At 68.3% G+C, this 922746-nt stretch carries 878 protein-coding genes, 1 tRNA gene, 12 pseudogenes and 5 riboswitches (2 of these 896 only partly in view); of the genes and pseudogenes, 389 read left to right on the top strand and 502 right to left on the bottom strand.

Going from position 1 to position 922746, the window contains the following annotated elements:
• Positions 1–664, bottom strand: the 5' portion of a protein-coding gene (locus GNX95_RS07035; protein ID WP_163506306.1) for an AfsR/SARP family transcriptional regulator. The gene continues 2102 nt to the left of window position 1, outside the view; 664 of the gene's 2766 nt are visible here — the first part of the coding sequence; it begins with the start codon at positions 662–664; the stop codon falls past the left edge of the window.
• 225 nt (positions 665–889) lie between these two features.
• On the opposite strand from GNX95_RS07035, the gene GNX95_RS07030 reads away from it, so the two are divergent.
• Positions 890–1396, top strand: a complete 507-nt coding sequence (locus GNX95_RS07030) for an NlpC/P60 family protein (protein WP_163506305.1) — start codon at positions 890–892, stop codon at positions 1394–1396.
• Between the two features lie 101 nt (positions 1397–1497).
• Here the strand turns inward: GNX95_RS07030 and GNX95_RS07025 are convergent, their stop codons facing one another.
• The 4 genes from GNX95_RS07025 to GNX95_RS07010 form a co-directional block, all read right to left on the bottom strand.
• A complete protein-coding gene (locus GNX95_RS07025; RefSeq protein WP_163506304.1) occupies positions 1498–4206 on the bottom strand; it encodes a discoidin domain-containing protein in 2709 nt (902 codons plus the stop codon).
• Positions 4203–5234, bottom strand: a complete 1032-nt coding sequence (locus GNX95_RS07020; RefSeq protein ID WP_163506303.1) for a LacI family DNA-binding transcriptional regulator — start codon at positions 5232–5234, stop codon at positions 4203–4205. Before GNX95_RS07020 ends, GNX95_RS07025 begins: the two co-directional genes overlap by 4 nt.
• 310 nt (positions 5235–5544) lie before the next feature.
• Entirely contained in the window at positions 5545–6300 is a 756-nt protein-coding gene (locus GNX95_RS07015; RefSeq protein ID WP_163506302.1) for a peptidase M10A and M12B matrixin and adamalysin, read from the bottom strand.
• Positions 6278–7339, bottom strand: a complete 1062-nt coding sequence (locus GNX95_RS07010; RefSeq protein ID WP_163506301.1) for an LCP family protein — start codon at positions 7337–7339, stop codon at positions 6278–6280. The genes GNX95_RS07015 and GNX95_RS07010 overlap by 23 nt, the downstream gene beginning before the upstream one ends.
• Before the next feature lie 223 nt (positions 7340–7562).
• Here GNX95_RS07010 and GNX95_RS07005 point away from each other — a divergent pair.
• The 5 genes and pseudogenes from GNX95_RS07005 to GNX95_RS06990 all read left to right on the top strand — a co-directional run.
• Positions 7563–9836, top strand: a pseudogene (locus GNX95_RS07005) (DUF2961 domain-containing protein); the annotation flags it as partial.
• A gap of 12 nt (positions 9837–9848) precedes the next feature.
• Positions 9849–10856: an FG-GAP repeat domain-containing protein gene (locus tag GNX95_RS44205; RefSeq protein ID WP_425483892.1), complete on the top strand. Its 1008-nt coding sequence runs from the start codon at positions 9849–9851 to the stop codon at positions 10854–10856.
• Positions 10857–10880: 24 nt separating this feature from the next.
• The gene (locus tag GNX95_RS07000; protein ID WP_163506299.1) at positions 10881–12026 is read left to right on the top strand and encodes an acyl-CoA dehydrogenase family protein; all 1146 of its coding nucleotides are present in this window, start codon (positions 10881–10883) and stop codon (positions 12024–12026) included.
• Positions 12023–12859, top strand: a complete 837-nt coding sequence (locus tag GNX95_RS06995) for an HTD2 family dehydratase (protein ID WP_163506298.1) — start codon at positions 12023–12025, stop codon at positions 12857–12859. Before GNX95_RS07000 ends, GNX95_RS06995 begins: the two co-directional genes overlap by 4 nt.
• Positions 12856–13590: an SDR family oxidoreductase gene (locus GNX95_RS06990; protein ID WP_163506297.1), complete on the top strand. Its 735-nt coding sequence runs from the start codon at positions 12856–12858 to the stop codon at positions 13588–13590. Before GNX95_RS06995 ends, GNX95_RS06990 begins: the two co-directional genes overlap by 4 nt.
• A gap of 192 nt (positions 13591–13782) precedes the next feature.
• On the opposite strand, the gene GNX95_RS06985 is transcribed toward GNX95_RS06990, so the two are convergent.
• Positions 13783–14280, bottom strand: a complete 498-nt coding sequence (locus tag GNX95_RS06985) for a nitroreductase family deazaflavin-dependent oxidoreductase (RefSeq protein ID WP_222853438.1) — start codon at positions 14278–14280, stop codon at positions 13783–13785.
• A gap of 147 nt (positions 14281–14427) precedes the next feature.
• On the opposite strand from GNX95_RS06985, the gene hrpA reads away from it, so the two are divergent.
• From hrpA to GNX95_RS06970, 3 genes are read left to right on the top strand one after another with little or no spacing between them, the layout of a single operon-like run.
• Entirely contained in the window at positions 14428–18309 is a 3882-nt protein-coding gene (gene hrpA / locus GNX95_RS06980) for an ATP-dependent RNA helicase HrpA (protein ID WP_163506296.1), read from the top strand.
• 59 nt (positions 18310–18368) lie between these two features.
• Positions 18369–18926, top strand: a complete 558-nt coding sequence (locus tag GNX95_RS06975; protein WP_222853437.1) for a sigma-70 family RNA polymerase sigma factor — start codon at positions 18369–18371, stop codon at positions 18924–18926.
• Positions 18923–20203, top strand: coding sequence for a sialidase family protein (locus GNX95_RS06970; RefSeq protein WP_163506295.1), 1281 nt, complete (start codon positions 18923–18925; stop codon positions 20201–20203). The genes GNX95_RS06975 and GNX95_RS06970 overlap by 4 nt, the downstream gene beginning before the upstream one ends.
• A 70-nt stretch (positions 20204–20273) precedes the next feature.
• Here the strand turns inward: GNX95_RS06970 and GNX95_RS06965 are convergent, their stop codons facing one another.
• The 3 genes from GNX95_RS06965 to GNX95_RS06955 form a co-directional block, all read right to left on the bottom strand.
• Complete coding sequence (locus GNX95_RS06965) at positions 20274–21725, bottom strand: lipase maturation factor family protein (RefSeq protein ID WP_163506294.1); 1452 nt, start codon at positions 21723–21725, stop codon at positions 20274–20276.
• Positions 21726–21727: 2 nt separating this feature from the next.
• Positions 21728–23155 carry a phytoene desaturase family protein gene (locus GNX95_RS06960; RefSeq protein ID WP_163506293.1) on the bottom strand — a complete coding sequence of 476 codons (1428 nt, stop codon included), beginning with the start codon at positions 23153–23155 and terminating at the stop codon, positions 21728–21730.
• A 72-nt stretch (positions 23156–23227) separates the two neighbouring features.
• Complete coding sequence (locus tag GNX95_RS06955; RefSeq protein ID WP_425483874.1) at positions 23228–23578, bottom strand: winged helix-turn-helix transcriptional regulator; 351 nt, start codon at positions 23576–23578, stop codon at positions 23228–23230.
• A gap of 74 nt (positions 23579–23652) precedes the next feature.
• On the opposite strand from GNX95_RS06955, the gene GNX95_RS06950 reads away from it, so the two are divergent.
• Together GNX95_RS06950 and GNX95_RS06945 are read left to right on the top strand one after the other, a co-directional pair.
• The gene (locus GNX95_RS06950; RefSeq protein WP_163506292.1) at positions 23653–24474 is read left to right on the top strand and encodes an NAD(P)-dependent oxidoreductase; all 822 of its coding nucleotides are present in this window, start codon (positions 23653–23655) and stop codon (positions 24472–24474) included.
• Between the two features lie 89 nt (positions 24475–24563).
• A complete protein-coding gene (locus GNX95_RS06945; protein WP_163506291.1) occupies positions 24564–25268 on the top strand; it encodes an MBL fold metallo-hydrolase in 705 nt (234 codons plus the stop codon).
• On the opposite strand, the gene GNX95_RS06940 is transcribed toward GNX95_RS06945, so the two are convergent.
• A complete protein-coding gene (locus GNX95_RS06940) occupies positions 25254–25886 on the bottom strand; it encodes an HAD family hydrolase (protein WP_163506290.1) in 633 nt (210 codons plus the stop codon). The two genes, GNX95_RS06945 and GNX95_RS06940, sit on opposite strands and share 15 nt — an antisense overlap.
• Positions 25887–25918: 32 nt before the next feature.
• On the opposite strand from GNX95_RS06940, the gene GNX95_RS06935 reads away from it, so the two are divergent.
• A complete protein-coding gene (locus GNX95_RS06935) occupies positions 25919–27007 on the top strand; it encodes a sensor histidine kinase (RefSeq protein ID WP_163506289.1) in 1089 nt (362 codons plus the stop codon).
• Positions 27004–27660, top strand: a complete 657-nt coding sequence (locus GNX95_RS06930) for a response regulator (RefSeq protein WP_163506288.1) — start codon at positions 27004–27006, stop codon at positions 27658–27660. The genes GNX95_RS06935 and GNX95_RS06930 overlap by 4 nt, the downstream gene beginning before the upstream one ends.
• Positions 27661–28099: 439 nt before the next feature.
• Here the strand turns inward: GNX95_RS06930 and GNX95_RS06925 are convergent, their stop codons facing one another.
• A complete protein-coding gene (locus GNX95_RS06925; RefSeq protein ID WP_163506287.1) occupies positions 28100–28594 on the bottom strand; it encodes a DUF1877 family protein in 495 nt (164 codons plus the stop codon).
• Positions 28595–28789: 195 nt separating this feature from the next.
• Between GNX95_RS06925 and GNX95_RS06920 the strand changes: the two genes are divergently transcribed.
• Genes GNX95_RS06920 through GNX95_RS06900 form a run of 5 tightly spaced genes read left to right on the top strand, consistent with a single transcriptional unit; the run spans position 28790 to position 34574 of the window.
• Positions 28790–30058, top strand: a complete 1269-nt coding sequence (locus tag GNX95_RS06920; protein WP_163506286.1) for a cytochrome ubiquinol oxidase subunit I — start codon at positions 28790–28792, stop codon at positions 30056–30058.
• Positions 30059–30062: 4 nt separating this feature from the next.
• Entirely contained in the window at positions 30063–30836 is a 774-nt protein-coding gene (locus GNX95_RS06915; protein WP_222853436.1) for a cytochrome d ubiquinol oxidase subunit II, read from the top strand.
• Positions 30833–32383: a thiol reductant ABC exporter subunit CydD gene (gene cydD, locus GNX95_RS06910; protein WP_222853435.1), complete on the top strand. Its 1551-nt coding sequence runs from the start codon at positions 30833–30835 to the stop codon at positions 32381–32383. The genes GNX95_RS06915 and cydD overlap by 4 nt, the downstream gene beginning before the upstream one ends.
• Positions 32380–33954, top strand: coding sequence for a thiol reductant ABC exporter subunit CydC (gene cydC, locus GNX95_RS06905; RefSeq protein WP_163506285.1), 1575 nt, complete (start codon positions 32380–32382; stop codon positions 33952–33954). Before cydD ends, cydC begins: the two co-directional genes overlap by 4 nt.
• Positions 33951–34574, top strand: coding sequence for a hypothetical protein (locus GNX95_RS06900; RefSeq protein WP_163506284.1), 624 nt, complete (start codon positions 33951–33953; stop codon positions 34572–34574). The genes cydC and GNX95_RS06900 overlap by 4 nt, the downstream gene beginning before the upstream one ends.
• Here the strand turns inward: GNX95_RS06900 and GNX95_RS06895 are convergent.
• The gene (locus GNX95_RS06895) at positions 34538–35440 is read right to left on the bottom strand and encodes a LysR family transcriptional regulator (protein ID WP_222853434.1); all 903 of its coding nucleotides are present in this window, start codon (positions 35438–35440) and stop codon (positions 34538–34540) included. The genes GNX95_RS06900 and GNX95_RS06895 overlap by 37 nt on opposite strands.
• A 113-nt stretch (positions 35441–35553) precedes the next feature.
• Between GNX95_RS06895 and GNX95_RS06890 the strand changes: the two genes are divergently transcribed.
• Positions 35554–36525 (top strand): aldo/keto reductase, encoded by a 972-nt coding sequence (locus GNX95_RS06890; protein ID WP_163506282.1) that lies wholly within the window; start codon positions 35554–35556, stop codon positions 36523–36525.
• 294 nt (positions 36526–36819) lie between these two features.
• Here GNX95_RS06890 and GNX95_RS06885 read toward each other — a convergent pair whose 3' ends face one another.
• Positions 36820–37314 (bottom strand): Lrp/AsnC family transcriptional regulator, encoded by a 495-nt coding sequence (locus GNX95_RS06885; RefSeq protein WP_163506281.1) that lies wholly within the window; start codon positions 37312–37314, stop codon positions 36820–36822.
• Positions 37315–37376: 62 nt separating this feature from the next.
• Between GNX95_RS06885 and GNX95_RS06880 the strand changes: the two genes are divergently transcribed.
• Entirely contained in the window at positions 37377–38243 is an 867-nt protein-coding gene (locus tag GNX95_RS06880; RefSeq protein ID WP_246281528.1) for an EamA family transporter, read from the top strand.
• Positions 38244–38297: 54 nt separating this feature from the next.
• Here GNX95_RS06880 and GNX95_RS06875 read toward each other — a convergent pair whose 3' ends face one another.
• The gene (locus GNX95_RS06875; protein WP_163506280.1) at positions 38298–38639 is read right to left on the bottom strand and encodes an SHOCT domain-containing protein; all 342 of its coding nucleotides are present in this window, start codon (positions 38637–38639) and stop codon (positions 38298–38300) included.
• Positions 38640–38816: 177 nt separating this feature from the next.
• Here GNX95_RS06875 and GNX95_RS06870 point away from each other — a divergent pair, with 177 nt between their 5' ends.
• Complete coding sequence (locus GNX95_RS06870) at positions 38817–39335, top strand: RNA methyltransferase (RefSeq protein WP_163506279.1); 519 nt, start codon at positions 38817–38819, stop codon at positions 39333–39335.
• Here GNX95_RS06870 and GNX95_RS06865 read toward each other — a convergent pair.
• Positions 39332–40348: a cation diffusion facilitator family transporter gene (locus GNX95_RS06865; RefSeq protein WP_246281527.1), complete on the bottom strand. Its 1017-nt coding sequence runs from the start codon at positions 40346–40348 to the stop codon at positions 39332–39334. The genes GNX95_RS06870 and GNX95_RS06865 overlap by 4 nt on opposite strands.
• Before the next feature lie 68 nt (positions 40349–40416).
• Between GNX95_RS06865 and GNX95_RS06860 the strand changes: the two genes are divergently transcribed.
• The gene (locus tag GNX95_RS06860; RefSeq protein ID WP_163506278.1) at positions 40417–41895 is read left to right on the top strand and encodes an MFS transporter; all 1479 of its coding nucleotides are present in this window, start codon (positions 40417–40419) and stop codon (positions 41893–41895) included.
• A 154-nt stretch (positions 41896–42049) separates the two neighbouring features.
• Positions 42050–42859: pseudogene (locus GNX95_RS44200) on the top strand (DUF222 domain-containing protein); the annotation flags it as partial.
• 411 nt (positions 42860–43270) lie between these two features.
• Here GNX95_RS44200 and GNX95_RS44195 read toward each other — a convergent pair.
• Both GNX95_RS44195 and GNX95_RS06850 read right to left on the bottom strand, forming a co-directional pair.
• Positions 43271–43726: a hypothetical protein gene (locus tag GNX95_RS44195; RefSeq protein WP_425483891.1), complete on the bottom strand. Its 456-nt coding sequence runs from the start codon at positions 43724–43726 to the stop codon at positions 43271–43273.
• A 518-nt stretch (positions 43727–44244) separates the two neighbouring features.
• Positions 44245–45216, bottom strand: a complete 972-nt coding sequence (locus GNX95_RS06850) for an aldo/keto reductase (protein WP_163506276.1) — start codon at positions 45214–45216, stop codon at positions 44245–44247.
• A gap of 112 nt (positions 45217–45328) precedes the next feature.
• Between GNX95_RS06850 and GNX95_RS06845 the strand changes: the two genes are divergently transcribed.
• Positions 45329–46774, top strand: a complete 1446-nt coding sequence (locus tag GNX95_RS06845; protein ID WP_163506275.1) for an MFS transporter — start codon at positions 45329–45331, stop codon at positions 46772–46774.
• On the opposite strand, the gene GNX95_RS06840 is transcribed toward GNX95_RS06845, so the two are convergent.
• Positions 46660–47445: a class I SAM-dependent methyltransferase gene (locus tag GNX95_RS06840; protein WP_222853433.1), complete on the bottom strand. Its 786-nt coding sequence runs from the start codon at positions 47443–47445 to the stop codon at positions 46660–46662. The two genes, GNX95_RS06845 and GNX95_RS06840, sit on opposite strands and share 115 nt — an antisense overlap.
• Before the next feature lie 129 nt (positions 47446–47574).
• Here GNX95_RS06840 and GNX95_RS06835 point away from each other — a divergent pair, with 129 nt between their 5' ends.
• Both GNX95_RS06835 and GNX95_RS06830 read left to right on the top strand, forming a co-directional pair.
• Positions 47575–48090 carry a bifunctional DNA primase/polymerase gene (locus tag GNX95_RS06835; protein ID WP_163506274.1) on the top strand — a complete coding sequence of 172 codons (516 nt, stop codon included), beginning with the start codon at positions 47575–47577 and terminating at the stop codon, positions 48088–48090.
• 6 nt (positions 48091–48096) lie between these two features.
• Positions 48097–48639 (top strand): YciI family protein, encoded by a 543-nt coding sequence (locus GNX95_RS06830; RefSeq protein WP_163506273.1) that lies wholly within the window; start codon positions 48097–48099, stop codon positions 48637–48639.
• A gap of 51 nt (positions 48640–48690) precedes the next feature.
• On the opposite strand, the gene GNX95_RS06825 is transcribed toward GNX95_RS06830, so the two are convergent.
• A complete protein-coding gene (locus GNX95_RS06825; protein WP_246281526.1) occupies positions 48691–49446 on the bottom strand; it encodes a methyltransferase domain-containing protein in 756 nt (251 codons plus the stop codon).
• Between the two features lie 27 nt (positions 49447–49473).
• Here GNX95_RS06825 and GNX95_RS43020 point away from each other — a divergent pair.
• Positions 49474–49734, top strand: a pseudogene (locus GNX95_RS43020) (helix-turn-helix domain-containing protein); the annotation flags it as partial.
• A 120-nt stretch (positions 49735–49854) separates the two neighbouring features.
• On the opposite strand, the gene GNX95_RS06815 reads toward GNX95_RS43020, so the two are convergent.
• Together GNX95_RS06815 and GNX95_RS06810 are read right to left on the bottom strand one after the other, a co-directional pair.
• Positions 49855–51267, bottom strand: a complete 1413-nt coding sequence (locus tag GNX95_RS06815; protein ID WP_163506271.1) for a sensor histidine kinase — start codon at positions 51265–51267, stop codon at positions 49855–49857.
• A gap of 7 nt (positions 51268–51274) precedes the next feature.
• Positions 51275–52015 (bottom strand): response regulator transcription factor, encoded by a 741-nt coding sequence (locus GNX95_RS06810; RefSeq protein WP_163506270.1) that lies wholly within the window; start codon positions 52013–52015, stop codon positions 51275–51277.
• Positions 52016–52136: 121 nt separating this feature from the next.
• Between GNX95_RS06810 and GNX95_RS06805 the strand changes: the two genes are divergently transcribed.
• The 4 genes from GNX95_RS06805 (at position 52137) to GNX95_RS06790 (ending at position 55717) form a co-directional block, all read left to right on the top strand.
• A complete protein-coding gene (locus GNX95_RS06805; RefSeq protein ID WP_163506269.1) occupies positions 52137–52715 on the top strand; it encodes a glycosyltransferase family 2 protein in 579 nt (192 codons plus the stop codon).
• Positions 52716–52842: 127 nt separating this feature from the next.
• Positions 52843–53673, top strand: a complete 831-nt coding sequence (locus tag GNX95_RS06800; protein WP_163506268.1) for an SDR family NAD(P)-dependent oxidoreductase — start codon at positions 52843–52845, stop codon at positions 53671–53673.
• Positions 53674–54383: 710 nt separating this feature from the next.
• Positions 54384–55262: an ArsR/SmtB family transcription factor gene (locus GNX95_RS06795; protein ID WP_246281525.1), complete on the top strand. Its 879-nt coding sequence runs from the start codon at positions 54384–54386 to the stop codon at positions 55260–55262.
• Complete coding sequence (locus GNX95_RS06790; protein WP_163506267.1) at positions 55259–55717, top strand: SRPBCC family protein; 459 nt, start codon at positions 55259–55261, stop codon at positions 55715–55717. Before GNX95_RS06795 ends, GNX95_RS06790 begins: the two co-directional genes overlap by 4 nt.
• Here the strand turns inward: GNX95_RS06790 and GNX95_RS06785 are convergent.
• From GNX95_RS06785 to GNX95_RS06775, 3 genes are read right to left on the bottom strand one after another with little or no spacing between them, the layout of a single operon-like run.
• The gene (locus GNX95_RS06785; protein WP_163506266.1) at positions 55701–57734 is read right to left on the bottom strand and encodes a dipeptide ABC transporter ATP-binding protein; all 2034 of its coding nucleotides are present in this window, start codon (positions 57732–57734) and stop codon (positions 55701–55703) included. The two genes, GNX95_RS06790 and GNX95_RS06785, sit on opposite strands and share 17 nt — an antisense overlap.
• Positions 57731–58702, bottom strand: a complete 972-nt coding sequence (locus tag GNX95_RS06780) for an ABC transporter permease (protein ID WP_163506265.1) — start codon at positions 58700–58702, stop codon at positions 57731–57733. Before GNX95_RS06780 ends, GNX95_RS06785 begins: the two co-directional genes overlap by 4 nt.
• The gene (locus GNX95_RS06775) at positions 58702–59685 is read right to left on the bottom strand and encodes an ABC transporter permease (RefSeq protein WP_163506264.1); all 984 of its coding nucleotides are present in this window, start codon (positions 59683–59685) and stop codon (positions 58702–58704) included. The genes GNX95_RS06780 and GNX95_RS06775 overlap by 1 nt, the downstream gene beginning before the upstream one ends.
• 168 nt (positions 59686–59853) lie before the next feature.
• On the opposite strand from GNX95_RS06775, the gene GNX95_RS06770 reads away from it, so the two are divergent.
• Positions 59854–61539: an ABC transporter family substrate-binding protein gene (locus GNX95_RS06770; RefSeq protein WP_163506263.1), complete on the top strand. Its 1686-nt coding sequence runs from the start codon at positions 59854–59856 to the stop codon at positions 61537–61539.
• On the opposite strand, the gene GNX95_RS06765 is transcribed toward GNX95_RS06770, so the two are convergent.
• Positions 61526–62488, bottom strand: a complete 963-nt coding sequence (locus GNX95_RS06765; protein ID WP_163506262.1) for a helix-turn-helix transcriptional regulator — start codon at positions 62486–62488, stop codon at positions 61526–61528. The two genes, GNX95_RS06770 and GNX95_RS06765, sit on opposite strands and share 14 nt — an antisense overlap.
• Before the next feature lie 233 nt (positions 62489–62721).
• On the opposite strand from GNX95_RS06765, the gene GNX95_RS06760 reads away from it, so the two are divergent.
• The gene (locus GNX95_RS06760) at positions 62722–63387 is read left to right on the top strand and encodes a response regulator (RefSeq protein ID WP_163506261.1); all 666 of its coding nucleotides are present in this window, start codon (positions 62722–62724) and stop codon (positions 63385–63387) included.
• A gap of 64 nt (positions 63388–63451) precedes the next feature.
• Here GNX95_RS06760 and GNX95_RS06755 read toward each other — a convergent pair whose 3' ends face one another.
• Positions 63452–64315 (bottom strand): PAC2 family protein, encoded by an 864-nt coding sequence (locus GNX95_RS06755; RefSeq protein ID WP_163506260.1) that lies wholly within the window; start codon positions 64313–64315, stop codon positions 63452–63454.
• A gap of 81 nt (positions 64316–64396) precedes the next feature.
• Between GNX95_RS06755 and metH the strand changes: the two genes are divergently transcribed.
• On the top strand, positions 64397–67951 hold the full coding sequence (gene metH / locus GNX95_RS06750; protein ID WP_163506259.1) for a methionine synthase: 3555 nt from the start codon (positions 64397–64399) through the stop codon (positions 67949–67951).
• A gap of 85 nt (positions 67952–68036) precedes the next feature.
• Positions 68037–68696 (top strand): HAD family hydrolase, encoded by a 660-nt coding sequence (locus GNX95_RS06745; RefSeq protein ID WP_163506258.1) that lies wholly within the window; start codon positions 68037–68039, stop codon positions 68694–68696.
• On the opposite strand, the gene GNX95_RS06740 is transcribed toward GNX95_RS06745, so the two are convergent.
• A complete protein-coding gene (locus GNX95_RS06740; protein ID WP_163506257.1) occupies positions 68697–69422 on the bottom strand; it encodes a SecDF P1 head subdomain-containing protein in 726 nt (241 codons plus the stop codon). It lies immediately after the preceding gene.
• A gap of 822 nt (positions 69423–70244) precedes the next feature.
• Between GNX95_RS06740 and GNX95_RS06735 the strand changes: the two genes are divergently transcribed.
• A complete protein-coding gene (locus tag GNX95_RS06735) occupies positions 70245–71144 on the top strand; it encodes an SMP-30/gluconolactonase/LRE family protein (RefSeq protein ID WP_163506256.1) in 900 nt (299 codons plus the stop codon).
• Between the two features lie 10 nt (positions 71145–71154).
• On the top strand, positions 71155–71580 hold the full coding sequence (locus tag GNX95_RS06730) for an HIT family protein (protein ID WP_222853431.1): 426 nt from the start codon (positions 71155–71157) through the stop codon (positions 71578–71580).
• Here GNX95_RS06730 and GNX95_RS06725 read toward each other — a convergent pair.
• From GNX95_RS06725 to GNX95_RS06705, 5 genes are all read right to left on the bottom strand, one after another.
• Positions 71563–71949: a carboxymuconolactone decarboxylase family protein gene (locus GNX95_RS06725; protein WP_163506255.1), complete on the bottom strand. Its 387-nt coding sequence runs from the start codon at positions 71947–71949 to the stop codon at positions 71563–71565. The two genes, GNX95_RS06730 and GNX95_RS06725, sit on opposite strands and share 18 nt — an antisense overlap.
• Positions 71950–72008: 59 nt before the next feature.
• Complete coding sequence (locus GNX95_RS06720; RefSeq protein WP_163506254.1) at positions 72009–73046, bottom strand: aminotransferase class V-fold PLP-dependent enzyme; 1038 nt, start codon at positions 73044–73046, stop codon at positions 72009–72011.
• Between the two features lie 281 nt (positions 73047–73327).
• On the bottom strand, positions 73328–74005 hold the full coding sequence (locus tag GNX95_RS06715; RefSeq protein ID WP_163506253.1) for a response regulator: 678 nt from the start codon (positions 74003–74005) through the stop codon (positions 73328–73330).
• Positions 74002–75204, bottom strand: a complete 1203-nt coding sequence (locus GNX95_RS06710) for a sensor histidine kinase (protein WP_163506252.1) — start codon at positions 75202–75204, stop codon at positions 74002–74004. Before GNX95_RS06710 ends, GNX95_RS06715 begins: the two co-directional genes overlap by 4 nt.
• 76 nt (positions 75205–75280) lie before the next feature.
• Positions 75281–76168: a RecB family exonuclease gene (locus tag GNX95_RS06705; protein ID WP_163506251.1), complete on the bottom strand. Its 888-nt coding sequence runs from the start codon at positions 76166–76168 to the stop codon at positions 75281–75283.
• An 85-nt stretch (positions 76169–76253) separates the two neighbouring features.
• Between GNX95_RS06705 and GNX95_RS06700 the strand changes: the two genes are divergently transcribed.
• From GNX95_RS06700 to arc, 4 genes are all read left to right on the top strand, one after another.
• The gene (locus GNX95_RS06700; protein ID WP_163506250.1) at positions 76254–77462 is read left to right on the top strand and encodes a site-2 protease family protein; all 1209 of its coding nucleotides are present in this window, start codon (positions 76254–76256) and stop codon (positions 77460–77462) included.
• A 40-nt stretch (positions 77463–77502) separates the two neighbouring features.
• Positions 77503–78420, top strand: coding sequence for a tRNA (adenine-N1)-methyltransferase (locus GNX95_RS06695; protein WP_163506249.1), 918 nt, complete (start codon positions 77503–77505; stop codon positions 78418–78420).
• Positions 78410–79018: a hypothetical protein gene (locus GNX95_RS06690; RefSeq protein WP_163506248.1), complete on the top strand. Its 609-nt coding sequence runs from the start codon at positions 78410–78412 to the stop codon at positions 79016–79018. Before GNX95_RS06695 ends, GNX95_RS06690 begins: the two co-directional genes overlap by 11 nt.
• A 158-nt stretch (positions 79019–79176) precedes the next feature.
• Positions 79177–80973, top strand: a complete 1797-nt coding sequence (gene arc, locus GNX95_RS06685; RefSeq protein ID WP_425483873.1) for a proteasome ATPase — start codon at positions 79177–79179, stop codon at positions 80971–80973.
• 51 nt (positions 80974–81024) lie between these two features.
• On the opposite strand, the gene GNX95_RS06680 is transcribed toward arc, so the two are convergent.
• Both GNX95_RS06680 and GNX95_RS44000 read right to left on the bottom strand, forming a co-directional pair.
• On the bottom strand, positions 81025–81618 hold the full coding sequence (locus tag GNX95_RS06680) for a hypothetical protein (protein WP_163506246.1): 594 nt from the start codon (positions 81616–81618) through the stop codon (positions 81025–81027).
• Positions 81618–82478 (bottom strand): nitroreductase/quinone reductase family protein, encoded by an 861-nt coding sequence (locus GNX95_RS44000; protein WP_163506245.1) that lies wholly within the window; start codon positions 82476–82478, stop codon positions 81618–81620. The genes GNX95_RS06680 and GNX95_RS44000 overlap by 1 nt, the downstream gene beginning before the upstream one ends.
• 101 nt (positions 82479–82579) lie before the next feature.
• On the opposite strand from GNX95_RS44000, the gene GNX95_RS06670 reads away from it, so the two are divergent.
• Positions 82580–83116, top strand: a complete 537-nt coding sequence (locus GNX95_RS06670; RefSeq protein WP_163506244.1) for an acyltransferase — start codon at positions 82580–82582, stop codon at positions 83114–83116.
• Positions 83117–83136: 20 nt separating this feature from the next.
• Here GNX95_RS06670 and GNX95_RS06665 read toward each other — a convergent pair whose 3' ends face one another.
• Positions 83137–84027: an endonuclease/exonuclease/phosphatase family protein gene (locus tag GNX95_RS06665; RefSeq protein ID WP_163506243.1), complete on the bottom strand. Its 891-nt coding sequence runs from the start codon at positions 84025–84027 to the stop codon at positions 83137–83139.
• Between the two features lie 214 nt (positions 84028–84241).
• Between GNX95_RS06665 and GNX95_RS06660 the strand changes: the two genes are divergently transcribed.
• On the top strand, positions 84242–84910 hold the full coding sequence (locus GNX95_RS06660) for a VC0807 family protein (RefSeq protein WP_222853430.1): 669 nt from the start codon (positions 84242–84244) through the stop codon (positions 84908–84910).
• A 61-nt stretch (positions 84911–84971) separates the two neighbouring features.
• Here the strand turns inward: GNX95_RS06660 and GNX95_RS06655 are convergent, their stop codons facing one another.
• Both GNX95_RS06655 and GNX95_RS06650 read right to left on the bottom strand, forming a co-directional pair.
• Positions 84972–85742, bottom strand: coding sequence for an SDR family NAD(P)-dependent oxidoreductase (locus tag GNX95_RS06655; RefSeq protein ID WP_163506242.1), 771 nt, complete (start codon positions 85740–85742; stop codon positions 84972–84974).
• 70 nt (positions 85743–85812) lie between these two features.
• Positions 85813–86799, bottom strand: a complete 987-nt coding sequence (locus GNX95_RS06650) for a helix-turn-helix transcriptional regulator (protein WP_163506241.1) — start codon at positions 86797–86799, stop codon at positions 85813–85815.
• Positions 86800–86931: 132 nt separating this feature from the next.
• Between GNX95_RS06650 and dop the strand changes: the two genes are divergently transcribed.
• The 4 genes from dop to prcA all read left to right on the top strand — a co-directional run bounded on the left by dop (position 86932) and on the right by prcA (position 90527).
• Positions 86932–88437: a depupylase/deamidase Dop gene (gene dop, locus GNX95_RS06645; RefSeq protein WP_163507887.1), complete on the top strand. Its 1506-nt coding sequence runs from the start codon at positions 86932–86934 to the stop codon at positions 88435–88437.
• A 154-nt stretch (positions 88438–88591) separates the two neighbouring features.
• Complete coding sequence (locus tag GNX95_RS06640) at positions 88592–88798, top strand: ubiquitin-like protein Pup (protein ID WP_163506240.1); 207 nt, start codon at positions 88592–88594, stop codon at positions 88796–88798.
• Between the two features lie 89 nt (positions 88799–88887).
• Positions 88888–89706, top strand: a complete 819-nt coding sequence (gene prcB / locus GNX95_RS06635) for a proteasome subunit beta (protein WP_163507886.1) — start codon at positions 88888–88890, stop codon at positions 89704–89706.
• Between the two features lie 35 nt (positions 89707–89741).
• Positions 89742–90527: a proteasome subunit alpha gene (gene prcA, locus GNX95_RS06630; protein ID WP_163506239.1), complete on the top strand. Its 786-nt coding sequence runs from the start codon at positions 89742–89744 to the stop codon at positions 90525–90527.
• A 517-nt stretch (positions 90528–91044) separates the two neighbouring features.
• Here the strand turns inward: prcA and GNX95_RS06625 are convergent.
• The gene (locus GNX95_RS06625) at positions 91045–91476 is read right to left on the bottom strand and encodes an SRPBCC family protein (protein WP_163506238.1); all 432 of its coding nucleotides are present in this window, start codon (positions 91474–91476) and stop codon (positions 91045–91047) included.
• 498 nt (positions 91477–91974) lie between these two features.
• On the opposite strand from GNX95_RS06625, the gene GNX95_RS06620 reads away from it, so the two are divergent.
• Positions 91975–94842 carry a helix-turn-helix transcriptional regulator gene (locus GNX95_RS06620; protein WP_163506237.1) on the top strand — a complete coding sequence of 956 codons (2868 nt, stop codon included), beginning with the start codon at positions 91975–91977 and terminating at the stop codon, positions 94840–94842.
• Between the two features lie 31 nt (positions 94843–94873).
• Here GNX95_RS06620 and GNX95_RS06615 read toward each other — a convergent pair.
• Positions 94874–95035: pseudogene (locus GNX95_RS06615) on the bottom strand (transposase); the annotation flags it as partial.
• A 5-nt stretch (positions 95036–95040) separates the two neighbouring features.
• Here GNX95_RS06615 and GNX95_RS06610 point away from each other — a divergent pair.
• Positions 95041–95229, top strand: a complete 189-nt coding sequence (locus GNX95_RS06610) for a hypothetical protein (RefSeq protein WP_163504683.1) — start codon at positions 95041–95043, stop codon at positions 95227–95229.
• A 773-nt stretch (positions 95230–96002) separates the two neighbouring features.
• Here GNX95_RS06610 and GNX95_RS06605 read toward each other — a convergent pair.
• A complete protein-coding gene (locus tag GNX95_RS06605; protein WP_163506236.1) occupies positions 96003–96608 on the bottom strand; it encodes a TetR/AcrR family transcriptional regulator in 606 nt (201 codons plus the stop codon).
• Between the two features lie 72 nt (positions 96609–96680).
• Here GNX95_RS06605 and GNX95_RS06600 point away from each other — a divergent pair, with 72 nt between their 5' ends.
• The 4 genes from GNX95_RS06600 (at position 96681) to GNX95_RS06585 (ending at position 99779) form a co-directional block, all read left to right on the top strand.
• The gene (locus GNX95_RS06600; RefSeq protein WP_163506235.1) at positions 96681–97547 is read left to right on the top strand and encodes an SDR family oxidoreductase; all 867 of its coding nucleotides are present in this window, start codon (positions 96681–96683) and stop codon (positions 97545–97547) included.
• 85 nt (positions 97548–97632) lie between these two features.
• Positions 97633–98283, top strand: coding sequence for a DJ-1/PfpI family protein (locus GNX95_RS06595; protein ID WP_163506234.1), 651 nt, complete (start codon positions 97633–97635; stop codon positions 98281–98283).
• 174 nt (positions 98284–98457) lie between these two features.
• Positions 98458–99249 carry an arginase family protein gene (locus tag GNX95_RS06590; protein WP_163506233.1) on the top strand — a complete coding sequence of 264 codons (792 nt, stop codon included), beginning with the start codon at positions 98458–98460 and terminating at the stop codon, positions 99247–99249.
• 26 nt (positions 99250–99275) lie between these two features.
• Positions 99276–99779 (top strand): pyridoxamine 5'-phosphate oxidase family protein, encoded by a 504-nt coding sequence (locus GNX95_RS06585; protein ID WP_163506232.1) that lies wholly within the window; start codon positions 99276–99278, stop codon positions 99777–99779.
• Here GNX95_RS06585 and GNX95_RS06580 read toward each other — a convergent pair.
• The 4 genes from GNX95_RS06580 to GNX95_RS06565 all read right to left on the bottom strand — a co-directional run bounded on the left by GNX95_RS06580 (position 99776) and on the right by GNX95_RS06565 (position 102555).
• On the bottom strand, positions 99776–100549 hold the full coding sequence (locus tag GNX95_RS06580) for a bifunctional 5,10-methylenetetrahydrofolate dehydrogenase/5,10-methenyltetrahydrofolate cyclohydrolase (RefSeq protein WP_163506231.1): 774 nt from the start codon (positions 100547–100549) through the stop codon (positions 99776–99778). The genes GNX95_RS06585 and GNX95_RS06580 overlap by 4 nt on opposite strands.
• Positions 100546–101094 carry a cyclodeaminase/cyclohydrolase family protein gene (locus tag GNX95_RS06575; protein ID WP_163506230.1) on the bottom strand — a complete coding sequence of 183 codons (549 nt, stop codon included), beginning with the start codon at positions 101092–101094 and terminating at the stop codon, positions 100546–100548. Before GNX95_RS06575 ends, GNX95_RS06580 begins: the two co-directional genes overlap by 4 nt.
• 26 nt (positions 101095–101120) lie before the next feature.
• A riboswitch (ZMP/ZTP riboswitch) is annotated at positions 101121–101208 on the bottom strand.
• Between the two features lie 5 nt (positions 101209–101213).
• Positions 101214–101894 (bottom strand): peptidylprolyl isomerase, encoded by a 681-nt coding sequence (locus GNX95_RS06570; RefSeq protein WP_163506229.1) that lies wholly within the window; start codon positions 101892–101894, stop codon positions 101214–101216.
• A gap of 58 nt (positions 101895–101952) precedes the next feature.
• Positions 101953–102555, bottom strand: a complete 603-nt coding sequence (locus GNX95_RS06565; RefSeq protein ID WP_163506228.1) for a TetR/AcrR family transcriptional regulator — start codon at positions 102553–102555, stop codon at positions 101953–101955.
• 102 nt (positions 102556–102657) lie between these two features.
• On the opposite strand from GNX95_RS06565, the gene GNX95_RS06560 reads away from it, so the two are divergent.
• Positions 102658–103395, top strand: coding sequence for an SDR family NAD(P)-dependent oxidoreductase (locus GNX95_RS06560; protein ID WP_163506227.1), 738 nt, complete (start codon positions 102658–102660; stop codon positions 103393–103395).
• Between the two features lie 235 nt (positions 103396–103630).
• Here GNX95_RS06560 and GNX95_RS42415 read toward each other — a convergent pair whose 3' ends face one another.
• The 3 genes from GNX95_RS42415 to GNX95_RS06545 all read right to left on the bottom strand — a co-directional run bounded on the left by GNX95_RS42415 (position 103631) and on the right by GNX95_RS06545 (position 105180).
• Positions 103631–104056, bottom strand: coding sequence for a hypothetical protein (locus GNX95_RS42415; protein ID WP_222853429.1), 426 nt, complete (start codon positions 104054–104056; stop codon positions 103631–103633).
• Positions 104053–104448: an SgcJ/EcaC family oxidoreductase gene (locus GNX95_RS06550; protein ID WP_163506226.1), complete on the bottom strand. Its 396-nt coding sequence runs from the start codon at positions 104446–104448 to the stop codon at positions 104053–104055. Before GNX95_RS06550 ends, GNX95_RS42415 begins: the two co-directional genes overlap by 4 nt.
• Positions 104449–104580: 132 nt before the next feature.
• Entirely contained in the window at positions 104581–105180 is a 600-nt protein-coding gene (locus GNX95_RS06545) for a PadR family transcriptional regulator (protein ID WP_163506225.1), read from the bottom strand.
• A gap of 106 nt (positions 105181–105286) precedes the next feature.
• Here GNX95_RS06545 and pafA point away from each other — a divergent pair, with 106 nt between their 5' ends.
• The 17 genes from pafA (at position 105287) to GNX95_RS06460 (ending at position 119193) form a co-directional block, all read left to right on the top strand.
• On the top strand, positions 105287–106645 hold the full coding sequence (pafA, locus tag GNX95_RS06540) for a Pup--protein ligase (protein WP_163506224.1): 1359 nt from the start codon (positions 105287–105289) through the stop codon (positions 106643–106645).
• Between the two features lie 92 nt (positions 106646–106737).
• Positions 106738–106950, top strand: coding sequence for a hypothetical protein (locus GNX95_RS06535; protein ID WP_163506223.1), 213 nt, complete (start codon positions 106738–106740; stop codon positions 106948–106950).
• 64 nt (positions 106951–107014) lie between these two features.
• Positions 107015–107266 carry a hypothetical protein gene (locus GNX95_RS06530; RefSeq protein ID WP_163506222.1) on the top strand — a complete coding sequence of 84 codons (252 nt, stop codon included), beginning with the start codon at positions 107015–107017 and terminating at the stop codon, positions 107264–107266.
• Positions 107263–108099: a patatin-like phospholipase family protein gene (locus tag GNX95_RS06525; protein ID WP_163506221.1), complete on the top strand. Its 837-nt coding sequence runs from the start codon at positions 107263–107265 to the stop codon at positions 108097–108099. Before GNX95_RS06530 ends, GNX95_RS06525 begins: the two co-directional genes overlap by 4 nt.
• The gene (locus GNX95_RS06520; RefSeq protein ID WP_281356879.1) at positions 108096–108938 is read left to right on the top strand and encodes a CE1 family esterase; all 843 of its coding nucleotides are present in this window, start codon (positions 108096–108098) and stop codon (positions 108936–108938) included. The genes GNX95_RS06525 and GNX95_RS06520 overlap by 4 nt, the downstream gene beginning before the upstream one ends.
• Positions 108939–108979: 41 nt before the next feature.
• A complete protein-coding gene (locus GNX95_RS06515; RefSeq protein ID WP_163506219.1) occupies positions 108980–110263 on the top strand; it encodes an erythromycin esterase family protein in 1284 nt (427 codons plus the stop codon).
• Positions 110264–110326: 63 nt separating this feature from the next.
• Complete coding sequence (locus GNX95_RS06510; protein ID WP_163506218.1) at positions 110327–111124, top strand: SDR family NAD(P)-dependent oxidoreductase; 798 nt, start codon at positions 110327–110329, stop codon at positions 111122–111124.
• Between the two features lie 61 nt (positions 111125–111185).
• Entirely contained in the window at positions 111186–111986 is an 801-nt protein-coding gene (locus tag GNX95_RS06505; RefSeq protein WP_163506217.1) for a MerR family transcriptional regulator, read from the top strand.
• A gap of 27 nt (positions 111987–112013) precedes the next feature.
• A complete protein-coding gene (locus GNX95_RS06500) occupies positions 112014–112994 on the top strand; it encodes a helix-turn-helix transcriptional regulator (RefSeq protein WP_163506216.1) in 981 nt (326 codons plus the stop codon).
• Positions 112994–113956 (top strand): helix-turn-helix transcriptional regulator, encoded by a 963-nt coding sequence (locus GNX95_RS06495; protein ID WP_163506215.1) that lies wholly within the window; start codon positions 112994–112996, stop codon positions 113954–113956. Before GNX95_RS06500 ends, GNX95_RS06495 begins: the two co-directional genes overlap by 1 nt.
• A gap of 133 nt (positions 113957–114089) precedes the next feature.
• On the top strand, positions 114090–114425 hold the full coding sequence (locus GNX95_RS06490) for a hypothetical protein (protein WP_222853427.1): 336 nt from the start codon (positions 114090–114092) through the stop codon (positions 114423–114425).
• 43 nt (positions 114426–114468) lie between these two features.
• Positions 114469–114756, top strand: coding sequence for a hypothetical protein (locus GNX95_RS06485; protein ID WP_163506214.1), 288 nt, complete (start codon positions 114469–114471; stop codon positions 114754–114756).
• A gap of 89 nt (positions 114757–114845) precedes the next feature.
• Positions 114846–115121 (top strand): Sec-independent protein translocase subunit TatA, encoded by a 276-nt coding sequence (tatA, locus tag GNX95_RS06480; protein WP_163506213.1) that lies wholly within the window; start codon positions 114846–114848, stop codon positions 115119–115121.
• A gap of 100 nt (positions 115122–115221) precedes the next feature.
• Positions 115222–116073 carry a twin-arginine translocase subunit TatC gene (gene tatC / locus GNX95_RS06475; RefSeq protein ID WP_163506212.1) on the top strand — a complete coding sequence of 284 codons (852 nt, stop codon included), beginning with the start codon at positions 115222–115224 and terminating at the stop codon, positions 116071–116073.
• Positions 116074–116142: 69 nt separating this feature from the next.
• Entirely contained in the window at positions 116143–116754 is a 612-nt protein-coding gene (locus tag GNX95_RS06470; protein ID WP_163506211.1) for a TetR/AcrR family transcriptional regulator, read from the top strand.
• A 65-nt stretch (positions 116755–116819) separates the two neighbouring features.
• On the top strand, positions 116820–118322 hold the full coding sequence (locus GNX95_RS06465; RefSeq protein ID WP_163506210.1) for an FAD-dependent monooxygenase: 1503 nt from the start codon (positions 116820–116822) through the stop codon (positions 118320–118322).
• A gap of 46 nt (positions 118323–118368) precedes the next feature.
• Complete coding sequence (locus GNX95_RS06460) at positions 118369–119193, top strand: SDR family NAD(P)-dependent oxidoreductase (protein WP_163506209.1); 825 nt, start codon at positions 118369–118371, stop codon at positions 119191–119193.
• On the opposite strand, the gene GNX95_RS06455 is transcribed toward GNX95_RS06460, so the two are convergent.
• Positions 119168–119581, bottom strand: a complete 414-nt coding sequence (locus tag GNX95_RS06455) for a winged helix-turn-helix transcriptional regulator (protein ID WP_163506208.1) — start codon at positions 119579–119581, stop codon at positions 119168–119170. The genes GNX95_RS06460 and GNX95_RS06455 overlap by 26 nt on opposite strands.
• Positions 119582–119670: 89 nt before the next feature.
• On the opposite strand from GNX95_RS06455, the gene GNX95_RS06450 reads away from it, so the two are divergent.
• Entirely contained in the window at positions 119671–120489 is an 819-nt protein-coding gene (locus GNX95_RS06450) for an SDR family oxidoreductase (RefSeq protein ID WP_163506207.1), read from the top strand.
• Here GNX95_RS06450 and GNX95_RS06445 read toward each other — a convergent pair.
• Positions 120486–121667, bottom strand: a complete 1182-nt coding sequence (locus GNX95_RS06445) for an epoxide hydrolase family protein (RefSeq protein ID WP_187369604.1) — start codon at positions 121665–121667, stop codon at positions 120486–120488. The genes GNX95_RS06450 and GNX95_RS06445 overlap by 4 nt on opposite strands.
• 63 nt (positions 121668–121730) lie before the next feature.
• Here GNX95_RS06445 and GNX95_RS06440 point away from each other — a divergent pair, with 63 nt between their 5' ends.
• Positions 121731–122696, top strand: a complete 966-nt coding sequence (locus GNX95_RS06440) for a helix-turn-helix transcriptional regulator (protein ID WP_163506205.1) — start codon at positions 121731–121733, stop codon at positions 122694–122696.
• Positions 122697–122700: 4 nt separating this feature from the next.
• Positions 122701–122850, top strand: coding sequence for a hypothetical protein (locus GNX95_RS06435; RefSeq protein WP_163506204.1), 150 nt, complete (start codon positions 122701–122703; stop codon positions 122848–122850).
• A 1-nt stretch (position 122851) separates the two neighbouring features.
• On the opposite strand, the gene GNX95_RS06430 is transcribed toward GNX95_RS06435, so the two are convergent.
• The 4 genes from GNX95_RS06430 to GNX95_RS06415 all read right to left on the bottom strand — a co-directional run bounded on the left by GNX95_RS06430 (position 122852) and on the right by GNX95_RS06415 (position 125962).
• The gene (locus GNX95_RS06430; RefSeq protein WP_187369603.1) at positions 122852–123322 is read right to left on the bottom strand and encodes an Hsp20/alpha crystallin family protein; all 471 of its coding nucleotides are present in this window, start codon (positions 123320–123322) and stop codon (positions 122852–122854) included.
• 92 nt (positions 123323–123414) lie between these two features.
• Positions 123415–124110: an HAD family hydrolase gene (locus GNX95_RS06425; protein ID WP_222853426.1), complete on the bottom strand. Its 696-nt coding sequence runs from the start codon at positions 124108–124110 to the stop codon at positions 123415–123417.
• A gap of 9 nt (positions 124111–124119) precedes the next feature.
• The gene (locus GNX95_RS06420) at positions 124120–125670 is read right to left on the bottom strand and encodes an FAD-dependent monooxygenase (protein WP_163506202.1); all 1551 of its coding nucleotides are present in this window, start codon (positions 125668–125670) and stop codon (positions 124120–124122) included.
• Positions 125671–125788: 118 nt separating this feature from the next.
• Positions 125789–125962, bottom strand: a complete 174-nt coding sequence (locus tag GNX95_RS06415; protein WP_163506201.1) for a hypothetical protein — start codon at positions 125960–125962, stop codon at positions 125789–125791.
• Between the two features lie 171 nt (positions 125963–126133).
• On the opposite strand from GNX95_RS06415, the gene GNX95_RS06410 reads away from it, so the two are divergent.
• Genes GNX95_RS06410 through GNX95_RS06400 form a run of 3 tightly spaced genes read left to right on the top strand, consistent with a single transcriptional unit; the run spans position 126134 to position 130576 of the window.
• Positions 126134–127216 (top strand): epoxide hydrolase family protein, encoded by a 1083-nt coding sequence (locus GNX95_RS06410; RefSeq protein WP_246281524.1) that lies wholly within the window; start codon positions 126134–126136, stop codon positions 127214–127216.
• 37 nt (positions 127217–127253) lie between these two features.
• The gene (locus GNX95_RS06405) at positions 127254–127772 is read left to right on the top strand and encodes a MarR family winged helix-turn-helix transcriptional regulator (RefSeq protein WP_163506199.1); all 519 of its coding nucleotides are present in this window, start codon (positions 127254–127256) and stop codon (positions 127770–127772) included.
• A gap of 32 nt (positions 127773–127804) precedes the next feature.
• Positions 127805–130576, top strand: coding sequence for a DEAD/DEAH box helicase (locus GNX95_RS06400; RefSeq protein ID WP_163506198.1), 2772 nt, complete (start codon positions 127805–127807; stop codon positions 130574–130576).
• Here GNX95_RS06400 and GNX95_RS06395 read toward each other — a convergent pair.
• Positions 130573–131484, bottom strand: coding sequence for a 5'-3' exonuclease (locus GNX95_RS06395; protein WP_246281626.1), 912 nt, complete (start codon positions 131482–131484; stop codon positions 130573–130575). The two genes, GNX95_RS06400 and GNX95_RS06395, sit on opposite strands and share 4 nt — an antisense overlap.
• A gap of 239 nt (positions 131485–131723) precedes the next feature.
• Here GNX95_RS06395 and GNX95_RS06390 point away from each other — a divergent pair, with 239 nt between their 5' ends.
• From GNX95_RS06390 to GNX95_RS06365, 6 genes are all read left to right on the top strand, one after another.
• On the top strand, positions 131724–132548 hold the full coding sequence (locus GNX95_RS06390) for an LLM class flavin-dependent oxidoreductase (RefSeq protein ID WP_163506197.1): 825 nt from the start codon (positions 131724–131726) through the stop codon (positions 132546–132548).
• A gap of 458 nt (positions 132549–133006) precedes the next feature.
• Positions 133007–133447: an Lrp/AsnC family transcriptional regulator gene (locus tag GNX95_RS06385; protein WP_163506196.1), complete on the top strand. Its 441-nt coding sequence runs from the start codon at positions 133007–133009 to the stop codon at positions 133445–133447.
• 12 nt (positions 133448–133459) lie between these two features.
• Positions 133460–134950 carry an amidohydrolase gene (locus GNX95_RS06380; RefSeq protein ID WP_163506195.1) on the top strand — a complete coding sequence of 497 codons (1491 nt, stop codon included), beginning with the start codon at positions 133460–133462 and terminating at the stop codon, positions 134948–134950.
• Between the two features lie 664 nt (positions 134951–135614).
• Positions 135615–137231 (top strand): apolipoprotein N-acyltransferase, encoded by a 1617-nt coding sequence (lnt, locus tag GNX95_RS06375; protein WP_222853425.1) that lies wholly within the window; start codon positions 135615–135617, stop codon positions 137229–137231.
• Positions 137232–137289: 58 nt separating this feature from the next.
• A complete protein-coding gene (locus GNX95_RS06370) occupies positions 137290–138006 on the top strand; it encodes a polyprenol monophosphomannose synthase (protein ID WP_222853628.1) in 717 nt (238 codons plus the stop codon).
• A 95-nt stretch (positions 138007–138101) separates the two neighbouring features.
• The gene (locus GNX95_RS06365; protein WP_163506193.1) at positions 138102–138608 is read left to right on the top strand and encodes an FxsA family protein; all 507 of its coding nucleotides are present in this window, start codon (positions 138102–138104) and stop codon (positions 138606–138608) included.
• 132 nt (positions 138609–138740) lie between these two features.
• Here GNX95_RS06365 and GNX95_RS06360 read toward each other — a convergent pair whose 3' ends face one another.
• Together GNX95_RS06360 and GNX95_RS06355 are read right to left on the bottom strand one after the other, a co-directional pair.
• Complete coding sequence (locus GNX95_RS06360) at positions 138741–139085, bottom strand: RNA polymerase-binding protein RbpA (protein ID WP_163506192.1); 345 nt, start codon at positions 139083–139085, stop codon at positions 138741–138743.
• 504 nt (positions 139086–139589) lie between these two features.
• Positions 139590–140225: a TetR/AcrR family transcriptional regulator gene (locus GNX95_RS06355; RefSeq protein ID WP_163506191.1), complete on the bottom strand. Its 636-nt coding sequence runs from the start codon at positions 140223–140225 to the stop codon at positions 139590–139592.
• Positions 140226–140364: 139 nt separating this feature from the next.
• Between GNX95_RS06355 and GNX95_RS06350 the strand changes: the two genes are divergently transcribed.
• Positions 140365–141564 (top strand): cytochrome P450, encoded by a 1200-nt coding sequence (locus tag GNX95_RS06350; RefSeq protein WP_163506190.1) that lies wholly within the window; start codon positions 140365–140367, stop codon positions 141562–141564.
• A 23-nt stretch (positions 141565–141587) separates the two neighbouring features.
• On the opposite strand, the gene GNX95_RS06345 is transcribed toward GNX95_RS06350, so the two are convergent.
• From GNX95_RS06345 to GNX95_RS44190, 3 genes and pseudogenes are all read right to left on the bottom strand, one after another.
• Entirely contained in the window at positions 141588–142949 is a 1362-nt protein-coding gene (locus GNX95_RS06345; protein WP_163506189.1) for an MFS transporter, read from the bottom strand.
• A 90-nt stretch (positions 142950–143039) separates the two neighbouring features.
• The gene (locus tag GNX95_RS43760; RefSeq protein WP_281356878.1) at positions 143040–143225 is read right to left on the bottom strand and encodes a hypothetical protein; all 186 of its coding nucleotides are present in this window, start codon (positions 143223–143225) and stop codon (positions 143040–143042) included.
• Positions 143226–143485: 260 nt separating this feature from the next.
• Positions 143486–144139, bottom strand: a pseudogene (locus GNX95_RS44190) (ATP-binding cassette domain-containing protein); the annotation flags it as partial.
• Positions 144140–144236: 97 nt separating this feature from the next.
• Here GNX95_RS44190 and GNX95_RS06335 point away from each other — a divergent pair.
• Positions 144237–144644, top strand: a complete 408-nt coding sequence (locus GNX95_RS06335; RefSeq protein ID WP_163506188.1) for a hypothetical protein — start codon at positions 144237–144239, stop codon at positions 144642–144644.
• Positions 144645–144693: 49 nt separating this feature from the next.
• Positions 144694–145551, top strand: coding sequence for an NAD(P)H-binding protein (locus GNX95_RS06330; RefSeq protein WP_163506187.1), 858 nt, complete (start codon positions 144694–144696; stop codon positions 145549–145551).
• A 31-nt stretch (positions 145552–145582) separates the two neighbouring features.
• Here the strand turns inward: GNX95_RS06330 and GNX95_RS06325 are convergent, their stop codons facing one another.
• Complete coding sequence (locus tag GNX95_RS06325) at positions 145583–146353, bottom strand: glycerophosphodiester phosphodiesterase family protein (protein WP_163506186.1); 771 nt, start codon at positions 146351–146353, stop codon at positions 145583–145585.
• A 156-nt stretch (positions 146354–146509) separates the two neighbouring features.
• On the opposite strand from GNX95_RS06325, the gene GNX95_RS06320 reads away from it, so the two are divergent.
• On the top strand, positions 146510–148288 hold the full coding sequence (locus GNX95_RS06320) for an Hsp70 family protein (RefSeq protein WP_163506185.1): 1779 nt from the start codon (positions 146510–146512) through the stop codon (positions 148286–148288).
• A 79-nt stretch (positions 148289–148367) separates the two neighbouring features.
• On the opposite strand, the gene GNX95_RS06315 is transcribed toward GNX95_RS06320, so the two are convergent.
• From GNX95_RS06315 to GNX95_RS06300, 4 genes are read right to left on the bottom strand one after another with little or no spacing between them, the layout of a single operon-like run.
• Positions 148368–149036, bottom strand: a complete 669-nt coding sequence (locus tag GNX95_RS06315) for a hypothetical protein (protein ID WP_163506184.1) — start codon at positions 149034–149036, stop codon at positions 148368–148370.
• 22 nt (positions 149037–149058) lie between these two features.
• Positions 149059–150945 (bottom strand): dynamin family protein, encoded by a 1887-nt coding sequence (locus tag GNX95_RS06310; protein ID WP_163506183.1) that lies wholly within the window; start codon positions 150943–150945, stop codon positions 149059–149061.
• On the bottom strand, positions 150942–151790 hold the full coding sequence (gene grpE / locus GNX95_RS06305; RefSeq protein WP_163506182.1) for a nucleotide exchange factor GrpE: 849 nt from the start codon (positions 151788–151790) through the stop codon (positions 150942–150944). The genes GNX95_RS06310 and grpE overlap by 4 nt, the downstream gene beginning before the upstream one ends.
• A 4-nt stretch (positions 151791–151794) precedes the next feature.
• Positions 151795–153375, bottom strand: a complete 1581-nt coding sequence (locus tag GNX95_RS06300) for a dynamin family protein (protein WP_163506181.1) — start codon at positions 153373–153375, stop codon at positions 151795–151797.
• A 233-nt stretch (positions 153376–153608) separates the two neighbouring features.
• On the opposite strand from GNX95_RS06300, the gene GNX95_RS06295 reads away from it, so the two are divergent.
• Together GNX95_RS06295 and GNX95_RS06290 are read left to right on the top strand one after the other, a co-directional pair.
• Positions 153609–156155: a LuxR family transcriptional regulator gene (locus GNX95_RS06295; RefSeq protein ID WP_222853424.1), complete on the top strand. Its 2547-nt coding sequence runs from the start codon at positions 153609–153611 to the stop codon at positions 156153–156155.
• On the top strand, positions 156152–156670 hold the full coding sequence (locus GNX95_RS06290; protein WP_163506179.1) for a LuxR family transcriptional regulator: 519 nt from the start codon (positions 156152–156154) through the stop codon (positions 156668–156670). Before GNX95_RS06295 ends, GNX95_RS06290 begins: the two co-directional genes overlap by 4 nt.
• A 5-nt stretch (positions 156671–156675) precedes the next feature.
• Here the strand turns inward: GNX95_RS06290 and GNX95_RS06285 are convergent, their stop codons facing one another.
• On the bottom strand, positions 156676–157185 hold the full coding sequence (locus GNX95_RS06285; RefSeq protein ID WP_163506178.1) for a PadR family transcriptional regulator: 510 nt from the start codon (positions 157183–157185) through the stop codon (positions 156676–156678).
• A gap of 70 nt (positions 157186–157255) precedes the next feature.
• On the opposite strand from GNX95_RS06285, the gene GNX95_RS06280 reads away from it, so the two are divergent.
• Positions 157256–157765, top strand: a complete 510-nt coding sequence (locus tag GNX95_RS06280) for a hypothetical protein (protein WP_163506177.1) — start codon at positions 157256–157258, stop codon at positions 157763–157765.
• On the opposite strand, the gene GNX95_RS06275 is transcribed toward GNX95_RS06280, so the two are convergent.
• Together GNX95_RS06275 and GNX95_RS06270 are read right to left on the bottom strand one after the other, a co-directional pair.
• Positions 157710–159101: an MFS transporter gene (locus tag GNX95_RS06275; RefSeq protein ID WP_163506176.1), complete on the bottom strand. Its 1392-nt coding sequence runs from the start codon at positions 159099–159101 to the stop codon at positions 157710–157712. The two genes, GNX95_RS06280 and GNX95_RS06275, sit on opposite strands and share 56 nt — an antisense overlap.
• Positions 159098–159679, bottom strand: coding sequence for a TetR/AcrR family transcriptional regulator (locus tag GNX95_RS06270; protein ID WP_246281523.1), 582 nt, complete (start codon positions 159677–159679; stop codon positions 159098–159100). The genes GNX95_RS06275 and GNX95_RS06270 overlap by 4 nt, the downstream gene beginning before the upstream one ends.
• 104 nt (positions 159680–159783) lie before the next feature.
• Between GNX95_RS06270 and GNX95_RS06265 the strand changes: the two genes are divergently transcribed.
• Genes GNX95_RS06265 through GNX95_RS06255 form a run of 3 tightly spaced genes read left to right on the top strand, consistent with a single transcriptional unit; the run spans position 159784 to position 161882 of the window.
• Positions 159784–160626 carry an AcrVA2 family anti-CRISPR protein gene (locus GNX95_RS06265; RefSeq protein WP_163506175.1) on the top strand — a complete coding sequence of 281 codons (843 nt, stop codon included), beginning with the start codon at positions 159784–159786 and terminating at the stop codon, positions 160624–160626.
• Between the two features lie 42 nt (positions 160627–160668).
• Positions 160669–160998 (top strand): ArsR/SmtB family transcription factor, encoded by a 330-nt coding sequence (locus GNX95_RS06260; protein WP_163506174.1) that lies wholly within the window; start codon positions 160669–160671, stop codon positions 160996–160998.
• Entirely contained in the window at positions 160998–161882 is an 885-nt protein-coding gene (locus tag GNX95_RS06255; protein WP_163506173.1) for an SRPBCC domain-containing protein, read from the top strand. The genes GNX95_RS06260 and GNX95_RS06255 overlap by 1 nt, the downstream gene beginning before the upstream one ends.
• Here GNX95_RS06255 and GNX95_RS06250 read toward each other — a convergent pair.
• Genes GNX95_RS06250 through GNX95_RS06240 form a run of 3 tightly spaced genes read right to left on the bottom strand, consistent with a single transcriptional unit; the run spans position 161864 to position 163134 of the window.
• On the bottom strand, positions 161864–162382 hold the full coding sequence (locus GNX95_RS06250) for a VOC family protein (RefSeq protein ID WP_163506172.1): 519 nt from the start codon (positions 162380–162382) through the stop codon (positions 161864–161866). The genes GNX95_RS06255 and GNX95_RS06250 overlap by 19 nt on opposite strands.
• Positions 162379–162738: a PadR family transcriptional regulator gene (locus GNX95_RS06245; RefSeq protein ID WP_222853423.1), complete on the bottom strand. Its 360-nt coding sequence runs from the start codon at positions 162736–162738 to the stop codon at positions 162379–162381. The genes GNX95_RS06250 and GNX95_RS06245 overlap by 4 nt, the downstream gene beginning before the upstream one ends.
• A 27-nt stretch (positions 162739–162765) precedes the next feature.
• Complete coding sequence (locus GNX95_RS06240; RefSeq protein ID WP_163506171.1) at positions 162766–163134, bottom strand: VOC family protein; 369 nt, start codon at positions 163132–163134, stop codon at positions 162766–162768.
• Between the two features lie 116 nt (positions 163135–163250).
• Here GNX95_RS06240 and GNX95_RS06235 point away from each other — a divergent pair, with 116 nt between their 5' ends.
• The gene (locus GNX95_RS06235; RefSeq protein WP_163506170.1) at positions 163251–164003 is read left to right on the top strand and encodes an ArsR/SmtB family transcription factor; all 753 of its coding nucleotides are present in this window, start codon (positions 163251–163253) and stop codon (positions 164001–164003) included.
• Here GNX95_RS06235 and GNX95_RS06230 read toward each other — a convergent pair.
• Complete coding sequence (locus GNX95_RS06230) at positions 163998–165932, bottom strand: AfsR/SARP family transcriptional regulator (RefSeq protein WP_246281522.1); 1935 nt, start codon at positions 165930–165932, stop codon at positions 163998–164000. The genes GNX95_RS06235 and GNX95_RS06230 overlap by 6 nt on opposite strands.
• Before the next feature lie 79 nt (positions 165933–166011).
• On the opposite strand from GNX95_RS06230, the gene GNX95_RS06225 reads away from it, so the two are divergent.
• Entirely contained in the window at positions 166012–166902 is an 891-nt protein-coding gene (locus GNX95_RS06225) for an alpha/beta fold hydrolase (RefSeq protein WP_163507878.1), read from the top strand.
• On the opposite strand, the gene GNX95_RS06220 is transcribed toward GNX95_RS06225, so the two are convergent.
• Both GNX95_RS06220 and map read right to left on the bottom strand, forming a co-directional pair.
• Positions 166861–167775 (bottom strand): phosphotransferase family protein, encoded by a 915-nt coding sequence (locus GNX95_RS06220; RefSeq protein ID WP_163506168.1) that lies wholly within the window; start codon positions 167773–167775, stop codon positions 166861–166863. The genes GNX95_RS06225 and GNX95_RS06220 overlap by 42 nt on opposite strands.
• On the bottom strand, positions 167772–168539 hold the full coding sequence (map, locus tag GNX95_RS06215) for a type I methionyl aminopeptidase (RefSeq protein WP_163506167.1): 768 nt from the start codon (positions 168537–168539) through the stop codon (positions 167772–167774). The genes GNX95_RS06220 and map overlap by 4 nt, the downstream gene beginning before the upstream one ends.
• A 52-nt stretch (positions 168540–168591) precedes the next feature.
• On the opposite strand from map, the gene GNX95_RS06210 reads away from it, so the two are divergent.
• The gene (locus GNX95_RS06210) at positions 168592–168861 is read left to right on the top strand and encodes a helix-turn-helix domain-containing protein (protein WP_163506166.1); all 270 of its coding nucleotides are present in this window, start codon (positions 168592–168594) and stop codon (positions 168859–168861) included.
• 53 nt (positions 168862–168914) lie between these two features.
• On the opposite strand, the gene GNX95_RS06205 is transcribed toward GNX95_RS06210, so the two are convergent.
• The 10 genes from GNX95_RS06205 to GNX95_RS06160 all read right to left on the bottom strand — a co-directional run bounded on the left by GNX95_RS06205 (position 168915) and on the right by GNX95_RS06160 (position 181042).
• Positions 168915–169640, bottom strand: a complete 726-nt coding sequence (locus tag GNX95_RS06205) for a maleylpyruvate isomerase family mycothiol-dependent enzyme (RefSeq protein ID WP_163506165.1) — start codon at positions 169638–169640, stop codon at positions 168915–168917.
• Complete coding sequence (locus GNX95_RS06200; RefSeq protein ID WP_163506164.1) at positions 169637–170518, bottom strand: alpha/beta hydrolase fold domain-containing protein; 882 nt, start codon at positions 170516–170518, stop codon at positions 169637–169639. Before GNX95_RS06200 ends, GNX95_RS06205 begins: the two co-directional genes overlap by 4 nt.
• A gap of 159 nt (positions 170519–170677) precedes the next feature.
• On the bottom strand, positions 170678–171883 hold the full coding sequence (locus tag GNX95_RS06195; protein ID WP_163506163.1) for an MFS transporter: 1206 nt from the start codon (positions 171881–171883) through the stop codon (positions 170678–170680).
• 117 nt (positions 171884–172000) lie between these two features.
• Positions 172001–172996, bottom strand: coding sequence for a substrate-binding domain-containing protein (locus GNX95_RS06190; RefSeq protein WP_222853422.1), 996 nt, complete (start codon positions 172994–172996; stop codon positions 172001–172003).
• On the bottom strand, positions 172993–174138 hold the full coding sequence (locus tag GNX95_RS06185; protein WP_163506162.1) for an ABC transporter permease: 1146 nt from the start codon (positions 174136–174138) through the stop codon (positions 172993–172995). Before GNX95_RS06185 ends, GNX95_RS06190 begins: the two co-directional genes overlap by 4 nt.
• A gap of 2 nt (positions 174139–174140) precedes the next feature.
• The gene (locus tag GNX95_RS06180; RefSeq protein WP_163506161.1) at positions 174141–175724 is read right to left on the bottom strand and encodes a sugar ABC transporter ATP-binding protein; all 1584 of its coding nucleotides are present in this window, start codon (positions 175722–175724) and stop codon (positions 174141–174143) included.
• Complete coding sequence (locus GNX95_RS06175) at positions 175721–178414, bottom strand: glycoside hydrolase family 172 protein (RefSeq protein WP_222853421.1); 2694 nt, start codon at positions 178412–178414, stop codon at positions 175721–175723. Before GNX95_RS06175 ends, GNX95_RS06180 begins: the two co-directional genes overlap by 4 nt.
• Positions 178415–178547: 133 nt before the next feature.
• A complete protein-coding gene (locus GNX95_RS06170) occupies positions 178548–179468 on the bottom strand; it encodes a hypothetical protein (protein ID WP_163506159.1) in 921 nt (306 codons plus the stop codon).
• A complete protein-coding gene (locus tag GNX95_RS06165) occupies positions 179465–179791 on the bottom strand; it encodes a PadR family transcriptional regulator (protein ID WP_163506158.1) in 327 nt (108 codons plus the stop codon). Before GNX95_RS06165 ends, GNX95_RS06170 begins: the two co-directional genes overlap by 4 nt.
• Before the next feature lie 108 nt (positions 179792–179899).
• On the bottom strand, positions 179900–181042 hold the full coding sequence (locus GNX95_RS06160; protein WP_163506157.1) for a coiled-coil domain-containing protein: 1143 nt from the start codon (positions 181040–181042) through the stop codon (positions 179900–179902).
• 481 nt (positions 181043–181523) lie between these two features.
• On the opposite strand from GNX95_RS06160, the gene GNX95_RS06155 reads away from it, so the two are divergent.
• Positions 181524–182747 (top strand): hypothetical protein, encoded by a 1224-nt coding sequence (locus GNX95_RS06155; RefSeq protein WP_163506156.1) that lies wholly within the window; start codon positions 181524–181526, stop codon positions 182745–182747.
• On the opposite strand, the gene GNX95_RS06150 is transcribed toward GNX95_RS06155, so the two are convergent.
• Positions 182714–184120, bottom strand: coding sequence for an FAD-dependent monooxygenase (locus GNX95_RS06150; protein WP_163506155.1), 1407 nt, complete (start codon positions 184118–184120; stop codon positions 182714–182716). The two genes, GNX95_RS06155 and GNX95_RS06150, sit on opposite strands and share 34 nt — an antisense overlap.
• 51 nt (positions 184121–184171) lie before the next feature.
• On the opposite strand from GNX95_RS06150, the gene GNX95_RS06145 reads away from it, so the two are divergent.
• From GNX95_RS06145 to GNX95_RS06135, 3 genes are read left to right on the top strand one after another with little or no spacing between them, the layout of a single operon-like run.
• A complete protein-coding gene (locus GNX95_RS06145; RefSeq protein WP_163506154.1) occupies positions 184172–184372 on the top strand; it encodes a helix-turn-helix domain-containing protein in 201 nt (66 codons plus the stop codon).
• Positions 184373–184377: 5 nt separating this feature from the next.
• Positions 184378–184848: a Clp protease N-terminal domain-containing protein gene (locus tag GNX95_RS06140; protein WP_163507876.1), complete on the top strand. Its 471-nt coding sequence runs from the start codon at positions 184378–184380 to the stop codon at positions 184846–184848.
• A gap of 10 nt (positions 184849–184858) precedes the next feature.
• Entirely contained in the window at positions 184859–185701 is an 843-nt protein-coding gene (locus GNX95_RS06135) for an amidohydrolase family protein (RefSeq protein WP_163506153.1), read from the top strand.
• On the opposite strand, the gene GNX95_RS06130 is transcribed toward GNX95_RS06135, so the two are convergent.
• Genes GNX95_RS06130 through GNX95_RS06120 form a run of 3 tightly spaced genes read right to left on the bottom strand, consistent with a single transcriptional unit; the run spans position 185698 to position 187409 of the window.
• A complete protein-coding gene (locus GNX95_RS06130; RefSeq protein WP_163506152.1) occupies positions 185698–186156 on the bottom strand; it encodes a dihydrofolate reductase in 459 nt (152 codons plus the stop codon). The genes GNX95_RS06135 and GNX95_RS06130 overlap by 4 nt on opposite strands.
• Positions 186157–186954 (bottom strand): thymidylate synthase, encoded by a 798-nt coding sequence (locus tag GNX95_RS06125; protein ID WP_163506151.1) that lies wholly within the window; start codon positions 186952–186954, stop codon positions 186157–186159. It abuts the gene before it with no gap.
• A 17-nt stretch (positions 186955–186971) separates the two neighbouring features.
• Positions 186972–187409 carry a MerR family transcriptional regulator gene (locus tag GNX95_RS06120; protein WP_163506150.1) on the bottom strand — a complete coding sequence of 146 codons (438 nt, stop codon included), beginning with the start codon at positions 187407–187409 and terminating at the stop codon, positions 186972–186974.
• A gap of 23 nt (positions 187410–187432) precedes the next feature.
• Between GNX95_RS06120 and GNX95_RS06115 the strand changes: the two genes are divergently transcribed.
• Positions 187433–188857: an MFS transporter gene (locus GNX95_RS06115; protein WP_163506149.1), complete on the top strand. Its 1425-nt coding sequence runs from the start codon at positions 187433–187435 to the stop codon at positions 188855–188857.
• Here the strand turns inward: GNX95_RS06115 and GNX95_RS06110 are convergent.
• Genes GNX95_RS06110 through GNX95_RS06100 form a run of 3 tightly spaced genes read right to left on the bottom strand, consistent with a single transcriptional unit; the run spans position 188841 to position 190383 of the window.
• Positions 188841–189494, bottom strand: coding sequence for a class I SAM-dependent methyltransferase (locus tag GNX95_RS06110; protein ID WP_163506148.1), 654 nt, complete (start codon positions 189492–189494; stop codon positions 188841–188843). The two genes, GNX95_RS06115 and GNX95_RS06110, sit on opposite strands and share 17 nt — an antisense overlap.
• The gene (locus tag GNX95_RS06105; RefSeq protein WP_163506147.1) at positions 189481–190017 is read right to left on the bottom strand and encodes a TetR/AcrR family transcriptional regulator; all 537 of its coding nucleotides are present in this window, start codon (positions 190015–190017) and stop codon (positions 189481–189483) included. The genes GNX95_RS06110 and GNX95_RS06105 overlap by 14 nt, the downstream gene beginning before the upstream one ends.
• Positions 190018–190383: a winged helix-turn-helix transcriptional regulator gene (locus GNX95_RS06100; RefSeq protein WP_222853419.1), complete on the bottom strand. Its 366-nt coding sequence runs from the start codon at positions 190381–190383 to the stop codon at positions 190018–190020.
• Between the two features lie 49 nt (positions 190384–190432).
• Between GNX95_RS06100 and GNX95_RS06095 the strand changes: the two genes are divergently transcribed.
• From GNX95_RS06095 to GNX95_RS06085, 3 genes are all read left to right on the top strand, one after another.
• Entirely contained in the window at positions 190433–190579 is a 147-nt protein-coding gene (locus tag GNX95_RS06095) for a hypothetical protein (RefSeq protein WP_163506145.1), read from the top strand.
• A gap of 184 nt (positions 190580–190763) precedes the next feature.
• Positions 190764–191654: a hypothetical protein gene (locus tag GNX95_RS06090; protein ID WP_163506144.1), complete on the top strand. Its 891-nt coding sequence runs from the start codon at positions 190764–190766 to the stop codon at positions 191652–191654.
• 45 nt (positions 191655–191699) lie between these two features.
• Positions 191700–192269 carry a hypothetical protein gene (locus GNX95_RS06085; RefSeq protein ID WP_163506143.1) on the top strand — a complete coding sequence of 190 codons (570 nt, stop codon included), beginning with the start codon at positions 191700–191702 and terminating at the stop codon, positions 192267–192269.
• Here GNX95_RS06085 and GNX95_RS06080 read toward each other — a convergent pair.
• From GNX95_RS06080 to GNX95_RS06070, 3 genes are read right to left on the bottom strand one after another with little or no spacing between them, the layout of a single operon-like run.
• Entirely contained in the window at positions 192259–192660 is a 402-nt protein-coding gene (locus GNX95_RS06080; protein WP_246281521.1) for a hypothetical protein, read from the bottom strand. The two genes, GNX95_RS06085 and GNX95_RS06080, sit on opposite strands and share 11 nt — an antisense overlap.
• Positions 192657–193073 (bottom strand): MarR family winged helix-turn-helix transcriptional regulator, encoded by a 417-nt coding sequence (locus GNX95_RS06075; RefSeq protein WP_246281520.1) that lies wholly within the window; start codon positions 193071–193073, stop codon positions 192657–192659. The genes GNX95_RS06080 and GNX95_RS06075 overlap by 4 nt, the downstream gene beginning before the upstream one ends.
• 27 nt (positions 193074–193100) lie before the next feature.
• Positions 193101–193451 carry a DoxX family protein gene (locus tag GNX95_RS06070; protein WP_163506142.1) on the bottom strand — a complete coding sequence of 117 codons (351 nt, stop codon included), beginning with the start codon at positions 193449–193451 and terminating at the stop codon, positions 193101–193103.
• Positions 193452–193512: 61 nt separating this feature from the next.
• On the opposite strand from GNX95_RS06070, the gene GNX95_RS06065 reads away from it, so the two are divergent.
• Positions 193513–194403 carry a LysR family transcriptional regulator gene (locus tag GNX95_RS06065; protein WP_163506141.1) on the top strand — a complete coding sequence of 297 codons (891 nt, stop codon included), beginning with the start codon at positions 193513–193515 and terminating at the stop codon, positions 194401–194403.
• Positions 194404–194533: 130 nt separating this feature from the next.
• Positions 194534–196501, top strand: a complete 1968-nt coding sequence (locus GNX95_RS06060; protein ID WP_163506140.1) for an elongation factor G — start codon at positions 194534–194536, stop codon at positions 196499–196501.
• On the opposite strand, the gene GNX95_RS06055 is transcribed toward GNX95_RS06060, so the two are convergent.
• The 5 genes from GNX95_RS06055 to GNX95_RS06035 are packed head-to-tail and all read right to left on the bottom strand — an operon-like array spanning position 196476 to position 199641.
• Entirely contained in the window at positions 196476–196904 is a 429-nt protein-coding gene (locus GNX95_RS06055) for a protein-tyrosine phosphatase family protein (RefSeq protein ID WP_163506139.1), read from the bottom strand. The two genes, GNX95_RS06060 and GNX95_RS06055, sit on opposite strands and share 26 nt — an antisense overlap.
• Positions 196905–196914: 10 nt before the next feature.
• Positions 196915–197901: an SDR family NAD(P)-dependent oxidoreductase gene (locus GNX95_RS06050; protein WP_163506138.1), complete on the bottom strand. Its 987-nt coding sequence runs from the start codon at positions 197899–197901 to the stop codon at positions 196915–196917.
• A gap of 43 nt (positions 197902–197944) precedes the next feature.
• Entirely contained in the window at positions 197945–198403 is a 459-nt protein-coding gene (locus GNX95_RS06045; RefSeq protein ID WP_163506137.1) for a carboxymuconolactone decarboxylase family protein, read from the bottom strand.
• Positions 198404–198463: 60 nt separating this feature from the next.
• A complete protein-coding gene (locus GNX95_RS06040; RefSeq protein WP_163506136.1) occupies positions 198464–198946 on the bottom strand; it encodes an RrF2 family transcriptional regulator in 483 nt (160 codons plus the stop codon).
• 38 nt (positions 198947–198984) lie between these two features.
• Positions 198985–199641: a CatB-related O-acetyltransferase gene (locus tag GNX95_RS06035; RefSeq protein WP_163506135.1), complete on the bottom strand. Its 657-nt coding sequence runs from the start codon at positions 199639–199641 to the stop codon at positions 198985–198987.
• Positions 199642–199780: 139 nt separating this feature from the next.
• Between GNX95_RS06035 and GNX95_RS06030 the strand changes: the two genes are divergently transcribed.
• A complete protein-coding gene (locus GNX95_RS06030) occupies positions 199781–200482 on the top strand; it encodes an AAA family ATPase (RefSeq protein WP_163506134.1) in 702 nt (233 codons plus the stop codon).
• Between the two features lie 9 nt (positions 200483–200491).
• Positions 200492–201025, top strand: a complete 534-nt coding sequence (locus GNX95_RS06025) for a DinB family protein (protein WP_163506133.1) — start codon at positions 200492–200494, stop codon at positions 201023–201025.
• Here GNX95_RS06025 and GNX95_RS06020 read toward each other — a convergent pair.
• The gene (locus tag GNX95_RS06020; protein ID WP_163506132.1) at positions 201022–201666 is read right to left on the bottom strand and encodes a leucine-rich repeat domain-containing protein; all 645 of its coding nucleotides are present in this window, start codon (positions 201664–201666) and stop codon (positions 201022–201024) included. The two genes, GNX95_RS06025 and GNX95_RS06020, sit on opposite strands and share 4 nt — an antisense overlap.
• The gene (locus tag GNX95_RS06015) at positions 201659–202444 is read right to left on the bottom strand and encodes a nucleotidyltransferase domain-containing protein (RefSeq protein ID WP_163506131.1); all 786 of its coding nucleotides are present in this window, start codon (positions 202442–202444) and stop codon (positions 201659–201661) included. Before GNX95_RS06015 ends, GNX95_RS06020 begins: the two co-directional genes overlap by 8 nt.
• Before the next feature lie 102 nt (positions 202445–202546).
• Here GNX95_RS06015 and GNX95_RS06010 point away from each other — a divergent pair, with 102 nt between their 5' ends.
• The 4 genes from GNX95_RS06010 (at position 202547) to GNX95_RS05995 (ending at position 205407) form a co-directional block, all read left to right on the top strand.
• Complete coding sequence (locus GNX95_RS06010; RefSeq protein ID WP_163506130.1) at positions 202547–203728, top strand: alpha-amylase family protein; 1182 nt, start codon at positions 202547–202549, stop codon at positions 203726–203728.
• 54 nt (positions 203729–203782) lie between these two features.
• The gene (locus tag GNX95_RS06005; protein WP_163506129.1) at positions 203783–204202 is read left to right on the top strand and encodes a winged helix-turn-helix transcriptional regulator; all 420 of its coding nucleotides are present in this window, start codon (positions 203783–203785) and stop codon (positions 204200–204202) included.
• 72 nt (positions 204203–204274) lie between these two features.
• Positions 204275–204643: a VOC family protein gene (locus tag GNX95_RS06000; RefSeq protein WP_163506128.1), complete on the top strand. Its 369-nt coding sequence runs from the start codon at positions 204275–204277 to the stop codon at positions 204641–204643.
• 215 nt (positions 204644–204858) lie between these two features.
• Positions 204859–205407, top strand: a complete 549-nt coding sequence (locus GNX95_RS05995; protein WP_163506127.1) for a DinB family protein — start codon at positions 204859–204861, stop codon at positions 205405–205407.
• A gap of 13 nt (positions 205408–205420) precedes the next feature.
• Here GNX95_RS05995 and GNX95_RS05990 read toward each other — a convergent pair whose 3' ends face one another.
• Positions 205421–205984: a TetR/AcrR family transcriptional regulator gene (locus tag GNX95_RS05990; RefSeq protein WP_163506126.1), complete on the bottom strand. Its 564-nt coding sequence runs from the start codon at positions 205982–205984 to the stop codon at positions 205421–205423.
• A gap of 85 nt (positions 205985–206069) precedes the next feature.
• Between GNX95_RS05990 and GNX95_RS05985 the strand changes: the two genes are divergently transcribed.
• Positions 206070–206489, top strand: coding sequence for a nuclear transport factor 2 family protein (locus GNX95_RS05985; RefSeq protein WP_222853418.1), 420 nt, complete (start codon positions 206070–206072; stop codon positions 206487–206489).
• Between the two features lie 20 nt (positions 206490–206509).
• Here the strand turns inward: GNX95_RS05985 and GNX95_RS05980 are convergent, their stop codons facing one another.
• The 4 genes from GNX95_RS05980 to GNX95_RS05965 are packed head-to-tail and all read right to left on the bottom strand — an operon-like array spanning position 206510 to position 208459.
• A complete protein-coding gene (locus tag GNX95_RS05980) occupies positions 206510–206869 on the bottom strand; it encodes a VOC family protein (RefSeq protein ID WP_343034771.1) in 360 nt (119 codons plus the stop codon).
• On the bottom strand, positions 206866–207162 hold the full coding sequence (locus GNX95_RS05975) for an ArsR/SmtB family transcription factor (protein WP_281356913.1): 297 nt from the start codon (positions 207160–207162) through the stop codon (positions 206866–206868). The genes GNX95_RS05980 and GNX95_RS05975 overlap by 4 nt, the downstream gene beginning before the upstream one ends.
• 17 nt (positions 207163–207179) lie before the next feature.
• Positions 207180–207512 (bottom strand): hypothetical protein, encoded by a 333-nt coding sequence (locus tag GNX95_RS05970; RefSeq protein ID WP_163506124.1) that lies wholly within the window; start codon positions 207510–207512, stop codon positions 207180–207182.
• 44 nt (positions 207513–207556) lie between these two features.
• Complete coding sequence (locus GNX95_RS05965; RefSeq protein WP_163506123.1) at positions 207557–208459, bottom strand: EamA family transporter; 903 nt, start codon at positions 208457–208459, stop codon at positions 207557–207559.
• 52 nt (positions 208460–208511) lie between these two features.
• Here GNX95_RS05965 and GNX95_RS05960 point away from each other — a divergent pair, with 52 nt between their 5' ends.
• Positions 208512–209012: a MarR family winged helix-turn-helix transcriptional regulator gene (locus GNX95_RS05960; protein WP_187369602.1), complete on the top strand. Its 501-nt coding sequence runs from the start codon at positions 208512–208514 to the stop codon at positions 209010–209012.
• A gap of 23 nt (positions 209013–209035) precedes the next feature.
• Here GNX95_RS05960 and GNX95_RS05955 read toward each other — a convergent pair whose 3' ends face one another.
• A complete protein-coding gene (locus GNX95_RS05955) occupies positions 209036–209644 on the bottom strand; it encodes a TetR/AcrR family transcriptional regulator (protein ID WP_163506122.1) in 609 nt (202 codons plus the stop codon).
• Between the two features lie 97 nt (positions 209645–209741).
• On the opposite strand from GNX95_RS05955, the gene GNX95_RS05950 reads away from it, so the two are divergent.
• The 3 genes from GNX95_RS05950 (at position 209742) to GNX95_RS05940 (ending at position 212652) form a co-directional block, all read left to right on the top strand.
• A complete protein-coding gene (locus GNX95_RS05950) occupies positions 209742–210485 on the top strand; it encodes an SDR family oxidoreductase (RefSeq protein WP_163506121.1) in 744 nt (247 codons plus the stop codon).
• Positions 210486–210547: 62 nt separating this feature from the next.
• A complete protein-coding gene (locus tag GNX95_RS05945; protein WP_163506120.1) occupies positions 210548–211522 on the top strand; it encodes an endonuclease/exonuclease/phosphatase family protein in 975 nt (324 codons plus the stop codon).
• A gap of 11 nt (positions 211523–211533) precedes the next feature.
• Positions 211534–212652 (top strand): FAD-dependent monooxygenase, encoded by a 1119-nt coding sequence (locus GNX95_RS05940; RefSeq protein ID WP_163506119.1) that lies wholly within the window; start codon positions 211534–211536, stop codon positions 212650–212652.
• Here the strand turns inward: GNX95_RS05940 and GNX95_RS05935 are convergent.
• The gene (locus GNX95_RS05935) at positions 212649–214139 is read right to left on the bottom strand and encodes a carboxylesterase/lipase family protein (RefSeq protein ID WP_163506118.1); all 1491 of its coding nucleotides are present in this window, start codon (positions 214137–214139) and stop codon (positions 212649–212651) included. The two genes, GNX95_RS05940 and GNX95_RS05935, sit on opposite strands and share 4 nt — an antisense overlap.
• Positions 214140–214229: 90 nt before the next feature.
• Here GNX95_RS05935 and GNX95_RS05930 point away from each other — a divergent pair, with 90 nt between their 5' ends.
• Entirely contained in the window at positions 214230–215000 is a 771-nt protein-coding gene (locus GNX95_RS05930; protein WP_163506117.1) for a class I SAM-dependent methyltransferase, read from the top strand.
• Positions 215001–215362: 362 nt separating this feature from the next.
• On the opposite strand, the gene GNX95_RS05925 is transcribed toward GNX95_RS05930, so the two are convergent.
• The 3 genes from GNX95_RS05925 to GNX95_RS05915 form a co-directional block, all read right to left on the bottom strand.
• Positions 215363–215998, bottom strand: coding sequence for an alpha/beta hydrolase family protein (locus tag GNX95_RS05925; RefSeq protein ID WP_187369601.1), 636 nt, complete (start codon positions 215996–215998; stop codon positions 215363–215365).
• Positions 215999–216010: 12 nt separating this feature from the next.
• A complete protein-coding gene (locus GNX95_RS05920) occupies positions 216011–217321 on the bottom strand; it encodes an MFS transporter (RefSeq protein WP_222853416.1) in 1311 nt (436 codons plus the stop codon).
• 84 nt (positions 217322–217405) lie between these two features.
• Positions 217406–218887 (bottom strand): flavin-containing monooxygenase, encoded by a 1482-nt coding sequence (locus GNX95_RS05915; RefSeq protein ID WP_163506116.1) that lies wholly within the window; start codon positions 218885–218887, stop codon positions 217406–217408.
• A 62-nt stretch (positions 218888–218949) separates the two neighbouring features.
• Between GNX95_RS05915 and GNX95_RS05910 the strand changes: the two genes are divergently transcribed.
• Positions 218950–219594, top strand: a complete 645-nt coding sequence (locus GNX95_RS05910) for a TetR/AcrR family transcriptional regulator (RefSeq protein WP_163506115.1) — start codon at positions 218950–218952, stop codon at positions 219592–219594.
• A complete protein-coding gene (locus tag GNX95_RS05905; RefSeq protein ID WP_163506114.1) occupies positions 219591–220514 on the top strand; it encodes an SDR family oxidoreductase in 924 nt (307 codons plus the stop codon). The genes GNX95_RS05910 and GNX95_RS05905 overlap by 4 nt, the downstream gene beginning before the upstream one ends.
• Here the strand turns inward: GNX95_RS05905 and GNX95_RS05900 are convergent, their stop codons facing one another.
• Genes GNX95_RS05900 through GNX95_RS05880 form a run of 5 tightly spaced genes read right to left on the bottom strand, consistent with a single transcriptional unit; the run spans position 220515 to position 225733 of the window.
• On the bottom strand, positions 220515–221840 hold the full coding sequence (locus GNX95_RS05900; RefSeq protein WP_163506113.1) for a sensor histidine kinase: 1326 nt from the start codon (positions 221838–221840) through the stop codon (positions 220515–220517).
• A complete protein-coding gene (locus GNX95_RS05895) occupies positions 221837–222505 on the bottom strand; it encodes a response regulator transcription factor (protein ID WP_163506112.1) in 669 nt (222 codons plus the stop codon). Before GNX95_RS05895 ends, GNX95_RS05900 begins: the two co-directional genes overlap by 4 nt.
• A 14-nt stretch (positions 222506–222519) precedes the next feature.
• Entirely contained in the window at positions 222520–223734 is a 1215-nt protein-coding gene (locus tag GNX95_RS05890) for a DUF1501 domain-containing protein (RefSeq protein ID WP_163506111.1), read from the bottom strand.
• Positions 223735–223746: 12 nt separating this feature from the next.
• A complete protein-coding gene (locus tag GNX95_RS05885) occupies positions 223747–225054 on the bottom strand; it encodes a DUF1800 domain-containing protein (protein WP_163506110.1) in 1308 nt (435 codons plus the stop codon).
• A 46-nt stretch (positions 225055–225100) separates the two neighbouring features.
• On the bottom strand, positions 225101–225733 hold the full coding sequence (locus GNX95_RS05880; RefSeq protein WP_222853415.1) for a TetR/AcrR family transcriptional regulator: 633 nt from the start codon (positions 225731–225733) through the stop codon (positions 225101–225103).
• Positions 225734–225817: 84 nt separating this feature from the next.
• Between GNX95_RS05880 and GNX95_RS05875 the strand changes: the two genes are divergently transcribed.
• The 3 genes from GNX95_RS05875 to GNX95_RS05865 are packed head-to-tail and all read left to right on the top strand — an operon-like array spanning position 225818 to position 229375.
• A complete protein-coding gene (locus tag GNX95_RS05875; RefSeq protein ID WP_163506109.1) occupies positions 225818–226753 on the top strand; it encodes a zinc-binding dehydrogenase in 936 nt (311 codons plus the stop codon).
• A gap of 22 nt (positions 226754–226775) precedes the next feature.
• Positions 226776–227660: an LLM class flavin-dependent oxidoreductase gene (locus GNX95_RS05870; protein WP_163506108.1), complete on the top strand. Its 885-nt coding sequence runs from the start codon at positions 226776–226778 to the stop codon at positions 227658–227660.
• A gap of 17 nt (positions 227661–227677) precedes the next feature.
• Positions 227678–229375 (top strand): aminotransferase class V-fold PLP-dependent enzyme, encoded by a 1698-nt coding sequence (locus GNX95_RS05865; protein WP_163506107.1) that lies wholly within the window; start codon positions 227678–227680, stop codon positions 229373–229375.
• Here the strand turns inward: GNX95_RS05865 and GNX95_RS05860 are convergent.
• The 3 genes from GNX95_RS05860 to GNX95_RS05850 form a co-directional block, all read right to left on the bottom strand.
• A complete protein-coding gene (locus GNX95_RS05860; protein ID WP_163506106.1) occupies positions 229372–229839 on the bottom strand; it encodes a MarR family winged helix-turn-helix transcriptional regulator in 468 nt (155 codons plus the stop codon). The genes GNX95_RS05865 and GNX95_RS05860 overlap by 4 nt on opposite strands.
• Before the next feature lie 602 nt (positions 229840–230441).
• Positions 230442–231020 (bottom strand): TerD family protein, encoded by a 579-nt coding sequence (locus GNX95_RS05855; protein ID WP_163506105.1) that lies wholly within the window; start codon positions 231018–231020, stop codon positions 230442–230444.
• Between the two features lie 223 nt (positions 231021–231243).
• Positions 231244–231801 (bottom strand): flavin reductase family protein, encoded by a 558-nt coding sequence (locus GNX95_RS05850; RefSeq protein WP_163506104.1) that lies wholly within the window; start codon positions 231799–231801, stop codon positions 231244–231246.
• A gap of 115 nt (positions 231802–231916) precedes the next feature.
• Here GNX95_RS05850 and GNX95_RS05845 point away from each other — a divergent pair, with 115 nt between their 5' ends.
• Entirely contained in the window at positions 231917–233713 is a 1797-nt protein-coding gene (locus tag GNX95_RS05845) for a substrate-binding and VWA domain-containing protein (RefSeq protein WP_163506103.1), read from the top strand.
• Here the strand turns inward: GNX95_RS05845 and GNX95_RS05840 are convergent, their stop codons facing one another.
• The gene (locus tag GNX95_RS05840; protein WP_163506102.1) at positions 233714–234889 is read right to left on the bottom strand and encodes an FAD-dependent monooxygenase; all 1176 of its coding nucleotides are present in this window, start codon (positions 234887–234889) and stop codon (positions 233714–233716) included.
• A gap of 99 nt (positions 234890–234988) precedes the next feature.
• Here GNX95_RS05840 and GNX95_RS05835 point away from each other — a divergent pair, with 99 nt between their 5' ends.
• Together GNX95_RS05835 and GNX95_RS05830 are read left to right on the top strand one after the other, a co-directional pair.
• A complete protein-coding gene (locus GNX95_RS05835) occupies positions 234989–235582 on the top strand; it encodes a TetR/AcrR family transcriptional regulator (protein ID WP_163506101.1) in 594 nt (197 codons plus the stop codon).
• A gap of 234 nt (positions 235583–235816) precedes the next feature.
• The gene (locus tag GNX95_RS05830; protein WP_163506100.1) at positions 235817–236026 is read left to right on the top strand and encodes a DUF5999 family protein; all 210 of its coding nucleotides are present in this window, start codon (positions 235817–235819) and stop codon (positions 236024–236026) included.
• Between the two features lie 53 nt (positions 236027–236079).
• On the opposite strand, the gene GNX95_RS05825 is transcribed toward GNX95_RS05830, so the two are convergent.
• Positions 236080–237174, bottom strand: coding sequence for a helix-turn-helix transcriptional regulator (locus tag GNX95_RS05825; protein ID WP_163506099.1), 1095 nt, complete (start codon positions 237172–237174; stop codon positions 236080–236082).
• A 75-nt stretch (positions 237175–237249) separates the two neighbouring features.
• Between GNX95_RS05825 and GNX95_RS05820 the strand changes: the two genes are divergently transcribed.
• Positions 237250–237831 (top strand): dihydrofolate reductase family protein, encoded by a 582-nt coding sequence (locus GNX95_RS05820; protein WP_163506098.1) that lies wholly within the window; start codon positions 237250–237252, stop codon positions 237829–237831.
• Positions 237832–237847: 16 nt separating this feature from the next.
• Here the strand turns inward: GNX95_RS05820 and gcvP are convergent, their stop codons facing one another.
• The 3 genes from gcvP to GNX95_RS05805 all read right to left on the bottom strand — a co-directional run bounded on the left by gcvP (position 237848) and on the right by GNX95_RS05805 (position 242226).
• Positions 237848–240697 (bottom strand): aminomethyl-transferring glycine dehydrogenase, encoded by a 2850-nt coding sequence (gene gcvP / locus GNX95_RS05815; protein WP_163506097.1) that lies wholly within the window; start codon positions 240695–240697, stop codon positions 237848–237850.
• 123 nt (positions 240698–240820) lie between these two features.
• A riboswitch (glycine riboswitch) is annotated at positions 240821–240916 on the bottom strand.
• 63 nt (positions 240917–240979) lie between these two features.
• Positions 240980–241411 carry a nucleoside deaminase gene (locus GNX95_RS05810; RefSeq protein WP_222853414.1) on the bottom strand — a complete coding sequence of 144 codons (432 nt, stop codon included), beginning with the start codon at positions 241409–241411 and terminating at the stop codon, positions 240980–240982.
• Complete coding sequence (locus GNX95_RS05805) at positions 241411–242226, bottom strand: LLM class flavin-dependent oxidoreductase (protein WP_163506096.1); 816 nt, start codon at positions 242224–242226, stop codon at positions 241411–241413. Before GNX95_RS05805 ends, GNX95_RS05810 begins: the two co-directional genes overlap by 1 nt.
• Before the next feature lie 93 nt (positions 242227–242319).
• On the opposite strand from GNX95_RS05805, the gene GNX95_RS05800 reads away from it, so the two are divergent.
• Together GNX95_RS05800 and thrS are read left to right on the top strand one after the other, a co-directional pair.
• Positions 242320–242778 carry an Lrp/AsnC family transcriptional regulator gene (locus GNX95_RS05800; protein ID WP_163506095.1) on the top strand — a complete coding sequence of 153 codons (459 nt, stop codon included), beginning with the start codon at positions 242320–242322 and terminating at the stop codon, positions 242776–242778.
• 97 nt (positions 242779–242875) lie between these two features.
• Positions 242876–244231: a threonine--tRNA ligase gene (gene thrS, locus GNX95_RS05795; RefSeq protein ID WP_343034770.1), complete on the top strand. Its 1356-nt coding sequence runs from the start codon at positions 242876–242878 to the stop codon at positions 244229–244231.
• Between the two features lie 111 nt (positions 244232–244342).
• On the opposite strand, the gene GNX95_RS05790 is transcribed toward thrS, so the two are convergent.
• From GNX95_RS05790 to clsA, 9 genes are all read right to left on the bottom strand, one after another.
• Complete coding sequence (locus tag GNX95_RS05790) at positions 244343–244873, bottom strand: MerR family transcriptional regulator (protein ID WP_163507867.1); 531 nt, start codon at positions 244871–244873, stop codon at positions 244343–244345.
• 324 nt (positions 244874–245197) lie between these two features.
• Positions 245198–245665 (bottom strand): bifunctional nuclease family protein, encoded by a 468-nt coding sequence (locus GNX95_RS05785; RefSeq protein ID WP_163506093.1) that lies wholly within the window; start codon positions 245663–245665, stop codon positions 245198–245200.
• Positions 245666–245792: 127 nt separating this feature from the next.
• A complete protein-coding gene (ftsR, locus tag GNX95_RS05780; RefSeq protein WP_163507866.1) occupies positions 245793–246536 on the bottom strand; it encodes a transcriptional regulator FtsR in 744 nt (247 codons plus the stop codon).
• 50 nt (positions 246537–246586) lie between these two features.
• Positions 246587–247024: an oxoglutarate dehydrogenase inhibitor Odhl gene (gene odhI / locus GNX95_RS05775; RefSeq protein WP_163506092.1), complete on the bottom strand. Its 438-nt coding sequence runs from the start codon at positions 247022–247024 to the stop codon at positions 246587–246589.
• A gap of 205 nt (positions 247025–247229) precedes the next feature.
• Positions 247230–247616, bottom strand: a complete 387-nt coding sequence (gcvH, locus tag GNX95_RS05770; RefSeq protein WP_163506091.1) for a glycine cleavage system protein GcvH — start codon at positions 247614–247616, stop codon at positions 247230–247232.
• An 87-nt stretch (positions 247617–247703) separates the two neighbouring features.
• On the bottom strand, positions 247704–248810 hold the full coding sequence (locus GNX95_RS05765; protein WP_163506090.1) for a DUF881 domain-containing protein: 1107 nt from the start codon (positions 248808–248810) through the stop codon (positions 247704–247706).
• Between the two features lie 4 nt (positions 248811–248814).
• Positions 248815–249147: a small basic family protein gene (locus GNX95_RS05760; protein WP_163506089.1), complete on the bottom strand. Its 333-nt coding sequence runs from the start codon at positions 249145–249147 to the stop codon at positions 248815–248817.
• A gap of 3 nt (positions 249148–249150) precedes the next feature.
• Positions 249151–250029, bottom strand: a complete 879-nt coding sequence (locus GNX95_RS05755; protein ID WP_163506088.1) for a DUF881 domain-containing protein — start codon at positions 250027–250029, stop codon at positions 249151–249153.
• A complete protein-coding gene (gene clsA, locus GNX95_RS05750; protein ID WP_163506087.1) occupies positions 250026–250628 on the bottom strand; it encodes a cardiolipin synthase ClsA in 603 nt (200 codons plus the stop codon). The genes GNX95_RS05755 and clsA overlap by 4 nt, the downstream gene beginning before the upstream one ends.
• A 30-nt stretch (positions 250629–250658) precedes the next feature.
• On the opposite strand from clsA, the gene GNX95_RS05745 reads away from it, so the two are divergent.
• Positions 250659–251078 (top strand): TIGR03668 family PPOX class F420-dependent oxidoreductase, encoded by a 420-nt coding sequence (locus tag GNX95_RS05745; RefSeq protein ID WP_187369600.1) that lies wholly within the window; start codon positions 250659–250661, stop codon positions 251076–251078.
• Positions 251079–251092: 14 nt separating this feature from the next.
• Here GNX95_RS05745 and GNX95_RS05740 read toward each other — a convergent pair whose 3' ends face one another.
• Positions 251093–252247 (bottom strand): SWIM zinc finger family protein, encoded by a 1155-nt coding sequence (locus GNX95_RS05740; RefSeq protein ID WP_163506086.1) that lies wholly within the window; start codon positions 252245–252247, stop codon positions 251093–251095.
• Complete coding sequence (locus GNX95_RS05735; protein ID WP_246281518.1) at positions 252244–254835, bottom strand: DEAD/DEAH box helicase; 2592 nt, start codon at positions 254833–254835, stop codon at positions 252244–252246. Before GNX95_RS05735 ends, GNX95_RS05740 begins: the two co-directional genes overlap by 4 nt.
• Positions 254836–255117: 282 nt before the next feature.
• Between GNX95_RS05735 and GNX95_RS44595 the strand changes: the two are divergent.
• Positions 255118–255507: pseudogene (locus GNX95_RS44595) on the top strand (hypothetical protein); the annotation flags it as partial.
• Between the two features lie 85 nt (positions 255508–255592).
• On the opposite strand, the gene mshC reads toward GNX95_RS44595, so the two are convergent.
• From mshC to GNX95_RS05705, 5 genes are read right to left on the bottom strand one after another with little or no spacing between them, the layout of a single operon-like run.
• Positions 255593–256834 (bottom strand): cysteine--1-D-myo-inosityl 2-amino-2-deoxy-alpha-D-glucopyranoside ligase, encoded by a 1242-nt coding sequence (mshC, locus tag GNX95_RS05725; RefSeq protein ID WP_163506083.1) that lies wholly within the window; start codon positions 256832–256834, stop codon positions 255593–255595.
• Between the two features lie 17 nt (positions 256835–256851).
• Positions 256852–257496, bottom strand: coding sequence for a sirohydrochlorin chelatase (locus GNX95_RS05720; protein ID WP_163506082.1), 645 nt, complete (start codon positions 257494–257496; stop codon positions 256852–256854).
• A complete protein-coding gene (locus tag GNX95_RS05715; RefSeq protein ID WP_163506081.1) occupies positions 257493–258293 on the bottom strand; it encodes a uroporphyrinogen-III synthase in 801 nt (266 codons plus the stop codon). The genes GNX95_RS05720 and GNX95_RS05715 overlap by 4 nt, the downstream gene beginning before the upstream one ends.
• A gap of 34 nt (positions 258294–258327) precedes the next feature.
• Positions 258328–259974: an amidohydrolase gene (locus GNX95_RS05710; protein WP_222853413.1), complete on the bottom strand. Its 1647-nt coding sequence runs from the start codon at positions 259972–259974 to the stop codon at positions 258328–258330.
• 5 nt (positions 259975–259979) lie between these two features.
• Positions 259980–261146, bottom strand: coding sequence for an MFS transporter (locus GNX95_RS05705; protein ID WP_163506080.1), 1167 nt, complete (start codon positions 261144–261146; stop codon positions 259980–259982).
• Between the two features lie 210 nt (positions 261147–261356).
• Here GNX95_RS05705 and GNX95_RS05700 point away from each other — a divergent pair, with 210 nt between their 5' ends.
• Complete coding sequence (locus tag GNX95_RS05700; protein ID WP_187369599.1) at positions 261357–262034, top strand: FadR/GntR family transcriptional regulator; 678 nt, start codon at positions 261357–261359, stop codon at positions 262032–262034.
• Here the strand turns inward: GNX95_RS05700 and GNX95_RS05695 are convergent.
• Positions 262031–262897, bottom strand: coding sequence for a sigma-70 family RNA polymerase sigma factor (locus GNX95_RS05695; protein WP_163506079.1), 867 nt, complete (start codon positions 262895–262897; stop codon positions 262031–262033). The genes GNX95_RS05700 and GNX95_RS05695 overlap by 4 nt on opposite strands.
• Before the next feature lie 217 nt (positions 262898–263114).
• Between GNX95_RS05695 and GNX95_RS05690 the strand changes: the two genes are divergently transcribed.
• The gene (locus GNX95_RS05690) at positions 263115–264683 is read left to right on the top strand and encodes a glycoside hydrolase family 10-like protein (RefSeq protein WP_222853412.1); all 1569 of its coding nucleotides are present in this window, start codon (positions 263115–263117) and stop codon (positions 264681–264683) included.
• A gap of 13 nt (positions 264684–264696) precedes the next feature.
• Here GNX95_RS05690 and GNX95_RS05685 read toward each other — a convergent pair whose 3' ends face one another.
• Both GNX95_RS05685 and GNX95_RS05680 read right to left on the bottom strand, forming a co-directional pair.
• Positions 264697–265338, bottom strand: a complete 642-nt coding sequence (locus GNX95_RS05685) for a hypothetical protein (RefSeq protein ID WP_163506077.1) — start codon at positions 265336–265338, stop codon at positions 264697–264699.
• Between the two features lie 244 nt (positions 265339–265582).
• Complete coding sequence (locus GNX95_RS05680) at positions 265583–266347, bottom strand: DUF222 domain-containing protein (protein ID WP_163506076.1); 765 nt, start codon at positions 266345–266347, stop codon at positions 265583–265585.
• A gap of 386 nt (positions 266348–266733) precedes the next feature.
• Here GNX95_RS05680 and GNX95_RS05675 point away from each other — a divergent pair, with 386 nt between their 5' ends.
• Positions 266734–267483, top strand: coding sequence for a 2-phosphosulfolactate phosphatase (locus tag GNX95_RS05675; RefSeq protein ID WP_163506075.1), 750 nt, complete (start codon positions 266734–266736; stop codon positions 267481–267483).
• Positions 267484–267500: 17 nt separating this feature from the next.
• On the opposite strand, the gene GNX95_RS05670 is transcribed toward GNX95_RS05675, so the two are convergent.
• From GNX95_RS05670 to GNX95_RS05650, 5 genes are read right to left on the bottom strand one after another with little or no spacing between them, the layout of a single operon-like run.
• Positions 267501–268283: an SCO1664 family protein gene (locus tag GNX95_RS05670; RefSeq protein WP_163506074.1), complete on the bottom strand. Its 783-nt coding sequence runs from the start codon at positions 268281–268283 to the stop codon at positions 267501–267503.
• 49 nt (positions 268284–268332) lie between these two features.
• Positions 268333–268890, bottom strand: a complete 558-nt coding sequence (locus GNX95_RS05665) for a DUF3090 domain-containing protein (protein WP_163506073.1) — start codon at positions 268888–268890, stop codon at positions 268333–268335.
• 9 nt (positions 268891–268899) lie between these two features.
• The gene (locus tag GNX95_RS05660; protein WP_163506072.1) at positions 268900–269652 is read right to left on the bottom strand and encodes a histidine phosphatase family protein; all 753 of its coding nucleotides are present in this window, start codon (positions 269650–269652) and stop codon (positions 268900–268902) included.
• A gap of 34 nt (positions 269653–269686) precedes the next feature.
• Positions 269687–270622 (bottom strand): undecaprenyl-diphosphate phosphatase, encoded by a 936-nt coding sequence (locus GNX95_RS05655; protein ID WP_246281517.1) that lies wholly within the window; start codon positions 270620–270622, stop codon positions 269687–269689.
• A complete protein-coding gene (locus GNX95_RS05650) occupies positions 270619–271668 on the bottom strand; it encodes an LLM class F420-dependent oxidoreductase (protein WP_163506071.1) in 1050 nt (349 codons plus the stop codon). The genes GNX95_RS05655 and GNX95_RS05650 overlap by 4 nt, the downstream gene beginning before the upstream one ends.
• 139 nt (positions 271669–271807) lie before the next feature.
• Between GNX95_RS05650 and GNX95_RS05645 the strand changes: the two genes are divergently transcribed.
• Positions 271808–272767 (top strand): aldo/keto reductase, encoded by a 960-nt coding sequence (locus tag GNX95_RS05645; RefSeq protein WP_163506070.1) that lies wholly within the window; start codon positions 271808–271810, stop codon positions 272765–272767.
• 71 nt (positions 272768–272838) lie between these two features.
• Positions 272839–273039: a DUF5703 family protein gene (locus GNX95_RS05640; RefSeq protein ID WP_163506069.1), complete on the top strand. Its 201-nt coding sequence runs from the start codon at positions 272839–272841 to the stop codon at positions 273037–273039.
• A gap of 361 nt (positions 273040–273400) precedes the next feature.
• Here the strand turns inward: GNX95_RS05640 and GNX95_RS05635 are convergent, their stop codons facing one another.
• Positions 273401–274048, bottom strand: a complete 648-nt coding sequence (locus tag GNX95_RS05635) for a hypothetical protein (RefSeq protein WP_163506068.1) — start codon at positions 274046–274048, stop codon at positions 273401–273403.
• Between the two features lie 50 nt (positions 274049–274098).
• On the opposite strand from GNX95_RS05635, the gene GNX95_RS05630 reads away from it, so the two are divergent.
• Together GNX95_RS05630 and GNX95_RS05625 are read left to right on the top strand one after the other, a co-directional pair.
• Complete coding sequence (locus tag GNX95_RS05630; protein WP_163506067.1) at positions 274099–274482, top strand: PIN domain-containing protein; 384 nt, start codon at positions 274099–274101, stop codon at positions 274480–274482.
• A gap of 65 nt (positions 274483–274547) precedes the next feature.
• On the top strand, positions 274548–275750 hold the full coding sequence (locus GNX95_RS05625) for an MFS transporter (RefSeq protein WP_222853410.1): 1203 nt from the start codon (positions 274548–274550) through the stop codon (positions 275748–275750).
• Here the strand turns inward: GNX95_RS05625 and GNX95_RS05620 are convergent.
• The gene (locus GNX95_RS05620) at positions 275728–276240 is read right to left on the bottom strand and encodes a pyridoxamine 5'-phosphate oxidase family protein (protein ID WP_163506066.1); all 513 of its coding nucleotides are present in this window, start codon (positions 276238–276240) and stop codon (positions 275728–275730) included. The genes GNX95_RS05625 and GNX95_RS05620 overlap by 23 nt on opposite strands.
• Positions 276241–276275: 35 nt before the next feature.
• Positions 276276–277598 carry a M20/M25/M40 family metallo-hydrolase gene (locus GNX95_RS05615; RefSeq protein ID WP_163506065.1) on the bottom strand — a complete coding sequence of 441 codons (1323 nt, stop codon included), beginning with the start codon at positions 277596–277598 and terminating at the stop codon, positions 276276–276278.
• 14 nt (positions 277599–277612) lie between these two features.
• On the opposite strand from GNX95_RS05615, the gene GNX95_RS05610 reads away from it, so the two are divergent.
• Both GNX95_RS05610 and GNX95_RS05605 read left to right on the top strand, forming a co-directional pair.
• Positions 277613–278377, top strand: a complete 765-nt coding sequence (locus tag GNX95_RS05610; RefSeq protein WP_163506064.1) for a helix-turn-helix domain-containing protein — start codon at positions 277613–277615, stop codon at positions 278375–278377.
• A gap of 80 nt (positions 278378–278457) precedes the next feature.
• Positions 278458–279666, top strand: coding sequence for an N-acetylmuramoyl-L-alanine amidase (locus GNX95_RS05605; RefSeq protein ID WP_163506063.1), 1209 nt, complete (start codon positions 278458–278460; stop codon positions 279664–279666).
• Between the two features lie 22 nt (positions 279667–279688).
• On the opposite strand, the gene GNX95_RS05600 is transcribed toward GNX95_RS05605, so the two are convergent.
• The gene (locus GNX95_RS05600; protein WP_163506062.1) at positions 279689–280033 is read right to left on the bottom strand and encodes a YkvA family protein; all 345 of its coding nucleotides are present in this window, start codon (positions 280031–280033) and stop codon (positions 279689–279691) included.
• A gap of 46 nt (positions 280034–280079) precedes the next feature.
• The gene (locus tag GNX95_RS05595; protein WP_246281516.1) at positions 280080–281351 is read right to left on the bottom strand and encodes an SLC13 family permease; all 1272 of its coding nucleotides are present in this window, start codon (positions 281349–281351) and stop codon (positions 280080–280082) included.
• Between the two features lie 149 nt (positions 281352–281500).
• Between GNX95_RS05595 and GNX95_RS05590 the strand changes: the two genes are divergently transcribed.
• From GNX95_RS05590 to argG, 3 genes are all read left to right on the top strand, one after another.
• Positions 281501–282514, top strand: a complete 1014-nt coding sequence (locus GNX95_RS05590; protein WP_163506061.1) for a hypothetical protein — start codon at positions 281501–281503, stop codon at positions 282512–282514.
• Entirely contained in the window at positions 282489–283205 is a 717-nt protein-coding gene (locus GNX95_RS05585) for a DsbA family protein (RefSeq protein ID WP_163506060.1), read from the top strand. The genes GNX95_RS05590 and GNX95_RS05585 overlap by 26 nt, the downstream gene beginning before the upstream one ends.
• Positions 283206–283267: 62 nt before the next feature.
• Positions 283268–284710: an argininosuccinate synthase gene (gene argG / locus GNX95_RS05580; protein ID WP_163506059.1), complete on the top strand. Its 1443-nt coding sequence runs from the start codon at positions 283268–283270 to the stop codon at positions 284708–284710.
• 3 nt (positions 284711–284713) lie between these two features.
• Here argG and GNX95_RS05575 read toward each other — a convergent pair whose 3' ends face one another.
• Positions 284714–285604, bottom strand: a complete 891-nt coding sequence (locus tag GNX95_RS05575) for a LysR family transcriptional regulator (protein ID WP_163506058.1) — start codon at positions 285602–285604, stop codon at positions 284714–284716.
• Between the two features lie 15 nt (positions 285605–285619).
• Here GNX95_RS05575 and GNX95_RS05570 point away from each other — a divergent pair, with 15 nt between their 5' ends.
• Positions 285620–285874 (top strand): sigma factor-like helix-turn-helix DNA-binding protein, encoded by a 255-nt coding sequence (locus tag GNX95_RS05570; protein ID WP_163506057.1) that lies wholly within the window; start codon positions 285620–285622, stop codon positions 285872–285874.
• A gap of 1 nt (position 285875) precedes the next feature.
• Here GNX95_RS05570 and GNX95_RS05565 read toward each other — a convergent pair whose 3' ends face one another.
• Both GNX95_RS05565 and GNX95_RS05560 read right to left on the bottom strand, forming a co-directional pair.
• Entirely contained in the window at positions 285876–286190 is a 315-nt protein-coding gene (locus GNX95_RS05565) for a hypothetical protein (RefSeq protein WP_163506056.1), read from the bottom strand.
• A gap of 68 nt (positions 286191–286258) precedes the next feature.
• The gene (locus tag GNX95_RS05560) at positions 286259–287359 is read right to left on the bottom strand and encodes a GDSL-type esterase/lipase family protein (protein ID WP_163506055.1); all 1101 of its coding nucleotides are present in this window, start codon (positions 287357–287359) and stop codon (positions 286259–286261) included.
• A gap of 72 nt (positions 287360–287431) precedes the next feature.
• On the opposite strand from GNX95_RS05560, the gene GNX95_RS05555 reads away from it, so the two are divergent.
• Complete coding sequence (locus tag GNX95_RS05555; protein ID WP_163506054.1) at positions 287432–287767, top strand: ArsR/SmtB family transcription factor; 336 nt, start codon at positions 287432–287434, stop codon at positions 287765–287767.
• A 193-nt stretch (positions 287768–287960) separates the two neighbouring features.
• On the opposite strand, the gene GNX95_RS05550 is transcribed toward GNX95_RS05555, so the two are convergent.
• Positions 287961–288848 (bottom strand): alpha/beta hydrolase, encoded by an 888-nt coding sequence (locus GNX95_RS05550; protein WP_163506053.1) that lies wholly within the window; start codon positions 288846–288848, stop codon positions 287961–287963.
• A gap of 114 nt (positions 288849–288962) precedes the next feature.
• On the opposite strand from GNX95_RS05550, the gene GNX95_RS05545 reads away from it, so the two are divergent.
• The 4 genes from GNX95_RS05545 to crcB (GNX95_RS05530) all read left to right on the top strand — a co-directional run bounded on the left by GNX95_RS05545 (position 288963) and on the right by crcB (GNX95_RS05530) (position 290676).
• Entirely contained in the window at positions 288963–289301 is a 339-nt protein-coding gene (locus tag GNX95_RS05545) for a DUF190 domain-containing protein (RefSeq protein WP_163506052.1), read from the top strand.
• 163 nt (positions 289302–289464) lie between these two features.
• Complete coding sequence (gene crcB / locus GNX95_RS05540) at positions 289465–289968, top strand: fluoride efflux transporter CrcB (RefSeq protein WP_246281515.1); 504 nt, start codon at positions 289465–289467, stop codon at positions 289966–289968.
• Between the two features lies 1 nt (position 289969).
• Positions 289970–290311 (top strand): DUF190 domain-containing protein, encoded by a 342-nt coding sequence (locus GNX95_RS05535; RefSeq protein WP_163506051.1) that lies wholly within the window; start codon positions 289970–289972, stop codon positions 290309–290311.
• Positions 290308–290676, top strand: a complete 369-nt coding sequence (gene crcB / locus GNX95_RS05530) for a fluoride efflux transporter CrcB (RefSeq protein WP_163506050.1) — start codon at positions 290308–290310, stop codon at positions 290674–290676. The genes GNX95_RS05535 and crcB (GNX95_RS05530) overlap by 4 nt, the downstream gene beginning before the upstream one ends.
• Here the strand turns inward: crcB (GNX95_RS05530) and GNX95_RS05525 are convergent.
• Positions 290646–290939 (bottom strand): hypothetical protein, encoded by a 294-nt coding sequence (locus tag GNX95_RS05525; RefSeq protein WP_163506049.1) that lies wholly within the window; start codon positions 290937–290939, stop codon positions 290646–290648. The genes crcB (GNX95_RS05530) and GNX95_RS05525 overlap by 31 nt on opposite strands.
• Before the next feature lie 89 nt (positions 290940–291028).
• On the opposite strand from GNX95_RS05525, the gene GNX95_RS05520 reads away from it, so the two are divergent.
• Positions 291029–291463: a hypothetical protein gene (locus GNX95_RS05520; RefSeq protein WP_163506048.1), complete on the top strand. Its 435-nt coding sequence runs from the start codon at positions 291029–291031 to the stop codon at positions 291461–291463.
• A gap of 19 nt (positions 291464–291482) precedes the next feature.
• Here GNX95_RS05520 and GNX95_RS05515 read toward each other — a convergent pair whose 3' ends face one another.
• The 5 genes from GNX95_RS05515 to GNX95_RS05495 all read right to left on the bottom strand — a co-directional run bounded on the left by GNX95_RS05515 (position 291483) and on the right by GNX95_RS05495 (position 297303).
• The gene (locus tag GNX95_RS05515) at positions 291483–291845 is read right to left on the bottom strand and encodes a sigma factor-like helix-turn-helix DNA-binding protein (RefSeq protein ID WP_163506047.1); all 363 of its coding nucleotides are present in this window, start codon (positions 291843–291845) and stop codon (positions 291483–291485) included.
• A 131-nt stretch (positions 291846–291976) separates the two neighbouring features.
• Positions 291977–293227: an aspartyl protease family protein gene (locus GNX95_RS05510; RefSeq protein WP_163506046.1), complete on the bottom strand. Its 1251-nt coding sequence runs from the start codon at positions 293225–293227 to the stop codon at positions 291977–291979.
• A 149-nt stretch (positions 293228–293376) separates the two neighbouring features.
• The gene (locus GNX95_RS05505) at positions 293377–294669 is read right to left on the bottom strand and encodes a discoidin domain-containing protein (RefSeq protein WP_163506045.1); all 1293 of its coding nucleotides are present in this window, start codon (positions 294667–294669) and stop codon (positions 293377–293379) included.
• An 81-nt stretch (positions 294670–294750) separates the two neighbouring features.
• Positions 294751–295527 carry an FHA domain-containing protein gene (locus GNX95_RS05500; RefSeq protein WP_222853409.1) on the bottom strand — a complete coding sequence of 259 codons (777 nt, stop codon included), beginning with the start codon at positions 295525–295527 and terminating at the stop codon, positions 294751–294753.
• A gap of 36 nt (positions 295528–295563) precedes the next feature.
• Positions 295564–297303 (bottom strand): serine/threonine-protein kinase, encoded by a 1740-nt coding sequence (locus GNX95_RS05495; RefSeq protein ID WP_163506044.1) that lies wholly within the window; start codon positions 297301–297303, stop codon positions 295564–295566.
• A gap of 264 nt (positions 297304–297567) precedes the next feature.
• Here GNX95_RS05495 and GNX95_RS05490 point away from each other — a divergent pair, with 264 nt between their 5' ends.
• The 5 genes from GNX95_RS05490 to GNX95_RS05470 are packed head-to-tail and all read left to right on the top strand — an operon-like array spanning position 297568 to position 303728.
• Positions 297568–298098 (top strand): hypothetical protein, encoded by a 531-nt coding sequence (locus GNX95_RS05490; RefSeq protein WP_163506043.1) that lies wholly within the window; start codon positions 297568–297570, stop codon positions 298096–298098.
• Positions 298095–299672 (top strand): hypothetical protein, encoded by a 1578-nt coding sequence (locus GNX95_RS05485; protein ID WP_163506042.1) that lies wholly within the window; start codon positions 298095–298097, stop codon positions 299670–299672. The genes GNX95_RS05490 and GNX95_RS05485 overlap by 4 nt, the downstream gene beginning before the upstream one ends.
• Positions 299673–299674: 2 nt before the next feature.
• Entirely contained in the window at positions 299675–300592 is a 918-nt protein-coding gene (locus GNX95_RS05480; RefSeq protein ID WP_163506041.1) for a polyprenyl synthetase family protein, read from the top strand.
• Positions 300589–302535: an FAD-dependent oxidoreductase gene (locus GNX95_RS05475; protein ID WP_163506040.1), complete on the top strand. Its 1947-nt coding sequence runs from the start codon at positions 300589–300591 to the stop codon at positions 302533–302535. The genes GNX95_RS05480 and GNX95_RS05475 overlap by 4 nt, the downstream gene beginning before the upstream one ends.
• A gap of 5 nt (positions 302536–302540) precedes the next feature.
• Positions 302541–303728 (top strand): proprotein convertase P-domain-containing protein, encoded by a 1188-nt coding sequence (locus tag GNX95_RS05470; protein ID WP_163506039.1) that lies wholly within the window; start codon positions 302541–302543, stop codon positions 303726–303728.
• 57 nt (positions 303729–303785) lie between these two features.
• Here the strand turns inward: GNX95_RS05470 and GNX95_RS05465 are convergent, their stop codons facing one another.
• The 4 genes from GNX95_RS05465 to GNX95_RS05450 form a co-directional block, all read right to left on the bottom strand.
• The gene (locus GNX95_RS05465; protein WP_163506038.1) at positions 303786–305084 is read right to left on the bottom strand and encodes a PLL family lectin; all 1299 of its coding nucleotides are present in this window, start codon (positions 305082–305084) and stop codon (positions 303786–303788) included.
• Between the two features lie 316 nt (positions 305085–305400).
• Positions 305401–307020, bottom strand: coding sequence for a DUF8189 domain-containing protein (locus tag GNX95_RS05460; protein WP_163506037.1), 1620 nt, complete (start codon positions 307018–307020; stop codon positions 305401–305403).
• Between the two features lie 268 nt (positions 307021–307288).
• Positions 307289–308785, bottom strand: a complete 1497-nt coding sequence (locus GNX95_RS05455) for a carboxylesterase/lipase family protein (protein WP_163506036.1) — start codon at positions 308783–308785, stop codon at positions 307289–307291.
• Between the two features lie 70 nt (positions 308786–308855).
• The gene (locus tag GNX95_RS05450) at positions 308856–309788 is read right to left on the bottom strand and encodes an alpha/beta fold hydrolase (RefSeq protein WP_163506035.1); all 933 of its coding nucleotides are present in this window, start codon (positions 309786–309788) and stop codon (positions 308856–308858) included.
• A gap of 54 nt (positions 309789–309842) precedes the next feature.
• Between GNX95_RS05450 and GNX95_RS05445 the strand changes: the two genes are divergently transcribed.
• Together GNX95_RS05445 and GNX95_RS05440 are read left to right on the top strand one after the other, a co-directional pair.
• On the top strand, positions 309843–310478 hold the full coding sequence (locus GNX95_RS05445; protein WP_163506034.1) for a TetR/AcrR family transcriptional regulator: 636 nt from the start codon (positions 309843–309845) through the stop codon (positions 310476–310478).
• A 173-nt stretch (positions 310479–310651) separates the two neighbouring features.
• Positions 310652–310939 (top strand): hypothetical protein, encoded by a 288-nt coding sequence (locus GNX95_RS05440; protein WP_163506033.1) that lies wholly within the window; start codon positions 310652–310654, stop codon positions 310937–310939.
• 89 nt (positions 310940–311028) lie between these two features.
• Here GNX95_RS05440 and GNX95_RS05435 read toward each other — a convergent pair whose 3' ends face one another.
• The 3 genes from GNX95_RS05435 to GNX95_RS05425 form a co-directional block, all read right to left on the bottom strand.
• On the bottom strand, positions 311029–311205 hold the full coding sequence (locus GNX95_RS05435; protein WP_163506032.1) for a hypothetical protein: 177 nt from the start codon (positions 311203–311205) through the stop codon (positions 311029–311031).
• A 150-nt stretch (positions 311206–311355) separates the two neighbouring features.
• A complete protein-coding gene (locus GNX95_RS05430) occupies positions 311356–312075 on the bottom strand; it encodes a hypothetical protein (RefSeq protein ID WP_163506031.1) in 720 nt (239 codons plus the stop codon).
• Between the two features lie 123 nt (positions 312076–312198).
• Positions 312199–313035: a helix-turn-helix domain-containing protein gene (locus GNX95_RS05425; protein WP_163506030.1), complete on the bottom strand. Its 837-nt coding sequence runs from the start codon at positions 313033–313035 to the stop codon at positions 312199–312201.
• Positions 313036–313148: 113 nt separating this feature from the next.
• On the opposite strand from GNX95_RS05425, the gene GNX95_RS05420 reads away from it, so the two are divergent.
• Positions 313149–313742, top strand: a complete 594-nt coding sequence (locus GNX95_RS05420) for an NADPH-dependent FMN reductase (protein ID WP_163506029.1) — start codon at positions 313149–313151, stop codon at positions 313740–313742.
• A 12-nt stretch (positions 313743–313754) separates the two neighbouring features.
• On the opposite strand, the gene GNX95_RS05415 is transcribed toward GNX95_RS05420, so the two are convergent.
• From GNX95_RS05415 to GNX95_RS05385, 6 genes are all read right to left on the bottom strand, one after another.
• On the bottom strand, positions 313755–314576 hold the full coding sequence (locus GNX95_RS05415) for a helix-turn-helix domain-containing protein (RefSeq protein WP_246281514.1): 822 nt from the start codon (positions 314574–314576) through the stop codon (positions 313755–313757).
• A 12-nt stretch (positions 314577–314588) separates the two neighbouring features.
• A complete protein-coding gene (locus GNX95_RS05410) occupies positions 314589–315359 on the bottom strand; it encodes an alpha/beta fold hydrolase (RefSeq protein WP_163506028.1) in 771 nt (256 codons plus the stop codon).
• A gap of 94 nt (positions 315360–315453) precedes the next feature.
• The gene (locus GNX95_RS05405; protein ID WP_163506027.1) at positions 315454–317352 is read right to left on the bottom strand and encodes a hypothetical protein; all 1899 of its coding nucleotides are present in this window, start codon (positions 317350–317352) and stop codon (positions 315454–315456) included.
• A gap of 389 nt (positions 317353–317741) precedes the next feature.
• A complete protein-coding gene (locus GNX95_RS05395) occupies positions 317742–318341 on the bottom strand; it encodes a dihydrofolate reductase family protein (RefSeq protein ID WP_163506026.1) in 600 nt (199 codons plus the stop codon).
• Between the two features lie 2 nt (positions 318342–318343).
• Positions 318344–318799, bottom strand: a complete 456-nt coding sequence (locus tag GNX95_RS05390) for a DUF1579 family protein (RefSeq protein WP_163506025.1) — start codon at positions 318797–318799, stop codon at positions 318344–318346.
• 107 nt (positions 318800–318906) lie between these two features.
• On the bottom strand, positions 318907–321519 hold the full coding sequence (locus GNX95_RS05385) for a LuxR C-terminal-related transcriptional regulator (RefSeq protein ID WP_163506024.1): 2613 nt from the start codon (positions 321517–321519) through the stop codon (positions 318907–318909).
• A 101-nt stretch (positions 321520–321620) separates the two neighbouring features.
• On the opposite strand from GNX95_RS05385, the gene GNX95_RS05380 reads away from it, so the two are divergent.
• From GNX95_RS05380 to GNX95_RS43745, 8 genes are all read left to right on the top strand, one after another.
• A complete protein-coding gene (locus GNX95_RS05380) occupies positions 321621–321941 on the top strand; it encodes a PadR family transcriptional regulator (protein ID WP_222853408.1) in 321 nt (106 codons plus the stop codon).
• Positions 321938–322798, top strand: a complete 861-nt coding sequence (locus GNX95_RS05375; protein WP_163506023.1) for a methyltransferase family protein — start codon at positions 321938–321940, stop codon at positions 322796–322798. Before GNX95_RS05380 ends, GNX95_RS05375 begins: the two co-directional genes overlap by 4 nt.
• Positions 322799–322835: 37 nt before the next feature.
• Positions 322836–323354 (top strand): CcdC protein domain-containing protein, encoded by a 519-nt coding sequence (locus tag GNX95_RS05370; RefSeq protein ID WP_163506022.1) that lies wholly within the window; start codon positions 322836–322838, stop codon positions 323352–323354.
• Positions 323355–323455: 101 nt separating this feature from the next.
• Positions 323456–323956: a Dyp-type peroxidase domain-containing protein gene (locus GNX95_RS42410; RefSeq protein WP_222853621.1), complete on the top strand. Its 501-nt coding sequence runs from the start codon at positions 323456–323458 to the stop codon at positions 323954–323956.
• A 134-nt stretch (positions 323957–324090) separates the two neighbouring features.
• Entirely contained in the window at positions 324091–325506 is a 1416-nt protein-coding gene (locus GNX95_RS42405) for a sialidase family protein (protein ID WP_222853407.1), read from the top strand.
• Positions 325507–325762: 256 nt separating this feature from the next.
• On the top strand, positions 325763–326272 hold the full coding sequence (locus GNX95_RS05360) for a hypothetical protein (protein ID WP_163506021.1): 510 nt from the start codon (positions 325763–325765) through the stop codon (positions 326270–326272).
• Between the two features lie 111 nt (positions 326273–326383).
• Entirely contained in the window at positions 326384–326599 is a 216-nt protein-coding gene (locus tag GNX95_RS05355) for a hypothetical protein (protein WP_163506020.1), read from the top strand.
• Between the two features lie 72 nt (positions 326600–326671).
• Complete coding sequence (locus tag GNX95_RS43745) at positions 326672–326797, top strand: hypothetical protein (protein ID WP_281356875.1); 126 nt, start codon at positions 326672–326674, stop codon at positions 326795–326797.
• 215 nt (positions 326798–327012) lie between these two features.
• Here GNX95_RS43745 and GNX95_RS05350 read toward each other — a convergent pair whose 3' ends face one another.
• The 3 genes from GNX95_RS05350 to GNX95_RS05340 form a co-directional block, all read right to left on the bottom strand.
• Positions 327013–327648 carry a hypothetical protein gene (locus GNX95_RS05350; RefSeq protein WP_163506019.1) on the bottom strand — a complete coding sequence of 212 codons (636 nt, stop codon included), beginning with the start codon at positions 327646–327648 and terminating at the stop codon, positions 327013–327015.
• Positions 327649–328129: 481 nt separating this feature from the next.
• Positions 328130–328939, bottom strand: a complete 810-nt coding sequence (locus GNX95_RS05345; protein ID WP_163506018.1) for an alpha/beta fold hydrolase — start codon at positions 328937–328939, stop codon at positions 328130–328132.
• Positions 328936–330093: an MFS transporter gene (locus GNX95_RS05340; protein WP_163506017.1), complete on the bottom strand. Its 1158-nt coding sequence runs from the start codon at positions 330091–330093 to the stop codon at positions 328936–328938. Before GNX95_RS05340 ends, GNX95_RS05345 begins: the two co-directional genes overlap by 4 nt.
• 92 nt (positions 330094–330185) lie before the next feature.
• Here GNX95_RS05340 and GNX95_RS05335 point away from each other — a divergent pair, with 92 nt between their 5' ends.
• Complete coding sequence (locus GNX95_RS05335; protein ID WP_163506016.1) at positions 330186–331160, top strand: LysR family transcriptional regulator; 975 nt, start codon at positions 330186–330188, stop codon at positions 331158–331160.
• Between the two features lies 1 nt (position 331161).
• On the opposite strand, the gene GNX95_RS05330 is transcribed toward GNX95_RS05335, so the two are convergent.
• On the bottom strand, positions 331162–331548 hold the full coding sequence (locus tag GNX95_RS05330) for a hypothetical protein (RefSeq protein ID WP_163506015.1): 387 nt from the start codon (positions 331546–331548) through the stop codon (positions 331162–331164).
• Positions 331549–332198: 650 nt separating this feature from the next.
• On the opposite strand from GNX95_RS05330, the gene GNX95_RS05325 reads away from it, so the two are divergent.
• Positions 332199–332996, top strand: coding sequence for a hypothetical protein (locus tag GNX95_RS05325; RefSeq protein WP_163506014.1), 798 nt, complete (start codon positions 332199–332201; stop codon positions 332994–332996).
• 290 nt (positions 332997–333286) lie between these two features.
• Here the strand turns inward: GNX95_RS05325 and GNX95_RS05320 are convergent, their stop codons facing one another.
• The 3 genes from GNX95_RS05320 to GNX95_RS05310 all read right to left on the bottom strand — a co-directional run bounded on the left by GNX95_RS05320 (position 333287) and on the right by GNX95_RS05310 (position 339012).
• Positions 333287–334363, bottom strand: coding sequence for a bacteriocin fulvocin C-related protein (locus tag GNX95_RS05320; RefSeq protein ID WP_163506013.1), 1077 nt, complete (start codon positions 334361–334363; stop codon positions 333287–333289).
• 70 nt (positions 334364–334433) lie between these two features.
• Complete coding sequence (locus GNX95_RS05315; RefSeq protein WP_163506012.1) at positions 334434–338111, bottom strand: glycoside hydrolase domain-containing protein; 3678 nt, start codon at positions 338109–338111, stop codon at positions 334434–334436.
• Positions 338112–338484: 373 nt separating this feature from the next.
• The gene (locus GNX95_RS05310) at positions 338485–339012 is read right to left on the bottom strand and encodes a TetR/AcrR family transcriptional regulator (protein ID WP_163506011.1); all 528 of its coding nucleotides are present in this window, start codon (positions 339010–339012) and stop codon (positions 338485–338487) included.
• Here GNX95_RS05310 and GNX95_RS05305 point away from each other — a divergent pair.
• Positions 338948–339448, top strand: a complete 501-nt coding sequence (locus GNX95_RS05305; RefSeq protein WP_343034857.1) for a DUF2867 domain-containing protein — start codon at positions 338948–338950, stop codon at positions 339446–339448. The two genes, GNX95_RS05310 and GNX95_RS05305, sit on opposite strands and share 65 nt — an antisense overlap.
• 190 nt (positions 339449–339638) lie before the next feature.
• On the opposite strand, the gene GNX95_RS05300 is transcribed toward GNX95_RS05305, so the two are convergent.
• Complete coding sequence (locus tag GNX95_RS05300; RefSeq protein ID WP_222853406.1) at positions 339639–340493, bottom strand: TetR/AcrR family transcriptional regulator; 855 nt, start codon at positions 340491–340493, stop codon at positions 339639–339641.
• Positions 340494–340659: 166 nt separating this feature from the next.
• On the opposite strand from GNX95_RS05300, the gene GNX95_RS42400 reads away from it, so the two are divergent.
• On the top strand, positions 340660–341124 hold the full coding sequence (locus GNX95_RS42400; RefSeq protein WP_222853405.1) for a hypothetical protein: 465 nt from the start codon (positions 340660–340662) through the stop codon (positions 341122–341124).
• Between the two features lie 3 nt (positions 341125–341127).
• On the opposite strand, the gene GNX95_RS05290 is transcribed toward GNX95_RS42400, so the two are convergent.
• Entirely contained in the window at positions 341128–341766 is a 639-nt protein-coding gene (locus GNX95_RS05290; protein WP_163506010.1) for a TMEM175 family protein, read from the bottom strand.
• A 47-nt stretch (positions 341767–341813) separates the two neighbouring features.
• Here GNX95_RS05290 and GNX95_RS05285 point away from each other — a divergent pair, with 47 nt between their 5' ends.
• The 7 genes from GNX95_RS05285 to GNX95_RS42390 all read left to right on the top strand — a co-directional run bounded on the left by GNX95_RS05285 (position 341814) and on the right by GNX95_RS42390 (position 347055).
• Positions 341814–342452, top strand: a complete 639-nt coding sequence (locus GNX95_RS05285; protein WP_163506009.1) for a TetR/AcrR family transcriptional regulator — start codon at positions 341814–341816, stop codon at positions 342450–342452.
• On the top strand, positions 342449–343204 hold the full coding sequence (locus GNX95_RS05280) for an ABC transporter ATP-binding protein (protein WP_163506008.1): 756 nt from the start codon (positions 342449–342451) through the stop codon (positions 343202–343204). Before GNX95_RS05285 ends, GNX95_RS05280 begins: the two co-directional genes overlap by 4 nt.
• Complete coding sequence (locus GNX95_RS05275) at positions 343189–344952, top strand: hypothetical protein (protein ID WP_163506007.1); 1764 nt, start codon at positions 343189–343191, stop codon at positions 344950–344952. Before GNX95_RS05280 ends, GNX95_RS05275 begins: the two co-directional genes overlap by 16 nt.
• Entirely contained in the window at positions 344949–345629 is a 681-nt protein-coding gene (locus GNX95_RS05270; protein WP_163506006.1) for a class I SAM-dependent methyltransferase, read from the top strand. The genes GNX95_RS05275 and GNX95_RS05270 overlap by 4 nt, the downstream gene beginning before the upstream one ends.
• Positions 345630–345645: 16 nt before the next feature.
• On the top strand, positions 345646–346101 hold the full coding sequence (locus GNX95_RS42990) for an amidase family protein (protein WP_246281513.1): 456 nt from the start codon (positions 345646–345648) through the stop codon (positions 346099–346101).
• Positions 346008–346385: an amidase family protein gene (locus GNX95_RS44185; protein WP_425483872.1), complete on the top strand. Its 378-nt coding sequence runs from the start codon at positions 346008–346010 to the stop codon at positions 346383–346385. The genes GNX95_RS42990 and GNX95_RS44185 overlap by 94 nt, the downstream gene beginning before the upstream one ends.
• Before the next feature lie 79 nt (positions 346386–346464).
• Positions 346465–347055, top strand: coding sequence for an amidase family protein (locus GNX95_RS42390; RefSeq protein WP_222853403.1), 591 nt, complete (start codon positions 346465–346467; stop codon positions 347053–347055).
• Positions 347056–347157: 102 nt separating this feature from the next.
• On the opposite strand, the gene GNX95_RS05260 is transcribed toward GNX95_RS42390, so the two are convergent.
• Positions 347158–347316, bottom strand: coding sequence for a hypothetical protein (locus tag GNX95_RS05260; RefSeq protein WP_163506005.1), 159 nt, complete (start codon positions 347314–347316; stop codon positions 347158–347160).
• A gap of 966 nt (positions 347317–348282) precedes the next feature.
• Positions 348283–348367: transfer RNA gene (locus tag GNX95_RS05255), tRNA-Leu, on the bottom strand.
• Positions 348368–348526: 159 nt separating this feature from the next.
• Between GNX95_RS05255 and GNX95_RS05250 the strand changes: the two genes are divergently transcribed.
• From GNX95_RS05250 to GNX95_RS05240, 3 genes are read left to right on the top strand one after another with little or no spacing between them, the layout of a single operon-like run.
• Entirely contained in the window at positions 348527–349048 is a 522-nt protein-coding gene (locus GNX95_RS05250; RefSeq protein WP_163506004.1) for a MauE/DoxX family redox-associated membrane protein, read from the top strand.
• Positions 349049–349059: 11 nt separating this feature from the next.
• Positions 349060–349590, top strand: coding sequence for a TlpA family protein disulfide reductase (locus tag GNX95_RS05245; protein WP_163506003.1), 531 nt, complete (start codon positions 349060–349062; stop codon positions 349588–349590).
• On the top strand, positions 349587–351428 hold the full coding sequence (locus tag GNX95_RS05240; protein ID WP_222853402.1) for an ABC transporter ATP-binding protein: 1842 nt from the start codon (positions 349587–349589) through the stop codon (positions 351426–351428). The genes GNX95_RS05245 and GNX95_RS05240 overlap by 4 nt, the downstream gene beginning before the upstream one ends.
• A gap of 45 nt (positions 351429–351473) precedes the next feature.
• Here the strand turns inward: GNX95_RS05240 and GNX95_RS05235 are convergent, their stop codons facing one another.
• From GNX95_RS05235 to GNX95_RS05210, 6 genes are all read right to left on the bottom strand, one after another.
• Positions 351474–351704, bottom strand: a complete 231-nt coding sequence (locus tag GNX95_RS05235; RefSeq protein WP_163506002.1) for a hypothetical protein — start codon at positions 351702–351704, stop codon at positions 351474–351476.
• Positions 351705–351739: 35 nt separating this feature from the next.
• Positions 351740–351973 carry a hypothetical protein gene (locus GNX95_RS05230; RefSeq protein WP_163506001.1) on the bottom strand — a complete coding sequence of 78 codons (234 nt, stop codon included), beginning with the start codon at positions 351971–351973 and terminating at the stop codon, positions 351740–351742.
• Between the two features lie 44 nt (positions 351974–352017).
• Entirely contained in the window at positions 352018–352437 is a 420-nt protein-coding gene (locus GNX95_RS05225; protein ID WP_163506000.1) for a S26 family signal peptidase, read from the bottom strand.
• Positions 352434–352961 carry a TlpA family protein disulfide reductase gene (locus GNX95_RS05220; protein WP_163505999.1) on the bottom strand — a complete coding sequence of 176 codons (528 nt, stop codon included), beginning with the start codon at positions 352959–352961 and terminating at the stop codon, positions 352434–352436. Before GNX95_RS05220 ends, GNX95_RS05225 begins: the two co-directional genes overlap by 4 nt.
• Positions 352962–353022: 61 nt before the next feature.
• Positions 353023–353217 carry a hypothetical protein gene (locus GNX95_RS05215; protein ID WP_163505998.1) on the bottom strand — a complete coding sequence of 65 codons (195 nt, stop codon included), beginning with the start codon at positions 353215–353217 and terminating at the stop codon, positions 353023–353025.
• A gap of 70 nt (positions 353218–353287) precedes the next feature.
• The gene (locus tag GNX95_RS05210) at positions 353288–353818 is read right to left on the bottom strand and encodes an Lrp/AsnC family transcriptional regulator (protein ID WP_163505997.1); all 531 of its coding nucleotides are present in this window, start codon (positions 353816–353818) and stop codon (positions 353288–353290) included.
• A gap of 65 nt (positions 353819–353883) precedes the next feature.
• Between GNX95_RS05210 and pdhA the strand changes: the two genes are divergently transcribed.
• The 3 genes from pdhA to GNX95_RS05195 are packed head-to-tail and all read left to right on the top strand — an operon-like array spanning position 353884 to position 357108.
• Positions 353884–354987: a pyruvate dehydrogenase (acetyl-transferring) E1 component subunit alpha gene (gene pdhA / locus GNX95_RS05205; RefSeq protein WP_425483890.1), complete on the top strand. Its 1104-nt coding sequence runs from the start codon at positions 353884–353886 to the stop codon at positions 354985–354987.
• Entirely contained in the window at positions 354984–355982 is a 999-nt protein-coding gene (locus GNX95_RS05200) for an alpha-ketoacid dehydrogenase subunit beta (protein WP_163505996.1), read from the top strand. The genes pdhA and GNX95_RS05200 overlap by 4 nt, the downstream gene beginning before the upstream one ends.
• Entirely contained in the window at positions 355975–357108 is a 1134-nt protein-coding gene (locus tag GNX95_RS05195; protein WP_163505995.1) for a dihydrolipoamide acetyltransferase family protein, read from the top strand. Before GNX95_RS05200 ends, GNX95_RS05195 begins: the two co-directional genes overlap by 8 nt.
• A 2-nt stretch (positions 357109–357110) precedes the next feature.
• On the opposite strand, the gene GNX95_RS05190 is transcribed toward GNX95_RS05195, so the two are convergent.
• A complete protein-coding gene (locus GNX95_RS05190) occupies positions 357111–358262 on the bottom strand; it encodes an ROK family transcriptional regulator (RefSeq protein ID WP_163505994.1) in 1152 nt (383 codons plus the stop codon).
• Positions 358263–358342: 80 nt separating this feature from the next.
• On the opposite strand from GNX95_RS05190, the gene GNX95_RS05185 reads away from it, so the two are divergent.
• Positions 358343–359968 (top strand): glycoside hydrolase family 13 protein, encoded by a 1626-nt coding sequence (locus GNX95_RS05185; protein WP_163505993.1) that lies wholly within the window; start codon positions 358343–358345, stop codon positions 359966–359968.
• A 5-nt stretch (positions 359969–359973) separates the two neighbouring features.
• On the opposite strand, the gene GNX95_RS05180 is transcribed toward GNX95_RS05185, so the two are convergent.
• Both GNX95_RS05180 and GNX95_RS05175 read right to left on the bottom strand, forming a co-directional pair.
• Positions 359974–361419, bottom strand: coding sequence for an amino acid permease (locus GNX95_RS05180; RefSeq protein ID WP_163505992.1), 1446 nt, complete (start codon positions 361417–361419; stop codon positions 359974–359976).
• Positions 361420–361596: 177 nt separating this feature from the next.
• Positions 361597–364356: an AfsR/SARP family transcriptional regulator gene (locus GNX95_RS05175; RefSeq protein WP_163505991.1), complete on the bottom strand. Its 2760-nt coding sequence runs from the start codon at positions 364354–364356 to the stop codon at positions 361597–361599.
• 94 nt (positions 364357–364450) lie between these two features.
• On the opposite strand from GNX95_RS05175, the gene GNX95_RS05170 reads away from it, so the two are divergent.
• Together GNX95_RS05170 and GNX95_RS05165 are read left to right on the top strand one after the other, a co-directional pair.
• On the top strand, positions 364451–364972 hold the full coding sequence (locus GNX95_RS05170; RefSeq protein WP_163505990.1) for a hypothetical protein: 522 nt from the start codon (positions 364451–364453) through the stop codon (positions 364970–364972).
• Between the two features lie 85 nt (positions 364973–365057).
• Positions 365058–367691 carry an AfsR/SARP family transcriptional regulator gene (locus tag GNX95_RS05165; RefSeq protein WP_163505989.1) on the top strand — a complete coding sequence of 878 codons (2634 nt, stop codon included), beginning with the start codon at positions 365058–365060 and terminating at the stop codon, positions 367689–367691.
• 4 nt (positions 367692–367695) lie between these two features.
• Here GNX95_RS05165 and GNX95_RS05160 read toward each other — a convergent pair whose 3' ends face one another.
• From GNX95_RS05160 to GNX95_RS05110, 11 genes are all read right to left on the bottom strand, one after another.
• Entirely contained in the window at positions 367696–368757 is a 1062-nt protein-coding gene (locus GNX95_RS05160; RefSeq protein ID WP_163505988.1) for a sialidase/neuraminidase family protein, read from the bottom strand.
• A gap of 21 nt (positions 368758–368778) precedes the next feature.
• Positions 368779–370635, bottom strand: coding sequence for a molecular chaperone HtpG (htpG, locus tag GNX95_RS05155; protein ID WP_163505987.1), 1857 nt, complete (start codon positions 370633–370635; stop codon positions 368779–368781).
• Positions 370636–370723: 88 nt separating this feature from the next.
• Positions 370724–371116, bottom strand: a complete 393-nt coding sequence (locus tag GNX95_RS05150; protein WP_163505986.1) for a hypothetical protein — start codon at positions 371114–371116, stop codon at positions 370724–370726.
• A 67-nt stretch (positions 371117–371183) separates the two neighbouring features.
• The gene (locus tag GNX95_RS05145) at positions 371184–373772 is read right to left on the bottom strand and encodes a glycoside hydrolase family 20 zincin-like fold domain-containing protein (protein WP_163505985.1); all 2589 of its coding nucleotides are present in this window, start codon (positions 373770–373772) and stop codon (positions 371184–371186) included.
• A gap of 31 nt (positions 373773–373803) precedes the next feature.
• A complete protein-coding gene (locus tag GNX95_RS05140) occupies positions 373804–375102 on the bottom strand; it encodes an aspartate aminotransferase family protein (RefSeq protein ID WP_163505984.1) in 1299 nt (432 codons plus the stop codon).
• A gap of 21 nt (positions 375103–375123) precedes the next feature.
• Positions 375124–376473: a hypothetical protein gene (locus GNX95_RS05135; protein WP_163505983.1), complete on the bottom strand. Its 1350-nt coding sequence runs from the start codon at positions 376471–376473 to the stop codon at positions 375124–375126.
• Entirely contained in the window at positions 376466–377308 is an 843-nt protein-coding gene (locus GNX95_RS05130; RefSeq protein ID WP_163505982.1) for an amidohydrolase family protein, read from the bottom strand. The genes GNX95_RS05135 and GNX95_RS05130 overlap by 8 nt, the downstream gene beginning before the upstream one ends.
• On the bottom strand, positions 377305–378015 hold the full coding sequence (locus GNX95_RS05125; protein WP_163505981.1) for an amidohydrolase family protein: 711 nt from the start codon (positions 378013–378015) through the stop codon (positions 377305–377307). The genes GNX95_RS05130 and GNX95_RS05125 overlap by 4 nt, the downstream gene beginning before the upstream one ends.
• A complete protein-coding gene (locus GNX95_RS05120) occupies positions 378012–379676 on the bottom strand; it encodes a heparinase II/III family protein (RefSeq protein ID WP_163505980.1) in 1665 nt (554 codons plus the stop codon). Before GNX95_RS05120 ends, GNX95_RS05125 begins: the two co-directional genes overlap by 4 nt.
• The gene (locus tag GNX95_RS05115) at positions 379673–380689 is read right to left on the bottom strand and encodes a Gfo/Idh/MocA family protein (protein ID WP_163505979.1); all 1017 of its coding nucleotides are present in this window, start codon (positions 380687–380689) and stop codon (positions 379673–379675) included. Before GNX95_RS05115 ends, GNX95_RS05120 begins: the two co-directional genes overlap by 4 nt.
• Entirely contained in the window at positions 380689–381993 is a 1305-nt protein-coding gene (locus GNX95_RS05110; RefSeq protein WP_163505978.1) for an ABC transporter substrate-binding protein, read from the bottom strand. The genes GNX95_RS05115 and GNX95_RS05110 overlap by 1 nt, the downstream gene beginning before the upstream one ends.
• Positions 381994–382180: 187 nt before the next feature.
• Between GNX95_RS05110 and GNX95_RS05105 the strand changes: the two genes are divergently transcribed.
• The 7 genes from GNX95_RS05105 (at position 382181) to GNX95_RS05075 (ending at position 390404) form a co-directional block, all read left to right on the top strand.
• Positions 382181–383098, top strand: coding sequence for a carbohydrate ABC transporter permease (locus GNX95_RS05105; protein ID WP_163505977.1), 918 nt, complete (start codon positions 382181–382183; stop codon positions 383096–383098).
• Complete coding sequence (locus tag GNX95_RS05100; protein ID WP_163505976.1) at positions 383098–383979, top strand: carbohydrate ABC transporter permease; 882 nt, start codon at positions 383098–383100, stop codon at positions 383977–383979. The genes GNX95_RS05105 and GNX95_RS05100 overlap by 1 nt, the downstream gene beginning before the upstream one ends.
• Before the next feature lie 26 nt (positions 383980–384005).
• Positions 384006–385577: a hypothetical protein gene (locus GNX95_RS05095; protein WP_163505975.1), complete on the top strand. Its 1572-nt coding sequence runs from the start codon at positions 384006–384008 to the stop codon at positions 385575–385577.
• The gene (locus tag GNX95_RS05090; RefSeq protein ID WP_163505974.1) at positions 385574–386374 is read left to right on the top strand and encodes a fumarylacetoacetate hydrolase family protein; all 801 of its coding nucleotides are present in this window, start codon (positions 385574–385576) and stop codon (positions 386372–386374) included. Before GNX95_RS05095 ends, GNX95_RS05090 begins: the two co-directional genes overlap by 4 nt.
• 12 nt (positions 386375–386386) lie before the next feature.
• The gene (locus GNX95_RS05085; RefSeq protein WP_163505973.1) at positions 386387–387139 is read left to right on the top strand and encodes a 6-phosphogluconolactonase; all 753 of its coding nucleotides are present in this window, start codon (positions 386387–386389) and stop codon (positions 387137–387139) included.
• A complete protein-coding gene (locus tag GNX95_RS05080) occupies positions 387132–388220 on the top strand; it encodes an N-acetylglucosamine-6-phosphate deacetylase (protein WP_222853401.1) in 1089 nt (362 codons plus the stop codon). Before GNX95_RS05085 ends, GNX95_RS05080 begins: the two co-directional genes overlap by 8 nt.
• An 87-nt stretch (positions 388221–388307) precedes the next feature.
• A complete protein-coding gene (locus tag GNX95_RS05075; RefSeq protein ID WP_163505972.1) occupies positions 388308–390404 on the top strand; it encodes a DUF8189 domain-containing protein in 2097 nt (698 codons plus the stop codon).
• Here the strand turns inward: GNX95_RS05075 and GNX95_RS05070 are convergent.
• The 4 genes from GNX95_RS05070 to GNX95_RS05055 form a co-directional block, all read right to left on the bottom strand.
• A complete protein-coding gene (locus GNX95_RS05070) occupies positions 390401–392161 on the bottom strand; it encodes an FAD-binding oxidoreductase (RefSeq protein ID WP_163505971.1) in 1761 nt (586 codons plus the stop codon). The two genes, GNX95_RS05075 and GNX95_RS05070, sit on opposite strands and share 4 nt — an antisense overlap.
• 104 nt (positions 392162–392265) lie before the next feature.
• Positions 392266–392682 (bottom strand): Fur family transcriptional regulator, encoded by a 417-nt coding sequence (locus GNX95_RS05065; RefSeq protein WP_163505970.1) that lies wholly within the window; start codon positions 392680–392682, stop codon positions 392266–392268.
• Positions 392655–393092 carry a Dps family protein gene (locus tag GNX95_RS05060; RefSeq protein WP_163505969.1) on the bottom strand — a complete coding sequence of 146 codons (438 nt, stop codon included), beginning with the start codon at positions 393090–393092 and terminating at the stop codon, positions 392655–392657. Before GNX95_RS05060 ends, GNX95_RS05065 begins: the two co-directional genes overlap by 28 nt.
• Before the next feature lie 81 nt (positions 393093–393173).
• Positions 393174–393785 (bottom strand): cyclase, encoded by a 612-nt coding sequence (locus tag GNX95_RS05055; protein WP_163505968.1) that lies wholly within the window; start codon positions 393783–393785, stop codon positions 393174–393176.
• 174 nt (positions 393786–393959) lie between these two features.
• Between GNX95_RS05055 and GNX95_RS05050 the strand changes: the two genes are divergently transcribed.
• Both GNX95_RS05050 and GNX95_RS05045 read left to right on the top strand, forming a co-directional pair.
• Positions 393960–394610 (top strand): hypothetical protein, encoded by a 651-nt coding sequence (locus GNX95_RS05050; protein ID WP_163505967.1) that lies wholly within the window; start codon positions 393960–393962, stop codon positions 394608–394610.
• Positions 394611–394677: 67 nt separating this feature from the next.
• Positions 394678–396114: an aldehyde dehydrogenase family protein gene (locus tag GNX95_RS05045; protein WP_163505966.1), complete on the top strand. Its 1437-nt coding sequence runs from the start codon at positions 394678–394680 to the stop codon at positions 396112–396114.
• Between the two features lie 65 nt (positions 396115–396179).
• On the opposite strand, the gene GNX95_RS05040 is transcribed toward GNX95_RS05045, so the two are convergent.
• Both GNX95_RS05040 and GNX95_RS05035 read right to left on the bottom strand, forming a co-directional pair.
• Positions 396180–396836, bottom strand: coding sequence for a GPR1/FUN34/YaaH family transporter (locus GNX95_RS05040; RefSeq protein ID WP_163505965.1), 657 nt, complete (start codon positions 396834–396836; stop codon positions 396180–396182).
• Between the two features lie 330 nt (positions 396837–397166).
• Positions 397167–398039, bottom strand: a complete 873-nt coding sequence (locus GNX95_RS05035; RefSeq protein WP_163505964.1) for an endo-beta-N-acetylglucosaminidase H — start codon at positions 398037–398039, stop codon at positions 397167–397169.
• A 212-nt stretch (positions 398040–398251) separates the two neighbouring features.
• Between GNX95_RS05035 and GNX95_RS05030 the strand changes: the two genes are divergently transcribed.
• Together GNX95_RS05030 and GNX95_RS05025 are read left to right on the top strand one after the other, a co-directional pair.
• Complete coding sequence (locus tag GNX95_RS05030) at positions 398252–399154, top strand: hypothetical protein (RefSeq protein WP_163505963.1); 903 nt, start codon at positions 398252–398254, stop codon at positions 399152–399154.
• Entirely contained in the window at positions 399129–399851 is a 723-nt protein-coding gene (locus tag GNX95_RS05025) for a YqjF family protein (protein ID WP_163505962.1), read from the top strand. Before GNX95_RS05030 ends, GNX95_RS05025 begins: the two co-directional genes overlap by 26 nt.
• On the opposite strand, the gene GNX95_RS05020 is transcribed toward GNX95_RS05025, so the two are convergent.
• Positions 399803–400378: a GNAT family N-acetyltransferase gene (locus tag GNX95_RS05020; protein WP_163505961.1), complete on the bottom strand. Its 576-nt coding sequence runs from the start codon at positions 400376–400378 to the stop codon at positions 399803–399805. The two genes, GNX95_RS05025 and GNX95_RS05020, sit on opposite strands and share 49 nt — an antisense overlap.
• Before the next feature lie 18 nt (positions 400379–400396).
• Positions 400397–401266, bottom strand: coding sequence for an RNA polymerase sigma-70 factor (locus GNX95_RS05015; protein ID WP_163505960.1), 870 nt, complete (start codon positions 401264–401266; stop codon positions 400397–400399).
• A 134-nt stretch (positions 401267–401400) separates the two neighbouring features.
• Between GNX95_RS05015 and GNX95_RS05010 the strand changes: the two genes are divergently transcribed.
• The 3 genes from GNX95_RS05010 (at position 401401) to GNX95_RS05000 (ending at position 405540) form a co-directional block, all read left to right on the top strand.
• Entirely contained in the window at positions 401401–401886 is a 486-nt protein-coding gene (locus tag GNX95_RS05010; protein WP_163505959.1) for a carboxymuconolactone decarboxylase family protein, read from the top strand.
• A gap of 1 nt (position 401887) precedes the next feature.
• Positions 401888–402126: riboswitch (cobalamin riboswitch) on the top strand.
• A 106-nt stretch (positions 402127–402232) separates the two neighbouring features.
• The gene (gene metE / locus GNX95_RS05005; protein WP_163505958.1) at positions 402233–404500 is read left to right on the top strand and encodes a 5-methyltetrahydropteroyltriglutamate--homocysteine S-methyltransferase; all 2268 of its coding nucleotides are present in this window, start codon (positions 402233–402235) and stop codon (positions 404498–404500) included.
• 95 nt (positions 404501–404595) lie between these two features.
• On the top strand, positions 404596–405540 hold the full coding sequence (locus GNX95_RS05000; RefSeq protein WP_163505957.1) for a phosphotransferase family protein: 945 nt from the start codon (positions 404596–404598) through the stop codon (positions 405538–405540).
• Between the two features lie 66 nt (positions 405541–405606).
• On the opposite strand, the gene GNX95_RS04995 is transcribed toward GNX95_RS05000, so the two are convergent.
• The 5 genes from GNX95_RS04995 to GNX95_RS04975 all read right to left on the bottom strand — a co-directional run bounded on the left by GNX95_RS04995 (position 405607) and on the right by GNX95_RS04975 (position 410556).
• On the bottom strand, positions 405607–406773 hold the full coding sequence (locus tag GNX95_RS04995; RefSeq protein ID WP_163505956.1) for an acyl-CoA dehydrogenase family protein: 1167 nt from the start codon (positions 406771–406773) through the stop codon (positions 405607–405609).
• Between the two features lie 16 nt (positions 406774–406789).
• The gene (locus GNX95_RS04990; protein WP_163505955.1) at positions 406790–407503 is read right to left on the bottom strand and encodes a DUF899 family protein; all 714 of its coding nucleotides are present in this window, start codon (positions 407501–407503) and stop codon (positions 406790–406792) included.
• A gap of 15 nt (positions 407504–407518) precedes the next feature.
• Positions 407519–408907 carry an MFS transporter gene (locus GNX95_RS04985; protein WP_163505954.1) on the bottom strand — a complete coding sequence of 463 codons (1389 nt, stop codon included), beginning with the start codon at positions 408905–408907 and terminating at the stop codon, positions 407519–407521.
• 102 nt (positions 408908–409009) lie between these two features.
• Positions 409010–410224: an RNA polymerase sigma factor gene (locus GNX95_RS04980; protein ID WP_163505953.1), complete on the bottom strand. Its 1215-nt coding sequence runs from the start codon at positions 410222–410224 to the stop codon at positions 409010–409012.
• Complete coding sequence (locus tag GNX95_RS04975) at positions 410221–410556, bottom strand: YciI family protein (protein WP_163505952.1); 336 nt, start codon at positions 410554–410556, stop codon at positions 410221–410223. Before GNX95_RS04975 ends, GNX95_RS04980 begins: the two co-directional genes overlap by 4 nt.
• A gap of 67 nt (positions 410557–410623) precedes the next feature.
• Here GNX95_RS04975 and GNX95_RS04970 point away from each other — a divergent pair, with 67 nt between their 5' ends.
• Complete coding sequence (locus GNX95_RS04970) at positions 410624–411385, top strand: dienelactone hydrolase family protein (protein WP_163505951.1); 762 nt, start codon at positions 410624–410626, stop codon at positions 411383–411385.
• On the opposite strand, the gene GNX95_RS04965 is transcribed toward GNX95_RS04970, so the two are convergent.
• The 3 genes and pseudogenes from GNX95_RS04965 to GNX95_RS04955 form a co-directional block, all read right to left on the bottom strand.
• A complete protein-coding gene (locus GNX95_RS04965; protein ID WP_163505950.1) occupies positions 411382–413721 on the bottom strand; it encodes a TPR repeat domain-containing protein in 2340 nt (779 codons plus the stop codon). The genes GNX95_RS04970 and GNX95_RS04965 overlap by 4 nt on opposite strands.
• A gap of 1 nt (position 413722) precedes the next feature.
• Positions 413723–414088: a hypothetical protein gene (locus GNX95_RS04960; RefSeq protein ID WP_163505949.1), complete on the bottom strand. Its 366-nt coding sequence runs from the start codon at positions 414086–414088 to the stop codon at positions 413723–413725.
• Positions 414089–414308: 220 nt separating this feature from the next.
• A pseudogene (locus tag GNX95_RS04955) lies at positions 414309–415288 on the bottom strand (IS481 family transposase).
• 169 nt (positions 415289–415457) lie between these two features.
• Between GNX95_RS04955 and GNX95_RS43740 the strand changes: the two are divergent.
• From GNX95_RS43740 to GNX95_RS04940, 3 genes are all read left to right on the top strand, one after another.
• Positions 415458–415883: a DUF222 domain-containing protein gene (locus GNX95_RS43740; RefSeq protein WP_163505948.1), complete on the top strand. Its 426-nt coding sequence runs from the start codon at positions 415458–415460 to the stop codon at positions 415881–415883.
• On the top strand, positions 415829–416758 hold the full coding sequence (locus GNX95_RS04945; protein ID WP_163505947.1) for an HNH endonuclease signature motif containing protein: 930 nt from the start codon (positions 415829–415831) through the stop codon (positions 416756–416758). The genes GNX95_RS43740 and GNX95_RS04945 overlap by 55 nt, the downstream gene beginning before the upstream one ends.
• A gap of 494 nt (positions 416759–417252) precedes the next feature.
• Positions 417253–417633: a nuclear transport factor 2 family protein gene (locus tag GNX95_RS04940; RefSeq protein ID WP_163505946.1), complete on the top strand. Its 381-nt coding sequence runs from the start codon at positions 417253–417255 to the stop codon at positions 417631–417633.
• A 51-nt stretch (positions 417634–417684) separates the two neighbouring features.
• Here the strand turns inward: GNX95_RS04940 and GNX95_RS04935 are convergent, their stop codons facing one another.
• Entirely contained in the window at positions 417685–419970 is a 2286-nt protein-coding gene (locus tag GNX95_RS04935) for an ATP-dependent Clp protease ATP-binding subunit (protein WP_163507850.1), read from the bottom strand.
• 91 nt (positions 419971–420061) lie between these two features.
• On the opposite strand from GNX95_RS04935, the gene GNX95_RS04930 reads away from it, so the two are divergent.
• Both GNX95_RS04930 and GNX95_RS04925 read left to right on the top strand, forming a co-directional pair.
• Entirely contained in the window at positions 420062–420721 is a 660-nt protein-coding gene (locus tag GNX95_RS04930) for an RNA polymerase sigma factor (RefSeq protein ID WP_222853400.1), read from the top strand.
• Entirely contained in the window at positions 420714–421922 is a 1209-nt protein-coding gene (locus GNX95_RS04925) for a WD40/YVTN/BNR-like repeat-containing protein (protein ID WP_163505945.1), read from the top strand. The genes GNX95_RS04930 and GNX95_RS04925 overlap by 8 nt, the downstream gene beginning before the upstream one ends.
• On the opposite strand, the gene GNX95_RS04920 is transcribed toward GNX95_RS04925, so the two are convergent.
• Positions 421898–423031: an aminotransferase class V-fold PLP-dependent enzyme gene (locus GNX95_RS04920; protein WP_222853399.1), complete on the bottom strand. Its 1134-nt coding sequence runs from the start codon at positions 423029–423031 to the stop codon at positions 421898–421900. The two genes, GNX95_RS04925 and GNX95_RS04920, sit on opposite strands and share 25 nt — an antisense overlap.
• Before the next feature lie 10 nt (positions 423032–423041).
• Positions 423042–423578 carry a helix-turn-helix domain-containing protein gene (locus GNX95_RS04915; protein WP_163505944.1) on the bottom strand — a complete coding sequence of 179 codons (537 nt, stop codon included), beginning with the start codon at positions 423576–423578 and terminating at the stop codon, positions 423042–423044.
• Between the two features lie 91 nt (positions 423579–423669).
• On the opposite strand from GNX95_RS04915, the gene GNX95_RS04910 reads away from it, so the two are divergent.
• Positions 423670–425088: an amino acid permease gene (locus GNX95_RS04910; RefSeq protein ID WP_163505943.1), complete on the top strand. Its 1419-nt coding sequence runs from the start codon at positions 423670–423672 to the stop codon at positions 425086–425088.
• A gap of 449 nt (positions 425089–425537) precedes the next feature.
• On the opposite strand, the gene GNX95_RS04905 is transcribed toward GNX95_RS04910, so the two are convergent.
• Positions 425538–430982, bottom strand: coding sequence for an ATP-binding protein (locus tag GNX95_RS04905; RefSeq protein WP_163505942.1), 5445 nt, complete (start codon positions 430980–430982; stop codon positions 425538–425540).
• 284 nt (positions 430983–431266) lie between these two features.
• Here GNX95_RS04905 and GNX95_RS04900 point away from each other — a divergent pair, with 284 nt between their 5' ends.
• A complete protein-coding gene (locus GNX95_RS04900) occupies positions 431267–433006 on the top strand; it encodes an ABC transporter ATP-binding protein (RefSeq protein WP_222853398.1) in 1740 nt (579 codons plus the stop codon).
• 38 nt (positions 433007–433044) lie between these two features.
• On the opposite strand, the gene GNX95_RS04895 is transcribed toward GNX95_RS04900, so the two are convergent.
• Positions 433045–434241, bottom strand: a complete 1197-nt coding sequence (locus GNX95_RS04895) for a GNAT family N-acetyltransferase (protein ID WP_163505941.1) — start codon at positions 434239–434241, stop codon at positions 433045–433047.
• A gap of 910 nt (positions 434242–435151) precedes the next feature.
• A complete protein-coding gene (locus GNX95_RS04890; protein WP_163505940.1) occupies positions 435152–435601 on the bottom strand; it encodes a carboxymuconolactone decarboxylase family protein in 450 nt (149 codons plus the stop codon).
• Positions 435602–435683: 82 nt separating this feature from the next.
• Between GNX95_RS04890 and GNX95_RS04885 the strand changes: the two genes are divergently transcribed.
• On the top strand, positions 435684–436532 hold the full coding sequence (locus GNX95_RS04885) for a sigma-70 family RNA polymerase sigma factor (RefSeq protein WP_163505939.1): 849 nt from the start codon (positions 435684–435686) through the stop codon (positions 436530–436532).
• Between the two features lie 20 nt (positions 436533–436552).
• Positions 436553–437389 (top strand): N-acetylmuramoyl-L-alanine amidase family protein, encoded by an 837-nt coding sequence (locus GNX95_RS04880; RefSeq protein ID WP_163505938.1) that lies wholly within the window; start codon positions 436553–436555, stop codon positions 437387–437389.
• On the opposite strand, the gene GNX95_RS04875 is transcribed toward GNX95_RS04880, so the two are convergent.
• Entirely contained in the window at positions 437381–438244 is an 864-nt protein-coding gene (locus tag GNX95_RS04875) for a MurR/RpiR family transcriptional regulator (RefSeq protein ID WP_163505937.1), read from the bottom strand. The genes GNX95_RS04880 and GNX95_RS04875 overlap by 9 nt on opposite strands.
• A gap of 82 nt (positions 438245–438326) precedes the next feature.
• On the opposite strand from GNX95_RS04875, the gene GNX95_RS04870 reads away from it, so the two are divergent.
• The 6 genes from GNX95_RS04870 to GNX95_RS04845 all read left to right on the top strand — a co-directional run bounded on the left by GNX95_RS04870 (position 438327) and on the right by GNX95_RS04845 (position 443278).
• Positions 438327–439706: an amino acid permease gene (locus GNX95_RS04870; RefSeq protein ID WP_163505936.1), complete on the top strand. Its 1380-nt coding sequence runs from the start codon at positions 438327–438329 to the stop codon at positions 439704–439706.
• Positions 439703–440920 carry a pyridoxal phosphate-dependent aminotransferase gene (locus tag GNX95_RS04865; RefSeq protein WP_163505935.1) on the top strand — a complete coding sequence of 406 codons (1218 nt, stop codon included), beginning with the start codon at positions 439703–439705 and terminating at the stop codon, positions 440918–440920. The genes GNX95_RS04870 and GNX95_RS04865 overlap by 4 nt, the downstream gene beginning before the upstream one ends.
• 111 nt (positions 440921–441031) lie before the next feature.
• Positions 441032–441928 carry a phosphotransferase gene (locus GNX95_RS04860; protein ID WP_163505934.1) on the top strand — a complete coding sequence of 299 codons (897 nt, stop codon included), beginning with the start codon at positions 441032–441034 and terminating at the stop codon, positions 441926–441928.
• A gap of 3 nt (positions 441929–441931) precedes the next feature.
• On the top strand, positions 441932–442315 hold the full coding sequence (locus tag GNX95_RS04855; protein ID WP_163505933.1) for a hypothetical protein: 384 nt from the start codon (positions 441932–441934) through the stop codon (positions 442313–442315).
• On the top strand, positions 442299–442682 hold the full coding sequence (locus GNX95_RS04850; RefSeq protein WP_246281511.1) for a DUF222 domain-containing protein: 384 nt from the start codon (positions 442299–442301) through the stop codon (positions 442680–442682). Before GNX95_RS04855 ends, GNX95_RS04850 begins: the two co-directional genes overlap by 17 nt.
• Complete coding sequence (locus tag GNX95_RS04845; RefSeq protein WP_222853397.1) at positions 442586–443278, top strand: HNH endonuclease signature motif containing protein; 693 nt, start codon at positions 442586–442588, stop codon at positions 443276–443278. Before GNX95_RS04850 ends, GNX95_RS04845 begins: the two co-directional genes overlap by 97 nt.
• A gap of 217 nt (positions 443279–443495) precedes the next feature.
• Here GNX95_RS04845 and GNX95_RS04840 read toward each other — a convergent pair whose 3' ends face one another.
• Positions 443496–444698, bottom strand: a complete 1203-nt coding sequence (locus GNX95_RS04840) for a serine hydrolase domain-containing protein (RefSeq protein WP_222853396.1) — start codon at positions 444696–444698, stop codon at positions 443496–443498.
• 18 nt (positions 444699–444716) lie between these two features.
• Entirely contained in the window at positions 444717–445196 is a 480-nt protein-coding gene (locus tag GNX95_RS04835) for a hypothetical protein (RefSeq protein WP_163505932.1), read from the bottom strand.
• Between the two features lie 321 nt (positions 445197–445517).
• Here GNX95_RS04835 and GNX95_RS04830 point away from each other — a divergent pair.
• Positions 445518–446387: pseudogene (locus GNX95_RS04830) on the top strand (alpha/beta hydrolase); the annotation flags it as partial.
• Here the strand turns inward: GNX95_RS04830 and GNX95_RS04825 are convergent.
• Both GNX95_RS04825 and GNX95_RS04820 read right to left on the bottom strand, forming a co-directional pair.
• Positions 446362–447150, bottom strand: coding sequence for an SGNH/GDSL hydrolase family protein (locus GNX95_RS04825; protein WP_163505930.1), 789 nt, complete (start codon positions 447148–447150; stop codon positions 446362–446364). The pseudogene GNX95_RS04830 and the gene GNX95_RS04825 overlap by 26 nt on opposite strands.
• Positions 447147–447926 (bottom strand): SDR family NAD(P)-dependent oxidoreductase, encoded by a 780-nt coding sequence (locus GNX95_RS04820; protein WP_163505929.1) that lies wholly within the window; start codon positions 447924–447926, stop codon positions 447147–447149. The genes GNX95_RS04825 and GNX95_RS04820 overlap by 4 nt, the downstream gene beginning before the upstream one ends.
• Positions 447927–448027: 101 nt before the next feature.
• Between GNX95_RS04820 and GNX95_RS04815 the strand changes: the two genes are divergently transcribed.
• Together GNX95_RS04815 and GNX95_RS04810 are read left to right on the top strand one after the other, a co-directional pair.
• Complete coding sequence (locus GNX95_RS04815; RefSeq protein ID WP_163505928.1) at positions 448028–450598, top strand: LuxR family transcriptional regulator; 2571 nt, start codon at positions 448028–448030, stop codon at positions 450596–450598.
• Complete coding sequence (locus GNX95_RS04810) at positions 450598–452040, top strand: tetratricopeptide repeat protein (protein ID WP_163505927.1); 1443 nt, start codon at positions 450598–450600, stop codon at positions 452038–452040. Before GNX95_RS04815 ends, GNX95_RS04810 begins: the two co-directional genes overlap by 1 nt.
• Here GNX95_RS04810 and GNX95_RS04805 read toward each other — a convergent pair.
• Complete coding sequence (locus GNX95_RS04805; protein WP_163505926.1) at positions 452037–452303, bottom strand: type II toxin-antitoxin system Phd/YefM family antitoxin; 267 nt, start codon at positions 452301–452303, stop codon at positions 452037–452039. The two genes, GNX95_RS04810 and GNX95_RS04805, sit on opposite strands and share 4 nt — an antisense overlap.
• 58 nt (positions 452304–452361) lie before the next feature.
• Here GNX95_RS04805 and GNX95_RS04800 point away from each other — a divergent pair, with 58 nt between their 5' ends.
• Together GNX95_RS04800 and GNX95_RS04795 are read left to right on the top strand one after the other, a co-directional pair.
• A complete protein-coding gene (locus GNX95_RS04800) occupies positions 452362–452955 on the top strand; it encodes a ClpP family protease (protein ID WP_163505925.1) in 594 nt (197 codons plus the stop codon).
• Complete coding sequence (locus GNX95_RS04795) at positions 452952–453242, top strand: hypothetical protein (RefSeq protein ID WP_163505924.1); 291 nt, start codon at positions 452952–452954, stop codon at positions 453240–453242. Before GNX95_RS04800 ends, GNX95_RS04795 begins: the two co-directional genes overlap by 4 nt.
• Here the strand turns inward: GNX95_RS04795 and GNX95_RS04790 are convergent.
• Positions 453226–453813, bottom strand: a complete 588-nt coding sequence (locus tag GNX95_RS04790; RefSeq protein WP_163505923.1) for a TetR/AcrR family transcriptional regulator — start codon at positions 453811–453813, stop codon at positions 453226–453228. The genes GNX95_RS04795 and GNX95_RS04790 overlap by 17 nt on opposite strands.
• A gap of 48 nt (positions 453814–453861) precedes the next feature.
• Here GNX95_RS04790 and GNX95_RS04785 point away from each other — a divergent pair, with 48 nt between their 5' ends.
• Positions 453862–454659, top strand: a complete 798-nt coding sequence (locus tag GNX95_RS04785) for a class I SAM-dependent methyltransferase (RefSeq protein WP_163505922.1) — start codon at positions 453862–453864, stop codon at positions 454657–454659.
• Positions 454660–454662: 3 nt separating this feature from the next.
• Complete coding sequence (locus tag GNX95_RS04780) at positions 454663–455115, top strand: GNAT family N-acetyltransferase (protein WP_187369598.1); 453 nt, start codon at positions 454663–454665, stop codon at positions 455113–455115.
• Positions 455116–455121: 6 nt separating this feature from the next.
• Here GNX95_RS04780 and GNX95_RS04775 read toward each other — a convergent pair whose 3' ends face one another.
• The 4 genes from GNX95_RS04775 to GNX95_RS04760 form a co-directional block, all read right to left on the bottom strand.
• Positions 455122–455286, bottom strand: a complete 165-nt coding sequence (locus GNX95_RS04775; RefSeq protein ID WP_163505921.1) for a hypothetical protein — start codon at positions 455284–455286, stop codon at positions 455122–455124.
• Positions 455287–455371: 85 nt separating this feature from the next.
• Positions 455372–456835, bottom strand: a complete 1464-nt coding sequence (locus tag GNX95_RS04770) for an amidase (protein ID WP_163505920.1) — start codon at positions 456833–456835, stop codon at positions 455372–455374.
• Positions 456836–456844: 9 nt separating this feature from the next.
• Entirely contained in the window at positions 456845–457564 is a 720-nt protein-coding gene (locus GNX95_RS04765) for a class I SAM-dependent methyltransferase (RefSeq protein WP_163505919.1), read from the bottom strand.
• 18 nt (positions 457565–457582) lie between these two features.
• Positions 457583–458146 carry a TetR/AcrR family transcriptional regulator gene (locus GNX95_RS04760; RefSeq protein WP_246281510.1) on the bottom strand — a complete coding sequence of 188 codons (564 nt, stop codon included), beginning with the start codon at positions 458144–458146 and terminating at the stop codon, positions 457583–457585.
• A gap of 78 nt (positions 458147–458224) precedes the next feature.
• On the opposite strand from GNX95_RS04760, the gene GNX95_RS04755 reads away from it, so the two are divergent.
• Together GNX95_RS04755 and GNX95_RS43735 are read left to right on the top strand one after the other, a co-directional pair.
• Positions 458225–459598 (top strand): MDR family MFS transporter, encoded by a 1374-nt coding sequence (locus tag GNX95_RS04755; protein WP_222853395.1) that lies wholly within the window; start codon positions 458225–458227, stop codon positions 459596–459598.
• Between the two features lie 9 nt (positions 459599–459607).
• Positions 459608–459739 carry a hypothetical protein gene (locus tag GNX95_RS43735; protein WP_281356871.1) on the top strand — a complete coding sequence of 44 codons (132 nt, stop codon included), beginning with the start codon at positions 459608–459610 and terminating at the stop codon, positions 459737–459739.
• 56 nt (positions 459740–459795) lie between these two features.
• On the opposite strand, the gene GNX95_RS04750 is transcribed toward GNX95_RS43735, so the two are convergent.
• The 6 genes from GNX95_RS04750 to GNX95_RS04725 form a co-directional block, all read right to left on the bottom strand.
• Positions 459796–461328: a DHA2 family efflux MFS transporter permease subunit gene (locus GNX95_RS04750; RefSeq protein ID WP_246281509.1), complete on the bottom strand. Its 1533-nt coding sequence runs from the start codon at positions 461326–461328 to the stop codon at positions 459796–459798.
• Positions 461329–461517: 189 nt separating this feature from the next.
• Positions 461518–462192, bottom strand: a complete 675-nt coding sequence (locus GNX95_RS04745) for a response regulator (RefSeq protein WP_163505917.1) — start codon at positions 462190–462192, stop codon at positions 461518–461520.
• An 18-nt stretch (positions 462193–462210) separates the two neighbouring features.
• The gene (locus tag GNX95_RS04740) at positions 462211–463800 is read right to left on the bottom strand and encodes a sensor histidine kinase (RefSeq protein WP_163505916.1); all 1590 of its coding nucleotides are present in this window, start codon (positions 463798–463800) and stop codon (positions 462211–462213) included.
• Positions 463801–463872: 72 nt separating this feature from the next.
• Positions 463873–464589, bottom strand: coding sequence for a c-type cytochrome biogenesis protein CcsB (ccsB, locus tag GNX95_RS04735; protein WP_163505915.1), 717 nt, complete (start codon positions 464587–464589; stop codon positions 463873–463875).
• A gap of 325 nt (positions 464590–464914) precedes the next feature.
• Positions 464915–465811 (bottom strand): M56 family metallopeptidase, encoded by an 897-nt coding sequence (locus GNX95_RS04730; protein ID WP_163505914.1) that lies wholly within the window; start codon positions 465809–465811, stop codon positions 464915–464917.
• Between the two features lie 2 nt (positions 465812–465813).
• A complete protein-coding gene (locus GNX95_RS04725; protein WP_281356870.1) occupies positions 465814–466164 on the bottom strand; it encodes a BlaI/MecI/CopY family transcriptional regulator in 351 nt (116 codons plus the stop codon).
• A gap of 147 nt (positions 466165–466311) precedes the next feature.
• Here GNX95_RS04725 and GNX95_RS04720 point away from each other — a divergent pair, with 147 nt between their 5' ends.
• A complete protein-coding gene (locus GNX95_RS04720; protein ID WP_163505913.1) occupies positions 466312–466806 on the top strand; it encodes a hypothetical protein in 495 nt (164 codons plus the stop codon).
• Positions 466807–466813: 7 nt separating this feature from the next.
• On the opposite strand, the gene GNX95_RS04715 is transcribed toward GNX95_RS04720, so the two are convergent.
• The gene (locus GNX95_RS04715; protein WP_163505912.1) at positions 466814–467734 is read right to left on the bottom strand and encodes an SDR family oxidoreductase; all 921 of its coding nucleotides are present in this window, start codon (positions 467732–467734) and stop codon (positions 466814–466816) included.
• Positions 467735–467826: 92 nt separating this feature from the next.
• On the opposite strand from GNX95_RS04715, the gene GNX95_RS04710 reads away from it, so the two are divergent.
• Positions 467827–468495: a TetR/AcrR family transcriptional regulator gene (locus GNX95_RS04710; protein WP_163505911.1), complete on the top strand. Its 669-nt coding sequence runs from the start codon at positions 467827–467829 to the stop codon at positions 468493–468495.
• A gap of 6 nt (positions 468496–468501) precedes the next feature.
• On the opposite strand, the gene GNX95_RS04705 is transcribed toward GNX95_RS04710, so the two are convergent.
• From GNX95_RS04705 to GNX95_RS04690, 4 genes are all read right to left on the bottom strand, one after another.
• A complete protein-coding gene (locus GNX95_RS04705; RefSeq protein ID WP_163505910.1) occupies positions 468502–468915 on the bottom strand; it encodes a cold-shock protein in 414 nt (137 codons plus the stop codon).
• Between the two features lie 70 nt (positions 468916–468985).
• Positions 468986–469510 (bottom strand): GtrA family protein, encoded by a 525-nt coding sequence (locus tag GNX95_RS04700; protein WP_163505909.1) that lies wholly within the window; start codon positions 469508–469510, stop codon positions 468986–468988.
• 70 nt (positions 469511–469580) lie between these two features.
• Positions 469581–471398 (bottom strand): glycoside hydrolase family 76 protein, encoded by a 1818-nt coding sequence (locus GNX95_RS04695; protein ID WP_222853394.1) that lies wholly within the window; start codon positions 471396–471398, stop codon positions 469581–469583.
• Positions 471368–474082 carry an AbfB domain-containing protein gene (locus tag GNX95_RS04690; protein ID WP_163505908.1) on the bottom strand — a complete coding sequence of 905 codons (2715 nt, stop codon included), beginning with the start codon at positions 474080–474082 and terminating at the stop codon, positions 471368–471370. The genes GNX95_RS04695 and GNX95_RS04690 overlap by 31 nt, the downstream gene beginning before the upstream one ends.
• A gap of 320 nt (positions 474083–474402) precedes the next feature.
• Here GNX95_RS04690 and GNX95_RS04685 point away from each other — a divergent pair, with 320 nt between their 5' ends.
• The gene (locus GNX95_RS04685; protein WP_163505907.1) at positions 474403–475428 is read left to right on the top strand and encodes a GDSL-type esterase/lipase family protein; all 1026 of its coding nucleotides are present in this window, start codon (positions 474403–474405) and stop codon (positions 475426–475428) included.
• An 11-nt stretch (positions 475429–475439) separates the two neighbouring features.
• Positions 475440–476591, top strand: coding sequence for an epoxide hydrolase family protein (locus tag GNX95_RS04680; RefSeq protein ID WP_246281508.1), 1152 nt, complete (start codon positions 475440–475442; stop codon positions 476589–476591).
• Here the strand turns inward: GNX95_RS04680 and GNX95_RS04675 are convergent.
• From GNX95_RS04675 to GNX95_RS04665, 3 genes are read right to left on the bottom strand one after another with little or no spacing between them, the layout of a single operon-like run.
• Positions 476566–477951, bottom strand: coding sequence for an FAD-dependent oxidoreductase (locus tag GNX95_RS04675; protein ID WP_222853393.1), 1386 nt, complete (start codon positions 477949–477951; stop codon positions 476566–476568). The two genes, GNX95_RS04680 and GNX95_RS04675, sit on opposite strands and share 26 nt — an antisense overlap.
• Before the next feature lie 10 nt (positions 477952–477961).
• Positions 477962–479407 (bottom strand): FAD-dependent oxidoreductase, encoded by a 1446-nt coding sequence (locus tag GNX95_RS04670; protein WP_187369597.1) that lies wholly within the window; start codon positions 479405–479407, stop codon positions 477962–477964.
• 43 nt (positions 479408–479450) lie between these two features.
• Entirely contained in the window at positions 479451–480236 is a 786-nt protein-coding gene (locus GNX95_RS04665; protein WP_163505905.1) for an endonuclease/exonuclease/phosphatase family protein, read from the bottom strand.
• Between the two features lie 133 nt (positions 480237–480369).
• On the opposite strand from GNX95_RS04665, the gene GNX95_RS04660 reads away from it, so the two are divergent.
• The 3 genes from GNX95_RS04660 (at position 480370) to GNX95_RS04650 (ending at position 483250) form a co-directional block, all read left to right on the top strand.
• On the top strand, positions 480370–480810 hold the full coding sequence (locus GNX95_RS04660) for a hemerythrin domain-containing protein (protein WP_163505904.1): 441 nt from the start codon (positions 480370–480372) through the stop codon (positions 480808–480810).
• 62 nt (positions 480811–480872) lie between these two features.
• Positions 480873–481781: a patatin-like phospholipase family protein gene (locus GNX95_RS04655; protein WP_163505903.1), complete on the top strand. Its 909-nt coding sequence runs from the start codon at positions 480873–480875 to the stop codon at positions 481779–481781.
• Complete coding sequence (locus GNX95_RS04650; protein WP_163505902.1) at positions 481778–483250, top strand: flavin-containing monooxygenase; 1473 nt, start codon at positions 481778–481780, stop codon at positions 483248–483250. Before GNX95_RS04655 ends, GNX95_RS04650 begins: the two co-directional genes overlap by 4 nt.
• A gap of 468 nt (positions 483251–483718) precedes the next feature.
• Here the strand turns inward: GNX95_RS04650 and GNX95_RS04645 are convergent, their stop codons facing one another.
• Positions 483719–484300 carry a TetR/AcrR family transcriptional regulator gene (locus GNX95_RS04645; RefSeq protein WP_163505901.1) on the bottom strand — a complete coding sequence of 194 codons (582 nt, stop codon included), beginning with the start codon at positions 484298–484300 and terminating at the stop codon, positions 483719–483721.
• 85 nt (positions 484301–484385) lie between these two features.
• On the opposite strand from GNX95_RS04645, the gene GNX95_RS04640 reads away from it, so the two are divergent.
• Positions 484386–485279: an SDR family NAD(P)-dependent oxidoreductase gene (locus GNX95_RS04640; protein WP_163505900.1), complete on the top strand. Its 894-nt coding sequence runs from the start codon at positions 484386–484388 to the stop codon at positions 485277–485279.
• The gene (locus GNX95_RS04635) at positions 485276–486808 is read left to right on the top strand and encodes an AMP-binding protein (protein ID WP_163505899.1); all 1533 of its coding nucleotides are present in this window, start codon (positions 485276–485278) and stop codon (positions 486806–486808) included. Before GNX95_RS04640 ends, GNX95_RS04635 begins: the two co-directional genes overlap by 4 nt.
• Positions 486809–486827: 19 nt before the next feature.
• On the opposite strand, the gene GNX95_RS04630 is transcribed toward GNX95_RS04635, so the two are convergent.
• From GNX95_RS04630 to GNX95_RS04610, 5 genes are all read right to left on the bottom strand, one after another.
• Positions 486828–487202: a hypothetical protein gene (locus GNX95_RS04630; protein ID WP_163505898.1), complete on the bottom strand. Its 375-nt coding sequence runs from the start codon at positions 487200–487202 to the stop codon at positions 486828–486830.
• A 132-nt stretch (positions 487203–487334) separates the two neighbouring features.
• Positions 487335–488177: a glycosyltransferase family 2 protein gene (locus tag GNX95_RS04625; protein ID WP_222853392.1), complete on the bottom strand. Its 843-nt coding sequence runs from the start codon at positions 488175–488177 to the stop codon at positions 487335–487337.
• Positions 488178–488225: 48 nt separating this feature from the next.
• A complete protein-coding gene (locus tag GNX95_RS04620) occupies positions 488226–489620 on the bottom strand; it encodes an MFS transporter (protein ID WP_222853391.1) in 1395 nt (464 codons plus the stop codon).
• Positions 489621–489756: 136 nt separating this feature from the next.
• Positions 489757–490761 (bottom strand): LacI family DNA-binding transcriptional regulator, encoded by a 1005-nt coding sequence (locus GNX95_RS04615; protein WP_163505897.1) that lies wholly within the window; start codon positions 490759–490761, stop codon positions 489757–489759.
• An 85-nt stretch (positions 490762–490846) separates the two neighbouring features.
• Positions 490847–491338, bottom strand: a complete 492-nt coding sequence (locus GNX95_RS04610; RefSeq protein ID WP_163505896.1) for a DUF6328 family protein — start codon at positions 491336–491338, stop codon at positions 490847–490849.
• Between the two features lie 78 nt (positions 491339–491416).
• Between GNX95_RS04610 and GNX95_RS04605 the strand changes: the two genes are divergently transcribed.
• From GNX95_RS04605 to GNX95_RS04590, 4 genes are read left to right on the top strand one after another with little or no spacing between them, the layout of a single operon-like run.
• Positions 491417–492544 carry a cobalamin-independent methionine synthase II family protein gene (locus tag GNX95_RS04605; protein ID WP_187369596.1) on the top strand — a complete coding sequence of 376 codons (1128 nt, stop codon included), beginning with the start codon at positions 491417–491419 and terminating at the stop codon, positions 492542–492544.
• A 5-nt stretch (positions 492545–492549) separates the two neighbouring features.
• Positions 492550–492912, top strand: coding sequence for a nuclear transport factor 2 family protein (locus GNX95_RS04600; RefSeq protein WP_163505895.1), 363 nt, complete (start codon positions 492550–492552; stop codon positions 492910–492912).
• Positions 492909–493466: a hemerythrin domain-containing protein gene (locus GNX95_RS04595; RefSeq protein WP_163505894.1), complete on the top strand. Its 558-nt coding sequence runs from the start codon at positions 492909–492911 to the stop codon at positions 493464–493466. Before GNX95_RS04600 ends, GNX95_RS04595 begins: the two co-directional genes overlap by 4 nt.
• Before the next feature lies 1 nt (position 493467).
• Positions 493468–493896, top strand: coding sequence for a hypothetical protein (locus tag GNX95_RS04590; protein WP_163505893.1), 429 nt, complete (start codon positions 493468–493470; stop codon positions 493894–493896).
• 130 nt (positions 493897–494026) lie between these two features.
• On the opposite strand, the gene GNX95_RS04585 is transcribed toward GNX95_RS04590, so the two are convergent.
• Positions 494027–498208 (bottom strand): HAMP domain-containing protein, encoded by a 4182-nt coding sequence (locus GNX95_RS04585; protein WP_246281507.1) that lies wholly within the window; start codon positions 498206–498208, stop codon positions 494027–494029.
• A 206-nt stretch (positions 498209–498414) separates the two neighbouring features.
• Between GNX95_RS04585 and GNX95_RS04580 the strand changes: the two genes are divergently transcribed.
• Entirely contained in the window at positions 498415–500664 is a 2250-nt protein-coding gene (locus tag GNX95_RS04580) for a SpoIIE family protein phosphatase (protein ID WP_163505891.1), read from the top strand.
• A 189-nt stretch (positions 500665–500853) separates the two neighbouring features.
• Here the strand turns inward: GNX95_RS04580 and GNX95_RS04575 are convergent, their stop codons facing one another.
• From GNX95_RS04575 to GNX95_RS04560, 4 genes are read right to left on the bottom strand one after another with little or no spacing between them, the layout of a single operon-like run.
• The gene (locus tag GNX95_RS04575) at positions 500854–501270 is read right to left on the bottom strand and encodes an ATP-binding protein (RefSeq protein ID WP_163505890.1); all 417 of its coding nucleotides are present in this window, start codon (positions 501268–501270) and stop codon (positions 500854–500856) included.
• A gap of 31 nt (positions 501271–501301) precedes the next feature.
• The gene (locus GNX95_RS04570; protein WP_163505889.1) at positions 501302–501649 is read right to left on the bottom strand and encodes an STAS domain-containing protein; all 348 of its coding nucleotides are present in this window, start codon (positions 501647–501649) and stop codon (positions 501302–501304) included.
• 45 nt (positions 501650–501694) lie between these two features.
• Entirely contained in the window at positions 501695–502918 is a 1224-nt protein-coding gene (locus GNX95_RS04565; protein ID WP_222853389.1) for a PP2C family protein-serine/threonine phosphatase, read from the bottom strand.
• 37 nt (positions 502919–502955) lie between these two features.
• Positions 502956–503420, bottom strand: a complete 465-nt coding sequence (locus tag GNX95_RS04560) for an SRPBCC family protein (protein ID WP_222853388.1) — start codon at positions 503418–503420, stop codon at positions 502956–502958.
• Between the two features lie 87 nt (positions 503421–503507).
• Between GNX95_RS04560 and GNX95_RS04555 the strand changes: the two genes are divergently transcribed.
• From GNX95_RS04555 to GNX95_RS04540, 4 genes are all read left to right on the top strand, one after another.
• Complete coding sequence (locus GNX95_RS04555; protein WP_163504681.1) at positions 503508–503699, top strand: hypothetical protein; 192 nt, start codon at positions 503508–503510, stop codon at positions 503697–503699.
• An 89-nt stretch (positions 503700–503788) separates the two neighbouring features.
• On the top strand, positions 503789–504064 hold the full coding sequence (locus GNX95_RS04550) for a hypothetical protein (protein WP_163505887.1): 276 nt from the start codon (positions 503789–503791) through the stop codon (positions 504062–504064).
• A 2-nt stretch (positions 504065–504066) separates the two neighbouring features.
• On the top strand, positions 504067–504351 hold the full coding sequence (locus GNX95_RS04545; RefSeq protein WP_163505886.1) for a DUF3040 domain-containing protein: 285 nt from the start codon (positions 504067–504069) through the stop codon (positions 504349–504351).
• Between the two features lie 26 nt (positions 504352–504377).
• Positions 504378–505343: a TIGR03557 family F420-dependent LLM class oxidoreductase gene (locus GNX95_RS04540; protein ID WP_163505885.1), complete on the top strand. Its 966-nt coding sequence runs from the start codon at positions 504378–504380 to the stop codon at positions 505341–505343.
• 18 nt (positions 505344–505361) lie between these two features.
• Here GNX95_RS04540 and ku read toward each other — a convergent pair whose 3' ends face one another.
• From ku to GNX95_RS04525, 3 genes are all read right to left on the bottom strand, one after another.
• The gene (gene ku, locus GNX95_RS04535; protein WP_163505884.1) at positions 505362–506255 is read right to left on the bottom strand and encodes a non-homologous end joining protein Ku; all 894 of its coding nucleotides are present in this window, start codon (positions 506253–506255) and stop codon (positions 505362–505364) included.
• A 1-nt stretch (position 506256) separates the two neighbouring features.
• Positions 506257–506589 (bottom strand): type II toxin-antitoxin system RelE/ParE family toxin, encoded by a 333-nt coding sequence (locus tag GNX95_RS04530; RefSeq protein ID WP_163505883.1) that lies wholly within the window; start codon positions 506587–506589, stop codon positions 506257–506259.
• A gap of 67 nt (positions 506590–506656) precedes the next feature.
• Entirely contained in the window at positions 506657–507280 is a 624-nt protein-coding gene (locus GNX95_RS04525; RefSeq protein ID WP_163505882.1) for an endonuclease, read from the bottom strand.
• A 112-nt stretch (positions 507281–507392) separates the two neighbouring features.
• Here GNX95_RS04525 and GNX95_RS04520 point away from each other — a divergent pair, with 112 nt between their 5' ends.
• The 3 genes from GNX95_RS04520 (at position 507393) to GNX95_RS43730 (ending at position 508524) form a co-directional block, all read left to right on the top strand.
• The gene (locus GNX95_RS04520; protein WP_163505881.1) at positions 507393–507791 is read left to right on the top strand and encodes a hypothetical protein; all 399 of its coding nucleotides are present in this window, start codon (positions 507393–507395) and stop codon (positions 507789–507791) included.
• A gap of 62 nt (positions 507792–507853) precedes the next feature.
• A complete protein-coding gene (locus GNX95_RS04515; RefSeq protein ID WP_187369595.1) occupies positions 507854–508402 on the top strand; it encodes a type 1 glutamine amidotransferase domain-containing protein in 549 nt (182 codons plus the stop codon).
• The gene (locus GNX95_RS43730; RefSeq protein ID WP_281356869.1) at positions 508399–508524 is read left to right on the top strand and encodes a hypothetical protein; all 126 of its coding nucleotides are present in this window, start codon (positions 508399–508401) and stop codon (positions 508522–508524) included. Before GNX95_RS04515 ends, GNX95_RS43730 begins: the two co-directional genes overlap by 4 nt.
• Here GNX95_RS43730 and GNX95_RS04510 read toward each other — a convergent pair.
• Complete coding sequence (locus tag GNX95_RS04510) at positions 508511–508873, bottom strand: ATP-binding protein (protein ID WP_163505880.1); 363 nt, start codon at positions 508871–508873, stop codon at positions 508511–508513. The two genes, GNX95_RS43730 and GNX95_RS04510, sit on opposite strands and share 14 nt — an antisense overlap.
• Before the next feature lie 72 nt (positions 508874–508945).
• A complete protein-coding gene (locus tag GNX95_RS04505; RefSeq protein WP_163505879.1) occupies positions 508946–509719 on the bottom strand; it encodes a GAF and ANTAR domain-containing protein in 774 nt (257 codons plus the stop codon).
• Positions 509720–510053: 334 nt separating this feature from the next.
• Between GNX95_RS04505 and GNX95_RS04500 the strand changes: the two genes are divergently transcribed.
• Entirely contained in the window at positions 510054–510425 is a 372-nt protein-coding gene (locus tag GNX95_RS04500) for an STAS domain-containing protein (protein WP_163505878.1), read from the top strand.
• Here the strand turns inward: GNX95_RS04500 and nrfD are convergent.
• The 5 genes from nrfD to GNX95_RS04470 all read right to left on the bottom strand — a co-directional run bounded on the left by nrfD (position 510397) and on the right by GNX95_RS04470 (position 517828).
• Positions 510397–511272, bottom strand: a complete 876-nt coding sequence (gene nrfD / locus GNX95_RS04495) for an NrfD/PsrC family molybdoenzyme membrane anchor subunit (protein WP_163505877.1) — start codon at positions 511270–511272, stop codon at positions 510397–510399. The two genes, GNX95_RS04500 and nrfD, sit on opposite strands and share 29 nt — an antisense overlap.
• Entirely contained in the window at positions 511269–512060 is a 792-nt protein-coding gene (locus tag GNX95_RS04490; protein ID WP_163507834.1) for a 4Fe-4S dicluster domain-containing protein, read from the bottom strand. Before GNX95_RS04490 ends, nrfD begins: the two co-directional genes overlap by 4 nt.
• Positions 512061–512122: 62 nt before the next feature.
• On the bottom strand, positions 512123–515365 hold the full coding sequence (gene fdh, locus GNX95_RS04485; RefSeq protein ID WP_246281506.1) for a formate dehydrogenase: 3243 nt from the start codon (positions 515363–515365) through the stop codon (positions 512123–512125).
• A 28-nt stretch (positions 515366–515393) separates the two neighbouring features.
• The gene (locus tag GNX95_RS04475; RefSeq protein ID WP_163505875.1) at positions 515394–516038 is read right to left on the bottom strand and encodes a UdgX family uracil-DNA binding protein; all 645 of its coding nucleotides are present in this window, start codon (positions 516036–516038) and stop codon (positions 515394–515396) included.
• Positions 516035–517828, bottom strand: a complete 1794-nt coding sequence (locus tag GNX95_RS04470; RefSeq protein WP_163505874.1) for a thiamine pyrophosphate-requiring protein — start codon at positions 517826–517828, stop codon at positions 516035–516037. Before GNX95_RS04470 ends, GNX95_RS04475 begins: the two co-directional genes overlap by 4 nt.
• Positions 517829–517928: 100 nt before the next feature.
• On the opposite strand from GNX95_RS04470, the gene GNX95_RS04465 reads away from it, so the two are divergent.
• From GNX95_RS04465 to GNX95_RS04425, 9 genes are read left to right on the top strand one after another with little or no spacing between them, the layout of a single operon-like run.
• Positions 517929–518363, top strand: coding sequence for a Na+/H+ antiporter subunit E (locus GNX95_RS04465; protein ID WP_163505873.1), 435 nt, complete (start codon positions 517929–517931; stop codon positions 518361–518363).
• Positions 518360–518608: a monovalent cation/H+ antiporter complex subunit F gene (locus GNX95_RS04460; protein ID WP_246281505.1), complete on the top strand. Its 249-nt coding sequence runs from the start codon at positions 518360–518362 to the stop codon at positions 518606–518608. The genes GNX95_RS04465 and GNX95_RS04460 overlap by 4 nt, the downstream gene beginning before the upstream one ends.
• A complete protein-coding gene (locus GNX95_RS04455; protein ID WP_222853387.1) occupies positions 518608–518886 on the top strand; it encodes a monovalent cation/H(+) antiporter subunit G in 279 nt (92 codons plus the stop codon). Before GNX95_RS04460 ends, GNX95_RS04455 begins: the two co-directional genes overlap by 1 nt.
• Positions 518883–519128, top strand: a complete 246-nt coding sequence (locus tag GNX95_RS04450) for a Na(+)/H(+) antiporter subunit B (protein ID WP_163505871.1) — start codon at positions 518883–518885, stop codon at positions 519126–519128. Before GNX95_RS04455 ends, GNX95_RS04450 begins: the two co-directional genes overlap by 4 nt.
• Complete coding sequence (locus GNX95_RS04445; RefSeq protein ID WP_163505870.1) at positions 519125–519841, top strand: MnhB domain-containing protein; 717 nt, start codon at positions 519125–519127, stop codon at positions 519839–519841. The genes GNX95_RS04450 and GNX95_RS04445 overlap by 4 nt, the downstream gene beginning before the upstream one ends.
• On the top strand, positions 519841–520188 hold the full coding sequence (locus tag GNX95_RS04440) for a sodium:proton antiporter (RefSeq protein ID WP_163505869.1): 348 nt from the start codon (positions 519841–519843) through the stop codon (positions 520186–520188). The genes GNX95_RS04445 and GNX95_RS04440 overlap by 1 nt, the downstream gene beginning before the upstream one ends.
• Positions 520185–521816, top strand: coding sequence for a complex I subunit 5 family protein (locus GNX95_RS04435; protein ID WP_163505868.1), 1632 nt, complete (start codon positions 520185–520187; stop codon positions 521814–521816). Before GNX95_RS04440 ends, GNX95_RS04435 begins: the two co-directional genes overlap by 4 nt.
• A 52-nt stretch (positions 521817–521868) precedes the next feature.
• Entirely contained in the window at positions 521869–522369 is a 501-nt protein-coding gene (locus GNX95_RS04430; protein WP_222853386.1) for a Dps family protein, read from the top strand.
• Positions 522366–523154: an ANTAR domain-containing protein gene (locus GNX95_RS04425; RefSeq protein ID WP_222853385.1), complete on the top strand. Its 789-nt coding sequence runs from the start codon at positions 522366–522368 to the stop codon at positions 523152–523154. Before GNX95_RS04430 ends, GNX95_RS04425 begins: the two co-directional genes overlap by 4 nt.
• Here the strand turns inward: GNX95_RS04425 and GNX95_RS04420 are convergent, their stop codons facing one another.
• The 13 genes from GNX95_RS04420 to GNX95_RS04360 all read right to left on the bottom strand — a co-directional run bounded on the left by GNX95_RS04420 (position 523155) and on the right by GNX95_RS04360 (position 538957).
• A complete protein-coding gene (locus tag GNX95_RS04420) occupies positions 523155–523949 on the bottom strand; it encodes an FHA domain-containing protein (protein WP_187369592.1) in 795 nt (264 codons plus the stop codon).
• A gap of 63 nt (positions 523950–524012) precedes the next feature.
• Entirely contained in the window at positions 524013–524738 is a 726-nt protein-coding gene (locus tag GNX95_RS04415; RefSeq protein ID WP_163505867.1) for a PIG-L deacetylase family protein, read from the bottom strand.
• A 9-nt stretch (positions 524739–524747) separates the two neighbouring features.
• The gene (locus GNX95_RS04410) at positions 524748–526097 is read right to left on the bottom strand and encodes a serine/threonine-protein kinase (RefSeq protein WP_163505866.1); all 1350 of its coding nucleotides are present in this window, start codon (positions 526095–526097) and stop codon (positions 524748–524750) included.
• A complete protein-coding gene (locus tag GNX95_RS04405) occupies positions 526084–528168 on the bottom strand; it encodes a protein kinase domain-containing protein (protein WP_163505865.1) in 2085 nt (694 codons plus the stop codon). The genes GNX95_RS04410 and GNX95_RS04405 overlap by 14 nt, the downstream gene beginning before the upstream one ends.
• Positions 528169–528186: 18 nt before the next feature.
• The gene (locus tag GNX95_RS04400; RefSeq protein WP_163505864.1) at positions 528187–528690 is read right to left on the bottom strand and encodes a GNAT family N-acetyltransferase; all 504 of its coding nucleotides are present in this window, start codon (positions 528688–528690) and stop codon (positions 528187–528189) included.
• Positions 528691–528697: 7 nt separating this feature from the next.
• Complete coding sequence (locus tag GNX95_RS04395) at positions 528698–531388, bottom strand: AfsR/SARP family transcriptional regulator (protein WP_163505863.1); 2691 nt, start codon at positions 531386–531388, stop codon at positions 528698–528700.
• A gap of 792 nt (positions 531389–532180) precedes the next feature.
• The gene (locus tag GNX95_RS04390) at positions 532181–532780 is read right to left on the bottom strand and encodes an FMN reductase (protein ID WP_163505862.1); all 600 of its coding nucleotides are present in this window, start codon (positions 532778–532780) and stop codon (positions 532181–532183) included.
• Entirely contained in the window at positions 532770–533852 is a 1083-nt protein-coding gene (locus GNX95_RS04385) for an LLM class flavin-dependent oxidoreductase (protein WP_163505861.1), read from the bottom strand. The genes GNX95_RS04390 and GNX95_RS04385 overlap by 11 nt, the downstream gene beginning before the upstream one ends.
• 70 nt (positions 533853–533922) lie before the next feature.
• Entirely contained in the window at positions 533923–534216 is a 294-nt protein-coding gene (locus GNX95_RS04380; protein ID WP_163505860.1) for a hypothetical protein, read from the bottom strand.
• 62 nt (positions 534217–534278) lie between these two features.
• Positions 534279–536669: a glycoside hydrolase family 2 protein gene (locus GNX95_RS04375; RefSeq protein WP_187369591.1), complete on the bottom strand. Its 2391-nt coding sequence runs from the start codon at positions 536667–536669 to the stop codon at positions 534279–534281.
• Positions 536669–537298, bottom strand: coding sequence for a LysE family translocator (locus GNX95_RS04370; protein WP_163505859.1), 630 nt, complete (start codon positions 537296–537298; stop codon positions 536669–536671). The genes GNX95_RS04375 and GNX95_RS04370 overlap by 1 nt, the downstream gene beginning before the upstream one ends.
• A 52-nt stretch (positions 537299–537350) precedes the next feature.
• Complete coding sequence (locus GNX95_RS04365; protein WP_163505858.1) at positions 537351–538442, bottom strand: hypothetical protein; 1092 nt, start codon at positions 538440–538442, stop codon at positions 537351–537353.
• Positions 538439–538957, bottom strand: coding sequence for a SigE family RNA polymerase sigma factor (locus GNX95_RS04360; RefSeq protein ID WP_163505857.1), 519 nt, complete (start codon positions 538955–538957; stop codon positions 538439–538441). Before GNX95_RS04360 ends, GNX95_RS04365 begins: the two co-directional genes overlap by 4 nt.
• 181 nt (positions 538958–539138) lie before the next feature.
• On the opposite strand from GNX95_RS04360, the gene GNX95_RS04355 reads away from it, so the two are divergent.
• Entirely contained in the window at positions 539139–539579 is a 441-nt protein-coding gene (locus tag GNX95_RS04355) for an ATP-binding protein (protein ID WP_163505856.1), read from the top strand.
• A gap of 3 nt (positions 539580–539582) precedes the next feature.
• On the opposite strand, the gene GNX95_RS04350 is transcribed toward GNX95_RS04355, so the two are convergent.
• Positions 539583–540623, bottom strand: coding sequence for a ribonucleotide-diphosphate reductase subunit beta (locus tag GNX95_RS04350; protein WP_163505855.1), 1041 nt, complete (start codon positions 540621–540623; stop codon positions 539583–539585).
• Positions 540624–540637: 14 nt separating this feature from the next.
• Positions 540638–543340 (bottom strand): ribonucleoside-diphosphate reductase subunit alpha, encoded by a 2703-nt coding sequence (locus GNX95_RS04345; protein ID WP_222853383.1) that lies wholly within the window; start codon positions 543338–543340, stop codon positions 540638–540640.
• A gap of 160 nt (positions 543341–543500) precedes the next feature.
• Positions 543501–543701: riboswitch (cobalamin riboswitch) on the bottom strand.
• Between the two features lie 308 nt (positions 543702–544009).
• Between GNX95_RS04345 and GNX95_RS04340 the strand changes: the two genes are divergently transcribed.
• On the top strand, positions 544010–545248 hold the full coding sequence (locus GNX95_RS04340; protein WP_163505853.1) for an HNH endonuclease: 1239 nt from the start codon (positions 544010–544012) through the stop codon (positions 545246–545248).
• Positions 545249–545456: 208 nt separating this feature from the next.
• Here the strand turns inward: GNX95_RS04340 and GNX95_RS44180 are convergent, their stop codons facing one another.
• The 3 genes from GNX95_RS44180 to cobN all read right to left on the bottom strand — a co-directional run bounded on the left by GNX95_RS44180 (position 545457) and on the right by cobN (position 550322).
• Positions 545457–545660: a transposase gene (locus GNX95_RS44180; RefSeq protein ID WP_425483889.1), complete on the bottom strand. Its 204-nt coding sequence runs from the start codon at positions 545658–545660 to the stop codon at positions 545457–545459.
• Positions 545661–546160: 500 nt separating this feature from the next.
• Complete coding sequence (locus tag GNX95_RS04330; protein WP_163505852.1) at positions 546161–546637, bottom strand: hypothetical protein; 477 nt, start codon at positions 546635–546637, stop codon at positions 546161–546163.
• Positions 546638–546770: 133 nt separating this feature from the next.
• Complete coding sequence (gene cobN, locus GNX95_RS04325; RefSeq protein WP_163505851.1) at positions 546771–550322, bottom strand: cobaltochelatase subunit CobN; 3552 nt, start codon at positions 550320–550322, stop codon at positions 546771–546773.
• 36 nt (positions 550323–550358) lie between these two features.
• Positions 550359–550524: riboswitch (cobalamin riboswitch) on the bottom strand.
• 58 nt (positions 550525–550582) lie between these two features.
• On the opposite strand from cobN, the gene GNX95_RS04320 reads away from it, so the two are divergent.
• The 3 genes from GNX95_RS04320 to GNX95_RS04310 are packed head-to-tail and all read left to right on the top strand — an operon-like array spanning position 550583 to position 553823.
• Positions 550583–551722, top strand: a complete 1140-nt coding sequence (locus tag GNX95_RS04320) for a nitrite/sulfite reductase (protein WP_246281503.1) — start codon at positions 550583–550585, stop codon at positions 551720–551722.
• Positions 551719–552339: a precorrin-8X methylmutase gene (locus GNX95_RS04315; RefSeq protein ID WP_163505850.1), complete on the top strand. Its 621-nt coding sequence runs from the start codon at positions 551719–551721 to the stop codon at positions 552337–552339. The genes GNX95_RS04320 and GNX95_RS04315 overlap by 4 nt, the downstream gene beginning before the upstream one ends.
• An 8-nt stretch (positions 552340–552347) precedes the next feature.
• Positions 552348–553823, top strand: coding sequence for a precorrin-2 C(20)-methyltransferase (locus GNX95_RS04310; protein ID WP_222853382.1), 1476 nt, complete (start codon positions 552348–552350; stop codon positions 553821–553823).
• On the opposite strand, the gene GNX95_RS04305 is transcribed toward GNX95_RS04310, so the two are convergent.
• Positions 553798–554544, bottom strand: a complete 747-nt coding sequence (locus GNX95_RS04305) for a cobalt-precorrin-6A reductase (RefSeq protein WP_222853381.1) — start codon at positions 554542–554544, stop codon at positions 553798–553800. The genes GNX95_RS04310 and GNX95_RS04305 overlap by 26 nt on opposite strands.
• A 2-nt stretch (positions 554545–554546) precedes the next feature.
• Between GNX95_RS04305 and GNX95_RS04300 the strand changes: the two genes are divergently transcribed.
• Positions 554547–555620, top strand: a complete 1074-nt coding sequence (locus GNX95_RS04300; protein ID WP_163505848.1) for a cobalt-precorrin-5B (C(1))-methyltransferase — start codon at positions 554547–554549, stop codon at positions 555618–555620.
• On the opposite strand, the gene cobM is transcribed toward GNX95_RS04300, so the two are convergent.
• The 4 genes from cobM to GNX95_RS04280 form a co-directional block, all read right to left on the bottom strand.
• Positions 555527–556336, bottom strand: coding sequence for a precorrin-4 C(11)-methyltransferase (cobM, locus tag GNX95_RS04295; protein ID WP_163505847.1), 810 nt, complete (start codon positions 556334–556336; stop codon positions 555527–555529). The two genes, GNX95_RS04300 and cobM, sit on opposite strands and share 94 nt — an antisense overlap.
• Positions 556333–557532 (bottom strand): precorrin-6y C5,15-methyltransferase (decarboxylating) subunit CbiE, encoded by a 1200-nt coding sequence (gene cbiE, locus GNX95_RS04290; protein WP_163505846.1) that lies wholly within the window; start codon positions 557530–557532, stop codon positions 556333–556335. The genes cobM and cbiE overlap by 4 nt, the downstream gene beginning before the upstream one ends.
• Before the next feature lie 472 nt (positions 557533–558004).
• Positions 558005–559135 carry a Gfo/Idh/MocA family protein gene (locus tag GNX95_RS04285; RefSeq protein WP_187369589.1) on the bottom strand — a complete coding sequence of 377 codons (1131 nt, stop codon included), beginning with the start codon at positions 559133–559135 and terminating at the stop codon, positions 558005–558007.
• On the bottom strand, positions 559129–560166 hold the full coding sequence (locus GNX95_RS04280) for a Gfo/Idh/MocA family protein (RefSeq protein WP_163505845.1): 1038 nt from the start codon (positions 560164–560166) through the stop codon (positions 559129–559131). The genes GNX95_RS04285 and GNX95_RS04280 overlap by 7 nt, the downstream gene beginning before the upstream one ends.
• Before the next feature lie 124 nt (positions 560167–560290).
• Here GNX95_RS04280 and GNX95_RS04275 point away from each other — a divergent pair, with 124 nt between their 5' ends.
• Genes GNX95_RS04275 through GNX95_RS04265 form a run of 3 tightly spaced genes read left to right on the top strand, consistent with a single transcriptional unit; the run spans position 560291 to position 563354 of the window.
• Complete coding sequence (locus GNX95_RS04275; RefSeq protein WP_163505844.1) at positions 560291–561433, top strand: ROK family transcriptional regulator; 1143 nt, start codon at positions 560291–560293, stop codon at positions 561431–561433.
• Between the two features lie 10 nt (positions 561434–561443).
• Entirely contained in the window at positions 561444–562361 is a 918-nt protein-coding gene (locus GNX95_RS04270) for an N-acetylglucosamine kinase (protein WP_163505843.1), read from the top strand.
• Positions 562362–562370: 9 nt separating this feature from the next.
• Positions 562371–563354, top strand: coding sequence for an SIS domain-containing protein (locus GNX95_RS04265; RefSeq protein WP_163505842.1), 984 nt, complete (start codon positions 562371–562373; stop codon positions 563352–563354).
• On the opposite strand, the gene pdxR (GNX95_RS04260) is transcribed toward GNX95_RS04265, so the two are convergent.
• The gene (pdxR, locus tag GNX95_RS04260) at positions 563320–564669 is read right to left on the bottom strand and encodes a MocR-like pyridoxine biosynthesis transcription factor PdxR (protein WP_163505841.1); all 1350 of its coding nucleotides are present in this window, start codon (positions 564667–564669) and stop codon (positions 563320–563322) included. The two genes, GNX95_RS04265 and pdxR (GNX95_RS04260), sit on opposite strands and share 35 nt — an antisense overlap.
• Before the next feature lie 42 nt (positions 564670–564711).
• On the opposite strand from pdxR (GNX95_RS04260), the pseudogene GNX95_RS42985 reads away from it, so the two are divergent.
• A pseudogene (locus GNX95_RS42985) lies at positions 564712–565734 on the top strand (MFS transporter); the annotation flags it as partial.
• Between the two features lie 91 nt (positions 565735–565825).
• Here the strand turns inward: GNX95_RS42985 and GNX95_RS04250 are convergent.
• Positions 565826–566362 (bottom strand): CGNR zinc finger domain-containing protein, encoded by a 537-nt coding sequence (locus GNX95_RS04250; RefSeq protein ID WP_163505839.1) that lies wholly within the window; start codon positions 566360–566362, stop codon positions 565826–565828.
• Positions 566363–566440: 78 nt separating this feature from the next.
• Here GNX95_RS04250 and GNX95_RS04245 point away from each other — a divergent pair, with 78 nt between their 5' ends.
• On the top strand, positions 566441–567616 hold the full coding sequence (locus GNX95_RS04245) for an MFS transporter (protein ID WP_187369588.1): 1176 nt from the start codon (positions 566441–566443) through the stop codon (positions 567614–567616).
• On the opposite strand, the gene GNX95_RS04240 is transcribed toward GNX95_RS04245, so the two are convergent.
• Positions 567592–567846 carry a DUF3703 domain-containing protein gene (locus GNX95_RS04240; protein WP_163505837.1) on the bottom strand — a complete coding sequence of 85 codons (255 nt, stop codon included), beginning with the start codon at positions 567844–567846 and terminating at the stop codon, positions 567592–567594. The genes GNX95_RS04245 and GNX95_RS04240 overlap by 25 nt on opposite strands.
• A 79-nt stretch (positions 567847–567925) precedes the next feature.
• Between GNX95_RS04240 and GNX95_RS04235 the strand changes: the two genes are divergently transcribed.
• Together GNX95_RS04235 and speB are read left to right on the top strand one after the other, a co-directional pair.
• The gene (locus tag GNX95_RS04235) at positions 567926–568525 is read left to right on the top strand and encodes a TetR/AcrR family transcriptional regulator (RefSeq protein ID WP_163505836.1); all 600 of its coding nucleotides are present in this window, start codon (positions 567926–567928) and stop codon (positions 568523–568525) included.
• A 10-nt stretch (positions 568526–568535) separates the two neighbouring features.
• Positions 568536–569540, top strand: a complete 1005-nt coding sequence (gene speB, locus GNX95_RS04230) for an agmatinase (protein ID WP_163505835.1) — start codon at positions 568536–568538, stop codon at positions 569538–569540.
• A gap of 13 nt (positions 569541–569553) precedes the next feature.
• On the opposite strand, the gene GNX95_RS04225 is transcribed toward speB, so the two are convergent.
• From GNX95_RS04225 to GNX95_RS04210, 4 genes are read right to left on the bottom strand one after another with little or no spacing between them, the layout of a single operon-like run.
• Entirely contained in the window at positions 569554–569919 is a 366-nt protein-coding gene (locus tag GNX95_RS04225; RefSeq protein ID WP_163505834.1) for a DUF4180 domain-containing protein, read from the bottom strand.
• Positions 569912–570778, bottom strand: coding sequence for an alpha/beta fold hydrolase (locus tag GNX95_RS04220; RefSeq protein WP_163505833.1), 867 nt, complete (start codon positions 570776–570778; stop codon positions 569912–569914). The genes GNX95_RS04225 and GNX95_RS04220 overlap by 8 nt, the downstream gene beginning before the upstream one ends.
• Positions 570775–571212 carry a helix-turn-helix domain-containing protein gene (locus GNX95_RS04215; RefSeq protein ID WP_163505832.1) on the bottom strand — a complete coding sequence of 146 codons (438 nt, stop codon included), beginning with the start codon at positions 571210–571212 and terminating at the stop codon, positions 570775–570777. Before GNX95_RS04215 ends, GNX95_RS04220 begins: the two co-directional genes overlap by 4 nt.
• Before the next feature lie 40 nt (positions 571213–571252).
• Complete coding sequence (locus tag GNX95_RS04210; protein WP_163505831.1) at positions 571253–572158, bottom strand: DMT family transporter; 906 nt, start codon at positions 572156–572158, stop codon at positions 571253–571255.
• A 47-nt stretch (positions 572159–572205) separates the two neighbouring features.
• Here GNX95_RS04210 and pdxR (GNX95_RS04205) point away from each other — a divergent pair, with 47 nt between their 5' ends.
• Entirely contained in the window at positions 572206–573588 is a 1383-nt protein-coding gene (pdxR, locus tag GNX95_RS04205; protein WP_222853380.1) for a MocR-like pyridoxine biosynthesis transcription factor PdxR, read from the top strand.
• Here pdxR (GNX95_RS04205) and GNX95_RS04200 read toward each other — a convergent pair.
• Together GNX95_RS04200 and GNX95_RS04195 are read right to left on the bottom strand one after the other, a co-directional pair.
• Positions 573581–574702, bottom strand: coding sequence for an NAD(P)/FAD-dependent oxidoreductase (locus GNX95_RS04200; RefSeq protein ID WP_163505829.1), 1122 nt, complete (start codon positions 574700–574702; stop codon positions 573581–573583). The two genes, pdxR (GNX95_RS04205) and GNX95_RS04200, sit on opposite strands and share 8 nt — an antisense overlap.
• Entirely contained in the window at positions 574695–575372 is a 678-nt protein-coding gene (locus tag GNX95_RS04195) for a FadR/GntR family transcriptional regulator (RefSeq protein WP_163505828.1), read from the bottom strand. The genes GNX95_RS04200 and GNX95_RS04195 overlap by 8 nt, the downstream gene beginning before the upstream one ends.
• Before the next feature lie 73 nt (positions 575373–575445).
• Between GNX95_RS04195 and GNX95_RS04190 the strand changes: the two genes are divergently transcribed.
• Positions 575446–577029: a DUF885 family protein gene (locus GNX95_RS04190; protein WP_163505827.1), complete on the top strand. Its 1584-nt coding sequence runs from the start codon at positions 575446–575448 to the stop codon at positions 577027–577029.
• An 8-nt stretch (positions 577030–577037) separates the two neighbouring features.
• Entirely contained in the window at positions 577038–579116 is a 2079-nt protein-coding gene (locus GNX95_RS04185) for a S9 family peptidase (RefSeq protein ID WP_163505826.1), read from the top strand.
• Here GNX95_RS04185 and GNX95_RS04180 read toward each other — a convergent pair.
• Positions 579106–580530 carry a serine hydrolase domain-containing protein gene (locus GNX95_RS04180; protein ID WP_163505825.1) on the bottom strand — a complete coding sequence of 475 codons (1425 nt, stop codon included), beginning with the start codon at positions 580528–580530 and terminating at the stop codon, positions 579106–579108. The two genes, GNX95_RS04185 and GNX95_RS04180, sit on opposite strands and share 11 nt — an antisense overlap.
• 65 nt (positions 580531–580595) lie before the next feature.
• On the opposite strand from GNX95_RS04180, the gene GNX95_RS04175 reads away from it, so the two are divergent.
• Complete coding sequence (locus tag GNX95_RS04175; protein WP_163505824.1) at positions 580596–581288, top strand: Clp protease N-terminal domain-containing protein; 693 nt, start codon at positions 580596–580598, stop codon at positions 581286–581288.
• Here the strand turns inward: GNX95_RS04175 and GNX95_RS04170 are convergent.
• Positions 581285–581743, bottom strand: coding sequence for a GNAT family N-acetyltransferase (locus tag GNX95_RS04170; protein WP_163505823.1), 459 nt, complete (start codon positions 581741–581743; stop codon positions 581285–581287). The two genes, GNX95_RS04175 and GNX95_RS04170, sit on opposite strands and share 4 nt — an antisense overlap.
• A gap of 552 nt (positions 581744–582295) precedes the next feature.
• Positions 582296–582499 carry a hypothetical protein gene (locus GNX95_RS04165; RefSeq protein ID WP_163505822.1) on the bottom strand — a complete coding sequence of 68 codons (204 nt, stop codon included), beginning with the start codon at positions 582497–582499 and terminating at the stop codon, positions 582296–582298.
• A gap of 276 nt (positions 582500–582775) precedes the next feature.
• Between GNX95_RS04165 and GNX95_RS04160 the strand changes: the two genes are divergently transcribed.
• Positions 582776–583585 carry a pentapeptide repeat-containing protein gene (locus tag GNX95_RS04160; RefSeq protein WP_343034763.1) on the top strand — a complete coding sequence of 270 codons (810 nt, stop codon included), beginning with the start codon at positions 582776–582778 and terminating at the stop codon, positions 583583–583585.
• A gap of 70 nt (positions 583586–583655) precedes the next feature.
• Positions 583656–583856 (top strand): CsbD family protein, encoded by a 201-nt coding sequence (locus tag GNX95_RS04155; protein ID WP_163505821.1) that lies wholly within the window; start codon positions 583656–583658, stop codon positions 583854–583856.
• A 58-nt stretch (positions 583857–583914) separates the two neighbouring features.
• Here the strand turns inward: GNX95_RS04155 and GNX95_RS04150 are convergent, their stop codons facing one another.
• On the bottom strand, positions 583915–586230 hold the full coding sequence (locus GNX95_RS04150) for a transketolase-like TK C-terminal-containing protein (protein ID WP_163505820.1): 2316 nt from the start codon (positions 586228–586230) through the stop codon (positions 583915–583917).
• A 127-nt stretch (positions 586231–586357) separates the two neighbouring features.
• On the opposite strand from GNX95_RS04150, the gene GNX95_RS04145 reads away from it, so the two are divergent.
• Together GNX95_RS04145 and GNX95_RS04140 are read left to right on the top strand one after the other, a co-directional pair.
• Positions 586358–586861, top strand: coding sequence for an Lrp/AsnC family transcriptional regulator (locus tag GNX95_RS04145; protein WP_163505819.1), 504 nt, complete (start codon positions 586358–586360; stop codon positions 586859–586861).
• A 22-nt stretch (positions 586862–586883) separates the two neighbouring features.
• Positions 586884–587390 (top strand): winged helix-turn-helix transcriptional regulator, encoded by a 507-nt coding sequence (locus GNX95_RS04140; RefSeq protein WP_163505818.1) that lies wholly within the window; start codon positions 586884–586886, stop codon positions 587388–587390.
• A 77-nt stretch (positions 587391–587467) separates the two neighbouring features.
• On the opposite strand, the gene GNX95_RS04135 is transcribed toward GNX95_RS04140, so the two are convergent.
• Complete coding sequence (locus GNX95_RS04135; RefSeq protein WP_163505817.1) at positions 587468–590257, bottom strand: esterase/lipase family protein; 2790 nt, start codon at positions 590255–590257, stop codon at positions 587468–587470.
• 210 nt (positions 590258–590467) lie between these two features.
• A complete protein-coding gene (locus GNX95_RS04130; RefSeq protein WP_163505816.1) occupies positions 590468–591493 on the bottom strand; it encodes an LLM class F420-dependent oxidoreductase in 1026 nt (341 codons plus the stop codon).
• Between the two features lie 113 nt (positions 591494–591606).
• On the opposite strand from GNX95_RS04130, the gene recQ reads away from it, so the two are divergent.
• Positions 591607–593445 (top strand): DNA helicase RecQ, encoded by a 1839-nt coding sequence (gene recQ / locus GNX95_RS04125; RefSeq protein ID WP_246281502.1) that lies wholly within the window; start codon positions 591607–591609, stop codon positions 593443–593445.
• Between the two features lie 312 nt (positions 593446–593757).
• Here the strand turns inward: recQ and GNX95_RS04120 are convergent, their stop codons facing one another.
• The 3 genes from GNX95_RS04120 to GNX95_RS04110 form a co-directional block, all read right to left on the bottom strand.
• Positions 593758–595158, bottom strand: a complete 1401-nt coding sequence (locus tag GNX95_RS04120; RefSeq protein ID WP_281356868.1) for an IS1380 family transposase — start codon at positions 595156–595158, stop codon at positions 593758–593760.
• Between the two features lie 121 nt (positions 595159–595279).
• Positions 595280–595876 (bottom strand): Rv1733c family protein, encoded by a 597-nt coding sequence (locus GNX95_RS04115; protein ID WP_163505814.1) that lies wholly within the window; start codon positions 595874–595876, stop codon positions 595280–595282.
• 693 nt (positions 595877–596569) lie between these two features.
• A complete protein-coding gene (locus GNX95_RS04110; RefSeq protein WP_163505813.1) occupies positions 596570–596953 on the bottom strand; it encodes a winged helix-turn-helix transcriptional regulator in 384 nt (127 codons plus the stop codon).
• A gap of 87 nt (positions 596954–597040) precedes the next feature.
• On the opposite strand from GNX95_RS04110, the gene GNX95_RS04105 reads away from it, so the two are divergent.
• Genes GNX95_RS04105 through GNX95_RS04095 form a run of 3 tightly spaced genes read left to right on the top strand, consistent with a single transcriptional unit; the run spans position 597041 to position 599283 of the window.
• On the top strand, positions 597041–597892 hold the full coding sequence (locus tag GNX95_RS04105; RefSeq protein ID WP_163505812.1) for an SDR family oxidoreductase: 852 nt from the start codon (positions 597041–597043) through the stop codon (positions 597890–597892).
• A 39-nt stretch (positions 597893–597931) separates the two neighbouring features.
• Positions 597932–598447 (top strand): DUF5134 domain-containing protein, encoded by a 516-nt coding sequence (locus GNX95_RS04100; RefSeq protein WP_163505811.1) that lies wholly within the window; start codon positions 597932–597934, stop codon positions 598445–598447.
• Between the two features lie 11 nt (positions 598448–598458).
• Complete coding sequence (locus tag GNX95_RS04095; protein ID WP_163505810.1) at positions 598459–599283, top strand: hypothetical protein; 825 nt, start codon at positions 598459–598461, stop codon at positions 599281–599283.
• Here the strand turns inward: GNX95_RS04095 and GNX95_RS04090 are convergent.
• Genes GNX95_RS04090 through GNX95_RS04025 form a run of 14 tightly spaced genes read right to left on the bottom strand, consistent with a single transcriptional unit; the run spans position 599273 to position 616840 of the window.
• Complete coding sequence (locus tag GNX95_RS04090; RefSeq protein WP_163505809.1) at positions 599273–599914, bottom strand: sugar transferase; 642 nt, start codon at positions 599912–599914, stop codon at positions 599273–599275. The genes GNX95_RS04095 and GNX95_RS04090 overlap by 11 nt on opposite strands.
• Entirely contained in the window at positions 599915–600580 is a 666-nt protein-coding gene (locus tag GNX95_RS04085; protein ID WP_163505808.1) for a PIG-L deacetylase family protein, read from the bottom strand.
• Between the two features lie 28 nt (positions 600581–600608).
• On the bottom strand, positions 600609–601625 hold the full coding sequence (locus GNX95_RS04080) for a methionyl-tRNA formyltransferase (RefSeq protein ID WP_163505807.1): 1017 nt from the start codon (positions 601623–601625) through the stop codon (positions 600609–600611).
• Positions 601626–601641: 16 nt separating this feature from the next.
• A complete protein-coding gene (locus tag GNX95_RS04075) occupies positions 601642–604716 on the bottom strand; it encodes a metallophosphoesterase (RefSeq protein WP_163505806.1) in 3075 nt (1024 codons plus the stop codon).
• Positions 604713–605999, bottom strand: coding sequence for an oligosaccharide flippase family protein (locus tag GNX95_RS04070; RefSeq protein ID WP_163505805.1), 1287 nt, complete (start codon positions 605997–605999; stop codon positions 604713–604715). Before GNX95_RS04070 ends, GNX95_RS04075 begins: the two co-directional genes overlap by 4 nt.
• Positions 605996–607261 (bottom strand): O-antigen ligase family protein, encoded by a 1266-nt coding sequence (locus GNX95_RS04065; protein WP_163505804.1) that lies wholly within the window; start codon positions 607259–607261, stop codon positions 605996–605998. The genes GNX95_RS04070 and GNX95_RS04065 overlap by 4 nt, the downstream gene beginning before the upstream one ends.
• Before the next feature lie 2 nt (positions 607262–607263).
• Positions 607264–608484 carry a phosphotransferase family protein gene (locus GNX95_RS04060; protein WP_163505803.1) on the bottom strand — a complete coding sequence of 407 codons (1221 nt, stop codon included), beginning with the start codon at positions 608482–608484 and terminating at the stop codon, positions 607264–607266.
• Positions 608481–609911: an RtcB family protein gene (locus tag GNX95_RS04055; protein WP_163505802.1), complete on the bottom strand. Its 1431-nt coding sequence runs from the start codon at positions 609909–609911 to the stop codon at positions 608481–608483. Before GNX95_RS04055 ends, GNX95_RS04060 begins: the two co-directional genes overlap by 4 nt.
• Positions 609902–611062 (bottom strand): glycosyltransferase, encoded by a 1161-nt coding sequence (locus GNX95_RS04050; protein WP_163505801.1) that lies wholly within the window; start codon positions 611060–611062, stop codon positions 609902–609904. The genes GNX95_RS04055 and GNX95_RS04050 overlap by 10 nt, the downstream gene beginning before the upstream one ends.
• Complete coding sequence (locus GNX95_RS04045) at positions 611059–612036, bottom strand: hypothetical protein (RefSeq protein ID WP_163505800.1); 978 nt, start codon at positions 612034–612036, stop codon at positions 611059–611061. The genes GNX95_RS04050 and GNX95_RS04045 overlap by 4 nt, the downstream gene beginning before the upstream one ends.
• The gene (locus tag GNX95_RS04040) at positions 612036–613526 is read right to left on the bottom strand and encodes a nucleoside-diphosphate sugar epimerase/dehydratase (RefSeq protein WP_163505799.1); all 1491 of its coding nucleotides are present in this window, start codon (positions 613524–613526) and stop codon (positions 612036–612038) included. Before GNX95_RS04040 ends, GNX95_RS04045 begins: the two co-directional genes overlap by 1 nt.
• Positions 613516–614706, bottom strand: coding sequence for a DegT/DnrJ/EryC1/StrS family aminotransferase (locus GNX95_RS04035; protein ID WP_163505798.1), 1191 nt, complete (start codon positions 614704–614706; stop codon positions 613516–613518). The genes GNX95_RS04040 and GNX95_RS04035 overlap by 11 nt, the downstream gene beginning before the upstream one ends.
• Positions 614703–615578 (bottom strand): glycosyltransferase, encoded by an 876-nt coding sequence (locus GNX95_RS04030; protein WP_163505797.1) that lies wholly within the window; start codon positions 615576–615578, stop codon positions 614703–614705. Before GNX95_RS04030 ends, GNX95_RS04035 begins: the two co-directional genes overlap by 4 nt.
• 38 nt (positions 615579–615616) lie before the next feature.
• Complete coding sequence (locus GNX95_RS04025) at positions 615617–616840, bottom strand: hypothetical protein (RefSeq protein ID WP_163505796.1); 1224 nt, start codon at positions 616838–616840, stop codon at positions 615617–615619.
• A 442-nt stretch (positions 616841–617282) separates the two neighbouring features.
• Between GNX95_RS04025 and glmS the strand changes: the two genes are divergently transcribed.
• On the top strand, positions 617283–619100 hold the full coding sequence (gene glmS, locus GNX95_RS04020; RefSeq protein ID WP_163505795.1) for a glutamine--fructose-6-phosphate transaminase (isomerizing): 1818 nt from the start codon (positions 617283–617285) through the stop codon (positions 619098–619100).
• Between the two features lie 35 nt (positions 619101–619135).
• Here the strand turns inward: glmS and GNX95_RS04015 are convergent, their stop codons facing one another.
• The 5 genes from GNX95_RS04015 to GNX95_RS03995 form a co-directional block, all read right to left on the bottom strand.
• Entirely contained in the window at positions 619136–619798 is a 663-nt protein-coding gene (locus tag GNX95_RS04015) for a response regulator (protein WP_163505794.1), read from the bottom strand.
• Positions 619795–621306, bottom strand: a complete 1512-nt coding sequence (locus GNX95_RS04010) for a GAF domain-containing sensor histidine kinase (RefSeq protein ID WP_163505793.1) — start codon at positions 621304–621306, stop codon at positions 619795–619797. Before GNX95_RS04010 ends, GNX95_RS04015 begins: the two co-directional genes overlap by 4 nt.
• A 153-nt stretch (positions 621307–621459) precedes the next feature.
• Complete coding sequence (locus tag GNX95_RS04005; RefSeq protein ID WP_163505792.1) at positions 621460–622344, bottom strand: universal stress protein; 885 nt, start codon at positions 622342–622344, stop codon at positions 621460–621462.
• A 132-nt stretch (positions 622345–622476) separates the two neighbouring features.
• Positions 622477–622692 carry a hypothetical protein gene (locus GNX95_RS04000; RefSeq protein ID WP_163505791.1) on the bottom strand — a complete coding sequence of 72 codons (216 nt, stop codon included), beginning with the start codon at positions 622690–622692 and terminating at the stop codon, positions 622477–622479.
• A gap of 159 nt (positions 622693–622851) precedes the next feature.
• Complete coding sequence (locus tag GNX95_RS03995; protein WP_163505790.1) at positions 622852–624066, bottom strand: MFS transporter; 1215 nt, start codon at positions 624064–624066, stop codon at positions 622852–622854.
• 93 nt (positions 624067–624159) lie between these two features.
• Between GNX95_RS03995 and GNX95_RS03990 the strand changes: the two genes are divergently transcribed.
• Positions 624160–624666, top strand: coding sequence for an Lrp/AsnC family transcriptional regulator (locus tag GNX95_RS03990; RefSeq protein ID WP_163505789.1), 507 nt, complete (start codon positions 624160–624162; stop codon positions 624664–624666).
• Entirely contained in the window at positions 624666–625469 is an 804-nt protein-coding gene (locus GNX95_RS03985; protein ID WP_163505788.1) for an IclR family transcriptional regulator, read from the top strand. The genes GNX95_RS03990 and GNX95_RS03985 overlap by 1 nt, the downstream gene beginning before the upstream one ends.
• Here the strand turns inward: GNX95_RS03985 and GNX95_RS03980 are convergent.
• Positions 625463–626290, bottom strand: coding sequence for a phosphoenolpyruvate hydrolase family protein (locus tag GNX95_RS03980; RefSeq protein WP_163505787.1), 828 nt, complete (start codon positions 626288–626290; stop codon positions 625463–625465). The genes GNX95_RS03985 and GNX95_RS03980 overlap by 7 nt on opposite strands.
• A gap of 2 nt (positions 626291–626292) precedes the next feature.
• The gene (locus GNX95_RS03975; RefSeq protein WP_163505786.1) at positions 626293–627504 is read right to left on the bottom strand and encodes a Tm-1-like ATP-binding domain-containing protein; all 1212 of its coding nucleotides are present in this window, start codon (positions 627502–627504) and stop codon (positions 626293–626295) included.
• Positions 627505–627560: 56 nt separating this feature from the next.
• Between GNX95_RS03975 and GNX95_RS03970 the strand changes: the two genes are divergently transcribed.
• Positions 627561–628505: a zinc-binding dehydrogenase gene (locus GNX95_RS03970; RefSeq protein ID WP_163505785.1), complete on the top strand. Its 945-nt coding sequence runs from the start codon at positions 627561–627563 to the stop codon at positions 628503–628505.
• 318 nt (positions 628506–628823) lie between these two features.
• Here GNX95_RS03970 and GNX95_RS44175 read toward each other — a convergent pair.
• The 3 genes and pseudogenes from GNX95_RS44175 to GNX95_RS03955 all read right to left on the bottom strand — a co-directional run.
• Positions 628824–629186: pseudogene (locus GNX95_RS44175) on the bottom strand (transposase family protein); the annotation flags it as partial.
• Positions 629187–629473: 287 nt separating this feature from the next.
• Positions 629474–630064: a tetratricopeptide repeat protein gene (locus tag GNX95_RS03960; RefSeq protein WP_163505784.1), complete on the bottom strand. Its 591-nt coding sequence runs from the start codon at positions 630062–630064 to the stop codon at positions 629474–629476.
• A gap of 12 nt (positions 630065–630076) precedes the next feature.
• Entirely contained in the window at positions 630077–630802 is a 726-nt protein-coding gene (locus GNX95_RS03955; RefSeq protein ID WP_163505783.1) for a FadR/GntR family transcriptional regulator, read from the bottom strand.
• A 154-nt stretch (positions 630803–630956) separates the two neighbouring features.
• On the opposite strand from GNX95_RS03955, the gene GNX95_RS03950 reads away from it, so the two are divergent.
• Genes GNX95_RS03950 through GNX95_RS03935 form a run of 4 tightly spaced genes read left to right on the top strand, consistent with a single transcriptional unit; the run spans position 630957 to position 636447 of the window.
• Positions 630957–632564, top strand: a complete 1608-nt coding sequence (locus GNX95_RS03950) for an ABC transporter substrate-binding protein (RefSeq protein WP_246281501.1) — start codon at positions 630957–630959, stop codon at positions 632562–632564.
• A 3-nt stretch (positions 632565–632567) separates the two neighbouring features.
• Positions 632568–633527 (top strand): ABC transporter permease, encoded by a 960-nt coding sequence (locus tag GNX95_RS03945; protein WP_163505781.1) that lies wholly within the window; start codon positions 632568–632570, stop codon positions 633525–633527.
• Complete coding sequence (locus GNX95_RS03940; protein WP_163505780.1) at positions 633527–635464, top strand: dipeptide/oligopeptide/nickel ABC transporter permease/ATP-binding protein; 1938 nt, start codon at positions 633527–633529, stop codon at positions 635462–635464. The genes GNX95_RS03945 and GNX95_RS03940 overlap by 1 nt, the downstream gene beginning before the upstream one ends.
• Positions 635461–636447 carry an oligopeptide/dipeptide ABC transporter ATP-binding protein gene (locus tag GNX95_RS03935; RefSeq protein ID WP_163505779.1) on the top strand — a complete coding sequence of 329 codons (987 nt, stop codon included), beginning with the start codon at positions 635461–635463 and terminating at the stop codon, positions 636445–636447. Before GNX95_RS03940 ends, GNX95_RS03935 begins: the two co-directional genes overlap by 4 nt.
• Here GNX95_RS03935 and GNX95_RS03930 read toward each other — a convergent pair.
• A complete protein-coding gene (locus GNX95_RS03930) occupies positions 636444–637166 on the bottom strand; it encodes a GNAT family protein (RefSeq protein WP_163505778.1) in 723 nt (240 codons plus the stop codon). The genes GNX95_RS03935 and GNX95_RS03930 overlap by 4 nt on opposite strands.
• Positions 637167–637247: 81 nt before the next feature.
• Here GNX95_RS03930 and GNX95_RS03925 point away from each other — a divergent pair, with 81 nt between their 5' ends.
• A complete protein-coding gene (locus GNX95_RS03925; RefSeq protein ID WP_163505777.1) occupies positions 637248–638189 on the top strand; it encodes a GNAT family N-acetyltransferase in 942 nt (313 codons plus the stop codon).
• Between the two features lie 20 nt (positions 638190–638209).
• On the opposite strand, the gene GNX95_RS03920 is transcribed toward GNX95_RS03925, so the two are convergent.
• Positions 638210–639100, bottom strand: coding sequence for a LysR family transcriptional regulator (locus GNX95_RS03920; RefSeq protein WP_163505776.1), 891 nt, complete (start codon positions 639098–639100; stop codon positions 638210–638212).
• Between the two features lie 66 nt (positions 639101–639166).
• Here GNX95_RS03920 and GNX95_RS03915 point away from each other — a divergent pair, with 66 nt between their 5' ends.
• Complete coding sequence (locus GNX95_RS03915; protein WP_163505775.1) at positions 639167–640573, top strand: MFS transporter; 1407 nt, start codon at positions 639167–639169, stop codon at positions 640571–640573.
• On the opposite strand, the gene GNX95_RS03910 is transcribed toward GNX95_RS03915, so the two are convergent.
• Positions 640549–641112, bottom strand: coding sequence for a CHAP domain-containing protein (locus tag GNX95_RS03910; protein ID WP_163505774.1), 564 nt, complete (start codon positions 641110–641112; stop codon positions 640549–640551). The genes GNX95_RS03915 and GNX95_RS03910 overlap by 25 nt on opposite strands.
• Positions 641113–641397: 285 nt before the next feature.
• Here GNX95_RS03910 and GNX95_RS03905 point away from each other — a divergent pair, with 285 nt between their 5' ends.
• Positions 641398–641913 (top strand): CHAP domain-containing protein, encoded by a 516-nt coding sequence (locus GNX95_RS03905; RefSeq protein WP_163505773.1) that lies wholly within the window; start codon positions 641398–641400, stop codon positions 641911–641913.
• Positions 641914–641952: 39 nt separating this feature from the next.
• Here GNX95_RS03905 and GNX95_RS03900 read toward each other — a convergent pair whose 3' ends face one another.
• From GNX95_RS03900 to GNX95_RS03885, 4 genes are read right to left on the bottom strand one after another with little or no spacing between them, the layout of a single operon-like run.
• Positions 641953–645063, bottom strand: a complete 3111-nt coding sequence (locus GNX95_RS03900) for a coiled-coil domain-containing protein (RefSeq protein ID WP_163505772.1) — start codon at positions 645061–645063, stop codon at positions 641953–641955.
• 12 nt (positions 645064–645075) lie between these two features.
• Positions 645076–645714, bottom strand: coding sequence for a hypothetical protein (locus tag GNX95_RS03895; protein WP_163505771.1), 639 nt, complete (start codon positions 645712–645714; stop codon positions 645076–645078).
• On the bottom strand, positions 645711–646226 hold the full coding sequence (locus tag GNX95_RS03890) for a hypothetical protein (protein WP_163505770.1): 516 nt from the start codon (positions 646224–646226) through the stop codon (positions 645711–645713). Before GNX95_RS03890 ends, GNX95_RS03895 begins: the two co-directional genes overlap by 4 nt.
• The gene (locus tag GNX95_RS03885; RefSeq protein ID WP_163505769.1) at positions 646223–647425 is read right to left on the bottom strand and encodes a hypothetical protein; all 1203 of its coding nucleotides are present in this window, start codon (positions 647423–647425) and stop codon (positions 646223–646225) included. The genes GNX95_RS03890 and GNX95_RS03885 overlap by 4 nt, the downstream gene beginning before the upstream one ends.
• A gap of 93 nt (positions 647426–647518) precedes the next feature.
• On the opposite strand from GNX95_RS03885, the gene GNX95_RS03880 reads away from it, so the two are divergent.
• Entirely contained in the window at positions 647519–648832 is a 1314-nt protein-coding gene (locus tag GNX95_RS03880; protein WP_222853378.1) for a Gfo/Idh/MocA family protein, read from the top strand.
• A gap of 450 nt (positions 648833–649282) precedes the next feature.
• Here the strand turns inward: GNX95_RS03880 and GNX95_RS03875 are convergent, their stop codons facing one another.
• Genes GNX95_RS03875 through GNX95_RS03865 form a run of 3 tightly spaced genes read right to left on the bottom strand, consistent with a single transcriptional unit; the run spans position 649283 to position 653358 of the window.
• Positions 649283–650008, bottom strand: a complete 726-nt coding sequence (locus GNX95_RS03875) for an SDR family NAD(P)-dependent oxidoreductase (protein WP_163505767.1) — start codon at positions 650006–650008, stop codon at positions 649283–649285.
• A complete protein-coding gene (locus GNX95_RS03870) occupies positions 650005–650907 on the bottom strand; it encodes a DMT family transporter (protein ID WP_222853377.1) in 903 nt (300 codons plus the stop codon). Before GNX95_RS03870 ends, GNX95_RS03875 begins: the two co-directional genes overlap by 4 nt.
• Before the next feature lie 24 nt (positions 650908–650931).
• Entirely contained in the window at positions 650932–653358 is a 2427-nt protein-coding gene (locus GNX95_RS03865; RefSeq protein WP_163505765.1) for a WS/DGAT domain-containing protein, read from the bottom strand.
• A 149-nt stretch (positions 653359–653507) separates the two neighbouring features.
• Here GNX95_RS03865 and GNX95_RS03860 point away from each other — a divergent pair, with 149 nt between their 5' ends.
• Complete coding sequence (locus GNX95_RS03860) at positions 653508–654152, top strand: VC0807 family protein (RefSeq protein WP_163505764.1); 645 nt, start codon at positions 653508–653510, stop codon at positions 654150–654152.
• Here the strand turns inward: GNX95_RS03860 and GNX95_RS03855 are convergent.
• Positions 654060–655355 carry a PucR family transcriptional regulator gene (locus tag GNX95_RS03855; RefSeq protein WP_163505763.1) on the bottom strand — a complete coding sequence of 432 codons (1296 nt, stop codon included), beginning with the start codon at positions 655353–655355 and terminating at the stop codon, positions 654060–654062. The two genes, GNX95_RS03860 and GNX95_RS03855, sit on opposite strands and share 93 nt — an antisense overlap.
• 126 nt (positions 655356–655481) lie before the next feature.
• Between GNX95_RS03855 and hpnC the strand changes: the two genes are divergently transcribed.
• The 9 genes and pseudogenes from hpnC (at position 655482) to GNX95_RS03815 (ending at position 665642) form a co-directional block, all read left to right on the top strand.
• Positions 655482–656318, top strand: coding sequence for a squalene synthase HpnC (gene hpnC, locus GNX95_RS03850; RefSeq protein ID WP_163505762.1), 837 nt, complete (start codon positions 655482–655484; stop codon positions 656316–656318).
• Positions 656315–657175: a presqualene diphosphate synthase HpnD gene (gene hpnD, locus GNX95_RS03845; protein ID WP_163505761.1), complete on the top strand. Its 861-nt coding sequence runs from the start codon at positions 656315–656317 to the stop codon at positions 657173–657175. The genes hpnC and hpnD overlap by 4 nt, the downstream gene beginning before the upstream one ends.
• Positions 657172–658482 carry a hydroxysqualene dehydroxylase HpnE gene (hpnE, locus tag GNX95_RS03840; protein ID WP_163505760.1) on the top strand — a complete coding sequence of 437 codons (1311 nt, stop codon included), beginning with the start codon at positions 657172–657174 and terminating at the stop codon, positions 658480–658482. The genes hpnD and hpnE overlap by 4 nt, the downstream gene beginning before the upstream one ends.
• Positions 658479–659486, top strand: a complete 1008-nt coding sequence (locus tag GNX95_RS03835) for a polyprenyl synthetase family protein (RefSeq protein WP_163505759.1) — start codon at positions 658479–658481, stop codon at positions 659484–659486. Before hpnE ends, GNX95_RS03835 begins: the two co-directional genes overlap by 4 nt.
• The gene (gene shc / locus GNX95_RS03830) at positions 659486–661384 is read left to right on the top strand and encodes a squalene--hopene cyclase (protein WP_163505758.1); all 1899 of its coding nucleotides are present in this window, start codon (positions 659486–659488) and stop codon (positions 661382–661384) included. Before GNX95_RS03835 ends, shc begins: the two co-directional genes overlap by 1 nt.
• Positions 661381–661815, top strand: a pseudogene (locus GNX95_RS44170) (5'-methylthioadenosine/S-adenosylhomocysteine nucleosidase family protein); the annotation flags it as partial. The gene shc and the pseudogene GNX95_RS44170, both read left to right, overlap by 4 nt.
• A 66-nt stretch (positions 661816–661881) precedes the next feature.
• Positions 661882–662853 (top strand): 4-hydroxy-3-methylbut-2-enyl diphosphate reductase, encoded by a 972-nt coding sequence (gene ispH, locus GNX95_RS03825; RefSeq protein ID WP_246281618.1) that lies wholly within the window; start codon positions 661882–661884, stop codon positions 662851–662853.
• Positions 662854–662856: 3 nt separating this feature from the next.
• Positions 662857–663861 carry an adenosyl-hopene transferase HpnH gene (gene hpnH / locus GNX95_RS03820; protein WP_163505756.1) on the top strand — a complete coding sequence of 335 codons (1005 nt, stop codon included), beginning with the start codon at positions 662857–662859 and terminating at the stop codon, positions 663859–663861.
• 5 nt (positions 663862–663866) lie between these two features.
• Entirely contained in the window at positions 663867–665642 is a 1776-nt protein-coding gene (locus GNX95_RS03815; protein ID WP_222853376.1) for a 1-deoxy-D-xylulose-5-phosphate synthase, read from the top strand.
• Here GNX95_RS03815 and GNX95_RS03810 read toward each other — a convergent pair.
• The 5 genes from GNX95_RS03810 to GNX95_RS03790 all read right to left on the bottom strand — a co-directional run bounded on the left by GNX95_RS03810 (position 665629) and on the right by GNX95_RS03790 (position 671286).
• Entirely contained in the window at positions 665629–668130 is a 2502-nt protein-coding gene (locus GNX95_RS03810) for a hypothetical protein (protein WP_163505754.1), read from the bottom strand. The two genes, GNX95_RS03815 and GNX95_RS03810, sit on opposite strands and share 14 nt — an antisense overlap.
• 98 nt (positions 668131–668228) lie before the next feature.
• The gene (locus GNX95_RS03805; RefSeq protein ID WP_246281500.1) at positions 668229–668495 is read right to left on the bottom strand and encodes an FAD-dependent oxidoreductase; all 267 of its coding nucleotides are present in this window, start codon (positions 668493–668495) and stop codon (positions 668229–668231) included.
• On the bottom strand, positions 668462–668698 hold the full coding sequence (locus GNX95_RS03800; RefSeq protein ID WP_163505753.1) for a hypothetical protein: 237 nt from the start codon (positions 668696–668698) through the stop codon (positions 668462–668464). The genes GNX95_RS03805 and GNX95_RS03800 overlap by 34 nt, the downstream gene beginning before the upstream one ends.
• 50 nt (positions 668699–668748) lie before the next feature.
• Positions 668749–670662 carry an asparagine synthase (glutamine-hydrolyzing) gene (gene asnB, locus GNX95_RS03795; RefSeq protein WP_163505752.1) on the bottom strand — a complete coding sequence of 638 codons (1914 nt, stop codon included), beginning with the start codon at positions 670660–670662 and terminating at the stop codon, positions 668749–668751.
• A gap of 63 nt (positions 670663–670725) precedes the next feature.
• Positions 670726–671286, bottom strand: a complete 561-nt coding sequence (locus GNX95_RS03790) for a TetR/AcrR family transcriptional regulator (protein WP_163505751.1) — start codon at positions 671284–671286, stop codon at positions 670726–670728.
• 74 nt (positions 671287–671360) lie between these two features.
• Between GNX95_RS03790 and GNX95_RS03785 the strand changes: the two genes are divergently transcribed.
• Positions 671361–672539 (top strand): cytochrome P450, encoded by a 1179-nt coding sequence (locus GNX95_RS03785; protein WP_163505750.1) that lies wholly within the window; start codon positions 671361–671363, stop codon positions 672537–672539.
• Positions 672540–672551: 12 nt separating this feature from the next.
• Here GNX95_RS03785 and GNX95_RS03780 read toward each other — a convergent pair whose 3' ends face one another.
• Positions 672552–673472, bottom strand: a complete 921-nt coding sequence (locus GNX95_RS03780; protein ID WP_246281499.1) for an EamA family transporter — start codon at positions 673470–673472, stop codon at positions 672552–672554.
• A 143-nt stretch (positions 673473–673615) separates the two neighbouring features.
• Between GNX95_RS03780 and GNX95_RS03775 the strand changes: the two genes are divergently transcribed.
• Positions 673616–674299 (top strand): Crp/Fnr family transcriptional regulator, encoded by a 684-nt coding sequence (locus GNX95_RS03775; protein WP_222853375.1) that lies wholly within the window; start codon positions 673616–673618, stop codon positions 674297–674299.
• Positions 674300–674446: 147 nt separating this feature from the next.
• The gene (locus GNX95_RS03770; protein WP_163505749.1) at positions 674447–675349 is read left to right on the top strand and encodes a hypothetical protein; all 903 of its coding nucleotides are present in this window, start codon (positions 674447–674449) and stop codon (positions 675347–675349) included.
• A gap of 441 nt (positions 675350–675790) precedes the next feature.
• On the opposite strand, the gene GNX95_RS03765 is transcribed toward GNX95_RS03770, so the two are convergent.
• Positions 675791–678235: an LGFP repeat-containing protein gene (locus GNX95_RS03765; RefSeq protein WP_163505748.1), complete on the bottom strand. Its 2445-nt coding sequence runs from the start codon at positions 678233–678235 to the stop codon at positions 675791–675793.
• A gap of 118 nt (positions 678236–678353) precedes the next feature.
• On the opposite strand from GNX95_RS03765, the gene GNX95_RS03760 reads away from it, so the two are divergent.
• Positions 678354–679817, top strand: coding sequence for an aminopeptidase P family protein (locus GNX95_RS03760; RefSeq protein WP_163505747.1), 1464 nt, complete (start codon positions 678354–678356; stop codon positions 679815–679817).
• Between the two features lie 195 nt (positions 679818–680012).
• Positions 680013–681191, top strand: a complete 1179-nt coding sequence (locus tag GNX95_RS03755; protein ID WP_163505746.1) for an MGDG synthase family glycosyltransferase — start codon at positions 680013–680015, stop codon at positions 681189–681191.
• Here the strand turns inward: GNX95_RS03755 and GNX95_RS03750 are convergent.
• Entirely contained in the window at positions 681181–682203 is a 1023-nt protein-coding gene (locus GNX95_RS03750; RefSeq protein ID WP_163505745.1) for a hypothetical protein, read from the bottom strand. The two genes, GNX95_RS03755 and GNX95_RS03750, sit on opposite strands and share 11 nt — an antisense overlap.
• Positions 682204–682249: 46 nt before the next feature.
• A complete protein-coding gene (locus tag GNX95_RS03745) occupies positions 682250–682606 on the bottom strand; it encodes a VOC family protein (protein WP_163505744.1) in 357 nt (118 codons plus the stop codon).
• Between the two features lie 142 nt (positions 682607–682748).
• On the opposite strand from GNX95_RS03745, the gene acnA reads away from it, so the two are divergent.
• The gene (gene acnA / locus GNX95_RS03740; protein WP_163505743.1) at positions 682749–685535 is read left to right on the top strand and encodes an aconitate hydratase AcnA; all 2787 of its coding nucleotides are present in this window, start codon (positions 682749–682751) and stop codon (positions 685533–685535) included.
• A 53-nt stretch (positions 685536–685588) separates the two neighbouring features.
• Here acnA and GNX95_RS03735 read toward each other — a convergent pair whose 3' ends face one another.
• The 5 genes from GNX95_RS03735 to GNX95_RS03715 all read right to left on the bottom strand — a co-directional run bounded on the left by GNX95_RS03735 (position 685589) and on the right by GNX95_RS03715 (position 691021).
• Entirely contained in the window at positions 685589–686974 is a 1386-nt protein-coding gene (locus tag GNX95_RS03735) for a cellulose binding domain-containing protein (protein WP_163505742.1), read from the bottom strand.
• 127 nt (positions 686975–687101) lie between these two features.
• Positions 687102–688541, bottom strand: coding sequence for an FAD-dependent monooxygenase (locus GNX95_RS03730; protein ID WP_163505741.1), 1440 nt, complete (start codon positions 688539–688541; stop codon positions 687102–687104).
• Positions 688534–689187: a VC0807 family protein gene (locus tag GNX95_RS03725; protein WP_163505740.1), complete on the bottom strand. Its 654-nt coding sequence runs from the start codon at positions 689185–689187 to the stop codon at positions 688534–688536. The genes GNX95_RS03730 and GNX95_RS03725 overlap by 8 nt, the downstream gene beginning before the upstream one ends.
• Complete coding sequence (locus tag GNX95_RS03720) at positions 689184–689804, bottom strand: TetR/AcrR family transcriptional regulator (RefSeq protein ID WP_163505739.1); 621 nt, start codon at positions 689802–689804, stop codon at positions 689184–689186. The genes GNX95_RS03725 and GNX95_RS03720 overlap by 4 nt, the downstream gene beginning before the upstream one ends.
• A 50-nt stretch (positions 689805–689854) precedes the next feature.
• The gene (locus GNX95_RS03715) at positions 689855–691021 is read right to left on the bottom strand and encodes a low temperature requirement protein A (protein ID WP_163505738.1); all 1167 of its coding nucleotides are present in this window, start codon (positions 691019–691021) and stop codon (positions 689855–689857) included.
• 152 nt (positions 691022–691173) lie between these two features.
• Here GNX95_RS03715 and GNX95_RS03710 point away from each other — a divergent pair, with 152 nt between their 5' ends.
• Positions 691174–692121 carry an aldo/keto reductase gene (locus GNX95_RS03710; protein ID WP_163505737.1) on the top strand — a complete coding sequence of 316 codons (948 nt, stop codon included), beginning with the start codon at positions 691174–691176 and terminating at the stop codon, positions 692119–692121.
• Positions 692122–692150: 29 nt separating this feature from the next.
• On the opposite strand, the gene GNX95_RS42975 is transcribed toward GNX95_RS03710, so the two are convergent.
• Positions 692151–692636: a methylated-DNA--[protein]-cysteine S-methyltransferase gene (locus GNX95_RS42975; protein ID WP_246281498.1), complete on the bottom strand. Its 486-nt coding sequence runs from the start codon at positions 692634–692636 to the stop codon at positions 692151–692153.
• Between the two features lie 22 nt (positions 692637–692658).
• Here GNX95_RS42975 and mug point away from each other — a divergent pair, with 22 nt between their 5' ends.
• The gene (gene mug / locus GNX95_RS03700) at positions 692659–693189 is read left to right on the top strand and encodes a G/U mismatch-specific DNA glycosylase (protein ID WP_222853374.1); all 531 of its coding nucleotides are present in this window, start codon (positions 692659–692661) and stop codon (positions 693187–693189) included.
• Here mug and GNX95_RS03695 read toward each other — a convergent pair.
• Positions 693171–693980, bottom strand: a complete 810-nt coding sequence (locus GNX95_RS03695; RefSeq protein ID WP_163505736.1) for a carbon-nitrogen hydrolase family protein — start codon at positions 693978–693980, stop codon at positions 693171–693173. The genes mug and GNX95_RS03695 overlap by 19 nt on opposite strands.
• Before the next feature lie 77 nt (positions 693981–694057).
• Here GNX95_RS03695 and GNX95_RS03690 point away from each other — a divergent pair, with 77 nt between their 5' ends.
• Positions 694058–694630, top strand: coding sequence for a TetR/AcrR family transcriptional regulator (locus GNX95_RS03690; protein WP_163505735.1), 573 nt, complete (start codon positions 694058–694060; stop codon positions 694628–694630).
• Here the strand turns inward: GNX95_RS03690 and GNX95_RS03685 are convergent.
• Entirely contained in the window at positions 694571–695500 is a 930-nt protein-coding gene (locus tag GNX95_RS03685) for a LysR family transcriptional regulator (protein WP_163505734.1), read from the bottom strand. The genes GNX95_RS03690 and GNX95_RS03685 overlap by 60 nt on opposite strands.
• Positions 695501–695574: 74 nt before the next feature.
• Between GNX95_RS03685 and GNX95_RS03680 the strand changes: the two genes are divergently transcribed.
• Entirely contained in the window at positions 695575–696378 is an 804-nt protein-coding gene (locus GNX95_RS03680) for an aldo/keto reductase (protein ID WP_163505733.1), read from the top strand.
• A 520-nt stretch (positions 696379–696898) separates the two neighbouring features.
• Here the strand turns inward: GNX95_RS03680 and ald are convergent.
• The gene (gene ald / locus GNX95_RS03675) at positions 696899–698014 is read right to left on the bottom strand and encodes an alanine dehydrogenase (RefSeq protein WP_163507816.1); all 1116 of its coding nucleotides are present in this window, start codon (positions 698012–698014) and stop codon (positions 696899–696901) included.
• Positions 698015–698177: 163 nt separating this feature from the next.
• On the opposite strand from ald, the gene GNX95_RS03670 reads away from it, so the two are divergent.
• Together GNX95_RS03670 and GNX95_RS03665 are read left to right on the top strand one after the other, a co-directional pair.
• Positions 698178–698660: an Lrp/AsnC family transcriptional regulator gene (locus tag GNX95_RS03670; protein ID WP_163505732.1), complete on the top strand. Its 483-nt coding sequence runs from the start codon at positions 698178–698180 to the stop codon at positions 698658–698660.
• Between the two features lie 15 nt (positions 698661–698675).
• Positions 698676–699155, top strand: a complete 480-nt coding sequence (locus GNX95_RS03665) for a MaoC family dehydratase (protein ID WP_163505731.1) — start codon at positions 698676–698678, stop codon at positions 699153–699155.
• Here the strand turns inward: GNX95_RS03665 and GNX95_RS03660 are convergent.
• Entirely contained in the window at positions 699152–699388 is a 237-nt protein-coding gene (locus GNX95_RS03660) for a helix-turn-helix domain-containing protein (protein ID WP_163505730.1), read from the bottom strand. The two genes, GNX95_RS03665 and GNX95_RS03660, sit on opposite strands and share 4 nt — an antisense overlap.
• Positions 699389–699602: 214 nt before the next feature.
• On the bottom strand, positions 699603–701204 hold the full coding sequence (locus GNX95_RS03655; RefSeq protein ID WP_163505729.1) for an ABC-F family ATP-binding cassette domain-containing protein: 1602 nt from the start codon (positions 701202–701204) through the stop codon (positions 699603–699605).
• A 630-nt stretch (positions 701205–701834) separates the two neighbouring features.
• Here GNX95_RS03655 and GNX95_RS03650 point away from each other — a divergent pair.
• From GNX95_RS03650 to GNX95_RS03640, 3 genes are all read left to right on the top strand, one after another.
• A complete protein-coding gene (locus GNX95_RS03650) occupies positions 701835–702593 on the top strand; it encodes an arylamine N-acetyltransferase family protein (RefSeq protein WP_163505728.1) in 759 nt (252 codons plus the stop codon).
• Positions 702594–702635: 42 nt separating this feature from the next.
• Positions 702636–703592: a KPN_02809 family neutral zinc metallopeptidase gene (ypfJ, locus tag GNX95_RS03645; protein WP_163505727.1), complete on the top strand. Its 957-nt coding sequence runs from the start codon at positions 702636–702638 to the stop codon at positions 703590–703592.
• Between the two features lie 141 nt (positions 703593–703733).
• On the top strand, positions 703734–706751 hold the full coding sequence (locus GNX95_RS03640; protein WP_222853373.1) for a S8 family peptidase: 3018 nt from the start codon (positions 703734–703736) through the stop codon (positions 706749–706751).
• 14 nt (positions 706752–706765) lie between these two features.
• Here GNX95_RS03640 and GNX95_RS03635 read toward each other — a convergent pair whose 3' ends face one another.
• Both GNX95_RS03635 and GNX95_RS03630 read right to left on the bottom strand, forming a co-directional pair.
• Positions 706766–707191 carry a GNAT family N-acetyltransferase gene (locus GNX95_RS03635; protein WP_163505726.1) on the bottom strand — a complete coding sequence of 142 codons (426 nt, stop codon included), beginning with the start codon at positions 707189–707191 and terminating at the stop codon, positions 706766–706768.
• 32 nt (positions 707192–707223) lie between these two features.
• On the bottom strand, positions 707224–707877 hold the full coding sequence (locus tag GNX95_RS03630; RefSeq protein ID WP_163505725.1) for an acVLRF1 family peptidyl-tRNA hydrolase: 654 nt from the start codon (positions 707875–707877) through the stop codon (positions 707224–707226).
• Positions 707878–707924: 47 nt separating this feature from the next.
• On the opposite strand from GNX95_RS03630, the gene GNX95_RS03625 reads away from it, so the two are divergent.
• From GNX95_RS03625 to GNX95_RS03610, 4 genes are read left to right on the top strand one after another with little or no spacing between them, the layout of a single operon-like run.
• Positions 707925–709394, top strand: a complete 1470-nt coding sequence (locus GNX95_RS03625) for an aldehyde dehydrogenase family protein (RefSeq protein ID WP_163505724.1) — start codon at positions 707925–707927, stop codon at positions 709392–709394.
• Positions 709395–709402: 8 nt separating this feature from the next.
• Positions 709403–710935, top strand: coding sequence for an APC family permease (locus GNX95_RS03620; RefSeq protein ID WP_163505723.1), 1533 nt, complete (start codon positions 709403–709405; stop codon positions 710933–710935).
• Positions 710932–712461, top strand: coding sequence for a GMC family oxidoreductase (locus GNX95_RS03615; protein ID WP_163505722.1), 1530 nt, complete (start codon positions 710932–710934; stop codon positions 712459–712461). The genes GNX95_RS03620 and GNX95_RS03615 overlap by 4 nt, the downstream gene beginning before the upstream one ends.
• Positions 712458–712862 (top strand): VOC family protein, encoded by a 405-nt coding sequence (locus GNX95_RS03610; protein ID WP_163505721.1) that lies wholly within the window; start codon positions 712458–712460, stop codon positions 712860–712862. Before GNX95_RS03615 ends, GNX95_RS03610 begins: the two co-directional genes overlap by 4 nt.
• 34 nt (positions 712863–712896) lie before the next feature.
• Here the strand turns inward: GNX95_RS03610 and GNX95_RS03605 are convergent, their stop codons facing one another.
• Positions 712897–713382: an RICIN domain-containing protein gene (locus GNX95_RS03605; protein WP_163505720.1), complete on the bottom strand. Its 486-nt coding sequence runs from the start codon at positions 713380–713382 to the stop codon at positions 712897–712899.
• A 194-nt stretch (positions 713383–713576) separates the two neighbouring features.
• Here GNX95_RS03605 and GNX95_RS03600 point away from each other — a divergent pair, with 194 nt between their 5' ends.
• Positions 713577–716189 carry a discoidin domain-containing protein gene (locus tag GNX95_RS03600; RefSeq protein WP_163505719.1) on the top strand — a complete coding sequence of 871 codons (2613 nt, stop codon included), beginning with the start codon at positions 713577–713579 and terminating at the stop codon, positions 716187–716189.
• Here the strand turns inward: GNX95_RS03600 and GNX95_RS03595 are convergent.
• Entirely contained in the window at positions 716164–716631 is a 468-nt protein-coding gene (locus GNX95_RS03595) for a winged helix-turn-helix transcriptional regulator (protein WP_163505718.1), read from the bottom strand. The two genes, GNX95_RS03600 and GNX95_RS03595, sit on opposite strands and share 26 nt — an antisense overlap.
• Before the next feature lie 59 nt (positions 716632–716690).
• On the opposite strand from GNX95_RS03595, the pseudogene GNX95_RS42970 reads away from it, so the two are divergent.
• A pseudogene (locus tag GNX95_RS42970) lies at positions 716691–717902 on the top strand (MFS transporter); the annotation flags it as partial.
• A gap of 124 nt (positions 717903–718026) precedes the next feature.
• On the opposite strand, the gene GNX95_RS03585 reads toward GNX95_RS42970, so the two are convergent.
• From GNX95_RS03585 to GNX95_RS03545, 9 genes are read right to left on the bottom strand one after another with little or no spacing between them, the layout of a single operon-like run.
• Entirely contained in the window at positions 718027–720303 is a 2277-nt protein-coding gene (locus GNX95_RS03585) for a molybdopterin-dependent oxidoreductase (protein ID WP_163505716.1), read from the bottom strand.
• Entirely contained in the window at positions 720300–720662 is a 363-nt protein-coding gene (locus GNX95_RS03580; RefSeq protein WP_163505715.1) for a metal-sulfur cluster assembly factor, read from the bottom strand. Before GNX95_RS03580 ends, GNX95_RS03585 begins: the two co-directional genes overlap by 4 nt.
• Positions 720659–721114, bottom strand: coding sequence for a Fe-S cluster assembly sulfur transfer protein SufU (gene sufU, locus GNX95_RS03575; RefSeq protein WP_163505714.1), 456 nt, complete (start codon positions 721112–721114; stop codon positions 720659–720661). Before sufU ends, GNX95_RS03580 begins: the two co-directional genes overlap by 4 nt.
• Positions 721111–722388, bottom strand: coding sequence for a cysteine desulfurase (locus tag GNX95_RS03570; protein WP_163505713.1), 1278 nt, complete (start codon positions 722386–722388; stop codon positions 721111–721113). Before GNX95_RS03570 ends, sufU begins: the two co-directional genes overlap by 4 nt.
• Entirely contained in the window at positions 722388–723149 is a 762-nt protein-coding gene (gene sufC / locus GNX95_RS03565) for a Fe-S cluster assembly ATPase SufC (RefSeq protein WP_163505712.1), read from the bottom strand. Before sufC ends, GNX95_RS03570 begins: the two co-directional genes overlap by 1 nt.
• Positions 723146–723481 (bottom strand): bifunctional 3-phenylpropionate/cinnamic acid dioxygenase ferredoxin subunit, encoded by a 336-nt coding sequence (locus GNX95_RS03560; RefSeq protein WP_163505711.1) that lies wholly within the window; start codon positions 723479–723481, stop codon positions 723146–723148. The genes sufC and GNX95_RS03560 overlap by 4 nt, the downstream gene beginning before the upstream one ends.
• Complete coding sequence (gene sufD, locus GNX95_RS03555; protein ID WP_163505710.1) at positions 723482–724654, bottom strand: Fe-S cluster assembly protein SufD; 1173 nt, start codon at positions 724652–724654, stop codon at positions 723482–723484. It lies immediately after the preceding gene.
• 27 nt (positions 724655–724681) lie between these two features.
• Complete coding sequence (sufB, locus tag GNX95_RS03550; RefSeq protein WP_163505709.1) at positions 724682–726115, bottom strand: Fe-S cluster assembly protein SufB; 1434 nt, start codon at positions 726113–726115, stop codon at positions 724682–724684.
• Positions 726112–726870 carry a helix-turn-helix transcriptional regulator gene (locus tag GNX95_RS03545; protein WP_222853372.1) on the bottom strand — a complete coding sequence of 253 codons (759 nt, stop codon included), beginning with the start codon at positions 726868–726870 and terminating at the stop codon, positions 726112–726114. Before GNX95_RS03545 ends, sufB begins: the two co-directional genes overlap by 4 nt.
• 133 nt (positions 726871–727003) lie before the next feature.
• Here GNX95_RS03545 and GNX95_RS03540 point away from each other — a divergent pair, with 133 nt between their 5' ends.
• On the top strand, positions 727004–727930 hold the full coding sequence (locus tag GNX95_RS03540; protein WP_163505708.1) for an ABC transporter ATP-binding protein: 927 nt from the start codon (positions 727004–727006) through the stop codon (positions 727928–727930).
• Entirely contained in the window at positions 727927–728679 is a 753-nt protein-coding gene (locus tag GNX95_RS03535) for an ABC transporter permease (RefSeq protein ID WP_163505707.1), read from the top strand. The genes GNX95_RS03540 and GNX95_RS03535 overlap by 4 nt, the downstream gene beginning before the upstream one ends.
• Positions 728680–728681: 2 nt before the next feature.
• Here the strand turns inward: GNX95_RS03535 and GNX95_RS03530 are convergent, their stop codons facing one another.
• The 5 genes from GNX95_RS03530 to GNX95_RS03510 form a co-directional block, all read right to left on the bottom strand.
• A complete protein-coding gene (locus GNX95_RS03530) occupies positions 728682–729239 on the bottom strand; it encodes a PadR family transcriptional regulator (RefSeq protein WP_163505706.1) in 558 nt (185 codons plus the stop codon).
• Between the two features lies 1 nt (position 729240).
• Entirely contained in the window at positions 729241–729939 is a 699-nt protein-coding gene (locus GNX95_RS03525; RefSeq protein WP_187369587.1) for a VOC family protein, read from the bottom strand.
• A 67-nt stretch (positions 729940–730006) separates the two neighbouring features.
• Positions 730007–730348 carry a hypothetical protein gene (locus tag GNX95_RS03520; RefSeq protein ID WP_163505705.1) on the bottom strand — a complete coding sequence of 114 codons (342 nt, stop codon included), beginning with the start codon at positions 730346–730348 and terminating at the stop codon, positions 730007–730009.
• Between the two features lie 230 nt (positions 730349–730578).
• The gene (locus GNX95_RS03515) at positions 730579–731688 is read right to left on the bottom strand and encodes a serine hydrolase domain-containing protein (protein WP_222853371.1); all 1110 of its coding nucleotides are present in this window, start codon (positions 731686–731688) and stop codon (positions 730579–730581) included.
• A 654-nt stretch (positions 731689–732342) separates the two neighbouring features.
• Positions 732343–733080, bottom strand: a complete 738-nt coding sequence (locus GNX95_RS03510; RefSeq protein WP_163505704.1) for a LolA-like protein — start codon at positions 733078–733080, stop codon at positions 732343–732345.
• 197 nt (positions 733081–733277) lie between these two features.
• On the opposite strand from GNX95_RS03510, the gene GNX95_RS03505 reads away from it, so the two are divergent.
• Positions 733278–734876, top strand: a complete 1599-nt coding sequence (locus tag GNX95_RS03505) for an N-acyl-D-amino-acid deacylase family protein (protein WP_163505703.1) — start codon at positions 733278–733280, stop codon at positions 734874–734876.
• A 75-nt stretch (positions 734877–734951) separates the two neighbouring features.
• On the opposite strand, the gene GNX95_RS03500 is transcribed toward GNX95_RS03505, so the two are convergent.
• Entirely contained in the window at positions 734952–735281 is a 330-nt protein-coding gene (locus GNX95_RS03500; RefSeq protein WP_163505702.1) for a hypothetical protein, read from the bottom strand.
• A 192-nt stretch (positions 735282–735473) separates the two neighbouring features.
• Positions 735474–736040, bottom strand: a complete 567-nt coding sequence (locus GNX95_RS03495) for a TIGR03086 family metal-binding protein (RefSeq protein WP_163505701.1) — start codon at positions 736038–736040, stop codon at positions 735474–735476.
• A gap of 84 nt (positions 736041–736124) precedes the next feature.
• On the opposite strand from GNX95_RS03495, the gene GNX95_RS03490 reads away from it, so the two are divergent.
• The 4 genes from GNX95_RS03490 (at position 736125) to GNX95_RS03475 (ending at position 739908) form a co-directional block, all read left to right on the top strand.
• On the top strand, positions 736125–737135 hold the full coding sequence (locus tag GNX95_RS03490; RefSeq protein WP_163505700.1) for a helix-turn-helix transcriptional regulator: 1011 nt from the start codon (positions 736125–736127) through the stop codon (positions 737133–737135).
• A gap of 70 nt (positions 737136–737205) precedes the next feature.
• Entirely contained in the window at positions 737206–738123 is a 918-nt protein-coding gene (locus GNX95_RS03485; RefSeq protein ID WP_163505699.1) for a PP2C family protein-serine/threonine phosphatase, read from the top strand.
• A gap of 25 nt (positions 738124–738148) precedes the next feature.
• Complete coding sequence (locus GNX95_RS03480; RefSeq protein WP_222853370.1) at positions 738149–739090, top strand: COX15/CtaA family protein; 942 nt, start codon at positions 738149–738151, stop codon at positions 739088–739090.
• On the top strand, positions 739087–739908 hold the full coding sequence (locus tag GNX95_RS03475) for an LLM class F420-dependent oxidoreductase (protein WP_163505698.1): 822 nt from the start codon (positions 739087–739089) through the stop codon (positions 739906–739908). Before GNX95_RS03480 ends, GNX95_RS03475 begins: the two co-directional genes overlap by 4 nt.
• Here GNX95_RS03475 and GNX95_RS03470 read toward each other — a convergent pair.
• The 4 genes from GNX95_RS03470 to GNX95_RS03455 all read right to left on the bottom strand — a co-directional run bounded on the left by GNX95_RS03470 (position 739901) and on the right by GNX95_RS03455 (position 745388).
• Positions 739901–741799: an ABC transporter ATP-binding protein gene (locus GNX95_RS03470; protein WP_163505697.1), complete on the bottom strand. Its 1899-nt coding sequence runs from the start codon at positions 741797–741799 to the stop codon at positions 739901–739903. The two genes, GNX95_RS03475 and GNX95_RS03470, sit on opposite strands and share 8 nt — an antisense overlap.
• 116 nt (positions 741800–741915) lie before the next feature.
• Positions 741916–742806, bottom strand: coding sequence for an ATP-grasp domain-containing protein (locus GNX95_RS03465; protein ID WP_163505696.1), 891 nt, complete (start codon positions 742804–742806; stop codon positions 741916–741918).
• Positions 742807–743945: 1139 nt separating this feature from the next.
• Complete coding sequence (locus GNX95_RS03460) at positions 743946–744893, bottom strand: heme o synthase (RefSeq protein WP_163505695.1); 948 nt, start codon at positions 744891–744893, stop codon at positions 743946–743948.
• A 120-nt stretch (positions 744894–745013) separates the two neighbouring features.
• Entirely contained in the window at positions 745014–745388 is a 375-nt protein-coding gene (locus GNX95_RS03455; RefSeq protein ID WP_163505694.1) for an FKBP-type peptidyl-prolyl cis-trans isomerase, read from the bottom strand.
• Positions 745389–745590: 202 nt separating this feature from the next.
• On the opposite strand from GNX95_RS03455, the gene tkt reads away from it, so the two are divergent.
• Genes tkt through pgl form a run of 6 tightly spaced genes read left to right on the top strand, consistent with a single transcriptional unit; the run spans position 745591 to position 753666 of the window.
• Positions 745591–747675 (top strand): transketolase, encoded by a 2085-nt coding sequence (gene tkt, locus GNX95_RS03450; protein WP_246281497.1) that lies wholly within the window; start codon positions 745591–745593, stop codon positions 747673–747675.
• A complete protein-coding gene (gene tal / locus GNX95_RS03445; protein WP_163505693.1) occupies positions 747668–748783 on the top strand; it encodes a transaldolase in 1116 nt (371 codons plus the stop codon). The genes tkt and tal overlap by 8 nt, the downstream gene beginning before the upstream one ends.
• Positions 748780–750420 (top strand): glucose-6-phosphate isomerase, encoded by a 1641-nt coding sequence (locus tag GNX95_RS03440; RefSeq protein ID WP_163505692.1) that lies wholly within the window; start codon positions 748780–748782, stop codon positions 750418–750420. Before tal ends, GNX95_RS03440 begins: the two co-directional genes overlap by 4 nt.
• On the top strand, positions 750417–751973 hold the full coding sequence (gene zwf, locus GNX95_RS03435; RefSeq protein ID WP_163505691.1) for a glucose-6-phosphate dehydrogenase: 1557 nt from the start codon (positions 750417–750419) through the stop codon (positions 751971–751973). The genes GNX95_RS03440 and zwf overlap by 4 nt, the downstream gene beginning before the upstream one ends.
• Positions 751970–752926: a glucose-6-phosphate dehydrogenase assembly protein OpcA gene (opcA, locus tag GNX95_RS03430; RefSeq protein WP_163505690.1), complete on the top strand. Its 957-nt coding sequence runs from the start codon at positions 751970–751972 to the stop codon at positions 752924–752926. Before zwf ends, opcA begins: the two co-directional genes overlap by 4 nt.
• A complete protein-coding gene (gene pgl, locus GNX95_RS03425) occupies positions 752923–753666 on the top strand; it encodes a 6-phosphogluconolactonase (RefSeq protein WP_163505689.1) in 744 nt (247 codons plus the stop codon). Before opcA ends, pgl begins: the two co-directional genes overlap by 4 nt.
• 75 nt (positions 753667–753741) lie before the next feature.
• Here pgl and GNX95_RS03420 read toward each other — a convergent pair whose 3' ends face one another.
• The 13 genes from GNX95_RS03420 to GNX95_RS03360 form a co-directional block, all read right to left on the bottom strand.
• Entirely contained in the window at positions 753742–754083 is a 342-nt protein-coding gene (locus tag GNX95_RS03420) for an RNA polymerase-binding protein RbpA (protein WP_163505688.1), read from the bottom strand.
• 138 nt (positions 754084–754221) lie between these two features.
• Complete coding sequence (gene secG, locus GNX95_RS03415; RefSeq protein ID WP_163505687.1) at positions 754222–754458, bottom strand: preprotein translocase subunit SecG; 237 nt, start codon at positions 754456–754458, stop codon at positions 754222–754224.
• Positions 754459–754554: 96 nt separating this feature from the next.
• On the bottom strand, positions 754555–755592 hold the full coding sequence (locus GNX95_RS03410) for an ABC transporter permease (RefSeq protein WP_163505686.1): 1038 nt from the start codon (positions 755590–755592) through the stop codon (positions 754555–754557).
• Positions 755593–755708: 116 nt separating this feature from the next.
• Complete coding sequence (locus GNX95_RS03405; RefSeq protein WP_163505685.1) at positions 755709–757409, bottom strand: ABC transporter substrate-binding protein; 1701 nt, start codon at positions 757407–757409, stop codon at positions 755709–755711.
• Positions 757410–757511: 102 nt separating this feature from the next.
• On the bottom strand, positions 757512–758516 hold the full coding sequence (locus GNX95_RS03400) for an ABC transporter permease (protein WP_222853369.1): 1005 nt from the start codon (positions 758514–758516) through the stop codon (positions 757512–757514).
• 261 nt (positions 758517–758777) lie between these two features.
• Positions 758778–759623, bottom strand: a complete 846-nt coding sequence (gene tpiA, locus GNX95_RS03395) for a triose-phosphate isomerase (RefSeq protein WP_163505684.1) — start codon at positions 759621–759623, stop codon at positions 758778–758780.
• A gap of 5 nt (positions 759624–759628) precedes the next feature.
• On the bottom strand, positions 759629–760816 hold the full coding sequence (locus tag GNX95_RS03390) for a phosphoglycerate kinase (RefSeq protein WP_163505683.1): 1188 nt from the start codon (positions 760814–760816) through the stop codon (positions 759629–759631).
• Positions 760816–761820: a type I glyceraldehyde-3-phosphate dehydrogenase gene (gene gap / locus GNX95_RS03385; protein WP_163505682.1), complete on the bottom strand. Its 1005-nt coding sequence runs from the start codon at positions 761818–761820 to the stop codon at positions 760816–760818. The genes GNX95_RS03390 and gap overlap by 1 nt, the downstream gene beginning before the upstream one ends.
• Positions 761821–762472: 652 nt before the next feature.
• Positions 762473–763453: a DNA-binding protein WhiA gene (whiA, locus tag GNX95_RS03380; protein WP_163505681.1), complete on the bottom strand. Its 981-nt coding sequence runs from the start codon at positions 763451–763453 to the stop codon at positions 762473–762475.
• A complete protein-coding gene (locus tag GNX95_RS03375; protein WP_222853368.1) occupies positions 763444–764433 on the bottom strand; it encodes a gluconeogenesis factor YvcK family protein in 990 nt (329 codons plus the stop codon). Before GNX95_RS03375 ends, whiA begins: the two co-directional genes overlap by 10 nt.
• A complete protein-coding gene (gene rapZ / locus GNX95_RS03370) occupies positions 764430–765281 on the bottom strand; it encodes an RNase adapter RapZ (protein WP_163507807.1) in 852 nt (283 codons plus the stop codon). The genes GNX95_RS03375 and rapZ overlap by 4 nt, the downstream gene beginning before the upstream one ends.
• A 62-nt stretch (positions 765282–765343) precedes the next feature.
• Positions 765344–767431: an excinuclease ABC subunit UvrC gene (gene uvrC / locus GNX95_RS03365; RefSeq protein WP_222853367.1), complete on the bottom strand. Its 2088-nt coding sequence runs from the start codon at positions 767429–767431 to the stop codon at positions 765344–765346.
• Between the two features lie 110 nt (positions 767432–767541).
• A complete protein-coding gene (locus tag GNX95_RS03360; protein ID WP_163505680.1) occupies positions 767542–768654 on the bottom strand; it encodes an NAD(P)/FAD-dependent oxidoreductase in 1113 nt (370 codons plus the stop codon).
• A gap of 76 nt (positions 768655–768730) precedes the next feature.
• Between GNX95_RS03360 and GNX95_RS03355 the strand changes: the two genes are divergently transcribed.
• Complete coding sequence (locus GNX95_RS03355) at positions 768731–769051, top strand: nuclear transport factor 2 family protein (protein ID WP_163505679.1); 321 nt, start codon at positions 768731–768733, stop codon at positions 769049–769051.
• Here GNX95_RS03355 and GNX95_RS03350 read toward each other — a convergent pair.
• Positions 769023–769988, bottom strand: a complete 966-nt coding sequence (locus GNX95_RS03350; protein ID WP_163505678.1) for an RNA polymerase subunit sigma-70 — start codon at positions 769986–769988, stop codon at positions 769023–769025. The two genes, GNX95_RS03355 and GNX95_RS03350, sit on opposite strands and share 29 nt — an antisense overlap.
• A 111-nt stretch (positions 769989–770099) precedes the next feature.
• Between GNX95_RS03350 and GNX95_RS03345 the strand changes: the two genes are divergently transcribed.
• The 5 genes from GNX95_RS03345 to GNX95_RS03325 all read left to right on the top strand — a co-directional run bounded on the left by GNX95_RS03345 (position 770100) and on the right by GNX95_RS03325 (position 774965).
• Entirely contained in the window at positions 770100–770837 is a 738-nt protein-coding gene (locus GNX95_RS03345) for an SDR family NAD(P)-dependent oxidoreductase (protein ID WP_163505677.1), read from the top strand.
• 63 nt (positions 770838–770900) lie between these two features.
• Positions 770901–771449 (top strand): PadR family transcriptional regulator, encoded by a 549-nt coding sequence (locus tag GNX95_RS03340; RefSeq protein WP_163505676.1) that lies wholly within the window; start codon positions 770901–770903, stop codon positions 771447–771449.
• Positions 771446–772789: an FAD-dependent oxidoreductase gene (locus GNX95_RS03335; RefSeq protein WP_163507806.1), complete on the top strand. Its 1344-nt coding sequence runs from the start codon at positions 771446–771448 to the stop codon at positions 772787–772789. Before GNX95_RS03340 ends, GNX95_RS03335 begins: the two co-directional genes overlap by 4 nt.
• 233 nt (positions 772790–773022) lie before the next feature.
• Positions 773023–773856: an IclR family transcriptional regulator gene (locus GNX95_RS03330; protein ID WP_163505675.1), complete on the top strand. Its 834-nt coding sequence runs from the start codon at positions 773023–773025 to the stop codon at positions 773854–773856.
• Entirely contained in the window at positions 773853–774965 is a 1113-nt protein-coding gene (locus GNX95_RS03325) for a 5-methyltetrahydropteroyltriglutamate--homocysteine S-methyltransferase (protein WP_163505674.1), read from the top strand. The genes GNX95_RS03330 and GNX95_RS03325 overlap by 4 nt, the downstream gene beginning before the upstream one ends.
• On the opposite strand, the gene GNX95_RS03320 is transcribed toward GNX95_RS03325, so the two are convergent.
• The 4 genes from GNX95_RS03320 to GNX95_RS03305 all read right to left on the bottom strand — a co-directional run bounded on the left by GNX95_RS03320 (position 774962) and on the right by GNX95_RS03305 (position 779674).
• Complete coding sequence (locus GNX95_RS03320) at positions 774962–776440, bottom strand: mannitol dehydrogenase family protein (RefSeq protein ID WP_163505673.1); 1479 nt, start codon at positions 776438–776440, stop codon at positions 774962–774964. The two genes, GNX95_RS03325 and GNX95_RS03320, sit on opposite strands and share 4 nt — an antisense overlap.
• Entirely contained in the window at positions 776437–777390 is a 954-nt protein-coding gene (locus GNX95_RS03315; RefSeq protein ID WP_163505672.1) for a 2-hydroxyacid dehydrogenase, read from the bottom strand. Before GNX95_RS03315 ends, GNX95_RS03320 begins: the two co-directional genes overlap by 4 nt.
• Before the next feature lie 34 nt (positions 777391–777424).
• Positions 777425–778573 (bottom strand): CorA family divalent cation transporter, encoded by a 1149-nt coding sequence (locus GNX95_RS03310; protein WP_163505671.1) that lies wholly within the window; start codon positions 778571–778573, stop codon positions 777425–777427.
• Between the two features lie 246 nt (positions 778574–778819).
• Positions 778820–779674, bottom strand: a complete 855-nt coding sequence (locus tag GNX95_RS03305; protein ID WP_187369586.1) for a tryptophan 2,3-dioxygenase — start codon at positions 779672–779674, stop codon at positions 778820–778822.
• A 651-nt stretch (positions 779675–780325) separates the two neighbouring features.
• Here GNX95_RS03305 and GNX95_RS03300 point away from each other — a divergent pair.
• The gene (locus GNX95_RS03300) at positions 780326–780931 is read left to right on the top strand and encodes a CG0192-related protein (RefSeq protein ID WP_163505670.1); all 606 of its coding nucleotides are present in this window, start codon (positions 780326–780328) and stop codon (positions 780929–780931) included.
• Between the two features lie 85 nt (positions 780932–781016).
• Here the strand turns inward: GNX95_RS03300 and GNX95_RS03295 are convergent, their stop codons facing one another.
• Together GNX95_RS03295 and GNX95_RS03290 are read right to left on the bottom strand one after the other, a co-directional pair.
• Entirely contained in the window at positions 781017–781388 is a 372-nt protein-coding gene (locus GNX95_RS03295; protein ID WP_163505669.1) for a hypothetical protein, read from the bottom strand.
• Between the two features lie 50 nt (positions 781389–781438).
• Positions 781439–782311 (bottom strand): alpha/beta hydrolase, encoded by an 873-nt coding sequence (locus GNX95_RS03290; RefSeq protein WP_222853366.1) that lies wholly within the window; start codon positions 782309–782311, stop codon positions 781439–781441.
• Positions 782312–782343: 32 nt separating this feature from the next.
• On the opposite strand from GNX95_RS03290, the gene GNX95_RS03285 reads away from it, so the two are divergent.
• Positions 782344–782673, top strand: coding sequence for a hypothetical protein (locus GNX95_RS03285; protein ID WP_163505667.1), 330 nt, complete (start codon positions 782344–782346; stop codon positions 782671–782673).
• A gap of 120 nt (positions 782674–782793) precedes the next feature.
• Here the strand turns inward: GNX95_RS03285 and GNX95_RS03280 are convergent, their stop codons facing one another.
• Both GNX95_RS03280 and GNX95_RS03275 read right to left on the bottom strand, forming a co-directional pair.
• Positions 782794–783408: a VOC family protein gene (locus GNX95_RS03280; RefSeq protein WP_163505666.1), complete on the bottom strand. Its 615-nt coding sequence runs from the start codon at positions 783406–783408 to the stop codon at positions 782794–782796.
• Positions 783405–784211 (bottom strand): AraC family transcriptional regulator, encoded by an 807-nt coding sequence (locus GNX95_RS03275; RefSeq protein WP_163505665.1) that lies wholly within the window; start codon positions 784209–784211, stop codon positions 783405–783407. The genes GNX95_RS03280 and GNX95_RS03275 overlap by 4 nt, the downstream gene beginning before the upstream one ends.
• Positions 784212–784302: 91 nt before the next feature.
• Here GNX95_RS03275 and GNX95_RS03270 point away from each other — a divergent pair, with 91 nt between their 5' ends.
• Positions 784303–785136 (top strand): phytanoyl-CoA dioxygenase family protein, encoded by an 834-nt coding sequence (locus GNX95_RS03270; protein ID WP_163505664.1) that lies wholly within the window; start codon positions 784303–784305, stop codon positions 785134–785136.
• Positions 785137–785424: 288 nt separating this feature from the next.
• Here GNX95_RS03270 and GNX95_RS03265 read toward each other — a convergent pair whose 3' ends face one another.
• Entirely contained in the window at positions 785425–785706 is a 282-nt protein-coding gene (locus GNX95_RS03265; protein ID WP_163505663.1) for a hypothetical protein, read from the bottom strand.
• Here GNX95_RS03265 and GNX95_RS03260 point away from each other — a divergent pair.
• Positions 785696–785911, top strand: coding sequence for a hypothetical protein (locus tag GNX95_RS03260; protein WP_163505662.1), 216 nt, complete (start codon positions 785696–785698; stop codon positions 785909–785911). The genes GNX95_RS03265 and GNX95_RS03260 overlap by 11 nt on opposite strands.
• Positions 785912–786779: 868 nt before the next feature.
• On the opposite strand, the gene GNX95_RS03255 is transcribed toward GNX95_RS03260, so the two are convergent.
• Positions 786780–787370, bottom strand: coding sequence for a TIGR03086 family metal-binding protein (locus tag GNX95_RS03255; protein ID WP_163505661.1), 591 nt, complete (start codon positions 787368–787370; stop codon positions 786780–786782).
• 52 nt (positions 787371–787422) lie between these two features.
• Here GNX95_RS03255 and GNX95_RS03250 point away from each other — a divergent pair, with 52 nt between their 5' ends.
• A complete protein-coding gene (locus GNX95_RS03250) occupies positions 787423–787866 on the top strand; it encodes a MarR family winged helix-turn-helix transcriptional regulator (protein WP_163505660.1) in 444 nt (147 codons plus the stop codon).
• 32 nt (positions 787867–787898) lie between these two features.
• Complete coding sequence (locus GNX95_RS03245) at positions 787899–788456, top strand: TetR/AcrR family transcriptional regulator (RefSeq protein WP_163505659.1); 558 nt, start codon at positions 787899–787901, stop codon at positions 788454–788456.
• Here GNX95_RS03245 and GNX95_RS03240 read toward each other — a convergent pair.
• The gene (locus GNX95_RS03240; RefSeq protein WP_246281495.1) at positions 788443–789471 is read right to left on the bottom strand and encodes a Glu/Leu/Phe/Val dehydrogenase dimerization domain-containing protein; all 1029 of its coding nucleotides are present in this window, start codon (positions 789469–789471) and stop codon (positions 788443–788445) included. The two genes, GNX95_RS03245 and GNX95_RS03240, sit on opposite strands and share 14 nt — an antisense overlap.
• 106 nt (positions 789472–789577) lie before the next feature.
• On the opposite strand from GNX95_RS03240, the gene GNX95_RS03235 reads away from it, so the two are divergent.
• Together GNX95_RS03235 and GNX95_RS03230 are read left to right on the top strand one after the other, a co-directional pair.
• Positions 789578–790030, top strand: a complete 453-nt coding sequence (locus GNX95_RS03235) for an Lrp/AsnC family transcriptional regulator (RefSeq protein WP_163505657.1) — start codon at positions 789578–789580, stop codon at positions 790028–790030.
• Between the two features lie 70 nt (positions 790031–790100).
• On the top strand, positions 790101–790814 hold the full coding sequence (locus GNX95_RS03230; RefSeq protein ID WP_163505656.1) for a phosphatase PAP2 family protein: 714 nt from the start codon (positions 790101–790103) through the stop codon (positions 790812–790814).
• On the opposite strand, the gene metX is transcribed toward GNX95_RS03230, so the two are convergent.
• The 4 genes from metX to GNX95_RS03210 all read right to left on the bottom strand — a co-directional run bounded on the left by metX (position 790787) and on the right by GNX95_RS03210 (position 794507).
• Entirely contained in the window at positions 790787–791941 is a 1155-nt protein-coding gene (gene metX / locus GNX95_RS03225; protein WP_163505655.1) for a homoserine O-acetyltransferase MetX, read from the bottom strand. The two genes, GNX95_RS03230 and metX, sit on opposite strands and share 28 nt — an antisense overlap.
• A 178-nt stretch (positions 791942–792119) precedes the next feature.
• Entirely contained in the window at positions 792120–792575 is a 456-nt protein-coding gene (locus GNX95_RS03220; protein ID WP_163505654.1) for a cupin domain-containing protein, read from the bottom strand.
• A gap of 22 nt (positions 792576–792597) precedes the next feature.
• Positions 792598–793707 (bottom strand): o-succinylbenzoate synthase, encoded by a 1110-nt coding sequence (menC, locus tag GNX95_RS03215; RefSeq protein WP_163505653.1) that lies wholly within the window; start codon positions 793705–793707, stop codon positions 792598–792600.
• Positions 793704–794507 (bottom strand): GNAT family N-acetyltransferase, encoded by an 804-nt coding sequence (locus tag GNX95_RS03210; RefSeq protein WP_163505652.1) that lies wholly within the window; start codon positions 794505–794507, stop codon positions 793704–793706. The genes menC and GNX95_RS03210 overlap by 4 nt, the downstream gene beginning before the upstream one ends.
• 131 nt (positions 794508–794638) lie before the next feature.
• Here GNX95_RS03210 and GNX95_RS03205 point away from each other — a divergent pair, with 131 nt between their 5' ends.
• Positions 794639–795631, top strand: a complete 993-nt coding sequence (locus tag GNX95_RS03205; protein ID WP_163505651.1) for a polysaccharide deacetylase family protein — start codon at positions 794639–794641, stop codon at positions 795629–795631.
• A 6-nt stretch (positions 795632–795637) separates the two neighbouring features.
• On the opposite strand, the gene GNX95_RS03200 is transcribed toward GNX95_RS03205, so the two are convergent.
• On the bottom strand, positions 795638–796924 hold the full coding sequence (locus GNX95_RS03200; RefSeq protein WP_163505650.1) for an MFS transporter: 1287 nt from the start codon (positions 796922–796924) through the stop codon (positions 795638–795640).
• A gap of 504 nt (positions 796925–797428) precedes the next feature.
• Positions 797429–798136: a GntR family transcriptional regulator gene (locus tag GNX95_RS03195; protein ID WP_163505649.1), complete on the bottom strand. Its 708-nt coding sequence runs from the start codon at positions 798134–798136 to the stop codon at positions 797429–797431.
• Positions 798137–798249: 113 nt separating this feature from the next.
• On the opposite strand from GNX95_RS03195, the gene GNX95_RS03190 reads away from it, so the two are divergent.
• The 3 genes from GNX95_RS03190 to GNX95_RS03180 all read left to right on the top strand — a co-directional run bounded on the left by GNX95_RS03190 (position 798250) and on the right by GNX95_RS03180 (position 802555).
• Complete coding sequence (locus tag GNX95_RS03190) at positions 798250–800340, top strand: hydantoinase/oxoprolinase family protein (protein ID WP_163505648.1); 2091 nt, start codon at positions 798250–798252, stop codon at positions 800338–800340.
• Positions 800337–802073, top strand: a complete 1737-nt coding sequence (locus GNX95_RS03185; RefSeq protein ID WP_163505647.1) for a hydantoinase B/oxoprolinase family protein — start codon at positions 800337–800339, stop codon at positions 802071–802073. Before GNX95_RS03190 ends, GNX95_RS03185 begins: the two co-directional genes overlap by 4 nt.
• Positions 802074–802150: 77 nt before the next feature.
• Positions 802151–802555, top strand: coding sequence for an SCO5389 family protein (locus GNX95_RS03180; protein WP_163505646.1), 405 nt, complete (start codon positions 802151–802153; stop codon positions 802553–802555).
• Here GNX95_RS03180 and GNX95_RS03175 read toward each other — a convergent pair.
• The gene (locus GNX95_RS03175; protein WP_163505645.1) at positions 802545–803864 is read right to left on the bottom strand and encodes an acyltransferase family protein; all 1320 of its coding nucleotides are present in this window, start codon (positions 803862–803864) and stop codon (positions 802545–802547) included. The two genes, GNX95_RS03180 and GNX95_RS03175, sit on opposite strands and share 11 nt — an antisense overlap.
• A gap of 124 nt (positions 803865–803988) precedes the next feature.
• Positions 803989–804513 carry a TetR/AcrR family transcriptional regulator gene (locus GNX95_RS03170; RefSeq protein ID WP_163505644.1) on the bottom strand — a complete coding sequence of 175 codons (525 nt, stop codon included), beginning with the start codon at positions 804511–804513 and terminating at the stop codon, positions 803989–803991.
• A gap of 444 nt (positions 804514–804957) precedes the next feature.
• Here GNX95_RS03170 and GNX95_RS03165 point away from each other — a divergent pair, with 444 nt between their 5' ends.
• The gene (locus GNX95_RS03165) at positions 804958–806265 is read left to right on the top strand and encodes an MFS transporter (RefSeq protein WP_163505643.1); all 1308 of its coding nucleotides are present in this window, start codon (positions 804958–804960) and stop codon (positions 806263–806265) included.
• Here the strand turns inward: GNX95_RS03165 and GNX95_RS03160 are convergent.
• The 5 genes from GNX95_RS03160 to pobA form a co-directional block, all read right to left on the bottom strand.
• A complete protein-coding gene (locus GNX95_RS03160; RefSeq protein WP_222853365.1) occupies positions 806252–807166 on the bottom strand; it encodes a PfkB family carbohydrate kinase in 915 nt (304 codons plus the stop codon). The genes GNX95_RS03165 and GNX95_RS03160 overlap by 14 nt on opposite strands.
• A complete protein-coding gene (locus GNX95_RS03155) occupies positions 807166–808227 on the bottom strand; it encodes an MFS transporter (RefSeq protein WP_246281613.1) in 1062 nt (353 codons plus the stop codon). Before GNX95_RS03155 ends, GNX95_RS03160 begins: the two co-directional genes overlap by 1 nt.
• A gap of 111 nt (positions 808228–808338) precedes the next feature.
• The gene (gene fxlM, locus GNX95_RS03150; protein ID WP_163505640.1) at positions 808339–809502 is read right to left on the bottom strand and encodes a methyltransferase, FxLD system; all 1164 of its coding nucleotides are present in this window, start codon (positions 809500–809502) and stop codon (positions 808339–808341) included.
• Positions 809503–809518: 16 nt separating this feature from the next.
• Positions 809519–810493, bottom strand: a complete 975-nt coding sequence (locus GNX95_RS03145; protein ID WP_222853364.1) for an aldo/keto reductase — start codon at positions 810491–810493, stop codon at positions 809519–809521.
• 91 nt (positions 810494–810584) lie between these two features.
• Complete coding sequence (gene pobA, locus GNX95_RS03140; protein WP_163505639.1) at positions 810585–811760, bottom strand: 4-hydroxybenzoate 3-monooxygenase; 1176 nt, start codon at positions 811758–811760, stop codon at positions 810585–810587.
• A gap of 149 nt (positions 811761–811909) precedes the next feature.
• Between pobA and GNX95_RS03135 the strand changes: the two genes are divergently transcribed.
• Positions 811910–813100, top strand: a complete 1191-nt coding sequence (locus tag GNX95_RS03135) for a cytochrome P450 (protein ID WP_163505638.1) — start codon at positions 811910–811912, stop codon at positions 813098–813100.
• 36 nt (positions 813101–813136) lie between these two features.
• Positions 813137–813796, top strand: coding sequence for an SDR family oxidoreductase (locus tag GNX95_RS03130; RefSeq protein ID WP_163505637.1), 660 nt, complete (start codon positions 813137–813139; stop codon positions 813794–813796).
• 196 nt (positions 813797–813992) lie between these two features.
• Here GNX95_RS03130 and alc read toward each other — a convergent pair whose 3' ends face one another.
• The 10 genes from alc to uraD form a co-directional block, all read right to left on the bottom strand.
• Positions 813993–814982, bottom strand: a complete 990-nt coding sequence (alc, locus tag GNX95_RS03125; protein ID WP_163505636.1) for an allantoicase — start codon at positions 814980–814982, stop codon at positions 813993–813995.
• Positions 814979–816298 (bottom strand): allantoinase AllB, encoded by a 1320-nt coding sequence (gene allB, locus GNX95_RS03120; protein ID WP_163505635.1) that lies wholly within the window; start codon positions 816296–816298, stop codon positions 814979–814981. The genes alc and allB overlap by 4 nt, the downstream gene beginning before the upstream one ends.
• Positions 816291–818504 (bottom strand): xanthine dehydrogenase subunit D, encoded by a 2214-nt coding sequence (gene pucD / locus GNX95_RS03115; RefSeq protein ID WP_246281494.1) that lies wholly within the window; start codon positions 818502–818504, stop codon positions 816291–816293. The genes allB and pucD overlap by 8 nt, the downstream gene beginning before the upstream one ends.
• 77 nt (positions 818505–818581) lie before the next feature.
• The gene (locus GNX95_RS03110; protein ID WP_163505633.1) at positions 818582–819928 is read right to left on the bottom strand and encodes an 8-oxoguanine deaminase; all 1347 of its coding nucleotides are present in this window, start codon (positions 819926–819928) and stop codon (positions 818582–818584) included.
• A complete protein-coding gene (locus GNX95_RS03105; RefSeq protein ID WP_163505632.1) occupies positions 819925–820386 on the bottom strand; it encodes a (2Fe-2S)-binding protein in 462 nt (153 codons plus the stop codon). The genes GNX95_RS03110 and GNX95_RS03105 overlap by 4 nt, the downstream gene beginning before the upstream one ends.
• Entirely contained in the window at positions 820377–821255 is an 879-nt protein-coding gene (locus tag GNX95_RS03100; RefSeq protein WP_163505631.1) for an FAD binding domain-containing protein, read from the bottom strand. The genes GNX95_RS03105 and GNX95_RS03100 overlap by 10 nt, the downstream gene beginning before the upstream one ends.
• Entirely contained in the window at positions 821224–822576 is a 1353-nt protein-coding gene (locus GNX95_RS03095; protein ID WP_163505630.1) for a nucleobase:cation symporter-2 family protein, read from the bottom strand. The genes GNX95_RS03100 and GNX95_RS03095 overlap by 32 nt, the downstream gene beginning before the upstream one ends.
• A complete protein-coding gene (gene pucL, locus GNX95_RS03090) occupies positions 822573–823394 on the bottom strand; it encodes a factor-independent urate hydroxylase (protein WP_163505629.1) in 822 nt (273 codons plus the stop codon). Before pucL ends, GNX95_RS03095 begins: the two co-directional genes overlap by 4 nt.
• Complete coding sequence (gene uraH, locus GNX95_RS03085) at positions 823394–823699, bottom strand: hydroxyisourate hydrolase (protein WP_163505628.1); 306 nt, start codon at positions 823697–823699, stop codon at positions 823394–823396. Before uraH ends, pucL begins: the two co-directional genes overlap by 1 nt.
• A complete protein-coding gene (gene uraD, locus GNX95_RS03080) occupies positions 823696–824169 on the bottom strand; it encodes a 2-oxo-4-hydroxy-4-carboxy-5-ureidoimidazoline decarboxylase (protein ID WP_163505627.1) in 474 nt (157 codons plus the stop codon). The genes uraH and uraD overlap by 4 nt, the downstream gene beginning before the upstream one ends.
• A gap of 96 nt (positions 824170–824265) precedes the next feature.
• On the opposite strand from uraD, the gene GNX95_RS03075 reads away from it, so the two are divergent.
• The 5 genes from GNX95_RS03075 to GNX95_RS03055 all read left to right on the top strand — a co-directional run bounded on the left by GNX95_RS03075 (position 824266) and on the right by GNX95_RS03055 (position 829427).
• Positions 824266–825576 (top strand): PucR family transcriptional regulator, encoded by a 1311-nt coding sequence (locus tag GNX95_RS03075; protein ID WP_163505626.1) that lies wholly within the window; start codon positions 824266–824268, stop codon positions 825574–825576.
• A 542-nt stretch (positions 825577–826118) separates the two neighbouring features.
• Positions 826119–826697, top strand: a complete 579-nt coding sequence (locus GNX95_RS03070) for an ArsR/SmtB family transcription factor (RefSeq protein WP_163505625.1) — start codon at positions 826119–826121, stop codon at positions 826695–826697.
• Positions 826694–827902: an MFS transporter gene (locus tag GNX95_RS03065; RefSeq protein ID WP_163505624.1), complete on the top strand. Its 1209-nt coding sequence runs from the start codon at positions 826694–826696 to the stop codon at positions 827900–827902. The genes GNX95_RS03070 and GNX95_RS03065 overlap by 4 nt, the downstream gene beginning before the upstream one ends.
• 33 nt (positions 827903–827935) lie before the next feature.
• Complete coding sequence (locus GNX95_RS03060) at positions 827936–828511, top strand: TetR/AcrR family transcriptional regulator (protein WP_163505623.1); 576 nt, start codon at positions 827936–827938, stop codon at positions 828509–828511.
• Positions 828504–829427: an MBL fold metallo-hydrolase gene (locus GNX95_RS03055; protein ID WP_163505622.1), complete on the top strand. Its 924-nt coding sequence runs from the start codon at positions 828504–828506 to the stop codon at positions 829425–829427. Before GNX95_RS03060 ends, GNX95_RS03055 begins: the two co-directional genes overlap by 8 nt.
• Here GNX95_RS03055 and GNX95_RS03050 read toward each other — a convergent pair.
• Entirely contained in the window at positions 829405–830658 is a 1254-nt protein-coding gene (locus GNX95_RS03050; RefSeq protein ID WP_163505621.1) for a DUF6986 family protein, read from the bottom strand. The two genes, GNX95_RS03055 and GNX95_RS03050, sit on opposite strands and share 23 nt — an antisense overlap.
• Positions 830659–830735: 77 nt before the next feature.
• Here GNX95_RS03050 and GNX95_RS03045 point away from each other — a divergent pair, with 77 nt between their 5' ends.
• Positions 830736–831719, top strand: coding sequence for an LLM class flavin-dependent oxidoreductase (locus GNX95_RS03045; RefSeq protein WP_163505620.1), 984 nt, complete (start codon positions 830736–830738; stop codon positions 831717–831719).
• On the opposite strand, the gene GNX95_RS03040 is transcribed toward GNX95_RS03045, so the two are convergent.
• Positions 831693–832400, bottom strand: a complete 708-nt coding sequence (locus GNX95_RS03040; RefSeq protein WP_163505619.1) for a MerR family transcriptional regulator — start codon at positions 832398–832400, stop codon at positions 831693–831695. The two genes, GNX95_RS03045 and GNX95_RS03040, sit on opposite strands and share 27 nt — an antisense overlap.
• A gap of 165 nt (positions 832401–832565) precedes the next feature.
• Between GNX95_RS03040 and GNX95_RS03035 the strand changes: the two genes are divergently transcribed.
• Genes GNX95_RS03035 through GNX95_RS03025 form a run of 3 tightly spaced genes read left to right on the top strand, consistent with a single transcriptional unit; the run spans position 832566 to position 836529 of the window.
• Positions 832566–833438 (top strand): ABC transporter ATP-binding protein, encoded by an 873-nt coding sequence (locus GNX95_RS03035; protein ID WP_246281493.1) that lies wholly within the window; start codon positions 832566–832568, stop codon positions 833436–833438.
• The gene (locus tag GNX95_RS03030) at positions 833435–834265 is read left to right on the top strand and encodes an ABC transporter permease (protein WP_163505617.1); all 831 of its coding nucleotides are present in this window, start codon (positions 833435–833437) and stop codon (positions 834263–834265) included. Before GNX95_RS03035 ends, GNX95_RS03030 begins: the two co-directional genes overlap by 4 nt.
• A complete protein-coding gene (locus tag GNX95_RS03025) occupies positions 834262–836529 on the top strand; it encodes an ATP-binding cassette domain-containing protein (RefSeq protein ID WP_246281492.1) in 2268 nt (755 codons plus the stop codon). Before GNX95_RS03030 ends, GNX95_RS03025 begins: the two co-directional genes overlap by 4 nt.
• Here the strand turns inward: GNX95_RS03025 and GNX95_RS03020 are convergent.
• Together GNX95_RS03020 and GNX95_RS03015 are read right to left on the bottom strand one after the other, a co-directional pair.
• The gene (locus GNX95_RS03020; RefSeq protein ID WP_163505616.1) at positions 836510–836947 is read right to left on the bottom strand and encodes a MarR family winged helix-turn-helix transcriptional regulator; all 438 of its coding nucleotides are present in this window, start codon (positions 836945–836947) and stop codon (positions 836510–836512) included. The two genes, GNX95_RS03025 and GNX95_RS03020, sit on opposite strands and share 20 nt — an antisense overlap.
• On the bottom strand, positions 836944–837558 hold the full coding sequence (locus GNX95_RS03015; RefSeq protein ID WP_163505615.1) for a DJ-1/PfpI family protein: 615 nt from the start codon (positions 837556–837558) through the stop codon (positions 836944–836946). Before GNX95_RS03015 ends, GNX95_RS03020 begins: the two co-directional genes overlap by 4 nt.
• A 167-nt stretch (positions 837559–837725) precedes the next feature.
• Between GNX95_RS03015 and GNX95_RS03010 the strand changes: the two genes are divergently transcribed.
• Entirely contained in the window at positions 837726–838937 is a 1212-nt protein-coding gene (locus GNX95_RS03010) for an SH3 domain-containing protein (RefSeq protein WP_163505614.1), read from the top strand.
• 231 nt (positions 838938–839168) lie between these two features.
• On the opposite strand, the gene GNX95_RS03005 is transcribed toward GNX95_RS03010, so the two are convergent.
• From GNX95_RS03005 to GNX95_RS02990, 4 genes are read right to left on the bottom strand one after another with little or no spacing between them, the layout of a single operon-like run.
• Positions 839169–840818 (bottom strand): urease subunit alpha, encoded by a 1650-nt coding sequence (locus GNX95_RS03005; RefSeq protein ID WP_163505613.1) that lies wholly within the window; start codon positions 840816–840818, stop codon positions 839169–839171.
• Positions 840815–841369: an urease subunit gamma gene (locus GNX95_RS03000; RefSeq protein WP_163505612.1), complete on the bottom strand. Its 555-nt coding sequence runs from the start codon at positions 841367–841369 to the stop codon at positions 840815–840817. Before GNX95_RS03000 ends, GNX95_RS03005 begins: the two co-directional genes overlap by 4 nt.
• Complete coding sequence (locus tag GNX95_RS02995; RefSeq protein ID WP_163505611.1) at positions 841344–842426, bottom strand: tartrate dehydrogenase; 1083 nt, start codon at positions 842424–842426, stop codon at positions 841344–841346. The genes GNX95_RS03000 and GNX95_RS02995 overlap by 26 nt, the downstream gene beginning before the upstream one ends.
• Entirely contained in the window at positions 842423–843883 is a 1461-nt protein-coding gene (locus GNX95_RS02990; protein ID WP_163505610.1) for an NAD-dependent succinate-semialdehyde dehydrogenase, read from the bottom strand. The genes GNX95_RS02995 and GNX95_RS02990 overlap by 4 nt, the downstream gene beginning before the upstream one ends.
• Positions 843884–844038: 155 nt before the next feature.
• On the opposite strand from GNX95_RS02990, the gene GNX95_RS02985 reads away from it, so the two are divergent.
• Positions 844039–845286, top strand: a complete 1248-nt coding sequence (locus tag GNX95_RS02985; RefSeq protein ID WP_163505609.1) for an aspartate aminotransferase family protein — start codon at positions 844039–844041, stop codon at positions 845284–845286.
• On the opposite strand, the gene GNX95_RS02980 is transcribed toward GNX95_RS02985, so the two are convergent.
• The 5 genes from GNX95_RS02980 to GNX95_RS02960 all read right to left on the bottom strand — a co-directional run bounded on the left by GNX95_RS02980 (position 845275) and on the right by GNX95_RS02960 (position 850253).
• Entirely contained in the window at positions 845275–845850 is a 576-nt protein-coding gene (locus tag GNX95_RS02980; RefSeq protein WP_163505608.1) for a TetR/AcrR family transcriptional regulator, read from the bottom strand. The genes GNX95_RS02985 and GNX95_RS02980 overlap by 12 nt on opposite strands.
• Before the next feature lie 250 nt (positions 845851–846100).
• Positions 846101–846601, bottom strand: a complete 501-nt coding sequence (locus tag GNX95_RS02975) for a DUF3830 family protein (RefSeq protein ID WP_163505607.1) — start codon at positions 846599–846601, stop codon at positions 846101–846103.
• Between the two features lie 61 nt (positions 846602–846662).
• Positions 846663–847790, bottom strand: a complete 1128-nt coding sequence (locus tag GNX95_RS02970) for an FAD-dependent oxidoreductase (RefSeq protein ID WP_163505606.1) — start codon at positions 847788–847790, stop codon at positions 846663–846665.
• Between the two features lie 86 nt (positions 847791–847876).
• The gene (locus tag GNX95_RS02965; RefSeq protein ID WP_163505605.1) at positions 847877–849616 is read right to left on the bottom strand and encodes an acyclic terpene utilization AtuA family protein; all 1740 of its coding nucleotides are present in this window, start codon (positions 849614–849616) and stop codon (positions 847877–847879) included.
• Positions 849617–849656: 40 nt separating this feature from the next.
• Positions 849657–850253: a TetR/AcrR family transcriptional regulator gene (locus tag GNX95_RS02960; RefSeq protein ID WP_163505604.1), complete on the bottom strand. Its 597-nt coding sequence runs from the start codon at positions 850251–850253 to the stop codon at positions 849657–849659.
• A gap of 81 nt (positions 850254–850334) precedes the next feature.
• On the opposite strand from GNX95_RS02960, the gene GNX95_RS02955 reads away from it, so the two are divergent.
• Together GNX95_RS02955 and GNX95_RS02950 are read left to right on the top strand one after the other, a co-directional pair.
• A complete protein-coding gene (locus GNX95_RS02955) occupies positions 850335–851417 on the top strand; it encodes an FAD-dependent oxidoreductase (RefSeq protein WP_163505603.1) in 1083 nt (360 codons plus the stop codon).
• Positions 851414–852016: a DUF3159 domain-containing protein gene (locus tag GNX95_RS02950; protein ID WP_163505602.1), complete on the top strand. Its 603-nt coding sequence runs from the start codon at positions 851414–851416 to the stop codon at positions 852014–852016. Before GNX95_RS02955 ends, GNX95_RS02950 begins: the two co-directional genes overlap by 4 nt.
• Here GNX95_RS02950 and GNX95_RS02945 read toward each other — a convergent pair.
• Positions 852013–853284 carry an acetyl-CoA C-acetyltransferase gene (locus GNX95_RS02945; protein ID WP_163505601.1) on the bottom strand — a complete coding sequence of 424 codons (1272 nt, stop codon included), beginning with the start codon at positions 853282–853284 and terminating at the stop codon, positions 852013–852015. The two genes, GNX95_RS02950 and GNX95_RS02945, sit on opposite strands and share 4 nt — an antisense overlap.
• Before the next feature lie 79 nt (positions 853285–853363).
• Between GNX95_RS02945 and GNX95_RS02940 the strand changes: the two genes are divergently transcribed.
• Together GNX95_RS02940 and GNX95_RS02935 are read left to right on the top strand one after the other, a co-directional pair.
• On the top strand, positions 853364–854674 hold the full coding sequence (locus GNX95_RS02940; protein WP_163505600.1) for a 3-oxoacyl-ACP reductase: 1311 nt from the start codon (positions 853364–853366) through the stop codon (positions 854672–854674).
• On the top strand, positions 854674–855522 hold the full coding sequence (locus tag GNX95_RS02935) for a MaoC/PaaZ C-terminal domain-containing protein (protein ID WP_163505599.1): 849 nt from the start codon (positions 854674–854676) through the stop codon (positions 855520–855522). Before GNX95_RS02940 ends, GNX95_RS02935 begins: the two co-directional genes overlap by 1 nt.
• A 126-nt stretch (positions 855523–855648) precedes the next feature.
• Here GNX95_RS02935 and GNX95_RS02930 read toward each other — a convergent pair whose 3' ends face one another.
• A complete protein-coding gene (locus GNX95_RS02930) occupies positions 855649–856290 on the bottom strand; it encodes a TetR/AcrR family transcriptional regulator (protein ID WP_222853361.1) in 642 nt (213 codons plus the stop codon).
• A gap of 71 nt (positions 856291–856361) precedes the next feature.
• Here GNX95_RS02930 and GNX95_RS02925 point away from each other — a divergent pair, with 71 nt between their 5' ends.
• Positions 856362–856817, top strand: coding sequence for an SCP2 sterol-binding domain-containing protein (locus GNX95_RS02925; protein WP_163505598.1), 456 nt, complete (start codon positions 856362–856364; stop codon positions 856815–856817).
• Here the strand turns inward: GNX95_RS02925 and GNX95_RS02920 are convergent, their stop codons facing one another.
• On the bottom strand, positions 856818–858134 hold the full coding sequence (locus GNX95_RS02920) for a hypothetical protein (protein ID WP_163505597.1): 1317 nt from the start codon (positions 858132–858134) through the stop codon (positions 856818–856820).
• Between the two features lie 158 nt (positions 858135–858292).
• Here GNX95_RS02920 and GNX95_RS02915 point away from each other — a divergent pair, with 158 nt between their 5' ends.
• Together GNX95_RS02915 and GNX95_RS02910 are read left to right on the top strand one after the other, a co-directional pair.
• The gene (locus tag GNX95_RS02915) at positions 858293–858721 is read left to right on the top strand and encodes a PPOX class F420-dependent oxidoreductase (protein WP_163505596.1); all 429 of its coding nucleotides are present in this window, start codon (positions 858293–858295) and stop codon (positions 858719–858721) included.
• A gap of 28 nt (positions 858722–858749) precedes the next feature.
• A complete protein-coding gene (locus GNX95_RS02910; RefSeq protein ID WP_222853360.1) occupies positions 858750–860195 on the top strand; it encodes a pyridoxal-dependent decarboxylase in 1446 nt (481 codons plus the stop codon).
• 172 nt (positions 860196–860367) lie between these two features.
• Here GNX95_RS02910 and GNX95_RS02905 read toward each other — a convergent pair whose 3' ends face one another.
• The 10 genes from GNX95_RS02905 to GNX95_RS02860 all read right to left on the bottom strand — a co-directional run bounded on the left by GNX95_RS02905 (position 860368) and on the right by GNX95_RS02860 (position 875740).
• Positions 860368–861234, bottom strand: coding sequence for an acyl-CoA thioesterase (locus GNX95_RS02905; protein ID WP_163505595.1), 867 nt, complete (start codon positions 861232–861234; stop codon positions 860368–860370).
• Between the two features lie 11 nt (positions 861235–861245).
• Positions 861246–862670: a pyruvate kinase gene (gene pyk / locus GNX95_RS02900; protein ID WP_163505594.1), complete on the bottom strand. Its 1425-nt coding sequence runs from the start codon at positions 862668–862670 to the stop codon at positions 861246–861248.
• A 141-nt stretch (positions 862671–862811) separates the two neighbouring features.
• Positions 862812–864272, bottom strand: coding sequence for a glutamate synthase subunit beta (locus GNX95_RS02895; RefSeq protein ID WP_163505593.1), 1461 nt, complete (start codon positions 864270–864272; stop codon positions 862812–862814).
• Positions 864265–868818 (bottom strand): glutamate synthase large subunit, encoded by a 4554-nt coding sequence (gltB, locus tag GNX95_RS02890; protein ID WP_163505592.1) that lies wholly within the window; start codon positions 868816–868818, stop codon positions 864265–864267. Before gltB ends, GNX95_RS02895 begins: the two co-directional genes overlap by 8 nt.
• 302 nt (positions 868819–869120) lie before the next feature.
• On the bottom strand, positions 869121–870083 hold the full coding sequence (lgt, locus tag GNX95_RS02885; protein ID WP_222853359.1) for a prolipoprotein diacylglyceryl transferase: 963 nt from the start codon (positions 870081–870083) through the stop codon (positions 869121–869123).
• Between the two features lie 785 nt (positions 870084–870868).
• The gene (gene trpA, locus GNX95_RS02880; protein WP_163505590.1) at positions 870869–871645 is read right to left on the bottom strand and encodes a tryptophan synthase subunit alpha; all 777 of its coding nucleotides are present in this window, start codon (positions 871643–871645) and stop codon (positions 870869–870871) included.
• On the bottom strand, positions 871642–872859 hold the full coding sequence (trpB, locus tag GNX95_RS02875) for a tryptophan synthase subunit beta (RefSeq protein ID WP_163505589.1): 1218 nt from the start codon (positions 872857–872859) through the stop codon (positions 871642–871644). The genes trpA and trpB overlap by 4 nt, the downstream gene beginning before the upstream one ends.
• A complete protein-coding gene (trpC, locus tag GNX95_RS02870) occupies positions 872856–873665 on the bottom strand; it encodes an indole-3-glycerol phosphate synthase TrpC (RefSeq protein ID WP_163505588.1) in 810 nt (269 codons plus the stop codon). The genes trpB and trpC overlap by 4 nt, the downstream gene beginning before the upstream one ends.
• A gap of 114 nt (positions 873666–873779) precedes the next feature.
• Positions 873780–875156 (bottom strand): NAD(P)/FAD-dependent oxidoreductase, encoded by a 1377-nt coding sequence (locus tag GNX95_RS02865; RefSeq protein WP_163505587.1) that lies wholly within the window; start codon positions 875154–875156, stop codon positions 873780–873782.
• A 32-nt stretch (positions 875157–875188) separates the two neighbouring features.
• Positions 875189–875740 carry a Trp biosynthesis-associated membrane protein gene (locus tag GNX95_RS02860; RefSeq protein ID WP_163505586.1) on the bottom strand — a complete coding sequence of 184 codons (552 nt, stop codon included), beginning with the start codon at positions 875738–875740 and terminating at the stop codon, positions 875189–875191.
• Positions 875741–875783: 43 nt separating this feature from the next.
• Between GNX95_RS02860 and GNX95_RS02855 the strand changes: the two genes are divergently transcribed.
• On the top strand, positions 875784–876548 hold the full coding sequence (locus GNX95_RS02855; RefSeq protein ID WP_163505585.1) for a putative protein N(5)-glutamine methyltransferase: 765 nt from the start codon (positions 875784–875786) through the stop codon (positions 876546–876548).
• Positions 876549–876623: 75 nt separating this feature from the next.
• Here the strand turns inward: GNX95_RS02855 and GNX95_RS02850 are convergent, their stop codons facing one another.
• The gene (locus GNX95_RS02850; RefSeq protein ID WP_163505584.1) at positions 876624–877268 is read right to left on the bottom strand and encodes a TetR/AcrR family transcriptional regulator; all 645 of its coding nucleotides are present in this window, start codon (positions 877266–877268) and stop codon (positions 876624–876626) included.
• 93 nt (positions 877269–877361) lie between these two features.
• Here GNX95_RS02850 and GNX95_RS02845 point away from each other — a divergent pair, with 93 nt between their 5' ends.
• From GNX95_RS02845 to GNX95_RS02835, 3 genes are read left to right on the top strand one after another with little or no spacing between them, the layout of a single operon-like run.
• Entirely contained in the window at positions 877362–878072 is a 711-nt protein-coding gene (locus tag GNX95_RS02845) for an SDR family NAD(P)-dependent oxidoreductase (protein WP_163505583.1), read from the top strand.
• Positions 878069–878740, top strand: a complete 672-nt coding sequence (locus tag GNX95_RS02840) for an SDR family NAD(P)-dependent oxidoreductase (protein ID WP_163505582.1) — start codon at positions 878069–878071, stop codon at positions 878738–878740. Before GNX95_RS02845 ends, GNX95_RS02840 begins: the two co-directional genes overlap by 4 nt.
• Before the next feature lie 19 nt (positions 878741–878759).
• Positions 878760–879920: a serine hydrolase domain-containing protein gene (locus tag GNX95_RS02835; RefSeq protein WP_163505581.1), complete on the top strand. Its 1161-nt coding sequence runs from the start codon at positions 878760–878762 to the stop codon at positions 879918–879920.
• Here GNX95_RS02835 and hisI read toward each other — a convergent pair.
• A complete protein-coding gene (gene hisI / locus GNX95_RS02830) occupies positions 879906–880274 on the bottom strand; it encodes a phosphoribosyl-AMP cyclohydrolase (RefSeq protein ID WP_163505580.1) in 369 nt (122 codons plus the stop codon). The genes GNX95_RS02835 and hisI overlap by 15 nt on opposite strands.
• 55 nt (positions 880275–880329) lie before the next feature.
• Here hisI and GNX95_RS02825 point away from each other — a divergent pair, with 55 nt between their 5' ends.
• Positions 880330–881001: a TetR/AcrR family transcriptional regulator gene (locus GNX95_RS02825; protein WP_222853357.1), complete on the top strand. Its 672-nt coding sequence runs from the start codon at positions 880330–880332 to the stop codon at positions 880999–881001.
• Here GNX95_RS02825 and GNX95_RS02820 read toward each other — a convergent pair.
• Positions 880931–881578, bottom strand: a complete 648-nt coding sequence (locus tag GNX95_RS02820; RefSeq protein WP_163505579.1) for a hypothetical protein — start codon at positions 881576–881578, stop codon at positions 880931–880933. The genes GNX95_RS02825 and GNX95_RS02820 overlap by 71 nt on opposite strands.
• Positions 881579–881637: 59 nt before the next feature.
• A complete protein-coding gene (locus GNX95_RS02815; protein ID WP_163505578.1) occupies positions 881638–882564 on the bottom strand; it encodes a LysR family transcriptional regulator in 927 nt (308 codons plus the stop codon).
• A gap of 52 nt (positions 882565–882616) precedes the next feature.
• On the opposite strand from GNX95_RS02815, the gene GNX95_RS02810 reads away from it, so the two are divergent.
• Together GNX95_RS02810 and GNX95_RS02805 are read left to right on the top strand one after the other, a co-directional pair.
• Positions 882617–883774, top strand: a complete 1158-nt coding sequence (locus tag GNX95_RS02810; protein WP_163505577.1) for an MFS transporter — start codon at positions 882617–882619, stop codon at positions 883772–883774.
• Positions 883771–884403 (top strand): TIGR03085 family metal-binding protein, encoded by a 633-nt coding sequence (locus GNX95_RS02805; protein ID WP_163505576.1) that lies wholly within the window; start codon positions 883771–883773, stop codon positions 884401–884403. Before GNX95_RS02810 ends, GNX95_RS02805 begins: the two co-directional genes overlap by 4 nt.
• 60 nt (positions 884404–884463) lie before the next feature.
• Here GNX95_RS02805 and GNX95_RS02800 read toward each other — a convergent pair whose 3' ends face one another.
• The 11 genes from GNX95_RS02800 to GNX95_RS02750 all read right to left on the bottom strand — a co-directional run bounded on the left by GNX95_RS02800 (position 884464) and on the right by GNX95_RS02750 (position 896632).
• Positions 884464–885372, bottom strand: coding sequence for a carbohydrate ABC transporter permease (locus GNX95_RS02800; RefSeq protein WP_163505575.1), 909 nt, complete (start codon positions 885370–885372; stop codon positions 884464–884466).
• Positions 885373–885436: 64 nt separating this feature from the next.
• Positions 885437–886351 carry a carbohydrate ABC transporter permease gene (locus GNX95_RS02795; RefSeq protein ID WP_163505574.1) on the bottom strand — a complete coding sequence of 305 codons (915 nt, stop codon included), beginning with the start codon at positions 886349–886351 and terminating at the stop codon, positions 885437–885439.
• An 18-nt stretch (positions 886352–886369) separates the two neighbouring features.
• Positions 886370–887806, bottom strand: coding sequence for an N-acetylglucosamine/diacetylchitobiose ABC transporter substrate-binding protein (gene ngcE / locus GNX95_RS02790; protein ID WP_187369585.1), 1437 nt, complete (start codon positions 887804–887806; stop codon positions 886370–886372).
• Between the two features lie 494 nt (positions 887807–888300).
• Positions 888301–889071: an imidazole glycerol phosphate synthase subunit HisF gene (hisF, locus tag GNX95_RS02785; RefSeq protein ID WP_163505573.1), complete on the bottom strand. Its 771-nt coding sequence runs from the start codon at positions 889069–889071 to the stop codon at positions 888301–888303.
• Entirely contained in the window at positions 889068–889793 is a 726-nt protein-coding gene (gene priA, locus GNX95_RS02780) for a bifunctional 1-(5-phosphoribosyl)-5-((5-phosphoribosylamino)methylideneamino)imidazole-4-carboxamide isomerase/phosphoribosylanthranilate isomerase PriA (RefSeq protein ID WP_163505572.1), read from the bottom strand. The genes hisF and priA overlap by 4 nt, the downstream gene beginning before the upstream one ends.
• 1093 nt (positions 889794–890886) lie before the next feature.
• The gene (gene hisH / locus GNX95_RS02775) at positions 890887–891510 is read right to left on the bottom strand and encodes an imidazole glycerol phosphate synthase subunit HisH (RefSeq protein ID WP_222853356.1); all 624 of its coding nucleotides are present in this window, start codon (positions 891508–891510) and stop codon (positions 890887–890889) included.
• Positions 891507–892103: an imidazoleglycerol-phosphate dehydratase HisB gene (hisB, locus tag GNX95_RS02770; protein ID WP_163505570.1), complete on the bottom strand. Its 597-nt coding sequence runs from the start codon at positions 892101–892103 to the stop codon at positions 891507–891509. Before hisB ends, hisH begins: the two co-directional genes overlap by 4 nt.
• 35 nt (positions 892104–892138) lie before the next feature.
• Positions 892139–893248, bottom strand: coding sequence for a histidinol-phosphate transaminase (locus tag GNX95_RS02765; RefSeq protein WP_163505569.1), 1110 nt, complete (start codon positions 893246–893248; stop codon positions 892139–892141).
• Positions 893245–894537 (bottom strand): histidinol dehydrogenase, encoded by a 1293-nt coding sequence (hisD, locus tag GNX95_RS02760; RefSeq protein WP_163505568.1) that lies wholly within the window; start codon positions 894535–894537, stop codon positions 893245–893247. Before hisD ends, GNX95_RS02765 begins: the two co-directional genes overlap by 4 nt.
• A 192-nt stretch (positions 894538–894729) precedes the next feature.
• Entirely contained in the window at positions 894730–896115 is a 1386-nt protein-coding gene (locus GNX95_RS02755; protein WP_163505567.1) for a sialidase family protein, read from the bottom strand.
• Positions 896108–896632, bottom strand: coding sequence for a sigma factor-like helix-turn-helix DNA-binding protein (locus GNX95_RS02750; protein WP_163505566.1), 525 nt, complete (start codon positions 896630–896632; stop codon positions 896108–896110). Before GNX95_RS02750 ends, GNX95_RS02755 begins: the two co-directional genes overlap by 8 nt.
• 168 nt (positions 896633–896800) lie before the next feature.
• Between GNX95_RS02750 and GNX95_RS02745 the strand changes: the two genes are divergently transcribed.
• Positions 896801–897529 carry an LON peptidase substrate-binding domain-containing protein gene (locus tag GNX95_RS02745; RefSeq protein ID WP_163505565.1) on the top strand — a complete coding sequence of 243 codons (729 nt, stop codon included), beginning with the start codon at positions 896801–896803 and terminating at the stop codon, positions 897527–897529.
• On the opposite strand, the gene GNX95_RS02740 is transcribed toward GNX95_RS02745, so the two are convergent.
• A complete protein-coding gene (locus GNX95_RS02740; protein ID WP_163505564.1) occupies positions 897444–898190 on the bottom strand; it encodes a DUF2567 domain-containing protein in 747 nt (248 codons plus the stop codon). The two genes, GNX95_RS02745 and GNX95_RS02740, sit on opposite strands and share 86 nt — an antisense overlap.
• 113 nt (positions 898191–898303) lie before the next feature.
• On the opposite strand from GNX95_RS02740, the gene GNX95_RS02735 reads away from it, so the two are divergent.
• The 3 genes from GNX95_RS02735 to GNX95_RS02725 are packed head-to-tail and all read left to right on the top strand — an operon-like array spanning position 898304 to position 900915.
• Positions 898304–900025: a dihydroxy-acid dehydratase gene (locus GNX95_RS02735; RefSeq protein ID WP_187369584.1), complete on the top strand. Its 1722-nt coding sequence runs from the start codon at positions 898304–898306 to the stop codon at positions 900023–900025.
• 5 nt (positions 900026–900030) lie between these two features.
• On the top strand, positions 900031–900390 hold the full coding sequence (locus GNX95_RS02730; protein WP_163505562.1) for a GntR family transcriptional regulator: 360 nt from the start codon (positions 900031–900033) through the stop codon (positions 900388–900390).
• Between the two features lie 42 nt (positions 900391–900432).
• Positions 900433–900915, top strand: coding sequence for a glutathione peroxidase (locus GNX95_RS02725; RefSeq protein ID WP_163505561.1), 483 nt, complete (start codon positions 900433–900435; stop codon positions 900913–900915).
• A gap of 339 nt (positions 900916–901254) precedes the next feature.
• Here the strand turns inward: GNX95_RS02725 and GNX95_RS44165 are convergent, their stop codons facing one another.
• Together GNX95_RS44165 and dnaE are read right to left on the bottom strand one after the other, a co-directional pair.
• Positions 901255–901476 carry a Uma2 family endonuclease gene (locus tag GNX95_RS44165; RefSeq protein WP_163505560.1) on the bottom strand — a complete coding sequence of 74 codons (222 nt, stop codon included), beginning with the start codon at positions 901474–901476 and terminating at the stop codon, positions 901255–901257.
• 113 nt (positions 901477–901589) lie between these two features.
• Entirely contained in the window at positions 901590–905132 is a 3543-nt protein-coding gene (dnaE, locus tag GNX95_RS02715; protein ID WP_163505559.1) for a DNA polymerase III subunit alpha, read from the bottom strand.
• A 210-nt stretch (positions 905133–905342) separates the two neighbouring features.
• Between dnaE and GNX95_RS02710 the strand changes: the two genes are divergently transcribed.
• Both GNX95_RS02710 and GNX95_RS02705 read left to right on the top strand, forming a co-directional pair.
• Entirely contained in the window at positions 905343–905981 is a 639-nt protein-coding gene (locus tag GNX95_RS02710; RefSeq protein WP_163505558.1) for a hypothetical protein, read from the top strand.
• On the top strand, positions 905962–906936 hold the full coding sequence (locus GNX95_RS02705; protein ID WP_163505557.1) for a sugar kinase: 975 nt from the start codon (positions 905962–905964) through the stop codon (positions 906934–906936). Before GNX95_RS02710 ends, GNX95_RS02705 begins: the two co-directional genes overlap by 20 nt.
• Before the next feature lie 869 nt (positions 906937–907805).
• On the opposite strand, the gene GNX95_RS02700 is transcribed toward GNX95_RS02705, so the two are convergent.
• From GNX95_RS02700 to mraY, 16 genes are all read right to left on the bottom strand, one after another.
• The gene (locus GNX95_RS02700) at positions 907806–908495 is read right to left on the bottom strand and encodes a hypothetical protein (protein ID WP_163505556.1); all 690 of its coding nucleotides are present in this window, start codon (positions 908493–908495) and stop codon (positions 907806–907808) included.
• Positions 908492–909424, bottom strand: a complete 933-nt coding sequence (locus tag GNX95_RS02695) for an RluA family pseudouridine synthase (RefSeq protein WP_163507798.1) — start codon at positions 909422–909424, stop codon at positions 908492–908494. The genes GNX95_RS02700 and GNX95_RS02695 overlap by 4 nt, the downstream gene beginning before the upstream one ends.
• An 11-nt stretch (positions 909425–909435) precedes the next feature.
• Positions 909436–910002: a signal peptidase II gene (gene lspA / locus GNX95_RS02690; RefSeq protein WP_163505555.1), complete on the bottom strand. Its 567-nt coding sequence runs from the start codon at positions 910000–910002 to the stop codon at positions 909436–909438.
• Positions 909975–910355, bottom strand: coding sequence for a TraR/DksA family transcriptional regulator (locus GNX95_RS02685; RefSeq protein ID WP_187369583.1), 381 nt, complete (start codon positions 910353–910355; stop codon positions 909975–909977). Before GNX95_RS02685 ends, lspA begins: the two co-directional genes overlap by 28 nt.
• A 447-nt stretch (positions 910356–910802) precedes the next feature.
• On the bottom strand, positions 910803–911681 hold the full coding sequence (locus GNX95_RS02680) for a hypothetical protein (protein WP_163505554.1): 879 nt from the start codon (positions 911679–911681) through the stop codon (positions 910803–910805).
• Between the two features lie 33 nt (positions 911682–911714).
• Positions 911715–912575, bottom strand: coding sequence for a DivIVA domain-containing protein (locus GNX95_RS02675; RefSeq protein WP_163505553.1), 861 nt, complete (start codon positions 912573–912575; stop codon positions 911715–911717).
• Positions 912576–912618: 43 nt separating this feature from the next.
• Positions 912619–912912, bottom strand: a complete 294-nt coding sequence (locus GNX95_RS02670; protein ID WP_163505552.1) for a YggT family protein — start codon at positions 912910–912912, stop codon at positions 912619–912621.
• Between the two features lie 18 nt (positions 912913–912930).
• A complete protein-coding gene (locus GNX95_RS43725; protein ID WP_163505551.1) occupies positions 912931–913575 on the bottom strand; it encodes a cell division protein SepF in 645 nt (214 codons plus the stop codon).
• A gap of 104 nt (positions 913576–913679) precedes the next feature.
• The gene (locus GNX95_RS02660; RefSeq protein ID WP_163505550.1) at positions 913680–914453 is read right to left on the bottom strand and encodes a YggS family pyridoxal phosphate-dependent enzyme; all 774 of its coding nucleotides are present in this window, start codon (positions 914451–914453) and stop codon (positions 913680–913682) included.
• Entirely contained in the window at positions 914450–915634 is a 1185-nt protein-coding gene (gene ftsZ / locus GNX95_RS02655) for a cell division protein FtsZ (RefSeq protein WP_163505549.1), read from the bottom strand. Before ftsZ ends, GNX95_RS02660 begins: the two co-directional genes overlap by 4 nt.
• Before the next feature lie 309 nt (positions 915635–915943).
• A complete protein-coding gene (locus GNX95_RS02650; protein WP_163505548.1) occupies positions 915944–916729 on the bottom strand; it encodes a cell division protein FtsQ/DivIB in 786 nt (261 codons plus the stop codon).
• Positions 916726–918159 carry a UDP-N-acetylmuramate--L-alanine ligase gene (murC, locus tag GNX95_RS02645; protein WP_163505547.1) on the bottom strand — a complete coding sequence of 478 codons (1434 nt, stop codon included), beginning with the start codon at positions 918157–918159 and terminating at the stop codon, positions 916726–916728. The genes GNX95_RS02650 and murC overlap by 4 nt, the downstream gene beginning before the upstream one ends.
• Positions 918156–919250 carry an undecaprenyldiphospho-muramoylpentapeptide beta-N-acetylglucosaminyltransferase gene (gene murG, locus GNX95_RS02640; RefSeq protein ID WP_163505546.1) on the bottom strand — a complete coding sequence of 365 codons (1095 nt, stop codon included), beginning with the start codon at positions 919248–919250 and terminating at the stop codon, positions 918156–918158. Before murG ends, murC begins: the two co-directional genes overlap by 4 nt.
• Positions 919247–920605 carry a putative lipid II flippase FtsW gene (gene ftsW, locus GNX95_RS02635; protein ID WP_222853355.1) on the bottom strand — a complete coding sequence of 453 codons (1359 nt, stop codon included), beginning with the start codon at positions 920603–920605 and terminating at the stop codon, positions 919247–919249. The genes murG and ftsW overlap by 4 nt, the downstream gene beginning before the upstream one ends.
• The gene (gene murD / locus GNX95_RS02630) at positions 920602–921966 is read right to left on the bottom strand and encodes a UDP-N-acetylmuramoyl-L-alanine--D-glutamate ligase (RefSeq protein WP_163505545.1); all 1365 of its coding nucleotides are present in this window, start codon (positions 921964–921966) and stop codon (positions 920602–920604) included. The genes ftsW and murD overlap by 4 nt, the downstream gene beginning before the upstream one ends.
• On the bottom strand, positions 921963–922746 hold the 3' portion of the coding sequence (mraY, locus tag GNX95_RS02625; RefSeq protein WP_163505544.1) for a phospho-N-acetylmuramoyl-pentapeptide-transferase. 308 nt of this gene lie beyond the right edge of the window; the window shows 784 of its 1092 coding nt (coding positions 309–1092); the start codon falls outside the window, past its right edge — the gene reads right to left on this strand; it ends in the stop codon at positions 921963–921965. Before mraY ends, murD begins: the two co-directional genes overlap by 4 nt.

Genomic DNA, 922746 nt, shown 5'->3' with positions numbered 1-922746 from the left:
CGCGTCGGGCGTCCGCGTACGCCTGCAGGGCCTCGGCGCGCCGGCCGGCGCCGTGCAACGCGCGTACCAGCTCAAACCACAGCTGCTCGCGGAGCGGATGCTGGCCGACGAGCGTACGCAGGTCGGCGACGGCCTGCGCCGGCCGGCCGAGGGTGACCAGGGCGCCGAGCCGGAGCTCCTCGGCCTCCAGCCGGAGCGCGCGCAGCCGGCTCAGCGTGAGCTCCCACTCCGGCGCGTGCACGAGGTCGGCCAGCGGCTCCTCGCGCCAGAGGTGGTTGGCCTCGTCGAGCAGCGTGATCGCGTCGCACGGGTCGCCGCGCTGCGCCTCGGCGACCAGGCGTTCGAAGGTCAGCAGGTCGCTCTGGTCGTCGTCGAGCTCGATCCGATAGCCGGACGACCGCGTCTGCAGCGAGCCGCCACCGAGCCGCGTACGCAGTGAACTCACGTACGTGCGCAGGTTGGCGACCGCCGACCGTGGCGGCGACGACGGCCACAGCACGTCGACCAGCACGTCGGTGGACACCGTGTGTCGCGGCTGGAGCAGCAACGTCGCCAGCAGGCGACGCGCCTTGTCGCCGCTGATCTCGACGGCCGCACCGGCGCGGCTGACCTCCAGCGGTCCCAGGACCTGGAACCGCAGACGCTGAGCATTCTGATCGACCACAGCTGCTCACCCCGGTTGGCGTGGAAAGTCCCTGCTCGGACCGGCAAAGCTGGCGTTCGGTGCAAACGGTACCCGGCTCGCACAAGCTTGCCGGGTTATTGACCAAACTACGCCTGGTAAACGTGGGAATTAATCATGATGGTCGAATTTTGTAGGAAATTTGTATCCGAGCCGGCTTAGCTGTAAGCGCTTCACCGATCACCCAGCGAGAGGAGAACGGCTCAGATGAAGATCAGTAGGCGGGTCCTCGGCCGGCTGGCCGTCGCCGGCGTCACGCTCGCGGTGTCCGCCGGCGTGATCAGCGCGGTCAGCCCGGCCGCCGACGCCGCGGTGTCCCGCGCGACGGTCATCTCGCGAGCCCAGAAATGGGTCAACGACCACGTCACGTACAACCAGGGCGGCCGCCACGACGGCTATCGCACCGACTGCTCCGGCTACGTCTCCTACACGTGGGGGCTGGCCAAGCCCGGCCTCACCACACCGAGTTTCCCGGGCATCTCCAACGCCATCTCCAAGGGTGAGCTGAAGCGCGGTGACATCCTGCTGAACAAGTCGCCGGGCAACGCCGGTCACGTGGCGATCTTCGAGAAGTGGGCCAACAGCGCGCACAGCTCGTACGTCGGCTACGAGCTGTCCGGCAGCGGCATCCACCACCGCACGATCACCTACCCGTACTTCTCCGGCTACGGCACCTTCAAGCCCTACCGCTACAAGCACATCACCGGCAGCTGACCGCGCGAAACACCGCTTCCAGGCACGCCCAGGCCTGGTTGACCCCTCTACCGGATCGACCTCCGGTAGAGGGGTTTTCGCTGGTCTGTCCGTCCGGCGGGTCAGCGTACGGCCAGGATCGTGAAGCCGCGTGCCGGCAACGAAACGGTGTAGTCGCTGGAGGTGATCGGCGGCGCCGGCGTGTTTTCCATCAGGTCGACCGGCGTCTGGCCGATGGCGATGCCGGCGTTGCCGACCGGCACCTTCACGGTGAGCGGCGCGTTCTGGAAGTTCAGCACGACGATCGCGCGGACGCCGCCGGTCTTGTCGGTGCGCAGATACGCGTATGCCCGGCTGTCGTCGGTGCCGAGCGGCAGCCGGCAGCGCAGGCCGCGCGGATCCAGCGCCGGATAGTCGCTCTGCGCGCGGAGCAGCTTGCCGACCATCGCCTGCTGGTCGGCCGTCCAGGTCGGAATGGTGCGCTCCTGCGGCAGATACATGTGATTGCCGTTGTGCAGATAAAACTGCGCACCCATCGTGGCGATCGTGGCCATTTCCAGCAACCGTACGTCCGCCGGCTGCACGCGGTCGGGCACGGTCGAGCCGTCGGACTGGTTGATGTCGGAGTCCCAGCTCGGCATGCTCATCGTCACGCCGCCCTGCTGGTTGATCGCGTCGCGGCTGGCCTTGAAGAAATCCTCGAGCTGGCTCGGATCCCCATTCCTGATCGCCGGCACGATGCGGCTGCACGGATCGGCACATCCCCACCAGCTCACGTAAAGATCCTGGATCGTGTTGTAATGCAGCCCGGGCACGCCGTTCAGCAGATCGCCAGGACCGTCGGCGCTGGCCTGCAGGCCCTCCGGCAACGTCCACGCGTTGTAGTTGTTGAGGACATTGGTCAGATAGCGATTGCTGATGTCGTCGTTGATGTTGAGATACGCGCGCGGCGCGTCCATTCCGAAGCCGTCGAGCCCCTTGTTCATCCAGAATGCCAAATAACGACTCGCTTCGTCGCGCCATTCCTGGTTGGCGAAGTTGTACGAGGGCATGTGCGCGTTGGCGTCGGCGGGGTCGGTCCAGAAGGCGAAATAGCAGCCGTGCGCCCGGTCGCTCCACCATCGATGTGCCGTCTCGTCGCAACTCGCTGGCCCGTCGGCCGGCACGATGTCGAACCATTTTCGTTCGGCGCTGTTGGGATCGTCCTGTGCTGTCAACCAGAACGGTGCCTGCGGGCTCGCGTAGCCGACGTTGCCGAACATGCTGATCTTCATGCCGCGGCTGTGGACTTCGCGGATGAGCTGCTCGAAATCGGCCATGGTGCCGATCGACGGGTCGATGGCGTAATTGTCGGTGGCGCCGAGTCCGGCCCACGGCGTACGCGGACCGGCGTACGGCGCGGCGACCTCGATCGCCTGGTATCCCTGCTCTTGCAGGCCGTCCAGCTGGCCGATGATCGTGGTCAGCTTGGTGCCGTAATGCTTCGGGTAATAACGCATGACCGGTCCGGAATGCTCGACCCAGCGCCGGTTGGCCACCGGTGATCCGAAGCCGAAAATCTTCAGTTCCTGGCTGCACGGCCAATGCTTGCCGGAGTCGGACGGCCCGGCGATGGTCAGCCGTACGTACCGGTAGGTGCCGGACACCTGGTCGGAGAACACCTGTCCGGCCGCGCCCGAGCCGTGGTCGACCAGCCGCTGCCAGGTCGTGCCGTCCAACGATCCGTCCAGGACGAAATGCCAGGTGTCGTTGTCGAGAAACGCCTGCTCGATGCCGGTGAGCCGGCTGGCATTGCCCAGATCGACGGTCAGCTTCTGTGGTCCCACGCCGAAAGTGCTGCCCGGATCGGCCGCGATCCAGGAGTGGCCGGTCGACGCGTCGAGGGCATGCCACGGCTCGTAGCCGACACTCAGCGAGGACGAGGTCGCGACGGCGCCGACGGCGAGGTCGCGCGGCGCCGGATTGTCGTGGATCGGCGCGAAAACCTTGAAGCCGGTGCTTCCGGCCCAGTGACCGTGTTCGGTGCCGGTGACGGTGAGGCGGACGAAACGGTACGTGCCGGAAACAGCGTCGCGGAAGCTCTGGCCATAGCTGTTGTCGCTCCGATGGTCGACGAGCGCAACGTAGTTTGCGTCAGGATCGTTCGACGCTTCGATGACGAATGCGACATGGTCGTAGTCCTTGAAGTCCTGCTCGACGCCGGTGATCGCGGTCGGCGCGCCGAGATCCACCTGGAGCCACTGCGGCAGCGACCCGCTGCCGGCGCACCAGTAGGTGGAGGTGTCGCCGTCGACCGCGTGTCCGCCTTCGTAACCGGAAATGTTGCTGCTGGTGGCGACTGGCCGACCGGCCGCGATGTCGGCCTCGCGCGACCCGGTCAGCACGAAATCGTTGCTGGACGGGGGATGTCCGTGCTTGGCGCCGGTGACGGTGAGGCGGACGTACCGGTAGGTGCCGCTGACGCTGGTGGCGAACGTCTGGCCGGCGAGACCGGTCGAGCGGTCCATCAGCGTGACCCAGTCGGATCCGTTCAGCGATCCCGAAACGGTGAACGTCCAGAGGTCGATCGCGCCGAACGTCTGCCGTACCGAGGTCAGTGCGTACGGCCAGCCGAGGTCGACCCGCAGCCACTGGCTGCCACCTGCTCCGGCCTGCCAACCGGTGCGAGGATCGTCGTCGATTACTTTGTCAGCAACGAAATCCGGGCCGGCGACGGACGAAGCCGTCGCGCTGCCGGTCAACCGGCCGGCTGGTGCGGCCGCGGACGGCGCGGGGTTGGTGACCATGCCGGACACCAGAAGCACGGCCAGCGCGGGGATCAGCCATCTCATCGGAAAGCCTTCTTTCCGCTGGTCACCGGTCGCCGCGGCGGCGGGCCGCTGCTGTCCCGGACCAGCAGGTGGGTGGGGAGGATGACCGAGCGCGGCGTGCCGGTGAGCTCGCCGGAAATCTGTTGGAGCAGCAGGGTCGCTGCCGCGCGACCGATGTCGCCGATCGGTTGCGCGACCGTGGTGAGTTTCGGGGTCAGGTAGGAGGTGAGCTGGAGGCCGTCGAACCCGACCACGCTGACATCCCGCGGAACCCGCAGCCCCGCGTCGGCAAACGCGGCGAGCACGCCGATCGCGGTGAGGTCGTTGGCGGCGAAAACCGCGGTGAAGTCGGTGTTTCCGGCGAGCAGCGTACGCGCCGCCGCGTATCCGCCGTCCTCGAGGAAGTTGCCGGTTTCCACCAGTGTTGGCTCGTGGCCGGCCTCGCGCAGTGCGTCGGCCCAGCCAGCTTTTCGTTGTCTGGCACTGATGATCCCGGCCGGTCCGCTGACATGCGCGATCCGCTGGTGACCGAGGTCGAGCAGATGGCGTACGGCGTTTCGCGCGCCGGCGCGGTTGTCGACGGAGATGTGGGCTGCGGACACGCCCCGTACGGTGCGGTCGAGCAGGACGAGTGGCAGCCCCTCCACGGCGGCCGCCAACCGGCTGCCGGACAGGGTGCCCGACGGCAACATGATCCCGTCGACCTGTTTGCGGCGCAGCGTCGCGATGTCGGCCAGCGCCTTCTTCTCATCGTCGGCATCGTGGCAAAGCAGCAGCAGGTGGCCGTATTCGTCGGCGACCGTCTGCACGCCTTTGACCAGCTCTGGAAAATACGGGTTGGCGATGTCGGGGAGGAGCAGGGCGATCGTCTTGGTGGACATGCCGACGAGGCCGCGAGCCAGGTCGTTCGGCTGGTAGCCGAGTTGTCCGGCCACCTCCAGCACATGCGCGCGCGTCGCGGCCGAGATGCGGCCACGGTCGTTCAACGCGCGGGAAACCGTGGCGATCGACACGCCAGCGGTCGTCGCCACGTCGTACACGGTCACCATGCGATGTCCTCCGACCGCCGATGCGTAAGCGCTTCCGCAGGTCCGGATGCGTAAGCGCTTCCGCAAGCTAGGACCAATCGGCCGCCAAGTCAATGGTTAGCGGCGTACGAGCCGCTTTAAGCAAGTGTTACGCGGACCGGCTCGGAAGGTGTCATGGCGTGAGGCTTGCTGGAGGTGTGAATGTCGAGTTACTGGCGCTGGATGCGAGAAATACGGCATTCACGCCTGCGTGACCGCCAGCACTGGAAGCGGGCATTTAGCGCTAAAGTATGCGTGGCGCTGACGCGCGCCCGACATGACTCGTATCCGGTTAGGTGTCCTGATAGCAGGGGCCGGAGCCGAGCAGCGCCAGTCCGCGTAGGTCGCCTGGGCCGTAGTCGGTGGCGGTGATGGTCGCGTCGGGATTCATGATCTCGTGCGGGTCGTGGACGTGCGCCAGACCGACCAGGTGGCCGAGCTCGTGCTCGATGATCGCCCTCACCCGGCTCCGGCCGCCGGAAGTGCCGAGCAGCCGGGAAATCTGCGGCCCGTCCAGCACCACGACGCCAGTCACATAGCGTCGCGCACCCGGCGAACCGTACGCGTCGCTGTAGCCGGTGCCGATCACGGTGCCGTCGAGCGCGGCGGTGTGCGCCGGGTCGGACCATGAGATCAGCACCGGAGCCCACCGACTGCCGTAGCGGCCCGGCTGGTACGCCGGACGGTGCGCCACCGGGGTCTCGGTTGTCGGTCCGTCGTAACGAAAAACCAGTCCGGTGGCGGCCTGCAGCCGGGTCAGCGCGGCCGTCAGCGATGCGGTCGCGGCGGCTGGTTTCCTGCTGTTGTTGACGACGAAATGCACCGGCCGGCACGGGTCATAGGCGACCGGCCGCGAGTCGCTGCCCTGGGTGAGCGTGAACGCGTACGGCCCGGATGCGACCGGCCGCGCCACCGGATGGCCGAGCGGCACCGACTGCGCGTCGTCCGGCACCGCTCCGGTCTGCCCCGGCCACGGCGCCACCACAATCAGGACCAGCAGCAGCGCGCCAAGGACAACCGCGAGCCTAGAGGCCGTGCGAAGCGTCATTTGGCGGATACTGCTTGAAATAGGCGGTGAAGTCGTCGCTGCTGATCGCCTTTCCCAACGCCTCACTGGCCGCCTTGTTCACCCGCTCGTAGTCCGTGCCGCCGATCACCATCGTGCCACTGGTCGGCAGCGTGCTGAAGGTGACCGCACTCAGGCCGAGTCCGCGCGCCGCGAAGGCGAGGTCCTTGACCGGCATGCCGCTGTCGACCACGAGCGCGGACGTGACCGCCTGGATCAGATCGTTGAGCTTGTACGGATTGCTCAGCACACCGGCCGTCGTGGCCTGCTTGACCAGCGCGCGCATCACCTGCTGCTGGCGCTTCATCCGGTCGTAGTCGCCGCCGGCCAGGCCGTGCCGCTGGCGTACGAAAAACTGCGCGTCGGTGCCGTTGAGATGGTGCCAGCCCTTGGTCCACGTGCGGTGAAACTGGTCGTCGTAGGTCGTCTTGTCGACGTACACGTCCACCCCGCCGACCGCGTCGACCGCCTTGATCAGCGCGGCGAAACTGACCACGACGACGTGGTCGATCTTGATCCCCAGCAGGTCCTGCACGGTCCGTACGGCCAGTGCCGGCCCGCCATACTGCAGCGCCGCGTTGAGCTTCGTCCGGCCACCCTGCCACGAACCCGCGGCCGGGATGTGGACGTAGGAGTCGCGCTCGATCGAAAACGCGTACACGTGGCTGAAGGTCTTGTCGATGTGGAAAAGCACGATCGAGTCCGACCGCTGTCCGTCCACTCCCTGCGACTTGGCCCGCGAGTTGTCGGCGTTGTCCGAGCCCAGCAGCAGGATGTTCATCGGACCGGACACCGGCGCACCGGACGGCGGCTCGCTGGCGCGCTCGTTTTGTGGCACGCCGGCCAGGAAGTCGTCCTTCTTGACCTGGTTGGCGTAGTGATCGGCGACCAGGTTGACCGCGTACGCACCGCCGCCGAACAGGAGGACGACGACTCCCAGCACGACCGCGATCCGGGCCCACCGCGGCGAACGTTTCTTGCCGGGCCGGTCTTTCTGCCGCGGCGAACCGTAGACTGTCAACCTAGCCAACTCCTTTGTTGCCTATGCTTTACCAAACCATCGGTTTCGCCGGCGATTTTCCGGCAGCGCGCGACATTCTGAAGACGTCCGACCCCATCCGGGGGTTCCCGCCGAAATCGCGGACTTGTCGCTGATCGGCCAATCGCTCTTGACGCGTGCCGGGTCTGACCGTACGGTGCCGCTCGGCAATCGTTTTCTCGGTCCGCCGACCTGGAGCGTATCGATGAGCTGGTTCCGTTCCGCAGCCGCCGTCGCGACTGCCGCCCTGTTGCTCGTACCGGTCACGCCGGCCGGCAGCGCCGCGGCAACACCGGCGGCAACACTGGCCACCAAGGGACCGGTCGGGTGGGACACCTACCGGCATCTGGACCAGTTGCCCTATCTCACCTCAGGCGTGCAGAGCCGGCAGTATTCGAGCTTCGACCGGCGGGGATACGTCGCCGACGGCGGCGACACGCATTTCTGCCTGCGCAACGGCGGCGCCGGCTGCGTGCTGGCCGAGGACACCGGGCCGGGCGAGATCACGTCCATCTGGTCGACCCATTTTTACCGCTCGCTGCCGGAAAGCGGTCCGGTGTACGACGACGGCAACCTGCGGATCGTCCTCGACGGCGTGACCGTGCTGGACGCGCCGTTCGAGGACGTCGTCGAGGGCAAGCTCGGTGCGCCTTTCGTCTATCCGCTGGTCGCGGACGCCGCGCAGTCGTCGGGCGGTGTGTTTGTCAAGGTGCCGATGACCTACCGGTCCTCGATGCAGATCAGTACGACCAACCAGCCCGGCTATTACCACGTCGACTACCAGCATTTCCCGGACAGCGCCGGCGTGTCGACGTTCGATCGGACGGACCAGGCGCAGGACGTGCTGTCGATGCTGACCGCCGCCGGCACTCGCGATCCGAAGCCGGCCGCGACCGGCGCGCAGACGATCACCGGCACGGTCAACGTGCCCGCTGGTGGCACGACGGCGGTCGCGCAGCTGACCGGCCCGGCCAGCGTTTCGGCTCTGCGGCTGAGATTCCCCGGCGTAGCGGCTCCGGCCGTGCTGGCCGGTCTGCGGTTGCGGATCAGCTTCGACGGACAGTCCACAGTGGACTCTCCGGTCGGGGAGTTCTTCGGCAGCGGACTGGGGGCGTCCACGGCACGCGCGTTGATGTTCGCCTCCGAGAGCACGTCCGGCGGCTGGTATTCGTGTTGGTGGCCGATGCCGTTCGCCAGCAACGCCACGATAAGCCTGGTGAACACCACCGGCTCGGCGGTGTCCGGAGTGGACACGCAGGTGACCTACGCGCCGGACGGCCAGTGGACCGACGCGCTCGCCAACGGCAGCGCCGGACTTTTCACCGCACGGTCGCGATCCGCGGCCACCACACCAGGCCAGGACTGGCTGTTCGCCGACGAGAGCGGACACGGCAAGTTCGTCGGCGTCGCCGAGACGATCCGCGGCGCCACGCCGGGACAGACCTACTTCGAGGGAGATGAGCGCGTCTACACCGACGGTTCGTTGAGTCCTCAGCTTTACGGCACGGGTACGGAGGATTTCTACGAGTCCGGCTGGTATTTCAACCGCGGCGAGTCGCACAACGCGTTCACCGGAAACCCTCGGCACGTCGACCTGGCCGGCCGCACCGACTGCTCGGGCAACTGCGCCGACGCCGTCTATCGGGTCATGCTGGCCGACGCGGTGAACTACCAGACGGCACTGCGCTTCGGCATGGAACACGGCCAGAACAACGACATCGCGGCGACCTACAGCTCGACCGCTTTCCTTTACACCAGGCCGACGGTGAGCCTGCGCCGCGGTGATGTCGTGGACACCACCGACGCGCAAAGCCGAGCCGACCACGCGTACGCCGACAGCGCGGCGACCGAGGCGAGTTTGCGCAGCCAGTACGAAGGTGACGACGACAACCTGCCGATCACCGATCGTACGAGAGCGACCAGCAGTCCGATCAGCTTCAGCGTCAAGATCGACCAAAACAATGCCGGCGTGCTGCTGAGGCGTACGTCCGACCAGAACAGTTCCTACCAAACGGCGGTGGTCAGCGTCGACGGCGCAGCCGCCGGCACCTGGCAGGAACCGCTCGCAAATCCGACACAGCGGTGGCTCGCCGACACGTACGCGTTGCCGCCAGCCTTGACAGCCAACAAAAACAGCATCACCGTGACGCTCACACCGAACGGCTCGTGGAGCGCGAGCCGGTATGCGGCGGACTCGATCGTCGCGCCGTACGCGGACACCACCGCGCCGGTGGCACCGACCGGCCTGGCGGTCACCGGCACGCGGCACGCGATCCGGCTGGTCTGGAAGGAGCCGCTCGACAATGCCGTCGTGCGGCAATATCGCGTGTACGGCTCGACCTCGCCGGACGTGCCGATCGGCGGTTCGACCCTGCTGGGCACGAGTCGTACGACAAGTTTCGTCCACCAAGGCGTGACCACCGGCACCACGTATTACTACCGTGTCGTCGCGGTCGACGGCGCCGGCAATGCCGGCACGGCGTCGTCGGTGATGTCGGCGACAGCCACGAAACGGCTGCGCAGCGACATCAACGGTGACGGAAAAGACGACGTGTTGAGCTTCACCCGCGGCGATTCGACCACTGGTGGCAAAGTTTACGTCTCGCGGTCGAGCGGCTCCGGATTCATCGACGACGGCGTCACCTGGCAGACGAACTTTTTCGCCATCAACAACGAGATCCCGATGGTCGGCGACTTCAACGGCGACGGTAAGGCGGACATCGCGACCTTCACCAGAGGAACCGCCGGCACGGCCGGGGCGGGTCAGGTGTACGTCGGCCTGTCCACCGGATCCGGCTTCGCGCTCGGCGCCTCCTGGCACTCGTCCTTCTGTTTCGGCACCGAAATCCCGTTGGTGGGCGACTTCAACGGCGACGGCATGGACGACATCGCCACGGTGAACCGCGACACGCACCGCGTCTACGTCGCTCTGTCGACCGGATCGTCGTTCGCCGGCAACGGCTGGGAATGGCACTACTTCTTCGGCATGCCGGGAGAAATCCCGATCGCCGGTGACTTCAACGGCGATGGCATGGACGACATCGCGACGTTCACCACGCCGCCAACCGCCGGAACCGGATCGGTTTTCGTGGCCCTGTCCAACGCCACGTATTTCAGCGGCAACGGCTGGCTCTGGCACGGCGCGTTCGGTGGCGGCGGTGAAACCCCTGCGGTCGGCGACTTCACCGGCGACGGTCGCGACGACATCGTCACGTTCACGCCTGGCGGTCAGGCGTACGTGGCGACCTCGGACGGCACCAGGTTCAACGGAAACGGTCAGCTGTGGAGTCCACATTTCGCCGGTGGTACGGAAATTCCCGGTGTCGGCGACTTCACCGGTGACGGCAAGTCCGACGTCGTCACCTTCGTCCGCGGCACGACTGGCGCCGTCTACGTCTCGCACTCGGACGGAACGAGGTTCCCCGACGACGGATGGCTGTGGCACCACCACTTCTGCGTCAACGACGAATGGCCACAGCCGAGCCGTCGCATGCCGTGACCCGCAGGACGTAGGCTGACCGGCATGGATGCGGCCTCGTTCCAGCAGGTGTTGTCCACGGTGCGGCAGTTGGTGCGCGACCGGGTGATCCCGGCCGAGCAGGAGATCGAGGACACCGACCGGATCCCGGACGAGCTGCGCGCGCTGGCGGCCGAGATGGGGTTGTTCGGGTTCGCGCTGCCGGAGCGCTACGGCGGACTCGGGTTGACGATGGCCGAGGACGTGCGGCTCGGCTTCGAGCTCGGCTACACCACGCCGGCGTTCCGGTCCATGTTCGGCACCAACAACTCGATCGCCGGCCAGATGATCGCGAAGTTCGGCACCGAGGAACAGAAACAGGAGTTCCTGCCCAAGCTCGCCGCCGGCGAGGCGATCGGTTCGTTCGCGCTGACCGAGCCGGAGGCCGGCTCCGACCCGGCCGGTCTGCGTACGACGGCGCGAAAGGACGGCGACGCGTACGTCATCAACGGCGGCAAGCGGTTCATCACCAACGCACCCCTTGCCGACTACTTCGTGGTTTTCGCGCGTACGGACCCGGAGGCGGCCGGCGGTCGCGGCATCTCGGCGTTCATCGTGGACGCCGGCAGCGACGGCCTGACGGTTGGCCCGAAGGACCACAAGATGGGGCAGGCCGGCGCGTGGACCGCGGACGTGACCTTCGACGACGTACGCGTCGACGCCGGCCGGCTGCTCGGAACCCAGGCCAACCGCGGTTATCAGGCGGCGCTGAGCGTGCTCGCGCGCGGCCGTCTGCACATCGCCGCCGTGTGTGTCGGCTTGGCGCAGCGGATCCTGGACGAGTCCGTACGTCATGCCGCGGTCACCAAACAGGGTGGCCGGCCGATCGGCGACTACCAGCTCGTACAGGCTCATCTTGCCGACTCCTACACCGAAATCCGGGCCGGTCGCGCGCTGGTGACGGAGGCCGCGGACGACTACGACAGCGGCACGGACACCTCGACCGGTCCGGCCGCCGCGAAGCTGTTCTGCAGCGAGATGGTCGGCCGGGTCGCCGACCGCGGCGTGCAGGTGCACGGCGGCATGGGTTACATGCGCGGCACGGCGGTCGAGCGCTTCTATCGCGACGCACGGCTGTTCCGGATCTACGAGGGCACCAGCGAGATCCAGCAGCTGGTGATCGGCCGCGCGCTGGTCAAGGCGGCTCAGTGAGTTTCGCCGAGGTAGCGGCAAACTGGCGGCCCGAGCCGGAGACGACACAGGACGAGATCGACCGCCGGCCGGCCGAAACCTTCGCCGCGATCCTCGACCAGCCGGTGCCCGACGAGCTGCCGCCGCTGTGGCACTGGTTCTCCTTCCAACCGATCCACCGGCAGAGCGCGCTCGGTGAGGACGGCCATCCGGCCGACGCGGCTTTCACTCCACCGCTGGAAAACCGGCGCCGGATGTTCGGCGGCGGCCGGCTGACCGTCCACCGGCAGCTGACCTTCGGCCAGGCCGTACGCCGACAGGCCAGCCTGAAGTCCGTGCGCGTCAAGCAGGGCAGCACCGGTCAGCTGTTGCTGGTGACGGTGAAGTACGACTTCCTGGTCGGCGACCAGACGTACGCGGTGGAGGAGCAGGACATCATCTATCGCGACGCCGCCGACATGGCCGCGCGGCCGCAGCCGGCCGCCGAGGCATCGCATCGCGGACCGTGGCGACTGGAGATCCGGCCGGATCCGGTGCTGTTGTTCAGGTTCAGCGCGTTGACCAACAATGCGCACCGCATCCATTACGACCAGCCGTACACGACCGAGGTCGAAGGCCATCCAGGACTGGTCGTGCACGGACCGCTGCTGGCGTTGCTGCTGCTCGAGCTGCCACGCCGGGACGGCCGCCGGGTGACCGAGTTTTCCTGGCGGGCCAAGCGCACGCTTTACGACCATCAGCTGGTCACCGTGTCCGGTCAGCCGATGGGGGACACGGTGGAGTTGAGCGCCGGCGCGGCCGGGGCGCCGGACGCCGTGACCGGCATCGCGACATTGCGGAAGGACGAGGAATGACGAAGGTCGCGGTTGTCACCGGAGCCGGTACGGGGATCGGCCTGGCCGCGGCGCGATCGCTGCTGGACTCTGGTTATCGCGTCGTCCTGGCCGGTCGCCGCGAGGACGTGCTCAAGGAGGCAGCTGCCGGATCGCCAGACGCGCTCGCGGTCCGCACGGACGTGACCGACGAGGCGTCGGTGCGGGCGTTGTTCCAGGCGGCGGTCGGTGCGTACGGCCGGGTCGACCTGCTGTTCAACAACGCCGGCAGCGCCGCGGCCGGCACGGTCGGCGACATCTCACTGGACGACTGGAACCGGATCGTCGCGGTCAACCTGACCGGCTCGTTCCTGTGCGCCAGGGAGGCGTTCAACGTGATGCGCGGCCAGGACCCGCGGGGCGGCCGGATCATCAACAACGGCTCGATCTCCGCGTACGCGCCACGGCCGGCCAGCGTCGCCTACACCGCCACCAAGCACGCGATCACCGGCCTGACCAGGTCGATCTCGCTGGACGGCCGGGCGTACGGGATCGCCTGCGGACAGATCGACATCGGCAACGCGGCCACCGCGATGGGGAGCCGAATGGCCGACGGCGTGCCTCAGCCAAACGGACAGATCATGGCCGAGCCGGTCTTCGACGTGGCGCACGTCGGCACCGCGATCCGCTACATGGCCGAGCTGCCGCTGGAGGTGAACGTGCAGTTCATCACGGTGATGGCGACGACGATGCCGTACGTCGGTCGCGGCTGACCGCGGAGACGGTATAGGGGATTCCCCCAATGCTATGGCCGGCGCCGGACAGTCATGCTTCCGTCGCGCGACGCTGAGAACAGGAGCTGTGCAACATAACGGGGGGCTGCTGCTCTCTCCTCCTTCGCCGGATGCGATGGAACCGCCGAGACGGGGTGCGGTTCCGTCGCATCCGGCGCCCTGGCGGGACGTCTAGCGGCGGCGCAGCCGTACGACCGGGATGATCCGGTCGGTGTTCTTCTGGTATTCGTGGAAGTTCGGCATCTTGTCGGCCATCGCCTGGTAGAGCCGGTCACGCTCGGGTCCCTCGGTCAGCGCCTCGGCGCGTACGTCCCAGGTGTCCGGTCCGAGCTCGATCGTGGTGTCTGGGTTGGCGAGCAGGTTGTGATACCAGGCCGGGTTCTCCGGCGCGCCACCCTTGGACGCGATGATGATCACGTCGTCACCGTCGCGGTCGTACGCGAGCGGGGCCACCCGCTCCTTGCCGGACTTCGCGCCTTTGTGGTGGAGAAGTACGATCGGACCGCCGGCGAACGGCGGGATCGTGACGGTGCCGTTGTGGGCGCGGAAGTCCTCGATGATCGTCACGTTGAAGCGGTTGATCTGCTCGGCGGTCGGCGGGGTGCCTTCCTGTTGCGACTCGAGGAACTCCTTGAGCTCGTCCGCCGTGAGAGCGCTGGTCTCGGCCATATACCGGTCCTTTCGGGACAGTTATCCGACAGTCGACTATCACTAACGTGTGGCCGGTTGGTTTTATGTCCGTAGGTCGTTCGCTCACAGCGAACGCGGAAATGCAGAAGCGTCGTGACGGTCCGTACGCCTATCCTTGATCGCGGTATGCCTTCCTCAACCGTTCCGTCGCCACTCGCCGGGCTCTCGCAACGCCTCCCCGACCTGATGGGACGCGACGAGCGCCGGCTGCGCCGTCGCATCGAAGGCGCTCGCAAGCTCCGTGACCCGGCCCGCCTGGCGCACGTCGCGACCCAGCTGGCCGCCGACCTCGAGAAGGCCGAGGCACGCGTCCAGCGCCGCCGCCAAGCCGTGCCGGCGATCAGCTATCCGGCCGCGCTTCCCGTCAGCCAGAAGCGCGACGAGATCGCCGCCGCGATCCGCGACCATCAGGTCGTGATCGTCGCGGGGGAGACGGGCTCCGGGAAGACGACGCAGCTGCCGAAGATCTGCCTGGAGCTCGGCCGTGGCGTACGCGGCACCATCGGCCACACGCAGCCGCGCCGGATCGCCGCGCGTACGGTCGCCGAGCGGGTCGCCGAGGAGCTCGGCACGACCATCGGGGCGACTGTCGGCTACAAGGTCAGGTTCACCGACCAGGTCGGCGACGACAGCCTGGTCAAGCTGATGACCGACGGCATCCTGCTGGCCGAGATCGGCTCGGACCGCGCGCTTCGGCAGTACGACACGCTGATCATCGACGAGGCGCACGAGCGCAGCCTCAACATCGACTTCATCCTCGGCTATCTCAAGCAGCTGCTGCCGCGCCGGCCGGACCTGAAGGTGATCATCACCTCGGCGACCATCGACCCGGAGCGGTTCTCGCGGCATTTCGGCGACGCGCCGATCGTGGAGGTCTCCGGCCGCACGTATCCGGTCGAGGTGCGTTATCGGCCGGTGGTCGACCCCGACGATCCGCGGGCCGACGAGGACCGCGACCAGATGTCGGCCATCGGCGACGCGGTCGCCGAGCTGTCCGCGGAAGGCCCCGGCGACATCCTGGTCTTTCTCAGCGGTGAGAGAGAAATCCGGGACACCGCCGACTTTCTCAGCAAGCAGAACCTGCGCAACACCGAGATCCTGCCGCTGTACGCGCGACTGTCCGCCGCCGAGCAACACCGGGTCTTCCAGTCGCACAGCGGCCGGCGGATCGTGCTGGCCACCAACGTGGCCGAGACCTCGCTGACGGTCCCCGGCATCAAGTACGTCATCGACCCCGGCCAGGCCAGGATTTCCCGCTACAGCAACCGGTTGAAGGTGCAGCGGCTGCCGATCGAGCGGATCTCGCAGGCGTCCGCCAACCAGCGCAAGGGCCGGTGCGGCCGTACGTCCGACGGCATCTGTATCCGGCTCTACACCGAGGACGACTTCGACTCTCGGCCGGAGTTCACCGATCCGGAGATCCTGCGCACCAACCTCGCGTCGGTGATCCTGCAGATGACCGCCCTCGACCTCGGCGACATCGCGGCCTTCGGTTTCCTTGACCCGCCGGACAAACGCAACATCGCCGCCGGCGTACAGCTGCTGCAGGAGCTTGGTGCGTTGGAAAAGTCGGGTGCGCTGACCCCGCTGGGCCGGCGTTTGTCGTCGCTGCCGGTGGATCCCCGGCTCGGCCGGATGATCCTGGAGGCCGACCGCAACGGCTGCGTACGCGAGGTCACCATCATCGTGAGCGCACTGTCCATCCAGGACCCGCGCGAACGACCGGTGGACAAGCAGGAGCAGGCGGCGGAGAAACACCGGCGGTTCGCCGAGCCGCACTCGGACTTCCTCGCCTACCTCAACCTCTGGTCGTATCTGACCGAGCAGCAGAAAGCGTTGTCCGGCAACCAGTTTCGCAAGCTGTGCCGCACCGACTTCCTCAACTACCTCCGCGTACGCGAGTGGCAGGACCTCTACGGCCAGCTGCGGCAGATCTCCCGTGGCATCGGCATCTCGCCGAACACCGCGAACGCCGATCCGGACAAGGTGCACCTCAGCCTGCTGTCCGGCCTGCTCTCGCAGATCGGCCTGAAAGACCCGGAAAAACAGGACTACGCCGGCGCGCGCAACGCGCATTTCTCGATTTTCCCCGGCTCCGGCCTGTTCAAGAAACAGCCGCGCTGGGTGATGGCCGCCGAGCTGGTGGAGACGACGCGGCTGTGGGCGCGTACGGTCGCGGCCATCAACCCGGAGTGGATCGAGCCGCTCGCCGAGCACCTGATTGCGCGGACGTACAGCGAACCGCATTGGGACGCCGAGCGCGGAGCGGTGCTGGCCTTCGAAAAGGTGACGCTCTACGGCCTGCCGGTGATCCCGCGACGACAGGTCAACTACGGCCGGATCGACCCGGAGCTGAGCCGCGAGCTGTTCATCCGGCACGCGCTGGTCGACGGCGAGTGGGACACCCATCACCAGTTTTTCCACGACAACCGCAAACTTCTCGAAGAAGTCGAGGATCTGGAAAACCGTGCTCGCCGCCGCGACATTTTGGTCGACGACGAGGCGCTTTTCGAGTTCTACGACCAACGGATCGGCGCGGACGTCGTGTCCGGCAGGCATTTCGACAGCTGGTGGAAGAAAACCCGGCGCGACCGGCCGGACCTGCTGAACTTCGAGAAGTCCATGCTGATCAACGATCCGGCGAAGCTGGTCAGCGCGCAGGACTATCCGGACAGCTGGCAGCAGGGTTCGTTGCGGCTGTCGTTGACCTACCAGTTCGAGCCGGGGACCGACGCGGACGGCGTGACCGTACACATTCCGCTGTCCATCCTCAACCAGGTGTCGCCGGACGGTTTCGACTGGCAAGTGCCCGGCCTGCGCAGAGACCTGGTGGCCGCGCTGATCAAGTCGCTTCCCAAGGCCTGGCGCCGAAACTTCGTGCCGGCGCCGGACGTGGCCGCGGCGGTCGTCGCGGCCATCGAGCCGAGCGAAGGCGAACTGCTCGGTGCGGTCGAGGACGAGCTGGCCAGGATGACCGGCATCCGCGTGCCGCGGGAGGAATGGGACCTGGCCAAGGTGCCCGACCATCTGAAGGTCACCTTCCGCGTGGTCGACCGGAAGAAGACGGTCGCCGAAGGCAAGGACCTGTACGTCCTGAAGGAACGCCTGCAGAAGCGGATGCGGGCGGAGATGGCGTCCGGGCCGCGCGGCGTCGAGAAAGCCGGCCTGCGCAGCTTCCAGGACGTGCCGAAGGTCTTCGAGAAGCGCCGCGGCGGCCACACGGTGAAGGCGTATCCGGCGCTGACCGACGAGCGCGACAGCGTCGCGATTCGCTTGTACGACACCGAAGCCGAGCAACAGAAGGCGATGTGGGACGGCACGCGGCGGCTCGTCCTGCTCAACGTGCCATCGCCGGTCGCGTACGTCAACGGCCGGCTCGACAACCGCAGCAAGCTGACGCTCAGCAAAAACCCGCACCGCGATGTCTCGGACATGCTGCAGGACTGCATCGGCTGTGCGGCCGACAAACTCATCACCGAGGCCGGCGGTCCGGCCTGGGAAGGTCCGGCTTTCGACGCGCTGGTGCGGAAAGTGCGCGACGGCCTGCCGGAGGCGACGCTCGCGGTCGTACGCTCGGTCGAGATCGTCCTGACGACCAGCCACCAGGTCGAGGCCGCGCTGGCCGACCTGCGCAACGCGACGCTTCAGCCGGCCGTCACGGACATCCGGCGGCAGCTGGACGGCCTGGTCTACCGCGGTTTCGTCACCGCGACCGGCTGGCAGCGGCTGGCCGACCTGCCGCGCTATCTGGCCGCGATCGCGCACCGGATCGAGCGGCTGCGCCGGGACCTGCCGCGCGACACGCTCAACATGCGCGTGGTCGCGTACGTGCAGGAGGAATACCAGCGGCGGCTGGCGCGGGTGCCGGCAGGTCTGCCGGTGCCCGCCGAGCTGGCGGACGTGCGCTGGATGATCGAGGAGCTGCGGATCGGCCTGTTCGCGCAGTCGCTCGGCACCGCTTATCCGGTCTCGGAGAAGCGCGTGCTCCGCGCGATCGACAGCGCCTGAAACCGTACGGACGGCGGCAGGAGTCTCTCACTCATGGCGGTTGGTCATGAGGAGATGGGATGACATATGCGATGGCGGACGGGGAACCAGCGGTGGCGTCCGGCGGCGAGGTCGCGCGGCGGCTGGAGGAGATCTATCGCGCCACCTACCAGCGGCTGGTGCTGGCCGCGTACGCCCTGACCGGTGACCTGCCGGAGGCTCAGGACGCCGTCCAGGAAGCGTTTCTCAAGGCGATCGCGCGGCCGGCGAAGGCGTTGGCCGCGGACAGTCCGGAGGCCTGGCTGCGTACGGTGGCGCTGAACGTCGCACGCAGCAGGTTTCGCCGAAGAGTCCGGCTGGACACGCTGATACGCCGCGAGCCGCCGCCGACGACGCTGCCGGGGATCGGCTCGGAACGGCTGGAGATCATGGCCGCGATGCGCAAACTGCCGGCCGTGCAGGCCGAGGCGATCGCGCTGCACCACCTCGCGGACCTGAGCGTCGAGGAGGTGGCGCGGACGTTGCGTACCTCCGCCAACACCATCAAGACCCGGCTGGTCCGCGGTCGCGCGGCGCTCGCGCGGCTGCTGGACGACGACACGTTCGCGGCCCTGGACGGCGAGGAGGTAGCCCGATGAGCAAGCTCGACTTCGAGGACGTGCGGGCCGCCGTACGCGAACAGACCACGACGCCACCGGGATTCGGTGCCTTGTGGCAGGCCGGCCGGCGGCGCCACCGCAGGCGGAGCGCGATGGCGATCGCCGCGGTCGCGGCAGCGGTCGTCGTGGTCGCCGGTGGCACGGTGGTGCTCGTCAACCGGCCACCGGCGGTGGTCCTACCGGTCGCGCCGGCGTCGGTGTTGCCGACGCCGAGCCAGCCGCCGGCATCGCACGGTCAGATCAGCGGCGCGGCCGTGCCCCTGGACCAGATCGACGGCACGACGACGACAAGCGTGCTCGGACCGCTGATCACCTACGGCGTCGGCAAGATCAAGGGCGGTGGAGTCGCGCTGGTGCGTACGCTGGACGGCGGCCAGAGCTGGCAGGCCTGGCGCATCCCCGGAGCGCACCAGCCGATGCTGACCGCGGTCCGAGACGTGGTCCTCATCCTCAACGACCTCGTTCGGCAGGACGGCGACACCTTCAAGAACGGCGCCACGTACCTGAGCCGCGACGGCGGCCAGAGCTGGACGACGCTGGTGACGGGCAAGGCGATCGACCAGGCGCCGGCCGGTGCGTACGTCACCGCCGTGGACGGCAGGCTCGCCGCCGTCGATCCGGCAAGCGGCTCCGTACGATCGCTGGTGCACCAGCCACCGGACGCGGACCTCGGCCTGTCGACGGGGATGGGGATCACCGGCATCCGGCAGGCCACCGACGGCTCGATCTGGGTCAACCGCGGCCAGCCGGCGAAGTTCGCCGACTTCCCGTCGGTGAGCCGCGACGGCGGCCGCACCTGGAACCACGCGCGGTCGCTGATCACCGACGAGAAGGCGGACAACGCGCCGAACCGGCCGTACGAGGACACCTACGACGGCCGGACGGCGTACCAGTTCAAGTGGCGCCAGACTCCCAACCGGACGGCCGTCTACGCCACCGGTGACGGCGGCCGGACCTGGTCGCCGGTTGCCGACCAGTCGGGCGGGCTGGTCAACCCGGTCGTGCTGAAGAGCGGTGCCATCGTCGCGAGCGACTTCTCGAGCGGGACGATCCGGCTCAGCACCAACGGGGGCCGCACCTTCACGACCGTACCGAGCTTTTCCGGTGGCGAGATCGCGCACGCACTGGACAGCGACGCGGTCGTCGCTCAGGTGCAGCGGGGCAGCGTGCCGGTCGTGCTCTGGTCGTTGGACGGCGCGCACTGGTGGCGAGTGGCCGACCCGCCGTTCCAGCGGCTCGATCCGCTCGGCAACTGAACGTTGTGCCGGCGCGCCGAGGTCGGGTGCCTAAGAGTCGGGGACTTCGGCGGCTCGAAGTCCCCAACTCTTAGGTAGTCGAGCGGGGGTCGGTGGGGAGGCGGAGGCGTACGGGTTTGCGATAGTCACCGAGCAACTCGCGATGCCACCACGCTTTGGTGGCCTTTCGCTCCGCGCGACTCGTGTAGCGATAGCGATACATCCGGGCGCGTACGAAAACCGGTGGCCGGTCAGGGAAAGGATTGTGCCGCAGCAGCCGCAACACGTCCGGCTCACCCTTGAGGAGCTTGTCGATGAAAGGCGTCATCCACACGCGGCTGTGCCGCGAGCCGAGCGCGGCAAACCACATCAGCCAGTCCAGGCGCAGATGGTATGGCGCGAACTGGCGCGGCCGGCGCGTCGGATCGCCTGGCTTCCCGCGAAATTCGTAGACGCGCCAGTCGGTGTCCGGCGTGAGCGTCCGATCGTACGTGCCCTCGATGACGATTTCGTGGCGCAGCCTGGTGATGCTGCCGAAGGCGCCGTACGTGTTCACCAGATGCACTTTGTTGAAGCTGCGGTTCATGATCTGGCCAGGACCGACCATGTTGCGTACGGGGAAATAGCTGAGCGCGACACAGACAACGAAAACAACGGCGACGGCGATGTCATACCACAGCGGCGGATAGGTCGTCGGCGTCGCGAGCGGCAGGACGAAACGCAGCACGCCGTTGTCCAGAGCGCTCAACGTCAGCACGATGCTGAGCGCGTTGAGCCAGGCGAAGTTTCCGCTGATGACCAGCCAGAACTGGGTGACCGCGATGACGACGGCGGCGACCGTCCGCACCGGCGGCGGCGCGAACAGCAGGAACGGCACGAGCAACTGCGTGGCGTGGTTGGTGGCGACCTCGATGCGATGCAGCGGTTTGGGCAGGTGATGGAAGTGCCAGCTGAGTGGTCCCGGCATCGGCTGGGTTTCGTGGTGATAGAACAGGCAGCTCAGGTCCTTCCAGCACCGGTCGCCGCGCATCTTGATCAGGCCGGCGCCGAATTCCAGCCGGAACAGCAGCCACCACACCAGCCACAACATCGGCGCGGCCGGTACGAACGTGCCGGATCCGAGGAAAATCGCCAGAAAGCCGGTCTCGGCGAGCAGAGACTCCCAGCCGAAGCCATACCAGATCTGCCCCACGTTGATGATCGAGACATAAATGATCCACAGCACCAGCCAGCACGACATCGTCGCCACGACCGGCAGGAAATCGCCGCCACCGAGCAACAAAGCGGCGGAGACGACCACGCCGGCCCAGCTGGCGGTGGCGAAATAACCGTCGGAATAACGAAACTGGAAGATGCTCGGTGCCTGCCGAAACGTACGCGCGGCGACGAAACGGCGGATCGGCGTCACACCGTTGTGGCCGAGCAGGCCACGAAACTGCCGGACCGAGCTGATGAACGCCACCAGGTAGATCAGCGCGACACCGCGAGCGAACAGCAGCCGAGCCAGCGAGTAGTCGGCGGCGAAAAACCAGTCCGGCGGCACGGTCAGGCTCCGAAAACGCGCCGCAACGCCGTGCGTGCGGCGTGAAATCCACACATGCCGTGCACGCCTGGCCCTGGTGGGGTCGCGGCCGAACAAAGGAAAATCCGCGGATCGGGAGTCGCGTACGGCACCGGCAACGGCACCGGCCGCAGCAGCAGCTGCGTGCCGCTGAATGCACCGCACGAAATGTCTCCGTTGACATAGTTGCGGTTTGCCGCCGCCACATCCGCCGGCCGGCGGACCGAGCGAGCCAGCACGATGTCACGAAAGCCAGGTGCGAAATCCTCGATCTGCCGCTCGATCGCCTCGGTCAGATCGCCTGGCCAACCGGCCGGTACGTGAGCGTAGACCCAGAAAACGCTCTTTCCGTCCGGCGCGCGGCTCGGATCGAGGACGGTCGGCTGCGAGGTGATCAGGAACGGCCGGCGCGGCGGCCTGCCGTGTTGGACGAGCCGCAGCGCTTCGGCGATGTCCGGCAGCGTCGGTCCGATGTGGACGGTGCCGGCGCGCCGGCAGGCCGGATCGCGCCACGGCACCGGTTCGGACAGCGCGTAGTCGATCTTGTAGACGGCTGGTCCGTACGCGTATCGGCGCAGTGCGGCCAAATAGCCGCGGCTCAACGACCGGCCGCCGATCCTCGCGAGGTCGCGCGGCGACACGTCCAGGACGTACGCCTTGGCGCTGGGCAGGTCCTCGAGCGACCGTACGAGCGTGCCGGTGTGGATTTTTCCACCGAGCGAGGCCAGATAACCCGCCAAGGCGTCCGATATGGACTGTGAGCCACCGGCCGGGATCGGCCAGCCGCCGGCATGCGCGGCGGCGGCGAACATCAGCGCGACACCGCCGGTCGCCGGCGTGGTCAGCGGCGTGATCGCGTGTCCGGCGAGGCCGGCGAGCATCGCGCGCGTTGCCGGCTCACGGAAAAACTTCGCCAACGCCGCCACCGGCAACGCGGCCGGCGGTCCGAAGCCGGCGAGCAACGGCAGATGCCGCGGAAAACCGTCCAGTGGCGCGCGAAGGATGCCGTCGGCCAGCGCGTCCCAGTTGTCGGCGAACGGCCGGAGCAGCCGGCGATATCGCTGGCCATCGCGGCGCAACGTCGGCATCGTCGTCCGGAATCCGCGGTCGAGCAGCACCGCCGGCCGGTCCGCGAACGGGTGCGCGAGCGCGAAATCCGGCTGCAACCAACGAAGCCCGTGCTCGGCCAGCGGCATGTTCTTGAAGGCCGGCGAGCCCAAACCGAGCGGATGTACGGCAGAGCACGGATCGTGCCGGAACCCCGGCAGGGTCAGCTCCTCCGTACGCGCGCCGCCACCGATGCCGTCGGCCGCCTCGTAAACCTCGACGGACAGGCCGGCTCGCGCCAGCGTGACGGCCGCGGTCAGACCGTTGGGACCGGATCCGACCACGACCGCGTCGACCGCTGTCATCTCCGCCTCTCCACGCGTTGTTGCGCTGTCAGGTGCATTCTCTCGACCATCGCGGCCACGCGCACACCGGGATCAGACCGGCTGGCGGTTGCTCTCGATCTTGGCGCGGTGCCGGCGGCCCCACTCGCCGAGCGGGGCGAGTGCCTCGTTGAGCGACTGTCCCAGCTCCGTCAGCGAATACTCGACGCGCGGCGGCACCTCGCGGAAGACCTCGCGGTGCACCACCTCGTCGGCCTCCAGCTCACGCAGCTGCTGGATGAGCACCTTCTCCGACACGCCGGACAAAGCGCGGCGCAGCTGTGCGAAACGCAACGTCGTTCCGCTGTCCAAAGCCCACAGGATCAGCACTTTCCACCTGCCACCGATCACGTCGATGGCGGCGTCGATGCCGCAGTGGTACGGCAGCCTGCTCTTCACCAGCACTGACCTCCAGGTAAGTACCGCACAAATTAGTCGGTACTTGAGCACGATAAAGCTTTGGACCAAGGATGGAAAACATGACCGATGTGACAGTCCTCGGCCTCGGCCTGATGGGCCAGGCCCTGGCGAAAGCCCTTGTGACCGGCGGCCTCGGCGTGACGGTGTGGAACCGTACGCCTGGCCGTGCGGCAGATCTGAACGATGTCAACGAAAGTGCGACGGCGGCCAGCGCCGCGGCGGCCAGCGACCTGGTCGTCGTGTGCGTGCTCGACTACGCGGTGGTGACCGAGATTCTGGACAAGGTCGACGTGAGCGGCCGTACGATCGTCAACCTCACCAACGGAACACCGCGCCAGGCAAGGGAAACCGCGGCGCGCGTGGAGAAAGCCGGCGGCGTGTACGTCGACGGAGGCATCATGGCGATCCCGCCGATGATCGGCCAGCCGGCCGCGACCGTGCTCTACAGCGGCGACGCCGACGCGTACGACCGGCACGCCACGACGCTGAGCCTGCTCGGCCGGAGCCGGTTTCTCGGCACGGATCCGGGGGAGGCTGCGCTGGTCGACCTCGCTTTGCTCAGCGCGATGTATGGCATGTTCGGCGGCGTGTGGCACGCGTTCGCGTTGACCGCGAAGGCAAACCTGCCGCGACAGGAGTTCGCCGGGATGCTGGTGGAGTGGCTGACCGCCACGCACGCCATGGTGTCGCGGCCGCCCGACGCCGAGGTGGTAGCGAGCGCCGAGATGCAGCTGGCCGTCTATCCGAACCTGTTCGACGCCAGCCGCGACGAAGGCGTACGGCTCGACTTCGTCCGGCCGATGTACGAGATGATGAAGGAGGAAGTGGCGACCGGCCGGCCAATCGCGGAACTCCTTCGCAATGCGGATGAACAGACCTGACCGGTTACCCGCCGGGGAAGGATGGAAGGCACCGTTGCGCTGCGCGAAAGGGCTGGGTTGGGTTCCTGGCGGCGGCCTACGGTGAACACGTGGAAACGGTGGCCCTGCTCCCCAACCTGTGCATGGTGCGATTCCCGCGCGCGCAGGTCTACCTGTGGCACGAGGCCGCGTCGCTGACATTGATCGACACCGGCATGGCCGGCTCGGCGCGGTCGATCGCGGACGCCATTCGCCGGATCGGCCGGCAGCCGGAGGAGGTCACCCGCGTCGTCGTGACGCACGCGCATCCCGACCACGTCGGCTCGGTCGCCGAGATCGCCGAGTGGAACGGCGCGGAGGTCTGCGCGCACCGGCTGGACGCGCCGGTCGTACGCGGTGACCTGCCGATGCCGCCGCCAGTGCTGACCGACCACGACCGGCCGCTGTACGGGTCGCTCGTGGCCTCGGCCGGCATCGGTCCGAGCGCGCCGGCGGCCGTCGACCGCGAGCTCGAGGACGGCGACGTCCTCGACTTCGGCGGCGGCGCGCAGGTCATCTGGGGCCCCGGTCACACAGCCGGCAGCATCGGCATCTACCTGCCAAAACACGGCGTACTCTTCACCGGCGACACGGCCGCGAACGTGGACGCCAACGTCATGCTCGGCGTCTTCAACCAGGACCGGCCGAAGGCGATCGAGTCGTTCCACCGGCTCGCCGAGCTCGACGTGGACACCGCGTGCTTCGGCCACGGCGACGCGATCGTCGGCGGCGCGGCGGCACGTATGCAGGCCGCTGTCGGCCTAGTCCGCGACTAACGCGCGGCCGACCTCGTACGCCTCGAAGAGGTCGTTGCCGCGATAGTGTGCGGCGGCGATGTCGACGAGGTGGTGGTCGGCGTTGACGGCGACCGTCGCGGACAGGTGGCGAAACAGCGGCGCGTCAGAGATCGAGTCGCCGTACGCGACGCACGTTCGCGCCGGTCGTTCGCGGCGCAGCTCGTCGACGATGCGCACCTTGTCGGCCGGGGTGAGGATCAGCGCCGGATCGATCGGCATGCTGAATGGCAGGGCCGGAAACGTCGACGCGACGACCCGGTCGAAGCCGCGGGATGCCAGCAGGCGCGCGAAAAAGTCCGGCGACATGGTGATCACCGCGGAGTGCTCGCCGCGCGCTCGGATGTCGGCGCAGACGTCCTCGATCCGGTCGAGCCACGGACTCGATTCGTACGCGGCGGCCACCACCGCGGGCGTCAGGTCCTGCCAGAGCTCGCGCAGCGCCAGCGCGAAACCACGCGTGTCCAGGTCGCCGCTGGCGAACCGGCCCTCCAGCGCCGTCAGTTCCCCGACCCGGCCGAGCTGCCGCGCGACCTGCACACTCGCGGTGCTGCCGGCCAGCAGCGTGCCGTCCATGTCGAAGACGTGCCAGATGCTCACCGGACCATTCTGCCGGTCGTTATCGTTCGGTCATGACCTGGCGACCGAGCGCGCGGACCATCGACATCGCGATCGTCGTCGCGGTCGCCGCGGTCGTCACCGCCGGCACGTTCCGGCCGGGGGCCGGGCCGCCGCGGCTCAACCTGGTCGGCTGGGGCCTGATCGGGGTTGCCTGCCTGGCGCTGCTGTTCCGCCGCCGCTATCCGGTCACCGTCTGCGTGCTCACGATGGTCACCTGCGGCATCTACTACCCGATCACCGAGCCGGACGGCCCGATCGTGCTGACGTTCGTGGTGGCGCTGCACGCGGTCGCCGCCGCCGGTCGGCTGGCCGCCGCGATCGGCCTCGGTGTCACGAGCGTGCTGCTGCTCGCTTACGGCGAACTGACGCTGGTCCTCGCCGGCCGGCCGCGCCAGCTCGACGACCTGACCTTCCTGCTGCTCACTGGCTGGCTGGTGGCCGCCGTGGCGCTCGGCGCCGTGGTGTCGCAGGCGAGCCGCAACCGCGAGCGTGAGCTGCGTGAGCGCGCCACCGACGAGCGGCTGCGGATCGCGCGCGAGCTGCACGACGTGCTCGGCCACCACATCTCGCTGATCAACGTGCAGGCCAGCGCCGCGCTGCACCGGCTGCCGGACGACCCGGCCGACTCGCTGCGGGCCATCAAGGACAGCAGTAAGGTGGCGCTGCGCGAGCTGCGCGCGACCCTCGGCGTGCTGCGCCAGGTGGACGAGAGCGCCCCGACCGCCCCGGCTCCCGGCCTCGCGCGGCTCGAGGACCTGGTGCGGGCCGCGCAGACGGCCGGCGTGGCCGTACGGACCGACATCAGCGGGCCGGCCACCGCGCTGCCGTCGGAGATCGACCTCGCCGCGTACCGGATCGTGCAGGAGGCGCTCACCAACGTCACACGCCACGCGGCCGCCACGACGGCGACCGTCGGCATCGCGTATGCGGCGGACCACGTGTGCGTACGCGTCGAGGACGACGGCCGGGGAGGTGGCTCGGCCGCCGAAGGCAACGGCCTGCGCGGCATGCGTGAGCGGGTCGCTGCGCTTGGCGGAGAGCTGACCACCGGCGACCGCGCCGGCGGCGGCTTCCAGGTGTGTGCCAGGCTGCCGCGATGATCAGAGTCCTCCTCGCCGACGACCAGACCCTCGTACGGGCCGGCTTCCGTTCCATCCTGGACGGAGAGGCCGACATTTCCGTCGAGGCCGAGGCGCCGGACGGCCCCACCGCGGTGCGGCTGTGCGCCGAGCGGCGGCCGGACGTGGTGCTGATGGACATCCGGATGCCGGAGATGGACGGCCTGGAGGCGACCCGGCGGATCGTCGCCACCGACTCCGCCGCCAAGGTGATCATCCTGACCACCTTCGACCTCGACGAATACGTCTACGGAGCGCTGCGGTCGGGTGCCAGCGGCTTCCTGGTCAAGGACACCGAGCCGATGGAGCTCATCCACGCCGTACGCGTCGTGGCGCGTGGCGACGCGTTGATCGCGCCGTCGGTGACGCGGCGGCTGATCGCCGAGTTCGCCAGCCGGACCAAGCCGCTGCCGGCCGCGCCGGTCGCCGGCCTCACCGACCGTGAGCGTGAGGTGATGACGCTGGTCGCGACCGGCCTGTCCAACGACGAGATCGCGGCTCGGCTGATGCTGAGCCCGGCGACCGCGAAGACGCACGTCAGCCGGATCATGACGAAACTGGGCGTACGCGACAGGGCGCAGCTGGTGGTTCTCGCGTATGAGGCCGGGATGGTGACGCCGGGCTGGGTCGACTAGATGAGTGGCGAGATGGTGCGTTTCTTGGTGGTGCGTTGTGCGGGTGGTGCGTCTCTTGTTCATTGCGGTGGGGAGGTTGTTGCGTCTCCTGGTTGTTGCGTTGGGTGGGTTTTCGCCTGCGCGGCTGGCGCTCCTGCGCGGAGGGCGACCTCAAGGGGAGGGGGCGCGGGAACGCCAATCGGTGTGCGTGGGGTGGCGGTTGGTGGGCGGGTCTGGGTTTTCTGGGCTTGCTCGTTCTCCCCGTCGGCGCCCGGAGGAAACCACATGCTGTAACGCTAAATGACCGTCTTGTCGGTTTGTCTTTTGGTAGTAGGGACGCCTTACGTGCGCCTGACGCACGTATGGGGCCATGCGAACATTGAGTGGCGGTCGGGGTGGTGCTGGTGTGACTCGTGTGGCTGATAATGCCGGTGAGGCGGCTTGGCTGCGTAAGCCACAGCTAGTCGAAGTCGACGGTGAAGATGACCGCGCGTCTGGCGGTTGCCGCGCGCTGGAGGAAGCCGCGCAGGTTGGTCAGGTTGTCCCAGGTGGCGATGAAGTCGTCACTGTCGTACGGACCGTCGTAGTCGGTCGAGGTGAGCTTGCGATAGCGGCTGAGCAGCCAGTCCTTGTCCAAACCGTCCAGCGCCGTGGCGGTCGCCGCGACCTGCTGTGCGGTCAGGTGGCTGATGAACGAGTGGTCCGACTCGCACAGGTGACGGCCGCCGAGGACGGCGTGCGCCAGTGGGTCGTCGCCGCCGTCGAGGTTGAGCGTGCCGTCGGTGAGGCAGCGGTGGATGGCGTCCCACGCTCCGCCGGTGACCAGCGAGTTCTCGTCGTCGACGGCCTTGCCGAGCCGCTCGACGACGGCGAGCCGAGCGGCGTCGTCAGCGGCTTTCAGGAGTTGGTCGTCCTGCTCGGATGTCAGCATGAAGTGCCTACCCACGCTGGCCATGGGACCTCCGCCGTCGGCTGTTGGATGGTTCCGCGGCATAGTAGTCGGTTTGCGGCACGCGGCCCTGACCGGGCTGCGTCAGGGGTTTGCAACCGGTGGAGTAAGGGGAATCCCTGAGCCGCAACTCCGGTGGTACGCACAGTGCACGCGCCAGCATGACGACTCGGGCATGCCCTGGCGGCCATTCTCTTTGCTGTGACCGAAGAAACCCTGGAACTGGCCCGGCTGCAGTTCGCGCTGACCGCCGGTGGACACTTTCTTTTCGTGGCCTTGACGATCGGTTTGGCCACCGTCGTCGCGTGCGTGCAGACCTGGGCCACGCTGAGCCGCAACCCGGTGCACGAGCGGATGGTCCGGTTCTGGGGCCAGCTGTACGTGATCAACTACGCGATGGGCATTTTGACCGGCTTGGTGATGGAGTTCCAGTTCGGTCTGAGCTGGAGTGGCCTGACCCATTTCGCCGGCAACATTTTCGGCGCCTCGCTGGCGATGGAGACGCTGGTGGCGTTCTTCGTCGAGTCGACCTTCCTCGGCCTGTGGATCTTCGGCTGGCACCGGCTGAACCGGTGGGCGCATCTCGGTGTCATCTGGGTCGTGACGATCACCTCGTACGCCTCGGCCTACTGGATCCTGGTCTCCAACGGGTTCCTGCAGAATCCGCGCGGATTCGCGGTCGACAACGGTGTGCTGAAGCTGACCGACGCGGCGGCCGTGCTGTCCAATCCAAACGCGATCGTCGCGTTTTTCCACATCGCCGGCGCGGCGATGGTCACCGCCGGATTCTTCGTGGCCGGGGTGAGCGCGTACAAACTGATGCGCAAGACCCCGGAGCAGGACATGTTTCGCAAGTCGCTGCGGATCGGTGTTTTCGTGACGGTGCCGGCGCTGATCTGGACGGTCATCGCCGGTGGCATCCAGTTCGACGTCGTCGGCGACGCGCAGCCGATGAAGATCGCGGCGTTGCATCCGGACCGGATCGCACAGCTGCAGGACCAGATGGCGGCACGCTACGGACCCGGCAACTACGTGCCGGACACGGCCTTGGTGCAGACCGGCGCCAACGTGATGCTGGGACTTTTCGCGCTGATGTTCGTCTTAGCGCTGCTGAACAATCTGCTCGCCTTCATCCGTCCGGTCGTACGGTATTTCTATCCGTGGCACGTGCTGTTGATCGCGGCCATTCCGCTGCCTTACGTGGCGATGACGGCCGGCTGGATTTTCCGGGAGGCAGGCCGACAACCGTGGTTGGTCAACGGACTGTTGAAGACCTCGTCCGCGGTCTCGCCGGTGTCAGCGGGCGAGATGCGGTTTTCGCTGATCGCGTTCACCTCACTTTTCGCTCTGCTGATCGCGCTCAACGTGTGGCTGCTGGCCAGGGCGGCGCGGCGCGGACCGGACGCGCTCGGCCTCGGACGGGACGAATCCACCGACCAGCCGGCGCCACTGCCGGCCGCGAGTTTCTAGGACAATGATGGACATCATCGCGATCGTCGTACTCGGGTTTTTCACCCTCGGCTATTTCGTGCTGGCTGGCGCCGACATCGGTGTCGGCATGGCGCTGCCGTTCCTCGGCCGCAGTGCGTACGAGCGGCGGCTGGTGATCGCCACCATCGCCCCGTTCTTCTTGGCAAACGAGGTCTGGTTGGTCGCGGCGGCCGGCCTGCTCGTCGGCGCCTTTCCGTCGCTGGAAGGAAAACTGCTCAGCGGCATGTTCCCGGCGGTGGTCACGCTGTTGCTCGGTTGGATCCTCCGCGACCTCGGACTTTGGCTGCGCGGCAGGACAAACGCGCGTGCCTGGTGGGGGATATGCGACGGGGCGGTGACCGGCGGCAGCTGGCTCCTGGCACTCAGTTGGGGCTGGGTCGCGGCCAGCGTGCTGACCAGCGACGGTCTTGCGACCGGTCCGGGCACGATTTTCGTCGTGCTCGCGGTGGCCGCGCTGTTCGGCCTGCACGGGCTGGCCTACGCGGCGTTGCGGTCGACCGGTGAGGTGCGGCGGCGGGCCGGCGTGCTGTCCAAGCCGTCCGGTGAGCTGCGTACGTATCTGCTCACCGCCGCCGGCATGGTCACCTTGGGGGTCGTGCTCGGCCTGCGGTTGCCACTGCTCACCTCTGCCGCTGATCCGCAGACGCTGGCTTTCCTTTTGCCTGGCACGGCGCTGATCCTGCCGTTCCTGCTGCTCGCCCAACTGGTCGTCTGGCTGCTGTTTCGCGGCCGTGTCACGGGACCGTCGTACCTGTGAACCGGCGAAAGGCGCTGATGTCACGACGCGGGCTCTTGATCCTGCGCGGACTGGCTGTGCTTCAGGCGTTGCTGATCGTCGCGCAGGCGGATTTGCTGGCGCGTACGATCGCCGAGCGCGAGGTGTCGTGGATTCCGTGGCTCATCGCCGCGGTCGCAGGCCGTGCGGCGGTCGGCTGGATCACCGCGCAGGTCGCTCGGCGGGAAGCCGTTGTCGCCAAGGAAAAGCTCCGCAGGTCGCTGTTCCGGCGAGCCGGCGGATCGGACGGCGGAGCTTTCGGAACGCTCGTCGGCCGCGGACTGGACGCCCTCGATCCGTACGTCGGCGGCTATCTGCCGCAGCTCGCCGCCGCGACCGTCGTTCCGGTGATCGTGCTGGCACGCATTGGCTTCGCCGATCCGCTGTCCGCGGCGATCGTGTTGATCACGCTGCCGCTCGTCCCGATTTTCGGTGCGCTCGTCGGAATGCGTACGCGCGATGTCACCCGACGGCAGTGGGATCATCTCCAGCACCTCGGCGGTCACTTCCGTGACGTACTCTCCGGCCTCTCGACCTTGCGCGTGTTCCGCAGGACCGAGCATCAGGCCAATGTCATCAGGGAAATGGCTGACGCGCACCGAAAAGCGACGATGAGCGCGCTGCGTGTGGCGTTTCTGTCGGGATTTGTCATCGAGCTGGTGTGCGCGTTGTCCGTCGCGCTGGTCGCCGTGCCGATCGGACTCCGGCTGCTGGACGGCAGCATCGGCCTGACGACCGGCCTGATCGTACTTTTGCTGACGCCAGAAGCGTTTCTGCCGATACGCGCGCTTGGCACGCGCTTTCACGCCGGTGCCGAAGGCTTGGCGGTCGCGGAGCAGGCGTACGAGATCCTGGACCGCACGGAGGAAAGGTCTCACGGCGATCGGCTCGTCGATGCTGGCGAGATCCGGCTGGAGGAGGTCACGGTACGCTTTCCGGGTCGTGCCGAGCCGGCGCTGGACCGGGTGTCGCTGACGATCCGGCCGGGGGAGCGGCTGGCGATCGTCGGGCCGAGCGGCGCCGGAAAGTCGACGCTTTTGCATCTGCTGCTTGGTTTCGTACGGCCGGAGAGCGGTCGCGTCCTGGTTGACGGCATCGACCTGGCCGACCTCGACCTGCCGGCGTGGCGACGACAGCTGGCCTGGGTCCCGCAGCGTCCGCATCTTTTCGCCGGATCCGTCGAGGAAAACATCCGGCTGGGGTCGACCGGTGATGTCCTGGCCGCCGCGCGCGCCGCATCTGCTGACGAGTTTCTCGACAAACAACCGGAAGAACTGTCGGCAGGGCAGCGGCAGCGAGTGGCGTTGGCGCGAGCTTTTCTGCGTGACGCGGCGATTGTGTTGCTGGACGAGCCGACCGCACGCCTCGATCTGCTCAGCGAAGGACTGATCGTGGACTCGGCACAACGGCTGCTGCGCGGCCGTACGGCCGTGATGGTGGCACATCGGCCGGCGATGCTGGCAGCCGCCGATCGCGTGATCCGCCTGCGCGACGGACGCGTCGAAGTGCCGGCGGAGGTGGCGGCATGAAAGCACGGTTGGCGTTGGCCGTGGCGACCGGCACGCTGGCGGAGGTGTGCGGCATCGGGCTGACGGCGACGGCCGCGTGGCTGATCGCGCGTGCCGCCGAGCAGCCGTCGATCGCCGCGCTCGGACTGGCGATCGTCGGTGTACGCGCGTTTGCCATCTTCCGTGGCACCTTTCGTTACGCGGAAAGGCTTTCCGGGCATGACGTGACCCTTCGCGCGGTGGCTCGGCTAAGGTCGAGGATCTACGCAGCGCTGGTGCGCCGGCGCGCGAACCTGAGCGACGGCGACGCGCTGTCGCGGATGGTGTCCGATGTGGACAGTGTGCAGGACCTGTTGCTGAGGTGCGCATTGCCGGCCGTGGTGGCTGTGTCGGTTGGCAGCGTGGCGCTGACGATCTGTGCACTCGTCCTGCCGGTCACGGCGAGCTGGTTGCTGGCTGGTCTGCTGGTCGCAGCTGTGCTGCTGCCGGCGATTGGCGCTCTTGTCACCCGAAAGCTGGATGCGCGGCTGGCGGAGCTGCGCGCCGACCTGGCCGTACGCAGCCTGGATCTGGTCGATGGCCACCAGGACCTGGTGGCGTTTGGCGCTGTCGATGTCGCGGTTGCCAAGGCGGACGCTGCGGCGCGGAGCCTCGCGCGGCAGGAGCGCTTGGCTGGTCGGCTCGGTTCGGCGCTCGTCGGCTGTGGCGTCTTGGTGCAAGGCGCGACCGCGGCCGCCGTCACGTTGACAGCGACTCAGTCCGGCGCGAGCAGCGTGGTCATCGCGGTCGTGGCTCTCACGAGTTTGGCAGCGTTCGAGCCAATCCTTCCGCTGGCGGAGGCGGCGGCGCGGCTGGTCGAGCTGTGGCCGGCGTTCACGCGCGTACGAGCCGCGCTGGATCTGCCGGCACAGCAACCAAAACCGCATCTGATGACGGCAGGCACGATCACGCTGCGAGACGTACGCCTGAGTTTTGGTCCCACGCCGGCGCTCGATGGTGTCTCTCTATGCGTCGAGCACGGACGATCGGTGGCGATCGTCGGTGCCAGCGGAGCCGGCAAGAGTACGCTGCTCGGCGTCATCGCTGGGTTGGTGGAGCCGGACAGCGGCGTCGTACGCCTTCCGGAGACCCGGGCGTTGACGCAGGACGCGCACCTTTTCCGCGCGACCATTCGGAAAAACCTGCTGCTGGCGCGACCGTCGGCGACCGACGACGCGATCGCCGACGCCATGGCCACGAGCCATTGCGGCGACCACGCGCTCGATGCGTCGATCGATGGTCTTTCCGGTGGCGAACGCCAACGCCTGCTGCTCGCGCGTGCTTTGCTGGCAGATGCCGACGTGCTGTTGTTGGACGAACCGACCGAAGGTCTGGACACGGTCATGGCTGACCAGGTCCTGACCGAGATCCTGGCGACACGTGCCGGTCGTACGACCGTCCTCGTCACGCACCGGCTCGCCGCACTGTCCGATGTGGACGACATCGTGGTGCTGGACCGCGGCCGGATCGTCCAGCGTGGCTCGCACACCGAGCTGACCCGCCGGCCGGGACCTTACCGAGACCTCTGGAACGCGGAACTGATGGTGGCATGAAACGAAGCTCTCAGGTCGGCCGCAACCTGCTGGTGTGGCTGCACATCGTGGCGTCGGTTGGTTGGATGAGCCAGGCCCTGGTGCTGCTCACGCTGATGGTTTTCGCGATGAGCAACCGGGTCTGGCACGACGCGGCCGTACATTTCGCGCGGTTGCTCGACAAGCAGCTGCTCGCCGTGCTGGCCAACGCGTCGGCGTTCACTGGATTCATGCTGTCGGCGTTGACGATGTGGGGCTATTTCCGCTATTGGTGGGTCCTCGCGAAAGCGTCGATCAGCGTGGTCCAGCTGACGATCGGCGTCTTCTTCCTCGATCCGGACGCCACCCCGCTGAGCATGGGTGCCGCCGCGCTGATGGCCTCGGCACTCGGCCTGCAGGCGTGGATGTCGGTGGCGAAACCGTGGAAGAGGACGCCGTGGAGCGACGCCAGAAGGCTGCCGCCTGCTCCACAATGGATGTTCGCCGCGTGCATCGCTGTCGTCGTCGCTGACCTTGTTTTGGGGTTGCGGCTGGGTTTTCCGTCACCATTGTTCGAGCTGATCGTGGTGATCGCGTATCCGGTCTGGCGATCACGGCGACTCCGTCAGGAAAGCGCCGGTGTGGTGTCCAGAGTGAGCTGAGGGATCTGGTCGAGCAAAGCGCGCGCGGCCGGCGTCGGCCGGCCGTCCGGCGGGATCGCGGCGCAGACGTGCCAGCGCATCGGCTGGCCTTCCAGCGCGATCCGGCGCAGGCTGGCGGCCTGCGGCTTGCCGGCGATCGGCTCCGGTACGACCGCGATCCCGAGGCCGTGGCCGAGCAGATCGAGCTGCGTGTGGACGTCGTTGACCTGCAGGCCGACCTTGCGGCGCAGGCCGGCCCTGGCGAAGGCCGCGTCGGCCATCGCGCGTACGGCCCAGTTTGCCGGGAAGTCGATGAAAACCTCGGCCGCGATGGCCGCGAGGTCCACTGTGGACTGTCCAGCCAGCCAGTGCGACGGATGGCAGAGCACCACCATCGGCCGGACCATCATCGGCAGCAGGCCCGGCGTGTCGCCGATGCCGTCCACGGCCACGAAAGCCACGTCGAGCTGACCTTGGCGCACCTTGTCGATCAGGCTCGCCGAGCCGTCCTGCAGCAACTCGACGCGTACGCCCGGATGGCGCAACCGGAACGCGGCGAGCGTGGCCGGCACGTCCGGCGCGCCCAGACACTGCTCGGTGCCGACCGCGAGCGTGCCACGCAGGAGACCACGCACGGCGGCAACCGCGTCCTTGGCGGCCGCGGCGCCGTCGAGCGTACGCCTGGCCTCGCCCAGCAGCGCACGACCGGCGTCGGTCAGCTCCACACGCCGCGTCGACCTGGTGAACAGCGGCGCGCCCAGCTCCTGCTCGAGCGACCGGATCGAGGCGGACAGCCCCGACTGTGCGATGTGCAGGCGTGCCGCGGCGCGGGTGAAATGTCGCTCCTCCGCCACCGTGACGAAGTATTCGAGGTGTCGCAGTTCCACGTTCATCACTCTAGCTGCTGAGTGTGTGCACGTTTCGCTGTTGGACGCCGGCGGTGTGCTCCGGTGAGGATGGGGTAAAGATCCGACATTGTGCTGAAAGGAACTGGTGTTCTATGCAGCGGGTCACGCTTGGCCGGACCGGCCTCCCGGTGTCGCCGATCGCCTTCGGGACATGGCAGCTCGGCGGCGACTGGGGTGCCTTCGAGGAGCAGACCGCGATCGCGGCGATCCGTGCCGCCTACGACCGCGGCATCAACTTCTTCGACACCGCGCAGGCGTACGGTTTCGGTGCATCCGAACGGATTCTCGGCAAGGCTCTGCACGACGTGCGCGACTCGGTCGTGCTGGCGACCAAAGGGGGCGTACGCAAGACCGAGACCGGTCGCACCCGTGACTCCAGCCCGGAGTTTCTGCGCGCGGGTGTCGAGCAGAGCCTGACCAACCTCGGCGTCGAGGCGATCGACCTCTACCAGGTGCACTGGCCGGACCCGAAAACGCCGTTCGAGGAGACGGCCGGGGCGCTGAAAGAGCTGGTGGACGAAGGAAAAATCAAGCACGTCGGCGTGTCCAACTACGACGCCGCGCAGATGGCCGCCTTCGGCGAGACGCTGCCGGTCGAGACACTGCAGCCGCCGTATCACCTGTTTCGCCGGACCGCCGAGGCCGACATTTTGCCGTACGCCAGGGAAAACGACATCGGCGTCCTGGTCTACGGTCCGCTCGGGCACGGCCTGCTGACCGGCGCGCTCAACGCGTCGACGACATTTTCCTCCGACGACTGGCGTTCGCGGCATCCGGCCTTCAAGGACGACAAGTTCGTCGCCAACCTGGCCGTCGTCGACGAGCTGGCGAAGGTGGCCACCGAGCTGGAGGTCACGCTGACGCAGCTGGCGACCGCGTGGACGCTGGCCAATCCGGCCGTACAGGTGGCGATCATCGGCACCCGCAACGCCGACCACATCACCGACGCGATCGGTGCCGCGGACGTACGGCTCGACGCCGACACGCTGGCACGGATCGACGCCATCACCGCGAAGGGCGCGCAGATCGGCGGCTCGAGTCCGGAGGGCCCGACCGAGCCCTAAGCCTCGATCCGTGGACCTGGTGGTGGTGCTGGTGTGGCTGCTGTGGCCAACCATGCAGGTGAGACGGCCCGACCGGAGAATACCTACACACGCCTGGATCCCATGTGGTGGACCTTTTCGCCATCTACTGGGACGCCTTGACACCTTCGGCGCCGGTCCGCGCAGCCGATGGCTGGAAGGACACCACCCGGTCGCTGCGTTGCCGGACGATGACCCGGATGGGCGGCTCTGAGAGCAGGGGAGGCCAGCCGTCGAGCGCCCAGTGGCTCACCAACCCAGAGGTTAAAACTCAAGCTAAGAAGACAGCGGGAGAGGTCGCGGCTCCACGGGCGTCGAGACGACGACGGCCGTGGTGGTCGTGCCGTACTGGCGGATCTCGTCGAGCACGTCCTCCAGGTCCGGCACGGCCGCCACGAAGACGTGCAGCAGGAAGCAGTCGTCGCCGGTGATCCGGTGGCACTCGGTGACCTGCGGCGTACGCCTGACGACCTCGGCGACGCGGTGCAGCTGGCCGGGTCCCGGCCGCACGCGGACCCACGCCGACACCGGCAGGCCGATCGCCGCCGGGTCGATCTCGAGGCGATAGCCGCGGATGACGCCGGCCTGTTCCAGCCGGCCGACCCGCTCGGTCACCGCCGGCGGCGACATGCCGACCCGGCGGGCGAGCTCGGACATGCTCAGCCGCGGGTCGTCGCGCAGCTCGGCGAGCAGCCGGAGGTTGACCTCGTCCAGCAGTGGCTTTCCGTTCGCAATGCCGATCGCCGGCCTGGCCGCTCGGGTTGACGCCATGTCGCGCTCCTGACCTGGAAAGTGCCATTCACACAGTCGTCGTAGCCTTCGACCATGGTGGGGTGACCACAACCGCTGGCCAGCGTACGACCGCACGCATCCCGCCGCACGCGTACTTCGTCACCAGCGCCGTCTTCCACTACCTCGGGCCGTCGATGGCCGTGCTGCTGTTCGCGCGCGTCGGCGTGCTCGGAGTGGCGTGGCTGCGGATCGCCGCGGCCGCCGCGGTTTTCGCGGTCTGGCGGCGGCCGTGGCGCGTACTCGTCGCCGCGGACCGGCGGCAGCGGCTGCTGTTGGTCGCGCTCGGCGCGACCCTCGGCCTGATGAACGCGGTGTTCTACCTGGCGATCGCGCGGCTGCCGCTGAGCACCGTCGGCGCGATCGAGTTTCTCGGACCGATCCTGCTGGCGGCGGCCGGCGTACGCACGTGGCGCAACCTGGCGGCCCTGGTGCTGGCCGTCGGCGGTGTCGCGTTGCTCACCGAGGTGCGGCTGGCCGGTGAGCCGCTCGGCTATGTGTTCGCGTTCCTGAACTGCGCCGGTTTCGTGCTCTACGTGCTGCTCGGTCACCGTGTCGCCGCCGACGGCGGCGCTTCCGGCATCGACCGGCTCGGTGCGTCGATGCTGATCGCGCTGGTGATCGTGAGTCCGGTCGGGCTGACCGACGCGGTCGCCGCGTTTTCCGCGCCATTGCTGATCGCCGCCGGTGTCGGCGTAGGGATCTGTTCGTCGGTGGTGCCCTACGTGTGCGACCAACTGGCGATGGCGCGGCTGTCGCGCGCGACTTTCGCTTTGATGCTGGCACTTCTGCCGGCCACCGCGACGCTCATCGGCGTCGCCATCCTTCATCAGGTGCCGACCCTGACCGAGCTCGCCGGCATCGTGCTGGTGATCGCCGGCGTGGCGCTGCACAATGCGCCGCGAGGGTGACGTCTCAGCGGGCTGGTCGGCGAGTCGACCGCCGAAACGCCACCCTCGCGGTGGTCAGGAGGTGGGTGGGATGGGCTCGGTCTTCTCGGTGCCGACGGGCGGAGGTGGCGGTGGCGGCTCCTGCGTACGCTCGCCGCGCAGGACCGACCGGCGCGTCTGGTAGTCCTCCGCGTCGATCTCGCCGCGGGCGAAGCGCTCGGCCAGGATCGACTCCGCCGACGCGGTCGCGGACGGTCCGTTGGCGAACCTCTGCGCCATCAGCTGCGCGCGGTCGAAACCGCCACGCTTGCGCATCAGCGCGACCGCCAGCAGGACGAAGAGCACGAGCAGCACGAGCAGGCCGAAGAAGACCAGCGGTCCGAGGAAGAAGAATCCGCCGTGGGGTCCGTACATCATGACCGGCTCCTTTCTGATCGGTCGCTTCCATCCTCCACCTCGCGGCTAAGAAACGCCTGAGGAGTGGCTCCGGTACGATTAATTTCGTTCCGGATTCCTAGCCGGTCGGCGCCTGCCGGACAAGATGGCGCGAAAAATGCTGCGATTCGTACGAAAGGGCCGGTTGGCCCCGAGCCGGTGACCGGCTCACCGCGGGTGAGCCCGCGCAAGGAACTGGTCCGTCGACGCCGCCGCCGCTCGCATTCGTGCTGGGGCCATCTGATCGCCGCGCCGCTGTGGCCGAAGTACGGCGTCAATCTCGGCACTCTGCTGCGCACGTGCGACGCCGTCGGCGCCTGTCTGGCCGTGCCGAGACGCGACTGGGTCCCGGCCGCGCTCGACCGCGGCAACACGCTGCGGCGGCCGAGCTGCGTGCACTGGCTGAACAATCCACGCAACTGGCTGCTGGCCGAACGCGCCGCCGGCGCGCGTATCGTCGCCGTCGAGCTCGCCGACGAGTCGATCCGGATCGGCGACCTTCCGGCAGCCCGTGGTCGTACGGTTGCGTTGCTGGGACACGAAAGTCTCGGCATCCCGGACGAGGTGCTGGATCTGGTCGACACCGCTGTCGAGATCCCGATGATCGGCAGCGGAGTGAGCCTCAACGTGGCCGTCGCCGGATCCTTGGTCCTCTACAAGCTGGCCGGCATGCTCTAGCGGTGGTGCGACAGGGGCGCGTGGTGGTCGGCGCCGGCGGCGGTCGCCGGGTCGGTGTGTACGGTCGCGCCGGCCAGCCGCGGCACCGCGTGCAGCAGTCGGTGCTCGGCGTCGACGGCGATGGAGTGCGCCTCGACCAGGCTGAGTGCCGCGTCGACGACGACATCGGTCTCGGCGTGCAGGTGGTGGCCGATCCAGCGCAGTCGCAGCGCGCCGACCGTCTGCACGCCAGGGGTGTCCAGCAGCGCGTGCTCGGCCTGCTCGACCAGCCGCGGGTCGACCGCGTCCATCAGCCGCCGATAGACCTCGCGCGCCGCGTCACGTAGCACGAACAGGATGGCGACGGTGATGAGCAGACCGACCGCCGGGTCGGCCCACGGCCAGCCGATCGCCACGCCGCCGGCGCCGAGCAGGACGGCCAGTGAGGTGAACCCGTCCGTACGCGCATGCAGTCCATCGGCCACCAAGGCGGCCGATCCGATCCGCCGGCCGACGCGGATCCGATAACGCGCCACCAGCTCGTTGCCGGCGAAGCCGACCAGCGCCGCGGCCGCCACGGCGAGCAGGTTGTGCACCGGCTGCGGATGCAACAGCCGGTTGACCGCCTCATAGCCGGCCAGCGCCGACGAACCGGCGATGACCAGCACGATCGCGATGCCGGCGAGGTCCTCGGCGCGGCCATAGCCGTAGGTGTAGCGGCGGTTGGCGGCGCGCCGGCCGACCAGGAAGGCCAGGCCGAGCGGGATCGCGGTGAGCGCGTCGGCGACGTTGTGCAAGGTGTCGCCGAGCAACGCGACCGAGCCGGAGATGACGACGACGCCGGCCTGGATGACGGCGGTGATGCCGAGGCCGAGCAACGACAGCCAGAGCGCGCGCATGCCGTCGCGGCTGGCCTCCATCGCCGAGTCGACCTTGTCGGCGGAGTCGTGCGAGTGCGGCGTCAGGAGATGCCGTACGCGCTGCGACAACCGGCGCCGGCCGTGACCGTGCGCGTGTCCGTGATCGCCTGTCACGTCCTGATCGTATCCGCCGGCTTTGACGCCGCGTAGCCAGAAACGAGCCGGCGTAGAACGATGAGCGGATGAGCGACGACTATCCACCGGGTCAGGATCCGCGTCGCTGGCGCGCCCTGGCGGTGACGCTGCTGGCCGGCTTCATGGGCCTGCTGGACGTGAGCATCGTCAACGTCGCGTTTCCGTCGATGCAGCACGCCCTCAACGCTTCGCTCAGCGATGTGCAGTGGGTGGTGTCCGGATACGCGTTGACCTTCGGCCTCGCGCTGGTGGCCGGCGGCCGGCTCGGCGACGGGTGGGGACGTAAGCGGATGTTCCTGATCGCACTCGCCGCCTTCATTCTGACGAGCGTTTTGGCCGGTGCGGCCACGACAGCTCTGTGGCTGGTGATGGGCCGGCTGCTGCAGGGGTTTGCCGCCGGCCTGCTCACGCCGCAGAACTCCGGCCTGATCCAGGAGCTGTTCCGTGGCGCGGAAAGAGGACGCGCGTTTGGCCTTTTCGGCGCGACAGTGGGGATCTCGACCGCGGTCGGTCCGGTGCTCGGCGGCCTGATCCTGGCCGTGTTCGGCGCGGAGCACGGTTGGCGCTGGGTTTTCTACGTGAACGTACCGATCGGCGCGGTCGCCCTGCTGCTGGCGATGCGCCTGCTGCCGGGCAGGCAACGCAAATCGGCGTCGGCGGACATCGATGTCGTCGGTGCGCTGCTGCTCGGGTTGGCCGTCGTCGGCGTACTGTTTCCGCTGGTGCAGTCGGAAAATCACGGACTGGCGAAATACTGGTGGATGTTTCCGATCGCCGCGGTGCTCGGTTTTGCCTTCATCCGGTGGGAAGCGAGGGTCGTACGGCGCGGTCGCGCGCCGCTGCTGGACGTACGCCTTTTCACCCAGACGCCGGGATATTCGGCCGGCGCCGCCATCGGTGCGGTGTATTTCTGTGGCTTCGCCGGCATCTGGCTGGTGATGGCGCTGTTCTTCCAGGACGGCCTGCATTACACGCCACTTGAGTCCGGCTTGGCGGTGACCCCGTTCGCGATCGGCTCGGCGGTCGCCGCGGTCGTGGCCGGCCGAGCGGTGGCGCGCTGGGGCCGGAAGGTGACGGTCGCCGGCCTGGTTCTTGTCGTGCTCGGATTGGCGTCCGTAGCCGTGATCGTCCTGCTGGTGCCGCCGTCATCGGCCGGCTTCGGGGTGGCGTTTCCGCTGCTCGTCGCCGGTGTCGGCGGTGGTGCGGTGATCTCGCCGAACACCACGCTCACGCTGGAATGCGTACCCACGCGGATGGCCGGCGTCGCCGGCGGCGCGTTGCAGACCGGCCAGCGGGTCGGCACGGCCATCGGCACAGCGGTGCTCGCGGCGGCCTATCGCGCCGGTGTCGGCGAAGGAAACGCATACGAACGCGGTGCCTCCGCCGCCATGTTCGGCGCGGTCGCCGTCGTGCTGGTCGCGCTGGGGATCGCGTTGTGGGAACTGTGGTCGCGACACTCGCGTATCAGTGCCGGCACGGCGACCACGACCGAAACCGCAGCCGCCACCGACGTACACCGGAGCTAGTAGTACTACCAGGCGTTGTCGATAGACGGTGATCGGATCTTGGCGGCGGGGGGGGAATGTACGCGTTGGGCTTTTCGCTTGTAGCGAAGAAAACATTGTCCACAGATGTGTGTGGTGGCGTGGTTTTGTCGGTGTGGCCGGTATTATTGGAGGCATGACCACTCCTTCCGTCACCACCGCGCCAGTCGGTGACCCGTGGCCGGAAGAAGACGCGGACGCGCTCGCGGCGATGCTGCGCGAGGCGGAGCGGGAGTATCGCAAGGCCGCTGCGCGGGTGTTGAATATCGTGAAGGCGATTGAGCACAAAGAGGCGTACGAGCAGCTGCAGGCGAAGAATATCCAGCAGCTGTTGGAAGACCAGTTGTTGCTCTCCCCGACCGAGGCCAGTCGCAGGGTGCAGCGCGCTCGCGCGTTCTGCCCGGGCATGGCGCTGACCGGTGAAATGTTGGCGCCGAAGCTGGACCTCGCCGCCCAGGCCATGCGCCGCGGCGATCTGGCCGACTCGCAGTTGGACGCGATCCGTACGGTGATCACGAGGTTGCCGGCGCACGTGGACTTCCAGCAGCGGCGTGAAGCCGAGGCTGCGATGGTCGAGGGCGCCAAGCACATGGACGCCGGTCGGCTCTATCGGCTCGGCACCCGGCTGCACGCCTACCTCGATCCCGACGGCGCCGCACCATCAGACAAAGAAACCGCGAAGCCGCGCCGGGAGTTGCATCTGCACACCGGTCGCGACGGCCGCCTCGCGTTGCGCGGCATCCTGGACGCGGAGACCGGTTGTCTGTTGCAGGACGTGTTGTCGCCGTTGGCCAAACCAGAGGGCGAGGACGGCAAGCCGGATCCTCGATCGGCGGCCCAGCGCAACGGTGACGCGCTGGCCAACACCCTCAATCTCGTGGCTGATACCGGGAAGCTGCCGATCCAGGGCGCCGAACGGCCGCACCTGACCGTCACCATCTCCTGGGAGATGCTCCGCGACTGCCTGGGTGTGGCGCGCGCCTACGAAGGCCTCACCATCAGCCCCGGAAACCGCCCGCCGACTGGCCTGCGACGCCGACATTATTCCGGTCATCCTCAACTCCGAAGGCGTACCACTAGACGTCGGCCGCAAGGAACGCCTCGCCGGACCAGAGCTGCGGAAAACGTTGATCGCACGGGACAAAGGTTGTACGCGGCCGGTCCGGCACACGAGAGCGCATCACATCGTGTCGTGGGTCGATGGTGGCACCACCTGCCTGGAAAATTGCGTGCTGCTCTGCGACCGGCACCACCGCGAAATTCACCACACCGACTGGACCGTACGGATGAACAACGGCCACCCCGAGTTCATCCCACCACTCGACGTGGACTACGAGCAAAAGCCGCTCCGAAATACCTACCACCTGTACGGCTGAACCGAACAGGTGGACCACCAACCAACAACACACATGCTCGCTCCTCGCCTCAGCAACCAGAAAGCCGAGACGAGGAACAAGCGCGTGGTTGGATGGTCACGGCCGTCAAGCGTGGCGTGCTGCAGTGGCTGGGCGGGCAGCCGACCAGCTTTCGCCGCGATCACCGTCATCGCGGTGACGGGTCTGCCCAGACTTCGGTTGACACCGTGAGCTTGCCCAGGGGGCGTTGCCGGCGTTTGCGATGGCACTTCGTCTCGATCCAGGACACCACCTGCGCCGACCTGGCCCATCGACCCGGCCAACCCATGAGCGCGCAACAGGCGCCGGTGAGCCGCCGACCGGAATAGGGCGCCCCAGTCGGAGCGGACGACGACACCGCGCGGGTCGCGCAGCGCGATCGCGTTGCGCAGCGCGCTGACCGCGAGTGAGGCTCGCATGTGCGAAGCGATGGAGTATCCGACGATCTTGTTGGAGTAGCAGCGTCGGCGGTGAAATTCCGGCGAATCAGGTCGTCGTGCACCGGCGACCCCGCCTTCTTGGACCGTCCTTTCTTCCTGGCGTGCAACGAGAAGATCTGCTGCATCGAGCAGATCAGATGCGCATCGTCCCAGCCCCGCTGACAGACCGGGGCAGCGCACCACTGGTAGGCACCACTGGTAGGCACCACTGGTAGTAGGCCTGCCGGGACAGGCCCAGCACCCCGCACGTCACCGCGACCGGCACCCTGATCGGCGCGCCGGCCGCGGCCAGTTCACGGACGAGCAGGAAGGCGTAGGTAGGGGCTTGGGCATAAAACGACATCCTTCCAAGCAAGGCCGAAGCCTCACACGTGAGATGTCAACCAGACCCTGGGCAGACCCGACGGTCAGGAATCTACGCACGGAGTCTCCTGTACCGCAGGTCCGGCGTTTACGACGTAATCGTGGTCCTTTCCGGCATTTCTTCGTGCAGCGAATTAGACGAAACCGGCCGTCGCGTGTGGCTGGTAGGGCTCCTCCAGCCGCGCGATTTCCTCGGCGGTCAGCTCAAGGTCGACCGACGCGACGGCGTCCTGGAGATGCTGGAGCTTGGTCACCCCGACGATCGGCGCGGACACCTGCTTTTTGCTTGACAGCCAAGCCAAAGCGACCTGTGCCCGGGACACGCCACGTGCCTTGGCCACCTCCGCGACACGCTCCACGACCGTACGGTCCTCGTCCACATACAGGACTTTGCCGAAGCCGTCGGTCTCGCTGCGGGCAGTCGAGGTGTCCCAGTCACGGGTCAGCCGGCCGCGCGCGAGCGGACTCCACGGGATGACGCCGATGCCCTGGTCGGCGCACAGCGGGATCATCTCGCGCTCTTCCTCGCGATAGATCAGGTTGTAGTGGTTCTGCATGGTGACAAACCGCGTCCAGCCGTGTTTTTCGGCCAGGTAAAGAGCTTTCGAAAACTGCCAGGCATACATGGAAGAGGCGCCGACATAGCGTGCTTTCCCGGCCTTGACCACGTCATGCAGTGCCTCGAGGGTCTCCTCGATAGGTGTTTTGTAGTCCCACCGATGGATCTGGTAGAGGTCGACGTAGTCGGTGCCGAGCCGGCGCAGGCTGTGGTCGATCTCGGTGAGGATCGCCTTGCGGGACAGCCCACCGCCGTTGGGTCCCGGCCGCATCTGGCCGTGCACCTTGGTGGCGAGCACGATCTCGTCGCGGTTGGCGAAGTCGTTGAGCGCGCGGCCGACGATCTCCTCGCTGCGTCCGTACGAGTAGATGTTGGCCGTGTCGAAGAAGTTGACGCCGGCCTCCAGCGCGGCCTTGATGAACGGCCGGCTGGCCTCCTCGTCGTAGCCCCACACGTGCGTACGGCCGGTCGCGCCGCCGAAGCTCATCGTTCCCAGGCAGATCGCCGAGACGTCCAGGCCGGTCGAGCCGAGCTTGCGATACCTCATCGAAGTTGGTCCTCCCCAGAAAACCCGCGGTCGCCACCGACCGTACAGCGGCGGCGAGTGTGACGCTCGCCGCTGGACAAGCCAAATTATGGACATCTAGTATCCAGAATTGATGACTGAGCGGCGGTACGGACCGGTGTTGGTGGTGTTGCTCTCCGCCTGGTTCATGGCACAGTTCGACTTCTTCGTTGTGAACGTGGCGGCGCCGTCGTTCCAGCGCCAGCTGCACGCCACGCCGGCCGCGCTGGAGCTGATCGTCGGCGGCTACGCGTTCACGTACGCGGCCGGCATGATCACCGGCGGCAGGCTCGGCGATCTGTACGGTCATCGGCGGCTTTTCCTGATCGGGATGGCGGCTTTCGCCGTCGCGTCGCTGTTGTGCGGCTTGGCCGCCGATCCGTTGCAACTCGTGATCGCGAGGCTCGCGCAAGGGCTGACCGGTGCGCTGATGGTGCCGCAGGTGCTGGCGATCATCACCGCCGGATTCCCGGCCGAGCGCCGCGGTTGGGCCATCGGCTGGTACGGCACGGCCGGCGGTGTGGGCTCGATCGCCGGGCAGGTGCTTGGTGGATTTCTGCTCGACGCCAACGTGGCGGGCCTGGGCTGGCGGGCGATTTTCCTGCTGAACGTGCCGATCGGCATTGTCGCGATGGCTCTGGCGGCGAGGCTGCTGCCACGGGTGGAACCGCCGGCGCGCGTACGGCTCGACCTGCTCGGCTCGGCGGGTTTGGCTCTGGCGCTCGGACTCGTGCTCGTACCGTTGGCGCTCGGCCGCGAGGAAGGCTGGCCGGTGTGGACCTGGCTGGCGACGGCGGCGGCACTGCCGGTCGGTCTGGCAACCCTTTGGTGGCAACGATCCTTGCACGATCGCGGCGGCCAGCCGGTGCTGGAGCTGGCGTTGTTTCGCGTCAGGTCGTTCGTCGCCGGCGTCGGCAGCAGCGGCGCCTTCATGGTCTATTTCGGCAGTTTCATGTTCACGTTGACGCTGCTGTTGCAAGGTGGACTCGGGCTGACCGCCTTCCAGGCCGGGCTGGCGTTCGCGCCGATGGGAGTGACGTTCTCTGTCGCGTCGGTGCTCGGCGCGCGGATCCCCGGCCGCGTCGCCATCGTGACCGGCGGCCTGACCATCCTTTGTGGACTGACGATTTTGCTGCTGGGACCGCGAAACGGCTTGGCCTGGGTCGTCATCGCGGTGTCGATCGTCGGCCTGGGAAACGGTCTGACGTTGCCGAGGCTGATCGGCGCGTCGCTGGTGGACGTACGGCCGGCGCAGGCCGGTGTCGGCTCCGGCATGCTGACGACGACACAGCAGTTCGCGAGCGCCGCGGGTGTGGCCGTCATCGGTACGGTTTTCTTCACCGTACAAAGCGAATCGGGCTATCAGGTGGCGATGGGATACGCGGCCGCGCTGCAAATGGCGCTGATCCTCGCGGTCGTCGTCGTTCAGGGCACCCAGATGTCCAGCGCGATTTCTCGCCTGTGCTCGCTGAAAAGCCGGTCGGGTGAGACCGCACGGAGCAGCGCGCGCAGCCGCCGTTCGAAGTCGTCGGCGCGCTGACCGAACAGGTGCGGCGTCGCGTACGACAGCGAGAACACAGCGGCCACCACCTGGTCCTCGGTACGCGTCATCACCTGGCTGGCGACCTCCAGCCGCCGCAGGTGTGTGTAGCCGGCGGCGCGCATCACGTCTTTCTCGCCACCGGGCTTGCCCGTGCCGGCAGGCCTGCCCGGGCCGAGGAACTTGGCGACGAGGTCGTCGATCGCGTCGTGCGGCGGCCGCGGATGTGGCAACGGATCGGCGCCGTCCATGCCGCGGTGCGTGGTCGCGCCGACGTGGACCCAGGCGCCGCCCGGCGCGAGCATCGGCCGTACGCGCGTCGCCACCGCCGGCTGGTCCATCCAGTGGAACGACTGCGCGAAGGTGACCAGCCGGAACGGCCCCCACTGCACCGGCACCCGCTCAGCGGTCGACTGCCGCCAGCTGATCCGGTCGTCGCGTCGACGCGCTTCGGCGAGCATGCCGGCATCCGGATCGACACCGACCGTCTCGGCGAACAGCGGGGCGAGCAGGACGGTCAGTGAACCCGGACCACACCCCATGTCGAGCAGCCGGCCGGTGCCGTCGAGCCGGAGCGTTTCGGCGAGAACGGTGGCGATTTGCGGCGGATAGGGCATCCGTCCGCTGACGTAATGGCTGGCACTTCCCGCATAAAGCGTCTCGTCCCACACAAAGCAAATCGTAGGACGGGTGACTAACGGTTTTTGACCTGCGGCGTTGCGTTGATCATCGAGGGTCGGTGCTAACGATTCGCGGCTGGTCTGCGATGGTGGGTTAGTACGAGTACGGAGGCGCGCGTCATGTTGTTCCGTTCCCGGTTGCGGTCGGCCGCGTTGCGATACGCGCGCGGCGGCTGGGCCGTGCTGCCGGAGTCGGTGGTCGACCTGTCGCAGGCCAGCGTCGACCCGGACCAGGTCGCGGCCTGGTGGCCGCGGGCCAGGTCGCAGGAGGCGGTCTGCCTGCCGACTGGCCGCAGCTTCGACGTGCTCGACGTGTCGACCGTGCTCGGGGCGCACGCCGTACGGATCATGGAATGCCGCTCCGGTCCGCATCCGGCGGCCATCCGTACGCCGGACCGCTGGCTGTTCTTCACCGCGCCGGCCACCGGATCCGAGCCGATCTGGGACACCCGGCTGGACATCCTGCACCGCGGTCCCGGCGGCATGGTCAAGGCACCGCCGTCGCCAGGTGCCGGCCACTGGGTGTGGCACTGGGAGCTGCGCCACCACTGCCTGCCGGCCCTTGCCACCGTGCTGGAGGCGCTGACCGTCGCGCACCAGCTCAGCTCGGAGCAGGTTTTCCAAGAGGCTTACTGACGCGCGATGGAGTTTCTCTGCTATCACCGCGATCGAGTGGACTCGCTCGCTTTGCGGGAGGAGCTGAACGGGAAGCACTGGTCCTATATGGACGGTTTCGCCGACGAGCTGATCGCACGTGGACCGACCTTCGACGGTGACACCCTGCTCGGCAGCGTGCACATCGTCGACCTGTTGGACGCGGCCGCCGCGCGGGCGTTCGCCTTCGAGGAGCCCTGCTATCAGGCCGGTGCCTACCGGGACGTGTTGATCCGTCGCTGGCGCAACGCGCTCGGCCGCACGATGTGGGACTTTCCGGGGGACCGTACGGCCGGCAACCGCTATTTCGTCCTCGGCCTCGGCGCCGGTCCGGGCGTCGACCTCGAGCCGCCGGGGGACAAGGACGACCTGATCGCATACGGTCCACTGCTGTCCGACGACGGCACCGCCTGGCTCGGCACGGCAGCCTTGGTACGCAAGGCAAACCGCGACGCCGCACGCGCCGTGCTGACCGTCGACCGGTATGCCGATGTCGAGGTCTACGACTGGGATTTCGGCGGCCGGCGCTAGTCCCGAGTTTGCGACTCGGGACATCAGTGTCACGGCTCGGGACACTCGGGCCTAAGCGGCCGTGGCTGCCGCCACGTACATCACCACGCACACCGTCAGCCGGCCCGACTCGGCGCGCGCTTCCTGCTCGGCGAGCCAGCCGGCCTCGCCGCTGGCCGCCGCGGCCATCCGCAGCGCCGATCCGATGACCGTCAGGTCCGTGAAGACCAACGGCACGGCGTCCACGCGTACGTCGGTGAATCCGTTGTCCACCAACAAACCGCGGAAGTCGCGAGCGACCGCGGGGCTCGGCATGCTGTCCGCCATGCCGCGTACGATCGCGCGCGTCAGCGGCAGATCGTCGGCCGCGACACCGATCGTGTCCCAGTCCTGACCGACCAGCACGATGCGACCGCCGGTCCGCAGCACGCGCCGGGCCTCAGCGGCCGTGACGGACGGCTGTGCGAGCTGGTGCATCACCTTGTCCATCCGATAGCCGTCGATTTCCCCGTCGGCGTACGGGAGTTTCTCCGCGCTGGCCTCGACGAACCCAAGTCGCGGATGGCGCCGTCGAGCGATCGCCAGCATCCGTGCGTCGACATCGACGCCTGCCGCGGCGTGCCCAGCCGCCGCCAGCTCGGCGACCGCACGACCTGTGCCGCAGCCGATATCCGCGACCACGGACCCGGGCGAGAGACGGAGCAGTTCGTACGACCGCTGGCGCAACGCGACGGCCTCCGGCCGGGTTTCCGCCGCGTCGAGCGCGGCCAGCATCGCGGCCGTACGCTCGTCGAGCTGAGGGTTTCCTGTGACGGTGTCGTTGACCATGCGACGAGCCTGCAATTTCATGTCGACATGAAGTCAACCGCGGATCTGGGCATCGGCGAGCTCGCCGAGCAGTTCGGCCTGGCGACACACGTGCTCCGGCACTGGGAGGCCGAGGGCCTGCTGGAGCCGAGCCGGCTGAGCAACGGCCGCCGGCGCTATGGCCCGCGCGACGTGACGCGGGTGGCGCTGATCCTGGCCGGCAAGGACGTGGGGCTCAGCCTGGAGCGGCTGCGCGAGACGTTCCAGGCCGCCGACGGCGGCCAGCGGCGCAAGCTGATGCGCGAGCATCGTGACGACCTGCAGCGACGTATCGACATCCTGCGCCGCGCCCAGGAGATGGTCGACCACGCGCTGCTGTGTACGGCGCCGGATCCGCTGGAGTGTCCGGTGCTGCTCGCATACGCGCGGTCAGTGCGGCTGGGGGACCGGGGGACCGACCGGTTCGGCGCTGGTCTCGCTCGGACTGCCGGGGAAAACGCAGGTGGCGATGGCGCCACCACCGGCAGCGGCGGCCAGCGTGACGGTGCCGCCGATCTCGCGCATCACCTGGGCGACGATCGCCAGGCCGAGACCTGAGCCGGGAAGCGCCCTGGCCGTCGGCGACCGCCAGAACCGCTCGAAGACCGCGGTCGCGTCCTCCGTCGAGATGCCGGGGCCATGGTCGCGTACGGTCAGTTTTCCGTTGCGCAGCACGACTTCGATCGCGCCGGCCGGCGGACTGAACTTGATCGCGTTGTCCAGGATGTTGAGCACCGCGCGCTCCATGCTGGCCGGGTTGCCGACGACGTACCACGGCTCGGTCGTCGCGGTGATCTCGTGGTCCGGCCCGCGCAGCCGGGCGCGCCCGAGCGCCCGCTCGACGACCTTGTGCAGCGCCACCTCGCGTTTGACTCCGTCGACCGCGGCCTCGTCGCCGCGCGCCAGCGCGAGCACGTCGATGACCAGGTCGGAGAGCTCGCGCAGCTGGGCGTCGATGCTGGTCAGCATGCGTGGCGCCTCACCTTCCGGCAGCGGCCGGCCGGTGGCGGCGCTGCGCAGCAGCAGGTCGACGTTCGTCCGCAGGCTGGTCAGCGGCGTACGCAGCTCGTGTCCGGCGTCCTCGATCAGCCGCCGCTGCCGCTCACGTGACACCGCGAGCGCACCGGTCATCGTGTTGAACGCCTCGCCGAGCCGCGCGATCTCGTCGTCGCCTTCGATCGGCAGCTTGACTGACAGGTCCTCGGTACGGGCGATGTGTTCGGCGGCCTGTGTCAGCCGGTCGACTGGTGCGAGGCTGGCGCGCGCGATGACCAGGCCGCTGCTGGCGGCCAGCAGGATACCGAGCGCGGCGATGCCGGCGTAGAGAAACGCGAGTGCGCGCAGTGCACTGTCGATGTCGTCGAGCGGCTGCGCGATCATCAGCGCGGCCTCTGGAGCGTTGGTGATCTGCACGGTGAGTACGCGCAGGTGCGAGCCGTTGGGCAGCGTCTCGTCCCGGAAGGCGTACGTCTGGTCGGTCTCGCGTCCGGCGATCGCGAGGTCGCTGGCCCGGATCTGCGGGAGGTAGGAGGCCTGTCCGCAGATCCCGAAGCCGCGCGCGTCGACGACCTGGATGCGGATCGTGTTGCTCCACAGTTTGGCCTGCTGTGGCAGGCAGAACTGGCGCAGGTCGCCGACCGGGCTGAACGACTTGGCGGTCTGCTTCAGCGTGCCGTCGAACTGCTGGTAGAGCTGGACGTACGTGACGAGCCAGCCGGCGATGGCCGCCAGAGCGATGGCGATGGCGACCGCGCCGGCGGACATCAGCGCGAGCCGGCCGCGGAGGGTGAGCCGATGACTCATCGCCGGCTCACCCCGGTTGCCGCAGCACGTATCCGACGCCGCGTACGGTGTGCAGTAACCGCGGTGAGCCCGGCGGCTCGGTCTTGCGGCGCAGATACATCATGTAGACGTCCAGCGAGTTCGAGGCCGGCTCGAAGTCGAACCCCCACACCGCCTTCAGGATCTGCGCACGGGTGAGGACCTGCCGCGGATGCGACAGGAACAGCTCGAGCAGCGCGTACTCGGTGCGGGTCAGCTCGATCCGCTGGTCGCCGCGCCAGACCTCGCGCGTGGTGGTGTTCATCGCCAGGTCGTCGAAGGACAGCGTGGCGCCAGTCTCCCCGCCGGCCGCCTCCGCCGGGGCCTCGGCGGTGGCGAGCGCGCTGCGGCGTAACAGCGCACGCAGCCGCGCCAGCAGCTCCTCCAGGTCAAACGGCTTGACCAGGTAGTCGTCGGCGCCGACGTCCAGACCGGTGACGCGGTCGCCGACGGTGTCGCGCGCGGTGAGCATCAGCACCGGCACCATGTCGCCGTCGGCGCGCAGCCGGCGGCAGGTGGTGAGGCCGTCGCGACGCGGCATGAGTACGTCCAGGACGACGACGTCGGGATGGTCGGCGGCGATCCGTTCCATCGCCTCGATGCCGTCGGCGGCCAGGCTGACCTGGTAACCCTCGAAGGTGAGGCTGCGGGCCAGCGAGTCCCGTACGGCCGGCTCGTCGTCGACGACGAGGACGTGCCGCGGCGCGCTCGGCTCGGCGTTCGGTTGCATGATGCAAACAGTAGGCATCACCGTCCGAAATCGCCTGCTATCCAGGTCACGTGGTGCATCTCTAAGCGAATTCTCACGCCTCTCTGACAGCGGGCTCACCGGTCGCTTCGATGGTGGAGGCATGACCAGTGCGGCGGCCGAGCGGGACGGGGAGGCGGCCGCTCCGCTGATCGAGGTCGTGCTGCCGGTACGCAACCGCGGACCCGAGTTCGCCGAGGACGTCGCCTGCCTGCACGCTGCGCTGGCGGCCGCGCCCGGCGCCTTCCGGCTGGTGATCGCCGACGCCGGCAGCACGGACGGGAGCTGGCTGGTGGCGCGGCGGCTGGCCGCCGAGCTGCCCGAGGTGTACGCGCAGCAGGTGCCGGCGCGAGGTGGCCCAGCGGCCGTCCGCCAGGTGTGGGAGGCCAGCGACGCCGACGTGGTCGCCGACCTGCGCGTCCCGCCGTACGCCGGTCGCCGCGATGTCCTGCCAGGGCTGGCCGATCTGCTGTCCGGCCGGATCGACGTCAGCGTCGGCGCCGGCTATCTGGCCGTACGCACGGTCATCGCACAGGCGCTGCTGTCCGACATGAGCGGCCGGATCCGCCGTTTCGAGTCGGCGCTGGTGGCCGCCGCGGCCCGCCACGGGCTGCGGATCCAGCGGTCGTCGCGCTGGCGGCCGCGCTATCGTTGGTGGCGCCAACGTAGGTGGCGCCACTGAATAAGCCGGGGTTGGCGCCGAGGTCACGCTCGGTTGGGGCCGCGTACTCGGATATTGAGGCTGGCACTGGCAGACCTAGGTCCCGGCCGATCTGGGTCCGACGCGGTGGCTGGGTCAGACTGGCCACATGACACGGATTTGGTTGATAACCGGCGCCACCTCGGGTTTTGGACGCTCGCTCGCCGAGGCGGCGGTGGCGGCCGGTGACATCGTCGTCGGAGCCGCGCGGAAGCCTGAGCGACTGGAGGAGTTCGCGAGCGCGCATCCGCGACAGGTGTTCCCGGTGCGCCTGGACGTGACCGACGCCGACGCCGGTCGCGCGCTGGTCGACGAGGTGGTGGCGCGGCACGGCCGCATCGACGTACTTGTCAACAACGCCGGCCGTACGCAGGTCGGTGCGCTGGAGGAGACGACCGACCAGGAGCTGCGTGCGCTTTTCGACCTGCATTTCTTCGGTCCTGCCGCGCTCACGCGTGCCGCGCTGCCGCACATGCGCCGGCAGGGTGGTGGTGCGGTCGTGCAGATGTCCAGCGTCGGCGGTCAGATCACCGGTCCCGGTTTCGGCGCGTACTGTGCCACGAAGTTCGCGCTGGAGGCGCTGACGCAGACGCTCAGCCAGGAGGTCGACTTCGGCGTACGGTTTCTGATCGTCGAGCCGGGAGCCTTCCGCACGAGCCTTTTCGACCCGTCGGCCGCGTACCTGTCCGCGCCGATGCCCGAGTACGCGGCGACCGTCGGCCCGACGCGCGACTATGTCACCGGTGGCGACGGCTCGCAGGCTGGCGACCCGGCGAAGGCCGTACGCGCGATCATCCAGGCCCTCGACGCGCCGAAGACGCCGTTGCGGCTGGCGCTCGGCGGCGACGCCGTCGACAGCCTGCGCCAGCAGCATGCCCTGCTGGCCGCCGACCTGGACGAATGGGAATCCGTTTCGCGGGACACCGCCTTCGACAGCTGACCAGCCTTTGGTCGCATGGCCACCATGCGTGCGCTCGCATGGCATGCAACGACTCCCACGCCGCCGCGATCCAGGCGCGCGTAAGGGAGTCCCTGTGAACATCCAGCGGCGGCTAGGGCGGCCGCTGGTATGGCTGCCGTGGCCAACCATGCGAGTGAGACGGCCTGACCGGGTAATACTTGGTTAACAAGACATCAAACCCGGGCAATTGGCACCCCGGACATCGAGCCCGGCCAGGCGAGCAGCCACAACAGCATTACTGGCCTCAGTAGTCACACCCACCACAGGTGCTGGCAGTCACGCGGACGTGAAAGCCGTGTTCCTTGCATCTAGCGCCAGTAACTCGGCATTCACGCCACCGGTATACCTCACAAGACAGTCATTTAGCGTTACACGCCCCGGTGGATCTCATGTAGTGGACCTTGTCGCCACCTGCCATGACACCTTCCGTGCCGGCCCGCGCAGCCGATGACTGGACGTACGTCACCCGGTCGCTGCGCCACCCGACGATGACCCGGATGGGCAGCTCTGGGAGCAGGGTAGGCGAGCCGGGGACCCTCACGTTGCCAACCGTCGGGCGTCCAGTGGCGCGGAACAACCCAGAAGTTAAAACCCAAGCTCAACGCACGCATGGTGGCCATGCGAGCGTCCGGGTCGGATTGACATGCAGCCGGATGGCTGCCTATAGTCACATGCAGCCGGGTGGCTGCATGTTGGAGGTGGGCGTGGACGAGGTCTTCCGAGCCCTGGCGGACCCGAGTCGCCGCCGCCTGCTCGACAGCCTCAACGCGCGTAACGGACAGAGCCTGCGCGAGCTGTGCGCGGGGCTGGAGATGGCGCGGCAGTCGGTCAGCAAACACCTGGCCGTGCTGGAAGTGGCCAACCTGGTGACGATCTCGTGGCGTGGCCGGGAGAAGTTGCATTTTCTCAACGCCGTGCCGATCAACGCGATCGCCGACCGGTGGATGAATCAGTACGACCGCACACGGGCCGGCGCGCTCGCCGACCTGAAAGCCGCATTGGAGAAGGAGCCAGTGGCACCGCAAATGAACACGGAGTTCGTCTACACGACCTACATCAAGACCACACCGGAGAAACTCTGGCAGGCGCTGACCGAGCCGGCCTTCACCAGGCGTTACTGGGGCGGCCTGGGACTGGTCTCCGACTGGCGGGTCGGGTCGCCGGTGTTGCTGCAATACGGTGACCAGCAACCAAAAGACCAGGGGCAGGTCGTGCTGGTCGCCGATCCCTACCGGCGGCTTTCCTATCGCTGGCACCAATACCAGCCGGAACACCAGGAGTACTTCGGCTGGAGCGACGAGGAGTTCGCCGCGGCTGCGAACGAAAAGCAGTCCAAGGTGACCTTCGACATCGAGCCGGTGACGGCCGGATCGGTGAAGCTCACCGTTACTCACGACGATTTCGAACCGGACAGCAAGATGTACCAGGGCATCAGCGGTCAGCTGGAGAGCGGTGGCTGGCCGGAGGTGCTCGCCGGCCTCAAGTCGCTCATCGAGACCGGTGAGCCGCTGCCGGACAGCGCCGACGACAAGCGTTGGCAGGACGCGATCAAACAGGAGGCCCGATGATTCCCGTTGTCAACACCGAAATCCTGATCCGCCGGCCGTGCGCGGAGGTCTTCAACGCATTCGCCGACCCGGACGTGACCAGCCGGTTCTGGTTCACCAAGAGCACCGGCAAGATGGTCGCTGGCGCGCAGCTGACCTGGTCATGGGAGATGTACGGCGTCTCCGGTGACGTGCGCGTCAAGGAGGTCGTGCCGGACAGCCGCATCGTCTTCGACTGGAACGAAGGCAGGACGACGGTCGAGTTCGACTTCCGGCCGTGGGGCGACGGGATGACCCACATGACCGTCAAGGAGACCGGCATGACCGGCACGCTGGAGGAGATGGTCGCCTACGCCGCGGACTCCACCGGCGGCTTCACCTGGATGCTGAGCGCCGCGAAAGCGTTGCTGGAGCAGGACGTCCAGCTCAACACCGTCCGCGACGCGCATCCGGAGCTGCTCAAACCCGGCTGGTGAAATGGCAGGCCGCCGCGTGCTGGCCGGCGACCGGGATCATGTCCGGATCGGTTGTCCGGCAACGCTTCGCGTCGTCCTCGTCGAGCGTGAGGTGCAGCGGACAGCGGTCGCGAAACCGGCAGCCGGTGTGCCGGCGGGTCGGGCTCGGCGGATCGCCTGGCAACAGCACCCGTTCGCGAGCGCGCTCGATCTCCGGATCCGGCACCGGCACGGCGGACAGGAGCGCGCGCGTGTACGGATGCGCCGGCCGGTCGAAAACCCGGTCGACCTCGCCGCTTTCGATCGTACGACCGAGATACATCACCGCGACCCGGTCGGCGAGGTGCCGGATCACCGAAAGATCGTGGGAAACGAACAGATACGACAGACCAAGCTCGGTTTTCAAGCGCTGCAACAGGTTCAGGATGCCGGCCTGGATCGACACGTCCAGTGCCGACACCGGCTCGTCGAGCACGAGCAGCCGCGGCCGCACCGACAGCGCTCGCGCGATGGAGATCCGTTGCCTTTGCCCGCCGGAAAACTCGTGCGGAAACCGGGTCGCGTCGGCGGGGGAGAGGCCGACCAGCTTCAGCAGCTCCGGTACGCGCCGGCCGATGTCGGCACGGTCGGCGCGCTGTGCCCGCAACGGCTCGGCGATGATGTCGCCGACCGGCATCCGCGGGTCGAGACTTCCCATCGGATCCTGGAAAACGATCTGCACGTCGGCGCGCAACGCGTGCTCGGCCGAGGCGGAGAGCTGGTCGGTACGCTGGCCGAGGATCGTGACCGTCCCCGACTCGACCCTGGTCATCGCCAGGATCTCGAACAGGGTCGTGCTCTTGCCGGCTCCTGACTCACCGACCAGACCGAGCGTCTCACCGGTGCGGATGGTCAGGTCGACGCCGTCGACCGGATAGACCGTGCCGACCCGCCGCTTGAACACCGATCCCTTCAACAGCGGGAAAGTCTTGGTCAGCCGGTCGACGCGCAGCACCTCGACGCCGGTCGCCGGCCTGGCCGGTGGTGCGGCCGGCACGTGATAGACGGTGTCCGGGGTCAGCGAGTGCTCGATGACGTGCTCGGCGCGATGGCAGGCGACCGTGTGATCGCCAGCGATGGCACGCAAATCCGGCGCGGCTTCGCGGCAGCGTGGCTCGACCAGCGGACAGCGGTCGCTGAACGGGCAGCCGGACGGCAGCCGCGTCGGCGACGGCGGCGAGCCGGGGATCGGTACGAGCGGTCGCGATTCGGCACGGTCGATGCGCGGGACGGCGCCGATCAGGCCGAGGCTGTACGGCATCACCGGTCGCCGGAAAAACTCGCCGACCGGCGCCGACTCCACCACTTTGCCGGCATACATCACGGCCACTCGGTCGGCGGAGCCGGCGATGACGCCGAGATCGTGGCTGATCAGCACCAGCGCCGCGCCGGTCTGTTGCTGTGCTTGCCGCAGCACGTCGAGGATCTGCGCCTGGATGGTCACGTCGAGAGCGGTCGTCGGCTCGTCGGCGACCAACACGTCCGGGTCGTTGGCGATCGCCATCGCGATCATCGCGCGTTGCCGCATGCCGCCGGAAAACTCGTGCGGAAACGCGTCGGCACGTACGCGCGCGTCCGGGATGCCGACCAGGTCGAGCAGCTCCACGGCTCGCGACCGCGCCGCCTGGCCGCTGACCTTTTGGTGCGCCATAACGGCTTCGGCGAGCTGCTCACCGATCCGGTAGACCGGGGTGAAGGCCGACAACGGATCCTGGAAGACCATCGCCACCTTACGGCCGCGCAGCTGCGACAACGCACGGTCGGAGGCGCCGACGACCTGCGCGCCGGCGATCGTCACGGACCCGGAAACCGTTGCCGAGGCTGGCAGAAGTCCCATCAGGGCCAGCGCGGTGACCGACTTGCCGGAGCCGGACTCGCCGACGATGCCGAGCACTTCGCCAGGTGCGACCTGGAAACTGACGCCGCGCACGGCCGGCACCGGCGTCGCCGCGTCGAAGGTGACCGACAGGTCATCGACTCGCACCACTGGCTCGGTCACCGCCGCCCCTTCCGCGAGAAGAAGCGTCGCCGCGTACGGTCGGAGGTCGGGTCGAGCGCGTCCCGCAGGCCGTCGCCGACGAGGTTGATCGCCAGCACGAAAACCACCAGCAGCCCGGCCGAGAAGAAAAACATCCACGGATACGTCAATGCGGATCCGGTGCCGGCAGCGATCAGCGTTCCGAGCGACACGTCCGGCGGCTGCACGCCGAATCCGAAGTAGGACAAGGCGGTCTCGAACATCACCGCGGAACCGACCGTGATGGTCGCGTCGATGATGAGGAAGGAGGCCACGTTCGGCAGGATGTGGCGCAGGATGATCCGCACCGGACGCACGCCGGCGAACCGCGCGACTCTGACGAACTCCTGCTGTTTCAGCGAAAGCGTCATCGACCGGATCACTCGCGCGGTGATCATCCACACCAGGACGGCCAGGATGCCCACGAACGCCAGCCAGCCGTAGGTGCGCATGCCGGGCGAGACGACCGCGATGATCAGCAGCGGCGGGAAAACCAGCAGCAGGTCGACGAAGAACATCGCGATCCGGTCGGTCCAGCCGCCGAAATAGCCGGCCGCGGTGCCGACGGCGGCGGCCACCCCGGTGGAGAAGACCGCTACCAACAGGCCGATCAGCAACGACTTCTGCAGGCCGCGTACGGTCTGGGCGAAAACGTCCTGGCCGATCGGATTGGTGCCGAGCCAATGCTCGACCGACGGCGGATCGCGCAGCGCCGAATAGTCGATGTCCGCATACGACCAGTGCGTCATGAAGGGTCCGGCGAAGGCCAGCACGAACAGCAGCACGATGGCGATCAGCCCGGCCAGTGCCGAGGTGTTACGGCGAAACCGCTTGAACACCACCGAAAACCGGCTCGGTGGCGCGGTCGCCAGATGCTCGGCGACGACCGCCGCGGTGCCGGCACTTTCCGCCTGTACGGTCTGCGGCGGTGCTTCCGGTTGGGTCGACATCAGCCGACCCGGACCCGCGGATCGAGCGCCGCGTGCAGCACGTCCGCGACTAATCCGGCCAGCAGCACCGAAACCGCGGTGAACATGCTGACGGTGACCACCGAGTTGACGTCACTTTTGTTGATCGCGTCGATGAACCAGGCCCCCATGCCGTTCCAGCCGAAGATCTTCTCGGTGAAGATGGCGCCGGTGACGATCCCCAGGAAACCGTACGCGAAGAACGTCGACATCGGAATGAGCGCGATCCGCAGGCCGTGCTTGAAAACCGCGCGCCGCTGCGTCAGCCCCTTGGCGCGTGCCGTGCGAAGATAGTCGGCGCCGAGCACGTCGAGCATCGTACTTCGTTGATATCGGCTGTAAAGTGCGATCGTCATCAGGCCGATCGACATGGTCGGCAGCAGCAGGTGGATCGCCGCGTCCCAGACATGCGTCCAGAAACCGCCGGTGAGGCCGGCCGAGCTCTCGCCGGTGAACAGGATGACGTCGGCGCCGACCGCCTGGTTGAACGCGATGGCGCCGATTTTGAGCAGCACGGCGAGCAGGAACACCGGAGTGGACAGCAATACGAAGGAAATGATGGTGATCGCCCGGTCGGAAAACCGATATTGTCGCAGCGCGCTGTACGCGCCGGCGGCGATGCCGGCGATCGTGCCGACGATGGTGCCGAGCAGCAACAACCGCAGGCTGACGCCGAGCCGCCGGCCGAACTCCTCGTTGACCGAGGTGTTGTCGATCGTACGGCCGAAGTCGCCGTGCAACACGCCGCCGGCCCAGCTGCCGAACCGGACGATCACCGGTGTGTGGTCGTTGATGCCCAAAGCGGTCAGCTGGCGGTCGACCGACGCCGGCTGCGGTGGCGGGATCTTGCCCTCGAAGTACGCGCGCGGCGACAGCGCCGCGGATGCCAGCAAATATGACAAAAAGGTCGCCATCACCAGCAGGACGACGTAGTAACCGAGCCGTCGCAGCAGATATCCCGCCACCGAACCTCCGCCGCACCTGACAAACTGCCGACATCGGACACCACTATCCGGAATCTCGTGTCCAACAGGTGTCCTTGGAGTTCATATCACGATCAATGCAGAATGCACGGCCAACGGGTGAGATCGCGGCTAATCTGATCCGCGGTCCATATGCGAAGGAGCGAGCCAATGACGGTTGCGCGGCGGTTTCTGGTGATGGCGGCGATCGGCACCGCGGTGGTCACCGCGCTCGGTGCCTGTTCGGCGGCGCCGAAAACGCCACAGGGCAACGCTCCGGCCGTGCACAGTCAGGACATCAACCCCAAGCCGGTCAGTGAGCTGCGCGACGGCGGCACCTACCGGTGGGCCATCCAGCAGTGGATCACGCAGTACAACAAATACCAAACCGACGGAGCGCAGGGCGACGCGGAGGCGATCGTCGCGCTGGTCGAGCCGCAGCTCTTCGACCGCGGCGCGGACGGCGTTCCGAAAGTGCACACCGACACGCTCGTCTCGGCGGCGGTGACCGCGACCAGCCCGAAACAGGTCGTCACCTACGTCATCAACCCGAAGGCGAAATGGTCCGACGGCAAGCCGATCACCTGGCGCGACTTCGAGGCGCAGTGGAAGGCGCTCAACGGCACCAATCCGGCCTACCAGATCTCCTCGTCGGCCGGTTACGAGAAGATCGAAAGCATCGCGCAGGGGGCGTCGCCAAACGCCGTGGTCGTGACCTTCAAACAGGGCTTCGGCGACTGGCAGCTGCTGTTCGACCCGCTGTTTCCGGCGGTCGCGATGGACACACCGGCCGCGTTCAACGCCGGCTGGATCGAGAAGGTGCCGGTGACCGCGGGACCGTGGAAGATCGGCTCGCTCAACAAGACGACGCAGACGATCACGGTCGTGCCGGATCCGGCGTACTGGGGGACCAAGCCGAAGCTCGCGGCGATCAGCTTCCGCGCGCTGGACTCCTCGGCCATCACCGACGCCTACCTGAACAACGAGGTCGACGAGGCGCCGGCGCGTACGCCGGAGACGTACAAGCGGCTGAAACCGGCGAAAAACACCGACATCCGGGTCGGTGCGCGCTGGGACGAGACGCACCTGGCCTTCAGTGCGCGCGGTGCGCTCACCGATGTCCGCGTGCGGCAGGCGCTCGGCATGGCCGTCGACCGCAACGCGCTCGTACGCGCGATCTCCAAGGACCTGCCGTTCGCGCTGGCGCCGCTGGGCAACCACTTCTTCATGCCCAACCAGGCCGGCTACCAGGACAACTCCGGGATCTACGGCACGTTCGACCAGGCGGCGGCCAGGAAGCTGCTGGACGCGGCCGGCTGGACCGCCGGCGCGCAGGGCAAGCCGCGGACCAAGGGCGGCAAGCCGTTGTCGCTCACGTACGTGCTGAACGGCAGCGGCAACCAGAGCAGCAAGGACACCGCCCAGCTGATCCAGAGCATGCTCGGCCAGGTCGGCGTCGACGTGCAGATCAAGCAGGTGCCCGGCAACGACTACTTCGAGAAGTACATCAACGTCGGCGACTTCGACCTGGCGGTGTTCCGGCAGGTCGACGAGGTCTTTCCGTCGATGCTCTACGACATCTTCCGGCAGCCGAGCGGCAACAACGTCTACCAGAACTACGGCCGGATCGGCTCGGCGCAGATCGATCAACTGCTGCTGCAGGCGCAGCAGAGCACCGACCGGCAGGCCGCGATCGCGCTCTACAACCAGGTCGACAAGCTGATCTGGCAGGCCGGCCACTCGCTGGAGCTCTACCAGACGCCGCAGATCCTGGCCTTCCGGCACACCATCGCCAACGAAGGTGCCACCGGTCTGGGCACGCAGAACTACGTGACCACCGGCTTCACGAAGTCGTAGCGCCGGCGTAGCGGGTCGCGAGCAGCCGGAGGTGGGCCACCAGCTCCGGCGGCTCGGTCACGGTGAAGTCGACGCCGAGCAGGCTCAGGTGGACGGCCAGCGTCTCGATGCTGTCCGCGCCGGTGTCCAGCACGCACGTACGCTCGTCGACCGTTTCGACGACGCCGACCGCCGGGTTGATCCGGTCGAGGACCTGCTCGGCCGGCGCGTGCACGGTGACGCGCGCTCGATAGCGCCACGCGGCCGCCGAGACGCGCTGCGACACGTACGCGGCGATGTCGTCGGCCGGCGGTTGGCGCGGCGCGAACCGCGGTCCGACCGGCGGGTGCGGATCGAGCCGGTCGACGCGGAAGGTCCGCCAGTCGTGCCGCTCGGTGTCGTATGCGACCAGATACCAGCGCCGGCCCCAGTTCACCAGCCGGTGTGGCTCGACCGTACGAGCTGTGACCGTGCCGCCGTGGCTGCGGTAGTCGCATCGGACGCGGTCGTGATCGCGGCAGGCCTGCGCGAGCAGGATGAGCGTGTTGGGGTCGACGGCCGGCGCCGGCTGGTCGGGCCGCACCGGCACCGCGTACGTCTGCAGGGCGTTGACCCGGCGACGCAGGCGGGTCGGCAACACGCGTTCGAGCTTGGCCAGCGCCCGCAGCGAAATGTCCTCGACCCCGGAGACCGTGCCGGCGGCCGCCGTTCGCAGGCCGACCGTGACGGCCACCGCCTCGTCGTCGTCCAACAACAGCGGCGGCAGGTTGGCACCGGAGCCGAGCCGATAGCCGCCGACCGCGCCGCGCGTCGCGTGCACCGGATAGCCGAGTGCGCGCAGCCGCTCGACGTCGTTGCGTACGGTCCGCGTGCTCACCTCAAGCCGCTCCGCCAACTCCGAGCCGGTCCAGTCACGCGGGCTCTGCAACAGCGACAGCAGCTGGAGCAGTCTTGCCGAGGTCTCCAACACGTCCTGAAGTTTGCCAGTGGTATAGGCAGATTGGGTTCCTAAATGACAGCGAGTAGCAGGAATCGGCCGGCGACGTGAGCGGTACGTAACCGCGCTACCCCTGGTAGCGAGACCAGTACGATACGCGGCGTTTTGCCATTCGGACTCCAAAGGCGTGCGCCGACCCGATATTCTCACCGCGATTCGCTGAACCTCCAGCAAGCCGGCCGTACGTCGACCGGGGAGAGACGGGTATGGCCATCCGCGTACTGATCGCCGACGACGAAGAGGCGCACCGCCGGAAGCTGCGCGCGACCCTGGAGTCGCAGCCGGACATCGAGGTGATCGACGACGTACGGGACGGCGAAGCCGCCCTCCGGGTGGCGCGGGACAAGTGGCCGGACGTGGCGCTGGCCGACATCCGGATGCGCGGCATGGACGCGCTGGAGTTCACCCGGCAGCTGGCCGGGCCGCGAGTGCGCAAGCCGGTGCGGGTCGTGATGCTGACGACCTTCGCGCTCGACTGGTATGTCTACAACGCGCTCCGCGAAGGCGCCTGCGGATTCCTGCTCAAGCCGACCCGGCCGAAGCCCGCGGTCGAAGGCGTACGGGTCGCCGCCGCTGGCGCGACGCTGGTCAGCCCGAAGCTGGCCGTACGACTGCTCCGCCAGATGTCGACCCGCGCCGCGATCGCCCGCGGCGACGAGCGCGTCGACGGCGAACTGCTCAACGAGTGGGAGATCGACATCGCGCAGCTGGTCGCGCAGGGGCGTACGGACGCGGAGATCGGCGACGAGCTCTACATCTCACCGATCTCGGTGCAGCGCCGGATCGTCGAGATCGCGCACAAGCTGGGCGTACGCAGCCGGATCGCGATCGCGCTGTGGGCCTGGGAAGCCGGCCACGTCCGCCGCTGGTAGGCCGAATCTGCCGCAACGCCCTGTTGCTGGCACCAGGCGCCCGTAACGAGGCGTTGCGGCAATGTCAGGCCCCGGTGGCGCCGGGAGGGCCCTGGCGACGGCGGCGCAGGTAGTTCTCGAACTCGGCGGCCAGCTCCTCGCCGCTGGTCTGCGCCATCGCCTCGCCGTCGCGTTCCTCCAGCGCGCGTACGTAGTCGGCCATCTCGGAGTCCTGGGTGGCCAGCTCGTCGACGGTCGAGACCCAGGCGGCGGCCGCGTCCGGCAGGTCCTCGGTCGGCACCGGGATGTCCAGCACGTCCTCGAGCCGGCCGAGCAGTGCGAGCGTGGCCTTCGGGCACGGCGGCTGGGCGACGTAGTGCGGCACCTGGACCCAGAAGGACATCGTCTCCAGCTCGGCGCGTGCGCAGGCCTCGTGCATGACACCGGTGATGCCGGTCGGCCCCTCGTACCGGGACGGCGACAGACCGTGCCGGTCGATCAGTCCCGGGTCGGTCGCGCTGCCGCTGACCGGAAGCGGCCGAGTGTGCGGCACGTCGGCCAGCAGCGCGCCGAGGAGGATGACCGAGTCGACCTCCAGGGCGTGCAGGATCTCCAGCAGCTCCTCGCAGAAGCCGCGCCAGCGCATGTTCGGCTCCAAGCCGCGTACGAGCACGACGTCGCGCTCGGAGCCGGGTGGTGTGCACACGGACAGGCGGGTCGTCGGCCACTCGATGCGGCGGCCGTCTCCTTCGGTCATCGAGACCGTCGGCCGGTTGACCTGGAAGTCGTAGTAGTCGTCGGGGTCTATCGCGGCCAGTGGCTCCGCCTCCCACACCGCCTCCAGGTGTTCGACCACGGCGGTGGCGGCATCGCCCGCGTCGTTCCAGCCTTCGAAGGCGGCGATCGCGATGGGCGAACGTAGGGTCGGCAGTCCGTCGAACTCACTCACCCGTCCACCCTACGTCTCGCGCGGAGTGGGCCACTGCCAAACCGGTGTGGACCGGCGCGCCGAGGAGGGTAACCTTGACACATGTCTGGCAACCTCGGAGAGCGACACCCGCTTCTCGAAGCCCTGTCCGAACGAGTGTTGATCGCCGACGGAGCCATGGGGACCATGCTCCAGGCCGCCGATCTCACTCTGGACGACTTCCAGGGACTGGAGGGCTGTAACGAGATCCTCAACCTGACCAGGCCGGATGTCGTCCGGCACATTCACGCGGCATACTTCGACGCCGGCGCCGACCTGGTCGAAACCAACACCTTCGGAGCAAACCTCGCCAACCTCGGCGAATACGGCATTCCGGAACGCATCCGCGAGCTGGCCGAGTCTGGCGCACGTTTGGCAAGGGAGGCGGCGGACGCGGCGAGTACGCCGAGCTGGCGCCGCTGGGTGCTCGGCTCGGTCGGCCCCGGCACCAAGCTGCCGACGCTCGGCCACGCGCCGTTCACCGCGCTCCGCGACGCGTACCAGGAGCAGGTCGCCGGCATGCTCGACGGCGGCGTCGACGCCGTGTTGGTCGAGACCTGCCAGGACCTGCTGCAGTGCAAGTCGGCGCTGCTGGGCGCCAAGCGGGCCATGGCCGAAGTTGGTCGTACGGTCCCGCTGATCTGTCACGTCACCGTCGAGACCACCGGCACCATGCTGCTCGGCTCGGAGATCGGCGCGGCGATGACCGCGCTGGAGCCGCTCGGCATCGACTACCTCGGCCTCAACTGCGCCACCGGGCCGGCCGAGATGAGCGAGCACCTGCGGTTCCTGTCGCAGCACTCCAAGGTGGGCCTGTCGGTCATGCCAAACGCCGGCCTGCCGCAGCTCGGTGCCAACGGCGCGGTCTATCCGCTCACCCCGGACGAACTGGCCGAGGCGCTGAGCCGCTTCGTCACCGAGTACGGCGCGTCGCTGGTCGGCGGCTGCTGCGGCACCACACCGGACCACATCCGGACCGTACGCGCCGCCGTCGACGGCCTCACACCAGGTGAGCGGCCGCGCGACACCGAGCCGTCCGTCGCGTCGCTCTACACCGCCGTGCCGTTCGAGCAGGACGCGTCGGTGCTGATGATCGGTGAGCGTACGAACGCCAACGGTTCCAAGGCCTTCCGCGAGGCCATGCTCGCCGGCAACTGGGACGACTGCGTGGAGATCGCACGCGGACAGACCCGCGACGGCGCACACCTGCTGGACCTGTGCGTGGACTACGTCGGCCGCGACGGCACGGCCGACATGGCCGAGCTCGCCGGCCGGTTCGCCACCGCCTCGACGCTGCCGATCGTGTTGGACTCGACCGAGCCGGACGTGCTGCGTACCGGTCTGGAGCACCTCGGCGGCCGGTGCGCGATCAACTCGGTCAACTTCGAGGACGGCGATGGGCCGACCTCGCGCTATCACCGGATCATGGAGCTGGTCGCCGAACACGGCGCCGCGGTCATCGCGCTGACCATCGACGAGGAGGGCCAGGCGCGTACGGCCGAGAAGAAGGTCGAGATCGCCGAGCGGCTGATCGACGACATCACCGGCAACTGGGGCCTGACCGAGTCCGACATCATCGTCGACACGCTGACCTTCACGATCGCCACCGGTCAGGAAGAGAGCCGCAAGGACGCGCTGGAGACGATCGAGGCGATCCGGCTGCTGTCGCAGCGGCATCCGGACGTACAGACGACCCTTGGTCTGTCCAATGTCTCGTTCGGTCTCAACCCGGCGGCGCGGCAGGTGCTCAACTCGGTGTTCCTGCACGAGTGCCAGCAGGCCGGGCTCACCTCCGCGATCGTGCACGCCAGCAAGATCCTGCCGATCTCGCGGATCGACGACGAGCACAAGCAGGTCGCGCTCGACCTGATCTACGACCGGCGCGCGGAGGGATACGATCCGCTGCAGCGGCTGCTGGAGCTTTTCGAAGGCGTGGACGCGAAATCCAGCTCCGCGTCGCGCGCCGAGGAGCTGGCCGCGCTGCCGCTGGACGAGCGGCTGGAGCGGCGGATTGTCGACGGCGAGCGCAACGGCCTGGAGGCCGACCTCGACGAGGCGATGAAGGACCGCGGTCCGCTCGACATCATCAACACGACGCTGCTGGCCGGCATGAAGACGGTCGGCGAGCTGTTCGGTTCCGGCCAGATGCAGCTGCCTTTTGTGTTGCAGTCGGCCGAAACCATGAAGACCGCCGTCGCCTACCTCGAACCGCACATGGAGAAAAACGAGGACGACGAAGGAAAAGGCACGATCGTGCTGGCCACGGTGAAGGGCGATGTCCACGACATCGGCAAGAACCTGGTCGACATCATCCTGTCCAACAACGGATACAACGTCGTCAACATCGGCATCAAGCAGCCGGTGAACGCGATTCTGGACGCCGCCGAGGAAAACCGCGCCGACGTGATCGGCATGTCCGGCCTGCTGGTCAAGTCGACCGTGGTGATGAAGGAAAACCTCGCCGAGCTCAACGACCGGGGGATGTCGGCGAAATATCCGGTCATCCTCGGTGGCGCCGCGCTGACCCGGACATACGTGGAAAGCGACCTCGCCGACATGTACGCCGGCGACGTACGTTACGCGCGCGACGCTTTCGAGGGCCTGCGGCTGATGGACGCGCTGATGCTGGCCAAGCGGTCCGGCACCGCGGTGGCGCTTTCCGCCGACGAGGAGAAAAAAGCCGCCGAGCGCAAGGCGCGGCACGAGCGGTCGGTGCGGATCGCCGAGAAGCGGAAAGCCGCCGAGCCGCAGATCTCCATCCACGACGACAGCGTCCGGTCGGATGTCGCGACCGACAATCCGGTGCCGGCGCCGCCGTTCTGGGGTTCCCGGGTCGTCAAAGGCATCGCGACCGCCGACTACGCGAGCTGGCTGGACGAGCGCGCGACGTTCATGGGTCAGTGGGGATTGCGCGGCGCGCGCGGCGGAAAGGGGCCGTCGTACGAGGAACTGGTGGAGACCGAGGGCCGGCCGCGGCTGCGCTACTGGCTCGACCGGTTGAAGGCCGACGGCGTGCTGGAAGCCGCCGTCGTCTATGGCTATTTCCGTTGCTACTCCGAGGGAAACGACCTGATCGTCCTGTCGGAGGACAGCTCGGCCGAGCGCGCTCGGTTCAGTTTTCCGCGCCAGCGCCGCGATCGCCGGCTCTGCCTTGCCGACTTCTTTCGCGAGAAGTCGTCCGGTGAGACCGACGTGGTCGCTTTCCACGTGGTCACGATGGGACAGGCGATCGCCGACTACGCGAACAAGTTGTTCGCCGAGAACGCCTATCGCGACTATCTCGAGGTGCACGGCCTGTCCGTACAGCTCACCGAAGCACTGGCCGAATACTGGCACTCGCGCGTACGGGCCGAGCTGACGTTGCCGGACGGTCAGGCGGCCGACTTCGAGGACAGCGCCAACCTCGACGACGTGTTCCGGCAGGGCTATCGCGGCTCGCGTTACTCGTTCGGCTATCCGGCCTGCCCGGACATCGAGCAGCAGAAATACCTGGTCGACCTGCTCGATCCCTCGCGCGTCGGGGTGTCGCTGTCCGAGGAGTTCCAGCTGCATCCGGAACAGTCCACGTCGGCGCTGATCGTCCACCACCCGGAGGCCAAGTACTTCAACGCCACCTGATCCGCCTTGACGTCGAAGTCGTGGGCCCCCTCATGTGAGCCGCGCCTCTGTCCCCGGAGGGCGGGAGGAAATACGCTCGTACGCGATGGATGACGACCGCGTGGCTGCCGTGCTGTTCGACATGGACGGCACCCTTGTCGACTCCGAAAAGATCTGGGACATCTCGCTGAAGGAACTCGCGCGCAAGCTCGGTGGCGAGCTGTCTGCGCCGGCCCGGGCGAGCATGGTCGGTGCCAATCTGGCGCGGTCGATCGGCATCGTGCACGCCGACATCGGCCTGGTCGGCGGCGACCAGGCCGCGGACGGCGCGTGGCTGATGGCGCGTACGAAGGAGCTGTTCACCGAGGGCCTGACCTGGCGGCCGGGCGCGCCTGAGCTGCTGGACGCGGTACGCGACGCCGGCCTGCCGACCGCGTTGGTGACCTCCACGTTGCGCGACCTGACCGACGTCGCGCTCAAATGGATCGGCGCCGAATATTTCGACGTGAGCGTGTGCGGCGACGAGGTGGCGCACAACAAGCCCCATCCCGATCCCTACCAACGCGCCGCCGCGCTGCTCGGTGTCGACCCGGCCCGATGCGTGGCGATCGAGGACTCGCCGACCGGTTCGGCGTCGGCTCAGGCGGCCGGTTGTACGGTGCTGATCGTGCCGGCCGAGGTGCCGGTGGAGGCCGGGCCGCGGCGGATCATCCGCGACAGCCTGGTCGGCGTCGACGTGCCATACCTGCGCTCCATCGCCGCCTGATCAGCCCGGGTCGCCGGCCTTGATGGCCACCGGATGGCGACCGAGCTGGAAGGCCGCCGCGATGCCCCGCGCCTCGGTCTGGGTGAACTGGCCGGTGACCTGCAGCTGGCCGCCGGTGATCGCGTCCTGCACCAGCGGCGCGGAGATGACCGCGCCGGCCGCCACGATGGCGAGCTGCTTGCCCCGCAGCTGGCCGGTCAGGCTGGCCAGCTGTTTGGACCCGGCGGAGTCGAACGTGACGTTGACCAGCCACCCGCCGCTGGGGCCGCTCGCCAGGCTGGCCTGGGTGACCCGCTCGCCGGTCAGCCCGGCCGGTCCGAGCGTGTAGTTCGTCTTGCCGTCCAGCGATCGCAGCTGGTCGCCGGTGGTGCCGTCGAGCACGGGCCGCAGCGACACGCTCGTGTCGATGGGCAGCCGCGAGACCAGCTGACCGAGCCGAGGCTGCTGCGCCGGCGGCACGCCGACCTGGACGCCGCGCGACCGTACGACATAGCGGGCCTCGCCGCCGACGCACGCGACGAGCAGCTGGCCGACCTCGTCGCGGACGGCGTCGTCGCTCGTCTCCACGACGAAACCGGCCGAGCGCCAACCGGCCGGCAAGGCTCCGCTGATCGCGCGTACGACCAGAAACGTGCCGACGCCGGCGATGGCGAGGACCAGCACGACGGGTACGACGATGACGGTGACGATCAGGCCGGTGCGGCGTCGAGGAGGATCGGTCTGCACCTTGCGTAGCCTAGATGGTCTGTTCCAAGGGACTGGGGGAAGCTTGAATTCTTCACCTGCTGCCCGATAGTTGGACGCGCGTCGCGGTCTTGGGGCTGTGTCTGTCTTGCGGTTGTTGAGTGGGGTGTGTCGTGGGGCGCGTCGGGTGTTGGGTGATCCTGGTGGGCGGCCTGGTCGGGATCGGGTGTTTTTGCTGCGCTGGCTGGGAGAGTGATTTTCGGCCGGAGCGCGGCGTTGTTGGGGCGGTGCCGGAGTACCACAGCCGCATGGCAGGTCCTGGGCTGTGATCGCGTGAGCTGTCGCGGCGGACCGGCATGGGACGCAACGACTTCCACACCGCCGCGATCCAGGCGCGCGTCAGGAGCCTCTGTGTACGTCCAGCGACATGCCCTAGGGCCTTGCTGGTGTGACTGCTGTGGCCAACCGTGCGGGTGAGACGGCCCGACCGGGTAATACCTGGTTAACAGGATATCAAACCGGGCAATTGGCCCGGCGAGCAGCCACAACAGCATTACTCGCCTCAGCAGTCACACTCACCACAGGTGCTGGCGGTCACGCAGGCGTGAAAGCCGTCTTTCTTGTATCTAGCGCCAGTAACTCGACATTCACACCACCGATAAACCTCGCAAGACAGACATTTAGCGTTACACGCGCTTGCGAGTCCCATTGAGTGGACCCTCTCGCCACCTACCGGGACACCACGGCGTCCGAGTCGTTGATCATGGGAATGTCACGCACTTTCTGATCGTGACGTGCGCGAAAACCTCACGGTCACCTTGGCATAGATCATCTAGTGTTTCTGATCGGAGAAAGGACCAAACCTTGCGACCTCGACTGCGCCGCTGGATGGCTGTCGCGGCGGTGGCGATGACCTTCGGTGCGATGGCAGGCGTGGCCGAGCCGGCCGCGGCCGCGATCGGCTCGTGCGGCACCCCGACGACCGTCAGCACGTTCCACCAGGATGCCGGCACCTGGTACGAAAACCTGGAGTTCGACGGCCGCGGTGGCGTGTGGGTCAGCGTACTCAGCGGCAACAGGGTCGAGCGCTATCTGCCGTCCGGTGCCGTGTCGTCCACTGTGGACGTACGAGCACCTGGCGCCGTCCGCGCTGGGCCCGACGGCCTGTTCTACGTCAACGCCGGCGACACGGTGGAAGGTCCCGGCGAGGTCGTACGCTTCGACCCGCAGCATCTCGACCGGCCGGTGATGCCGTACGCGTCCGGCTTCGCCAACGCCAACGGCGGCGGGTTCGACAGCGCCGGCAACTACTACGTGGCCGACAGTAACGGCCGGATTTTCAAGGTGTTGCCTGGCGGCAGGGTCGACGCCGGCTGGACCACCGAGATCCCCAGCGCCGACGCGGTGATCATCAAAGGCGGCCAGCTTTTCACCACCTCGGTGCTCGATCCCGACTCGGCGGTGACGCGCGTGCCGCTTGCCGATCCGGCCGCGCATCAGGTCGTCGTCAAACTTTCCAGTGGCGCGACGAAAGCGCCGGACGACGGCACGATCGGACCGGACGGCCAGCTCTACGTGGCGGCCTACGGCAGCGGTGAGATCTTCCGGATCAGTCCGTGGACGGGCCGGGCCTGTCTTCTGGTGTCCGGGCTGGCAAATCCGACCAGCATGCGGTTCGCCGACCGTTTCGGTCCGTACGTCCCGTGGCGCGACCTGTTCGTGACCGAAGGCTCCGGCTCGATCCTGCGCGTCCGGCTGGGATAAGTTCACGCTCGTGGCCGAAAAACCGTGTGTGTTCTGCCAGATCGTCAGCGGCGAGGCCGTCGCGTACGAGGTGTGGCGCGACGACGACCTCGTCGCGTTCCTGGACACCAAACCGGTGTTCCACGGCCACGTGCTGATGGTGCCGACCGTGCACATCCGCACGTACGATCAGCTGCCCGTCCGGCTGGCCGAGCACTGGCTGACCACCTCGCAGCGGCTGCAGCTGGCTGTGCAGGACGCGCGGCGGGCCGACGGCTCGCTCATCCTGATGAACAACGTGGTCAGCCAGAGCGTGCCGCACCTGCACCTGCACGTGATCCCACGGGTTCGCAAGGACGGCCTGCGGTTCTGGCTCGGTCCGCGGCATCCGTATGCCTCGGACGCGCAGGCGAAGGACACCGCGGACCGGATCAAGGAGCTACTCGACCGGCAGTAGGCCGCGCTCGGCGAACACCTTCTTCGCCACGAAGGTCGCGTTGAGGGCGCGCGGAAATCCGCAGTATCCGGCCGAATGCAGGAACACCTCGACGATCTGTTTCGGCGTCAGGCCGACGTTCAGCGCCGCGTTGACGTGCACCTCCAGCTGCGGTTCGGCGCCGAGCGCGGTCAGCATGCCGAGCGTCACCAGCTGCCGGTCGCGCGGCGCCAGCTCCGGCCGGCTGTAGATCTCGCCGAAACCCCAGGAGACGGTCTGCCTGGCCAGCTCCGGTGAGATGTCGGCCAGCGACTCCATCACCGCGTCGGCGCTGCCGCCGGTGACCTCCTGCATCATTTTCTTGCCGCGCTCGAAACGTTCGTCGCTCATTGGTTGCCTCCTGGTGAGTGGTCCGGGTCGAAACGGTAAACCTTTGAGCGTGCTCGACGTCAACGGATCGCGTCGGCGGCCAGCTCGACGTCGGCCATTGTGTTATAGAGGTGGAAAGCGAGCCGCACACGGCCGGCGCGTACGGCGCTCGACACGTTCGCCGCGGCCAGCCGCTCGGATGCGGCCGCGTCGATGTCACAGCTGACGATCGCGCTGTCGGAGACCGGAAGGTCAAGTGCGGTGCGGAATGCGTTGGCCAGGCCCACATTGTGTTCGTGGACCGCATCGATGCCGGCGTCCAGGAGCGTACGCATCGACGGCACCGCGCCGACCCAGCAGAACCAGGCGGGGGAGATGTCAAACCTCCGCGCGTCGCTGGCCAGTCGCAGCGGCGGTCCGTAATAGGACTGGTGAAAGTCCTCACCGGCATACCAACCGGCCGCCAGCGGCGGAATGCGGTCGGCGATTTCCGGCCGTACGACGGCGAAAGCGACGCCGCGCGGCGCCATCAGCCATTTGTACGCGGCGCACAGCAACACGTCGACACCGCTGGCGTCCACCGGCTGCCAGCCGACCGCCTGCGTTGCGTCCACAATGGACAGTGCGCCGTTGGCGCGGCAGGCGGCCAGAAGCTTGTCCAGACGTGCAATGGTTCCGGAGGCCGACTGTACGAGGCTGAACGCGACCACGTCGGCACGCTCGTCGATCGCGGACAACAACTCAGCCGCCGGCACGGTGACGACCTCGACGCCACGATGGGCCTGGACGAGATACGGAAACAGGTTGGAGGTGAATTCCTCCACCGGCACGACGACGCGGGAGCCGGCCGGAATGGCCGCGGCGATCGGCGCCAGCAACTGCGAGACGGCGGCACCGGTCGCGACCGTGTCCGGCGTCACATTGACCAGCAGCGCGAACAGGTCCCGGGCCTGGCCGACGCAGACTTCCCAGTCTTCCCAGGGACAAGCACCGTCCTGCCACTCGCCCAGCACCTTGCGCAGTGCGGCCACCGTCGATCGCGGCGGCAATCCGTAGGACGTCGTGTTGAGATATCCGCGGCGCGAGGTCCACTGGCTCTGAAAAGCGGCGTCGATCATGACCTCAAAAATAGGCGAGTCCGCCAGCTCGGGCTGGCGGACTCATTGGTTGAGCTCGTGGTGCTCTATCGGTTCGGGGTGCGAGGGGGATGCCGCGGACCTCCCCCCGACAGAGGTCCGGCCGGGCCAGCAAGCTGACCAGCTCCAGCGTAAAGGCTCGAGCAACCGAATGACGTCATCACCTTGGCTGGTTCCGGTCCGCCTTCCGGCGGATTTCTCGCCGTCACCGTGCGTTATTTGTCGAGTTACGCGCGAAAACTGTTTCGCAGCACGCAAAACGTTCAGGTGCCGGGACGGATCAGGCCGGATTCGTACGCGAGCACCACGGCCTGCACGCGGTCGCGCAATTCCAACTTGGTGAGCACGTGGCCGACATGAGTTTTCACCGTCGTCTCGCCCAAAACCAGCTTGGCGGCGATTTCCGCGTTGGACAGGCCGCGCGCCATCAGCACGAGCACCTCGCGCTCGCGTTCGGTGAGTGCCTCCAGTGCCGGCGCCGCCGGACTGTTCGGATCGGGGAGGCGGTCGGCATAGCGGTCGAGCAGTCGGCGCAGGATCCGCGGCGCCACGACGGCCTCGCCGGAGGCCACCACGTGGATGGCGTCGACCAGGTCCTCGGCCGGCACGTCCTTCGACAGGAAGCCACTGGCACCGGCTCGCAGCGCGCCGAGCACGTACTCGTCGAGGTCGAAGGTCGTCAGGATCAGTACGCGCACCGGCAGCTTCGCGGCGGTGATCCGCGCGGTGGCCTGCACGCCGTCCAGTCGTGGCATCCGGATGTCCATCAGCACGACGTCCGGCAGCAGCCGGCGAGCCAGGTCGACGCCTTCCTCGCCGTCGGACGCCTCGCCGATCACCTCCAGGTCCGGCTCGGTGCCCAGCACCATCCGGAAGCCGGTACGCAGCAGCGGCTGGTCGTCGACCAGCAGGACACGCACCGGACTGGTCCTGTCGGTCACGCCGAAATTCCCTTCGTGTGTGCTGGCCGGTCGAACGGCACCGTCGCGCGTACGGTGAAGCCGCCGGCCGGACCCGGTCCGGTGTAGAGCGAGCCGGCGTAGAGGCCGACCCGCTCGCGCATGCCGACCAGGCCGTGGCCGCCGATGTTGGCGCCGGCCGGACCGCGACCGTTGTCCGAGACGGTAACCTCCACGTCCGCGGGTCCATACCGTACGACCACGTCCGCGCTGGTCGGACCGGCGTGTTTGAGCGTGTTGGTGAGCGCTTCCTGGACGATCCGGAACAGGGTGAGGTCGACGCCGGAGTCCAGCGGCATCGGCTCGCCTTCGACCCGCAGGCGTACGGTCAGGCCGGCCTCTCCGACCTGGTGCACCAACGCCTCCAGGCCGGGAAGGCCGGGTTGCGGTGTGGTCGGCAGCGACGGGTCCTTCTCGTCGCGTAACACGTCCAGCAGGCGGCGCATTTCGCGGAGGGTCGACCGGCCGGTGTCCTCGATGGTGCCGAGCGCTTCGTCGGCCACCTCGGGGTTCGTACGCAAAGTCCGCCGGGCCGCCGCCGCCATAACCCCCATGACGCTGATGTGGTGCGCGACGACGTCGTGCAACTCCCGCGCGATGCGTTGCCGCTCGGCCAGCACGGCGTCGCGCGCGGTCAGCTCGCGAGTCGTCTCGGCCGCGATCGCGCGCTGCTCCAGGGCCGCGATGTAGGCGCGCCGGGTTCGTACGACTGAGCCGATGGCGAACGGAATGACGACGAAAACCCCGTTGGCCATCCAGACAACGACGTTCGCGTTTGCCTCGACGCAAGCCAATGCGATGCCCGCCGACACGATCGCGGTGGCACCGACCGCGCGTGGCGGCGGCAGGCGTACGGCCGCCGTGTAGATCACGACGAGCAGCGAGTACGCCTCGGTGGTGTTGGAGCCGACGAGCGGCACCGCGGCCACCGCGATCGCCGCGACCAGCACCGCGGAGGCCCAGACCCAGCGGCGGATCAGGATCGGTGTGACGCCGACGACGCACAGCCCCATGACGAGCGGGACGTTGCGCAGCCACGGGATGTCCGGGTCGGACGGCCGAGTCGCTGCCGCCGCCAGCAGCAGGCCGGCGACGACGATCAGCACGACAGCGGCCAGGCTCACGTCGCCGACCCACTGCGGTGTCGCCCTCAGCCGCGTGAGCAGCCCGGATCCCTTCACGCGGACAACCGTATCGCCGCGTCACGGTCCGCCGATTCGTCGCCAGGAGCGATTCGAGCCTCGTCCGGCAGGAGGATCAGTCCTCGGTGGCCGGCGTGATCGCGAGCGGGTCGGTCGGTGCCGGCAGCACCTCGGGGAACGGCGGCGGCGTGCCGCCGAAGGCCGGGCACAGCGCCTGATGGTCGCACCACGAGCACAACTTGCTGGGACTGGGCCGGAAATCCCGCTGTGTGGTGGCGCGGTCGATCGCCGTCCACAGCGCCTGCAACGTGCGCTCGAAGCGGCGCAGCTCGTCGATGTCCGGGACGTAGTCGAGGATTTCCCGGTCGCCGAGATACATCAGCCGCAGCAGCCGTGGCACGACATCGCGCGAACGCCACAGCACCAGCGCGTAGAACTTCAGCTGGAACAGCGCCTTGCCTTCGAAAGCCTCACGCGGCGCGGCGCCGGTCTTGTAGTCGACCACGCGCATCTCGCCGGTCGGCGCCACGTCGAGCCGGTCGACGAAGCCGCGCAGCCGCAGGCCCGACTCCAGCACCACCTCGACCAGCTGCTCGCGCTCGGCCGGCTCCAGCCGGATCGGGTCCTCCAGGGTGAAATAGCCGTCGAGCATCCGGCGCGCCGACTGCAGCCAGCCGGCCAGCTCCTCGGACTCGCCGAACAGCTCGGCCAGTGCCGGCTCCTCGGCGGTCAGCCTGGCCCACTCCGGCTCCAGCAGGTCGGCGGCGTGCTGCGGCGTACGCTCCATCGCCGCGGCGTCGAACAGCCGCTCCAACACGGCGTGTACGAGCGTGCCGCGCGCGGTCTGCGGCGTCGGCTTCTGCGGCAGCCGGTCGATCGCCCGAAACCGGTAGAGCAGTGGACAGGTCTTGAAGTCGCTCGCGCGTGACGGCGACAGCGAGCCCGTCACGTCTCCGTGTGACCGCTGCGATCCTGTTGAGGCTGCCGGCACCGCTACAGACATACCGTCAGGCTAGGCCACGGCTGTGACAATGCCGGGGACCTACGGCGGGGACACCGGAGCCGGCGAGTCGCCGTAGCATCGGGGGATGGCAACACAGCAGCCCGACGGGACGTCTGCGGACAGTGGCCGGGCTCAGGATGACGACTCCGGACCCAACCGTGGCCTGAAGATCGGCCGGGTCTTCGGCATCCCGGTCTACATCTCCTGGATGTGGTTCGTCGTCGCGCTGCTGTTGGTCATCACCTACTCCGGCTCGGTTTCCACGTACGCACCCAACCTGACGACTCCGCAGACGTACGTCGTCTCCGCGGTCTTCACGGTGCTGCTGTTCGTGTCGGTGTTGCTGCACGAGCTCGGCCACGCGCTCACCAGCAAGGCGTTCGGCCTCCACGTGTACGCGATGACGCTCTGGATGCTCGGTGGTCTGACCGAGACCGAGGCTGAGTCACGGCGACCCGGTGTCGACCTGCTGATCGCCCTCGCCGGACCGGCCGTCAACCTGGTGTTGGCGGTGATCGGCTATGTCGCGTACGTGTTCACCGACCCGGGCTCGTTGCTGAGCTGGATGATCCTGCAGTTGGCGTTTTCCAACGCTTTCGTGGGCATCTTCAACCTGCTGCCCGGCTTGCCCCTGGACGGCGGCACGATGCTGCGGGCCGTCGTCTGGTGGCTCACCAAGAACAAGTTCCGCGCGACCACCTTCGCCGGCTGGACCGGTCGGGTCGTCGCGGTCGCGGTCATCGGCCTGACGCTGTTCAGTCTGACCAGTGGCGGTGGCGTGCTGTCCTTCAGTCTGGTGCTGAGCCTGTTCATCGCGATGTTCCTCTGGCAGGGCGCGACCCAGGCGATCAGGGCCGGCCGGCTCGGCGACCGGTTCGGCCTGCTGCACGCCGGACGGCTGGCGCTGCCGGCGCTGTTGGTGCCGGCCGACCTGCCGTTGGCCGAGGCGCTGCGCCGCGCTGGCGAGGCTGGCCGGCCGGGGATCGTCGTCGTCGACTCGGAAAACCGTGCGGAGGCGATCGTCTCAAGCGAGGCGGTGGCGCACACGCCGGAGGAGCGCCGGCCGTGGATGTCGGTGTCGGACGCGGCCCGTACGCTTCAGCCGGGGCTCGTGCTGCCGGCGACGCTCGCCGGCGAGGACGTCGTACGAGCCGTCCAGGCGGAGCCGGCGACCGAATACCTGGTCGTCGACCAGCTGCCGGCCGGCGGCTCGCCGAGCGGCGCGCAGATCGTCGGCGTACTCGCCGCGCGATCGATCGCCGAAGTGCTCGACCCCGGTTCGGTACGCCAGTAGGACAGGGAAAACTCATGATCAATCAGCGGCTGGAGGCTGCGTGAGCACCGGCCACGGCGGCGTGTTCCGGCCTGGCGATCGTGTGCAGCTGACCGACCCGAAGGGCCGGCTGCACACCGTCGTCCTGGAGCCGGGACGCACGTTCCACACGCACCGCGGCGCGCTGCCGCACGACGACCTGATCGGCGCGCCCGAAGGTTGCGTCGTCACCTCCAGCGGCGGCACCGGCTATCTCGCCCTGCGGCCGCGGCTGGCCGACTATGTGCTGTCGATGCCGCGCGGTGCCGCGGTCGTCTATCCGAAGGACGCGGCGCAGATCGTCGCCGAGGGCGACATCTTCCCGGGAGCGCGTGTGCTGGAGGCCGGCGCCGGCTCCGGCGCGCTGACCTGCTCGCTGCTGCGCGCGGTCGGACCGGACGGCGAGGTGCACTCGTACGAGCGGCGCGCCGACTTCGCCGAGGTCGCCAGCCGCAACGTGGAAAACTTCTTCGGCAAGGCGCCGGCCAACTGGCGGCTGACCACCGCGGACGTCGCTGCCGTCGCCGACGACCTGGAGCCGGCGAGCATCCACCGCGTCATCCTGGACATGCTCGCGCCATGGGAAGTGCTCGGACCGGTCGGGCGCGTGCTGATGCCGGGCGGCGTACTCGTTGCCTACGTGGCCACCACGACGCAGCTCTCGGCGGTGGTGGAGGCGTTGCGCGAACACGGGTCGTTCACCGAGCCGCGGGCCTGGGAGACGCTCGTACGTGAGTGGAGCGCGGAGGGGTTGGCCGTACGCCCGTCGCACCGGATGGTCGGCCACACGGCCTTCCTGGTGTCGGCCCGGCGGCTCGCCGACGGTGTCGTCGCGCCACGCCGGCAACGTAAGCCGTCCAAAGGCACGGAGGCGTACGAGGCGCAGCGTGCCAAGGCGGCAAAGGACGATGGAGTGACTGGGGGAGCCGATGTTCGGTAGATCGCGTGATTACGAGGAGCGGGGTCGCGGGCCCAGCTCGGACATCGTCTTTCCGGACTGGTCTCCGTACACCGACCTGGCCGAGGCCGCCAAGGCCTACCTGCGCGACCCGGAGCTGGCGCTCGACGACCTGGCGATGGCGCTCGGCGACCGGCCGGTGCTCGGTTTCACCCTTGAGCGCGTCGTTCTCGACGGCGGACAGGTGTGGCAGGAGGTCGTGCTCTGCGACGGCGACCGGCTGATCCTGTGGCATGGCGAGGATGTCCCAGATGCTGGGACAGGAGCCATGACCTCGGCGGTGCGGATCACCCCGCTGTCGGCGATCGCCGAGGTCGGCTCGCGGCGGCACCTGACCCGCGAGGACAACGGCGACACGCAGGTCTCCGAGATCGAGGCGTACGTCCTGCTGCGGACCCTCGACGAGGCCGAGCAGCTGGAGTCGGCGGACGGCACGGCCACGGTGATCAGGCACGACGCCATCCGGTTCGCCAAGACGGTGGCCAACGGTGGCGACGGGCAGGTCCGCCGGGTCCAGGAGTTCGTCCAGTTGGTCGCCTCCAGAATCGGGGGCAGGACCATCACTGGCACCAGCCGGTAGTTGGCCACATCCGTCCGGTCATCACCCCCGGGTAACCGGCCGGAAACGCTGTCCTGCAACGATCTGGGCACGCGGCTGTCAGCGTGTGGTGCCCGAACCGTTTACGCTTGAACCGGGTCGTATCCCGCAGGGGAGACCCGTCAGGGAGGTGAGTGCTCGTGTCCGATGACCGGGAGAACGCTTCGGCTCGTGCTGCGCGCTACGAGAAGGAGGTGCAGGACCTCAACTCTCAGATCGGCTTCCTGCAGGAAGAGGTCTCACTGCTGCGCCGCAAGCTCACCGAGGGCCCCAGGCACGTACGAGGCATCGAGGAGCGGCTCGCCGCCGCCCACGCCAACGTGGCGCGGCTCGGTGAGCAAAACGAGAAGCTGGTGTCGACCTTGCGCGACGCGCGCGAGCAGATCGTCCAGCTCAAGGAGGAGATCGACCGGCTGGCGCAGCCGCCGAGCGGTTTCGGCGTGGTGCTGGAGGTGCAGGCCGACAACACCGTCGACGTCTTCACCGGTGGCCGCAAGCTGCGGGTCGCGGTGTCGCCGTCGGTGGAGATCGACGAGCTGCGCAAGGGCCAGGAGGTCCTGCTCAACGACTCGCTCAACGTCGTGCTGGCGCTCGGCTTCGAGCGTGCCGGCGAGGTGGTGAGCCTCAAGGAGCTGCTGCACAACGCCGACGGTCTGGCCGACCGCGCGTTGGTCGTCGGCCGCGCCGACGAGGAGCGCGTCGTCCACCTGGCCGACTCGCTGACCGAGGCACCGCTGCGTGCCGGTGACGCGTTGCTGCTGGAGACCCGCAGCGGCTACGTGTACGAGCGGATCCCCAAGTCCGAGGTCGAGGAGCTGGTCCTCGAAGAGGTGCCGGACATCGACTACACCGACATCGGTGGCCTGTCCAGCCAGATCGAGGCGATCCGGGACGCGGTCGAGCTGCCGTTCCTGCACGCCGACCTGTTCCGCGAGCACCAGCTGCGGCCGCCGAAGGGCGTGCTGCTCTATGGTCCGCCCGGCTGCGGCAAGACGCTGATCGCCAAGGCGGTGGCCAACTCGCTGGCCAAGAAGGTGGCCGAGGTGCGCGGCGAGGACCCGACCGCCGACCGCAACACCAAGTCGTACTTCCTCAACATCAAAGGCCCGGAGCTGCTCAACAAGTACGTCGGTGAGACCGAGCGGCACATCCGGCTGGTGTTCCAGCGCGCCAGGGAGAAGGCCTCCGAAGGCACCCCGGTGATCGTGTTCTTCGACGAGATGGACTCGATCTTCCGCACGCGTGGCTCCGGTGTCTCCTCCGACGTGGAGAACACGATCGTCCCGCAGCTGCTGTCGGAGATCGACGGCGTCGAGGGCTTGGAAAACGTGATCGTGATCGGCGCGTCCAACCGCGAGGACATGATCGACCCGGCCATCCTGCGGCCCGGCCGGCTGGACGTGAAGATCAAGATCGAGCGGCCGGACGCCGAGGCGGCCAGGGACATCTTCTCCAAATACATCACCACCGAGGTGCCGCTGCACTCCGACGACCTGGCCGAGCACGGCAAGGACCGGCAGGCCACCGTGCAGGAGATGATCCAGCGGGTGGTCGAGCGGATGTACTCCGAGTCGGAGGAAAACAAGTTCCTGGAGGTCACCTATGCCAACGGTGACAAGGAAGTGCTCTACTTCAAGGACTTCAACTCCGGCGCGATGATCCAGAACATCGTGGACCGCGCGAAGAAGATGGCCATCAAGGACTTCCTGCTGACCGGCGGCAAGGGCCTGCGGATGCAGCACCTGATGGACTCGTGCGTCGACGAGTTCCGGGAGAACGAGGACCTGCCCAACACCACCAACCCGGACGACTGGGCCCGGATCTCCGGCAAGAAGGGTGAGCGGATCGTCTACATCCGTACGCTCGTCACCGGCAGCAAGGGTGCCGAGGCCGGCCGGTCGATCGACACCGTCGCCAACACCGGCCAATACCTGTAGGACGCACCGCGGCAAACGCCTGACCGGCACCGCCGGTCAGGCGTTTGGCTGTCAGCGACGGGTCAGGCCGATGCGCAGCACGTCCCTGACGTAGATCTCGACGAAGATCGGCAGCCACGGGTCCTCGTCGATGCGCGCGAACACGTCGACGATCCGCTGGTCCGGCTCGGCGGTGAGGTGGACCGTACGCCACAGGTTCAGCGGCTGGTCCTCGGTGCCGCCGACGGCGTGCTCGACATGGAAGAGCGGTTGGTCGGTGGTCGCCCGCAGAGGTGCTCCGTCGGGGCCGGGGTGGCTGGCCGCGCCGATGAAGGTGACCGTCTGGCTGGCGTGGTCGAGGTGGGTCTGTTCGATGATCAGGCCGTGCCGGTGGGGCTCCAGCCACAGACGCTGGGACGACCTGCGGACGTACGTATCGTCGCCTCCCCACGCCTGTGCGCTTCCTTCGGCCACCACTCGCGGGATGTAGATGTCCGGCCGCCGCGCCTTGCGCACTTCGATGTCCCACAACATCGTTCGCGTAAGGACCAACGGCTCGCTGACCTCGTAACGCTCGGCCAACACGGCGTTGACGTCGATCGGCCGCATCTCGTATCGCGTATTGGCTGGGTCGTCCCAGGCCTGAGCGAACACCTTTTCGTGCATCAGCGTGACCTCGGTTCGAGTACGAGAACGGGGATCTGCCGGTCGGTTGAGCGCTGGTAGTCGGCATAGTCGGGGTACGCGTCGACCGCGCGGCGCCACCAGAGCGCCTTTTCGTCGCCGAACACCTCACGGGCCCGGTAGTCGCCGGTGACCACGCCGTCTTGGAGATTGACCTCTGGCTGCGCGAGCAGGCTGGCGTACCACCGCGGGTTGGTTGGTAGTCCGGCCTTCGACGCGACGGCCGCATATCGGCCGTCGTGTTCGACCCGCATGAGCGTTGCCCGGCGGATTTTGCCGGTCTTGGCGCCGCGGTAGGTCAGGAGCACCGTCGGACGGCCCTTCACGGTGACGCCGTCGGTGGTCCCGGTGCGCTCGATCTGATCGAGATGGCCGCGGATCCACTCCGGCGTACCCATCGCCGGCTCTCGGTCGCGGTTGTCGACGTTGGCCGTGAGGGTGTTCAGGACGCGGGGGAGCTCGGTGACGGTCTGGGCCGGCAGACCGGCGATGGTCTCCTCGGCCAGCACCCGCCACAGCCATTTGACCTTGCCGACGAGGTCCCGGCCGCTGTCGGTCAGCTCGACGATGCTGGCGCGCTTGTCCGACGGCGCGGGTTTGCGGCTGATGTGGCCACTGGCCTCCAGTTTACGGGTCATGAGTGTGACGCTCGGCGGCTCGCAGCCAAGTGCCTCGCTCAGCTGGGCCTGGATCATCGGTCCGGTCCGGTCGAGCTGGAGCAGCAGCGCTTCCTGGCCGGTGTGCAGACCCAGCGGCGCCAGCAGCTCGGCGGCTCTGGCGCGGTGGCGCAGGCTCAGCATGCGGATGGCCTGGTTGAGTGCGTCGGCCTGAGCGAAGTCCATGACGTCTCCTTAATTAGTTATGCGCATAACGTTATGCGCATAACTAAATCTCGGCAAGCCCTGGCTGCCGGCGCGCGGCGGTGATTCTGGACAATGGCGGCATGACGACGACCGAGGCTGCGTACATCCATCCGACCGCGTCCGCCGACGACGGCGCCGTGATCGGGGCCGGCACGAAGGTCTGGCACCTGTCGTACGTACGGTCCGGCGCCAAGGTTGGCCGCGACTGCAACCTCGGTCGCAACGTCTACGTCGATCCCGGCGTGGTCATCGGCGACCGCTGCAAGATCCAGAACAACGTCTCCGTGTATGTCGGCGTGACGCTCGAGGACGAGGTCTTCGTCGGTCCGTCCGCGGTCTTCACCAACGACCTCAACCCGCGCGCCACCAAGGACGACTGGAAGGTGTCGCCGACGGTCGTACGCCGTGGCGCGACCATCGGCGGCGGCGTGACGGTCGTGTGTGGCGTGGAGATCGGGGAGTACGCCTTCGTCGCCGCCGGTGCCGTGGTGACCAAGGACGTGGAGCCGCACCGGCTCGTCGTCGGCAACCCGGCGCGGCCGATCGGCTGGGTCAACCGCAACGGCGACGTGGTGTCCAAGGCCGCCGACCGTCCGGACGACTCGCTGCTCGCCTAGGGCCTGTTTCGAAACAGGCCCTAGTGCAGCGTGATCGCTGACTGCACCGGCAGGTGGTCGCTGGGATACTGGCCGCCGCGCTGGTAGGTGTTGATCAGTGCAGCCGAGGTGGTGATCCCCGGCGAGGTGAGGATCCAGTCGATCCGGTCGCCGTCCGGGACCAGCGGCCGATAACCGTGGAAGGTCGCGTAGAGCGGGCTCCGGCGCGCGGCGGTGACCCAGCTGTCCCTGAACGGACCATTGGTCACCAGCTTGTCGTAGACGGTCTCGCCGGGCTTGCCGGCCTCGTTGAAGTCTGCGGTCATGATCACCGGCAGCTTCGGGTCCAGCTGCGCCTCGCGCTGCAACACCAGGTCAGCCGCCTTGGACCGCGCGACCGCGTCGAACGCCTCGAAGTGGCTGTTGATCGCGTAGAACTGCTTGTGCGTACGCCGGTCGAGGAAGCGAGCCCAGGTGACCATCCGCGCGCAGCAGCCGCCCCAGGTCTTCGACCCCATCACCAGCGGAGTGTCCGAGAGCCAGTAGTGGTCGTACGCCATCACGCGCAGTCGCCTGGAGTCGTAGAAGATCATCATGAACTCGCCGTTGGACCCGCCTTCGCGGCCGAGGCCCAGTGACCGGTAGCTCGAGCCGAGGTCGTCGCCGATGTCGTTGAGCTGCTCGAAAAGTCCCTCCTGCGTGCCGATCAGGTGTGGCCGCTCGCGGCGCAGCAGGCTGGCCATCACCGGCCGCCGCTCGGCCCACGAGTTCGGTGTGGTGGTGCTGGCATAGCGGAGGTTGAACGTCATCACGTGCAGCTGGTCGCCGCGTACCGGCAGGCCTCCGGAAGCGGTGGCGGCCGATCCGGTGGTGAGCAGGCTGGTGAACACGGCTACGGCGACGAGCATGACGGCGTACGGCCAGCGCGGCATGGATCCTCCTGGTGCGGGACAGGGTCACCGCACGCTACCCGGCCGGACTTGACCGGATCTTTGCCTGTCGAAGGCCGGCATGTGAAGGACGCGCGTCGGGTTGACCCCTCCACCCCAGGGTGGAACCTCGCGTACCCACCCGCGGACCGAAGAAACGCCTGCATAACGGCCATAGTGTCAGTGATGTCAGACGACATCTCATGGGGAGACCTTGATGACCGAGAGCGCCGCACCGCGGCAACGAGCGATGAAGAAGCTGGCGATCGGCCTGATCGCGGACGTGGGCCTGCCGATCATCGCCTACTACGGCCTGCGGTTTTTCGGCTTCGACGAATACCTCTCGCTGCTGGCCGGCTCGGTGGTGGCCGGCGTACGCACGCTCTACGTCGCGGTCAGGGCACGGAAGCTGGACGGTTTCGCCGTGTTCATGCTGGCGACCTTCGTCTTCGGCCTGGCCATGACGTTCGTGACCGGCGACGCGCGCTTCCTGCTGGTGAAGGACTCGTTCGGCACCAGCCTGGTCGGCGCGATCTTCCTGGTCACCAGCTTCTTCGGCAAGCCGATGGTCTACTACGGCGCTCGGCGGTTCGCCGCCGGGACGCCGGAGAAGGTCGCCGAGATGGACCGGCGCTACGCCACCGAACCGCGTTTCCGGCAGACCTTCCGCACCATGTCGCTGGTCTGGGGTTGCACGCTGCTGGTCGAGGCGGCGGTCCGCATCCCGCTGGTCTATCTGCTGCCGGTGGACGTGATGGCCGGCCTGTCCCAGATGACCGGCATCGCCGTCATCGGCCTGCTGATCCTGTGGACCATGCGATACGTCCGCCGGCGCCGCCGGGAGGGCATGTTCGCCACGACGCCGGCGCCGGTTCTGGTCAAGTAAGCCGAACCGAAGGCCTTCCTCCAACGCGAGGAAGGCCTTCGGCCACGTGTCGACCGCGCCATCAGCTGGTGAACATCGAGGTCACGTTGACCATCGTGCCGGTGATGCCGGCGGCCTGGTCGGAGGCGAGGAAGGCGATCGTCGCGGCCACCTCGTCGATCCGCGGTGAGCGTTTGGTGAGCCGCATGCCGGCCAGGTTGTCCAGGATGCCCTGTACGGCCTCGGCGGTGATGTTGGCGTTGACCTTCGAGAGCTTCTCCACCGTCAGTGTCTCCGGCACGCCGGCGACCCACAGGCCCAGCACGCGTACGCCCGCCGGTCCCAGCTCGATCGCCAGATTGCGGATCAGCGTGTCGGTGGCCGCGTCGGCCAGGCCGGTGCCACCCATCATCGGGCTGCCCTGCGCCGAGCCGCTGTTCAGGCCGAGGATGGTGCCGTGGCCCTGGCGGACCATCTGCCGGCCGGCGGCGCGCGCGGTGAGGAAGTTGGCGGTGACGCCGTTGACGATGCACTCGACAAGGTCACCGGGGCTCATGTCCAGCAGCGGGATGCCCTGTACGTCGCCGCGGGTGATCAGGTTGAGCGACACGTCGATGCTGCCGCCGCGCTCCACGACCGACGCCGCGTGCTCGTCGATGGCGCGCTCGTCCAGCGCGTCGACGACGTCGACCTCGGCCTTCTCGCCGATCTCGGCGGCCACCGCGGCGAGCGTTTCCTTCGTACGCCCGGCCAGGAACACGCGCGCGCCCTCGGCGGCGAACTTCTTCGCGACCGCCGCGCCGAGCGATCCGCCGGCGCCGTAGATGATCGCGTTCTTCTTCTCCAGCAACATGGTGGTCAGGTCCTCCTGGTCTGCGTCACGACCAGGTCAGGTTGCCGCAGCGGAGGGTGAGGTGTCGTCATCAGATCTGTGGAAGTTCGTGTCCGGAGATCTGCGCGCCGACACCGCGCAGCACGCGCCCGCCGAGTTGGCGCAGGTGCTCGGCGAGCTCCGGCGGGCCGTGCACCTCGAACTCGCATCCCAGCTGCACGAACCGGAAGGCCAGCCACTCCAAGGTGTCGGCGGCCGACCGTACGCGGCAGCTGTGCTCGTCGATCGGCGTGACGTCTCCGAACTGTTCGCCGAAACGCTGCATGACCGCGTCCGCCGGCAGCTGGACCGTGACGTCGGCCCTGTAGGTTGGCAGCAGGCCATACATCCGGTCGCGCACGTACGCGACCGCGTCCGTCGCCGGCAGCTCGCGCGGTGGCGTCCGCACGCCGGTCAGCTGTGGCCGGGCGATCCGGTCGACCCGGAAGATCCGCCAGTCGCCGCGCTCGAGGTCGTACGCGACCAGATACCAGCGGTGCCCGGCGGCGACCAGCCGGTGCGGCTCGACGAACCGGCGCGTCTGGGTGCCGTCGCCCGCGACGTACCCGAACCGCAGCCGCTCGCTGGCGGTCGCCGCGCCGGCGACAGTGGCCAACACCTCTGGATCGATCACCGGCCCGTCCATGTTCCAGGAGAGCGTCGCGGTGCCGAGGTTGCGTACGCGATGCCGCAAGCGGGACGGCAGCACCTGCAACAGCTTGCCCAACGCGCGTACGGACGCGTCCTCGATGCCGTCGACCGGCTGACGCGCCGCCGTACGCAGGCCGACCGCGATGGCCACCGCCTCCTCGTCGTCGAGCAGCAGCGGCGGCATAGCCGAGCCCGCGACCAGCTGATATCCGCCGGTCGTCCCCATCGACGCGCGGACCGGATAGCCGAGGTCGCGCAGCCGTTCGATGTCGCGCCGGACCGTACGCGTGCTGACACCGAGTCGGTCGGCGAGTTCGCTGCCGGGCCACTCACGCGGCATCTGCAGCAGCGACAACAGGCTCAGCAGGCGTCCAGGCGTATCCGTCACCACACCAGCATCGCAGCCATCTAGGACACAAGCCGGCCTAGATGGCCGCCGGCCGCACGGTCAGATCACGCACACCACGGCACTCCTGTCAGCCGAGGCCATTAGGCTGAGTTGGTGACAACACGACGGGTGATGGGCACCGAGGTCGAATACGGCATCGCGGTGCCCGGCCAGCCCCAGGCCAACCCCATGGTGACCTCGTCCCTGGTCGTCAACGCGTACGGCTCCCGCGAGGAGCTGGCCCGGCAGCGGCGGACCCGGTGGGACTACGAGGAGGAGTCGCCGCTGCGCGACGCGCGCGGCTTCACTTTCGGCGGCGCGCTGTACGACCCGGCTGAGGCACTGGCCGACGAGGATCTGGGCCTGGCCAACCTGATCCTGACCAACGGCGCTCGGCTCTATGTCGACCACGCGCATCCGGAGTATTCGACGCCGGAGGTCATGACACCGCTGGACGTCGTGCTGTGGGACAAGGCCGGTGAGCGGGTGATGGCCGAGGCGGCACAGCGTGCCAGCACGGTCCCCGGCGCGCCGCCGCTGCAGCTCTACAAGAACAACACCGACAACAAGGGCGCCTCGTACGGCTCGCACGAAAACTACCTGTGCAGCCGCGAGACGCCGTTCGCCGAGATCGTCGCGCACCTCACGCCGTTCTTCGTCACCCGGCAGGTGATCTGCGGCGCCGGCCGGGTCGGCATCGGCCAGGACGGCTCGCAGGACGGTTTCCAGCTGTCGCAGCGCGCCGACTACTTCGAGGTCGAGGTCGGCCTGGAGACCACGCTGAAGCGGCCGATCATCAACACGCGCGACGAGCCGCACGCCGACGCGGACAAATACCGCCGGCTGCACGTGATCATCGGCGACGCCAACCTGTGCGAGGTCTCGACGTACCTGAAGGTCGGCACGACCTCGCTGGTCCTGGCCATGATCGAGGCCAGATTCCTGCCGGACGACCTGGCCATCGCGGAGCCGGTCGGCGAGCTGCACCGCGTCTCGCACGACGTGTCGCTCAAACACCAGCTGCGGATGCGCGACGGGCGCCGGTTGACCGCGCTGCAGATCCAGCACGAATACTGTCAGCGCGCGCGCAAGTTCGTCGAGGATCGTTACGGCACCGACGCCGACGAGCAGACGCTGGACGTGCTCAACCGGTGGGAATCGGTGCTGGAGCGGCTCGGCGACGACCCGATGAAGTGCTCCCGCGAGCTGGACTGGGTCGCCAAGCTGCGGCTGCTGCAGGGTTATCGCGACCGTGACCGGCTCGGCTGGGGCTCCTCGCGGCTGCAGCTGGTCGACCTGCAATATGCGGACGTACGGCCGGAGAAGGGTCTCTACAACCGGCTGGTGGCGCGTGGTGCGGTGGAGCGGCTGGTGACCGAGGAGCAGGTGCTGAGTGCGACCACCGCGCCGCCGGAAGAGACGCGCGCGTACTTCCGCGGCCGCTGCCTGCAGAAGTTCGGCGGCTCGGTGGTCGCGGCGAGCTGGGACTCGGTGATCTTCGACGTCGGCCGTGAGTCGCTCGTACGCGTGCCGATGATGGAGCCGACGCGCGGCACCGCGGCACACGTCAAGGACCTGCTCGACCGGTGCGACACCGCCGAGCAGTTGATCGATACGATCACCGGCGCACCGAAATAGGTTGGTTCCGGCATCCGTCGCAAATCACCCAGCGGTGATGAAGCTGAGAGCGTAAGAATTTCTTGCCCGTGGCCGATGGCGACTGCGCGCCGCTGCCGGTTCGGCGAGATATCGTTTGGACATAGGCACGTTTCGCTCGACACCGGGAGCGCCGATGGCAACGCGGGAAAGTGGCGGTCAGCAGCACCGCCGGAGCACTGAGGACGAGGAGACGCCGGCGCCGGAGCCGAGTCCGGAGGCGGCCGAGCGGCACGAGAAGCTCTCCGACGACGTCGACGACGTGCTGGACGAGATCGACTCGGTGCTGGAGGAGAACGCCGAGGAGTTCGTCCGCGGTTACGTGCAGAAAGGCGGCCAGTAGGCCGCGGTGCCGGCCGCTGCCGGTATGGTCACCGACGAGAATTTCCCTGCCTGACCTGTGAGGAGACAAGCAACGTGGCTGCCGGTCCGATGTCGTACGGACGCCTGCCGGATTTCTTCAGCACGCCAGGCACCTCGTCGTTCACCGAACTGCTCGGCAACGTGGCGCCGGAGCTGCTGCCCGGGCGGCGGCCGCTGCCGCCGGGCAGCGCGGCGGAGCTGAGCCCGCACGGCACCACCATCGTGGCGCTGCAATATGCCGGCGGCGTCGTGATGGGTGGTGACCGGCGCGCCACCGCCGGCAACATGATCGCCAACCGCGACATGCAGAAGGTCTACGGCGCCGACGAATACTCGGTGGTCGGCATCGCCGGCAGCGCTGGCCTGGCGCTGGAGTTCGTCCGGCTGTTCCAGGTCGAGCTGGAGCACTTCGAGAAGATGGAAGGCGTCACGCTGTCGCTGTCCGGCAAGGCGGTGAAGCTGGCCAACATGGTGCGCGGCAACCTGGCCGCCGCCATGCAGGGGCTCGCGGTGGTGCCGCTGTTCGCCGGCATCGACCCGGACGCCGCCGACCCGGCCAGCAGCGGCCGCATCTTCTCGTACGACCCGACCGGCGGCCCGTATCCGGAGCAGAAGTTCCACTCGGTCGGCTCCGGCTCGATCTTCGCGCGCGGCTCGCTCAAGAAGCTCTACCGGGACGGCCTGTCCGGTGACGAGGCGGTCCGGATCGCCGTCGAGGCGTTGTACGACGCGGCCGACGACGACACCGCCACCGGTGGTCCCGACCTCGGTCGCGCGATCTATCCGGTGGTCTATCAGGTCGACATCGACGGAGCGCGCCGGGTCGACGAGGACGCCATCGCCGAGGTGGCGCGCGCGGTCGTGGACGGCCGCGTCGACAAGGGTTAGAACCCAGCAGATCGACGGAAGGGGCCGAGACAACCGTGGCCATGCAGTTCTACGCGTCACCCGAGCAGATCATGCGCGACCGCTCGGAATACGCGCGCAAAGGCATCGCGCGCGGCCGCAGTGTGGTCGTGCTGAGCTACGCCGGTGGCGTACTGTTCGTGGCCGAAAACCTGTCCTCGGCGCTGCACAAGGTCTCCGAGATCTACGACCGGATCGGGTTCGCCGCGGTCGGCCGTTATGCCGAGTTCGAGCAGCTGCGGATGGTCGGCGTGCGGCTCTGCGACGTGCGCGGCTACAACTACGACCGGGTCGACGTGACGAGCAAGTTCCTCGCCAACGCATACGCGCAGACGCTCGGATCGCTGTTTCTGGAGCAGACCAAGCCGTTGGAGGTCGAGGTCTGCCTGGCGCAGGTCGGCGCGACGCCGGCCGACGACGAGCTCTACCGGATCACCTATGACGGCTCGGTCGGTGACGAGCCCGGCTACATCACCATGGGTGGACAGCCGGAAGGCATCTCGGCGGTGCTCAAGGAGGGCCACAGCTTCGACCTGGAGGTGGCCGACGCGGTCAAGCTGGCGGTGAAGGCGCTCGGCAGCGTCGGTGGCGACAACGGCTCGCCGCGCCAGCTCAAGGCCGAGCAGCTCGAGGTCGCGATCCTGGACCGTACGCGCGCCGGCCGCGCCTTCCGCCGGATCCGCACGGCGGCGCTGCAGGAGATCCTCGGCGAAGACACGACCGAGCCAACCGAGCCCGCTCCGGCCAAGGACGACGACGCGCCAACCGCCGCGGAGAACACGACCGACACCCCGGAGTCGTAGCCTCACGGCCCACCAGCGCCACCCCCACAACCCCACCGACCGCCCTCACCGCCACCGCCGAGTGGCGCCTTTCGCGCGTCGCTCGCCGAGCGGCGCGTTTTGGCCGCCAGTCGCTGAGCGTCGCCTTTCCGGTGTCGCTCGGCGAGCGCCGGGGTTTCTGTGCCGTTCGCCGAGTGTCGTGGTTTTGGCGTCGTTGGGCGCTGAGTGGCGCCTTTCCCACGTCGCTCGCCGAGCGGCGCGTTTTGGCCGCCAGTCGCTGAGCGTCGCCTTTCGCGCGTCGGTCGGCGAACGGCGCATTTCCGCCGCCAGTCGCTGAGCGTCGCCTTTCCGGTGTCGCTCGGCGAGCGCCGGGGTTTCTGTGCCGTTCGCCGAGTGTCGTGGTTTTGGCGTCGTTGGGCGCTGAGTGGCGCCTTTCCCACGTCGCTCGCCGAGCGGCGCGTTTTGGCCGTCGATCGGCGAGCGCCGGGGTTTCTGTGCCGCTCGGCGGGTGGCGGGGTTTCTGCGGGCGTGGCGGCGGTCAGCCGAGGTACGAGCGGAGTGACTCGAGCCAGACCGCGAAGCCGTTGCGCTCGAAGTGATCGGTCCAGCGCTGCCGCTCATGGTCGGCGCAGTCGAAGGTGGCCCACCACTCCACGAACGCCCGTCCGGAGTCAGTGATCGGCGTGACGCGCAGGGTCGCGTGATAGTCGCGTACGGGATAGGGGCTCGGCTCGCACAGGTCGTACGTATAACTACGCTCCGCGTCCGAGTGCGCGACCAGCCGCTGCCGCATCAGGTGCTGGCCGCTGACGATCCGGCGTACGCCGCCGACCGCGTCACCGGCCTTGCCGTCCTCCATGCTGACCTCGGACACGACACCGGCCCACGCGTAGTGGTCGAAAGCGCGGATCGCCTTCCAGACATCGTCGGCGGTCTGGTCAAATACGGTGCTGTAGTAAGCCTTTGGCATGCCTCGAGCCTTCCAACGTCAGCACCGGAAAGCTGGCGGCTAACGGACTTCGGCGTGCGCGCGCAGCACGTCGACGAACACGGCTGTGAGGACACTGACCGGCGGCGCCCCCGTTTTCCATGCCGCGATGAGCCTGACGATGGCGATCGCGGTGTGCGCGTCGACGTTCGACCTCGAGGTCGCGCCGCCATTGCACGTCGTTGCAGGACGTGATGTCGGACAAGGAATCGCTGTGGAACACGATGATCGACAAGTACGGACTGGAGCCGCATCCCTACGCGGACGTGTCGTCGTGACGTTTCGCCGAGGCGTTTTTCGGGTGGGATTATGACCTTTTCGCGGACGGAAACGGGATTCGCCGGCTCGGCTTCCACGAGTTCGTCGACACCGAGCAGATGTTCGCCGGCTTCTTTGACAATTTTCGAAAGCGTCGGGTCATCCCGTAGCCGTCGTTTTTGCGCGCTAACCTGACTGCGAGCAGCAGGAGGGATCAAGCGCGTGGTGCCGACGGTCGTGAGTCCGGTGCTGGTCGACCGTACGGTGGAGCGGTCCAGCATTCGGTCCGCGTACGAGCAGGCAAGGCAGGGTCAGTCGGTCACCGTGCTGGTGTCCGGCGAGGCCGGCATCGGAAAGTCACGCTTGGTGACCGCCACGCTGTCCGACCTGCCTGGTGAGCCGCTTGTGCTGACCGGTGGTTGCCTGGAGCTGGGCGCGGACGGCGCGCCGTATGTCCCGTTCGTGGCGATCCTGCGCGATCTGGTACGCCGGTGGGGACGCGAGCGGGTCGAGGAGCTGTTGCCGCTGGCCGGGTCCGCGCTCGGCGGCTGGCTGCCGGATCTGGACCCGGCCGCTGGCGGCTTCGGCCGTACGCGGCTGCTGGAGGAGCTGCTGACCCTGATCGGCCGGGTCTCCGAGACGCGGCCGGTGGTGCTGGTGATCGAGGACCTGCACTGGGCCGACGCGTCCAGTCGCGAGCTGTTCGTCTATCTCGCGCGCAATCTCACCGACCGCGCGGTGCTGCTGGTCGGCACGATCCGCACCGGCGAGCTGGCCGCCGGCCACCCCGGCCGGATGCTGCTGACCGAGCTCGGCCGGCGAGCCGACGTGCTGCGCGTCGACCTTCATCCGTTGGCGCGCCAGCACGTGGCGGCGTTGTTGAGCGCGATCGGCGGGCGTACGCCGGACCCGGTCTGGACCAGCCGGATTCACCGGCGCAGCGGTGGAAATCCGCTCTTTGTGGAGGCACTGAACGCGGCCGGCGAGGCGGCCGCGACCAGCCTCAGCGGCCTGCTGCTGGACCGGGTCGCCGAGCTGCCCGAGCCGGCGCGCCGGCTGCTGCCGGTGGTCGCGGTGGCCGGCACGGAGGTCTCCGACACGTTGCTGCAGACCGTCACCGACCTGCCGGAGGACAGCCTGCAGGACGCGCTGCGCGCGCTCGTCGAGCGTGACCAGTTGGTCGTACGCGCCGACGGTTACGCGATCCGCCACGACCTGATCCGCGAGGTCGTCTATCAGTCGCTGCTGCCGGGTGAGCGCCGGCGGATCCACACCCGGTACGCACGTGTGCTCGCCGGCCAGCCGGAGGCCACCGCGGCGCTGGCCGAGCACTGGGCCGCGGCCAACGAGGTCGCGCTCGCGCTGCCGGCCGCCTGGCACGCGGCCGAGCGCGCCGGCCGGCAATACGCCTACGACGAGCAGCTGCACCTGCTGGAGCGCGTGCTGAGCTGGTGGGACGCCGTCGACAAGCCGGCCGAGCTGGTCGGCGTCAGCCGCTCGTGCGTGCTGGAGACGGCCGCCGCGGCATCGTACGCGGCCGGCAACTCACCGAGCGGCATCGCGCACAGCACGGCCGCGCTGGCGGAGCTGGAGCCGGCGGCTGACCCGGTGCGTACGGCGAAGCTGCTCAGCCTGCGTGGCCGGCTGCAAAACCGGCTGAGCGGCGGCGGTCGCGACGACCTGGCCGCGGCGGTCGCGCTGGTGCCACCCGGCGTGGCCGACGAGATCCGCTGCGAGCTGCTGGCCTGGCTCGCGTTCGTCGAGGCGGTCGAGGGGCTGTCCGATGCCGCGATCGAGCACGTCACGGGGGCGCTGGAGCTGGCCGAGCGCTGCGGGAACGACCGCCTGCGCGCGTTGCCGCTGCTCGTACGCGCACGGCTCGACTCGGTCACCGGCGACCTGCCGGCTGTGCGGGCGATGTTCGCCGAGAGCCGCCGGCTGGCCGAGGCATCCGGCGACGACTACAGCTATCTGACCAGCGTGCAGTGGGAAGCCGTGGTGCTGCGGGTCGCCGGTGCGTACGCGGAGGCCGCGGCGATCGCCAAAGCCGGACAGCTCGCCGCCGAACGGCTTGGCCAGGGTCGTGCGCGCGGCAGCATGCTGGCGCAGAACCGCGCCGGCGCGCTCGCCTCGCTTGGTCGGTGGGACGAGGCCCTGGAGGTCGTCGACGACGCGCTGGCCGACGATCCGCCGCAGTTTTTCGCCGTCATGCTGCGATGCGTCGAGGCGGAGATCGCGCTCGGCCGCGGTGAAGGTGAGCGGTGCGACGAGCTGTTGGCCTATCTGGACCGGCACGTGCGCGCCGGTTCGACGACCGGGTGGGTCGCCGTGTGGATCGCCAACCTGCGGATCCGGCGCGCGATCGAGCGCGCGGAGCTGGATCTTGCCGACGACGTGCTGGCCGCGGCGCTGACGTTGGTCCCGGACGACCTCCTGGCCTGGCATCAGGAGGTGATGGAACTGGCGGCGACCGGAGCCAGGCTGGCGCGTACTCGCCGGACCGCCAACCCGCGCAACCGCCGCCTCGCCGACGAGAGCGTCGAGCGAGTGGCCGAGCTGCGCGCGCTGATCGACCGCGTACCGCCCGAAACCACCCCGCTGCTCACCGCCTATCGGCTGACTTTCGAGGCAGAGAGCGGAAACGGCGCCCTGGCCGACTGGGACCGGGCCGTCGAGGCCTGGCGAGCGCTCGGCAACGCATACGAGCTGACCGTGTCCTTGATCAGCGCGGCCGGTGCGGCTTTGGTCTCCAGCAACAGATCCGGCGCGCGGTTGCGGCTGCGTGAGGCCCGATCGATCGCCGCCGATCTCCGCGCCGCGCCGCTGCTGGACCGCATCGACGCGCTGGCCGTACGCGCGCGGCTCGAGGAGGAGGACGAGGCGGAGTCCGATGACGCTTTTGGCCTGACGCCGAGAGAAAGGCAGGTCCTCGGAGTGCTGGCGCGTGGCCTGTCCAACGCCGAGATCGCGGTCGAGCTGTTCATCTCCACCAACACGGTCGCCACGCACGTGGCCAGGATTCTCACCAAGCTCGGGGTCACGACGCGAACCGAGGCGGCCGCGCTCGCGCACCGGTCCAATCTCGCCTAGTGTCCCGACTCGGGACACTAGCGCTCCAGGTCTCCACCGCCTTCTTCGCGCCCGGATGCGCCGTCTTCGGCGGTGCGGCCAGCACGTTCGCGATCTTGTGGGACCAGCACCGTTGCTCGCGCGTGGCCGGGAAGACCTCGCGTAGCGCGCCCCAGAACCCCAGTGCCCCGTCGCCGACCGCCAGCACTGGGGCGATCCATGACCAGGAGGATCCTGGTCGGCGAAGGAGCGTTGCTCGGTCTTCCACTGCTCGGTGAGCTTGGTGCTCACCGGCGCGGACAGGCCATGGCGTGCCTTCCCAACCGATGCGCCAACGTCGGCTTGCTTGAGACCAGTTACTCGATCACCGGGAAGGTACGCCCTTCACAGACCGATCCACAGGTCTGAAGCATTCCTCTTGCCGCTTTCGTTACCTGACTCGATGATCTGGTTGTGTGAGGAGCCACCTGTTCGGTCTCAGTTGAACAGGTGGTAGGTATTTCGCAGCGGTTTCTGCTCGAAGTCCACGTACTGCGGTGGAATGAATTCTGGAACGCCGTCGGTGATTTCCAGCTGCGGCGCCAAACTTCTCACCGGTGGCCAGAGCGCGGCAGCCGCAGAACGTCCGAGCGCGCTGCACACACCGGCTGGCCTCGGTGGGGGAGAACCTCAGGAAATCTTCCAGGAATGCGGCGGTGTCGGCGTGACCGAACTTCGTCGCGATCGTCTCCAATAGTGCGTCCTTTCGGTTGGAGGGCGTCGGTTTTTGGGTTAGGTGTGACCGAATGCGGCGCGTTGGCGGGTGAACGCTGCCAGCAGGGGCAGGTTGCGCAGTCCGGTGTCTTTTCCTTGCCGGATACGGCCTTTGACGCGAGCGTGCTGGCGGTGACGAAGGTCCAGCGCCGGCAACCCGCCCAGCAGGGTGCCGGCCGCGGGCGGGAGTGTCGGCGAGGAAGCAGGTGATGCGGTACCAGCCGCAGTTGCTGGTGCTGAACATCGTGGTCTGCGCACCCGGCGGTGCCCGGCCGCAGGGCCGCCGCCAACGCCTCACCACGCTCGCACCCGCGAAGTGCCTTCCCGTCAGTGAACACCGGACCTTCGACAGGCCCAGTTTCCCTTACAGGACAGGCACTCCCGCCCATTCCAAGCCCGTGTCACCCAAATCCGTGAAACACCTGGCACTAGCTTTTGCTGATCCCGCTTAGCAGAAGGTCCAGATAGGGCTCGATCAGCTGACTGGCTTTGTTGGGACTGACGCGCTCGAGTTTCCCCATCGTCACGAACATGTGCAGGCCGTGCACCAGAGCCCAGCAGGTCTTGACGAGCACGTCGATCTCGGCGTCGACGAAAACGCCGGCCTGCTGTCCACCGTGGAGAATCTCGCCGAGCGCCGTCAGCGCGTCGGTGCCGGCGGCGAGCGCCGGGGAGTCGGGTGGCACGTCGGCGTAGTTTCGCTCGATGAACTGCTTTGCCTCGCCCGGATGGGTCAACTGATAGCGCACGTACGCGGCGGCCGCCGCGCGTAATGCCTTTTCTGGATCGTCGCCGGACTTCTTCGCGGCCGCACGGATCGAGGTGGCGAGGTCGCGCATCACCGCCGCCGCGACCTCCTCGCGCAACTCCTCGAAACTCGCGAAATGCCGATATGGCGCGGCATGGCTCACGCCGGCCTTCCTGGCCACCTCGCGCAGCGACGGGTCGCTGTCCCTGCCGTCGGCCAGCAGCTCTCGGGCCGCCTGGATCAGGGCGGCCCGCAGGTTGCCGTGATGGTACGTGCTGGTTGGCATGTTGACATCATAAACATCTTCGTGCTTTGCTCATGGATGTTACCGACGTAAACATTCGTGAGGGGACTACAGATGGCCACTCGGCGCGTACTCGTCACCGGATCGTCCACCGGCATCGGCCGGGCCACCGCGAAGGCGCTCGCGGACCGCGGCTGGTGGGTCTATGCCGCCGTACGCAAAGGAAAGGACGCGGACAGCCTGCGCGCCGACCTCGGCGCGTCCGGTGCGCCGATCCTGCTCGACGTGACCAACCAGGCCTCCATCGACGCGGCTGCGGCGGAGATCGGCGGTCCGCTGCACGCGGTCGTCAACAACGCGGGCATCGCGGTCGGGGCACCGCTGGAGTTCCTGCCGCTGGACGATTTTCGCCAGCAGCTGGAGGTCAACGTGACCGGCCAGCTGGCCGTCACGCAGGCGTTTTTGCCGCGACTGCGGGAAACTCGGGGCCGGCTGCTGTTCGTCGGCTCGATCGGCGGCCGGATCGCCGGACCGCTGATCGGCGCATACCACGCCAGCAAGTTCGCGCTGGCCGGCATGACCGACACGCTCCGCGCCGAGCTGCGGCCGTTTGGCGTGCAGGTGGTGCTGATCGAGCCGGGCACCATCGCGACCTCGATCTGGGGGACCGCGGTCGGTGCCGGTCGTGCGTTGTACGAGCGGATGCCGGCCGAGGCGCAGCGCTATTACGGTGCGGCGTTGGAGGCGGTGATGAGTACGTCCGAAGAGCGTGGCAGCAAAGGCCTGGCGCCGGCCGCTGCCGCGAAGGTGCTGGTCCGCGTGCTGGAAACGGCACGGCCACGACCGCGCTATCTGATCGGTCGCGATGCCAGGATGGCTTCGGTGCTCCCGTATCTGCCGGCCAGCCTTCGAGCCTGGCTGGTCGCCCAGCAGATGCAGGCAGGGCCGGCCGACTCCGAGCCGGCGGCCGCACCGGCCTGATGGCCGAAAACGTGGGGTGCGTGTCCTTGCTGACATCTCCACTCGGTCGGCAGGCTTGGTCACACGCCTGCCCGAAGGAGCTGTCATGCAGATCGCTTTCGTTCTTTACCCCGGCATCACCGCGCTCGACCTGATCGGACCGTACGAGGTGCTGCGGTCGTTGCCCGGTGCCGAGGTGCGTTTTGTCAGCAACGAGCGCGGTCCGGTCACCGCGGACAGCGAGGTGCTGACCCTGATGTCCACGCACTCGTACGCGGAGACGCCCCGTCCGGACATCCTGCTGGTGCCTGGCTCGGCCACCAACAGCATGGGGATCCTGGAGGACAAGGAGCTGATCGACTGGGTCGTCGAGGCACACCGGACGACGACGTGGACGACCTCGGTCTGCAGTGGTGCGCTCGTACTGGCGAAAGCCGGGATCCTCAACGGCCTGCCGGCGACGACACACTGGATGGTGCAGGAGGGCCTGCGCCACTTCGGCGCCGAGCCGCGTCCGGACGAACGGATCGTCCGCTCCGGCCGGATCGTCACGGCCGCCGGTGTCTCCGCCGGCATCGACCTCGGCCTCTGGCTGGTCGGCGAGATCGCCGGCCGCGAACGCGCCGAGGCCACGCAGTTGATCATCGAGTACGACCCGCGGCCACCGTACGACACCGGCCATGTCAGCAAGGCATCCGACGCCACCATCGAAGGCGCACGCGCCGTTTTCCTCGACATGGCCGGCATTCACGACTGAAAGATCGCGCTGGCGGGGTAGGGTGGGAGGCATGACGCGTGCCGGGGACCTGGTCGGGTTGACCTGGCATGCGGACGAGATGCGGCGGCTGCTGCGGGAGCGGCGCGCCGGTTGGACGGCCTGAGGCGCGCCGTCGCCGACCGCCATCATCTCGTTCTCTCCCAAGGAAAAGTCATGACCACAGTGCTTTGTGTCCCGCAATGGCAGGGTTCGGCCGCCGAGTCGGCGCGATTTCTGAAGGCAGGAGCGCATCGTACGGCGGAGTTGATGCCGGCCGACGAGGTGCGGGTGGTGCCGGTACGCGACGACACCACCGACCTGGTCGACGGCGTGCGCGCACTCGACGTGTTGGTCGACAATCTCCGCCTGACAAGGGAAACTCTCGCCACGATCGACGACTTCGTGATCACCGCCGGCGGCGAATGCGCGGTCGATCTGGCGCCGGTGGAGGCGGCCAGCCGGCGATATGGCGACGAGTTGACATTGTTGTGGATCGACGCCAACCCCGACTGCTATGGCCCCGGTGACCTGCGTTCGGGCGCGTTCCACGCAATGATCGTGCGTACGCTGCTCGGCGACGGTCCGACAGCGTTGACGCCGGGCCGGCTGCTGCGGCCTGAGCAGGTCATTCTGGCCGGCGTCCGCGAGGTGGACGACTGCGAGCGCGAGTATATGGTGAAAACTGGTCTGCGCGCGTACGGCGTCGACCGGCTCGAAGAAGCGTTTTCGCAAGTCAGCGGACCGATTTACGTACATGTCGACTTGGACTCGCTCGACCCGGCGGAGTTCGCCTCGGTCGGCTATCGCTATCCAGGCGGCGTGTCGCCGGGCCAGCTGATCGAGCTCCTGAGCCGGCTCGACAACGTCGTCGGTGCGGCGATCACCGAGCATGCGCCACGCGGCGAAAACGCCGCTGAGGCCGACATCATCCGCCGTCTTGGTGCCGCGTTGCGTCGAGGTCTCTAGTGTCACCACCGACGAAGGAGGTAACCATGGTGGAGCCGACGACCAGCCTGGATGCGCGCTACAGCGGCGAAGGGGCGACCGCGACGCGGTGGTCAGACGCGGTGGCGGCGTTGACGAGGGCGGAGCTGTTCTGGCTGTCGACCGTACGACCTGACGGCCGGCCGCACGTGACGCCGTTGCTGGCTGTGTGGCTCGGCGACACGCTTTATTTCTGCACAGGTGGCGACGAACGCAAGGCGGTCAATCTCGCGGCCAACCCCGAATGTGTCCTCACCACCGGTGCCAACGCGTTGCGTGAGGGCCTGGACATCGTGGTCGAAGGCACCGCGACGGTGGCCTCCGACCACGACCTGCTCCAGCGCGTGGCCGACACGTACGAGGCGAAATACGGCTCGGAATGGCATTTCGAGGTCGAGGACGGCAGGTTCCGCGGTGACGCGCCGACGCCGGCACTCGTGTTCGAAGTCCGGCCGAAGGTGGCTTTCGGCTTCGGCAAAGGCGAATACAGTCAGACACGCTGGCGGTTCTAAAGACCGAACGCGGTGTGATGCAACAGTACGGCCGTGGTCACCGGACCGACTCCGCCCGGCACCGGGGAAAGTCCGGCGACCCGGCCGGCGACAGCAGGGTGGACATCGCCGACCAGGCCGCCGTCGTCGGTCGTGTTCGTACCGACATCGATGACGATGGTGTCCGGCCGAACGTGCTCCGGCCGGAGCAATCCCGGCCGGCCGGCGGCGACCACCAGGATGTCGGCCGCGAGCGTGACCGCGGCGAGGTCCTTCGTACGCGAATGCGCGACGGTCACGGTGGCGTCGCGGTCCAGCAACAGATGAGCCAGCGGTTTCCCGACGACGGTCGAGCGGCCGACGACGACAGCCTGGCGGCCGGCGATCTCGACGCCGTGATGATCGAGCAGCCGTACGACCGCTTCTGCCGTGGCTGGTGGGAAAGCCGGCAGTCCGCAGGCGAGCCGGCCGAGGCTGACCGGATTCGCGCCGTCGACATCGCGCTCGGGGTCGATCGCCGCCGCGACCTCGGCCGCCGGCCGGTCACCTGGCACCGGCGTCTGCAGGATGACGCCGTCGGCGTCCAATGTGGACAGTGCGGACAGGTCGCGGACGATCTCGCACTGGATTCCGACTTTCGTCGCGGCCATTGACAACGACCGCACATACCAGGCGCTGGACGGGTCATCGGTCACGGTGACGATCGCCAGCCGCACCTTGCGTGTCGCCGCACGGTCGGCCGTACGCGCGCGCAGCTCAGCCGCGAGTTCCTTGCCAGACAACGAGATCATGACGAGATCGCCGCTCGTACGGCCGCCGTCAACCGATCGACGTGCGCCAACAGATCGTCCACATCGGACACCCCCGGCGGCAGCTCACCGCGCGCGTTCACCTCGACGTTGACCCGAGACGTGCCGGCGGCGGCACGTACGGCCTCACCGGCCGCCGCGATGTCGGTGATGACGTTTTTGTTGACGACCGGCAAAACCTCGTCGGCCAGCGTCAACAGTCGGCGGCACAGCGCCAGAACCTCCAGCGGAGGGATCATGGCGCCGGCGAGCGCCTTCGCCAACGGCTCCGACCGCTGGTCCTTCGGCAGCTTGTACGCCTCAGCCACCGCACCGAAAGCGGCGATGTCGTCCTCGGCCAACCGTACTGCCGCGGCGATGAGCTGGTCGGCATCGGCGGCGAGGCGTGGAGCGTCGCTGTAGCGCGCCACCATCGCCAGCAGTGCGGCCGCCTGCGCGGCGTGCAGGCCCGCGCTGGCGCCGCCGCCAGGTGCCGGCGCGCGGCTGGCCAGCCGGGTCAGGAACTCGTCAATTGTCAGATTCCGCAAGGAAAACTCCGATCAGCCGTCGCTGACCTCGGAGCCCAGGCGGTCGACACCGATGCCTATCTGGTGCGGTCGCTCCCCGGTGGTGACCCACCCTCGCCAGTCGCGGCCGCACCGTCACCCTACCGGCTGGAGATCTGCACGTGCAGAAACTCGGTGAAGGCGTACGGATAGCCGTCGCCTTCGCTGTTCTGGTCGTCCTGGCCGGCCGCGACGATCTTCTGCAGCACGTCCATGCCGCCGGTCACCTTCGCGAACGGCGTGTAGTTCGGCCGCAGCGTGGTGTCCTTCCAGGTGAAGAAAAACTGGCTGCCGTTGGTGTTCGGGCCGGCGTTGGCCATCGCCACCGTGCCGGCCGGATAGGTCGCGCCGGCCAGGTTCTCGTCCGGGAACTGGTATCCGGGGCCGCCGCTGCCGGTGCCGGTCGGGTCGCCGCACTGCAGCACGTAGATCCGCGCCACGGTCAGCCGGTGGCAGTGCGTCCAGTCGTAGTAGGCGCGCTCGGCGAGATAGCGGAAGGAGTACGTCGTGCACGGCGCCTTGTCGGTCAGCGCCTGGATGGTGATGATGCCGCGGTTGGTGATCAGTCGTGCCACGTACGGCCTGGCCGCCGCCTTCGGGTCGAAGGTGGGGATGCCCTTGAACTTGTCCTTCGGCTTGACCGCGGTGTACGCGCACGCCTCCGCGGCACTTTTGGCCTGCGGCTTGGCATCCGCGTCAACGGTCCGCGGCTCGGCGGAAGCCGCGCCGGACAACAACAGGACCAGAGCGGCGACGGTCAGGGTGATCACACTGCGGCGCATCGCATCGACCTCCGAAACGGTACATGGGGTGCGCCAGCCTACGACACCGGATCGCCGGTCAGCCGACCAACGCGTCCCATGCGGCCATCGCGCCGTCGACGACCTTCGAGAGGGTCGCCGCGTCGGACCCGTCGCGCGACCGGATCGACAGTCCATGTTGGACGGTCGCGTAGAACTCGGCGATCGCGGCGATGTCCGCGTGCGCCGGAAGGTCGCCGTCGGCAACCCCCTGCTTCAGTCGCTGCGACAGCATGTCGACAAATTCTCGCCGCGCGTCGGCGAGAAAGTCGCGTACGGCTTCGTTCTCCGGATTGGACACAGTGGCGGCCAGTACGACCATGCAACCAGGTGGTGTGGCCGGATTGGCATAGATCTCGACGTTGTCTCGCAGCATCGTCTCGACCGCCTCGCGTGCGGTCTTCGCGCGCTTGAACGCGCGCTCGCTGGTGCCGCCCTCGACCTTCCCGTAGAGCTCGACGGCCTCCCGGAACAGCGCCTCCTTGCAGCTGAACGCCGCGTACAGGCTCGGGGAGTTGATCCCCATCGCGGCGGTCAGGTCGCTGATCGACGTGCCTTCGTAGCCGCGGGCCCAGAAAACCTCCATTGCCGCGCGCAGCGCCGCGTCGCGGTCGAACGTACGCGGCCGTCCACGGGTCGCCATCGCACCTCCATTTTGTATCGATCACCACAATAACCTTGCGATCGCTGGTTGGGCACTGGTACGGCTACTTATGTATCGACCGACACAGAAATGGAGGACGGCATGAGCCTGACCGGTAAGGTGGCGTTGGTGACCGGTGGCAGCCGGGGGATCGGCGCGGCCATCGCCAGGCGGCTGGCCAGCGACGGCGCGGACGTGGCGATCACGTACGAGCGTGCCGAGGACCGCGCCAAGGAGCTCGTCGCCGGCATCGAGGCGACCGGCCGGCGCGCGGTGGCCGTACGCGCGGACAGCGCCGACGCGGCCGACGTGGTGGCGTCGGTCGAGCGTACGGTGTCCGAGCTCGGCCGGCTGGACATCCTGGTCAACAACGCCGGCATCTTCCCGAGCGGCCCGCTTGAGGACCTGACCGTCGAGGAGATCGACCGGACCCTCGCCATCCACGTACGCGCCGTGCTGGTCGCCGCACAGGCCGCCTCACCGCACTTGCCGCAAGGCGGCCGCATCGTCAGCATCGGGAGCAACCTGGCCGACTACGTGCCGCACGCCGGCATCGCGCTCTACTCGGCCAGCAAGTCGGCGCTCAACGGGCTGACCAAGGGGTTGGCGCGCGACCTCGGACCGCGCGGCATCACCGTGAACGTCGTGCACCCGGGGCCGACCGACAGCGACATGAACCCGGCCGACGGCGAGCACGCGGAACCGCAGCGTGCGTTGATCGCGCTCGGCCACTTCGGCACGACCGACGACATCGCCGCGGCCGTGTCCTACCTCGCCGGTGAGGGCGGCCGGCAGGTGACCGGTACGTCCCTCACCGTCGACGGCGGCCTGAACGCCTAGGGACCGATAAGGACCTGTAACGCTAAATGTCCGCCTTGCGGTGTTCATGGTTGGCGCGAAGGCCGATTTGCTAGCGCTGGACGCAAGAAAAACGGCTTTCACTCCACCTGACCGCCGCTCGCTGTGACTGGTGTGACTGTTGAGGCGAGCAATGCTGTTCCTCGACTGCAACGGCGTCCAACTATCGGGCACCAAGCCAAGAACGCAAGCTACCCCAGCCCTTGGAATAGATCATCTAGGCGTAGCGAGCGGCGAAGTCGTCGACCGATTTCCGCACCATCGCTGGATAACCGATGAAGAACCGGTTGGCCAGCGGTACGGCCCAGCGGCCGCGCGGCGCCACGTTGAACACTCGGTACGTGACGCGCGTGCCAGGTGGCTCGGCGGTCAGCGCGTACTCGCCGCGATACCACCAGTGGCCCTGCAGGCCGATGGTGTTGGTGCGGCGGTCGATGTCGACGTAGAGCAGGTGTTGACCACCGGCGTACACGTCGAACCGGTCCGGACCGCCGGAGACCGTCCAGCCGACGCGTGTCTCGTCGCCGGCCAGATATGGCGCGGTCGCCGGCGTCACCGGGCCGGCCTCCATGTGCAGGATCAGCGGCACGAGGTCGTCGATCGGCCGCGGCACGTACGCCGAGGCCGCGAACAGCGGCTTCACGCCGTCTTCCGGGTGTTCTGGAAGCTGGCGACCCGCCATTGGTCACCGTTTTTCACGAACACGGTCGTCTGGACGGAGTCCTGTCCAGGTGCTGGTGCGGCGTCGCCACTCGCGACGGCGCCCGCGGTGATCAGGATGGCGACGTCCGGCCGGACGAAGCGGACCGATGCCGGCGCCGACGCGGAGCCGGCGATCCGGCTGCCTTTCAGTGGACCGTCGAAGAGCCACCGGTGCGTGTCGACGATCGCCTGCCGGCCTTTCAGGTGTGTGCCGTTGAAGACGACGTAGTCGGCGTCCTCGGTGAACTCCGCGCCGTATGCGGTCGCGTCGCCGGCGGCCCAGGCGGCCGCGAGCCGTGCGGTCACCGCATGGATCTGGTCGGTTTCGGACATGGCTGAGCTCCTGTCGGAACGAGGATGGATCCGGAGGAGCCGCTATGCTGGCCGCTGCGACGGCAGGCCGGTGGCTCCACCGGTGCTGGCGTGACCGGACGGGATGTTGGCGCATCCCGTCCGGTTTCTTTCTCAGGTCAGCGGCAGCTCCACGATCAGCTGGCGCGGATCGTCCGGCCAGTCGAGCTGGCCGCCGTCCAGGTCGGCGAGGATGCCGTCGACCCAGGCCTTTTCGGCGCGATCCTTGGAAAGCTGATATTCCAGCTCGATCAGCAGCAAGCGCGGCACCGTACGGCCGACCTCGTCGAGCGCCGCCGCCTCCGCGTCGGCCGCGCGTTGCAGCTCGGCCGCGCGCTCACCGAGTGCTTCGCGCGCGTGCGGCACCGGGATGCAGCCGACGAACGAGAGCGCGGCCACGAACGACGTGCTGTCGGCGTCGGGCGTACGCAGCAGCTTCCCGACGCGCTCGCGCAGCGACGCTCGGCCGGCGTCGGTCAGCGCGTACACGGTGCGCTCCGGCCGCGGCCCGTCGCGACGCGTCTCGACGGCGTCGATCAGGCCGTCACGCTGCAGTTTCTCGACCGCGTGATACATGCTGCGCGGCAGCCCGGTGACGAAGTCCTTGTGCGTGTCGATCATCATCCGATGCATCTCGTACGTGTGCTTCGGACCGGTCATCAGCAGCGCCAGCACGGTCAACGCGACCACGTCCCGGTCCGTACGGCTCAGCATATAGTGCATTCTGCACTATAGCGTGTTGCCATAGCAAGCCCTGGTTCGAAAAACTGGCGGCCCGGACTTCTCACCTCGAGGCGGTTGGGACAGCTAGGGTCTGCATATGGATCGACGCATTTTCGGTCTGGAGACCGAGTACGGCGTCACCTGTACGTTTCGCGGGCAGCGGCGCCTGAGTCCGGACGAGGTGGCCCGCTATCTGTTCCGTCGGGTGGTGTCCTGGGGGCGTTCCAGCAACGTCTTCCTTCGCAACGGCGCGCGGCTCTATCTCGACGTCGGTTCGCATCCGGAGTACGCGACGCCCGAATGCGACTCGCTGACCGACCTGGTCACCCACGACCGTGCCGGCGAGCGCGTACTCGAGGGCCTGCTGATCGACGCCGAGCGGCGGCTGCGCGACGAGGGCATCGCCGGCGACATCTACCTGTTCAAGAACAACACCGACTCGGCCGGCAACTCCTACGGCTGCCACGAGAACTACTGCGTCGGCCGGCACGGCGAGTTCGGCCGGCTGGCCGACGTACTCATCCCGTTCCTGGTGACCCGCCAGCTGATCTGCGGCGCCGGCAAGGTGCTGCAGACCCCGCGCGGCGCGGTCTACTGTCTGTCGCAGCGCGCCGAGCACATCTGGGAAGGCGTGTCGTCGGCGACGACCCGGTCGCGTCCGATCATCAACACGCGCGACGAGCCGCACGCGGACGCCGAGCGTTATCGCCGGCTGCACGTGATCGTCGGCGACTCCAACATGAGCGAGACGACCACGCTGCTCAAGGTCGGCACGGTCGACCTGGTGCTGCGGATGATCGAGTCCGGCGTGGCGATGCGCGACCTCAACCTGGAAAACCCGATCCGCGCGATCCGCGAGGTGTCCCACGACGTGACCGGCCGCCGCAAGATCCGGCTGGCCAACGGCCGGGAGGCCTCCGCGCTGGAGATCCAGCAGGAATACTTCTCCAAGGCCGCCGACTTCGTGGCGCGCCGCGGCAGCGACCCGCTCGCCAAGCACATCCTCGACCTGTGGGAACGTACGCTGCGCGCGGTGGAGACCGACAACCTGGAGTTGGTCGAGAAGGAGATCGACTGGGTCACCAAATACAAGCTGATCCGTCGTTATGCCGACAAGCATTCGCTGCCGCTGTCGCATCCGCGGATCGCGCAGCTCGACCTCGCCTACCACGACATCCGCCGCGGCCGCGGCTTGTTCGGCCTGCTGGAAAAGCGCGGCGAGGCCGTACGGATCTCGCGCGACCTGAAGGTTTTCGAGGCCAAGAGCGTGCCACCGCAGACCACGCGCGCGCGGCTGCGCGGTGAGTTCATCAAGCACGCGCAGGAGCGCCGGCGCGACTTCACCGTCGACTGGGTCCACCTCAAGCTCAACGACCAGGCGCAGCGCACCGTGCTCTGCAAGGATCCGTTCCGCTCGGTCGACGACCGCGTCGACAAGCTGATCGCGAGCATGTAGCGACAGCTGGCACGTTCTTGCGATGTCCGGTCGTACGACGCGGCCGGACAATCGGCGGCACGAACACCAAACCTCGGCGAGACTTGCGTGGCGTGGCCGGATACGTGACAGCCGCGGCGCTGGCACTGATCGTCGCCGCGGCCAGTTGCGGCGCCGGAGTGCTGCTGCAATTGACCAGCTCGGACCAGTCCAGGTCGACGCTTCCATTGGTCGGTGTCGTCCTGCTCTTCGGGACCGGGGTGCTCCTGTTCCCATTCGCGCTGGTCGCACTCGTCCTGACCGTCTTTCGGCACCCGAGCCGGTGACTGCCGCGCGAGCACGAGCGTAGGCGCCGTACGGCAAGGCCGAACGTGTGAGATCGTTCGAGGCGTGAGCGCGAGCGACGATCAGACCCAGCGGCCGCAGAACGCGTTTCTCGCCTGGCTGCGACACGCCTTCCTGCGTCCGGACTACGTCAAGCAGCCCCGGCCGAAGCGCAGCGAGGCGGCCAACCGGCTGGAGCACCGCCGCAACAAGGTCCGCTACCAGATGAACGCCGGCCGGTTCCGCACCTGGGTGTACGCGGCCGCGTTGCTGCTGTTCGTGGTGGTGTTCGTGCTGCTGGTCTGGCTGGCCGGATGACCGGAGAGCGCGCGCTCGTCCTCGGTGGCGGCGGAGTCACCGGCATCGCCTGGGAGCTGGGGATCCTGTCCGGGCTCGCCGAGGCCGGCGTCGACCTGACCCAGGCCGACCTGGTCGTCGGTACGTCCGCGGGGTCGGTGGTCGGCGCGCAGGTCACCAGCGGCCTGGACGTACAGGAGTTGTACGAGCGCCAGCTGCGGCCACCGACGTCCGAGCTCGCCGCGAGTTTCGGGATCGGCTCGATGATCCGTTACGGGCTGGCCACCATCGGCGCGCGCGATCCGCGGGCCGTACGCGCACGGATCGGCCGGATGGCGTTGCACGCGAAGACCGCGTCGGAGTCGGAGCGGCTGGCGGTCATCGAGTCGCGGCTGCCGCTCACCGACTGGCCGAAGCGACGGCTGGTCATCGCCGCGGTCGACGCGCTCTCCGGCGAGTTCACCGGTTTCGACGCCAGCAGCGGCGTGCCGCTCGTACGCGCTGTCGCCGCGAGCTGCGCGGTGCCCGGCGTCTGGCCGCCGGTGAGCATGGACGGCCGGCGCTGGATCGACGGCGGCGTACGGTCAGCGGCCAACGCCGACCTCGCCGAGGGCTGTCGCCGGGTCGTGGTCCTGGCGCCGATCGTCCGCGGTTTCGGTCCGGTGCCGAGCGTGGACAAGCAGGCCGCGGCGTTGCGGTCGGCCGGCTCGGAGGTGGTGGTCGTGTCGCCGAACCGCGCCGCGTTGGAGGCGATCGGCCGCAACATGCTCGATCCGGGCCGCCGCGCCGGGTCGGCGCGCGCCGGCCGTAGGCAGGCGGCGGCGATCGCGGACACGGTGGCGGCGATCTGGTGACCAGCGAGCTGGAGATCGGCGGAATTCGGCGTAGTTTCACGGTAAAGCTGCCGCGTGCCAAAGCGAGGCCGATGCCTCTTGTCCTCGTGTTGCACGGCAACGGCGGCGACGGATCGATGATGCGCGAGTGGACGACCTTCGACCGGCAGGCCGACGAGTGGGGGATGGCGGTCGCCTATCCGGACGGCCACGAAGGCAGCTGGGCCGACGGCCGCGGCGTCACCGCGGCGGACGAGGCCGGCGTCGACGACGTCGCGTTTCTGCACGCTGTCATCGACTGGTCGGTCGAGCAGCACGGCACGGCACCGGATCGGACCATCGTGGCCGGCATGTCCAACGGTGGCATCATGGCCCACCGGCTCGCGCTGGCCGCGAGCGACCAGGTCGCCGTCCTCGCGGCCGTAGCCGCCGGACTGCCTGCGGCGCTGTCCGGCCAGCGGCCGACGCACGGGGTGTCCGCGATGTTGATCAACGGTACGGCCGACTCGCTGCTGCCGATCACCGGTGGCTATTCGCGTCGTCGCGGTCCCAGCGGCGAGCTGCGCGGTCGTACGCTCTCGCTCCAGGAGACCGCCGATCGCTGGCGTGCCATCAACGGCTGTCCGGCCGGTCCAGGCAGGACGCGCGTCACCGACGCCTCTGAGCGTGTCGACGTGGACGGCGGTGTCGGGGGTACGCAGGTGGTCGCCTGGACGGTGTTCGGCTGCGGACACACCTGGCCGGGCACGCCGGTGCCGGGCGGCTGGGACGAGCCGGTGAGCCTGGAGTTCGACGCGGCGGAGGAGATCTGCCGGTTCGCGCGGCCGCTGCTGGCGCCGGCGGCGACCCGGCTGTTGTGAGGGTTGAACCTGACGTTACGTGAGGTTCTACGGTCGGCCGCGTGGACATCAGCGAATGGCTCAAAGCGAACGTTGACCGACTGCACTCACTCGACACCGGTTACGACCAGCTCGAGCCGCTCCGGGACATCGTCGGCGACGCGCGTGTGGTCGGCGTCGGCGAGCCGACGCACCGGGTGCACGAGTTCTACCAGATCCGGCACCTGGTCACCCGCTTTCTCGTTGAGAAGCTGGGTTTCACCGCTTTGGTGATGGAGTCCGGATTTCCGGAAGGCTGGCTGGTCAACGACTGGGTCCTCGGCGGTGACGGCGACCTCGACCAGCTGTTGCGCGACGGAATCACGTACCACATGGGCAAATGCGCGGAGATGCGTGACCAGCTCGGCTGGATGCGCGCGCACAATCTCAACAACGACCGCAAAATCCGGTTCTATGGCATGGACGTGCCGGATTCGACTGCGTCCGCGTTGCCCGCCGTACGTGCCGCGCTCGCCTTCCTGGACAAGGCGGATCCGTCGTACGCCGCTGCCGTTCGCGAGCGACTGCAGCCGCTTTTCGACTACCTGCCGGTCGACCGCACCGGCCTGGCCTGGGTCGCGCCGGCTCTGCGGGCGTACCTGGCACTGGACGTGGCCCATCGATATGAGCTGACCGCGCGAATCGGCGAGCTGGCCGAGCGACTGCAGGCCGAGCGGGTCCGCTACGGCGAAGACGCCGACGTCGCGCTGCAGTGTGCGATCACCGCGCGGCACGCGGACGCGTTCCTGGTCAACATGGCCTCCGGCGCGGAGCGCACGTACGGCGGCGCGAACCTGCGCGACCTGGCGATGGCCGACAACATCGAGTGGATCCTCGGTCGCGAGGAGCGCATCGTCGTCGGCGCCGCCAACGGACATCTGCAGCGTTGGCCATATCGGGTGCCGCCGATCGTCAACGACGAGCAGGTCATGCTCGGCCAGCACCTGGCTCAGCGGCTTGGCAATGAGTACGTGGTCATCGCCACCACGTACAACGGAGGCCGGATGTTCGTGCACCGTCTGATCCCCGGTGGTCCGGCCGGCCACACCAACGTGTCCTTCGAGGACGTCGGCCCGTTCACAGATCCGGCCAGTCTCGACGTGCTGATGGCCGGCGCCGGTGAGCCGCTGGCGATGCTCGACCTGCGCAAGGTGCCGCAGACCGGTCCGGTGGCCGACCGGTTCGCTGAGATCGACTGCACACTGCAGGGGCCATACAAGCAGATGGTGAACCCGCTGGTGGCCTTCGACGCGGTCGTGCACATCGACAAGGTCACGCCCTGGCACACCCTCATCAAGACCGGCTGATCCCGCCGGCCGGATCGAGACAACGGCTGTCGACCGGCTCGGCGGTGATCGAGGATGAAGATCATGACTTCCGCACAGCTGCGCCGCTACGACGGCCGGACGGCATTCGTCACGGGCGGCGCGCACGGGATTGGCCGCGCCATCGTCGAGCGCCTTGCCGCCGAAGGTGCGTCGGTGGCTATCGCCGACATCGACGACGAGGCGGCCGCCGAGGTCGCCGCCGGTCTGGGCGAGCAGGGCCTCGCGGTGCATTGCGACGTGACCGACGGCGAGTCGGTCAGGGCCGCGGTGGCCGCCACCGTCGAGCGCTTCGGCGGCCTCGGAGTGGTCGTCAACGACGCCTTCACCGGCAAAGGTGCCTCGCTGGAGGACCTGACCGACGAGACCTGGAACTCGACCATGAACGGCACGCTGGCCGGCGCCGTACGCGCGATCCAGGCTGCGATGCCGCATCTGCTCGCCGCACCGTACGGCGCAGCCGTCGTGAGCATCGGCTCGGTCAACGGCCTGGCGGCCTTCGGCGGCCTCGCGTACTCGGCGGCGAAGGCCGGCGTCTACAGCATCACGCAGAACCTCGCCGTCATGTACGGCGACAAAGGCGTCCGGTTCAACGTCGTCGCGCCGGGGACGATCCGTACGCGCGTGTGGGAGAACCGCGGTGCGGGCCACGCGGCGTTCATGGACCGGGTCGCCGAGCGCTATCCGCTGAAGCGCATCGGCGAGCCGGCCGACATCGCGGCCGCCGTCGCGTTCCTCGGCTCGGACGACGCCGCCTGGGTCACCGGCGTCGTGCTGCCGGTCGACGGCGGCATCATGGCCGGTCCGCTGCGGCTCCTGTTCGGCGACGATCCGACCCGATAAGAGGTCTGCGCGGCGTCCAAGGCTTGCGCCTTACGTAACGTCAGGTTCTAGCGTCAGTGGGGTGAGCGACGACAGGCGATGGACGATCGGTGAGCTGGCTGAGGCGGCCGGCGTGACCGTGCGGACGTTGCACCACTACGAGGAGATCGGCCTGCTGCCGGCGAGCGAACGCACCGGCTCCGGCCATCGCCGATACACGGCCGCGGACGTACGCCGGCTCTACCAGATCAAGGCACTCCGGCAGCTCGGCCTGCCGCTGGACCGGATCGGCGGCGGCCTGGCCGGCGCCGACGACTGGCGGCGGCTGCTCACCGATCACCTCGAGGAGCTGCGGCAGCAGTCGGACCAGATAGCGACGCTGATGAAGCACGTACGCGGCCTGCTGCACCGGCTCGACGGCGCCGACCTGCCCGACGCGCAGTCGTTCCTGGCGACCATCGAGGCCATGTCGATGTTCAGGACCTACTTCAGCCAGCAGAGCCGCGAGCTGCTCGCCGAGCGACGTGCCCAGCTGGGCGCGGCCGGCGCGGAGGCGGCCAAGCGGGAGTGGAAGGCGATGGTGGCGCAGGTGCACGAGCACCTCGACCGCGGTACGCCGGTGAGCGACCCCGCCGTGCAGCGGCTGCTGGCCGACTGGGACGCGCTGGCCAGCCGGTTCCACGGCGACGATCCGCGGGTCAAGGCCGCGGCGGCGCGGATGTGGCAGGAAAACCAGGCGGCGCTGAGCGAGCGGGCCGGCTGGTCGGCGACCGAGGGTCGCGACATTGTGACGTATTTGCGCGAGGCACGCGCGTACGCCTGTGGACAACCCCGCGACACGCCGGCCGACCCGCCGCGCCCTGGGGGTAGTTCGAACACATGACCGGGTCCATCCGCTAGCGTCCTTGGGGTGTCCCGCGTACGAACCGAGCGTCTGGTCAACCTGGTGATCTGCCTGCTGTCCACCAGGCGGTTCCTGACCGCGTCGCAGATCGCGCAGACGGTGGCCGGCTACGAGCACGACGAGGACGACCAGCGCGCGCACGAGTCCTTCCAACGGATGTTCGAGCGCGACAAGGCCGAGCTCCGCGACCTCGGAGTGCCGGTCGAGATGCGGGTGATGAGCGCCTTCGACACCGAGACCGGCTATCGGATCGCGCGCCGCGACTACGAGCTGCCGGACATCCACCTGGAGCCGGACGAGGCGGCGGCGGTCGGCCTGGCGACCAGGTTCTGGCACGTCCGTGGCCTGGCCTCGGCGGCGGCCTCCGGCCTGCTGAAGCTGCGCGCCGCCGGTGTCGACGTCGATCCGACCGCGACGCTGCCGGTGGAGCCGGTCGTCGCCGCCGATCCCGCGGTCGACACGATCCTCGCGGCCGTACGCAACCGTCGCGCGATCACCTTCTCCTACCGGCGTCCCGAGGACGACGAGCCGGCCGAGCGGCACCTGCAGCCGTGGGGTGCGGTGTCGTCGAAAGGCCGCTGGTACGTGGTTGGGCACGACCTCGACCGCGACGCGACGCGCTGCTTCCGGCTCTCGCGAGTCGTCGGCAACGTCAAGGCGTACGGTCCGTCCGGCAGGTTCGAGCCGCCGGAGGACGTCGACCTCGCCTCATACGTCTACGGCGACGAGACGCCGTCGCACCAGGGCAAGGCGACAGTGCGCGTACGCACCGGCAGCTGCGCGGGCCTGCGCCGCTCGGCCATCGAGGTGCATCCGTCCGACCTGGCCGGCTGGGATCTCGTGCAGCTGCCGTATCGCGATCCCGGCAGCCTGGCCAACCGGTTGGTCGGTTATGGCGCCGACGTGGTGGCGCTGGAGCCGCCGGACGTGCGCCGGATGGTCGTCGAGCGGCTGACCGCGCTGGCCAGCGTGAAGGGCGGGCGCTGATGGCGATCAGTGTCAGCGAACACCTGCCGCGACTGCTCGCGATGGTGCCGTATCTGCTGGCCAGGCCCGGCATCCGGGTCGAGGAGGCGGCCGCCGACCTCGGCGTCACCGAGACGCAGCTGCGCCAGGACCTCAACCTGCTGTTCGTCTGCGGCCTGCCGGGATACGGTCCCGGCGACCTGATCGACATGGTGCTCGACGACGACACCGTCACCATCACCTACCACGCCGGCATCGACCGGCCGCTGCGGCTGACCGCCGACGAGGCGCTGGCACTGATCGTCGGCCTGCGCGCGTTGGGGGAGACGCCGGGACTGAGCCAGGACGACGCCATCGACCGCGCGCTGTCCAAGCTGGAGTCCGCGGCCGGTGACGCGGCCTCGGCGGCCAGCCGGGTCGCGGTGAAGCTGCGTACGTCGCCGACCGAGGCGAGCCGCGCCAACGCCTTGCGCGCCGCGCTGGAACACCGGCACGCCGTACGGATGACCTACTACACGGCCACTCGCGACGAGACCACCGATCGCGTGGTCGACCCGATCCGGCTGCTGGTCGTGGACGGTCGCAGCTATCTGGAGGCGTGGTGCCGGTCGGCCGACGCGGTACGCCGCTTCCGGCTGGACCGCATCGACGAGCTGACCGAGCTGGACGAGCCGGCCGCACCGCCGCCAGGCGCCGGCGGCGACGACGTGACCGGCGGTGTCTTCAAGCCGGGCCCAGGCGACCTGCTGATCACCCTGCGGCTGTCCAGGTCGGCGCGCTGGGTCGCCGAGTATTACCCGGTCGAGTCGGTCACGCACAAGCACGGCGGCGACACCGAGATCACCATGTGGGCCAGCGACCTCGGCTGGGCGCGCCGGATGGTGCTCGGCCTCGGCACCGACGTACGTGTGGTGGCGCCGGTCGAGCTGGCCGAAGCCGTCCGCCACGACGCGCAACAGGCCTTGTTGGCATATCAGGAGTAATCGCCGCCGCAGATTTGTGACCCACGACTCAGGTTCATGCTCCGTTATCGCGTCATCACCCGGTTACCGGTGCGTCAACACCACGAAAGGCGGGAAAGGACCCCGCCGATCGGGGCGGCGAAAGGGGACCGTGGTGAACGCGCAGATCAAGGCGACTTGTCCGTACTGCGGCGACGTTGACTTGACGACCGACGACGTGGTGCTGCACGAATGCTCGACGGCTGGCCTGTCGTACTACGCATTCGTGTGCAGCGGTTGCGCCAGAAGCATCCGCAAGCCGGCCGACACGCACGTGTCGACGCTGTTGCGCACCGGCGGCGTGAAGGTGGAGTTCTGGTCGATCCCGCAGGAGGCGGCCGAGCAGCACACCGGACCGGCGCTGAGCGTGGACGACCTGCTCGACTTCGTGATCGAGCTGCACCGCACTGAGGACCTGGCGGCCGCCGCGCGGCGCGTCGCGACCAGCTAGCCCAATCTTCGGCGTCCGGCGTACGGCCACTAGGCTTCGGCCTGTGAGTCTTGCCGTGTGGATCGCGATCGCGATCGCCGTCGTGGCGGTCCTGCTGCTCCTGCTGGTGCTGGTGCGCCTGGTGGGTCCGTTGCGGCAGCTGCAGGCTCAGGTGCTGGCGGTGCAGGGGAAGCTCGACGACGTGCAGGCCCTGCAGGCCAGAGTTGACCAGATCAATGGCGCTTTGTCGGATTTGCAGGCGCGAGCCGCCGAGGTGGCGGCCGGCCAGCAGGCGGCCGTGACGACACCAACCGGTGGCCAATCCACGCAATCCAGTGGCAGCGCAGCCTGAAACGCTCATCGGGACGTACGATGGTGCGAGCCGCAACGGGTGAGGCAACACCCCTGCCGCGGCGTGAAACCGTAGGAGAGGGCTAGCTCATGTTCGCTGGTGGTCTGAAGCCGTGGCACATCATCGTGCTCGTCGTCGTGCTCATCCTGCTCTTCGGTGCGAAGAAGCTGCCGGATGCCGCTCGCGGCCTCGGCCGGTCGCTGCGCATCTTCAAGGCCGAGACCAAGGCGCTGACCGACGAGATGAAGGACAAGGACAAGGACGCCAAGGCCAAGGCGGACGAGGAGCCGAGCATCCCGGACGACCAGCCTTCGCCGATCAACGACAAGAAGGTCGCGCAACCGTCCGACTCGCAGCGCAGCTAACTCCTGCCGAGCTGCCGAGTCCGTGAATCTGTTGCCGCGCCGGCAAGGCGCGCGTAAACCAAGTCGCCGTCAGCGGGCCGCTGACGGATCGATGCCGCTCATGGAGCATCTGATCGAGCTCCGCACGCGGCTGTTCCGAGCCGTCATCGGCATCCTCGTCGGTACGGTCGCCTCGTTCTTCTTCTCCAAGGAGATCATCAACTTCCTGGAGCAGCCCTACTGTCAGGCACAAATGTCGGTCGGCAAGATGTGCCAGCCGCTCCAGCAGCTGCAGGTCACCGACTATCTCGTCACGCAGCTGAAATTCGGCCTCTATGTCGGCCTGATCATCTCGGCCCCCATCTGGCTTTACCAGCTGTGGAGCTTCATCACTCCGGGGCTGCACAAGCACGAGCGTCGATGGGCCTACTCGTTCGTTGCCGTTGCAACGCCTCTTTTCGTCGCTGGCGCCGTGCTCGCCTATTTCGTCATCGCGCGCGGCCTTGAGTTCCTGCTCGCGTTCGGCGGTGGGACCGGTGTGGTCGCCAACCTCGAGCTCAAAGGTTATATGGACTTCATCACCGGGATGATGGTCCTGTTCGGCTGTGGCTTCGAGTTTCCCCTGATTGTCGTCATGCTGAACTTTGCCGGCCTGGTGAGCGCGCGGCGGCTGCTGTCGTGGTGGCGGGTCTCCGTCTTCCTCATGTTCCTGTTCGCCGCGATCGTGACGCCGACACCCGACCCCTTCGGGATGACCGCGCTGGCGATTCCGATGGTCAGCCTCTACTTCCTCGCGGTCGGAGTCGCGTTCGTCCACGATCGCCGGAAGGCCCGCCGTTCCTCCGCCATGTACGGCAACGTGTCCGATGACGAGGCGTCGGTGATCGAGACCTCGGTCGAGGAGATCGAGGCGCCGAGCGGCAACTCGACTGACACGGCACAGCGCCGCCAGTACGACGACGACGCGACCTGATAGCCGACTGAGAAAAGTGCGGGCCCCGAAAGATTGCGGGGCCCGCACTTTTGTCGTACGGTCGTAGGCATGGACGCGAGGACCAAGCCGGGGCTGCGAGAGCGCAAGAAGCAGGAGACTCGCAGCGCTCTGGCCTGGGCCGCCATCCGGTTGGCGGTGCGGCGCGGCCTGGACAACGTCCTGGTGGAGGACATCGCGGCCGAGGTCGGGGTGTCACCACGTACGTTCAACAACTACTTCGCCAGCAAGGCCGACGCGATCGCCTCGCGGCACGTCGACCGGATGCGCCGGGTGGTCGCGGCACTTCCGGAGCGGCCGGCCACCGAGTCGCTGTGGCAGGCACTCGAGGAAGCGGTCGTCTCGCAGTTCCTGCAGCAAAGCGAGGACGCCGAGGCGATGCCTGATCCGCAGTGGCGCGGCGGCGTCCACCGGATGACTGCCGAGCCGTCCGTGCAGGCGGCGTTGCTGCGAGGCAGCCGCGAGGTTGAGCACGAGCTGGCGGCGGCGATCGCCGATCGCCTCGGCGTGCCGGCTGACCAGATGTATCCGCAGCTGGTCGCGTCGGCACTCGGCGTGGCCGTACGAGTCGCGCTGGACAACTGGTGGCGCGCCGACCCGCCGGTGACCGTACCGGCTGCGTTGCGTGCCGCGATCAAGAGGGTTTCCAACCTCTCTTCCTAGCTTTTCGGCAATACACAAGGAAAAGCATGCCTTCTTTTGGGCTGCCTGGAAACGGGAGATTTGTCATGATTCACGACGTGATTGTGGCCGGCGGTGGACCGAACGGGCTGTTGATGGCCACCGAGTTGGCGCTCGCTGGCCTGCGGCCGGTCGTCCTGGAGCGGCTGCCGCAGCGGTCGACCGCGCCGAAGGCCAACGGCTTGGTCGGCCGGGTAGTGCCGGCGCTGGACTATCGCGGACTGTACGAGGTGCTGTCCGGCCAGCTGCAACCGCCGCGGCCGGCACCCGGTTTCACCTTCGGCGCGTTTCCGCTGGATCTGTCCACATTGGACGATCCGTCGATCTACCTGCTGCCGATCCCGCAGCCGACGCTGGAAAAGCTGCTCGAAGAACGCGCCACCAGCCTCGGCGTCGATCTCCGGCGAGGCCAGGAAGTCACCGCACTGAGCCAAAACTCCGACACCGTGACGGTGCGGCTCAACGACACGTACGACCTGACCGCGCGTTATCTGGTGGCCGCCGACGGCGGTCGCAGCGTGATCAGAAAGTCGCTCGGCATCGGATTTCCCGGCATCACCGACGACCGGTTCACCGGCATCATGGGGCAGGTCGGCATCGCGAAGCCGACACCAGAGTCCAACGGCGACCTGGTGGTGCCGGGGCTCGGCCGCCTCAGGCGCGGCCATTACCGCACCGAGACCGGCATGGTGGCGATCGGTGCGATGCAGCCGGGCGTCTACCGATTTGGCGGCTATGAATGGGACGGCGAACCGGTGCCGGACACCGTGCCGGTGACCTTGGCCGAAGCCAGCGCGACGCTCAGCCGGATCCTCGGCGCGCAGGTCGAGGCGGTCGCGCCACCAGACGGCCACGAGCTGATGTTGACGCGCGCCAACGAGGGCATCAACTCACGGCAGGCCGACCGCTATCGGTCCGGCCGGGTCTTCCTGGTCGGCGACGCGGCACACGTCCACTCCGCGATCGGCGGACCTGGTCTCAACCTCGGCATGCAGGATGTTCTCAATCTGGGCTGGAAAATCGCCGCCGCGGTGCAAGGCTGGGCTCCGGACGGCCTGCTGGACACGTACGAAAGCGAACGGCGATCGGTCGGCGAGCGGGTCATCATGCACACCAGAGCTCAGACGGCGTTGCTGTCACCCGGTCCGAACGTCACCGCCATGCGACAGCTTTTCGGCGAGCTGCTGGAAAAGAAGGACAACCGGCAGCACATCTGCGACCTGATGTCCGGAGCGGACACGCGGTACGACATGCGCACGACCGGCCGGCATCCGCTGATCGGCCGGTGGATGCCTGACATCGACGTGAAAACGGCGGCCGGAGCGACCCGGATCGCCGAGCTCATGCGGAAGGCGCGGCCGGTGCTGCTCAGTTTCGGTGGTGCGCCGGCGATCGCGGCCGACTGGTCGGACCGTGTCGACCTCGTCGAGGCGGAGACCGCCGAGCCGCCGGCAGAGCTCGTGCTGATCCGACCGGACGCGTACGTCGCCTGGGCCGGCTCGGACGCCGACGAGCTGCGCGAGGCATTGGCGACCTGGTTCGGCGGGTAGTCGTGGCAACAGGATAAGCGGTGGCGGTGGACGTAGGGTCGAGGACATGCGAGACGTATCCCGGCAGAAGGTGCTCATCACCGGCGCGACCGGCGGCCTCGGACAGCAGGTCGCCACCGAGCTGGCCAGGCTCGGCGCCGCCGTCGTCATCCACGGACGCGACCCAGAGCGTGCCGCCGCCACTCGCGACAAGGTGGCGGCGGAGGCGCCGGACGGCACCCGGATCGACACCGCGGTGGCCGATCTCGCGTCGATCGCCGACGTCCGCCGGCTGGCCGCCGAGGTCGCCGACCGGCACAGCGACCTCACGATCCTGGTCAACAACGCCGGCGTCGGATTCGGCGTGCCGGGGGAGGGCCGGCAGGTCAGCCGCGACGGCATCGAGCTGCGCTTCGCGGTCAACTACCTGGCCAGCCACCTGCTCGCGCGGGAGCTGCTGCCGACGCTGACCCGCAACGCACCAGCGCGGATCGTGAACGTCGCCTCGATCGGCCAGGCGTCGTTCGTCGACGACCCGCTGGTGGAGCGCGACTACGACGGCGTACGCGCATACCGGCAGAGCAAGCTCGCGATGATCGCCGACACCTTCGCGCTGGCCGCCGAGACCGCCGGCACCGGCGTCACGGTCAACGCTCTGCATCCGGCGACGCTGATGCCGACCGGCATGGTCGTCGAGGCCGGCTGGAACACCATGGACAGCGTCGACACCGGCACCCGGTCGACGCTCCGGCTGATCGTCGATCCGGAGCTGGATGGCGTGACCGGACACTACTTCGACAAGCTCGAACGCGCCGAGCCGCAACCGGAGGCGCGTGATCCGCGGGCTCAGGCGGCGCTCGCCGAGCTCACCGCGCGGCTGCTCGCTCGCTGACCTCGTCGAAGTCGGCCTGGGTCCGCAGGATGTCGGCGGCGTGCTCGCGCAGCCAGCCGAACAACGTCGACAGCTGCTCGCTGGTGCCGGTGCCGAGCGGTGTCAGGCCATAGCTGACCTGTGGTGGCGTGGCCGGCTCGACCTGCCGCCACACCAGGCCGTCGCGCGTGAGCGTGCGCAGCGTCTGCGCCAGCATCTTCTCGCTGATGCCGTCGATACGTCGGCGCAACTCGAAAAACCGCAGTTCGCCGGAGCGCAGCGCGAGCAGGACCCAGACACCCCAGCGGCTGGTGACGTGGTCGAGCACCGTACGTGCCGGACAGTCGGTGTGGAACACGTCACTGTCGGCGTGCGCGGACCAGTTCGCGACCTGCTCCCCAACGTCCATGTCATGAGCTTACTTCCAGGTACGTCCTTACCAGAAGTAAGTCCGGTTCGTAGCGTCAGGCAGGCAAGCCAACCTGACGAGGAGTTCTCATGATCGTGGTAACCGGAGCGACCGGAAACGTCGGCCGTCCACTGGTCGACGCACTCGCGGCGGCCGGAGAGCAGGTGGTCGCGGTGGCGCGGCGATCGGCTGATCTGCCGGTGCGGCAGCACCTCGCCGACCTCGGCGAGCCGGCCAGCCTCAAGCCGGCACTCGACGGCGCCGACGCGGTGTTCCTGCTCATTGCCGGCGAGCAGCTGGTACGCGCACATCCCGGCGAGCTTCTGGAGGTCGTCAAGGGCAGCGGAGTGCGGCGCGTCGTGTTGTTGTCGTCGGTCGCCGCCGGCACCCGACCGACGGCCGTGTCGCACGACGGCCTGCGCGCGTACGAGCGCGCTGTGCGCGACTCCGGCCTCGAGTGGACGATCCTGCGGCCAGGCGGCTTTCAGTCCAACGCCCTGGCCTGGGCCGACATGGTGCGCACGAGCCGTACGGTCGCCGCGCCGTTCGGCGATGTCGCGGTGCCGATCATCGACCCGCGGGACATCGGCGAGGTCGCCGCCGCGGTGCTGCGCGGCGGCGGTCACCACGGTCGGACGTACGAGCTGACCGGCCCGGAGCCGATCTCGCCGCGGCAGCAGGCGGAGGCGATCGGCGCTGACGTACGGTTCGTCGAGCTGACCAGGGCGCAGGCGAAGAAGGCGATGCTGGCGTTCATGCCGGAGCCGGTCGCCGACGGCACGCTCGACATCCTTGGCGAGCCGACCGAGGCCGAGCGACGGGTGAGCCCGGCCGTCGCCGATCTGCTCGGTCGACGGCCCGGCACCTTCGCCGCGTGGGTCGGCCGCAACGCGACCGCTTTTGGCTAAACCTTCCGGAAAAACGTCCTGAGATCGGCAACCAGCACGTCCGGCTGTTCCATCGCGGCGAAATGGCCGCCGTGCTCGTATTCGGCCCAGTGCACGATGTTGTCGTATTTCTCCGCGAGCTGACGGATCGGCACGGACAGCTCCGCCGGGAAGACGGCGACGCCGGTCGGCACGGAGCCGGCCGGCGGGGGACCGCCGCGGAAGCCGGTGCCGGCGTGCGCCGACTCGTAGTAGAGCCGGGCGGAGGAGCCGGCGGTGCCGGTGAACCAGTAGATGCTGATGTTGGTCAGCATCTGGTCGCGGTCGATCGCGTCCTCCGGCCGGTCGGTCGAGTCGGTCCAGGCCTTGAACTTCTCGGCGATCCAGGACAGCTGGCCGACCGGCGAGTCGGTCAGCGCGTACGACAGCGTCTGCGGCCGGGTCGACTGCAGCATGCCGTAGGCCGAGCCGTCGCTGGTGAACGTCTTGGTGCGCTCGTACGACAGCTTCAGCCGTGCCTGGTCGGCCTCGCTGAGCCCGGCCAGCTCGGCCTCGGTCGGCTCGGTGCGCTGGATGCCGGTCGGCAGCATCGTGAGGTGGACGCCGGTGACCCGGTCGGTGTGGCCGAGACCGATGGAGCGCGAGATCATCGCACCCCAGTCGCCGCCGTGTACGCCGAAGCGCTCGTAGCCGAGCCGGCTCATCAGCTCGACGAACGCGTTGCCGACCCGGCTCAGGTCCCAGCCGGTCTCGGTGGTCGGTCCGGAGAAGCCATAGCCGGGGATCGACGGCGCGACCACGTGGAAGGCCTCGGCCGGGTCGCCGCCGTGCGCGGCCGGGTCGGTGAGCGGCCCGAGGATCCGCAGAAACTCGGCCACCGAGCCGGGCCAGCCGTGCGTGACCAGCAGTGGCCGCGCGGTCGGCTCCGCCGACCTGACGTGCAGGAAGTGCACGTTGGTGCCGTCGATCGTGGTGGTGAACTGGTCGTACGCGTTGAGTGTCGCCTCCGCGGCCCGCCAGTCGAAGTCGTTGCGCCAGTAAGCGGCGAGCTCCTTCAGATATGCCAGCGGTGTGCCGTATGACCAGCCGACGTCCGGCAGCTCGTCGGGCCAGCGGGTCCGGTCGAGGCGGTCGTGCAGGTCCTGGATGGCGGCGTCGGAGATCTCGATCCGGAATGGAGTCACGGCGTTGTCGTCCATGGTGCTCACATTATCGAGAATCCAGGACGTTTATGGTCCGCGATTGCTGGCAATGTAGGCGGCATGAGGGACACGTCCGCGCGGCTGCTCCGACTGCTATCACTGCTGCAGAGCCGGCGCGACTGGTCCGGCGCGGACCTGGCCGCCCGGCTCGCCGTGGACGTGCGGACCGTGCGTCGCGACGTGGACAAGCTGCGCGGCCTTGGCTATCCGGTGCACGCGTCACCAGGCGTGGCCGGCGGCTATCGGCTCGGGTCGGGCGCGGCACTGCCGCCGCTGTTGCTCGAAGACGACGAGGCAGTGGCGGTGGTTCTCGGCCTGCGGATCGCCGCCAACGGCACGATCACCGGCCTGGAGGAGACGTCCGTACGTGCGTTGGCCAAGCTCGAGCAGGTGCTGCCGGCACGTCTGCGGCAACGCGTCAACGCGCTGCAGGACGTGGTCGTGCCGATCCCCAACCTGGCACCGGCCGCCAACGCCGAGGTGTTGACCGCGATCGCGTCGGCCTGCCGCGACAAGCAGCGCCTGGTGCTGGACTATGCGCCGAAGGACCGGCCGGCCAGCCAGCGCACGGTCGAGCCGTACCGGCTGGTGCACACCGGCCGCCGCTGGTATCTGGTCGCCTTCGACCTCGCCCGTGACGACTGGCGGACGTTCCGGATCGACCGCGTGACCGGTGTGGCCGCGCGCGATGGCCGCTTCACGCCGCGAGACATGCCGGAGGAGCCGGGGACGTACGTGTCGCGCTCGGTCTCCACCCGGCCGTACCGCTATCAGGCGAAGGTCCTGTTGCACGCCAGCCTGCCGGCGATGCGCGAGCTCATCCCGCCGACCGTCGGCCTGCTGGAGGACGTCGACGAGCACAGCTGCCACCTGTACGCCGGCTCCGACTGGCCGACCTTCGTCGCGGCGCACCTGACCAACCTCGACGTCGACTTCGAGGTGTTGGAGCCGCCGGAGCTGGTGGAGCGGATACGCGCGATGGTCGACCGGCTGAGCCACGCCGTCGGCGACCGACCGCTACCGTGAGGGGATGCAGGGGAGCGCGCGCCAGTGGCGGTTCGCGATCGCGGTGTTGGTCGGTGCGGTGGCCGCCGCGTTGATGATGCCGGCCGACCGGGTCTCCGGCGCGGCGAACGAAAACGCAGGGACCCCGAGGGATCCCTGGGTCGTCGCTGGTTGACCTACTCGGCGCTCGGCAGTTCCTGCTTTCCGGACCGGATCGCGACCTTCTGCGGCTGCGGCTTCGGCCGCGCCACTCCGCTCACGCGTACGGTCAGCAGGCCCTGGTCGTAGTCGGCGCTCACCTGCTCGGCGGTGACACCCTTCGGCAGCGCGAAGTCGCGCCGGAACGAGCCATAGCGGAACTCGCGTACGAGCACCTTGCGCCCGTCCTCGGACGTCTGCTCGTCCTGCTGCTGGCGCTGGCCGCTGATCGTCAGCCGGCCGTCGGCGACCTCGACCTCCACGTCCTTCTCGACGTCGACGCCAGGCAGCTCCAGCGTCACCAGCACGTCGTCGCCGTCGGTCGTCACGTCCGCTGCCGGCACGAAACCAGCCGTCCGCACCTGACCCCAGCTGCGCCGGACGAGCCGGTCGAAGTCGGTGTCGAAACGAGCAAGTGCGGTGAACGGGTCCCACAGTTGAAGAGCCATCGTCAAACCTCCGTCAATCACTCACCTTACATGAGTCTCAACGACTCAACTTTGAGGATAATTCCTTGCGAAGGGTTTGGTAAGCGAAGAGGTCAGCGCGTTGTCAGCTGGAGCACCGCGTCGAGGCCGTGCACCTGGCCGACCGGCGACGCCGGCAGCAGCAGGCTGCGACAACCAACGACCACCGCGGCGCCGTCCGCAGCGGTGTCGCCGACCATCAGCGCGCGCTCCGGCTCGACGCCGAGGCGGTCGCAGCTGAGGCGGAAGATCTTCGGGTCCGGCTTCTGCGCCCCCACCTCGTAGGACAGCACGACCTCGTCGAACAGCCCGGCGAATCCGCTGGCGGCCAGCATCGGCCGCAGGTCGAAGCCGATGTTGCTGATCATCGCCGTACGGATGCCGCGCAGGCGCAGCTCGGCGAGGACCGGCGCGGCATCCGGATAGGCGATCCAGGTCGTCGGGTCGAGCAGGCGCTCATAGAGCGCCGTCGCCAGCTCCGGTGTCACGCCATCGACCGTCGACAGCAGGCCGGTGTACGCGCCGCGGTGCTGCTCCATCGACAGGTCACGCTCGGCGAACAGCCGGGCGTACTCGTCCGGCACGTGCGCCGGCAGTGGACCGCCGGCGCGGCCGGCGGCGACCAGTGCCGGCAGCAGCCGCTCGAACTCCGCCTCAGGCAGCGGATAGCCGGCCGTACGCGCGCCGCCGCGCAGCCAGTCTTCGGCAGCCTCCACCTGCATCAACGTGCCGTGGAAGTCGAACAGGACAGCGTCGATCGGAAGGCGCACGCCCCAACGCTAACCCGCGGCCGCTGGCACTCGACAGATGGCCTGCGCCACGGCGCGATCGAGGCCGTCGCGCTGACCGCGCCAGGCCACGATGCCGTCCGGCCGGACCAGCATGGCGCCGCCGGCCGACATCCCCGGCACGCGGCTGGCGGACACGTCGTACGTCCGCAACGGCAGCGGAAGGTCCCAGACCGGCCAGTGGCCGCCGTCGGTGAGCAGCGCGAACTCCGGTCCGGCGAGGTTCACCGTCGACACGCGCTCGCCGTCGAGGTCGAGCCACACGTGCGGCACACGCGTACCAGGCGACCCGTCGAGGTTGGCGGCAACGTCCGCGCGGTCGGCGAGGTCGGTGCGCGGCGGGTCGACGATCGCCGGCGAGATCTGCGGATACGCCAGCTGTGCCACCGGAAACTCGGCGATGCCGAGCGCGGCACGCTCAGCCGACTTCGTGCCGTCCCAGTGCACGTCCATGTTCCTGGCGCGCAACATGACCTGCTCCTGCGAAGAGCGCGCGAGCGACCGGCGCTCGGTCTCGTACGTGTCCAGCAGCGCGTCCCCGGCCACGCCTTGCAGCGCCAACGCCAGCTTCCAGGCCAGGTTGTGGCCGTCCGGGATGCCGGTGTTGAGGCCGAAGCCGCCGGTCGGCGGATGGACGTGCGCGGCGTCGCCGGCCAGGAACACACGGCCGGCGCGGAAGCGGTCGGCCAGCCAGAGGCTCGACCGCCACGGCAGTGCGCTGAGCACGTCGACCGGCAGCTCCGGCGCGCCGATCGCGGCGCGTATCAGCTCGGCGCAGCGCTCCGGCGGATAGTCGTCCATCGACTCGATGCCGGAGTTCATGATGTGGAACAGCCAGCGCTTGGGATAGTCGATGGAGATCAGGATGCCGCCGACCTGCTCGTTGTGAATGCCGCACATGCCGAAGGCCATCGGCGGGATCCACTTGCTGAGATCGGCTTCGAACAGCGTGTTGATGACGTATCCGTCGGCGAGCTTGCCCGGCCCGGAGCGGGTGATCCCGGCCAGTTCGCGTACGCGGCTGTTGGCGCCGTCGCAGCCGACGACGTACGCGGCCTCGATGACCTCGCCATCCTGGAGTGTCACGCGTACGCCATCGGGGTCCTGTTCGAGACTGGTGACGTCGGCGTCGAACCGTACGGTCACGCCGGCCTCCCGCGCCGCCGGCAGCAGGACGCTGTCGAGCCGGTCCTGGCTCACCTGCCCCATCGTCGCCGGAGTGACGGCCGCGAAGTCGTCGGTGGTCATGGTGAGCGGGGTACGCCGCGCGACCGTGGAGAAGTCGGCCCCGACGATCCGCTCCACGTCGATGCGGCCGGTCGCGCCACCGGTCGGACGCTGCACCTTCGCCAGCGCCGCGGTCAGTCCGGCGTCTTCCAGCACCTCGACGGCACGCAGGCCGAGACCGAGCGCGCGTGGGTGGATGGACACGCCGGACCGCCGCTCCACCAGCGTGGTCCGTACGCCTTGACGCGCGAGGAAGAGGGCCGTCGCCAGGCCGACACTGCTGCCGCCGACGACGAGGACGGATGTATCAGGCACCGAGCCTCCAACTGAGTACGCCGTACGCGATCGAGTACACCGTACCCAGTTTCTGAACACAAAGCCACCGCGACAAAGGGTGCCGCGGCGAACGGCACCGAATGTCCCGGTGTGTGAGTTATGCCGGAGTGAGGTGCGTCTTGCGCCGGCCGATGAACGTCATCGGTACGGCGAGCAAGGTCGCGATACTGGCGGCGAGCCCGGTCCGGCGGTGCCGGCCGCGATAGCCGCGGTGGTCGTCTTCAGGTGCGGTGTTCTGCGTGTCCATCACGGACCCCCGATGGTTGCGCATGGTCAACATCGCCAGAGTGACAAGTACCCGGCCAACCGGCGCGGCAAACCCCGAAGTGCTGTCCGAACGGCCGGTGAGAAGGGACTTTGGTCTCGGTCGGCGCACGGCTGTCGAAATCCGTGCCGCGGTTCCGATCACCCGGCGTACCCCACGGACGAGAGGATGACCGTCATGACCGAGCAGATCCGGCCGTACGCGATCGACGTGCCGCAGGCCGAGCTGGACGAGCTGCGCGACCGGCTCGGCCGCGTGCGCTGGACCGAGGAGCTGGACGACGCGGGATGGGACTACGGCGTGCCGGTCGACCACCTGCGCAAGCTGGTCGCGTACTGGCGCGACGAGTACGACTGGCGGGCCTGGGAACGGCGGCTCAACGCGTATCCGCAGTTCACCACCGAGATCGACGGCCAGACCATCCACTTCCTGCACGTACGGTCCAGGCGGCCGGACGCCTTGCCGCTGCTCATGCTGCACGGCTGGCCGGGGTCGGTGGTGGAATATCTGGACGTGATCGAGCCGCTGAGCGCCGACTTCCATCTGGTGATCCCGTCGCTGCCCGGCTTCGGCTTCTCCGGTCCGACGAAGGACCGCGGCTGGTCGCCGTGGCGGATGGTGCCGGCGTTCGTCGAGCTGATGAAACGGCTCGACTACGGCTCGTACGGTGTGGTCGGCAACGACTGGGGTTCCTACATCGCGCCGGAGATCGGCCGGGCCGCGCCGGACAACGTGGTCGGCGTGCACGTCCAGCAGGTCTGGTCGGAGCCGTCCGGCGACCCGGAGGAGCTGGCACGGCTGACCGAGCAGGAGCGCGCGGCGGTCGCGGAGAACGAGTGGTTCTCCGGAAACGGCGGCGCGTACGACAAGGTGCACCGGCAGATCCCACAGACCCTCGCGCACGCCCTGGCCGACTCACCGGTGGGGCTGCTGGCGTGGAACGGGCAGCTCTGGCGCGACAGCGTCGACATCGACTTCGGCCTCACCAACGTCAGCATCTACTGGCTGACCGGCACGATCGCGTCGGCCATGCGGATCTATCGCGAGTTCTATGTCGCGGAGCCGGTCGCCAAGGAGCGGACGACCGTACGGCTGGGGCTGGCGATGTTCGAGTACGACTGGAACTCGGTGCGGACGCTGGCCGACCGCGACCACGCCAACATCGCCTCCTGGAACGTCTATGACGGCGACGGCCACTGGGCCGCGCATCAGGCCACGGACACGTACGTCCAGGATGTCCGCGCGTTCTTCGGCCACTAGATAGCTTTCGCGAAAGGGAGCTGGCTAGTCTCGGCGCATGACCGCTGCTCCGGACTTCGCTGACGACATCGTCTCCGCGTGGGGTCGCGAGCTGCCGCAGGTGGAGAGCCGGCCGTTGGAGCTGACCAAGCGCATCGGCCGGCTCGCCGGTTTGGTGGACGCGGCGACGCACGGCGTGCTGGAGCGGCTGGGACTGACGAAGGCCGAGTACGAGGTGCTGGCTCGGCTGCGTGCCGCCGGCGCGCCGTACGAAGGCAAGCCGAACGAGCTGACCAGGTCGTTGTCGATGTCCTCCGGCGGCACGACCAACGTGCTGCACCGGCTGGTCGACGCGGGCCTGGTCGCGCGCAAGGCCGACGAAGGCGACCGGCGCAGCACCTGGGTCTATCTCACGCCGAAGGGGATCGAGGCGGCGGAGGAGGTCGTCCTGGCCACCAACGAGGCACAGTCGGCGCTGCTCGGACGGCTGCCGGAGGCGACCGCGCGAGCGCTGGCCGACCTGCTCCGCGACGCGTTGCGCGACCTGGAGGCGCCCGCGCCGGCCTACCGGCGGTGAAAGTCGTTCGCCACGCGCCGTAGCCTGGACCTATGAGCAGCCCCGCCGAGCGCTTCACGCGCTCTCAGGAACGGGCCGCCCATCCGCAGCTGACCGAGTTCGCCGCCGGTCTCGCCTTCCAGCTGGACGACTTCCAGGTGCGCGCCTGCCGCGCGGTCGAAGACGGCTCCGGCGTGCTGGTCGCGGCGCCGACCGGCGCCGGCAAGACGGTGGTCGGCGAGTTCGCCGTGCACCTCGCGCTGAGCGAGGGTCGCAAATGCTTCTACACGACGCCGATCAAGGCGTTGTCCAACCAGAAGTACGCGGACCTGGTGGCCCGGCACGGCGCGGCCAACGTCGGCCTGCTGACCGGTGACAACGCGATCAACTCGCGCGCACCAGTGCTGGTGATGACCACCGAGGTGCTGCGCAACATGCTCTACGCGGGGTCCAGCACGCTGGAAGGCCTCGGCTTCGTCGTGATGGACGAGGTCCACTACCTGGCCGACCGGTTCCGCGGCGCGGTGTGGGAAGAGGTGATCATCCATCTGCCGTCCTCGGTGGCCCTGATCTCCCTGTCGGCGACGGTCAGCAACACCGAGGAGTTCGCCGACTGGCTGGTGACCGTACGCGGCCACACGGCCGTCGTGGTGGACGAGCACCGGCCGGTGCCGCTCTGGCAGCACATGCTGGTCGGCAACCGGCTCTTCGACCTGTTCAGCACCAAGTCGGGAAGCCAGCAGAAGGACGTCGACGAGGAGTTGATGCGGCACACGCGCGACATCCTGCGGCGTACGTCCGAGTCGTCCTTCGCGCCGGGCCGCGGCCGGCGCCGCGGCGGTCCGTCCAGCCGCCGGCCTCCGCGCGGCCTGGTGCCGTCGCGGCCGGACGTCATCGAGCGGCTCGACCGCGAAGGCCTGCTGCCGGCGATCACGTTCATCTTCAGTCGCGCCGGCTGTGACGCGGCCGTACAGCAGTGCCTGCGCGCCGGCCTGCGGCTGACGACGAGCGAGGAGCGCGCCGAGATCCGCCGGGTCGCCGAGAAGCACACCGCCGAGCTGGGCGCCGAGGACCTGCAGCTGCTCGGCTACTGGGAATGGATGGAAGGCCTGCAGCGCGGCCTGGCCGCACATCACGCCGGCATGCTGCCGACCTTCAAGGAGGTCGTCGAGGAGCTGTTCGTACGCGGCCTGGTCAAGGCCGTCTTCGCCACCGAGACGCTCGCGCTGGGCATCAACATGCCGGCTCGTACGGTCGTGCTCGAGCGGCTGGTGAAATACAACGGCGAGGCCCACGTCGACATCACGCCGGGGGAGTACACGCAGCTCACCGGCCGTGCCGGCCGCCGCGGCATCGACATCGAGGGCCACGCGGTCGTGGTGTGGGCGCCGGGGACCGACCCGCGGCACGTCGCCGGCCTGGCCTCGACGCGCACGTATCCGTTGCGGTCGTCGTTCCGGCCGTCGTACAACATGGCCGTCAACCTGGTCGGCTCGGTCGGCCGGGCGCGCGCTCGCGAGCTGCTGGAGTCGAGCTTCGCGCAGTTCCAGGCCGACCGGTCGGTGGTCGGGCTGGTGCGGCAGGTGCAGCACAACACCGAGGCGCTGGCCGGCTACCAGAAGTCGATGACCTGCCACCTCGGCGACTTCGAGGAATACTTCAAGCTCCGCGCGGCGATCAACGAGCGCGAGAAGGCCCTGTCGCGCAGCCGCGGCTCACAACGCCGTGCCGCCACTCTGCAGACCCTGGAGGCGCTGAAGGCCGGCGACGTGATCCACGTACCGACCGGCCGGCGCTCCGGCTTGGCGGTGGTGCTCGACCCCGGCCTGTCCGCGCTGACCGAGCCACGGCCCCTCGTGCTCACCGAGCAGCGGTGGGCCGGCCGACTCTCGCCGGCCGACTTCACCGGCGAGGTCGAGCCGCTCGGGCGCGTACGCGTGCCGAAGAACTTCGACCATCGCTCGCCGCAGGCTCGCCGTGACCTGTCCTCGTCGTTGCGCAACGCCGACCTCCGCGAGCCGTCGAGCCGTCGCCGGCGCGGCGTGGCCGGTGACGACCCGCAGCTGCTGGAGCTGCGCGAGGCGATGCGGCGACATCCGTGCCACGGCTGCGCCGACCGCGAGAGCCACGCGCGCTGGGCCGAGCGCTATCACCGACTGTCGCGCGACACCGAGTCGTTGCGGCGACGCGTGGCCAACCGTACGAACACTCTGGCGCGCACCTTCGACAAAGTCTGTGACCTGCTGGAGTCGCGCGGCTATCTGCTGCCGCACGCCGACGTGGACGCCGGCGCGGCGCCGGACGAGGTCACCGGCATCGGCCGGCGGCTCGCGCGGATCTGGTCGGAGTCGGACCTGCTGGTCGCCGAGTGCCTGCGCGCCGGCACCTGGGACGGCCTCAGCGCCGCCGAGCTGGCGGCCGCGGTGGCCGCGATCGTCTACGAGTCGCGCGGTCCAGGCGAGGAGACCTCCGCGGTGCCGCGCGGGCCACTCGCCGACGCGCTGGCGGCCACCGCGCGGCTGTGGGCCGAGCTGGAGGCCGACGAGTCCGAGCGTGGCCTGTCGCTGACGCGGCAGCCCGAGCTCGGCTTCGTCTGGCCGGTCTACCGGTGGGCTCGCGGCGAGCCGCTGGAGCGCGTACTGCGTGCGACCTCCGGCTCCGGACCCGACGGCGAGCTGCCGGCCGGCGACTTCGTACGGTGGTGCCGCCAGGTCATCGACCTGCTCGACCAGCTCGGCGGCACCGACACACCGATCGCCGCGACGGCCCGCTCCGCCGTCGACGCCGTACGCCGCGGCGTCGTCGCCTGGTCCTCGCTCGGTTAGGCAGTGGCCTCGGCGAGGGCCGTACGCAGGCGTTTGATGGAGTTGGCGACCCCCCAGCGCTTGGCGAGGGCCTCCAGCGCCTCCGGGTCGGCCGGCTCGGCGGGGATGGCGTCGTCGAGCACCGGCAGGTCGATGTCGCGGACGACGCGTACGACCTTGGCCGCGGCGACCAGGTAGTCGCGCGCGGCGGCGAGCTTGCCGCGGTGCGTACGACCCAGAGCCGTGTCGCCGTCGTCGTCGATGGCCTCGATGAGCCGCTCCACCGAGCCGTAGCGGCTGATGAGTCCGGCGGCGGTCTTGTCGCCGATGCCGGCGACACCTGGCAGGCCGTCGCTCGGGTCGCCGCGCAGCACGGCCATGTCGGCGTAGCCGGACGGCGGCACGCCGTACTTCTCGCGTACGCCGGCGTCGTCCATCACGACCAGTTTGGCGATGCCGCGGCCGATGTAGACGACCGAGACGCCGGCCGCGTCGTCGGTGAGCTGGAACAGGTCGCGGTCACCGGTGACCACCTCGACCGGAGACGGTCCGCGGGTGGCCAGCGTGCCGATGATGTCGTCGGCCTCGTAGTCCGGCGCGCCGGCGGTCGCGATGCCGAAGGCGTGCAGGATCTCCAGGATCGCCGGGATCTGCGCGGCCAGCGGGTCCGGCGTGTCCTCGGCGCCGGGGGGACCGCCGAGGTCGAGCCGGTGGGTCTTGTAGGACGGCAGCAGCTCGACCCGCCAGGCCGGCCGCCAGTCCAGGTCGAGGCAGGCCACCAGCCGTGACGGCCTGCGCTGCTGCACCAGCGCGGCCAGCATGTCGCAGAAGCCGCGGATCGCGTTCACCGGTGTGCCATCCGGCGCGGTGATCTTCTCCGGGATCGCGTAGAACGCTCGGAACCAGAGGCCGGCCGAGTCCAGCAGCATGAGAGGTCCTGTCACCCGACCCATGATGCCGGATATCACGTTGGACACCGTCGACGGTGTTGCTAACGTGGAGTCGCTTCCCGCGCAGCGAGCCGCACACGGAGGAGCCGGCGGTCGGCCAGCCAATCGAGGCTGGTTCTCCGGACCGCAAGAGATCCGCAAACCGGCGGATGTCCGTACGTCTGGGTACGGACGGAGGGGCGGCTGTGTTTCCGTACCCTCCTTCGAAAGGCATCACCATGAAGATCGGACTCGGCCTGCCGGCCATCGCCGACCGCGCCGTCCTGCTCGAGTGGGCCGGCCGCGCCGACGCCGGCTCATTCAGCACGCTCGCTCTGCTCGACCGGCTGGTCTACGACAACCCGGAACCGCTGGTCACCCTGTCCGTGCTGGCCGGCGCGACCGAACGGATCCGGCTGCAGACCGAGGTGCTGCTGGCGCCACTGCGGGAAACGCCGCTGCTGGCCAAACAGGCGGCCACGCTCGACCGGCTCTCCGGCGGTCGCTTCACGCTCGGCATCGGCGTCGGTGGTCGCGAGGACGACTTCGCCGTCGCAGGCGTCGACCTGGCCACGCGCGGCCGCCGACTGGACCGGCAGATGACCGAGCTTTTTCAGCTCTGGTCGGGAAAAGTCGTCGGCCCTGCGCCGCTGGAGGGCTCACCGGAGGTCCTGTTCGGCGCGTTCCGGCCGGCCGCGCTCGCCCGGGTCGCGAAGTTTGGCCACGGCCTGATCGCGGCCGGCGCCGCGCAGTGGCGGCCGCGGGTGATCGAGACCGTACGCGAGCAGTGGCAGGCCGCCGGCCGGCCCGGCCAGCCGCGGATCGTCATCCAGGTGAACGCGACCCTCCGCACCGCAGCAGACGAGGCTCGCACGAACGTGCTCGCCTACTACGGCGAGCCGTACGGTCACCAGGTCGCGGCTGGCCTACTCGACACACCCGAGCAACTGCTGGCCGCGATCGCCGACGCAGAGCATGCCGGCGCCGACGAGCTCATCCTCTACAACTGGTCGACCGATCCCAACCAGGTCACCGAAATCGCCGCCGTCATCGCCGCCGGCTGACTATTCCGACCGGTTGTCTCGATCAATGAGCAGCTGGATCGACTCCGCGATTTGGCTGATGCCAGCCGCCATACCATCGAGCCGGCCACGCACACCGCTCATCTCGTAGTTCAGCTCCGCCGGCCAGCACGCGAGCTGCCGCCGCATCCGCGCGGGTGCGGCGGACCTCGGTGGTCAAGTCCTCGACCTTTGTCTCCAGCCTGGAAATGCGGGACTCATGGTCGTCTGGCTGGCTCATGGGCATCAGCGTACAGCTGTCAGACGCCACCAAACGCTACGTGGCTGACCGATCATGTTGAGTGATCGGTTCGGTCAGATGATCGGTTTTGGCCGCGGCCGGAAGCACGGCTGTGATCGCGTCCTGACGCGGCGCTTTGTGTCGCGGTTGGCGTCACTTGCGGCGATATTTATGAGTCGCTTAAGTATTTCCGCTGCTGGCGTCGGGTACGGTCGCGGCCGTGGAAGACATCGACCGCACGATCGTCGCGGCGCTCGCTCAGGATGGCCGGTGCAGCTACACCGACCTCGCCGAGCGGGTCGGCCTCTCCGTCTCCGCCGTGCACCAGCGGGTCCGACGGCTCGAGCAACGCGGGGTGATCTCCGGCTACTCGGCGAACGTCAACCTGGAGTCGGTCGGCCTGCCGCTCACCGCGTTCATCGCGATCAAGCCGATCGACCCGGGCGCGCCGGACGACGCGCCGGAGCGGCTGAGGCACCTGCCGGAGATCGAGTCCTGCTACAGCGTCGCCGGCGACGAGTTCTATCTGCTGAAGGTGCGGGTCCGCTCGCCCGGCGACCTGGAGCGGCTGCTGCAGGACATCCGCACGTCCGCGTCGGTGTCCACGCGTACGACCGTCGTGCTGTCGACACCGTACGAGCGGCGTCCGCCGGCGCTGTAGTTCACTGGCCGGATGAGCACGCTCTACCGGCACGGCATCATCCGCACGACCGGCGGGCCGGCCTCCGCCGTCCTGGTGGCCGATGGCCGGATCGCCTGGCTGGGAACGGATTCCGCGGACATCTCCGCCGACACGGTCGTGGATCTGAACGGCGCGTACGTGCTGCCGGCGTTCGTCGACGGTCACGTACACGCGACCGCGACCGGGCTGGCACTCGGCGGCCTGGACCTGACCGGCGTTCCGTCGTTGGCCGCGATGTTGGCGGCCGTACGCGCACACGCCGAGCGGCTGCCTCGCGACGCCGTCCTCCTCGGACACGGCTGGGACGAGAGCCGGTGGACCGATCGCCGGCCTCCCACAGCGGCTGAGCTGGACGTGGCGGCCGGCGGGCGGCCGGCATATCTCTCGCGTACGGACGTGCACTCCGCGGTCGCCTCGACGGCTCTCCTGCGCGAGATCACCCCGTCCAGCAAGGGATTCGCCGCGTCGGGACACCTGACCGTCGACGCGCATCACGCCGCACGCGCGATCGCGTACGCTTCGGTGACCGCTGACCAGCGGCGTGCCGCGCAGCGGCTGACACTGCAGCGCGCCGCCTCGCTCGGCATCGCAGCGCTGCACGAGTGCGGCGGACCTGACATCGCCGGCGAGGACGACTTCACCGAGTTGTTGGGCCTGGCCGGCAATGAGCCGGGTCCGGCGGTCTTCGGCTACTGGGGCGAGCTGGGGGAGGCGGCGAAGGCTCGCGAGCTCGGCGCGATCGGCGCCGGCGGAGACCTCTTCGCGGATGGCGCGATCGGTTCGCACACCGCCGCGCTGTCTTGCGACTACCTGGATTCGGCCGGCAGGGGACACGCCTACCTGTCGGCGGAGCAGGTCCGCGACCACGTGCTGGACTGCGCGAGTTTGGGGCTGTCGGCCGGATTCCATGCGATCGGCGACGCCGCGGTTGGCGCGGTGGTGTGCGGCTTTGGCTACGCGGCTGAGAAAGTCGGCGCCGCCGCGATCCGAGCCGGCCGGCACCGGATCGAACACGCGGAGATGGTGGACGACACGGCCATCGCGCGGATGGCCGAGCTGGGGATCATCGCCAGCGTCCAGCCGGCCTTCGACGCGGCCTGGGGCGGTCCGGCCGGCATGTACGCGGAACGGCTCGGTGCCGACCGCGCGGCGACCCTGAATCCCTTTGCGGCACTGCACAACGCCGGCGTACGGCTGGTGCTTGGCTCCGACTCTCCGGTGACGCCGATCGATCCGTGGGCCGGCGTACGCGCGGCCGTCGAGCACCGGACCGCCGAACACGGACTCACCTGGCGGGCGGCGTACGACGCGCACACTCGCTCCGGCTGGCGGGCGGTCGGACAGGACGGTGGCGCGATCGCGGTCGGTGCGCCGGCGCATCTGGCGATGTTCCGGGCCGAATCCGACCCGTACGGCGACCTCCAGGAGCCGCCGGACTGTGTCCGTACGCTCGTCGGCGGAGCCGTGATCCACGCCGCGTAGCACACGTTGTCGGTGTGCCGCTGGCGACACGCCGAAGACTGGCAAATTCGTTGATGAAAAGCCGGTGAACGCGGCATGGCGATGACCTGCGAAAAGGTGCCAAACCCCCAGGTCAGGCCGACCTTGCGAGGCTACCGCCGGAGTGCCTAATGTGCTCCACGTCGTACTCCAGGAAAAGGGCTGCCGGGACGTCGTCCTTCGTGCAACCCCTGAGCAGCGCGCACAAGGGCGTAACGCCAGGCTCAGCGGGTGAGCGGGGAAGGCCCCCTTCCAGTGGCGGTCCTCTGGTGGTGCACAGCACTTGGAGGCTTGGGGGGACCGTTAGACAACAAGGTCGCGCATTCAGCCAGTGTGTGCGGTCTTGGACCGAAGGCCACTTCCACCACTGTGTGAACGCCACCTGGGCATGACACCTGTGGGCGCAGACGGTGCGTCGCCGTCCGAGGCGCGACCCAGCCGCGTCGCCGGACCGCCTCGCCTTCGAGGCGGTCCGCCGCCGCGGCGCCGACCCAGACAGCACTGACAACTCCCGCGCGGCGCCTTGTCAGCCGCGTACGGCCATCCGGTCACATTCGGGGTGTATCTCGGCGGGTGGCCTGACCCCGCGTGTCCTCACGATGCACAATGCATTGACGGTCGTAGAGGCCCCGACAGGAGTTGACGCGTGGCAGTGACGCTGGACAAGCCCATCGAGGCCGGAGCCGACCCGGAACCGGCACGCGATCCCTGGTACGCGAAGCCGCTGCCGTGGTGGGCGGTGATCCTCGGTTCGGTCGTCTCCGGTGTGCTGCTGTGGCTGGCGTTTCCGCCGGTCGGGCTCTGGTGGACCGCGCCGATCGCCATCGCGCTCTTCGCGTTGACGCTGCGCGGCCAGCGCAAGCGGCGTGGCGCGTGGGCCGGCTATCTGTTCGGCCTGGTGTTCTTCACGCTCGTGCTGCACTGGGCCGGCACGTTCGTCGGCTCCGTCTGGTTGCTGCTGCCGGTCTCGCAGGCGGCCTTCACCGCGCTGCTCGGCTTCCTCACGCCGCTGACCTGGCGTAAGCCGGTCCTGCTGCCGGCGCTGACCGGCGGTGCCTGGGTGATCTCGGAGGCGCTGCGGTCCCGCATCCCGTTCGGTGGCTTCCCGTGGGCCAGGGTCGCGTTCTCGCAGTCGGACGCGCCGACGCTGAAGCTCGCCTCGATCGCCGGCGCTCCTGGTGTCACGTTCGTGGTGGCCGCCGTCGGCGGCCTGCTGGCCCTGGCGGCGATCTGGCTGATCACCGAGCGGCAGAGCCGCCGTTGGGCCATCGCCGGGCTCGCGGCCGGCGCGGTCGCGCTGATGGCCGTCGGTCCGCTGGTGCCGACGCCGGCGCCGAGCGGTCCGACCGTGACGGTCGCGGTCATCCAGGGCAACGTGCCCCGGCTCGGCCTGGACTTCAACGCGCAGCGGCGAGCGGTGCTGGACAACCACGTGAAGACCACACTGAAGCTCGCCGACCAGGTGAAGGCCGGCACCGCCAAGCAGCCGGACTTCGTGATCTGGCCGGAGAACTCCTCCGACATCGACCCGCTGGCCAACGCCGACGCGTACGCGGAGATCACCATGGCGGCGAAGGCGATCAAGGTGCCGATCATGATCGGCGGCATGATGAACGGCCCCGGCCCGACGCACGTCAGCAACACCTCGATCGTGTGGAGCCCGGTCAGCGGACCCGGCGAGCGGTACGTGAAACGGCATCCGGTGCCGTTCGCCGAGTACATCCCGCTGCGGCCGATCGCGCGGATGGTCACCGACAAGGTCGACCTGGTGCCGCGCGACTTCTATCCCGGTGACCGGATCGGCACGATGACGCTGGGGAAGTACACGGTCGCCGACTCGATCTGTTTCGAGGTCGCCTACGACGACCTGGTGCACGACGCGGTCGCCGCCGGCGGCCAGATGATCACCGTGCAGACCAACAACGCCACCTTCGGCAAGACCGAGGAGAGCGCGCAACAGCTGGCGATGGTGCGCTTCCGGGCCGCCGAGTACAGCCTGCCGGCGCTGATGGCCTCCACCACCGGCATCTCCGCGGTGGTCGACCACAACGGCGGCGTCGTCCAGCACAGCGGCCTGTTCGAGCAGGCCATCCTGGTTCAGCAGGTCCAGCTCGCGCGGCCCGGCCAGCAGACCTCTACGCTGGCGGCACTGCTCGGGGTCTGGCCCGAGCTGCTCGGCAGCGTGGCCACCGCCGCGGTGCTCGGGTGGCTGTGGGTCGGCATCCCGTGGCGCCGTAAGCGTCGGGAGGGACTGGGTGAGTAGGCAGCCGGCTGAGGACGACACGCAGTTTCCGGAGTATCCCGGGCTCGGCCGTGTGCTGGTGGTCATCCCGACGTACAACGAGGCCGACAACATCCGCGAGATCGTCGGCCGGCTGCGCGCGGCGGTGCCGGAGGCCGGCATCCTGGTCGCCGACGACAACAGCCCCGACGGCACCGGACGGATCGCCGACGAGTTGGCCGCGGCCGACGACCAGATCCAGGTGCTGCACCGGCCTGGCAAGCAGGGGCTCGGCGCGGCGTACATCGCCGGCTTCCGGTGGGCCGGCGAGCACGGCTACGACGTGGTCGTGGAGATGGACGCCGACGGCTCGCACGCGCCGGAGGAGCTGCCCCGACTGCTCAACGCGCTGCGTTCGGCCGACGTGACGATCGGCTCGCGCTGGGTGCCGGGTGGCAAGGTGCTCAACTGGCCGAAATACCGCCACGGCGTCTCGCGCGGCGGCAACCTGTACGTACGGATGGCGCTGCGGATGCCGGTGCGGGACGCCACGGCCGGATTCCGGGCCTACCGGATGACCGCGCTGAACAAGATCGACCTCGGTGCCATCGCGTCCCAGGGCTACTGCTTCCAGGTCGACCTGACCTGGCAGGCGTCGCAGGCCGGGCTGCACATCATCGAGGTGCCGATCACCTTCGTGGAGCGCGAGCGCGGCAAGAGCAAGATGAGCTCCAAGATCGTCTACGAGGCGTACTGGCGGGTCACCGCCTGGGGGGTCAGGTCGCGGCTGGACGGCCTGCTGCGCCGCAAGCGCTGAGCCTGAGCTGACCCTGAGCTGGCGCTGAGTTTCGCTGCCGCCGCTGGCCGGGTGCTTATAGCCTCGGTGGGGAAGGCCGACGAAGGAGGCAGGCGGTGCGCTGGTTCGTCATCACGGTGGCAGCACTGGTCGGCACCGCGATCCTGGAAGTCGCGCTGATCGCGGCGTCGGTCCACTATCTCGGCGTGCTGGTGACGCTGCTGCTGATGGTGGCCACGTCGGCGCTCGGCTTCTGGCTGCTCACCCGGCAGAGCTCGCGCGCCTGGCGTGAGATGCGGTCGGCGACCGCCGACCAGCGTCCGCCGACCGCGGAGGCGGTGGACGGTGTGTACGCGCTGGTCGCGTCGCTGCTGGTGGTCGTCCCAGGTTTCCTGACCGACGCGATCGGCCTGATCGCGCTGATCCCGGTCGTACGCCGCGCCGTGCACCGGCGCGTGCTGGCTCGGCTCGCGCTGCGGCTGCCGCCGTCGATGGTCGGGCCGGTGCGCGTACAGGCGAAACGCGGGCGGAGCTCGGCCACGCACACACCGACGACGCCGACCACATCGGTCGACGCGCGCCAGCTCGACATGGGCACGATCGTCGAAGGCGACGTGCGTTAGCCCGTCTGTAAACGCGCACGGAAAAAGCCTTCCCCTCGGTCGGAGAAGGCTTCGCTCGTGCGGTTGACGAGCCACCCGCCGGCGGCGCTGGCGACGGGTGAACCTCAGGTGAGCGGTGGCCGCTCACCGGTCTCAGGCGGACTTGCTCCGCCGGCCGCGCAGGACCTCCAGGCGCTCCGCCAGGACCTCCTCGAGGTCGGCGACGCTGCGCCGCTCGAGCAGCATGTCCCAGTGCGTACGCGCCGGCTTGGTCTTCTTGGCCTCCGGCTCGGCACCGTCGATCAGCCGACCGAGGTCGCCGTGCCGCTGGCACTCCCACATCAGCGGGATCTCCGCGTCGGCCGCGAACGGCACGGTGAAGTCGTGGCCGTGCGGGCAGCGGTATGACCCCTCCTGGCGGGGCGCCAGTTCGGTGTTGCGGTCGGTCTCGTAGCTAACGGCACCGAGACGGCTGCCGCGCAAAGTGCGCTCACCCATGTGTGGCACCCCTTCCTGATAAACACTTTCGCTCTGAGTAACGACGAGCAGAGCGAAAGGATTCCCACTTTTCCGCTCCGGTACGCCATGGTCCCGGAGTTCGCCCACTCATGGGAAGGACGTCGGACGTTTATCCGCATGACACTTCTCACGCTAATTGTGGCGCAGATCACAAACTTCGACCACTGCTCAGATGAGCGGCGGACGATTGCGGATCGTCGTCCCGTTTGTCCCGACTTACGGTCTTGTTCTTCGGCCTTTGTCGGCCACTCGTACCGGACCGGCCGCTCTCAGTGAACTCTCAGGCAGGCACGTGACCTTCACCACTGCTGTCGAGTTGCGGACGCGGCGCGGCGTGGCGGCCGTCACGACCGAACCGCCGGAGCGCGCGTACGAACAAACCGACGGGTCGGTCCGGCAATGCGGCGGCGTTGGCGACAACCGAGCGATCTGTACGGAGAGTGACGAACGGCTGGATTCTGAGAACGTTTTCCAAGGTCGAGCTCAGTCTGCGGAGCGGACAGTCGCCGGCACTGGAGGCGTCAGTGCCGGCGCGATCTGGTCGAAGGCCGCGGTGGCCAGCTCGGTCAGCGAAACGTCCTCGTCCTGGTCCAGCCAGCGGCCCAACGCCGCGCGCGTGCCGGCTGCCGTGATGCTCGCCGCGACCCGCGGGAACAGGTCGCGGTCGGCATCCAGGCCGGTCCGTGCGGCGATCGCCTCCGACAGCGATCGCTCCAGCGCCGCGTACGAGGCCAGCTGGTAGGGGACGACCGACGGCGTGCGGTGCAGCATCCGCATCTCCGCGGCCCATCGGCGCGCCTGGTCGCGCGGACCGGCCTCGTTGAGCAGCAACAGGACGACGGCGCGTAGTGAGTCGGCGATGGACTCGTTGGCCGGACGGGCGGCCAGCTCGGTGACGAGTCGCTCGGCGCGCAGCCGGCTCTCGGCGACGATCGCCTCCTCTTTGCAGGCGAAGTAGTTGAAGAACGTACGCGGTGAGACCTCGGCCTCGGCCGCGATGTCGTCGACCGTCACCTTCTCCACGCCGTGGCGCAGGCACAGCCGGACGGCCGCGTGCGCCAGCGCGAGCTTGGTGGCGTGCTTCTTGCGCTCGCGCAGGCCGTCGGGCTGGTCAACCATGCCTGTCATTAAAGCATCCATTGCACTTGGTGAAAGCTTGCAGAATCTGCAAGAAGCTGCCTACGGTAGAGGCAGCAAAGACCGGTACGGGATAGATCGCCGTGTTCACGACCCGTTCGCCTGACCTCGGGAGGTTCTGATGACCCAGACCGCCGCGCAGCCGCTGCCGCGGGAACGGAAATGTCCGCTGGACCCACCACACGAGTACGAGCGGCTGCGTGCGGACACGCCAGTCCGGCCGCTGGCCTTCCCCAACGGCAGCACCGGCTGGCTGGTCAGCCGCTACGCCGACGTGACCGCGGCGCTGGTCAACCCGGCGCTGAGCTCGGAGCGCCGGTTCAACAACAGCCCGGTCGCGACCGTGCAACTCACCGAGGAGGAGCGTAAGGAGGCCGGACTCGCGGCGTCCTTCATCGGCATGGACCCGCCGGACCACACGCATTACCGGCGGATGCTCACCGGCCAGTTCACCGTGCGCCGGATGAAGTCGCTGACGCCACGCATCGACCAGATCGTCGACGAGCACCTGGACGCGATGCAGGCGGCCGGTCCGCCGGCCGACCTGGTGAGCCAGTTCGCGCTGCCGATCCCGTCGCTGGTGATCTGCGAGCTGCTCGGCGTGCCGTATGCCGACCGCGAGCAGTTCCAGCACCGGACCTCGGTGCTGTTACGACTGGACCGCAGCAAGGAGGAGCTGCTGGAGGCGACGCGCGGCTTGCGCGCGTACATGCTGGACCTGATCGCACGCAAGCGCCGGCAACCGGACGACGGCCTGATCAGCGGCCTGATCGAGGCCGAGGAGCTGACCGACGAGGAGCTGCTCGGGATCAGCAACCTGCTGCTGGTCGCCGGTCACGAGACCACCGCCAACATGATCGGCCTCGGTACGCTCGCGCTGCTGACCCACCGGGACCAGTGGGAGACCGTGCGAGACCAGCCGGACACGATCGAGCGCGCGGTCGAGGAGATGCTGCGCTATCTGTCGATCATCCAGTTCGGCCTGCCGCGTACGGCCAAGGCCGACACCGAGGTCGGCGGCCAGCTGATCAGGAAGGACGAGACCGTCGTGCTGTCGGTCGCGTCGGCCAACCGCGACGCGGATCATTTCGCCGATGCGGCGGACTTCGACGTGACGCGCGACGCGATCCGGCACGTGGCCTTCGGCTATGGCATCCATCAGTGCCTCGGCCAGCAGCTGGCGCGGATGGAGATGCGTACGGCGTTCGCCAAGCTCACCACACGCTTCCCGGACCTCCAGCTCGCCGTAGCGGCCGAGGAGGTGCCGATGCGCTCCGACATGGCCATCTACGGCGTACACAAGCTGCCGGTCACCTGGTAGCCGGTTGTCGCCGTTACCGCAGATCAGAGCAGGTCGGGCGGGGTGTTGCCGGCGGCGAGGATGGCGCGGCGGATCGGTACGAAGGCGAGTACGGCGGCGCCCACCACGAAGAAGACGATCAGCGACACGATGGCGAAGCGATAGCTGCCGGCCAGCTGGAACACCAGGCCGAACAGCAGCGGTCCGAGCCAGCTGGTGCCCTTGTCGCTGATCACGTAGATGCCGAAGTACTCGGCCTCCTTGCCGGCCGGGATGAGCTGGCTGAACAGCGAGCGGGACAGCGCCTGGCTGCCGCCGAGCACGAGGCCGATGCCGGCCGCCATCGCCACGAACGGCACGATCTGGCTTGCCGGCAGGAAAAACGCGAGCACGATCAGCAGGATCCAGGCCACCAGCGAGCCAAGCACCGTCTTCACCGCGCCGATCCGCTTCGCGACCGCACCGAGGCCGAGCGCACCGAAGAACGCGACGAACTGGACCATCAGGATGGTCGGCACGAGTACGGTCTGCGGCAGCTTGAGCTCGGCGGTGCCGTACTGCGCGGCCAGCAGGATGACGGTCTGGATGCCGTCGTTGTAGATCAGGAAGCCGACCAGGAACGCGATGGTCAGCGGAAAGGCGCGCAGCTCGGCGAGGGTACGGCCAAGCTGCTTGAAGCCGAAGACCAGCGGGTTGCCGTGCGCGACACCTTCCAGCGGTGACCGGTTGCGCATCATCACCAGCGGCACGATCGTGAAGCCGGCCCACCAGACACCGGCCGAGGCGATGGCCCACCGGGCGATTTCGGCTGTCTGCCAGCCGAAAGCAGCCGGACCGACCAGCACCGCGACGACCGCGAGCGCCAGCAGCAGGCCGCCGCCGACATAGCCGTACGACCAGCCGATCGACGACACCGAGTCACGCTTGTCTGGCGGTGCGAGCTGGGGGAGGAACGAGTAGTAGACGACGATGCTCATGCTGTAGGCGATGTTGGCGACCAGGAACAGCACGCCACCAAGCAGATAGCGGTCACCGATGCAAAAGAGCAGCAGGATCGTCGCAGCCGCGCCGACGAACGCGCACGCCGCCATCAGCTCGAGCTTGCGCGCCGAGCGGTCGGCGATCGCGCCGATCACCGGCAGCGCGAAGACGCTCAGGAAGACCGAGAGCGACACGACGTACGAGAAGAAGGAACCGGCCGCGACCGGGATGCCGAGCGGATGCACCAGGCCGTGCGCGTCGGCGGCTCGTTCGGTGACGGCGGTCAGGTATGGCCCGAGGAAGACCGTCACGCAGACGGTGTAGAAGCCGTGGTTGGCCCACTCGTAGAAATACCAGCCGGTGCGTTCACCGCGGTCGGCGTAGCCGGGGGCTCCGGTGGCCGTCGCGGCGGTCAGGTCAGCCATGAAACAGCCATGAGGCGATGATGATCTGCGGCACCGCAGCAGTATGCCGGTCCCCGAGCGATCTGTTGGTGAAGACAACGCGATTGGCGGTCAGCCACCGAGAAATCCGCCCGACTGGTGTCGCCACAGTGCCGCGTAGAGGCCGTCCCGCGCCAGCAGCTCCGCGTGCATACCTTCCTCGACGATCCGCCCGGCGTCGAGCACGACGATGCGATCCAGCCGGGCGATCGTCGACAGCCGGTGCGCGATCGCGATGACGGTACGCCCGTCCATCACGCGGTCGAGCGTCTCGTGGATGGCCGTCTCGACCTCCGAGTCGAGCGCCGAGGTGGCCTCGCCCAACACCAGGATCGGCGCGTCCTTGTACAGCGCGCGAGCCAGTGCGATCCATTGCCGCTGCCCGCCGGACAGCCGTACACCCCGCTCGCCGACCCTGGCGTCATAGCCGCGCCGGCCGTCCTGGTCGCGTAGCGCGGCAACGAAGCCGTCCGCAGCGGCGTTGCGGGTGGCGGCCGCGCGCCGTCGGTGGCGCCACCGTAGGCGATGTTGTCGCGGACGGAGCGGTGCAACAGCGCCGCCTCCTGCGTGACCATGGCGATCTGCCGGCGCAGGCTCTCCTGCGTGACGGCGGTGATGTCCTGGCCGTCGATCTCGATCCTGCCGGCCTCCGCGTCGAAGAACCGCAGCACCAGGTTGACCGGCGTCGACTTGCCGGCTCCGGACCGCCCGACCAGCCCGACCTTCTCACCGGCGGCGATGTCCAGCGTGACGCCGTCGAGGCCGCCGCGGCCATTGCCGTAGTGGTGGCTCACGTCGGTCAGCCGGATCCGGCCGGCACGTACGACGATCGCCAACGGCTGCGCGGTCGTACGCAGTGCGCGCTTGAGCGAGCCGACCGCGCCGAACAACAAGGACGCTCCTCGACGGCGTAGCCGACCAGAGCGACCACGAGAGCGCCGCCGAGCGACAGCATGCCGACGTTCATCGTCACCTCGACGCGCTGCACGCCGAAGTACGCCTGGCGGGCGGCCGCGAAGACGCGCCGGGTTTCCCGGTCGTCCTCGGCACGGTTGGCGAAGGGCGCTCGTGTCGATGTTGGCGTACGAGTCGACGAGCAGGCCGGTCAGCGCGGAGTTGGCCTCCTGCTGGAGTTCCGAGGCTCGGCGATAGCGCGGCACGACGTAGACCATGAGCGCCGCGTACAGCCCGATCCACAGCGCCAGCGGCAGGATCATCCTGGCGTCGAGCGCGGTCATCAGCCACACCGAGCCGACGATGTACGTCGCCATGAAGGCGATCGTGTGGATCACGGTGTACGCCGCCGTGGCCGCGGCGACGCCACCGTCACGCACCCACGTGGCAATCCGGCCGGCAAGGTCGTCGCGGAACCAGCCGCCCGGCGTAACCGATCAGCCAGACCTCGATGGCCGCGACGACCGCTCGCAGCGGCCGGAACTCATGGATCAGGAGGGGAAAGACTCGGTCGGACGGGGTGTCGACGCGCCGCGTACGGAACGGGTCGACGAGGCTTTCGAGCAGACGGAACACCGCGGTGGCCTCCAGGCGCGCGTGATCGGAATCCGAACGCGCTTCTCGGCCGGCGTTCAGCGCGGGATGACGCCTGCGCGCCCCATGACGGACCTCCCTCGCGTCTGGCGCAGCGAATTTCGCCGGGTTGACCTCAATGAATATTGAGGTTTTAGCGTCGGATCGGAAGGGGAATCGACGTTGAGGAGAGTGTGCGATGACAGACCGGATAGTGGTGACCGGCGCGACCGGAAAGGTCGGTGGCCAGGTTGTACGCCAGCTGGTCGCGGCCGGCCGGGAGGTCCGGGCGGTCGTACGCGACTCGTCGAAGGCGCGGTTGGCAGGTGCCGAGGTCGTACGAGGCGACCTCGGCGAGCCCGACACGATCGCGGCGGCAGCTGAGGAGTCCGAGGCGGCGTTCCTGCTATGGCCGTATCTCGGCACGCCGGCCGACACCGTGCCGGACGTCGTCGCTGCGCTGGCGAAGAGAACGGCGCGGATCGTCGTGCTGTCGTCGATGGGGGTCGTGGACGGCGTGGACCGGCAAAAGGATCCCAACTCCGAGTTCCACGCCGCACTTGAGCGCGAGGTGCGACGGTCCGGCGCCGAGTGGACCTTCGTACGGCCCGGCGGCTTCGCCGGCAATACACTCGGCTGGGCCTCGACCATCCGCGCGGAAGGCGTCGTACGTGCGGCGTACGCGCAGTTGGCGCGGCCGCTGATCCACGAAGCGGACATCGCCGCGGTCGCGGTGGCGGCGCTGACCGGCGACGGCCACGCGGGTGCCACGTACGCGGTGACCGGACCGGCGCTGGTTACGCAGGCCGAGCAGATGGCGGCGATCGGCGCGGCCATCGGTCGTGAGCTGCGGTTCGAGGAGCTGGCGCCAGCCGAGGCGCAGCGTCAGTTACGGGCGGCCGGCTGGCCGACGGAGATGGCCGACAGTGCGATGCGGACCTGGTCGCGGATGCTGGCGCGGCCGGAACCGGTGACCACGACGGTCCAGGACGTGCTCGGCCGGCCGGCGCTGACGTACCAGCAGTGGGCCGTCGACCACGCGGACGACTTCCGCTGACCCGCCAACGGCGACACTCTACTAGCCGAACCTAGCCCCAGATGCCGCGCTCCTGGTAGACCGACCGCAGCATCTCCAGGTCGTCGGTCATGATGCCGTCGACACCGATGTCGAGCAGCCGGCGCACCTCGTCGGGGTCGTCGATGGTCCAGATGTGCACCTGCATGCCGAGTGCGTGCGCGCGGCGAACCAGCCGAGCGTCGCCCACCGGCACGCGACCGTACGAGGTGGGGATCTGCAGGCACGGGACCGCCGGCGGCTGCGCGACCCGGCCGTTGACAGGCAGCAGCCAGGAGCCGAAGCGGATGGCAGCGACCGCGCGCGGGCCGGTGGACGTACACAGCCGCGGTCCGAGCGCGGCGCGGGCCATCGCCAGCCGGCGGTCGGAGAAGGAGCCGACGCAGACGCGGTCGATGGAGTTGGTCCGGCGGATCGTCTCGACCAGTGGCCCGACCGCGGCGTTGGCCTTCGGGTCGATGTTGAACCGCAGCTCCGGCCAGGCGCCGAGCAGGTCCTCCAGCAGCGGGATCGGGTCGTCGCCGATCCGCGCCTTGCTGACCTCCGACCACGGCAGGTTGGCGATGGCGCCTCGCCGGTCGGTCACCCGGTCCAGCGTCGGGTCGTGGAAGGCCACCAGGACGCCGTCGGCGGTGACGTGCGCGTCGGTCTCGACGTACCGGTAACCGAGCGACACGGCCCGCTCGAAGGCGGCCGCGGTGTTCTCGCGGCCGGTCAGCGCGCCGCCGCGGTGCGCGAAGGCCAGCGGATACGGGTGGTCCAGGTAGGGAAACCGGTGTGCCACGGCAGCAGTATGCCGGGGGTTGGTCAGCCGCCGGGAGTCGGATCGGTTTCACCGGGATAGGCCGGTTATGCCGGAAATCGTCCGGCCGGCCGCGTACCCTCCGGTCGGCGTTCGGTCGCTCCGGATCGATAGGGTGTCGGCCGAGGGGAGTGGTCAATGCGCGTGCTCGGGGTCGATTTCGGCACCTCCAACACGGTGGCGATGCTGCGGACCGCGGACGGCCGGGTCCGGCCGTTGCTGTTCGACGGGTCGCCGCTGCTGCCGTCCGCGGTTTACCTGGGGACCGACGGCAAGATCCTGGTCGGCCGGGACGCCGAGCGAAACGCCCGGGTCGATCCCGGCCGGTTCGAACCCAATCCCAAGCGCCGCGTCGACGACGTGACCGTGTTGCTCGGCGAGAGCGAGATCGAGGTGCCGCGGCTGGCCGCCGCGGTGCTGGAGCAGATCGTCACCGAGGTACGCCGGCAGATCGGCGGCATCCCGGAGCAGCTGCGGATGACCCATCCAGCGCGCTGGGGTGAGCGGCGCCGCAACATGCTGGTGCAGGCGGCGCAGATGGCCGGCCTGCCGCGGCCGCAGCTGATCCCGGAGCCGGTGGCCGCCGCGTCGTACTTCACCGCGGTCCTCGGCACCTCCGTGCCGCCGGGCCGGTCGCTGGCGATCTACGACCTCGGCGGCGGCACGTTCGACGCGACCGTCGTACGCCGGACGCAGCACGGTTTCGAGGTGCTGGCCGAGCAGGGGCTCGGCGACGTCGGCGGCCTGGACTTCGACTATGCGGTGGTCAGCCACCTCGGTGGCACCTACGGCGACACCCACCCGGACCTGTGGAAGCACCTGGTCGAGCCGGAGGACGGCACCGACCGGCGGCACCGCCGGATGCTGCTGGAGGACGTGCGCGGCGCGAAGGAGATGCTGTCCCGCACGTCCACCGCCGACATCCATCTGCCGGCGCTCGAGGTGGACGCGCACGTCACCCGGGACGAGCTGGAACAGATGATCAAGCCGTATCTGGAGCGTACGGTCCTGTGTCTGTCGCAGACCATCGGCCAGGCCCGGCTGGAGCCCAAGGACCTGGTCGGCATCTTCCTGGTCGGCGGGTCCAGCCGGATCCCGCTGGCCGCGCACCTGATCCACAGCTCCACCGGAGTAGCGCCGACCACATTGGAACAGCCGGAGACGGTCGTCGCCGAAGGCAGCCTGCGCGCCGGCGCGGTCGCCGGTGACGCCGGCGCCGCGCCGGTCTCGACGCCACCGCAGGCCTTCCGGCCGACTCAGCCGCCGCGTCCAGGCGGTCCCGGTCCGGCTGGTCCGCCCGGACGTCCGCTGCCGCCACCTGGTCCGCCGGGCGTACGTCCGCCGCAGGGTTTCCCCGGCCGTCCGCCGGCCGGTCCGCCACCGCGTCCCGGCCAGTTCCCGCCGCCGGCACGGCCGGTCGGTCCACCGAACCAGCTGCCACCACCCGGGCCTGGCGCCAACCGCCCGACGACCGGTGGCGGTCCGCAGCTGCCGGCGCGGCCGAACGGTCCGATCGCGAGTCCGCCACCTCGGCCGGCCGCCCCGCCACCGCAGCCAGCGGCGCGTCCAGTGCCGCCGCCTCAACCGGCCCCACAACCGGCCCCACAACCTCAGCCAGCGGCTCAGCCAGCTCCTCAGCCGGTCGCTCCGCCGCCGGCGCAGCAGGTCGCGCCGACGTCTGCCACGCCGGCCAGCGGAGGCGGCTTCCAGCCGGTTCAGCCGCCAGTTCAACCGCCACGTCCGCCGCAGTTGCCACCGCAGCCGTTGGGTCAGCCGCTGCCACCGGCGCCGGCGCAGCAGGACGAGGAGCTGCGGCCGTGGTACAAGGAGCGGATCGTGGTGATCTCGTCGATCGTCGCGGTGTGCTTCCTGATCCTGTTCGTGGTGCTGCTGGTCGTGTCGCAGTTCAACCGCTGACCTCAAAGGCCGTAGGGACCCCTTACGTGCGCCAGGCGCATGTGGGGTCCCTACGGCCTTTGAGGTGGGCTTGGTGTCGTCAGGCCGCCGGGGTCCATAGGTGGGCCAGTGAGCGTACGGCCGGGTCGTCGGAGGCCATCAGGTCCGGCCAGCTGGTGCTGTCGGCGCCGGCGTCCATCGCGGTCAGGTCGGCGAGGCCGGACGGCGGGCTGTCCGGGATGTCGCCGGCGTAGGCGCTGGTGCCGTCGTCCAGATGGTCCGAACCGCCGTCGGACGGCTCGCCGAGCAGGTTGAGGTCCAGCCACGGACCGCCGTCGGCCGGCGCGTCGATGCCGAGGTCGAGCTGCGGCGGGAAGTCGCCGAGGCCCGTGTCGTCGACCTCGTACGGCACGTCGGTCAGCGCGCCGACCGGTGTCGAGGTGTCGTCGACCTCGAATGTCCCCTGGTCGTCGTGTGCGCCGGCGCCGTCGTGGACAGCGTCGGCCGGCGCGAAGTCGTCGTGCTCACCGGTGTCGACGGCGTCGCCGCCGAGATACGGGTCGATCGAGCCGTGGTCGGCGTACGCTGGCTCGAACTCGCCGCTGTCGGCCGTGTCGTGCGTGCCGTCGGAGGCGGCGAACTCGGCGTGCGAGCCGCTGTCGTCGGCGCCGTCGTGCGTGTCGTCGCCGGCGGCATCGAACTGGTCGTAGCCGTGGTCACCGAGGTCGTGGTCGGCCGGCTCGAACTGGCCGTACTCATCGTGGTCCATGTCGCCGTCCCCCATCCCGCCGTCAGCTGTCGGTGCCTTCTGCGCCGGCGACCGCGGTGGCCCTGCGCAGCTTGACCAGTGCCTCGTCCAGCGGACCGAGCTTGCCGCGGATGGCGTCGCGCTCCGCCTGGAACTCCGTACGCTTGCGCTTACGGGTCGCGGCGTCCTCGGCGAGCGCGCGGTCGATGTCGCCGATCTGCTTGTCCAGCTCCTTGATCCGGCGGTCGATGGCCTCCTCCAGCGCCAGCGTGAGGTTGTGCTCCAGGTCGGTGAACTGGTAGGAGACCGCGTCGCCGAGCGACGCGCGCGCCTCCGCGAGCACCTCGCGCAGCCAGACCTTGGCCTCCTGCCGGTTGGTGGTGACGCGCCGGCGATAGAGCATGAAGGCGGCCGCGCCGAGGCCGAGACCGATGGCCACCGGGAAGGCGATCACGGCTCCGGCGGCGCCGGCGATCGCGGCACCACCGGCTGCCACCGCCTTGCCGGCCAGCAGACCGGGGCTGGCGCTGGCGGTCACCATCAGCAGGCCGTCCTGGCCGCCCTTCTCACGCCGCGGTTTGGTGGTGATCCGGGCGACCAGCCGGCTGTTGAGCCGGTTGAGCACGCGGTGGATCTCCTGCGGGGTGAAGACCTGGTTGAGGATCCGCGCGCCGACCTGCCGGAACCGGTGCTGCATGTCCGCGGTCATCCGCAGCGCCAGCGCGTGCAGCGACCGGTCGACGTCGTACGGCAACCGCTTGATCGCGTCGTTGCCGGACCGGTCGATGTGGTTCATCCAGTATTCCTGCAGCCGGCTGACCTCGGTCCGTACGCGCGCGGTGATGTCAGTGCGCGACCGCTTGATCTCGGTCGACATGCTGACCTGCCACGACCGCGTGTCCGACCGCTTCTTGGCGGCGACCTTGCCGCGCTCGTCCTTGAGCTCCTGCAGGGTCGCCGGATCCGGGTCGGCGGTGCGGATCTTGTCGCCGGCCAGCTGATCCAGCCGGATCAGCTCCGACCGCACGGTCCGCAGCACGTTGGCGCGCTTGAGCAGCTCGCCTCGAGCGGCGACACCTTCGGCCAGAGCCTTGCGCAGGACGTCGATCCGCGACTCCTGCAGCAGCGCTCCGGCGGCCTCCGGCGGCAGGGTGGCGGCGACCTCGGCGAGCGCGGAGGAGACCGGGAAGAAGCCGGCCTGTCCGAACCGTGGCGCGTGTGCCTGCAGCAGCCGGATGTCGTCGTCCATGACGGTCCGCCAGCCGGGGTAGATGTCGGTCTTGGTGAGCGCGAACAGCACCAGGTTGACTCGCTTGCTGGCCTCGGACAGGAAGTTGAGCTCCGGCTGCGAGAACGGCGCGGAGGCGTCCACCACGAACAGCAGCGCGGTGGCGTTCTCGACGGCGTCCAGCGCGATCTCGGCGTGCGCCGAGTCCAGTCCGCCGACGCCGGGGGTGTCGACGATGTCGACCTGGCTCAGCATCTGCGACGGATAGTTGATCTCGATCCGGCGCGGCGGCCGAACGCCGTCGGGAAGCTGGCCGAGCACCGTACCCCAGTCGCGCAGGCTGGAGACCTCCAGCGGCACCGGCGCGTCGTCACCTGGCACGTACGCGCGTGCGGCCGGCGTGTCGCCGTGCTTGAACTCGAGGTACGCGCTGGTGGCCACGGCGGCGTCCACCGGCGACAGGCCCGGCGCGCCGATCAGCGCGTTGACCAGCGACGACTTGCCGCGCTTGGTCTCGCCGACGATGACGACGACCGGCCGGCCCTCGTCGCGCCGGCGTACCGCGTCGATGTCGGAGGCGGCGTCCGGGTCGACCCGGCGGATGTGCGCCAGGCCGTTGTCGATCGCCGCGCTGACCTGGCGGACCAGGGCCGCTTCGGCCTGCCGCGGGTCGGGCTTGGCGGTCTGTACTGGCTGGCTCACGAGTTCCTCCGGTAGACGGTCACGACGGGGAGCCGCAGCACGCGGCCGCGGTCGAGGTAGCCGGGGGTCTCCACGCCGGCGATCCAGCCGTCCTGCTGTGGGTCGGTGGTGTCGGTCGAACCGCCGGCCTCGTGCCGGGACGGGTCGAACTTCTCCCCGTTGGGCCGGATCTCGGTGACGCCGATGGACTGCAGGTCGCGCGCGATCCGGTCGGTCAGGGCGGTGCTGGTGGCCCGGTCGCGTACGTAGATCAGGGTGTCCACGAGCTGCTTGCGGTCACCGTCGGCCGGCGTCGGCGCCGGTGGTGCCGAGACGGGGAGCGAGCCTGGCACGGACGCGGGTGCGCGCGGGCCAGCCGGAGCGGCGCGGCGGCCGGCGGCGGCCATGATCAACAGGCAGGCCAGGCCGGTCAGCAGCGTGCCGAGGAAGCCGACCACCGCGGCGAGCAGCGAGAAGCGCGAGCCGCCGCAGGTGCCTTCGGCGGTCAGCACGTGGCCGACGCCCCCAGTGCCGATCTGGTTGCCACCGGTGCCGTTCTGCTGGCCGGTGGTGCCGCCCAGCTGACCGTCCTCGGAGCCCTGCTCGGGGCCAGTGCCCGGCTGCGCGGACTCGCCTGGCTGGCCGGGTCCACCTGTCTGCCCACCGGTCTGTCCGGTTGTCTGTCCGCCGGTCTGCCCACTGCCGGGCTGCTGGTTGCTGCCGGTGCTCTGACCCGGTCCGGGGGTCGCGCCGCTGCCGCACTGGGCCGTGCCCAAGCCGCCGGTCACCCCGGTCAACACGCCCACCACGACGGCCATGATCAGGGTGATCGCCGCCGCGAGAATGCGGAGATTGGTGGTCGACATCGGGTCAGTAACCCCCAGTTACGCGCGGTCGGTGGGCCGGGTTGGGACCGGTTGGCGGACCCGGCCGGTGCCGGACCCGTTGGGACAGGATGTGGAAGCCGCGGTGCGCGACGTGCGCGACCCTGGCCTGCGACGGCGTCGCACCGGCGACGGCGAAGCGCCGCCATCTGGTGGCCGCCTCCAGCGCCGCCTTCTCCAGCTCGGCCGGTGGCGCGCCGGCCGGCAGCGCGAGGATCGAGGCGGGGTCGTCGGACAGCGCGAGCCGGGTCAGCTCGTCCTCCATCTGCTGTGGCAGCTCGACCGCGCCGGTGGTGACCTGCTGCGCCACGTCGAGCAGCCGGAGCTGGTGATACTCCGGCTCGGCCAGCAACCGCTCGACGGTGTCCCTGAGCAGCTCCCGGTCGCGCAGCTGCTCGGTGCGGGACGCGATCTGCTCCAGCCCGGTCAGGGCCCAGCCGGCCTTGATGGCGTCGCTGCGCCAGCGGAACGCGCGTTCGAGCACCTGGCGTACGCGCGGAAAGCCGGAGGCGAGGAAGAGGCGGCGGCTCAGCTCGTTGGTCGGCAGGTCCGGCTCGGCCTCCAGCGCGGCGAGCGAGAAGCGTACGCCGTAGATGTCCAGCAGGACGAGCAGCCGCTCACGCTCCTCCTTGGACACCGGGCAGTCGCGGCTCACGAACAGGTCGACGGAGGCGGTCAGCACCTGCTTCTCGACCGTGGACATGCCGGCGATCTGCCGCAGTGCCTCGCAGTCGGCGGCGGTGAGCCGGCCGGACTCGGTGGTCTCGGCGAGCAGGCCGACCAGCGGCACCACGTCGGAGACCTGCCGGCGCAGCACCTCGGCCTGGCTGCTGGCCAGCGGGCCGGCGGTCGGCCACGGGTCACCCATCGCGACCAGCTTGTCGACCTTGTTGAACAGGCCGAGCGAGTTGATCGGGTTGCTGGACAGCCGGGCCGACATGGTGCGGAAGGCCTCCAGCGCCTCCACGTCGTCCTGCCGGACCGACTGCGTGAAGACGTACACGATCGCCTCGGCCCCGGTGAGTGCCCCGGCGCTGTCCGCGTCGATGTCGTCGGACAGCAGGCCCTGCGATTCCTCGGCGGAGCCGTCGTTGCCGAGCAGGAAGTCCTTGCTGCCGGCGGAGATCTGCTCGTTGGTCGAGCTCAGGCCCGGCGTGTCGACCACAGTCAGGTCGCGCAGCCGCTCGATCGACAGCGTGACGTCGATGTACGAGACCTCGTTACGCGGTACGCCGATCTTCTGCGGCAGCATGCCGTTGGAGTCCAGCGGCAGGCTGACCCGGTTGCCGTCGCGGCGTACGACGTCGACGCGGTCGGAGGTGCCGTAGCGGAACTGGGTGACCAGCCGCGTGCACTCGCCGACCTGGGTCGGCGCCACACGGCGGCCGATCAGCGCGTTGACCAGCGTGGACTTGCCGGCTTTCAGGCGGCCGGCGATGGCCACGCGGAGCGGCTCGCCGAGCCGCTGCCGCAGGTCCAGCACGGCGGCCCGCGTCGACGGGCTCAACCGCGGTGCGACCTCGGCGCACAGCGCGGCCACCCGGGTGCTCAGGGGTCCGGCTGCCATGGCTACTTCGAGGACGTGGTGGACGACGTCAGGACGCGACCTGCGGGGGAAAAGCTGATATCAACAACGTTGTAGGGCATCGCGCCAAGGGCCTTTCGACGAAAGCGGATCTCACTGCGATACGGATACGACCTTAGAACTATCCTTCTCGGGCACCATCCCATGTTCGTGCCACCCCGGGGGAGGTAGGTCCGGCAATGCCTCCAGAGGTGCCCCCAGAGGTGCCCCCAGCAGTGGCGCCACCCACCACCGATCCGGCTGTCGAGCTTGCCGCGCCGGTGCGACCAGGACTGGTCGTGATCACCGGTGCACCCGGCGTGGGCCGGTCGACGCTGCTCACCGCGCTGGCCAGCGCGGCCGGCGGCGTCGTCCTCAGTGGCGGCGGGCTCGCCAGCCTACGGCACGTGCCAGGCGTCGCGTTGAGCCGTGCGATCCGTGCTCGGCTGCCGGAGGCCGATCTGGACCTCGCGGCCGAGGCCGTACGCGCGCGAGTGAAGGACGGCCTGCTCGTCCTCGACGACCTGCAGTGGGCCGACAGCGTCACTTTGAGCGTTTTGCCGAGACTCGCGCGACACGTACGGGTTCTGGCCGCTCTGCGTACTCCGAACAACCTGCCGGCCGAGGTGGTCGCCGCGCTGCGTACGGCCGCGAGTGCGTGGGTCGCGGTCCCGCCGCTGACCGGGGCGGCCGCCACCGCGCTCGCCGAGCGTACGGTCCCGGAGCTGTCTGCCGGCGCGGTCGCGGCCGTCGTGGAGCGTGCTGGTGGCATGCCGCTGGCGGTGCAGGTGCTGGCGAAGCGGGCGTTGCGTACCGGCGGCGACCTGTCCGGCCTCGGTCGCGCGGCGTCGGCGCGCGCCGACGACCTGGAGCGCGCGATCGGTGAGGCGGTGGCGCAGCTGGAACGGCCGGCTCGCACGGCGATCGCCGCGCTCGGCCTGCTCGGCCGGCCGGAGCTGGCGCGCCGGCTCGGCCCCGGCGTGGCCGAGCTGGTGGAGGCGGGTCTGGTCACCGTCGATAACGACGTGGTCGCGCCGGTGGCGCCTTGTGTCGCCGAGATCGCGGCCGGCGTGCTGCCGGCCGCCGACCGCGCGGCGCTGCACGGCCGGCTCGCGGAGTTTTGTCCGCCGGGCGAGGCGGCCCGGCATTTCGCCGCCGCCGGCCAGTCCAAGCGCGCGTACGAGCAGGCGCTGGTCGCGGCGGAGCAGGCGCGTACGGACGGCGAGCGGTGCTCGAGCCTGCTGCTCGCGGCCGGTCTCGACGGGGTGGACATTCCGGTGGAGGTGCGGCTGGACGCGGTGGCCGCCGCGCTGTCGGTCGGCCGCTATCACGCTGCCGTACGCGTGCTGGACAGCTTCGACGGCGGCGAGCACAACGCCGCGCATCGCGTGTTGCGCGCGGAGGCGCTGTTGCAGGCCGGGGATCCGGCCGGCGCGCTGGAAACGGCGACCGGCGCGGCGGACGGACTCGACGACGCGCAGCTGGCCGAGCTGGACCGGATCCGGATCCTGGCCGCGGTCGGTACCGCCGACCGTGCGGCGATCGAGGCGGCGGTGGCGGCCGCGCGGTCGCGTGCCGAAGGCGATCGACCGGCGCCGGTCGTGGCCGCGTTGGCGATCGCCGCGGCGGCCCAGCGTCAGGAGGGCTGGCAGGCGGAGCTGACCGCGGCGGCGGAGGCGTGCGAGGCGGCCGGGCGTACGTCCGACGAGCGCTGGTGCCGGTGGGTCCTTGCCGAGACACTCGCCTCCGACGGCGACACCGAGCTGGCCGGACCGGCCGCCGCAGCAGGTGCCAGCCGTTGCGCCGCCGGCGGCGCCTACAGCTGGGAGACGCGGTTCGTGGCGCTGGGTCTCTGGGTCTCGGCGCTGCGCGGCGAGGGGCTGGACGAGGTCGTACGCCGCGCCGCCGACATGCTCGACCGGTCGCTGCCGGGCCGTGCTCGCGCGTACGCGCTGGCCGCCGGTTGCCTGGCGGCGGCGGACTCGGGTGCGCTCGGTCTGGCCCGCGGCCGGCTGTCCGGTGGGCTGCCGGAGGGCATGGTGGTGCGCGGCATACCGGCCGAGGCGCTCGCCTGGGTCGGGCGTGAGGTCGCCTGGCTGGACGAGTCGCCGGTCGACGGCGCCGACCCGGCGATCGGGCAGTCCGCGTTGTTGCTCGGCCTGGCCGAGATCACCGAGCACTGGGCCGCGTACGAGCGTGCCGCCGGTGCGATCGGTGCGCACGCCGAGGACACCGGCCGGCTGGCCGCCGCGTTGCTGCCGCCGGCGCAGGCGGCCGAGGCCACCCTGCGCGCGTGGACACGGGCCGCCGGCGGTTGGCCGTCGTCGTCGGAGTTCAACGCGGCTGCGACCGCTTGGCACGAGCGTGTCGTACGCGAGGAGATCCGGGCGCTGCTCGGCGTGGTCGTCGCGCCCGATCCGCCGGACGCCGCCGTACCAGCGCTGCTGGCCGCCGAGACGGCTGCCGAGAACGCGGGTCTGGTGGTGCTGCTCGGCCGTGTCCGCAAGGCGCTGCGGCGCTATGTCGCGCACGGCCGTGTGTCACAGCGCAACCTGGACGAACGACCGCGGGTCGGGCCGAGCAGCAGTCCGCTGTCGGCCCGCGAGACCGAGGTGTTGCAGCTGGTGGCGCAGGGGGAGTCGACCCGGCGGATCGCCACCCGGCTCGGTCTGTCCCGGGAGACCGTCGAGACGCACGTACGTTCCGGCATGCGCAAGCTCGGGGCGCGCACCAGGACCGAGGCCGCGGCGCTGGTGGCGGCGGAGCTGGGTGAGCCGGCATGAGCCAGCCGTTGCATGTGGTGGAGACGCAGTCGGCGGCGGCCGGCGTGCTGCGCAGGCTGACCAAACAGGGGTGGACGGTCGGCACCGGCTTCGTCGTGCCGCCCGAGCCGTGGGACCTGAGCCGCCGCAAGCTCGTGCTGTCCGGTCCGGTCGAGGACACCGCGGACGTCGGTGCGGTGGTGTTGGCGGCCGCGCGCGGCGTGGGCGTGGTTGCGGTCGCGGATCCGCGCAGCACGACCGGCCGAGCGCTGCTGGACGACCTGCGCCGGATCGGACCGGTCGGTGAGGCGGCCGCCGAGGCGCAGGCGCCGACCGTGCCGGGCTTGACCGCCGAGGAGTGCGCGCTGCTGGACCGGCTGGCCGACGGCGAGTCGATCGCGGCGGCGGCCGAGGCGGAGTTCCTGTCACTGCGTACGGCCAACCGCCGGATCGCGCACACGCGCAAGGTCTTCGGCGTCTCGAGCACACGCGCGGCGGTCGTCGAGTACGTACGCCGCCGCGACGCCGCTAGCTGAGTCTCTCAGCCGCTGATCTGCGCCGGCAGCGCGGCGAACCAGTCCAGCACGGCGGTCTCGTGCCGGATGCCGAAGTCGAGCGTGGCGGCCGCGTACGGGTCGCCGGCGACGGACTCACGCGCGGCCAGATAGCTGGCCAGCTGTTGTTCGTGCCGTTGCCGGTGTTCGGCGATGACCGCGGCCAACTGCCCGGGCGCCAGGTAGCGGCCGAGCGCGATCGCGAGCAGCAGCGGATAGCGGATCTGCGCGTCTCCGGGGTCACGTGACAACCACTCGGCGAAGGCCTGGCGGCCGGCCGGTGTCAGCTCGTACGGCCGGCGCTCGCGGGCGCCAGGCGTGCCGGCACTGACCAGCCCGGCGCGCTGCAGGGCGGCCAGCTCGCGATAGACCTGGCTCTGCGTCAGGCTCCAGAAGTTGCCGATCCGGGCTCGTGCGGTGGCCATCAGGTCCCAGCCGGACATCGGGCCGTCGTGCAGGAAGCCGAGCAGCGAGGCGGCCGTCGCGTTCAGGTCCATCGCACTCCTTGACATTCCACTGTGGAAGGTGCTTCCCTCGATCAGACATTCCACTATGGAAGGTCGGGCGATGATCCGCACCTCGTTGCTGACGATCCACATCCTGTCCGGTGCCACCGGCATGCTGCTCGGCGCGTTCGTCATGTGGCGGGACAGTCGACTGCTACGCGGTGGACCGGTGCGTACGGTCAGCGGACGGGTCTATCTCGTGGCGGTCCTGGTGGTCTGTCTGAGCGCCGCCGTGCTGTGCGCGTGGTTCCGCCATGACCTGTGGTGGCTGGTCCCGGTGGCGGCCGCCTCGTATGCGCTGGCCTGGCTCGGTCGCCACGCGGCCGCCCACCGGTTCCGCCACTGGAGCCACGCCTACGTGCACGGTCAAGGCGGCTCCTACATCGCGCTGACCACGGCGTTGATCGTCGTCGCACTCACTGTCGACGGACCGGTCGGCGGTGCCTGGCAACTGCTGCCGTGGCTGTTGCCGACAGCAATCGGTACGCCACTGCTCGAGGTGTGGCGTCGTCGTCTCATACCCGCTGCAGTCGCGCCGGTCGTACGCGCACCGACGCGAGCGCGACGCTGACCACGGCGAGACCGGCCGCGATCCAGGCGGCCGCGGTGAAGCCCGGGTCGGCTGGAGTGAAGCGGCCGGCCGGTGTGTACGCGGCCAGGAGCAGGCCGCTGACCGCGCTGCCGATGGAAAAGCCGACGGCTCGGACGATCTGGTTGACGCTCATCGCCGCGGCCGTCTCCTCGGTCGGCGTGACCGCGAGGATCGCCTCCGGCATGGTCGCGGAGAAGCCGCCGACGGCGAAGCCGAGCACGCTCATCGCCACGATCGGCCAGGCGACCCCGAGCGTCCGCGTGCCGGCGAACAGGCCACCGGCCACGGCCACCACGACGCCGCTGGCGGCGAGCATGCGAAGCGGGCGTACGCGCTCGCGCAGCCGCGGTACGACCCGGCCGGCGACGAACCCCAGCACCGAGAAAGGAACCAGCACCAGGCCGGCCTCCAGTTCGGTGAGTCCATAGCCGTAGCCGGCTCGAGGCGGTGTCTGCACATAGCGCGTGATCAGGCTGAACAGCAGGTACATCCCGACGCCGGCGACGAACATGATCAGGTTGGCCCTGGCCACCGCCGGATGCCGCAGCGCGGTCACGTCGACGAGCGGCCGGCGTACGCGCCGCTCGACCGCGACCCAGCCGGCGAGCACGACGATGCCACCGGCGAGCAACGCGGCGGCGACGGCCGGTTGGTGCGTCCAGAGGTCGGTCTCGCTGGTCACCAGGAGCACCGCGATCAGGCCGATCGACAGCAGGCCGGTGCCGAGCCAGTCCACCGGCGTTCTCGCCGGTGACGGCTGGTCGCGGGGGATCGCCACGAACGCGGCGACCAGTGCGGCGGTGGCCGTCAGCAGGCCGACCAGGTATGCGACGCGTACGCCACCGACCTGCGTCAGCAGACCGGTCACCGGATAGCCGACGCCGATGCCGACGGTCGAGGCGACGGACAGCATCGCGATCGCGCCCGGTGCGCGCTCGCCGAGGTGCTGCCGCGCGATGGCCATCATCAGCGAGACCAGGCCGAGTCCGACGCCTTGCCCGGCACGGCCGGCCAACAGCAGCGCGAACGGTCCGGGCACGACGGTGGCGACGCTGCCAGCGACGACCACGGCGAGCGTGACCAGCACCACCGCACGGCGGTGGTGACCGGAGCCGAGCCGACCGAGCAACGGCACGGTCACCGCGCCGGACAGCAGCGTGATCGTCAGCGTCCACTGTGAGGCGGCCAGCGAGACCTGGTAGTCCTGTGCCACCGCGGTGATCAAGGGTGCGCCGAGGCTGCCGATGGCCACGGTGCCGAGCGCGATGAACAGCAGCGCGACCACCAGCGCGGTCTGCCGGCGGGCGGAGTTCACTGGTTGTTCTCGGTGGTCAGGTGCTCGAACAGGCCGGCCTGGATGCGGGTCCGGATGCCCCGTGCCCAGTCCGCGTCGACCTCGCCGACCTGCAGCGCGGCGGCCGTGTTGAGCAGCATGCCGTACGCGAGGAACGTCTTCACCGCGACCGGCGGCAGCCCGCTGCGCTCGGCCGCGGCCCACATCCGGGCCATCTGCTCGCGTACGATCTCGCGCACCTCCGGGTCGCCGCAGGCGGCGAAGGCCTGCAACTGGACCAGCAGCGCGGTCCGGTCGGCGAGCGCGTTGTCGTAGAACTGACCCATCGCCGCGACCGCGTCGAGGCCGGTCGCCTGCTGCCTGGCCTCGTCCATGCCGTCGGTGAGCCGGCCGAAGGCCCGCCGGACCACCTGCAGGAACAGCGCTTTCTTCGAGCCGAACAGCCGGAAGACGTACGTCTGCGTGATGCCGGCACGTCGCGCCAGCGCATCGGTCGAGGTGCCGTGCAGACCTGCCTGCGCGAACTCCTCCGCCGCCAGCGCCAGCAACTGCTCGCGTCGTTGGTCCGCCGACATCCGTTCGACCGCCGTTGATCGCATGACAGCATGTTAGCAGTTACTACCTACTAACAACTAACTTCGAGCGTAAAGCGCAAAACAGGGCCAGGCCAAGCACTTTGGGTAGCGATGGCATGATCCATGCGATGGGCTACCCGGATGCGCAGACGGCTCTGAAACGTGCCGACGAGCTGGAGGCGGACGTGGTGTCCGCGTGGCCGCGAGCGTGGCGGGATCTGGATCTGGTCCGGCTGGAGGACTCCAGCCACTGGCCGCAGTGGTGCCTGCTGCCGATCGCTCGTGGCGCGGCCCGTGTGGTGGCGCAGCCACCTGCCGACTTCGACGGCACGCACGCGCCGCCGCCACCGGTCGGCGCCGTCGCCGCCTACTACGCCTGGCGGTTCGCTCGCACGGCCTACCTTTTCGAGCCGGAGCTGGTCGACCGGCTCTGGCATTCCGCGCGTGTCGACCTGCCGACGCTGGACCGGTTCGTCAACCTCCCCGAGTGGTGCGTGTACGTCGTCGGGCTGCGTGAGGTGCTCGGCGCGGACGCCGCGTACGCGCATCTGGAGTACAACTTCCGCAGCGACCGGCCGGAGCTGCGGCTGCTGGTCGACTTCGGCGAAGGGGGACTGGAGCGGCTGCTGCCGGTCACCGTGCGGCTCGACGAGGTGTCGCTGTCGTCGGCGCTCGCCGACTACGGCGAGGTGGCCGGTGCGGTGGGCGCGTCCACCGAGCGGTTCGAGCAGACGATGTCCGGCCTGCTGTCGGTGATCAGCTTCCTGGCGTCACCAGAGGTGCGGTTGCTGCACAACGAGGACCCGGACCGGCGTCCGGAGCGTGGCCGCAAGCCGATCCGGCAGCGGACCGCCTGGTACGTCGGCGAAGGCGGCACGCCGTTCGCCGCCGCACCGGTCGCGCAACGTCCGCCGACGCCGGAACCCGAGCCACGCCACAGCGGCTGGCGGCTGTTCGGGCGCAAACGCTAACATTCCCTTGAAGGTATATTTCTTCCAGGGTATATTGAGGTCGTGCCGACGACCTTCGACGTACTAGCCGAGCCGAGCCGCCGGCGGATCCTGGATCTGCTGCTGGAACGGCCGCGCTCGGTCAACGAGATGGTGGAGCTGACCGGGATGACCCAGCCCGGCACCTCCAAGCACCTGCGGGTGCTGCGCGACTCCGGCTTTGTCCGGGTCCGCCAGGACGCCCAGCGCCGGTGGTACGAGCTGCGTACCGAGCCGCTGCAGGAGATCGACGCCTGGCTGCAGCCCTATCGCCGGCTGTGGTCGGACCGGCTGGACGCGTTGGAGCGCCATCTGGACACCATGCCTGACCTGCCATCGGACCGGGACGAGTGATGACCGAAAGCCTGCACCGCATCTTCGACCGCAACGTGCTGCGCATCGAGCGCCGCCTCACCCATCCGCCGGCCAAGGTCTGGCGTGCCGTGACCGAGCCGGCCGAGCTCAAGCACTGGTTCCCCGCGACGCCGAGCTTCGAGCTGGTGCCGCACGCGAAGATGACCTTCCGGTTCTCCGAGGACGAGGCAGAGCCATCGGTCGGCGAGGTGTTGGAGGTGGAGCCGCCGCGGCTGTTCGCCTTCTCCTGGGGTGGCGAGCTGTTCCGGATAGAGCTGAGGCCGGCCACGTTCGGCTGCCTGCTGGTCTTCACCCACACCTTCGACGACCGGCCGAAGGCCGCCAGCTACGCGACCGGTTGGTCGCTGTGCCTGGACGCGCTCGCGGCCGCGCTCGCCGGCGGCGGTGAGGTCGGCAGCTGGTCTCCGGAGCTGCATGAGGCGTACGTCATGCGGTTCGGTCTCGACTACGGCTCGGCGGCCGACGGCGTCGTACGGTTCGAGCGGGTCTATCCGGTGCCGCTGGACAAGGTGTGGTCGGAGCTGACCGAGTCCGAGACGCCGGCGGTCGGTGGCGAGCCGCCGCTGCCGACGACCAACGGATACGTGCCGACCGGCCCGGTCACCGCGGTCGAACCGTCACAGCTGCTGGAATACCAGTCGGGCGAGGGCCGCGTACGGTTCGAGTTCGCGCCGGATCCGACCGGCGTACGCGTCACGCTGATCGACAGCGCACCGGACGATCCGGCCGTGTCGCTGGCCGCGTGGCACGTGCACCTGGAGTCCTTCGGCAAGCACCTGCAAGGCGTGGACGTGTGTCCGTGGCCGGAGCGGCGCACCGAGGAGCTGCGTCAGGCGTACGCGGCTCAGCTCCAGCCGCGCTGATCCTCCGGCACGTCGGCGGGGCTGTTCGGATGTCCGCGCTCGGCGCTCCACCGCCGGGCCCGCGTGCCGGTCTGCTCGGCGGACAGGTCGTCCTTGCGCAGCCCGAACGACCACCGGTGGCCCTGCGGATCGACCACCTGCGCATACCGGTCGCCCCAGAACGTGTCGACCGGCTTCATCGCCGGCTCGGCACCGGCGTCGACGGCACGGTTGAACGTGTCGTCCACGTCGGTGACGAAGATGTGCAGCATTACCGGCGTGCCGCCGATCGTCTGCGGCGAGCGCATCTCCATGTCCGGGAACTCCTCGACCAACAGCAGCCGGCCGCCGGCGACCAGCAGCTCGCAGTGCCAGATCCGGCCGTCCGGGCCGGACTGGCGCTGCAGCTCGTCCGCGCCGAACACCCGCTGGTAGAAGGCCACCGCCGCGGCGACGCTGCGTACGACCAGGTGTGGCGTGACGCCGGGAAACTCCTCGGGCGCGAGGTCGGCGGCGGTCATCCGGTGACCTTTCGGTGCAGGATCTCGACCGGCTGGATGCCACGTGCGCGTGCCGCGGCGAGCAGGACGGCGAGCCGGCCGGCCTCCTGCGCAGCGGCCTGCCGGCCGAGATCGGTGATCTGGTAGCGCCGGCGCCGCTCGCTGCGCCGGTCGGCCGGCTCCTCGGCCGGCTCCTCGTCGTCGTCGATCTCGGTGATCAGGCCGTCGACCCGCATCCGCTGCAGTGAGCGGTAGAGCGTGCCCGGGCCGAGTTGGACGAGGCCGCCGGTGAGAGCGGCCACGTCGGACATCAGCGCGTAGCCGTGCCGCTCACCGCCGGCCAGCGCGAGCAGCAGGGCGAAGATCGCCGGTGTCACATCACTCCCGTGGTCTAGCCGAAAACCCTAGTCCGCGCGCTCGCCGACGACGAAGTCGTTGCCGTCCGGGTCGGTGATCTTGACCCAGGTGCTCCATGGCTCCTCGAACGGACCTTCCACCGCGACTCCGGCGGCCTTGAACTCGTCGTAGGTCTTCTGCGCATCGTCGCACACGAGCGTGAAGGTGGCGCCCTTGCCGAGCAGGTGCTCGAAACCGTCCTGCGCGGGGAACAGGTTGATCCGGTCGCCGGCCGGCGTCTTCACCTCGATCCACCGCCGGCCCGGGCTCATCTCGGCGTCGGTGTGCGGGGTGAAGCCGAGCTTGTTGACGAAGAAGTCGCGGGCGGCCTCCTGGTCGGAGACGTAGTGGCTGTGTACGCCGATGCCGGTGATCACGATGAGCTCCTTTATAACCGCAGTAGTTGGTATCCGTGATGGATAATATCCACAGTGGATAGTAATTCGCAACCGCTTCGGCGGCCGCCGAAGTGTCCTGGACGTACGGTCGGAGAATGGCGGAACAAGCGCTATCTGCCCGAGAGCCGGACATCGCCGCGACGGCCTCCGCGATCGGCGACCAGTCGCGTACGAAGGTGCTGTCCGCGCTGGCCAGCGGCCGCGCGCTGCCGGCCAGCGTGCTGGCGAGCGAGGCCGGGGTGAGCGCGGCGACCGTCAGCGGTCACCTGGCCAAGCTGCTGGAGGCAGGTCTGATCACGGTCGAACGGCACGGCCGGCACCGCTACTACCGGCTGAGTGGTCCCGAGGTCGCGCACGTGCTGGAGGCGCTCGCGCGGATCTCGCCGCCGCTGCCGGTCCGCTCGCTGCGCGCCGGCACGCGCGCCAACGCGCTGCGGCGGGCGCGCACCTGCTACGACCACATCGCCGGCCGGCTCGGTGTAGCCCTGATGACCTCGATGCTGACGGAAGGCGTGCTCGCCGGCCACGACGGGACGTACGTGGCGGGTCTGGACAGATTGTCCAGCGCTGGACAGTCTGTCGATTACCGCGTCACGGGCCATGGCCGCGACTGGCTGGCCGACCTCGGCGTCGTCGTCGACCGCATCCCGCGACGCCGGCCGCTGGTGCGCTATTGCGTGGACTGGAGCGAGCAGCGCCACCACCTGGCCGGCGCGCTCGGCGCCGCGCTCGCCGACCGGCTGTTCGAGCTGGACTGGCTGCGCCGCGCGCCGAGTCCACGCGTCGTACTCGTCACCGACGCCGGACGCGCTGGCCTCTCCGACAGCTTCGGCATCGACGTCTCATAGCCGCTTCAGCCAGTCGGTGGCCCGACCGAGGGTGAGTACGCCGCTGCCGGCGCCGAGCAGTTCGCCGGCGGCCGGCCGCAGTGCCTCGTACGCCTCGGCGGCCAGCCGCCGGTTGCCGACCGCGACCGCCGCGTGGCCAGCCAGGCACCAGCGGACCTCCAGGAAGTGGTCCGGTGGCGGCGCTGGCAGCGAGGCGAGCGCCGTCCGCGCCTGGTCGTGGTGGCCGCTGGCGACCAACGCCAACGGCCGGCACCACGGCGCGTACGCACCCCAGCCGATGCCGGGATCCGTCGGCGCTGGCCGGCTGTGCAACAGGCAGATGCTGAGCCGCGCGAGCGCCGGCAGGCCGTCGGCGAAGCCCGGCATGCCGGTCTCCGGCAACCGCTCGGCCGCTGTGCGGTAGGCGCGTGCGACCGCGACCGGATCCTCGCCGGTGGCCGCGGCCTTCATGCACCGGAACCAGTCGGTGAACACGGTGACCAGCGGCGCCTCGTGGTGCCGCGCCAACCGCTCGGCGGCGGTCGCGTGGCCGTCGGCGCCGTCGAGGTCGCCGGCCGCGGACCGGGCCTGCAGCCGGATCAGGTGTCCGAGGATCTCGTACGTCGTGAGGCCGTGGCGTGCGGACAGCTCGACGATCTCGGCGCCGATCGCATCGCGGGCCAGCGCCTGCCCGGCCTGCCGGAACGACTGCATGAAGCGGCCGTTGAGGGCGAAGGCGAGCACCGCCGGATCGCCGAGTCGCCGCGCCAGCTGCTCCGCCTCCTCGGCCGCCTCCAGGCCGCGCGTCGCCGCGTTGGCGCGGCTCTCGACCGCGATGGTCGCCAGCAGCCGCGCTCTGGTCGAGTCGGCGGCGGAGGGTCCGAGGGCCGTGAGCGTACGTTCGGCGGCCGCGACCACCTGGCGTGCCTGGTCGGGGTCGTCGGACCGACTCCAGATCGCCGGCACGTCGAAGCCGCCGATGATCCGCGCGGTCAGGTCGGCGTCGCCGGTGCGCTCGGCCGCCAGGATCGCCGCCAGCCGCTCCTGCCTGGCCGCCACCAGATTCGGTCCGCTCGTGACGGCCAGCGTCCGCAGCAGGTCGACGGTCGACCGCAGGTGCGTACGCGACCCCGGCGTGACCGTCCGCTCGTACAGCGCCGTCGCCGCGTGCGTGTCACCGCCGTGCAGCTGCGCAGTCTGCAGATGAGCGGCGTGGTTGAGCAGGTCGACCTCGAGCTGCCGGAGCCGGCCGCCGGCGTCGACGCCGAGCTGGCCGGCCAGCAGGTCCTTTGCTCGCTTCAGCGCGGCCAGCGCGTCGCCTTGGCGGCTGTCGCGATAAAGCGCGACGGCCAGCAGACGCCACGCGTCCTCGCGCCACGGACTCTCCGCGACCAGCGTCTCCAGGTCGGCGATCGCGGGTCCGGCGGCGCCGAGGTCCAGCTGGGCCGCGGCACGCACCTCGGCTGCCTGGAGGCGGAGCTCATCGAGCCGCCGTCGCTGAGCCCGGGCCCAATACGCGTCAGGGAAATCGGCGTAGGCGCTGCCTCGCCACCAGCCGAGCGCGAGGTTCACCGCGTCGACGGCGTACCGCGGCGAGGCCGTACGAGCCGACGACAGGGCGTCCTCGAAGCGGCGCGAGTCGACGGCGTCGCGGCCAGCCCTGAGCGCATAGCCGGTGCCTTCGGAGGTCAGCAGGCGTGACGGCGTACGCGGCGGCCGGTCCGGCTCGAGTGCGCGGCGCAGCGCGGCGACGAACGTACGCACCGCGCCGGTGGCGTTGGCCGGCGGCTCGTCCCAGAGGTCGTCGATGAGGCGGTCGAGCGGCACAACGCGGTCGTCGGCGGCCAGCAACCGCGCCAGCACCTCGCGGTGGCGGGGACCGCGCAGATCCACCGCCACGCCGTCCGGCGCGACGACGCGTACCGGACCCAGCACCTGGAACGACAACACCCCAGCATTGTGCCGGCGCGCTGATCGGTTGCTGATTGGGCCGCGCCATGATGCCGGAGTGAGCACCGAAAAGACCAAGATGACCATCCCCGGCTTCGACTACCAGCACGTTCCGGTCGCCGACGGCGTGTCGCTGCATGCCGCCATCGGCGGCACGGGGACTCCGATCGTGCTGTTGCACGGCTTCCCGCAGACCCACCTGATGTGGCGGCACGTCGCGACGGCGCTCGCCGCCGAGCACACCGTCATCTGCCCTGACCTGCGCGGATACGGCGAGAGCGACAAGCCGGCCGGCACCGATCCGCAGACCTACTCCAAGCGCACCATGGCCGCCGACATCGTCGCGCTCTGCGGGAAGCTCGGTCACGAGCGGTTCGCGCTCGCCGGACACGACCGAGGAGCGCTGGTCGCCTTCCGCGCCGGACTCGACCACCCGGCCGCGGTCAGTCACCTGGCCTGCCTGGACGTACTGCCGACGCTGGACATGTGGCAGGTCATGCACGGCGTGTCGGCCAGCGTCGGCTTCCACCTCTACCTGATGGCGCAGCCGGCCGGCCTGCCGGAGCAGATGATCGCCAACAGCGCGGACGCGTTCTTCGGCTACTTCCTGGACGCCTGGGGCGCCGGCATCACGGCGGACGTACGCGCCGAATACCTGCGTGCCAGCGCGGCCGCCGTGCCGTCGATCGTGGCCGACTACCGAGCCTCGGCCACCGTGGACGTCGAGCAGGACCAGGCCGACCTGGACGCCGGTGCCACACTGCGGATGCCGGTCACGGTCATCCAGCAGGACTGGGGTGCCGCGCTCGGCTTCGACGCCGCGCAGCTGTGGCGGCGCTGGTCGCCCGACCTGCGGCACCTGACCACCAAGGCCGGCCACTTCATGGCCGAGGAGGCGCCGGAGGAGATCACCGCGGCGATCCGCGAGCTAGTCGCGCGGGACCCCGCTCCGCAGCCACCCGCGGACTAGTCCGGCGACCTGGTCGGCGACCGGATGGCCGACCGGCCGCGTACAGAGGTCGCTCAGCGCGAACATGTCCAGGACGCGACCGAGATAGGCCCAGTCCTCCGGCAGCGCGTACGGCTGGTGGTCGGCGAACCCGGCGCGGAAGCCGGCCAGGAACCCGGCGGGGTAGTCGGCGCCGAAGCGGACCATGTTGGCGGCGTCGCCGTACGGACAGCCGGCATAGCCGAACTCCCAGTCCAGCACGGCGTCGACCCGCCAGCCGCCGGCGGCGGGAGACACCAGGATGTTCTTCGGGTTGATGTCCGCGTGTACGAGCCGGCGCTGGTCGTCGATGGCGGCCAGGGCCGGCGCGTGCTCGGCGCACAGAGCTGCCCACGCCGCCTTGCTCGCCGGGTCCAGCCGCTCGTCCGGCGTGGCTTTCATGCTTGAGGCCGCGAAGTCCGCCAGCTGTGCCGACCACGGTGGCTGGTCGGCCACCGTCAGCGCGGCGTCGGCGAAGAAACCGGGACGGTCGAAGGTAGCCGTACCGATCGCCGCCACCACCCGGCCGACCTCTCGGCCGAGTGCCCTCGGATTCTCGCTGGTCAGCATGTCGGTCAGCGGCGCACCGGACACGAACTCCAGCAGCATCGCCGCACGCGTCCGCTCGGTAGCGGCCACGATGTCCAGGACGCGCGGCGTCGGTACGTACCGGCTGCCGGCGGCCATGATCGCCGCCTCGATGGCGGGGTCCGGTCCGCCGAGGCGGGCGACCACTTGGCCGCCGGCGTAGCGGACCAGGCAGGTCTCGTGGGAGAAACCGCCGGCCAGCGTGGACGTGTCGGTGACCTCGCGGCCGAGAGCGGCGGCGACGCGGTCCAGCTCCTCCGGCGTCACGGCAGCGTGAGGATGAGCGGTCCGTCCTCGGTGATCGCGACGGAGTGCTCGAAATGCGCTGCGCGGCTGCCGTCGACGGTCTGCAGCGTCCAGCCGTCGGGTCCGGTGACGTATTCGTCCACGCCGCCGGCGATGAACATCGGCTCGATCGCGAAGGCCATCCCGACGCGCAGCTGCAACCCGCGGCCGGCGCGGCCCTCGTTGGGGACGAACGGATCCTCGTGCATGGTGCGGCCGATGCCGTGGCCGCCGAAGTCACGCGGAATCCCGTAGCCGGCGGCCCGGCCGAGGTCGCCGACCGCCGCCGAGATGTCACCGAGCCGGCCGCCGTCGACCGCCGCCGCGATGCCGGCGGCCAGGCCGCGCTCGGTGGTGGCCAGCAGCTCGGCGTCGCCCGGTCTCGGCTCGCCGACGACGAAGCTGATGGCCGCATCGCCGGTCCAGCCGTCCAGTGTCGCGCCGCAGTCGACGCTGAGCAGGTCACCCTCGGACAGCCGGTACGAGCTGGGAATGCCGTGCACGATTGCGTCGTTGACCGACGCGCAGATCACGCCGGGGAACGGCGTCGGAGCCCAGCGCGGACGGTAGTTCAGGAACGGCGAGGTGGCGCCGGCGTCCTTGATCACCGCGTGCGCGACGTCGTCGAGCTCCTTCAGCGACGTGCCAACCGCGGCCGCTTCGCGGCACGCCGCGAGCGCGCGACCCACCACTCGTCCGGCCTCACGCATGGCGGCGATCTCGGCCTCGGACTTCTGTTCCACCACGTCTGCTCCCCAGCATGGACCCAATAGGTATACCGGTATTATTATCACGCTCATGGTTCGCGCACCGCTCACCCCACTGGACCGCGCTCGCGGCGAGCGCCTCGGCGCGCTGTTGCGGGAGGCTCGCGGCACTCGCAGCATGCCGGAGGTGGCCGCGATGGCCGGCATCTCGGCCGAGACGCTGCGCAAGATCGAGACCGGACGCGTACCGACGCCGGCCTTCTTCACCGTCGTCGCGCTGGCGACAGCGCTGGAGATCCCGCTGGACACCCTGGCCGAGCACTGCGCCGACCCGCCCGGCATCCACCAGGTCCCCGCCTAAGTGGTCGCATGGCCACCATGCGTGCGTTGGACGCACGCATGGTGGCCATGCGGCTATTCGAGGTTGGGCCAGGCGACGAGTGCCTCGATGGTCCTACGGTCGCCGGCGACCTGCAGCCGGTCCAGCGGCACACGCTTGTAGACGGCCAGCAACAGGTCGCTGGCCGAGCCGGTCAGCGTCGCGGCGCTGGCGGTGGCGTCGGTGCGGCGCGCGCCCTTCTCGCTCAGGTCGAGGTGCCAGGCCGGCCCGTCGGTCGCGCGCAGTGCGAGCCGCACTGGAGGATGTGGCCACGGACCCGACGAACCGAGCGTGACGGCGATGAACTCCTCGATGCTGTCGGTGGCGATCTCGGCCGGGATCGGCTCCGGCCGTTTCGCCGCGTCCTGAGCGTCGTACGCGTGCACCGCGGCCTCCTGCACCTGGTGGCGAGCGACCGCCGCGACCGTCTCCGGCGCGCCGGAGCCGGTCCACCACGTCCAGCACGGCTGATCCGGCTCGGCGGCCAGCAGCGCGTCGAGCAGCCGGCCGGTGCATTCCTCCGACCATGCCAGCAGCTGGCCGCGCACCTCGCGATCGCCGAGCGCCTCGTCCGACGGTCGCTCGCCGTCGCTGTCGACCGCCGCGGCCCAGAACAGCTGGACGGCGCCGAGGTGCGCGACCAGGTCGCCGGAGGTCCAGGCCGGACAACCCGGCACCGCCGGCGTCTCGTCGGTCACCGCCGCCCGCAGCGCGGCTGATCGGTCGGCCAGCTGAGCAATCCAGTCGTCGAATCCAGTCACCGGCTCTTCCTACCAGCCGGGTCCGACAGCCGACCCACCCGCGCCAGGAAGGTCGTCGCGACCGACAGGTGCCGCTCCGGCGGATAGAGGACGGCGGCGTTGAAGGCGTGCGGCATGTCCCGGTAGAGGTCCAGGCTCACCCGGACGCCGGCTTCTGCCGCCAGTTCGCCGAAACGGCGTACGTCCGCCAGCAGCACCTCGTCGGTGCCGACCGCGAGCGTCAGCGGTGCGAGGCCACCCAGATCGCCGTACGCGGGGGACTGCGGGGCCTCGTCCGGCCGCGCCCCGCCAAGGTAGGTGCTGCCGACCGCCGCCATCGTGCCCGGCCGGATGGTGTCGCTGCTGCCGTCAGCCGTCGCCGCGGCGCTGCGGTCGGAGAAGTCGGTCACCGGTGACACAGCGAGCGCGTGGCCTGGCTGCGGATCGCCGTTTTCCTTGAGCACCAACAGGGTCGACAGCACCAGCGTGGCGCCGGCCGACTCGCCGGCGAACATGACCGCTTCGGCCGGTACGCCTTGGTCAAGCAACGCGCGGTAGACGGTGACGGCGTCCTCGATGGCCGCCGGAAACGGATGTGCCGGCGCGAGCCGGTAGTCGACGCGGAACGCCGGTCGCGCGGTGGCCTGCGCCAACCGGTAGGCCATGACGCGTTCCCACAACCGGTTGCTGTGCGCGAAACCGCCGCCGTGCAGGTAGACCGTCACACCGTCGGCGGCTGACTGGCCGCGGACGCTGAGCCAGTCGCCAGGAACGCCGCCGGTGTCCAGGACCGGCGCCGGATCGGCGTCCGGATCGAGCATCGGCGGATCACTGAACAGCGCGCCGAGCTGCGTTCGCAGATCGTCACCGTCGCCGGTGTCGAGATGAGTGATGTCCATGTTTCCCTTCGACAAGTCGACAAGAACGGCTGACATATCGAAGCGACGAGGCGGTCCACGAGCCGCCGGCCTCACTCAGCGGCCGGGAGCCTCACTCGGTCATGGCCATGGGCCGACCCGGCAGTCACGCGTCCAACCGTAGCACCGGCCAGCCGGAGCTCAGTGCTGGTCAGGCGGCGCGAACCGCGGCACCGCGATGACGATCGCGACCAGCGCGCTCGCGACGGCGGCGACCAGACCCGCGTACGCGCCGGCGCGGTCGGCTAGCACGCCGGCCACCGCCGAGCCGGCCGCGTAGCCGACCGAGAACGCGGTGACGATCCAGGCAAACGCCTCGGTCACCGTGCCGGCCGGCGCGAGCTTGTCGACCAGCACGAACGCGCAGGCCAGCAGCGGCGGCAGGAACAGTCCGCTGAGCACCGCGAACGGCAGGCTGGCCCAGATGTTCGGCGCCAACAGCAGCGTCGCGTAGCCGATCGCCAGCAGGCCGACGACGATCCGCAGCCTCGCCGACTGGTCGCGGCCGCCGGGGACGGTGGTGTACGCGAGGCCGCCGATCAGCGCGCCGAGACCGTTCGCGGAGACCAGCCAGCCGGCCGCGTCGCGCGCGCCGGCCTGTTCCGCGTACGCGGTGATGGCGACGGTGAACGTGCCGACCGTGCCGCCGGCGAACAGAATGACCACCAGCAGCCGGACCAGCTGTCCGGACCGCAGTGGCCCGGCCCAGTGTCGCTCGCCTGGCGTGCCCCGCCAGTGCCGGGCCGGACCGGCGGTCGCGAACCAGACGGCGCCGAGCAGGCCGACCACGGCGGCCACGTACACGCCACCGGCGCCACCGAAGACGGCGATGGACCCGACGACGACCAGCGGACCACCGACGAACAGGACCTCCTGCGCGGCCGCGTCGAGCGAGTACGCCGCGTGGACGGCCTTCTGATCCGGCAGGACGGCGCTCCACAGCGCACGCAGGCACGGCTCCAGCGGCGGAGTCGCGGCGCCGGCGACGAACACCAGCAGCATCGCGACGACGGCGAGATGCGGGATGTCCAGCAGGCCGAGCGCGGCGAAGGCGACCGAGGCGATGACGGCCGAGCCGATGACCACCGGCGGCTGCCGCGTACGGTCGACCAGGCGCGCGAGCACCGGACCGCCGATCGCCTGGCCGATGGCGAACGCTCCACCGAGCGCGCCGGCCAGCGTGTAGTCGGCGCCTTTGTGACGAGCCAACAGAACCAGCGCGAGCGCGGCCATCCCGGTGGGCAGCCGGCCGAGCAGGACCGAGCCGAGCAGCCGCGGCACGCCACGTGCGCGCAACACGTCGCGCACCGGCCGCGTGTTGCGCGCGACCGCCGTCAGGACCGACAACGGAGAGTTTCCCAAGATCCCATGGCTGTCAACCTAACAGCGGCTGCCGGCCGGGCCGTCAACATGGCGGCGGCGTCACAATCGGACTCCGATTGCGACGCCGCCGGCTGTCGAACGCTACTTCTTGTTGGAGAAGTCGTACTTCTGGTAGAGCTGCTGCGCGTTGGCCGGGGTGACCGGCTCGATGTCCAGGGTCTGCTTCTTGTTGACGGTCTTGCCGTTCACCAGCGCCTCGACCGCGTCAGCGGCCTCCTTGGCACCGGTCGGATAGATGAAGGTGCCGTTGAGCTGCCCGAGCTGGACGGCGCGGATGCCGCCGTCCGGGATGGCCAGGCCGTCGGTGCCGATGAACTTGATCGCCTTCTGCTTGTTGGCGGAGGAGGCGGCCAGGTACGCGCCGAGCGCCATCGGGTCGTTCTCGCCGTAGACGAGGTCGATCTTCAGGCCCTGCGCGAGCCACTGGTTCATCACCCGGGTGGCGTCCTCCTTCAGCCACTTGGCTTCGCGCTTCTGGATGACCTTGATCTTCGGGTTGGCCTTGATGCCGTCGTTGAAGCCCTTGTCGCGGTCGATCTGCGGCTGGTTGGACAGGATGCCCTGCAGCTCCACCACGTTGCCGCCGTTGGGCAGCAGCTGCGCGGCGAGCTGGCCGGCCTTCAGGCCGGCCTGGTAGTTGTCGCCGCCGATGAAGGACGAGTAGCACTGGGTGTTGACCGTACGGTCGAGGATCACGACCGGGATCTTCGCGTCACACGCCTGCTGCACCGCGGCGGTCAGCGGGGCCGCCTCGTTCGGCGAGACGATCAGCGCGTTGACCTTCTGCTGGATGAACTGCTGCACCTGCGACACCTGCGTGCCGGAGTCCTGGTGCGCGTCGGTGATCGGCAGCAGCTTGAGGTCGGGATACTGCTTCACGAAATACTGCAGCTGCAGGTTGAGCTGCGCGCGGTAGGGCTCGGCGTTGTTGGACTGCGAATAGCCGACGACGAACTGCTTCTTGCCGTTCGCGCCGGTCTGCGCCGGGGCCGGGCCGCCGGCGGTGGAGGCACAACCGGCCATGGCTACGAGGGCGGCCGCCGCTACGGCGAGGCGGCCGAGGTTGGTACGGATCACGACTTACTCCCGGTTGTCTGGCCCGAAGGCGCTGACGCTGTGGTACGGCCGAACGTTCGTCGCAGGAAAGCGGCGAAGCTGGAGATCAGGTCGGGCCGCTGCAGGACCACGGCGACGACCACGATGAGGCCCTTGATGATCAGCTGCAGGTTGTCGCTGACCGCGTTCAGGCCGAGGACGTTGTCGAGCAACGTCAGGATGAGTACGCCGACGAAGGTGCCGACGATGCTGCCGCGGCCACCGGCGAGCGCGGCGCCGCCGATCACCACCGCGGCGATCACGTCCAGCTCGTAGCCGCTGCCGGCCAGCGGGTCCGCGGACGCGCTGTAAGCGGCGTCGATCGGACCGGCGAAACCGGCCAGCAGGCCACAGATCGTGAACACACCGATCTTCACCCGGTCGACGTTGATGCCGGACAGCCGCGCCGCGGTCTCGTTGCCGCCGACCGCGTAGATGTGCCGGCCGAAGGTCGTCTTGGACAGGATCAGCTGGAAGACGACACAGGTGATGACGAACGCCAGCACGGGGTAGTAGACCCCGGCACCGAGTACGCCGGTGAACAGGTTGTGGCCGGGCGTACCGAAAAGCTGGAACTGGTCGGCGTGCTCGCTGAGCTTGCCGGTCGGTCCGGCCACCTGGGTGCCGACGCTGACGTTGTTGCTGATCTGCCGGTCCAGGCCGCGAAACACCGACAGGGTGGCCAGCGTCATCACGAACGGCTGGATCCGCAGCCAGGTCGCGCCGGCGCCGTTGCAGAACCCCATCGCCGCGCCGGCCACCGTACACACCGGCAGGATCACCCACGGCGGCATGTCGGCGTTGACCAGCAACAGAGCCGAAACGAGCGAGGCGAGGCCGAGCATCGAGCCGACCGACAGGTCGATGCCGGCGGCCAGGATCACCAGCGTCTCGCCGACCGCCAGGATGCCGCGTGAGGCGAACGCGCCGACCGCGTTGGTGATGTTGGCCTGGCTGAGAAACACGTCGCCCTTGGTGGCGATGCCGAGGATCAGTACGAGCGCCAGGCCGACGTAGCCCTGCAGCGAGCCGAGCGTGGACAGCACGCGCTTCCAGCGCTCGCCGCCGGTCGGCGTCGCGGCGACCGTCGCGGTCGTACCACTGCCAGTGCCTGTGCCAGCCAAAACTACAAGTCCTTCCGAAGGCTCGGAGCCGGGATGGCGCTGGACACTGTCTGCCGCGCCATCGCCGCCTCGAGGATCTTTTCCTGTGTCGCCTCGTCCCTGGTCAGCTCGGCGGTGATCCGGCCTTCGCAGAGCACGACGATCCGGTCGCACATGCCGAGCAGCTCCGGCAGCTCCGAGGAGGCCATCAGGATGCCGGTGCCGGCCGCCGCGAGCTTGTTGACCAGCTCGGAGATCTCCGCCTTGGCGCCGACGTCGATGCCGCGGGTCGGCTCGTCCAGCAGCAGCACCTTCGGCTTGGTGAGCAGGCACTTGGCCAGTACGACCTTCTGCTGGTTGCCACCGGAGAGGTTGGCGACCGTGCTGTTCAGGCTCGGTGTCTTCACCCGCAGGCTGGTGACCTGCTCGGCGACCGCGGTTCGCTCCGCCCTGGCGTCCACGCCGGACCACTTCCGGAACTGGCCGAGCGCGGCCAGGCTGGCGTTGAACCGTACGGTGTTGCCGAGCACCAGGCTCTGCGTCTTGCGGTCCTCGGCGACCAGCGCGACACCGCGCCGGATCGCGTGGTTGGGCGATTTCGCCTTGTACGGCCTGCCGTCCAGCGTCAGCGCGCCGCGTACGGAGCGGCCGAAGACACCGAAGACGGCCTCCAGCACCTCGGTGCGGCCGGCCCCCATCAGGCCGGCCAGGCCGACGATCTCGCCGGCGCGTACGTCCAGCGACACGTCGTGCAGCGCGACCCGGCCGGCGCGCGGATCGGCCGGCAGCGACAGGTCGCGTACGGTCAACCGCTCGCCGCCGGTGGGCTTGCCGTTGGAGCGCTGGAAAATCTCGCCGATCGGCCGGCCCACCATCATCCGGATCAGCTCGGCGCGGTCGGTGGCCGCCATGTCCCGCGTGCCGATGTAGCCGCCGTCGCGCAGCACGGTGACCCGGTCGGCGATCTCGTACAGCTCCTCGAGCCGGTGCGAGATGTAGACGACCGCGACGCCGCGCGCGACCAGCCGGCGGATGACCGCGAACAGCAGCCGCACCTCGGCGTCGGCCAGCGCGGAGGTCGGCTCGTCCATGATCAGCACGCGGACGTTCAGCGACAGCGCCTTGGCCACCTCGATGAGCTGCTGCTCGGCGATCTGGCAGGTGCGCACCAGCCGCCGCGGGTCCAGCCGCAGGCCGAGCTCGGCCAGCAGCTTGCGCGACTCCTCGTACATCACCGGCCGGTTGACCGTGCCCCAGCGGGTCCGCGGCTCGCGGCCGAGGAAGATGTTGTCCGCGATGGACAGCTCCGGCACCAGGTTGAGCTCCTGGTGGATCATCCCGATGCCGAGCGACTGCGCGTCCTTGGGATGGTGGATGTCGGCTTCCTCGCCGGCCAGCTCGATGGTGCCGTCGTAGTCGGTGAAGACGCCGGACAGGATGTTGCACAGGGTCGACTTGCCGGCGCCGTTCTCGCCGAGCAGGGCGTGCACCTCACCGGCGCGTACGTCCATCGACACGCCGGTGAGCGCGCGGACACCGGGAAACTCCTTGGCGATGCCACGCATCGCCAGGATCGGTGACCCGGTTCCTCGGGTTTGTGATGTCATGTCGCGAGCTTCAGGTCCAGGTAGTCGATGCCGGCGAAGAATCCGGTCGCGGACGCGTTCTTGCCGGTCACGGTCATGGTCAGCCGGTGGGTGCCGGCGGCCAGCTGGTGCTGGCCGTAGGGGAGCGGCGCGGTGATCAGCACCGCGTTGGCGTTGAAGGCGTCGTACGGGTCCCCGATCGTCTGACCGTCCAGAGCGAAGGTCACGATGCCGTAGTCGACCGCTTTTGTCAGCACCATCGACAGGTCGTACGTGCCGGTCGTGCTCACGTTGAACTCCAACACGGCGTTGTTGGGTGCCGAGTGCGGTGTGAACCACATCTGGTTGCCGTTGGACCAGTGGATGCCGCAGCAGTCACCCTGCGGCCCGATCGGCGCCGTCGAGGACACCACCGGCATGTTCTCCGCCTCGACCCGCAGCTTCGCGCCGCTCACCGCGCTCACCTGCGCCGACAGCGGACCGGTGTGGCCGGCGGCGTCCACCGCGCGTACGCGGTAGTACCAGGTCTGCTTGGTGCCCAGGTCGGTGTGGCTGAAGGACAGCAGCGGGGTCGTGGTCAACAGCGTGTCCTCGTTGGCGGCGAAGTCTGGCTCCGTCGAGGCGAAAACCTGGTATCGCGGTGCGTACGTGTCGTCGGTCGCCGGCTGCCAGCTCAGGTCGATGGCGTTCACGTCCGTGCCGGTGGCCGTGGCGGCCGGCACCGCGGCCGGCGATCGAGTGTCCACTGTGGACGGCAGGACCGACACCGCCGCGTACGAGGCGGCCGTCCAGGCCGGCGCGCCGGCTGTCGGCGTGAGCGTCACGGTGATCGACGACTTTCCGGCGGTCAGGGCAGCCGGCAGGTCGTACGAGTCGTCCAGCCAGCGCGCGCCCGGGTTGCCGAGCGGCTGCAGCCAGGTGCCGGCCGCGACGCCGTTCACGCTGACCGCCGCGCTCTGGTAGCCGTCCTTCTGGTCGGACGTACGCCGCAGCTCGACGCCTCTGTTGTCGCGCGAGATCGCCAGCTTGAAGCTGACCGGCGAGGTGGCCGCGCGCACCTTGCGCGTCACGGTTGGTTGCGGCACGTCGTAACCCTCGTACGTGCCCGCCACCGCCGTCGCGGCGGCGCCACCGGTGTAGCCGTGCGCCTTTTCACTGTTCTGATCGCCGACCGTGACCGCATCGGTCCACTTCAGCGTGCGGTTGTCCTGCGCGTAGTAGTAGGTGGTGGAGCCATAGACGGCCGGGTCGCCGTCATAGCCGCCGTGCTCGATGCCGAAGCGGACGGACGAGCCGTACTGCGGACCCTCGGCCAGCATCAGCCGGTAGGCACCGGTGCAGTCGTACACACAGCCCAGGCCCTGGATCTCGTGCGCAGGGTTGCCGTTCATCGGGTCGGTGTCGACGCCGCGGTTGAAATACCAGCCGGACTCGTAGAAGTCCTCGGTGCCGGTGCCGTACATCTGCGGGGTCACCGAGCCGTCCACGAACAGCCGCTCGTCGCCCTCCAGGTAGCCACGCCCGTTCGGCGGGATCAGGCCCTCCATGGTCTGCGTGACACCGACGATCCGGCCGCGGCCGGTGGTGTCGACGAAGGTGTGGTCCTGGCCGTTCTTCTCGATCGTACGGTCGCTGTACGCGTGAAAATAGCCGGCTGAGCTGTCGAAACGTGCCGCAGCGGTGGTCACGGACAACTGCGCGCTGCCGATGTCGACCAGCGAGCTGTTGTTGCGCAGGGTGATGGTGGCGTTGGACCGGTACGGCATCTGCCACCAGGCGGTCATCGTCTTGGTCGCCGGGTCCATGCCGAACATCAGCGCGCGGACCGGATAGAGCCCCAGGCCGCTGCCGAAGAACTCGCCGAGCGGCGCGTCGACCGTACGGCGGCCGTCGAAGCTGATCTGCAACCGCGTGTTGCGGATGATCTCGTCGGAGACGGTGATGTCGGTGGTGTTGGCGCCGGGAGCGGCCAGCTGCGGGATCTTGACCGAGATGGCGGTGATCGCGCCGGATCCGGAACCGGCCGCGACCGTCTTGCTGGCTCCCTTCGGCAGGCTGACGGTGGTCGTACGCGTGCGAGCGCCGGCCTGCGCCGGCTTCGGGTCCGCGGTGCCGGCGGCCTTGAGCCTGGCGATGACGTCCTCGGCCTTGTCGCTGGGGTCGAAGGTCGAGATGCCGCGAGCGTCGGCGAACGTCCGGTAGGTCACGTGGTAGTAGACCGGTCCGTGCTCGACGGTGACGCGCATCGAGCTGGTGAACGGCATCGGCACCTTCACGTACACGCCGCCGGAGGACTGGTCGGCGTTGGCGACCAGCGGATAGACGAACGGCGCGCCCTTCTTGCCGTTGACGATGTCCTGCAGCGAGCCGGAGAGCACGGTCTTGCCGTCCAGCTCGACGGTGATCGCGCCGGTGGCGGTCACGTTGCCTTCGTCGCGGGTGAACCAGATCGAGTCGATCTCGCCGGCGCCGGAACGCTCGGCGATGACGCAGCCGGCCGAGGTCGTACGCAGGCACCACGAGTTGCCGTCGCCGTTGCCGCCGCCGCGGTCGAAGCTGGAAGACTGGAGCGTGCGGCCGTCGCCGGAGATGTCGGTCAGCCGCTCGGGATGGCGGTAGGTGTCCCAGCCGACCGGTCCGTGCGACGGAGCGCTCGCCGCCGCCGCTGGCATGCTGGCTGGCGCCAGTGCGGCGGCGACGGTGAGCAGCACGGCGGCGATTTTAGCGGTCAAACGAGGTGCGGACTCACATGTGCCTCGCATCCAGGCTCCTCCTCGCGCGTTCCAGCCGCCGCTCCTGCCGAGCAGCGGCTAGAAATCGATTTCCGGAGGTTAGTGAGCCAGATTACGCCGTGTCAAGAGCCGGCACCCGAGCCTGGTCCGTACGCCGGCCGGCACCGGCCAGATAGGCCAGCCCGAAGACCGTTGCCGGGATCAGCAAGAACGGCAGGAAGAACAGCTCATCGACGACCATGATCGTGTGGCTGCCGATCGCGGTGCTCGAGTCGAGCGGGTCAACGAGCAGGAGCACCGGCCAGAGCAGCGCGTACGCACGGGACGCCTCGGCCGCGCTGCTCGTCAGCAGGCCCGCGACCAGCACCCCAGCGACCCATGCCGCGATTCCGCCGGTCACCGCCACGAGGGTCGCGGCGAGGTCGCGGCCGATGCGGCGCAGGGTCACAAGTCCCCAACCGGCCAGCCACAGGACGGCAGCCCAGACCACCGTGCCGTACACCATGGCGTACGGCATGCCGACAGTCACCCACGGCAGCATGTAGTAGGCGGGTGCGAAGGCGAGAGCGGCAATGGCCAGGACCGCCGTTGTCCACGTCGCGACCTGCGGTCCGCCGGCGTGCGGCGATCGGCGACCCAGCCGCCGGCCAAGGAAGCCGAGTGGCGTGCCGATCAGCAGCAGTGACAGGCCGACATACCAGTCCGTGCTGGCGGCTCCGCCGGCTGACGACATACCGATCGTGATCGCGATGAGCAGAGCGAAACTGAGCACCGCCGCACCGATCGGCACAGCCACCAGCACGACAGCGGATCCGACGTGGCGACCGGCACCGCTCGGCGCCACGCCGAGGTCGCGGTCCGTACGCGCCAGGGCGAGGCTGGTGGCGTAACGGAAGGCCTGCCAGGGATGGTCGCCGATCTCATGCAGCTCGGCCTGCCATTCGGCGACGGCATCCGCGCGCTCGGCCTCCGGCCACCGCCGAGCCGCGGCCTGGATCGCTCGGCCGGTCAGCTCTCGCAGCAGGCGGCTCACCACGCGACCCTCGCGAGCTTCGTTTCGGTGCGAGCCGGCCGCGACTCCCGCTTCGCCGTCGCGCGCGTCGCGTTGCGTACGCCTTCGGGCGTGAGCCGGTAATAGCGCCGCGGCGGCCGGCCCTCGGCAACCGGATCGATCTCCTCCCAGCGCGCCTCGACCCAGCCGGCCTTTCGCAGCCGCAGGAGGATGGGGTAGAGGCTGCCGCTGGCCAGACCGGTCAGCTTCATCAGCTCGAGCCCGTAGTGGTCGGCGTCGGCATCGGTCAGCATCGCGGCGAGTACGCGCTCGACCGCGACCGTTATGCGTATGTCACTAGCCATGTGCCGCACTCTACATAGGGTCGACCTAGATCTCTACATAGGGGTGCGGAGTGAGCGAGGGTGGCACTCTGACGGTGGATCGTCAGAGTGCCACCCTCGCGTCGGTTGTCAGCGAGCCTGCGGTGCCGGCGCGTGTGCCTGCTGCTGGACCTGCTGCGTGGCCGGAGCCGGACGCTGCGGCTGCTGAGCGGCGGCCTGCGGCTGAGCGGCCGGAGCCTTCTGCTGGGCCTTCTGCTGGGCCTTCTGCTGGGCCTCCGGCGTCGCGCCGTTGGCCTGCTGCTGGTCGGCCGGCGCGTCCGGCAGGGTCGCCGGGTCGACGCTCAGCTCCTCCGGGACGGTCTGCAGCAGCTCGCGGACCGAGCCGAACTGTCCGACCAGCGTCGCGCGTACGTTCATCAGCTGGTCGACGACCGACTTGGCGTGGGCGATGATCCGGTCCGACTCGGCCTTGGCCGCGGCCCGCTGCTGCTCGGCTTGCCGCTGGGTGTCGGCGAGCAGCTTGGCCGCCTCGGCCTTGGCCTGCTCGACGCGCTGGCGCGCCTCCTCGATGGAGGACTTCTCGCGTGCCTGGTGCGCCTTGTCCGCCTCGTCGCGCCGGCGGGTCATGCTGGCATCGAACTCCTCCTGCAGCTTCTGGTGCTGCTGGCGAGCGGCGGTCAGCTTCTCGGTGGCGGCCTTGTCGGCCGCGGCGATCTTCTCGGCGGCCGCCTTCTCCGCGGCGGCGGTCCGCTCGCGGGCGGCCTTGTCGGTGTTGGCGGTGGTCTCGGCGGCGTACTTCTCCGCGGCAGTACGCTTGTCGGCCGCGTACTTGTCGGCGGCGGCGGTCTTCTCCGCGGCCGCCTTGTCCGCGTCCGCGACCAGCTTGGTGGCCTTCTGCTCGGCGGCCGCGACGATCGCGTCGGCCTTGTCGCGCGCGATGGCGTCACGCGAGTCGGCCTTGGCGCCGACCTCCTTGGCCTTGGCCAGGATCTCCTTGGCCTCGGTGTCGGCCAGGTGCAGGATCTGGCCGACCCTGGCGCCGAGGTTCTCGTACGACGGAGCCGTGGCGGTCTTGAGCTTCTCCTTCAGCGCGTCGATGTCGGCCTGCGACTCGCGCAGCTGCTGCCGGGCCTCCTCCAGCCGGTGCAACGCGCCGTCGCGGTCGGCGACGGTCGCGCGGTACTGCGTCTCGATCCGTTGGAAAGCGGTGGTCACCTGATTCCGGTCGAAGCCGCGCAACACCACATCGAAGGTGCCCGGCTTCTCCTGCATCGGGATCAATTCTGTCCGCTGCTCGGACATTCATACCCTCCAGGGCAATCGCTTCTGGCGCCACTCCGACGCCACTGTCGTGGGCAGGTCACCACCGCAATGACCGGGCTCGGGAACAGGCGTGGGCCGAGAGGTCGCTGACGGCATTGGCCAGGTCGCACGATCGTACCGAGAGCCGAAGCCGCGATATGTATATGTTGATATAGGTGCTTTCTATAGCAAGCCTGGCATTTTACCGCAGCGGCCCGCGTGCGGAGCGGTGTCCGGGTGGCGAAATTAGTGGGCACTCGACCTGAAATGCATCGAAATAATGCCGGCTCCGCATGACGGCGGCCGGTGAATCCGCGCCAGACAAGGCTTTTCAGTCGATGCGTGCGGCGTATCGGTGCCAGCGAAGTGTGTTCTCCGCGCAGCGCGGTCCGAAGCGGCGGGTAGCCTGCCTCCCCGTGACTGTCTCGACGAAGAGAAGCGGCGTCGGCCGGTGAGCCTGGACGTCAATGAGTCCCGAGGCCTGCTGTCCGGTCGGCGAGAGAAGAAGGCGCAGAAGGCGCGCGAGCGCGCGCAGGCGATGCTCGACAGGCAGAAAGCCGCGGTCACCGCCGCCACCTCGCCAGCACCAGCCACCATGCCAGCCACAACGACCATTCCGGCCACCGACCTGTGGCCGCTGTCCGATCCGGAGCCTTCGAGCATGTCGACCTCGACCGACACGTCTTTCTCGGACACCGCGAGCGAGTGGTCGACCGAGCTGAACTGGACGCCGATCAGCTGGGACTCGCCGTCGACCTCGCCGTCGACCTCGCCGGTGCGGCCGGCGACTCCGGCGGCCGCACCGGTCGGTCGTACGGTCCCGGAGCCACCGGCCGAGCAGCCGGTCGTGTTGGCGCCGGTCAAGCCGAGCCGATGGGACTGGCTCCGCAGCGCCGGTCCGATCCTGATCGTCAACGGCGTGAGCGCGTGGGGCCAGGCCAGCTACGCGCACGACCACCTGGTGCCGGAGAGCAGTCCGTTCTGGATCAGGTGGACGGTCGGCGCGATCGCCGCCCTGGCCGCCGAGAGTGTCGCGTTGTACGTCAACTGGCACGCACACGACGCGTTGATCCGCAAGGACAACCGCACGGCCGGCCGGCTGCGGCGGTCCGCGTACGCGATCGCCGCGATCGTCGCGAGCGTCAACTACATCCAGTTCAGCGACCACGGCACGCCGACACCGCTGGCCGTGGTGATCGCGATGTTCACGATCCTCAGTCCGTGGCTGTGGGGCCTGCACACGCGCCGCCGCCAGCACATGCAGTTGACCGCGGAAGGCGTACGCAGCGACGGCTCCGGCGCGGTGTTCTCGGCGATCCGCCGCTTCTACTTCCCGATCACCACGATCAAGGCGACCAGGTGGTCGGTCGACCACGGCGTGACCGACCCGCGCGCGGCCTGGGAGGGCTATCGGGCCTATCGGCTGCGGCTGGACGAGGAGAAGGCCGCGCGGGCCGAAAACCCCCGTCCGGCGCCGGTCGTCGACGTCGAGGAGGCCGAAGAGATCCCCGAGGAGCCGGCGGTCGAGGCCGTGGCGCCACCCCAGCCAGCACCGCGGCCGGGGCCTCGACCTCGTCGCGCGAGCAGTTGGCCGCGGATCAAGCGGGTGGTGCGCACGCGCGTACGCACCGAGAAGCGCCGTCAGCGGTCGAACCAGTACGCCAACGCGCTCTGAAGGCCGACGCTGTCCTCACCGGCCCAGGCCACATAGCCGTCCGGCCGGACCAGCATCGGCGGACAGTCGTACGTGCCCGGCGCGGCATCGACACGGTCGCGCCACTGGTCCGGAACGGGCTGATTGACCAACACCGGCCGGCCGCTGGACAGGTCGAGCGGCAGGTTGGGGACGAAGGTGCCGGCCAGCTGGTGATCCACGTCCGTCGGATAGCGCACGTCCGAGCCGTCCAGCAGCCGCCCGACGTGCCTGCGTGGATCGTCGTACGCCACGAGCTCGCCGACGAAGGTGCGGAGCGCATCGGCGTACGGTCCGGTAGCGCTGGACAGTGCGGCCTGCGCTTTCGTCTGGGCCAGTGCACGTGCGGCGACCGGCCGGCGCTCGCTCTCATAGGTGTCGAGAAGGTCGGTGCGGCCGCGCAGCGCCGCCGCCAGCTTCCAGCCGAGGTTGGCCGCATCGGCCAGGCACACCGTGAGCGCACCACCGGCCGGGAACAGGTGCGCGGCATCGCCGGCGACGAAGACCCGGCCGTCCCGATAGCGGTCAGCCAGCCGCGACTGCGTGACCACCCGCGACAGCCAGATCGGGTCGTCGACCGGCAGCTCCGCGCCGATCACGCGGCGAGCGGTGGCGTGCAGCTCCGGCATGGTCAGCGGTGAGTCGTCGGTGATCGTGCCAGGCTCGCGGATGCCGACGATCAGCACGCCCGGCTGCAGCGACATCGCCAGCACGGCACCGGCGGCCGTACGGTTCCAGCCTCGCTCGAGCCGGCCGAAGCCCGGGATCTGCCAGCCGGCGGCGGTGTAGTCACCGGTCGCCGTCGGCACCCTGAAATGACCCAAGCGCAGCACTTCCGGATCGACCGAGCCGGGGAATCCGATCCCGCACCGCTCCCGTACGACGCTGCGTCCGCCATCGCAGCCGACCAGGTAACCACAGCTCAGTGTGTACGTGTCGGCCGCGCTGGACACGGTTACATGCACCGTCTCGTCGTGCTGGAAGTCGACCAACTCATGGCCGCGGCGTACGGCCACAGCGAGCTCGGTCGCACGCCGCGCCAGCAAGGCCTCCAGCTCTGGCTGGGGCATCAGCAGGCCGGGGACCTTGCAGTCGTACAACCGCACCGGCACGTCGCCGAACGGAAACGCCGGCAGCGCCGTCATGTATCGCTGACCATTGAGCAGGCCGCGCATCGCGAGCAGCCGCACCGGCTGGCCGATGATGCCGTTGGCTTTCGGCAGCGCGCTCGGCTCTGGCCGCCGATCCAGGACAACCGGTCGGGCACCGGCCAGCGCCAGCTCGCAAGCCACCAGCAGGCCGGTCGGTCCAGCACCACATATCACCACGTCGAAGGTGTCAGTTTGAATTGACATGAGCGTCAGTTTGGATTGACAACCACAGCTTGTCAATCCAAACTGACAGGCATGGACAACCCGCTGTCCGAACAGCTCCGCTCGACCGACCCGGCCGTCGCGTTGCGCGCCGTCGGCGCGTTGCACCGGCTGGCCGAGCAGGTCGAGGCCGCCGCGGTCAGGCGTGCCAGAGAGCAGGGCTGGTCGTGGGAACAGATCGGCGACGCGCTCGGGGTGTCCCGGCAGTCGGCACACGCGAAGCACGGAAAGTGAGTGAGATGGTGGACGCGTACGGCGGCAAACAACCGTTCACGGTGGTGATGAAGGCGGCGCTGCACGAGGCGCGGCGGCGTGGCGACCGGCGGCTCGGCACCGAGCACCTGCTGCTCGGCCTGCTGCACGCACCTGAGTCGGCACCGGCGAAGGCTCTCGGCGTCGATCTGTCGGCCGCGCGCGAGGCGCTGGACGAGCTGGACCGGGCGGCCCTGCTGGCGATCGGCATCGACACGCGCGACTTCCAGCCGGTCGGCCAGCCGCCCCTCGGCAAGCGTCCACCGGTGTCGTCGGCCGCTCGCGCCATCCTCGGCAAGGCGGTGGGCGCGACGACCTTGCGTACGCGCCGCCTCGCTCCGAAGTTCCTCCTCAAAGAGTTGCTGGCGACGCGATCGCCGGATCCGGCCGCCGATTTGCTGGCGTCGATGCACATCGACAAGGCGTACGTTCTTTCGGCATTAGAGAAAAGCAACTAGGATCTCGAACGTGATCATCGACGTACACAGCCACTTCTTCCGCGACCACAGCCACTTCACCGAGTCGTTCGTGGCGCAGTCGTCACGTTCCCGGACCGAGCCGGTCGACCTGCGAGTCCGCTGGGAGGATTACCTGGCCAGCGCACCGGAGGGCACGCGGACGATCGTCTTCGGCGCGAAGGCACGGCTGTCCGGCCAGTGGGTCGACGACGAGATCGTCGCCGAATACGCGGCCGCGCATCCCGAGCACCTGATCGGCTTCATGGCACTCGACCCGACCCAGCCCGGCTGGCAGGAGGAGATGAAGGTCGCGCACCAGAGCCTCGGCCTGCGCGGGATCAAGCTGATGCCGATGTACGCCGGCTTCGACCCCAGCGACGAGCTGTGCGATCCACTGTGGACGTACGCGCAGGAGCACCAGCTGCCGGTGCTGCTGCACACCGGCACCACCTTCGTCTCGCAGGCACCGATCGCATACGCACGACCGGCCTTGCTCGACCCGGTGGCGACGCGCTTTCCGGAGCTGCGGATGATCCTCGCCCACCTCGGCCATCCGTACGAGGGGGAGTGCATCGCCGTCGTCCGCAAGCATCCGCACGTGTACGCGGACGTGTCGGCACTGGTCTACCGGCCGTTCCAGCTGTGGCGCGCGCTGATGCTGGTGCAGGAGTACGGCGTGTGGGACAAGATCCTGTTCGGCACCGACTATCCGTTCACCACGGTCAACGAGACGGTCGACGGGCTGCGCGCGGTCGCCGCCGTGGAGAGTCCCAAAGGCCTGCACGGCATCGACGCCGCGGCCGTCGAGTCGGTCATCTTCCGCGACACGCTGCCGCTGCTCGGTCTCGGCTAACCCCAGGTCAGAAAGCGATAGTGGAGGCCGGTGGACGACTCCTGCCAGTCGCCGACCGTGTCCGGCTCGCGGCCGATCTTCGGCGCGTACGTGTCGCCGTCGAAGCTCTCCTGGATCTCGGTGACCACGATCCGGTCCGCGTACGGGAGCGCCGCCTCGTACACGGCCGCGCCACCCATGACCCAGACGTCTCCGGACGCGGCCGCGAGCGCCTGCGACAGGTCGGCGAAGGTCTCGACGCCGTCCTGCGGCCTGCGCGACAGCACCAGGTTGCGCCGGCCCGGCAGCGGCCGGAACCGCGGCGGCAGCGACTCCCACGTACGCCGGCCCATCAGCACGGTCGCGCCAGCGGTCAGCGTCCGGAAATGTGCCATGTCCTCGGGCAGATGCCAGGGCAGCACGCCGTCACGGCCAATCACACCGTTGGACGACTGGGCCCACTCGACGCCTATCACTCACACCGCCACTGGCGCCTTGATGCCCGGATGCGGGTCATAGCCGTCGACCGAGATGTGCTCGTACGTGTAGTCGAACAGGCTGTCCGCCGGCTTCAGGCTCAGCGTCGGAAACGGCCGCGCGTCGCGCGCGAGCTGGGTGCGGACCTGCTGCTCGTGGTTGTCGTAGATGTGGCAGTCGCCGCCGGTCCACACGAAGTCACCGACACCGAGGCCGACCTGCTGCGCGATCATGTGCGTGAGCAGGGCGTAGCTGGCGATGTTGAACGGCACGCCCAGAAACAGGTCGGCGCTGCGCTGGTAGAGCTGGCAGGAGAGCCGGCCGTCGGCCACGTAGAACTGGAAGAACGCGTGGCAGGGCGGCAACGCCATCCGGGGGATGTCGGACACGTTCCACGCCGACACGATGATCCGCCGCGAGTCGGGGTTGTCGCGCAGCGTACGCAGCACCTCGCCGATCTGGTCGACGTGACCGCCGTCCGGCGTCGGCCACGACCGCCACTGCACGCCGTAGACCGGTCCGAGATCACCATCTGGCGCGGCCCACTCGTCCCAGATCGTCACGCCGTTGTCCTGCAGCCACGTGACGTTGCCGTCGCCGCGCAGGAACCACAGCAGCTCGTACGCGATCGACCGGAAGTGCACCTTTTTCGTGGTGATCAACGGAAAACCGTCGGACAGCCGATAGCGCAGCTGGTGACCGAAGATCGACCTGGTGCCGGTGCCGGTGCGATCCGCCTTGCGCGCTCCGCTGTCCAGGACGTGGCGGAGCAGGTCTTCGTACTGCGTGTCCGGCATGACCACGACCCTAGCTGCTAGCGCATCCAGAGCTGGTCCGCCTCGCCGGCCGCCAGGCTGTCCCGGTAGGTGTTGATCTTCCGGTCGATGGTCCGCAGGTTTTCCCGCACCTCGGCGAGCCTCGCCACCACCTCGGCGCGGTGCGCCTCCAGCAGCTCCAGCCGCTCGGCCTCGTTGCCGGGACCGGCGGCACACAGTTGCGCGTAACGGCGGATCGTCCGGATCGGCATGCCGGTGTCGCGCAGCTTCGTGCAGATCCGGATCCAGGCCAGGTCCAGCCGGTGATAGCGGCGGCGGCCGCTGCTCGTGCGGTCGACCGCGGACACCACCAGGCCGGCACGCTCGTAGTAGCGGAGCGTGTGGACGCTGACGCCGGTGCGGTAGGCGGCGTCAGCGATGGTCAGCCCCTCAGGTGGGATCGCCGCCGCTTCGGCTCGCTGGTTGACTTCGAGCACGCTCTCAATTCTAGCGTCGCGACATGACAGCTTCCCTACGAGCGCGAGCGGCGTCCGGCGAGCTCAGCCGCCGGCATCGCCAGCTGGTGCTGGCGATCTGCTGCGCCAGCATCGTCGTCGTGGTGATGGACATCTCCATCATCAACGTCGCCCTGCCCGCCATCCATCATGACCTGCACGCCACCGGATCCCAGCTGCAGTGGACCGTCGACGCGTACACCCTGGTGCTGGCCAGCCTGCTGCTGGCCGGCGGCTCGGCGGCCGACCGGTTCGGCCGCCGCCGCGCCTTCCAGACCGGCCTCGCCATCTTCGGCGCCGGCTCGTTGTTGTGCGCGCTCGCGCCGACGATCGGCTGGCTGATCGCCGCGCGAGCGCTCCAGGCGGTCGGCGGCACGATGCTCAACCCGGTCGCGCTGGCCATCATCGCCACCGCCTTTCCAGAACCGGCCGAGCGCGCCAAAGCCGTCGGTGTCTTCGGCTCGATGACCGGACTTTCCCTCGCGCTGGGGCCGATTCTCGGCGGCGCACTGGTCGACGGCTTCGGCTGGCACGCGATCTTCTGGGTCAACGTGCCGATCGTGGTCGCCGCGATCGTGCTGACCGCCTTGTACGTCCCCGAGTCACGCGCGGCGCGCGGCCGCCGCTTCGACCCGGTCGGCCAGCTCCTGGTGATCGTGCTGCTCGGCAGCCTCGTCTACGCGATCATCGAGTCGCGTACGTGGGGTTGGACCTCACCGGTCATCATCGGCCTGTTCGTGGTCGCCGCGCTCGCAGCGGTGGCACTTGTCGCGTACGAGCTGCGGCGCAAGGATCCGCTGCTGGAGCTGCGGCTTTTCCGCAGCGTGCCGTTCAGCTCGGCGATCCTGATCGCGCTGCTCGCACTCTGCGGCTTCGGCGCGTTTCTGTTCGTGGTCCCGCAGTATCTGCAGGACGTACGCGGTCTGGCCGCGCTGCCTGCCGGCCTCTGCCTGCTGCCGGTCGGTCTGCTGGTCGTCGTCGCGGCGCCCTACGCCGGCCGGCTGGTCGGCGTGTACGGTCCGCGGCCGCCGCTGGTCATCGCCGGCACCGCGCTGGCACTCGGCGGCGCCGGCTCGCTGCTGCTCGGACCGGCGACTCCGATGGCCTACGTGCTGCTGGTTTTCGTGTTCTTCGGTGTGTATCTGGCGATGGTGAACCCGCCGATCACCACCACCGCGATCTCCGGCATGCCGCGTTCGATGGCCGGCGTGGCCGGCTCACTCGCCTCGGTCGGCCGGCAGACCGGCACCAGCCTCGGCGTCGCGATCGCCGGCACGATCGCCGGTCCGGGTCAGCCGACCAGCACCGGCATCTGGTGGCTGGTCGGCGCGCTCGGCGTCGGCGTGGTCGCGCTCGGCCTGCTCAGCACCGGTCGTCGGGCCCGCGGCACCGCCGAGCGTGCCACCAGCCTGTTCACGCAGGTCGGATGAACTCCGCCCGCCAGCGCAAGACGTCCGGCTCGCGGATCTCCTCGATCCGGACGGGGGAGAGGCCGACCGCGAAGGCGTCCAGCTCGGCGCGCGTCAGCGGCCACGGCGGACCGTCCAACGGCTCGCCGTCCTCGCGACCGGCGGCGATCACCAGCAGCGTGCCGCCGGGCGCGACCAGCGACCGTACGCCGGCGATCGCTTTGTCCCGCAACGACAGCGGCATCGACTGCACGGTCATGCTCTCCAGCACCAGGTCGAACCGCCAACCCGGCGGCAGGTCGAGCAGATCGGCGGTCTGATAGCGGACCGAGGACCGCGGATGGCGCGCGGCGGCGTCGCGTACGGCCGTCGGCGCGATGTCGAAGGCGGTCGTCTCGAACCCCAGCGAGGCCAGGTGTTCGGCGTCGGCGCCGAACCCGCAGCCGACCACCACCGCCGTCCGGCCGTCGCCGCGCAGCCAGCGCTTTTCCGTCCACGGCACCAGAAACCGGTTGGGCTGGCCGCGGTCCCACGGCACGACGGCGGTGCCGCCGGCGGCGTCCGCGTACAGCCGCTCGAACCAGCCGGTCGGATCGTCGGCGGCCAGCGACTCGGCGGCGATCTCGCGCGCGTAGCTGTCCGGGTCAGGCTCGGTCATGAGAGGAGTAGATCAGGCCCTCGCGGAGGAGCCGCAGGAGGCGGCGCGTCGTGGCGTCGTCGGCACCGCCGAGAGCGATCCCGTTGGCCAGCCGCAGCAGGTCGTTGACCTCCAGATCGGCGCGTACGTCACCGGTCTCGCGCGCTCGCTCCAGCAACGCACCGGCCGTCGACCGCATCGCGGAGTGCCACGAGTCGGCCAACTCCGACCCGCGCTCGACCATGGCGAGATCGCGCTTGCTGACCACATGCTCGACGAACGCGCGCAGCCACTCGAAAAGCGCGTCGCCGGCCGGCCTGCCGTCGCCGAGTTTCCGGCCGTACGCGCAAAGATCCGCGACCTCGCCGGCATACACGGCGACCAGCAGGTCGCGTCTAGTGGGGAAGTGGCGATAGAGGGTCGCGTTGCCCAGGCCGGCGTGCCGCGCGATGTCGTCCAGCGGCGCGTCCGGCCCGTACTCGGCGAAGATCTCCTTGGCCGAGGCGAGCAGCGACTCGTAGTTGCGCCGAGCGTCCGCTCGCACTCAGTCGTCCGTCCCGGCGGCCAGCCAGCGGTCGGCCCAGGAGCTGAGCGCGTTGATCGCCTCCTCCAGGTCACGACCCATCTCGGTGAGCGCGTACTCGACCCGGACCGGTCGCTCGTCGATGACCGTGCGGCTGACCAGGCCCTCGTCCTCCAGCTCGCGGAGCCGGCTGGACAGCATCTTGTCGGTCATCTCCGGGATGGCCGCGCGGATCTGCGCGAACCGGGTCGCGCCGAGCAGCAGCTCGCGCAGGATCACCCCGTTCCATCGCCGGCCGATCATCTCGACGGCGCGGTGGTAGTCGGGACAGAACCTGTCACCTCGCTCGTACGGATGCGCCACGACCTCGAAGCTACCACCAGGCACGTTCCTATCCTTGGCATTGGGACTATCTAACGTATAGTCGCTATACATCGTGACTCTTGAGAGGAAGCGTGACGGCGTCAGCAGCCTCGACACCGGGACCGGTCCGTCCGCTGCGGCGCTGGAAGCGGCGCGCCACCAAGGTCGCCGAGTCGCCATGGTCGCCGAGTCGTTCGCCAATCTGCCGTCCAACGTCTGAGGAGCGTCCACTCGGCCTCTACGCGAAGTCATTGCGCGGACGACCAGCAGCCCGGTGGGTTTCCGCTCCAACCAGAACATCCCGCCGCCGGGGTGACCTTCGGCCGAGTCGTCTCGGTCTTTTGGCAGAGGTGGCCACTGTCCCGGGTCTTTAGGAAGGAAATGCCTACCAGACAGGAGCCATCATGATCAGAGTGATTCGACTCGTCGCGTGTTACGGCACGATCACCGCCGGGATTCCTTATGTGGTGCTGAAAGTCATCTGGGTGCTCGGCATTCCGGTCGGCATGACCGGCGCCAGCCACGTCGCCGAACTGCTGGACCGTGCGCACGTCGTCGGCAATGTCGTGACGATCGGCCTGGAGGTCGTGGCCATCGCGCTCGCCCTGGCCTTCACGTACGCGTGGGGTCGATCGATTCCCGGGCCGCTGGTGCTGGTGCCGATCTGGGTCGGCACCGGACTGCTGGCGCCGATCGTGCTCGGCGTACCCACCGGTGTGCTGTTGCAGCTGGTCGTCGGCGGCTCGCCGAGTCCCGATCCACAGGCCGCCGGCTGGATTTTCGCCATGGTGTATGGCGGTTTCACGGCGCAGGCGATCTTCCTGTGTGCGGCGTTCGTGCTCTACGCGCGTGAGCGTTGGGGACATGTGTTCGAACGCGCTGACGGCCGGGCGGACCAGATCCAGGTCATGCTGGCCAACGGCGCGGCGATCCCGGCGGCGGCGTACGGCGTGATCCACCTGGTGTGGACCTTCGCCGGTGACCGGTTGGCCGGACCTGCCGGTTTTGAGACGGCGGCGCAGCGTACGGCGTTGTTCGTGACCGGTGTCGTCGTCATCGGCGGAGCCGTCGGTGTGATGGCGTTGGTCCGGCAGCGTCGTACGACGGCGACGCTGACGTTGGCGTGGGTCGGCGCGGCGACGACGTTCGCGTCGGGTCTGCACGGCATCAACAGCGGCGGTGTCACCGGACTGATCTTCGAGGCCGGCATGCTGGCCGGCCTGTTGCTCGGCGTCGCCGGCCTGCTCAACCTCGCTCAGCCATGTTTGGTCGATAAGCGACATTATGTCAAGTAGCGGTTCTCGGGACGGGTCCCCGACGCTGTGCCTAGGGTCAGCGGCATGGATTCCCCTGGCGACTGGTCGATCGGTCGTGTGGCTGTCGGTGTCGGCTTTCTCGTGACGCTCATGGTGTTCGCGCTCGTGCCGTACGCCGGAGTCTCGTGTGGTGTCGGCACCCAGGGCATCTCACGGATCTGTTTCAGCGGATGGCGCGTCGTCGCCGGTGTCCCGGAGGTCTCCAGCGCCGGCAACCAGACCGCGATTGGCTTGTACGACGAGGTCCAGCGGATGGCTACGCTCGGCGCCGGTCCGCGGATGGCCGGCGTACTGACAACGTTGGTGCTGCTGGCCGGTCTTCTCAGCGTCCTGCTGCCAGACCGGCGCCGGCGCGCGCTCGTGGGACTCGCCGTGGCCGGTGCCGCTCTGGTGATGCTGATCGTGACCGCTGCCGTCGTCGCATCCAGCGCCGGCGGTGTTTACCACTACGTCGACGCCGACAGCACGTCGTGGTTCGGGATTGGCGATGGACCTGGCGTGTCCGCGAGCTTCTGGCTGACGATCGTGCTCGCATTGGTGACCTCGTGGATCGCGTTGGCCAGCCTGCGTACGGACGCCGACCTCAGTCCCTGACGGCCAACCACGGAAACGGTGCCAGATCCGGCTCGACCCAACCGGCTCTGGCTGGTGTGCTCGCCAATGTCGACGACCGGTAGAAGCGGCTCAGCAGCCGTTTGTCGAGCAGCGCCGAGTTGCGGCCGGCGAACTCGTCGAAATCGCTGGTGACGTCGTCCTGCGCGTGATGCCCGACCAGCTCGACCCAGGCTCGGCTGATCGTCTCGTGGTATTTCTGTGGCGCGCCCGCGTAACGGGCCGTACGCCGGATCCCGTCGCTGACCACGCCGACGGCCGCCTCCGTGCCGTGCCGGCGGACCGCGAGCCAGGTCAGGTGAACGTGCTCGCGATGTCCGAACCTCTCCCCTGTCGCCATCACTTCGCTCATCAGGTCGGCGAAACTCGTCACGATCCCTCCTCGATCAGTGCGTCCACGACCGCGCGGAATCCGGAGATCGTCTCGGCCGGCAGGCCGCCGAGCGCGCGGTCCTCGATGTCGGTGAGCGTCCGCCGTATCACCGCCGCGGCGGCGCGTCCGCTGTCGGTGAGCTCCACGAGCACCGACCTGCGGTCGCCGGCGAGCGTGCCGCGGCTGACGTGTCCGCGCCGCTCCAGGCGGTCCAACACGCTGGTCAGCGTGGTCGGCCGCGCTCCGGTCGCGGCACCGAGCTGCGACACCGTGCGGCCCTGGCCGTCGGCGAGGTTGGCCAGTGCGTTGATCTCGGACGCGGTCAGGTCGAGGTCGACCAGCTCGGCCGAGATCAACTGCAACGTGGCGTGCGTGGCGCGCTGCAGCGCCAGCAGTACGGATTCGGACTTCACGATATTGGATTATCCGAGATCGTAGCATCAGTGCCAAGTAGCGGTCGCCAGTGATCCGACGGCGAGCAGGAGGAAGGCGGTCGGTGCGGCGATGTTGTGGAAGACCCGCTTGCGGATGTGAATCGCGACCGCGCCAACGAAGAACAGCACGAGGCCGGTCGCGGCGGCGATGCCGAGCGGCCTTAGGCCGATCAGGCCGAGCATGAGTCCGGCCGCTCCGGCCGCTTTCAGGAGGCCGAGCGGCAGGACCGACCACGCCGGCAGGTCCAGCTCGGTGGAGTTGCGGAGGACGAACGAGGCTTTGCTGAGGTCGGCGATCGCCACGCCGGCGTTGGCGACGATCGTGACGACAGTGACGAGCACGTACGCGATGGACATGTCCTCACCTTCTCCGCGCGCTGCGCATCCCGTCCAATACCTGCGGCTATAACCTGGCCGCATGGATGTGGACACGCGGCTGCTGCGATATTTCGCGGCGGTGGCCGAGGACGGCAACCTGACGCGTGCCGCGCAGCGGTTGTACGTGTCGCAGCCGGCGTTGACCAAGCAGGTCAGGCAGTTGGAGGCGCTGCTCGGCGTCACGCTGTTCGTACGCTCGCGGACCGGCATGGCCCTCACTGAGGCCGGCCGCGCTCTCGCCGACCGCGTGCCACGACTGCTGTCCGACCTGGACGAGGTCGTGCGTACGACCGAAGGCGCGGCGAGCCGGGCGGCGAAGGTGCTGCGGGTCGGGTTCATCGCCAGTGCCGCCAACGAGGCGACGCCGGCCATCATCGCGGACTTCGGCCGACGCCAGCCCGGCTGGCGGGTGGAGATGCGGCAGGCGGCGTGGACCAATCCGACCGCCGGTCTGGCGGACGCCGACGTCGATGTGGCGATCGTCCGGCTTCCGTTTCCTGGCCAGGAAAAGCTGCGCGTGACGGAGCTGCTGACCGAGCCGCGCTGCGTCGCTCTCAGCTCGACCCATCCGCTCGCGGCGCGCGCCGAGATCGCGTTTCGCGAGCTGTGGGACGAGCCGTTCGTCGCGGCGCCACCGCAGACCGGTGCGTGGCGCGACTATTGGCTGGGCATCGACGAACGCGACGGTGAGCCGCGGATCGGCGCGGTCACCGACCAGCCGGACGAGTGGTTGAGTGCGATCGCCAACGGCTACGGCGTCGCGCTGGCGCCGGAGTCGGCGGTGCGTTTCTACGCGCGTCCCGGTGTCACCTACCGGCCGGTGACCGGTGTCAGTCCGACCACGGTCGCGGTCGCCTGGACGCCGGCGGCCGACACGAACGAGGTCGTGCGGGCGTTCGTACGGTGCTGCGTGGCAGCCGGGCAGCGCTAAATCGGTTGTCCGGCGGACCGGCCGGTGATCCAATATCGGCCGTCCCGGGTCCTGAGTTGAGGAGAGGCAATGCGAGCGGCTGTGTCCATTCAGACAGGCATTTCCACCTATCCTGAGGACACGAAGCCCTGTGACATCGCTCAACTTGGGGATCCTGGCGCATGTCGACGCCGGTAAGACCAGCCTGACCGAGCGGCTGCTCTACGCCGCCGGCGTCATCGACGAGGTCGGCAGCGTCGATCACGGCAACACCCAGACCGACTCGCTGGCGTTGGAGCGGCAGCGCGGCATCACCATCAAGTCGGCCGTGGTGTCGTTCCGGGTCGGCGAGGTCGCGGTCAATCTGATCGACACCCCTGGCCACCCCGATTTCATCGCCGAGGTGGAGCGTGTGCTCGGCGTGCTCGACGGCGCGGTCCTGGTGGTCTCGGCGGTCGAAGGCGTGCAGGCGCAGACACGTGTTTTGATGCGTACGCTCAAACGCCTGCGCATCCCGACGCTGTTGTTCGTCAACAAGATCGACCGTCGCGGAGCGCGCTGCGCCGAGACTTTCCGCAGCATCGCTGAAAAACTCGATCCGGCGGTGGTCCCGATGGGGACGGCGACCGGCCTCGGCACGCCGCAGGCCGCCTTCCAACCGCGGTTGGAGCCGACTCCGCGGCTGCTGGAGATGCTGGCCGACAACGACGACGATTTCCTTGCCGCGTACGTGAATGGCACGACGTTGCCGGATATTCGCCCGACGGTTGCCGATCAGAGCCGCCGCGGGCTGCTGCATCCGGTGTATTTCGGCTCGGCGATCACCGGCACGGGCGTCGACGCACTCACCGCCGGCATCACGGAGTTGTTGCCGGCCGCCGACGGTGCCGTCGACGCGCCAGTGTCCGCGTCGGTGTTCAAGGTCGAGCGCGGACCGGCCGGCGAGAAGATCGCGTACGCGCGGATGTTCGCCGGCACGCTCAACACCCGCGACCGGCCGCGGTTTGGCGACACAGAAGAAAAAGTCACCGGCATCAGCGTCTTCGACGATGGCGCGACCGTCGGACGGCAGGCGGTTTGCGCTGGACAGATCGCGAAACTGCGTGGCCTGGACGGCGTACGGATCGGCGACACGATCGGCGAGCAGCGCGCGATCGCCGCGTACCATTTCGCGCCGCCGACCCTGGAGACGGTCGTCGTGCCGGCGACACCGGCGCAGAAAGGTGCCATGCACGCGGCGCTGAGCCAGCTGGCCGAGCAGGATCCGCTGATCAACCTGCGGCAGGACGACAACCGTAACGAGATTTCCGTTTCACTGTACGGCGAAGTGCAGAAGGAGGTCATCCAGGCGACGCTGGCCGACGAGTTCGGCGTGGACGTGGAGTTTCGGGAAACGACGACGATCCACATCGAGCGGCCGGTCGGTTCCGGTGCGGCGGCCGAGTTTATCAAGAAGGACGCCAATCCGTTCCTCGCCACGGTCGGCCTGCGGGTCGACCCCGCTCCGGTCGGCGGTGGCGTGACCTTCCGGTTGGAGGTGGAACTCGGTTCGATGCCGTACGCGTTCATGAAAGCCGTCGAGGAGACCGTGTACGAGACGCTGCGCGAGGGACCGCACGGCTGGCAGGTCACCGACTGCGTGGTCACCCTGACCCATTCCGGTTACTGGGCAAGGCAAAGTCACGCGCACGCGACCTTCGACAAGAGCATGTCCAGCACCGCCGGCGACTTCCGCAACCTGACACCGCTGGTGTTGATGAGCGCGTTGCTGGCGGCCGGGACGGCGGTGTTCGAGCCGATGCACCGGTTTCGCATCGATCTGCCGGCGGACACGTTCGGCGCGTTGCTGCCGGCGCTGGTACGCCTCGGCGCGGTGCCCGGGACACCGCGTACGCGCGGTTCACAGTCCACATTGGACGGCCTGATCCCCGCGGCGAAAGTGCATCGGCTGCAGCAACAACTGCCGGGACTGACCCGCGGTGAGGGCGTGCTGGAATCGGCGTTCGAGCGCTATGAACCGGTGCGCGGCCCGGCGCCACGGCGGTCGCGGTCGGACCACGATCCGCTCAACCGCAAGGAATACCTGCTCCGGGTCATGCGCCGAGTGCGAACCAGCTGACCCACCGGCGCTGGCCGCGGGTTTCCACGGCGTGCCGGCGATAGTGCTGGCGGGTCCAGGCCACCGCGTCGTCGGCGGGATGGCCGGCGAGCACGGCCATGCACGCGATGACCGTGCCGGTGCGGCCGTTGCCGCCGCCGCAGGTCACCTCGACCCGCTGGCCGGTGCGCGCCAGCTCGTACGCCTTGCGGATCAGGCCGGCCGCCGCGGCATCATCGCGCGGCAGCCGGAAATCCGGCCAGTCGATCCAGTCCGAGGGCCAGTCGGGGTCGCGCCGCGCCGAAAACCGGCCGAGGCACAGGCCATAGTCCGGCAGTGGACCGGCCGGCAACGGCTGTCGCCGGCCGCGGCCGCGCACCTTCGTGCCGTCGGGAAGCGCGATCGCGCCGGCCAGCCCGTCCATTTGGCCCAGCCTAGGCGAAAGCGTCGACTCCGGTCAGCTCGGCCGACAGCGTCCACAGTCGCGCCGCCTGCTCCGGATCGGTCGCGTACGGCAGCACGCCACCGGAGAAACCGCCTGACGGCGACGACGGATCGGAGCCGACCGACGCCGGATCGGCCTGCTCGGCGATGTCGCAGTCCTCGCAGTAGACGCCGCCCATCCCGTCCAGCTGCGGCGAGGTGGCGGCCCACACCTGGGTCGCGGCCCCCTGCTCGGGCGTTTTGAACGACAGCAGGACGTTGCCATCCTCGTCCATCCAGCCGGCCGCGACCATCTCCGCGCGCTCCAGGTGCCGCTGGAGTGGGGTCATGATGCCGCCCGGATGCAGCGCGAAGGCGCGTACGCCGGCGTCCTTGGCCAGCGCGTCGAGCCGTACGGCGAAGAGCACGTTGGCGGTCTTGGCCTGACCGTAGGCGGTCCATTTGTCATAGCCGCGCTCGAACATCACGTCTTCCCAGCGGATCGCCGAGCGCCGATGCCCCATCGACGACACCGCCACCACGCGGCCACGGCCCCGCGCGATGGCCGGCCAGAGCCGGTTGACCAATGCGAAATGGCCGAGGTGGTTGGTCGCGAACTGCGCCTCCCAACCCGGTCCGACGCGGGTTTCCGGGCAGGCCATGATGCCGGCGTTGTCGATCATGATGTGGATGTCGCGGCCGGAGGCCAGGAACCGCTCGGCGAAGCCGCGGACACTGTCCAGGTCGCCGAGGTCGAGCTCGTCCACCTCGACGTTGTCGATGCCGGCCAGCGTCTCGCGAGCGGTTTCCGTACGCCGCGCCGGCACGACGACATGTGCTCCGGCGCCGGCCAGCGCGCGCGTGGTTTCCAGTCCGATGCCGGAATATCCGCCGGTGACGACGGCCAGCCGGTCGGACAGGTCGATGTCGTGCAGGACCTCGGCCGCGGTGCTCCGCGCACCGAAGCCGGATCCGATCTTGTGCTGCTGAGTTGTCATGAACCGGACGCTATGACTTGGAGTGCGCTCCAAGTCAAGCTGCTCAGGAGCGGCGGTGTGCGCCGGCGAGCTGCCGGGTGGTGACGTTGATCGTGTTCCACGCGTTGATGGCGGCGATCGCCATGACCAGCTCGACCAGCTCCTCCTCGGTGAAGTGTGCGGCGGCCTCGTTCCAGACGTTGTCCGGCACCTCGCCGACGTCGGCGATCCGGGTCGCCGCCTCGGCGAGGCCGAGTGCCGCTCGCTCCTGGTCGGTGAAGTACGGCGCGTCGCGCCAGGCGGCGACCGCGAAGAGGCGCTCGTCGCTCTCCCCCGCCTTCTTCAGGTCGTGCGCGTGCATGTCGACGCAGAAGCCGCAGCCGTTGATCTGGCTGGCACGCAGTTTCACCAGCTCGCGTACGGTCGCCGGCAGGCTGGTGCCGGCCAGGTATTTCTCGAACTGCAGCATCGCCTGGTAGCCGCCGCCGGCGAGCTTTGCCAGGTTGCTGATACGCGGTTCCATCTTGTCCTCCAAAAGCGGATGTTGTATATCCAGATTTAAGTTACGAGAAGGCGCGGTTTCTCAGGCCGTCTCGTACCATTCGCGGGTCTGCTCGGCGACCTTCGGTGCCTTGCGGGTCACCGCCGCCGAGACGTCGGCCAGGGTCTGCGCGGCCAGGGCCTTACGCCACTGCGTCTCGGCTCGGCGCATCGCCGCGTTGACCGCACACGGCGTCCGCAGGATGCGCTCGGGCGTGCCGACGCCGGGTCCGCGCTGCCGGATTTCGGTGCACTGGAAGGCCTCCTCCGGTCCCTCGATGGCGGCGACCACGTCCATCATGGTGATTTTGGTCAGTGGCCTGGCCAGCTGGAAGCCGCCGCGTACGCCGGCCGTCGAGGTGAGGATGCCGGCGCGTACCAGCGCCTGCAGTTGCTTGTTGAGATATGCCGGCGGCACCTCGAAAGCCGCGGCGAGCTTGGCGGTCGGGACCGGCCGGCCGGCATCCAGCCAGTCGAGCATCAGGCAGCAGTGCGCGGCCCACTCGACCCCCTCGTTCATTCGCATAATCTGGATACTAGGCGACCAGATTAGAGGGGGCAAGGTCAGGGGGTGACGGCGGCCAGTTCGTCCACCGAGCCGGCCATCACCGTACGGATGTGCCGGGTCAGGTGCTCCAACGGCCAGTCCCACCAGGCGATGGTGAGCAACCGCTCGATGTCCTCGTCGGAATAGCGCTTGCGGATCAGCTTCGCCGGGTTGCCGCCGGCGATGCCGTAGTCGGGGATGTCGCTGACCACCACCGACCCGGTCGCCACGATCGCTCCGTGTCCAATGTGGACGCCAGGCATCACGGTGACGTTGTCGCCAAGCCAGACGTCGCTGCCGATCACCGTGTCACCGCGGTTGGGGAGGTCGCTGATCAGGTCGAAGTGTTCGGCCCAGGAGCCACCCATGATCGGAAACGGAAACGTCGACGGACCGTCCATCCGGTGGTTGGCGCCGTTCATGATGAACCGTACGCCTGCGGCGAACGCGCAGAACTTTCCGATCTGCAGCTTCTCCGGCCCGTAATGGTGCAGCACGTTGCGTGTTTCGAAGGCTGTCGCGTCGTCCGGATCGTCGTAATAGGAAAACTCCCCCACCTCGATGAGCGGCGACCTCACCAGCGGCCTGAGCTGCACGACTCTTTCCTGACCAGGCAATGGATGCAGCACGGTGGGGTCGGCGGGGACCAGGGTCACGAGCACTCCAGACGGCATCGGCAAACGGTGCGGACCCGCTCATCTCACCGCGTTTTCCGCGCCGGCGCTCGCGATCATGTTCGCGGAGGCAGAGATGCTGGCACTCGAGAGCAGTTCCCGGACGGATCGCCGACCACTTCGGCAATGATGGAACCAAATGAATGTCACGGTTCGTTTACTCAACATGGAGGCACTGGACGTACGCGAGCGGGTCGAGCCAGTGAGCCGAGCGGACCTGCGTCCGTCCGGATGGACCGATCTGCGTGGCGCACCGCCGGTCACCACGTTGCGCTATCCGGCGGACGCGGTCGTGGTCTTCGCCGGCATCCCTGGCGCCGGCAAGAGCACCATGATGCACGCGCTTTTCGCCACCACCGGCCAGGAACGCCGGCCGGTCGAGACCGGCGACGGCGTACGCGTGCTGGACTCCGAGCAGGCGAGGAATCGCTGGCGCGACCGGCTCGGCTCTCGTCTGCCGTACTTTCTCTACCGGCCGCTGGTGCACCTGACCGCACTGGCCTGGGCCAGGTCGCAGTTGCGCCGCGCCGGCACGGCCGTGCTGCACGACTGCGGCACGCGCCGGTGGTCACGCGCGCTGATCAGGCGCTGGTCCGCCGGCCGCGCCGGCGGCATTCACCTGCTCCTGCTGGATGTGCCGGCCGAGGTTGCGTTGGACGGCCAGGAAAACCGGCGGCGGAGGGTGCGCCGGCGCGCCTTTGGCCGGCATCTGCGCGCCTGGCGCGAGATCGTGCCGGCCGACGGAATCGCGAAGCCGCTCGATGGCTTCGCGTCCTGCACCGTGCTCGACCGCCCGGCGGCCAGCGGCGTACGACGGATGTGTTTCGGAGACTCTCCGTAAGATCGCGGCATGCCGCTGGACAAGGACGACCTGGTCAGCACCGCGCCGGAAGGAGAACTGCTGGAAGGCTTTCTGGACTACCACCGGGACGTGCTGTCCGGAAAACTGCGCGGACTGTCAGAGGCGGACGTACGCCGTCGGCTCGTGCCGTCGCGGACCACCTTGATCGGCCTGGTCAAACACGCCGCCGCCGTGGAGCGCAACTGGTTCCAGCACTATCTGGCTCAGCGGCCGCGAGACCAGATCGACGGCAATGCCGTCGGCGACGCGGAGAGCTGGCTGGTCCGGCCGGACGAGACGGTCGCCAATGTGGTCGCCGAGTTCGACGCCGCGTGTGCCGCATCGCGTCGCATCGCGGCCACCTTCGACCTGGATCACCTCGTGCCGCACGAGACGAAGGGACAGGTGTCCGCGCGCTGGATCCACGTCCACCTGATCCGCGAACACGCACGTCACATCGGACATGCGGACATCCTCCGCGAACAGACAGATGGCCAGACCGGCGACTCGGGACACTCGGGTCTGTTTCGAAACAGACCCTAGGTGTGGACCAGGCAGCCGCGCTCGACCAGCTTGGTGACCACCGGATCGGTCGGCTCGATCTCGTTCCAGCGCAGATCGAGCTTTTCCAGCACTGGCGCGGAAGCCAGCTCGGCCGGCGGCGAGGTGAGCTTGTTCTGGCGGATGTCGACGTGCCGCAGCAGTGGCAGGCTGGCGAGCGCGGCGGGCAGCTCGGTCAACTGGTTGTCGCGTACGTCCAGATGTCGGAGGTTTTCCAGGCCGGTCAACGTTTCCGGCAGCGCGGTGAGCCGGTTTCCACGCAGGTGCAGCTCACGAAGGTTGCCGAGACGGCCCACCGAGTCAGGCAGTGCGGTGAGCTCGCACTGGCCGGCACGCAGCTCCTGGAGACCGGCCAGCTCGCCGATCCGTGCCGGCAAGCTGTCCACCGCGTTCTCTGAGACGTTCAGGTAGGTCAGCGACGGCAGGTCGCCGACGATCGCCGGGATTTCCTTGAAGGCGTTGCGATGCAGGTAGAGGTAGCGCAGATTTGTCTGCGAGCGCAACGTGTCCGCCAGGTCCGTGAGCGCGTTTCCGGCCAGGTCCAGCACTTCGAAGTCGGTGCGCTCGGCGATCTCGGCCGGCAGCTCAGTCAGGCCGAGGTCGTATCGGAGGAGTCTAATCATGCACCGGCTGGTTCTGCTCCAGCGCGGACGTCAGCACGGTGGACACCTCGTCGATCACCTCGGACAGTCGGCCTTTTCCAGTGGCGGCGACGATATCATCGATCTCGCGCAGGCCGGCGCGATCGACGAGGGCCTTCTCGTTGGTCACCCACTCGCGCCTGGCCGCCAGCACCGCGTGCGCGGTCTGGCAGGTCGCCACCGCGATCGCGCCGAGACAGTCGGTCACGTGGCCGCGGGTCGCGTGGCTGTTTTTCGCGTACGACAAGGTCAGGCTCGCCTCGGTCGACCACCGGTCGTACGCGGCGCGGCTGAGCTCGGCCGGATAGCGCGGCTGCGGCAGCCGGCCGCGCAGCACCCGGTTGACTGCCAGCTCGGCGACGGTGATGTAGGTCGGAATGCCGGCCAGGTGAAACATCAGCCGCTCGATCTCGAAGCGTCCCTCGCGCGCGTCGGCCAGCCGGCGCTCGACGTCGTCGAGGTCGCGATAATGCACGTCGACGGACCGGCCGTCCACCACCAGCCAGGCACCGCTGTTGAAGACCCCGCCGCCCCAGCTGCCGAGATCGCACACCTCGCCGGGCCAGCCGACCGCGCGCAGGTCGTCGGGATCGAAGTCGCCGCGGTAGTAAAGCGCGAAGTCCCAGTCGCTGTCCGGTCGGTGCGTGCCGGCGGCGCGCGAGCCGCCGAGCGCGACGGCCCGGACGCCTGGCAGGCCCGCCAGCGTCACCGCGACGTGGTCGCACAGCGCCTCGTCGCCCTGGACGCCGGGCTCGAACATGTGATCGTACATAACGCCTACAGGTGTACACCGCCGCAGGCCACCCGGCCAATCGGTTTTCGCTGCACGTACGCTGTCGCCGACGGCTGCTCAGGAGGTCCCGTGCCGCGGTGGAGTGACCATGCGATCTTCTGGCAGGTCTATCCGCTCGGCTTCACCGGCGCTCCGCGGCGGGCCGACGGCACACCGCCGCGGCATCGGCTGACCCAGTGCGCTCAGTGGCTCGACTATGCCGTCGAGCTCGGCTGCAACGCGCTGCTTCTCGGACCGGTCTTCGCGTCCGAGACCCACGGCTATGACACCGTCGACCATTTCCGCATCGACCCTCGGCTCGGCGACGACAACGACTTCGACGAGCTCGTGTCGGCCGCGCGCGACCGGGGCGTACACGTCGTGCTGGACGGTGTTTTCAACCATGCCGGCAGGTCGTTCACTCACCCGGAGTGGCTGCGAGCGGACGCGACTTTCGAAGGCCACGACCATCTTCCCGCGCTCGCCCACGACGAGCCAGCGGTCGCCGACCACGTCGTGGCGGTGATGAGCCACTGGCTCGAGCGCGGCGTGTCGGGCTGGCGGCTGGACGCCGCGTACGCGGTGCCGACGAGCTTCTGGGCGCGGGTGCTTGCGCGCGTACGCGAACGCCATTCGCGCGCGTGGTTCGTCGGCGAGGTCATCCACGGCGACTACGCCGGCTACGCGACCGCCGCCGGCCTCGACTCGGTGACGCAGTATGAGCTGTGGAAGGCGATCTGGAGCTCCTTGAACGACGCAAACTTCCACGAGCTGGCGTGGGCTGTGAAGCGCCACAACGAGATCGTCGAAACGGTCACGCCGATGACCTTTGTCGGCAACCACGACGTGACGCGGTTGGCCAGCAAACTGACCGATGAGCGGCACATCGGTCACGCGCTGGCGATCCTGTTCGGTGTCGCCGGAGTGCCGTGCGTCTACTCTGGTGACGAGCAGGCTTTCCGTGGCATCAAAGAGGACCGCGCCGGCGGTGACGACGAGATCAGGCCGGCGTTTCCGGCGGATCCGGCCGGTCTGGCGCCGTACGGCTGGCCGACCTATCGGCTGCACCAACGGCTGATCGGTCAGCGGCGGCGTAACCCCTGGCTGGTGCGTGCGCGTACGACCGTCGAGCACCTGACCAACCGCGCGATCGCGCTGCGCTCGAGCGGTGCTCACGGTGAGGAGTTGCTGATCCTGCTCAACCTGGCCGACGAGCCATACCGCTTCCCCACCGGCGACCGCGTTGAGGCACACTCGTGGCTGACCCGCTGACCTGAAAAGGTGCACGACTTGTAACTGCTAGGGTCGAGGTGAGGAGGTGCGGCGATGTCGCGAGACGACAGTGCGGCCGAGACCGGCCGGTGCGAGAACGGCCCCGGCTATGACCTGGAGGCATGCAAGGTGCGTGAGGTGCTGGACCGGGTCGGCGGCAAGTGGAGCATCCAGATCCTGGTCGACGCGACCCGTGGTCCGGTGCGTTTCACCGAGCTTGAGCGCAACATCGACGGCATCAGCCGGCGGATGCTCACGCTGACGCTGCGCAACCTGGAGCGCGACGGCCTCATCACTCGTACGGTTTATCCAACCGTGCCACCAAAAGTCGAATACACCGCGACCGACATGGCGCGCGAGCTGTACGACTCGCTGGTCACCCTGACGACCTGGGCGGAGCGACACCGCGCGCACATCGTCGAGGCACGTGAGGCGTATGACAAGGCGCACGGCAAACAGCTCGCGCGTACCTGACGCATCCTGTCAGGTATGGCTGCGAGAGTGGGTCTCGTTCCAGAACCACACTCCGAAAGGTCGTATCTGACAATGGCCGGTTTCGCCAGCCTCTGCATGGTCAACCTCGACTGTGCCAACCCCGGGCAGCTCGCCGAGTTCTACAGCGGCGTACTGGGCTGGGACGTGCTGCACAAAGAGGACGAGTACGCGATGATCGGCGGCTCCGACGGTGCGCCGATCGGCTTTGGCCGCGTCGAGGGATACCAGCCGCCGGCCTGGCCCGACCCGGCCTCCCCCAAGCGCTATCACCTGGACTTCTACGTGGACGACCTGGACGAGGCGGCGAAGAAGTGCGTCGATCTGGGCGGCACCATCGCCGAACACCAGCCGGGCGAGCGCTGGCGCGTCATCCTCGACCCGTCCGGTCAGCCGTTCTGCGTCTGCCTGCGGCAGAGCTGAGGCGGCTGGCCTGTCGGAGGTCGCGGCTAGGGCCTGTCTCCATATTCCGCCGGGCGATAGCCGAGCCGCTGTCACATCTTTCTCGGGCCGCCTGACGGCACGGCGAAACCACTCACCTGGCGCTGCCACGCCGGGCGGCTCCGCCGCACCGCCAGACGACATTTGGATCTCGACTCTCATCCCCCGGAATATGCAGACAGGCCTAGGCTGCGTCCATGACTGGCATAGCCGCCGACCTGCGGCGATATCTGCAGGACTCGCGTGACCGGATGGTGGCCTCGCTGGACGGCCTGTCCGAATACGACATACGCCGGCCGATGACGCCCACTGCCACCAACCTGCTCGGCTTGGTCAAGCACCTGGCCGGCATCGAGCTGGGCTACCTCGGCGACTCCGTCGGTCGGCCGGCGCCGGTGCGGCTGGCGTGGGTCGAGGACGGCTCGATCTGGGACGACGCCGACATGTGGGCCACGGCCGAGCAGACGCGTGCGGAGATCGTCGACCTCTACCGGACCGCGTGGCGGCACACCGACGAGTCGATCGCCGAGCTCGGTCTAGATGCTCCGGCGGAGGTGGCGTGGTGGCCGGAGGGGCGCCGTCGTACGACGCTCGGATCGTTGCTCGTACGCGTCGTCACCGAGACCGCTCAGCACGCAGGTCACGCCGACATCCTCCGCGAGACGATCGACGCCGAGCACCACGCCGACGCGACACCGAGCGCGCATTACGACCGCGTCCACGCGGCAGCCACCAGCCACCGATGACCGGCTGTGGTGGCTACGGCCGGTCGATGGGCATCTGCGCCAGGGCCTGGAAAGCCGGCCGGAGCACCTCGGAGATCCGGTCCGCGGGCACGTCGCGGAGTGCGGTCAGGTCGATCAGCTGGACGCCGATGGTCACGCCGAGCATGGTCACCAGCATGAGCGCGGCACGCAGCCGCGGATCGTCGGCGTCGATGGTCGCGGCGATCTGCTCGACCTGGCCGTCCAGCGTCGCGCGAGCACGCTCGGCGGCCTCCGGATGGGTGAGCATCGACCGCATCATCGCCAGTGACGCCTCCGGGATCGGCCCGATCTTCATGCCGATCCGGCCGAGCAGGTCCTCGGTCACCTGGGCCAGGTCACCGGTCAGTGGCTCGATCTCCGGCAGCTCCACCGCCTGCTGGAAAAGGCCTTGTTTGGAACCGAAATACTGCATCACCAGCCCAGGATCGATGCCGGCCGCGGCGGCGACGGCGCGGATCGTCGTACGGTCGTAGCCGCGTTCGGCGAAGATCCGTCGCGCCTCGGCGAGGATGCGCTCCTCGGTCTGTCGCCGGCGTTCGGCCCTGGATTCCCACACGAGCGGTGACTCTACCGCCGTTGACCCACGACGACAGGTCGCTCTACACTCGTTGAATCAACGTACGTTGAGCGAAGGAGCGATCGTGTCCGCATGTGACGTCCTGGCCAGATACCACCAGGCGATGATCGACAAGTCCGCCGACGACCTCGCCGATCTCTATGCGCCGGACGCCGTCCACGTCTTCCCGTTCGCCGCACCGACCTTCGAGCCGGTGTTGCGTGGCCGTGAGGCAGTGCGATCCGCGTATCACGCGGCCTGGGACGCCTCGCCGGTCACGCTGGACTCGATCGAACCGGTGGTGACTTACGAGGTGAGCGATGACGTGGTCGTCGGTGAGTTCGTCGGCCACGGCAGCGTCGACGGCCGGCCGGTCACCGTACGCGGAGTCCTCGCGATCACAGTGGCCAACGGTCTCATTGCCGAGACCCGCGACTACATGGATTTCTTCGGCACCATGCGAGAAATCGGCCGCCTCAAGGACATCGTCGCCGCACTCCAGTAGGCAGCCACAGCCTCGGCGAGTCAGTCGCGTGGTGGCAGTGGGTGGCGCGGTTCGTACAGGCCGAGGCTCGTCCCATCCGGCAAGGTGATCGCCGACAACAGGCCCCAGCGCTGCTCGCCGACCGGCTGACACGCCACGCCTTTGCCGGCCAGCTCCGCGATCGTGGCGTGAATGTCGTCGCACATCAGGAAAAGCTCGTGCTGGCTCTGGTCGGCCGGATGTACGGCGAGTTCGGCCGGCGGCATCGCGAAGATCAGCCAGCCACCGCCGGCGTCCGCGAAACGACAGCCAAGGGTGTCACGGAAGAACGCGCGCACCTCGTCTGCCTTGTCGCTGTAGATGATCGCGTGCAGGCCGGTGATCATGTTCGCTCCGTTCACTGGTCGAGAACCTTCAGGTCGAGACTTCCCAGCCACAGCCCCACGACCTGGGCGATACGGGACCGGTCGAGCGCATAGCGGCGTTCGCGACCGGCTTTGCGTACGACCAGCAGGCCGGCGTCGGCGAGGACGTGCAGGTGGCGCGTCGTGGTCGGCCAGGCGTGTGCGAAGCGCGCCGCCAGATCTCCGGCCGACATCTCGCCGCCACGTGCGTAGAGCACCTGGATGACGTGCCGGCGAGCGGGATGCGCCAGCGCGCCGAAGACCGCGTCGAGGTCGTCGAGATCGCGCAGTCCGCGGCCCTGCCCGGTCAGGGCGACTCCAGCGACCGCATGGTGGGAAACTCGAACATCGGCCGGCCGCCGCGCTGCTCACAGGCCGCGCCGATGCGTTCCCAGACCGCGCTGACCTGCGGATGCGTGTGCGCCACCTGCACGCCGATCTCGTCGACCCACTCGAAGATCTCGACGAACAGCGGCCCCTCGATCCCCCGCTCGGTGCCGACGTACGTCTGCGTCGGCCGATCGGTGATCAGCTCGAGCGCGCGCAGCGTGGCCTCGTGCTGGCGCAGGATGTCGGTGAACCGCTCCTCCGCGTCCGGCCGGACACGGTAGTGCGCGATCGTGAAGACGCCGTCTGCCATGGCGCCAATATTTAGCACAACCGCTAAGTGTTGGCCACCCGCTTCTATCGGCGCGCCGGGCTGAGCTGAGGCCCCTCCGCCGGCTTCGCGGCCGGAGCGCGACGGAGCTGCACGACGACCATCGACGCGAGCACGATCAGGGCGCCGAGGCCTTGCAGCGGACTGAGCGACTGTCCGAGTACGAGCCAGCCGAGCGTGGTCGCGACCACTGGACTGAGCAGGCTCAGGAACGTCACGCTGGTCGCGGACAGCGCACGAATGCCGCGAAACCACAGCGCGTACGCGATGGCCGCGCCGGGGATCGCCAGATAGGCGTACGCGGCGAGGTTGGTGATCGTCAGGTTGGCTGGCGGCGCGCCCTCGACGAGGAACGTCACTGGCAGCAGCAGAAGTCCGCCGGCGGTGAGCTGCCAGCCAGTCATCGCGAGCACCGGCACCGGCGAGGTCCACCGCTTGCTGAGCACCACGCCCGAGGCCATGGTGACCGCGCCAGCGACCGCCGCGACCACGCCGATCACGTCGAGATGCGCGTTCGAGCGCAACACGAGCAGGCTGACGCCGACAACGCCAGCGATGCCGGCAATGGCCGTACGTACGGTCAACCGCTCGCCGAGCAACGCGGTCGACAGGCCGGCGACGATGAGCGGCTGGATGGCCATCACGGTCGCGGCGACACCGCCCGGCAGCCGATAGGCGGCCACGAACAGCAGCGCGAGGAAGATGCCGATGTTGAGCGCGCCGAGCGCGAGTGCGCGCCACCACCAGATGCCTTTGGGTAGTTGGCGCGTGATCAGGATCAGCAACAGGCCTGGCGGCAGTGAGCGGATGGCGGCCGCCAGCAGCGGTCGGTCCGGCGGCAGGAACTCGGTGGTGACCAGATAGGTCGACCCCCAGACCGCTGGAGCCATCGCGGTCACCAGAATGAGTACGAGTCGATTGTTTAGCACTAAGGCAATCTAGCAAGTGTCTTAGTGCTAAGCAACTGCTAAGGTTGTTGGCGTGGCTGATCACCTGGACTTCATCCTGCGGCAGTGGGCGGCACAGCGCCCTGACCTCGACGTCTCCCCCATGGCGATCATCGGACGGCTCAAGCGGCTCTCGCTGATCGTCGACGGCGAGCTGAAGCGCACCTTCGCGGCGCACGACCTGGACCGCTCGTCCTTCGACGTGCTCGCGACGCTGCGGCGCAGTCCGGAGCCGCACAGCCTCACGCCGGCCGAGCTGATGGAGTCGGCGATGGTCACCTCCGGCGCCATCACCCAGCGGCTCGACCGGCTGGAGAAGCGTGGCCTGGTCGCGCGGCGGCCGAGCGAGCTCGACGGTCGGAGCGTACGCGTCACACTCACCGCCGCCGGACGGAAGCTGGTCGACAGGACCCTCCCCGACCACCTCGCGACCGAGCACCGCCTGCTGTCCGCGCTGGATGCCGCCGAGCGAGCCGCTTTGGCCGACACACTGCGAAAGATCCTGGAGTCACTCGGAGACCGCGCGGCCGGCTAGTGTCCCGAGTCGGACTCGGGACACTAGAGCACCAGGTGCTCGACGGCCGCGACCATCAGCTCAGCTACCGCGTCCGCCGGCAGGCCGCGGCCGGCGTAGAGCTGGTCGAAGAACTCGAAGCCGGTCACGGCCCACAGCAGATGAGCCGCGTCCGCGACCGACAGACCCGCGCGCAGGACATCCTGGTCCGCCAGCCTCTGCGCGTGCCAGGCCATGCCGGCGGCGCGATCCGCGGCCATGCGCTCGATGGCGCCGCCAACCGCGTCACCATCGAGCTGCGACATCGAATACAGCGCTCGCAGCACGTCCCGGTGCTCGGCGAAAATCGACACGGACGCACGGACCGACTCGAGAAGGCTCGTACGCGCATCGGCCTCGCCATCGGCAGGCATACGGTTGAACCCGCCACGCCCGCGCAGGTCGTCGCCAACGGCGTCGAACAAGCCGGCTCGAGACCCGAAGACGAGATAGACCGTCGAACGGGACACGCCGGCAGCGCCAGCCACTCGCTCGACGCTCACCGGCTCCGCCGGCTTTTCGCGTAGCTGCTGGTAAACCGCGTCCAGGATGCGGCGCCGCGTCTCCTCCTCCGCCTCGGCACGCCGGCGCTTCTGGTAGCTGCGCGGGGCCATCGACCTCACACTCCACTTTCACTTGACAGTGCGTCCATCGTAATACACGCTGTCTTTCGAAAGACAGACTGTCCGATCAAATGACTGGAGATCTCTCATGTCCGTAATCACCACCACAGCCACCGCGATCGTCACCGGTGGCGCCAGAGGCATCGGTCGCGCGATCGCCGAGCGGCTCGGCGCCGGCGGCGCGAACGTGATCGTCAACTACCGCACCAATTCCGCCGCCGCCGAGACAGTCGTGTCCGCGGTCGAAAACACCGGAGGAAAGGCGACGGCCGTCCAGGCCAACGTCGCGAGCGTCAGCGAGGTCCGGCTGCTGTTCGACACTGCCGCCGAGGTCTACGGCGCGCCGTCGATCGTGGTGCACAACGCTGGGATCACGCGGTTTTCCGCCATTGCCGACACCAACGACGAGGACTACCGGGACGTGTTCGATACCAATACGCGATCAACGTTCGCCATCCTTCGCGAGGCCGCCGGCCGAGTGGTCGACGGCGGCCGGATCGTCGTGATCTCCAGCGGCGCCGCGGCGATCCCGCGCGCGAACGCCGGCGTGTACGCGGCGAGCAAAGCCGCCGCCGATCAGCTCGTCAGAGTGGCCGCCAAGGAGCTGGCATCGCGAAACATCACCGTCAACAGCGTGCGGCCGGGACCGACGCGTACGGAGGCGGTCGCGGCAGGTCTGACCCCGGAACGTGCCGCGGCGGTCGTGGCCGACATCCCGCTCGGCCGGCTTGCCGAGCCCGCCGACATCGCCGACGTCGTCGCGTTTCTCGCCTCTGACGACGGCCGCTGGATCACCGGCCAGACCATCCACGCCGGTGGCGGCATGTTCTGACCGGTTGACCCCGCTCACTACACTCCCCGAACGCGTCAATACCGCGCATACGGGAGGCAGAGATGCGAAACCGTTGGATGGGGCGGGGACTGACCGCCGCGGTGGTCTGCGTCCTGGCGCTGGCCGGCCTGGTCGGCTCCGGGACGTACGCTTCGGCGGCGGCGGGCCTGACGGTCAAGGTGATGACCTTCAACACCTGCGCCAACACCTCACCGATCGACGCCGGCAAACCGTACGCGCGCTGTGTCAACGGACGGAGCACGAAAGCCGTCGCCGGTGACCTCAAGCGGCGGCTCACCGAGCTGCATCCGGACACACGCGTCGTTTTCCTGCAGGAGATCTGTTTCGCCGACATCGCCGAGCTGCGTACGTTGGTCGGCAAGAGCTGGAACTTCCGGTTCGCCGGCATCAAGGACGCCGGCAACGGCTCGAAACCGAGCGCGACGATCCGGCCGCGTGCCTGTGCGCAGGACCGCATCACCCATAAGCCGCGCGGAAACTTCGGCATAGCGGTCGGCGTGAAGGCGGACGCGACCTTCGCCGTGCATTACTACCCGGAGAAGGACGTGCCGCAGGGGCGCGACTTCTGGAAGCACTGGAACGTCCACCAGGCAGCAATCTGCGCGGACGTACCATCGTTCGGCGCGCGCGTTTGCGGCACGCATCTCACGCCGTTGTTCAAGAACGCGCCGCCGGCCTTCAAGAAAGCGCAGGAAAACCAGGTCAAGGATCTGATCGCGTACGGAGGCAAAGGCGCGCGGGTCATCGTGGGTGGCGACCTCAACGCGAAACCGCCGGTGGTGGACGGAAAGTCGTCAGTGGTGCCGTTGTATGACTCGTACACCGAGTGCGACCAGGTCAACCACAACGGCGCGCGTACCGGTGAAGGGACCTTCCAAGGCGAGAAAGCGGCTCGCGGGAGCAAGCTGGACTACGTTTTCGCCAGCAAGAACAGCACAAACTCGTGCTATGTGACCGACGCGATCGTCAACGCCGCCGACCACGTGCCGGTCTTCGACACGATCACCTTCCCCTAAACTCGCCAGGCATGGCGAGGGTTCTGATCATCGGCGGTGGCATCGCCGGACCGGTGGCGGCGACAGCACTGCACAAGGCCGGTGTGGAGGCGGCGGTTTACGAGGCACATCCGGCGCCGCCGGACGGCGCTTTCCTGACGCTCGGAGTCAACGGCCTGGCCGCGCTGCGAGCGGTCGACCTGGTCGATGCCGTCTACGCGGCAGGCCGGCCAGCTCGTCGCGTGGAGATTTTCCGACCGGACGGTGTGGTCGCCAACTCCGGTCCGTTCGGCCCACCGGATGACTCCGGCCTCGTGCCGCAAACGCTTTCGCGCGCGACACTGCACAAAGCGCTCACTGGCGAGGCGATCCGCCGCGGCATCAGCGTCGAATACGGCAAACGCTTGGTCGGCGCCGAAACCGGACGCGCCGAGTTCGCCGACGGCACGTACGCCGAAGGTGACATCCTGATCGGCGCCGATGGCATCAACTCCGTGACGCGCCGGCTGATCGACCCGGACGCGCCGGCACCGCGCTACGTCGGACAGCACCTGCTCTACGGTTTTTGCGACCACGCACCGCAATCCGTGCCGTCCGACACCTACCATGCCCTGCGTACGTCCAAGCTCACCTTCGGTATGGTCGGCGGGCCGGCGGAATCGGTGTGGTGGTTCGCGCGTATTTTCGCCGAGGAAATACCGCGCGACGAGGCGGCCGCGAAGACAGCCGACGACTGGCGCGACCAACTGTTGTCGTCACTCGGCGATGACCGTACGCCGATGGCGCGCGTCGTCGCCGCGACCAAGAACATCGGCGGCCACAACGGATTTGACCTGCCACCGGTGCCGAAATGGTACGGCGACGACATGATCATCGTCGGTGACGCGGCGCACGCGGCATCGCCGTCGGCCGCGCAAGGTGCCTCCATGGCCGCCGAAGACGCGGTCGTACTGGCGAAATGCCTCCGCGACATCCCCGAGATCTCGCGTGCTTTCCAGACGTACGAACGTCTTCGGCGGCCCCGAGTCCAGCTGGTCGTGGACGTGTCGGCCGATCTCAGCCGACGGCCGACCGACCCGCGCAGCGCCAGTCCGACCAGAGCCAACTGGCTCGAGGACCTGCGGCTCGACTGGCAGACGCCGGTGTCCTAGACAATGCCGTCCCAGAGCCTGCGCTCGTCGCCGCGCGGATCGTCGACGACACCGATTTCCGGCTCGTCGAAGACCATCACCGCGCGCTCGTCCGGCGCGTACGCGGGCCAGCCGGGGTCGCCGGTGCGCGCGAAGCTGGCCCACGCCGCGTGCATCCGGTCGGCCAGCGGCTGCGGCGGATTGAGGCCGGTCAACGACTCCTCGGCGGGGACGGCACCGAGCGTGTCGAAGGCGAAGCCGATCTCCAGTGCGTGGCACGCCCCGAGGTCCAGCACCTCGGTCTGCCAGCTGAACTCGTAGACATGCGCGGGCCGGCCGTACGCGGCGCGTGCCTCCGCCACGCGTAGGGACGGGATGCGGAAGAACATGTCGGTGATCGCCGCGCACAAAACGTCGCCAGGCGAGGACTCCGGACGGTTACGCAGATAGGTGTCCACCGCCCCAGCCGGCGCGCCACGCGAGGCGAGAAACGCCCTGAGACCGTCGGCGGTCGTCGCGGCGGCGATGCCGGTCGGTACGAAGAAAAACCGGAACTCCTCGGTCGTCGTACCGGTCATCAGGTCGACGTCTCGGCCGTTGCCGGCGGCGATCCCGTCCACCGGACGCTCGCTCAGCAGGTCGCCGTCGATGGCCGGGATGAAGGCCATCTGCCCAGGCACGATCGACGCACCGAAACGCGCCGGATCCGGCTTGGCCGCGAGATCATCGGAGACCTTGCGTTGCGCGGCCATCAGGTCAACGATGCCGATGTCCGCGAGTGCGGCCGCCGTCGGTGCCACACCGAGATGTCCGGCCAGCTCCGCGGAAACCTTCGCCGCGTCCTCCGCAGTCGCACCGATCTGTCCGGCGCCACTCTGCGCGATCGCGCGCCGGAACAAGCCTTCGCTGGCTTTGGCCGACACCAATGACGTGACGCTCATGCCGCCGGCGGACTCGCCGAAAATCGTGACATTGCCCGGATCGCCGCCAAACGCGGCGATGTTTTCTTGGACCCACGCCAAAGCCGCGAGCTGGTCGCGCAGGCCGCGGTTGGACGGCGCGTCCGGGAGTACGCCGAAACCGAGCACACCGAGCCGGTAGTTGAGGCTGACCAGCACCACCCCGTCACGCGCGAACGCGCCGCCGTCGTACCACGGCACCGCCGCCGATCCACTGCGGAACGCGCCGCCGTGGATCCACACCATCACCGGCATGCCGGAGCCGCCCGGGTCCGGCGTCCACACGTTGACGGTGAGGATGTCGTCGCCGTCGATGACCGGATCGGGCACGTATCGGCTGATCGCCGCCGGCGGAAACGCCGGACTCGGAGCCGTCGCGCCGTACGCGATCGCCTCCCGTGTGCCGTCCCAGCGGGCCGCCGGCGCGGGCAGCTCGAAGCGAGCCGGTCCGACCGGCGGCGCCGCGTACGGGATGCCGAGGAACGCCGTCACGCCGTTCACCTGCCGGCCGCGTACCTTGCCCTGCCGCACCGCCACCACCGGGTCCATCGCATCTCCTCCACGGATCTTGCCGTCTCGGCAAACCCTAACCCGGTCATCCCCCGCCGACACCCTCCAACCGGCTGCGACAGTGAGGACATGGACGCCGTCACCTCGAGCAATCAGGCCGCCTGGCAGACCGCTTCACAGAAGCACGTGCGCGAATACGACGAGCTGCTGGCGCAGGCGCGCCGCGAAAGCTCGTTGCTGGAGCACGAACAGGAATTACTGCGGCCTCTGCTCAGCGCCGCGCCGGATGTCGTACATCTGCAGAGTGGACACGGCCTTGATGACATTGCCTTGGCGAACGCAGGCGCACGGTCCGTTGTCGGCATCGACTTCAGCTCCGTCGCCGCGGCGGCCGCGCAACGTCGCGCGGACGAGTTGGCTGTGCCGTGCCGCTACGTCGTTGCCGAGGTGCCGCGTACGCCACTTCGCGACGGCAGCGCCGATCTGATCTACACCGGCAAAGGCGCTCTGATCTGGCTGCCGGACATCGATGCATGGGGCCGTGAGGTCGTACGGCTGCTGCGGCCAGGCGGACAGCTGTTCGTCTATGAGGCGCACCCTGCCGTACCACTGTGGGCGTGGGACGAGGACGAGCCGCGAATCCGGCCGGACCGTGGCTATTTCGAGGCGTCACACGTCAACGAGACGTTTCCGGCGCATGGTGCGGTGGAGTGGCAGCGGACGCTCGGCGAGATCGTCAACGCACTGCTTGCGGCAGGTCTCCAGCTTCGGCACCTCGCCGAGTATCCGGAGCCGTTCTGGCGTTACGGCGACCTCGACGCCGCCGCCTGGCGCGGCCGTCTGCCCAACTCCTTCGCCCTGCTCGCCGCCAAGCCGCTACGGCCAGACTGCCGTGCTTAGGCACACGTCAGCGTCGCCAAACCGCACTTCAACGCTAAATGCCTGTCTCGTCGGTGGCCCTGGGATGCGGGATTTTTCCGCACTCGATGTGCGGGACAGCCGGCCGCCGTCACCGACAGTCCCGCCCGGCGAGCTCCGGACTCACCAACTCGACGTTTTGGAGGTCGACACGCCGAAAGAGCAGTCGACAACGTCGAGTTCGCGAACCCGAGGCGCGTCTACACCGGCAACCCGGTCACTACGAGTCACACCAAACCAGGAGAAGCGATCCGGACGACCTGAAAAGTTCCAGGCATTGGCATCCAGTGCGCAAGGGGGCCTTACTAGCATCTTCCGTTGGACCAGGGTGGCCATGCGACAAGTCAGAAACGGCTGAGCCAGGCCGAGAAGGCGTCGATCGCGGCCGGCAGTACGGCTGGATGGCCTTTGGGCACTTTCAAACCGTGGTCCGCGGCCGGCGCCACGTGAATCTGGATCGTCTTCGGTGGCTTCAGCGCCGAAAACTCAGCCGGCGCGCCAAAAGAGTCGCGCTCTCCCTGCACGATGAACACCGGTACGGTCACGCCGAGCAGCTCCGGCGCGCGGGTGCTCTCCGGTCGGCCTGGCGGATGCAGCGGAAACGCCAGCGCCAGTACGCCGGCGGCGCCGAGCTCGCCGGCCGTACGACAGGCGACCCGCGCACCGCTCGACCGGCCGCCGAGGATCAGGGGTTTTCCGCGCAGCGACCGGTGTTTGCGTACGAGCTCGGTGACGACCGCGGTCAGCGCGGTGTCCAGTTGCGCCGCGGGTGCCGGCGCTTTCCGGCCGGCCATCCGATATGGCTGCGTGATCCGCGCGACCGCGAAACCGGCGGCGACGGCGACCTTGGCGGCGGCGACGATGTCGCGCGCGTCGACTCCTCCGCCGGCGCCATGGCCGAGGGTCAGCAGGCCGCGCGCGCCACGCGGTGCCTGCCAGTCGACGCCTGCCGGGCCGACCGGTGTCTCGATGGTGTCCACAGTGTACGGACGCTAGTCACTTGCCGGTGTGCTGGCAAAAGTACGCGCGACCGTCTCGCGCAGGAACGCCAGCGGGACGAGGCACAGCGCCACCGAGCCGGCCAGCATCAGGTAGTTGGCGGTCCATCCCCAGTGGTCGATGAAGAAGCCGGCAACGGTCGCGACCAGCAGACCGGAGACGCCGTACGCGATGCCGATGATCAGCCCCATCGCCGAGCCGGCGGCGCGCGGTGTCGAGTCGATCAGCAGCGCGTACGTGACCGGATAGGGCGAGTTGCGGAACAATCCCCAAAGCAGCAACAAAACCCACCCCTGCCATGGCGCATGCACCACGGCGAGCAGTGCGACCGTGACGACCCAGCCGGCGATGATGATCCGCAGAGCAAACTTTCGGCCCAGCCGGTCGGAAAGTGTCCCCCAGCCGATCTGGCCGATCCAGCCGGTGATGCCGGACGCACCGGAGGCGAGCGCGGCCGCGGCCAGCGACATGCCGGCTTTTTCGTGCAGGTGTACGGCGATGAACGTGGAGACGCCGAGTTCCGACCAGAGAAACAGGAAAATCATGACGATCGCCAGCCGCGCGTTGCGGTCGGTGATGACCTCGCGCAGGACGGACACTGGGTTACGCAACTGGCCGCGCTGGCTGATCTCCGGCAGCGGCGGCGTCATGCCGCGGCCGCGGATCCAGCCATAGACCTTCTCCTGGTTTGCTCGCCGGCCAAGGAAAGCCTGCGCGACCATGATCGGAATGCCGACCAGCGGCAACAGCAGGAACACGCCTTGCCAGCTGGTCACGCCGATCAGCAACGCGATCGCGGCCGGGCCGAGAAACTGGCCGATCGGAAAGCCGGTGTGGTGCGTGCCGACAGCGAAACCGCGATCCTCGCGTTGCCACCACTCGCTGATCAGCGCGACGTTGGTCGGCTCCGAGCCGCCACGGCTGATCCCCATCACCAGGCGCAGCAACACAAACGCGAGCCAGCTGGCGCCAAACACGTACGTCAGCGCGCCGCCGATCACCGACAGACCCATCGCGATGATCCACGTCCAGGTCCGCCGATAGCCGGTGCCGATGACGTCCGACAGCGTCCCGAAGATCAGCGCGCCGACGATGCTGCCGAGGAAGAACATCGAGTTGACGAAGCCGGCCTGTGTCGCGTCCAGGTGAAACTCCGTCTGGATGGAGGGCAGCACGGTCGGCAGGATCGCCGCGTCGACCGAGGTCATGAAGATCGCCAGCGTGGTCACGCCGAGCATCCACCAGGAGATCGGGTGAGCCGAGATCTTCCAGCCGGACTTCGCGGTCATCGTCTCGGATGCCATCCGGCGATCCTGCACCCTATTGGATTCATCATCCAATCGGCCGCGCTCGGATGAGCACGTACGACGTGCGCGTATATGGTCCGGTTACCGCACGTTTTCCAGCACCGGCGCCGAGCGCACCTCATACCGGTCGGCGTCGAAGCGCCGGGTCTGCTGCCGGAAGCTCGCGGTGAACGTCGGCCAGAGCGTCGTGTTGCGCCCGTTGTCGTCCAGATACCAGCTGTCGCAGCCCCCGGAGGCCCAGACCGTACGCTCCATCATCTTCTGCACGTCCACGTTGAACTCCGACTCAGCGGCCGGATCGACGTCCACATCGGACACTCCCGGCCGGCCGAGGAACTTCACCGCGTCGATCACGTAGTTGAGCTGCGACTCGATCATGTAGACCATCGAGTTGTGGCCGAGGCCGGTGTTGGGGCCGATCATGATGAACATGTTGGGAAACCCGTGCACGGTCGTCCCCTTGTACGCCTGCACGCCACCTTTCCACGCGTCGGCAAGCAAAACGCCGTCGCGACCGGTGACCCACTGCGCCATCGGCATGTCGGTGACGTGAAAGCCGGTGCCGAGAATGAGCGTGTCGATTTCTCGCTCGGTGCCGTCGGCGGTCACCACCGAGTGCGGGTTGATCCGCGTGATCCGGTCGGTCACCACGTCCACATTGGACCGGCTGAGCGCCGGATAGTAGTTGTTGGACAACAGGATCCGCTTGCAGCCGATCGTGTAGGTCGGGGTCAGCTTGCGCCGCAGCTCGCGGTCGGGCACCTGTTTGGCCAGGTGCCGTCGCGCCATCCGCTCGGCGACCTTCATCACCCCCTGGTCCTTGGCGAACCCGACGACGAACGTCTCGCGACCCCAGTAGATGCCGGCGCGGATCGCCTGCTGCAACAACGGAAACGAGCTGAACGCGGTGTGCTCCAGCTCGGTCAGGTGCCGCGCCGACCGGGGCACGATCCATGGCGGCGTACGCTGAAAGAGGTGGAGTTTGCCCACCGCTGGGGCGATCTCCGGCACGAACTGGATCGCAGAGGCGCCGGTGCCGATCACCGCGACCCGTTCGCCGGTCAGGTCGTGGTCGTGGTCCCAGCGCGCCGAGTGGAACAGTTTTCCCTGGAACTCGCTGATCCCTGGAATGTCCGGCAGCGCCGGGTCGGACAGCGGACCGACCGCGCTGACCATCACGTTGGCCTCGAAGTCGCCTCGTGAGGTCTGGATCCGCCACAACCGCGCGGTGTCGTCCCACGCGGCACCTCGTACGTCGTGATTGAAGCGAGCAAACCGATAGAGGCCATAGCGGTTGGCACATCGGCGCAGGTACGCGAAAATCTCCGGCTGCGGCGAGAAAGCCTGGCTCCAGCGCGGATTCGGCGCGAAGGAGAACGAGTAGAGGTGCGACGGCACGTCGCAGGCCGCGCCCGGATAGGTGTTGTCGCGCCAGGTGCCGCCGACGTCGTCGCCGCGCTCCAGGATCACGAAGTCGTCGATGCCTGCCTCGCGCAGCTTGATCGCCACGCCCAGACCGGAAAAGCCGCTGCCGATGATGGCCACTCGTACGCGCTCAGTCACGATCCCGAGTCCCTTCCGTCATTACCTACCGACAGTAACCTACTGCGTGTAAAGTACGCAAGGTGACAGGTTCCACGACCCGGCCGCGGCGGCGCATGCGCCGAGCCGACCGCGAGCAGCAACTCCTCGACGTGGCCGAGGAGATCTTCGGCGAGCGCGGCTTTCAGACCGTGACGATGGACGAGATCGCCGACCGCGCCGGCGTCACCAAGCCGGTGCTCTATGACCACTTCGGCTCCAAGGACGGGTTGGCGGTCGCCTGCATCTCGCGGGCTCGAGCCGAGCTGCTCCGGCTCACCATCGAGGCGCAGTCGCGCGCCGGCACACCGGAGGACGTGGTGCTCACCGGCTTCCGGGTCTTCTTCGACTTCATCGAAAAACACGAGCGCGCGTGGACGATGCTGGTGGCCGAGGGCGCGCTGGCCGGCAGTCCGGCCGCCGAGGAGATGGAGAACGTCCGGCAGCAACAGGCCGACTACACGGCCGCCATCCTGGCCAGCGGCATGCCCGGTGTGCCGGAGGAGGCGATCGACACGTACGCGCAGGCCATCATCGGCGCCTGCGAACGCCTGGCGGTCCGCCGCCGGCACGATCCGCAGCTCAGCGCGGACGCCGTCGCCCGTACGCTCGCCGAGCTGGTCTGGTTTGGCCTGTCCGGCGTACGCGACGGCAAGCAATGGCCCACCACCGAGGAAGGAACCGCATGAGCAGTCCGCTGGTAGGTAAGACCGTCTTCATCACCGGCGCCGCGCGCGGCATCGGCGAGGCAACCGCGCGGCTCGCGGCCGAGCGTGGCGCGCGGATCGCGCTGGTCGGACTCGAGCCCGAGCGGCTCAGGCGGCTCGCGGACGAGCTTGGTCCCGAACACGGCTGGTACGAGGCCGACGTGACCGACCAGGCCGCGATGGAGAAGGTCGCCGTGGACGTCGTACGCGACTTCGGTGGCATCGACGTGGTGGTCGCCAACGCCGGCGTCGCCAACAACGGCACGGTCGCGATCAACCCGGCCGAGGCGATCGTGCGCACCATCGACGTCAACCTGATCGGCGTCGTGCGTACGGTCAAGAGCACGCTGCCGATGGTGACCGCTCGCCGCGGCTACTACTCGCTCATCTCCTCCGCCGCCGCCTTCACGGTTTTGCCAGGCATGGCCGCATATTGTGCCTCCAAGGCCGGTGTGGAGCAGTTTGGCAACGCGCTGCGCTTCGAGCTGGCCTATCGGCACGTCGGCGTCGGCACCGTCCATCCCGGCTGGATCGACACCGACCTGGTCCGCGACATCAAGCAGGACTCGTCGGTTTTCGCCGAGACGCTGAAGAAACTGCCATGGCCGCTCAACACGACGACTTCGGTCGACGAGTGCGCGCTCGCGATCGTCGACGGCATCGAGCGGCGCCGGCGACGTGTGTACGTGCCGCGCGCGGTCGGCCTGGTCGAGAAGCTGCGGCCGATCACGCTCGGCCCGATCGGCGCGCTGCCGATCATGGCGCAGGCTCGCCAGATGGTGCCCAAAATCGAGCGCGAGATGGAAAAACTCGGTCGTTCCTTCGGGAAGACCAGCGCCGGCCTCAACAAGAAGCCGCCGCGTACGTCCGCGCCCCGCAAGCGCACCGCCGCCGCGAGGTAGTCACGCTGAAGGCAGGCGCACGGAAAACCGTGCGCCGCCTTCTGGTGCCGCGGACACCTCGATGGTGCCGCCGAGGCGTACGACCAGACCGTGTACGAGCGCCAGGCCGATGCCGGCGCTGCCGGCGCGCTCGCCCTGATATCGCTGCGACAACACCGACTTCTCAAATGCGACCGTCATGTCGTCGGCGGTCAATCCCGGTCCTCCGTCGCGCACCTCGATCACCGCGGCGCCGGTCTCCTTACGCAGAGCCAAAACGACCGGCGCGCCAGCCGGACACACCCGCGTGGCATTGTCCATCAGGCCGTCGATGACCTGGCGCAGGCGGCCGGCGTCCGTTCGCACGACGACCGGCCCTTCGCCGATCTCCGCACGAAAATCGGCACGCCGCGCACTCCAGGCTCGCGCGGCGGCTCGTACGACCTCGGTCACGTCGACGTCGGCGAAGTCGAGGCGGAAATCCTGCGCCTGCAGCCTGGCCAGGTCGAGCAGGTCGCCGATCAGCCGGTCCAGCCGCTCGGCCTCGGCCAGCATGACCCGACCGGTGCCCGGCACATCGTCGGCGACTCCGTCGACCAGCGCCTCGGCGAAGCCCTTGACGGTCGTCAGCGGCGTACGCAGCTCGTGCGACACCGACAGCAGGAAGTCGCGCTGCCGTCCCTCGCTCACCTCCAGCGCGGCGGCCAGCGAGTTCACCGCCTCGGCCACTGAGGCCACCTCGGCCGGGCCGGACGCGTCGACGCGTACGGACCGCTCTCCTGCCGCCATCCGCCGGGCACCAGCCGCCGCACGCCGCAACGGCCGAGCCAGCCGGCGCGCGAGCAGCACGCCGGCTATCACCGCGACCAGCAGGCCGACCAGCGCGGACAGCAGCATCCGCCAGAAAAACTCCTCCTGGTCCTTCGGCGCGATGTTGGCCACCTGCACCAGCGCGATGCCGCCACCGGACTCCATCGCGCGACCTTCCACATAGACGCGCTGACCGTCCAGCGTCTCGATCCGCGAGATGTCGCGTCCGGCGGCCAGCGCGCGGAGGTCGGCCTCCGGCAGCCGCGGACCGCGCACCGGCTCATCCGGCCGTACGACCGCCAGCCGGATGCCGGCCGAGCCGAGCAGCTGCCGGACGCGCGTCGAGGTGGACCGCTGCGGACCCAGGCCGGCGACCAGCGCCGCCTGCCGCGCCAGCTGCTTGCGCGCCTGCGTCTCGGCGGCCGACCGGATCAGCGGATACGACACGGCCGCTGCCACCAGCACACAGACCACGGCCACCGCGGTGGTGACCAGGCCGATCCGGAAGCCGAGCCCCTGCCGGCGAAACCAGCTCATCGGCGGTCGACACCGTAACCGACGCCGCGGAACGTCCTAATTGGACAGTCAGCGCCGAGTTTGGCACGCAGCTGCGCCACGTGTACGTCAACCGTGCGGCTGCCAGGGCCGGCGTGGCCCCACACCGAGGCCAGCAGCTGGTCACGCGAGAAGACCTGGCCGGGCCGCCGCATCAGGTGCGCCAGCAGCGAGAACTCGGTCGCGGTCAGCTCGACCTCGGCATCGCGTACGACCACGCGGCGACCGGCCACGTCGACCGTCAGCTCACCGGAGACCAACACCGGCGGACCCGGCTGCTGGCCGCGCCGCAACACCGCCTTGATCCGCGCCACCAGCTCGCGCGGCGAGAACGGCTTGGTCACGTAGTCGTCGGCGCCGATCTCCAGGCCGAGGATCCGGTCGGCCTCGTCGTCGCGAGCGGTGACGAACAGGATCGGCGTCGCGTTTCCTTCCGCGCGCAGCGCTTTGCACACCTCGATGCCGTCCAGCAGCGGCAGCCGGATGTCCAGCACGATCGCGACCGGATGCAGCGTACGCGCGGCCGCCAGGCCGGCCCGGCCGTCGGTCTCCACGTGCACGCCGAAGCCCTCGCGGCGCAGGTAGAGGCGCTGCAGGTCGGCGATCGGCCGCTCGTCCTCCACCAGCAGGACCACACCATCGGTCACCGCGTGAGCGTATGTCACAGGAAGCCGAGCGGCTGTCGTCCCGCGCCGAGCACCTGTCCCGGATCGGTGCCGAGCACCTTGCCAACCAGCGTCGCGTACACGTCGCGGAAGTCGGTCGTGACGGCCAGGTCGCCGTCGTCGAGCTTGGTCAGGCTCGGCTCGTCGCCGTAGAAACCGCCTTTCACCGAGCCGCCGGCCACGAACAGCGGTCCGGCGGTGCCGTGGTCGGTGCCCTGGTTGGCGTTGGCCGCGACGCGCCGGCCAAACTCCGAGTAGACCGCCACGACGACCTTGTCCGAGACCTTCTTCAGAAATCCGCTGACCGCGGTGTCGAGCTCGCCGAGCAGCCGCGACTGCGTGCCTTTTTCGTTGGAATGCGTGTCAAAACCGCCGAGGCTCACGCTGTACGCGCGGGTCGGCGCGCCGGCCGCGATGCATTTTGCCACCACGTCCAGCTGCGCCGCCAAGGCGCTCTGGCCGCCACCGGCGTTGCCGTCCGCGGGCCGGTCCGGATCGTCCGGCGGCTCGGATCCCTTGGCATGGGCGAAAGTCTGGTCCACCCGAAGCAGATCGGCCATTGAGCCGGCGGCTCGCGCCTCGAGCAGCGGATCGGCCGCGTCCGTGCGGCTGAGTGACTGCACCGGCGTACGCAACGCCTTCGCCAGCGAAATGCCGTCGAGCGGCAACACGGCACCGGCGACCTCGGCGCCGGCCAGCAGCGGTGGCAGCGTCGAGCCGACCGCGATGGCCTTCAGCGGATCGCGGCCGTTGCCGTCCAGCCACCGGCCGAGCCAGCCGGTTGGCAGCGGACTGCTCGGCGACGCGGTCTGCCAGATCGCCATCGACCGGAAATGGCTGTGATCCGGTTTCGGATACGACACACCGCGGACGATGGCCAGCTCTTTGCTGTCCCACAGCGCTTTCAGGCCCTTCATCGCCGGATTGAGACCGAGGCCGTCGGACAGCGGCAGCACCTCGTTTTCCGCGTACGCGAGATCCGGACGTGCGCTGCGATAAGCCGGATCGCTCGCCGGCACGACGGTGTTGAGGCCGTCGTTGCCGCCGTACAACGTCACCAGTACGAGCACCGGAACGTTGCCAGGCAACGGATTCGCCTGCGCCGCGTTCATTACCTCGTGCACGGTGACGGCGGTCGCGCCGGCCGCCAGCGCGGCGCCGGCGGTGACGCCGCTGGCGATCAGAAACTTACGCCTGGTCCAGAGATCCATCGGGTTGTCCTCTCAGCGGCTGACGACGTATTCCGGCGCGGCCAGTGCGAGCGTGACCAGCTCGGCCGGATTGCTTGCCGCGCTGGTCAAAACGCTCTGTGTACGCGCCGTCCACGCGCTCACGCCGAGCATCCCGGCGACGTACGCCGGTCTTTTGCTGACGCTCTGGGAAGAAACCGCCTTGAGGTCGGCGGCCCTGGCCAGCGCCGCCGCCAGCTTGATGCGCGTCTGCGCTGCAGCGGTGGTCAGCCAGGCGCCGCCGGTCGGCCAACCCCCGACGCTCGGCGGATCGAACGGCGTCTGGCCGAGTCCGGTGAGGCCGCGCGCGACGGCCAGCCGCAGCTTCTTGTCCATTGTGGACGGTCGAAGCCCGAGATCGCGCAACGCTCCGACGACGTACTCGATCGGCTGCTTCACCACCACGCTGTCGGCCTGCCGGAAGGCCGGATCGGCCAGGATCGCGCGAAACATGGCGGTCAGGTCGCGGCCCGGTCCGTACGCGGCGGTGATCCGCGCGAGGCTCGACTCGCTCGGCGGTGTCGGCGAGACCAGCCAACCCCACATCCTGGTGGCCAGATATCGCGCCGAGTACGGCCGCGACACCAGCAGGTCGACCAGCGACTGGTCGGTGAAATCCGCGGTCTGGCCGAGGATCGTCTGCGTGCCTTCGGCGTGCCGCCGCGCCACGAAGGTCGCGGACGGCTTGTCGTCGCGCCGGTCGACCAGCCAGCCGGTGAGCGCCCGGGCTGCCTGCCGTACGTCGTCTTCGGAGTAATGGCCGACGCCGAGGGTGAACAGCTCCATCAGCTCGCGCGCCAGGTTTTCGTTCGGTGCCTTGGCGGTGTTGCCGGCGGCGTCCAGCCACAGCATCAGCGCGGGATCGCGGACCATCGCGCGCGCGAACGTGCGGAAGTCGCCGCCGCCGAGGGTCCGCTCGGTCTGGTTCTGCAGCGCCATCGCGGCCGGCCACTTCACCTTCTTGATCGAGGTGGCCCAGTGGCCGTGCCACAACAGCGTCCGCTTCTCGATCCACGGCTGCACGGTCGTCACCATGTGGTCGAGCCACCACAGCACCAACTGCTGCGACTGCGCGCGGACCTGCTGCTGGTAGGCCTTCTTGGCGTCCTTGTCGTTCTTGTCCGGCCGGGTGACCGGGGCGAAGGCCGGCGAGGTCACCGGCTCAGGAACGGCGGCGAGCGTACGCGCGAGCGTGGCGTCGAAACCGGCCGCGACGGCGGCGTCGACGTCCGCGGTGTGAGCGGTGAACCCGGTGCGCTGCAGGAGCCGGACGACCGCGGCTCGCTCGGTGATGACGGCCATGCCGGCGATCGTGCCGGCGAAATGTTCGAGGACGGTTAAGCCACGGTCAGTTGTCCGTACGGTCCGGGCCGCGCCACGGCGACTCGTAGTGCGACCGCCACGGCGGGTGTCCCGGCAGCGGACCGGCGTCGAGCACGCGCAGGCCGTCCAGGCTGATCGCCAGCAGCCGGTCACGGTTGTTGACGTCCTCGGCGGTCGGCTCCGCGCGGCCACCGCGGCTGAACAGCTCGATCAGCAGGGACACGTCCAGCGCGGTCACGTCCGGCCGCAGCGCGCCGGCCTCGCGAGCGCGCCGCACCAGGTCATCGACGAGCTTGCGGACCCGGCGGCTGGTCGACCACATGTCCGGCGTCGTGTCGATCTGGCCGGCCAACGGCCCCAACGCCCCGGACTGGAACGCGACGCTGCGCCGGATGTGACCGGCCAGTCCGTCCCACGGATCGTCCGCGCGCAGGCCTTCCTCGGCGGACTCGGTGGCCTGCTCCATCGCCAGTACGCACAGCCGCTGCAGCAGTTCGGTCTTGCTGCCATAGCGGCGATAGAGGCTGCCGATCCCCACGCCCGCACGCTCGGCGACCGCCGAGACCGGTGCGTCGAAGCCCTGGCTGGCGAACACCTCTCGCGCCGCCTCCAGCAACCGCCGGTCGTTGCGCGCCGCCTCGGCCTGCCTGCCTCTCACGCCGGTCAACCTAACGCCACCTCCTTTACGGAGCGAATCGCTCCGATATATTTTAACGGAGCGATCTACTCCGATTGGACGAAGATGAGAGCGATACAGCTGACCGCGTTCGGGCCGCCGGACGCGCTGGTGTTCACCGAGGTGCCAGATCCGGTGCCCGGACCGGGACAGGTGCTGGTGAGGGTGGCGGCCGTGAGCGTGCCGTTCATCGACGTACGCGTCCGCGCCGGCCGCGGTCCGACCCCGGCACACCGGCCGCAGTTGCCGTATGTGCCGGGGACCAGCGTCGGCGGCGAGATCATCAGCGGCGAAGGCGAAGGCCAGACGGTCGTCGGCCGCCTCCCCAGCGGCGGCTACGCCGAGCTGGCGGCCGTCGACACGACTGCCCTTTTGCGCGTACCAGAAGGATTGCCGGTCACCACCGCGATGGCGGTGCAAGGCGACGGCCGTACGGCACTGCTGGTCGCCGACGCCGCGAAATCGGCACCCGGCGAATGGGTGCTGGTCGAGGCGGCCGGCGGCGGTGTCGGCAGCTTGCTCGTACAACTGGCAAAAACGGCCGGCGCGCGCGTCGTCGGCGTCGCTCGCGGCAAAGCCAAGCTCGAGCTGGCCGCGGCGGTCGGCGCGGACCTCACCGTCGACTACGGCCAGGACGACTGGACCGACGAGGTACGCGCCCAAACCGGCGGTGTCGACCTGGTTTTCGACGGCATAGGCGGAAAGATCGGCACGCAGGCGCTGTCGCTCGTACGACCGGGTGGCCGGTTTCTCATGCACGGCATGGCAAGCGAAACGCCGACCGACGTGCCATCGGACACCGACGTGAGCATCATCGGCTTCGGCTCGATCCAGACCTCCGCCGAGCATCTACACGAGCTGGCGCGAAAAGCGCTGGCGGAGGCGGCCGCCGGACGGTTGCGGCCGACCGTCGGCCAGACATTTCCGTTGGCACGAGCGGCAGACGCCCATCGTGCCATCGAAAACCGTACAACTCTTGGCAGAACACTTCTTATCCCCTAGGAAAACGCGAGGATTTGTCGACATGACACGGATAAACGTCGGCACCATCATTTCGTCGGTCACCCCGCCGCAGGAGGTCCGGCCGCGTGCCAGGCACGCCGAACGAGCCGGGCTCGACTCGATCTTCAGCGGCGACCACCTGGCCGCCACGGTCCCGACGCTGGACAGCGTCGTCTCGCTGACCACCTCCGCGGCCGTCACGGAGCGGATCGAGGTCGGCTTCGGCGTCATGGTGCTGCCGTTGCGGCACGTCGCCTGGGTCGCCAAGCAGATCGCGACCATGCAACAGATCTCCGGCGACCGCGTCATCCTCGGCGTCGGAAGCGGCGGAGAAATCCACGGAAACTCGGCGTGGAACGCGCTCGGCATCCCGTACGCGGAGCGTGGCCGGCAGACCGACGAGGCCTTGGCCGCACTGCCGGACCTGATCGCCGGCAAGCCGGCGGAATACAACGGTCAGCGGTTCGCTCCGACGCCTGCGGCCACGGTGCCGCACATCGCCGTCGGCGGCCGGCCACCGGTCGCGTTGCGCCGGGCCGCGCAATACGGCGACAGCTGGTTTCCGTCGCTGGTCACCCCCGCCGACGTACGCGCCGGTGCCGACAAACTCGAGGAACTGGCGGCCACATACGACCGGAAGACGCCGGAGGTCATCGTCGGCGGCACCGTCGGCCTCGGCGTCACACCGGCCGAGGTCGACCGCGCCATAGCCGACCTCGGCAAGTCATACGCGATCCCGCCGGAGAAGGCCGCCGAGGTCGTCATCTCCGGCACGCCTCAGCAGGCCGCCGACCGGTTCCACGCGTACGCCGAAGCCGGTGCGACACACCTCGTCATGGGCACCTTCGCCGCTGACTGGTACGCGCAGGCCGACCTGCTCGCGGAGGCCCGCGCACTGCTCGGCTGACGTGCGATGCTGGCAGCATGACGACTGATCCGGCGCTGGTGTTGGAGCGGATCCGCGAGGCGGTGATCGGCGACGACGAGGTGATGGACGGGCCGTACGGTCCGCGCCGCGTCACTTACGCCGACTACACCGCCTCCGGCCGCGCGCTGAGCTTCGTCGAGGACTTCATCCGCGACGAGGTGCTGCCCCGCTATGCCAACACGCACACCGAGTCGTCCGGCACCGGCCTGCAGACGACCCGGTTGCGCGAGGACGCGCGGCAGATCATCGCCGACGCGGTCGGCGCCGACGACAACGTCGCGGTGATGTTCTGCGGCTCCGGCTCCACCGCCGCGATCGACAAGCTGATCGGCGTGCTCGGCCTGCGCATCCCGGCCGACCTGGACGACCGCTATCACCTCACCGACCGGATCCCGGCCGACGAGCGGCCGGTGGTCCTCATCGGACCGTTCGAACACCACTCCAACGAGCTGCCGTGGCGCGAGTCGATCGCCGACGTCGTGCAGATCCGCGAGGACCACGACGGCCACATCGACCTGGACCAGCTGGAAGCCGAGCTGACCAGGTACGAGAAGCGGCCGCTGAAGATCGGCTCGTTCTCGGCGGCCAGCAACGTGACCGGCATCGTCTCCAACACCTGCGCGGTCGCCAGCATCCTGCACCGGCACGGGGCGCTGTCGTTCTGGGACTTCGCCGCGGCCGCGCCGTACATGGACATCGACATGTATCCGGAGTGTCCGAAGCATCCGGCGCCATACAAGGACGCCGTCTTCATCTCGCCGCACAAGTTCATCGGCGGTCCCGGCACGCCGGGAGTCCTGGTCGTACGCAAGGAGTTGCTGCGCAACCGCGTGCCGGACGTGCCAGGCGGCGGCACGGTCGCGTACGTGAACCCGATGGAGCACCGCTATCTCGACGATCCGGTGCACCGCGAGGAAGGCGGCACGCCGGCGATCGTCGAGTCGATCCGTGCCGGCCTGGTCTTCGGCCTGAAGCAGGCTGTCGGCACGAAGCTGATCCGCGCGCGCGAGGACGACTTCCTGCGCCGCGCGGTCGACTCCTGGCAACGCAACCCCAACATCGAGATCCTCGGCAACACCGAGGCCGACCGGCTCTCGATCATCTCCTTCGTGGTGAAACGGCCAACCGGTCGCTATGTCCACCACAACTTCGTGGTGGCGCTGCTCAACGACCTGTTCGGCATCCAGTCGCGCGGTGGCTGCTCGTGCGCCGGACCGTACGGCCACCGGCTGCTCGGCATCGACCTGGACCGCTCGCACGCCTTCGAACGCGAGATCGCCGAAGGCTGCGAGGGGATCAAGCCCGGCTGGGTCCGGGTCAACTTCAACTACTTCATCTCCGACACCGTCTTCGACTACATCGTCGAGGCGGTCCACCTGGTGGCAACCGACGGCTGGCGGCTGCTGCCGGACTACGCATTCGACCCAGCGACCGGACTGTGGCGCCACCGCGGCGGTCCGGTCGATCCGCCGCTGCGGCTGTCGATGCTGCACTACGACGACACCGGCGTGCTGCGCTATCCGGCGCACCGACAGAGCGCGCCCGAGTCCGCGCTGGCCGGCTATCTCGCGGAGGCGCGGCGGATCCTGGCCGACGCGGCGGCGCCGGACTGCACGCACCTGCCGGCCGGCCTGTCCGAGGACTTCGAGCACCTGCGCTGGTTCGAGCTGCCAGCCGCGTGCCTGACGCGTTAGCCGTCGCCGGACTCGACGACGTGCCGCAGCCGCTCGATGACACCGTCCAGCGTCCGTACGAACGCCTCCAGCTCGTCGGCCGGCACCGATCCGAACAGCTGATCGGCGAACCGCCCGGCGCCCTCGGCCATCTTCTTGGTCGTCTCGGCGCCGTGGCCGGTCAGCCGCACCAGGATCGCGCGGCGGTCGGTCGGATGTTTGGTGCGTACGACGAAGCCGTCCAGCTCCAGCGCGTCGACCAGGCCGGTGATGTTGCGCGGGGTCACGTTGAGCGCGTCGCTCAGCCGGCGCTGCGTGAGCGGACCCTGATGGTGCAGCTCCCACAGCACGGCGGCACGTGCGCGGCTCAGCTTCAGCCGCGCCATCCCGGCTGCCTCGTCCTGCTGGATGAGCTCGGACAGTGCGAACAGCCGGCCGAGTGCCTGGCCGGACGACACGGCTACTTCACTGTGTGTCCTGTTCATCATCTCGGATGGTAGACGCGTACGGCCCAGCTCGCGCGAAGGCGAGCCGGGCCGTACGGCGGAGCTGGGGACCTAGTGTCCCGAGTCAGAAATTCGTCACTTATCTCGGCGCCCAGACGGCGACTTGGTGCCCGATAGTTGGACGCCGTCGCGGTCGAGGAAAGCTCGAACCAGGGGCAACGAACAAGCCAACCCACATGAGTCACAACAGCATTGCCCGCCTCAACAGTCGCACCAGTCACAGCGAGCGGCGGTCAGATGGGAGTGAAGGCCGTTTTTCTTGCGTCCAGCGCTAGTAAATCGGCCTTCGCACCAACCATGAACACCGCAAGACGGGCATTTAGCGTTACAGGATCCTTATCGGTCCCACATGGTGGTTCGTCTCGCCACCTGCCGGGATGCCACAGGCCTGTCCGAGTCGATCATGGGACTGTCACGCACTTGACGTACGCGAAACAACACACGCCCTCCTGACGACCCGGCGGGTGCAACCCTTGGAATAGATCATCTAGAGGGCCGCACAAATAGGGAAGCGGGCGATAGTCGAGCCCAGGCGCCGCCTGGATCTCGACTCTCACCCACTCCCCTATCTGCGCGGCCTCTCAGATGTTCACGCCGAAGTCACGCGCGATGCCGGCGAGGCCACTGCTGTAGCCCTGGCCGATGGCGCGGAACTTCCACTCGGCGCCGTTGCGGTAGAGCTCGCCGAAGATCATCGCCGTCTCGGTGGAGGCGTCCTCGGTGAGGTCGTAGCGGGCGATCTCGGCGTTGTCGGCCTGGTTGATGATCCGGATGAACGCGTTGCGGACCTGGCCGAAGTTCTGCTGGCGGGCCTCCGCGTCGTACACCGACACCGGGAAGTTGATCTTCTCGACCTCGGCCGGCAGGCCGGCCAGGTTGACCTTGATGGTCTCGTCGTCGCCCTCGCCCTCACCGGTCAGGTTGTCGCCGGTGTGCTCGATCGTGTTGTCCGGGCTGGTCTTGTTGTTGAAGAAGATGAAGTGCTTGTCGGAGACGACCTTGCCGTCGGCGCCGAGCGCGATGGCGCTCGCGTCGAGGTCGAAGTCGGTGCCGGTGGTCGTGCGTACGTCCCATCCCAGGCCGACGATGACGGCATTGAGCGTGCCGCCGGCCTCCTTGGTCAGCGAAACGTTTCCGCCCTTGGTCAGGCTAACGGCCATGACTACGTGTCCCCTTCGTTGCTGGCTCTGGCAGGCTGTCTTTACCGGCGCTTGACTCGCCGAGTCGTCAGGCTATCGGTCGAAACTGAGAGTGAGCTGACCGAGGTCCGGAACTTTTCTCACCTGCGCTTCTGACCGATCCGCCATGACGCTAGTGCACCTCGGCAAGCCGCGCGCGCGATGACCTCACCAAAGCTCGCACACGTTGCCTGAAGAGGCATGCCTATCCACCTCGTACGGCGCTAACCGTGCGATAGCGGCCGCGTGCGTACGCGAGCAGGTCGTCCTCCTCGATGTCCGGCAGCGTCACCGCGTCGACCATGGCCGTCAGCAGCGCCGACCAACCGGCCGGCCGTATGTCCGTCACGGTCACCTCGGCGACCGCCGCCGCGTCAGCGAGCACCGGACCGGCCGCGCCGCTCGTCCACTCGCCGGTCCGGAACGGCCCGCCAGGCGATGGATGCAGGCCGGCGAAGACGTCGGCGAGCGTGCGGTGCCGCCACCGCAGCACGTTCACGACCGCTCGCCCGCCGGCCTCCACCGCGTCGGCCAGGTCGCTGTCCGGATCGACCAGGGCGCAGATCACCGCCGGCTCGCCGTCGGCCATCATCAACGAGGAGACGGTCAGGCCGACCGCGGTCGGTCCGTCACCGGCTGTCACCACCGTCAGCGGCCCGACCAGCCGGCCGCGCAACCGGCGCTCCGGCCGCCGGTCGGCCGACGGAGTGGCAAACGGATGCTCCGGATGAATCCGCGCACCCGGGTCGAAAGGCTCGTTCACGTCCCAAACCTTGTCATGACCTTGTGCGGCCACCAAAGGCCGTTCGGACACGGCGTACACTCCGCCAACGTGAGCATCCCCGACCCGCTCCAGCGTTAGACCGGCGAGGCCCGACTTGCCAGGACGCCGTCAGGCCTCCACCGTGCACTCGCACCGCCGGCGCCCCAAACGCCGCTATCGGTTCGCGATCGCACCGTGGATCGTCATCTCCGCCGTTGCCGTGTTGTTACTCTCCGGAGTCACGGCCGGATACGCCTGGTTGGCCAACCAGGGCTGCAAGGGCTCGACCACGACGCTGAACGTGGTCGCCGATCCGGACCAGTCCAAGATCCTCTCCTCGCTCGCGCAGCAGTGGTCGCAGAACAACCCGTCGGTGGGTGGCGGCTGCGCCGCGGTGGCCGTCGCGTCGACCAAGTCCGGCGACGTGGCCAACATCATCGGCCCCAACTGGGATCCCAAGCGCGACGGCCCGCGGCCGGACGTGTGGGCTCCCGACTCCTCGACCTGGATGCGGGTCGCGCAGGCCCGGCCGGACGCGTACGACATGATGCCGTCGCTGCAGCCGAGCCTGGCGCGCTCGCCGGTGGTCATCGCCATGCCGCGGCCGATGGCGCAGTCGCTCGGCTGGCCCAACGCGCCGATCGACTGGCGCAGCCTGGTCACCACCTTCTCCGGCAGCCACAGCTGGGCCGACTTCAAGCATCCGGAGTGGGGGAAGTTCCAGATCGGCATGACCGATCCGACCAAGTCGACCCCAGGCCTTGAGGCGCTGCTCGCGATCACCGACTACAACGACGACGAGCAGATCAGCCAGGACGAGCTCGACCACACCAGCGACCTGGCCAGGTCGGTCACCCGCTACACGCCGGACAGCGACGCCATGTTCGGCGCGCTGCAGATGGCCGACGCGAGCGGCAAGGCGCTGCAGTACGTGTCGGCCTTCCCGGCGCTGGAGCGGGACATCTCCGACTACAACTCCACCAACCCGCAGGTGCCGCTGGTCGCGGTGTATCCGACCAAGGGCACGTCCGACGCGGACTATCCGTATCTGGTGCTGAAGGCGCCCTGGGTCGGCGCCAAACAGCGGCAGATCGCCGCCGCCTTCCTGTCCTTCGTGCAGGGCCAGACCGGCCGGAAGGCATACGCCGACGCCGGCTTCCGCGGACCCGACCGGTCCCCCACACCGCTGCTCACCGAGGCACGCGGTTTCCAGCCACACATCAAGGCGCTGGCACGGATGGCGTTGCTGCCGGAGTCGATCAACAAGACGGTCGTCACCTGGACGGCGCTGCGGCGGACGGTCAACGCCCTCGCAGTGATCGACACGTCCGGCTCGATGGCGCGCGCGGCCAACGACGGCAACGGCACCCGGCTGCAGGTCGCCACGCAGGCGGCGACCCACGCCTTCGGCATGTTCAACGACCAGAGCCAGCTCGGCCTGTGGCAGTTCTCCACCAACCGTACGGCGACGACCGACTACAAGGAGCTCGTCCCGATCGGCCCGATGACCAGCAGCGTCGGCGGCACGCCGCGGCGTACGGCCATCAACAACGCGCTCAACGACCTCAAGGCCGACGGCGGCACCGGCCTCTACAACACCGCGCTGGCCGCCTACAAGGCCGTGCAGGCCTCCTACCAGCCCAACCGTGTCAACCTGGTGCTGCTGCTCACCGACGGCCGCAACGAGTCGACCAACAGCACGCTGACCAAGTCGCAGCTGATCAGCCAGCTCCGCGCCGCCTCCGACCCCTCGCGGCCGGTCGAGATCATCACCATCGCATACAGCGGTGACACCGACGTGCCGGCGCTGAAGGAGATCGCCACCGCGACCGGTGGACGCGAGTACAGCTCGCTGGACACCAAGTCGATCGACATGGTCCTGCTGACCGCCCTGTTCGGCAGCAGCACCTGATCACACGGTCGTCAGCGGCTGGTAGTCGGCCAGGTCGCCGGTGTTGGCGTGGCCCTTGGCCAGCTTGTTGATCAGCCCGGTCATCGGCCGCGACGACAGGAATCGGTACGTACGGTTGCGCCGTCGGATCTTCGCCTCCGTCGCCGGCGCCAGGAACTTTCCGGCACCGGTGGCAAACTTGGCCGACTTCGTCGTGGCCGGCCGCATCGCCTCCTCATAGCGCGCGAAGGCGACTGCGTGGTCACCGGTCGAGACGAGCTCCCCGGCCAGCGTGTACGCGCCGAGCATCGCGTATCCGGTGCCGCTGGCGCCGGGACCGCCGCACCAGGCCGCGTCGCCGAGCAGCGCGATGCGGCCGGTCGACCAGCGCGGCATCTGGATCTGGCTGAGCGAGGCGAAATACAGGTCGTCGGCCTTCTCCAGCTCCCGGAGCAGCTGCGGCACGACCCAGCCGGTCGCGCCGTAGTGCTCGGCGATGATCCGCTTCTGCTCCGCCAGATCACGCCGGTCGTACGCGAGCTCCGGCGACGCGAAGACCAGGCTGACCGCGGCGCGCCGCGGGTTGCGCGCGCTGCTGACGTTCACGTAACGGCCGGGCTCGTTGTAGATGCGCGCACTGTGGTCGAGGCCGAGCACGTTCGGCATGCTGAAACCGGCGGTGTAGTAGCCGAGATCGACCTGGAAGCCGTCGCCGAATGCCAGCCGTCGTACGCCGGAGTGCTGGCCATCGGCGCCGACCACCAGGTCGAAGCGCCGCGCGCGGCGGTGCTCGAAGGTGACGTACACACTGTCGGCCTGCTCGTCCAGCGCGGTGATCCGGTCGCCGAAGACGTAGTCGACGCCGTCCTTGGTGTGCCGGTAGAGCACACCTGAGAGGTCGCCGCGCTCGATCTCCAGCTCGCCGCTGAAGATCACCGACGGCAGCCGCGACACCTGGCGGCCGGCGGCGTCGACGATCAGCTGGTCACCCATGGCCGTGTCGTACGACCGCATCTCCGCGAGGATCCCCATCCGTTCCAGCAGCGCCATCTGGTCGCCGCGGAAGTCCACCGCCGCGCCGCTGGCACGCAGGCCGCGCGCCTGTTCCACGACGGTCACGTCGTAGCCGTACCGGCTGAGCCAGAAGGCCAGCGACGGACCGGCGATGCCGGCACCTGAGATCAGAACCGTGGTCATGGCAGTCCCCTTCGGGTTGTCGATGCGACGACCATACAGACGGTTTATCCATTTGGTCAATCCATATGGATAAACCAGTTGGCGGGTAAGGTGTGGCGCATGGGAAACCGAGAGGACCTGCTGGCCGGCGCGCTCACCTGCCTGAAGGACAAGGGCTGGGCCCGCACGACGGTCCGCGACATCGCCGCCGCCGCCGGCGTCAACCACGCCGCGATCGGCTATCACTTCGGCTCTCGGGACGCGCTGATGACACAGGCGTTCATGCAGGCCATCGAGGAGTGGGGCGAGGAGGTCGAGGCCGCCGTACGCGCGTCCACAGACAAGGACGCGACGCCACGCGAGCAGTACGAGGCCTTCTGGCGTACGGCGATCGCGTCGTTCCGCACCAATCCCAAGCTGTGGCTGGCGACCGTCGAGGCGAGCATCGAGGCCCAGCACAACCCGCGGATCGCCGAGATCATCCAGGAAGGCATGCGCGAAGGCCGCAGCGGCCTCGCCGCCGGCCTGCTGGGTAAGCCGGAGGAATCACTGGACGCGGAGGCGAAGCGTACGGTCGGCGCCGTACAGATGGCGCTGATGTCCGGCATCCTGATCCAGTGGCTGTTCGATCCGGACAGTGCGCCGAGCGGCGCCGACATCGCGACCGGCGTGACCGCGCTGGCCGCGCATATCGGGGACGCTCCGTCCGCATAACGGGTACGAATCCTTGCGCGCTCAGGCAACCGACGCGGCCGGCCGATGCGGTCGGTCAACACAGCGTTACCGCTGGTACGGCCCGTAGTGGCCAGATAACGATTAGGTGCTCATTCGCGAAATATTTATCCACAGGGTGCGGCGAACGGCCATGCGCGGGCTTGCGCCGTGGGATCATTATGTGAGCACAACCACACAGCCAACCGACCGATTTCTCTCCACCGGAGACCAACGATGTGTTCGCACGAACCGGCCTGCCCCGACGCTCAGGCGCCTGACCACGACGCCGCGCACGTGGTGGCCGCTCACCCGGAGCAGGGCTGGAGCCTGCTGTGCAACGGCGTGATCGTCTTCGCCGACTGCGGCGAGATCCTGCCGGACGGCAGCGCGGTCGCTCCCTGTCCGCGTCCCGCCATGCACACCGCCGCGCACGCCGCGGCCTGAGCTAGAGCACCACCTTTTCGGCCACGGTCCGCGCCGCGGCCGGAAGGGTCTCTCTACGCCGACTGTGTCGCAGTGAGCGAGACGGCGTAGTGATCGACGAACAGCCGCGCGACCAGGTCGCCACGCGAGCCGGTGCCTGACTTCGCGAAAATCGACTTCAGATGGTCCTGCACCGTGTAAGCCGACACCCGCAACCGGTTGGCGATCTGCTTGGTGGACAGGCCCTGCGCCACCAGCTCGGTGATCCGCCGCTCGCTTTCGGTGAAGCCGTACGCGTGCACCATCAGCGGCGCCAGCTCAGCCGGCCGAGCGGTCTCCAGCATGACCGCGACCGGCGCGTCCGGACCGCTACCGAGCAGTGAACCGCGGACAACCAGCCACTGACCTGATCGTGTACGTGCACGCACCTTCGCCGGCCGCGGGTCCACCGATGTGCTGGCACAGATGGCCCGTGCCTGTCGCGCGACCGCCAGCACCACCAGTGGCAACCGCGCACCGGCACGGTCGCCGGTTTCAAGCTCGCGCAGCCAGCGATCCGCGACGCCGTTCGACATGCTGACGCCGTCGTCGACGTCGAGGACGACGACACCGACCTCGTCCTGACCGGCGTTTGCGCCTTCCAGCAACAGACCCCGGCGCACTCCGTCGGCGATCAGCCCGGCCATCGACGACACGAATGCCACCTCGGTGGAGGTGAAATTCGGCCGGCCCGCCTCGCGGAAGATCGTCAGCGCACCCCAGGTCGCCAGCTCGTTGCCGAGCACCACCCGCAGCTCGTCGGCGAAGCCGCCGGGCCGGCGGACCTCCCGCTGGCGCAGGCTGAGGTCCAGATCGCCGGCCGTCACCTCACTCAGGCTGGCCGCCGGACGGCCGGATCGAGCGAGATGGACCCATTTGTTGTAGTCCGGCTCACGCACCTCGATCTCCACCAGCCGCAGCATCGCGGCGGCCGGCAAACCGTTCTCCACATACTCCGCGGTCGGCAGCATCGTCGCTGGGTCGACCGTCATCAGGCAGCTGCCCTCGCTCGGCACGGCACGGGCCAGCAGGTCACCGGCCGCACGGGAGAACTCGGACACCGGCAGGCCGCGGTGCACCAGCCGGACGACGTCGTCCCGTACCCGCGTCCGGACCTGCGCATTGATCATCCGGCGACCCTACGCTCGCGACACCCCAGAAGTCTGGGATTCCACACCGGGCGCCGGTCAGGGGATGCTCAGGTCATGAGCATCATCCGACTCGAAATGACCATGTCGGTCGACGGCTACGTCGCCGGACCACGAGACAGTGTTGAGACACCGATGGGCGTCGACGGTTTCCGGCTGTTCAACTGGCTCGACCGGCGCGAGGATCCCGGACCGAGCGGCGAGGTGTACGCCGAGGCGATGGCCACCCGCGCTCTCATCTCCGGCCGGCGCACATACGAGCACGCCAACCACTGGCACGGCGACCACCACGACGGCGTACCGATCTTCGTCCTGACCCACGAGGTGCCCGACGAGCCGCCGCCCGGCAGCGTCCGCTATGTCACCGACGCGCGCGAGTGTGCGGCGCAGGCGAGAGCGGCCGCCGGCGACGGCGACGTGATGGTGCACGGCGCCGGCGCGGCGCAGGCCCTCCTACGAATCGGCGAGCTCGACGAGCTGCACCTGCATGTCGTGCCGGTGCTGCTCGGGCAAGGGCGGCGGCTGTTCGACAACCTCGCCGCCGACCATGTCGAGCTGGAGCTGGTGCGCTGCCTGACCACGCCGTCGTCGGACAAGCCCGAGCATCAGGTCATGCATCAGCTCTATCGCGTTCGTTAGCGGCCTGCGCGGCCTCTCAGTCCTCGAACGCCTCCGGCGCCGGACACGAGCAGACCAGGTTGCGGTCGCCGTAGGCGCCGTCGATCCGCCGCACCGGCGGCCAGTACTTGGTCGCCGGCCGGACACCGGCCGGGAAGGCAGCCAACTGCCGGTCGTACGGATGCGACCAGTCCTCGGCCAGCGTCGCCGACGTGTGCGGCGCGTTCACCAGCGGATTGTCGTCCTTTGGCCACTCGCCGGCGCCGACCCGGTCGATCTCGGCCTTGATGGCGACCATCGCCGCCACGAACCGGTCCAGCTCGGCCAGGTCCTCCGACTCGGTCGGCTCCACCATCAGCGTGCCGGCCACCGGGAACGACATCGTCGGCGCGTGAAAGCCGTAGTCGATCAGCCGCTTCGCCACGTCGTCCACGGTCACGCCGGTCGCCTTGGTGATCGGCCGCAGGTCGAGGATGCACTCGTGCGCCACCAGGCCGTCGGTGCCGCTGTAGAGCACCGGGAAATGCCCCGAGAGCCGCCGTGCCAGGTAGTTGGCCGCCAGCACGGCGCTGCCGGTCGCCGCGCGCAGCCCGTCCGGGCCCATCAGCCGCAGGTAGGCCCACGAGATCGGCAGGATGCCGGCCGAGCCGTTGGCCGCCGCGGCGATAGGACCGACCGCGCCGCGACCCGGCAGGTAGTCGGCGAGGTGCGCGCGTACGGCCACCGGCCCGACACCGGGACCACCGCCGCCGTGCGGGATGCAGAAGGTCTTGTGCAGGTTGAGATGCGACACGTCACCGCCGAAGCGACCCGGCTTGGCGACCCCGAGCAGCGCGTTGAGGTTGGCTCCGTCGACGTACACCTGGCCGCCGGCGTCGTGCACCGCCGCGCACACCTCGGCCACGGCCTGCTCGTAGACGCCGTGTGTCGACGGGTATGTGATCATCAGCGCCGCCACGTCGTCGCGGTGCTTGTCCAGCGTCTCGCGCAGGTGCGCCAGGTCGACGTTGCCGTCGTCGTCGCACTTCACCACCACGACCTTCATGCCGGCCATGACGGCGCTAGCGGCGTTGGTGCCGTGCGCCGAGGACGGGATCAGGCAGATGTCGCGGTGGTGATCGCCGTTCGCATCGTGGTACGCGCGGATGGCGAGCAGGCCGGCCAGCTCACCCTGCGCGCCGGAGTTGGGCTGCAGGCTGACCGCGTCGTAGCCGGTCGCCTCGGCCAGCCACGTTTCCAGGTCTGCCACCAAAGCCGCGTATCCACCGGTCTGCTCGGCCGGCGCCAACGGATGGATGCCGGCGAACTCCGGCCAGCTGACCGGCTCCATCTCGACCGCCGCGTTGAGCTTCATCGTGCAGGAGCCGAGCGGGATCATGCCGCGGTCCAGGCCGTAGTCCTTGGCCGCGAGCCCGCGCAGGAAACGCATCATCGCGGTCTCCGAGCGGTGGCTGTGGAAAACCTCGTGCCGCAGGTAGTCGGACTGGCGCAGCAGCGGCTCGGGAAGGCCGTCGCCAGTCGCCGTGTCCAGCGCCGCGATGTCCACATCGGACACTCCGAACGCCGACCACACCGCGGCGATCCGCTCGCTGGTCGTCGTCTCGTCGCAGGCGATGCCGACCAGGTCGTCGCCAGCCTGCCGGAGGTTGATGCCGCGCTGCGCCGCCGCGGCGACGTAGTGCGCCGCTTTTCCGCGCGTACGCACCAGAATCGTGTCGAAGAACGACTCGTGCTCGATCTGGAAGCCCGCGTTGCGCAGGCCGGCGGCGAGCACGGCGGCGTACCGGTGTGCGCGCTGCGCGATCAGCCGCAAGCCCTCCGGTCCGTGCCAGGCGGCGTAGAAAGCGGCGATGTTGGCCAGCAGCACCTGGGCCGTGCAGATGTTGCTGGTCGCCTTCTCGCGACGGATGTGCTGCTCACGCGTCTGGAGAGCGAGCCGGTAGGCCGGAGCGCCGTCGGCGTCCTTGCTGACGCCGACCAGCCGGCCGGGCAGCATCCGCTGCAGGCCGTCGCGTACCGACAGGTAGCCGGCGTGCGGACCACCGAACATCAGCGGCACGCCGAAACGCTGCGACGAGCCGACCGCGATGTCCGCGCCGAACTCGCCAGGCGTACGCAGCAGCGTCAGCGCGAGCAGGTCGGCGGCCACCGCCACGAGCGCCTGCCGCGCGTGAGCCTGCGTGACGATGTCGGTGATGTCGCGTACGACTCCGGAGGCACCGGGATATTGCACGAGTACGCCGAAAAAGTCGCCGTCCGGCAGGCCGGCAGAGAGATCGGCGTCGACCAGCTTGATGCCGAGACCGTCGGCGCGGGTGCCGACCACCGCGCGCGTCTGCGGCAGAACGTCCGAGTCGACAAGGAAAGCCGCGTCTTTCGGCGCCTTGGACGAGCGGCGCGCCAGCGTCATCGCCTCGGCGGCGGCGGTCGCCTCGTCCAGGAGACTGGCGTTCGCGATCGGCAGTCCGGTCAGGTCCTCGACCATCGTCTGGTAGGTCAGCAGGGCCTCCAGCCGGCCCTGGCTGATCTCCGGCTGGTACGGCGTGTAGGCGGTGTACCAGGACGGGTTTTCCAGCACGTTGCGGCGGATCACCGGCGGCGTGATCGTGTCGTGGTAGCCGAGCCCGATCATCTGCGCCATCGGCTTGTTGCGGCCGGCGTACGCGCGCAGCTCCGCGGTCACCGACGCCTCGGTGCCGGCGGCCGGCAGGTCGAGCGGCTCGTCCAGCCAGATGCTCGCCGGCACGGCGGCCCGCAACAGCGCGTCGACCGAGTCGTAGCCGACCGTGGACAACATCTTCTGTCGATCGGCGGCCGTCAGGCCGATGTGGCGGCGCGCGAACGGCACGCCGGCGGTCAGCTCGTCGAGCGTGGGACGGTCGGTCATCGTCGACTCCGGAGGTTGGACGGCCCTGTACCTAACCTCCCCCTCTGTCATTGGGACCTGAGAGCTTCGCCTTTCGGCTTGCACCGTCGGTGAGGCGCACCGGCGCCTGCTTTCCAGAGGTGTCTCACCCGTACGGTCCGTTGGCCTGAGAGGTTCCGGGGAGGATTGCTCCTTCGGCGCCTCGAACTGGCTGCTCGAGGACTCTCCCGTGCGGGGTCGGCAACACCGCTCACGCTACCAGCGGCACCGGCCGTACGCCTTCTCGCCACACCCACGTCACATTCACGGGTAGTAGCCCTCGACCGGCACCCGCGCCAGGTCGAACAACGCCGGTCCGTCGTACTGGATCGCCGGCGGCGCGACCGGTGAGCGCAGGCTGTTGAGCTGCTCGGTGGACAGTGCGAACACCACCCGCCCGAGGCCGGACCGCTCGATGGCGCCCGTGCACATCTGGCATGGCTGGCAGCTCGTGTACATCGTGGTCTTCGCCGCGGTGGCCGGATCCAGCTCACGCGCCGCGTACCTGGCCAGCTTTTGCTCCGGATGCTGCGAAATGTCGGCGTCGCGAATCGTCGTGTTGTGCTCCTCGGCCAGCACCTGCCCGTCCGGCCCGACCAGCAGCGACGCGAACGGCGGATCGCCGCCTTCGCGCGCCTTCACCGCCAGCTCGATCGCACGCCGCAGAAAGGTCTCGTCGTCAGCCGTCAACGCCATCAGTTGTCTCCTTCGATGAATGCGGCTCCTACGGTCGCGAGCGCGCGCCAGGCGACCTCCGGCCGCCGGGTCTCGTCCGGATCGCCGCAGAACGGATCGAGCACGACGGCCCGCGCGCCGAGCTCTCGCAGCCGCTGCAGATCGCCGACGACCTGGTCGATCGTGCCTTCGCCGGCGAGCCGGTCGTCGAGTGGTTTGTCGGTCAGCCGCAACGCGATCCGTGGCGCGAGCGGCACACCGTCGAGCTTGCCGACCTGCTCGGCAAACCAGTCGAGGCGGAACCGCAGCGGATGCCACGCGGCACCAAACCGTACGGCTCGCCGGATCGCCGCCGCGCTGTTGCCGCCGACCCAGATCGGGATCCGCGTGGCGCGGTAGTCGGCTTCGTCGCGCCACACCGTCGTGATCGTGTGCAGGTATTCGTCGGTCAACGCGCCGCGATTTTCGAACGGCACACCGAGCGCCGCGTATTCCTGCCTGGCCCAGCCGACACCGACCCCGAGCACGAACCGGCCGCCGCTGAGGTCGTGCAGGTTGGCCGCCATCCTCGCGGTCAGCAGCGGATGCCGATATGGCAGCACCAGCACGGTCGTGCCGAGCTGGATGCCGGTCGTGCTGCCGGCGAGCCAGGCGAGCGTGGTGAACGGCTCGTAGAACGGCGCCGGATATTGTGCGGCCACGTCCGATGTCACGCTGACGTGGTCGGAGAGCATCAGCAGGTCGAAACCGAGGCCCTCCACCGTCTGTCCCCAGGCACGCAGCACGCCAGGGTCGGTCCCCGGACCGAAGTTGGGCACGTTCACGCCAAGTCGCACGGCTCCACGCTATCCGCGCCAGACAACGATCCGGAAGAGATTCCTCACGGCGTACGCGCTGTCTCGCCGGGGATCTCCCGGTAGTTTGGCGTGATGACCGTGGATCTCGACGCGACCGACTGGGCCATCCTGGTCGAGCTGCAGGCCGGTGGCCGGATGCCGCTCACCGAGCTCGGCAAGCGGGTCAACCTGAGCGCGTCGGCGACGACCGAGCGCGTACGCCGGCTGGAGAACACCGGCGTCATCACCGGCTATCGCGCCGAGGTCGATCTCGCCGCCGCCGGCTTCACGGTGCTGGCCGTCGTACGGCTCAAATATCCTGGCAACCAGCACGAGCCACTGCACAAACTGCTGCGCGAGCGCACCGAGATCCTCGAGTGCCTGCGTACGACCGGCGACGACTGCTATTCGCTCAAGGTCGCGGCCGCCTCGATGCCGCACCTGGAGCGGATCGTCGACGAGCTGGCCCAGTTTGGCAGCACCACGACCAACGTCGTCTACAGCCAGCCACTTCCCTACCGCGGCCCACTCGCCCCACCGGGCGCCCCGTAAGCACCGCGGGTTTGGAATCGAATGTGCAAGTGTGGGGCACTTCTGCCGCGAAGAGTCGCCCACACTTGCATATTCGATTCGAGGGCGGTGACAGGCGGTGCTACGGTCGTTGCATGCAGCGCGCTTTTGTGACGACGACGCCGGAGAAGGTCCCGGCGCGCTGATCCATGCAGCTTCCAAGCCCCGGGGCGAGTGCCCCGGGGTTTTTTCGTGGCCACTCGCTCATGTCAACGAGGAGACCACCATGTACGACCACCGCAAACTCGGCCGCGAGCTCGGCCTGTTCGACTCCGACCCGCTGATCGGCGCCGGCCTGCCGTACTGGCTGCCAGCCGGCGCCACCATCCGCCAGGTGCTGGAGGACTACGTACGCGATGCCGAGCGCCGTGCCGGCTATCAGCACGTTTATTCGCCAGTGCTGGGGAAAAGAGAGCTGTACGAGATCTCCGGCCACTGGTCGCACTATCGCGACGACATGTTTCCGCCAATGGATCTGGGCGGCGAGCAGGTCGTGCTGCGGCCGAGCCTGTGTCCGCATCACGCGCTGATCTATCGCTCGCGATCGCACAGCTATCGCGAGCTGCCGCTGCGGATGGCCGAGCTCGGCGGCATGTATCGCTCGGAGCTGTCGGGCGTGCTCGGCGGGCTCACTCGCGTACGCTCCATCCAGCTCAACGACGCGCACATCTTCTGCGGCCTCGACCAGGTCGCCGAGGAGGCGGCTGGCGCGCTCCAGATGATCCGCGCCGCGCACGCCGACCTGGGGATCGCGGCCAGCCGCTATCGACTGTCGCTGCCAGGGCCCGGCGGCAAGTACGTGGCCGGGGCGGACATGTGGCGGCGCGCGGAGGCGATGCTGCTGGACGTGCTCGACCGCACCGGCATCGACTACGAGGCCGCCGAGGGCGAGGCGGCCTTCTACGGACCGAAGATCGACGTACAGATCGTCGACAGCGCGGGACGCGAGTCGACCCTGTCGACCGTACAGATCGACTTTCACCAGCCGGAGCGCTTCGGGCTGGAGTACGTCGGCGCGGACGGTGCCAAACACCGGCCGGTCATGGTGCACCGCAGCATCATCGGCAGCGTCGAACGAGCCGTCGCTCAGCTGATCGAGGTCTATGGCGGCGCGTTCCCGGCCTGGCTGGCGCCGGTGCAGCTGGTGGCGATCCCGCTGTCCGACGACGAAGTGGCCGCCGCGGACGCGCTCGTACGCCGGTGCCTTGCCCTGGGGCTGCGCGCTGAGGTGTCCGCACCGGAACGAGGAAGCCTCGGCGCTCGTATCCGGGACGCTCGGCTGGTGCCGTACCAGGCGATCGTCGGCGCCAAGGAGGCGGCGAACGACGAGGCGTCACTCCGGCTGCGTGGCGGCCACCGCCTCGACCCGCTGCCGACCGACGACGCTTTGGCCTTGGTCAGGGCCAACGTCGACGCCCACGCCATCACCCCGTAGCCCGGCAATGTCCGAATCTGCTGTCCGAATGGAACCGACCGGAGTATTTGCGCGGGTCAAGCCACATCCGACGACGCAATCGGATTCCGATTGCGTCGTCGGACCCGCAGGCTAGCCGATGCGGCGGGCGCGGCGGGCGGCCAGCTCGTCCGGCACCGCCGGCTCGACCTCGACGCCGCCGTCGGCGCGTTCGCCGGGCAGGTGCGCCAGCTCGCCTTCGACCTCGCGGAAGGCGCCGGACACGGCGATGCCGAAGACACCCTGACCGCCTTGCAGGAGGTCGACGACCTCCTCCGGCGACCGGCACTCGTACACGGTGGTGCCGTCGGAGATCAGCGTGATCTGCGCCAGGTCGCGTACGCCGCGGGAGCGCAGCTGGTCGACGGCCAGCCGGATGTTCTGCAGCGAGACACCGGCGTCCAGCAGCCGCTTGACGATCTTCAGGACGAGGATGTCGCGGAAGCTGTAGAGCCGCTGCGAGCCGGAGCCGGCGGCGGACCGGATGCTCGGCTGCACCAAGCCGGTGCGGGCCCAGTAGTCGAGTTGCCGGTAGGTGATGTGCGCGGCCGAGCAGGCGGTGGGGCCGCGGTAGCCGATCAGCTCCCGACCGTCGGACCGCTCCGGCTCGGCGACGAACAGCACCCCTTGGTTCTCGTCCGGCGCGCCGGCGGCGACCGGAGTCGGGCCAGCGCTGGTCCGGTCAGGGCGTACGTCTGACGGCCGGTCTGCTCCGCCGGTGCTGCCGTGCTCGTCCACTGACGACCTCCGCTGTGGGACCGTGCCTAAGACCGGACCGTAGCGCCAGCCGAACCCCGGCGCTCGCCGTCCGGAACGCCTCCGCGTTCCGACCCCCTGACCGTATGAGGCGGGACACGCCGGGTCAACGCAGCGCCTCGGCGTGTCGAACTCTCGACCTCAACTTCACCCTGACGCTGCAGAATCTTGTCCGAAATGCACGGTTTACCGTCAGGAGCCGGCGAAGTCGTCCGGCGAGATGTTGTCCAGGAACTCGCGGAACTTCTCCACCTCGTCCTCCTGCTCGTCCGGGATGATGATCCCGGCCGAGTCGAGCACCTCGGCGGCGCAGGAAATCGGCGCACTCACCCGCAGCGCCAACGCGATCGCGTCCGACGGCCGCGCGCTGACCCGGATGTCGTCGCGGAGCACCAGGTCGGCGTAGAAGATGTTCTCCTTGACCTCGGTGATCTCCACCCGCTGCAGCGGCGAGTCGAGCGCGACCAGCACGTCGCGCAGCAGGTCATGGGTGAGCGGCCTGGACAGCTTCACGCCCTGCTGCTCGAAGGCGATCGCGGTGGCCTCCACCGCGCCGATCCAGATCGGCAGATAACGCTCGCCGCTGGTCTCCTTGAGCAGCAGGATGGGTGTGTTGTTGGGAAGTTCGACTCGCACGCCGACTACGTGCAACTCGTTCACCAGTCGCCTCCGTCTGACGTGTTCGATCCCGCGCTCGCATTGTCGACACTACTCGTCCGACGCCGCGATGCGCACTGTAATGGGCACTGTATTGAGCACTGTAACGACCGGTGCGCGAGTGCGATTTTCAAGCGCCGAAAGTGGATCTCAGCTGCGTCTGGACCAACGCCGCGTGCAGCCGGATGGACAGCGCGGCCAGCTCGCGCAGTGTCTCCTCGGCGCGGCCCTTGGCCTGCGGACCGCGTTGCTGACCGACTGGACCGACGACCTGCTCGAAAAGCCCCACCTCGCGTTGCGCGGAGGTGGCGAACGCGCGCAGATGGCGCGGCTCCAGGCCGTAGCCGGTCATCTCCACGATCGTACGCGCGATCATCAGCATGTCGTCGTCGTAATAGCCGTTGCGGGACGCGATCAGGCCGTAGCCCTCCAGCTCCTTCAACAGCTCCTCGGACAGTCCGGCCGCCTCGACCAGCTCGCCTCGCGACATCCTCAGCTCCCCCGGCGCGGCCGACCACGGCGCGTCCCTCGGCTCACCCTGGAAACGCTGCCGCGGCTCGGCGTCGGCCAGCTCGACCGGCGACAGCGCGCGCGGTACGCGCAACACTGGCGTGCCCGGTCCCGGCCCGGCCGGCTTCTCACCGCGATCCAGTGCGTCCAGTTGCTCGCGGATCACCTTCAGCGGCAGGTAGTGGTCGCGCTGCGCGAGCAGCACGTACTTCAGCCGTGCGACGTCCGCGTGCGTGTACTTCCGGTAGCCGGCCGCGGTCCGCTCCGGCTCCACCAGCCCCTCGGCCTCCAGGTAGCGCAGCTTGGAGATGGTGATGTCGGGAAACTCCGACCGCAGCCGCTCCAGCACCTCGCCGATGCTCATCGACGCCCGGGAGCCGCCTGCCGAAGCGGCGGCCGCACCGGGTCGGGCCGTCACGACCCGGCTCCCCCCGTCGCCGGCCCCAGCAGGAAGATCAGCCGGAACTTGCCGATCTGCACCTCGTCGGAGTTGGCCAAGGTGGCCTGCTCCACGCGCTCACGGTTCACGTACGTGCCGTTCAGGCTGCCAACGTCGCGAACGCTGAAGGTGCCCTGCTCGCGGCGGAACTCGGCGTGCCGGCGGGACACCGTCACGTCGTCGAGGAAGATGTCGCTCTCCGGGTGCCGGCCGGCGGTGGTCACGTCGGTGTCCAACAGGAACCGGCTGCCGGCGTTGGGACCGCGGCGGACGACCAGCAGAGCGGCGCCTGGCGGCACCTGCTCGGCCAGCCGGGCTCCCAGGTCCTGGGTGTTCTCCTCGGTCTCCGGCTCGGCGCCGATGGCGCTGAAAATCTGGGTCGAGGACAGGTCGCGCTCGGCACGATCGTTCATCGGGTCACCAGGCCCTTCTGGTTGCTTGCCACGATCGCCGTCACGGTCACCGGGCTCCTCTTCTCGCTGCTGTCATCAGTACGTTTTCACATCCGCGATGCGAAGTTTCCATCGCGTCACCCCGCCGGCCGGTCGTCGGCGCCAGACGCGACGCAGGCCGGCACCGAGCGTAGCCAGCGGCCAAAAGCAGGGTCAACGCAGGTCCTCAACCGGCGATCAGCGCCTGGTACGCCGCGGCGTCCAGCAGGTTGTCCGCCGCGCCTGGGTCGGACGGGGTGATCTGCAGGATCCAGCCCTGTCCGTACGGGTCGGAGTTGACCAGCTCCGGCTGCTCCTCGAGCGCGTCGTTACGCGCCGCGACCGTGCCCGAGACCGGCGCGTAGAGCTCCGAGACGCTCTTGGTCGACTCGATCTCACCGATCGGGTCGCCGGCCTCGACGGTGGCACCGACCTCCGGCAACTGGACGAAGACGATGTCGCCGAGCGAGTCCTGCGCGTATGCCGTGATGCCGATCTTCCAGTCGCCGCCGGCGTCGACCCACTCGTGCTCGGACGTGTAGCGCAACTGGTCCGGCGTGTCGGACGTGGCCACCGCTCCCCCTGTCGTGATCAGGCACCGGTCGTGCGGGGTGCCTCCGTTGCAACGTCACCCGCGGCGGCCGAGTTCCGCCGCACCGGGTCAAGACGTCGGGCGAGCGTACTGAGGGGTCGTCGGGGCCCGCAACGCGGACACGCTGACGGTGTCTCGCTGCTGGATGTCGATCTTCGCACCCTGCTGGCCCACCGTGTCGACCACCCCACCGGGGATCTTCAACGCGGTCTGCAGCGTCGACGGATCGCCGATGGCCAGCACCGTGTACGGCGACTTCAGCGTGTGTCCGTCGACGTTGATGCCGCCTTGGCCGTCCAGGAAGTACGACGACACCACGATCCTGGCCTTGCCACCGGCCGCGTCGTTCAGCTGGATGGCCTCCGCGCCCGCGCCGCGAAGTTCCTCGATCGCGTCCAGGACCACGTCCGCGGTCAACGCGCCCTTGCTGTCGGTGATGGTGATCTGCAGACCGGGGCCGGTGGCCGGCACCGTCCCGGCGAGCAGGCCGAGGTTGCGCAGCCGGCGCCGCGACTCGGCCAGCGCCGCGTCGCTGCCGGCGTTGCCGGAGTTGAGCTGCTGGCGGGTGGCCTGCAGGTTGGCGATCTCGGCGCGCAGCCGGTTCTGCCGCGAGTCGAGGTCGTCCAGGATGCGGACCAGATCCTCCTCGCGCGAAGAGACCTGCGTGCCGCTGCTGTCGGTGCTCCGGGCCTGCACGACGATGCCGAAGCCGAGGAGCGCGGCCAGGACGCCGATGACCGCGCCGGCACGCGATCGGCGCAGCCGGCTGAGCACTGGCTGAGGCGCGCCGGCGCGCTGTGGAGCGGCCAGCAGCTCTGTCGGCTCGTCCGTCGGTGCGGCTGTTGGTGCGGCAGTTGACGCGGCAGTTGACGCGGCAGTTGACGCGGCAGTTGACGCGGCAGTTGACGCGGTACTGCCGTCGCGGGCCTTCTCGTGTGCACCGGAGGGACCGTGGTCGCTCTTCACCAGGTCGACTGGCAGCGCGATCCGTTCCGTACGGTCACTGTCGGCGCTGGTGTCCGGTGCCGCCGCCGGTGACGTGCTCGAGGTGATCTCGATGGCGCGCGGCAGGTCGATCCGCTCGGTCTTGTCCGGATCGGCGTTCAGCGGCCAGCTGAAGCCGGTGGTCGGTTCCTTGTCACGGTCGCGGTCACCGTCGCGGTGCTGGTCGCTCATCGGCTCACGCTCGGAACAGGTGCCGCCGGATGGCCGCGGCGTTGCCGAAGATCCGGATGCCGAGGACGACCACCACACCGGTGGACAGCTGGCCGCCGACCCCGAGCTTGTCGCCGAGATAGACGATGACCGCGGCGACCAGCACGTTGGACACGAACGAGACGACGAACACCTTGTCGTCGAAGATGCCGTCCAGGCGCGCGCGGATGCCGCCGAAGACCGCGTCCAGCGCGGCCACCACCGCGATCGGCAGATACGGCTGCAGCGGCGCCGGCACCGACGGGTGCAGCAGCACGCCGAGCACGATGCCGACTATGAGCCCAATGGCGGCGATCACCGGTCACTTACCTCCTGGCGGGGAGCCTACGGGCTGGGCGTATCGCAGGTTCGGCGACATCGCCGCCGGCAGGTTGAGGCTGTCGGCCGCCGCCACCTTCAGCGTGATGCCGTACTGCCGGTTGTACGACCGCAGCTGCACGGCCGCCGCGGACCGGTTGAAGCCCTGCGGCAGGAGCTTCGGGTCGCCGATCGCGGTCACCTCGTACGGACTGCTCACCGGCTCCAGATCGACCAGGATCGCCCCGCCGGCGGCGCGGATGGTCGAGACCGGCGAGAGCCGCTGGCCGTCGACCGCGACGGCCTCGGCTCCGATCGACCACAACGCGTTGACCACGCCCTGGAGATCGGTGTCCTGCACGCGCCACAGGTTGTTGGTGGTGTCTCGCGTCTGGTCGCCGTCGGTCACCGTCACCACGACGCCGGGGCCGCTCACCGCGCCGAGGCCGGTGCCCGCCTCCAGCTGCTTGAGTTGGCTGGCCAGCTGGCTGCCTTCGGTGTCGTTGGTGCGCCGCGAGCTGCGGCCGGCACTGATCTGCTCACGCAGCGCCTGCGCCTGCCGGTCCAGTGCCTGCGCGCCGGCGTTGCCCTGCCGGATGTCGGTCAGCAGCACCTGCCGCGTACGCGCTGCCTGTGGTGCGTTGGCGACCGTCTCGTTGTACGCGGTGACCAGCACGAGTCCGACCACGACCGCGGCCACCGCGCTGGCGACCCGGTGCCGGGTCTGCTCGGCCTTGGTCGGTGGCCCGGTCTCGGCGCGGCGTCGGGCCGCCGCCGAGTAGCCGCCGTCGAGGTGGTTGTTGAGCAGGTCCGTGAGCATCGCCGCACCTGGCGAGAACAGCTCGCGAGACCACCGGCCGGTCTTCCTCGCCGGTCGAGTCATCCGCTCACCTGCTTCCGGGCCGCGCAGCGAGCCTCCCGGATCACCGTCGCCGCCTGTACGGCATAGAGGCCGGCGGCCCAGTAGAACAGGCACGCACCCCAGATCGCGAAGGCCCACGCGATCGGTCCGGCGATCCGGCCGGCCACGCCCGGCTGCACCGACAGCAGCAGCAGCGGGAAGCCGTACATCAGCACGAAGGTGGCGGCCTTGCCGAGCCAGTGCACCGGCAGCGGGCCGTAGCCGTGATAGCGCAGCACCGGCAGCAGCGCGAACATGAACACCTCGCGCGCGATCAGCGCGATCGCGAACCACCACGGGATGATCTCCCGCATGGCCAGCGCGTACAGCGTGGAGATCATGTAGAGCGCGTCGGCGGACGGGTCGAGCAGCTGGCCGAGCCGGCTCACCTGGTTCCACCGGCGGGCCAGGAAGCCGTCGAGATAGTCCGAGATGCCACTACCCACCAGCACCGCGATCGCGATCAGATCCGTGACCCGGTGGTCCTCGGGGACCAGCACCAGGTAGAGAAAGACGGGGACGCCGAGCAACCGGATGAAACTGAGCAGGTTGGGCACGGTGAAGACCGAGTTGCCGACCACGTGTCCAGCCTAGCTGGCTACCGTTGGCGCGTGCGGCTGACCTCGGAGGAGTCTCGGCGGCGGTTCGCGGCGGCGCGGGTGGCGCGGATGGCGACCGCGGCCGGCGACCGGCCGCTGCTCGTGCCGGTGACCTTCGCGGTGTCCCCCGACGACATGGCCGACGTCGTCTACGTCGCCGTCGACCACAAGCCGAAGTCGACGCGCCGGCTGCGCCGGCTTGAGCACATCGAGGCCAATCCGTCCGTCTGCTTCCTCGCCGACGTGTACGACGACGACTGGGAGCGACTGTGGTGGTCGCGCGCCGACTGCACCGCCACCGTCACCGACTCGTCCGCCGAGGCCGTCGAGCTGCTGGCCGCCAAGTATCCGCAGTACGCGCGGACGCCACCCGCCGGGCCGTACATCGTGGCGCGGGTCGACGCCTGGCACGGCTGGTCGTACGCCGGCTGACCTCCGCGCGGTCGTCAGCTCAGCTCGCCGAGCGCGGTCACCGGATCGGCCGCGGCGGCTCCGGCCGGCCACCACTGGCCGGACTCGAGCCGGTACGGGTGCCAGCGCGAGTCGCGGCCATAGCGCAACTGCCAGCCGCGCTCCGGCCAGGTCCACCGGTTGCCGTCCACAGTGGACTGTCCGAGGTCCTCGCCGTCCCAGGCCGCCGCGATCGCCGCGGTCGCCTTCGCCAGCACCGAGACCGGCGCCTCCCATGGCTCGTCCAGCACGGCGAGGCCGGTGGCTCCGGCCTGCTGCCACGCACGTACGGACCGGTCGAAGTCGGCCGGCCGGCTGGACCTGTCGCGCAGCCGGTCGGACAGCTGGTGCGTCGCGGCAAGCCGTACGCTGTCGCTCCACTCGTCGCACGGTGTTTCGACGCCGGCCAACAACATCTTGGCGCGCGCGGCCGCGTCCGCCACCAGCAGCCGCAGCGCGTCGGCCTCGACACCGGGCCCGTCCGGCACGTCGGCGATCGCGCTGCCTGGCAGCACCACGTCGATGCGTGGCAGCGGTGAGATGTCCTTCGCGTAGGCCTGCGCCGCTGGCGTGCCGCCATCCGGCTCTGTGGGTGTCGTACGCGCGCGCAGGTCGTCCAGCAGGTCGGCGCTGTCGCGGCCGCGCATCAGCAGCAACAGGAACGGATCCTCGTCGACCAGCCAGGAGACCTGATAGCAGAGCGCGGCCGCGTGCTTGCACGGCAGTTCCCAGGACGGGCACTCGCACTCGGGTTCGAGGTCGCCGATCTCCGGCAGCAGCGGCACCTCCGCGTCAGCGGCCGTCTCGACCAGCTCGCGCGGCATCTCGCGGTCCATCAGCGCGGCGATGTGGCCGGCCTTGGCGGCGATCTGCTCGGCGATCCGGTCCCAGTCGGCGACGGTCAGCTGGCCGACGAAGACCACCGTCCGGTAGGTCGCGGCCTCGGCCTCGTCGTGTACGTCCGCGGAGATCCGGCCGGGACTGACCGTGATGGATCCGACCATGCCGCGGTTGGCATAGCGGCGGCCACGGCGCAGCTGGCCGGCGTCCAGCGAGGTGTCCTCCATCGCCTTGACCCAGGCCTTCCCCCACCACGTACGCGCGCTGCGCTGCGGACCCGGGGGGAAGGCGGCGAATCCACGTGCGTTCATCGGCTCCCCCTCAGCTCGACCAGGTCGGCCAGCTCGCGGTCGGACAGCTCGGTCAACGCGGTCTCACCAGACGACAACACGGCGTCGGCGAGCTGGCGTTTGCTCTGCAACAGAGCCGAAATCCGGTCCTCCACGGTTCCTTCGGCGATCAGCCGGTGGACCTGGACCGGCTTGGTCTGGCCGATCCGGTACGCACGGTCGGTCGCCTGTTCCTCGACGGCCGGATTCCACCAGCGGTCGTAATGTACGACGTGGTCGGCGCGCGTGAGGTTGAGTCCGGTGCCGGCGGCTTTCAGCGACAGCAGGAAAACCGGCGCCTCGCCGGCCTGGAACCGGCGCACCATCTCGTCGCGTTGTGCGACCGGTGTGCCGCCGTGCAGCAGCAGCGGCGACAGGCCGCGATCGGTCAGGTGCCGGTCGAGGAGCCGAGCCATCGCCACGTACTGCGTGAAGACGAGCATCGCGCCGTCGCCGGCGGTGATGGTGTCGACCAGCTCGTCGAGCAGCTCGAGTTTTCCGGACCTGCCGGCGAGGACGGGATCGTCCTCGCGTAAATACTGCGCCGGATGGTTGCAGATCTGCTTGAGGCCGGTCAGCAGCTTGAGGATCAGGCCGCGCCGAGCGATCGCGCTGCTCGCTCGGATCTGCGCCATCGACTCGCGTACGACCGCCTCGTACAGGGTGATCTGTTCGCGGCTGAGTGGCACCGGCCGGTCGGTCTCGGTCTTGGCCGGTAGTTCCGGCGCGATGCCGGGGTCGGATTTCTTGCGGCGCAGCAGGAAAGGTCGTACGAGCCTGGCGAAGCGTTGGGCGGCGACCGGATCCTCGCCGGACTCGATCGCGCTGGCCCAGCGCGACCGGAACGCGCCGAGCGAACCGAGCAGGCCAGGCGTCGTCCAGTCCAGGATGGCCCACAGCTCGGAGAGGTTGTTCTCCACCGGCGTGCCGGTCAGCGCCACGCGCGCGCCGTGGCGGATCGTACGCAGCGCTTTCGCCGTCTGCGACGACGGATTCTTGACGTGCTGTGCCTCGTCGGCCACGACCATCCCCCAGCGGTGGCCAGCCAGCGTGGCGGTGTCGCGCCGCATGGTTCCGTACGTCGTGAGGACGAAGCCGTTGTCGTCCAGTGCTCGCTCTGTGCCGTGGAACCGGCGTACGGCCACACCTGGCGCGAACCGCGCGATCTCGCGCTGCCAGTTGCCCAGCAGCGAGGCCGGACACACAACCAGCGTCGGGCCCGTCTGCCGGTGCAGATGCAAGGCGATCAGCGTGATCGTCTTGCCCAGACCCATGTCGTCGGCCAGGCAGGCGCCGAGGCCGAGTGACGTCATCCTGGCCAGCCAGCGAAGGCCGCGCAGCTGGTAGTCGCGCAGGTTGGCGGCCAGCCCGGCCGGCGCGTCGACCAGGTCCGCACCACTGTCCGGATCGGCGATCCGCCGGCGCAGCGCCTCCAGCCAACCGGTCGTGACGACGTCGACGTGCTCGCCGTCGATGTCGGTCGAGCCGCCCAGGGCGGCGCCGAGTGCATCCAGCGCGCTCAGCGGCTTGAGATCGCGTTCGCGCGCCTTGCGGATCAGGTCGGGACTGACCAGCATCCAGCGGTCGCGCAGCCGTACGACCGGCCGCTGCGCCTCGGCGAGCTGGTCCAGCTCCGCCTCGGTCAGAGGGTCGCCGCCGGCGGCCAGCTGCCAGCGGAAGGTGAGCAGCTCGTCGCCTCCGAGGAAGCCGGCCAGGTCGCTCGGCGCGTCCTCGGAGGGGCCGATGATCGTACGTGCGGACAGCTCCCGCACCAGCTCACGCGGCCAGTGCACGTCGACACCGGCCTCCGCCAGCGCCGCCGCCGCGCCGCCGGCCAGCTCGCTGAGCTCGTCGTCGCCGAGCACGAACTCGTCGGGCACGGCGACCTGCAACAACCGCTCCAGTGGCGGCCACACGCGCGCCGCTCGGCGCAGCGCGACGGTCGCTTCGACGGTCGCGCGCGGTCCGAGGCCACCGTTTGTCCAGAGCTCGGCGGCGTCGACCACCAAGGTCGGATCGGTGACGCTGTGGACCTGCACCACCGCGCGGAACGGCCCCGGCATCGCCGCCTCGAGCCGCAACGACACGCGTACGTCCGGGTCGAGGGTCGCGGAGATCTCCTCCGACCAACCGTGCAGCTCCGGCAGCCGCAGCGGCTCGGTCGCCGCGTACGCGCGTTGACCCGCGGCCAGTGGCGCTGCCGGCGACCGTGGCATCGTGTCGGCCACCGCGTCGACGTACGCGCGGAGCAGGTCTTCCGCCGCTGGCAGCGACGTGCCGGCGGTCGGTGTGGCGCGCGCCTCCGGTGGCATGGCGGCCGCGAGCCGGCGGATCAGGTCGATGTCCGCGCTGGTCAGCGGCCCCACCCGCCACGCGTCGTAGCCACCGGCGGTGACGCCTGGCAGGATCCGTCCGGCCGCGACCAGCTTCAGCGCCAGCCGGGTCGCGGCCGACCAGAACGCGGCGGCCGGATCGTCGGCGGCTCGCAGGAGATGTGGGATGGCTTCGGCGACGGACAGCCGGATCGCCGGCATCCGTACGCGCTGAAGGTCACGATCGACAACGGTCAACTTGTCAGCGGACCGCACCCGCGGCCCCCACCAGGCAACACGACCCGTCCTTGGCGGATCGGCTGGTTCGAAAACGATTGGCGTGTGGTCAGGAAGCTCCGGCATACCCTCCGCTTTCCGCTCGTTCGCGCCGTACAACGGCGAGCCGGCGACCGGTGTTCCCGCGAAAGCGGACGAAAACGGTCAGCAAACTCTGACCGGAGGGACGAGCCCGACCGCAGTGCCAGCATGTCCTGCCAGTAACGGTTACGGTCTGTTTCGAAACAGGCCCTAGATCGGCGGGTGGACCTGACCCGCGTCTTCCCGGCCGAGACCCTCGCCGACGCGCTGGAGCCGTGGGCCTGGGTCGGCATCGGCGACCAGAAGCCGCTGTTCACCTCGCTGTTCGGTGACGTGTTCTTCAGGTCGGCAGACGGCATCTGGCTGTTGGACACGCTGGAAGGCCGCTTCGAGCGGATCTGGGACGACGCGGCCGCGCTGAAGGCCGAGGTCGACACCGAGGAAGGTGCAGACCACTATCTGCTCGCCGGCCTCGCGATGGCCGCGTACCGGGCCGGGATCGCGCTCGGCGACGACGAGATCTACGCGTTCAAGGTGCCGCCGGTGATCGGCGGTGGCTTCGACGTGTCCAACCTCGGGGCGATGTCCTTTCCGGTCATCCTGTCCATCCTCGGCCAGGTGCACGAGCAGGTGCGCGCCCTGCCGGCCGGCACCGAGATCACCCGCTTTCCGGGTCGTCGACTGAGCCGCACCGCCGTCAGCGAAGCGGTATGCCGAGAAGCGCGTCGGCGGCCTGGGCGACCAGCGCCGGAGCGTCGCGGTCGGTGGCGGCGGCCGTACGCGAGTCGTCGGCCCAGCGGTCGAGAGCCGCGAACGCCGCGGGTGTGTCGAGGTCGTCGCTGAGCCGATCGCGGATCCGCGCGATCACCGGCGCGGCCGGCGCCGCGGTGTCTTCGGCAGCGGCCGCGCGCCAGCGAGCCAGCCGGTCCTGCGAGGCGGCCAGCAGGTCGTTGCTCCACGGCCGGTCGCTGCGGTAGTGCTCGGACAGCAAGCCGATCCGTACGGCCGCCGGGTCGACGCCGTCGCCGCGCAGCCGCGAGACGAAGACCAGGTTGCCGCGCGACTTGGACATCTTCTCGCCGTCCCAGCCGATCATGCCGGCGTGCACGTAATGCCGCGCGAACGGCCATTGCCCGGTCAGCACCTCGGCGTGCGCGGCCGACATCTCGTGGTGCGGAAAGCGCAGGTCGGATCCGCCGCCCTGGACGTCGATGTTGCCGCCGCCGAGATAGCGCAGCGCGATCGCCGCGCACTCGATGTGCCAGCCTGGCCGGCCGGCGCCGAGCGACGACGGCCAGCTCGGCTCGCCCTCGCGCGCGCCACGCCACAGCAGCGGGTCGAGCCGGTGCCGCTTGCCGGCACGGTCCGGATCGCCGCCGCGCTCGGCGAAGTACGCGAGCATCGTCGCCTCGTCATAGCGTGACTCCGAGCCGAAGTGCGGATCGGTCGAGATGTCGAAGTAAACGTCCGCGGTGCCATCGGTCAGGGTGTACGCGGCGCCGTCGACCAGCAGTTTCTCGACCGCCTCGACGATCTCCGGCACCGACTCGACGGCGCCGACGAAGTGGTCCGGCGGCAGCACGCGCAGCGCTTCCATGTCCTCGCGGAACAACGCCGTCTCGGCCATCCCGAGCACGACCCAGTCGGCGCCGTCGCGCTCGGCGCGCTCCAGCAGCGGGTCGTCGATGTCGGTGACGTTCTGCACGTACGCGACCCGGTGGCCGGCGTCCCGCCACATCCGGTTGACGAGGTCGAAGGTCAGGTAGGTGGCGGCGTGGCCGAGGTGGGTCGCGTCGTATGGCGTGATGCCGCAGACGTACATCCGCGCCGGGTCGCCGGGCGCCGTCGGCCGCACCTCGCCCGTCGCGGTGTCGTAGAGCCGCAGCTCCGGGCCGCGTCCAGGCACGGTGGGGACGTCGATCGGCGACCAGGATTCCATGCGTCGAGCCTAACTTGTCAGCTCCGTGAGGCGTCGTAACGCTGCCAGACCAGGCCAGCCACCGCCGGGTGGTCCCCGAGCGGCGCCGAGCAGACCGCCGGGCCGGCCGCCTCCGCCACCCTGTCGGCGAAGAAACCCGGCGCCAGCAGGTACGTCGCCACCGCCACCCGCCGTCCCGCGCAGGCCTCCTCCACGGTCGGGCTCGCCGCGGAGACGAAGCTGGTCGTCACGTCCGTCTCCAGTGCATCGGACAGCATCCGTCCGACTGTCAGACTGTCGTCGACCGCACGCTGGTCGGTGGAGCCGGCGGCGGCGAGTACGACCGGACCCTCGCGCCAACCGGCCTCCCGCAGCCGGTCGCTCAACGCCTCGACCAGCAGCGCGGACGGCCCCAGCGCCGGTGCGACCTGGTGTCCCCCGGCCACGCCCGGAATGTCCACGTGCACGTGATAGCCGCCGGACAGCAGCAGCGGCACGACGACAGCCGGCTCGTCCAGCTCCGCCAGCACCTCGGACAGCAGCGGCTCGGTCAGCTCGAGAAAAGCCGTGCGTACGGTCACCTCCGGCCGCGCTTTGCGCACGGCCTCGACCAGCGCGTACGTGCTGCGCGCCGCACGCGGATCGCGGCTGCCGTGCGCCACCGCCACCAGCGTCGGACTCACCGGAAGTGCTCTTCCAACGCGCGTACGAGCGCACCGAGGCGGCCGCGTTCCGGTTGCACGGTCGGCACACCCAGAGCGGTCAGGGGCGCCGCCGTGACCGGCCCGACACAGCCGGCGACCACCGGTCCGTGGAACGCCTTGACGACGTCGTCGCGGCGCTCGCCGGCCGCGGCGAGCAGGTTGGCGGCGGCCGGCGCGCTGGTGAACGTGACGATGTCCAGCTCGCCGGCGACGATCGCGTCGACCAGCGCGTTCACCGCCTGCGGATCGGTCGGCGGATGCCACTGATAGACCGGCACCTCGATGACGTACGCGCCGGCGTCGCGCAGGGCGGTCACAAAGGCTGGCATGCGGTCGCCGTGCAGCTGGACGGCCACCCGCCGACCGGTAAGCGGCTCGGCCAACAGGTGCGTCAGCAGCTCGTCAGATGACTCCGAGGCTGCCGCGTACGATTCGCGAAGACCCGTACCGCGGACCGCGCCGACGGCCTTGGGGCCGCGTGCCAGGATGCGTACGCTGCGCAGCGCCGCCACCAGGTCGTCGCGGCTGTTCCAGCTGGTGGCCGCGTCCAGCCAGCCGCGGAACCCCACACCGGTCATGACGACCAGGTCGTCGACGCCTGGACGTACGCAGGCATCGGTGGCCGAGCGCAGCTCCGGATCGTCCGCCGAGCTCGTCGTGTGGATTGTCGGCGTGAAGGACACGATCGCGCCATGCCGCTCCAGCATGTCGGCGAGCGTCTCGCGCCGCCGCTCCGCGGTCACGACCACGCGACGACCGGCCAGCTCACCACTCATGCCGCCATTGTGCCGGCCGCATGTTTCGGGCGGCTCACAGCACGCCGGCGTCGTGCACCACCTCACCGCCCACCACGGTCGCGCCGACTGCCAGGTCCCTGATCCGCTCCGGAGAAACGGCCAACAGGTCGTCGGACAGCACCGCGAAATCCGCGAGTTTTCCGCGGCTGAGCGCGCCTTTCAATGGCTCGTCGTGCACCGCGTAGGCCGATCCGAACGTGTAGGCCCGCAACGCCTGCTCCGCCGTCAGCGCCTCCTCGACCACGAACGGCGCCCCGCTGTCGGTGTGACGGTTGACCATGTCGTGGATGCCGGCCAGTGGCGAGCCGTTCACCACCGGCGCGTCAGAGCTGCCGGGCAACACGATGCCAGCGTCCACGAACGATCGCAGCCGATAGCAGCCACGAGACCGCTCCGGTCCGAGCGCGGCGAGCATGCCGTCGCCGATCTCGCCGACGAACCGGCCCTGCGGCACCGGGATCACGCCGAGCGCGGCCATCCTGGCCACGTCCGCGTCGCTGGTGACGCCGGCGTGCTCGATGCGGTGGCGCGCGTCGACGCGTGGCATCTCGGCGAAGGCCTGCTCGTACGTGTCGAGCACAAACCCCACGGCTCGGTCGCCGATGGCGTGCGTCGCGATCTGCCAGCCGTACGCGTGTGCGCGCAGGATGAAGGCACGCAGGTCCTCGACGGGCTCCTGGAAGAAACCCCGGTTGCCGGCCTCGCCGCTGAAGTCGTCCCACATCGCGGCCGTACGGCCGAGCAGCGAGCCGTCGGAGAAGACCTTCACCGGTCCGATACGCAGCCACTCGTCACCGAAACCGGTGCCTAACCCCAGATCGAGGCCGAACCAGTCGGCGCCTGGCTCGTACGCTCCGGCCGCGTGCAGCGCGCCGGACACTGGCATCAGCGTGGCGCGCAGCCGCAGCAGCCCGCGTCGTCGCGCCTCCTGAAAGGCGGCGACGTCGGCCGCGCCGTTGCCGGCGACGCGACCGAGGCCGACGCCTGGCTCGGTGAAGCTGGTGATGCCGTCCGCCGCGGCGGCGGCGCTGCCGGCACCGATGGCCGCGACGAAGTCGTCGTATGGCGCCGGCCGCAGCACCGCGAACACCAGTCCCTGCGCCTGTTCGGTCAGTAGTCCGGTGGAATGCCCCTGGTCGTCGCGTACGACCGTGCCGCCGTCGACATCCGGCACCGAGTCAGGCTCGAAGCCCATCGCCGCCAGCGCCGCGGTGTTCACCACCCCCATGTGCGCGGACGTGTGCGCAAGCCACACCGGATGGCCGCCGGCGACCGCGTCCAGGGCCGTACGCGTCGGATGCGCGCCGAGCTTGTTCTGGTCATAGCCTGCGCCGCGGATCCAAGCGCCTGCTGGCAGCTCGGCGGCGCGTGCGGCGACCGCGGCGTACAAGCCGTCGAGGCTGCCGACGACACTGTCACGCAGGTCGAGCTCGGACAGTCGCAGGCCGCGCATCGACAGGTGGTGATGCGCGTCGTTGAAGCCCGGCACGGCCGGCGCTCCGCCGAGGTCGATCACCGAGCCGGCGACCGAGCCGTCCAGCTCCTCGTCGAAGCCGGCGATCCGGCCGGCGATGACGCCGATCCGCGAGGCCGCCGGCCGCGCCGGGTCGAGGGTCCGGAACCTGCCGTTGGTGAAGAGCACGTCGAGGCGCACGACCATCCTCTCTACACCGTACGGTCGCGGCCGGCCAGCCAGCCGAACACCATCTGGATGGCCAGCAGCGCCAACACCATCAGCAGCGACACCGTCCAGCCGCGTCCAGGCGTGTGCAGCACGCCGAACATGAACGGGCCGACAGCTGCGATCAGATAGCCGGCGCTCTGCGCCATCGCGGACAGGCCTGCCGTGTCGGCCGGCGTTTTCGCGCGCAGCGAGATGATCGTCAGGATCAGCGGAAAGACGCCCATGCCGCAGCCGAGCAACGCGACCCACAGCAGCGGAGCCGCGGCCGGCGCGAGCAGCAAGCCGGCCGCTCCGGCGAAGCCGCCGGCGGTCAGCGCGACCGTCCAGGTCGACTGGTTGCGCGCGCGTACGGCCAGCGGCGGCACGATAAAGCTGATCGGGATGCCGGACAGCTGCGTCAGCCCGAGCAACAAGCCGGCGGTCGGCCGGTCGATGCCGACGCTGACCAGCACCTCCGGCAGCCAGCTGAGCACTGTGTACGCGTACAACGCCTGCAGCCCGAAGAACACCGTGACGATCCACGCCAGGCCGCTGCCGAGCAGCTTCGTCCGGCCCTCCTCCGCCGGCGCCACGACCTCACCACGATGCCGTGCCGCTCCGAGCCACAGGATCAGCGCGGCGGCCGCCAGCAGTGCCCAGGCCGCCAGCGTCAGCCGCCAACCCCAGGTCGGCTCGACGCGCGGTGTGAGGACGGCGCCAAGGCCGGCGCCGGTCGCCATCGTGGCCGTGTAGACGCCGGTGACGACGCCGATGCGGTTGGGGAAGGCCTCCTTCACCACCACCGGAATGAGCACGTTGCAGACCGCGATGCCGCCGCAGGCCACGAAGGTGCCGCCGAGGACGACGGCCGGACCGTCCAAGACACGTACGAGCAGGCCGACGGTCAGCACCGCGAGCGCGAGGCCGACGGCGCGCGCCATGCCGAGCTTGCGGCCCAGCCACGGCGCGGCGAGTCCGGCCAGGCCGAAGCAGATCGTCGGCACCGACGACAGCACGCTGACCCATGCAGGGCTCGCATCGAGTCCGGCCCGTACCTCGCCGAGCACCGACGCGAGGCTGGTGACCGCCGGCCGGAGGTTGGACGCGGCCAGCGCCACACCGGCCACAAGCAGCGGGGTCCCGGCGAGCGCCGCGTGCCGGCGGCGCATGATGGTCTCCGCCGCACCTGCGTTCTGTAGCTCGCCGGCACGCTCCGTCGCCGTCAAGGCGGGGCCATTCGCCGCCGAACGGTGCACATTGGACCTAGGCTGTGGGACGAGAACGCGGCGGACAGGCCTGCTGACCGGCTGTGTGGGGCAGTGATCCGTCACTGCTGCAAGTGTGCCAAACATAGGATGTTTGGTGGGAAGGAAGCGACTGTGCCTTTGGCCACTACTCGCCGCACCGGCTTGGTGGATCAGGTCATCGAGCAGATGCGCCAAGCGATCGTCAGCGGCAGCTGGCCGGTCGACCAGCGCATTCCGCCGGAGCCAGAGCTGGTCAGCGCGCTCGGCGTCGGCCGCAACACGATCCGCGAGGCGGTCCGTGCGCTGTCCCATGCCGGCCTGCTGGACGTACGGCAGGGAAACGGCACCTTCGTACGCGCCACCAGCGAGATCTCAGGTGCGCTTCGCCGGCTCTACGGCTCGCAGCTGCGTGAGGTCATCCAGGTGCGCCGGCTGCTGGAGGTGGAGGGTGCGCGGCTGGCCGCCATCCACCGCACCGACCAGGACGCCACCGAGCTGGCCGACCTGCTGGCCGCGCGCGACCAGGCGATGGCCGAGCGGCGCTGGGAGGAGGCCGCCGAGTCGGACACGCAGTTTCACCTGGCGGTCGTCCGCTGCTCGCACAATGCGCTGCTGTCCGAGCTGCACCTCGGTCTGACCGACGTGATCCGCGCCAGTGTGGCGACCGCGCTGGACGCGGACCTGGACATCGAGTACGTCCATCACAGCGCGCTCGTACGCGCCATCCAGGCCGGCGACGCCGACGCCGCGACCCGCGAGTCGCACGCCGTACTCGACGACATGGTGCACCGCATCAACCTCGACGGCTAACCGAGGTCCAGCGCGGCCAGCCGCGCGCGGTCGTTGACGATGTCCATCGCGGCGACCCTGCCGTCGGTGACGGTGAAGGCGAGCACCGAGTACGGCTTTGCCTTCCGCATCGCGACCAGGCCGGCGACACCGTTGACCAGCACGGGCCGGATGTCGACGGACGGGCCAAGCAGCTGCCAGAACATCGCCGCCTGCTTGGCGACCGTCTCCGCACCATGCACCTCGATCACACCGGTCGGCATGGCCGCGCGCAGTGTCACGTCGGGGTCGAGGATGGTGACCAGCGCCTGGAAGTCGCCGCCACGCGCGGCGGTGAGAAAAGCGTCGACGACCTCACGCTGGCGGGACACGTCCGCGTCCGGCACCGCCGACCCGCGTACGCGCCGCCGGCCGCGGCTGGCCAGCTGACGGACGGCCGCCGGCGTACGTCCGACGATCGGCGCGATGTCGTCGAACGGCACCGCGAACATGTCGTGCAGCACGAAGGACAGCCGCTCGGCCGGCGTGAGCGCCTCCAGCACCACCAGCAGGGCCAGGCCGACCGAGTCGGCCAGCAACGCCTCGTGCTCCGGGTTCTGACTGTCCTCGCGGTCGATCAGCGGTTCGGGAAAGTAGGAGCCGTGCAGCTCTTCGCGGCGGGACTTCCGCGTGCGCAGCATGTCCAGGCACACGCGCGCGACCACGGTGGTCAGCCAGCCGCGCAGGTTGTCGACCTCGCTGGTGTCCGCACGGCTGAGCCGGATCCATGCCTCCTGCACCGCGTCGTCGGCCTCGGTCAGCGAGCCGAGCATCCGATAGGCCACCGCTCGCAGGTGTGACCGGTTCTCCGCGAACCTGCCAGCCAGCACGTCCTGCTCGTCCACTGTGCGTCCTCCATGATCCGGTCTGGTCATATCACTGACGGACGCATTCGGCCCGTTGTGACATGGCCGGCGCTGACCCATGCCGGTCAGGAGTTTTCGGCGTATTCATGGCGGTTCCGGCCGCGCGGTGCCGGCAATGTGGCCGCACGGCCGATGGGCCGGCGACCGGATTCTTAGGAGTTTCGTCCCGACATCCGCCGAAAAGAATGAGGCCACCTTGTCGGGTCCCCACCTGTCCCGCCGGCAGTTCGGCTATCTCAGTGCCGGCGCGGCGGTGGCGCTCCTGCCGCCTGGAGACGGCTCGCTCGCGACGCCGGCCACGTACGCGCCGAAACACCAGCTGCGCGCGATGTGGATCGCCAGCGTGGTCAACATCGACTGGCCGTCGACGACCGGTTTACCGGCCGCGCAACAACAATCCGAGCTGCGCGCGCTGCTCGACCTGGCCGTACGGCGGCGGTTCAACGCGGTCGTGCTGCAGATCCGGCCGACCGCCGACGCCTTCTGGCCGTCGCCGCTGGAGCCCTGGTCGCAATACCTGACCGGCAAACAAGGCGGCGATCCCGGCTACGACCCGCTCGCCTTCGCCGTCGCGGAGGCACACAATCGCGGCCTCGAGCTGCACGCCTGGTTCAACCCGTACCGGGTCAGCATGCAGACCGACCTCAACCAGCTGCTGCCGAGCCATCCGGCGCGCCGCCATCCGGAGTGGACTTTCGTCTACGGTCCGAAGCTTTACTACAACCCCGGCATTCCGGCCGTACGCGCGTTCGTCCAAGACGCCATCATGGACGCGGTCCACCGCTATGACATCGACGGCGTACATTTCGACGACTACTTCTATCCTTATCCGATCGCCGGCCAGACGGTGCCGGACGCGGAAACCTTCGCCACGTACGGAAAAGGCTTCGACAACGTCGAGGACTGGCGGCGCGACAACATCAACCGGCTGGTCCGCGAGATGAACGCGCGCATCCACGCGGTCAAGCCGTGGGTCAAGTTCGGCATCAGCCCGTTTGGCATCTGGCGCAACAAAAGCGCCGATCCGCTCGGCTCGGACACCAACGGTCTGCAGTCGTACGACGCGATTTCCGCGGACACGCGGCTGTGGGTGCGCAACGAGTGGCTCGACTACATCAATCCGCAGGTCTACTGGTATCTCGGTTTCGCCATCGCCGACTACGCCAAACTCGTGCCGTGGTGGGCCACCCAGGTGGCCGGCACGCACTGCCAGCTCTATGTCGGCGAGGCGACATATCGAGTCGGCACCACCGGCCCGTGGCTCGACCCCGCCGAGCTGACCAAACACCTGACCTTCGACCGCGACTATCCACAGGTGCGCGGAAACGTCTATTTTTCCGCGAAAGACGTCGGCGACGACAAGCTCGGTGCGATGAGCCGGCTGGTCGCCGACCACTACCAGCATCCGGCGCTGACCCCACCGATGCCGCATCTGCGCCGTGGCCGTCCGGCGCCACCACCGCCGGTCGTCTCGGCGCGCCGGGCCGACTCCGGTGCGGTCCTGGACATTCGCTCCGTCGGCTGGGACGCCGGGCTGCGGCCACGGTCGTACGCCGTCTATCGCTTCGACGGCATCGGCGCGCATCCGCGCGGCGATTTCTCCGACGCCAGCCACCTGATCGCCGTCGCGCCGGCCACCAGCCGTCGACAGTCCTATGTGGACACCACCGCGGTCACCGGTTGCACGTACACATACTTCGTCAGCTCGGTCGACCGGTTGTCCGGCGAGAGCGCACCGATCCCGGCGCTGCTTTTCGCGCACTAGCACTTTGATCTTGTCATGCCGGTTGGTGGTGTCGGCGGAGTCGGGCTCGGTGGTGGATGTCGGGCCATATGCGGCGGGTTAGCAGGGTGAATAGGCGTTTGATCTCGGCGACAGTCAGTGCGATCACGCCGAGCTCTGACGGTGGCAGGTCAGCAGGTGCGTGCGGCAGGACGGACGCCGGCGCCCAGGTTTTGGCCTGAGCTGCGGTGATCGCGCAGACGACCAGGGCCGCCATGGTCAACACAATGTGCCGGACTAGCGCGGTGCAGAGGCGGACCTGAGACTGGTCACGCCCGAATTGATCTGTCCCGAACTCGAAATCTTCCTCGACCGGCCACCGCAGGCACGCCGCCCGTACCAGTGTCATGGCCTGGATCGGCTCGCTTGGCGGGACGTAGCAGTAGTGGTAGGCCAGTTCACCGGTGTCCAGATGCTTGCGTATCAGCAGAAAATGGCGAGGGCTGACGGTGCCGACCTGGCCCAGGCATATGCGCGTTCGCCTCTTGAACCGGCCACGGAGGCGACCTGCCGAGTTGATCTGCGATGACGCCGGCGGTAGGAACTGCTTCACCGCGGCGCGACGATCTGGATCACCCAACTGGCGCTGCACCCCAGCCGTCGCGCTGCCCTGCTTCAGCTGCCCAGACGCATCCACAGCCGCCACCCACAAGGACCGATCACCCAACACTCCGGAGACAAACCCCACGGATCGCCGCGACAGCCGTCGCGTGATCCCACACCGCCTGATTGAGCAATCGCTGCATCCGGTCAGGCATCTCGTCCCCCGGCATGCTCAGCCAACGTCCACCTGTTCTCGCGTGGCAAATCGGTCATCAACGCCGCGATACTTAATGCGGCTGCCGTACGAGCTTGCGGATGAGTTGGGTTGGCCTAGCATTTCATGCTGTAGCGCGCGTGCCGTATCGGCGTGCGGGTCGGGTCGATGAACGCTGGCGGGATGAAATACGGGATCCCGCCGCGCATTTTGATTTTCCATTTGCGAATGGTGCACGATTTGGTGATGTGCGAAGCACAGCAGCACGAGGTTGTGGAGCTTGGTTTCTCCGCCGAAACGGCCGCGTGTCATGCGGCAACACACCAGCACAGGTGATGCCATGGAGAATCAGCTCCGCCAACCGCCCATCATCATCATCGTCCTCCGGCGGCGGTGTTTCCTGCTCGATCCGATCCGCGATCACCTTGCCCAGCTCTTTGACATCCTCCGGGTAGCCCGACCGCGCCAACCCCGCCAACGACCGATCAAAACCCTCACGATCCGGCCAACCCGGCGGCACCACCGACATCGCCTTCACGATCTCCCGCACATGCCCCGGAGTGATCCCAACCTCAGCCAAAGCAACAGCGGTGGCCGGCAACTCCGCATCAGCGAAACACGAGCCGCCGGTAGCGCGCTGACTGGTCAACCGCGCGACCTTCACCAACCACCGGCAATCACCAAGCGACTGACGGGTCAACTGCTTCACCAACTGCGCCGTCTGCCGCGGCAGGTATCCATCCGCGGCCGCGATACCCCGATTCTCCAACGCGGCGATCGCCGCCACCATCGCCGCGTACGCCCGCGCGAACTCCACACAGGCATCCCGCGGGAACGGCTTCACCTCACTGTCGGACAGCGCGTCGACCAGGCTGATCGCATCACCCATAGTCGAACGCATGTTCCCGCGATATCACTCCGCGAACGTCGATTCCTTCATTTTCGCTTTGCGCATAAGCAAAAGCGGCGGGCCGATGACGACGTCTTCGGCGGTCCCGGCGATGGCCGTTGAAAACATCACCCCGTGGTGGTTCTCAGCTGCGGAGTTGGGGTGGGGTTGGTGTCTGTGACGTGTCGCAGAACGCAGCGCGTTGGCGGTGAACGCGGGGGCCGCGGGTAGGTGTCCAGTGCCACGGTCAGCCGGTCGGTGAAGGCTAGCCTCGCCAAGAAAGGCTCGGTGCGTTTCTCGACGGCTCGGTAACAGAGGATTCGACGGCGACGATCGACCCGCTCGGTCCCCTTCAGCATGGAAACACCTGGGCTAGCGTTGGCGGAATGGCCAACCTGTACGCACAACCCGGATTTCGTGCGCGGTTCGACTGGGGGCCGGTCGGCGCCGACACGGTCGGATCGGGCGCCGACATCGTCGCGGTCGTCGACGTACTTTCCTTCACCACCGCGCTTTCGGTCGCCGTCGACCGGGGAATCGACGTGTTTCCCTACCGCTGGCGCGACGAGACAGCGATCGCGTACGCGCAACGGCATGATGCCGTCTTGGCGGTCGGCAGATCGGAGGCCGGCGACGGACAGATCAGCCTGTCGGCGCAGTCGATCCGCCGGGCTGACGACATCCGCCGGCTGGTACTGCCGTCGCCGAACGGGTCGACCATCGCGCAACGGGTCGCCGCCAGCGGCTCTCGAGTGATCGGTGTGTGCCTGCGCAACGCCGAAGCCGCCGCCGCGTGGATCTCCAGCAATGTCGACAAAAACTCCTACGTGACAGTGATCGCGGCCGGCGAGCGGTGGCCGGACGGTTCGCTGCGGCCGGCACTCGAAGACCTGTGGGGCGCCGGCGCGCTGCTCGCCAAACTGGCTGGCGTGAGGCCACTGTCCCCGGAGGCCGCGGCGGCTGCGGCCGCCTACCGTGACGCCGCCGACCGCCTGCCGGAGCTGCTGCGCGAGTGTACGAGCGGCCGAGAACTCATCGCCTACGGCTATGCCGACGACGTGACCGTCGCCGCCGAAGTCGACGCGAGCCAATCCGTACCACTACTCACCGCCGACCACTTCACCGCCGCGACCTAGTGTCGCGACTCGGGACACTAGAACGGCGGCCAGGGAATGGCGCGGCCGTCGGGGCGGGGTGACGGGAAGCGGCCGGTACGCAGCAGGCGGTCGGCGCGGCGGCGGGCGGCGATCACCTCGTCCAGCGTGATGTAGTCGCACAGTTGCTCGCCGAGGTCACCATCGAGGTCGGAGTGCAGCTTCTCCACGACCTCGCGAGCGTCGTCCGGCAGCCGGTCGCCGGCCCAGCCCCACAGGATCGTGCGCAGCTTGTTGTCGCCGTGCCAGCAGATGCCGTGGTCCACGCCGTACAACCGGTCGCCGGAGAGCAGGAGATGCCCACCCTTGCGGTCGGCGTTGTTGGACACCACGTCGAGCACGGCGAGCCGCCGCAGCCGCTCGTCGTCGGCGTGCGCGACGACGACCTCCTCGCCGTCGGCGCCGTACCCCTCGAAAACCTGCAGCCAGCCGGCCGGCACCGACCCGGCACGCATGATGTCGAGCAGCGACGAGATGTCCTCGCTGTCGATCCACAGCTGGCACATGCCGGGCCCGAACGGACCGTCGCGGAACACCGTCGGCGGTACGAGCGACCAGCCGGAGGCCTCGGAGAGCAGGTACGTGGCGACCTCGCGGCCGGCCAGCGTGCCGTCCGGGAAGTCCCACAGCGGCCGCTCGCCGCGGATCGGCTTGTAGACGCACTCCGCGCTCACGCCGTCCAGGCTCACCGTGCCGAAGAGCGTCGCGTTGCTCGCCTCCACCAGCCGACCGGAGATCTCGATCGCGCCGGTGGTGAGCAGCACCTCGGTGTCAGGGTTCATCGCCTGCAAGTATTCACCGGGAAAACCCGGCTGGCGATTGTGATACGGATCAGCGCCGGTATCCGTTGTGGCGGGGACAGATGTGGCCCTCCGGATCCAGCGGCAGGCCGCAGAGCGGACACGGCGGCCGGCCGGCCGCGACGACGCGCTCGGCGCGGGTGATGAACGCGCGTGCGGCCGCGGCGGAGATGCGTACGCGCAACATGTCGCGCGTGTCGTCGATCTCCGGGTCGGGCTCCTCGTCCTCCTCGCCTTCCGGCTCGTCGCCCTCGGCGGTCGCCTCGATGACCACCGTGGAGGAGTCGCCTTCCCAGGCCAGCCCCAGCGTGCCGACGCGGAACTCCTCCTCGATCGGCGTGTCCAGCGGTGCGGCGTCCTCCAGCTCCGGCGCGCCGTCCGGCACGTCGGCGCCGAGCCGGCGGCGTGCCTCGTCCAGCAGCGCGCTCAACCGCTCGGCGAGCAGCGCCACCTGGACCTTCTCCAGGGCGACGCTGACCGTACGGCCGCCTCCGCTGGCCTGCAGGTAGAAGGTGCGGTCCCCTGGCTCGCCGACGGTCCCGGCGATGAACCGCTCCGGCGGCTCGAAAGAGTAGACGCGACGGGGCATGTCGCAACCCTACTGGCCGGCCGGCGAGGCTGTCGCCTCAGATCCCACCGGACCCCCGGCACCCCCGCCGACGATCGCGTCGGAGTCTTTCGCCCGGGACCGCCGGCGGCGCTTTTTCGGTGGCAGCAAAGCGGAAACGTCGCCGCCGGTGTCATTCATTCGTACGACGAATGGCCGCGTCTCGGTGTAGCGGACGACGCTCACCGAGCACGGGTCGACGACGATCCGCTGGAACAGGTCGAGGTGCAGGCCGAGCGCGTCGGCGAGCACCGCCTTGATGACATCGGCGTGACTGCAGGCCATCCACACCGCGTCCGGACCGTGTTCCTCGGCAACCCGCGCGTCCCAGTCACGGATCGCGGTGACCGCGCGGACCTGGGTGGCCGCCAGCGCCTCGCCTTCCGGGCCGGGGAAGACGACCGCGGACGGATGCTGCTGCACGACCTTCCACAGCGGATCCTTGAGCAGCTCCTTGATCGGCCGGCCGGTCCAGTCGCCATAGCGGCACTCGCCGAGCCGTTCGTCGGTCTCGACCTTCAGCTCGTCCGTACGCGCCGACACGACGGCGGTGGCGGTCTGTTGGCAGCGCTCGAGCGGACTCGCCACGACCGCCGACAGCGGCACCGCAGCGAGCCGTTCGCCGAGCTTTGTGGCCTGCTGCTCGCCGTACGCGTCGAGCAGCACGCCAGGCGACCAGCCGGCCAGTACGGCGGAGCTGTTGGCCGTCGACCGGCCATGCCGGACCAGGAGCACCGTTGTCATCGCGGAAACTCTACGTCGAGGACCGGCCGTACGGTCAGGTCGCGGAGATGAACCCGAAGGCGACCAACACGATGATCACCACGCCGACGATGATCCGGTAGGGCACGAAGACGCTGATCGGATGCTTGCCGACCAGCCGCAGCAACCAGGCGATCGACGCGTAGCCGACCAGGAACGACACCACGATGCCGACGATCGTGGGCACCCAGCCGACCGTGCTGGCGATCTGGTCGCGATAGTCGACGGCCTCCAGCAGTCCGGCCGCGGACAGCGCCGGAATGCCGAGGAAGAACGACATCCTGGTGGCGGCGACCCGGTCCAGGCTGCGGAACAGGCCGATCGAGATGGTCGCCCCTGAGCGGGACACGCCCGGCACCAGCGCCAGGCACTGCGCCAGGCCGATCAGCAGGCCGTCCATGACGGTGACCTGGTCCTCGTGCCGGATGCCGCTGTCGTCCGGTCCGTGCCGGCCGAGCGGCTCGGCGGTGAGCCGGTTGTGATACCACTCGGCGGCCACCATCACCGCGCTCCACACGATCAGGCCGGCGGCGACGAACCAGAGGCTGCGCAGCGCGCCCTCGATGAGGTCCTTGCCGACCAGGCCGATGATCGCGATCGGGATCGAGCCGACGATGACGGCCCAGCCGAACCGCCACTCCATCTGCTGACGGGCCTGCGCCGAGAAGATGCCTTTGATCCAGCCGATGGCGATCCGGAAGATGTCCTTGATGAAATAGAGGACGGCGGCGAAGATCGCGCCGACCTGCACGACAGCGGTGAACGCGGTGACCGCGACGCTGTCGATCTGCAGGCCCATCAGCTTCTCGGCGACGGTCAGGTGACCGGTCGAGGAGACCGGCAGGAATTCGGTCAGCCCCTCGACGATGCCGAGGATCACCGCCTGGATGAGGTTCATGTGGTTGGCCGGGTCGCCGGCGGCGGCCTCCGCGTACATCGCCGAGATCATCATGCCGCCACCCCCGCCAGGTCCAGCGCCTCCGCGGCCGTCCGCAGCGCGGCGATCTTCACGTCCATGTCGTTGCCGGCCGGCGACACGTTCAGCGTCGTCACTCCGATCTGCGCGTACGCCTGCATCTTCTCGGCGATCCGTTCCTTCGGTCCGAGCAGCGAGGTGGAGTCGATGAACTCCAGCGGGACCGCGGCCGCGGCCTCGCGATATTTCCGGTCCAGGAACAGGTCCTGGATCTTCGCGGCGGCCTCGCCGTAGCCCATCCGGACCGCCAGCTGGTTGTAGAAGTTTTTCTCGCGGCTGCCCATGCCGCCGATGTAGAGCGCGGGATAGGGCCGTACCGGCTCGGCGCAGGCCTCGATGTCGTCGCCGATCGACAGCGCCACCGAGGCGGACACGTCGAACCCTTCCATGGTCTTGCCGGCCTTCTCGCGGCCGGCGCGCACCTGCCCGAGCGGCTCCGGCGCGAAGTCGGGCGCGAAGAAGATGGCCAGCCAGCCATCGGCGATCTCGCCGGTGAGCTCCAGGTTTTTCGGCCCCACCGAGGCGATGTAGACCGGGATCTCGGTCCGCGCGCCGTGCACGGTCAGCTGCAGCGCCTTGCCGGGACCGTCCGGCAGCGGCAGCTGGTAATGCCTGCCGTCGTACGCGACCCGCTTGCGCGACAGCGCGAGCCGCACGATGTCGACGTATTCGCGCGTGCGGCCGAGCGGATGGTCGAACCGTACGCCGTGCCAGCCTTCGGAGACCTGCGGGCCGGAGACGCCGAGACCGAGCCGGAACCGGCCGCCGGACAGCGTGTCCAGGGTCGCCGCGGTCATCGCGGTGGCGGCGGGCGTACGCGCCGGGATCTGCATCACGGCGGCGCCGACGTCGATCCTGGTCGTTTGCGCGGCGACCCACGACAACACGGTCGGCACGTCGGAACCGTAGGCCTCGGCGGCCCAGGCAACGGCATAGCCGAGCCGGTCGGCCTCCCTGGCCAGGGCCAGGTTGCCCGCGTCGTTCCCGGCTCCCCAGTAGCCGAGGTTCACCGCCAGCCGCACACTCGTCTCCTTTGACGCTTCTCCCGACCGTATGTCGCCGTGCCACCAGTCCCCGGCCCGTGGCACGACGTGACGCTCGTGCAGCCTATGGCGGGTCGCTGCTCGGGGATTCGGCAGGGCAGCGGTAGCGTCCGCGACCATGGAACTGCGCAGCCTCGGCCGCACCGGCCTGATGGTGTCCCGGTTGGCGCTCGGCACGATGACCTGGGGTTCCGACACCGGGCCGGACGACGCGGCGGCCCAGCTGAAGGCGTTCACCGACGCCGGGGGGACGCTGGTCGACACCGCCGACGTCTACGGCGGCGGCGAGGCCGAGCGGCTGCTGGGAACGCTGGTCGCCGAATCGTACGACCGCGCCGAGGTGATCATCGCCAGCAAGGCGGTCGCCCGGCCGGACCACCAACGCCGCTTCGACGCCTCGCGCGGACACCTGCTGTCCGCGCTGGACGCGTCGCTGCGGCGGCTGCGTACGGACTATCTGGACCTGTGGCAACTGCACGCGTGGGACGACCGGACACCGTTGGAGGAGACGCTGGCGGCGGTCGACCTGGCGGTGTCCTCCGGGCGCGTACGTTATGCCGGCATCTCCAACTACACCGGTTGGCAGGTCGCCAAGGCGGCGGCCTGGCAGGCGGCCTGGCCGGGACGCGCCCCGATCGCCTCCGCGCAGGTCGAGTATTCGCTGCTGGCGCGGGGCGCGGAGACCGAGCTGCTGCCGGCCTGCCGGGATGCCGGCGTCGGCGTACTCCCCTGGTCACCGCTCGGCCGCGGCGTGCTGACCGGCAAATACCGCAACGGCGTGCCTGCGGACTCGCGGGCAGCATCCTCGCGGTTTGACCGTTTTGTCGGAAGATTTCTGGACGATCGCTCGGCCGGGATCGTGCAGGCGGTGGCCACCGCGTCCGACGGGCTCGGCGTCTCGCCGCTGGCGGTGTCGCTGGTCTGGGTCCGCGACCAGCCCGGTGTGGTGGCGCCGGTGGTCGGTGCGCGTACGGCCGAGCAGCTGCTCGTGTCGTTGGACACCGAGGGACTTTCGTTGCCACCAGAGATCATTTCCGCTCTCGACGACGTCTCCTCCCCTGACCAAACGGGGAGTTAGCCGGCGTTTGCCGGAAAAAAACTCTCGGTGTCGGGGAGACGAGCGGGCCGTGAACGGTGCAGGATGGGAGCGTGAGTCCACCCGACTACGAGTACGCTCCGCTGCGGATCCCGCCCAACACGGACACCGCGACGGCGCACGCTCAACTGGCCATCCAGGCGGAGTTCTCCGGCTGGGAGCTGGCGAAGCTGCGACTCTTCGCGGACGGGACCCGGCAGGTCCTGCTGCGGCGGCGGCGTACCCACCCACTGCAACCGGGGCTGTCCACCTGACGGCCCCGCGACAAGGCCGCTGAGCTGTCCGCCAGCGGCTTGTTTGTTGGTGCCTCGAGAAACTTGATGATTCGCGCGCGGCCAGGCGTCCGTCCCGCGGTCTTGGCTGGTCCGCCGAAGGGGCGTTCCACGGCTCCCCGACAAGTGGCGAGAAGGTCCACTATGTGAGACCCGCAAGCAGGTGGAGCGCTAAATGTCCGGCTGGTGATGCTTGTGAACGAGGTGAAAGCCGCTTTACTAGCGCTAGACGCAAGGAAAACGGCTTCACTCCCGCATGATTGCCAGTCGCTGTAACTGGCGACTGTTGGGGCGAGCCGGTCAGGCGGAGAGGGAGACCCGACGCCGCCGCACCAGGGCGGGGTCAGGCGCCATCGTCGTCGAAGGGGTCGGGCTCGGCGACGACGGTTGGCTGGACCTGTTCGTCGATGCGCATGAGTACGGCGGTGCGGCGGCCGAGCAGGAACGGCAGGTCCTCCTGGTCGTCGTCCTCGTCCAGGTCGAGCGGCCGCGGCACGGCGTTGACCATGATCAGGCCAGCGCCGGCCCACAGCTCGGGTAAGTCCAGGCCGGCGAGTGAGCCGTCGGCGGCCTGCAGCAGCTCGTAGATCGCCTCGCCGACGTCGTTGATCTCCGCGTCGAGGTCCGACCAGTGCACGTCGTCGCCACCGGAGGAGTACGAGTCGTTGCGGACCTCGGTGGCGGCGACCAGCAGGTCCTCCACGTTCGGCACGGTGTAGTCGCGCCGCTTGCGCACCGAGATCGTCATGCCGTCGTGCACCAGCGACGACGGGTCCGGCCGGCGGCGGGTCGCCCGCACCGGCCGCCACGGCGTCACCTCGCCGGTGGTCGAACGCAGCCGGTGGCCGTATGACTCGGACGCCGCGGCCAGCGCGCGGAAAGCCTCCTCGATGGCCGGTTCGCTGCCGGACCGTACGGCCTCCAAGTGCACTTTCGCGGCGTGCGTGACGCGCTCGAGTGCGACGTCGAGGTCATCGCTGAATTCGCTCACTCCGGGGCCCTTCGTGCCTGGTTTGAGGGGGAACCTGCGACCCTATCGCGATGGCGCACATTCTCATCGTCGATGGCGCGAACGTGGTGGGGTCGCGGCCGGACGGCTGGTGGCGCGACCGGCTCGGCGCGGCCCGCCGGCTGCGCGCGGAGCTGGACGAATGGCATGCCGGGCAGCCGCCGGACAGCATCGACGTGATCTTGGTCGTAGAAGGCAGGGCGCGGCCGCTCGCGACTGAGGACGCGACCGGCGTACGGGTCGTCGCGGCGCCTGGCGAAGGCGACGACACGATCGTCGAGCAGGCGCGTGACGCAGCGCGAAATGCGCAAACGACGGTCATCACCGCCGACCGGGCATTGCGCGAACGAGTACGTGCGGTCGGCGCGCAGACGGAGTCTCCTCGCTGGCTGTGGTCGTTGCTCGGCAATGAGTAAGACAATCGTTGTCAATACACGCAACACCTGGTTGTAGCGCTAAGAAAAATGCCAGCCTGACCGGCGTGACAACCGCTCTCCGTCCGCGTACGCGCGATGTGCTGGCCAACCGCGAGTTCCGCGCGCTGTGGCTGGCCGAGTCCCAGTCGGCCGCCGGCGACCAGCTGGCCAAGGTCGCGTTGATGGTCCTGGTCTACGCACGCACCGGATCGGCGCTCTGGGCCGCCGGCGTCTTCGCCCTCACGTTCCTGCCGGCGATCGCCGGCGGACTCGGCCTGTCGCAGTTCGCCGACCGGTTTCCGCGCCGCAACGTGCTGGTCGTCTGCTCGCTCGGCCAGGCCACCTGCCTCGCGCTCATGGCGATTCCGCACATGCCGCTGCCGGTGCTGTGCCTGCTCGTCGTCCTCCAACAGTTTCTGCTGGCGCCGGCCAACGCCGCGCAGAACGCGCTCGCGCGCGAGGTCATCGAGGACGACGAGGTGTACGTACGCTCGCAGGATCTGCGGCAGATCAGCAACAACACCATCATGCTCGGCGGGCTGGCGGTCGGCGGCTTCCTGATCGCCGCTATCGGCACGTCGCTCGCGCTCGCGATCGACGCGGTGAGCTGCCTGCTCGCCGCCGCGACCGTGTGGCTGCTGCTGTCCCGCCGGCCGGCGCCCGGCGGCGAGATGACCAGCTGGTTCTCCTCCACCGGCTGGGTCTTCAAGCAGCGCCGGATGCGCGTCCTGCTGACGCTGTCCTGGCTGGTCGGCCTCGCGGTGGTCGTCGAAGGGCTGGCCGCGCCACTGGCCAAGGAACTGCACGCCGGCGACGCCGCGGTCGGCTGGCTGCTCGCCGCCGACCCGCTCGGCTTCATCATCGGCGCGTTCGTGCTGTCGCGGTTCTTCAACGCACAGGCACGGCTGTCGATGATCGGCATCCTTTCCACCGCGTCACTGGCGATCCTCGTGCTGTTCTTCTTCCAGCCGAGCCTGCCGTTGGCACTGTTCCTGCTGGTCGTCGCGGGCGCCACCGGCGCGTACCACATCTCGGTCATCTCGGCGGTCGCCACCTGGACACCGGCTGAGATGCGCGGCGGCACCAACGGCGTCTTCCGTACCGGCCTGCGCGTCTCGCAGGGGCTCGGCATCGCCGCCGGCGGCGTGATCGCCCAGCTGATCGGCTCCAGCTCCTACACGATCGCCATCTGCGCGGTCATCGGCCTGCTGATCGCCGTGCCGGCGACCATCTCCTGGGCTCGGCTCAAGCCGACTGTCGCCGCCTGACCAGCGGTACGGCCGCGCGGTGGTCCTTGGCGAGACCGTGCGCGGCGCAGGGCTGCCGTGGCTCACGCGGACAGAGGACCCACAGCCGCGTGGCGGCTGCCCGATAGAGGCGGTACGGCGCGTCGCCGGTCACGTCGTCCAGCGTCAGCTGTGCGCCGCCACGATCAGCCGCGCCTGGGTAGATCCTCAGTGCGCGGTCGAGGTCGTCGCCGGCCAGCGCGTACGCCTCGCCGGACGCGTACACGGCCCGACCGTGGTACGGCTGGACCGTCGAGTCGAAGATCACCAGGCTGACGTCCGGCCGCGCGGCGAGGTTGCGCGAGTGCTCCGCGTCGACGGTGGAGACCCAGATGAACTCGCCGTCCTCCCCCGGCGCGAAGTACACGGGCGAGACCCACGGCCTGCCGTCCGGATCGACCGTGGCGAGGCTCAGATAGCGGTTTCTGTCGATGAGTTCTCGTGCGTGAGCGGTGAAGTCGTGGTCGGTCATGACCGCCAGGGTGCCGCATCCGCGGTCACCGCCGATCAGGCGCTCTCGACAAACCTCCGGAGCACGCGTACGCCAAACCTCAGCGCCTCGGTCGGCACGCGCTCGTCGACACCGTGGAACAGCGCCGCGAAGTCCAGGTCGGCCGGCAGCTTGAGGGGCGCGAAGCCGTACGACCGGATGCCGAGGCGGTTCAGCGCCTTGCCGTCGGTGCCACCGGAGAGCATGTACGGCACCGGCCGCGCGCCCGGGTCCTCGGCGATCAGCGCGGCGGTCATCGCGTCGACCAGCGCGCCCTCGAACGGAAACTCCAGCGCCGGCTGCGCCTGGCCGCCGACCCACTCGCGGGTCACGTCCGGACCGGCCAGCTCGTCGATCGTCCGCTCGAACTCCTCCTGCGTGCCGGGCAGGAAGCGGCCGTCGATCACCGCCTCCGCCTTGCCCGGGATGACGTTGGCCTTGTAGCCGGCCGACAGCATGGTCGGGTTGGCGGTGTTGCGCAGCGTCGCGCCGATGATCTTGCTGATCGGACCGAGCTTGTCGACGGTCAGCTCCGGGTTGTCCAGGTCGACCTCGATGCCGAGCTCGGCCGCGGCCGCGCGCAGGAACGCCGCGACCGTGTCGGTCATCTGCAGCGGAAAGCGGTGCCGGCCGATCCGACCGACCGCCTCGGCGAGCGTGGTCACCGCGTTGTCGTCGTGGATGAACGAGCCGTGGCCGGCGCGGCCGGTCGCGGTCAGCTTCATCCAGCCGATGCCGCGCTCGGCGCCCTGGATCGGATAGAGCCGGCGGTCGGCGTCCAGGCTCACGCTGAAGCCGCCGACCTCGCTGACCGCCTCGGTGACGCCGTCGAACAGCTCCGGCCTGGTCTCGACCAGGTGGTGCGCGCCGTGGATGCTGCCGGCCTCCTCGTCGGCGAAGAAAGCCACCACCAGATCACGCGGCGGAGTCCAGCCATCGCGCTTCCATTGGCGTACGAGCGCCAGGATCATCGCGTCCATGTCCTTCATGTCCACGGCGCCGCGGCCCCACAAATAGCCGTCGTCGGTGATCTCCCCGGCGAACGGCGGATGCGTCCAGTCGTCGGCCTGCGCCGGCACGACGTCGAGGTGGCCGTGCAGCAGCAGCGCCGGACGCGACGAGTCGGTGCCGGCGATCCGGGTCACCACGCTGGCTCTGGTCGGCTCACTCTCGCTGACCGTCACCTCCAGCCCCACCTCGGACAGCTTCTCCGCCACGTACTCGGCGGCGACGCGTTCACCGGCGCTGGTCGCTGTCTCACCGGTGTTGCTGGTGTCGATCCGGATGAGCTCGCGGCAGAGATCGACGACCTCGTCCTCCGCGGTGACGGTGTTCGGCATGCTTTGATCCTGGCATGCCGAAGAGCCTCGAAGTCTCCCGGTCCACCGCGGCCGCGCTGGTACGCGTCGGTGGCCGTTTCATGACCAGCGAACACATGGACACCGCCGCCGAGCGCTATGGCATGCCAGGCACGGCACTCTACTTCCGCGGCCGGATCGGCGCGGCCGGATCGGTCGCGGCGCCAGTGGCGGTCAGCCTGCTCGGCCTGTTTCCGCGCTGGGTCGTGGAGATGACCTGGGAACAGACCAAGGCCCTTCCGGCGCAGGCGGCCGTGCCCGCGTACGTTGGCGCGCTGAGCGCGTGGAGCGCGGAGCGGCTCGCGGGCTTTCCCGGCGCCGACCGGCTGGTCGAGCTGGCCGAGAAGGTCATCGACCGCGCGGAGGCGACCGCGCTGCCACTGTTTGCCGGCTGGCGCGCTCAGTCGCGTCCGGACGCCACCTCGGAGCGAGCCGCGTACGCGCTGATGCTGCTGCGTGAACTGCGCGGCGGCCTGCACTTCGCCGCGCTGCGAGCGGCCGGACTGGACGTACCACTGGCCGTGCTCGGTGATCCGATCGGTGGCCTGCCGCGGTTGCGCCGCACGGCCTGGCGGCCTGAGGACATCGAGCCGCTGGTACGTCGTGCGGACGCCATGCCGGACCTGCGGGAGCGGTGGAACGGCGCCGAGGAGACGACCAGCGTGACGTTTGCGCACTGCCTCGCCGTACTCGCGGAAGACGAGGTGACCGAGCTGGGCGAGCTGATCACGGCCGCCGATGCTCTCTCATCCGACTCTTAAATCTCAGCGACCACTCTAGTCACAGACGGCATAAATCAGACATACTCCGACGAGTCAGTTGAGGGCTTTTGGGGGGTCTGATGAACCGTCGTACCATTCTGTCCGCTGCCGCGTTAGCGCCGTTCGCGCTGTCCGCTCCGGTCGAGGCGGCCACCGCACGCCGCGCGTCACTGCGGGCCACGACGACAGCGCACGAGCTGGAGCTCGGCAACCTCGGCACACCGGCGGCCGGGGTGACCGCCGCACCAGGACTGCCGCCTGGCGTACCAACCGCTGGCGAGGCCCCGCGGATGCACCTGATGCGCGGCAAGGCGGACGTACGGTCGATCCGCTTCCGCACCCAGGACGTGCCGGCCTTCTCGCTGGTCGGCCTGACGTGGGCCACCGAGCGACCGCAGGAGCTCTACAACGGCGAGGTGTCGATCGCCGTACGCACGACCGACGGCGCCGGCCGGTGGTCGGACTGGCAGGCAATCGGTCTCGACGACGCCTTCGACACCGCCAAGCAGGAGCGCACCGGCTCCGAACCGTTGTGGACCGGCGCCGCGGGCGGCCTCGAGGTCATCGTCTCCGGCTCCGGCGCCCGGTCGCCACGCGACGTGCGGCTCGCGCTGATCGACCCGGCGCGGCTGGACACCGACCGCGCGGCGCATCCGCGTACGTTCTCCAGCCGGCCGGACGTGCTGACCCGCAAGGACTGGAAGGCCGACGAGCGTCAGATGACCTGGCGGCCGGAATACTCCGACACGATCCGCGCGGTCTGCCTGCACCACACGGAGACCTCGAACAAATACGACGAGGAGGACGTGCCGGCGATCCTGCGGTCGATCTATCACTTCCACGCGGTCACCAGGAAATGGGGAGACATCGGCTACAACGCGCTGGTCGACAAGTTCGGCCGGGTCTGGGAGGGTCGCTGCGGCGGCATCGACCGGCCGGTGATCGGCGCACACGCGGGCGGTTTCAACTACCGCTCCGGCGGCATCTCGATGCTCGGCAGCTTCACCAAGGACGACGTGCCGCAGGTGATGCGCGAGGCGGCCGCGCGGTGGATCGGCTGGAAGCTCGGCACGTACGACCGCGACGCGCACGGCGACATCTCGATGACCGGCGGCCCGAACACCATGTATCGCCACCAGGTCACCGTCACGCTGCCGAGCGTCTGGCCGCACCGGCAGACCAGCCGGACCGACTGTCCCGGCGACGGCGGCATGCGCGCGATCGGCAACGTACGCGACCTCGCCGCGCGCGCCATCAAGAACGTCCCGTTCCCACCGGAAGCCGGCTGAGCCGCGCGGGCTGGCCTGGGAGTTAGCGCCTGGTGCCGGCGCTCGGCGACTGCTTGAGCGGTTGCCCCGGTGCGGTCAGCTCGGCGTCGGGGTCCTTGAGCTTCTTGGCGACATGGCCGAGATACGCGAGGGCCCCGACCAGCACCGCGATGTCGTCGATCAGCACCGGGTCCGGCAGCAGGTCGAGCGGGAAGATCGCGTACGCGATGGAGGCGAAGAAGGTGATCTTCGCGGCCACCGGCACGTCCGGCCGCATGACCATCCGGTAGTGCCGGATCACCTTGACCACCAGCCAGATGGCGATCACGCCGGTGACGATCACCAGGACGGCGATCAGCCCGATCCCGATCCAGTCCCACGTCGACATGGCGTCTCCTCCCCCGGCGGCGCGGCCTCAACTATAGCCGCGGCCGTCACAGGAGCACGAACAGTAACCAGGTGGCGGCCGGCGCGACCGGCACCATCGCGAACCCCCACCTGATCAGGCCGCGATAGAGCGCGTCGCGGTCGACGTCCGGTGCGCTCGCGACAGCCACGGCGCCGAGCGAGGAGAACGGTACGGCGTCGACGGCGGTCGCCGAGACGGCGAGCGCGATCGCCGCGCCGGTCACCGGCACGTCGCCACTGGCCAGGAACGGCACGGCGAGCGGAATGATGGCACCGAGGATGCCGATGCTGGAGGCGAACGCCGACGTGAGCGCGGCGATCAGGCACAGCAGCAGGATCGCCAGCAGCGGTGCCGCGATGCCGGCGACCGCACCACCGATCGCTTTGACCGCACCGATTCTCTGCATCAGCGCCACGTACGTGACTACGCCACAGATCAGCAACACGGTCGACCAGCTGATCCGGGCAACCGCGCCTTTGCTGCTCTCCGGCAGGAAAAGATGCAACAGGACAGCGGCGGTCAGCGCGATGACGCCGATGTCCAAACGGAAAGCCAACGCGCCGACGGCGACCAGCACGATCGCGGCCAGCGTGGCGATCAGCGGGATCCGGCCGACCGGCTTTTCCTCCGTCACCGCGTCGTCGTTCACGGGCGTACGGTCGCCGCGTTCTCGGATCAGTCGACGTCCACCGAAAACCAGGAAGGCGGCGCCGCCGAGCAACACCGTGAAGCCGAAGTTTCCGAGCCACAGCCACAACGCGCTCGCCTCCAGGCCGTTGCGCGCGATCGTGCCGTTCACGATGACGCCGAGCACGTTCAGCGGTGAGAAGTTGCCGGCGTTGGAACCGTTCAGCACCATGGCACCGGCCAGCCGCGGGTTGATGTTGTGTTTTTTGGCCAGCCGCAAGGCAAACGGCGACAGCAGCGCGACGCTGGCCGGACCGGCGGCACCGATGGTGGTCGGTATCGCCGCCACGAAGAACAACATCCACGGAATGACCAGCCGGTTCTGCCGCACCAGCCGGGCCGTGCCGTTGACCAGCCATTCGATGGTGCCATTGACGGCGGCGATGCCGAACAGATACGTCACGCCGACCAGCAACACGAAGACGTCAGCCGGAAAACCGGCCAGCGTCGCCTTCAGATCCTCACCGACCAGCAGAATGCCGATGCCGAAGGTGGCGATCAGCGCCAGCGCCCCGAGATTGACCGGCCGCACGGTCGCAATCACGAAAATGACCGCGAGCACGACGATCGAGATCAGGATCGGCATCGACACGGCGACCTCCGCTGACATGTGGTGTGATGAAAGCCGACCCGCCCCCGCTGACGGTCGTCGCGTGCGGCACAGCGTAGCGGGTCGGGCCGTACGACAACACCATCGGCCGTGTCCACACCAACTTTCGTCGGCTGCGCGGCACATCCGGCCGCCGTTTTACTGGCCGCATGAGACGACTCGTGCCGGTCATCGTCCTGATCCTGCTCGCGCCGACGGTGGCCGAGGTGCTGATCGGTGACCTTCCGTTCACGCCGAGCAGCGTCGCCGGATTTCTTTTCGCGGTGCCGGCGTACGGCGGCGCCGCCGTGCTGATCCGCGAACTGGTGTGGCGTCGTGGCCGCGGCTGGCCGAGCATTCTGTTGCTAGGCGCCGCGTACGGAATCGTCGAGGAAGGCCTCGCGCTGCGGAGTTTGTTCAGCGCCACCATCTATCACGGCATCGGACCGGACTGGGGTGCGCGGATTCTCGGCGTCAACGGTGTCTACGCCGAGGTGCAGATCATCAACCACGCGGTGTGGAGCATCGCCGTGCCGATCCTGCTGGTCGAGCTGCTTTTCCCGCGGTGGCAGCGCAAACCGTTGCTCCGCTGGTTTGGTCTCATCGTGACGACCGGGTTCTTCCTTGCCGGAGTGGCGATTTTCGGCCTCTCAGCGCGTACGACCCTGGATCCCGGCGGTGTCGTGCCGTCAGCGTCGCTCATCGCGGCGGCGGTGGTCGTCGTCGCGCTCGCGATCGCCGCGCTCATCGCAATTCCGCGCGCGCAGGCCGTACGCGGCAATCGGACGACGCCTACGCCATGGCTGGTCTTCGTGACCGCTCTCGTCGGCAGCTTCATGGCGCTCGGCGTCCTGGTGCTGCCGGCACGCGCGCACCTCCTCCACGCGCCGCTGGTCGTCGTCCCGATGCTGGCCTCGGCGGCAATCGTCGTCGTCATGTGGCGCCTTGTGAGCCGCTGGAACAGCGACGACCGGCATCTGCTGGCGCTTGGCGGTGGCACGCTGCTCGGCCACTCGTTGTTGTGGGGCCTCACACAGCCTCAGACGACGCGCGACCGGTTGGTGGTCGCCGCCTTGATCGTCGTGACCGCCGCGATTTTGGCCGCCTGGAGTCGCAGGCTCGCCGGAACCAGGTCGCCGCACGACGCGTCCGATCCGCATGGCGTCCAAGAGCAAAGCACGTGAGATCGCCGCCAAGCGGCTCGCCGCACAGCGTCGCCGGCAGCGGCTGGTGACCGGATCGGTGACCGGCGTCATCGCGGTTTCGTTGCTGGTCATCGCGATCGTCGTCGGTGTCGTGATATATCGTACGAACTCCGCCGCTCCGGCGGCCGCGCCGGCGGGAACATTAGCCGGCATCACCGTCGGAAAAGCCAGCGCCGCGGTGAAAATCGACATCTACCTCGACTTCATGTGTCCACATTGCCGCGCGATGGAACAGGAAGTCGGTCCCACGTTCGACCGGTACGTGCGCGCCGGCACCGTACGCGTCGTCTACCACCCGGTCGCCTACCTCGACGACAGGTCCGCCGGCACGCGGTATTCGACCAGAGCGTCGGCCGCATCGGCTTGCGCGCAACAGGCAGGGACGTTCGACCGGTTCCGCGCACTGCTCTTCGACAACCAGCCGGCCGAAGGCTCGGCCGGACTGACCGACGATCGGCTGGTGGCGCTCGGCCGGCAGGCCGGTGCGACCGGCGCCGACTTCGACCGATGCGTACGCGATGGCCGCTACACCGCCTGGACGACGGCAATCACCGACGACGCCTCCCGTCATGGCGTCTCCGCCACGCCGACCGTCATCGTCGCAGGCAAGGCAATCGACGGCCCGATCACACCGGCGACCCTCACCGCAGCCATCGAAGCCGCCAAGTAACGGTGCGTGAGCCGGGTCGCACCGGCTTGCATGACCATGCATCGATATGAATAATTATTCCCATGTCCAAGGTGCTCACCTCCCTGCCTGTCGGTGAACGCGTCGGGATCGCCTTCTCCGGCGGCCTCGACACTTCGGTCGCGGTCGCCTGGATGCGCGACAAAGGCGCGATCCCGTGCACCTACACCGCCGACATCGGCCAGTACGACGAGCCCGACATCGAGTCGGTGCCAGGTCGCGCCGGCGCCTACGGTGCCGAGCTCGCGCGGCTGGTCGACTGCAAGGCGGCGCTGGTCGAGGAGGGCCTGGCGGCGCTCACCTGCGGCGCCTTCCACATCCGCTCGGCCGGCCGCAGCTACTTCAACACGACGCCGCTCGGCCGCGCGGTCACCGGCACGCTGCTCGTACGCGCGATGCTCGACGACGACGTGCAGATCTGGGGCGACGGCTCGACCTTCAAAGGTAACGACATCGAGCGGTTCTATCGCTATGGCCTGCTGGCCAACCCGGCGTTGCGGATCTACAAGCCGTGGCTGGACGCCGACTTCGTCGGTGAGCTCGGTGGCCGCAAGGAGATGTCGGAGTGGCTGCTCGCGCACGACCTGCCGTATCGGGACAGCACCGAGAAGGCGTACTCGACCGACGCGAACATCTGGGGCGCCACACACGAGGCCAAGTCGCTGGAGCACCTCGACAACGGCATCGAGATCGTCGAGCCGATCATGGGCGTACGGTTCTGGGATCCGTCGGTGGAGATCCTCGCCGAGGACGTGACGGTCGGCTTCGAACAGGGCCGGCCGGTCAGCATCAACGGCAAGGAGTTCGCCACCGCCGTCGACCTGGTGCTGGAGGCCAACGCGATCGGCGGCCGGCACGGCCTGGGCATGTCCGACCAGATCGAAAACCGGATCATCGAGGCGAAGAGCCGCGGCATCTACGAGGCGCCCGGCATGGCGCTGCTGCACGCGGCGTACGAGCGGCTGGTCAACGCCATCCACAACGAGGACACGCTCGCCACCTACCACAGCGAGGGCCGGCGGCTCGGCCGGCTGATGTACGAGGGGCGCTGGCTGGACCCGCAGGCGCTGATGCTGCGCGAGTCGCTGCAGCGCTGGGTCGGCACCGCGGTCACCGGTGAGGTGACGCTGCGGCTGCGGCGCGGCGAGGACTACTCGGTCCTGGACACCTCCGGCCCGGCGTTCAGCTATCACCCCGACAAGCTGTCGATGGAGCGTACGGAGGACTCGGCGTTCGGGCCGGTGGACCGGATCGGCCAGCTCACGATGCGCAACCTGGACATCGCCGACTCGCGCGCCAAGCTGGAGCAGTATGCCGGGCTCGGCCTGGTCGGCTCGCACCAGGCGCTGATCGGCACGCCGCAGCCGCCGACCGGTCTGATCGGTGCGATGCCCGAGGGCGGCGCCGAAGCGATCGCCTCGCGCGGCACCGACTCCAGCGCCGACGTGGCGCTCGACCGCGCCGCCATGGAGTCCGGCACGGACTGAGGTTCAGGTCAGCGTCATGAAGTCCGGCTGACCGACCACGAAGTCGACGAAGGTCCGTACGGCCGGCGCCGGCCGGCGGCCGTACGACCAGACCAGGGACGGCCGCCAGCACGGCTCCGGCTCGAGCCGCGCCACGCGTACCGGCGGACCAGGTGCCTCGGCGACCGACAGCGGCATGATCGCGGCGGCCAGTCCGACACTCGCCAGGATCCGCGCCGTGCTGTATTCGCGGCTCTCGAAGCGCGTACGCGGTGTCGCCCCGGCCGCGGACAACGCCGCGGCGATGAGCCCGCTCAGCGCCGATCCGTCCGGATACGCGACCAGATCCATGCCGTCCAGTTCGGTGACCGCGACCGTCGGCGCGGCAGCCCAGCTGACCGCCGTGACCAGCACGAGCGGCTCGCTGCCGAGTGGATGCACCGCCAACTGGCGGCTGTCGAGCCCGTCGGAAGTGGCCAGCGTGGCGACGTCGAGGCGGCCGGCGGCCAGACCCGCGATCATCGCCTGCGTGTTGGCCTCGCGCAGGTCCACGTCGACGGCCGGATACGCCTGGCAGAACGCCGCGAGTGTCCTGGCCAGCTGCGCCATCACTCCGCGCGCCGCGCCGAGCCGGATCCGGCCGCGTACGCCACCGGCCCACCCCAGCATCTCGTCCTCGACCGCGACCAGATCGCCGAGGATCCGCTCGGCGTGCTCGCGCAATGCGGCGCCGGCCGGCGTCAGTTCGACACGGTGGTTGTCGCGCTCGAACAGCAGCAATCCCAGCTGCCGTTCCAACCGGCGAATGTGCTGCGACAGCGCCGGCTGCGCGATCCGCAGCGACTCCGCGGCCCTGGTGAAATGCAGCTCGCGCGCGACCGCCTGGAAATACTCCAGCTGGCGGGAGGTGATCATGCCACCATCGTATTTATGAGTAGCCGGATACTCAGGCGTGGCGCGATGATCCGGCCGTACGGTCCGGTGATGGCGGGATCGGACGGCGACCGCGCAAAAGCGATGGCGGCTCTGCCGGAAGCCTACGCACGCGCTCTGGAACTGCGCGAGCTGGGGAAATCGGCGGCCGACATCGCCGCCGATCTCGACGTGCCGGTGTCGGCGGTGCCGACGATGTTTCGGCTCGCCGACGCGAAACTTCGGACCATCCTGGAGTCGGCTGACGAATAGCTCAGTCGCCGCTCGGCGGCTCCGGCACCGGCCAGCGCGGCGGGAACGCCTTGTCGGCGGCCAGATAGTCCGGCACGTCGCGGCCGCGGTGGCGCAGCAGGCTGGCATAGCTGCGGCGCGTGTCGTACTCGGCCTGGAACCGCTCGGTGACCTCGATCGGTTTGGCCACGTCCTGTTCCAGGATGTCGTGCACCAGGCCGGCGCTGTGCCACCATTTCTCGTACGCCTGCCGGAGCTCGTCCTCGTCAGGTTGCTGTGTGGCATGCCGAGCCGGTGCGGTTTTGCCGGACTGCCGGCTGTCGGTCTCCGCGGTCATGTTCGTCCCCCCAGACGCTCACCCTTTACACAGTGTCGCATGTACATTCACATCCGTCACATCCACCGTCAGCGGAGCAGGTCGAGGTCGATGGCGTCGGCGAGTGCCCGTGCGCCGGCATCGTTGGGATGCAAGCCATCTCCGGAGTCGTATGTCCGCGCCAGCCGCCCGTTGCCGCCGGGTTCGCAGACCGCGGCGGCGAAGTCGACAACGGCCCAGTCCGACTGGCTCGCGATCGCGTCGTTGACCGTACGCCGCATCGCCTCGTAGCCGGCCGCGACGAAGTCGTCGTAGCGGCTGTCGCCGAGCGGTGTCATCGTGCCGAGAATCGGCCGGATTCCTCGCTCTTTGGCGCGCTCCGCCAACGTGTGCAGACCGTCGAAGACCTCGGCAGCGGTCGGCCGCGGCTCGCCGAGACCGTCCGGCAGCGCGATGTCGTTGATGCCACCCATGATGATCACGTGCGTCGCTTCGGCGATGGAGAGTACGTCGCGCTCGAACCGCTGCGACATCGACGGACCCAGGCCCGGCCGGAGCACCCGGTTGGCGCCCAGGCCGGCGTTGAGGACCGCCGCGCCGGCCGGCAGCCGCCGCTGCAGGTGATCCGGATAGCGCTGGTCGGCATCCGGTGTGGTGACGTCTCCCCTGGTGATCGAGTCGCCGATCGTGACGATCACCGGACCTTGCGCCGGCTGGTCGACGAGGACGCGGCTGATCCAGTACAGCGACGGAGAGGGTTGCGCACCGACCAGGCGAGACGCCGTCGTCTGGCGACCCGGCGCGATCTCGGTCGTACGCTGCGCCGAGTGCAGATATGTCGCCGGTCCGGTCCGACCGGACACGTAACAGCTGATCGACAGCTCAGCGCCGGCGCGAACGGCCAACGGGACCGGGTCGCTCAGCGCGGTCGCGCCGGCTGGAATGTGCCATCGCGCAACGCCATCGCGAGGCACTGGAGTTGCGCCGATCCTGATTTCGTCGATCACCAACGGCACGAGACCGAACTCGTTGCTCAGCTCGACCCGTACGGTGGTGCCGCCGCGACACAGCCGTACGGCCTGGCGGATCGTCTCGTCGGCGAAGTCGCGCGTCGGTGGCGGAATCGTCACCGACCGGTCGGGCCCGGCAAGCGCGGTGAGAAACGACGTGGTCCAGAAGCCGGTCGCCATGGCACTCCTTATATTCGATGATCATCGAACAGTACGATAGACATCGAACTTGCGCCTGGATAGTCTTTCGACATGAGCGGTGACGACCGGCACCCGGCGATCGAGGACGTCGAGCTGACCGACGTGTTCGCCGCGCTCGCCGACCCCGTCCGCCTCGCCACGGTCCGGACGCTCGCCGCGCTCGGCGCGTCACCCTGCAACGAACTGCACGACAGTGCCGGCCTGACGGTCAGCCGGTCGACGTTCTCGCACCATCAGAAGGTCCTGCGGGAGGCCGGCATCATCCGCGAGCGCATCAATGGTGCGCAGCGCGTTCTGACCGTACGCACGCAGGATCTGCAGACGCGGTTTCCTGGTCTGCTCGACGTCGTGCTTCGTCAGTGTCCCGAGTCTGACCCGGCAAACTAGTGTCCATTCCAGGGGTGGGGTGCCGGCAGGCGTGATGGCCCCGATCGTGATGGTGACAGGGGTCCCTACGTGCCCCAGGCGCACGCAAGGGGTCCCTGCGACCACGACACAAAAGGACATGACGGTCCTGTAGCGCTCCATGCCGCCGGCCCGGAACGGCAGGCGACACCCAAAGGTCATCAAGCGCACGTCCCTAGTGCGCCAGCCGGCGGACGGCGGCTGTCTGGTCGGCGATCATCCGTCGGCTGACCGCGCTGTCGAAGGCCGTCGAGCCGTGGAACGTGCCGGGATACAGGTGCAGCTCGGTCGGCACACCTGACTGGACGAGCCGCTGTGCGTACGCGATGCCTTCGTCGCGCAGCGGGTCGAATTCGCAGACGACGACGTGCGCCGGTGGCAGTCCGGTGAGGTCGTCGGCGCGCATCGGTGCCGCGTACGCGTCAGCCGTCCTCGGTCCGAGATAGTGCCGCCACACGGCCTCGATCCCAGCGCGGTCGAGCTGGGGCGTGTCGACCAACGTGAGCCTGGACGGCGTGCTCGAGCGGTCGTCGACGGTCGGCACGTTGAGATACTGGAAGCGCAGTGACGCACCGCCGCGGTCACGAACCAGCAAGGCGACCGCGGCGGCCACCGTGCCACCGGCACTGTCACCGCCGATGCCGAGCCGAGCCGGGTCGATCCGCAGCCGGCTCGCGTTCTTGACGGTCCATTCCAAGGCCGCGTAGCCGTCGTCCACCGCAGCCGGATACGGATGCTCCGGTGCGAGGCGATAGTCCACCGACACGACCACAACGTCGGCGCCGGCGGCAATCCGTACGGCTGTCGCGTCGACGGTGTCGAGGCTGCCGGTGACGAATCCACCGCCGTGGAAATAGAGCAAGCCAGGCAGACTGTCCCGGCCGGACGGCGTATAGACGCGCACTGGCACGTCGGCCGCGATGTCCTCCACGTCGAGGCCGGCCGGCCGGTTGAGCGGCGGCTTCGGCAGACGGCCGCGCCGCTCTCGCTCGGCCGCTATGTCGTCGAACTGAATCTTCGGGATGGTTGCGAGGAAAGGGACGAGCTCGGGGTCGTACGACATGTCGGGATGGTACGGCACCCGTCCGGTCGACCGTCCACATCGGACAGGTTGACGGCGTAGTCGGCAACCGGTCTACTCAGGCGTAAATCGTCTCGCGACCAGAAGGAGACGACGGTGAAAGTGCCGGTACGAGCCCTGCGCCTGTCGATCTTCCTGCGTGACGACGACATCTGGCACCACAAGCCGGTCTACGCCGAGATCGTGCACCGCGCGCACAAGGCCGGCCTCGCCGGCGCCACCGTCATCCGCGGTGTGGAAGGCTATGGGCACGCCGCCAAGATCCACACGACGCACATGTTCGGCAGCGGCGTGCCCGTCCTCATCGTCATCGCCGACGCCGAGCAACGCATACGCGACTTCCTGCCGCAGCTCGACGAGCTCGGCGTCAGCGGCCTCTGCGTACTCGACGAGGTGGAAGCCGTCGTCTACCGCAAGGCGGTCCGCTCGCGGTGATCCACGACACCACATGGCGCTGTGGACGTCGATATATAGTTGAAGTGCGGCGGTGGGGCCCGCCGTTCCGGCGCAGTCGGAAAAACCGCAGCTCAGGCCGCTGCCAACGGTCCCTACTCAGACACCCCACAATGGTGTGCGGGGACGAGTAGGAGGCACGCAGGTGAGCAGCGAGGTCGGTGATGTCGATGTCAACCGCCCGGTCGACCCGGACATCGACGTCCGAGTCGACAGTCAGCGCGGCGAGCTGGTGCGGTCACACGGTGCCGTGCTGCTGGCGATCTCTCTCGGTGGCGGCGTAGGGGCCGTCGCGCGGCACGCCGTGTCACAGCTCCTGCCGACCACACCTGGGCAGGTCCCCTGGGGGACGCTGACCATCAACGTCGTCGGCTGCCTGCTCATCGGCGTACTCATGGTGCTGATCACCGAGGTGTGGTCGGCGCACCGGCTGCTCCGCCCGTTCCTCGGCGTCGGAGTGCTCGGCGGCTTCACGACTTTTTCCACGTACGCCGTGGAAATCCGCGCGTTGCTGCAACCGGACACGGTCGGCATCGCCTTCGCGTATCTGGCCGGCACGCTGATCGGCGCGCTGCTGGCCGTCATCGCCGGCGTCTGGGTCACGCGCGCGGTGACGACCTGGGCCGGACTGTACGGGGGACGGCGCTGACATGCGGCCACTTGGACACGGCACCCGGCTGTCGATCTTCATCGGCGAGGACGACATGTGGCACCACAAGCCGCTCTACCACGAGATCGTCAGCCGCGCGCACGCCGCCGGCCTGGCCGGTGCCACCGTCCTGCGCGGCGCCGAGGGCTTCGGCGCGACCCAGCTTGTTCACACCGACCGGCTGCTCAGCATGACCGAGGACCTCCCGGCCGTGGTGGTCATCGTCGACGCCGACGACCGCATCCGCGGCTTTCTCCCCCAGCTCGACGAGCTCGTCGAGGAAGGAATGGTCGTGCTCGACGAGGTCGAGATCGTACGCCTGGACGGAAAGGCGCAGACATGACGATCGCGCTGGTTTTCCTCGGTGCCATGATCGGCGCGCCGTTGCGCTATCTCACCGACCGAGCCGTGCAGACCCGCCACGACACCACGTTTCCGTGGGGCACGTTCACCGCCAACGTCGTCGGTTGCCTTGTCCTCGGCGCGCTGACCGGCGCCGGCAACGCCGTGCCGGGGCCGGTGCTGTCGCTGCTCGGCACTGGCCTGTGCGGTGCGCTCACGACCTACAGCACTTTCAGCTACGAGACCGTACGGCTGCTCGAGGAAAAGGCGTATTTCTACGCGTTCATGAATGTCGCTGTCAGTATTGTCGCCGGCCTCGGCGCGGCGCTTCTTGGCTACACCGCGATCGCCGCCATCGTGCGATAAACGCCGACTGTCCTTTCGTGTCGACGGGGAACGCATCGTTGTCGATGATCTGCCGCCATCGCCCACAACAGGCCGCCGGCCAGGCAGAAAACCCGAAACCCGATCGCCCATTCGAGTTTTCCGAAATACAGCGTGAAAGCGTACGCGCCATTCTGCGGCACCCGGATGTCGGGCACCAGCAACACCAGGACGGCGGCCATCATCCAGCCGGCAACTGATTGCCACATCCGCGGCCGCAGCATCATCGCGGCGGTGACGGCCAACCCGAGCGCCAGCGAAGTGACAGTCGGATGACAGCGGACCGGAGCATAGTTTCGCTCGACGGCAGGATCACACCAATCGAGGAGGATACATGCGAATTTCGGTTCTGCGACGAGCAGCGCTACTCGTCGCCGTTCTCGCCGCGCTGGCGACCGCTGGATTTTCCGCGACACCGGCCTCCGCGGCCGTCACGTTCTCCCATCCGGCACCGGGCCTGACACTGGCCGTGACACCGGTGCCGCACGGTGTCGAGCCGATGTCGATCTCCCCCACCTGCGGCGCCGATCCGCGGCTGGATTTCCTGGTCTGGACGACGATGGGTGGCAGCTGGTATTGCTTTTCCGGCCACGGCTCGTACAACGCCGGCCTCTTCGACGTGCAGATGTGGGCCACGTACGGCACAGACGGTGGACAGTTCACTTATGGCAGTGGCAACGGATTCTGCCAGCCGGTGACCTTCTTCGGTCCCGGTGACCACAACGGCGCGCTCAGCCAGGCACGTATCTGCAACATTTCGCTCTACTGACTCCAAGGACGGCGAGGCGTCACCGCCTCGCCGTCCTCTGGATGTGGCCGAGCAATGTCCGCGCGGTCCGCTCGCGTCCGATGATCCTGGTCTGCGCCGTCGCCACCAATCCTCCGCTGTCCGTGTCGCCGCCGACGTCCGGATCCAGCAACCGCACCAACGCATCCAGGTCGCCGCCAGCGCAGGCCGCGATGATTTTCTCAGTGATCTGCCGCTGTTCGGCGCGGTCCACGTCGAAGCGGAGCTCGGCGGCGACGTGCTGTCTGGCCCGGCTCGCCAGCTTTCGGCAGGCGGCCGGCGTACGGCTGACCGTCTCCGCGACCTTTTCGAATGACAGCTGGAAAATATCGTGCAATACGAAGACGACCCGCTCCGTCTGCATCGGACTGCAATCGGCCTGTACGCGGCTGCCACCGGATACCGTCGATCAGCCGCCGTTCTCAGGGCCTGCTGGCCGAGCGCGAGATGGAGGCCTCTCGGTGCTGCTGAGGTCGCCGGGCGGCGTCCCCTCTGCTAGCCGGTTGCCTTGCCGCGCGCGATGTAGAGGCGCATCTCGGTGAAGTCGAGCGTGACGTTGTACGGTTTCCAGAAGCAGTGCGAAAACCAGCCGATCGTGTCGAACCCAGTCCCGTACGGCCATGGCACGTTGGGCTTCTGGTTGGGGTTGTTGTAGCAGTAGACGCCCTTGGCGACCGCGTCGCCGAGCCGCACCTCGTTCGGATAGCAGGGATAGACGACAGCCGGATGGCTCGAGCCAAACGTGCCGATCTCGCGGTCGTAGTCGCTCCGTATTCCCAACTGCTCCGCGGTTTTTCCGCGCAAACCGGCGATGATCTCACTGTTGCCGCCCAAGTTCACGCCGACCACTCGCGGACCGGAGTCGGTGCTGCCGGCGAAGCTTCCTTGACTGTGAACGTAGTGCTCGAGGGCGAGCCACATCGGCAGCGGTTTGCTGCCTGCACGGGCCTTCCTGGCCGCTTCGGAGGTCCGTCGCCGCAGGATCAGCGACCGGCCGGCGTAGTCGAAAGTGGTCAACAGATGGTAGAAGAACCACGTCCCGATGAGCCCGTCGTCGGTCTGCGGAGGCACGTCTGCACCGGCCGGCTCCGACCAGCCCACCGGGACGTTGCGCACTTCGATGCCGCCGATCTTGAACGAGTCCAGCATGCCGAAATACATCCACACGAAGCCGTTCTCAAACTCGGTCTTCTGCTTGTACACCGACTTCAGGCCGGCCTCCTTGGCCACCGCGGCGGAGACCCCCAACCACGGCGCGCCGGTATAGAAGGAAAAACGCTTCAACGGCCCGCCGTTGACCGATGCCTGCACCTGCACCGACGGGTCCATCCGCAGAAACGGTACGCGGCCGGTGTCACCATGGATCTCGTACGGATTGCCGCGAACCGCCGCGAACCAGGTCGCGTACGCCTCCTCGCCGGCGGCCTGCCAGCACGGCACGGAAAGCGCGAACTTGTCCTGCCGGATGTAGCAGTCGCCAAGCAGCCAGTTGGTTTCCTTGTCCGCGGGCGCCAGGCGCAGCGCCACCTTGAAATACTTCTCGGCCTCGGTGAACCTGTTGGACAGCAGGCCGACATAGCCGCGCTGGCGGGCCGCGCGCAGGTTTTCGGGCTCCTTTCTCAGGATCTCCTCGTACGCGCGGCCAGCCTGCTCGAACTTCCCGGCCGCGAACAACGCATCCGCGTTGCTGCCTGGCTCGGCAACAGCCGCGCCACCGAAGAATGGCACGGTCGCGCCAGCCAACACCGCCGCACCTCGTAGCACCGAACGCCGATCCCAGTTTCCGTCACCAGCCAACGTTCACTCTCCCGTGTGAGGATTCCTCACGGTTGTGACCTCATCGAAGACCGAAGAACGTTGCGCCGGCGTATGCGATTTCCGGTACGTCCGGGATATCAGCCGGGTCCCTGTCCTGGCGTGACCGGCATGCCGACCGAACCGTAGCCGGAGCCGACCTGGTTGTCGGCGTAGAACTTCACCCCGGTCGAGGCCGAGGTCACCTCCATGACCTTGGTCGAGGAACCGACGAACGTGTTGCGGGTGATGGAAACGCTGTCCGGCCCGTCCAGCTTGATGGCCTGGTTCCAGCTGTCGCCTACCTGGTTGTCCGCGACGATCCAGTTTTTCATGCCGTCGGTGTTGCCGCCGCTGTTGCCGCCACGACCGTAGTCCTCGGCCATCAGAAACTGATGGATGCTCGGTACGCTGTGGTCGCGGTCCGGATTCGCCGGTCCGATGGCTTTGTTGCCGCGGATCTGTACGTCGTCACTGGCGGTGGGATGCGAGCTGGAGACCCAGGTCTGGATGAAGTCGGTGTGGCTGTCCCCCGGATCGCCGGTGACGAAGTTGATGGCGGTGTTGTAAAGGATTTTGTGGCCGTTGCCGAAGAAAGTGATGGCGTTCAGGTCACCGGGGCCCTTCACCCCCCTGATGTCGTTGTTCTGGATGGTGACGTTGGTGTTGTTGTCCGAGTAGATGCCATACTGCTGTTGGGCGTCCACGCGGCAGTTCTGGATGACGACGTTGTCGGCCTTGATCACGACGCCGCCACGGATGGTGTTTCCCTGGCAGTCATAGACCTTCGGCGCCGACGCCGTGCCGCCGGAGCTGATCGTGTAGGTGGAATTCCGGCTCGGCACCAAAATCGCACCTGACGGTGTCGGCACGCCGCCGACGCCAGGAGTCTGCGTTGGCGGAGGCGGCTGGGTCGAGGTGTCGGACACGGTCGCCTCGGCGATGCTCGTCCACGTTGCCGAGTCGGTCGATGAGTTGCCGTGCCCGACGATCCGTAGGTAGCGGGCCTGCTGACCGGTGAAACCGTACGCCTCAGGACTGAGCGTGGTGCCGCTGCTGGTCACCCTGGACAGCACAGTCGACCAGCTCGAGCCGTCCTTGGACAGCTGGACGTCAAACGTTTCCTTCCGACTGTCACCGTCATACCAGGCCACCGACACCGAGCCGACCGCCGTGACGGTGCCGAGGTCCAGGCGGATCCAGACGCCGTCACCGGCGGCGGACCACCGCGTGGACAGGTCGCCGTCGATCGCGTTGGCCGGTCCGTTGCCGTCGTCGGCGCTGGCCGTCGCCGCGACGACCTGCAGCGTCGCCGCGGTCACCGATGACGCGTACAACGTCACCGAGCCGAGAGTGGCGCACGCGCACAGCGCGGCTGCCAGAATGCGTTTCACCGATGCACCCTCCTCCTCTTGACGTTCCGTCCGAGGTAGGTGCCTAACAGGTCGCAGCGGGAGGGTTCCCGTGCCTCAGCGCTAATGATCGAGCAATGCGAGATCAGGTGGTACGAGCGCGGTCGACTCCATCAGCGCGCGCAGCAGGTTGTCGTTGAGCGCGTTGCCAACCGGCTCTCCGACTTCCTCTCGCGTCAGTCCCCGTACGCCGGCGCGCGAGAGCCGTTCACGCACCGGAGCGATGACCCGCTCCACCATTTTGTCGTTCCAGCCGGCCTCCGGCTGCAGCTCGGCGAGCTGGCCGGCGACCTGCTGACGCGTCAGCGGCTGCGGCCGGCTGTGGTGCTGCAGATAGCGTTGGCCCAGTACGACCAGCACGAGCCTTTCCTTTTCCGACAGCCAATAGACCTCCGGCGGGATCGTCGCGTCCGACGGCTTGGCCACCGGTCGCGCACCATCCTCGCCGGTCACGAAGATCTCCAGCAGATGCTCACGGCTTCCCGAGCCGGCAACGAACAGCGGCGTATAACCGGCCGGCAACGGAAACGGGTCCTCGCCGGGAAACAGCAGCCAGCCGTCCGGCAACCGCATCGGCTGCCGCCCGGTGTTTTCCAGCCACCACTGGCCGCGCCGCCAGGTCAGCCGGCCGTGCGCGCGGCTGACCCGGCGGTCGTCCTCGCCGACGCACACGTGTACGGCCTCGCGGTTGCGGCCGAAGATGACCTGGCGGCCCTCGAAGGGACCGACCTGGTAGTCGCTGGCGACTGTGAGCGCACGCAACGTGCCGGGCCGGTCCGGCGGCGCCACCACGGCGTACGCCAGGCTGCGCCGTCGGCTCGTCTGCGCGGTCGGGCTCATACCGCTATTGAACGCCAAAACCGCACGAGACGGGCACTAACTGGCCGGTAGCTGCTGGACCAACGCGCGGGTCAGGTCGGTGACCAGCGGACACAGCCGCTCACCCGAGCCGAGCCTGCCGGCCAGCGTCACCTTCACCAGCTCGACCAGCCGCTCACCGCGCTCGTCGCGAAACTCGCGGTAGGCGACGCGCGCTCGGCAGGAGTCCTCCGTGGCCGCGACGTACACCTCCCGGCCGGACATCCGGCTCACCTTGCCGTCCGTGCTGGTCAGCGGCAGGTTACGGTCGAACGCCACGTCGAGGTAGACGTCGTCGGTGATGCTGTGCCACCGGCACTGCCAGCCGGCGAAACCGGCGTCTGGATCGCCCGCGTCCACGCCGGGCAGGCGCGCCAAGGCCGACCCGTTGAGCAATGAGCACGCCTTCAGGTAGAAGAGCGAGTCTCGCGGATACGTCGCGGTGCGGCGCGGCACGCCGGTCGCGAGCTTGCCGAGCGCGAAACTGGTCGCGGCATCGGCCAGCTGGCAATAGTCGCGGCGCTGCTGTTGAGCGTTTTGCTTGGCGATGATCTCCACGTCGGCGTCGGCGAGCAGGATCGTACGGCCGCAGCCATCGCTGTCCGGCGGCGGACGCAGCACCGGCAACCGTCCGGCCGGTCGCATCCCGCCGCTCGGCGCCGCGAAGGCCACCTCGACATCGGTTTCGTCGGCGGTTTCCGGCCGGACCAGCACGTCACACCGCTCGAAGCCGCCGTACGCCGTCCGCAGCTCGGTCCGGCCAAAGCGGCTCAGACCCGCCGGCTGCACCAGGCCGCACGGATCAGCGGTGTGCGGATCGCCGACGGCTGTGGCCTGCTGCGTGGGATGGCGGGTGAGCGCGTACGCCGTGCCGCCGGCCACCGTCGCCACAGCGACGGCGGCCGCGGCGCCGATCAGTGCCAGCCGCCGTCGTCGTGGCTTCGGTGCGACCGGCGGCTCGATGCCTTGCAGAGCCTCCAAAAGTTGCCGTGTACGGGCCGCGTCCGGACGCTTGGCCACGTCGCGCGCCAGCAGTTGCACGAGCACGTCACCCAGCGGTCCGGCGCGGCGCGTGGGCCGCATGTCCTGCTCGCAGACCGATCGCAGGGCCTCCTGCGGGGTGTCGGCCGGTACGTATGGCACCGATCCCTCGACCGCCGCGTACAAAGTCGCGCCGAGCGAAAAGATATCCGCGGCCGCCGTGACCCGTTCGCCGCGCGCCACTTCCGGCGCCAGATAGCCAGGAGTGCCGACAACGAGCGCGTCACCGGTCAGCGTCGGCTCGCTCCACACCGCTCGCGAGACGCCGAAATCCGTCACCTTCACCGTACGGTCCGCCGCCACCAGAATGTTGCTCGGCTTGATGTCTCGATGCACAACACCTTTGGCGTGCACGGCTTCCAACGCGCGCGCGACCTGTACGCCGATCGCAATGGCGACCTGCGCGTCCACGGTCCCGTCGTCGGCCAGCAGCTCGGCGAGGCTGCGCGCCGGCACGTACTCCATGACCAGCCACAGCTCGTCGCCGTCGGCCAGCACGTCCAGCAACGTCACCACGTTCGGATGGTGAAACCCGGCCGCGACAATCCCCTCGCGGCGCAACAGCTCGACCTGCCGGTCGCCGCCGAATCCGGCGCGTTTCAGGGCCACGTCACGGCGCAGGCGCCGGTCATTTGCTCGCCACACAACGCCATTGCCACCGGCGCCGAGTTGCTCGACCAACCGATATCGGTCGGCCACCATCTGACCAGCACGCACGGCGTCCCCGCACCTCTCACCCGACGACTGCCGCATCATACGAAGGTCGGGCGCGGCCGACCACGCGCGGCCCGTCCTGGGGCAAGGTCCGGTTGCCGAAAACAGCTTTCCTGCGCCAGGCAGTCGACCGCTTGCGGTCAGGATCTGTAACGCTACATTTCGACCATACAAGTAAAAGTCTGCTTGACGCACGATGATGTGGATCTTAGAGTCAGCCGCCGACAGCGATTTTTCGCGTGTCATCCGCGACGAAAGGCGAGCGGCGTGGCCGACCCCGTATCCGGCGGCGAGCTTTCTCGCCGGACCTTCCTCACCGTCTCCGGTGCACTCGCCTCCGGCGCCGTACTGGCCACCGGCGAGTCCGCGCAGGCGGCGGATTTGCCATTGGACGAACGACAAACCCGCATGGTGTTGCGGGTGGCGGCGTTCGGCGCGCGAGTGCCGGCGCCGCTGCCGGATTTCGGCGAGTCAGGACCGGCCATGAGCCGTGCGACCGCCGATCGGTTGGCTGGCGCGGTCGCCGGACTGCCTGAGCAGCGACTGGCGCTCGTACGCGCTGCCGCCGACTCGTTGCTGCAGGAAGGCCTCGTGGACGGCGATGACGCCACGATGCTTGCCGCGATCGGCAAGCGAGCGGTCGAGCCGGACAAGACCGACGGGCTGATCGCACTGGTCGCACTCGCCGCGGCGACGGTGACCCGCCAGGTCAAGCCGACCGCCGATGATCTGGCCAAGGTCTGGCTGGCCGCGATCGCACGCCTTTCCGCTTCCACCAAGGCAAGGGTGCACCGATGAACCAGCAGGAGTTCGACCGCGCGCATCGCGCCACGCTGCGCCAGGGCCGCGACGGCCTGCGCGCGAGGTTTGGCGCCGATCCCAACTGCACCGCCTTCGGTCTCGGATATCGCCAGCAGAACGGCGAAACCACCGACGAACCGGTGGTCATCGCGATGGTGGCGAAGAAAAGGCCGCAAAACCTGGTCGCACGGTCGCGCCTGCTGCCGCGCCAGGTGAGCATTTCCGGTCAGACGTACGGCGTCGACGTCATCGAGGCCGGGCCCTTCAGCGTGCAGCGTCCGGAAGGCACCGACCAGCTGCGCGTGCTGGACCCCGACGGCCAGAACTGGCGGGTGCCGATGCCGATCTGGCAGAAGGTCAGACCGGCCACCGAAGGCACCGGCATCGCCAACCTCGACGGTTTCGGCATCGGCACTTTCGGTTGCCTGGTCAGGGATCGGACCGACCAGACGATCTGCCTGCTGTCCTGCAACCACGTGGTCGCCAACCTCAACCTCGGCCGGGTCGGCCAGCACATCATCCAGCCCGGCGACGGCGGTTTGGACGACAACAACACGATCGCGCGGCTGAAGCGGTTCGTGCCGCTCAGCTTCGATCCGCAGGCACCTGGCAACGTGGACGGCGGCATCGCGCAGGTCGTCGACGAATCGCTGGTGAGCAAGGGGATCTACGGCGGACTGATGCCACCGATCTCCAGCTCGCATCCGGCGGTCGGCGTGTTGTTCGCCGGTGACTCCTACGGCGGCATCTTCATTACCGACATGGCGCGCACGCTCAACGCGCTCAACGTGGAGTTGCTGGCCAGCAACGCGGTCGCCACCGCGCAACTGGACATGAACGTCGACAAGGTTGGCCGTACGACCGCCTACACGGCCAACAAGATCAGCGGCCTGGACTTCACCGTGGCGGTCGGCACCGAAGGAATCCCCGGTGTGCCGCCGGCCATGTACATGACCAACGTGCACTACATCGCCAACTTCGGGTGGTCCGGCGACTCCGGCTCGGTGGTCTGCGCCGGAGGAAACGCCAACCGGCCGGTCTACACGCTGGTCGCGGGTTGCTTCATGTTTCCGGTGGTCCCGGACATGTATGACCTGCCGGCAACTGCCACCGCGGAGTTCGCCGACCGGATCCGTGACGAGTTCTTCGCGCTGACCCGGGTCGGCCGGCTGATGATCGAGGTGATCTACCTCAACGAGGCGCAGATCCGGTCGAAGACCGAGGGAGTCGAGGCGAGCGACAACGAGAAGTCCTACGCCAACTCGCTTTATGACAAATACCGCGACTTTCTGGAGTCCGCGCTCAACAATCCGGACAGTCCTGAATACGTCATCACCGAGGCGCATTACAACGACGCCGTCACCGCCCTGACCGGGATCCAACTGCGCGCGACACCGGCCCAGACGACGGCGGCCAGGGCCCTGGTCGTCGAAGTGCTGCGGCCGGCGATCGGGATGAACTACCGGCAGGTGCTGGCATATCTGGACGACATGGCGACCTATCGGAAGGTCTATTCGATCCTCGCCGCCGACCCGGACATCGTGCTGCACTCGCCCGCCGAGGCATTCTGACGATGACGTTCGCGACCCTGGTGTCGGACCGGATCGACCGGCTCGCCGGTGAGCTGGCCCAACCGGCCCGCCAGGTCGTCCAGGATTTGGCGAGCAGACAGGGAAAAGGGCTGCGGCGTACGCTGCTCCAGGCCTGCGCAGGTCCAGTCGACCAGGAGGCCGTCGTACGCGCCGCGACGGTGGTGGAGCTGGTGCATCTCGCGTCTCTGTTGCACGACGACGTGGTCGACCGCGCACCCGTCCGGCGGCGGCGTCCGGCCGCGTACACCGTTGTCGGCGAGGAGCTGGCGCTGCTCGCCGGGCTGGCGGTTTTCGGCCTGGCCGCACGCGAAGCGGCCGACCTCGGCGACCAGGTCAACGAGATTTTCAGCAGTGCGATGGCAAATCTCGCGCACGGTGAGTTGCTCGATGTCGAGCGTGCCTTCGACGTGGACTTCTCACCGGCCGACTACGACGAGCTGATCAGGCACAAGACCGGCGAGCTGTTCCGGCTCAGCTGCCAGCTCGGCGGTCTGGCCGGTGGCCAGCCGGCCGACCAGATCGCGATCCTGGCCATGTTCGGCCTCCGGCTCGGAGCGGCTTTCCAGATCCTCGACGACACCCTGGATTTTCGCCTGGACAATGACAAGTCGGCCGGCACCGACCACCTGCTCGGACTTTTCGGCGCGCCGACACTGTGCGCGCTGCGCGCGGATCGATCCGGCCGGTTGGCCGCGCTCCTGCTGGATCCGCACTTCGACGTCGACTCTCTTCCAGGCGTACGCGCAATGGTCGACTCGCTCGGCGGTCTGCGAGCGGCCACGGTGATGGCCGACGCCGGTCATCGGGCCGCGCTGGACCAACTCGACCGCCTCTCCGATCCGGACCTGCGCGACCGGTTGGCCGAGGTGGTGCGGCTGGAATGGCGCGGGCTGACGTGACCGGGCGATCGGTCGACGTCCTGGTTGCCGGCGGCGGACCGGCCGGCTCGACAGCCGCTCGTACGCTGAGCCAGCGTGGCCTGAGCGTCCTGCTCGTGGACGACGGAGCGCCGGCCAACTACGACGTGACGATCAGCGGCGCCGCATTTGTGATGTCTGGTGCGTCGACCTCGGCGGCGCGCCGCCTCGACGACCTCGAGCTGGTGTTTGGCGCGCAGCGCCGGCGAACGCTGTCCGCACCCGACCTCTACGCGTACGACTGGCGGTCGTTCCGTGAGCAGCTGCTGGCGGCCGCGATTGCCAGCGGTGCGACCAAAATCGACGGTCGCGTCGACCAGCGGTTGCGCGTACGCGCCGCGGCTGGCGAGGTTTTCGCCGTCGACGCACGTCATGTCGTGATCGCCACCGGCGCGGCTCACGTGTGTCCTCCTGGCATCGCGGTCAGCCAGCGGATGCGCGGCGTCGACCTCGGATCCGGCACGGCACTGCATTTCAGCACGCCGGCCGTCACCGACACCACCGGCCGGATGGCGTGTGCGCGGATTGTGCCCGGACCGGACGGCATGTGCACGGTGACAGTCACCGCATTGCACCGTCCGGTCGACCTTTTCCATGCCACGCTTGCCGAGATCCGCGACGCCGATCCGCGTTTCGACTCGGCGGAGCCAATCGGACCGGTCGTATCGGCACCGGTCAACGCGTCCTTCAGCCCGGACACCTGTGTCCACAATGGACAACTGCTGGTCGGCGGTGCCGCCGGCCTGACAAATCCGTTCACTGGCGAAGGCATCAGCTATGCCACACAAAGTGGCGCGACAGCGGCCACCTGCATCGCCGACCATCCCGACGATCCGATCGCGGCCGCCGCGGAATACCGGCGGCGGACGACGGCGGCGTACGTCGGATATTTCGAGACCGCACGGCACACCAGCCGCCGCTATCACCTGGCCTGGCGGGCGCTCGGTGCCACCCTGCACACCGATGGCACCTTCTTCACCAAAGCGCGTCGTGCGCTGATCCTGCCGGAAGGGCTCGACCGGTTGAGCGGCCGGCACCGGATTGCCGTTCCTGCCGCGGATTCGTTGCTGGTCAAGGCATTCCTCGCCAACTGCGACGCGATCCAGATCGCGGCTGTCCGGACCGAGTGGCCGTTTCTCGCGCGGCTTTTCGCCGCCAGCGAAGGCGAACAGCTGCGGCCGGCGGTGCCGTTCCTGGCCGCCACACTGTGCGCTGGCGGACCGCCGCCAGCCAACGCCGCCGCGATCGCGGCCGGCATCGAGCTCGCCAGCCTCGCCATGCTGGCCTTCATCGGCGCGCCGGCCGATCCGCGCCGGCCGGCGCGCGGCGTCGACTGGGCCTGCGCCACCAGAGTGCTTGCCGGCGACTTTCTCATCGCCGTCGCGGCAAAACTCGTCGCCGGCGCCGGCGGACCGCGGTTTTCGTGGTCGTTCGCGGAATGGTTGACAGAGCTGATCGCGCTGCGTACCAGGCAGCTGGATCGCGCGGACGACGCGGCTGCGGTCGAGCTTTTCGGTTCGCTCTTCGAGTTTCCGTGCCGGATCGGCGCCGAGCTCGCCGAGGTGCCATCGGAGGCCGCGAAGACACTGCGCGAGTACGGATACGAATGCGGCCGGGCCTTCCTGTTCGCCGAGGATCTGGCCGCGTTGCGGGGAAAGCCGAACCGGCTGGACACCGACCTCGCCGGTCTGCTCACCGACCGGATCTCCAGTTTTCCGGACCTGCTGGGCAACCAGCACCTCACCGCGGCCGCACTCGCCGGCGACGAACTCCGCACAGCTGCCGGCCGGGCCGTCGAGACAGCCATGACCAAGGCGTACGACCGTGCGCTCGACCAGCTCGCCGGGCTGCCGGAACGTCCGGCCGGCATCCTGCGAGCCTTCGCCGCCACGGTCCGCGCCGACCTGACCGAGCGAAAACGGTGATGACCATGAAACGCCTGCGACGTGCCATCCTGATCTGCCTGTCCGTCGTGCTGATCGTCGTGCCAGCCGCCGCGCGGCCAGCCGCCGCCGATCCGGCTCCGCCGCCGTGCGGACCGTATCTGGTCGTCGGCGTGCGCGGCAGCGGCGAGGGCATGGACGGCTGGAACGGCATGGCCGCACGGGTCGGCGCGTACGCGCAGGCCGCGTCGATTCTCCTGCCGGCCAACACCGGCTACTATTCGCTCCCCTATCCGGCGGCCGGGATCAACGGTGACCTGCCGGACTTCAACTGGACCAACTTCGTCAACTCCGCCAGCAACGGCGGCGACGACCTCTATCACCTGATCCGCAGCAGAATCGCGCAGTGTCCACAGGAACGTATCGGTCTGATCGGCTATTCGCAGGGTTCGATGGTCATCCAGTTGGCGCTTTCGCAGCTGACCGCGACCGAGCGGAACGCGGTCGGATCGGTGCTGTTGCTGGCAAACCCGTTCAGCATCGGTGGGTCGATCTACAGCACCTACGTCGATCTGTTGACCGGTCAGGTCGTCGCACCGTACGGAGCCGGTGCGCTCCTGCGGCTGCCGGTGCCAGCCGACGCCCAGGGCCGCACGACCGAACTTTGCCTGTATGGCGACGGAATCTGCGACGCGCCGGCGCCGCTTCTGGACGAGCCGTGGGAAAGCGGCAGCTATCCGCCGATCAGCAACCTCAACCAGCTCGTCAACATCCTGAACAATCCCATCCACGGCCGCTATGCCGAGACCGCCGGCACCCTCAACCTGCCGAACGCGTTCGGCGCGGTTTTCGCCGCCCAGCTGCTCAAACCGGTGTGCCAGAAGGCCAACGACAGCCAACTGGCCATCCCGGACGCGACCGCCGCCGGTCCCGGTCAACCCGTGTCCAGCACGATCGACCTGCCAATGTGCGCCAGAGCCGCCTCCAGCCGTACGACCGTGACCGTACACGTCAAGCACAGTTTCGTCGGCGACCTGCGCATCGCGCTGCACGGACCCGGCGGATTTTCCAGTGTGCTCAAGAATCCCGACGAGAGCGACGGCCGCGTCAACCTGGACGTCACGTACGCCGTCAACGCCTCGACGATCCAGGCCGCCGGCAGCTGGCAGCTCGAACTCACCGACGTGTCGCGGGTCGACACCGGCTATCTGCAGAGCTGGTCAATCGCTCCTTGATCCGGCTGGCACAGGCGGCACCCTCGGCGGATCGCGCCGAGGGTGCCGCCGTTTTCACTAAATGCCGGGTGCGCCGGTGCCGTTGGGTCCGACCAGTGAGGACCAGCTGGACCAGGTGAGGTCGGTGTTCTGGTATTTGTGGTAGATGCCGCCACCGTTGCTGGCGACCACTTCCAGTCGTCCGGTTTTGTTGTGGCCGACGGCTACGTCGCTGCCGCCTCCGCCGAAGTTGGTTTCCCAGTTCGACCAGTTGCCGTCGGTGGCGGTCTGGTAGATGTGATCGAAAACCTGGCTGTTCACGGCGAAGAGTTCGATACGCCCGTCCGGGGACCGCTCGGTGGCGAGCTTGGCGTTTCCGTTGCCACCAACCCCATCCGGTCCGACCAGCGATCCCCAACCTGACCAGCTCAAGTCGGTGTTCTGGTATTTGTGGTAGATACCACCGCCGTTACTGGCCGCGACCTCCAGGCGACCGGACTTGTTCGTACCAACCGCCAAATACGACCCGCCACCACCGAAATCGCTCTCCCAGTTCGCCCAACCACCATCGGCCGCGGTCTGGTAAGTGTGGAAGAAACTCTGATCATTCATCGCGAAAATCTCAATACGACCATCAGCCGAACTCGCCGCCGCCAAATGCGCATTACCGTTGGCGCCTCCCCCATTGGGACCCGTCAGCGATCCCCAGCCTGACCAGCTCAAGTCCGTGTTCTGGTACTTGTGGTAAACACCGCCACCATTGCTGGCAACCACTTCCAGCCGACCAGACTTGTTACGACCGACAGCAACGTCATAGCCACCACCACCAAAGTTGGACTCCCACGAAGCCCACGACCCCGACGGCGCCGTCTGGTACGTGTGCCAGAACGCCTGACTGTTCAACGCAAACAATTCCAACCGGCCATCCGGCACCGCGGCGATCGCCAACGCCGCATTCGCCGGACCACCGATATTCTCCCAATCCGACCACGGACCATCGGCAGCCGTCTGATACGCATGCCACACACCCGACCCCGTACCAGCAAAAACCTCCATCCGACCATCCGCCGACGACCCCACCACCAAATGGTGACCCGTCGACACCTGGCCCTGCCAGTATGCGTCCGCGATCAACGTGCCATCGTGCGCCTCGAGCGCGTAGCGATATCTGTACTGTTGCGCCGGCCGCTGGACGTTGGCGCACACGTCCCCGATCGGAGCGGTCTCCCAACTGTTGTTGGGATAGACACGTATCATCTCGTTGAGAAAGGCGTTCGTCGCCGCGACCGGGTCGTTGCGATTGATGTTGGGATAGGACGACGCGGTCTGCTGGTAGAGGCCGACGCTCGATCCGTCTCCGGTGGTCAGGTTGTCCATGGTGGACTCGACGATGATCGTGGTGATCGCGATCGCCGCCGCCCGTGCGGAGAAACCGCGGCCGCGTACGGTTTGGGTCACCACTCGAGCACACGACATCCGGTAGGCCGTCAGGCCGCCGCGCATCCGTCCGTTCAGCTGCGGGCTCAGCTGTGCCGCCAGCTCCGCGTCGATCGACTGCACGCCGGCCGGGTCGCAAGGCAATGTCGCGGCGTACGCCGGCGAGGCCACCATGACACCGGCGACGGCCAGCAGGATCATTGCGACGGCCGCGAGCGACCGCATGGATCTGGTCAATGTCCTCACGTGTCTCTCCTTAGATGCCGGGTGCGCCGGTGCCGTTGGGTCCGACCAGTGAGGACCAGCTGGACCAGGTGAGGTCGGTGTTCTGGTATTTGTGGTAGATGCCGCCACCGTTGCTGGCAACGACTTCCAGTCGTCCGGTTTTGTTGTGGCCGACGGCTACGTCGCTGCCGCCTCCGCCGAAGTTGGTTTCCCAGTTCGACCAGTTGCCGTCGGTGGCGGTCTGGTAGATGTGATCGAAAACCTGGCTGTTCACGGCGAAGAGTTCGATACGCCCGTCCGGGGACCGCTCGGTGGCGAGCTTGGCGTTTCCGTTGCCACCAACCCCATCCGGTCCGACCAGCGATCCCCAACCTGACCAGCTCAAGTCGGTGTTCTGGTATTTGTGGTAGATACCACCGCCGTTACTGGCCGCGACCTCCAGGCGACCGGACTTGTTCGTACCAACCGCCAAATACGACCCGCCACCACCGAAATCGCTCTCCCAGTTCGCCCAACCACCATCGGCCGCGGTCTGGTAAGTGTGGAAGAAACTCTGATCATTCATCGCGAAAATCTCAATACGACCATCAGCCGAACTCGCCGCCGCCAAATGCGCATTACCGTTGGCGCCTCCCCCATTGGGACCCGTCAGCGATCCCCAGCCTGACCAGCTCAAGTCCGTGTTCTGGTACTTGTGGTAAACACCGCCACCATTGCTGGCAACCACTTCCAGCCGACCAGACTTGTTACGACCGACAGCAACGTCATAGCCACCACCACCAAAGTTGGACTCCCACGAAGCCCACGACCCCGACGGCGCCGTCTGGTACGTGTGCCAGAACGCCTGACTGTTCAACGCAAACAATTCCAACCGGCCATCCGGCACCGCGGCGATCGCCAACGCCGCATTCGCCGGACCACCGATATTCTCCCAATCCGACCACGGACCATCGGCAGCCGTCTGATACGCATGCCACACACCCGACCCCGTACCAGCAAAAACCTCCATCCGACCATCCGCCGACGACCCCACCACCAAATGGTGACCGGCGTCGCTCAACCCCGTGACACCTGGCGCTGGGATGTAACCCTCGATCCACATGCGCATCACGCTCGAGTACGTGCCGACGCCTGACCCGTATGCGGGAGTGTTGTGAATGACGTGCGACGTGCCGGCGAAATGCGCCTCGCTGCCGCTTTCGCCGCCCCAGTCGCCGCTTACCGTCTCGATCGTTCCGTTGGCATTCACCGCGGTGACGATCGCGACGTGGTGGATGCCGCCACCGCCGGAGGAGGTGTCGCCTTGGTTGTTGGAAAAGACAACCGCGTCACCAAGAGCCGGCGTGCCGGTCAGAATGCCACGAGCCACACCGTAGGTGTAGAAACTACGCGCGGCCGGCGTCAGTCCGCCGAGATCCGCGACTCCGGCGTTGGCCCAGACCCATTTCGCGAAGTCGGCACACCAGTATTCGGGCTGGCCGGCATTTCCTGTGCAACTGCTGTAAAACCCGCCTCCACCCAGGCTGTTCGTGGCGCAGGCCATGCCACCAAGGTTGGCGTTGGCGAGGTTCACGATATCGGCCTGCGAGGTTGCGAACGCTGGTGACGACGCTGTTACGGCGACCAGCCCGACCGCGGTCGCGATCGTCACACTCGCGACGGCGGCCAGGAGCCGGACACCCGCGCGAAGCCGCTGGGACCATCCCATCAACGAGCTCCTTCCGACGCACTCCAGAGCAGAGGTCCACCACCGGACCAGGGAAATTTCATCTAGAGTGTGCGGCCGAAATCCCGGACGTCAAAGACTCTGTTACCGCTAAAACCGGAACTGGTCGCGACCCGCGACATCCCATTGACGACACGCAAAGACCAGCGTATCGTCAGTCGGAAATCGATTTCTCGTCGACGTCGGCTGAATCTCAGTTCCGGGTCGCCGCGAGGTCGAATGGCGCAGGTGCGTGGCGTTCCCAGATCCGGCGTGACGCATCCTCCGGATAGGTCGTGGTGTGTGACGCGGTGTCCAGTACGCGCGTGAGCCGCTGATCCGAGCGGAACGCGGGCCATCCGGGGTCACCGGTGGTCGCGAAGCCGACCCATGCCTCGTGGAGTTCCTGTGACACCCGCACGACTTCCGGGCTGGCCACGTCGCCGAACACCTGCCGGCCGGTCGGGCTGTCCAGCGTGCCGAAGGCGAGCGGCACATCGAGGCTGTGGCAGGCGCCGAGAGCTCCGCCGGCGGCCGGCGATGCCAGGCACAGCTCGAAAAGATACGAGCTGCCGCCGGCTGCCGCGTTTGCCTCGGCGAGGTGCAGCGAAGGCATTCGAAACAAGGCGTCGGATGAGACCGTCTCCAGCAGTTCCCCTGCGGTGGCCGCGGGATACGCGGCGCGGTACGCGTCGGCGCCGCCAGGCGGAGCGAGCAGGTCGAGCGCGGTCTGCGCCTCATCTTCGGTGAACGTGCCACTCCGGCCGGCCATGACGGAGAACAACCGGAACTCGTCGCGCGTGTGGCCGGCAAGCAGTTCGACTCCGCGCACGCGACCGCCGGTCAACGCTGACCACGGCGTTTCGGACAGGACGTGGCCATCGACGACCGGACAGACCGCCATCCCCAACTGCGCGAGCTGCCCCCACCGGTCGCGATCGGCGCCAAGGCCGGCGTTGAGAGCGGTGAGCTCGTCGGCCAGGCGCCACGGGTCGACGGCGCTCAGGGCCGCCGAAGTGGGCGTGGTCCCGAGCCGGTCCGCGAGCGCGGCCGCGACCTGTTCGGCAAGAGCCGGCGTGCAGTGATTTCCTGGCACGGAGTGGGTGATCGCGCGCCGGAACAGCCCGCGCGCCCGTGTCATCGTAAGGAGCGCGGCGATCGATCCTGCTCCTGCGGACTGTCCGGCGACGGTGACCTGGGCCGGGTCTCCGCCGAAGCGCCCGATGTTGTCCTGGACCCAGGCCAACGCGGCCATCTGGTCCAGAAAACCGCGGTTGGCCGGAGCACCGTCCAGCAGGGCGAACCCCTCCACACCGACTCGATAGTTGAGGCTGACCACGACGAATCCGGCCGCACACAAGCGAAGCGGGTCATACGTCGGATCGCTGGCTATCGCCGTGATGTAGCCGCCGCCGGGGATCCACACCAGCACCGGCAGCCCGGCCGCACCGGGATCCGGCGTGCGGATGTTGAGTGTCAGCCAGTCCGGCTCGTGCGCCGAGTCCACCTGCACCGGGCCAGACTGCGGTGGCAGCGGGCCGAACTCGACGGCAGGCCTGGTCCCGTCCCAGCGCGCCGGTGGAACTGGTGCGGCGAAGCGCAGAGCCCCCACCGGAGGCTGCGCGTACGACACGCCACGAAAGTCGGCCATCCCCGACCGCCACCGTCCCTCGACCACGCCTGCGGCCGTACGCACCAGAGGCTCACCCATGCCACTCCTACCTCACGACAGTCCTCCTACTGTCTAGCAGGCCCGACAGTGGTGGCTGCGATCCAGGCACTCAGGCGAACGCGTTTTCCCGCAGAAACCAGATCAGGTGGTCGTTGACCTCGACCGGACGTTCCTGCTGCACCCAGTGACCGCAGCCAGCCAGGATCAGCGGATCGGCCAGCCGCGGCACCCGTTCGCGAATCGCCGTCCAGTCGGCGTATCGCGTCGCGGTGTCGAACTCTCCGCCGATGAACAACGCCGGTTGGCCGATCGTCGTCGCTCCGACGGCAGGAAGATCGTGCCAGTCGCGGTCGACATTGCGATAGCGGTTGAGCGCGCCGGTGAAGCCCGTGCGGGAAAACTCGCGCACGTACGGCTCCAACTCCAGCCAGGCCGGCAGTGCGGCCGGTTCCGGGATGGAATCCAGCAATCTGGCGCCGCCCGGCAACTCGGTCACCAGCCTCGTTCCCAGCTCCCCCGCGTCGCCGGACAGGCCATACATGATCAACCGCATCGCGCGCTCCGGATCGGCGGCAAACTCGGCATCGGCGACGCCCGGCCGCTGAAAATAGAGCAGCCAGTTCAGCCGGTCGCCGGCCCATTCGCGGAGCTGCTCGGTCGGCGGCACCGGCGTACGCGGCTGGAAGGGCACGCTCAACGCGGCGATGGCCGGAAATCTGTCCGGGTGCAGCGCGGCGGCAGCCCAGGCGATCTGCGCACCCCAGTCGTGTCCGACCAATGCCGCGGCCGGCTCGCCGAGCCCGTCCAGCACGGCCACGGCATCGGCGACCATTTCCCGCATCGCGTACGCCGTGACGTCGACAGGTGCGGTGCTGCGACCGTAGCCGCGCAGATCCACGGCCACCGCATGGTGGCCAGCCGCGGCCAGCGCGGGTAGTTGATGCCGCCACGAAAAGGAAAGCTCGGGAAAACCGTGCAGCAGCAACACCAACGGCCCGCTTCCGGCCTCTTCCAGATGAATGTCGATTCCGTTCGCTCGCATGTGGACAATCTTAGGGTCACCCTAAAATTAGGGCAACCCTGTTAACCTGTGGCGGTGGGACTACGTGAGGAGAAGAAGCAGCGCACCCGCGAGCAGATCGCCATGGCCGCGTACGACCTGTTCGTCGCGCACGGCTTCGAAGCGGTGCGGGTCGTCGACGTCGCGCGCCAGGCCGGCGTGTCGGAGGCGACGTTGTTCAACTACTTCCCGACCAAGGAAGATCTCGTTCTCGGCGACCTCGGGTCCTATGTGGACTCGATGGTCGCGGCGGTCCGTGACCGCGCCGCCGGACAGACGCTCGTGGAGGCATTCGCCGCCTATGTCGACCGACGAGACGGGCTGTTGCCTGACTCCGGCGAACGGCTGGCCACCATCAGCGGGATGATCGCGCGCAGTCCGACATTGCTTGCCAGAGAACGACAACTCTACGACGAGTACGCCGACGTGCTGGCCGGTCTCGTGGCACGTGAGACCAAGGCAAAGGCCGCGGATCCGCGGCCCCACCTGGTCGCGTACGCCTTGGTGGGCCTGCATCGTACGTTGGTCAACACCGTCCGCACCCAACTGCTCGCCGGCAGGTCGCCGACCACCGCGAGTCGCGCGGCACGGCGACAGCTCGCAACCGCGTTGCCGTTGCTGACCAGCGCCTTCGCGGACTATTTGGCCCAGTCCGATGGCCGCGAGCGCTGACGGTCATGTCGTCAGCCCCAGTTTTCATTTACCTAAACGTAAACGGCTGAGGATTAGTCGTTGCTTAGTGATCACACAGCGGTCCTTCCTAGTCTGCGTCTGACAGGAGGAGGCCATCGATGTTCCGGAGCTGGCAGGAAAGAACGCAGACTTTTTGATGTCGGGCGGCCAAAGTGTTCGCCACCGCGACAGCGGCCGTCGTCACGACCGCACTGCTGGCACCGGCGGCGGCGCAGGCGGCCGGCAAGCCATGGTCTGTCACCGCGATGAGTGGGAGCACGCCGATCGCCAAGGCCTACGGCGACTTTGCCAAGAACGGCCCGTACGCGACCGTCGGAAGCCTGTCGGACCGGCTGTCTCCTGACGGCAAGCGTGCGCGCGCGGAAATCAAGGTTTGTGAGGACAGGTCCCACGCGTACGACAAATGTTCCGGCAATGCGGTGGTGATTTTCGACTACTGACCCGGCCCGCCACGACCGCGCCTCAGCCACGCGGCTGAGCCGCCGCCGACCCTAGAGCCGCATTTCCCACTCGCGGCAGACAAATTCGCCTATCCCAACGACGCAGCTTGTTTTCGTTGAAAGAAGCGAGCCGATCCGCCGGTCGCGATGACGGCCATCGCCGCCGCCAGGACGAGCACCTGCAGCACGGCCAGCACCGTGCAGGCGTAGCCGATCCCGCTCGTACCGGCATACCTGGCCGGATAACTCAGCGCGAACCGGATCATGAGTGCACCACACCCAAAATCGAGCAGGACCGACAACCCGCCAAACCGACCGGAATCGGTGACCAGTATGGCCGACTAGGCCAACCTGAACGTCAAAAGACTCCGTCCGGCACCTGGCGACGTGCGATGGCCGCGGCGTAGGTCCGGCGCTCAGGCCCCCCGGGCTGCCTCAATCCGGTTGAACCATGGCTGCTTCATCGCGAACTCGAGCTGCGCCGCCGCGGAGCGTTGCGGGACAGTGCCGTCCCTACGCCAATCGCCAATCTCCCGATGCAGCCCCATGAGGGCTTCGACGATGCCTTGTTGGACGCGCTGCTGATCCGCCGGATGCGCGGTGAACCGTGGCATTGCCAGGAATGCCTCGTAACACGTCGACCGAACCCGTTGGATCTCGTCCGTGAGCGCCGGTTCGTCGATGGCCGGCGTTTTCGTGTCGACCACCAACTTGAACGCGTTCCACGCGTCACCTTCGGGGTCGGGAATCACGCCGGCCTGAATTATTGCTTCCAACGACCCGACGTCCGGTCCTTCGTTGAGCGCGACGAGCAGCTTGCTCAGCTCCGCGTGAATGTGCTCGGCGGCGGCGAGGGCGGCCTGTTTACGCGCGAGTTGTTCGGTGTGCCGGCGTCCCGCTTCGGCAAGCTCCTCGGCGTGCCGCTGACCGGCCGCGGCGAGGCGCTCCGCGCTCAGTCTTCCTTTCCTCGCCAGATACGAGGCGACCAGAAACGACCCGACAGTGCCGATGAGCGCACCTGTCGCTGGGCCGAGGATCGGAGGCAGCGTGAGGAGAAACTCGTGAACCCGATGCCAGAAGTCCATGCCAGCGGATCGTACGGCTTCCTGCGACATCCAGGCAGGAGCCAAGCGCATTTCGGCCGCTCCTGGTCTCGACCGTTGAGGCGTACGACACCGCTGGGCTGGACGTACCACACTTCCCACCGGCCGGCCGTTCCTCAGCGACAAGCAGAAAACCCGACCGGTGAACCACCGCTGTCATGAGATGGACCGGAGCCGGGCGTGGGGCCGGCGGCGGAGTCGGTCGACCGATTGGGCCGTTTGTTCGTCCGCGGGATGGAAGACGACCAGTTGTTGGCCGTCGGCAGGCAGCTCGAGGATCTCGCGCAGCAGCTGGAGCCGGCCCTCCGTCGGGTGGTTGAGCCGGAGAACTCCACGTTGCGGCACCGCGTGCCGGTGCAGCCGGCGGGTGAAATCCACGCCGGCGGTGCGGGCAAGCTCGGCGGTGAGCCACTCGGAGTTCTCGATGGATGGTGCACGCCACAGATCGAAGGCGTGCTCGGCCGCGACGTCGTCCCAGTCGGCGAAGTACGTCCTGGCCCGGGGGTCGGTGAACACGTAACGCGTGAGGTTGGGGATGTCGGCGTCGAGCAGCCCACTTCCGCTGGTCACCAACTCGTAGCCACTGGTGTGGGCGAGGACGTCGCCGAGCCGGTTGGTCACCATGGCGACGCCCGGTTCAAGCAGGCGCAGTGTCGCCAGCAGCGACGGCCGGACCTCGCGAGGTGGTGGTGCCGGCTCGGTGTGGCCGGAGCACGCGCCGCCGGTGATCTTCGTGAGGTAGCCGAGGTGGTCACGCTCTGCGGGGGCGAGGCTGAGCGCGTCCGCGATCGCGTTGACGACCGCGACGGAAGGGTTGCGGTCGCGTCCCTGCTCGATACGGGTGAGGTATTCGACGCTGATACCCGCCCGTGCGGCGAGATCCGAGCGGCGCAGGCCGGGTGACCGGCGGCGGCCGTGGTCGGGCAGCCCCAGCGTTTCCGGCTGGGTGCTGTCGCGCTTGGCCCTGATGAAGTCACCCAGCGGCGTTCCCATGCTGCGATCGTAGGTCGCCGCCCGTTCATGACGCAGGGTTGACCGTGGCCCCGCGAGGACCAGCCTCGGCCCGGTCTGGTTGTGCCCCGTGGCGCGGTCCGATCGTGGTGTGCATGGAGAACACGTACAAGCTGCTGATCATTGTTGGAAGCGTGCGGGAAGGCCGGTTCGGTCCGGTGGTGGCCGCGTGGGTGGCCGATCAGGCGCGCCTGCACGGTGGTTTCGAGGTGACCGTGGTCGATCTCGCCGACCTCGACATCCCGTTGGCGTTGCCGGCGGCGTCGCCGAAGTCCGCAGGTGCCCAGTACGCCCGCCCGGCCGGGATGGCGCCGCTGACCGCGGCTCTGCAGGAGGCGGATGCGTTCATCGTGGTCACTCCGGAGTACAACCACAGCTATCCCGCGTCGCTGAAGGCGGCCATCGACTGGCACTTCACCCAATGGACGGCCAAGCCGGTCGCCTTCGTCAGCTACGGCGGCACGGCGGGTGGCCGGCACGCGGTGCTTCACCTGGAGAACGTGCTGACCGAGTTGCATGCGGTGACCATCCGGGAGGGGCTGGTCTTCCCGAACTATTTCACGACGTGGCGGGACGGCCGGCCGCTCGACCCTGAGGCCTCCGGGCATGCCAAGGCCGCGCTCGACCAGTTGGCCTGGTGGGCCGGTGGTCTGCGGACGGCGCGCGAGACCGCCCCCTACCCGGCCTGAGGATGACGAAGGTCAGGCGCGCGGGCCAGTCGGCCAGGCCACCTTGTCGATCGCCAACCACGGCGCGGTGGCCACCGCGATCGGTGTGACGCCGGCAATCGCCTTGACCTCACGATTCAGGTGCGACTGGTCGACGTAGCCGCTGCGAGTGGCGACACTCGCCGCGGCATGACCAGCCGCGAGAAGGTGTGCGGCACGATCGAAACGCGCCAGTTGTACGGCGCGTTTGGGGCTGATCCCCAGCTGGTGCCGGAAACGCGACCACAGGCGCTTGCGGCTCCAGCCGACCTCGTCGGCCAGGCCGCGCACGCGGATGCGGCCGCGGCTCGCGACCATCCGCCGCCAGCCGTACGCGATCTCCGGATCGACCGAGCGGTCGCCGAGCCGCCGGCCGATGGCGTCCACCGCGACCGCGAACCGTTCCTCCCACGAGGCGGCACCGCGCAGCCGATCCTCAAGCCGCTCGGCGTCACGGCCCCACACCTCTTTCAAGGTGGCCACGCCACCGGTCAGCTCGGTCGACGCGTCAAGCACCGCAGCGGCGACGACCGGCGACAAGCGGATCTGCAGGCACTCGCCCCGCCACCCACCAGCCTTGGCGTCGACCGGCAGAAGTCCGGCGACAAAGCTGCCGCGCCGGCGGCAGCCTGCCACGTCGTAGACGATGCCGTCGCTCAGATCGACGATCAGGGTGATGGCCGGATGCGCGACCATCGCGATCTCGACCGGCGTACGCAGCCGCTGGCGAAAGCCGGCCATGCTGACTCCCGGCAGCTGGACCGACCGGTCAGGCACGGCGACGTCCACGTCCGCCCACGCCCAGTCGCTTGACACCACACCAAAATTCTATGCCGCGGTGAACGCCAGCAGCAGTTTGCTGGTCGCGTCCGGCGCCTCCAGCATCGGTACGTGCCCGACGCCCGGCAGCATCTCGATCCGTACGTCCGGCACCACCTCGTACGTCCGCGCCGACGACGGTTCGTAGCGCGGATCGGCGGCGCCGAAGATCACCTGCACCGGAACGTCGAGGCCGGCAAGACGCTCCGGCACATTCCGCTCGGCCAAGTAGGATCCGTTGCAGCGCAACACTTTCCGGAGCGTGCCGTAGGAGATGTTCTTCAGGTCGGCGACGGCGTCGTCAGGAATGTCCACCGGCCGTGCGGTCGTCGCGCGAATCCCCTTGCGGATCATCTCGTCGGATCGCCACGGCCACAGCAGCGGGCCGAGCGGGGGCGCCAGCAACGCCTTGAGGATGAAGGGCTGCGGCCGCAGCGCGGACAGGCTCGGACCGCTGCTGATCAACGTGATCGACCCGACCAGGTCGCGGCGCCGCTCGGCAAGTGCGGTCGCGACGTAGCCGCCGCTGGAATGGCCCGCGACCGCGACCTTGTCCATTCCAAGCTCGTCGAGCAGCGCGGCGACCTGGCCGGCCTGGTCGGCGACATCGTACGATCGCGCCGGCGCCGACCGGCCGCATCCGGGCAGGTCGACCCGGACGAGGTGATGATGACCGGCCAGCGTGCCGACCATCGGCCCCCAGGTGGCGCCGGAGGCCCCCGATCCGTGAATCAGCAACAGCGGCGGCGCCTGCCGCTGACCGTCGTGGACTGTGTACATGCCCGCCACCGTACGCATCCCCCAACGCGACGGTCTTGGACAAATGTCAGGCGCCAGGATGCGGCGGCGACACCATCCGTGCGGCACCGACGGATCAGGTTTTGCGTACCGCTCCGGTGAAGCCCGCGACGAACAAGGTGGCGAACGCCCAGGCGAGGAGCCGCAGAATCCAGCTGGCGATGGTGAGAACCGTCCCCCGCGACGTGTTGGCTGGACCGCACCGCGTACTGGCTCCTGTGGTGATGAGCGGAGCGCCGATGTCGAGCCCGACGCCGATACGCTCGATCGCGCCACATTGGACCGCGGTGGCGGCCGGTGGAGTCCGGAGTTGTACGAGTCCACCGTCATCACCGATGAAAAAGGCAAGTGCGGTCGCGAGGGCGATCACGGCGAACAGCCCAATCAGGGCTCGCCAGGGCTGGTAGCCGTAGCCAAGTGTCAAGCCGGTGAACCGCACCCAAAGACGCTCCGGCCGGCCCATCAGCTCGCGATCGCGGAGCTGAGCTTTTCGCTGCTCCCTGAGGACATAGCGAACCATGCGGTCGTCGCCGGCGGCGCGGTAGACACTGGCGAGTTGCTGATACGGCTGGGCCGCATAGAACGGCGTGCCGGTGCTCAGCAACTCCAGTAGGTTTGCGCGTGGTTCGCCGGTGTAGACCAGGCCGTCCAGCCGCACGAGGCGCGATGGATCGCTGAGGTGTTGTAGTAAATCAGATTGGAACTGCAGCACACCGCCGACCGACACTCCAAACAGGTTGATGACGACATCTTCTCGACCGCCACCGGTGGCCTTCAGTTCGTCGGTCAGGTACAGATCTCTTCGAACGACCATGCCTTCGGCGTGCAGGGCTGGTCCGGTCTTGTTGGACAGCTGCGTGTTCGAGCAGTCGAGTTGTCCACCGATCTGTGCGTACTGTAGGTCAACAGCACCACTGCGGCCTGCTCCGTCTGCTTGGAGCTTGCGGAGAAATACATTTTGACCGGTGACGATCCCCTCGGCGTGCAATGCCGGTCCGGTCCCGTTTCGCAGCCGCGTCTCATAAAAGTGGGCGCCGCCACCGACCTTGGCGCCCACCAGTCGAACCGCTCCCGGATCACCGCTGCCGACCATGTGTACGTTGCCGCCAAAACGCAGTAGCTGGTCGATGGTGGCACCCTCGGCGTCCAGCGCCGGACCTAGATCGTTGCGCAGCCGGGAACCTGAGCAGATCAGCTGCTGGATGTGTGCGCCGATGAGAGACACCGCGCCGCCGGGGCTGCTACCGTGCGCGCCGAAATTATCGAGATAGAGTTCGTGTTCGATCTTCGTGGTGTCGGCGACGAGAGCCGGACCGGATTCGTTGTACAACCGGGCATCCGAACAGTCGAGGATGGCCAGATGCGCGACCGGGAGCCGAATTGCTCCCAGCCGTCCAGCACCGATCCCGATGAAGCCGGCACGGAGAAACACACCCTGGTCCGCGGTGAGACTGTCGGCGGCGAGCGCTGGTCCGGCGTCGTTGGTGATCTGCGCGCCGGCGCAGCTCAGCGTGGCGAGGTTGGCGTCCTCCAGACGTACGGCGCCATCGCCGCTATGCGCGGTAATGACAGTCTGTCGTAGCCAGAGCCGAGCGGTCGACAGTCGATCTGCGTCCACGGCGGGCGCGGTCGGATGTTCGATGCGGCTTCGGGTCAGGACAAGACACGGAAGCCTCGCATCAGTTGCGGACAGCCCTTCATCGAGCAGGCACTCGGACAGCTCGAGCGCCACGGTGCTGGTGACGTTGTTCAAGTCGAGCCGGCCGCGGATGCGCGCACCACGAAGGCGAAGCCCGCGAGGATCCGGATCAGGCAGCAGTCGGCCACGCACGATGTCCCGGATGACCGCGGCTGACACCGTACGGGTGTCATCCCACGCCCGCATCGACGCCTCGTTGACAGACTCGTCGCCGGCAAGATCGAGTACGTCGCCGCGCCGGACGTGCTCGACCAGCAGCTGCTCGACAGCGTTCACAGAATCGGTCCGCCCTTCCCCATCCGCGACTGAGTCTGTCCGGACCCGGGCCGTCACGCATGAGTATTCGCCTACTCAACATTGACAAAACCTGCGACGGCAGTGGCAGCATCGCCGACTCAGCTCAAAAGACTGGAGAACCCACATGGAAATTGGACACCTACCGTCTGCTGGGCCGATCCGCCTGCGCATCTCGCCGCTGTGCCTGGACACCATGACGTTCGGACCGGACTGGGGGTGGGGAGCGAACGAGGACGAGGCACGGAAAATCTTCGACATCTACCTCGACCGGGGGCGGCAACTTCATCGACACGGCAAGCCAATACACCAACGGCACCGCCGAACGATTGGTGGGCGAGTTCGCCGGCGACCGGAGGGAAAGTCCCGTACTAGGGCCTGTCCTCCTGGTAGCTGACCGGATAGGCCAGGTGCGTGACGTTCTTCCCCTCGATGACCCGCGGCATGCCCAGGACCACCGGGGCCGAGGCCAACGGCCCGGTCAGCCGTACGCCGTCGCCGAGCAGGACCGGCGCGAGATCGACGCGCAGCTCGTCGACCAGCCGCGCGTCCAACGCCTGACCGACCACACTGCCTGGCCCGATTCCGACGTCCCGATTGCCGGCCGCGTTCCGCGCTCGCTGCACACTTTCCGCTATTCCGCCGGTGACGAAGGCGAAGCCCGGCCCGGCGGTCGCCGGCGGTGTGTGGGTCACCACGAACACCGGCAGGCCGCTGGGATGGCGACCGTTCCAGCCGTTCATGACGTCGTACTGCCGGCGGCCCACCACGATCGCGCCGAGGCCGTCGAGCATGTCCAGCACGTAGTCGGCGCTCGCCGCAGAGACGTGATACGCGCGCTCGACATCGGCGGGTTGGATCTGCACGTCACCGTTGACGCACCAGTCGAAGAGGTGCTCGAATCCGGTTTCTCCAGGCCCGGCAACGAAACCGTCGACCGACATGGAGGCCTGCGCGATCACCCGTGCCATGGTCAGCCCACCCGCTTCGCGGTCAGCTGGTAGCCGCCGACACCGTCACCCTGCGGCCACTGCCACCGTCCACTGTGGACTGTCCCGTCGGCGGAAAAGGTGCCGCTGTAGAAGTTTTCCGAGCCCTTCTCGCCAAACCAGATCGTGATCGCGTCGCCGTCGATGTCGTACGTGTAGGTGAAGTTCGCGCCGTGGTTGTCCATCAGATGCGAACGCAGGGTCTGGGTGTCCTCGTCGAACCCGATGTATTCCACCGCTTTGATGTGCCGGTCGCCAGGCGTGTGGAAATCGACGTGGCTGACCAGGAAATAGCCACCCTCCATCCACTCCGACGTGCTGGTGCCCGAGACCTCCGGCCCGCTCTCCTGCCACGTGCCGACCAGCCGGTCCAGCTTGCGCAGCTCCGCGTGCGGCTCTGTTGGCAGGCTGGCGGCCAAAGCGTTGTTGTTGTCAGCCATCTCTGGATGCCCTCTCGATGTCGTATCCGGACAGCCTTGATCTTGCGGCAGGCTCCCCGCGGCCGTCATCCGTGGACACCACGTGCCCGCCACCTGTCCACCACGTGTCAGAGGAGCGTGAGCGTGTACGCGTGCTCGAAACGCGCACCCATCGCCTCCCATTGACCAGCGGCCTTTCTCAGCAGCGCGCGATCGCCGTGCAGCCGCCCCGTCGTACGCGCCAGGACCGCCGTGTTCCAGGCGTTGTCCACCGCGTACGGCCGCGCGTCCGCCAGCAGGCCGGCCGCTTCCGGCAGGCCCGCGGTGACCGCCAACTCGGCGGCCGCGGCGCACGCGTACGGCAGATAGCGTCCCGGCGCCTGGCCGTCGGACAGCTGGCTGACCAGGGCGCGCGCCTGGTCGAAGTCGCCGAGCTGCAGCGCGGTCCTGGCCTGCACGTACGTGGCCAGGGGCAGCAGGCGCGACTGGAACGGGTACGGTGTGGCCGCCAGCTCGCGACCACGCGCGCACCATCGGTCGCAGCCCTCCCGGTCGGCCCGCAGGCCGTGGGCCAGCGCCGCGAAATGCACGCTGACCTGCATCCAGAACGCCGGCGGCCGGCCGGCGCGCTGCCAGCCATGCCACATCTGGTCGGCGAACAACCCCGCGCGGTCGAGGTCGCCGGCCAGCACCACCGTCGGCAGGATCTTGCTCGCCGCGAGATAGGACAGCGCGGCCGGTTCGTCGGAAAGCACCAGGTCGACCATGTCCATCGCGGTGGGCAGATCGCCAGCAGCGACCGCGTCGAGGCCGGCCAGGCCCACCGAGTCCTCGATCTCGGCGGCGGCATACGGATCGTCGCGGTTCATCTGGGCTGTCAGCGCGACCCGGCGGCGGGTCACGGCATGTGCCTCAGCCGGCCGGCCGGCGCCGATCGCGACCGTACGGACCGCGTCGAGGGCGGCGCTGAGCAGCACCGGATCCCCGGTCGCCTCGGCTGCCGTCACGGCCGCGGCCGCGAGCGCCGGGTCGGGCGACAGCTTCTCCGGCGTGGCAATCCACGCCGAAGCACCGGAAATCCAACCAGCGACCAGCGGATCGCCGGTGTCCCCGGCGGCTCGGGCGTCGGCCAGCAGCTCGACCAGGCGCTCGTGGCTCACCTCGGTCCGGAAAGTGACCGGATAGCGTGCGGCCATCTCCACGGCCCGCGCCAACGCGATCGCCTGAGCGTCACCGATGCCGGCCTTCTCGGCCGCCGCGGCGCTGGCCAGCCGCAACTCGAAAGCGCGCTCCGTGTCGTCGACGACCAGTGCACAGTCGGCGGCACTGGCCAGGTCCCGCGCGGATTCCGCCGCATCAGCGGCATCAGCGGCGGCCGTACGGAAATGCTCGAGTGCCTCATGGACGAAACGCCGCGCGAAGCACAGCCGGGCCAGCGATCTCGCGATCCGGGGTGCGATCGGATCGCGGGTCCGCATGGCGATCGCCAGCGCCGCACGCAATTCATCAGGCGAGTCCGAAACGGCCGCCGCCCACTCCAGATAGCGCCGGCGCGTGGCGTCTCTGTCGTCGCCTTCCTCCAGCCGCTCGCGCGCGTACGCACGCATCGCCTCCAACATCCGCCATCGGACCGGCTCTCCCGGCTGGCGGAGCACCATGCTCTTGTCGACCAACCGGCCGAGCACATCGGCCGCGACCGCGACGTCCCCGATGTCACCGCCGCCGACGCACGCGGCGGCATGCAGGTCGAAGTGGCCGGCGAAGATCCCCAGCCGCCGGAAGACCGTCCTTTCGTCGTCGTCCAGCAGGTCATGGCTCCAGTCCACGACCGCGCGCAGCGACCGATGCCGTACGACCGTGCCGCGGCCGCCCGCCAACAGCCGCAACTGATCGCCAAGGCCGGCCAGCAGTCCAGCGGCACCCAGCGCACCACTCCGCGCCGCCGCCAGCTCGATAGCCAACGGCATCCCGTCCAGGCGCGCGCACAACTCGGCGATCACGCCTGGCTCCGCACCAAAATCGGGGTCGACGCTGTGCGCACGGTCCAGGAACAACCGCTCGGCGTCCGATCCGACCGGCAGCGGCCGCAACGCGACCGTACGCTCACCGGGGACCCCGAGCCGCTCCCTGCTGGTCGCCAGCACGGCTGTCTCGGGACAAGCCGCCAACACACGGTCGACGAAGGTGGCGACGACGGCCGACAGGTGTTCGCAGTTGTCCAGAACCAACAACGAAGGACCGCGACCGAGCCGGTCGAGCACCGCCGCCTCCAGCGGCTGATAGGCCCGCTCGACCACCCCCAGCGCGGCGGCCACGGCCGGGACCAGTGAATCAGCGCCTACCGGCACGAGATCGACAAAAGCACCGCCGAATGCGACATTCGACGCCTGCGCGACAACTGCCGCGAGCCGCGTCTTACCGACCCCGCCAGGCCCGACCAGTGTCACCACCCCGCCGCTGGCCAGCGCGGACGCCACCGTCTCACGCTCGACCCGGCGGCCGACGAAGGTCGTACGCGACACCGGCAGGCAGGCAATCCTGCCCAGCGGCGCGAGATCCGTCGTGGTCCCGGCGAGAGCGCCGAGCGCACTCCGGTCGGTCACACCGAGCTTGCGCAACAGCGACGAGACGTGTCCTTCGACCGTACGCACGGAAATGTGCAGGCGGTTGGCGATCTGCGTGTTGGTCAGGCCAGCGCCAAGTGCGCCGAGCACCTCGGCCTCGCGCTTCGACACGTCCACCCGGACATCATCGCGGATCACCCGGCGACCACCGGCAGTTTTCGGACCCCGCCACCAACTCCTACACTTTCCGTTGTAGCTGGACGGCCGAGGAGCGTGTGGTGACGAGGGATTCAATCCGCGGGTCGTCCGATCGCGGCATTCTCATCCTGACCAGTCTGGCCGAGGCCCCCAAGCACGGATACGCACTGATCAAGGACATCGAGGATTTCGCCGGCGTCCGGCTGGGGCCGGGGACGCTGTACGGGGCGTTGGCGAAGCTGGAGGCCGCCGGTCTGGTGGAGCCACTGCCAGCCGGCGAGCGGCGGCGGCCGTACCGGATCACGGCGGCCGGACAGGAACAATTGCGTGAGCGGCTGACCGAGGCGGCGCGGATCGCTGAGGTGGGCCTGCGGCGCATCGCCGCGGCCGGCGCACCGTGATCGAGCGGATGCTGCGGTTCTATCCGCGGGGTTGGCGTGACCGGTACGGCCGTGAACTCGCCTCGCTGGTCAGTGATCTCATCGAGGCGGGCGAGCTGACGCCGGTACGCGCCGGATTCGACCTCGTCGCCGGCGCCGTCACCGCGTGGTGGCGAGTCATCGTTGACCGAGCGGTCCTTTTGCGGTTTGGTGCGGTGCTGGTGATCGGCGGTGCCATCGCGCTTCTGCTGGCCCGGCTGGCGCCGGCTGCCCCTTTCGGGACATATGTACGCACTCATCCGTTCGGACTGGTGGTGCTGCTCGTTCAACTCGGATGGCTGGTGACCGAGGCCGCGGAGTTTGGACGCGGCCGCCGCTCACGACGCTGGCGTACCGGCCCCCGCCCGAACCTGCGCGCCTACTGGTCCGTCCTGACGGCCTGCGTACTGGCCGGCACGGCGGTGGTGAACCTCCTTCCGGCCGCGGTTCCGGCCGCCGATATCCGGCCCGGCATGCCAGTGCAGGTCGGTGGGGTCGCGCTGATCCTGGCCGGGACAGCGCTGCGGGAACGAGCGTTCCGGGCGCTGGGTGACTGGTATGTCAGCTTCGCCGTCACCGTCAGCGCCGATCAACCGCTCGTCTCGACCGGCCCGTATCGGCTGCTACGCCATCCTGGACACGCCGGCATGCTGCTCGCCTGCGTCGGCGTCGGTGCGCTCACAGCCAACGTGGTGGTCCTGGTCGCGCAGGCCATGCTGTCGTTGGCGTTCGTCCTGTGGTGGACCCGAGTCGAGGAAAACGCGATGCTTGCCGCCCTCGGCAGCCGCTACCGCGGCTATGCGGCGTCCCGCAAGCGGTTCATGCCGCTTCTCTGGTGAAGCCAGACTATTACACTTTCCGATATACTCGTAGACGATGAACACCTTCGGCATCGCCGCGACGGCGTACGACTCCAGCCCATCGCCGTTCTCAGCGGCATTGACACTGGCCATCCTGGTGCTGCTCGTCGTCACGCGGATCCGCGGTCGGCCATTGCGACGAAAACGGGTGGTCATCCTGCCGCTCGTACTGATGGCACTCGGATTGGCGGCCACACTCCCGCCAGCTCTGAAGGGGCACCTGTACGCCGTCGACTACGCCGTCATCGCCGGTGACGCGTTGCTGTCGGTTGCTTTGGGTGGCATCCGCGGGTACACCGTCATCCTCTACCGCCGCGACAACGTGACCTGGTATCGCTACGGGCCACTCACCGTCCTGCTTTGGGTGCTGTCGATCGTGCTGCGCATCGTCCTCGCGGTGGTGGCCACTCAATTGGGCGCCACGTCGGTCATCACCGGCAACAGCCTGATGTTCTGGCTCGGCACGACGCTGCTGACCCAGAACATCCTCCTCCTCACCCGCTCGTCGACAACGTACGTTTCCTCATCGCCCTAGCCAAAGGGGCCGGCTGCCGACATCCTCGGCTACGACAGGAATCCTCTGGCTCGCCGTCGGCACTCTGAGATTCGTCGCGCTGTCAACTCGATCTCCGGCGACTGGCCGCCGCCCAGAAGGAAATATGCCAAGAACGTCACCCCGTCCAGACCCGCGTCGAACCGTGCGATAGTCACGCCTTCCGGTCGGCGGCCGGCCAGGAGATCACTATCACCTCCTCGGCGTGCGCACCGGCGCTACACCGTGGTGAACAGGTCCGACCACGGCGGCGAGATCTACCTGATCGAAGCCACCACCGGCCGGGTCATCGAAGGCCTCGGCTCCGGCACACGCCGCTCGCTGGCTTTCGACGTACGGCGGCCACCAACGCCAGCCGCCTGCTGCGCCGCCCCTACAACCACGACCGCGGTGTGCTGCCTAACGGAAACCTCGACTGCGGCCTGATTTTCTGCTGCTACCAACAGGATCTCGCACGGCAGTTCCAGACCGTACAGAAGCCGCTGGCCGGCGCACCACTCGTCGACTACATCCTGCCCCACGGCGGCGGCTACTCCTTCACCCCTTTCCGGTGTCACCGACAGCCGCGACTGGTCCGGACATGACCTGCTGACCGGATTTTCGGCGTTCAGACAACGACGTGTAGGTCGCTCGCCGATTAACGTCGCGAATTTCTTGACGAGACACCCCCATGCGGAGGAGCCTGCTCGGCAGCATCGCCGATTGTGGGGAGCAGCCGATGACGAGGCGGCTAATGCTGGTCCTGGCGTTCTTGACGGCTTCTTTGTTGTTGCTTGGAAATCCGGCGTCGGCGGCACGCGCGCCGTACGTCACGCAGGTCGCCGAGCAGGACGTGGCACCGCAGCCGGGCTCGGAGCCGGACACCCTGGTCGAGCCGGATGTCGCGGTCTCACCGGTGAATCCGCAGATCGCCGTGGCCGCGGCGCACGACGGGCGTTATCCGGACGGCGGCGCGGTGGCCATTTCCTACGCGTGGACGCACGACGGCGGGCGGCACTGGCGACACGCCGCGCTGCCGCACGTCACCAGGGCGACCGGCGGACAGTGGGAACGTGCATCCGACCCGGTCATCGCGTTCGGACCGGACGGCAGCGTCTATCTTTCCGTGCTGGTGTTCGGCACCGACTGCCCGACCGGCGTCACCGTGTCACGTTCGACCGACGGCGGCGCGACCTGGGGAATGCCGGTGCTGGCACATTACAGCGCCGACTGCGCGTACAACGACGACAAGAACTTCCTGATCTCCGACAACGGGCCGTTCAGCCCGCATCGCGGCCGTCTCTACCAGTTCTGGACCCCGTTCCTCTACGACCAACAGGGAAACAACACCGCCGCACTGCAGGTCGTACGGTGGTCCGACGACAAAGGCCAGACCTGGAGCCCGACGGTCAATCTCACCCAGCCCGGGACGTTCAGCCAGAACTCGCAGCCGATGATCAAACCCGACGGCACCCTCGTCGACTCTTATATCGACTACGGCACCACCGGTGGCGGTGAAGGCCCGGAGAGCCGCGAAGGCGCCCAGGAAGCCCAGCGCAGGCCTCTGGCGCAAGAGGCCGACCTGGTCGTGGCACGAGTCTCCAAGGACGGCGGCGCGACCTGGAGCGCACCGGCGACGATCACCCACGACGCCGGCGCCGGCCCGGACGGCATCCGCTGCTGCCTGCCGTCAGCGACCGCCGACCCGCTGACCGGCATCCTGTACGCCGCCTGGGATTCCGCACAGAACCCAGCCGCTGTCCGGATTTCCCACTCCTACGACGGAAAGCGCTGGTCCGCGCCGACCGACGTGGTCAGTGACCCGGGCGGCTATGACCACGTCAACGTCGACGTGGCGGCATACCTGGGCCAGGTTTTCGTGTCGTACGGCACCAGAAACACCGCCGTCGAAAACGGAAGGTATGTCCAGCAACAACTGTCGACCTCCTACGGTGGATTCCGGTTCGCGAAACCCATCGACCTGGGCCGACCGTCGGACCTGAATTTCGCGGCGGTGGCTCGCGGGAAATTCCCCGGAGACTACATCGGCACGGCGGCCAGCAGAGGGCACTTCTACGCCGTCTGGTGCCGGTCGTCGACACCGCCGGATCCGGCGGCGCAATATCACCAGACCCTCTACGCCGCGACGCTCTAGGGTCTGTTTCGAAACAGACCCTAGCAAAACCGCGGCACACTGAGCTAGTTCCGGTGCCGGGACAACACATCCACGCGAGTGATGGGTGAGCGTCACGACCGCCACCAGGATCATCGCCAGGATGAAGATGGAGGTCGTTGCTGGGCCCAGTCCGAGGCCACCGTCATCGGGTCTCTGCGCCAAAAGATCGCCGAGCGGACGAGTCAGCACGTACGCGCGCCGTACGCTGGCCGCCGACGACGGAAGGTTTCGCCACATGCGTACACGGGCCGGCCGGACCTGGATCTCTGGCGACCTCGTCGTGACACAACGATCGAAATCCGGCACGGTCGAGGTTATCGACCTACCCACCGGCCAGACGCGCTGGCGCATCAACGCGCCGACGGCGGACTGGGTCCAGGTGTCGCAGACGACCGTCTACGAGTGCAGGTGCGGCAACGCCTGCGCGACGATCGCCCGGGATATCAAGGACGGCCACACACTCTGGACCGTCCAGAATGCGACCGTCAACGACGAGTGGCTTGGTGTCCGCGCACCGTACGCCCCGCCGGACGGCACGTACGTCCTGATGAACGGCAACAACGAGCGGAAATTCCTCGTCGACACCCGCACCGGCCAGCGATTGGCCGGGAATCTCCCGCCGAACGAGCGGACCTGGTATGAGACCGCGGTCGGCGACACCGTCGTTTACACCGATCACAACCCGCCCTCGCCCGACCGGCCCTGCACGGTCGTCCTCAAAGCGTTGTCCGGCAAAACGACCTGATCCGGCGACGTCTTCAGCGGCAAGAAAGCCGACGGCACCTGCGAACGAGCGCTGAACGGCGGATCCCACAGCGGCTGGCTGATCATCGGCAACGGCAGCCGGATCGCGGCCGTGACCGACTCCGGCGCGGCGCGACTTTTCGACCTCGTCACCGGAAAAACCGTCTGGTCCAGCTCGGTCCGCGCCGTACCGGTCGACATGGACCCGCACTCGCTGCTCGTACGCTCACAAGCAGACACCGGCACGCTCACCCTGCTCGACGCGCAGACAGGACGACAGCGATGGACCGCGCCAGATCACGGACTACTCGGCTCCTCGGTCACCTGACAGACACGCGTGACCAGCGGTCTGGTTGCCGTCACCGGCAGAGAAAAAACGGACGGCACTGAGATCGTCATCGTGTACGACGCAAGAACCGGCGACGAACTGACTCGACGCGACGGCCTACTTGCCGGCGCCGGCGACAACTGGGTCGCCATCGCACCAGCCGGACGCACGAAAGCGATGGAGTTCGTACGCCTGTAACGGCGCCTTAGCGTCGACGCAGCGGCTTGTCGTGAGCGGCAGCGCCGAGTTCGCGACAGATCACGGAGACCGTGCGTTGCCGCCAGAGCCGTCGACCGAGCGCCGGACTTTGTCCCATTCTTGCCCATGTCGATGGCGGAACCAGCTCGCCATTACGTATCGACGCTAACTTGCAGGCTTTCACAGCGGCCCAACCTGCCGTCGCGCTGTCGGTTCTACATTGCCCAGCCCTCCGGCCAACCACCATGGTCGGCGTCCAAAGTGGACACATAACGCATCGCGCGTACGGGCGTGTCATCCATGTCATTCAGGAACCTCCGGTCACCACTCCACCGCCACAACAACGCCACCACATTCGGAAACGTCGCGCTGCGCGAATCGCGTGAGAAGCCATCGCGACCCGTCATACGTGCATCGCCGAGGCGTAGAGTCAGCCGACCGCGGGCGCTGCGGTCGATGGTGAGCTGGTGTAGGTGTCCAAGGTCGAGCGGGTAGCTTCTGACGACGCCGTGAATAATGAACTGCCCATTGCCAACCGTGACTCGGTTGCTCTGAATCCACAGCAACCGCGCTGCGACGTACCCGAGCCAGGACGCCACGAGCACTGCCCCGATCACCACGGCGAGGACGATGCCGAATGTGGTGTCATCAACCTTCTCCAGCGCGACGAGCAGAACGACGCAGGTGAGGTTGACAATCGCCAGCAGTAGTGCCCCGAACGGAATCCACAGTGGGCGCGCTTTTCGGCCGGCGATCGTCACGAGGACCGGTTCGGACGGCTGATTCGCACCTGCCCGCAGGCCTCCAGAGGTTGGCGGTCGCGGTATCGGCGGTGGCTCGAACGCGTTCATGCGGTGATTGTGACACTTTCGAATGTACGAACCTACCCCTGATCGCGCCATCGTCCGAGCACCGCAGACGCTCAACCAGAAGGGCATGTAGCGGTAAAGTTTCCCCAAGGAAGAACGTGATGATTTGCGGTCGTGACCGCAAACGTCAGCCTTCTCGGTGGGCGTGATCGTCGGGGCGACACGACTGGCGATCAGCCGCGGCAGCGCGATATTTTCACCGGCGCCCCGGGCATGGGTGTCTGTTAGCAGGTGTCTTGGCATGCCGAACACCGGCGACTACGACCCGTACGCCGAATGGCGATCGGGTCGTCACCTGCCGACACACCTGCGGGCAAAGTGGAGATCCTGTGCTCGGAAGGTCTCGGCCGGCAATGGCAGTCAACATTGGCCGAGGCCGCTCTTCGATGCCGATATCGACAAATCCGCAGACCCGTATCCCATCGATACGGGTCCTGCGCTGGTCCAGTCAGTGGGGCGGCGGTTAGAGGGTGAGGACTTTCCTGAGTTGTGCGGCGAAAGACTCTGTCTCCTCGACGAAACCGGTGTGATCACCGGGGAACATGACCGGTTCAAGGTCGAGTTTGGCAGCCAGTGAACGGGAAATCCGGTCGCAGCTCTGGCCGGTGGACTCCTGTCCGATGCCGATGACGATGGGCGTACGCCCCGACCGGAGGGCGTCGATGTCGGGCGTCCAGGCGACGGTTTGGCGTAGTTCGTGGGCGAACCACCGGCGTTCGTCGGCGACCGTTTGCGGGTCGCGTTCGCCACCGATCATCATCTCCAACGCGCCGTCGGGCAGCGCGATATTGGCGTTCGCGAGAAAATTCGTCCAAGCGCCGGTGACGTCGCCACGCAGGTACGTCGCGATGACGTCGTCGGTCTGGGCGAGCAGCCGGTCGCCGTGCTCGACCAGCCCGGCCATCGGCGGCTCATGCGCGATGACCGCGGTGACCGTCTCGGGATGGGACTGGGCGAGCGCGAGTGCGGTCGCGGCTCCGCCGCTGGAGCCGAACACGGTCGCCGGGCCGCGATCGAGATGCGTGAGCAGCCGGCGCAGGTCGTCGGCGCGCAGCAACGGTGTCGAGTCCTGTCGCGGGTCGGCCAGCCGGCTGCGTTTGATGCCGCGTGGATCGGTGGTGAGGACCGTGTGGTCGGCGGCCAGCAGGTTGGCCAGCGGCTGGAACGAGGTGGCGTCCATCGGCGCGCCGACCAGCGCCACCAGCGGACCGCGGCCGCGCACCTCGTAGTAGAGGCTGCCGTCGGGCACGTCGAGCGTACGGGTGGATGTCATGGCACTCTCCTTGTGTTGAGGGGCAAAACTGGCCGGCCGACCTGCCGGAGGACGGCCGGCGCGGCGGCGGCGACGAGCAACGCCAGAACCGCCGGGATCGAGAGGCCGACCGGCAGCGTCGCGTGTGCCGCGACGTAGCCGATGACCGCAGGGCCGACCAGGCCGCCGCCGTAGCTGATCGCCGTGACGGCGGACAGCCGGCCGGCTCCTCCGGCCGCGCCGATGGCGCTGGCGACGATCGGCCACACGACGGCCATGCCGGCTCCGGCCAGCGTCCAGCCGACCATCGCGCAGCCGACCCGGATGCCGGCCGGTGCGGCACCGGACAGCAGCACCAGGGCATACCCGGCGGTCGCCACGCCACCGGCCAGCCCGATCGTGCCGGCCGCGCCGATCCGGTCGCGTACGGCGTCGCCGAGCAACCGAACGACCGTCATGGCGACGAAAAACACCGTGTAGACAAGGGAACCCGTCGACGGCTCGGCGCCCAACACCCGGACCGCGTGGACGCCGGCCCAATCGGTGGCGGCACCCTCGCTGACGAACGCCGCCGCGCCGATCACCCCGAGCAGCACCAGTAGTCGGCTGCGCGGCGCCGGCGATCCCTTTGCCGCCAACGAAACACTCTCGACGCGTACGCGAGTGACGCTCGCGAAAGCGATCGCCACGGCCACCGCGCCGCCGGCCATCAGCACCCGTACGTCCAGACCGGCGCGCAGGCTCGCCGACGCGATCGCACCGCCGGCGACCGCGCCCAGCGTCCACACGCCGTGCATCCAGGCCATCACCGGCCGGCCGGCGGCGCGCTCCACTGCGACCGCGCGCAGGCTCAGCGCCACATTCAGGGCGCCAAAGGCCGCCCCCAGCAACACCGCGGCCACTGCCAGCACCTGCACAGTTGGTGCCAGCGCAACGACAACCAGCGCGGCGGCCGCCGCCGGCGCGGTGACCGGCAGCAGCCGCGGTCCGGCCAGCCGACCCGCCACCGGCATCGCCACCAGTGCGCCGACCGCCAGCCCGGTCAGCAGTGCCCCGAGCCGTCCCGACCCGAGGTTGAGCCGTACGTCGGTGGCAGGCAGTGTGGCGGCCCACAGGGCCGTCAGCACACCGGTGAGGCCGTAGCTCACCGCGGTCGCCGTCCGTGCGTCTGTCATGCCTTGATCATGGCCGCGCCGACCTGCCGCGATCCAACACCAACCGCGCCGTGATTAACACATCAGGCGTGTTAATCAGGTATCAATGACAGGTGCCCGACGACCTGGAGATCCGGCTGCTGCGCTACTACCTGGCCCTCGCCGAGGAGCTGCACTTCAGCCGCGCCGCGCAACGTCTTTTCGTCGCACAGCAGGCGCTCAGCCGCGACATCCGGCGGCTGGAGGACCGGCTCGGCGTCCGGCTGCTCGACCGTACGACCCGTCGCGTCACGCTCACCCCTGCCGGCCGCAAATTCCAGATCAAAGCACGAAAACTCGTCGCACTGCACGACGCGACCGTACGAGAGATGCGCGGCGAACGCCGTTCCGTCACAGTCGACATCGTCGGCGCCGGCCTCACACCCGCGCTGGTGCTCGCGACAGCCCGTACGCTCGCACCCGACGTGGAGTTTTTCGCCCGCACCCACAACGGCCCCGAACAGGCCGTGCGGCTCGTGCTGGCCGACCAGCTCGACGTGACCTTCGGTCGCCATCCCGCCCCGATCGACGATCTGCACCGGCAGCCCGTACGCTACGAGCGGATTTCCGTACTGTTGCCGGAAAACCACCCGCTGGCCGCGTCGGCGGCGATACCCCTGCCCGCACTACGCGACGCGAAGGTCTGCGTACGCGCCGGCGATCACGTCACGCCGGGCTGGGAACACGCGGTCCGCCAACTACTGGGCCCCTCCTGTGTCGACCTCGCCGGCTCCCATCCACACGTACAAGGCGCCGACGAGCTCGCCCACCACCTCCGCCAACGCGACGCGCCGATCCTCACGATGACAACACAACCAGCCGTCCCGGGGGCGGTGTCGCGGCCGTTGACCGAGCCGATCGCGCTGTTTCCGTGGACCATGATGTGGCGCACCGACAACGACCACCCCGGCATCCACGCACTCCGCAACGCCGCCGACCAGCTGGCCAGCAGGGAAAACTGGCTGTCCACGCCCGACGACAGCTGGCTGCCCCAACCAGAAGCCCGTCACCGGACAGTCGACACGGATGTCGCCTCGGGTGCCCAATGACTCAGGCGCGCGCGGAGTTGTGCGTCACATTGCAGTCCGAGATCCATCCGGTGACACCGTTGGCGGTGTCGGTGATGTTGTCCCACAGCGGGCTGCCGCAGTCCATTTCCGGGCCGGTCGCCGTGCCGTGAACAGCTACAACGTCGCCGCTGAAACACACACCGCGGGGGCCGGTACTGTTGTCCGGCTTGCTGAATATCCGGACGGTCAGATTGCAGGTCGCCAATATTGGCGCCGACGCGCGGACCGGCGTCACACTGGTCGGCGTCGCAGTAGTCGGCGTCGCACTGGCCGGCGATGCCATCATCGCTCCGGTTATCAGCCCACCTGCCATCACCAGCCCAACCAGAGCTACGCGCGCCTTCATCAATTCCTCCTCGTCGTCCACGATCCGAGGCCATTTGTTGGTGACCGTAAGGCCCGCCGCGCCTCGTCGCGGTCATGCCGACAAGGGCCTGGACCATTTGTAAACAATCGTCCTTGGACCAGTCGCACACGAACTTCCGCCACATGTCCGAATACGGTAATTGGCACCGACCAGAGCGTCCGGCACGGGCGACTAATCGGCACGATATCGCATTTTCCCGGATCGACAAGCGAAGGAAATTCTGTGGCCAAATTCTTGGCCACGCCGAACAGTCTGACCTACCATCTTTGCCAGGATCGAGCACTGGTGGGTCAACGGTTCTGTCCTGCCCTACCCGACCTTTGTTTACCGGCAGCTGACCTACGCTCCCGGCGCCGAATGTCTCGGCTTTACTCTGCGCGTACTGGCCGACTCGGTCCGCGCGTCGTCGTTGCCCTCGTGGCTGGCGGCGCTCATCGCGTCCGTCTCACCTGCGGTCGTGTTCGCCGCCTCCGGCACGTCCAACGACCTGGTGGTGGCGTTTTTCTCAGCAGCTTTGTCAGCCCGGTGCTGGAATTCGGCGCCGGCCGCGAGCCGATATCGCTCGCCGCACTCACCGGGGCCGCGCTCGGCATGGCTGTTCTCACCAAAAGTACGGCGTTTCCGTTCGCGCTTGGGTTGGTCTGCGGTGGATGTGGATCCTCCTACGCCACAAGCTGACCGGCCTGAGGTGGGCCGCTTCGACCCGATACGCCTGCAGGTTCGTCAACGACGAGAACTACGCCCGAAGCCCGTGGCAGGCCCTGCTGATTCTCTGCGCGGCGCTGGCCCTACTCGCCGTCGGACCGGCCATCCACCGCTTGTACGCAGCGTCTGTGTTGATATCGCTGCTCGCCTTCGCCGGCTCCATCTCCTATCAGCCATGGATCGCACGACTGCTCACTGGCGCGATCGTGCTCGGCAGCCCGCTGGTCGCCGTCGCGATCAGCCGGCTGACAGCCAGCGTCAGCTCAACAAGGCCCGCTGTTGGCGGCGCGGTGGCACTCGCGGTTACGTTGTCCGGTGTGAATGTCGTCGACAACGGCACTCCGCGACGGCTGGACCACCAGATCTGGTCTCCCCGTCCAGCAGCCGCCCAACTGTTGGGTCACGAGACGAACCTCACCACCGCAATCGACCAGCTACGGTCCGGCGGCGCCAAACGGATCGGCCTGATCGGCGGCGAGGAAACACCGGAGTTCGCCATCGACGTCCTCCTCGGCGCCGACCAGGGCAGGACCAAGCTCATCACGTTACGCAGCACGGTCTCCGGCGACCCCGCGACCGACTGGCACACGGCCAACCTCGACGCCATCCTCTGCGTCAGCCACACCGCCACCGACTGCACCAACACCACACCACCGGGTTGGCCAGCAACGCAAAGCAAGAGCGCGATCTGGACCTCAGTCCTGGCGTTCAGTCCCAGGTTCGCACCCACATCAACACATTGATCGGAAGGTGCTGATCCAATGGCGTACGGTCCGGGGCCTCGCCGGTCGAGGACAGCGGTCATCGTCGCGCTGGTCGGCGTGTTTCTCGTGCTGTGCGTTTGCGGCTGCTGTGTAGCAATCGGACTGGCACATGGCCTACCGTGGACGCGGGTCGGAGGCAGATAGCCGATATCCCCAGCGAATCCACCCGGTGAGGTGATGCAGCGCAGCGGGAATTTCGTCCTCCGCGTTCTCGTCGTGCGTGCCTGGCTGCTGATCGCGCTGGCGCTGTCCGGTTGACGAGCGGCCGGTCAGAGGCAGGGATAACATCCATCGGTCCAGCACATCCCGTCGCAGCGATAGTTGTAGAAGGTGCCGCAGCCGGTGTCGCTGGTGCCCTTGACGCAGACGCCGTTCTGGTTCGGTACGCCCTGGCATCCGGTGCAGTTCATGCAGTTACCAGGGTCGCACCAATTGCTTTCCTGGCTGCAGCCACAGGCGAGGTTGCCGGAGGCGAGCGGCAACGCGGCCGTGGTCGTGGAGCCTGACGGATCGGTGTTTGCCGGGCTGCCGAGGGTGGCGACGACCAGGGCAGCCTCGGCGATCCCGAACGCTTCGATGGTCATCGCGCGCAGTTCCTGCAGTTGTCGGTCGACGGCGGGATTTTCCATGGCGCCGGACTGGAAGACCGCGCCGACCGTGGCCAGGGCAAGCGCCTGGTCGAGCACCGCCAGTTGCTCGTGAGTGAGCTCAGGGTGGGCCGCTTGGTAACGCGTGAGGTGTTCGACCCACATGCCGCTGCGTAGTTTTGGCGTGAGAGCACCGAAAACGACCCGCCGGTCCGCGGCCGGGAGTTCGGCCATCTCGTCGTATGACCGGGGCAGGTGTCCAAGGCGGTCGGCGATCCGGCGTACCCGGCTTGCCTGGTCGCCCGCGAAAACCGGCTTTTGTCCCGCGCCGAGCACCGCGACGGCGACACCGACACCAGCTGCGAGCTGGAGGAAACGCGCTCGTGGCATGGGAGCGCGGGGAATCCGGCCGGTCCCGCGGATCGCCAGCCAGTCCCGGGATTCGCGCTGCAGGTGCCCAAGAGCGGTCAGCACCCGTGCCGTCGTCCGGGGACCGAGGTCGCGCGCGAACGGGACGACCATGCCGAGGCCGCGCCATGCCCGTACGTCGTCACCAGTGATCCGCAGCAGTACCGGCCCGTTCCGCGGATCGGTGTTGGATGCCTGTCCCGTCCATCGCTGGACGTCCGGGTGGGACAGAGGAAGCACCTCGAGCTTGTCGTCGCAGGCACCGGCGACGGCCAGGGATATCTGGCGACACGTGACGCAACTTGCGTCGAATGCCAGCACCAGGCGACTGGTCAGCTTTGTTTCGGCCATTCTCCACCTCACCTACAAAATGTCTTCCGCCGCCTTTTGACGGCGTACGGGTACTCGCCGGACACTGGGCCTAATGGCGGGCCGACGCCGAGCTTTGCGGTGGTGCCGGGAAACTCACGTCGCCGCCCCAGTCGTCCTGATGGAACTGCTGGGTCGGATCGGGGTCGGGCATCCACCAGTAGTGGTGCAGCGTGTGGTTCATCGACTGGCTGACGATCTGCTGCTGGTTTTCCCAGACGTAGGCGAGGGGGTCGCTGTAGACCTCGCCGCCCCAGTCGGCAAACGAAATCGTGCCGGTGCCTTGGTCCCACCACCAGTGGTAGAGCGTGTTTTGCGGGCCGCGCGCCACGACGTGCTGCTGGTTCCCGAACTTGTACGCCATCGGGTTGCCGACGAAGGCGGCCGGCGCGCCGGTCCAGCGGTCGGTGTGCACCTGACTGTCGCCGGAGTCGAAGTACCAGTGGAAAAGATTGCCGTCTGCGGCCCTGGCGAAGACGTGCTGCTGACCGTTCCAGGTGAAGGCGGTGGGGTCGGAGTAGGTCTGACCGCCCCAGTCCAGCGGTCCCGTCACGCCCGGCTGGTTGGCGGTCACCGCCCAGTTGTAGAGGTGGTTGTCGCTGCCCCGCGCGACCACATGCAGCTGGTTGCCGGCCGCGTAGGCCGCCGGATTGCCGGTGATTCCGGCCGCCGGAGCGGGCCATTTCTCCGTACGCAACGTGCTGTCGGCCGGATCCCACCACCAATGGAAGAGCGAGCCGTCGGCTGCCTTCGCGAAGATGTGTTGCTGGCCACCCCAGACAACCGCGGTCGGGTCCGAGAACGCCTCACCGCTCCAGTCCGCGTAATGTCGGGTGGTCTCGCCAGCGACCAGCCACCAGTGCAGCAAGGTGTTGTTTTTGCTTCTGGCGAAGACGTGTTGCTGGTTCATCCAAGGAAACCCAGTCGTCTTACCGGCAATCGGGCCACCGCCCCAGTCGTCGTTGACTGTGCCGTTCGAGGAAGTCCAGTTCCAGCGGTGGAGCGCGCCGGTGGAGGATGGGGTGAATACGACCTCCTGATGGTTCGGCGGGCTCACCGACGGATCGGTCCACTCGTACGCGGATGACACCGGCGCGTCCGTCGAGCCGTCGCTGCCGCCGCCGTACGCCTCGATCTCGTCGAGGAACATGCCGGTCGCCGTGGTGTTTCCGGCTGGATGGGTTTTGGCGAACGTCAGCCGGACCCACCGCGCGGTGGTGGTCGGGAAACTGATGTCATACCAGAGCGTCGACTCTCCGTTGACCGCCGCCAGCGTGCCCTGCTGGGTGAAGGCGACGTTGTCGTTGCTGGTCGACACCACCACCTGATCCGGCCGATAGTCCGGATATTCCTCGTACGCGTGCGTACGGACGCTGCCGACCGGCTGTGAATATCCGAGGTCGACCGTCACCGTGGCCGAAACGGAGTCGCCGGCGTTGGGCAGTGAATATCCGAACGACCGCTTGTCGTCGAACGGGCCGGCGAGGAACCCGTCGGTCGCGTCGTTGCCGTAGTCCGGATAGGCCAGCGACCGGTTCGCCGAGACCGTGTACGGTCTGCCACCGGCCAGGTTCTGTTGCCGCAGAGCGAAACCGGCGACCTGCAGATCATCGAGCTGGTATGGCGTGGCGCCCGCACTGCCAGCGTTCACCTGCAGTCGCAGAAACCGCGCCTTGGCATTCACGCCGAGATAGTCATCACCGCCGGAGCCCGAGGTGTTGGCGACCGCGTCGGCCCATTGGTTGCCGTCGAAGGAAAGCTGCACCTTGTAGTTGGTCCCATAGACACTCCCCCAGTGCAGGCGTACGCCGTCGAGCTGGATCTGCCGGCCGAAGTCCAGGCGCAGCCACTGCACACCGGATCCGCTGCTCGGGGACCAGCCGGTCGTCGAGTCGCCGTCGACCGCCTTGCCGGCTTCGGCGCCGGTGCTTTCGGTCGAGGCGCTCGCCGTTGCCCCCCGCGCGAGATCGTTGGCGATCAACGGCTTTCCGGCCGCCGCGTCCAGGACGAGCGCGCGAACTCGTTGCATATATGCCGTGTCGCGGGTGTAGTGGGCGAATGCCTGCGGAGCCAGACTCGCAGCGATCTTCCGCGCCAGCTGGGGGTTTTTCTTGCCCAGGATGTTGAGCACTTCCCAGTCCTGGATGCCGCTGCGCAGCGACTCATACCGCGGCGAGACCTCGATGGTGTTGTTGTCCACGTCCGGCCGGACGATGAAACCGTCGCCCTTCGCGGTCTGTGTGTTGATGTCCAGCTGCCAGTTGTTCATGGCCCAGTGCAGATAACCGGTCATGCCCTGGCTGTACGCATACCACATCGTGAGGCGTTGATCCCACACCGGCTGGTCGATGAAGCGGTTGAGATAGCCGCCGACCGGGATGACGCAGTTGTAGAGCCACATCTCCTTTCCGTGGTTGTCGTGCTGGTCCCGATACACCTGTGGATTGGTGCTGTAGTTGAGCTCCTCGGGGATCATGAAGCTCTCCAGCGGCGCGATGTCCGAGCCGACCGGCTCGTCGAAGGTCGCGTCCCCGATGCGTACGTCCGGCCAGATCGCCCGGATCTCGCCGTTGACCGACCGCCATTCCCGCTCGTCGTCAGCGGTTTTGGGCTCGTCGCTGATATGCATCTGCCACATCGAGGTCCAACCCATCGCCTGCAGATGCGCCTGCAGTGCCGCGACGTACTGCTTGATGAAGGCGGTCGCCTCGGGGCTGTCGGTCGTCGGGAATGTCCGCACGGTCGCGCCGGAGGAGTCCCGGCCGAGGGCCTCGGTGTACCAGGGCGCGCTGTCGCCGTGCCGTCCGCTCATCCACTGGCCCTCCAGCCGCTTGACCCCGCCCTTGGCGAGGAAACGCTGGATCACCTGGTCGAAACGGCTCCAGTTGAAGGTGTAGTTGCCGCTCGCGTCCACCGAACTGCCGCCATCGGCGAGCAGCCGGACTACCGGTACGGCCAGCACGTTGCTGCGGTATTCCCTCATGGTCGTCGCGACGTTGTCGATCAGCTGCCACCATTTGTCGGAATACTTGGCATATTTGTAGGTCAGCGGAATCGTGTCGCCGGCACCGTCGTCGTAGGAGATGTTGCCGGTGAACAACTGCCACAGGGTGTTGCTGAAGTCGCTGTCCTTGGACGGCGGGATCGTGACGTCCCGGACGTTCGCGGTGATGGGCACCGAAAAGGCGCCCTGGTCCGTCGTCACGGTCACCGCGCCGGAGTAGAGCCCGACCGCGGCGGTCGGCGGCACGTAGACCCGGATCCACACCGATTGCGTGGTGTTCGCCGGGACGGTGATCTGGCGCTGGTTCAGCAACCGGTCGGGGAAGTCGCCCGGCGCCTTGCGTACCAGCGGGAAGACTTCCTGACCACTGAAGGTGGACGGATGGTTGAGATATTCGTAGCCGACGAAGTTGTACGACAGGTTGTCCGCGGTGATCGTGTTCGCGCCGCTGCTCAGCGCCGAGAAGGTGACCGCGCTGACCGTGAACGGCTGGTCCATCCTGAGCACAACCTGCCCGGACTCGTAGTCGTTCTTCGCGGCGTCCAAGGTGATCGTCCGGCCGGCGTCGCCCGACCGCCCGCTGTCTTTGAAGACACTCGTATAGGACGACTCCGTCCACACGTTCACGTTGTAGGCCACGGCGGCATTGGCGACGGAGGCACCAGCCAGCAACGCCGCGACGACCATCGGGACCGTGCCAAGGGAAACGAGCCGACGCCAGCGCATGGTACCTCCGGGCAGCTGAGGCGTGAACCGCGAGCGCCGGTAGTTATAGCGCTCCAAAGCCTCATTGGCGACAGTTCGGCAGGGCGCGGACACAATTGGTGCGACTTTCCGGTAGACAACTCGCGGCCCGGACGCTCACCTGGTATCGCCCGGAGCGGAGCCGCCGCGAGCGGACTCCGACCCGGCGGCCGACAGTTGCAAACAGCCAAGCCTGGTTTGCAGCCAAGGTCGGGCTTGCAGCCCAGCCCGGTTAGCAGCCCCGCGAGGTGTCCTAGACCGCCGGCGCCGCTGGTGGTGAGTTCCTCCGCACAGAATGCACCCGTACGAACGGCGACGGTCGGGATTCCCAGTCGGTAAGGAATGACCGGTTGTTCTATCCCAACAACCATTTCTTGGCCGCTTCCATCACCTCGGCACGGGTGTGGCCGGCATGGTCAGCGGGGATGAGGTAGTTGCCGATCCGCAGCGAGGACGCCACCAGGCAGCGGACCTCCACCTCGGTATCGTCGGCACAGAAGCTGGCGAACAGGGAGCGCAGGTACGCCGTCCTGCGGTTGTCGACGCGGCGCACGCGCCGCGCGAGGTCCTTGTCGCGCCGAGCCCATTCCCGGATCGCCAACTCGATCGACATCGAGGTCGTCGGCGCGCTTGACGCGACGAGCGCGAAAAGTCGCTCCAACCTCGTTCGGGCGTCTCCGCCGCCTTCCTCCACTCGTTTGATCGCTTCCTCGGTGACCGCCCGTTCCCACGTGTCGAGCATCTCGGTCAGCAGTGCCTCACGGTTGCGGAAATAACCGTAGAAGCCCACCCCGGGTGGCGCTGACGATCTCGCGCGACTGGTCAGCCTTTTCACCGGCGCCGGCGGACCGCTGCTGTCCGCGGCGGCGCCGCGCCTGCTCATGGCGCTGCGTTGGAAGCTAGGTCAGCTGTTCGGCTGGGACCGGCCGGATCGCGGCATCGGTACGCGCGTACGGACGCTGCGCGACAGGCTGCCGGCGGATCTGCGAGACGGCGAACGTGGACCAGACCTGCCCGGAGTGCCGCTGACGTCGGTCTACCAGACCCACGACGAGTGGGCGGCCGAGATCGCCAACCAGACGGTGCACGGCGTACTGCACATCGGTTGGGTTCCGGACGGAAGCGGTGGTTACCGCGGCCGGATGGCCGTGCTCGTCAAGCCAACGGACTGTTCGGCCGGATCTACATGGCCGGGATCAAGCCATTTCGCTACCTCGGCGTATATCCCGCGCTCCTGCGTACGATCGGACAACGCTGGGAACCGGCCGGCAGCGGCCGGACCTGACAACCGCCTTCCGATGGCCATACCGTCAGGGTGACCGCGCGTTACTGCTGAAGGTTAGGGCCTGATTGGTTGACACCAAGCAGAGGCTGCTGGCCGGTGCGGTGGCGGCATTGCGCGAACCGGCGTAAGGCTGACGCGTCAGCTCCTTGGTATCTCACGACGCGTGAGCGACCAGACCCACACCTGTCAGGCTGATGGCATCGAAGTCCGCTTCCGATCGGATTTCAGCGGTGAGCGGCGCGTGAGTCGAGTAGTTCGGTGCGTACGGTCGCCAGCCGGTCGTCGTCCCAGTCGACGTGCGGATCTACCTCCAGGTGCGCCGCGATCACAGCGGCAACGGCGAGTCCTGGCAGTGACCATTCGGCCGGTGTGCCGGTGCCGAGCGGGTCGGCGTGGTGGCGTGCGGTCGCGGTGTCCGGTGTGGACAGTGCGGCGATGACCAGGCCGCGCATGGAGGCGTTGGCCAGTCTGGCGACTGTCTCATACGTCGTGTCCATGCCGGCGCGCAGGCGATAGCCAAGGAATGTGGCCATTCGCTCGTAGACGCCGGCAATACGCGCGACGAAACCGTGCTCGGAGGCGGCCAGCGCGGCCTGGATCTCATCACGTAGCTCACCGTCGGCCAGCCCGTCGAAGGTCGCGTGCAGCGCGAGGTAGGTACGCCATTCCGTCGAGCGGTGGATGGCGTCGAAGTCGTGCCAGGCGCCCTGTCGGATCAGCTCGCTCCACGCCTTGCGCCGGCCGTCGGCGGTCGCGAAGTCGTCGACGTGCTCGGCGGCAACCCGCCGTACCAGCGCCGCACCGCCTTCGTCGCCCACGGCGGCCGGCATCGCCGCCTTGGCGAGCGTACGCAGCAGGTCGCTGACGAACAGGTCCTTGTATGGCCAGCGGCGATACGCGGCGCTGCGCGAGACGCCGGAGTCACGGATCACGTCTTCGAGGCTGATGTGTTCCAGGCTCACGGTCAGGCCGCTGCTGTTGACCATCGCGACCGCGGAGTCGAGCATTCGCTGCGCCGTCTCCTCGTCCGAGAGCCGGCGCCGCCGGCGTGCCGGCCCGCTGGTCAGCCCACTGGTCATACCGGCTCCTTCTGCCATACCTACTGTCGTACCAGTCCTCATCCGTAGCAGTCCTCATCGCCGCTCGATCCGCCACCTCCATCACTCTAACAGACATGATGTTCCAAGTTTCATGTATGATACTTTGCATCTCGACAGGTTTCGACTCACCACAAAGGAGATCCCCATGGGAAGCAGCAAGCCGAAGGCGACCGGGTCAGCGCGTAACGCGGTTGTCGCGATGTACGTGGGCGCCGGCCTGACGGTGGCCGGTGCGGTCGCGCCGATCGTCGACGCCGCCACCGGCGACGGCCTGACGCGTGAGCTGGCCAGCGTTTATCCGGGGCGTACGGCGTTCGTCGAGATGGCGAAGACGAGCATCTTGACGTACCTGTTCTTCATCAGTGCCGTCGGCGTGATCGGGTGGCTGCTGCTGGCCTGGGCCACCCGGCGCGGCAAAGGCTGGGCCAGAGTCGCCTCGACGGTGGTTTTCCTGCTCGGCAGCGCGATCCTGCTGTATGACTTCACCCAGCCGCATCCGGCGCTGATCACCGTCACCGAGGCGCTTCCCTGCCTGGCCGGCCTGGCCGCGGTCACGTTCCTGTGGATGCGCGATTCGGCGGATTTCTTCCGCAACGCCAAAACCGCCTGAGCTTCAGCCCAGCCGGCGGCGCAGCAGGTCGACGAGGTGGTAGCGGCGGAGCGCGGCCCAGCCGCCCAGAACCAGGCCCCACATCACGAAAGTGGCGACCGGGTGCCAGAAGGCCACCGCGGCCGAGGCAACGAACAGGCTGCCAAAACCGGCGCCGCTGTAGGTGTCGGCGCGCCACTGCTCGGCATCGACCTGCGGGTTGAGCAGCCCGGCCTTCTGCGCGTACGCGTGCATCCGCGTACGCAGCAGGCTGCCGATGCCGATGGCGGCGGCGTAAATGGCGACGGAGATCGGCGCGCCGCCGTAATTGGCCAGTAAGTACGAGGGAAACGGCATCACCGCGATAAGCGCGAGATATTGCAGGTTCATCGCGCTCAGCCGGCGATCGGCACATCTGATGCCGGCGAATGTCTGGTGATGGATCAGCCACTGCGTACCGATCACGTAGAAAGACAGCAAATACGCGACCAGCGGCCCGACCGCGTGCGTACGCAACAGGTCGAGCACCTGCGATTCGGTCGCGGTGTGGGTCGGATCGGGCAGCGGGATCCGGATGTCCAGCACGAGCAGCGTGATCGCGATCGCGAAGACCCCGTCGGAGAAGCCGATGTGCCGGCCCAGCGAGAACGAAGGTGTGGTCACACCCGCACTCTAACCGATGATCTGGCCGCATGTGCTAATCTTTGGCCATGCGGCCAGATCATCAACCGGACGGCCAGGTCAAGCGGTCGTTCATCGAGGAAGCCCGCCGGGCGCAGATCGTCGCCTGCGCGGTGGAGGTCATCGCCGAGGTCGGCTATGGCCAGGCGTCGCTGGCGCGAATCGCTCAGCGCGCCGGCATCAGCAAGGGCGTCATCTCCTATCACTTCAGCGGCAAGGAGGAGCTGATCCAGGAGGTCGCCGCGTACGTCGTAGCCAAGGCCCGTGGGCACATGCGGCCACACATCGAGGCGGCGCCGGATCCGGCCGGCAGGCTGCGCGCTTTCATCGAGTCCAATCTCGACTTCATCGGCACGCATCCGCACGAGCTGCGCGCGCTCGCCGACATCCTGATCAACGCGCGAGACGGCAACGGCGCGCCACTGTCGGATCCGTCCGGGCAGAGCGGTGCCATCCAGAGCCTGGAGCGTATCCTGCGCCAGGGCCAGCAGGCCGGGCAGTTCCGGCCGTTCAACACCAGGGTGATGGCGGCCAGTGTCCGCGCCGCGCTGGATGCGGTGTCCGGTCAGCTCATCGCCGATCCCGACCTCGACCTGCCTGCGTACGCCACCGACCTGATCGACCTGTTCGAGCGCGCCACCAGAGCAGAAAGCGGCACCACATCATGACAGAAGCGTTGCGACTTTCCGGGCTGCACAAGGCCTTTGGAGCGACGGTCGCGGTGGATGGTGTCGACCTGACCGTGCCCGCCGGCTCGTTTTTCGGGCTGGTCGGTCCCAACGGCGCCGGGAAGACGACCGCGTTGTCGATGGCCGTTGGCCTGCTGCGGCCCGATGCTGGACGGTGCGCGGTGTTCGGACACGACGTGTGGACCGACCCGGTGGCGGCCAAAAGCCGGATCGGCGTGCTGCCGGACGCGCTGGCACTGCCCGAGCAGCTGACCGGTCGCGAGTTGCTGACCTACGCCGGATTGCTGCGAGGAATGGAAAAACCGGCAGTCGCGACGCGTACGGCCGAATTGTTGTCGGTGCTGGAGCTCGACCATTGTGAAGCCACCGCGGTGCTGGACTATTCCACCGGAATGCGCAAGAAGATCGGCTTGGCGCTGGCGTTGCTGCACGCGCCACGGCTGCTGGTGCTGGACGAGCCGTTCGAGGCGGTGGATCCGGTCTCCGCGGCCACCATCCGCGCGATCCTCCAGCGTTTCGTCGCCGGCGGCGGCTCGGTGGTGTTTTCCAGCCACGTCATGGCGCTGGTCGAGCACCTGTGCGACCGCGTCGCGGTGATGGCGCGCGGCCGGATCGTCGCCGCCGGCACGCTGGCGGCCGTACGCGGCAACCGTCCGCTGGAGCAGGCCTTCGCCGAGCTCGTCGGCGCGCGACCCGGCGGCATGGAGGGACTGGCATGGTTGGCATCCTGAGCGTCACCGTAGGCATGAAGGTGACCGCGCTGCGCCGTTCGTACGCCGGTGGACGCGCCGTGCTGGCCGCGGCCGGCGCCACGATTGGTTTCGCGCTCGCCGGCGCGACGATGCTCACCGCCTCATCCAGCGACCTGATGTGCCTGGCTTTCGCGTTGTGGACCGTCGGCTGGCTGGTCGGACCGATGATCACCGGCGGCGACACGACCCTGCGACCGCAGCATTTTTCGTTGTTACCTCTGCCCACCAGCCGCCTCGCCGGTGGCCTGCTGGCGGCCGCGTTCGTCAACGTCCCGGTCGCGGTCACCGCTGTGGCCCTGAGTGCGTTGGTCGTGCACGGATTCCGGCTCGGGCTCTGGCACTGCCTGGTCGCCGCGCTCGCCGCGGCCCTGCACCTGCTCATCGTCGTGCTCGCCGCCAGGCTGCTCGGCGGAGGCGTGGCGCAGATCGAACGCACCGCCCTCGGCCGCGAAGTCTCCGCCGCGGTGCTCGGCCTCGCCGTATCACTGGCGATCCTGGGCCCGCTCGCGTTGTCCGTGCTCGGACCGCGGCTGCTCCAACCGTGGCCGGCGCCGGTCAGTCATGCCATCCGCTGGTTGCCCAGCAGTTGGCCGGTGGTGGCCGTCGACGCGCGCAATCCGTTGCCCGCCCTGGCCGGGATGCTGCTGCTCGCCGGCGGACTTTTCCTTGCCTGGACAGCACTTCTCGGCCGCAGCACGTCGGCCACGACAGCCATGCTGCACCACGTCGGCATCCCGGCCCGCTCCAGTTTCGGTGCCATGGTGGCCAAGGAGCTACGGACGTACGCCCGTGACCGGCTCCGCGGCCGCCTTGCCCGGATGGCGCTATGGACCAGCGTTTTCCTGTGTCTGCTGGCAACTGTCGCCGGTTTCCGACCGGCCGCCGCCTTCGCCGGACTCCTGGCCGTCGCCTTCCTGGCCATGCTGGCCGGCAACTGGTACGGCGCCGAGGGCACCTCGCTGTGGCTCACCATCATGACACCGGGCCGCGAGTCGGTGGAGGTACGCGGACGGCAGGCCGCCTGGGCACTGGTCGCGGCCGGCACCGGCGTCGCCTTCAGCATCGGCGGAGGCCTGATCGCCGGCACCACGTGGACCGTGCCACTGGTGCTCGCCGGCCTGCCGGCGCTGCTCGGCGGCGGCGCCGGCCTGATCGCGGTTTTCTCCGCTCTGGCACCGATCGTGCGACCCGACCCGTACGGCCGGACCACCGCCGCCGCGGACTCGCCGGTCGGCGCGCAGATCGTGCAGGCACAGATCCTGCTCTATCTCACCGTCGCCGCGGCAGCACCGGCCATCGGACTGTCGGTCGCCGGCATCGCGCTGCATTCCACCGGCATGGCCGGCGCCGGCATCGCCGTCGGCCTGACCACCGGCGCCCTGTGCGCCTGGCTCGGCGGCCGGATTGCCACCGCTGTGTTGGAAAACCGCGCACCCGACATGCTCCAGCGCATCCGCCACGGCACCGCCACCCGACCCGTCGTACGCGCACACAAACCGACACGCAGACGATCAATCCCGCACCTGCTGGCCGGCGCCTTTCTCGCCGTCTGCCAGGGCCTCATTCCGCTCGTCTCGCTCCTCGCCGGCACCGCAACCCGCGATCGGTTCTGGTATGTGGCGCTCTATCTACCGCCACCCGCGCGGCTGCCCGCCGCACTTGTGTTTCTGTTGGCCGGCGCGGCTGTATGTGCGATGGCTCTGCGTCGAAAGGAAAACCACCAATGAACCAGCCGATTGACTGGGAGCAAGAGGAAGCACGGCTCGCCGCCCGCTCCTACGCGGCTGGCGATCCGACCGGCTGGTTCGACCAGTTGTACGCCGCCGGCGACTCCGGCCGCGTACAACTTTCATGGAACCGCACCCATCCACATCCACTTCTCGCCGAATGGACGACCGCACAGCAGATCGACGGCACTGGCCAACACGCGATCGTGGTCGGCTGCGGCCTGGGCGCCGACGTCGCCCATCTCGCCGACCACGGGTTCGACGCGACCGGCTTCGACGTGTCACCCACCGCCATCCGGCTGGCCAGCCAACGATGGCGCCACACCTCCGCCACGTTCGTCACCGCCGACCTGCTCAACTCACCGCCAGAATGGGTTGCCGCCTTCGACCTGGTCGTGGAAATCATCACCGTACAAGCAATTCCCGACACACTACGACCACAGGCCATCGCCGCCATCGCCAACATGGTCGCACCCGGCGGCACCCTGCTCGTCATCGCCGCGATCCACGACGACTCCGCGCCCGTCCACCCCACCGGGCCGTGGCCATTACGCCGCGCCGAAATCGACGCCTTCGCGACATCATCCGGTTTGACCACCGTACGCGTGGAAACCACGCACGCGCCGGGACTGCCCGAGCAACCACGCTGGCGCGCCGAATTCCGACGTACGGCCTAACACGAGAGAAGTGGCCATGGCGAACCCGATACCGCCGCACACAGGAACGGCGGCATCAGCCGCCGACCTGGTCCGACGTGGTTTGGTCAGCTCACGCGAACTGACCGCCGCGATGCTGGACCGGATCGCCGAACGCAACAAGGACATCAACGCTGTCGTCCAGGTGCGACGCGAGGCGGCACTGGCCGAAGCGGCGAGTGCGGACGAGGCGGTCGCCCGCGGCGAAGCTGTCGGCCCATTTCACGGAGTGCCCATGACGGTCAAGGAGGCATTGCACGTCGCCGGTCTGCACAGCACCTGGGGCAACCCTGATTTACCAGATTCATCGCCAATCGAGACGCGACCGTGGTACGGCGGCTGCGAGCGGCCGGTGCCATCGTGGTCGGCACCACCAACGTCGCAACAATGCTCGGCGACTTCGCCCAAACGCATAACGACCTGTATGGCACGACGAACAATCCGTGGGACCTGACGCGTACACCCGGAGGCTCCTCCGGCGGCGCAGCGGCCGCGGTCGCATCGGGAATGTCATATCTGGACTACGGATCCGACCTCGTCGGCTCGATCCGTATCCCGGCGAGCTTCTGCGGTGTCTACGGGCTGAAACCGACCGCCGGCATCGTGCCGCTGACCGGTTTCCAACCGCCAGGCCCTCCCACACCCGACAGCGACCACACCTACATGTCCGCCCTTGGACCGATGGGACGTTCGGCCGGCAGACCTCCGCCTTGCCCTGGCGGCCACGGCAGGTCTTGAGAAGCCGGCGGGGACGGCGTACAAGTGGACTCTACCGCCCTCGCGGCGGCAGCGGCTCACAGACTTCCGCGTGGGCATAGTGCTCGACGACCCGGGCTGTCCGGTTTCCACCGACGTCGGCGCCGCCTTGTCCAACGCGATCGACGCCATCGGCCAGGCAGGCGCCACCATCGTGCCGGGCTGGCCTGACGGTGTTGATCCGGTGGTCAGCACGGAATCGTTCGCTTTCCAGGTAGGCCTGTTCTTCGCCTTCGCCCAACCTGACGGCACCGAGGACACCACTCTTGCGAATCTCATCGAGCAGGAGGCCAGGCGAATGGCCGCACGCGCCGCCTGGACACGCTATTTCGCCGACATCGACGTTTTCGTCTGCCCAACCAACTTCACCACCGCCTTCCCCCACGACCAGCGGCCGTTTGACGCCCGCGTCATCAGCACGACGACAGGCCCGCGCGCCTACCTCGAGCAACCCTTCTGGATCGCCCAACCCTCACTGCCCGGCCTGCCCGCGGTAGCCGCACCCATCGGCGCCACACCAACCGGCCTTCCGGTCGGTGCGCAGATCATCGGTCCGCTCTACGAAGACGACAACGCCATCACCTTCGCCGAACTGCTCGCCGACATCATTGGCGGATTCCAACCACCAGACATCGACAAACCCATCGAGTAACAAGCGGCGCTTGGGTTCTGAAGAATAAGCATTCTTCCAAGGCTGAAAGACTGACGTGGTCAGGTGCGACCACGCCAGCTTCCCGTCTCCGCCTAATGGAGATTATTGGACTTCGTGGGTGCGTACGAAGGCCGAGCCGTCCCAGGTGTAGGCCTCGGTGCGTGTCGTGGAACCGGTGGAAATCGTCACCACGACGTTGTCCTGGCCGTCCTCGCTGTATTTGTTGAACCGTTTGACGCCTTTCGTTGCGGGCGAGGCCACCGACAAACAGTTTCGCGTTGCCGAAGGTGCCGCCCTCGGTGCCTGATGGCAGCGGAGCGATGGCCACTACGGCGTCGGCGGTGTGTCCGGAGTCGTGCGGGTCGTCGCACCAGATCCGGACCAGGTAGGAGGGCTGGCCGGTCATTCCCTCGCCCGATGCCGTTGGGCTGGCAACCGTTGACGTCCTGGACGTTATTGACGCACCGGCCAGCGTCGCCGCCGTCGCGCATCGCTGGCTGCTGCTCTCGACCGCTACCGCCATCAGTCCTAGCGGCCGATGGCACTTTGTTGTGACGCCTGGCGTGGAATCACCAGTGGCGTTGACCTGCGCCGGCGTACTGCGGCACGGCGTGCAGGAATGTGTGGCCGTGCCACCGTCGCGGACGTCGAACCGTGACGCGTACTGGCTGGTGGCACCCACCGTGGTCAAGTGGCGGCCAGCCAATGCGGCATTAGTCCATCGGGCGTTGTCCTATGGCGTCCAGGGAGTGGTTCCGGCTCGGCTCGGGGATGGGATCTGGCCATGAAGGCCGATCGTGCCAAGGAAAATCATCTCCGCAGGTTGGCAGAGGTCCGGCGGCAGGTCGACCAGACGCGGGTGGACGCAGCACAGATATGCAGGCCGCGAAGCGTACGCGTGATCAGCGGCGGATGGACTTTCTGGCCGGCAAGGTGCGATCGCCATCGAAGTCGACAACGTCTGCGACAACGAGCCCCCGCCACCGCCGCGGATCGATCGTGTGCGGCCGGAGCCGTCGTCTCTTCTTCCGTCTGGCAAGGAAACGGGCGTCGGCTATCGACGTAAGGACTCCCGGCCGACGAGGGGCTGGCGGGACACGCCCGTAGCGTACGTAGGGCCGAAGACGAGGCCACCGCCTAGGGATCTCACGCTAAGAGACGACCGCATAGCACTCCGTGAAGGCTCTAGCGACCATCACCAGCGGCCAGCCGTGGGGTAATCGAGAGTGTCCGAGGGGGGACTTGAACCCCCACGCCCGTTAAAGGGCACTAGCACCTCAAGCTAGCGCGTCTGCCATTCCGCCACCCGGACAAGGTGTGTCACCGCCAGTGTCTGGCGGGAGGAGTCCACCATACCGAATGCCGGTCGGACCTCGCCAAGGTGGGGGTCGTACGCACCGGCGGGGTTAGCGAAAAGTTAGCGGCACCTGCGCATACTGCTGCCCGGCCCCGAGAGAGTGGAGGACAGATCTTGAGCGCGGCCCTGATGGCGATTGTCGCTCTGACCGTGCGGGTCATGCTGGCCGTCGTCCTCAGCTGGAGCTCGGTGAGCAAGCTGACGACCGGCGGACGCCGCGGCCTGAACGACATGCTCAGGCAGCTTGGCATCGATCGGCGCGCCGGTCTGGTCGGCGGCTTGCTGGTCGGCGGTGAGGCGGCGTCGGCGGTGTTGTTGCTGCTCCCCTGGACTGCGGTCGCCGGCGCCGGGCTGGCGACCGCCTTGTTCGCCGTCCTCACCGCCGGCGTCGTGATGATTCTGCGGCGCCGGCTGAAGGTCACCTGCGCGTGCTTCGGTGCGTCGAGTGCGACGATCGCGCCGATCCACGTGGTACGCAACGCGTTCCTGCTGCTCTGCGCACTGGTCGCGGTCGCGGTCGGGCCGCGACTCCCCCACGATGTCGTGACGACCGCCGTCACGATCGGTGCCGGCGCCTTCCTCGCGGTCGTCATCACCCGGCTGGACGACTTCGCGTTCCTGCTCTCGCCTCGCTGATTGGACTGCTCATGGCCGCTCTGGCTGTCGCGGTGGGTCTGCTCACCGTGCTGACCCTGCTCAACCTTCTCATCCTGCTGGGCGTCGTACGGCGCCTCCGTACGATGGCGGCCGAGAAGGAGAAGGAGTCGCAGGCCGACCTTCCCGTGGCCGGCGCGACCGTCGGCGCGTTCGCGGTCACGGCGGCGGATGGTACGGCGATCACCGAGGCCGACCTCAGCAGCGGCGAGGCATTGGTGTTGATGCTGTCGCCCACCTGCCAGCCGTGCAAGGAAACCGCCGCCAGCCTGCAAAAGGACCGCGGCGCCCTGCCGGAGCGTACGTTCATCCTGCTGCGCGGCGAGCCGGACGAGCCGGAGCTGCGGCCGATGCTGAGCGCGCTCGCCGGCATCGGTACGATCGCCGCCTTCGACGGCACGGCCGGGGTCGAGACCGCGCTCGGCAGCCGCAGCTATCCGACCGCGGCGTGGGTCAAGGACGGAGTCATCGTCGAGGCGGCGGTGAAGTACGCCGACGTGCTGCCCGACCGCGTACCCGCGTGACGCGTACGGCCATCCGGACCAGCCCGGTCGCGATGTTGGCGGCCGGCTGGTCCGCTGTCGTCCTGGGGTGGCGAGCCTCGGCACTCTGCTCCGCCGGCCGGCTCGGCCTGACGCTGGTCGGCGCGGCCAGCGCACCGGTCGCCGCCTGGTACGGCAAGCTGCTGGTCGACGAGCTGGCGCTCGGACGCTCCGGAAATGTCGCTCATGTGGTGTTCTACGCCGTCGCGGCAGCCGTCGCGGCGGCGGTCGGGCTGCTCGGCCAGCAGCTGACGATCTACCTCGTGGCCAGGCACAACTCGGCGATCACCCTGCGCACCGAGAGCGACCTGTTCGAGAAGGTCTGCGGCTTCGTCGGCCTGCGCTACATCGAGGATCCGACCTTCCAGGACCGGCTGATGGTCGCCGAGAGCGCGGCCTCGCACGGCCCCAACAGCATCACCGACTTCGCCGAAGGCAGTACGCGCGCGGTCATCTCGATCCTCAGCTTCCTCGGCATGGTGGCGCTGGTGTGGCCCGCGCTCGCGGTGGTGCTGCTGGTGGCCGCGATCCCCGGCCTGGCCGCCGAGATCATGCTGGCCAACCGCCAGGTCGTGGCCACGCTGGCGATCTCACCGCTGCAACGGCGGCGGATGTTCTATCGGATGCTGCTGGTCAGCGAGCAGGCCGCGAAGGAGGTGCGACTGTTCGGCATCGGCCGGCATTTCCGCGGCCTCCAACTGGACGCGCTCCGGCGCTCCCAGGACGTACAGCTCGCGCTGGCCAGCCGCACGGCCATCGTGCAGGCCGGCTTGAGCCTGCTCGGCGCGGCGATCTCCGGTGTGGCCGTGGCGATCGTCGCGCTGCGGGTCGTACGCGGCGAGCTGACGCCGGGCGACGTGCTGCTTTTCATGTCCGCGGTCGCGGCCGTACAAGGCTCGCTGTCCGACCTGGTGGCGCGGATCGGCGCCGTGGTCGAGGCGGTCAAGACCTTCCAGCGATATCTGGAGGTGATGGCCCTGCCGGCCGACTCGGCCAGCGGTGAGCTGGTCGCGCCGGACCTGAGCCACTCCGTACGGTTCGAGGACGTCTGGTTTCGCTATCAGCCGGACGGCCCGTGGGTCCTGCGCGGCGTGAGCTTCGAGATCGCCGCCGGCAGCTCGGTCGCGATCGTCGGCGTCAACGGCGCTGGCAAGAGTACGCTCATCAAGCTGCTGTGCCGCTTCTACGAGCCCGAACGCGGCCGGATCCGGTGGGACGGCGTCGACCTGCGGCAGATCTCACCGGAGTCGCTGCGGCTGCGTTTGGCCGCGACTTTCCAGGATTTCATGTCATACGACCTGCCGGCGCGCGACAACATCGGTCTCGGTGACCTGTCGCGCCGCGACGATCTGACCGCGATCCGTACGGCCGCGGCACGTGCCGGCATCGACGACGCGATCTCGGTTTTGCCGCGCGGATACGACACCATGTTGAGCCGGATTTTCTTCGCGGACGACGACGAAGACACCCAGGAGCCCGGCGTCAGCTTCTCCGGCGGCCAATGGCAGCGGCTGGCGCTCGCGCGGTCGCTGATGCGTGACCGCGCGAGCCTGCTGATTCTGGACGAGCCGAGCTCCGGCCTGGACGCCGAAGCGGAACACCGTATTCACCAGACCCTCACCGAATTCCGCACCGGTCGCACATCCCTGCTTATTTCCCACCGCCTCGGCACCTTGCGCTATGCCGACCAGATCGTCGTGCTCGACGGCGGACTGATCACCGAACGAGGCGATCACGACGAGCTGATGGCGAAGGCCGGTGTGTACGCGCGGCTGTTCACCTTGCAGGGACAGGGATATCAGCCGGCGACACTGGCATAGCAAAAGCGAGCGCGTCCGGGTCCGACGCGCTCGCCTTGGGTTTTCCTAGCAGCCGCCGAGATAACGCTCGGAGCACACCTGCTTCTTGTAAATCGTACATTGGCCGTTGCAGTTGTTGACCTTGAGCGTGTAACGGTATTCGATCAACGCACCGGCCTCACAGCGCCTGACGGCGTTGGCGCAGGCGTCGCACGGCTCAGGTGCGAGGCAGGCCGCGGCGGTCGTCCGTGGCACCAGCCACCCGACGACCGTGTCGGCCATTTTCACGATGGACATGTCAATCCTCCTTTTTCGTTGAGAAATACCGACTGTCAACAGACGCCGGCCCAGTCGCCACGCCAGCAGATCTGCTTTTTGTAGATCGTGCACTGGCCGTTGCAGTTGTTGACCTTGAGCGTGTACTTGACCGGTGTGTAATAGCCGTTGAGACAGGCCATCGTCGGATTCGCACAGGCGTCGCACGGCTCAGGTGCGATGCACGCGGCCGCGGTGGTCTGTGGCACCAGCCACCTGACCACGGCGTCGGACAGTTTTGCGATGGACACGTGTCCTCCTTCTGTTGGAGTAACAGGACAAATCCGCGGCGCCGCTAGGCGCTCAGCCGGCGTACGACGACGCCGAGCAGGGTGTCGGCGGCGAGATAACCGGCCCGCCGCGAGTCGAAGCTGCGCGCCGAGTTGTCGCCGAGCACGACGAAACGATCGGCCGGCACGCGCGTGCCGGCGAGATTCGGCACCTCCGCCGGCACAACGTCGCCGGGCAACGCGACCGCGCGTTTGATCAGCCACGGTGGCTCGCTCTCGGGCAGCAACCCCTTTGGCGGCGCGAAAACGACGAGCTGGCGACGGCGGACCCAGCGCAGCGGCAGCTTGACGACGAGTACGCGGTCGCCCGCGCGCAAGGTCGGGATCATGCTGTCCCCCTCGACCGTGACCGCGACCAGCCGCGTACGCGCCAAGCCCACCGCCACGCCGAGCATGCCGAGCAGGACCAGCGCGGTCCTGATCATGCCGGGACTGGCATCGCCAACGCACCGAGCTTGGTGCCGCTGGCGAGTACGACCCCGTCGGTGTCGATCAGTGCGAAAGCCGGGAAACCCTCCACGCCGAAGGCCGTGGTGACCGGACCGCCGTCCTCCTCACGGACGACACGAGCGACCGCGCTCAGGCGCGCGACGTAGTCGGCCGCGTCGTCGACCGTGCCGGAGACGATCGCGAGGACCTGGTCGCGGTCGCGCTGCGCGGCCTGCTCGATGAACAGCGGCAGCCGTTCCTTGCACGGCGTGCATCCAGGGGTGAAGGCGCCGAGCAGCGTCGTGCCGGTCAGCGCGTCACGGCTGACGGCCGCGCCGTCGACGGTCGTCGCCTGGAAGTCGCCGATCCGCTGACCCGCCGCGTACATCGGCGCGGGGCCGTTGTCACCGAGCTTCGTGTTGAGGATGTCGGTGTGTTCGCGAAGGCGGCGGACGATGCCGATGCAGAGCAGGAGGTTGACGAGGCTGAGCGCGCCGACGACGGCGACAAATGCGGTCATGTGTGCTCCAGGGTGGGCACCCCGGTGGCCGATCCGGCCACCGGGGACGGATCGGAAAGTGCTAGCAACTACCCCGATAGCAGGTGCCGCAGGTGACCCGGCTGCAGTCGCAGCTGGCCGTACAGTCGCGCCGGTAACCGGCTCGACAACCCGATGTCGAGCAGTAGAAGTCGCCACAGGCGCAGGCACCGGCGGTGGTCGCCGGCACGAACAGGCCCAGCAGCCGGTCGGTCATCCGGCCCAGGGTTGCGGTCATGAGGTCTCCCCTCGTCGTAGGACGAGGGTCGAGTTTTCTGGAAGCCGCTAACATTTCGCTAAGCTGCGGCTTAGAGAGCGGTCCCCGCCTTCTCCTCGAAGATCAGCCAGGTGCGGGTCGACCGCACGCCGGCGAGCGCCTGCAGATGCTCCAGCACGACATCCCGCAGCGACGCGTTGTCCGGCGCACGTACGAGCAGCAGGATGTCGAAGTCGCCGCCGACCAGCGCCACGTGCTCGACGTACGGGATCCGCCGGAGGTCGTCGGCCATCGTGCGCCAGGCGGTCTGCTCCACGGTGATCATGATGTACGCGCTGGTGCCGAGGCCGGCCAGCCGTGGATCGATGTGCGCGCCGAAGCCGGTGATCACCTTCTCGGCGAGCAGCCGCTCGAGCCGCGCGTACGCGTTCGTACGGGAGATGTGCAGCCGCTCGGCCAGCGCGCGGATCGCCAGCCGGCCGTCCTCGGCGAGCGCGGCGAGGATCGAGCGGTCGACGTCGTCGAGCGCCGGGACCGTTCGTCTCAGCGGACCGCCGTGAGCCAGCCCACTTTCGGACGTTTGGCCTTTGGAGGCATCACCGTCGGACAGTTTGTCGCTCATTTCCTGGCCACCTTGAACACTCGGACGCGCGGACGCACGATCTCAGCATCATATGGTTGCGAGAGGTGGTGGTCGCCATGCCGCGTAAGAATCCGGCCGAGCTGCTGCCGTCGGCGACGCCGGTCCGGTTCGTCGCCGAGGACGCGTCGGCGGTCGACGAGCACGACGGCTACGCCGAGCCGCCGGGCGACCGGCTCCGCAAGGCGTATCGCCTGATGGTGATCGGCCGCCGCTTCGACACGCAGGCGACCGCGCTGACCAAGCAGGGCCGGCTCGCCGTCTATCCGTCCAGCAGCGGCCAGGAGGCCTGCCAGATCGGCTGTGCAATGGCACTGGGTCCGGCGGACTGGCTGTTTCCGACCTATCGCGACTCGGTCGCGCTGGTGGCACGCGGCGTCGCTGCCCCGGAGGTGCTGACGCTGCTGCGTGGCGACGCGCATTGCGGCTATGACCCGGCGGCCGTACGCGTCGCGCCGCAATGTACCCCGCTGGCGACGCAAACGCTGCATGCGACTGGTCTCGCGTACGCGCTGCGACGCCGTGGCGAGGACGCCGTGGTGATGGCTCTGGCCGGCGACGGCGCCACCAGCGAGGGCGATTTCCACGAGGCGCTCAACTTCGCCGCGGTGTGCGACGCTCCGGTCGTGTTCTTCGTCCAGAACAACGGTTATGCGATCTCGGTGCCGTTGGAGAAGCAGACCGCGGCGCCGGCGCTGGCGTACAAAGGCATCGGCTATGGCGTGCGATCCGAGCAGGTGGACGGAAACGACGCGGTGGCGGTGCTGTCCGTGCTCGACGCGGCCGTCGCGTACGCGCGTGCCGGTCATGGACCGGTGCTGGTCGAGGCGCACACGTATCGGATCGATGCGCACACCAACGCGGACGACGCGAGCCGTTATCGTGATCCGGCCGAGGTGCAGCGGTGGCGCGCCGCCGATCCGGTGCGACGGCTGGAAAAGCACCTCCTCGAGCGTGAGCTGCTGTCCGCCGAGGAGGTCGAGCGGTTTCGGGCTGACGCCGAGCAATACGCGGCGGACGTACGCGCTGCGCTCAACACCGAGCCGTCGCTCGATCCGCTTTCGTTGTTTGACAACGTTTATGCGCGGCCGACGCGGTTGCTGACCGCGCAGCGCGCCCAGGTCGCCGCTGAACTCAAGGAGGAGTCATGACTCAGCTCAGCATGGCTCAGGCGCTCAACGCGGCTCTCCGGGACGCTGTGAAGGACGACGACCGCGTCGTCATCCTCGGCGAGGATGTCGGTGCGCTCGGCGGCGTTTTCCGTATCACTGATGGCATCGCCGCGGACTTTGGCGACGACCGCTGCTTCGACACGCCACTGGCCGAGTCCGGGATCGTCGGTTTCGCGGTCGGCATGGCGATGGGTGGTTTCCGGCCGGTCGTGGAATTGCAGTTCGACGCCTTCGCCTATCCGGCTTTCGAGCAGATCACCTCGCACGTGGCGAAAATGCGCAACCGTACGCGCGGTGCGGTCGCACTGCCGATGGTCATCCGCATCCCGTACGCGGGCGGCATCGGTGGCGTGGAACACCATTGCGACTCCAGCGAGGCGTTTTACACCCACACGCCAGGCTTGCGGGTCGTCACCCCGGGATCCGCGCAGGACGCATACGACCTGCTGCGCGATGCGATCGACTCGGCCGATCCGGTCGTCTTCATGGAACCGAAGAACCGTTACTGGACAAAGGAATCCGTGTCGTTCAGCCGCGATTCGGCGCCAATGGACCAGGCGGTCGTACGCCGCCCCGGACGTGACGTGACGCTGATCGCGTACGGACCGATGGTCGCGACCGCCTTGGAGACGGCGGAGGCCGCGACGGCCGAAGGCTGGGACGTGGAGGTCGTGGATCTGCGCTCGCTCTCCCCCTTCGACGACGTGACCGTGAGTGCGTCGGTGCGGCGCACCGGCCGTGCCGTGGTCGTGCACGAGGCCGCGGGCTTTGGCGGTTATGGCGCGGAAATCGTCGCGCGCGTCACCGAGCAGTGTTTCCATTATCTGCATGCGCCGGTGTTGCGGGTGACCGGTCTCGACATCCCTTATCCTCCACCGAAACTCGAGCGCCACCAACTGCCGCACGTGGACCGCATCCTGGACACGATCGCGCGGTTGCAGTGGCAGGACCAGCCGGTGGTGGCCAGTGCCTGACTTCCTGCTGCCGGATCTCGGCGAAGGCCTGACCGAGGCGGCGATCGTCGGCTGGCTCGTCAAGGAAGGCGACGTCGTCACCGTCGACCAGCCGGTTGTCGAGGTGGAGACGGCAAAAGCCGTGGTCGAGGTGCCGAGCCCGTACGCCGGCGTGGTCACCGCGTTGCATGCCGAGGAGGGACAGACGCTGCAGGTTGGCGCCGCGTTGCTCGGCATCGGCGGCGGTTTCGACGAGCCCGGAGTCGAAACCAGCGGCAACGTACTCGTCGGATATGGCACCAGCACGACCACGCGCCGGCGGCGGCTTCGACAGTCAGTGCCACCTGTCATCTCGCCGCTGGTCCGGAAAATGGCCGCTGACAACGGTGTCGACCTGGCGAGCGTCGCGGGCACCGGACCCGGCGGAATCATCCGGCGCGCCGACGTGGAAAGCGCACTCGGCACCTCCGACGACATCAGAGTGCCGCTGCGAAAAGCCGTCGCCGACAAGCTCACCAGGTCTCGCCGCGACATCCCCGAGGCGACCGTCTGGGTCGACGTGGACGCGACCGAGCTGGTGGCGGCTCGTGCCGCGTTGAACGCGGCGCGGCCGGACCGTCCGGTGAGTTTGCTCGGCCTGGTCGCGCGGTTCACCGTCGCCGGTCTGCAGCGGTTTCCCGAGCTCAACTCCCGGGTCGACGGCGACGAGATCGTACGCCTGAAACGGATCCACCTCGGTTTCGCCGCGCAGACCGACCGCGGTCTGGTCGTGCCGGTCGTACGCGACGCGGCCACGCTGTCGACGCGCGAACTGTCGGCCGCGATCGCCGCGCGTACGTCGGCGGCTCGCGACGGCACGCTGGCGCCGCCGGACCTGACCGGTGGCACGTTCACGGTGAACAATTACGGCCTGTTCGGCGTCGACGGCTCGGCCGCCATCATCAACCATCCGGAAGCCGCGATCCTCGGCATCGGCCGGATCATCGACCGGCCATGGGCCGTGGAGGCAGTTTTGGCCGTACGCAAGGTGTGCGAGCTGACGCTGGCCTTCGACCACCGGGTCTGCGATGGCGGCACGGCCGGCGGCTTTCTGCGGTTTGTGGCTGACTGCCTGGAAAACCCGGTGACCGCGCTCGGCGACCTCTGACTTCAGGACAACCGGTTGGCCTCGACGCAGTCCAGAGCGTGCCGTACGGCGCCGGTGGCGACCACGATGTCACCAAGCATCGAGGCGGCCAGCCGCGGTGGTGTGTACGTGTAAGTCGGCAGCTGCGCCTCGATGTCGGCCAGCAGCGCACCGACGGAGTCGGCGACCGCGCCGGCGAGCACGACGAGCTCGGGGTTCAGGAGATCGCCGAGGCTCGCGACGATCCTGGCCATCCGGCTGGCGATCCTCGCGAGCACGGCGCGCGCCGCGGTGTCGCCGTTGGCCGCGGCGGCGAAGACCATCTCCGAGGTGACCGCCGAGGGGTCCGCGTCCGCGTACGCGGTCAGCAGCGGACTGTCGGCGATCGCCTCGGCACCCCACTGTCTCGCCAGCGCGGCGATCCCCTCGGCACTGCCGACGCCGCGTACCTGTTTGAGATAGGCCATCTCGCCGACGCCACCCTGCCGGCCGTGCAACAACCGGCCGGACTCGACGCAGCCGGCACCGACGCGTTCGCCGGCGATCAGCACGATCAGGTCGTCCACACCGCGCGCCACGCCGCGCCACCGCTCACCGAGCGCGGCGAGGTTGGCGTCGTTTTCCAGTTGTACGCTCCAGCCATAGCGCCGGGTGAGCGCACCGCTCAGGCCGATGTCGAAGATCCCCCAAAAGCGGTCGGTCGTGGTGACCTTGCCGGCGCGGTCGACCGGGGCCGGCACGCCGGCGGTGACCGCGAGGATCTGCTTCGCGCCGACACCGGCAGTGTCCATCGCCTGCCGCACCGCGCGGTCGATCGTGTCGACCCGCTCGTCCGACGGCATCAGCAGGTCGGAGAACGGCAGGCCGGATCTGGCCACCGTGTCGCCGTGCAGGTCGGCCAACAGCACGGTCGTCTTGGCCGCGCCGACATCGATGCCGAGCACATAGCCGGCGCGCTCGTTGAACTGGAACCGGCGCGACGGCCGGCCCTTGCTGGAGCGCTGGTTTTCCAGCTCCAGCACCCATCCCTGCTCGATCAGGTCCTGGCAGACGGCGTGCACGGTCGCGCGCGTCAGGCCGGTCGCGTCGACCAGTTCCGTACTCGTCAGCGGGGCGCCGCCGGCCAGCGCGCCGAGCACGCGGCGCGCGTTCACCTGGCGGATCAACTGTGGCATCGGACCCCTTGATTTCCCGGCGGTTTCGACCGATGATTTTATCGAGGGATTAAATATACAGCCTATATTAAAGGAGCGTCGTGTCTCCTCTCCAGCACGATCCCGACTGGTGGCGGCAGGCGGCCGTCTACCAGATCTATCCGCGCAGTTTCGCTGACTCTGGCGGCGACGGCATCGGTGACCTCGCCGGTGTCACCTCCCGGGTGCCGTATCTGGCGGCGCTCGGCGTCGACGCGGTCTGGCTCAGCCCGTTCTATCCGTCCGCGCTGGCCGACGGAGGCTACGACGTGGACGACTATCGCGATGTCGACCCGAAGCTCGGCACGCTGGCCGACTTCGACGAGATGGTCGCCGCCCTGCACGCCGCCGGCATCAGGGTGATCGTCGACATCGTCCCCAACCACTCCTCCAACCGGCACGTGTGGTTTCAGGAGGCGCTGAAAGCACCGAAGGGCTCACCGGCGCGCGACCGTTACATCTTCCGCGACGGCCGCGGTGCGGACGGCTCGCGGCCGCCGACCGACTGGAAGTCGGTCTTCGGCGGTCCGGCCTGGCAGCGCGTCGAGGACGGCCAGTGGTACCTGCATCTGTTCGCGCCGGAACAACCCGACTTCAACTGGAAAAACCGCGAGGTGCGCGACGATTTCCTGACCACACTGCGGTTCTGGTCGGACCGCGGCGTTGACGGCTATCGCGTCGACGTGGCCAACGGCCTCGCCAAAGACCTTCCTGATCCACTGCCGGACGACATCGCCGACTCGGCCGATCTGATGAACGGATCGTCGCGGCTGTGGGACCGGGACGAGGTGCACGAGATCTATCGCGAGTGGCGCAAGATCTTCGACGAGTACGACCCGCCGCGTACGGCCGTCGCCGAGGCGTGGGTCTCCACAGCCGAGCGCCGAGCCCGCTACGCGAGCCCGGAAGGTCTTGGCCAGGCCTTCAACTTCGACCTGTTGAAGGCAAACTTCGACGCCGCCGAGTTCCGCGAGATCATCACCGCCAACCTCGCGCAGGCCGCGACCGCCGGCACCTCGTCGACCTGGGTCTTCTCCAACCACGACGTCGTACGCCATCCGAGTCGCTATGGCCTGCCACGCGACACCGACGAAAACGCCTGGCTGCTGTCCGGCGGCACCCAGCCGCCGCTCGACCGCGAGCTCGGTCTGCGCCGCGCACGCGCCGCGACCCTGCTGATGCTCGCACTGCCGGGCTCGGCGTATCTCTACCAGGGCGAGGAGCTCGGCCTGCACGAGGTCGCCGACCTGCCGGCAGAGGCGCTGCAGGACCCGACCTTCCTGCGCTCGGAAGGCGAGGAGAAAGGCCGGGACGGCTGCCGCGTGCCGCTGCCGTGGACGACCGGCGGCCCGTCATACGGGTTCGGCGCGGGATCGGCGCACCTGCCGCAGCCGGCGTGGTTTGCCGAGTCGTCAGTGGAGGCCGAGGACCGCGACCCGGACTCGACGCTGGCGTTCTATCGCGAGGCGTTGCGGTTGCGGCATTCGTTGCGGGCAGACGAAAAGCTGGAGTGGTCGGACGCGACCGACACGGTTTTGCATTTTGTCCGGCCAAACGGCTGGCACTCGGTGACCAACTTCGGCCCGGACGCCATCGAGCTCCCGGCCGGCGAGGTTGCCGTCACCAGCGGCCCGCTTGATGACGGCAAACTGCCGGCGAACACCACGGCCTGGGTCGTCGTGCGCTAGTGCGGCTATTTGCCGAAGCCGTGGTGCCGGATCCGTTCGACATTGCCACGTACGGCGAACCAGCCGACGACCAAGGCGACCACGATCAACGGAATGCAATAGACGACGATCTTGCCGGTGCTTCCGTTGAACCAGGTCATCACCAGCACCAGAAAGAGAAACCCGAGGGTCACGTAGTTGGTGTAGGGCGCACCCGGCAGCCGGAAGTCGGGCCGGACGATGTCGCCGCGGTCCACCGCGCGTTGCATCGCCAGGTGCGCGATCATGATCATCGACCACATGCCGATGATGCCGACCGCGGACAGCTCGGTGACGATTTCGAAGGCGTCGTGCGGAAGAAACGCGTTGAGCACGACACCGACCAGATAGATCGTGGCGGTGAGCAGGATGCCGGCGTACGGCACGCCGGTCCTGCTCATCCGCGACAGCAGCCGCGGCGCCGATCCGTTGAACGCCAGCGAACGCAGCACGCGGCCGGTGGTGTAGAGGCCGGAGTTGACGCTGGACAGCGCGGCGGTCAGCACCACCAGGTTCATGATCGCGGCGGCGCCCGGCACGCCGATCTTGGACAGCAATGTGACGAACGGGCTTTCGCCGGCCTTGTAGATGAACGACGGCAGGAGCATGACCAGCAGCAGCACCGAACCGACGTAGAAAACGGCGATCCGCCAGCCGACCGAGTTGACCGCCTTCGGAATGACGCGCCGCGGGTTGTCGGTCTCGCCGGCGGCCACGCCGACCATCTCCACGCCGGCGTACGCGAACACCACACCCTGCAGGATCATCAGCACGGCGAGGAAACCGGCCGGGAAGAAGCCGCCGTGCTCGAAGATCAGCTGCGGACCGGTCGTGTAGCCGCCGACCTTGACCCGCATGACCAGCGTGACGATCGCGATCAGCATGAAGACGACCAGCGCGGCGACCTTGATGGCGGCAAACCAGAACTCCAGTTCGCCGAACACCTTCACCGACACCAGGTTCACCGCGAGCACCACGCCGAGCGCGATCAGCGCCGGGATCCACTGTGGAACGTCCGGCGCGAAAAACTTGACGTATACGGCGGCGGCGGTCACGTCGCCCATGCCGCTGCAGGCCCAGTTGAGGAAATACATCCAGCCGGCGAAATAGGCCGCCTTCTCGCCGATGAACTCGCGAGAGTATGACACGAAGGAGCCGGAGGTCGGCCGGTGCATGACCATCTCCCCCATGGCCCGCACGACCAGAAACGCGATGGCACCGGCCAATGCGTACACCAGCATCAACGCGGGACCGGCGCTGTGCAGCCGGCCGCCGGCGCCGAGGAAGAGCCCGCTGCCGATCGCCCCGCCGATGGCGATCATCTGCACCTGGCGGTTGCCCAGGCCCTTCTTGTATCCCTCGTCCTCGAATACCGTCAGGTCGGTCCTGGACTGGTATCCCAGCTTGCCGGTGTCTTCCGCGCGTTGCGCCATCGCGTAAAGGACTCCTTACCTTTTGCTTTGCTGTCAACAAAGACGGGCGTGTCGGGCCGAAGGCCGACAGCCTAGCCGCCAGCCACAACCGACACGCTCCTGGTGTCGACTCATTCTGCGATCGCCGTGCGCGTACGGCGAGTCGGCCAGCGGCTACAGCGCAAAACCGCGGCCTGATCAGGCCAGTCGTTCGGCGATCACCATCGGCGTGTCGGGATGGTCGCCGCGGTCGATCGCCGCGCGCTCGGACGCCTGGATCAGGCCGAGATCGCACAGGATACGCGCGGCGGCGCGCCAGCATTCGGCGCCGTCCAGGCCCTGGTCGTGCCGAGCGCGGCCGAGTCCCCACAGATGCTCGGCTTCCCAGTAGGTGCCGCGATAACCGCTGGCGCGGCCGGTTTCCAGTGCCTGCTGGAAAATCTCGGCGGCGCGCGCCGGATCGCCGGTCAGCCGGCGCACCTCGGCGAGGCCGCCGAGGGTCATCACCTCGTTGATCCAGATGCCACATTTGCCGGACAGCGCAACGGCTTCGGTGTGCGTGCGCACCGCCTGCTCGTACGCACCGACCGACTGGTATGTCAAGCCGATCGTCGTCAGGCAGGACGCGGCGCGAGCGATGTTCCCGCATCGCCGCGCGACCGCGACGGCTTCGCGCAGGATGGCCAACGCCTTCTCCTGCCGGCCGAGCAACCGGTGCGCGGCACCGAGGCCGTGCAACGAAAGTGCCTCGCCGTCACCGTTTCCGCCGCGCCGCCACGCACGTACGGCGTTTTCCAACGGTCCCAACGACTCCTCGATCCGGCCGAGTGTCATCAGCGACCAACCGAGGTCGTTGCCGGCCAGTGCGCCATGCAACGGATCGCCGGTCTGCTCGGCGGCACGCCGGGTCAGCTCGGCGAGCGACAGGTGGTCGCGCCACCGGCCGCGATATTCCAGCAGCAGGCTGAGCGGTGCCGCCAGGTTCATCACCAACTCGGGATCGTCGCGCACCGCCCGACCGGCGGTGACCAGCAGGTTTTCGCGCTCGGCCGCCAACCACGCGGTCACCTCAGCCGCGGTGCTCAGCCGTACGCCGGCATGCCGCGGTTTGTCGACCGGCGCGACGCGCAGCCGCCACTCGTACGCCGGCATGATCGTGCGCAACCCCGACGTTGCCGAGCCGACATAGCAGTGCATCGCCCGAAGCCGTGCCTCGGTCCGCTCGTGGGCGGATTCCTCGGCCGCCGCGCGTTCCCTCGCGAACAGCCGAAGCAGGTCGTGCAGCCGGTAACGACGGGTGTGCGAGGTGGTGGCGAGCTGCACGTCGACCAGCTCATCCAGCAGCGTCTCGGCACGGTCGACCGGCACGTCCGCGATGGCCGCCGCCACAGGCACCGACACGTCCACGCCGTCGAGAAGTCCGAGCAGCCGGAACATCCGCGCGGCCGCCGGTGTCGCGAGGTCGGCGTAGCTGACCGCGAAGCTGGTGCGTACGCTCCGGTCGTCCGCCGCCAGCTCGGACAGCCGGCGGTCCTCGACCGCGAGCCGGTCCACCAACGTACGGACCGTCCAGCGTGGCCGCGTCACCAGCCGCGCGGCGGCGATGCCGATCGCCAGCGGCAGCCGGCCGCAGAGCCGTACGACCTCGTCGGCCGCGGCTGGATCGGCGGCCAGCCGGCCGGCGCCGGCGATCCGGCTCAGCAAAGCCGCCGCTTCGGTGTGGTCGAGCGCGTCGAGCTGGTGTGTCGCCGCGTCCAGTGAGGTCAGCGCGCGGCGCCCAGTCACGAGGACCGCGCAGGTCGCACCGCCAGGCAGCAGCGGCCGCACCTGAGCCGTGTCATACGCGTTGTCCAGCACGACCAGCAGCCGCAGGTTGTGCGTGAGGCTGCGAAAAAGCGCGCCTGCCTCGACCTCGCCGGCTGGCACCGAACCGGCCGGCAGCCCCAGCGACCGGAGAAACCGCGCCAGCACCTCGGCCGGCTCCAGCGGTCGTACGTCCGGCGTCGAGCCGTGCAGGTCGACGTACAGCTGGCCGTCCGGAAACCGGCCGGCGATCTGGTGCGCGGTGTGGATCGCCAGCGTCGACTTGCCCGCGCCACCAGGACCGGAGATCGCCACCACTGGATGTCTTTCCAGCGCGCGCGTGATCCATCGCGACTCGGCGACCCGGCCGGTGAAGGTGGCGAGGTCTGGCGGCAGCTCACGCGGCACGGTCCGCGCCGGCTCCGGATCCAGCGCCGGATCGTTGGTCAGGATCGCGTGCTCCAACTCGCGCAGCGCGGCACCGGGTTGCTGGCCGAGATCGACGGCCAGCAGCTGCCAGTCGGCACGGAAGACCTCGAGCGCTTCGGCCGACCGGCCGAGCCGGTAGAGCGCGAGCATCAGCTGGCCGCGCAGCCGCTCGGCGTACGGATGCTGCTCGACCAGACCGGCGACCTCGGCGACGACGGCCGCGTGCCGGCCGCGCGTCAGCTCGGCGTCGATCCGGTCGGCCGCGGCGGTCTGGCGCAGGTCGTCCAGCCGCGCCGCCTCCTCGCGGACGACCGGCAGATCCGCCAGTCCGGCGAAGGCCGGTCCACGCCAGTCACGAAGCGCGTCGGCGAGCAACCGCGCGCGGTCCGCGAGGTCGCCGCTCGCCTTGGCCGCCTCCACCAGCTCCTCGAAGCCGGCGGCGTCCAGCTCGCCGGTGCCTACGACCAGGCGAAAGCCGGTCGGCGTACGGACGATCCGGTCGGCGTCGCCGAGCGCTCGGCGCAGCTGGTGGACGTAGATGCGCAGGCTGTCCGAGGCCGACGGCGGCGGCGCGCCGCTCCACACCGCGTCGATCAGCTCGCCTGCCGGCACCGTCGCGTTTGGCCTGGTCAGCAGTGCCGCCAGCAGTGCGCGCAGCTTTGGCGTGAGGCGTATCGGTCCGGTCCGCTTCGACACCTCCGGCGGACCGAGCACGCCGAACCGCATGCCACCACCGTTCACGCCGACGACAACGAACCTTCAACAGCACCATCCCACACTCGCGCACGTCAGCCCCGGCGAAAGACGGAGAAGCACCTTCATGCACCCCGACTACGACATACCTGGCGTTCTCCCCCAGCGCACCGCGCCACAGCGGCCACGTGCGATCACCACGCTGCGATGGCTGCTGGCTGTCGCGGCGGTCCTGCTGGCCGCGGTGATCCTGCTCGATCTCGTCGCGGGGATCGGACTGGTCGTGACACGGCGCGTCACGAGCGGTCTCTACCAGTCGGTGGCGAGCTATGGCGTGGCCATCGGCCTCGCGCTGCTGCAGGCGGTCGCGTTCGGCGTACTCGCCACTGTCATCGTCCGGCGCGGTGTGTGGCTGCGGGTCGCGCAGTTCGCCGTACTCGGTGCGGCGGTCTGGGAAGGCGCCAGCCGGTTCGCGTTCTTCGTCGTGAACACCGCCTTCAACCTGCGGTATTTCGACTGGAGCGGCGCCGCGGTCTGCCTCTGCTTCCTTGCCGCCGGCTGCCTGAGCGTGGCGGCCATCCTGTTGCTGGCGTCCCGAGATGTCGTGGCCTGGCAAGCGGATACACCGCCAGCGTTGAGGAATCGTTGATATCTGAATGGGTCTAGACCCGACTTGTCGACCCGTGAGACGGTGAGGCTGGTAAAGAGAGCCTGACGCACTCACGGGGGGTGCCGTGCAGTTCAACGTCCTGGGACCGTTCGAGGCCTGCCGATCCGGCGGTCCGGTCCAGCTGTCGCCGAAGCTGCGATCCCTGCTCGCCGCCTTGCTGTGCCGGCCGAACACCGCTGTCGCGGTCGACACGCTCATCGACGTCGTGTGGGGTGCCGACCCGCCACCGTCGGCCGCCGGCAGCCTGCGGATCTACGTCCATCACCTGCGACAGGCCGTCGGCGCGCACCGGATCCGCCGCGAGGCGGCCGGCCTCAGCCTGCGCGTACGGCCGGAGGAGCTGGACGCCACGGCGTTCAACCGGCTGGCGACGCGCGGCCGAGCCTGTGTGGTCGCCGGCGATGTCGAGGCCGGCGCCGCGCTGCTGGACGAGGCGATGCGGCTGTGGCGCGGACCGGCGTACGCGACGCTCGGCGATTCACCGCTCGTACGCGAGGAAGCCGCGCGGCTCAACGAGCAGCGACAGGCGGTCGCGACCGAGCTGGTGGAAGCACGTCTGGTGCTCGGCCAGCACGCCGAGGTCGTCGGTGAGCTGGAGTCGCTGGTGCGTGAGCATCCGTCTCGCGAGGACCTGCGAGCGCAGCTGATGACCGCGCTGCACCGGCAGGGTCGTACGGCCGAGGCGCTGGCCACGTATCGAGACGCGTGCCGGTCGTTGGCCGACGACCTCGGCCTGGAGCCAGGACCACGGCTGCGCCGGCTGGCCGAGGCGATCCGCGCCGGCAACCTGCCAGAATCGCCGCCGCCGACACCGGCCGAGCTGCCGGCCGCGCCGGCGACCTTCACCGGACGGCTTGCCGAGCTGTCCGCGCTCGAGGCATCGATGCCGGCCGCGCTGGTCACCGGCGTGCCTGGCGTCGGCAAGACCGCGCTCGCGCTGCACTGGTCGCACCGCGTCGCCGACCGCTTTCCGGACGGCCAGCTCTACGTCGACCTGCGCGGTCACGACGAGCCGCTGACGGCAAGTGCGGCACTCGGCCGGCTGCTGCCGCGGCTCGGCGTCGCGGCCGGCCGCGTGCCGGCCGACACCGACGAGCGCTGCGCGTTGTTCCGCAGCACCGTACGCGAGCGGCGGCTGCTCATCGTGCTGGACAACGCGGTGTCCGCGGAACAGGTGCGGCCGCTAGTGCCGGCCGGTCCAGGATGCGCGGTCGTGGTGACCGCTCGGCGGCGGCTCGCCGGACTGGTCGCCGACGGCTTCCGGTTCGTGCCGCTCGGCGTACTCACCGACGACGAGACGATCGCGCTGCTGTCCGATGTGATCGGCGCGGACCGCATCGCCGCCGAACCGGCCGCCGCGCGGCGGTTGGCAAGGCTCTGCGACCGGTTGCCGCTGGCCGTACGGATCGCCGCGGCGAAGCTGGCCACCAGGCCGGCCTGGACTCTCGCGGAGCTGGCCGAACGGCTCACCGGCGAACACGGCCGGCTCGACCAGCTGCACGGCGACGACTGGCACGTGCGCGCCAGCTTCGAGCTGTCCTATCGCGACCTGCCGCCGCGGCTGCGCACCGCGTTTCGCCGGCTCGGCCTGCTGGACGCGCCGGCCGGTGTCGCGCCGTGGACGCTCGCCGCGTTGCTGGACACCGATGCCGATGACGCCGAAGAGCTGGCCGAACGGCTCGTCGACGCGCAGCTCATCCAGCCACTCGGCACCGACGCCGCCGGCCAGCCGCGATATCGCTTTCACGACCTCATCCGGTTGTACGCGGCCGAACGCGCGGAGATCGAGGAACCGCCGGCCGAGCTCACCGCTGCGGTGCGACGCGCGTACGAGCGGCTGGTCCGCGGCCTGTCGAGCGGACCCGCCGACTGGCTGCGGTCCGAGCGGCACACCGTCGCGGCCGCGATGGCCGACGCGACCGGCCGAGGCCTGGACGAGCTGAGCTGGCGGCTCGCGGTCGGCACGACGCGGCTGCGACCGGTCCCGGTGAGCGTCGGCCTGCGGCTCGACTCCGTGCCGGGGTCGGTCAGCCGGCAGCACACGCTGCTGTTCGAACGGCTCGGTCACGCGCGCGAACGCGTCATGCGGCTCGGCCGCTCGGCGATCCGCGAGCACCGGCTCGGCCAACCCGGCTGGTCGAGGCCGGCTGACCTGCGGCAGGCTCAGGCATTGCTCGCCGAGGCCGACGACGTCACCGCGGCGGCGTACGACCTCGGCCGCCTCGCCACCGCCGCGCTCCGCGCCAGCCGAGCCGGCGAGGCGATCGACCTTCTGGACGAGGCCGCAGCGCTGGTGCCGGCGAACGTACGGCAGCTGCGCATCATGTTCTTACGCGCGATCCGTGCCTTCTACGTGCACCAAGGACGCGCCGGCGAAGCCGTCCACCTGGCCGCCAGGACCGTCGAGCTGGCGCGTGCGTTCGGCGATCCGCGGTCCGAGCCTGGCGCCGTACGCGGTCTGGCGGAGGCACAGCTGGCGGCCGGCGACCGGGATGCCGCGTGGTCCACTGTGGACAGTGCGATCCGGCTGGCGCGACAGACCGGCCAGCGTAAGGCCGAAGGTCGTGCGCTGCTGACCCTCGCCGACATCGACGCGGAGCACTCCGCGGACCACCTCAACGCCGCGGCGACGGTCTTCGCGGCCGCTGGCGCCGACGAGTGGCACCGCAGCACGCTCCTGCGCGTCGCCACTGGCTAGTGGTCTAGAGCGGCGCGTTGATCGTCGTAAACGTCAACGACGGTCCGGAAACGCTCACCTGGCGGAAGTCGCCGTCGCCGAGCACGTACTCGCCGAGCTTGGTCCGGCTGAGGCTGCCGATCGCACCGGGGATCGGTTGGAACGTACGACATCCGTCGGTGCTGATCACCGGCCTGCCGTTCGCGTTGGAGACGACGCTGCCGCCGGGTCCCGGCAGCAGGTCGCTCAGCGAATCCGTGACGTGGCGGCGTACGGTCGTCCAGCTCCGACCACCGTCAGAGCTGCGGAAGATCGCCAGGCCGGTGAGACCGTCGCGCGTCATCGCATAACCGACGTAGCCGTCGGTCGTGATCAACGACTCGACCGGCGTGCGCTGGAACGGCGCGGGCAGCAGCACCGGCCGCCAGCTCCGGCCACGATCGGGACTGATCCGCGCGGTGCCGCCGTTTGGCGTCGTACGCTCGACCAGCCAGAGCGAGCCGTCCGGCGCGAGGATCGGTGCCTGGTCGTCGGTGACCATCCCGATGCCGCCGCGGCCGGCCAGCTGCGCCTCCTGGCCGGTGTGCGGATTGATCGCGGTCAGCACGGCATTGTCGCCGATCGACGGCCAGACCAACCATCCCGGCGGCACGGCGTCGACGGTGGCGGCACCTGGCCGGCGGCTCCAGCTGCGGCCGTCGTCATGCGTGACGTAGTCGCACATCAGCGCGTCGTGCGGACCGAGCGGCCGGATGCCGACACAGCTGCCGCGCTGGCCAGGTGCCTGGTAATAGCGCCAGGTCCGGCCGCCGTCGGCGGTCACCGCGTAATGCAGACCATCGTCATCGACATCGCAGGGACCGCCGAGAAAGAAGAGATGGAAGACCAGCTTGTCGGTGACCGGAAAGAACATGCACGGATACGACCGTGCCGGCGGCTGGATCTGTTTGGTGACAACGGATCCGTGCACCGGCACCGCGGTGTCGGCCACCACGGCCGCCGGCCGGACCGCCATGACGAAGCCGGCGATCACCACCGCGAGCGCGACGACCGCCGCGGCGGCGATGCCAAGCTTACGACGCGTCATGGCGCACTTCCGTAGATCCGCTTACAGGGATTGTCCCAGCCGGTCGGACAGTAGGCGTACGAACCGCGGCGCGTCGTCGAGCTCGCCGCCTTCGGCCAGCTGCGCCATGCCGTATACGAGCTCGACGGTCTCGCCGAGCTTCGCCTTGTCGGCACCGGCGGCCAGCGCCTCGCGCAGGCCGGTCAGCAGCGGATGGCCGCCGTTGACCTCCAGGATCCGCTTGACCGGCGGCAACGACGTCCCCATCGCGCGATACATCTTCTCCATGGCCGGCGTGAGGTCGTCGGCGTCACCGACGATGCAGGCCGCCGAGGTGGTGAGCCGCGCCGACAGGCGTACGTCCTTGACGGCGTCGCCGAGCGATTCCTTCATCCAGGCCAACAGCTCGGCGAACTCGTCGCTGTCCGGCTTTTCTTCCTCAGCACCGAGATCCACCGCACCTTTGGCGACCGACTGGAACTGCTTGCCGTCGAAGCCGTCCACCGCGTCGACCCACATCTCGTCGATCGGATCCGTCAGCGCGAGCACCTCGTAGCCTTTGTCGCGGAAGGCCTCCAGATGCGGCGAGTTCTCGATGGCCTGCCGGGACGCGCCGGTCATGAAATAGAGGTGCTGCTGGCCGTCCTTCATCCGCTCGACGTACTGGCGCAACGTCGTCTGCTCGGACGCGTCGTGCGTCGACTCGAAGGAGCAGATGTCCAGCAGCGCGTCACGGTTTTCGCTGTCGCTGAGCAGACCTTCCTTGACCGCCTTGCCAAACTGCTGCCAGAAGGTCGCGTAGCGCTCTGCATCGTCGGTCATCATGGTCTTCACCGTCGACAGCACCTTCTTCACCAGCCGCCGCCGGATGAGCTGGATCTGCCGGTCCTGCTGCAGAATCTCGCGCGACACGTTGAGCGAGAGGTCCTGCGCGTCGACGACACCTTTCACGAAACGCAGGTATTCCGGCATCAACGCTTCGCAGTCGTCCATGATGAAGACGCGCTTCACATAGAGCTGTACGCCGCGTTTACGGTCACGCATGAAAAGATCGAGCGGCGCGCGCGAGGGGACGAACAGCAGAGCCTGGTATTCGAACGTGCCTTCCGCCTGCATGCGGATCGTCTCGAGCGGATCGCTCCAGTCGTGGCTGATGTGCTTGTAGAACTCGTGATACTCGGCGTCGGTCACCTCCGACTGCGGCCTGGCCCACAACGCCTTCATCGAGTTGACGGTCTCGGTGGCGTTGTCGGCCGACCTCATTCGGATCGGCCACCGGATGAAGTCGGAATAGCGTTTGATGATCGTACGCAGCGTCGACGCCGACGTGTAGTCGGCCAGTTGGTCCTCCGCGTCGGCCGGCTTCAGGTGCAGCGTCACCGCGGTGCCTTGCGGCGCGTCCGACACCGGCTCGACGGTGTACGTCCCCTCGCCTTCCGATTCCCACCGCACACCTTCGTCGCTGCCAGCGCGGCGTGTCACCAAGGTGACCCTGTCGGCTGCCATGAAGCTGGAGTAGAAGCCGACGCCGAACTGTCCGATCAGCTCCTGCGAGTCCTTGCTTTCCTTGAGCCGGCGCAGAAAGTCGGCCGTGCCGGACCTGGCGATGGTGCCGATCAGGCCGACCACCTCGTCACGGCTCATGCCGATGCCGTTGTCGGTGATCGTGAGCGTACGCGCCTGCTCGTCGACGGTGAGGGCGATGTGCAGGTCGGAGGTGTCGGCGTCCAGCTCCTTGTCCCGGTAAGCCTCCAGCCGCAGTTTGTCCAGTGCGTCCGAGGCGTTCGAGATCAGCTCGCGAACAAAGATGTCCTTGTTCGAGTAGATCGAGTGGATCATCAACCGGAGCAGCTCGCGCGCCTCGGACTGAAACTCATGCGTCTCGATCGGTTTGGTCATACCTGCGATTTTAGGCCGCGCTTGGAACCGAGCGGCCGATGGGTGAGTCAGCGTCTGTTTCTCGTCGAACGCGGTCGAACCGCTGTGTTCACGGTGACAGTGCGGTGACGGCAATGGCGTCGAAGTCATGGATCGCCATGACGCGCACGATCATGCACGGCCGAGCTTGGAGCGAAGCCTTCAGCAGTCGGTGGATGCCGTCCAGGATCACGATTTGACCATCTTCACGTAGGTAGGCATCCACCGGGTGCCGGAGGTCGGCGGCTTGAGTGCGTTCCCACTGCGATTGGTGCCGCGCGGGATCCGCCGCAACCTCGTTTGGTGAGACCTGGAAAGGAACTCCGTTCACGGACCAGAATGGCAGGCTCAGGTGCCAAGCCAGCTCGTGTGTCGCGATGACGTGTCTCGGAAGGTCCAGAGCGCGCAGCAGGTCGACATCCCAGTGGAAGTCCAGGATGACGTCGCGCAGCGACTGTGGCACCTGGTCTCGGAGTGGAAATGGGACGCGTCGAGACATGCTCTCACTATCGCATCGAGAGAAAGCCGCGCTATGACGGCCAGTTGTCCTGGTGGATACGGTGGTCGCTGGCCAGCCAGAACCAGTGGTGCATCTTCCCGGCCGGGTCGGTGGCGAAAACGTGCTGTTCCTTGGCTTCGAAGTTGAAACCGGCTGGATCGCCGGCGACAGTGTCCGGTGTGCCGATCGCCGCCGTCGTCCAGTCGTCCGCCGCGACCAGGCCGTCCTGGTGCACGATGATGTGTGCGAGGTGGTCGTTTGCCAGGTTGCGCGCGAAAACGTGGCGTTCGTCGCCGTAGGTGAATTCCAGCGGGTTGCCGGCCGCCGATACGCCGGTCAGAGCGGTGAGGTCACGCCAGCCGGAGGTGCCGGCGATCTGGTCGTACGACCACAGCCGCAGGTGGTTGTCGGTGCCGCGGATCACCACGTCCTGCACGTTTTCCTGAGAGTCGGCGCCGTACGGACGTGCGTCCGCGCCAAACTGGCCGCCGAGGTTCCGGTTTTGCAGATGCGCCGGATCGCTCGGCTGCCACCACCACTGGTGCAGCGCGCCGTCGGAGCCGACCGCGAAGACGTTCTGCGTCTTTCCCCAAACGTACGCGATCGGGTTGCCGGCGATGTCGCCTTTCCAGCTGTCGGTCACGACTTTCTGTGTGCTGCCGTTGTAGAAGAGGTGTTGCAGTTGATGGTCGGCGCCGCGCGCGAAGACATGTTGTTGATTACCGTACGAGAAACCGGCCAGGTCTCCGGAAATCGCCGCCGTGGCACCGCTTTTGACCGTCCAGTCGTCGTGGTACCAGACGTTCGCGGTCGGCTCGTACCAGGCGTGTTGCACGTGTCCGTTGGTGCCGATCGCGAAGACGTGGACCTGGTTGCTGCCGACGTACGCGAGCGGCCGGCCGGTGACCGGCGCGTCCGTCGCGACCGCCACCTCCTGCACGGCGGTGTAGCCGGCTTTCCAGAAACGGCGCCGAAGCTGGCCGTTGGCGCCGACGAAGAACACCTGCTGCGAGCCGAGGTAGACGACCGCCGGCGAGCCGGTCGTCGAGCTGGCGCCGGGGTCACCGGCGGCCGGTGTCTGCACCACACCTGGCGCGCGGCCGATCGCCGCGAAAAGCGTACGCGCGGCTTGGATCGTGCTCGTCGGCTTGGCGGTGGCCCACGCGCGCTCGGCCAGCGGCCGGTCCAGGATCAGCAGATCCTGCTCCAGCGGACCGGGCGGCTCGTGCATGCCGCCGTGCCAGGTTTCCAGCTTGATGCCGTCCATGTTGGGGCTGTCGGCCGGGATCGTCTGCTCTCCGTGGAAAACTCGCGGGTCGAAGGTCCACAGGTCGGCGTCGGTGGCGTTCTTGGCGTTCGGCTGGTGCTCGTTGAAATAGAGATGATCCTGGTTGGAGTTGATCAGGTGATGGCCATCGGCGATCAACTGCGCCGGCGTCAGACCGTACGCGATCCAGTGATCGATGACGACGTCCGGGTTGACCTTGACCGCCTGCGTCGGCACCAGGTCGTCGTTCCACATCCACATCTGCTTGCCGTGCGACTTGGCGATCGTGTCGACCTGGTTGAACACGTCGTTGTACATGGCCGCGGCGGGATAGAGCTCGGACGGATATTTCGCTTTGGCCGCCGCGTAAAGTTGCGGCGCGTTGGCCGAGGTGACCTTGTCGTTGCGCAGGAACCACATCGGATATTCATCGCCGCCGGCATGCCAGTAAGGCGCTGTCTGCAGGCTCATATAGTGCTCGATCTGGTCGGTGGCCCACTTCACCGCGTCCGGTTTGGTGATGTCCAGAGTGGTCGGTGACGGCCTCGGACCCGGACACGACTCACAGCCCTGGTCTCCGCACCGGCACGGCACCACGTTGAGCTGGTAGTCCGGTGGCACGGTCGGTGTTTTCGGCGGTGCGTTGTAATGCGTGGTGTTGAACCAGCCGACGAACTGCACGTGATATTGCTTGGCCACCTGCTGGATCCGCAGGATCTGCGCGTCAGTCAGGCCGGACAGCGCCGAGCCGGTGGTGAGCACGTCCAGCTTCACGTACGACATGTCCCGCACCAGGTTGACGAACCAGCCGGCCGGAAAACTGTCCAGGCTCACCGAAATGCCGCGCACCTTGTAGCGTGGCCAGTCCGCGATGCTCGCGGCCGGCAGCGTACGCTTCTGCCGCAGCATCTGCAGGACGGTACGCGTCCCCCAGAAAGCACCGGTCTCGGTCGGCGCGCTGATCGCCAGCACCGGCGCGATCGTCAGGCCATATCCTTCGGTGCCGAGTCGGTTGTCGGCGTTTCCGAGCGACATCGTGATGTCCCCCGGCTGCGCTGTCGACGGCGCGCCGAACACCACCGCCGGTGTGACGCCGTCGAGTCCGCCGGCGATGTCGTCGGCAAACGTACGCGCGTCGGTGGCGAGTTGGCTGTCGGCGGTGGCGTTCACCACGATGCGGCCGTTTCCGGTCCAGGCAAAGCCATCTCCGGCGGCCGCGGTCACCGACTGCAGGCTCGGCACGGTCTCCGGCAGGCCGGCCACCGCCGCCTGCGTCGCGGTCAGGCCCGCCCCGACCAGCGTGGCGACCACACCGATCGAGACGATCCAGCGCGAAAGTCTTCGTGTGGACATGGCTCTCCTTACTAGAGAACGGTGAAACCCACTAGAGAACGGCGAATGCCTCGTCGACGGCCTGCAGCGTCTCCTCGACGTGCGCGGCCGTGTGTGCCGTCGACAGGAACCACAGGCCGCGTGGCACGGTGTTGATGCCACGATCCAGCAGCAGCTCGTGCAGCCGCGCCATCCGCGGCCGGTCGCACGCGGCGAAGTCACGGTAGTCGCGTACGTCCGAACTTTCGGTGAGGTAGACCTGGAAAACCGCGCCTGGACCGGAGACCAGCACCGGTAGGTCGTGCCGCTCGGCGGCCTCGCGGATGCCGGCCATCAGCCACTGGCCGACCTGGTGCATCGGTGGATAGATCGTGTCGCGCTGTTCGTCCAATGTGGACAGCACGGCGGCGGCCGCGGCCATCGCGACCGGCTGCGAGTTGAACGTGCCGGCATGCGCGACCCGGCCGTCGGCGATCGCGTCCATCACCGGCGCGCGGCCGGCGATCGCGGACACCGGCATGCCACCGGCCATCGCCTTGCCGAAGGCGGCCAGATCCGGTGTGACACCGAAAAACTCCTGCGCGCCGCCGGCGGCCAGCCGGAAACCGGTGATGATCTCGTCGAAGACCAGCAACGCGCCGGCCGACGTGCAGAGATCACGCAGCCCTTCGAGGAAACCCGGCACCGGCATGATCGCGCCGGTGTTGCACAGCAACGGCTCGCAGATCACCGCGGCGATCTGACCGTCGAACCGCGAGAAACACGCGCGTACGGCGGCGAGATCGTTGTACGGCAACACGATCAGATCGTCGCCGGCATGTGGCGTCAGCCCGGCCGAGCCCGGCACCGCGTTCGGCCGTGCCGCCTCGCCGGCCAAGGCGAGGTCAGGGTGCACGCTGTAGAGCACCGGATCGAGCCAACCGTGGTAGTTTCCTTCGAACTTCACGATTTTCGGCCGTCCGGTCAGGCCGCGCGCCAGCCGCAGCGCGCCGTGTACGGCCTCCGACCCGACCGTGTTGAAGCGGACTTTCTCGGCTCCGGGCACCATCGCGCAGATCCGCTCGGCGACCTCGGCCTCCAGCTCGTGCTGCGCCGAGTACGCGACGCCGCGCGCGACCTGCTCGGTGACCGCCTTCACCACCACCGGAGCCGCGTGGCCGAGCAGGTTGGGTCCCTGGCCGAGCACGTAGTCGAGCAGCCGATTTCCGTCCACGTCCCACATTTGCGCGCCAGCGGCGCGGTCGATGAACAACGGCGTGCCGGCCATCCGCCGCGCGTCGCTGGAGACGCCGCCGGCGATCGTGCGGCAGGCACGCGCGTACAGTTGCTCGGCACGGACCCGGCTCGGCATGTCGTTGCCTCCTTGGAAAAGTCAGCCGGACAGCGATTCCGGCGCGATTTTGTCCGGCAGCAGCCGAAACTGCAGCCGCGGCCGGCCGCCGCCAGGTGACGGCTGCGGTGGCAGCGGCCAGGCCAAGCCCGCCTCCACCAGCTGCTTGAGCATCCGCCGGCCGGTACGGTCGGTGACCTCCAGCGCGGCACTCACGTCTTCCACGTCCACGACCAGCGCGTCCGGCTGCGCGGCAAGGATCCGCTCGAGCACCTGCGCCGCGCGCGACTGCTCGCTCGCCGGTGGCACCTCGCGCGGCGCCGAGACCGACAGCAGCATCTGCGTCTCGCTGCCGTCCACGTACACCGCCATCTCGCCGCGCCGCTCCAACGCCGAGTCCAGGCCGGCATAGGCGTTGGCTTCGGCGTCGCGTGCGGTGTGTCCGACGCCGATGCCGACGGCGACCGGCAGGCCGAGCTGCTGACGCACGGCGGTGACGAACGGCGCGTGCTGCAGGTGCGAGGTCAGCGCGTCCAGGCCGCCGTAGGTCGTGGTGATGCCAAACTGGCCGTCGCCCCGGCGCACCACGGTCGCGCCGACCGTACGCGCCTCGTCGAGCAGCATCCGGTGCACCGACAGCGCCGCCTCCTGCTGCCAATAGCTGGTGTTGCTGGCCAGCGACCCCTCGGCGATCATCTGCACCGCCAGCATCGCGATCTGCTGCCCTTCCAGCCGGGTGCCGCGACCGAGCAGCACGGCCGTCTCCAGCGCCTCGCGTACGGTCGCCGGAGTCGGCTGGATCCGCATCACCGGATAGCCGTCTGCACGCAGCTCCTGCTCGACGCTGAGGATCGTGGTCAGCGCCATCGTGACCGCACCGGACTCCAGCAGCGGCCGGTGGAACGCGCCGAACTTCACCGCCGACGCCGGATCCGTGTACGGCGCGCAATGCACGCCACCGAAGGGCACTTCAATCTCCGCGTACGCCTCGTCCACCGCCTCGCGGCTGAGCGAGTCGATGCTGATCCTGGTCAGGTCGAACTGGTTGTGGATCCGGCCGCGCAACAGCGTCGAATACAGCGCGGCGCCGCTGAGCCGCACGTACGAGGCCGGCACCGACAGATAGCCAGACTCACGCGCCAGGTCATAGTGCATCGGCCCCGGAAAGACCGCCGCGTCGATCCGGTCGGCCAACCGCGCGTAGCGCTCGGCGGCCTCGGTCATGTCGGTGTGACCGGCCGGCAGGAAGCGCACCGCCCGCCGCGGGTTGCGCGCCAGCAACGCCTTGCCGGCGGCCACCATCGCACGCACCGCCGTCCGCGGTCCGAACAGGCCAATGGCCATGTCCGGCGTACGCTCTCCGACCACCCGCAGGTCACGATCCTCAGTCACGGCACTCTCCTGTTCCGACCAACGTCTGCGCACGGCGTGGCGGCCGGCCGAAGAGGGCCGCCGCGTTGCCGCCGAGCACCGCCGCCGCCTCGGCCGCCGGCAGTCCGGCGCCGATCACGCGGCCGAGCGAGAACCGCAGGTCGATGAACGGAAAGTCGGAGCCGAACAGCACGCGGTCGGCGCCGGCCTGCTCGACCAGCCAGCGTACGAGCGTGCCGGTCATCGACGATCCGCAGATCTCCAGGTAGGTGCTCGGGTGCCGGCGGACCACCGCGAGCGACGCGGCCATCCCCGCCGGACTCACCCCACTGTGGCCGAGGATCAGCCGTACGCCGGGATGACGCGCCAGCACGGCGTCGATCGCCTCTGGATCGTCGTACGCGGACGTGTGCCAGGTGTGCGTCAGAACCGGCCGGCCGGACTGCGCCGCGTATTCCCACACGGGTTGGTAGAGCGCACCGGTGAGCGGATATTCGTGCAGGTCAGGATGCAGTTTGACGCCGACGAACCGGGGCTCGGCGGCGAGCCGGCGCAGCTCACGATCGGGTTGCTGCCACGGGTTGACCACCGCGTAGCCGGCGATCCGGTCCGGAAACCGGTCGACGGCTCGCAGGGTCTCGGAGTTGCCGCTGTGTGCGTCGTACTGGATCGCTCGGTGCGACGACAGGACCGTCATGCGTACGCCCGTGCGGTCCATGACGTCCACCATGGTGCGCGCGTCGGCGTCCGGGATGAAGAACAGGCTGTACGGTCCGAGGTGCGCGTGCGCGTCGATGACGTCGACGCCGTCCAGCGGTCTGCCCGAGCGCATGGCGGCCAGCAACGGGTCGCTCATGCCAGTCCCCGGAACAGTCGTCGCGCGTTGCCGTGTCCGACCAGCGCGCGGTCGGCGTCGCTGAGCCCCGACCACATCAGCCGCGCGACTGCCTCGGCCGGGTCGCGGACCGGTGTGCCGGTGCCGAACAACAGCCGCTCGGCGCCGAAGTGCCGGACGAACCACTCCAGGCCTTCGTGGCTGGCGAAGTTGACCAGGTCGGCGTGCAGATTCGGCCGGCGCCGGAACACCGCCGCAAGCCGGCGTAGTGCGCGATAGCCGATGGCCGAGACGATCACCGGCAGCCGCGGCCAGCGGCCGGCGAGCGCGTCGAGCGTCGGCCAGCCGATGTCCGGCAGCCCGACGGTCAGCGGCAGGCCGCGCGCGACCAGCTGCTCGTACAACGGATCCATGGCTGGGTCGAGCGGGTCGAAGTCGTGTGTCACCGGATACATGCGGGCGGCCGTCGCGCCCTTCAGGTCGACGCTTTCCTCCGGTGTCGGCGGCAGGATGGTCACGCACGGATGCATGCCGGCCATGCCGGCGACGGTCAGCGCCTCGGCGTTGCCGTTGGCCGGGTCGTGCCAGACCGACGCGGTCGAGCCGACGACGGCGGCGGCGATGCCGAGCCGGCGCATGTCCGCGGCCAGGCCCTCCGGACTCTGGCCGGTCACGTACGCGCGCGGATACGCGCCGAAGGACGCGTGCACGTCGATCAGCTCGGTCATGCGACTCGCCTGCGGATGAGACCGGACGAGGTGACGATGTCCGTGCCATGTGGATGCTCGACGTGGATCTCGTCGCCGGTCGCGCCGAACGTCCAGTTTCCTTGCGCTGCCGGCACGATCACGGTCAGGAAGTCGCCGTGCGTCCGCTTGACGCTCAGCGTGTGCAGTAGCGCGAAGTCCGCCGTTTTGGCTGCCGGATCAGGGATTCGTGCGCGGCCTGCGGAGGTGGTGAAGTCCTCGGCGCCGGCGATCCACACACGGACGCCGCCGGCGCGCCAGTCGTGCCACGGCTGTGGCGCGTGTAGCAGCAGCTCGTACGACTCGCCGCCGGCGACCGTGTCGCGTACGACGAGGTAGACGGGATCGGACCGGACGAGCATCAGCCGCCGCCGGTGCGTGACGCCGTTTGCCTTTTGCCTGCCGGCGAAAACCGCTGCCTCGGTCGACTGCCAGAACGTCTCGACGACCACGTCCCGGTCGGCACCAACGTCCCTGCCGTCCACGACGACCGTGCTGTGACCGCGCGCGGCCTGAAACCACGTCTGGTAATCGGCGTCGTCGTAATCGGGCGGCCCGCCGGCTTCCCAGATCAGCGGTCTCCCCCAGCCGTCCATGACGAAGTCCAGGACCGCGCGGTGCGAGTGTGACTCCAGCTCGTGTTCGACGTACGGACCGCAGTTGACCACGACTCGCACGTCATCATGTGCGCGCAACACCGCATAGCCACTTTCCTCCAACAGCACCGAATCCTCGGCGCGATGCGGCTCGCTCCAGACAACCTGCGAGTCCTGCAGCGGAGGAGCCCAGCCGGCCGACGTGGTGAGCTGACGCAGCCACTCCCGCATCGCGGCGACTTTTGGATGACCGGCAAGGCCGGTGTGCAGATATCGCTCGTCAACAGCGACCGCGAGCTTGGTCGCCTCGAGGCACAGGTTGTGATATCCCGGCGATCGCTCGTAATGGCCGCCATCGGCATAGAAGTCGCGGTCGAGATGCTCGACCAGCCGCTCGCGTCCGCGCTCGACCCATTGCGGCGCCTCGACCAGCTGCGGATAGACCGCGCCGGCGTGCATCAGCTGCGTGGCCGACACCAGTTGCCAGTTGCCGTGCCGAAAACTGTCGTGTTCGTCGTACGCCCACCGCGCACCGCCGATGACCGTCGCCATCGCCAGACCCCAGCACTCGTCGGACAGCGGTGGCATGCTGTCCAGTGCTGGCAACAGAAAAGCAGCGCGCGACCAGGTGCCGAGCGAATACCAGACCAGGTCCAGGCCCGGCCACTCGCCGACCAGTCCCTCGCGTTTTTCCACCCAGCTGGTGAAAAGCTCCTCGAAGGTGCGCAGGTAGGACTCGTCGCCGGTCGCGACCCACGCGCGTACGGCCGGTTGCAGCCAGCGCAGATAGTGGAATCCGTAACGGACCGAGCGTCCGAGGCCGGCACCGGTCACGTCCGGCGGGTCCGTACGCAGCAGGTCCGCCGCGGTCAGGTCCTCGGCCGGCGTCACCGGCCAGAGTGCCGCGTTTTTCCCCTTCTCCACCCACGAACGCAGCGACCCGAGGCCGGTCACGCCGTCCGGATGACCGAACGCGGCGATCAGCTCGGCGGTGCCGATGCCGGTGATCCGGTCGTCGATGTGCCGCGGCTTCTCCGGTGCGGTCATCCGCTCACGTCCACCGGCTGCCGCGTGCGGATCGACTCGTGCGCCGCCTCCAGCACGGCGGTCACGTCACGCGAACTTTCCACCGTGATCAGGGGTTGCGCGCCGGTCAGGCAGCAGTCGACGAAATGCCGGATGGCGTCGCGATAGGCACCGGCCGGCACGCCGTGCATGACGCGCTGCAGCATGTTGCGCGGATACGCGTACGCGTTTTCCGTTGCCAGCGCGACGTTTTCCTTCTGCCGGTCGATCTGCACGACGCCGTCGTCGCAGGCCAGCGTCACGTACGAGTCGACCATCGTCGGAAACGTCTCCGGATAGATCCACGCCGACTCGAAGGTCGCAGTCGCCCCACGCGAGTATTCGGCCTGGATCTGCACCGCGTCCGGCGTGTCGATGCCGAGCTTGCGCAGCTTGCCACAGCGGGCCGTGGCATAGACACGTACGACCCGGTCGTCAACGAGCCAGTTCATCAGATCGATGTCATGGCTGGAAAGAAACCACGCGCAGGTGGTTTTGTCGGCCCAGCTCAACATCTTCGTCGGCACGTGGATCGTGTCGTCCTTGCGCGCATAGCCGACCACGGCTTCGCCGAGGCCGGCGGCCAGCTCCTTGGCCTGCGCGTACGCCGGGACCCAGCGGTGGTTGAACAGGCACATCGCCACGACGCCGGCCGATCGGATCGCCGCCACCGCGCGGTCGGCCTCGGCGACCGAGGTGGTGAACGGTTTCTCCACCAGGATGTGCTTTCCGGCCTCGGCGGCACGGACCATCATGTCGCCGTGCAGGTGGTCGGGCGTGGTCAGCACGACCGCGTCGACGTCGTCCGCGGCCAACAGCTCGTCGAGGCTGTCGGCCACTCGCGCTTTCTGTGTCGCGGCAAGAGATTCGGCCGCCGCGCGGGTACGGCTGGTGACGACCGTGACGACCACGTCACGCTCGCCGGACAGCGACAGCGCGTTGCCCCGTCCCATGATGCCGGCGCCGACAATGCCGATCCGCAACTGGTCGCTCATCAGCTCGCCTTCGCCAGCTCGGTGTTCCACTGCTGCGCGGCGTCGTTCAACGCCTGAACCGCCGTCTTCGAGCCGGTCATGTAGGCACGCACCTGTTCGTCGAAGATGTTGCGCAGGTTCTCGTCGTTGCCCGAGCCGAGCGAGGCGTCGACGATCTTCGGAAAGGTCTGCACGAGCACGCGCCGTCCCTGGTCGGCCGGCGTGTTGCCGGTGATGTCGGTGAAGTACGGATCCTTCAGCGTGTCCACTGTGGACGGATAGATCGCGACGATCTTGCAGAAGGCCAGCTGGTTGGCCGGCGAGGTGACGAACTTCAGCCACTCCGCGGCCGCCGCCTTGTGCTGCGAGCCGGCCGGGATGCCGAAAACCTGCTGGCTGTTCATCAGCTGCACGCCGGAGGGTCCGGTCACCGCCGGCTCGACGACACTGTCGGCGTACACGTCCGGCGAGTTCTTCTGCAACCCCACCAGGTTGCTGGAGGTGTCGGTCGGCATGAAGGTGATCAGCTTGTTCGACAGGTTTTGAGCGTACGACCGGGGATCCTTGCCGAGCACACCAGGCGCGATCGCGCCGCTGTCCAGGTACTTCTTGAACTTCGCCAAAATCGCCGCCGCCTGCGGCGTGTTGAAGGCCGCTTTCTTGCGGTCAGGGGAAATCAGCGGCACACCTTCGCTCTGCATGGTGTAGCTGTAGGCCATCGCGTTGGTGCCGTAGCCGCCGCCACTGTCCTTCACGCGTTGCGCGAGCGCCAGCGCGTCGTCCCAGGTTTTCGGCGGTTTCGCCGGATCGAATCCGGTTTTGGCCAATGCGGATTTGCGATAGACGCCGAGACCGGCGCCGCCGTTGTACCACGGGATCGCGATCTGCTTGCCGGCCCGGTCTTTCAGCGGCCTGCTGAGCGCCGACGCGTACGCGCTGAGGTCCTTGGCGCTGAAGAACTGTCCGAGATCGGCCATGTTGCCGGCGAACAGGCCGGTCGTGTTGGAGGTGAAGTTGACCGCGTCCGGCACCTTGTCGCCGGCGATCGCGGCCAGCAGCTTGGTGGTGATGTCCTGCCCGGGCACGTCGACCCAGCGGATCTTCACGTCCGGATGCGCCGCCTGGTACGTACCGATCAGACCGTTGATGTAGGCGGAGTAGTTTTTCTGCAGGTTGATCGTCCACCACTCGATCTCACCGGCGTACTTCTCACCGTTCCCGCCGCTTCCGGCGACCTGACCGCCGATGCATCCGGTCAGCAGCAGGACAGCCGCCGACAGCACCGCACCGAGGACGGTGAGCCGGCGTACGCGCGTACGTGCCATAGCAACTCCTCAACAGCATTGTCCGAAACCGCTCCTTCGGACACTGGAGAATGTGGCCTGTCTGAGCGCGCGCGTCAACCCCGTCCGAGGATTTCTTTCGGTTTCGGGTCGCGGTGGGCCTTGACAGGTCACCAGCTGACGGCCACCCTGACACCGTCCGATCCGGAAACGATGCTTTAGGACATCCATGGCAGCGACTGGACTGATCCCCCGAGTCCGCCGGCCCCGGCACGGTCCGCGCCGCGTGGTCGGCCAGAAGGCCTGGACACCGTACCTGTTCATGCTGCCCGGCCTGCTGCTGTTCGCGCTGATGTTCGGCTGGCCGGCGTTCATCTCGCTGCAGATGTCGGTGTCGTCCTACCGGATCGTCACACCGGTGAGATATGTCGGCCTGGACAACTTTCTCCGGCTGGCCGCCGATCCGCAGTTCCACCACGCCATCGGCAACACCTTCCTGTTCATGGCGATGTTCCTGCCGTTCGCGGTGGTGCTGCCGCTTTTCCTCGCCATGTTGGTCAACCGGCGGCTGCGCGGCATCCACGCCTTCCGCGCCGCGTACTATCTGCCGGTCGTCACGAGCATGGTCGCGGTGGCGGTCGCCTGGCGCTATCTGCTCAGCCAGGAAGGCGTCGTCAACTGGCTGCTGTCACTGGTTGGGCTGGGGCCGATCGACTTCCTTCTCGACACGCACTGGGCGTTGCCTGCTCTCGCGGTCGTCGAGGGCTGGAAGAACATGGGCCTTTTCATGGTGATTTATCTCGCGGCGCTGCAGGGTGTGCCGCGCGAGCATCTCGAGGCGGCGACGGTGGACGGCGCCGGCGCCGCGCGGCGGCTGTGGCACATCGTGCTGCCGGCGATCCTTCCGTACGTGACCGTGACACTCACGCTCGGCATGCTCGAGTCGACGCGCTCGTTCGAGTCGATCTACGTGCTGACCAGAGGCGGTCCGCAGGACAGCACGCTGACCCTCGGCTACTACATCTGGCACACCGCCTTCGAAAAGTACGACGTCGGCTATGCGAGCGCGGCCGGTCTGGTGCTGTGGCTGATCATGATCGGGCTGGCGCTGGCCAACCAGCGGCTGACCAGGCGCAGGGACGCGTGATGGCCGTCGCCGCGCCGGTGCGTACGCCGGAAAAGGCCGCGACAAAGCCGAAAGCGCTGCCCCGCCGGCGTCGTCCGAAGGTCGGCACGTACGTCCTGCTCGTCCTGGTTGCCGGCGTTTTCGTCGGGCCGTTCCTGCTTTTGCTCGCCACCGCGCTGAAACCGAGCAGCCAGCCGGTCTTCTCGTTTCCGCCGGACCTGATCCCCCGGCCGCCGGTGGTCGACTGGTTCGTCGAGGCGTGGACGACGATTCCGTACGGCCGCTTCCTGCTCAACTCCGTGCTGTATGTCGGCGTCACGGTGCCGCTCTATCTCGTGGTGTCGGCCACGACGGCGTATCCACTGGCCCGGATCAGCTTCCGCGGCCGGCAGTTTTTCTTCCTGCTCTTCCTTTCCACCATGTTCCTGCCCGGCGAGCTGATGCTCATCCCGCGGTTTCTGGTGATGCGCGAACTCGGTCTGCTGGACAGCTATCCGGCGGTCATCCTGCCGGCGATCCTGTCCTCGCTCGGCATTTTCCTGCTCCGCCAGACCTTCGCCGCCATCCCGGACGAGGTGATCGAGGCGGCGCGGGTCGACGGCGCGAGCGAGTGGCGGATCTTCCTGTCGGTCGCCTGCCCGATCGCCCGTCCGACCATCGCGGTGCTGGCGATCCTCGGTTTCATCTCGATCTGGAACAGCTTTCTGTGGCCGCTGGTGGCACTGGACGACCAGTCGAAGTTTCCGATCGCGCTCGGCATCGCCTACCTGTCCGGTGTCAGCGGCACCGACGTACGCGGCCTGGCCGCCGGCACCGTGCTGTCACTGGTGCCGGTGATCGCGGTTTTCGTTTTCCTGCAACGCCACATCCTCTCCAGCATGGCCGGCGCGGTCAAAGGGTGACGGCCTCCACGAAGGGAATCCCAGGCATGGCTGAGAAGTTCGGCATCTCCAGACGCGGCCTGCTGGCCGGAGCCGCCGGTGTCGGCGTTGGTATCGGAGCTGGCCTCAGCATCGGCACGCCGGTGTTCGCCGCGGACTACACCTACACCTCCCCGCAGAGCTTTGACGACTTCATCGCGGCCTTCGAAAGCTCCGGCAGCGCCGGCCAGGCGACCGACAACAACGAGAACGGCGTGCTCGCCTGGGGCCAGGCGTACGTCCTGCTCGGCCTGATCCGGATGTACGAGGCGACCAGGAACACCAAGTATCTCGACCATTTCGTCCAGAACACCGACCTCGTGCTCGCGCAGCGCGACCAGGTGCGCGGCGTCGCCGACTATCGCGGCGTGTCCGGACCGGTCTGGCGCGCGCTCGGCAACTACACGGCCGCGACCGCGACTTTGAAGGACCGCAACGGAAACCCGCTGCTTCAGGTGCGCAGCGCGCAAAGCTCGGTCAACAACCACGCCAGTGTCGAGGTGGTGCACAGCGGTGAGACCGACACGTCGCCCTTCACCCTCATCCTGCGGCCGGCGCGCGGCACGGCGGTGACCGTCAGCAACGTCAACTTCAACGTCAACAGCAGCAATTACGTCTTCAAAGTCATCTACAACACGGTCTACAACACCGACACCCGATGGAGCGTGCGCGACGTACGGCCCGACCACTCCACCGCCGTCGGCCTGCCGGTCGCCGGCACGACGACGCTGCAGCCGGCCGCGTACGTCTTTCCGGTCCACACCGGCCAAATCTGCTATCCGATCGCCAGCTTCGTGCGGCTGGTCTACACGGACGCCACGCTGAGTGCCTACCGGTCCAAGGCCGACGGCTATCTGGCCGCGGTGCAGGCCGCGATGGCGTTCCACGACCGCGAATACTGGGTCAACGACGTGCGCTATGGCGCGTACAAGTGGATCAAGGAAACACCGGTGCCGGCGGATGGCAGCAATCAGCCGCAAAACCAGTGCAACATGCTCGGCGCGACGGCCGCCGAGCTTTACCGGGCGACGAGATCCAGCGTTTACGCGAGCAAGGTCGGCGAACTCAAACGCGGCTTCCGTGCCTCCTTCACCTACGCCAACGACGCGTATTACTGGCCCTACTGGGGGATCCGCTCGGCGGCGTACGCCGGCTGGTCGGCGACCGGCTACACCGCCAAAGACGTTTCCAGTTACACACAAACGTTTCCGGCGGCCAGGCAGGTCGAGGACCTCAGCCACGCCGCGCTCAACCTGGAGTTCGCGATCGCCGCCTATCGCACCGGTCTGCCGGCGCCTGACTCGTCCTTCACGACGGTCGACATGCAGCGGCTGGCGAACACATACCTGCACAACATCGCGTACGGATCGACCGGCGCGCACCTGAACGTCAACGGCACCGGCACCGCCGGCGCCGGCTACATCGACCAGGTGCCACGGTGGATTCCGGTCGCGGAGTGGAACCATTCGGTCTATTCACACGCGCTCGCCGTCACCAACGCGCAGAAAATCCAGCCAACTCAGGGGTCGCACGTGCTCGGCTTCGCCTACTGCGTCTATGGCGCCATCAAGTTCGCATGAGGTTCGTACGACTTGGTGAGCCGGGACAGGAACGCGAAGCCGTGCTGCTCGACGACGAGTACGCGGCGTGGCTTCCGCCTGGCGACAACGATCTGAAGGCACGCGCGGCGGCCGCGACCGGACGTGTGGCGCTCGCGGACCACCGGATCGGACCGCCGCTGAGACCGGGCAAGATCGTGTGCGTCGGCCTGAATTACGCCGATCACGCGGCCGAAGGCGGACAGCCGGCGCCGGACCAGCCGATCCTGTTCATGAAGGCGCCAGACACCGTCGTCGGCGCGTACGACGACGTGGTTATTCCGGAGGGCGGCGAGAAAACCGACTGGGAGGTGGAGCTCGGCGTCGTCATCGGCCGGCGCGCCACGAATCTGGCGTCCGAGCAGGTGGCCGCCGAGCACATCGCCGGATATGTGCTGTGCAACGACGTTTCCGAGCGGCATTTCCAGCTGGAGCGCGGTGGCCAGTGGGACAAAGGCAAGAACTGCGCCACTTTCTGTCCGCTCGGACCGTGGTTCGTGACCGCCGACGAGATCGCCGATCCGCAGGACCTCGCGCTCGGCCTCGAGGTGAACGGCACGGCGTACCAGAAGTCCAACACCGGCCAGATGATCTTCTCGGTGACGCATCTGGTCTGGTATGTCGCGCAATTCATGACGTTGTATCCGGGTGACGTGATCAGCACTGGTACGCCGGCCGGTGTCGGCGCCGGCCAGCGTCCACCGGTTTTCCTGCGGCGCGGCGATGTCATGCGCGCCTGGGCCGCCGGACTCGGTGAACAGCGATCGCGACTAGTGTGAGTGGTCATGGTCATGGCATCGAGGACTGTGGGTTCGCTGGCCGTTGAGGTCCATCCGGATCCGGTCGCGCTCGGCGCGGCCGCGGCCGCTGCGATCGCCGGCCAGCTGCGCGATCTCCTGGACAGACAGGAGATCGTGCGGATGGTCTTCGCGGCGGCACCCAGCCAACACGAGACGCTCAAGGCGTTGTCCGCTGCCGAGGGCATCGACTGGCGGCGCGTCGACGCGTTCCACATGGACGAATACGTGGGGATCGCCGCCGACGCGCCGCAGCGCTTCGGAAACTGGCTGCGCCGCGAGTTTTTCGACGCCGTGCCGCTGAGATCCGCACACCTCATCGATCCTTCGAACGAGCCAGCCGCGGAGGCGGCGCGGTACGGCGCGTTGGCCGGTGCGGCACCGATCGATGTGGTGCTGGCCGGCATCGGCATCACCGGACATCTCGCGTTCAACGATCCGCCGGCCGATTTCGCGACCACCGCGGCGGTTGCCGTCGTGGAGCTGGACGAGCTGAGCCTGCGACAGCAGGTGGACGAGGGGCTTTTCGCGCGTACGGCCGACGTTCCGGCGCAGGCACTAACGATGACCGTGCCGTTCCTGCTTTCCGCCGGCCGGATCTTCTGCATGGTGTCCGGAAACCACAAGCGTGCCGCCGTACGGCTGACCCTCGACGAGCCGGTGTCGCCGATGGCACCGGCAAGTCCGCTGCGCGAGCATCCGCACGCCCGGCTCTTCCTCGACGCGGCAGCCGATCCCGGTGGCTGAGCGACTGACCGGACGCGATCCGGCGACCGGCGACGTGCTTGAGGTCAGCATGTCCGGTGGCCGGATCACCGACATCGCTCGACACCGGTCGGACGGCGATTTTCCATGGATTTGCGCCGGTCTGGTCGACCTGCAGGTGAACGGCTACGCCGGCTTCGACGTCAACGCCGAGGATGTCTCGGTGGACACCCTTGCCGGTCTGCGCGAGTCGCTGCGCTCGGTCGGCGTGACCACCTTCGTGCCGACCATCGTGACCAACAGCCACGAGCGGATCCGGCACGCGGTCGCCACGATCTCGTTGGCGCGCAAGGCAGATCCGGCGCTGGCGCTGGCCATGCCGTACGCACATCTGGAAGGACCGTACATCTCGGCCGAGGACGGTCCCCGCGGCTGCCACGACGCGACTTTCGTCCGTCCGCCGGACATCGCCGAGATCGACCAATGGCAGGCCGCCGGTGACGGCGTGATCGGCATGGTCACGATCTCGCCGCACTGGCCGGTGGCGGAGGATTTCGTACGCGCGCTGGTCAAACGCGGCATTCGGGTCGCCGTCGGACACACGCATGCGACACCGGAACAGGTCCACGCGGCGGCCGAGGCCGGAGCGAGGTTTTCCACGCACCTCGGCAATGGCGCGCATGCGACGCTGCCCCGGCATCCGAACTATCTCTGGTCGCAGCTCGCCGACGACCGGATCACCGCCGGATTCATCGCCGATGGCCAGCACCTGTCCGCCGACGCGCTGACGGCGATGTTACGTGCCAAGGGACCAGATCGAGCGTTTCTGGTCTCCGATGTGGTGGCGGCCGGCGGGATGCCGCCGGGTCGCTATCACCTGCCGGTCGGGGGCGACGTGGAGGTGACCGCCGACGGCCGGCTGGTCGTCGCCGGCACGCCGTATCTGGCCGGCGCTTCGGCTCCGCTCACGCACGGCGTTGCGACGGTCATGCGTCTGGCCGGCCTGTCGTTGGCAGAGGCTTTGCGGCTGGCGACCGACATTCCCGGCCGGATCGCCGGCACCGCCGGTCTGCGCGTCGGCGCACCGGCCGACGTCATCACGTTCACCGAGCTGCCGTTTTAGCGCTCGACCTGATGCGGACAAATACGTGCGTACGGTCAGCCGATCTGTGAATCTCCATTACCGGGTGTTGGTCGAGAAGGAGGCCTCATGATCCGCCGGATCGCCGCGGTTTTCGCGCTCTGTCTCGGCTTTGCCGCGCCGCTGCCGGCAACCGCCGCCGACCAGCCGATCCGGATCATGCCGCTCGGCTCGTCGACCACGGACGGGAACACCGCTCCGGACACCGACGGCGGCTATCGGCCGGATCTCTGGCAGCTGCTCGTCGGTGCCGGCTGGTCGGTGGACTTCGTCGGCCCCAACCGCGACGCCGACCAGAAGATCGGCGATCCCGACCACGCCGGATTCGGCGGCACGCGGATCGACTACTTCGACGACAAGGTCGACGCGTGGATGGCGACCTATCAGCCGGACATTATCCTGATGCACGTCGGCGCCAACGACGTGCTGCAGGACTATGACCTGCCAAACGCGCCGGCCCGGCTCGGCGCGCTGATCGACCACATCCTGACCGCGCGGCCGTCGGTCGCGATCTACGTGGCGAGCATCGGCCCGATCACCGCCAACGCCAACGATCCCGCGCAGGTCGACGCGTTCAACGCGGCCGCCAACACAGTGGTCCAGACACGCGCCGACGCCGGCAAGAACGTTCACTTCGTCGACAACCGCGCGGCATTCCGGCCGAGCGACGGCGCCGCCGACCACATGCACCTGACCCACAGCGGATATTCCAAGCTGGCCAGCCGCTGGTTCGGCGCGTTGACCGGCAACACGATGAAACGCTACGAGGCGGAGATCGCCACGCTGGCAAACTGCCGTGTGCTCAGTCCGAAATCGGCTTCCAACGACGCCAAGGTCGGCTACATCGACGCCACCGACGCATACGTGGAGTTCACCGTCAACGCGCCCTTCGCCGGCGACTACACGATTTTCGTCCGCGCCGGCAACGGCAGCGGCCAGCCGAGTACGCACCTGCTGTCGGTCAACGGCGGCGCGAGCCAACCGGTCACGTACGCCTCCCGCGGCTGGGACGTCTGGAACGTCGTCGCCGTCCACATTGGACTGAACGGCGGCCGCAACCTGATCCGGTTGACGCACGGCACGCTCTACGCCGAGCTCGACTTCATCGAGCTGGCCGTGCCGTCCGGCACCCGGCATGCTCCTGGCGCGAGCTGGATCGCCAGGGACATCAGCGAAAAGCTCACGTATGCGGCACGTACGACCGCCGGCCAGCTGACGCTGAGCCGGCAGACCGCGGCCGGTCGTGGACCGTGGCTGGACACGCAGGTGCCACTGCAGTCCGGCGTCACACCAGCCGGCACCCCGGCGGTCGCGCAGGACGCCACCGGCCGGTTGGCCGTGCTCACGCGTACGACCGACAACCGCCTCTATCTGGCGCGAGAGCAATCGCCAGGCGTCGATCGGTGGCAGACAAGCGTCCTGGCCGGCACCGCGGCCGGAGATCCGGCTCTGTTGCTCACAAACTCCGGCGACCTGGCCTATGCGGTGCGTACGACCGACGGCGGCCTGGCTTACGGCGACACTGACGGCTCGGTTGAGAATGTGCCAGTCTCAGCGGCCGGCGATCCGGCGTTGGCACTCGACGGCACCGGCGTCACGCACCTCTTCGTTCGTACGACCGACAACCACCTTTTCCAGGCATCCCGCGACAACACCGGTTGGCATGGCACGACCGGCACCGCCACCATCGCTGCGGATCCGGCGCCTTTCCTCAACTATCTCGGCAATCTCGCCTACTTCGCGACCCAACCGGACGGCAAGCTGTTGCTCGGCCTGCAGGGACCGGCGGACTGGACGACCACCGTCATCACACCGAAAACCGACCTCGGCACGATCGAGCAGGTGACGGCCGTCGGCACGCCGGCGGTGGCGCAGGACGTGTCCGGCAAGCTGGTCTACGTGGCGCGTACGACCGACGGCCGGCTCATCCATGGCTGGCAGGACTCACCGGGTGCGACCGCGTGGCACGCCACGATGTTGCCGACGCAGACCGACCAGGCACCGGTCACTTCCGTTGTGGTGCAGGGAGATCCGGTCGCGGCGCTGGACTCCGCTGGGCTGCTCACCTATTTCGCGCGCAGCGGCCAGCGGATTTTCCACGGCTGGCAGAACACCCCTGGCCTCGGTCCGTGGCACTCCACCCTGATCGGCACCGGCATCGCCTAATTCGTCCTGGTGAAGCCGTCGGTGCTCCAGCCTTCGCTGCCGACTCCGTGGTGTACGAAGAAAAGCCCGTCCGGGTCATAGCGATGTTTCGTACGCTTCAGCCGCGGATAGTGGTGTCCCCAGAACGCGGTCTGCCAGTTGGACTCGAAATAATCGGTCTCCGACACGTACGAACCCTGCTGACCACCCAGCGCCTTCAGCGGCGCCATCGCCTCCGTGACCAACCGCGCGTCGCGGCGACCCTGCGCGACATTCGGCTCGTGACCAGGCACACCGGGATAGGCCGGCGGCTCGTTGGCGGCCACGATCACCAGCGCGAAAGCGTCGAGCACGGCAGGGTTCATCGCTGTGGCCGCCGTACGCGCGACCGCCTGCGGCCTCGCGCCGGCGATGCCTTTGTTGACATGAAAGCCGACTCTCCACACGTTGCTGGCGCGCACCAACGCGTCGACCAGCGCCGGTCGGCGCGCCGGCCGCAGCAGCCGTTGCGACAGCCAGGTCGACTGATAGCTGTGCAGCACCTGGCTCACCTGTCCGGCGTCGCCGGCCCAATAGAAGTTTCGCTTTGGCGCGTCCGGACGGTCGTCGAACCGGATGATGCCTGGCACCGCGCCGAGCACCGCCGGGTTCCAGAAATCCCGCGCAGGAAGCGCGAGCACGATCGGCGCCGGCATCGTGTAGTCGGCCGGATGTGCCGCGATCCAGTCGAAAAACGGCTTCCAGACACTTTGCGCCTGTGCCTGCGCCAACCCCTGGAAGACCATGCTGAGGACGAGCTGGCGGCCAGGCTGGAAGGCGAACTGTTCACCCCAGTGCTCGTTCAGCAGGCTTTCCGCGTAAAAAGACAGCATCCTCTCGACCAGCTCGCGATAAGCGGCGTCTGAGCTGGCGGTGATCGTCGCGTTCACCGCACCGAAGAAGTTTGGCAGCTCGTGCGTACGCAACGTCAGCCTTGTCACGACGCCGAAACTGCCGCCGCCACCGCCTTTCAAGGCCCAGAAGAGATCCGGGTTGCTCGAGGCGTTGACGATCCGTACGACACCGTCGGCGGTGACGATCTCCGCCTCCAGCAGACTTGCCGCGGCGGTGCCGAAACGCTTGGAAAAGCTGCCGAAGCCGCCGCCAAGGACCAGCCCGGCGACGCCGACGGTCGTGCAGCCACCGCCTTGTACGTAACGGCCGCCGTTGGTGGTGACCGCCTCGTAGGCGTCGAGCCACATCGCACCCGAGCCGATGCTGACGGCCGGCTCCGGCGTGCCGCAGCCGCGCGGTGTGAAGCTGTCGTGCAGCGTGACCTCGCGCATGCCTCTGGTCCAGATCAGCAGCGAGTCCGGCGCGTTCGACCCGCCGAGATAGCTGTGGCCGCCGCCTTTCACGACCAGCCGCAACGAATGCTTGTGCGCGAATGCGACCGCGGCGGCAACGTCCTTGCTGTTCTTCGCCAGCACCGCATAGCGGCTCGGTTGCGAGGTCCACGCGTCGGTCCAGCCGAGTGTCTCGGTCAGTGCGACGTTGTCACCGACGAAAAACGGATTGTGCAGGCTGGGGAACACGTCGGCGTTTCCGCCGGCGAACGGCGACTCGACCGCCGTCAGCCGTCCGCCGACGGCCTGTTTCAGCCGCGACCATTCGGCCGGGCTCGGCCAACCGCGGTCGCCGGGACGGACTCGCCGCATGTGACCGCCTCGCGCGGAGTCGACAAGAGCAGGCAACAGGCTGACACCTGCCGCGCCTTTCAACAGCGTACGTCTCAACATGCCACCAGACGCTAGAGACCCGCGAGCGCCGCCGGATCGCCGTAGCGAGCGAAAAGTCCGTCTCCCCCGCACGACTGAGCCGAGTCGGTCGCAAGGGGGATGCGTCAGCGCTCCGAGCACTCCGTGCAGATGCCGCGGAAAATCACCTGTGCCTCCTCGACGACGCCGACCTCGGTGCCCGGCGTCAGGCAGGGACGCTCACCGGTCACGCATTCCACGTCGAAAACGCGTCGACATCGCCGGCACACGAAATGGTGATGCCAGCGGTCGCCCGCCTCGTACAACACGGCACCGGGACCGGCGTCGGCGCGCAGCACGAGGCCGGCGTCGGCCAGTGACGACAGTACGTTGTAGACGCTGGAACGCGGAAGGCGCGCGGCCAGCGCGTCGTGCACCTCCTCGGCCGTACGATGGCCGCCGAGGTCCTCCAGCGCCGCGAGGACCTCGACCCGCGGTGTCGTGGCACGCAGTCCGCTGTCGCGTACGCGATCGGTCAGCTCTGCTGTGCGTCGAACATCCACCGCTGTTTCTCCAGTCCGGCCACGATCCCGATGAGCAGGTCCTGCGTGACCAGGTCGTCCTCGCGTCGCGCGATGCGTTCGCGCATCCGGTCGACAACGGTAGTCAGCACCGCGACGACATGCGCGACGGCGGCGGTGTCGGCGATCCGGCCGTCGGCTACGGCGGCCAGCGGACTCTCCTTGGCGACGGTCAGCGCGCGACCGTCCGGCGAGTGTCCGAGCGTCACGGCGCGCTCGGCGACGGCGTCGGCGGCCGTACGCGCCCGGTCGACCAGCTCGTCCAGCTGCTCGTGCAGCGACTTGAAGCCGCGTCCAACCAGGTTCCAGTGCAGCTGCTTGCCCTGCAACGCCAGGTCGGTCAGCTCGACCAGGCTGTCCTGCAGGTCCGTGTGGATGGTGGTGACGGCCATCGGGAACTCCTCCGGAAGACTCCTTATTTGGACGATATCCATACTAGCCACTTGTTTGGAGTAGTTCCAGAGAGAACTGACTCAACCGATCGTCGTCGTGGTCAGGATTGGGTTCGGCGACGGAAAACACTGCGTCGCCGCGCGTACGGCGATGCCGAACGGTCCGCGTACGGTCGCCGTCGCGGTCAGTCCGGGACGGTCGTAGCTGACACCGCCGAGGCGGCCGACGATCTGCCCGGCCGAGCCCGCGATGAGGCTTATCGTCAGCACCGGCAGCTCGAAAACGCCGCCGCCCCGCAGCGGACCGGGCACCTTGACGACGATCGTGCGGCCGCCGATGCCGGCGGTGGGGGTCGAATGCAACCCCGCACCGGGGCCGGTCAACCGTGCCGTCCGATAGGAACTGTTGGCCGGCAACGGAATGCTCAACACCATGTTGGTCACCTCCCTCACCTGGCGGCCGCCGACCGAGGCCGGGATCCGGTTGGGCGACGGATCGAGCACGAGCTCGACCGGTGCGCCGGGATGCGCGGTCGGCGGCGCGGTCGCGGTGATCGCTTGGTTCAGCGCGAAGGTCGCGGACTGGTGACCGGCGGTCGCGCGGCAATGAAACACGACGGCGGCAGCGGCGTACGCGCTGCAATCGCTGGCCACGACAACGGCGACGGCGGCGACAAGTGCGAGACGGTTCACTCGCCAATTAGTACATGAGTGATAAATTCGCGCACAAGATCCGCAACTCTCTGTTTTGCCGCGAACATCGTTTTAGCTGTCTTACGTTGAAAAACCATGAAAAGCGTCATACGGCGATCTGTCGTACGCCTCCGCCTGCTACCGATATCCGCAGCCGAGGAAAGGAATGTCGACATGGGTCGTCATCGCAGGGCCTCCAGAAATCGTCTCGCCGCCAAGGTCGCCGTCGGCGGCGCGGTCGCGGCCGGCGCGTTGCTCGTCGCGGCGCCAGCCATGGCCGACGAGTCGGCGCAGCCGGCCACGCCGGACTTCACCTCCATCGGCATCGCCGTCGGCCAGCAGGCCGGCAAGACCATTGGCGGCACGGGTGGCGGCCTCGCCGGCGAGGCGGTCGGACCGTTCTTCGGTGTGAAGGACGGCCGGGAACGCGGCGCCAAGGCCGGCGAACAGGCCGGCCGGCTGGTCGGCGGCACCGCCGGTGGAGGTGCCGGTGGTGGCTTCGACGGCGCGTACGGCGGCGTCACCGGTAAGGCGACCGGCAGCGCCAAGGTCGGTGCCGACCTCGGCCGGCAGGTCGGCAGCGCGGTCGGCGAGGCCACCGGAGCCGCGGTCGGCGGTGCCGCGGCCGGAGCGGTCCTGCCGCCGGCGGCCCCGATCGGCGAGAAGATCGGTGGTGCGATGGGAAAACAGGCCGGCGGCTACGGTGGCGCGGCGGCCGGTGGCGCGATCGGCGGCGGATACGACGGCGCGCGTCGCGGCTGGACCGAGAGCGGTGGCGGCCACCTGCCGTACATCCCTCGCCATGGATCAACCGCCGTGCGCTGACACACAAGCTCGGCGGCCACGCCGACGCCGATACTCGGCAGCACAACCGCCGAGGAGGACGCCGCAGATGCCAACCCGCCTGTTCATCGACGGCCAGTGGACGCCGGCCGGCGCCGGGACGATCAGCACGCTGGATCCGGCCACCGGCGAGGTGCTGGAGGAGGTCGGTACGGCCAGCCAGGCCGACGTGAACGCGGCGGTCGCCGCCGCTCGCCAGGCGCTCGGCTCGGCGCAGTGGGCCGGACTGCTGCCCGTACAACGCGCGGCGCTGCTGTTCCGGCTGGCCGAGCTGGTGGACCAGCACCACGAGGAGCTCGCGGCGCTGGAAACCCGCGACCAGGGCCAGCCGATCGGCATCTCGCGGCAGGTCAGCGTGACCGGCGCCGCCGAGCACCTGCGCTACTTCGCCGGCTGGGTCACCAAACTGCAGGGCACCACCAACCCGGTGTCCTTCCCGGAGACGCTGCACTACACGCGGCGTGAGCCGGTCGGCGTGAACGCGCTGATCACGCCGTGGAACTTTCCGCTGATGATCCTGGTGTGGAAGCTCGCGCCGGCGCTGGCCACCGGCAACACCGTGGTGATCAAGCCGAGCGAGGTCACGCCACTGACCAGCGTCCGGCTGGTGGAGCTGACCGTCGAGGCCGGCATTCCGGCCGGTGTGGTCAACCTGGTCACCGGCGATGGCTCGGTCGGCGCGATGCTGAGCTCACATCCCGGTGTCGACCACGTCTCCTACACCGGCTCCACCGCGGTCGGCAAGCTCATCACGCAGGCGAGCGCGCAGTCCAACCTGAAGCGACTGACGCTGGAGCTAGGCGGCAAGGCGCCGAGCATCATCGCGGCCGACGCCGACATCGACGCGGCGGTGACCGGCAACCTGCTCGGCGCGACGCTCAACACCGGGCAGGTCTGTGCCGCGTACACGCGGTTCTACGTCGACCGCGAGCGCGAGGACGAGTTCGTCCAGAAGATGGCGGCCGGCCTGCAGACGCTGCGCGTCGGTCCCGGCATCGACGAGTCGACGCAGCTGGGGCCACTGGTCTCCGGCCGCCATCGCGACCGGGTCGCCTCGCTCGTCGGCGTCGGTCGCGACGAAGGTGCCGAGCTGGTCACCGGCGGCTCCGCGATCGACCGCGACGGCTATTTCTACGCGCCGACGCTGTTCGCGGGCGTACGCGACGACATGACGATCATGCGCGAGGAGATCTTCGGTCCGGTGCTGGCGGTGACCTCGTACGACGACCCCGACGAGGTCGTCGCGCGGGCCAACGACACCGAGTACGGCCTGGCCGCGACCGTCTGGACACGCGACATCCGGACGGCTCAGCGTTATGCCGACGGCATCCGCGCCGGCGCGGTTTTCGTGAACATGCCGCCGATCCCGGACATGGCCGCGCCGTGGGGTGGCTACAAGGCATCCGGCTGGGGCCGCGAGATGGGTCCGTGGGCCCTGGACGCGTACACCGAGACCAAGTCGGTCTGGCTGCATTACGGCTATTGAGTCCGCGACGTTCGGGTCGCCTCGGAGGGGATGAGCGCGACCCGAACGCCACCCTCGTGGAGAGGTCAGCGGATCAACGGCTTTCCGAGCGGTAACGCGGCGCCACCGGTGGTGGCCGCTGCGACTCCGGCGTACAGATAGACGCCGACGGCCGCGAAGACCAGGATGCCGCCGAGCCTCAGCCAGCCGGCCGAGCCCTGCAACGTGCCGACGAGTACGGCCGCCAACGCCAGGTCGATGAGCGCGAACAGCACGGTGAACGCCAACGGCAGCCGCAGCGTGGTCAGCGTCAGCATCACGATCACCACCAGCCAGGTGATCAGGAACAGGCCCTGCGCCGACACCGCGGCGGCTGGCGGGATGCCGAACCAGCCGTGTGTCAGGCCGAGCACCAGCACCGCGTACGACAGCCAGAAGCCCGCGAAGATGCCGAAAACGCTGGCCACCGCGCTCTCGCCGGTGCCGGCGGCCCACAGCGTCGCGATGGTCAGGCCGAGCCCGGTCGCCGCCGCGATGATCGGCAGCGACGCGCCGACCGCGGTGGCCGGCACGTACCCGACCAGCACCAGGCCGAGCGCGATCGAGCCGACGATGAACGCCGGCAGGCCGACGGCCGCCGGGTTGCCGGCGAAGAAGGCGCTCTGTGCCGCTGCCGGCGATGCTGACTGTGCGACCGGCTCTGGCGGGGCGTACGGCTCTGCGGCGGAATGAGCGGCGGTCATCGAGGACCTCCCTGCGGGTAGGCGGCGCGCCGGCTCCGGGCCAACGCGTCGCGTGATGATGGGAATGCCGCGAGTGTTGTTCCAGAGGGTAGGGCCGGCTCACCGCCGCCGGTGTCTCAGATTGAGACGGTTTGCGATCCCGGCCACGCCGTCGAATGTGCTAACTAGGGTCTGTCTCCATCTTCCGCGGGGCGATAGCCGAGCCCAAACGACTCTCATCCCCCGCAATATGGAGACAGACCCTGGGCCCACCGTTCCCGCGAAAAGTGGTTCCAGTCAGCACATTCGATCCGAGGCACCCAATGGCCGGCCGGCCGAGGTCAGGTCAGGTCAGCCCGAATAGACCGCGTCGCTTCCGTACAGGGCCCTGGTGAACGCGGAAATGTAGGTGTGCGAGTCGGTGCCGGTCAGGTTGTACGTCAGATAGGCGCCGTAGCCCTCGTTGACCGTACGCGTGGCGAGGCTCGCGGCCGTGCTGGCGCTGGTGTCGGTGTAGCTCACCGCGGCCGGCGACAGCTTGCTCCTGGCCGACGGTCCGGCCGGCACCTGCCACGTGCCGTACCACGGATTCCAGGCGTAGTCGAAGGTGTTGGCGACGCTCACGCCGTTGTAGCTGAGCCGCGAAGCCGACGGGCCGATGCTGTAGAACGTGATGAGCTTGCTCGGCAGGTTGGTGCGCAGAGCCGAGACGAGATAGACGAAAGAGCTGGCATTTGGCTGGCCGGTGCCGTTGGTGCCGTAGTCGGCGTATTCGTCGTCGAAGTCGATGCCGTCCAGGCCGTACGTCGCGACCGCGTCGGACAGTTGCTTCGCGAACGCGCTTGCCGCCGCCTGCGACGGAAAGTTGGCGAACCCGGCGCCCTGGTGGTTGCCGAGCACGCTCAGCAGGACCTTGATGCCCTTCTGCTGCAGCGGCCGCACCTGGGTCGCGACGTTGCTCAGCACGCTCTGCACCTGCGGGTTGAAATACAGGTAGGCCTTCGAGCCGTCGTAGTTGATGTTGGCGGCGAAGATGACCGCGATGTCGAAGACCGGCGCGCCACCCTGCGCCAGCGTGTATTTGCCGACGTTGGTCATGCTCTGGTCGTTGACCTCGACGTACACGACCGACTTGGGACCGGTCTTCGCCGCGGCCGCGGATGCCGGCGCACACAACGACAGGACGATCGCCACCGCGGACAACACTGCTGTGACTGGCCTCATCGCTGATCCCTCGTCTCGGCTATACCGTTTCACGGCGCGGATGCTGCGTGTGTCGGCACTCAAGATCACTGCCAGCTGGGTCGACATAAATCGGTATAGCAGCATGATCGGCCGCTTGCGAGAGCCTGTCAAGGTCGCACGTTGAGGCCGCTTCGGCTTCCCCAAAGCGAAAGCGCGCACCGTTTCGCGATGATACGACGTAAAGTGCGCGGATGACCGATTTCTGCCGGGTCAACGGCGTCCTGCCGGTGGCGATCGCGATCGTCGTCGCGGTGCTCGGCGGTGTGCTCGGCCTGAGCCTTGGCGCGTACGCGGGCTGGCACACCGCGCCACGGCTGCCGGCCCCGACCGTCACCGACCAGGCGGTCGCCGCCGCGTTCCCCGGCGCCGGCATCGGACGCTACGGCGGCACCGACTATCCCTATCCGTTCGGATTCGGCACTGACTGCGACGGCGGCGGCCCGGTGTGGTGCTTCGTCTTCGGCGGCGATCTCGGCTTCGACGCGGAGAATCGCGTGTACGGCAAGGACGTGCCGGAAACGTCCGCCGCTGCCTTGATCGCCGCGGCGGCGACGCGACTGCGCGGCGACGGCTGGCAGGTCGTGCGAAAAACCGACCTACAGCCGGCTTTCTACGGTTACCAGGCCGGCAAAGGTGAGCTGGTCATGCACATCGTCGCCTCGATCCGCACCGGCGCCAACAGATTTGTCAACGTGTGGTTCGAAGCCGACCGCCGCGACGATCCGCCGCTGCTCGCGACGATGACCGTGACCGGCCTGCTGGCCGGCGCGGTGGCCGGTTGGCAGGTCGCGGCGTGGGTCCTGCGCAGCCGGCCGCGACTGTCGCGAAACGGCAGGATCCTCACCGCGATCGGTTTTTGTTACGTGATCGCACTTCTGCTGCCAGGCGTCGTCGAAACGGTGTCATTGCTGGGAAAGATCGTCTTCGCACACGAGCCCAACCTGCCGGTCTATCGCCCGTTCGTCGCCGGCTGGGGTCGTCCGGGCGCGATCCTGACCGCACCTTTCGCCGCGGTGATCCTGCTCGTCACCGCGTTGGCCGCGCGAAAACGCGAGGTATCGTCGACGTATGCCGGCCGAGCCGATCACGCGTGAGACGCCGCGGCCGGTAGGGCGGCCGACGCAGACCCAGACCTGGCGTGACCTCACTTTCGTGCACTGGCCGGTCGATCCGGCGCTCGTCGCGCCGCTGCTGCCGGCCGGCACCTCACCGGACCAGCTCGACGGCACGACGTACGTCGGACTGGTCCCGTTCCAGATGTATCGCGTCGGCCTGTCGACCGGGCCGGCGACACCGTACGTCGGCACGTTCTGGGAGACCAACGTGCGCCTCTACTCGGTCGACGCGCATGGCCGCCGTGGCGTTGTGTTCCGTTCGCTCGACGCCAGCCGGCTGCTGCCGGTCGTCGTCGGCCGGCGCGGATTTTCGTTGCCATACATATGGTCCAGCATGCGCGTACGGCGCGACGACGACCACATCGCGTACGACTGCTGGCGGCGCGGCGGTGGACCGACGAGCCATGTGAACGTAAGAATCGGCGCACCGGTGGAAAATCCGAACCTGCTGGAGGAGTTTCTGACCGCGCGCTGGGGTTTGCACGTGTTCAACCGAGGCCGTACGCGATACATACCGAACGAACATCCACCGTGGCCGCTGCGTCGAGCCGAGCTGTTCGAGCTGGATGACCAACTGGTCGCCGCCGCCGGACTGCCAAGCGTTGGCGGCGACCCCGTCAGCGTTCTCTATTCGCCAGGTGTGCCGGTGCGATTCGGTCCGTCGATCAGCACGTAAGCATCCGGCCAGGCCATCCGCAGGCGGTCCGGACTGCCGTTGAGTCGGGTCGGATCTCCCCCGGGCGCCGGCGCCTTGGCCATCTCGACCTCCGCGGCTCCGCATGCGCGATAGAACCGCTGCGCCGAGGTGTTTTGCCGTAAGACCCAGAGATACATCGCATCGCCGGCCGCCTGATCGCGGATGGCGAGCGCGGCCTGGCCGAGCAGCGCCGAGCCGATGCCGCCGCGCTGCTGGTCATGCCGTACGTGCAGATTGTCGACCAGACTCCCCCACCGCTCGTCCTTGTCGAACATGACGTGGACGAAACCGACGAGCTCCCCTTCCCGCTCGGCGAGCACCGTCGCACTGGCCGATGGCGCGGCGAGCCGTTCCGACCAGACCGCGTGGCGATCGGCGACCACGTCACCGTCGAGGAAGGAATCGGCGTACGCGCCCCGATAATGCCGCCGCCAACTGTCGGCGTGCAGCGTGGCGACCTCAGCCGCGTCGTCGGCTCGGGCCCGCCTGAATGCGATGTCTGCCATACGGTGATCATCTCTCGGTCAGCGCCGCAACGTCGTCTCCTGGTCCATGCGCGAGAGTTTCGCCGGGTTGCGTACGGCGTAGAAGCCGGTGACCAGGCCGTCGTCCATGCGCAAGGCCAGCACGGTGTCGACCTCGCCGTCGATCCGCAGCACCAGCGCCGGATAACCGTTGACCTGGGTGAGCTGCAGCGACTGCGCGTCGATCTGCTCCAGGCCGAGAGCCAGCAGCCGGGACACCTTGCCGACACCGACGATCGGCCGCGGCGCGGCCTCCTTGACGCCGCCACCATCGCCGAGAAAGACCACGTCCGGCGCCAGGATGTCCACCAGATGCTGCAGATCGCCGGTGGCGGCCGCGCGTTGGAATGCCTGCAGAGCGTCCCTGGCCTGGTCACGCGAGACGCTGCCGCGCGGCCGGCGGGCGGCGACGTGCTCGCGTGCTCGGTGCGCGATCTGTCGTACGGCCGCCGCGGTCTTGTCGATGGCCTCGGCGATCTCGTCGTAGCCGAGGTCGAACACCTCACGCAGCACGAAAACGGCTCGCTCGGTCGGCGTCAGCGTCTCCAACACCAGCATCATCGCCATCGACACGCTGTCGGCCAGCTCCACGTCCTCGGCCACGTCCGGCGCGGTGAGCAGCGGCTCCGGCAGCCACGGACCGACGTACGACTCCTTGCGGCGGCCGAGCGTACGCAGCCGGTTGAGCGCCTGCCGCGTGGTGATCCGCACCAGGTACGCGCGTCGGTTCTCGACCGTGTCCAGGTCGACGCCGGACCAGCGCAGCCAGGTCTCCTGCAGCACGTCCTCCGCGTCGGCAGCCGAGCCGAGCATCTCGTACGCGACGGTGAACAGCAGGTTGCGATGCTCGACGAACGTCTCGGTGTGCATGCCGGTCCTCTCGTGTCGCTCACCAGACACCACGTCGCACCGTGCTGTGACAGTGGCCCTCGTCACTGTCACACGCGGCGAATCGCCGGCATCTCGTGTTCGTCCAGTCCACAACACGAGTGAGGACGATCGTCATGGAACCCCGTATCAACCTGTTCGAGAACGAGCTCGCCGCCAAGTTCGGCAAGCGGTTCGCCAACGCCAGCATGGTGATCAGCAACTCGTCGCTGCCCAAGTCCACCCAGGAGTTGGTCAGCCTGCGGGCCAGCCAGATCAACGGCTGCGGTTTCTGCACCGACATGCACACCAAGGACGCCGCGGCGGCCGGTGAGACCTCAGTACGGCTGAACCTCGTCGCCGCCTGGCGTGAGGCGACCGTGTTCACCGAGGCGGAGCGCGCGGCGCTGGCGCTGGCCGAGGAAGGCACGCGTATCGCCGACCACCACCGTGGTGTGTCGGACGAGACCTGGCAGCAGGTGCGCAAGCACTACGACGACGACCAGCTCGCCGCGCTCGTGTCGCTGGTCGCACTGATCAACGCGGCCAACCGCATCAACGTCATCGTGCGTACGCCGGCCGGCTCGTACCAGCCAGGCATGTTCGACTCCTTCGTCGACTGACTAGAGTTGGCCGCGCAGCTGGTTCGCGGTCCACGTGTGTCGTGTGGACGGCGAGGCAAGAGGGAACCCGGTGCGAGTCCGGGACTGCCCCGCAGCGGTGAGTGAGAACGACAGCCGTCTGTCCCGTACGAGGGACGGCACTGGGTCCGCACGGGCCTGGGAAGCGACGGCCGGTAGGTGACCGGCGAGCAGCCGGTCGTGCTCACGAGTCCGAAGACCTGCCAGCGCCCGTCCCGCGACCGCGGGGCGGTTGGCCGCGACCTCGTGGGTGGGTCGGTCGGTGCGCTCGGTCCTGGGCGCCGACGCTCACCTGCGCGGTCCGCAGTGGACTCGCGAAGGAGAGCCCATGGCAGCAACGGTGTACGGCTTTCCCCGGCAAGGTGTCAACCGGGAACTGAAGAAGGCCGTCGAGTCCTACTGGAGCGGCGCCACCGACGCCGACACGCTCCTGGCCGCCGCGCGTGAGCTGCGACTGCAGCGTTTGGCGCAGCTACGCGACGCCGGCATCGCCGAGATCCCGAGCAACGATTTCTCGTTGTACGACCATATGTTGGACACGGCCATCATGGTCGGCGCCATCCCGGCGCGGCACCAGGCGGAGGCCGACCGCCTCGACCGCTATTTCGCGATGGCGCGCGGCACCGCCGACGCCGCTCCGCTGGAGATGACCAAGTGGTTCGACACCAACTACCACTACCTGGTCCCAGAGCTCGGACCCGGCACCGAGTTCCGGCTCGACGCGACCAAACCGCTCGAGGAGTTCGCCGAGGCCGGCATGGTCACCCGGCCCGTGCTGGTCGGTCCGGTCACGTTCCTGCTGCTGGCCAAGCCGGAGCCGGGCGCGCCGGCCGGCTTCGAGCCGCTGAGGCTGCTCGACCGGCTGCTGCCGTGCTATGCCGAGCTGCTGCAGGATCTGCGCGCGGCCGGCGCCGAGTGGGTCCAGCTGGACGAGCCGGCGCTGGTCACCGACCAGCCGCCGGCCGTGCTGGCGGCGGCGAAACGCGCGTACGACGCGCTCAGCGCGGAAAGGTCGCGGCCGAAGATCCTGGTCGCGACATACTTCGACCGGCTCGGTGACGCGCTGCCGGTGCTCGCCGGCACGGCCGTGGAAGGCCTGGCAATGGACTTCACCGGGCCGGCCGCCGCCAACCTCACCGACCTCGCCGCTGCCGGCGGCATCCCCGGCAAGCGGCTGGTCGCCGGCGTGGTGGACGGCCGCAACATCTGGATCGCCGACCTGCCGGCGGCACTGTCGACGCTTGGTACGTTGCTCGGTCTCGCGCAGACCGTCGACGTGTCGGCATCGTGCTCGTTGCTGCACGTGCCGATCGACGTCACGCTCGAGCGCGATCTGGATCCGCAGCTGGCCGGCTGGTTCGCTTTCGCGGCACAGAAACTGCAGGAGATCAGCACCCTGGCCAAGGGCCTGACCGACGGCCGGGACGCCATCGCCGGGCAGCTCCAAGTCAACGCCGCTCGGCGCGCCGCGCGTGCGGCCTCGCCGATCGTCCGCGTCGATGCCGTACGCGCGCGCGTTACAGCCGTGCGCGACACCGATCGGCATCGCGCGAGTCCTTACGACAAACGCCGCCAAGCACAGCACGAACGGCTGGCGCTGCCCGATCTGCCGACCACCACGATCGGCTCGTTTCCACAGACGGCGAGCCTGCGCAAGGCTCGTGCCGCGCTGCGGTCCGGTGCGTTGACGGCCGAGGCGTACGACCAGGCGATGCGTGAGGAGATCCGCTCGGTGGTCGCCGAACAGGAGGCGCTCGGCCTGGACGTGTTGGTGCACGGCGAGCCGGAGCGCAACGACATGGTCCAGTACTTCGCCGAGCAGCTCAACGGATTCCTGGCGACCACGCACGGCTGGGTCCAGTCGTACGGCACGCGCTACGTACGGCCGCCGATCATCGTCGGTGACGTGTCGCGGCCCGAACCGATGACCGTCCGCTGGTCGACGTACGCGCAGAGCCTGACGCGAAAGCCGGTCAAAGGCATGCTGACCGGCCCGGTGACCATGCTGGCCTGGTCGTTCGTACGCGACGACCAGCCGCACGCGGACACCGCCGCGCAGGTCGCGCTGGCGTTGCGCGACGAAGTCGCCGACCTTGCGGCGGCCGGCATCGCGGCGATCCAGGTCGACGAGCCGGCGCTGCGCGAGACACTGCCGCTGCGCCAGGCCGGTCGCGCGGCCTACCTCGCCTGGGCCGTGGAGTCGTTCCGGCTCACCACCTCCGGGGTCGACGACCGTACGCAGATCCACACACACATGTGCTATGCGGAGTTCGGTGACGTGCTGCAGGCGATCATCGACATGGACGCCGACGTGATCAGCCTGGAGGCGGCGCGGTCCAACATGGCGATCGTCGACGACCTCAGCAGGGCCAGCTATCCGAACGAGGTCGGACCCGGCGTGTGGGACATCCACTCACCGCGAGTGCCGTCGGTGGACGAGATCGCCGCGCACCTGCGTACCGCTCTCGGCTCGTTTCCGGCCGGCCGGCTGTGGGTCAACCCCGACTGCGGCCTGAAGACCCGCGGCTATCCCGAGGTGCGCGCCACCCTGGCCAACCTCGTCGCCGCGACCCGGCACGTCCGCGCGGAGCTGTGACGGCAGGCGGCGGACTCCTGCCTGGAGTCCGCCGCGTCGTTGCCGCGACGATATTGACCGTCTGGCGAGCGCCGCGGGCGAATAGGCTCGCGCTCATGAGCGACGGCGACTGGAGGGATGGCCGGTTCGTGCAGCGCCGGCCCTCCGCGGAGACTTTCGCCTGGGTGGCGGCGTCGATGGGTCGGGGCAGTCGCGTCGTTGGCTGTCGCCGACTGACCGGTGGCGTCTGCTCCGCGGTGAACCGGCTGACTGTCGAGCGACGTGGGGTGCGGACTTTCGTCGTACTGCGACAATACCCGGCCGGGCTTGGGCTGCAAGAGAGCTTGGAGAAGGAGATCGCCAACCTTGGGGTGGTGGCCGGAAGCGGGCTCCCGGTTCCGAGCATCCTGGCTGCCGATGTCGCTGGCGCTTCGACCGGGGGCGCGCCGTCGTTGCTGATGACACGGTTGCCGGGGCATGTCGATCTGAATCCGGCGCAACCCCGGTCGTGGATGACCAGGATCGCGGAGCTTGCCGTATCGCTGCATTCCCTCGATCTCCCCGCGAAGACGTTCAGGCCGTGGAGGGATTCCTGGATCGCCCCGCTCGACGAGTTGCAGGTCCCGGCCGACGCCCACAACCCGGCCGTGTGGAAGGCGGCCTTCGGTGCCATGGCGGCGCCGCCACCACCGGCCAATGCGGTCTTCTTGCACTGCGATTTCCTGCCGGTGAACATGCTCTGGTCGCGCGGGAGGATTACCGGGCTGACCGACTGGAATGGCATCCATCGCGGAGCGCGCGCGATTGACGTCGGGCACTGTCGGCGATATTTGGCGGCGCTCTACTCGCCCGAGTGGGCGGAGCGGCTTCGGTCGCTCTATGAGTCGATCGCCGGGGTGACGCTCGATCCGTGGTGGGACCTGTACGCCCTGCTGCACCATGACGACAGCCAACCGAAGTGGGTCCGTCGTCAGGTCGCCGGCCGCCGTCCCGTCGATGCGCCCGGCATGACCTCCCGGGTCGAGGTCGCAGTCGAGGCAGCGCTACGGCGCCTCGGGTAACAGCGCGCCCCCGGTCCGGGGGATGCCGCTGAAGGTCAACGGCCGGCGGTCGTTGCCGTTACTGGCTCAGTAACTGCGCGGCAGGCCGAGCACGTGCTCACCGAGATAGTTGAGCACCATCTCCTGGCTCAGCGGCGCGATCCGCAGCAGCCGTGCCTCACGGAAATACCGCGCCACGTGATATTCCTCCGAATAGCCCATGCCGCCATGCGTCTGCAATGCGCGGTCCGCGGCCTGGAAACCCGCGTCGGCGCACAGATATTTGGCCGTGTTCGCCTCGCGTCCACACGGCCGGCCGTGGTCATAGAGCCAGGTTGCCTTGCGCAGCACCAACTCCGCCGCGTCGAGCCGCGCCAGCGAGTCGGCCAACGGAAACTGCAGGCCCTGGTTCATGCCGATCGGCCGGCCGAAGACCTCGCGTTCGTTGCCATAGCGTACGGCCCGGCGCAGCGCCGCTCGTCCCAGACCGAGCGCTTCGGCGGCGATCAGCATCCGCTCCGGGTTGAGGCCGTCCAGAAGGTAGCGGAAACCCTGGCCTTCCGCACCGACCCGGTCCTCGGCCGGCACACGCAGGCCGTCGATGAACAGTTCGTTCGACGACACCGCGTTGCGACCCATTTTCCGGATCGGCCGAATGTCCACGTGTGCGCGGTCGAGGTCGGTGAGAAACAGCGTCATGCCGTCGGTTTTCCTCGTGACGTCCTCGATTTTGCTCGTACGCGTGAGCAGCAGGACCTTTTCCGACTCCATCGCCTTGGAAATCCACACCTTGCGGCCGTCGACGACGTAATGGTCGCCGTCACGACGCGCGAAGGTGCTGATCCTCGTCGTGTCCAGGCCGGCTTCTGGCTCTGTTACGCCAAAACACACGTGCAGGTCGCCGTCCACGATCCGCGGCAGCGTACGCCGTTTCAGGCCCTCGGAGCCGTGTACGACCACCGGGTGCATGCCGAAGATCGACAGGTGGATGGAGCTGGCGGCGTTCATGCCGCCGCCGGACTTCGCGACCTCCTCAAGGACGATCGACGCCTCGGTGATCCCGAGGCCGTGGCCGCCGTACGCCGCCGGGATGGCGACGCCGAGCCAGCCGCCACGGGCGAACGCGTCGTAGAACTCGGACGGAAACTCGTGCTCCTGGTCCTTGCGCATCCAGTAGTCGTCGTCGAACCTGCCGGCCAGCTCCGCCACCGCCGCGCGGATCGTCTCCTGGTCTGCCGTCGGTGCGAAGTCCACGCTCCGACCATAGGCCCTAGAGCTCGTCGGGGCGTCCGTCCTCGACCCGCGACCACTGCGCGATCGGCCGTCCGTCCGTACGCAGGTTGGCGCCGTCGACCGGCCACGCCTTCGACCAGCCGGCCGGCGAGTCCTCCCATGGCTCCTGGCGTCCGTAGACGGTCAGGTCCATCAGCGCGTAGCTGTAGTCCATCGCCTCGACACCGCGGCCGGTCGTCCAGTAAGTCTCGAAGACGCGGTCGCCCTCGCGCAGGTAGCAGACCAGGTGGAACATCCCGACCTGCCGTCCGGCCAGCAGCTTCTCCGCGGAGTCCTGCGCGGAGTACCACGGCATCGTCCACCCCATGAAGTCGCGATAGCGCCGCGTCTGCGCGTACGGTCCCTGCGCGAAGACGGCGTAAGTGATGTCGCGCGAATGCAGGTAGGCCAGCTCCGCGACCTGCGTGGTGTAGAAGGTGCAGCCTTCGCACTGCTCGGCCGAGGGATGGCCGTCCCACCACATGAAGTAATACGCGATGAGCTGACGCCGTCCTTCGAACGCGTCGTGCAGCGTGACCGGTCCGTCCGGTCCGAGCACCTCGATACTGGCGTCGACCTCGACCATCGGCAGCCGTCGGCGCGCCGCGGCGATCGCGCTGCCTTCGCGCGTGTGCGCCTTCTCGCGGATCCGCAGTTGGTCCAGCTCCGCCTGGAAAGTGGCGCGGTCGACGGTTGGTGGCAGGTGGTCCATGACTGTCTCCTTCTCTCAGGACTTACGGGTGAATCCGAAGGCCGCGACGGCCACGCCGAGCACGGCGAGGCCACCGATGAACAGGAAGGCCAGGTGGAAGCCGGCGAGGCCGGAGCCACTGACGAGCACGGTCGACACGGCGGCCACGCCGGCGGCACCGCCGACCTCGCGCATGGTCTCGACCAGGCCGGACGCCAGCCCGGCGGCCGACCGCGACACACCGGACAGCGCGCCGATCTGGACGGCTGGACCGCAAAATCCGAAGCCGATGCCGGCGAGCAGAAAGGCCGGCAGCAGGTCGACGGCGTACGCACCGCCTGCCGGCACTCTGGCCAGCAGCAGCGCCGCCGCGGTGACGATCAGCAGGCCGACGACCAGCAGCGAGCGCACCGGCATCCGGGTAGCGAGCCTGGCGCCGACCATCGACGCGGCGAAACTGGTGATCGTGGTGGCCAGCCAGGCCAGACCGGTCTGCACCGGCCGGTAGCCGAGGCCCTGCTGCATCAGCAGCGAGCCGATGAAGATGAACGACAGCAAGGCGCAGTAGGCGAGGAACGCGGTGAGGTTCGCGGCGACGAGCGTACGGTTGCGCACGATCGACAGCGGCACGAGCGGAGCCGCCGACCGCGCCTCGATGCGTACGAATGCAACGAGCAGTGCGACGGCCACCACGAACGGGGCCAGGTTCGAGAGGTTCAGCCAGCCGTACGTGGCGGCGTTGTGCAGTGCGTACACGAACAGCAGCAGACCGGCCGTCACCGTGGTCGCACCGGCGACGTCGAGCCGCTTCGCGCGCTCGCCACGCGGATCGGGAGCCAGGAAGGCGATGGCGAGCGCGATGAACAATACGCCGGCCGGCACGTTGATCAGAAACGACCAGCGCCAGCCCGGACCGGCCGCCAGCAGGCCGCTGGCGACGACGCCGACCGAGCCGCCGATGCCAGCGATGGCACCGAAAATGCCGACCGCGCGGTTGCGCTCAGGTCCCTCCGGAAAGGTGACGGCCAGCAGCGACAGCGCCGCCGGCACGATCAGGGCAGCACCGAAACCCTGGACGGCACGTGCCGCGATCAGCAGGCCGACCTGCTGCGCGGCACCGGCCAGCAGCGAGGCGGCGCTGAAGATCGCCAGGCCGGTCAGGAAGACGCGCCGGCGGCCGAGCTGGTCGGTCATCCGACCACCGAGCAGCAGGAAACCGCCGAGCAGCAGGGCGTACGCGACGACGACCCACTGCAGCACGCTCGGTCCGACGCCGAGATCGCGCTGCATCGACGGCAGCGCCACGTTCACGATCGCGGTGTCCAGGCCGACCATGGCCGTGGAGGTGCAGGCCAGTGCCAGCACCAGGCCACGCCTGGCCGGCGCCGCCCGACTGCTCTGGGTCCGCTCTTGGATAACTGACATCTCGGGTTCCTTCGTCTGATGGGTTTTCGTCCCACCGACGAAGCGGCCGGCGCCAGATCGACATCCGTCGCGAAAAACTTTTGCCAGTTTCGTTGACGCAGGTCAGAGCGAGTGCAGGCGGCTGCTCAGATAGCGGCGCTCGGCATCGGTCGGCGCCAGCCGCAGCGCTTGCTCGTACGCGACCTTCGCCTCGGCCACGCGACCATCGCGCCGCAGCAGGTCGGCCCGGGTGGCCGGCAGGAGGTGATAGCCGTCCAGCCGGCCGGACTCGGCCAGCTCGTCCACCAGTGCCAGGCCGGCCGCGATGCCGTCGGACATCGCCACCGCCACCGCGCGGTTGAGCTCCACGACCGGCGACGGCGCCAGCCGGGCCAGCTGCGCGTACAACGCGGCGATCTGCGGCCAGTCGGTCGACGCCGAATCGGCCGCGGTCGCGTGACAGGCGGCGATCGCGGCCTGCACCTGGTACGGCCCCGTCCGCCGGATGGCCAGCGCCTGGTCGAGCACGGCGACACCTTCGGCGATCATCGCCTGGTCCCACGCCGACCGGTCCTGCTGCTCGAGCGTCACCAGCACGCCGTCGTCCGTACGCGACGCGCGCCGGGCCTCGTTGAACAGCATCAACGCGAGCAGGCCGCGCGGCTCTGGCTCGGCCGGCATCAGCTGGACGAGCACTCGTGCCAGGTGAATCGCCTCTGCGGTCAGCGCGCGGTCGCCGTCATGCTCGTCGTAGCCCTGGTTGAAGATCAGGTAGAGCACCGCGAGCACCGCGGCCAGCCGCTCCGGCAGCAGCTCGGCGGGCGGCACCCGGTATGGAATGCCGGCCTCGGCGATCTTGCGCTTTGCGCGTACCAGCCGCTGCGCCATCGTCGGCTCGGCGGTCAGGAACGCCTTGGCGATCTCGACCGTGCTCAGGCCGGCGAGCGTACGCAGCGTGAGCGCTACCCGAGCCTCGAACGGCAGCGCCGGATGGCAGCAGGTGAAGATCAGCCGCAGCCGCTCGTCGGCGATCTCGTCCGGCTCGGGCACCGGCTCTGCCAGCACGGCCAACTGGCGCAGTTTCTCGCGCCCGGCCGCGTCACGTCGCAGCCGGTCGGTCGCGCGGTTGCGCGCGGTCGTGGTCAGCCAGGCACCTGGCCGCTTCGGGATGCCATCACGCGGCCAGGTCTCCAGCGCGCTGGCGAAGGCCTCCTGCGCGCAGTCCTCGGCGAGGTCCCAGTCGCGGATGAGGCCGATCAGCGTCGCGACCACCTGGCCCCACTCGTCGCGGTAGGCCGCGTCGACCGCCGCGCGTACGTCGTCGACCGATGCCGTCATTCCCAGACCGGACGGATCTCGACGCCACCCCACCGCGCGTACGGATGACCGGCGGCGATGGCGATCGCCTCGTCGAGATCGGCGCAGTCGATGACGACCAGGCCGCCGACGAAGTCCTTGGTTTCCGCGAACGGCCCGTCCGAGACCAGCGTCTCGCCGTCGCGGACGCGTACGGACGTGGCGGTCTCGACCGGCCGCAGCCGCAGGCCGTACAGCCGCACGTCACGCCGCTGCAGGTCGGCCAGCCAGGCCTGGTGCACCGGATCGGCGGCCAGCTCCTCGTTGCTCGGTGACCTCGACTCGTCGTCGCAGATCAGCAGGACGTACTTCATGCGGCGAGTCTGGCACGCCGGTGTGACAACGGCAGTCGCGCATTGCGTGGCTGTTTACGATCACCGCATGTGCTACTCGGAAAACGATGCCGTGCCGGCGGCTCCCGGCGACGAGGGGCCGGTGAGCGGCACTCATCTTCACCTGACCGCCGCTGACGGCGGCCGATATCCGGCCTACCTGGCCACCCCCGAGCGGCAGTCCGGTGCGCCGATCCTGTTGCTGCCGGACGCCGGTGGCCTGCATTCCTTCTACTTCGGCGCGGCCCGCCGGTTCGCCGGGCTCGGTCATCCAACGCTCGCGATCGACTACTACGGACGTACGGCCGAGTCCGACTCACGCGAGGACGACGACTTCGAACACCTGCCACACCAACAAAAGCTGCGTCGCGAGGCGATGTTGTTGGACGTGCGCGCCGGCGTCGACCACCTCGCCACGGTCGCCGACGGCGATCCGTACGTCCTCGGCTTCTGTCTCGGCGGCGGCACCGCGTTGTTGGCCGGCACGACGGACATCGGCCTCGCCGGAGTCGTCGCGTTCTATCCGTACACCGGCGAGCTCGGGCCTGACGAGCCGGCGCTGCCGGACGACTTCGTCACCGCGATGCGCCGGCCGGTGCTCGGGCTCTTCGGCGATGCCGACGCCGTGATCCCCACCGCCGTCCCACGCGCGTACGACGACTTCCTGGACAAGGCCGGCGTGCCGCACGAGATCGTCATCTATCCAGGAGCGCCACACGGTTTCTTCGAGCGGCACTATCTCGAGCGTGAGGCGCGACCGGACACGTTGGCCGATGTCTGGCAGCGCCTCACCACGTTTTTCGCCGCCTAACCGTCCAGCAGCCGCTTGCCGCTCGGATCCTTGTTGGTGTCGTAGCTGTCGCTCACCCGGTCGCGGTAGTCGGCGGCGTAGTCTCCCGCGCCGGGGTAAGCCGCGCCGACCGCCTCGGTGACGACCTCGCTGGCTTCCGAGCTGGCGAAGGCCTCCGGCGACTTCAGCGATCCGTCCGGGTTGAAGAAGTCCTCGACCTTGTAGTGATAGCCGTGCTCGGCGATGGTCTGCGCGATCTGCGCACGGATCTGCGCCGCCGCGGCCGGATCTGAGGCGATCGCGGCGTTGCCGTAGTCGACATATCCCTTCGTCTCCGCGAAACCCTGATCGACCAGCTCCGGCGCGTTGCCTTCGACCGGCGGCGAAGGCGGGATGACGCCGTCGCTGATCGCGTTGGCGATCACGTTGATGGACGCGTTCACCAACGAACCGACACCGGGGATGAAACCGCCGGCGGTGGTGGCGAGCGTACGGCCGAGCGCGATGTTGCTGAGCGTTTCCTTGTAGCGCTGGCTGTCCACCTCGTACGAGAGCTGCCGGTCGATGTCGTCGGCGTTCTGCGCCGCCGCGCCGAGGTTGCCGTCCAGCGCGGCGTTCACCGTGGCCGCCTGCCGGTAGTCGATGAGGCCGGCGTCGGCCTTGTTGAGCTGATCCTGCTCGTACGCGCCGACCTTGACCGACAGTGCGGCCAGCGCGTCCGGATTGGACGCGACCAGGGCCAGGAACCGCTGCCGGTCGCCGTCGCTGATGCCGAGGCTGCCGTCGGCACGCGACACGCCGGTCTCGTCGGCGGACGGCTCGGCGAAGTCGCCGAGATATGCGCCGGCCACGTCGGCGACGGCGAAGGCAAACTGCGGACTGTCGTGGATCGCGATGTAGGAATCGCGGAAGTGCTCGTTGTGCGGATCCGTCAGCCAGTTGATGACGTTGGCCGCCGCCGCGGTCGCGTGCGCCCGCAGCTCCGCGTTTTCCGGCGTCGCAGGCAGTTGTCCGTCAGTGGCGATCCAGGTGATCAGGCCGCTGGCGGCCTTGCCATCGTCAAGCCAGTCGTAGTCGAGGATCTTGGCCAGGGCCTGCTGGCCGTACTCGCTGGTGAGCACGTCGTAGTTGGCGAGGTGGTTGCGCGTCGACACGCTGATCAACGACTCAAGGCTGTCGTCGAAGTGCAGGATGTGCGGATCGCCGGGCAGCAGGTCGATGCGGGCCGCCAGCTGCGAGACACGGAAGGTGATCAGCGCGGAGAACTCGCGGCCGCCCTGGACGTTTTCGGCCGTATAACCGAGTACGGACGCCAGCGTGCGCCACTTCGCCAGGTAGTCGCTGATCTCGTTGGGGTTCAACGTGGTCGGCGGTTCGTTCTTGACCAGGTCCTGGATGTCCTTCGGCAGCTGCGAAAGCCCACCGGTGGTGCCGTCGCCGTCCGCGTACTGTTCGTTGGACAGCACCAGAAGTCCGCGGCCGAGTGCCTCGACGGTGGAGGCGGCGAAGTCGTTCGGATGCTGGTCGAGGAAGTTCTTGACCGTGGTCAGGCCGGTCAGACCGAGCGCTCCGTAGAAGGCGTTCAGCGCCTCGATGCCGTCCCGCGGTCCGTTGCCGGCGATGATCGCGTCGGCGAGATCGCCGATGATCGCGAGGCCCTTCTTCACTGCCTCGGTGTCACCGCGCTGGGCGGCGGCCTCGACCTGGTCGGCGAGTGCCTTGGCGTCGGCGGCCGTGATCGGCGGAGCCGTGAGGCCGCGGCCCTGGTATGCCAGATATCCGCCCCAGGACAGCAAACCGGCCTGCGCCAAGCCGTTGAGGTCGGCGTCCGTCGGCTCGCGCTGCAGCTCACCGGCGCGCGCGTCGGCGTTGTTGTGCAACTCGGTCAGCAGCGCCTGGCCTTGTGAGGTCAGGTCCGCGGACAGCTTGCTGCCGGCCGCGTCGACCTGTCCGGCGTACGCGTCCACGGCCTGCTTCTTCTCCTCCGCCGTCGCGCCGGCCGGAATGTCCGGCTGCGTCACGCCGAAGTGCGTACCCTCCGCCTGGTGCCAGGCCGCCAACAGCTTCGCGCGTTTTGCCTTGAACTCCACGACGTTGCCGGCCCAGCGGTGCGTGGTGGCCGAGCCCCAGAACAGGCCTTGGTATGCGGCTTGCCAGGCCGCCTCGTTGTAACCTGCCAGCGCCTTGATGTTGTCGGCGACGAGGTCCGAGAACCCGAGCGCCGCCGTACCGAGCGCCGCGTGTACGTCCTCACCGTGGCCGGTGATCGCCGCGGCGACCTTGGCCAGCCGGGTCGCGCTCGCCTGGATGACGCCGGGTTGTGCTGCGGTGTCGGGAATCTCCGGTGCGGCAACCATGTCAGGCCACCGGTCCGCTGATGCTGCCGCTGGTCACGCCGCGGTTGATCGGCGGGATCGTGGCATGCGCCTGGTCGAAACCGCTCGCCGCGGTCGTGTCGGTCTCCGCGGCCGCGGCTCCACCGGCCTGCACGTTCATGCCACTCTGCTCGGTAAGGTGGATGACCTGGTTGATCCGGTCGGTCCAGAGCGCCTGGTAACCCTCGTATGCCGCCGGCAGGTTGCGCTCCACAGCGGCAGCCGCCGCATCGTACGACGCGAGCTGGAAGTCGCTGCGCATGGACGCGCCACCGCTGCCGAGCGCCTCTACCGTCTGCCCGGCGCCAACCGCCTGGTTGGGGTTGACGCCGATGAACTGGCCTGCCATGGTCTTGCTCCCTCTCTATGTCGCAGTCACCCAGTGGTGAAGTCGAGAGAGGGGTAGCACGCCATGCCTTCATGACGGTTTCATGACGCATTCACGGGTTGCCTGGCCGTCGATCCTCCCCGCCAGCAGCCGGGTCAGGCCACGCCACGGAGCTGCCATGAACGCTGCAGCGTCACCCGGGCCTCGCCCTTTTGGAAGACCATCTAGGTGTACCCGGCCATCAGGTTGGTAGCAGTCGGCTGATGGGTGGTTGTCCTCCGAGTGCGCTGTGGTGGCGTTCAGTGTTGTAGTGCTGGAGCCATGGTGCAAGTGCGGCTGCGCGCTGGTTGTTGGTGGTGAATGCCTGCCGGTAGGCCCATTCGGTGGCCAGGGTCTGGGTTCAGGCGTTCGACTTTGCCGTTTGCCAGGGGCAGTGGGGTTTGATGAACTTCTGCGTGATGTTGTGGGCGGCGCAGACTTCGCGTAACGACCATCGGTAGGCCCAGGCGTTGTCGGTCATGATCCGTTCGATCCTGGTGATGCCGTAGGCAGCGAAGTAGTCGATCGCGCGTTGCAGGAACGCGGCGCATGTCGGGCCCTTTTCGTCGGGCAGGATCTCGCTGTAGGCAAGCCGGGAATGGTCCTCGATCAGGGAGTGGACGTAGTCGTAGCCGAGTTTGGTCTTCTTCTGTGCGCTGGTTTTCCCGCCGTGTGGCATCGCGCCGGATCGCCAGCCACCGCCATCGGGGATCTTGCCGAGCTTCTTGACGTCCATGCGACGTCCATGTGCACCAACTCGCCCGGACGTTCCCGCTCGTAGCGGATGGCGGTCCGCTTCGAAGACCGAATCACCTCACCAGTCATCGGGTCCAGCTCACGCAGGTAGGCCACTGCGTGGCGGCGCAGGATCCGCGAGACCGTCCGCGCCGGCACCCCCACTGTGGGGCCGAGCACGTCGGGGCCCTGGCGATGCTCCGCGCGGGCAGCCAGGACCTTTTGCTCGACCTCGTCACTGGTGCGGGTGGGCATACTGTGCGGCCGCGAGGACCGGTCGCGCAGACCGGGCTCACCTTCAGCGGCGTAACGGTCGATCCAGGTCCTCCCACACTTGCGGGACACACCCATCGCAGCGGCGATGTGGGGCTTCTTCCAGCCAGCCGCATGACGCTGAACAACCAGTCGCCGACCATGAACCGTCAGCCGAGCACTACCGTGGGACACCAGAACCTCCGAGTGGGATCGCGCCTTCGACACCTAGGGCCTGTCTGCCAAGACTTACTTGTGGGATCGAGATAACAGATGCCCACAGCGCATATTTTGCTGCAAAAGATGGAAAACAGGTGAGTCGGACAGTTTGGGATCAGCGTTCGCTAATGATAGAATGTCGTACATGAGTACGAGCGTGGACACCGCGATCGAGCAGGTCCGCGCGTTGGGTGACGATCAGGTGAAGGCGTTTGTGCGGCAGGCGTGCCAGGCGCATCTGCGCTCGTACGCGGAGCTGGTCGCCGCGGTGGCGGCGTTGGAAAACCGTGGCATCGCCGCCGCGGACGGGTTCCCGGTGCGGCGGGTGGCGCAGTTGGTGAAACAGCTGACCCGGCTGTCGTTGGCCGACTGCCGGGCGCTGGTGAAAGTCGCCCGGATGACCACCCGCCAGCCCGCCGGCAGGTCCTGCTTCACCGAAACCGAGCTGCCGGCCACCGCCGCCGCGTTAGCCGACGGCGCAGTCAATCCCAGCCACGTACGGGAATCATCACCGCGATGTCGACCGTGCCGCCGGACTGGCCCGACCGCGACGGCATCGAAGCCCCACTAGCCACCCTGGCCCGGTCGGGCCACCCCGAGGACGTCAAAGAGCTCGGCAAAGTCATCGCCGACCGGGTCGAGCAGGAAACCCCACCACCAGACAACGATGATGGGGAGCGGTTGGCCGACCCGGACCGGCGGCTGCGGATCACCGAACGCCTGGACGGGCGGGTCGTGATCGCCGGCAGCATCGACCAGGAAACCGCCATCCAGCTGAACGCGTTCATGTCCGCGTTCGCCCGGCCCCGCGACACCACCGACACCCGCAGCACCGAACGCCGCCAAGGCGACGCCCTCGCCGAACTGGTCCATCACGGTGTGACCTGCACCGGGATGCTACCCAACGAGACACGCCCGCAGATCATTCTCACCCTGTCCTGGGAGGACCTGCGCAAAGACGTGCACCGGATCCTGATGACCGGGTACGGCCTCATCAGCCCCGCAGCCGCGCGGCGGCTGTGCTGCGACGCCCAGATCATCCCGGTCGTCCTGGACGGTAAAAGTTTGCCGCTGGATGTCGGCACCGCCTCACGCACCGCCACCACCACGATCCGCCGAGCGCTGGTCCTGCGCGACGGCGGCTGCGCCTTCCCCGGCTGCGACCACCCAGCACACTGGTGCGACGCACACCACGTCACACCGTGGGAGTTCGGCGGGCAAACCACACCGCACAACATGACGCTACTGTGCCTTGCCCACCACCAAATCCTGCACCACAACCAATGGACAATCCAGATGCTCAACGGCGTACCGTACTTCGTCCCACCCGCCTCCATCGACCCGACACAGACACCCATCCGCCACACCGCTACTCGATGCGCTGCTGAGCCGGGGTCTGCCCAGACTTCGGTTGACACCGGGGTTGACTGTTTCTCAGGCCGCTGATGCGGCTGTGTAGATGGTCTCAAACTCGACCAGGGGTGAGCTTGCCCAGGGGCGCCTTGCCGGCGTTTGCGATGGCACTTCGTCTCGATCCAGGACACCACCTGCGCCGACCTGGCCCATCGACCCGGCCAACCCATGAGCGCGCAACAGGCGGCCGGTGAGCCGCCGACCGGAATAGGGCGCCCCGGTCGGAGCGGACGACGACACCGCGCGGGTCGCGGAGCGCGTGGATAGGGCTTGGGCACAACGACATCCATCCAAGCAAGACCGAAGCCTCACACATGAGGTGTCGACCAGACTCTGGGCAGACACCCGCCGTACGCGCCGCACCATGCGCCCAGGGTTGACACCCTGTCTACGACGGCACGGCCTCGGCAAAGTCGCTATCTGTTGGCGACTCCCGCCAACGCCAACACCGACTCCGGGGCATCCGCGATCCGCATTACGGTTGAACAGGTAGCCTTGCCGCCGGTGTGAATGTTTACCATCACCGGATGACCGATCGTGACGCGCTGCTGGACACCGACCGGCGCTTCTTCGCGGCTCTGACGGCCGGCGATTCGGCCGCGTTGGACAGCCTGCTCACCGATGACTTCCTGCTGGTGGCGGTCAGCGGCGGCGGCGTGGTCGATCGCACCACACTGTTGACGGCGGTGACCACCGGCGCGCTGACTTTTCCGGCTATCAAAGCCTTTCCCGAGCAGGCAGTGGTACGGCGCGTCGGTCCCGTCGGGATCGTGGTGGGACGCACGGCGATGACCTTCGACGCCGGCTCCACGACGGCCGTCCAGAGCCGCTACACGCACGTCTTCCGCACCGGCCCGGACGGCTGGCAGCTGATGTCGGCCCAGGGCACCGAAATCACCGCCAGCTGACGAAGTCCCACGCGGGAAACTCGCGGCCGCGTGGGACTTCGGAACCCGGCCCTAGACGAACTCGCCGACCTTGAAGACGAGCCGCGTCGCGGCGTCGTCCGCGTCGATGGTGATCGCGGAGCCTGGTGGGATCTCGCCGAAGAGGATCTTCTCGCTCAGCGCGTCCTCGACCTCGCGCTGGATCGTACGACGCAGCGGCCGCGCGCCGAGCGCCGGATCGAAGCCTTTCCTGGCAAGGAAAGTACGCGCGTTGTCGGTCAGGGTCAGCGTCATGTCGCGGTTCTTCAGCTGCTCGGCGACCCGCGCGATCATGATGTCCACGATCTGTACGGTCTCGCCCTCGGTAAGCTGGTGGAACACGACGATGTCGTCGATCCGGTTCAGGAACTCGGGCCGGAAATGCTGCTTGAGCTCGTCCTGCACCTTCTGCTTCATCCGGTCGTAGTTGCCGGCCGGGTCGTTCGCGGTCTGGAAACCGAGCGACACGGACTTGGCGACATCTCGCGCGCCGAGGTTGGTCGTCATGATCAACACCGTGTTCTTGAAGTCCACGATGCGACCCTGACCGTCGGTCAGCCGGCCGTCCTCCAACACCTGCAGCAGCGTATTGAAAACATCCGGATGCGCCTTCTCGACCTCGTCGAAAAGCACCACGCTGAACGGCTTACGGCGCACCTTCTCGGTCAGCTGGCCGCCTTCCTCATAGCCGACGTAACCAGGAGGCGCACCGACCAGCCGGGAGACCATGTGGCGGTCGTGGAACTCCGACATGTCCAGGTGGATCAGCGCGTCGTCCTGGCCGAAAAGAAACTCCGCCAACGCTTTCGACAGCTCGCTTTTGCCGACACCAGACGGGCCGGCGAAAATGAACGAACCACCGGGACGTTTCGGATCCTTCAGGCCGGCACGCGTACGCCGGATGGCCTGCGACACCGACCTGATCGCCTCGTGCTGGCCGACGATCCGCTTGTGCAGCTCGTCCTCCATCCGCAGCAGCCGAGACGTTTCTTCCTCGGTCAGCCTGACGACCGGTACGCCGGTCCAGTCCGACAGCACCTCGGCGATCACGTCCTCGGTGACCATCTCCTCAAACTGGCTGAGCTCCGGCGCCACCGTCAGCCGGCGGATCCGCATCACCGCGGCGGACTCGTCGATCAGGTCGATCGCCTTGTCCGGCAGGAAGCGGTCGGAGATGTAACGATCGGCCAGCGTCACGGCGGCGACCAGTGCGGCATCGGTGATGGTCACCCGGTGGTGCTGCTCGTACTTGTCGCGCAGGCCTTTCAGCATCTCGATCGTCTCGGCCACCGACGGCTCGGCGACGTCGACCGGTTGGAAGCGACGCGCGAGTGCCGCGTCTTTCTCGAAATGCTTCCGATATTCGGCCACCGTGGTCGCGCCGACGGTCTGCAACTCGCCGCGCGCCAGCAGTGGCTTGAGGATGTTGGCCGCGTCGATGGCACCTTCGGCCGCGCCGGCGCCGACCAGCGTGTGGATCTCGTCGATGAACAGGATGATGTCGCCGCGGGTACGGATCTCCTTCACGACTTTTCGCAGCCGTTCCTCGAAATCGCCGCGATAACGCGAGCCGGCGACCAACGCGCCGAGCTCCAGGGTGTAGAGCTGCTTGCCTTTCAACGTCTCCGGCACGTGACCGCCGGCGATCGCCTGCGCCAGGCCTTCCACGACCGCGGTCTTGCCGACACCTGGCTCACCGATCAACACCGGATTGTTTTTGGTACGCCGGGAAAGCACGCGCATGAGCCGGTCGATCTCGGTCGCCCGTCCGATCACCGGGTCGAGCCGGCCGTCGCGCGCGGCTCTGGTCAGGTTGTGACCGTACTGGTCCAGGACCAGTGCGCTGGACGGCGCGCTTTCCGGTGCCGCCGCCACGCTTTGCTCCGGATCCGACAGCAGGCGTACGACCTGCTGGCGCACACCGACCAGGTCGACGCCGAGCTTGGTGAGGATCCGCGCGGCCGAGCTCTCGGTCTCGCGGGTCAACGCGAGCAGCACGTGCTCGGTGCCGATATGGGTATGGCCGAGCTGCAACGCCTCTCGCAGGCTCAGCTCCAGCACTCGCTTCGCTCTGGGCGTAAACGGCATCTGGCCGGTCGTCACGTCCCGGTCTTGCTGCGACAGCGCCGCGGCACGCCGGCGTACGGCGTCCAGCGTGATCCCCAGGACGTCCAGCGCGTGCGCGCCGACGCCCTCGCCTTCCCTGATCAACCCCAGGAGGAAATGCTCCGTGCCGATGTAGCGGTGCTGGAGCAGATCCGCCTCCTCGCGGCCCAGTACAACGACTCGGCGCGCGCCATCGGTAAACCGTTCGAACATCATCGCTCACGCACCTCCGTTGCGATTTGGGCGTGATCTCACACAAGCACGCGCCGCAGCGGCATGGCAGCGCGTTCGCTGCTGACGGAATATGCCGACAGCGAACGGCGGTGTCAGGTCGAGGATTCCGCTGCCGCGCTGCATCCTCGCGCCGCTGCCGTGGGTCGACTCGGTGAGACGATCGATCGACGACGGAGGCACAGTGGATGGCAGCTCGGCGGTGGTGACCCCTGACCAGGTCGCCGGCACCGGTGGCCGCGCGGAACACATCGCGGCGATCGAGCAGATGTATCGCGGCTACGCACACCGCATCCTCGCCACCGTGTACGGCCTGACCGGCAGCATGGCCGAGGCGCAGGACGCCGTGCAGGAGGCCTTCGCCAGAGCGGTCGCCTCGCCGGCGAAGGTGCGCGCCGCCAGCAATCCGGAGGCCTGGCTGCTGACGGTCGCCCGCAACATCGCCCGCAGTCGCTATCGCCGGCGCAGACGGTTGGACGTACTGCTGCATCGCAGCGCACCACCGCCGGACATTCCGGGTCTGTCGCCCGACCGCGTGGCACTGTTGACCGCTCTGCAGGCGCTGCCGATGCGGCAGCGGGAGGCGATCGCGCTGCACTACCTGGCCGACCTGGACATCGCCAGCGTCGCCGAGATCATGGCCGCTCCGCTCGGGACGGTGAAGTCGTGGATCCGGCGTGGCCGGCTCCGGCTCGCCGAGCAGCTCGGAACAGAGGACGAGGACGATGCTTGAGCTCAGGGAACTCGCACAGGACGTACGCGACAGCGTCGTCGTGCCGGACTTCGCCGAGGTCGTACGGTCCGGCGAACGCATCCGCCGCCGCCGAGTCGCCACCACCATCGGCACGACCGCCGCGGCCGTCGTGGTCGGCGTCGCCGCGATCGGTACGGCCGGACCGCACACCCGGTCCACCACACCGGCGAAGCCTGTCCCGGCCCAGGTCTACGTCGACGCGATGATCCCGGTCGACAGCCACCACGCGTTTGTGCCTCAACGAGACGAAAACGGGGTCGTTGGCGTGAGCTTCACCGCGGACGGCGGCCGGAGCTGGCAGTGGACGGCACCTCCGCCGAACACCCGCCGCACAGACTCAGTCGACGTGCTCGGTCCGACCACCATTTCCTTCGGCGGATATGTCAGTGACACCTCCGGCCGCCTCTGGACGCGAGTCGAAGGCACCCCGACGACCGGTGTGGCCACCACCGGCTCGACTTCCCGGCAAATCACCGCCTACGTGAACTCGGCCGTCAAGCAGGCGGTCCCGGACGGCTGGACCGCGCGGTCGTTGTGCGAGAACGACACGGCCTGTGAGGTCTACGCGGTCGATCCGGCGACCGGCGCATGGCATCCATTGGCGCACCAGCCTCCGACACCGACCGAGGTCACGGTCGATTCGGCAGGCCGCATGTGGGCCGCCAAGCGCGTGGTGCTGCCTGGCGACAAGCCGTCGTGTGCGCTGAGCGTGAGCACCGACCGCGGCGCGTCGTGGTCGACCTACCCCATCCCGGGCAGCGCCGGATGTGTCAACGCGCCATCGACGACCAGTGACGGCACCGCGTACGCGCTGGTGGCGACGGCTGGCGCGACCGACAAGACGCCCGGCGTGCTGGTGTCACACGACAGCGGCAGGACGTGGCAGCGACAAGCTCTCGGCATGGCGCTCAGCGACCTGTACGTGCTGCCGGACGGCACCATGATCGGCCGGCCGCCGCTGAACTCCCCGGATCCGGCCACCACCCTGCTGCGGAGCACGGACGGCGGCAAGACCTTCACGCCGATCCCCGGCACGGCACACGCGGCCGGCATCGAGCGTACGGTGACCGGCGCGTACGCGGCTCTCGTCCATCCCGCGACCGGCGGCATGAACGCGGCCAGGCTGATCGTCTCCGACGACGGCCTGCACTGGAGTCAGATTGCGATGCCGGCGCGGTAGTCGGCGATCGCCGCCAGCGCGGCGTCCACATCGGAATCGTTGTTGTAGTAATGAAAAGACAGGCGCAGGACGTTGCCGCGAGGCGCCGTGAAGATGCGGCGCCTCGACAGGTATGCGGCCAGCCGGTCCGGATCGTCGTCGACCAGTGCGACCTGCGGGCCAGGGGGCGAAGCAGGCAGCCACACCTTCTCCCCCGCCGCCCGCAGCCGCTCGGCCGTACGCGTGGCCAGGGCGGTCACGTGCCGGCCGACCGCGTACGGATCGACGCGGGACAACAGCCGCAGGCCGGCGTTGGCGGCGTACGCGGCCGGGATCGCCGGTGTGCCGGTCTCGAAACGGCGAGCCCGCGCCGGAAAGTCCAGCCGCCGCGGGTCGAAGCGAAACGGGTCGACCCGGCCGAACCAGCCGGTCAGCTGCGGCGGCAGATCGTCGGTGACCCCGTCGCGCGCGTAGAGAAAGGCGAGTCCCGGCAGGCCGAGCAGGTATTTCAGGGCTCCGGCGACCAGATAGTCGCAGCCGAGCGCGCGTACGTCGATGGGGAGCACACCGGCGGCCTGGTACGCGTCGACGAACACCCGCGCACCGACCTCGCGAGCGCGCGCGACGGCGGCTTCGACCGGCATCCGTGCGCCGTTTCGGTAGGACGCAAGCGGCACCGACACCAGCGCCGTACGCTCGTCGATCGCCGCCACCAGCTCGTCGGCATCGACCGTCGCGTCTCGCTCCGGCACATGCACGACCTCGGCGCCGCGCGGTGCCTGAGCCAGCCAGACATGGCCGATCGATGGAAACTCCATGTCGGTGGTCACCACGACCGGCCGCCGCGACCAGTCCTTTGTGGAGGCGATCTGGTACGCCCCATCCGACGCGCACGCGACGATCGCGACCTCGTCCGGACTCGCGCCGATCAGCTCGGCGAACCGGTCGCGAGCCTGGTCGACCTCGGTCATCCAGACCTGCCACGGCGCGCCGTACGCGTGCAGGCTGGCGGTCAGCTCGGCGAGCGCCACGGTCAGCTCGCCGGACAGCGCACCCTGGCTGCAGCTGGCCAGATGGACGGTGTGGGCCAGCATCGGAAAGTTGTCGCGAAACTGCGCACTGGTGAGCATCGCACCCCTGTCAGTAGCTCGGCGGTGTGACCGCGAGCAGGAAGCGGACCGGCCTGGCGGTCTCGTTGAGATAGCGGTGTGGCCGCCGTGAGTCGAAGGTGGCGCTGTCGCCGGCGCGCAGCTCGTGGCGCACGCCGTCGACCTCGACCACCAACCGGCCGGCCAGCACGACCGCGCATTCCTCGGACGGGTGGCTCCAGCCGGTCTCCGATGACACGGCACCCGCCTCCAACCGCCCTTCCAGCACCTCGATCCGGCTGCCACCGGCCGACACGCGCTGGTAGGCGATCTCGCCGCGCGGCGACCGCACGTCCATCCGGCTGCCGGCGCGTACCACCGCGACCGGCTCCGGGTCCGACTCCTGGAACAGGCTGAACAGCGGCGTGTCCAGCGCACGCGCGATCCGGCGTAGCGTCTCCAGGCTGGGATCGGTGACGCCGCGCTCGACCTGGCTGATCATCCCGACCGACACGTCGGCCGCCCTGGCCAGCTCGGTCACCGTCATCGACCGCGCCGTCCGCAGCTCGCGAACCCGTTCCCCGACCACCGTACGATTTTAGGTGGGCTGAAACACTTTAGCCACAGTGTCACGATCCGGCCGTTGACACGCCTGCCGGCCGGCCGCAGACTGCCTGAGCATGACGCGTCCGAGCACAACGGAGCACCCCGGCCAGACCGGCGGACTGCGGCGCGAGCTCACCAGCAGGCAGCTGAGCATGATCGGCCTCGGCGGCGCGATCGGCACCGGCCTGTTCCTCGGCTCGGCGCTGGCGATCTCACAGGCCGGACCCGGCACCATCATCGCGTACGGGGTGTGCGCTCTCGTCGCGTTCGTGGTGGCGTGGGCCCTGGCCGAGATGGTCGTCGTGCACCCGGAAGCCGGTTCGTTCGGCGCGATCGCTCATCGCTATCTCGGACCGCTGGCCGGTTTCGTGCAGCGCTGGACCTACTGGGCCATCCAGTGCATCGCCGTCGGCGGCGAGGTCGTCGCGGCCGGCCTCTACATCCAGTTCTGGTGGCCGCAGGTCCCGTTGTGGCTGCCGGTGGTCGTGTTTTCGTTGCTGGTGCTGGTTTCCAACGCGATGGCCGTACGGTTTTTCGGCACCGTCGAGTACTGGTTCGCGATGATCAAGGTCGTCGCGATCGTCGTCTTCGTCCTGCTCGGCCTGTTGCTGATCACCGTCGGCCTGCCCAAATCGCCGCCGACCGGCCTCGGCAACCTGGTCGGTCACGGCGGTTTCCTGCCCAACGGCCTCGGTGGCCTGTTCCTGGCGATGGTTTTCGTGCTGTTCAGCTACATCGGCACCGAGGTCGTCGCGGTGACCGCGGCGGAGTCGAAGCAACCGGAGCGCGACATCCCCAGGGCGGCGCGTCGGATGGTCGTCCGGCTGGTGCTTTTCTACGTGTTGGCCATCGCGATCGTGCTCGCCGTCGTGCCGTGGACGGTGACCGCGCAAGGCGGCTCGGTCGACGCGAGTCCGTTCGTACGCGTCTTCCAGAGCGCCGGCATCCCGGCCGCCGCGGCCATCACCAACTTCGTCGTGCTGACCGCGGCACTTTCCAGCGCCAACACCAATCTCTATCTGACCACCCGGATGCTGCACTCGCTGGCCACCGACCGCTACGCGCCGGCCTGGACCGGCCGGCTCAGCGCCTCCGGCGTGCCGCGCAACGCGCTTTTGTTGTCAGCGCTCGGATTGGCGCTCGCCGCCACGCTCTCCGCGGTCGCCGCGAACAGCGCGTACGTGGCGTTGTTCGGCATCTCGATCTTCGGAGCGTTGCTGGTGTGGATCCTGATCCTGGTGACGCACTGGGCTTTTCGCCGTGCCAGTCAGCAAAAGGCGCCGGTGCGGCTGTGGGGTGCGCCCTACACCTCCGGCGTCGCCGCGCTTTTCCTTTTCGCGGTCATGGTTTCCACCGCCTTCATCAAGGGCCTCGACACGGCCTGGATGGCCGGCCTGCCGTTCTTCGCGATCCTGGTCGTCGCGCACTTCGTCATCAGGAAACGCCGATCAGCCAACGCAACGACAGCGCCGGACCACAGCGAGCAAGCCTGACCGAGCCGGTTTCCTCGTAGGCCAAGCACAATCCGGTCGTACGATGCAGCACCCGCCCGTCGGCCGAGACCGTCCACCGTTGTGCCGCGCTGCCGTCGCATGCCCTGGCCGAGACGCCTCCGTCCAGACACAGGCCAGGTGTGGCAGTTACGCAACGAACCGGCCGCCATCCACCGCTGGCTCGCACTTCCGTGGCCATTGATGGCAAACACGCGACCGTCGGCCTCGCTGTCGAGGTAGAGAGCGGACGCCGCGTTGACAAAGTTGACCGACATCGAGGTCGAGGATGCGACCGGCACCGGTGCGTCGCGATCGCCGACCTGCCAGACGACGATCGCCAGCACGGCAACCAACGCCACCACCGAAGCCGCAAGCCACGTCGCTCTCGCCATCGCCGTCCTTTCCGCTGCCAGTCAGACACCCAGGCAGCGGAAAGGTTGCAGCCGTTTTCAGGAGTTGATGGCAGCGATGATCCGTGGACGCAGCTCGGCGACGCTGATCACCGCGTCCACCGAGCCGACCTCGACGGCTCGCTGGATGCTGTGGACGCGGTCGAATTCGGTCGCCACCTCGCCGAGCTTCTCGGCGCGTACGGCCACCCGCAGCTCGTCCAGCTCGGCTCGCAGGGCCGACCGCTCGGCGGCGGAGGCCGACGCGAGCCGGGCCTCCAGGTCCACGACACGCGGATCGGCGGCCGTACGTGCGTTGACATCACCGGCGAAGACGACCGCGGCGGCCGGAGCGCCACCGAGCACCGACGCGTACGAGCCTTCCAACGCCAACACGGTCATGTTGGGGTTGAGCGCCTTGGAAAACACCACGAACGCGCCACCGTGATAGCGCGAGATCACGCAGAACACGATCGGGCCGCGGAAGTTCACGATGGCACGGCCGATCTCCGCGCCGTATTCCAGCTGCAGCTTGCGCATCGACTCCGGCGAGCCGTCGAAGCCGGACAGGTTGGCCAGCACGACCAGCGGCCGGTTGCCGCTGGCCGCGTTGATCGCGCGAGCGGCCTTTTTGGACGACAACGGGAAAAGCGTGCCGGCGGTGTAGGTGTCAGGGCCGTCGGTCGGCGGGAAGCCGCGACGCGGCACGGCCCGCGACTCGATGCCGAGCAGGCAGACCGGGACGCCGCCGAGGTGCACGTCCTGCACCACCGCGGTGTCCGCGTCGGCCATGCCGGCCCACCGCTCCAGCACCGCGTGGTCCTGGTCGGACAGCGCTCGCATCACCGTACGGATGTCAAACGGCTTCTTCCGGTCGGGGTTGAGCTCGGCCGAGAAGATCTCACCGACCGTCGCGAAGTCGCTGCCTTCCACCGCGTGCGGATAGCTGGAGACATCGCGGTCGTGCGGATCGAAGGTGGCCGTACGACGCGGCCGGACCTCGCCCGGAGCGACGTACGTGTGGTCGTAGTGCGCCATCAACACGTCGCGCGCCGCCGCCAGCGTCGGAGCCCAGTACTGCGCCTGGCCGTTCGGGCCCATCACCCGGTCGTAACCGCCGATGCCGAAGTTGTCCTCGGCCGACACGCCGCCGGAGAAGTCCATGGCCTGTTTGCCGGTCAACACCATCGCCGAGTCCGGCGTCATCACCAGAATGCCCTTGGTGTGCATCAGCATCGTCGCCTCGGCGTTCCAGTATGGCTGCGCGCCGACGTTGATGCCGTTGACCACGATGTTGATCTCGCCACCTGCCTGCGTGAACTCGACGATCCGCTTCAGCGCGACGGCGACCCAGTCCATGTTTTCGGTGCCGGAGTCCATCGAGATCCGCGCGCCGGCCGACAGCGCGAACCACTCCACCGGCACGCGCATCCGCTCGGCGAGATCCAGCGCGGCGCTCACCCGCCGGCACTCCGGCTCGGACAGCGCACCGAGAGATTTCGTCGGATCGCCAAGTAAAACGACGCGTTTCACACCGTCCGGATGGCGCTTGGTCGGCGTACTGACCACCCCGGTGACGATCGCCGCGGTGTTCAGGCCCTTGGGCCGGTCAACCGGCGTCAGCGTATGCGACTCGTCGAGGTCGTATTCCACGAAGTCGCCGAGCATCGAGGTGACCTCGTATGGATAGACCGTGTTGCGGCTGGACGCGCGCAGCACCTTAAGCCGGTAGTCGTCCAACGGCTCGACCGGCTCGGTCGGCGGCTCGCTGAGGCTCAGCCGTACGCCGGAACCGGTCGGCTCACTGATCCGTACGGCGATCTCGTGCAGCTCGCCGGTCGCGCGGTCGCGCTGCTTGGCCAGGAACAGCACCTCCTCCAGGCCGGCGCCGACGACGGTCGGCAGCACGCGCTGGACGAGCATGTTCATCTCTTCGCCGGTCAGCTCGCTCGGCGGCCACACGTAGATGACGATCCGGTTGGTGTCGAACCGGTTGCGCGCCGGACGCTGGGCCTGAGCGCGACGCAGCGAGTCCAGGCAGGTCGCCAGGATCTCCTCCACCGCCGGCAACGCGACCAGCCGGCCGTCGTGCTCGCGCAGTGGCGTCAGGTCACGCACCTGCGCGAACGCGACCAGCCGCTGGTCCGACGGGTTCTTCCGCGCGACGCACTTGAAGAGATAGACCTCCTCGTCGGAGGACGGTACGCGCGTCAGGTCGAAGTTGCGCAGCCGCTGCAGCTGCATCCGCTCGGCGATGTACGGATGCAGGCCGCGGATCAGCCGCTCCTCGGCGAAACCGGTCGAGGCCGGCCGGAAGGTGAAATGGTGGTGCATCACCGAGTGGCCGCTGCCGGCGACCGTTGTGGTGATCCGGCGGACCTGGCTCGGCAACGGCTGCGCCGCCAGGACCTCCAACAGCTCGGCCGCCATCACGTCCGAGTCCTCCGGCTGGTTGTCCCAGCCGATGTAGATGTCGGCGCTCAGGTCACCCTCGGCCGCCAGCTCGCCAACACCGCGCAGGGCGTCGCCGAGCGCCGCGAAACCGACCGCGGTCGTCACGATCCGCGAGTCGGTCTCCGGCCGCCGCGCGACGACGAACGTACAGCCGGCCACCGGCTCGGTGTGTACGTCCTCCAGCGACCGGTTGCCGTAGTAACGCCTGGTCAGCACCTCGAGCAGCGGCGCGTGGTCGACGTCCTTGTGCAGGCGCTGGCCGAGCAGCCGGACCAGCGGCTCGGAGGCCGCGACCATCTCGCGGATCCGCTCGGCGCGATCCGGCGCGGCCGGGTCGCGGTCGAGTTCGCGCAGGTGGGAGCGTACGTCCGCATACACGCGAGCACGTGTGCGGCGCAGCAGTGGCTGTGCGAACCAGGCGAACACGACGCCGCGCGCGAGGTCGGACACCGCCGGAAACCGCACCTGCGTCGCCGACACCAGGTGCTCCAAGGCGAGACCGGCCGGCTCCCGCATCGCCTCGCCGGGCGACAGCTCGCGCAGCCACTCGCGCAGCAATGTCATGATCACGTTGGTGTTGGTGCCGGCGTTCTGCTGCGCCAGGAAGATCCGGAAGACCGCGGCCTCCAGCTCCGGCGTACGCTCCAGGTCGGTGATGCCGTAGTGGCCGAGCACCTTGGCCAGCCGGCTCTGGAAGCTGGCCGACAGGCCGGCCCGCTCGGCGTCGAGACTTTGCAGATACGAATGGAAATGCTCGCGCGCACTGCGGACGTGGTTGTTGGCGCCGAGCTCCTCGACACCGGGCTTGTTGCGGCTCAGCTCGCAGATGTCCGCGAACACGGCAACCAGCTCCAGCTCCTCGGCCAACATGCGGCGACCGTTGAGCGCCCGCCGAGCGGCCACATAGTCATCGAGCGTCCGCCGGACGTCGTACGGATCGACGTCGAAGCCGAGCAGCAGACTGCGCAGATCCTCCAGGCCGCGGCTCGCCCGTACGCGGTCTGGCACGTCGTCGCGCGGTGCCGGCAGGTCGATCTCGACCGAGTCGTCGACCGTCTCGGTTGCGGCGCCTTCCTCAGCCACCGGCTCCAGCCGCAGCAGCGGCGCGCCGGTCTCCACCTGGCTGCCGACCGAGACGGCCAGCTCCTTCAGCCGGGCCTTGAACGGAGCGCGTACGACCGTCTCCATCTTCATGCTTTCCAGCACGATCACCGGCGCGCCCGCCTCGACCTCGGCGCCGATCGCCATCGGAGTCGCGACCACCAGCGCCGGCGCTGGCGACCGCATCACGCCGCCCTCGTCGCGGCTCACGCGGTGCGCGACACCATCGACCTCCACCAGGTGGATCGGACCGTGCGTGCCGGTCAACAGGCGGTGCCGCGCGCCGTTGACGGTGATGTGGCCGGTGTGCTCGTCGAAGCGGTCCAGCTCGACCTCGGCCACGCGTACGCTGTCGCCGGCCTCCACGCCGACGCGGAAGCGTTGCGCACCAACGCGGGCGACGCGTACGCGGTAGGTGACGCCGCGCAGCTTCAGGTCCAGCGGCCGTCCGCTCTGGTGCTGCACTTGCGGACGGCCGCCGAACGCCGTCGAGAGCAGTCGCTGCCGCTCGACGCGCTCGGCCTCCTCGTACGCCTCGATGGCGGCCGCGGTGAGTGCGACACCGGCGTGCCGGTGCAGGACGAGCCGGCCTTCACCGCGTACCCGGTCGATCCAGCCGGTGTCGGCGCTGCCGTCGACGACCTCCGGCTGGTCGAGCAGGTCGAGCACGAAGCTCTTGTTGGTGGCGCCACCTTCGATGATCACCGTCGTCTCGGCCATCGCGCGGCGCAGCCGGCCGAGTGCCTCGTCGCGATCGCGGCCGTACGCGATGATCTTGGCGATCATCGAGTCGAAGTCGGCCGGGATGCGGTCGCCCTCGCTGACGCCGGTGTCGACCCGGATGCCGGGACCTGCCGGCAGGTCGAGCCGCGCGATCCGGCCGGGCGACGGCGCGAAGTCGCGGTCGGGGTCCTCTGCGTTGAGCCGTGCCTCGATCGCGTGACCGCGCTCGACCGGCGGCTCACCGGTCAGCTTGTTGCCCGACGCCACCTGCAGCTGCGCCTTGACCAGGTCGAAGCCGGTGGTCGACTCGGTGATCGGATGCTCGACCTGGAGCCGCGTGTTGACCTCCAGGAAGGCGAACATGCGGTCGCCGGGGTGATAGAGAAACTCGACGGTCGCCGCGCCGCAGTAGCCGACCGCGATCGCCAACCGCTCGGCGGAGGTCTTCAGCTCGGCGGCCTGCTCGGCGGAGAGCACCGGCGACGCCGACTCCTCGATGACCTTCTGGTTGCGCCGCTGCACGGAGCAGTCACGTACGCCCAGCGCCCACGCGGTCCCCTGGCCGTCGGCGATGACCTGCACCTCGACGTGCCGCGCACCGGTGACCAGCCGCTCCAGGAAGACGATGCCGCTGCCAAAAGCGCGCGCGGCCTCCTGGCTGGTTCGCTCGTACGCGTCGACCAGCTCGGCCTCATTGGTGATCACCCGGATGCCGCGGCCGCCACCACCGGCGGTCGCCTTGAGCATCAGCGGATAGCCGACCTCGGCGGCCGACCGCTTGGCCGCCTCCAGCGTCTCGACCGCGCCGCGGCTCCACGGCGCGACCGGCACGCCGACCTCCTCGGCGATCAGCTTGGCGCCGATCTTGTCGCCGAGCCGGCGCATCGCCTCCGCGCTCGGACCGACGAACGTCACGCCGACTTTCTCGCACAGCTCGGCGAAAGCCGGGTCCTCCGCGACGAAACCCCAGCCGACCCAGGCCGCGTCGGCGCCGGTGTCGACCAGTGCCTGCTCAAGCACTTTCAGGTCCAGGTAAGGCCGTGCCGAGGCCGGACCGAGGTCATATGCGATGTCCGCCTCACGTACGAAGGTGGCCGTGCGGTCCACGTCGGTGTGCAACGCCACCGTCTCGATCCGCGTGCCAGTCTCCGCTGCGATGTCACGTACGGCGTGGATGAGCCGCATGGCGGCCTCACCGCGGTTGACGATGGCGACACGACTGAACACCGACCAAGACCTCCTCGGACCGACAAGCTGCCTCGTCCACCCTCGCCGCTACCCGCTCGTAGTGCCATGTCGCGAGCAACGCATCCATGATGCCCGGGTTGTAGGAAACCAACAAAAGCGCTCCACGGACCGCGGATTCCCCTCCGCCGCGAGTGTGGGGAACGTCCACTCGGCTGGCCGTCTCGTCCACGAGGTGGAGGGCGTTGTCAGCCGCCGGGTCGAGGCCCGCGGCCGCCGCGTTCCGTACCGTCGACAAGGTCAAGAAAGATTGAAGGAGTGCGCAGATGGAGGCCTTGCGGCTGCTGATGGAGCAGATCCGGCCGCACCGATGGCTGGTGCTGACCGGTGCGGTGATCACCTTCGTCGGTGGCCTGGCCGGCCTCGCCGAGCCGCTGGCGGCGAAGGCCGTGATCGACTCGCTGGGCTCCGGCCGCTCGCTGCTCTGGCCGATCGTCCTGCTAACCGGCCTGGTGGCGGCCGGCGCCGCGGTGTCCGCGCTCGGCGGCTATGTCCTCGCGCGTACGGCCGAAAACGTCGTGCTCACCGCACGCCGCCGGCTGATCGGCCGGATGCTGCGGCTGCGCGTCTCCGACGTCGACCGGCTCAAGCCCGGCGACCTGATCGCGCGGCTCACCTCCGACACGACGCTGCTGCGCGGCATCAGCACGACCGGCCTGGTCAACGCGGCAAACGGGGTGCTGATGGTGATCGGTTCGATCGTCCTGATGGCCGTCATGGACTGGGTCCTGCTGCTGGTGACGCTCGGCGTACTCGTGCTGATCGGCGGCCTGGCCGGCCTGATGCTGCCGCAGATCGGCCGCGCGACCGAGGCGGCGCAGGCGTCGGTCGCCACCATCGGCACCACGCTGGAACGCGCGCTCGGCGCTTTTCGTACGGTCAAGGCCAGCAACGCCGAGGCGCGCGAGATCGAGTCCGGCCGCCAAGCCGCCGCACAGGCGTGGCGCAGCGGCGTACGTGCGGCGAAGTGGAACGCCGCCGTCGACGTCGTCGCCGGTCTGGCGATCCAGGTGTCGTTTCTGGTCGTGCTTGGCGTCGGCGGTGCGCGCGTGGCGACCGGCGCGATGGAGCTGTCGTCGCTGATCGCCTTCCTGCTCTTTCTCTTCTATCTGATGGCGCCGGTCATGTCGGTCATCGAGGCCGGCGTCCAGCTGCAGCTCGGACTGGCCGCGATCCGCCGGATGCGGGAGATCGAGCTGCTGCAGACCGAGAGCGGCAACGTGCTCGAGTTCCGGCCGCAGCCGGTGGCGGCCGGGCCGGCGTCGATCAGCTTCGACCGCGTGTCGTTTCGCTATCAACCGGACGGTCCGCTGGTGCACCAGGACCTGAGCTTCCGGCTGCCGGCCGGCGGCATGTCCGCCTTCGTCGGACCGTCCGGCGCCGGCAAGACGACGGTGTTCTCGCTGATCGAGCGGTTCTACGAGCCGGAGTCCGGCAGCGTACGCGTTGACGGTCGCGACACCGCCGACTGGCCGCTCAACGAGCTGCGCGCGGCGATCGCGTACGTCGAACAGGACGCACCGATCCTGGCCGGCACGATCCGCGACAACCTGCTCTATGCCGCCCCGACCGCCAGCGACGACGAGATCGCGGCGGCGGTCGCGCGTACCCGGCTCGAATCGACGATCTCGCGACTGCCGGACGGCCTCGACACGGTCGTCGGCCACCGTGGCGTCACGCTCTCCGGCGGCGAGCGCCAGCGGATCGCCATCGCTCGCGCGCTACTACGCCGGCCGCGCGTGCTCCTGCTGGACGAGATCACCTCCCAGCTCGACGCGGTGAACGAGCTGGCGCTGCGCGAGGTCGTCGCCGACGTCGCGAAGACGACGACCGTACTCGTCATCGCACACCGGCTGTCGACGGTCGCCAGCGCCGACCGTGTGCTGGTGATCGACCGCGGTGAGCTGCGCGCCACCGGCACACATGCCGAGCTGCTGGCCGCCGGCGGTCTCTATCGCGAGCTGGCGACCACCCAGTCGCTGGAAGCCGGCGGCCTCGCTTCCTAGGGCCTGTCTCTCATCCCCCCGGAATATGGAGACAGGCCCTAGAAGTAGGTGCCGCAGAACGGCGCCGCGTCCTGGTGGAACAGGTCGTCCGCCTCGGCGACCGCGTCGGCGCGATGCACCGTCACGCGGCCGGCGCGTGCCAGCTGCCACCAGCGCGGTCCACCGAGGTAGAGCGCGGCGAGCGTACTCACGTCGACCGACAGGTCGGGGTCGGACTCGGTGCGGCTCGCGCCTTTGCCGCTGATCACGTACGTGCCGTTGTTGTCCGGCAGCACGTTGTCGGTCACCGAGACGGTCACGGATCCGTCGCCGCGGTAGGTGCGCCTGGACAGCGCCGCCGGCACGTCGACCAGTCGCAGCCACGTCTCGTCGTCACGCGACGTCGTGTTCAACGCGCGCGGATCGACGAAGAAATACGCCAACGGCGTGTCGGTGGGCGTGTAGTCGAACTTGATCCGCTCCACCAGGTCGATCGAGACCAGATAGCGGACCAGCCCGGCGTACGCGGTCTCGCTGGCCGCGATCAGGTCGTGGACGACGATCGTCCGCGGACTCTCCCACCAGTTTTCCGCCACCTCGTAACGCAGGAAGCCGTCCTCGGCGCCCGGCTCGCCGTGGACCAGGAAATACTGCTTTTGCCCTTTGCGCGCCGAATACTGGACGCCGTCCCACCAGTACGCCGGCCGGTTGATCGCACCGACCCAGCTGGCCGCCGACGGATAGATTTTCCGCGCTTCCTGCCAGCCGGTGTCCGGGTGCAGCAGCCGCACGCGCCCACCCGCCGGCACCTCCGGCCGCAACGCGAGCCGCTCGCGCGTCAGCTCGTACGTCGCGCCGATGGTCGCCACGCCATAGCCGAACCGGCCGTAGATGACTCCTTCACTGGCGCGCAAGCTCGCGACAACCTCGCCACGAGCGGCAAAATCCGCCAGCTGCCGGCGCATCAACCCCGACAACACCCCGCGCCGCGTATGCGTCGGCAGCACACCGACATGCGTGACAGCCGCATGCGGCAACCGGTCGCCGCCCGGCGACACCAGCCAACTGGTGTACGCATTGGCCGTACCCACCATCTCGCCGTCCACGAACGCCCCCAACGTCCGCCCCGGCTCGAATCGCTTGCTCAGATCCCGATCGGGATCCAACTCCGGCGCACCAACCAACGCGGTCGCGAACACGGACGCCGAGCGACGCAGCTCGGCGTCGTCGGTCAGAACTCTGATGTCAACGGTCACTCCGCCATTGTGCCGACCCGGTCTGACACCTCCGAGCCATTAAGCAGCGGTTGGTGCCAGAGAGACCGTGGTGTCCCGGCAGGTGGCGAGAAGGTCCACTATCTGGGATCGGCGAGTCAATGCAGCGCTAAATGTCCGCCTTGCGAGGTTCGCGGGTCGCGTGAATGCCGCCTTACTAGCGCTAGATGCAAGAAACAAGGCTTTCACGCCACCGTGATCCCCGGAGACTGTGACGGGTGTGACTGCTGAGGCTGATAAGGCTGTTGTGACTGCCGGCCTGCACCAGATGTCCGTTTTGATGTCTTGTTAAACAAGTATTACGCAGTCAGCCGCCACAGCACGATCGTTTGGCGTCCAAACCGACGGGTTGCTTCCCGCACGTGACCTGGCTTGCTCGTTCTCCCCGTCGGCGGGCGCAGCCAACCACATTGTCGGAGGGGCCGCCGCCCTCCCAAACGCAACCACCCACCCAAGCTCGGCGGCCCCTCCGACAATGTGGTTCCCTCCGGGCGCCGACGGGGAGAACGAGCAAGCCCAGAAAACCCAGCCCCGCACGAAACCGCCACCCGCACCCCCATGCACACCGATTGGCGGCCACGCGCCCCCTCCCTTGAGGTCGCCCTCCGCGCAGGAGCGCCCGCCGCGCAGGCGAAAACCCAACCACCCCCTGACGCAACAAAACAGAAAACCCAACCACCCACCCAACGCACCAACCAGGAGACGCAACCACCCACCCCACGCACCAACCAGGAGACGCCCACCTCCCCAACGCACCAAACATGAAGACCACCGCCGCACCCCAGAAACCCACCCACCTCCCCACCACACCAAACAGAAGCCCCAACCACCCCCGACCCGCAACACCCGGCGCCGCGACTCCGCCCCAACGAAGTCGCAGCGCCACCTGTCCCTACCAGGTCTTACCCGCCTGCTCCCCCGTCGTACGGTTGATCCGATTGAAGAAATTCGTCAGCGCGATGTTCAACGTAATCGCCATCAACTGCTGCTGATCAAAGTGCGCCGCCACCGCGTCCCAAATCTCATCCGTGACCCCAGGCGCACCGTCCTGGATCCGCGTCGCCGCCTCCGTCAGCGCCAATGCGGCACGCTCCGCTTCGGTGAAAAAGGGCGTCTCGCGCCACGTGACGACGTTGTGCAGCCGCTCGTCCGTCTCGCCGTGCTGTTTCGCCGAATGTACGCCGGCGAAGACGCATGGGCTGCAGCCGTTGATCTGGCTGGCGCGCAGGTGCACCAGCTCCAGTACGAGCGGGTCGACGCCGCCGGCCTGGATGGCCTTGTGCAGGTGTCCCACCGCCGTGAACAGGTCAGGGTTTGGCGCGTCCTTCAGCCGTGCTGTCATGGGTGTGCTCCTTCATCGGTTACCTGAGCCCCTCCGGGCCCGTCATCACCCATGACGGAGCGGAACCGAGGAAGGTAACAGGATGTCCGACAGCACGGCGGTGTTCGAAGCGCAGCGCGACCGGTTACGCGCGGTCGCCTATCGCATGCTCGGCTCGTACGCCGACGCCGAGGATGTCGTACAGGAGGCATGGCTGCGGTTTTCCCGCCAGGACACCGCGACGATCCACAACCTCGCCGGCTGGCTGACGACCGTCGTCGGCCGGATCAGCCTGGACGTGTTGCGGTCGCGGCAGGCGCGTCCGGAGGCCGCGTACGGCGAGCTCGTCGTGACGGTCGACGATGGCGCCGCCCCGGAGCAGGACGCGGAGCTCGCCGACTCGGTCGGCCTGGCGCTGCTGGTCGTGCTCGAGTCGCTGAAGCCGACCGAGCGGCTGGCCTTCGTCCTGCACGACCTGTTCGCCGTACCGTTCGACGACATCGGCCAGATCCTCGGCAAATCCGCCGACGCGACGAAGATGCTCGCGAGCCGCGCGCGGCGGAAAGTGCAGGCGACCGAGCCGCCGGCAAGCGGTCCGGAGCAGCGCGCGGTCGTGCAGGCGTTCCTGACCGCAGCTCGCGACGGAGACTTCGACGGACTGCTGCGTGTCCTGCATCCTGACGTGAAGCTGACCGCAGAGAGCGCCGACGGCACGTACGTGGTGATCGGCGCCACCAAGGTCGCGACCGGAGCGCAGCGGGTACGCACCGGCACGATCGGCTTCTGGCGGACCGCACTCGTCAACGGCCGCCCCGGCCTGGTCACCTGGGACGACGAGAAGTCGCCGCTCGGCATCACCGCTTATACGGTCGTCGACGGACTGATCACCGAGATCTCGATCCTGACCGACCCGGCCAGGCTGGCGGCGGTGGACCTGCCGGAGCCGGACTGAGCCATCGTTACAGTGGCGGAATGGATCATCACTGGCCGCGCTGGGCGGCGGTCGTCGTCACCGCGCTGCTCACTCTCACCGCCTGCGGCCAGCCAGTCACCACCCCGTCCCCCAGCGCACCAGGGCCGACGGTGTCGCCGACACCGCAGAGCCCGGCACCTCGTACGAGCAACGTCGGCGCACCTGGACCTGCGCCGACGATCGTCATCGACCCGGGCCACAGTCCCGCCATCACCGCGACCGATCCGGCCACCGGTCTGGACGTGTCCGGTTACGTGAACGAGCCGGAGATGCACGACGTGTTCGCGGTCGCCGTCCTGGTCAAGGCCAAGCTGGAGGCCTCCGGCTATCGGGTCGTGATGACCAAGAACCAGGTCACCGACCGGATCGACCAGGCCAAACGCGCGGCCATCGCCAACAACACGCACGCGGCGCTGGCGCTCAGCATCCACGACCAGGCCGGCCGCAACGGCGGAATCGGCTTCAACCAAGGAAACAACACGGTCTACTACCAGTCCGTCGGCACCTATCGCGCCACGCCGCGCGGCAAGCGGATTTACTTCACCGACCGTGCGGTCGCGGCGACGAGCGCACGCTATGGCCAGGTCTTCGGCCAGCAGCGCACGCTCGCCGAAGGCCATCAGGTGGCCGTACGCGGCGACGTCGGCTATGACCTCGGCAGCCGCGAGCTGGCGCCGGGCAACATCTGGATCGTCCAGCTGCTCTCGAAAGTGCCGTGGATCTACAACGAGGCCGGCGGCAACAGCGCCGGCATGATCGGTCTCAGCGCGGCCGACAAGGACCGCTATGCCAACGGCCTGGTCGCCGCCGTCGAGCACTGCGTGCCGTCACACTAGATAGACCGAGAACTCCTCCAGCAGCTGCTCGTCGGTCAGCAGCTCGGCGCGGCTGTCGGCGCCGAGCCGCACGGCCACCGCCGTCGCCAATGCCTGCGCCAGCACGGTGAACGCGGTGACCGACCGGAGTACGGTGACACCGCTCGTCTCGACCTGGAAGGTCACGTCGGCCAGCCGCGCCAGCGGCGACGACGGATGGTCGGTCAGCGCGATCGTCCGCAGTCCACGGCCGGCCGCGGCCTTCAGCACGCGTACGGTGTCGGCCGTGTAGCGGTGGATCGAGATCGCCACCAACGTGTCCTCCGGCGCCAGGTCACGCAGATCGTCGACCAACGAGCCGGACACCGGCGCGATCTGGCGGACACCGGGTCGTACGAGCCGCACCAGATACGCCAGCAGATGCGCGACGCCGTAACACTTCCGCAGGCCGATGACGTGCACGTGCGGTGCATGCGCCAGCGCGTCGACAGCGGCCTGCCAGTCGTCGTTGTCGACGCGCGCGACCGTACGAGCGATGTTCTGGCGGTCGTGCTCGGCGGCGGTCGCCAGCAGCGTCGACGGCTCACCTTCGGCCGCGCGGTCGAAGCGGCGTACGAGCTGCGCCTGGTCGGCCAGCTGCCGGCGGCACAGCTCCACCAGCGCCGGATAGCCGCTGAGGCCGAGGCTCGCCGCAAACCTGACCAGCGACGACGAGTGCACGCCGGCGAGCTGCGCGGTCTCGCCGATACTGCGGAACGCCGTGCCTTCCGGGTCGTCCAGGATCGCCTGCGCGATCCGCCGCTGACCCGGTGCGTAGTCGCCGAGCCGCTCGGTCATCGCTTTGCGCAGCTCGTCGTACGTCGTCGGTGCCGCCATCCGGTGATCCTCTCACCAACCCCTTGACGAAACCACAGTTGCGTAACCATCCTATGCCGCAACCACAGTTGCGGAGGTCGCGATGGTCGCCACGACCCAGGAACAGTCCGCCAGTCCACTCAGACAGGGTTTGCAGACCCGGCAGCTCACGATGATCGCGCTCGGCGGCGTGATCGGCGCCGGCCTCTTCGTCGGCAGCGGCACGGCGATCAAGACCGCCGGACCCGGTGTGCTGCTGGTCTATCTGGTCACCGGCGGCCTGGTCATCCTGGTGATGCGGATGCTCGCCGAGCTCGCCGTCGCCGCGCCGGCCACCGGCTCGTTCGCCGTGTACGCGACCAGAGAGCTCGGCCACTGGGCCGGTCTCGCGGTCGGCTGGCTCTACGCGTATCACTGGTGCGTCACGATCGCCTTCGAGGCGATCGCTGGCGCAGCGATCACGCAACAGCTGTTGCCTGGCATCCCGTCGTGGGCCGCCGCGCTGCTGTTCATGGCCGCGCTGACCGGCGTCAACCTGGCGCAGGTGCGCTCGTTCGGCCGGTTCGAGTTCTGGTTCGCGCTGATCAAGGTGGCCGCGATCGTCGCGTTCATCCTCATCGGTCTGGTGGCGATCGTCGGCCTGCTGCCAGGCGTGCCAGCACCCGGCCTGTCCAACCTGACCGGTCACGGCGGCTTCCTGCCCAACGGTTGGTCTCCCCTGCTGCTCACCACGCTCGTCGTGTTTTTCTCCTATTTCGGCACCGAGTTGGCGACCGTCGCGGCCGGCGAGGCGGTGCATCCGGCCGAGACCGTACGGCGGAGCATGCGCAGCGTCGCGTGGCGGATCCTGTTGTTCTACGCCGGTTCGATCTTCGTCGTCGTGATGTTGTTGCCGTGGAACGCGACCGCGGTCACCGCCTCGCCGTATGCCGCCGTGCTGGAACGTCTCGGCATTCCCGGCGCGGCGTTCATCATGGACCTGATCGTGCTGACCGCTGTCCTTTCCTGCCTCAACTCCGGCATCTACTCGTCCTCGCGAATGCTGTTCGCGATGGCGCGTCAAGGCGAAGGGTCGAAGGCATTGGCGCGTACAAGCCGATCCGGTGTGCCTTACGTCGCCGTGTGCGCGGCCTCTGTCGGCGGATTTTTGGCCGTGCTGGCCAACTATTTCCTGCCGACCGCCGTCGTTTTCAACTTCCTGCTCAATTCTTCCGGCTCGGTGGCCGTGGTCATCTATCTGGTCATCGCTGTCACGCAGATCCGCGGCCGCCGCCGCGCCGAGGCCGCCGGCGAGTCGCTGACCGTACGCATGTGGGGTTTTCCTTATCTTTCCTGGTTTGTCGTCGCGGCCCTGACGATCGTCCTGCTCGGCATGGCGGTCGCGCCGGACAAGCGTGACAAGCTGTTGTTGACCTGCGCGGTCACCGCGGTCGCGGTGGCGGCCGGCCTGATCGTCCAGGCTCGACGTAAAGGAGCGAAATGATCGCGCATTCGGCGACATTGGCGATCAACGAGCGGATCGCGGCGCGGCAGGCGGCCGGCGAGCGCATCGTCAACCTCGGCTTCGGCGAGGCCGGCCTGCCGGTGCCACCGATGATCGAGAAGGTGCTGGCGGACGCCGCCGGCCTGTCCTCGTACGCGCCGGTCGCCGGCTCGCTCACGGCTCGTACGGCCGCCGCCGGCTATTTCCAGCGCCGTGGCATGCCCACCACAGCCGACCAGGTTGTCTTCGCGCCAGGCAGCAAGGCACTGCTTTTTGGCCTGATATCGGCGATCGGCGGTGACGTCGTGCTGCCGGTGCCGAGCTGGGTCAGCTACGCCGCACAGGTCGCGCTGACCGGCCACCAGGTCATCGGCGTCCCGATCCCGGCCGAGGCCGGCGGCGTGCCGGATCCGCAGCGGCTGCCGGGCGCGCTGGCCGAGGCGCGCCGGCGCGGCCTGGATCCGCGCGTGCTGGTGGTCACCGTGCCGGACAACCCGACCGGCACGTACGCGTCGCCGGATCTGGTCCGGGAGGTCTGCGAACTGGCTCGCGCGGAGAGTTTGCTGGTTATTTCCGACGAAATCTACCGCGATCTCACGTACGAGCCGGCGGGGCTGCGCGGTCCCGGCGAGATCGCACCGGATCACGTCATCGTGACCACCGGGCTGAGCAAGCAGGCGGCGCTCGGCGGCTATCGGATCGGATTCACCAGGCTGCCAAACGACAAACTGCTCGCGCCGCTGATCGGCCTGGCCAGCGAGGTCTGGTCGTGCATGCCGACGCCGATGCAGGCGGTCGCCGAGTGCGTCCTCGCCGAGCCGCCGGAGTTGGTCGCGCACGTGGCGGCGGCTCGGCGGCTGCACGGACTGGTGAGCCAGGCGGTGTACGAGCGTTTCGTCGCGGCCGGCGCCACCGGCCGCCGTCCGACGGCCGGCTTCTATCTCTATCCGGATTTCGGATCGCTGCCGACCATCCACAGTGGAGCCGAGCTGGCCGAGGTTTTGCTTGAGCGGCACGGAATCGGCGTACTCGCCGGCTCCGCGTTCGGCGACGATCCGGCCGCGCTGCGATGTCGCGTCGCCACCAGCCTGCTCTATGGACGTACGGCTGAGGAGCGTTGGAGTGCGTTGGCGAGCGCCAATCCGATCGCCGAGCCGTGGATTTCCGAGGCGCTCGAAACCATCGACAACGGACTCGCCGCCTTGCGCTGTTAACAATCGAATTCCGTCGTATTTCAGATCCGCGCACGCGAATCAGTTGCCGCTTGTGGCAGTGACACGGATGCCATCGCTGGCCCGCCTGCCGGCTCGGTATGGTGGCATCGTATGACAGATCCCGGGGTCGAGGTCACCGCTGACCTGGTCCGCGCGCTGCTGCAGGAGCAACATCCAGACCTCGCGGGGCTGACCATCCGCGAGGTGACTGGCGGCTGGAGCAATCAGATGTGGCGTCTCGGGGACGAGTTGGCCGTGCGAATGCAGCGCATGGCCCGCACGCCGGAGTTCCAGCTCAAGGAACGCCGATGGCTACCCGTGCTGGCGCCGCTCCTGCCGCTTCCGGTGCCAACTCCGGTGCGGTTCGGCGAGCCGTCCGAACGCTTCCCCAAGCACTGGACCGTGATGACCTGGGTCCCCGGCAAGCCGCTTGACCACAGCTCGATCAGCCGCAGCGTCCACGCCGCCGACACGCTGGCGGGTTTTCTCCAGGCGCTCCATGTTGAGGCGCCTGTCGAAGCGCCGATCGCGACCGACCGCGGTGCGCATCCCCGCAACTGCACAGACGGCTTCGAAAGCTTCTTCCAGGCCGTCACCCCCGACGACATCGTTGCCGACGTCCGGGCCGTCTGGGATGACGCCGTTGCGGCCGACGATTGGAAAGGCCCGCCGGTGTGGGTGCATGGCGACCTCCATCCCGCGAACGTCGTTGTCTCGGACGGAACGCTTTCAGGCATCCTCGACTTCGGTGATCTGTCCGCCGGCGATCCAGCGTGGGACCTCGCTTCCGCATGGGTGCTGCTACCGGCAGGCGCTGCCGCACGATTCTTCGACACGTACGCGCGTGCGGACGAAGCGGCGATCCGGCGAGCCAGGGGGCTGGCCGCGATGAAGAGCCTTTTCCTGATGCTCATGGGACAGAACGGAGATCGGGGGCTTCCCGGCGGCAAGTCTCATTGGGGGCCCGCAGGTCGAGCGGCACTTGATCGTGTTCTTAGTGGTATTTGACGTGTGGCCCCGAGATTCCTTTCTGACAGCGAAAAAATCAACATCGAGAAATGTGTTTGGTGGCGTGGTTTCGTCGGTGTGGCCGGTATTATCGGAGGCAGGACCACTCCTTCCGCGACCACCGCGCCAGCCGGTGATCCGTGGCCGGTGGGAGATGAGAAGGTGCTCGCGGCGATGCTGCGCGACGCCGAGCGTGAGTATCGCGCGTCGGCGGCGCGTGTGTTGAATATTGTGAAGGCGATCGAGGACAAAGAGGCGTACAAGGACCTGCACGCCAAAACCGTCCAGCAGTTGCTGGAAGACCAGTTGCTGCTTTCCCGCGACCGAGGCTCGCCGCCGCGTTCAACGCGCGCGTACGTTCTGTCCCAGCATGGCGTTGACCGGTGAGATGTTGGCGCCGAAGCTGGACATCGCCGCCGAGGCGATGTGTCGTGGTGAGCTCGCCGATTCTCAGTTGGACGCGATCCGTACCGTCATCACCAAACTGCCGGCGCACGTGGATTTCCAGCAGCGGCGTGAGGCCGAGGCGGCGATGGTCGATGGTGCCAAGCACATGGACGCCGGTCGGCTCTACCGGCTCGGCACCAGGCTGCACGCCTACCTGGACCCCGACGGCGCGGCGCCGTCGGACAAGACGACGCGCGGCCGCGGCGCGAGTTGCACCTGCACACCGGCCGCGACGGACGACTCACGCTACGCGGCATCCTGGACGCCAAAACCGGTTGCTTGTTGCAGGAAATCCTCTCCCCACTGACCAAACCCGAGACCGACAACGGCACACCAGACCCCCGGTCGGCGGCCGAACGCAACGGTGACGCGCTGGCCGACATTCTCAACGTGGTGGATTCGGCGAAGCTGCCAATCCAAGGCGCCGAACGGCCGCACCTGACCGTGACGATCTCCTGGGACATGCTCCGCGACTGCCTCGGCGTGGCACGCGCGTACGAAGGATTGACCATCACGCCGGAAACGGCGCGCCGGCTGGCCTGCGATGCGGACATTATTCCGGTCGTCCTCAACTCCGAAGGCGTACCGCTAGATGTCGGTCGCAGTGAGCGATTGGCCGGTCCAGAGCTGCGCAAAGCGTTGATCGCGCGAGACAAAGGCTGCGCGAGGCCAGGCTGCACGAGGCCGGTGCGGCACACGCGAGCGCACCACATCCTGTCGTGGGTCGATGGTGGCACCACGTGCCTAGACAATTGCGTGCTGCTGTGCGACAAGCATCACCGCGAAATCCACCACACCGACTGGACCGTACGCATGAACAACGGCCACCCCGAGTTCACACCACCAGTCGAAGTGGACGGTGAACAAAAGCCGCTCCGAAATACCTACCACCTGTACGGATAAACCGAACAGGTGGACCACCAACCAACAACAGGACGAGCACCAACCTCGAGACTCACCTCGCGGTCGATGACACATGCCTGAAAGGCGGAGCTAGATATCTATTCCAAGCGGTGGTGAATCCACCCCACAATCGACGAACGCAAGGCACTTCATCAATCTGTTCGAATGCGACCGCTCATCGCCTACCACCACTAACCGACACGTTGGCATCGGTCGGCTAGTCGTCGATGGCTTGGTAGGCACCGGTCCAGAAGTCGTTGTACGACGCCATAGCCGGCGGGAAACCGGCCCGCTGTGTCAGCAGAATGCCGATCAGGTCTTCGGCCGGGTCGACCCACAGCGAGGTGCCGTGGCCGCCGTCCCAGCCAAACCGGCCAGGCGTGCCGGCCAGGTCGCGGCGCGCGGTGGTGACCGCCAACCCCAGGCCCCAGCCGTGACTGTCGAAATAGCCAGGAAAGAAGTCGATCCGCGGCTTCATCGCGGCGCTCTGGTGGTCGGTCACCATCAGCTCGACCGTCGGCCGCGCGAGCAGCCGCCGGTCACCGACCCGGCCGAAACCGAGCAACAGCCGGCCGAGCTGGTGGAGGTCGTCCACTGTGGACACCAGGCCGCCACCGCCGTCAGGAAAGACCGGTGGAGCGCGGAAAAGGCTGTCCTCAATGCCGTCGTGCGGCCGCAGGCCGCCATCCTCCTCCCCCAGATACGCGTATGCCAGCCGGTCCAGTTTGTCGTCCGGCACGAAGAACGACGTGTCCGGCATGCCGAGCGGCTCGAAGACGCGCTCACGCAAAAACACGTCGAACGGCTGTGACACCACCCGCGGAACGAGCGCCGACAGTATGTACGACCCGAGATTGTAGAGCCAGCCCTCTCCTGGCTGGTGCATCAGCGGCAAGGTGCCGAGCCGGCTCAGCCACTCGTCCGGTGCATACTGCTTCTGTTCTTTCGGCGGACCGAAACCGGCGATCTCCAGGTCCGCGATGGCGCGCTGGATCGGCGTCGACGGGTCCATGCCGAAAGCCTGGCCATAACCACACTGGAAGGTCAACAGATCGCGTACGGTGATCGGCCGAGCCGCCGGCACGGTGTCCTCGACCGGGCCGTCCGGCGCGCGCAGGACGCGCCGGCCGGCCAGCTCCGGCAGCCAGTTGTCGACCGGATCGTCCAGCCTCAGTTGGCATTGCTCCACCAGCATCATGGTGGCGACCGCAGTGACGAGCTTGGTGAGCGAGGCGATCCGGAAGATCGTGTCACGCCGCATCGGCTCGTCACCGCCGAGCTTTTTCGCACCACTCACGTGAACGTGCTCGTCACTGCCGCGGCTGACCAGCGCCACGGCGCCGGCGAGATAGCCGCTTTCGACGTGGCCGGCCATGACCTGGTCCAAGCGTGCCAGCCGTGCCTTCGACAGTCCGGTCATGCCGCGAGCCTAGCCTCGTCACTCCTGATAGCTGGTGCAGGACGACGCGGCGCGCTTGCACACGGCGACTCCGACGATCCGGTGCTGGTAGTCACCGACCCGGATCTCGATTTCGGTGATGCCGCCGTAATAGTCGCTGCCGTCGACCGGGATGGTGTAAAGGTTCCACCAGCCGGCGACGGCGTCGTTCTTGTAGAGACCGCCGGACGACGGCAGATAGACACTGGTGACCGGCGTGTTTCCGTTCCACGGAAAGATCTGCACGTAGGCCTGCTCGTACGAGCCGGTGTAGAGCCGCACCGACGTGAGCGCCACCGAACGGTTCGACCAGGACAGAGCGCCGGTGAGCGCGACGCCGATGGCACCGCTGCCGCCGCCGTGGACGGCTCTCGCCGAAAACGAGGTCGGCGATGCACTCGCCACCGAAGCCGATCCGAGCAGCGTGGCGATCACCAGGCCGACCACGATGACGGTACGCAGCATCCTTCGCTTCAACACAGGGGACTCCTCGAAACTCGAGCGGGCGATCGATTCGAGGCTGCATCTGGTGACCTGCCCGGTGTACGCACCGGCAGCCGCATCCAAAGTATAGACGCGACTGGACCAGGCCAGTTCGAGATGGCGGAAATGCGTAATGTCCTATCTGCGCCAGTGTACGGTATTGCGATAAACCGACGGACAGATCAGGATTCGCGACGAAACCCGACAATGGAGGTCGCCGTGAGTTTGAGCCGTCGCAAGCTTCTGCAGTCCGCCGCCGCGCTGACCCTGGCCGGCGGCGCGCTCGCCGCGACGGCTTCACCGGCGAGTGCGGCCGGCGACGGCTTCGGACTGCACATCGTCGACCACAACGAGAACGACGCGCGGATGTGGTATTACCGGTTTGCCACCAACGCGATCGGTTGGAACCCCGGCGTGAATGTGCTGCTGCCGGAGGATTACCGCACCAGCGGCCGCCGCTATCCGGTGCTCTATCTGCTGCACGGTGGTGGCACCGACCAGGATTTCATCACCTTCGACCGGCTCGGCATCCGCGACCTGACCGCCGGCCGGCCGATCATCGTGGTGATGCCGGACGGCGGCCACGCCGGCTGGTATTCCAACCCGGTCAGCTCCAACACCGGTCCGCGTAACTGGGAGACCTTCCACCTCGAGCAGCTGGTCCCCTGGATCGACGCCAATTTCCGGACCTACGCCGAATACGACGGTCGCGCGGTGGCCGGATTTTCCATGGGCGGCTTCGGCGCGCTGAAATACACCGCCAAGTACTACGGTCATTTCGCGTCGGTGAGCGCGCATTCCGGACCGGCCAGCCTGCGCCGCGACAGCGGCCTGGTGGTGCACTGGGCCAACGTTTCCTCGGCTGCGCTGGACCTGGCCGGCGGCACGGTGTACGGCGCGCCGCTCTGGGACGAGGCACGCGTCAGTGCCGACAATCCGATGCAGCGGCTGGAGAGCTATCGCGGCAAGCGGATCTTTCTGGTCGCCGGCACCAGTCCCGACCCGGTCAACTGGTTCGACCAGGCCAACGAGACACAGGTTTTGGCCGGACAGCGCGAGTTCCGCGCCGCACTGGACGGCGCGGGCATCGCGTACGAGGCACACGAACGGCCTGGCGGTCACGTCTTCCGGCCGGACATGTTCACCATCGACCTCGACGGGATCATCGCTCGGTTGAAGAAAGCGTAGTCACCACGGCTCGCGCGATGGCGGCCTGACCGGCCAGCGTCACGTGTACGCCGTCCTCGCCCTGCAGATCCGGGTCGGCCGGCACTCCGATGGCCGCGACCAGGTCGACCAGCGGTCCGTCGAGGTCGCGCATCGCCTCGGCGAACGCCTGGATGTCCGTGTTACGCCAACTCGACCCGCCGAAGCGGAACGGCGGATACTGCGCGACGCGCTCCTCGCGTACCGGCACCGGCGTCATCCACAGCCATCGTGATGTCGTTGCCATGGCTCGCATCCGGCGCAGATTGGCGATGCTGTCGGCGAGGTCGACCTGCGGGTCGGCACCGATACGCGTCACGTCGTTGCCGCCGAGCGCGCACAGGACCCAGTCCGGCTTGGTGGCCGCGACGGTGGCCGGCCAGCGGCGCAGGATCATCGTCGTGGTGTGTGCCGACAGGCCACCGTTGACGATCTTGATTTGGCGCTGCCGGAGCCGGAGCAGGTGCCGCAGGATTTCGGCCCACGACTGCAGATCGTCGGTGATGCTGTCGCCGACCGCCACCACGGTCTCGCCGTCGCGAAACGGCAACGTGTCGACCAACTTGGCGAAATCCGGGTCCGCCAACAACTCCGCCGCCGCGCCGGCCGCGTTCGCGTCGAACTTCGCCCGTTCGGCCGCGTATTCTTCCGCCGTCAGGCCGAAAATCGCCGGCAGCGCGTCGGTCATGCCGGGCAGATAGCCATACAGCTTCTCCAGATGCGTGTATTGCAGCCACATCGTCATTTCCCCTTTCCGAAGGACGGCATGCCGGCCAGGAGGCCGCCGTCGATCGCGAGGCACGTGCCGGTGACGAAACCCGCGGCCGGTCCGCACAGCCAGACCGCCGCCACACCGACCTCCGCCGGTGTGCCGAGCCGCCTGACCGGCAGGCCGTTGGCCACGTGTTCGCGCGCCTGTGGCCCGGCCCTGTCGAGGTTTTCGGTGTGAATCGGACCAGGCATGAGCGCGTTGATGCGTACACCGGCCGCCGCGTAGTCCAGCGCCGCCGTACGCGTCAGGCCGTTGATCGCGGCCTTGCTGGCGACATATCCGGCCAGGCCGCTGACCGGCCACTCCGCGGCAGTGGAGGACATGTTGACGATCGCGCCGCCGCCTGACCCCAGCATCGCCGGAATTTCGTATTTCATCGCCAAAAACACGCCGCGCAGGCTGACTGCCAGCTCGTCGTCGAAGTCGGCGGCCGGAATGTCGGCGAGTGGTGTCGGCCGGTGCGTGCCGCCGGCGGCGTTGTTGACCGCCGCGTCGAGCCGGCCGTACGCGCCGAGCGCCTGCTCGACGAGCCGGCTCACCGCCTCCGGATGCCGCACGTCGGTCGCTACGACGATCGCGCTGCCGCCATGCTCGGCGATCCGCGCGGCGACCTTCTGCAGTGCCTCCTCGTCACGGGAGGCCAGCACCACTTTCGCGCCGGCCTCGGCGAACGCGTATGCCGTCGCGGCGCCGATTCCGCGGCTGGCGCCGGTCACCAGTGCCACCTTCTGGTCAAACAAACGGGACATCTCGACTCCTCTGCAAGTGGTATCGCTGCTGGTCACAGACGCTATGGCGGATCGCCGGCCGGGGAATCGGCAAAGTTGCCAGTCATCGCTAGGCTCTTGTTGTGCTTCACGGACGGGCCAAGGAAATGGCGGCGATCCGTGACCTCATCGCGCGGGCCCGCGATGGTGCCGGTGGCACGCTCGTGCTTCGCGGCGAGCCGGGCATCGGCAAGACAGCTCTGCTGGATGAGGCAACGGCCACATCCGGGCCGCGCGTGTTGCGTACGGCCGGCGTCGAGCCCGAGCGCGAGCTCGGTCACGCCGCCGCGCACCGGCTGCTGCGGCCGATCCTCGACCGTGTCGACGACCTGCCGCCGGCGCAGGCCGACGCAATGAACGCCGTCCTCGGACGATCGCGCGGACCAGCGCCGGACCGCTTCCTGGTCGCACTCGCGATGCTCACGCTGCTGTCCGACGCGGCACAAACGCAGCCGATCCTCTGCCTGGTCGATGACGCCCACTGGGTCGACCAGCCGTCACTGGACGCGCTCGCCTTCATCGCTCGCCGGCTCGACGCGGAGCCGATCGCGCTCGTGGTTGCCACGCGATCCGACGACCAGCTGCGGTCGCCGTTCGCCGGACTGCCGGAGCTGCCGTTGACCGGCCTCGACCGTACGTCCGCGGTGGCACTGCTCCGGGAGCGTGGCCAGCCCGACGACGACCTGCTGCTGCGTACGGCTGCCGGCAATCCGCTCGCCCTGCGCGAGTTGTCGCCGCCTGACGACGCGACCGGTGAGCCGCTGCCGCTCGTCGATCGCTTGCAGGACGCGTTTCTGGAGCGGCTCGGCTCGTACGACGCCGAGCTGCTGTTGTTGGTCGCGGCGGACGGCACGGGCGATCCGGCAGTGCTACGCCGGGCCGCCGGCAGGCCATTGGACGATGTCAGCGACCTGCTGCGTACGGACGGATCTGTCGTCGCGTTCCGGCATCCGCTGGTCCGGTCGGCGGTCTATCACGGCGCGACACTGGCCGAGCGCCGCGCCGCTCACCGCGCGCTGGCCGACGCGCTGACCGCTGACGAGGACCGGCGTGCCTGGCATCTCGGACACGCCGCCGACGGTCCGGACGAGGCGGTCGCCGCCGAGCTGGAACGTGCCGCCGAGCGGGCGACCCGCCGTGCCGGTCCAGCCGTCGCGGCGTCGGCGCTCGCGCGCGCCGCCGAGCTGACACCTGGCGGAGCCGACCGCGCACGCCGGCTCGGTGCCGCGGCGGCCGCGTCCTGGCAGGCCGGCGACGCCGTACGCGCGATCCGGCAGCTCGACCTGGCCGAGCGGCACGGTCACACCGACCGGTCGTTACGCGCTCTCATCGAGCTGCGCGCCGGCAGCCCGCCGGACGCACTGCGACTGCTGCGACCGGTGATTTCCGAAGCTCTGCGGGGAAACTCAGCGATCGAGCTGCTGATCCTTTTCGGCGAGGCCAGCTATCACTCCGCCGACGCCGAGGCCTGGACGCTCGTCGGTGACACACTCGAGCGCATCCAGATGGACGCGCCTGACCAGGCGTTGCTGCGGCTCGCACGCGCGGTCAGCCGCGTACGCCGTGGTGCGCCGGCCGGGATTTCCGACGGCGACAAGGAAATCCTGGACCAGCTGACCGATCCGGTGGAGCTTTGCTGGTCCGGCGGCATGCTTTACGGCATCGGCGACATCGAGCGCGGCCGGTGGCTGCGCAAGCGTGCGATGCAACGCGCGTACGCGGTCGGCGCCATCGGGACGCTGGCCTGGGTCCTGCAGTCGGTGGTCGCAGACGAGATGGCCACCGGCCGGTTCCGCGCCGCCGAGGCGCACGCCGACGAAGGCCGCCGGCACGCCACCGAAACCGGCCAGCCGAACCTTGGCCACTGGTTTCGCGCGATGCAGGCGACGCTGGCCGGACTGCGCGGCCGGGAGACCGAGGCACGCGAGCTGGCCGAGAGCGTGCTGGCCGAGACGGTCGGCCGGCAGCTGGCCGCGGTGACCGGCCAGGCACATCGCGCGCTCGGCCTGCTGGAGCTGGCCACCGGCCGCGCCGAGGCGGCCATCGGTCACTTCCAGCCGGCCGAGCATCCGGGACTGTTGCACCAAAACGTGCCCGACCTGGTGGAGGCGGCGTATCGGATCGACCGGCCGGAGCTGGTCGCCGAACCGCTGGCGCGGTTTGTCAGGTGGGCCGAGGCGACCGGTTCTCCCGCCGTGCTCGCGCTGGCGGCGCGTTGTCGCGGGCTGGCCGGCTCGGAGCCGGATTTCCGACGTGCGGTGGACATGCCGACCGACTCGCCGTTCGACCTGGCCCGCACGCGTCTGCTTTACGGCGAGTTTTTGCGCCGTGCGAGGCGAAAGACCGACGCTCGCGCGGAGTTGCGCGCCGCGTACGACTCTTTCACGCAGCTGGGTGCCACCGCCTGGGCCGCGCGTGCGCGCGACGAGCTGCGCGCGGCCGGCGAAACCGCGATCGACGGCACGCCAGACGCGCTGTCGACGTTGACCGCTCAGGAGCTGCGGATCGCCGCCGCGGTCGCCGAAGGCGGCACCAACCGCGAGATCGCCGCGCAGCTGTTTCTCAGCACTCGTACGGTCGACTATCACCTGCGCAAGGTGTTCCACAAGCTCGGCATCTCCTCGCGCATCGAGCTGGCAGGCAGGACTTTCTGATGTTGGATCGCGCGCAGGCGCTCGCGGATCTCGGCCGCCACACCGAAGCGACCACCATGCTCGGCGACTTTCTCGCCGTGGAGCCGGATCACGTGCCGGCGCTGTGCCTGCTTGCCTATTGTCACGGCGAAAACGACGACGTGCCGGCGATGCTGGATGCCGCCTCCCGTGCCTGCGCGGCGGATCCGCAGGACGAATGGGCCGTACGGCTGCGCGCGGTCGCCCTGACCCGATCGGAACGGCCGGAGGAAGCGATCGCCGCCGCTCGCGCCGCCGCGCGGCTGGCACCGGAAAGCTGGGCCTCCTACACGGTGCTCGCGGTCGCGCTTTTTGGCTTGCCGTGGCGACGTCCGGCGGCGCTGGCGGCCGCGCGGCAGGCCGTACGCCTGGCGCCGTACGAGCCGGACACACATGTCACCAGAGGTGTGCTGCAGCAGGCGCTGGGGATGAACCACGCCGCCAGACGCAACTATCGACGCGCTTTGGCGTTGGACCCGCAGAATGTCACCGCCGCGGTGAATCTGGGCCGCATCGCGGAAAACACCGGCCGGCTCAGCGACGCCGCACGTATTTACACGGCGGCCGCGGCGACCTCACCTGGCACGGTCGACGGCGCCACGCACGTGCGCAGGGTGCTCGTCCAGCTCGCGTCCCGAGCGTGGCTGGTCGGCGCGTGCACGATGTTTCTGTTGCTCTTCACGGTTTTCCCGGTCATGTGGGTGGTTGCGGCGGCGGTCGTCGCCGGCAACGCGTATTGGTCCTATCGGACCGTACGCGCGTTCCCGCCGGCGATCCGGCCGGTGGCGATCAGCTGGATGCGCACGGATCCGCCGTTTCTCGCGCGTGCCATCTGCACGGCCATCGTGCTCGTCACCGGCATCGGCGTCGGCATCGCCGCTCCACTCGTGCCGCCGGGTCCGGCGATTTTGCCGCTGTTACTGGCAATCCTGATCGCGCTGCCGGCGACCGCGATCGCGATCGCCGTGGTCGACCGGCGCAGACCCGACAACGTGGTCTTCGACCTGGAGTCGCCGGCGGCCACCGGCGGCTGGGGCAAGTTTGTGTTGTTCCGGCTGTTCCGGCTGAGCTGTCTTTTCGGCTTCGTGCTGTGGTTTGCCGCGATCGCCGTCGACGACTGGGCCGTGCGTGCGGTTCTTGGCGCGCTGGCGCTGGTCGGCTTCGGCTTCTATTACCGCTGGATCATGCGCCGTCCGGCTCGGCCGGTCGGCCTGCTGTGGAACCGGTTTCCGATGCCGGTGCCGTTCGTCGCGCTGGCCGTGTTGGCCAACCTGCTGTTCGCCGTTTCGATGATCGTGCTGCCGGAACCAGCGCGACCATTGCTGGAAAACCTCGCGGTGGCGCCGTTTGTGTTGGTCCTTTTCGCCATCCCCGCGCAGATCGCCTGGCTGCTGGTCCGTCTGGTCGCGCGGATCCGCCGCTAGCGGAAGCCCGGCGGCCGATGTTTGGCCGCGATGTCATGGCGACGAACCGGCGCCTGCTCTCGTTGCTCGCCGGCGAGGCGTACGACCTGACCGTCGCCTTGCCGGTCGAGCTCCTCCAGCCGCGCCAGATCCGCGGCCGACACCAGCGCGGCCAGTGGCTTGCCGTGCCGGGTCACCACCACGCGCTCGCCGCCGTACACGACACGGTTGACCAGGTCGGCGAACTCCGCTCTGGCTTGGGTGACCGGCACTTCGTGAGCCATGACCCTATCCTATCGTTCTGCACGGGACGTACAATCTGTACAGAACTGAGGAGGCCGCATGCCGGGACGTTTCCTGCCGTCGATCACCGAGTCGGACGGCTTTGGCCAACGCACGATCGATCCGTACTCACGACTGTTCAAAGACCGCATCGTCGTGGTCGGCGGCTCGCTGGACGACACCGCCGGCAACGACGTCGCCGTACAGCTGCTGCATCTGGACTCCGACAACCCCGAGCACGAGCTGGCGATCTACCTCAACTGTCCGGACGGCACGGTGTCGGCGGCGCTCGCCATCTATGACACGATCCAGTCGCTGACCTGCGAGGTCGCCACCGTGTGCCTCGGCGAGGTGGGTCCGACGGCCGCGTTGGTGCTGGCCAGCGGTACGCCAGGCAAGCGCAAGATGCTGCCGTCGGCGCGGGCGATCCTGCGCGAGCCGGCCATGGAGGTCAACCAGGGGTCGGCCGCCGACCTGATCCGCCGGGCCGACGACCTGCTCCGGCTGCGCGCCAGGCTGGAGGACCTGTTCGCGCAGCACACCGGTCGTACGGTCTCGACCGTCCACGACGACCTGAGCCGGCAGCTGACGCTCGACGCCGACGGGGCCGTCGCGTACGGCATCGCCGACCTGGTCCTGCGGACCGGCGCGTGAAGCGCGACGCCGAGCTGCCGGCGCTCACCAGAGCCGAGCAGGACCTGATCGACAGCTATCTCGGCGCGCTGCGCCAGCTCGGCCGCGCCAATCCGGCGCGCGCCACCAGCACGTACGGCGTCTTGACGGCGGCGCAGGCCCTGGTGGCGCAGGCGACCGCGCTGCGCGACGCGCTCGTCGCGATGACCGACCGCGGCGAGACCGACATCTATCCGGACACGATGGCTCGCGCGCTGCGCGTGCTCGGCGTGGACGAGCTCGCCTCGCGCACTACCGCAGGACGCTAGCAAGCACCGAGGCGACGGCCTTCCGTACGGTCTCCGGCTCCGGCGACGGACCGGTCCGGTCGGCGTAGAGCAGGTGTCCGGTGCCGACCAGCATCGGCGCGAGGCCATCGATCTCGGCGTCCGGCGCGATCCGGCCGAGGTCGCGCTCACCGGCCAGATAGGCCTCGATCATCAGCGTGGCGTCGGTCAGCACCGGCACGCCGGCCGGCCAGGTCGTGCGCAGCCGCGCGCGCAGCTCGTCGCGGAAGGTCACCAGCGGCACGATCGCCACCGCGACCGACCGGAAGACAGCGTCGAGCGCGTCGGCGATGTTGCCGACGACCGTGCCGGTGCCGGCCGACTCGCGCAGGACGGCCGCCTGAGCGTCCATCCGGTCCTTGCGGTCCAGCACGAACTCGGCAAGGAAACCATCGAAGTCGGCGAAGTGCCGATGCAGCACGCCTTTGGCGACCTCGGCCTCGGTGGTCACCGCCCGGCTGGTCAGGCCGCTTGGCCCGTCGCGCAGCAGGACCCGCTCGGCGGCGTCGAACAGTTGCTCACGTACGTCGCGGATGCGTACGCCGGTCGGCACGCGGGTCCTCCGTTGCCTAAGTGGGCGATGGCCCACTAATCTCGGGCCATGTCAACGATACCGCCGTCACCGCAGCTCAGGCCGCATGAGCAGCGACAGGTCGCCGAGTCCTTCGGCAACGATGCCGACCGCTATGACCGCGCTCGGCCAGGCTATCCGCCGGCTTTGGTCCAGCAGATCCTTGACACCAGTCCTGGTCGCGACCTTCTCGACGTGGGCTGCGGCACCGGCATCGCGGCGCGATTGTTCAAGGCCGCCGGCTGCCGGGTGACCGGTGTCGAACCGGACGAGCGAATGGCGGAGCTGGCTCGCCAGACCGGCCTCACGGTCGACGTGACGAAGTTCGAGGACTGGAACCCGGCCGGTCGCGCGTACGACGCTGTCGTCGCCGCACAGGCTTGGCACTGGGTCGATCCGGTCGCGGGCGCCGCGAAGGCGGCGACGGCGTTGCGGCCCGGCGGCCGGCTGGCCGTCTTCTGGAACGCCATGCAACTGCCGGCCGATCTCAACGAGGCGGTCGCTGCCGTCTATCGCCAGGCACTTCCGGACCAGCCGATGCTGCACCGCGGCATGCCTGGCCCGGAGGTCTACCAGCGCGGCTGCGTGTCGGCCGGCGAGGCCGTACAGAAGGCCGGCGGCTTCGGCGAGCCGGAGCAGTGGCGGTTTGACTGGAGCCGCGACTACGCGCGCGCGGAGTGGCTCGACCAAGTGCCGACTTTCGGCGGTTTCAGCCTGCTGCCTGCCGACAAGCAGGAGGAGATCCTCGCTGGGATCGGCGAGGCGGTCGGCGACGGCTTCACGATGGCGTACGCGACGGTGGCGATGTCGGCGGTGCGGATAGTGTGAGGCGTGTCCACGCTTCGCTTCCAACCGGTGCGCCCAGACGACGCCGTCACGCTGGCTGACTGGCTGCGCATCCACAACCTGATCATCCCGACGGCTGTGCTGTCGATGGACGACATGCACCAACGCGTGCGCCGCAACCACCTGACGGTCGCGTATCGCGGCGACACCGCGGTCGGCTGCTCGACCGTGCGTCCGCCTGCCGACGACACCAAAGCCGCGACCGTGATCGCGCGTATTCTTCCTGAGCACCGCCGGCAGGGGCATGGCCAGCAGCTGTACGAAAACGCGCTGGCCGAGGCGTACGACCTCGGCGCCGACGTCATCCAGACCGTCGTCCTCGCGTCCAACGAGGATGGCCTGCGGTTCGCCGAGCGACGCGGCTTCGTGGAGATCGACCGCTACGTACTCGACGGCGACACGATCCCCTTCATCGACCTCCAACTCCGGCCCAGATGAGTGTGCTCAGGTCTGGTATTCCTCGTCGTTGATCGGGACCGGGTGGCGCTGGTCGACCACGTCGGCCTCGTCAGCCTCGGCCGGGAAGGCGCCGTCGAGCTGCGACGGCTCGTCGTCGACGACCGGGGTGGACTGCTCGGTGACGTCGGCGGGATCCGCCGGTTGGTTCATCTCGCCTCCTCGTCTGGGTGATCTGCCTGGATGATCAGCCTGCATGATCATCGCCAACGCGATGGATGCCCTGCTTCGCTCGGCGTCAAACCTCCGGCCGGCGATCCGACCACGGCTTGGCCTCCTCCAGCTGAGCGGCGAGGCGCAGCAGCGTGCCTTCCCCGTCCAACGGCGCGACGAACTGCACGCCCAGCGGCAGGCCGGCGGCCGTCCAGTGCAGCGGCACCGACATCGCCGGGCGGCCGGTGATGTTGGCCAGCTGCGTGTACGGCACCCAGCCGAGGTTGTCGGTGATCATCCGGTCGACGATCCCCAGCTTCGTCAGCACCGGTACGACGCGCAGCTTGAGCGTGGTCACCGCGGCCGCCTTCTCGGCAGCCGACATGTCGAAGGCGCCGATCCGCGGTGGTGGCGTGGCGAGCGTCGGTGTCAGCAGCAGGTCGTGGTCGGCGTGGAAGGCGGCCAGCCGGCGTACGTGGTCGTGCCGCCGCTCCAGCGCGGCCAGGTAGTCGACGCCGCTGGTGGCGCGGCCGAGCGCGGCCATCAGCAGCGTGTCCAGCTCGAAGCCGCTGCCGGTGTCCCGCCGCGTCGTGTCGACCAGCCAGGCCACCGAGGCGAACCAGGTCGTGAGGAAGTCCTTGGCCAGCACGGCATCGTCGTACGGCGCGCGCGGCAGCTCGACGATCTCATGGCCAAGCTCGTCGAGCAGCTTGGCGGCGACGGCGACGGCCGCGTACGCCTCGGGATCCGGGGTCGGGTTGATCGCACTCGGCACGTACACGCCGATCTTCAGCCGCCCGGGCTCGCGCTCAACCTCGTCGGCGAAACGGCCGGACGGCAGGTGCGGCGAGTACGGAGAGGTCGGCTCCGGACCGGCGATCACGTCGAGCATCGCGGCCGTGTCGCGTACGGTCCGCGAGATCACGCCGTTGACCGCCGAGCCGTGCAGCGACTCGCCGGCCAGCGGTCCGGCCGGCACCAGCCCACGGCCGACCTTCAGGCCGAAGAGGCCACAGCACGCCGCCGGGATGCGGATCGAGCCGCCACCGTCGCTGGCACCGGCGACCGGCACGATCCCGGCCGCCACCGCCGCGGCCGCGCCGCCGCTGGAGCCGCCGGGCGTGCGGCCGAGATCCCACGGATTGCGCGCCGGACCGAACAGCTCGGGCTCGGTGATCCCCTTCGCGCCGAACTCCGGCGTGTTGGTCTTGCCGAAGATCCCCAAGCCGGCGTCGAGCCACCGCCGTACGACCGTCGCGTGTTCCTTCGCCGGTCTGCGGGCCAGCGAGCGCGAACCCGCGCTGGTTGGCTGTCCGGCGTAGTCCTGCCCGAGGTCCTTGATCAGAAACGGTACGCCGTCAAACGGCCGGCTCGGGTCGGCTGGCCGGTCCGGCACGTCGATGGTGCGTACGATGGCGTTGATCTGCGCGTTGACCTGTGACGTGCGTTCGCGTGCGGCGGCCAGCAACTCGGCGGCGCTCACCTCGCCGCCGGCGACCAGCCTCGCCAACCCCACCGCGTCGTAACGCTGGTATTCCTCGGCGTCCATCCGCTCTTTCTACACGGCGTAGGCGCGTCTCACCCTGGTGATGTGCGGCATGGCGAAGGTTTCCCGACCGGCGAGCTCCGGACCAGCCAGCAGCTCTCGTATCCGCGTGACGATGGCCTCTCGACCGTCCGCGGACGCGACCAGATACGGCGAGCGAGTCGTCGCCATCGCGACCAGGTTGTCCGGCGTCATCCGCTCCTCGTGGCGAAACTCCGCTCGGTCCACCTCGCCGAACCACTGGCCGAAGTCGACCGCCTGACCAGGCTCGGTGGCGTCACGGTTGTCGATGATCGCCACCAGCCGTACGGTCCACGGCACGGTCAGGTCGGCGTCGTTCCACAATGCGGCCAAAACTCCCCCTGGTCGCAGCACGCGCGCGATTTCCGGATGTGCACGCATGTGGTCAAACCAGTGATACGCCTGGCCAGCCACGACCGCGTCCACGCACTCGTCAGGAAGCGGAATTTCCTCGGCCGTGCCGGCCAAAGCGGTGACGTCCGGGCTGGCCTCCTGCAGCCGTGCACGCATCCGGTCGTCCGGCTCGACCGCGACGACCTCGTGTCCGAGCGCGCGTACGACGCGGCTCAGGATGCCCGTACCGGCACCGAGATCCATGACCCGAAGGGGTCGATCGCCAATCGCCCATCGGATCGCCTCGGCCGGATAGCCCGGCCGAAACTGGTCGTAAAGCTCAGCAGCAGCACCGAAAGAACGCGACTGATCCGTCATTGATGGAATCGTATGTCGTCAAGGGCGGACCAGCGACAGAAATACGTCGTCGACGATGCTGGTCAGTGTCTCGGCGGCGACCGGATGGCGCGTCAGCAGCATTTCGTGGCGCAGCAGGTCGGTCGGCACCGTGATCACCCGTCGCGGCAGTGCGGCCAGGTCCACCTCGCCGCGTTTTGCCGCCTGTTCCAGGATCGTGGTCATCACGCCGTTCATCGGCGACAGAAACTCCGGACTCAGGTCCGGCGCGTCGGCCATCAGGCCGTGGATCGTCTCCGGACCGAGATCGCGTTGCCGGCGCGCCATCCGCCGCAGCACCTCCAGCACGTCGGCACGCAGGTCGCCGGTGTCGGGCACCTCGTCGGTGATCGAGCCCGTACGGTGGCGGATCGCGGCGATCACCAGCTCGGCTCGATTGCGCCAGCGCCGATAAAGCACCTGCTTGCCGGTGTGCGCACGGGCCGCGACCCCCTCCATGGTGAGCCGCTGATAGCCGACCTCGGCCAACTCCTCGTACGCGGCGTCCATGATCGACGCCTCCAGCTCGGTCCCGCGCCGGCGGGTCCGCTCGGTGTTCCGCACCACATTCCCCCTTGGAGACGTTGCGTCTCTTAGATTACCGTACAACGATAAGAGACGAAGCGTCTCTTGGAGGTGTACGTGAGGACCAAGCTCGACCCGGCCGCGTTGAAGCTCGCCGGCATCCTGATCGTCGGTGCGCTGGCGCCGCTGTTGGACAGCACGATCGTCAACGTCGCGATCCGTACGCTCGGACTCGAGCTGCATGCGTCGGTGTCGACGATCCAGTGGGTGACCACCGGATATCTGCTCGCGCTCGCGGCGGCCGTACCGATCACCGGCTGGACCGTGGAGCGGTTCGGCGCCAAGCGGATGTGGATCGCCGCGCTGGTCGTCTTCCTGGCCGGATCGGCGCTGAGCGGACTCGCCTGGAACGCCGGCTCGCTCATCGCCTTCCGCGTCGTACAAGGCATCGGCGGCGGCCTGATGCTGCCGATCCTGCAGACACTGCTGATCCGTGCCGCCGACGGCCGGCACATCGGCCGGTTGATGGGGATCGCCACGCTGCCGGCGCTGGCCGGTCCGATCCTCGGTCCGGTCGTCGGCGGCCTCATCGTCGGCCATCTCGACTGGCGGTGGATCTTCTACGTCAACCTGCCGCTGTGTGCGCTGGCCATCGTGCTCGCCTGGCGTGGCCTGCCGGCCGACGAGCCGCGGCCGCGGCATCGCCTCGACCTGCCGGGTCTGCTCCTGTTGTCGCCGGCGCTCGCTGCGCTGATCTACGGCCTGACCGCGATCGGCAACGATGGCGATCCGCTGCTCGGCCTGGCCATCGGTGTCGTCCTGCTCGCCGGCTTTGTCTGGCGGGCATTGCGTACCGACGAGCCGCTGGTCGACCTGCGGCTGCTGCGTACGCGCTCGTTCGCCGCCTCCACCGGCCTGCTTTTCCTGTCTGGCCTGGCGATGTTCGGACCGATGCTGCTGCTGCCGCTCTACTATCAGCAGCTGCGCGGCCTCGGCGTACTCGCCGCCGGCCTGATGCTCGCGCCGCAGGGTCTGGGCAGCCTGCTCGCGCGCGGCATGGGTGGCCTGGCCGACCGGATCGGTCCACGGCCGGTGATCCTGGCCGGCCTTGCGCTCACCGCCCTCGGCACGCTGCCCTATGCCTTCGCCGACCAGTGGACCAACGTCTGGCTGCTGGCCGCCGCGCTGGTCATCCGCGGCTTCGGCCTGAGCACTGCCAACATGGCGGTGATGGTCGGTGCCTTCGATGGCCTCGACCGCGACCAGATCCCGCATGCCAGCAGCATGACCCGGATCGCGCAACAGGTCGGCGGCTCGTTCGGCACGGCGGTGCTGGCCGTCCTGCTGCAGCGGCAGCTCGCCGCGTATCCGGCCGCGGCCGCGTTTTCGCACACCTTCTGGTGGACGCTGGCGTTCAGCGGGCTGGCCTTCGTGCCGGCGCTGCTGCTGCCTCGCCGCGCGGTCGCGCCGGAGCTCGTACGGGTGCGTTAGCGTGCCGGTATGTCACGCGAGCCGGACCTGCCGCCATGGGTCCGTGACCTGGTCGCCTTCGGCAACGGCGGCAGCCGCTTCCACGACTTCCTCCGCGCCTGCCGCGCGCGCCTCGCCACTCTCCTGCGCCGCCGCCGATAAACGCCGCAACGCCCCGTTACTGGCGCTGGATGCCAGCAACGAGGCGTTGCGGTCGATCAGTGGCCGGCGGGAGCGGCGTCGTCGGCCGGCTTCGGCGGCGTCTTGATCAGGAAGGCGCCGGCGATGCCGACCACGGACAGCACCGCGGCGACCAGGAACGCCAGGTGGATGCCACCGGCCGTGCTCTCCACCTGCGTCGCACCACCCGTGCTCAGCATCGCCGACCGGATGCTCAGCAACGCCACCAGCAGGGCCACACCGGCGGCACCGGCCAGCTGCTGCGTGGTCGCGAAGATCGCGCTGCCGTACGAGTAGAGCTTCGGCTCCACCGCGGCCAGGCCACCGGTGAACAGCGAGGTGAACACGAAGGCCAGGCCGACGCTCAGCAGCAGGTGGAACACCAGCACCAGCCAGATCGGGCTGGCCGAGGTGAACAGCGTCGTCGACCACAACGACGCGCTCACCAGCACGGTCCCCGGCACCAGCAGCGCCCGGATGCCGTAACGGTCGTAGAGCCGGCCGACCACCGGACCCAGCAGACCCATCAGCAGGCCGCCTGGCAGCAACAGCAGGCCGGTCACCACCGGCTGCAGCCGCAGCACGTCCTGCAGGTAGATCGGCAGGATCACCACGGTGCCCAGCAACGTCACCATCATCAGCGCCATCAGCGCCGACGCGAGCGTGAAGGTCTTGGACTTGAACGTACGCAGGTCAAGCAGCGCGCGGTCGGTCCGCTGCAGCACCACCTGCCGCAGGATGAAGGCCACCAGGCCGATGCCACCAACCGCGAACGGCAGCCAGACCGGGATCACCGACGGCGCGCCGGATGCCTGGCCGATGCTGCTCAGGCCGTAGACCAGGCCGCCGAAACCGAGCACCGACAGCACCACCGAGACGAGGTCGATCGGCGCGTCGCTCTGCTCGCCGACGGTGACCATCTTGCGTACGCCGACGGCCAGCGTGACCACCGCGATCGGCAGCACGGTCCAGAACATGCCGCGCCAGCCGAGCGTGTTGAGCACGATGCCGGACACGGTCGGACCGATCGCCGGCGCGACCGAGATGACGATCGACATGTTGCCCATCACCGCGCCACGGCGAGCCGGCGGCACCAGTGTCATCACCGTCGTCATCAGCAACGGCATCATGATCGCCGTGCCGCTCGCCTGCACGAACCGGGCGAGCAGCAGCACCGGGAATCCCGGCGCCAGCGCGGCGGTCAGCGTGCCGATCGAGAACAGCGACATCGCCACGCCGTACAGCGTTCGCGTCGGCACGCGGCGGATCAGGAAGCCGGTGATCGGAATGATCACCGCCATCGTGAGCAGGAAGCCCGCGGTCAGCCACTGGCCGGTGTTGGGATCGACCTGCAGGTCGTGCATCAGCACCGGCAGCGCGACGCTCATGATCGTTTCGTTCAGCAGCACGACGAACGTCGACACCAGCAGCACGCCGATGACCGTCTTGTCGCGCGAGCTCATCCTCGCCGGCTCGGCGACTGAGAAGTCGGCGACCGTGGCCTTGTCCATGGAGGGTGCGTCCCCCGTATGTTCGTCAAGCAGCTGGCGAGCCGCTTCGCTCGTCGCCATCGTTATCCCCTTCGCCGTTACCCGCGGTGTCCAGTTAAGGGGACTCCGTGGCCGCGTAAAACTCATCGCCAGATTCAATGATTTCCGCACCGGATCTCATCCCGGTCGACTACGACCTTAACGTGCGGGTACGACAACCTGGCAGTTCATTTACCTCGCCGCGGCGTATCGAACGTCACGAATTTCTGCCTATTCGGACAATCCCTCGACCAGTCCGGCCTCGTACGCGAGGATCGCCGCCTGCACGCGGTTTCGTGCGTTCAGCCGAGCGAGAATGGCACTAACGTAGGTCTTGACGGTGCCTTCCACGAGGTGCAGCTCGGCCGCGATCTCCGCATTGGACAGGCCGGCGCCGAGCAGGCCGAGCACGTCGCGCTCGCGGTTGGTGAGCTTGCCGACCTGGTCACGCGCCGAACCGGACCTGGCCATCTTCCTGCCACCGGCACCGGCGTTGAGTTCGGCGATCACGCGCTTGGCGACCTGCGGCGACAAGTACGCGGCGCCGCCGGCGACCGCGTGGATGCCGGCCAGCAGCTCGCGCGGATCGCCGGATTTCAACAGAAAACCGCTCGCACCGCCGCCGAGCGCCTTCGCGATGTATTCGTCCTCGCCGAATGTCGTCAGCACCAGCACGGCGGTGTCTGGCACCGCCGCGCGCAGCTCGGCGGTCGCCGTGAGTCCGTCCATCCGCGGCATCCGGATGTCCAGCAGCGCCACGTCCGGCCGGTGCCGGCGGGCCTGCTCGACCGCCTCGCGGCCATCGCCCGCCTCGGCAACGACGTCGACCTCCGGGTCGGCGGCCAGGATCGCGCGTACGCCGGCACGGATCATCAGCTCGTCGTCGGCCACCAGAACCCTGATCACGGCGTCATCACTGTGTCATCACTGTGTCATCGTCTCGTGTCCGAGCCGGTCCAGCGTGACCAGCCGATCGCCGACGAAACACAGCCGATAGGCCGCGTCGACGGACAGGTTGGCGCTGGTGCGGTAATAGCGGCAGTCGGCGTCCGGATAGCCGGCCGGCTTGTCCGTACGCGGCGGATCGACCATCTGCAGCGGCGGCAGGACCTCGCTCACCGACGCGCGATCCTCGCCGACCGCCAGACCCGCGTACGCGTCCGGCGCCAGCACCGAGTTGAACGTGAACACCAGATATCCGCCGAGCACGACGACAGCCACCGCCGCGCCGATCGTCACCGGAATGAACACCGTCGCCGCGAGCTGCCGGCGCAGCCTGCGCTGTGTGGTTTCCGCGTACGGCACCGGCTCCTCGACCACCGGTCGCACACCGCTCTGCTCGTACGGCAACCGTGCCGTGACAACGAACTCGCCGCCGTCCGGCCCCGCAGTCAACGAGCCGCCGGCGAACCGGACCCTCTCTTGCAACCCGATCAGGCCACGACCACCTTCCTTGACAGGCAAGGTTTTCAGCACGTTGGTGACCGTCACCGTCGTGGCGTCGCCGCCGTGGTCCAGCCGTACGCTCACCGGCGCGCCGGGCGCGTGCTTCGCCGCGTTGGTCAGCGATTCCTGCACGACGCGATACGCCGCGCGGTCGACCACCGGCCGAACCGGCGGCCTCTCCCCCACGATCTCAAGCTCGACGGTCATGCCGGACGCTGTCGCCCGCTCGACCAGGTCGGCGATCGTCTCGCGTACCGGCACCGTTGGCGCGCCGGCCGTTTCTTCGCGCAGGACGCCGATGACCGTACGCAGCTGCTCGGTCGCGGCCGCGGCGGCGAGCCGCAGCTCGGTCGCCGCCTGCTGGTGATGCGCGGCGAGGTCCGGCGCGATCTCCAACGCCCCGGCACGTAACGCGATCAGGCTCAGCTCGTGGCCGAGCGAGTCGTGCACGTCCTCGGCGATCCGCGTACGCTCAGCCAGCCGTTCGCGATCGGCGATCGCACGCTGGCGCAGCTCCAGCTCGCGCGCGCGTTGCCAGCCCGATGCGATCAGCGCCTCCTGCTGGCGCCGATAGCGGCCGACCAGCCACGGCACCACCAGCAGGAACGACATGATGACCAGGCTGGAGACCCAGCCGGACAGGCCGCCGTTGGTGACCATCGTCGGTCGCCGCGCCAGCAGGCCGAAGCCGGTCGTGATCAGGATGCCGGCGACCGCCATCGCGGCGAAGGACAGCAGCGCCGGCCGCGCCGACTCCATCCGCCGGCCGACCAGATAGCTCGCGACGACCGTGACCGGCAGGTATCCCAGCAGCGTGCCGCCCGGCCGATAGGCATCCCAGAGCGCATAGCCGAGGCTCACCGCCGCCGCGGCGTAAAGGCCGGCCAGCGGCCACCGCCGGCCGACAACGATGACCGCCACGATCAGCGGCGCCGCCAGCGCGACCGCCAGCCAAGCCAACGGCGGCTCGTCGACCAGCGCCTGCTCGAGCACGATCAACACGATCAGTGCCGCGCAGATCGCCGCGTCGACCACGATCTCGCGACGACTGGTGTGGAGCGCCTTCACGCCATGACCGTACAAGCCGGACAACCAGCGCGGACACTGCCGGAAGACAGGGTCTCAGTTCCCCAACAGTCTCTAGAAGCCACTGTAGGAATGCAGTCCGCTGACGACCAGGTTGATCCAGCAGAAATTGAAGATGAGGCTGACCCAGGCCAGGACGGCGACCTTGGCCGTACGGCGCGAGCTCCAGCCACGCGTCGATCGCGCGTGCAGGTATGCGGCGTAGAGCAGCCAGGTCACGAACGCCGACGTCTCTTTCGGGTCCCAGCCCCAGTAGCGTCCCCAGGCCGCCTCGGCCCAGATCGCGCCGGCGATCACCGCGAAGGTCCAGATCGGGAAGGCCACGTCGTGCAGCCGCCGCGCCAGCCGGTCGAGCCGGACGGCCGGCACCGAGACCGCGACGCCGTCGCGCTCGCGGCGGTCGACGTACATGAACGCCAGCGACAGCATCGCGGCCAGCGTGAAGATGCCGCCGGCCAGGAATGCCGCGAAGACGTGAATCAGCAGCCAGTTGGAGCGCAGCGCCGGCACGAGCGGCGCCGACGGACTGACCTGCAGGTATGCCAGCGCGGCGTAGAGCACCAGCGCGGCCAGCCCGGTCACCAGCACGCCGATCGCGCGTACTTCCGGGAAGCGGCTGAGCACCACCAGGAACGCCGCCACGGTCACGAACGCGACGGCGATCGCGAACTCGTACATGTTGGCCCACGGCGCGCGGCCGGCATCCAGCCACCGACCGACCATGGCCGTGCCGTGCGTGAGCAGTCCGACGATCGTCGCGGCGACCGCCATCCGCCCCACCCGCTCCCGCCACGACCGCCGGACTTTCCAATCGGACTCCGATTGCGTCGTCGGGTGGTCGCTGACCTGCAGCTTTGTCATAACGCGTGCCATTCGGACACCGCCGACGGCGCCCGAATGCGACCTTGTCGACCGCGCGGATCGATTCAGCCGGTCAACAAGGTGCCAATCAGGCCCCGACGACCGGGGAAACCAAGAGGACAGGCGGGTTGCTGCGAACAGGCTCATGGCGACCACGTAGACGGCGGTTGCGGCGTACACACTCCACAGGCTCCAGTACACGTGGCCATTTCTACTACATGTCGTAGTAGATGCGTCAGGCAGGCCAGAGCGCCAGGCTCAGAGGCGTCGCGAACAGCAGCAAGCCGCCACTCACGATCGCCACCCGCACCGCCATCGGCAGGGGTGGCGGCAGTGACCGCAGCCGTCGTACGCGCACCAGCACGTCCGCCCCCGCGGCGGCGAGGGCGCCAGGTGGCCGCATCGGCGCGACACCGGCGAAGCGCAGCAAGGCGGCGGCCAGTACGTGCCGGCCGTGCTGCCGGGCCGCACGGTCGTCCGCGCACAGCTCCATCAGCAGGGCGACCGCGTCACGCATCACGGCGAGGCGGCGTATCCGCACCAGGCCGGCGAAAACCGTGAACATCAGCACGACCAGGTCATGCCGCTCGACCAGATGTGCGCGCTCGTGAGCGAGCACCGCCGCCAGCTCGTCGCCGCGCAGGCCGCGCAGCGCGCCAGCCGTGACGACGACGGTCGGCCGCTGTCCTGGCAGGCAGTACGCGGCCAGGGTCGGATGGTCCAGGACGACCGCGCCGCGACAGCCGGGATCGCTGCGGCCCACCAGGTCGAGCAGCATCCGGTGCCGGCGGCGCGCCAACGCGACGCGTACGTGACCGACGAGGACGGCGATCGCAATGACGGCCAGCACGAGCAGGCCAGCCGCCACGAACACGGTCCGCCACATCGGCAGATCCGGATAGCCGCCGGCACACCACCGCCACACGCGTACGACCAAGGAGCCGGGGTGACCGGCGAGCCCGACGCCGAGCAGGCTGGCCGGCACCGACAGCAGTGCGGCCATCAACACCAGCTGCCACAGCACCACGGCCAGCCGCGGAGCTCTGGTCACCCACTCCGCACGCGCCAGCGGACCGGCGACGGCGACGCACGCCAGCACGACCGCCAGGTTGTGCAGGATCGCGCTGGCCACGGCTAGTCCCCGAGCGCGTCGCGGAGCGCGGCGGCCTCGGCCGGCGAGATCGATCTGGCGAAGCGCACCAACGCGTCGCGCGGGCGGCCGGCCTTCGCCAGCGCCGCCACCATCAGCTCGGCCACGTACGCCTCCTGGCTCGCGGCGGCGGTGTAGAGCCAGGCACGGCCGGACCGCGTACGCTCCGCCATCCCCTTCTTGGCCAGCCGGTCCAAAACGGTCATCACGGTCGTGTAGGCGAGTCCTCGGTCGGCCAGCGCGTCCACGACGGCACGTACGGTCATCGGCGCCTCCGACGACCAGAGGGCCTCCATCACCGCACGCTCGAGCGCACCACGTTCGCCTTGCGACACGGCGGCAACACTACTACTGCACGTAGTAATCGCGCACGCGGGCCCCATTTTGGTCACCGGTTCGAGGTTTGATCCGGCCGCCAGCGGGAATCCCCAGCCTCGCGTCGTCGACGGCCAGGCCCGGGCCGTCCGCTGGGAAGGGTCGGCATGTCGGAGACGAAAACCGAGCGGCACGTACGCCAGTGGACCCGCCATCTGATGGCAGACCTCAGGGAATGCCGCACCGACGCCGCGTCGGCGCTGATCGCCGAGCTGGTCGGTCCGGACGGACCCAACCACTGGCTGCTCCGGCCGGTGCTCGCCGAGCTGACCCGTTGCACCGCCGCACTGATCGAGGCGGCCGCGCCGTATCCGCCGAACCTGGTCGACTGCACGCTGCTCATCAACACCGCCGACGGCCGGCGCGTCACCATCGACGACCTCGACCCGCCCGTACGCGCGACGATGCGTGCCATCCTCGCGCTGCTGCACCACAACGACGCGGACGCGGAGCTGCAGCTCGATCTGGTCGCCGACTCGACCGACGCCGCCGGCACCGCCGACGCCATCCTGCACGCGATCCTGTGGACCCAGTCGGCGGTCACCGCGTGCGAGCAGTCCGACCTGCCGGTGCCGGCCTGGCTGGCGACCGAAGTGGCCTAGGGGCTGTTTAGCCGACGATCGCTGGCAGGCTCACGCCGGTCAGCCGCTCGGACTCCGCCCACAACCGCGCGCTCGCGGCTTCGTCGAGAGCCTGGCGCGGTGGACGTGCCGTGGTGGTCGGGCCGACCAGGCCAAACCGGCCGCCAGGTCCGTAATAGCCGCCAGCCACCGCGTCCGGACTGGTCGCCGCGTAGAGCAGCGGCTCGGTGCCTTGCTCGACCTCTTGAGACGGCAGGAAACCGACCCTGGTCAACATCGACATCAGGCCACCCGGCCGCTCGCGCCCCAGGCTCGGACCGGCCGCCTGCAGGTTGGTGTTGGTGTAGCCGGGATGCGCCGCGTCACTGAGCAGCTGCCAACCGCGCTCGGCGGCGACCTTGGCCAGCTGCCGGCTGAACATCAGGTCAGCCAGCTTCGACTGGCCGTACGCACGCATCGGACTGTATCGCCGCTCATGCTGCAGGTCGGCGAAGTCGATGCGACCGAGGCTCGCCATGCCGCTGCTCATCGTCGTGACGCGCGGCGTGGCGGCGGCCAGCAAGCGCGGCAGCAGCCGCAAGGTCAGCGCGAACGGACCGAGGTAGTTGCTGCCGAACTGCAGCTCGAACCCGTCCGTGGTCTCAAACCGGCTCGGCGGTGTCATCACGCCGGCGTTGTTGACCAGCAGGTCCACCGGTGTGTCGATGCCGTCGGCGAACTCCCGCACCGAGGCGAGGTCGGCCAGGTCGACCCGGCGCACCTCCAGCCGCGCGTCCGGCTGCTCGGCAAGGATCTCGGCCCTGGCCCGCTCCCCTTTCGCGACCGTACGGACCGCCATCACGACGTGCGCTCCGGCGGCCGCCAACCGCCGCGCCGCCTCTCGACCGGTCCCGCTGTTGGCGCCCGTGACGATCGCCAGTTTGCCGCTCTGATCAGGTACGACGTACATCTCGACTCCTAAAGACTGCCGGTCTGTTATGTCCCAAGCTAACAGACCAGAGGTCTGCTAACAAGAGACCGGAGGTCTGTAGAATGTGATCCGTGACGACCTTCCAGCGCGCACGGAGCGAGGAGCAGCGCGGTGAGCGGCGCAGGGTCATCCTGCGGTCGGCGGCCGCGATGCTGACCGAGATGCCGGTCGCCCGGCTCAGCCTCAACGAGCTGAGCCGCCGGGTCGGCCTGGCCAAGTCCAACGTGCTGCGCTATTTCGAGTCGCGCGAGGCCGTGCTGCTGGAGCTTCTCAACGCCGAGCTGGCCGACTGGATCACCGAGCTCGACCGCACACTCGTGGTCGATGCGGCCGACCCGTACGACCGCGGCGACCAGGTCGCCGCGATCATCGCCGGCTCACTGGCTCAGCGGCCGGTGCTGTGCGATCTGCTCAGCGCGCAGGCGGCCGTACTCGAACACAACGTCTCCCCCGACGTTGCCGTGACGTTCAAGCGCGCGGCGTTGGCCAGAGCCGGCGAGTGCGCACGCCTGATACGGCGTTGCGTTCCGGAGCTCAGTGGGGCGGACGCGTTCCGGCTCGCCGTGGCCGGCACGGTGGCGACGGCCGGCACCTGGCCCAACGCATGTCCGTCCGAGGCGATGATCGCCGTGTACGAGCGGCATCCGGAGCTGGCCGCTCTGCGGCTGGACTTCACCGACGCGCTCGGCCAGCAGCTCGAGTTGCTGATCAGCGGACTGCTGGTGCGCGCCGGCCGCTGACGCTCGCTATTTGTCGACCCAGCCGTACTTCAGGCCGAGCTCGGCCAGCCGCTCGCGGATCCTGGTGATCTGGCCGGCGGTCAGGCTCGAGTCGGCGACCAGCAGGCACTCGGTCACCTCGCGGCGGAAGTCGTTGGCGGACAACACGTCGAAGAACTCGCCGTCGGCCGGCGTACGCTCGCTGAACGCCGGCTCGGCGTGGTCGGCCGGTCCCTGCGGCGAGATGATCCGCACCGACGACGCCTTCGGGCCGCGATCGCCGTCCTCCACCACGAAATCGACCACCACACCGGGCCGCATCAGGTATTTCGGATCGCTCATGTCGTTGACGTGCAGGAAAACGTCCTCGCCGCCGGAGTCCGGCGCGACGAACCCATAGCCCTTGGTCTGGTCGAAGCTGACCACCCTGCCTCTGGCCACCACACCACGCTCCACAAAATCGACGCTCCACCGCACACCTCGTCCGGGCTCGCCGGACGGTGAGCACACCTTACTCCGCTTTGTCCGAAGCGCGTGCCGGCACCTGCCGAGGTTCCGCGACCGCGTGCCGTTTCGCCGCCGGCTCGCGGAAAACCCACCACCGCGAGGCCGAGTACGTGAACAGGGCGACGCACGCCGACGCGGTCAGCCGCGCGATCCGGAAGTCCAGGCCGAGCGTGCTCAGCCCGGTCGTCACGCCGAGCGTGAGCAGATAGTCGCCGGCCACCACGAAGGCATAACGCACCGCCTGCCAGCCAACCGGGGCGTGCGACTTGAAATTGACCGTACGGTTCAGCATGAAGTTGACCGAAAACGCGGTCAGGTAGGCGATCGAGACGCAGACCGGCAACGGCAACGGCGTCGTGGTCCGCAGAATCCACAGCAGCACCAGGTCGATGCACAGTGTGAACGCGCCGAGGATGGCGAACCCGACCAGGTCTCGCGGCAGGATCCGGCGCGGCCAGCGCGGCAGCCGGTCCACCCAGCCGGTCAGGAAGTCGCCGAACCGCTCGGCGCGTCGCGTCACACCGCTCACAGGTCAGATCTTGCCCAGATCACCACCCGCGATGGCTAGCCGCAACCGGTACGTACACCCAACGTTCATCTCAATTGAGCAGCGCGTTGAGGCCGCTCGCCTGCGTACGCCAGTCGCGTACCGTCGGCGGACCCGACCAGTGCAGTCCGAGGTGGTTGAGCGGGTCGCGGTCGGCCTGCCAGACCGTGTCGGCCTGGTGTTGCGCGTACGCGCGATAGCCGGCGTCGACCTTCACCAGATCCAGCAAATAACGCATGAACACGCCTTTGAACTGCTTCTGGTTGTCATCGCAGTTGCCGGCCGCGTCGCACGACTCGGTGAGAACACCGTTCGGGCTCAGCGTCGAGGACGCGATGGCAGCGTCCGCCATCCGCTTGGCGAAGGCCAGCTGCGACGCGTTACCGGTCGCTCGCCACAACTCCAGCGCGCCGCCGATCGCCAGGCCCTGGTTGTACGTCCAGACCGTGCCGCCATTGTTGTGACAGCTGGCATCCAGGCCGTCGTTGACCAGGCCGGCGGAGTTGACCATGCCGCTCGCGACAAACCAGTTCCAGCCGGTCGTCGCGCGGTTCAGCCAGGTGGTGTCGCCGGGCATTCTGTTGTGCAGCGCGGCGGTCATCCGCACGTAGAGGCCGATGGTGACCGCGTTTTTGTACGTACGCTCACGATCCCACCACACGCCACCGCCACACGTGCCGGTGTCCCAGTAACCCTGCACATAGTCGGCGATGGTCTGCGCCATCGCGAGGTATTTCGGATCGTGTGTCAGGTCGTACGCCTGGATCCAGGCGATCCCCCACCACTCGGTGTCGTCGATGGCACGGCTGACGAAGTTGCCTTCGATCGCGTCCGAGCTCTTCACGCCGGCCGGGAAAACGCCTTTGTTGACTTCGAAAGTGCGGTCGATGACCCAGCTGTAGTCGGTGCGGCCGGTCCGCTGCTGGTAGTCCATCACGGTGGTCACCGAGACCGCCGAGTTCCACCAGCTCGACGGCCACCACGCGGTGTCGGGGTTGTAGTCGTAGATCAGCGCGTCGGCAGCCGCCGCGGCGCGGTTGTCCGCCGGCCTGGCCCACGCCGTGCAACTGCCGTTGTTTCCTTCCACAGCACGACCGCACGCACGCACGGCGCCACCGTAGAGCAACAGTTTCGGGTCTCTCGTGGCGAAGAGTGTCGTACGCGTCGACGTTGCTCCGGCCCCGACGCCGATCCGGCCGAGCGAGGATCCTCCTGGCCAGGAGGCACCTTCGTTCCACGACCGGTCCAGCCACACCTCGTCGCCGGCGCGACCGTTGGACAACGCACCCCAGGCCATGCCGCGGTTGTCGATGTGCAACGCGATCTGCCGGCCGTTCAAGGTCGTCGCCGGCACCGGCTGGTTGTCGCCGACAGCGGTGGATGGATCGGCCTTGTCACAGGCGGCATCGCAGGCGTTGACGTAGACCCAGTCCGTGCAGTTGACCGCATTGGCGTCGCCGCAGGCGCGGATCATGCCTCGGCGGTGGTTGGCCGGGTCGGCGAGGTTGTACATCAGCGTACGCGTGCCGGTCCAGGTCGACGGAATGCTCGCCTTGCCAAGCAAACCGTCCCAGCTGGAGCCGTCGTCCCAGCTGCGGTCCAGCCAGACCGAGTCGCCGGTCACGCCGTCGTCGATGCTTCCCCAGGCCATGGCGTCCACATCGGACACGTGCAGCACCAGCCGCCGGCCGTTGATGATCCGGTCGGCGACCGGAAACTTCTCCTGTCGCGCCAACGAAGGATCTCTGGTGTCACAGAAGACGGAACAGACCGGTGCGGCGGCGGCCGGCGCCTGGAAGAGGCTGCCGACAATGACGGCGGCGAGCAGGATTTTCAGCATCAGGCCCCCAAAGGCGTTGCGTCGCGCCACGTCGAGTCGGCGTCGTACAGGTTGGGATTGTCCCAGGCGTGGCCGGCGCCAGCGGCGGAAATGTAGACCAGACTGGAATAGTGCCGGACGAAATAGGTCGGATAGTTGTACGACTCCAACGACGCGTTGCCGGTGCCGCCGGCACGCGGTTGCTGCGCACAGAAGGTGGCGTCTTTCTGGAACAGCACCGATCCGTCGGAAGCGTCACTGTGCAGCTGGTAGTTGCTGTGCCGGAGGAAATGTCCGGGCTGGTTGCGCGATTCGAAGGAATAGCAGGAGTTGTCGGCGAGGCCGGCGCGTACCACGAAGGTCGCGTCCTGTCGGTCGGCCTCCGGACTGCCGGCGTCGATCACGTCCGTACGCACGTCGGATCCGGAGTGCCGGAGATAGCGGTTGGTGTATCCGGTCGTGGTGACACCAAAAGAGTGCGCGGCGCCTTCCTGCAGATCGCCGCCACTGCGCCACCACGGTCCGACCACGTTCCAGGTGGCGTCATCGGCGAACGAACCACCAGGGTCCGTGTCCATCCACACCTCGGAGTTGCGGTGCCGCATGAAATAGCCAGGAAGACTCGGCGACTGGAAGGACGTGCCGCCGCCGGACAGTCCTTGCTTGGCGCAGAAAGTCGCGTCCGCCGGCGCGGGATTGGCCTCGCGATAGACCCGATAACCGCGGTGTCGCAGATACTGTCCGGGGAAGTTGCGCGACTCGAAGGAATAGCAGGCACTGTCGGAAAGTCCCGGCCGGACCCAGTAGGTCGCGTCCTGTTTCAACACCTTGTCGCTGCTGGCGTTGACGACCTCGGTGTTGGCGACGCCGCCGATGTGCCGAAGATAGCGGTCGGTGTAGCCAGGAGTGGTGACGCGTAAGGAAACCAGCTTGCCGACCGGCAGCACGGTGCCGCTCGCCGCGGCGACGACTTGCAGGTTGACCGCACGTACGCGCGCGAAGTCCATCTTGCGCACCTGCCGGTCGTAGGTGAAGAAACCGTTGATCTCGTCCTCGACGTCGGTCGGCTGAGTGTAGATCGACCCGGAAACGCCTTGGCTGATCAGTTCCGGAAGCTGGCCGGTGATCTGCACATAGCGCGCGGTCAGCGCGTCGGAGTTCGGCTGGATCTCGTACGCGAAGGTGTGCGCCGGATCCCATTCGTGGCCGGTCACGTGCAGGCCGAGCCCGCCGTACTCGCCTTGCACCAGCACCCGTGTCGCCGTCGGCGACCGCGTGACCCCGGGTCCCACGTACGTGTGGTCGTCGATGACATCGCCGTTTCCGGGATCCGGGTCGGAGTCACAGCAGTTGGAACCGGAGTCGTGGTTGACCAGCCGCGTTGGATCGAGGCTCTTCACCAGGTCGGCGATCCGGCCGGCGTCGTACTCACCCCAGCCTTCGTTGAACGGAATCCATTGCACGATCGAGGTGATCCCGCGGTGGTTTTCCACCATCCGCCGCAACTCGGACTCGAAACGCGCCTGGCCGGCCGGCGACGCGTCGCGGCCGGCCACCATCGCCGGCATGTCCTGCCAGACCATCAGGCCGAGCCGGTCGGCCCAGTAGAACCAGCGCGCCGACTCGACCTTGATGTGCTTGCGTACGGTGTTGAAGCCGAGCGCTTTTTCCTGCTCCAGGTCGAATCGCAGCGCCTCGTCGGTCGGAGCGGTGTAGATGCCGTCCGGCCAGAACCCCTGGTCCAGCGTGCCGAGCTGGTAGACGAACTTGCCGTTCAGCGTGGGCCGCAGGACACCACCGAGGACGGCTTTTCCGACCGAGCGCATGCCGAAGTAGCCGGTGACGCTGTCACCACCGGAAAGCGTGACCCTGAGGTCATACAGGAACGGGTCGTCCGGGGTCCACAGATGCGCGCCCGGCACCGGAACGCGGATCGCGCTGCCGGTCGTGCCGCTCGCCTCGCCGACGACTTTTCCTTGTGTCAGCACCTGAGCGCGTACGGTCTGGCCGGTGGCACCGGCGGCCTGGACGGTCAGGTCGAGAGCACTCGCCGGCAGGTTCGGGATGGTGTCGAGCCTGCTGACGTGACCGGCCGGAGTCGGCTCCAGCCAGGCCGTCTGCCAGATGCCGGAGGACGGCGTGTACCAGATGCCACCCGGGCTGAGCCGCTGCTTGCCGAGCGGAATGTCCTGGCTGTCCACCGGATTCCACACGCCGACGACGATTTCGTTGCCACCGGGCCGAAGAGCGGCGGTGATGTCATACGAGAACGCGTCGTAGCCGCCTTCGTGAGTGCCGACCGCGGTCCCGTTGACCCAGACCTTCGACTGCCACATCACCGCGCCGAAGTTGAGCTGCACGTGCTGTCCGGCCCAGTCGGCGGGCACGGTGAAAGTGCGGCGATAGAACATGTACGCCTCGTGCCGCTGGATGCCGGACAACGCCGACTCGATCGGATACGGCACCAGCACTCTTTCGGCCAGGTCCCGGTTGACCGGCGGATCGTCGAGGTTGGCCGCACCGGCGAACTGCCAGACGCCGTTGAGGCTCTGCCATCGCGTGCGTACCAGCTGTGGCCGTGGATACTCCGGCAGCGGATTGGTCGTGGAGACCTGGTCGGTCCACGGCGTCTTCAGCGGTGGCTGCTTCGGCGCGAACGCCGCGGCGGCCGGACCGCTCGCGACCAGGCCGGTCGCCAATAGCGCGAAAACCGTGATGATTACCCGCCAACGCATGGACTGCTCCTTCCGGTAGGCGGTCCGTCGGGTCAGGGTCGGGACCGGTAAGCAGTTCCCGTGAAGTTGTCAAATGCGGATATGGCGAGCCATACGATTCCAGCTGGGAGCCAGCCTGAAAACGTTCCCAACGCCTGCTGTCCTGATCCGGCCACCCCGGCGGGTGGTCTAGTCCTGGCCAAGCCGGTTGGACGGATTGCCGGCTTTGGATCTTCCGGCGCCGCACCGGCGGTGTTAGCGTGCGCAGCCGCTACTGGACCGACGAAAGGGAACCGGAGATGGCGAGGGGTCGTTTTGTTGCTCTGGCACTGATAACGGCGATGCTGGCGACCGGAGCGAGCCAACCGGCGGCGACCGCTGAGGCACCGCTGCGGGTGCTGCCACTCGGCGACTCGATCACCGACGGCGGCGCCGACGGTGGATATCGCAGCGATCTGTGGCACTTCTTCCAGGCGGACGGCCGGTCGGTCGACTTCGTCGGCAGTCGCAGCGGCGGCCCTGCGCACCTCGGCGACAAGGACCACGAAGGCTGGCCGAGCATGACGATCCAGTGGATCAACGACAACGTCGTCGACCGCATCCCCAGCCTCGCGCCGGATGTCATCCTGTTGCACATCGGCACGAACGATCTCGGTGACGACACGTCGATCGCCGGTGCGCCGGAGCGGCTGCGTAACCTGATCGACCGGATCACCACGAAAGCCCCGAGCGCGAAGCTCTACGTCGCCAGCATCATCCCGATCGCCGACAACACCAAGAACCGGCGCGTACTCGCATACAACGCCACCATTCCGGGAATCGTCGGCTCGTTCGCCTCGGCCGGAAAGAACGTGTCCTTCGTGGACATGAATTCCGCGGTGCCGGCCGTCGAGCTGGCCGACGGCGTCCATCCGACCTACGGCGGCTATTCGAAGATGGCGGCACGCTGGTATTCGGCGATCCTCGGCACGCCGATGCTGCGTTACGAGGCCGAGGCGACCGCCAACGCGGCGCTGTCCGGCGATGCCATCCGGCGGATCGACGGGGACCGCAGCTCCGGCGGCCAGCGCGTCGGCTACATCGACGTGCCGAACAGCTCGACGCTGACCTTCACCGTGTACGCCGGAAAAACCGGACCGCACCGCGCGTACATCCGTGGCGGCAACGGCATGACGACACCGTGCTCGCACTTCCTGTCGGTCAACGGCGGTCCGGCCAGCACCGTCACGTATCCGAACTATGGCTGGGAACAATGGGGCGTGGTCGGTGTCACCGTCAACCTGAACGCCGGACCCAACACGCTGCGCTTCACCAAAGGCGACTGCTACACCGAAATCGACGCGCTGGATCTGACCACCTCCGCCTAACATCGGCAGGTGTGAAACCGTTTCGCATCGACATCCCGCAGAGCGACCTGGACGATCTGCACGAGCGGCTCGACCGTACGCGCTGGCCCGACGAGCTTGCGGACGTCGGCTGGTCGTACGGCGTGCCGCTCGGCTATCTCCGCGACCTTGCGCACTACTGGCGGCACCGTTACGACTGGCGGGCCGCCGAGGCGCGGCTCAACGAGTGGCCGCAGTTCGTCACGACGATCGACGGCGCGACCGTCCACTTCGGACACATCCGGTCACCGGAGCCGGAGGCCACACCGCTGATCATCACGCACGGCTGGCCGGGGTCGGTCGCGGAGTTTCTCGCGATCGCCGGCCCGCTGTCGGATCCACGCGCGTACGGCGGCGACCCGGCGGACGCGTTTCACCTCGTGCTGCCGAGCATCCCCGGCTTTGGCTTCTCCGGTCCGACCCGCGAGAAAGGCTGGGAATTCAAGCGTGTCGCCAACGCTTTCGCCGAGCTGATGGCGCGGCTCGGCTATCGCCGCTATGGCACGCAAGGCGGCGACTGGGGTGCTGCGATCTCACGCGAAATCGGCCGTACGCATGGCGACCAGGTCATCGGCGTGCACCTCAACCTCCTCCCCCAGTCCGCGGCCGAAGGCGAACCGGACGAGGCATCGCTGAGCAATGAGCAGTGGCAGCGCGCGAAGCGGTCGTGGACGCGGTTGTTGGCTTGGAAGAAGGAAAAACAGGGTTATGCCGACCTGCAGTCCACGCGCCCGCAGACGCTCTCGTACGCTCTCACCGACTCGCCGGTCGGCCAGCTGGCGTGGATCGCGGAGAAGTTCCACGAGTGGACCGATCCGCGCAGCACGATCGACCGCGATCACCTGCTGACAAATGTCATGATCTACTGGCTCACCGCGACCGCCGGCTCGTCGGCACGCATCTACTACGAGCGCGCGCACGCCGAATACTGGGGACAGCCACCGGAGCCGTCCGAGGCGAAGACCGCGCTCGCGGATTTCGCGTACGACAACTTCGTGCCGCTGCGGCACATCGCCGACCGGACGAACAACATCGTACGCTGGACCAGCTTCGACCGCGGCGGCCACTTCGCCGCACTGGAACAACCGGACCTGTTGGTCGCCGACATCCGCGCGTTTTTCAGGTCGATCGCGGGAAAACACTGAACCGAGCGGCACGCAGCAACGGACCCGGCCGGTCGAGCGAGCTCGGATGCTCCACCATGCTCAACACCTTGCCGCGCCGCGCACTCGTCCGCGAATCCGTACGCGCGGCGCGGAAAAGCAGGTCGTGCGACCATTTCATCAGCCGGTACGCGCGCGGATACGGACCGGTGACGTGCGGCAACTCCAGGTCGGCGAAGGTCGACACGCGCCAGGCGGCGTCGACGACCACGCGTACGCGGTCGAAATACGACCACGCCGGCTCCTCGAGTGCCGGACCGTCGCGAAGATACGCGGACAGGCAGGAGGCGTGCAGCGTCGCCGAGCTCATGCCTTGGCCATAGATCGGGTTGACGGACGCCACGGCGTCGCCAGCGACCACCAGACCAGCCGGAAACCGTGCCAGCCGGTGAAAATCCCGCCGCCGGCTGTCGGCCTGGTGATAGGTCCGGACCGGTCCGATCAGCTCGCCGCGCTCGGCGATGTCGGCGAACATCGGCGGAAAGTCGCGCCGGCACCGCAGGCGATAGTCGTCGAGGTCGCGGCTCGGCCGGTCGTCGGCATAGCCGGAGATCAGCATCAGCCAGCGATCCCGCTCGACCGGCATGATGCTGCCGATCCGCGGCACCCGGCCGTGGCCCGGCGTGTCCTGCGAGGTCGCGGCCCAGGTGTCGCCGACCGCCGCGTCCCGGCGGAAAAGCGCGGTCGCGTAGTTGACTTTCACCGCCATCCGGCGCATGGGCGCCGCCGGCCAGCCGGCCGCGGCGAGCCAGTCGGTCAGCCGGCTCGACCTGCCGGTCGCGTCGACGACCAGGTCGCCGCGCTCGACCACGCCGCTGTCGAGTGCGGCGCCGACGACCTTGTCTGCCTGGAAAACAACGCCGGTCGCGCTGCCGTACGCGATGCGGACGTTACCGAGCGCCAACGTACGCCGGCGCACCTGCGCCTCCAGAAACGGCCGGGTGGCAACCAAACCGCGCGCTCCGGACCGCCGCGGCATCGCCGGCAGCCGTACGCCATTGGTGAACCGCTGGATGGTGTCGCCTGGCGTCTCGGTGGCGCCGGCGGCCAGCACTTCGTCATGGAAACCAGGAAACCATCGCTCGAACTGCCGCTGGCCGCCGGCGAGCAACGCATGCACTTGGCCGCCCTGCGGCACGCCGGGCCGCGGCTGTCCGCCGACCTCGGACGCGTCGCGCCCCACGACGACGACCTCCTCGGCGTGTTCGCTGAGGACTCGCGCCGCCATCAGGCCGGCCATGCTGCCGCCGAGCACGACGGCACGCCGCATGATCCTTCGTGACGGCGGCTGGTGGTCGACCGTACTGAGGTCGGCGAACAGGCGTGCGGCTGTGGGTCGCATTCCACCATCGTCACCGACGTTGGTCTCGATCCGGCAACATCGCCGAAAAGGCCGGAGCGTGGATCACGCCGAACAGGCCGAGGCGCAGGGCCCGCAGAAGTGTTGCCGGGTCGGCGAGCGAACTGGGATGGGCCATCATCGTCGTGACCCGGCTCAGCTTTTCGTTGATCCTGGCGTCGGTCATGGACGCCTTGAACATCAGGCCGGTGAACCATTTCGTCAGCCGATAGCCGCGCGGATAGGGCCCGTCGACGTGCGGCAGCTCGATGTCGGCGAACGTCGACACCTGCCAAGCCGCGTCCACGACGACCCGCACCTGCTCGAAGTACGAGCGCGCCGGCTGGTCGAGCGACGGGTTCGACCGCAGATACGCCGAAAGACAGGACGAGTGCAAAGTCGCGGACGTCATCCCCTGACCGTACACCGGATTGAAGGATGCCACCGCGTCGCCGGCGGCGACGATGCCGGCCGGAAACCGGTCCAGCGCGTCGAAGTCGCGACGCCGGCTGTCCGCCTGATGGTAGGTGACGACGCCGCCGATCATCTCGCCATGATCGGCGATCTGGCCGAAGACAGCGGGGAAATCGCGCCGGCAGCGCTCGCGAAACTCCTGCTCGTCCCGGCTGGGCCGGTCGTCGCCGTAGCCGGAGATGAGCACCAGCCAGCGGTCGCGTTCGACCGCGAGGATGCCGCCGATGCGTGCCGTACGCCCGTCGCCTGGCGCGGTTTGCGAGGTGACCACTGCGATATCGCTGACCCGGTCGTCCCGTTTGAACACGGCGGTCGCGTAATTGAGCTTGATCGGCATGCGTGTCATCGGTGGCTGCGGCCAGCCGTTGGCCGCCAGCCAGTCGGTCAGCTTGCTCGACCGGCCGGTCGCATCGACGACGAAGTCTGCGGCCTCGGTGACCGGGTCGTTTCCGTTGGCAGGTACGAAAGTCACGCCGGTGACGCGGTCACCGGTGAACACCAGTCCGTCGGCACGGCCGGCCAGCAGCGTGATGTTGTCGGCCGCCAGCGTCTTGCGGCGTACGCGTGACTCAAGAAACGGCCGCGTGCTCACCAAAGCCGGCGCGACCGTGCGCACCGGTGGCGCCACCCGCAGCTCGCCGTTGACGAACAACTGCGTACGCTCCGGCGACGGCTCGACCGCGCCACTGGCCACGGCTTCCTCATAGAAACCAGGAAACCAGCGGTTGAGCTGCGTCTGACCGGCCGGCAGCAGCGCATGCACCTGCGTCCCCTGTGGCACCCCCGGACGCGGTGCCTCGCCGTTGTCGGAATCGTCCCGCTCGATGATGACGACTTCCTCGGCATGCTCACTGAGCACCCGCGCCGCCATCAGTCCGGCCATGCTCGCGCCGAGGACGATCGCGCGGCGCATCAGGATCCGGCTGTCGTCTGGCGGCCGCGGCGTGCAGATCTCGGCGAATCGCTGCGCAGGCGAAGGTGGCATCCGCGGACTCCAGGAGCGAGAGAAAGAGTAACGACTCTTAACTCTACCGCGTACGCGCTCCGAGGTCGGCCATCACGCCAAAATGGTCGCTGGCCCACACGCCGTCGACCGGCTGGTCGAAAATCCGTTCACAGGCGTCGATCCGCAGCGTCGAGCCGCCGTGCAGTCCACAGCGCACCAGCACGTAGTCGATCCGGCCAAACGGCCAGTCGCCGTCCGACATCAGCGGATTGTCCGGGGTGTAGGTGATGCCGGCCTCGCCGGGATGCCGCGCCTCCCAGGCGTCGCGATAGCAGACGCTCAGACCGTCGAGCGACTGCCGGCCGGTCCAGAACCGGATCGAGCTAGCCTGCGGATCGGCGTCGAGGTCACCGGCGACGATCACGTCGCGATCGCCGGCGATCGACTCCAGGTGGTCGGCGACCATCCGGGTTTGCAGTTCGCGCTCGTACGCATAGGAAAGCTGCCAGTTGGGGAAATGGTTGGCGAAGAACAGCGGACCGGTCGGCGCCGAGACCTCCACGACCAGCGCACCGCACTCGAAGCCGGCCGTACGCGGCGTGACGTGCAGATCGAGCTCGTCGCTGCCGCGGACCGGCCAACGGCTGGCCACCGCGATGCCGGTGCCATTGGGGTTGCGCGCTTTTTGTTGGACCAGGTGGAAATCCGAGCCGAGCAGGTCGGCGGCCTGGTCGTACGCCTCGGCCAGGATCACCTCCTGGAAGGCCACCAGATCCGGCCGCAGCCGCCGCAGGCCTTCCGTCAGCACGGCACGCCGTCGCGGCCAATCGCCACACATTCCCCACAGGTTGAGCGTCACAACACGCATGGCCGTACATATACCCCGCGCGCCGACCGTTGACGCGTGCGCGACGAGATGATCGAATGACCGCCAGCGTCGCAGTGCACCCGGCCAGGAGACCGCCGCGGGCATGGAGGCGTGGAACGTCAGGACATTCTTCATGGAGGCACCACGCGAACGCGTGATCGCGTTCGGCGTCGAGCTCATCCGCGTCCACCAATGGCTTCGCGACGAGCTGGCGCGGCTGCGCGACAACATCGGCACCGGCACACCAATCACCCTGCAGGCGCATTGCGCCGCTTTCTGCACGGCGTTGACCCGCCACCACACCAGCGAGGACGACGACGTGTTTCCGCTGCTCGCCGACCGTTTTCCGGAGCTGTCGCCGATCATCGACAAGCTCCGCGAGGACCATTGGCTGGTCGCGGACGTCCTGCGACGACTGGAGAACCTCCCGTCCGAAAGCGACATCGACGGCCTGGCCGCGATCTTGGAGTCGCATTTCCGCTTCGAGGAACGACAGATCGTAGGACTGCTCGACGGCTTGGAGGTCGACGAGTGGCACCGCGAGACGCCTGCCTTCTTTACGGACGGCGGTTGACACTGCCCAGATGACATGCTTACTTGGATATCGTCATTATCTGAGTGGCGGTCGGAGGCGGCATGCGGCGCGGCCTGGTGCTGGGATGCGGTGGCACGGTCGGCAGCGCCTGGCAGGTTGGGGCGCTCGCCGCGATCGAGGCGGCCTGGCAGTGGGACCCGCGTACGGCCGCGGTGATCGTCGGTACCTCTGGTGGCGCCAGCCTTGGCGCGATGCTCGGCGCCGGCGTCGGTGTCGAGGAAATGGTGGCCGGCCAGAGCGGCGAGGCCGACGCGCGCGCGTCCGTACGACATTTCTTCACGAAGCCTCCAGCGCCATTGCCGGCGCTGCCGATCGGCCTGCCGCTTGGCCGCCTCGCGATGCAAGGATTGCGCCGGCGGCGGCGGTTGATGGCGCTCGCCGGCCTGGCGCCGCCAGGTCGTACGCGTCCGGATTTTCTCGACAGGTTGACAAAAGACCTGTCGGTCACGCATCCGGCGGTGTGGCAGGTCGCGGTCGAGGTACGCAGCGGAGAGCGGGTGGCATTTGGCGCACCGGGTGCGCCGCCGGCATCGCTCTCGGCGGCCGTACGCGCGTCGTGGGCCGTCCCTGGATGGTATCCGCCGGTGACGATCGGCGGCCGGTGCTATCTGGACGGCGGCGTGTCATCGACGGCGTCGGCTGACCTCGTACGCGATCTCACGCTCGACGAGGTCCTGGTGGTCGCGCCGATGGCGTCGGCGGCGGGCGTACGGATCGGCGGCGTCGGCGGACGGCTCGAATCGGTCATGCGCAAGCCGATGAGCCGGGGTCTGGATCGCGAGATCGCGCTGCTGGAAGCCGCCGGCACACGGGTCGCACGCCTGTGCCCGTCGGCCGCCGAACTGGCCGAGATGGGGCCGAATTTCATGGATCCGCGCCGCCGGTTGCCGGCGATGCGGGCAGCTCTGAGGCATGTGCCGGCACGGCTGAGCGAAGGAGCCAGGCAGTGACGACCAGCGAATACGAGGTGGTGGTCGTCGGCGCCGGAGCGGCCGGCATCGGCGCCGCCGTGCGGCTGCGCGAGCACGGCTTCGAGGACTTCGTCGTGCTGGAGAAGGCCGCGAGCGTCGGCGGCACCTGGCGCGACAACACCTATCCTGGCTGCGCCTGCGATGTGCCGTCGCGACTGTATTCCTACACGTTCGCGCCCAATTCGGAGTGGTCGCGAGTTTTCGCGCGACAGCCGGAAATCCTGGCGTATCTGACCGACACCGCGAGCCGCTTTGGCATCATGGGACGCGTACGTCTTGGCGTGGAGGTGCAGCAGGCGCGTTGGGACGCGTCCGCGGCACGGTGGCGGCTGACGACGACCAGCGGTGACTTCACCGCTCGCGTCCTCATCGCGGCGGCCGGGCCATGGCACACGCCTCATGTTCCTGAGATTCCTGGCATCGACGGCTTCGACGGTCCGGTTTTCCACTCCTCACGGTGGGACCACGACGCCGACCTCACCGGCAAGCGCGTCGCGGTGATCGGAAGCGGCGCGTCGGCCGTACAGTTTGTGCCAGCCATCGCACCAAAAGTCGCCGAGCTGACGCTGTTTCAGCGTACGCCGCAATGGGTCCTGCCAAAGCCCGACCATCACGTGCCGGAGGTCGAGCGGCGACTGCTACGCAATCCGCACGCGCTCGCTTTGTTACGGGGTGGCGAATATCGATCGCTTGAGACCCTCGGATTCGCCTTCCGCCATCCACGGTTACAGCCGGCGTTGCGGGCGATCGGCGTCGCCAACATCAACGCGGCGATCCGTGACCGTACGCTGCGCCGCATGGTGACGCCGGCCTATCCGGTCGGTTGCACGCGACCGCTGATCTCGAACAACTACTACCCCGCGCTCACTCGCCCGAACGTACGCGTGCGCGCGAGCGGACTGGCCGAGGTGCGCGGCAACACCGTCGTCGGCGCGGACGGCAGCACCGCGGCGGTCGACGCGATCGTTTTCGGCACCGGCTTTCGCATCCTGGACATGCCGGTCGCCGAGCGCGTGTACGACGCCGCCGGCGCCAGCCTGTCCGACCACTGGCGCGGCAGTCCGCAGGCGTATCTCGGCACCACCGTCGCCGGATTTCCCAACCTTTTCCTGCTGCTCGGTCCGAGCCTCGGCACAGTGACGTCCGCGTTCGTGATCATCGAGGCGCAGCTGGCGTACGTGATGGCGGCACTGCGCCACCTGCGGACGAGCGGCGCGGTCAGCCTGCAGGTGCGCCAGCAGGTCCAGGACGCGTTCAACGCGCGCGTCCAGGCGGCTCTGCCGAAGACCGCGTACAGCGCTGGCGGATGCCGCAGCTATTACATCGACGCCAACGGACGTAACAGTTTCTCGTGGCCGTGGTCCACGAAACGGCTGACCACGCTGCTCGACCGCTTCGACCCAGACGACTATCTCGTCAACAAGGCGCTCGCCAGCGTCCAGCGCTAGTAACTCGACATTCACGCCATCCGCGACCCTCGCAAGCCGGACATTTAGCGCTCCACACGCCTTCCCGTCCCACATACTGGACCCTCGCGCCACCCATCGAGACACCACCGCAGGTCCGGCGCCCAGCCACCCTCCTGGTCCGATTTGTCCGTTCTCCCTCGTCGGGGGGAACGGACAAACCGGACCCACCCACAGACCAACCGCACACGCGCCACCCAACCCAACCAACAACGAAACCCCGCGCGCCCCTCCCCTTGAGGTCGCCCTCCGCGCAGGCGCACCACCCACCCAACGCAACAATCACGGAAAACGCACCATCAACCCGCCCCACCACTAAACCCGCCCACCACCAAAGCAGCCCAACTACCCCGACGAGCCGCCACTGCGGGCCTGTTCGCCGATCCGCCCTCCGTAACCGCCACCACTCACCGCGCTCCAAGCCATACGCCCGGACGCTCTCCAAGCCATCTACGAGGTGAAGGCGCCGCGCAGGAGGGTCTCCATGTGGTCGAGCGATGCCTTCGGGTCGATCAGGCGGCGGATGGCGAACCCGATCGCGTAGTTGACCGCCGCGTCGGCGATCGCCTCCAGCGGAAGCGTGTCGGCGACAACCTTCGGCACTACACCGCGCAGCATCTCAGCGCCTTGCGCGACGGCCGAGCGTTGCCGTTTCGCCTCCACGCTGACGAAATCCGGATCGCTGCGCGCGTCCAGCGCCAGCTCGATCTCCAGCCGCGGCCAGCCGGAGTCGGCCGCCGACTCACCCCATTTTCGCACCGCCGCAAGGGTTTCGTCGACCGGCCGGCGGCGCTCCACGATCCCCCGCAGTGCGGCCAGTTGCTCGGTCTGGATCTCGCGTACGACCAACAGCGCCAGCTCGGCTTTGCCGTTGAAGTTGGAGTAGACGACACCGGTGGAAAACCCGGCGGCGTCGGCGATCGCGGCCAGCGAGGTGGCCAGATAGCCGTCGCGCAGGAACAGCTCGCGAGCGGCGGCCAGCACCAGCTCGCGGTTGCGCGTCTGGCTTTCCGTACGGGTCATGCGCGGCATGGACATCACCGTATCGTTGACGGTATCTGGATAACATGCTTATCTGAATAACAACGATATCGCGCCGGTCGAACAGGAGCCAGGGATGGCAACGGTCAAGGACCTGCTGGCACGCCCGCTGATCAGAGGCATCACCACCTCACCGGTGAGCGGCTGGCTGGTCAACCCGCACGCGTCGGTCAGCGAGCGGCGGCTGCGCCAGGCCGTCGCCGGCCGGATCGTGGTGATCACCGGCGCCTCGTACGGTCTCGGTGAGGCGACGGCGCGGCGGCTCGGAGCTGCCGGTGCGGTCGTGCTGATGCTGGCGCGTACGGCCGAGGCGTTGGAGCAGACCGCCGCGCTGATCCGCGATGCCGGCGGCACGGCGTACGCGTATCCGACCGATCTCACCGACACCGAGCAGGTGGCCGAGACCGCCAAGAAAATCCTGGACGAGCACGGACACGTCGATGTGATCGTGCACAACGCCGGCAAGTCGATCCGGCGGTCGGTTCGGCGATCGTACGACCGGTTCCACGACTACACGCGCACCATCGACGTGAACTACCTCGGTCCGGTGAAGCTGACGCTCGAGCTGCTGCCGTCGATGCGAGCGCGTGGCCGCGGCCACCTGGTCAACGTCTCCACGATCGGCGTACGCATTCCGCCGGGGCCGCGCTGGTCGGCCTACCAGGCCTCGAAAAGTGCCTTTGACGTCTTTTTCCGCAGCATGGCGACCGAAGCCGCGGCCGACGGCATCACCACCTCGACGATCTACATGGCGCTGATGTTCACCAGGATGAGCGCGCCGACCGGCATTTTCGACAACCTGCCGGGCCTGACCGCCGACCAGGCCGCCGGGCTGGTGTGCAAGGCGATCGTCGACCGGCCGGCCAAGATCAGTCCGTGGTGGGCCGAGGCCGCGCACACGGCTTTCGCGCCGGCACAGGAAATCTGGGGTGGCGTGGTGGCTCGGCTCTATCGGCAGGGTCGCCGATGAGCGCGCGGTTGCTGCTCCAGGCGGTGCGGGTGCTGGCCGCGTCCGGCGTCCTCGATCCGCCGTGGCACCTGCCAGCGTTGGTACGCGCCCGCCGTGAGACCGGCATGTCGCCGGCCAGCCTGGTCGCGATCGCGGCGGCGCAGCGGCCGGACAACCTGGCGGTGATCGACGAACGCGGCACGATGACATACAGCCAGCTCGACGACCAGGCCGCGCGCGTCGCGAGCGGCCTGCGTACGCGCGTCGGCGACGTCCACAGCGTGGCCGTGCTTTGCCGTAACCACCGCGGATTTCTGCTCGCCACGGCTGCCGCCGGCCGGCTAGGTGCGGACGTGGTCTTCCTCAACACCGAATTCTCCGCACCGCAACTGGCCGGAGTCTTGCAGCGGATGCGGCCAAGCGTGGTGGTCGCCGACAAGGAGTTCCCGCTCGACGCACCGGCTGTCGACGTGCACGAGCTCACCGACTTTCCGCGCCACCGAACGGATCAGCCGGTCCGAGCCGGCAAGGTCACCATCCTCACCTCCGGCACCACCGGCGCTCCGAAAGGCGCACCGCGCGCGGCGAATCCGTTCGTGATGCTGCCGCCGACGGTCGCGACGCTGCGGCGGTCGCGGCTGCGCGCCGCCGAGCCGGTCATGATCGGCGTGCCACTCTTCCACGGCTTTGGTTTCGCGACCTGGTGCCTGGCCGCGCTGTTGCGCGCGCCGGTCGTGCTGCACCGGCGGTTTGATCCGGAGACGGCGCTGGCCTCGATGGCCGCTCACCGCGTCGCGGCCTTCGCTGGTGTGCCGGTGATGCTGCAGCGACTCCTCGCAGCGCCGCACGACGCGTACGACCTCACCGCTCTGCACACCGTCATCTCCGGCGGCGCGCCGCTGCGCCCCGAGTTGGCCGCGCGGTTCCAGGACGTGTTTGGTGACGTGCTGCTCAACGGATACGGCTCAAGCGAGGTCGGCATCGCCGCGATCGCCAGCGCCGCCGATCTGCGTGCCGCGCCTGGCACGGTCGGCCGTCCGTGCGAAGGCACGCCGATCCGCGTACTCGACAAGGCCGGCCAGGTCGTACGCACCGGCGAGCAGGGCGTCATCCATGTCGGCGGACCTGGCCTCGTGAGCGGCAAGGAGATGAGCACCGGCGACATCGGACATTTCGACGCCGACGGCCGCTTGTACGTCGACGGCCGCGCCGACGACATGATCGTTTCCGGCGGTGAGAACGTCTATCCCGGCGAGGTCGAGGACGCGCTCGCCCGGCATCCGGCGATCGCCGACGCCGCCGTCATCGGGGTCGACGACGCCGAGTACGGCCAGCGTCTGGTCGCCTATCTGGTCGCGCGTGACGCGCCACCGACCGCGGAAGACCTTGCCACGTATGTGAAATCGACGCTGGCGCGCTACAAGGTGCCACGCGAGTTCGTCTTTCTCGACCAGCTGCCGCGAAACGCAACCGGCAAAGTCCTGCGCCGGCAGCTCGAGCAAAAAGGCTCAGCCTCGCACCATCGCGAGGCTGAGCCTTTGTCCCCCTGACCTGGGGTCTGTTTCGACCCTAACGCGGCGCCGTGTGGTGGCGGCCGGTGTCGACAGGTGGTTCGGCGGGCACCGCGGGCGCCTTCATTTGCGCTGCCAGCTCGTCGCGTTCGCGGCTCGCCTCGGCGGCATCACGGCGCGCGCTGCGCAGGTCCTTGCGGTCAAGGTGGCGGCGGTGCGCTCCGACACCCATGATCCACAGACCGAGGAAGAACACCGCGGTGACCACGACACCGGCGAAGAACAGCTCGGCGCCGTTCACGGTGGCCACGTGGTGTCCGAATGCCATGATGTCGTGCTCCGGCATCAACGTGCCGTTGAACACCAGGCCGAGGACGACGACGGCAACCGACAGCAGGATCAGCAGCAGACCGACGATCATCGCCAGCTTCACCTCCTACAGACGGCCCTGTTCAGGACCGCTGTCTTCCGGTTACCCGGCAGCGCGGCGGCGAAACCGTTGACCATGGGAGAATCCCGTATTTCCGGCGAGAAAAATACGGGATTCTCCCATGGACAACGAAAACTATGCGGTCGCCGCCTCCGCCTCCAACCGGAGGATCTCCGTCTCGACCTGGCGCGGCAGCGGCCGCCGGTTGGCGACCGCCCACGGCAGCCGCACCAGTGCCGAGCCGAAGGCGACCAGGGCGTCGGTCGACACGACGGCGGAGCGGCCGAGCCGCAGCAGGTCGGCGAACGCGCGGCCGAGCGGCCGGCGCATCCAGCTGATCAGCAGTTGGTTGCGCAGCTCCAGCCGGCGGCGTACGGCGCCGGGCGTACGCCGCACCGGCGCGCGCCGCACCGCCAGGCTGTCCACATAGGACAACGAATAGCCGGCGGCGGCGAGGTCGTACGACAGCAGCATTTCCTCGGCGGCGAGGAACAACACCGGCGAGAAACCGCCGACAGCCAGGAATGCGTCACGGCGTACGACCGTCGTGCAGGCCAGGAAATCGGTGATCGGCACGCACGGCGTGCTGCCGCGCGGCGAGGCTGGCGCGCCGGCCTCGCGGCTGGCGATCAGGCCAAGCTCGGGATGACCGTCCAGGACGCGTGCCGCGCGGGCCAGCGCGCCGGGTTCCCACCACGAGTCGTCGTCGCTGAACGCCACATACGGCGTGGTCGCGAACTCGACACCGATGTTGCGCGCGGCCGAGCCGCGGTTTTTCGGCAGCGCGACCAGCCGTACGGACGGATACGTCTCGGCGACCGCCGCGACCGTGCCGTCCCGCGAGCCGTTGTCGATGACGATCACCGCGACCCGTCCGACCAGCCGCGACAGCGTACGCAGCAGCTCGGCGCGACGGTTGCGCGTGGCGATCACGACGGTCAGGTCGGTCGTCTCGACCGGCGTGGAGGCAATCTTCACGGCATTGCTGATACCCGCCAGGCGAAACGCCAAACGTCCGAGTCAGCACTACTTTGGGTGAGCTGGCTCTCGCATCAGCGCAGCCGTGCCGGCCGTCGCCACCAGCAGCGCCGCAGCCAGCCAAAACGCGATCCGTACGGCGTGCAAGGCTCCGGCGTGCGCGTTGGCGACGTAGGCGCTGCCGAGGATCGCGACGCCGATGGTCGCGCCGAGTTGCTGGACGGCGTTGAGCAGCCCGGCCGCGGAGCCGACCTCCTGCGGACCGACCGCGTGCAGCGCGGAGGTGAAGAACGCCGGTGTGAACAAGCCTACGCCGACACCGACCATCGCGAGCGCGAACAACAAAGGCGTCGGATAGGCGGTCGGACTGGCGGTCGCGTACGCGCCGATGGCGCCGAGGATGCCGAGCAACAGCACGGAAAGGCCGGCGAACATCACGCGTTTCCCAAACCTTGGGACCAAATACGCTCCGGCGATCCAGGAGGCGATCCCCATCGCCACCGACCACGGCAGCAGGCTGAGTCCGGCGGTCAGCACGTCGGCGCGTAGTCCGAGCTCCAGCTCCACCACGACCACCAGCGACAACCCTGTGGTGACAACGAAAAACATTCCCAGGGTGGTCATTGCCGCCGGGAACACACGGCGCGCGAACAGGCTCACCTCCACCAGTGCGTCACGTTTTCCGCGCTGGTGAAAGGCAAATCCGACGAGTACGGCGAGGCCGGCGACGACCGATGTCCAGCCGAGCGCCGACATTTCGGTGCCCACCAGCGGATAGACGATCAGCACCGTGCCGATCATGGCCAGCGCCGTGCCGACCAGGTCGAGCCGCGGCGGTTTCGGCGCGCGATCCTCGACCAGCACCGGCGCGATCGCCAGCACTGCCAACGAAAGTGGCACGTTGACCAGGAACACCGACCGCCACGACGAGCCGAAGAGATCCGCGTGTGTCAGCACACCACCGAGCACCGGACCGCAGACCGCGGCCAACCCCATCACCGGGCCGATCGTGCCGAGCGCACGCGACATCTCCGGCCCCTGGAACATCGCCTTGATCAGGCCGATCGTCTGCGGGATGATCATCGCCGCCGCGGCGCCCTGCAGCACGCGAAACGCGATCAGCAGACCGACCGACGGCGCCAGCGCGCACGCCACCGACGCGAGCGCGAACGCGCCGACGCCGATCCGGAAGACGCGCCGCCGGCCGACCAGGTCCCCCAACCGGCCGCCGGTGATCAGCAGCACCGCGAACGGCAGCGTGTACGCCGTACCGAACCACTGGATGTCCGACACCGCGCCGCCCAGCTCAGCGTGGATCGTCGGCCCGGCGACCTGCACGATCGTCGAGTCGAGCAGGTTCATCGCCTCGGCGGTCAGCAGCGCGCCCAGCGCCAGCCACCGCCACCGGTACGCCGTCCGCGCCGGCGACATCAACACCGTCATCGTTCCTCCTCGTCCGACCACACGCTGCGGTCGGACGACCCGGAACGCCAGCCGTCGCGCGTACGCCGCCGGTTTTCGCCATCCAGGCAACGCCGGACGGCGATTTCCGCCATGGCGACGGATCCGCCGGACTACCTCAGCGCCGCGATGGCCTGGCCACCGACTCCCGCTGGATCACCTGCGTCGGCAGCACCACACTTTTCGCCGGGCCAGACGGATTCGCGATCCGGTCGAGGAGCAGCCGCGCCGACTCCAGACCCAGGTCATAAAGTGGAATGCGTACGGTCGTCAGCGACGGCCGTTGCTTGTCGACAAACGGCATCTCGTTGAAGCCGGTCACCGAGATGTCCTCCGGACAGCGCAGGCCGCGCTGGTTCATCACGTCATAGCAGCCGAGCGCGATCAGGTCGTTGCTCGCCACGATCGCGGTCAGGTCAGGTGTCGCGTCGAGCAGCCGCGCGGTGGCCAGCCGGCCGGACTCCTCGGTGAAGAAGTCGCAGAACTCCACCGGGCCGGTCAGGTCGTACGAGGCCATCGCGTCCTGGAACGCGCGATAGCGGTCCCAGCCGGTCGACACGTCACGCGGCCCGGCCAGGTGGCCGATCCGCCGGTGTCCGAGCTCGTGCAGCAGCCGAACGAGCGCGTACACCCCGGCCGGTCCGTCGGCGGTCACTGACGGCGTGTCGCCGACGTCCGTGCGCCGGTTGACCAACACGACCGGCACCGTGCCGTCCAGCGGGATGCCGCCGCGGTGACTGGTGGCCAGGATGAAGCCGTCGGTCTGCCGGCCGCGCATCGTCGCCACCAGCTCACGCTCGCGGTCGGCATCGTCGTCGGTGTTGCCGAGCAGCGCCATGTAGCCGGCCTCGGCCAGGCCGTCCTCGATCCCCCGCACGATCGGCGGAAACATCGGGTTGCGCAGGTCCGGGATGATCACGCCGGCCACCGACGACGTGCGCGTACGCAGGCTGCGCGCGGCCGAGTTCGGCGCGTAGCCGAGCGTCCGCGCGGCCTCGACGACCCGTTGCACGGTCCGCGGACTCACCTTGTCGCGCGTACGCGGATTAAGCGCACGGCTCGCGGTGGCCGCGTGTACCTTCGCCAGGCTGGCGACGTCGCGGATCGTCGGGGCTCTGTCCATCGGCGGTCCTCACGGGTGGCGCAATCGATTGCGGCCCAATCTGCCGCCGCCGGCCCATGACGTCAAGCCCGCCAGCAGGCAGTTCTCAGTCAGGCCGACGGGAGAACCGCCGCGGAAGAACGTACCAGAGCAGCCCGAACCACCCGGCGGCTACCAACCCCGCGGCAATCCCGACAACCCTCCCCAGCACGACATCCATGATCAGCAGGATGCCGCAGCTGATCGCCGCCAGCATGACCGCGAGACCGGCGCCGGCCAGCCGGTTGGAGGCCGTCACGACCGCCGCCTTGCGGCCTTTGCCGAATAGCGCGCGGTGATACGGCACCGGCGCGATCAGCAGCGCGGTGGCCACAGCGCACAGCAGCAGTGTCACGACGTATGTGCCGCGCTGGAACGCGTCGAGTGCGCTGAACCGCGCCTGGAACGGAATCGTCAGCAGGAACGCGAAAAGAATCTGGATGCCGGTCTGCGCGACCCGCAGCTCCTGCAGCAGCTCGACGAAGTTGCGGTCGGCGCGCTGCGCCGGCGTCTCGTTGCGTCCATAGCCGTTCTCCGGCGTCGGACGCGTCTCAGTCACCACGTCAAGCTAACCGCGGACCAGCCAGTGCGCCATAGTCGCGGTTTACCCGGTTCGGCGGCGGGTACGTACCGGCACGTGAGGTTTTCGACGGATCGGCTGCGTACGACGCACACCGGCAGCCTGCCGCGGCCCGCGTCGCTGGTGGCGGATCTGGACGCGGCCGACCACGGCCGGCCAGCCGCCGACCTCGATGAACGCATCCGTGCCGCGGTCGGCGAGGTCGTACGCAGGCAAGTCGAGGCCGGCATCGACATCGTCGGCGACGGCGAGGCCAGCAAGATCAGCTACTCCACGTACGTGAAGGAGCGGCTCGACGGCTTCTCCGGCACCGCCGAGCCGGGTCCGCCAGCGCCGGACTTCGAGGACTTCCCGGACTACATGCGGTCCCGTACGACCGGCGGCATGCCGGCGCGACCGGTGTGCACGGGCCGCATCCGCTATCGCGGCCAGCAGGCCGTACGCGCCGACATCGCCAACCTCCGCGACGCGCTCGCCGAGACGCCGGCCGACGGCGCGTTCATGACCGCCGCGTCACCGGGTGTCGTCGCGCATTTCCTGCCCAACCGCTATTACGAGACCGACGAGGCTTATCTGTGGGCTCTGGCCGACGCGATGAAGGTGGAGTACGACGAGATCCACGCGGCTGGCCTGGACCTGCAGCTCGACTGTCCCGACCTGACCGCCTGGCACCGGTTTCGCGACGACCTGCCGGCCTTCCACCGGCGGCTGGCGACCCGGCTGGAGGTCATCGGCTATGCCACCCGGGACATTCCGCCGGACCGGCTGCGGCTGCACCTGTGCTGGGGCAACTACGAGGCGCCACACACGCGCGACATCCCGCTCGCCGAGATCCTGCGACCGGTGCTCGACGCGCGACCGGCGGCGATTTCCTTCGAGGCGGCCAATCCGCGGCACGCGCACGAGTGGACGGTCTTCGAGGATGTCGAACTGCCGGAGGACAAGATGATCCTGCCTGGCGTCCTGGACTCGACCACCAACTACGTCGAGCATCCGGAGCTGGTCGCGCAACGGCTCGAGCGGTACGCGGCGCTCGTCGGCCGGGAGCGGGTCGCCGGCAGCAGCGACTGCGGCTTCGCGACGACCGCCACGTCCGCGCGCGTACATCCGACCGTCGTGTGGGCCAAGCTCGCGGCACTGGCCGAGGGCGCGCGGCTCGCGTCACAGCGTCTCTGGAAGGGATAGCCACCGTGGACGGACCGATCAGGACACCGCTGGCACGTGGTTTCGTCGCGTCCATCAGAAAACTCGAACAGGACCGGGACCTCAGCGCGATGCACGGCCTGTTTTCCGACGATGCCGCGCTGACCCGGCTCGGCCGCACCGACAAGGACCTCGACGCGTTCTGGTCGGCGTATCTGGCCGACTGCCCGGACGCCAACACCACCTTCGTCGACGCGGTCGAAGACGAGCACGGCGCCGCGCTGGAGTTTCACAGCGAGGCCGCCGGCCGCACGTACACCGGCGTCAGCCTGCTCGGCTTCGCCGGCGACCGGATCGTCAGCCTGCGCACCTATTACGACACTCCGCCTGGTCAGGAGGATGACCGATGACCTGCGAACACACCAACCACCACATCGCCGAGGTGGTGACCGAGGACCACCGCGGCATCCGCGAGCTGATCACCGCGCTGGAGGTGGCCGACTGCGAGCCGACCCGCCGCCGGCGGCTGATGGACGACCTGATCGGCGAGCTGTCCCGTCATCTCGCCGCCGAGGAGCAGGTGCTCTATCCGGCGGTCCAGCGCAAGCTGTCCGCGGAGGAGGCAGAGACCGGCATGGCCGAGCACACCGGCATCACGTACGTCCTCAAGTGCCTGGAGCGGATGCCGGCCATGGAGCCGCGTTTCGACGTGCTGCTGACCGAGCTGAGCGGCCGCGTACGCGCCAACTTCCGCGTCGAGGAGGACATGCTGGCGACGCTGACCGACGCCTGCACGCACGAAGAGATCGCCGACCTCGGCCGCCGCTTCCGCACGGCCCGCCAGACCGGTCCGACGCGCCCACATCCGGCCGCGCCACACACGCCGCCGGCCAACTGGGTCGTCGACCCGGCGCTGGCCGCCGTCGATCACCTGCGCGACGCCGTACGTATCAGGGAGGTCTGACATGCGTTTCCTGGCCAGGGCACGGCACATGCCGGCACGGATCGCGACCGGTGCGTTCATCCTCAACTCCGGCATCAGCAAGCTGAACGCCGACGAGGAGACGGCCAAGCAATATCACGGCATGGCCACCGGCACCTACCCGTTCCTGTCGCAGCTGGAGCCGCGGCAGTTCACCAAGCTGCTGGCCAACAGCGAGATCGCACTCGGTGCCGCGCTGCTCCTGCCGTTCGTACCGACGGCGCTGGCCGCCGCCGGACTGACCGCGTTTTCCGGCGGGCTGCTGGGGCTCTACCTGCGTACGCCGGGCATGCGTGAGGCCGGCAGCCTGCGGCCGACCGCCGACGGCATGCCGATCGCCAAGGACGTGTGGATGCTCGGCATCGGCATCGGTTTTCTGGTCGACGCACTCACCGACGACCAGGACGGCTAGTAGAGTGTCGGTTCCTGGCCGCCAAGGCCAGACTTACGTTACATGGTTCAACAGTCGAGCGCCCCCTAGGCCGGCGCCAGCCACACTGATGTCCGGTTGTTGCGCAACCACACCACAGCGGCCGCGATCATCACTCCTCGAAGAGCAGCCTTTCCATCCGCGCCAACAGATCCTCCGCCTCCACCGGCTTGGTCACGTAGTCGCTGGCGCCGGAGGCGAGGCTCTTGGCCTGGTCGCCGGCCATCGCCTTGGCGGTCACCGCGATGATCGGCAGCTCGGCGTATTTGGGGATCTCGCGGATCGCGGTGGTCGCCGCGTTGCCGTCCATCTCCGGCATCATCACGTCCATCAGGACGAGGTCGATGTCGCCGTTGGCCAGCACCGCCTCGACGCCTTTTCGGCCGTCCGGCGCGTGCAGCACGCGCATGCCGTGCAGCTCCAGGATGCCGGTGATGGCGAAGACGTTCCGGGTGTCGTCGTCGACGACGAGCACCGTACGGCCGCGCAACCGGTCATGTCCTGCGGCTGGCACGACCTCGGTGTCGACCGTCGTGGACATCGTCGTGGACTCAGCCGCGTCGGTGACCAGGCCGGCGATGCGCTGGCGGAGCTGGTCGAGCGAGCCGAAGACCTCCACCGACTCCGGCCGGTCGTCCAGCACCTCCTCCGCGCCACCTCCGGCATAGCCGAACAGCGTCAGGCCGTCCAGATCCGGTCCCAACTTGTCCAGGAAGTCCAGCGCGGTCGCGGCCGGCGGGTCGAGGTTGAGGACGACACACGAGTACGAGCCGGAGCGCAGCGCCTCGATGGCCGCCTGACTCTCGTTGAGCGTCGTGACCGTCGCGTCGGCGTCGCGGCGCGCGTTGGTCACCGCACTGTGCGCCAGCACCGACAGCAGCCGGTTGTCGTCCTCCTCCAGCACCAGCACCATCGGCCGGCGTAGCGCGTCCTGCACGTCCAGGATCGAGCCGAGATACTCCACCCCGGTCACGCCGGCCGGCTGAGCCCAGCCGACCTCCACCGGCAGGTACAGGCTGAACGTGCTTCCCTTCCCCAGCTCGCTTTCCGCGCGGATCTCGCCGCCGAGCAGGCCGGCGATCTGCCGGCTGATGTTGAGCCCCAGGCCGGTGCCGCCATAGCGGCGGCTGGTCGTGCCGTCGGCCTGCTGGAAGGCGTCGAAGATCGACACCAGGTTCTCCTCGGCGATGCCGACACCGGTGTCGATCACCGAGAACACCACGTGCGGGCGCTCGGCCGCGGCCGGCAGCTCGGCCGCATCGGCGCGGCGTACGCGCAGCTCGACGCGGCCGCTCTCGGTGAACTTCACCGCGTTGGACAGCAGGTTGCGCAGCACCTGCCGCAGCCGCTGGTCGTCGGTCACCAGCCGCGCCGGCACACCGGGCTCCGCGGTGATCGCGAACTCCAGGCCCTTCTCCAGGGTGAGCGGCCGGAACGTCGTCTGCACGTATTCCAGCAGGTCCTGCATCGGGAAGGCCTCGGCGTGAACGGCCATCTTGCCGGCCTCCACCTTGGACAGGTCCAGGATGTCGTTGATCAGCTGCAGCAGGTCGGAGCCGGCCGAATGGATCACGGTCGCGTACTCGACCTGCTTCGGCGTGAGGTTGCCGTTGGGGTTCTGCGACAGCAGCCGCGCGAGGATCAGCAGGCTGTTGAGCGGCGTACGCAGCTCGTGCGACATGTTCGCCAGGAACTCCGACTTGTACTTGGAGGCCAGCGCCAGCTGCTGCGCGCGCTCCTCGATCTCGCGCCGCGCGTGCTCGATCTCGATGTTCTTGATCTCGATGTCGTGGTTCTGCCTGGCCATCAGCGCCGCGCGGTCGGCCAGCTCGGCGTTGGAGTGCTGCAGCTCCTCCTGCTGTGCGCGCAACTCGGCTGCGAGCCGCTGCGACTCGTCCAGCAGGTCGTCCGTACGCGACGCGGCGATGATCGTGTTGACCGTGACGCCGATCGTCTCGGTGAGCTGCTGCAGGAAGTCGCGGTGCACCTGGGTGAACGGGTCGAAGGCGGCCAGCTCGACGACACCGAGCGTCCGGCCTTCGAACACGATCGGCAGCACGATCAGCGTCGCCGGCGCCGCCTCCCCCAGGCTGGAGGAGATCTTGAGGTAGTCCGGCGGCGTCTTGTCGACCAGGATCGGCTTGCCGGTCCGCGCCGCCTGGCCGACCAGCGACTGGCCGAGGTCGACCCGCGACAGCCGAGCGGTGTCGTCGTGGCCGTAGCTGCCGATCAGCTCCAGCTGCGTACGCTCCTCGTCGGCGATGGCCAGGAAGAACGTGCCGTACTGCGCGCCGACCAGCGGCACCAGGTCGTCCAGGATCAGGCCGGCGACCGTACGCAGGTCGCGCTGGCCCTGCATGAGGCCGTTGATGTGCGCCAGGTTGGTCTTCAGCCAGTCCTGCTCGACGTTGGCCCTGGTGGTGTCGCGCAGCGACTGCACCATCTGGTTGATGTTGTCCTTGAGCTCGGCCAGCTCGCCCTGCGCCTCGACCGAGATCGTCCTGGTCAGGTCACCGGTCGCGACAGCGCTGGTCACCTCGGCGATCGAGCGCACCTGCCTGGTGAGGCTGTCGGCCAGCTCGTTGACGTTTTCGGTGACGCGCTTCCAGGTGCCCGAGGCGCCTTCCACCTCCGCCTGGCCGCCGAGCCGGCCTTCGCTGCCGACCTCGCGGGCGACTCGGGTGACCTCGGTGGCGAACGCGCTCAGCGTGTCGATCATGGTGTTGACCGTGGTCTTCAGCTCCAGGATCTCGCCGCGCGCGTCGACGTCGATCTTCCTGGTCAGGTCGCCCTGTGCGACCGCGGTGGTCACATCGGCGATGTTTCGCACCTGACGGGTCAGGTTGTCGGCCATCGAGTTGACGTTTTCGGTGAGGTCCTTCCAGGTGCCGGCGACGTTCGGTACGCGCGCCTGGCCGCCGAGCATGCCTTCCGTGCCGACCTCGCGAGCGACTCGCGTCACCTCGTCGGCGAATGCGCCAAGTGTGTCGACCATCGCGTTGATCGTCTGTGCCAGCGCGGCGACCTCGCCCTTCGCGTCCACGACGATCTTCTTGGACAGGTCGCCGCGCTCCACCGACGTGGCCACCTGCGCGATCGACCGCACCTGCGTGGTGAGCCTGGACGCCATGACGTTCACGTTCTCGGTCAGGTCTTTCCAGGCGCCCGAGACGTTCGGTACGCGCGCCTGGCCACCGAGGATGCCGTCCGTACCCACCTCACGCGCGACTCGGCTCACCTCGTCGGCGAAAGCGGAGAGCTGGTCGACCATCGTGTTCATGGTCTCCTTGAGCTCCAGCACCTCGCCGCGCGCGTCGACCCGCATCTTCTGCGACAGGTCGCCTTTCGCGATCGCGTTGGTGACCTGCGCGATCGACCGCACCTGGTCGGTCAGGTTGGCCGCCATGACGTTCACCGAGTCGGTCAGCGCACGCCACGTACCACCGACGCCGGGCACCTGCGCCTGGCCGCCGAGCCGGCCGTCCGTACCGACCTCGCGCGCGACACGCGTGACCTCGTCGGCGAAGGCGGACAGCTGGTCCACCATGGTGTTGATGGCGTTCTTCAGCTCCAGGATCTCACCGCGCGAGTCGACGGTGATCTTCCGCGACAGGTCGCCCTGGACGACCGCGGTGGCCACCTGTGAGATCGACCGCACCTGGTCGGTCAGGTTGAGCGCCATCAGGTTCACCGAGTCGGTCAGCGCACGCCACGTACCACCGACGCCGGGCACCTGCGCCTGGCCGCCGAGCTGGCCTTCCGTACCGACCTCGCGGGAGACACGGGTCACCTCGTCGGCGAAGACCGACAGCTGGTCGACCATCGTGTTCAGGGTGTTCTTCAGCTCAAGGATCTCGCCGCGCGCGTCGACGGTGATCTTCTGCGACAGGTCGCCGCGGGCCACCGCGGTGGCCACCTGCGCGATGTCGCGCACCTGGCCGGTCAGGCTGCCGGCCATCGCGTTCACCGAGTCGGTCAGGTCCTTCCAGGTGCCGGACACGCCAGGTACGTCGGCCTGGCCACCGAGCTGGCCGTCCGTGCCGACCTCGCGCGACACCCGGGTCACCTCGGAGGTGAACAGGTCGAGCTGGTCGACCATGCCGTTGAAGACCGCCGCGATCTCGTCGGTCAGCTCGTCGCCGACCAGCGGCAGCCGGGTACGGAAGTCGCCGTCGCGTACCGCTGTCAGGCCGGCCAGCAACTGCTGCAGGCGCAGGTCGTTGAGCGCGGGCTCCGGCGCGTCCACCGGCAGCCGCCGGGCCGCGGTCTTGGGTCCCGTGTCGATGTCTGTCACGGACATCCTCCTCTGCTCGGCGTGCGGCACCGTTCCCGCACAACCCCTTGCGCCACGCGTTAGGCAGGTGGAACCTACTCGTCATGCGTTCACCGGCTCGTGTCCGGTCTTCTGCCTCAAAAGGCAGACCCGACCTCAAGACTGGCAGAAGTGAGCCGGATGTTCAGTAGATACCGGTCGACTTACGCCGTATGCGGAGTCCCGTGGTGACCGACGAGGACGATCGTGACCTGCGCCGGCTGACCGAGCTGGTCGCCGGCCAGCAGGCCGAGATCGCCAAGCTGCGGACGGCCGCCGGCACCGACAAGGTCCTCCACCTGGCCTGCGGGGTCCTGGTCCAGCAGCTGCACTGCACGCCGGCCGAAGCCAGCCGGCAGTTGCTGGAGCTGGCCAATCGGTCCGGCGTGCCCCCGACCGAGCTGGCCGCCGACCTGGTGGCACAGGCCGCCGGCGTGCCGGTGCTCAGCGACACGCGCACGGTGAGCAGCGACGATGTCCCCGAGCCAGAGCCGGCGGCGCCGCGTACGACCACCTCCGGCCACGATATCGCCGACGCGGTGCTCGACGAGGTCAGCCGCGGCACCGGGGCGGCCGGCGCGATCCTCTGGCGGCTCAGCCCGGACGGCGCGCTGGTCCTGCTCGGCCAGTCCGGCCTGACCAGCGCCGACCTGGCGCGTTTCCGGCACATCCCGGCGCCGATGGACACGCTCGGCCAGCGGGTCGTCCGCCGCCGCGAGGCGATCTGGCTGACCGAGGCCGACGCCGCCGACGTGCCGCTGACCGGCCAGTGGCGCGGCGGCCGGGCGGTCGTGCCGCTGATCGGCCCCACGCTGCTCGGCGTGCTGGAGGTCTGCTGGGCCGAGCCGATCGCCGAGTTTCCGGCCAGCCTGCGACGGCATCTGACCAGCGTCGCCGAGCTCTGCGCGCGTACGCTCGACCTGCGCTCGGGCGCCGACCGGGCCTGGTGGCCGGAGGCGCTGCTGGACGGCGTGGTCGACTCCGGCATGTTCCTGCACGCCGTACACGACGGCGACGAGGTGACCGACTTCCAGATCGACCATGTCACCGAGCTGTTCGCCGACCCGGCCGGCCGACCGGCCAGCCAGCTCACCGGCCAGCGGCTCGCCGCCGTCTACCCCGGCCTGGCCGTACGGCCGCTGTTCGACCAGCTGGTGTCGGTGCTGCGGTCCGGCACCGCCTACCGCGCCGACCATCTGCGTACCGTCGACATCCTGCCCACCGCCGCGCCTGGAGTCGTACGGCTGCGCGTGACGCGGTTCCTCGACGGCCTGGTGATCGCGCTGCAGGCCCACGACAGCACGGTGAAGCTCGGAGAGATGCTCGGCAACGTACAGCGGCTCGGCCGGATCGGCGGCTGGGAATACCAGGTCGCCGACGGCCGGGCCAGCTGGACCGGCCAGACATTCATGATCTTCGGCGTCGACCCGTCCGACGACCCGCCGACCATGGACGACCTGCGGCGGTGGATCCATCCGGACGACTCGCCTTACCTGGACGCCTTCCTCGACCTGCTGCTGGAACAGCGGCAGCCGGCCTCGACCACCATCCGGCTGGTGCGCGAGGACGGCACCGTACGCCAGCTGCGTGCCTCCGCCGAGCCGGTGGTCACCGCGACCGGCGAGCTGGTGTCCGTACGCGGCACGTTCCAGGACGTGTCGTCGCACTACCACACCGAGATCGCGCTTTCGGCGACGCAGGACCAGCTGGCCGACACCGAGGACCAGATGCGCCAGCAGGCACGCATCGCGCTCCAACTGCAGCGTGCGATTCTGCCGCCGGCCGACCATCCGCTGCACCTGGCCGGCCTGGAAGTCGTCATGCGCTATCAGCCGCCGGAGGAGGAACACAAGGTCGGTGGCGACTGGTACGACGCGCTGGAGCTGCCCGGCGACCGAATCCTGATCACCGTCGGCGACGTGTCCGGCCACGGCATCCACGCGGCCACCACGATGGTCGCGATGCGCAACGGCCTGCGTGGCCTGGCCGTCACCGGAGCCGCGCCAGCGCAGCTGCTGTCCTGGCTCAACGCGATGCTGCTGCAGCTCTATGGCGGCACGGCGGCGACCGCTGTCTGCGGTCTCTACGACCCGGGCACGCGTACGATGCGCTGGGCCCGCGCCGGCCACCTGCCGCCGCTGCTCGTACGCGATGGCGAGGCCAGCATGATGCGCCAGCCGGCCGGCATCCTGCTCGGCGTCAAGCCGGACGCCGCGTACGAGGAGGCCACCGTGCGGTTGGAGCCGGGTGACACGCTGGTCATGTACACGGACGGCCTGGTGGAGCGGCGACGGGAGATCCTCGACGACCGGCTGCGGCAGCTGATCGACACCGCCAGCCGGCCGGTGCCGGACGTGGAGAAGTTCGCCGACGAGCTGATGCTCGGCGCGGACGGCAGCGAGGACGACACCTGCGTCCTGGTCATCAAGGCCGGCTAGTGTCCCGACGCGGGACACTAGCCGACGACGCAATCGGATTCCGATTGCGTCTTCTGATGTGGCCTGACCTGCGTCTTCTCCTCACCAGGCAGCATTCGGACACGCCGCGCGGCGCCCCATTGTCACCTTCTCGCCCTTCTGGATCGATACAGCAGGTCAACAAGGTGACATCCGGGCATCTCGTCGAGGTCAGATCGACAGCGTCTTCAGGCTGTCCGCCGACCACCACAGGGTGACGGTGGTGCCGCGTTCGGTCGCGTCGATGTCGGTACGCGTGGCGAGCCGCCGCATCAACAGCAGGCCGCGCCCGCGTACGCCGGGATCGGCCGGCAGCGGCCGCCACCGGCCGAAGTCGGTCACCGTGATGTTCACCGCGGCGCCCGACCCACCGTCCGGCTCGCACACCGCACGCAGCTCCAGCGCACCTCTCACGTTGCGATACGCGTGGTCGACGACGTTGGCCATCGCCTCGTAGCTGGCCAGCACGATCACCTGCGCGGCCTGCGGACTCAGCCCGGCCGACCCGGACCAGGCGGCCAGCTCGTGCCGCAATGCCGGCAGCTCGCCGGCCAGGGCCGGCACCCGGTGGTAGAGATCGGAGACCATCGGCGTTGTACGGACCGGCCTGACGTTGCCGTCAGTCCGCGCCGAGAGCCTCCTCCCGGGTCGGATAGATCGGGATGACGTCGATCAGGCCGGTCAGCTGCATCGGCCGCAGGCTCACCGGGTTGAGCGCCACCACCCGGAAACGCACCTGCGACCCGGCGTACTGATGGCAGCGGACCAGCACCGCGATGCCGTCCGACCCGAGGAAGGTCACCTCGTCGATGTCCAGCACCACCGTGCCCGGACGCTCGTCGAGGGCCTTGATCACCGCGGCCTGCACCGCTGGGGTGGTGGTCATGTCCATGTCGCCGGCGACGCTGAGCACGGTTGCCTCGCCGAACTGCTCCACCCGGATGGCGACCTCGTTGCTAGCTCGCACGGATTCTCCGGAGGTCATATTGACATTTTGCCTCAGTACGCGCGGTCACGAAGCAGCCCCATGCCGGCGCAAAACCAGCAGGGCGATGTCGTCCTGAGCCACCTCGTGACCAACCATGGTCGCCATGATTGTCGCGCAGAGCGCGTCGGCGCGCTCGACGTGCACGGTGCGCACCAGCTGTCCGAGGCCACGGTCGATGTCCTCGCCGCGCCGCTCGACCAGTCCGTCGGTGAACAGGCACAGCACCGCGTCCGACGGCATCGCGAGCTTGGTCGCCCGGCGCCGCCGTCGCGCGTGTACGCCGACCGGCGGATCCACCGGTACGTCAGTCAAGGACACCGCGGGCTCGCCGGCAGCGGCCAGGACCGGCGGCAGGTGGCCGGCGAGCGAGATCCGCACCTCGCTCAGGTCCGGCTCGAACACCGCGTAGAGGACGGTCGCCATCGCGCCGGCCTCGAAGTGGCGCGCCTTCGCGTCCAGCCGCTCGAGCACCTCGGCGGGGTCGTCGTATTCCAGCGCGTACGCGCGCAGAGCGCTGCGCAGCCGGCCCATCACCACCGCCGCCGGCAGGCCGTGACCGGCCACGTCTCCCATCACCGCGCAGAACCGGCCGGACTCCAGGGTGAACACGTCATACCAGTCGCCGCCGACCGCCTCGTCGGCGCCGGGCACATAGCGTGCCGCCAGCTCCAGCCCGACCACCTGCGGCAACCGGCCCGGCATCAGGCTGCGCTGCAGGGCCCGCGCCGCCTTGCTGTCGTCGCGCGCCTGCTCCGTACGAAGCACCAGCGCGATCCGGTCGGCGACCATCTGCAGAAGGTCGGCGTCGTCCTTGCTGAACGCGCGCTCCTTGCGGGTGCCGACGTGCAGCACGCCGAGCATGCTGTTCTCGGCCAGCAGCGGCACGCCGAGCACCGAGCGGATGCCGGCCGCGATCAGCGCCGGGTTGACCACGTTCGTGCTGGTCACCCGCTCAAGCATGACCGACCGCCGCTCGGCGGCGACCCGGCCGGCGAAGCCGGCGCCGACCGGCACCCGGGCCGCCTGCTCGACCTCTTCCTCAAGGCCCCTGGAGACCGTCGCCACCAGATAGCTGGACCCGGCCTCGACCTCAAGGATGGTCACCGTGTCGGCGGCCAGCGCCTCGCGTACGCGCTCCAGCAACTCGACCACGAGCTGCTCGGCGGGCAGCCGGGTCAGGCCAGCCTCCATCACGGACTGGATCTGCTGGAGCCGGCCACCGGCTCCCGGCGACAGGACCTCCGGCACAGCCGTACATTAGCGCTTCTCCGGCGCAAAGTGGCGGTCAGCCGGCCGGCCGCGGCACGTCACCTCGCCAGCCGCCGGTGGCCCGGCCGCGCGCCTCCACGAACTCCTTGAACCGGGTCGCGTCGGTCTTGATCTGGATCGTGTCGGCCTGTACGGCACTGCCGACCTTCTCGGCGACAGTCGAAGGTTCCCACTCCAGCTGGACGGTGATCCTGGTCTGGTCGTCGTTGAGCCGGTGGAAGGTCACCACACCGGCGTGCTGGACGTCGCCGCCGGTGCTCTTCCAGGCGATCCGCTCGTCCGGATGCTGCTCGGTGATGACCGTGTCAAACTCGCGTTTCTGGCCGACGATCGAGACGTCCCAGTGCAGATGCGTGTCGTCGACCTGGGTGACCGACTTGACCCCCTGCATGAACGCCGGGAAGGTCTCGAACTGCGTCCACTGGTCGTACGCCTCGCGGATCGGCACCTCGACGTCGAACGACTCCTGAACCGTACTCACTTTTGGTTTCTCCTTTCGCTGTCCGCCCCCGCATACCCGATGGACCAGCCGGGTATGCGGGGAAACGAGAAGTGAGAGGAGATCCTGATGTCCGATATCGAAGGACGACCTGACCCGGTGGCGCCGGACGCGTCGCATCCCGACCGGCGGCCGGCCGCCGGCGGGTCACCCACGCCGGACACCGAAGCGCCCGGCGCGCGCGAACCATCGGACGACCGGCCGGCCAGCGATTACGGCAACACCGAGCACGAGAACGCCGACGACGTGCTGAACGGCTGAGCGTTTCGGGCCGGGCGTTTCGGCCGGCACCGGCGGGGTATCCACAGATCGCCGAGTTTTTCCGCCGCGACCGGAAAGGTGGTCGAGCCGTGGAGGCGCCGCTGACCCTGCACCCGTTCGGCGATGACGAGTACGTCGCCGTCTTCCAACCAGGGGACGTGATCCGGCACCTTTCGCTGTGTCCGCAGGCAAAAGTGATCGCACAGCTGGGTGCGGTGGACGCCGACGAGCTGGTCCACCAGGCGCTGGAGCTGCTGCTGGAGTCCTGGGAACCCGAGCAACTGCCGGAAGATCTCGACCTGGCCGAGCTGGCGATCGCCGATCCGGCCTTCCTGCCGGCGTTGCGGACACGGCTGGCGGACTAGCGATGTCCAGTCTCTACGATTGGCGCCGGCTCCGCGAGATCGAGCGCGACCTGCAGCAGAGCGACCCGGTCTGGGTGGCCAGGTTTCACCGGATGGCAGCGAGATCCGATGTCGCCTGGCACGGCCGTACGGAGATCCGCATCATGTTGCTCGGCCTCGCACTGCTGGTCACCCTGTTCGGCGGCATCGCCGGCAACCTTTTCTTCGTGATCCTCGGGCTGGCCGGCGCGGCCGCGGTCGGCGCACTGTGGGTCGCGGACCGCCGGCGGCGCCGCGAACCATTTTGAGAGCCCGTTGGCTCGGAGAGGACATCATGAGCCGATACGGCTACACGCTGATGACCGAGCAGTCCGGACCGCGAGAGCTGGTCCGCTATGCCGCTGGCGCGGAGAAGGCCGGCTTCGACTTCGCGGTCATGAGCGACCACTATTTCCCTTGGCTGGCAACACAAGGACACGCGCCGTACGCGTGGAGCACGCTCGGCGCGGTCAGCCAGGTCACCAGCCGGATCGACCTGATGACGTATGTGACCTGTCCGATCATGCGCTATCACCCGGCGGTCGTCGCGCAGAAAGCCGCGACCGTGCAGCTGCTGTCCGACGGCCGTTTCACTCTCGGCATCGGCGCCGGAGAAAACCTGAACGAGCACGTCGTCGGACGCGGTTGGCCGCCGGTCAACACGCGCCACGAGATGCTCGGCGAGGCGATCGACATCATCACCAGGTTGCTCGGCGGAGACGACGTCACCTATCGCGGACGGCATTTCAACGTCGACTCCGCGCGGCTCTGGGACCGGCCCGACGGCGGCGTACCGATCGCCACGGCTGTCTCCGGTGAGCAGTCGATCCGGCTGTTCGCACCGAAGTCCGACGCCATGATCGCGGTCGAGCCAACCGCTGAGCTGGCCGAGACGTGGGACGCGGTGTCCGGCCGTACGGCCGACCGGAAGATCGGCCAGCTGCCGATCTGCTGGGACCGCGACCGGGACAAGGCGATCGCGCGAGCGCACGACCAGTTCCGCTGGTTCGCCGGCGGCTGGAAGGTCAACGCCGAGTTGCCGGGACCGGCCGGTTTCGCCGGCGCGACGCAGTTCGTACGTCCCGAGGACGTCGCCGACAACATTCCCTGCGGACCAGACACCGACGCCATCGTCGAGGCCGTTTCCGCATTCGCGGACGCCGGGTTCACCGATGTCGCGGTCGTACAGATCGGTGACGAGAGCCAGCTCGACTTCCTGTCCTACGCCGAGTCCGAGCTGCTGCCGGCACTTCGTGGCTGAGGAACGCCGAACGGGCGGTCAGGAGGCCTTCCTGACCGCCTTTTCCAGCTCCTCGCGGGACATCTTCGACCGGCCGGGAATGTCGAGTTCCTTGGCGGTCTCCATCAGCTCCTTCTTGGACACCGCCGCCGTCGCGCTCTTTTTCTTGCGCCGCGTGACACTCGCGCGCAGCGCTTCCAACAGGTCCACGGCTTCGGTCGGCTCGGGCGGCTCGTCGGCCACTTTCGCCTTGCGGCCCTTGGCCTTGTCGCGGATCAGCGCGTTGACCTTTTCGGTGTAGGTGTCCCGGAAGTCCTCCGGTTTCCACTCGCCGCTCATCGACTCGACCAGCCGCTCGGCCATGTCCAGGTCCTTGCCGCCGCGCTTCTTTGGCGCGTTCTCCACGACATCGGCCGGATCCCGTATCTCGTCGGCGAAAAACAGCGTGTCCAGCGCGAGTACGTCACGGTCCGGCCGGATGACCGTCAGATACTGCTTGCCGCGCATGACAAACAGCGCGACGCCGGCCTTTCCGGTGCGGCTCATCGCCTCCAGCAGCAGGAAATACGGCCGCTCGCTGTCCTCGCCGGCCGGCGCCAGCCAGTAGGTCTTCTGGAAGTAGATCGGGTCGATGTCGGCCAGGTCCACGAAGGTGTCGATCTCCAACGAACGGGACCGGCCAGGAGCGATGTCGTCCAGTTCCTGCTGCTCCAGTTGGACGAGCCTGCCACCGACCTCGCGGCCCTTCACGATGTCGGCGTAGTCGACCTCCTGGCCGGTACGCTCGTTGACCCGCTGATAGCGGATCCGGTCCGTGCTGTCCCGTTCGTACTGGTGGAAATGCACGGTGTGGTCCTCGGTCGCGGTGAAAAGCGCGACCGGGATCGTCACCAGGCCGAAGCTGATCGAGCCGCTCCAGATCGGCCGTGGCATGTCAGCGACCCAGCGCCCGCTGCAGCTCCTTCTTGGTCATGTTGGAGCGGCCCTTGATGTTCTTTTTCTTCGCCTCGTTGTAAAGCTGGTCACGGGTCGGCCCGCCGGGCCCCTCTCGTCGGCCGGACCGCTTGCCACCGCGGTGCTGTGGCGACACGTCCTGCGTCGAAGTTTTGCTTGCCTGGCGCGACTCTCCGCTCTGCGCGCGGTTCTTGTTGACCGTACGCGCCGCGATCTCCTCCGCGCGGCTCTCGCTCGCGCCGCGGTCCTTCTGCGAGTCCTTGATGTGCTCGTATTGCCGCTCTCGTTTGTCGCTCCACGCCTGCTGCGGCATGATTCCTCCTCTGCTCAACGGCACTACGTAGATCGACTTACCCCCTGGGATGCCGGTCAAACGGCCATCAAGCAGCCAATTCCTCGCGTACGTCCTTGTCGATCGTGGCGCGTACCAGCGCCGCGGCCAGGTCGGCCACCTGGTCGTCGCCAACCAGGTCGGCGAGTTTCCCCGGATCCATCGGCAGACCGACGCGCTTGGCGCTGTCGAGCGCCTTGCCGTCGAAATACGGCCGCAGCTCCGGCCAGATCGCCTGCACCTCGCGGCAGAAGATGTCCACTCCGGCCGGGCCGATCCGCGGGATCTCCCGCAGCCGCCGGCACATGTCGTTTTTCCCGCGCAGCTGGCGCAAATCCCCGTGATAGCGGTCGATCAACAGCTGCGCGCCGTCGCGAAGCGCGGTCGCCGTGCTCTCGTCGTAACGCCGGTAGTGGGCGCGTCCGAGCGCGTCGACGATCTCCTGCCAACTCGCATCGCGCATCCGTTGCGGTGTGGTGAAACCGCCGCGGCGCAGCTCCGCCGCGGCCGCGACGGCGATCTTGGCGTTGATCCTGGCCGACAACAGCGTCGCCAGCACGAGCAGCTGATAGAGCGAGGCCGGCGTGTCCTTGAGCCGGATGCCGGCCTCCTGCGCGTACGTGCGGCCGGCGACCTCGAGCAGGCGATGGACCGTCTTGTCCGATGCAGCCATAGCTCCTCTCCTTCGCGACTCACCCTCCTAGTACCCGCTCCACCCCCGGTTTCACACGTCGAAGCGCCGGGTAGTCCAGGAAAAGGCTGACCCCTCCAGAAGGAGACGGACGATGTTCCGTAAGAACGCGGTCACCCGATCGCGACAACGCATGACGACCGAGCTCAACGAGAGCCTCGGACACCTGCGCCAGGCCGCGAAATCCGGCGGCCGGGCGGCGAAGGAGACCTACGTCACAGCCAAGCCACACCTGGACAAGGCGGTGACGACGCTCGCCGAGCTGCCGGCCAACGGACGCAAGTCGGCGAAGAAACTGCGCCAGAGCCGCCGAATGATCGCCGAGGCGAACCGGCGCGCCGGCGAGGCTTCGCTGGTTTTGCGTGGCAAGAAACAGCGGCGTTGGCCGCTCACCGCGATCGCTTTGGCCGGTGGCCTGGTGATCGGTGGCGTGGCGAGCCTGCTTTCCAAGCGGCTGCAGGAGTCATCGCTGGAAACCCATCCGGCGAGTTGACTCGCCCGGCAGGCCCGCCTCTCACCGAGGAGGCGGGCCTGTTTCTATCCGAGGAGGAAAACGTGTCGACAACCCTGACTGGCAAGAAGATCGCGTTTCTGGTGGCGCCGGAAGGCGCTGAGCAGGTCGAGCTGACAGAGCCGTGGAAGGCGGTCGAGGAAGCGAGCGGCTCACCGGCGCTGGTGTCCACATCGGACGGTGAGGTGCAGGCCTTCAACCATCTGGACAAAGGTGACAGGTTTCCGGTCGACCAGGTGGTGTCCAAGACGACCGCCGACGACTTCGACGCGCTGGTGTTGCCCGGCGGAGTGGCCAATCCCGACTTCCTGCGCACCGACGAGGACGCCGTCGCGTTCGTGCGCGGGTTCTTCGACCAGAAAAAGCCGGTCGCGGTGATCTGTCATGGTCCGTGGACGCTGATCGAGGCCGATGTCGTACGCGGCCGTACGCTCACGTCGTGGCCAAGCCTGCGAACCGACCTGCGTAACGCCGGCGCCACCTGGGTCGACCACGAGGTGGTGACCGACGGATTCCTGGTCAGCAGCCGCAAACCCGACGACCTGCCGGCGTTCTGCGGACATCTCGTCGAGCTTTTCGCGGCCAGACAGTGAACGAGGAGGCGGTCGCGGCCGCCGACGCGGCGGATCGCGCGTACCAGACGGAAAGTCCGGCGGGTCAGGACCCGCCGGACGATGACGTCAGCATCGAGGCACCGGACGTCAACAGGTCCTGACCGCGCTGATGTGCAGGTTCTTGCCTTCCTGCCAGGAGTCGGCGCCGTCCATCAACGTGGTGAGCACCCGCCAGCCAAACGACGTCGTGCTCTGCGCGCCGCGGCTCTGTGGCCGTACGCTGCCGTGGATCCGGAACACCGCGTTGTTCACGTCGAACCGGCACGCCACCGTCGTCCCCCGCTGCGCGCGCTCGACCAGCTCCGCGCAGACCTCGTCGGCGGCCATCGTCAGGTCGGAAATGGCGTCCAGGTCGAGATTGTGCCGCTCCGCCAGTGTGCTGGCCACGGCCCGGACCACCGCCAGCTGCCGCAGCTCGGCCGGCACCCGGATCTCCACCGGGCCAGGCATTGCCGCTCACCTCCATCCCGTTTTTCCAGGACTGTCAACCAATGGATACCCGGCTGACCGCCCCCTACGCAGTCACAGGCGGCGGCGCCGAGCCACCACGGCGTCGGCCAGCTCGGCCAACTTGACGTTCAGCTGCTGCGAAGTCCGGCGCAGGATGTCGAACGCCTCCTCGGCCGTACAACCGCGGCGCTCCATCAGCACGCCTTTGGCCTGGCCGATGACATCGCGCGAGGCGAGCGCCGCCCGCAGCTGGGACGCCTCCATTTCCGCCGCGGTGAGCGCCTGCGTCGCGGTCAGCGCGATCGCCGCGTGGCTGGCCAGCAACACCGCGGAGTCCAGGTCGATGCCGTCCAGGCCGCCGGAGCGCGAGCTGTAGACGTTCAGCGCGCCGAGCCGCGGCGGCTCACTGTAGGGAAACAGGCCGACGGCGAGCACACTGCCGACGCCGAGCTTGGCCGCCGCCGGTCCCCAGCGGCGCCACAGCACGCTCGTGTGCAGGTCCGGGTCGACGACCAGGCCCTCACCCGGCGTACGCGTCGCGGCCACGCAGGGGCCCTCGTCATAGCGGTATTGCAGCTCGTCCAGCCGTACGGCCAGCGCATCCGTGTGCACCGGCGTGCTGAAGTCGCCGCGTGCGTCGCGCAGCGTGACGCTGACCAGCTCGGCGCCCTGCAGGACGGTCTGCGCCGCCGTCACCAGATGCTCTAGCAGCTCGGCGACAGTCGGCGCCGCCAGCCGGCGGCCGAGCTGCGCGAACTGGCTGGCCAACGGCCCCAGAGACGCGGCGGTCGGATCGGTGGCCACGAACCTGGCCTTGTCCTCGGCCCACGCTCGCTCGCTGGTCAATGCTGGGAAAACGGGACGCGGGACATGGGTTTCTCCATCGACGGTTGGGATGACACGGCCGGGACACGCGAAATCGCTGGAAACTCGCGCTGTCCACCAGTGGCTGTCTGCTCAACCGTCTGGTCAGCCATGATCGTATCCGCTGCCGCCCGCGGACCCGGCACGGCTCGGCAGGTTGCCGCCCGGCGTGTTCCGGTCGTACGGTGGAGTTGCGGTTCAGCAGCTAGCCGCCTCGACGATGGCGCCTGCCAGTCGTCGAGCTGGCTGGGTGTCGCCGCACCGGCGACCAGCACCGCGTCCCAGTCGACCGCAGGCCGACAAAGGGAGATCTCTCGTGAAAGAGCCGATTTCGGTCGCACCAGGCGACATCACTCTCGACTGTCAGGAGCACGGCGCGGTCGCCGTCGTACGCGTCAGCGGCGACCTCGATCTCAACACTTCCCCGTCGTTGCAGGACTATCTGGCCGAACGCGAGTCCAGCCCGGTCGTCATCGACCTGCGCAACGTCGCCTTCCTCGGGTCGGCCGGGCTGGCCACGCTCATCCAGTCACACGAGCGCGCCGCCGCGGCCGGCCGGCCGTGGGCCGTGGTGGCCACCGGGAGCGTCGTGCTGCGTCCGATGGAGGCGACCGGCCTGCTCACCATCCTCAACCCGTATCCGAGCGTCGACGAGGCGCTCAGCGTGTTTTCGACGTCTGGCGATTGAGTTTCTGCGGTACGACCACATATTTCGGGTCGCGGCTGGATTCCACGCCGGCGTTGAACACGCCGAAGCGCGTACAGACGCCACCGGCCAGGTATGCGCTGCCGGCCACCGCCGCCGCGATCCGGCTGCGCCGCGCGAAAACCGACAGGCCGGCGCCGAGCAGGGTGAGGCCGCGGCCGGCTTTCAGCAGGCCGCTGCGCGCGTACGGCTCGCTGACGATGCCGTGGCCTCGCTCCATCCGCAGGCCGGCGGCGACCTCCATCGCGGTGCCGATCCAGCCGATTTTTCGTGCCGGTGCCCGGTCCTGCGGCGCGGCCGCGAGCATCGCCACACCGGCCGCGCTGGTCATCGCGCTGCCACCGAAGACAAACGGCAGCTCCGGATAGCTGTCGTGCCAGGCCGGCACGGCCGTGTCGGCCAGCAGGACGGAGGTGTACGTACACATCGCCGGGCCGAGCACACCGGCGCCGATCCCGGCCAGCCGGCCGACGCCCGGCAGCCAACCGGTGACCTCCGAGCCGGCCGCAGCGGTCGCCAGTCCGGAAAATGGCGCCAGAATCCAGGATCCGACCGACAGCGGCGAGGTCGGCTTGAAAACCCTGAGCATGTTGAGAAAACGCGCCGGCCGGCCAAGGTCGTGGACCAGCGCACCGACGCTCGCGGTGGCCGCGCCGGCGGCGACGAGGCGACCGCTCCGGCGCAAGCTCGCGCGGCCGGTGGCGTCGGCCATCGCCGCCATGGCCGCCGAGGCACCGGCCAGGCCGCCGAGAAACAGGTACGCCGGCACGTCCGGCACCTTCCACGCCGGTTCCTTCAGGATCGGCCGGCCATAGTACGAGTCGGTCATCGGCGTTTCCCCGCAAAGGCAAGGACAACTCCGGCGGCGACGCCGAGTGCGGCGACCGCGGCGTGCTTCCACATTGAGGGCAGGTCGCGTGTCGTGACGAACGGCTCCGGCGGCAGGCCATAGACCTCCGGTTCGTCCAGCAACAGGAAGAAAGCCCCGTCGCCGCCGACCCCATCGTCAGGATCACGGCCGTAAAGTCGTGCATCGGACTCGCCTTTGTCATGCAGCGCCGCGAGTCTGCGGTCGGCGCGTTCGCGCAGCTCGTCCAGCTCCCCGAACTGGATCGAGTCGGTCGGACAGGCTTTGGCGCAGGCCGGCTCCAAACCGTCACCCAGCCGGTCATAGCACAACGTACATTTGAACGCGCGGCCGTCGCTCTCGCGGCGTTCGATCACACCGTACGGGCAGGCCGGCACGCAATAACCGCAACCGTTGCAGATGTCCTCCTGCACGACCACTGTGCCGAACTCGGTGCGAAACAGCGAGCCGGTCGGGCACACGTCCAGGCAGGCCGCGTGCGTGCAGTGTTTGCAGACGTCGCTGGACATCAGCCAACGCACGCCGTCCTGCTCGTCGCGTACGCCCGGCATGCCGAGGTCCACAGTGGACGGTCTGGACTGCTCGATGAACGCGACGTGCCGCCAACTGTTGGCACCGAGCTCACCGGTGTTGTCGTACGACGTGCCGAGCAGGTCCAGCTCCTTGGCCGGCACGTCGTTCCATTCCTTGCAGGCGACCTCGCACGCCTTGCAGCCGATGCAGACAGAGGTGTCGGTGAAGAAACCCATCCGCGGCGGATGGCCGACGTGTCCCGCATCGGCGGCGGGATCGGCCAACGGACCGGACAGACTCACGTCCTCGCCTCCTCCGTGTCGATGCCGGCACGCCGCCGGTAGTCCTCCACCAGCCGGCGCAGCGCGGGTCCACGTGGCCTTCGGCCCGGCCGGATGTCCGCGGTCGCCGCCTTCGACTCCTGGATGTGCACGTTGGGGTCGAGCGCGACGGCCAGCAGGTCGTTTGCCGAGTCCCCGACGGAAACCCCGTTGGTCCCCCAGTGATACGGCACGCCGATCTGGTGGATCGTGCGGCCGTCCAGTCGCAGCGGGCGCAGGCGGTCGGTCACCAGGACGCGTGCCTCAACCGCCGTACGGGCCGTCACGATGGTGGCCCAGCCACCGTTGACCAGGTCGCGTTCCTGGGCCAGGGCCGGCGAAATCTCGCAGAAGAACTCCGGTTGCAGCTCGGACAGCCGCGACAGCGTACGGCTCATGCCGCCGGCGGTGTGGTGCTCGGTCAACCGGTATGTGGTGATGACGTAGGGAAAAACCCGGTCGCGTGGATGATATGTGTTGTCGCGGTGGCGAAACTCTTCGTGGGTCGGGTTGGTCTGCTGGCCATAGAGCGGATTGGCCAGCGGAGACTCGATCGGCTCGTAATGCGCCGGCAGCGGCCCGTCGGCCAGACCGGCCGGCGCGTACAACCAGGCCAGGCCGTCGGTCTGCATGATGAACGGATTGGTGCCGGACAAGGCATCCTGCGCGAGCGCACCGTCCGGCGGCCGGTAGTCGGGCGGCTTGGTGGCCTCGAAGTCCGGCACGTCCGCGCCGACCCATTTCTGCTGGCCGCTGTCCCACCAGACGTACTTTTTCCGCTCGCTCCACGGATTGCCGTCCGGGTCCGCCGACGCGCGGTTGTAGAGGATGCGCCGGTTCGCCGGCCAGGCCCAGCCCCACTGCGGCGCGACCCAGCTCTGGTCGGTCCCCGGTTTACGGCGGTCCGCCTGGTTTTCGCCGTTCGCGTGGACACCGCAGTAGATCCAGCAGCCCGACGACGTGGAGCCGTCGTCCTTCAACTCCGTGTACGACGACAGCGGACCGTCCGGACCGTATCCGTTGATCTCGGCCAACACCGCCTCCGCGCTCGGCTCGGCCAGCTCGCCTTCCGTCGGATAATCCCAGGTCAGATCCAGCAGTGGCCGGTCGCGCGGATCACTCGAGCCGGCCAGCCGCTCGCGAAGGATCCGGCCAAGGTGGAAATAGAACCACAGGTCGCTGCGCGCCTCACCTGGCGGCTCGACGGCTTTTCGGTGCCACTGCAGCAGTCGCTGGGTGTTGGTGAAGCTGCCTTCCTTCTCGGTGTGCGCCGCGGCCGGCAGGAAGAACACCTCGGTGCCGATTTCCTCGGTACGCAGCTCGCCGGTCTCGATTTCCGGACCGTTACGCCAGAAGGTCGCGCTCTCGATGAGCGAGAAGTCGCGTACGACCAGCCAGTCGAGGTTGGCCAGGCCAAAGCGCTGCATCCGGCCGTTGGCCGAGCCGACCGCCGGGTTCTCCCCGACCAGGAAATAGCCCTTGACCTTGCCGGCGATCTGGTCGACAACCGTTGTGTAGGTGCCGTGGTCGGCATTGATCCTCGGCAGGTAGTCGAAACAGTAGTCGTTTTCCTCAGTCGCCGCGTCGCCCCAGTAGGCCTTCAGCAGGCTCACCGTGTATGCGCGCATGTTTCCCCAGAAGCCGGTCTTTCCGGCATCCGCCTCGACGAAACCGTCGAGATCCTCGTGCATGTGCGCGTGTGGCATCGGAATGTAACCGGGCAACAGGTCGAACAGCGTCGGGATGTCGGTCGAGCCCTGGATGCTCGCGTGGCCGCGCAATGCCAGGATGCCACCACCTGGCCGGCCGATGTTTCCGAGCAGCGACTGCAGAATCGACGCGCAGCGGATGTATTGCGAGCCGACCGTGTGCTGCGTCCAGCCCACCGAGTAGACCCACGCGGTCGTACGGTCGCGGCCGGAGTTGGCGGTGATCGCCTCGGCGACCGCTTCGAAGTCGCGCCGCCCGATGCCGCAGACCCGCTCGACCATTTCCGGTGTGTAGCGGGAGAAATGCCGCTTCAGCACCTGATACACACAACGCGGATGTCGCAGCGTCTCGTCGATTTTCGGCTTGGCGTGTACGGCCGCACCGCCGCTTCCGTAGCGCTGGCCGGCCGAGCCAGCCTTCAACGCCTGACCACCATGCGGAAAATCGGTCTCCTCCGCGTCCTGGTCCCACTGGTCGCGCTGACCGGCGGCGGCCGCCACCTCGGCGCCCTCGTACGTCCACGAGCCGGAGTCGTAATGGCGGCTCTCCGGGTCATAGCCGGAAAACAGGCCGTCCAGGTCCTCGGTGTCGCGGAAGTCCTCCTGCAGGATCGCTCCCGCGTTGGTGTACGCGACGACGTACTCGCGGAAATCCTTTTCGTTCTGCAGCACGTAGTTGATCAGCGCACCGAGGAAGACGATGTCGGATCCGGCGCGCAGCGGCACGAACTGGTCGGCGAGCGCGCTCGTACGGGTGAACCGCGGATCGATGTGGATCACCCTGGCGCCGCGCTGTTTGGCCTCCACGACCCACTGGAACCCGACCGGATGGCATTCGGCCATGTTGGATCCCTGGATCACGATGCAGTCGGCATTGGCCAGGTCCTGCTGGAACGTCGTGGCACCGCCGCGACCGAACGAGGTCCCCAGACCGGGGACCGTGGCGGAGTGTCAAATACGTGCCTGGTTCTCGATCTGCACCGCGCCCATCGCGGTGTAGATCTTTTTCATCAGGTAGTTTTCCTCGTTGTCCAGCGTCGCGCCGCCGAGGCTGGCGATCCCCATCGTCCGCCGTACCGGCTCGCCGCCGTCCTCGTCCTGCCAGGTCTGCCGGCGGGTGGCCACAACCCGGTCGGCGATCATCTCCATCGCCTGGTCCAGCGACAGCCGTTCCCATTCCGTGCCGTACGGCCGGCGATGGAGGACCTCATGAACGCGACTGGGATTGCTGACGAGTTGTTTACTCGCCGACCCCTTCGGACACAGCCGGCCGCGGGAGACCGGCGAGTCCGGATCGCCTTCGATCTGGGTGACCGCACCGTCCTTCACGTAAATCCGTTGGCCACAGCCGACCGCGCAGTACGGACAGACCGACTGGACCACCTTGTCCGCCTGCGCGGTCCGCGCGGTTTTCTTTGTCGCCGACTCCACGGCGGCGCCGCGGCCGAGCGGATCGGTGCCGGTCAGCTGCCGGTAGACCGGCCACTGGTCCAGCCACGTCCGTACGCTCATGACCGCAAGATACCCACGTTTGCGCCGGTCATGCATCTCGAAGCGCGGCGGACACCGCTGTCAGGTCGGCGACCAGTCCGCCGAACGCCTCGTCCCTCTCGGTGGCGCGCAAAACCGCCGACGGATGGATCGTCGCCAGCGCCTGCCGCGCGCCCAGCTCCGCCGGCGCGTCGAGCAGCACGCCACGCTGCTTTGTCACCCGGAAGTCCTTGCCGAGCAAGGACTGCGCCGCGACCGCGCCGAGGCAGACGACCAGCCGCGGCTTGATCGCGGCCAGCTCGGCACGTATCCACGGCCGGCACGCGGTGATCTCCGAGGCGGCCGGTTTCTTGTGGATACGCGGTTTTCCGCGGTCCGACCTGGTGAACTTGAAATGCTTCACCGCGTTGGTGAGATAAACCTGCGCGCGGTCGATGCCGGCCCGGTCCAATGCCTTGTCCAGCAGGTGGCCGGCCGGCCCGACGAACGGCTCGCCTTCGCGGTCCTCGACGTCGCCGGGCTGCTCGCCGACCATCACGACTTTCGCTCGCGACGGGCCGTCGCCGAAGACCGCCTGGGACGCGTCGGCGTAAAGGGGGCAGCCGCGGCAGGAGTCCACCGCGGCTCGCAGCGCGGCCAGATCGGTGCGCTCCGGCAGGAACGGCTCGGCGCCGGCCGGCCGCGTGGCGGTCATTTCTCCGCACCGCCGGGCAGGAAGTCCTGCATCTTCGACTTGACGCCTTCCTTCATCACCTGCCAGCGATCGGCGTCGCCGCGCGCTATCGACTCGGCCGCCTTCTCGATCTGGTCCCAGCTCGCGTGCGGCGGGATCGGCGGCACAGCCGGATCGGTCACGAATTCCACCAGGCACGGCCGATCACTGGCCAACGCCTCTTCCCACGCACCGCGTACGCGATCCGGTTCGTCGACCCGGAGGCCGCGCAGGCCGAGGGAGGAAGCGTAGCTGGCGTACGGAAAGTCCGGCAGCTTCTGGGACGGCAGGAACTGCGGCGAGCCACCCATGGCGCGCAGTTCCCAGGTCACCTGGTTGAGGTCGCCGTTGTTCAGCACGCCGATCACCAGCCGCGGATCTTTCCATTCCTTCCAGTACATCGCGGCGGTCAGCAGCTCGTTGATGCCGTTCATCTGCATGGCGCCGTCGCCGACCAGCGCGATCGCCGGCCGGTCCGGATGCGCGAACTTCGCCGCCACCGCGTACGGAAGTCCCGGACACATGGTCGCGAGCGTGCCGGACAGCGTGCCGCGCATCCGACCGCGGATCCGCAGGTGCCGCGCATACCAGTTGGCCGCCGAGCCGGAGTCGGAGGTGATCATCGCGTCCTCCGGCAACATTGGCGACAGTTCATGGAAAACGTGCTCGGGGTTGATCGGATCGGCGGACACCGCGGCGCGCCGTTCCATCACCTGCCACCACCGGTGGACGTCCTTCTCCACCTTTTCGCGGAACGAGCGGTCGGACTTCTTCTCCAGCAGCGGGATCAACGCGCTCAGCGTTTCCTTGGCGTCGCCGACAAGGTTGACCGCGTTGGGATAGCGCATGCCGATCATCGTCGGATCCAGGTCGATCTGCACGCCGTTGGCCTGGTCGTATTCCGGCAGGAACTGCGCGTACGGAAAACTCGAGCCGACAGTCAGCAGCGTGTCGCAGGACATCATCATCTCGTAGCTCGGCCGGGTGCCGAGCAGACCGATCGAGCCGGTCACGTACGGCAGGTCGTCCGGCAGGACGTCCTTGCCGAGCAAGGCTTTCGCGACACCGGCGCCGAGCAGGTCGGCAACCGACATCACCTGTTCCACGGCCTTGCCGGCACCCTGGCCGATCAACATCGCGACCTTCTGGCCGGAGTTGAGGACGTCCGCTGCGCGGCGCAGGTCCACATTGGACGGAACGACCGTCGGCTCGGTCACGTCCATGCTGGACGGCACCATCTTGAACGCGTGCGACGGCGGCTCGTACGCCATTTCCTGCAGGTCGTTGGGGATGATGAGCGCGGTGACCGTACGCCGGGACAGCGCCGTGCGGATCGCCCGGTCCAGGACGTTCGGCAGTTGTTCGGGCACCATCACCGTCTGCACGTAGTCGCTGGCCACGTCCTTGAAAAGCGTGTGCAGGTCGACCTCCTGCTGAAACGACCCACCCATCGCCGTGCGCGCGGTCTGTCCAACGATCGCCACCACCGGCACGTGGTCGAGTTTGGCGTCGTACAGGCCGTTGAGCAGATGGATCGCACCGGGTCCGGAGGTGGCCGTGCAGACACCGAGCCGGCCGGAGAACTTCGCGTATCCGGTCGCCTCGAAAGCGGCCAGTTCCTCATGCCTGGCCTGGATGAACCGCGGCTGGTCGCCGGCCTTCTGCCAGGCCGCCAGCAGGCCGTTGATCCCGTCACCGCCATATCCGAAAACGTGCTCGACATCCCATTGGCGCAGCCGGTCCAACAGAAAGTCGGCGACCGTGGTGGCCACGACGACACTCCTTTCGCAGATAACTGTCCGCACCTGGTTACCCGTACGCGCGGACGTGAACCAGTGTTTCGACAACGGCCGTCGCGGGTAACGAGATAGCGTGTCGCGCCTTGCGGAATTCGCGGTGTGGTGGGTCGTCGTGACCGTGATCTGGCTCATGACACTGACGACCGCCTCGGTCGCCGAACTCGTTTTGGCGGTGGTCGCCTCGATTCCGGCCGCCGTCGCGGCGACCGCTGGCCGTCGCGTACTGGTTGTCAGCGGCCGGCCGAGCCGGAATTGGCTTCGCTGGCTGGCACAGCTGCCACCGACGATTCTGGCGGAGACGGCCAGGCTGCCGCTGACCGTACGATCGCCGCAGCACACCAGGAAAGTCGTGCTGCCTCGGGGCGCGTCCAGATTGGACCGTGCGGTGGCCGCGTGGACGATGTCGGCGACGCCGGGAAGCGTCGTCCTCGACGACCGCCACGGCGAACTGGTGGTTCACGCGGCGAACGCCCGGACCTCGCGGCTCGAACGGTCGGTGCGGTCGTGAACGGCTGGCTGGTCGCCGCCGCGATCCTGATGGTCGCGACGATGGCCGCGCTGTGGCTGGCGTGCACCGGCAGCGCGACACAGCGGGTCGTCGGCCTGCAGCTCAGCTCGTGTCTGCTGGTGCTGGCCCTGCTGCTGTTGGCGCAAGGTTTCCAGCAACCACCTTATTTGATCGTACCGTTGACATTGGCGGTGCTGTCCTTTGCCGGCACATTGGTTTTCAACCGATTGCTGCGATCGCGATGATGGCCGTCGCGGCGGTTTTGGTTGCCATCGGCGTTTTCGTCGCATTGGCGGCAGCAGTGACCGTGCTGTTTGGCCGTACGGCGCTCGGTCGGCTGCATTTCGTCACACCGGTGACCTCCGTGGCCGGGCCGCTGATCGGTCTCGGGCTGGCGATCGCCAACGGCTTTTCGCTCACCTCCGCGACCATCGTGCTGACCGTCGCGATCATGGCCGTGACCGGTCCGATCCTGACCGCGGCGACCGGCCGGATGGCACGCGACACGGAGCGGCGGACATGACATTTTTCCTTGTGTTCGCGCTGCTTCTGGTCGCCGCCGTGGCGACTTTCGTGGTGCTGACGCGCGATCCGCAGGGTCAGGCGGTGACCCTCTCGGCGTACGGCCTCACGCTGACCCTGCTTTTCGTTCTGCTGCAAGCACCGGACGTGGCGCTGTCACAGCTGGCCGTCGGCGCGGCGGTCGTGCCGTTGATGGTGTTGCTGGCCGTGCGTACGGTCCGTCGCGGCGGCGGTGAGCGATGAGCCGCCGCCTCCGTACGGTCGTCTTTTTCCTTGGTGCCATCGGTTTCGCCGTGCTGTTCACCGTCGCGGTCTGCCAACTGCCGCCATTTGGCGGCCCGCTGCATCCGTATCGTGACGCGGCCGTCGCCGCCGCCGTGCGGCATTCCACCGCCAACGTCATCTCGTCGGTGAACTTCGACCTGCGTGGCCTGGACACGCTCGGCGAGGAGATGATCCTGCTCGGCTCGGTCGTCGGTGCCGCCGCACTGCTGCGCTCCACGTCGAGAGAACACCGGCAACGCCGGCACGGCGACCGCGTGCTTCCGGCCGCGCGGGTGGCCGGCGCGGTGATGCTGCCGGTGACGACAGTGCTCGGCATCGACCTGATCGCACACGGGCATCTGACGCCAGGCGGCGGTTTCCAAGGCGGTGTCGTGGCCGCGACCGGTGTCCACCTGCTCTACATCGCCGGCCGGTACGAGGCACTGCGGCGACTGCGTCCGGTCGACTGGTACGAGTTCGCCGAGGCGTTCGGCGGCGGGCTTTTCCTTGTCGTCGGCCTGATCGGCCTGTTCGGCTCGACCGGCATGCTGGCGGACTTCCTGCCGACCGGATCGATGAGCGACCTGGCATCGGCCGGCACGGTCGTCGTTCTCAACGCGGCGGTCGGTGTCGCGGTCACCGGCGGCATCGTGGTGCTGCTGGCGCAGTTCCTGGAAGCGGAGGCCACGTGATGGCGGTTTTCCCTTATCTCATCGCCGGTTATCTGTTCGTGCTCGGCGTGTATGGCGTCGTACGCAGCCGCCATCTCGTGCAGACCGTCGTATGTGTGGCCGTCTCGCAGTCGGCGACGTATGTGCTGCTGCTGTCGGCCGGCTTCCAGAAGGTCGCCACCGCACCGATTTTCGGCCAGTCGACGCCGGTCGGCACATCTGTCGTGGATCCGGTCGTGCAGGCGCTGACGCTGACCGACATCGTCGTGTCGGCGACTGTGACAGCCCTCCTGCTGGCGCTGGCGATCCAGATCCACCGCCGGCACGACACCGTCGATCCCGACGAACTGCGTTCGCTGCGCGGATGACCTCCCTGCCGCCATTGCTGATCGCGGTGCCGCTGCTGGCGGCCTGCGTCCTGCTGGCCGGCAGCCGGCTGCTCCCCCGGCTCGCCGTTGACCTGCTGTCGACGCTCGCGGCGACGATCGCCCTGGTCATCGCCGGATTCCTCGTGGTGGCAACGAAAGACGAACGCGTGGTGAGCTGGGCCGGCGGCTGGCGGCGGATCGGCATCGCGCTGTCGGTGGACCCGACCAGCGCGTGGCTCGCCTGCCTGATCTGCTTTCTCGGCGCCTGCGCGCTGCTGTACGGATGGCGCTATTTCGAAGAGGTTCGCGCGCATTATCACGCGTTGCTCCTGCTGTTTCTGGCCGGCATGCTCGGCTTCGCCATCACCGGCGACCTGTTCGACATGTTCGTCTTCTTCGAGCTGATGGGTGCGACCGCGTACGCACTGACCGGCTTCAAGGTCGAGGAACCGGAGTCGGTGCAGGGTGCGTTTTCCTTCGCGGTGGTCAACTCGCTCGGCGGGTACCTGTGCCTGATGGGCATCGGCCTGTTGTACGCGCGCACCGGCGCGCTCAACCTCGTCGCCCTGGGCGAGGCCGTGCGCGGCCGTCCGGTCGACCTGCTGGTGATCGCGGCGTTCGTCCTGGTCGGTTGCGGCTGGCTGGTCAAGGCCGCGGCGGTGCCGTTCCATTTCTGGCTCGTGGACGCGCATGCCGTGGCGCCGACGCCGGTGTGCGTGCTGTTCTCCGGCGTGATGGCGCCGCTCGGCGTGTATGGTCTGGCGCGCGTCGAATCGACCGTTTTCGCCAGCGTACAGCCAATGGCACAACGCGTTTTCCTTGTCCTGGGGATCGTCACGGCGATCGTCGGCGCGATCATGTGTGTCACACAACGACATCTCAAGCGTCTGCTCGCGTATTCGACCGTGGCGCACATCGGCATCTTCCTGGTCGGTCTGTCCACATTGGACATCAGGTCCACCGGCGTCTATCTGCTCGCCCATGCCGGCGTGAAAGGCGCGCTGTTCCTGTTGGTCGGGATCCTGCTGGCGAAACACTGCTCGGTGGACGAGATCGACCTGCATCGCGACGCCGACCGCAGTGTTTTCCGCGGCATCCTGTTCGCGATCGCCGCGCTCGCGTTGGCCGGCCTGCCGCCTTTCGGGACGGCATTGGGAAAGTCGCTCCTGGAGGACTCCGGCACCGGCATCGCCGTGCTGCTGATCGCCGTGTCGGCCGTCACCGGCGGCGCGGTGTTGCGCGCCGGCCTACGTGTCCACTTTGGACTCGGCCCGCCGCCGGAAAGCGAGCAGGAGGTCAGCAAAGGCGAGGAACGCGACCCGGAGGTCACCGGTCGTACGCACCTGACGATGGTCGCGGCGATCCTCGTCCTGCTCGGCTTTGGCCTGGCCATTGGCATCCTGCCGAGCACCGCGCCGGAGTGGACGCTCCATGGGGTGCTGCTCGGACTGCTGTCGACCGCGTTGGCCGGCGCGGTCGCGGCGATGTCGATCTGGAAACACCACTTCGGGCGCCGGATCCGGCCAGCCATCAACGTCCTGCACCGCGTGCATTCCGGTCACGTCGGCGACTATGCGGCCTGGTTGATGGCCGGCGTGGCCTTTGTCGCACTGCTCGCAGTGTTTTGACCGCCGCCGACTCGGGTAGCCAACGCATACAACGGGAACAGGAAGGTTGTGTGTGGACGTGACGATACGTGGACCGTTGACCGATGACGCGCGGAAAATCACCGGTGACGCGCTGCAGGGCGCGCTGGTTGACCTGATCGATCTTTCGCTGGTCGCCAAGCAGCTGCACTGGAACGTGGTGGGCCGCAGTTTCCGCAGCGTGCATCTGCAGCTGGACGAGGTCGTCGACGTGGCGCGGAAGTACGCCGACGAGGTCGCCGAGCGGGCCGCCGCGATCAGCGTGAACGCCGACGGCCGCGCCGAGACGGTGGCCAAGAGCAGCAACGTGCCACACGTCGAGGACGTCGGCTGGGTCGACGACCAGAAGGTCATCAAGATGATGGTCGACGCTCACCGCGCGGTCATCGCCGGGATGCGTGACCGCATCGACGCGCTCGACAAGCCCGACCCGGTCAGCCAGGACCTGCTGATCCAGGCGAGCGCGGAGCTCGAGAAGTCCTACTGGATGTGGCAGGCCGAACAGCCAGGCACCGGCGCGAAGCCGGCGACGTGACCAGACAGGTGGCCGGCGACCCGGCCGACAGAGAGTGGTCCCACGACCGGAAACGGTTCGCCGCGGACGGTGCCATCGTGGGGCCGCTCGCGCGTCAGCTCTCCGAGCTCGCGCAGCGACTCGCGCCAGCGCCGACGGTGGCCGACGCCGTGCGGCACGTCGTCGAGATGACGAAGGTGGTCGTGCCGGCCGCCGACCTGGTGAGCGTCACGCTGCGTGACCCGCGCGGCAAGTTTCGCACCCCATTCCACACCGACGCGTTGGCCGTACGGCTGGACGAGCTGCAGTACGAGTTTGGCGAGGGTCCGTGCGTGGAGGCGACGCGTACGCCCGGGGAAGGCGCCATCGACGCTCCGGACGTGGCCACCAGCCAGTCGTGGCCGAGGTGGGGACCCCCTGCGGCGCAGCTGGGCGTACGCAGCGTCTTCGCGGTCGGTCTCTTTCCATACAGCGATCCGCCGCGGATGGGTGCGCTCAACATCTACAGCTCGCTGCTGGACGGTCTCGCCGAGCTGGACCGCGACGTGGCCATCGTGCTCGCGTCCTTCGCGGCGGCCGCGCTGTCCGGCACCGACGCGGTCGAGGCGGCCAAGCTGGAAAGCGTGCAGCTGCGCGAGGCGCTGCTGTCCAGAGACCTCATCGGCCAGGCGAAAGGCATCCTGATGGAACGCCGTGGCTGCTCAGCCGACGAGGCTTTCGACGTGCTGCGGCGTACGTCGCAGGACCTCAACCTGAAGCTGTCCGCGGTGGCCGAAGCGGTGGTGGCACACCAGAAACCGCGCTGATCAGCCGCCGATCAGCCGCAGGTCCGACGGCACGATCGTGGTCGTACGCAGCAACTCCATGATCAGGTTGTGGTTGAGCGCGTTGCCGACCGGCGGCGGCACCTCGCTCTCGGTCAGCGCCGCCACCCCCTGCTCGCTCAGCCGCACCCGTACTTTCTTGACGATGTGCGCGAGCCGCTTCTCGGTCCATTGCTCGGCCGGCCGCAGGTCGTGCATCGCCAGCGCGGTGTCCTTCCAGGTCAGCGGCTGCGGTTGCGGCTCCTGGCGGAGATAGCGCTGCGCCAGGCACACCACGGCGAGGTGCTCAAGCTCGGTGAGCTGCCACGGCTTGCCGAGCATCGTCGTCTCGTCGTGGTGCTCGCCGGTCACGGTCGTCGAGCGCGACGCCGCGATCCGCACCTCCAGCAGGTGCTCGCGCTCCGGCGAGACGATGAACAGCGGCGTGTACGCGACCGGCAGCTCGGCGCGGTGGCCGCTCAGCAGCAGCCGCGCCCCCGGAAACCGGATCGGTACGCGGCCGGTGTTGTCCAGGACCCAGTGCGAGCGCTGGAACGAGATGTGGCCGTGCTGCCGGCTGACGTGCGGGTCGTCCGGTCCGACACAGACGTGCACCTCCGGGTCCTGCCGGCCGAAGATCACCGTGAAGCCGGCGTCCGGCGCCACGCTCATGCCGCCGTTGACCCCCATCACGAACAGCGTCCCCGGCTCCACCGGCGGCAGGCCGCGCGCGAGGCTGCCGGTGCCTCGCGGCAGGACGTTGACCTTGCTGGGTGATCGGGGGATCGAGTACGTCACCGGAGTTCCTTCCGCCGCTGTGCTGTGCGTACGTTAACCGGCGAGCACCGGGAGGGGTCCCGGTCAGAGCTCGACGACCTCGAAGGCGACGGCGAAACGTACGCCGATCCGCGCGCCGACCGGCCGCGCCATCGCCTCCAGGAACTCCTCCGGGTCGCTCATCGCGTCGTCGCCGAGGCCGCGCAGGTAGTCGGCGTGCGCGGCGAGCGAGGCGACACCGCGGTCGAAGGTGTCGGTCACGTCGACCGCGTGGGTGGCCTCCGGACTGCTGGCCACCAGGATCTGTTTCGCCTTCCACGGCTGGAGATCCTCGTCCAGCAGCTCGCGGAAGACCCATCGGTTGGCGGCGTCGCGTACGCCGTCGAGCACGGCCCGTCCAACCGCGATGTGGTCGGCCTGGTTGAGCGCGCCGGGCTCCCAGAAGTCGCGGTAGTTGCCGGTGACGACCACGTCCGGCCGGTGCCGGCGCACGGCCCGCGCGATGTCCCTGCGCAGCTCCAAGCCGTAGGTGATCATGCCGTCCGGATGCCCCAGGAACTCGACCGTGTCGACGCCGACCAGCGCCGCGCCGGCGCGCTCCTCCGCCTCGCGCAGCGGTCCACAACGCTCCGGCTCGATCGAGTCGATGCCGGCCTCGCCGCTGGTGGCCAGGCAATAGACGACGCGTTTGCCTTGCGCGGTCCAGCGCGCGACGGCCGCCGCGGTGCCGTATTCCAGATCGTCCGGATGCGCGACGATCGCCAGCGCGGTCGACCAGTCCTCGTCGACCAGTTCCAAGGTGTCACTCATGCTCGGACCTTATCCGTCGAAGTCCCCCTGGAAATCCAGCGTGTCGCCGTTGGTCGAGCCGGCCGAGCCGGTGGCGATCTGGATGCCGCCGATGAGGACGCGATAGGCCAGCTCGCCGGCCGTGTAGCTGTAGTGCACCGCGTACGTCCCGTGTTTTCCCTGCGGCACCTGGATGACTTTGCGCCAGGGCAGTTTCCGGTTCTTTTCGGTGGTGGCGCGGCCGTTGATGGTGATCGTGATCGAGGTCAGCGTGACCTTGCCGGTGAAGGTGAACTCCAGGTCGGTCGTCGCCGGCGTGGACGGCGTACGCGTCACGTATGGCTGTGTCAGCGGCTTTTTGCTCGGTGACGGCTTCGGCGCCAGGGCTGACCGGAGGCCGAGCACGACGGGTATGGCGGCGACTCCGGCGGCCGCGACCGCTCCGATGCCGCCATACAACAAGGCGCGACGACTCACGTTTTTCGGTGCCGTCGCGGCGATTTCCGCCGGCGGGTTCTCCGCCTCGATCGCGCGCCGCTGGATCTCCGCCAACAACGGAGCCGGCAGCCATGCCGACGACGGATTCGCCTGCAGCGAGGCCAAATATCCGGTGAGTTGCGCGGCCGTCGGCCGGGCCGCCGGGTCCGGCACCATCAGGTTGGCGATGAGTACGCGCAGCCGCTCGTCGGTCACGCCTTCCAGCAGCGGCGGATGGTGCTGGATGCGATACATCTTCGCGTACGGCGTGCCGTCACCGTACGGCTCGGCGCCGGTGACCGCGTAGACCAGCGTCGAGCCGAGCGAGAAGATGTCGCTGGCCGGACCGGCGTCCCGGCCGGCGACCTGCTCCGGCGACATGAATCCGGGCGATCCGGCGAAAACTCCGGCATGTGTGACCGTGCTCGCGTCCATGGCGCGCGCGATGCCGAAGTCGATGACCCGCGGGCCGTCGGCGGTGAGCAACACGTTGGCCGGCTTGAGATCCAGGTGCGCGATGCCGGCGCGGTGGACGGAGACCAGCGCTTCGGCGATGCCGGCGGCCAGCGGCCAGACCGCCTCGACTGGCAGCACACCGGCATCCCGCAGCGACACGGCCGGCAGGAACTCGGTCACCAGCCACGGCACGTCCGCGTCCGGATCGGCGTCGAGCAGTGGCGCGCTGAAGCCGCCGCCGACCGTACGCGCCGCGGTCACCTCACGGCGAAACCGGCTCCGAAACGCCGGATCGGCAACGAAACTCGGATGCAGCACCTTGACCGCCACCGGCCGGCCACCGGCCGACCGTCCGAAGTAGACGGTCCCCATGCCGCCGGAACCGATCCTGGCCAGCAGCCGATAGCCGCCGACCTGCCGCGGGTCGGCTGGCTCAAGGCCCCGCACCGGCACCTCCAGGTGGTCTCAGCGCGACCAGGTCACCGCTGCGGACGCCGACGAAGACGGCGCCGGCAACCGCGACCGGCGCGGAAAAATACGACACGTCCGCACTGTAGGTCCACAGCACCCGACCGGTCGCGGCATCCAGCGCGTACGCCTTCCGGTCAGTGCTGGACAGGTAGACGACGCCACCGCTGACCGCGAGCTTCGTCAGCTGGCCATAGCGCTCGCCGGATCCGGTGGCGATCCGCGTGGTCCACCGCGGTTGGCCGGTGTCGGCCTTCATCGCCACGATCGCTCCCCCGGCGGCCACCACGTACAGGACGCCACCGTCAAGTTGCATCTCGCTGATGGCACTGCCGAGGTGCTTGCGCCACAGCGGTTTTCCACCGCGTACGGCGTGCAGGTCGCCGTTTTTGTCGGTACAGAAGACAATCGAGCCGCCTGCCACCCCGAGGCTCGGCTGGGTGACCGGATAAGACCACAGCTGGCGGCCGGTGCCGGGGTCGAGTGCGGTCATCGCTTTCGCTGTCGCCGCAACGACAACGCCGTCGCCGGCGATGATGCCGCTGGCCGCGCCGACGCTCGAGGTCCATCTCCGTGCGCCGCTCGCGGCGTCGACGGCCATCACCGGATCGTTGAAGAACGCGACCGTTCCGAGCGTCACCGGCAGCGGCCGTGGCCAGCCAGGATACGACCAGGCCGTGGCGCCGGAAGCGATGCGCACCGCGGTCGTACTGTTGCCGGCCAGGCCACCGAGGCCGCTGACGTAGGCGATGCCGGCGCCGATCGTCACGAAGGTGCCGACGTGCACCGATTCCGTGGTGCGCGACCAACGAATCCGGCGCGTACGCGGGTCGACGGCGCGGACCGTCCGGTCCTCCCACACGACCAGATATCCGGAGTCCGCCGCCATCCCGGGATAGTAGTCGGCGACGTGCAGCCGCCACAAAACCGCGGCCTCAGGCGGTGGTGCGCTCGCTGTCGCTCCGTGAGGCGTTGGCGTTTCCTTGCGGTCATTGACAAACCAGGCCGCGACTCCCCCGGTGGCCGCGAGCACGCCGGCGCCCGCCAGGCCGGCGACGATCAGCCGGCGGCGTGGTTTTCGTTGCGGTCGTACGGCTTCCGGCTCGACGGTCGGCGTGTCCAGGACCGCCGGATCGGCCGCCACGTGACTGGCCGGCAGCTCCGGGATCTGCCGCGCGTCGGCCGTACGCCGGTCGACCGCCTCGGCGACCGAGCCGGGCAGCCACGCGGTGCCGTGCAGCGACGTACCAGTGCCGCCGAGCGAGCCGAGCAGGTCGGCGGCGGTCGGCCGATGTTGTGGTTTGGCACGGAAACACGCGGTGATCAGGTCCGCCAGCCAGGCCTCGGTGACGCCGCTCAGGTCGGCCTGCCTGGTGAGGACGCGATACATCCGCGCCTGCGGCGGCCCCTCACCGAAGGCCTCCGCGCCGGTCGCCGCGTACGCGAGCACCGAGCCGAGCGTGAACACGTCGCTGGCCGGACCGACCGGCTCGCCGGCCACCTGCTCGGGCGACATGAAGCCAGGCGAGCCGACCACGCCGCCGACCCTGGTGATCGCCGTGACGTCGGTCGGATGCGCGATGCCGAAGTCGATCACCCTCGGTCCGCCGGCGGTCAGGATCACGTTGCCAGGCTTGAAATCCCGGTGCACCACCCCGACCCGGTGGATGGCGTCGAGCGCCTCGGCCAGCCCGGCCGCCAGCGCGCGTACCGACATCGCCGGCATGCCACCGTACGTCGCGACCGCCTCCGACAGCGTCAGGCCCGGCAGGTACGCGGTCGCCAACCACGGCCGGTCGGCCTCCGGGCCGGCGTCCAGCACCGCCGCGGTGAAGGTGCCGGTGACCCGGCCGGCCGCGACGATCTCGCGGCGGAACCTGGCGCGAAAGTCCGGGTCGCCGGCGTACACCTCGCGGATCACCTTCACCGCCGCCAGCCGGCCGCCAGGCGACCGCGCCAGGTACACGACGCCCATGCCGCCGGCGCCGAGACGCGCGAGCACCCGGTACGCACCGATCCAGACCGGATCCTGCGGACGTACCGGCTGCACCGTCACCTCCCCGTCAGGTCAGGCGGGACGCGCGTACCTCCACTCACCATCCTCGTTCTCGCCGTCATCGCGGACGAAACCGGCCTTCAGCAACGCGCCCTGGCTGGCGAGGTTGTCGGCCGCGGTGTGCGCGATCACCCGCGCTCCGGCGGCTTCGGCGGCCGCGACAGACAGCGCGATCGCGTCGCTGATCAACCCCTGCCGGCGCGCCGACTCGACCAGGCCGTAGCCGATCTCGGCCTCGCCGTTTTCGTCCGGTGGACCGAAAAACCCGATGCTGCCGACGGCGAGGCCGTCGCTGCGGCGGATCACGTGGCGGACCGACCAGACCCGGTCGGCCTCACCGGCACGCAGCCACATCTTGGCCGCGTCGGAGTCGTCCTGGCGCGGATAGCCGTCGGCGTACCAGTCGAGCCGGCCGCCGGAGGCGACGAGCTTGAGCTCCTCGGGCGTAAGAAGGACGAGTCGGACAAGGGCGCCTTCCAGCGGCGCGGCGCTGAGCGCGGAAATGTTCGTCTGCACCTGACGATCATGCACCAAGCAACGCCTCGACGTCGGCCGCTCGCGGATCGTCGTGGTCGGCGAAGATCCGCAGCGCCGTCCGCCATTCGGCGATCGCCGCCGCGCGGTCGCCGGCCGCCCGCAGCTGGCGACCGAGCTCGACCCGGATGTCCGCCTGCCGAAGCGCGAGATTGTCACGCTGAGCCATGCCAAGCGCCTCACGCAGCGTCTCCACCGCGCTGTCGTCGCCGGCCGCGGCGTACGCGCGCGCCAGCGCCAGCAGCCCGCCGGCGACGCGGCCCGGCTCCTCCTGCTTGCGATAGAGCTCAACCGCGCGGCGACCGTTGTCGATCGCCTCGGCGTGCCGGCCGAGTCCGCTGCAGGCGGTCGAGCCGACCTCGAGGGCACCGGCCTGCAACACCACGTCATTGACCTGCTCCGCCAACAGGTATGCCTGCCGGTGCAGCTCCAGCGCCTCGTCATAGCGGTTGAGCGCGTTGAGGGTGCCAGCCATGTTGACGAGCACGACCAGCTCACCGCGCGGTGCGTGCGTACGCCGATAGCGGTCCGCTGACTCTCGCGCGTACGCCAACGCCTGGTCCACGTCGCCGAGCATCTCGACCGCGATGCTGAGGTGGTTGAGCGCGTTGGCCTCGGCGTACGGGTCGGAATGCGCGCGCGCCGACTCCAGGACGGCCAGGTTGGCGGCCCGCATGTCGCGCCAGCGCGCGGTCAGATACATGAAGAGCCAGGTCGCCTTGGTGGCCATCATCGCCAGGCCGTGCCGGCCCTCGGCCGCCGCCTGCTGGATGACCCACAGGCACGACTCGGCCTCCGCCTCGAACCAGCGCAACGCGTCGTCGTAGCCGCCGAACCGCTGCGGCCGGACGTCCGCCGACCGCAGCGGCACGTAGAACTCGTTGTCGTAACCGTTGCTCATGGCCTGTCTGCCGGCCAGCGCCGTGTGCGCGTACCAGTCGAGGACTCGTTCGCGTGCGGTGGCCTGGTCGGTGACCAGCTCCGCCGCGTACTCGCGCAGGAGGTCGTGCAGCGTGAAGCGACCGGTGGATGCCGGCTCGACCAGGTGCAGCGACGCCAGCCGGTCCAGCAGCCGCGCGGCCTGCCCGTCGGTCACGCCGGCCACCGCCGCCGCGACCGGTACGCCGAACTCGCCGCCGGGCAGCACGCCAAGCAGCCGGAACATCCGCCGCGCCGGCTCCTCCAGCGCCTCGTACGACCAGGAGAAGGCCGACCGGATGTCCCCCGCGCTGTCGTCGCCGAGCACCAGCCGGTCGAGGTGCCGGTCGGAGCGCAGCTCGGCGGCCAGGTCGGCCAGCGGCAGCGTCGCCTGCCGGGCCGCGCGCTCGGCGACGATCATCAACGCCAGCGGCAGCTGGCCGGCGGCCGCCGCGAGGGCTGTCGCCGCCGCCGGCTCGGCGCGCGTACGTTGCCCGCCGACGACCTGCTCCAGCAGCGTGTCCGCCTCGGTCGTGGTCAGCGGATCGAGCCGGATCCGGTGTGCGCCGTCCTGTCCAACCAGGCCGCGGAGCTGGTTGCGGCTGGTCACCAGCACGAGGCAACCGGCACCTGGCAGCAGCGGACGCACCTGTTCGCTGTCGAAGGCGTTGTCGAGCACCAGCAGCAGGCGCTGGCCGGACAGCAGCGTACGCATCAACGCGGACTGTGCGTCGAGCTGCGCCGGGATCTGTCCGGCCGGCACCCCGAGACTGCGCAGCAGCGTCTCCAGCGCCACGCTCGGCTCCAGCGGCTGGCCGGGTCCAAAGCCTCGCAGGTTCAGATAGAGCTGGCCGTCCGGAAAGCGGACCTCCGCGCGGTGTCCCCAGTGCACCGCGAGCGCGGTCTTGCCGGCACCGGCGGCGCCGACGATGGCGGCCACCCCGCTGGTCAGCCGGTCCAGCGCGGTCAGCTCGGCGGCGCGGCCGGTGAAGAACCGGCTGGAGGCCGGCAGCTGGCGCGGCACCGTACGACGCGGCCGCGGCTCCTCGGCGCCGCCGAACAACAGCCGCTGCACCTCGCGCAGCTCCGCACCGGGATCCAGGCCGAGCTCACGCCGTATCAGCCGCACGGCGCGCTGATAGGTCTCCAGCGCCTCGGCACGCCGGCCGGACCGGAACTGCGCCAGCACCAGCCGGTGCCAGGCCACCTCGCGCAGCGGATAACGGCTGGTCAGCCGGCCGAGCTCGGCGATGTGCGGAGCGTATGCGCCGCGCTCGAAATCAAGGTCGACGCGACGGACGTACGCAGTGAACCACTCGTCGACCAGACCAGGCGCGACGCGGTCGCCGAGCAGGTCGGCGAACGGCCCGCCGCGCCACAGCTCCAGCGCAGCGTCCAGCGCGGTCGCCTCGGCCAGCGGATCGGTGGCCTCGCTCGCCTCGCGTACCAGCCGGCGAAACCGCCACAGGTCGACGGCCTCCTCCGGCACCGCCAGCCGATAGCCGTTGCCAACCGTCTCGACCGACGCGCCACCGATCGCCCGCCGCAGCCGCGAGACCAGCGTCTGCACGTTGCCCGGCACCTGCAGCTCCGGCTGGTCAGGCCACACGTAACCGGCCAGAGCCGTCGTGCTGACCAAGCGGTTGGGGGCCGCCACCAGCGCCGCCAGGACGACCGCCGGGCCACCTCGTACGGCCACCGGCCGGCCGTCGACGACCACGTCGAACGCGCCGAGCACGCGCAACTCGACCGATGCCGTCACGCCTGCTGACATTACTCAAGAGCGGCGACAGCCTGCTGCCGGAGGATGTTGCGTGGCGGAGCAGGCCGGATTCAAGCGGTGGTGGGCCGTCCGTTTGGTGTGGTGGAGTGGTTGGGTCTCTGGGTGCGGGTGGTGGGCCTCAATGTTGTGGTGGGCCTCAATGTTGGCGCGTTGGGGAGGTGGTCGCGTCTCCTGTTTCGGGCGTGGGAGGTGGTCGCGTCTCCTGTTGGTGCGTTGGGAGGTGGTCGCGTTTACTGTTTGTTGCGTTGGGTGGGTGGTTGGGTTTTCGCCTGCGCGGCGGGCGCTCCTGCGCGGAGGGCGACCTCAAGGGAGGGGGCGCGTGAACGCCAATCGGTGTGCATAGGGGTGCGGGTGGCGGTTTCGTGCGGGGCTGGGTTTTCTGGGTCACGTGCGGGAAGCAACCCGTCGGGCTGGACGCCGTCACAGCGTCCGGGGTGGTGCTGGTGTGACTGCTGTGGCTGGCAATGCAGGTGAGGCGGCCTGGCTGCGTAATACTTGTTTAACAAGACATCAAAATGGACATTTGTTGCAGCCCCGTAGCCACAACGGCATTATCAGCCTCAATAGTCACACCCGTCACAGCCTCCGGGGATCGCGGCGGCGTGAAGGTCTTGTTTCTTGCGTCCAGCGCTAGTAACTCGACATTCATGCCATCCGCGACCCTCACAAGCCGGACATTTAGCGCTCCACATGCCCTCGCATCCCACATACTGGGACTTCTCGCCACAGACCGGGACACCATGGCCTTCGACTGCCCATCAAAACGGACATTTAGCGATTGTCGAGGAGTTGGTCGAAGGGGATGAAGTCCGGCTCGGGTGGCTTCGGCGTACGGCCGGCGAGTGTTTGGGCGAACTCTCCGGCGGCGCGGTCGATTCGGGTGGCGAGGTGGCCGTCGGTTGAGCCCCAGTCGGATGACGCGGCGTACACCGCGGTCGGAGTGACGACCGATCGCAGGTATGCGAACATTGGTCGCATCTGGTAGTCGAGCATCAGCGAATGCCGTTCCGTGCCGCCGGTGGCACCCATCAAGACTGGCATGCCGACCAGCGCGTCGTTGTCCAGGAGGTCAAAGAACGACTTGAACAATCCGCTGTACGACGCGGTAAAAACCGGCGATACAACGATCAGGCCGTCCGCCGAAGTCACCGCGTTTATCACCGTACGCAGCGCTCCGCTCGGCACCATCGAGACCAGGTTTTTCGCGATGTCGACGGCGAAGTCGCGCAGCTCGACCACCTGGATCTCGGCGTCGGCACCGAAGTCGCGCAGGGCGAGTGCGCTGGCCTCGGCCAGCCGGTCGGCGAGCAGGCGGCTCGACGATGGCTGGCTCAGGCCGGCCGTGATAACGACGATCTTCTTAGTTTCCACCGGAATCACCCGCCACCCGCGCGTCGTGCGTCGGACCGTCCGGCACGTGAGCCGGCCGGCGCGAGTCCAGTTCCTTGCGCAACACCGGCACGATCTCCTCACCGAGGATGTCGATCTGTTCCAGCACGGTCTTCAACGGTAGTCCGGCGTGGTCCATCAGCCACAACTGTCGCTGATAGTCGCCGAAATGCTCCTGGAAGGTCAGCGTCTTGTCGATGATCTCCTGCGGACTGCCGACCGACAGCGGAGTCTCGGCCATGAACTCCTCCAGCGACGGACCGTGGCCATAGACCGGAGCGTTGTCGAAATACGGCCGGAACTCGCGTACGGCGTCCTGCGAGTTCTTCCGGATGAACGCCTGGCCGCCGAGACCGACGATCGCCTGGTCGGCAGAGCCGTGACCATAATGCTCGAAACGCTGCCGGTAAAGCCGTACGAGCCGCATGAAGTGCTCTTTTGGCCAGAAAATGTGGTTGGCGAAGAAGCCGTCGCCATAGTACGCGGCCTGTTCGGCGATCTCCGGACTGCGGATCGAGCCGTGCCAGACAAACGGCGGCACACCGTCCAGCGGTCGCGGCGTCGAGGTGAAACCGTGCAGTGGCGTACGAAACTTGCCTTCCCAGTCGACGACGTCCTCGCGCCACAACCGGTGCAACAGGTCGTAGTTTTCGATCGCCAGCTCGATCCCCTGGCGGATATCCTTGCCAAACCATGGATACACCGGCCCGGTGTTGCCTCGACCCATCATCAGGTCGACCCGGCCGTCGGCCAGGTGCTGCAGCATCGCGAAGTCCTCGGCGATCTTCACCGGGTCGTTCGTGGTGATCAGCGTGGTCGAGGTCGACAGGATCAACCGCCGCGTCTGAGCCGCGACGTAGCCGAGCATGGTGGTCGGCGACGACGGCACGAACGGCGGGTTGTGGTGCTCACCGGTCGCGAACACGTCCAGGCCGACCTCCTCGGCCTTGCGGGCGATCGTGACCATCGCCTTGATCCGCTCGTGCTCGGACACCGTCTTCCCGGTGGTGGGGTCGGTGGTCACGTCCCCGACCGTGAAGATCCCGAACTGCATCTCCCGCTCCTCATCTATGCGTGCGCATAGACCGTAACAGCTCTATGCGCACGCATGTTCCCGATGAGAGCTAGGCCTCGCGCAGCGCCACGTCCAGCGAGTCGAACAGGTACGTGGAGCCGCCCTCCCAGTGCGGAGTCGCGTCGCCACCGCGCGCCGGCGCATAGAGCCACCAGAGGTTTCCCCACGGATCGCGCAGCCGCGCCAAACCGGACGGCATCGGCGTACGCGCCTGCGCACGCTGCACGCCGTCGAACACCTCCTCAACGAAGGTGATCAACTCGGCGGCACCATCGACGATCGCGAACGGATTGAGCGTACGCTCGCCGGCCGGCAGATCGGCACCGGTGCGAACAACGGACATGACCTCTCCTATCTCGTCACCTACCAGCAGCACGGTAGGTGGGCAATAGGACAGTCCACGGCCTACTGGACGAGCTGATTGGCCGTCCGGATCACAGCGCCGAAATCGTCCGGATCGACGGTCGCATCCGTCCGTACGGTGAAGGTCACCGACTCACCTGGCAACAGCGTCACCAGCATGTCGTCAACGACAGCGTCCGCGGCGACCTGATCGGCGAGCAGCGCCACGTCGAGCAGCAGCACGTGCGCGGTCACCGTCACCTGACAGCCACCGGAAATCGCCACACAGTCGAGGTCGTACGCGCTGGCCGGCAGCGCGAGATCCTTGTCCGGCGCGAAAAACCAGACGGCGCGACCGGCCGCGCTGGTGGCGACCAGCAGCTCGCGCGTACGGTCGCCGGCGACCGCCACCGACTCCGGCAGCATCGTCGTCAGGCTTCCTCGCGCCGACAAGGCCAGGTCGAGCTCCACCGACGCGATGACGTTGCCGTCAAAGGAAATCCGGTGCACGGTGACGGCGTCGTCCCAGTCGTCATCGGTGTCGTTGACGACGATCACGGCCAAGCCGTCGTCGCGCGGCTGGATGGTGACGAAGCGATCCGCGTACGACCGGCGCAGCGCATACCAGGCCGGCTTCAACCGGCCGTCGCCGTCGACCACCGACCACGACGTGACCGGCCAACAGTCGTTGATCTGCCACAAAATCGTGCCGGCACAGCGCGGCGTCCACGACCGGAACCACTGGACACCGGACGAGACCGCTCGTGCCTGGTTGAGCTGCGCGGCCCAGAACCAGTCGCCGAAGTCCTCAGGCACCCGGAAATGTTCCACCAGCGACCGGTCGATCTTTTCCATGCCGTCGACGGCTTTTTGGTGTGCCAGCATGGCCGGACCGCGTACGGCCAACGGCTCGTCGTGGACGGCGCGGGTCAGCGTCGACCAGGCCGGTGGCCCCTGGAAACCAAACTCGGCGGCGAATCTCGGGACATAGTCGCGATAGCCGGAATAGTCGCGCACGTTCCACACGTCCCACACGTGCATGCAGCCGTGGTTGGGGTCGTTGGGATGGATGTCCTCCGACAGCGACCACGGCGATCCGGCGTTGTATGGCCGCGACGGATCCAGCTCGGCGACGATTTTCGGCAGTACGTCGAGATAATAGCCGAGCCCCCAGCTGCGGTCGTCGAGCTGGTCCCGCCAATTCCAGTCGTGATATCCCCAGATGTTCTCGTTGTTTCCGTTCCACAGCACCAGACTCGGATGCGACACCAGCCGTGTGACGGCCTGCCGCGCCTCCGCGACGACCTCGCCGCGCAGCGGCTCCTCCTCCGGATAGGCCGCGCAGGCGAACAGGAAGTCCTGCCACACCAACAAACCACGCTCGTCGCACAGCGCGTAGAAGTCGTCGCTCTCGTAGATGCCGCCACCCCAGACGCGTACGAGGTTGGCGCCGGCCTCGACGGTCTGGTCCAGCCGCCGCGCATAGCGGTCGCGATCCACCCGATGCGGAAAACAGTCGTCCGGGATCCAGTTGACGCCTCGCGCGAACACCGGGACATCGTTGACGACAAAGGTGAAACGCGTGCCGATGTCGTCGCGACCGGTGTCCAGCCGTACGGTCCGGAAGCCGATCTCCCGCTCGTACGTGTCGCCGGCCAGCTCGACCCGCAGTGGATAGAGCGGCTGCTCGCCGTATCCGCGCGGCCACCACAGCCGCGGCTCCGGCACCTCGACCTCGACCGTCACGCTGTCCTCGCCGGCCGGTACGACGGCCTCGGTCGCGATGTCCCCGACCCGTACGGTCAGCGGCAGCTCGCCATCGCCGGCACGCTCGACCTCCACCTGCACCGCGACCTTGCCGACTTTTCCTTCCACCGCCACGATCGGTCGTACGCTGGCGAGCCGTGCCGTCGACCACGACTCCAGCGCGATCGGCCGCCAGATGCCGGCGGTCACCAGCGCCGGTCCCCAGTCCCAGCCGAAGTTGCAGGCCATCTTGCGGATGAAGTTGTACGGATACGCGTAGGCACCGGGCCGCGCGCCGAGCTTTTCCCTTTGCTGGACGGCATATCCGATCGGCGACGCGAACGTGACCACCAGCTGGTTGCCGCCTGGTCGCAGGTTTTCGCCTACGTCGAAGCGATAACCGCGATGCATGTTGTACGTCTGGCCGACGACGACGCCGTTGAGCTGCACCGTCGCGATGGTGTCCAGGCCGTCGCAGACCAGGTCGACACGGTCGTCGCCGTCAGGCTGCCAGTCGAAGGTCATCTCGTATCGCCAGTCCGTCTGGCCGATCCAGGCCAGCTCGGCCTCGTTCTGGTCGAGATACGGATCCGGGATCCGGCCGGCGGCGAGCAGGTCGGTGTGTACGCAGCCGGGCACCGTCGCCGGCACGACCTCGGACTCGGCGGCGCGTACGGTCCAGCCGTCGTGCAGTGGGGTGCGCCGCATCAGCTGACCTGCGTGGCGACGCGGATGCCGAGGCCGACCAGCAGCGTCCCCATCACCGCGTCCATCGCGCGACGTACGCGACCAGAACCGAAGAAGCGGCGCAGCGAGCCGACCAGGAATGCGAAGGTCACCCACCAGGTGGCACTGACCAGCGTGGCGATCACCGCCAGCTCCAGCGTCTGCGTCGGCAGCGCCGCGACCGGCAGGAACTGCGGGATCAGCGCCAGGAAGAACACCGACACCTTCGGGTTGAGCAGGTTGCACAGCAGTCCCTGCCGGAAGGCCTTGGCGGCCGGCACGTCGCCGAGGTCGGCGCTCTCCAGGTCGCGATAACCGCCCTTTCGGACGTTCCACCAGGCGCGTACGCCGAGATAGAGCAGATATGCGGCACCCGCCAGCTTCACGACGGTGAACGCGACGGCGGAGGCGGCCAGCAGGCTCGCCACGCCGAGCGCGATCGAGACCACCCAGACGAACACGCCGCAGGCGATCCCGAACGCGCACGCGACGCCGGCCTTCCGGCCGCCGAACAGTGAGTTTCGGGTCATCAGTACGAAATCCGGACCGGGTGCCATCGCTCCGAGGAGGACCACACCGAGGAAGGTCAGCGCCACCGTCAACGAGATCACGCCGTCAACGTAACCGGTTCAGCGCATCGCAGTCCATGGCCTTTCCCACGGGTCAGGAGAGCGGCGGCAGCCACGACGACTGTTTGTCCGGACTCGCCACCGGCCGGATCCGCCGGGCCGTACGCAGCACCGCGCCGGCACCGCCGAGCAGCCGCAGGCTGGCCGGATCCCAGGCACCGACCTCGACGAGGAAGCCGTCCACGTCGAAGAGCCAGGCCAGCTCGCCGCCGTTCGCGAAGGCGACATGCGCCGGATGTCCGTCCACAATGGACGTTGGTGCCGGAATTTTGTCGCTGCCAGCGTTGTCCCGGCGCGCGTCGCGGATCACGTCGTAACGCACCATCCGGGCCCAGCTCTTGCCTGGCTCGGCCAGATCGGCGCGGTCGGAGAAGGCCAGGCTGGCCGCGTACGTCTCCCCCGGTCCGTGCGTCACACTCGTCTCCCGCAGCTTCAACGCGACCGGCGGCCGCGGCGCGGTGAACGGCGCGCGCACCGGCTCGTTCACCAGCCGGATGCCGTTCACCAACCGCTCCACCATCTCGGCCGTACGCGCAGCGGCCACCGCGTACGCGCCCGGACTCCACGGCCACACGACCGACGCGCCGCTTGCCGACTTCGACAGCCAAACCGAGCGCTGGCCACCGATCGTCGGCCCCGGCTCACCGTCGGGCATGCCGGTGCGGCCCGGTTGGCCATAAAGCGGCGTGTCGGTGGTGATCAGCGGATCGCGCCAGCCGGCACCTCGCGCGTACATGCCGACCTCGGCGGCCACCCGGTAATGACTGTCGGAGCCGATCTCGATGTGCTGCGTACGCTGTCCGTACTCGCTGGTCGACACGTCGACGACCGGCGTCGCCGGCGACCAGGCCAGCCGGAACGTCAGCGTCGCCGGATCGGTCGCCGCGCCCGCCGCTCCGCGCGGCCCCATCCACGCGACCGGCATGCTGCCGGTGGGCGGCCGGAGCGTGCCGACCGCGCCGCCGGCGGCGACGAGCACGGCGGCCGCGGCCGAGCCGACCAGCAGGTTACGCCGGCTGATGTTGCGCCGGCCGTCACGGATCGCCCGGTCGAGGTCATACGCCGGCGGCGTGGCCGGCTCGGCGTCGCGCAGTGGCGCCAGCAGGGTCTCGCTGGGTTCGGTCATGACTGGACCTTCCTCCCGTACGCGTCCGGGGCCTCGGCCTCCAGCGCTCGCCGCATGGCCTCCAGGCCACGCGCGGTCTGGCTCTTGACGGTGCCTTCGGACACGCGGAACAGCTCCGCGACCGCGGAGATGGACATGTCGTTGAGGAAGCGCAGGACGAGCATCGCTCGCTGTCGAGGCGGCACCCGCAGCAGCGCCGCGTGCAGGATCTCGCGGTCGCCGCTGCGGTCCGGATCGCTGACCGCGACATCCGGCGGCCGGTCGACCAGCGCGACCCTGGTCCACGCGTGCCGCCGCTCCTCCAGGAAGGCGTTGACCAGGATCCGCCGGACGTACGCGTCCAGCCGCGGATAGTCCTCGACCCGCCGCCAGTGCTGGTAGAGCTTGGTCATGGCGTGTTGGACCAGGTCGTCCGACCGATGTGGGTCACCGGTCAGCATGTACGCCGTCCGCCGCAGCGCCGGCATCCGTGCCGTCGCGTACTCGACGTAACGCCGTTCCCTGTCGGCCCGCACGCCCGCTCCTCTCACCGCGCTTCACCCTTCCAAATGGCGGACCGGCCGATCGGGTTGCACGGTGAACCGGACATTCGGCGCTGCGGCAAAATTCACCGCCGCGCCGCGTGTAGAAACCGCGCCCGGCGGGTATTGGGAAGTCGACTTGCTGACAGGTCCTGCGACAGGTCGAGGAGAGGGTGTGCAGACAAACACGCCGACGACCGAGGGCACCGGCGGCCGCTCCGGCGGCATCGTCGGCACGCTGACGACGGGATGGATCCCCGCCGATCCGCTGCGCCTCCGTGACCTGCGCAAACAGCTGACCCAGTGGGGTTACCGCGTGGGCCTGAACCCGGAGCAGGTGCAGTCGCTCGGCCTCGCCGCGTACGAGGCGCTGGCCAACATCGTCGACCACGCGTACAGCACCGTGCCGGTCGTCAACCGCGAGCTGCTGGTCACCGCCGAGGTGGTCAGTGGCGCCGCGGTGATCACCATCCGGGACCATGGCCGATGGCGGCCAGCGCCGGTCTCCCCCGGTCCGCGCGGACACGGGCTCCTCCTGATGCGCCGGCTCGCCGACGACGTACGCATCGACGCGACCGAACGCGGCACGTCGGTGACCCTCTGCTGGCAGCTCTAGCGGTCAATCCCAGTCGAGCGAACCGCCTGACTGGTATTCGGTCACGCGGGTCTCGAAGAAGTTCTTCTCCTTCGTCAGGTCCATCGCCTCCGACATCCACGGGAACGGGTTGTCGGCCGCGCCGAACACCGGCTTCAGGCCGAGCTGGCCGCACCGCCGGTTGGTGATGAAATGCATGTATTGCTGGCAAAGGTCGGCGTTGATGCCGAGGATGCCGCGCGGCATGGTGTCCCGGCCGTACGCGACCTCCAGCTCACACGCCTCGGCGAGCATCGTGCGCACCTCCCGCTGGAACTCCTCGCTCCACAGGTGCGGGTTCTCGATCCTGATCTGGTTGATCGTGTCGATGCCGAAGTTGAGGTGGATCGACTCGTCGCGCAGGATGTACTGGTACTGCTCGGCGATGCCGACCATCTTGTTGCGCCGGCCGAGCGAGAGGATCTGCGCGAATCCGGTGTAGAACCACATTCCTTCGAAAATCACGTAGAAGGCGACCAGGTCGCGCAGGAAGGCCTGGTCCCTTTCCGGCGTACCGGTGCGAAACTCCGGATCCTCCAGATGCTGCGTGTAGTCCAGGGCCCAGGCCGCCTTGTCGGTGATGGACGGCACCTCGCGATACATGTTGAACAGCTCACCCTCGTCCAGGCCGAGGCTTTCGCAGATGTACTGGAAAGTGTGGGTGTGTACGGCCTCCTCGAAGGCCTGGCGGAGCAGATACTGCCGGCACTCCGGATTGGTAAGGTGGCGATAGACGGCGAGCACGATGTTGTTGGCGACCAGTGACTCCGAGGTCGCGAAGAAGCCGAGGTTTCGTTTGGTCATCAGGCGTTCGTCGGCGGTCAGGCCGGTCGGCGAGCGCCACAGCGCGATGTCGGCCTGCATCGAGACCTCGGTCGGCATCCAGTGGTTGCTGCAGCCGGCCAGGTATTTGTCCCAGGCCCAGGTGTATTTCAGTGGCAGCAGCTGGTTGACGTCGGCACGGCAGTTGATCATCGCCTTGTCGTCGACGCTGACCCTGGCCGCTCCACGGTCGATGGTCGTCATGTCTGCATCTCCTTCTACTGGCAGGCTTCGCAGTCGGGGTCGTCGATCCGGCACGCCTCCACGGCGTTGAGTTTTCCGTCGGTGCCGCGCAACGTGCTCTTCTCGACGTGGGTGGCGCTGGTGGCGCGCAGGTAGTAGGTCGTCTTCAGGCCGCGGATCCACGCGTGCTGATACATCTCGTCCAGTTTTCGGCCGTTCGGCCGTGAAATGTAGAGGTTGAGCGACTGCGACTGGTCGATCCATTTCTGTCGTCGCGCGGCCGCCTCGATCAGCCAGCGGCTGTCGATCTCGAAGGCGGTCGCGTACAACGTCTTCAGGTCGTCGGGCACCCGGTCGATCGGTCCGAGACTGCCGTCGAAGAACTTCAGGTCGCTGACCATCACCTCGTCCCACAGGCCGCGTGCCTTCAGGTCGCGGACCAACGCGGCGTTGACCACGATGAAGTCGCCGGACATGTTGGACTTCACATACAGGTTGCGGTAAAGCGGTTCGATCGACTGGCCGACGCCGCAGATGTTGGCGATCGTCGCGGTCGGCGCGATGGCCATGACGTTGGAGTTACGCATGCCCGCCTTGACGCGCGTACGCAGGCCTTCCCAGTGCAGCGTCCGCGATCGGTCGACGTCGAGATCACCACCGCGCGAGGCGGCCAGCAACTCGATCGAGTCGATCGGCAGGATTCCTTTGCTCCACAGCGATCCCTCGTACGACTGGTAGCTGCCACGTTCCTCGGCGAGCTCTGTCGACGCGGCGATCGCGTGGTAGCTGATCGCCTCCATGCTGCGATCGGCGAACTCGACGGCCTGCGCCGACTCCATCGGAATGCGCTGGACGAAAAGTGCGTCGGTGAACCCCATCAGGCCGAGGCCGACCGGCCGGTGCCGCAGGTTGGAGTCGCGCGCCTCCGCAATGGTGTAGAAATTCACGTCGATGACGTTGTCGAGCATCCGTACGGCGGTGCGTACGGTCCGCGCCAACCGGTCGTGGTCGATGCCGTCCCTGCTCACGTGCTGGGCCAGGTTGACCGAGCCGAGGTTGCAGACGGCCACCTCGTCCACCGCCGTGTTGAGCGTGATTTCGGTGCACAGGTTGGACGAATGCACGACACCGGCATGCTGCTGAGGCGACCGCACATTGCACGGATCCTTGAAGGTGATCCACGGATGACCGGTCTCGAACAGCATCGTGAGCATCCGGCGCCAGAGATCTTTGGCTTTCACCCTGCGGAAGACGGCGATCTCGTCGCGGTCGGCGGCTTCTTCGTACACCTTGTACGCCTCGTCGAACTCCTGGCCGTACTTGTCGTGCAAATCCGGCACCTCGTCCGGTGAGAACAGCGTCCAGTCGGCATCCGCGCGTACGCGCCGGATGAACTCGTCGGGGACCCAGTTGGCGGTGTTCATGTCGTGCGTACGGCGCCGGTCGTCACCGGTGTTCTTGCGCAGATCGAGGAACTCCTCGATGTCGATGTGCCAGGTCTCCAGATATGCGCAGACCGCACCCTTGCGTTTTCCGCCCTGGTTGACGGCAACCGCCGTGTCGTTGGCGATTTTCAGGAACGGCACCACACCCTGCGACTCGCCGTTCGTACCGCGGATGTGCGCGCCGATGCCGCGCACCGGCGTCCAGTCGTTGCCGAGTCCGCCGGCGTACTTGGACAGCAACGCGTTGTTCCTGATGCCATGGAAAATGCTGCTCAGATCGTCTTCCACCGTGGTGAGGAAACACGACGACAGCTGCGGCCGGGTCGTACCAGCGTTGAAAAGCGTCGGCGTCGAGCACATGAAGTCGAACGACGACAACAGATCGTAGAACTCGATCGCACGGTCGTCAGGCTGCACCTCGCGCAGCGCGAGCCCCATCGCCACTCGCATGAAAAACGCCTGCGGCAGCTCGTAACGCGTGCCGCGACTGTGCAGCAGATAGCGGTCGTAGAGTGTCTGCAGGCCGAGAAACTGGAAGAGCAGGTCCCGGTCCGCGTCCAACGCCGAGCCAAGCCTGGCCAGGTCGAACCTTTTCAGAGCGGGATCGAGCTGGCCGAGTTCAATGCCGCGCTCGACGTATTTTTGGAAGTATGTGGCGTATCCACCGGTGATCTCGCCGTGGCTCGCGGTCGACGGCCTCCCGTCGATGAAGCTGAGTGCCTCGGCGCGCAGGTTGTCGAGGAGCAGTCGCGCGCTGACGTACGAATACTCCGGATCTGTCTCGACGAGCGTACGCGCCGCCATCAACGGCGCGAGCGCGAGCTCGGCGGCGGTGATGCCGTCGTACAGGTTTCGCCTGGTTTCCTGGAGAACCAGCTCCGCGGACACCGAGTCCAGGCCGGCGCAGGCCTCCTTGACCACCAGCGTGAGCCGCTCGATGTCCGGATGCCTGACCGCGATCTCCGGCGCCTTCTCTCGCGCTTTCGCGTGCTGCTCGCGATAAAGCACGTATGCGCGTGCCACTTTGTGGTGCTCACCGCGCATCAACGCGAGCTCCACCTGATCCTGGATCTGCTCGATGTGCACTGGACGATCTGGACCGGCGTCGCGCGACAACGCCGCCTCGACCTGGCCGGTCAGCCCGGCGACCAGCTCGCGTACCCGGCTGGAGGTTGCCGCGTCCGCGCCTTCCACGGCGAGGAATGCCTTGCTCAGCGCGACCGAGATTTTGCTGGCATCAAAGGCGGAGGTCTCACCGTTGCGGCGGACCACCGTGATGCTGGGTTTGGACATGCGTGTTCTCCACGGCGGTAAAATGAGCATGCGGCGGCACACTCATGACGACAGAGATCATTTCCGGCGTTTCCCGGCGACAAGGGAAAACAGCCGATCGCTAATCGGGCGTGAAAACGGCACGCGACATGACGGCTCCTCCTCGTGAGCTCAGGACAGGGTCGTACGCACGCCGATGGCAGGTCTTCGGACTCGGGGGCACCGTTGGCCTACTGACCGTCGCTTCCCAGGTTTGTCACCCAGTGCTGATGACGGCGGTCGTTCCCCCTCACCGCTGCGGGACAGTCCCGGACTCGCACCGGGTTCCCTGTTGCCACCCCCCGACTGGCCGCCGGGGTGAACCACCAACGCGCCTGACACTACATCTTGGGGTCGAGTCGTGGTTGAACCAGCCTATGTCGGCGTGTCGACCCAAGATGCGTCTGGACGCACGGCGACCGATCGGCTTCCGGCGCCAACTGTCAAGCCGGAGTGCGGCAGATGCTTGGCGTGTTGAGCCTGGCTACCGGCCAGAGCTGCGTGTCATCTGCGGACCGTTGTCGACCAACGGTGCTTGGTGCGGAGCGCTCGTACGCACACGTTGGACTTTTCGCTTGTAGCGAAGAAAACATTGTCCACAGATGTGTGTGGTGGCGTGGTTTTGTCGGTGTGGCCGGTATTATTGGAGGCATGACCACTCCTTCCGCCACCACCGCGCCAGTCGGTGACCCGTGGCCGGAAGAAGACGCGGACGCGCTCGCGGCGATGCTGCGCGAGGCGGAGCGGGAGTATCGCAAGGCCGCGGCGCGGGTGTTGAATATCGTGAAGGCGATTGAGCACAAAGAGGCGTACGAGCAGCTGCAGGCCAAGAATATCCAGCAGCTGTTGGAAGACCAGTTGTTGCTCTCCCCGACCGAGGCCAGTCGCCGGGTGCAGCGCGCTCGCGCGTTCTGCCCGGGCATGGCGTTGACCGGTGAGATGTTGGCGCCGAAGCTGGACCTCGCCGCCCAGGCCATGCGCCGCGGCGATCTGGCCGACTCGCAGTTGGACGCGATCCGTACGGTGATCACGAGGTTGCCGGCGCACGTGGACTTCCAGCAGCGGCGTGAAGCCGAGGCTGCGATGGTCGAGGGCGCCAAGCACATGGACGCCGGTCGGCTCTATCGGCTCGGCACCCGGCTGCACGCCTACCTCGATCCCGACGGCGCCGCACCATCAGACAAAGAAACCGCGAAGCCGCGCCGGGAGTTGCATCTGCACACCGGTCGCGACGGCCGCCTCGCGTTGCGCGGCATCCTGGACGCGGAGACCGGTTGTCTGTTGCAGGACGTGTTGTCGCCGTTGGCCAAACCAGAGGGCGAGGACGGCAAGCCGGATCCTCGATCGGCGGCCCAGCGCAACGGTGACGCGCTGGCCGACATTCTCAATCTCGTGGCTGATACCGGGAAGTTGCCGATCCAGGGCGGCGAGCGGCCGCACCTGATGGTGACGATCTCCTGGGAGATGCTGCGCGACTGCCTGGGTGTGGCGCGCGCGTACGAAGGCCTGACCATCAGCCCGGAAACCGCCCGCCGGCTGGCCTGCGACGCGGACATTATTCCGGTCATCCTCAATTCCGAAGGCGTCTCGCTGGATGTCGGCCGCAAGGAGCGCCTGGCCGGTCCAGAGCTGCGGAAAGCGTTGATCGCCCGGGACAAAGGTTGTACGCGGCCGGTCCGGCATACGAGAGCGCATCACATTGTGTCGTGGGTCGATGGTGGCACCACGTGCCTGGAAAATTGCGTGTTGCTCTGCGACCGGCACCACCGCGAAATTCACCATACCGACTGGACCGTACGGATGAACAACGGCCACCCCGAGTTCATCCCACCACTCGATGTGGACTACGAGCAAAAGCCGCTCCGAAACACCTACCACCTGTACGGCTGAACCGAACAGGTGGACCACCAACCAACAACACAAACGCTCGCTCCCCGCCCCAGCAACCAGAAAGCCGAGACGATGGCCAAGCGCGTGGTTGCGTCTTCGCGGCGTGCCACGAGTGCGAATGTGTTGACGGGTCGATCGCGGACTCTCGTGAGCCAGGATTCTGTGGGAAGCCGAGTGATTCGGGCGATGGGTGCCCGTAGCCGCGCCGCTAGATGAGCCGGATCTTGCCGTTGATTCCTTCCAAGCGGGAGTTGGATACGCCTCGGGTGATGGCGACGATGATTCCGTCGACGTGTCGTTTGATGCATTTGACGAGAGCGAGCGCCTCTGGGAGGCGACAGCCCATCTCGCTGGCGCACCACGTCTTAGGTATGCTGCGGCGTTTCCGGGCGGCGGCACGCTGCGGTAGAATTCTGGTTTGTGGTCATCAAGGTTTTACTGGCTGGCGCGGAGCGCGGACCGCAGCCGCCGCCATTGAGCGATCCTGGCTGACCCAGGCGACTCGGCTGGCTTCTCGACGCCGATCCGTCGCAGCCCATCGAACCGGGAATCGGTGAGATGCCGTCACGGCTCGTGAGGATGTCAGGAGTCGCACCGGCGGCATCAACAGGTCCTTCGACCAGGCGTGCAGCCGATGGCGTTTGCGCGCGTACGAGCGGAAATGCCAAGCAATGATCGAATCCCTTAGCGAACACGGCACGCAGCGTTTCACGGTTGCCGTTGCAGACGACAGTCCGGCGGACAAGCCGGCTGAGCGTCCGTCTTGTCGGCCGCACCAACGACAGCCAACGTGGCAGATCAAGTCCGACGATCAGATCGACGAATGAAAGCGGGCTATCCAGCCACGAGCGTACGCCGAGTCGAGTCCGTCCATGTCCGCCTTATCGGAGATCGGTTGACTCTGACACGATGTCATGGTCTGAGATGAGGTCGCCATGTTGAGTATCGGGGACACTTGTGCGCGGCGATGCTGGACGACAACGTGTCGCTGGCGGAGTTGCGCGGCATGCTACGACTTCGCCAGGCGGAGCTCGAACAACGCATCCAGGCCCACACCGGCCGGCTCGCGGAGGTGGCGCGGCGACTCCGATCGATCGAGACGGGATTGATCGTGACCAACGACACTCTGAAATCGCATCGCTGCCGGCGCAACGGATCGCGCAGGTCCGCGCTGAAGTCAACGACATCAGCGAGATCGGCGCCACCGTCGACATCCTGCTCCGGAAAATCCCCAAAGACGAACCGATCACCATTCGCACCTTCTATGGTCGTCTGGACGGCTCGAAAATCGACGTAGCCGTTGGGATCCCGCTCACCGATCACGCAGAGCCAGTCGATGGCCTGGACATCGTCGGAATTGCCGGCGGAGGAACGTGCCGCGACCGTCATTTACCGCGGCCCGCGAGAGGACATCGCCGACGGTTGACATCGCTCTGGAGAAACAGGGCCTGGAATCATACGGCCTTTATCGACAGATCGATCGCGACGGCATCGTCGAGCGGCAATGCCCGGTCCGTGAAGCCTAACGGTCCTCCAGGTCGCCTTCGGTCTCCAGGTAGATCTGTTGCAAGGCACGAAGAGTCGCCGGATCCGGCTCACGCCAGAGCTGCCGGTCCGCCGCCTCCAACAGCCGCTCGGCGATGCCGTGCAGGGCCCACGGGTTGGACTCGTTGAGGAATTTCCGGTTTTCCGGGTCGAGCGCGTACGTCGAGGCCAACTGCTCATACATCCAGTCCGGCACGACATCGGCGGTCGCGTCGTAGCCAAACAGATAGTCGACGGTCGCGGCCAGCTCGAACGCGCCTTTGTAGCCGTGCCGGCGCATCGCGGCGATCCAACGCGGATTCACCACACGTGAGCGGAAAATCCGTGCTGTCTCCTCGGTGAGCGACCGGGTGCGTACGGACTCCGGACGCGTGCTGTCACCGATGTAGGCGGCCGGAGCCTCGCCGGTCAGTGCGCGTACGGTGGCGATCATGCCGCCGTGATACTGGAAATAGTCGTCGGAGTCGGCGATGTCGTGCTCGCGCGTGTCGGTGTTTTTCGCCGCGATGGCGATCCGCCGGTACGCCGTGCGCATCGCGTCGCGCGCAGGCGCACCGTCCAGGTCGCGACCGTACGCGAATCCGCCCCAGGTCTGGTAAACATCGGCCAGGTCGGCGTTGTCGCGCCAGTTGCGGCTGTCGATCAGCGGCAGCAGACCGGCGCCATATGTGCCGGGTTTCGAGCCGAAGACTCGCAGGGTCGCCTGCCGCCGGTCGCCGTGCTCGGCCTCGTCGGCTCGTACGTGCGCGCGCACGAAGTTGTCCTCGTCCGCCTCGTCCAGGCCGGCGACCAACGTCACCGCGTCGTCCAACATTGCCACGACATGCGGAAAAGCGTCGCGGAAGAAGCCGCTGATGCGTACGGTCACATCGATCCGCGGCCGTCCCAGCTCGGCCACCTCGATCGGCGCCAAGCCGGTCACCCGGCGCGACGCGTCGTCCCAGTCCGGTCGTACGCCCAACAGAGCCAAAACCTCGGCGATGTCGTCACCGGCCGTCCGCATCGCACTGGTCCCCCACACCGACAGGCCGACCGAACGTGGCCATTCGCCGGTGTCCTCCCGATAACGCGCGAGCAGCGACTCAGCAAGCGACCGGCCGGTCTCCCAGGCGAGCCGGCTCGGCACCGCTTTCGGATCGACCGAATAGAAGTTGCGACCGGTTGGCAGCACGTTCACCAGGCCGCGCAGCGGCGATCCGCTCGGACCGGCAGGCACATAGCCGCCGTCGAGCGCGTGCAGGACGGCCGACATCTCGTCGGTCGTGCGGTCCAGCCGCGGCACGATTTCGGTTGCCGCGAAGGTCAGAATCCGCTCGACAGTGTCGTTGGAAACACCGAGAACATCGCGTACGACCTCGTCCGCCGCGGTCCAGCCGGCGGCCTCCATCCGCTCGACCAGCGACCGTGCCGTTGCCTCATGATCGTCCACAGTGGACAGTGAAGCGCCGTCGGTGAGACCGAGGGCTTCGCGCAGGCCAGGTAGCGCGTGGCGGCCGCCCCACAGCTGTCGTGCGCGCAACATGGCCAGCACCAGGTTGACCCGCGCCGCACCGATCGGCGCTTCGCCGAGAATGTGCAGGCCGTCACGGATCTGCGCGTCCTTCACCTCGCAGAGCCAGCCGTCGACGTGCAGCAGAAAATCGTCAAACTCCGCGTCATGCGGCCGGTCGTCCAGACCCAGATCGTGGTCCAGCTTGGCCGCCTGGATCAGCGTCCAGATCTGCGCGCGGATGGCCGGCAGCTTGGCCGGATCCATTGCCGCGATGTTGGCGTGTTCGTCGAGAAGTTGCTCCAGGCGGGCCAGATCGCCGTAGCTGTCGGCACGTGCCATCGGCGGCACCAGATGGTCGATCAACGTCGCGTGTGCGCGGCGCTTCGCCTGCGTACCTTCACCGGGATCGTTGACCAGGAAAGGATAAACCAGCGGCAGGTTGCCCAAAGCGGCGTCCGGGCCGCAGGAGGCGGACATGCCGACCGTCTTTCCCGGCAGCCATTCGAGGTTTCCGTGCTTGCCGACGTGGACCACCGCGTGCGCACCGAAATCCTCGGCCAGCCAGTGGTAGGCGGCCAGATAGTGGTGCGTTGGCGGCAGGTCGGGATCATGGTAGATCGCGATGGGGTTCGCGCCGAATCCGCGCGGAGGTTGCACCATCACCACGACGTTTCCACCGCGCAGGCCGGCAAGCACGATGTCGCCATTGTCGACGTACAACTGACCTGGCGGCGGTCCCCAGTGCTCTTCCATGCTCTGTCGCAGATCCGGCGGAAGCGTGTCGTAGAACGCGCGGTATTTCGCCGTGGAGATCCGGATCGGGTTGCCGGACAGTTGCTCGTCGGTCAACCACTCCGGATCCTGGCCGCCGGCCTCCACCAGCGCGTGCATCAGCGCGTCTCCGTCCTGCGCGGCCACACCGGGAAGATCTCCGACGACATAGCCGGCGGACCGCATCTTTTCCAGCAGCCGTACGACGCTAGCCGGCGTGTCCAGTCCGACCGCGTTGCCGATCCGGGAATGCTTGGTCGGATACGCCGACAACATCAGGACGATCCGGCGGTCAGCCGCGGCGACGTGCCGCAGCCGGCCATGCGCGACCGCGATCCCGGCGACGCGAGCGGCCCGCTCCGGATCGGCGACATAGCGCGTCAGGCCGTCGGAATCGGTCTCCTTGAACGAAAACGGTACGGTGATCAGTCGGCCGTCGAACTCCGGCACGGCCACCTGCGTGGCCACGTCCATCGGCGACAGGCCGTTGTCGTTGTCAGACCAGGTGTTCCGGTCGCTGGTCAGGCACAGTCCCTGCAGGATCGGGACATCCAGCTCGGCCAGTGCGCCGACATCCCACGCATCGTCGTCACCGCCGGCGGTGGCCGCCGCCGGTGTCGTGCCGCCGGCTGCCAACACGGTCACCACCAGCGCGTCGACTTTTCCCAGTCTGGCCAGCATTTCCGCTGGCGCCGTACGCAGAGACGCGCAGAACACGGGCAAGGTCTCACCGCCGGCCGCCTCGATGGCCGCGCATAGGGCTTCCACGAAAGCCGTGTTGCCAGCCACATGATGAGCGCGGTAGTAGAGCACGCCGACAACCGGACCGCTGCCAGTGCTCGTACGCTCCAACTCACCCCACAGCGGCATCGGTTCCGGAGCCGCGAAGCCGAAACCGGTCAACAACACCGTGTCGGACAGGAATGCATACAGATGCGCCAGATTCGCGGGTCCGCCATGCGCGAGATAGGCGTGCGCCTCGGCCGCGACGCCGATCGGCACGGTCGACAACTCCATCAGCTCGGCGTCCGGCAACTGTTCGCCGCTCAACACGACCAACGGAATGCCTTTGGCCAGCAGCGCATCCAGGCCGTCCTGCCAGGCACGGCGGCCACCGAGAACGCGCACCACGGCGAGGTCGATGTTTTCCAGCAGTCGCGGCAGATCGGCCACGTCCGTACGCGCCGGGTTGGCCAGCCGGAAATTCGCACCGCTCGCGCGGGCCGACAGCAGGTCGGTGTCCGACGTCGACAGCAGCAGGATCATGCCTGTGCATCCTCTCCTCCGGAGTCCGCGCTCCGGGGTCGTGGCACGACGACGGCGAGTGTTCTGGCTCCCGGATCACCGCTCACCCCGCGCCTTCCAGCCGTGTCGGCCGTGGCGTGTCGCGGGGGTCGCTTCCCGGTCACAGTGGCGGGACCGCGCCGGATTCGCACCGGCTTCCTGCACCGTCATCGCTGTTCAGTTGGCAGCCCCACTCTAAGGCAGGTCTGGTCAAACGCGAAACGGCAAGTAGTATCCGGCGGGTGACGACATCCGTGCAGCGTGAGGCAGCCGACCGCTGTCCCGGAGCGCTGCGCGTGCATCCCGCCGCCGATGGCGGGCTGGCGCGCGTACGCCTTCCGGGTGGCGCGCTGACCGCCGCCCAACTCGCGATATTGCGGACGGCGTCCCAAGAACTCGGCGACGGCACACTCGAGCTGACCTCCCGCGCCAACATCCAGATCAGGGCTTTGCCGGCAGGCGCGGAAATCGATTTGGCACACCGACTGGCGGCGGCCGGACTGCTTCCGTCGGCCACGCATGAGCGGATACGCAACATCATCGCGTCGCCACTCAGCGGTCGTTCCGGTGGGCTGCTCGACGTACATCCGCTGGTCGCGGCGATCGATTCAGCGCTGGTGGACACGCCGTCGCTGGCGGCGCTGCCGGGTCGTTTCCTGGTCGTCGTCGACGACGGTCGAGGCGACGTGATCGGCCTGGCCGGTGATATTGGTCTCATCGCGACGAAATCCGCCGGTTTCGCGCTGGTCCTCGCCGGCCAGGACACCGGAATCCGGGTGCCAGCGGGAGATGCCGCCGCCACCGTACGCGCGACCGCCGAAGCATTTCTCGCCGAGCGCGTCGCCCAGGAATCGACTGCCTGGCGACTGGCCGAGTTGACCGACGGTCCCGCGAACGTCGCTCGGCGCCTCGCGCTAAGGGCCGGTGGCGAGATCAGCGCGTACGCGTCGGCAAAACCGACAACCGTCGGCCGGGATCCGCTCGTCGTCGGTGTGCCGCTCGGCCGGCTCACCGCGAACCAGGCTGCCGCGATGACCGTGGACGTACGAATAACGCCGTGGCGCAGCATTTTCGTTCCTGGCGGAGATGCCGAGGCTTTGCTGGCCGCTGGCCTGATCGTCGATCCCGACTCGGCGTGGATCGGTGTCACGTCATGTGCCGGTCGGCCGCGATGCGCGAGCGCGCTGGCAGACGTACGCGCCGACGCCGCACTTTCCGTCTCACATCTGACATCTGGCCGCCCCGTTCACTGGTCGGGTTGCGGACGCCGATGTGGCCGGCCAGCCGGCGACGCGATCGACATCGTCGCGACACCGGACGGATACCAGGTCGACGGCCGGCTGACCGCGTCGCCGGTCCAGGTTGTGAGAGGTCTCCGGTGACCGATTATCTCAAGGATGGCGCGGAAATCTATCGCCGGTCCTTCGCGACGATCCGCGCCGAGTCCGATCTCGGCAGGGTGCCACCCGACTTGGAAAAGGTGGCCGTGCGGATGATTCACGCCTGTGGCATGACCGATCTGGTCGACGATCTCGCGTGGTCGTCAGGCGTCGGCGCTATGGCACGTCAGGCTTTGCGAGGCGGCGCACCGATATTGTGTGACGCCGCCATGGTCGCCAGCGGCATCACGCGGCGCCGCTTGCCAGCCGACAACGACATCGTCTGTACGCTGACGGATCCGACAGTCCCCGAGCTGGCGAGGAAACTACGTACGACCAGGAGTGCCGCCGCACTGGAACTGTGGCGCGATCGCCTCGCCGGTGCAGTCGTCGCCATCGGCAACGCACCGACCGCGCTATTTCGGCTGTTGGAAATGGTCGCCGAAGGTGCCGGCACACCAGCCGCCGTTTTCGGCCTGCCGGTGGGATTTGTCGGTGCCGCCGAGTCCAAACGCGCACTGTCCGACAGCGGCCTGGAGTTCGTCGTCGTACACGGTCGTCGCGGCGGCAGCGCGATGGCGGTCGCCGCCATCAACGCAATCGCGAGTGAACAGGAGTGAACACGTCCGTGCCAACAGGACGCCTTTACGGGATCGGGCTCGGCCCCGGTGATCCGGAGCTGGTGACCATCAAGGCGGCGCGGCTGATCGGCGCCGCGGAGGTGATCGCCTATCACAGCGCGCGCCACGGCCGAAGCATCGCACGGCAGGTCGCGGCGCCATACCTACGCGACGACCAGATCGAGGAAGCGCTCGTCTATCCGGTGACAACGGAGAAAACCGATCATCCCGGTGGCTATCAGGGCGCGATCGACGAGTTCTACCAGAAAAGCGCCATGCGGCTGGCCGCTCATCTCGACGCCGGACGGGATGTCGCGCTGCTGTGTGAAGGCGACCCATTTTTCTACGGTTCCTATCTGCACATGCACAAACGACTTGCCGACCGCTATCCGACCGAAATCGTCCCCGGTGTCACTTCGGTGAGCGCGGCGGCCGCCCAGGTCGGCCAGCCGCTCGCGGAGCGCGACGAGGTTTTCACCGTACTGCCGGGAACTCTGCCGCCGGCAGAGCTCGCCAGGCGGCTGGCGGAGACCGACACGGCCGCGGTGATGAAGCTCGGCCGCTCGTTCGAGAGCGTACGGTCCGCGTTCGCCGAGGCCGGGAAACTGGACGAGGCCTGGTATGTGGAGCGCGCCACGACCTCTCGCCAGCGGGTCGCTCCACTGTCCACTGTGGACGCTGCGGACGTGCCGTACTTTTCGGTGGCTCTGCTGCCAAGCTCGCGACGCTCCGACCGACCCGGCTGTGGCGTCACCGTCGTTGGGCTGGGACCAGCCGGCCGGCCTTGGCTGACGCCTGAAGCCGCCACGGCGATCGCTGAAGCCGACGATCTGGTCGGCTATCGGACATATCTCAAGCGGCTGCCGGACAGTCCGCGGCAACGCAAGCATCCCTCGCCCAACCGCGTCGAGGCCGAGCGAGCGGCACTCGCGCTCCGCCTCGCACAGGAAGGCCGCCGCGTCGCTGTCGTCTCCTCGGGTGACCCTGGAGTTTTCGCGATGGCGACGGCGGTTCTGGAGGTCGCGTGCCAGCCGGAATACGTGGACGTGCCGGTCACCGTGCTGCCAGGAGTAACCGCCGCGCAGGCCGTTGCCAGCCGGATCGGCGCACCGCTTGGCCATGACTACTGCGTGATTTCGTTGTCCGACCGGCTCAAACCGTGGTCGGCGATCGAGCGCCGGCTGGCCGCGGCGGCTGAGGCCGACCTGGTGATCGCCATCTACAACCCCGCGTCTCACACTCGCAGGCACCAGCTCGTCGACGCTCGCGATCTTCTGTTGAAGCACCGCGATCCGGACACGCCGGTGGTGATCGGCCGAGATGCCGGCGGCCCGGCCGAAAGCGTACGCGCCGTCCGCCTCGAGGATCTCGATCCGTCCGAAGTGGACATGCGTACGCTGCTGATCGTCGGCTCGTCGCAGACGCGGATGGCCGAACGCGACGGTCGTCAGATCGTCTTCACGCCGCGCCGCTATCCGGAATGACATCGCGCAGCCAATGAACGGCCTCCTGCTCCGACGCCACCGTCTCGACCGGCGGCAGCGGTGGCCTGCGCACCATCACGACCGGGAGACGGCGCTCGCGTGCCGCGACGAGCTTCGCGGCGGTCAGCTCGCCACCGCTGTTCTTGCTGACCAGCACGTCGATTCGATGCTCGCGGAGCAGCGCCAGCTCACCGTCCACTGTGTACGGTCCACGGTCGAGGATCACCGCGCACCGTTTCGGCAATGGAGGCCGCGGCGGATCGACCGTACGCACCAGAAACCAGAAGGCGTCCAGATCGGCGAAGACCGCCAGATCCGTGCGGCCGGTCGTCAGGAAGACGCGCTCTCCCGGCAGGACCGCCGGCACCGCCGCGATGTCGTCGACCCACAGCCAGTCGTCGCCAGGCTGCGGTTGCCAGGGTGGCCTGCGGACGACCACAAAAGGCAGACCGAGCCGCTGCGTCGCCTCGGCGGCGGACGCGGTCATCGTGCTCGCGAATGGATGCGTCGCATCGATGACCGCGTCAATGTCGTTGTCCCGCAACCAAACCGTCAGGCCCTCGACCCCGCCGAAACCGCCGATCCGCACTTTTCCGACCGGCAGCGCTGGATTGCTCACCCGGCCAGCCAGCGACGACACGACGGCATAGCGTTTTTGCAGCAGTGCGGCCAACCGGCGCGCCTCGCCGGTGCCGCCCAGAACCAGGATGCGCGCGGTCACGGATGACCGAGCTGCGTCATGGCTGGACGACCGGCGCGTGTGCGACCGCCGCCGCGACGGCCGCGTACACGGCGCTGCTCACCGGAGATTTCCCAGATTCGGTGCGCATCACGTTGCCGCGCGGACAGCAACCAGCTTTCGCGCTGGCACGTGAGTCGTTGCGACCGGGTGAAGCTTCCGCCGCGATCGTCAAGGATGCCGGCGACGATCCGGACGTGACGCATGGCGCGGTGATCGGTGCGACCGTACGTCCCGGTGGCTCCGGTGTGACTTTTCGCGCGGGTCCTGGTGTCGGCACGGTGACGAAGCCGGGCCTGCCGCTGGACGTTGGCGAGCCGGCGATAAATCCGGTGCCGCGGCGGATGATCCGAGAGCACCTCGGCAAGGTTGCCGCGCTGTATGGCGGCAGCGGCGATGTCGTCGTCGAGGTTTCCGTTGACGACGGCGAGGAAATCGCTCGCCGTACGTGGAATCCGCGGCTCGGCATTCTCGGTGGCCTCTCGATCCTCGGCACGACCGGCATCGTGGTGCCGTATTCCTGCTCGGCCTGGATCGACAGCATCCGCCGCGGCATCGACGTGGCGCGCGCCGCCGGCCGCCGGCATGTCGCGGGTTGCACCGGCAGCACGTCCGAACGCGTCGCCGCCGAGCTTTACCGCCTGCCGGACGATGCGCTGCTGGACATGGGTGATTTCGCCGGTGCCGTGCTGAAATACCTGCGACGGCATCCGGTGCCGCGGCTGACCATCGCCGGCGGCATCGGCAAGCTTTCCAAGCTGGCGGACGGACATCTGGACCTGCATTCCGGCCGTTCGCAGGTCAGTCCGGATTTTCTCGCCACCTTGGTGGCATCGGCCGGTGGCTCGCAGGACTTGGTGGAGCAGGTGCGCGCGGCCAACACCGCGCTCGGCGCACTGCAGATCTGCCAGAAAGCGGGCCTGCCACTTGGAGATCTGGTCGCCGACGGCGCACGTACGGTCGCTCAATCGGTGCTCCGGGAGGCACCGGTCGTGGTCGACGTCGTCGTCATAGACCGCGCCGGAGTCATCGTCGGCCGGTCACGAGCCGCCGAATAGAGGTGGCTGTCGGGAAAGTCTCCGGCCGTGAGGACGCGGCCGACGACGATGACCGCCGTACGACGGATGCCGGCTGCCCGCACCTGGGCCGCGATGTCGGCCAACGTGCCGCGCAGAATGATCTCGTCTGGTCGGCTCGCCATCGCGACGACGGCGACCGGACAGTCTTCGCCGTAATTGGGGACAAGTTCGTCGACCACCTCGCTGATCCGTTGCACCGCAAGGTGAAGGACGATGGTCGACCTGCTTTTGCCAAGCGTGGCAAGGTCTTCGCCCTCCGGCATCGGCGTCGCACGCACCGACGTACGCGTCAGGATGACCGTCTGTCCGACCCCTGGCACGGTCAGTTCGCGTTTCAGTGCGGCAGCCGCGGCGGCGAAGGCGGGCACGCCAGGCACGATCTCGTATGCCACGCCGGCGGCGTCCAACCGGCGTGTTTGTTCGGCAACCGCGCTGAAAACCGACGGGTCACCGGAGTGCAGCCTGGCCACGTCGAGGCCGTCCCGGTCGGCCGCGAGCATGTCCGCGACGATCTCGTCGAGGCTAAGATTGGCCGTGTCGACCAACTTCGCGCCGGCCGGACAATGCGCCAGAAGATCTTCCGGGACGAGACTTCCGGCGTAGAGGCACACCGGCGAGTCTTCGATGTATTTCCGCGCTCTCAAGGTGATCAGGTCGGCGGCGCCAGGACCGGCTCCGATGAATCGGACGGTCACGGCGTCGCCTCTTTCGTCACGATCCATTGTGTCACCGGCAACATCGGCCGCCAGGCGGTGAATCCGCCGAGCGCCCCGGCTCGGCTGATCTCGACGCGGACGAGCTCGCCGCCAATCCGCCCCTGCCACGCCGTGACCAATGTTTCCGACTCGATCGTCACGGCGTTGACAAACAGCCGGCCGCCAGGTTTCAGTGCGTCCCAACACGTCTCGACCATGCCGGCGACCGTCACACCGCCACCGACGAAGATCGCGTCCGGTTTCTCCAGCCCGGCCAACGCATCCGGCGCCTCCGCGCTGACGATCGTCAGCGCTGGCACGCCAAGATTTGCCGCGTTACGGCCAATCCGCGCGACACGCTCGGCATCCCGCTCGACCGCGATGGCGCGACACGTGCGATGGTGGCGCATCCACTCGATCCCGATGCTGCCGGCGCCGGCACCGACATCCCACAGCAGCTGTCCTGGCACCGGCGCCAGCCGCGCGAGCGTGATCGCGCGCAGCTCGCGTTTGGTCAGTTGGCCGTCGGATTCGTACGCGTCGTCCGGCAGCCCCGGCGTACGCGGCAAAAGCGCCGCCTCCGGGGCCGGAACACACGTAATGGCAACGACATTCAGCGCATCGGCGTCATCGGTCCATTTCTCCGCCGTCGCGCGTACGATCCGCTCCTTTTCGGTGCCGAGCCTTTCCAGCACGGCAACCTCACTCGGCCCATAGCCGCGGTCGACCAGCAGCCGAGCGGCTGCGGCAGGCGTCCGTCCGTCGGCGCTGAGCAGGAGAATTCGGCGGCCTGGTTGGACAACCGGATGCAGCGTCTCGACCGGACGACCGACCGCGCTGACCACCTCGACATCCTCGACCGGCCAGCCAAGCCGCGCGCAGGCGAGCGACAGCGACGACAGGTGCGGCAGGACGGTGACGTTTTCCGCACCCAGCAGGCGAACAAGTGTCGCACCGATGCCATGGAACATCGGGTCGCCACTCGCCAACACGCACACCTCGCGGCCGCGATGTTCCTCCATCAATCCCGGCAACGCCGGCAGCATCGGCGACGGCCAGGTGATCTTTCGCGTGCCTGCGTCTGGCAGCAACGCGAGCTGGCGTGCGCTGCCGAGAATGACGTCGGCGCCGCGCACGACCTCGCTGGCCTGGGCCGACAGCCCGTCGGCTCCGACCCCCACCACAGTCAACGGCACGCCGCCTACCCTACGTGAGGACCGGCGAGGCGGTGAACGGCACGGAGAGGACACTCACAACTCTCCGGCGGACGTGCGGCACGGCGACCTGACAATGCAGGTGAGGCGCCTCGGCTGCGTAGTACTTGTTTTACCAAGACATCGAACCGGACATTTATCCCAAGCAGGCAGCCACACCCACCTTACCTGCCTCAACGGTCACACTAGTCACAGCCCCCTGGTGATCGCGGGAGTACGAAAGCCTTGTTTCTTGCGTCCAGCGCTAGTTACTCGCCATTCACACCATCCGCGAACCTCACAAGGCAGACATTTAGCGCTCAACATGCCTTCGGATCCCACATATTGGACTTTCTCTCCACCTACCGGGACGCCAAGGCAACCTCCGGCGCCCCAGCCACACTCTGGTCCGGTTTGTTCGTTCTCCCCCGCCGCGCGCCTGGCCGAGGCGTGGAAAACTCACCTTGCACCTAGGTCATTCCAACGGTAGCTCGAAGGTCGTCGTCAGCTCGACGGCCTGGCCGGTACGCGCGGATTCCTCGGCCATGAGCATGATCTCCAGGACATGCCGGGCATGCCGCACGTTGAGCACCGGTTTTCGGCCGGACAGGACGCAGTCGGCGAGGTGGTCGGCCAGCACGGCCCGGTGCAGGCCGAAAAGCCGCTGTGTCTCGGCCTCGATCTCGCGCAGCGACGGCGTGATCCAACCGCCGAGTCCGGGCAGCGCGTCCAACTGGAAGACCTCCAGCGGCGGTCCGTCGCCGCCGTACGGCGCGCCGGCGATGTTGATCGTGCCGGCCCGGCCGAAGATCTCGACTTTCGGGCCGCGCGCGGCATTCACGTTGAAGGTGCCGTCGACGACAGCGAAGGTCGACTGGCCGAAATCGAGCATCATCAACACGTTGTCGTCGGCGGTGACCTCGATTTCCTTGCCTTTGTACGGGCCGCCGCGCACCGTCCGCACCGGCTCGGTGATGCCGGCGAACGCGACGACGCGTTTCGCCGGCCCCAGCAGCGCGGTGATCTCGTGGATGCCGTAGACCCCCATGTCGTAGAGCGGACCGGATCCTTTCTGGTAGAACCAGGTCGGGTCGAGCGGCCACGCGCCTGCCGCCGGACCACCGTGTGACGATCTGACCCGGGCGAACGCGACTTTTCCGATCGCACCGTCGCGGATCAGCCGTCGAGCGGCCAGCCGGTCCGGATAGAGGATGTTGAACGGCGCGCAGACGACGATCAGGCCGTTTTCCTCCGCCAGAGCGCACATCCGGTCCGCATCGGCCATCGTGGTGGCCAGTGGTTTCTCGGTCGCCAGGTGCTTTCCGGCGGACAGGATGCGAATGCAGGTGTCGCCGTGCACCGGGATCGGCGTCAGGTTGACCACGGCGTCGATCTCGGCGCCGTCGAGCATCTCGTCCAGATCGGCGAAAACCTGGGGAATGCCGTACGACGTGGCCACCGACTGTGCGCGATCTTTGTCGACATCCGCGATGGCGACGGCAGCGGCCTTGTCGGAAATCTGTGGCAGGTAAGGCAACAGGCCGATCCCCGAGGTCGCGATCGTGCCGGCACCAAGGATGCCCAGCCGCAGCGGCGCGGTCACCATGGCGCCACCTCCGGCGTGGCGTGCTGTCCGGTCCGAACGGCGTCGTAGAAAGCGAGGCAGGCGGCCAAATTGCGCCAGCCGTCGGCCACGGTCGCGATCGGCTCGGCCTCCTCGCGGATCACCGCGACCCAGTGGTCGATGTCGGCGGCCTGGTCGTGGCCGGCCGGCGTGGCGGTCTGGATCCATCCTTGGAACGGCGGAAAATCCGCCAGGACGTGCGTACGTTTCTCGATGCCGTCGACCCGCACGGCGCCCTCGCTGCCGACGTACGTGCCGCTCATCTGAAATCCACCGTCAGGCGCCGTCCAGGTGTCCTCCAGCGTGGCGATCGCGCCACCGGAGAATGTCACGACCGCCACACCGATATCCTCGACCGGCAGGTCCGGATGCCTGACGTTGCCGACGGTTCCGGTGATCGAGACGACTTCTTCGCCCAGCAGCCAACGCAACGTGTCGAGCTGATAGACGGAGTGGTCGATCCACGCGCCGCCGACCGTACGCGCCGGATCGGCGAACCAGCCAGGATCGGGATCGTCCGGCCAGCGCCGCGGCAGACCGGCCCAGATCGTCTGCGTCGCGCTGGCCAGCCGGCCGAGCCGGCCCTGTTCGACCCAGCTTTTCAGGAACTGGCTGCGCGGCCCGAGCCGTTGCCGTGACTCCGCCGGCAGAAAACACACGCCAGCCGAGCGTACGGCATCCACGACGGCGGTGGCGTCGGCGAGCGTACGCGCCATCGGTTTGGTGGAGATGATGTGCTTTCCGGCCGCTGCCGCCGCCTGGCAGACCTCGGCATTGCGGTCAGGACTGAGAAAACTCAGCACCGCGTCGACACCCGGGTCCTCCACCAAGGCGGCCCACTGCGTCTCGACGCGGTCGACACCGCACCGCCGCGCGACCTCGGCGGCGCGTTCCGGCTCCGCGTCGGCGATGCCGACCAGCCTGACGGTGTCTCTGGCCGCGACGCCTTCGGCCAGCGGAATCGCCGAATACCAGTGGTCCAGTCCGACGAGCGCAACCCGGATGACGGCCACGAAACGCCTCCTTAGAGCCTCGAATGTTTTGCAACCTAACAAAGTGGTTCTGCCCTCACAAGGCCGGTCGGACGACTTTGCGGTTTACTGGTCCTCCGTGTCCGCATCTGGAAAGGCCAGCAGGATGGCACAGTCAGTCGGTCGGCTCGACCTGCCGGAGAGCGCTCGCGCCGTTTTGCGTGCGCTGGTCACCGATGGACCGGCCACCCGGCCGCAGCTCGGCCAGTCGCTTGACCTGTCCCGGCCGACGATGTCGGTGGCGATCGCCGAGCTGGCCAGGCTCGGCCTGGTGGCCGAGCTGGGGTCCACACAAGGTGCGACCGGCCGCAGCGCGGTCCTCTACTCGGTGGCGCCGAGCGCCGGTCACGTGCTCGGCGTCGAGGTCGCGTCGACGCGCGTACGCGTCGCGGCGCACTCGATGGACGGCACCCAACTTTCCTCGCGTGAGGAGAAAATGTCGCCACGCCGGCGACGCGTGACCACGTCGGCGACCGCGATAGCCCTGGAATTGACCAAAAAGGTACGCGCAGATGTCGGCAACCGCGCCGGCCCGTTGCGGGACGTCGTGGTCGCGGCTCCGACGAAGCCGACCGACGACGCTGCCAGCATGAGCATCGACGGTGCCGAACTCCGCGCACTGCCGGTGCCGCCGGAAGTGCCGGTGGTCGTGGAAAACAACGTCAACTGCGCGGCCATCGCCGAGCATCGGATCGGCGTCGCACGCGGTCAGCGCACGTTCGCGTATCTGCAGGTCGGCGTGAAGATCGGCGTCGGCATCGTGATCGACGGCAAGCTCCTGCACGGCGCCCACGGAGCCGCCGGCGAGGTGGCGATGCTGCCGTTTCCGTGGAGCGAGAGGGAAAGTCCGCGACACGCCGGCCTGGAGACCCATCTCGGGTCGGACGCGCTGATGCGGCGCTGCGCGGCCAGCTGGCCAGCTTCGGCAGGCGCGGCGCCGAAAGACGCCGAAGCGCTGTTCACCGCGGCCGTCCGCGGTGACCTCGCGGCCCGCCGCGTCGTCGACCAGCACGCCCGTGACATCGGTCGGCTCGCCGTGGCGGTCCTCGGCGTCATCGACCCCGGTCTGGTCGTGCTTGGCGGCGGTGTCGGCCAAAACCAGCTCGTGCTGCCCGAAGTCCACCGTACGCTGCGCGAGCTGGCCTGGGACACCGAAGTCACGGTCGGCGCGCTCGGCCACAGCGCGACCGTGCTCGGCGCCGTACACATCGCCATCGCGCGTGCGCTCGACCGGATGCTGTTGCCGTGACCCAGGCAGTTTGTTAGCCTCCAAAACATTCGGGAGGAGGCTGGCCATCACCGTCATCGGCATCGACATCGGCGCGACCAAGACGCACCTCGCGACTGGCAGCGGTGACGTGGTGACCGACGAGCGGGTGGTGCGTACGTCGACCTGGCGCCGACGTTCCCCGGTCGAGGACGCGACCGCACTGGCCCGGCTCGTCACCGAGAGTTTCGGCTCGGAAGCGACGAAAAACGCGATCGCCGTCGGCGCGCACGGCTGTGACACGACCGAGCAATGTCTCGATCTCCAGCGGCAACTACGGACGCGTGTCACCGGTCCGGTGCGGGTCGTCAACGACGCCGAACTGATGCCGGCGGCGATGCAAGTGCCTCATGCGATCGGTGTTGTCTGCGGCACGGGTTCGATCGCCGTCGTACGCGACGCGGCCGACCAGCTGGTGATCGCCGGCGGCTGGGGATGGGTTCTCGGCGACGAGGGCAGCGCCTCCGGCCTCGTCCGAGAGGCGGTCCGCGCGGTGCTCGCCGACCTCGACACCGGCGAGACGAGCGATCCACTCACCCACCGGCTGCTGGCCAGTTTCGCGGTGGACAACGGACCGGAGCTCGCGATGGCCCTCACCCACGCCAACTCCGCCGACGTCTGGGGAAGCTATGCCGGCGAGGTTTTCGCCGCGGCGCGGGAAGGATCGGTCATCGCGGCGGCCACCATCGCCGATGGTGGACGGCAGCTGGCGGCGGTCGTACGCCGCCTGGTCGACCGCGGCATCCCCGCCACTGCGGTGGTCGCCGGCGGCAGCGTCATCCAAACGCAGCCGGAGCTGCGTGAGGCTTTCCTGAGCACGTTGGAGAAACTCTGTCCGCGGCTCACCGCGTACGTCCTCGACCGGCCGCCGGTGGTCGGCGCACTCGCCATCGCGTCCGGTCTAGCCTGAGGAGTCGAGATGGACCACCTGGACTATGACGAGGCGGTCGCCGCGCAGCCGGCCCGTCTCAAACAGTCGGCCGTGAGCGTTCGGCACGCGCTCGACACCATCGATCTTTCGCCATGGCGACAAGGAAATCTCGCCGTCGTTTCGATGGGTGCGAGTTCGCATGCGGCGCACGCACTGGTGCACCGGCTGGCCAGGCACGGTCGTCGGGTGTCCAATGTGGACGCGTCTGAGCTGCTGGCACTCGGCCGGCGCGATCTCGCCGACGCGTATGTCTTCGTGTCGGAAAGCGGCCGCAGCCGCGAGACAGTCGAGGCGGCACGGCTGGTCGGCGGCGCGCGGCTGGGCCTGACAAACGACGCAAACGCACCGCTTGGCGAGGTTGTCGACGCGATCGTCGACCTCGGCCACGGCAGGGACAGCCGCGTCTACTCGGTGGGATACACCGCGACGCTGCAGGCATTCGGCCTGCTCGCCACCGCGATCGACGGCGTACGCGAGGAATCCGACACGCTGCCGGAGCTTGTCGCGCGTACGCTCGAAAACTCGGCTCAGCAGGCACGGGATCTGGCCGAGGCGTGGAAAGACGTGACGTCGATCGACTTCGTCGGCGCCGGTGTTGCCAGAGCATCGGCAGCGGAAGGTGCCCTGTTGATCCGCGAGTCGACCAGGATCACCGCGACAGCTTATGAGACCTACCAGTATCTGCACGGTCCGATGGAGTCGCTGACCTCGACCCGCGCCTGTGTGCTGTTCGGCGACGACCGCGAGCTCCGCCTCGCCGGCTATCTGACCGAGGCCGGCATTCCGGCCACCGTCATCACCACCGAGAGCCGGCCAAACGCCATCACCATCCCGAAAACGACTGGCATCTCGCAGGCCGTGTTGGAGATCCTGCCGGTCCAGCTGCTCGCCGGCGAGCTTGCGAAGCTCTTTGGCCTGGACATCAACGACTTCCTCTTTACACAGGCGGACACGAAGATAGCGCCTGACTGAGCGCGTCGAGCGCGGCCGGATATGCATGCTCGGCCGGCGTTCCGTAGCCGACGACAAGGCCTTCGGGACGGTCGCCGCGAGAATGCCAGCGATCCCCCAGAAAGCCGACCGCGAGATTCAGGTCAAGAGCCGCCGCGCGTACGGTCGCCTCGCCACCTGCCGGCAGCGGCACCAGTGCGTGCAGGCCGGCGGCGATGCCGTTTACCCGCGCGAGCCGCGAAACCAGCAGATCGCGGCGGCGTTTGTAGCGCAGCCGGCACGACCGGATGTGCCGGTCGTACGCGTGGCTGGTGACGAAATCCGCGAGCGTCAGCTGACCGAGCGTCTCGGTCTGCCGGTCGTCGTGCAGCTTCGCGTCGACGACCGGCTCGACCAGCCGGGGCGGCAGCACCATCCACCCCAGCCGCAGCGCCGGAGCCAGCGATTTCGAGGCACTGCCGAGATAGACGACGTGCTCCGGATCCATCCCCTGGATCGCGCCGACCGGCTGCCGGTCATAGCGGAACTCGCCGTCGTAGTCGTTCTCGATGACCAGGCCAGGCCACGAAACCAGTGACCGGCGGCGAGCCGGATGGAGCGTCACACCGGTCGGGTTTTGGTGCGCTGCGGTGACAACGACCGCGTCCACGCCCTCCAGCAGATCCGTACGCGCGCCGCGTTCGTCGACCGGCAACGGCACGACCTCTGCACCATTTCGTCGTACGACCTCGCGGTGGTGCGGCACGCCAGGGTCCTCCATCGCGATCCGGCCGCCAAGGACATGGCTGAGCAGGCCGAGCGCTTGCACGTATCCGCTGGTGACGACGATCGACTCCGGCCTCGCGAGCACGCCTCGGGTGCGGCCGAGATAGTCGGCGAGCGCCGTTCGCAACTCGATCCGGCCACGCGTGTCGCCATAGCCGAATGCCTCCGCCGGCGCCGCCGTCAGCGCTCGCCGCGCCGAGCGAAGCCAGGCGGAGACCGGAAAAGCGGTCGCGTCCGGACTTCCCGGCCGCAGATCGTGGCGCGGCGCGACGACCCGCGGATCGGCGGCGACCGAGCCGGCTGCGGGAAGCCGAGCGACGACCGTCCCGGAGCCCTGTCGCGCGGTCAGATATCCCTCCTCGATGAGCTGGTCGTACGCGCCGCGGACCGTGCCGCGCGACAGGCCGAGGTCGGCCGCGAGCCTCCGGGTCGCCGGCAAACGCGCGTCCGGCGCGAGCCGGCCATCGCGTACGGCCGCACGCAACGCCTGCTCCAGTGCGTCGCGCCGGCCGCGCGACAGGTCCAGCTCAAGATGCAGATCGACGCCGGAAATGGGCCAGGAATCCGTCACGAAAATGGATCTTAGAACGGACCCATTCGAGCCGTACCGTTCGTGGACGTGCCGAAAAGCCTGCTCGCCGTCGTCTGCGGACTGACCGCCGCGAACCTCTACTACTGCCAGGCGGTGTTGCCGCTGATGGCGGCGACCTTCGCCGGCGACCCGTGGGTCGGCGCGCTGACCAGCCTCAACCAGGTCGGATACGCGCTCGCGCTGGTGTTGGTGGTGCCGCTCGGCGACATCGTCAGCCGGCGGCCGCTGATCCGTACGCTCTTCGGTGTCGAGGTCGTCGCGGTGTTGGCGACCGCGGCCGCGCCGAGCGTCGCCGTGCTGCTCGTCTCCGGCGTGGCACTCGGCGTCGCGACCGCCGGCGTCGTCCAGATCCTCGTCTCGTACGCGGCGACGCTGGCCCCGGACGGCGAGCGGGGCCGCGCGGTCGGCACCGTGCTCGGCGGCACACTGACCGGTGTCGTGCTCTCGCGTACGGTCGCCGGCCTGGTCGCGCAGGTCATCGGCTGGCGCGCGTTGTTCCTGGTCGCCGCGGTCGTGACATTCGTCCTGATGATGGTCGTCTCGCGGACGATGCCGCCGTCGCCGCCGGAGGTCGCGATCGGCTATCGGCGGCAGTTTCGCGAGACCGTACGGCTGGCGGCGACCGAGCCGGTGCTGCGTAGGCGGTCGGCGATCGGCGCCTGCGTCTTCGGCACGCGCAGCGCCTTCTGGGCCACGATCGCGTTTCTGCTCGCCGCTCCGCCGTACCACTTCCTGCCGGCGACGATCGGCCTGTTTCTGCTGCTCGGAGCGCTTGGCGGGGTCGCCGCAAGGGTGGCGGGGCGGGCCGCCGACCGTGGCCTCGAGCGACCGCTCACCGGGCTGCTGCTCGGCCTCGGCGTGGCCGCGTTCCTGATGTTGTGGCTCGGCGGCGCGAGCCTGCCGTGGTTGATCGCCGGCCTGGTCGCCGGCGAGATCTCGGCCGGCGGCGTGCACCTGCTCAACATGAGCGTCGCGTACGCGCTGGTGCCGGGCGCTCGCGCGCGTATCGCCGCTGTGTACATGACGGCGTATACATCCGGGGGTGTACTTGGCGCGGGTATAGCTTCCATCGTCTACCGGATGGCTGGCTGGCCGGCGGTGTGCCTCGCCAGCGCCGGCTGTCTCGCCGCCGCACTCATCCCGTACGCGCGCGCAGCGACTCCTTCTTCGCACGGTTGCCGCAGGTGTCCATCGAGCACCAGCGGCGCCTGCCGGGCCGCGAACTGTCCAGGAACAGCGCCGAACAGTCCGGATCGGCACACGGACGTACGCGGTGGATCGCCGGCGAGCTGACCAGGTCGACCGCGTCCCGCGCGACCAGCGACAGCGTCGCCTCGACCGTGTCGTCGGCCCGCCACCGCAAGCCGCCGGCCGAGTCCAGCTCCGGCGCCGGCGTCGGACGCGCCGCGGCGGCGTTGACCAGCCGTCGCCCCGCCGCGCCGTCTGAGCCGGTGAGCAGCCCATACACCGCCTCGCGCAGGTCCTGCGCGACAGCCACCTGCTCCGGCGTCGGCAGCGTCGAGACCGGGATCGGACTGCACTCGGTGATCCAGGCGGCCAGTGCTTCCGGATCCGGCAGTTCCTCGACGGCGCCTGGCTTGCCGCGCCGGCGCAGCGTACGGACATAGTCCAGGCTCAGCCGGCCGGCACCCTGGCGAAAACGCGCTGTCATGTACGTCACCGTACTCCAAGAACCGGTTTAACTGGTACGTTCAGGAACCAGTTAAATCGGTTCCGTTTGAGGAGTCCAGTGACCGTCACCGATCGTCGTACCGAGGCACCGCCCGGCTGGCTCGTCCTGCTGCTGGCGGTGGCCTGCGGCCTGACCGTCGCGAATCTCTATTACACCCAGCCACTGTTGTCGTTGCTCGGCGACACGTTCAAGATCACCCCGGTGGCGGCCGGCGGCCTGATCACCGCCACGCAGCTGGGCTACGCCGCTGGCATGATCCTGCTGGTGCCGCTCGGCGACCGCGCCGAGACGCGCCGCCTGGTATCGACCCTGCTCGTCGTCACGACGGTCGGTCTTACCGTCGCCGGCATCGCGCCGACCTATCCGCTGCTGCTCGCCGGCGCGCTGATCAGCGGCGCGACCTCGGTCGTGGTGCAGATCCTGGTGCCGTACGCGGCCGGCCTGTCCCCCGACCACCTGCGCGGACGGATCGTCGGCCAGGTGGTCAGCGGCCTGCTGTTTGGCGTGCTGCTGTCGCGTACGGTCGGCAGTCTGCTCGCCGAGGCGACCAACTGGCGGGTGGTTTTCCTTGTCGCGGCAGGCATGATGGCCGTCCTGTCCGTCGCGCTGCGGTTCGCCCTGCCGCGCCGCGAACCGACGACACGTGTGCCATACGCAGAGCTGTTGCTGTCGACCGTACGACTGGTGCGCCAGCACCAGCCGCTGCGGCGCCGCGCGCTCTACCAGGCCGCCATGTTCGGCGCGTTCAGCGCTTTCTGGACGACGGTGTCGTACGTGCTGACCGCGCCACCGTTCGGCTTTTCCCAGCTGGGAGTGGGAATTTTCGCGCTGGTCGGCGCCGGCGGAGCATTGGTCGCGCCAATAGCCGGCCGGCTGGCCGACCGCGGGCTGTCGCGTCCACTGACCGCCGCGGCCTTCGTGACCGCCGCGGTCGCCTTCGGGATCGCCGGATTCGGCGCGCACAACGTCATTTTTCTTGCTGTCGCGGCGATCCTGATCGACATGGCCGTACAAGGGTCGCTGATTTTCGGACAACACACCATCTATGCGCTCGATCCAGCCGCGCGGTCGCGGCTCAACAGCGTCTACCTGGCCACGTTTTTCCTTGGCGGCGCGATCGGTTCGCAGCTCGGCGCCTACGCATACCACCTTGGCGGCTGGACCGGTGTCGCGGTTTTCGGTGCCCTGCTGCCGATCCTGGCGCTGACCTACTGGACGACCGAGCGTCCCTGAGGGCCGCGGTCGAAAACGTACGCGCCGGCCATCAGAAACAGCTGCGTCACGACCTTGACCGGCCGCAGGCCACGCACCGCAGACCGCAACATCCCGCGATGCGCGGCCAGGTGTTGCGCCAGCACATCGTGACCGAGTCCGTGAGCCTTGCCGAAATGCCGATAGGCGGTCCGCCAGTCCCCCGCGGCCAACGCCGTACGTCCGGCGTCCATCGCATCCTCGTACGTCATCGTGTTCCTTTCATCGAATGCGTAAAGTGCACTCTATGCAAAGTAAGCACCTATCGCAAGAACAGATACGATGCATCCCATGGACAGGACCGCGGCTCGGCGCGAGCGGCGCAAGGTCGCTCGCCGCGCGCTGATCAGAGCCGCGGCCGTGCGGCTGGCGCTGGAAAAGGGACCGGACTCGGTCACCGTCGAGGAGATCAGCGAGGCCTCCGACATCGCGCCGCGCACGTTTTTCAACTATTTCGCCAGCAAAGACGACGTCTACTCGATCGAGCCGTTCCAGTGGACCGAGGACGAGATCCTCGCCGAGCTGCGTGCGCGACCGGCCAAAGAGGCGCCGCTTGAGTCGATGCGCGCGGTCGTCAAGGCGATGGCGGTCGCCGCGAACTTCGCCAACCTGCACGAGGAAACCCAGCTGCTCCAGCAGTTGTACGAGCGTCATCCCGAGCTTTTCGCCCGGATGAGGCTCGGCGACCAGATCGACGCGGCGATGCTGGCGATGGCCAACGAGTTGGCGACGCGCATCGGCACCGATCCGGAAACCGACCAATATCCACATCTGGTCGTCGGCGCCGCGTTCGCCGCGATGCAGACCGCGGAGCAGCGGTCGCGTACATCCGAGAAAGACATCGAGGCGCTGATCGACGACGCGTTCGACCTCCTCGCGCGCGGCCTTTAGGGTCTGGATCATGACCCGCTATGGCGCGCAGTACGGTCCGGACATCACCTTCCTCGGCGTCGACCGGTGCGATCTGGACGCGCCGGAGACGTACGCCGACGCCGACGTCGTGATCGTCGGCGCTCCCTTTGACGGCGGCACCTCGCACCGGCCCGGCACCAGGTTTGGACCGCAGGCCATCCGCGGCACCGACTACCTGCCGCACGACGGATCGCGGCCGAGCCTCGCGCTGCGCGCCGACGGCCTGCGCGACCTGCGCGTCGTCGACGCCGGCGACGTCGAGATGTTTTCCGGCGACGCGGCGAAATCTCTGGCCGACCTGGAGGTCGCGGTCGAGAAGGTCGCACGCGCCGGCGCGATCCCGATGATCCTCGGCGGCGACCACGCGATCGCCTTTCCGGACGCCAAAGGCGTCGCCAACGTCGTCGGCCACGGTCGCGTCTCAATGGTGCATTTCGACGCACACGCCGACACCGGCGACATCGAGTTTGGCTCATTGTGGGGCCACGGCGCGCCGATGCGCCGGCTCATCGAGTCAGGTGCGCTGCGCGGCGACCGGTTCCTGCAGATCGGCCTGCGCGGCTATTGGCCGGAGCCGGCGACGCTGGACTGGATGGCCGAGCAGCGCATGCGGTCGTACGAGATGACCGAGATCGTGCATCGCGGCCTCGACGACTGCCTGACCGAGGCCTTCGGCATCGCCACCGACGAGTGCGACGGTGTCTTCCTGTCCGTGGACATCGATGTGGCCGACCCCGGTCACGCGCCTGGCACCGGCACGCCGGAGCCGGGCGGGTTGAGCGCGCGGCAGCTGCTCGACGCCGTACGCCGGTGCTGCCTGGAGCTGCCGATCGCCGGCGTCGACGTGGTCGAGGTGAGTCCACCGTACGACCACGCCGACATCACCGCCGCGCTCGCCAACCGCGTCGTGTTGGAGGCACTGAGCGCCATCGCGCGGCGGCGGCGCGACGGTGACGCCTGGAATCCGTTGTTGCCTCTGCTGGATCGCCCCTAGGGTTGTTTCGCACCTAACCGCCGAGCCGTTTCTCCAGCTCCGCCAGATCGGCGGTGAACCACAGGTCGCGGCCGTTGTTGCTCTCACGGATCCAGTCGCGCAGCGGTCCGCTTTCCACCGCGTACGCGGAAACGTCGCCGACAATCGCCACTTTTGTGTGGTAGCCGACGAATTTCTGTACGACCGCGCCGGCGATCCCCGTGCGTAGGCGGAAGAAGTCCGGCACCAGCCGCTCGACCGGGATCGCGATCATTTCCGCGCGACCGGCCGCCATGTCACCGAGCAGGTCCACGGCATCCCGTTCGCCGCCGATGAGCGCACCGTCCGGCGCGCACACGTACACCGGGACGCCGTGGATCTGTCGCAGCTGGTCAGGCATGGGCCCTCCCCGCGGTCAGGAACTCCTCGATCTGCTGGGTCAAGCCGATCAGCAGGTGGCCCCGCTCCGGCAGCAGCAACACCTTCGCGTGCGGCGCGTTGGCCTCCAGCCGCCGCTTGGTCTCGGCGGAGTCGAGCATCGCGTCGCGGCCACCGACGATCGCCAGCACCGGCATCGCCAGCCGGCGCAGCTCCGCGTCGGTGAGCGGCGGCATCTTTCCCATCCGCGGCTTGAAGTTCTTGTTGACCAGGGCGAAGAAATCGGCGATCACCCTGGCCGGACCGTCCGGCGCCTCGATGACCGCGCCGAGGATGAGCTCGGCGGCCTTGCGCCGGCCCCCTTTTCCGAATGGCCGCACCAAAAGTGCCAGCAGGACCTTGCCGATCAGCTGGCGGCCGATGCCACTTGGGCACAGCAGGCCGAGCCGCTCGAGGCGCTCCGGATATCTGGTCGCGAACTGCAGCGAGACCAGGCCGCCGAGCGACATGCCGACCAGCGCGGCCTTCTCGAGGCCGAGCGCGTCCCACACCTCGGCGAGCCATGCGGCGAGCGCTCCGGACTCCAGCCCCGGCCGGGTCGGCGCGCTGAGACCAGGCTCGCCGATCATGTCCACGACGTAGACGCGGAACCGCTGCGCGAGCGCGGCGATATCCCCCATCCAGGTGACGGCGTTGCCGGCCGAGCCGTGCAGCAGGACCACCGGCGGCGCCTCCGCTGGGCCGCTGACCAGCACAAACGTGTCGCCGAAGCCGGTCGCGACGATACGCTGCTCGGCCGGCACCGGCCAGTGCCCCAGGATCGCCCGATATTGCTCCTTGACCGCTTGCTCGCCGGCCGTCGAGCGCCAGATCCCCGTCATCGTTCGTCCTCCAGAATCATGTTGATCAGCTTGAGCAACTCCGCGACGTTTTCCAGATCGCCATGCAGGATGATCTTCAGGCTGGCGCGTTCCTCGTCGTAGATGGCGTCGATGCGCAACCGCGTGCCGTCGTGCGTACGCGTGTTGGCTGCGCCGGTCAGCGACAGGCTGATCCGGTTGGCGGAGGCGGTGCCGATGGCGTCGATCTGCACGACACTGGACACCTCTGACCGCCGCTGGCGCACCGTTGACTCGCGGATCGGCGCAGGCGTCGCCCCGCCGGTGAAGTCGGCGAGGTCGGCGCGTGCGATCCGGTATTGCTTGCCGATCCGTACGGCCTTCAACCGGCCGTCGCGGACATAGCCGCGGACCGTCTTCACATGCAGGCCGAGCAGGTTGGCCACCTGCTCAACCGAGTACAGTTCTTCCTCCATGTTCCCTAAACTAACACGCGATAGGGAATAATAGGGAAGGTTAGGGAGTAGTCTCAGTCACCAATGGTTTAGCCGCGCGGCTCCGGCCCACCAGGCCGACCGCGAGACCACCGGCCACCGTCAGTCCGCCGACCAGCTGCCAGACGCCAAACGTGCCGGTGCCGACGAGTGGCGCGACGACCGCTGTGGTCAGTGGCAGGACGCCGGCGAACAAGCCGGCGCTGGCTGCGCCGATGCGGACGAGGCCGCCATACCAACAGATGAAGGCCACGACCGTGACGGGCAAGGCGATCCACAGCAACGCCAGCAGCTCGACGAAGGTCGGCACGCGTACGCCCGGAAAACCGTCCACGACGAGCGCGATGACGTACGCCTCGAGCGCGGCCACCACCGTGCTGTAGGCGGACGTACCGATCGCGCCGAGTCGCGGCAACAACGGCACCGCCAGCAGCGAAAACGCCGCCTCGCCGGCGAGCGCGAGCAACGAGAAGCCGAGTCCGGCGAGGTCGCTGCGGCCAAACCCCTGCACCACCGCGGCACCGGCGACGACGACCGCCGACGCGGCGAGCATGCGGACGGACGGCCGCTTTCCCGAGGTCAACGGTGCGATCACCGCGAGCAGAAGTGGTACGCAGCCGACGATCACGCCGACGACGGCCGGCTCGGCGGTGCGCAGCGCGGCGAGTACGGCGAAGTTGAAGCCGACCAGGCCGGTCGCCGCGAGCAGCACGAGCAGCAGCCAGTCGCGCGGTCGTACGCGCGCCGGCAGGGGCGCTCCGCGCCGAAACGCGAGCGGCAGCAGGATCGCCGCGGCGACGGCGTAACGCATCGCCTGTCCGCCGGCGTACGGGAAGCCGACGAGCAGGCTGGAGGCCGGAAACGAGCTGCCGACCAGCATCATCGCGGCCGTGCAGAGCAGGCCGCCACGCACCTTGTCGCTGATCATGTGCCGACGCTATGAGGCGGGACGGGTCGCGGATAAGGTCCATTCCGATGGAGAGTTCATGGACCACTGCCGCGTGGGAGCTGCTGGTCACGGCCGCGCGCAGCCCCCGCCGTGCGCGTGGCCGGATGCTGGAGGACGCGCTGCGCCAGGCCGTACGGTCCGGCCACATCGCCGCCGGCACGCGGCTGCCGTCGAGCCGCGAGCTGGCCGCTGACCTCGGCGTTTCGCGCGGTGTGGTGACCGAGGTCTATGGCCGGCTGGTCGCCGAAGGTCACCTGGTCGGCCGGCAGGGCGCCGGCACCTGGGTCGTCGATCTGCCTCGCCAGGCACCACCGCCAGCCCCGATAGCCGCCGCGCCGCTGGTCGACTTCAAGCCCGGCTCGCCCGACCTGTCGCTGTTTCCTCGCGCGGCGTGGGCCAACCTGTGCCGCAAGGTGCTGACCGAGATGCCGCACGCCGTGCTCGACTACGGCGACTCTCGCGGTTTTCTGCCGCTGCGTACGGAATTGGCTGCGCTGCTGTCGCGGCGGCGCGGCGTGGTCGTGGATCCGGAACGGATCATCATCTGCGGCGGCTTCGCGCAGGCGCTCAGTCTGGTGGCCAGGTTTCTTCGTACTCAGGGCAAAACTCTCATTGGCGAAGAGTTGCCAGGCGACTCGAAAGGCTGCTCGATCTTCGGTCCCGCCGGTGTGTCGTCAGTGTCGATCGCGGTCGACGAGAACGGCATGGATGTCGACGCGCTGGCCGCCAGCGGCTGCCATGCGGCGCTCGTCACGCCGACGCACCAGTTTCCGACCGGCATCGTTTATCAACCGCCGCGCCGAAAACAGCTGCTGGAGTGGGCTCGCGACACCGGCGGGCTGATCATCGAGGACGATTACGACGGCGAGTTTCGCTATGACCGCGCGCCGCTGGCCGCTCTGCAGTCGACAGCACCGGATCTCGTAGCGTACGCGGGATCGGTCAGCAAGTCGCTCGCGCCGGGGATGCGGCTTGGCTGGCTCCTGCCGCCGGCGCGGCTGCTCGAACCGTTGGCAGCGCTCAAACACGGCGACGATCGCGGCCGGCCGGTGCTCGACCAGGCCGTACTCGCCGCCTTCCTGCGATCCGGCCGCTATGACCGGCAGCTGCGACTTTGCCAGCGTACGTACCGAGAACGACGCGACACGCTGGTGCGCGCACTCGCCGACCAGCTGCCCGAAGCGCGCGTCACCGGGGTTGCCGCCGGCCTGCATGCCGTCGTGACGTTGCCGGCATCCTTCGGCGCCGAGGACGAGCTCGTACGCGCCGCTGCCGACGTTGGCGTCAACGTCGTGCCGTTTGGCCGATATGGCGGCACCGGACCCGGCTTTGTCCTTGGTTTCAGCCATCTGAGCGCAACGACCATCGACAAGGGCATTTCTCTGGTCGCTGCCGCGTGGCTCACCTGATGCCGCGCTCCGCGTACGGCTGGTTTTTCACGATCCGCCCATAGCCGAGCCTGCCGAGGTCGATCGTGCGGAACTCGCCGTAGGCGATGAGCTCGGACAGTGCGCGTCCGACGCCAGGCGCGTGCATCAGGCCGTGGCCGGAGAATCCGCTGGCCAAATAGAAATTTTCCCTGGCCTGCGGCCAGTTTCCGATGATGGCGTTGCCGTCGAGCCGGTTCTGGTCATAGTGTCCGACGGTCGTCGACCGTAACCGCGCGCGATCCAGCGCCGGCACGCGATGTGCCAGCGCCGGCCACACCACCTTGTCGAAATAGCTGGAGTCGATCGTCTCGTCGAAGCCGCCTGGATGACCGAAGTCCACCAGGCCGACGGAAAGTCCGGCGCCTTCCGGCCGCAGCGCGAGTCCGGCCGGGTCCTTGACGAACGGCAGCGCGCCGAAATCGCCGTCGGCCTCCACGAAATGCTCGTAGCGGCGCATCGGCTCCACCGGAATCGGCACGCCGGCTCTGGCCGCCAGCTCCGGCGACCAACATCCGGCCGCGTTCACCACGTGCTCGGCCGGCAGCCGGTCGCCGGAAGCGAGCACGACCTCGGAGACCAGCCGTCCTTTGAAAGCGAAGTCCACGGCTCGATCACGAAGAAACCGCGCACCGAGCGACTCCGCCTCGGAGCGCAGCCGCATGAGGAAGGTGTGCGGATCGAGCCATCCGTCGTCAGCGGACAGGACCGCCGCCCCGAGATCGTCGGTTGCCAGCAACGGAAAACGCTCGGCAAGGTGCGCCGGCTCCAGCCACTCGGCGCGTACGTCCATCGCCAGCTGAGTTTCGAAATTCGCTCGGAGCGCGTCCGTGTCGGCCACGCTGGCGATGAAAAGATAGCCATTGCGATGCCAGGTGTCGGTCTTGGTGACCTCGAGCGTATAACGCGAGAGCGCGATGTTTTCTGGACAGCTGAACAGTTGTCGTACGCCACCGGACGCGCGCGGCGTGGCGGCTTTAGCGTACGTCGGATCCGGTTCCAGCACGACCACATCTCGCGATGGCTCATCCCGTAACAAATAGACGGCCGTCGCGCAGCCAATCGCGCCACCGCCGACGATCACCGTGTCAGCCATCCGCGACAGCCTTTCGCGTGTGCGTCAGGTGATCACGCATCGCCGCCTCGGCCGCGTCGACATCGCCGCGTACGACCGCTTCGGCGATCGCGCGATGCTCGGCGAGTCCAGCCTCCGCGGACTCCTGCGAATAATGCGCGCGTTGCCGGATGTCGCTCAGCAAGTCGAGTTGCAGGCCGACCAGGTGTTCCAGCATGAAGTTGCCGGTCGCCGCCGCGAGCGCGCGGTGGAATGCCGCGTTCGCCTGCCATCCCCCGGTCGACACCTCGGCGGCCGCCAGCACGGCCGCGCCGCGCCGCTCGTCGGTGCGCTCGGCCGCCAACCGTACGACCTGCACCTCCAGCAGCTCGCGCGCCTCCAGGATGTCGAGGATCGCGGCATTTTCCAGCCGCAGCACCACACCCGCCGGTGAGAGCCGCGCGGAAATGTTGGCGTCGCGGACAAAACGACCGCCGCCGGCGCGCGACCAGACGATGCCACGCGCTTCGAGTACGCGAAACGCCTCGCGTAACACGTTGCGGCTGACCCGAAACCGCTGCGCCAGCTCACGTTCGGGCGGCAGCCGCGCACCGGGAGCGATCTCGCCGCTGCTGATCAGGCCGGCGATCTGCTCGACGACCAGCTCGTACGTGCGGACCGGGGTCAGTTCGCGGAAAAGGTCTTCCGGCACGGCGGCTCCCTCTGGCTATGATCCAGCGGCTATGATTGGACCACTGGGTCACCCAATTCTACGGAGGTGCGGCATGCTGCGGCAACTGGCCGCCGATTTCTGGACCTGGCGAGCCGCCACCCGGCCGGACAACGGTGACGACCTCACACGGATGGAGCGACCGGCCGGCTGGCTCGCCGACTGGTCGGACCGCGCCGTGTCCGACCTGCGGGCGAAGGCGGCGGATTTCACCCGCCGCCTGGATTCCATCGACGTGTCAGGCGAGCCGGTCGCCGTACGTGTCGACGCGCGACTGCTCAGGTCCGCGATCGACCGCGTGCACTGGGAAAACGACCTGCTGCGCGGTTGGCAACGGCACCCCGGCTTCTACGTCGACCAGGCGGTCATTCCGATTTTCGAGGCGATGCTTCCGCTGGAGTCGCCGGATCGCGCGGCGACTGTTTCGGCATACTTGCGGCACATTCCGGTCATCATCGACCAGGCGAAAACCAATCTGGCGGATGTCGCCGCCCCGTTCGCGCGGCTCGCGATCGACCAGCTCGACCGGCTCGTACGCGATCTGCCGGCGTCCATGGCCGCGCTTTCACTGCTGGCAACGGATGCGGTCGACGCGCTGGAGTCGTATCGCGACTGGCTGGTCGAGCGCCTGCCGACTTTCGGTGCCAGCGCGGCGGTCGGTGCTGACGCCTTCGGCTTTTTCCTGCATCGGGTGGCGCTCTATCCCCAGCCGGCCGACCACATCGTCCAGCTGGCACGGTCGGAGTGGCAGCGTGCCGTCGCCATGGAAGCCGTGTTCGCACAACGATTCCGGCATGTGCCACCGGCACCGCTCGCGGCAAGCATCGCCGACCAGGTCGCCACCGAAGACGCCGACGAGAAGCGCCTTCGCCGGTTTTACGCCGAAAACGCCATCCTCAGCCAGCCGGACGACCTGCGCCGCTATCTTTTCGCGCCAATGCCGGCATATCTCGCTCCCCTGGCCTGGCTCGCCGTGCCGGACGACCTGACCAGCCTGCGCCGCGCCGGCGAGGACGCGATCCGTTACGTCCCGGCGCCGCGTGACGACCTGCCGTACTTTGAGCGAGCCAAGGCCTACGATCCGCTCTGCGGCGGCCTCATCCACGAGGGCGTACACGCGCAGCAGGCGGCACTTTCCTGGCAGCATCCCGATCCGGTCCGCCGGCATTATTACGACTCGCTGCCGAGCGAGGGGATCGCCTTCTATCACGAGGAGATGACACTGCAGGCCGGCCTTTTCGCCGACCGGCCGGACAGCATGCGGCAGATCGCCAACTTTCTCCGGCTACGCGCCATTCGCGCGGAGCTCGACGTGGAGCTGGCGTTGGGATCGATCAGCCTCGACGAGGCCGCCGACCGGCTGCTCCGGCTCGTACCGGTGGACCGCGAGATGGCCTTTCACGACGCCACCGGCCTCGCGGCCCGTCCCGGCCAGCGGCTCAGCTACCAGGCCGGCAAGCAGCAGATCCTCGACCTGCTCGCCTCGGCTCGGGTCCATTTCGGCGATTCCTTCGACCTGCGCCGGTTTCATGATCGCCTATGGTCGGAAGGCAACGTCCCGATCGCCTTGCAACGCTGGGAACTGCTCGGCGACCCGAGCCAGCTCGCCGCCGCCGACCGCCTCGCTCCGGAAAGGTAGAGAACTCGATGGACCTCGACCCGTTTCTCGTCCAGGAAGCCGACACGCGCCGGTTTTCTCTTGGCCTGCCGCGCAATCCCACCGTCAGTGCGGACGGCCACACCGTGCTCTTCACCCGCACGCGCGCGGGCCGCGACCCGGTCAGCTGCCTGTGGAAGCTGGACGTCGGCACCGGCAGGGAGAAACTGCTCGCCGACCCTGCCGACCTGCTCGGCGACGCGGCCGACAATCCCACCGCCGAGGAGCTCGTACGCCGCGAACGCGCGCGAGAGCGGTCGACCGGCATCACGACGTACGCGACCGACACGGACGCCGCGCATGCGGTCTTCCCACTCTCCGGTCGACTGTGGACAGTCGAGGTAAGCAGCGGGAACACCGGTGAGCTGCCGGTCGCCGGACCGGTCGACACGGCCTTTCCTAACAACGATTTCACCGCGATCGCCTACGTCACCGGTGGCGCGCTGCACGTCCTCGACGTGGCCACCGGAGCGGATCGGGCTTTGGCCCAACCGGAGTCCGGGGACATCACGTACGGCGTGCCGGAACACGTGGCCGGTGAGTCGATGGACCGCTTCCGCGCTTACTGGTGGTCTCCTGACGGCGACCGGCTGATCGCCACCAGAGTCGACACCTCGCCGGTGGCGACGATTTTCCTCGCCGATCCTGGCAATCCAGAGGCGGCGCCGTCCTCGCGGCGCTATCCGTTGGCCGGCACCGCAAACGCCGAGGTGCGACTGGTCATCTTCGGCACGGATGGAAAACGCGTCGAGGTCGACTGGGACGACGCGTACGAGTATGTGGTGACGGTCGCGTGGACGAAGCACGATGTGCTCGCCGTGGTGCAAAACCGGTCGCAGACGACGATGACGATCCTCGCGATCGACCCAGACACCGGGAAAACCTCCGTCGTCCGCGAAGACCGCGACTCGGCGTGGACCACGATCACGACCGGCGTGCCGGGGCGGACGACCGACGGCGAGCTGGTGTGGGTCGCCGAGAGCGACAACACTCGCCGGCTGGTCATCGGCGACCGGCCGGTGACGCCGGTCGGCCTGCAGATCCGCACGGTCCTGGACATCGACGGCGACACCGTACTCTTCGTCGCGTCCACCGAACAAACCGAGGACCATCTGTGGTCGTACGCGCCGGACACCGGTCCGCAGGCGATCACCTCCGTCCCAGGTGTCCACAGTGGAGCGGCCGGCGGCGGCACGACGGTCGTGGCGAGCCGTACGCTCGACCGCGCGACGCCACGGTTTTCCGTACGGCGAGACGGAAAAGAAATCGCCGAGCTGCGCTCTCTGGTCGAGACACCACTGGTCGACCCGCGGCCGGTCTTCTTCCACGCCGGTGAGCACGAGATCCGCACGGCGGTGCTGTTTCCGACCGGTCATGTTGCCGGCAGCGGAAAACTTCCGGTGCTGCTCAACCCGTACGGTGGGCCCGGCGGCCGGCGTGTGCTCGCCGCCGCCGGCGCCTTCACCGACTCGCAATGGTGGGCCGACCAGGGATACGCGGTGATCGTCGCCGACGGCCGCGGCACGCCGGAACGTGATCCGGACTGGAGCCGGACGATCCACCGCGACAAGGGACCGCTGTCGCTCACCGACCAGATCGTCGCTTTGCACGCGGCCGCCGAGAAGTTCCCCGATCTCGACCTGAGCCGTGTCGGCATCCGCGGCTGGTCGTACAGTGGATTTCTCTCGGCGCTCGCCGTGTTGCGTCGTCCGGATGTCTTCCACGTCGCGGTCGCCGGTGCGCCGGTCACCGACCAGCGGATCTATGACACGCATTACCAGGAGCGTTATCTCGGTCATCCGGACGAATATCCGGACGTTTACGAGCGTTGCTCGATCATGTCCGACGCGCCGAATCTGGACCGGCCGCTGATGCTGATCCACGGCCTGGCCGACGACAACGTCCTTCCCGTACACACGCTCAAACTGTCCGCCGCGTTGACGGCCGCCGCTCGGCCGCACACGACGATCATCCTGTCCGGTCTCACACACATGCCGCGCGACCGCGTGACGTTGTGCAGTCTTTCCGCACTGCAGGCGGAGTTTTTGGCTCGTACGCTCACACCATGATGCCGAGCTTGGGGACGCCGAGTTGGCGCTTGAGCACATCGATCTCGTGGTCGGGCAACTCTCGGCGGCTGAGCTCGACCAGTGCCGGCAGCGTGCCGTCGGTGGCGACGAGATCAACCATTCCCTGCCGGAACGCGTCGCGGTCCCCGGCCAGGTGCGCCGACCTGGCGATCTCGTCGATCTCGGATTTTGTCGGTGGCGTACGGATTCCGAGCCTGGCGGTGAGCCGGTCCGCGACGATCACCCCGGCCAGATAGCCGAGGCCCGCGGCCGGACAGCGCGCCGGCCGCGGGTCGCGGCCTTCGACCCAGGCGGTCACGATGCCGAGCACGAGCCGGCCGGCGAGATGGCTCGGCCGTTCCGATGTGCCGAGGTCGCCGAGGTCCCACTGGTTGGTGTTGGCGGTGACCGCGATCCGCTGCCGCGGCCAGCAGCGCGAGACCTGGTTCCATCCCCACATGTATTCACCGCCATGGCCGAAGTACGCATTTTCCTCGCCGTGGTGGAAAAGGCTCCACACCAGCCCGATCGTCGCGCTCGGGTCGGGGCCTCGGCCGGCCTGCGGGGTCAGCATCCGCCGCGCCGTCCGCGGTTGCAGGATGCGGCCGCCTTTTGCCGTCATCGCCAGCAAAAACCGTACGTGGTCGCCCGGCGTAGTCAGCGCGGTGCCGGCCGGATAGTCGGCGGGATACACCGGTGGCAACTGACATCGCAGGCCAGGCAGCGTCGCGTATCCGGTCGACCGTCGCGCCAGCAGCTCCGCGGACACATGGTCCGGATGTTGTGCCGGTGGAAATGCCGTCGAGGTCATCCGTAGCGGCTGGAAAATATGCCGGTCGACGTAGTCGGAGAACGTGAGCCGCTCCGGGTTGAGCAGCTCGACCAGATAACCAACCAGCGCGATGCCGACATTGCTGTACTGGTAGTTCACGTCGACTTTGGTCCCCCAGAACGGAAGCATGCCACCGTACGCGTCGGATCGCTGCTCCTCGAACACTTTCCGCAGATGCTCACCAAGCGGTCCCGGCGGCACACGGTCGCAGTTGCCCATGCCGGTGCCGAGGCCGCTGCGGTGGGTGAGCAGGTCCCGAAGGGTGATTTCCCTGTCGCCGTACGGATTCTTGATCCGCCACCCGTCGAGGTAGTGGTTCACTGGATCGTCCAGGCCGATGATGCCGCGCTCGACCAGCTGCATCGCCGCGACAGCGGTGTAAGGTTTGGCGTCGGAGCCGGTCGGGCCGACGGTTTCCGCCGTCATCGGCCGGTTTTCCGCAACATCGGCAAGGCCGTAGCCGCACGTCCACACGACGCGATCGCCAGCGCCGATCGCAATGGTCATGCCCGGCGCCTCGCAGTGGTCGAGGATCACTGGCACGTACTCGTCCAGGGCTTGCGTCAAATGCTTCAGTCGCATGCGTCAAGTTATGCCTTGACATCGTCCCGTTGTCAAGGCAATCCTTGACATGAGACACTGACGGAGTGGACGACCTTCCTGCGCTGGCCGATCTGGTGGCGATCGCCGACCAAGCCGATACGCCGCTGGAACGGCTCGCCGTCGCCGAACGGTTGGCCGGACAGCTGGCGCATCTCGGCGATCGCCTGGTCGGCTATTACATCGAGCAGGCGCGGGCGGAAGGCTTGTCATGGGCCGATATCGGCGCCCATGTCGGGGTCAGCCGGCAGGCGGCACAACAGCGCTACACGCCGCGCTGGTCCAGCCTCACTCTCGCCGACCTCGCACAGTCCGGCGCACTCAGCCGGCTCACCGAGCGTACCCGCGCCGCTCTTGGCCATGCCGAACGGTTTGCCCGCAAGGAAAAGGCTGCCGCAGTGGACGCGCGGCACCTCATGCGCGGCATCCTGGAAAATCGGCAAACCCTTGCGGTGAAGGCGCTGCAGGCTCTCGGCGTCGATCTGGCCGCCTTGCGGTCCGTTTTGACGTCACCTGCACGAGGTGTGTCATCGCCGACCGACTTGCCGATCGACGTTGCGGCTCGGCGTGCCATGGAGGCGTCGGTGGCCGAAGCGCTGGAGTTTGGCCACAACTATGTCGGCACCGAGCATCTCTTGTTGGCTCTGCTGAAGGATCCGACAATCGCCGAGCCACTGGCCGCGTACGGCGTCACCATCGAGTCGACACGCTCGGTCGTACGCGACCTCCTTCGCCGTTAGATGCGAAACTCGTACCGGCACGACTCGGCGGCGTCGACCTGCCGAAAACCCGCGCGTTCGAGGGTCCGTTGCGACGCGATGTTGTCCGGCTCGGTCTCAGCGACAACGGTTGTCACGCCACGGTCTGCGGCGATGCGTACCAGCATTGTGACCGCTTCCGCCGCGTAGCCGTGGCCCCGCGCGGACGGGACCAGACCATAGCCGATCTCCACGGCGCCGCCGGCCGGACAACCTTTGAAGCCGGCGCCTCCGATCGCCAGGCCGTCCACCCGCCGCCGGATCAGGTAGTGGCCGAATGTGGTGTCGCGGAGGAAGTTGGTGATCGCGATCAGGTCGCCGGTGAACGGAAAGTCGGCGGCCCAGGCGTCGCCTGGTTGCGGTGCCTGGTCGTGGATGCGTTGCGCCTCCGGCACATCGATCGCATGCAGGACCAGCCGGTCAGTGCGGAAATCCATGCCGGCCACTCCATCACCAGCTCGGGCTCGGACTCAACACAATTACACATCCTCCTGCCGCGCCGCCGAAACCGGCCGGGCCTCGGGATGTGTGAGCAGACGCTGCGGAAGGAGGCGACATGACCGAAATCGTTACCGACAAAGGGGAACTCTATCTCCCTATGGTGATCGACCTGCACTCCGGCGAGTGCTGCGCGCGGCACCAGCGAGCATCCCAACGCCGACCTGGCCTCCGCGGGGATCCGGATGGCCTCCCGTCCATGGGACGCGTCAGGTCCTGCTTCGACAACGTCGCCGCCGAATCGTTCTTCTCCACCCTCGAACACGAAGTACGATCTCGTCGCCAGTTCCGTACCCGAGCGCACGCCCGCTCGGTCGTAGTGTCGTAGATCTGCGACCTCTACAACAACCGCCGCCAACGCTCCATCTGCGGGCAGATATCCCGGTAAACTACGAAAACATGACTATGCTGGGCACAGCATAGTCAACCCTTCACGAGGGAAGCTCAGACGAAGCGTCCGTACAGTTGTTGGTTGGGGTCCACCTGCCCGGTCACCCGAACAGGTGGTAGGTATTTCGAAGCGGCTTTTGCTCAAAAATCCACGTCGACGAACAACCGGTCTCCGCGTCCAGGATGCCGCGCAGCGCGAGACGGCCATCACGGCCAGTGTGCAGATGCAACTCACGGCGCGGCCGCGCGTCGTTGAGCGCACGCGCGCGTACGCCACCCAACAACTGGCTCTGTACTGGCGACACAAGCGTCGGATTCCCTCGCGAGTCTCATAAGACCAACGACGCGCCGACTGCCGTTCTCCCGCCGTTAAACAACCCATGGCTGCGGCTTCCAAACCGTACGCGTCCGCGAACGGATAAACGCATCGTCCGGAGTCCCCCGGCGTGGCGTCGGACATGCCATGTGCGCCGATCGACTGGATGCTGGCGACCGACCGACCACCGGCCGTCACGGCGTACGACCGCATGCAGCGTGAAGTAGTGTGTTTGAGGTTGTCGAGCGCGCAGAGAGGGACCGACGTGGTGGAGCGGAAGCGGCTCGACTTGGTGGCCGACTGCGAACGCTGTTTCGGTCTCTGTTGTGTGGTGCCGGCATTCGCGAAGTCGGCCGACTTCGCGGTCGACAAGCCGGCCGGACAGCCGTGCCGCAACCTGCGTGACGACTTCGGCTGCGGCATCCATCGCGACCTCCGCGAAAAAGGCTTCCCCGGCTGCACGGTCTACGACTGCTTCGGTGCCGGCCAGCAGGTGGCGCAACAGACCTACCGCGGCGTCGACTGGCGCGCGGCGCCGCGGACCCGGCAGCAGATGTTCGCGGTCTTCCCTGTCATGCGCGACATTCACCAACTGCTCTGGTATCTCGCCGAGGCCGTGACCATCCGTGCCGCCAAGCCGGTTCATGCCGACCTGCGCCAACTGTCGGACGAGACGGCACAACTCGCCGACCTGCCGCCAGATGACCTCCTCCGGCTCGACATCAACGAGCACTGGCAGAAAGTCAACGCGCTCCTGCTGAAAACCAGCGACCTGGCGCGCGAAGGCACCAAGAAAAAAGAGCATCGCGGCGCCGATTTTGTCGGCGCGGACCTACGAAAAGCGGACCTGCGCGGTGCGAGCCTGCGCGGTGCATATCTGATCGGCGCCGATCTGCGCGGCGCGGACCTGCGGCAGGCGGATGTGACCGGTGCGGACTTTCGTACGGCCGATCTGCGCGGCGCGGATCTCACCGGCGCGATTTTCCTGATCCAGTCGCAGCTTGACGCGGCACGAGGCGATGCGCGTACGAAGCTGCCGCCGGCGATGACGCGGCCGGGCCATTGGGTGGCGTAAACCACATCTGCGGCGATTAGCGCGACGGTATGCCGGGAACCCTTCCCAACACAGGCGGAAGGAGATCAGGATGAACGACCGCATGGAGAACAAAGCTGACGAGCTCGCCGGTCGCGCCAAGGAAGGCATCGGCAAGGTGACCGGCGACCGCGGCACCGAGGCCGAGGGCCAGGGTCAGCAGCTCAAGGCCAAGACAAAGGACGCCCTGGATGCGACTCGGGACCGCGTCGAAGGCTTCGTCGACGGCATGACCGGCAAAAAAGACGAGTAACGACAACAAAATACGAGCCGTGCCCGGCGTTGCGGCCCAGCGCCGGGTACGCGCGCGTCTACACCGCGTCCAACGCGGCACGTACGATGCCGTCGGCATCTATGCCGTGGTAACGATAAACGTCTTCCAGCCCGCCTGACTGGCCGAATCCGGTGACCCCCAACGACGTGCTCACGACGCGGTTGACGGTGGCCAGGAACGACAACGTGTGCGGGTGTCCGTCGAGTACGGTCACCAGCGGCGCGGCTCGGTCGGCCGGAAAGACCTGGTCGAGGATCCAGGTCGATCCCTCCGCACGTCCCTGTTTCGCACGCAACGCGGCGAAAAGCAGTCCAGGACTGGTCACGCATACGACATCGGCGGACAGGCCGGCCTGCTCCAGGCGATCTGCCGCGGCGATCGCTTCCGGCAGCATCGCACCCATCGCGGCGATCGTCACGTCCGGCGAGTCGGCGCGGCGCAGCGGGTACGCGCCGGCCACGACCTGCCGGCGACGGCGTTCGCGCGCGGCCGGATCCGTTGGCACAGCGGCCAAACTCTGGTCGACTGGCCGCGTCGAGAGCCGCAGGTAGGCCGACGAACCATCGGGCTTTCCCAGTCGTGCCAGGCTTGCCAGCAGTGTCCATTCCACGTCGATGGCAAATGCCGGCTCGTACGTGATACACCCCGGCTGCTCGATGCCGATGGACGGTGTGGTGATCGACTGATGAGCACCGCCTTCCGGCGCCAGCGAGACACCCGACGGCGTGCCCACCAGAATTGACTGTCCACCAGCGTAAATCCCGAACGACCACGGTTCCAGCGCACGTTCCACGAACGGGTCATAGAGGACGCCGATCGGGAAGAGTGGCTGTCCCCACCGACTCCAGGTGGCCCCCAACTCTCCCAACAGCCCGACCAGGTTGGTCTCGGCGATGCCGAGCTCCATGTGCTGGCCGGACGGTTTTTCGCGCCAGTGCAGGATGGTTTCGCGGTCGTCGGCAAACCAGTCGACGCGTTCTCGCGACGACCACACGCCGACCTTGTTGACCCAGCCGCCGAGGTTGGTCGACGAGCTCACGTCCGGACTGACGGTCACCACCCGAGCGGCGGCGTCCGGTGCTTCTCTGGTCAGATCAAGCAAAACACGGCCGAGTGCTGCCTGCGTCGTGGCGGTGCCGGACGGCGTACGGCCGATGTCCACCGGAATTTTCGGCGGTGGCGACACCTTTTCCGGCGTACGCGCCAGCCGACTGGCGGTGGCCGCACACAGCCGCGCTGCCGGACTGTCGTTTTCGAGCGGACGCCACGGATCCGCGAGGTCGGTCCCCAGTTGCCCGGCGAGCTCGGCCATCTGCTCGACGGTCAGCAACGACGAGTGGTTTTGCGGATGGCCCTGGATCGGCAGGCCATAACCCTTGACCGTGTACGCGAAAATGGCGGTCGGGCGCGTGTCGTCTATCGAGGCGTACGCGGCGTCCAGCGCACCAAGGTCGTGGCCGCCGAGATTCCGGATGGCATCGAGCAAAACCGCGTCGTCGAGGTCGGCGATCAGCGTCGAAATGCCGGCGGCCATGGCGCCGTCACCAGGCAGCCGCTCGCGCAGCTGCGCCGCGTCGCATCGAAGCAGCCGCTGGTATTCCGGATTGGACATCGCGTCGATCCGCGTGCGCAGCGCCGCGCCGCCCGGCCTGGTGAACAGCTTTTCCAGCAGCTGACCATATTTCAGCGTGACGACCTGCCAACCGGCCGCCGCGAACATGCCTTCCAGCCGGTCGGCGGCGATGTTGGGCACCACGCGGTCGAGCGACTGCCGGTTGAGGTCGATGATCCACACCAGCTCGCCCAGCTCGGCCACCGCCGGGTCCAGGATCGCCTCCCAGACCGCGCCTTCGTCGAGTTCGGCGTCCCCGACAAGGGAAAACTGCCGGCCGGTGCCGCCGACACCGGTCTTCTGCTGGACGTAGCGACGCGCGACCGCGCCCCAGATCGGCGCGGTGGCACCGATCCCGACCGACCCGGTCGAATAGTCCACCGGATCGGGGTCCTTCGACCGGCTCGGATAGCTTTGCAGGCCACCGAAAGCGCGCAGCGACTCCAGATACGGCTGGTCCAGCTCGCCGAGCAGGTAGTTGATCGCGTGCAGCACCGGCGACGCGTGCGGCTTGACCGACACGCGGTCCTCCGGCCGCAGGTGGCCGAACCACAGCCCGGTCATGATCGACACCATCGACGCGCACGACGCCTGATGGCCGCCGACCTTCAGGCCGGAGGGGTTGGGTCGTACGCGGTTGGCGTGGTGCACCATCGCGGTGGACAGCCACAGGATCCGGCGCTCCACCTCGCGAAGAACGCTCGTGTCCGACAATGCACCGGCCGCGGCGACGCTCGTCATGCTGATCTCCTGAACTGCGCAATTCGTTGCCAGAAGCACAACACGACTTCAAGATCTGCACAACATGATGAGATAGCGTTGACCATAGTGCACGAACCAAGCCATTGGACGCGCAGCTGGAGTGAGCATGGTGCACAACCCTGATCGCCTCGACCAGACCGACGCGCGGCTGCTGCGCGCGCTCACCGACCAGCCGCGCGCCACCACGATCGCGCTCGCCGAGCGGCTCGGCATGTCCCGCAACACCGTGCAGGCTCGGCTGTCGCGCCTGGAACGCGACGGGCTGCTGGAGTCGTTCGAGCGCCGGATCGCGCCGCGTACGCTCGGATATCCGCTCAGCGCGTACGTGACGACGCAGGTCACCCAGCGCCGGCTGGACGAGGTCGGCGCGGCGCTCGCGCAGATCCCGGAAGTGTTGCAGGTGCAGGGCATCAGCGGCCAGACCGACCTGATGGTGCAGGTGGTGGCCACCGACGGCGACGACCTCTATCGGGTCGCCGGCGAGATCCTGGCGATCCCCGGTGTCGAGCGGACGAGTACGGCGCTGGTGATGCGCGAGCTGGTCGACTATCGCATCTCGCCGTTGCTCCGCCGCCTCTGTGACGAGCCCGCGGACAGCTCAGTCTCATAACGCAACTGAGTATGCTGGCAGCATGAGACGCACGTCGTTCGCCAACTGGCCGTGCCAGATCGCCACGACCGTCGACATGCTCGGCGACTGGTGGACGCCCCTGGTGCTGCGCGAGGCGTTCTATGGCATCAGCCGGTTCGACGAGTTCCAGTCGGCGCTCGGCATCGCCCGCAACACCCTGGCCGAGCGGCTCAGCCGGCTGGTTTCCGAGGGACTGCTGGAAAAGGTGCGCTATCAGAGCGAGCCGGTGCGACACGAATACCGGCTGACCGCCAAGGGCAAGGACTTCTTCTCGGTGCTCGCGGCGATGGCCGCATGGGGCGACCGTTGGCTCTACGACAGCGAAACCTCGCCGATCACCTTCCATCACCAGCGGTGCGGCCACGACACCCATGCCTTGGTGGTGTGCGAGCGATGCGGCGAAAAGCTGGCCTCTGACGACGTACGGTTTCGGATCGGCCCCGGATATCCGGAAAAGCTGGCGAATCGTCCGGACATACGCGAACGGTTCGCCAGGCAACCGCGCTAGGTCTGTTTCGAAGTCCCACGCGGCGACAGCCGACCCCAAACGCCGACTCTCATCCACGTGGGACTCCGATACAGGCCCTAGCAGAGCCCGCCAAGGCTCGCGTAGAAGTCCACCGCGCTCTTCTCGCCGATCAGATAGCCGCCTACTTTGTCTTGGTAAACCTGGAAAAGCAGGATGTTCGGGCCCTTCGCGACGTAGTAATGGATCACCGGCTCGTTCTGCTTGAGCACGCGCTCGGTGTGCAACGCTGAGCCGTAGGCCTTTTTCACCTGGTCGAGAGTCGCGTTCGGCGGCAGGCCGGCGTCGGTGCCGAACTTCGCCGAGCTGACGCTCACGGCCTGCAGGGTCGAGCCGCCCTGCTGCTGCACGTAGACGAGGCCTTTCAGCCGGCCGGCGCCCGAGTAGGCGAGGCAGCCGGGTGTGCCAGCCGGCTTGTCGTTCTTCAGCAGGCCGTCGGCCACCAGCTTGTCCAACGGCGCGCCGATCCGCAGCGGCCCGAAGCCGTCCGGGCTGGCCAGCAGCGGCTTCGGCGGCGTGACCTTGCTGCCGGCCGGCGGCGCGAGCGACGGGTCGGTGACGATCGCCGACCCCGGCGGCGAGGCGATCGCCGTCACGTTTTTGCCGTACGACTGCGAATCCGAGCCGTGCTTCCAGGTCAGTGTGCCGTCGGTGCTGGAGGTCAGTGTGACACTGAGCCGGCCGGCCGGTCCGAAGTAGCGGTCCGGGCCTTTGACGCCGCCGTCCACGCTCGCCCATCGCGTGCCGTCGAGCCGCCACAGGCTCCACGGCACGGTCTCGGTCGGGTTGAGGCTGTCGTCGCACGAACCGGCGTGCGCAGCCGCGTAATAGCGGCCGTCGCCACCGCGATGCACGTCGGCGATGTCGATCGACTCGGTGTCCGGAGCCGACTCGCCGAAGGCCTTGCCGTCGACGTCTTTCCGTGTGCCCGCGGTGAAGTTCACGATCGAGGCCTTGCCGAAGAAGCTGCAGGCCGACACGTGCGAGCTGGTCAGCGCGATCACCGGTCCGGTCGGGTCGTACGGGTCGGCGGTCACGTCCAGCGGCACCGACGGCTCCGGCAGCTTGACGACCTTGGAGCGCGCGCCGCCGGGTCCGACCGCCACCAGCGACGGCGTGCCGTTGCTGGCGCCGGCGTCCTCCAGGATGGCGACGATCAGCTGCTCGCCGTAGGCCGCCTTCGGGCCGGCGAACGATCCCGGCTTGCCGAACTCGCCCAAGCCGCTCGGCCGCGGCCGCAGGTCAGGCAGCTCGTACGCGTTGATCGTGCGGGACGAATAGCCGTTGGCCACGTACGCCTGGCGGCCGACGACCGCCATCTCGCCGCAGTCGCAGGCGGCCGACCGGTGCGCGCCCGTGTCGACGTCGAGCACACCGATCTCGCCGGAGCCGACCGCGACCAGATAGCGGCCGTCGGCGCTGAACGCGGCCTTGCTGAAGCCGTACCTGGTGGCCGTGATGCTCGCTCCGACCTTGCCGTTCTCGATGACGCTGGCGGTGTTCTTGTCGACGAATGCCGCCGCGGTCGGATGTACGAACGCGCGCACCGCACCGACGGCGTCGTCCGCAGCCTCGGTCAGCACTGCGAGGTCGCTGTTCCAGCAACGGGCCGGTGCGCTCGCGACGACCTTGGTGTCGAGGCAGGTGTGCGTCGCCTTGCGGCTCGCGTCGGCCAGCGCCGACGCTGTGGTCGCGATGCCGTCACCGACGTCGATCTGACCAACGCGTGCGGTGCCGGCGATCTGCAGCACCGGCAGGCCGGACGGCCACGCCGGCAGCGACCCGACCGCGTTCGGCCGCAGCGAGTCACCGAGGCCGCCGGCCAGCGCCGCGAGCGTGTCGAGGCGGCGGCAGGCCGGCTCGGTGTGCTGTTTGGGACCACCGGCGTTCGGGCAGACCGCGAGGTCGGCCATCGCTGTCTCGAGAACGAGGCTGTCGCGGCGAGCCTGCGCGGCGTCGGTCTTCGGCAGCGAGCCAGGGTCGTCGTCCTTGAGTACGCGCGCGACGTCCACGGCGTACGCGCCGCCGAACGGACTGCCGATCGTCGCGACCATGCCGACCGCCTTGGCGCGGTCACCGGTGAGGGCCCACCTCACCGCCAGGCCGCCGGTCGACACACCGACGACAGCCACCTTCTGGCCGCCCTTGTGGAGGCAGTCGATGGCGTCGGCGACGGCCGGACCAGTGGCGTCGCGGTCGCCGACCCAGTGACTGCCGTCGCCCTTGGCCAGCACGTACGCGGTCACGCCGGGGATCTCGGCGAAGCGGCTGACCAGGCTGGTGGCCACCGGCGTCGCTCCGGCGACCGCGGCCGTACCAACCGAGGCGGTCAGGCCGGCGACTCCGTCCGGACCTGGCACCAACAGCACCGGGATGGGGCCGGCTTTGGCGCCGCGCGCGACCTGTACGCCGGCACACTGCGAGGTCGTCAGCATCGCCTTCGGACCAGGCGTGTTGCTCGGCTGCGGCGATGGCGACGTACTCGGATGCGGCTCCGGCTGCTGCGGCGGTGTGTCGGTTGGCGGTCGTACGTCGACGACGCGCCAGCCGTCGTCGGTGACCACCAGGATCACGCGTACGCGCCGGTCGCCGACCTTGCCGTCGACGGTCGCGCCGCGGCCGGCGCGTTTCCAGCTCGCCGCTTCCAGGACGAGCTTGGCCCCGGTCGGCAGCAGCTTGCTCAGGTCGAGACTCACCCCCGGCAGCAGCGCCGACACGTCACCGGCGACCAGCTTCTCGACCATCTCGCGGGCGGCGTTGAACCGGTCGCGTTCGTCCTTGTCGGTGATCTTCTTCAGCACGATCGACGGCCGCGGGCCGCCGGTCGACAGGTTGATCGTGAGGATCACCGTCCCGACAGTCGCGGCCAGAACGACCGCCACACAGCCAGCAACCCACCAGTACGCTCGGCGCAAGCCCACTCCCCTCCTTGGCGCGCCGCCGATCGTAGGCGGGTGCCGCCGGTTCTGCCCGACACACCCTCGCTCGTCCCACTTACGTGTCGGTTTGGCCGCATGGCCACCATGCGTGCGTCAGACGCACGCATGGTGGCCATGCGGTCATCCGAGCAGCTCGGCGAGCGTACGCAGGGTCGGCAGGTCGGCGCCCATCAGCACCAGGCTGGTGGCGATGGTCGCTTGCCACGCCGCGAGGTCGTCGGCGATCTTGGCCTTCGGGCCGATCAGCGCGACCTCCTCGACCATCGCGGTCGACACCTGCGCGATCGCCTCCTCCTTGCGGCCGGACAGGTAGAGCTCGGTGATCTTGTCGCACTCCTGCTCGTATCCCAGCCGCAGGAACATGTTGCGGTGAAAGTTGGCCTCCACCGCGCCCATGCCGCCGATGTAGAGCGCCAGCAGCGGACGGATCCGGTCGGCGGCGGCCTCCACGTCGTCGTCGATCACCGCGGTCACCGACACGGCGACCTCGAACGACTCCGCGGTGTGCCGCGCGCCCGGACGAGCGAACCCCTCAGCCAACACGTCCTTGTAGTAATCGTTCAGCTTCGGTCCGAAGAAGAGCGTCAGCCAGCCGTCGGCGACCTCGGCCGCGAGAGCGACGTTCTTGGGTCCCTGCGCGCCAAGGAAGATCGGGATGTCGGTCCGGTATGGCCGGATCGTCGAGCGCAGTGCCTTGCCGAGCCCGGTGCCGCCCTCGATCGGCACGCGGTAGAAGGCGCCGTCATGCGTCAGCTTCTCGCGCGCGACGACTTTCCGTACGATGTCGATGTATTCGCGGGTACGCGCCAGCGGCTTGCCATACTCCTGGCCGTACCACCCCTCCACGACCTGCGGACCGGAGGTGCCGAGGCCGAGGATGACGCGGCCGCCGGACAGGTGGTCGAGGGTCATCGCCGCCATCGCGGTGGCGGTCGGCGTGCGCGCGCTCATCTGGATGATGCCGGTGCCCAGCCGCGGTGTCGTCGTACGCGCGCCATACCAGGCCAGCGGAGTCAGCGCGTCCGACCCGTACGCTTCGGCGGTCCAGATCGAGTCCAGGCCGAGCGCGTCAGCCTCGTCGATCACCTCGTCGGTCCCCGGCGCCGGCCCGGCACCCCAGTAACCCATCGTCCATCCCAGCTTCATAAGCACCACGGTTGCGTAAGAAGACTCACCGGTCAAGGGTGTGGATGCGGACAGCCGACGCCGCTCCGCACGTCGCGCGCGGAATCGTCGGCCCTGGACCGTACGATCGTCGGGTGGGAAGCCTCGGGACAGTCAGCGAAGCGACCGAAGTCCTGCAGCGCGTCTTCGGATACGACGCGTTCCGCGGCAACCAGCAGGACATCATCGAGCACGTGGTCGGCGGCGGCGACGCGCTCGTGCTGATGCCGACCGGTGGCGGCAAGTCGCTGTGTTACCAGATCCCCGCGCTCGTACGGCCCGGCACCGGTGTGGTCATCTCGCCGCTCATCGCGCTGATGCAGGACCAGGTCGACGCGCTGCGTACGGTCGGCGTACGCGCCGGTTTTCTCAACTCCACCCAGGATTCCTACGCCCGCCGCGAGGTCGAGGAGGCCTTCCTGGACGGCGAGCTCGACCTGCTCTACCTGGCGCCGGAGCGGTTGCGGGTCGAGGCCACCATGCGGCTGCTCGACCGCGGCAAGGTGTCGTTGTTCGCCATCGACGAGGCGCACTGTGTGGCGCAGTGGGGCCACGACTTCCGGCCGGATTACCTGGAGCTGTCCGCGCTGCACGAGCGCTGGCCGGACGTGCCGCGGATCGCACTGACCGCGACGGCGACCGACGCGACCCGCGAGGAGATCGCGCACCGGCTCAACCTCACCGAGGCGCGGCATTTCGTGGCCAGCTTCGACCGGCCCAACATCCAGTATCGGATCGTGCCGAAAAACGAGCCGAAGCGGCAGCTGCTCAAGCTGCTGCAGACCGAGCATGCCGGCGACGCCGGCATCGTCTACTGCCTGTCCCGCGCGTCGGTGGAGAAGATCGCCGATTTCCTGGTGGAAAACGGGATCGAGGCGCTGCCCTATCACGCCGGCCTGGATTCCCGCACGAGGGCGGCCAACCAGGCGCGGTTCCTCCGCGAGGACGGCCTGGTCATGGTCGCCACCATCGCGTTCGGGATGGGGATCGACAAGCCGGACGTACGGTTCGTCGCGCACCTCGACCTGCCCAAGTCGGTCGAGGGTTATTACCAGGAGACCGGTCGCGCCGGCCGTGACGGCCTGCCGTCGACCGCTTGGCTGGCGTACGGCCTGGCCGACGTGGTGCAGCAGCGACAGCTGATCGACAAGTCCGAAGGCGACGACGCGCACCGCCGCCGGCTCAACATCCACCTCGACGCGATGCTCGCGCTGTGCGAGACGGTGGAGTGCCGGCGCGGCCAGCTCCTCGCCTACTTCGGCCAGTCGCAGGAGGAAAACTGCGGCAACTGTGACAGCTGCCTGACTCCGCCGGAGGCCTGGGACGGCACGATCGCCGCGCAGAAGCTGCTCTCGACCGTGTTCCGGCTCCGTAAGGAACGCGGCCAGAAGTTCGGCGCCGGTCAGGTTATCGACATATTGCTCGGAAAGACCACCGACAAGGTGCGGCAGCACCGGCACGACCAGCTCACCGTCTTCGGCAAAGGCAGCGAGCTGCGCGACACCGAGTGGCGCGGGGTCGTACGGCAGTTGCTCGCGCAGGGGTTGCTCGGCGTCGAGGGCGACTTCGGCACGCTGGTGCTCACCGAAGGCAGCAACCAGGTGTTGTTCGAGCAGCGCCAGGTGCGCCTGCGCCGCGAGCCGGAGCGTACGCGCGCGCCGAAGGCGGCCAAGTCGTCCGCGAAGGCCAAGGCGGCGATCGAGCTCACCGCCGAGGCGGAGCCGATTTTCGAGCGGCTGCGGAGCTGGCGCGGCGAGACCGCTCGCGAGCTCGGCCTGCCGGCGTACGTCATCTTCCACGACGCCACGCTGAAACAGATCGCCACCGAGCTGCCGTCGTCGCTGGAGGCGCTCGGCACGATCAGCGGTGTCGGCGAGAACAAGCTGGCGAAATACGGCGACCAGATCCTCGCCGTGTTGGCCGAGGTGGTTTAGGGCCTGTCTGCATATTCCGGGGGGATGAGAGTCGAGATCCAAATGTCGTCTGGCGGTGCGGCGGAGCCGCCCGGCGTGGCAGCGCCACATGGGCGGTTTCGCCGTGCCGTCAGGCGGCCCGAGAAAGATGTGACAGCGGCTCGGCTATCGCCCCGCGGAATATGGAGACAGACCCTAGCCTCGATCTTTCGCGTGGGAGTTGAGTGACTGTTTGGCTGGTTGTGGGGTCTGTGTGTTTGTTTGTGGCAGGGCTGGTTTCCGGCGCTGTGTCGCCGGTTCTCCGGTCCTGGTTGTGGGGTTGGTTCGTCGTTTTTAGCTGGGTTGTAGGGATTTCCAGGCGTTGTCGATGAGGTGGTTGAAGGGCCAGTTGCGGGGTAGTCGTAGGCGTCGTCGTCGGCCGCTGTGGATGATGCGGCCGGCGACGGCCAGGATGCGTAGCCGTAGGCGTTTGGGTTCCCAGCGTCTGGCGGGTTGGTGTGTGTCCCAGGCCAGGGTTTGGGTCCAGGCCAGCAAGTCCGCCGCTAGTGCGGCGATTTCCAGCCAGATCTGGTTGTGGGCGTATCCGTGGAAGGGCAGGTTGCGCATGCCGGTGTCTTTCTGCGCGCGGATACGGTCCTCGCAACGGGCTCGTTGCCGGTGGCGTACTTCCAGTGTGTCCAGTGTCCAGCCGGGGCCGTGGGTGTTGGTGGCGAAGCAGGTGATGCGCCACCCGTCCTGGTCGGTGAGGCGTAGTTGCGCGCCGGGGTGTGGTCGTTCCCGGCGGGCGATCACCCGCATCCCGGCTGGCCATTGTTGAGGACCGGGTCGGGTTGCCGGGGTCGGGTCGGGCATCCATCGCGTGAGCTCGGCGACCTGCGCGCCCTCGCGCGGCTGGCCGTCACCGTCAACAGCCGGTCTCCAGGCCTGCGGCGGGATAGCCTCCATCGCGGCTTTGACCGTTTCATGGGCCGGGAATCCGATCGAATACTCCAACCCCAGATCGGTGATGTGATGCAGGAACGCCTTGGAACACGCGCCGGAATCGGCACGGACCAACACCTGCGCGCGCTCGCCTTCGGGCAGCTGGGCCAGCGCCAGATCCAGAGCCTGGACATGGTCCTGCTTGTTCCACGGTGAAGCGTTGCCAGGACGCAGTTGCAGCACCAGGCTTTCTCCGGTCCCGTACTGGCCATGGTCGACGAACGCGCACATCGGCGCGAATCCGAACCCGCGTTTGTGGGTAGCGCAGGCACGTTCTTTGTCCGAGTGCGCGGTCACCAATGTCGAGTCCAGATCGATGATGACTTGGCCGCCGTCGCGACTACCCGCACGGCCGGCCAACGGCCGGCGCCGCTTCCAGACCGCGCACCGCGCCTGAGCCCGCGCGGACCGGATCGCCGGCAGGACAGCATCAACATCGCCAGCCAACGTGCTGACCAGCCGCGATATCGTCGGATCGCTGGCCACCGGCCCGAACAGTCCAGGTTGCGCCCGGACCACGCTCACATCCGCTAAACAGTCACCGCCGAGCGCAACCGCGGTCGCCAGGTCGCAAACGATCTTCCCCGGACCGTGGCGGACCCGGCGACCACGCCACGGATCAAGGGCTACCGACAACGCTCGCCGCACACCTGACAACCGGATCGTCTGCCGTAACAACAGTCCGCCAGCAGAGGACACCAACGACTCGCGAGCCGGATCCAGAACCAACCCGCCAACCCTGTTAACCTTCACCTACGGAGTGCCTTCCAGTGCAGTGACCCTTGAGACGTCGCAATCCCAAGTTTCCCGCACTGGACAGGCACTTCCGTGCATTTCTAGGCCGTGTCACCGGCCAACAGATGAAAGCCCGAGGCTAGGAGCGGCTGGCCCAGTCAGCCGAGGCGCGGCGCCATTCGGCGTCCCAGCGCGCCAGCCGGATGCGGTCGAGCGGCCAGCGTACGAGCCAATAGAGCGCGATGAACAACGCGACGACCGCGATCACCGCGCCCAGCGCCGCCAGAATCGCGCCGATCAGCGCACCGCCGGCGGTCTCCGGCGCCGACACCTGATGTCCGGCGCGATCGACCCAGATCGGCACGTGCGCGCCGGCCTTCGTACCACTGTCGACCTCAATCGAGGCCGTGTGCACGACGCCGTCCGGCGATTTCCACTGTCCCCGTACGTGCGCCTGCGCCGGCGTCAGTCCCGACGGTTCGGCGCTGCTCGGACTGGCCAGCGCGTCCTGCAAGACGACCGCCTGCACCTCGTGGCGGCTCGCAGCCTGCTGCGCGACCGTACGCATTTCTCGCTGATAGGTGTCGATCGCCAACGATGGAGCCAAAACAATCGCCACGATTACGCCAAGAACGGCCCACCGCAGGAACATGCTCTCCACACGGTCCGAGCGGCGGCGCAGCTGACTGCGGCCGATGCCCAATCTTCGTAGGCCCGACAACAGGACACGCCGCATCCGGTCACTCCACTCATCCGCAATTTTGTTTTTCATGGTAAGAAGCCCGTGCCACGCGGTCAGTGACCTCATGCACTCAGCATTTGTGACACCGGAGACACTCGCGTTTCCACAGGTCAGCGCAACGAGAAAGGCCGACTGTGAGCGATGACTCAGACTCGGCAAAATACCCTAGCTTGATGTCTTGTCAGACAAGTATTACGCGATCAAGCCACCTCACCTGCATTGTCAGCCACAGTTGTCACACCAGCACCACCCCAGCCGCCGCTCAATGTTCGCATGGCCCCCATACGTGCGTCAGACGCACGCATGGCGTCCCTACTACCAAAAACACAAACCGACAAGACGGTCATTTAGCGCTACAGCACGACCGTTGGCATCCAGCCTGACGGGTTGCTTCCCATACGTGACCTGGAGAGCCCGGCCTCGCCCGCAAACCGCCGCCCGCACCCCTCGTGCACACCGATTGGCGTTCCCGCGCCCCCTCCCTTGAGGTCGCCCTCCGCGCAGGAGCGCCCGCCGCGCAGGCGAAAACCCAACCATCCACCCACGCAACAACCAGAAAACCCACCCCAACGCAACAAATCAGAAACTCAACTACCCCAACACAACAGGAGACGCACCACGTCCCCGCCACATCTATCGCCCCCGCGAAACCCGACACGGCCTCAACACCCACCACCACCGCCCCGGTCAGGAGGCAGCTTTGGCTGTGTCGTACGCATTCTGTGCGTCGAGAACTCCTGGCATCAACGACTCGGTGAGCTCGATCAGCTCGATCAGCTTGTCGGCGAGCCGCCGTCCCGGCTCGGTCAGGCTGTAGTCGACGCGCGGCGGGATGACCGGTTGGGCGTCCCGGCGTACGAACCCGTCGCGCTCGAGCGCGTGCAGGGTCTGCGCCAGCATCTTCTCGCTCACGCCGTCGACGCGGCGGCGCAATGCGTTGAAGCGGAGCGTGCCGTCGCGCAGCGCGACCATCGCCAGGATCCCCCAGCGTCCAGTGACGTCCTCCAGCGCCTTCCGCGACGGACAGCCACGCGCGAAGACGTCGAAAAGGAGCCGGTCGAACTCTTCCATGCGATCCAGGTTACCTCGCGGCGGACTAGCTAGTACTTTCCAATAGTTAGTACTATCCAGACGCAAGCATCGAGCTGAGGAGTCCACATGATCGTCGTCACCGGAGCCAGCGGCCAACTCGGTCGGCTGGTCGTCCAGGGCCTGCGAGCCAAGTTGCCGGCCGACCAGATCGTCGCCGCCGCGCGCAGCACCGACAAGGCCGCCGGCCTCGGCGTCGAGGTGCGGCACGCCGACTACAACGACCCGGCCACGCTGGCCACCGCGTTCGCCGGCGCCGACAAGGTGCTGCTGGTCTCCAGCAACGAGGTCGGCAACCGGGTCGCGCAGCACACCGCCGCGGTCGAGGCCGCGAAGCAGGCCGGCGTACGACACCTGATCTACACCAGCGCTCCCAAAGCCGACGACACCGCGCTCGTCCTGGCGCCGGATCACAAGGCGACCGAGGAGGCCATCCGCGCGTCCGGTCTGCCCTACACGTTCCTGCGCAACGGTTGGTACACCGAGAACTACCAGGAAAAGATCGAGCAGGCGGTGCGCGACGGGTCGTTTGCCGGCAGTGCCGGTGACGGTCGGATCGCCAGCGCGACGCGCGCCGACTACGCCGAGGCGGCCGTCGCCGTGCTGACGACCGACGGTCACGAAGGCAAGGTCTACGAGCTGTCCGGCGACCAGACCTGGACGTACGCGGATCTCGCCGACGCCATCGGCGCCGCCGCCGGCCGTCCGGTGACCTATCGCAACCTCACTTCGGACGAGCACCGCGCCGCGCTGGTCGAGGCCGGCCTGCCGGCCGAGGTCGCCGGCTTCGTGGTCGCGCTGGATGGCAACACCGCCGACGGACTGCTCGGTGAGACCAGCGGTGACCTGCGCCGGCTGATCGGCCGGCCGACCACCCCGTACGCCGAAACCGTCGCCGAGATCGTGAAGTCTGTCGGCTGACTCCGATGATTTTCCCGGCCGCCGCCGGTCGGTATGGTCATGCTCATCGAATGGGTGTGGACTCTCGCGTTCCTGGCGGTGGCCGGCCACTGTGTGGCCCGGCTGTCCGTCGTACGCGATGGCGGTGCCGCGCGGACGCACTGGGTCGCCGACGCGGTGATGGCGGCCGGCATGGCCGCGATGGTGTCTCCGGTCGGCGGCCCGATTCCGCTCGCCGGCTGGGAAACCGCGTTCGTCGTGGCGCTCGGCTGGTCGCTGGTCGCCGCCTGCCGGTCGGAGCCGCTGCTCTGGCTGCGACAGGCGGTCGCGGCAGCCGCCATGCTCTACATGCTGGTCACCACCGGCACACACCACGGGCAGGTGATGTCAGGGCCACCCGTGGTCAGCGTGCTGCTCGCGGCCTATTTCCTGGCAGTCGCCGGCTGGTCGATGCTGCCTGTGGTCGGCCTCCGGGCCGCCGTCGCGGGCGGCGCCACCGGCGTACTCGGACCGCGTGTGGTGTCCGGATGCGAGGTGGTCATGGCCGCCGGGATGGCCGTCATGCTGCTGCACTGAGACGAGGGACCATGGCCGCACGCTGGTGGTGGGCGGTGCCGGCGATCGCCGTGGCCGGCGCCGTCGTCATGCTGTGGCCCGCGCCGGCGCACGGGCCGTCCCGGACGCCACCGTCCGCGAGCGCACTTCCGGCATTTCGCAAGGCACCGCCCGGTTTTCTCGCGGCCATCATCGACACCGTCGATCCGGCGACAAAGCGATACGGATACACATTTGTCGACGCCACGCCGTCGCAACTGTCCGCCGTGTCGACCGGTCAGCGCGCGCTCGTGTGGCTCGGCGGATACGACGACAGCCGTTGTGCCTGGAACTGGACCGACACGCAGCTGCGAACGACATTCGCGAACTTGCCAAAGGATGCCCGAGTCGCCGGCTATTTCGTCGCGGACGAACCCAACAGCGACGGCCACTGTCCCGCCGCCGCACGGCAGGTCCAGACCCGGTCCGCACTCGTACGCGCACTGGACCCCGACCGGACGCATTTCACGCTGGTCAATGTCGACGACCCGACCCAGTTCGGTGCCTTCCGCGACAGCACCGACGTGCTGTCGACCGACCCGTATCCGTGCCACGTCGGCAAACCCTGCGACTGGTCGCAGATTCCGGACTACGTCAACCGGTTGCGCGCTGCCGGCGTGAAGCGCTACATGGGGATGCTGCAGGCGTTTTCCGGAGGAGACTGGCGCTGGCCGACCGCGGCCGAGCTGACCAGGATGATCGCGCAGTGGCAGCGGTCCGACTGGATCGGCGAGCTGACTTTCTCCTGGTCGTACGCCGGCGGCTCGCTGCGCGACCATCCGGATCTGCTGGCGGTGCTCGGCCGGCTCAATCCCTGACCGACCGGCCGCGACGCAACAGGATCCGGCCGGTCTGGCCCAGCAGCATCAGGTCGCGCCACGGCCCGCGCGCGGCCAGGTAGTCCAAGTCGAGCCGGAGCTTGGGATGCAGCTGGCTGCGTACGTAATGCTGCTCCGGATCGGCCGCCAGGTTGAGGTCCTCGGACTGCGTGTCGGCGAAGAGCAGCGCACCTGGTCCGAGTACGCCGGGCCGTACGCGCAGGAGCATGCGTTCGGCCGGCGTGTAATAGCCGATGAACCGCTCGACCTCCGGCCGGGGGCCGAAAACCGTCAGCTCGCCGCGCAGCAGGTTGACCAGCTGCGGAAGCTCGTCGAGCCGCGCGGCGCGCAGCCAACGGCCGAACGGCGTCACCCGCGGATCGGCCGTGCCGCTGACCAGCGGACCGATCCGGTCGGCGCCGACCGTCATGCTGCGCAGCTTCCAGATCTGGAAAAGCCGCTCGTCACGTCCGACCCGCCACTGCCGATAGATCACCGGCCCCGGACTGGAGAGCTTCACCCCCACGGCAAGCACGACGTACAGCGGAAACAGCACGACGAGACCGATCACCGCGATCATGACGTCGACACAGCGCCGCGACGCGGTGTCCATGCGCAACGAAGGATCCATTCAGGTCACCTCTCGCAGAAGTTGGAAAGGCTCGGCGGCGGCACGGCCGATCCGGCTTCCCCAGAAACCGGCGCGCTCGCGCAGGGCACGCAGCGACCGCGGATGCGGATAGTCGCGCAACTCGCTCTCGTAGCACTCCATCGCGGCCAGCTTGTCCTCGAGTGTTTCGCTGATGTCGACGAAAACCGTCGGCGCGAACGCGGCGGCGTCGGCCGGCCACGCCCATTCGGTGGACGACGGCGTTTCGAAGACCGCGAACCGCTTGAGCCGCGGCAGGACGTACGGCCGGCAGGCGGTCCAGGTGGCGCGCGCGACGACGCAGTGGTCGGCGTTGACGTCCTGCGGAAAGTGCGTGAGGACGATGTCTGGCCTGAGCTCGTCGACCACCGCTTCGATTCGCTGGGTCACGTCGATGAGCGGGATGGCGTCAAGGCGCTGGTCCGGCAGCGCCAGATCGCGTACGGAGGACAGGCCGAGAACGTCACCGGCTCGCCGCGACGACTTGGCCAGGACCGAGGCCATTCCGTGCTCGTACCGGCTGGTCGCTCCATCCGCGACGATGATCGCGTGTACGTCGTCGCCTCGACGCACCCACAATGCCAGCGTCCCTCCCGGTCCGAGCAGTTCGTCGTCCGGATGGGCCGCGAGGACCGCGACGATGCTCATCGATTCGACACTCCTTTCGTCGGAAACGTCAGGCCGGCAGCCGCGCGGGGTGCGGGCCCAGGCCGAGGGCCCACCTGGAGATGGCCGTGGGTACGGCGTCGAACCGCGTACCGACCGCGGTGCCGGTCCGCTCGCACCAGCCGCGCGCCGACCGGGATTCCTCGCCAGGCACCGCCATCCGGGTCACCAGCACGCCGCCGTCGCGAGTCGCGACCAGCATCGCGCTGTCCTGGAAGCCGAGGATCGTGCCTGGCTCACCTCGGCGCGTCCCGACCGCCGGCAACTGGGACGCCAGCACCATCGCGCGGCGACCGCCGACGCTGGTGAACGCTCCCGGATAGGGAAAAGTCAGCGCGCGGATCCAGTCGTGCACCGCGGCCGCCGGCCGGTCCCAGTCCAGGACGCCCATCTCAGGCGTACGTTTGGGCAGCGGGTCACCGAGAGCTGGTGGCTGCCGGCGCCGCGGAGCGGTGCCGGCCAGCAGTGCCGGGAGATGGGCCAGAAGCATGTCGGCGCCGAGCGCCGCCAACCGCAGATAGACGGAGCCGCAGGTGTCGTCCTGGCCGATCGGCACTGGCCGCTGGTCGACGATGTCTCCGGTGTCGACGCCGGGGTCGAGCATCATCATCGTGTTGCCGGTGACCTTCTCACCGCGCAGGATGGCCCAGTTCACCGGCGCGCGTCCGCGGTTGCGAGGCAGCAGCGAGGCGTGGAAGCCGACGGTGCCGTGGCGTGGCACGGCCAGCAGCGCGCGGCCGATGAGCCGCGTCCAGCCGACCACGACGAGCAGGTCGGGCCGGAGCCGGCGGACGGTGTCGACCATCTCCGGCGCGTTGGCGTTGTCCGTACGCAGCACCGGGACGGAGTCCGGTATGAGGCCGTCGAAGTCCACCGCACCGGCGAGCCTGGCGCGGCCGGCGTCGGTCGCCGTGATCACGGCGGCCACCTCCGCCAGCGGCGAGCCGAGCAGCGCCGCCAACGCCGGCCGCGCCTCGTGTACGGCCCCGACGAACACGATCCGACCCGGCTTTCTGTTGTCTTCCACAAGATCCTCCAAGGATTCAGCCGGCTGACCGGAAGACGGCGCAGACCGCGTACCAGTCGGTGGACGTGCCGAGGGTGAACAGGCCGTTCTGGTCACCGGCGGCGGCATTGATCACGTCGGCCGACGCGCTCGCGCCGGAGGGCGTACGCATCGTCAGGCCGACGCCGTTGCTCGCGCCTGGCGTGATGGTGCCGGGACTGGAACCGGTCGTGACGGCCGCGAAGACCAGCGCGCCGGCCGGTGCGGCCGCCGCGCCGGAGTCGACGGCGGTGCCGCGACCGCCGCCGGACGCCGAGGCCAGCAGGCTGGCGCTCGTGGCCACCCCGCCGTAGTCGTTCACCACGCCTTGCAGGTAGGTCGCCGAGTCCGCGGACACCGTCACCGTCACACCGCTGGCCGCGGCCGCCGAGTTTTCCTTGTAGTAGAGAGAAATGTCCCCGGAACCCGAGGAGAACGTGGTGCCGGGGACCCGCGTCCAGGCGCCGTTGACGTCGTCGGTCACCTGCACCGGCCCGGACGAGTCGTATTGCGCGAACCAGCCGACCAGCAGGTCGCCGGCACGCACCGGCGCGGCCAGCCGGGTCGTCGCCGAGGTTACCCGGCTGCCGGTGCTGAACATCGCGGCCTGGACGAAGCTGGCCGAACTCGCCGGGACGGTGACTCCGGCCGGCGCCGACGCGACCGACCGGTTGTTCGCCGCGTCGAAAGCGACCACCGTGTACGAATAACTAGCGCCGGCGGCCACCGTGTTGTCCACATAGGACAGTTGGGACGCGCCGGTGTCGCCGAGCAGGACGCCGTCCCGATAGACGCTGTAGCCGGTCACGGCCGTGTCGTCGGCGGCCGCCGACCAGGTCACGTTCACCGAGCTGGCGCTGGTGGCGGTCGCGGTCACCCCGGTCGGTGCCGACGGCGCGGTGCTGTCTGCGTTGGAAGCGGGCAGGAGGACCGCGCTGGCCGCGTACCAGTCGGTCGCCGTGCCAAGCGTGAACGCGGCTCGCTGCGGACCGGTCGTGGTCGCGATGGTGTCGGCGGTCAGCACCGAGTTGCCGGCTCGTGCGGCGCGTACGGTCAGCGTCCCGCCGGCCGTAACCGTGCCCGGTGTGCCGCCGGTGATCATCGCGCCGTAGACAAGCGATCCGGCGGGCGCGGTCGCCGTCGGACCCGAGTCGGCGGCCGTGCTGTTGCCTTTCCCCAGCGCGTACGTCGTCAACGCGCCGGCGACCGCGGTCCCCCAGTATTCGGACGCCGTCCCCTCCAGATACGTGGCGGAGTCCGCGGTCACGTTGACCGTCAGGCCGGCCGGCCCGGCCTTGGCGGCTTTCACGTAGTAGAGCGCCACATCGCCGGAGCCATTGGAAAACGTCTGGCCGGCGATCCGTGTCCAGGCGCCGTTGACGCTGTCGCTGACATCGACGGGCCCGGTGGAGTCGTACTGGCCGAACCAGCCGATCAGCACGTCACCGGCCCGCACGGGCTGGGTCAGGCCGACCGTCAGCGAGGTCGCGCGACCGCCGGTCGCGTTGACCGCCGACTGCACGTACGTCGGTGCCGGTGCCGGCGTGGTGACCGACGCGGCCACCGAGGCCGGTGACCGGTTGCCGGACCCGTCGATCGCGACGACCGTGTACGCCATCGTCGTCGACGCCGGCACGGTGGTGTCCACGTACGAGGTCTGGTCGCCGCGTGCGGTGCCGACCGCGACGCCGTCGCGGAGGACCTCGTACGAGGCGACGCCGGCGTTGTCGGTCGCGGCGGTCCAGGACAGGTCCACCTCACGACCGCTCGGCGCGGTGGCGCGTACGCCGGTCGGCGCGGTCGGCGCTGCCGTGTCGGTGCCGCAGGCACGTGCGCCATAGTCGCCGGTCACGCCGGAGACGTCGGTGAAACGGTACGTCGCGCCAGCCGGGTTGAGCTCCAGCTTCATCGCACCCCAGGCGTTGGCCGTGGTGTCCAGATAGGCCGCCAGCCGCGGATCGTGCGTGACCAGCGGGCTGATCCACTGTCCGCCGGTGCCGGCGACCAGCTCGGTGACGCCGGTCGGGGTGACGTTGCCGTCGCCGTCCATTGGCTGCCAGCGCTGGTAGTTGTGCGAGTGGCCGTTCAGCACGATCGGCACGTGGTAGGTCGCCAGCAGCTGCCAATAGGCCCGATAGTCGGTCGCTTCCTCGTCGGTGTCCCCGCTGTAGAACGGCCGGTGGAAGTAGACGAGTGTGCACGGCTTGGTGTTTTTACTGAGATCGTTGGAAAGCCACTGGTACTGCGCGGACGTCGTGGCGCCCTGGTTGAACTCCCCCGTGTTGTCCAGGCTCACGAAATGCCAGTTGCCGATGCTGTAGCTGTAGTAATGCGGAATGCCGCCCCAGTAGGTGAAATACGGCTTCGCCGTCGGGTCGGTTTCGTATTCGTGGTTGCCGATGGCCGGGTTGCTGATCGACCGGAACCTGTCATAGAAGCTGCCGTTTTCGCCATACCAGTTGGGATATTCCTCGGTGGCGCCGTGGCCGTACACGTCGCCGAGATAGAGGAACAGGTTGGGGTTCCAGCCGCCGATCAGGGTGGCGACCTGCTTTTCCGCGGTCAGGCCGGAGGCGCCGTCGCCGGTCGAGGCGATCACGAGTGGCTTGCCGACCGGCGGAGTCGTGCCGCTGGTCGGCCGGAACGGCGCCGGACCCGGCGGTGGCAGCTGCAAACCGACCGACAGCCGCAACGCGACCGGGTTGGCGGTGTAGCCACCACTGAAGGCCACCGCACCTCTGAGCGTGTGGCCGCCGAAGCCGTACAGATAGGTGTGCAGAGTGAACGAATACGGGCTCTGCGCATCGAAGAGAAGGTATTTGCCGTCCATCGTGTACGTGATCCCGTTGACCGACGGCGCGGTCCCGCTGATCTGCACGGTGGCGGTCACCGCGACCTTGCCGGTGACCGCCGCGTTGTTGGCCGGAGCGGTGATGCACAGCGTCACGCTGAATCCGGCCGGCGCCGCGGTCGTCCCGCAGGTCGGTGTCGCCGCGGCGCTCGGTGAGGCGGCCGGCAGCGTCACCAGCGCGAGTCCGACCACGGCGGCGAACGCCAGCTTCCTGAGCGTCATGTCCTTGCTTCTTTCGTTCTGTGATGCGCAAATCGATAGCTCAGGATCGAGAGCAGCGTGGTGGTGACGGCGTACGCGACGCTGGAGGCGACGGCCGCGCCGACGGCGCCGTACCGGGGGATCAGCAGAAGATCGAGCGCCACCGTGACGACGACCCCGACGCCCATCCCCCACGAGTTCGCACCAGGACGGCCGGTGCCACAAAGAAAAGCCGACGACACCGCCGCGGCGCCTTCGACGGTCAGGCCGATCAGCAGCAGACAGGCGGGGAGGACCGCCGGCCGGAAGGCGTCGCCGTACAGGATGGGGAGAGCGATCACCGCGGTGACGGCGAGTACGGGGGTCGCGGCCACCGTGAGCCCGGTCGCGCGCGGAAGCAGCCGCCGCAGGTCGAGGCTGGCGGCGGCCGGCTCGGCACGTGCGAACCGCGGATAGAGCACGTAGTTCAACGCGGTCGCCGGCAGCCGCATCAGCTCGGCGAACTTCGAGGCGATGGCATAGATCCCGAGTACGGCGGGTCCGGCGATGGCGTCCAGGACGAGGAAGTCCAGCCGCAGGTTGACCAGCCAGAGCAGGTTGCCGAGCTGGCCGCGCGCGCCGAAGGCCACCACGTCGCCACCGAGCCGCGCCGACGGCTTGGCCCAGTCGTCGAAGAATCCGGTCTGTCCCAGCCGTCCGACCGACACGATGGTCGCGACTACGCCGCCGAGCAGCATGCCGCCGACGACCGCGGTGATGCCACTGAAACCGAGCAGTAGCGCGGCACCATACGCCGGCAAAAACACCAGCTCCTCGCCGACGATCACCAGGTTGGCGCCGCGCATGTCGGCCATCCCCTGGCAGCACGCCTTGGCCCAGACGGTCAGCAGCTGCGTCACGACGGTCGCGCCGGCCAGCGCCAGCAGCCAGAGCGGTACGGCGGAGAAGAACAGCCGGTGCGCGAGCGGCGCCGCCGCCAGCCAGACCAGCAGACCCAACGCGGCGCCGGCCACCGCCAGCACGGTGAGCGTCGGCCGCAGCCGCCGGTCCTCACCACGTCTTCCGGACAGGAAGTACGCCGAGGCCACCGGCAGGCCGGCGCTGACCACGACGCCGGTCAGCCACGGCAGCACGCGCAGCAGGGCGTACTCACCGACCACGGCCGCGCCGGCCAGCCTGGCGACCAGCAGGCTCGCCAGCGACAGGCAGAGCAGCGCGGCACCCTGCGCGACGAGATTGGCTAGGGCCGACCGGCGACCCAGCGTGGAGACCGGTCGGGGCGCGGCTTCGGCGCGATGGCTCATCGCGGGCCTCCAGGTGCCGGCGTACGGCGCGGATCCAGTGGCATCGCGAGCACCGCGACCAGCGCGAGCAGCAGCCAGACGTATCGGAAATGCAGCACCTCGTAGTACGCGCTGGCCACCGCCATCGCGAGCAGCCCGGCCACCACGCCGACCGGCCGCGGGATCTCCGTCGGCGGAGCCCGCAACGCCACGGTCGCGCGCCACGCGGCGACTGCCGCCAGCAGGACGAACGCGAAGGCGCCGAGCGGTCCGCGTTCGATCAGCGCCGCGAGCAGGTCGTCGTGCGCCTCCTTCGCGTACGGATACTGCCGGTCGGCCAGCAGCTGCTTGGTCGTCGAAGGACCGGATCCGAGCAGGCCGGCAGTGGCGTACAGCTGCAGCGACTCGGTGATCAGCGCGGTCCGTTGCGCGCTGCTCGCGTTGCTTCGGCCGAGCGAGTTGACCAGCAGCGGCTGGCCGGAGTCGCGGGCCCAGACCTGGATCTGGCCGAGCGAGGCGATCAGTCCGCCGGCGGCCATGCCGGCCGCGAGCACCACGGCGATCACCGGCACGAGGCCACGGCGGCGATAGATCGTGACCAGCAGGAGCAGGCCGGCACCCGCCGCGAGCTCGATCATGCCGCCGTTGGACTCGGTCAGCACCAACGACCAGGCCAGCAGCAGATAGCTCAGCCGCCGCAGCCACCGGTTGGCCGGATAGCCGGTGGCGAAGACGAGGAAGATCGAGCTGACCCAGTACGTCGCGGCGTAGTTCGGGTCGCCGAAGGTGAACAACGCTCGGTTTCCTTCTCTGGCAACGATTCCCTCGATCGCCGTCAATCCCAGCAGCGAGGCGCCGACCAGTACGCCGGCGTAGATCGTCGCGGAGACCGCCCAGGCCCTGCTGATCACCCGGAGCGCACCTGGTTGTCGGGCGACATTGACGATCGCGACGCACCACGCCACGAGTACGGCGTCCTGGACCAGCGGCAGGATGGTGACCTGCGGCAGTGGGCCGAACAGGCCGGACAGTGCGCCGGCCAGGATCGAGACAGCGACCGGCAGCACATACGGCGCGCGCAGCCGCAGGCCGCTGGTGCTGGCCCACACCGCGGTGGCGAGCAAGGCGAGGAGCAGGAAGACGTCGACCGGCGAGCTGTTGCCGGGCCCGGCCGGATGCAGGATCGGCTGGAACACGACCGACGCCGTCACGGCCAGCAGCGCGGCCCGCTCGGCCGTGCCACGCGGCGCGAGCAGCTCCGGCCGAGGACGTACGTCCAGCATCGTCAGGCCGCCTTCGCTTCGGCGAGCCGGTTGAACAGCTGGATCTGGCGGCTGGCGAAATCCGGGTCGGCGGACTCCGCGGCGATCGCGGCGACCTCGGCCAGCGCGGCGTCGCGACCAAGCTCGGCCGGCACGCCAAAGCGGCGCAGTCCGGTCGTGAGGAAGCGGCGCACGAGGTCCGGATACCAACCCGAGCCGTCCAGTGCGTACGCCACACCGGCGCCGAACTCCCCCGCCACCAGCCCCGGATGGCCGCGTACGCGCCGGCCGGGCCGCGTGTGACGGTCCAGGTAGGACGAGTAGCCGACGGCGAAGCGGGCCAGGTCGCGGACCGGGTTGCCAGCCGCCCGCGACCATTCCCAGTCGACCACACCGGACACTCGGCCGGCGGTGAGCAGAATGTTGCCGGGCCAGAAGTCGCCGTGCACGACTGTCCGCGGCACGCCGTAGCGACCCATCCGGGACTGCAGGGCGTCGAGCTTTGCCAGACCGTGACGGTCGCGCAGCGCCTGGACCGTGTCGTCGGGAAGGCCCATCGGCGCGGCGCCGTCGGCGGTGGCGGCGCGTACGGCCGCCAGCCAGCGTCCGGCGGCCGCGAAGTCGGCGCGTACGGCGCGCGGATCGGCCGTGTGACCGGCCCGGTGATAGTGGACAAGCATCGGCACCCCGGGTTGGCCGGTCGTGACCAGCACCGGAAGGCCGTCGTGATCCAGCACCTCCACCACGGCAGGCACGTGACGGCGAAGGTCGCCGAGCGACAGCCGCGCGATCGCGGCCAGCCGGTCGGCCTCGCGCCGTACGCGGCTCGCCGCCGCCGGCCCAGACGGCAGTTTCGCCGCGAGCACCGGCCATCGCTGGTCGTGGTCGAACATCAGGACCACGCACCTGGTGTCGGGGTCGTGGCTGTGGTTCAGCACCGCGACGCTGACCCCAAGCGCGGCCACGAACTCGGCGAACTCACTGCGTACGGCGGCGTGCCTGTCGAGCGCCGGCATCAGCCGCCAGCTGGCCGGCGCGCGCATCACCTGTTGCGCGGCACCGAAAACCCAGCCCGGCAGCCGCGATCCCGGCGGCGCTGTCAACAGAGCGGTGCGGACGTACGACCGCACCTGGCGCTGGTTCTCGGCGATCACCACCGGCCGGCGCCGGGACGGCAGCGTGACGAAAGGCCGGTCCGGCAGCACACCACGCCACACCTGTGGTGCGGCCACGGTGGCGGTCATCGCAACACCGCGAACGGACGTAGTCGCGCGACCGGACGGACCAGTCCGTTGCCGGACAGGATGCCGAGGGCCTCGTCGACGCCTTTGTCGTCCAGCTGTGGCACGTCCTGGTGGTCGGCGTCGGAATAGCCGAAGTTCATCGTGCGCCGGCCATACGGATCCAGACCCGATCGACCGTCCCGTTCGAAGGCGCTGATGATGCTGCCGGTGCCATGGCAGGCGGTGTAGAGGCTGCGGTGTGCCCGCGGCGCCGGCACGCAGATGAACGACGAGGTGCGGTTCGTACCGGGCACCAGCAGCGGTTGGCCGGTCTCGGCGAAGGCCGGATGGCCGGTCATCAGCTCCGGCGTCCAGGCGCGTGCCGCGTTGTGCCGGTGGACGTACGCCGTCTCGCCGCCGACCGTCTCCTCGTAGACGGAGTTGTGCGGCGAGTCGACGACCAGCCTGATCCGCGCGCCGAAAGCCTCGCGCGCGAACTGCCGCAGCATGGCGTAGGTCGCCAACCGGTAGGCGAAGCCGTAGTTCATCGACAGGCGCTGTGCGAGCAGGATGCGGCGGCCTTCGTCGCCGTCGACCGGGATCGACGGACAGCCGGCGCGGAAGTACGTCTCGTATCGCCGCCGCGCGTCCGCGAGGCCGCCGGCGCGCAGGTGCGCGAGCGGCTTGGCCAGCGCCATCTCCGTGCGGAGCATCCGCGAGGCGGACTTGCGACGGGCGTACATCTCGCCGATCTGGCCGGTCAGCACGCCGCCGCCGTTGTGGTATTGCATCGTGACCTGCCCGGCGTGCAGGCCGAGCCGGCCGGCGATCTCCGGCTCGAGGATCTCCTCGACCTCCTGCAGTTCCAGGAAGTGCGTGCTCGGACCGATGGTGCCGAAGCGCAGCCGGGCCAGCTGAACGCAGATCCACGGCAGCTCCTTGCGAGCGCGTACGGCACCGCCGAGCTCGTCGACCGGCAGCCGGCCGAACTCCTCGACCCGGTCCAGGTCTGCGCGGTCGATGCCGAACCGCTCGACCGCGAAGTCGGCGCCCTCGACGGCCGCGCGCAGGACCTCCTTGCGGCTCAGCTCGAACCGCCAGCCGGGCGGATTGGGAAACCGCTCGCGTACACGGCGATAGAAGTCGCTGACCGCGGCCACCGCCGGCTTCGGGATGTCCAGCGTGGCCAGCGCCATGCCGCAGTTGAGCGCGGCGTCGGTGAGCGTCGGCCGGATCGAGCCGCGAGTCGCGACCGCGATGCTGGACGGCATCTCCGACTTGTTTTTGTGGCAGAAGTCCGGAAGTACGACCGGTGGCGCGGCCAGGTCGGCGGTGGCCGTGCCGTCGCGGAGCCGGTCGAGCAGCGCCGGGTCGGCCGGCATGACAGCGCTGTCGAACACGGTCAGGTCGTCCGGCCGGTTGGGCCGGCCGATGATGTCTACGCGCATGTTGGCTCCTTGATCGAATGCACCCGACTCCGGCCGGCTGCATAGGCCTCGACGAGCACGTCGGCGAGGCTGTGCCCGGTGTGGCGCTCGCCGAGCCGGGCCTTCGCGGCGCCGGCCATCCTGGCCGCAGCGGCCGGATTATCCAGCAGGTAAGCCAAAGCCGCGGCGAGCTGGCGCGGATCCTCCGGCCGTACGAGCAGGCCCGTCTCACCGGGGACGACCACGTCGGACACCGCGTTGACCGCGGTCGCGACCACCGGGATCCCGCAGACCATCGCCTCCACGATCGCCACCGGCAGGCCCTCGTATCGGCTCGGCAGAGCGAAAACGTCGAAGGCCGGCAGCAGCTCCGGCACGTTTGCGCGCTCGCCGACGAAAGTGACGCCGGCGGTTGCCTTTTCGGCCAGCCGGCGGACTTTCTCGGCCAGCTCGCCGCCGCCGATCCACACGCCGCGTACGCCCGGCCGGTTGAGCGCGACCATCGCCGCTACGAAATCCTCCGGCGCTTTTTGATAGGCCAGCCGGCCGACCGCGCCAACGACGGGCACGCCGACCGGCAGTCCCAACGCCGCACGCGCTCTTGCCGTGGATGCCGGCGTACGGACCGGTGCCGTGACGTCCACGGTCACGCCGATGGTGCGTATCCGCTCCGGTGCGACGAGCCGGCGGCGGATCGCCTCGACCGCCACGTTCGTACCGACGCACAGCGCCACGTCGGTGAACCGGCCGAGCCGGCGCTCGATGTGGACGTACGCCGACCGCCGCGCGGCCGACTGGAACTCGTGGAACGGAAAACCGTGGAACGTATGGACAATTCGCGGCACGCCGGCGCGATGTGCCGCCAGCCGGCCGATCGCGCCGGCTTTCGCGCTGTGCGTGTGCACCAGGTCGTAGCCTTCGCGACCGATCACCTCGGTCAGCCGGCCGAGAGCCCGCAGGTCGTCGCGTGGTGAGATCGGCGCGCGCAGGCTGGGCTCGACGATGACGTCCAGGCCGGCGTCGGCGGCCTCCTCCAGCAGCCGGTCGCCGCTGCCGGCGATGATGCTCACCTGATAGCGGTCCGGGTCGAGCGACCGCGCACCACGCAGTGCGACGACACCTGCGCCGGCCTCGAACCGGGTCACGACGGTGGCGACGCGCAGCACTCTCATGCCGGCACTCCCGACCCGGCCAGCAGCTCGCCCAGTCCGATGGTTGGACTCGCCGCCAGCGTGATTTCGGTGGCTGGCAAGCGATCGGCCAATCCGGCGGCGACCGCGGCCACCGGCGGATGGACCGGACCGACGCCGGTCCCCATCGCCAAAGTCGCCGCGAACGCCCAATAGCGACGCAGCTCACCGGCCATGTACGTGCCGGCGGTCAGGACGCCGGCCGCCGCCTCCGGCGCCAGGTCGCGTACCACCGGCGACGCGCTGTTTCCCCGACGCAGCACGACAATCCGGTCCGGCCACAGACCGTCGACCCGGCCCGGCAGCGAGAGCTCGCCGCGGCCGTACGCCATCCGCCGACCGCCACCACCGGCCACGCGTACCGGCTCGACCACGCCGTAGGCCTCATCGCCGGCGCTGACGCAGAGGTTGTCCGAACATGCCTGGCCACCGTTTTCGACGGCCTGCAACAACAGTGTCGAACGCCCGACACCACCGGGGCCGACCAGCAGCGGTGTCGCCGCACCGACGGTCACCGCGGCCGCATGCAGCGGCACCGCGCCGGCGCGTCCGGCCCACCACATCGCCGGATATTGCAGCAGGACGGCCCGTGCCAGCAGGTGAAATCTCGAGCGCAACAGCAACGCCGCGAGCCGTTCGCGATGCGGCGGTCGCCATCGCGCCTGCACTGCGAGTTCTTCCGTATCGGCGCAGACATGCAGGTCAAAGCCGGATCCGCAGGCGTTGTGCAGGACCACCCGGCCCTCTCGCCGGTATGCGCCACGGGTGAGCGGTTCCCATCCGGTCGTGTCGAACGCGGCTCGGTCGTGGGACACGGTCACGCGGATGTCGGCGTCGGTCAGGTACGGCACCGGCCGCCACGCGCCGTCGCCGGCCTCCAGCAGCAGCCGCGTCAGCGAGCGGTCGGTGCACTGCACGACCAGTCTCGACCCGGCCTGGACCATCGACGCGCGCATCAGAAGTCGTCCGGGTAGAAGTCGCCGAACAGTCCGCTGGCCGCCGGGACCGCGAGCGTCGGTGGTGTGTATTCCGGCACCAGGTCCGCCAGCAGCTTGCGCGTGTCGTCCGGCAGATTGCTGGCGGCCGCGTCGTACAACCTGGCCAGCTGGTCGGCGAAGTCGGGCGGCAGCGCCACCCCCTGGGTGGCCGAGATCCGCGGATGGCCGGTCGGGATCCGTTCCTCGGCGTCGCTGAACAGGTCCTCGTTGAGCTTCTCGCCGGGCCGCAGACCGGTGAACCGGATCCGTACGTCGGACACGCCGACATGCATCGCGTACGCCTCGACGAGTGAGACGATCCGCACCGGATCTCCCATGTCCAGCACGAAAGTCTCGCCGGCCTCGGCCATCGCGCCGGCCTCCAGCACCAGCCCGACCGCCTCCTCGACGGTCATGAAGAACCGGTCGACGTCTGGGTCGGTGACGGTCACCGGCTGGTGCGTCGCGATCTGGTGCGCCAGCGTGTGCAGGAAGGAGCCGCGGCTGCCGAGCACGTTGCCGAAGCGGACCGAGGCGATGCTGGTGGCGCCGCCGGCGCGGCTGCGTACCAGCAGCTCGGCCAGCCTTTTGGTGGCCCCCAGCACCGAGGTCGGCGCCGCCGCCTTGTCGGTCGAGATCAGCACGAACCGCTCGGCGCCGTGCTCGACCGCCGCGTCGATCAGGTGGGCCGTGCCGAGGACGTTGGATTTCACTCCTTCACAGGGATGGCGCTCCAACAGCGGCAGGTGTTTGTGCGCCGCCGCGTGAAAAACCACCTGCGGCCGGAAGGTCGCGAACACCTGCCGTACGCGCGCCTGGTCCCGGATGTCCGCGACGATCAGCTCGTCGGTGTCGAGCAACGCCTCGCCGCTGACCTCCAGCTGCAACCGGTGCAGGTTGGACTCGTCGTGGTCGAGCATGAACAGCGCGGCCGGCCGATAGGACCGGATCTGCCGGCACAGCTCGCTGCCGATCGACCCGCCGGCGCCGGTCACCAGGACCCGCCGGCCACGGACGGTGGCCTGGGTCGCCGAGCGTACGACGTGCACCTCGTCGCGGCCCAGTAGCGAGGCCGGTGGGACCTCGCACAGGTCACCGCCTCTGGTCTCCCGCTGGACGGCGGCGTGGAACGAGGGCAGATAGCGGACCCGGCAGCCGCTGCGGACCGCCGACCGCATCAGCTCGCCGAGCTCGATCGGCGGCAGAGACGGGATCGCGACGATCACCACGTCGACGCCGTGCGCGCGTACGACCCGCTCCACCTCGCCGAGCGTGCCGAGCACCGGCAACCGGTCGACCCGCGACTTCTCTACGTCGTCGAGAAAACCGATGGGCGACAGTCCGTATTCGGGGCTGCGCAACAGATCCTGCGTCAGCGTGCGGCCGGCGTCACCGGCACCGAGGATCAGCGTGCGGCTTCCCCGCGGCTGGGTGACCGGCCGGCGCCGCCACCAACGGTCAGGCACCATGATGACCTCCTGTCCGGCGCCCCAGCGCCGCGACATGGGCCACGACCCGGTCAACGTCCACATCGGACAGTTGCGGATGCAGTGGCAGCGAAAGAAGTTGGTCGGCCACCCGGTCGGCGACCGGCAGCCGCGGTCGGCCGAGGATCCGCCGGAAGTGGTCGAACTGGTGGACCGGCACGAAATGTACGGACGTGCCGATGCCCCGTTCGGTGAGCCCAGCGATCAGCTCGTCGCGGCTGCGCCCATAGTCCGGCCCGACCCTGATCACGTACAGATGCCAGGCGTGTGCGCCAGTTTTTCGGCGCGGTGGCAGGACAATGCCGGGCACGTCGGCCAGCGCCGCGTCGTAACGGGCCGCCAGCCGCGCTCGACGCCGTTGCCAGTCGGTGAGGTGGGTCAGCTGGGCCCGGCCGATCGCCGCCTGCAGGTCGGTGAAGTTGGCCTTCATCCCGTCCGAGTCGACGGCGTAACGCCAGCCGCCGCCGGGGTGATAGCGGCGCCAGGCGTCCCGGCTCATGCCGTGCTGGCGCATCTCGCGGAGCCGGCCGGCGAAGTCGGCGTCCGCCGTGGTGACCGCGCCGCCCTCGCCGATCGGCAGGTTTTTGGTCGCGTAGAAGCTGAAACAGGTCGCCCGCGAGACCGTACCGACCGGCTCGCCAGCCACCGCGGCACCGAGTCCGTGCGCGGCGTCCTCGACCACGCGGTCCAGCGGCAGGCCGGCAGCGGCCGCGATTTCCCTTACCTCGACCGGAAAACCGGCCATGTGCTGGATCACCATCGCGGCCGGGCGTACCCGCGTCGCGGCCTCCGCGACCGTCTCGGCGTTCACCGTGAGGGTCGCCTCGTCGGTGTCCACCAGCACCGGCCTCAGTCCACTGTGGACGATCGCGTGGACGGCTCCGCAGAAGGTCAACGTCGGTGTCAGCACCGGCGCGCCGGGCGGCAGTCCGAGGGCGCGCAGGGACAGCTCGATCGCGGCCGTACAGGAGCTGACGGCGACCGTCTCCGCCGCGCCGACCCAGTCACCGAGCTCGCGCTCGAAGGCGACCGTCTGCGCGCCGGCGGTCACCCAGCCGCTGGACAACACCCGGACCGCCGCGTCCCGAGCCTCCGGACAGATGTGACAGTTGGCGTACGGAACACCGGCCTCTGCGTGCTCCGGCTCGGTCGTCCGGGTCATCCCCGACCACCTCTGCGGCCACCGATCGAGGAGGTCAGCACCTGCTCGTACACGCGCAGCAGACCGCGCGCGAGCCGCCGCAGCTCACGGCGAGCCTGGTCGCCGCGCACGACCGTCGTGCGGCCCGGCGACGCGTCCAGGTGCGCGCCGACCGCGTGCGCGACGGCCGCCGGCCGCGGTGGCACGACGTATCCGTTCCGCCCCGGGATCACCAGGTCGGCGGCGCTGTCCGTGGTCACCGCGACGACCGGGACGTTCATCGCCAACGCGGCGGCGGCCGGGTTGCAGGCCAGCAGGTCGCGGCCGGTCGCCACGAACAGGTCCGCGGCGGTGAGCAGGCCGGCCAGCGGCTCGTCTCGCAGCGGAAGCACCATCACGTCCGGCCGGTCGAGGCGCTCGATCGCCGCGCACCAGTCGTCGTCCGGCCCGGACGCGCACACGACCAGCCGTACGCCCGGCCGCAGGCCGAGCCGGTCCCTGACCTGCGACCGGCTGGCGCTTTCCCTTGCCGTGTCGGAATACAACGGCGACACGACCGGTACGCAGTGCACGCGTTCGCCGAGCGCGAGCCGCGCGGCCACGACCAGCCGGGCCGCCGTACGGCCGTGTGCGAGCAACATGCTGTCGGTGCCGCAGCGCCGGCGTTGTCGCCGGACCCACGACCGGTCCGCGACCAGGCGGCCATAGCGGAGCGGCACGCGCTCGACGGTGTACACCCGGTGCGCCGACGCCGGCCGCGTCGTCACGTCGCCGACCGTGTGGACGATGTCAGCCGGCCGGCCAGGCCCGGCGAACTCGATCCGGCCGACGCCGGCCAGCAGACCGGCGGCCAGACGCACCGCCGCGCCAAGACTTCCGTCATCGGTTTCCACGCATACCCGCGGTAAAACTCCCCCCACCGATGTCACGCCTACGTCACTCCTCTGCCTGTCGGGCCGCCGAGTACGCCGATCACCGGCCAGCCGGTGATCTCGGAAAGATCCGCCACCCGACGCAACTCCGCGAACGACGTTCGCTTGGCGACCAGTACGAGCAGGCCATACCGGTCGGTGTCCGCACCACCGTCCACTTCGGACAGTGTCAGCACGCGCAGTCGGTCTGCCGCGATGTCCGCGACGACCGGCAGCGTCATGGTCACGGCGGTGTCGCTCAGCTCGGTCTCGCGACGGCCGTTGGAAGATGGTCGCCGGTCGCTCGTCACAGCCAGCCCCGCCGGTTGCCGGCTGCCGAGTTGCTCGGTCAGCATCGCGGCCAGGTCGACAAGCCGCACCGTACCGGCTTCGGCGGTGAGGACCAGCGCGCTGACGCCGCGCCTGGCGGCCGCTCGCCGGATCCGTACCATCGCCTCGTGTGCCGTCGTGGACCGGACGTCCGGTTCTGTCCCGTCACGACGGCGTTTTCCCGGGATCACACCGAGCAAAGGTGCGCCGATCTGTTCCGCGAACGGTCGCGCACCTGACACGGTCGGCCGCAGGACTTCCAGCAACGTGGCCAAAAGCAGTCCGACCACCAACCCGACGACGGCGGCCAGGCCGGCGTCCGTGGACAATCCCGACGGCACCCGGAGGCTGCCCGAGGGCGGCGAAATGACCGCCGCAGACCCACCGGTGACATTGGTGACCTGCAACTGCCGGACCGACGAGGCGACGTTGCCGATTTCCTCGTCCAGCGTGGCGAGCTGCGCGCTGAGGCCGGCTTTCACCACAGGATCGGTGGCGAGCTGCAGCTTGGTCGCCACGTCCTCGCGCTTCTTGACCGCGGCCGACTGGGTGTCGAGCAGTTGGGTCATCAACGCGGCCGTCTGGTTTCCGGAGCTGTTCAGGAATACCACCACGGAAAGGCCGATTCTGCTGACCAACCGCTCCGCCACGGCGGGACTGGGGTCGGTGACGGAAAGATCGAAAATGGCCGAGCTTCCCAGCCGCGCCACATTCACCTCGTGCGCGGCGACGGCAACCGCGGACCGGTTGGTCACGCCGGCTTTACCAATCGCGTCCTTGACTATTGCCACACTGGTGGCGATCCCCTTGACCCGGTTGAGAACCGAATCGGCTTCGGTGTCCGAACCAGGCGGCGTACTCGACGCCTGGATTCGGGCAGTCGCCACGTATTCCGGAGTTTTGCTGATGTCCATCGTCGAAACGGCGGCAATGGGGAGCAGCAGGCAAACGACGAGGACTCGCCAATGCGCACCGACTATTCGGCGTACCGCCTCGTTCACTTCCATAGGCAGCAGAGCCCCGTTCGCACTCCGGCGAGAAATCATGGAATGGAGCATGCTCTTGTCGCCCGCATTCCTGCGCTCGGACGACCGGGCCGACTGTTTGGCCCGCTCAGCCGGCGACTGGGGACCAAGGCCCCTAGCTGGCGTACATCTGCCGTTCACCGGCTGCTCACCTTGGTGAGGTCTGGCTTTCCGGCTCGGTGTCCGAAAAGAACCTCAATGACTTTCCTGTGAAACCAACCAAACGAACGTCCGCGGCGATAGGGCCTTATGTCTCTGGACCGTTGCGCCGACCAGGCGCAGGATCACCGGCAGCTGTCACCGTCCCATCCGTCGAGGAGACGCGGAACCAATGTGTGGAATCGTCGGCTACGTGGGTGCGCGAGCGGCCGCACCGGTTTTGCTGGAGGGTCTGCAACGGCTGGAATATCGCGGCTATGACTCGGCCGGCATCGCGTTGCTGGACGACTTCTCGCTGAATGTCAGGAAAACCGCCGGACGGGTCGCGAGGCTGCGGCAGCTGGTGCCGGACGGTCTGGCCGCGACGCTCGGCATCGCGCACACCAGGTGGGCCACGCACGGTCCGCCGACCGAGGTAAATGCGCATCCGCATGTCGATGCCGGCGGTCGGATCGCCGTGGTGCACAACGGAGTGATCGACAACGCGACGGCTCTTCGCAACGAACTCACCGCCGCCGGCGTACGACTCGTGTCGGAAACCGACAGCGAGGTGCTCGCGCACCTCATCGCGCTGACTTCCGCGCGTACGCTGGAAAGCGCGGTGCGCCAGGCGTTGCGACAGGTCGACGGCACGTTTGGACTGCTGGTTGTCGATGCCCGCCGGCCCGGCGAAATCGTCGCGGCCCGCCGCGGCAGCCCGGTGGTGTTGGGGATCGGCGACCACGAGATGCTGGTGGCATCCGACACCGCGGCGCTCGTGCGGCACACTCAACAGGTCGTCTATCTCGACGACGACGAGCTCGCGGTCGTACGGCCGGACGAGTTTCGCACCGGGACGCTGGACGACCGGCGTACGACCAAACATCTCACCGTGATCGAGGCACCGGCCGGCGACGACGTGCTCGGCGACCACACCGACTTCATGCACAAGGAAATGCACGAACAGGTCGACGCGGTCGACCGGTGTGTCCGTGGCCGGCTGGACGAGAACGCCGCCACCGCGCGGCTGGACGGTTTACGGCTGGATCCGCGGCAGTGCCGGATGATCCAGCGGGTCACCCTGATCGGCTGCGGTTCGGCGTACTATGCCGGACAGATCGGTGCCAACCTGATCGAGGACCTGGCGCGCATTCCGGCCCGCGCCGAGCCCGCGTCGGAGTTTCGCTATCGCAATCCGGTCGTCGATCCGGACACGCTTTACATTGCCGTCAGCCAGTCCGGTGAAACGCACGACACGCTCGCTGCCGTACGCGAGCTGCAGCGCAAAGGTGCCAATGTCGTCGGCGTGGTCAACAATGTCAGCAGCTCGATCGCCCGCGCGTGTGGCGCGGGGGTGTTTCTGCACGCCGGTACGGAAATGTCGGTGGCGGCGACAAAGTCCTTTACCACGATGGTCGTCGCATTCGCCTTGATCGCGGTCAAACTCGGTCGCGTACGCGACCTTCCGGCGACCCGCGCGGCCGCGCTGATCACCGCGCTGCGGCTGTTGCCCGGCCAGATCGAGACCGTCCTCAAACAGGAGGACGACATCGCCGAGATCGTCCGGCGTTATCGCGACGCCCGTCACCTTTTCTACGTCGGACGCGTACGCGGCTGGCCGGTGGCGCGCGAAGGCGCACAGAAACTCAAGGAAATCTCCTATCTGCACGCCGAGGCGTATCAGGCCGGCGAGCTCAAACACGGCCCACTCGCCCTGATAACGCCACAAATGCCGACCGTCGCGATCGTGCCGGACGATGACCTGGTCGCGCGCAACCTCGCCACCATCGAGGAGATCAAGGCGCGCGGCGGACCGGTCATCGCGGTCACCTCGGCGCGACTTCCGGCCGGCCTGGCCGATGCCACCATCGAGGTGCCGGCGACCGAGCCGGCGCTCGACCCGGTGTTGCCGTCCGTCGGGCTGCAGGTTTTGGCCTGGTGCTGGGCTCACCAGCTCGGCCGCGAGGTGGACCGGCCGCGCAACCTGGCCAAGAGCGTGACGGTGGAATAGCCGGCTAAGAGGCCGCGCATTTAGGGGAGTGACCTCTAAACCCCAAGCTCGCCGTGGCGCGAGCCGTGCAGTCGCGTCGCGTACACGGCGGCCTCGGTGCGCCGCGCGAACCCGAGCTTGTGCAACAGCGACGAGACGTAGTTTTTCACGGTTTTCTCAGCCAAATGCAACTGCGCGCCGATCTGCCGGTTGCTCAGTCCGGCGGCGATCAGGTCCAGCACCCGGCGTTCCTGCGGACTGAGCAGGTCGTAACGCGGGTCGGCCGGGCCGTCCTCACCACGCAGCATGCGCAGCACCGAGGTGGTCAGGTGGGCGTCCAGCAGGGAACCGCCATTGGCGACGGTGCGTACGGCCGAGACGAGGTCGTTGCCAGACACCTTTTTCAGGATATAGCCGGCCGCTCCGGCCATGATGGCACCGAAGAGGGCGTCGTCGTCGGAATACGCGGTCAGCATCAGGCAGGCCGGCGGTGGGTCGATGCTGGAGCGGATGTCGCGGCACACCGTGATGCCGAGGCCGTCCGGCAGCTGTACGTCCAGGATCGCGACGTCCGGCCTTACGGCCGGGATCCGCGCGAGCGCCTCGGCGGCCGTGCCGGCCTCACCGGTGACCCGCAGGTCGTCGGTCGCCTCCAGCACCATCCGCAGGCCGGTCCGTACGACGTCGTGGTCGTCGAGCAGGAAAACCGAGATCGTCATGCCTGTCCCCCGAGAATCCGTGCGGTCCACACCAGCCGGGTGCCGCCGGCCGGCACCCGGGACGCCGAGAAATCGCCGTCGTGCCGCGCGGCCCGGTCGCGCAGATTGCTCAGGCCACTGCTGCGGTTGCGGTCCTCGGCTATGCCCTCGCCGTTGTCGTCCACCACCATGGTCAGCCGATGTCCGCCGCGATCAACGGAAATCTCCACCAGCACCGAGCTGGCCGCGGCGTGTCTGGCCACATTGGACAGTGCCTCGCGCAGCACCGCGATGGCATCGGCGCGCAGGTCTGCCGGCACGACCGAGTCGACCGGCCCGTCGAAGTCGATCCGTGGCTCGAAACCGAGCGCGGTCGCCGCCTCCAGGCCGGCGCGCAGCATCTCCGACCGGAAACTGCTGGGCCGCCGCACCGACTCCCGCAGGCTGTAGATGCTCGCGCGCAGGTCGTCCATGGTGCGGTCGATGTCCCTGACGAAGCCGGTCATCCTGGCCGCCATCTCCGGACGTACGATCATCCGGCTCAGGCCCTCCAGCCCCAGTCCAATCGCGAACAGCCGCTGCACGACCAGATCGTGCAGGTCGCGTGCGATCCGGTCGCGGTCCTCCAGCACCGCGAGCCGACGGCGGTCGTCCTCGGCGCGCGCGAACTCGACCGCCAGCGCCGCGTCGTTGGCGAACATTTCCGCCAGATCCGCCTCATGCTCGGTGAACGGCACATCGCCGACGTATCGCGCCACCGTCAGCACACCCATCGGCTCGGCACCGACCATCAGCGGAATGCACACCGCGGAATCCAGCTGACTGACCAGCTTCAGCAGCTGTGGACTGAGTTTGTCCACCAGCACGTGTTTTCCGTAGTCGCGTACGACCACGCGTTTGGCGTGCGTGAACGCGTATCCGGTCGCGGTCGTCTCGACCGGCACGGTGATGCCGGCGACCGGGCCGCCGCGGATGTCGCCGGCATCGACCACCTCGAACACCAACTGAGAACGATCGTCCGGCAGCGGCCGGGAAATCGCCGCCGCCGGCGCACCGGTGACCAGCCTGGCTCGCTCGGCGATGATCCGCATCGCGGCCATCGCGCCTTCGCCGGTCAGCAACGCGGCGGTGACGCGGTGCGAAGCGTCGAGCCATTGCTCCCGGCGCCAGAGATCTTCGCGGTCCTGCGCGAAACCGATGGCCGCGCCGGCGGCTTTCGCGTACGCGGCGAGGATTTCCGCCTCGGCCGGGGTGACCTCGTCGGGCTCGCGATCCAGATAAAGCGTGCCGAAAACCCCGTCCCTGCCCGGCACCGGTACGCCGAAAAGGGACGCCGGCAACGACCGCGTACGCACGTCGTCGACGCGGATGACGTCGGCGACATCTCCGTCCGGCCCGAGCACTTCCAGCGCCGCGTACGACGCCGGCACCATCGCCGGCGCGGTGCTCACGACCCGGCGCAAAAGGTCAGGAAGGCGCGTTTCACCGGCGATCTCGGTGATCGCGTCCACCAAAGGTGGGACGTTCATGGTTACCCGCCTCGAAATCCTGCCAGCGCCGATGACAGTGTGGCAGGCTCCGGCGGTCGACGCAGCCTTGGCCGCGATCAGTCCACCGTGGCGGCGACAATGTCCGTCCGAACAGCCAGACCGATTTTACCGACAGGCCATATTTATATCTCTTCAGCGCATAATGTTACGTGGCGCCAACGACACGTCGCCGGCGTCGGTCACCTCGGCCGGCCGTGGCCGGACCAGCACGACCGGACATCGCGCGAAATCGACGGCCGTACGCGCCGCCGATCCCGGCGCCAGCTCACCGACACCCTCATCGGGATGAGAGCCGAGCACCAGAAGCTGCGCATCCCTTGTCCAGTCGACAAGAGCGCGGCTGGTGTGCTCTCCGACGATGTGCCGGCACACCTTGATGTCCGGGAAACGCTCGGAAACCGTCCGCAGGATCGCGGTCGTCTCGTAGTTTTCCCCGGCTTCCACCGCGACGACAGGAACTTTCCGCCGCTCGGCGGCAAGGAAGGCATATTCCAACACGTCTTCGTTGACAGGCGGTGGATATTCATCGCCGAGGGACAGCACGACCGGTGCCTGCGCCGACCGGTCCCAGCCGATGCTCGTGCGTACGACGGCCATCGGACACGTCGTGCAGCCGATCAACGCCATCCCGGTCGAGCCGAAAGGCGAGCCGCCGAGCCGGTCGCCGTCGGTGTGACCGACCACGACCAGCGCGGGCTTGCCGACGGCGCTGGCAAACTGCCGGGTCGCGGAACCGGCCGGCAGCGTCGCCGACACGCGTACGGACGGCGCCACGGCATGCGCGTACGCGGCGGCGTTGGCCAACAGCCTACGCGCCGCTCGGGCTATGTGGCCGTCGGCAAAGGAATCCGCGCCGAGCGGCGTACGCAGCGGCTCCGGCACGAAGCTGCGGACCAGCCGGAGCGCCATGCCCCGGCTGGCCGCCTCGAGTGCCCCCCAGGCCACCGCCTGCAGCTGGTGAGCGGACGAGTCGACCGCCACCACTACCGACCCCCCAGCGGCTTGCTCCCCCAGCATCTCGTCTCCCTCACGACACCCGATCCCCTGACGCTAGGGAAAAATCCGCGTGCCCAGCAGGGTGCAATGCCTTGCCTGCGACGGGTCCTTGGCCTCGGCGCCGCTGTCCGTTCGGACGATGTGCCGGGTGCTTCACCCCGATTTGGTGTTTTCCACCGTCAACCGCCAGCCGTCCGGCGCCGGGCAGACCTCCAACAGGTAGTCCAGCCGGCGCCGCGCTTCGCCTTCGTCACGTGAGATCCACAGACCCAGCTCGTCTCGCTCCACCCCGCCTGTCGCGCTCAGCCGGACACCCCACCGGCCGGCTTCCTCAACCAGCTGAAGCCACCGCGAATCGGGCTCTAGCATCCCGTTCCACCAAACCTGCACGACTCGCACGACTCCATCATCACCGTGCCGCGGTCCCTGTCGCGTCACCGAAACAGCCGGAGAGCTCCGCCGTTCGGCCGTACGCCGGTGGCCTTCGCGGCCGCCGGAGCCGACTTTTGTGCCTTTTGCCAACGCCGATCAGCGTTCGCTTTCGGTAAGCTGGACGACTTTTCGACCTGCCGAAACCAACAACACCACCGGTATCACCACGAACACGCCGGCCAGCGGTGCCAGCAACAGATATCCGCCGGCCGACAGCGCGGCTGTGGAGGCGATCGTGGCCACCGTCGCCGCGCCCCACGAGGTGGCCTCCACCAGGCCCTGCGCGCGCGTCTGCGCGGCCTCTGGCAGCTCGCGTACGAGCAGGCCGCTGCCGCCGACGACGGCCAGATTCCAGCCGTATCCGAGCAGGAACAACGCGATCGGCAAACCCGGCCAGCCGTACGCGCTGCTGCTGAGCACGAAAAGCGCGGAGGCCGCCAGCGTCACGACACTGCCGGCGATCACCCGCCGGCCGCCGAACCGGTCGGTCAACCAACCAGAAATCGGGGCCAGCGCGAACATCCCGAGCGTGTGCAGGCTCAGAACCATGCCAACGGCCGCCAAACCGTGACCGTGTTCGTGCATGTCGACCGGAGCCGCGGTCATGATCGCGACCATCACCAGCTGCGCGACCACCATGCTGCCGGCCGCGACCCGGATGTCCGGTCGCCGCAGCAGCGCTCGGATCGGTTCACCGGACCCGAAAAACGCGATCCGCTCGGCCGGTGGTGGCCGGCGCGCGACGACCGCGGCGGCCAGCACCGACGCGACCATCGCCACCGCGGCCAGCGCGTACGCACCGTCGAGCATCCGCCCGCCAACCGACATGGCGACCTTTCCCATCGGTTCCAGCAACAACGGCGCACCGACGGCCCCGATGGTGCCGGCCCAGACGATCGCACCCATCACGAAACCCTTACGACCGCCGGAAAACCACTCCGCGGCGGCGTAGCGGGACAGCTGCATTCCGCCGTTTCCGATCCCCAGCAGGAACATGCCGAGCAACAGCGCGACCGGCAGGTTGGCCACGACACTTGCCAGCGCGGTCAGGCCGCCGACGGCCCCGGTCGCGTATCCGCTGATCAGGCCGAACCGCCGGCCACGCCGAGTGGCGAGGCCGGTGAGCAGGAGTGCTCCGACTGCCGTGCCGGCGACCGCTGCCGCGTTCGGCACGCCACCCCAGGCCGGCCCGACGAGATCGGCGAAAACCAGCGTCGCGGCCACGCTGCCGGCCGTCATCGCGGCGCTGACCAGCACCGCACCGGTGAACAAGGCGGCGAAGGACCGCCGCTGATCGACTGATGTTTTCATGCGTACAGACTAAAAACTGGCGGCGGTCGACTGAAGCGCGAACGAAAGGCATTCCGGCTAGGCTGGTTGCCGGACGGAAGGAGTTTGGGCGACATGACTTTCCAGCTGGATCGGCCGCTCGACGACGTCGACTGGCGCATCCTGGCCGAGCTGCAGAAGGACGGCCGGCTCTCGTACAACCAGCTCAGCCGGCTGGTCAACCTGTCCTCGCCGGCGGTCGCCGAGCGAGTGCGGCGGCTGGAGGACGCCGGCGTCATCACCGGCTATCAGGCAAAAGTTGACCCGGCTCGCGCCGGCCTGCCGTTGACCGCGTTCATCCGGATGCGCTGCACCCACGGCCGCTGCCTGCTGCGCACCGGTCGCGCCGAGGATTTTCCGGAGATCACCGAGATCCACAAGCTGTCCGGCGAGTCCTGCTCGATCCTCAAGGTGCGCGCGAGCGGACTCCGGCATTTCGAGGGATTCCTGGAAAAACTGGGTGAGCACGGGGAGCTGAGCACGCATATCGTGCTGTCGACGCAATACGAGCGGCGCGCGGTCGAGCCGCCGCCGACACAGCAGCGGCCGGTCACCGAGGCGGCCGGCTGGACGGATTCCTGATGCCGGCGCGTACGACCGAACCGGCCAGCGTGTCGGCGCGACTGATCGCCATCCTGGACACCTTCTCCGAGGCCAGTCCGGTGCGTACGCTGTCGGACATCAGCCGGCACAGCGGACTGCCGCTGACCACCACTCATCGGCTGGTCGCCGAGCTGGCCGCCGGTGGCCTGCTCGAACGCGATCCGGACGGACGTTATCGGATCGGCCTGCGGCTGTGGGAAATCGCGTCGCTGGCGCCGCACGGCATGCGGTTGCGGCAGACCGCGATCCCCTACCTGGAGGATCTTTATGAGGTCACGCACCATCATGTGCAGCTGGCCGTGGTCGACGGTCACGATGTCGTCTATCTGGAGCGGATTTCCAGCCGCAACGCCGTACACGTCGTCTCTCGCGTCGGCGGCCGCCTTCCGGTGCATGCCACCGGTGTCGGCCAGGTGCTGCTGGCACACGCCTCGCCGGACCTGCAGGAGCAGGTGCTGGCCAAGCCGTTGCGTCGATATACCAGCAAAACCCTGTGCACGGAGCCTGAGCTGCGCCGGACACTCGCCGACATCCGGTTGCGTGGTTTCGCCATCAGCGACGGTGCGATCGAGCTGGCGGCGTTGTCGGTGGCGGCTCCGGTCTTCGGCCGCGACGACCGGGTCGTGGCCGCGGTTTCCGTTGTCGTGCCGGCACAAACCGATCCGTATGCGCTCGCGCCGGCCGTCGTCGCGACCGCCCGTGCGATCTCTCGCGCGTTGGGCGCGCCACGCGGCCAACGTCTCCCCGGCCCGGTGCGCCGGGAGACGCACGGCGTCTACTGAATCTCGGTGAAGGCCTTGGTCTGGGCGATCATCGCGCGCTCGGTCGGCAGCCGTTCCATCGAGGACGCGCCATAGAAACCGTCCACCCCGGTGGCGTTTTTCAGCACGTACGCGGCATCCTCCGGCTCGGAGATCGGACCGCCGTGGCAGAGCACGATAATGTCGTCGCGTGTCTCTCGGGCCGCCGCCGACCACTCGGTGATCAGCGCGACCGAATCGTCGAGCGTACGCGCGGTGTCGGCGCCGATGCTGCCGCCGGTCGTCAGCCCCATGTGGCAGACGATGATGTCGGCACCCGCCTCGGTCATGGCGATCGCGTCGTCGGCGCTGAAAACGTACGGTGTGGTCAGCAGGTCGTGCTCGGCGGCTCGCCGGATCATGTCGACCTCTAGCTGGTAGGACATCCCGGTTTCCTCAAGGTTGGCACGGAAAGTGCCGTCGATCAGGCCGACGGTCGGGAAGTTCTGCACACCGGAGAAACCGAGCCGCGCCAGCTCGTCGAGGAAGATGTCCGGCTGATAGAACGGGTCCGTGCCGTTCACGCCGGCGAGCACCGGCGTGTGCCGGACGACCGGCAGCACTTCGGCGGCCATGTCGACGACGATCTGGTTGGCGTTGCCGTAGGCGAGCAGGCCGGCCAGCGAGCCGCGACCGGCCATCCGATAGCGGCCGGAGTTGTAGATGACGATCAGGTCGATGCCGCCGGCCTCCTCGCATTTCGCCGACAGGCCGGTGCCGGCGCCACCGCCGACGATCCGCCGGCCAGCGGCGATTTTGGCGCGTAGACTCGACAAGATATCCTTGCGCGCGATCCGTGGCATGCCTATTTCCTCACCTGAGCGTGCAACCTGTCGACCATCGCCGCGGCAAACGCCGGATCATTGACGTCCTCCGGCCGCTCCACGACCTCGATCGTGTCGTCCACTGTGGACCGTATCGCGTCGAACAACGCCTGGTCGGCGGCGGCATCGTGAAACGGACCGCCTGGCGTCGCGATCGCCGAAACTCCGCCCAACGGCAGGAAAATCGTCGCGCCGCTGCCGGCCAGCCGCGTCGCGACCCGGCGCCCCAACTCAGCGCACTCCTGCGCGGTCGTACGCATCAGCGTCACGCTTGCGTTGTGCACGTAGAGATTCCGGTCGGCGAACCGCGCCGGCACGGTGTCTTTCGGCCCGAAGTTGACCATGTCGAGTGCGCCGACCGACACCACCTGCGGCACGCCGGCCGCTGCGGCGGCGGTGAGTCGCGCCGGCCCGGCGGAAAACACGCCGCCGACCAGCTCATCGGCCAGCTCCGTGGTGGTCACGTCCAACACACCGGCGAGCCAACCGTCCGCGATCAACCGCTCGAGCGTGCGACCACCGGTGCCGGTCATGTGGAACACCAGCACCTCGTAGCCGAGATTTTCCAGCAACCGCCGCGCTTCCGTGACACACGGCGTCGTCACGCCGAACATGCTGGCGCCGATCAACGGCTTCGCGTCGTCGACCTGTGGCGCCGGAGCCGCCACCATGCCGGCCACCGCGGCCGCCGCGTTTGCCAGGATCCGCGCCGAAATCCGGTTGACGCCGGCCACGTCGGTGACGCTCGGGATGAGGATCAGGTCCGACTCGCCGACGTATGCGCTGGTGTCGCCAGACGCCGCTGTCGACACGATGACTTTCGGCAAACCCAAAGGCAAATCGGCGAACGCGCGAGCCGCCAACGAGGTGCCGCCGGTGCCGCCCAGCGCCAGAGCGCCGGCGCACCGGCCTTCTGCGTACAACCGTTGGACCACGACGGCGGCGCCTTCGGCCATCGCCGCGACGGCCGCGCCGCGGTCGCCTGCCTCGACCAGCGATGCGAGGTCGGCGCCACCGGCCACTGCCACTTCGGCGCGGCTCACGTCCGCCTCGATCGCCGGCTCGCCGAGCACGCCGGTGTCCACGACCAGCGTGGCCACGCCCGCGTCGGCGAGTCGCCGCCGCACAAACGCGTACTCGGACCCCTTCGTGTCCAACGTCCCGACAAGGACGACTGTTGGCTGCTCTGGCACGCCTTGATCGTAGTGCCTGTTGACATCAACCGTAGTTGAGGTTGAACGCTGGTCTCATGCGTGCCATACAGATCGCGACCTTCGGCGGACCCGAGGTGCTGGCGCCGGCCGACCTGCCGGAGCCGGTCGCCGGACCCGGCGAAGTCCTCGTGCAGACCGCCTTCGCGGATGTCATCCTCCTCGACGCCCGCCTGCGCTCCGGTGCGGGCCGGGACTACTTCCCCATCCGGCCACCGTATGTCCCCGGCGGCGCCGTCGCCGGCACGGTCGTCGCCGCCGAAGACCCGGCCCTGATCGGCCGGCCGGTCGGCGGCCGAACGAAGAATTTCGCCGGATACGCCGAAAAGGCCGTCATCGACACGGCGATGCTCGCGGAGATCCCGCCAGGCCTCGCGACGCGCGACGCCGCGGCGCTGCTGCACGACGGCGTGACCGCGTACGCTCTGATGTCGAAGGTTTCCTTCCGCGCCAACGAAACCGTACTGATCACCGCGGCGGCCGGCGGTCTGGGCATCCTGTTCGTCCAGCTCGCCAAGGCGGCCGGCGCGCGCGTGATCGGCGCTGCTCGCGGCGACGCGAAGCTGGAGATGGTCCGAAAAGGGGGTGCCGATCTGGCCGTCGACTATTCAGAAGCCGACTGGACCGACGGCGTCAGCCGGCCGGATCTGGTGCTCGACGGCGCCGGCGGAGCGTACGGCCAGGCCGCTTTCTCGGTCGTCGCGGACGGCGGCCGGTTCGTCGGCTACGGGACCGCCGCCGGCTCGTTCACCCTGCCGGACCCGGCCGACGCGCAGCGCCGCGGTTTGCACGTTATGGGCATCCAGGACGCGCAGGTGACGCCGGAGCAGAGCGGACAGCTGACCCGTCAGATGTTCGCCGACGCCGCCGCCGGCCGGTTCGCGCCGGTCATCGACCGCGTCTATCCGCTGGAGAAGGCATCCGAGGCGCACACGGCGCTGGAGCAGCGCACGAACGTGGGCAAGGTCCTGCTGAAAATCTAGCGACCGGCGCTCATACGATCGCCGATGGACGCAGATACCTCAGCCACGTACGCCCCTCCGCCAAGAGGATGCTCGGCGCTACGTTGGCGGCCACATTCCTGACAGGTAGTCGAGCCAGCCTGCGTGATGATCAGACCGTGGAGGCCCGGAGGCGGCCTCGCTCCGGTCGTTCGGCCTTCAGGCGCACGGCGATGATCTCGGGCAGCGGTCCAAGGCCGCGAACGATGTCATCGATTTTGTCCAGGGTGGGCGCGCCAACAATGCGAAGTCGAGGCGATGGGCGCCGGCCAGCACGCGGCCTAGACGCGTGATTCCCCATCAGTGGTCGTAGGCGATCAGTGATCGGGTGATGGGAGCGCCGGTGTGGTGGTTGCGCCAGATGGCGGCGGCCATGGCCAGGATGCGTTGTGCGACGCGGATGGCGACGCCTTGGCAGGTCCGCCCGGCGTGTTCGTCGAGGTCGAGTTGGCCTTTGAGAGTGTCGTTGGCCGATTCGATCACGGCGGCATCGGCTTCCAGCATCGCGGTCAAGACCTCGCGTTCACCGATCTTGGGGTTGGTCAGCGCCCACAGGATCGGCGACCCAGTCGGGGTGCACACCAGGTAGAGCCGCAGGCCCCAGAACCATCGGGAGTGCGCAGCGCACTAACCGTAGGCGGCCCAGCCGGACAGGTCTGAGCGTCCACGCAGAGCCTCCAAGCTCGGGCGACCGGGTAAGCAACGCTGCCGTTGCGACTCAGGGCCAATGGCACTTCCTCGGCCATCCGACGCGCCGCCAACTCCGCCATCATCGCCAACTTCTGCACACCAGCAGCCGCGTCCGCCCGTTCGAAAAACGGCCGACAGGCAGGTCAGGTTATTTCCACGCAGACAGTTGAAACCCGGCAACAGGATGGCGCCGAAGCCGGCGGGATGACCTGCAGGTCACCTTCTTCCCGCTGTCCGCATCCGCCGGACAGGGTGCGAAGTCAGCCGGACAGCCAGTCCAGCCGGCCGCCACAATCCGGACACGTACGCAGCATCGGGCCCTCGTGGCCGCCGGACGCACACCGCCCGCACAGGACGGCGTGGCAGCTCGCGCACCTCAGGCCCATCCCGAAGTGCGCGACAACCACGTCCGCGTCAGTGTCGCCGGCCGAGAACTTGGCCGGCGCGGCGCATTTGCGGCAGAAGTCGGCGCCCACCTTGGCCAGCCGCTCCCGCGCCTGCAGGTTGCCCAGTGACGCCGCCTTGGCCAGATGTACGTCCGCCTGGTCATAGTCTTCCAACCGGCCGAAGGACCCGCCGAGCACGAGGTGCGCCTCCGCGTGGTCCGGCCGCATCGCGACGCATCTGCGAAGCGGCTCGACCGCACCGGCTGAGTCGCCGGCCTTGTACAACGCGACGCCGAGCAGAAACTGGGAGTTCGGCGAGTCCGGCGTCAATGCCACGACGCGCCGGAAGGTGGCCACCGCGGCCTCGAATCGGCCCGCCTCAAGCTCGCGTTTTCCGCGCTCGAACTCCTTCTTCGCGGCGGCGTCACGGTCTGCCTGGCCACCATCGCGCCGAAACCATCTCATCCGGTCATCGTCTTACAGCTCACCGGGGACGGGTCCCGACTGGCGAAGGCGGACCAGCCGCGCGCGTACGCCATCGAAATGAGCGCGCATCGCGGCCGCCGCACCGGCTCCATCGCCGGACGCGACCGCGTCGAGGATGTCGCGGTGACGGCGTACGACGTCCTCAGCCGACTCGTCCGCGTCACCAAGCTGGTCGCGCAGTTGCGCGTACACATCCCAAAAAGCGCTGAGCAGCCGTACGACCAGAGGGTTGCCGAGCGGGCGATAGAGCACCTCGTGAAACCGCCGGTCGGTCTGCGCCGATACGGCGCCGGCCCGCGCCTCGGCGGTCATCTGCGCGATGATCTCGGTGGCTGGCGTGAGGTCGGCGCGCTCCTCGACGAGGCGCTGCACGAGCCCGATCTCCAGCAGCTCCCGCACCTCCATGAGGTGACCGAGCTCGTCGCAGCCGTCGGCAAGCGTCATGCGGCTGTGAAAGGCCAGCTCGTCGACCAGGCCACTGAGCGTCATCCGACCGACGAACATGCCAAAACCGTGCCGGATCTCAACGATGCCGACCGCCTGCAGCGCTTTCAGCGCCTCGCGTACCGAGTTGCGGCCGGCGCCGAGCTCGTCCATCAGCTCGAACTCGGTCGGCAGCGGGTCGCCGGCGACCAGGCCGCGGGCCAGGATGATCTCCTTGACCGCCTCCTGGACCTCGGCGGCGCGGCCGATCCGCGGCCGGCGCGAGGCGGTCATATCCGTACGCAGCGGTCAAAAAGCGTCATCATCTTCCGGAAACCTCCCCTTGACCGCTGGCGACGACCGGTCCTAGCCTCCACCCTAACCCTTGGACATGGGATGTGGGACATCCGATGGACGAAGGCGGCAGATCGTCACGAAGGAGAACACCGTGTCAGTCCCGACCACCGTCAGCCGACGCGACTTCCTGCGCTACAGCGGGACCCTCGGCGCGGCCGCCGCGATCACCGCGACGGTCAGCGCCTGCACCGGTCCGGCCTCCACCATCTCGGCCGGTGACGGTGGCCAGGACCTGCTCACCGCGGTCATCGGCTATGGCAACGACCAGAGCTGGGACCCGACGATGACGGCCTCGGCCTTCACGATGGCCGCGATGCAACACATCTACGAAGGCCTCGTCGACACCGACCCGGTGACCCGCGAGCCCTATCCGGCGCTCGCCACCGCGCTGCCGGCCGACACGTCCGCGACGACGTGGAAGTTCACCTTGCGCTCCGGCGCGAAATGGCATGACGGCCAGCCGGTCACGACCGACGATGTGGTGTTCACCTTCCAACGCATCCTCGACCCGGCCGCGCAGACGCTGACCGGCTCGTTTTTCCGTTCCTGGCTCAAGGAAGTACGCAAGGTCGACACCACCAGCGTCGAGCTGCTGTTCAAGTTTCCGTTTCCCGATGCACTCCCCCGCCTCACGATCGCGAAGATCCTGCCAAAGCACGTCTTCGGCGTGGCCGGCGGCTGGGACGCCGCCAAAGGCGGCAAGGCGGTCGGATCCGGACCGTACAAGCAGACCGCGCATCATCCGAAGTCCAACACGACCTTCGAGGCGTTCGCCGACTACAACGGTCCGCGCAAGCCGCAGATCAAGAAAATGAACTGGCTGTCCATTGTGGACGCATCGGCGCGCGTCGCGAAGATCTCCGGCTCGCACGCACAGGCGCAGATTTCCGACAACATCCCCTACGCCAACATCGAACAGCTGCGCGGCGGCGGTTTGACGGTCGACGGCGCCAAAGGCATGAACCACATGTTCCTGATGTTCAACACCGGAGCCAAGCCGTTCAACGACGAGCGGGTACGACAAGCGCTTTTCTATGCCATCGACACGAAAAAGATGATCGAGGTGGCGCTCAAGGGACACGGCGCGGCAGCGACCAGCTTCCTCAACGAGCAGAATCCGTCGTACGCGAAGGCCAGCACGGTCTATTCGTACGATCCGGCCAAGGCCAAGGCGTTGCTGGCCGCGGCCGGCGTGACCAGCCTGTCGGTCACGTTGATGGCCGTCAACGTGAGCTGGATCGTCGACTGCCTGCCGACGATCGCCAACTCGTGGAACGCCATCGGCGTCAAGACTTCGTTGCAACCACAGGACACCAGCGCGCTGTTCACGAAGATGGACCAGTCGCAGAGCTACCAGGTCGTCGCCGCCGCCTCCAACCCCAACCAGTTCGGCATGGACGCCGATCTGATCCTGCGTTACAACTACACGCAAGGCGGCGTCTGGATGAAATACACCAAGTGGGATGCCAGTCCGGAAGCCAAAGCACTCTTCGCACTGATGGACCGCGCCACGCAGGATCCGGATCCGGCGCGGAAAAAGGCACTGACGCACCACTACATCGACCTGATCGCCCAGCACGCGGTGCTCTATCCGGTCGTGCACACCGAGCTGATGACCGCGTGGAACCCGAAGCAGGTGACCGGCGTACGCGCGCAGGGCTATCCCGGCATCAACCTGCTGCAGGCCAAGCGGAGCTGACCGATGGCCATGGTCGTCCGGCTGCTCGTACGCCGGTTGCTGACACTGATCCCGCTGCTGCTCGGGATCATCCTGTTCGTCTTCGTTGTCATGCGGTTTTCCAGCAACAAGCCGGAATACGCGTACTTCCAGGGCACCAACCCAACAGCGGCACAGATTCACCAGTTCCAGGTGGAAAACCACCTGCTGGATCCGTTGCCGCTGCGCTACCTCAGGTTTGTCGGTGACCTGCTGCACGGTGACATGGGGACGAGCGTGCTGACCAAGGCGTCGGTGCTCGACTCGGTCATGACCGCGCTGCCGCTCACCATGCAGCTGACTTTGCTTGGTCTGCTGATCGGCGTGGTTTTGGCTCTGGTGCTGGGCATCGCCGCGGCCATCTTCCGGGATCTCTGGCCCGACCAGCTGATCCGGGTCGTGTCGCTGTGCGGTGTCGCCGCACCGGCGTTCTGGATCGCATTGTTGCTCATCCAGTGGCTGGCGGTCGGTTGGGGTGTTTTTCCGACCAGCGGCTATGTCAATCCTGGTGACTCGGTGGTCGGCTGGCTGCAGTCGATGACGTTGCCGGCGGTGTCGTTGTCGCTGCCGGTCGCCGCGCAGCTGACCCGGATCATCCGCACCTCGATGGTCGAGGAGCTCGACAAGGACTACGTGCGTACGGCCATCGGCAGCGGCCTGCCGCCGATCGTCGTGGTCGGCCGGAACGTCCTGCGCAACGCGCTGATCACACCGTTGACCGTGCTCGGACTGCGAATCGGCTATCTGCTCGGTGGCGCGGTCGTCATCGAGACGATCTTTTCGTTGCCAGGGATGGGGAAGCTGATGATCGACGCGGTGACCAATGGCGATCCGGCGGTCGTACAGGGCGTCGTGCTCACCATCGCGGTTGGCTTCGTCGTGGTCAACCTGCTGGTCGATGTACTGTATCTGCTGGTAAATCCGCGGCTGAGGAGCGCGACCTGATGCGCCGCAAACTGGCCGAGCGGCTGACCCGGCCCGGCATTTCCTTCCGGCGGTTGTCGCCGATGTCGGCCGTGGCGTTGGCGATCATCGCCGTCGTGGTGGTCGTCGCGATCTTCGCGCCGCTGTTGGCACCGCATTCGCCGCTGGTGCAGGAAACTCGCGGCGGCGGGCCGTCGGCGAGCCACTGGATGGGGCTGGACAGCGCCAACCGCGACATTCTCAGCCGGCTCATGTACGGCGCGCGCTGGTCGCTGATCATCGGCCTCGGCGCCACCGGTGTCGCGCTCGTCGTCGGCGCGATTATCGGTGCCGTGGCGGCAACGTCGGCGCGTTGGCTGGACGAAACGATCATGCGCGTGCTCGACGTCGTCATGGCGTTTCCCGGCATCGCACTGGCTGCCGTGCTGGTGGCGGTGTTCGGCGGCAGCATCCCGGTGTTGGTGGCGGCGATCGGTTTCCTTTACATGCCGTCGATCGCCCGCGTCGTACGCGCGAACGTCCTTGCGCAGTATGGCGAGGACTACGTCGCCGCCGAGCGGGTGATCGGCGCACGTACGCCTCGCATCCTGCTGCGGCACGTGGCGATCAACTGCGCGGCACCGATTTTGGTGTTCGCCACGGTGATGGTCGCCGACGCCATCGTTTTCGAGGCGTCGCTGTCTTTCATCGGCGCCGGCGTACGTCCGCCGGAGCCGTCCTGGGGAAGCGTCATCGCCGACGGCAAAAACCTCGTGCAGCTCGGCGGTTGGTGGGCCACTGTCTTCCCCGGGCTGCTCATCCTGGTCACCGTGCTGGCGCTCAACATTCTCTCCGAGGGGATCTCCGACGCGTGGTCGGCGCCGTCATCGCGTACGAGCACGGCAAAACGTTCGGCTGCGGCAATGGCTTTCGAGCCAGGGGAAATGATCGAGCTGCCAGGCTTGGCTGAGGCGGCCGAACGACTCGCCGAACGTGCGCGCCCGTTGCCGGCTGGTGACCCGATCCTGGACGTACGCGACCTGGCCATCGGCTTCGAAACCCGCCACGACGGAGTGGACATCGTCGACGGCATCTCGTTTTCGGTACGACCCGGCGAAGTCCTCGGGCTCGTCGGCGAGTCCGGCTGCGGCAAGTCGCTGACCGCCTTGACGGTGATGGGTCTGCAGCCGCGCGAGGCACGCGTACGCGGCGAGATCCGCTTTGCCGGCAACGATTTGTTGAAGCTGTCACGTGGTGCGCGCCGGAAGCTGCTCGGCCACCAGATGGCGATCGTCTACCAGGACGCGCTGTCCGCGCTGAACCCGGCGATGACCGTACGCGCACAGCTGAAACAGGTCGTGCGACGCGGCGGTAAGCGCGGTGCGACCGAGCTGCTGGAGCTGGTCGGGCTGGACCCGGCGCGTACGCTTTCCTCGTATCCGCACGAACTTTCCGGTGGCCAGCGGCAGCGAGTCCTGATCGCCATGGCCCTCTCGCGCGACCCCAGGCTGATCATCGCCGACGAACCGACCACCGCGCTGGACGTGACGATCCAGGCGCAGGTCATCCAGCTTTTGCTGCGGTTGCGCGCCGAGCTCGGCTTCGCGCTGATCCTGGTCTCGCACGACCTGGCGCTGGTCGCCGATGTCACCGACCGGATCGCGGTGATGTATGGCGGCCAGATAGTGGAAACCGGTGTCACGTCCGAGCTTGTCGGTGCACCGGCTCATCATTACGCACGCGGCCTGCTCGGATCGGTGCTGTCGCTGGAATCCGGGGCCGAGCGCCTCACGCAGATCCGCGGTGTCGTGCCGTCGCCGGCCGACTTTCCGTCCGGCTGCCGGTTTGCCGACCGCTGTCCGATGGCCTCGGAGATCTGTACGACGCAGGCGCCACCGCTGTCCGGTCCGGTCGGTCACGAGACCGCGTGCCACCATCCGGCGTCGCCGGTCGCGGTCGGCGGGAAGGAGACGTCATGACGCTGGTCGACCTGCGCGACGTACACGTCGTGCACAAAGCACGCTCCGGCGGACTGTTCGGCCGCGCCCGTGTGTGCGCGCTCACCGGCGCCGATCTCACCATCGCGGCCGGCGAAACCGTTGGTGTCGTTGGCGAGTCCGGCTGCGGCAAGTCCACTTTGGCCAAGGTGCTGGTCGGTCTGCAGGCGCCGACCTCCGGATCCGTATGGTTCGGCGAAAAAGACGTGTGGACGATGCCGTCCGGTGCTCGCCGCAAGCTCATCGGATCGACGACCGGGATGGTTTTCCAGGATCCGTCGACCGCGCTGAACCGGCGGTTGCCGGTCCGGCTCATCCTGCGCGATCCGCTGGACGTGCACGGTCGAGGGTCGGCACGCGAGCGCGATGCGCGCGTACGCGACCTGATCGGTCAGGTCGGCCTGCCGTCCAGCGTCGCGGATTTGTTGCCGGGACAACTGTCCGGCGGTCAGCGACAACGCGTGGCGATAGCGCGTGCGCTCGCGTTGCAGCCGTCGCTGCTTGTCGCCGACGAGCCGACGAGCGCATTGGACGTGTCCGTACGCGCGCAGATTCTCAACCTGCTGCTGGATCTCAAGCAACAGCTCGGACTGGCGCTTTTGTTCGTGTCACACGACATCCAGACCGTACGGCGGATGAGCGACCGGGTGGTCACGATGTATCTGGGTCGGATCGTCGAGGTGGCACCGGCCGGCTCGGTGCCCGACCAGGCCCGCCATCCGTACACGCGGGCGCTTTTCTCGGCCACACCTGGCCTCCTGGCGCCGCTTGAGCCAATTCCGCTGAGCGGTCCGGTGCCGTCGGCGACCCATCCGCCGAGCGGTTGTCCTTTCCGTACGCGCTGCTGGCGCGCCGACGACACCTGCGCCGGCGAGATGCCCGCGATGGAGGTCGACTCGGTGAACGGCGCCGGCGAGCACGTTTTTCGTTGCTGTCACCCAATGGTCGAGGCCACCACGCCTTAGCGGTGGCGCATCCATAGGTTTGGCTCCACATACGTGCCGGTGTCGGCCTCGCGGTCGATCACCACCAGGTCGAGCGCGTCCGGAACGACGTACGAGCCGGAGTCGGGAAACCGCATCCCGGCCCAGGATTCCCACTCCGCAACGGATCCGGCGATCTCCATCGACCGCGGCGCCGGCCCGACGATGGTGGCGCCGAGCCGCTGGTGCGTACGGATCCAGCCGTCGACGTGCAGGCCGTCCTCGCGGGTCCACTCGGCAAAGCGTGCCATCGGCGTCAGCGGATAGCGCGTCTTCAGCGTCGGGCGGACCGGTGCGATGACTTTCGACAGCCCGGCGGCGACCGCACGCTCGCGCAGCGCCGTCAGCACACGACCGGCCAGGCCGGCACCTCGCTGGTCGGCGCGTACGGCCGCGGCCATCACACAGAAGGTGTCCGGCTCGGTGTCGTTTTCGTGGCCGGTGACCGAAAGCGCGAGCGCGGCGTCGTAGCCGCCGGCCAGGATCTCGCCGGACCAGGCGATCGGCACACCCCAACCGCCGGCGACGATCTCGCCGTCGCCCAGCAACAGGATGTCAAACTGCGGAAAGTAGTTTCCGACGCGCTCGGTGAACTCGGCGGCGATCCGGTCGTGGAAGATGAATTCCGGCCAACCGTCCCGAAACGCGGCACCCGGATCCAGGTCCGGCCGGTCCCCCGTCGTCACCACTTCATACGCCACCGCGTCAGTGTAGGGACCACGCTTGACCGTCGCACGTCAATTCGGATGCGCCGGCGGAGCCGGCTCAGCACACTCAACGGTATGGACGCATTTCCGATCAGCCGACCGACGCTCGACGACGCGGCGGAGATCCACGACCTGGTCGCCGCGTACGACACGAGCGTCGTCGGCGCGCCGGACCTGACGCTCGACAACATTCGCGACGAGCTGGCCGATCCCGGCCAGGACCTGCGACGCAACTGGTGGCTGGTCCGTGACGACCACGGCCGGCTGCAGGCCTATGCGAGCATTGGCAGCAAAGGTCAGACCAGCGACCTGTTTCTCATCGGCCTCACCGTACGGCCAGGCGCCGACGACGACGTCCGCAAGCTGATCTGGTCGAAAGTCCTTGGCAGAGCCGAGGAAATGGTCGCCGAGATGGGGTTTTCCGGCGCCACGCTGGACACCGACGTCTATCGCGTCGACGAGGCCAAGCGGGCGGAGGTTTCCTCGTACGGATTCACCCAGGCCACCAGCTATCACCGGCTGCGCGTCGACTTCGACGGACCGGTCGCCGCGCCGCGACTGCCGGCCGGCATGACGCTGCATCCGGCCGTCACCGACGAGCTCCGGCGCGAGGCGCACCTGATCCACCAGGAAAGTTTCGCCGCACACTTCGGATTCGTGCCGGTCACGTACGAACACTGGTTCCAACGCCACGACACGCAAAGCGTGAACGACTGGTCGCGTACGCTCGTCGCGCACGTCGACGGCGAGCCGGCGGCGCTGGTGATCAGCGACAACAACTTCGTGCCGGACGAAAACTGCGGATATGTGGCGACGATCGGCGTACGTCCCGCGTATCGCGGCCGGGGCCTCGGCCGGCTCCTGCTGACCACCGCGATCGCCGCCGACGCCGCGGCCGGCCGGGTCGGCACGATCCTGCACGTCGACAGCAACAACGTGACGCCGGCGCTCGCGCTCTACACCAGCGTCGGCATGCGTACGGTCATGGTTATCGACGCCTGGCAGCGAAAGATCTAGGGTCTGTTTCGAAACAAACCCTAGGCCGCGATCGCGGCGACCTGCTCGCGCAACCACTGGTGCGCCGGATCGCGGTCGTGGCGTGCGTGCCAGGCCTGGCCGATCCGCACCGGCGGCAGGTCGAGCGGGATCGCCAGCAGGGCCAGCGGCATCGCGGTCGCCGCGTGCCGCGCGATCACGTCCGGCAGGAGCGCGAAAACCTCGGCCCGCAAGGCGAAAAAGCAGGCCGCGCTGGCGGTCGGCACGGTCGCGAGCACCCGCCGGCGCAGACCCGCGTCGGCGAGCCGCTCGTCGACCACACTGTGCGTGCGGCCGCGCCTGGACACGGTGACGTGCGGAATCGCCACGAAATCCGCCATCGTGAGCGGCTCCGTCGCGTAGGCCGCGCCGGCCCGCGCCACCGCCACGTAGCCGTGGCCGCCACCGAATGCCTGCGTGCGTATGTCCGGCGGCAGGTCGCCGAGCGCGCCGATGTCGAGATCGACGCGGTCGCGCAGATCGGCCGGGTCCTCGTCGCCTTCCGGCAGGATCCGCAGCCGGATCCCCGGCGCCTCACGCGTCGCGGCCGCGACCAGCGACGGACCGATCACGACCGCAACGCCGTCGCTGGTCCGGACCGCGAAATCCCTGCGTACGCTGGACAAATCCGTCGCGGGCTGCGGTCGCAGCGCACCGAGCGCCGAGGCCAGAGCGGCCTCGACTCGCGGCCGCAGCTCGCGCGCGTGGGGTGTGAGCGTGAGACCGCGACCGGCTGGTACGAGCAGCGGGTCGCCGACGGCTCGGCGTAACCGGCCAAGTGTGCGGCTCATCGCGGACGCGGACACGTTGAGCTGCGCGGCAGCGCCGGTGACGCTCTCCTCGCGCAGCAGCGCGTCGAGCGCCGGCAGCAGGTTGAGATCTGGCAGTTGCATCGGACGCAATCTTGGGTTGTCTAATCGGAACTGGTGTGCAGCAATCCTGTCAGCCAGGCTGGTGCCATGGCAATCGACTCTCGCCACCGCGCGACCGCGCTGCTGGTCGCGGCGTGCTTCTTCATGGAAATCCTCGACGGCACGATCGTGTCGACGGCAGCTCCGCAGATGGGGGGCGCGCTGCGCGTGGCGCCGACCGCGATCGGCCTGGTCATCACCGCCTACCTTGTCACGCTCGCCGTCCTCATCCCGCTCAGCGGCTGGCTCACCGCACGCTTCGGCGCGCGCCGCGTCTTCCTCACCGCCATCGCGTTGTTCACGCTCGCGTCGCTGGCATGCGCGCTGACGCGGGATCTCGGTCAGCTGGTCGCCATGCGGATCGCGCAAGGCGCCGCTGGCGCGATGATGGTGCCGGTCGGCCGCCTGGTCGTGCTGTCCAACACCGCCAAGCCGGACATCCCGCGCGTCATGTCGTACGTCGTGTGGCCGGGTCTGCTCGCGCCGGTCGTCGCGCCGCTGCTCGGCGGCCTCATCACGACGTACGCGGACTGGCGATGGATGTTTCTGGTCAACGTGCCGCTCGGTGTCGTCGCGTACGCGGTGGCCTGGCGGCTGATCGACGCCGGCGCCGGCTCGCGACCACCGCGACTCGACTGGCTCGGCGTCGCGCTGGTCGGTGGCTCGCTCGGCAGCCTCACGTACGCGGCGCATCTGGTGTCAGAGTCCGGTCCGACGCCGACCGTTGTCGTTTTCCTTGTCGTCACGGTTGTCGCCGGCGGCGTCGCCGGCTGGCATCTGCTGCGTACGCCGGCGCCGCTGGTCAACCTGCGTACGCTCCGCGTCGCCACCTTCCGCACGTCGGTGACCGGTGGCTCGCTGTTCTGGATCACCTGCGGCGCCCTACCGTTTCTGCTGCCACTGCTGTTCCAGGACGTTTTTGGTTGGTCGCCGGTAAAATCCGGTGCGGTCGTGCTGTTTGTCTTCGTCGGCAACCTCGCCATCAAGCCAGCCACGACGTTTCTGCTCAATCGCCTGGGATTTCGCCGCCTGCTGACCGGCTCGGCCATCGCTCTGGCCGCGACTGTCGTGGCGTGTGCCTGGTTCACCGCCGACACGCCGCTGGTGGTGATCGCCGCTGTCGCGCTGCTGAGCGGTGTCGCGCGCTCCGTCGGCCTCACTGGCTATTCGACGATCGCCTTCAGCGACACGCCGCCGGACGACCTGCGTGACGCCAACGCGCTGTCCGCCACGGCTCAGCAGACCGCCGCCGGTCTTGGCGTCGCGGTGGCCGCGGTCGCCCTGCAGCTCGGTCACCTGGTCGCCGGCCCGGCCGCGTACGCGGTCGCTTTCGTTGTCCTGGCGGCGATCGCGCTGCTGGCCGGCGTGACGGCCGTACGCCTGCATCCAACCGCGGGTGACGCCGTACGCCGGCCGGCAGCAGTTGGCGGTCAGGTGGCGGAGACCCAGCCGTAGATGTTGCCGGGCCGGCCGGCGTCCCTGGCGTGGGTCGGGTCGAACGGGCCGTGCTTTTCGACCTGGTTGTCGGAGTTTCCTTCGACCGTCGTGATCGTGCCGGTCCCGACCGCCACCACGATGCCGGTGTGCAGGCTGGTGTCCGTGTTCTGTGGGCCGGTGCCATAGAGCACGATGTCACCCGGCTGCATCCCGGTGTCGGTCGAGTGCGCGCGGCCTTTTCGTTGTCCCCAGGTGTAAATGTCGCCGGTGAAGGCGTACGTCGGAATGCCGATGCCGGCATGTTGCCACACCCAGGTCGCGAAGAGCGCGCACCAGGCCTCGCACGGGCCGTATTTGGTGCAGTTGCTGCCTGGCGGGTTCTCACCGACGCCGAGCTCGCCGCTGGCGATGTTGACGATGTCCGCGCGGACGGTTGCGGATTGGACCGCGGCAGCGGACGGGCTGGCAGCCATCGCCAGGAGTCCCACCATCACCAGGAAAGCGGCGATGCCACCGACCAGTCGACGACGATCGCGGAGCCTTGAATCAGTACTCATGAGGCGAAGTATCGGATCAGGACATACAACGGACATACATCCACGGTCGCCATCAGCCGAGATGCACAGTTACGGAACTACGTTCGCGCAGATGACCAAGCTTGCCGGCGACGAGAAGTACACGCCGGCTACATTTTCACGCTTTACATCGTATGACAATTACTTCATGGCTCGAAATATCAGCTTTTGTCGGATGAAGAGATCTTGCCGGCTTTATCGGCGATGGGTAACTTTGCTCCCCGACCGTGATGACGGTCATCCCCGCCGACCGGAAGGTGTCGCGCCATGTCCGCTCTCACCGAGAGACTCGTCAAAGTCGCCGCGATCCTCGCATTGACCGCCGCGGCCGTCACGACCGCGCCAGTCGCGGCCGATGCACACACCTCGATCGCGGCCGTTGTCGCCGCTCCTGACGCCGCTGGCGACGGCACCCCGTCGGGAGCCGTCCAGTGGTTCCAGGCGCACAACGGTTCCACCGGTTGGCAGGGTTATTGCGAGAAAGCGGTCGAAAACGCGTACGGCACGACCGGCGTGTGGGCCTCGGCCAACGCACACTGGAACGGCGCTCCGCAGCACCCCGGCAACTACAGCCCGCCGCTCGGCGCTTTCGTCTACTGGGATGTCGGCGCGTACGGCCACGTCGGCATTTCCGATGGAGCCGGCGGCTTTTACGCCAGCAGCGTGAACGGTGCGATCGGCCATGTCACCAAGGCCGGCGGCGGATACGACTACTACCGCAATGTCGCCGGCTGGAACGCGACCTACCGCGGCTGGACGCCGGCCGCCGTTCCGTCTCACTGATCGCAAAAGCCAGCGGCATGGCAACCGCCGTGCCGCTGGCTATGCGGATTCCTCGGTTTCCACGTAGCCGTTGCCGGTCAGCCAGCCGCGCAGCAACTCGACTCGAGCGGCCCTCGGCTCGTAACCGATGATCACCGGCTGTTCGTTGTACGGCATGGAATCCGAGCTGCGCCGCAGCTTGATGTACTGGCCGCAGGCGTCGATCGCATAGCGTTCCATGTCGTCCTGCAGCGCGCCGATCACCGTGATGCCGCTGTCGGCGCCGATCTGGCCGAGCAGCGAGACCGCCTCACGCCGGTGCTGCTTGCCGAGATTTCGGCCCAGCTCGTCCAAAATCAGCGTCAGCGGCCGGTCCTGCGCGCCGGCCATCGCGGCCGCGCACACGAGTTTCACCGCTTTTTCGTCCATCTGCGCGGTGTTGCCCCGCCGGTTGTAGGCGATCAGCCGTTTTCCCTCGGCGCGGCGCCACATCGGCGTCACTTCCCAGGTCCACGGCTGCGTCGGATCGGCCGGCGCCTCCGGCACCGGATAGTGCAGCGACGCGCCGTATCCGCCGTATTTCCGGTCGATCCGGTCGAACTCGTCGGACACCAGCTTGAGCCGGTTCTTGATCGCGTCGGCCAGCGACGACCGGTATGCGCCGGCCGCCTGGCTCGCCTGCTCGTGACCGAGCCGCGCACCGGCTAGGTCCTTGTGCCGGTCGGCGCGCTCGCCGCTGATCTGCGTACGCTGGTGGCCGTCGAAACTTTCCTGCTGTCGCAGGTAACCGGCGACCGCGGCGCGCAGCGCCGGAAACGCCTGCCGAGCCTGCATGGCCCGACCGGCGCCGTGACCGTGATATTGCTGGAAAAGATTGCGCAGCTCGCTGGGCACCGAGTCGGATTCGCGGTCGGGGAAGCATTTGGAGATGGCGGCGGACATGTGCCGGTCGGCCTCCAGCCACCAGTCGTTCTCGCTCCAGGACTGCTGCGCCTCGTCGAGTCCCAGCACGTACGCCTTCGCCTCGTCGAGACCGTGCCCCCACTCGGCCAGCAACTCCGGCAGTGCCGAACCACCGCGCTGTGCCTCCAGCTCCGTACGCTGGTCCTGCATCTTGCTGACGTCCTGGGAAAGCCGGTCGCGTTCCTTGAGCAGGTTGTCGATGATGCCGTTGCGGGTGGCCGCGTCACCGACCATCTTGTCGCGCTCGCGTGCCGCCACGTCGAGCCGCGTCTGCACCTCGGTCAGCTCGGCGGCGATCTTCTCGCGCTCCAGCCGGTTGGTCTCGATCGCCTCGCGGATCGCGGCGACCTCCTCGGCGGCACGTGCGCCGGTCAGCCGGCGCTCGGCGTCGCGTACCAGGACATCGGCCTCGCGCTTACGTTCTTCGGCCACCACCAACAGATCGCGCTGGTTTTCGAGCTCGAACTCGGCACGCGCGATCCGCTGCGCGCGGCCGGTCGTCGGCTCCGAGAAGCCGCCGACGATCACCGCGCCACTGGAGCTTTCGATCACCCGCGACGGATCGCCGGCCAGCTCGTACGCCCCGGACAGCGCAGCGAGGAAACCGGAAATGTCGAAGCGCGAGTCGGCGTTTCCCGGCAGGTCCTTGGGTTTGCGGCCTTTGGCCGCGTGCGCCGGCACGATCACCGAGCCCGGCAACGCGTTCAACGCGCGAGCGGCGCCCTCCGCGTCGTCGGCACCGACCACGACTGCCTGCCGGTATGGCGCGAGGATCGGTTCCCATTTCGCCCGCTGTTCCTCGGAAACACTCACCGCGTCGGCGACCGCGACCGCCTCGATGCCAGCCGCCGCGAGCAGCGACAGCTCCTCCTGGGCCAGGTCCTCACCGGCCTCCGCCGAGGTCAACCGTACGCCGGCGGCCGCCAGCCGGTTTTCCGCCACACCACAGGCTTTGACCGCCTCCTGCTGCGCGGCGACGGCCGACTCCAGCTCGGCCATCGCGGCCTTTTCCTCGCGGCCGTCCGCGTCACGCGCGACTTCCTGCAGCGTGTCGGCCTTTTTCTGGTCCTGCTCGATACGGTCGTCGCGCCGCGCCAGCTCGCCTTCCAGATAGCGCTCGCGGCCGGCCAGCCCGCGATGGGTCTCCATGACCAGGCGCTGCTTCTGCTGGAACTCGTCGTCGTTGGAGACCTCGTTGATCTGCGCGGAAAGCTCGCGGATCTTCTCCTTCTTCTCGGTCATCTCGTCGGTCAGCCGCTCGACCGCGAAGTCGAGGCTCTGCTTGTCGTCATGCGCCTTGGTGACGGCGACCGCGACCCGCGAACGCCACGACCGCTCGGCTTCCAGCACGGACGCACGCGCGGCATCGCGGTCGTCGATGCTGCGCTCGATCGCACGCGCGTGTTCTTCCCACTCGGCAAGGAGTTCCTCAGCGCGCGCGACCTTGCGACGCTCCTCGTGCTCGCGAATGCGGCCGACGCGCTCCTGCTCGATCTCTCGGTCCAGGCCGGTCAGTGCGGCGATGGCGGAGAAAATTCGGTGTGCCGGCAGATCGTTGAGCGGCTGCGCCAGAAGATTGGCGGTGGCGCTTGCACGTACGGACGTGGAAAGAAAAGAGACACACCGTACGTGATCGCCGAACAGCACACGCGGCATCTCGCGGGCCGACAGGTCGTTGCGCCGCCGGCCACGTTTTGCCAGCGTGGCCCAGGTTTCGTCGGCCGATTTCTCCCGGTCGGCCTCGCTGCGGCCGACCGGCAGCCGCAGGCCGTCGGTCCACCGGAAGACGACGTGCGGACTGTGCTCGCGGTCGATCCTGATCCACACCGTCAGCGCGGATTCCTGCAGTGCGGACAGCGTATCGGCTTGTGGATCGGCGAAAACTCCGATGATGTAGCCGTGTTTGGCGTCGGCCCAGCGGCCTTCCTGGCCGGCGTCCTCGGCGGTGAACAGCAGGTCCAGCGCCGAGGTGGCGCCGGAGTTGAAGCGCCACTGGTCGTCGGCGTGGATGAAGCTGGCCGAGCCGATCAGCGAGGATTTGCCGGCACCGTTGGAGTCCTTCGGTCCCTGGCCGGCGACCGCGATCAGGCTGGCCGCGCTGATCGGGATCGGATGCATGGACAACCGCGAGATGTGTACGGTCTGCAGGCCGACCAGGACCCGGTTGCCGACCACGTCGTCGGTGTAGTTTTCCACTGGTGCCGGCAAAGTCGGTCCTTCCTATATCCCGCGGCGGGCACGGATGGCGGCGGCCAGCGGGGTCGCCGGTCCGGCCGCGAGGATCAGCTGGTCCTGCAGGCGGCGGCTGGCCGCCGGGGTGAGCCGGTGCAGCTGCGGCCCCGGCTGATACGACGCGCCTTCGGTGGTCGGGTCGGCGCCGCGGACCATCTGGATCAGGCCGGCGCCGCGCAGCCGCGCCAGTGCCTCGGTCATCGACCGGCCGCCGGCCAGCTGCGAGATCCGCCGCAGATGTGTTGGCGTCGTGGGGAAAGTCGACACCCAGGTGCCAGGCGGCAGCTTGCCTTCCGAGCGCGGGATGGCCACCGAATGGACGAGTACGAGCGTCAGGATCGCGCGGTCGAGCTCCGGCAGGATCCCCCAGCCATGCTCGGCCAGCTGCTCGGCGATGTCGTCGCGATAGCCGGAGGTCCACAGACCCGGTCCGACCGAGACCAGCGTACGGCCGGATTTCGCCAGCAGAGCTTCGATCCGCTGCCGCAGCGTCGCGTCGCGCAGCGCGCCGAGCTGCAGCTCCTGCACCGGCTCGCTGCTGTATTCCACCGCGGCCCAGGCCGCGACCACCTGGTCCCGCTCGCGGTCGCTCAGCGCGTCCAGCAGCGGCGCGTAGAAGTCGGTCATTCGCGCGGCCCCGGCATGTCCCGGCACAGGTCGCGCAGCGTACCGAGGTCGGAGTCCGGCCACAGCGCGACCGCCGGGCCGAGTCGTACGACACTTTTGGCTTCGTCCAACAAAATCCAGCGGTGCGTGGCGAGCCGGCGCAACGCGCCGACGGTCAGCATCCTGGTGGACTCGGCGGACCGGCCGGGCGCCAGCTGCGCGGCCACGTCGAGGATGTCGTCCATCGACGCCGCCACGCCAGGCCATGGCTTGTCCGCATCGCTCCAACAGCAACGAAGACAGCACAACAGCACGCGGTTGGTCTCGTTTGGCTGCTCGACGCCGATGAGGCCGAGGCCAAGCTCGGTGACCACCGACGGCGTCACCTCGTCAGGCGTCGCCGGCACGAGCCAGGCCTGCTCGGTCCCCGGCTCCGGCAGCCGCCGCATGCCGTCCGGCGTGGGCACCTCCGGATCGACCAACAGTGGACCGGTCGCGCGAGCGCGCGCCAGCCACAGAGCGGATTCGGTCACGAGGCCGCTCGCCGAAACCAGCCACGGGTCATGTAGTGAGCGGCCGTCCCCCCGACCTCCACGGTGTCCTCCCAGTCGATCCGATAGCCCAGCTCCGGGCTGTTGCTGGCCGCGGTCAGGTCGGCGAAGACCCGCCGAGCCGTCGACCAGTCCCCCACCTCGCGCAGCACCTCCGGAATGCTGACGGCTTCGCGGCCGCGGAGCAAATCCTCGGCGAGCGTACGCAGCCGCTCCAGGTCGGCGTCGACGCGCGGCGCGGACTCACCGGCCTGCCGGTCCGGCAGCGCCGGCCGCGGCGGCGGGATGCGCGTCGGCATCGGCTTGGCGGTGCTCTGCAGCGCCTCGTCCAGCGCCACCACGTCCTGCCAGGCCGCCGGCGCGTCGAAGACATGTGTCGACAGCACTTCGGCTAGCTGCCCGACGGTCGCTCGTTGCGCGTACGAGTTCCACATCTCGACCGGCAACAGGTCCAGCGCACGCGTCGCACCGGCGTCGTCGGCCAGCCGCGCCGACGCCGACTGGGACGCGTCGCGGTATGCGTCGACGCCGGCTCGCAGCTCCATGCACGCGCGGCTCAGCGACGGCCACCGCTCCAGGATCTGCCCGTGTACGCCGGTGGCGCGCGTGATCAGCTCGTCGGCACTCCACAGCAGCGGCGCGCGCTCGCGCAGCGCCTCGATCGTGCCGCCGACCGCCAGACCGACAAGCTCGTTGGCCAGCAGCCGGAACGCGCGCGTGATCTCCGCCGCCACCCGGCGCGCGTCGTCCTCGGACGCGTCGCGCGACTCCAGGTTGATCCGCTCGATCGCGAGCAGCTGGTGCAGCTCGGCCTGGCCACCCGTGCGCAGCATCCGCTGGATGAACAGCAGCGACACGTACGCGGTGAAAGACGCCTGGAACTCGCGCGGGTTCGGCTTCTCAAAGGCCGGCCGGATCGCCTTGAGCTCGCGCAACACGCGTACCCGCTCCTCGGCGACCGCGCGCGGATGGTGGCGGCAGGCCGCGTGCATCTGCTCGACCGTGAGCCCGCGCTCGCCGGCCTCGGCGAACGCCGCGAACAGGGTCTCCGCCACGTCGAACATCACCGGATCGGTGATCACCGAGCGCGCGTTGCGTCCCAGGACGGCACCGATCTGCCGGTAGACGTCGACGACGGCGACCTCCGCGGCCCACCCGTCGAGACTCGGTTCCTCTTCCACAACTAGGCGACTCTACTTGGCCGGGTCCGGCCGGGCCGGGCAGCGGCGCGCCATGTCAGGATGGAAAGCGCTTTCTATGCTGAGGAGAGGCTGATGCGGTACGCCATTGTGGGGCTTGGATCACGAGCGCAGATGTATCTCGACGCGTGCGTCGGCGCGCATCGGGACGTGGCCGAGCTGGTCGCCGTGGCCGACGTGAACCGCGGCAGGATCGGTCATCACCTGCGACGGATCGGCGCCGACCTGCCGGCGTACGCCTCCGTCGAGGAGCTGCTGGCGGCCCAGACGGTCGACCGCGTGATCGTCACGACGCCTGACTACACACACGCTTCGATCGTCATCGCGGCGCTCGAGGCGGGCGCCGACGTCATCGTCGAGAAGCCGCTGACCATCGACGCCGACAGCTGCCGCGACATCGCCGCGACCATCGAGAAGACCGGAAAATCGGTCACGGTCACCTTCAACTATCGCTACTCACCACGAAACTCCGCGTTGCGTGAGGTGATTGCCGCCGGACAGATCGGAAAGGTCACGTCCGTCCACTTCGAATGGGTCCTGGACACCGCACACGGCGCCGATTACTACCGGCGCTGGCACCGCGAGAAAGCGAAGTCCGGCGGCCTGCTCGTCCACAAGGCATCACACCACTTCGACCTGGTCAACTGGTGGATCCACGACATACCGACACGCGTGTACGCCAGCGGCGGACTTCGCTTCTACGGCTCGGAAAACGCGTCGGCGAGAGGATTGGTCGACCGGCCTCCGCGCGGCAGCATCGATGTCGCATCACGCGATCCGTTCATGCTCGACATGCGCGAGAACCCGACTCTGAAGGCGCTCTATCTGGACAACGAGTCCTACGATGGATATCTGCGCGACCAGGATGTTTTCGCGCCTGGGATCACGATCGAGGACAACATGTCGGTGATCGTGGACTACGCGAGCGGCGCGACCATGTCATACTCGCTGAATTCGCACAGTCCCTGGGAAGGCTATGTCGTGTCGGTCAACGGCACCGAAGGCCGCGCCGAGCTGACCGTCGTGGAGCGCGGCGCCGTACTGGCCGATTCCGGCCGCCCCGTCGTCGATCCGAGCGCTTCCCCGGAGATGGTCGCGGCAACGGAAAGCCGGCCACAGAGCGAAAAACTGGTCGTACAGCGACATTGGCAAGCGGCACAGGAAGTGCCGATCACCGGCGGCGACGGCGCTCACGGCGGCGGTGACGCGAAGCTGCTCCGCGACGTTTTCGTTGGGGCGTCTGGGGATCCGCTGTCGCGAGCGTCGGATTATCGCGACGGCGTACGCTCGATCGCCGTCGGCATCGCCGCCAACACGTCCATCGCCACCGGCCACCCGATCACCATCGCCGACCTCGACCTCCGCACCGACCTCTCCTGGCCCACCTAGCCGCCGTAGCCTTGTCGGTCAATGTCCCACTTTGATGTCTTGTTAAACAAGTACTACCGCAGCCAGCCGCCTCGCCTGCATTGTCAGCCCCACTAGTCACACCAGCACCATCCCGACTGCCACCCAATGTTCGCATGGCCCCCATGCGTGCGTCAGACGCAAGTAAAGAGCCCCTACCACCAAACCCAAACCGGCAAGACAGACATTTAGCGCTACAGAAGAACTATCGGCGTCCAGCCCGACGGCTTGCTTCCCATACGTGACCTGGCTTGCTCGTTCTCCCCGTCGGCGGGCACAGCCAACCACATTTTCGGAGGGGCCGCCGCCCACCACAACGCAACCACCCACCCAAGCTCGGCGGCCCCTCTGAACCTCCCCCGTCATCCAACGAAACAACCAGAACCCCCCTCACTCAACGGAACAACAAGCGACGCACCCCCCGTGGCAGACTCACCCAAAACGCCCCTGAAGAGACCGAACAACGCCAGGCATGGCCCCTTGGAGACGCGCCGGCAGCCGCAGCCACGCCGGTACGAACACCTCAGTCCGATTCCGCTCAACAGCCGACACCACCGCCGAGGCCACCTTCGTCGCCGACACAGGCCGGGGCCGGCGACGATCGTACGGTTTCCCGCGTCGTACGAAAAACTCCGTGTCGACCACGCCGGGAATGATGGTGGAGACCCCGATGCCGGCAGGCCGCACCTCGTATCGAAGGCTGTCGGCGAAAGTACGCAGCGCGGCCTTGGTCGCGGAATACACGGCCTCGTCTCGGACTCCCATGCAGCCGGCGATCGACGACACCAGCGCCACGTGGCCACGCCGCTGAGAAACCATCGACGGCAGGAGCAGTCGTACGAGCTCAAGGTGCGCGGTGATGTTCACCGTCACCAATGCCGCAACCGAATCCGTCATCGCGGCGACCGGACCGGCATAGCCGACCCCAGCGTTGCCAACGAAAACGTCGACATCTCCGGCCCATTCGACAATCGCGGAAGGCGCGTCGGCGGAGCCGAGATCCACGGCCAGACAGGCAAACCCAGAAGCGGCGAGGCGAGCGGTGTCCCGGCCGACGACGAGTACGTGCGCGCCGCGAGCGGCCAGCAGTTTCGCAACCACCGCGCCGATGCCGGACGAGCCGCCGGTGACGAGTGCGGTCGCGCCGGCGAGTTTCACTGGCTTTCCGCGACCTGGTGTGCCTCGTGCGCCTCGCGTACGACCTGTGGCGCGCGTCGAGCGAGGATCGCCACACCGACCGCCATCGCGGCCAGCGCCAGCACCTCGCCGGTCACGATCGCCGGCCCGGACCGCAGGCCTTCGCCGAGCCACAGGATGCCGACGCCGATGCCGACCAGCGGATCCAGGATGACGATCACCGACAACGCCGGCGCGAGCGCGACACCGGCCTGGAAAGCGTGCTGGTTCAACACGAAACCGAGCGGACCGCAGATCGCGACCGCGTAGATCGGCCAACTGGTCAGGAAAACCACCAGGCCGTCCTGCAGCGTGTCCATGGCGACCTTGATCAGGCCCGCCGTCACGCCATAGAAGACACCGGCGGCGGTCGCGTACGCGAGCGTCCGTACGGTCGGATTGCCGCGTACGCCGCCGATCAGGCACAGCACCAGGATCGCCAGCAGTCCGAGCGAAAGTGGCAGCACGTCGTGCAGCGCCATCGTCTCACCGCCGCCGGATGGCTGTGCCAGCAACAAAAACGCGGCCAGGCCGACCACACAGAGCACACCGCCGTAGATCACCGTTCGATCCGGCCGCTGGTGTTGCAGCGCCGCGGCGAAAACGATCGCGAAAAGTACGCCGGACACCAGCAGCGGCTGCACCAACACCAGCGGCGCCGTGCTGAGCGCGACCCACTGCCCGACCACGCCGACCAGGTTGACCAGCAGCGACAATAGCCAGAACGGATGCCTGACCAGCGCGAACAGCAGGCCGAAGCGGCGGCTCTCCGCGGTCGGGATGGCGCGCGCGACCCGGTGCTGCATCGCTCCGGTCAGGCCGAAGGACGCGGCCGACAGCAGGGCCGCCGGCACGGCGATGACCAGATCGACCGGTGACACCTCCAACGCATACCCCCTACCGCGTCAGCGCACCATCCACGCTGGTGGACCGCTCACCTCGGCGGCCAACTCCGCGAAGGCCGCCGTCACCGCGGCTCCGAGCCGGTCGCCGCGGTCGGCGATGTCGGACGCCGACGTGACACACCAGCCAACATTCCCCGACCACGTCAGCATTCCCACCGACAGCCGGACGCCTGGCGCGAGTGCCAGAACAGGATAAATCCCGCGTACGAGCGCACCGCGCAGGCGCACCGGTGCGCGCGGTCCCGGAATGATCGACGCGACCAGCGTGAACCACGCACTCCGGTATACCCCGCGCGCGAGCCACCGATGCAGCCACGGCGGAGCCAGACCGATCAGGCGTACGACGAAATGCGCCGCCAGCGGCGCCGACGACTCCATCTGTGCGCGGACAGCCGCGCGCGTGGCCATAATGCGCCTGACCATCGGCATCCGGCCGGTCGGCAGGTCGATCCGTACGGCGCCGGTGTGGTTGCCGGGCGAGCCAAACGTACGCGTCGTCCGCAGCGATACCGGCACCATCACGCGAACGCGGTCGACACCTGGGCTCGCGCGATGCAGACCCTCCGCGAGCAGGCCGGTCAGCAGCTCGGCGCTGGTCACACCGAGCGACTTCGCCACCTGCCTGACCTGCTTGGACGGCAGCTCGACGAGGCTGTGGTGCCGGTCGGCCGAGCGGATCGGTCCCTCCCAGCCGGTCTTCGGCGCGGTGCCGGTACGCGCCAGCTTCCACAGGCCGCGGGCCAGCTGACCGGGCCGGCCGACCGGCGCACGTTCACCGCTGTCCGGCGGCAGCGTACGACCGCGAGCGCGCGCGACCAGCGCGTTGACGACCGCCACGCCGTCGGTCAGCGCGTGGTGCATCTTGATCAGCAGGATCCGCTGGTTGTCGGTCAGCCCGCCGACGAGCTGCGCCTGGCAGCCATCGGTGCCAGCGCTGAAGAAGCGGTCCATCACGCTCTCCAGCACCAGCTCAGGATCCACCGGCCGTCCCGCCCGCGACACGTCCAGCTCAGTCACGATCGTGGACAGGTCGACCTTCTGCGCGTACGTCCACCGCGGCCGCCGCCAGGCGCCACCAGGCCGCAGCCGCGCGGCGAGTCGTGGCGCGGCGGCCAGCAGGTCGGCCGCGTCGGCGGCGGTGAACGGCGTGCCGTCCGGCTTCGGCTCCAGGACCACCGCCGTGCCGAGCTGCTGTGGCACGTCCGGCGTGTCGACGTGCAGGAACATCGCGTCCTGCGGGTCGAGCCGTTCGTCCGGCCGTACGCTCGGACAGGCCATCAGCAGGCGCAGGTCGTCGGCCACCGCGGACAGGCTGCCACTTTCCGCGTGCTTGAGCGCGGCTTCCTCCATCGCGGCCAGCCGGTCCGGCTCGGCGAGCAGCAGGCGTACGGCCGCGGCCAGCTCACCGGGTTTGCGGCAGACCATCGCGAAGCCGGCGTCGGCCATCAGCTGCGCGTTGGCACGGCCGTGCGCCGCGATCGGCCGGTTCATCAGCAGAGCGCGGCCGCACGCGATCGCCTCCAGGCCGGTCGCGCCGCCAGCGTTGGTGACCACGACGTCCGAGGCGACCTTGAGCTCGGCGATGCGGTCGGTCCAGCCGAGTACGCGCAGGCGGGGATGCCGCTCGGCCAGCCGGTCGATCTTGCGCTTCAAGCCGTCGTTGCGGCCGCACACGACGACCGGATGCACGCGCGGGTCCGCCGTCAGCAGCTCCCGCGCCGCGGCCTCCACGTCGCCGAAGCCGAGCGAGCCGCAGGAGACGACCGGCACGAACGCGTCCTGCGGCAGGTCCAGTGCCGTACGCGCCTGCCGGCGGTCGCCCGGACGAAAGTCGGCGCGCACCGGCGCCGCGCCGACCACGACGTTCGCGTCTGGTACGGCTCGCCGCGCGAGCGGTGCAGCCACCTCGTGCATCACCACGTTGAGGTCGATGTCCGCGTAGACCCAGAAGGGATGCGGCGCGAAGTCCGAGACCCAGGCGCCAACCGGCATCGGCAGCCGGCCGCGCTCGCGCAGCCAGCGCAGGCCGGCCGTGCCGAGCGGATACGTACAGAGGATCAGGTCCGGCGCGAAGTCAGCCACCTTCCGGCGCAGCCGCCGTCCACACCAGGCACCAACGAATCGCTTGGAAGCGTTGGCAAACCACCGGTGACGCCACAGCGAATCATAGAAAAACTCGTAGAGCCATGGCGTGTGCTGCACGTTGGTGATGTAGATCCGGCGGAACACCGGGCCGACACCTGGTCCCATCACGTCCAGCGCGTCCAGCCACTTCACCGTGATGTCCGGCCACAGCTGCCGCGCGACGGCCTCCAGCGCGCGACCGGTCGCGTTGTGTCCCTCACCCATGTCCGCCGAGATGATCAGTACGCGGCGGGGTCGTCTGATCTGGTCCACTTCCTCATGCTTGTTGGTCGCCGCGGCCATTTCTGCACCAGAGGCGTACGTCTTTGGACGTATCGGTTGTCCCGAAGGCACAAGACGGCACCGGACGCCCAACGGCTGGCGGATGGTCTGTACGCTGTTTTCTCAGCCGCCGCACGCGTACGTCCATCGTCAAGAGGTTTTCTCGCTCGATGCGCCAACACGTGATCCATCTGCCGTCACCGCGGGCCATGATGCACCACGCGGTTCCGCACCTGCTGGAGTCGACGCTCATTCCGCTCGGCCTGTTCTACGTCGTGCTCACCACGATCGGCCTGGACAGCGCGATGTGGGCCGCGCTCGGCTGGGCCGGCGCCGCCATCGGCGTACGGGCCATCCGCCGCCGGCCGGTGCCGGCGGTCCTGGTGCTGACCACGACGCTGCTGCTGGCGCGTACGGTCCTCGGCCTGATGACCGACAGCGCGTTCCTCTACTTCCTGCAGCCGACCCTGCAAAACTTCCTGCTGGCCTTGGCGTTCGCGGCCACCGCGGTCCTCGGCCGGCCACTGCTGGCCAAGCTCGCCGACGACTTCTGCGCGTTTCCCGGCGCGCTGACCAGCCGGCCCGGCGTGCAGCGGTTCTTCCGGCAGGTGTCGATGCTGTGGGCTCTGGTGTTCGTCGCCAACGGCCTCGGCACGCTGTGGATCCTGGCCAAGGAGACGGTCGGCGACTACCTGATGGTCAGCACCGCCGGCTCGTACGCGCTAATCGGGCTGGCCGCGGTGCTCTCGCTGGGCTGGTTCCGCCGGTCGCTGCGCGGCGAGGGCATCGTGCTCCGGCTCGGCTCCGCCGGTTAGGTCGATCTGCGCCGGCGGTCCCCAGGCCAGCGCCAGCGTGAGCGAGGCGCGCATCCCCGGATCGTCCAGCGCGTCGCCGAACAGCTCGCGCAACTGACCCAGCCGATAGCGCACGGTGTGCGGATGAATGTGCAGCTCAGCGGCCACCGCGCGGCGGTCACCCATGTTGCGCAGCCAGCACGCGAGCGTCTCGCACAGCCGGTCGTACACCGGCCGCGGCAGGTCGGCGAGCGGCGCCAGGCACTGTTGGCAGAGCGCGGACAGCAGCCGGTCGTCACGGTGCACGATGATCGCGTCCAGGTGCTCGGCGGCGAACAGCGGGTCGTCGGCCAGCACGTTGGAGCGGCGCAGCCGCAGCGCCACCTCGGCGATGTGCAGGCTGGCCGGCAGCCGGTCCAGCGGTACGGTCGCGCCGACCACCGCGCCGGTCCCCCGCAACGCGTCGGCGAGCCGCGCGCGGCGGCCCGGACCGGCAGGGTCGGGCACGATCCCGATGGTCACGTCCGGCCGCCACACGCGCAGGCACGAGTCCTCCAGCCGGGACAACGGCTGGCCATCAGGGCCATTGTCGCGGTCCACCAGCACGACCGCGGCCTCGCGCGGCAACGTCCAGTCGGCACGGGCCGCCGCGGCGCGTACGGCCGCGCTGTTGGCGCGATCGGACAGCAGCAACTCGGCCAGGTCCTCGCGCAACCGGTCACGCTCGCGGCTGGTCTGGCGCTGCTCCTGGAAATAGCCGCGTAAGGTCGCCGTCGAGAGCTGGTCGACGGCCGCGAACACCGCTCCGGCGAGCGCGGCGAACACCTCCGGCGAGACGCCGACCTCGAGCGCGGCATCGGACACGTGCTTCCAGGCGACCCGGGCGCCGGCGCGATACGCGGACAGCAGGATCGCCAGGTCGCGTCCGTCGCGGCAGTGCGCGCGGCCGATCTCCTCGAAAAGGGTCTGCTCGACGCCTTGTTCGACGTCGAGCGAAAGGCGCGAAAGACCACGCTCGGCCAACTCGACGAGTCGGCCGACGAAGCCCTGGCCGGCGGCGAGCACCTCGTCGAACTCGTCGGTCAGAAACTGTGCGTAGTCAGGTGCGTACGGAACGAGCAGGTCCCGCACTTCGGTCAACATCGTCGGCAACCGGCGTGCCACCGCCGGTGCCAGGCGTACGAGCACGGCCTCGTTGTCGCTGCTGAACTGCGGATCAGGCATGGATCGGTCGTCCCTCACACATCCGCGGCCACCTGGAGTCGGTTGTCCCTTTGAGAACAAGTGCGGCAGGCAGAATTTTCTTTCCGGGACCAGAACTGAACCCGCCAAGACAACAAGCATGACGGTGTGTGGTCACCACCTGCCGAGGCCCGGCTACGCGAGAAAGAACGCGCGGAAAACTTTCCGGTCGCGCTGAAAGTGCTGCCGCGGCGGCTGCGCGGCCACCTGGTGGCGGTGTACGACGTGGTCCGGTGGATCGACGACCTCGGCGACGAGGCGGCCGGTGATCGCACCGCCCTGTTGACCGCGTTCGCCGCCGACCTGGCCACCGTGTGGGACGGCGGCGAGCCGCGGTCGGCCGTGCTGCGCAGGCTCGTGCCGACGGTCGCCGAATGCCGGCTCGACAGGCAGCCGTTTGACGACCTGGTGCAGGCGAACCTGCGCGACCAGACTGTCACTTCCTATCGCACCTATCAGGATCTGCTGGGGTATTGCGCACTTTCCGCGGCCCCGGTTGGCCAGATGGTACTGGCGATCTTCGACGCTCGCTCGGCGGAAAACAACCTCTTATCCGACCGTGTCTGCACCGCATTGCAACTCCTCGAACATTGGCAGGACGTGGCGGAGGACCGAGCCGCCGGCCGCGTCTATCTGCCGCAGGAGGACCTCGACACGTACGCCGTTACCCACGCTGACCTCGACCAACCTCGTGGCACGCCGGAATTCCGGCGGCTCATCCAGTTCCAGACCGAGCGCGCCGTACGGCTGCTGGAATCCGGTGCGCCGCTGGTCGGCCGGCTGCACGGCTGGGCCCGGCTGGCCGTCGGTGGATATGTCGCCGGCGGATTCGCCGCGGCCAGGTCCATTCAGGCGGCCGGCTGGGACGTCCTTGCCGGCACACCGAAAACCCGCCGGACCGACGTGGTCAGGCAGCTCTTTCGACAGCTGAGGAGCGCCGCATGACCAGCACAATCACCGAGGCGTACGACCATTGCGAGACGGTCACCAGGACCGAGGCGCGTAACTTCTATTACGGCATTCGCCTGCTGCGGCCGGACAAACGCGCGGCCCTGTGCGCTGTTTACGCGCTGGCGCGGCGGATCGACGACATCGGCGATGGTGATCTGCCTCACACAAGAAAACTCGCGCTTCTGGCGGGCGTACGAGACAGTCTCGCCAACCTCGGCGACAGCACCGATCCGGTGTTGGTCGCGGTCGCCGACGCGGCACGGCGACTGCCGATTCCGATGGATGCCTTCGAGGAACTGCTCGACGGCGTCGAGATGGACGTGACCGAACGCCATTACGAGACATTCGACGAGCTCGTCACCTATTGCCGTTGTGTGGCCGGCAGCATCGGCCGGCTGTGCCTCGGTGTGTTCGGCAGCCGCCCGGACCGCAACGCGCCGGCGTACGCGGACGCGCTCGGGATCGCCTTGCAGCAGACCAACATCCTCCGGGACATCCGCGAGGATTTCATGAATGGCCGGACCTATCTGCCAACCGAGGACCTGCGCCGGTTCGGCGTAGAACTCAAGCTCGACGGGAACGACGTCCTGGTGGACACCGACGGCCAGTTGGCGGCGCTGATCCGGCACAGCGCCGCGCGAGCGCGGCAATGGTATGCCGACGGGCTGCGGCTCGTACCGTTGCTCGACCGCCGCAGCGCGGCCTGCTGTGCCGCCATGTCCGGCATTTACCGGCAGCTGCTGGACCGGATCTCCGCCGACCCGGCGCAGGTCTATGACCGGCGCCTTTCCTTGACCGGCTGGCAAAAGGCCGGAGTCGCCGTACGCGCACTCGCCGGAGTGCCCAGATGAGCCGTGTCGCCGTTGTCGGTGGTGGGCTCGCCGGGATCGCCGCCGCGTTGCGCTGCGCCGACGCCGGTCTCGACGTGACGCTTTTCGAGTCGCGTGGCGCACTCGGCGGCCTGACCCATTCCTTCCGTCGCGGTGACCTGTCCGTCGACAACGGCCAGCACGTGTTTCTTCGTTGCTGCACCGCATATATCGGCCTGCTCGAGCGACTGGGCGTACGCGACAAGGTGCATCTGCAGGACCGGCTGGCGATCCCGGTGCGGTCCGCGCGCACCGGACCCGAACACTGGTTGCGGCGTGGTCGCCTCGCCGCGCCATATCACCTGTCGGAGTCGGTGCTCGCGTACCGGCACGTGTCGATGCGCGAGCGGATCGCCTTCGCACAGGCGGCATTGGCCTTGCGTGACATCGATCCGGTCGCGGTCGACGACCGCAGTTTTGGCGACTGGCTGCGCGAACGCCGGCAGAGCGCGCGTACGGTCGAGACGCTGTGGGACCTCATCGGTGTCGCCACTCTCAACTCGTGCGCCGACAACGCCTCACTGAGCCTGGCCGCGACGGTTTTCCAGGTCGGCCTGCTGTCGGATGCGTCGGCGTCCGACCTCGGCTGGTCGAAGGTGCCGCTGTCCGAGCTCCACGGCGAGGCGGCGCGGTCCGCTCTGTCCAATGTGGACCTACGCCTCAACGCCAAGGTGCGGTCGCTGTCCACCGGCTGGCGGGTCGACGGCGAGTCCTTCGACCAGGTCGTGCTCGCTGTGCCGCCACCAGTCGCCGAGCGGCTTTTGCCCGCTGGCGCGGTCAATCTGACGGCCGGCTGGTCGGAACGGCTCGGCAACTCGCCGATCATCAACGTCCACGTGCACTATGACCGGCAGGTCCTCGACCAGCCTTTCGTCGCCGCGATCGACAGTCCGCTGCAGTGGGTTTTCGACCGTACGACACAGGCGGGCGTCAGCAACGGCCAGTACGTCGCCGTTTCGTTGTCGGCCGCTGACGACCTCGTCGGCCTGCCGACCGGACAACTCCGCGCACGCATGCTGCCGGCTTTGGCGGCATTGCTGCCATCCGCGCGCGGCGCACGGATCCTCGACTTCTTCGTGACCCGCGAACGTACGGCCACATTCCGTCCGGCGCCAGGCACCGCGGCGTTGCGGCCGGCGGCAACCACCGCCGCCACCGGCCTGTTCCTGGCCGGCGCGTGGACCGCGACCGGCTGGCCGGCCACCATGGAAGGCGCCGTACGCAGCGGCGACGCTGCCGCCGCGGCCCTTCTGAGCCAACGAAAACCGATCAAGGAGGCGGCGGCATGACCATCGCGACGGCCGACGTCCTGCACCGCGGCCGGCAGTTGTTCCTGCCGGCGCTGCAGGCCGCGGTGGCGCGGCTGGACGAGGCGAACCGGCGGATCGCCTCGTACCACCTCGGCTGGACCGACGTGGACGGCACACCTTCGCAGGCCAGCGGCGGAAAAACGCTCCGGCCGGCACTCGCGCTGCTGTCCGCCGAGGCGGCCGGCGCGGCCGCGGAGACCGGCGTGCCAGGTGCCGTCGCGGTCGAGCTCGTACACAACTTTTCGTTGGTGCACGACGATCTGATGGACGGCGACACCGAGCGGCGGCACCGGCCGACGGTCTGGTCGGTGTGGGGATCCTCCGCGGCCATCCTCGCCGGCGACGCGATGTTGGCTCTGGCGCAGGAGATCCTGCTCGACAGCGGATCGATCCCGGCCGCGCGGTTGCTGACCGAGACGACGCGTGAGCTGATCCGTGGCCAGGTGCTGGACATCGAGTTCGAGCGCCGGTCGGACGTGACGCTGGCCGAGTGTTTGGACATGACCGCCGGGAAAACCGGCTCGTTGCTGTCGGCCAGCTCGGCGATCGGCGCCATCCTGGCCGGCGCGGCACCGGAAGTCGTCGCCGCGCTCGGCGCGTACGGTGCGGAGCTCGGCATCGCCTTCCAGCTCATCGACGATCTGCTCGGGATCTGGGGCGACCCGGCGACCACCGGCAAACCGGTCTTCAACGACCTGCGTACGCGCAAGAAAAGCCTGCCGGTGACATACGCGGTGACGCACGGCGGCGCGGCTGGCCGTGAACTTTCCGCCTGGCTGGCCGCGGACAGCCTGCCGGCCGACGCGGATCTGCGGCGTGCCGCGGATCTGGTGGAGACCGCCGGCGGGCGCGCCTGGGTCACCGAGGAAGCCGCGCGGCGGATCGCTCTGGCCGAGGACGCGCTGATGCCCGCGCCACTCGACCGCACCGCTCGTGAGGAGCTGATCGCACTCGCGCACTTCACCGTGTCACGGGAGGCCTGATGACCATCACCGAACTGGAGACATCGCGAGTTTCCGCGGCGAAACAGGCGTTGCAGGCGGCCGTCGAGCATCTTCGCGGCCTGCAAAGCGACCGCGGCTGGTGGAAGGGCGAGCTGGAAACCAACGTCACGATGGACGCCGAGGACCTGCTGTTGCGCGAGTTTCTGGGCATCCGCACGGCATCCGAGACCGAGGAGGCGGCTCGCTGGATCCGCTCGCAGCAGCGCTCCGACGGCACCTGGGCCAATTTCTTCGGTGGACCGGGCGACCTGTCCACGACCGCCGAGGCCTGGATCGCGCTCCGGCTCGCCGGTGACTCGCCGCACGAGCCACACATGGCCAAAGCGGCGGAATTCGTTGTCAGCAATGGCGGTTTGGAGCACAGCCGCGTCTTCACCCGGATCTGGCTGGCGCTTTTCGGCCTGTGGTCGTGGGACGACCTGCCGACGCTGCCGCCGGAGATGATCTTCCTGCCGTCGTGGTTTCCGTTGAACCCGTACGATTTCGCCTGCTGGGCCAGGCAGACGATCGTGCCGCTGACGATCGTCGGCACGCTGCGGCCGTGCCGGCCGGTGCCTTTCGGCGTCGCCGAGTTGCTGTCCGGCAGCCCTCGGCCGAGGCTCGACGCGCCGTGGACGTGGGCCGGCGCCTTCCAACGACTGGACAAAGTCCTTTACGCGTACGGAAAACTGCCGGTGCATCCGGGTCGTACGCTCGCCATGCGCAAGGCCGCGGAGTGGATCGTCGCGCGGCAGGAGGCGGACGGCTCGTGGGGTGGCATCCAGCCGCCATGGGTCTATTCGTTGCTGGCTCTGCATCTGCTCGGCTATTCGCTCGACCATCCGGTCGTCAAGGCCGGGCTGAAAGGCTTGGACGGCTTCATCATCCGAGAAGACACACCGGACGGTGTCGTACGCCGACTGGAGGCCTGCCAGTCACCGGTGTGGGACACGGCGCTGGCGTTGACCGGCATGCTCGACGCCGGAGTCGCCGCCGATGATCCGGCGGTCGTACGCGCCGCGGATTGGCTGCTCGGCGAGGAAATCGACATACGCGGCGACTGGGCCGTGAAGCGGCCGAAACTCGCGCCAGGCGGCTGGGCCTTCGAGTTCGCCAACGACCTCTATCCGGACACCGACGACACCTCCGAGATTGTCCTTGCACTGCGGCGAATCGCACATCCGGACCGCGACCGCCTGGACGCGGCCGTCCGGCGCGGCGTCGACTGGTTGGCCGGCATGCAGTCGAAAGACGGCGGCTGGGGCGCCTTCGACGCCGACAACACGCGGGAAGTGCCGCGAAAACTGCCGTTCTGCGACTTCGGCGAGGTCATCGACCCACCGTCGGCGGATGTCACCGCGCATATCGTGGAGATGTTCGGCGCGCTCGGCCGCGGCTCAGACGAGGTGTGCCGGCGCGGCGTACGGTGGCTGGTCGACGCGCAGGAGCCGGACGGATCCTGGTTTGGCCGCTGGGGTTCCAACTATGTCTATGGCACTGGCGCGGCCGTGCCTGCGCTGATCAGCGCCGGAGTTTCGCCTTCTGCCAGCGCGATCCGGCGAGCGGTGCGTTGGCTGGAGGAGCACCAGAATCCGGACGGCGGCTGGGGCGAGGACATGCGGTCGTACAAGGACCGTTCGCTGGCCGGTCGCGGTGACTCCACCGCGTCCCAGACGGCCTGGGCCCTGATGGCGCTGCTCGCGGCCGACGAGCGTACGTCCACAGTGGACAGAGGCGTCGACTGGCTGTGCGCAACGCAACTGGACAGCGGCACCTGGGACGAGCCGCAGTTCACCGGCACCGGTTTTCCCGGCGATTTCTACATCAACTATCACCTCTACCGGATCGTCTTTCCGTTGTCCGCACTCGGCCGTTACGTGTCGCGGGGATCGTCATGACGATCCTGTGCACCGCATTGCGGGTCGAGCGCGCCGCCGTGGCTGCCGCCGCCCGCGGCATGCGCCTGCTGCACACCGGAATCGGCCCGGCTCGCGTCGCGGCCGCCTGCCTGCCGGCCGAGCCGACGCTGACGGCCGGCGTGGGAGGTGGCCTGAGTCCGCACGTACGGCCTGGCGATGTGGTCGTCGCCAGCGAAGTGCGCGGCGACGGACCGCCCGTGTCGATCCGGTCGGCACCATTGCTGGCCGGCGCGCTCCGCCGTCGCGGCCTCAACGTCCACATTGGACCTGTCTTGTCCACAGCGAAAATCGCCGAAGGCGCGACCCGGCAGGCGTTGGCTGAAAGCGGAGCGCTGGCCGTCGACATGGAGTCGTACGCGGTTGCGCAAGCGATCGGCGACCAGCCGTATGCGGTCGTACGGTCCATTGTGGACACGGTGGACCAGCCGCTGATCCGGCCAGGCACGCCGTGGCGCGGTTTTCGTGCGCTGCAGGCATTGCGAGCCTGCGCTCCGGTCTTCGAGCAGTGGTCCGCGGCCGTTGCCGACCGATCGGTCGTACTGGCGACACCGCGATCGTTCTGTGCCGGCGTCTCGCGCGCGATCGACACGGTCGACAGAGCGCTCGAACGCTTCGGCGCGCCTGTCTACGTACGCCGGCAGATCGTCCACAACGCACACGTCGTCCGCGAACTGGAGAGCCGCGGCGCGATTTTCGTGCAGGAAGTCGAAGAAGTGCCGCGCGGAAGCACACTGGTGCTGGCCGCCCACGGCGTCTCCCCCGCCGTACGGTCAGCGGCGGCTGACCGCGACCTGGCGGTGATCGACGCGACCTGCCCGCTGGTCAGCAAGGTGCACGCCGAAGTGCGCCGGTCCTCCACGCGCGGCGAGACGATTTTCCTTATCGGACACGGCGACCACGAAGAGGTGCAAGGCACTGTCGGCGAGGCTCCAGACTCGGTCGTCATCGTCGAGGACGTCGAAGCCGCCCGGCGCGTACGACCGGGTGATCCACGACGCGTCGCGTACGCGACGCAGACGACGCTCGCGGTCGATGAGGCTGAGGACATCGCGGCCGTGCTGCGCGAGCGTTTTCCCGATGTGACCGCGCCGCGCAGCGACGACATCTGTTACGCCACAACGAACCGGCAGGCGGCCGTACGCGCCATCGCCGATGTGTCCGACCTCGTACTCGTCGTCGGCTCGACCAACTCGTCCAACTCGCGCCGGCTGGTCGAGGTGTGCGAACGCGCCGGCACCCCGGCGCGGCTGGTCGACGACGCCGGCGAGGTCGACCTGCGATGGCTGGCCGGAGCGCGCCGGATCGGCCTGACCGCCGGCGCGTCCGCGCCGTCGCAGCTGGTCGACGAGATCGGTTTCTGCCTGTCCGGCCTCGGATCCGTGGACCTGACCGAAAGTTCCGGAAGCCACGAAGACATCACCTTCACCCTGCCTCGGGAAGTGAGTTGACCCATGGCGATGCCATTGCGCCAGTCGATCCGGCTCGGCACCTACCTGATGAAGCAGAAACTGCTGCGTAGGAAGAAGTTTCCGCTGCTGGTCGAGCTGGAGCCGCTGTTCGCCTGCAACCTGAAATGTGCCGGCTGCGGCAAGATCGCGAAACCGGCCTCGGAGCTGAAGAAACGCATGCCGGTCGAGCAGGCGGTGGCGGCCATCGAGGAGTCCGGCGCGCCGATGGTGTCGATCGCCGGCGGTGAACCGTTGATGCACAAGGAAATCGACGAGATCGTCCGCCAGCTGCTCAACCGTAACAAGATCGTCTTCCTGTGCACCAACGCCGTACTGATCCCCAAGCACCTGCACAAGTTCGCGCCACACCGCAACTTCGCCTTCATGGTGCATGTCGATGGCCTGCGCGAGCGCCACGACGAGTCGGTGCAGAAGGCAGGTGTCTTCGACGCGGCCGTCGACGCGATCAAGCAGGTCAAGGCGGCCGGTTTCCGCGTCATGACCAACAGCACGTTCTTCAACACCGACACGCCACAGGACGTCCTCGACGTGCTCGACTATCTCAACGACGAGCTCGGCGTCGACAACATGCAGATCTCCCCCGCGTACGCCTACTGGGCTGCTCCGGACCAGGACCACTGGCTCGGTGTCCAGCAGACCCGCGAACTTTTCGCCAAAGCCTTCGAAGGCGGCCGGCGCAAGCGCTGGCGACTCAACCACTCGCCGGTTTTTCTGGACTTCCTGGAAGGAAAACGCGACCTGGCCTGCACGGCCTGGGGAATCCCGTCGTACTCGCTGCTCGGCTGGCAGCGGCCGTGCTATCTGCTCGACGACGGCTATGCGGCCACCTACAAGGAACTCATCGAGGACACCGACTGGGATGCCTTTGGCCGCGGGAAAGATCCGCGCTGCTCCAACTGCATGGCGCACTGCGGCTATGAACCGACCGCGGTGATCGCCACCATGGGCTCGCTGAAAGAAACCTTGCGTGCGGCCGTAGGGAGTTGAGGTCGTTGTTAGAGCAGCTGAGCAGTCCGGCCGAGCTGCGCCGGCTGCCGGCCGGCGCGATGGACGCGTTGGCCGGTGAGATCCGCCGCAAGCTGGTGGAGTCGGTGTCGCGTACCGGAGGACATCTCGGCCCGAATCTCGGCGTGGTGGAGCTGACCCTCGCGCTGCACCGAGTTTTCGAGTCGCCGCGCGATGCGATCGTGTGGGACACCGGCCATCAGTCGTACGTGCACAAGCTGCTCACCGGCCGGCAGGACTTCGACCGGCTCCGACATGCCGGCGGCCTGTCCGGCTATCCGAGCCGCGCGGAGAGCGAACACGACCTGGTGGAGAACTCGCACGCCTCCACGGCACTGTCCTATGCGGACGGTCTGGCCAAGGCTTTCGCGCTGCGGCAGGAAAACGACCGCGCGGTAGTCGCCGTTGTCGGAGACGGCGCGCTGACCGGTGGCATGTGCTGGGAAGCGCTCAACAATCTCGGCGCCGCCGACCGGCCGGTGGTCGTCGTCCTCAACGACAACGGCCGCTCGTATTCACCGACGGTCGGCGGTGTCGCGGCGCATCTGGCGGAGTTACGCGACGGCTGTGGCACGTCGTTGTTCGACCAGCTCGGGTTCCACTATCTCGGACCGATCGACGGCCACCACACCGCCGCTCTGGAAGCCGCCCTGCGGTCGGCCCGCGCGTACGGCAGACCTGTCGTGGTGCATTGCCTGACCAGCAAAGGAAAAGGCCATGCCGACGCGGAGGCGGACCTGGTCGACCACATGCACACGATCGGTCCGGCCGGGAAAAGCGCCAGCTCGGTCGGCTGGACGGACATCATGGCCGAGGAACTGGTGGCCATCGCCGACGAACGGCCAGATGTCGTCGGCATCACCGCGGCCATGCTTCACCCCACCGGGTTGCACCAGTTCGCAAGGAAATTCTCCGACCGCGTGTACGACGTCGGCATCGCCGAACAACACGCCGTCACCTCCGCCGCCGGGCTGGCCACCGGTGGCATGCATCCAGTTGTGTGTGTTTACGCCACCTTCCTGAACCGCGCCTTCGACCAGCTGCTGATGGACGTGGCGCTGCACCGCCTGCCGGTCACTTTTGTGTTGGACAGGGCTGGGATCACCGGCAACGACGGACCGTCGCACCACGGCATGTGGGACCTGTCGCTGCTCGGCACGGTGCCGGGCATGCGGGTCGCCGCACCGCGCGACGGCAGCAGTTTGCGTGCGCTGCTCAGGGAGGCCGTCAGCTGGGACGGTCCGTCCGCGTTGCGCTTCCCCAAAGGCTCCGCCTCCGCTGACATCGCGGCGATCGGTCACCTCGGCCGCGGCGACCTGCTCCGCGGCGGCCTCGGCGGTGACACGCTTCTCCTGCCGGTCGGACCGTGCGCCCACGCCGCCCTGCAGGCCGCCGACCGTCTGGACGAAGCCGTGACCGTCGCCGATCCGCGTTGGGTCCTGCCGATCGATCCCGCCCTCGTACGCGCTGCCGGCAACTTCCGCCTCGTCGTCACCATCGAGGACAACGGTGTCGCTGGCGGCTTCGGCGACACGTACGCTCGCGCGCTTCGCGAGGCCGGCTGCCGCACGCCGGTGCGCACTTTGGCTCTGCGGCAGGAGTTCCTGGCCCACGGTGACCGCGGCACGCAACTGTCCGAGCAGTGCCTCGACGCCGACGGCATCATCGCCGCCGTCAGCCGACGTAATGACGGCGCGGACATCCTGCCGTACGACCGTTACATCGGCGAGCCGGCGTCGGTGAAGGTGCTCAGGGGCCGATGACGGCGGTGTTGTCGGGGCCGCGGGTCACCGTCGAGCCGTTGACGCGAGCGGCCGTGATCCCGGCTTCGACGGGGAAATGCAGGACGACCGACGTCGGCTTGTCGCGCCAGCGAGCGGCATAGCTCAGCTCCAGAGCGCCGTCCGACGCGCGCGAGAATTTGACGTCGACCGGACCGTAGAACGTCGGTATGTTCTGGAAAACCGTCGGTTCGGTGGCGATCCACGAGCGCGGACAGATACGCAGCAGATGCAGCTCGCCGTCGACGATCTCGTCGTCGACGATGGCGTGGCGCAACATCCAGACCGCCGAGCCGTTCGTGCCCTGGCACGAGCTCATGCCGTGCCGGTGCTCGAACGGCGTGTACGTCTGCACCGAATGTCCGCCGGCCATCAGCGAATACATGCCTTCCAGGAAACGGTGCCGGTCGCCGGTGGCCCAGGAGATCCACAGGTTCCAGCTGTAGATTGGCTCACAGCTGGAGATCTCGCGGTCCAGGATCGGCCGGTCCAACGGATTCTTCCGCGACCCGTTGCCCCAGTGCGCCACGTTCGGGCCGTAGCGGAAATAGTCCGCGAACTTCTGCATCCGGGTGTCCGAGCCGGCCATCAGTCCCGCGTACACCAGAAACATCGGTCCGGTGTCCAGCCGCGGCACCTCGCCGAACGGATGCGCCGACACGTCCTGCAGATTCTCCGAATAGACCGGATAGCGGTTGCCGTCCGGATGCAGCCAGGTCGGCTGCGTCGAGTTGTACGACGTGAAAGCCTGCAGGAACACGGATTTGTAGCGGTCGGCCTCCTGCTGGAACTCGGCGGCGCGTGGATGGTTGACCTTCTTCAGCAGCTTTATCGCGCTGGTCAGCCCCTTGTAGAACCAGCCGACCGTCCAGACCGACACCACCTCGGTGCCTTCGTCGGTGGCCACGCCAGGTGGGGGCAGGCCCGGGATTCCCTTGTGCCCGGTCAAAGCACACACGTCCTTCACAAAGGTGCATGCTTTCACCAGTGACTCGGTCCATTTGGTGACGTACGCCTGGTCGCCGGTCAGCAACGCGTGTGTCGCCGCCAGATGCATCACCGCGCCGTGGTCGGACAGCCAGTCGATCGCCTGCACCGACCGCGGCGAGCCGTAGTAGCCGGGATGGACCGTGTAGGCCGAGCCAGGCGGCTTCAGGGTGCCTTGCGTGCCAAGGTAAATCTCCGTGTGCTTGGCGACCACGTCGTGATATCCGAGCGGATCCAGGAACATGTGGCTGGTAAAGGAGCTCGGCGTCGTCCACAGCACGTCGTAACCGTGGTTACCGGTGAGGAAGGAAAACTGGTTGGTGCCGGGGATCTTTTCCGCGATAACCTCGGAAAACTGGGTGTTCCGGTCGATCAGCTCGTTCACGTACGGCTCCGGCGTACGAATCGTCGCCGCGGTCGCCGGCTTCGCGCTCCAGAACCGCTCGCATTCGGCCAGCGCCCCCTCGTAGCCGAGTGCCAGCTCGCGGTCGAACTCGGCGGCCGGCTGCGGCAGCATCGCCAGCAGGATGTCGCATGTCGAGCCGACGCGCTTGTCCAGATACGTCCGCAGGTTGTAGATCCGTGACGACGGCTGCGTCCAGTTTGGCCGGGTCGCCGCGTCGGTGAGGATCTCCATCCGTACGCCGCCCGGCCTGGTGTTGTTCGGCCAGCCGAGCTCGGCGGCGCGGGCCTCGTCGGGTTGGCTGATCCGCACTCCGTTGCGGCCGCCGACACTGACGTTCACCCCGGTCACGTCGGCCAGGAACGGCGACTTCTCCGGATAGCCGGTGAGCGTGATGCCGTCCTGAAACCTGTACGGCAGCTCGAAAGTGTAGTAATTGCGGCCGACTCGGATGGCGAAGCCGACCGGTCCACCGTCGTCCATCGCGATCGGCAGGATGTCGGTGACTTCCAACCGAATCCACGCGTACAACGGCTCGACGCCGGTGCTGACCGCTCCACCGCCTTTGAGATGCGCGAAAACCGACTGCCGGATCGTCACACCCTTGTGCGTACGGTATTCCGTGCACAGCACCGGCGTACGCGCGCTCGACCAGTGCTGTTGGCCGACGCCGTAGAACCCCATGTCCTCGCGATAGACATAGAAATGCCCCGGATACAGCGCCGGATAGACATCCTTGTCGAACCAGCCGTCCCAGCAACCGAAATCCAGCTGGAAGCCCTCCTCGCGGTATTTCACCGTCCCCGGCGTCTGGTTGAGCGGCGGCATCGGCGCCGCCACCAGGCTGCCGTTGTAGAACGAGGTGAACCGGAAAAGGTGGTCTTTCCAGCCGATCGGCGTGTTCACGTTACGCGTCGGTGGCCACCACAGCAGCGCTTGGTCGATGTCCGGCTCGGCATCGCCGGCGGCGACCGCGTGCGGCATCTGCCGTGCCGCTGCGGCCGGCTGGCCGCCGCTCAGCGTCCCACCGGCCACCGCTCCGCCAGCCATGCCGAGGAATCCACGTCTGCTGACCGTCATCCCGCCTCCAACCATCCGAAATACTGAAGATATTTCGAGCATTTCGTAGAGCTGGCTGGACTGTAGTCATCCGGTGGTCTACCGACAAGTGGCAATCGTCATCCGCCGGAAACCTGCTCAACCAACGGGTCCTGGCCGAGCACACGTGCGCCGTTCGCCGCCGACGCGCGTACGGCCGCGAAGCCATAGTCGACCATCTCCGCCTCGCATGCGGCAATTCCGGCTATTCCGTCGCCAAGTCGCTCCGCCAGCAGCCGCGCGTCGCGCAACGCGGTGTTGGCGCCGACGCCGCCGGCCGGGCTCATCGCGTGGATCGCCTCGCCGAGCAGCGTCACGCGCGTGGACCGCCATGGCGCGATCGGCACGCTCGCGTCCAGAGCTCGTTGAGCTGGTGGTCGTAGACGACCGTACGCGGTCGCGGAACGCCAGCGGTGGCAAGGAAAAGCTCGTACGACCGAGCCGGCAGCGCGGCCTCCAGCGCCGACCTGCCGTGGTCGTCGATATGCGGGCGGTAACCCTGCAGTCGCGAAACCGGCGAGTCGTCGCGCTCGAAGACCGCCACCTCCACGCCGGCTTTTTTAGCGGACCGTGTCTTCGCGCGTCGCCACCGCCAGGATTTCAGCGCGCGAAGCGAGAGACAGCCGGCTCCGGTCGCGGGTCGATGCTGCCTTCGACGTAGATCGCGTGCCACACGCAGAACGCCAGCACGGTCCAGATCTTCCGGCTGTAGTCGGCGTCGCCGCGCTTGTGCGCCTCCAGCAGCCGCATCGCGTACGGCAGGTCCAGCAGCTCACCGGCGGCCGAGTTGGTCAGGATGTCGGCGGCCCAGTCGTACATCACCGACTTCAGCCAGACCCGTGTCGGCACCGGAAAGCCGAGCTTCTTGCGGTTGACGATCTGTGGCGGCACGACGCCTTCCAGGGCACGCCGCAGCGCGTACTTGCGGATGCCGTCGTCGGTGACCTTCAGCTCGCGCGGGATCGTCGCGGCCACCTCGAAGACACCGGTGTCCAGGAACGGCACGCGCAACATCAACGAGTGCGCCGACGAGATCCGGTCGGCCTTCACCAGGATGTCGCCGCGCAGCCAGGTGTAGAGGTCGATGTACTGCATCCGCGTGGGGTCGTCCCAGCCGGCCGAGTCCTCGTAGTGCTTGGCGGTGACCTGCGTGTACGACACGGACGGGTCGTACGCCTTCATCAGCTTGGACTTCTCCGCCTCGGTGAAGATCCGCGCGTTGCCGTAATAACGCTCCTCGATCGGCGTCGTGCCGCGCTCCAGATACGACTTGCCGCGTACGCCTTCCGGGATGATCGTCGAGACGGCGTGGATCGCGCGCTGCAGCGGATTGGGCAGGGCCTGCAGGTGGCGCAGCGACAGCGGCTCGCGATAGATGCCGTAACCGCCGAAAAACTCGTCCGAGCCCTCGCCGGAGAGCACCACGGTGACGTGCTCGGCGGCCGTACGGTTGAGGAAGTAGAGCGGCACCAGCGACGGGTCGGCGACCGGGTCGTCCAGATGCCAGATGATCCGCGGGAACATGTCCATCATGTCCTGCGCGGTGATCTTGGTCGGGATGGTGGTGACGTTCATCCACTTCGCCGACTCCTGCGCGACCTCGATCTCCGAGTAGCCGGGCACGTCGTAGCCGACCGTGAAGGTCAGGATGTCCGGCTTGTGCTCGCGTGCGAGTGCCACGATCGCGGTCGAGTCGATGCCGGACGACAGGAACGCGCCGACCGGCACGTCGCAGCGCAGGTGCATGGCGACCGACTCGCGCAGCGCGTCCTGGATCTTCTTGTAGAGCTTGTCCGGCTCGGACACCGGCGTCGGCCGGAACCGCGGCCGGTAGTAACGCCGGATGCTGAGGCCGTCCTGGTGCGACCAGGTGAACGACTCGCCGCATTCCAGCCGCTTGATGTCCTTGTGCAGGGTCGCCGGCTCCGGCACGTACTGCAGCGTCAGGTAGTGCGACAGCGAGGCGCCGTCGACCCCGGCGTCGCCGGCCTTGGCCGCCGCGGAGAACGGCATCAACGCCTTTTTCTCGCTGGCCAGGTAGAGGCCGTCGGTGGTCTGCAGGTAGTGCATCGGCTTGATGCCGTAGAAGTCGCGGGCACCGAAGGCGACCTTCTCCTGCCGGTCCCAGATGACGAACGCGAACATGCCGCGCAGCCGCGACACGCCCTGCGGACCCCAGTAGTGGTAGGCGGCGAGCACCGGCTCCATGTCACCGTTGGTGGCGAAGGTGGCGCCGAACTCGCGGCTCAGCTCCTCGCGCAGCTCGATGTGGTTGTAGATGTCGCCGTTGCCGGTCAGCACGTAACGGCCGTCGAGGTAATCCAGCGGCTGGTGGCTGCCTTCGGGGTCGAAGGTCACCAACCGCTTGAAGGCGTGCACGACGTCCTCGCCGGACAGCACCAAGCCGGTCTCGTCGGGACCGCGGTGGTGCATGCATTCCAGCGCCTCGGCGATCGGCTCGCGATGCTTGCTGGCCTCAGACGTCGAGCTGATGAAGGTGAGCAGGCCGCACATTCGGCAATCTTCGCACGGGGGCGTACGGCCACTTTCGCGCCGGGGGCCGCGAGGCGGTCCATCTCACTGCGACAAGCGCGCCGCCGCGATCACGCCACCGATGGCCTTGCTGACCCGGTCCGCCGCCGTGTCGGGGTCCGGCTGGCCGGCGTCGAGCCAGGCGATGACCGACTCCACCGCGACCACGGTCACCAACCGAGCGGCCCAGTCGGTCCAGCGGTCGTCGCCGATCCAGCTGACCAGCTCGCGCCGGGCGACCGCGACCGAGTCGGCGGTGAAAGCGGTGGCGAAGTCGCGAAACTCCGGCTCGCGCGCGGCGTAATGGAAGAGCAGCCGAAAGCCGTCCGGGTTGTCTGCGGCGGCGCGTACGAGCGCGGGGATGCTGGCGGCCGAGTAGTTGCCCTCGCCGACCGCCTCGCTCAGCCGCGTCTGCGCGCGGTCGAGCACGGCTCGATAGAGGTCGTTCTTCGAGTCGAAGTGCCGGTAGAGGATGACGCGGCTGACACCAGCCTCGGTGGCGACGTCGTCGAGGCTGGTCGCACCGTAGCCGTTTCGCGCGAAGGCCGTCGTCGCGGCGGCGAGGATCTGCTCACGGCGCTCCGTACGCGGCAACCTGGTGCTCATCCCGGTCCCCCTTGTTTACGCGCGAGTCTACAAGTACGGTTGTTAACACCACGATATACAAGATGGAGTAAACAATGACCGTACAACTTCCGCTCGACCGGCCGCACCCGCTCGCCACCGCCCCGCTGCTGCGCAGCCTGCAGCGATCCGGTCCGATCCACCAGGTGCGTACGCGGGTCGGCGACCCGGCGTGGCTGGTCACCGGCTATGACGAGGTGCGCCAGCTGTGGTCGGACGACCGGCTCGGCATGTCGCACCCGGACCCGGACAACGCCGCGCGCATCAACGACTCCGCGCTGTTCGGCGGCAAGCCGCAGGGCAACTACGAGACCGAGAAGGAGGACCGCGCCAGGTTCCGCTCGCTGGTCCAGCCGTTCTTCGGCGTCAAGCAGATGCGGGCGATCCAGCCGCGGGTCGAGCAGTTGGTGAGCGACCTGCTGGACCGCATGTCCGGCCAGCCACAACCGGCTGACCTGCACGAACTGCTGGCCCTGCCGCTGCCGGTCCTGGTCATCTGCGAGCTGCTCGGCGTGCCGTACGAGGACCGCGCGCGGTTTCGCGAGTGGAGCCAGGCGGCCGGTGCGCGCGACGACGAGCAGTTGTCCAGGCAGGGCATCGGCCAGCTGTGGGAATACACGCGTACGCTGGTCGGCCGCAAGCGCGCCGAGCCGGCCGACGACGTGATCTCCGGCCTGTGCGCCGCCGAGAACGGGACGCTCGACGACGACCACATCGCGATGATCGCCGCGATGCTGCTCTTCGCCGGCCACGAGACGACCGTCGTACAGATCGACGCCGCAGCCGTGCTGCTGCTGACCAACCTCGACCAGTGGGACGCGATCGTGGCCGATCCAGCGCTGGTGCAGTCGGCGGTCGAGGAGTGCCTGCGCGCGTCCCACAAGGGTGGTGGCGGCGTGCCGCGCTATCCGCGTACGGACATCGAGGTGGCCGGCGTGACCATCCCGGCCGGCGACCTCGTGCTGCTCGACGGCGGCGCCGCCAACCACGACACGGCGACCTTCGCCGAGCCGGAGCGGGTCGATGTCCACCGTGGCCGTGGCGCACACCTGACCTTCGGTTTCGGCGCTCATTACTGCATCGGCGCGCCGTTGGCGCGAATCGAGCTGCAGGCGGTCCTGCGGCAACTAATCGAGCGCTTCCCCAACCTCCGGCTGGCCGCCCCTGTCGAAGAGCTGCCGGTGTTCACCGAGTCGCTGACCGGCGGTTTCGCCAGCGTGCCGGTGACCTGGTGAGCTAGTGTCCCACTACCGACGACCGGTGGCGTTGACCGCCACGGCGAGGATCACCAAGGCGACGCCGACCGCCTCCGGCAGTGACGGGATCTGACGCAGGAAGACGACACCGACGACGGCGGCGGTCGCCGGCAGCAGCGCCTGCAGCAGGGCAAAACGCGAGGCGCTGACGCGTACCAGCACGACCTGGTCGATCGCGTACGGCACCGCCGTCGACAGCAGGCCGACGCCGACACACGCGACCAGCAGCCAGCCGTCGCCTACGGCCGGCAGCACGCCGGCGGCGAGGAACGGCGCCAGCGCCACCGCGCCGGCGATCAGGCCGACCGTGAGGCCGTCGACGCCGGCGCCACCGGCGGCGACACGAGAGCCGAGCAGGATGTAGCCGGCCCACAGCACGGCCGCGCCGAGCGCGAACAGGACACCGAGAGGGCTGCCTCCCCAGCTGACGTCGGCCAGCAGCAGCACGCCACCGACGGCCAGCGCAAGCGCTCCGCCGTCGCGCCAGCGCCTGGTGCCGAGCGCAGCCACGGCAACTGGGCCGGTGAACTCGATCGCCACCGCCGTCCCCATCGGCAGCCGGTCCAGCGCCAGATAGAAGGACACGTTCATCGCGGCGAGCGCCAAACCGAAGCCGATCGCGAGGCCCCACTGCCGCAGCGGCCAGCGCAGCCGCCACGGCCGCCGCCACAATGCCAGCACGGCGGCCGATGCGGCCAGCCGCGCCCAGGCGACCGACGGTGCACCGATGATCGGGAAGAGCGTCACCGCGATCGCGGCACCGCCGTACTGGCTGAGCGCACCGATGACGAACAGGCCGCTGCCGGGGATCTTCCGGCCGGCCCGCGCGACCGCACCGGCCATCCGGCGTGTCGCCGGGACGTCGACGGCGATTTCTGGCCGAATCGGGTCACCCGCCTGCGCCCACGCCATGTTCCCAGCGTACGGCCCGGTTCCGGGCGCCAGCGCGACCGAGGCGGACGTCACGTCCGATATGCGTTGCATGCAAGTCCTGTCGGCGACCCGGTCCGACGCGATACAACAGGCACCATGGCCAGCGCTCACCGGTGCGTGCGGTGAGCGCCATCTCCGCCACCGACCGCGCCGCACGAGGCTTCCGGGCTCTGCTGCGTCCGGAGGCCTGGACGGCATTGGTACGCGCCGGCGCCCGCCGGCAGTACGCGGCCGGCCAGCGGCTGTTCCGCCAGGGTGACGAGTCCGGCTGGCTGTTGGTCCTGGTCGCCGGCCGGGTCAGGGTGACGTACGCGGAGCGCGGCGGCGACGAGCTGCTGCTGGCCGTACGCGGCCCAGGTGACCTGCTCGGCGAGTTCTCCGGTCGCGACGCGGCGCCGCGGTCGGCGACCATCCAGGCACTGGAGGCGTGCACCGCGTACGCGCTGGCGCAGGACCGGTTCGCCGAGCTCGTCCGCCAGCACCGGCTGCACCGCGAGCTGGACCGGTATGTGATGGCCAAAGTGCGACAGAGTGCGGCGCACACCTGGCGGCTGGCGCACCAGCCGACCTCGGCGCGGCTGGCGTCGCTGTTGCTCGACGTCATGCGTACGGCCGGCGCCGACGATCCCCAGCCCGAGCGCATCCCGATGTCGCAGGCCGAGCTCGCCGGGTCGCTGGGTCTGGCGCGCAGCTCCGTGGCCTCGACGCTGGCCGACTGGCGGCGCGCTTCCTGGGTCGAAACCGGCCGGGCGCACGTCGTCGTACTCGACATCGCGGCCGTCGAGCGGGAAGCTACGCGAGTATGACGGCTGTCGCCGCCATGGCCGGTTCTGAACCGACCAAGAAACTCTCACCCGTTGTGTCTACTTCTGGACAGAACGTGGCCGCCGCCGACCGCACGATGGTCGGGTAGCACCGATGTGTACAGCAGCCCCGCCGGTCAGGAGCCCACGATGCATCCCCATGCCGACCCCCAGCCCGAGCCGCGCCGCGCCAGGTTCCGCGAGTGGTGGGACCGGGTCGCCGGCACGCCGCCGGAGCAGCGCGCCCACCGCGAGCCGGCCCACCAGGTCGCGGTGCCGCACGCCGCCGCGTACCACCAGATCGAGGCCACCGCGGACGAGTGGGAGATGACCGCGCCGAGCGCCGAGTCGCCGTTCACCTTCCGGATCGAACTGCTGATCTGGAACGCGCGCCAACAGCAGTCCAACGTGCAGCGCGCCGGTAACGCGATGTGGATCGCCCGCGGCGGCATCGCCGACCGCGTCAAGGCCGTGTCGGCGAAGGCGTCGCTGCTGGAAGCCGACGAGCTGCGCGCGCGGCTGAGCAAGGAGTTGAGCCAGGCACGTGCCGTCGAGCAGACCGGTCTGGCCGCCTGGGCCGAATGTACGGCGGTGCACGTCGCCGAGGACGACCGGCGCGCCGCGCTGGCGCGCCGCGAGGCCGAGCAGCGCGCCTGGCAACGGACGTGGCAGTGGGACGACGAGCGCGCCGCGATCAACTACCTTTCCGAGCTACTCAGCGATCCCGTGCACGCCACCGCCTGGTGGTTCAACGGCGAACGCGACAAGGTCGACAAAATGGTCGAGGTCGCGCAGCGGTTCTGCGAGCTGCGGGACGTACTCGCACGCAAACCGGCACCGTCGTACGCGCCGGAGCCACGCCATCACCAGCCGGCGGTGCCGGCGACCGACAGCCTCGCGCAGATCGTCGCCGACTTCGACAGCCAGGACCTGGACCCGGCCGCGCGCGAGCAGGTGAGCCGGCAGCTTTTCCAGCTGTTCCGCAGCCACAACCGACCGGACCTCGCCGACCGCATACGCGAGCAGCAGCCACGAAAGCTGGAAGCCGGCTGAGCTCGTTCGGGCGAGGTTGCCGCGGCCGTGCACGCGCCAACCGCCGCGATGCAGGAGAATGTCCGAGTTGGTATGGCCTCGAACGAGCAAGCCAACCCACATAGGTCACAACGGCATTACTTGCCTCAACAGTCACAGCGAATGGCGGCCATGCGGGAGTGAAAGCCGTTTTTCTTGCCTCCAGCGCCAGTAAATCGGCTTTCACGCCATTCGCCACCTACCGGGACGCCATGACGGCCTTCCACGCCGGTCCGCGCAGCCGATGGCTGGAAGGACATCACCCGGTCGCCGCACTGCCCGACGATGACCCGGATGGGCAGCTCTCGGAGCAGGGTAGGCCAGCCGGCGCCAGCCGTCGGGCGTCCAGTGGCGCGGACCAGTCACCAACCCAGAGCTTGAAACTCAAGCCAGGTGCACGTAGGGGCGACCCTGCGACCAGATCTAACGGACCACCGGATTCAGCGCGTCCCGGAAATCCAGGACCGTACGCTGGCTGCCTTCCGGCCACCACAGCTCTACATATCCATCGTGACCGCCTGGCGCGTTCAGATACGGACCGCTCACCAGCGGCGCGTATCCAAAGTCGCCATTCCCTCGGCCATCGACGGACGTCACCAACGGCTCGTTGTTGAGGTTGTTCGGCGAGACCAGCCGAAATCCATAGCTGTGGCCGTCCGGCGTCGCGAAGGTGTACGCACCGTGCGGATCCAGCCGGTCGGGCACACCACCGTTGGACGCCAGCGTACGATCGCGGAAATCGGCGAAAGACATCGACGACGACTCAGCGGCATAGAAGAATCCGATGTTTCCGTATTCTGGATTGGTCGTGCCAGGCCAACCGTGGACGGCGACGTAAAAGCCGAGCCAGCCGCACGCGGCGGTGTTCAGGTTCAGGAACTGCCACACACCGTAAGCGGAGGATTCGGCGCAACTGAACCAAAACTGCGGCACCTGCAGTTGCAGACCACAGGCGAAGCCGCCTTGTACGCAGGTGTTGACCTTGCCGCGGCCGGCCGGTGACTGGTCGCTGTAACCGTCGAAGCGGATGAACTGGTCGCGGTTCAACGCCACCGTCGGATGGTTGCGTGTCGGCATCAACGTCGTCGACTGCGGCACGCCGTAGTTTTCGTTGGTGCCAATGCGGTCATACCACTCGTCCCGGCCATATCCGCTCGGCAGCCACACGCCGCCGGCGGTGAGCAGGAAAGACGGCGAGCTGGAGTAAATCTCGATGCCGGGCGACGGGTCGTCCGGCGAATAGCTCAGCCGCGGCCGATAGCCGTGGAAAAACGTCTCCTGGTATGGCCCGGACGCCTTGGTCATCGCGCGATAGACGGCGGCCGGTGGCGGCAGGTACGACGACAGGCCGGCCTGCACCGCCTCCTCGGTGAACCAGTCCGGGATCGTGTCGCCGAGGTTGGCAGCCAGCCCGGTCCAGTAGAGGAAAAACGCCGTCTGCGGATCGGACCACCCGCCGTAATACCACTGGTTGTTGGCATCCGTACGCGAGGTCAGCCGTCGATACGGTCCGGCCCGCCGCAACTGGTTGCTGGACAACGCAAACTTCGTCGTGGTGAAGTCCAGGACGATCCGCGCAGCCGTGCGTACGGCCGGATCGCGCGCGAAGTCATAGAGGTTCAGCAACGCGTCGATCGAATAGCGCTGATACGGCCGCGCGTTGTATTCCAGGAAGTCGTACTTCGCGAAGTTCTGCAGCTGGCCGAGCAGATAGGTGCGCATTCCGTTCGCGTTGTTGTCATACGCCGGATTCCCGGTCGCATCCAACAACTTCTGGTTCGACAGATAGCGCGCGCTCTCGATCAGCAGGCGGTGGTTTTCCGACTCCGGCAGGTCGATGTAGCCGCACACCGGCGTCTTCTCATCGTCGACGGAATGGCCTCCGTTCTCGGTCAGCAGATCGTTGAGGATGTGTTGACGAGCCGAGACGTTGAGCAGGTCCCAGTATTTGTTGACGACGACCACCAGACCCTTGAGATAGGTGTCATAGTCGCCGTTGCGCGAGCAGATCGCCGTGCTGAACGACGACCCGGTCGGATGCGTGCCGGTCCCCATGATCGACCGGTTGACCAGGTCGATGCTCGGAAGTTGGCCGCGACAACGGAAACCGGCGCCATAGCGGCGCACCATCTCCAGATGCGCCATCAGCAGCGTGCCTTCGCCCTCCCCCGCGTTGCCGCCGGCGCCGTTCGGATTCAGCAGCCGCGTACACGCCAGGTGTTCCGCGGCGGCCGCGCGACGCTGGTCGAGGCCGTCGAAGGCGTGAGCCGGATCCGTCGCCGCGGCGATGTGGATCGGCCCCGGTGGCGCCGCGTACGTCCCGGCCGCGGCCGTCCATCCCTGCCGGCACGTCGAACCAAAGGTGCCGCTGTCGCAGCCTTCCACCACCACCGACGACCAACCTTCGGCCGCGTCGAAACTGAAGGCGCCGTACGTCCGCGGGCCGCCGGTCACGTCGACCTGGCCGGCATTCTGGCCGTTGCGATCCCACCGCACGATGAAGAAGTCGTAATTGAGCGGATCGGTCGGTCCCCAATCGACGAAGACACGTGTCGCGATCGACCAGACCGCGAGGACCAGGTCCGGCCCCTGGTCCGGCGACCAGGTGACCTGGCCGAACTGGAAGGTCTGCGTACGGCCGCGCCGGCCGGGGATGTCGTGCTCGGCCTCGGTCGCACAGCCGAGCGCGCTCGCCTCGCCACCCATCGCGATCCACTTGTCGCCGATCAGCCCATACGGCGTGATGCCGCAGGACGCGACCGCCGGCTGCGACACCGAGCCGACGCACGTCATCGCGAGCAACAGGACGAGAAAAACGCGCGCCATGAGCCACCTCGCGTCGACATGTGCGGAGATGAGCGCCTTCATGGTCGGGCACCGGCCAGAGTGGCGGAAGGGACCGGGCCCGGGAAGTTTTCCCGCTACGTTACGTATCCGATATTTTTTCGGCAGCCCATCGGACGTTTGACGCGATAACGTGACTGGCATGACCGACAAGCCGACGGAAGAACCGAAGACGTCCAGCCACGACAGCGGCATCTCGGAGGCGTTCGCCGCCTTCATGCGGACCGACTGGGCCGACACCGAGCTGCGCGGCCTGGCGCGTTCGGACGCCGCGCCGCATCACGAGCGCCGGCGCGGGTCGCTCAGCCACGCCTTCGGCTCGGACACGCTGGTGATCCCGACCGGCCGGCTCAAGGTCCGCAACGACGACTGCTCGTACGACTTCCGGCCCGGCAGTGACTTCGTCTGGCTGACCGGCTATCACGAGTCCGACGCGGTGCTGGTGCTCACGCCGGCCAGCGAAGGCGGCCACCACGCCGTGCTCTACATCCATCCGCGGTCGCCGCGCGACACCGACGAGTTCTTCCGCGACCGCGACTACGGCGAGCTGTGGGTCGGCCGGCGGCCGAGCCTCAGTGAGACGACCTCGCGGCTCGGCGTGGAGACGGCTGACCTCGCCGACCTGGAGAAGGCGCTGTCGGAGCTCGACCCGTCGCGTACGCGCGTGCTGCGCGACTACGACGCGCGCGTCGACAGCGCGGTGAAGGCGGCCGACGACGGCCTGCGTGACAACGAGCTGGCCGAGCGGCTGTCGGAGCTGCGGCTGGTGAAGGACGAGTGGGAGATCGCACAGCTGCGTGACGCGATCGCCGCCACCGTCGAGGGCTTCGTCGACGTCGTACGCGCGATGCCGGCCGATCGGCCGTTCTCCGAGCGGCTCATCGACGGCGTCTTCGGCCTGCGCGCGCGGCACGACGGCAACACCACCGGCTATGGCAGCATCGCCGCGACCGGCGCGCACGCCACGATCCTGCACTGGATGCACAACGACGGCCTGGCCGATCCGAAGGACATGCTGCTGCTCGACGCCGGCGTCGAAAACCGCCACTTCTACACCGCCGACGTGACGCGTACGATGCCGATCTCCGGCCGCTTCAGCGACACCCAACGCCGCGTCTACGACCTCGTCTACCAGGCGCAACAGGCCGGCATCGAGGCGGTCAAGCCGGGTGTGCCGTTCAAGGCGGCGCACGACGCGGCACAACGTGTGCTCGCCGAGGGCCTGGAGGCGTGGGGCATCCTGCCGGTCACCGCCGACGAGTCACTGAAGGACGACAGCGGCCTGCACCGCCGCTGGACGCTGCACGGCACCAGCCACTCACTCGGCCTGGACGTGCACGACTGCTCGCACGCACGCGCGGAGGCGTACACGAAGGGTGACCTCGCGGCCGGTCACGTGCTGACCGTCGAACCCGGCCTCTACTTCCAACCCGACGACCTGACCGTGCCGGAGGAGCTGCGCGGCATCGGCGTACGCATCGAGGACGACATCCTGGTCACCGCGGACGGTCACGAGAACCTGTCGGCCGCGTTGCCGCGTACGTCCGACGAGGTGGAGGCCTGGATGGCCGACCAGCGCGCACAGGGTCCGCGGCTGCCCGGCTGAGCGGTTGGTCCGCGACAGGCGGACAATAGGGGTGACACCGGCAGAGTCGGCTCGCGCGGCTGATGGATACTGCCATGGTGGGGTTCGACCTGCGGCAACACGCGGGTGAACGGCTGGCGACCAGGCGTGGTCGGCCAGCGTACCGGGGGCTCCCGGATGGACCGGGGACGGAGCGACAGGGCACAGTGTCAGATCATGACTTCCGATGAGCAGAGACCATCGCGGCATTCCCGGCGGATCGTCATCCTCACCGGGAGTGTCGGAGGCGGCCACGACGGCGCCGCGTACGAGCTGCAGCGCCGACTGACCGAGCGCGGCTTCCGCGCCGAGGTGCACGACTACCTCGACTTCCTGCCGCGCAAGGTCGGCTCGTTCATGCGGGACAACTACGAGCGCTCGATCCGGGTCGCACCGTTCACCTGGGGAGTGGTGAACGAGGTGAGCGGACGGCGGCCGCTGTCCAGCGTCCTGCGCGCGATGTCGTCCGCGCTCGCCCGCCGCGACACCAGGCGTACGGTCCGGCCGTCGCTGGCCGAGGCCGCCGGACCGGCCGCGGTCGTCTCGACGTATCCGCTGGCCAGCCAGGCACTTGGCCGGCTGCGCCGGAGCGGCCGGCTGCAGGCCCCGGTGATCACCTTCCTCACCGACATGTCGGTGCACCCGCTGTGGATCGCCAAGGGCGTCGACTTCCACCTGGCGCTGCACGAGGTGGCCGCCGAGGCCGCGCGCAAACGCGGCGCCAAGGGCGTACACGTGTGCGGTCCGGCCGTGCCACCGGCCTTCCACCCGGTGTCATCGGTCGACGAGAAGCTGGCGGCGCGGAAGAAGTTCGACCTGCCGCTGGACGAGCCGCTGGTGGCGCTGGTCGGCGGCGCCGGCGGCATGGGAGACGTACGCAAGGCGGCGCGCGACATCGCGCAGACCGGCCTGGCCCGGCCGGTCGTGGTCTGCGGCAAGAACGAGGCGACCCGCGCCGCCATCGAGGAGGAAGGTCACGCGATCGCGCTCGGCTGGGTCACCGAGATGCCGACGCTGCTGCGCGCATGCGACGTGGCGATCCAGAACGCGGGCGGACTCAGCTCGCTGGAGGCACTGGCCACCGGCATCCCGGTGCTGACGTACCGGTCGATCACCGGCCACGGCCGCGACAACTCCGCGGCGCTGGACGAGTCCGGCTGGATCCGCTGGGTCAAGCACAAGCGCGACCTGCCGGAGGCGCTGCGGGCGGCGCTGTCCGGCATCCCGAACACCGCCGCACGCGCCGCGTCCCATCCCCCGGTCGACCCGGCCGACACGATCGCCGAGCTGGCGAGCCAGGAGGTCGAGCCGATGGGCCGCCGTCGGATCGTCCGCCGCCTGCGCCTCACCGGCTGATCTGCTGGAGGACCTTCCGCGCGATCGCCTCGGCGGTGCGCTGGCTGGCGCGGTCACCGGTCAGGCCGACCCGTACGACGACATTGGCCTGCCGGACCACGAGAGTGGTCGGATCCAGCTGCGATCCCACACAGGACTCGTCGCCGAATCCGGTGGTGGTCACGCCGAGACGGCACGCCTGCGCAAAGTAGGTGTGAGCGACAGCTGAGGCCGACCACAACACCTGGGACCTGCTGCGTTCGATGATCACCCGTACGTTCGTGTACGGCTCCGGCTGGCCGCTGTAGGTGGCCGACCACACGCATGTCGATGAGTCGACGCCGGCGCTGACGCTGTCCTTCTCCCGGTGGCCGGGCGGCCACAGCTGGTCCAGCCCCGCGGCGTCCAGCGCGGCGCACGCCTCGGGAATGCCGCGCGCTTCCGGCGTCCACAACGAAAACCAGCCGCGCTGCTCCAGGCGCACACCGGCCGCGAGCGCCACGACGACCACCAGGACCAGCACGACCGCCAGCCGGGCCAGCAGCGGCTTCCGCCCGACCGGCCGTTGGTCGAGGACCGCGCCGTGCCTTCCCGCGTACGCCCGAAGCTCGGCAGCCTCCCGATCGAACCGCTCGTCGCGCCGCCACCAGAGGCTGGCCGGCGCGAGCAGGTCGATCGGCTGACCCCGCCGCCGCGTGACCCGCACCCGATAGCCGGCCAGCGTCGGCACCGCGTCCAGGGCGCTGACGTCCGACCAGGGAATCATCGTCGGTCCGGCACCGATGCCACTCGACGTAAACCGTGCTCGCTTCTTGGCCAGGAGGCTGTACGGCAGCGCGGACGTCACCAGCAGCAAAGCGAAAATGGTGCCGCTGAGGACCGTGGCGAACCAGAAATCCACCGGTCCCGATCCGACGATCAGCGTGCCGGCGAAGACCCCGAGCGGCACCGCCAGGATCACGATGACGAGTGGAGCGACAACGCCACGCGGACCGACTGTGTGGACCAGATCCTGGTCGGATTCGACCGGCATCGCCTGACCTCCCCGTGCATGCCGCGAACGGCCAGCACTCTACCGGTCAGCGCGGATGCAGGAACTCCAGCCGGTTGCCGTTGCAATCCTCGGAGTAAAACCGCCGCATACCAGGGAAATCGTCGTCCCAGCGCACCGGATAGCCGGCCGCCGCCAGCCGCGCCGCGTACGCGTCGATGTCGTCGACCAGCAGCCCCGGATGCGCCTTGCGCGCCGGCGAAAAGTCGGCCTCGACGCCGAGGTGCAGCTCGATGTCGCCACCAGGCGTACGAAACCACGCGCCACCACGCGCGGCGAGCGCCGGCGGCTTGGGGATCTCGGTCATCCCGAGCACGTCTCCGTAGAACCGTCTTAGGTCAGCCTCACCAGCCGGCGGACAGGCCAGTTGGACATGATGGATCACAGGGAATCACCTCGCAGAACGTTTGACCGCAATAGCAAGACGGACGTACTGTTTGTTTAGCAAGGTCGAGCGGCGAGGGCAACCGGCCTGCGAGAGCATGGCCGTGAGCATGGCGGAAAGACGGCGCACCGAAGGAGTGGACGTGGCTACCGGCAGCACCGACAGTTTTGGCAGCAAGAACAGGCTCAAAGTCGGTGACGCCGACTACGAGATCTTCCGGTTGGACGCGGTTGACGGCGCCAAACGGCTGCCGTACAGCCTGAAGATCCTGCTGGAGAATCTGCTGCGTACGGAGGACGGCGTCAACATCACCGCCGACCAGATCCGCGCACTGGCCGGCTGGGATCCCGCGGCCGAGCCGGCCACCGAGATCCAGTTCACCCCCGGCCGCGTGGTGATGCAGGACTTCACCGGCGTGCCGTGCGTGGTCGACCTGGCCACCATGCGCGAGGCGGTCGCCGAGCTCGGCGGCGACCCGACCAGGATCAACCCGCTGGCGCCGGCCGAGCTGGTCATCGACCACTCGGTCATCATCGACGTGTTCGGCCGGCCGGACGCGTTCGAGCGCAACGTGGAGATCGAGTACGGCCGCAACCGCGAGCGCTACCAGTTCCTGCGCTGGGGCCAGACCGCGTTCGACGACTTCAAGGTGGTGCCGCCGGGCACCGGCATCGTGCACCAGGTGAACATCGAGCACCTCGCGCGCGTGGTGATGACCCGCGACGGCCAGGCCTATCCGGACACGCTCGTCGGTACGGACTCGCACACCACGATGGTCAACGGCCTCGGCGTGCTGGGCTGGGGCGTCGGCGGCATCGAGGCGGAGGCCGCGATGCTCGGCCAGCCGGTGTCGATGCTCATCCCCCGGGTCGTCGGTTTCAAGCTGACCGGCGAAATTCCGGCCGGCTCGACCGCCACCGACGTGGTGCTGACCATCACGCAGATGCTCCGCCAGCACGGCGCGGTCGGCAAATTCGTGGAGTTCTACGGCGAAGGCGTCGCCGCCGTGCCGCTGGCCAACCGCGCCACCATCGGCAACATGAGCCCGGAGTTTGGCTCCACCTGCGCGATTTTCCCGGTCGACGAGGAAACCATCCGCTATCTGCGGCTGACCGGCCGATCGGCCGAGCAGGTGGCGCTGGTCGAGGCGTACGCGAAGGAACAGGGCCTGTGGCACGACCCGTCACACGAGCCGGCATATTCCGAGTATCTTGAGCTCGACCTGTCGACCGTTGTGCCGTCGATCGCCGGTCCGAAGCGTCCGCAGGATCGCGTCGAGCTGTCCAACGCCAAGACGGCTTTCCGCGACGCGCTGAAAAACTACACGACCAGCGTGCAGACCAGCATGGACGAGGCCTCCGCCGAGTCGTTTCCGGCCAGTGACTCGCCGGCCGTCGGCAGCGACGAGCCGCTCGCGTACGCGTCGGCCGCACGCAACGCCAACGGCCGCGCCAGCAACCCGGCTCGGGTGAAGCTGGAAAACGGTACGGAATGCGAGATCGACCACGGCGCGGTGGCCATCGCCTCGATCACCTCCTGCACCAACACCTCCAACCCGTCGGTCATGCTCGGCGCCGCTCTGCTCGCCAAGAACGCGGTCGACCGCGGACTTTCGGTGAAACCGTGGGTGAAAACCTCGCTCGCGCCCGGGTCCAAGGTGGTGATGGACTACTACGAGAAGGCCGGACTCATTCCATATCTGGAAAAGCTCGGCTATCACCTGGTCGGCTATGGCTGTACGACCTGTATCGGCAACTCCGGCCCGCTGCCGGAGGCGGTCAGCCAGGCCGTCCAGGACAACGACCTCGCGGTCGTCTCGGTGTTGTCCGGCAACCGAAACTTCGAGGGCCGGATCAACCCGGACGTGAAGATGAACTACCTCGCGTCGCCGCCGCTGGTCATCGCGTACGCGCTGGCCGGCTCGATGGACTGGGACCCGGAGTCCGATCCGCTCGGCACCGACAAGGACGGCAACGAGGTGTTCCTCAAGGACATCTGGCCGTCGCCGCAGGAGATCCAGGACGTGGTCAACTCGGCGATCAACCAGGAGATGTTCACCAAGGACTACGCCGATGTCTTCGCCGGCGACGAGCGCTGGCAGTCGCTGCCGACACCGACCGGCGACACCTTCGAGTGGGACGGCGAGTCCACCTACGTCCGCAAGCCGCCGTATTTCGACGGCATGCAACGCCAACCGCAGCCGGTCACCGACATCGGCGGCGCGCGCGTACTGGCCAAGCTCGGTGATTCGGTGACCACCGACCACATTTCGCCGGCCGGCTCGATCAAGCTGGACTCCCCCGCCGGTGAATACCTGACCACACACGGCGTGGCGAAGAAGGACTTCAACTCCTACGGCTCGCGGCGCGGCAACCACGAGGTGATGATCCGCGGCACGTTCGCCAACATCCGGCTGCGCAACCAGCTGCTCGACGGCGTCGAAGGCGGCTACACACGCAACTGGCTGGCCGGCGGCGAGCAGACCACCATCTACGACGCGGCGCAGGCGTACGCGGAGCGGGACATCCCGCTGGTCGTGTTGGCCGGCAAGGAATACGGCTCCGGCTCGTCGCGTGACTGGGCCGCCAAGGGGACGCGGCTGCTCGGCGTACGCGCGGTGATCGCCGAGTCCTACGAGCGGATCCACCGGTCCAACCTGATCGGCATGGGCGTCCTGCCGCTGCAGTACGGCGCCGGTGACACCGCGGAATCCCTTGGCCTGACTGGCGAAGAGACCTTCGACATCGCCGGCGTGACCGCGCTCAACGACGGCTCGACGCCGCGTACGGTCAAGGTCACCGCGAAGAAGGCCGACGGGTCCACTGTGGACTTCGACGGGGTCGTACGCATCGACACGCCTGGCGAGGCCGACTACTACCGGCACGGCGGCATCCTGCAGTACGTGCTGCGGTCGCTGCTGACCAAGTAGTCCGCATGGCCCCCATGCCTGCGTTGGACGCAAGCATGGGGGCCATGCGACCGTCAGCCGCCGTATGCCTTGAAGATGTTGGTGAACTCGTACGGCGACTGCGAGATGCCGGAGCAGTCCGGTCGCACGCCACCGCCGGCACAGTTGCCGTTGTCTCTGCCCACGGACCAGAAACCGATGCTGGCGACGTGGTTTTGTTGCGCGTACGAGAGAATCTGCCGCGCCACCGTCTGGTCAGTGGTCGGACCGGTGTCGTTGCGGCCGATCATCGGTGTCAGACCGAGCAAAGCCTTGACCTGCGCATCGCTCTTGGCCGGCCAGATCTGCTTCAGCTGACCGACCGTCGCGTTGGCGGCCGAGATGATCGCGTCACCCCAGTTGCCGGAGTAGCCGAAGTCCATCAGCATCGGGTTGACCACGACGTTGAGGCCACGGGAGGCCGCGTCCTGCAGGATCTGTACGGAAAACGGGTCCATGCCATAGTCCTGGCCCTGGATGCGCATGGTGTAGCTGATGTGCGTGCCCTTGTTCTGCTGCAGCCGCAGCAAAGCCTGGTTGACCATGGCGACAGGGATGGACGCCTCCACGTCGACATCCAGGCTGTTGCTGCCGACCGCGTCCAGCGCCTGGACGTACGCGTTGTAGAGCGCGTCCACCGATCCGCAGGTGTTTTCCAGGTATGGCCCCAAAGCGCCACCGGAGGCGACCGTCACGCCGCCACCCATGCCGCGCAACGCGTTGACGTCGTTGATGATCCGCGAGTCGTTGAGCGCGATGGTGCCACCCCACGACGGCGTACAGCCCGAGCTGTTGGCCAGTACGAACGCCAGGTTGAAGTTCTTCACGCCGGTCGCGTTGGCCACCGATACCAGCGACGGAGTGGACATCGTGATGTCGATGTACGGCGAAATGCGCGCGGCGCCGGTCGTCGGCGGCGGACTGGTCGGCGGCTGCGAGCTGGGCGGTTGGCTGGTCGGTGGCGTGACCGTGCCGCACGGCTGGCCGTTGAGCTTGCAGTTGGCCGGCTTTCCCTGTCCACTCACCAAAAACCCGAAGCTGGTCGACGCGCCGGCCGCGACCGCGCCGTTGTATTCGCGGTTCACAAAGGAATGATGCGTGCCAGCGGCGGTGTCGACGGCGTCCCAGTATGACCCGACCGACGAGCCGGCCGGCAGGTCGAACTCGACTTTCCAACCGCTCAACGCCGACGTGCCGGCGGTGATGGTGTATTTGGCCTGGTAACCGCTGTCCCAGGTCGAGTCGGTGGAAAACACGGCGGAGGACGCGGTCGCCGCTGACGCCGACCGCGTCACGACGAGCGCGGTCAGGATGAGCAACACCGCCGCCGCGGCCACCGCCACCTTGGATCCGGTGGGCCTCAGGGGATGTTGCGCGCGTCGACGGCGCGGGATCGCGTACGAGAAAAGACGTCTGGCCATCGCGGTGGGACCTCCTGGTCGGGGTCAGGGAACCGGAGGAACGCTGCTGCTGTGTTCGAAACCGTAGGATGCGACGGACTTTCCGTCAATAGTGAGCAAAACTTTTGGTCGCAAAGTTCGCAATCAATCATCCCAAACCATGACAGGCGCCGAAGATTTTACGGTCGCCGAACCACCGCCCGACCGCGTCCGCCAGTGGTTCGTCGCTGTGGCCGGCGAGCCAGCAGACGTGACCGTCCGGCCGTACGAGTGCCGCGTCGAAGCCCGGATTCGCTGCGGTGACGAGGAAATCGGCCGTGCCGGCGTACGTGGGTGCGGCCAGCAGGAGCGGCCCGCCGGTCCGCGTGTGGTCGGCGAGCCTGGTGCTGTCGGCGAGGACGATGTCCGGCATCCTGGCGCCAAGCAGCGGATGATCACTGCCGGGCATCGGATAGCGGATGCCGAGGCCGCTGATCTGGCCGGCGATCCGCCGGTTGGCGGCCGGATCGGCGAGCAGGCCGGCGACCAGGTCGCGCAGCGCGGCGACATCCGGATCCGGGATGGTCAGCACGCCCTGCGCGCGGGTGTTGGCCAGCACCGCGGCGCCGACCGGATGGCGCTCGGCGTGGTAGCTGTCCAGCAGGCCGTCCGGCGCCTCGCCACGCACCTGCGCGGCGAGCTTCCAGCCCAGGTTGTACGCGTCCTGGAGGCCGAGGTTCATGCCCTGACCGCCGGCCGGCAGATGGATGTGCGCGGCGTCGCCGGCCAGCAGGATCCGGCCGATCCGATAGCGCTCTGCCTGCCGTGACGCGTCGCCGAACCGCGAGGCCCAGCGGACCTCGTCGACGACGATCTCCGGCGAGAACGCTTCGGTCACCGCGCGCTGGACCTCCGCGAGCGTGACCGGACTGTCCGTCGGCGTCTCCTGTTGTTCGGCGCCACCGAACAAAACCCGGTAGACACCGTCGCGCAGCGGCAGCAGAAACCCCGACCGCTCCGCGAAACTCGGCAGTTGCCAGCTCTCGGCGACGCCGTCTGTCTTGCCGGACAAGGTGATGTCGGCGGCGACCATTCGCATGCGCGCGTCGCGACCGGGAAAGGCGAAACCACCGAGCCGTCGTACGGTGCTGTGGCCGCCGTCCGCGCCAACCAGATATCCGGCCTCGATTTTCCTTTGTACGCCACCGATCTCGACCGTCGCGACGACGCTTTCCTCGCGCTGACAGAGATCCAGGAGGGTCACGCCGCGCCGCACCACGCCATCCAGGTTGTGCTCCAGGAAACGCTCGACATCGGCCTGCTCGACGCCGACCTGAAAGCCGAAGTCGGTGTCGAAAACCGTGTAGTCCAATGGAATTCCGGCGAAATGGCCGGCCGGCAGCGTGGTGTGCTCGCGCGTCCTGATCGGCTCGAGCCAGCCGCGCGAGTGCAGGATCTCGGCCGACCGCGGTTGCAGGCTCAGCGCCTTGGACTGGCCGCTGCGCGTTTCAAGCCGGTCGATGACCAGCACGTCGGCGCCGGCCAGGCGCAGCTCGTTGGCCAACAGCAGCCCGGTCGGACCAGCGCCGACCACCAGCACGTCAGGCACGCAGATCGACCTTCTTGGTGTAGAAGAAATGGAAGGCCAGCAGCAGAGCCAGTACGCCGTAGAACTGCACGGCGGTCACCAACGGCACCAGGTCGAGCGGCAGCGCGTACGTGAGGACGATGCTGGCCGCCGCGTCGGCGAACAGTCCCCATCCCCACACCGAGGTGAGGATCCGCGTGCCACGGCGAAACCGCCGGTCGTGCTGCCACCGCTCCTCCCAGCGGCGCGCGCCGGCCTCGCCGACCTTGGTGACCGCGATCGTACGGCCGAGCACCAGCAGCGCCGGCCGGCCGGCGAACACCGACACAACCATCCACAGGCCGAGCAGTCCGAGCAGTGCCGCGGCCCAGCTCTCACGTACGGCCAACGCACGCGCGTCACCGGTCAGCAGGCCGACGACCAGGCTGAACACCATGATGCTGACGGTGAACATCGCCATCAGGTCGAGCTTGCGGCGGCTGACCAGCTGATGGACGGTCCGCGGCACGGCGACGACGATGCCGGCCATCAGGGCCCACCACTGGTTGACGCCGGCGGCGCGCAGGCCGTAGTAGACGACCATCGGCAGCACCAGGTCGAAGGCGACGGTCGCCAGATTGGCGCGTACCAGCCGGCGTACGCCATCGCGGTTGTCCGTCGCGGTCATGCCCGGGTGGCCCGTTCGAACAGGTCGGCAAGCTCGGCTCCGCAACGCGCGAGGTCGAGCTCCTCCCCGGCCGAGCAGCGCGTGACCAAGGCGTCGATCGCGCCGGTGATCGCGATAGCCATCACGCGCGCGTCGAATGTGCCGAAGTCCCCCGCGCGCTGGCCCGCGCGCAACAGCTCCTCCACCAGGTCGACACCGGAGGCGATGGCCGAAACGTCCGCGACCTGCTGTCCCTCCGGAGTCCTGGCGTTGGCCACGATCTCGACCAGCGCGCGCAGGTCGGCCGGCCGCTGCGCCAGCAGGTCCACATTGGACTCGATCCGCGCGCGCAACATGGCCGGAAATCCGTTGGCCGACAGCACTTTCGGCTGCATGAACTCGGACGCCGTACGCAGCACGTCGGCCACCACCGCGCGCAGCAGCTCGTCCTTGCCGGTGAAGTGATAGGAGATCATGCCGGTGCTGCTCAGGCCGGCCTTCTTGGCGATCCGCGCGAACGACGCCTTGGCATATCCGACTTCGGCCACCGTCTCGATCGCGGCCGCCACGATCTGCGCGCGCCGAGCCTCCTCGGTGAAGGTCAATGTTTGCTTACTTGAGCGGGTCTTTGCTTGCATGAGCAAAATATAGCGCAGCCACGCAAGGAGCGTCAACCAGAGGTGTTCTGTTACGCCTCCCGGCGCGCGAGCACGCGTACCACCACCAGCAGCGCGACCACGACCGCGGCCACGACGACCGGCACCGGCGTGAAGCTGCCGGCCAGCACCAGCACCGCTGCGGCCGGGAACGCGACCGCCACCAGGTCACCGCGAGCCGGTCCGATCATCAGGACCCACACGCTCAGCAGATAGAGCGCGACCGGCACGGTGATCGCCAGGCCGACACCGAAGGCCGGCAGGTGCGCCTCGTGGCGCAACTCGCCCACGGCGAGCTCCAGTCCGCCGCCGACCGCGGCGGCCGACGAGAACACCACCAGGTGGCCGTATCCCCAGAAGATGCTCGGCGCGAGCGAGTCGCCGCCGAGGCTTTGATGCTCGGACTGCTCGAAATACAGCCACCACATGCCAAACACCACGACCAGGCCGGCGACCGCGAGACCGACCAGGCCGGACAGCGACTGACCGGAGCCGACCGCGGCTTGCACGGCGTTGGACGCGGCCAGCACCGACTCGCCGAGCACGATGAGCGTGAGCAGGCCATAGCGCTCGCCGATGTGCTCCGGATGCCAGGTCGTCGGCGCCGCGCGCTCGGCGAACACCGGCACCGCCAGCTCGATCGCCGCCGCCACCAGGAATGCCGGCACCACCAGCGCCGGCGGACAGAAGAGCACGTACGCGATCCAGCAGACCTGCGCGAACGCGATGCCGCCGGCATAGCGCAACGTGCAGCGCCGCCGCTCTGGATCGCTGTACGCGGCGCGCAGCCACTGTGTGACCCCGGCCAGCCGCATGATGACATAGCCGACCACCATCACCCGCCAGTCGGCGTGCTCGAAGACCTGGCCGACCCCGGCCGCGATCACCAACGCACCACCGATCTGCACGAACGCGGTGACCCGGTAGATCGCGTCGTCGGTGTCGTACGCCGAAGCGAACCAGGTGAAATTCATCCAGGCCCACCAGATGGCGAAGAAGACACCGCCATAGCGCAGCAGGCCGTCGATCACGTGTCCCTCGGCCAACGCGTGGTGCAGTCCCCCGGCCGCCGCCGCGACCGCGACCACGACGCACAGGTCGAAGAACAGCTCCAGCGGCGTGGACGCGCGATGCTCCTCGTCCGTCCGCCGAGCCACCATCGGCACGTACCAGCCGCGTCGCCGCGCCTGCTCGCTCATCCAGCTCCCCCCTCGTCGGTCGGTCACCAATCCTGCCATTGGCACAACCTCACGGCGTTCGTGGCGGCGCACCTTCGAATCCACCGGGAATCACCGCCGTGGCCTGCGAAACGCCATGGTCACAAGGCCGCCAGCCGCACATGATCACCGGCATGGAATCTCGCCGGTTAGGGACATCGGGTTTGCGGATCTCGCCGATCGGCCTCGGCATGATGAGCTACGGCGACCGGACGCGGCGGTCATGGCACCTCACCGAGGATGAGGCGGAGCCGATCGTGCGCGCCGCGGCCGAGGCCGGCGTGACCTTCTTCGACACCGCCGACATGTACGACCGCGGCACCAGTGAGCAGGTCACCGGCCGGCTGCTGACCAAACTTTTCAGTGATCGCGAGGACTACGTCCTCGCCACCAAGGTCTACTATCCGATGGGGCCAGGCCCCAACGACCGAGGCCTGTCGCGGAAGCATGTTCTCTCCGCCATCGATGCGTCGCTGTGCCGGCTCGGCACTGATTACGTCGACCTCTACCAGATCCACCGATGGGACGACGAAACGCCGATCGAGGAGACGATGGCCGCGCTGGATGAGGTCGTACGCGCCGGCAAAGCACGCTATATCGGCGCTTCCACGATGTGCGCGTGGCAGTTCAGCAAGGCACAGCAGGTCGCCAACGGCCACACCTTCGTGTCGATGCAGAATCACTACAACCTCGTCTATCGCGAGGAGGAAAGAGAAATGCTGCCGCTGTGCCGCGATCTCGGGGTCGGCGTCATTCCATACAGTCCACTGGCGCGCGGCTTCCTGGCTCGCGGCGAGCGTAGGACGACACGCGGCTCCGGCGATCCGCTCGCCGACCAGCTGTACAACGAGAGCGACCAGGTCGTGGTCGACGCGCTCAACGACATCGCCGGACGCCGTGGCGTGCCGCCGGCGCAGGTCGCTTTGGCCTGGCTGCTGCACAAGCCAGGCGTCACCGCGCCTATCGTGGGCGCCACCAAACTCCGTCACCTGCAGGACGCGATCGCCGCGGTCGACATTTCCTTGACAGCGGAGGAAATCGCCGCATTGGAGGCACCGTACGCGCCGCATCGAGTTGCCTGACGGGAAACAGGCTGCCTTGCGGCCAGACCCTAGAAGGCGAAGGCCTGCTCCATGTGCACTCTGGCCTCGTGTTCGAGCAGCCAGCGTTTGCGTGGCAGGCCACCGCCAAAGCCGACCAGCGTCTTGTTGGCGCCAACCACGCGATGGCAGGGCACGATGATCGGGATCGGATTGTGGTTGCAGGCGGTGCCGACAGCGCGCGCCGCCAGCGGATCACCGGCCTGCGCGGCGACCCAGCCATACGTCACGGTCTCGCCGTACGGGACACGCTTGAGCACGTCCCACACCTTCAGCTCGAACTCCGAGCCGGCCATCGCCAGCGGCAGGTCAAACTCGGTCAGCTCGCCGGCGAAATAGGCGTTGAGCTGGCCGACCGCCCGCTCGAGCAGCGCCTGGCCGCCGATTTTGGGCAGGCCGGCGGGGATCCGGCCGCCGAAGCTGGCGCCGCGGACCGCGGTCTCGTCGGCGATCAGGCCGACCGCGCCGATCGGGGAAGCCACTGTCGTCCAACCCACGCAGACAGGTTACGTTCCGGGTGTGACAGTCGACCTGGCAGGAGCCGCCGGCAAGACGATCCCCGACGTGATCGCCGACGATCTGGCCGTCCTCTTCGTCGGCATCAACCCCGGCCTCTACTCGGCGGCCACCGGCTGGCATTTCGCCAGGCCCGGCAACAGGTTCTGGCCGGCGCTGCACCGCGGCGGCTTCACCGAACGGCAGCTGCATCCGAGCGAACAGGACGTGCTGCCGTCGTACGGCCTCGGCATCACCAACGTCGTGGCGCGCGCCTCCGCGCGAGCGGACGAGCTGACCACCCAGGAGCTGGTCGCCGGCGCCGGAATCCTTGAGCGGAAAGCGGAAAAATACCGTCCACAGTGGATCGCGCTGGTCGGCATCACCGCGTATCGCACCGGCTGGCGGCGGCCGAAAGCCACACTCGGTGAGCAGCCGGACGGCATCGCGCGGTCACGACTGTGGGTGCTGCCAAACCCCAGCGGACTGAACGCGCACTACACGGCCGACACCTTGGCCGCCGAGTTCGCCAAGCTTCACGAACGGGTCAGCTGAACGTCGGCGAGCATGGTGTGCGCTTCGCGGGTCTCGCGCAGGATTTTCGGATCGAGATCGGCGACGACCATGCCTTCGCCGGTGACCGGCGCGCGGCCGAGCGGACGGCCTTCCGGGTCGTAGATCGCGCTGCCACCGCTCAGCCGCCACGGCTCCGGCCCGTCGACCGCGTTCGCGGTCAGGACGTAGAAAGTGTTGTCCAGCGCACGTGCGGCGTAATACAGGTCGCGCCGGTGATCGCTGCCGTGCACGTACGCGGTCGGAATCGCGTAAGCGTGCGCGCCAGCCAACGCGGCTTTCCTGGCGTGCTCAGGAAAACAGCCGTCGTAACAGATGCCGAGGCCGAAGACCCAGTCGTCGACGGTGATCGCGGCATCGCTGTCACCACACGAAAACAGGTCGCTTTCATCCGGCGCGATGAGGTTTTTTTTGTGATATGCGTCCGTCACACCGCCGTCCGGACGGAAATGCAGCGCGGCGATGAACCGGCGTCCATCGACGCGTACGGCGGCACCGACGATCGCGTGAATTTCGTTGTCACGCGCGGTTTCCTGGATCGGCGCCAGCCGCGGATCCTCCATCGACAGCAGGTCTGTCCGGTCGGCGTCGGCGAGCGCCGGCGGGTTGTACGCCGGCAGAAACAACTCCGGCAGCACGACCAGGGACGCCTCGGCGGCGGCCGCCTGGCCGACGAGCCGGGCGGCGACGCGTGCGTTTCCAGCGAGGTCAGCCGGCTCAGCCGGCGCCTGGGCGACCGCGACCCGGATGGGGTTGGCTGGGACCGTCTGCATGACGACAATCCTGCCAGGTGCGCCGGCCAACAGGCTCTCCGATGCCGCAAGACGTACGTACCGTTTATGATCGCCGGATGCCGCGTGTGAGCCAGGACCGACTCGATGCTCGGCGCCGGGAGATCCTCGCCGGTGCCCGGGCCTGCTTCTCACGCCACGGATACGAAGGTGCGACGGTCCGCCGGCTGGAAGAGGCGACCGGCCTGTCCCGGGGCGCGATTTTCCACCATTTCCGCGACAAGGAGTCGCTTTTCCTCGCGGTCGCCGAGGACGACGCCGCCGAGATGGTCGAGACGGTCGCGAAACAGGGCCTGGTGCAGGTCATGCGCGACCTGCTGGCGCGCGCCGACGACGTGTCCGAGACCGGCTGGCTCGGCACCCAGCTGGAGGTGTCGCGGCGGCTGCGCACCGACCAGGAGTTCGCCGACCGCTGGGCCGCGCGCGCCGAGGCCATCGCCGCCGCCACGCGCGACCGGCTGAGCCGCCAGCGTACGGCCGGTGCGCTGCGCGAGGACGTGCCGTTGGAGACGCTGCAGCGCTTCCTGGAGCTCGCGCTGGACGGCCTGGTCATGCAACTGGGCACCGGCCGGTCAACCGCCGACCTGTCCCCCGTCCTCGACCTCGTCGAGGAGGCCGTGCGCCGCCGCTAACACGCGGACCGCGGCGCGTACGGCTGGACGTGCCGACGCACTTGTGCGCCACAACGCGAAAACGCGGCGAGTCGGCGTCGGCGTGATCGCGACCAGCCGTACGCCGGCCGGTATGTGATCGCGGCCGAGCCGCGGAATGACCGCCGCGCCCAGGCCTGCCGCCACCAGGGCTAGCTGCGTCGAGTGCTCGGACGCCGTGTGCGCGACCCGCGGCTCGACGCCTTCGGAGCGGAGCGTACGGCTCAGCCAGTCGTGGCAGATCTGGCCGGCGCTCCAGCTGATCCAGTCCTGCTCGGCCAGCTCCGCGACGGTCACCTTCTCGTTGCCGGCCAACGGATGCCCGGCCGGCAGGGCCAAGTCGAACGGATCGTCCAGCAGGTGTCGCGACGCGACGCCGTCCGGAATCGTCAGCGGATCCTCGAGCCAGTCCTGCACGACCGCGAGGTCCAGGTCGCCGCGGCAGAGCGCCGGCACCGACTCGTGCGGCTCGAGCTCCGACAGCGACACCGACAGGTCCGGCCAGTCGCGCAGCCGCCGCAACACACCTGGCAGCAGACCACGCGCTGCCGTGGCGAACGCGGCGATCGCCAGCGACCCGGCCACCGCGCCGCGATGCTCGGCGAGGTCGGCCTCCACCTGCTCGACGCGCGTCAGCAGGTCGCCGGCGCTGCGCGCGAGCAGCTCACCCGCGTCGGTCAGGCGTAGGCCACGCCCCTGTCGCTCGACCAGCGGCTGGCCGACCTCGCGTTCCAGCCTGGCGACCTGCTGCGACACCGCCGACGTGGTGACGTGCAACGTACGCGCCGCGCCGACCACCGAGCCGGTCGTCGACACCGCGTGCAGGACGCGCAGGCGCTCCAGGTTCAACATCGTAGTGATGCTACGCGATTGGGTCGAGAAAGAGTCGCTTGTCCTTAAGAGTCGGCTGCACCATTGTCGACAGCATGACCAAACAGATCACTATCGGCGGCGACCTGACCGTCAACCGGCTCGGCTTCGGAGCCATGCGGCTGACCGGAGCACCCAACTGGCCCGACCACGCCGACGCCGTCAAGACGGCCCGCCGCGCAGTCGAGCTCGGCGTCACGTTCATCGACACGGCCGACGCGTACGACCTGGGGCTCAACGAGGAACTGCTGGCCGACGCATTGCATCCGTACGGCGACGTCGTCATCGCCACCAAGGCCGGCCAGTGCCAGCCCGGCACCGACTGGATCCCATGCGGCCGGCCGGAATACCTGCGCCAGCAATGCGAACTGAGCCTGCGCCGGCTCAAGCTCGACCGCATCGACCTGTTCCAGCTGCACCGCGTCGACCCGCTCGTACCGCTCGCCGACCAGATCGGCGCGCTGCGCCGCCTGCAGGACGAGGGAAAAGTGCGGCACGTCGGCCTGTCCGAGGTGACGGTGGAGCAGATCGTCGAGGCCGGCCGGATCACCCCGATCGCCAGCGTGCAGAACCGCTACAACCTCGCCGACCGCGCCTCCGAGGACGTACTGGAACACTGCGAAAGCCATGGGATCGCGTTCATTCCGTGGCTCCCGATCAAGCGGAACGTCGCCGCGGCGGGTGGCATAGCGCGGCGGATCGGGGCGACCGAGGCACAGGTGGCGTTGGCCTGGTTGCTGCGGCGGTCACCGGTGATGGTGCCTATCCCCGGGACGTCCTCGATCGCGCATCTTGAGGAGAACTGCAAGGAAGTGGAGCTGTCTGAGGAGGATTACGTGGTGCTCACGGCCGCGGCTTGACCGGCCGGGCCTGTGGCGAGGGGTGTGGGGTGCGTTGCGGGGTGCTGAGGGGTTATGGGTGCCGCGTATCGCGGTAGCGGAGTGGTGGCTTTTCTGATTGGTGCGCTGGGTGGGTGGTGGTTTTTCGCCTGCGCGGCGGGCGCGCCTGCGCGGCGGGCGACCTCAAGAGAGGGGGCGCCTGGACGCCATCACGACCTCTGTAGCGCTAAATGTCTGTCTTGCCGGTTTGCGTTTTGGTAGTAGGGCCTCCATGCGTGCGTCTGGCGCACGTATGGGGGCCATGCGAACATTGAGCGGCGGCCGGGGTGGTGCTGGTGTGACTGGTGTGGCTGACAATGCGGGTGAGGCGGCTGGCCGCGTAACAGTTGCCCAACAAGGCAACAAAACAGACATAGCAGGCGGCAACCCCTACAATCGGGACCCGATTGTGACGCCGTTGGGGAACCCACGCCGTTGTGAGCCCCAACAGCGTTACGAACGGGACCCGATTGTGCGGGCCGGACGCCGTGGTGCGAAGAGGTTAGGAAAGCGCGGCGGTCAGCTCCACCGACGGCAGGCTGTGTGCCTCGGCTACCGGGGCGTTGGTGAGCTCGCCGTTCCAGGTGTTCAGGCCCTTGGCCAGCGCCGGGTCGCGGCGGCAGGCCTCCTGCCAGCCGCGAGCGGCGAGTTCCACCGCGTACGGCAGCGTGACGTTGGTCAGCGCGTTGGTCGACGTGTGCGGCACCGCGCCAGGCATGTTGGCGACACAATAGAAAATCGAATTGTGCACCTTGTACGTCGGATTGTCGTGCGTGGTCGGCCGCGAGTCCTCGAAGCAGCCACCCTGGTCGATGGAGATGTCGACCAGCACCGAGCCGGGCTTCATCCGCGACACCTGCTCGTTGGTGACCAGCGTCGGCGCCTTCGCGCCAGGCACCAGCACCGCGCCGATGACCAGGTCGGCGTCCTCGATCGCGCGCTCGACCTCGAAGGCGTTGGACGCGACGGTCTGCAGGTGGCCCTGATAGATCCGATCGGCCGAGCGCAGCTTCTCGATGTTCTTGTCCAGCAGCAAAACCTCGGCCTGCATGCCGAGCGCGATCGCGGCCGCGTTCATGCCGGAGACACCGGCGCCGATGACGACGACCTTCGCCGCGTACACGCCGGAGACGCCGCCCATCAGGATGCCGCGGCCACCCTCGGCGCGCATCAGCGTGTACGCGCCGACCTGCGGCGCCAGCCGGCCGGCGACCTCGCTCATCGGCGCGAGCAGCGGCAGTGAGCGGTCCGGCAGCTCGACGGTCTCGTACGCGATGGCGGTGACCTTGCGCGCCAGCAGTTCCTCGGTGAGCCGCTTGTCGGCGGCCAGGTGCAGATACGTGAAGAGGGTCTGGCCCTCCCGCATCCGGTGATACTCGGACTCGATCGGCTCCTTGACCTTCAGCACCAGGTCACCGGCGGCCCAGGTCTCGTCGGCGGTCGGCACGATGGTGGCTCCGACGGCTTGGTAGTCCTCGTTGGCGATCGAGGAGCCGACGCCGGCATCGGTCTCGACGTACACCTGGTGACCCTGACGGACCAGCTCGTGCACACCGGCCGGGGTGATGGCGACCCGGTACTCCTGGTTCTTGACCTCGCGCGGCACCGCGATCTTCACGTACGTGCTCCCCTTGTGTTGCGGCGGCATCTCCTCGGTGAGACACCGGGCCGTACCCCACATGATGAAGAGATGCCCGATTCAGTGCAAGAAAGAACGCAGATGATTCTGCGAATGTCGCAAAACCCGACGATCGTTCGGGCCGGCCGGTAATGTCGATCACGTGCCGAACAATCTGCAGCAGTCCGGCCTGGACCCGGTCGACCGGCTGATCCTGGCCAAGCTCGGCGAGGACGCGCGCATCCCGAACAACGCGCTGGCAGAGGCGGTCGGCATCGCACCGTCGACCTGTCACGCACGGCTGCGTTCACTGCGCGCGAGAGGGGTCATCCGCGGCTTCCATGCCGACCTGGACTTCAACGCGGTCGGCCTGCCGGTGCAGGCGATGATCTCGGTACGGCTGCACGCGCACACGCGCGGCCAGATGGACGCGTTCCTGTCCAAGATGCCGGAGCTGCCGGGCGTGATCGCGGTCTACTTCATGTCCGGCGCCGACGACTACGTCATCCACGTGGCGATGCCGAGCGCGCAGGCGCTGCGCGACTTCGTCCTCGACCATCTCAGCTCAGAGCCGGCCGTGCAGCACACCAACACCAGCCTGATCTTCGACTACCGCCGTGGAAAAGCGATCCCGTCACAGCGCTGACGTAGGATCTTTGCCGTGACCCAAGCGCTGACCGCCGACTTCGACGCGCCGATCGACGACAGGTTCTTCGAGGACTACCGCGTCGGCTCCACGTACTCGTACGGTTTCATCACCCTCACCGAGGACGAGATCCTGGAGTTCGCGCGGAAATACGACACGCAGTCGATCCACACCGATCCGCTGGCGGCGAAAGAGGGACCGTTTGGCGGGCTCATCGCCAGCGGTTGGCAGACGACCGGCGTGATGATGCGACTGCTGGCCGACCACTACATCTCGGCCAACGCCAGCCTTGCCTCACCAGGGGTCGACGAGCTGCGCTGGACCGCGCCGGTGCGGCCCGGCGACCAGCTCCACGTGACCGCGACCGTAGCCGACGCGCGGCGGTCGAAGTCCAAGCCGGACAGGGGAATCGTCCACACCGCGGTCGAGCTGGCCAACCAGCGCGAGGTCGTGTTGACGTTGACCGCGATGAACTTCATCCGCTGCCGCGGTTAGCGCTTCTTGCCGCGGGTCGCGCCACCGCGGCCGCGCAGCGTCGTGCCCGACTCGCTGAGGATCCGGTGTACGAAGCCGTACGACCGGCCGGTCGAGGACGCCAGTGACCGGATGCTCTCCCCCGACTCGTAGCGACGGGTGAGGTCCTTGGCCAGCGTCGAGCGCTCGTCGCCGGTGATCCTCCGTCCCTTCACCATCGTTGCTTCGGCCTTCGCTTTGCCCTTGGGTGCCATCGCTTGCCGTCCCTCACAGCTCGAGGATGGTCCGTACACGGCCTGTGACGACCGTAACAAGAGATCATGCTCGTCCGGGAGCCCGCTGGCCACTCGACAAGCGACCAGCGCGCCACCAATCTTCCGCCGTACGTGATCTTGTCTGACAAAACGGACAGCATTAACGATCAAGCTGAACTCGTTGTACCACAACGAAAACCGGCACGACCAGAAATCAGGCCAGCGCGACCAGGTCGGCGAAGTCGTCGCTCCAGATGTCCTCGACGCCGTCCGGCAACATGATCACCTTGTCCGGCCGCAACGCCTTGACCGCACCGCCGTCGTGGGTGACCAGGACGATCGCGCCCGGATAGCGGTCGATGGCGTCCAACACCTGCTCGCGGCTGGCCGGATCGAGGTTGTTGGTCGGCTCGTCCAGCAGCAGGACGTTGGCACTGGAGCACACCAGTCCGGCCAGCGCCAGCCGCGTCTTCTCGCCACCCGACAGCACGGCCGCCGGTTTTTGCGCGTCGTCGCCGGAAAACAGAAACGCGCCGAGCACCTTGCGCAGCTCGCCGTCGGTCCAGTCCGGCGCGGTCGCGCGCATGTTCTCCAGCACCGTACGGTCGGTGTCCAGCGTCTCGTGCTCCTGCGCGTAGTAGCCGAGTTTGAGGCCATGGCCCGGAACGACCTCACCGGTGTCCGGTTTTTCGATGCCGGCCAACAAACGCAGCAACGTCGTCTTGCCGGCACCGTTGAGGCCGAGGATGACCACGCGCGCGCCGCGGTCGACGGCGAGGTCCACGTCGGTGAAGACCTCCAGCGAGCCGTAGGTCTTGCTCAGGCCCTCGGCGGTGAGCGGTGTCTTGCCGCACGGCGCCGGAGCCGGGAAGCGTACCTTCGCCACCTTGTCCGAGACGCGCTCCTCCTCCAGGCCGGAGAGCATCTTTTCGGCGCGTTTCAGCATGTTCTGCGCGGCGACCGCCTTCGTCGCCTTCGCGCGCATCTTGTCGGCCTGCGCCATCAACGCGGAGGCCTTCTTCTCCGCGTTTGCGCGCTCGCGCTTGCGGCGGCGCTCGTCGGTCTCGCGCTGCTGCAGATACGTCTTCCAGCCGACGTTGTAGAGGTCGATGACGGCCCGGTTGGCGTCCAGATACCAGACCTTGTTGACGACGGCGTCGAGCAGCTCGACATCGTGCGAGATCACGATCAGGCCGGCCTTGTGGCCACGCAGGTGGTCGCGCAGCCAGCCGATCGAGTCGGCGTCGAGGTGGTTGGTCGGCTCGTCCAGCAGCAGCGTTTCGGCGTCGGAGAACAGGATCCGGGACAGCTCGACGCGCCGCCGCTGGCCGCCGGAGAGCGTACGCAGCGGCTGCGCCAGCACGCGGTCGGGCAGGCCGAGGTTGGCGCAGATGCGCGCCGCCTCGCTCTCGGCCGCGTATCCGCCGAGCGCGGCGAACTGGTCCTCCAGCCGGCCGTACTTGCGGATCAGCCGGTCGCGCTCGGCTTCCTCGACCGCCTCGGCCATCGCGACCTGCGTCTTTTCCATGCTGTGCAGCAGAGTGTCCAGTCCGCGGGCGGACAGCACGCGGTCGCGCGCGGTCACGTCGAGGTCGCCGGTGCGCGGGTCCTGCGGCAGATAGCCGACCGCGCCGGAGCGCGTGACGTTGCCGGCGTACGGCAGGCCTTCGCCGGCCATCACCTTGAGCGTGGTGGTCTTGCCGGCGCCGTTGCGGCCGACCAGACCGATCCGGTCGCCCGGCTGGACGCGGAGGTTGGTGTCGGAAAGCAGGATGCGCGCGCCAGCGCGCAGTTCGAGATCGGTAACGGAGATCATGAGAAAGGGACCTGTGCCTCAGGTAGCAGGGATGGGCCGCGTCGGTGCCCGGTCGTTGCCGGGCGCGGCCACATCAGGAGGTCCGAGCAGTCACGCCGACAATGGTACCTGTTGCGTCGAGCGATTTACCGTCGCCGTGACCAGAGGCTCACCGCACCAGCTCAGCACACCGGCGCGCCGACACGCCGAACCCTGCCGAAACTGTCGTACCCACCGACAAGAATCACCCCCACCCAGTGACGGGTGGGGGGTGGGTCTGAGAGGTTGCCGGCAATTCGCGAAAATTTGCCTCGCCAGTCACATGGGTCACCTGAGCCAGAGCCTGAGGCCGTACACGTACGACAAGCGCGCAAAAGCGGCATTTAGCGCCCCATCACGGGCGCCGGCCGCGGACGGTAGGTCGTCGCGAGATCTGCCGCGCCAAGAGAGAGCTCAGCCGTACAGCGTTATCCGGGTGCCGCGCATCGCCGTCCTCCAGGTCGTGAGGGGGTGGCACCAGTTGTCGGCCTGGTGCCACCCGCTTGGCCGGTGCCAGTTGTCGCACCTGGCGCCGGCCATGACCCACTATGCGCGGGCGCCCGGGAACAAACCTTGGACAAACCTTGACTGCCGCGCCGGTAGGGTCGCGCCATGGACCCAGCGGCTTACCTGGACCGCATCGGCGCCCGCTGGAACGGCAGCGCCGACGCCGACTCGCTGCGTGACCTGCAGATCGCGCACCTGCGCAGCGTCCCGTTCGAAAACCTGAGCATCCACCTCGGCGAGACGATCGTGCTCGACGAGGAGCACGTGCTGGCCAAGATCGTCGACCGCCGCCGTGGCGGCTTCTGCTACGAGCTCAACGGCGCCTTCGGTTTTCTGCTGTCAGCTCTCGGCTATCGCGTCACACTGCTCGGTGCGCGTACGTACGGCGGCGGCAACTGGGGACCGCCGTTCGACCACATGGCGATACGCGTCGACCTGGCCGAGCCGTGGCTGGTCGATGTCGGCTTCGGCCGCTTCACCCACCACCCGATCCGGCTGGACGGCCGCGACGACCAGGACGACCCCGGCGGCACGTTCCGGATCACCGAGGAGCCCGACGGCGACCTCACCGTCACCGGCGACGGCTCGCCGGAATACCGCCTGGAGACGCGTCCGCGGCCGCTCGCCGACTTCGCGCCGACCTGCTGGTGGCAGCAGACCTCGCCGACGACGCACTTCACCCAGTCGCTGGTGTGCTCGCTGGTCACCGACGCCGGCCGGGTCACGCTGAGCGGCGACACACTGACGATCACCACCGGGGCCGACCGCGAGGAGGTCAAGCTGTCCTCCGACGCCGAGATCCTCGCCGCGTACCGCGATCGCTTCGGCATAGAGCTGGACCGCGTGCCAACCGTACGGGGCTGACCCGCCAGGCGATCGTCAACGGTCACACCGATAATCAACCGCATGTCCGACAACGACTTCGACTCCGACGCCTCGCTTGACGCGTCCCAGATCGACGACCGCCGCGATGTCGACAGTAGTGGCGGCGGCTTCGGCGGCGGTGGCGGGTACGGCGGCTACACCGGCGGCGGTGGCGGCGGCTTCAGCATCCCCGGCGGCGGCATGACCGTCGGCGGTGGCATCGTCGGCCTCATCATCGTCGTCATCGGCGCGCTGCTCGGCACGGGTACGATCGACGTCGGCGGTCTCACCGGCGGTGGCAGCGGCTCCTCCGGCGACAACCGGGCGCTGGCCGAGAAATGCTCGGTGAACAATCCCGATCGCTTCAAAGAGCTGGACTGCCGCAACGGCTTCTACGTCAACGACATCCAGCAGTTCTGGAAGTCCGAGCTGCCCAAGTCGTTCGGCGTCCCATACCGCGTGACCAAGGCGGTCTTCTTCAGCCGCGCGACCAACACCGGCTGCGGCCAGGCCGACTCCGCGGTCGGACCGTTCTACTGCCCGGCCGACGAGCTGGTTTACATCGACCTCTCGTTCTACTCCGAGCTGGCCAGCCGGTTCGGCGCACCGGGCCAGTTCGCGCAGGCGTACGTGCTGGCACACGAGTTCGGCCACCACGTGCAGAACCTCACCGGCACCGAGCGGAAGATCCGCCAGCTCCAGCAGCAATATCCGTCCCGCAAGAACAAGTACTCGATCGCTTTGGAGCTGCAGGCCGACTGTTATGCCGGCGTGTGGGCCAAGAACGCCGGCGGAGGTCCGGTCGCCACAGTCGACCAGCGCGACATCCAGGAGGCGCTGCAAGCGGCGGCCGCGGTCGGCGACGACCGCATCCAGCAGTCCGCCGGCGGCGGCGTCAACGAGGAGACCTGGACGCACGGCTCGGCGCAGTCGCGGCAGCAGTGGTTCTTCACCGGCTACAACAGCGGCGACCCCCGCCAATGCGAGACCTTGCGCTAAACCGCAAAAACTACGGAATCCGCCCCAAGTCAGACCCTCCGTCAAGGATTTTTTGCAAAACCGCTACCGATCCGGGGCTCAACGCGCATACTGCTGACCGGCCCGTACGGGCCACTCATTCGGCTGCCAAGGAGCTCTGTCGTGGTCGGTACGCGCCTTCTTCCGAACAAGACGTTGCGACGAGTGTTCGCGGGGGTCAGCGCCGGTGTGCTGGTCGCCGCGCTCGCCGTGACGCTTCCCGGCTCGTCGGCGGTCGCCGCGGAAGGCACCACCGGCACGTACATCGTGCAGATGGCCGACCTGCCGGCGACCGCGTACGCCGGCACCGTGCCTGGCTACAAGGCGACCAAGCCGGCTGACGGCGGCAAGTTCGACGCGAAGAGCGCCGATGTCGGCAAATACCGCGCCTATCTGCGTAGCCAGCACGACTCGCTGATCCGGCAGACGGGCGGCATCAGCAAGATCTACGACTACTCCGCGAGCTTCAACGGCTTCTCCGCCCGGATGACCTCGGCGAAGGCACTGCAGCTGACCAAGACCGCGGGCGTACTCAGCGTCAGCAAAAACGAGCTGCGCTATGCCGACACGGTCAGCACGCCCAGCTTCCTCGGCATCGACAAGCCGGGCGGCCTGTGGAGCAAGCTCGGCGGTCCGGCCAACGCCGGCGGCGGCGACAACCTGGTGATCGGCGACCTGGACAGCGGCATCTGGCCGGAAAACGCCTCGTTCAAGCCGCTGCCAAACGCCAAGAAGCCGCACGGCTTCCACGGCGCGTGTGTCGCTGGCGAGCAGTGGACCGCGCAGACCTGCAACAGCAAGATCGTCGGCGCGCGTTACTACAACGCCGGCATCGGCGGCAACGACGCCATCCACAAGGCGCCGTACGTCGACGAGGTCGCCTCCGCGCGCGACATCAACGGCCACGGCTCGCACACCGCGTCCACGGCGGCCGGCAACTACAACACCGACATGGTCGTCAACGGCAACTCGCTCGGCAAAGGCAGTGGCATGGCACCTGCCGCACGAATCGCGGTCTACAAGGTGCTCTGGCACACCGGCTCGTCCGCTTCCGGCAGTACGGCAGACATCGCGCAGGGCATCGAGGACGCGATCAGCGACGGCGTCGATGTCATCAACTTCTCCATCTCCGGCAGCACCGCGAGCTCGGTCGACCCGGTCGAGATCGCCTTCCTGTACGCCGCCGACGCCGGCATCTTCGTCTCCGCCTCGGCCGGCAACAACGGCCCGGACGCCAGCACGGTCGCGCACAACTCGCCGTGGCTGACCACCGTCGCCGCCGGCACGCACGACCGCCAGTTCGAGGCGAAGGTGACTCTCGGCAACGGCGCCGGTTACACCGGTGCCGGCATCGGCGCGGCCGTAGCGTCCAGCCCGCTCATCCTGGCCAGCGGTGCGGCACGCGCCGGCGCCGACCCGAACGGCGTACGGCTGTGCTTCTCCAAGACCTGGGACCCAGCGCATCCGGACGGCTTCCTCGATCCGGCCAAGGTCGCCGGCAAGATCGTCGTCTGCGACCGCGGCGTCAGCGACCGCGTCGACAAGAGCAAGGCCGTGCAGGAGGCCGGCGGCGTCGGCGTCGTACTGGCCAACACCAGCCCCAACTCGCTCAACGCCGACCTGCACACGCTGCCGACCGTGCACCTCAGCGACACCGACGGCGCGGCGGTGAAGGCGTACGCGAACGGCAACGCCAACGCCACCGCGTCTCTCAGCGCTGGCACGAAGGTCGTCGGCGCAGCGGCACCGCAGGTGGCCGCGTTCTCCTCGCGCGGTCCCGCGTTGTCCGGCGAAGGCGACCTGCTCAAGCCGGACATCATGGCCCCGGGCGTGGACGTGCTGGCCGCCGTGTCGCCGGTCTCGCACCACCGCGACTACGACTTCGAGTCGGGCACGTCGATGGCCGCGCCGCACATCACCGGCCTGGCCACGCTGATCCGCCAGCTGCACCCGAAGTGGTCGCCGATGATGGTCAAGTCGGCGCTGATGACGACCGCCTCGACCGTCGACAACAAGGGCAACCCGATCCCGGACGCCGGCCCGTTCGACTACGGCTCCGGCGAGGTCACGCCGAACTCGGCGGCCGATCCCGGCCTGGTCTACGACAGCAAGCTGCGCGACTGGGTCCGCTATCTGTGCGGCGTGCGGCAGCTGGACGCCAAGAGCATGACCTGCCGGGTCTTCGGCAGCATCGACCCGAGTGACCTCAACCAGCCGAACATCGCCATCGGTGACCTGCCCGGCATCCAGACCGTCACGCGTACGGTCACCAACGTCGGCACGACGACCACGCGCTATTTCGCCAGCGTGTCCGCGCCGGCCGGCGTCACGGTGACCGTGTCGCCGACCACGCTGCGGCTGCGTCCCGGCCAGTCGGCGTCCTACAAGGTGACCTTCACGCGTACGACCGCGGCCTATGGCACGTACGCGAACGGCTCGCTGACCTGGTCGGACGGCACGCACAACGTCCGCAGCGTGCTGGCCGTGCGGCCGGTCGGCGTACGCTCGCCATCCACGATCAACGGCACCGGCACGTCCGGCTCGGCGAAGGTGTCGCCGGTGCCGGCGTACGACGGCAAGCTGGTCACCTCGGTGACCGGCCTGGTCGCCGGCGACGAGCGGCCGGCCACGCTGAAGGAGCCGTCCGGCGCCGCGTTCCCCAGCGGCGCGCCGGTCGCGGGCCCGCACACGGCCAAGTTCACCGTGACGGTGCCGGCTGGCACCAAGCTGGCGCGGTTCGCGACCTTCGACGCCGACGTGGCCGCCGGCACCGACCTGGACATGTTCGTCTACAAGGCCGGCACCGCCGACCTGGTCGGCACAAGCAGCAGCGCCACCGCACAGGAACAGGTCGACCTGGTCGATCCGGCGGCCGGCTCGTACGACGTCTACCTCGACCTGTTCGCGCTCGGCTCCGGCAAGACCGAGCAGCCCATCAAGGAGTTCGACTGGTCGCTGGGGTCGACCGCGGCCGGCAACCTGACCGCGACGCCGGCCAGCCAGGCCGCGCGCTTCGGCAAGGCGGCCACGGTCACCGCGGCCTGGTCTGGCCTGTCCGCCGGAAAGCGTTACCTGGGGCAGATGTCCTTCGGTGACGGCACCTCGACGCTCGGCGCGTCACTAGTACGGATCAACGCCTAGGGTCTGTTTCGACCCTAGAGGAGCTTGCGCAGGAAAATCCGGCTGGTGCCAGGAGGATCGCTTGGCACCTCACCGAAAACGGTCCAGCCGCGCTTCTGGTAGAAGCCGGGAGCCTGGAAACTGATGGTGTAGAGAACGGCGGCGCGGCAACCACGCCGCCGTCCCTCCGCCTCGAACGCAGCCAGCAGCCGGCTGCCGAGGCCGCCGCCGCGCAGCCGCGCCGGCAGGTAGATGTAGTCGAGGAACAGCAGGCCGAGCGAGCTCCGGCCGATGGCGCCGCCGACCACCTCGCCGCTGGCCGCGTCGGTGACCGTGACGCACAGCGGCTGGCGGTCGTTGTAGCCGGCCGCGGCCTTGTTGAACTCGTCGAGACCGGTGGTGACGACCTCGGCCGTACGCTCATCGACCGTGTCGGTGACGCTGATGATCGGTGCTGTCATGCCGAGGACGTTACGGGCCGGCACCGACAGTCTCAGTCGCGTGTGACGTCCACGACGCGGATCTCCACCGCGCGAAACTGTTCCGGCGCCTGCTCCAGCACGACCTTTTTCGGGTCGGGTACGGTCAAAAACCGGTCGCTTGGCCGCAGCGCGCTCAGCCGTGTGTCTTCGAGCACGGCCTCGATCGCGCTCCGGTCGCCGCCGACGAAGAACGCGTCCATTTCTTCCAGGTGCGGCAACAAAATCCGCGCCCCGACATCGGCGGCCGCCTGCAACGCCGCCCTCGCCTGGCCTTCGCGCCGCCGCGCGAACCGGTGCTGCGACCAACCGCCGGCCGCCGACCGGCCGTGCACCAACCGGCTGTCCACTTTGGACACCAGCAGCTTCGAGCCGCGGAACACGCCGGCCGCGAAGCCGCCGAGCCGCACCAGCAACACTCCCACCGTACGATCGACGGCCGCGTGCGCGGACAGGGATGTCAACAGTCCGCCGGAAACCGCGAGCGGTGGAAACGGCACCCGAATGTCGGCGGTCGAGCCGTCGTCGGCGCGTACGTGCACGACGTCGTCGGCCAACGTCGACTCCAACACCCCGTGCCGGTCGGCGAAGCGGTCCAGCCAGCCGCGCAGCCGCTCCGGCGGCACGGTCACCCACCGTCCGCCACCAGCCGCCTGTCGCTGCGCCATGACCGCACCGTATCGCGAACCGGCCCGGTGCCGGCTAATGTGCCTCCATGGCGGAGTTGTACATCGATGGCGAATGGGTGGCGGCCAAAGCCGGCGGACGCCGGGAAATCCGTTGCCCTGCCGATGGCACGCCGGTCGCGACCGTCGACGAGGCCACCGCCGAGGACACCGTCGCCGCCATAGCCGCCGCGCGGAATGCTTTCGATTCCCGTGGCTGGCCGCAGACGGCCAGCGCCGAGCGCGGCGATCTGCTGCTTCGCGTCGCCGATCTGATCGGCGCGCGCAAGGATGCTCTCGCTCGCACCGAATCGCTCGACACCGGAAAGCGGTTGGTGGAGAGCGAATACGACATGGACGACATCGCGTCCTGCTTTCGCTACTTCGGAAAACTCGCCGGCCAGGACGCCGGCCGGATCGTCGACACCGGCAACGCCGACACGTTCAGCCGGATCGTGCACGAGCCGGTCGGCGTCTGCGGACTGATCACACCGTGGAACTATCCCCTTCTGCAGGTCTCCTGGAAGGTCGCGCCGGCACTGGCCGCCGGCAACACGTTCGTACTGAAGCCGAGCGAGCTCACGCCGAGCACCGCGATCATGCTGATGGACGTGCTCACCGAGGCCGGTTTGCCAGCCGGCGTGGGAAATCTCGTGCTCGGTGCCGGAGCGAGCGCCGGAGCACCGCTGTCCACGCATCCGGACGTCGATCTGGTCTCGTTCACCGGCGGGCTGGTCACCGGTCGTACGATCGCCGCAAACGCCGCCACCACGGTGAAAAAGGTGGCGCTGGAGCTCGGCGGCAAAAACCCGAATGTGGTTTTCGCCGACGCCGACTCCGAAACCGCGATCGACTACGCACTCACCGCGGCCTTCCTGCACTCCGGCCAGGTGTGTTCGGCCGGCGCGCGGCTGATCGTGCAGGAGTCGGTGCACGACGACATCGTCGAGGAGGTCGTACGCCGCGCGGAAAACATCCGTCTCGGCGGACCGTTCGACACCGACGCGGAGACTGGCACGTTGATTTCCGCCGCGCATCGAGAAAAAGTCGAGCGATACGTACGCACAGCCGTCGATGAAGGCGCCGTCCTGCGGTGCGGTGGCCGGCGCCCGGACGGCGAGCGTTACCAGAACGGTTTCTTCTATCTGCCAACGGTTCTGGACGGCGTAGGACAAGGCAGCAACGCGGTCGTCGAGGAGGCCTTCGGTCCGGTGCTGACGGTCGAGACGTTCACCGACGAGGACGACGCCGTACGCATCGCCAACGACACGACCTATGGCCTGGCTGGTGCGGTTTTCACGCAGGACGCTGGAAAAGCGCAGCGGGTGGCCGGCAGGCTGCGACACGGAACGGTGTGGATCAACGACTTCCATCCGTATCTGCCGCAGGCCGAGTGGGGTGGTTTCAAACAGTCCGGCGTCGGCCGCGAGCTCGGTCCGCACGGTCTGGCCGAATACCAGGAGGTGAAACACATCTACCAGAACCTGCGTCCGGCACCACAACGGTGGTTTTCTGGCTGAGGAGAGACATGTCGACAGCTGACGACGCGGAACTGAACGAGTTCGGCTATGCCAACAAACTCAAGCGGTCGCTTGGCAGCTTTCACACCTTCGCCGCCGGCATCAGCTACATCTCCATCCTGACCGGCACCTTCCAGCTCTCCTATCTCGGCATCGCCGAAGGCGGACCGGCCTACTGGTGGTCGTGGCCGATGGTGTTCGCCGGCCAGCTGATGGTCGCGCTGTGTTTCGCCGAGTTGGCCGCAAACTATCCGATCGCCGGCTCGATTTACAACTGGTCCAAGCGGCTGTCCAACCCGCACGTCGCCTGGCTGGCCGGCTGGATGATGCTGGTCGCCTCGGTCGTGTCGATTTCGGCCACCGCCCTGGCATATCAGCGGACCCTGCCGCAGATCGACTCGTTCTTCCAGTTCGTCGGTGACGGCACCGGCACGTACGACCAGGCCGCCAACGCGGTCGTCCTGTCCACCGTCCTGATCGTTTTCACCACTGTCGTCAACGCGATCGGCGTCAAGCTGATGGCGCGGATCAACAGCACCGGCGTCTTCGTCGAGCTGATCGCGGCCGTGTTACTGGTCATCGCGCTGGCCGCGGTCATCACCCGCGGACCGGCCGTCGTCACCGAGACGCTCGGCACCGGTGTGGGCCATTCCTGGGGCTATCTCGGCGCGTTCCTGGTCGCCTCGCTGGCCTCCTCGTACGTCATGTACGGCTTCGACACCGCCGCCTCGCTCGGCGAGGAATCCCTCAATCCGCACCGAAACGCGCCGCGCGCTGTCCTGCGTGCACTGGTCGCCTCCTTCGTCCTCGGCGGCCTCATCATTCTTTTCGGCCTGATGGCGGCGAAAAGCCTCAACGCACCGCAGCTCAAGACCGACGGCCTGCAGTTCGTGCTCACCGACGCGCTGGGGCCCGCGATCGGACGCGCGTTTCTCGTCGCGATCGCTATTGCCATCACGGTCTGCGTCCTCGCCGTGCACACCGCGGCGATCCGGATCGCTTTCGCGATGGCACGGGACAACTGTCTGCCGGCCGGATCGGTGCTGGCGCGGGTCAGTCCGCGGTTCCGGACACCGATAGTGCCGTCGATCATCATCGGTGTGATCGCGATCCTGCTGTTGCTCGTCAACGTCAACCAGCCGCAGATCTTCTCCGCGGTCACCAGCCTCGCGGTCGTGCTGATCTACGTTTCCTATCTGCTGGTGACGATCCCGATGCTCGTCGCGCGGCTTCGCGGCAACTGGCCGACCGGCGGCGCCAGACGCGCCGGCCGATTCCAGCTCGGCCGCTGGGGGTTGCCGGTCAACATCCTGGCCGTGCTGTGGGGCATCGGCATGAGCGTCAACCTGGCCTGGCCGCGCAAGGAGATCTACAACGCGACGCCGCCGTTCCACTGGTATCTGCAGTGGAGCTCGGTGCTTTTCGTCATCGTCATCGCGGCCGCCGGATTCGCCTACTACTGGTTCGTCCAGCGCCACAAGGTCGGTGTCCTCGCCGACCACGCGGCCACACCGGCACCAGAAGGAGAAGCGGTTTCATGACGTCGTACGACTATGTGGTGGTCGGTGGGGGAACCGCCGGCGCGGTCGTCGCCGCACGACTGTCGGAGGATCCGGACGTCACGGTGTGCCTGCTGGAGGCCGGACCGTCCGATGTGGACACTCCGGCCGTACTGGAGCTGTCCAGGTGGATGGCGTTGCTGGAATCCGGCTATGACTGGGACTATCTGGTGGAGCCGCAGGAGTCCGGCAACTCGTATCTCCGTCACGCACGCGCGCGTGTGCTCGGTGGCTGCTCGTCGCACAACTCCTGCATCGCTTTCTGGGCACCGGCAGAGGACCTGGACGAGTGGGCCGCGCTCGGCGCCGACGGCTGGAGTTTCGCCGACGTCCTTCCGCTTTTCCAGCGACTGGAGAACAACGCCGATACAGGCGATCACCACGGCCGGTCGGGACCCGTACGCATCCGCAGCGTGCCACCGAAAGACCCGTGTGGTGTCGCCCTGCTGGAAGCCTGCGCACAGGCCGGGATTCCGACGACACCGTTCAACACCGGGAAAACGGTGACGCACGGCGCCAACTGGTTCCAGATCAACGCGCAGGACGACGGCACGCGCGCGTCGGCGTCGGTGTCGTATCTGCATCCGATCCTCGGCCAACGATCCAATTTGGACGTACGCACCGACGCGCGGGTCAAGCGTCTTGTCTTCGATGGAAAACGCGCGGTCGGCGCGGACTATGTCGCCGAGGACCTGATCCACAGCGTACGCGTCACGGCGCGCCGCGAGGTCATCCTGTCGGCCGGTGCCATCGACACACCGAAAATCCTGATGTTGTCCGGCATCGGACCGGCCGACCATCTGCACGAGGTCGGCGTCGACGTCCTCGTCGACTCCCCCGGCGTCGGCTCCAGCCTGCAGGACCATCCAGAAGGCGTGATCCAGTGGGACGCCAGGCAGCCGATGGTCACCGACTCCACCCAGTGGTGGGAAATCGGCATCTTCACCACGACCGAAGAAGGCCTCGACCGGCCGGACCTGATGTTCCACTACGGCTCGGTGCCGTTTGACATGAACACGCTGCGGCGCGGATATCCGACCACCGAAAACGGTTTCTGCCTGACGCCGAACGTCACACGCAGCCGGTCGATCGGCACCGTACGCCTGCGCACGCGCGACTTCCGCGACAAGCCGCGCGTGGATCCGCGTTATTTCACCGATCCGCACGACATGCGGGTGATGACCCATGGCATCCGGCTGGCCAGGCAGATCGTCAGCCAGCCGGCGATGGCGGCCTGGGCCGGCGCCGAGCTGGCACCTGGCCCGGACGCGCGGACGGACGACGAAATCGCTGACTACATCAGGAAAACGCACAACACCGTCTACCATCCGTCGGCCACCGTACCGATGGGTGGACCGCTGGACTCCCGACTGCGGGTCAACGGTGTCACCGGTCTGCGCGTCGCCGACGGCTCCGCGATGCCGTTTCTGGTGGCGGTCAATCCGTGCATCACCACGATGATGATCGGCGAGAAATGTGCCGACATGGTCAAGGAGGACGCGCGATGACCCGGCCGCGGCTGCGCGTTACATCTGTCACCATCAACGTCTCCCATCCTCATGAACTGGCCGCTTTCTATTCACGGCTGCTCGGCTGGCCGGTCACCGCCGACGATCCGCCGCGGCCGGGCGAGCCCCCTGAGGCCGGCTGGGCCCAACTTCGGCCGCCGGAGGGGGAAACCGGCCCGACCATCAGCCTGGAATGGGACCGGCACTACCGGCGGCCGGTCTGGCCGAGCGAGCCCGACCGGCAGTTGAGCATGGAACACCTCGACATTCAGGTCGACGACCTGGACGCGGCGGTCGGCTGGGCCGTGGCGGCCGGTGCGGTGCTGGCGGATTTCCAACCACAGAAAGACGTACACGTCCTGTTCGACCCGGATGGCCACCCGTTCTGCCTGTTCCGCTGAGTCCAGTGGTCCACATCGTACGGCGGACCGTAGGTCACGGACCCCACCACTGGCTGGCAAGCGCCGAATCGCAGTTGTTCAGCGTGGCCGGTGTGTTGTCGGCATAGGAGGTGAGGTCGAGGCAGCGGTTGGCCCTGATGTCGGTGAGTGCGCCGATGCTGCGGATCGTCCCGTCTGCCTCGAACCTCCATCGCTGGCTGGAAAACGTGCCGTTGCAGGCATTCAGGCCGGGCGCGGTGCCCACGTCGTACGAGCTCAGGTCCAGGCATCCGTTGACGCTGCCGACATTGCGGATGGTGAAGTCGTTCTGCCAGTCCCAGATCTGGTTGTCCTGACCAATGTCACACGCGGCCAGGGTTGCCTGCGTGCCGTTGGAATAAGCAACCAGGTGCAGACAGCGGTCGCCGCTGCCGAGGTTGCGAATGAGCATGACTGTGGCGCTTGCCGGCGCCGCCACCGCCAGTGTGGCAGCGAAGACCGCCAACGCCACTACGGAAGCGAGAAATCTGAGAAATGTCATCGACGCCGTCCTTTCCCATCATGTCGGCGAAGTCGCCGGCAGGTTAGCAGCGAAAACTTCAGGCTGGAACAGTCGGCTCACCTTCGGTGGCATTCGCGGCCATTCTCACCGGTGGTCTAACCGATTTTCTAGGACGTCATGACCGGGACGCGCCACAGTGGCGCATTGTCTACCAAAGCCGGGGAGGGCTAACGATGCGAAGATTGCGGGTCCCGATCGGAGCCGTGACGATTCTGCTCGCCTGTTGTCTGGTCGGTCCACCGGTCAGTCCCGCGCAGGCGGCGCCGGCCGTCCGGGTCTGGACCGAGCCGTCGTCGACGAACGTTTTCCAGGATTCGTTGCCGACGCGTGAGTCCGGTTCGACGGTGGACCTGGACACCGCGCGCAACGAATACGAGAGCGGCCAGATCGTCATCCGGCCGTCGGCCGGCCTCACCGTCACGTCGGTCGGTTTCACCGATCTTGTCAACGGTGGCAACAAGATCGCCGCGAGCAACCTGTCGTACAACTTCGTCACCTACCAGAAGCTCGACGCGAACACGCATGTCTATCCACCGGTACGCAAGGCACCTGGCGACTTTCCGGACAATCTCTCGAACCGGACGCAGTTCTCCGTGCCGACCGGCGTCACGCAGTCGATCTGGGTCACCGCGTACGTGCCGAAAGGCCTGCCGGCCGGCCGCTACGCCGGAACCGTGACCGTCCACACCGACAAAGGCGATCTCGCGCCGGTCGCGATGAGTGTGGACGTACGCGCGGTGGACGTGCCGGACACCAAGGACGGCACCTTCAACGACGCGATGTGGAACACGTTCAACGGTGAGCTTTCCTGGAAACCGGACGGCGACGTCAACACCATCGAGGCTTTCTACCATTACAAGCGATTCACGCCGCAGTGGCGTGCGCTCATGAACGACGTCGTGGAACAGATGCGCCGGCATCGCATCAACAACGTCACACTGCCTCCGGTCGGCCTGCTGATCGACGGTGGGTCCACAGTGGACAGTGCCGGTCATTACACCTTCAACTGGTCGCGTTTCGACGAGGCACTGCGGATCTTCGACGACAACAACGTCCTGAAGCGGCTCGAGGGATTCTGGGTGTCGGCGGACACCGACAACTGGCGTACGAAGCCGAATTTCGACGGCATCCGTGAGGTGGAGATCATCAGCCGCGGCGCGGACGGCACTGGCGTACGCGACTACGCGCCATGGGAATCCGCTGACGCCAAGAACTTCATCGACCAGTTCATCCCCGAACTCAAGAAACACCTGGAGAACACCACGCTGAAGGACAACCGGAAGGTTTCCGACGTCTACTGGATGCACATCGGCGACGAGCCGATCACCGACGAGGACAAGCGGTCGTGGCTCGGAATCGCCAGCCAGGTGCACTCGCACTGGCCGGGCCTGAAGCTCGGTGATGCGATCTTCGCTGAGCCGAACGCGTCCGAGCTGGCCAGGTCGATGGACGTCATGATCCCGGACACGTTGAACTACAACGGCAATCCGGAACCGTACGACACGCTTCGCAGGCAAGGCAAGGAACTCTGGTTCTACCAGTGCATCATTCCGGTCGACAACTACCTCAACCGCTTCATCGACCAGCCACAGTGGAACCAACGGCTGACGATCTGGTATGCGTACTCGCGGCAGGCGACTGGTTATCTGCACTATTCGATGGACGGCTGGGCCGCGCCGGTGCTGGACGAGGACGGAAAAGGCGACCACTCGATCGTCTGGCCGGACGCGCCGAACAACCGGATCGAGTCGTCCATCCGGTTCGACTCGTTACGCGACGGCATCGAGGACTACGAGCTGCTGAACATCCTCGGCAGGACCAATCCCGGTCTGGCGCACGACCTCAGCTACGCGCTCATCCAGAACGCCGACACCTATGTCCCCGACACGTCGTACATGGCGCGGATTCGCCGGCTGATGCTGGACGCCGCCGGCGGAAAGCCAGTCGTCGCAACGGATCTCGCTCGCACCGGGACGGCGACCGCGTCGAGCGGCGCCGCCGGCAACGCCATCGACGGCGACGGTGGCACAGCCTGGAAACCGACCAGCGGCAGCGGATCGCAGTGGTGGCAGGTCGATCTCGGCCGCCAGGTGCAGCTGGACGGCGTACGGCTCGACTGGGGTCCGGTTTACGGCAAGGCGTACAAGGTCCAGGTGTCCTACGACGGCTCTCGCTGGACCGACGCGTACGCCACGACATCCGCTGACAGCGGCGACGATTTCGTTGGCATCAATGGCAAGGCTCGCTACGTGCGGCTGGCGGTCAGCGCCGGCAGCGATGGCGCGACGGCATATGCGTTGAACAGCTTCGAAGTCGCCGGCTTTGGCCTCGCGAAGGCGAATCTGCTCGGTGGCCGGACGTACAAGATCACCGATGCGGCCGGAAACACCGTCACGCCGGACAACCAACCGGACAGCGGCATCGAGTCGACAGACGGCGTGCTCGCCGACGCGTACCCGGACGGCCGGACCTACGGTTTCGGTCCGGGACACGGCACGGTGAACGTCACGTTCGACCTCGGATCGCAGCAGCCGATCGGCAACGTCCGGATGCACGCCTACCAGGAATATCCGGCCTACCGACCGGATCAGGTCCAGGTCAGCGTCAGCACCGACGGCAGCAACTATACCTCGCTCGGCACGTTGACCGCGACCAACGACCAGTCGAGGATCTGGTATGACTTCGGCTTCGCGAGCAGCACCGCGCGATTCGTCCGGCTGACGTTCACCAAGTCCTACAACGCGGACGCGGAGGTGATGCTCATCGACGAGATCGAGGCCTACTGAGCCTTGCCGGGTGGACGCTTGCGGTCTGCGGCCACAGGCGCTCGCCACAGGTGTCGCAACAGAGCTCGGAATTCATCCGGCCACCGCAGCCGTCGTGTTCGACAATCCGCGGTGGACCGGATTTTCCGGCGTAGTAACGATCTCCCCAGTCCAGCAGGTGCATCAGCACCGGCCAGAGTGCCAACCCCTTGTCGGTGGCCAGATATTCGTAGCGGTCCGGCCGCGTCTGATAGCGGCGCCGCTCCAGCACGCACTCCTGGACCAGGTGGTCGAGCCGGCTGGACAGCACACTTCGGGTGATGCCAAGGCTTTTCTGCAGCTCGTCGAAGCGGTGAGCGCCGGTGAACACGTCACGGAGGATGAGCAGCGACCAGCGCTCACCGACGACCTCCAGCGACTTGGCGATCGAGCAGTGCTGTCCCTCGTACGTACGGCCCAACATGCCACCAGCATAGCCGAGTGGGTTGCATCAAGCGACCGACTCTGGCTACGGTAAGTCGTATGAAGCGACTGAGTCCGGGTTGGGCCGCCTTCGCGATCGTCTCGGTCGCCGTTTACGTGTCCCTGCTGGACACCTTCATCGTCAACCTGGCGTTTCCGGCCATCCAGGCGGATTTCCCCGGCACGCGGCTGGACGATCTGTCCTGGATCTTCACCGCGTACGCGATCGTCTTCGCCGCGCTGCTGGTGCCGTCCGGCCGGGTCGCCGACGCGGTCGGCCGTAAACGGATGTTTCTCATCGGTCTGGCGCTTTTCGTCGCCTCCTCGGCCGCGTGCGCGTTGGCGGTCTCACCGGCGATGCTGGTCGCCGCGCGGATCTGCCAGGCGGCCGGTGCCGCGATTTTCACACCGTCTGCGTTGGCCGTCGTGCTGCCGGAGTTTCCGCCGGAGCGGCGCGGCGCGGTTTTCGGTGCCTGGGCCGCGGTCGGCGGCGTCGGCGCGGCCAGCGGACCGCTGCTCGGATCGGTGCTCGTCCAGTCCGACTGGCGCTGGATCTTCCTGGTCAACATTCCGGTCGGTCTGACGGCGTTGGCCTTCGGCGCCGTACGGCTGCGCGAAAGCAGGGACCGCGCCGGTTGGCGGATGCCTGACCTGTGGGGTACGGCCGGACTGATCGTCGCCGTTTCCGTGCTGACACTCGCCATCGACAAAGCCGGCCACTGGCCGCTCACCGCGACCGTCACCGGCGCGGCCGTCGCGGTGGTGATTTTGCTGGTGGTGGTGGCGAGATCCGCGCGCCATCCGGCGCCGGCGCTGGAAATCGGCCTTCTCCGCCAGCGTCCGTTTCTGCTCGCGGTCGGCGCCGCGCTCGTCTTCGCGGTGGCTTTCGGCGCCGGCATCCTTGCCGGCGCACAGTTTCTCACCGTGCAGTGGCACCAGTCGATCCTCACCGCCGGCCTCCAGTTGAGTCCCGGTCCGATCATGGCCGCCAGCACCGCTATTCCGGCCGCGCGTTTTCTCGCGCCGCGCCTCGGCGTGCACCGGGTCGGCGCCATCGGCGGCATTCTGGTCGCCGCCGGAGCGGCCTGGCTCGCCTGGCGCACCGGCGCGACACCGGCCTATGCCAGCGAAATCCTGCCGGCGCAGATCGTCACCGGCTGCGGCATCGGGATGGCGTCGCCGTCCTTCGTCGCGGTCGCGTTGAGTGTCGTCGACACTGGCCGGATGTCCACCGCGATCGGCATTTCCTCGATGTTCCAACAAATGGGGAACGCGCTCGGCGCGGCCGTGTTCGTCAGCATCGTCGGCAGTCCGATCGGCGTCGGCGCCGTCGCCGTCTTTCACCGCGGCTGGCTGGTCATCGCCGCCATCGCGATCGCCGCCGCAGCGCTGATCTTCAGCAGCCGGCCGGCGGGTCGTACGCTCGCACCGGCGGCGGCTCGCCAACGTGACGCTCGACCTGGACGAGCGCGTGCTGACCGGTACATCCCTGCGCCAGAGCCGAAGTCCCCCGATCGGTCGTGAGCACGTTCGGATTTCCGTGTACGCAGCTGGCGACATCCGGCCGCGACGGGTCATACCAGGCACCGGTCGAAAGCTGCACGACACCGCGGCGTATGTCCACTGTGGACTCGACCGCGGCGAGACAGCTGCCGCGGTCGTTGAAAAGTCGTACGACATCGCCGTCGGCGATGCCGCGCGCGGCCGCATCGACCGGATGCATCCGTACGCGCTCGCGGCCGTCGATCTTGCCGGCCATGCTGTGCGACCCCATGTCCAGCTGACTGTGCAGCTTGCGCGCCGGCTGGTTGGCGATCAGAGCGAGCGGATACGCCGAGACGGCACCGAGCCATTCCTCCGGTTCCAGCCACACCGCGTGTCCAGGACAGTCCGGATAGCCGAAGCCGGCGACCGTCGAGGAGAACAGCTCGATGCGGCCACTCGGCGTGCCGAGCGGATTTTCCTCCGGATCCGCACGGAAATCGGACAACGGCGGTTCCGGCTCGCGCAGACCGGGTAGCTCGATCTGGCCAGCCGTCCAGAAACTGTCGAAGTCCGGCACGTCATGACCACGACGAGCTGACGACTCACGCCAGTTGTCATAGAGCGACCGCAACCACTCTGACGACGTGCGGCCTTCGGTGAAAGCCTCGCGTACGTCCATTCTTTCCGCCAGGCCAGCGAAAATGTCGTAGTCGTCGCGCGCTTCGCCGACCGGTGGTACGAGCCGGCGCATCGCCAGCAGATACGGGTCGCCGCGACCGGCACCCATGTCCTCGCGCTCGATCGTCAGCGTCGCCGGCAGCACGAGGTCGGCGTGCTTGGCCATCCCGGTCCAGAACGGCTCATGCACCACGACCGTGTCCGGCCGGGAAAACGCGCGCGTCAGCCTGCGCAGGTCCTGATGGTGGTGGAACGGATTTCCGCCGACCCAGTAGACAAGCCGAGTGTCCGGATAGGACAGTCGCCGGCCGTTGTAGTCGTACGGCTCGCCAGGATGCAGCAACATGTCGGCGATCCGCGCACACGGAATGAAATCCGAGACCGCGTTGCGGCCTTGGCGCAATGTCGGCAGCGGACCCGACACCGGCCGGCCGGCGTCGCCGATCGAGCCATAGCCGTGGCCGAAACCGCGACCAGGCAGGCCAATCTGGCCAAGGTAGGCGGCAAGTGTGACGCCGGCCCACAGACTCTGCTCGCCGTACTGGATCCGCTGCAGCGACCAGCTCGTCGTCACCAGCGTCCGACGCGCGGCCATTTTCCTTGCCAGCGCGGAGATCTCGGCTGCTGGCACACCGGAGAGGCCGGCGGCCCATTCCGGCGTCTTCGCCACGCCGTCCATGCCGCCGGACAGATATTTCTCCACCTGCGCGGATCCGACCGTGTAACGGTCTACAAAGGACCGGTTGGCCAGCCCCTCGGTCACCAGGACCCAGGTCAACGCCAGCATCACCGCCACGTCGGTGCCGGGAACGACCGGGACCCAGCGCGCTTTCAGCTCGGCGGCCGCATCGTCAGCGAGCGGGCTGAAAGACACCACCTCGACACCGGCGTCGGACAGGCCGGCAAGGTCGGATCCGGTGTGGTGCGCGGAAATCCCGCCAGGTGCCACCGCCAGGTTCGTACGCCGCACCCCGCCAAAAGCCACCACGAGATCGGTGTTGGCGGCAATGGTCCGCCACGACGTGCCCTGCCGGAACACCTGATATCCGCCGGCCGGACCGAGAATCCGCGGCAGCGTCACCTCGGACGCGGCGTTGCTGTAGTTGTTGACCGACCGCGTGTAGCCGCCGATCGTGTTCAGGAATCGGTGGATTTGGGACTGTGCATGATGAAATCGGCCGGCACTCCCCCAGCCGTACGATCCGCCGAAAATCGCACTGTTGCCGTGCAAACGTCGCACCCGGTCAAGCTCGGCCGAAAGCAGGTCGAGCGCGCGGTCCCAGCTGACCGGCACGTACGAATCGCTGCCGCGCCGGGAATCCGGGCCTGGCCCGGATTCCAGCCAGCCACGGCGTACGAAGGGCCGTAAAACGCGTGACCGATGCCGGTAAGCATCGGTCACATTGGAAATCAGCGGGGACGGCTCCGGATCGACCGGATGCGGCCGTACGACCAGCCGGCCATCCTCAACGGAGCCAACAAAAGCACCCCAGTGTGAGCTGTGCGTCACACGTTGAAGCCGAGCGCGCGGAGCTGGTCGCGGCCGTCGTCGGTGATCTTGTCCGGGCCCCACGGCGGCATCCAGACCCAGTTGATCCGGAAGTCGCTCACCACCGCGCTCGGGCCTCCGCCGCACAGTGCCTCACGGGTTTGGTCCTCGATCACGTCGGTGAGCGGACAGGCCGCCGACGTGAGCGTCATGTCGATCGTGGCGATGTTGGCGTCATCGACGTGAATGCCATACACCAGGCCAAGATCGACCACGTTGATGCCGAGCTCGGGGTCGACGACGTCCTTCATCGCCTCTTCGACATCGTCCACTTCGGCCTTCGTCAGTTCGGCGGTCGGAGTGGTTGTCTCGTCACTCATGATTTACCCTCCGCTGCGACCGCTTTGGCGGTCGCGTCCTTGAACGCCATCCATCCGAGCAAAGCACATTTCACCCGCGCCGGATACTTGGCAACGCCGGCGAAAGCGATGCCGTCGCCGAGTACGTCCTCGTCCGGCTCCACCTCGCCCCGGCCGGAAATCATCCGCTGGAACTCGTCGCCCACCGCGAAGGCCTCTTTGACCGGCTGTCCGGACACCAGATCGTGCAGCACCGAGGCCGACGCCTGGCTGATCGAGCAACCCTGGCCCTCGTACGAGATTTCCTTGACCAGCTCGCCATCCTCGGACAGCTGCACGCGTACGGTCAGCTCGTCGCCGCAGGTCGGGTTGACGTGATAAGCCTCACCCGAATACGGCTCCCTGAGCCCCCGGCCGTGCGGGTGCTTGTAGTGGTCCAGGATGATCTCCTGGTAGAGCGACTCCATCTTCATGAGAAGAACCTCTGAGCCTTTTCTATTCCGCTGACGAAGGCGTCGATGTCTTCGGTGGAGTTGTACAGGTAGAACGTCGCGCGGGTGGTCGCCGGCACGTGGAAACGCCGCATGATCGGCCACGCGCAGTGGTGTCCGACCCGCACCTCGACACCGAGGTCGTCCAGCACCTGGCCGACGTCGTGCGAGTGGATCCCGTCCACCACAACCGAAACCGCGCCGCCACGGGCGATGTTGGTTGGCGGTCCGACGACCGTGACGCCGGACAGCGGTTCAAGCGCCTGCAGCGCGTACGCGGTCAGCTGCTCCTCGTGTGCCGCGACATTGGCCATGCCGACGGCGGACAGATAGTCGACCGCGGCACCGAGGCCGATCACCTGCGCGATGTTTGGCACGCCGGCCTCGAAACGCTGCGGCGGCTTGGCGAAGGTCGTCGCCTCCATGCGTACGGTCTCGATCATCGAGCCGCCGGTCAGGAACGGCGGCATCGTCTCCAGCAGCTCGTACCGGCCCCACAGCACGCCGACGCCGGTCGGCCCGAGCATCTTGTGGCCGGAGAACGCGACGAAATCCGCACCGGTGTCGGCCACGTCGAACGGCATGTGCGGCACCGACTGGCAGGCATCGAGCACGACCAGCGCACCGACCTGATGCGCCCGGTCCGCGATGGCCTTCACCGGATTGACCGTGCCGAGCACGTTGGACTGGTGCACCAGAGCGACCAGCTTGGTCCGCTCGGTGATCACACCGTCCATATTGGACAGATCCAGCCGGCCCTCGTCGGTCAGGCCGAGCCATTTCAGCGTCGCACCGGTGCGCAGACAGAGCTGCTGCCACGGGATGAGGTTGGCGTGGTGCTCCATCTCGGTCACCACGACCTCGTCGCCGGGACCGATCCGGAAACGCTCAGCCTCCGGGCCGAAAACCGACGCGTTGCTCATCGAGTACGCGACAAGGTTGAGGCTTTCGGTGGCGTTCTTGGTGAACACCACCTCGTTGTCCTGTCCGCCGATGAACGCGGCGACTTTTCCGCGCGCGCCCTCGTACAGCTCGTCGGCCTCCTCGGCCAGCTGGTGAGCACCCCGGTGCACGGCCGCGTTGTGCCGCAGATAGTACGCGCGCTCAGCGTCCAGCACCTGGACCGGTTTCTGCGAGGTGGCACCGGAATCCAGGTAGACCAGCCGGTGTCCGTCGCGTACGGTGCGCTGCAGGATCGGGAAGTCGGCCCGGATGCGCTCGACGTCCAGGGCCAGCTCCGGCGCCGGGGCGGACATCAGACCGCCGCCTTGGTGAAGCGCACGTATCCTTCCGATTCCAGCCGTTCGGCGAGCTCCGGGCCACCTTCCTCGACGATTTTCCCGCCGACGAAGACATGCACGAAGTCCGGCTGCACATAACGCAGGATCCGCGTGTAGTGGGTGATCAGCAGGACGCCGACCTCACCGGTGGCGCGTACGCGGTTGACGCCGTCGCTGACCACGCGCAGCGCGTCGATGTCCAGCCCGGAGTCGGTCTCGTCCAGCACCGCCATCTTCGGCTTGAGCAGCTCCAGCTGCAGGATCTCGTGACGCTTCTTCTCACCGCCGGAGAAACCCTCGTTGACGCTGCGCTCTGAGAAGGAGGAGTCGACCTCGAGCCGCTCCATCGCTTCCTTCACGTCCTTGACCCACGTACGCAGCTTCGGCGCCTCACCGCGAACAGCGGTCGCGGCCGTCCGCAGGAAGTTGGAGACGCTGACGCCGGGGACCTCGACCGGATACTGCATGGCCAGGAAAAGGCCGGCACGTGCGCGCTCGTCGACGGTCATCGCGAGTACGTCCTCGCCGTCGAGGGTCACCGTGCCACCGGTGACGCGGTATTTCGGGTGACCGGCGATGGAGTAGGCCAGCGTCGACTTGCCGGAGCCGTTGGGGCCCATGATCGCGTGCGTCTCCCCCGACCTCACCGTCAGGTCGACGCCGCGCAGGATCGGCTTCTCCTCGCCGTCGGCGACGGCGACGCTGACGTGCAGGTCACGGATTTCCAGAGTGCTCACTTCACGGACTCCTGAGTTGCAGAGATATTCACGAAAACGTCGCCGTCGGCAACGCGCGTCGGATAGGTCGGGACCGGCTCGGTGGCCGGCAGGCCGGTCGGTTTTCCGGTCCGCAGGTCAAACTGCGAGCCGTGCAGCCAGCATTCGATGGTGCAGCCCTCGACATCGCCTTCGGACAGCGGCACTTCGGCGTGCGAGCACACATCGCGGATGGCGAAGAACTCGCCGTCCTCGGTGTGCACGATCGCGACCGGCGTGCCGTCGATGTCGACACCGGTGGCCTCACCGGCCGGCACCTCGGCCGCCGCGCACGCTCGTACGAAGTCGGTCATTCAGGCGCCCGCCTCGGAAAGCCGCGCTTCAACGGTCGCGGTGATCCGCTCGCGCAGCGACTCCACCGGGATCTTGTTGATCAGCTCGGCGAAGAATCCGCGTACGACCAGGCGCCGCGCGTTTTCCGCGGTGATGCCGCGTGACATCAGATAGAAGAGCTGCTCGTCGTCGAACCGGCCGGTCGCACTCGCGTGGCCGGCGCCGACCACGTCACCGGTCTGGATTTCCAGGTTGGGCACCGAATCCGCGCGGGCGCCCTCGGTGAGGACCAGGTTGCGGTTGATCTCGTATGTGTCGGTGCCGGTCGCGTCCGGCCGGATCAGCACGTCACCGATCCACACCGTGTGCGCGTCGACACCCTGCAGAGCGCCGCGATAGAGCACGTTGGACCGGCAGTCCGGCACCGAGTGGTCAACCAGCTGGCGGTGCTCCAGGTGCTGGCCGCCGTCGGCGAAGTAGATGCCGTAAACGTCGGCCTCGCCGCCACGACCGCTGTAGTCGACACTGGTGAACTGCCGCACCAGGTCGCCGCCGAGGCTGACCGAGACGTGCACGATGCGCGCGTCGCGGCCGAGCCTCACCCGCTGGTGCTGTACGTGCACCGATCCGGGATCGAAGTCCTGGACGGTCACCAGGACGAGTTTCGCGTTGTCGCCGACCAGAATCTCGACGTTGTCGGCGAGTACGGCCGAACCGGTGTGGTCAAGGACGACGGTCGCCTCGGCCGACTGTCCAATGTCGACAACCGTGTGGCCGAAGCTCGCGCCGTCGGCCGAGCCACCGCGCACGTTGACGACGACCGGCGTTTCGACGACCGCGTTGGCGTCCACGGAAAGCACGTATGCTTCGGAAAAACTCGTGTAAGCCTGCGCGCTGACCCGGTCGAACGGCACCAGCGCCGAGCCGACGCGCTGGTCGTCGCGGCCGACGCTTTCGGCGCGTACGCCAGCGGGCAGCTCACCGGTTTCTCGGCTCAGCGGCGCCTTCTCGGCCTCGAAAGTGCCGTCGTGCAGGCCGACGAGGCGTTTGAGCGGGGTGAACCGCCAGTCCTCGTCACGCGCGGTCGGCACCGCGAAGTCGGCCACGTCGTAGGACGTGAGCTCCGCGAACCGGGTCGCCGGCGGCGCGCTCTCCGCTGAGCGCGCAGCACTGGTCCCTTGGGCCCCTGTCATTGCTCTCCTATTCGCACTAAAGCGAGGTCAGCCGACCGCGCCTTCCATCTGCAGCTCGATCAGCCGGTTGAGCTCCAGCGCGTATTCCATCGGCAGCTCTCGCGCGATCGGCTCGACGAAGCCGCGGACGATCATCGCCATCGCCTCGTCCTCGGTGAGGCCGCGGGACATCAGGTAGAACAGCTGGTCCTCGCTGACCTTGGACACCGTGGCCTCGTGGCCCATCGCCACGTCGTCCTCGCGGATGTCGTTGTACGGATAGGTGTCCGAGCGGCTGATCGCGTCGACCAGCAGCGCGTCACACTTCACCGTGCTCCTGGAGTGCGACGAGCCCTCCAGCACCTGGATCAGGCCGCGGTAGGACGTACGACCGCCGCCGCGCGCCACCGACTTCGACACGATCGTCGAGGAGGTGTGCGGCGCCGCGTGCACCATCTTGGCGCCGGCGTCCTGGTGCTGGCCCTCGCCGGCGAACGCCACCGACAGCACCTCGCCCTTGGCGTGCTCACCGGTCATGTAGACCGACGGGTATTTCATCGTCACCTTGGAGCCGATGTTGCCGTCGATCCACTCCATGGTCGCGCCTTCGTGCGCGACGGCGCGCTTGGTGACCAGGTTGTAGACGTTGTTGGACCAGTTCTGGATCGTCGTGTAGCGGCAGCGCGCGTTTTTCTTCACGACGATCTCGACGACCGCCGAGTGCAGCGAGTCGGACTTGTAGATCGGCGCGGTGCAGCCCTCGACGTAGTGGACGTACGCGTCCTCGTCCACGATGATCAGCGTCCGCTCGAACTGGCCCATGTTCTCGGTGTTGATGCGGAAGTACGCCTGCAGCGGGATGTCGACGTGCACGCCCTTGGGCACGTAGATGAACGAGCCGCCGGACCAGACCGCGGTGTTCAGCGCGGAGAACTTGTTGTCACCGCTGGGGATCACCGAGCCGAAGTACTCCTCGAAGAGCTCCGGGTGCTCCCGCAGGCCGGTGTCGGTGTCCAGGAAGATGACGCCCATCGCCTCAAGGTCCTCGCGGATCTTGTGGTAGACGACCTCGGACTCGTACTGCGCCGCGACACCGGCGACCAGCCGCTGCTTCTCCGCCTCCGGGATGCCGAGCTTGTCGTAGGTGTTCTTGATGTCGTCGGGCAGCTCGTCCCAGCTGGCGGCCTGCTTCTCGGTCGAGCGTACGAAGTACTTGATGTTGTCGAAGTCGATGTCGCCGAGGTCGGCACCCCAGTGCGGCATCGGCTTGCGCTCGAACAGCTTCAGCGCCTTGAGCCGGCGCTTGAGCATCCACTCCGGCTCGTTTTTCTTCGCCGAGATGTCCCGTACGACGTCCTCGTTGAGACCGCGACGCGCCGACGCGCCGGCGGTGTCGGAGTCGGCCCAGCCGTAGCCATAGCGGGACAGCGCCTCGATGTGCTCGTCCTGGCTGATCGGCCGAACCTCAGGTGCGGTGGTCATGCGGGTGTCCTCCCGGAACGGGTCCTTATTGCCTGGACGGGGATGTGCGTGGTGCACACCCCGTCACCATGTGCGATTGTGGCGAGCCGCTGGACGTGGCTGCCGACCAGCCGGCTGATCGCCGCGGTCTCCGCCTCGCACAGCTGCGGGAACTCGGCGGCGACGTGCGCGACCGGACAGTGGTGCTGGCAGATCATCCCGCCGGACGCGATCATCGACGCGGTGGCAGCGTAGCCCTCCGCGGTCAACGCGCTGGCCAGCGCCTCCGCCCTGGCCGCCGGGTCGTCGCCGGCCGCCTCAACGACCTCGCGACAGCGCCGCTCCAGCCCGGCGACCCGCTCGGCGGCCAGCTTCTCGACCGCCTCGGAGCCGGCGTACGCGGCGAGGTGCCGCAGCGCGACCGCGGCGAGGTCGTCGTACGCGTGCGGGAACGGCGCGCGACCACTGTCGGTGAGCTCGAACAGCTGCGCCGGACGGCCACGGCCACGCGGACCGACCGCCGGCCTCTGCGAGCGGCGGATGCGGTCCTCGGCCAGCAGGCCGTCCAGGTGCCGGCGGATCGCCGCCGGCACGACGCCGAGCTGCTGCGCCAGCTGAGCGGCGGTCTGCGGACCGTGCTCCAGCAGCAGCTGCACCACGCGGTCGCGCGTACGCTGCTCGGCCATCCCCCCGGCGACCAGCTCGTCCAGCGCCTTATTCTGAACAGCGCCATCAGGCACGCTGCCGCGCACCGACTGATCGCTGTCGTTTTTCACAACGTCTATGTTACGTAAATCGCTGGATATGAGCCAACCCTAAGAGACCCAGGCGGAACGGTGGCACTGATCACTCTTCTCCGGACCCGCACCACCCCGCGTGGCGATCTTCTACGAAGCGTAGAGTAGCGCCGTGCGAGCCGACGAACCCGCGGTGGTGCTGCGGGACCTGGAGGTGCGCTACGGATCGGTGACCGCGGTCGACGGCCTGTCGGTGACCGTCCGGCGCGGCACCGTACACGCCTTGCTCGGACCCAACGGAGCAGGCAAAACGTCCACTGTCGAGGTGTGCGAAGGCTATCGGCGGCCGACCGCCGGCTCGGCGCGCGTGCTCGGTCTCGACCCGGTCGACGACCACGACGCGCTGATGCCGCGGATCGGCGTGATGCTGCAGGCCGGCGGCGTCTATCCGGGCGCGCGTGCCGCCGAGATGTTGGCGCTGGTCGCCGCGTACGCGGCCAACCCGCTGGACACCGCGATGCTGACCGAGCGGCTGGGCCTGGCCAAGGTCGCCCGTACGCCGTACCGGCGGCTGTCCGGCGGCGAGAAGCAGCGGCTCAGCCTGGCGATGGCGCTGGTCGGCCGGCCCGAGCTGGTGTTCCTGGACGAGCCGACCGCCGGCATGGACCCGCAGTCGCGGCACGCCACCTGGGACCTGGTCGACGAGCTGCGCAGGGCCGGCGTCGCCGTCGTACTCACCACGCACCTGATGGACGAGGCCGAGCGGCTGGCCGACCAGGTGACGATCATCGACCACGGCAAGGTGCTCGCGGACGGTACGCCGCACCAGCTGACCAGCGACGGGTGCGAGCGACTGTCCTTCACGGCTCGGGCCAACCTGCCGCTCAACTCGCTGCAGGCGGCCCTGCCGGAAGGCCTCGCGGCCGCTGAGCCACGGCCAGGTGAGTACGTCGTGTCCGGTGACCTCACACCGCAGGTGCTGGCCACCGTCACGGCATGGGGCGCCGGCCACGACGCCATGCTCGGCGAGCTGCGTACCGCGCGGCGGACGCTGGAAGACGTGTTTCTCGAGCTGACCGGACGGGACCTGCGCGCATGACCTCTTTCGCTCCGGCTCCAGCGCGCGCTCCGATGGCGCGGATTCTGCTTGCGCAGTCGCTGATGGAGCTCCGGCTGACGTTGCGCCGCGGTGAGTCGCTGCTGCTGACGCTGGTCATCCCGGTGCTGGTGTTGCTCGGCGTGGGGCTGACCTCGGTCGTACGACTGCCGGTTGGCGATCGTCTCGGTTTCGTCGTGCCTGGCGTGATGGCGCTCGCTGTGATGTCGACGGCATTCACGGGTCAGGCGATCGCGACCGGTTTCGAGCGGTCGTACGGTGTGCTGAAACGGCTTGGCGCCTCGGCGTTGCCGCGATGGGCTTTGATGGTCGCGAAAACCACCGCCGTGGTCGCGGTGATCGCGATCCAGGTCGTCGTACTCGCCATCGTGGGGCTCGTCGCCGGCTGGCACCCATCGATCGCCGGCATTCCGGCGGCTTTCGCGTTGGCGATCCTTGGTACGGCGGCGTTTTCCGGTCTCGGGTTGTGGATGGCCGGCACACTGCGCGCCGAAGCCACGCTCGCCGGCGCGAATCTGTTGTATTTGCTGATGCTCGCGGTCGGCGGCGTCGTGACCGCCGTACCGTCCTTCGGCAGCGTGTTTTTTGGCCTTTTACCGTTGGACGCGTTGAGCACCGGCATGCGGGCCGCGTTGACCGGCGGGTCCGTACCTCCGCTCTCGTGGCTGGTGCTGGCCGCGTGGACCGTGTTGTCGATCGCCTCCGCCGCTCGATTTTTCCGCTGGGAATAAGGTCAGTCGGACATCTCGAAGGCGCCTTTTTCGAGGCGGTCGATGAGGCGGTTGGTCCAGGCAAGGCGGCTGTCCGCGGTGTGCAGCCACAAATCGATGACCGCGCCGACCGGACCCCAGCTGTCAAGGTCGGTGTCCGCCGGGACGTGCGCGGTGATGCTGTCGCGCCATTTCCGCATCTCGCCCGCACGTTTTTCAAGCAACGCAACAGCTTCGGCGCGCGGCAGGTCGTCGATCAGGCCGACCGCCGCGGCCAACAGGTCCAGTCGCGGGTCGCGGCTGGACAAGGCATCGCGGAGAAGCCGGAAATAGAGCCGGTCACCATCGTCGGTGACCGCGTACTCGATCCGCGGCGGCCCGCCAGCCTCGCTGGCGCTCGTCTCGTCGGCCTGCAGCAGGCCCTGCTCGGTCATGGATTTCAGTGCGTGATAAACGGATCCCGAGGTCGCGGTGGACCATTCGTGCGCACCCCACTCCTCCAGGTCGGTGCGTACGAGATAGCCGTGTGCTCTCCCCCGCCGACGGATCGCACCGAGCACGAGCAAACGTACAGCTGACACGTCAGTCTCGCAGGATCTCGGCCAGGTCGCTCAGGCCGTCCAGTGACTCGCGCTCGTCTTCGGTAAGCGGGATTTTGCCGACCCGGTCGAGAAATTCACGCGCTGCGGTGCGGTCATCGAGTCGTACGGCCAACTCCGCGCGGTAGATCAGGGCTTCCGCGAGATCGGCGTTTCGAGCCGTATCAGCGTCTCGGCTCAGCGCGTTGTCCAGGATCCGTGCGGCCTGGTCGGCTTTTCCGAGCGAGTCTCCCATGACGACGGCACTTCGTATCGACCGCGCCAGCGCCTCGGCCGGCACCTCGGGGCTCGGTTTCGCCGCCATGAACCGGATCCAGTTTCCGCCAGGGTCGACGACGGTGAAACCCGCGTGGTTGTTGGCGTTCTTCCGCTTGCGCGGCCTGGTTATCCGCGGAATGCCGGAGACGAGCAGCTTTCCATGGACTTTTCGCATGCCGGCGGCGAAAGCCTCGAACACCTCGCTGGTGTCGGCCACCAGGACGACGCAGCTGCCGTAGGAGTCCTCCGGCTTGAACCCGTCCATGCCGAAGAACTGCAGATCCACATCCTCGAGCCGCATCCCAATACACGGGTAGGGCCGGTCCTGGCGGTAGGTGCGCGTGAATCCCAGCATTTCGTAGAAGGGCTCCACATCGTCGATCGACCGGCACGGCAGCAGCGGCACGGTCTTCTCGCCAGCCATGATCCTCCAGTGGCCAAATTTGGTTAGTGGGTCCAGGCTAGCCACACCGCCCGCGCCCAGCAAGCCTTTACTCGGACTTCAGGGTCAGGATTGCCGTACCGCCGGTGATTCCTTCGACCGTCACGAGTTGCTTGATATACATGCCGGTGATGTCGGCCGGCTCATGTGTGCACGACGTGATTGCCAGTCCGCTGGCGTTGTTGCCGTAGAAGGCGGTCGTACAACCCTTCTTGATGGTGGCGTAGATGCTCGGGCCGGCGGGGAGGGTCATGCGTACGTCCACGCTTGCGGCGTTGATTTTCCGTACGGTGAAGGGACCGGCGTCGGTCGGCCAGTCCGACAATGTGATCGTGACCGGCTTGGACACGGCGATCTGGCAGTCGCCACCGAAGCAGGCCTTGTAGTTCATACCGTCCTTGGCCCCTGACTGGACCGGGCTCGGGCTGCTGGTTGGACTCTTTGCGACAGCGTGCGGCGGGCTAGAAGGAGTCGTACGACCGGCCTGCGCGCCGCAGGCAGCCGTTATGAGCGCACATGCGGCGATGGCCACGCGACGGAATGTCGGAGTCGTCATGTTCGTCATGATGCTCCAGCCCCACGGGGACCAGTCCCAGCCGCCGACGGGCGAGAACTGTTCGATCAGTGCTTGATAGCGGTCAAGATGGCTTCCTCCAAGACTGCCGCGGGAGTCGTCGACTGGCTGGGGTCGTCGTAGTTGCCGGCGGTCATCGCGATGACGAGGCCGAGGTCATGGAGGATGAAGAGGCGTTGGCCGCCGTTGCCCATCGCGGCCGCCCACCGGACAGGGTTTGTCGTGGTGCCGTTTGCGCGAAAGGTTCCCAGATACCAGTGGTAACCGTAGCCGTTGCCGCCTGGGACCCGCACTCGCGGGCGGAGCGCGGCCTGCAGCCACGGGGCGGGAACGATGTGGCGACCTGCCCACTTTCCGTTACCGAGGACCAGTTGGCCGAGCTGGGCGAGGCTGCGGACGGTCAATCGCAGGCCAGACGCCGGCGACGCCACGCCATCCGTGCCGGTGATCCATTCGAAGGTGGAGATGTCCAAGGGTTCAAACAGCATTTGACGGGCGTACTGTGGCAGCGGTTGACCGGTGCCTTTGACGATGAGTCGACCGAGGAGGGTTGAGGCGCCTCCGCTGTAGATCCAGCGTTCTCCTGGTATACCGATGACCGGTCGATCGAGGGCGAAGCGGTGGCGGTCTGGTGCGTGCTCCATCGCATTCTCGCTGTTGGTCGTGCCGGTGTAGGGAAGGTCTTCGTTCCACTCCAAGCCCATGGTCATCGTCAACACGTGCTCGATGGTGAGACGGGTGCGCGCGGGATCGTCGGCCAGGTCGGGAAATTCGGGGAACTGCCGAAGCAGCGACTCCTTGGGGGTCGGCACCTGGCCATGGGCCAACGCGATCCCATAGAGCAGCCCGACAATGCTCTTGGTTACCGACCGGAGGTCATGCAATACGTCTGGGCCGTGGGACACCCGACCTAGCGGGTCACTCCACCGGAAATCCTCACCAGCGCTGTAGCGCTCAACGATCAGCTGGTCATGTCTCATGATCACCAGCCCGTGCAGCCCTTCGGTGCGACCAGCGCCGGCCAGTCGATCAAGGCGCTCGGCCAGTTCGAGGCCGAGATCCGTCTCTGCGTGGCCACTGGACGTCCAGTCAGTTGAACCGCCTTGCGCGTGTTGCCGAGTTGCGGCTTCCTCGCAGTTCTGGTGTTGGGTTGCCACGTGTCTCCTCGCGAAATTCAAAGCGCCGGCCACAATTGAGGCCGGCTGCGGATCGCCACCCTTATCTCAACCTACGGCCTCGCGACACGCATATCTGGAGCGAACATCGGCCGAAGCCGGACTGCGGAGACAAGGGTGTCTCCAGCCCCTCACCCAGCGCCGCCTGGCTCGTTTGTCGGGTGCTGCTGCGGTGGTGCGGACAGCTCGCTGTTCTGGATGACCCGCAGGTGGCCGCCGCGGTGGCGGCCAAGCTAGTGACGGCGGCCGGGCGGTGACCGCTCAGATGTTGGATGAGTCCCCAGGGATCCTGCGCGCGGGCCGCTTCGTCATGATGCCCCAGCCCCACGGGGACCAGTCCCAGCCGCCGACGCAGACGACGCGCTCGGCTGGCAACTCTTGTTGACCATGGGATTGTCACGCACTTTGATCCAGACGTACGCGAAAACCCCATGATCAACAACAAACGTCGGACACGCTGGCCGTTGATCCACTGGTACGTGTCGCCGCCGATGACGATCATGTGCATCTTTCACCGGTACGTTCTGGGCGCCGGCCGTGACCTTGCCGGTCATCGTCACGTCCAGCGCGGCCGGCTGGAACCACATCGAGCCGTCGCCGTTGACATCCCCGTTTTTCCTTTCCCCATTGGAAAAGCTAGACGTGCTTCGGTGCGACGACGTGGACCGGCGTCCCGTAGTCGTACATCGCGACGGTCATGTCGGCGTTGGCCGTGCCGTCGTCGATCTTCATCGGCCCCGCCATCTTCATCTGTACGATGCGCGCGCTGTCGTCCAGCCAGACCTTGATCTTCACGTCCTTGAGGTCCTTGGCGTCCGGCGAGTTCGGGTCCAGGGCGATGTCATAGCCGGTCGCCGGCTGGCCGTGGATGGTCGTCCTCCCCAGCGACTTGGCGTCCTTGGAATACTGCAGGAAGGCCACCGCGCTGTCCTTGTTTCCCTCGGCGGCGATGTTCGCCAGACCGGCCAGGCCCGGCTCGTTCGACTTCTTCCACGCCTCGTTGTTCTGCTTCTCGTACGTCGTCGAGCCGATCGTGATGTCGTGGATCTTGAGCGGGACTCTCTGGCCCTGCGCCCTGACCGTCCCGGTCATCTTCAGGTCGGTGGCCGGTGGCCTGAACTGGGTCACGCCGGTGCCGGTCAGCGTGAACGCGACGTTGTCGGACATCGACATCTTCAGCGACACCTCAAGCTTACAGCTGTTTCCCTGCTTGCTCCTGGTCAGCGCGGCCTTGATCTGGTCCAGCGGGCTGAGCGGGGCAGCGCTCGTGGCGTTTGCCTTTGCGGTCGTCGGCGGCTTCGATCCCCCGCCGCAGGCACTCGCGCCGAGCCCCAGTCCCAGGACGAGCGCGACCGCCATCACCTTGCGATACATCCCCGTGTTTCCTTCCCCGTGCGGCCTCCACCGTTGGAGGCCAGGAGAAAGTAGCGTCAAGTCCGCCCCATCGGTACGCCAGTTCCGGAAAATCAGCCGTTCGGCGGACGGTCTGGCGACCGGCGTTCCACGTCCGGCCAGGCCACGGGTAAAAGGATGATGGGAGGATTGCGTGCAGGCGGGCGAAAGGGGTGCGAATGGGTGACGCGGGACGGCGGGTGCTGGCCGGAGCGCAGCTGGCCGACGGTACGGGTGCGCCGTTGCGGCCGGTCGACGTGCTGGTCGACGGCGACCGCATCGAGGCGATCGAGCCGCGCGGAGGGTTTCGCGGCCACAAGGACGTCACTGTGCATGACCTGACCGGCCTCGTGCTGGCCCCCGGCTTCGTCGACGTACATTCGCACGCCGACAACGCACCGCTGCTCGCCGACGACGACACCACGAAGATCCTGCAGGGTGTGACGACCGAGGTGGTCGGCAACTGCGGCTTCAGCCTGGCGCCGCGACTGTCCGCGTACGGCGAGGTGTTCGCCGCCTTCACCGGCCGGATCTTTCCGCCGCTGGACTGGACGTGGTCGAGCGTCGCAGAGCTGTACGCGACGACCGACCGGGCCGGATACGTGACCAACTACTGCCCGCTGGTCGGCCACGGCACGCTGCGGATCGCGGCGATGGGCATGGCCAACGCACCGGCCGACGATGACGCCGTCACCCTGATGCGCAAGGAGCTGGAGAAGGCGCTGGAGGCCGGCGCGTTCGGCCTGTCCAGCGGCCTGATCTATCCACCAGCGCTGTACTCCGACACGCGCGAGCTGGTCCGGCTCGCCGAGGTCCTCGGCGGCGACGGCCTGTACGCGACGCACATGCGCAACGAAGGTGCCGAGCTGCTCGACTCGATCGCCGAGGCGTTGGCGATCGGCGTGGCCGCCGGCCGTACGCACATCTCGCACCTCAAGTCGGCCGGCCGGCCCAACTGGGGCCAGATGCCCAACGCGCTCGCCGCCATCCGGCAGGCACGCGAGGCCGAGTGGCCGGTCACGCAGGACATCTATCCGTACGACGCGTCCTCGACGATGCTCACCGCGGTGCTGCCGCCGGACTACCTGGCCGACGGCGAGGCGGCGATCCTCAAGCGGCTGACCGACCCACCTGGCGGACGCGCCGAGCTGGCGCGGCGGCTGGAGACCGGCGCGCCCGGCTGGGAGAGTCACGTGCACGGCATCGGCTGGGACGGCATCCTGGTCGCCACCACCGCGAGCCACGCGTACGAGGGCCAGACCCTCGCCGAGATCGCCGCCGAGCGGCAGGTCGAGCCGGTCGACGCGCTGATCGAGGTGCTGGTCAACGAGGAGCTGCGCGCCTCGATGGTGCTGTTCAGCATGTCCGAAGGCGACGTGGAGATGGCGTTGTCCGACGACTACACGATGATCGGCAGCGACGGCCTGCCGCCTGGCGTCGGCGGCAAACCGCATCCCCGGCTGTACGGCACGTTTCCGCGGGTGCTCGGCCGCTATCGCCGCGACCTGGCTCTGCTGAGCCTGCCCGAGACCGTACGACGGATGACCTCACTGCCGGCCGAGACGTTCCGCATCCCGGACCGTGGTGTGGTCGCCGTGGGGAAGGTGGCCGATCTGGTGGCCTTCGACGCCGACACCGTCGCCGACATCTGCGACTACCGGGACCCGGTGCACCAGCCGGTGGGAATTCCGTGGGTCATGCAGGCCGGGACGCCGGTGGTCGTGGACGGCCGATACGTCGGTCCGCGCGGCGGCCGTCGGCTGACGCCCGCCGGATGACAAACGGCCCCCGCCATGGACTGGCGGGGGCCGTCATTGGCCTGGCGTGCGCGCCGCACGTGCTCTGTCGGATGACTACTTCGGCAGTGGCAGTGCTGGGAGTGGCACCGGAAGGACGCTGCCGAGCAGTCCTGTCACGGTTTTCAGCAGGCTGGTCAGCAGACCCATCACGGTGCCGACCAGGTCGCCGAGGTTGGGCAGACCTCCTGGCACCGGCAGCGGCGGAAGGCCCGGCACGGGCGGGTTGTCGGCGTGGACGGCCGGTGCGGCCGCCTGCTGGACGTGGACGACAGCATGGCTGCTGGCGACCGTGGCTGCGGTGGCAGGCGCCGTGGTGGCACCGATGAGCAACACCGACAGCGCGAGAGCTACGACGATCGCTGTGCGTGCACGCAATCTACGCATGGGACGGGTCCTTTCAGTGAGTCCTCAAGCAGGACAGGACCCGTGAAAATTAACAATACGGACATTGAGTGTCAAACGATGCCAGACGTCACATCTGCCTCAATAAGCGTACGTAATCCCTAGCGTTTGGTCACGACCATATAACGATTTGCCCGATTTGCGTGTCGGTGTACCGCACCATGTTGTGTCCAACTATGGTTGGCGACCCAAATAGCCCGCGAGCTGCGCGTACGCGCCGGCGTCGGCCGGCACCTCCACCACCGGACCAAACGGGATCCGGCCGCCACGCGGCTCCGCCGGCACGGCCCGTCGCGCGATCGGCAGGACCGTCTCGGCAAGCTCGTCGTCCAACAGGTCCAGCCGGCCGAGCGCCTTCGCCAGGTCCCAGGAGTGCATGACGATCTCCTGGGTGTACGCGGACAGCGCGATGCGGCCCGGAAACTCGCCGAACGGCAGCACCAGCACCTTGTCCAGCACGGCGTCGTCCGACCACGTTGCCTCCATTTCCGCGCGCGCCTTGGCGAACGCGGCCGGAAAGCCGTCCGGCACATCGGTGGTGATCTGCGGGATGTCGAACGGACGCCCGCCGCCACCGACGTGCTCGATGCGCCGCACCACCGAGACCAGGTGGCCGCACAGCGCGCGTACGTCGAAGTCGTCGCACGGTGTCGGCAGACCCATCGACGCGTCGCCGGCCGCGGCGATCACCCGCCCCGCCTGGTCGAGAGCCTTGCCGAACAGCGGCCTCGGTTCGTTCATGTCATCTGCTCCTCAGTCGTCACTGACACGTACGGGAGCATCGTGGCAGGGATAATGTGACATCCGGCGTCATATATTGGAGCGATGCGATCCGACCGGCTGCTGGCCATCCTGATGCTGCTGCAGAGCCGCGGTCGGCTGTCCGCCGGCGAGCTGGCCGAGCGGCTCGAGGTCTCGCGGCGCACCATCTATCGCGACATAGAGGCGCTGTCGGCGGCAGGTGTGCCGGTCTACGCGGAGCGCGGCCGCAACGGCGGCTGCGCGCTGGTGCCCGGCTATCGCACCGACATGACCGGCCTGAGCACGGACGAGGCGCGAGCGCTGTTCGTCTTCGCCGGCCGGGGCGACGCTTCGACTCCTGGCCTGGAGCCGGCGTTACGTTCGGCGCTGCGCAAGCTGATGGCAGCGCTCCCGGCCGGCCAGCAGCCGGACGTCGACCACGCCATGCGGCGCGTGGTGGTGGACAGCCGGCGCTGGGGTGGCCGCGACCAGGAGGACCATCCGGCGTTGCCGGTGATCGAGGACGCCGTGTGGCGCGACCGGCGGGTCCGCATCCGCTATCGGCACGGCCGCGACGGGCGGCCGGCGACGTACACCCTCGATCCATACGGACTCGTGCACAAGGCCAACGTCTGGTATCTCATCGCCGCGCACCGCGGCGAGCCGCGGATGTTCCGCGTCTCGCGCGTCCTCGACGCCACCGTCCTGGACGAGACCGCCGACCGGCCGGCGGACCTCGACCTCGAAGACCTGTGGCAGCAGCTGCGCAGCCGCTTCGAGTCGCGCGGCGAAGGCCTGGACGCGCGGTTGCTCGTACGCGCGGAGAGCCGCGACCGGATCCTCGGCATCGCGCGCGGCCAGATGGTGGACGAGCCGCGGTGCGAGCCGGCCGACGCCGACGGCTGGTGCGCGGTGTCGGCCCGGTTTCGCGGCATACTGCCGGCGCGCGGCGTGTTGCTCGGCATGGGCGCCGAGGTCGTTGTCGTGTCACCACCGGAACTGCGAAAGGAAATGCTGACTGCCGCCGAGGCGGTGCTGGCCGCCTATCGCGACCGTGCCGAAAGGGCTACCGAAGGCGACGACAATCCCGTCTAATGCGGCACGAAAGTCACCCAGCGCAAAACTGGGTAGAGACATCGTTGACGAGAACCGCCACCATAGGACGGTGATCACGACTGCACATCGGCTACGCACCGGAGCGTCCAGCCACCCCGGCCGGGTCCGGGAGAACAACCAGGACTCGTACTTCGCCGGCGAACGGCTCATCGTCGTGGCCGACGGCGTCGGCGGCGCGGCCGGCGGCGAGGTGGCCAGCGCGGCGGCCATCACCGCCATCTCGGTGATGGACGGCGAGATCGACGGCGACCCGGTGGCGGCCTTCGCCGCGGCCGCCGACGACGCCGCCGCACGGATCCGCTCTGCCACCGAGGCCGAGCCGGACCTCGCCGGCATGGGCACCACGCTCAGCGCGTTCCTGCTGCACGGCGACCAGATCGTGATGGCGCACGCCGGCGACTCACGCGCGTACCGGCTGCGCGGCGCCGGCCTCGAACAGCTCAGCCGCGACGACTCGTACGTGCAGCTGCTGATCGAGCGCGGCTCACTCCGGCCGGAGGACGCCGAGACGCATCCGCAGCGCAACCTGGTCACCAAGGTGCTGCAGACCGATCCGGTCGAGCTGTCCATCCGGATCGAGCCGGTCGAGGTCGGCGACCGCTATCTGGTCTGCAGCGACGGCCTGTCCGGCGTGGTCAACAAGGACCTGATCACCTCCACGATGCTGCAGATCGGCGACCCGGAGGCGTGTACGGCGCAGCTGATCGAGTTGGCACTCGAGCGCGGCGCACCGGACAACGTCACGGCCGTGATCGGCGATGTCCTCGCCGACGAGGAGCCACCGGCCGCTCCGCCGGCGCCGGCCGCCGAGGTCGTCGACGAGTCGGACATGCCGGAGACGGTGAAGCTGCCGCAGGTCGAGGCCGAGGTCGCGGCGACGGGTACGGTCGTCACCGCCCAGCCACCGGAACCCAAACGCGGCCTGTTTTCCCGGATCTTCCGGCGCGGACGGCGCCGCCAGGGCTGAACACGGGGAAACCTAGACTGGGGTCGTGACAGACAAGCCCTGGTTTCGCCGGCCGCTGGCCTGGGTCGCGCTGGCCGCTCTGTTCAGCAACGCGGGGATCGTCGTCACCGGCGTGACCGTGCGGCTGACCGGCTCCGGCCTCGGCTGTCCGACCTGGCCGAAGTGCACCGACGGGTCGTACGTGCCGACCTCCGCGTACGGCATCCACGGCGTCATCGAGTTCTCCAACCGGATGCTCACCTTCGCGGTGATCGCGGTGCCGGTGATCGCGCTGCTGCTGACCTGGTTCACCAAGCCGCGCCGCCAGTCGTTGGTCGTGCTCAGCGTCGCGCTGTTCGGCGGCATCTTCCTGAACGCCCTGGTCGGCGGCCTGACCGTGCTGACCAATCTGAACCCGTGGGTGGTCTCGGCGCACTTCCTGCCGTCGCCGATCCTGGTGGTCGTCGCGTACGCCTTCTGGGTGCGCATCCGGGAAGGCGACGGACCGGTCGAGTGGCTCGGACCGCAGTGGATGCGCTGGCTGTCCTGGCTGCTGATCGGTGCCGCCGCGCTGACGGTCGTCGTCGGCACGGTCGTGACCGGCTCCGGTCCACACGCTGGCGACGCGAAGGCCATCCGTAACGGCCTCGACCCGGCGATCATCAGCCTGGTGCACGCCGACTCCGGCATCCTGCTGGTCGGCCTGACCATCGCCGCGTTGATCGCCTTCGCGGCCGCCAAGGCGCCGCGCAAGGCGACGGTCGCGGTGGCGGTGCTGTTCGCCGTCGAGCTGCTGCAGATCGCGATCGGCTACACGCAGTATTTCCTGCACCTGCCGATCGTGCTGGTCGCCTTGCACGTCAGCGGCGCGATCATCCTGTGGATCGCCGCGCTCCGGCCGCTGTTCGCACTGCGGCGACGGCTGGACGCGCCGGACACCGCGCAACTGGAACAAATCGAGTCCCAGGCCGCGTTGCCGCGTACATGAAATTCGGACTCTCCACCTTCATCACCGACCGCGGCATCCAGCCGGCCGACCTCGGCCGCGCCGCCGAGGAACGCGGCTTCGACTCGATCTTCGTCGCCGAGCACAGCCACATCCCGGTGCGGCGCGAGTCGCCGTATCCCGGTGGCGGCGACCTGCCGGAGATCTACTACCGCACGCTCGACCCGTTCGTCGCGCTGTCCGCCATCGCGGCGGTCACCGAGCGGCTGATCGTCGGCACCGGCGTGGCGCTGGTGATCCAGCGCGACACCATCCACACCGCCAAGGAGGTGGCGACCCTCGACCTGGTGTCCGGCGGTCGCGCCGCCTTCGGTGTCGGCGCCGGCTGGAACCGCGAGGAGATGCGTAACCACGGCACCGACCCAGCCACGCGCGGCGCCCGGCTCGACGAGCAGCTGCGCGCGATCAAGGAGATCTGGACCAAGGACCAGGCGGAGTTCCACGGCAAGCACGTCGACTTCGACCCGATTTTCGCCTGGCCGAAGCCGGTGCAGCAGCCGCACGTGCCGATCTACGTCGGCGGCGAAGGCGAGCGAGCCCGCCGCCGCGTCGCCGAGCTCGGCGATGTCTGGCTGCCGAACGCGACCCGCCAGCCCGACGACCTCGCCGGCGCGATCGCCTCGATGCGTGACGAGGCCGGCCGGGACATCCCGGTGACGATCTACGGCGAGCGCAGCCTCACGCCGGACATCGACGCGTACGAACGCGCCGGCGTCGAGCGCGTGCTGCTCTATCTGCCGACCCTCCCCCGCGACGAGTCCCTGCGACACCTCGACAAGCTGGCGCAGATCGTCAGCTGACCGCCTTGACCGGCGAGTCGGCGAACTGGGTGTGGTAGAGCTCGGCATAGAGCCCGTTGGCCGCGACCAGGGCCTCGTGGGTGCCGCGCTCGACCACCTCACCCGCCTCCAGCACGAGGATCTGGTCGGCGTTGCGTACGGTCGACAGCCGGTGTGCGATCACCAGGGCCGTACGCCCGGCCAGCGCCTCGTCGAGAGCACGCTGGACGGCGGCCTCGCTCTCCGAGTCGAGGTGTGCCGTCGCCTCGTCCAGCACCACGATCGCCGGCGCCTTGAGCAGCAGCCGCGCGATCGCCAGCCGCTGCTTTTCGCCGCCGGACAGGCGATAGCCGCGGTCGCCGACGACCGTGTCGAGGCCGTCGGGCAGCGCGCGTACGAGATCGCCGACCTGGGCGCGGTCGAGCGCCGACCAGAAGTCGGACTCGGTGGCCTCCGGCCTGGCATATGCGAGGTTGGCGCGGATGGTGTCGTGGAACATGTGCGCGTCCTGCGTGACCACGCCGATCGCCGACCGCAGCGACTCCTGCGCCAGATCGCGTACGTCCGTGCCGCCGACCCGCACCGCGCCGCCGGTGACGTCGTAGATGCGCGACACCAGCTGGCTGATCGTCGTCTTGCCGGCACCGGACGGGCCGACGAGCGCGACCAGCTGGCCCGGATAGGCCTCGAAGGACACGCCGTGCAACACGTCCGCGTGGGACGAACGCTCGGCGACGGCGAGATCTTCCAGCGATGCCAACGAAACCTCGTCGGCGGACGGATAGCGGAAACGTACGTCGTCGAACACGATCGCCGGTTTGTCGGCCGGCAGGATCGCCGGCAGCTCCTGGGCGTCGGGCTTGTCACTGATCATCGGCGGCAGGTCGACCACCTCGAAGACCCGCTCGAAGGACACCAGGGCGCTCATCACGTCGACCTGCACGTTGGACAGCGCGGTGATCGGACCGTAGAGCCGGGTCAGCAGCAGCGCCAGCGTGACGACCGTGCCGGCGGACAGCGCGTTGGACAGCGCCAGCCAGCCGCCGAGACCGTAGGTGGTGGCGCTGGCGACCGCGGTGAGCAGGCCCAGCGCGACGAACAACGCGCGGCTGTACATCGCGCTGCGTACGCCCATGTCATGCACCTGCGACGCGGCCCTGCCGAACTCCTCCGCCTCGGCGCGCTGGTCGCCGAACAGCTTGACCAGAAGAGCCCCGGCCACGTTGAAGCGCTCGGTCATCGTCGAGTTCATCGTGGCGTTGAGCTTGGCCGTCTTCCTGGTGATGTCGGCCAGCTTGCGACCGACCCAGCGAGCCGGCAGGACGAAGACCGGCAGCAGAACCAGAGCGACCAGGGTGATCTGCCATGACAGCGTCAGCATGGTCACGACCGTCAGGACCAGCGCGATCACGTTGCTCACCACACCGGACAACACCGAGGTGAAGGCACGCTGTGCGCCGATCACGTCGTTGTTGAGCCGGCTGACCAACGCGCCGGTCTGCGTACGCGTGAAGAACGCGATCGGCATCCGCTGGACGTGCTCGAAGACCGACCGACGCAGGTCGAGGATGATGCCCTCGCCGATGCGCGCGGAGTGCCAGCGCTGCAGCACCGACAGGCCCGCGTCCAGCACCGCCAGGCCGGCGATCGCCGCCGCCAGCCACAACACGAACGACAGCGCGCCGTGGCCGGTGATCGCGTTGACCACCTGGCCGGCCAGCACCGGTGTCGCCACCCCGATCACCGCCGAGGCCGCGACCGTGCCGAGGAAGACGGCGATCTCCCAACCGTACGGTCGCGCATAACGCATGATGCGCAGCGCCGTCCGCCGACCAGGACGCTTCTCCTTGGTCAACGCGCTGCGTTTCTCGGCTGCCTGCATCATCTGCCAGCCGGACATTCCCGGATCCATCGACACTTCCCTCAACCCCGATTTCCTGTGCTGGCGGCTCAACGTCGCCGCCGGCCACCGCATTCCCCACGGTATGCCGGCGGTACGACAGTTCCGTACCAGCTCAGGATGCGACCTCAACCAATCTTGAGGTCAACCTCCAGTGCCTCGACGACGGCGTCGGCGAAGCGCTCCGGCGCGCCGTCGGAGTAGCCGAGGAAGAGCGACGGCTCGGTCAGCTCCAACTCAAGCACGACCGGCCCGTCCTTCGTCGGGATCATGTCGACGCGCGCGTACAACAGCCGCTCCGGGCCGCCCGGGATCGCCGCCAACACCCGCTCGGCCAGCGCACGCTCGGTCCTGGATGCCTCGTACGGTGTGATGCGCTCCGGCTTGTAGAGTCCGTCGATCTGCGTCGCCGGCCCCTCGAGCATCGCCGCCTTGGTCACCGCGTGACTGAACTTTCCACCGAAGAAAAGCAAAGCGTTCTCGCCGTGAGCGTCCACTTCGGACAGATACGGCTGCACCATGACCCGCCGGCGCGCGCCGAGCAACCGGTTGGCATGCTTCCTCGCCGCCGCGACCTGCTCCTCGTCGTCGGCGCGATAACGACCGGTGTCCAGCGAGCCGGCCCCGACCGACGGCTTCACCACGTACTCACCGGACGCCGGCAACACGATGCCATCCCCCGGCTCCAGCCAGGTCGTCGGCACCACCGGCAGCTGTTTCTTTGCCAACTCAAGCAAATAGCGCTTGTCGGTGTTCCACCGCACCACGTCGGCCGGATTCGCCAACCGCGCCACCCGCTCGGCCCACGTCACAAACTCGTCCGGCCGGCGCGTGTAGTCCCACACCGACCGCAACACCACCAGGTGGTAGCTGTCCCAGTCAACGGTCCTGTCGTCCCAGACCACGATGTCGGTGTCGATCCCCCGCCGAGTCAGCGGATACAACACCTTCCGGTCGTCCGGGTCGGCGTCCGGCAACTCGGCACACGTCACCAACGCCACCCGCGTACGGCGCGCCATCACTCCCCCTCGCTCGATTCAGCCCCAAACCCTACCGCCGGGAGGTGGTTGTGACTTCCTGGTGGCAGGTGCGGCGCTTTGGGGCGCGATGAGAGGTGGTTGTGGTGCCTCGCGCTGCGAAGGAGAAGGACTGTGACTGTTGTGTTGCGATGGAGGAGGTGGTTGCCGCGCCGGCCGTTTGTGTTGAGGGAGGGTTGTTGCGTTTCTGGTTGTTGCGGTGGGACAGGCCCGATTTTCTGATTGTTGGGGGTGGGAGGTGGTTGCGTTCTCCGATTGGTGCGCGGGGAGGTGGTTGCGTCTCTTGGTTGATGCGTTGGGAAAGTGGTTGGGCTTTCTGCTTTGTTGCGTTGGGTTGGTGGTTGGGTTTTCGCCTGCGCGGCGGGCGCTCCTGCGCGGAGGGCGACCTCAAGGGAGGGGGCGCGTGGATGCCAATCGGTGTGCATGGGGGTGCGGGTGGCGGTTTCGTGCGGGGCTGGGTTTTCTAGGCTTGCTCGTTCTCCCCGTCGGCGCCCGGAGGGAACCACATTTTCGGAGGGGCCGCCGAGCTTGGGAGGGTGGTTGCGTTTGTTTGGCGGCGGCCCCTCCGAAAATGTGGTTGGCTGCGCCCGCCGACGGGGAGAACGAGCAAGCCAGGTCACGTGCGGGAAGCAACCCGTCGATATGGACGCCAAACGATCGTGCTGGTGCGACTGACTGCGTAATACTTGTTTAACAAGACATCAAAACGGACATTTATCGCAGCCGAGTAGTCACAACAGCATTGTCAGCCTCAGCAGTCACACCCGTCACAGCAACCGCTGACCGGGGCGGCGTGAAAGCCTTGTTTCTTGCGTCCAACGCTAGTAACTCGACATTCATGCCATCAGCGACCTTCACAAGCCGGACATTTAGCGCTCCACACGCCTTCTCGTCCCACATACTGGACCTTCACGCCACCTACCGGGACGCCACTGCACCTCCGGCGAACCCCAGCCACAAACCGGACCACACCCACAAACCCAACCGCACGCGCGGCACCCAACCCAACCAACAACGAAATCCCGCGCGCCCCTCCCCTTGAGGTCGCCCTCCGCGCAGGAGCGCCCGCCGCGCAGGCGCCACCACCCCCAAACGCAAGAAAACGGGGAAACCCGACCCGCTCAGATCAACGCATCAACCGTGATCGCAACAGAAAGCACCGTCAAATACGTAATAGAAAGATGGAAAAGTCGCATGGGACGGATACGCTCACCGCGGCTGACCTGCACAAACAGTCGATGAGCGTCGATCAGGAACCATCCGCCGAGCGCGACGGCGACGAGGCCGTAGATCCAGCTCATTCCGACGACCCACAGGGCGATCGAGGCGGCGACCATCAGCCAGGAGTATGCGACGATCTCGACCGCGACGCGCATTGGTTTGGCGACCACGGGGAGCATCGGCACGCCGGCGGCGGCATAGTCTTTCTTGAATTTCATTGCCAGCGCCCAGAAGTGTGGCATCTGCCAGAAGAAGACGATAGCGAAGAAGGCCCACGCCGACCACGACAGCGTGCCGGTCACGGCGGCCCAGCCGATGAGGACCGGGGCGGCGCCGCAGATGCCGCCCCAGAAGGTGTTCTGTGCCGTGCGCCGCTTGAGCAGCAGCGTGTAGATCAGCACGTAGTAGAGGTTGGCGCCGATCGACAGCGCGGTCGCGAGCGGGTTGGTGGTGAACCACAACAGCAGGGCCGCGACGGCGCCGAGGACCAGGCCGAAAGTGAGCGCGCTGCGTGGCGAGATGAGGCCCTGTGGCAGCGGCCGGCGGGACGTACGCGACATGAGCTGGTCGATGTCGCGGTCGATGTAGCAGTTCAGTACGTTCGCGCTGCCGGCGGCCAGGGTGCCGCCGACCAGGGTGGCGACGGCGGTGAACAGCGGCGGCAGGCCGTGCGCGGCCATGAACATCGCCGGCACCGTGGTGATCAGCAGGAGCTCGATGATCCGCGGCTTGGTCAGCGCGACATATCCGCGTACGACCGTGCCGAAAGTGCGCGGCGCCGGCGTGGCGACGTGTTCCGGTTGCGAGGGTGGCGCCGGAGCTGCGCTCTGGTCGGAGACCGCGGTCACGCGGACGCCACCGAACTCCGAAGGTGGAGCTCAGCTGCTGGGTAGCTCATCGCCCTCTCCCGAACGGTCGACCGTGTTCTACAGATCGTAGTACCAGGTTTCCGACCACGTCTGCCGGGGTCAGCCGACACTCAGCAGGTCGACCACGAAGATCAGCGTCTCACCGGGCCGGATGGCCGCGCCGGCGCCGCGATTGCCGTAGCCGAGGTGCGCCGGGATCACCAGCTTGCGCCGGCCACCGACCTTCATCCCCTGCACACCCATGTCCCAGCCCTTGATGACCCGTCCGCCGCCGAGCGGAAAGGTGAACGGCTCGCCGCGGTTCCAGGAGGCGTCGAACTCCTCGCCGGTGGAGTGCGCGACGCCGACGTAGTGCACCGTGACGTTGTTGCCTTTGGTGGCCTCGGCACCGTCCCCCACCACGACGTCCTCGATGTCGAGGTAGTCGGGCGCCGGACCGTCCGGACGATCGATCTCGGGCTTCTCCAGCGCCATGCCAGCTCCTTCTTCGCGGTTTCGTAGCGTCGGAAAGTGTATGACCCGGCATAGTCGGTGGACCGTGCGGGAACAACTGTCGACATGTGATCCAAGAGTCGGCCCTCCGGCGTGCCCTGATCTGGCGAGCACACGGATCCTCGGTAGGGTCGAAACCGGGTACGAAACCGTAGGACAACAGCCCTTCTGAGCAGGAGCAATCGTGGCCGACGCAAACCTCGACTGGTCGGATCTGGACCAGCGTGCCGTAGACACCATCCGCGTCCTCGCGGCCGACGCCGTGCAGAGGACCGGCAACGGTCATCCTGGTACGGCGATGAGCCTCGCGCCGGCCGCGTACCTGCTCTTCCAGCGCATCTTGCGACATGATCCGACCGCTCCGGACTGGACCGGCCGGGACCGTTTCGTGTTGTCCAACGGTCATTCCAGCCTGACTCTCTACATCCAGCTCTACCTGTCCGGCTACGGCCTGGAGCTGGTGGACCTGGAAAACCTGCGCAAGTGGGGCAGCCTGACCCCCGGTCACCCCGAGCACGGTCACACCGCCGGGGTGGAGACCACGACCGGTCCGCTCGGCCAGGGCGTCGGCAACGCGGTCGGCATGGCGATGGCGGCCCGCCGCGAGCGTGGCCTGTACGACCCGGACGCCGAGCCCGGCCAGAGCCCCTTCGACCACCAGATCTACGCGTTCTGCGGTGACGGTGACCTGGAGGAAGGTGTCAGCGCGGAGGCATCCTCGCTGGCCGGCCATCAGCAGCTGGGCAACCTGACGCTGATCTACGACGACAACAAGATCTCCATCGAGGACGACACCAACATCGCCTTCAGCGAGGACGTGGCCAAGCGCTACGAGGCGTACGGCTGGCACGTGCAGACCGTCGACTGGACCAAGGGCGGCAACGGCTATCACGAGGACGTGCCGGCGCTCAACGATGCGATCCTGGCCGCCAAAGCCGAGACCGCGAAGCCGTCGCTGATCGTGCTGCGTACGATCATCGGCTGGCCGGCGCCGAAGCTGCAGAACACCGGCAAGGCCCACGGCGCCGCGCTCGGCGCCGAGGAGGTCGCGGCCACCAAGAAGGTCCTCGGTTTCGACCCGGACAAGTCCTTCGACGTCGACGAGAAGGTCATCGCGCACGCGCGCAAGGTCATCGACCGCGGCCAGGCCGCACGCCAGAAATGGCAGCAGGCGTACGACAAATGGGCCGCCGACAACCCGCAGCGCAAGGCACTGCACGACCGGCTCTCCAAGCGCGAGCTGCCGCAGGGCTGGACCGAGGTGCTGCCGCACTTCGACGCCGACCCCAAGGGCCTGGCGACGCGGAAGGCCTCCGGTGAGGTGTTGAGCGCGATCGCGCCGGTGCTGCCGGAGCTGTGGGGTGGCTCGGCGGACCTGGCCGAGTCCAACCTCACCACGCCGAAAGGCGAGCCGTCGTTCGTGCCGACCGAGCACCAGACCAAGATGTTCCCCGGCGGTCCATATGGTCGCGTGCTGCACTTCGGCATTCGCGAGCACGCGATGGGCGCGGTCATGAACGGCATCGCGCTGCACGGCGGCACCCGGGTCTACGGCGGCACGTTCCTGGTCTTCAGCGACTACATGCGACCGGCCGTACGGCTCGCGGCGCTGATGAAGCTGCCGGTCACCTACGTCTGGACGCATGACTCCATCGGTCTGGGCGAGGACGGACCCACGCACCAGCCGATCGAGCACCTGTCCGCGCTGCGTGCCATCCCTGGCCTGGACGTCGTACGGCCCGGTGACGCCAACGAGACCGTCTACGCCTGGCAGGTCGTGCTGGAGCACGCCGACCGGCCGGCGGGCCTGGCGCTGAGCCGGCAGAACGTACCGACGCTGGAGGGCACCTCGCTGGAGGGCGTACGCAAGGGCGGCTACGTCCTGGCGGACGCCTCCAGCGGCAAGCCGCGGGTCGTACTGATCGCCACCGGCTCGGAGGTGCAGATCGCGGTGGCCGCGCGGAAGACGCTGGAAGCCGACGGCGTTCCTACTCGTGTGGTGTCGATGCCGTGCCGCGAATGGTTCGACGCGCAGGACCAGGCCTACCGAGACCAGGTCATCCCCCGCGACGTACACGCACGCGTCAGCGTCGAGGCCGGCATCAGCCAGAGCTGGTGGTCGCTGATCGGCGACGCCGGACGGCACGTCGGCATCGAGCATTTCGGTGCCAGCGCTGACTACCAGACGCTCTACGAGCAGTTCGGCATCACCGAGAGCGCCGTCGTACAGGCTGCCAAGGAAAGCATTGGAGTGACGGAAAATGACTGACAACAAACCACTCGCCGAGCTGTCCGACGCCGGAGTCGCGATCTGGCTCGACGACCTGGACCGCAACCGGCTGCGCACCGGCGGCCTGGAAACGCTGATGCGCGAGAAGCACGTGGTCGGCGTGACCACCAACCCGACGATTTTCGCCAAGGCGCTGGAACACGGCGACGAATACAACGAGCAGGTACGCGACCTGGCGCGCCGGAAGGTCTCGGTCGAGGAGGCCGTACGCGCCATCACCACATACGACGTGCGCTGGGCCGCCGACGTGCTGCGGCCGGCGTACGACGCCTCCAACGGCGTCGACGGCCGGGTCTCCATCGAGGTCGACCCGCGGCTGGCTCGTGACACCGACACCACGGTCGCCGAGGCCAAGGCGCTTTGGTGGCTGGTCGACCGGGAGAACATGTTCGTCAAGATCCCGGCCACCAAGGAGGGTCTGCCGGCGATCACCGAGGCGCTGGCCAACGGCATCAGCATCAACGTCACGCTGATCTTCTCGCTGGAGCGCTACGACGCGGTCGCGGACGCCTTTATGGCCGGCCTGGAGAAGGCCAAGGAGAACGGCCACGACCTGTCCAAGATCGAGTCGGTCGCGTCGTTCTTCGTGTCCCGGGTGGACACCGAGGTCGACAAGCGCCTGGACAAGATCGGTTCGGACGAGGCGAAGGCGCTGCGCGGCCAGGTCGGCATCGCCAACACGCGACTGGCATACCAGCACTACGAGCAGAAGTTCGGCACCGACCGCTGGCAGGCACTGGCCGACGCCGGTGCACGGCCGCAGCGTCCGCTGTGGGCCTCCACCGGTGTGAAGGACCCGTCCTTCCCGGACACGCGTTACGTCGTCGAGCTGGTCGCTCCCGGCATCGTCAACACCATGCCGGAGGCCACCATCAACGCGACCGGCGACCACGGTGAGATCCGCGGCGACACGGTCACCGGCGGCTACGACGAGGCGCGGTCCACTTTGGACAAGCTGGCCGCGGTCGGCGTCGACCTCGACGACGTGGTCAAGGTGCTGGAGGACGAAGGGGTCGAGAAGTTCGAGGTGTCCTGGAAGCAGCTGCTGGACACCGTGCGCGGCCAGCTCGACGGCGGCGCCAAATGACCGACGCGGCAGCTGGCGGGTTGCAGGTCACCGGCGCGTACGAGGTGCCCGGCGCGGCCGAGGTGTTGGCTGATTTCAAGGAAAACGACGTCGCCGCGAAGGTGTCCGCCGGGGACGCCACGCTGTGGGGCCCAGCCGCCGAGCCGGAGGCGTCCAAGCGGCTCGGCTGGCTGGACCTGGCCGCCGAGTCGCGCGACCTGGTCGAGCCGCTGGCCAAACTGCGCGACGAGCTGGTGGCCGAAGGGCTCGACCACATCGTGCTCGCCGGCATGGGTGGCTCCTCGCTCGCGCCGGAGGTGATCACCGAGACGGTCGGCAAGCCGCTGGTCACACTCGACACCACCGACCCCGGCCAGGTTCGCGCCGCGATCGAGGAAAAACTCGACCGTACGGTCATGGTCGTCTCCTCCAAGTCCGGTGGCACGGTCGAGACGGCCAGCCACCGCGCCGCGTTCGTGAAAGCCCTGGTCGACTCCGGCCTTTCCGAGGCGGACGCCAACAAACGCGTCGTGGTCGTCACCGATCCCGGTTCACCGCTGGAAAAGTCGGCACGTGAGGCCGGCGTACGCGCGGTCTTCCTGGCCAATCCCAACGTCGGCGGCCGCTATTCGGCGCTCACCGCCTTCGGCCTGGTGCCGTCGGCGCTGGCCGGCGTGGACATCTCCGCACTGCTGGACGAGGCCGCGGCCGTACGCGCGTCGCTCGCCGACCTGGACGGTCCGGCGGTCGCGCTCGGTGTCGCGCTCGGCGCGGCGTACAAGGCCGGCCGCGACAAGGTCGTCATCGCCTCCGATGGCACCGGCCTGGTCGGCCTCGGCGACTGGGCCGAGCAGCTGCTCGCCGAGTCGACCGGCAAGGACGGGAAAGGCATCCTGCCGGTCGCGGTCGAGTCCCCCACCGCCACCGGTACGCGCGGAGACGACGTGCTCGCCGTCTCGGTCGGCGGCTCGCTGAAGGCCGGGGAGTCGGCCACAGCCGGCCTCGACGTGGCCGTCAACGGCCCGCTCGGCGCGCAGTTCCTGGTGTGGGAGTTCGCCACCGCGCTGGCCGGCCGGGTCATCGGCATCAACCCCTTCGACCAGCCGGACGTGGAGGCCGCCAAGCAGGCGGCGCGCGACCTGCTGGCCAACCCGGCGGCCGCGCAGTCCGACGAGGAGCCGGTCTTCGTCGACGGCCCCGTGCAGGTCTTCGGCCCGGCCGACGCGCTCGCCGACGCGGCGACCGTCGAGGAAGCGCTGGCCAAGGTGCTGGCGCAGATCGGCGACCACGGCTATCTGGCCGTACAGGCATACCTCGACCGGCATGCCGACCGCAGGCTGGCCGGCGTACGTGAACCGCTCGCCAAGCGCGCCGGCCACTCGGTGACCTTCGGCTGGGGACCGCGTTTCCTGCACTCGACCGGCCAGTATCACAAGGGCGGCACACCGATCGGCGTCTTCCTGCAGATCACCGGCGCCGTCACTGAGGACCTGGAGATCCCTGGCCAGCCGTTCACCTTCGGCGTGCTGCAGCGCGCGCAGGCCGCCGGCGACGCGGCCGTACTGCGCGAGCGCGGCCGGCCGGTGTTCCGCTTCCACCTGACCGACCGCCCGGCCGGCATCGACCGGATCCTGACAGCCGTGGAGACCACCGGATGAACCAACCCAGCCTGTCGCTCGAACGTCCGGACGGCTGGACGAACCCGCTGCGCGACCCGCGGGACCGCCGGCTGCCGCGCAGCGCCGGTCCGTGCGGCCTGGTGATCTTCGGGGTCACCGGCGACCTGGCCCGTAAGAAGCTGATGCCGGCGGTGTACGACCTGGCCAACCGCGGCCTGCTGCCGCCCGGATTCGCGCTGGTCGGTTTCGCCCGCCGCGACTGGGCCAAGCAGGACTTCGCGCAGATCGTGCACGACGCGGTGAAACAGCACGCGCGTACGCCCTTCCGCGAGTCGGTCTGGAAGCAGCTGGCCGAGGGTTTCCGTTTCGTACAAGGCACGTTCGATGACGACGACGCCTTCGACCGGCTCGCCGACACGATCCACGAACTGGACGAGTCTCGCGGCACGAACGGCAACCACGCGTTCTATCTGTCCATCCCACCGAGCGCGTTTCCGGTGGTGTGCAAGCAGTTGGCGCGCTCCGGCCTGTCGAACCAGACACCGGGCCAGTGGCGCCGAGTGGTGATCGAGAAGCCGTTCGGCCACGACCTGAAGAGCGCGCGCGAGCTCAACAACGTCGTCGACGAGATCTTCCCGCCCGAGTCGGTCTTTCGGATCGACCACTACCTGGGCAAGGAGACCGTCCAGAACATCCTGGCGCTGCGCTTCGCCAACCAGATGTTCGAGCCGGTGTGGAACGCCAACTACGTCGACCACGTGCAGATCACCATGGCCGAGGACATCGGCATCGGTGGCCGAGCCGGCTATTACGACGGCATCGGCGCCGCACGCGACGTGATCCAGAACCACCTGCTGCAGCTGCTCGCGCTCACCGCGATGGAGGAGCCGGTTTCCTTCGACGCGCGCGATCTGCGGCTGGAGAAGGAAAAGGTGCTCTCGGCCGTACGCCTGCCGGCCGACCTCGGCACGTCGACCGCCCGCGGCCAGTACGCGGCCGGCTGGCAGGGCGGCGAGAAGGTGATCGGCTATCTGGAGGAAGAGGGCATCTCCAAGGACAGCATCACCGAGACGTACGCGGCGGTGAAGCTCGACATCGACACGCGGCGCTGGGCCGGCGTGCCGTTCTATCTGCGGACCGGCAAGCGCCTCGGCCGGCGGGTCACCGAGATCGCCGTGGTGTTCAAGCGCGCGCCGCACCTGCCGTTCGAGTCGACCGCGACCGAGGAGCTGGGGCAGAACGCGCTGGTCGTACGCGTGCAGCCGGACGAGGGCGTGACCATGCGGTTTGGCTCGAAGGTGCCGGGGACCGCGATGGAGGTCCGCGACGTGACGATGGACTTCGGCTATGGCGCGTCGTTCACCGAGGCGTCGCCGGAGGCGTACGAGCGGCTGATCCTGGACGTGTTGCTCGGCGATCCGCCGCTGTTCCCGCGGCACGAGGAGGTCGAGCTGTCCTGGCGGATCCTCGACCCGATCGAGCGGTTCTGGGCCAAGCAGGGTCAACCCGACCCGTACACGTCCGGCACCTGGGGACCGGCGTCGGCCGACGAGATGATGGCCCGCGACGGGCGAAGCTGGAGGCGGCCGTGATCGTCACCCTGTCCGACACCACCACGTCGGCGATCGACCGGCGGCTCACCGAGATGCGCCACTCCGGCGGCGCGGTCGCGCTCGGCCGCGTGCTCAGCCTGGTCGTCGTCACCTCGCCGGAGGAGAGCGAGCCGGTCATCGAGGCGGCCAACGACGCCAGCCGTGAGCATCCGTGCCGGGTGATCGTCGTGCTGACCGGCGAAAAACGCGGCAGGTCGCGGCTCGACGCGGAGATCCGGGTCGGTGGCGACGCCGGCGCGAGCGACGTGATCGTCATGCGGCTCTCCGGCGAGCTCGCCGCGCATCCCGACTCGGTCGTCGTGCCGCTGCTGCTGGCCGACGCGCCGGTGGTCGCGTACTGGCCGTCGAACCCGCCGGCCGACCTCGCCGACGACCCGATCGGCCGGATCGCGCAGCGCCGGATCACCGACGCCATGACAGCGAAGCGGCCGGTCACGGCGCTCAACAAGCGCCGCGAGGCGTACGCCGACGGCGACACCGACCTGTCCTGGACGCGGCTCACGCTGTGGCGTGCCGCGCTCGCGGCGGCCCTGGACCAGCCGCCGTACGACAAGGTCACCGAGGCCGTCGTCACCGGCGAGGCGTCGAGTGCGTCGACCGAACTGCTGGCCGGCTGGCTCGCGTACGCGCTGAAATGCCCGGTGCGGCGCCGGACCAACAAGGGTCCGGGGATCGTCAGCGTACGGCTGGAGCGTAAGGCCGGAGCGGTGGTGCTGGAGCGGCCGGACGGCCAGACCGCGACCCTCGACCAGCCCAACCAGCCGACCCGCCGGCTGGCGTTGGCACGCCGGAAGCTCAACGAGTGCCTGGCCGAGGAGCTGCGCCGGCTCGACCCGGACGACGTGTACGCCGACACGCTCACCAAAGGCGTACCGAAGCTGGATGCGAAGGCCCCGGCCAAGAAGCCAACCGCGTCGAAGGGACGCTCATGAGCGCGGACCCGATCGTCGTCGTCCACGCCGACCGGGACACGCTCGTCCAGTCGGTGGCGGCGCGGCTGATCGCGAAGCTGGCCGACGCGCAGGCGGCACGCGGCGAGGCGACGGCGGTGCTGACCGGTGGCACGGTCGGCACGCTGTCGCTCGGCGCGGTCGCCGACTCGCCGCTCGCGTCGACCGTCGACTGGAGCCGGGTCAACCTGTGGTGGGGTGACGAGCGGTTCGTCCGCTCCGGCGACGCCGACCGCAACGACGAGCAGGTGCGGCAGATCTTCCTGGAGAAGCTGCCGCTCGACCCCAAGCGCATACACCACTTCCCCGCCACCGACGGCCCGGACGGCGACGACGCCGCCGCGGCGGCCGCGCGCTATGCGGAGGAGTTGTTGGCCGACGGCAACGGGAAGGTGCCGGTCTTCGACGTGCTGATGCTCGGCGTCGGCGGCGAGGGCCACGTGGCCTCGATCTTCCCCGACTCCGAGGCCGGCCGGTCACAGCGTACGGTCGTCGCCGTCCACGACAGCCCCAAGCCGCCGCCGAACCGGCTCAGCCTGACCTTCCCGACCATCACCAGCGCCGAGGAGATCTGGCTGGTGGTGGCCGGCAAGGACAAGGCGGAAGCGGTCGGCCGAGCGGTCAACGGGGCGAACCCCGCGGACGTGCCGGCGGCCGGCGCGGTCGGCCGTACGGCCACCAAGTGGCTGGTCGACCGCGAAGCCGCCGCGGGGTTGCGGTAGCCCAGGGGTTGATAGTCGCATGGCCACCATGCGTGCGTTGAACGCACGCATGGTGGCCATGCGAACTTCTGAGGGCTATTCGCCTCGGCGTTCGCGGAGGCGGTTGAGGGCCTCGTCGAGGATCGCGGCGCCGTCGGCGTCGGAGCGACGCTCGCGGACGTACGCGAGATGCGTCTTGTAGGGCTCGTTACGCGGCGCCGCCGGCGGGTTCGCCGCGTCCTTGCCGGCCGGCAGGCCGCACTGCGGACAGTCCCAGGTGTCCGGGACCTCCACCTCCATGGAGAAGGCCGGCCGGGTGACGTGTCCGTTGGCGCAGAAGAATCCGATCCGGCGCCGCGGCGCCGACTCGCCTCGCTCAGCTTCCCCCATCGGGCCGGCTCCGACCCGAGTCCCCCGAATGGCGTTCCCACCAGCCACAGTTGCGCTCCTGTCTGGTCGCCGCTCGACTTCAGTGTCAGTTGATGTTACGCCGGACACCCGGCCGGCTTGGGCCAGGTTCGATCAATCGACCACGGATCGGTCCGGTAAGCGAGTTTTGTCGCCTGCAGCAGGCGCTCAGATGTTGAACTTCAGCAGCAGGCCGAGGCCGATGGCGCAGACGAACCACAGGATGCCGACACCGATGGTGATGCGGTCGAGGTTCTTCTCGGCGATCGACGAGCCGGACAGCTGGGAGCTGACGCCACCGCCGAACATGCTGGACAGGCCGCCGCCTTTGCCTTTGTGCAGCAGCACCAGCACGATGAGCAACAGGCTCGCGATGATGAGCACGATGGACAACGCCAGGGTCATCTTGGCCGGGGCCTTCCTGTAATCGTGGTGAGGAGTCCAAGGATACGCGAACGGTGCCTGGCGGGATGCGCCAGGCACCGTCGTACGCGCGTCGGGTCAGGCCAGCCGGACCTTCGGGTCGATCACGCCGTAGAGCAGGTCGACGATCAGGTTCAGGAACACGATGAAACCGGCCGCCAGCAGGGTGGTCGCGGTGATCACCGGGAAGTCCAGGTTGGTGACCGCGTCGACGACCAGGAAGCCCAGGCCCTGCACGTTGAAGACCTTCTCGGTGATGATCGCGCCACCGAGCAGCGCACCGATGTCCAGGCCGGCGATGGTCACCAGCGGCGTCAGCGCGGCTCTCAGGGCGTGCTTGGAGACGACCTTACGTTCCTTCAGGCCCTTGGCCCTGGCCGTCCGAATGTAGTCCTCGTTGAGGGTCTCCAGCATGTTGGCCCTGGTTAGTCGGGCATAGATCGCCGCGTTGGCGATCGCCAGCACGAAGGCCGGCATGAACATCGCCTGGATGAAATACCAGGGCTGGGTGAACGGCGAGTAGAACTCCGGCCGGATCGGCCAGAAACCCTGGTCGATGACGAACTTCTGGATCGTCAGGCCAGTGAAGAACGTCGGTAGTGACACGCCGGCCAGCGCCAGGATCATGACGATCCGGTCGGCGATGCTTCTTGGCTTGAGCGCGGACAGGATGCCGGCGCCGACACCCATCACTATCCACAGCACGGCGGCGTACAACGTGAGCGACACCGTGACCGGCAGCTTCGGCGCGATCAGGTCGGTCACCGACGTGTCCCGGGCGTACGAGTAGCCCAGGCAGGGCGCGTTGCACGCGTAGCTCTCCGCGGTCTTCGCACCGACCTCGGGACAGCCGAGGAAGTTGGTCGGACCGGTCTTGTTCTGGTACTCGCGCGTCACCACCAAGCCCTTGACGAAGCGCAGGTACTGGCAGTGGATCGGGATGTCCAGCTCGAGCTTGTGCCGAGCGCCGGCGAGTGCCTGCGGCGTGCACTGCTTGGAGCAGGACACCGCCGCGGGGTCGGTCGGGATGGCGAAGAACAACCCGTAACAGACCACTGACAGCACAAACAGCGTCAGGACCGCGAGGAGCAGTCGCCGGAGTACGTAGCGAATCATCGAGGTCTTCCTGGTATACGGCCGCTGGCCGGGTGGGGCAACGCGGTGGGATGGTGCGGACCAGATGCGATACGCCGGCAGGTCGTGCCGGCGTACCGCCTGGCCATTGTGCTTGTCTAGCTGTTACCCGGAGCCACACCGACGTTCAGCAGGCTGATGTCGCTGTACTCCGCGTTCATCTGCGCACCGGTGACCTTCGAGCCCCGCATGAACAGGGCCTTCTCGTACCGGAGCGGGATGATGGCACCGGTCTGCTGGACCTTCAGGTCAAGTGCGGAGCACGTGTCCTCGGCCTTCTGCGGATCGGTCTGGGCCGCGGATTCCTTGATGCCCTGGTTGATCGCCGGGTCGTTGAGCTGCGCGAAGTTCTGGTTACCCGCCGGCGGGATCTGGGTGCCGTCGAACAGCGGCGGGATGACCGAGGAGCAGCGCGGGAAGTCCGCACCCCACGCGGCGTAGGCCAGCTCGTTCTCGATGGCCGGCTTGCCGATCGTGCTGTAGTACTGCTTGCGCGCGATCGGGTTGGCGGTCACCGTGATGCCGGCCCGCGCGAACGCCTCCTTGATCGACGCGGCGATCTTGTCACCGGTCGGCGTCTGCGAGTAGTCCAGCTTGATGTTCTTCGGGCAGGTCGGCGACTGCGCGAGCAGCTGCTTGGCCTTGGCCGGGTCGCCCTCGGGCTTGTCCTTGAGGCCGTACGGGTCGATCTCCTTGTACGACTTCATGGTCGGCGACAGGATCGAGGTGGCGTACTGACCGAGCGCGTCACCGCCGATGGCGGTCAGGTAGGTGCGCTTGTTGGTCGCGTACTGGTAGGCCTGGCGGCACTTCAGGTCCTTGACCTTGGCGGTGTTCACCGCCACGTACCACACGTACGGGTCGATGCCACCGAAGGTGCGCGCCTTCAGCTTCGGGTCGTTCAGGACCTGCTGCACGTTCTGCGCCGGGACCTGCGTGTTGCCGAAGGTCGCGGTCCGCTGGTCGGCTGCCTTGTCCTGGATCAGCCGGTCGGCGATGACCGCCTGGTCGAGACCGAAGGTGAACTTGATGTTGTCCGGGTTGTTCTTCCGGATCTGGTCGTCGGCCTGGCTCCAGTACGGGTTACGCACCAGCTCGAGGCTCTGGTCGCGGACGTGCGACTTGATCATGTACGGACCGTAGGAGAACGGCTGCTGGTCGTACTTCTCCTTGGTGTCCTTGTCCTTACGCACCGCGGCGAAGATGCCCATCGTCAGCGCGTAGTTGAAGTCCGCGATCGGGCGCGCCAGCGTGAAGCTGATCTTGTCGCCGTCACACTTGATCGAGTCCAGGCCCTTGGGGTCAAGGTAGATGCCCTTGTAGTCCAGGCCACCCTTGAGGTACTGCTTCTGGTACGCCGGGCCGTCGGTCAGCACGTCGGAGAACGAGCTCTCGATGCCGTACTTGAAGTCCTGGCAGGTGACGGCCTTGCCGTCCTGCCACTTCAGGTTCTTGCGGATGGTGAACGTCCACTGGGTGGCGTCGGCGTTCTTGGTGCCGGTGTCGGTCGCCGCGTCGGCGCCGATCTCGGTGCCGGCCGAGCCGGTGGCGTTCTTGTACGACACCAGGGTCGGCGCGTACAGGACCTCGAGCTGCAACTGCGAGGCGACGTAGTTGCGCCGGGGGTCGAGGTGCTCGAAGTCGGCCAGGTCGAGCAGGGTCAGCGTCCCGCCCCGCTGGACCTTCTCGTCACCCGAACCACCGGTTTCAGAGCCTGGCGTGCCACATGCGCTCGCCAGCAGGGCGACCACGGCCCCCGCCGCGAACCACTGAATGGCCCGTTTTTTCCTGAGCGTCATGCGCTCCCTACCCTTCCTACATCCCTCATTGGATCCCCCAAAGAGTGGCGACGGTCCCATTTAGGTGGAGCCATCGGTTCGGCGAGGCCGCCGTTCCAGCCGCTAGTGGCTGGACCTTGGGTCGAGCGCGTCGCGCAGCCCGTCCCCAAAGATGTTGAACCCGAGCACGATCAGGAACAGCACGATGCCGGGAAGAAAGAAGTACGTCGGGACGACCGTCGACCAGCTGACCGCGTCGGACAGGATCACACCGAGCGACGGCGTCGGCGTCACGAAGCCGACACCGAGGTAGGCCAGCGAGGCCTCCAGCGTGATGTAGACCGGGATGATCAGGCTGGTGAAGACGATGATCGGAGCCCACAGGTTCGGCAGGATCTGGCGGAACAGGATGTGCGGTCCGCTCGCGCCGACCGTACGGGCGGCGTCGACGAACTCGCGCTCGCGCAGCGACAGCACCTGGCCGCGGATCACCCGGGTGAAGTACGGCCAGCCGAAGAACGAGATCACCACGACCAGGATCAGACCTCGCCAGAACGGGTTGGTGGTGTCGATCCCGAACGTGTCGTCCAGCCGGTTCGCGATCAGCGGGGTGAGCGCGATCAGGAACAGCAGCTGCGGGAAGCCGAGCAGGATGTCGACGATCCGGCTGATCAGGCCGTCGACCCAGCCGCCGAAGTAACCGGCGGCGATGCCGGTGACGACACCGACGCCGACGGCCACGATCGCCGAGACGACCGACACGGCCAGTGAGGTGGTGACACCGTACAGCAGCCGGGCCATCAGGTCGCGGCCGGTGGACGGCTCGACGCCGAGCCAGTGGTTGCCGGAGACGCCGCCGAGGAAGCCCAGCGGCAGGCCGGAGTCGTTGATCGCCTTGGAGTCGAAGGTGAACGGGTCGACGCCGGCGACCAGATCCAGCAGCGGCCGGATCAGCGCCAGGATGACGAAAATCAACACCAGGACGGCGCCGAACATCGCCGCCTTGTCGCGGCGGAGCCGGCGCAGCGCGATCTGCCAGAGCGAGCGACCCCGAATCTCCTTGGCCGACTCCTGCGGCACCATTTCCGGGGTGTGAGCGAGCTCGGTGTCACCAACCGACTGCGTCATTGACTGGTTTCTGCCTTTCAGTCTCCGGGTCACCGGTACGCGGCGTGGCCCGATAACCACGAACCAGCGGGACTCTAATGCCGCCGAGCGTCCCCGTGGGCCAAAAACGCCAAGCCCGACGCACAATCGTGACCTACTAGTAACAAAACCGGGTCGAGCCGGACACGCGCGGAATCGGTTCGGACCTTTTCAGTCCAAAAAAGAGGGACCTACCTGGGATAACAGGTAGGTCCCCCGCGCTCGTTTCCGGTTATCCGGCCGTTACGCTTTCACATGCTCACGGAACCGGCAAATCCGCGCGAACTCCTCCGGATCCAGGCTGGCGCCGCCGACGAGTGCGCCGTCCACGTCCGCCTCGGCCATGATGCCGGCGACGTTGGACGACTTCACCGAGCCGCCGTAGAGGATGCGGATCCCGTTGGCAACGTCCGCGCCGTACAACTCACCGATGGTTTTGCGCAGAAACCCGCACACTTCCTGCGCGTCCGCCGGGGTCGCGACCTCGCCGGTGCCGATGGCCCAGACGGGTTCGTACGCGATGACCAGATCGACCGGCACGGTGTCGGACTCACCGTCGCTGGTGCCGACGATCGACTCCGCCTTGACTCCGTTGAGCGCCGCGCGGAGCTGGTCGGTGCAGTGCGCGACGTGGCCGTTTTCCTTGCGTACGTGCAATCCCTCGCCGAGGCAGAGGATCGGCGTGATGCCGTGCTTGCGCGCGGCGAGCACCTTCGCGTTGACGATCTCGTCGGTCTCGCCGTGGTGCTCGCGCCGCTCGGAGTGGCCGATCGTCACGTACTGACAGCCGAGCTTGGCCAGCATCGCACCGCTGATGTCGCCGGTGTATGCGCCGCTGTCGTGCGGCGACAGATCCTGCGCGCCGTAGCCGAGCAGCAGCCGGTCGCCAGCGACCATCGTCTGGACACTTCGCAGATCGGTGAAAGGTGGCAGCACCACCACCTCGATCTCGGTGAGCAGCTCGTCGGAGAGGCTGAACGCCACCTTCTGCACCACCGCGATCGCCTCGAGGTGGTTGAGGTTCATCTTCCAGTTGCCGGCGATCAGCGGTCGCCGGCCAGCTGGCGCGACAGCCTTCGTACGGGCCATGTTCTCTAGTCCTCCAGCGCTTCCAGACCTGGCAGTGTCTTGCCTTCGAGATATTCCAGTGAGGCCCCACCACCGGTGGAGATGTGGCCGAAGGCATCCTCGCCAAGTTCTAGCAGGCGTACGGCGGCGGCCGAGTCACCGCCACCGACCACCGACAGGCCGTCGACCGCGCGTACGGCCTCGCCGACACCGCGCGTACCGGCGGCGAACGGCGCCACCTCGAAGACTCCCATCGGACCGTTCCAGAACACCGTCCGCGCACTCTTGAGCACGTCCGCGAACACGGCGACGGAAGCTGGGCCGATGTCCAGACCCTTTTGTTTGTCCGGAATCTCGTCGGCGCCGACGATCCGCGTCGTGGCCTGCGGCGCGATCTCGCCGGAGACGACGACGTCGACCGGCAGCACGATCTTGTCGCCTGCCTCGGCCAGCAGCTGGCGGCAGACCTCGACCTGGTCGTCCTCCAGCAGCGAGTCGCCGACGTCCTTTCCTTGTGCCTTCAGGAAAGTGAAGCACATGCCGCCGCCGACCAGCAGCCGGTCGACCTTGGGCAGCAGCGCCTGGATCACGCCGAGCTTGTCCGAGACCTTCGAGCCGCCGAGCACCACCACGTACGGCCGGGCCGGCTCGGTGGTCAGCTTGCGCAGCACCTCCAGCTCGGCCGCCACCAGATTGCCGGCATAGTGCGGAAGTTTGCGAGCGAGATCGAAGACGCTGGCGTGCTTGCGGTGCACGGCACCGAAAGCGTCGTCCACATAGGACTCCCCAAACGCGGCGAGCTCGGTCGCGAAAGCGCCGCGCTCAGCCTCGTCCTTCGAGGTCTCGCGCGCGTCGAACCGCAGGTTTTCCAGCAGCGCGACGCCGCCGTTTTCCAGCGCCGCAACGGTTTCCTTGGCGCTCTCACCCACCGTGTCGGTCGCGAAGGCAACCTGCGTCTCGAGCAGCTCGCCGAGTCGTACGGACACCGGCTTGAGGGTGTATTTCGGGTCGGGCTGGCCCTTCGGCCGGCCGAGGTGGCTGAGCAGGATCACCCTGGCGCCCGCCGCGGTGAGCTGGCGTACGGTCGGCAGCACCGCGCGGATGCGGCCGTCGTCGGTGATCCGGCCGGCGTCCAGCGGCACGTTCAGGTCGGCCCGTACGAGCACGGCCGTGCCGCCGACGCCGGCCGAGAGCAGGTCGTCGAGCGTACGCACTAGATGGACTGACCGACGAAGGTGACCAGGTCGACCAGGCGGTTGGAGTAGCCCCACTCGTTGTCGTACCAGCCGTAGACCTTGACCTGGTCGCCGATGACCTTGGTGATCGGCGCGTCATAGATGCAGGAGGCCGGGTCGGTGACGATATCGGAGGACACGATCGGGTCGGTGCTGTAACGCAGGTAGCCCTTGAGGTCACCCTCGGCGGCCGCCTTGTATGCGGCGTTGATCTCGTCGACGCTGGCCGCGTTGGTGAGGGTCGCGGTCAGGTCGGTGATCGAGCCAGTCGGCACCGGCACGCGCAGCGAATAGCCGTCGAGCTTGCCGTTGAGCTCCGGCAGCACCAGGCCGATCGCCTTGGCGGCGCCGGTGGAGGTCGGCACGACGTTGAGCGCGGCGGCGCGGGCCCGGCGCAGGTCCTTGTGCGGGCCGTCCTGCAGCATCTGGTCCTGCGTGTAGGCGTGGATGGTCGTCATCAGGCCACGCTCGATGCCGAACGCGTCGTTGAGCACCTTGGCCAGCGGCGCGAGGCAGTTGGTCGTGCAGGACGCGTTGGAGATGATCGTGTGCTGGTCGGGGTCGTAGGAGGTGTGGTTGACCCCCATGACCACGGTGACGTCGTCGTTCTTCGCCGGAGCCGAGATGATGACCTTCTTGGCGCCGGCTTCGACGTGCGCCTTGGCCTTGGTGCCGTCGGTGAAGAAGCCGGTCGACTCGATGACGATGTCGGCGCCGAGGTCCTTCCATGGCAGCTGCGCCGGGTCGCGCTCTGCGGTGGCGCGGATGTTCTTGCCGTTCACCACGATGTCGGTGTCGGTGTGGCCGACCTCGGCGTCCAGCCGGCCCAGGATGCTGTCGTACTTGAGCAGGTTGGCCAGCGTCGCGTTGTCGACCAGGTCGTTCACGCCGACGACCTCGACGTCCGCGCCGGAGGCCTGCGCGGCACGGAAGAAGTTGCGGCCGATGCGACCGAAGCCGTTGATGCCTACACGGATCGTCACGCGGAATCTCTCCTCTAAGCCTAGGTGGCACTTCACACTCGGAGTTACCCGCGAGCCTATCGGCCCAGGCAGGGCCGCTTCTACGGGACCCTCTAGATCGATTCAAGAAGTGGCCGTGACGCCTGTCACGCCAGTGCGGCCTCGCAGGTGCGGACTTCTGTGTGTCGCATTGGGGAGGTGGCGCTGAGCCTCTGGTTGGCGCGGTGAAGAGGTGGTTGCGTTTTCCCCTCGTCGCGTTGGCGCAGTGGGTGCGTTCTTCGATTGGTGCGTTGGGTGTGTGGTTGCGTCTCTTGTTTTCCGGGTCACGTATGGGAAGCAACCCGTCGGGATGGACGCCAAACGATCCTGCTGCGACGGCTGACTGCGTAATACTTGTTTAACAAGACATCAAAACGGACATCTGTTACAGCCGAGCGATCACAGCAGCATTATCAGCCTCAGTAGTCACACTCGTCACAGCCCGCAGTGATCGCGGTGGCGTGAAAGCCTTGTTTCTGCGTCCAACGCTAGTAACTCGACATTCACGCCGTCCGCGAACCTCGCAAGGTGGGCATTTAGCGCTACACATGCCGTTGATCCCACGTGATGGACGTTCGTGCCACTTACTGGGACGGCCATGGCTTCGAAGGCGGAAACCCTCCCAACGCAAGGCCTACTGGGCGAGCATGTCCTGGGTGACGCTGGCCTCGGTGTCCGGGATCCCCATCTCGCTGGCGCGCTTGTCGGCCAGCGCCAGCAGCCGGCGGATCCGGCCGGCTACCGCGTCCTTGGTCAGCGGTGGGTTGGCAAGCTGGCCGAGCTCCTCCAGCGAGGCCTGCTTGTGGGTGAGCCGCAGCTTGCCGGCGTCGATGAGATGCGTCGGCGCCTGGCTGCCGAGGATCTCCAACGCGCGCTCGACCCGCGCGCCGGCGGCTACCGCGGCGCGGGCGGAGCGGCGCAGGTTGGCGTCGTCGAAGTTGGCGAGCCGGTTGGCGGTCGCACGCACCTCGCGTCGCATCCGCCGCTCCTCCCAGGCCAACACGCTCGCGTGCGCGCCGATCCGGGTCAGCAGCGCGCCGATCGCGTCGCCGTCGCGTACGACCACCCGGTCGACACCGCGGACTTCGCGGGCCTTCGCCGTGATGCCGAGCCGGCGCGCTGCGCCGACCAGCGCCAACGCGGCCTCGGGACCGGGACAGGTGATCTCCAGCGAAGCCGACCGGCCCGGCTCGGTGAGCGAGCCGTGCGCCAGGAACGCGCCGCGCCAGGCGGCCTCGGTGCAGCACAGGCCGGCCGAGACGACCTGCGGCGGCAGGCCGCGTACGGGCCGGCCGCGCAGGTCCAGCAAGCCGGTCTGCCTGGCCAGCGCCTCACCTTCGCGGCTCACCCGGACGATGTAGCGGCTGCCCCGCCGCAGCCCGCCGGCCGCGAGCACCTGGATCTCGCTGGTGTGTCCGTACACCTCGCTGATCTCCCGGCGCAGCCGGCGCGCCGCCGCGCCGGTGTCCAGCTCGGCCTCCACGATCACCCGGCCACCGACGATGTGCAAACCCCCCGCGAACCGCAACAACGCGGCCATCTCCGCCTTACGGCAACACGGTTTTGTCACGGTGAGGCGACTTAACTCGTCCTTGACCGCAGCTGTCATAGCCATGAGTCGACCGCCATCCTCTCGTACGCCCCATCCAGTGCCCCCCACAGAGCGGACGCAAGCAAAGCCTGGTCATGACGGGGTGTTCCATCGGCCGCCGCAACCGGCGCGTTGATCACCCGGGCCCCCAAAGCCCCGGCGGCGGCCGTCAACTCACTGTCCAAAGTGGACCCGGCCGGTGCCACCGACGGATCCACCACCACCGCGTCGCAGCGCAGCGCCGGCAGATGCGCCGCCAGCACCTCGACGTGGTCGGCGGCCGTCATCCCCTCGGTCTCCCCCGGCCCTGCGGCCAGGTTGAGCACCAGCACCACCTTCGCGCGGGTCGCCGCGACCGCCTCGCCGATCTCCGGCACCAGCAACGGCGCGAGCACGCTGGTGAACCACGAGCCCGGCCCGATCACCACGGTGTCGGCGGCGCGGATCGCCTGCGTGGCGGCCGCGCACGCCGGCGGGTCGGCCGGCTCGATCCACAGCCGGCGGATCCGGCCCCGGGTACGGACCAGCGCGGCCTGGCCGCCGACCATGACCGGCCGCCGCGAGCCGGTCACCATCACCTCTCCTCCGAGCACCAGCGGCTGTTCGGCCGCCGGCAGCACTCTCCCCCGCGCGTCCAGCATCGCGGCCGCCGCCGACAGCGCGGTGGGTGCGTCGCCGAGCCGCTCCAGCAGCCCGGCCAGGATCAGGTTGCCGACCGCGTGGCCGGCCAGCGGCCCGTCGCCGCCGAGCCGGTGCTCGAACAGCTCCGCCGCGGTCTGCGCGGCCGGACTCTCACCGGCCAGCGCGACCAGCGATTTGCGCAGGTCGCCGGGTGGCAGGATGCCGAGCTCGGAGCGTACGCGGCCGGAGGAGGCGCCGTCGTCGGCGACCGACACGACCGCGCTCAGGTCGAGCCGGTCGACGCGCTCGTCGAGCTCCTTGAGCGCACGGACCGACGCCGCGAGCCCGTGTCCGCCACCGATGGCGACGACGTTCACGGTCACTCTCTCCCCAGGTCGCGGTGCACCACCCGGACGGGCAGGCCACCCTCCTCGAGCAGGGCGCCGAGCCGCTCGGCCATCGCCACGCTGCGGTGCTTGCCGCCGGTGCAGCCGACCGCGACCGTCAGATATTGCTTGCCTTCCCCGGAAAAACCGTCCACCACGTCGGTCAGCAGGCCGGCATAGCGGGACATGAACGAGGTGGCGCCAGGCTGGCGCAGCACGAAGTCGGCGACGTCCGGATGCTGGCCGGTCAGCGGCCGCAGCTCGGGAACCCAGTGCGGGTTGGGCAGGAACCGTACGTCCACCAGGAAGTCGGCATCCGGCGGAATGCCGTACTTGAAACCGAAAGACAGCACCGTCGCCTTCAGCCGGTGCCACTCGTCGCCGAAGATCTCCTCGACCCGGTTGCGCAGCTGGTTGACGTTGAGCTCGGTGGTGTCGATGATCAGGTCGGCCTCGCCGCGCGCGCTGGCCAGCAGCGCGCGCTCGGCGGTGATGCCGTCCAGCAGCCGGCCGTCACCCTGCAGCGGGTGCTTGCGGCGTACGCTCTCGTAGCGCCGCACCAGCACGTCGTCGGCCGCCTCCAGGAAGATCACCCGAGGATGGAAGTCGCGGGCCCGCAGCTGCTGGATCGCCTCGGCGATGTCGGAGGACAGCGCGCGGCTGCGTACGTCCAACACGATCGCCGTTCGCCTGGCCGCGCCGCCGGACTGCGCGGCCAGCCCGGCCATGGTGATCACCAACGACTGCGGAAGGTTGTCGACCACGTAATAGCCGACGTTTTCCAACGCACGCGCCACTGTGGACCGGCCAGCCCCGGACAACCCGGTGACGATCACCAGGTCCATCACAGGAGGCACCGTGGACAGTCGCGTGTCCACCGGCCGGGCCTGCGCTGACGACCCACCGGTCACTGCCGCCCCTCCCCAGCGTCCGGCTCGAGCACTTCTCCCGTCGCCGCATCGAAGGCGACGGCATCCCCCGCGGAGAATTCATCCCCCGGCTCGACCCCGGCCGACTCCCCCTCGTCCGGCGTCGAAGACTGATCTACCGTAGCTGGCGCCGAAACGCCATTTGCCGCCACCCCACCGAGAGCACTGTGTACGGCTTGTGCGGTGTGCAAACCGATCCCCGGCACGTCGGTGATGTCCTCGACGCTGGCCTGCCGGAGCTTTTTCAGTGAACCGAAATGTTTCAACAGCGCTTTGCGGCGGGTTTCCCCCAAACCGGGGATGCTGTCCAGAGCGGACGCGGTCATCCGCTTGGACCGCTTCTGCCGGTGGTAGGTGATGGCGAAGCGGTGTGCCTCGTCGCGTACGCGCTGCAACAGGTAGAGGCCTTCGCTGCTGCGCGGCAGGATCACCGGATAGTCCTCGCCCGGCAGCCACACCTCCTCAAGCCGTTTGGCCAGGCCGCAAAGCGCGATGTCGGTGATCCCCATGTCGGTGAGTACGTTGGCCGCGGCCGAAACCTGCGGCGCGCCGCCGTCGACCACCAGCAGGTTTGGCGCGTACGCGAACTTTTTCGGCTTGCCGGTCTCCGGGTCGATCCCCTCTCCGACCGGGCCGTCCTCGGTGCGCCGTTCGGACAGGTAGCGGGTGAACCGGCGGCGCAGCACCTCGGCCATGGCGGCGGTGTCGTCCGGACCGCGCTCGCCTTCCACGACCGTGCCCTCGCCGCGTACGGCGAACCGCCGGTATTCGGATTTGCGCGGCACACCGTCCTCGAAGACCACCATCGATCCGACGACATCGGTGCCCTGCACATGCGAAATGTCGTAGCACTCGATGCGCAGCGGAGCGTCGTCGAGACCGAGCGCGTCGGCGATCTCCGACAGCGCTTTCGACCGTACGGTCAGATCGCCAGCGCGGCGCAGCTTGTGCTGCATCAATGCTTGCGCCGCATTTTTCTGTACGGTTTCCAGCAGAGTGCGTTTGTCGCCGCGTTGCGGCACTCGCAGATCGACGCGTGCGCCCCGCAACTCGGTGAGCCACGACGACAGCACCGACACGTCATCCGGCAGCTGCGGCACCAGCACCTCGCGCGGCACCGCCTCGCCGGACTCGCCGCCGTAGATCTGCGTGCAGAACTGCTCGACCAACTCGCCAGTGTCCACATCGGACACTTTCTCGGTCACCCAGCCGCGCTGACCGCGTACGCGGCCGCCACGTACGTGGAAAACCTGGACGGCGGCCTCCAGTGGATCCTCGGCGAAGGCCACCACATCGGCGTCCGTGCCATCGCCGAACACCACCGCCTGCTTCTCCATCGCACGCCGCAGCGCACCGATGTCGTCACGCAACCGCGCCGCACGCTCGAAGTCGAGGTCGTCGGAGGCGGCACGCATCTCCTTCTCCAGCCGCCGGATCATCTGGTCGGTCTTGCCGGCCATGAAGTCGCAGAAGTCCTCGACGATCGCGCGGTGCTCCTCGGCGCTCACCCGGCCGACGCACGGCGCCGAGCACTTGCCGATGTAACCGAGCAGGCACGGCCGGCCGATCTGGTTGGACCGCTTGAAGACGCCGGCCGAGCAGGTGCGCGCCGGAAACACACGCAGCAGCAGGTCGAGGGTCTCGCGGATGGCCCAGGCGTGCGCGTACGGACCGAAGTAGCGGACGCCCTTGCGCTTGGCGCCCCGCATCACCATCAGCCGCGGATAGTCCTCGTACAGCGTCACCGCGAGGCTCGGATAGCTCTTGTCGTCACGATAGCGGACGTTGAACCGCGGGTCGTACTCCTTGATCCAGGAGTATTCCAGCTGCAGCGCCTCGACCTCGGTGCCGACCACGACCCAGTCGACACTGGCCGCGGTGGTGACCATCTGGTAGGTCCGCGGATGCAGGCCGGCCGGGTCGGCGAAGTACGAGTTCAGCCGCTGTCGCAGGCTTTTGGCCTTGCCGACGTACACCACCCGACCGGTCTGGTCGCGGAAGCGGTATACACCCGGCGATTCGGGAATCGTGCCCGTCGCGGGCCGGTACGTCGATGGATCCGGCACGCACCTGAGCCTAGCTCGTTGGTGCGACGGTAAAGGCGAGTCCCGTGCCGCGACCGAGTACGCAAGAGTTGGGCACTGCCGCATTCGAACGTGCCCAACTCTTGCATCGGCTACACAGAGGCCGGCATGGTCGGGTGGTTTTCGAAGATGACCGTGCCGCGGACGATGGTTTCCTTGTACAGAGCCGCCGCCCGGCCGGTGAGGATCGCCTCGCGCGGACTGTCGTCACCACGTACGAACTGCACGAGGCCGTCCCGCCTGCCGAGGCTGATGCACTGGTTGAAAAACCGGAAGCCGACCGGCTTGGCCGGCTTGCCGTGCATCCGGTTGGCCATGGCGCGTACGGCCTGCTGCATGGTCGGCAGTCCGGTCGCACAGGCCATCCGCAACTCCTGTCCGGTCTCGCGATGCATGGCGGCCGCGTCGCCGATGCCGATCACATCCGGATGCGACACCGAGCGCAGCGTGTCGTCGACGACCATCCGGCCGCGCGCGTCGACCTCGAAGCCGGCCTCGGCGGCCAGCGGCGACACCTCGAAACCGGCGGTCCATACGACCGTGTCGGCACCGACGTGTTCGTTTTCGGCAAGCAGCACACCGTCGGCGCGCACCTCGACGACGCGCGCGTTCTCGCGTACGTCCACACCGAGCCGCGCGAAGACTTTCCGCAGGTGGTGCTGTGCTTTCCGGGACACCGCGGCACCGAGCGTGCCGTTGGTCAGCAGCCGCACCTTCAGGTCCGGATAGGTCTCGGCCAGCTCGGACGCCGCTTCGATGCCAGTCAGTCCACCGCCGACGACGGCGACCGTCTGGCCGGCCTGGCGCAGCCGTTCGCGCAGGTCTACGGCCTGGTCGTGGCTGGCCACCGTGAACGCGTGCTCGCGCACGCCCGGCACCGAGTCGAGGTCGGCCCGGCTGCCGAGCGCATAGATCAGCTGGTCGTACGCGATCGGAGCGCCGACCTCCAGCCGAACGGTGCGGCTGTCCGGGTCGACCGCGACGACCTTGTCGACCACCAGCCGCACGCCGGTTTTCGCCAGCAACTCACGCAACGGCAGGTCGCGCAGCCGCTGTCCGGAGGCGAGCTGGTGCATCCGTACGCGCTCGACGAACCGGTCGCTCGCGTTCACCAGGGTCACCTGCGCACCGGTCCACCGCGCCGCCAGCTTCGCCGCGCCGAGGCCGGTGTAACCACCGCCGAGCACCACGATCTGAGTTGTCATATCGTCACCTCGTTCGAGTTGGTCTCTCACCACTGCGGACGAGACAGCACGACCAGGTGTGACGAAGGGGGACGACATGGTGCACGTACAGGAGTTGACGAATCCGACGGTCAAGGCGTTCGTACAGGCCGTCAACACCGGCGACCGCGCCGCCTTTTTCGACGCTCTGACCGAAAACGCGACCATGTCCGACGACGGCACCGACCGCGACCTGCGCGAGTGGAGCGACCGGGAGATCTTCAACACCAAGGGGCACATGGTGATCGAGTCGCAGTCCGACGACGGCCGGTCGATGATCGTGCAGTACAGCAACTCGACCTGGGGTTCGATGCGTACGGCCTGGAAGTTCTTCGTGACCGACGGCCGGATCAGCCGCTTCGAGACCGGTCAGGCATAAGCTCGAACCACCGCAGCACGGTTGGCTCGAAGCGCGTGAAGGCGCTGATCCGCGTGCCGCTGAGCGTGAGGACGAACAGGCCGCCGGACGGCCGCCCGGCGGTGCGCAGGTAGGTCGCGAACGCCGGTTGGCCGTTGGCCCGCGTCGGCACCAGGTCGAGCCGCCGGCCGGAGTCGAAGATGCCGGCGAACAGCCTGGTCGCGGCCTCGATGCCGGCGTACTCGTATGGCATCGGCGGCATCGAGACGAACACGTCGTCGGTGAACAGCGCCACCAGCGCCTGGACGTCACCCGACTCGTACGCACGCGTGAACTCCGCCATCAACTCCCGCTCGGCCGCGGAGCCGGCGGCCGGTGCCGGTTCGGGACGCTCATGCCGCAGGCCGGCGCGCGCTCGCTTGAGCGCTCCGTTGACCGAGTCGACGGTCGTGTCGAGCATGCCGGCCACTTCGCTGGCCGCGAAGCCGAGCACGTCACGCAGGACCAGGACGGCCACCTGACGCGGCGGCAGCAGCTGCAGCGCGGTCACGAAAGCCAGTGAGATCGTCTCCCCGCGCTCATACGTCGCCTCCGGGGTGAGCAACACGTCCGGATACGGCTCGAGCCACGACAGCTCGCCGAGGCCGGTCGGCTCCGGTCGCTCGGTGTCCGGCATGTTCCATGCCTTCGCCGGGCGACGGCTGGCCGCGCGATGCACGTTGAGGCACCGGTTGGTGGCGATCCGATAGAGCCACGTACGCACCGACGCGCGCCGCTGGAATCCACCGATCCCCTGCCACGCGGCCAGCAGCGTGTCCTGCAGCGCGTCCTCGGCATCCTGCAGCGACCCGAGCATCCGATAGCAGTGCACGTGGAGCTCACGGCGGTACGGCTCGGTCAGCGCGCGGAACGCCTCACCGTCGCCGGCCTGGGCCCGCTCGACCAACTCCACGGTCATCGTCTGTCCCATTTCCGTACCGACACCGCAGCGGCCGCGAACTGGTCGCCGACCATTTCGCCAATCCACCGGTGTCTGCATGGTCCGACACTTCTCCGGAAAGGACCAGACATGCTGCTCAAGGACAAGGTCGCGGTGATCTACGGTGCCGCCGGCGCGGTCGGCGGTGCGGTCGCGCGCGCGTTCGCCGCCGAAGGCGCCCGGCTGTTTCTCACCGGCCACCACGTCGCCGGTGCCGAGGTCGACGCGTTCGACGAGCGGGCGATCGACCAGCACCTGCGGGCCGTGGTCGACGAGGCGGGTCGCGTCGACATCTCGTTCAACGCGATCGGCCTGCCGAATCCCACGACACGTATGTCCCTCACGGACATGCCGGCCGACCAGTTCCTGCTGCCGATCGCGACGTACGCGCGCTCGTACTTCCTGACCGCGCGGCTCGCGGCCCGCCGGATGGTCGCCAGCGGATCGGGTGTGATCATGGCGGTGACCTCGACGCCGGCGCGCAGCGGCGTGCCCTACGTCGGAGGAGGCGGCGCGGCGATGGCCGCGGTCGAGGCCCTCACCAGGGGCCTGTCCGCCGAGCTCGCGCCGCACGGCGTACGCGTTGTCGGTCTGCGTCCGCAGGGCATGCCGGACACGCCACGGATCCAGAAGAGCTTCGAGTCCTACGCCGCCGCGTCCGGTCAGTCGTGGCAACAGTTCCACGACGCGCTGGCCAGTCGCACGCACACGCGCCGGTTGTCGACGCTGGACGACCTGGCCAACACGGCTGTCTTCCTCGCCTCCGACAAGGCCGCCGGCCTGACCGGCACGACCGTCAACCTCAGCATGGGAAGCCTCGACGACTGATTTCTACTCGCATGTGAGTAGTCTTGCTTGACTAGGTGCAGGTACTCGTGTTTGAGTAGTCGCATGCTAGGAACCAGGTTGTTCATCCTCGGCGCGCTGGCCGACCGCGGTCCGATGCACGGACACAAGATCCGCGGCGCGGCCCAACAGGATCGCGTCGAGCTGTGGACGGACATCAAGCCCGGCTCGCTGTACGGCGCCCTGCGCCGGATGGCCGACGAAGGCCTCGTGGAGGTCGTACGCACCGAGCAGGAAGGCAACCTGCCGGCCCGGACCGTCTACGGCATCACCGACGAAGGCCGCGCGCAGTTGGTCGGCGAGATCCGTGCCGTACTCGCCGACACGAAACTGCGGCCGGAGCCCATGTATCTGGTCCTGCAACACGGCAACCTGTTGGACGACGGCGAAATGCGCGAGGCCGTCCGGTCGCGCCGGGAGGCTTTCCAGTCACAGCTGGACTTCTGGCGCGGCCTGTACGAGGAGGCGGCTCCCTGGCTGACCGGCCTGGAGCCGCTCGCCTTCGACCACACGATCCTGCGGCTGGAAGCCGAAATCAGCTGGCACGACCGCCTGCTGGCGGCGTTGCCACCAACGGAAGGCGGATCGACATGAAACCTCTGCACGTGGTCGTCATCGGCGGCGGCATCGGCGGACTTTGCCTTGCACAGGGCCTGAAACAGGCCGGGGTCAGCGTCGCGGTGTACGAGCGCGACCGGACGCCTGACTCGCGTACGCAAGGCTATCGGATCAACGTCAACTCCACCGGCGCGGTGGCGCTGCACGACTGCCTGCCGCCGGCGTTGTGGCGCGTACTGGTCGCCACCGCCGGTGACGCCGGCCGCGGGATCGGTTTCCTGGACGAGAAAATGCGCGAGCTGGTGCTGCTCGGCAACGACGGACCGGCCGCCGACCCTGACGACCCGCTGAACACCGAGCACGCGGTCAGCCGGATCACACTTCGGAAAATCCTCCTCGCCGGCCTGGCCGACCTCGTCCATTTCGACAAAGAATTCCTTCGCTATAAAGAAAACAGCGACGGCACGGTGACGGCGTACTTCGCCGATGGCAGCCGCGCCACCGGTGACGTGCTCATCGGTGCCGACGGCACCCGTTCACGAGTCCGCGAGCAGCTGGTGCCGCGAGCCACCACGACCCAGATCCCGGCCATCGGTGTCGCCGGCAAACTCATGCTCACACCGGAAACCCTGGCCTGGCTGCCGGAGATCCTGTTGGCGCGCAAGAACGTATTCTGGCCGAAGCGTGATTTCCTTTTCACCGCGGTCTTCCGGCGCCGCGAGGATCCGGCGCAGGTGGCCGAGCGGCTCGGCGACCAGCTGCTCGCGCTCGGCCTCGACCCGCGCGAGCTGGTCGAGGATTCCCGCGACAACGACTACATCCTCTGGGCCCTGATCGGCAGCAGCGACACTTTTCCGGCTGGCTTCACGGAACTGACCGGCCCCCCGATCTTGGACGTGGTCGGCGACCGGATCCGCGACTGGCATCCGAGCCTGCGGCGGTTGGTCAAGGACGCCGACCAGCTGCGTGCGGTCGGATTCACCGCGGCGGCACCGGTGGAAGCGTGGCCGTCCCGTCGAGTCACCGTGCTCGGCGACGCGATCCACCACATGCCGCCGGTCGGCGGACTCGGCGGCAACACCGCGCTGTGGGACGCCAACCTGCTGCGTCGTACGCTGATTTCCGTTGCGGCAGGTGAAAAAGAGCTGGTCGCTGGGATCGGCGCGTACGAGGCGGCCATGCGCGAGCACGGCTTCGCCACGGTCCGCGACGCCGTACGCAACACCGAGCAGGCCGCCACGCGCAACGCTCTCAGCCGGCTGCGTACGCGGCTGTTTTTCAAGGCCTGCGGCGCCATTCCACCGCTTCGCCGGGCAGCACTCGGTTATGACCAGCCGGTCGTCGATGCGGAGGAACGGCTGACGCCGGTCGGCTGACGGCCGGCAGGCACCGCTGTCGAATCCGTCGAAACGCGGTTTGGCCTGGAAAACCTCCTTCTGTACTATCTCCACCACATCGGTGGCATCTGGACCACTGGCGATACGGATAGTTCATTTCCGTCCAGTGGAAGACTCCTTTCGTGGCTCCGCGCCGCTCGAGCAAGGTGGCAGATGACATGCCGCGTGACAGCGCTTGCACGTCACCATGCTCGAGACGGCCGGAGGTGGGGATGAAACGGGACGCCTCCCAGCCCGTGCGTACGGTCGCGGAGCGGGTGCTGGCGATCCTGGAGGTGTTCAGCACCGAACGCCCGATGCTGCGGCTCAGCGACATCAGCCGGCACACCGGCATGCCGCTGACCACCACGCACCGGCTGGTCCGCGAGCTGGTCAACTGGGGCGCGTTGGAACGCGACGAGCGCGGTGCGTACTGGATCGGGCTGCGACTGTGGGAGGTCGGCGCGCTGGCACCGCGCGGCCTCGGCCTGCGCGAGGCCGCGCTGCCGTTCATGCAGGATCTTTACGAGGCCACACACGAAAACGTGCAGCTGGCGGTGCGCGACGGCTGCGACGGTGTGTACGTCGAGCGGATCACCGGCTGGGACGCGGTCACCGTTCGCACCCGGGTCGGCGCGCGCTGGCCGCTGCACGCGACCGGCGTCGGTCTCGTCCTGCTCGCACACGCGCCGGCCGCGATCCAGGAACGCGTACTGACCGAGCCGCTGGCTCGGTTCACCGAGAAGACGCTGACCGATCCGCACCGGCTGCGGCGCGTGCTGACCGACATCCGGCGGACCGGATTTTCGGTCAGCGACGGCCAGATCACCCTCGACGCGCTGTCGGTCGCCGCACCGGTGCGAGATGGCGGCAACGACGTCGTCGCGGCGATTTCCCTTGTCGTACGCAACAACGGCATCGACCCGATGAGCCTCACCACGGCCGTGCGCGCCGCCGCGCAGGGAGTTTCCCGCGTGCTGCGCAATCCCGGCATCCACCGCGCCCCGGCGCTGCCGACCACGGCCGACATGATCGAGGACCCCGTCGCGCGAGGAGTGGCCAGATGAAGCGTACGACCCCGCCGTTTCGGGCCGACCACGTCGGAAGCCTGCTGCGGCCGCAACGACTTCTGAAAGCCCGCGACGATGTCGCCGCCGGGACGCTGCCGGCCGGGGAACTGCGCGCGATTGAGGACGACTGCATCCGCGAGGTCGTAAGGATGCAGCGGGACGTCGGCCTGCAGTCGGCCACCGACGGCGAGTTTCGGCGTGGTTCCTGGCACATGGACTTCATCTACCAGCTCGGTGGCGTCACCAAGGTGACGGAAAACATCAAGGTCCAGTTTCGCAACGAGTCCGGGACGATCGAGTTCACCCCGTCCGGCATCCACGTCGACGCGCCGATCACCCTGGACAAGACGATTTTCGGCGAGGACTTCAGCTTTCTGAAGTCGATCGTGGAGACCACCCCGAAACAGACGATCCCGTCGCCGAGCATGGTCCACTATCGCGGTGGCCGCGCGTCCATCGACGAGAAGGTCTATCCGGATCTCGAGCAGTTCTGGACCGACCTTTCGGCAGCGTACGCACAGGAAATCCGCGGGCTCGCCGATCTCGGCGCGACCTACGTACAACTCGACGACACCAGCCTGGCGTATCTGAACGATCCCAAGCAGCGCGAGCAGATCACCGCGATGGGCGCCGATGGTGAGCACCAGCATCTGCGCAACATCAAGCAGATCAACGAAGCGCTGAAGGATCGGCCGGACGGCGTCACGATCACCACGCACCTGTGCCGCGGCAACTTCCGGTCATCGTGGGTCGCCGAAGGTGGTTACGACTATGTGGCCGAGGCGCTGTTCGGCGATCTCGCCGTCGACGGATTCTTCCTGGAGTTCGACGACGCGCGCTCCGGCAGCTTCGCGCCGCTGCGCTATGTGCCACCCGACAAGATGGTCGTTCTTGGCCTGGTCACGACGAAACGGCCGCAGCTGGAGGACAAGGACGACCTGAAGCGGCGGATCGAGGAAGCCACCCGGTACGTGGACATCGACCAGCTCGCCATCTCCGGTCAGTGCGGTTTCTCGTCCACTGTGGACGGCAACGCGCTCACCTACGACGACCAGGTCGCCAAGCTGTCGCTCATCGTCGAGACGGCGGCGGAGGTTTGGGGTTAGACCACGGTGTCGGCGACGGCTCGCGCCACGCCGTGCACGCGGATCAGCCTGGCCAGCTCGGCGACTCTGGCGACGAACTCGGTGTCGCCGCCGATCTCGGCGTCGAAGACCTCGCCACGCTGGAAAACCGCTGTCACCAGTCCGGCGATGGAGGTTGATTCGGTTGCCAGTGCACGCAATCGCGGCAGCGCCGGGTCCCTGATCTGCTCCGCGCCGCGTACGAGCTGACCGTCCAGCGGCGCCACGCAACACACGTACGCGGCGATCGCCAACGCGAGCAGTTGCGGCATCCGGCCGGCTCGCCGGTTGTCCAGGATCGCCGGACCGATCCGCTGCGGCAGCTTCAACGAGCCGTCGGAGGCGACCTGGACCGTACGGTGGCCGAGCGCCTCGTTGCGGAACCGCTCGAACAGCTGGTCCACATAGGACGGCAGGTCGACGCCGTCCGGAAACTCCGGCAACGGCAGCAAATCCTCGGCGATCATCCGGCGCGCGGCCTCTTCGACGAAGGGCACCCGGATGGCCTCGGCGATGAACTCCTGACCGGCCAGCAAACCGAGATACGCGATGAGGCCGTGCGTGCCGTTGAGCAGCCGCAGCTTCATCACCTCGTACGGCCCGACCTGGTCGCAGAAAATCGCGCCACCGGCCTCCCAGCGCGGCCGGCCGGCGGCGAAGTCGTCCTCCAGGACCCACATGCTGAACGGCTCGGCCGGCACCGGCACGGCGTCGAGCACATGCAGCTTTTCGCTGACCAGAGCCCGTAATGCGTCGGTCGTGGCCGGCACGATCCGGTCGACCATCGTGCCGGGAAACGTGACGTGCTGGTCGATCCACTGCAGCAGCTCGGGCGCGCGCATCGCCTCGACGAACTCGCGCACCAGCCGGCGCGTACGCCGACCATTCGCGACCAGGTTGTCGCAGCTGAGCACGGTCAGGCCGGGAAGGCCGGCGGTCATCCGCCGGTGCAGGCCGCGCGCGATGACGCCGATCGGCGTACGCGGCGTCGACGGGTTTTCCAGGTCGTAGCGGATGTCCGGCGAGTCCAGCGCCAGGCCCTGGCTTTCCGGCGAGTACGAGTAACCGCTCTCGGTCACCGTCAGCGTGACGATCCTGGTGGCAGGAGCGGCGATCGCGGCGACCAACGCGGCCGGGTCCTCGGCGGCGATCAACAGTCCAGTGTGGACGGACGGCACCGACACGTGCACGCCGGACGGTGACAGCTCGGCGACCGAATACAGCAGATCCTGTGCCGCCAGCGCGGAAACCAGCCGGCGTGAGGAGTTCGTCGCGGCCAGGATCCCCCATGGACCAGGCTCGGCGCGCAGCGCCTCCGACGTGTAGACAGCCTGGTGCGCACGGTGGAAGTTACCGAGGCCAAGGTGCACGATCCCGGTGTGCGACGGCCGCGCGAGCAGGCCGCGCCAGCCGGACAGCGCGCGCCGGGACAGGGCCGGCAGCGACCGGAATCTCATGGCGACACCACGTTCAGCAGCGCCTCACCTTGCGACAGCCGGCGCAGGTTTTCCGCGATATCCCCGATCCGCGCGCGAAAGGTGTCGGAGGTGACGCCGGAGACGTGTGGTGTCATCAGCACGTTTCCGAGATCCTGGAACGGAAAGACGCTCGGCTTCGCCTGTCCGTCGACGCCCGGATAGCGATACCAGACGTCGATCGCCGCGCCGGCGATCACGTCGTCACGCAACGCCTCGTACAGAGCCCGCTCGTCGATCAACGGACCACGTCCGACATTCACCAGGATTGCCGAGGGTTTCATCGCGGCCAGCTCGGCGGCGCCGATCATGCCGGTCGTCTGTTCGTTCAGCGGTGCGCTCACCACCACCGCGTCAGACTCGGCGAGCAGATCGGTCAGCCGGTCGGTGGCGCCGAGCCAGTCCAGTCCGTACGCGACCGGGTCGGCTTTTCCACTGCCGGTCACCGCGACCGCACGCATGCCCAGCTCGCGCAGAAACCGCCACGCGGACACGCCGATGTGGCCGAAACCAACGAAACCAACGGTCCTACCGTCCAGTGTGGACGGTTGCGGCAGGCCACCGGGAAGCTTCGGCGACAGCCAGCGGCCGTCGCGCAACGCCCTGTCCTGCTCCGGAATCCGCCGCGCGAGCAGGATCAGCGCGGCGACGACGTACTCGCCGATGGACGCACCGTGGTGGAAAGTGTTGGCGCACAACGCATCCGCCGGCAACGCCGAGAAGTCGACCCCGTTCGTCCCGGCTCCGGCCACCTGTACGAGCCGCAACCGGTCGGCCGACGCGGCCATCTCGGCGGTGAACACCGATCCGATATAGACCTCGACACCGGAAAGATCCTGCTCGGACCAGGAAAACTCGGTGCCTGGCGGTGCCTTGGAGATCAGCAGGTCGCGGTGTGGCAGCAGATACGGCTCGGCGACGACAACCTTCACGACGGGCCCTCCGGGGTTGGCAGACCCTTAGAGCCTAAAGCCAGTCGCGCTTTTTGAAGACTATATAGAGCGTTAGGCAGACGACGGCCATGAGCAGTACGGCGAACGGATAACCGCCAACCCAGTGCAACTCCGGCATGTTGTCGAAATTCATCCCGTACACGGTGCCGATCAGCGTCGGAGCGAACAGGATGGCGGCCCACGACGAGATCTTCTTGACCTGGTCGTTCTGCGCGTAGCTGATCTCGGCCAGATGCTTCATTTCCTCGTTCTGCGCCTGGCTGACCAGTGTCGCGTTGATGGTCAGGATGTCGGTGAGCATCTGCCGGAAGCTGTCGACCCGCTCCACGACGGTCGTCGCGTGGTCGGCCACGTCGCGCAGATAGCGGCGCAGCTCCTCGTCGGTGCCGTATTTGTCGAAGCCGGCGGACAGGCCTTCGAGCATCTTCAGCAGCGGCCGGGTGGCGCGCTGGAACTCGATGACCTCACCGGAGAGGTCGTAGATGCGCCGCGACACCTTCGGGTCGCCGCTGAAGACCTCGGTCTCGATCTCGTCGATGTCGTTCTGCAGGCCGGCGACCACCGGCGCGTAGCCGTCGACGACGGCGTCCAGGATGGCGTAGAGGACCGCCTCGGGCCCGAGCCGCAGCAGGTCCGGGTCGTTTTCCATCCGGCGGCGTACGGCGGCCAGGTTGGGCGCCTCGCTGTGTCGCACGGTCAGCACGAAATCGGGCCCGGTGAAGATGTGCAGCTCGCCGAACTCGACCTCCTCGGTCTCGTCGCGATAGCGCGCCGCACGCAACACGACGAAAAGCGTGTCGCCGTAACGCTCCAGCTTGGGACGCTGGTGTGCGGTGATGGCGTCCTCGACGGCGAGCTCGTGCAGGCCGAACTCCTCGGCCGCGGACATCACCTGCGCCTCGGCCGGCCGGTAGAGGCCGATCCAGGCCATGCTGCCCGGTTTGTCGGACAGCACCTGGTAGGTGTCGGCCAGCGTCGGCGGCGAGTCCGTCCGCTTGCCGCGGCAGTAGACGGCGCTGTCGATCACGCTTTTCTCGACCGGCGGACAGCGGCGCTCCGGCGTCGGGTCCATCGAGCGTTCGGGCGCGAGCTGCACGTTGGCGCCGTACGAGCCCGGCATGACTTTCTTCGGCAGCAGCACACGCAGACGGTTTGCCATCATGAGGATGCCTTCTTCAGCACTGGGTGAAGCGGTGTCACGCGGACACGACGGCCGTCACCAAGGGAAGTGGGGTGAGGGAATTGCGCGCAGTGTCGTCGTCTCTAGCGACGACTACTCGGAGGTTGACTCGGCATGACGAGCCCCACCTCCTGACATCCTCGAACCAAGGCCAAGACGCCAGGCACCCGACCCGGCGGCCTCGGCAAGCATACTGCTAGCCGCGGCGGTCCGTACGCGCGATCTCGGTCACCGTCCGATTTCGGTCCGAACGGCCAGGATCTCCGGGAAGAAAGTCAGGTCCAGCGCGGCCCGGAGAAACGCCACGCCACTGGAGCCGCCGGTCCCCGGTTTGAAACCGATCACCCGCTCCACCGTCTTCATGTGCCGGAACCGCCAGAGCTGGAAGCTTTCCTCGACGTCCACCAGTTCTTCACACGTCTCGTATTCCGGCCAGAAGTCCTGCCGGTTCTCATAGATGCGTTTGAGCACCGGCACGAGTTTCGGCCGCGGCACGTACGCCTCGGTCACGTCCCGCCGCACGATCTCGGCCGGCACGTCGTGGCCGTGTCGCGCGAGATAGCGCAGAAACTCGTCGTAGAGGCTGGGCGTACGCAACGCCTCCGACAACTCCGCCAACGCCACCTTGTCGTGCCGGAACACCTCGAGCATGTCAGCGTTTTTGTTGCCGAGCATGAATTCCACCAGCCGATACTGCACCGACTGGAAACCGGAGGAACGGCCGAGAAACCGGCGAAACTCGGCGTACTCGATCGGCGTGAGTGTCTCCAGCACGGCCCACTGCTCGAAAAGCTGCCGCTGGATGTGCTTGATCCTGGCCAGCAGCTTGAGCGCCGGCGCCAACTCGTCGGCGGCGATGTGCCGCAGAGCCGCGCGAAGCTCGTGGATCAGCAGCTTCATCCAGAGCTCGGATGTCTGGTGCTGGATGATGAACAGCATCTCGTCGTGGTGCACCGGCCTGCTCATCGGATGCTGCGCGCCGAGCAGCTCCTCCAGATGCAGGTAGCCGCCGTAGGTCATCGTCTCGGCGAGGTCCCGGTGGACACCGCCTTCGATCTGCCGCCTGTTCGCCTCCACCGCCATCTCGCCACACTAACCCCGACCAGCCAAAACCGAGATTCGTCAGGGTCGGCGCCGACAAGCAACGACAAGCCGAACATACCCGCAGCAAGAGAGTCGTCCGCACTAAACACCCGATTTGATGTCTTGTTAACCAAGCATTACGCGATCAGACCGTCTCACCCGCATTGTCAGCCACACCAGCACCACCCCGGCCGCCCTCAATGTTCGCAAGGCCCCCATGCGTGCGTCAGGCGCACGTAAGTAGGCCTTGCCATCAACAGACAAGCCGGCAAAACGGACATGTAGCGCTACAGGAAGACCGTTTGGCGTCCATCCCGACGGGTTGCTTCCAAAGGTGACCTGGCTTGCCCAGAAAACCCAGCCCCGCCACAAACGCGCAGCCGCACCCCCAATGCACACCGATTGGCATCCACGCGCCCCTCCCTTGAGGTCGCCCGCCGCGCAGGCGAAAACCCAACCATCCACCCAACGCAACAAAACGGACGACGCAACCACTCACGCAACACGACACAGAAACCAACACCACCACTACAACCAGCTACGGGATGCATGCCCCAGGAAGCCCGGGCGTCTCAACTGCCGCCAGTCGTACTTGCTCCTCGAGCAGCGGGAATTCCTTACCAAACCGCGAAATTTGTTAGAGTCTGACGCGTGGCTCTCATCCATTCCGCGACGATAAGTCCGACCAAACTCGAGCTGTTGGCGGCGTGGCTGCCGGGCCGGTCCTGGTTCACCGGCGATCCGAACGTACGACGGCTCGGCGCGTACCGCTTCGACGACCCGGCCGGCGAGGTCGGCCTGGAGGCTCTCATCGTGCGGTCCGACGGTCCCGTCCTGCACACACCGTTGACATATCGGGATGCTCCCCTGGCCGGCGCCGACGACTTCCTGGTCGGCACGACCGAGCACTCGGTGCTGGGGAAACGCTGGGTTTACGACGGCTGCGCCGATCCGGTGTGGGTGGCGGCGGCCGCGTCGGTCGTGGTCGGCGACGGCGGCCAGGCGGAGGAGATCTTCGCGACGGACGGCCAGCAGCAACGCCGCGAGCCGTCCGCGACGGTCGCCGGCAGTGGCTCGGCCGGCCGTTCACCGGTGATCGATGCCGTGACCTGCCACGATGACGGCGGGACGACGGTCGTACGCGGCGGCGGCGTTGAGCTTGTGGTCGTACGCGTCGTGGGGACGGAGATCTCCGTCACGGACACGCTCACCGGTGCGTGGTCCGGCGGCTCAGGCGTACTCGCCGGCATCCGCTGACCACTCGGTCCTGTGGTTGGCGACGCATCGAGTGTGGGGAAATCTGGTGGGATGCCGATTTCCCCACACTCGACGTGGCATTGACCTAGCAGTTGACGCGGACGTAGTTGAGCAGGTCGGCGGTCTGCGCGTCGAGGTTGGTCTGCGCGTTCTGGCCGACGAAGCCGATCTGGTGGATGTAGCCACCCTGGCCGTCCTGGTCAAACCAGAAGAGCGTCACCGAGTTTCCCCAGGTTTGCACGGAATGCGTATGGTAGGCGAAGCCGGACGGCAACCAGTGCTCGCCACAGCTCGGCACTTCCCAGCGACTGCCGTTGCCGAAGGTGCCGGTGTTGAGGCAGACCTTGCCATAGCGGCAATCGTACGCCGCCTCGGCCGGACTGGCCGCGAACAGCACTCCGCTCGCGACGCTCGCCGCCGCGGCTACCGCGGCGATTTTTCCAAGTTTACGGGACACAAGACCTCCATAGTCGAAACAACGGCGGTCAGTGTAGCGCTAAAACACGGTCAGCCGGTCCTGATCGCCGCGGCGACCGGCGCGGCCCCTTTCTCCGACAGCAGGATGGTGTAGTGGTTGGTGCCGGCGAGCGTACGCACCGGCATCTTCGCCTCGATCGGCGCGACCTCCGGATAGAGCGGCACCGGCTGGTCGAGCAGACCCCTTTCGGCGCGCAGGAAAACCGCGTCGTGGCGCAGCCGCTGCCACGCCTCGCGCAATGCGTCACCTTCCAGGATGTCGACCGAGTCCTCGCGTACGGCGGCCTCGCTGACCTTGCTGCGCAGCTCCGGCTCGGTGCCGGTCAGGTCATAGTCCACATAGGACTGAATGGCCGCGTTCCACTCGGCGAAGGCCGGATGCGCACGCCAGAAGTCGGCATAGGCGACCCGGCTCGGAAACCGCATCCGCAGCCGCTGCACCGCCGGTCCGAGGACGGTGGCGATCCGCTCCTCGGCCGTGTCGCCAGGCGGTGGCGGCAGCGGTGGTCCGCCGTCGACGAGGACCAGCCGGCTCACCCGTTCCGGATGCCGGTCGGCCAGCACCAGCGACACGAAGCCACCCATCGAGTGACCGGCCACCACGACCTCGGCCGCGCCGAGCCGGTCGAGCACGGCCGCGCAGTCGTCGGCGTGCCGCGCGAAGCCGTACGGTCCGGCCACCGAGCCGCTGTCGCCGCGGCCGCGCAGATCGACACCGGCGACCGTGCCGGTCCCCATCCCGTTCCCGTCGCCCGCCACCTGCTCGGCGACCAGTGACCAGGCCAGATGCGAACCGGTGATGCCGTGGACGAGCAGAGTGAGCGGCTCGCCGACACCCCAGACGCCGACCGCCAGCCCACCGCCGGGGACCGGCACCTGGAGCCGGCGGTACGGGCTGGTCACCAGACGTCCCAAGGATCTTTTACACTTGGCACATGCACTCCGTACGAACCATCGTCGGCGTCCTTCTGGCCACCCTAGCCCTCGCTTTCGCCGCCGGCTGCGGCGGCAACTCCAACGGCACTGCCACCAACTGCACCACGAGTGGCTGCACGATCACCTTCGACCAAGGTGTCAACGCGGAGGCCAACATCCTCGGCGTCAAGGCAAAACTGGTCGGCGTACAAGGCCAGCAGGTGACCGTCGAGGTGGCCGGCCAGCGGGTCCAGGTGACCGCCGGCCAGCCGGTCGAGGTCAGCGGCCTGAAGGTGACCGTCCAAGAAATCACCTCCGAGAAGGTCGTGCTGCACGTGACGCAGGCCTAGGGTCTGTCTCCATATTCCGGGGGGATGAGAGTCGAGATCCTGCCGTCAGGCGGCCCGAGAAAGATGTGACAGCGGCTCGGCTATCGCCCCGCAGAATATGGAGACAGACTCTAGAGGCCCCTAATCGCGGCCCTGCCAGCAGGTGACGCACGCTTCGTTGCCTTCCGGGTCGGCCAAGACCCAGAAGGCCGGCGCCTCCTTGTCGTAGACGAGCGTGCCGCCGGCGGCCAGCGCGGCGGCGATCCTCGCCTCCGTCTGGTCGTGCGGCACCGACACGTCGAAGTGGATCCGGTTGCGCTGGCGGCGCGGCTCGTCCATCTGCTGGAACCAGACAGCCGGTCCCAGACCGGCCGGATCCACCAGTGCGTCGCCGACCCGCTCGTACGCCAGCACCGCTTCCCAGAACGGCAACACCGCCGGGATGTCCATGGCGTCGATCCCCAACTCGATCGCCTGCACGCCGTCCGGTGTGGTCGGCAGCGCCGCCGACAGCGCCTTCGCCAGCTCGACCTCGGCCGCTCCCACTCGCGAGGCGTGCACCTCGATGGTCAGGTGCACGCCGTCCGCGCGTACGTCGATCCGCAGCCGCTCGTCGCCGATCTCCGCGGCGCTGAGCGCGATCCGCGCCGCGTCCGCGATCGACGACGCCGGGACGTACGCGCGGAAGGCGCCGAGCACCAGCCGCCAGCCAAGATCGGTGACCGCGTCCGATGCCTCTTTCCGTTTCAGTGTCATGCCTCCATCATGCCGGCCGGATCGTGGTCGCGATGCCGGTCGCGGCTCGGCGCGTGACCGAGGAACTGTCTGTATTGCCGGCCGAAATAGCCGAGGTCGCGATAGCCGAGCGCGGCGGCGACCTCGGTCACCGACATCGTGGTCTCGGTCAGCAGGTGGCGCGCTCGATCGACGCGCGCGCGAGTCAGATAGCGGATCGGCGGGTCACCGGTGTACGCGGCGAACCGGCGAGTGAACTGCGCTCGCGACAGCGACGCGCGAGCCGCCAACTCGGCGACCGTCCACATCCGGCCGGGGTCGTGCCGGATCGCCGCGGCGATGTCGGCCAACACCTGGTCGACCCGGCCGGCCGGGTGCAGATTGTCCTCCCACAGCAGGCAAACCAGGTGTTCCAGGCCGAGTGCGGCGTGCCGGCGGCCGAGCGCGTCGCCGCGCCGATAGCTCGTCTCGCAGCGGCGCGCCAGCGCGGCCAGCAGCTCACGGTCGGCCACAGACTGCCAGCGGCCGGGCGGCACGACCGTGTCGTCGCCGGCCACCGAGAAATGCATGCCGAAAACGACCAGCCGGCGGAGCGGATCGTGGGTGGCCACGGGTGCGTCGCCAGGCGCGAAGATCGCGCAGACGCCGGCGTGCAACGCAGCCGTACGACCGTCGAGCCGCAGCTCGCCAACGCCTTCCAGCACACACCACAGCAGATGGTCGGGCAGCGGCCGGGAATGCCACGACCAGCTCGGCTCGCAGCGCCAGTAGGTCGGCGGTGAAAGCAGCGTCAGCTCCAGCGGTGCCAGCGGCGGATGAGTCAAAAGTCCGACTCCTTGCGTCGATCATGACTGGCCGAAAGCCTCTGTGGAACCGACGATGAGCGTACCAACGGATTGCCGAGGAGCATCGCCGATGAGCGTTTCGTCCGCAACTCAGTTCGACCTCGACGGATACGTCGTCGCACGCGGACTGTTTTCCGCCGAGGAGACGGCACAACTGCGCGACCACTACATGGCCGTCCGCCATCGCGCGCCGGTCCGGCACCGCGAGTCGGGTCCGGACGCGACGGCACGCGATCCGCTGCGCCGCTATCCACGGCTGGCGCAGATGCACCGCTGGGACGAGACGACGCTGCGGTGGCTGCTCGACCCGCGGATCCGCGACCGACTGGTCGGGCTGCTCGGTGTGGAGCCGTACGCGGTGCAGTCGATGCTCTATTTCAAGCCGGCCGGCTCACGCGGGCAGGCGCTGCACCAGGACAACTTCTATCTGAAGGTCGAGCCGGGCACCTGCATGGCCGCGTGGACGGCGTTGGACCGTACCGATGCCGACAACGGCTGCATGATGGTCGTGCCGGGCAGCCAGCGCTGGCCGGTGCTGTGCACCGAGAAAGCCGACACCGCGGTCAGCTTCACCGACGTGACCGTGCCGCTGCCGGACCGCCACGACGCCGTCGAGGTCGAGATGGAACCCGGAGATGTGTTGTTCTTCAACGGATCCCTGGTGCACGGCAGCCTCCCCAACCGCAGCACCGACCGCTTCCGGCGAGCTCTGATCGGCCACTACATCCAAGCCGACGCGCGCCAGGTCGCGCAGTATTACCACCCCGTCCTGCGGATGGACGGCTCGGCCGTCGAGCTGGACGTCAGCGAGGGCGGCGGCGAATGCGGCGTGTGGGTGGATGCGGACGGTGAGCCGGCGATCGCGATGACCGGGCGACACACCGTCACACGTAAACACGAGTGAGTTCAGCCAGCTGAACGGTGGAATTCCGGCAATTCACGGCAAAAGCTGAAAACAACGGCCGGCCGACCGTGGCGGTTTTCACTTGTCGTCATTGCGTTATTACCGTGTATTACCGGAAAATTGTTAGCTGAGGGTGCCTTTCGGTGGCCTGCCGGCAATCCAGTATGGTCGCCGCGTGAAAGGGACCCGACGGCTTGCGATCACCGGTGTCGCCGTGGCCGGTGTGCTGATAAATGTCGCGATTTGGTACGGAATTCCGCAGCTGCTCGCCAGCTCCAACGCGGACACCTACCGCACGAACGCGGCCTCGACGCCGAGCACCAGCCCAACGCCGAGCACCACACCCGGCGATCCGAGCGATTCCCCAGTCGACGCGTCCGGCTCGCCGAGCACGTCGCCGAGCCCGAGCGGCAGCCCCAGCAACCACCACCAAACCAACCCCGGCGCGCAGCCACCCGGCAGCCACCCCAACCCGAGCACCGGCCCGACCAAGCCGAGCACCGCTCCGCCACCGAAGCCGAAAACCATGGTGGTCAACGCCGAACACAGCGCCAGCTCGGTGACTTTCACCTACACCGCGACGACGCTGAGCGCAGCCCCAAACGCGGCAGACGGCTGGTCGGCCGGCACCATCAAGATGGACAACTCCATCTCGGTGATCTTCACTTCCGGCAACCAGCGCGAGTCGATCACCGGCACGCTGCAAAATGGGACAGTGCAGATTAGTCGGGGTTGGGATCCGGGGCAGAGCAGCAGCACGACTGGTAGCAGCTGAGGCGCGGGGACCCTTAGCTGGGTTGTGGTGGCGGGGTGGGTGCGTCTCCTGGTTGTTGCGTCAGGGGTGGTTGGTTTTTCGCCTGCGCGGCGGGCGCTCCTGCGCGGAGGGCGACCTCAAGGGAGGGGCGCGTGGATGCCAATCGGTGTGCATGGGGGTCGGCTGCGCGTTTGCGGCGGGGCTGGTTGTCCGGGCACGCATGGGAAGCAACCCGTCGGTCTGGACGCCAAACGATCGTGCCGTAGCCGCTGACTGCGTAATACTTGTTTAACAAGACATCAAAACGGACGTCTGTCGCAGCCGAGCAGTCACAACAGCATTATCAGCCTCAGTAGTCACACCCGTCACAGCCTCCGGGGATCGTTGTGGCGTGAAGGCCTTGTTCCTTGCGTCCAGCGCAAGTAACTCGACATTCATGCCATCTACAAACCTCTCAAGTCGAACATTTAGCGCTACATCTGCTTCTCGTCCCACATATTGGATCTTCCCGCCGCAGACCGGGACGCCACCGCAACTCCGGCGATCCATCCACGCTCCTGGTCCGGTTTGTCCGTTCTCCCCCGTCGGCGAGCTTTGCTTGAGCACATGTGCTCATCCTCCGGACTCCGACGGAGGAGAACGGACAAACCGGACCACACGCCGTACGAAACCGCACACGCCGCACCCAACCCAACCAACAACGAAACCCCGCGCGCCCCTCCCCTTGAGGTCGCCCTCCGCGCAGGAGCGCCCGCCGCGCAGGCGCCACCACCCCCCAAACGCACCAAAAATGAAGAGCCCGACCCTCCCAACGCACCAAACAGAAAACGCAACCCGCTAAACCCCTACCCAGCCCGCGGCCCACACACGGACCCACTGCCGAATATCGTCAGCGCCAGGAAGGCGAACGCCCAAGGAGGGCGACGATGTGGTCAAGCTTGACGCCGCCGCTATATGCCACCACCGGCCCGAAGGATGAGCCGGGGGCCCGGCGCATCTCGCCGTCCGGCACCGCTTTGGCGATTTCCAGCGTCGCGTCGAGCACCTCTGGCGCGAATTCCACTGACACGCCGAGAGTTTTCGCCACGTCCCAGCCGTGTACGACGTAGTCGACCAGGTGGAAGCCGGCGGCCTGGGCGCCGGGGACCTCCGCGCCAAACTCCGGCAGCGGGAAAATCCGTTCTAGCACACCGTCTTCGGCGAAGGCCGCCAGCACGTGTTCGGCAGCGGCTCGGTACGCGGCGACCGGGTCGTCGCCGAGCGGTCGCCAGCCCCATGCTGACAGCTCACCAACGCCGGTCGAGGCGGCGGCGAAGCCGTAGTGCTGTGCGGTCATGTGGGCGACGAGGCCGTACAACGTCCAACCTTCGCATGGCGTCGGCTTGCGCCAATCGTCAGCGGCGGCAAGGGAAACGAGGTCGATGGTGGTACGGACGGCTTGCGCGTCGAGCGCGACGACATCGATCGAAGTAATAGGCATACGCTTATGATGTGCGTGCGCTTATGATCTGTCAACAGGTATCTTCACCGACATGACCGACGCGCGTCCCGACCTCGCCGCGATGCTGGCTCCGCTGGTACGGTCGCTGATCGCCGCCGAGCATCCGGTGCTGGACCGGCACGGCGTCTCGATGTGGGGTTACTCGGTGCTCACCGCGCTCGATGACAGGCCGGATGACAACCCGATCCGCACGCAGGCCGCGCTCGCCGAGGCGATCGGCGCCGACAAGACGCGGATCATCGCCTACCTCGACGAGCTGCAGGACCGCGGCCTGATCAGCCGCGAACCGGATCCGGACGACCGGCGGGTACGGCTGCTGGCGATCACCGACGCCGGCCGCCAGCTGCGCCGTGCCGTACGCGCCGACATCCAGGCGCGCGAGAACGAACTCCTGGCGACGCTGCCGGCCGCCGACCGGAAGGGTTTTCTGCGCGCACTGCGGACGCTGTCGGACATGGCACGCCGGGAGCCCTGATCCGTGTACCTACCGGTAGGTAAACTGGCTGGATGGACACGGCGGAGAAGCTGATCGAGAGCACGCGGCAGCTGCTCTGGGAACGCGGCTATGTCGGCACCAGCCCGAAAGCCATCCAGCAGCGCGCCGGCGCCGGCCAGGGCAGCATGTATCACCACTTCTCCGGCAAGGCCGACCTGGCGTTGGCCGCGGTCCGGCGCAGCGCCGACGAGCTGCGCGCCGAGGTCGAACGACACCTTTCCGGCGCTGGTACGCCATTGCGGCGCATCGAGGCCTATCTGACCCGCGAGCGCGACGTCCTACGCGGCTGCCAGATCGGTGGCCTGACACAGGATCCCGACATTGTGGCGAGTCCGACGCTGCGCGAGCCGGTCGACGCGACGATCGGCTGGCTGCAGACAAGGCTCGCCGAGGTCGTCGCGCAAGCACAGGATGCCGGCGAGATCAACGACAACCTCGATGCATACGAGACTGCCAGCGCGTTGGTCGCGATGCTGCAAGGCGGCTACGTGCTGGCTCGCGCGGCCCAGGCGCCGGATGCCTTCGACAGAGCCATTTCCGGCGCCCTCGCCATGCTCAGGACCCGCTGAGCCTCCGGTCGGCCAGCGCGATGGCCTCGGCCAGCGGGGTCGAACGGTTTGCGTGCGCCTGCGCCAAAAGCGTGCCGACCGTGTCGCCGATCCGCTCCACTCTGGCCATCGCGCCGTCGTGGTCGAGACGGTCCGACTCGCGAGACAACGTGTAGATCACTCCCCCAGCGCTGGCAACGAAATCCGGCACCCACACGATGCCGCGGCCGGCCAGCGCACCGGCCACCGAGTCGTCGGTGAGCTGGTTGTTTGCCGGTCCCACCACCAAAGCGCAGTCCAACCGCGCGACCGTCTCCGGACTCAGCACCCCGCCGACCGCCGCCGGCACGATGATGTCGGCCGGTGTCGCCAGCGCCTTTTCGGGCTCCACCCAGGAAAGATCGAGTTCCTCGGCGGTACGCCGCTTGGCATCGTCCACATCGGACACGACGACCTCGGCGCCACCGGCCAGCGATCGCGCGACGATCGCTCCGACCGACCCCAAGCCGCTGATGACGACGCGACGTCCGGCCAGATCGTCCGTGCCGAGCACCGTACGCGCGGCGGCTCGCAGCGCCGCGAGCACGCCGACGGCGGTCGGTCCGCTCGACGATCCGGTGCCGCCTTCGCTCTCCGGCAGGCAATACGCGTATGGCGTACGGCGGCGCATCACGACCATGTCGGCCGACGACGTGCCGACATCCGGTCCGGTCAGATAGGCGCCGCCAAACGAGTCGACGATGTCGGCCGCGTCTTCCAGCACCGCCTCGCGTTCGGCGGTGGTCAGCACCCGGCCAGCCGGCAGCGGAATGACTGTTTTGCCGCCACCGTAGGAAAGTCCGGCGACGGCGCACTTGTACGTCATCGCCTTCGACAGCCGCAACACGTCCTCGACGCCGGCACGCCAGTCCGGATACTGCCACAGCCGGCAGCCGCCGGCGGCCGGGCCGAGCACGGTCGAGTGGATCGCGACGGCGACCGGCAGGCCGGTCCGCTCACCGCGGCGGACGACCAACTGCTGATGCTCCCACGCCACGTACGCCTCCAAACAACGAGCGATGGATGGCAGTGAGATTAAGCTGATGGCCATCGTTTCGACGGCTCTGCCGAAGATAATTCGGCAGCGGAGGAGATTGATCGCGATGGACGAAGTTGATTCGGCGATCGTCCGGCACTTACAGGAAGACGCGCGCCAGTCCAACCGCGAGATCGCCGAGAAGATCGGCATCGCGCCGTCGACCTGTCTGGAACGGACGCGGCTGTTGCGCCAGCGCGGCGTGATCCGCGGCTATCACGCCGAGGTCGACCTGGCCGCGCTCAACCGGCACGTGCAGGCGCTGGTCAGCGTGCAGGTGCGACCGCTGAACCGGTCGGTGATCGACTCGTTCCACCAGTGGGTCCGCCACCTTCCGGAGGTGCTGACCGTGTTCGGCACGGCCGGCAACGACGACTTCCTGGTGCACGTGGCCGTACGCGACATCGACCACCTGCACGCGTTTCTGGTCGACAAGCTCAGCGACCGCCGCGACATCGTCAGCTTCCGCAGCTCGATCATCTATCGCCGCGACACCAACAATGTTTTGGATCCGTTGTAAGCCGGCGGTATGACGGTGATCAACCGGAGGACCGATGCTGGACGCACGGTGAATTCATAATGTCGAGTGCATGCAGATGGCGTTGGCCGCGGCAACGGTGCCAGGCGGTTGGTTCGATGGTGGCCTCTATCAGGGGATCGCTCAGGCAGGCGGAAAATCGCCGTTCCTGGTCCAGGTGGCCGCCTCGATCGGCACGCAACTCGGTTTGCTGGTGATTTTCGGCCTGTTCGGCCTGGCCTGGTGGAGAGCCAGACGCGGTCCGGCGCGTGGCATGGCCTTCGTCGCTCTCGGCGTCGTGGCGGTTGGCGTCGCGTACGTCCTGAGTACGGTCCTGAAGGATCTCGTGCAGGAGCTGCGGCCGTGCCGCGCGATCGCCGGCGTACAGACGATCGACCCGTGTCCGGCCGCTGCCGACTGGTCGTTTCCAAGCAACCACGCCGTACTCGCCGCCGCCGGAGCGGTCGCGCTGATCCTCATCTGGCGCAAGCTCGTCTGGGCGGCGGTGCCGCTCGCGCTGGCCGAAGGCGCGTCGCGGGTGTTCGTCGGCGCGCACTATCCGCACGACGTGGTCGCCGGCTTCCTGCTCGGCAGCGCGGTCGCGCTGGCATCTCTGCTGGTGGCGCGGCCGGTGACGTTGCTCGTACAGAGACTGCGGTCGGTGACGCTGCTCGCGCCGGTGCTCGGCACGACCAGCGTGGCGTCCGTGGCCGACGGCCCACCACCGCGGCGCGTCGACTCGAGCCCGAACTCCGGCACCTACCGGTCGGACTTCGCGCGCTGGTAGGCGACCAGGCCGGTCAGCAGGGCGGCGATCTGGTCGACCTCGATCAGGAACGCGTCGTGACCGTACGGCGAGCTGATCACCCGCAGGTCGGTGCCGACACCGGCGGCGATCTCGGCCTGCTGCGCGAGCGGATAGAGCCGGTCGCTGTCGACGCCGGCCACCAGCGTACGAGCGGTGATCCGGCGCAGCGCCGCCTCGACGCCGCCGCGGCCGCGGCCGATGTCGTGGCTGTTCATCGTGCGGGTCAGGGTGACATAGCTGGCCGCGTCGAAGCGGTGCACCAGCTTGGTCGCGTGATGGTCCAGATACGACTCCACCGCGAAACGGCCGCCGTCGCGCGGATTTTCGCCATGTTGGTATTGCCGGCCGAAGCGAGCGGACAGCTCCGGCTCGCTGCGATAGGTGATGTGCGCGATCCGGCGCGCGATGCCGAGGCCGTTGTGTGGACCCTCGCCGGCCGGCAGGTCGTGGTAGTCACCGCCGTGCCAGCCCGGATCCTCCTCGATCGCGCGGATCTGCGGCCAGGCCCAGGCGATCTGCTCGGCGGAGGCCTGCGCCGGCGCGGCGAGTACGAGCGCGGACGCCACCCGGTCCGGCAGCGTCACGGCCCACTCCAACGCGCGCATGCCACCCATCGAGCCGCCGAGCACCGCCGCCCAGGTGCCGATGCCGAGCGCGTCGGCCAGCGCGGCCTCGGCGGCGACCTGGTCGCGTACGGTCAGCGCCGGAAACCGGCTCCCCCACGTCCCGCCGTCCGGCGCCGTCGAGGCCGGACCGGTGCTGCCCTGGCACCCACCGAGCACGTTTGGCGCCACCACGAAGAACCGGGCCGGATCCAGCACGCGACCAGGCCCGACCAGGCCGTCCCACCAGCCCGGCGTCGGATGGCCGTCGCCGGCCGGGCCAGCGACATGGCTGTCACCGGTCAGCGCGTGCAGCACCAGTACGGCGTTGGACCGGTCGACCGCGAGCGTCCCCCAGGTCTCGTACGCCAGCTGGAAATCCGGCAGCGAGTCGCCGGACTCCAGCTGCAGCGGCCGGCCGGCGGTGAAAAACTGCCGGCGCCCGGTCGCGTCCCCCGGCCGCCACGCGCCGGTGGCCGGCGGGAGCGCGCGAAGAGTCGTCAATTCAGCCACCTGTCTGCATAATCCGGCGTGCGAGGTGAATGCCGGAACCGGTCAATGAGAACTCAGCCGGACAGGCGACACGCTGTGCTGCAAAGTCGCATGTAGTCGACATAGCGACGAGCAACCAGCAATGGCATGCGACCGACGGTAGCCGATCGGCACCGGCCGCGCCAGAGCGTCAGCCGCTGATTGATCGCCAGGACAGATCGGGCAGATTGACCACGATCGCCTCCTGGGTCGTCCGCGCGATGACCACCACGGCCTCCTCGTCCGGATCCGGGTTCTCCTCGCGGTGCGGCACGTACGGCGGCACGAAAACGTAGTCGCCGGGCCGGGTTTCCAGCCGGATCTCGCGGCCCGGATCGTCGCCGTCGATGTCCGCGAACACGAAGACCGGATGGCCGCTGACCACGTAGATCGCCGTCTCGGAGTGGCCGTGGTGGTGGTTGGCCGACCTGGTCGCCGCCGCGACGTGCGTCTGCCCCATCCACAGGTTGCGCGAGCCGACCGACTTGCCGCTGATCGCCTCGACCCGGCGCATGCCGCCGGTCTGCGCCGTATCGGTGGAAAACATCGCCGGCGCGACGTGGTGCAGCCGGCGGTGAAAGGGGTCTTCGGGCAGTGAGTCGGTCATCGCCAGGATTGTCCCATCGCTGCTAGGAAAACGGAATCCACTCGGTGGCGGTCGTACGATCGGCGAGCTGCGCGGTGTCGATCTCGACGCCGAGACCGGCGGCCGTCGGCACGCGTACGTGGCCGTCCTCCAGCACGAAGGGCGCGGTGATGTCGGCGCGGTAATAGCGGTCGGAGGCCGAGGTGTCACCGGGCAGGACGAAACCCGGCAGCGCGGCGAGCGCGACGTTGGCGGCCCGGCCGAGGCCGGTTTCCAGCATGCCGCCGCACCAGACCGGAACGCCGTTCGCGGCGCACACGTCGTGCACTCGCCGTGCCTCCAGATAGCCGCCGACCCGGCCCGGTTTGATGTTCACCACCGAGCAGGCGCCGAGCGCGATGGCGTCGGCCGCGGCCCTGGCCGAGGTGATCGACTCGTCCAGGCATACTGGCGTACGCATCACCTTGGCCAGCTCCGCGTGGCCGCGCAGGTCGTCTTCCGGCAACGGCTGCTCGATCAGCAGGAGATCGTACGGGTCGAGTCTGGCCAGATGGCGGGCATCGGCCAGCGTGTAGGCGGTGTTCGCGTCCACCTGCAGGAGGATGTCCGGACCGAATCTCTCGCGTACGGCCCTGACCGGCTCGAGGTCCCAGCCCGGCTCGATTTTCAGCTTGATACGCAGATAGCCGGCGGCCAGATAACCCTCCACCGCGGCCAGCAGCTGCGGCACCGTGTCCATGATGCCGACCGACACACCGGCCGGCACGCGGTCACGTACCGCGCCGAGAAAGCCACCAAAAGACATGCCGGCGATTCTCAGCTGCGCGTCCAGCACGGCCATCTCGACCGCCGTCTTGGCCATCGGATGGCCTTTGTACGGCTGGAAGATCTCGTCGACCGCGTATGCGTCCACGGCCGGCGCGGCGGCCAGTGCCGGTGCCAGAAACCGCCGGATCAGCTCGGCCGCGCCGTCCACGTGCTCGTACGAATAGAGCGGCTCGGACATGGCGACGCACTCACCCCAGCCCTCCGCGTCGCCGGCGTCGACCCGGACCAACAGCACGTCGCGCTCGGTCTCGGTGCCGAAAGAAGTGCGAAACGGTGCCACCAGCGGCATCGCGATCCGGCGCAGCTCGATCCCGGCGATTTTCATTGTGCCGCCTCGTTTCGTCCCGACATCACATACCAACCGTCCCTGGCCACGCCGACCACGCGCCGCCCTTCCGCGAAACAGCCAACCATCGCCTCGCGTACGGCCAGCCGCCACGCGCTGGCCACTTCCGGCGCACTGCCGCGGAGTTTCTCGATGTCCGCCGGAATCGCCACCAGCACCGGACCTGAGCCGACCCGGCGCAGTTTTCCCGGCGCGTCGCCATCATGGTCGAGCCGTACGGCGGCGCCGGCCAGCTCCACATCGCTGACGACACCGTTCGCCGCGGCGACCGCGCGCGGAGCGGAAAGGTCCCAGCTGATGTACATCCGGTCACTCAGATCGCCGGCGTTTATGCCATCCGCCATGTGGCCATAAAAATCCGGCAGGTATTCCACCGGTTCGGCCCCGAGTTTGTGAAAGTTGAAGTAAGCATTTCGTCGCACCAACGGGTCGTACGTCCAGCACACGCGGCCGATCCCGCGGTCCAGCGACCAGCTCCTTTGGTGCTGTTTCAGCGCATATCCCACCCCACTGGCACGATGACCGGAGAGCACCCCGGTAATGTGGGAATGAAGGTGCGGCCGGTCGGTAACGGCATTGTCAATGCCGAGGAAAGCGACCGCGGCGCCGACCAGCTCCTCGCCAGCGTACGCACCGGAAACGTAGTTGCCGGCGTGGGACAACGCACGCAACATCGGCGGATCCACCGGCAGCTGCGGATCTCGCCAAATGCGCTGGAAGAGCGTGGCCACGGCCTGGTGCTCCACCGGATCCGTAAGCTCCGCGATGCGGATCGTCACGGCCCCTCCGTTTCGTTGCGGCCCCGGCGAAAGGCGCCCGGAAGTCCTCGGCAACAATTCTGCAACGGACGCAACCATTGAGGTGGCGTCGGGCGTCTATCTGTTGTTCGCGTTCTCGTCAGACAAGTGAAATGGAGGCACGGGGGGTGCTCGGCCGGCGGATCAGCGTTGCCATCGCCTGCATCATGTGCGTGTTGGTGGTCGGCTGCGTCACGACCGGTCCGTCGTCCTCGCCGACCACACCGACCAGTCTGGCCGGGACACCGCCGGCCGTCGCGCCGGCGGTGCAGCGCGCCATCTCCCAGAACTACTGCGGCCGCCGCGATCCGCGCGGCAAGAAGCCGGTCACCCTGGCCCTCCCCCAGCTGCCGACCTTCGACCCGCCGCCCAAGCCGGAGGTCGTGCCGGTGCGTACGGACGCGGAATGGCTCGGTGCCGGACCGCGGCCCAACTTCGCACCGAAAGCCATCGTGATCCGCGGCATCCCGACGCGGCTGCCGGTGGTCTTCATCACCATCGACGACGGCGCCAACCGCGACCCGCGCACCGAGGCGCTGCTGCGCAAGGCCAACGTGCCGGTCACCGTCTTCCTGATCGGCGGCGTCGCGTCCTGTGAGCCGGCGTTTTTCAACCGGCTGCGCCAGCACCGCATCGCGATGGAAGACCACACCGAGGACCACTACCAGCTCAACAACCTGCCGGAGCGCAAGCAGCGGCAGGAGATCTGCTCGGTCCCCGGCAAATACCAGACGATGTTCGGCCACCGGCCCAACCTTTTCCGTCCACCGTACGGCTATCGCGCCTTCAACGCCGACACCCTGAAGGCGATGCAGTCGTGCAAGCTGCGCTATCTGGTGCTGTGGTGGGAAAACGTACATGGCCAGAAAATCCAGTTCCTCCGGCCTGGACCGCCGAAGTTCCATCCTGGCGACATCATCCTGCTGCATTTCCAGGACGACTTCGTCACCGGCTTCACCAACCTGCTGCACCGGATCAAGGCGGCCGGCCTGACCCCGGCGGTCCTGCAGGACTATCTGCCGGACAGCGCCGCGGTCCTCGGCGGTCCGGCCAACCTGGCGCCAAACCCGCACCCCGGTGATGAGATCGCCAGTACGGATCGTTAGGGCCTGTCAAGCGAGCCTTGCCATCCGTGCCGACTCGGTCAACGTGAGGATCACCGCGAGGGTGACGACCGCCGACGCGATGATGTAGAACGCCGGCGCGGCCGGGTTGCCGGTGCCGGCGACCAGAAGCGCGACCAGGAACGGCGCCGTTCCGCCGAACAACGACACCGAAACGTTGTAGCCGACGGAAAAACCGCCATAGCGTACGCGCGTCGCGAACAGCTCGTTCATCGCGATCAGCGTTGTCGACAGGAAAGTCGCCAGCAACGCGCCGAGCACCACCAAGGCGGCCGTCGCGAGCACGAAGTTGCCGGCGTTCATCAATGCGAACATCGGATACGACAACGCGATGAGGCCGATGCAGGACGCGGCCAGCATCGGCTTGCGGCCGACGCGGTCGGACAGCGCGCCGAGCGGCGGGATCAGCGCGACGATCACCACCATCGTGATGAGCACCGCCGTCGGCGCCTCGATGCGCGAGTATTTGAGGGTGTTGGTGAAATATGTCGGCATGTATGTGACGATCACGTACAGGGCGGCGTTCTGCACCAGCGCGATCCCGGCCGTCCGCAGGATTTCCCGCCAGTTGTGCCGAAGCGACTCCAGCAGCGGTGACGGCGAGCGCTGACCGCTTTCCACCAGCGCGACGAACTCCGGCGTCTCCTGCAGCCTGCTGCGGATATACCAGCCGATGACGCCGAGCGGCGCGGCCAGCAGGAACGGGACGCGCCAGCCGACGCTGCTCATCGCCGGGTCCGACAGCACCACGTTGAGCAGCAGCGTCAGCGCCGAGCCGAGCAGAAAGCCAGCGATGGCACCGAATTCGACCCAGCTGGTGAGATAGCCGCGGCGGCCGGCCGGCGCGTACTCGGCGACGAACGCCGACGCGCCGGACAGCTCGCCGCCGGCCGAGAAACCCTGAGCGAGCCGGAGTACGACGAGCAGGATCGGCGCGAGCGCGCCGACGGTCGCGTACGTCGGCAGCACGCCGATCAGGAACGTGGCGCCGGAGACCAGCAGGATGACCGCGGCGAGCGTCCGCTGCCGGCCGATCCGGTCGCCGAGATGGCCGAAGAAGATGCCGCCGACCGGCCGGATCAGGAAGGTGATCCCGAAAGTCGCCAGCGACGACAGCGTCGACACTGTCGGATCGTGTGAAGGAAAGAACTGGCCACCGATGACCACGACGAGGTACGCGTAGACGGCGACGTCGAACCACTCGACGATGCTGCCGACCGTGGCGCCGACGACTACCCTGCGCAACAAACGCGGATCGACCTCTGCGGCACTCATGTCCGACGAACCTAGTGTCCCGACTCGGACTCGGGCCACTAGACGATCTATTCAAAGGGCTGGGGGGTAGCTTGCGTACTTGACTTGGTGCCCGATTGCTGGACGCCGTCGCGGTCGAGGAAAGCTCGAATCAGGGGCAACGAGCAAGCCAACCCACATGAGTCACAACAGCATTGCTCGCCTCAACAGTCACTTCAGTCACACGAGCGGCGGCCAGGTGGGAGTGAAGCCGTTTTCTTGCGTCCAACGCCAGTAAATCGGCTTTCGCGCCAACCATGAACACCGCAAGGCGGACATTTAGCGTTACAGGTGCTTATCGGTCCCACATAGAGTTCGTCTCGCCACCTGCCGGGACGCCACGGCCTGTCCGAGTTGCTCATGGGGCTGTGACGCACTTTTTGAGCTTGACATACGCGAAAACCCCATGATCAACAACACACGCCCTCCTGACGACCCGGCGGGTGCGACCCTTGGAATAGATCATCTAGGGATCGCCGGACAACCTCACAAGTAGCGCGGCGGGCCGAAAGCGCGCAGCACCTGCGCCTCGGCGTCGTCCAGATAGCGGCGCAGCAGCGTCTCCGCACGCAGCAGGTCACCGTGGCCGAGCGCCTCCAGGATCGCCGGATGCCTGGCCAGATAGGGCTCGTGATACATCCGCGGGTCCTTCATCACCGCGTACGCGAGCCGAAACTCGGCCATCACCTGGCGCATGATCTCGTCGACGCGCTCGCTGTGCGCCAGCCCGACCAGCGCCTGGTGGAAGCGGATGCTGGCGGCCGCGACCTCGCGCCAGCGCTCGGCGCGCATCGCGATCCGGCCGGCCTCGATCGCCGCGCGCATGTCGCGCAGCACGACGACCGGCACCTCCTGCGCCTCCCGTACGGCGGAGCACTCGATCAGCCGGCGTGTCCGGTAGAGGTCGACGATGTCCGAGGCGGTCAGCTCGCGTACGAACACACCGCGGTTGAGCTCGTGCACGACCAACCGGTCACGCTGGAGCTGCGCGAAGGCCTCGCGCAACGTACTTCGGGAAACCCGCAGCGCCGAGCACATGTGTTCCTCGACCAGCTGGCTGCCTGGCGCGATCACGCCTTCCACGATCTGCTCGCGGATCGCGGCCGCCACCCGGCTCGCGGTGCTCTCCCGGTCGTACACGGCGCGCAGCTCGGCGATCTGCCGGATCGACAGGGAGCTGTTGTTCCCGATCATGGCCCCATCCCAACCTGTGGAACTCCTCCGATGACTGACAGTCCTATTGTCGAATCGTCGGACGATCGATAGCGTCGTCAGCGTAATCCATTGCCACCGGAGGTCACCCGCCGATGCCGAACAGTGCACCAAGCGGCGCGCTGCGGACCGGTGTGGACATTGGCGGCACGTTCACCGATCTGGCCGCTGTGGACTCAACGGGGATCGTCGCGGTACGCAAGGTGCTGACCACGGCCGACCAGCCGGCGCGTGGTGTCGAACAGGCCCTCCTCGAGACTATCGGCAAACCCGGCGTGGACGTTGCGGCAATCGGCCAACTCGTGCACGGAACCACGTTGATAACCAACGCCCTGATCGAACGGACCGGTTCGGTCACGGCACTGCTCACCACCGCGGGTTTCCGGGACGTGCTGGAGATGGCGCGCGAACATCGGTACGAGCTATACGATCTCATGATCGAGCGGCCGCTGCCTCTCGTGCCGCGATATCTGCGTTTCGGTGTGCCAGAACGGGTTCTGGCCGACGGCACGGTCGCGCTTCCGCTGGACGGGATGCACGTGCAGATGCTCGCGCATGACTTGGCGCGGCACGGCGTCACCGCCGTCGCGGTGTGTTTCCTGCACAGTTACGCCAATCCCGAGCACGAACGGCAGGCCGCGCAGATCATCCGGCGGGTGGCGCCGCGGCTGCGGGTGGCGATTTCCAGTGACGTCGTACCAGAGATCCGAGAGTACGAGCGGTCCTCGACGACGGTCGCGAACGTGTATGTCCGCGATCTGGCCGAACGCTATCTGACCGACCTGCGCGAGCGCACCGCCGCGGTCGGGATTGGTCCAGAGCCACACATCATGCTGTCCAACGGCGGGGTGGCCACAGTGGACACCGCCGCGCGACATCCGATCCGGATGCTCGAGTCGGGACCGGCCGGCGGAGCGCTCGCGGCGGCCGCATTCGGTGCCGCTGCTGGACATCCGGACCTGCTGGCCTTCGACATGGGCGGTACGACCGCGAAGTTGTGCGTCGTGCAGGACGGTGCCCCGCTGGTGACGCACACTTTCGAGGTGGACCGCCGATACCGGCTGCGTCCCGGCTCCGGCCTGCCGGTCAAGGTGCCGGTCATCGACATGATCGAGATCGGTGTCGGTGGCGGTTCGCTGGCCAGGACCAACGCGCTCGGCCTGCTGGCGGTCGGACCGGAGTCGGCCGGCTCGGCACCGGGACCGGCCTGCTATGGCCGCGGCGGCGACCGGCCGACCGTCACGGATGCCGATCTGTTGCTGGGATATCTGGATCCTCGCTATTTCCTCGGCGGCGACATGGAGCTCGACGTCGAGGCGGCGACGAACGCCGTACGCACCCACGTCGCCGAGCCGCTCGGACTGTCCACTGTGGACGCCGCATGGGGAGTCCACGCGTTGGTCAACGAGGACATGGCCAACGCGGCGCGCGTCCACACGGCCGAACGTGGCCAGGATCCGGGAAAACTGCCGCTGGTGGCATTCGGCGGCGCCGGTCCGGTGCACGCCGCCGGTGTCGCGGCGGCGCTCGGGTCGCGACAGGTGATCGTGCCGCCGGCCGCCGGCGTGCTCAGCTCGGTCGGCTTTCTGACCGCGCCACTGGCTTTCGACTTCGCCCACTCGGCCGGCGGCCGGCTGGACGCCTTCGACGCCGGCGTCGTGCGAAACATCTTCGCCGGCATGGAAAACGACGGCCGGCGGCTGCTCGCCGACTCCGGCGTGCCGGCCGAAAGCGTGACCTACCAACGGTTCGCTGACCTGCGCTATACCGGACAAGGCAGCGAGCTGCGCGTACCGGTCACCGGCGACGACTGGCCGGACGGCCTGGTTTCGGCTTTCCATCGGGAATACCGGCAGCGCTATGGCCGCGTCGGACCGGACGTCCCGGTGGAGGTGCTGACCTGGCGGGTGGTCGCGAGCGGTCCACGGCCGGAGCAGTCGCTCCGGTTGCGCGTCGACCCGCCGGCTGTCGGCACCGACCCGCGAAAAGGCAGCCGGCCGGCGTACTTTTCCGCGCTCGGTGGCTTTTCCGACACTCCGGTCTTCGACCGCTATCGGATCACCGCCGGTTTCGTGGTCGACGGACCGGCTTTGGTCGAGGAACGAGAGTCGACCGTGGTCGTGCCGCCTGGCGCGCGCTGCACCGGTCGCGCCGACGGCAGCCTGTTGGTGGAGTGGACGGCATGACCGCACCGTTGCCGATCCTGGTGCCGATCGTGGCCAACCGGCTCGCCTCCCTCCTGGCAGAGCAGCAAAACGCGCTGGTCAACACCGCGTTTTCGCCGGTGGTCAGGGAATCTCTCGACCTGGCCTGCGCCGCCTTCGACTCGGCCGGCGCGATGGTGGCGCAGTCGGTCGGCGGCACTCCTGGCCACATCAACGCGATCGCCACCGGCATGGCGCACATCGTGGCACGGCACGGACCGGACGGTGTCGAGCACGGCGACGTACTGATCACCAACGACCCGTGGATGACCGCCGGCCAGATCAACGACATCACCATCGCGACGCCGGTGTTCCGTGACGGCCGGCTGGTCGCCTGGTTTGCCAGCTGCTGCCACTCTCCCGACATCGGCGGCCGGATCCTGTCCGCCTCGGCGACCGAGGTTTTCGAGGAAGGGCTGCGACTTCCGATCATGAAGCTCTACCGCGCCGGCGAGCCCGACGCCAGCCTGGTCGAGCTGATCCGCGCCAACGTACGCACCCCCGACGAGACGATCGGCGACATCTACGCGCAGGTGGCCGGAAACGACGTCGGCGCGGCCAGCCTGCTGCGGCTGATGGACGAGCTTGAGCTCGACTCGATCGACCCTATCGCCGCCCAGATCATGGATCGTTCGGAGCAGGCACTGGCAGACGCGCTCGAGGCGATGCCCGACGGCACGTACGCGAGCGAGCTGGAAACCGATGGTTTCGGCGAGGAAACGCTGCGGCTGGCGGTGACAGTAACGATTTCCGGTCGCCGCATCCTGCTGGATTTCGCCGGCAGTTCCCCGCAAAGCCGGCACGGCGTCAACGTCGTGCTCAACTACACGCGCGCGTACGCCTCTTTCGCCATCAAAGCGGCGATCGCGCCGGACGTGCCACACAACGCCGGCTCGTTCCGGCCGGTCGAGGTGACCGCGCCGGAGGGTTCGGTGCTCAACTGCCGGCCACCGGCGGCGGTCGCGTCCCGCCATCTGGTCGGGCATTTCCTGCCGAGCCTGATCTTCTCCGCGCTGGCGCCGGCTCTGCCCGGAAAGTTGCTGGCGCACAGCGCCGACGCATTGTGGATGTGCGTATGGCGCGGCCAAGCCGATGGCACGGATCCATTTACTTTGACCACTTTTCACGCCGGCGGCTCCGGCGCGCGTGCGGTGAAGGACGGCCTGTCCACCACCGGCTTCCCCACCGGCGTACGCGCCGCGCCGACCGAAGTCATCGAAACCTTGACACCGATCCGGCATCACCGCCGCGAACTGCGCACCGACTCCGGCGGCGCCGGAACGTATCGCGGCGGACTCGGCCAGGTCTTGCGTGTCAGCTGCGGTACGGACACACTGTGGTCCGTGAATGCGAACGTCGATCGCATCCGGTTCGCCGCCCAAGGCGCGTCCGGCGGCGGTCCCGGTGCCACCGGGACGCTGACGTCCGGCACCGGAAAACCGTTACCCGCCAAGCAACTCGTCGCACTGGCACCGGACGACGAGGTGCTGCTCGCGATGCCTGGCGGCGGCGGTTTCGGCGATCCATACGCGCGGGACATAACCGCAGTTCTGGACGATGTCGTCAACGGTTACGTGTCCATCGAGGCGGCACGCGACGCGTATGGTGTTGCCATCTCCTACGTCGGCGAACCGGACGCGCTGGTGCGGCCACCGGCCAGTTATGTCCTCGACGAGACCGAGACGGCGCGGCTACGCGGCAGCATTGCCTCTTGACGTTGAGTGACGTTTTCCCCCAAGATGAGAATGGGTTTCATACCCAAATGTCTGGCAACACTGTCGAAGGGGAGTTCATGTCACTGACTGTTTCGCCGGAGCTGCTCGAACGTGCCGAGGCCGGCCCGGTCGACGACACCGATTTCGTCGCGTGCATCAGGGAATCCCTGCCGTACGCGTACGAAGTGGTGGAGCGGGTCGCCGGCGACCTGACCGCCGGCAACACCGCGCAGGGCCGTCCCTTCGCGGACAACCAGCTGGAACCGCCGACCGAGAAGGCTCGCGGCCAGCTGCTGCGCGCATTGGCCAGTGACGCGATCCGCGGCGCGCTGGAGCGGCATTTCGGCGTGCGGCTTGCCTTCCAGAACTGCCACCGGGTCGCCGCCTTCCCCACCGACCAGTCCGCCGACGACGCGTTGCGCACGTTCACCTCCGTACGCGCCCAGCTGCTCAACCAGTCGCCGGAGCTCGTCAACTGCTGACCGGCTGGTGAGGGTGGCGTTCCGGCGTCACCCTCGCCGCCGTGCCGGCTCGGTTCAACACGACCAGACCGGCGGTCAGTGACGCTGTCGCGATCAACGGCACCGGCGTCGGCGCGTACGTGCCGGCCATGATGCCGACCAGGCCGGCGCCGATCAGGGCGGCCGCCACCGACACCCGGACCGGACCGACCGCGGCCGGTGTACGGGGCATCCGGATCCGTTCCAGCCGACCGAAAACCTGGATCAGCGGCACCGCCAACGCGGCCAACAGGCCGATCCACACCGGCAGGCTCAGCCACCAGCCGAGCCCGAGGCCGGCCGGCGTCGAGAAGCCCATCGCCACCACGACGATCCCGGCGCCGGCCATCAACGCGGTCATGTGCCAGAGGTAGATCGTCATCATCCGCGGTGAAACCGCGTCGACCAGCGCGCGTACGCGCGGTTTTTGGCTCAGTCGCAGGAGTCCTGGCCGCACGGCGAACGCCAGCGCGAGAAGTCCGGCGGACAGCACCAAAATCGCCAACGTCGGCGGTGCCTGGTTGGACGGGCCGGCGCCGGGAATCCCGAGCATCAGCACCGGATACGGTCCGCCGAAGGTCATCGCGGCCAGCAGCGCGTACGCGACGACCGCGCAACCGGCGGCACGCATCGGTGTCAGGAAACGCAACTGGCCGTTGGCGTACAGGACGCCGACCTGATGCACGGCCAGCCAGACGAAGAGGAAGTTGAGATAGCCGATCGGCTCGGCGATCGTCATCCGTGCCACGTCGACGACCGCGACGGCGACGACCAAGGCGACGAGCACCTGCACCGTACGACGGCCGTCCAACCGAGCCAGCAAAGGCGTCAGCACCACACACAGCAGATAGACCGGCAAAAACCACAACACCCGCGCGACCCACATGGTGGCCTCGGCGATCGGGTCGGCCGGTGTTCCGAGCATGGCAAGGAAGTATGGCAACGGGATCCACAGTGCACAGACGGCCAGCACCGGAAAGCTGAGCCGGCCGAGTCGTACGGCCAGCCACGAGCTCGCCGTGCCGGCCGACGCCCGCCAGCTGCTCACGTTTGCCGCGCCGCCGGCGAAAAAGAACAGCGGCATGATCTGGCTGAGCCAGGTGACCGCCTGCGCGCCAGGCGACTGCAGCGCGCTGCCGACGATCATCTGGCCGTCCCGGAACTGCATCGCCGGCAGGGCCCAGTGCTGCACGACGACCGCGAGAATCGCGAAGACGCGGAGGACGTCGACGAAACGGTCCCGCGCACCGACCGGCATTCGCACCGGCGCGGCAATGGCTGCTGAGGTCATGCCGGAAAACTACGGAGCGGCCGACCGGATCGGCGTCCCGCGACGGACGCCGATCCGCGTTCACTCCTGCGGGTTATCCGGCTGACACCTCAGGTATCGCGACTCCAACAAAAGTTGGACCCAGCTAACCGAGAAGTCCTCGTACCAATCGAGTGAGGGCCCAGTTGTAGTCGCCGTCAGAGGCACCGCGCTCGTTGAGCAGATAGCCGATGGTCAGGCTCCACAACGCGCGTTCGGCTTTCGCGGACTGGCTCGCGGCGACGCCGGCGGCGACCAACAGCGAACGGTTGTGTTGGCTCAGCTCGTCGGAACTGGCCGCGGAGATGTTGCCTTCCGCGACGATCTCGACGACCCAGCGATGCCCGGCGAGGTGGTCGTGCGTGAGCCGCCACTGGCGGATCAGCCGTTGTTCGGCGCCACCGCGTCCGGATTCCAGCGGATAACTCGCGGCGAACTCGTCGACCAGCAGTTGGAGCATCTCGTCCCGGTCGGCGATGTGCCGGTAGAGCGAGGCCTGACCGGTGTTCACCTCCTGCGCCACCCGGCGCAACGTCAGCGCCGCGAGTCCTTCGGTGTCCACGATGCGGCGGGCTGCCGCCTGGATGGCCGGCCGGCTCAGGGTGCGCGGCCGCGCAGTGCGTGTCTGCATCCCAGCACTGTAACGACAGACGCCAAGCCGCGCGGCCAACTTCAATCTGCGAACGCGGTTCTCACAGAGTGTCGATAATGTCGAACGGCCGCGAACGCCGGTCGAGGCTCGAACATCCCACCAATGTGGTCGCCTGTTTTCGCTGCGTACAAAGGTTTTCTCGGCGTACGCGCGGCGAGCTGGCCGGACGCGGCCGGCGCCACCTCGATCACCGGGCTCGACGGCCATTGTCGGACGACTTGCGCACGGCGGCTTTTCAGATTCGCGCGTACGTTGTCAACGCGTTCACAAGAAAGCCGGCTGACCCGATCCGGCCACCTCCGGCGGTGGTAATTCGCTTTTCCGGACGTCCCGCACAATTCTCCGCCTTCCCGTCAGGGTATCGACCTGTGCCGGCAGATCGTATATCTTTACGTATACAATCCAGCCGTTCCGGGAGTCCCCATGAACAGAGAACACCGGCGGGTCGTGTTGGCGTCGATGGTCGGCACGACGGTGGAGTGGTATGACTTCTTCATCTACGCGGTCTGCTCCGGCCTCGTCTTCGCGACCCAGTTTTTCGGACAGCTCGGCAAGGACGCGCTCCTGCTCTCGTTCGCGACCATCGGCATCAGCTTCTTCTTCCGTCCAGTGGGCGCGATCATCGCTGGTCACCTCGGCGACCGGATCGGCCGGCGTCCGATGCTGGTGCTGACCCTGCTGCTGATGGGGATCGCGACCGCGTTGATGGGTTTGTTGCCGACGACGGCCACGATCGGCGTGGCGGCCCCGGTGTTGCTGGTCGTCTTACGCATCCTGCAAGGACTGTCCGCCGGCGGCGAATGGGGTGGCGCGGCGCTGTTGTCCGTCGAGCACGCACCGACCGAGCGGCGCGGCCTCTATGGTGCCTTCCCGCAGATCGGCGTGCCGATCGGCCTGTTGCTGGCAAACGGCATCCTCGCGATCACGGCAGCGGCGACGACGCCGGACCAGTTCCTGGCCTGGGGCTGGCGGATCCCGTTCCTGTTCAGCATCGTGTTGATCGTGGTCGGCCTGTTTGTCCGTACGCGCGTCGCCGAAAGCCCGGTTTTCCACGAAATACGGCGTTCCAACGCACGCGTGGCGGTGCCGCTGGTGCCGCTGCTGAAAAACCACCTGCCGCTGGTGGTGATCGGCGCGCTGATGTTTGCCGCCAACAACGCCGCCGGCTACATGACGACCGGCGGCTATGTGCAGTCGTACGCGGTGAAAGCGCTCAAGATCGGCAGCTCGGCGATCCTGACCGCGGTGATGCTCTCGGCGCTCGGCTGGCTCGCCACCGCGTTGCTGGCCGGCTGGCTGTCCGACCGCTACGGCCGCAAGCGCGTCTACCAGATCGGTTTCGTCGCGCAGCTGGTCTGGATGTTTCCGTTCTTCGCGCTGCTCAACACCGGCAACCTCGGCCTGATCGTGGTGGCACTGCTGCTTTTCACCGTCGGCCTCGGTTTCACATACGGTCCGCAGCCGGCGCTCTATGCCGAGATGTTTCCGACGGCCGTGCGTTACAGCGGCGCGTCGCTCGCGTACGCGGTCGGCGCCATTCTCGGCGGCGCCTTCGCGCCAACCATCGCGCAGGCACTGCAGTCGCGGACCGGCACTGTCTATTCGGTCGCCGACTATCTGGCGGCGGTCACCGTCATCGGCCTCGCCGCCACCTTCTTCGTGCGCGTACGACCCGGCCAGCCGCTCAGTCCGGCGAGCGAGACGCTGGACAAGGAACTCAAGTCCTCGTAAGAAATTCGTCGACCTCGGCGGCGGTCGGTGCCGTCGCCGGGCCACAGCGGGTGACGGCGAGCGCGGCGACCGCGTTTGCCCGCGCCAGCGCAGGAAGCGGCTCATGGCCGGCGAGCAGGCCGGCCACGAACGCTCCGACGTGCGCGTCGCCGGCGCCGTTGGTGTCCACAGTGGACACCGAATGTCCGGGCACCGGCACGACCTCACGTGCTTGGGCAAGAAAGCAGCCGTCCGGCCCGACGCGTACGACCACACCGCCGCGACCACGGCCGGCGAGCGCACGTGCCGCCCGCGCCGGATCGGCGAGTCCGGTCATGACGGTCGCCTCGCGCCGGCTGCAACTCCACCAGTCCGTACGTGCGATGGCGGCCCGCAGCGCGTCTGCGGGGATGTCACCGACCAGTGGTCCCGGATCGACCACGACGGTCACCGCTGGATCGAGTTTCGTCAGCCAGTGAGCCAAAGCACGGCCGTTGTGTACGTCGAGCAGACCGTAACCGGAGACGTAGACGACGTCCTCGGACGCCGGCACGATGCGCTCCAGATGCTCGGTGTCCAGCCGCGACTCGGCGCCGAGGTTGGTCGCGAAGGTCCGCTCGCCGGCCGGGTCGACCAGCGCCACGTCATAGCCGGTGTCCTCCCCCAGAAACGCCGGCTGCAGCAGCTCGATGCCGGCCTTTTCCAGCTCCTGCCGGCAAAGCTCGCCAAAGGGACCGGTGCCGGTCAGTCCGGCGTACGCGACCGCCGCGCCTTGCCGGCGCGCACTGATCATCACGTTCAGGCCGCCGCCAGGGGTGATCTCGCTGCGCGTCGCCAGCACATCCCCGCCAGGCCGCGGAAAACCCGGCACGTACATGACGATGTCGACGATCACCGACCCGATGTGCACCAGCCGCGCCATCAACCGGTCCCCTTCCGAACGACCAGCAGGCCGCTCGCGGCGACCGCTCCGAGTACGAGTGCCAGGCCGGCGCCGCCAAAAGCCAACTCCCCTTGCGGCTGGCCGAGACCGAGGCCGACCGGATAGAGCGGCAGCCACACCAGCGGCGCGATCGCCGCTCCGGAAAACCGGAACGCCGAGACCACCGACACCGCGCCGCCGCGGTTGTCCGGCACCTCGCGGGCGCTCAGGTTTTGCAGGCCGACGTTGGCCAGCGACGAGACCGCACCGGCCGCGATCCACACGATGACGAGTACGGCCACCGAGGTCGTCCACGCGACCGCCGCCACCAGCAGGCCGCTCGCCGCCATGCCGACGGCGGTCGCGCGTACGGCCCCGAACCGCTCACAGACACCACCCCACAGCGTGGCCAGCGCCATGCCGGCCACACCGAATCCGACCAGCACCAGGCCGACCAGACCGTCCGGGATGCCGAGCCGGCGCTCGGCGTACAGGGCGACCAGGAAGACCACGCCGTTGGCGCCGAGATACGAGACAAGCGCGATGAAGGACTGCAGCCCCATCCGCACCGTCAGCAGCGGCCGGTACGAGGGCGCGCTCGCGCCCGGCCGCGGTGCACCTGGCGGCGGCGCCAGGGCGAGCAGCCCGGCGATCAGCGCGACGCCGACGAAGGCCCACCGCCACGAGAAGACGCCGGCGGCTGAGCCGAACAGCGGCGCCAGCGACATGCCGGCGGCCTGGCAGGCGCCGTACGTGCCGATCGACCGGCTGAGGCGCTCCGGCGGCACGGTGTCGGCGAGGCCGGCGATCAGCAGCGGCGTAGTGAAGGCGTTGGCCAGCCCCTGGAGTGCGCGCGCGACCAGGAACACGCTGATCGTCGGCGCGAGCGCGGCGAGCAGCGAGGCGACCAGATAGCCGCCGTACGCGATCAGCACCGACCGGCGCCGGCCGTAGCGCTCCCCCAACGTGCCGGATATGAGCTGAAAACCGGCGAAAACCACCATGTAGACGGTGAGCGAGGCGCCAGCCAGGCTCAGCTCGGCGTGGAAGCTGTCGGCGATCTCCGGCAGTACCGGCGAGACGACGCCTCCACCGAGCGGACCCAGCAGACCGCCGGCGTAGAGCGCGACGGCGCGCAGGCGCGTACTCGGATCGGTGTCGATGCGATCATCCTACGTTTGGCTGATCACCAGCCGCGTGTACGTCTTGTCGATGACCTCACCGCCATCGGCCGGAGTCGTCGGCGGCACGGCCTTGACGCACAGGCCGCTCGTGCCAGGACGGCCGGCCGCGTGCCACGCACGTACGTGGTCGAGCAGGCGAACGGTCAGCACGTCGCCGTCCGCGCCGAAACCGGTCGCGCCGATCGCCGACTCGTCCGGTTTTGTCAGAAGCGCCAGCCCGTCGCCGCCGGCCACGCCCGCGGTCATGCCGGTGTCCGGCTGCATCCGCACCGGCGCGGCGGCCAGCCACCGGTGGCCGTGCTCGTTGAGCACGCACCAGGCCGGCTCGTGGATCGCCAGCCAGAGGCTCAAGCCGCCAAACACTTCGGCGCCGCTCACCATCAGGTCCGTGACCTGCTCGTTTGTCGGCTCGTCGAGCAACTGGCCGATCCGGTCGGGGTCGAGGCCGTGCGGGTCCGGCAGCGACAGCGTCAGGCCAGGCCGCACCATGCGTACGACCTCGGGTCCGGCCATCCGGCCGCGCAGCCGCATGAAGCCACACGGCTCGACCGACCGGCTGACCCAGCCGTCGCCGTCGCGTTCGAAGGCGACGCTGCGCTGCACGCCACGTAGATCGAGCGGCAGCACCATCCGGCCCGCTGGCGCGAGCTGGTCACGCCAGGACGGTGAGATGTCCCAGACGCCGACCGTGCAGATCAGCCGATCGTACGGTGCGCCATCCGGCACTCCGTCGGCCCCGTCGCCGCACACCACCGTGACATTCGGCGTGTCCGCCAGGTGTTTTCGTGCCGTGTCAACGGTTTCCTGGTCGATGTCGACACTCACCACACTGCCGGTGTCGCCGGCCAGATGGCCGAGCAGGGCCGCGTTGAAGCCGGTCCCGGCGCCGATTTCCAGCACTCGCTGGCCCTCGCGTACGTCCAGCTGCTCCAGCATCACCGCCATGATCGCCGGTTGCGACGACGAGCTGATCGGCAGGCCGCTCTCGTCGCGACGGGTCACCACCGGCTGGTCGCGATAGACCTCGTCGATCGCCACCTCGGGCAGAAAGCGGTGACGCGGGACCGCGCGAAAGGCCGCCAGCACGCGCTCACCCGCGTACGACGTGATCATGTCGACCATCTGGTCCCGCTGCCGCCGCCAACCAGCCATACCCCCGAGTGTCGCACTAATCCACTGTGGACAGCCGCGCGATCTCCGCCATTTCCTCGGCGGTCAGTGCCGCCTTGTGCAACGTCCCCAGGTTTTCCTCGACCTGCTGGAGCGTCCGGCAGCCGGGGAGCGGGATCGTACGCGGACTCCGAGCCAGGTTCCACGCGAGCGCGCCCTGCGCCAAAGTCCGTCCGCCGCCACGCAAGATCTCGCGTATCGCGTCACGCCGCGCCAGAAACTCCGGTGCCGGACGGCCATCGACGAACCACCGCAACCACTCCGGATTGGTCGCGCGGATGTCCGCGCCGCCGATCCGCGTGTCGGCGGTGATCTTGTCGCTCAACAGCCCCATCGCGAGCGGACTGCGGTTGAAGCTGGCCAGGTCGTGCCGCTCGCACAGCGCCAGCATCTCGGGCGCGTCGCCGAGCACGTTCAGCTCGTGCTGGATGACCGACGCGTGGGCATCGGCGAACAGCTCGGCGCGATCCAGGTCGTCGGTGCTCCAGCCGTACGCCCGGATTTTCCCTTCGTCCAACAGCTTGTCGCAGGCTGCGACCAACTCGCCAGCTATCTCGACCGGCACGCTGACGTGCAACTGGAGCACGTCGACGTGGTCGGTCTGCAAGCGCCGCAACGATTTTTCCAGCGCAATCCGTACGTATTCCGGCGACCGGTCCTCCGGCCCCATCACCTTGCTGGCCTCGTCGTACGTGTTTCCCCATTTGGTGGCGATCACCACGTCGTCGCGCCGGCCCGTGAAAGCGCGGCCGATCACCGTTTCGGAGTGGCCGGCACCGTACACGTCGGCCGTGTCGATGAGATTCGCACCGAGCTCGACGGCCCGGTGCAGCATCCGGATCGACTCCTCGTCGTCCACCTCTCCCCAGCCGAGCGCCGATCCCGTTGTGCTGTGGAACGGGCCGCCGATGGCCCAGGTGCCAATGCCGATGTCGCCGACCTCGATGCCGCTGCGACCGATTGTCCGAGTCACCCTGATCTCCTCATGAATCGCCGGTGACCCGACGATAATCCGGCCGTACGGCCGCCGACCGGTCCAATCGTGCGGCCGGAAACCAGGCCAATCAGTCGAACGGCAGGCCGACGTAGTTCTCCGCCATGCTCGTCGCCGCGGCCGTCGAGCTCGTCGTGTAGCGCAGCTGCGACAGCTGGAGCCGCTGCGCGAACGGGTCGTCCTCCGGGAAACGGTGCAGCATCGAGGTCATCCACCAGGAAAAATGCTCGGCGCGCCAGACCCGGCGCAGGCAACTTTCCGAGTACGCGTCGGCCAGATCGGCGTTCGCTTTGGTGAGCAGCTCGGTCAGGGCGCGAGCCAGCAGGCGTACGTCGGCGACCGCGAGGTTCATCCCCTTCGCGCCGGTCGGCGGCACGATGTGTGCCGCGTCGCCGGCCAGGAAGAGCCGGCCGTAACGCATCGGCTCGACGACGAAACTGCGCATCGCCGCGAGCAGCTTGTCGACGACCGGCCCTTCGTGCAAGGAAAAACCGTTGCCGAGCCGGAGCCGGGCGTGCAGCTCGTCCCAGATCCGCTCGTCCGGCCAGTCGGCCAGCTGCTCCTCCGGCGACACCTGGATGTATAGCCGGGTCAGCTCCGGCGATCGCATGCTGTGCAAGGCGAAACCGCGCTCCGAGTAGGTGTAGATCAGCTCCTCGTGCGACGGCGGTGTCCGTGCCAGGATCCCCAGCCAGGCAAACGGATACGTACGCTGGAAGACCCGCAGTTTGTCTGCCGGAATGCTCGGCCGGCTGACACCGTGGAAGCCGTCGCAGCCGGCGATCACGTCGCAGTCGAGCTGCCGCACTTTGCCTTCAGCGTCAACGAAAGTGATCCGCGGCCGGTCGGTCGTCAGGTCATGCAGGCACACGTCGGTGCTCTCGAAGAGAATCCTGCCGCCGTCGGCCAGGCGCCGCGCGATGAGATCCTTGACGACCTCCTGCTGGCCGTAGACGGTGATCGTCTTGCCGGTCAGCTCGGCCAGCGGCATGCGGTGGTCGGCGCCGTCGAACCGCAGCACCAACCCCTCGTGCGGCAGTCCCTCCCTCGTCATCCGCTCACCGACACCGACCTCGCGCAGCAGCTCCGCGGTCGGATGCTCCAGGACGCCGGCGCGTACGCGCTGCTCCACGTACGCACGATTGCGCGCTTCAAGGACGACCGACTCGATGCCGGCGAGATGCAGCAAATGCGACAACAACAACCCCGCCGGCCCCGCTCCGACAATCCCCACCTGCGTCCGCACCGGCGCGGCCTCCTTCCCGTCGTTTCGGTCCAGCTTGGCCGGCCCGGCGGCCGGTCGGCGCACGGTCTTCCGATGACCGGAAGTGGCGATGTGCCGACCGACCCGAGCCGGCAGTCTGACACCGACCGTACTCGGCAGAGGAGGCGCCGATGTCGACCGTACAAATCGCCAGCAGTGACCTCGATCCGTTCTCCGACGAGTTCCTGGCCGAGCCGTACGAACCGCATCGGCACCTCCGGGACGCCGGACCGGTGGTGTGGCTGGAAAAATACGGCTTGTGGGCGATGGCGCGATATGCCGAGGTGCGCGCCGCGCTCAGTGACGCCGAGACCTACTGTTCGTCGGCCGGGGTGGGCATTTCCGACTTCCGCCGGGAAAAGCCGTGGCGCGTACCAAGCCTGCTGCTGGAGGCCGATCCACCCGAGCACACCAGGGCACGTGCGGTGATCAGCAAGGCGTTGTCGCCGGCGACCGTACGCGGCCTCCGCGACAATTTCCGTGCGACCGCTGACAAACTGGTGGACGAGGTGGTCGCGGCCGGTGAGTTGGACGCGATAGCCGACTTCGCGACCAGGTTTGCGCTCACCGCCTTCGCGGACGCCGTGGGCCTGCCGGCCGCGGAGCGGGAAAACCTGCACTCGTACGGAAACATGGTGTTCAACACGTTCGGACCGCGCAACCACCTCTTCGAGGAGGCGGTCGCCGGTGCCGGGCCGGTCCGCGAGTGGATCGACGCGCACTGCCAGCCGGACCTGCTCGCGCCGGACGGTCTCGGCATGCGTATCCACCGGATCGCCGCCGAACACGGACTGTCCACATCGGACTCCGCGTTGCTCCTGCGGTCGTTTCTGTCCGCCGGCGTCGACACGACCGTCCACTCGCTGGGTAACGCCATCTTCTGTTTCGCCGAGAATCCCGCCGAATGGGACGCGTTGCGCGCCGAGCCGGCGCTGGCGCGGACCGCACTCGACGAGGTGATCAGATACGAGTCGCCGGTGCAGACGTTTTTCCGTACGACCACACGCGAAGTCGACGCCGGCGGGGTACGCGTCCCGGCCGGCGCCAAGGTGTTGCTGTTCCTGGGATCCGCCAACCGCGATCCGCGGCACTGGGACGCCCCGGACCGGTTTTCGGTGCGCCGCCGGGTCGCCGGTCACGTCGGCTTCGGCTTCGGCATCCACGCCTGCGTCGGCGCGGTCATGGCACGGCTGGAAGGCGAGATCGTGCTCGCCTCCATGGCCGAGCGGATCGGGCGTATCGAACCGGCCGGAAAACCGCGGCGGCTGCTGAACAACACGCTGCGCGGCCGCACGCACTTGCCAGTGCGCGTGGTCGTGTGAGACTGGACCGGAAGATCGACATTCCGGAGAGTGGACATGCGGGTCGTTATCGCTGGCGGACACGGTCAGATCGCGCTGCGACTGGAGGCGCTCCTTGCCGGCCGCGGCGACGAGGCGGTCGGCCTGATCAGAAACCCCGATCACACGGCTGACCTGCAAAAACGTGGCGCCACCTCGGTCGTGCTGGACTTGGAGAACAGCACCGTCGACCAACTGGCCGACGTGCTCACCGACGCCGACGCGGTGGTCTTCGCCGCCGGCGCCGGCCCGGGCAGTGGTGCCGCGCGCAAGGACACCGTCGACCGCGACGCGGCGATCCTGCTCGCCGACGCCGCAGAATCCGCCGGCGTGCGCCGCTATGTGATGGTGTCGGCGTACGGAGCCGACAACTACGACCCGGACTCCACCGAGGTCTTCCAGATCTACCTGCGCGCGAAGGCACAGGCCGACGCGGACCTGCGCGGCCGCGAGCTGGACTGGACCGTCGTACGGCCGGGGTCGCTCACCGACGACCCCGGCACCGGCCAGGTCACCATCGACGAGTCGGTGCCGCGCGGCCGGATCACCCGCGACGATGTCGCTGCGCTTTTGCTGCACATACTGGACAATCCGTGCACGGCGTCGATGCAGTTCGAGGTCGTCGGTGGCTCCACACCGATCGCCGACGCACTGGCCACCTTCGCCCGTGAGCACTAGGGTCTGTTCCAGGAGCTGCGGAGCTTGAGTTCTTGACCTGGTGCCCGATAGCTGGGCGCGCGTCGCGGCCGGGGAAAGCGCGAACCAAGCAGGCCCACATGCACTTATCGGCTTCACATAGTGGTTCGTCTCGCCACGTACCGGGACGCCACGGCGGCACCCTTACCCTTGGCAAAAGCGTCGACAGGCGGCGAGGTCAACTGAGCGACTGCCAGCGGTGGACGAACGCGGCCGGGTCGGCGATGGCGCCGATCAGGCGCAGGCGCGCCATGCCGCCGTCTGGAAACACGTCCATCCGCACCTCGCTGACCACCTCGGCGGAGTCGAGCAGAAACCGGTGCCGTGTGTCCGGCTGCAGGCGCGTACGCGGCAGCAGTTCCACCGACTTTTCGCCGGCCAGGCCGCGTAAGGTCGCGAAACCCGGCGCGTTTCCCTTGAAATGCGAGGTGTCCAGCTCAGCCAGCCGCACACGTCCCGGCGCGGCAAGGCCTACGGTCACCCAGTCGTTGCCGTCGTCGCGCCGTCGCGCGGTCTCCCATCCCTCCCCCATCACCCGAGCGAATCCCGGCAGCAGCAGGTTTTGCGGCGAACCATAGAACATGTCGCTGCAGCCGACAACCCGGCCGCCGTTTTCCAGCGCCGCAAGGTCCATCGAGGACAGATCGAGCAGCCGCGGGTCGGCGACCGGCTCACCGTGCACGCGAAACCGCGCCACCCCGCCGTCCGGATAGATCGACAGGCGTACGTGCGTGAACCTTTTCGACGGAACAACCGCGAAGACGTTGGCGGAGTCACCTTTCAGTTTGCTACGCCGCAAAAGCGGCTGCCAGGTCGCGTCGGCCAGCTCTTCCGGACTCGGATAGCCGTCCACGGCAGCCGCCTCGACCGACGCCTCCGGCGGAAAGTTTCCGGTGAAGAATGACGTATCGATGACGACACCGTGCACGATGCCTGGCACGCCGAGGCGTACGATCGCGTGGTCGTGACCGGCTTCGCGTCGCCGTCTGGTCTCCCAGCCGTCGTAAACCTGTCCTTTGGCGCCGAAAGTGTAACGGTTGAAGACCGGAGCCTCTGGTTTGATGAGGTTTTCGCGCTCGGCGAAGAACTCGTCGTTGGCCGCCACGACACTGCCGCTCAACGCGCGTGAGGCCAGGTCGGGCAGTTGCCGCCAGTCCGGCTCGGTCATCGATCTCCTCGCGCCAGCAGGATTCCGTCCGCGCTCTCGCCGGTCACCGCTCGTCCGCGCAGCCACGTTTGCCTGACGACACCGGCAAGAGCACGACCATCGTACGCGGACACCTTGTTGCGGTGATGCAGCTGCCGAGCGTCCACCACGCGCGCGTCATCCGGTGCGAACACCACGAAATCCGCATCGCAGCCGATCGCCAGCCGGCCTTTGCGTTGCAGGCCGGCGATTCGAGCGGGGCCGGCCGCCAACCAATCGACCGCGTCCGCGAGGCTGAAGCCGCGCGGCCTCGCCTGCGTCCAGACAGCCGACAAACCGACCTGCAGACCGGAAATGCCACCCCAGGCCGCGCCGAAGTCGGGCACCTTCAGGTCGGCCGTGGCCGGCGAGTGGTCGCTCACCACACAGTCGATCACGCCGTCCGCCAGACCCCGCCACAACATCTCCCGGTTCATAGCTGACCGGATCGGCGGACAGCACTTGTAACGCGTCGCACCGTCCGGGATCTCCTCGGCGCAGAAGGAAAGATAATGCGGACAGGTCTCAACGGTCAGCCGTACGCCATCGCGCTTCGCCTCCGCTATCAACGGCAACGCCGACGCACTCGCCAGATGCAGGACGTGTACGCGAGCGCCTGTGCGCCGCGCCGCCTCGATCACGCCTTCGATCGCCATGATCTCGGCGCTTTCCGGCCTGGAAGCCAGAAAATCATCGTAGCGCGCGCCGCTTGGCTGTCGCGCCGACGCGATGATCTCGCTGTCCTCGGCATGGACAAGCATCAACGCATCCGGCCCACGCAGCTCCTCCAGCGCCGCGGCGAACTGCGCCGGCGTCAACGCCGGAAACTCCTCGACTCCGGAATCCAGGAGGAAACTCTTGAAGCCAAACACGCCGGCGCGATGGAGTTCCTCGAGCCGGCCCAGGCTGGATGGCACCGCACCGCCCCAAAAACCGACATCGACATACACCTGCGGACCAGCCGTCCGCTGTTTTTCCTTCAATGCCGGCATGTCGACGGTCGGCGGGATGCTGTTGAGCGGCATGTCGATGATCGTGGTGACACCACCGGCCGCGGCCGCGCGAGTCGCCGTCGCGAAACCTTCCCATGACGTGCGGCCGGGATCGTTCACGTGCACATGGCTGTCCACCAATCCCGGCAACAAAATCTCGTCGTTCGCCAGTTCCAGCACCGAGTCAGCGGTCAGCCCGGCCGACATCGCCACAATGACGCCATCGCGGACGCCCAACGTGCAGTCACGTTCGACGCCATCGACTATCGCGCGGCGCGCGCGTACGACCAGGTCGAGATCAGCCATGTGCCAACGCGAGGTGCTCAGGCCGCACTGGTACGCGCGTCAACGCGACGCCGGTCGCGGCGCGGATCGCCGCCACGATCGCCGGCATGGAGGAAATCGTCGGTGGCTCGCCGACACCTCGCAGGCCGTACGGTGCGTGCGGATCCGCCAGCTCCAGCACGTCGACGGCCATCGGCGGCATGTCGAGAATCGTCGGGATGAGATAGTCGGTGAACGACGGATTGAGCACCTTTCCGCCGGACAACTGGATTTCCTCCATCACCGCGAGGCCAAGACCCTGCGCCGAGCCGCCGTGGATCTGGCCGACCAGTGCGGTCGGGTTCATCGCCTTGCCGACATCCTGCGCACACGCCAGCTCGACGACCTTCACCAGGCCGAGCTCGACATCGACGTCCACGACCGCTCGATGCGCGGCGAAAGCGTACTGGACATGGGCAAAACCCTGACCGGTCCGCGGATGCAGCGCCCGCGTCGGCCGGTGCCGCCACTCGACTTCCTTGTCCAGCACCCGATCCCCGACCAGGTCCACCAGATCGACGAGTACGCCGCCGAGCGTCGAGACGACCTTTCCACCGGCGACCGACAACTCACCGACATCGTCAAACCGATGGCGTACCAGCGAAAACAGCTCGGCGCGCAGCTCGCGGCAGGCGGCCTGCACGGCACCGCCGGTGACATAGCTCTGCCTCGACGCCGAGCTCGAGCCGGCGCTGCCGATGCTCGTGTCGGCCGGCTCGACCACCACGCGCTCCACCCCGAGCTCGGTCCGGGCGATTTGTGCCTGCAAGGTCACCAAACCCTGGCCAACCTCAGCGGCGGCGGTGTGGACCGAGACGACCGGCTCCCCGCCGATGATCCGCAACCGTACGCGGGCCGTCGAGTAATCGTCGAATCCTTCGGAAAAACCGACGTTCTTGATGCCGACGCCATAGCCCACGCCGCGTACGACGGACTCGCCGTGCGTCGTGTTCGCATAGCCGCCGGGAAAATCGCCGAGCCCGGTGGCCGCCGGCGGCAACGGCCGGTCGCGTACCAGCTCCAGCAGCCGCGCGACCGGTGCCGGCGAGTCGACGACCTGACCGGTCGGCAGCGCCGATCCTTCCGACATCGCGTTGCGGATCCGCACCTCGACCGGGTCGATGCCGACCGCGGCCGCGAGCTTGTCCATCTGCGACTCGTACGCGAAAGCCGCCTGCACCGCGCCAAAACCGCGCATCGCACCGCACGGCGGATTGTTGGTGTACATGCCGTAGGCGTCCATCACGACGTTCGGCACCTCGTACGGCCCGACGCCGAGCGTCGCGGCGTTTCCGGTCACGGCGGCGGTTGTGGCCGCGTACGCGCCGCCGTCGAGCACGATCCGCGCCTTGACGTAGATCAGCTGTCCGTCGCCATCCGCACCGTGCTCGTAACGCATGACCGCTGGATGCCGGTGCACGTGACCAAAAAACGACTCCTCGCGGCTGTAGACCATCTTCACCGGCCGGCCGGTGCGCAGCGCCAGCAGGCACGCGTGGACCTGCATCGACAGGTCCTCACGGCCGCCGAAGGCTCCGCCCACGCCGGCCAACGCCAGCCGCACGTTGGCCGCCGGCAGGTCAAGCACCTCGGCCACCTGCCGCTGGTCGACGTGCAACCACTGTGTGGCAACGTAAAGATCGACACCGCCGTCATCGGCCGGCACCGCCAGGCCGGACTCCGGACCTAAGAATGCCTGGTCCTGCATGCCGACCTGGTATTCGCCGGTGACGACGACCGGCGCCGTGACGTCCGGATCGCCGGACCGGATCGGCACATGGCGGACGATGTTTCCGCCGCCGGGTGCGTGATCGTGCAGCAGTGGCGAATCCGGCTCAAGCGCGGCGACCGCATCGGTGATTGGCGTCAAGACCTCGTAGTCGACGGCGATCGCGGCGGCCGCCCGGCGGGCGGTTTCCGGGTGGTCGGCGGCGACGATCGCGACCGCTTCGCCTTGATAGCGCACGACATCCTCGGCCAGCACCGGCTGGTCACGCTCGTCCTGGCCATAGCGGTTGGGGCCCGGCACATCGGAATGCAGCAGCACGGCATGGACGCCGGAGATCGCAAGCGCCGGCGCGATGTCAACGGATGCGATGCGTGCGTGTGGATGTGGACTGCGCAGCGTCGCACCCCACAGCATGTCGGCGGCGAAAAGGTCAGAAGAATAGGCAAACTCGCCACGCACCTTCGGCACTCCGTCGGGACGTGTCGGACTTTCGCCCACACCACCGTGCACACGGATGTCAGGAGAGGTTGTTACGGTCATCGCTCTGCCAATCGCCGGCTCGCCACGCGCAACTCCGCGGCGAGTTGTTCTTCGTCCACACCGGTCAGCTGGCCGTCCGTCACCACCGGCCGGCCGCCAACGGTCAGCAGAGCCAGTGGCGGCACCGGACCGAGCACCAGCGCGGCGACCGGGTCGGCGATGCCGGCATGCTCGAAGCCGTCCAGCCGCCACAGCGCCAGATCCGCCAGCTTCCCCGGCTCGATCGAGCCGATTTCCTTTTCTCGACCCAAAACTCGCGCGCCACCGATGGTCGCGATCCGCAGCGCCTCACGCGCGGACAATGCCGCAGGACCACCGCGTTGGCGTGCCAGATACATCGCCTGACGCAGCTCCTGCAGCAGGCCACCGTCCTCGTGCGAGGCGGCGCCGTCCACGCCGAGACCGACCGGCGCACCGGCCCCGAGCAGGTCGGCCGTCCGCGCGATGCCGGCGCCGAGCCGCGAGTTGGAGCTCGGGCAGTGCGTCACACCGGTGCGCGTCGATGCGAGTTTTTCCACCGCGGAGTCGGAAAAGTGGATGCCGTGCGCGAACCAGCTGTCGCCGCCGAGCCAACCGAGCCGTTCCGCGTATTCCAACGGCGTGCAGCCAAACTCGGCAAGACACTGCTGCTCTTCCTCGACGGTTTCGGCAAGATGCGTGTGCATGCGTACGTTCATCGAGCGCGCCAGCTCGGCACCGCGGCGCATCAGCTCCTCGCTGACCGAGAACGGCGAACACGGTCCGACCGCGACCCGGATCATCGAGTCGAAGGCCGGATCGTGATATTTGCCGATCGCGTCAGCGGTCCCGGCGAGCGCACCGTCGATGGTCTCCACGATGTTGTCCGGCGGCAGGCCGCCATGCGATACGCCGCGGTCCATCGATCCGCGGATCGCGTGCAGCCGGATGCCGACACGCTCACCCGCACTGACCAATGCGGCGAAAACATCACCGCCATTGGACGGAAAAACGTAATGGTGATCGGCCGCGGTCGTGCATCCGGTCTGCGCGAGCCTGGTCAGGCCGGCACTCGCGGCAGCGTGCACGATGTCCGCGTCGAGCCGTCCCCAGACCGGATAGAGCTCGGTCAGCCACTCGAAAAGGATCGCTTGCTGCGCGTAGCCGCGGGTGGCCCACTGGTAAAGATGGTGGTGAGTGTTGACAAAACCCGGAGTCAGCAGGCATTCGCGGCCGTCGACATAGTGAGCGTCGAGTCCCTTCGGCGCGGCGCCACCGCCAACGGCCTGGATCCGGCCGTCTACCACGATGACATGCCCTGTCGCGTGCTCGGTGCCCGCCGCGTCCACAGTGGACACGGCCGCACCGTCGATGACGAGCTTCATGACCGGCTCGCAGCCAGCCGTACGGCCTCGATGATCTTCTCGTAACCCGTGCAGCGGCACAGGTTTCCGGCCAGCGCCTCGCGGATCTGCGCATCCGACGGATGCTTCTGCCTGGCCAGCAGGTCGTCGGCGGCGACCAGCAACCCGGGCGTACAGAATCCACATTGGACGGCGCCGGCATCCAGAAACGCCCGCTGCAACGGATGCAGCGACTCACCGTCGGCCATCCCCTCGACCGTGCCGACCTCGGCGCCTTCGGCCTGGCCGGCGGCGACCAGGCAGGAACACACCGGCCGGCCGTTGAGCTGGACCGTACAGGAGCCACATTCGCCCTGTTCACAGGCGTTCTTGGCGGCCGGATAGCCGAGCCGCTCGCGGAGCAGGAACAGCAGGCTCTCGGTCTCGCCGACATTGTCGGTCACATGCGGCCGGCCGTTGACCGTCAGGTTCACGCGCATTGCCGTGCTTCTTTCTGGTAATCGAGCCAGGTCCAGGTCAACGTGCGCCGAGCCAGCACGGCCAGAGCATGCTTGCGATACGCGGCGGTGGACCGCACGTCGTCGATCGGCGCCGCGGCCTGAGCCACCAGCTCGCCGAACTCCTTGACCACCGAATGCGGCAGCGGCCGCGCCGGATTGGCCCAGCGACCGGAAAGTTCGGCCGCGAGGAATGCTTCCGCGGCCGGCGTACGACGCGGCGTCGGCGCAGCGGAGCCGATGCCGGTGCCGACCTGGCCAGTGACCGGATCGAGCGCCAGCGCGAAGGAGCACACCGCGATGACCATCGCGTTTCGCGTGCCGACTTTGGAAAACTGCTGCGGTCCGGCGGCCACCGGCAGGTCGACAGCGGTGACGATCTCATCGTCAGCCAGCGTGGTTTTCTTGAGTCCGACGAAGAAATCGTCGATCGGCACGACACGGCTGCCGTGCACCGACGCGACCCGCAGGCTCGCTCGGCTCGCCAGCAGCGGCGGATGCGCGTCGCCGGCCGGTGAGGCCGTGCCGAGGTTTCCGCCGACAGTCCCGCGATTGCGGATCTGCGGTGAGCCCACTGTGCGGCTGGCCAGGGCCAACCCGGGCACCAGCTGACCGATCTCCTCGATGATCCGTTGGTATGGCACGGTCGCGCCAATCACTACGCGATCTTTTTCGCGCCACCACTGCGAAAGCTCCGGCACCGCGGTCAGGTCGACCAGCGGCTTCGGCCGCAGCCGGCCGAAATTGGCGGCCACCATGACATCGGTGCCACCGGCGAGCAGGCGTGCCCGCGGATCCTCGGCCTTGACCGCGAGCGCCTCAGCCAGGCTGGCTGGACGATGGAACGACATCGCTGTCTCCTGCGTCTTCCTCGCCGGCGTCGCGCCGGCCAGGGACATGGTTGAAAAGTACGTTCAGCAGCACGGCGACCAGGCAGCCGGCGCTGATGCCGGAGCCAGCGATCACCTGGAACCACGAGGGAAAATGCTGGTAGAGGTCCGGCACCACAGTCGGCGCGAGGCCTACCCCGAGAGCCGCTGCGACCAGCACGAGATTGTGCCCGGACAACTCGGCCTTCGCCAGCAGCCGGATGCCATAAGCAGCGACGGTGCCGAACATGGCGATGCCGGCGCCGCCGAGCACTGGCTGCGGCACCGCCGCAACGATCTCGCCGAGCGGCCGGATCAGGCCAAGCACCACCAGAATTCCGCCGCCCACGGCAACGACGTAGCGGCTGCGGACCCGGGTGAGACCGACCAGGCCGACGTTCTGCGCGAAGGCAGTGTAGGGAAACGTGTTGAAGACTCCACCGAGCACAGTGGACAGTCCGTCGGCGCGCAGGCCGTCGGAGAGCGTACGCCGGTCGACCTGCTTGCCAGTGATCTCACCGACGGCGAGGATGTCGCCGGTCGTCTCGGTCATCGTCACGAGCATCACGACCAGCATCGAGACGATCGCCGCCACGCCGAAGGTGGGCAGGCCGAAGTGGAACGGTGTGCTGACGCCGAAAAATCCGACCTGAGTGACCGACGAGAAGTTGGTGAAGCCGAGCGGGATGCCGACCAGTGTGCCGATCACGATGCCGAGCAGCACGGCGATGCGGCCCCAAAAACCCGGCGCGAACCGCTGGATCAGCAGGATGAGCACCAGAACGCCGAGCGCCATCGCCAGGTTGGCCGGCTTTCCGAAACCCGGCGCGCCGACGCCGCCGGCGGCCCAGTTGGCCGCTACCGGCAGCAGCGAAAGGCCGATGATCGTAATCACCGTGCCGGTCACCAGCGGCGGGAAAAACCGCAGCAACCGTCCGAAAACCGGTGCCAGCAGCACCATGCCGAGGCCGGAGACGATCACCGCCCCATAGATCGCCGGAAGGCCGCCGGTCGTCGTGCCGATCAACACCATCGGCGTCACCGCGGCGAACGTGCAGCCCTGCATCAGCGGCAGCCGTACGCCGAAGCGCCACACGCCGATGCACTGGATCAGTGTGGCGACACCGGAAACCAGCAGGTCGGCGCTGATCAGATACGCGAGGTCGGTGCTCGACATCTTCAGCGCCGAGCCGACGATCAGCGGCACCGCCACGGCGCCGGCGTACATCGCGAGCACGTGCTGCAGCCCGAGCGACAGCAGCCGGCCGATCGGCGGGACCTCGTCCACCGGATGCACGGTCATGTGCCGTCCCTGGTCACGGTCGCCGCGATCAGCCCGTACGGCCGGTCGGTGGCGTGGAAGACCACGCCCGGATTGTCCAGCCCGAACGGCGAAAGATCGACCGGGATGTGGTGTTTGTTGGGTAACTCCAGGCGAATCTCGGCCAGCTCCGGCCGCTCGTCCAGCACCGCGCGACCCATCGCGAAAAGCGTCTGCTGCAGCGAAAGGCTGTAGGTGCCGGCGAAGGTGTCCAGCAACAGCCGCACAACCGCCGCGTGCGACTCGGCCCAGTCGCAGGTGCCGGTGTGCCGCCAGCGCGCGGTCAGCGCCGTCGCCAGGATGCGGTCCTTGGTCTCCGCCAACGTCGTGTAGGGATCCTTTGGATAGCCCCAGAACTCCGAGTCCGTCGTGTTCATCACGACCAGATCGGTGATGCCGGACCAGGTCCGCAACGAGCCGTCGAAGGTGACGCTCGCCGTCCGTGTGCCGGCGGCGCGTACGAACGAGTGGTGCGCCAGCCGGTCCCACCGGTATGCCTCGATGTCGACCACCGCGCGATGAATCGCCGGCTGGCTCTGGACGAAATGCCGCGCGAGCCGGGCCGCGAAGTCCTCCGGCTCGCCGATGCCGTCGCGGGCGAAGGCGAAAACGGTGTTTTTCTGCGAATCTGTCGGCAAAACGGCGCCGTTGTCGCCGGTCAGGTGCGTCGCGGACAGGTCACCGGACAGCGCGGTCGTCACGTTCAGGTCGACGAGCCGGTGACCGTCTGGATCGCGATCCACCGTCACGACACGAGTTTCGGCCTTGCCGTAGGAATTGTCGCCGAGCACTATCGCCATTACGAACCTCGGTATGTCGTGTAGGTGTATGGCCCGAGCAACAGCGGCACATGCAGATGCGCCTCGCTGTCCACGACTCGGAAGCTCACTGCCGCCTCAGGAAAGAAGGCGTCCGGACCGAGGTAGCCGCCGGTGTCGAAGACCAGCCGGTAGGTGCCGGCCGCCAGCTCGAAGTCCCAGCGGATCCGGCCATCGCCGTCGGTTTTGGCTTCGGCTATGACATCCGCGCCGCGTTCGAGGCGTACGGCCACACCTGCCGCCGGCCGGCCGCTGGTGGTGTCGAGGATGTGCGTGGACAGCGTCATGCGATCCTCGCCAACCGGAGCCGTACGATTTTCGTCAGCTCCTCGCGCGTGACCGCCGCCTCGGTGGCGTCGTCATTGGCGAGCCTTGCCCGTAAGGCCGCCAAAATCTGCGAAGCGGACAGGCCGGTGGCGCAGATCAGGAACACGCGGTCGAAACGTTTTTCGTACGCCGCGTTGGCTTCCACCAGCTCCGTCGCGTCATCGGTCGCGGCGGCCGACTGCTCCTCTCGCGACCACTTTGCTTCCATGCCACCGGTCGCGCGCTCGCCGATCCGCGGATGCGCGGCCAGAGCGCGCTCGATCTCCGGCCAGCTCAGGCCGGCGATGACCTTGTCGGAATAACCGACCAGCTCGTCCAAACTTGCGTACGGTCGCCGAGACAGCACTGTGCGTACCCATTCCGGCGAGGCACAACAGGCCGACAGTCGCCGCTCAGCTTCGTCGGCAGGCAGCTCGTTCAGCGCGACCATCCCCTCAGTAAATCCCCCGGCGAGAACCACAGCCAGTCACCGAAAACACCAAATGCGCGGCGCGGCCGGGCACCCGTCTTGTAGATTTCTCCAATCATGCGACTCGGTGCCCTGCTCGACGACCCGGAGCTGCGACTGCGGCTGCTCGCCGGGGCCGAACGGCTGGACCGCGAGGTGCGCCAGACGATCACCACCGACCTGCTCGACCCGAGCCGGTTCCTGTCCGGCGGCGAGCTGGTGCTGACCGGGCTGATGTGGTGGCAGCACGCCGGCGACACCGAGCGTTTCGTGGCGACCATCGCCGACGCGGGTGTCGCCGGCCTCGTGGTCGGCGCTGCCGGCGTCGACGGCCTGCCGGACGAGCTGGTGCCAGCCTGCGAGAGGCACGGCGTGCCGCTGTTCGAGGTGCCGGTCGACTTCAACTTCGCGGTCATCACCGAGCATGTCGTGCTCGCGCTGGCCGCAGAGCGCCGGCTGCCGTTCCCCGCCGGTGCCGACCTGGCCAGCGGCCTCGCCGCCGTGGCGGCCGAGCTCGGGGCCGTCTGCCGCGTCCTCGCACCGACCGGCCGCCTCGTCGCGGGCCCCGCGACCGATCTCGGACGTACGCTCGCGCGGCACTGCCTGTCCGGCGAGCCGCTGCCGACGCACACGCTGATGCCGTCGGCGGCGCCACTGACCAGCTGGTTCGTGGCCGTCGACGGCGACGGCGAGCGGTGGTCGGCCAGCCAGCGACGGCTGGTCGAGCGACTTGTCGAGCTGGTGGCGGCGCAGCGTACGGCGTGGATGTCCGCTGTGTCGATGTCCGGCGTCGCCGGCGATGATGCGCTCGTGCTGGCCAGCCCTGATGCTGACGTGCTGGCTGAGCTTGCCGCGGTGCTTGCGGACGACATCCGACTCGTCTGCTTAGACGACCTCACGTATGCGTTTGTTCCGGCGCTCGGTCGTACGCTCGCGCAGGCGGCGGCCGAGCTCACCGACGCTCTGCGCGTGTTGACACACGGACTCGGCAGCGCTCAGCTCGCGGTCGGCCTCAGCTCGGAGGGCACCCCCGAGGCGGCCGACGCGTACCGGCTGGCGTCTCACCGCGCCGGCTCGGCCACGCTGGCGCTCGACACCGAGCTGACCTCCCATCGGTCTCTGTTGGCCGTGGTGCCGGACGAAGTGCGGACGATGTTCGCGCAGCGGCTGTTGGGTCCGGTTTACGCGTACGACCTGGAACATCGGTCATCTCTGACCGAGACGCTGCGAGTTTTCCTTGAGTGCAACGGGTCGTGGAACCTGACGGCGGAGCGGTTGCACGTACACGTGAATACGTTGCGGTATCGCCTGCGGCGGGTGGAGGAGCTCACCGGGCGCGATCTGGGGAGATTTGCGGATCGGGTCGATTTTTGGGTGGCGCTGGTGTGAGGGCGCTTTGTGGGGTGTGGCGCTATTTGTGGGTTAGTAGGGTCGTTGCGTTTTCTGGGTTTTTGGGGTGGGTCGGTGGATGGATAGGTGGATGGGTGGTGCGTGGGTTTTCTGGTTGGTGCGTTGGGTGGGTGGCGGGTTCGCCTGTTTGTTGCGTGGGTGGGTGGTTGGGTTTTTCGCCTGCGCGGCGGGCGCTCCTGCGCGGAGGGCGACCTCAAGGGAGGGGCGCGTGGATGCCAATCGTGTGCATTTGGGAGTGCGGGTGGCGGTTTGTGGGCGGGGCTGGGTCTTCCGGGCTTGCTCGTTCTCCCCGTATGGGAAGCAACCCGTCGGTCTGGACGCCAAACGATCGTGCTGTAGCGGCTGACTGCGTAATACTTGTTTAACAAGACATCAAAACGGACATCTGTTGCAGACCAGTAGTCACAACAGCATTATCAGCCTCAATAGTCACACCCGTCACAGCATCTGATGATCACGGCGGCATGAAGGCCTTGCCAGGGTACTTGTAGAAGAAAAATTCTGGAACTATTCTTCTGGATATGGAGACGCGGAAGATCACGGACCCGGAGGTCCTCAAAGGCCTCACACAGCCACTTCGCCGCAAGCTCTTCCGGCTCCTCCAGCAGATCGGGCCAGCGACCGCCGGCATGTTGGCCAAACGTACGGACAGTGATCCGGGGCTGGTCAGCTATCACCTACGTGAGCTGGCCAAACACGGGTTCATTGTGGAGGCTCCTGAGCTGGCCAGGGATCGCCGGGAGCGGTGGTGGCGGCTCGTGCCGGAGGCGACGAGTTGGGACACGCTCGATTTTCCGGGTCCGGAAGGCGCGGCGATCACCGACACGTTGAAGGCTCAGATGGTCGCCGACGAACTCGAACGGCTGACCACCTATCAGCGTACGTTCCACGCCTGGCCGCAGGAGTGGCAGCGCGCCTCGATGAGCAGCGACAGCCAGATCCGGATGACGCCGGACGAGCTGCGGCAGATGACGGCCGAGTTGCTGGAGGTCATCACCCGCTACACCGACCAGGGCCGCAACCCGGACGGTACGCCAATCCCCGATGACGGCCGCGAGTCGGTTTTCCTGTTCTTCCACGTCTTTCCGGAGAAACCGTGACCGTCGCCGCACCCGTACGGTCGGTCTATCGCGACCGCCAATATGTCCGCTACAGCGTCAGCCAGGCGGTCTCGATCCTCGGCGACCAGGTCTGGTATCTGGCGCTCTCCTGGTCGGCGACGCAGGCGAGTACGCCGGCGGTCGCCGGGGTCGTCGTGTCGATATCGGCACTTCCCCGCCTCGCGTTCATGCTGCTCGGCGGCCCGCTCGTCGACAGGTACGGGCCGCGTCGCCTGATGATCGGCAGCGACACGTTGCGCGCCATCGTCGCCGCGTCCGCCGCCGGCGTCGCGCTGTGGCAGCCGACGATCGGCCTGCTCGTCGTCGTGGCGCTGGTCTACGGTGCGGTCGACGCGGTCTTCCTGCCGGCCAACGGCGCGATGCAGCCGCTCCTGTTGGAGCCAAGCCAGTTCTCCTCCGGTGCGGCCTTCCGCGAGATCACCCAGCGCGCCGCGTTGACCGTCGGCGCTCCGCTTGGCGGCATTCTCGTCGCCACCGGTGGACTGCCGCTCGCCTGCGTGGTGGACGCGGCCACCTTCGTCTTTTCCGCGCTCGCACTGCGATCCGTACGGTCGCGGCCGGTCGAACGCAAGGCCAGCGAACCGTACGGCCGCGCGCTCCGCGAAGGTTTCCATTATCTGGCAACACATCGCGTGCTACGCGCGTCGATGCTGGTCGGTTTCCTGTCCAACGTCGGCTTCGTCGGACCAATGAACATGGGCCTGACCCTGCTCGCCGTCCAGCATGGCTGGGGCGCCACCGGCGCCGGCCTGCTGCTGGCCGGATTCGGCGTCGGCGCGGCGATTTCGGCCTTCGCCATGCTGCGGCTGCGGATCAGGAGGCGGGTCGGCCTGGCGTTCGCGATCATGCTGATCGCCGAAGGCTGCTGCCTGCTTTTCCTCGCGCTCTCGCCAAATCTCGCGCTCGCTGTGCTCGTCTGCTGCGCGGTCGGCGTCGGCAGCGGCATGCTCGGCGTGACCGCCACAGCACTCAACCAGCATGTCACCGACGACCGGTTCCGCGGCCGCGTCGGCAGTGTCAACTCGCTCGCCAACCTCGGCATCACGCCGCTCGCGATCGCCGCCACCGCGGCCGCCGTCGGCGCCTTCGGTGTGGTGCCGACCTTCGCAGGGAGTACGGCCGTCGAGCTGGCCGGCGCCGCGGTGTGCCTCCTCGTGCCGGAACTCCGTCGAGCCTCCATGTAGATATTTACTAGACCGGTCTCTATAGTTTCTCTCATGGCCGCACATGGACAGACCCGCCGACGCATGCTGACCACGGCTCGTACGCTCTTCGCCCGCCAGGGGCTGCACGGCACCGGCATCAACCAGGTGCTGGCCGAGGGCGGCGCACCGAAGGGCTCGATGTATTTCCACTTCCCCGGCGGAAAACAGCAGCTCGCCGCGGAGGCGATGGCGGCGTCCGCGACCGAGATGGCGGCCGCGATCAGGGCGACGATCGACGCGTACGACGACCCGCCGGCCGCCGTACGCGCGATGGCCGAGGCGCTTGGCCAGCGGCTCGCCGAGTCGGATTTCCAGGAGGGTTGCCCACTCGCCACTGTCGCGCTCGAAGCCACCGAAGGCGTACGCGACGCGTGTCGTGACGGCTATCAGCAGTGGCTCGATCTGATCACCGCCGACCTGACCGGCCATGGCATCGCCGCCGACCGCGCGAGCGGCTTGGCCGTGCTCATCCTGTCGTCCATCGAAGGCGCGCTGCTGTTGGCGCGCGTCCAACGGTCCCTGCGACCACTGCGTGAGGTCGCAGACCGCCTGGCTCCGCTGATTGCCGAGGAGATTTCCGTTGTCTGACAACATCTTGCTGGCCTGCTGCGGCGCGCTCGTCTCGACCGCCGGCCGGTTGGTCGCGCCGCGCCGGCCTGACCAGCGCTTCCTGGCAAATCTGACAAACGCCGGCCTGCCGCGTGCGCGTACGACCGTCCGACTCACGGCTCTGCATCAGGCCGACCAGTCGGCGCCGACCGCGATCGTCGCCGAAGGACTGCGCAAACCGCGTCGAGTCGCGATGACCATGGCGACGTACGTGATCGAGCATCCGCAGGCACGTTTCCTGGTCGATCCGGCCATGTGCGCCGACATCCACGAGCGTGTGTTGCCGGAGATTCCGCAACCGCTGCGACGCGTTGTGACGCCTGACAAAAACGTCGTCGGCCTGCCGGATGCGTTGGGTACGGTCGGACTCGACGTTACCGACATCGATTTTGTGACGCCTACGCACCTGCATTGGGACCATGTCGGCGGATTGCTTGAGCTACCGGCGAAAGTGCCGGTGCGTACGCTGCCGGTCGAGCGCGACACCGCCCTGCGTTCGGCACTCGGATTCGTGACCGGACCATTGGCCGGCCGTGACTTCGACACCTACGAGCTCGACGGTCCCCCGGTGTTGACTTTCGCACGCAGCCACGACGTTTTCGGCGACGGCTCCGTCGTGTTGGTCGATCTGGCCGGCCACACGCCAGGCAGCGTGGGCGTGCTGCTGGCGCTCGACGGCGGACCGGTGTTGCTGGCCGGTGACGCGGTGTGGCACGGCCTGCAAGCCAGGCACCTGCGCGAAAAGGCGCCGTTTCCGGGAAACCTGGTCGACTACGACCGCGACCTGGCTTTCGCGGCGATCCACCGGCTGCACGCACTTGCGCCGGAGGTCACGATCGTCGCCAGCCACGACCGCGACGCGGCGGCCGCCTTCATGCCTGCACTAGCGCGTTGAGACCGGCACGGTCGATGCCGGCGGTGGCCGCGACCTCGGCCTCGTCGACGGCACCACAGTCCAGGCCACGGATCAGGACGTTGGCCAGCGCACGCGCGGTCGCCGGCTCGTCCATCACCGCACCACCGCCGACACTGTCCACATAGGACCGCAGCCGCGCGGCCGCGGTCGGAAACGCGTCGCGGAAGAATCCGTACGTGGCCAGGTAACGCGTGACCAGATGACCGGGATGCATGTCCCAACCCTGGTAGAAACCGTGTTCGAGCGACCGTCGGACGAGCCTCGCGTGCAGCCGCCACACGGCATGTACGTGCGCGGCATCGCCGACCGGCACAATGTTGGTGGAGCCGTCCGACACGCGTACGCCGGTGCCGGCGGCGGCCAGCAACATCACGTTTTTCGCGTGGTCGGCGACCGGATGCGCCATGCTTTGGTACGCGGCGGCGATGCCGCAGGCGGCGCTGTAGTCGTAGGTCCCGTAATGCAGGCCGGTGCACCGGCCGTCGGCGGCCTGCACCATCGCGCTGACCGTGGCGGTGCCGTCCGAGCCCTGGATAGCTTGTGTGGTCTCGATCTGCAGCTCGAAGCGCAGCCGGCCGGCCAGGCCGAGCTCGATCTCCAGCCGGTCGGCCAGCCACACCATCGCCTCGACCTGCGCCACCGAGGTGACTTTCGGCAGTGTGACGACGAAACCCTCCGGCAGCTCGCCGAGTTCCTGCAGAAACAGCGACAGGCTGCGCACCGCGCGATGCCGCGTCCGCGGCTCGAAGCTCTTGATGCGTACGCCGAAAAACGGCGAGCCGAGCCCGACCCGGAAATCCTCGTGCAGCGCGGTGACCGCGGTGCGTACGGCGCTGTCCTCGAGCGCGTCCCAGTCCCCCGCGCCCGGCACGAAGCCGTCCTCAAGGTCGGCGCGCAGGTCCTCGACCGGCTCCATCGCGAGCTTCCGGCGTACGCGCGCCTCCACGTCACCGATCACGTCGGCGTCGACGCCGGCCAGCTCGGCGAGCAGCGCCTTGTCCGCGCCGAACTCGTCCAGCGAGGCGAGCGCCTGCCGGCCCCAGTCGCGAGTGATTCCCGGCAACATCCGGTCAGCCGGCACATACACGGTGTGCACCGGCTGCCGGTCCCGCGCGTCCCCCGGAAAGGCGCGCCGGCGCGCCACGTCATCGGCCGCCAGCCGCCGGTCGAGTCCGGCGGCCAGCTCCGCGGTGTCCACAGTGGATTCCACCCGTTCACCTTATTGACTCGCCAGCGGGATACCGCAATTCCTGGCCACCGCAGGACTTTGGTGTAACGCTGGCAACCATGACCGCCACGCTCTCGGTGTTCGACTTTGCCCTCCTTTCAGCCGGTTCGGATGCGCGGCAGGCGCTGCGCCGGATGCTCGACCTGGCCGTACGCACCGAGAGCTGGGGTTATCGCCGGTTCTGGATGTCGGAACACCACAACATGCGTGCCGTCGCGACGTCGTCACCAGCGGTGTTGGTCGGCCAGGTCGCCGCGGCCACCAGCACGATTCGGGTGGGCTCAGGCGGTGTGATCCTGCCCAATCATCCGCCGCTGGTGGTGGCCGAGCAGTTCGGCACGCTGGAGGCGCTTTTCCCCGGCCGGATCGACCTCGGACTCGGCCGGGCGTCGCAGATGGATCCGGAGACGGCCGCGGCGTTGCGGCGTGCCGGCGGCGCGGCTGGCGGCGACTTCGCCGAACAACTGACCGAGCTGCTCGGCTATTTCGACGGGACGACGGCCGTACGAGCCGTGCCGGCGGTCGGCTTCCAGCCGCCGATCTGGCTGCTCGGCACCGGCCACTACAGCGCCGAGCTGGCCGGAAAGCGCGGCCTTCCGTTTGCCTTCGGACATCATTTCCGTCCCGACCTGACCACGGCGGCGTTGACCACCTACCGCGAAAACTTCCAGCCATCGGCTGCCTTGTCGCAGCCGTACGCGATGGTGGCCGCCGCGGTCATCGTCGCGGACGACGACGCCACCGCCGAATGGCTGCACGGTCCGAGCCGCGTCAACATGCTCTCGGCTCGTCGCGGCAAGCTGATGGACTCGCTGCCGACCACCGAGCAGGCCGCCGGTTTTGACTACACCGAAGAGGAACGCGCGATCGTACGCGCCGCGTTGGACGCGCAGATCATCGGCGGTCCGGCCACCGCGGAAGAAAAACTGCGGCGGCTGCTCAAAGACACCGGTGCCGACGAGCTGATGGCGGTGACCATCACACACGACCACGCCGACCGGCTGCGGTCGTACGAACTACTCGCCAACCTGCGACTCGACTAGATATCCGTGCAATGCCGCGGATCCGGCGAGCATCGCACGGCCGACCTGGATCAGCGCCTCCTGTCGGCGCGCGATCGCCGTACGCAGCTCGTCGCTGCTGCCGGCCTGCCGCAGGCCGTCGAGGATGGTTTTGATCTGCGGCAACGGATAACGACCCTGCCGCAGCATGTGCACCATCTGCGCGTAACGCAGGTCCTCCGCGTCGAAGTGGCGATATTTCGTGCCGCGCTCACGTACCGGCGACAGCAGACCGGCGGATTCCCAGACACGCAGCGCCGACGGCCGTACGCCCAGAAACCTGGCCGCCTCGCCGATCCGTAGGCCGCCGGCCGGAATGCCAGGCAGCTCCGGAGCCGCGGCGGTGGCCTCCAAGGCGTCGCCGATGGACCGCAACGACAGCCGTTGCTCGTGGATCATCGCGTGCGCGGCATCGATCAGCGTGAGCGCTTTCGGAATGTCGCCGGTGTACACGGAACGCATGATGTCGCCGGCGACGTGGCCGCCGAATCCCCTCGCCAGCGCCCGATAGGTCATCAGCGCGCGGCCGTGGCCTTCGTCGAACTGCCGATAGCCCGACGCGCTGCGCTCCGCCGGCGGCAGCACGCCGGCGTCGAGGTAGTTGCGGACCTGCTGCGTGGAGATGCCGGCCAGCCGCGCGAGGTCGATCGGCCGCAGTGCCACTCCTCCACCTCCTTTACGCCGGGAGTTGAAGGTTATCCAATCGTACGCGCAGCACCCGTCCTCGAAACGCCGAAAAAGTCTCAACGGGCTGTTCAATGAGACACTTGAAGGATGAGTTTTCCCAGATCAATGGCCGGGACACCAGTAAAGACCCATGACCTCCGGATGCGCTATGGCCAGAAGGACGTGTTGCACGGAGTCGACCTCCAGTTGCGCCGCGGCGAGGTGCTGGCACTGCTTGGACCCAACGGCGCCGGAAAGACGACCACCATCGAGATCCTGGAGGGATTCCGCAGGCGATCGGCCGGAGACGTACGCGTGCTGGACACCGATCCGGACGACGGTGACGAGGCCTGGCGCGCCAGGATCGGGATCGTCCTGCAGTCGTGGCGCGACCACAGCCGCTGGCGGGTCCGCGACCTGCTCGACCAGCTGCGGCGTTATTACCTGCCCTACGCCGATCCGTACGACCCTGACGAGCTGGTCGCACTGGTTGGCTTGACAGAGCAGGCAAAGTCCGCGATCGGCACGCTGTCCGGCGGCCAGCGCCGCCGGCTCGACGTGGCCGTCGGCCTGGTCGGCCGGCCGGAGCTGCTGTTCCTGGACGAGCCGACGGTCGGCTTCGACCCGCAGGCCAGGCGCGTGTTTCACGAGCTGGTCCGTCGACTGTCCCATTTGGAGGACACCACGATTTTGCTCACCACACACGACCTGGACGAGGCGGAGAAACTCGCCGACCGGATCCTCATCCTGGCCGGCGGCCGGATCGTCGCGGACGGCACGGCCGCCGAGCTTGCCCAGCAGGTGTCCGGAAAGGCGGAGGTCCGGTTCAGCCGCGACGGCGAGCACTTCGTCGAAGCTGTCGCCGATCCGACCGAGTTTGTCCGTGAACTGTTCGAAAAACACGGCCGGTCGATCGGTGACCTGCAGGTGCGTCGCGCCAGCCTGGAGAAGGTCTATCTGGAGCTGGTGCACCAGTTCGAGGCCGGCGACCACGGCCAGGTGCCGGCCGAGCTGGCGGAGGTGGTGGCCCGATGAATGCCGCTGTGTTGGCCGGCCTGCACCGCGGCTGGTCCGAGTTTCGGCTCTTCGCCACCAATGCCGGCGACATCCTCGGTTGGGTGTGGCCATCGGCGGTGTCGCTGGTCATCATGTACCTGCTGCGCGGCGCCACCGTGCCTGGCACGAGTTTTTCGTTGGGAACACAGGCCATCCCCGGCATCCTCGGGATGAACGTCGTGCTGATCGGACTGATGGGGCTGGCGGCGACGCTGACCGTCGAACGTACCGACGGCACGCTGTTGCGGATGAAGGCGACACCGCACGGCGTGGTTGGCTATCTCATCGGCAAAGTCGTCAACTATTCCGCGATCACGATCGCCTCGGCGCTCCTCGTCCTCGTGCCGGCCGCGTTTCTGTTTTCCGGACTGCGACTCCGTGAGCCAGCGGCCTGGCTGACGCTGGTCGCGGTGCTCGCGCTCGGACTGGTCGCGAGCCTGCCGATCGGCGCGGTCCTCGGCTCGCTGTTCAAAAATCCGCAGAATCTCGGCTTTGGCATGTTGTTCCTGACCGGCCTGGTCGCGATCTCCGGTGTCTTCTATCCGGTCACCGCTTTCCCTGCCTGGCTGCAGTGGATCGCGCAGGTCTTCCCGGTTTACTGGCTGGGCCTGGGCATGCGGTCGGCGATGCTGCCGGACGCCTTGGCAGCCGCCGAAATCAGCCATTCGTGGCGCCACCTGGAGATGGTCGGTGTCCTGGGCGTCTGGGCCGTACTCGGCTTCGCGCTGGCCCCGATCGTGCTTCGCCGGATGGCCAACCGGCAATCCGGTACGACCATTGAGAAAAGGCAGGACTACTGGCAGTGACAGAGCACATCCGAGTCGTCGGCGCTCGCGAGCACAACCTCGCGGGCGTCGACGTGGACATCCCGAAACGACAGCTCACCGTGGTGACCGGCGTGTCCGGCTCAGGAAAATCGTCGCTGGTCTTCGACACCGTCGCGACCGAGGCGCAGCGGCAACTGTACGAGACGCTGCCGGCTTTCGTACGCGGATTCCTGCCGGCATACGGACATCCCGACGTCGACTTCATCGACAACCTGGCCGCCGTGATCATGGTCGACCAGCGCCGGCTCGGCGGCGGCTCGCGGTCGACGGTCGGCACGATCACCGACATCGCGCCGGTCCTGCGACTGCTGTTCTCCCGAGCTGGCGAGCCGTACGTCGGCCGATCGGACTCTTTTTCCTTCAACCTGCCAAACGGAATGTGTCCGAGGTGCGAGGGTCTCGGTGACGTGGTGGAGGTCGACCTCGCGACCTTCCTGGACGCGTCGAAATCGTTGAAGGAAGGCGCGTTGTTGGCGCCGGCCTTCAAGGTCGGCAGCTGGCACTGGCAGGCTTACAGCACGCGTTTCGACGCTGACAAGCCGATCGCCGACTACACCGACACCGAGCGTCAGGATCTGTTGTACGGCAACGAAGGCTCGGTCGCCGTCGAGGTCAACGGGCAGCGGATCAACGCCACCTACGAAGGTGCGGTGGTGAAGTTTCGCCGGCTCTACGTCCAGAAGGACAGCGCGGAGCTGAGTGAGCGTACCCGCCAGATGGCCGCGCGCTTCACCACCTCGGTCCGCTGCCCGCAGTGCGATGGCGCCAGGCTGTCGCGCGCCGCCTTGGACTGCCGCGTCGCCGGCTATGGCATCGCCGAGCTTTCCTCGATGGAAGCCGGCAGACTGTCCGAGGTGCTGTCCACAATGGACGTGCCGTCCGCGGCTCCGGTGGTCGACGCACTGCGTACGCGCGTCGGCCACCTGGTCGACATCGGCCTGGGTTATCTGAGCCTGGACCGGCCGACGGACACGCTGTCCGGCGGCGAGTCGCAGCGCATCAAGATCGTGCGCCACCTGGCCAGCACGCTCACCGACCTGCTCTATGTGTTTGACGAGCCGAGCATCGGACTGCACGCGCGAGACGTACAACGGCTCACCAACCTGCTGGTTTCGTTGCGCGACCACGGAAACACCGTGTTGGTCGTCGAGCACGACCGCGGTGTCATCGCGGCGGCCGACCATGTGATCGACATCGGTCCAGGCGCCGGATCGGCCGGCGGCAAGGTCACCTACGCCGGCGACGTGGACGGTCTTTCCAACTCCGGTTCGCTGACCGGCGAACATCTGAAGGCGCGTACGCGGTTGAAGGAAAGGGTCCGGAAACCGACCGGCCAGCTGCCGATTTCCCATGCCAGCCTGCACAATCTGCGAGACGTGTCAGTGGACATTCCGTCCGGTGTGGTGACCGCGATCTCCGGCGTGGCCGGATCCGGGAAATCCTCCTTGATCTACGGAGTTTTCTGCGTCCAGCATCCGGAAGCCATCGTGGTGGACCAGACCGCGCCGACGGCCAACCGGCGGTCGACGGTCGCGACGTACACCGGCGCGCTCGATCCGATCCGCAAGGCGTTCGCCAAGGCCAACAAGGTAAGCCCGGCACTGTTCAGCGCGAATTCCGACGGTGCCTGCGAAACCTGCGAAGGCATGGGGGTGATCGTCACGGATCTCGGCTTTCTGGACGGTGTGTCAGCGATTTGTGAGACGTGCCAAGGACGCCGGTTCAAGGACGAGGTGCTCGCCTACCGTCTCGACGGACGCAACATCCACGACGTGCTGGAGCTGACGGTCGGCGAGGCGCGGGAGTCTTTCGCCGGAAACCGCGCGGTGGCGCCGATCCTGCGCGCGGTGGTCGACGTCGGCCTGGACTACCTGCGGCTCGGCCAGCCGCTGACCAGCCTGTCCGGCGGCGAGTGCCAGCGCATCAAACTGGCCTCACACCTGCACAAACAAGGTGCGATCTATGTGCTGGACGAGCCGACGACCGGCCTGCACATGTCGGATGTGACGCGGCTGCTGGACGTGCTGGACCGGCTGGTCGACCAACGCGCCGGCTCGGTCGTGGTGATCGAGCACGACCTGGACGTGATCGCGCACGCCGACTGGGTCATCGACCTCGGACCGGAAGGCGGCAGCGCCGGCGGCCAGGTCATGTTCGAAGGTACGCCGGCCGACCTCGTCCACGATCCGTCGTCGCACACCGCCGAACACCTCCGTCGAGCGATCAGCTGGTCGCCTCGATAAGCCGTTCGATGACATCGAGAGCCTGCCGGAGCTCGTCCACCTTGAACGACTCGGTGACCTGATTGGCCCAGGCGTGCTGGTCCGGCGCGAGGCCGCGGATGGCGTCCCACCCCTTTTCGGTCGGACGCACCAACTTCGCGCGCCGATGCGCCGGATTCGGCAGGTACTCGGCCAGTCCCCGGTCAGCCAGCAGATCGGCGATCCGTTGCACGGCCTGCCGGCTGAGTCCCATGCTCCGCGCGATGTCCGCGACCGTCAGTGGTTTTTCCAGCACGGCCCCCAAAACCTGCCACCACGCCGCGGTCAGGCCGACCCCGCGCGCGATCCGCTCGGCGGCGGCGAGAAACTGGCCGTTGAGCCGAAACGTACGCATGACCAGGTCGCTCACCACGTCACCGGCCTCGGTGCGCGCGGTCATGAGGCCATCAGCTTGAAGAACGCCTCCGGCCGGCGCTCGCCGTACAGCTCGTACCAGGCCGTCGCCGTGTCCTCGTCGTAAAGGTCGAGCTCGGCGAAGATGTGCCTGGCGAAGTCGGCCGGATGAATGCCGCTCGCGGTGATGAGGCCGCGGTCGGTCACCGCCGGCGCGTCCACATAATGCTCGGCGCCGGCGTACGCCGGTGCGAACGTCAGGAATTCCGGCGCATTGCTGGTGTGCGCGCGGTCGTCAAGCAGTCCCCCGGCGGCGAGTTCAAGCGTGGCACCGCAGATCGCCGCGACCGGCTTGCCGGCGTCGAGAAATCGCCTTGCCAAATCGACAAATGGCTTTGCGGCGGCACGCGCCGACGGCTCCAGGCCGGCCATGATCAGCATGGCGCTGTCCGCCGGGTCGATCTCGTCGACGGCCAACTCCGGGGTGATCCGCAGGCCACCCATCGTCGTGACCGGATCGCGGGTCACGCCGACCGTCGCCGTGCGATAGCGGCCCGGCCGCTTCTGCCAGTCTGGCTTGTTGATGTGCGCCGTCACGTATCCCAGTTCCCAGTCGGACAGCGTGTCGTAGACCGCTACATGGACAGTCGATGTCATGACAACATCATGTCATCTCGCCAACATGTTGTCAATGCCACCCGCTATGCCACCTTCGTCCAGACTTCGGCTATATTTTCGCGGCGTTGTATCAGGTTTGTATCGGTCGATCCCATACTCCGTCGCGCGGACGGGAATCGGGTCCTGCCGCGACGAGGGAGTGGGACATGAGAGGGACGCGCATCCTGGCTGCCTTGGCACTGGCGGCCACCGCGGTCGTCGGAGCCGCCACACCGGCCGACGCCGCGCCGACAAGCCCGGCGTGGCACGAAAACCTGGCCGCACCGGTCGCCGGCCAGGTCAACCTGGCCAGCCGTGCCGGCACGCTGACCATCGCCGACCCGGCCTTCCGTACCGCCGCGGCCGGCGGAAACCAGAGCTATGGCATGGAAATCCTGCCGCCGCGTACGCTCGCGCAGCCGGCGAACCAGGTCTCGGTCAAGCTCGCCGGCAAGGTGCCGGCCGGCTCCGACGCGACCGTGGACGTACGCGCGTCCGACGGCCAGCAGTGGACATCGTGGCAGGACGCCAAAAACGCCGCGCTCGACCGGCCGGCGACCCAGTTGCAACTGCGGATCACCATGCACAGCAACGCAAACGGCGCGGCTCCTGCGCTGTCCGGTTTGGACGTGTCGACGAGCGTGGTCGACCGCAAACCGGTCGCCAAACCGATGGCCGCGCTGAGCTATCGCGTCTATGCCACGCGCGAAGGCCTGGTCGGCGGCACGACGGCCAACGGTCACGTCATCGTCTCCAACGACCATTTCGTGGCGCTGCCGTCCGGAAAGAACCTGTCGCCGAAAGGCAGCACGCAGTATTCGGTGAAGGTCTGCGGTCCGACGCGCTGCGAAACCGCACCGGTGTGGGATGTCGGTCCGTGGAACACCAAGGACGACTACTGGAACCCGAGCAGCACGCGGCAGATGTGGAAAGACCTTCCGCAGGGCACGCCGGAGGCGCAGGCCGCGTATCTCAACGGCTACAACGGCGGCAAGGACCAGTTTGGCCGTAGGGTGCTCAACCCGGCCGGCATCGACCTCGCCGACGGCACCTTCTATAACGTCGGCCTCAACGACAACGGCTATGTGACGGTCACGTTCCTGTGGACCAGCGGCGGCGGCACCGGCACGATCACCGGCACGGTCAAGACGGCCGGCGACCCGTTGAACGTACGCTCCGGCCCGCACACCACCGACTCGGTCGTCGGCAGCGTGGCGAACGGCTCCAACGTGACGATCACCTGCCAGACACACGGCACCAGCGTCACCGGCACGTACGGCACCAGCGACCTGTGGGACAAGATCAGCTCGCCGGTCGGCTACGTCGCCGACGCGTACGTCTACACCGGCGCCGACGGCCAGGTCGCGCCCAACTGCTGACTGGGCAATGGGCGCACCGTCGGGCCGTCTGATGGTGGCAACGGAGCAACCCGTGCGCCTGGTGCACGGGTTGCTCCGTTCACCGCATGCTGCGGCCGTCCCGGATCCGTGGTGACGGCTCGTCGAATGTGGAGAAATCCCGGTACGACCGGCCCTTGGATGCGGGATTTTTCCGCACTCGATGTGCGAGACAGCCGGCTGCGATCACCCGACAGTCCCGACCCTGCGGCTTCACCCCAAATGGTGGAGGCGGGTCAGCGGCAACGTCTCGGCGTGGTGGATGTCGACCGGCTGGCCGTCGACGGTGATCGGCGCGGCCTCCAGCGGCACGGAAACCGTTGGTGTGGCGGTGTTTCTGACCATGTCCGCGCGCGCCAGGCCGCGGCTGCCCCGGATCACCGACCTGCGTACGCCGTCGGGCAGGCCGGAACAGTGTGTCGACACGAAAACCGTCGACAGCCGCCGCGGAGCCGCGCCCAGACCGCCGAAATACGGCCGCATCGTGCGCGGCTGGGTGAGCCGCGTCGAGCCGGAGCCGGAGCCCGACACGCCCCAGGCGACGAAGCCGGATTTCAGTACGAGCTCAGGCTGGGCGCCAAACCACGCCGGATTCCACAACGCGATGTCGGCGATCCGGTCAGGTTGCAGCGAGCCGACCTCGTGCGCGAGGCCGTGCGCGATCGCCGGATTGATCGTGACTTTGGCCAGATAGCGCAAAACCCGATCGTTGTTGGCGAAGTCGACGCCGACCTCACCGGCCAAATGTGCGCGTACGTGCGCCAGCTGCCACGTCCGCCGACCGATCTCGCCGATCCGACCCATCCCCATCGAGTCTGAGTTGACGATGCTGACCGCGCCGAGATCGTGCAGCGCGTTTTCCGCGGCGATGCCGTACTCGCGGATCCGCGACGCCGCGATGTCCCTGTCACCGCTGGAAAGTCGGTGCACCGTCATCGTCATCGGCAGCAGCTCGGCCACTGTTGCCCGAGTCAGCGGCAGTGTCGGCGTGGTCGACGAGGTCAGGACGTGCGGCTGCGACACGATTTCCAGCAGGTCCGGATGGCCGCCACCGCCTTCGACGTGGTACGCGTGCACCGTGCGGCCGCGCGTCGCCGCCAGCGTGTCGGCCAGAAAGCCCGACTCGTTCAAGGTGTCGGTGTGCAGCGCCACCGGCAGATCCACGTTGTCGGCCACCGAAAGGCAAGTGTCGACGATCTCCGGAGTGGCGCCCCAATCCTCGTGGATCTTGAAGCCGCCGGCGCCGGCCAACACCGCGTTTTCCAGCAACTCGGCCGAAGAGGACGAGCCGCGCGCCAGAAACGCCGCATTCAGCGGAATGTCGCGCCAGCCGGCGATCAGCGAGTGCAGGTTGTACGCCGGATTCGCGCCGACGTCCCAGACGCCGCCGATCCCCATGCCGACGATGGTCGTCACGCCGGCACTCAACGCGGCCGGCGCGATTTCCGCGCTGGACAGGTGCACGTGCGAGTCGATCATGCCGGCCGTCGCGATCAGTCCCTCGGCCGGGATCATCGCCGTGTGCGAGTCGACCACCAGCTCGATGTCGCTGCTCAGATCCGGATTTCCGGCTCGGCCGACGGCGACGATCCGGCCGTCCTTGATGCCGATGCTGCTCTTCCGTATGCCGAGCACCGGATCGACCACGAGCGCCCCGAGGATCACCAGGTCCAGCGCCGAATCCGGGTTGGCGCGGCCGGTCACCAGCAGGCCGTCGCGCGCGGTTTTGCCGCAACCACCCAGAAGTTCCTCGCCGGCCTCGCCGTCGTCGGCCTCGACCTCGATCCACAGGTCGGTGTCGGCAAGCCGTACGCGGTCACCGGTCGTCGGCCCGTAGGTGGCCGCGTACGCGTCGCGTTTCATCGCGCCACCACCGAAACCGTCCGCGGCTGTCCAGGCGGAAACTCAACGGACGCGCCGGCCGGAATGTCCAGCCGGCAGCCGGCGGCGAGCTCTCTGTCCAGCTCCAACGCGCTGTTTGCCTTTTCCAGCGGGAAATGCGACGAGATCCACAGTGGACGCTGGCCACGGTTGACGACCGTCAGCTCGCGCCGCTCCCGTCCCGCGGCCAGCTCGATCTCGCTGTCCGGCGTACGCACCACCTCGCCAGGAGGTCCGAAGGGCGCCTCGATGTGCACGAGCGTGGATCCGTACGGAAACAACGCCTCGACCTCGATCCGCGGCACCGCGGCCGCCACACCGGGCAACAGCGATTCCGGCCGTACGATCTCGCGCGCACGAGAAACGACTTCCTCCAGGGAAAGTCCGTCCCAGGCCCACTCCAGCACCTCGTCGCAGACCAGCGCGGTCGCCTCGACCGCACCGAGCTTGGCGCCACGAGCGAGCCGCCGCCGAGCCAGCTCGGCGGCGGTGAAAATCGTCAGCCGCTCATTTTCCCGCGGAGTCAGGTGCATTTCCGGACTCTACCGCGTCGCGAACCGCGCTACCGAGCTCCGAAGTGGTGGCCGAGCCGCCCAGATCCGGCGTACGGACACCGGCGGTCAGCACCTTGTCGACCGCGGCTTCCACGGCGCGCGCGGCGGCCGGCTCGCCGAGGTGATCGAGCATCATCGCGCCGGTCAGGATCTGCGCGACCGGGTTGGCGATCCCCTTGCCGGCGATGTCCGGCGCCGAGCCGTGCACCGGCTCGAACATCGACGGAAACTCGCGCTCCGGGTTGAGGTTTGCCGCCGGAGCCGTGCCGAGACCACCGACGATCGCCGCCGAGATGTCGGACAGGATGTCGCCGAACAGGTTGGACCCGACGACGATGTCCAGCGTGTCCGGCCGCATGACCATCCGTGCCGCCAGCGCGTCCACATGGGACTGTTCGGACTCAACGTCTCCGTGTTCGGCCGCTATCTCCGCGAAAATCTCGTCCCAGAAGGGCATCGAGTGGATGATGCCGTTGGACTTCGTCGCCGAGCACACGCGTCCGCCGCGCGTACGCGCCAACTCGAACGCATAACGGATCACGCGCGTCACGCCGAGCCGGGTGAAAACCGCCTGCTGTACGGCGAACTCCTCCGGCAGGCCGACGCTCTGCCGGCCACCGATCTGGGAATACTCGCCTTCGGAGTTTTCCCGTACGATCACGATGTCCAGGTCGTCGGCCGTCCGACCGGCCAGCGGGCTCACCACGCCGGGCAGCAGCCGCGTCGGGCGCAGGTTGACATACTGCCGGAAGGCCCGCCGGATCGGGATCAGCAGTCCCCACAGCGAAACGTGGTCCGGCACACCAGGAAAGCCAACCGCGCCAAGGAAGATCGCGTCGTGCGGCCGCAGCTGCTCGATGCCGTCCGCCGGCATCATCGCGCCGGCGGCCAGATAGCGCTCACAGCTCCAGTCGAATTCGGTCCACTCGAAGGAAAAACCGTAGAGCGACGCGGCGCGGTCGAGGACCTGCCGGGCCTCCGCGACGACATCGACGCCGATGCCATCGCCGGGGATGCTGGCGATCCGGTAGGTCACAGGCCCACCGCCACGTACTTGACCTCCAGGAACTCCTCGATGCCGACCCGGCCGCCCTCGCGGCCCAGGCCCGACTGCTTGACGCCACCGAACGGCGCGGCCGGGTTGGACACCAGGCCGGTGTTGAGACCGATCATGCCGGCCTCCAACCGCTCCGAGACGCGCAGCGCGCGGTTCACGTTGGTGGTGAAGACATAACTCACCAGGCCAAACTCGGTGTCGTTGGCGGCCTCGACGGCCTCGTCCTCGGTGTCGAAGACGGAGATCGGCGCGACCGGGCCGAAAATCTCCTCGCTGGCCATCCGCGCGTCGCGCGGCACGTCGGTCAGCACGGTCGGCGGGTAGAAGTGGCCGGCACCGTCCACAGTGGACCCGCCGGTGAGTACGCGCGCGCCGTTGGCGGTCGCGTCGGCCATCAGCTCGGTCACCTTGGCGATCGCGTCGGAGTCGATCAGCGGACCGATCTGCACGCCTTCTTCGGTGCCACGGCCGACTTTCAGCGCCGCCATCCGGGCGGTCAGCCGCCGGCCGAACTCCTCGGCGACACCGCGCTGCACGTAGAACCGGTTGGCGGCGGTGCAGGCCTCCCCCATGTTCCGCGTCTTGGCGAGCATGGCGCCGTCGACCGCGGCGTCCAGGTCGGCGTCGTCGAAGACCACGAACGGCGCGTTGCCGCCGAGCTCCATGGACGTACGCAACACCTTGTCGGCCGCCTGCTCCAACAAGATCTTGCCGACCGGCGTCGAGCCGGTGAAGGAGATCTTGCGGATCCGGCCGTCGCGGATCAGCGGCTCCATCACCGCACCTGGGTCGCTGGTGGTGATCACGTTGAGGACGCCGGCCGGCAGGCCCGCCTCGGCGAGGATGTCGGCCAGCGCCAGCATCGACAGCGGCGTCTGCTCGGCCGGCTTGATCACCATCGTGCAGCCGGCGGCGACGGCCGGACCGATCTTGCGCGTGCCCATCGCCATCGGGAAGTTCCACGGGGTGATCAGCAGGCACGGGCCGACCGGCTGCTTCATGATCAGGAACCGGCCCTGACCGTTTGGCGCGGTCGCGTAGCCGCCGTCGATGCGTACGGCCTCCTCGGCGAACCAGCGGAAGAACTCCGCCGCGTAGGTGATCTCGCCCTTGGCCTCGGCGACCGGCTTGCCCATCTCCAGCGTCATCAGCAGCGCCAGGTCGTCGGCGCGGTCGAGCAGCAGCTGGTGTGCGCGGCGCAGGATCTCGCCACGCTCGCGCGGCGCGGTCGCGGCCCAGTCGCGCTGCGCGGCGACCGCCGCCTCCAGCGCGGCGAACCCGTCCTCGACACTCGCGTCCGCGACCTCGGCGAGCACCTCGCCGGTGGCCGGATCCTCGACCGGCAACCCCTTTCCGCCGCTGGACGGCCGCCACTTGCCGTCGACGAAGAGCTCCTTGTGGACCGCGTCGACCACCGCTTTTTCTCGTGCCTGCACTGCCGCGCTCCTGAAGTCGAGAAAGGATTCGTACTCGCCATCCTGCACACGCCCTACCTGTCCGGACAGCCGTCGGGACAGTGAGATTGTGCGGGTTCGCCAGCCATGCTATGCATATTGTTGACAATCCGACAACTCTTGAGGAGACCCACGCGATGGCCCACCTCTCCCCCCGGCTGAAGCAGGCCACGCCGGTCCTCGTCGAGCACGGCGAGGGGACGTACGTCTTCGACGCCGCCGGCCGTCGTTTCCTCGACTTCACCGCCGGCATCGGGGTGACCAGCACCGGGCACTGCCATCCGCGGGTCGTCGAGGCGGCGCAGGCGCAGGTCGGCAAGCTCATCCACGGCCAATACACGACGGTCATGCACCAGCCGCTGCTCACCCTGGTCGAGCGGCTCGGCGAGGTGCTGCCGGCCGGCCTGGACACGCTGTTCTTCGCCAACTCCGGCAGCGAGGCGGTCGAGGCGTCGATCCGGCTGGCCAGGATGGCGACCGGCCGGCCCAACATCATCACCTTCGCCGGCGGATTCCACGGCCGTACGGTCGCGGCGGCCTCGCTGACCACCTCCGGCACCAAGGTCCGCGCCGGCTTCGCGCCGCTGATGGCCGGTGTGTCGGTGGCGCCTTTCCCGTATGCCTTCCACTATGGCTGGGACGAGGAGACCGCGACGCGGTTTGCCTTGCGTGAGCTCGATTTCGTGCTCGCGACGCAGTCGGCGCCGGACGACACGGCCGCCTTCATCGTCGAGCCGGTGCTCGGCGAAGGCGGCTACGTGCCGGCCAACACGGCCTTCCTGGCCGGCCTGCGCGAGCGCGCCGACCGTCACGGCATCCAGCTGATTCTCGACGAGGTGCAGACCGGTTTCGGCCGCACCGGCCGGTTCTGGGGCCACGACCACTTCGACGGCCGCGCCGACATCCTGATCACCGCGAAGGGTCTCGCGTCCGGCTTTCCGCTGTCCGCGATCGCCGCGCCGGCCGCCACCATGGAGAAGGCGTGGCCAGGCTCGCAGGGCGGGACCTACGGTGGCAACGCCGTCGCCTGTGCCGCCGCGGTCGCGACCCTTGACGTCATCCAGTCCGAGAATCTGGTGGAAAACGCGCGCGTGCAGGGTGCGCGGCTGCTGGCTGGCGCGGCGAAGTTCGCCGGTGAACACAAGGAAATCGGCGACGTACGCGGCCTCGGCCTGATGGTCGCCACCGAGTTCACCGCCGCCGACGGCACGCCGGACGCCGCCGCCGCGACGCGCGTACACGCCGCCGCCGCGGAAAACGGGCTGTTGCTGCTGACCTGTGGACCGTACGGCAACGTCGTGCGGATGATCCCGCCGCTGGTCGTCACCGGAGAGCAGGTCGACGAAGGGCTGGACCTCTGGTCGAAAGCGTTGTCAGCGCTGTAAAAACGCGGCATCCGCGCCGATCGCCAGCAGCTCGAAGGCGTCTTTCAAGGCCTGCTCGCGGTCGGCGCGGTCGCGTACGACGGCACGCGTTTCCAGGGCAAAATGCGCCAGCGCCGCTGGCTTGATGTCGTCAGACGCGGCGCCGGTCTCCTCCGCGATCGCCTGAGCCAGAGCCGTTTCATGCCGCATCCACATGCGATGGCCGTAGTCACGCAGCGCCGGCGTCTCGTCGATCAAGCGCAGAAACGCGCGCATTTCCGCGCTTTCCGGATGCGAGCTCGCGATGATGTGGTCGCGCAAGCCATCGAGCACCGACTGACCTGGCGCGCGGTCGCGTACGGCCGAGACGAGCCCGGCCTCGATGTCCGCGTCCTCGTCGAAGATCAGCGCCTCTTTGCTCGGGAAATGCTTGAAAATCGTGGTGACCGCGACATCGGCCTCGTCCGCGATCTCCTTGATGCTGACCGCGTCGAAGCCGCGCTCAAGGAAAAGCCGCAAGGCGGTGTCGCCGATCGTGGTGCGGGTCTGCCGCTTCTTGCGCTCGCGCCGGCTGATCTCCTGCATGCCGTCATGATACTGACTACGAAAACGCAGCAGCTACGGCTTTGAATGGCGGCCAGGCGATACCGAGGTGACCACTGTGGCTGACAATGCGGCTCAGCAGTCACACCCGCAACAGGGACCTGCGGTCGCGCGGGTGTGACAGCCTTGTTCCTTGCATCCAGCGCTAGTAACTCGACATTCACACCATGGCACCTCGGGCGCCCCAGCCACACTCCTGGTCCGGTTTGTCCGTTCTCACCCGTCGGCGAGCTTAGTCGGCGCGGCGGAAGCTGAGCGTTTCGCCTTCCACGCCACGCAGCCACAGATCCTGCGCCGCGGCGGCGATGTCGGCCAGGCCGTCCTCGATGGTGGCGAACACGTTGCCGGGCACCCAGCCCTGGTCGCCGTTGATCAGCAAATTGTTACGACCGTAGAAAAGCGCGAGGTCCACGACATGCTCGCCGCTGTGCGCCTCGCTGCCGTCGTTGTAGCCGTATGCCGGATTGCCGATCTGCCACGGCTCGAAGCCGAAATAGCACACGTCGCCAGGAATCGGTGTCACCGTTGGGTTTTCCGGGCCCGGGGGGTTGTCGGAGAAAGACGGCACCAACGCGTAGATCTCGTTGCGCGCGTATTTGGCGTGGTACGCGTCGCCGGACTGCGGCAGCGCGTCCCACACCGCGGCGCAGGTGCGCGGCGCCTCCTGGTCGAGCAGCCTGGCCCGGCACGTGACACCCCGCTTGTCCAGCGAAATCGTGATATACCGAGCCATCAACCCGCCTCTCGCGCGATCCGTATCGTACCGGCACGGTAACGAGCGCCTCGTCCTATTGTCAACAATCCGACAGTGCGCCAGGTGTGAAGGCGGGCAGCTTCGCAAGACTGCCGCGTACGGCCTCGGCGCCGTAGTCGAACATCCGCCGCTCGTAGTCGTCGACCGCGCTGAGCAGATCCTGGCGGCCTTCGTTGACCTCGATCAGGCAACGGCGCAGCAGGTCGGCATCGCGCAGGGCGGTGTTCGCGCCGTTGCCGCCGGTTGGCGAGGTGGCGTGGATCGCGTCGCCGAGCAGCGTGACCGGGCCGGACGGCCAGCGCTCACCGGGCGTGACCACGCGGATGGACAGCAGCGCGCTGTTGTCCGGGTCGGCCTGCTCGATCAGCGCGCGCAGCTCCGGGTGCCAACCGTCCATCCTGGACAACACGGCATCCCGCGCGGTCAGGTCCGCCGGCAGGCCATCCGGCGGAAGGATCATGGCCCAGCGTACGTAGTCCCCGATGTCCGGCAGCGTGACCTCGGGTGCCAGTTGCTCGGCGGCTCGCTTCGGCGGGGTACGGAAGCGCATCGCGCCGAGCAGGAGGCTGACGCCGTCGCCGGCGACCTTCGAGCCGTACGCCTTGGACAGGCTGACGAACTCGTCGGTCAGCGGAGTGCGGCCGATGACAAAACGGACGCCGGTGTCGGTCGGGGTCGTCCGCGGCGACAACACCGAGCGGACCGCGGAGGTGACGCCGTCCGCGCCGACGAGCAGATCGGCGGCGACCGGGTCGCGGCGAGCGAAATGAGCCTCGACATTGCCGTCGGGCAGCACGTCGTAGCCGGTCAGCGCGGCATCCGTGCGTACGGTGAGGCCGGTCAGCAACAGGTGCCGCAACACCTGCCGGTCGACCACGATGCCGGTGCGGCTCGCGCCGAGCCGGCCGATCTCGGTCAGCTGCGGGTCCAGGATCAGTTGCTCAGCCGAGGCATCCATGACGATCTCGTCCAGCAACGGATGCCACCGCGCCGGCAGGCAGTCGCGCACCGCCTGGAAGCCGACCAAGTCCAGCACGAGCCGATAGCCCTGGAACCGCGCGACGATCCCCGGGTCGCGCTCGAACACCTCGGCGTCGATCCCGGCGCCGCGCAGACCCTGCGCGAGAGCCAGGCCGCCGAGGCCGGCTCCCACCACGGAAACTCGCATCGCGTCTCCAGACGTACGAACTTAGTTCGTTGATGACGATCTAAGTTCTACTCCCGGAACCAAGATCGCGTCAAACGCGGACGCCTTCAGTTGGCGCTGTGCTCCAGCAACTCCACCGGCACCGGCAGGTGCTTGGCGCGGATGTACTCGCCGACCGCCTTCCCCACCCGGTCGACGCGCAGGTTCGCCGAGCCCCCGGTGCCGAGCAGTCCCTTCAGCACGAAGTGCACCGCGCGCAGCCGCGGAAACTCGTGGCGTACGACCTCAAGGCCGGCCAGCTCCGGCACCAGCCGGCGAAGCTCCACAGTGGACAGTGCCTGCCGCAGCCACGGCCAGGCCCGGTCGTCGCTGACCCAGATGCCGACGTTGCTGTTGCCGCCCTTGTCGCCGCTGCGCGCGTACGCGATGGTGCCGAGCGGCACCTCGCGTACGTCCGTCGCTGGCGGCGGCTCCATGGGCTCCGGGTGCGTTGGCTGGCTGGTGATCTCGGTCTTGGCTCGCGCCGGAATATCGTACGTCCGTCCCTCGACAACGACGCGGTGGTCGACTGCCGACATCGGCAACAACGCCGGCCAGAAGTCGATCCGCGGTTTCGGCGTGCCGGTCAGCTGCGAGCCGCCGTCATGATAGAAACCCGGAATGCTTTGCAGATAAAGCGACGTCAGCCGCCGCGCGAGCTGCAGCCGCATCAGCGGATCGCGTTCGGCGGCGGTCGCCATCACGCGCAACGCGACGGTCGCGTCCCACTGCGTACGCGGATTGTCAGCCGCCGAGCCGATACGCGTGAAGTGCACCTCGACGCCGTCCGGCAGGTCGTTGCCGATCTGTGCTTTCAGCAGGTCGATTTTCTGGTCCACGTCGGGCGCCGTCACGAAAACTGTGTTGACGATTTCATAGCCGACCGGCGCGAAGACCGCTACCTTTGTCGTCGGTGGCGGCGGTGAACCTGTCGCGCCGCGGATTTCCACGCGGCCGGGCGAAAGTTGACGCGGCTCCACGCTCTGCAGATCGACGGTGACGTCCGGATTCAGATATCGCGGTCCCTGGATCTCGTACAACAGTTGCGCTGTCACAGTGTCGACGGTGACCGCACCATCGTCGCGCGAGTGTTTCGTGATCACGCTCGTGCCGTCAGCGGCGATCTCCGCGATCGGAAAACCCGGCGCGAGCAGGTGCGGAATCCGCGTGAATCCAGAGAAGTTTCCGCCGGTGGCGTGCGCGCCGCACTCGACCACGTGCCCGGCGACCACGGCACCGGCCAGCGCGTCCCAGTCGTCCTCGCTCCACCCATGCCACCACGCCGCCGGTCCAGCGGTCAGCGACGCGTCCGTGACCCGACCACACACGACGATGTCGGCGCCTTCGCGCAATGCCCTGGCAATCCCCCAGCCGCCGAGGTATGCGTTGGCCGCCACAGGTTGACGGCCCCAGGCCGCCAGCGGCTCGCCGGTGTCGAGATTTTCCAAGCGATGACCGGCATCCGCGTACGCGCCGAGGCGGTCGAGCACGTTGTCGCCTTCGACGTACGCCACGCGCAGGCCGTGACCGCTCAACGCCTCGGCGAGCGCCGCTGGTGCGAAGCCACCGGCGTTGGTCACCACCTTCATGCCACGGTCGGCGATGGCCGCCAGATGTGGCCGGATCTGGTTGACGAAATAGCCGACATAGCCGCGACTTTCCCTGCCGGACAAGGCCGCCAGGGTGACTTCGGCGAGATAGTCCCCCATCAGCACGTCGACCGGATCGCCGGCCATCACCTCGTCGATCGCGGTGAACCGGTCGCCGAGATAGCCGGAGAAGTTGCCGATCCGGACTGGTCCGTCCATCGTCACACCGTACGACCGCTGCCGGCGCCGGACCAGCCCGTCAGGACGTGCCGGTGAGACAGCGTTGCGCGATCGCGCCGAAGCGCTCGACCAGCTCGTTGACGGTCGCGGACGCGATCGGTTCGAGCTTGATGACGTAACGCGTGACGGCCAGGCCGAGGAGCTGGACGTTGACCATGCCGACGCGCATCGCCGCGTCCGGCGCGTCCAGCAGCGCGGTCAGCCGGCCGGTGATCTCTCGCTCGATGTATTCGCGCAGCAGCCCCTCGACATAGTCGGGCTGCGGACCCGGACCGTTGAGCAGAGCCAGCGGCGCCTTGTCGGACTGGTCCATGTTTTCCACCAGCGTACGGACCAGCCGGTCGCCGATGCCGTCCAGGCCGGCGGCGAACATGGCGTCGATGGCCGGCGGCAGGCCGGCGTACATGTCGATCGCCGCGCCGAACAGGCCCTGCTTGTTGCCGAAGAAATAGAACACCATCGCCGGATCTACACCGGCCTCGGCGGCGACCGCGCGGACGGTGGTGCCGGCGTATCCGTGCGCGCGGAAGTGTTCGCGCGCGGCCGCCAGGATCCGCTGCCGGCTCTGTTCGCCGGACCGCCAGCGACCGGAGCGTCGCGTCGAGTGCTCTGCCATGACGGCGCGAGTGTATCCACAATTTTCTTCATCAATGGTGGAGTATGCTCTTCTTCATCGTTGATGAAGAAAGGTGTACGCATGCGAGTGATCATCGTCGGCGCGGGTCTTGGCGGCCTGACGCTGGCGCACGGGCTGCGGACGGCCGGCATCGAGGTCGTCGTGTACGAGCGAGACGGCGCGCGGGGCCGTACGCAAGGCGTGAGCCTGCACATGGACGAGCGCGGGACGACCGCGCTGCGTGAGTGCCTGCCGCCGCCGCATTTCGCCATGGCACAGGCGACGATGGGGCCTCCGCGCGACCGGACCGTGTTGTTGTCCGAGGGCCTGGCCGTCGTCGGCACGCGGGTGGCCGACAGCGTGATGGCTCGGCCTGGGCGGCAGACCAGCCGGCGGCTGCTGCGCGCGGTGCTGCTGACGGGCCTGGACGACGCCGTACGGTTCGAGGCGGCGTTTCTCCGGTACGAGCTGCGTGCCGACGACGTCCAGGCCTGGTTCGCCGACGGCAGCGTCGAGACGGCCGACGTGCTCGTCGGCGCGGACGGCGTCGGTTCGGCCGTACGCAGGCAGTTTCTGCCGCACGTGCAGGTCATCGACACGGGCCGGCGGATGCTGATGGGGGCCACGCCGGTTCGCGCCGTGGCGCACACGGGGTTGCTGGAGCTGATCGGGGACAACGCGGCAAGCGTGCAGGCCGACGGCATGATGATGGCGCTGGGGCCACACCGGTTCCTCGAGCCGCCGCTGGTCGCCCGCGATCGCTGGCTGCCGGCCGTTCCCGCCGCGGCGCTCGCCGATGCCGAGGACTACCTGATGTGGTGCATGCCGACGACTGGACAGAACGTCGACGCGCGCGACCTGGCCGCCGGCCTGCATCCGACGCTGCGGAACGTGGTCGACCAGGCCTGGCCTCAGCTGACCGTCCCGTTGCGGATCGGCGTGATCCCACCGATGGCCGCCTGGCCTACGCATCCGGTCACGGTCATCGGCGACGCCATCCATGTCGCACCGGGTTTTGGCGGCAATCTGGCCATGCAGGACGCACGTCGGCTCCGCGACGCGCTCGTACGCGCTGACCGCGGTGAGCTGTCGCTGCTCGATGCCATCGGCTCGTACGAGGAGCGGATGCGGCAGGACAACTACGTCTCGGAGCGCACGGCGTGAACGTCTTCACGCGGAAGTCGCTGTCACTGTTCGCGGCCGTCGGTGGCTGGCGTACGGTCGCCGAGGCGGTCGCGTCGAAGGTCGTGTTCCTGCTCGCGTACCAGGTCAGCGGCCAGGTGCTCACCTCGGCGCTGGTGGCGGTCGGCTCAGTGCTGGCCTTCGCGGTCGTACGCATCTGGAGTGACCGCAGCTACTGGTCGGCCGCGATCGGGTTGGTCGTCGTCGGCGTCTCGACGTTGCTCGCCGGCAGCACCGGGCACGCGGTCGACTTCTATCTCGAGGTCGTCGTCACCGAGGCCGGCCTCACCGCGGTGCTCCTGCTCTCCATCCTCGCCCGGTGGCCGCTCGTCGGGCTGGTGGCCGGCGGGCTGCGCGGCGAACGGCTCAGATGGCGGCGCGACCGTACTCAGCGGCGCCGTTATCAGCTGTGCACGCTGATCTTTCTCGCCAAATGCGCCCTCGCCACGGCCGTACTCGTGCCGCTCTATCTGGCCGGCGCGCTGACGCCACTCGGGATCGCGTCGACACTGCTGCAGACCCCGGCTGCTGGCGTGTGCCTGTACATCTGTTGGCGCATTCTGCGACGTGCCGAGGTTTAGCGCTCCAGGATCGCGACCAAGCCTTGGCCGCCTGCGGCGCAGATCGAGATCAGGCCGCGGCCGGAACCCTTCTGCCGCAACAGTTTCGCCAGCGTCGCGACAATCCGGCCACCGGTCGCGGCAAACGGATGACCAGCGGCCAGCGACGAGCCGTTGACATTGAGCTTCGCGCGGTCGATCGAGCCGAGCGGCGCGTCGAGGCCGAGCTTTTCCTTGCAGAAAACCGGATCTTCCCACGCCTTCAGGGTCGCCAGCACCTGCGAGGCGAAGGCCTCGTGGATCTCGTAGAAGTCGAAGTCCTGCAACGAAAGGCCGGCACGCGCGAGCAGCCGCGGCACGGCGTAGACCGGCGCGGTCAGCAGGCCGTCGTCACCGAGCGCGAAGTCGACGGCGGCGGCTTGCACGTCGCCGACGTACGCGAGCACCGGAAGTCGTCGCTGCGCGGCCCATTCCTCGCTGGCCAACAAAACCGCAGAGGCACCGTCGGTCAGCGGCGTGGAGTTGCCGGCGGTCATCGTGCCGGTCTCCGGATCGCCGAAGGCCGGCTTGAGTTTCGCCAGCTTTTCCACCGAGGAGTCCGGCCGCAGGTTCTGGTCGCGAGCCAGGCCGAGATACGGCGTGACCAGGTCGTCGAAAAAGCCGGCGTCGTAGGCGGCGGCCAGTTTTTGGTGGCTGGCCGCGGCAAGCTCGTCCTGCTCCTCGCGGCCGACCGACCACTGCGCCGCGGTCAATGCGGCGTGGTCCCCCATCGACATGCCGGTGCGCGGCTCGGCGTTGCGGGGAATGTCCGGCACGATCTGCCATGGCCGCAGCGAACCGACCAGCGCCAGCCGCTGCAGCGGAGTTTTCGCGCGGTTGAAGCGTAAAAGCACCTTGCGCAGGTCTTCGTTGACGCCGATCGGCGCGTCGCTGGCGGTGTCGACACCACCGGCGATGCCGGCGTCGATCTGGCCGAGCGCGATCTTGTTGGCGACCAGGGTCACCGTCTCCAGTCCGGTCGCGCAGGCCTGCTGCACGTCGTACGCCGGCGTACGCGGGTCGAGCTTGCTGCCGAGCACCGCCTCGCGGGTGAGATTGAAGTCACGGCTGTGTTTGAGCACGGCTCCAGCGGCGACCTCGCCGAGCAGCTCGCCCTGCAACGAAAACCGGCTGATCAGGCCGTCGAGCGCGGCGGTCAGCATGTCCTGGTTTGTCGCGGTCGCGTACGGCCCGTTGGATCGCGCGAAAGGGGTTCGGTTGGCACCGACGATCGCCACACGGCGGCTCATGACAACTCCTGGCACTGGCGGGATCGCATCAACGCGACCATACTTGCGAGTAGACTTACTGGCAAGTAAGGATAACCCCATGGCGGATCTCTACCAACAGTTCGTGTCCTCGGCGCCGGGCCGTGCCATCGCGCAGCGACTCGGCCTGCCTCGCCCCGTCCGCCTGCGCAGGTATGCGCCTGGCCAACCGATCGCGGACGGACCGGTGCTGGTCGGCGGCCACGGCCGCGTGGCGGTGGCGAAAATCCTTGGCGCGCTTGGCATCGATGTCACGGAAAGCACATCGCCGTACGCGCTCGTCTTCGATGCCACCGGTATCGCGACGCCGGCCGGCCTGCGCGAGCTGTATGACTTCTTTCATCCAGTCGTACGGTCGATCCGGCCATCCGGCCGCGTGATTGTGATCGGTACGCCGCCGGAGTCGGCTGGCTCGATCGACGAGGCCGTGGCGCAGCGCGCGCTGGAAGGATTCGTACGGTCACTGGGAAAAGAGGTCGGCCGCGGTGCGACGGCGCAGCTGATCTATGTGGCGCCAGGCGCCGAGGAAGCGCTGGAGTCGACGCTTTCCTTTTTCCTGTCGGCGAAATCCGCGTACGTGTCCGGCCAGGTCGTCCGCGTCGGCGCGGTCGACGAGCTGCCGGAGACGCCGGAGCTGCCACTGGACGGAAAGGTCGCACTGGTGACCGGCGCGTCCCGCGGAATCGGTGCGGCCATTGCGAAAACCCTCGCCCGCGATGGCGCTCACGTGGTCTGCCTGGATGTGCCGGCGCAGGGCGAGGACCTGTCGCGGATCGCCAACCAGGTCAACGGATCGAGCCTGCAGCTGGACATCACCTCGGCCGCCGCGCCGGCGACGCTCGGCGAACACTTCAAGACGCGGCATGACGGCGTCGACGTCGTCGTACACAACGCCGGTGTCATCCGCGACAAAACCCTCGCGCGGATGAGTGAAGCCCAGTGGGATCTTGTGCTGAATGTGAACCTTGTCGCGCAGGCCAGGATCAACGAGCATTTCCTGGCCGAGAAAGTGCTCCGGCCCGGCGCGCGCGTCATCGGTCTCGCGTCGATCGCCGGCATCGCCGGCAACGCCGGACAGACCAACTACGGCGCGACCAAGGCCGGCGTCATCGGTCTGGCGGAAAACCTGGCGCCGAGGCTGGCCGAGCTGCCGGCGACGATCAACGCGGTCGCGCCCGGGTTCATCGAGACGAAGATGACCGCCAGCATGCCGGTGACCGTACGCGAGGTCGGCCGGCGACTGAACAGCCTCGCACAGGGCGGCCAGCCGGTCGACGTGGCCGAGACGATCGGTTGGCTGGCACATCCCGGCAGCGCCGGCGTGACCGGCGGAGTTTTCCGGGTTTGCGGCCAAAGCCTGCTGGGGGCCTGATGAAGCTCAGCACGCGACCAGGCCTGGCGCGTACGTATGCGTCGGCGCTGATGCGTAGCCTGCCCGGCCTGGGTCCCAACGGTGGTGTACTGCCGGACACGACGCTCTCGCTGCCCGGTTTTTTCGTTTCGCGGAGCCATCTCTCCGCGTATGCGGACGTGTGCGGTTTTCCGGCGAGCGACCGGCTGCCGGCGACCTATCCGCATGTGCTGGCCTTTCCGATGGCGATGCGGCTGATGTCGGACCGCAGTTTTCCGTTTCCGCTCATGGGTTTGGTGCACATCCGCAACGTCATCACGGTCGCGCAACCGATCCTGGCCAGCGATCCGCTGGAACTGCGTGTGTTTGCGGAAAATCTCGGCGAGCATCCGCGCGGCGCGCAGTTTGACGTCGTGTCCGAGGCGTACACGGCCGACGGGCTCGCGGTGACCAGCCGCAGCACGTATCTGCACCGGTCGTCGAGCGGTGGCGGCGGTGGCAACAAACCCGAGCCGCCGCAGATGCCCCCAACGGCGGTCTGGCGGCTGCCCGCCGACATCGGCCGTCGTTACGCGGCGGTGTCCGGCGACCGCAACCCGATCCATCTCTCCGCCGCGAGCGCGCGCGTTTTTGGCTTCCGTACGGCCATCGCGCACGGCATGTACACGAAAGCGCGGTGCCTGGCGACGCTCGACGCACGGCTGCCGGAGACGTACGAGGTCGCGGTCAGCTTCCGCCAACCACTGCCGCTGCCGTCCCGCGCCGCCTTCCGCGCCTCACAGTCGGCGGCCGGCTGGCGTTTCTCCGTAGACGGCCGCGCGCCGCACCTCGACGGCGCCCTCTCCCCGGCGTCGTCTGGTGGCCGGTGACCTGCGGTTTCAACTCGCGAGGTGACATCGGACCCGGCCGATCGCGCCCGATTGTGACTTTCTTGACCGCTTTCGCAGCGAAACCAGGCAACAACGTCGCAATCGGTCGGCCAGGGCTGGGCTAGGCTAGGGCCGCCAGATCGAGCCGCGGAGCAGGTTGTCCAGGCCGAGCCAGGCGAAGTTCATCAGCCGCTTGGCGGTCGTCGCCGGATCCTCCTCGGGATGCTCGGTGGCCCAGTCGGCCAGCGACTCCCCCGCACCGACCAGCGCGTGCGCCAGCGCGGATACGTCGTGCTCGGTGGCGTGCGCCGGCCCGCGAGCCTTGATGTTCTTGTCGATCAGGTCCGCCGCGTACGCGACGATCGCGGCACGCATCGCGGCCACCTCACCGGCGAAGGGCTCACCGTATGCCGGAGCCTGCTGGTGCAGCACCCGCCAGGCGTCCCGGTTGTCGGCCACCAGCAGGAAAAACGCGCGCAGCGCGTGCCAGAGCTGCTGGTCGGGCGGCTCGTGGGGGTCGACCTGGCCGGCGAAGGCCTCCAACAGCCGGCCGGCCTCGCGCCGGATGCAGGCCAGGAACAGCTCCTCCTTGCTGCCGAGGTAGAGATAGACCATCGGCTTGGAGACGCCGGCGCGCTCGGCGACCTCGTCCATGGACGCGGCGTGATAACCGCGGCGGGCGAACATCTGCACCGCGGCGTCGAGCATCTGCTGCTCGCGTACGTTGCGCGGCAGCCGCTTGGTCTTACCGGTCACATTGCCAGCCACCTTGCCGACTCTAGCTACCTCGACGTAAACTTACCCGCCAGTAAGATTACCTGCCGGTAAGGAAATCTGCCATGACCACGTTCGACCCAGCGCGGATCGACTTCGACCACCTCGAATACGGCGACTTCGTGCGGCTCGTCAAGAGCGCGTCAGGCAGCGATCTGGATCAGCTCATGAACGGCGAGCTGCGTACGCGCGTGCTCGACGAGATCTTCACCCAGATGGCCGCGCGCGTACGCAAGGACAGGACCGCCGGCATGGACGCGGTCATCCGCTGGCGGATCAGCCGCGCCGGCGGCGACTTCGACCGCTATGAGCTGCACATCGCCAACGGCGCGTGCACGGTCGGCCCCGGCAGCGACGCGCAGCCGCGGCTGACGATCACCGTCGACGGCGCCAACTTCCTGCGGCTGGTCTCCGGCGTCGCCTCCGGTCCGGCCCTGTTCATGACCAAGAAACTGCAGCTCACCGGCGATATCGCCGTCGGCGCCGGCCTCACCGGCTATTTCGACATCCCCAAGGCGTGATCAGCCGATCGTGCCGTCCGGGTTGGCCTGCGCGTCGCTGACGATCGCGTTGATCATGGCCTTGTCCGCGCTGGCGTAGCGTCCGGACAGGAACGTCTGTATGTAGTGCTCGGAGTGCCAGGCGTCGATCTCCCGGTCCACCTGGGACTCCAGGCTGCCCAGCGCGCGCGTCACGTAGGCTTCGCCGGTCCTGTCCCGCAACGGCGAGGCGTACTCCGGCACGGCCATCAGGCCCTGGTAGATCTGCGCGTCGATGTTCCTGGATTTCGCGAGCTTCTCCAGGTCCGCGGTCGCCGCGTTGAACGCCTCCGTCTCCCGTGCGCCGGCCGGAGTCACCTTGCGACCACTCAGCACGGACGCGTAGACGCTGCCGGACCTGACGATCTGGGTGGCGGCCGCGCGCACCGTGGCGGCCAGTTTCTCCTGCCGGTCCATGTCCTTGAACGTGTAATACATGACCGCCGCGCCGGCCGCCACGAAGGCGTACGGCCCGGCGGCCTCCAACAGCGTCTCCGGTCCGATCTGCTCGATCACCCACGGCACGATCTGTTCCCAGTCCGGCTCGAACTCGAAGGTCGCGCTGCCCTTGTAGGTCACCGCGACCTTCTGGCCGTTCGCGAGGACATGCTCGCTCGGCGGAGTGTCGTACGAGACGCTCAGCGCGAGTTTCGCCGCCGAGACCTCCGGAATCCGGCCGGTCTTCTGCGTCCAGTTCACCTCGAAGAGCGACAGTTCGCCGCCGAGCTTGAGGTTCTCCAGCGCCGTGCCCTTCAGTGACTCATCCTGAATGCCGCCAGTCAACGCCATGCCGGTCTTCAACTCCCCCGGCGATCCGGCCACCGCGTACTCCATTTTGGCGTCAGCCTTGAACTTCTGCTTCAGCATCTCGGCGTGGCCGGTGGCCAGCGTACGAAGCTCGCCGCTCACTCCGGCCTCGAATTTCTTGTCACCGCCAAACTTCCCGCTGGTGCCGACCGACGGCGCGTTTCCCTCCTCTGCCTTGCCGGCCGAGGCGAGCTTGGCCTTGACGGAGGTGGACAACGCGATCTGCTTGAGTTTCACCGGAGACTTGGGAATCCTCGCGTTCACCGGGATGACTTGGTTGAGCGGGTACGAAAACTCCGCACCGTCCAGCTTGACCGCAGGTGTCTTCTCCTCGCGTTGCACGCTGCGCACCAGCGAGCTGACCGCCGCGTTCCCCGCGGTTTTTTGTAGGCGCAGCAAGGTCGCCGGCGCCGACGGCAATGAATCGGCAGGTGTTCGTTCGGCGGTCAACGGGGTCCGGTGATTCGGGTGATGGCCGCGTTGTCGAGACATGTCGCGAACAATAAGGTTCGCGAACAGCGGTCACAACGATGCGCGTACGGTCCGACGGACACAAGAGTTGGTCTGTTGGGGCAGCGCGGCTGCGATCTGCGCCGACGCTCGCGGCTGGATAGCCTGATGTGGACAGGCAGCCGGACGAGGAGCGACCGATGGCACACCGGATGACCGACGAGCAGTGGCGGCAGTTCGTCACCGACGGGACGCGGACCGGCAAGGTGGCGACCGTACGGGCCGACGGACGGCCGCACGTCGCGCCGGTGTGGTTCGACCTGGACGGCGACGACCTGGTCTTCACCACCGCGGCGGACTCGCTCAAAGGCAAGGCCCTCCAGCGCGATCCACGCATCAGCATCTGCGTCGACGACGAAAACCCGCCGTATTCGTTCGTCATCGTCGAAGGCACCGCGAAGCTGAGCGAGGACCCCGACGAGTTGCTCGCCTGGGCGACCCGGCTCGGCGGCCGCTACATGGGGACTGAGGCGGCCGAGGACTACGGCAAGCGCAACGGTGTGCCGGGCGAGCTGCTCGTACGCGTGCACATCGACAAGGTCGTCGCGCGCGCCGACATCGCCTCGTAAAGCCGGAACAGCTCCGTAGGCTGGCGGGGTGACCGACCAGCCGCTGCCGCACATGACTCCCGAGCAGTTCCGCCGCCACGGCCACGCCGTGATCGACTGGATCGCCGACTACTGGGCCGGGATCGAGAAGCATCCGGTGCTGTCCCAGGTGAAGCCAGGCGAGGTCGCCGCGCGGTTGCCGGAGCATCCGCCGGAGCGCGGCGAGCGTGACGACGGTTTCGCCACCGGCCTGCTCGCCGATGTGGACGAGATCGTCCTGCCAGGCATCACGCACTGGCAGCATCCGAGCTTCTTCGCCTACTTCCCCGCGCCGACGACCGGTCCGTCGGTGCTCGGCGACCTGCTGTCCTCCGGTCTCGGCGTGCAGGGGATGCTGTGGGCCACCAGTCCGGCCTGCACCGAGGTCGAGACCCGGATGATGGACTGGATGGTCGAGCTGCTCGGCCTGCCGGACACGTATCGCTCCGACTCCGCCGGCGGTGGCGTCATCCAGGACTCGGCGTCCTCAGCGGCGCTGGTCGCGCTGGTCGCCGCGCTGCACCGGGTCAGCGGCGGAGACGTACGCACCAACGGCGGCGCTGGCCGGTTCACCGTGTACGCATCCACCGAGACGCATTCCAGCGTCGAGAAAGCGGTCGCGATCGCCGGAGTCGGCACCGACCAGCTGAGGATCGTCGAGGTCGACGACAGCCTCGGCATGCGGCCCGATCGGCTGGCGGCCACGATCGCGGCGGACCGCGCGGCCGGGCTCACGCCGGCGCTGGTCGTCGCGACCATCGGCACGACGTCGACCACGGCCGTCGATCCGGTCCGCGCGATCGGCGAGATCTGCCGCGCCGAAGGCATCTGGCTGCACATCGACGCCGCGTACGCCGGCGCCGCCGCGCTGTGTCCGGAGCTGCGCCACACGCACGACGGCGTCGAGCTGGCCGACTCGTACTGCACCGACGGCCACAAGTGGCTGCTGACCAACTTCGACTGCGACATCTTCTTCACCAGCGACCGCTCGTCACTGGTCGCGGCGTTGAGCGTTTTGCCGGAATATCTGCGAAATGCCGCCTCGGACTCGCACGCGGTGATCGACTACCGCGACTGGCACGGCCCGCTCGGGCGGCGGTTTCGCGCGCTCAAGCTGTGGAGCGTGATCCGCTGGTACGGCGCGGAAGGGCTGCGCGCGCACGTCCGCCAAGGCGTCGGCCTGGCCGCGCACTTCGCCGACCTGGTACGCGCCGACGACCGCTTCGAGATCGTCGCCGACCACGTGTTCTCGCTGGTCTGCTTCCGGCTGCGTGGCGCCGACGGCCGCAACGAGGAGCTGCTGCGCCGGCTCAACGCGTCCGGCCAGCTCTATCTGACGCACACGCGCGTACGCGGCGCGTACACGCTGCGGATGGCGATCGGCGCGGTCCCCACCGAGCTGCGCCACGTGGAGGCGGCCTGGCAGGCCATCCAGCGCGTGGCCGACGAGCTCTGAGAGACTGTTGGGGAACTGAGGTGCGCGAGAGTCGAGATCCAAACGTCGTCCTGCCGGTGCCGGACGGAAGCCCAAATAGCAGCGCTATGGTGGGGTTTCCTCCGGTGCCGGCAGGCGGCGTTTGGGCTCGGCTGTCGCGTGCCTCAGTTCCCCAACAGTCTCTGAACCCCGGTCACCTGGCCCGGCGGATCAGGCCTTCCTGCAGCACGGTCGCGATGTGCGTGCCGTCGGCGCTGAAGAAGCGACCGGCGGCCAGGCCGCGACCACCGGAGGTCGACGGGCTCTGGCAGTCGTAGAGAAACCACTCGTCGGCACGGAACGGCCGGTGGAACCACACCGCGTGGTCCAGGCTGGCGCTGCTCACCTCGCGCCAGGTCGCGCCATGAACGGCCAGCGTCGCGTCCAGCAAGGTGAGGTCGCTCGCGTACGTCAACGCGCAGGCATGCAGGGCGGCGTCGTCCGGCAGCTTGCCGTCGATGCGCATCCACACCTGCTGGCGGTCCGACTGCGGCCGCTCCCCCGGGTTGACCCAGCCGGGCACGCCGACGTAGCGCAGGTCGATCGGATGGTCCATCACGTTCCACGCCGCGTCGGCCGGCATCTTCTCGCGGACGATCTCCCACACCGGCGGCAGCTCGTCCGGCGGCACGACGTCCGGCACCTCGCTCTGGTGCTCGAAGCCGTCCTCGGCGACCTGGAACGACGCGGACATGAAGAAGATCGCCTTGCCGTGCTGGATCGCGGTGACCCGGCGCGTGGTGAACGAACGGCCGTCGCGTACCGGCTCGACCGTGTAGAGGATCGGCACCGCAGGGTCGCCCGGCCGGATGAAATAGCCGTGCAGCGAGTGCACCGACCGCTCCACCGAGACCGTACGGCTGGCCGCGACCAGCGCCTGGCCGGCGACCTGGCCACCGAAGACCCGCTGCAGCGTCACCTCCGGGCTGACGCCGCGGAAGTAGCCGACCTCCAGCTGCTCCAGGTCCAGCAGCTTCAGCAGCCGGTCGACGGCTGGCTGGCCGCGTAGCGGCTCCCCCAAGACGATCTCCTCTAGCCGGCGGTGTCCGATCCGAGCTGGTGCACGCGGACCGCGTTGGTGGATCCCGGGGTGCCAGGCGGGCTGCCCGCCACGATCACCACGCTGTCGCCGGCCGGATAGCGGCCGATGGACAGCAGCGCCGCGTCCACTGCTCGCACCATATCGTCGGTGTGGGACACCATCGGCGTCAGGAAGGTCTCCACGCCCCACGACAGCGCCAGCTGGTTACGCACCGCCGGCACCGAGGTGAAGGCCAGGATCGGCAGCCGGGTGTGCTGGCGGGCCAGCCGCCGTACGGTGTCGCCGGACAGCGTGAACGCGACGATCGCGCGCGCGTCGAGCACCTCGGCGATGCTCTTCGCGGCGGCCGCGATCGCGCCGCCTTTCGTACGCGGGTCGTGCTGCAGCGGCGGCACGCTCGGGTCGGAGTCCTCGACGCTGGAGATGATCCGGCTCATCGTGCGTACGGTCAGGATCGGGAACTTGCCAACGCCGGTCTCGCCGGACAGCATCAGCGCGTCGGCGCCGTCCAGCACCGCGTTGGCCACGTCGGACGCCTCGGCCCGGGTCGGCCGCGAGTTCTCGATCATCGAGTCGAGCATCTGGGTCGCCACGATGACCGGCTTGGCGTTCTCGCGACAGAGCTGGATGCACCGCTTCTGTACGATCGGCACCTGCTCCAGCGGCAGCTCCACGCCGAGGTCGCCGCGCGCGACCATCATGCCGTCGAAGGCCAGCACGATGGCCTCCAGGTTGGCCACCGCCTGCGGCTTCTCCAGCTTGGCGATCACCGGCAGCCGGCCGCCGCCATGCTCGTCCATGATCCGGCGTACCAGGTCGACCTCGTCCGGCTCACGCACGAACGACATGGCGATCATGTCGACGCGCAGGTCCAGCGCGAACTTCAGGTCCGCGATGTCCTTGTCGGACAGCGCCGGCACCGACAGCGCCGACTCCGGCACCGAGATGCCCTTGTTGTTGCTGACCGGACCACCCTCGATCACCAGGCAGCGGATCCGCGGTCCGTCGATGCCGGTGATCTCCACGGCGACCTTGCCGTCGTCGATGAGCAGCCGGTCGCCGACCGACACCTCCTCGGCGAGCTTGTGGTAGGTCGTCGAGACGATGTCGTGGTTGCCGTCCACCGGCTCGGTGGTGATGGTGACCGTCTCGCCGGTCAGCCAGTCGACCGGACCGGCCGCGAACCGGCCCAGCCGGATCTTGGGTCCCTGCAGGTCGGCCAGTACGCCGACCGCGTGTCCGGTGGCGTCGGAGGCCTCCCGGATCATCTCGAATGCCCGCCGGTGGTCCTCGTGGTCGCCGTGGCTGAAGTTGAGCCGGGCCACGTCCATGCCGGCGTCGACCAGCGCGCGTACGCGCTCCGGTGTCGCGGTGGCCGGACCGATGGTGCAGACGATCTTCGCGCGCCTACTCATGGCCGTCACACTATCGGCATCGGGTGAACCGATGCAGAACCGGGAGCGACCTTCGTCACCTGGTCACCTGGGTAAAACCGCTTATCGGACGAAACGACTACAGGGCCTCCCCACGCGCGCGTAAGGAGGCCCTGCGGTTCGTCAGCGAGCGACGAGCGCCATCGTGGTCGGCTCGATCGGCGCCGGCAGCAGCGAATGGCCGGTGAGATATTCGTCGACGGCCGCGGCACACGCGCGGCCCTCGGCGATGGCCCACACGATCAGCGACTGGCCGCGGCCGGCGTCACCGGCCACGAACACACCGTCCACAGTGGACTTCCAGGACGCGTCCCTGGCCACGACACCGCGCTGCCCCAGCTCGGCGCCAAGGCCCTCCAACAGCCCAGAGCTCTGGTCGACACCGACAAACCCCATCGCCAGCAGTACGAGCTGAGCCGGCAGCTCACGCTCCGAGCCCGGCACCTTCTCGAAGCGACCGTCGACCATGGTCACCTCGTGCAGCGCCAGCGCGCGTACGTCGCCGTCCTCGTCGGCCAGGAACTTCTCCGTGTTGACCGAGAAAACCCGCTCGCCGCCCTCCTCGTGCGCGCTGGACGTACGCAGGATCAGCGGCCAGGTCGGCCACGGCGTCGAGTCCGGCCGAGCGCCCGGCGGCTCCGGCATGATCTCCAGCTGCGTCACGCTCGCGGCGCCCTGCCGGTGGGCCGTGCCGAGGCAGTCGGCGCCGGTGTCACCGCCACCGATGATCACCACCTGCTTGCCGTTGGCGTCGATCGGCGCGGCCGCCAGGTCGCCGTTCTGGACCCGGTTGGCCGGCTCCAGATAGTCCATCGCGAAATGGATGCCGCCGGCCTCGCGGCCGGGCGCCGGCAGATCACGCGGCACGGTCGAACCGATGGCCAGCACGACCGCGTCGTACGACGAGCGCAGCTGCTCGGCCGTCACGTCCACGCCGACATTCACGCCGGTGCGCAAAACCGTGCCCTCGGCCTCCATCTGCGCCAGCCGCCGGTCCAGATGGCGTTTCTCCATCTTGAACTCCGGGATGCCATAGCGCAGCAGGCCACCGATCCGGTCGTTGCGCTCGTACACGGTCACGTCGTGGCCGGCACGGGTCAGCTGCTGCGCCGCCGCCAGGCCGGCCGGACCGGAGCCGACGACCGCGACCTTCTTGCCCGACTTCAGCTCCGGCGGCGCCGGCGTGACCCAACCTTCGGCGAAGGCGCGGTCGATGATCTCGACCTCGACCTGCTTGATGGTGACCGGATCGCTGTTGATGCCGAGTACGCACGCCGCTTCGCACGGCGCCGGACACAACCGGCCGGTGAACTCCGGAAAGTTGTTGGTGGCGTGCAGCCGCTCGATGGCCGAGCGCCACTGGTCCGTACGCACCAGGTCGTTCCACTCCGGAATCAGGTTTCCGAGCGGACATCCGTTGTGGCAGAACGGAATGCCGCAGTCCATGCAGCGCGACGCCTGGGTGCGCAGCTTGCCTGGCTCGAAGTCCTCGTAGACCTCGCGCCAGTCCATCAGCCGCAGGTCGACCGGCCGGCGCTTGGGCAGTTCCCTGCCGTGCTTGAGAAAACCGCTCGGGTCAGCCACGGGCCGCCTCCATGATCGCCTCGGCGACATCCCGGCCGGTCTGCTCGGCCAGCCGGGTCGCCTCCAGGACACGCCGGTAGTCACGCGGCATGATCTTCGTGAACTCGATCCGCCGGCGCTCCCAGTCGGCCAACAGCGTCTCGGCCACCGGCGACGCGGTTTCCGCGGCATAGCGGACAAGTACGTCGTGCAGCCGCTCGGTGTCCTCGATCGACGGCTCCTCCAGATCGACCATCTCGCGGTTGACCAGCTTGGGGTCGAGGTTGAGCACGTACGCGGTGCCACCGGACATGCCGGCGGCGAAGTTACGGCCGGTGGGGCCGAGCACGACGACCGTGCCGCCGGTCATGTATTCGCAGCCGTGGTCGCCGACGCCTTCGACGACGGCGAGCGCGCCGGAGTTACGTACGCCGAAGCGTTCGCCGACGATGCCGCGCAGGAACGCCTCGCCACTGGTCGCGCCGTAGAGGATCGTGTTGCCGGCGATGATGTTCTGCTCGGCCGGGAACGGCGCCACCGGGTCCGGCCGCAGCACGATCCGGCCGCCGGACAGCCCCTTGCCGACGTAGTCGTTGGCGTCGCCAAGCAACCGGAGCGTCACGCCCGACGGCACGAACGCGCCGAACGACTGGCCGGCGGTGCCGGTGAAGGTGATGTCGATCGTGTCGTCCGGCAGGCCCTCCTCGCCGAACCGCCGAGTCACGAACGAGCCGAGCATGGTGCCGACCGTACGGTTGACGTTGCGTACCGGCAGCTCCAGCTTGACCGGCGAGCCGTCCAGCAGTGCGCCTTCGCACAGCTGGATCAGCGTGTTGTCCAGCGCCTTGTCCAGCCCGTGATCCTGCTCGGTGGTGTTATGCAGCGCTGCACCGGCCGGCAGCTCCGGCACCACGAACAGCGGTGACAGGTCGAGGCCGGAGGCCTTCCAGTGCTCGACCGCGCGGCGCGTGTCGAGCACCTCGGCGTGGCCGATCGCCTCGTCCAGCGACCGGAATCCGAGCTCTGCCAACAACTCGCGGACCTCTTCTGCGATGTATTCGAAGAAGGTCACCACATATTCGGCCTTGCCGCTGAACTTCTCCCGCAGCTTCGGGTTCTGCGTCGCGACGCCGACCGGACAGGTGTCGAGATGACAGACCCGCATCATGATGCAACCGGAGACCACCAGCGGCGCGGTCGCGAAACCGTACTCCTCCGCGCCGAGCAGGGCGGCGATGACGACATCGCGACCGGTCTTGAGCTGGCCGTCGGTCTGTACGACGATCCGGTCGCGCAGGTTGTTGAGCAGCAGGGTTTGCTGCGTCTCGGCCAAACCCAGCTCCCACGGACCGCCGGCGTGCTTCAGCGAGGTGAGCGGAGCCGCGCCCGTACCACCGTCGTGGCCGGAGATCAGCACGACATCGGCGTGAGCCTTGGAAACTCCGGCCGCGACCGTGCCGACGCCGACCTCGGCGACCAGCTTGACGTGGATACGCGCCTCGGGGTTGGCGTTTTTCAGGTCGTGGATCAGCTGCGCCAGATCCTCGATCGAATAGATGTCGTGATGTGGCGGCGGACTGATCAGGCCGACGCCAGGCGTGGAGTGCCGCGTACGCGCGACCCACGGATAGACCTTGTGACCCGGCAGCTGGCCGCCTTCGCCCGGCTTGGCGCCCTGCGCCATCTTGATCTGGATGTCGTCGGAGTGCACCAGATAGTCACTGGTGACACCGAAACGCCCGGACGCGACCTGCTTGATCGCGCTGCGCCGGCGCGGGTCGCGCAGCCGGTCGGAGTCCTCGCCGCCTTCGCCGGTGTTGGACCGCGCGCCGAGCTGGTTCATCGCGATCGCCAGAGTTTCGTGTGCCTCGGCCGAAATCGAACCGTAGCTCATCGCGCCGGTGGAGAACCGCTTGACGATCTCGCTGGCCGGCTCGACCTCCTCGAGCGGAATCGGCTTGCGGTCGGAGGAAAAACCGAACAGGCCGCGCAGTGTGGCCGCCTTCTCCGACAGCGCGTCGACCGACGAGGTGTATTTCTTGAAAATCTCGTATTTGCGCGTACGGGTGGCGTGCTGCAGCAGGAAAACCGTCTCCGGGTTGAAAAGATGCAGCTCGCCCTCGCGGCGCCACTGGTATTCGCCGCCGACCTCCAGCCGCCGGTGCGCGCGGTCGGTCGGGTTGGCCGGCCACGCCTTCGCGTGCCGCGCGGCCACCTCGTCGGCCAGCGCGTCCAGGCCGACGCCGCCGAGTTTGCTCGTCGTACCGGTGAAATGCTGGTCGATGAGCTCCTTGGACAGGCCGACCGCCTCGAACACCTGCGCGCCGGTGTACGACGCGACCGTCGAGATCCCCATCTTGCTCATGACCTTCAGGACACCCTTGCCGAGCGCCTTGACGTAGTTGCGGATCGCCTTCTGCGGCTCGATGCCGGTGAGCTGGCCGCCGGCGATCATGTCCTCGATGGTCTCGAAGGCCAGATAGGTGTTGACCGCGGCGGCGCCGTAACCGAGCAGGAGAGCCACGTGGTGGACCTCACGCGCGTCCCCGGCCTCCACCACCAGGCCGACCCGCGTACGCGTGCGCTCGCGGACGAGATGGTGGTGTACGCACGACGTGAGCAACAGCGACGGGATCGGCGCCAGGTCCTCGGTCGAGTCACGGTCGGAGAGCACGATCAGCCGCGCGCCGTCCTCGATCGCCTCGGAGATGTGCCGGCAGATCTCCGCCAGCCGCGCGCGCATCCCCTCGCCGCCGTCCTTGACCCGGTAGAGGCCGGACACGGTGACCGCCTTGAAGCCAGGCATGTCGCCGTCCTCGTCGATGTGCACGATCTTGGCGAGCTCGTCGTTGTCGATCACCGGGAACGGCAACACGATCTGCCGGCAGCTGGCCGGGCCCGGCACGAGCAGGTTCTGCTCGGCGCCGATGGTGTCGCCGACGCTGGTGACGATCTCCTCCCGGATGGCGTCCAGCGGCGGATTGGTCACCTGCGCGAAAAGTTGTGCGAAGTAGTCGTAGAGCAGCCGTGGCCGCTTGGACAGCACGGCGATCGGCGTGTCACTGCCCATCGAGCCGATCGCCTCCGCACCGGTGGCCGCCATCGGCGTCAGGATGATCCGCAGTTCTTCTTCGGTGTAGCCGAAAGTCTGCTGCCGGCGCTGCACCGACTCGTGGCCGTACGTGACGTGCTCGCGTTCCGGCAGGCCTTCCAGCCGCATCAGGCCGGCGTGCAGCCAGTCGTCGTACGGATGCTCGGCGGCCAGCTCGGCCTTGATCTCGTCGTCCTCGACGATCCGGCCCCGCGAGGTGTCGACCAGGAACATCCGGCCCGGCCGGAGCCGGCCTTTCGCGATGACGTCGGCCGGATCGATGTCCAACACGCCGGCCTCGCTGGCCAGCACGACCAGGTCGTCGCGGGTACGCCACCACCGGCCCGGACGCAGGCCGTTGCGGTCGAGCACCGCGCCGATCTGGGTGCCGTCGGTGAAAGCGACACAGGCTGGACCGTCCCACGGCTCCATCAGCGACGCGTGGAACTCGTAGAACGCGCGCCGCGCCGGGTCCATGTCGTCGTTGTTTTCCCACGCCTCCGGGATCATCATCAGCACCGCGTGCGGCAGGCTGCGGCCACCGAGATGCAGCAGCTCCAGCACCTCGTCGAAGGTGGCCGAGTCGCTGGCTCCCGGCGTACAGATCGGGAAAATCCGCTCGACGTCGCCGCCGAAGGCCTCGTTGATCTCCGGCGTGGCCAGCAGCGCCTCGCGGGCGCGCATCCAGTTGCGGTTGCCCTGGATCGTGTTGATCTCGCCGTTGTGCGCGATGTAACGGTAGGGATGTGCCAGCGGCCAGGACGGGAACGTGTTGGTGGAAAACCGGCTGTGCACCAGCGCGATGGCGCTGTCCGCGCGCGGATCCGTGAGGTCGGCGTAAAAGTTGCCGAGCTGCTCGGTGGTGAGCATGCCCTTGTAGACCATCGTGCGACCGGACAGCGACGGGAAGTAGACGCCGACGCCGACCGCCTCCGACTGGTGCTCGATCCGTTTACGCGCGACAAAAGCCATCCGCTCGAGCGGCAGACCGGAAAGAACTTCGCCGCCGGATCCGCGGAAACTCAGGAAGATCTGCCGCACCCGCGGCAGCACGCCGAGCGCGGTCGGTCCGAGGTCGGACGGGTCGACCGGCGGCTCGCGCCAGCCGAGCACGCTGCCGTTCTCCTCGGCGACGATCCGGTCGATGATCTCGCGCGCGGCGGATTCGTCATCGTCGTTGGCGGGCAGGAAAACCAGGCCGGTCACGTAGGAACCGTTTTCCGGCAGGTCGAAATCGACGACCGCACGGAAGAATCCGTCCGGAATCTGGAGCAGAATTCCGGCCCCGTCGCCGGAATTCACCTCGGCGCCGGCGGCGCCGCGATGCTCCATGTTGCGTACGGCGGTCAGGCCGTGCGCGACTATCTGATGCGAGCGCCTGCCAAGTGCGTCGGCAACGAATGCCACGCCGCAGGAATCGTGCTCGAATGCCGGGTCATAAAGACCTTGGGCAGGCGGAACCGCAGAGAAATTCACCGGCAGGCTCCCTCGTCGTCAATGGGCACTCGGGGTTTTCGGCACAGTCCTGACAGACCGGCTCTTTCGAGTGCGCCGGGCGGGGGCGGGACGTCGTCGGCCCGTTGGAGGAACGGGCCGGCGTGCCGGCCCGGTGTGGTGCTACGCAGGAGTGCGCGCGGGATCGCCGGCGCACCTTTCGAGGTTACACGGACACCGGCGTCCGGCGCGATTTCGCCGCCAGTGATCGATCCCACCAGCGACGACGCACATACTGAGCTGCGTAAACGGCTCCTGGCGTGCTAGGAGATGCGGCGTCTTTTTCAGGCTTTGTCGGCCGGCGCCTCGGCCTTGCTGTCCGGCTCGGCCGATTCTTCTTTACTTTCCTCGTCTTTCGCCAGACTCACGGTTTCTTTCGGCTCACCATCGGTAATCACCTCGACCTTGCGGCCACCGTCGAGGATCCGGAGCTGCTCGCGCGGTCCGCGCTGCCACAGGAAGTACGCGAGGCCGCCGATGAACACGACGATCGACGTCCAGTCGTTGAGCCGCAGGCCGAAGAACATCTGGGCCTCGTCGATCCGCAACGCCTCGACCCAGAACCGGCCGACCGTGTAGGCCATCACGTACAAGGCGAACGCGCGGCCGTGGCCGAGCCGGAACTTCTTGTCAGCCCAGATCACCAACAGGCCGACGCCAGCGTTCCACAGCAGCTCGTACAGGAAGGTCGGATGGTAGGTGCCCGGCAGCGTCGACACGGCGTGACCGGTCGCCGGGTCCATCTGGTGGACGACCAGGCCCCACGGCAGCGAGGTCTGGCCGCCGTACAACTCGTTGTTGAAGTAGTTGCCCAGCCGGCCGATCGCCTGCGCGAACACCAACCCCGGCGCGGCCGCGTCGGCCAGCACCCCGAGCGGCAGGCCGATCCGCCGGCACCCCAGCCACGCACCGAGCGCACCGAGCGCCACCGCCCCCCAGATGCCGAGGCCACCGTTCCAGATCTTCACGATGTCGATCAGGTGACCATCCGGCCCGAAGTACGGCCCCGGCGTCGTGATCACGTGATAGAGCCGTCCACCGACGATGCCGAACGGCACGGCCCACAACGCGACATCCGTCACCGCACCAGCCGGCCCGCCACGCGCCTTCAGGCGCCGGTCGGTCAGCCACACCGCGACGACGATCCCGATGATGATCGCGATCGCGTACGCACGCAGCGGGATCGGGCCGAGAAACCACACGTTCTGCGTCGGACTGGGAATCGACGCCAAGATGGCCGAAGTCACGCTCGCCACCGTACCGGGCTCCTGCTCGCGGCGTGTGGCTCCCCTGGGTTCTGCCGGGGCGAGGGGGTGGGGTGGGTGGTTTTTCCTTTTTGGTGTCGTTGGGGAGGTGGTTGCGTTTTCTGCTTCGTTGCTCAGGAGGTGGTTGGTTTTCCGCCTGCGCGGCGGGCGACCTCCAGGGAGGGGGGCGGGAACGCCAATCTGTGTGCACGAGGGGTGCGGGCGGCGGTTGCGGGCGGGGCTGGGTTGCCGGGTCACGTGTGGGAAGCAACCCGTCGGGATGGACGCCAAACGATCGTGCTGTAGCGGCTGACTGCGTAATACTTGTTTAACAAGATATCAAAACGGACATCTGTCGCAGGCGAGCAGTCACAACAGCATTGTCAGCCTCAGTAGTCACACCCGTCACAGCCTCCGGAAATCACGGCGGCGTGAAAGCCTTGTTTCTTGCGTCCACCGCAAGTAACTCGACATTCATGCCATCTACGAACCTCTCAAGCCGGACATTTAGCGCTCCATGTGCCTTCGCGTCCCACATAATGGACCTTCTCGCCACAGAACGGGACGCCACGGCACCTCCGGCGCCCCAGCCACACTCCTGGTCCACACCACAACACAACCGCACCCGCCGCACCCAACCCCACCAACAGCGAAACCCCGCGCGCCCCTCCCCTTGAGGTCGCCCTCCGCGCAGGCGCCACCACCCCCAAAACGCAACAAAAATGAAGAGCCCCGCCCTCCCAACGCACCAAACAGAAAACGCAACCACCTCAAAGCGCCCCGACGAACTACCCCCGCACCCCCGCAGCAAGATCCTCCGTCAGCGCAACCAGGGCACGTACCCCCGCCGCCTCGTCCTCAGCATCCAACAGACACCGCACCAACGCCGACCCCACGATCACCGCATCGGCAAACGAAGCCACCTCGGCTGCCTGTTCGCCGTTGCTCACGCCGAGCCCCACACCAACCGGCAGATCCGTCACCTGGCGTACGCGGGAAACCAGGGTCGGCGCGGCGTTGGAGGTCTGTGCGCGTGCGCCTGTCACGCCCATCACCGAGGTGGCGTAGACAAACCCGCGACAAACGGCGACGGTCGAGGCGATACGGGCGTCGGTGGAGGATGGCGACACCAGGAAGACCTTGTCGAGATTGTGCTTGTCGGCGACCGCGAGCCAGTCGGCTGCCTCGTCGGGGATCAGGTCCGGGGTGATCAGGCCCGCTCCCCCGGCGTTGGCCAGGTCAGTGGCAAACCGGTCGACGCCATAGCGCAGGACAGGGTTCCAGTACGTCATGACCAGCGTCGGCACGCCGGTGGCGGCGACGGCTTCGACGGTGTGGATGAGGTCGGAGGTGCGTACGCCTCGGTCCAGCGCGGCCTGCGATGCCGCCTGGATCACCGGGCCGTCGATGACCGGGTCCGAGTACGGCAGGCCGATCTCGACGATGTCGACGCCGGCGTCGACCATTGCCTTGATCGCGTCGATGGCGCCGGGCACCGACGGATAGCCGGCCGGCAGATAGCCGACGAGCACCGGCCGCGATCCGAATGCCGACGCGACGGTCACGATTTTTCCTCCAGCAGGCCAAACCACTTGGCGGCGGTCTCCATGTCCTTGTCGCCGCGACCGGACAGGTTGACCAGCACGATCGGCTCCCGACCCAGCTCGGTGGCCAGCCGCGGCGCGATCCGCAGCGCACCGGCGAGGCCGTGCGCGCTCTCGATCGCCGGGATGATGCCCTCGGTGCGGCACAGCAGCCGGAAGGCCTGCATCGCCTCGGCGTCGGTGACCGGCTCGTACGTGGCGCGGCCAGTGTCCGACAGCCAGGCGTGCTCCGGACCGACCGCCGGATAGTCCAGGCCGGCCGAGATCGAGTGCGACTCGATGGTCTGGCCGTCCTCGTCCTGCAGCAGGTACGTGCGCGCGCCGTGCAGCACACCGGCCCCGCCCGCGGTGATCGCCGCCGCGTGCCGGCCGGTCTCGACGCCATCTCCGCCGGCCTCGAAGCCGAACAGCCGCACGTCCGCGTCCGGAATGAAGGCGTGGAAGATGCCGAGCGCGTTGGAGCCACCGCCGACGCAGGCACACACCGCGTCCGGCAGCCGGTCGAGCAGCTCAAGGGACTGCGCGCGCGCTTCGACGCCGATGCCGCGTACGAAGTCGCGCACCATCGCCGGGAACGGATGCGGTCCGCCGACCGAGCCGACCACGTAATGGGTGTAGTCCACCGACGCCACCCAGTCGCGGAAGGCCTCGTTCATCGCGTCCTTCAGCGTGCGGCTGCCGGACTTCACCGACACGACCTCAGCGCCGAGCATCCGCATCCGCGCGACGTTGAGCGCCTGCCGCCGGGTGTCTTCCTCACCCATGTAGACGGTGCACTCGAGATCCAGGTATGCCGCCGCCGTCGCGGTCGCCACGCCGTGCTGACCGGCGCCGGTCTCGGCGATGACCCGCCGCTTCCCCATCCGCTTGGTCAGCAGCGCCTGGCCGAGCACGTTGCGCACCTTGTGCGCGCCGGTGTGGTTGAGGTCCTCGCGCTTGAGCAGGATCCGCGCGCCGGCTTTCTCCGACAGCCGCCTGGCCTCGTAGAGCAGGCTCGGCAGGCCGGCGTAGTCGCGGCCCATCCGCTCCAGCTCGCCGACGAATTCCTTGTCGGACAACGCTTTGCGATATTCGACGTCCAACTCGTCGAGCGCGGCGATCAGCGCCTCTGGTACGAACCGGCCGCCGTACACGCCGAAGTAGCCGCGGGTGTCAGGGCCTTCTGTGGTGGTCATCGTGACGGCCTCGGGGTCGCGGGGTGGGATCCGGCGGTGACCAGGTCGGCGACCGCCTGGCGAGGACTGCGGTCGGTGACCAGGCCCTCGCCGACCAGCACCGCGTCGGCGCCGGCGGACGCGTACGCGATCAGGTCGTGCGTGCTCTTCACGCCGGACTCGGCGATCTTCACGATCTCCGACGGCAGGCCCGGCGCGATCCGCTCGAAGATGGACTTGTCCACCTCCAGCGTGCCGAGGTCGCGCGCGTTGACACCGATCACCTTCGCGCCGGCCTCCAGCGCGCGGTCGGCTTCGGCCTCGTCGTGCACCTCGACCAGCGCGGTCATGCCGAGCGACTCGATCCGCTCCAGCAGGCCGACCAACACGTTCTGTTCCAGCGCGGCGACGATCAGCAGCACCAGATCGGCGCCGTGCGCGCGAGCCTCCAGCACCTGATAAGAGCTGACGACGAAGTCCTTGCGCAGCACCAAGACGTCGACCGCGGATCGTACGGCGACCAGATCTTCCAGCGATCCACCGAAATAGTGGCCCTCGGTGAGCACACTGATACAGCGCGCACCGCCGAGCTCGTACTCACGCGCCAGCGCCGCCGGGTCGCGGATGTCGGCGAGCGCACCGGCCGACGGCGACGACCGCTTCACCTCGGCAATCACGCCGACCCCCGGCGCACGCAGCGCGCGCAACGCGTCTTTTGCATGCGGAGCAATGGTCGCGCGTCTTTTCATCTCATCCAGCGGCACCGCCGCCTGACGCTCCTCCACGGCTGCCTTGGACCGCGCGATCACGTCGTCGAGAAAGCTCATCGGTCACCCTCGACGATTCGCCGGCATCGTCTCAGGCCGCCTGTCCTTCGCCTGCGCAGCCCCATGCCAGGGATGCTACCGACCGACATTCCGGACCCGGTCAGCGGTCGGTAATTACCTGCCGGCGATCACGTTGGCGAAACGCGCAATAGGACTCGTGGTCGCACGACCGGCGTATTCCTGCCGGTCGGCGATCCGGTAAAGCAGATAGAGCGAGCGTACGCCGAGAAAACGCAACGGCTCCGGCTCCCAGCGGCGCACCCGGCGGCCGACCCACGGCAGCCGGGTCAGCTCGGTGTCGCGCCGCAACACCAGGTCACGCAGCGTACGGCCGGCGAGATTGGTCGTCGTCACGCCATGTCCGACGTATCCACCGGCCGCGCCCAGACCGCTCGGTCGGTCGAACTGTACGGTCGCGCACCAGTCCCGCGGCACGCCGAGCACGCCACACCACGCGTGCGCGATCGGAGTTTGGCGCGCGGCCGGGAACATCTCGTGCAACAGCCGCGAAAGCGCCGCCACCGTACGCTCCTGCGTGGCGCCACTGTGGTCGGTGCGCGAGCCAAACCGATACGGCACGCCGCGACCACCGAGCGCGATGCGGCTGTCGGCGGTGCGCTGCGCGTACATGTACGCGTGCGCCAGGTCGCCGACGGTTTCCGCGCCATCCCAGCCAATTTCCGACCAGAACGCGTCCGGCAGCGGCTCGGTGACGATCATGGAGGAGTTCATCGGCAGCCAGGTGCGCCGCTCGCCGGCCAGGCCGGCGGTGAATCCTTCCAGGCACCGCAACACAATGTCGGCGCTGACGGTGCCGCAGTCGGTGCGTACGCGCCGCGGCTCCACCCGTCGCACGGTCGTCTGCTCGTAGATCCGCACGCCGGTTTTCTCGACGGCTTCGGCCAATCCGCGCACCAGCTTGGCCGGCTGGATGCGCGCGCAGTGCGGACTGAAGATGCCGCCGATGGCGCCATCGATGCCGATCCGCCTGGCCAGCTCGCCACCGTCCAATGTGGACACATCGGCCTCGCCGTAGCCCCACTGCCGCAGGTGCTGGTATTCCTGGCCGAGCCGCTCCAACTGCGCGCGGCTGCGGGCGACCTCGACGTTGCCGCCTTTGACGATGTCGGCGTCGATGCCTTCCTCAGCTGCGACGCGGATCACCTCGTCGACGGCCGCGAACATCGCTCGCTGCAGCCCGATGGTGGCCGGCCGGCCGCGGCTGGCCGCATATCGCTCAGCCGAGCCTGCCAGTCCCGCGGTCAGCCAGCCGCCGTTACGTCCGGAGGCACCGAAGCCGGCGAACTCCTTCTCCAGCACGGCGATCCGCAGGTCGGGCTGTGCCTTCTTGAGGTAGTACGCGGTCCACAGGCCGGTGAAGCCGGCGCCGACGATCGCCACGTCGACCGCCAGGTCACCGGGCAGGCCGTCGCGACAGCCAGGCAGTCCGGTCTGCGCGTACCAGAAGGAAACGTCGCCGTTGCGGATCATGGCCACCACTGTGCAACGCGACGCGCGCGTTGTCAGCCCTTGGTCGGATCCTCGCCGCGGTCCATCGCGTCCCAGGTCTCCGCGTCGGTGGACACTCCGGCGGTCACCTTGCGATCCGCTGGATGCAGCTCGTATCGCTGCGGTGCCGACCAGGTCCGTGCGCGTACGGCGATCAGCAGGCCGCCGAGGAGCACGCAGGCACCACCGACGATCGCCAACACGCCCCAGACCGGAGTGACCTGCACGGTCATCGAGGCGGTCGTTGGCCGCAGCGCTGGACCGGTCAGGCCGGAGACCGCGTCGACGATCATGCCGAGGCCGCACAACGCGACGAAGGCGCCGAGGATCGTCCGGCCGATCCGTTTCAACGCCAGCAGCGCGAGCGCGCCGGCCAGTCCGACCAGCGCGAGCGCGGCGGCGATCGGCGCCGCGTCACGGCCGGTGACCGTCTTGGAGATCGCTGGCAGCGGCGCCACGCGCTCGACCAGCTGTGTCCCCCACGGCTGTGTCACGGCCCACAGCGCCAGCCCGGCCCCGGCCGCGCAGAGGACGAACGCGACCACAACCTCTCGTCGCGACTTCACCTCACCATCGTCACATGCGCGCCGAGCGAGGTACGGTCCGGCCGTGCTCGTATCCGACATCGAGGCCACCCTGCGCGCCGCCGGCTGCGTCTTCGCCGAGGCGGAGGCCGCCGTCCTGCGCGCCGCCGCGCGCAGCGACGAGCACCTGCACGAGCTGGTCGGCCGCCGGGTCGCCGGCCGTCCGCTGGAACACGTCGTCGGCTTCGCGGAATTCTGCGGTCGCAAGATCTTCGTCGACCCTGGCGTCTTCGTACCTCGGCACCGCAGCGAGTTCCTGGTCCGCCAGGCCGCGTCGCGTACGCGTGAGCAGGGCACCGTCGTGGACCTGTGCTGCGGCTCCGGCGCCCTCGGCGCCGCGCTCGCGGCGATCCGCGACATCGACCTTTATGCCACCGACCTCGACCCTGCCGCCGTACGATCCGCACGCCGCAACCTCGCGCCTGACCGCGTTTTCGAAGGCGACCTTTTCCAGCCCCTGCCACAAAACCTCCGCGGCCGCGTGGACACGATCATCGCCAACGTGCCGTACGTACCAACCGACGACATCGCACTGATGCCGGCGGAGGCCCGCATACACGAGCCCCGAATCGCCCTCGACGGCGGCAGCGACGGCCTTGACATCCTGCGGAAAGTCGCCACCGAGTCGACCTTTTGGCTGAAACCCGGCGGCCATATCCTGAGCGAAATCAGCGAACGCCAGGCGCCACAAGCAAAAACAATCGTCGCCAACCACGGCCTGATCGCCAACCTAGCCACCGACAACGAAACCGACGCCACAGTCGTCATCGGCACAACCGCCGACCCCTAGACGTCGAAGGTGCAAAGTAGGCCCACATTCAGCGACAAAAGTGGGCCTACTTTTGCACAGTCGACTCGGAGCCCCTCAACCCGGCCCCGGCGCTCCCATCGCCCGCACCAGCTGCTCGGAGGTCATCGGCGGCTGCTCGACCGCCGTCGCCGCGCTCGCCTGCAACCCGTCGAGCAGGAAGTGAACATGCCGCCGCCAGCTGTCCGGCGCCGCGTCCCTGGTGGCGTCGATGATCCGCGCCGCCGACCAGATGATGTACGCGAAGTCGATCAGCGTGAAGTCGGCGCGCAGCTGGCCGGACCGGTGTGCGCGCTCGATGATGTCGCCGACCTGCGCGAACCCGGAGGCACAGGCCCGGGAGGCGACCTGGGCGTCCGGATAGCGCCGGGACAGGATGTCGTTGAGGCCGCGGTCGGCGGCCTGTCGCTCGCACGCTCCCATCACGTACGCGACAAAGCCGCGCCAAGGGTCGGCGCAGCTGAGCGCGCTCTCCGCCAGCTCCCGGAGCGCCAGCACCTTCGCCGGCATGACCTCGTCGAGCAGCGCCTCGCGCGTCGCGAAGTTGTTGTAGAGCGTCCCGATGCTGACGCCGGCGCGCTTGGCGATCTCCTCCAGCGGCACGTCGAGACCGCGGCTGGCGAACACCGCCTCCGCGGCGTCGATCAGCTTCCGCCGGTTTTCCACGGCGTCACGGCGCAGCGGCCTGGCTCGGTTGGACATGCTTCCATCCTACGAACTTGAGGCGCATCTCAAGTTCATGCTAGCGTCGGCATTGTCGAGGGCTCCCTCAACTTAACTCCCGAAAGGCTCTCCATGGTCAAGACCATCGCCATCTTCGGCACCGGACCCGGCATGAGCCGGTCGGTCGCGGTCCGCTTCGGCCGCGCCGGATTCCGTGTCGCCCTCGTCGCGCGTACGCGCTCCAAGCTGGACAAATACGTCGGGGAACTGGCCGCTGCGGGCATCGAGGCGGCCGCCTTCACCGCTGACGTGACCGACGGCGCCGAGCTGCTGCGCGTCATCGGCGAGATCGAGCAGCGGTTCGGCCACATCGACGTGGCCGAGTTCAGCCCCGGCAACCTCGACACGCCGGTGGTCAACGTCATGGACGTCGACCCCGACGACCTGCCGGCGCAGTTCAACACGCCACTGTGGGCTCCGATCCGGCTGGTACGCGCACTGCTTCCAGGCATGCTCGAACGCGGAGACGGCGCCTTCCTGATCGCGTCCGGCGCCTCGGTGCTGCATCCGTCGCCGATGCTCGGAAATGCCGGCATGGCGCTCGGTGCACTGCGACACTACGTACAAAACCTGCACAACGTGATCGCCAACAAAGGTGTCTACATTGGACTCGTCCACGTCGGCGGACCGATCGAACGCAGTGACATGACCGCGGCGTTCCTGAAGGACGTCGACGTCAGCGCGTTTCCGTTCGTCAATCCGGACGATCTTGCCGAGACGGCCTGGGACATGTACCTCGCGCGAGACGGCTTCGAGCGTACGGTCGGCGGTTTCGGCCAGTGAGCGGCAAAACTCTGGCCGTCTTCGGTGCAGGACCGGCTCTCGGTCTCTCCGTCGCACGCCGGTTTGCCGCCGAAGGCTTCAAAATCGCATTGGTGGCGCGAAACCCCGAGCGGCTGGCAAGTTCCGTCGAACGGATAGACGGAGATGCGGCCGCTTTTACCGCGGATCTCGGAAAACACGAGGAGATCGACGCGCTTGTCGGTGCGATCGAGGAAAAGTGCGGCCCTCCGGACGTGATGACGTTCAGTCCGGCCGGCTGGATCGACGGCCGTCCGCTGCCCGTGATCGATCTCGATCCGCGGGCTCTCACCCGACAGCTGCGCTTTCCTTTGCTGACCGCGACAGCTCTGGTCCGACGCGTGTTGCCGCGGATGGCGACCGGCGGCTCGATCCTGATGGCCCTCGGCATCTCGGCGCTGCGGCCGATGCCGTTCATCGCCAGCATCGGCGTCGCGCACGCGGCCGTACGCGCATATCTGCTGAATCTCAACGCCGAGCTGGCGACGCGCGACATCTACGCCGGCGCGCTCATCGTCGGCGGAGCGATCGTCGGGAGCGACGCCGCCAGCTCGGTCGGCGCGGACGGGGGCCTCGATCCTGACGAGCTGGCCGAGGCGTACTGGCAGCTGCACGTCAAGCGCGACCGCTTCGAGCACATCGCCGAGTGAACGTCGTACGGTCGGAGGCATGACGATCACCGAAGGCCTTGTCCACGGCCAGGTGGCGGCCGGATTCGAGCCGGTCGCCGAGGCGTTCGCGGACAACCTGACCGAGCGCGGCGAGATCGGCGCGGCCTTCGCGGCGGTGCACGACGGTCGCGTCGTGGTCGACATCTGGGGCGGCCTCGCCGACCCAGCGACCGGCCGCGGCTGGCAGGAGGACACGCTGCAGCTGGTCTATTCCGGCACGAAAGGCCTGGTCGCGGCGGCCATGCTGATCCTGGTCGAGCGCGGCCTGCTCGACCTGCGGGCCCCGGTCGCCACGTACTGGCCGGAGTTCGCCGCGCACGGCAAGGGCGCCGTCACGGTGGCGCAGGTGATGTCGCACCAGGCCAGGCTGCCTGGCATCCGCCGGCCGGTGACCGCCGCCGACACGCTCGATCCGGTACGGATGGCCGCGCTGCTCGCCGACCAGCCGCAGGAGACCGATCCGCGAGCCGTGCTGACCTACCATCCGCTCACCTACGGCTGGCTGGCCGGTGAGCTCGTCCGCCGCGTCGACGGGCGTACGGTCGGGCGGTTCGTCCGCGAGGAGATCGCCGAGCCGCTGGCGATGCAGACCTGGATCGGCCTGCCGGCCGAGCTGGAGCCGCGCGTCTCGACGATCGTCTACGCGCCGAGCTGGCGCCGGATGTGGTCGCGGCTGCCGGCCGACGACGAGCTGTTTCTGCGCGCCTGGTCCAATCCCCCGCTGTGGCCGGACGGCCCGGTCGCGTACAACGGCCGCGCGTTCCACGCCGCAGAGGTGCCCGGCGCCGGCGCGATCAGCACCGCGCGGTCGCTGGCGCGGTTCTATGGCGCGCTGGCACTCGGTGGCCGCATCGACGGTGTACGGATCATGGCGCCGGAGACCGTCGAGCTCGGCCAGCGGCCGATCGTGGACAGCATGGACCAGGTGCTGTTCGCGCCGTTCAGCCGCGGTGTCGGCTTTCAGCTGCAGAACGAGTCGATGAACCTCGGTCCGGCGAAGGTCGCATTCGGCCACGACGGCGCCGGCGGCTCGGTGCACGCGGCATGGCCGGAGCTGCGCACCGGCTTCTCGTACGCGATGAACGAGCTTCGCTCCAGCCTCGCCTTCGATCCGCGTCCGAAGGCACTGCTGGACGCCCTGCACTCAGTCGTCGGCTGACATCAACACGTCGGTGTCGAAGCAGCTGTGCGTGCCGGTGTGGCAGGCCGGACCGGTCTGGTCGACGGTCACCAGCACGGTGTCACCGTCGCAGTCCAGCGCCACCGACCGTACGCGCTGGACGTTGCCGGACGTCTCGCCCTTGACCCAGTAGTCCTGGCGGCTGCGTGACCAGTACGTGCCGCGGCCGGTCGTCAGCGTGCGGTGCAGCGCCTCGTCGTCCATCCAGGCGACCATCAGCACGGTGCCGGTGCCATGCTCCTGCACGACGGCGGCGACCAGCCCGTCGGCGTTGCGCTTGAGGCGCGCGGCCACCGCGGGATCGAGCGAGGTCGAGCGTACGGCCGTGTTCATCACTCCATTGTCACTCTGGTGGGATCATGGTGGTGAGCCGAGTGGAAGGGATCAGGTGGCTGGAGGCGACGAGGCGGCCAAGGCGCCGAGGCGGCGGTCCGGGCGGCCGCGCGGTGAGACGCGTACGCGTGAGGACATCATGGCGGCGGCGCGCGGCGAGTTCCAGGAGCGCGGCTTCGACAAGGCCACGATCCGCGGCATCGCCGCCGCGGCCGGCGTCGACCCGGCGCTCGTCCACCACTACTACGGCTCCAAGCAGGACCTTTTCGTCGCGGTCATGGAGCTGCCGCCGGAGATCCCCAACCTCGTACGCAACGCGATCGCCGGCGACCCGGACACCGCCGGTGAGCGGCTGGCGCGGTTTTTCTTCGGTGTCTGGGACCGGCCCAACACGATCAGTCCGTTTCTCACCCTGCTGCGCAGCGCGGTGACCAACGAGCAGGCCGCGGCCATGCTCCGCGAGTTCATCACCGACATGATGGTGGGGCCGGTGACCGAGCAGGTCGCCATCGACCACGCGCCGATCCGGGCGCCGCTGGCCGCCTCGCAGATGGTCGGCATCGCGATGCTCCGCTATGTCATCGGCATCGAGCCGATGAAGTCGGCCTCGGTCGACCAGCTGGTCGCGATCGCCGCGCCGACGCTGCAGCACTACCTCAGAGGTCCTCTCCCAGATAGCGCCGTGTCGCGCGGTGAAACTGCAGGCAGCCAAGCAGCACCGCGTTGACGATGATGCCGCCGGCGGCGGCCGGCGGCGTGACCCACTGCGCGATCATCGAGGCGACCAGCACCAGGATCGTCACCCAGCTCAGCGCCACCGACCAGAACCAGTGCCGGCTGCTGCGCCGCCGCGCCGCGCGGTCGACCAGCCAGGCCTGCAGCCACACGACGACCAGCGACGCGACGACGATCGCGGCCAACCCGCCGACGAACGCTGAGTTGAGGCCGGCGAGGCTCAGCAGCGCCACCTCCGCGCCGGCGCCGCACGCGCCGATGCTGCCGGCCACCGCGAGGCCGAGCGCCAGCCAGCGCGCCACCTTCAGCGGCGTCGGCGGCGCCTCCGGGTCGATGCCGACGACGCGGCCGCGAAACACCGACACGTTGCGCTGGCCGGCCGGCTCGTCCTCCTCCGGCTCCGGCTCGTCGCTGCCAAGGCCGAACAACCCCTCCTGCTTGACCAGCACGACCGGCTCCTGCCCGGCTGCCGGCGTCTCGGCGCGTACGGCCCCCGTGGCCTGCTCTGACGGCGACTGCTCGGCTGCCTCCGGCTCACCTTCGGGCCGGTCTTCACGCGCACTGCTCATCCTTCAATGGTGACAGGCGGTCAACAACTGTCCACAACGCCACGCTTTGTGATGTTTTTCTAGTCAGCGATCCGAAGCAGTGGACCGGCGTGGCTGAAGAGGAACTCCTGGAAGCGCTGAGCGGGCGGTGGGAGCGGCGCCTCGGATGGCCAGGCCAGGCAGATCGTACGAGCGGCGGCCGGTGAGCTGATCCGCACCGGCACCGCGCCAGGCAGCGTCTCCGGTGACCGGTACGGCAGGATTGAGACACCAAGGCCGGCGGCGACCAGGCCGCGGGCGGTCTCGACCTCCTGTCCCTCGAAGGCGATCCGCGGCACGAAACCGGCGGCCGTGCAGAGCTCGTCGCAGATCCGCCGCAGGCCATACTCCGGCTCCAGGCAGATGAAGTCCTCGTCGGCGGCCTCCGCGAGCCGGACCTGACGGCGGCGAGCGAAGCGGTGCGCGGCGGGGACCATCAGCACGAGCGGCTGTGTCGCCAACGCGCGTACGGCGATGCCGGGCTCGGCCACTCCCGGCGAGATCAGTCCGAGGTCGATCTCGCCGCTGCGTACGCGCGCGCGGATGTCGTCGGTGCTCGACTGCGTCAGCGAAAACCGTACGTGCGGATGATCGGCACGGAAGACGCGCAGCAGCTCCGGCACCGTGCGCGGCGCCATGGTGTGCAGGAACGCGAAGGAGACGTGACCGGCCTCTGGTGAGGTTTCGGCCAGCATCGCCGCGCAACCGGCCGCCAGCTCGCGATAAGCACGCTCTGCGGCCGGCACGAGCGCTCTGCCGGCGCGCGTCAGCCGTACGCCTCGACCGCTGCGCGCGAACAGCGCCACGCCGAGGTCCGCCTCCAGCCGGGCGATCGCGCGGCTCACCGTCGGCTGCGGCAGGCCGAGCTTGTCGGCTGCTCTGGTGACGTGCTGCTCGGCGGCCACGGCCAGAAACGGCACCAGCCGCTGGCTCAGGGCCTGCGCCTCATGCGAAAACGCATCGGTCATCCGTTAATCATGTATTGGACGTATCGATCGCACCAGACTTACCGTCGCGGTCGTGAGCCATCGCCGACGAGTCAGCCTCGGACTTTTCCTTTGCGGACTGGTCACTTTCGGCGCGGTCTACACCAGCCAGCCGCTGCTGCCGCTGCTCGCGCGCGACTGGCGGATCGGTCCGGGGGCCGCCAGCCTCGCAATCAGCGCGACGACCGCCGGCCTGGCCGTGTGCGTGATCCCGGCGAGCCTGCTGGCCCACCGGTTCGGCCGTGGCCGCACGATGGCCGCCGCCGTACTCGCCGGCAGCGTCCTCACACTCGCCGCCGCGGCCAGCGGCAGCTTCGTGATGCTGGTGGTGCTTCGGACGCTGGCCGGTGTCGCGTACGCGGGTGTGGCCGGGGTGGCGATGGGCTACCTGGCCGAGCAGGTCCCGGCCGGCCAGCTCGGCGCGGCGGCCGGCCTCTACATCGCCGGCAACAGCATCGGCGGCATGCTCGGTCGCGTCCTCACCGGCATCGAGGCCGACTTCCTCGGCTGGCGGCTGGCCTTGGCGGCCACCGGCTTGCTTGCCGTGGCCGGCTCGGTCGCCGCGGCTCGCGTCCTCCCCCGCGCGTCGACCCAATCGGAATCCGATTGCAGCGGTCTGGGCGTACGCACGGCGCTGACCGACTGGACGCTGCTGCGGCTGTGCCTGGTCGGCGGCCTGGCGATCGGCGGCTTCGTCACCGCGTACAACTTCCTCGGCTTCCGGCTCGCCGCCGACCCGTTCGACCTGCCGCAGAGCGTGATCGGCCTGATTTTCCTGGCATATCTGGCCGGCACGGCCGGGTCGGCCAGCTGCGGCCGGCTCGTCGACCGCCTCGGTCACCGGCGCGTACTGCTCGCCACCACGGCTGTGTCGGTGGTCGCAACGATCGTCACGCTGCCGGACGCGCTGCCGCTCGTACTCGTCGGCGTCGTGACCCTGACCGGCGGCTTCTTCGCCACCAACTCCGCTGCGACGGCGGCCGCCAGCCAGCACGGCGGCCTCGCCGGTGGGCTCTACAACTTCGCGTACTACCTCGGCGCCAGCGTGGCCGGCACGGCCGGCGGTGTCATCTACGGCGCCGGCGGCTGGACCGCGACCGCCTGGTACGTCACCGCGTTGTTCGTCGCCGCGGGAGCCGTCGGCGTCACCGCGAAGGCACCGCGCCACGTCGCCGTTACGATGCCGGAATGACATCGCACGCACGATCCGAACGCACCGCACTGGTCGCCGCGATGCGCGAGGTCGGACCGGACGCGCCGACGCTGTGCGCGGGCTGGACGACCCGCGACCTCGCCGCGCATCTGGTTGCCCGCGAGCGCCGGCCGGACGGCAGCCTGGGGATCCTGATCAAGCCGCTGGCCAGCTACACAGAGAAGGTGCGGACCGGGCTGATGGAGGCGAAGTCGTACGACGAGCTGCTCGACCTGATCGACCGCGGCGCGGTGTGGTCGCCGACCGGCAACCCGCTGGCCGACGGCGTGGTCAACCTCGCCGAGTTTTTCATCCACCACGAGGACGTACGCCGCGCGCAGCCCGGCTGGGGACCGCGCGGCATCCCGGCCGAGGTGGAGCAGAAGTTCTGGAACAACCTGCGGATTCTCGCGCCGCTCACGCTGCGCAACGCGCCGGTCGGCATCATGATGACCGCCAACGGCGGCCGTACGATCCGGCCCAACCGCGGCGAGCCGGTCGTACGCCTGGACGGTCAGCCGAGCGAGCTGCTGCTGTTCGTATCCGGCCGTCAGTCGGCCGCGCGCCTGCACATCGACGGCGAGCAGTCCGCCGTGGACAGCCTCATGTCCGCGTCCTTCGCGCTGTGAACGCCGCAACGCCTCGTCACCGGCGGATCCTGCCGGTGACGAGGCGTTGCGGCGTTTTCCCTACTTGACGGCGCCGGCGGTCATGCCGGCCTGCACCTGGCGCTGGAAGACGATGTAGACCACCAGCACCGGGATGGTCGCGATCATCAGACCGGCGAACAGCTGACCCCAGTTGCCCGCGTAACCCTGGTTGACCGCGAGGTCGGCCAGCCCCTGAGTCAGCACGAACTTGTCCTTGTCGGAGTTCAGGACCAGCGGCAGCAGATACTGGTTCCACTGGCCGAGCACGTTGAAGATGCCGATGCTGATCAGGCCCGGCCGGGCCAGCGGCAGCATGATCTTGAAGAACACGCCGGCGTGGCCGCAGCCGTCGATCAGCGCCGCCTCGGCGATCGAGGTCGGCAGCGTACGGAAGAACGCGGTCAGGAAGAACACCGTGAACGGCAACGAATAACCGATGTAGACCAGGATCAGTCCCTGGTAGGACGCCAGCAGCCCGGTGTTCTTCAGCACGAAGAACAGCGGCACCAGCGCCAGGAACACCGGGAACGTCATGCCGGAGATGAACAGGTAGTAAATGAACCTGTTGCCGGGAAATTCGAACCTGGCCAGCACGTACGCGGCCATCGAGCCGATCAGCATCGTGCCGACCACGCCACCGCCGACCACGATCAGGCTGTTGATGAAGTACGACCCGAAGTTGGCGGTCGTCCACGCGCCGGTCCAGTTTTCCCAGTGCAGCTTGGTCGGCAGCGACCACGGCGCGGTGAAGATCTCCGCGTTGGTCTTGAACGAGGTCATGAAGGCCCAGAGCATCGGCAGCACGACCATCGCGGCCCACAGGATCAGGAACGCGTGCGAAAAGACGTTGAGTACGCCGCCCTCGCTCTCGATCTTCTCCGGCCGCGGCACCGTCGGCTTGGCGGCCGCCGCGTCTCCCGGCCTGGTTTTCTCTATCTGGCTTGTCATCGCAGGCGATCCCCTAGTGATGCGTTTCCGAGGTGGGATGGCGAGTCCGGTGATCCACACATCACTAGAACTCGATCCGCTCGCGGCGGGAGAACCGCAGCGTCAGGACGGCGAACAACAGCGTCACGATCAGCATGGCCACACCCATCGCGGTGCCGTACGCGGCCTGACCGTGGTTGAACGCGGAATCCCACAGATAGAACGGTACGACGGTGGTCGAGTTGTCGGGACCGCCTGGACCGACCGTCATGATCTGGACGATCGCGAACCCATCCATCGCGACGATGCCGAGATAGACCCAACCGGTCTGGATCGTGTCCCACATCAGCGGGAAAGTGATCCGGAAGAAGGTGGTGAACCGGTTGGCGCCGTCGATCAGCACCGCCTCGTAGATGTCGGACGGGATCGCGCTCATGCCGGCCGAGAACAGCACGACATAGAAGCCGACCTGCCACCAGACCATCACGACGATGATCGAGGTCAGCGCCAGCCGCGAGTCACTCAGCCAACCGATGTTGGCGTCGAGCCCGACCGCCCGCAGCGCCGAGTTGAGCGCGCCGCTGTTCGGGTTGTAGATGAACTGCCAGAGCACCGCGATGACGGTGATCGACAGCACCTGCGGGAAGAAATAGACCACCTGGTAGAACTTGCTGCCGCGGACGCCGGCGATGGTCACGTTCTTCCGCTTCTTGCCGCCGACGTTGATCATGAAGGCGAAGAACAGCCCCAACGCCAGCGTCACCAGCGGCAGCACGATAAGCAGGATGATGTTGTGCCATAAGGAAATCCAGAACAACGGATCCTGGACCAACCGTACGTAGTTGGCCAGCCCCACGAAGTTCTGCGTGGGGGTCAGGCCGGACCAGTCGGTCAACGACAGACCGATCGCCTGCACGTACGGCCAGATCACGAAGACCAGGTAGATGGCCACCGGCAACGCCAGGAACGAGACGATGAACCGGTACTTACCGTGCCGCATCGCTGACTGTTACTCCGTTCAGGAAGTGTGCTTGAACTTCTTGATGGCGCTGTTCTTGGCCACCGCGTCGGCGCCGGCCTGAGCGCGGGTGATCCAGTCGGCCGCCGACAGCCGCTTGCTCATCAGCAGCTGCGTGTTCTGGCCGAGCACCTTCTTCTCCAGGTCCGGATACCAGTCCGACAGCCGCGGGTTGGAGCTGGCCTTGGCGTCGTTGGCCAGCTTCAGCAGCGCGTTGGCGGCGGTCAGGCCCGGCGGCAGCGACAGGCCGTCGACCGCGCCGGCGACACAGGTCAGCGAGCTGACCAGCTTGGCGAAGTTCTGCGACTGCTGCTTGGACAGCATGATCCGCAGCAGCTCCATGCCACCGAGCGCGTTCTTGCCGTCCTTCGGCACGATGAACGGCTCACCGGCGGTCGTCCAGGTGCTGCCGTACGGCAGCTTGTCCGCGGCGCTGGCCGACGGCGGTCCACCGACGCCCATCTTGAAGTTGGCCGGCGTGGTTGGCTTGGACTCGTTCTCCACCCACGAGCCGTTCGGGATGAAGATGGCCTTGCCCTGGTTCCACGCGGTCTGCGACTCGATGTGGGTCAGGCCCTCACTGCCGGTCAGCACGTAGCCCTTGCTGGCCAGCTCAGCGAACGCCTCGACCGCGGTCTTGACGGCCGGGTCCTTCCAGGCGTTGGGCTCCAGGTTGTCGATCTTGTTCATGACGTCGATGCCGCCGATCTTGGCGATCATCGCGTACATGACGAAGTGCACGTAGTAGGCGTACTTGCCCGCGTACGTCCAACCGGCGACGCCAGCCTTCTTCAGCTTCTCGCAGGCGGCGATCATCTCGGCCCAGGTCTTGGGGTAGGTGATCTGGTATTTGTCCAGCGCGGTCTGCGAATACCACACGCCGAAGACGGTGTAGGCGTAGTTGAGCGCGTAGACCTCTTTGCCGCCGTACTGGCCCTGCTCGACGGTGCCGGAGATCAGCGTGTCGCGGACCTTCTTGTTGGGGTCGTCCAGCGACGCCGCGTCCAGCAGCGGCGTCAGGTCGGTCAGCTGGCCCTTGCTCACCAGGCTGTTCATGTCCAGGTTCTGCGCACCGGAGTTGTCGATCACGTCCGGCGGGTTGCCGCCGACGAACTTCGGCGCGAGCAGCTGGGTGATCTGCTGGGTCGGGGTGTGCTTGACGGTCGCCTTCGGATACTTCTTCTTGTACGCGGCTTCCGCGTCCTTCGCGTACTGGTCGCCGAAACCACCCTTGAAGATGACCACGTCGAGCGGCGCGTCTTCCTTGACGCCGAGCGGGTTGGCCGCGCTGACCGTGCCTTTCTCGCCGCCACCCGTACCGCTGCCGCCTCCGGTGGCACAGGCATCCAGCAACGCCGCGCCAGGGACAGCCAAAGCGCCTAGCGCCGCCGCTCTGCCGAGCAGCGTCCGCCGGGACACCTCAGATGGTCCAGCCATTGCCTCTCCTCTTTCTGTTTTTCGTGCCACCGCCATGGTGGTCTGTGGAGCCATTGCCGTGTTTGATTGGTCGGAACTGCCACGGATTGGGTGGCAATGCAGAACGTTTTCGACGGGCCTGGTTCGGGGTGTCACCGTACCGGGGATCTTCGGTGTCCATGGCCAGATTGCCGCGCTTGGCCGACGGCGAGTTCTGCCGAGTAACAGATCCTTGAAAGTCGCGGCCGGTCCGCACGAACGCCGTTCACACCGGCCGTGTCGACACTCGGACGCACGTCGGCGCTGCGATGGTCAGCGCGGCGTCCAGGCACCGATGGTCTCCCCGGTTGAGAGGTCTATCGAAACTGTCGTTGGGTACGGTGCCCGTCCGTCCGCAAACAGTCAACTAACGATTCGGAGGAGCCCGTCAATTATCTACCCACAAATCATGCCAGCGAGGAACAAAACGGTCAGAAAAATGTTTGCAACTGATCGATTGCCGGCCGATTGCAACATCAACGTACCGAGCAACCGGCTCCGCGGAGCGCTTCCTTGACGGCCGGGATCGGCACTGTCCCGAAGTGGAAGACGCTCGCCGCGAGGACCGCGTCTGCCCCCGACTCGACAGCTGGTACGAAGTCGTCGACCGCGCCGGCACCACCGCTGGCGATCAGCGGCACGTCGACGACAGCGCGTACGGCACGGATCATCTCCAGGTCGAAACCGGCGGTCGTGCCATCCGCGTCCATCGAGTTGAGCAGGATCTCCCCCACTCCGAGCTCCTGACCACGCGCGGCCCACTCGACCGCGTCGATGCCGGTGCCACGCCGGCCGCCATGCGTGGTCACCTCGTAGCCGCTCGGCGTCGGCGGACCGTCGACCACACGACGCGCGTCGACCGACAACACCAACACCTGCGCGCCGAACCGGCGGGAGATCTCGCCGAGCAGCTCCGGCCGGTGGATCGCCGCCGTGTTGACGCCGACCTTGTCCGCGCCGGCCCGCAGCAACGCATCGACGTCGTCCACGGTCCGTACGCCGCCGCCGACGGTCAGCGGAATGAACACAGACTCCGCCGTCCGCCGCACCACGTCGAAAGTGGTCGCCCGGCCTGCCGACGACGCGGTGATGTCGAGAAACGTCAGCTCGTCGGCGCCGGCCGCGTCGTACGCTCGCGCCAACTCCACCGGGTCGCCGGCATCGCGCAACCGCGTGAAGTTGACCCCTTTGACCACCCGGCCGTTGTCGACGTCCAGGCACGGGATGACGCGCACGGCGACGCTCATCGGACCGCCGCCAATGCCTCCGGCAGGGTGAGGTTGCCTTCGTACAAGGCCGTGCCGACAATCGCGCCTTCCACACCGTGCGGCACCAGGCCGGCGATCGCCACCAGATCGTCCACTGTGGACACTCCGCCGCTGGCGATCACCGGCTTTTCGGTGCGGTCGCAGACCTCGGTGAGCAGCTTGAGATTGGGGCCGCGCAGCATGCCATCCTTGAGAACATCGGTGACGACGTATCGCTCGCAGCCGTCGGCCTCCAGCCGCTCCAGCACCTCCCAGAGGTCGCCGCCTTCCCGCGTCCAACCACGAGCCGCCAACCTGTCGCCGCGCACGTCCAGGCCGATCGCCACGCGGTCGCCGTAGTCACCGATCACCTTGGCGCACCACTGCGGATCCTCCAACGCCGCCGTCCCGATGTTGACCCGCCGGCAACCGGTCGCCAACGCCGCCTCGAGCGAGTCGTCATCGCGGATGCCGCCGGACATCTCAACCTGGATGTCCAGCCGGCCGACCACCTCGGCCAGCAACTCACGATTGTGCCCACGCCGGAACGCCGCATCCAGATCGACCAGATGCACCCACTCGGCGCCATCCTCCTGCCACCGAAGCGCGGCACGGACCGGATCACCGTAGACCTTCTCCGAGCCGGCCTCACCCTGGACAAGCTGGACAGCCCGGCCCTCGGTCACATCGACGGCCGGCAGAAGCGTCAAGTGGTTCGTCATGCCATCCATTGTCCTGACCAGCGGCGACAGTTTCGCAGCGAGGTGGGTTCGGCGGGGAGAGGTGGCGGGTTCGGCAGGTTGTTGCATTGGAGAGGTGGCGGGTTGGGTCGGTTGTTGCGCCGGGGAGCTGACGGGCTCAGGCGGTTGTTGCGCGGGTCAAAAAGGTTGCGCCCTTTGATTGTTGTGTTGGGGAGGTGGTTGCGTTTTCTGGTTGGTGCGTTGGGTGGGTGGTTGCGTCTCTGCTTGTTGCGGTGGGGAGGTGGTTGCGTTTTCTGGTTGTTGCGTTGGGTGGGTGGTTGGGTTTTTCGCCTGCGCGGCGGGCGCTCCTGCGCGGAGGGCGACCTCAAGGGAGGGGGCGCGTGGATGCTAATCGGTGTACATAGGGGTGCGGGCGGCGGTTGTGGGCGGGGCTGGGTTTTCTGGGCTTGCTCGTTCTCCCCGTCGGCGCCCGGAGGGAACCACATTGTCGGAGGGGCCGCCGAGCTTGGGTGGGTGGTTGCGTCAGGTGGGCGGCGGCCCCTCCGACAATGTGGTTGGCTGTGCCCGCCGACGGGGAGAACGAGCAAGCCAGGTCACGTATGGGAAGCAACCCGTCGGTTTGGACGCCCAACGATCGTGCTGGGGCGGTTGGCTGCGTAATACTTGTTTAACAAGACATCAAAACGGACATTTATCGCAGGTGAGCAGTCACAACAGCATTACTAGCCTCAGTAGTCACACCCGTCACAGCTTCTGGTGATCGCTGTGGCGTGAAGGCCTTGTTTCTTGCGTCCAGCGCAAGTAACTCGACATTCACACCATCCGCGAACCTCTCAAACCGGACATTTAGCGCTCCACGCGTCTTCGCATCCCACATATTGGACCTTCTTGCCACCTACCGGGACACCATCGGGCCCCCGGCGGCCCAGCCACACTCCTGGTCCACACCACCCACCCAACCGCACACGCGGCACCCAACCCAACCAACAACCAAAACCCCGCGCACCCCTCCCCTTGAGGTCGCCCTCCGCGCAGGAGCGCCCGCCGCGAAGGCGCCACCACCCCCAAAACGCAACAAACAAGAAGACGCGACGACCTACAAGAGCGACCGAACCTACCGAAGACTACGAACCCAAGCGGCCAACAACTCGGCCCCCGCATCTCCCGATTTCTCCGGATGAAACTGCGTAGCCACCAGAGCACCCCATTCAACAGCGGCCACAAAATCCTCGCCGTGATGAGTCAATGTAACCACAGCATCGGAAGGCAAAACCGACGGGTCACAAGCAGCGTATGAATGGACGAAATAAAACCGCTCATCGCCGATCCCCGCGAAAACTTTCGACGATGGCGGTGCTTTCACGGTGTTCCAGCCCATGTGCGGCACGCGGTCGGCCTTCAGGCGGCGGATTTCTCCTGGCAGCGCGCCGATTCCGTCGGTGCGTACGCCGTGTTCGTCGCCGCGTGCGAACATGACTTGCATTCCGACGCAGATGCCGAGGACCGGTTGGTCGCTGGCCAGGCGTTTGCGGACCATTGTGTCGGCGCCGCAGGCGACGATGCCTTCCATGCAGGCGGCGAAGGCGCCGACGCCTGGTACGACGGTGCCGTCGGCCGCGTCGGCGAGAGAAATGTCAGTGCTGACAACGACATCCGCGCCGGCGCGAGCCAGTGCGCGTTCGGCCGAGCGGAGATTTCCGGAGCCGTGATCGACGATGACCACCCGAGGCGCGCTCACAATACGCCTTTCGTGCTCGGCACCCCGCGTACGCGCGGGTCGCGTTCGCAGGCAGCGCGCAGAGCGCGTGCGACGGCTTTGAACTGTGCCTCGGCGATGTGGTGCGGGTCGCGGCCACGGGTCACGTCGATGTGCAACGCGATTTTCGCGTTGTGCGCAAAGGCTTCCCAGACGTGGCGTACGAGCGTGCAACTGAAAACACCGTTGATGATGGCGGTGTCCATGACCGGCGGCTCGTTGTGTACGAGGAAAGGCCGGCCGGACAGGTCCACCACGGCCTGCGCCAACGTCTCGTCCAGCGGCACCGCCGCGTGGCCGAAGCGGCTGATCCCGGACTTGTCGCCGAGCGCCTCGGCGAACGCCTGGCCGAGCGCGATCGCGGTGTCCTCGACGGTGTGATGCGGATCGATGTGCAGGTCGCCGACGGTGTGCACGGTGAGGTCGAAAAGGCCGTGCTTCCCAAGCTGCGCGAGCATGTGGTCGTAAAAACCGACACCGGTCTCGACGTCGGTGATGCCGCGGCCGTCGAGCTCGATCTCGATCAGCACCTTGGACTCGGCCGTCTGCCGCTCTATCCGCGCGGTGCGGCTCATCGGCGCTCCTCCATCCTTCTTTCCGTGCGATCCGGTCATCGCCGCGACCGGTCCTCGAGGCCGGTGACCTGGTCGAACGCGTCCAGAAAGGCCTGGCACTCGGCCGGCGTGCCGGCAGTGACCCGCAGCCAGCCTGGCATCCCCACGTCCCGGATCAGTACGCCGGCGTCGAGCAGACGCTGCCACACCGCAGGTCCGTCCGCGAATCGGCCGACCAGCACGAAATTCGCGTCGGACGGCACGACCTGCCAGCCGCGCGCGGTCAGCTCCTCGACCAGCCGGTCGCGTTCGCGCCGGATGCTGTCCACGCCGGCCTGCAGCTCGTCAGCGTGCTGCAACGCGGCGCGCGCGGCCGCCTGTGTCAGGGCGGACAGGTGATATGGCAACCGTACGAGCTGCAACGCGTCGACCACCGCCGGCGCCGCGGCGAGATAACCGAGCCGCCCGCCGGCGAACGCGAACGCCTTGCTCATCGTGCGAGTGACCACCAACCGGCCGTGATCAGGCAACAGCGTCACCGCGCTTTTCGTGCCCTTGCGAGCAAACTCGCCGTACGCCTCATCGACGACGACCATCCCCGGCGCGACCTCCAGCACCGCGCGGATGGTGTCCAACTCGATCGCCGTGCCGGTCGGGTTGTTCGGCGAGCACAGGAAGACGATGTCCGGCCGCACGGATTTCACCTGAGCCACCGCGGAATCCGCGTCGACGGTGAAATCAGCGGCGCGGTGTCCGTCGATCCACGGCGTGCACGTCGTGCCGGCGATCCGCTCGTGCATCGAGTACGACGGCGTGAAACCGAGCGCTTTTCGTCCAGGGCCGCCGAAAGCCTGCAGCAGCTGTTGCAGGATCTCGTTGGATCCGTTGGCAGCCCACAATTGCTCGACGACCAGCGGCTCGCCGGTCTGCTTTGCCAGGTACGATGCCAGTTCCTCGCGCAGCGCGACGGCGTCGCGATCGGGATAACGATTGACGCCGCCGACCTCGGCGGCCACCGCCGACACGATCGCGGCGGCGACCTCCGGTGGCGGTGGCGTCGAGTTTTCGTTGGTGTTGAGCCGGACCGGCACGTCCAGCTGCGGCGCACCGTACGGCTGCTGGCCGCGCAGGTCGTCGCGCAATGGCAAATCTTCCAGCGATGTCACCGGCCAAACCTCGCTTGCACCGCTTCGCCGTGTGCCGGCAGATCCTCGGCATTGGCCAACGCGACCACGTGACCGGCCACCTCGGCGAGCGCCGGCTGGTCGTATTCCACGATGTGGATGCCGCGCAGGAAGGTCTGCACGCTCAGGCCGGACGAATGCCGCGCGCAGCCGCCGGTCGGCAACACGTGGTTGGAGCCGGCGCAGTAGTCGCCGAGGCTGACCGGCGCGTACGGACCGACGAAGATCGCGCCGGCACTGCCTACGCGCAACGCCACCTCACGCGCGTTTTCCGTCTGGATTTCCAGATGTTCGGCCGCGTACGCGTTGACCACGCGCAGCCCCTGGTCCAGGTCGCTCACCAGAATGGCGCCGGACTGCGGGCCGGTCAGCGCCTGGGTGACCCGCTCGGTGTGCTTGGTCGCGGCGACCATCCGCGGCAGCGCCCGCTGCACCGCGTCGAGCAGCTCGGTCGAGTCGGTGACCAGCACGCTGGCGGCGGCCGGATCGTGCTCGGCCTGGCTGATCAGGTCGGCCGCGACATGCACCGGGTCGGCGGTGTGGTCGGCGAGGATCGCGATCTCGGTCGTGCCGGCCTCGGAGTCGATGCCGATCAGCCCGCGCAGCGACCGCTTGGCCGCCGTCACGTAGATGTTGCCCGGGCCGGTCACCATGTCGACCGGCCGCACGCCTTCGACGCCGTACGCGAACATCGCGACGGCCTGCGCGCCACCGACGGCGTAGACCTCCTCGACGCCGAGCAGCGCGGCGGCGGCGAGGATCGCCGGATGTACGCGGCCGCCATGCTCGCGCTGCGGCGGCGAGGCGATCGCCAAAGACTCGACACCGGCCGCCTGCGCCGGCACCACGTTCATCACGACCGACGACGGATAGACGGCCAGGCCGCCGGGCACGTACAGCCCGACCCGCTCGACCGCGACCCAGCGCTCGGTCACCGTGCCACCGGCCGCGACCTGAGTCGTCACGTCTTGCCGGCGCTGGTCGGCGTGCACCAGCCTGGCGCGCGCGATCGAGGTCTCCAACGCCTCGCGTACGGCCGGGTCGAGGGTCTCCAGCGCGTCGTGCAGATGCTCCTTCGGCACCCGTACGTCGGTCAGCCGCACACCGTCGAACCGCTCGGTCGCCTCCAGCACGGCCGGCAGGCCGCGGTCGCGTACGCCGTCGAGGATCGGCTGGATGCGCTCGGCCGCGGCTCCGACGTCCACCGCGGCTCTCGGCAGCACGGTCCGCGGATCGGTCGCGGATCCACGCAGGTCGGTCGTCGTCAGCACTCCTGGAAGTCTACGGCCAGCGCGACCCGGCGGGCTTCCCGGCGCGTATGCCGGTGGTCATGCCCACATCGCCGGTCCGTACGTACGCCGAAACTGTCGGTGGCCGCTGGAAGCATCGGTTTCGGGGGGCCAAAAATCCGAGACCCCCCGGATCCGAGCCTGCCAGCCGGCACCGACAGTCTCGCGCCGGATCTACTGGCCGGCCGGTGGAGCCGGCGCCGGCTGCCAGTGCAGTCCGTCGTCGGAAATCCTGTTCTGGCCTCGCAGGACCCCGCCGGGATCGACGGTGAGAAGGTAGCCGCCGGTGAGCGTACGCATGAGGAGGGCCGCACCATCGGTGCCGGCAACGGGCTGGCCGGAGTCACCGTAGTCGGTCGACCGGACGACAGCTGGCTGCTTGCCGTGCGAAGTGCTGATGAACGAGCCGTCCTGCAGCAGCAGCGCGTCATCCGACAGCGCCGGGCCTTTCGCGGTGTTGCCCGGTGTCGTCTGTCCGTGCGTCTGCTGGAACCGCCAGGTCCGGCCACCGTCGTCGGTCAGCATGACCCCGGCCTGCATCCACTTCTGGTCGACCTCCGGCTGCGGACCATACTGCACCGGCACGACCGCATGACGACCATCGACACTCTGCGGCACCGAGGTCACGAACCGGCCGGCCGCCGTGAGCGGCGTCCGGCTCCACGTGCGGCCACCGTCATGGCTGACAGCGAGCACCATGTGACCGGCCATCCGGTCCTTCACGGTCCGGTACGTGGCCCACAGGACACCGGTCGGATCTCGCTGGATCCCGTCGAGCGAGTCGGTCGGACGGGTCGTCGGCGACGCGGTCAGCCGGTGCCAGACACCCGTCGTCGGGTCGAGCGTGGCCAGGAACTCGGTGCGCGACTGGCCAGCACCGTGCTGGACGAACGTCGAGACCGGCCACCCCTGCGCGACACTCGACACCGGATCGCCGAGCCAGTCCGTCACCGGCTGCCCGTCGTCTCGCAGACCGTCCACCACGACGCGGCGGCCGTCGGTGATCGGCGACCAGGTCTGGCCGCCGTCCCTGCTCAGCGAGTCGCGGTATTTGACGACCAGTCGACTGACGACCGCCGGCCCCGACCCCGGACGCACCCCGGTCGGGTTCACACGGCTGTGGTGTTGACCAGTGAAGTCAGCGGCAGCCGCCGCCTGCATCGCGGCCGGCAGGACCCAGGCCTTCCAGTCATGGCCATCGAGCGTACGAGCCAGACCGTACGACCCGGCCTTGGTCTGGACGATCGCGTACGCCGTCCGGGTGTCCAGCGGCGCGGTGTCGACGACCTTCTTGATCTGCGACATCTCCACCGGTGTGGCCACGATCGCCCCCTTCACCGGCTGGTCGCTGGCCACCTTGCCGCCGACCTGGTGCAGCGTCAGCGGTACGGCAGCCACCGCCAGCGCGACGGCCGCGACCGCCGCGACTCCGCCGACCCGGCGTGTCGTACGGCGGCGCCGCGCTTTTGCCTGCAGCTGCGCGAAACTGCTCATCGGCCGGTCGACCACCTGTCCCCGGATGTCGGCCACCTTCTCCCCGAATACGTCCACGTCACTCACCGCTGCCTCCATTGAGCGATCCGGTCAGCTCGTCGTCGCCGGCCTCGTCGAACTCCTCGGCCAGCGCCAGCCGGCCGCGCCGCAGCCAGGTCTTCACCGAGTTCACCGGGGCGTTCATCACGACCGCCACGTCCTCCACCGGCAGGTCGGCGAAGTAGTAGAGCGCGATCGCCTCGCGCTGCGCGACCGGCAGCCGCCAGATCGCCGAGATCAGCGCGACCCGGTCCGGTGCCAGCCCCGGCACCAGACCCGGTACCGGGATCTTTCGCACCAACACGCCAAAACGCCGCTGTCGTCGCTGCTTGCCGCGCACGATGTTGAGCGTCACGGTCCGCATCCAGGCGACCGGATTGTCGGCCCGCAACACCTTCGCCGGCCGCGCCAGCGCGCGTACGAACGCCTCCTGCACCGCCTCCTGTGCCTCACCCACGTCACCGGTCAGGGCGTACGCGGCGAGCACCAGTTGCTGTCTGGCGTCCCGGTAGAGCTCCTCCAACACCTCGGTGGCCCCGCTCAACCCCGCCCCTCTCGCTGTCGTCGACTTGGCCCGCTAACTCGTCGAGGTTTGGCAGGCGCGACAAGTTTCAGCTGGCGGTATTTTCTTGCGCCGCGCCAACCTGGGACAACGCCGTACGCCGGTGGATTCACCAGGCGAAGCGCGCTCCGGCGGCATACAGTCCCCGGAGTGGAGGCCATACCGTTGTTCCCGTTGGGGACTGTGCTGTTCCCCGGTGTGGTGTTGCCGCTCCACGTTTTCGAGCCGCGCTATCGCGAGCTGACCCGGCGGCTGATGGCCGCGCCGGAGGGTCCCGGCCGGGAGTTCGGCGTGGTGAGCATCAAGCAGGGTTGGGAAGTCGGCGAGGACGGCGTGAAGGCGCTGTACGAGGTCGGCTGCACGGCCGAGCTGCGCCAGGTCGCCGCGTATCCGGACGGCCGCTATGACATCGTCACCGTCGGACGCCGACGTTTTCGGTTGCACGACCTGGACACCACATCTGCGCCGTATCCGAACGGCGAGGTGGAATGGCTGCCCGACTCGCCGTACGACGAGAGCGAGGCGGCGCTGCTGTCGGTCAGCGTCGGTGAGGTGTTCCAGCGGTACGTCGCGTTGATCGCGGCGGTCACCGAGACGAAACAGGATGCCGACGCGCCACCGATGCACATCGAGCTGACCTCGGCGGCGAGCGCGACGACAGTGAAGCTGCCGACCGACCCGGCCACGCTCTCGCATCTGGTCGCCGCGAGCGCGCCGCTGCCGCAGGACGACCGGCAGGCGCTGCTCGCCGAGGTCTCGACGATCACCCGGCTGCGCCGCGAGCTGCGGCTGCTCAAGCGGGAGGCGACGATGCTCCGGCGGCTGAAGGCGGTGCCGGTCCCGCTGGCGGAGCTTCGGGCCCCGCTAAGTCTGAACTAGGCTCCGGATCGACACCGGGCCAGATCTCCGGTGGGATCTCGAAGTCGCCGCGGCGCAGGTCGCCGTACTTGGACCAGCCGGCGGTCACCACATACACCAGCACCGCGACCAGCGGCTCGATCAGCAGTACGCCGGTCGCGCGCAGGTTCACCGGCACGCTGAACTCCACGCCGGCCGGCGCCGAGTTGACCAGCCGGTTGAAGCTGGACAGGCCGATCTGGTGGCCGAGGTAGGCGGCCAGCAGCGAGCCGGCGGCCGCACCGACGGCCAGTCCGATCGCCATCCATGGCCCGCGCTTGCCGCGCCACGCATAGCCGGCGACACCGGCCACGATGCCGATCACCAGGCCGATCGCGCCGAGCGTCGCGTCGGCGGCGATGAAGACCTCGTTGTTGAAGCCGGCATAGACGGCGACCCCATCGGACCGTACGGCCGACGCGTGCGGCGCCAGCAGCGTCCAGAGCAGGCCGGCCGGTCCGCCGAGCACGGTCAGGATCGCCGCCATGATCACCGCGCCGCGCAGGTCGCCGACCGCGAACGCGCGGCTGATCGGCAGTGGTGGCGGCTGCCAGTGCGCGTACGGGTCGGCCAGGTTGGCGTCGACCGTCGGCCGTGGCTCGTCCACCGGCGCCGGGTCGGCGGCCTGCTGCTCACTCGTCATAACCGTTCGAGCTTGTCACACCGCGACGGGCCTCTGCAGGCCAGGACGTTGCGTACGCGGGCCGGTCCTGATGAGGTCAATCCTGCAGGATCTATTTTCTGGAGCGAGGAGACGTGCCAGTGAACGCGCGGCGGAGCACCACCTGGTTCGGTGGGTCGGACAAATCCGGGATGATCCACCGTTCGTGGATGCGTAACCAGGGCTACGTCGACGAGGTGTTCGACGGCCGGCCGGTGATCGGCATCGCGGTCACCGCGTCCGACCTCGCCCCTTGCAACGCGCACCTGACCAGGGTCGCCGAGGCGGTCAAGACCGGCGTGTGGCAGGCCGGCGGCTTTCCGCTGGCGTTTCCGGCGATGGCGCTGGGCGAGACGCTGCTGCGGCCGACCGCGATGCTCTATCGCAACCTGCTCGCCATGGAGGCCGAGGAGCTGATGCGCGCCAACCCGATGGACGGGGTGGTGCTGCTGTCCGGCTGCGACAAGACGACGCCCGGCCTGCTGATGGCGGCCTCCAGCGTGGACATCCCGGCGGTGATGGTGACCGGCGGACCGATGCTGAACGGCAAGTTCAAGGGCCAGGACATCGGCTCGGGCACCCACGTGTGGAAGTTCGACGAGGAGGTACGCGCCGGCCGGATGAGCCAGGAGGAGTGCTTCTTCGCCGAGAGCTGCATGTCGCGGTCCAACGGCCACTGCATGACGATGGGTACGGCCTCGACGATGGCCAGCATGGCCGAGGCGCTCGGCATGCAGCTGCCATACTCGGCGACCTGGCCGGCGGTCGACGCGCGCCGCTACAAGACCGCCACGCAGGCCGGCCAGCGGATCGTGAAGATGGTCGAGGAAGACCTGCGGCCGAGCCAGATCATGACCCGCGCGGCCTTCGAAAACGCCATCCGCGTCAACGCCGCGATCGGCGGCTCCACCAACGCGGTCATCCACCTCATCGCGATCGCCGGCCGGCTCGGCGTACCGCTGGAGCTCGACGATTTCGACCGGCTGGCACGGGAAATCCCGACCCTGGTCGACCTGATGCCGTCCGGCCGGTTCCTGATGGAGGACTTCTGTTACGCCGGCGGCATTCCGGCCGTGATGGCCGAGCTCGGGGCGCTGCTCAACACCGACGCGATCACCGTCACCGGTCGTACGATCGCGGAAAACGTCGCCGGCGCGGAGTGCTACAACCGCGAAGTCATTCGTACGCTGGACAATCCGCTGCAGGAGGCCGGCACCGGCACCGCCGTACTGCGCGGCAACCTGGCACCGGACGGCGCGGTCATCAAGCAGTCGGCCGCGTCGCCTCACCTGATGCGACACCGCGGCCCGGCGATGGTGTTCGAGTCGCCGGAGGAGTATTACGCGGTGGCCGAGGACGAGGACATGCCGGTGGACGAGAACACCGTGCTGGTGATCCGCAACTGCGGTCCGCGCGGCTATCCCGGCATGCCGGAGGTCAGCAACGTGACGCTGCCGACCAAGCTGCTCAAGCGCGGCATCAACGACATGGTGCGGATCTGCGACGGCCGGATGTCCGGCACCGCGTACGGCACGGTGGTGCTGCACGTGTCGCCGGAGGCGGCCGTCGGCGGACCGCTCGCACTCGTACAGACCGGCGACCTGATCTCGCTGGACGTGCCGTCGCGCTCCATCACACTGGAGGTCGACGACGAGGAGCTGGCGCGCCGCCGCGCCGATTGGAAGGCACCCGCGCCGCACGCCGACCGCGGGTGGGTCCGGCTCTACGGCGAGCACGTGCTGCAGGCCAACCACGGCGTCGACCTGGACTTCCTGGTCGGCGCGAGCGGACACGACGTGCCGCGTGACTCACACTGACATTCGTGAACCTCACGATCGACGCCGGGTCGGCGACGCCACCGTACGAGCAGCTTCGCGCCCAGGTCAGCGACCAGGCCAGATCCGGTGCGCTGCCGGCCGGCACGCGGCTGCCGCCGGTGCGCCAGCTCGCCACCGACCTCGGCCTGGCCGCGAACACCGTGGCGCGCGCCTATCGTGAGCTGGAGCAGGACGGCGTCGTCGTCACCCGCGGCCGGCACGGCACCTTCGTCGCCGCCGGCCGCGACGCGGCCGTGCAGGCCGCGCACGAGGCGGCCGTCGCGTACGTGGCGCGGATCAGGCAGCTCGGCGTCGATGACGACCAGGCGATCGACCAGGTCAGGAATGCACTACGTACGAAGTGAAGTTAGACCCTTTGACATGCCGTTGATCGAGGAGATTGCGTAATGAGCATCCAGGACATCCCGCTGACCACGCTGGCCGGCGAGCCGAGCACACTCGGCGCGCTCGGCGACAAGGCGCTGCTGGTCGTCAACGTCGCTTCGCGCTGTGGCCTGACGCCGCAGTACGAGGGGCTCGAGCGGCTGCAGAAGCGCTATGCCGACCAGGGTTTCTCGGTCGTCGGCTTTCCGTGCAACCAGTTCGGTGGCCAGGAACCGGGGACGTCCGAGCAAATCCAGGAGTTCTGCTCCACGACGTACGGTGTCAGCTTTCCGATGTTCGAGAAGCTCGATGTCAACGGCGACGACCGGCATCCGCTCTACGCCGAGCTGACCCAGGCGACCGACGCCGACGGCAACGCCGGTGACGTGCAGTGGAACTTCGAGAAGTTTCTGGTGTCGCGCGACGGCTCGGTGATCGCGCGCTTCCGCCCGCGTACCGAGCCGGAGGCCGCCGAGGTCACCGCCGCCATCGAGGCCGCGCTCTAGAAAGTCCGAAGGCGTCCCCCTTCTTTCCGGGGACGCCTTCGATCTATATGGAGGACAGAGCCGACCGGCCCTGTTCGTTTGCCGCTCTCACCTACTAGGACTGTCCAGCCGGCCGTTTTGATGCCACGAATCGGTGTGATCCGCGTGACATCAACAGTTCCCCACCCTTTTGGCGCCGGCGAGTTTACGAAAGGTCACACGGGCGCAGGATGCCGTCGAACGGCTCAGGCAGCTCGAGCTTGTCCGCCGGCGGCGCCGCGGCATGCCGCACGTACCGATTGGTGGCCGGGTCCAGCCGATAGAGGTCGGCGTAGTAACCGGCTGGCGTCTCCTTGGCGATCAGATACCACTGGATCCGGCTTGGGCGTACACGGTCATCTTCTGGTCATACTCCTCACCGCCACCAGGTGACACGATCTCCGCGACCAAGCGGACATTCTGGGAATTGGCTGGACGTCCGCGATGACGCTGACGCAATACGACCGCGTCCGGCAAGCGATAACGGCTGCCTTCCGCGACCGCGTACTGGTGTTCATATGTCGGCTCGGGTACAAAGATCACCCTTCCGGCGTGCAGCTCGACGTGAACGCCTTGCGGAAGAGCGTCGTAGTCGGCTTCGGTCCACTCCCCGCGGTGAACACGACTACCCGCTGATGATCATCGGCTACGCACCGCTAAGCGACGATGCAGCCGGAGCCGAGCAGAGCCTTCAGGTCACCCATCAGCGCCGGCGAGGGGGTCACCCGCAGGCCGTCCTGCAGTCGCAGCACGGTCGCCTGGTTGCCGTTGGTGACCCGCAGCCGCACCTCGGTCGTGCCGGGGTGAGTGACCAGCACCTCGCGCAGTTGGCTGACCAGCGGCGGCGTGCACCGGGTCGCCGGCACGGCGAGCGTCACCGGGGCCTTGGACACGTCGGTGAGGTTGGGGATCGACAGGTCGGAGACGATCAGCCGGGGCACGTCGTCGCGCTTGTCCACCCGCGCCTTGAGCACGACGATCGCGTCCTCGGCGATGTGCATGCCGACCAGCTCGTACGTGGCCGGGAAGAACAGAGCCTCGACCGAGCCGGACAGATCCTCCAGCTGCGCGAGGGCCCACGACTTGCCGGCCTTGGTGACCTTGCGGGTCACCCCGGACAGGATGCCGGCGACGGTGACCAGCTTGCCGTCGGGCACCGCGTCCTCGTTGAGCGCCACCAACGAGGTGTCGGCGGCCGCGGAGAGCACGTGCTCCACGCCGGACAGCGGATGGTCGGAGACGTACAGGCCGAGCATCTCCCGCTCGAACGCCAGCAGGTCGGCCTTCTCCCACTCGCCGTCCGGGATCGCCGGCGTGACGACGACCGACTCCTCCCCCTCGGTCACGTCGCCGAACAAGTCGAACTGGCCGATCGCCTCGTTGCGCTTGGTGGCGGAAAACGCGTCCACCGCGTCGGCGTGAATGGCCAGCAGGCCGCGCCGTACGTGCCCGAGCGAGTCGAACGCGCCGGCCTTCACCAGCGCCTCCATCACCTTTTTGTTGCACGCGACGGCGTCGACCTTCCGCAGGAAGTCGTAGAAATCGGTGTACGCGCCCTTTTCCTGCCGACAGCGCTCGATCGCCGCCACCACGTTGCCGCCGACGTTGCGGACGGCGGCCAGGCCGAAGCGGATGTCGGTGCCGACCGGGGTGTAGTCGGCCTTGGACTCGTTGACGTCCGGCGGCAGGACCTTGATCCCCATCCGGCGGCACTCGTTGAGGTAGACCGCCGACTTGTCCTTGTCGTCGCGTACGGAGGTGAGCAGCGCGGCCATGTATTCGGCCGGATAGTTGGCCTTCAGGTAGGCCGTCCAGTAGGACACCACACCGTATGCGGCGCTGTGTGCCTTGTTGAACGCGTAGTCGGAGAACGGCACCAGGATGTCCCACAGCGCCTTCACCGCCGCCATCGAGAAGCCGTTGGCCTTCATGCCCTCGCTGAACGGCCCGAACTCCTTGTCCAGGACTTCCTTTTTCTTCTTGCCCATCGCGCGGCGGAGCAGGTCGGCCTGGCCGAGCGTGTAGTTGGCGACCTTCTGCGCGATCTGCATGACCTGCTCCTGATACACGATCAGGCCGTAGGTCGTCTCCAGGATGTCCTTGAGCGCGTCCTCGAGCTCCGGGTGGATCGGCGTGATGTCCTGCTGGCCGTTTTTGCGCAGCGCGTAGTTGATGTGCGAGTTGGCACCCATCGGACCGGGCCGGTAGAGCGCGCCGACAGCGGAGATGTCCTCGAAGTTGTCCGGCTGCATCAGCCGCAGCAGCGACCGCATCGGACCGCCGTCGAACTGGAAGACGCCGAGCGTGTCACCTTTGCCGAGCAGCTCATAGGTCTTCTTGTCGTCCAGCGGCAGATGCTCCAGGTCGATCTCGACCTCGTGGTTCATCTTCACGTTGCGCAGCGCGTCGTCGATGATCGTCAGGTTGCGCAGGCCGAGGAAGTCCATCTTCAGCAGGCCGAGCGACTCACAGGTCGGATAGTCGAACTGGGTGATGATGGCGCCGTCGGAGTCGCGCCGCATGATCGGGATGTGGTCGGTGATGGTCTCCGAGCTCATGATCACACCGGCCGCGTGTACGCCGGTCTGCCGGATCAGCCCCTCGATGCCTTTCGCGCGGTCGAAAACCGTCCGCACGTCGGCCTCTTCGTTGTAGAGCCGGCGCAGCTCGCCGGCCTCGTTGTAGCGCGGATGCTTCTCGTCGAACACGCCGGACAGCGGGATGTCCTTGCCCATCACGGCCGGCGGGAAGGCCTTGGAGATCCGGTCGCCCAGCGCGTACGGGAAGCCCTGGATGCGGCCGGCGTCCTTGATCGCGGCCTTGGCCTTGATGGTGCCGTACGTCGCGATCTGCGCGATCTTGTCCTCGCCCCACTTCTCGGTGACGTAACGGATCACGTCACCGCGGCCACGCTCGTCGAAGTCGATGTCGATGTCCGGCATCGACTCGCGCTCGGGGTTGAGGAACCGTTCGAAGATCAGGCCGTGCGGCAGCGGGTCGAGATCGGTGATGCCCATCGCGTACGCGACGAGCGCACCGGCCGCCGAGCCACGGCCCGGACCGACCCGGACGCCGTTGTTCTTGGACCACATGATGAAGTCGGCGACGACCAGGAAGTACGACGCGTAGCCCTTGTCCAGGATGACCTTCATCTCGTACTCGGCCTGCTCGCGGTGCCGCGGCGGCACGCCGTCGGGGAACCGGCGGCGCAGGCCGCGCTCCACCTCGGCGCGGAACCAGGACTCCTCGGTCTCACCCTCCGGCACCGGATAGCGCGGACTGAGGTCCTTGAACTGGAACATGCCGGCGGTGTCGACCCGCTCGGCGATCAGAAGTGTGTTGCGGCAGCCTTCCAGCCATGCGTCGGAGCTGTCGATGGCGCGCATCTGGTCGGCGCTCTTGATGTAGTAACCGGTGCCGTCGAACTTGAACCGGTCGGGATCGGCCAGCGTCTTGCCGGTCTGGATGCACAGCAGCGCGTCGTGCGACTCGGCGTCGGACTCGTGGGTGTAATGCGAGTCGTTGGTGACGACGAACGGGATCCCGACCTCCTTGGCGATCCGCAGCAGGCCGTCGCGAACACGGTTTTCGATGGACAGGCCGTGGTCCATCAGCTCGATGAAGTAGTTGGCCTTTCCGAAGATCTCCCGGTATTTCGCCGCCGCGTCCCTGGCCAGGTCGTAATGGCCGAGCCGCAACCGGGTCTGCACCTCGCCGGACGGACAGCCGGTGGTCGCCATCACGCCCTCGGCGTGCTCGGCGAGCAGCTCGTCGTCCATCCTGGCCCACTTGCGGACGAACCCCTCGGTGTAGGCCCGCGAGGTCAGCTTGAACAGGTTGTGCAGGCCAGTCGCGTTCTGCGCCCACAACGTCTTGTGCGTGTAGTGACCGCCGCCGGAGACGTCGTCGCTCTTCTGGTGCGGGTCACCCCACTTCACCGGCTGCTTGTGAAACCGCGAGGCCGGCGCCACGTACGCCTCGATGCCGATCACCGGCGTGACGCCGGCCTTGGTGGCCTGCTTGTAGAAGTCGTATGCGCCGTGCATGTTGCCGTGGTCGGTCATCGCGACCGCCGGCATCCCCTGCCGCTCCACCTCGGCGAAGAGATCCTTCAGGCGCGCCGCGCCGTCCAGCATCGAATACTCCGTGTGCACGTGGAGATGCACGAAAGAATCACTGGACGGGCCGGCGGACGACATCCTCGGCTGGACCCCCTCTTTGTCCCGCGGTCTGTGGACCCACGAAGGGATCCAGAACCCGATCCTCGCACGCCGGTCTGACAACTCCGGCGTTGCCTGGACCGCGTGTCGGGCCGGCTGAATCTCGTCCGCTTTACACCAGCATCACGCCGTACGCGGCAGGATGACCACGGGTGGGGTCCAAGAGGGCGTCTGGTGGAAGGGAGCCAAATGTCAGGCCTGATAGGCACGGCTGCGGCCGCTGCCGGTCTGCGCCGGACCGACCTGTGGCCGTGGGCCGTCCGCGTGTGGGCCAGCGAGTTGGGACCCCGGGAGATCGACGGCCGGGCCGGTGGCCCGGTGCCGATCTCCGACGGCTGGTACGGCACGGTCGACGGCGTGTCGATCGAGCTGTTCGGCTGGCGGCAGCCGGTGCTGTCCGGCCGCGACGACTGGGCCGCCGCGATCGGTCCGCGACCGGCCGACTGGCTGTCGCTGGTCACTGTCGTCGCACACCTGTCCGGCGCGGCCGGCCGGTTCCGGCTCGGCATCCGCTACGTCGATCCGGAGCTGGCGCTGCAGCGGCTGCCGAGCCACCAGCATTTCAAGCTGGTCGAGGCGGACGCGGCCGGCGCCGCCCTGCTGGAGCGGCCGGCCGTACGCGCCACGCTCGCACCGGTCAGCACCGACTTCGTGACGCTGGCCGACCGTACGCTGCTGGTGCACGCGCCGCAGCGCGACGGCTCCGCCGACTGGCTGGCCGGCAAGATCACCGCCGTGGCCGCGCTGGCCGCTGTGATGGACAGCGCTTCGGTCACGGTGACGGCGCTCGGCCAGGCACAATGCAATCGTGCCCGACTCACCAGCTGACCGGATCGAACTCATCACCGTCGGCGAGCCGATGGTCCTGCTGCAGCCACCGGCCGACCAGCGACTGCTCGGCGCGCCGGCGCTGGACGTGTATGTGGCCGGCGCCGAGCTCAACGTGGCCGCCGGCACGGCGCGCTTCGGCGTACGCACGGCGCTGGCGACGGCCGTCGGCGACGACCCCTTCGGTGCACGGCTGATCGCCGCCGCCGGTGAGCTCGGCATCGACACGTCGCTGATCGCGATGGACGCGGCACATCCGACCGGCGTTTTTCTCAAGGACGTCACCGACGACGGCGCGCGCCGCGTCTACTACTACCGCGCCGGCTCGGCAGCCGCCGCCATGACCGCCACCGACGCCGACCGCGTACTCGCCGCCAGGCCGCGTGCACTGCTCACCTCCGGCCTGACCGCATCGCTCGGCGACGGGCCGTACGCGCTGGTCAGCCGCCTCTGCCGGGAGGCACCGGCCGCCGGCATCTCGGTCGCCTTCGACGTCAACATCCGTCCGCAGCTCGGCGACGTCGCCGAGCAGGGCAAACGATCGCGGGAACTGCTGGAAGGCTGCACGCAGCTGTTCATCGGCACCGATGAGGCCACGCCAGTCTTCGGCGTCGACGACCCCGACGCCGTCATCGAAGCCGCGCGCACCGCCGGCGTCGCCGAGATCGTCGTCAAAGCCGGCGCCGCCGGCCTCTGGGTCAACGGCGGCGCCGACACCTACCACCTGCCGTCCGCCGCCACCTCCGTCGTCGACCCGGTCGGCGCCGGCGACGCCGTAGCCGCCGGCTATCTTGTCGGCCGTCTCCGCGGCTTGGCCGAGCTACCCTCCGCCTGGCTCGGCAACCAACTCGCCGCGGGCATCGTCGGGGCGCTCGGCGATGTCACGGGTTTGCCGACGCATGTCGAGGCGATGGAACTTTTGGAACGCGCCGCCGAGTCTGGTCCCGGGGCGTAGTTTTCTGGCTGAGGTGGCGAAAGTGTGGCGGTGGGTTGATGTGGTGGTGTGGGGTGGCGGTGGGGGGTTCGATTGTTGCTGAGGATGTGGTCGGGTTTCTGATTTTTGCGTTGGTGAGAGTGGTTGGTTTTCTGGTTGTTGCGTTGGGTGGGTGATTGGGTTTTTCGCCTGCGCGGCGGGCGCTCCTGCGCGGAGGGCGACCTCAAGGGAGGGGGCGCGTGGATGCCAATCGTGTGCATTTGGGAGTGCGGGTGGCGGTTTGTGGGCGGGGCTGGGTCTTCCGGGCTTGCTCGTTCTCCCCGTATGGGAAGCAACCCGTCGGTCGGGACGCCAAACGATCGTGCTGTAGCGGCTGACTGCGTAATACTTGTTTAACAAGACATCAAAACGGACATCTGTTGCAGACCAGTAGTCACAACAGCATTATCAGCCTCGATAGTCACACCCGTCACAGCGCCAGGTGATCGCGGCGGCGTGAAGGCCTTGTTTCTTACGTCCAGCGCAAGTAACTCGACATTCATGCCATCCGCGAACCTCGCAAGCCGGACATTTAGCGCTCCACACGTTTTTACATCCCACATAGTGGACCTTCTCGCCACCCACCGGGACGCCACGGCACCGCCGGCGCCCCAGCCACACTCCTGGTCGGTTTGTCCGTTCTCTCCCGCCAAGGAGAACGGACAACCGCACACGCGGCACCCAACCCAACCAACAGCGAAACCCCGCGCGCCCCTCCTCTTGAGGTCGCCCTCCGCGCAGGAGCGCCCGCCGCGCAGGCGCCACCACCCCCAAACGCAACAATCATGGAAACCCAACCACCTTCAAACGCACCAAACATGAAACCCAACCCACCGACGCAACCAGAAAACCTAGCCCACTCCAACTACCCCACTATCCTCCGGCAACAACGGCCGAAAGACGGTCGAATAAGGGTCCCGGATTTCCGCCGCCGCCTCAACAGCCCGCACCTCGCTCCGACCCGCCAACGCACGCAATGAATCAGGCGCCGCCACGACGACAACTCCATAAACGCAGGCGCATCCACCCCGATACGCCGCTGCCTCACGCCGCGCTATATCTGCCCCAACCGTATCTCCAGCCGCCGCGAGGTCTCCCGCCGTCGTCGTACGTTCGGCCGCTAAGCCGACCACTCCGCTCGCGAGATCCCGACCGGAAACCGCGGTAAAAGATGTAAGTCGCGTCTGCGCGCCGGCGATCGGCACATGCGCGTACGCCAGGCGCAGCGGCATTCCCTTCAGCACCGCGGCAGCACCGGAACCCGTTTGATATTCACGAAAAGATACCAGCGCGACGATCGGCGTGGCGCCCTTTAGTGAGGCGAGCGAACGCTGTGCGGCGACCACGTACGCGGGAATGTTCGTGCCGTCGGAGGGTCCGACCCGCGCGACCGAGATGTCGTCCACATTGGACGGAACCGGCCGCGGCCAAAAAAACCAGACACCGCCAGCGAAGATGGCGACAACCAGAAAGACGATCAATATCTGCGAAACCGGGGCCAGCGTACGGAACCGGCGCACACCGCGCGCCAGCCGGTTCATACCGAGGATTCGCGGAGGACGTCGAGCGCGTGCTGCAGGTCCGGCGGAAACGGCGAGGTGAACTCGACCCACTGGCCGTCGGCCGGATGCTCGAAGCCGAGCCGGGCCGCGTGCAGCCACTGCCGGCTCAGTCCGAGCCGCCGGGCGAGCGTCGGATCGGCGCCATAGGTCAGATCCCCGACGCACGGATGCCGCATCGCCGCCATGTGTACGCGGATCTGGTGCGTACGACCGGTCTCCAGCTTCACGTCGACCAGGCTCGCCGCACGGAAAGCCTCGGTCGTCTCGTAATGCGTCACGCTCGGCCGGCCGCCGGCCACGACGGCAAACTTCCAGTCTGACGACGGATGCCGGTCGATCGGCGCGTCGATGGTGCCGCGCAACGGATCCAGATGTCCCTGCACCACCGCGACGTAACCCTTGTCGACCGTACGTTCCTTGAACGCGCGTTTCAACAGCGTGTAGGCCCGTTCGCTCTTGGCGACCACCATCACCCCGGTGGTGCCGGCGTCGAGCCGGTGGACAACCCCTTGCCGCTCCGCCGCGCCGCTGGTCGACACGCGGTGTCCCATCGCCGCCAGGCCGCCAATCACCGTCGGTCCGCTCCAGCCTGGACTCGGATGCACCGCCACGCCGACCGGCTTGTCCACCACCGCGATGTCGTCGTCCGCGTACACGACACTCAACCCGTCGACCGGCACCACCTCGACGGTCGGAGCGCCAGGAGGCGGCGGCAGCGTGACCTCCAGCCAGGCACCGCCGACGACCCGGTCGGACTTGCCCTGCTGGACTCCGTCGACGCTGACCTCGCCGGCGGCGGCCAGCGCGGCGGCGGCCGTGCGGGACAGACCGAACATCCGCGCCAACGCGGCATCGACCCGCATGCCGTCGAGGCCGTCCGGCACCGGCATCGACCGGTGCTCCCCCATCATCGCGTCACTCACGAAGACGAGTCTGACACCGACTTCTCGGCGCTGGTGCGCTGGTCGGCGGCTCGCTTGCCGTCGACGCCGATGCCACGGAACACCAACAGCACGACGATCGCGACGCCGACGCACAGACACGAGTCGGCGACGTTGAAGACCGGGAACCAGCCGACGCTGAAGAAGTCGACGACACCGCCCTGCAGCGGCGCCGGCGCGCGGAAGATCCGGTCAGACAGGTTGCCGGCGGCTCCGCCGAGGATCAACCCCAGCGCGACGGCCCAACCGATCGAGTTGAGCCGGCGGGCCGTACGGATGATGTAGACGATGACGCCGATCGCGAAGAGCGAGAGAAGCACCGTGTACGTCTGGCCCAGCGAGAAGGCGGCGCCGGTGTTGCGGGTGGCCTGCAGCGACACCAGGTCGCCGATCAGCCAGATCGGCGGCCGGTTTTCCAGATATGCCACGACCAGCGCCTTGGTGAGCTGGTCGATGCCGATCGCCAGGACCGCGATCACCGCGAACAGGACGATCGGCCGCCCCGACTTCTTCTCGGTCAGTGTCGCTCCTCCAGCTGCTTGCACGTGACGCACAAGGTGACGAACGGGAACGCCTCCAGGCGGGCCGTCGGGATCCGGTTGCCACAGGACTCGCAGATGCCGTACGTGCCAGCATCCAACTGTGCCAGGGCATGCTCGACCTGGTCGAGGCGGGCCTGGATGCCGCGGGCCAGGGACAGCTCCTGCTCGCGTTCGAACGCCTTGGTGCCGGCGTCGGCCTGGTCGTCGCCGGCCCCGTCGGAGACGCGGTCGCGCTGCATATCGGAGATCTCGGCGAGCGCGCGAGCGTATTCGGCGCGCAGGTCCTCGGCGCGAGCGGTCAAGTCGGCCCTGATGTCCGCGTACTCAGCACTGGCGGATGACGTGTTGGTGCTCACGGGCGTGGGTTCCGTTCTGCTCGCCGCCGGGGCGCTGTTCTCGGCGGATGGTGTCCGACATTGGAAGATTGCTCACGTACCGGCGACCGCGGTCCAGCGGGCCGCCCGACTTGTCGTTCGGCGCCCGTGCGGATCCGCCTTCCCCGAGGCAGACACGATACGTAACCTCGATGCGCGCCACAATCCTGACGCGCACGAACGACGCTGTTGTCAGACCAGGGTAGGCGGCAATTCCTGAAGCGCTAGTCGGCGCAGCGTGAGATCTGAATTAAGGCCTGTCCCGACCCTCCGCGGGGATGAGAGTCGAGATCCAAAACGTCGTCTGGCGGTGCGGCGGAGCCGCCCGGCGTGGCAGCGCCACGTGGGCGGTTTCGCCGTGCCGTCAGGCGGCCCGAGAAAGATGTGACAGCGGCTCGGCTATCGCCCCGCGGAGGGGTCGGGACAGGCCTAATGCCGTACGGCCATGAGCTGGGCAACCGGCTTGCAGAGCGCGCATGGGGTGAAGCCGAGCTCGAAGGCCTCCCACACCGGTACGGCTTCGGAGTCCTTGCCGTCCAGGTGCGCGCAGCCGGAGAGGTGAAACCGCGGCCGGCCGTCGATCACGACGACGTCGTCGTCGCGCGCGGCGAACTCGTCGGCCACGCCGGTGCCGATCGGCTCGATCCCCGGCTCGTCGGCCGGATCGTCCGGGTCGCGGAGCTCCTCGCGCTTCGGCGGCGCCGGCTCCTCGGCGTTTTTCTGCGCCCTTGCCGGCTGGCTCGGCACCGTCGGCGGAGTCACTGGTGGGGTGACTGCTGGCGTACGCGTCGCTACGACCGGGTCGCTGACCGCCTCCGGCGTCGCCTCTGCGACCTCGGGCTCGACCGGCTCCGGCGGCTTCTCGGCGGCCGGCTTCTCCGGCGCCGCGACCGGTGGTGTGGCTGGTGGTGTGGCTGGCACCGTGGGGAGCTGCTGGGTCCGCTCGCCGGTCGACGCCTTGTCCGGCCGCGCGAACGCGCTCTCGTCGACCTTCGGAGGCTTGCGACCCTTCGGCGGGACCACCGGTGGCAACACGGCCGTGGTCTCGCTGCGACCGGCGCGCTTGGCCGGCGGCGCGGCGACCGGCGGTGCCGCGGCTGGCTGCTTCCTGGCTGGCTTGCGATCGGGTGCGCGGGACGCTCCAGCGGCCGCCGGCCGTCGCTGGTGACGCGCGCCCAGATACAGCAGCACGGCCGCCAGCACGCTGACACCGATGGAAGCGGCCACCAGCAGTACGTTGCTGGTGACCACACCCACGATCAGCACGCCGGCGGCCGCCACGACTAGCAGCAGGCTCGCGATGAGCACGCGCTCAGCTCCCGGTCACGCTCTAGGGGTTGATCAGTAACGGCTGTTGTGGTCGCTGTCCAGGCCGAGACCGCGTACGCCGCCACCGAACGAACCCGACACGCCGGTCGAGTTGTTGATGCCGGTCGAGCCGGTCACCGTCGCGGACCGGTCGGCCCCCCGGCTCTCGGTCTCGATGGCCTGGCCGCGGTCGGTCAGGTCACGCAGCTGGGTCTCCAGGAACGCCTTGAGGCGCGTACGGTATTCGCGCTCGAAGGACTTGAGCTCCTCGATGTGCTTCTGCAGCGCGGAGCGCTTGGCGTCCAGGCTGCCCATCGCCTCCTGGTGGCGCTGCCGCGCCTCCTGCTCCAGCGCCTCGGCCTTGGACCGCGCGTTGCGGGTCAGCTCGTCGGCCTTGGCGCGCGCGTCGCTCAGCAGCTTCTCGGCTTCCCGGCGGGCCTCCCCGACGTGATCGTCCGCGGTGCGCTGTGCCAGCATGAGGACCCGCAGCGCCTGCTCGCCACCCGGCTCACCGCCGGACAGGCCCATGGCCCCGGCCATGCCGCCGGCCTGGGTGCCGCCGCGCTGGTCCTGAGCACGGGCCGCGGCCTGCTGCGCCTGCTGCGCGGCGGCCTGGGCCTCCTGCGCCTGCTGGCGGAGCCGCTCCATCTGGCTCTTGAGCTCGGAGTTCTCCTGCGAGAGGCGGCGGCTCTCGGCATCGTCGCGCGGCGGTGCGCTGGCACCACCTCGCCCGCCGGCCTGCGCGCGCAGGTCGTTGTTTTCCTCGATGAGCCGAGCGAGTTCGCGCTCCACCTCGTCGAGGAAGGCGTCGACCTCCTCCTCGTCGTAGCCTCGCTTACCGATCGGAGGCTTCTTGAACGCCACGTTGTGCACGTCGGCGGGTGTCAGCGGCATAACGTCTCCTCGGTCCAATGGGCCACGCGTAGGCAGGTCGAACTCACCTGAAACTCAACCCCCCAAGCAGGCTCATGAGGACATACACAATTACCAGTAGCAAGATAAAGCCTAAGTCCAGACTAATTCCACCGACGCGAAGGGGTGGAATAACCCGCCTCAGGAGGTTGAGTGGCGGGTCCGTCACGCTGAAAACCAGCTCCAGGGTCACTGCCGCCGGCCTGCTCGGACGCCAGCGGCGAGCGAATGACTGGACCCACTCGAACACCAACCGGGCGAGCAGGAAGAGGAAGAAGAAATAGACGATGAGGTAGGCCACCTGCCAGACGAGCGACACGGTTGCTTACCCTCTCCTTCAACTCTGGTTGAAAAACCCGCCCTCGGCGATCTTCGCCTTGTCCTCCGCGGTGACTTCGACGTCGGCCGGCGAGAGCAGGAACACCCGGTTGGTGACGCGGTCGATGCTACCCCGAAGACCGAAGGTAAGTCCCGCGCAGAAGTCCACGAGCCGTCGCGCGTCCGCTTCGGTCATTTCTGTCAGGTTCATGATCACTGGGACGCCATCGCGAAAATGCTCCCCGATCGTCCGTGCCTCGTTGTAAGTGGTCGGATGCATAGTGGTGATCCGGTACGACGGCTCTTCGGGTTTCACTGACATCGACGGCATGACCTGGGGAACCACCTGTGGCGCAAGAGCGAGGTTGTCTTCTGATGCGTACGACGCATCAACTCGGGGGAAGGACCGTACCGGGGCTCGGTCAGCCGTCCGATCGACGGCACTATGCGCCATTCGTTCCGCGGCTCGATCTGATGCACGCTCCGAATAGCGTTCGGCGGACCGCTCGGAGCGGGCCGGCGGCTGCACCGAGGCACGTCCGCGTGGCCGGGCCGGCGGCTCGAAATCCTCGTCGAACGCGTCGAGTTCGTCGTCGACGAAGTCCCGGTCCTCGTCGTCCTCGACGAGGCCGAGCCAGACACCCGCCTTGCGCCACGTCCCCATCGGGTCCCGCCCCCTTCGAGTCGGTCCACTGCTATCACCGGCCGCCTCTTGCTTTACGAGAGGCAACTAATGACACTGTTGTTATTCGTGTGACAGCAGACTACCTAACGAAGTGCTGTTCTTCCGCCAAGCAACGCCGTACCGATGCGTACGTGTGTCGCGCCATGCGCTATAGCGGCCTCGACATCCCCGCTCATACCCGCGGAAACGACCCCAGCCTGCGGAAATTCGGCGCGCAGCCGATCCGACACGCCGGCGAGCGCGGCGAACGCCTCGGCCGGGTCGGCGCCGAGCGGCGCGACCGCCATCACGCCTCGTAACCGCAGCGCCGTGGCACCCGCGATCGTCTCAGCCAGCGCGAGCAGATCCGCCGGCACCACACCGCCACGCGCGCCGATGCTCGCCTTCGGACTCGGTTGGCGCGCCGGCACTTCGCCGGCGAGGTCGATTTGCACCAGTACGTCCAGCGGCCGGTCGCGATGCTCGGCGGCGGCCCGGTCCAACGACGTGACGAGTTTCACCCGGTCGACGCTGTGGACGAGATCGGCATAACGGACAACTGACGCGACCTTGTTGCGCTGCAGCTGTCCGACGAAGTGCCAGCGAAGGTCGGCGACAGCCGGATGCGCGTCGCGTACGGCGGCAACGGCGGCCGCCTTGCTGGCGGCCTCCTGGTCGCGGTTCTCGCCAACGTCGCGTTGGCCGATGTCGGCCAACGCGACGACGTCGTCGGCGGGGAACGTTTTCGTCACCGCGATGAGCGTCACGTCCGCCGGATCGCGGCCGGCGGACCGAGCCGCCGCGGCGATCCGGTCGAGCACCGCCGCCCGGTTGGCGGCGAGCTCGGCCCGCCGCTCGGCCGTCGGCCCCTGGGTCACGCGCCGTTCTTGAGGAAGTCAGGCACGTCGACGTCGTCGAGCGGCACCCGCGGCGGCTGCTGCGGCTGCGCGGCCGGCGCCGGCTCCGGGGTCGGCACCGGCGGCGGCGGAGGCGTACGCGGCGTCGGCGTGGCGCTGGAGCTCTGCTTGCCGGTCAGCCAGTCGGTGTTGCTGGCCGCCGCGTCCCGCCGGTCGGAGCTGCGGTGGTGGTATTCGCTGCGGTGATATTGCGGGTGGCCACCGTCGAAGCCGGCCGCGATGACGGTGACCCGCACCTCGTCGCCGAGCGCGTCGTCGATCACCGCGCCGAAGATGATGTTGGCGTCCGGATGCGCCGCGTCCGAGACCAGCGAGGCGGCCTCGTTGATCTCGAACAGGCCGAGGTCGGAGCCGCCGGACACGGACAGGAGAACGCCGTGCGCGCCCTCCATGCTGGCCTCCAGCAGCGGGCTCGCGATCGCCAGCTCGGCCGCCTCGACCGCGCGGTTGTCGCCGCGCGAGGAGCCGATGCCCATCAGCGCCGAGCCGGCGCCGCTCATCACCGACTTCACGTCGGCGAAGTCGAGGTTGATCAGGCCCGGCGTGGTGATCAGGTCGGTGATGCCCTGGACACCGGAGAGCAGCACCTGGTCGGCCGTACGGAAGGCGTCCATCATGCTGATCGTCCGGTCGCCCAGTGAGAGCAGCCGGTCGTTGGGGATGACGATGAGCGTGTCGCACTCGTTGCGCAGCTCCTCGATGCCGGCCTCGGCCTGCATCTGCCGCCGCTTGCCTTCGAACGAGAACGGCCGCGTCACCACACCGATGGTCAGCGCGCCGAGTTTTCGCGCCACACTGGCGACCACCGGCGCGCCACCCGTGCCGGTGCCACCGCCTTCGCCGGCGGTGACGAAGACCATGTCGGCGCCCTTGAGCACCTCTTCGATCTCGTCGCGGTGGTCCTCGGCGGCCTTGCGGCCCACGTCGGGGCTCGCGCCGGCGCCCAGGCCCCTGGTGAGCTCTCGGCCGACGTCCAGCTTCACGTCGGCGTCGCTCATCAGCAGCGCCTGCGCGTCGGTGTTGATCGCGACGAACTCGACGCCTTTGAGACCGACCTCGATCATCCGGTTGACCGCGTTCACACCGCCGCCGCCGATGCCGACGACCTTGATGACCGCTAGATAGTTGTGCGGAGGTGTCATCAGGCTGCCTTCCCTAACGGTGGTGGTGCTTGTCTTTTGACCAAACTGTGGTGCTCCGCTTCGCTGATCGAAAGCCGCGATGGCGCCGACTCTCACGTTCAACTTGACGGTTATAGTTATGTCAACTCATCCTTATGTCACGGACGGTAAGACGGCCACCTGCCTCGTTCAAGGAGGCGGCCCGGCGTGTCTGTCGACAATTGTTTTGGCGTGGCGTCATTCACCGCGATTGAGCGTGAATCGGAGCAGCAGCGCGAGATCGGCTCCATGCCTCAAGTTTACGAGCACGGGCGGCGCGGTCGCGCCTGCCTACCGGACTGTCACCACGCTCGGAGCACTCACGTCGTACTTCTTGCCTTTCTGCTTGAGCAGGACGGCGAGTACGGCGGCCTTCTGCGCGCTTTGCGACGCGTCTCCCCACAGGACCGTACGGTCGCCGGTCAGCTGCAGGGTCACCGCGGCCGGCGTCGGCGCGCTGATCTGGACGAGCTGGCCGCGCAGCGACGGCGTCAGCGACGCGCTGACCGTGAGAGCGGCCAGCGTCGCCGGATCGCGCGGGCCGGGGTTTTTCAGCGACAGCAACGGCAGACCGGCCGGCCGGCTCGGCACCGTACGGAAAACCACGCCGGTGCTGTCGATCTCGCGATAGCCAGGCCCCACCACGGCCACCGCGACTCGCTCGCCGACCTCGATCGACACCGTGTGCGGCCAGCTCAACGTCACCGAGACGGTGGACAGCGCCGGCAGCGCGGTGAGCAGCCGCGAGCGTACGGCCGAGGAGTCGACGTGCGCGAGAGCGCTGCCGCGGCTGATGCCGGAGGAGGAGACCACCGCGGCCGGGTCGACGGTCTTGGCGCCGGTGACGCTGACCGTACGCACGTCGAACACGTTGGTGCCGTAGACCAGCCAGGCACCGACGCCGACCACCAGCGCCAGCACGACGGCCGTCGACCAGATCGCCAACCGGTGCCAGCGGCCGACCAGCGGACCGCGCAACCGGTTGGCGATCGGCTCGAGGTCGTCGGTACGCCGGGTCTGGTCCTCTTCCCGGACCACCCGCCAGGAGTCCCGGCGCGGCGTACCGCTCACCTTCATCCCAGCTCCCGCCCGGCGGGCTGCAGGGCCAGCAGGATCTCGTCGGCCATCATCGCGATCGGCGGAGCCCCCATCGTCACGACGACGTCGCCGGGACGGGCGCGCCGCGCGACCTCGGCCGGCACGTCGGACCACGACGGCACGAAGACCTTGCGGTGCTCGGGCAGGTTGATCGCCGCGTGCAGGGCGATGCCACCCTCGCCGGGACCGCGCTGCTCACCCGGTCCGTAGACCTCCATGACGATGACCTCGTCGGCCAGCGCGAGCGCGGCGGCGATGCCGTCCTGGAAGGCCGCTGTCCGGCTGAACCGGTATGGCTGGAAGACGACGATCAGCTGGTTGCTGCCAGCCACGTCGCGTACGGTCCGCAGCTGCGCCGACATCGACGTGGGGTGATAGGCGTAGTCGTCGTAGATGCGGATGCCGCCGACGGTCCCCTTCAGCTCGAACCGCCGCCGGACGCCGCCGTAGGACTCCAGGCCGGCGATCGCGTTGTCGACCGAGACCCCCAGCCGCGCGGCCACCAGGACGGCGGCGGCCGAGTTCAGCGCGATGTGCCGGCCGGGCACCGGCAGCCGCACCAGGCCGGTGTCGTCGCCGTCGAGGATGGCCCGGTAGTACGCGCCGGAGGCGGTCGAGGTCAGGTCGAGCATCCGCAGGTCGGCGTCGGCGGCCTCGCCGTAGGTGTAGACCGTCACGCCGATCGAGCGCGCGCTGTCGGCCAGCCGCCGCGCGCCGGGATCGTCGGCGCAGGCGACCAGAAATCCGCCGGGCACGATCCGCTTGGCGAAGTCGACGAAGGCTTCCTCGATCGCCTCCAGGGTGCCGTACGTGTCGAGATGGTCGGCCTCCACGTTGGTGACGACCGCGACTTCCGGCGCGTACAACAGAAACGACCGGTCGCTCTCGTCGGCCTCTGCGACGAAGAACTCGCCGGTGCCGTGGTGCGCGTTGGAACCGGCCTCGGAAAGGTCGCCACCGATCGCGAAGGACGGGTCCTTGCCGGCGTGCTGCAGCACCGTCGTGATCATCGAGGTGGTGGTGGTTTTCCCGTTCGTGCCGGAAATCGCGATCACCCGGCGGCCGGTCATCAGCGCGACCAGCGCCTCGGAGCGGTGCAGCAGCCGCAGGCCGCGCTCCTTGGCCGCGTCCAGCTCCGGATTTCCCGGTTTGATCGCGGAAGAATAGACGACCGTGTCGGCGCCGCCGAGATTGTCCGCCGAGTGTCCAACGTGGACAGTCGCGCCGAGCGCGCGCAGCGCGTCCAGCGCCGGCCATTCGCGCGCGTCGCTGCCGGAGACTTTCGCGCCGCGCGCCAACAAAATCCGCGCGATGCCGCTCATGCCGACACCGCCGATGCCGATGAAATGCACGGCGCGCAGCTCGTCCGGCGAGATCGTCGTCGGGTCGACACCGGAAAGGACGCTCATGCCGACACCGCTTTCTCAACCATGGCAAGCAAAGCCTCGTCGCCGTCGCGGCGGCCGTAGGCGGCGGCCGCGGCCGACATCGTGGCCAACTCCTCGGGATTGGTCAGCAACGGCAGAATCGTCCCCTCCACATAGGACACGGTGAGCTCGGAGTCCTCGACGAGCATGCCGCCACCGGCGCGTACGACCGGCAGCGCGTTGCGCCGCTGCTCGCCGTTTCCGTGCGGATAAGGCACATAGACCGCCGGCAGGCCGACCGCGGCCACCTCGGCGCAGGTCATCGCGCCGCCGCGGCACAAGAGCAGGTCGGCCGCCGCGTACGCGAGATCCATCCGCTCCACGAACGGCAGCGACACGTACGGCGCGCCGGTGTCGGTCGGCGCCACCACTTCTTCGTTACGGGCGCCGTAAATGTGCAGCACCTGCACGCCGGCGGCGCCAAGTGCCGCCGCCGCACCAAAAGTCGCCTCATTCAACGTACGCGCACCTTGCGAACCACCGGTCACCAGCAGCGTCGGCCGGTCGGCGTCGAGCTCGAAGAACTTGCGCGCTTCCTCGCGGGTCGCGGCGCGGTCGAGCCGGGAGATCTCCGGCCGCAGCGGCACACCGACAACCTCGCCCTGTTGGCCGGCCGCCTTCTGGTGCTCGAAACCGAGCGCGATCGAGGACGTGAACCGCGCTCCGAGCCGGTTGGCGACGCCCGGCGGCACGTCCTTCTCGTGGATCACCAGTGGCGTGTGCCGGCGCCAGGCGGCCAGATAGGCCGGCACCGAGACGTATCCGCCGAAACCGACCACCACGTCGGCCTCGACCTTGTCCAGCACCTTGCGGGTCGCCTTGGTCGCCTTGGCCATCCGCACCGGCGTACGCAGCAGGTCCAGGTTGGCCTTGCGCGGCAGCGGATAGGCCGGCACCATCTCCAGATCCCAGCCGCGGGCCGGGATGATCTGCGACTCCAGCCCCTTCGGCGTCCCGAGGCACGTCACCCGTACGTCCGGATGGTGCCGGCGCAGGCACTGCGCGAACGCCAGCGCCGGCTCGATGTGGCCGCCGGTCCCGCCGCCGGCCAGCACCACTGATCGCAACGTCATCTCCGCTCTGGACGGCTCCGCGCCGGTCCTGGCTTGCCTTTCGTCCGGCTCGCGCCAGCCTTGGTGCTCCGCTTGCCAGCACCTTCGGCAGGCAGGACCGGCACCGGCGGCATGCCGAACAACCGTGTGCCTAGCGTAGGACCGCGCTCGTTGAGCATCGCGGCGGCCTCCGGCTCACCGCGCGCGAACCCGGCCAGCATCCCGGCAACGAAGAGAGTCAGCACCAGCGACGAGCCACCCTGCGAGATCAACGGGAGTGGAATGCCGGTGATCGGCAGCAATCCGACCACCGCACCCATGTTGATGAACGCCTGTCCGGTCAGCCAGACGGTGCAGGCCGCGGCGGTCAGCCGGACGTACGGGTCAGCGGTCCGCCGCGCCACCCGAAATCCCGAGTAACCGAAGACACCGAACAGGCCGATGACCACGACACAGCCGATCAGGCCGAGCTCCTCGCCGATCACCGCGAAGATGAAGTCGTTGTACGCCTCCGGCAGGCCACCCCACTTCGTCGCGCTGGCGCCGAGGCCGACCCCGAAGAACCCGCCGGACGAGAGCGCGTACAGGCCCTGCACGGCCTGGTGCCCGGTGAACTCCGGATCGGCGAACGGGTTCAGGAACGAGGTGATCCGGTCCATCCGCTCGGCCTTGGCGGTGATGAAGCCGATGACCCCGACCACACCGACACCGAGCATGAGACCGAAGACGCGCAGCCGGACGCCGGACACCCACAGCAGCGCGACCAGCACGAGCATCAGGCACATGCTGGTGCCGAGGTCGTGCACGCCGACGAGGCCGACCAACACCACGCTGACCGGCAACAGCGGCACGATCAGGTGCTTGAAGTTGGTCATCAGCTTCCGCTTGCGGACCAGCACGTCCGCGCCCCAGAGCGCGAGTCCCAGCTTGGCGCTCTCGGACGGCTGCCAGAGGATCGGTCCGACGTCGATCCAGCGCACCACACCATTGCGCGCGACGCCGAGCGAGGGGAATGCCAGCAACACCAACAAAGCCGCACCGGAGATGATCAGAATCGGATAGCCGATCATCCGGATCAGGCGGACCGGCAACCGCAGCGCGATCACAAACGCGACCAAGCCGAGCAACGCGTAAAGCGCCTGGTTGGCGAACGTGGTGAACGGGCTGCCGGTCTTCACGTACGAGACGATGCTGGAGGCCGACAGGACCATCATCAGGCCGATGGCGAGCAGCAGGCCGGTGGTGGCCACGACCAGGTAGTACGAGGCCATCGGCCGCTTGAGCAGCCCCTGCAGCGGCGCGAACGGGTTGATCGCGGCCCGGTCCTCCGGGCTGACCTCGCGCGGCGCGTCGGCCTTCTGCGGCGGCGCGGTCACGTGGCCAGCGCACGCACCGCGGCAGCGAAGGAATCACCGCGAGCGCCGTATGACGGGAACATGTCCAGCGAAGCGGCGGCCGGTGCGAGCAGCACCGCGTCGCCCGGCCGCGCGAGCCGGTGCGCGTGCTCCACCACTTCGATCATGACCCCATCATCGGTGCTCGTCACGTCCACGACCGGCACATCCGGCGCGTGTCGCCGGATCGCCGCCGCGATCTCGGCCCGGTCCACGCCGAGCAACACGGCTCCCCGCAACCGCGGCGCGACCGTACGCACCAGATCGTCCACATCCACGCCTTTGAGCTGGCCACCGGCGACCCACACGATCGAGTCGTACGCGGCCAGCGACGCCAACGCGGCGTGCGGATTGGTCGCCTTGCTGTCGTTCACGTACGACACGCCGGCCACCGTCGCGACCAGAGCGTTGCGGTGCGGCTCCGGCACATAGCCACGCAGGCCGTCGCGTACGGCCTCCGGCGGAACGCCGTGACCGCGTGCGAGTGCCGCGGCGGCAAGCGCGTTGGCGATGTTGTGCGCGCCGGGCGGCCGTACGTCGGCGGCATCGACCAGCGCGACCTCGTCACCGAAGGCGCGGTCGACGAGCGTGCCGTCGATGACGCCGAGCTGGCCGACCGACGGCCGCCCCAGCGTGAAGCTCGCCGTCGGACCGCTCCGGGTGGCCAGCAGCTTGGCCACCGCCGGATCGTCGGCGTTGCCGACCGCCAGACTGTCGTGACCGCGCCAGATCCGTGCCTTGGCCTGCGCGTACGCGTCGAAGCCGCCGTGCCAGTCGAGGTGGTCGTCGGCCAGATTGAGCAGCGCGGCGGCCTGCGGTGCCATGGTGGACGACCAGTGCAGCTGGAAGCTGGACAGCTCCACGGACAGCACCTCGTACGGCGGATCCGTCTTCAACACCGCGCTCAGCAGCGGATCGCCGATGTTGCCGACGGCCGCGGCGCGCTGGCCGGCGGCGCGCAGGATCGCCGCGAGCATGGTCACGGTCGTCGTCTTGCCGTTCGTACCGGTGACCGCGAGCCACGGTGCGGCGCCGGCCGGCCGCAGCCGCCAGGCCAGCTCGGGCTCGGAGTAGACCTCGATGCCGGCCGACACCGCGGCCGACAGCAGTGGATGGTCCGGCCGCCAGCCCGGCGAGGTGACGACCGCCTGCGTGCCGGGCGGTGGCTCGGTGACGCCGATGAGTACGGTCGCGCCGGCGGCCGCCAGCCGGTCCGTACGCTCGCTCGCGGCGCGGTCCACGACGGTGACGACGGCACCGCGCTCGAGGAGCGCCTCGGCGACCGGTACGCCGGAGACGCCGGCGCCGGCCACGACGACGCGTTGCCCCTCGTACGCGCTCATAGAATGCGCAGGAAGTCCGCGTAGAACACGCCGACCCCGATGGCCACGCCGATCGCCGCCACCATCCAGAACCGGATGACGATGTTGATCTCCGGCCAGCCGGCCAGCTCGAAGTGGTGGTGCAGCGGCACCATCCGGAAGATCCGCCGGCCGAAGGCGCGGAACGAGACGATCTGCATGATCTCGGTGACCACGATGATCACGAACAGGCCGCCGATGATGATCAGCAGCAGCTGCGTCTTGGTGGCCACCGCGAGCCCGGCGATCAACGCACCGAGACCGAGCGCGCCGGTGTCGCCCATGAAGATCTTGGCCGGTGACGCGTTCCACCACAGGAAGCCGAAGCAGGCGCCCGCCACGATCGCCGCGACCAGCGAGATCTCCAGCGGGTCGCGGATGTCCGGATAGACCGCGACGTGCCGGAACTCCCAGTAGCCGATCAGTGAGTACGCCATCAGCACCATCACCGAGCTGCCCGTCGCGAGGCCGTCCAGGCCGTCGGTGAGATTGACCGCGTTGGCGGTCGAGACCACGACGAACGCGATGAACACGATCGCGCCGAACTTGGTGATGTTGAGCCAGTCGACGTCGTGGATGAACGAGATCTTCTCGCTGCCGATCGTGTGGCCCTTCGCGTTGGGCAGTACGACCGCGAGGACACCGAAGATGGCTCCGACCAGGATCTGGCCGATCAGCTTGCCGCGTTTGTTGAGCCCGAGGCTGCGGCGCTTGCGCACCTTGATGAAGTCGTCGAGGAACCCGACCACTCCCATCGCGACG

It is taken from the genome of Fodinicola acaciae (genome assembly GCF_010993745.1).
GTDB lineage: Bacteria > Actinomycetota > Actinomycetes > Mycobacteriales > HKI-0501 > Fodinicola > Fodinicola acaciae.
This window is presented reverse-complemented; position numbering and strand designations above follow the sequence as displayed.

Bases quoted from the DNA above. Each gene is read 5' to 3' on its own strand.
- GNX95_RS07030 (WP_163506305.1), top strand. From the start codon at position 890: ATGAAGATCAGTAGGCGGGTCCTCGGCCGGCTGGCCGTCGCCGGCGTC.
- GNX95_RS07025 (WP_163506304.1), bottom strand. From the start codon at position 4,206: ATGAGATGGCTGATCCCCGCGCTGGCCGTGCTTCTGGTGTCCGGCATG.
- GNX95_RS07020 (WP_163506303.1), bottom strand. From the start codon at position 5,234: ATGGTGACCGTGTACGACGTGGCGACGACCGCTGGCGTGTCGATCGCC.
- GNX95_RS07015 (WP_163506302.1), bottom strand. From the start codon at position 6,300: ATGACGCTTCGCACGGCCTCTAGGCTCGCGGTTGTCCTTGGCGCGCTG.
- GNX95_RS44205 (WP_425483892.1), top strand. From the start codon at position 9,849: ATGTCGGCGACAGCCACGAAACGGCTGCGCAGCGACATCAACGGTGAC.
- GNX95_RS07000 (WP_163506299.1), top strand. From the start codon at position 10,881: ATGGATGCGGCCTCGTTCCAGCAGGTGTTGTCCACGGTGCGGCAGTTG.
- GNX95_RS06990 (WP_163506297.1), top strand. From the start codon at position 12,856: ATGACGAAGGTCGCGGTTGTCACCGGAGCCGGTACGGGGATCGGCCTG.
- GNX95_RS06985 (WP_222853438.1), bottom strand. From the start codon at position 14,280: ATGGCCGAGACCAGCGCTCTCACGGCGGACGAGCTCAAGGAGTTCCTC.
- hrpA (WP_163506296.1), top strand. From the start codon at position 14,428: ATGCCTTCCTCAACCGTTCCGTCGCCACTCGCCGGGCTCTCGCAACGC.
- GNX95_RS06975 (WP_222853437.1), top strand. From the start codon at position 18,369: ATGACATATGCGATGGCGGACGGGGAACCAGCGGTGGCGTCCGGCGGC.
- GNX95_RS06970 (WP_163506295.1), top strand. From the start codon at position 18,923: ATGAGCAAGCTCGACTTCGAGGACGTGCGGGCCGCCGTACGCGAACAG.
- GNX95_RS06960 (WP_163506293.1), bottom strand. From the start codon at position 23,155: ATGACAGCGGTCGACGCGGTCGTGGTCGGATCCGGTCCCAACGGTCTG.
- GNX95_RS06950 (WP_163506292.1), top strand. From the start codon at position 23,653: ATGACCGATGTGACAGTCCTCGGCCTCGGCCTGATGGGCCAGGCCCTG.
- GNX95_RS06935 (WP_163506289.1), top strand. From the start codon at position 25,919: ATGACCTGGCGACCGAGCGCGCGGACCATCGACATCGCGATCGTCGTC.
- GNX95_RS06930 (WP_163506288.1), top strand. From the start codon at position 27,004: ATGATCAGAGTCCTCCTCGCCGACGACCAGACCCTCGTACGGGCCGGC.
- GNX95_RS06925 (WP_163506287.1), bottom strand. From the start codon at position 28,594: ATGGCCAGCGTGGGTAGGCACTTCATGCTGACATCCGAGCAGGACGAC.
- GNX95_RS06915 (WP_222853436.1), top strand. From the start codon at position 30,063: ATGATGGACATCATCGCGATCGTCGTACTCGGGTTTTTCACCCTCGGC.
- cydC (WP_163506285.1), top strand. From the start codon at position 32,380: ATGAAAGCACGGTTGGCGTTGGCCGTGGCGACCGGCACGCTGGCGGAG.
- GNX95_RS06900 (WP_163506284.1), top strand. From the start codon at position 33,951: ATGAAACGAAGCTCTCAGGTCGGCCGCAACCTGCTGGTGTGGCTGCAC.
- GNX95_RS06890 (WP_163506282.1), top strand. From the start codon at position 35,554: ATGCAGCGGGTCACGCTTGGCCGGACCGGCCTCCCGGTGTCGCCGATC.
- GNX95_RS06885 (WP_163506281.1), bottom strand. From the start codon at position 37,314: ATGGCGTCAACCCGAGCGGCCAGGCCGGCGATCGGCATTGCGAACGGA.
- GNX95_RS06875 (WP_163506280.1), bottom strand. From the start codon at position 38,639: ATGATGTACGGACCCCACGGCGGATTCTTCTTCCTCGGACCGCTGGTC.
- GNX95_RS06860 (WP_163506278.1), top strand. From the start codon at position 40,417: ATGAGCGACGACTATCCACCGGGTCAGGATCCGCGTCGCTGGCGCGCC.
- GNX95_RS44195 (WP_425483891.1), bottom strand. From the start codon at position 43,726: ATGCGAGCCTCACTCGCGGTCAGCGCGCTGCGCAACGCGATCGCGCTG.
- GNX95_RS06850 (WP_163506276.1), bottom strand. From the start codon at position 45,216: ATGAGGTATCGCAAGCTCGGCTCGACCGGCCTGGACGTCTCGGCGATC.
- GNX95_RS06845 (WP_163506275.1), top strand. From the start codon at position 45,329: ATGACTGAGCGGCGGTACGGACCGGTGTTGGTGGTGTTGCTCTCCGCC.
- GNX95_RS06835 (WP_163506274.1), top strand. From the start codon at position 47,575: ATGTTGTTCCGTTCCCGGTTGCGGTCGGCCGCGTTGCGATACGCGCGC.
- GNX95_RS06830 (WP_163506273.1), top strand. From the start codon at position 48,097: ATGGAGTTTCTCTGCTATCACCGCGATCGAGTGGACTCGCTCGCTTTG.
- GNX95_RS06825 (WP_246281526.1), bottom strand. From the start codon at position 49,446: ATGGTCAACGACACCGTCACAGGAAACCCTCAGCTCGACGAGCGTACG.
- GNX95_RS06815 (WP_163506271.1), bottom strand. From the start codon at position 51,267: ATGAGTCATCGGCTCACCCTCCGCGGCCGGCTCGCGCTGATGTCCGCC.
- GNX95_RS06810 (WP_163506270.1), bottom strand. From the start codon at position 52,015: ATGCAACCGAACGCCGAGCCGAGCGCGCCGCGGCACGTCCTCGTCGTC.
- GNX95_RS06805 (WP_163506269.1), top strand. From the start codon at position 52,137: ATGACCAGTGCGGCGGCCGAGCGGGACGGGGAGGCGGCCGCTCCGCTG.
- GNX95_RS06800 (WP_163506268.1), top strand. From the start codon at position 52,843: ATGACACGGATTTGGTTGATAACCGGCGCCACCTCGGGTTTTGGACGC.
- GNX95_RS06795 (WP_246281525.1), top strand. From the start codon at position 54,384: ATGTTGGAGGTGGGCGTGGACGAGGTCTTCCGAGCCCTGGCGGACCCG.
- GNX95_RS06790 (WP_163506267.1), top strand. From the start codon at position 55,259: ATGATTCCCGTTGTCAACACCGAAATCCTGATCCGCCGGCCGTGCGCG.
- GNX95_RS06780 (WP_163506265.1), bottom strand. From the start codon at position 58,702: ATGTCGACCCAACCGGAAGCACCGCCGCAGACCGTACAGGCGGAAAGT.
- GNX95_RS06770 (WP_163506263.1), top strand. From the start codon at position 59,854: ATGACGGTTGCGCGGCGGTTTCTGGTGATGGCGGCGATCGGCACCGCG.
- GNX95_RS06760 (WP_163506261.1), top strand. From the start codon at position 62,722: ATGGCCATCCGCGTACTGATCGCCGACGACGAAGAGGCGCACCGCCGG.
- metH (WP_163506259.1), top strand. From the start codon at position 64,397: ATGTCTGGCAACCTCGGAGAGCGACACCCGCTTCTCGAAGCCCTGTCC.
- GNX95_RS06745 (WP_163506258.1), top strand. From the start codon at position 68,037: ATGGATGACGACCGCGTGGCTGCCGTGCTGTTCGACATGGACGGCACC.
- GNX95_RS06725 (WP_163506255.1), bottom strand. From the start codon at position 71,949: ATGAGCGACGAACGTTTCGAGCGCGGCAAGAAAATGATGCAGGAGGTC.
- GNX95_RS06720 (WP_163506254.1), bottom strand. From the start codon at position 73,046: ATGATCGACGCCGCTTTTCAGAGCCAGTGGACCTCGCGCCGCGGATAT.
- GNX95_RS06705 (WP_163506251.1), bottom strand. From the start codon at position 76,168: ATGTCTGTAGCGGTGCCGGCAGCCTCAACAGGATCGCAGCGGTCACAC.
- GNX95_RS06700 (WP_163506250.1), top strand. From the start codon at position 76,254: ATGGCAACACAGCAGCCCGACGGGACGTCTGCGGACAGTGGCCGGGCT.
- GNX95_RS06690 (WP_163506248.1), top strand. From the start codon at position 78,410: ATGTTCGGTAGATCGCGTGATTACGAGGAGCGGGGTCGCGGGCCCAGC.
- GNX95_RS06680 (WP_163506246.1), bottom strand. From the start codon at position 81,618: ATGCACGAAAAGGTGTTCGCTCAGGCCTGGGACGACCCAGCCAATACG.
- GNX95_RS44000 (WP_163506245.1), bottom strand. From the start codon at position 82,478: ATGGACTTCGCTCAGGCCGACGCACTCAACCAGGCCATCCGCATGCTG.
- GNX95_RS06670 (WP_163506244.1), top strand. From the start codon at position 82,580: ATGACGACGACCGAGGCTGCGTACATCCATCCGACCGCGTCCGCCGAC.
- GNX95_RS06665 (WP_163506243.1), bottom strand. From the start codon at position 84,027: ATGCCGCGCTGGCCGTACGCCGTCATGCTCGTCGCCGTAGCCGTGTTC.
- GNX95_RS06660 (WP_222853430.1), top strand. From the start codon at position 84,242: ATGACCGAGAGCGCCGCACCGCGGCAACGAGCGATGAAGAAGCTGGCG.
- GNX95_RS06655 (WP_163506242.1), bottom strand. From the start codon at position 85,742: ATGTTGCTGGAGAAGAAGAACGCGATCATCTACGGCGCCGGCGGATCG.
- dop (WP_163507887.1), top strand. From the start codon at position 86,932: ATGGGCACCGAGGTCGAATACGGCATCGCGGTGCCCGGCCAGCCCCAG.
- GNX95_RS06640 (WP_163506240.1), top strand. From the start codon at position 88,592: ATGGCAACGCGGGAAAGTGGCGGTCAGCAGCACCGCCGGAGCACTGAG.
- prcB (WP_163507886.1), top strand. From the start codon at position 88,888: ATGTCGTACGGACGCCTGCCGGATTTCTTCAGCACGCCAGGCACCTCG.
- GNX95_RS06625 (WP_163506238.1), bottom strand. From the start codon at position 91,476: ATGCCAAAGGCTTACTACAGCACCGTATTTGACCAGACCGCCGACGAT.
- GNX95_RS06610 (WP_163504683.1), top strand. From the start codon at position 95,041: ATGACCAGGAGGATCCTGGTCGGCGAAGGAGCGTTGCTCGGTCTTCCA.
- GNX95_RS06605 (WP_163506236.1), bottom strand. From the start codon at position 96,608: ATGCCAACCAGCACGTACCATCACGGCAACCTGCGGGCCGCCCTGATC.
- GNX95_RS06600 (WP_163506235.1), top strand. From the start codon at position 96,681: ATGGCCACTCGGCGCGTACTCGTCACCGGATCGTCCACCGGCATCGGC.
- GNX95_RS06595 (WP_163506234.1), top strand. From the start codon at position 97,633: ATGCAGATCGCTTTCGTTCTTTACCCCGGCATCACCGCGCTCGACCTG.
- GNX95_RS06590 (WP_163506233.1), top strand. From the start codon at position 98,458: ATGACCACAGTGCTTTGTGTCCCGCAATGGCAGGGTTCGGCCGCCGAG.
- GNX95_RS06585 (WP_163506232.1), top strand. From the start codon at position 99,276: ATGGTGGAGCCGACGACCAGCCTGGATGCGCGCTACAGCGGCGAAGGG.
- GNX95_RS06580 (WP_163506231.1), bottom strand. From the start codon at position 100,549: ATGATCTCGTTGTCTGGCAAGGAACTCGCGGCTGAGCTGCGCGCGCGT.
- GNX95_RS06570 (WP_163506229.1), bottom strand. From the start codon at position 101,894: ATGCGCCGCAGTGTGATCACCCTGACCGTCGCCGCTCTGGTCCTGTTG.
- GNX95_RS06565 (WP_163506228.1), bottom strand. From the start codon at position 102,555: ATGGCGACCCGTGGACGGCCGCGTACGTTCGACCGCGACGCGGCGCTG.
- GNX95_RS06560 (WP_163506227.1), top strand. From the start codon at position 102,658: ATGAGCCTGACCGGTAAGGTGGCGTTGGTGACCGGTGGCAGCCGGGGG.
- GNX95_RS06550 (WP_163506226.1), bottom strand. From the start codon at position 104,448: ATGTCCGAAACCGACCAGATCCATGCGGTGACCGCACGGCTCGCGGCC.
- GNX95_RS06545 (WP_163506225.1), bottom strand. From the start codon at position 105,180: ATGCTGAGCCGTACGGACCGGGACGTGGTCGCGTTGACCGTGCTGGCG.
- pafA (WP_163506224.1), top strand. From the start codon at position 105,287: ATGGATCGACGCATTTTCGGTCTGGAGACCGAGTACGGCGTCACCTGT.
- GNX95_RS06525 (WP_163506221.1), top strand. From the start codon at position 107,263: ATGACCGGAGAGCGCGCGCTCGTCCTCGGTGGCGGCGGAGTCACCGGC.
- GNX95_RS06510 (WP_163506218.1), top strand. From the start codon at position 110,327: ATGACTTCCGCACAGCTGCGCCGCTACGACGGCCGGACGGCATTCGTC.
- GNX95_RS06495 (WP_163506215.1), top strand. From the start codon at position 112,994: ATGGCGATCAGTGTCAGCGAACACCTGCCGCGACTGCTCGCGATGGTG.
- tatA (WP_163506213.1), top strand. From the start codon at position 114,846: ATGTTCGCTGGTGGTCTGAAGCCGTGGCACATCATCGTGCTCGTCGTC.
- tatC (WP_163506212.1), top strand. From the start codon at position 115,222: ATGGAGCATCTGATCGAGCTCCGCACGCGGCTGTTCCGAGCCGTCATC.
- GNX95_RS06470 (WP_163506211.1), top strand. From the start codon at position 116,143: ATGGACGCGAGGACCAAGCCGGGGCTGCGAGAGCGCAAGAAGCAGGAG.
- GNX95_RS06465 (WP_163506210.1), top strand. From the start codon at position 116,820: ATGATTCACGACGTGATTGTGGCCGGCGGTGGACCGAACGGGCTGTTG.
- GNX95_RS06460 (WP_163506209.1), top strand. From the start codon at position 118,369: ATGCGAGACGTATCCCGGCAGAAGGTGCTCATCACCGGCGCGACCGGC.
- GNX95_RS06455 (WP_163506208.1), bottom strand. From the start codon at position 119,581: ATGGACGTTGGGGAGCAGGTCGCGAACTGGTCCGCGCACGCCGACAGT.
- GNX95_RS06450 (WP_163506207.1), top strand. From the start codon at position 119,671: ATGATCGTGGTAACCGGAGCGACCGGAAACGTCGGCCGTCCACTGGTC.
- GNX95_RS06445 (WP_187369604.1), bottom strand. From the start codon at position 121,667: ATGGACGACAACGCCGTGACTCCATTCCGGATCGAGATCTCCGACGCC.
- GNX95_RS06440 (WP_163506205.1), top strand. From the start codon at position 121,731: ATGAGGGACACGTCCGCGCGGCTGCTCCGACTGCTATCACTGCTGCAG.
- GNX95_RS06435 (WP_163506204.1), top strand. From the start codon at position 122,701: ATGCAGGGGAGCGCGCGCCAGTGGCGGTTCGCGATCGCGGTGTTGGTC.
- GNX95_RS06430 (WP_187369603.1), bottom strand. From the start codon at position 123,322: ATGGCTCTTCAACTGTGGGACCCGTTCACCGCACTTGCTCGTTTCGAC.
- GNX95_RS06415 (WP_163506201.1), bottom strand. From the start codon at position 125,962: ATGCGCAACCATCGGGGGTCCGTGATGGACACGCAGAACACCGCACCT.
- GNX95_RS06410 (WP_246281524.1), top strand. From the start codon at position 126,134: ATGACCGAGCAGATCCGGCCGTACGCGATCGACGTGCCGCAGGCCGAG.
- GNX95_RS06405 (WP_163506199.1), top strand. From the start codon at position 127,254: ATGACCGCTGCTCCGGACTTCGCTGACGACATCGTCTCCGCGTGGGGT.
- GNX95_RS06400 (WP_163506198.1), top strand. From the start codon at position 127,805: ATGAGCAGCCCCGCCGAGCGCTTCACGCGCTCTCAGGAACGGGCCGCC.
- GNX95_RS06395 (WP_246281626.1), bottom strand. From the start codon at position 131,484: ATGCTGCTGGACTCGGCCGGCCTCTGGTTCCGAGCGTTCTACGCGATC.
- GNX95_RS06390 (WP_163506197.1), top strand. From the start codon at position 131,724: ATGAAGATCGGACTCGGCCTGCCGGCCATCGCCGACCGCGCCGTCCTG.
- GNX95_RS06380 (WP_163506195.1), top strand. From the start codon at position 133,460: ATGAGCACGCTCTACCGGCACGGCATCATCCGCACGACCGGCGGGCCG.
- GNX95_RS06360 (WP_163506192.1), bottom strand. From the start codon at position 139,085: ATGGGTGAGCGCACTTTGCGCGGCAGCCGTCTCGGTGCCGTTAGCTAC.
- GNX95_RS06355 (WP_163506191.1), bottom strand. From the start codon at position 140,225: ATGGTTGACCAGCCCGACGGCCTGCGCGAGCGCAAGAAGCACGCCACC.
- GNX95_RS06350 (WP_163506190.1), top strand. From the start codon at position 140,365: ATGACCCAGACCGCCGCGCAGCCGCTGCCGCGGGAACGGAAATGTCCG.
- GNX95_RS06345 (WP_163506189.1), bottom strand. From the start codon at position 142,949: ATGGCTGACCTGACCGCCGCGACGGCCACCGGAGCCCCCGGCTACGCC.
- GNX95_RS06335 (WP_163506188.1), top strand. From the start codon at position 144,237: ATGAAGGCGATCGTGTGGATCACGGTGTACGCCGCCGTGGCCGCGGCG.
- GNX95_RS06330 (WP_163506187.1), top strand. From the start codon at position 144,694: ATGACAGACCGGATAGTGGTGACCGGCGCGACCGGAAAGGTCGGTGGC.
- GNX95_RS06320 (WP_163506185.1), top strand. From the start codon at position 146,510: ATGCGCGTGCTCGGGGTCGATTTCGGCACCTCCAACACGGTGGCGATG.
- GNX95_RS06315 (WP_163506184.1), bottom strand. From the start codon at position 149,036: ATGGACCACGATGAGTACGGCCAGTTCGAGCCGGCCGACCACGACCTC.
- grpE (WP_163506182.1), bottom strand. From the start codon at position 151,790: ATGTCGACCACCAATCTCCGCATTCTCGCGGCGGCGATCACCCTGATC.
- GNX95_RS06300 (WP_163506181.1), bottom strand. From the start codon at position 153,375: ATGGCAGCCGGACCCCTGAGCACCCGGGTGGCCGCGCTGTGCGCCGAG.
- GNX95_RS06290 (WP_163506179.1), top strand. From the start codon at position 156,152: ATGAGCCAGCCGTTGCATGTGGTGGAGACGCAGTCGGCGGCGGCCGGC.
- GNX95_RS06285 (WP_163506178.1), bottom strand. From the start codon at position 157,185: ATGGACCTGAACGCGACGGCCGCCTCGCTGCTCGGCTTCCTGCACGAC.
- GNX95_RS06280 (WP_163506177.1), top strand. From the start codon at position 157,256: ATGATCCGCACCTCGTTGCTGACGATCCACATCCTGTCCGGTGCCACC.
- GNX95_RS06270 (WP_246281523.1), bottom strand. From the start codon at position 159,679: ATGCGATCAACGGCGGTCGAACGGATGTCGGCGGACCAACGACGCGAG.
- GNX95_RS06265 (WP_163506175.1), top strand. From the start codon at position 159,784: ATGGGCTACCCGGATGCGCAGACGGCTCTGAAACGTGCCGACGAGCTG.
- GNX95_RS06255 (WP_163506173.1), top strand. From the start codon at position 160,998: ATGACCGAAAGCCTGCACCGCATCTTCGACCGCAACGTGCTGCGCATC.
- GNX95_RS06250 (WP_163506172.1), bottom strand. From the start codon at position 162,382: ATGACCGCCGCCGACCTCGCGCCCGAGGAGTTTCCCGGCGTCACGCCA.
- GNX95_RS06235 (WP_163506170.1), top strand. From the start codon at position 163,251: ATGGCGGAACAAGCGCTATCTGCCCGAGAGCCGGACATCGCCGCGACG.
- GNX95_RS06225 (WP_163507878.1), top strand. From the start codon at position 166,012: ATGACCATCCCCGGCTTCGACTACCAGCACGTTCCGGTCGCCGACGGC.
- GNX95_RS06210 (WP_163506166.1), top strand. From the start codon at position 168,592: ATGGTTCGCGCACCGCTCACCCCACTGGACCGCGCTCGCGGCGAGCGC.
- GNX95_RS06200 (WP_163506164.1), bottom strand. From the start codon at position 170,518: ATGGACATCACTCATCTCGACACCGGCGACGGTGACGATCTGCGAACG.
- GNX95_RS06180 (WP_163506161.1), bottom strand. From the start codon at position 175,724: ATGACATCACAAACCCGAGGAACCGGGTCACCGATCCTGGCGATGCGT.
- GNX95_RS06165 (WP_163506158.1), bottom strand. From the start codon at position 179,791: ATGGCTAGTGACATACGCATAACGGTCGCGGTCGAGCGCGTACTCGCC.
- GNX95_RS06160 (WP_163506157.1), bottom strand. From the start codon at position 181,042: ATGCAGGAGAAGCCGGGCACCTTCGATGTGGTGTTGCGCGGCTTCGAC.
- GNX95_RS06150 (WP_163506155.1), bottom strand. From the start codon at position 184,120: ATGTCAATTCAAACTGACACCTTCGACGTGGTGATATGTGGTGCTGGA.
- GNX95_RS06145 (WP_163506154.1), top strand. From the start codon at position 184,172: ATGGACAACCCGCTGTCCGAACAGCTCCGCTCGACCGACCCGGCCGTC.
- GNX95_RS06140 (WP_163507876.1), top strand. From the start codon at position 184,378: ATGGTGGACGCGTACGGCGGCAAACAACCGTTCACGGTGGTGATGAAG.
- GNX95_RS06125 (WP_163506151.1), bottom strand. From the start codon at position 186,954: ATGCCGGACACGCAGTACGAAGACCTGCTCCGCCACGTCCTGGACAGC.
- GNX95_RS06115 (WP_163506149.1), top strand. From the start codon at position 187,433: ATGACAGCTTCCCTACGAGCGCGAGCGGCGTCCGGCGAGCTCAGCCGC.
- GNX95_RS06110 (WP_163506148.1), bottom strand. From the start codon at position 189,494: ATGACCGAGCCTGACCCGGACAGCTACGCGCGCGAGATCGCCGCCGAG.
- GNX95_RS06090 (WP_163506144.1), top strand. From the start codon at position 190,764: ATGATCAGAGTGATTCGACTCGTCGCGTGTTACGGCACGATCACCGCC.
- GNX95_RS06085 (WP_163506143.1), top strand. From the start codon at position 191,700: ATGGATTCCCCTGGCGACTGGTCGATCGGTCGTGTGGCTGTCGGTGTC.
- GNX95_RS06070 (WP_163506142.1), bottom strand. From the start codon at position 193,451: ATGTCCATCGCGTACGTGCTCGTCACTGTCGTCACGATCGTCGCCAAC.
- GNX95_RS06065 (WP_163506141.1), top strand. From the start codon at position 193,513: ATGGATGTGGACACGCGGCTGCTGCGATATTTCGCGGCGGTGGCCGAG.
- GNX95_RS06055 (WP_163506139.1), bottom strand. From the start codon at position 196,904: ATGGACGGGCTGGCCGGCGCGATCGCGCTTCCCGACGGCACGAAGGTG.
- GNX95_RS06050 (WP_163506138.1), bottom strand. From the start codon at position 197,901: ATGACAACTCAGCAGCACAAGATCGGATCCGGCTTCGGTGCGCGGAGC.
- GNX95_RS06045 (WP_163506137.1), bottom strand. From the start codon at position 198,403: ATGGAACCGCGTATCAGCAACCTGGCAAAGCTCGCCGGCGGCGGCTAC.
- GNX95_RS06040 (WP_163506136.1), bottom strand. From the start codon at position 198,946: ATGCGAATGAACGAGGGGGTCGAGTGGGCCGCGCACTGCTGCCTGATG.
- GNX95_RS06035 (WP_163506135.1), bottom strand. From the start codon at position 199,641: ATGCCGTCTGGAGTGCTCGTGACCCTGGTCCCCGCCGACCCCACCGTG.
- GNX95_RS06030 (WP_163506134.1), top strand. From the start codon at position 199,781: ATGAATGTCACGGTTCGTTTACTCAACATGGAGGCACTGGACGTACGC.
- GNX95_RS06025 (WP_163506133.1), top strand. From the start codon at position 200,492: ATGCCGCTGGACAAGGACGACCTGGTCAGCACCGCGCCGGAAGGAGAA.
- GNX95_RS06020 (WP_163506132.1), bottom strand. From the start codon at position 201,666: ATGATTAGACTCCTCCGATACGACCTCGGCCTGACTGAGCTGCCGGCC.
- GNX95_RS06015 (WP_163506131.1), bottom strand. From the start codon at position 202,444: ATGTTCGAGCCCGGCGTCCAGGGCGACGAGGCGCTGTGCGACCACGTC.
- GNX95_RS06005 (WP_163506129.1), top strand. From the start codon at position 203,783: ATGTCGCGAGACGACAGTGCGGCCGAGACCGGCCGGTGCGAGAACGGC.
- GNX95_RS06000 (WP_163506128.1), top strand. From the start codon at position 204,275: ATGGCCGGTTTCGCCAGCCTCTGCATGGTCAACCTCGACTGTGCCAAC.
- GNX95_RS05995 (WP_163506127.1), top strand. From the start codon at position 204,859: ATGACTGGCATAGCCGCCGACCTGCGGCGATATCTGCAGGACTCGCGT.
- GNX95_RS05970 (WP_163506124.1), bottom strand. From the start codon at position 207,512: ATGGCAGACGGCGTCTTCACGATCGCGCACTACCGTGTCCGGCCGGAC.
- GNX95_RS05955 (WP_163506122.1), bottom strand. From the start codon at position 209,644: ATGGCCCCGCGCAGCTACCAGAAGCGCCGGCGTGCCGAGGCGGAGGAG.
- GNX95_RS05950 (WP_163506121.1), top strand. From the start codon at position 209,742: ATGTCCGTAATCACCACCACAGCCACCGCGATCGTCACCGGTGGCGCC.
- GNX95_RS05945 (WP_163506120.1), top strand. From the start codon at position 210,548: ATGCGAAACCGTTGGATGGGGCGGGGACTGACCGCCGCGGTGGTCTGC.
- GNX95_RS05940 (WP_163506119.1), top strand. From the start codon at position 211,534: ATGGCGAGGGTTCTGATCATCGGCGGTGGCATCGCCGGACCGGTGGCG.
- GNX95_RS05935 (WP_163506118.1), bottom strand. From the start codon at position 214,139: ATGGACCCGGTGGTGGCGGTGCGGCAGGGCAAGGTACGCGGCCGGCAG.
- GNX95_RS05930 (WP_163506117.1), top strand. From the start codon at position 214,230: ATGGACGCCGTCACCTCGAGCAATCAGGCCGCCTGGCAGACCGCTTCA.
- GNX95_RS05920 (WP_222853416.1), bottom strand. From the start codon at position 217,321: ATGGCATCCGAGACGATGACCGCGAAGTCCGGCTGGAAGATCTCGGCT.
- GNX95_RS05905 (WP_163506114.1), top strand. From the start codon at position 219,591: ATGAGCAGTCCGCTGGTAGGTAAGACCGTCTTCATCACCGGCGCCGCG.
- GNX95_RS05900 (WP_163506113.1), bottom strand. From the start codon at position 221,840: ATGAGCTGGTTTCGCCGGCAGGGGCTCGGCTTCCGGATCGGCCTGGTC.
- GNX95_RS05890 (WP_163506111.1), bottom strand. From the start codon at position 223,734: ATGGATCTCTGGACCAGGCGTAAGTTTCTGATCGCCAGCGGCGTCACC.
- GNX95_RS05885 (WP_163506110.1), bottom strand. From the start codon at position 225,054: ATGGCCGTCATCACCGAGCGAGCCGCGGTCGTCCGGCTCCTGCAGCGC.
- GNX95_RS05875 (WP_163506109.1), top strand. From the start codon at position 225,818: ATGAGAGCGATACAGCTGACCGCGTTCGGGCCGCCGGACGCGCTGGTG.
- GNX95_RS05870 (WP_163506108.1), top strand. From the start codon at position 226,776: ATGACACGGATAAACGTCGGCACCATCATTTCGTCGGTCACCCCGCCG.
- GNX95_RS05865 (WP_163506107.1), top strand. From the start codon at position 227,678: ATGACGACTGATCCGGCGCTGGTGTTGGAGCGGATCCGCGAGGCGGTG.
- GNX95_RS05860 (WP_163506106.1), bottom strand. From the start codon at position 229,839: ATGAACAGGACACACAGTGAAGTAGCCGTGTCGTCCGGCCAGGCACTC.
- GNX95_RS05855 (WP_163506105.1), bottom strand. From the start codon at position 231,020: ATGGCCGTTAGCCTGACCAAGGGCGGAAACGTTTCGCTGACCAAGGAG.
- GNX95_RS05840 (WP_163506102.1), bottom strand. From the start codon at position 234,889: ATGACCACGGTTCTGATCTCAGGTGCCGGCATCGCCGGTCCGTCGCTG.
- GNX95_RS05835 (WP_163506101.1), top strand. From the start codon at position 234,989: ATGGGAAACCGAGAGGACCTGCTGGCCGGCGCGCTCACCTGCCTGAAG.
- GNX95_RS05830 (WP_163506100.1), top strand. From the start codon at position 235,817: ATGTGTTCGCACGAACCGGCCTGCCCCGACGCTCAGGCGCCTGACCAC.
- GNX95_RS05825 (WP_163506099.1), bottom strand. From the start codon at position 237,174: ATGATCAATGCGCAGGTCCGGACGCGGGTACGGGACGACGTCGTCCGG.
- GNX95_RS05820 (WP_163506098.1), top strand. From the start codon at position 237,250: ATGAGCATCATCCGACTCGAAATGACCATGTCGGTCGACGGCTACGTC.
- gcvP (WP_163506097.1), bottom strand. From the start codon at position 240,697: ATGACCGACCGTCCCACGCTCGACGAGCTGACCGCCGGCGTGCCGTTC.
- GNX95_RS05810 (WP_222853414.1), bottom strand. From the start codon at position 241,411: ATGGCGTTGACGGCTGACGACGAGACCTTTCTGCGGCGTGCGATCGAG.
- GNX95_RS05800 (WP_163506095.1), top strand. From the start codon at position 242,320: ATGACCGTGGATCTCGACGCGACCGACTGGGCCATCCTGGTCGAGCTG.
- ftsR (WP_163507866.1), bottom strand. From the start codon at position 246,536: ATGAGCATCGGCGAGGTGCTGGAGCGGCTGCGGTCGGAGTTTCCCGAC.
- odhI (WP_163506092.1), bottom strand. From the start codon at position 247,024: ATGAACGATCGTGCCGAGCGCGACCTGTCCTCGACCCAGATTTTCAGC.
- GNX95_RS05765 (WP_163506090.1), bottom strand. From the start codon at position 248,810: ATGAGCGACCAGCACCGCGACGGTGACCGCGACCGTGACAAGGAACCG.
- GNX95_RS05755 (WP_163506088.1), bottom strand. From the start codon at position 250,029: ATGACTCGACCGGCGAGGAAGACCGGCCGGTGGTCTCGCGAGCTGTTC.
- GNX95_RS05740 (WP_163506086.1), bottom strand. From the start codon at position 252,247: ATGAACGCACGTGGATTCGCCGCCTTCCCCCCGGGTCCGCAGCGCAGC.
- mshC (WP_163506083.1), bottom strand. From the start codon at position 256,834: ATGGAATCCTGGTCGCCGATCGACGTCCCCACCGTGCCTGGACGCGGC.
- GNX95_RS05715 (WP_163506081.1), bottom strand. From the start codon at position 258,293: ATGAGTGGTGAGCTGGCCGGTCGTCGCGTGGTCGTGACCGCGGAGCGG.
- GNX95_RS05710 (WP_222853413.1), bottom strand. From the start codon at position 259,974: ATGGTCGTGCGCCTCGACGTGCTCTTCACCAACGGCAGGTTCCGGACC.
- GNX95_RS05705 (WP_163506080.1), bottom strand. From the start codon at position 261,146: ATGCGCCGCCGGCACGCGGCGCTCGCCGGGACCCCGCTGCTTGTGGCC.
- GNX95_RS05680 (WP_163506076.1), bottom strand. From the start codon at position 266,347: ATGGGTGATGCGATCAGCCTGGTCGACGCGCTGTCCGACAGTGAGGTG.
- GNX95_RS05675 (WP_163506075.1), top strand. From the start codon at position 266,734: ATGGCCAACCTGTACGCACAACCCGGATTTCGTGCGCGGTTCGACTGG.
- GNX95_RS05670 (WP_163506074.1), bottom strand. From the start codon at position 268,283: ATGAACCCTGACACCGAGGTGCTGCTCACCACCGGCGCGATCGAGATC.
- GNX95_RS05665 (WP_163506073.1), bottom strand. From the start codon at position 268,890: ATGCCCCGTCGCGTCTACTCTTTCGAGCCGCCGGAGCGGTTCATCGCC.
- GNX95_RS05660 (WP_163506072.1), bottom strand. From the start codon at position 269,652: ATGACAACGGTGCTCCTGGTCCGGCATGGCCGGTCGACGGCCAACAGC.
- GNX95_RS05655 (WP_246281517.1), bottom strand. From the start codon at position 270,622: ATGATGATCTCGGCGATGTACGCGGAGGCCGCCGCCGGCGACCCGGCC.
- GNX95_RS05645 (WP_163506070.1), top strand. From the start codon at position 271,808: ATGGAACTGCGCAGCCTCGGCCGCACCGGCCTGATGGTGTCCCGGTTG.
- GNX95_RS05630 (WP_163506067.1), top strand. From the start codon at position 274,099: ATGGCGCACATTCTCATCGTCGATGGCGCGAACGTGGTGGGGTCGCGG.
- GNX95_RS05620 (WP_163506066.1), bottom strand. From the start codon at position 276,240: ATGACCGACCACGACTTCACCGCTCACGCACGAGAACTCATCGACAGA.
- GNX95_RS05615 (WP_163506065.1), bottom strand. From the start codon at position 277,598: ATGCCGAACACCGTCACCGCGGAGGACGAGGTCGTCGATCTCTGCCGC.
- GNX95_RS05610 (WP_163506064.1), top strand. From the start codon at position 277,613: ATGCCGAAGAGCCTCGAAGTCTCCCGGTCCACCGCGGCCGCGCTGGTA.
- GNX95_RS05605 (WP_163506063.1), top strand. From the start codon at position 278,458: ATGAACCGTCGTACCATTCTGTCCGCTGCCGCGTTAGCGCCGTTCGCG.
- GNX95_RS05600 (WP_163506062.1), bottom strand. From the start codon at position 280,033: ATGTCGACGTGGGACTGGATCGGGATCGGGCTGATCGCCGTCCTGGTG.
- GNX95_RS05595 (WP_246281516.1), bottom strand. From the start codon at position 281,351: ATGTCAGCGGAGGTCGCCGTGTCGATGCCGATCCTGATCTCGATCGTC.
- GNX95_RS05590 (WP_163506061.1), top strand. From the start codon at position 281,501: ATGAGACGACTCGTGCCGGTCATCGTCCTGATCCTGCTCGCGCCGACG.
- GNX95_RS05585 (WP_163506060.1), top strand. From the start codon at position 282,489: ATGGCGTCCAAGAGCAAAGCACGTGAGATCGCCGCCAAGCGGCTCGCC.
- argG (WP_163506059.1), top strand. From the start codon at position 283,268: ATGTCCAAGGTGCTCACCTCCCTGCCTGTCGGTGAACGCGTCGGGATC.
- GNX95_RS05575 (WP_163506058.1), bottom strand. From the start codon at position 285,604: ATGATCACCTCCCGCCAGCTGGAGTATTTCCAGGCGGTCGCGCGCGAG.
- GNX95_RS05570 (WP_163506057.1), top strand. From the start codon at position 285,620: ATGAGTAGCCGGATACTCAGGCGTGGCGCGATGATCCGGCCGTACGGT.
- GNX95_RS05565 (WP_163506056.1), bottom strand. From the start codon at position 286,190: ATGACCGCGGAGACCGACAGCCGGCAGTCCGGCAAAACCGCACCGGCT.
- GNX95_RS05560 (WP_163506055.1), bottom strand. From the start codon at position 287,359: ATGGCGACCGGCTTCTGGACCACGTCGTTTCTCACCGCGCTTGCCGGG.
- GNX95_RS05555 (WP_163506054.1), top strand. From the start codon at position 287,432: ATGAGCGGTGACGACCGGCACCCGGCGATCGAGGACGTCGAGCTGACC.
- GNX95_RS05550 (WP_163506053.1), bottom strand. From the start codon at position 288,848: ATGTCGTACGACCCCGAGCTCGTCCCTTTCCTCGCAACCATCCCGAAG.
- GNX95_RS05535 (WP_163506051.1), top strand. From the start codon at position 289,970: ATGCGGCCACTTGGACACGGCACCCGGCTGTCGATCTTCATCGGCGAG.
- crcB (WP_163506050.1), top strand. From the start codon at position 290,308: ATGACGATCGCGCTGGTTTTCCTCGGTGCCATGATCGGCGCGCCGTTG.
- GNX95_RS05520 (WP_163506048.1), top strand. From the start codon at position 291,029: ATGCGAATTTCGGTTCTGCGACGAGCAGCGCTACTCGTCGCCGTTCTC.
- GNX95_RS05515 (WP_163506047.1), bottom strand. From the start codon at position 291,845: ATGCAGACGGAGCGGGTCGTCTTCGTATTGCACGATATTTTCCAGCTG.
- GNX95_RS05500 (WP_222853409.1), bottom strand. From the start codon at position 295,527: ATGAGCCCGACCGCGCAGACGAGCCGACGGCGCAGCCTGGCGTACGCC.
- GNX95_RS05485 (WP_163506042.1), top strand. From the start codon at position 298,095: ATGAACCAGCAGGAGTTCGACCGCGCGCATCGCGCCACGCTGCGCCAG.
- GNX95_RS05480 (WP_163506041.1), top strand. From the start codon at position 299,675: ATGACGTTCGCGACCCTGGTGTCGGACCGGATCGACCGGCTCGCCGGT.
- GNX95_RS05470 (WP_163506039.1), top strand. From the start codon at position 302,541: ATGAAACGCCTGCGACGTGCCATCCTGATCTGCCTGTCCGTCGTGCTG.
- GNX95_RS05465 (WP_163506038.1), bottom strand. From the start codon at position 305,084: ATGGACAACCTGACCACCGGAGACGGATCGAGCGTCGGCCTCTACCAG.
- GNX95_RS05455 (WP_163506036.1), bottom strand. From the start codon at position 308,785: ATGGGTGAGCCTCTGGTGCGTACGGCCGCAGGCGTGGTCGAGGGACGG.
- GNX95_RS05450 (WP_163506035.1), bottom strand. From the start codon at position 309,788: ATGCGAGCGAACGGAATCGACATTCATCTGGAAGAGGCCGGAAGCGGG.
- GNX95_RS05435 (WP_163506032.1), bottom strand. From the start codon at position 311,205: ATGATCCGGTTCGCGCTGAGTTATCCGGCCAGGTATGCCGGTACGAGC.
- GNX95_RS05430 (WP_163506031.1), bottom strand. From the start codon at position 312,075: ATGCGCTTGGCTCCTGCCTGGATGTCGCAGGAAGCCGTACGATCCGCT.
- GNX95_RS05425 (WP_163506030.1), bottom strand. From the start codon at position 313,035: ATGGGAACGCCGCTGGGTGACTTCATCAGGGCCAAGCGCGACAGCACC.
- GNX95_RS05420 (WP_163506029.1), top strand. From the start codon at position 313,149: ATGGAGAACACGTACAAGCTGCTGATCATTGTTGGAAGCGTGCGGGAA.
- GNX95_RS05410 (WP_163506028.1), bottom strand. From the start codon at position 315,359: ATGTACACAGTCCACGACGGTCAGCGGCAGGCGCCGCCGCTGTTGCTG.
- GNX95_RS05395 (WP_163506026.1), bottom strand. From the start codon at position 318,341: ATGGCACGGGTGATCGCGCAGGCCTCCATGTCGGTCGACGGTTTCGTT.
- GNX95_RS05390 (WP_163506025.1), bottom strand. From the start codon at position 318,799: ATGGCTGACAACAACAACGCTTTGGCCGCCAGCCTGCCAACAGAGCCG.
- GNX95_RS05370 (WP_163506022.1), top strand. From the start codon at position 322,836: ATGAACACCTTCGGCATCGCCGCGACGGCGTACGACTCCAGCCCATCG.
- GNX95_RS42405 (WP_222853407.1), top strand. From the start codon at position 324,091: ATGACGAGGCGGCTAATGCTGGTCCTGGCGTTCTTGACGGCTTCTTTG.
- GNX95_RS05360 (WP_163506021.1), top strand. From the start codon at position 325,763: ATGCGTACACGGGCCGGCCGGACCTGGATCTCTGGCGACCTCGTCGTG.
- GNX95_RS05350 (WP_163506019.1), bottom strand. From the start codon at position 327,648: ATGAACGCGTTCGAGCCACCGCCGATACCGCGACCGCCAACCTCTGGA.
- GNX95_RS05345 (WP_163506018.1), bottom strand. From the start codon at position 328,939: ATGACATCCACCCGTACGCTCGACGTGCCCGACGGCAGCCTCTACTAC.
- GNX95_RS05340 (WP_163506017.1), bottom strand. From the start codon at position 330,093: ATGACAGACGCACGGACGGCGACCGCGGTGAGCTACGGCCTCACCGGT.
- GNX95_RS05325 (WP_163506014.1), top strand. From the start codon at position 332,199: ATGTGGATCCTCCTACGCCACAAGCTGACCGGCCTGAGGTGGGCCGCT.
- GNX95_RS05320 (WP_163506013.1), bottom strand. From the start codon at position 334,363: ATGGCCGAAACAAAGCTGACCAGTCGCCTGGTGCTGGCATTCGACGCA.
- GNX95_RS05315 (WP_163506012.1), bottom strand. From the start codon at position 338,111: ATGCGCTGGCGTCGGCTCGTTTCCCTTGGCACGGTCCCGATGGTCGTC.
- GNX95_RS05310 (WP_163506011.1), bottom strand. From the start codon at position 339,012: ATGAGCAGGCGCGGCGCCGCCGCGGACAGCAGCGGTCCGCCGGCGCCG.
- GNX95_RS05300 (WP_222853406.1), bottom strand. From the start codon at position 340,493: ATGACCAGTGGGCTGACCAGCGGGCCGGCACGCCGGCGGCGCCGGCTC.
- GNX95_RS42400 (WP_222853405.1), top strand. From the start codon at position 340,660: ATGGGAAGCAGCAAGCCGAAGGCGACCGGGTCAGCGCGTAACGCGGTT.
- GNX95_RS05285 (WP_163506009.1), top strand. From the start codon at position 341,814: ATGCGGCCAGATCATCAACCGGACGGCCAGGTCAAGCGGTCGTTCATC.
- GNX95_RS05280 (WP_163506008.1), top strand. From the start codon at position 342,449: ATGACAGAAGCGTTGCGACTTTCCGGGCTGCACAAGGCCTTTGGAGCG.
- GNX95_RS05275 (WP_163506007.1), top strand. From the start codon at position 343,189: ATGGTTGGCATCCTGAGCGTCACCGTAGGCATGAAGGTGACCGCGCTG.
- GNX95_RS05270 (WP_163506006.1), top strand. From the start codon at position 344,949: ATGAACCAGCCGATTGACTGGGAGCAAGAGGAAGCACGGCTCGCCGCC.
- GNX95_RS42990 (WP_246281513.1), top strand. From the start codon at position 345,646: ATGGCGAACCCGATACCGCCGCACACAGGAACGGCGGCATCAGCCGCC.
- GNX95_RS05245 (WP_163506003.1), top strand. From the start codon at position 349,060: ATGGCCGCTCTGGCTGTCGCGGTGGGTCTGCTCACCGTGCTGACCCTG.
- GNX95_RS05235 (WP_163506002.1), bottom strand. From the start codon at position 351,704: ATGTCCATCGTGAAAATGGCCGACACGGTCGTCGGGTGGCTGGTGCCA.
- GNX95_RS05225 (WP_163506000.1), bottom strand. From the start codon at position 352,437: ATGATCAGGACCGCGCTGGTCCTGCTCGGCATGCTCGGCGTGGCGGTG.
- GNX95_RS05220 (WP_163505999.1), bottom strand. From the start codon at position 352,961: ATGACCGCATTTGTCGCCGTCGTCGGCGCGCTCAGCCTCGTCAACCTC.
- GNX95_RS05215 (WP_163505998.1), bottom strand. From the start codon at position 353,217: ATGACCGCAACCCTGGGCCGGATGACCGACCGGCTGCTGGGCCTGTTC.
- GNX95_RS05210 (WP_163505997.1), bottom strand. From the start codon at position 353,818: ATGAGCGACAAACTGTCCGACGGTGATGCCTCCAAAGGCCAAACGTCC.
- GNX95_RS05200 (WP_163505996.1), top strand. From the start codon at position 354,984: ATGACTCAGCTCAGCATGGCTCAGGCGCTCAACGCGGCTCTCCGGGAC.
- GNX95_RS05190 (WP_163505994.1), bottom strand. From the start codon at position 358,262: ATGCCACAGTTGATCCGCCAGGTGAACGCGCGCCGCGTGCTCGGCGCG.
- GNX95_RS05180 (WP_163505992.1), bottom strand. From the start codon at position 361,419: ATGGCGCAACGCGCGGAAGACACCGGCAAGCTGGGATACCAGTCCAGG.
- GNX95_RS05175 (WP_163505991.1), bottom strand. From the start codon at position 364,356: ATGCGGTTCGGCGTGCTCGGTCCGCCGGAGGTGTCGAAGCGGACCGGA.
- GNX95_RS05170 (WP_163505990.1), top strand. From the start codon at position 364,451: ATGCACCCCGACTACGACATACCTGGCGTTCTCCCCCAGCGCACCGCG.
- GNX95_RS05160 (WP_163505988.1), bottom strand. From the start codon at position 368,757: ATGACGCGTCGTAAGCTTGGCATCGCCGCCGCGGCGGTCGTCGCGCTC.
- htpG (WP_163505987.1), bottom strand. From the start codon at position 370,635: ATGACCAAACCGATCGAGACGCATGAGTTTCAGTCCGAGGCGCGCGAG.
- GNX95_RS05145 (WP_163505985.1), bottom strand. From the start codon at position 373,772: ATGTCCACACGAAGACTTTCGCGCTGGATCGTCTCGATCGGTGTGGTC.
- GNX95_RS05140 (WP_163505984.1), bottom strand. From the start codon at position 375,102: ATGCCGAGCCGGGTCCGTGCCGAGCAACTGTACGCGCGTGCCTGCCGC.
- GNX95_RS05130 (WP_163505982.1), bottom strand. From the start codon at position 377,308: ATGAGCGACCCGTTGCTGGCCGCCATGCGCTCGGGCAGACCGCTGGAC.
- GNX95_RS05125 (WP_163505981.1), bottom strand. From the start codon at position 378,015: ATGACCGAGCTGATCGACGTGCACGCGTCCTTCGGCGCGTATCCGCGC.
- GNX95_RS05120 (WP_163505980.1), bottom strand. From the start codon at position 379,676: ATGACCGCACCGGAGAAGCCGCGGCACATCGACGACCGGATCACCGGC.
- GNX95_RS05115 (WP_163505979.1), bottom strand. From the start codon at position 380,689: ATGAGCGACCAGTTGCGGATCGGCATTGTCGGCGCCGGCATCATGGGA.
- GNX95_RS05110 (WP_163505978.1), bottom strand. From the start codon at position 381,993: ATGGCACGTACGCGCGTACGCCGGCTCACCGTCCTCGGTGCGGTGCTG.
- GNX95_RS05105 (WP_163505977.1), top strand. From the start codon at position 382,181: ATGGCAGCGACTGGACTGATCCCCCGAGTCCGCCGGCCCCGGCACGGT.
- GNX95_RS05100 (WP_163505976.1), top strand. From the start codon at position 383,098: ATGGCCGTCGCCGCGCCGGTGCGTACGCCGGAAAAGGCCGCGACAAAG.
- GNX95_RS05095 (WP_163505975.1), top strand. From the start codon at position 384,006: ATGGCTGAGAAGTTCGGCATCTCCAGACGCGGCCTGCTGGCCGGAGCC.
- GNX95_RS05090 (WP_163505974.1), top strand. From the start codon at position 385,574: ATGAGGTTCGTACGACTTGGTGAGCCGGGACAGGAACGCGAAGCCGTG.
- GNX95_RS05085 (WP_163505973.1), top strand. From the start codon at position 386,387: ATGGCATCGAGGACTGTGGGTTCGCTGGCCGTTGAGGTCCATCCGGAT.
- GNX95_RS05075 (WP_163505972.1), top strand. From the start codon at position 388,308: ATGATCCGCCGGATCGCCGCGGTTTTCGCGCTCTGTCTCGGCTTTGCC.
- GNX95_RS05070 (WP_163505971.1), bottom strand. From the start codon at position 392,161: ATGTTGAGACGTACGCTGTTGAAAGGCGCGGCAGGTGTCAGCCTGTTG.
- GNX95_RS05060 (WP_163505969.1), bottom strand. From the start codon at position 393,092: ATGGCCGTCACCACCATCCACACGGACCTGCAGGACAGCCTGGTCGAG.
- GNX95_RS05050 (WP_163505967.1), top strand. From the start codon at position 393,960: ATGGGTCGTCATCGCAGGGCCTCCAGAAATCGTCTCGCCGCCAAGGTC.
- GNX95_RS05045 (WP_163505966.1), top strand. From the start codon at position 394,678: ATGCCAACCCGCCTGTTCATCGACGGCCAGTGGACGCCGGCCGGCGCC.
- GNX95_RS05040 (WP_163505965.1), bottom strand. From the start codon at position 396,836: ATGACCGCCGCTCATTCCGCCGCAGAGCCGTACGCCCCGCCAGAGCCG.
- GNX95_RS05035 (WP_163505964.1), bottom strand. From the start codon at position 398,039: ATGAGGCCAGTCACAGCAGTGTTGTCCGCGGTGGCGATCGTCCTGTCG.
- GNX95_RS05030 (WP_163505963.1), top strand. From the start codon at position 398,252: ATGACCGATTTCTGCCGGGTCAACGGCGTCCTGCCGGTGGCGATCGCG.
- GNX95_RS05025 (WP_163505962.1), top strand. From the start codon at position 399,129: ATGCCGGCCGAGCCGATCACGCGTGAGACGCCGCGGCCGGTAGGGCGG.
- GNX95_RS05020 (WP_163505961.1), bottom strand. From the start codon at position 400,378: ATGGCAGACATCGCATTCAGGCGGGCCCGAGCCGACGACGCGGCTGAG.
- GNX95_RS05015 (WP_163505960.1), bottom strand. From the start codon at position 401,266: ATGCACACCGAGACGTTCGTCGAGCATCGCAACCTGCTGTTCACCGTC.
- GNX95_RS05010 (WP_163505959.1), top strand. From the start codon at position 401,401: ATGGAACCCCGTATCAACCTGTTCGAGAACGAGCTCGCCGCCAAGTTC.
- metE (WP_163505958.1), top strand. From the start codon at position 402,233: ATGGCAGCAACGGTGTACGGCTTTCCCCGGCAAGGTGTCAACCGGGAA.
- GNX95_RS05000 (WP_163505957.1), top strand. From the start codon at position 404,596: ATGAGCGACGGCGACTGGAGGGATGGCCGGTTCGTGCAGCGCCGGCCC.
- GNX95_RS04990 (WP_163505955.1), bottom strand. From the start codon at position 407,503: ATGGACCACCTGCCACCAACCGTCGACCGCGCCACTTTCCAGGCGGAG.
- GNX95_RS04985 (WP_163505954.1), bottom strand. From the start codon at position 408,907: ATGTCAGTTATCCAAGAGCGGACCCAGAGCAGTCGGGCGGCGCCGGCC.
- GNX95_RS04980 (WP_163505953.1), bottom strand. From the start codon at position 410,224: ATGACGGCATCGGTCGACGACGTACGCGCGGCGGTCGACGCGGCCTAC.
- GNX95_RS04975 (WP_163505952.1), bottom strand. From the start codon at position 410,556: ATGAAGTACGTCCTGCTGATCTGCGACGACGAGTCGAGGTCACCGAGC.
- GNX95_RS04970 (WP_163505951.1), top strand. From the start codon at position 410,624: ATGTGCTACTCGGAAAACGATGCCGTGCCGGCGGCTCCCGGCGACGAG.
- GNX95_RS04965 (WP_163505950.1), bottom strand. From the start codon at position 413,721: ATGGTTGCCGCACCGGAGATTCCCGACACCGCAGCACAACCCGGCGTC.
- GNX95_RS04960 (WP_163505949.1), bottom strand. From the start codon at position 414,088: ATGGCAGGCCAGTTCATCGGCGTCAACCCCAACCAGGCGGTTGGCGCC.
- GNX95_RS43740 (WP_163505948.1), top strand. From the start codon at position 415,458: ATGAGTACGAGCGTGGACACCGCGATCGAGCAGGTCCGCGCGTTGGGT.
- GNX95_RS04945 (WP_163505947.1), top strand. From the start codon at position 415,829: ATGTCGACCGTGCCGCCGGACTGGCCCGACCGCGACGGCATCGAAGCC.
- GNX95_RS04940 (WP_163505946.1), top strand. From the start codon at position 417,253: ATGACCGATCGTGACGCGCTGCTGGACACCGACCGGCGCTTCTTCGCG.
- GNX95_RS04935 (WP_163507850.1), bottom strand. From the start codon at position 419,970: ATGTTCGAACGGTTTACCGATGGCGCGCGCCGAGTCGTTGTACTGGGC.
- GNX95_RS04930 (WP_222853400.1), top strand. From the start codon at position 420,062: ATGCCGACAGCGAACGGCGGTGTCAGGTCGAGGATTCCGCTGCCGCGC.
- GNX95_RS04925 (WP_163505945.1), top strand. From the start codon at position 420,714: ATGCTTGAGCTCAGGGAACTCGCACAGGACGTACGCGACAGCGTCGTC.
- GNX95_RS04920 (WP_222853399.1), bottom strand. From the start codon at position 423,031: ATGCTCACCAGTGCGCAGTTTCGCGACAACTTTCCGATGCTGGCCCAC.
- GNX95_RS04910 (WP_163505943.1), top strand. From the start codon at position 423,670: ATGACGCGTCCGAGCACAACGGAGCACCCCGGCCAGACCGGCGGACTG.
- GNX95_RS04900 (WP_222853398.1), top strand. From the start codon at position 431,267: ATGGAGGCCTTGCGGCTGCTGATGGAGCAGATCCGGCCGCACCGATGG.
- GNX95_RS04890 (WP_163505940.1), bottom strand. From the start codon at position 435,601: ATGACAGCACGGCTGAAGGACGCGCCAAACCCTGACCTGTTCACGGCG.
- GNX95_RS04885 (WP_163505939.1), top strand. From the start codon at position 435,684: ATGTCCGACAGCACGGCGGTGTTCGAAGCGCAGCGCGACCGGTTACGC.
- GNX95_RS04880 (WP_163505938.1), top strand. From the start codon at position 436,553: ATGGATCATCACTGGCCGCGCTGGGCGGCGGTCGTCGTCACCGCGCTG.
- GNX95_RS04875 (WP_163505937.1), bottom strand. From the start codon at position 438,244: ATGGCGGCACCGACGACGTACGACGAGCTGCGCAAAGCGATGACCGAG.
- GNX95_RS04870 (WP_163505936.1), top strand. From the start codon at position 438,327: ATGGTCGCCACGACCCAGGAACAGTCCGCCAGTCCACTCAGACAGGGT.
- GNX95_RS04865 (WP_163505935.1), top strand. From the start codon at position 439,703: ATGATCGCGCATTCGGCGACATTGGCGATCAACGAGCGGATCGCGGCG.
- GNX95_RS04860 (WP_163505934.1), top strand. From the start codon at position 441,032: ATGACAGATCCCGGGGTCGAGGTCACCGCTGACCTGGTCCGCGCGCTG.
- GNX95_RS04850 (WP_246281511.1), top strand. From the start codon at position 442,299: ATGGCGTTGACCGGTGAGATGTTGGCGCCGAAGCTGGACATCGCCGCC.
- GNX95_RS04840 (WP_222853396.1), bottom strand. From the start codon at position 444,698: ATGACCGGACTGTCGAAGGCACGGCTGGCACGCTTGGACCAGGTCATG.
- GNX95_RS04825 (WP_163505930.1), bottom strand. From the start codon at position 447,150: ATGACGATGTGGCTGCAATACACGCATCTGGAGAAGCTGTATGGCTAT.
- GNX95_RS04820 (WP_163505929.1), bottom strand. From the start codon at position 447,926: ATGTCCCGTTTGTTTGACCAGAAGGTGGCACTGGTGACCGGCGCCAGC.
- GNX95_RS04810 (WP_163505927.1), top strand. From the start codon at position 450,598: ATGTTGGATCGCGCGCAGGCGCTCGCGGATCTCGGCCGCCACACCGAA.
- GNX95_RS04805 (WP_163505926.1), bottom strand. From the start codon at position 452,303: ATGGCTCACGAAGTGCCGGTCACCCAAGCCAGAGCGGAGTTCGCCGAC.
- GNX95_RS04800 (WP_163505925.1), top strand. From the start codon at position 452,362: ATGCCGGGACGTTTCCTGCCGTCGATCACCGAGTCGGACGGCTTTGGC.
- GNX95_RS04785 (WP_163505922.1), top strand. From the start codon at position 453,862: ATGTCAACGATACCGCCGTCACCGCAGCTCAGGCCGCATGAGCAGCGA.
- GNX95_RS04775 (WP_163505921.1), bottom strand. From the start codon at position 455,286: ATGAACCAACCGGCGGATCCCGCCGACGTCACCGAGCAGTCCACCCCG.
- GNX95_RS04770 (WP_163505920.1), bottom strand. From the start codon at position 456,835: ATGGACGCCGAGGAATACCAGCGTTACGACGCGGTGGGGTTGGCGAGG.
- GNX95_RS04765 (WP_163505919.1), bottom strand. From the start codon at position 457,564: ATGACGGATCAGTCGCGTTCTTTCGGTGCTGCTGCTGAGCTTTACGAC.
- GNX95_RS43735 (WP_281356871.1), top strand. From the start codon at position 459,608: ATGTCACGCGAGCCGGACCTGCCGCCATGGGTCCGTGACCTGGTCGCC.
- GNX95_RS04750 (WP_246281509.1), bottom strand. From the start codon at position 461,328: ATGGCGACGAGCGAAGCGGCTCGCCAGCTGCTTGACGAACATACGGGG.
- ccsB (WP_163505915.1), bottom strand. From the start codon at position 464,589: ATGGCGGTCGCCGCGACGATCGTCGGACTGCTCACGCACGGCACGGCC.
- GNX95_RS04720 (WP_163505913.1), top strand. From the start codon at position 466,312: ATGTCGGAGACGAAAACCGAGCGGCACGTACGCCAGTGGACCCGCCAT.
- GNX95_RS04715 (WP_163505912.1), bottom strand. From the start codon at position 467,734: ATGTACGTCGTACCTGATCAGAGCGGCAAACTGGCGATCGTCACGGGC.
- GNX95_RS04690 (WP_163505908.1), bottom strand. From the start codon at position 474,082: ATGCGTTGGCGGGTAATCATCACGGTTTTCGCGCTATTGGCGACCGGC.
- GNX95_RS04685 (WP_163505907.1), top strand. From the start codon at position 474,403: ATGCTGGCGACCGGAGCGAGCCAACCGGCGGCGACCGCTGAGGCACCG.
- GNX95_RS04675 (WP_222853393.1), bottom strand. From the start codon at position 477,951: ATGCGACCCACAGCCGCACGCCTGTTCGCCGACCTCAGTACGGTCGAC.
- GNX95_RS04670 (WP_187369597.1), bottom strand. From the start codon at position 479,407: ATGCCACCTTCGCCTGCGCAGCGATTCGCCGAGATCTGCACGCCGCGG.
- GNX95_RS04665 (WP_163505905.1), bottom strand. From the start codon at position 480,236: ATGCGTGTTGTGACGCTCAACCTGTGGGGAATGTGTGGCGATTGGCCG.
- GNX95_RS04660 (WP_163505904.1), top strand. From the start codon at position 480,370: ATGGAGGCACCACGCGAACGCGTGATCGCGTTCGGCGTCGAGCTCATC.
- GNX95_RS04655 (WP_163505903.1), top strand. From the start codon at position 480,873: ATGCGGCGCGGCCTGGTGCTGGGATGCGGTGGCACGGTCGGCAGCGCC.
- GNX95_RS04645 (WP_163505901.1), bottom strand. From the start codon at position 484,300: ATGCCGCGCATGACCCGTACGGAAAGCCAGACGCGCAACCGCGAGCTG.
- GNX95_RS04640 (WP_163505900.1), top strand. From the start codon at position 484,386: ATGGCAACGGTCAAGGACCTGCTGGCACGCCCGCTGATCAGAGGCATC.
- GNX95_RS04635 (WP_163505899.1), top strand. From the start codon at position 485,276: ATGAGCGCGCGGTTGCTGCTCCAGGCGGTGCGGGTGCTGGCCGCGTCC.
- GNX95_RS04620 (WP_222853391.1), bottom strand. From the start codon at position 489,620: ATGACGGTGTTGATGTCGCCGGCGCGGACGGCGTACCGGTGGCGGTGG.
- GNX95_RS04615 (WP_163505897.1), bottom strand. From the start codon at position 490,761: ATGGACAGAGCCCCGACGATCCGCGACGTCGCCAGCCTGGCGAAGGTA.
- GNX95_RS04595 (WP_163505894.1), top strand. From the start codon at position 492,909: ATGACCTGCGAACACACCAACCACCACATCGCCGAGGTGGTGACCGAG.
- GNX95_RS04590 (WP_163505893.1), top strand. From the start codon at position 493,468: ATGCGTTTCCTGGCCAGGGCACGGCACATGCCGGCACGGATCGCGACC.
- GNX95_RS04575 (WP_163505890.1), bottom strand. From the start codon at position 501,270: ATGGTCTCCGATCTCTACCACCGGGTGCCGGCCCTGGCCGGCGAGCTG.
- GNX95_RS04555 (WP_163504681.1), top strand. From the start codon at position 503,508: ATGTCCGATATCGAAGGACGACCTGACCCGGTGGCGCCGGACGCGTCG.
- GNX95_RS04545 (WP_163505886.1), top strand. From the start codon at position 504,067: ATGTCCAGTCTCTACGATTGGCGCCGGCTCCGCGAGATCGAGCGCGAC.
- GNX95_RS04540 (WP_163505885.1), top strand. From the start codon at position 504,378: ATGAGCCGATACGGCTACACGCTGATGACCGAGCAGTCCGGACCGCGA.
- ku (WP_163505884.1), bottom strand. From the start codon at position 506,255: ATGCCACGGCCGATCTGGAGCGGCTCGATCAGCTTCGGCCTGGTGACG.
- GNX95_RS04530 (WP_163505883.1), bottom strand. From the start codon at position 506,589: ATGCCGCAGCAGGCGTGGAGCGACAAACGAGAGCGGCAATACGAGCAC.
- GNX95_RS04525 (WP_163505882.1), bottom strand. From the start codon at position 507,280: ATGGCTGCATCGGACAAGACGGTCCATCGCCTGCTCGAGGTCGCCGGC.
- GNX95_RS04520 (WP_163505881.1), top strand. From the start codon at position 507,393: ATGTTCCGTAAGAACGCGGTCACCCGATCGCGACAACGCATGACGACC.
- GNX95_RS04510 (WP_163505880.1), bottom strand. From the start codon at position 508,873: ATGCCTGGCCCGGTGGAGATCCGGGTGCCGGCCGAGCTGCGGCAGCTG.
- nrfD (WP_163505877.1), bottom strand. From the start codon at position 511,272: ATGACCGACTCGTACTATGGCCGGCCGATCCTGAAGGAACCGGCGTGG.
- GNX95_RS04490 (WP_163507834.1), bottom strand. From the start codon at position 512,060: ATGGGTTTCTTCACCGACACCTCTGTCTGCATCGGCTGCAAGGCGTGC.
- GNX95_RS04475 (WP_163505875.1), bottom strand. From the start codon at position 516,038: ATGACCGCCACGCGGCCGGCCGGCGCCGAGCCGTTCCTGCCGGAGCGC.
- GNX95_RS04455 (WP_222853387.1), top strand. From the start codon at position 518,608: ATGGCCGTCGCGGCGGTTTTGGTTGCCATCGGCGTTTTCGTCGCATTG.
- GNX95_RS04450 (WP_163505871.1), top strand. From the start codon at position 518,883: ATGACATTTTTCCTTGTGTTCGCGCTGCTTCTGGTCGCCGCCGTGGCG.
- GNX95_RS04445 (WP_163505870.1), top strand. From the start codon at position 519,125: ATGAGCCGCCGCCTCCGTACGGTCGTCTTTTTCCTTGGTGCCATCGGT.
- GNX95_RS04440 (WP_163505869.1), top strand. From the start codon at position 519,841: ATGGCGGTTTTCCCTTATCTCATCGCCGGTTATCTGTTCGTGCTCGGC.
- GNX95_RS04435 (WP_163505868.1), top strand. From the start codon at position 520,185: ATGACCTCCCTGCCGCCATTGCTGATCGCGGTGCCGCTGCTGGCGGCC.
- GNX95_RS04415 (WP_163505867.1), bottom strand. From the start codon at position 524,738: ATGAGTGACACCTTGGAACTGGTCGACGAGGACTGGTCGACCGCGCTG.
- GNX95_RS04385 (WP_163505861.1), bottom strand. From the start codon at position 533,852: ATGCAGTTCGGGATCTTCACGGTCGGGGACGTGACCACCGACCCCACC.
- GNX95_RS04380 (WP_163505860.1), bottom strand. From the start codon at position 534,216: ATGTCCGTTGTTCGCACCGGTGCCGATCTGCCGGCCGGCGAGCGTACG.
- GNX95_RS04375 (WP_187369591.1), bottom strand. From the start codon at position 536,669: ATGCGGCGCACCCCACTGCACGACGGCTGGACCGTACGCGCCGCCGAG.
- GNX95_RS04365 (WP_163505858.1), bottom strand. From the start codon at position 538,442: ATGACCGAACCCAGCGAGACCCTGCTGGCGCCACTGCGCGACGCCGAG.
- GNX95_RS04350 (WP_163505855.1), bottom strand. From the start codon at position 540,623: ATGACGACCATCGACCGTGGAGCGGCCAGGGTCAGCGTCGACGACAAG.
- GNX95_RS04345 (WP_222853383.1), bottom strand. From the start codon at position 543,340: ATGTCCAAACCCAGCATCACGGTGGTCCGCCGCAACGGTGAGACCTCC.
- GNX95_RS04340 (WP_163505853.1), top strand. From the start codon at position 544,010: ATGACCACTCCTTCCGCCACCACCGCGCCAGTCGGTGACCCGTGGCCG.
- GNX95_RS04330 (WP_163505852.1), bottom strand. From the start codon at position 546,637: ATGACGGTCGCGGCACGTTCCTCCGCCGGCAATTCCGACGATGTCCAG.
- cobN (WP_163505851.1), bottom strand. From the start codon at position 550,322: ATGATCCTGCTGCTGTCGACGTCGGACACCGACCTGCTGTCGGCCCGC.
- GNX95_RS04300 (WP_163505848.1), top strand. From the start codon at position 554,547: ATGACCGAGCTGCGTCATGGCTGGACGACCGGCGCGTGTGCGACCGCC.
- GNX95_RS04285 (WP_187369589.1), bottom strand. From the start codon at position 559,135: ATGGTGACCGCGCCGCTGCGGCTGGGCATCCTTGGTGCCGGCACGATC.
- GNX95_RS04275 (WP_163505844.1), top strand. From the start codon at position 560,291: ATGGCACAGTCAGTCGGTCGGCTCGACCTGCCGGAGAGCGCTCGCGCC.
- GNX95_RS04265 (WP_163505842.1), top strand. From the start codon at position 562,371: ATGGACCACCTGGACTATGACGAGGCGGTCGCCGCGCAGCCGGCCCGT.
- GNX95_RS04250 (WP_163505839.1), bottom strand. From the start codon at position 566,362: ATGACAGCGCGTTTTCGCCAGGGTGCCGGCCGGCTGAGCCTGGACTAT.
- GNX95_RS04240 (WP_163505837.1), bottom strand. From the start codon at position 567,846: ATGACGTACGAGGATGCGATGGACGCCGGACGTACGGCGTTGGCCGCG.
- GNX95_RS04235 (WP_163505836.1), top strand. From the start codon at position 567,926: ATGGACAGGACCGCGGCTCGGCGCGAGCGGCGCAAGGTCGCTCGCCGC.
- speB (WP_163505835.1), top strand. From the start codon at position 568,536: ATGACCCGCTATGGCGCGCAGTACGGTCCGGACATCACCTTCCTCGGC.
- GNX95_RS04225 (WP_163505834.1), bottom strand. From the start codon at position 569,919: ATGCCTGACCAGCTGCGACAGATCCACGGCGTCCCGGTGTACGTGTGC.
- GNX95_RS04220 (WP_163505833.1), bottom strand. From the start codon at position 570,778: ATGACGGGGATCTGGCGCTCGACGGCCGGCGAGCAAGCGGTCAAGGAG.
- GNX95_RS04215 (WP_163505832.1), bottom strand. From the start codon at position 571,212: ATGGAGGAAGAACTGTACTCGGTTGAGCAGGTGGCCAACCTGCTCGGC.
- GNX95_RS04210 (WP_163505831.1), bottom strand. From the start codon at position 572,158: ATGATCAGCGACAAGGTGCGTGGCGGCCTGCTCTGCACGGCCGCGATG.
- pdxR (WP_222853380.1), top strand. From the start codon at position 572,206: ATGGAGAGTTCATGGACCACTGCCGCGTGGGAGCTGCTGGTCACGGCC.
- GNX95_RS04200 (WP_163505829.1), bottom strand. From the start codon at position 574,702: ATGGCTGACACGGTGATCGTCGGCGGTGGCGCGATTGGCTGCGCGACG.
- GNX95_RS04190 (WP_163505827.1), top strand. From the start codon at position 575,446: ATGCTGCGGCAACTGGCCGCCGATTTCTGGACCTGGCGAGCCGCCACC.
- GNX95_RS04185 (WP_163505826.1), top strand. From the start codon at position 577,038: ATGGACCTCGACCCGTTTCTCGTCCAGGAAGCCGACACGCGCCGGTTT.
- GNX95_RS04180 (WP_163505825.1), bottom strand. From the start codon at position 580,530: ATGCGACTGAAGCATTTGACGCAAGCCCTGGACGAGTACGTGCCAGTG.
- GNX95_RS04170 (WP_163505823.1), bottom strand. From the start codon at position 581,743: ATGGATTTCCGCACTGACCGGCTGGTCCTGCATGCGATCGATGTGCCG.
- GNX95_RS04155 (WP_163505821.1), top strand. From the start codon at position 583,656: ATGAACGACCGCATGGAGAACAAAGCTGACGAGCTCGCCGGTCGCGCC.
- GNX95_RS04150 (WP_163505820.1), bottom strand. From the start codon at position 586,230: ATGACGAGCGTCGCCGCGGCCGGTGCATTGTCGGACACGAGCGTTCTT.
- GNX95_RS04145 (WP_163505819.1), top strand. From the start codon at position 586,358: ATGGTGCACAACCCTGATCGCCTCGACCAGACCGACGCGCGGCTGCTG.
- GNX95_RS04140 (WP_163505818.1), top strand. From the start codon at position 586,884: ATGAGACGCACGTCGTTCGCCAACTGGCCGTGCCAGATCGCCACGACC.
- GNX95_RS04130 (WP_163505816.1), bottom strand. From the start codon at position 591,493: ATGAAGCTGGGATGGACGATGGGTTACTGGGGTGCCGGGCCGGCGCCG.
- GNX95_RS04115 (WP_163505814.1), bottom strand. From the start codon at position 595,876: ATGCGGCGTGTCCTGTTGTCGGGCCTACGAAGATTGGGCATCGGCCGC.
- GNX95_RS04110 (WP_163505813.1), bottom strand. From the start codon at position 596,953: ATGGAAGAGTTCGACCGGCTCCTTTTCGACGTCTTCGCGCGTGGCTGT.
- GNX95_RS04105 (WP_163505812.1), top strand. From the start codon at position 597,041: ATGATCGTCGTCACCGGAGCCAGCGGCCAACTCGGTCGGCTGGTCGTC.
- GNX95_RS04100 (WP_163505811.1), top strand. From the start codon at position 597,932: ATGCTCATCGAATGGGTGTGGACTCTCGCGTTCCTGGCGGTGGCCGGC.
- GNX95_RS04095 (WP_163505810.1), top strand. From the start codon at position 598,459: ATGGCCGCACGCTGGTGGTGGGCGGTGCCGGCGATCGCCGTGGCCGGC.
- GNX95_RS04090 (WP_163505809.1), bottom strand. From the start codon at position 599,914: ATGGATCCTTCGTTGCGCATGGACACCGCGTCGCGGCGCTGTGTCGAC.
- GNX95_RS04085 (WP_163505808.1), bottom strand. From the start codon at position 600,580: ATGAGCATCGTCGCGGTCCTCGCGGCCCATCCGGACGACGAACTGCTC.
- GNX95_RS04075 (WP_163505806.1), bottom strand. From the start codon at position 604,716: ATGACGCTCAGGAAGCTGGCGTTCGCCGCCGTGGTCGGACTCGCGCTG.
- GNX95_RS04070 (WP_163505805.1), bottom strand. From the start codon at position 605,999: ATGAGCCATCGCGCCGAAGCCGCGCCCCGACCGGTCTCCACGCTGGGT.
- GNX95_RS04065 (WP_163505804.1), bottom strand. From the start codon at position 607,261: ATGCTGGACGTACGTCCTCGGCCGGAGCTGCTCGCGCCGCGTGGCACG.
- GNX95_RS04060 (WP_163505803.1), bottom strand. From the start codon at position 608,484: ATGACCGCCACCGTGGCCGCACCACAGGTGTGGCGTGGTGTGCTGCCG.
- GNX95_RS04055 (WP_163505802.1), bottom strand. From the start codon at position 609,911: ATGCGCGTAGACATCATCGGCCGGCCCAACCGGCCGGACGACCTGACC.
- GNX95_RS04050 (WP_163505801.1), bottom strand. From the start codon at position 611,062: ATGAGAGTGCTGCGCGTCGCCACCGTCGTGACCCGGTTCGAGGCCGGC.
- GNX95_RS04045 (WP_163505800.1), bottom strand. From the start codon at position 612,036: ATGCGCGCGTCGATGGTCCAGGCCGGGTCGAGACTGGTCGTGCAGTGC.
- GNX95_RS04040 (WP_163505799.1), bottom strand. From the start codon at position 613,526: ATGGTGCCTGACCGTTGGTGGCGGCGCCGGCCGGTCACCCAGCCGCGG.
- GNX95_RS04035 (WP_163505798.1), bottom strand. From the start codon at position 614,706: ATGACCCGGACGACCGAGCCGGAGCACGCAGAGGCCGGTGTTCCGTAC.
- GNX95_RS04025 (WP_163505796.1), bottom strand. From the start codon at position 616,840: ATGGACATCAGCAAAACTCCGGAATACGTGGCGACTGCCCGAATCCAG.
- glmS (WP_163505795.1), top strand. From the start codon at position 617,283: ATGTGTGGAATCGTCGGCTACGTGGGTGCGCGAGCGGCCGCACCGGTT.
- GNX95_RS04015 (WP_163505794.1), bottom strand. From the start codon at position 619,798: ATGACGATCTCGGTTTTCCTGCTCGACGACCACGACGTCGTACGGACC.
- GNX95_RS04010 (WP_163505793.1), bottom strand. From the start codon at position 621,306: ATGAACGTCCCACCTTTGGTGGACGCGATCACCGAGATCGCCGGTGAA.
- GNX95_RS04005 (WP_163505792.1), bottom strand. From the start codon at position 622,344: ATGCTGGGGGAGCAAGCCGCTGGGGGGTCGGTAGTGGTGGCGGTCGAC.
- GNX95_RS04000 (WP_163505791.1), bottom strand. From the start codon at position 622,692: ATGCTAGAGCCCGATTCGCGGTGGCTTCAGCTGGTTGAGGAAGCCGGC.
- GNX95_RS03995 (WP_163505790.1), bottom strand. From the start codon at position 624,066: ATGAAAACATCAGTCGATCAGCGGCGGTCCTTCGCCGCCTTGTTCACC.
- GNX95_RS03990 (WP_163505789.1), top strand. From the start codon at position 624,160: ATGACTTTCCAGCTGGATCGGCCGCTCGACGACGTCGACTGGCGCATC.
- GNX95_RS03985 (WP_163505788.1), top strand. From the start codon at position 624,666: ATGCCGGCGCGTACGACCGAACCGGCCAGCGTGTCGGCGCGACTGATC.
- GNX95_RS03980 (WP_163505787.1), bottom strand. From the start codon at position 626,290: ATGCCACGGATCGCGCGCAAGGATATCTTGTCGAGTCTACGCGCCAAA.
- GNX95_RS03970 (WP_163505785.1), top strand. From the start codon at position 627,561: ATGCGTGCCATACAGATCGCGACCTTCGGCGGACCCGAGGTGCTGGCG.
- GNX95_RS03960 (WP_163505784.1), bottom strand. From the start codon at position 630,064: ATGAGATGGTTTCGGCGCGATGGTGGCCAGGCAGACCGTGACGCCGCC.
- GNX95_RS03955 (WP_163505783.1), bottom strand. From the start codon at position 630,802: ATGACCGCCTCGCGCCGGCCGCGGATCGGCCGCGCCGCCGAGGTCCAG.
- GNX95_RS03945 (WP_163505781.1), top strand. From the start codon at position 632,568: ATGGCCATGGTCGTCCGGCTGCTCGTACGCCGGTTGCTGACACTGATC.
- GNX95_RS03940 (WP_163505780.1), top strand. From the start codon at position 633,527: ATGCGCCGCAAACTGGCCGAGCGGCTGACCCGGCCCGGCATTTCCTTC.
- GNX95_RS03935 (WP_163505779.1), top strand. From the start codon at position 635,461: ATGACGCTGGTCGACCTGCGCGACGTACACGTCGTGCACAAAGCACGC.
- GNX95_RS03925 (WP_163505777.1), top strand. From the start codon at position 637,248: ATGGACGCATTTCCGATCAGCCGACCGACGCTCGACGACGCGGCGGAG.
- GNX95_RS03920 (WP_163505776.1), bottom strand. From the start codon at position 639,100: ATGCAACTGCCAGATCTCAACCTGCTGCCGGCGCTCGACGCGCTGCTG.
- GNX95_RS03915 (WP_163505775.1), top strand. From the start codon at position 639,167: ATGGCAATCGACTCTCGCCACCGCGCGACCGCGCTGCTGGTCGCGGCG.
- GNX95_RS03910 (WP_163505774.1), bottom strand. From the start codon at position 641,112: ATGAGTACTGATTCAAGGCTCCGCGATCGTCGTCGACTGGTCGGTGGC.
- GNX95_RS03905 (WP_163505773.1), top strand. From the start codon at position 641,398: ATGTCCGCTCTCACCGAGAGACTCGTCAAAGTCGCCGCGATCCTCGCA.
- GNX95_RS03895 (WP_163505771.1), bottom strand. From the start codon at position 645,714: ATGACCGACTTCTACGCGCCGCTGCTGGACGCGCTGAGCGACCGCGAG.
- GNX95_RS03880 (WP_222853378.1), top strand. From the start codon at position 647,519: ATGCGGTACGCCATTGTGGGGCTTGGATCACGAGCGCAGATGTATCTC.
- GNX95_RS03865 (WP_163505765.1), bottom strand. From the start codon at position 653,358: ATGGCCGCGGCGACCAACAAGCATGAGGAAGTGGACCAGATCAGACGA.
- GNX95_RS03860 (WP_163505764.1), top strand. From the start codon at position 653,508: ATGCGCCAACACGTGATCCATCTGCCGTCACCGCGGGCCATGATGCAC.
- GNX95_RS03855 (WP_163505763.1), bottom strand. From the start codon at position 655,355: ATGCCTGATCCGCAGTTCAGCAGCGACAACGAGGCCGTGCTCGTACGC.
- hpnD (WP_163505761.1), top strand. From the start codon at position 656,315: ATGACCAGCACAATCACCGAGGCGTACGACCATTGCGAGACGGTCACC.
- hpnE (WP_163505760.1), top strand. From the start codon at position 657,172: ATGAGCCGTGTCGCCGTTGTCGGTGGTGGGCTCGCCGGGATCGCCGCC.
- GNX95_RS03835 (WP_163505759.1), top strand. From the start codon at position 658,479: ATGACCATCGCGACGGCCGACGTCCTGCACCGCGGCCGGCAGTTGTTC.
- shc (WP_163505758.1), top strand. From the start codon at position 659,486: ATGACCATCACCGAACTGGAGACATCGCGAGTTTCCGCGGCGAAACAG.
- hpnH (WP_163505756.1), top strand. From the start codon at position 662,857: ATGGCGATGCCATTGCGCCAGTCGATCCGGCTCGGCACCTACCTGATG.
- GNX95_RS03810 (WP_163505754.1), bottom strand. From the start codon at position 668,130: ATGACGGTCAGCAGACGTGGATTCCTCGGCATGGCTGGCGGAGCGGTG.
- asnB (WP_163505752.1), bottom strand. From the start codon at position 670,662: ATGTGCGGCCTGCTCACCTTCATCAGCTCGACGTCTGAGGCCAGCAAG.
- GNX95_RS03790 (WP_163505751.1), bottom strand. From the start codon at position 671,286: ATGAGCACCAGGTTGCCGCGTACGGAGCGCCGTGAGCAGATCCTCGCC.
- GNX95_RS03785 (WP_163505750.1), top strand. From the start codon at position 671,361: ATGACCGTACAACTTCCGCTCGACCGGCCGCACCCGCTCGCCACCGCC.
- GNX95_RS03780 (WP_246281499.1), bottom strand. From the start codon at position 673,472: ATGGCGTGGGCGCAGGCGGGTGACCCGATTCGGCCAGAAATCGCCGTC.
- GNX95_RS03770 (WP_163505749.1), top strand. From the start codon at position 674,447: ATGCATCCCCATGCCGACCCCCAGCCCGAGCCGCGCCGCGCCAGGTTC.
- GNX95_RS03765 (WP_163505748.1), bottom strand. From the start codon at position 678,235: ATGAAGGCGCTCATCTCCGCACATGTCGACGCGAGGTGGCTCATGGCG.
- GNX95_RS03760 (WP_163505747.1), top strand. From the start codon at position 678,354: ATGACCGACAAGCCGACGGAAGAACCGAAGACGTCCAGCCACGACAGC.
- GNX95_RS03755 (WP_163505746.1), top strand. From the start codon at position 680,013: ATGACTTCCGATGAGCAGAGACCATCGCGGCATTCCCGGCGGATCGTC.
- GNX95_RS03750 (WP_163505745.1), bottom strand. From the start codon at position 682,203: ATGCCGGTCGAATCCGACCAGGATCTGGTCCACACAGTCGGTCCGCGT.
- GNX95_RS03735 (WP_163505742.1), bottom strand. From the start codon at position 686,974: ATGGCCAGACGTCTTTTCTCGTACGCGATCCCGCGCCGTCGACGCGCG.
- GNX95_RS03725 (WP_163505740.1), bottom strand. From the start codon at position 689,187: ATGACCGCGACGGACAACCGCGATGGCGTACGCCGGCTGGTACGCGCC.
- GNX95_RS03720 (WP_163505739.1), bottom strand. From the start codon at position 689,804: ATGCAAGCAAAGACCCGCTCAAGTAAGCAAACATTGACCTTCACCGAG.
- GNX95_RS03715 (WP_163505738.1), bottom strand. From the start codon at position 691,021: ATGAGCGAGCAGGCGCGGCGACGCGGCTGGTACGTGCCGATGGTGGCT.
- GNX95_RS03710 (WP_163505737.1), top strand. From the start codon at position 691,174: ATGGAATCTCGCCGGTTAGGGACATCGGGTTTGCGGATCTCGCCGATC.
- GNX95_RS03695 (WP_163505736.1), bottom strand. From the start codon at position 693,980: ATGCAGACGGTCCCAGCCAACCCCATCCGGGTCGCGGTCGCCCAGGCG.
- GNX95_RS03690 (WP_163505735.1), top strand. From the start codon at position 694,058: ATGCCGCGTGTGAGCCAGGACCGACTCGATGCTCGGCGCCGGGAGATC.
- GNX95_RS03685 (WP_163505734.1), bottom strand. From the start codon at position 695,500: ATGTTGAACCTGGAGCGCCTGCGCGTCCTGCACGCGGTGTCGACGACC.
- GNX95_RS03680 (WP_163505733.1), top strand. From the start codon at position 695,575: ATGACCAAACAGATCACTATCGGCGGCGACCTGACCGTCAACCGGCTC.
- GNX95_RS03660 (WP_163505730.1), bottom strand. From the start codon at position 699,388: ATGGCACCCAAGGGCAAAGCGAAGGCCGAAGCAACGATGGTGAAGGGA.
- GNX95_RS03655 (WP_163505729.1), bottom strand. From the start codon at position 701,204: ATGATCTCCGTTACCGATCTCGAACTGCGCGCTGGCGCGCGCATCCTG.
- GNX95_RS03650 (WP_163505728.1), top strand. From the start codon at position 701,835: ATGGACCCAGCGGCTTACCTGGACCGCATCGGCGCCCGCTGGAACGGC.
- ypfJ (WP_163505727.1), top strand. From the start codon at position 702,636: ATGTCCGACAACGACTTCGACTCCGACGCCTCGCTTGACGCGTCCCAG.
- GNX95_RS03635 (WP_163505726.1), bottom strand. From the start codon at position 707,191: ATGACAGCACCGATCATCAGCGTCACCGACACGGTCGATGAGCGTACG.
- GNX95_RS03630 (WP_163505725.1), bottom strand. From the start codon at position 707,877: ATGGCGCAGCGACAGGCGGCTGGTGGCGGACGGTGGGTGACCGTGCCG.
- GNX95_RS03625 (WP_163505724.1), top strand. From the start codon at position 707,925: ATGGCGGAGTTGTACATCGATGGCGAATGGGTGGCGGCCAAAGCCGGC.
- GNX95_RS03620 (WP_163505723.1), top strand. From the start codon at position 709,403: ATGTCGACAGCTGACGACGCGGAACTGAACGAGTTCGGCTATGCCAAC.
- GNX95_RS03615 (WP_163505722.1), top strand. From the start codon at position 710,932: ATGACGTCGTACGACTATGTGGTGGTCGGTGGGGGAACCGCCGGCGCG.
- GNX95_RS03610 (WP_163505721.1), top strand. From the start codon at position 712,458: ATGACCCGGCCGCGGCTGCGCGTTACATCTGTCACCATCAACGTCTCC.
- GNX95_RS03605 (WP_163505720.1), bottom strand. From the start codon at position 713,382: ATGACATTTCTCAGATTTCTCGCTTCCGTAGTGGCGTTGGCGGTCTTC.
- GNX95_RS03600 (WP_163505719.1), top strand. From the start codon at position 713,577: ATGCGAAGATTGCGGGTCCCGATCGGAGCCGTGACGATTCTGCTCGCC.
- GNX95_RS03595 (WP_163505718.1), bottom strand. From the start codon at position 716,631: ATGTTGGGCCGTACGTACGAGGGACAGCACTGCTCGATCGCCAAGTCG.
- GNX95_RS03580 (WP_163505715.1), bottom strand. From the start codon at position 720,662: ATGAGTGACGAGACAACCACTCCGACCGCCGAACTGACGAAGGCCGAA.
- sufU (WP_163505714.1), bottom strand. From the start codon at position 721,114: ATGAAGATGGAGTCGCTCTACCAGGAGATCATCCTGGACCACTACAAG.
- GNX95_RS03570 (WP_163505713.1), bottom strand. From the start codon at position 722,388: ATGTCCGCCCCGGCGCCGGAGCTGGCCCTGGACGTCGAGCGCATCCGG.
- GNX95_RS03560 (WP_163505711.1), bottom strand. From the start codon at position 723,481: ATGACCGACTTCGTACGAGCGTGCGCGGCGGCCGAGGTGCCGGCCGGT.
- sufD (WP_163505710.1), bottom strand. From the start codon at position 724,654: ATGACAGGGGCCCAAGGGACCAGTGCTGCGCGCTCAGCGGAGAGCGCG.
- sufB (WP_163505709.1), bottom strand. From the start codon at position 726,115: ATGACCACCGCACCTGAGGTTCGGCCGATCAGCCAGGACGAGCACATC.
- GNX95_RS03535 (WP_163505707.1), top strand. From the start codon at position 727,927: ATGACCTCTTTCGCTCCGGCTCCAGCGCGCGCTCCGATGGCGCGGATT.
- GNX95_RS03525 (WP_187369587.1), bottom strand. From the start codon at position 729,939: ATGGCTGGCGAGAAGACCGTGCCGCTGCTGCCGTGCCGGTCGATCGAC.
- GNX95_RS03520 (WP_163505705.1), bottom strand. From the start codon at position 730,348: ATGAACTACAAGGCCTGCTTCGGTGGCGACTGCCAGATCGCCGTGTCC.
- GNX95_RS03510 (WP_163505704.1), bottom strand. From the start codon at position 733,080: ATGTATCGCAAGGTGATGGCGGTCGCGCTCGTCCTGGGACTGGGGCTC.
- GNX95_RS03505 (WP_163505703.1), top strand. From the start codon at position 733,278: ATGGGTGACGCGGGACGGCGGGTGCTGGCCGGAGCGCAGCTGGCCGAC.
- GNX95_RS03500 (WP_163505702.1), bottom strand. From the start codon at position 735,281: ATGCGTAGATTGCGTGCACGCACAGCGATCGTCGTAGCTCTCGCGCTG.
- GNX95_RS03495 (WP_163505701.1), bottom strand. From the start codon at position 736,040: ATGAACGAACCGAGGCCGCTGTTCGGCAAGGCTCTCGACCAGGCGGGG.
- GNX95_RS03490 (WP_163505700.1), top strand. From the start codon at position 736,125: ATGCGATCCGACCGGCTGCTGGCCATCCTGATGCTGCTGCAGAGCCGC.
- GNX95_RS03475 (WP_163505698.1), top strand. From the start codon at position 739,087: ATGAAATTCGGACTCTCCACCTTCATCACCGACCGCGGCATCCAGCCG.
- GNX95_RS03470 (WP_163505697.1), bottom strand. From the start codon at position 741,799: ATGGATCCGGGAATGTCCGGCTGGCAGATGATGCAGGCAGCCGAGAAA.
- GNX95_RS03465 (WP_163505696.1), bottom strand. From the start codon at position 742,806: ATGGCGCGCCGTACGCGGGTGGCGTTGGTGACGTGTGCCGAGTTGCCG.
- GNX95_RS03455 (WP_163505694.1), bottom strand. From the start codon at position 745,388: ATGGCGCTGGAGAAGCCCGAGATCGATCGTCCGGACGGTCCGGCGCCC.
- tal (WP_163505693.1), top strand. From the start codon at position 747,668: ATGACTGACAACAAACCACTCGCCGAGCTGTCCGACGCCGGAGTCGCG.
- GNX95_RS03440 (WP_163505692.1), top strand. From the start codon at position 748,780: ATGACCGACGCGGCAGCTGGCGGGTTGCAGGTCACCGGCGCGTACGAG.
- zwf (WP_163505691.1), top strand. From the start codon at position 750,417: ATGAACCAACCCAGCCTGTCGCTCGAACGTCCGGACGGCTGGACGAAC.
- pgl (WP_163505689.1), top strand. From the start codon at position 752,923: ATGAGCGCGGACCCGATCGTCGTCGTCCACGCCGACCGGGACACGCTC.
- secG (WP_163505687.1), bottom strand. From the start codon at position 754,458: ATGACCCTGGCGTTGTCCATCGTGCTCATCATCGCGAGCCTGTTGCTC.
- GNX95_RS03410 (WP_163505686.1), bottom strand. From the start codon at position 755,592: ATGATTCGCTACGTACTCCGGCGACTGCTCCTCGCGGTCCTGACGCTG.
- GNX95_RS03405 (WP_163505685.1), bottom strand. From the start codon at position 757,409: ATGACGCTCAGGAAAAAACGGGCCATTCAGTGGTTCGCGGCGGGGGCC.
- GNX95_RS03400 (WP_222853369.1), bottom strand. From the start codon at position 758,516: ATGACGCAGTCGGTTGGTGACACCGAGCTCGCTCACACCCCGGAAATG.
- tpiA (WP_163505684.1), bottom strand. From the start codon at position 759,623: ATGGCCCGTACGAAGGCTGTCGCGCCAGCTGGCCGGCGACCGCTGATC.
- whiA (WP_163505681.1), bottom strand. From the start codon at position 763,453: ATGGCTATGACAGCTGCGGTCAAGGACGAGTTAAGTCGCCTCACCGTG.
- rapZ (WP_163507807.1), bottom strand. From the start codon at position 765,281: ATGGACCTGGTGATCGTCACCGGGTTGTCCGGGGCTGGCCGGTCCACA.
- GNX95_RS03360 (WP_163505680.1), bottom strand. From the start codon at position 768,654: ATGACAACTCAGATCGTGGTGCTCGGCGGTGGTTACACCGGCCTCGGC.
- GNX95_RS03355 (WP_163505679.1), top strand. From the start codon at position 768,731: ATGGTGCACGTACAGGAGTTGACGAATCCGACGGTCAAGGCGTTCGTA.
- GNX95_RS03350 (WP_163505678.1), bottom strand. From the start codon at position 769,988: ATGACCGTGGAGTTGGTCGAGCGGGCCCAGGCCGGCGACGGTGAGGCG.
- GNX95_RS03345 (WP_163505677.1), top strand. From the start codon at position 770,100: ATGCTGCTCAAGGACAAGGTCGCGGTGATCTACGGTGCCGCCGGCGCG.
- GNX95_RS03340 (WP_163505676.1), top strand. From the start codon at position 770,901: ATGCTAGGAACCAGGTTGTTCATCCTCGGCGCGCTGGCCGACCGCGGT.
- GNX95_RS03335 (WP_163507806.1), top strand. From the start codon at position 771,446: ATGAAACCTCTGCACGTGGTCGTCATCGGCGGCGGCATCGGCGGACTT.
- GNX95_RS03330 (WP_163505675.1), top strand. From the start codon at position 773,023: ATGAAACGGGACGCCTCCCAGCCCGTGCGTACGGTCGCGGAGCGGGTG.
- GNX95_RS03325 (WP_163505674.1), top strand. From the start codon at position 773,853: ATGAAGCGTACGACCCCGCCGTTTCGGGCCGACCACGTCGGAAGCCTG.
- GNX95_RS03320 (WP_163505673.1), bottom strand. From the start codon at position 776,440: ATGAGATTCCGGTCGCTGCCGGCCCTGTCCCGGCGCGCGCTGTCCGGC.
- GNX95_RS03310 (WP_163505671.1), bottom strand. From the start codon at position 778,573: ATGATGGCAAACCGTCTGCGTGTGCTGCTGCCGAAGAAAGTCATGCCG.
- GNX95_RS03305 (WP_187369586.1), bottom strand. From the start codon at position 779,674: ATGGCGGTGGAGGCGAACAGGCGGCAGATCGAAGGCGGTGTCCACCGG.
- GNX95_RS03285 (WP_163505667.1), top strand. From the start codon at position 782,344: ATGCACTCCGTACGAACCATCGTCGGCGTCCTTCTGGCCACCCTAGCC.
- GNX95_RS03280 (WP_163505666.1), bottom strand. From the start codon at position 783,408: ATGACACTGAAACGGAAAGAGGCATCGGACGCGGTCACCGATCTTGGC.
- GNX95_RS03270 (WP_163505664.1), top strand. From the start codon at position 784,303: ATGAGCGTTTCGTCCGCAACTCAGTTCGACCTCGACGGATACGTCGTC.
- GNX95_RS03255 (WP_163505661.1), bottom strand. From the start codon at position 787,370: ATGCCTATTACTTCGATCGATGTCGTCGCGCTCGACGCGCAAGCCGTC.
- GNX95_RS03250 (WP_163505660.1), top strand. From the start codon at position 787,423: ATGACCGACGCGCGTCCCGACCTCGCCGCGATGCTGGCTCCGCTGGTA.
- GNX95_RS03245 (WP_163505659.1), top strand. From the start codon at position 787,899: ATGGACACGGCGGAGAAGCTGATCGAGAGCACGCGGCAGCTGCTCTGG.
- GNX95_RS03235 (WP_163505657.1), top strand. From the start codon at position 789,578: ATGGACGAAGTTGATTCGGCGATCGTCCGGCACTTACAGGAAGACGCG.
- GNX95_RS03230 (WP_163505656.1), top strand. From the start codon at position 790,101: ATGCAGATGGCGTTGGCCGCGGCAACGGTGCCAGGCGGTTGGTTCGAT.
- GNX95_RS03220 (WP_163505654.1), bottom strand. From the start codon at position 792,575: ATGACCGACTCACTGCCCGAAGACCCCTTTCACCGCCGGCTGCACCAC.
- menC (WP_163505653.1), bottom strand. From the start codon at position 793,707: ATGAAAATCGCCGGGATCGAGCTGCGCCGGATCGCGATGCCGCTGGTG.
- GNX95_RS03205 (WP_163505651.1), top strand. From the start codon at position 794,639: ATGGAGGCACGGGGGGTGCTCGGCCGGCGGATCAGCGTTGCCATCGCC.
- GNX95_RS03200 (WP_163505650.1), bottom strand. From the start codon at position 796,924: ATGAGTGCCGCAGAGGTCGATCCGCGTTTGTTGCGCAGGGTAGTCGTC.
- GNX95_RS03195 (WP_163505649.1), bottom strand. From the start codon at position 798,136: ATGATCGGGAACAACAGCTCCCTGTCGATCCGGCAGATCGCCGAGCTG.
- GNX95_RS03190 (WP_163505648.1), top strand. From the start codon at position 798,250: ATGCCGAACAGTGCACCAAGCGGCGCGCTGCGGACCGGTGTGGACATT.
- GNX95_RS03185 (WP_163505647.1), top strand. From the start codon at position 800,337: ATGACCGCACCGTTGCCGATCCTGGTGCCGATCGTGGCCAACCGGCTC.
- GNX95_RS03180 (WP_163505646.1), top strand. From the start codon at position 802,151: ATGTCACTGACTGTTTCGCCGGAGCTGCTCGAACGTGCCGAGGCCGGC.
- GNX95_RS03175 (WP_163505645.1), bottom strand. From the start codon at position 803,864: ATGACCTCAGCAGCCATTGCCGCGCCGGTGCGAATGCCGGTCGGTGCG.
- GNX95_RS03170 (WP_163505644.1), bottom strand. From the start codon at position 804,513: ATGCAGACACGCACTGCGCGGCCGCGCACCCTGAGCCGGCCGGCCATC.
- GNX95_RS03165 (WP_163505643.1), top strand. From the start codon at position 804,958: ATGAACAGAGAACACCGGCGGGTCGTGTTGGCGTCGATGGTCGGCACG.
- GNX95_RS03160 (WP_222853365.1), bottom strand. From the start codon at position 807,166: ATGGCGCGGCTGGTGCACATCGGGTCGGTGATCGTCGACATCGTCATG.
- fxlM (WP_163505640.1), bottom strand. From the start codon at position 809,502: ATGGCTGGTTGGCGGCGGCAGCGGGACCAGATGGTCGACATGATCACG.
- GNX95_RS03135 (WP_163505638.1), top strand. From the start codon at position 811,910: ATGTCGACCGTACAAATCGCCAGCAGTGACCTCGATCCGTTCTCCGAC.
- GNX95_RS03130 (WP_163505637.1), top strand. From the start codon at position 813,137: ATGCGGGTCGTTATCGCTGGCGGACACGGTCAGATCGCGCTGCGACTG.
- alc (WP_163505636.1), bottom strand. From the start codon at position 814,982: ATGACCGAGCCGGACTGGCGGCAACTGCCCGACCTGGCCTCACGCGCG.
- allB (WP_163505635.1), bottom strand. From the start codon at position 816,298: ATGGCTGATCTCGACCTGGTCGTACGCGCGCGCCGCGCGATAGTCGAT.
- GNX95_RS03110 (WP_163505633.1), bottom strand. From the start codon at position 819,928: ATGAAGCTCGTCATCGACGGTGCGGCCGTGTCCACTGTGGACGCGGCG.
- GNX95_RS03105 (WP_163505632.1), bottom strand. From the start codon at position 820,386: ATGCGCGTGAACCTGACGGTCAACGGCCGGCCGCATGTGACCGACAAT.
- GNX95_RS03100 (WP_163505631.1), bottom strand. From the start codon at position 821,255: ATGTCGTTCCATCGTCCAGCCAGCCTGGCTGAGGCGCTCGCGGTCAAG.
- GNX95_RS03095 (WP_163505630.1), bottom strand. From the start codon at position 822,576: ATGACCGTGCATCCGGTGGACGAGGTCCCGCCGATCGGCCGGCTGCTG.
- pucL (WP_163505629.1), bottom strand. From the start codon at position 823,394: ATGGCGATAGTGCTCGGCGACAATTCCTACGGCAAGGCCGAAACTCGT.
- uraH (WP_163505628.1), bottom strand. From the start codon at position 823,699: ATGACGCTGTCCACGCACATCCTCGACACCACCAGCGGCCGGCCGGCG.
- uraD (WP_163505627.1), bottom strand. From the start codon at position 824,169: ATGGTCGCGCTGAACGAGCTGCCTGCCGACGAAGCTGAGCGGCGACTG.
- GNX95_RS03075 (WP_163505626.1), top strand. From the start codon at position 824,266: ATGCGACTCGGTGCCCTGCTCGACGACCCGGAGCTGCGACTGCGGCTG.
- GNX95_RS03070 (WP_163505625.1), top strand. From the start codon at position 826,119: ATGGAGACGCGGAAGATCACGGACCCGGAGGTCCTCAAAGGCCTCACA.
- GNX95_RS03060 (WP_163505623.1), top strand. From the start codon at position 827,936: ATGGCCGCACATGGACAGACCCGCCGACGCATGCTGACCACGGCTCGT.
- GNX95_RS03045 (WP_163505620.1), top strand. From the start codon at position 830,736: ATGACCGCCACGCTCTCGGTGTTCGACTTTGCCCTCCTTTCAGCCGGT.
- GNX95_RS03035 (WP_246281493.1), top strand. From the start codon at position 832,566: ATGCGCTATGGCCAGAAGGACGTGTTGCACGGAGTCGACCTCCAGTTG.
- GNX95_RS03030 (WP_163505617.1), top strand. From the start codon at position 833,435: ATGAATGCCGCTGTGTTGGCCGGCCTGCACCGCGGCTGGTCCGAGTTT.
- GNX95_RS03020 (WP_163505616.1), bottom strand. From the start codon at position 836,947: ATGACCGCGCGCACCGAGGCCGGTGACGTGGTGAGCGACCTGGTCATG.
- GNX95_RS03015 (WP_163505615.1), bottom strand. From the start codon at position 837,558: ATGACATCGACTGTCCATGTAGCGGTCTACGACACGCTGTCCGACTGG.
- GNX95_RS03010 (WP_163505614.1), top strand. From the start codon at position 837,726: ATGAGAGGGACGCGCATCCTGGCTGCCTTGGCACTGGCGGCCACCGCG.
- GNX95_RS03005 (WP_163505613.1), bottom strand. From the start codon at position 840,818: ATGAAACGCGACGCGTACGCGGCCACCTACGGGCCGACGACCGGTGAC.
- GNX95_RS03000 (WP_163505612.1), bottom strand. From the start codon at position 841,369: ATGCACCTGACTCCGCGGGAAAATGAGCGGCTGACGATTTTCACCGCC.
- GNX95_RS02985 (WP_163505609.1), top strand. From the start codon at position 844,039: ATGGCCCACCTCTCCCCCCGGCTGAAGCAGGCCACGCCGGTCCTCGTC.
- GNX95_RS02980 (WP_163505608.1), bottom strand. From the start codon at position 845,850: ATGCAGGAGATCAGCCGGCGCGAGCGCAAGAAGCGGCAGACCCGCACC.
- GNX95_RS02975 (WP_163505607.1), bottom strand. From the start codon at position 846,601: ATGGCTCGGTATATCACGATTTCGCTGGACAAGCGGGGTGTCACGTGC.
- GNX95_RS02970 (WP_163505606.1), bottom strand. From the start codon at position 847,790: ATGCGAGTTTCCGTGGTGGGAGCCGGCCTCGGCGGCCTGGCTCTCGCG.
- GNX95_RS02965 (WP_163505605.1), bottom strand. From the start codon at position 849,616: ATGGACGGACCAGTCCGGATCGGCAACTTCTCCGGCTATCTCGGCGAC.
- GNX95_RS02960 (WP_163505604.1), bottom strand. From the start codon at position 850,253: ATGGCAGAGCACTCGACGCGACGCTCCGGTCGCTGGCGGTCCGGCGAA.
- GNX95_RS02955 (WP_163505603.1), top strand. From the start codon at position 850,335: ATGCGAGTGATCATCGTCGGCGCGGGTCTTGGCGGCCTGACGCTGGCG.
- GNX95_RS02945 (WP_163505601.1), bottom strand. From the start codon at position 853,284: ATGAGCCGCCGTGTGGCGATCGTCGGTGCCAACCGAACCCCTTTCGCG.
- GNX95_RS02940 (WP_163505600.1), top strand. From the start codon at position 853,364: ATGGCGGATCTCTACCAACAGTTCGTGTCCTCGGCGCCGGGCCGTGCC.
- GNX95_RS02935 (WP_163505599.1), top strand. From the start codon at position 854,674: ATGAAGCTCAGCACGCGACCAGGCCTGGCGCGTACGTATGCGTCGGCG.
- GNX95_RS02925 (WP_163505598.1), top strand. From the start codon at position 856,362: ATGACCACGTTCGACCCAGCGCGGATCGACTTCGACCACCTCGAATAC.
- GNX95_RS02920 (WP_163505597.1), bottom strand. From the start codon at position 858,134: ATGTCTCGACAACGCGGCCATCACCCGAATCACCGGACCCCGTTGACC.
- GNX95_RS02915 (WP_163505596.1), top strand. From the start codon at position 858,293: ATGGCACACCGGATGACCGACGAGCAGTGGCGGCAGTTCGTCACCGAC.
- pyk (WP_163505594.1), bottom strand. From the start codon at position 862,670: ATGAGTAGGCGCGCGAAGATCGTCTGCACCATCGGTCCGGCCACCGCG.
- trpB (WP_163505589.1), bottom strand. From the start codon at position 872,859: ATGACCACCACAGAAGGCCCTGACACCCGCGGCTACTTCGGCGTGTAC.
- trpC (WP_163505588.1), bottom strand. From the start codon at position 873,665: ATGAGCTTTCTCGACGACGTGATCGCGCGGTCCAAGGCAGCCGTGGAG.
- GNX95_RS02865 (WP_163505587.1), bottom strand. From the start codon at position 875,156: ATGATCCGCAACGGCGACGTTTCCTTCTGGTACGCGCAGACCGGACTG.
- GNX95_RS02850 (WP_163505584.1), bottom strand. From the start codon at position 877,268: ATGTCCAACCGAGCCAGGCCGCTGCGCCGTGACGCCGTGGAAAACCGG.
- GNX95_RS02845 (WP_163505583.1), top strand. From the start codon at position 877,362: ATGGTCAAGACCATCGCCATCTTCGGCACCGGACCCGGCATGAGCCGG.
- GNX95_RS02835 (WP_163505581.1), top strand. From the start codon at position 878,760: ATGACGATCACCGAAGGCCTTGTCCACGGCCAGGTGGCGGCCGGATTC.
- hisI (WP_163505580.1), bottom strand. From the start codon at position 880,274: ATGAACACGGCCGTACGCTCGACCTCGCTCGATCCCGCGGTGGCCGCG.
- GNX95_RS02820 (WP_163505579.1), bottom strand. From the start codon at position 881,578: ATGAGCAGTGCGCGTGAAGACCGGCCCGAAGGTGAGCCGGAGGCAGCC.
- GNX95_RS02815 (WP_163505578.1), bottom strand. From the start codon at position 882,564: ATGACCGATGCGTTTTCGCATGAGGCGCAGGCCCTGAGCCAGCGGCTG.
- GNX95_RS02805 (WP_163505576.1), top strand. From the start codon at position 883,771: ATGACATCGCACGCACGATCCGAACGCACCGCACTGGTCGCCGCGATG.
- GNX95_RS02800 (WP_163505575.1), bottom strand. From the start codon at position 885,372: ATGACAAGCCAGATAGAGAAAACCAGGCCGGGAGACGCGGCGGCCGCC.
- GNX95_RS02795 (WP_163505574.1), bottom strand. From the start codon at position 886,351: ATGCGGCACGGTAAGTACCGGTTCATCGTCTCGTTCCTGGCGTTGCCG.
- ngcE (WP_187369585.1), bottom strand. From the start codon at position 887,806: ATGGCTGGACCATCTGAGGTGTCCCGGCGGACGCTGCTCGGCAGAGCG.
- hisF (WP_163505573.1), bottom strand. From the start codon at position 889,071: ATGAGCGTCGCCGTGCGCGTCATCCCGTGCCTGGACGTCGACAACGGC.
- priA (WP_163505572.1), bottom strand. From the start codon at position 889,793: ATGACGAACCACTTGACGCTTCTGCCGGCCGTCGATGTGACCGAGGGC.
- hisB (WP_163505570.1), bottom strand. From the start codon at position 892,103: ATGAGCCGCACCGCGCGGATAGAGCGGCAGACGGCCGAGTCCAAGGTG.
- GNX95_RS02740 (WP_163505564.1), bottom strand. From the start codon at position 898,190: ATGACGAGTGAGCAGCAGGCCGCCGACCCGGCGCCGGTGGACGAGCCA.
- GNX95_RS02725 (WP_163505561.1), top strand. From the start codon at position 900,433: ATGAGCATCCAGGACATCCCGCTGACCACGCTGGCCGGCGAGCCGAGC.
- dnaE (WP_163505559.1), bottom strand. From the start codon at position 905,132: ATGTCGTCCGCCGGCCCGTCCAGTGATTCTTTCGTGCATCTCCACGTG.
- GNX95_RS02710 (WP_163505558.1), top strand. From the start codon at position 905,343: ATGTCAGGCCTGATAGGCACGGCTGCGGCCGCTGCCGGTCTGCGCCGG.
- GNX95_RS02700 (WP_163505556.1), bottom strand. From the start codon at position 908,495: ATGAACCGGCTGGCGCGCGGTGTGCGCCGGTTCCGTACGCTGGCCCCG.
- GNX95_RS02695 (WP_163507798.1), bottom strand. From the start codon at position 909,424: ATGGGGGAGCACCGGTCGATGCCGGTGCCGGACGGCCTCGACGGCATG.
- GNX95_RS02675 (WP_163505553.1), bottom strand. From the start codon at position 912,575: ATGCCGCTGACACCCGCCGACGTGCACAACGTGGCGTTCAAGAAGCCT.
- GNX95_RS43725 (WP_163505551.1), bottom strand. From the start codon at position 913,575: ATGGGGACGTGGCGCAAGGCGGGTGTCTGGCTCGGCCTCGTCGAGGAC.
- ftsZ (WP_163505549.1), bottom strand. From the start codon at position 915,634: ATGACACCTCCGCACAACTATCTAGCGGTCATCAAGGTCGTCGGCATC.
- GNX95_RS02650 (WP_163505548.1), bottom strand. From the start codon at position 916,729: ATGAAGGTGAGCGGTACGCCGCGCCGGGACTCCTGGCGGGTGGTCCGG.
- murC (WP_163505547.1), bottom strand. From the start codon at position 918,159: ATGAGCGTCCTTTCCGGTGTCGACCCGACGACGATCTCGCCGGACGAG.
- murG (WP_163505546.1), bottom strand. From the start codon at position 919,250: ATGACGTTGCGATCAGTGGTGCTGGCCGGCGGCGGGACCGGCGGCCAC.
- murD (WP_163505545.1), bottom strand. From the start codon at position 921,966: ATGAGCGCGTACGAGGGGCAACGCGTCGTCGTGGCCGGCGCCGGCGTC.